An 888,368-nucleotide genomic window follows, 5' to 3' on the forward strand; every position below is an offset into this window, starting at 1 on the left:
CTGTTCCTGCGCCAGAGCCTGTTCGCCGGCAAGCTGCGCGACTGGATCGAGGCCAAGCGGGGCCGCTGGCCGCACCTCGTCACCTCTATCGCCCTGAAGTGGCTGGACGAGGGGCTGCAGGACCGCGGCATCACCCGCGACCTGGAGTGGGGCGTGCCGGTCAACGCCTTCGAATGGGGCCCGAACCCCGACGGCAAGCTGCCCGACGTCGAGGGGCTCGCCGGCAAGGTGTTCTACGTCTGGTTCGACGCGCCCATCGAGTACATCGGCGCCACCTGGGAATGGGCCGAGAGCCGCGCCGTCGAGGCAGGCCGCCCCGGCGCGGACGACATCGAGTGGGAGCGCTGGTGGCGCGGCCCCGAGGCGTCGGACGTGACCTACGTGGAGTTCATGGGCAAGGACAACGTGCCCTTCCACACCGTGGGCTTTCCCTGCACCCTGATCGGCGTGAACGAGCGCCTGGGCGCCGGCGGCGCCTGGCGGGTGGCCGAGGCGCGGCCGTGGAAGCTGGTCGACGACCTCAAGGGCTTCAACTGGCTCGACTACTACGGCGGTAAGTTCTCGACCTCGCAGGGCCGGGGCGTCTTCATGGACCACGCGCTGGAGCTGCTGCCGGCCGACTACTGGCGCTGGTGGATCATGGCCAACGCCCCCGAGACCTCGGACGCCACCTTCGCCTGGGAGCAGTTCCGCGACCAGGTGAACGCCGACCTCGCCGACGTGCTCGGCAACTTCGTCAACCGCATCTGCAAGTTCGCCGAGAGCCGCTTCGAGGGCCAGGTCCCCGAGGGCGGCGAGCCGGGCGAGCTGGAGACCGCGCTGGAAGCCGACGTGCTGATGAAGCTGCGCGAGCTGACCGGCCATCTCGAGGACCGCGAGTTCCGCAAGGCCACCACGGCGCTGCGCCAGCTCTGGGTGCTGGGCAACCAGTACCTGACCGAGGCCGCGCCCTGGACCGCGATCAAGACCGACCGCGACCGCGCCGCGGTGGCGGTGCGCTACGGCCTGAACCTGGCGGCCCTGTTCGCCAAGGTCTCCGAGCCCTTCATCCCGTTCGCCGCCGAGAAGGTGTCGCTGGCGCTGGGCGAGCCGTTCCCGGCGGCCTGGCCGGCGCAGGACGGCGAGGGGCTGCTGACGGCGCTGGAGCCGGGACGCAGGATCGCCGCGCCCGAGGTGCTGTTCCGCAAGATCGAGGAGACCCAGGTCGCCGAATGGCGCGAGCGCTTCGGCGGGCCGGAGGCGGCCGAGACCGCCTGACGGAGCCTAGTGCGCCTCGCCGCCGCCGCCGTTCCTGTGGCGCAGGTGGGTGGCGACCTCCTCGGGCGTGATGTCCATGAAGTCCGGGACCACGGCGTTGTATTCGGCCGTGCGGTTCAGGTCGATCGCGATGGTCCGGTGGCCCTCCCACATCATGTGGAGCGCCACGTAGAGGACGATGACGAGGCCGACGAAGCCGATCCAGCGGTACTTGTGCAGCAGGCGGGCGATGGCGTGGGCGGCGACGCCCATCAGCGCGATCGACAGCACCAGGCCGAACACCAGGATGCCCGGGTGCTCCCGGGCGGCGCCGGCCACCGCCAGCACGTTGTCCAGCGACATCGAGACGTCGGCGATCAGGATCTGGATGAAGGCGTCCTTGAACGACTTCGCGGGCCGGTCGGTGGGCTCGGTGGCCGGGTCGGCGTCGAGGACGGCTTCGGCGTCGGCCTCGTCGTCGACCGCCTGGTTGCGCAGCTCCTTCCACATCTTCCAGCAGACCCAGAGCAGCAGCAGGCCGCCCGCGAAGAGCAGGCCGATGACGCCCAGGAGCTGGGTGGTGATCAGCGCAAAGCCGATGCGGGTGACCACCGCCGCCCCCAGCCCCCACAGGATCGCCTTGCGCCGCTGTTCCGGCGGCAGGCCGCCGGCGGCCAGGCCCACGGCGACGGCGTTGTCGCCGGCCAGGACCAGGTCGATCATCAGGACTTGCAGGAGGGCGGAGAGGGCGCCGGGGCTGAGCAGCTCTTCGAACATCGCGCCTCAATGCTTCAGCGGGCGACTGGCTGCAACTGTTCAGCCTCGCGGACGGCTGGCCTCGTAGAGCGCGATGGCCGCCGCGTTCGAGACGTTGAGGCTCTCGAAGCCGCCGGGCATGGGGATGCGGGCCAGCTCGTCGCAGCGTTCGGCCACCAGCCGGCGAAGGCCCTCGCCCTCCGACCCCAGCACCAGCACGACGGGCGAGCCGTCCAGCACTTCGCCGAGGCTGCGCTCGCCGCCGCCCGCCAGGCCCACCGTGCGCCAGCCGGCGTCGATCAGCTCGTCCAGGGCGCGGGACAGGTTCACCACGTGGGCGACCGGCGTCCGCTCGACGGCGCCCGCGGCGGCCTTGGCCAGGGCGCCGGTCAGCTTGGGCGCGTGGCGGTCCTGCAGGATGAGGCCCGCCGCGCCGAATGCGGCGGCGGAGCGGAGAATCGCCCCGACGTTCTGCGGGTCGGTCACCTGGTCCAGCATCAGCAGCACCGCGCCGGGCCGGGGTTCGAAGTCGGCGAGGTCGGCCTCGGGGAGGGGGGCAGGGCGCAGCGCCACCCCCTGGTGCACCGCCCCCTGCGGCAGGGCCTGGGCGATGGCGTGGTTGTCGGCGGGCTCGAGCGCCTTCAGCCGGCCGAATCGCGCCTCGATCTGCTTCGCCTTCTCTGGCGTGGCGAGCAGCCGCAGCGGGGCGCCGCGGCGGGGATTGGCCAGGGCGGCCTCCACCGCGTGCCAGCCCCAGATCCACTCGTCGGACGGGGCTTCGCGGGGCTTGCGGAAGCCGCTTTGCGGGCGGAATTTTTTCCCACGTCGGGCGTCGTTGCGTTCAGGGATCGAGGCCACTATAAGACGCGCTCCAAATCGGGGACCCCGGACGGGCCGCCGCTTTCTAGGACTGTGCAGACGGCGCTCAATAGGCCCCTCGCATCCCGGAGCGGAAGCATTTTCCGGGGAGCTCGAAGAGGCTCCGAGCGCGCTGGGGGAATGTCCCGAGTGGCAAAGGGGGCGGACTGTAAATCCGCTGGCGTAAGCCTTCGTAGGTTCGAGTCCTACTTCCCCCACCACGCGCCGGCCAACATTAGGAGATGCGGCGACCCCGCAGCGGTTTGGGCGGGTATAGCACAATGGTAGTGCAGCAGCCTTCCAAGCTGAGGATGCGGGTTCGATTCCCGCTACCCGCTCCAGCTCCTTGATTAGACAGTATCAACAAACGCCGGCAGGACCCTGATGGCCAAAGAGAAGTTTGAACGCACGAAGCCGCACTGCAACATCGGCACGATTGGTCACGTTGACCACGGCAAGACGACGCTGACGGCGGCGATCACGATCACGCTGGCGAAGTCTGGTGGTGCGACGGCGAAGAACTACGCCGACATCGACGCGGCGCCGGAAGAGAAGGCGCGCGGGATCACGATCAACACGGCGCACGTGGAATACGAGACGGCGAACCGTCACTACGCGCACGTGGACTGCCCTGGCCACGCCGACTACGTGAAGAACATGATCACGGGCGCGGCGCAGATGGACGGCGCGATCCTGGTGGTGAGCGCTGCGGACGGTCCGATGCCGCAGACCCGCGAGCACATCCTGCTGGCGCGTCAGGTGGGCGTGCCGGCGCTGGTGGTGTTCATGAACAAGGTCGACATGGTCGACGACGCCGAGCTGCTGGACCTGGTGGAGATGGAAGTGCGCGAGCTGCTTTCGTCGTACCAGTTCCCGGGCGACGACATCCCGATCGTGAAGGGCTCGGCCCTGGCGGCGGTCGAGGGCCGTGACCCGCAGATCGGCGAGGAGCGGATCCTGGAGCTGATGGCGGCGGTGGACAGCTACATCCCGCAGCCGGAGCGTCCGATCGACCAGCCGTTCCTGATGCCGGTGGAAGACGTCTTTTCGATCTCGGGCCGCGGCACGGTTGTGACGGGCCGGATCGAGAAGGGCATCGTGAAGGTCGGCGACGAAGTGGAGATCGTCGGCATCCGCGAAGTGCAGAAGACGACCTGCACGGGCGTGGAGATGTTCCGCAAGCTGCTGGACCAGGGCCAGGCGGGCGACAACGTGGGCGTGCTGCTGCGCGGCACGAAGCGCGAGGACGTGGAGCGCGGCCAGGTGCTGTGCAAGCCGGGCTCGATCACCCCGCACACCGAGTTCATGGCCGAGGCCTACATCCTGACGAAGGAAGAGGGCGGCCGTCACACCCCGTTCTTCACGAACTACCGTCCGCAGTTCTACTTCCGGACGACGGACGTGACGGGGATCATCAAGCTGAAGGAAGGCGTGGAGATGATCATGCCCGGCGACAACGCCGAGCTGCTCGTCGAGCTGATCACGCCGATCGCCATGGACCAGGGCCTGCGCTTCGCGATCCGCGAAGGCGGCCGGACCGTCGGCGCCGGCGTCGTGGCCAAGATCATCAAGTAAGGCCGCTAAAGCCCGTCATCCCCGGCCCACGGAGCGGCGAAGCCGCGAAGGCCGAGCCGGGGAGCCAACTCGAAGAGGCCGCCGGGTCACCCCGGCGGCCTTTTCTCATTCTGCGTCGGCGCCGGGCGGCCGGCGGGGCTTCACGCCCTCGGTCTGGTCGGTCTCAGCCTGGTTGGGCGCATGAGCCTCCCCCTGGCTCTCGCCCGAGGCGGGATCGGTGAAGGTCTTGGGCGTGGCGGCCTGGCCTTCCGCGCCCTTCGGCTCGGAGGCGGTGCGTTGCGGGCGGCCGGGCTTCTGCTCGTCGTCGCGGTTCCAGGCGGGGTCATGGGGTTCGGGCATGCCGCTCTAACGGCCGCGGCGGGGGATCGCTCCCGCGCAAGACGCTTGAAAACCCCCGTGGCTTGCGTCATACGCCTGCGTCCTACCCGACATCGTCAGAGTCTGCTTTTCTATCCGCCCGAGCGCGGACGACCGGTGCTCACCGGAAGGCGGATCGGACGGGCCGGGAAGGGTGCTGAAGGAGTGTAGCTCAGCTGGTAGAGCATCGGTCTCCAAAACCGAGGGCCGGGGGTTCGAGTCCCTCCACTCCTGCCACCCTATATGAGTGACGAAACGGGGCCCGGATGGCCTGGCCCCAGATGAGAGTTTGAAGACGCCGCATGGCCAGGAAACCGGGATCAGGCCCGCAAGCGATGAGGAACCGCGCCGCCAAGACGGCCGCGGCCATGTCCTCGCCCGCCGCGGTGTCTCAGGCTCCGAAGAAGAAGGTGAGCCCTGCCCAGTTCGCCCGCGAGGTCCGCGCCGAGGCGCGCAAGATCACCTGGACGAGCCGCAAGGAGACCTGGATCACCTCGGTCATGGTGGCGATCATGGTCCTGCTGGCCGCCGTCTTCTTCTGGGTCGTGGACCTCGGCCTGAGCTTCGGCGTCGGCCAGGTCCTGCGGCTGGCGAACGCCGGGTGATTTGAAGATGTCCGAAGCTGCCGTTTCCCCGCCCAAGGGCAATCCCCGCCACAAGTGGTACATCGTCCACGCCTACTCGAACTTCGAGAAGAAGGTGGCCGAGAGCATCCGCGAACAGGCGCGCACCCAGGGCCTCGAGGAGAACTTCTCCGAGATCCTCGTGCCGACCGAGGACGTGGTGGAGATCCGCCGCGGCCGGAAGGTCAACTCCGAGCGCAAGTTCTTCCCCGGCTACGTGCTGGTGAAGATGGAGATGACCGACGAGGCCTACCACCTCATCAAGAACACCCCGAAGGTCACGGGCTTCCTGGGCTCGGGCTCCAAGCCGATCCCGGTCTCCGAGAAGGAGGTCGAGCGGATCGTCGGGGCGATCGAGGAAGGCGTCGAGCGCCCGAAGCCGACCATCACCTTCGAGATCGGCGAGCAGGTCCGCGTCACGGACGGCCCCTTCGCCAGCTTCAACGGCTCGGTGGAGCAGGTCGACGAGGAGCGCGCCCGCCTGCGGGTCACCGTCTCCATCTTCGGCCGCGCCACCCCGGTCGAGCTCGAATACGGCCAGGTCGAAAAGATCGCGTAAGCTGGAGGCGCGTCACGTGCGACGCGCCGCCGGCTGAGACGATCTTTTGAACCACCAAGACCACCAAGATCACCAAGCGGTCGGCGCGAGCGTCGACCGCGTCGCCAAACAGGTCATCGACGCTGGCCTGAAGGTGCATCGGGCGTTGGGTCCGGGCCTGCTCGAATCCGCCTATGAGCACTGCCTTGCGCATGAGCTTGGACTGCGCGGTCTTCCGGTCCGCAGGCAAGTTCCCATGCCGGTGACCTACGACGGGATGGAGCTCGACGCCGGCTATCGGTTGGACTTGGTCGTCATCAATTTCAATGCCCGGCTTTTCAGGGACGGCGTTCGCCGGTTCGCGCTGTAGCTTGGCGTCCTTGGTGTCTTGGTGGTTTTCTGTCCTCCGGCCCCGGCATTGGTTGTTTCGCGCGCCCTTCGCTGATATGAGCGCGCGCTTCGCGGTTCGTCCGCGATTTCAAATCCGTGGGAGGGGGCGGCTGTCCTAACCCCGCACCACGGCTCAACCCGGCCGGTCTCCGGCCATGAGGAGCAAAGATGGCCAAGAAGATTCTGGGCTACATCAAGCTGCAGGTGCCCGCGGGCGCCGCGACGCCTTCGCCGCCCATCGGGCCGGCGCTGGGTCAGCGCGGCGTCAACATCATGGGCTTCTGCAAGGAGTTCAACGCCCGCACCGAGAAGGAGCAGAAGGGCACGCCCCTGCCGACCGTGATCACGGTCTACCAGGACAAGTCCTTCACCTTCGTCACCAAGACCCCGCCCGCGACCTACTACATCAAGCAGGCCGTCGGCCTTCAGTCGGGCTCGGGCAAGACCGGCCGCGAGACGGTCGGCAAGATCACCCGCGCCCAGCTGCGCGAGATCGCCGAGAAGAAGATGAAGGACCTCAACGCCAACGACGTCGAGGCCGCCGCGCGCATCATCGAGGGCTCCGCCCGCTCGATGGGCCTTCAGATCGTGGAGGCCTGATCCGATGGCTAAGCAACCCAAGCGCATGCAGAAGTGGACCGGCGACGTCGCCGCCACCCACGCCCTCGACGAAGCCGTCAAGCTGGTGAAGGCCAACGCCAACGCCAAGTTCGACGAGACCGTCGAGATCGCCGTGAACCTGGGCGTCGACCCGCGTCACGCCGACCAGCAGGTCCGCGGCGTGGTGGCCCTGCCGTCCGGCACCGGCCGCGACGTCCGCGTCGCCGTCATCGCCAAGGACGCCAAGGCCGAGGAAGCCAAGGCGGCCGGCGCCGAAGTCGTCGGCGCCGAGGACCTGGTGGAGCGCATCCAGGGCGGCTTCATGGACTTCGACCGCGTGATCGCCACGCCGGACATGATGGCCCTGGTGGGCCGCCTGGGTAAGGTGCTGGGCCCGCGCGGCCTGATGCCGAACCCGCGTGTCGGCACCGTCACGCCGAACGTCGGCCAGGCCGTGAAGGACGCCAAGGGCGGCTCGATCGAGTTCCGCGTCGAGAAGGCGGGCATCGTGCACGCCGGCATCGGCAAGGCCTCGTTCACCGAGGAGCAGCTCACCGCCAACGTGAAGGCGATGGTGGACGCCCTCAACAAGGCCAAGCCGTCGGGCGCCAAGGGCACCTACGTGAAGAAGGTCAGCCTGTCGTCGACGATGGGCCCGGGCTTCAAGATCGACGTGGCCTCGCTGGGCGTCTGACGCCCGGTCCATGCCGAAGATCGAGGGCGCAGCGGCGACGCTGCGCCCTTTTTCTTTCCGGCCTTCCTTCGCCGGCGCCCGAGGGAAGGCGAGGCGGGTTGAGTTTCGCGGCCGTCTCGTGTACACGCGCCGCCTCCGTCGATCCCGAAAGGGGGAGGCGAGGAAGGAAGGGCCTTCGGGCGCTTCCGTCCTGTCCGAGAACTGCGCAGACGCCGGGGCCGCTGGCGGACGTAACGCGGGGAAGAGCCCTTCCCCGGTCGCAGGGAGACGGGAAGATGAAGTTTCGCCGGCCGTCCGATCCGGATGGGCGCGAAGCTGCGGCTTCTCTTCCAGGACAGGTGCTTACCCGGCGACCGCAATCGCGCGGCCGTCGAACCTGAGTATGGAGACCGCAATGGACCGCGCTCAAAAGCAGGAAGCCATCGAAGCGCTCAAGGGCGTCTTCGCGGATTCCGGCGCCGTGGTCGTGACCCACTACCTGGGTCTGACCGTTGCGGAAATGACCGATCTGCGGGGCAAGCTGCGTGAGCAGGGCGCCCAGCTGAAGGTGGTGAAGAACACCCTGGCCCAGAAGGCTCTGGACGGTTCCGTCGGCGAAGCGGGCGACGCCCTCTTCAAGGGCCCCGTCGCGATCGCCTTCGCGCCGGACCCCGTCTCCGCCGCCAAGGTCGCGACCCAGTACGCCAAGGACAACGACAAGTTCACCGTCGTTGGCGGCCTGATGGGCCAGCAGGTCCTGGACCAGAAGGGCGTGAGCGCGCTCGCGACCCTGCCGTCGCTGGACCAGCTTCGCGGCAAGATCATCGGCCTCCTCCAGGCGCCCGCGACCAAGGTCGCCGGCGTGCTGCAGGCTCCGGCCGGTCAACTGGCTCGCGTCATGGGCGCCTACGCCGCCAAAGACGCCGCCTAGATCGTCACTTCCCCGACAACCCCCTACGTTTAAGGATCGAACGAAATGGCTAACCTCGAAAAGCTGGTCGAAGACCTGTCCGCCCTGACCGTCCTGGAAGCCGCCGAGCTCTCCAAGATGCTGGAAGAGAAGTGGGGCGTTTCCGCCGCCGCTCCGGTGGCCGTGGCCGCCGCTCCGGCCGCTGGTGGCGGCGAAGCCGCTCCGGCCGGCGAAGAGCAGACCGAATTCACCGTCGTGCTGACCGCCGGCGGCGACAAGAAGATCAACGTCATCAAGGAAGTCCGCGGCGTCCGTCCGGACCTCGGCCTGAAGGAAGCCAAGGACCTCGTCGAAGGCGCTCCGCAGAACGTGAAGGAAAACGTTTCCAAGCAGGAAGCGGAAGAGATCAAGAAGAAGCTGGAAGAAGCCGGCGCCTCCGTCCAGATCAAGTAGTTCGGCGCAAGCCGAACTATCCCGGACGCGCAGCGATCCGGGATCCAGACGAACGTCGAAAGGGCCGGGAGCGATCCCGGCCCTTTTTCTTTGGGTCTCCGGCGGCCGGGAACCCCGCGCGCCGCTCCCCGGTTGGTGGGGTGCGACAAGCGCAGATGACTGGAAGCTAGCACGCCCCGGGATACGCCCGGGCGAACCGGAAAAGGGCGGCGTCGGGGCTCCACCCGGCGCCGCCCGCATTCCGGCCTGCTTTTTTTGGCGGGGAGGGGCTTCCCAAGCGGCTGGAAAGGGCTTATTTCCGCCCGTTCGCGAACAACTCCCGATTCCGGAACCCGCCGACGCGGATTTCTTCGCGCGTGATGTCCCGAGGCATGGTCCGTCGCCCTCCGACCATGCGAAGGGGCGCCCCTGACGAGACAGGGGCATTCCAGCGTCCGGCTCCCGCAAGGGGGCTCGAGGGTGGACGCAGGATGAAAAGCTCGACGGTGGGACTCCGTTCCCAGCCGTCCTCAAGGGATCAAAATGGCGCAGTCCTTCACCGGTAAGAAGCGGATCCGGAAGTCTTTCGGCCGCATCCCTGAAGCCGTGCAGATGCCGAACCTGATCGAGGTTCAGCGCTCGTCCTACGAACAGTTCCTGCAGCGCGAGGTCCGCGCCGGCGAACGTCGCGACGAGGGCATCGAGGCGGTGTTCAAGTCCGTCTTCCCGATCAAGGACTTCAACGAGCGCGCGGTGCTCGAATACGTCTCCTACGAGTTCGAGGAGCCGAAGTACGACGTCGAGGAATGCGTCCAGCGCGACATGACCTACGCCGCGCCGCTGAAGGTCAAGCTGCGCCTGATCGTCTTCGAGACCGACGAGGAGACCGGCGCCCGCTCCGTCAAGGACATCAAGGAGCAGGACGTCTACATGGGCGACATCCCGCTCATGACGGAGAAGGGCACCTTCATCGTCAACGGGACCCAGCGCGTCATCGTCTCGCAGATGCACCGCTCGCCGGGCGTCTTCTTCGACCACGACAAGGGCAAGACCCACGCCTCGGGCAAGCTGCTGTTCGCCGCGCGCGTGATCCCCTACCGCGGCTCGTGGCTCGACTTCGAGTTCGACGCCAAGGACATCGTCTACGTCCGTATCGACCGCCGCCGGAAGCTGCCGGCCACCACCTTCCTGATGGCCCTCGGCATGGACGGGGAGGAGATCCTCTCCACGTTCTACGAGACCGTGCCCTACGAGAAGAAGGGCGACGGCTGGGCCACCCCGTACAAGCCCGAGCGCTGGCGCGGCGTGAAGCCGGAGTTCCCGCTGATCGACGCCGACACCGGCGAGGAGATCGCTCCGGCCGGCCAGAAGATCTCGGCCCGCAACGCCAAGAAGTTCGCCGACAACGGCCTGAAGACGCTGCTGCTGGCGCCCGAGGCGCTGACCGGCCGCTACCTGGCCAAGGACCTGGTCAACTTCGAGACTGGGGAGATCTACGCCGAGGCCGGCGACGAGCTCGACCCGACGCTCCTGGCCGCGCTCGAGGAGCAGGGCTTCACCACCCTCGACGTCCTCGACATCGACGAGGTCACCGTCGGCGCCTACATCCGCAACACCCTGCGGGTGGACAAGAACACCGCGCGCGAGGACGCGCTCTTCGACATCTACCGGGTCATGCGCCCGGGCGAGCCGCCGACGGTCGAGGCCGCCGAGGCGATGTTCAAGAGCCTGTTCTTCGATTCCGAGCGCTACGACCTGTCGTCGGTCGGCCGCGTGAAGATGAACATGCGCCTCGAGCTGGACTGCCCGGACGACGTCCGGGTGATCCGCAAGGAGGACGTGATCGCCGTCCTGCTGACCCTGGTCGGCCTGCGCGACGGCCGCGGCGAGATCGACGACATCGACAACCTCGGCAACCGCCGGGTCCGCTCGGTGGGCGAGCTGCTGGAGAACCAGTACCGCGTCGGTCTGCTGCGCATGGAGCGGGCGATCAAGGAGCGCATGAGCAGCGTCGACATCGACACGGTCATGCCGCACGACCTGATCAACGCCAAGCCGGCGGCGGCGGCGGTGCGGGAGTTCTTCGGCTCCTCGCAGCTGTCGCAGTTCATGGACCAGACGAACCCGCTGTCCGAGATCACCCACAAGCGCCGCCTCTCGGCGCTGGGGCCGGGCGGCCTCACCCGCGAGCGCGCGGGCTTCGAGGTCCGCGACGTGCACCCGACCCACTATGGCCGGATCTGCCCGATCGAGACGCCGGAAGGCCCGAACATCGGCCTGATCAACTCGCTGGCCACCCATGCGGTCGTGAACAAGTACGGCTTCATCGAGAGCCCGTACCGGCGCATCCGTGACGGCAAGACCACCGACGAGGTGGTCTACATGTCGGCCATGGAAGAGGCGAAGCACGTCATCGCCCAGGCCAACATCAAGCTCGAGAACGGCGAGATCGTCGAGGACCTGGTCCCCGGCCGGATCAACGGCGAACCCTCGCTGCTGCCGAAGGCCGACGTCGACCTGATGGACGTCTCGCCGAAGCAGGTCGTCTCGGTCGCCGCCTCGCTGATCCCGTTCCTCGAGAACGACGACGCCAACCGCGCCCTGATGGGCTCGAACATGCAGAAGCAGGCCGTGCCGCTCATCCAGTCGGATGCGCCGCTGGTCGGCACCGGCATGGAGAGCATCGTGGCGGTGGACTCGGGCGCCGTGGTCGTGGCGCGCCGCACCGGCGTGGTCGAGCAGATCGACGGCACCCGCATCGTCGTCCGCGCGACCGAGGAGACCGATCCCTCCAAGCCGGGCGTCGACATCTACCGCCTGCAGAAGTTCCAGCGCTCGAACACCTCGACCTGCATCAACCAGCGTCCGCTGGTGCGGGTGGGCGACAAGATCAACGCCGGCGACGTGATCGCCGACGGCCCCTCGACCGAGCTGGGCGAACTGGCGCTGGGCCGCAACGCCCTCGTCGCGTTCATGCCCTGGAACGGCTACAACTTCGAAGACTCGATCCTGATCTCCGAGCGGATCGTGCGCGATGACGTCTTCACCTCGATCCACATCGAGGAGTTCGAGGTCATGGCCCGCGACACCAAGCTGGGTCCGGAAGAGATCACCCGCGACATCCCGAACGTCGGCGAGGAGGCCCTGCGCAACCTCGACGAGGCGGGCATCGTGGCGATCGGCGCCGAGGTCCAGCCGGGCGACATCCTGGTCGGCAAGGTGACGCCGAAGGGCGAGAGCCCGATGACGCCGGAAGAGAAGCTGCTGCGCGCCATCTTCGGCGAGAAGGCCTCGGACGTGCGCGACACCTCGCTGCGCCTGCCGCCGGGGGTGTCGGGCACCATCGTGGAAGTCCGCGTCTTCAACCGCCACGGCGTCGACAAGGACGAGCGCGCGCTCGCGATCGAACGGGCCGAGATCGACCGCCTGGGCAAGGACCGCGACGACGAGTTCGCGATCCTGAACCGCAACATGCAGGGCCGCCTGCGTCAGCTGCTCGTCGGCAAGACCGCCGTCTCGGGTCCGAAGGGCCTGGGCCGCGGCGAGATCACCGCCGAGAAGCTGGAGGAGATCGCCCCCGGCCTGTGGTGGCAGATCGCCCTCGACGACGAGAAGGCGATGGGCGAGCTCGAAGCGCTGCGCAAGCAGTTCGACGACGCCCGCAAGCGCCTCGACCGCCGCTTCGAGGACAAGGTCGACAAGCTGCAGCGCGGCGACGAGCTGCCGCCCGGCGTGATGAAGATGGTCAAGGTGTTCGTGGCGGTGAAGCGCAAGCTGCAGCCGGGCGACAAGATGGCCGGCCGTCACGGCAACAAGGGGGTCATCTCCAAGATCCTGCCGATCGAGGACATGCCCTACCTGGAGGACGGCACCAGCGTCGACATCGTGCTGAACCCGCTGGGCGTGCCTTCGCGGATGAACGTCGGCCAGATCTTCGAGACCCACCTGGGCTGGGCCGCGGCCGGCCTCGGCAAGCAGGTCCAGCGCCTGCTCGAGGACTGGCAGCACGGCGGGCAGAAGCAGGCGCTCATCGAGCACCTGCGCGACGTCTACGGCCCCGACGAGGAGCTGCCGGACACCGAGGAGGAGCTGGTCGAGCTGGCCCGCAACCTGTCGAAGGGCATCCCCTTCGCCACGCCGGTGTTCGACGGCGCCCACATCGACGACATCGAGAACCTGCTGGAGAAGGCGGGCCTCGACCGGTCGGGCCAGTCGTACCTGTACGACGGCCAGTCGGGCGAGCGGTTCAAGCGTCCGGTCACGGTCGGCTACATCTACATGCTGAAGCTGCACCACCTGGTCGACGACAAGATCCACGCCCGTTCGATCGGCCCGTACTCGCTCGTCACCCAGCAGCCGCTGGGCGGCAAGGCGCAGTTCGGCGGCCAGCGCTTCGGCGAAATGGAGGTGTGGGCCCTGGAGGCCTACGGCGCCGCCTACACCCTGCAGGAGATGCTGACGGTGAAGTCGGACGACGTGGCCGGCCGGACGAAGGTCTACGAGTCCATCGTCCGCGGCGACGACACCTTCGAGGCCGGGATCCCGGAAAGCTTCAACGTGCTGGTCAAGGAGATGCGCTCCCTGGGCCTGAACGTGGAGCTGGAGAACAGCTGACGGGCGCCTACATGCCCTCCTTCGCAGCGATGCGGGGGAGGGCGGCCCCACCCGTCCTGCTTTGAAATTCACGCGGGCTCCGTCCCGCAGAAGGAACCAAGATGAACCAGGAAGTCCTGAACATCTTCAATCCGGTCCAGGCCGCCCCGACCTTCGACCAGATCCGCATCGCGCTCGCCTCGCCGGAAAAGATCCGCTCGTGGTCGTTCGGCGAGATCAAGAAGCCCGAGACCATCAACTACCGCACGTTCAAGCCCGAGCGTGACGGCCTGTTCTGCGCCCGCATCTTTGGCCCGACGAAGGACTACGAGTGCCTTTGCGGCAAGTACAAGCGGATGAAATACAAGGGCATCATCTGCGAGAAGTGCGGCGTCGAGGTCACCCTGGCCCGCGTCCGCCGCGAGCGGATGGGCCACATCGAGCTGGCCAGCCCGGTCGCCCACATCTGGTTCCTGAAGAGCCTGCCGAGCCGCATCGCGCTGATGCTCGACATGGCGCTGAAGGACGTCGAGCGGGTCCTCTACTTCGAGAACTACATCGTCACCGAGCCGGGCCTGACCCCGCTGAAGCTGCACCAGCTGCTGTCGGAAGACGACTACCTGCGCTTCCAGGAGGAGTTCGGCGACGACAGCTTCACCGCCGAGATCGGCGCCGAGGCGGTCCAGGGCCTGCTGCGCGGCATCGACCTCGAGAAGGAGGCCGAGAACCTCCGCGAGGAGCTGAAGACCACCACGTCCGAGATGAAGCTGAAGAAGGCGTCCAAGCGCCTGAAGCTCATCGAGAACTTCATCGAGAGCGGCAACAAGCCCGAGTGGATGGTGCTGACGGTGATCCCCGTGATCCCGCCGGAACTGCGCCCGCTGGTGCCGCTGGACGGCGGCCGCTTCGCGACCTCGGACCTGAACGACCTCTACCGCCGGGTCATCAACCGGAACAACCGCCTGAAGCGCCTCATCGAGCTGCGCGCGCCGGACATCATCATCCGCAACGAGAAGCGGATGCTGCAGGAAGCCGTCGACGCCCTGTTCGACAACGGCCGCCGCGGCCGCGTGATCACGGGCGCCAACAAGCGTCCGCTGAAGTCGCTGGCCGACATGCTGAAGGGCAAGCAGGGCCGGTTCCGCCAGAACCTGCTCGGCAAGCGCGTGGACTACTCGGGCCGTTCGGTCATCGTGGTGGGCCCCGAGCTGAAGCTGCACGAGTGCGGCCTGCCCAAGAAGATGGCGCTCGAGCTGTTCAAGCCGTTCATCTACGCGCGCCTGGACGCCAAGGGCCTGTCGGGCACCGTCAAGCAGTCCAAGCGCATGGTGGAGCGTGAGCAGCCGGCCGTCTGGGACATCCTGGACGAGGTGATCCGCGAGCACCCGGTGCTGCTGAACCGCGCCCCGACCCTGCACCGCCTGGGCATCCAGGCGTTCGAGCCCAAGCTGATCGAAGGCAAGGCGATCCAGCTGCACCCGCTGGTCTGCGCCGCGTTCAACGCCGACTTCGACGGCGACCAGATGGCCGTCCACGTGCCGCTCTCGCTGGAAGCCCAGCTGGAAGCGCGCGTGCTGATGATGAGCACGAACAACATCCTGTCGCCCGCCAACGGCCGGCCGATCATCGTGCCGTCGCAGGACATCGTGCTCGGCCTCTACTACCTGTCGCTGGTGAAGGACGGCGAGCCGGGCGAAGGCAAGGCGTTCGCCAGCCTGGGCGAGATCGAGGCCGCGCTCGACGCCGGCGTCGTCACGCTGCACTCGAAGATCCGCTGCCGCTACACCGAGATGGACGCCGACGGGAACCTGGTGACCAAGGTCATCGAGACCAGCCCCGGCCGGATGAAGATCGCCGCGCTGTTCCCGCAGCACCCGGCGGTCGGCCATCGCCTTCTGGAGAAGAACCTCACCAAGAAGGAAATCGGCAACCTGATCGACACCGTCTACCGGCACTGCGGCCAGAAGGCGACCGTCATCTTCGCCGACCAGATCATGGGCCTGGGCTTCCGCGAGGCGGCCAAGGCGGGCATCTCGTTCGGCAAGGACGACATCGTCATCCCGGCCCGTAAGGCGCCGATCGTCGAGGAGACCCGCAAGCTCGTCGAGGAGTACGAGCAGCAGTACGCCGACGGCCTGATCACCAAGGGCGAGAAGTACAACAAGGTGGTCGACGCCTGGGCCAAGGCGACCGACCGCGTCGCCGACGAGATGATGGCCGAGGTGTCCTCCGCGCCGGTCGACGAGAACGGCCGCCAGGCCGAGATCAACTCGATCTTCATGATGAGCAACTCGGGCGCCCGGGGCTCGCAGGCCCAGATGAAGCAGCTCGGCGGGATGCGCGGCCTGATGGCCAAGCCGTCCGGCGAGATCATCGAGACGCCGATCATCTCGAACTTCAAGGAAGGCCTGACGGTGCAGGAGTACTTCAACTCCACGCACGGCGCCCGTAAGGGCCTGGCCGACACCGCTCTGAAGACCGCCAACTCGGGCTACCTGACCCGCCGCCTCGTCGACGTGGCGCAGGACTGCATCATCACCGAGGAAGACTGCGGCACCACCCGGGGCATCACCCTGCGGGCCGTGGTCGAGGGCGGCGACGTCCTCGTCTCGCTGGGCCAGCGCATCCTGGGCCGCTTCGCGGCCGAGGACGTGAAGGATCCGGGCAGCAACGACGTCATCGTTCCCGCCGACAGCTACCTCGACGAGAACATGATCGAGCTGGTCGAGAGCGCCGGCGTCCAGTCGGTGAAGGTCCGGTCGGTCCTGACCTGCGAGACCAAGACCGGCGTCTGCGGCGCCTGCTACGGCCGCGATCTGGCGCGCGGCACGCCGGTGAACATCGGCGAGGCCGTGGGCGTCATCGCCGCCCAGTCGATCGGCGAGCCGGGCACCCAGCTGACGATGCGGACCTTCCACATCGGCGGCACCGCCCAGGTGGCCGAGCAGTCGTTCTACGAGAGCGCCAACGAGGGCGTCGCCAAGATCTCGGGCGGCAACACCGTGACCGCTCCGGACGGCGCGCTGATCTCGATGAGCCGCAACCTGATGCTGACCGTCCAGGTCGACGGCAAGGACCGGGAATCCTACAAGGTTCCGTACGGCGCCCGCCTGCGGGTGAAGGACGGCGAAGGCGTCAAGCGCGGCCAGCGCCTGGCGGAGTGGGACCCCTACACCACGCCGATCATCACCGAAGTGGGCGGCAAGGTCCGCTTCGAGGACCTGGTCGAGAACGTCTCGTTCCGCGAGGAGGCCGACGAGGCCACCGGCATCTCGAACCGCGTCGTCGTCGACTGGCGCGCGTCGACCAAGGGCTCGGACCTGCGTCCGGCCATGGCGGTGCTGGGCGAGGACGGCTCCTACAAGCGCCTGTCGAACGGCGGCGAGGCCCGCTCCCTGCTGCCCGTGGGCGCCATTCTCTCCGTCGGCGACGGCGACGAGGTGAAGCCCGGCGAGGTGCTGGCCCGTATGCCCACGGAAGGCGCCAAGACGCGCGACATCACCGGCGGTCTGCCGCGGGTGGCCGAGCTGTTCGAGGCGCGTCGTCCGAAGGACTGCGCGGTCATCGCCGAGATGGACGGCCGGGTGGAGTTCGGTCGGGACTACAAGAACAAGCGCCGCATCAAGATCACGCCGGAGGACGGCGGCGAGGCGGTCGAGTTCCTGATCCCGAAGGGCAAGCACATCGCCGTCCACGACGGCGACGTCATCCGCAAGGGCGAGTACCTCATCGACGGCAACCCGGACCCGCACGACATCCTGCGGATCCAGGGCATCGAGGCGCTGGCGGACTTCCTGGTGAACGAGATCCAGGAGGTCTACCGACTGCAGGGCGTGCCGATCAACGACAAGCACATCGAGACGATCGTCCGTCAGATGCTGCAGAAGGTCGAGATCCTCGAGCCGGGCGACACCGGCCTGCTCAAGGGCGACCACCTCGACAAGATCGAGGTGGACGAGGAGAACGCCAAGGCGGAAGCCCGCGGCGGCCGTCCGGCGCTCACCCAGCCGGTGCTGCTCGGCATCACCAAGGCGAGCCTGCAGACCCGCAGCTTCATCTCGGCCGCGTCGTTCCAGGAGACGACCCGCGTCCTCACCGAGGCCTCGGTGCAGGGCAAGATCGACACCCTGGAAGGCCTGAAGGAGAACGTGATCGTGGGCCGCCTCATCCCGGCGGGCACGGGCTCGTACCTGCGCAACCTGCAGCGCATCGCCGCCAAGCGCGACGAGGCGCTCACCCAGAGCCGCGAGGAGGCCATGGAGCCGCTTCCGGCCGAGATCGCCGACGCCGCGGTCGGCGAGCAGGTGGAGTCCTAAGAGCTCTCTCCAGTACCAAGCGTAACGAGTGGCCCGGGAGCGATCCCGGGCCGTTTTCGTGCTCGCGCCCTGAGGTTGCGCTCGTCGCCGGTTCAACTAGCTTGGCCGTGGGCGGTTCAGTCTTCGGGGGAGTTCACATGCGTAGGGTTCTGGCGGCCTCGGCGGCCGCGGTCGTGCTGGCGGCTGCCGGGCAGGGGGCCGCCGCGCCGCCGCCCGCTTCGGCGTTCGGCCGGATACCGGCCGTGGTGCAGGCGGCGATCTCGCCCGACGGCGCGCGGGTCGCCGTCCTCGGCGGGCACAACGACGAGCGGGTGCTTTCCATCGCGACGCTGGACCAGCCGAACCTGCCGCAGCTGCGGCTGGGCGAGGTCGAGGCCGTCGGCGTGCGCTGGGCCGGCGACGACTACGTGCTGGCCCGCCTGGCCTACTGGGAGCAGGTCGGCGCCCGCGTCGCCTACCGTTTCGAGCGGACGGTGGCGGTGACGCCGGAGGGCAAGGCGGTGTCGCGCCTGCTCGACAGCGGCGCGAACAACCTTCTCCTCTCGCAGCCGATCCTCGGCGTGACCACGGAAGGCGGCAAGCCGCGGGTGCTGATGACCGGCCTGATGGAGTCGGGGGGCGCGAGCTCGGGGGCCAACACCCGCCTGGCCCGCAAGGGCGTGGAGAGCGACTTCGTCCTGGCGCTGTGGAGCGTGGATCCGGCCACCGGCCGGGGCTCGATCGTCGAGCGGGGGACCTACGACACCACGTCCTGGGAGGTGGATCCCTCGGGCGCCGCGCGGGTCCGCCTGGACATCGACGAGCTCACCCACGCCTTCTCGATCCGCGGCCGGGCGCAGGGCCGCTCGCAGTACAGCCAGGTCTGGAAGGGCGAGGACTTCGCCAGCCGCCGCGCCTACTACGGCTATTCGGCGCCGGACGACGCCCTGATCATGGCCGAGGGCGGCCGGCTGGTGAAGCGGCGGCTCTCGGACGGAGCGGTCGAGCCGTTCGGCCCCGACGTCCTGCCGAACAATCCCGAGCTGATCTGGGACGAGCACCGCGGGGCTGTGGTGGGCGTCACCGCCGGGGCCGAGAAGCCGGTGGTCGCCTGGACCGATCCCCAGGTCGGCGCCGCGCACGCCACCCTCGCCAAGGTGTTCAAGGACAGGCGCGTGGACCTCAGGAGTTGGTCGAAGGACCGGACGCGGTTCGTCGCCCGGGTCAGCGGCCCCGGCGCGCCGGGCGTGTGGTACCTGTTCGACACCGCGCGCAAGGAGGTTTCGCCGCTCGGCGACGAGTACCCGGAGCTGGCCGGCGCGCAGCTCGGAGCCACCCGCTGGATCACCTACAAGGCCCGCGACGGCCTCGAGATCCCGGCCTACCTGACCCTTCCGCCCGCCGCCGCGACGGCCGGACGCAAGCCGCCGCTGGTGGTGCTGCCGCACGGCGGGCCGCGGGCCCGCGACGAGTACGAGTTCGAATACCTCGTCCAGTTCCTGGCGAGCCGCGGCTATGCGGTCCTGCAGCCGCAGTTCCGCGGCTCGTGGGGCTTCGGCGACGCCTTCGAGGAGGCCGGCGAGGGCGAGTGGGGCGGCAAGATGCAGACCGACCTGCTGGACGGCGTCGCCGCCCTGGCCGCCCAGGGCGAAGTGGACGCGGCCCGCGCCTGCATCGTCGGCGCGTCCTTCGGCGGCTACTCCGCGCTGGCCGGGGCCGCCCTCTATCCGGGCGCCTACCGCTGCGCCGCCTCCATCGCCGGCATCGCCGATCTGGGCCAGCTCCTGCTCGAGCAGGGCCGCGCCTACGGCCGCGCCTCGGCGGGACTGGAGGAGCTGCGGGTCATGATCGGCGCGGCGAGCCCGCAGAAGCTGGCGGACACCTCGCCGGCGCAGCATGCGGCGGCGGTCCAGGCGCCGGTCCTGCTGATCCACGGCGACAAGGACACCGTGGTGGCGCCGGCCCAGTCGCTGCGCATGGCCGAGGCCCTGAAGGCCGCCGGAAAGCCGCACGAGCTGGTGATCCTGGAAGGCGAGAACCACTACCTGACCCGCTCGTCGAACCGCACCCGCACGCTCGAGGCGCTGGAGGCGTTCCTGGCCAGGCATCTGCCGGTGTCGTGAAGGCCGGATCGTGAGGGCGGGGGGTTGGCTTGGCCGCAGGCGTCCCTAGATCAGGAGGCCACACAAGGAGGACGCCTGTGCCGCTGCTGCTTTGCCCCAACGACAATACGTCGATGCAGAACGTGAACCGCGGGGGCGTGGAGATCGACATCTGCCCGACGTGCCGCGGCGTCTGGCTGGATCGCGGAGAGCTGGAGAAGCTGCTCGAAGGCACGCGGCAGGAGCAGACCGCCCAGGCGGAGGACCGCCAGCGGTTCGACCGCGAGGTCTCCGATTTCCACCGTGACCCCGACGAGTGGAAGAAGCGCCACCCCTACGACCGCGAGCACGGCCGCTACCGGTACGACGACAAGTACCACTACAAGAAGAAGAAGCGGTTCGACATCTTCGACATCTTCGACTGACTCCAGCCTGGCCATGGCCATTCCGGGGGCGGGAGCGGGCGCCGTCCGCTCCCGAAGTTGATCTGGATCAAAGATGACGCCGGCGTCATTTTTATAGTCGGCTCCCGATAGGCCCGGCAGAGGCCGCGCCAAGAGGGAGTCGCCCAATGCTGCAGGTTCAAGTCGTCAAGGGTCCGCCGACCGAGGTCCAGTACTTCGACGAGGACGATCTGGCCCACCGCCTCACCGACCACGACGTCGAGGTGATCCGCGAGATCTTCAGGACGCCGCTGACCGGGTCCTACAACTGGGACTACGAGGCCGCGAACGCGCGGATCCGCCGGCTGTACGAGCTGGGCAAGCGCTTCAACTGGAACTCCGAGCTGGACGTCGACTGGGGCCTGCAGATGCCGGCGCCCGAGGGCGCGCCGCCCGAGCCCGAGGGTTTCGCCGACCATCCGAAGTGGAAGGCTCTGAGCCCCGAGCAGAAGGCGGACTTCATGCGCCGCACGACGGCCCAGACGCTGTCGCAGTTCCTGCACGGGGAGCAGGGGGCGCTGATGGTGGCCTCGCAGCTCGTCAGCTGCGCCCCCACCCACGACGCCAAGCTCTACGCCGCCTCCCAGACCTTCGACGAGGCGCGCCACGTGGAGGTGTTCCACCGCTACCTGATGGAGCGGTGCCACATGATCTATCCGATCAACCCGAACCTGAAGTTCCTGCTGGACAAGGTGCTGACCGACGAGCGCTGGGACCTGAAGTTCATCGGGATGCAGATCCTGATCGAGGGCCTGGCTCTGGCCGCCTTCCAGACCATCCACGAGACGACGCCCGATCCGCTGCTGAAGCAGGTCGTCGGCCTCGTGATGCGGGACGAGGGGCGGCACGTGGCCTTCGGCGTGAACTACCTCGAGGACTGGATCCGCGCCCTGCCGCAGGCCGAGATCGAGGAGCGGGCGCAGTTCGCCTACGAGGCCTGCGTGGTGATGAAGAACCGGCTGATCTCGACCAACGTGGCCGAGGAGTTCGGCTTCACCCGCGAGGAGGCCCTGGAGATCAACGCCAAGACCCAGGGCGGACAGGCGTTCCGCAAGTTCCTGTTCGAGCGGATGATCCCGAACCTGAAGCGCGTGGGTCTGCTCACCGAGGCCATCCGGCCGAAGTTCGAGGAGCTGGGCGTGCTCGAGTTCGAGAACCTGCAGCACGACGGCCTGATCGACTGGGCCGTGCTGGAGGCGCCGCTGGAGATGAAGGACCGCGTGGCGGCCTGATCAGTCCCGGGGCGTAGTCAGTTCCTGGACCGGCCCGCGGCGCCGCTGGCGTCGTGGGCCGAGCCGCCCATGCCCTTCATGTGCGAGGCCCCGGCGGGCGGGCTGCGGCGGACGTCCCAGTCGACCTGCGAGCCGGGTTCGCGCGGGCGGGATTCCTCGCTGCGCTTGTAGCGGTAGCCGGCCTCGCGGCGGGCGGCGGCGCGCCCCAGGTCCGAGGCGTCGTCGGCGTCCAGACCCAGGCCCGGGAACTCGGCCTCGCGGGCGCCGCGGGCCAGCTGCTCCTGGCACTTCTCGCGTTCCTCACGGCTGAGCAGGGAGGGGTTCGCGCACCCGATCAGCCCCCGCAGCGTCTGGCGCGCGTTCTGCGCCACCGGATCGACCGTCACGACGCGCGGCGCGCGGCGGTCGCGCTCGGCGTCGGGCTCGGGCTCGGCCTCGGGGGCGACCAGCGGGGCCACCGGGAGACGGTCGAGCGGCACGCGCGGCTGGCGCCGGTGCAGACGGATCGGGCGCGGCGGGCCGCCGGCCTCGGGGGGCGGCGTGCGGGGGGTCAGCAGCACCGGGATGATCGGCTGCGGCGGGCCCGAGCGGACCGGGGGGACGAAGAGCTTGGGCACATGCAGGGCCAGCGCCGCGAGGACCGCGGCGTGCGCGACGACGGAGATCGCCACGATGACTAAGGTTCGGCCCCGTCCAGCCGGCCGCATGGCGCTCCAGGTCGTGCTCAAGCTTCGCCGTAAGGTTAGGGCGTTCGCCGCGGCGAATTCATGGCACGTCCCGCCGGCGGAGTCGCGTTGACGCGAGCCCCTCTTACGACTATGTAGCGCGCTCTTTCGAGGCCGGGAGTCGCTCCCAGTCCGGATGAACCGCTACCGCCGGAACGCTGGCAAGGCGTCCCGGCGAGTTTTTGCGTTCAACGGACAGGCCCCGGATCTATGAACCCAAGGACCCCAACCGAGGCGCCCCGGCCAAACGGCACACGCCTCCCAAGCGAGAATAGATGCCGACAGTCAATCAGCTCATCCGCAAGCCTCGTCAGACGAAGCCCGCGCGGAACAAGGTCCCGGCCCTGAAGGGCTGCCCGCAGCGCCGCGGCGTCTGCACCCGGGTGTACACGACGACCCCGAAGAAGCCGAACTCGGCTCTGCGTAAGGTCGCCAAGGTGCGCCTGACCACCGGCATCGAAGCGGTGTGCTACATCCCCGGCGAAGGCCACAACCTGCAGGAGCACTCGGTGGTCCTGATCCGTGGCGGCCGCGTGAAGGACCTTCCCGGCGTGCGCTACCACATCCTGCGCGGCGTGCTGGACACGCAAGGGGTCAAGGACCGCAAGCAGCGCCGTTCGCTCTACGGCGCCAAGCGTCCGAAGTAAGGATTTAAGAGATGTCCCGTCGCCGTCGCGCAGACAAACGTGAAGTCCTCCCGGATCCGAAGTTCGGGGACCTCGTCGTCACCAAGTTCATGAACTACGTGATGTACGAAGGTAAGAAGGCCGTGGCCGAGAACATCGTCTACGGCGCCTTCGACATCCTGGAGGCCCGCCGCAAGGACATGGGCCCGCTGGAGACCTTCCATGCGGCCCTGGACAACGTGGCCCCGGCCATCGAGGTCCGCTCCCGCCGGGTCGGCGGCGCGACCTACCAGGTGCCGGTCGAAGTCCGTCCCGAGCGCCGTCGCGCCCTGGCCATCCGCTGGCTGGTGAACGCCGCCCGCTCGCGCGGCGAGAACACCATGACCGAGAAGCTGGCCGGCGAGCTGCTGGACGCCTCTTCGAACCGCGGTTCGGCGGTCAAGAAGCGGGAAGACACCCATAAGATGGCCGAAGCCAACCGGGCCTTCTCGCACTACCGCTGGTAAGCGCCCACATAGTGAGCTTCCCGGCGCGGGCGGTTTGAGATAAACCGCCCGCGCCGTTCGTTCAGCCTCCCCGAACAGACCCCTTTTCGCAGAGCATCCGCTATGCCCCGCACGCATAAAATCGAAGACTACCGCAACTTCGGCATCATGGCCCACATCGACGCGGGCAAGACGACGACGACCGAGCGGATCCTCTTCTACACCGGCAAGAGCCACAAGATCGGCGAAGTCCATGACGGCGCGGCCACCATGGACTGGATGGAGCAGGAGCAGGAGCGCGGCATCACGATCACGTCCGCCGCGACGACCGCCTTCTGGAACGGCAAGCGCCTCAACATCATCGACACGCCCGGCCACGTGGACTTCACCATCGAGGTGGAGCGCAGCCTGCGCGTGCTCGACGGCGCCGTGACGGTGCTGGACGGCAACGCCGGCGTCGAGCCGCAGACCGAGACCGTCTGGCGCCAAGCCGACAAGTACAAGGTTCCGCGGATCGTCTTCGTCAACAAGATGGACAAGCTGGGCGCCGACTTCGACAAGTCGGTCGAGAGCATCCGCGACCGCCTGGGCGCCAAGGCCGTGCCGATCCAGCTGCCGATCGGCGCCGAGTCCGCCCTGCGCGGCATCATCGACCTGGTCCGCATGAAGGCGGTGGTGTGGGACACCGACGCCCTGGGCGCCAAGTTCCAGGACGAGGAGATCCCGGCCGACCTGAAGGAAAAGGCCGAGGCCGCCCGCAACTACATGATCGAGAACGCCGTCGAGCTCGACGACGAGGCCATGGAAGCCTACCTCTCGGGCGAAGAGCCCTCGGAAGAGGTGATCAAGAAGTGCATCCGTAAGGCCGTGCTGACGGGCGCCTTCTACCCGATCCTCTGCGGCTCGGCGTTCAAGAACAAGGGCGTGCAGCCGCTGCTGGACGCCGTGGTCGACTACCTGCCCTCGCCGGTGGACATCCCGCCGACCAAGGGCATCGACTTCCGGACCGAAGAGGAAGTCGAGCGGCGGGCCTCCGACGACGAGCCGCTGTCGGTCCTGGCGTTCAAGATCATGGACGACCCCTTCGTGGGCTCGCTGACGTTCTGCCGCATCTACTCGGGCAAGCTCGAGACCGGCATGGGGCTGATGAACTCGACGCGCGACAAGCGCGAGCGGGTCGGCCGCATGCTGCTGATGCACTCGAACAACCGCGAGGACATCAAGGAAGCCTACGCCGGCGACATCGTCGCCCTGGCCGGCCTGAAGGAGACCCGCACGGGCGACACCCTGTGCGATCCGAACAAGTCGCCGGTCATCCTGGAGCGCATGGAGTTCCCCGAGCCGGTGATCGAGATCGCCGTCGAGCCGAAGTCCAAGGCCGACCAGGAGAAGCTGGGCGTCGCCCTGTCGAAGCTGGCCGCCGAGGACCCGTCCTTCACCGTCTCGACCGACCACGAGTCGGGCCAGACGATCCTGAAGGGCATGGGCGAGCTGCACCTCGACATCAAGATCGACATCCTGAAGCGCACCTACAAGGTCGAGGCCAACATCGGCGCGCCGCAGGTGGCCTACCGCGAGAGCATCAGCAAGCGGACCGAGATCGACTACACGCACAAGAAGCAGACCGGCGGCACGGGCCAGTTCGCCCGCGTGAAGCTGGTGTTCGAGCCGGGCGAGCCGGGCTCGGGCTTCGTGTTCGAAAGCGCGATCGTCGGCGGCGCGGTGCCGAAGGAATACGTCCCCGGCGTCCAGAAGGGCCTGGAGTCGGCCAAGGAAAACGGCCTGCTGGCCGGCTTCCCGGTCATCGACTTCAAGGCGACCCTGGTCGACGGCGCGTTCCACGACGTGGACTCCTCGGTCCTGGCCTTCGAAATCGCCAGCCGCGCGGCCTTCAAGGAGCTGCGCGAAAAGGGCGGGCCGAAGCTGCTCGAGCCGATCATGGCCGTCGAGGTCGTGACGCCCGAGGAGTACCTGGGCTCGGTCATCGGCGACCTGAACGGCCGCCGCGGCCAGATCCAGGGCCAGGACATGCGCGGCAACGCGACGGTGATCAACGCCTTCGTGCCGCTGGCGAACATGTTCGGCTACGTGAACAACCTGCGCGGCATGTCGCAGGGCCGCGCGCAGTTCACGATGCTGTTCAGCCACTACGAGACGGTGCCGCAGGTCGTCGCCGAAGAAGTCATCAAGAAGTACGCCTGATTTCCAACCCTAGCTGAGAGGACAAGCCCGGACAGGGCTGGAGCTTGAAATGGCCAAAGAGAAGTTTGAACGCACGAAGCCGCACTGCAACATCGGCACGATTGGTCACGTTGACCACGGCAAGACGACGCTGACGGCGGCGATCACGATCACGCTGGCGAAGTCTGGTGGTGCGACGGCGAAGAACTACGCCGACATCGACGCGGCTCCGGAAGAGAAGGCGCGCGGGATCACGATCAACACGGCGCACGTGGAATACGAGACGGCGAACCGTCACTACGCGCACGTGGACTGCCCTGGCCACGCCGACTACGTGAAGAACATGATCACGGGCGCGGCGCAGATGGACGGCGCGATCCTGGTGGTGAGCGCTGCGGACGGTCCGATGCCGCAGACCCGCGAGCACATCCTGCTGGCGCGTCAGGTGGGCGTGCCGGCGCTGGTGGTGTTCATGAACAAGGTCGACATGGTCGACGACGCCGAGCTGCTGGACCTGGTGGAGATGGAAGTGCGCGAGCTGCTTTCGTCGTACCAGTTCCCGGGCGACGACATCCCGATCGTGAAGGGCTCGGCGCTGGCGGCGGTCGAGGGCCGTGACCCGCAGATCGGCGAGGAGCGGATCCTGGAGCTGATGGCGGCGGTGGACAGCTACATCCCGCAGCCGGAGCGTCCGATCGACCAGCCGTTCCTGATGCCGGTGGAAGACGTCTTTTCGATCTCGGGCCGCGGCACGGTGGTGACGGGCCGGATCGAGAAGGGGATCGTCAAGGTCGGCGACGAAGTGGAGATCGTCGGCATCCGCGAAGTGCAGAAGACGACCTGCACGGGTGTCGAGATGTTCCGCAAGCTGCTGGACCAGGGCCAGGCGGGCGACAACGTGGGCGTGCTGCTGCGCGGCACGAAGCGCGAGGACGTGGAGCGCGGCCAGGTGCTGTGCAAGCCGGGCTCGATCACGCCGCACACCGAGTTCATGGCCGAGGCCTACATCCTGACGAAGGAAGAGGGCGGCCGTCACACCCCGTTCTTCACGAACTACCGTCCGCAGTTCTACTTCCGCACGACGGACGTGACGGGGATCATCAAGCTGAAGGAAGGCGTGGAGATGATCATGCCCGGCGACAACGCCGAGCTGCTCGTCGAGCTGATCACGCCGATCGCCATGGACCAGGGCCTGCGCTTCGCGATCCGCGAAGGCGGCCGGACCGTCGGCGCCGGCGTCGTGGCCAAGATCATCAAGTAAGCCACGCGCTCACAGCGTAACGACTACGGAAAGGCCGCCGGGATGACCCGGCGGCCTTTTCTTTTGCGCCATGACATCGGAGTCATGACCTCGATTTAAGCTGTACGCCCCGCTGCCCGGGACTAGCCTTCCCCCATCAAGGACTGGGGAGAAGGCGATGCGCCTTTCGATGGCTTTTCTGGCGGCCGCGGCCGCCCTCACCGCCGGCGGGGCGGCCCACGCCGCGTCGGTCGAGATCAAGGACGCGGTGGCCCGGGTGACGGTGATCCCGGAGGACCGCAGCGACGTCCGCGTCGAGATCGTCGCGCCGAACGCGCGCCTGCCGCTGGAGGTCCGCACGCTGGGCGACCGGACGATCGTGGACGGCGACCTCGACCGCAAGATCCGCAACTGCCGCGGCTCCGGCGAGACACAGAGCGTCGACGTGCGCGGGGTAGGGGACATCGCCTGGCGCGAAATGCCGCAGGTCGTGGTCCGCACGCCGCGGGACGTGCGCGTTCAGGCGGGCGGGGCGGTGTTCGGCTCGGTCGGCCGCTCGGTCAGCGTGAACCTCTCCAACGCCGGCTGCGGCGACTGGACCGTCGCCAACGTCGAGCGGGAGCTGAAGATCCGCCAGGCGGGCTCGGGCGACACCCGGACCGGCTCCGCGGGCTCGGCCGTGATCCGGGTGGCCGGCTCGGGCGACGTGGCCACGGCGGACATCCGCGGCGGCCTGGACGTGAACATCGCCGGATCGGGCAACGTGGCGGTCCGCTCGATCTCAGGCCCGCTGGAGGTGGCGATCGCCGGCTCGGGCGACGTCACCGTGGCCGCCGGCCGCGCCACGGCCATGACGGTCTCGGTCGCCGGCTCGGGCGATGTGGATTTCCGGGGGCAGGCCGAGAGCGTGAAGGCCAAGATCGCCGGCTCGGGCGACGTGCGCGTCCGCGAGGTGAAGGGCGAGGTCTCCAAGACCATCATGGGCTCGGGCGCGGTCACGGTCGGCTGACCGCCCGTCGCCGCCCGGTGCGACCGTCGATCCGGCCGTCGAATGCGGCGGTCGGAGCCCTCCAGCGCCCTTGACGGGACCGAGTCGGATGGGTATTACCGCGCCTCCTGTTGGACCGGCTGTGTGCTTCGAAGCGATTTGAGGCGCAGACGCGGTTCGCGGAACGACCTGAGAGTGCTTTAATCTAAGCGTTTCGGGAAAAGGCCCTCGCGGGGTTTCGCGTGGGCCTAAGTCGTTTGTGCGGACTTTCGCGTACGGGCCCTCTCGAGGGTTCGGGCTGGTCTTTGAAATGGTCGAGATCACGCGGGCGGGCCGCCGTCTGTAGGGAAATGTAAGAGCGATATGGATCGTCAGAACATCCGCATTCGGCTCAAAGCCTTCGATCACCGCGTGCTGGATCATTCCACCCGCGAGATCGTGAACACCGCCAAGCGGACTGGCGCGACCGTGCGCGGGCCTATCCCGCTGCCGACGCGCATCGAGAAATTCACCGTCAACCGTTCGCCGCACATCGACAAGAAGTCGCGCGAGCAGTTCGAAATCCGCACGCACAAGCGCGTGCTCGACATCGTCGACCCCACCCCGCAGACCGTGGACGCGCTCATGAAGCTCGACCTGTCCGCCGGCGTGGACGTCGAGATCAAGCTCTAAGGGGATCGGTCCGATGCGTACCGGCGTGATCGCCAAGAAGCTGGGCATGGCGCGCTTCTTCGACGAAGCGGGCGTCCATGTGCCCGTGACGGTCCTCAGCCTCGAAGGCTGCCAGGTCGTCGCCCACCGCACCAAGGACAAGGACGGCTACGTGGCCCTCCAGTTGGGTGCGGGCTCCAAGAAGCCGAAGAACACCTCGAAGGGCCTGCGCGGCCACTTCGCCAAAGGCCAGGTCGAGCCCAAGGCCAAGCTCGTCGAGTTCAAGGTCTCGGAAGACAACCTCATCGACGTGGGCGCCGAGCTCACGGCCGACCATTTCGTGCCCGGCCAGAAGGTCGACATCACCGGCACGACGGTGGGTAAGGGCTTCGCCGGCGCCATGAAGCGCTGGAACTTCGGCGGCCTGCGCGCCACCCACGGCGTGTCCGTGTCGCACCGCTCGCACGGTTCGACCGGTCAGCGCCAGGATCCGGGCCGCACGTTCCCGGGCAAGAAGATGGCCGGCCACTACGGCCAGGAAACCGTCACCACCCTCAACCTCACCGTCTGGCGCGTCGACGCCGAGCGCGGCCTCATCCTGGTCAAGGGCGCCGTCCCCGGGACCGAAGGCACGTTCGTGAAGATCCGCGACGCGGTGAAGGCTGCGCTGCCGGCCGATGCGCCGAAGCCTGGCGCGTTCCGCGGCGCCGGCGCCCCGACCCCGGTCGAGGCCGCCGCCGACGAGGCCGCGCCGGCCGAAGAACCCGCCGTGACCGAAGCGCCGGCCGCCGAGGCGACTGAAGCTGGGGATCAAGCCTAATGAAACTCGACGTCATCAAGCTGGACGGCGGGAAGGGCGGCTCGATCGAGCTCCCCGACGACATCTTCGGCATCGAAGAGATCCGCGCCGACATCCTGCAGCGCTGCGTCACCTGGCAGCTCGCCAAGCGCCGCGCCGGCACGCACAAGATCCAGGTCCGCAACGAGGTCTCTCGTACGGGCAAGAAGATGTACAAGCAGAAGGGCACCGGCGGCGCCCGTCACGGCTCGCGCCGTGCGGCCCAGTTCGTCGGCGGCGCCAAGGCCCACGGTCCCGTGGTCCGCAGCCACGCCTTCGACCTGCCCAAGAAGGTCCGCGCGCTCGCCCTGCGGCACGCGCTGTCCTCGAAGGCCAAGGACGGCTCGCTGATCGTGCTCGACTCCGCGACGCTGACGGAGGCCAAGACGGCCGCCCTGCGCGCCAGCTTCGAGAAGATCGGCGTGACCAACGCGCTGGTGATCGCCGGCGCCCAGGTCGACAACAACCTGAAGCTCGCCGCCCGGAACATCCCGAACGTGGACGTGCTGCCGAACGCCGGCCTGAACGTCTACGACGTGCTGCGCCGCCGCACCCTCGTCCTGACCAAGGACGCGGTGGCCGCGATCCAGGCGCGTTTCCAGCCTGAGGAGGCCGCGTGATGGCCGTCGAGCCCACCGTCCGCCACTACGACACGATCCTGTCGCCGATCATCACGGAAAAGGCCACGCTGCTCTCCGAGCAGAACAAGGTCGTCTTCCGTGTCGCCGGCGACGCGACGAAGGACGAGATCGCCGCTGCGGTCGAGGCGCTGTTCAAGGTCAACGTCACGAAGGTCAACACGATCAACGTGAAGGGCAAGACCAAGCGCTTCCGCGGCATCGTCGGGCGCCGTTCCGACGTCAAGAAAGCGATCGTGACCCTGGCCGAAGGCCAGTCGATCGACATCACCACGGGGCTCTGATCCGATGGCTCTGAAGCAGTTCAATCCGACGTCGCCGGGTCGCCGCCAGCTGGTGCTGGTGGACAAGTCCGAGCTCCACAAGGGCCGGCCCGAGAAGTCGCTCGTCGAAGGCCTGACCAAGTCGGGCGGCCGCGGCGGCAACGGCCGCATCTCGGTCCGCTTCCGCGGCGGCGGCGCCAAGCGCCTGTACCGCGTGATCGACTTCAAGCGGCGCAAGTTCGACGTGCCCGCTACGGTCGAGCGCCTGGAGTACGACCCGAACCGTTCGGCCTTCATCGCCCTGGTGAAGTACGAGGACGGCGAGCTGGCCTACATCCTGGCCCCGCAGCGCCTGAAGGTCGGCGACCAGGTGATCGCCGCCGAGAAGGCGGACGTGAAGCCGGGCAACGCCATGCCGCTGCGCGGCATGCCGATCGGCACGATCATCCACAACGTCGAGCTGAAGCCCCTGAAGGGCGGGCAGATCGCCCGTTCGGCCGGGACCTACGCCCAGCTCGTCGGCCGTGACGCCGGCTACGCGCAGATCCGCCTGAACTCGGGCGAGCTGCGCATGGTGCAGGACGGCTGCATGGCCACCGTGGGCGCGGTGTCGAACCCCGACCACATGAACGAGAGCCTCGGCAAGGCCGGCCGCTCGCGTCACAAGGGCCGTCGCCCGCACGTCCGCGGCGTCGCCATGAACCCGATCGACCACCCGCACGGCGGCGGCGAAGGCCGCACCTCGGGCGGCCGTCACCCGGTCACCCCGTGGGGCAAGCCCACGAAGGGCCGCAAGACCCGCAAGAACAAGGCGACGGACAAGTTCATCATCCGCTCGCGCCACGCTCGGAAGGCTCGCTAACCGATGACCCGCTCCGTCTGGAAAGGCCCGTTCGTCGACGGGTACCTGCTCAAGAAGGCCGAGGCCGCGCAGTCCTCGGGCCGGAAGGACGTGATCAAGACCTGGTCGCGCCGCTCGACCATCATGCCCCAGTTCGTGGGCCTGACGTTCGGCGTGCACAACGGCCACAAGCACGTGCCGGTGCTGATCTCGGAAGACATGGTCGGCATGAAGCTGGGCGAGTTCGCCCCCACGCGCTTCTTCCCCGGCCACGCCGCCGACAAGAAGGCCAAGAGGAAGTAAGATGGCCAAGCAAGCGAAAGCCCGGCGGCTCGCCGGGATCGAGGCGATGGCCAAGGTGCGGACCCTCCGCACCAGCCCGCGCAAGCTCAACCTGGTGGCCCAGTCGATCCGCGGCCTCAAGGTTCAGCGCGCCCTCAACGAGCTGGAGTTCAGCCACAAGCGCATCGCCCGCGATGTGCGCAAGGCGCTCTACTCGGCCATCTCGAACGCCGAGAACAACCACAACCTCGACATCGACAACCTGGTCGTGGCCGAGGCCTTCGTCGGCAAGAACCTGATCATGAAGCGCTTCCACGCCCGTGCGCGCGGTCGCGCCTCGCGCATCGAGAAGCCGTTCAGCGAGATCACCATCGTGGTCCGCGAGCAAGGTGAGGCCGCCTAATGGGTCAGAAGATCAATCCCGTCGGGCTGCGTCTCGGCATCAACCGCACCTGGGACAGCCGCTGGTTCGCCGACGGCCCCGAGTACGGCCGCCTGCTGCACGAGGACATCAAGGTCCGCCGGGCGCTGAAGAAGCGCCTGTACCAGGCCGGCGTGTCGCGGATCATCATCGAGCGTCCGCACAAGAAGTGCCGCATCACCATCTATGCCGCGCGCCCCGGCGTGATCATCGGCAAGAAGGGCGCGGACATCGAGAAGCTGCGCAAGGACGTCGCGGCGATGACGGACGGCGAGGTTCACCTGAACATCGTCGAGATCCGCAAGCCCGAGACCGACGCCCAGCTGATCGCCGAGAACATCGCCCAGCAGCTCGAGCGCCGCGTGGCCTTCCGCCGCGCCATGAAGCGTTCGATGCAGTCGGCGATGCGCCTGGGCGCCAAGGGCGTCCGGATCAACGTCTCGGGCCGCCTCGGCGGCGCCGAAATCGCCCGCATGGAGTGGTACCGCGAAGGCCGCGTGCCGCTGCACACCCTGCGCGCCGACGTGGACTACGGCTTCACCGAGGCCAAGACCACCTACGGCGTGATCGGCGTGAAGGTGTGGGTGTTCAAGGGCGAAGTGCTCGAGCACGACCCGATGGCCCTCGACAAGCGCCTGGCCGGCGAGAGCGGCCCGGCCGGCGAAGGCGGCGGCCGTGAGCGCGGCGACCGTCCCGATCGTGGCCCCCGGCGCGAGCGCCGCGGCGAGCCGTCGAACGCCTAAGGATCGCTAAGCCATGCTGTCTCCGAAGAAGACCAAGTACCGCAAGCAGTTCAAGGGCCGCATCCACGGCACGGCCAAGGGCGGGTTCACGCTGAACTTCGGCTCGTACGGCCTGAAGTCCATGGAGCCCGAGCGGATCACTGCGCGGCAGATCGAGGCGGCCCGCCGCGCGATCACCCGCCAGATGAAGCGCCAGGGCCGGGTGTGGATCCGGGTGTTCCCCGACGTGCCGGTGACCGGCAAGCCGGCGGAAGTCCGGATGGGTTCGGGCAAGGGTTCGGTCGAGTACTGGGCCGCCCGCGTCCACCCTGGCCGCATCATGTTCGAAATCGACGGGGTGCCGGATGACGTCGCCCGCGAAGCCCTGCGCCTCGGCGCGGCCAAGCTTCCGGTGAAGACCCGCATCGTCACCCGCATCGACGCCGCCGTGGAGCACGCGTGATGAAGATCGACGAAGTCCGGGGCATGACGCCCGACCAGCTGAACGAGCAGCTCGTGGCCCTCAAGAAGGAGCAGTTCAACCTGCGCTTCCAGAAGGCGACGGGTCAGATCGAGAAGACCCACCGCGTAGACGAGGTGCGCAAGGATATCGCGCGCATCAAGACCGTCCTGCGCGCCAAGCAGGCCCAGGCCTGAGGAGACTGACGCAAATGCCGAAGCGAATCCTCGAGGGCGTCGTCGTCTCCGACAAGGGCGACAAGACGGTTGTGGTGAAGGTCGAGCGGACCTTCCTCCATCCGGTGCTGAAGAAGACCGTCCGCCGGTCGAAGAAGTACCACGCCCACGACGAGGCCAACACGTACAAGGTCGGCGAGGTCGCCCGCATCATCGAATGCGCGCCCAAGTCGAAGCTGAAAACCTGGGAAGTGCTGCCTAAGGGCGGCGCGGCCCAAGCGTAAGGATCCGGATCCATGATCCAGATGCAAACTAACCTGGACGTCGCCGACAACTCCGGCGCCCGCCGGGTCATGTGCATCAAGGTGCTCGGCGGCGCCAAGCGGCGCTACGCCGGCGTCGGCGACAAGATCGTCGTCTCCGTGAAGGAGGCGATCCCGCGCGGCCGCGTGAAGAAGGGCGACGTGCTGCAGGCGATCGTCGTGCGCACCAGCCAGGGCATCAAGCGCAAGGACGGCTCGGTGATCCGCTTCGACAAGAACGCGGCCGTGATCGTCAACAAGCAATCCGAGCCGATCGGCACGCGGATCTTCGGGCCTGTTCCCCGCGAACTGCGCGCCAAGAACCACATGAAGATCATCTCGCTCGCCCCCGAGGTGCTGTAATGGCGTCGAAGATCAAGAAGGGCGACCGCGTGGTCGTCCTCACCGGCAAGGACAAGGGCCGCGAGGGCTCGGTCCTGAAGGTGTTCCCGAAGGAACAGCGCGTGCTGGTGGAGGGCCTGAACATGGTCCAGCGCCACACCCGTCCGTCCCAGCTCGATCCCCAGGGCGGGATCAAGAACAAGGAAGCGCCGCTCCACCTGTCGAACGTGGCCATCGTCGATTCCAAGGGCAAGCCGACCCGCGTCGGCTTCCGCGTGGAAGGCGACAAGAAGGTGCGGTTCGCCAAGACGACCGGCGAGGTGATCAATGGCTGATCAAGCTTACGAACCGCGGCTGAAGACCGAGTACCGCGAGCGCATCCGCAAGTCGCTCAAGGACCGGTTCGGCTACAGCAACGAGATGCAGATCCCGAAGCTGGAGAAGATCGTGATCAACATGGGTGTCGGCGAGGCTGTCGCCGACTCCAAGAAGATCCAGTCCGCGATGGCCGACCTGGCGAAGATCGCCGGCCAGAAGCCCGTGTCGACCAAGGCGCGGACCTCGATCGCCGGCTTCAAGCTGCGCGAAGGCATGACGGTGGGCTGCAAGGTCACCCTGCGCAAGGACCGGATGTACGAGTTCCTTGACCGGCTGATCACCATCGCCCTGCCGCGGGTGAAGGACTTCCGGGGCCTGAAGCCCACGTCGTTCGACGGCCGCGGCAACTACGCCATGGGTCTGAAGGAGCACATCGTGTTCCCGGAGATCAACTACGACCAGATCGACCAGATCTGGGGCATGGACATCATCGTCACCACGACTGCGAAGACCGACGACGAAGCCCGCGAGCTTCTCAAGGAATTCCAGTTCCCGTTCGTTCAGCAATAAGCGGCGGGAAGGAAGAGAACATGGCCAAGAAAAGCGCCGTCAATCGCAACGAACGGGTCAAGAAGCTCGTCAAGCAATACGCCGCCAAGCGCGAGGCGCTGAAGGCGATCGCCAACGACGAGAGCCTGCCCCTCGAGGAGCGCTTCGAAGCGCGCCTGAAGCTGGCCGAGCTGCCGCGCAATTCCGCGGCCGTTCGCATCCGCAACCGCTGTGAGGTGACGGGCCGTCCGCGCGCCTATTACCGCAAGCTGAAGATGAGCCGGGTCTCCCTGCGCGAACTGGGTTCGCACGGGCTGATCCCGGGCCTCGTCAAGTCGAGCTGGTAGGAGGGTCAAGATGGTCAACGACCCGATCGGCGATCTGATCGCCCGCATCAAGAACGCCGCCTCGCGCGGCCGGTCCAAGCTGACGACGCCGGCGTCGAAGATGCGCGCGCGCGTCCTCGACGTGCTGGCCGAGGAAGGCTACATCCGCGGCTACCAGCTGGTGCAGAAGCCCGGCGCGTTCCCGGAATTCGAGATCGAGCTGAAGTACTTCGACGGCCAGCCGGTCATCGTCGAGATCAGCCGCGTCTCCAAGCCCGGCCGCCGCGTCTATTCGTCGATCAAGGACCTGAAGCCCGTGAAGAACGGCCTCGGGATCTCGATCCTCTCGACGCCCAAGGGCGTCATGTCCGACAACGCCGCCCGCGAGGCGAACGTTGGCGGCGAAGTCCTCTGCCGGGTCTACTAAGATGTCTCGTATCGGTAAGAAGGCGGTCGCTGTCCCCAGCGGGGTGACGGTGACCATCGACGGCCAGACGGTGACGGTGAAGGGGCCCAAGGGCCAACTCGCCTGGACGGTCGCCGAAGAGATCGAGGTCCGCCAGGAAGGCGCCGAGATCCTGCTCTCCAAGCGGGACGAGAGCACCCGGGCGCAAGCCATGTGGGGCCTGTCGCGCACCCTGGTGAACAACATGGTCGTGGGCGTCACCCAGGGCTATGAGCAGACCCTCGAGCTCGTGGGCGTCGGCTACCGCGCCGCGATGAAGGGCCAGGCGCTCTCCATGCAGCTCGGCTTCAGCCACGACGTGGACGTCGCGCCCCCGGCCGGCATCACGTTCGCGACGCCGAAGCAGACCGAGATCAAAATCTCGGGCATCGACAAGCAGCTGGTCGGCGAAACCGCCGCCCGGATCCGCCGCCTCCGTCCGCCGGAGCCCTACAAGGGCAAGGGCGTGCGGTATGCCGGCGAGAACGTCCGGCGCAAGGAAGGCAAGAAGAAGTAAGCCATGGCGCTCTCTCCCCGCGACACCACCAAGCGCCGCGCGCAGCGCGTCCGCACCCGCCTCCGCAAGGTGGCGAACGGCCGTCCGCGTCTGTCGGTCTTCCGCTCGGCCAAGAACATCTACGCCCAGGTCATCGACGATGAGCGCGGCGTGACCCTGGCCGCGGCCTCCTCGCTGGAAGGCGAGAAGAAGGACAAGGGCTCGGACAAGGACGCCGCCGCCCGCGTGGGCGCCCTGGTCGCCCAACGGGCGATCGAGAAGGGCGTCAAGGACGTCGTCTTCGACCGTGGCGGCTACCTGTACCATGGCCGGGTGAAGGCCCTGGCCGACGCCGCGCGCGAAGCCGGCCTGAATTTCTAAGGAACGATCGATGGCTCGCAGGAACGAAGAGCGCGGCGACCGTCGCAATCGCGAAGAAGAACGCGACAGCGAAATCGTCGAGAAGCTGGTCCACATCAACCGCGTCGCGGCCACCGTTAAGGGCGGCCGCCGGTTCTCCTTCGCCGCCCTGATGGTGGTCGGCGACCAGAAGGGCCGCGTGGGCTTCGGTCACGGCAAGGCGCGCGAAGTGCCGGAAGCCATCCGCAAGGCGACCGAAGAGGCCAAGAAGTCGATGATCCGCGTGCCGCTCCGCGAGAGCCGCACCCTGCACCACGACGGCGCTGGCCGCTGGGGCGCGGGCAAGGTGATGGTCCGCGCTGCGCCTCCCGGCACCGGCGTCATCGCCGGCGGTCCGATGCGCGCGGTGCTGGAAACCCTGGGCGTCCAGGACGTCGTCGGCAAGTCGGTCGGCTCGTCCAACCCCTACAACATGGTGCGCGCGACCTTCGAGGCGCTGAAGGCCCAGTCTTCGCCCCGCCAGGTCGCCGCCAAGCGCGGCAAGAAGGTCTCCGACGTGATCGGCCGCAGGGCCGACGGCGCTTCGGCGGCCCAGCCGGCCGCGGATGCGGAAGGTTAAGTCACATGGCCAAGATCACCGTTCGCCAGACCGGCAGCCCGATCCGCCGGACCAAGGACCAGCGCGCCACGCTCGTCGGCCTCGGCCTGAACCGCGTGGGCCGGGTCTCCACCCTTGAGGACACGCCCGCGGTCCGCGGGATGGTCGCCAAGGTGGCGCACCTCGTCGAAGTGGTGGAGGGGTAACCTCCACCCGAGGGGCCTTCGGGCCCCTTTTCGGCCTTTCGGGGCCGACCGTTTTCCACAGCCGAGTCGGGGGCTTCCCCCGGCGCCAGATCTCCAAGGAGAGGCCACATGACCAAGCTGAACGAACTCGCTCCGCGCGAAGGCTCCACCAAGAACCGCATGCGCGTCGGCCGCGGCCCGGGCTCGGGCAAGGGCAAGACCGCCGGCCGCGGCGTGAAGGGCCAGAAGGCCCGGACCGGCGTCTCGATCGCCGGCTTCGAAGGCGGCCAGATGCCGCTGCACATGCGGATGCCCAAGCGCGGCTTCAACTCGCGCAATCGGAAGGACTTCGCCGAGGTGAACCTGTGGCGGATCGAGCAGGCGATCGCCGCCGGCAAGCTCGACGCCAAGGCCGCCATCGACGCCGAGGCCCTGCTGAAGGCGGGCGTCATCCGCCGCGCCAAGGACGGTGTGAAGCTGCTGGGCAAGGGCGAGCTGAAGTCGAAGCTCAACCTCACCGTCTACTCGGCGACGGCCTCGGCCCGCGCCGCGGTCGAGAAGGCCGGCGGCAAGCTGACCACGACCAAGCCGGAAGCTGCCCAGGACGCTTCGGCGGAAGCCTGATCCGCATCTGCGACGACGCCGGCCTCGCTATCGGGGCCGGCGCGTCCTATGTGATCCCGGTCACGAGTCAGGGGATTTGCTGAATGGCTTCGGCCGCCGAACAGCTCGCCGCGAACATGAACTTCCAGGCCTTCGCCAAGGCCACGGAGCTTCACAAGCGTATCTGGTTCACCCTCTGGGCGATGATCGTCTACCGGGCGGGCTGCTACATCCCGATCCCCGGCATCGACGCCGCCGCGCTGCAGCAGGCCTTCCAGGGCCAGGCGCAGGGCATCCTCGGCATGTTCAACATGTTCTCGGGCGGCGCCGTCGAGCGGATGGCGCTCTTCGCCCTGAACGTGATGCCGTACATCTCGGCCTCGATCATCGTGCAGCTGCTGGGCACCGTCTATCCGCCGTGGGAGAAGCTGCGGAAGGAAGGCGGCGAGGCCGGCCGCAAGCAGCTCAACCAGTACACCCGCTATCTCACCGTCGTGCTGGCGCTGTTCCAGTCGTTCGGCATCGCCATGGGCCTGTCGCAGAGCCCGGGCCTGGTCGAGAATCCGGGGCTGTTCTTCATCGTCTCGACCGTCGTCACCCTGACCGGCGGCACCATGTTCCTGATGTGGCTGGGCGAGCAGATCACCAGCCGCGGCGTGGGCAACGGCATCAGCCTGATCATCTTCGCCGGCATCGTGGCGGTCCTGCCGCGCTATGTGGCGCAGGCGTTCGAGATGGCCCGCACCGGCGCCATGAGCGGCGGGGCCCTGTTCCTGATCGCCGCCCTGGTGATCGCGGTGACCGTCGCCATCGTCTTCATGGAGCGCTCGCAGCGCCGCCTGCTGGTGCAGTATCCCAAGCGCCAGGTGGGCAACCGCATGTTCGGCGGCGACACCTCGTTCCTGCCGCTGAAGATCAACACCTCGGGCGTGATCCCGCCGATCTTCGCCTCGAGCCTGCTGCTGCTGCCGACGACGGTGATGGGCTTCGCGGCCACCGCGAACCTGCCGGAGTGGCTCCAGTGGCTGCCGGCCGCGACCGGCCAGCTGCAGCACGGCCAGCCGCTGTTCATGCTGCTCTACGGCGGCCTGATCGTCTTCTTCTGCTTCTTCTACACCTCGGTCGTCTTCAGCCCCGAGGACACGGCGGAGAACCTGCGCAAGTACGGCGGCTTCCTGCCCGGCATCCGTCCCGGGAAGCGTACGGCCGAGTACCTGGACTTCGTGCTGACCCGCCTGACGGTGATCGGCGCGGCCTACATCACCATCGTCTGCCTGCTGCCCGAGGCCCTGATCGGCTTCTACAACGTGCAGTTCTACATGGGCGGCACCAGCCTGCTCATCGTGGTGAGCGTTACCATGGACACCGTGGCCCAGATCCAGTCGCACCTGCTGGCGCACCAGTACGAGGGGCTGATCAAGCGGTCCAAGCTGCGCGGCGGGGGCCGCGGGCGCTGATCGGATAGACAGGGAAAGTGACGCCGGCGCCGGCAAGAGCGCCGGCTCGGGGAGGGGTAGTCGATGAACCTGATCCTGTTCGGACCGCCGGCGGCGGGGAAGGGGACCCAGGCCAAGCGCCTGGTCGAGCAGCGCCGGATGGTGCAGCTCTCCACCGGCGACATGCTGCGCGCCGCCATCGCCTCGGGCTCGGAGCTGGGCCAGCGGGTGTCGGGCATCATGGAGCGCGGCGAGCTCGTCTCGGACGCCATCGTCATCGAACTCATCGAACAGCGCCTGCCCGAGGCCGAGGCGGCGGGCGGGGCGATCTTCGACGGCTTCCCGCGGACCCTGGCCCAGGCCGAGGCGCTGGACGCCATGCTGGCCGGCCGCGGCCGGCGGATCGACCTGGTCGTCCGCCTGAAGGTGGACGATGCGGCCCTGATGCAGCGCATCGCCGGGCGCTTCGCCGAATCGGGGCGCGCCGACGACAACCCCGAGAGCTTCAAGGTCCGCCTGGACGCCTATAACCGCCAGACCGCGCCGCTGCTGCCGTACTACGAGGGGCAGGGCAAGCTGGTCGAGGTGGACGGCATGGGCTCGATCGACCAGGTCGCCGCCGCGATCGACGCGGCCCTGACCGGAGCTGCGGCCTGATTCCCGCCGGCCCAGCCCACGCCCTGCGGCGCCAAGGCGCGCCTGTGGCCAAGTTGCGTGGCCGGGCGGCTCATGCTTTCCTTAACCATCCCGAGGCTACCCTCGGGCACGAGTGCGATCCGGCGCGGGAAGGGGAACCCCTTGCGCGCGCAGGAAATCGTTCACAATTGGGCGTTTCCGCCATTGACGGAGGCGCGCCGATCCCTATAACGAAGCGCTTCCGCGAAAGAGCGCGAAGGACGCGCCGGCCTGTGCCTATGGCAGAGAGAGGCCGGGGCGCCGTTCGCGCTTCTCTTGCGTGATCAGGAGATCTTCCCACGTGGCCCGTATCGCTGGCGTCAACATTCCCACCAACAAGCGCGTCGTCATCGCGCTGCAGTACATCCATGGCATCGGCGCGGCGAAGGCCCGCGAGATCGTCAACAAGGTCGGCATCGAGGACGCCCGGCGCGTCAATCAGCTGACCGACCAGGAGGTCCTGCAGATCCGCGAGACCATCGACCGTGACTACATGGTCGAGGGCGACCTGCGCCGCGACACCGCGGTCAACATCAAGCGCCTGATGGACCTGGCCTGCTACCGCGGCCTGCGTCACCGCAAGGGCCTGCCGGTCCGCGGCCAGCGCACGCACACCAACGCCCGGACCCGCAAGGGCCCCGCCAAGCCGATCGCCGGCAAGAAGAAGTAAGAGAGTCTAGCTCCGATGGCCAAGGAACCGGCGCGCGTCAAACGCCGCGAGCGCAAGAACATCACCTCGGGCGTGGCGCACGTGAACGCCTCGTTCAACAACACCATGGTGACCATCACCGACGCCCAGGGGAACACCATCTCCTGGTCGAGCGCTGGGCTCATGGGCTTCAAGGGTTCGCGGAAGTCGACCCCCTACGCCGCCCAGATGGCCGCCGAGGACGCGGGCCGCAAGGCCGCCGAGCACGGCGTCCGCACCCTGGAAGTGAACGTCTCGGGCCCCGGTTCGGGCCGGGAGTCGGCGCTGCGGGCCCTGCAGGCGGTCGGCATGACGATCACCACCATCCGCGACGTGACCCCCATTCCGCATAACGGCTGCCGGCCGCCGAAGCGCCGGCGCGTCTGAGTAAACCAGTACTGCAATTCGAGGCGCCGGACCGCGTTCGCGGCCGGCGATCCTGCGTTCCGAGGGACACCAAGTGATCGAAAGAAACTGGAACGAGCTTATCCGTCCCGAGAAGCCGCAGATCGAGACCGGCGCCGACGCGAGCCGCAAGGCCCGTCTGGTGGCCGAGCCGCTCGAGCGCGGTTTCGGCGTGACGCTGGGCAACAGCCTGCGCCGCGTCCTTCTCTCCTCCCTGCAGGGCGCGGCGGTGACCGCGGTGCAGATCGACGGCGTCGTCCACGAGTTCTCGTCGCTGGAAGGCGTGCGTGAGGACGTCGTCGACATCGTCCTGAACATCAAGCAACTGGCGCTGCGGATGCACGCCGAGGGCCCCAAGCGCATGACCCTGCGCGCCACCGGCCCCGGCGCGGTGACCGCCAGCCAGATCGAAGCGCCTGCGGACATCGAGATCCTCAACGGCGACCACGTGCTCTGCACGCTGGACGACGGCGCCTCGGTGCGCATGGAGTTCACGGTCCAGACCGGCAAGGGCTACGTCCCGGCCGAGATGAACCGTCCCGAGGACGCCCCGATCGGCCTGATCGCCGTCGATTCCCTGTTCTCGCCGGTCAAGCGCGTCGCCTACCGCGTCGAGCCGACCCGCCAGGGCCAGAGCCTCGACTACGACAAGCTGATCATGGAAGTGGAGACCAACGGCGCCGTGTCGCCGGTGGACGCGGTGGCCTACGCCGCCCGCATCCTCCAGGACCAGCTGCAGATCTTCATCACCTTCGAAGAGCCGAAGAAGAAGGTCGAGGGCGAGGCCAAGCCGGAACTGCCGTTCAACCCGGCGCTGCTGAAGAAGGTGGACGAGCTCGAGCTCTCCGTCCGTTCGGCCAACTGCCTGAAGAACGACAACATCGTCTACATCGGCGACCTGATCCAGAAGACGGAAGCCGAGATGCTGCGCACGCCGAACTTCGGCCGGAAGTCTCTGAACGAGATCAAGGAAGTGCTCGCCGGCATGGGCCTCCACCTCGGCATGGACGTGCCGAACTGGCCGCCGGAGAACATCGAAGAGCTGGCGAAGAAGTTCGAAGACCAGATGTAGGACCTACCGCGCCGCTCCGGGCCGCCTTCCGCGGCCTGGGCCCGACGAAGCCGCAACCGCGGCGGAGGGCCCCGGCGCTTCGCGTTGACCCAGGCGGGAGCAAGGCTGGGACTTGGTTAGGCAAGACGCTTCCAGACCATCGGAAGCCTCGGCGGGCCGGAGAGCCCAGGAGATAGAGAAATGCGTCACGGCAAAGCCCACCGCAAACTGGGTCGTACCAGCGCCCACCGCACCGCCATGTTCGCGAACATGTCGGCCAGCCTGATCAAGCACGAGCAGATCGTGACCACCCTGCCGAAGGCGAAGGAGCTGCGGCCCTTCGTCGAGAAGCTGGTGACGCTCGCCAAGCGCGGCGACCTGCACGCCCGCCGCCAGGCGATCAGCCACGTCCGCGACGTGGAGCAGGTCGGCAAGCTCTTCGCCGTGCTCGGCCCGCGCTACAAGGACCGCAACGGCGGCTACATCCGCGTCCTGAAGGCTGGCTACCGCCACGGCGACAACGCCCCGATGGCGGTCATCGAGTTCGTGGACCGCGATCCGGCCGAGAAGGGCAAGGACTCGGGCCCGGTGGCCGAGGCGGCCTTCGCCGAGGCCTGATCGCCCGGCATACCCCATCGACGAGCCCCGGAAGGCGACTTCCGGGGCTTTTCGTTTGCGCAGACGTCATGGCGGGACGCTATGAGGCCGCCATGCGTCTCGTAAGCCTCCTCGCATTCCTGCTGCTCGCCGCCTGCGCCGCCCTGCCTTCGGGGGGATCGCCCGACCGCCTGTCCGCCAGCCCGCCGGAGCGCCCGCCGGTCATCCTGATCTCCATCGACGGTTTCCGGGCCGACTACCTCGACCGCGGCGTGACCCCGACGCTCTCGCTCCTGGCGGCGGATGGGGCGCGGGCGACCATGCGGCCGTCGTTCCCCTCCAAGACCTTCCCCAACCACTACGCCCTCGTCACCGGCCTGCCGCCCGACCGCAACGGCATCGTCGAGAACAACATGCAGGACCCGGCGATCCCGGGCGTGACCTTCAAGATGTCGAACCGGCCGGCCGTGCTGGACCGCCGCTGGTGGGACCAGGCCGAGCCGATCTGGGTGACCGCCGAGCGGGCCGGGGTGCGCAGCGCCACCCTGTTCTGGCCGGGTTCGGAGGCCGACGTCCGCGGCGTGCGCCCGAGCCGGTGGCTGCCCTACGACGAGGCGATGCCGAACGCCGCCCGCATCGCCCGGGTGCTGGCCTGGCTGGACCTGCCGCCGGACGAGCGGCCGGGCCTCGTGACGCTCTACTTCCACCAGGTGGACACCGCCGGCCACGACCACGGGCCGGACTCGCCCGAGGTGAACGCCGCCCTGGGCGATGTGGACGAGGCCCTGGGGGCGCTGGTCGCCGGCCTGGAGGCGAGGGGGCTTGCCGCCAACCTGCTGGTCGTCTCGGACCACGGCATGGCCGCGACCTCGCCCGACCGCCGCATCTTCCTCGAGGACCTGATGCCCCTGGACGCCGGGCGCACGCTGGCCATGGGCGCCCTCATGACCCTCTACCCGCAGCCGGGGCGCGGGGCGGAAGTCGAGCGGGCGCTGCTGAAGCGGCATCCGCACATGGACTGCTGGCGCAAGGGCGAGATCCCGCCCCGGTTCCGGTACGGCGCCAATCCGCGCGTCGCGCCGATCTTCTGCCTGCCGCAGACGGGCTGGAGCATCACCACCCGGGCGTGGGTCGCCAAGGCCAAGCCCGAGCCCGGCGCGCACGGCTACGATCCGGCCCACCCGGACATGGCGGCGATCTTCGTCGCCCACGGCCCCGCCTTCCGGAAGGGCGTGCGGGCGCCCGATTTCGACAACGTGGACGTCTATCCGCTGCTCGCCCGGCTGCTCGGCCTGCGGCCCGCGGCGAACGACGGCGACCTGGACGAGCTCGGGACGGTCTTGACGAGATAATTGCGTTATGCGTGAAATATTGCCGGAAGACGCAAGGAGACGCCCGATGGCCGCCCGCGCAACGCTCACCTCGGCCCTGTGCTACCGCGACCCCAAGGCCGCGCTGAAGTTCCTCGAGGCCGGCTTCGGCTTCGAGCTCGTGATGCTGATCGAGGACGCCGAGGGGAACCTCGCCCACTCCGAGATGCGGCTGGGCGACAGCCTGATCATGGTCGGCAGCGAGTGGACCGACGACCATCGCAGCCCCGCCTCGCTGGGCGGCAAGAACACCCAGACGGTCCATATCCATGTCGAGGACGACATCGACGCCCACTGCGCGCGCGCCAGGGCCGCCGGCTTCGAGATCCTGATGGAGCCCGCCGACCAGTTCTACGGCGACCGCACCTACCGCTGCCGCGACCCGGAAGGCCACTACTGGACTGTCGGCCAGACGGTGAAGGCGGTCAGCCGCGAGGAGGCCGAGGCGGCCAGCGGGCTGAAGATCCAGGGATGGCTCTGAACGCCGCGGCCGAGGTCGACCGCACCCTGGCGGCCCTCGCCGACCCCAACCGGCGCCGGGTGGTCGAGCTGCTGGCCCAGCGTCCCCGGGCGGCTGGCGAGCTGGCGCGCGAGCTCGGCGTCTCGGCGCCGGCGATGAGCCGGCACCTGAAGAGTCTGCGCGCCGGCGGACTGGTGGAGGAATCCCACCCCGAGTTCGACGCGCGCGTGCGCATCTACGCCCTGAGGCCCGAGCCGATGGTCCATCTGCTGCGCTGGCTGGAGGAGAGCGAACGGCTCTGGAGCGAGCAGCTCGCCGCCTTCAAGGCCCACCTCGAGCGCGACGCATGACCTCGAAGGTCTTCGTCGCCCTGCGGGTGCGGGCCAGCCCTGCACGCGCCTTCGCAGCCTTCGTCGGCGAGATCGGCGCGTGGTGGCGGCCCAACACCTTGTTCCAGACGACCCCCCGGCCGCCGGGCCGGCTGTCGTTCGAGCCTCTGGCAGGGGAGCTGGGGGAGGGGGGCCGCCTCGTCGAGACGCTGGCGAACGGCAAGGTGTTCGAGATCGGCCGCATCCTGGCCTGGGAGCCGCCCGAGCGGCTGGTCTTCAGCTGGCGCCAGGCGAGCTTCCCGCCGGACCTGTCCACCGAGGTGGAGGTCCGCTTCGAGGCGGTCGGCGAGGAGACCCGGGTCAGCGTCGAGCACCGCGGCTTCGACCGCGTGCCGGCAGGCAGCGCCGCGCGCCACGGCTTCCCGGACGCCCTCCTGCTGCAACGCCTGGCCGAGTGGTGGCGCGACTTGCTGGAGGGCCTGGCGGCACGGGCTTAGCGACGTTGCGCGCGCCGCCGGTGCGGGCCAACCTTGGGGAGAGGGAGATCGGCATGTCCAACCTGACCACGCCGCCCGGGCCGAAGGCGCGGCGGGCCGGCTTCGGGTTCATCTTCGCGCTGGCGCTGATGAACTCGATCTCGTTCGGGATCATGATCCCGATCCTGCCGAACCTCATCAAGGAGTTCGCCGGCGGCGACACCGCGGCGGCGTCGGAATGGAACCTGCTCTTCGCCAGCGCCTGGGGCCTGATGCAGTTCTTCACCGGCCCGATCCTCGGGCTGATGTCGGACCGCTGGGGCCGCAGGCCGGTGCTGCTGATCTCGCTGTTCGGCTTGGGCGTCGACTTCCTGTTCATGGCCTTGGCGCCGAGTCTCGCCTGGCTGTTCCTGGGGCGCCTTCTGAACGGGGCGACGGCGGCCAGCTTCTCGACCGCCAACGCCTATCTCGCGGACGTCACGGCGCCGCAGGAGCGGGCGCGGCTGTTCGGCCTGCTGGGGGCCTCGTTCAGCGTCGGCTTCATCTTCGGTCCCGCGATCGGCGGCTTCCTGGGCGAGATCAACCTGCGGCTGCCCTTCGTGGCCGCGGCCGGCCTGACCCTGGTGAACTGGCTGTACGGCCTCCTGGTCCTGCCCGAGTCGCTGCCGCCCGAGCGCCGGGCGGCGCGCTTCGACTGGACGCGGGCCAATCCGGTGGGATCGCTGCGGCTGCTGCGGTCCAAGCGCGACCTGCTGGGGCTGGCCGGCATCGGCTTCCTGTTCCAGGTGGCGCACATGGTCTTCCCCACCATCTTCGTCCTCTACGTGGGATACCGGTACGGCTGGACGCCCCAGACCATGGGGCTGATGTTCCTGCTCACCGGGGTGGCGGGGCTGGTCGTGCAGAGTCTGCTGGTGGGGCCGGTCGTGCGGCGGGTGGGCGAGCGCAACGCGGTCCTCCTCGGCGCCGCCGGCGGGGCCCTGGGCCTCGTCTGGTACGGCAGCGCGCCGACCGGAGCCATGGCCGTCGCCGGCATCCCGATCTTCGCGCTGTCGGGCTTCCTCATGCCGGGCGTGCAGGGGCTGATGACCCGCCGCGTCGAGCCCCACCAGCAGGGACAGCTGCAGGGCGCCAACCAGAGCCTCACGGGGGTGGCCGCCATCCTCGGACCGATCGTGTTCGGCGAGACCTTCGCCTGGTCGCTGCGGAACCAGGCCTTCCAGGCGCCGGGCTTGGCCATGTATGTGGCGGGAGCCCTGCTGGCGCTGGCCTTCGTCATCGCCCTCGGCGCGGCGAAGGCGCCCGAGCCCGAGGCGATCGCCGCATGAGCTTCGCCATCTTTGCGCCTGAAACCTCGGCAGATTTCCGCCGTTGATCGGCTTTCCGGAGACCGCATGCGCGCCACCCGCGTCCTGATCCCCGCCTGCGCCCTGATGATGGCCGCGGCCGCCCCCCTCGGCGTCGCGGCGCAGGTCCAGTCCAACCGCGTCCCGCCGACGAGCGCGGTCGCCATGAAGAGCAGCTTCGCCCCCGTGGTGAAGCGGGCGGCGCCGGCCGTGGTCAACATCTCGGCCCGGCGGCTGGTGCGCCAGCAGACCGACCCCTTCTGGCAGCTGTTCGGCCTGGGCGCGCCGCGCGCCCGGATCGCCAATTCGCTGGGCTCGGGCGTCATCGTCCGGCCCGACGGGATCATCGTGACCAACAACCACGTCGTCGAGAACGGCCAGGAGATCACCGTCGCCCTGGCCGACCGGCGCGAGTTCCCCGCCCGCATCCTGCTGGCCGACCCCCGCACCGACCTCGCCGTGCTGAAGATCGACGTGCCGGCCGGCGAGCGCCTGCCGGTGCTGCCCATCGACGATTCGGGGGACACCGAGGTCGGCGACCTGGTCCTGGCCATCGGCGATCCCTTCGGCGTCGGCCAGACGGTCACCAACGGCATTGTCTCGGCGATCAACCGCACGCCCGACGACGACGGCGCCTCGGCCTACATCCAGACCGACGCGGCCATCAATCCGGGCAACTCGGGCGGCGCCCTGGTCGACATGGACGGCGACCTGATCGGCGTGAACAGCTTCATCCTGTCCCGCTCGGGCACCTCTTCGGGCGTCGGCTTCGCCGTGCCGGCGGCCGTGGTGCGCCGGGTGGTAGAGACGGCGGCGGGCGGCGGCCGCGCGGTCGTGCGGCCCTGGCTGGGCGCGCGGACCCAGACGGTCACCGCCGAGATCGCCCGCACGCTCGGCATGGCCCGCCCCCAGGGCGCGCTGGTCGCCGACGTCTGGCCGGGCGGGGCGGCGTTCCGGGCGGGGCTGCGCCAGGGCGACGTCGTCACCGAGGTGGACGGCCGGCCGGTGACCGACGCCGCCAGCCTGAACTACGCCTTCGCGACCCGCCGGCCCGGCGACACGGTCCGGCTCACCGTGCGCCGCGACGCCGGCCGCGAGCAGACGCTGGAGGTGCGGGCCGAGGCGCCGCCCGCCTCGCCGGCGCGCGACGAGCGCACCATCGAGGGCCAGAACCCGCTGAGCGGCGCGACGGTCGTGAACCTGTCCCCCGCCGTCGCCGACGAGCTGGGCCTGGATCCGTTCGCTGGCCGCGGCGTGCTCATCTCGCGCCTGGACCGCGGCTTCGCCGTGGGCGCAGGGTTCCGGCCCGGCGACATCATCCGTGGCGTCAACGGCCGCCGGGTGGAGAGCGTCCGCGAGCTGACGGCGGCGCTGGAGACGCCTTCGCGCGGATGGCAGATCGCCTTCGAGCGAGGCGGCCAGCTGATCACCGCCCGGTTCTGAGACGCCTCGTGGCGCGGGGCGGCTTTGTGCTAAGCCGCAGCTCATGGCCGACCTCTTCGAAGCCGCGGGCCTGACGCCCCAGCAGCCATCGCCGCTGGCCGACCGGCTGCGCCCGCAGCGGCTGGAAGAGGTGGTCGGCCAGGACCACCTCCTGGGGCCCGACGGGCCGATCCGCCGGATGGCCGAGGCCCGGCGGCTGTCGTCGATGATCCTCTGGGGGCCGCCCGGCACCGGCAAGACCACCATCGCCCGCCTGCTGGCTAAGGAGGCCGGCTACGAGTTCCAGCAGCTCTCGGCCGTGTTCTCGGGCGTCGCGGACCTGAAGAAGGCGTTCGAGCAGGCCCGGGCCCGCCGCGCCGCCGGCCAGGCCACCTTGCTCTTCGTGGACGAGATCCACCGCTTCAACCGCGCCCAGCAGGACGGCTTCCTGCCCTTCGTGGAGGAGGGGATCGTCACCCTGGTGGGCGCGACGACGGAGAACCCCTCGTTCGAGCTGAACGGCGCGCTGCTGTCCCGCTGCCAGGTCTATGTGCTGAAGCGCCTGGACGAGGCGGCGCTGGAGGCCCTGCTCGCCAAGGCGGAGGCCCACGAGGGGCGGCCGCTGCCGCTGGAGCCCGACGCGCGAGCCGCCCTGACGGCCCTGGCCGACGGCGACGGGCGATACCTGCTGACCCTGTCCGAGACCCTGTTCAACATCGCCTCGGCGAAGCCGCTGACGACCAAGGAGCTGGGCCAGATCCTGCAGAAGCGCAGCCCGGCCTACGACAAGGACCGGGAGGAGCACTACAACCTCGTCTCGGCCCTGCATAAGTCGATCCGCGGTTCGGACCCCGACGCGGCGCTCTACTGGCTGGCCAGGATGCTGCAGGGCGGGGAGGATCCGCTGTTCATCGCCCGCCGGCTGATCCGCGCCGCCGCCGAGGACATCGGCGAGGCCGACCCGATGAGCCTGGTGCTCGCGAACGCCGCCAAGGACACCTACGACTTCCTGGGCAGCCCGGAGGGCGAGATCGCCCTGGCGCAGCTCGTGGTCCACCTGGCCGCCGCGCCGAAGTCGAACGCCGTCTACAAGGCCTTCGGCGCGGCGATGAAGGCGGCGAAGGAGACGGGCTCGCTCATGCCGCCCAGCCATATCCTGAATGCGCCCACGCGGCTGATGAAGGACCTCGGCTACGGCAGGGGCTACGCCTACGACCACGACACGGCCGAAGGCTTCTCGGGCCAGAACTACTTTCCCGAGGGGATGGAGCGGCGCCAGTTCTACAAGCCCCGCGGCGACGGCAACGAGGCGCGGATCAAGGAGCGGCTTGAACGCTGGGCGGCGCTGCGCCGCGAAAAGGGCGACTGATCAGCGATCATTGTTATCCGGGCGAACCGGGCCTAGGCTCCCCCCATCGTCTCTGGGGAGGGAACGACAATGACCACCACCACTATGGAAACCTCTGCGCGCACGCCCTGGCACCTCTGGGTCGTCGGGATCGTGGCGCTGTTGTGGAACGGCTTCGCCGGCTACGACTACGTGATGACCAACCTGCAGGGCGAGGCGTACATGCGCCAGATGGGGATGACCGAGCCCCAGATCGCGCACTTCAACGCCATGCCCACCTGGATGATGGCCGTGTGGGCCATCGGCGTCTGGGGCGGCGTGCTGGGCGCGTTGCTGCTGCTCCTGCGCCGGAAGTGGGCGCTGCATGCCTTCGTGGCCTCGCTGGCGGCCTTCATCGTCAGCCTCGTCTATACGTACGGCATGACCAACGGCGCCGAGGTCATGGGCCAGACGGTGATGATCATGCAGGGGGTGATCCTGGTCTCCTGCCTGTTCTTCGCCTGGTATGCCTGGCGCGTGACGAAGCAGGGGCTTCTCCGCTAGATGGCGGGGTGAAGCCGCTCAAGCCTATCCACCTCACTTCGGACGAGGTCGCCCTCGTCCGGAGCCTGGTCCTCTACGAAGACGCAGACATCCTGGCGCTGAACAAGCCCGCGGGCCTGTCCAGCCAGGGCGGCCGCGGCCAGGTGAACACCCTCGACGAGCTGCTGTGGGCTTTCGCGAAGCCCGGCAAGGCGCGGCCGCGGCTGATCCACCGGCTGGACCGCGACACGTCCGGGGTGATCCTGACCGCCAAGACCAAGCCCGCCGCAGGTTTTCTCGGCAAGGCGCTGATGAAGCGGGCCTTTTCCAAGACCTACCTGGCGATCGTCACGCCGGGCGCGCCCGTGCCGGCGAAGGGCGTCATCGACCGGCCGCTCCGGCGGGTGGAGGAGGGGCGCGAGGCCTACATGCGGGTCTGCGAGCCCGACCATCCCGACGCCGAAGCCGCCGCCTCCCGCTACCGGACCCTGAAGGAGGGCGAAGGCGCGGCCCTGGTCGAGCTGTCCCCCGAGACCGGTCGGATGCACCAGCTCCGGGTCCATCTGGCCGCCGTCGGCCGCCCGATCGCCGGCGACGCCCGGTACGGCGGCGCCCTGATGGTCGGCGGCCGGCCCGTCCCGCGCCTGATGCTGCACGCCCGGGCGCTCGCCTTCCCCCATCCGGCGGGCGGGACGAAGCGGCTGGAAGCCGAGCCGCCGTCCGACATGGCCGAGCTCATCCAGGCGCTGGGGCTCGGCTGAGCCGGAACGGCGCCGCCCGTTCACCGTTTCGAGCTACAAGCAGCGGAAGCAGAAGGGTTTTCGCTGGAAGGGCCCGACCGATGAAACGCCTGATCGTCCCCGCGCTCCTCGCCATGGCGCTTTCGGCCTGCGCCACGGCGCCGACCGTCTACCAGCCCGCGGCGGGGCCGAGCGCCGTCGGCTATTCGGAATACCGGATCGAACCCGGCCGTTACCGCGTGACCTTCCGCGGCGGGGCCGGGGCCTCGCCCGAGCACGTCACCGACCTGGCCCTGCTGCGCGCGGCCGACCTCGCCCTGGCCGAGGGCTACGACTGGTTCCAGGTCACCGATCGCTTCCTGCAGGGCCAGCCCGACCGCGGCCCGCGGATCGGGCTGGGGGTCGGCGGCGCCGACTTCGGACGCCGCTCCAGCGTGGGCCTGGGGGTCGGCACCAGCTTCAACCTCGGCGGCGGCCCGGCGGTGACGGCGACGCTGGAGGTCCTGATGGGGCGGGGCGAGCGGCCCCGCGGTCTGAACGTCTACGACGCCCGCGGCCTGCGCCAGAGCCTGGGTCCGCGCGTCTAGGCGCTTCCGCCCGGCGGCCGGGCGTCGCATAAGGGCGCCATGCAAGCTCTCCTGCTCGTCGGAGCCGGCGGCGCGGCCGGGGCCGTGGCGCGTTATCTCCTGGGCGTCCAGGCCCTCCGGTGGCTGGGCCCCGGCTGGCCCTACGGCACCTTCGCCGCGAACATCCTTGGCGGGTTCCTGATGGGCCTGCTGGCCGGCGGCCTGGCGCATCGCGGCGGCGCGGGCCAGGAGACCTGGCGCCTGCTGCTGGGCGTGGGCGCCCTCGGCGGCTTCACGACCTTCTCGGCCTATTCGCTGGAGGTGGCGCTGATGATAGAGCGGCGCGCCTACGGCCAGGCCTTCGCCTACAGCCTGGGCTCGGTGGCGCTCGCGGTGGCGGCGCTGTTCGCCGGCCTGCTGCTGGCCCGGCGAGTGTTCGCATGAGGGAAGTCCGCACGCTCTACGTGGACAAGGGCGAGGAGGGCGTCCGCCTGGACCGGTGGTTCAAGCGCCGCTGGCCGCACCTGAACCATATCCAGATCCAGAAGCTGACCCGGTCGGGGCAGATCCGCGTGGACGGGGCCCGCGCCAAGCCCGACACGCGGCTGTCGGCCGGCTCCCAGGTGCGCGTGCCGCCGCTGCCCGATGCTCCGCCGCCGCGCGCCAAGGGCGAGCTCGACCCGCGCGAGGCCGCCTACGCCAGGAGCCTGGTGATCTACGAGGACGAGGACGTGCTGGCCCTGAACAAGCCCTCGGGCCTCGCTGTTCAGGGCGGCACCAAGACCACCCGGCACATCGACGGCCTGCTCTCGGCCTGGGGCGAGGGGCTGGAGCGCCCGCGCCTGGTCCACCGGCTCGACCGCGACACCTCGGGCGTGCTGGTCCTGGGCAAGACGCCCGGGGCGGCCGCCAAGCTGGCCGGCGCCTTCGCCAAGCGGCGGACGCAGAAGATCTATTGGGCGCTGGTCGCCGGCCTTCCCAAGCCCGGCCAGGGGGTGCTAGAGCTGCCGCTCGCCAAGAAGGGCGTCGGCGACCGCGAGATGATGGTCCCGGCCGACCCCAAGGACCCTCGCGCCGAGACCGCCGAGACCGAGTTCGTGACCCTGGCCCGGGCCGCCGACAAGGTCGCCTGGATGGCGCTGTGGCCCCACACCGGCCGCACCCACCAGCTGCGGGCCCACATGCTGGCCATGGGCCACCCGATCCTGGGCGATCCCAAGTACAAGACCGAAGCGTCCGAGGCGCTGTCTGGCGGGCTGAAGCTGCAGCTTCACGCGCGCCGGCTGGTCCTGCCGCACCCTTCGCGCGGGACGCTGATGCTGGAGGCGCCGATCGGCAAGGAGATGAAGGCCGGCTTCGAGCGTTTCGGCTTCGACGAGCACGAGGCCGATCCCGAGCCGTTCAGCCGGCGGCGCTAGAGTTCAGGAGACTGTCGTTGCGCAAGGGCTTCCACGAACCCGCCGAGAAACCCCGGCGGTTCTACAAGGACGTTTCCGTCGGCGAGGATGCGGCGGGCTTCGCCGTGCTGCTCGACGGGCGCGCGCTGCGCACGCCGAAGGGCCAGCCGTTCCGCGCCCCGAGCCGCGAGATCGCCGAGCAGGTGGCCGAGGAGTGGGCCGCCCAGGGCGAGACGCTGGAGCTGGCGACGATGCACGCCACGCGCCTGGCCAACACCGCGCTCGAGAGCATCTCGCAGAACCGGGAGGCCGTGGCCGGACAGGTGGCGCAGTACGCCGCCTCGGACCTCGTCTGCTACTTCGCCGAGGGGCCGGAGGCGCTGGTGAGCCGCCAGGTGGCGGCGTGGGGCCCGGTGCTGGAGCGGGCGCAGGCCGAGGAGGGGCTGAGCTTCGTGCGGGCCGCGGGAATCGTCCACCGGGAGCAGCCGTCGGAGACGCTGGAGAAGGTCCGCGCGCTGGCCCTGGAGCTGGACGACTTCGCGCTGTCGGGCCTGGCCTTCGGCGTGGCGCTGTTCGGCTCGGCGGTGCTGGGCATCGCGGTGCTGCGCGGCTGGCTGGGCGGCGAGGCCGCCTTCGAACTCTCCCGGGTCGACGAGGCGTTCCAGGAAGAGAAGTGGGGTGTTGACGCCGAGGCCGCCGAACGCGCCGACAAGCTCCGGGACGAAGCCCGGATGCTGGAGCGGTGGTTCCGCGGCCTCGACGCCGCCTGAGGGCACGGGGCCGCCCTCAGGACTCCGGTCAGGGGGCGCCGAGGGGGCTCCCTGCGATCCGCGCCCGGGCCTGATCGCGCGCCTGCTCGCGCGCCTGGGCCCGCGCCACGGCGCGTTCCACCTGCTGTTCGGCGTCGCCGCGGGCGCGCGCGGCGCACGCGCGCTGGATCACCGTGTCGTGGGTGAGCAGGCGGCGCGGCACGCCGCACACGTCGGCCACCGCGCGGTCGATGCGCTTGTGCAGCGCCTGGACGTCGTCGGCCTCGCTCAGGTCGAGGTCGGCGTGGGCGACCACGACGGAGGCCTTCAGGGGGCGGGCCTCGGCGGCGCCGCCTGTAGCGAACGGGGCGGCGATCAGGCCGGCGGCGAGCACGACGAGGCTCGCCCGGCCCTTGCGGGTCGGTTGGGTCATGGGATCGTTCCTTGTGGGTTAGGGGTGGGTCGTTCGGTTCAGGCGGCGACGGCGACGCAGGCCCGGCCCAGGGCCGCCACATGGCGGTGGTCGGTCCCGCAGCAGCCGCCGATCACCCGGATCCAGGGGCGGCGGCGCAGGATCTCGGCATGCTCGGCGGCGAGCTCGGCGGGATCGCCGTCGTCCAGGTCGGGCGAGTCGTTCAGCTCCTGGTGGCTGCGCCGCGAGGCGTTGGCGCGCAGGCCCTGGATGCGCTTCGCCCAGGGCGCGTCGGCCGCCAGGGCCTCGGCGAAGTGGCTGGGATGGGCGCAATTGACCATGTAGTAGGCCGGCGCCCCGCCGGTGGCCTCGTCCACCGCCTGGACGGCGCGCCCCAGGGCCTCGCCGGTGGGCAGGCGCCCGTCGGTCTCCACCGTGAACGAGATGGCGACGGGCAGGCCGAACGTCTGGGCGGCGCGGACGACGCCGACGGCTTCCGGCGTGTTGGTCATGGTGATGGCGCAGACCATGTCCGCCCCGGCCTCGGCGAAGGCCGCCACCTGGCCCGCATGGTAGGCCTCGGCGGCCTCGGCGGTCATGGCCTCGCCGGGATCGTAGCCGTCGCCGCGCGGACCCACGCAGCCCGAGACCACGATTGGAGAGACCTGGCCGGCGTAGGCGGTCCTCAGCGCCTCCATCATGGCGATCGCCTGGCGGTTCAGCTCGCCGAGGTCGTCGGCGGAGATTCCCAGCCGCTCGGCCCAGTCGGGGCTCGCCCGCCAGGTGGGGGACTCCAGGACGAAGCCTACCCCCTCGGCCGCGGCGATGTCGAGATAGGTCCGGTAGTAGCGCCTGAGGACATCGCGCCCGGCCGGGTCGCGCAGCAGCGTGAAGGCGGCGAAGTGCGGCAGCTCGAGCCCCTCGTGGAAGATCAGGGTGGTCTCCAGGCCGCCGTCCGTGAGGAACAGGCCGTTCGAGAGCTGGGGCAGGCGGGGACTCATCGCGCGGCCTCCACGGCCCGCTGGGCCTGCATCATCATGGCGATCAGGCCGGCCACCTGCTCGGGGTCCTCCCAGTGGGGGCTGTGGCCGGCGCCCTCGAAGACCACGAGGCGGGAGCCCGGGATGGTCTTCAGCACGTCCTGGTCGCCGCGGCCGACGAAGGCGTCCTGGTCGCCCCAGATGATCAGCGCCGGGACCTGCAGGCGGCGCAGCTCGGCCGAGCAGTCCTCGGCCATCATCCCCTGCAGGATCGCCTTCCAGGCATGGACGGGCAGCTTTTGGGTCTCGTTCGTGACGAGGTCGAGGAAGGCCGGCGGCACCGGCCTCGCCAGGGTGCTTTCCTGGAAGGCGCGGGCGGCCTCGGGGCTCATCGGCGCGGTCATCGGCGCGATCTCGGCCTCGTACCAGGCCTGCACGGCGGCGTTGCCGGACAGGGACGGGAAGGCGCCTTCCAGCACGAGACCCGCGGTCCGCTCGGGATGGCGCATGGCGAAGCGCTGGGCGACGAGGCTGCCCATCGAGTGGCCGTAGACGACGGTCCGGCGCACGCCGAGGGCGTCCAGCGCGGCGGCCGCGTCGGCCACGAAGGCGTCGGTGGCGTAGGGGCCGGCGGGCTTTCCGCTGTCGCCGTGCCCGCGCTGGGTGATGGCGATGGCGCGGACGTGGGGCGGCAGGGCCTCCATGAGCGGCCGCATGGAGGGCGCGGAGTCGCTGAGGCCGTGCAGGAGCAGGATCGGCGGGCCGAGGGGATCGCCGGACTGCAGGACGTCGAGTTCGACGCCGGTGGGCAGCGCCAGGCGCTGGTGGGTGAACTGGGTCATGGCGGCTTTCGATGAACGGATGTGGGCGGGGGTTTCCGGCGGCGGAGCGGCGTCGGCGAGGATCGGGGTCATCGGGCGGCCTCCGCGGTAGGGACGAGGCGGCCCTGGGGCGCGCCGGCCACGTCGCGGCCGATGAGCAGGTCGCCGATGCGGTGCGAGGCGCCGTCGTAGAATCCGGCCTGGCCTTCCCAGGTCTTCGGGTTCCGGTAGGTGCCGAACACCATGTCCCAGATCGGAATGTCGCCGTAGTTGAAGCGGTGGACGCCGCGCTCGTGGTGCAGGGCGTGCATCTCGGGCCGGGCGACGAACCAGCCCAGCCATTTCGGCGTGCGCAGGTTGGCGTGCTGGAACAGCCCGCAGAAGGTGGCCGCGAGGAAGGCGATCAGCACCGCCTCGGGGGCGAAACCGAACACGAACACCAGGGTGAAGCTGCCGACGAAGGCCCAGCCCACCATGTCCAGCGGGTGGAAATAGAGCGCGCCCCAGATGTCCACCCGCTCGGCGCTGTGGTGGGTCTGGTGGAACAGCCGCCACAGCACGTCCGAGCCGTGCATGGTCCGGTGCCAGGCGTAGACGCCGAGCTCATAGGCCAGGAAGGCGAGCGGCGCGGCGGCCCACAGCGGCAGGTCCTTCAGGTCGAACAGGGTGTGCTCGCCCAGGAATCCGTCCCACAGGAAGGGGGCGCGGGTCGAGACGTACCAGTAGAGCACGGCCGCGAGGACGCCCTTCACGCGCCAGCCGCGCACGGCGGGGAACGCGCGGGCGGGCGCCGCGAGGTCGATGGCCGCGAAAGCGGCGAACAGGCCGAACAGCCAGAAATCGTATAGGCCGAACACGAGGGAGGCTCCTTTTCTCGGGCTTTTCCCCATAGGCGTGAGCCTGCGCCTCACATCGTGAGGCGCGCTGTCAGGCGATGCTCCAGCGGACGTTGGTCTCCGGTTCGTAGCTGCAGAAGGCGCCGGTGCGGATCGAGGCCTTGAGGTGCCGGCCGAGCTCGGGGTGGGCCTCGGCGACCTTCTTGATGGCGCTGCGGATGCGCCAGGTGACGGCCGTGCGGGCTTTCTCCACCGGATCCCCCAGCGTGCGGCCGCGGCCGCCCAGGCCGATGGCGGCCGAGAGCTGTTCGATCAGGGCGTCCAACTCGGCGCCGAGCCGTTCGGAGCGGGCGAGGTCCCCGTCGCGCTCGGCGTCGGCCAGCGCCGCCTGCAGGTCGCGGATGCGGGCGTGACAGGACGCCCGGGCGCGGCCGTCCATCAGCGGGCCGGCGTTCCCCTCGGCGACCCGGCCGGCCAGGTCCATGCAGTGGATCCGCTCGCGGGGGCTGGCGAGCAGCAGGGCGATGTCGCGGCAGCCCTTCATGTCGGGCAGGTGGACGCTGCGGCCCTTGTAGTGGGCCTGCCAGACGCCGCCGACGAGGCCGAACCGGCCGGTCTCGGCGCCGTCCTCGTGCCGATAGGCCCTGCCGCTGATCGGGCCGGTCAGCCCGGCCTTGCGCAGGCCCTCGACCAGCCGTTCCCGATCGGCCTCGCGCGAGAACGGATTGACGTGCAGCAGATAGTCCAGCGGCTCGCCCGGGCGCGGCTCGCGGCCGAAGGTGATCTTCTCGCGGAAGGTCTCGAGGAACATGGCGTGCTGGCGGCGCGCCTCGTCCATCCGGCCGAGATGCGCGTAGGTCGCGGCCATGTAGGCGGACTGGTCCACCATCATGTGCGGCGGCGAGGCCTCGGCGAGGGCGATCCCGTCCTCCAGGCGCTGGGCCATGAAGCAGGCCAGGAAGGCGTAGATGTAGTACCAGGGCTCGTGCAGCGGATTGAGCCGGAAGGCCTTCTCCGCCATCGAAAGCGCCCGGTCGTCCTCGCCCAGGTAGCTCCACCAGACGCAGGTCTGCATCAGGGCGTCGGCGTTGTTGGGCGACAGCGCCAGCACCCGCTCCAGGTGCCGGCGGCCCTGGCCCCAGTTGCGACGGTAGATGTGGATCCTGGCGAGGACCGCCTGGACGAGGTGGTCGCTGTCGTCGAGTTCGGCGGCGCGGCAGGCGTAGTCGAAGGCCAGGCGCTCGGCCTCCTCCCAGCAGTTCCAGCTCTGGCAGCTCCAGTCGTTGAAGTGGCTGAGCGACAGGCCGGCGTAGGCGCGGGCGTAGGTGGGATCGAGCTCCAGGGCGCGCTGGAACAGGGCCCGCGCCTCGGCGTCGGCCTCGCTGGTGCCCCTGCGCAGCACTTCGCGTCCGCGCAACCAGAGGTCGTAGGCCTCCAGGCTGCTGGTCGGCCGGTGACGCGCCTCGCTGAGCCGTGCGGTGTCGATCCGCGTGGAGAGCTGGTTGGCCACGGCGGCGGCGACCTCGTTCTCCACGGCGTGGAGGCTGGCCAGCGAGACGTCGTAGTCGCCGCTCCAGGCGAGCCGGCCGGTGGCGGTCTCGATCAGATTGACCTTCACCTTCAGCGCCTGGTTCGGGGTCCCCGCGCGAAGGGATGAATCCAGCAGGTGGGTGACCCCGAAGTCCTCGTGCAGCCGGGCCGGGACGAGCTGCTCCGGCGTGAGCGACAGCGACGTTCGGGCGGCCAGCACCTCGAAGTTCGGGAAGCGCGCGAGCTCGGAGATCACGTCCTCCAGGAAGGCGGACGCGATGCGCGCGGCCTCGGGCTCGGAGGGCGCGGCGGCGAAGGGCGCAACGGCAATGGCGGCGGCCCGGCGATCCCGCGCCGGGCCGACCGCGTCTCGTTTGAAGAACATGGTTCGCTGATACAGCATCGCCGCGCGCGGATAAACCATGACGCGAGCTTTCTGGCGCGGCGCTTGCCTTTTGCCGTCTGCCGGAGCGGCGCCTGTGCCGCTCCGGGACGGAGTCCGGACGTGGTTTCGAGCGTCGCGAGCCTGAAGCATCTCTCCGCCGGCCGGTGGCCGGTCGCTTCCGTGCGCCCGCAGCCGGCCCGGACCGAGTCGACGACGGAAGCGGCGCGGACCGGGAGAGGGGCCCAGGTCCGCGCCCACCACGGCGTGGACCGGCCGGCGTTCGCCGCCGACGCCATGGCCGCGCTGCTGAACGCTCAGGGCGGGGTGGACTGGCGCGAGGTCCGAGACGAGATCAGGGACGACGTCCGCGACGCCGTCGAGGACCTGCTGGAGCGCCTGCGCGAGCGGCATGGCCACGGCCGGCCGCGCGGCCCGAAGCCGCACGATCCGCCGCCGTCGGACCCGCCGCCCTCGACCGAACCGCCGCCGACCGAGCCGCCGCCCGTCGTGGTCCAGCCGGCGCCGGTGGTGGACGATCCCGCGCCGGCCCGCTTCCTCGAGAGCGTGCGCGCGCAGCTGCGCGCCGACGCCGGACCGGCCGCGCCGACCACGCCGTTCTCGCAGCGGAACAAGCCGGCGGCGCCTGCGCCGCGGCCGGCGGGCGGGCCCCTGGCTGCTTTCCACACGCCCGGCGTCTTCACCCAGGCCCAGGCGGGCGCGATGCGCGCCACCGTGCAGGCCCAGGCCGGCGTCGCCCTGCTGCAGGCCGCGCAGATGAGCCTCTACGGCCAGCCGCCGGGCGCCGCGAACCCGTTCCGGATCAGCGCCTTCGCCTGAACCCCGCCCGCGGCTCACCCCGCGTGAGCTTGCGTGGGCGGATGGTCCCGACTACGCCTTCCCCCACTTAGGTGAGGGGTTGTTCGTGAAGCACATCCTGGAAGAGCTCGAGAAGCGCCGCGCCGAAGCCCGGCTGGGCGGGGGCGAGAAGCGGATCGCCGCGCAGCACGCCAAGGGCAAGCTGACCGCGCGCGAGCGGATCGACCTCCTGCTCGACGAGGGCTCGTTCGAGGAGTTCGACATGTTCGTCGAGCACCGCGTCACCGAGTTCGGGATGGAGAAGCAGCGGATCCCCGGCGACGGCGTCGTCACCGGCTGGGGGACCATCAACGGCCGCGTCGTCTACGTCTTCTCCAAGGACTTCACGGTATTCGGCGGCTCGCTGTCGAGCGCCCACGCCGAGAAGATCCTCAAGGTCCAGCGCCAGGCGCTTAAGGTCGGCGCGCCGATCATCGGCCTGTTCGACGCCGGCGGCGCCCGCATCCAGGAGGGCGTGGCGGCCCTGGGCGGCTACGCCGACATCTTCCTCGAGAACACCCTGGCCTCGGGCGTCATCCCGCAGATCAGCGTGATCATGGGCCCCTGCGCCGGCGGCGACGTCTATTCGCCGGCGATCACCGACTTCATCTTCATGGTGAAGGACACCTCGTACATGTACGTGACCGGTCCCGACGTGGTGAAGACGGTCACCCACGAGGAGGTCAGCCACGAGGAGCTGGGCGGCTACCGCGTCCACGCCCTGAAGTCCGGCGTCGCCGACGGCGCGTTCGAGAACGACCTCGAGGCGCTGACCCAGGTGCGCCGCCTGGTGGACTTCCTGCCGCTGTCCAACCGCGAGAAGCCGCCGGTCCGCACGAGCTTCGACGATCCCGAGCGCGAGGAGGCCTCGCTCGACACCCTCGTGCCGGCCAATCCGAACAAGCCCTACGACATGAAGGAGCTGATCCTGAAGGTCGTGGACGAGGCCGACTTCTTCGAGATCAGCCCGGACTTCGCCAAGAACATCGTCGTCGGCTTCGCGCGCATGGACGGCCAGACGGTGGGGATCGTGGCCAACCAGCCCCAGACGCTGGCGGGCGTGCTCGATATCGACGCCAGCCGCAAGGGCGCGCGCTTCGTCCGCTTCTGCGACGCCTTCGAGATCCCGATCGTCACCTTCGTCGACGTGCCGGGCTTCATGCCGGGCACCAAGCAGGAGCAGGGCGGCCTGATCCGTCACGGCGCCAAGCTGCTGTTCGCCTACGCCGAGGCCACGGTGCCGAAGATCACCCTGATCACCCGTAAGGCCTACGGCGGCGCCTACGACGTGATGAGCTCCAAGCACATCCGCGGCGACGTGAACTACGCCTGGCCGACCGCCGAGATCGCGGTCATGGGCTCGAAGGGGGCGGTGGAGATCATCTTCCGCGCCGAGATTGGCGACCCCGACGCCATCGCCGCGCGGGAGGCCGAGTACAAGGCCCGTTTCGCCAATCCGTTCGTCGCCGCCTCGCGGGGCTACATCGACGACGTGATCATGCCCCACGGCACCCGCCGGCGGATCGTGCGGGCGCTCAAGAGCTTGAAGGGCAAGCAGCTCCAGAACCCCTGGAAGAAGCACGACAACATTCCGCTCTGAGACGCGGAACGACCGTCGCCGTCCCTTGTTCTGCCAATGAGGCGGGCGCGCGCCCGCAGGCCCTGCAGAACAGGAGGATTCCCCATGCCCGACCGGTGGATGGACGAGCGCGAACGGCGCTGGCGTGACCGCAGCAACTGGCGCAGCGAGGCCTATGGCCGCGGCGGCGAGGGCGAGCGGCAGACCCGGATCTGGGGCGAGGACCGCACCTGGGGCGGCCCGGCCGACGACGACTACGGCCCGGGGCGCGGCGCCCGCTTCGAAGGCCGCGACCGCGACCGGGTGTTCGGCGAGGAGGATTCCGGCGTCGCCTACAACCGCCCGAACGTGCGTCCCGGCGGAGGCGCGTACGGCGCCGGCGGCGGCTATGGCGGCGGCGAGAGCTACGGGCGCGGCGCGGGCGGCGGCCGCGACTGGCGCGACGAACGTGGCGGCCGCCAGGCCCGCCAGGATCGACCCGCCTGGCAGGACCGCGACTACGGCGGGGTGAGCCCGGCCATGGAGCACGACGAGTACGACGCCGAGCGTGACCGCGAACGCGGCCTGCGCTTCGGGCGGCAGGACTACACGCGCGGCGGCCGCTTCTACGGCGACGACCGCCGCCAGCCGATCTACCGCGAGGAGTGGGGCCAGGGCGCGCCCGAGTACGGCCCGGCTCCGCGCGGCTACGACGCCGGCCGCGAGCGCGGCGGATACGGCTCCGCCTACGGCAACCGCGAGCTCGAGAGCCGCTACGCCCGCGAGATGGGCGGGCGCATGGCTTCGGGGGGCGTCGGCGGCTACGACTTCGAGCGCGGCTACGGCGACGGCGGCCGCGAGCAGGAGCGCGGCGGCTGGGACCGCGACCGCGAGGCCGGGCGGGACCGCTCGGGCGGCGGCTTCTTCCAGAAGGTGACCAGCTGGTTCGGCGACGCCGTCGACGAGGTCCGGCGCGATCTGTCGGGCGAGCGGAGCGGCCAGCGCTACGGCGCCGACTACGGCCGGGAGGCCCGCCGGGAGGCCCCTTGGGAAGATCGCGGCCACCGCGGCCGGGGCCCGAAGGACTACAAGCGCTCGGACGAGCGGATCAGCGACGAGGCCCACGATCGCCTGACCGACGATCCCTGGCTGGACGCCTCGAACATCAACGTCTCGGTGTCGGGCGGAGAGGTGACGCTCTCGGGGACCGTCGAGACGCGCGAGGCCAAGCATCGGGCCGAGCGCCTCGTCGAGGACATCTCCGGCGTCAGCCACGTGCAGAACAACCTGCGCATCGACCAGGGCGGGTTCTTCACCAGCCCCGGCAAGGGCTATGGCGACAGCGTCATGGACGCCCAGATGCGGGACGAGGGCGCGACGGCGGGCGGCAAGTCCGGCGAGGATGCAGCCTCCACCCGCAGCACCACCCGGCGGACCTGAGCCCGCCGGCGGTCAGTAGGCGAACGCCCGGTAGGTTTCGGCCGGCCGGGCGGCCTCGGCCTTGGTCTCGAACACGGGATTGTGCCGCAGCCAGCGGCGCGCCCGCTCGGGAAGGGCGACCAGCACCTCGGCGGGTATGCGGACGTTGACCTCGGGCCGGTGCAGCCACCGGCGCGAGTAGCCGATCACCACCATCGGCCGCGGCGTTCCGGTGCGGTTCGGCGTCCCGCGATGGATGTGCCGCACGTCGCGGACCATCACGTCGCCGCGCGCCATGTAAGCCTTCACCAGCGGGATCTCGCCGCTCTCGACCTTCGCCATGCCTTCGGTCTTGGACAGCATGTGGGTGCCGGGGGCGTACTCCATCGGCCCGTTCTCGTCCGTGACATCCACCAGCGGGAAGTTGACCGCCAGCTGGTAGGGCGGGGTCTCCGCGCCGCTCTCCGGGAACAGCAGTTGAGTGTCGCGGTGCAGCTCCTGGTGCTCGGAACCGGCCAGCGGCGTGTCGCTGGCGAGCTGGCACATCACCCCATCGGCCCCCACCAGCTCCTCCACGACCGCCATGACCGCGTCGTTGTCGATGATCGCCGGATCGGCCCAAAGGTCCTGCAAGGGCAGGGTGACGTAGTAGCGGTGGGCGCCGCGGTTCGGATTGTCCCCCTCGCGGCGGACCGCGGCGGCGAGCAGCGGCCCGAACGCCTCGTTCCAGGCGTCGATGGTCTCGGCGGGGATCAGCCCCTTGAGGACGGTGACGCTGGTTTCGCGTACCTCGTCGGCGTGGGCGCGGGCTTGTTCGGGCGAGAGAGTCATCGGGGGCGTCCGGCTGTGGCGTACGGACGATAGACCCGCGGTCATGGCCACGCTTGGCGGGCGGATCGTCGCAGCCGGCCGCCTATCCACAGGCGCGTGCGGCTCAGGCGCTTTCGAAGTGCGCGTTGTCGCCGCGCCCCAGGGGATCGCGCAGCGGCTGGCCGGTGGGCACGAACTCCAGCGAGACGGAATTGATGCAGTACCGCAGGCGGGTCGGCGGCGGCCCGTCGGGGAAGACGTGGCCCTGGTGGCTGTCGCAGCGGGCGCAGCGCGTCTCGATCCGGACCATGCCGTAGGAGGTGTCGCGCACCCCCTTCACATGCGCCTCGTCGTACGGCGCCCAGAAGGACGGCCAGCCGGTGCCGCTCTCGAACTTGGTCTGATGCCGGAAAAGGGGCAGGGCGCAGAGGCGGCAGCAGTAGACGCCGTCGTCCTTCTGATCGAGCAGGCCGCCGCAGAAGGGCGCCTCGGTGCCGTGGCGCAGCAGCACCTCGGCCTGCTCGCGGGAGAGGCCTGCTTCCAGCCGCTTGCGTTCCTCTGCGTTAGGGGCTGAGAGATCGAATCCGGAGGGGGAGACCGCTGGCGTGCTCATGGACGCCAATCTAAGGTCGCCCCTTCGCGAGCGGAAGACGCGGGAGGCCGATTGCGCCTCCTTTGGCGGCCTGTGGGCTGTAGGGCGTAAGGGACGGAATGTTTTCGAAGATCCTGATTGCGAACCGGGGCGAGATCGCCGTCCGGATCATCAAGACCTGCCGGCGGATGGGGATCGCCACGGTGGTCGTCTACTCCGAGGCCGACGCCGATTCGATGGCGGTGGAGATGGCGGATGAGGCGGTCTTCATCGGCCCGCCCCCGGCGGCCCAGAGCTATCTGCTGCAGGACAAGATCGTGGAGGCGGTGCGCCAGACGGGCGCCGAGGCCGTCCACCCGGGATTCGGCTTCCTGTCCGAGAACGCGTCCTTCGCCCGCCGGCTGGCCGCCGAGAACATCGTCTTCATCGGCCCCAATCCCCAGGCCATCGAGGCCATGGGCGACAAGATCGAGTCCAAGAAGTTCGCCGCCAAGGCCGGCGTCTCGACGGTGCCGGGCCACGTGGGCGAGATCGACGACACGGGCCACGCCATCCGCATCTCCGAGGAGATCGGCTATCCGGTGATGATCAAGGCCTCGGCCGGGGGCGGGGGCAAGGGCATCCGCGTCGCCTGGAGCCGGCAGGACGTGGAGGAAGGATTTCCCGCCGTCCGCGCCGAGGCCAAGGCCAGCTTCGGCGACGACCGCATCTTCATCGAGAAGTTCATCGAGAGCCCGCGCCACGTCGAGATCCAGGTGCTGGGGGACAAGCACGGCAACGTCGTCCACCTGTTCGAGCGCGAGTGCTCGATCCAGCGCCGCAACCAGAAGGTCGTCGAGGAGGCTCCCAGCCCGCTGCTGGACGAGAAGACCCGCAAGGCGATGGGCGACCAGGCCGTCGCCCTGGCCAAGGCCGTAGGCTACGACAGCGCCGGCACCGTCGAGTTCGTGGCGGGCCAGGACCGCAGCTTCTTTTTCCTCGAGATGAACACCCGCCTGCAGGTGGAGCATCCGGTGACCGAGCTGATCACCGGGGTGGACCTGGTCGAGCAGATGATCCGCGTGGCCGCCGGCGAGACGCTGCCCTTCGCCCAGGACGACCTGAAGATCGACGGCTGGGCCATGGAAAGCCGGATTTACGCCGAGGACCCGTACCGCGGCTTCCTGCCCTCGATCGGCCGTCTCGTCCGCTACGACCCGCCGACCGAGGGGCCGGTGAAGGAGGGGATCGTCCGCAACGACGCCGGCGTGCGCGAGGGGGACGAGATCTCGATGTTCTACGATCCGATGATCTCGAAGCTGTCCACTTGGGGGAAGACCCGCGACGCGGCCATCGACGCCATGGGTCGGGCCCTCGAGGACTTCCACATCGAGGGCCTGGGCCACAACATCCCGTTCCTGGCGGCGGTGATGGACCAGGACCGCTTCCGGTCGGGCAAGCTGTCGACGAACTACATCAAGGACGAGTTCCCGGACGGCTTCCACGGACTCGAGCCCACGGAGGCCCAGCGCGACCTCATGGGGGCCGTGGCCGTCGCCATGCACCGCACGCTGGTGGCCCGGCAGGCGCCCGCGCTCGCCCGCGACGAGTGGATCGAGGTGGTCGGACACGAGAAGCGCCCCGTGCGGGTGCGCTCCGAGAGCGAGGCCCTCGTGGTCGAGAGGCCGGGACGCGACACCCGGCTGACAGACATCGACTGGCGGCCGGGCCGACCGCTGTTCCGCGGCAAGGTGGACGGCGAGCCCTTCACCGCGACGGTCAAGCCGGCCGCCGAGGGCTTCGTGATCCGCCACCGCGCCGCCCAGGCCCACGTGCTGGTGCTGACGCCGCGCTCGGCCGAGCTGCACGAGAAGCTGCCGCCGAAGAAGGCGGCCGACACCTCCAAGATGGTGCTCTCGCCGATGCCGGGTCTGGTCGTCTCGATCGACGTGGCGACCGGCCAGGAGGTCAAGACCGGCGAGGTCGTCGCCGTCCTCGAGGCCATGAAGATGCAGAACATCATCCGCGCCGAGCGCGACGGGGTGGTGAAGGCGGTCGGCGCCAAGCCGGGCGACAGCGTCGCGGCCGACGAGGTTCTGGTAGAGTTCGCCTAAGGGAATCGCCAGGCGGGGGCGCCATGAACGGCCAGACGGGCTTCGGGGAGCTTTTCCTCTCGGCGAACGGGCGGGCGTCGCGCCTGCCGTCGACCCTGGCGGCGGCGGCGCTGCTGACGCTGGCGGCGCTCTACGAGGCGGCGGTCGAGGACCCGATCCCCCGCCTGCTGACCGGCGTGGTGGTCTATCCGGTGCTGATCTACTGCGGCGCCTGCGTGCTGTCGAAGCGGCTGCACGACCGCGGCCGGTCGGGCTGGTGGGCGGCGCTGATCCTGGTCTCGATCATCGCCTGCTGGCCGCATCCCATCGGCTTCTTCGACTTCCTGTTCTTCCTGGTGCTGGTCTGGGCCGGCGTCGAGCTGGCCGTCATGCCGGGCGAGCCGGGCGCCAACCGCTACGGGCCCAATCCCCTGCGGCCGCTGGCGCCTGCCTAGAACGGCGCGGCGGCGTCCTCGACCTCGCCGAACACCCGCCGGAAGCTCGCCTTCAGGGCCGCGTCGGCCTCGTCCAACGTCACCGGCAGGCCGAGGTCCACGAGGCTAGTGACCCCGTGCTCGGTCACGCCGCAGGGCACGATGCCGGAGAAATGCGAGAGGTCCGGCTCCACGTTCAGCGCAATCCCGTGGAACGACACCCAGCGGCGCAGCTTCACGCCGATGGCGGCGATCTTGTCCTCGCGCGGGGGGACGCCCGGCGCGCGCCGCTCGACCCAGACGCCTACGCGGCCCTCGCGGATTTCGCCCCGGACGTTGAAGGCGTCGAGCGCGCCGATCACCCAGGCCTCCAGGGCGCCGACGAAGGCGCGCACGTCGCGCCCGCGCTTCGTCAGGTCCAGCATGACGTAGGCCACCCGCTGTCCCGGGCCGTGGTAGGTGAATTGGCCGCCGCGGCCGCTCTCGAAGACGGGGAATCGCCCGGCGTCCAGCAGGTCGGCGGGCTTGGCCGAGACGCCCGCGGTGTAGAGCGGCGGATGCTCAAGCAGCCACACCAGTTCGCCGGCGCTCCCCTCGGCGATGGCCGCGGCGCGGGCCTCCATCGCCGCCACGGCGGCGGGATAGTCCACGAGGCCCGTCGAGACGGCCCAGCCGGCCGGCCGGTCGTCGTCCCGCCCGAACATGGGGGCGGCCGCCGAATTTAACGCGTGGTCAAGCATGTTCCCGCCAATGTGGGCGCTGGGGCCGCTTCGCGCAAAGCCCCTCGTGCCCCTCGCGTGGAGTGATCCGTCGGTGTCCCAGGTCAAGGCTGTCAACGTCGAGATCCAGGTCGTCCTGGGCCGGGCGAGCCTGCCCATGCAGCAGCTGCTGCGGATGGGGCGCGGCGCGGTGATCCCGCTGGACGCCACGGTCAACGAGGAGGTCTGGATCCTCGCCAACAACCACCCCGTGGCCCGGGGCGAGATCCAGATCAGCGACGACAAAATCGCCATCGCCGTCACCCGCGAGGCGAACGTCTACGACTACATGGCCGGCGGCGCCTGAACCCGCCCCGCGCTTATCAACGCGCGGGCCTTCACAAAGCATCCGGCGTTTGCTACCTGCCGCGCCTCACCACGAGCGGTCGTGGCGGAATTGGTAGACGCGCAGCGTTGAGGTCGCTGTGGGGCAACCCGTGGAAGTTCGAGTCTTCTCGACCGCACCATCCTGCTTCGCCCCCTAGGGCTTCGCAGGCGACGTGAGGCGGCGTCGGGGGCAGGGCCCCTCGACCACGCCAGTGAATCAGGCTTTTCAACGAGGCACGAGCCAGTCCGTCCGAACCATAGCCAGGGAGGTCCGCATGAGCCGTGAAACGGACGACCTCGCCGAGCTCAAGGACAGCGCCCTCCTCGACACCGACGAAGACCTGGAAGATCTCGCCCTCGGCGAGGACTATGCCCTCAATCCCGAGTTCGTCTCGGACGTGATCGACGCGCTCGACCGCGGCGACGCCGAGCGCCTGCGCGAGCTGCTCGGCGCGCTGCACCCGGCCGACGTGGCGGACCTGATGGGCTTCCTCTCGGCCGACGCGCGCGAGGAGCTGGTCCCTCACCTCGATCCAGAGACCCTGGCCGAGATCCTGTCCGAGCTGGACACCGAGATCCGCGAGGAGGTGCTTGAGCACGTCCCGTCCGCCACCCTCGCCAAGGCCATCGGCGAGATGGAATCGGACGACGCGGCCGACGTCGTGGACGACCTGGAGGCGGACAAGCGCGCCCAGGTGCTGGCGGCCATGCCCGAGGTGGAGCGCGCCACCATCGAGGCTTCGCTGGCCTACAAGGACGAGACCGCCGGCCGCCTGATGCAGCGCGAGGTGGTGGCCGCGCCCCAGTTCTGGACCGTCGGCCAGGCCATCGACCACTTCCGCCGCGAGGTGGACGACCTGCCCGAGCTGTTCTTCGACATCTATGTCGTGGACCCCAGCTACAAGCCGGTCGGCGCGGTGCCGGTCAGCCAGCTGCTGCGCTCGAAGCGCGACGTGCCCCTGGCCCAGATCATGGAGCAGGTGACGGAAATCCCGGTCGACATGGACCAGGAGGAAGTCGCCTACATCTTCGACAAGTACCACCTGATCTCGGCGCCGGTGGTCGAACCGGGCGGACGGCTCGTGGGCCAGATCACCGTCGACGACATCGTCGGGGTCATCCAGGAGGAGGGCGAGGAGGACATCCTGGCCCTCGCCGGCGTGTCGGACGCCGGCCGGGACGCGGACGTCCTGGGCATGGTCCGCTCGCGCCTGCCGTGGCTGCTGCTCAACACCGTAACCGCCGCGATCGCCGCCAGCGTGATCGGCGCGTTCGAGGGCGAGATCGAGAAACTGGCCATCCTGGCGGCCCTGATGCCCGTGGTGGCCTCGCTCGGCGGCAACGCCGGCACCCAGACGCTGGCGGTGGCGGTCCGCGCCCTGGCGAGCCGCGAGCTCTCGGCGATCAACGCGATCCGCACCGTCAGCCGCGAGATGGTGGTGGGCCTGGCCAACGGCGCGGCTCTGGCGGCTCTCACCGGGGGCGTGATCTACGCGCTGTTCGGCGACCTACGCCTGACGCTGGCGTTCGGCGCGGCGCTGATGATCAACATGTTCGTCGCCGCCCTGGCCGGGGCCGCCATTCCCCTGGCGCTGGACCGCATGGGCCGCGACCCGGCGGTCTCCTCGGTGGTGTTCGTGACGTTCGTAACGGATTTCACAGGCTTCTTCGCCTTCCTGGGACTCGCGGCGCTCATTCTGCTGTAAGTGGTCCCTAAGTTGCGGCGGGGGGCCACAGGCGCCGTCCGCCTGTGCCGTTTTGGGTCAAATTCGGGGCCATGAGTCCGCGTCACCGCGTCTCCCGGAACGCCATCGAGCTGATCAAGCGGTTCGAAGGCTACCGCCGCAAGGCCGCCCAGCTGCCCGACGGGCGCTGGACGATCGGCTACGGCCACACGCTGACCGCGCGGGAAGGGGCCGAGGTCTCGGAAGAGGACGCCGAGGCGCTGCTCATCTACGACCTGATCGCGGTGGCCCACGCCGTGAACGAGCACGCCCTCGTCCCGCTCACCCAGAACCAGTTCGACGCCCTCTGCAGCTTCGCGTTCAACCTCGGGCTCGATGCGTTCCGCACCTCGCAGGTGCTGAAGCGGCTCAACGCCGGCGAGACGGTGCAGGCCGCCTGCGCCATGGAGCTGTGGCGCAAGGCCGAGTTCCAGGGCCAGCGGATCGTGCTGGACGCCCTCGTTCGCCGCCGCTCGGCCGAGAAGGCGCTGTTCCTGACCCCGCCGGGGGACGCCTGGGTCCCGGCGCCGTCGCCGGTGCTGCGCCCGCTGGTGGACCTGGACGTCCGCGAGCTGATCCCGTCCGAGGCGCCGACCGAACTCGTGGCCTCGCTGGAGGGCGATCGGGTCGTCGTCAGCCGCGACGGCGAGCCGCTGGCCGTGCCGCCGCCGATCGAGGACGAGACGCCGGGCGGGGCGGTCCGCGCCGCCGCCGAGGCGGTGACCGCGCGCCTGCAGACCATCTTCCCCGAGAACGAACCGGAACCGGCGCCCGAGCCTCCCGCCGAGCCGGAAGCGGCCGAGCCTCACGAGGTGCGCCCGCAGGCCGATTTCGCGCCGCCGATCACCACCCTGGCCGACGGCGCGGACGAGGCTGAGACGACCGCGCCGCCGACCGTCACGACCTATCCGCAGGAGCCCGCAGCGCCCGAAGCGGCGCCTGAATGGTCCGAGGTCCCGCCCGAGGCCCCGGAGCGCCCCGAGGAGTTCCCCGAGGAGTTCCCCGAGGAGATCCCGGAGGAGATTCCGGAGGGCGCCCTGGAGGCTCCCGCGCCGGCCAACGACGCCAGTCTGGTCCTCGACGCTCCGTTCGAGGGGCGGCGGATCGTGATCGACGACATGGCGGTGCACGAGTTCATCCCCGCCCGTGTCGCCCCGCTGCCGCGCAGGAAGGAGGGCGGCCTGTTCGCCGAGGTCGCCCTGGCGCTGCTGGGTCTGGCCTTCTTTGGGTTCGGCATCTTCTGGGGCCTGAACGCCCGGGCCGGGGCGGTCGCGGCCTTCCCGAATCCGCTGCTGGTCGCCTGGGCGGCGGGGGTCGCCGGCGTGGGCTTCTTCGTGGTCGCCGTCTACCGCCTGCTGGAGCGCCTGGGCCGCCTGACCGAGCGGGACTAGCCGCTCTCGCACCCTTGGGCGACGCATGGTAACGCATCGCCCATGATCCCGAACCACGGACCCACCCTCGAATTCGGCCTCGGCGAGAGCGCGGACATGATCCGCGAGACGACGGCCCGCTTCGCCCAGGATAGGATCGCGCCGCTCGCGGCCGAGATCGACCAGACCAACAGCTTCCCGCGCGAGCTCTGGCCTCAGATGGGCGAGCTCGGCCTGCATGGGATCACCGTCGAGGAGGAATTCGGCGGCCTCGGCCTGGGCTACCTCGAGCACGTGGTGGCGATGGAGGAGGTCTCCCGCGCCTCGGCGTCGATCGGCCTGTCCTACGGCGCGCATTCGAACCTGTGCGTGAACCAGCTGCGCCGCTGGGGCACCGAGGAGCAGAAGCGCCGCTACCTGCCCAAGCTGATCTCGGGCGAGCATGTGGGCGCGCTCGCCATGAGCGAGGCCGGCTCGGGCTCGGACGTGGTCTCGATGCGCCTGCGCGCCGAGAAGAAGGGCGACCGCTACGTCCTGAACGGCACGAAGTTCTGGATCACCAACGCGCCCCACGCCGACACCCTGGTGGTCTACGCCAAGACCGACCCGGACGCCGACAGCCGCGGCATCACCGCCTTCCTGATCGAGAAGGACTTCAAGGGGTTCCGCGTCTCGCAGAAGCTGGACAAGATGGGCATGCGAGGCTCCGACACCGGCGAGCTGGTGTTCGAGGACTGCGAGGTCCCGGAAGAGAACGTCATGGGCCCGCTGAACGGCGGCGTGGGCGTGCTGATGAGCGGCCTCGACTACGAGCGCGCGGTGCTCGCCGCCGGGCCGCTGGGCATTATGCAGGCCTGCATGGACGTGGTCCTGCCGTACGTCCGCGAGCGCAAGCAGTTCGGCAAGCCGATCGGCTCGTTCCAGCTGATGCAGGGCAAGATCGCCGACATGTACGTCGCGCTCAATTCGGCGCGGGCCTACGTCTATGCGGTGGCCAAAGCGTGCGACGCCGGCATGACCACCCGTTTCGACGCCGCGGGCGCGATCCTGATGGCCAGCGAGAACGCGGTGAAGGTGGCCCTGGAGGCCATCCAGGCCCTGGGCGGGGCGGGCTACACTAAGGAGTACCCCGTCGAGCGCATGCTCCGTGACGCCAAGCTGTACGACATCGGCGCCGGCACCAACGAGATCCGCCGGTTCCTGATCGGGCGGGAGCTGCTGGGCGGATGAGGACGGCGGGAGTCCTGTTGGCGCTGGGGCTGGGGCTGGCGGGCTGCGCCACCGCGCCGCCGCCCGCCTGCCCGCCGGGCCAGGAGCACCTGCGCACCGCCCAGCTCTTCCTGGGCGGTGGCCGGCAAGGCCGCGCGCTGTCCCAGGACGAGATGGCGGCCTTCGTCGAGCAGGAGATCACCCCGCGGTTCGCCTCGGGCGTCACCGTGCTGGAGGGCGGGCGCCAGTGGCGGGGCCCCGAGAACCAGCTGATCCGCGAAGCGCAGAAGGTCGTGCTGATCGTCCTGCCGGCGAACGGCGCGCCCAAGCGGCTGGAGGCGGTGCGCGAGGCCTACAAGACCCGCTTCCAGCGCGACAGCGTCGTGGTGGTGACCCAAGCCGCCTGCGTGGCCTCGTAAGGGCTCAGCGCTTCTCGACCACCAGGCTCTGCTGGGCGATCCCGAAATAGCCGTCGGCGTCGGCGAGCCGCGTCATGGCCAGGCCTCCGCCATCCGTCGAGATCCAGCTCTGGGCATTGGACAGGATCCATTCGCCGCGCGGCGGCCGCGCCAGGCTGACGGTCAGGTCGCCGTTGATGTAGGTCCAGTCCTCGAACGGCAGGACCGAGGAGATGCCGTTCGAGAAGTCCGCCACCGCCGCGGCCCGCATGGCCGGCGAGAGGGCGTGGCCCGCGACGGTCGGCCGGTGCTGGCGGAACCAGCAGACGCCGGGCCCGTACTCGCCGAACCCGCCGCGCACCCGCCGCAGCTCGAAGTTGGCCCCGAAGTTGTTCGGCGTGCCGCTGCGCATCGGCAGGTCGGCGCAGGCCTCGGGCCGGGGCTCGTCGAGCGGCGGCAGGAAGTCCCCGTCGGTGGGGATGTCGGCCATGCGGACCTTCAGCGCCATGCCGCGGGTCACCTCGACGCCGCCGGCCGACAGCCGGACCTGCACCAGCTGGATCTTGCGGCCCTGTCGGACGACCTCGGTCTCGATGGCCAGCGCGGCGACGGGCACGGGCCGCAGCAGGTCGATGGTCAGGCGCGCGATCCGCATCGGAGCGGGGGCCTCCACCTGCTCGGCCGCCCAGGCGATCAGCGCCGACGGCGCACCGCCGTGCATCAGGCCCGGATCCCAGGGGCCGGCGGCCCAGGGGGTGGCGCGCGCGGTCGCGTGCGGAGGCGCGCCCTCCACCTCGAACACGGCGTCGGTCATGCGCTGGTCCGGGCGGCGTGGGCCTGGGCCAGCGCCTCGGCGGTGGCGGGATCGGCCGGGAAGAAGGTCTCGAGCGTCAGCTCGGAAAGGGTGATGTCCACGGCCGAGCCGAATACCGTGGTCGTGCTCCAGAAGGAAAGCAGTCTCTCGCCGGCCATGAGCTGGTACGGCGTGGCCACCAGGCCCAGGTCCTCGCCGCGCCGGTCGCTGGCGGGCGCGGGCGGGTAGCCTCGGACCTCCTCGAGCAGCGCGGCGAGCCCGTCGTCGGCGGTGAGGTCGAGCTGGCGGCGCAGGCGCTCGATCAGGTGCGCCCGCCACTCGGCGAGGTTGGCCGTGCGGGAGGCGAGTCCCCTCGGATGCAGGGCGAGGCGCACCACGTTCACCGGCTCGGCCAGCAGCTCGGGCGCGACGCCTTCCAGCAGCGGGGCCACGGCGGCGTTGGCGGCCACCAGGTTCCAGCGCAGGTCGACCGCGAGGGCGGGGTAGGGCTCGTGCCCCTTGAGGATCACCTCGACGGCGCGCCGCGCCTGGGCCAGGCCGGGGTCCGCCAGCGGCCGTTCGGGGAACACGGGGGCGAAGCCGGCGGCGACGAGAATGACGTTCCGCTCGCGCAGCGGGATCTCCAGCTGGTCGGCCAGCCGCAGCACCATCTCGCGGCTGGGCTGGGCCCGGCCGGTCTCCAGGAAGCTCAGGTGACGCGTGGAGATCTCGGCCTCGAGCGCCAGGTCCAGCTGGCTCATTCGCCGCCGCTGGCGCCAGGCGCGGATGTGCTCTCCCACAGGCTTGCCCGTCCCGATCATGGCCCGAGCCTAGCCGCGGGCCGCGCCGTGGGTCCATGACCTGCGAGGTAACGGAGGCGTCGTGGGTCCCGCCCCACATGCGAAGGGCCGCCCCTCGTCGGGGCGGCCCTTCCATAGTCGGTCCGCAGTGCGGGTTCCGAACCTGTTGCCGAAGCAATGACTTAGGCGCGGACCTCAAACGCGGAGGCCCAGGTCACGGTCACCGAACTACGGGTGGAACTATGAGACACTGGATCACCTCCTTTCAGCTGTTGAACAGGACGGGCAGCAATATGGGCGGTGGTTGGTTGCTCGGCAAACGCAGCCGTCAGCGCTATTCCGCCGCAGCCGTCCGCGCCCCGCCGAAGGGCGCCAGGCGCGCGCGCTCGGCCTCCTCCGCCAGCGAGGCGCGGCGGCGCAGCTCGGTCACCGGCCGCGTGAGCTTGGAAAGGGCGTCCCGGGTCGCCTGGTAGCCCGCCTCCACGGCGCGGTCGTAGGCCTTCCAGTCCCGGATCTCGATGCCCGCGACCTCGGGCAGGACGAGCACGTCCGTCGCCTCGCGCGCCGCCGCCAGGTCCCGGCCGGTCGAGACGGTGGCCGTGCGCATCAGCAGCGAGACGATCGGCGGGCCGTTGCGCCACTCGCCGGTGCGGAACCAGCGCCAGACCGAGGCGGGGCGGGCGACGTCGTCGGCGGTGATGCTGCGCGCGGTGGTCACGTCGACGCCGACGATGGGCCCGAGCTGTCCCGCCCGCATGACGTCGGCCGGGAAGTTCTTCATCACCGCCCCGTCCACCAGCACGTCGGCGCCGTCGGTGGCGGGCGGCAGCACGCCAGGCAGGGCGATGCTGGCCCTGAGCGCCTTCCTCAGCAGGCCGCGGCGGTGGAGGTGGTAGGCGCCGGTCGTCAGGTTCGAGGAGACGCAGAAGAACGGCAGCCAGAGGTCGGAGATCTGCACGTCGCCGAAATGCTGGGCCAGCCGCTCGCTGACCTTCAGCCCGTGGGTCATGGCCAGGATCGGGAAGGCGATGTCGTCCAGGGGGCTGGTGTCGACGAAGGCCTCGCGGATGCGCCGGTCCATCTCGGCGTCGTCCCAGCCCATGGCGACGCCGGCGGCGATGATCGCGCCCATGGAGACGCCGCCCACGAAGTCGATCGGCGCCCCGTGCTCGCGCAGCGCCCGGATCGCGCCCACGTGGGCGTAGGCCCGGGCCCCGCCGCCCGACAGCACGAGCCCCACCGACTGGCCGGTGAGCACACGCGCCAGCCGGCGCACGTCCTCGTCCGTGGATCGGCGCAGGTGGAAGAGCCGGGTGGCCCCGATGGCGTCCAGCCAGGCCTCGGAGCCGCGGGGCCGCAGGGTCCCGGCCGGTTGCAGCAGGATGAGGTCCACGAGCTGCTGGGCCTCGAGCGGGGAGGCGACCAGCCCGGCGGGATCCCCGCGCGGCGGGCGCCGGTCGCCCCGGCCCACCCGGAACAGGCGGTCCACCTGGCGCGCCACGACGTGCCGCCAGCCGCCGTCGTCCGCCTCGGCCACGTAGAGCACGAAGTCGTGCGCGCGCTCGACCTCGGAGAACCATTCGGTCGGGGCGCTGGCGGCTTCCACGCCCACGGTCGTCACCGAATAGCCCAGGCGGCCGATCTCGCGCTCCAGGCGCTCGACCGTGGGCCGCAGGGCGCCCGGCTGGCCCACGGGCGTGAACCCGAACACCGACGGCTCGCCCATCGGCCCCCGGCTCGCCGCCTGGCGGGTCCTGAGGATCATCAGCCGGGCGAGTTCGGTCATCACCGAGGCGTCCGCCTGGCAGGCGTCGAGGAAGACGTCGCGCGGCAGGGCGATCACCTCGGAATCGCGCAGGGCCACGACGTCGGCCGAGTGCGGTACGCCCGCCACCAGCGCCATCTCGCCGGCCGGCTCCCCCGGGCGGATCACCCCGAGGAACTGCGGCTCCTGGCCCGCCTCGCGCCGGAAGGCGCCGAGCCGTCCGGCCCTCAGGATGAACAGCTGGTCGGCCGGATCGCCCGCCGCGTAGAGGGTCTGGCCGCCGGGCAGCGAGAACCAGATCGCCGCCTCGCGGGCGCGTTCCTGGCGGAAGAGCCGGGCGAGCGCAGAATCGGCCGGGATTTCAGGCAGCATGGGGGAGCCTAGCGCCGCGGCGCGCCGGGGGCTATCAGCTTGCCGGAAGAGGAGTGAGACCGAATGCCCAATCCCATCGCCGACCCGCTCGTCGAAGGCGTCGACGTCAGCGCCACCTCCGGCCTCGTGCGGCTGGACTCCACGGCCGAGGGCGTGGTGGTCGTCACCCTCAACCGGCCCCAGCGGAAGAACGCCTTCGACGCCGACCTGATCTCGGCGATGGAGGAGGCCTTTTCGACCCTGCACGCGCAGGAGCACGTGCGGGTGGTGTTCGTGCGTGGCGCGGGCGGGATGTTCAGCGCCGGCGCCGACCTGGAGTGGATGCGCGCCGCCGCCGACCGCTCCGAGGCCGACAACCGCGACGACGCCTTCCAGATGGCCAAGATGCTGAAGGCGCTGTGGGACATCCCGGCGCTGACGGTGGCCCTGGTGGAGGGCGGGGCGTTCGGCGGCGGCGCGGGCGTCGCGGCCGCGTGCGACCTGGCGATCGCCACGGCGGACGCGAAGTTCAGCTTCTCCGAGGTCCGGCTGGGCCTGGTGCCGGCCACCATCAGTCCGTACGTCGTCCAGGCGATCGGCCCGCGCGCCGCCCGCGGCCTGTTCGCCACGGCGCGCACCTTCGACGCCGCCTACGCCGAGAAGATCGGCCTCGTCACCGAGGTGGTGGCCGACGCGGCCGAGCTGAACAAGGCCATGGACCGGGTGATCGACCACATCCTCTCGTGCGCGCCGGGCGCCGTGGCCGACTCCAAGCGGCTGGTGCACGACGTCTACGGCCACCGGATCGATCACGGCCTGATGGACATGACCGCCCACCGCATCGCCGCCGCCCGCGTCGGCGAGGAAGGGCAGGAGGGCGTCCGCGCCTTCCTCGAGCGGCGCAAGCCGTCCTGGGCCCAAGGCTGACGGACGCGGCGGCCTGAGGCGGGCCGCCGCACTTTCCAAGGACCGCGCCGGGCCGTAATCCCAGGGCATGGCGCTGCACATGATCAAGCTGGTGGTCGGCTGCGACACCGTCGAGGACCTGCTCGACTGGCGGCGCGCCCACGCCCGCGCGGGCGAGCCCTGGATCCTGCGCACCCGGCAGACGCCCAAGCGCGCCGCCGAGATGCTGGACGGCGGCTCTGTCTACCGGGTCTTCCGCGGGAACATCCTCTGCCGCCAGCGCATCCTCGGCATCGAGACGGTGGGGGAGGGCGTGACCGCCCGCTGCCAGGTGACCCTGGACGAGGCCATCGTGCGGGTGGCGCCGACGCCCCGGCGCGCCTTCCAGGGCTGGCGCTATCTCGATCACAAGGACGCCCCGCCCGATCTCGACGAGGAGGCGTTCGGGGAGATTCCCCCCGAGCTGGCCCGCCAGCTACGCGAGGCCGGCGCCTGGTGATGCGCATGGAAAAGGGCCCCCTCCCGTCGGAGAGGGCCCTTCGCGTCAGGACCGGCCGGCCGGTCCCGCCGCTCAGCGCCGGCCTCCCTCGGACGGGAGGGACGCCGGCGTGATCTCGTCCTAGATGATCCAGTCCGTGGCCTTCACCTCGGCGGCCGAGACCTTCTCCAGCGTGGTCACGAAGGTCCCCCACTGGTCGCCCGCGGCGGCGCCGTCGGTGTCGAAGTAGACCCAGGTGTCGCCCTGGCCGTTGTCGATCAGCTTCACGTAGCCGTCGGCGACGGGGTTCGAGCCTGTGTAGCCGGCCGCGTCGAGCAGGCCGCTCACGTCCAGCTTGTCCACGCCGGCCTCGAAGTCGGTCACCTTGGAGGCGTTCCAGGGCAGGTTGTCGAACACGAAGCGGTCTGCTCCGGCGCCGCCGGTCATGACGTCGGGGCCGTAGCCGGCGTTCAGGGTGTCGGCCCCGTCGCCGCCGGTCAGCTCGGCGCCCCACCGGTCGGAGACCAGCTCCACGCCCGGCGCGGCCGGCGCGGGAGCCTCGGCCGCAGGCGCTTCGCCCGAGCCCAGCAGAGCGTCCGCCGTCAGCCCTTCGGCCGGCACGCCCATGAGGTGCGCGACGTAGAGGGGCCACTCGCCGCCGAAGCCGTCGGGATCGACGCAGACCTTGGTCCCGCCTGCACCGTCGTCGAACAGCCACAGCCGGCCGTCGGCGACGGGATCGGCGCCGCTGTAGCCGTCCATCAGGGCCGACAGGTCCAGCTTGTCCACGCCGACCTGGAAGTCCTGGATCTCGGTCGGCGACCAGGGGAAGGTCTTGAAGACGAAGACGTCGCCGCCCGCACCGCCGGTCATCAGCTCGCCGCCGTTGCCGGCCGTGAGCGTGTCGGCGCCGGCGCCGCCGGTCATCACGTCGCCGAACGCCTGCGAGGTCAGGGTGACCCCGTCGCCGGAGGCGGGCGGGACCGGAATCTCGCCGGTCGGCGGCGTGGACGTCGGAGGCGTGGAAGCCGGCGGCTCGACGGGGGGTTGGCTGCCCGTGCCGTCGCCCAGCGCATAGGCGCGGATGTAGTCGATCTTGAACTCGGCCGGCAGCGCCGCGCCGTCGATGGCCCCGCCCCAGCCGCCGAGGGCCAGGTTGGCGATCATGAACATGGGCTTGTTCATGTCGGCCGGGGTCGCCGAGCGGAACACTTCGACGTTGTCGAGGTACCAGACGATCTCGGTGGGGGTCCACATGGCCCCGTAGGTGTGGAAGCCGTCGGCGGTGTCGGGAACGTACGAGAGCTGGCCGTCGGCGGAGTGGCCGCCCAGGCTCGAGTGCTGGGTCGTCCACAGGCCGTTGGGATCGGACGTCAGGGTCTCCATCACGTCCAGCTCGGGCGGCCAGGAGCCGTCGGCCGGGATCAGCCAGAAGGCCGGCCAGGCGCCCGCCGCGCTGGGGATGTCGGCCCGCATCTCGAAGTAGCCGTAGGTCTGGCTGAAGGTCTCCTTCGTGGTGATCATCCCCGAGGTGTAGCCGTAGCCGAAGATCTCGCCGTTGGTGCTGGGCTTGGCCCAGATCGACAGGGTGCCGTCGGCGTTGTTCACGAACGGGCTCTCGGCGAAATCGCCATCGTGGCCGCGGAAGTACGGCGAGGTGTAGATCTGCTTCTCGTCGTTGCTGATCAGGGTGTACGAGCCCGTGCCCTGTTCCCCCTGGTAGCCGAAGTCCGGCCGCCACAGGCCCGTCGGGTTGCTCTGGGCGTCCCAGAGCGACAGCGGGCCGGAGAACTCGTCGCCGAAGGTCTTGGCGCCGAGGGTGGAGGCGTCCAGCTCGAGCTGGAAGTTGGCGGCGGTGAACTGTCCGACCGTGACGCCCCGGAACACGAGGCCGTCGCCGCCGCCCAGGTCCAGCTTCACGTCCGCGCCGTCCTGGCTCATGCGGGCCTTGACCTGCTCGAAGCTGGAGAGGCCGGCCTTGAGGCGCAGCTTGTCCTCGCCGACGTTGAAGTCCTGGATGACGTCGTTGCCTTCGCCCTTCACCACGACGAAGACGTCGGCGCCGGCGCCGCCGATCAGGATGTCCTGGCCGAAGCCGCCGTAGATCTGCTGCGAGCCGCCCTGGCCCTCGATGATGTTGTCCAGTGCGTTGCCCGCGCCGTAGATGCCGTCGTTGCCGACGGTCAGGTTCTCGATGTGCGGGTGGTCGGCCAGCTTGACGCTCGACCAGGCGACGATCCTGTCCACGCCGCCGCCGGCGGCCTCGACGATCGTCGTGTTATGTCCCTGCAGGTAGTAGGTGTCGTCGCCGGCGCCCCCGGCGCCCTTGTCGCCCTGGCCCAGCCACAGCGAATCCCGGCCAGCCGTGCCGGTGATGGTTTCCGCGGCGTTCGAGCCGAAGAAGTCGGCGGCGGGCGCGAGCGTCTGCGCGGCGGCCGAGCCGTCGTACTTGAAAAGCGACATCAGTAGGTCTTCCCGTCCGAAGTGTTGTGGCGGCCCCGACGCCGCCGTCGTCTGCGAAGCCCGTCCGCGTCGCAGCACCGGGAAAGTGGAAGGGAAGACGGTTTATGTCGTCTTGCGGTTTGTCACAGGTTGACTCGGTTGCAATTCGCGTTTCGCAGCAACCTGCACGCGTAGACTGATAGAGTTGCGGCGTATGAAATGGTCAAGCTTGCTGACTAAGTTGCTATCGACGCGCCACTTTTTCGGAAACAAGCGCTGCCTTATTGCGTCGACGGTTCGAGTAATGGTGAAGCTTGTTCTTGGCCCGGATCGTAGCTCTACTGTGGCGCCTTGCCGCAGTGGCGCTGTGGCCGCCTGCCGCATGCGACCCGTGCGACGCCTGCGGCAGGTGGTCTCGAATCGGCCTCAGGCGGCGAAGATCCAGCCCTCCGGCAGGGCGTAGGCGGACACCCCGACCAGTACGATGGCGTCGCCCGCGCCCAGGGTGACGACGGTGTCGGCGCCCACCTGGCTGACGCTCCAGGGCGTTCCGGCCAGGACCTGCACGCGATCGCCCTCGGCCGCATTGAAGTCGAGGATCCGGTCCAGGCCCGCCCCCTGGAAGCTGTGGAACACGTCGGCCCCGGCGCCGCCCGAGAGCGTGTCATCGCCCCGGTCGCCGGCGATGAAGTCGTCGCCGTCCCCGCCCTGGATCAGGTCGTGACCCTGGCCGCCGCGCACGACGTCATTCCCGGCGCCGCCGTCGAGGGTGTCGTTCCCGAGGTTGCCCAGGACCGCATCGCCCCCGTCCTCGCCGAAGAGGCGGTCGTTCCCCTGGCCGCCCACCACCCAATCGCCGCCGCCGCCGCCGTAGATGGTGTCCTCGCCCCAGTTGCCGTGTGTGTCGTCGAAGCTGTCGCCGCCGTAGATCAGGTCGGCGCCGTCGCCGCCGCGCAGGGTGTCCGATCCCCCGCCGCCCTGCAGGGTGTCGGCCGCCCCGCCGCCCTGCAGGAAGGAGCCCTCGGCCGGGGCGACAAGGTTCAGGCCGCCGTATCCTCCGCCGGACGAGGGCGGGGCGGCCGGCGCATCGCCCAGCGCATAGGCGCGGATGTAGTCGATCCTGAACTCGGCCGGCAGCGCCGCGCCGTCGATGGCCCCGCCCCAGCCGCCGAGGGCCAGGTTGGCGATCATGAACATCGGCTTGTGCATGTCGGCCGGGGTCGCCGAGCGGAACACCTCGACGTTGTCCACGTACCAGACGATTTCGCCCGGCCCCCACAGCGCCCCGTAGGTGTGGAAGCCGTCGGCGGTGTCGGGCGTGTAGTTCAGCTGTCCGCTAGAGGCGTGGCCGCCGATGGAGGAGTGCTGCGTCGTCCAGGTCCCGCGCGGATCGTGGGTGAGCGCCTCCATGACGTCCAGCTCCGGCGGCCAGGAGCCGTCGGCCGGCAGCAGCCAGAAGGCCGGCCAGGCGCCCGCGGCGTCCGGCAGGTCCGCCCGCATCTCGAAGTAGCCGTAGGTCTGGGCGAAGCTGGGCTTGGTCGAGATCAGGCCCGAGGTGTAGCCGTATCCGAAGATCTCCGGGTTCGCGCTCGCCCGGGCGGTGATCGTGAGCACGCCGCCGGCCTGCGAGAAGGGCGTCTCGGCGAAGTCGCCGTTGTGGTCGCGAAAATACGGCGAGGTGTAGATCTGCTTCTCGTCGTTGCTGACGAGGGTGTAGCTGCCGACCCCCTGAGGCCCCTGGTAGCCGTAGTCGGGGCGCCAGACCCCGCCCGGATTGCTCTCCGGATCCCAGAGGGAGAGGGCGCCCGAGAACTCGTCGCCGAAGGTGCGGGCGCCCAGCGCCGCCGGGTCGAGCTCCAGCTGGAAATTGGCCGCGGTCAGCTGGCCCGCGGACAGGTTGCGGAAGATCAGGCCGTCGCCGCCCCCGAGGTCGAGCTTCACGTCCGTCCCCGCCTGGGAGAGCCTGGCCTGGACCTGCGCGAAGCTGGAGAGCCCGGCCTTCAGCCGCACCTTGTCCTCGGCGGCGTTGAAGTCCTGGATGACGTCATTGCCTTCGCCGCGATGGACGATGAAGACGTCGGCGCCGGCGCCGCCGATCAGGACGTCCTGGCCGAAGCCGCCGTAGACCTGCTGGCCGCCCGGGCCGCCCTCGACGATGTTGTCCAGCGCATTGCCGGCCGCGTAGAGCCGGTCCCCGGAAACGGAGAGGTTCTCCACATAGGGATGGTCGGCGAGCGTCACGCTGTGCCAGGCGGTGATCTTGTCCACGCCGCCGGCCGGGCCCTCGACCACACGGTCCAGCCGCGACTTCAGCCAATAGGAATCGTCGCCGGCGCCGCCGCTCATCACGTCGGCGGGACCGCCCCAGAACCCCTCGGCCGCGGACGTCCCGCTCAGGACGTCGGCGCCGGGCGTGCCGTAGAACTGCACCACCGGCGCGGCGGTCTCGACGGCCACCGAGCCGTCGTACTTGAAGAAGGCCATGAACTTCGATCCCGACTCCCGGCGAGCCCTTCGCCGGCGCGCGGGAGCCTAGAGGTGCGGCGGGCCGCAGCCCTCCGGCGCCGATTGTCGTGCGGCGAGGGGCCGCGGGAGGCCTCTAGACGGCCATGTTGTCGATCAGCCGGGTCCGTCCGAGGACGGCGGCCGCCAGGAGGCGGGCGGGACGGTCCACCGGGCCGGGTCCGAGGCGCGAGAGGTCGCCGGCGTCGCGCACCTCCACATAGTCGATCCGCCCGAAGCCGGCCGCCGCGAGCGCCTCGGCCGCGCGCGCCTCGACCGCCGCTACGGCCTCGCCGGCGTTCAGGGCGGCGATCGCCTCGCGCATCACCTGGTTCAGCCGCGCCGCCACCGGCCGCTCCTCGGCGGCGAGGTAGGCGTTGCGCGAGGAGAGGGCGAGGCCGTCGTCGGCCCGCGCGGTCGGGCCGCCCACGATCTCCACGGGCATGTCGAGGTCGCGGACCAGGCGCCGGATCACCTGGAGCTGCTGGTAGTCCTTCTCGCCGAAGACCGCGACGTCGGCCTGGACCTGGTTGAGCAGCTTGGTCACCACGGTGGCGACGCCCGTGAAGTGGCCCGGCCGCGCCTGACCGTCCAGCGGCTCTGAGACGCCGGCCACGGTGACGGTGGTCGCGAAGCCCTCGGGGTACATCTCGGCCAGGGTCGGGGCGAACAGCAGGTCGCAGCCGGCGCTCGCCAGGAGGGCGGCGTCGCGCGCCTCGTCCCGGGGGTAGGCGTCGAAGTCCTCGTTCGGGGCGAACTGGGTCGGATTGACGAATACGCTCGCCACCACCCGCTGCGCCCTGGTCCGGGCCAGGCGCACCAGCGACAGGTGGCCCTCGTGCAGCGCGCCCATGGTGGGGACGAAGCCTACCCGCTCTCCGCCGGCCTTCCAGGCGGCGACCCGGGCGCGGAGCTCGGCGACGGTGCGGACGATCGGCAGCGGCATGGCCGGGCTTATGGCGAGGGGCGGGGCCCAAGTCCATCCACAGCCCGCGATGATCCGCGCGTTGACGGCGCTCGGCGGCGCGGGCTCACGTAGCATAGGTGAGTCGGTTAACGACTCTTGGGCTGTGGGAGCTGAGGGGCATGGGCCAGGCCAGCGTTATCGTGGTCGGCAACGAAAAGGGCGGTGCGGGCAAGTCCACCATCGCCATCCACATCGCGACCGCGCTGCTGCACGGCGGAGCGAAGGTCGCGGTGCTCGACCTGGATCTGCGCCAGCAGACCCTGGGCCGGTTCTTCGCGAACCGTCGCGCCTGGCTGGCGGCGAACGGGGCCGAGGCGCCCATGCCGGTCGAGCACGCCATCAGCTCGGCGGGGGACGCGCTGGCCAAGGCGCCCGACGCCGAGCAGCTCGCGCGCTTCGAGGCCGCCTTCGCCGAGGTGGCGGGGGAGGCTGACTTTGTGCTGATCGACACGCCCGGCAGCGACACGGCGATCAGCCGGGCCGCTCACGGCCTCGCCGACCTCATCGTCACCCCGATGAACGACAGCTTCGTCGACTTCGACATGCTGGGTCAGGTCGACCCGGTGACGCTCGAGCTGAAGCGCCACAGCCTCTATTCCGAGACCGTGTGGAACAGCCGCAAGGAGCGGGCGACCCGCACCGGCAAGCAGATCGACTGGGTGGTGCTGCGCAACCGTCTGGCCCCGACCGAAGCCCGCAACCGCAAGCGCCTGGACGAGCGGGTCACGGCGCTTTCCCGCAAGGTCGGCTTCCGCGTCGGCCCCGGCCTGCGCGACCGGGTGATCTACCGCGAGCTCTTCCCGTTCGGCCTGACGGTGGCAGACCTGTCGCCGGCGATCCGCCCCGTGGCCATGTCGCTGCAGCACGTGGCCGCGCGGCAGGAACTGCGGGCGCTGATGAGCGCGCTCGGCTTCACGGGTCTGGACGAGAGCGAGAGGATGGCGGCGGAATAGCCGGATGCTCGGCTATCTCGCCCTGGGGTTCCTGCTCCTGGGCCTGTTCCTCTTCGCATCGCGCGGCAAGCCCGTCCTGAAGCGCCGCGAGTGGCGGTTCCTGTCGGCCGCGGCGGCGGTGGTCTGCTTCGCCGGCGCCGCCTACGCGGGCGTCCGCGGCGGCTGGGGCCTGGCGATCGTGCTGGTGGTCGTGGGGCTGGGCTTCGCGGTCTCGACGCGCCGCACGGGCGCGGCGCCCGCGCCGTCGGCCCGCATGTCCGCCGCCGAGGCTCGCCGGATCCTGGGGGTGGAGGAGGGCGCTTCTCCGGCCGAGATCCAGGCGGCCTACACCCGGCTGATGCGCCTGGCCCACCCCGACAAGGGCGGCACGGCGGGCCTGGCGGCCCAGCTCAACGTCGCCCGGGACCGGCTGCTGGGCCGCTGACCCCACAGAAAAAGGCCCCGGGCGAGCCTGGGGCCTTTTCCTCTCTCCATTCAGGTCCCGCTCACGCCCTGGGCGGCAGGACCATGCAGGGCTGCTTCTTGGCTTTCAGCGCCCGGCAGGCGTCCTTGGCGGCCTTCTCCGAGAAGCCGGAGAAGCGCGAGCGGTACTTGCCGCCGGACTTCTCGGCGACGCCCTTGGCCTTGCCGAAGTGCTTGCCGAAGCGCTTCTCGACGATGGAGAGCTGCTCCTTGGCGTCGGACCGGCTCGAGAACGACCCGACCTGGACCGTCCACTTGCCCTTCTCGACGATCTCGACCTTCGAGGCGCGGATCGGCGGAGCGGTCGAGGCGAGCACGATCTTCATGCTGTCCTCGTCGCCCTGGGCGGTCTGCGGCTGAACGCGGCCGCCCGTCATCGGGGACTCGAAGAAGCTCTGGGCCACCTGGATGTCCTCGCCGCGAGCGCGGCGGTCCAGGACCTCGAAGCCGGTCAGCAGCAGGCTCTCGGCGTTGTTGTCCCGGGCGCGGCTGGTGGGGCCGCCCAGGACCACCGCGATGAGGCGGCGGCCGTCGCGCACGGCCGACGCGGCCAGGTTGAAGCCCGAGGCGTTGATGAAGCCGGTCTTCAGCCCGTCGACGCCGTCCATCCGGTGCAGCAGGCCATTGTGGTTGCGCATCGTCTGGCCGCGGAAGTTGAAATACTGGAGGCTGAACAGCTTGTAGTACTGCGGGTAGTCCCGCATCACCGCCCGCGACAGGATCGCGATGTCACGCGCCGTCGAGACCTGGCGGCTGTCGGGCAGGCCCGAGGCGTTGGCGAAGTTGGTGTCGGTCATGCCGAGCTCGCGCGCCCGCAGGGTCATCAGCGCAGCGAAGCGCTGCTCGGTGCCCGCCAGCTTCTCGGCGAGGGCGACGGCCGCGTCGTTGGCCGACTTGGTGGCAAGGGCCTTCATGGCCTCGTCCACCGAGATGGAGTCGCCGGCCCGCACGCCCAGCTTCGTCGGCGGCTGGGCCGCCGCGCGCGGCGAGAAGACGACCCGGTCGTCCAGGTCGATCTTGCCCGAGGCCAGCGCCTCGAAGGTCAGGTACAGCGTCATGACCTTGGTGATCGACGCCGGGTACCGGGGGCTGTCGGCCCGGTTCTCGTACAGAACCTCGCCCGTCTTCGCGTCCACGACGATGGCCGCGTACTTCGACGAGGTCTGCGCGAGCATCTGATAGGGGATCTGCGCCTGCGCAGGGGGCGCCATCGCGCCGAACGCCGCGGCGGCGGCAAGACCCAGGGAAAGCACAAGGCGGCGGGCGTGCTGGAACATGCTTCGTCCGTCGAATCAAAGCGTTGGGGCGGCTACGGCGCCGCCGTGAGCTGCCTACCATGACAGCCGTAGCCTTGATGCAGAGTAAACAGATGTTGAAAGGACGAATTGCCGCGCCTGCGCAGGACGTGTGCAGACGGTCATTGTGCGCTGCACAATTTCCTTGACTGCTGCACTGCAACATGGGACAAGAGCCTACGTTTCCGTTGGGGCATTGCGCCTCGCAAGTCCGCTTCCTCCCCATTCGTCAGGAGTTCGCCCCATGGCCGCCGCCGAAGCCGCTAAGACCACCGTCGAACAGTTCACCACCGCCAGCAACGTCGCCTTCAAGGACGGCGTCGAGAAGACCCTGGCCGCGCTGAACGAGATGAACGCCCACTCCAAGCAGAACCTGGAAGCCGTGGTCGCCTCGGTGACCGCCGCCACCAAGGGCGCCGAAGCCCTGGGCGCGCAGGCGATGGCCTTCTCCAAGAGCGCCTTCGACAACCAGGTGAACGCGGCCCGCTCGCTCGCCGGCGCCAAGAGCGTCCAGGAAGTGATGGAGCTGCAGTCCGCCTTCGCCAAGACCGCCCTCGAGACCTACATGGCCGAGATGGGCAAGATGACCGAGACGGTGTCGGCCTCGATGAAGGAATCGATGAAGCCGCTCAACGAGCGGATGACCGCCGCCGTCGAGAAGCTGCAGGCCGTCCGCTAGGACCATCCGCGAGTTCGATCGAGACGAGGGCCGGCCCGCAAGGGACCGGCCCTTTTCTCATGCCCTTTTCTCATGGGCGGGCGGGCGCTAGAGGTTCGGCCATGTCGAACATCGAACAGCGCCTGGCCGAGCTGGGCATCACCCTTCCGCAGCCCACCGCCCCGGTGGCCAACTACGTTCCGTTCGTCCGCGTCGGCGACCTCGTCCATATCTCGGGGCAGGTCTCGGTCGACGCCTCGGGCGGGATCAAGGGCGTCGTCGGCGAGGACGTGGACGCCGAGACCGCCAAGCGCGCCGCGCGGCTGTGCGGGATCAACCTGCTGGCCCAGATGAAGGCGGCCTGCGACGGCGACCTCGGCAGAGTGCGCCGGGTGGTGAAGCTGGGCGGCTTCGTGCAGGCCGGCCCGGACTTCTTCGACATCCCCCAGGTGGTGAACGGGTGCTCGGACCTGATGGTCGAGGTGCTCGGCGATGCTGGCCGGCACGCCCGCTCGGCCGTGGGCGTCTACCGCCTGCCGCTCAACTTCGCCGTCGAGGTCGACGCGGTGGTGCAGCTGTCGTGAGATCGCGCTTCGGCGAGGCCTGGGACCTTCTCTTCCACCCGCCGATCGCGCACCGGGGGCTCTGGAGCCCCGACGGGCCGCCCGAGAACTCGCTCTCTGCGTTCCAGGCGGCCTGCGCCGCCGGCTACGGCATCGAGCTGGACGTCCAGCTCAGCGCCGACGGCGAGGCGGTGGTCTTCCACGACGAGACGCTGGAGCGGATGACCGGCCGGCCCGGCCGGGTCCGGGACCTGTCGGCCGCCGACCTCGCCGACCTGCGCCTGAAGGGCTCGGACGAGAAGATCCCCACGCTGCTCGAGACCCTGGCCATCGTCGGCCACCGCGCCATGGTCCACGTCGAGCTGAAGACCCCGCCGGGCGAGGTGGGCCCGCTGGAGCGGCGGGTGCACGAGGTGATCGCCGACCACAACGGTCCGCTCTGCGTGATCGGCTTCAATCCCTATTCCCACGCCTGGTTCGCCGAGCGCTATCCCGGCGTCCTGCGGGGCCTGGACAGCTATTCCTACAAGGACCGCAAGGAGATGCCGCCCGAGCTGCGGCGGGCCTTCGCCGGGCTGGAACACGTGGCCATCGCCCGGCCGCATTTCCTCGCTCTGGGTCTCGACATGCTGCCCAGCGAGAACGCCGCCCGCCTGCGGGCCGAGGGAATGCCGGTGATCGCCTGGACCGTCCGCGAGCCCGAGCAGTGGGAGGCGGTGAAGGACGGCTGCGACAACCTGATCTTCGAGGGGTTCAGGGCGTGAGCCTGAAGCCGGCGGTGAACGTCTCCCGCCGCATCGCCGACATCGGCCGCGAGGCTTGGGACGCCTGCGCCAGGAACCCCGCGCACCTCGGCAATCCCTTCATCCACTACGACTTCCTGGACGCGCTCGAGGCGGCCGGATGCGCCGTCGAGCGCCAGGGCTGGGGACCGCACCACCTGTCGGTGGAGGACGAGGCGGGGAGGGTGGCGGCGGTCATGCCGCTGTACCTGAAGTCCCACAGCCAGGGAGAGTACGTCTTCGATCACGCCTGGGCCGACGCCTACGAGCGCGCCGGCGGGAGCTACTATCCCAAGCTGCTGTCGGCTGCGCCCTTCACCCCGGCGACGGGGCCGCGGCTGCTGGTCCGCCCCGACGTCCCGGCGGGCGAGGCGAGGGCGCTCCTGCTGGGCGGGGCGCTGACGGTCTGCGAGCGGTACGGCGCCTCGTCGCTGCACGTGAACTTCCCGACCGAGGCGGAGTGGCGCTGGATGGGCGACCAGGGCCTGGGGCTGCGCGAGGGCCAGCAGTACCACTGGCGGAACCGCGGCTACCGCGACTTCGAGGACTTCCTGGGCGCGCTGTCGTCCGGCCGGCGCAAGACGATCCGCCGCGAGCGACGCGAGGCGCAGGCGCCGGTGGAGATCGTCCGCCTCACCGGCGGCGACCTCACGGAAGAGCACTGGGACGCCTTCTTCGGCTTCTACATGGACACCGGCTCGCGCAAGTGGGGCCGGCCGTACCTGACGCGCCCGTTCTTCTCGCTGCTGGGCGAGCGGATGGCCGACCGGGTGCTGCTGGTCATGGCCCGGCGCGAGGGGCGCTGGGTCGCGGGCGCCCTGAACCTGATCGGCGACGACTGCCTCTACGGCCGCCACTGGGGCTGCGTGGAGGAGATCCCCTTCCTGCACTTCGAGCTCTGCTACTACCAGGCCATCGAGTGGGCCATCGCGCAGGGCCTCGAGAGGGTCGAGGCCGGGGCCCAGGGCCAGCACAAGATCGCCCGCGGCTACCTGCCCACGCCGGTCTACTCGGCCCACTACATCGCCGATCCCGCGCTCCGCGGACCCGTCGAGCGCTTCCTCGAGCAGGAGCGGGCGGGCGTGGAGGAGGAGATCGAATGGCTCGCCGAGGAGTTCTCGCCGTTCCGGCAGGGCGGCTGATTTGCTACGAGCGCTGGGTTGATCAGGAGTGACCCATGCTGGACGGCGCCTACGACCCCGACAACATCTTCGCGAAGATCCTGCGCGGCGAGATGGCCTGCGCCCGGGTGTTCGAGGACGAGCACGTCTTCTCGTTCATGGATGTCTTCCCGCAGTCCAGGGGGCACACGCTGGTGATCCCCAAGCACACGACGGCGCGCAATCTGCTGGAGGAGGAGCCCGAACGCCTCTCCCACCTGATCCTGGGCGTCCAGCGGGTGGCCAAGGCGGTGCGGGCCGCGCTGAACCCCGACGGCCTGGTGATCACCCAGTTCAACGGCGCGCCGGCGGGCCAGACGATCTACCACCTGCACGTCCACATCATCCCGCGCTGGGAAGGCGTGCCGGTGGGCCGCCACGCCTCGGGCGGCATGGCCGACATGGATGAGCTGAAGGCGCTGGCCGAGCAGATCTCGGCGAAGATCAGCTGACGCGACAAGGCCCCGGAGATCGCTCTCTGCGATCGCTCTCCGGGGCCCTTCGCTTTTCCTCGTAGACCGCCGCTCAGTCGACCGGCTCGGTCTCCTCGGCGGGCTTCTCGACCACCGGGGCGCCGGGTTCGCGGGTCTGGCCCTCGATCTCGAACGCCAGCTTGCCGTCCTTGAGCACCACCTTGACGTGGCCGCCCTTGGTGAGCCGGCCGAACAGGATCTCGTCGGCCAGGGGCTTCTTGATGTTCTCCTGGATGACCCGGGCCAGCGGCCGGGCGCCGTAGAGCTCGTCGAAGCCGTTCTTGGCCAGCCAGTCGGCGGCCTCGTCGTCCGTCTCGATGGTGACGTGCCGGTCCGCCAGCTGGGCCTCCAGCTGCATGACGAACTTGAGCACCACCTGCCGGATGATCTCGGGCGTCAGCGCGTGGAAGTGCACGATCGCGTCGAGGCGGTTGCGGAACTCGGGCGTGAACTGCCGCTTCAGCGCCTCTTCCACCTCGTCGTCCTGCTTGCCGCGGCCGAAGCCGATGGCGTTGCGCTGGGCGTCGGCGGCGCCGGCGTTGGTGGTCATGATCAGGACCACGTTGCGGAAGTCGATCTTCTTGCCGTTGGAGTCGGTCAGCTGACCGTGGTCCATGACCTGCAGGAGGATGTTGTAGACGTCCGGGTGAGCCTTCTCGATCTCGTCCAGCAGGACCACGGCGTGCGGATGCTGGTCGACCGCGTCGGTCAGCAGACCCCCTTGGTCGAAGCCGACGTAGCCGGGAGGCGCGCCGATCAGGCGGCTGACCGTGTGGCGCTCCATGTACTCCGACATGTCGAACCGCAGCAGCTCGATGCCGAGGGTGCCGGCCAGCTGGCGGGCGGTCTCGGTCTTGCCGGTGCCGGTCGGGCCCGTGAACAGGTAGCAGCCGATCGGCTTGTTCGCGTCGCGCAGGCCGGCCCGGGCCATCTTCATGGCGGCGGACAGCTGCTCGATGGCCTCGTCCTGGCCGTAGACCGCGCGCTTCAGGTCGCCTTCCAGCTGCTTCAGCGCTTCGGTGTCGGACTTCGACACCGACTTGGGCGGGATCCGGGCGATCTTGGCGACGACCGCCTCGACCTCCTTCACGCCCAGGGTCTTCTTCCGCCTGCCCTCGGGGAGCAGCATCTGCGAGGCGCCGGCCTCGTCGATGATGTCGATCGCCTTGTCGGGCAGCTTGCGGTCGGTGATGTACTTCGCCGACAGCTCCACCGCCGCCTTGATGGCGTCGTTCGTGTACCGGAGCTTGTGGAACTCCTCGTAGTAGGACTTCAGCCCCTTCAGGATCTTGATCGTGTCGTCGATCGTCGGCTCGTTCACGTCGATCTTCTGGAAGCGCCGGACGAGGGCCCGGTCCTTCTCGAAGTGCTGGCGGAACTCCTTGTAAGTCGTCGAGCCCATGCAGCGCAGCGTGCCCGAGGCCAGCGCCGGCTTCAGCAGGTTCGAGGCGTCCATGGCCCCGCCCGAGGTGGCGCCGGCGCCGATCACCGTGTGGATCTCGTCGATGAACAGGACCGCGTCGGGGTGGTTCTCCAGCTCCTTGACGACCTGCTTCACGCGTTCCTCGAAGTCGCCGCGGTAGCGCGTGCCGGCCAGCAGCGCGCCCATGTCGAGCGAGAAGATGGTCGCGTTCGCCAGGACCTCGGGGACCTGCTTGTTGACGATCTTGCGCGCCAGCCCCTCGGCGATGGCGGTCTTGCCGACGCCGGGGTCGCCCACCAGCAGCGGGTTGTTCTTGGTGCGCCGGCACAGGATCTGGATGCAGCGCTCGACCTCGGCCATCCGGCCGATCAGCGGGTCGACCTTCCCCTGCTTGGCCTTCTCGTTGAGGTTGATGCAGTAGGCCTCGAGCGCCTCGCCGCCGGTCTTGACCTGGGGCTTCTCGTCGTCCTCGGCGCCCTTCACCGGCTTGGCCTCGGTGGCGCCGGCCTTCTTGGCGATGCCGTGGGCGATGTAGTTCACCGCGTCGTACCGCGTCATGTCCTGCTCCTGCAGGAAGTAGGCGGCGTGGCTCTCGCGCTCGGAGAAGATGGCCACCAGCACGTTGGCGCCGGTCACCTCCTCGCGGCCCGAGGACTGGACGTGGATCACCGCGCGCTGGATCACGCGCTGGAAGCCGGCGGTGGGCTTGGCGTCCTCGCCGTCGTCCACGACCAGCGAGCGGAGCTCGTTGTCGACGTAGTTGGTCAGGGTGGTGCGCAGCGCGCCCAGGTCCACGTCGCAGGCGCGCATGACGCCGGCGGCGTCCTCGTCGTCCACGAGAGAGAGCAGCAGGTGCTCCAGGGTGGCGTATTCATGCTTACGCTGGTTGGCGTAGGCGACCGCGCGGTGCAGGGACTCTTCGAGCTGGCGCGAAAATGAAGGCAAAGGGCCTTAATCCTTTTCCATGGTGCATTGCAGCGGATGTTGGTGCCGCCGCGCCGTATCAACGACCTGGGCCACTTTTGTTTCCGCCACTTCGTATGTGTAGACTCCGCACACACCCACGCCGTGTTGATGGACATGTAGCATTATGCGAGTCGCGTCTTCGCGCGACTTATTGAAGAACTGCTCAAGTACGTACACGACGAATTCCATCGGCGTGTAGTCGTCGTTCAAAAGCAGAACCCGGTACATCGCGGGCTTCTGCGTCTTCGGCTTCGTCTGGGTGATCACCGCTGACCGAACGCCGGCGCCGGAGTCACCTTCCTTGCGTTCGCTCATGCCTTCGATCTCCTGTGGTCGCCGAGGATGCGTCCACTTCGATTAGATATGGAAGATGCGGTCATTTGGAAGGGTCGAATCGTCACGCCGGGGGTGAACGGCCCCAGACCGGAGCGGCTCCGCCACCCGGGGTTGGGGCCTGCGATCACTCTTCGTTGAGCGCCTTGGCCTTGAGCATCCTGCCCGAAGTCACCGCATCCTTGCCGAACCTGGCGCGCAGCACGTCCAGGGTCTTCTCGCCGGCCAGGGCCCGGCGCTCGGCCTCGGCGAAGAAGTCGGCGGTGGCGGTCTCGGCGTCCACCAGGTCGGCGACGCCGATGCCGATCAGCCGCCAGGGCCGCCCCGTCGCTTCCTTGGCCAGCAGCTCCCGGCCGACCGCGAACAGCGTCTTGGCGGTCTGGGTGGCGACGGGCAGGGTCCGCCGGCGGGTGACGATCCGGAAGTCGGTGGTTCGCAGCTTCAGCGTCACCACGCGCCCCGCCACGCCGTCGGCCCGGGCCTTGCGCGCGACCTTGTCGCACAGCGGCGCGAGCTGGTCCTCGAGGTCGGCGAGCCCCGATAGGTCCTCGTTGAAGGTGGTCTCGGCGCTGATCCCCTTGCGCGCCTCGTTCGGATTGACGGTGCGCGCATCCTGGCCGTGGGCCAGCTGCGAAAGGCGCAGGCCATGGGCGCCCCAGCGCTCGGCCAGGGCCTTCGCGTCGGCCCGGGCCAGGTCGCCGACCGTGCGGTAGCCGGCCTTCTCGAGCGAGGCGGCCATGGCGGGGCCCACGCCCGGCAGGATCGAGACCGGCTTCGGCGCGAGGAAGGCCTGCGCCGACTTCCCCCCGATCACCGAGAAGCCGCGGGGCTTGTCGAGGTCGGAGGCGATCTTCGCCAGGAACTTGTTGGGGGCGAGGCCGATCGAGACGGTCAGGCCGGTCTCGGCCTCGATGCGCGCCTGCAGCCTGGCCAGCGTCACGGCCGGCGGGGCGCCGTGCAGGCGCTCGGTGCCGGACAGGTCCATCCACGCCTCGTCCAGCGACAGGTTCTGGATCAGCGGGGTGAGCTCGCCCGCCAGGCCCAGGATGCGCCTGCTCTCGGCCCGGTACTTGGTGAAGTCGGGCTTGATCACCACGGCCTCCGGACAGGCCTTCAGCGCCTTGAACATCGGCATGGCCGAGCGCACGCCCTTGATCCGGGCGATGTAGCAGCAGGTGGTGACGACGCCGCGTTTCCCGCCGCCGACGATGACCGGCACGTCCCGCAGCTCGGGCCGGTCGCGCTTCTCGACGCTGGCGTAGAAGGCGTCGCAGTCCATGTGGGCGATGGACAGCGCGCCCAGCTCCTCGTGGGCCACGATCCGCGGCGAGCCGCAGGCCGGACAGCGGCGCGGCTGGTCCTCCCCCGTCCAGAGGCAATCGCGGCAGAGGGCCTTCATCGCGGCCACAGCCATGCAGCGCCGCGCACGCCCGAGGAGTCCCCGTGCGCGGCCCGGCGCACCGGCGTCGCGAACACGTCCGAGAACACGTGCGGGGCGATGGCGGCCGGCAGCCGGTCGTAAAGCGCCTCCACGTTCGACATGCCGCCGCCCAGGACGATCACGTCCGGGTCCAGCACGTCCACGACGGCCGCGAGCCCGCGCCCCAGCCGGTCGATGTACCGGTCCAGCGGCGGGCCCCCGGCGGCCGCGGCCGCCTCGGCGGGGCGGCCCGCGTCGCGGGCGAAGGCGGGACCGCTGACCCACAGCTCCAGGCATCCGCGGCGGCCGCACCAGCATTCCGGCGCCGGCAGCTCGTCGGGGCGCGGCCAGGGCAGGGGCGTGTGGCCCCACTCGCCGGCCACGGCGTTGCGGCCGGTGCGCGGCCGCCCGCCGATGGCGATCCCGCCGCCGCAGCCGGTTCCCAGGATGACGGCGAACACCAGCTCGGCGCCCGCGCCGGCGCCGTCGGTCGCCTCCGAGAGCGCCAGGCAGTTGGCGTCGTTCTCGTAGCGCACCGGCCGCCCCAGCATCCGTGCCAGGTCGGCCGGGAAGGGGCGGCCGTTGAGCTGGGTGGAGTTGGCGTTGCGCATCAGTCCGCCGGCCGGTGAGGGCGAGCCCGGCCCGCCCACGCCGACGCGTTCGGCCCTGGCCCCGGCCTGCCGCTCGGCCTCGGCCAGGAGTTCGGCCACGGCCTCCAGCCCCTCGTCATAGGCTTTCGGGGTCGGCGCCCGCACCCGCGCGACGAAGCGGCCGTCAGCGTCCAGCGCCGCGGCCTCGATCTTGGTTCCGCCGAAGTCCACGCCGAAGCGGATCATGGCGCCAGGATACCTGATTTGTTCCGGCCGATAACGCGCCTGATGGCGGGGGCGGAAAGAAAGCGCCGCCTTGGCGTTATGGGCGGCGGCGGGAGGCGATGCGTCGGAGAGCCGATGGAATGAGCGTGGGCGGTCTGGTGAAGCAGGGCATCCGCCGGTGGCGCCGGCGGCCGCCGTTCCGGATGCTGGCCGCGGCCTGCGAGGCGTACCTGCAGGCCTGGTACAACGAGGAGTACTTCGACTTCGAGAAGAACGGCGAGGCCTTCGCCCTGGCCCGGTTCGCGGCGTGGGCGGACGGCCGGCCGGTGACGATCTGGGACGTCGGCGGCCACCACGGCGAGTGGTCGCAGGCCGCCCACGAGCGCCTGCCCGCCGCGCACGTCCACAGCTTCGAGATCATTCCGGAGGTGGCCGCCAGGATTCCGCCGACGCCGTGGCGGACGGTGCATGCGCTGGGCCTTTCCGAGGAGGCCGGCGCCGTCGACGTCCACTGGAGCGCGGTGGACGACACCTGCAACAGCATCTCGCCGCGCACCGAGACGCCGTACTTCGCCGCCGCGCCGGCGCAGGTCGTGCGCTGCGCCGTCGCCACGGGCGACGAGATGGCCGGCCGGATCGCCCCGCCCGATCTCCTGAAGATCGACACCGAGGGACATGAGGCCAGCGTCCTTAGCGGATGCCAGGGCCTGCTCGCCTCGGACCGGGCCCCGGCGATGATCCAGTTCGAGTACGGGACGACCTACATCCCCTCGGGATCGACGCTGCGCGAGATCTACCGTCTGCTGCCAGGCTATGAGGTCGGCCGGCTCTATCCCGACCACGTGGCGTTCAAGCCCTACGCCTACGCCGACGATCACTTCCGGCTGGGGAACATGGTGGCGGTGAAGCCGGCCCGGCTGCGGGCGCTGCTGGCCTAGGCGCCGGCCTTGGCGAGGTTGGGCTTGGGGATGGCGAAGGCGAAGGCGCCGTTCCTCGCCCGCTCGCGCGCCTGCTCGGCCCAGGCGGCCGCGAAGGCCAGGGGCGTTCCCGGCTGCGGCGCCTGGCGGACGATCCGGACCCGCCGCTCCCCCAGCGCCGTGGAGAGCTGGGCCCACAGGTCCAGGTCCTCGGCGGGCGGCGTATCGCCGGGATCGGCCAGGGTCGCGGGGATCGCCGCGACGCCGGGATCGGTGGTGACGAGCTCCACTTCGGCGCCTTTCGGCAGGTCCTTCAGCGCGGCCGCCAGGGCGAGGAGAGAAGCCCGGCCGGCGGCGATCCGCCGCTCGCCCGCGGCGATCCCGGCCACCCCGGCGCCGTCCCGGCGGACGAAGGCCCAGCCGCCGACGCGGAAGGGCGCGGCGTAGGAGACGGCCAGCCAGATTCGGGTCGTGTCAGACATGGCGCCCGCCTAGCACGCCTCAGCGCCGGATGGCGGCTTCGATGGCTTCCGCCAGCGCGGCCCAGTCATCGATCCGCGGATGCCGCTCCGACCGCGGCGCGAGCGGGCGCAGGCGCTCGTCGGCCACGTGCTGGAAGGTCGCCGTGGCGGGCGAATGCTCGGCGACCGAATCGAGGTTCGGCAAGAGGTCGTCCACGAACGCCGTCGGGTGCGGCGTCTGGCCGACCAGGCCCGCCGCGATCGGGCCCTTCGGTCCGGTGTTGAGGATCAGGGGATGGGCGAGGCCGTGGCGCTTCAGCCACTGGGCCCGCAGGCGTTCGGCCTGGGCCGGCGCGTTCGATAGGATCAGGATCTCGGCCCGGTCGGCGAGGCGGTTCAGCGCCGGGATCGCCCCCGGCGCCGGCTCGATCTCGTGGCAGTGGGTGCGGAAGAACTCGTCGAACAGCTCGCGACCCGATTCCAGGTCCAGGTGCTCGGCCGCGCCGGGCCGGTAGATGTTCTGGAACAGGGCGAAGCGGTCGATTCGGAACTCCAGGCCGTGGCCGGCCAGGAAGTCTCCGAAACCTTGCATGAAGAGCCCGAGCACCTCGTCCACGTCTACCAGGACGAGGGGGCGATCGATGGAAAGTCCAAGCGATTCAAGGCTCGGAGCGACGGGGGAGGGGGTGTGGCCCAAGGAAGCAGTCCTGAACGCGGATAACGAAGTTTAAGGATATCGGTGGGATCAACGCAGAACAGATGAGGAAGGCCGAGATTCCGCGGCCGGACCTCCAGGAGCGCGTCGGGTCCCGAATGGCCAAGAAGGTCCTCATCGTCGAGGATAACGAGCTGAACATGAAGCTTTTTCATGATCTGCTCGAAGCCCAGGGGTACGAGATCATCGAGACCCGCGAGGGCCTCGCGGCGCTTTCGCTCGCCCGCGAGCACCGCCCCGACCTGATCCTCATGGACATCCAGCTCCCCGAGATCTCCGGCCTCGAGGTCACCAAGTGGCTGAAGGAGGACGACGAACTGGCGAAGATCCCTGTCGTCGCCGTCACGGCCTTCGCCATGAAGGGCGACGAGGAGCGGATCCGCGAGGGCGGCTGCGAGGCCTACATCTCCAAGCCCATCTCCGTCTCGCACTTCCTCGAAACCATCCGCCGCCTCCTGGACTAGCGCCGATGTCGGCCCGCATCCTGGTGGTGGACGACATCGAGGCGAACGTCCGGCTGCTCGAGGCCAAGCTGACGGCCGAGTACTACGAGGTGCTGACCGCCTCCGACGGCCCGACGGCCCTGGCCATGGCCGCGGCCGAACGGCCCGACATAGTGCTGCTGGACGTGATGATGCCCGGCATGGACGGCTTCTCGGTCTGCCGCAGGCTCAAGGACGATCCCGAGACGCGCCACGTGCCGGTGGTGCTGGTCACCGCGCTGGACGGCCGCGCCGACCGCGTGGCGGGCCTCGAGGCGGGCGCCGACGATTTCCTGACCAAGCCCATCGACGACGTCATGCTGCTCGCCCGCGTTCGCAGCCTGACCCGCCTGAAGGCGGTGATCGACGAGCTGCGCGAGCGCGAGGCCTCTGGCCGCCGGATGGGCGTGATCGCCGGCGCGGCCTCGCGCCTGGGCGGCTCGGGCGGGCGGATCCTGATCATCGACGACAACGTCCGCCAGGCGCAGCGGGTCTGCACCGAACTGGCCATAGAGCACCGGCCGGTGATCGAGACCGACTACGACAAGGCCCTGCTCAGCGCCCGGGGCCCCGTGGACCTGGCGATCGTCAATGCGGGCGCGAAGGCCTTCGACGGCCTGCGGTTCTGCGCCCAGCTGCGCTCGGACGAGGCCACGCGCGGCCTGCCGATCCTGGCGGTGGTGGACTTCGACGAGCGCCAGCGGGTCGTGAAGGCGCTGGAGATCGGGGTGAACGACATCCTGGCCCGGCCGATCGATCCGGGCGAGCTCGCCGCCCGCGCCAAGACCCAGATCCGCCGCAAGCGCTACACCGAGTACCTGCGCAACAACCTGGACCATTCGCTGGAGCTGGCGGTCACCGACCAGCTCACAGGCCTGCACAACCGCCGCTACATGCAGGGCCAGCTCGAGGCGCTGATGCGCCGGGCGGCGGCGGGCGGGGATCCCGTGGCCCTGCTGGTCATCGACATCGACCATTTCAAGCGGATCAACGACAGCTTCGGCCACGACGTGGGCGACGAGGTGCTGCGCGAGTTCGCCGTCCGCCTGGCCTCGAACGTGCGGGCGATCGACCTGCCGGTGCGCCACGGCGGCGAGGAATTCGTCGTCGTCATGCCCGACACCAGCCTGGAGGACGCGCGCCGCATCGCCGAGCGCATCCGCCTGCACGTGGCCGGCTCGCCGTTCCGCGTGATGGGCGGCGAGGAGCTGCTGTCGGTGACGATCTCCATCGGCGTGGCGGCGGGCGCGGGCGGGGAGGACAGCTCGCAGGCGCTGCTCAAGCGCGCCGACGAGGCGGTCTACGAGGCCAAGTCCCGCGGCCGCAACCGGGTCATCGCCCGGGCGGCCTGATCTTTCCGCAACGAAAAACGCCCGGCGGTGAGGCCGGGCGTCTTCAACGTAATCAGCGGCTTGGCTGGATTACTTGATCTTGCCTTCCTTGAACTCGACGTGCTTGCGCACGATCGGGTCGTACTTCTTCAGCACCATCTTGTCGGTCTTGGTGCGGGCGTTCTTCTTGGTGACGTAGAAGAAGCCGGTGTCGGCCGTCGAGTTCAGGCGGATCTTGATGGAGGCGGGCTTCGCCATGGTCGGTCCTTAAAACGCGGGGCCAAACGGGATCGCACCGCCGGCGGGTGTTCGAAGAGGCGCGGAAAATACGAATCCGCAGCGGGAAGTCAATGCCGTGCGGCCCCTGGCGGGTGCGCATAGTCGGTGAGCCGCAGGGTGCGGTCCTCGATCCCGCCCACGAGCGGCCCGTGCCGGGCGCCGGTGACCCGCTTGATCTCGGCCCATTCCGGATCGGCCATGAAGCGGGTCCAGGCCGCCTTCATCGTCGCCTCGTCCGGCCATTCCAGCAGGTAGACGAACTCGGTGCGGTCCTCGGCCGTCGTCTCCCACATGGACAGGATGCGGAAGCCGTGCCGGGCCATGATCCGCTGGGCGTGGTCGCGGAAGCGCGCGTGGAAGGCGGCCTTGTTGCCCTCGAAGATCTCGTAGATCCGCAGCTGGTGGATCGGGCGCTCCGCGGCGGCCGCTGCGGAAGCGTGGAGGACGAGGGCGGCGGTCGTGGCGATCGCGGCGAGCAGGCGGGCCATGCGGCGTCTCCTTTCCTGGTCAGCCCTTCATGAAGGCGTCGAAGGCGTCCTTCCAGTCGGGATGCCAGCGCGACAGGGCCGGGCGGTTCTCGGCGATGTCGCCGATCGCCCACTGCATGCGTCGCACGTCGGTGGCGCGGTCCACGTCGTTGTCGGGACACAGGATGTAGAAGTCGCCGCGCGCGAGGCCCTGCAGCATGAACTCCACCACCTGGGCCGCCGTCCAGGCGGCGGGGTGCTTCTCGCCGCGGGAGGTCATGCCGGTGTGCGTGAAGCCGGGGATCAGCAGGTGGGCCGTGATCCGGCAGGCGGGGTCCTGGCGCAGCTCGTGCGCGAGGGCCTCGGTGAACACCTTCACCGCGGCCTTGGAGACGTTGTAGGCGGCGTTGCCCGGCGGGGTGGTGATGCCCTGCTTCGAGCCGGTGTTGATGATGAGCCGCGGCCCGCCCGCCTCGGTCATGGCCGGCAGGAACGCCTGGACGCCGTGGGCGACGCCCCAGAAGTTCACGTCCATCAGCCGCCGCCAGGCCGCCAGGTCCTTCGCCACGCCGCCCGGGTTGAGGCCGACGCCGGCGTTGTTCATCAGGACGGCGGGGACGCCGAACGCCTCCAGCGCGCGGTCGCGCAGGCGCTCCATCTCCTCGAATCGGGCGACGTCGGTGGGCACGGCCAGCACCTCGGCCGAGCCGGCGGCGGCGCGGACGAGGTCGGCGGACTGGTCCAGGGCCTCGCCGCCCAGGTCGGCCATCACCACCTTCAGCCCCCGGCGGGCGAAGGTGGAGGCGGCTTCGAGGCCGATGCCGCTGGCCGCGCCGGTCACGACGGCCGCACCGCCGGGGGCGAGGGCGGGAATTCCTTCGATGGGGCCTTCGGAAGCCATGCGAGCCTCGCGGCTAGAGGTAGGCGGGACGTCCGGCGGACCGGTCCTTGTACCTCAGGAACGGCTTCGGGCGCGACGGGTCCTCCATCCGCGCCTGGGCCTCCTTGATCATCAGTCGGGTGACCGTGGGCAGGGGCAGGTCCATCGCCTCCTCGAACTCGACCCAGGCGATCTCCTCCAGCTCGCCGCAGTCGGGCTGGCGGTCGAGGCTGGCCAGGCGCTCGGCGTCGGCCATCAGGAACCAGGTGTCGAAGCGCTTGCCCACGCTGGGCGGCGTGACCGCCCGGGCGATGACCTCCAGCGCCTCCAGGTCGGGCAGGGCCCCCTGCTCGACGAACGGCCGCCAGGGGCCGGCGGCGGGGCGCAGCGGCGCGCGCCGGGCCAGCAGCAGGCCGGCCTCCTCCCAGGTCTCGCGGATCGCCGCCAGGGCCAGGGCGCGGCCCTTGCCGGGCTTCAAGTAGGCGTCGAACAGGGCGGCGGTGTCGGGCTTCAGGTCGGTGGCGAACGGGGCGCGGTAATCGGCGCGGTCGATCCGCCCGCCCGGGAACACCCAGCGGTCGGGCATGAAGCTATGGCCGCCGTGCCGCCGGCCCATCAGCACCCGCGGCCGGGCCGCGTCGCGCCGGATGATCATCACCGTGGCCGCGCTCTTCGGGCGCACGGCCCGCTGGCCGGGCGTACGGGCCGGACCTTCGGGCTTCAGGGGCAGGAGCGGGGCGTCGGACATCGAACAAATGTATGAGGCCCGGCGCGGGCGCGGAAGGCTGTCGCCGCGTCAACGCCCGCGGCGTGTCGTCCGACCCTTGGCCTTCGGCGCGCGGCCCGCGCCGCCGCCGCGAGGCTTGCCGCCGCCGGGCCGCCGGTCGCCGCGCGCCCGCACGCCCAGCCTGGGCCGCGGCGCCGAGCGGTCGGGCGGGGCCGGTTCGCTCAGCATCTCGAACAGCAGTCCGCCCGTGATGGGCGTGGCCTCGCGCAGGCGCACCTGCACGCTCATGCCCAGCGGCCAGCGCGCGCCGGTCCGCTCCCCCACCAGCGCATGGGCCCGGTCGTCGTGGACGAAGTACTCCCCGCCCAGGCTGGAGACCGGCACGAGGCCGTCGGCGCCGGTCTCGGCCAACCGCACGAACAGGCCGAAGCGGGTGACGCCGGTGATCTTGCCCGCGAACTCCGCGCCGATGCGGTCCGAGAGGAAGGCGGCGATGTAGCGGTCGGTCGCGTCGCGCTCGGCGGCCATCGCCCGGCGTTCGGCGAAGGTGATCTGCTCGGCCGTGCCCTTCATCTGAGCGATGTCGCGCTCGGAAAGGCCGTCCTTGCCGAGACCGAGGGAGGCGATCAGCGCCCGGTGCACGATCAGGTCGGCGTAGCGGCGGATCGGCGAGGTGAAGTGGGCGTACTTGGCCAGGTTCAGGCCGTAATGGCCGATGTTCTCGGTGCTGTAGTGCGCCTGCATCTGGGTGCGCAGGACAACCTCGTTGACGATCTCCGCGTGCGGGGTGTCCCGCGTCTCGTCCAGCAGGCGGTTGAAGCGCTCGGTGCGCGGCGCCTCGCCCTTGGTCCAGGGCAGGCCCAGCGTCGCCAGGAAGTCGACGAGGTTGAAGATCTTCTCCTGGCTGGGCGCATCGTGCACCCGGTAGATCAGCGGCGTCTTCTTCTGCTCCAGGGTCTCGGCGGCGCAGACGTTCGCCTGGATCATGAACTCCTCGATCAGCCGATGCGCCTCGAGCGCCTCGCGCGGCAGGATCGAGGAGACCCGGCCCATCTCGTCGATGTGGATCTTGCGCTCCAGGCTCTCGATGGCCAGCGGCGAGCGGGCGTCGCGGCCCTTTTTCAGGCAGGCGTAGGCCGCCCACAGCGGCCTGATCACCGGCTCCAGCAGCGGCCCGGTCTTGTCGTCGAGCTTGCCGTCGATCGCCGCCTGGGCCTGTTCGTAGGCGAGCTTGGCGGCCGAGCGCATCAGGCCGCGCACGAAGCGGTGCGAGCGCTTGCGGCCGTCGGCGCCGAACACCATCCGCACGGCGAGGCAGGCGCGGTTCTCGCCTTCGCGCAAGGAGCACAGGCCGTTGGACAGCCGCTCGGGCAGCATCGGTTCGACCCGGTCGGGGAAGTAGACGCTATTGCCCTTCTCGCGGGCCTCCTTGTCCAGCGCCGAGCCCGGCCGGACGTAGGCGGCCACGTCGGCGATGGCGACCCAGACCACCCACCCGCCGGGGTTCTTCGGATCGTCGTCCGCATGGGCGTAGACCGCGTCGTCGTGGTCGCGGGCGTCGGCCGGGTCGATGGTGATCAGCGGGACCTCGCGCAGGTCCTCACGGCCCTCCAGCGTCGGCGGCTCGGCGGCCTCGGCCTCGGCTTCGGCGGCCTGGGAGAAGCCGGTCGGGATGCCGTGGGCGTGGATCGCGATCAGCGAGGCGGCGCGCGGCTCGTCCTCGCGCCCCACCACCTCCAGCACCTTGCCGCGCTTGGGGCCGTAGCGGCCGATGGAGCCTTCCACCTGGGCGACGACCAGGTCGCCGTCCCGAAGCTCGCCGGCGTCGGGGAGCACCAGGCTGTCCTTGGAGCGGCGGTCGACCGGCTCGAGCCGCACTTCCCGCCGCACCTTGCGCACGACCCCCAGGATGCGATGCGCGCTCTGGCCCAGGCGCTTGATCAGCCGGGCCTCGAACTCGCCGTTCTCCAGGCGCACGAACCGCACCAGCAGCCGGTCGCCCAGGCCGGGCGCCGGGCCGGCCACGTCGCCGCCGGGCGCCAGCGGCGTGAGCGGGGCGTCCTCGCCCTTGGTCAGCTTGACCAGCAGGTCGCCGTCCGGATCGCGCTCGACCACGTCCACCACGCCGACCTCGGGCAGGGCGCCCGTCTCGGCGAAGCCGCGCCGGCTGCGGCGGGCCAACGTCCCGTCGTCCTGCATATCGTTCAGCATCATCCGCAACGCGCGACGGTCGGCGCCCTTGAGGCCGAAGGCGCGGGCGATGGCGGCCTTGTCGGTCTCGCCGCTCTCGCGGATGAACCTCAGCAGCGTCTCGCGGTCCGGCAGGCCCTGAGGGGCTTTCAGGGCCGCCTTCTGGGGCGTTCGGGCGGATTTCGGCTTGTGCGGTCGGGCCATGGCGCTGCTTAGCACAACGTCGCCGCCCCGACGCGGCTCCCGCGAGCGGTCAGAGGAAGGCGAGCGCCGCCGCCGCCAGGATCCCGGCAGCCATGGCGAGGTTCATCGCCCGCTCGGCGCGGCTCGAGAGCTTCAGGCCGCCCAGGGCCGCTCCGGCCGCGAGCCACGCCAGGTCCACCACGATCATCACGGCCACCAGGATCGCCCACTTGGCCGCGCCGTCGCCCACGCTGCCGCGCGGCAGGATGGCGAAGGAGGCGATCAGCGAGGCGAACGCCAGGTAGGCCTTGGGATTGGCGATCCCCAGCAGGAACCCTTGGCCCAGCGAACTGGCCGTGGAGACCTCGACGCCGCCCAACGGCGCCGATCCGATCTTCCAGGCGAGCCAGACGAGATAGGCCAGGGCGATGAGCATCAGCGCCCGTTCGACGGCCGGGATCGCCGTGAACACCGAGACGAGGCCGGCGGTGCTCAGACCCGCAGCCAGGGCGAGCCCCAGCTGCAGGGCGATGAAGAACGGCAGGCTGGCGCGGAAGCCCTGCGCACGGCCGACGGCGAGGAGCGCGGCGATCGCCGGGCCGGGAGACCCCAGCAGGGCGACAGCCGCCAAGGTGAATGGCAGCGCATCCGACATGCGCTCCCTATAGCTCAGCCATATAAAGACATAAAGATATCTTTATATGAGATGCCGGACGTAGCTCAGAACGGCGACTCGTCGTCGTCGATATCGCCAGCCGGCGTCGCCTTGGCGGGCGTCTTCGCAGCCGCCTTCTTCGCCGGAGCTTTCTTCGCCGGCGCCTTCTTGGCCTTCGGCTCCGCCTTGGCCTTGCGGGCGGGCTTCTTCTTGCCGCCGCCCTTGGCCTCGCGCTCGGCCAGCAGCTTCACCGCCTCGTCCAGGGTCAGCGCCTTGGGATCGGCGCCCTTCGGGATCGTGGCGTTGGTGGAGCCATGCTTCACATACGGGCCGTAGCGGCCGGCCAGCACGCGCACCGGCTGTCCGTCGGCGGGGTGGGCGCCCAGGTCCTTCAGCGCCTCGGCCTCGCCGCCGCGCTTGCCGCCGGCGCGCTTGGTGGCGATCAGGTCGACGGCGCGGTTGAGGCCCACCTCGAACACCTCGTCCACGCTGGGCAGGTTCGCGTAGGTGCCGTTGTGCTGGACGAAGGGGCCGTACCGGCCGATGCCGGCCAGGATCGGCTTGCCGTCCTCCGGGTGCGGGCCGATCTCGCGCGGCAGGCGCAGCAGGCGAAGCGCCTTTTCCAGGTCCATGTCGGCCACGCTCCAGCCCTTAGGCAGGCTGGACCGCTTGGGCTTCTCGCCCTCGCCGAGCTGCACGTAGGGGCCGAAGCGGCCGGCCTTCAGCCAGACGGTCTCGCCCGTCTGGGGATCGGTCCCCAGGTCGCGGTCGCCGCTGGCCTCGGCGCCCTCGGCGTCCGGCGGGCCGAAGGGGCGGGTGAAGCGGCACTCGGGATAGTTCGAGCAGCCGATGAAGGCGCCGGTCCGGCTGGGCTTCAGGCTGAGCCGGCCGCTGCCGCAGCGCGGGCAGACGCGGGGGTCCGAACCGTCGGCCATTGGCGGGAACAGCGTCGAGGCCAGGCTCTCGTCGAGGGCGTCGATGACCTCGCGGGTGCCGATCTGGCCCAACTCGCCGACCTTGGCGTTGAAATCGGCCCAGAAGTTCTTGAGCAGCACCTTCCAGTCGAGGTCGCCGGCCGACACCTGGTCCAGCTGGTCCTCGAGGTCCGCCGTGAAGTCGTACTCGACGTACTTGCCGAAGAACTCCTCGAGGAAGATCGTGACGATCCGGCCCTGGTCCTCGGGCACGAACCGCTGCTTCTCCATCCGCACGTAGGACCGGTCGCGCAGACGCTCCAGGATCGAGGCGTAGGTGGAGGGCCGGCCGATGCCCAGCTCCTCCATCTTCTTCACCAGGCTGGCTTCCGAGTAGCGCGGCGGCGGCTCGGTGAAGTGCTGGTCGGCCTTCGCCTGGCGGACGGTCGCCTGGGCGCCCTCCGCCACCTGCGGCAGGCGCCCGCCTTCTTCATCCTCAGGATCGTCGCGGCCCTCTTCGTAGACGGCGAGGTAGCCGGGGAACGTCACCACCTGGCCGGTGGCGCGCAGGCCGGTGCGGCCGTCGGCGCTCTCCAAGTCGATGGTGGTGCGCTCGATGCGGGCGGACTCCATCTGCGAGGCGATCATCCGCTTCCAGATCAGCTCGTAGAGCCGGCCGAGGTCGCCCTCCAGGCGCAGCTTGCCGGGATTGCGGCCGAGGCTGGTCGGGCGGATCGCCTCGTGGGCCTCCTGCGCGTTCTTGGCCTTGGTGGAGTAGAAGCGCGGCTTCTCGGGGACGTAGTCCTTGCCGTAGAGCCCGCCGATCACGGCGCGCGCCTCGTCCAGCGCCTCGGGCGCGGTCTGCACGCCGTCGGTCCGCATGTAGGTGATGAGGCCGACCGTCTCGCCCCCGATGTCGACGCCTTCGTACAGCTTCTGGGCGGCCTGCATGGTCCGCTGGGCCGAGAAGCCGAGCTTGCGGGCGGCCTCCTGCTGCAGGGTCGAGGTGGTGAACGGGGGCGGGGGCGAGCGCCGGCCGGGCTTGCGCTCGACGGCGGCGACCTTGAACGTCGCGGCCTTGACGGCGTCGCGGGCGGCGAAGGCGCTGGCCTCGTTGCCGAGGTCGAACTTCGAGAGCCGCTTGCCCTCGTGCTTCACCAGCCGGGCGGTGAAGGGATCGCCGCCGGCGGCCACCTCGGCTTCGACGGTCCAGTATTCCTGCGTCCTGAACCGCTCGATCTCGAGCTCGCGGTCGACGATCAGCCGCAGGGCGACCGACTGCACCCGGCCGGCCGACTTGGCGCCCGGCAGCTTGCGCCACAGCACCGGCGAGAGCGTGAAGCCCACCAGGTAGTCGAGGGCGCGGCGGGCCAGGTAGGCCTCCACCAGCTCCATGTCGAGCTCGCGCGGGTTGGCCATGGCCTCGGTGACGGCCGACTTGGTGATGGCGTTGAACACCACGCGCTGGACCTTGGCGTCCTTCAGCGCGCGCTTCTTCTGCAGCACCTCCAGCACGTGCCAGCTGATGGCCTCGCCCTCGCGGTCGGGGTCGGTGGCCAGGATCACGCGGTCGGCGCCCTTGGCGGCCTCGGCGATCTCGGACAGGCGCTTGGCGGCCTTGGCGTCCACGTCCCAGGACATGGCGAAGTCCTCGTCGGGGCGCACCGAACCGTCCTTCGCGGGCAGGTCGCGGACGTGGCCGTAGGAGGCGAGCACCTTGTAGTCCGAGCCCAGGTACTTGTTGATGGTCTTGGCCTTGGCCGGGCTCTCGACGATGACGACGTTCATTTGTTCTGGGTCTGATCCGAAAAGAGCGCGGAAGGTGGGGGTGCCCGCTAGGCGCTGTCAACGGGCGCGAGGCCGCGGCTCCGCCGAGCCCCTTAAGGGGCTCATCCGCTGACCATGCCGCCGGGCAGCAGGTCGGCGCGGCCGGCGAGCGACAGCTCCACCAGGGCGGCGAACACCGCCGGGGCCGGGGCGCCGGTTGCGCGCACGAGTTCGTCGCGGCTGACGGGGGTGGGGGAGAGCAGGGCCGCGACCCGCTCGCGCAGGGCGTCGTCCGGCTCCACCGGCGGGGCGCCGGCGAACCTCGGCCGCTCCGGCTCGCGGAAGCCCGAGAGCCCCTCCAGCGCCCGCAGCACGTCGTCCACGCCCTCGCACAGCCCCGCGCCCTGGCGGATCAGGTCGTTGGTCCCCTTCGCCCGCGGATCCAGGGGCGAGCCGGGCACGGCCAGGACCTCGCGGCCCTGCTCGGCGGCCAGCCGGGCGGTGATCAGCGAGCCCGAGCGCATCTCGGCCTCGACCACCACCACTGCGCGGGAGAGGCCGGCGATGATCCGGTTGCGGCGGGGGAAGTCGCGGGCCACGGCGGTGCGGCCGGGCTCGCTTTCCGAGACCACGCAGCCGGCCTCCACGAGGCGCTCGTACAGCGGCCGGTGCTCGGGCGGATAGACGTCGTCGATCCCGCCGCCGAGGACCGCCACCGTTCCGGTGGGCAGGGCGCCTTCGTGCGCGGCGGCGTCGATGCCGCGCGCCATGCCCGAGACGACCACGTGGCCGGCGCCCCCGAGGTCGGCGGCGAGGCCGCGGGCGAAGCGCTGGCCGGCGGCCGAGGCGACCCGGGCGCCGACGACCGCCACGCACGGCCGGTCCAGCAGCTCGGCCCTGCCGCGCGTCCAGATCAGCGGCGGGGGCGGGTCGAGGGCGGCGAGCGCCTGGGGGAAGTCGGGCTCGCACGACGCGATCAGCCGCGCCTCCAGCGCCGCGCCGGCGGCGAGCTCGTCCTCGGCCTGGGCCTCGGTGGGGATGCGGATGTGGCTGCGTCCGCCCCGGCGGGCGAGGTCGGGCAGGGCGGCCAGCGCCAGGGCCGGCTCGCCGAACCGCTGGATCAGCTGGTCGAAGGTGACCGGCCCCACGTTCTCGGTGCGGGCCAGCCGCAGCCAGTCGCGGCGCTGGGCGTCGGTGAGCTTTAGGATCAAGCGTCCGCCTTCTTGCCGCCGCCGATGCGCGGCTCCTCGCCCTTCAGCAGGCGGCGGATGTTGGGCGCATGGCGGACGTAGATCAGGATGGCCATGAAGAGGGCCATCAGGGCGATGGGTTCGGGCCGTCCGACCAGGAAGACGAAGGCCGGCGCCAGGGCCGCGGCGACCAGCGCCGCCAGCGACGAGATCCGGAACAGGAAGGCGACGACCAGCCAGGTCGCGCCGGCCAGGACGCCCACCGGCCAGGCCGCGGCCAGCAGGGTGCCGAAGAACGTCGCCACGCCCTTGCCGCCCTTGAAGCCCAGCCACACGGGGAACAGGTGGCCGAGGAAGGCCGAGGCGCCGGCCAGCGCGGTGGCGGCCGCCTGCACGTCGGCGGACGCGGCGCGGGTCGCCAGCCAGGCCAGAAGCACCGCCACGGCGCCCTTGCCGCCGTCGCCGAGCAGGGTGATCAGCGCCAGGTCCTTGCGGCCCGTGCGCAGGACATTGGTCGCCCCGATGTTGCCCGAGCCGATGGAGCGGACGTCGCCGGCGCCGCCCAGCTTGGTGGCGATGACCCCGAACGGGATGGATCCCAGCAGGTAGCCGCCGATCACGGCGGCCGCGGCAAGGACAGGATTCATAGACTCGAACATCGGCGCTCCCCCCAGGGCCTCCCAGTGCAGGACGCGAGTCCTAGCGGCCAGGCGCGCGAAGTCTAGAACGGCAAGCGCCGCCATGGAAACAAAAAGAGAACGTGGCCGGACGTGATCTGCGAGAGCCCGGAGATGACGATCAGAGGACCGAGTACACCGTCCGGCCGTCCACCACGGTGCGCAGCACCTTTCCCTGCAGGCGGCGGCCGTCGAAGGGCGAGTTCTTGGATTTCGAGGTCAGCTTGTCGGCGTCGATCACCACGGGGGCGTCGGGATCGACCAGCACGAGGTCGGCCGGGGCGCCCTTGGCGATGCGGCCGCCGGGCAGGCCCAAAAGCTCGGCCGGGGCGCTGGTGACGGTGCGGACCAGGTCGATCAGCGGGATGCGGCCCTCGTGGTGGAAGGCGAGCAGGGCGGGCAGCAGGGTCTCGAGCCCCACCGCGCCGGGGGCGGCCTCGTCGTAGGGCAGGCGCTTGTCCTCGGCGGGCGCCGGGGCGTGGGCCGAGACGATCACCTTGATGAGGCCGGAGGCGACGGCCTCGATCACCGCCTGGCGGTCGTCCTCGCTGCGCAGCGGCGGGTCCAGCTTGCAGAAGGTGCGGTAGTCGCCGATGTCCAGCTCGTTGAAGGACAGATGGTTGATCGAGGTGGTGGCGGTGGCGTTGACGCCGCGCTTCACCGCCCGCTCGAAACTCTCCAGCGCGGCGGCGGTGGTGAGCTGGTCGACGATCAGCTTGGCGCCCGTCACCTCGGCGAGGGCCAGGTCGCGCTCCAGCATGATCTTCTCGGCGATGGCCGGCACGTTCGGCAGGCCCATCCTCGCGGCGAACTCGCCCGAGGTGGCGGCGGCCCCTGCCGACAGCCAGGGGTCGGCCGGGCGGTGGGCCACCGGCGTGTCGAACGCCTTGGCGTAGCTCAGCACCCGCTGAAAGACCTTGGAATTTACGATCGGCCGGTCGGCGTCGGTCACATAGAGGCAGCCGGCCTCGTGCATCAGGCCGATTTCGGCCATCCGCTCGCCCATCGCGCCCTTGGTGGCGGCGCCGGCGGGATAGACGTTGACCAGCTCGATGTCGCGGGCCCGGCGCAGGATGAAGTCCACAACCGAGGGCTCGTCCACCACCGGCGAGGTGTCGGGCTGGACGACAATGGTGGTGACGCCGCCCGCCGCCGCCGCGCGGCCCGCCGACTTCAGGGTCTCCTTGGTCTCGAAGCCCGGCTCGCCGGTCTTCACCCGTATGTCGATCAGGCCCGGGATCAGCAGCTTGCCGCCCCCGTCGATCACCTCGATGTCCTTCGAAAGCGCGCCCAGGTCGCCGCCCGGCACCACGTCGGCGATCACGCCCTCGGTGACGATCACCGCGCCCGGACCGTCGAACCCCGACGCCGGGTCCAGCAGGCGCACGTTGGCGAAGGCGAGGGGGCGGGCGCTCATCGTTCGTTGTCCAGCCGCGCCGCCAGCGAGGTGAGGACCGCCATGCGCGCGGCGACGCCCATCTCGACCTGGTCCTGGATCAGGCTGACCGCCAGGTCGTCGGCGACGTCGGAATCGATCTCCACCCCGCGGTTCATCGGACCCGGGTGCATGACGCGCACGCCCGGCGCGGCGTGGGCCAGCTTCTCGCGGTCGAGGCCGAAGAAGCGGAAATATTCCCGCTGCGACGGCGCCATGACGCCGTCCATGCGCTCGAGCTGCAGGCGCAGCATCATCACGACGTCGCAGCCGGCGATGCCCTTGCGCATGTCGTGGAAGACCTCGACGTTCCAGCGGTCGGCGGCGGCCGGGATCAGGGTCGGCGGCCCGACCAGCCGCACGTGGGCGCCCAGCATCTGCAGCAGGGCGATGTTCGAGCGGGCGACGCGGCTGTGCAGGACGTCGCCGCAGATGGCGACCTTCAGGCCGGCGATGCGGCCGAAAGCGCGGCGCATGGACAGGGCGTCGAGCAGAGCCTGCGTGGGATGCTCGTGCTGGCCGTCGCCGGCGTTGATCACCGAACAGCCGACCTTCTGCGAGAGCAGGGACGCCGCGCCCGAGGACGAATGCCGGATCACCAGCAGGTCCGGCTGCATGGCGTTCAGCGTCACCGCCGTGTCGATCAGGGTCTCGCCCTTGGAGATCGACGACGAGCGCGGGCTCATGTTGACCACGTCGGCGCCGAGCCGCTTGCCGGCCAACTCGAACGAACTCTGGGTGCGGGTCGAGTTCTCGAAGAACAGGTTCATCAGCGTGCGACCCTTGAGCAGGTCGAGCTTCTTCGAGGTCTGGCGGTTCAGGCTGACGAAGCCGTCGGCGAGGTCGAGGAGGTTGGCCACCTCAACCTCGTTGAGGTCTGTCGCGGACAGGAAATGGCGCTTCGGGAAGGAAAAGGTCCGCTGCAGGACCTCGTTCAGACCGGTGGGCGCGCCGCTCATCGAGGGCCGGTCATAGGCCGCGCCGGTCGCCAAGCCAAGGGGCTCTAGAGGTTCCGCAGCCGGTCCAGGGCGCCCTGGAGGATCCAGGCGGCGGCCATCTTGTCCACCACGTCGGCCCGGCGGGCGCGGGTCATGTCGGCCTCGCCGACGAGCATGCGGTTGACCGCCATGGTCGACATCCGCTCGTCCCAGAAGGCGATGGGCAGGTCCTCCCGCAGCCGCAGCAGGTTGCGGGCGAAGGCGCGGTTGGACTGGCAGCGCGTCCCTTCGGTCCCGTCCATGTTCACCGGCAGGCCGATGACGATCCCCGAGGCGCGCCGGCTCTCCATCAGCTTGAAGAGCGCCTTGGCGTCGTCGGTGAACTTGGTCTTGCGGATCAACCCCAGGGGGCTGGCCACCATGCGCGTGGCGTCCGAGACGGCGACGCCGATGGTCTTCTCGCCCAGGTCCAGGCCCACCAGGGGCGTGTTCGGCGGCGCGATTGCGGGCAGATCGATAAGGTCGACGACGGCCATGCCCACCCATAGCTTGCAAAGCGGGGGTCTGCACGGCTAACCCACGCGCCTGAGTTCAAGGAGGGCCCCATGGCCATCGACGCCGCGACCGTGCGCAAGGTCGCGAGGCTGGCGCGGATCGCCGAGCCTGAAGAGAAACTGGAGCCGCTGGCGAAGGAGCTGTCGGGGATCCTCAACTGGATCGAGCAGCTCAACGAGGTGGACACCGACGGCGTGGAGCCGATGACCACGTCGGTGGAGACGACCCTGCCGATGCGGGACGACGTCGTCACCGAGGGCGGCGATCCCGCCAAGGTGCTGGCCAACGCGCCGAAGGCCGCCAAGAACTTCTTCGTCGTGCCGAAGGTGGTCGAGTAATGGCCGAGCTCACCTCCCTGACGCTGAAGGCCGCGCTGGACGGCCTGTCGTCGAAGTCGTTCTCCTCGGTGGAGCTGACCCAGGCCCACCTCGAGGCCGTGGAGGCCGCGCGGGCGCTGAACGCCTATGTGGTCGAAACGCCCGACCGGGCGCTCGAGATGGCCAGGGCCGCCGACGCGCGCCGCGCCCGGGGCGAGGCCGGCCGCCTGGAAGGCGCGCCGCTGGGCATCAAGGACCTGTTCTGCACGGAAGGCGTGGAGTCCACCGCCGCCTCCAAGATCCTGAAGGGCTTCAAGCCGACCTACGAATCCACCGTGACCGCCAACCTCTGGCGCGACGGGGCGGTCATGCTGGGCAAGCTCAACATGGACGAGTTCGCCATGGGCTCGTCCAACGAGACCTCGGCCTGGGGCCCGGTGGTCAACCCGTGGCGGGCCGAGGGCGGCAACGCCCAGCTGACCCCGGGCGGCTCGTCCGGCGGCTCGGCCTCGGCGGTCGCCGCCGAGCTCTGCCTGGGCGCCACGGCCACCGACACCGGCGGCTCGATCCGCCAGCCCGCCGCCTTCACCGGCACGGTGGGCATCAAGCCGACCTACGGCCGCTGCTCGCGCTGGGGCATCGTCGCCTTCGCGTCCTCGCTGGACCAGGCCGGGCCGATGGCGCGCACCGTCGAGGACGCGGCCATCCTGCTGACCTCGATGTCGGGGCACGACCCCAAGGACTCCACCAGCCTGCCCGTCGAGACGCCGGACTTCGCCAGCTTCTGCGGCAAGTCGGTGAAGGGCCTGCGGGTCGGCATCCCGAAGGAATACCGCGTCGACGGCATGCCGCCCGAGATCGAGAAGCTGTGGGAGCAGGGGATCGCCTGGCTGAAGGAGGCCGGCTGCGAAATCGTCGAGGTCAGCCTGCCGCACACCAAGTACGCCCTGCCGGCCTACTACATCATCGCGCCCGCCGAGGCCTCGTCGAACCTCGCCCGCTACGACGGCATGCGCTTCGGCCTGCGCGTCGAGGGCGGCAACCTCACCGAGACGTACGAGAACACCCGCGCCGAGGGCTTCGGGGCCGAGGTGAAGCGGCGGATCCTGATCGGCACCTACGTGCTCTCCGCCGGCTACTACGACGCCTACTACCTCAAGGCCCTGAAGGTCCGCCGGCGCATCGCCGACGACTTCGACCGGGCCTGGGAGAAGGTGGACGCGCTGCTGACGCCGACCGCGCCGTCGGCCGCCTTCGCCCTGGGCGAGAAGTCGGACGATCCGGTGGCCATGTACCTGAACGACATCTTCACGGTGACGGTGAACCTGGCGGGCCTGCCGGGCATGAGCGTTCCGGCCGGCGTCGACGCCAACGGCCTGCCGCTGGGCCTGCAGCTGATCGGCAAGGCGCTGGACGAGGGCACGCTGTTCTCGCTGGGCTCGGCCATCGAGAAGGCGGCGGACTTCAAGGCCAAGCCGAAGAAGTGGTGGTGATCCTTTCCCTCCCTTGAGTGGGGGAGGGTGGAGTCGCGCCCGGCGCGAGCCGGGTGGGGAGGTCATGATCCGGCGCTGCGCCCGATCCCTGGCTGCCCCACCCCGACCGCTTCGCGGTCCGCCCCTCCCCAGGCGGGGAGGGAAGGCGGCCTTACTTGATCTTGTCGAACTCGGACTGGATCTCCTTGAGCTTGGCCTCGTCCAGCGCGCCCTGGCTCATCGGGGCGACCTGGGCGAGCGTCATGCCGGCGATCTGGTCGTAGTAGTTGGCGATCTCGGGCACCGCCTTCTCGAGCGCGGCCTTGGCCTGCTCGTTCTTGATGATGTCGCCGATCGGCGTGGATTCCACCGACAGCGCGCCGGCGGCCGAGGCCGAGGCCTCGTGGTTCGCATGGGCGTGGTTGTGGTCCTGGGCCAGGGCCGGCCCGGCGATCAGGGCCGCGGCGACGGCGGCGAGAGCGATGGTCTTCATGGGTCTTCCTTCCCCCAGGGATGTAATTGACGCCGTAAGGCGGAGCGCAGCTTGAGGCCATTTCATGACCTTTGCGCAAGAGGGCGCGTGAGCGCGCTTCACCTTCCGGCCCGGCGGCGCTAGGGAAGCGGCCATGAGCGAAACTGCGAACGCCAAGCTGATCCAGGGCCGGACGGGCCCGTGGGAAGTGGTCCTGGGCCTCGAGGTCCACGCCCAGGTGGCCTCCAACGCCAAGCTGTTCTCCGGCGCGGCCGTCGGATTCGGCGCGGGCCCCAACGAGCAGGTCAGCCTGGTGGACGCGGCCATGCCCGGCATGCTGCCGGTCATCAACCGCCACTGCGTCGAGCAGGCGGTGCGGACAGGGCTGGGCCTGAAGGCCCAGATCAACCTCAAGAGCCGCTTCGACCGGAAGAACTACTTCTATCCGGACCTGCCGCAGGGCTATCAGATCAGCCAGTACCAGCACCCGATCGTGGGTGAGGGCGAGGTCATCGTCGAACGCGACGACGGCTCCACCTTCACGGTCCGGATCGAGCGGCTGCACCTGGAGCAGGACGCCGGCAAGAGCCTGCACGACCAGGATCCGAACTTCACCTACGTCGACCTGAACCGGGCCGGCACGGCCCTGATGGAGATCGTCTCCCGGCCCGACATGCGCTCGTCCGACGAGGCGGCGGCCTATGTGAAGAAGCTGCGGACCATCCTGATCTACCTCGGCTCCTGCGACGGCGACATGGAGAAGGGCAACCTGCGGGCGGACGTGAACGTCTCGGTCTGCCGCCCCGGCGCCTACGAGAAGTACCGCCAGACCGGCGACTTCAGCCATCTGGGCACGCGCTGCGAGATCAAGAACGTCAACTCGTTCCGCTTCATGCAGCAGGCGATCGAGTACGAGGCCCGCCGCCAGATCGAGATTCTGGAGGACGGCGGTTCCATCGACCAGGAGACCCGCCTGTTCGATCCGAACAAGGGCGAGACGCGGTCCATGCGCTCGAAGGAAGAGGCGCACGACTACCGCTACTTCCCCGACCCCGACCTGCTGCCGCTGGAGCTCGACCCGGCCTGGGTGAAGAAGATCGAGGCGGACCTGCCGGAACTGCCCGACGCCAAGAAGGCGCGCTTCCAGTCGCAGTACGGCCTGTCGGCCTACGACGCCGGCGTGCTGATCGCCGACCAGGCCAAGGCCGACTTCTACGAGGCCGCGGCCAACGGCCGCGACGCCAAGCTCGTGGCCAACTGGGTCACCAACGACCTGGCCGCCAAGCTGTCGGCGGACGGACTGGAGATCGGCGACTCGCCGATCGGCCCGGCGGCGATCGCCGAGCTGGTCCAGCTGATCGAGGACGGGACCATCTCGTCCAAGATCGCCAAGGACGTGTTCGAGCGGATGTGGGCGGGCGAGGGCTCGGCGTCCGAGATCGTCGAGAAGCAGGGCCTGAAGCAGGTTTCCGACACCGGCGCGCTGGAGAAGATCATCGACGACCTCATCGCCGCCAATCCCGGCCAGGCCGCCGCGGTCAAGGAGAAGCCGCAGGCCATCGGCTGGTTCGTGGGCCAGGTGATGAAGGCGACGGGCGGCAAGGCCAACCCCGGCGCCGTCAACCAGCTGCTGAAGGCGAAACTGGGCGTCTAGTCCGGGACGATGTCGAAGACCCGGCCGTTCGGGTCGACCAGCACGAAGCCGTCCCCCATCCGCCGCCAGGCGTAGCCGCGCGGCGGCTGGCGCAGGCGGTATCGCGGGTAGTCGTCCACTGGCGCGCCCCGCTGCTCCGGCGGCAGGTAGCCGCCCGGCCGCACGCGCTGGGGCGGACCGTAGTCCCGCGGCGCGTCGTCGAAACGGCGATAGCCGCGGCCCTCGCCAGGGCCGCCGCGGTCCCAGCGCCGGTCGTCGCCGCGGCGGCCGCGGCCTTCGCCCCGGCCCCCTTCGCGGCCGCGTCCACGCCCGCGGCCGCGATCCTGGGCCTCGGCGGGATCCGCCGACAGGGACGGGCCGGCCAGCAGGACCACGGCCGCGAATGTCAGGAACTGGCGCCGTTTCACGCCGAACGCCTCCAGGCTGCGTCGTTGAGCGTCTACACTGTAATGCGGGTCGTGAACTGCGCCTGAACGTCGCCGTGGGCCCAGCGCTCCGCTGCGCAAATGCACGGCCAGGGCGTACGGTTCAACCGCCGGACGGCAGTCGAGCCGCCGAATTCTGACGACACAACTTGCCATGAAGCCACGACAACAGGCGATTTAACCATGTGTTCAGCTTGAGCTTGGTTTCCTGTGCTTCTTAAGGCCGGTGCAGGCTCCGAAAACCGGATCCGCCGGCCCCGAACAGGGACTCGAAGATCATGCTGGCGAGCATGGAGATGAAGAGCGAAGGCTTGCCGCTCCCGAAGCCGGATGCGTCGGGCGACGAGCTGTTCCGTCTGGGGCTGCTCTATTCGACGGGGCAGGGCGGCGCGCCGCTCGACTACGTCTCGGCCCATATGCTGTTCAACCTGGCCGCCATGCGCGGCTCGGTCGAGGCCAAGATCTACCGCAAGGAGCTGGCCGAGGAGATGGCGTCCGACGAGGTCGCCGAGGCCCAGCGCCAGGCGCGCGAGTGGCTGGCCCAGGGCTGAACCGGGATTGATCTGGGGGCAGGGCCCGGACTGAACGGCCCCGACCTCATTTTGCCCCGCCGGACCGGCTAGGCAGAGCGATCCCTGTCCGCTAATAACCGCCCTCCGCGGGCGTGCGCCGCCCGGCGAGCTGGTGACGTGGCCGAGTGGCTGAAGGCAACGGTTTGCTAAATCGTCATACGTGAAAGCGTATCGAGGGTTCGAATCCCTCCGTCACCGCCATCCTGCTTCGCCCGACGGGTTTGGCAGGACTGACCCCTTCCCACCCATCTACGCCTCGCGGTTTTCGCGCCATTGCGGGACCTTGAGCGGCGGCTGCCAGGGCTCGCGGCGGACGATCCAGCTCTCGTAGTCCGGGGCGAAGAGGCCGGGCTCGTCGAAGCCGCCGACGGACAGTTCGTGCTCGGTCCCGTCGCCGCCGTAGATCCGCGAGCCGCAGGCGGGACAGAACCAGCGCCGGTAGCCCGGCGAGCTCTCCCAGGCGCGGATCTCGCCGGTGATCTCCACCTGCTCGGCGCGGAAGATCACGAACGGGTTGAAGGCCGAGGCGTGGGCCTTGCGGCAGGTCATGCAGTGGCAAAGGCCGACCCGCAGCGGCTCGCCGCGGGCGACGAAGCGGACGGCGCCGCAGGCGCAGCCGCCGGTCCGCTCGATCTGGAGGTCGCTCATGGCCCCTGAACGCGTCAGGCGGCTTCCAGGACCCGGATGATCTCGCTCTCGCGCTCGTTCCACAGGATCGAGACCCGGGCGGCGCGGGCGGCGAGGTCGCCCAGGGCGGCCTTCACCTCGCTCTGGCGCAGGCGCTGGGCCGACAGGCGCAGCAGCGTGCGGCCGGCGCCCTGGTCCTGTTCCTCGTCGTGGAAGCGCAGCACGGCGTCCACCACGGCGGCGGGGAGGGGCTGGGGCGCCAGCGGCTTGCGCGGGGCCGACGGACGGCGGGGGGCGGCCGGGCGGCGACGGGGGGCGAAGCGGGAAGCCATCACTCGAACTCCTGTTGCGGGTTGGCGATGGTTCGGTTCTGATCCCCTGGTGCGACAGAATCGGACGTAAGCGAGATGCGGCACGAAAAGGCCGGCCGGCTGCTGGAGATGGCGCGCCTGCTGGCGAGCACCGCCGAGGGGCTGACGCTGGACGAGATGGCCGAGCGCCTCGGGGTCGGCCGCCGCACGGTAGAGCGCATGCGCGATGCGGTCCGCGAGGTCTTCCCGCAGCTGGAGGAGGTGGATGATCCGCCGACGCGGCGGTTCCGCATCCCTTCGGGGCTCGACGGGCTCTTCCAGGCGCCCACGGCCGAGGAACTGGCGGCGCTGACCGCGGCCGGGGACACCTTCGAGAAGCAGGGCGCCCAGGCCCGCGCCGCGGCGCTGCGCTCGCTCGAGCGCAAGGTGCTGTCGGCCACCCGCGCCGCCGCCCGCCGCAAGCTGGCGCCCGACCTGGAGGCCCTGCTGCAGGCCGAGACCATCGCCGTGACGGCGGGCCCCAGGCCGTTCGAGGACGAGGCGGTCCTACAGGCGGTGCGCGATGCGCTGAAGGCCCTGAGCACCCTGCGCTTCCGCTACGAGGGCGGCTCCAATCCCGGCCGCACGCGCGAGGTGACGCCCTACGGCATCCTCTTCGGGCGCTCGAACTACCTGGTGGCGGCCGAGAGCGCCGAGGTCGGGCCCCGCAACTGGCGCCTGGACCGGATCTTCGACGTCGAGGTCACGGGCCGTCCGGGCGAGCGGCCGGCGGGCTTCTCCCTCCAGGCCTACGCCGACGAGAGCTTCGGCATCTACCAGGACGACACCTATGACGTGGTGCTGAAGATCGCCCCCGAAGGGGCCGAGGACGCGCTGCGCTGGCGCTTCCACGCCAATCAGTCGGTGGAGCAGGCCGCCGACGGCTCGGTGACCGTCCGCTTCCGGGCGAGCGGCATGCGCGAACTCGCCTGGCACCTGTTCACCTGGGGCGACAAGGTCGAGATCGTCGAGCCGGCGGCGCTGAAGGCCATGATGCGCCAGGAGCTGGAGGCGGCGATCCGGGCTCACGTCCGGAACTGACGCAGGCGCTTCCCAAGGTCCTCCCAACGCAAGGGAGACCCGACATGACCGCGACGCTCGACTACGCCCGGATGTTCGAGACCGAGTTCCGCCCCCGCCGGCGGCTGCGGCGCACGCTGGCGCTGGCCGTCCTGGGCGGCCTGTTCCTCGTGCGGCCGAGGCTGGCCCTTTCGATCTGGCGCGAGCGCGGGTGACGCCGGAGCCGGTGACGAGCGGCGTTCGGCGAGAAACGCCTTGAGCTTGGCCGATCCCTCCGAACTATCTGGGGGCGCGTTCAAGTTCGGGGTGTTTCCACATGACGTTGCGCCTGCTGGCCACGCTTTTCGCCGGAGTGTTCCTGATGGGGGCCGCCCCCGATGACGACCCCTACGCCTGGATGGAGGAGATCGAGGGCTCGCGCCCGCTGGAGTGGGCCAGGGCCGAGAACGCCAGTTCGCTGCCCAGGCTGCAGAACGATCCCCGCTACGCCGCCCTCTACGCCGACGCCCTGAAGATCGCGACGGCCAAGGACCGCATCCCCGCCGTGCGCTTCGCCGGCGATGGAAGCCTGCGCGACTTCTGGCAGGACGCCGACCACGTGCGGGGGATCTGGCGCACGACGAGCCTCGACAGCTACCGGTCGGGCAAGCCCCAGTGGCGGACCATCCTCGACCTCGACGCCCTGGCCAAGAGCGAGGGCGCCAACTGGGTCTGGCACGGCGCCGCCTGCCTGGCGCCCGAGGACCGCCTCTGCCTCGTGGAGCTGTCGAACGGCGGCAAGGACGCCGCGGTGGTGCGCGAGTTCGACGCCGTCGCCGGCGCGTTCGTGGAGGGCGGCTTCGTCATCCCCGAGGCCAAGGCCAACTACGCCTGGCTCGATCGCGACACGCTCGTGGTCGCCACCGAGTGGACGGAGGGCGACCTCACCGCCTCGGGCTACCCCTACATCGTCAAGACCCTGAAGCGGGGCCAGCCGCTGGACCAGGCGCAGGAGGTCTTCCGCGGACAGAAAGCCGACGTATCGGTCCAGCCGATGGTGCTGCGTGAGCCCGACGGCCAGGTGGCCGCGGTGATCGCCGGGCGCGGCCTCGACTTCTTCAACAGCGAATATCACCTGCTGACGCCGAACGGCCCGGCCAAGCTCGACCTGCCCACCAAGGCCACGATCCAGGGCTATGTCGCCGGCCGGCTGGTCGTCAGCCTGGAGCAGGACTGGGCCGAGAAGGGCTTCAAGGAAGGCGACCTGATCGACTTCGACCTCGCCGCAGTGAAGGCCGATCCCGCCCGTCTGGCCGGGACCCTCGTGCTGCGGCCGACGCAGAGCCAGGCGATCGAACAGGTGGCGACGACGCGTAACCGGCTGGTCGTCGCGCTCTACGACAACGTGAAGGGCCAGGTGCTGAGTTACGCCCGTCAGGGCGAGGCCTGGACCTCGAGCCGGCTCGACCTGCCCAAGGATTCCAGCATCGGGATCAGTTCCGCGTCCGACCGGGACGACCGGCTGATCCTCAACGTCACCGGCTTCCTGACCCCCTCCAGCCAGTGGCTGGCCGACGCCGCCTCGGGCGCGCCCGAGCGCCTGGCGGTGATGCCCGAGCGTTTCGACGCCTCGGACATGAAGGTCGAGCAGCTCTGGGCGACCTCGAAGGACGGAACCCGGGTCCCGTACTTCGTCGTCTCGAAGAAGGACCTGAAGCTGGACGGCTCGAACCCGACGCTGCTCTACGCCTATGGCGGCTTCCTGGTCAGCCAGACGCCGGCCTACGCCCAGACGGCGGGCAAGCTGTGGCTGGAGAAGGGCGGCGTCTACGTCGTCGCCAACATCCGCGGGGGAGGCGAGTTCGGCCCGCGCTGGCACAACGCGGGCCTCAAGCTGAACCGGATGCGGGTCTACGAGGACTTCTTCGCCGTCTCCGAGGACCTGATCGCCCGCAAGATCACCAGTCCCCGGCGCCTGGGTATCATGGGCGGCTCCAACGGCGGCCTCCTGATGGGCGTGGCGCTGACGAAGCGGCCCGAGCTCTACAACGCCGTGGTCATCCAGGTGCCGCTGTTCGACATGATCGGCTACACCCACATCGGGGCCGGGGCTTCCTGGGTCGGCGAGTACGGCGACCCGGCGATCCCCGCGGAGCGGGCGATGCTGATGAGCTATTCGCCCTACCAGAACCTGAAGCCCGGCCAGAAGTACCCGCGCGTGTTCCTGGAGACCTCCACCAAGGACGACCGGGTGCATCCGGCCCACGCCCGCAAGGCCGCCGCGCGGCTGAAGGAATACGGCTACGACTACCTCTATTACGAGAACATCGACGGCGGGCACGCCGCGGCGGCCAACCTGAACGAGCGGGCCATGCGCCAGGCGCTCGAATACACCTACCTCCACCAGCAGCTGATGGACTGAGGATGGCGCCGGGGCCGGTCAGCGCGGGAGTGCTCGCCTGGCGGGCCCGGCCGGAGGGGCCGCAGTTCCTGCTGGTGCATCCAGGCGGTCCCTACTGGCGAGGCAAGGACGAGGCGGCCTGGTCGATCCCCAAGGGGCTGGTCGAGCCGGACGAGGCCGACTGGGACGCCGCCCGGCGCGAGTTCCTGGAGGAGCTGGGGCAGCCGATCGACGGCGAGCCGGTGGAGCTGCCGCCCTGCCGGCTCCCCAGCGGCAAGATTGTGCGGGCCTGGCTGGTCGAGGCCGACCTCGACGTGACCGGCCTCAAGAGCAACGCGTTCGAGATGGAGTGGCCGCCGAGGTCCGGGCGCTGGGCCGCCTTCCCCGAGGTGGACAAGGCGGCCTGGTTCGCCGCCGGGGAGGCGAGGGCGCGCCTGCACAAGGGCCAGCGGCCGCTGCTGGAGGCGGCGCTGGCGAAGCTCGCCGGCCGCTGACCGGCCGCGCCGGATTTGCCCCGCCTGCGCCGGTTGGGCCATAAGGGGCGCTCCCAAAGACGCCGGAACCGTTCGCCGCGCGCGCCAGGCGCGCCGGTTCTCCCAGGCGCACCCCCCGGCGGCCACTCGGGCCGCGCCGACATGCCGGAGCCATGACCCTCGCAGACCTGACCGCCTTCGCCGCCCCCTATCCCTGGCTGGAGACCCTCTGGGCGCTCGCCCTGCTGGTCGCCGCCGCCGCCGTCGCCAACCTGCTGGTCAAGCCGCTGATCGTGCGGGTGCTGGCCCGGGTCTTCGACGGCCTCTCGCACCGGGTCAGCCACGAGGACGCCCTGCCGGTCGCCCGCCGGCTCGCCAACATCCTGCCGGCGGTGGTGATCGCGCAGGGGATCGTGCTGGTGCCGCACCTGCCGGTCGGCGTGGTCACGGTGACCCGCAATGTCTGCAGCGCCTTCGTCATCCTGATGGTCGTGCTGGCCCTCAGCGCGGCGCTCAACCTGCTGAACGACCTCTACCAGCGGCGGCCGACGGCCATGAGCCGGCCGATCAAGGGCTACCTGCAGGTGGTCAAGATCCTGCTGTTCGCCGCCGCCGCGGTGCTGATGGCGGCGGCGCTGATGGAACGCTCGCCGCTGCTGCTCCTCTCGGGCCTGGGCGCCATGGCCGCGGTGCTGATGCTGGTGTTCAAGGACACCATCCTGTCGCTGGTGGCCTCGGTGCAGATCGCCTCCAACGACATGGTCCGCCTCGGCGACTGGGTGGAGATGCCTCAGCTGAACGCCGACGGGGACGTGATCGACATCGCCCTGCACACGGTGAAGATCCAGAACTGGGACAAGACCATCACCACGATCCCGACGCAGCGGCTGATCACCGACTCGTTCAAGAACTGGCGCGGCATGCAGGAGTCGGGCGGGCGGCGGATCAAGCGCGCCCTGATGCTGGACCAGACGAGCGTCCGCTTCCTCGCCGACGAGGATCGGGAGCGCCTGCGGCGGATGTCGCTGATCGCCGACTACCTCGATCGCAAGCAGGCCGAGCTGGACGCCTGGAACCAGCGGCTGCTGGCGGACGGGCGCGATCCCGTGAACACCCGCCAGCTCACCAACCTCGGCACCTTCCGCGCCTATGTGCAGGCCTACCTCGAAGCCCATCCCACGATCGCCAGGAACATGACCCTGCTGGTCCGGCAGCTTCAGCCGACCCCCGAGGGCCTGCCGATCGAGATCTACTGCTTCACGGCCACGACCGCCTGGGCCGAGTACGAGGGCGTGCAGTCGGACATCTTCGACCACCTCTACGCGGTCCTGCCCGAGTTCGGCCTGCGGGTGTTCCAGGCCCCGACCGGCCTCGACCTCCAGCGGCTGGCGGCCGCCTAGGTCTCGGGCGGCGCCGAGCGCTGCAGCGAGCCGATGTCGAGGATCGGCGAGGCGTCGATGGTGTCGGCGTCCAGCAGCACGGCGACCCGCTCCAGGGCCGCGACTAGGCTCGCCTGCTCCCAGTCGGCGAGCTTCTCGAAGCGCGCGGCGAAGCGGTCCTGCAGGAGGTCCGGCGTTCCGGCCAGCGCCTCGCGGCCCGCCGGCGTCAGCACGACGTCGACCCGACGGCGGTCGGTCTCGCCGCGCCGGCGCATGAGGAGTCCGCGCTGTTCCAGCTTGTCGAGCAGGGCCGTGACGGTGGCCTGGCTCAGCCGGGCGGCTTCGGCGATGCCGCCGGCGCTCAGCACGCCCTGGCGGTCGACCAGCTGCAGCACGAGCAGCTGCGACGGCGTCAGCCCCGACGCGCGCGAGATGTCCCGCGCCGCGAATTCCGCAGCGCGCACGATCCGCCGGATCGCGATGAGGGCGCTGGTGAGGCGGGTGTCCATGGAGGCTCCTGCGACGCGACCGCGGTGTTGTTCCGCAGCTTGGGCGGTGGGGCAAGCATCGCCGCGAGAGGCTCATCAGAAGATTCGATTATCGAAGTAATCAGAACGGGTTCCGTCCGCGAACGCCGGGCGTGATCACAAGTCCGCGAGCCGATTCCAGGGGGTTTTCAGCGGTTATCTGCCCGGAAGGGTTGACATATTTCGTTCGATAAACAAAATAACTGCCATGACAACTGCTTCGCTTCGGCGGGCGGCTGGGGGGCTTGGGGTCCGAGTCGATCCCTCGCCGGGCCGTGTCGAGCTGCGGGCGCCCACTCTGGCGGACGGACCCGATGTCCACGCCCTGATCCGCGCCTGCCCGCCGCTCGACGAGAATTCGGCCTACTGCAATCTCCTCCAGTGCGCCCACTTCGCCGACACCTGCGTGACCGCGGTCGACGGGGAGGGCCTGGCCGGCTGGCTGTCGGCCTATGTCTCGCCGGCCGAGCCTGACACCATCTTCGTCTGGCAGGTGGCCGTGGCCCCCCGCGCCCGCGGAACCGGCCTTGGCGGCCGCATGCTGGCCGAGCTCCTGTCGCGCCCCGCCTGCCGCGGCGTGCGGCGGCTCACAACGACCATCACCGAGGGCAACCAGCCGTCCTGGCGGATGTTCGGCCGGCTGGCCGAGCGCCTGGGCGCGCCGCTCACCCGCGAGCCCTGCTTCCTGGAAGGCGTCCACCTGCCGGCCGGTCATTCGACCGAGCACATGGTCGCCATCGGACCATTCGACCCCGCGGCGACGCGGGCCTGATCCCAACCACAAGGAGACGCCATGTACGACGCCGAAGCCCCGGCGCGCGCTGACACCGCGTTCGCGCCTTTCGACCGCCTGGAGTCCCGGGTTCGTTCCTACTGCCGCAGCTTCCCGGCCGTGTTCGTCCGCGGGTCGGGCGCCTGGCTCTACGACGCAGACGGCAAGGCCTACCTCGACTTCCTCAGCGGCTGCGCCAGCCTCAACTACGGCCACAACCACCCGGCCCTGAAGCAGCGGCTCGTGGAGTACATCGCCGACGACGGCGTGGCTCACAGCCTCGACATGCACAGCCGCGCCAAGGCCGAGTTCCTGGAGGCTTTCGAAGCGGCCATCCTGCGGCCGCGCGGGATGTTCTACCGCGCCCAGTTCACCGGCCCCACGGGCGCCAACGCCGTCGAGGCGGCGCTGAAGCTCGCGCGCAAGATCACCGGCCGGACGAACGTCATCGCCTTCACCAACGGCTTCCACGGCGTGACCCTGGGGGCCCTGGCTGCCACCGGCAGCGGCGGCCACCGCGCGTCCGGCGGACTGCCCGCCCAGGGCGTCAGCCGCGCGGCCTACGACGGTTACTACGGGCCCGACGTCGACACCGCGGCCCAGCTCGACAAGCTGCTGTCGGATCCCTCGGGCGGCATCGATCCGCCGGCCGCGATCCTCGTGGAGACGGTGCAGGGCGAGGGCGGCCTCAACGTCGCCTCGGCCGAGTGGCTGCGCGCCATCGAGGCGATCGCGCGCAAGCACGGGGCGCTGTTCATCATCGACGACATCCAGGCTGGCTGCGGCCGCGCCGGCGGCTTCTTCAGCTTCGAGGACATGGGCGTGACGCCGGACATCGTCACCATGGCGAAGTCGCTCTCGGGGCTGGGCCTGCCGATGGCGCTGACGCTGATCCGTCCCGAGCGGGACGTCTGGCATCCCGGCCAGCACAACGGCACCTTCCGCGGCAACTGCCACGCCTTCGTCACCGCCAAGGCGGCGATTGACACCTTCTGGCGCGACGACGCCTTCGCCGAGCGGACCGCCGCCAAGGGCGAGCGGCTGCGCGCGCGGCTCGAGGAGATCGCCGGCAAGCATCCGGACGTCGTCCGCGGGACCAAGGGCCGCGGCATGATGCGGGGCATCGACGTCGGGTCGGGCGAGGTCTCGGGCCGGATCGTCAAGGCGGCCTTCGAGCGCGGCCTGGTGATCGAGACCAGCGGCCCGCGCGACGAGATCGTGAAGGTCCTGGCGCCCCTCACCATCGCCGACGAGGACCTGGACCGTGGCCTGGACATCCTGTCCGCCGCGATCGCCGACATCCGCGGCCGCGTGCAGCTGAACGCCGCCTGAGCCGCCGAAGACACGAGAGAGAGATACATGATCGTTCGCGACCTGAGCCAAGCCGAGAAGACCGACCGCCGCGTGGTGTCCAAGGGGTGGGAGAGCACGCGCCTCCTGCTGAAGGACGACGCGATGGGCTTCTCGTTCCACATCACGACCATCTACGAGGGCGCCGAGCTGCCCATGCACTACAAGAACCACCTGGAGGCGGTCTACTGCATCTCCGGGGAGGGTTCGATCGAGGACCTCGCCACCGGCCAGGTGCACGAGATCCGGCCGGGCGTGCTCTACGCACTCGACAAGCACGACCGCCACGTCCTGCGCGGCCGCACCCAGATGGTCATGGCCTGCGCCTTCAACCCGCCGGTGACCGGCCGCGAGGTGCACGACGAGACCGGCGCCTATCCCCTCGAAGCGGAGATGGCCTGAGGCCGCAGCGATGACGGAAGATCTCTATCCCTCCCGCGTGGCCTCGAAGCCTGCCTGGCAGCCGCGCATCGACCCGGTGGCCCACAGCCGCTGGACCCCTGAGGCGCCGATCTCGGCCGAACAGCACGTGATGTTCGAGCGCGACGGCTATCTCGTGCTCGAGAACCTGTTCTCGGCCGCCGAGGTGGCCACGCTACAGCGCGAACTGGAGCGGATGCGCAAGATGCCGGCCTCGCTGGAGACCGAGACGCTGATCGCCGAGCCCGGCTCGGGCGCGCTGCGCTCTGTCTTCGCGATCCACGCCCAGAACCGGCTGTTCGGCCGGCTGGCCGCCGACGAGCGGCTGGTGTCGGTCGCTCGCCACCTGCTGGGCGACGAGGTCTACATCCACCAGTCGCGGCTGAACTACAAAAGCGGCTTCGACGGCAGGGAATTCTACTGGCACTCGGATTTCGAGACCTGGCACGTCGAGGACGGGATGCCCCGCATGCGGGCGCTGTCGATGTCGGTCCAGCTCGCCGACAACCACGCCGTCAACGGCCCGCTGATGGTGATGCCGGGCTCGCAGCGGACGTACGTCTCGTGCGTCGGCGAGACGCCCGAGGACCACTACAAGCAGTCGCTGCGCAAGCAGGAGTACGGCGTGCCGGATCGCGACAGCCTGGCCCGCCTGGCCGAGACCTGCGGGATCGTCGCCCCCACCGGGCCGGCCGGCTCGGTCGTCCTGTTCGACTGCAACACCATGCACGGCTCGAACGGCAACATCACCCCGTTCCCGCGGGCCAACGCCTTCATCGTCTACAACTCGGTCTCCAACCGTCTGGTGGAGCCGTTCGGCGGGCGCGCCCCGCGGCCCGAGTTCATCGCCACCCGCGAGGGCTTCGAGCCGCTCACGGCGATGGGCGGCGACCTCGCCGAGGGGAGGGCGGCCTGATGGGCGTGCATACCGTCGAGAAGATCGGCGGCACCTCCATCTCGGACACGCGCGCGGTCCTGGACAACATCCTGATCGGCGCGCGGACGGGGGCCGAGCTGTACAACCGGATCTTCGTGGTCTCGGCCTACGCCGGCGTTACGGACAGGCTGCTCGAGCACAAGAAGACCGGCCGGCCGGGGGTGTACGCCCTGTTCGCCGCCGCGGCGTCGGGCGAGGGCGAGGCCTGGCGCACGGCGATCGACGACCTGCTGACGCACCTGCGGGCGCTGAACGCCGAGCGGTTCACCGACCCGGCGGACCTGGCGGCGGCCGACGCCTTCGTGGAGCAGCGGGTCGAGACCGCGCGCTCGTGCCTGGGCGACCTGCAGCGCCTCTGCGCCCAGGGCCACTTCCGGCTGGACGCCCAGCTCGGGGCCGTGCGCGAGATGCTGGCCTCGATCGGCGAGGCCCAGAGCGCCCACAACCTCACGCTCGAGCTGCGCCGCCGCGGCGTCAACGCCCGGATGGTCGACCTGACCGGCTGGGACGAGCCGGACGCCGTCGAGCTCGACGAGCTCCTGGCGCGCGCCTTCGCCGACGTGGACCTGGCGAGCGAGCTGCCCATCGCCACCGGCTACGCCAAGGCGGGCAAGGGCCTGATGGCCGAATACGGCCGCGGCTACAGCGAGGTGGTGTTCAGCCGCACGGCGGTGGTGACGGGGGCCCGCGAGGCCACGATCCACAAGGAGTTCCACCTCTCGAGCGCCGATCCCAAGCTGGTCGGGCCCGGGGCCGTGCGGAAGGTCGGGCGGACGAACTACGACGTCGCCGACCAACTGGCGAACCTCGGCATGGAGGCGATCCACCCACGGGCGGCGCGCGGCCTGCGCCAGGCCGGCATCCCCCTCTGCGTGCGCAACACCTTCGATCCCGAGGATCGGGGCACGACCATCTGGTCGGACTTCGTCTCGGAGCAGCCGCGGGTGGAGATCATCTGCGGCCTCACGGGCCTGACGGCGCTGGAGCTCTTCGAGCCCGACATGGTGGGGGTGAAGGGCTATGACGCCGGCATCCTGGCGGTGCTCACCCGGCACGCGGCGCGGATCGTCTCGAAGGCGTCGAACGCCAACACGATCAGCCACTACCTCGACGCCACGCCCAAGCAGGTGAAGCGGGTGATCGCCGACCTGGAACGCGAGTTCCCGAACGCCACGGTGACGACTCAGCAGGTCGCGGTGGTGGCGGTGATCGGCAGCGACCTGAACATCCCCGGGCTCACCGCCGCGGCGGCGCAGGCGCTGGCGGACGCCGGAGTCGAGATCCTGGGCATCCAGCAGCTCACCCGCCGGGTGGATCTGCAGTTCGTGGTCCGGGAGCGGGACTACGCCGCGAGCGTCCAGGCCCTGCACGCGCGCCTGGTATGCGGGGGCGGGCGGCTGCGCTCGGCGGCCTGAGGCGTCGACGCCGGATCGAAGTGGGGGCTGACATGACGATGGAACAGGACGGCCGGGGCCCTGCGGCGCCGGCCGAGGCGGCCGCCGTCCGCCGGGCGGTGGCGGCTTCGGCGGTGGGCAACGCCACCGAGTGGTTCGACTACGGGATCTACGCCTACGGGGTGACCTACATCTCGGCGGCGCTGTTTCCGGGGGAGGCCGCGCAGGCGACGCTGTTCGCGTTGGCGACGTTCGCGATCTCGTTCCTGGTGCGGCCGCTGGGGGGCTTCTTCTGGGGCCCGCTGGGCGACCGCCTGGGGCGCAAGAGCGTGCTGGCCTTCACCATCGTGCTGATGGCCGCCGCCACGTTCCTGGTGGGCCTCCTGCCGACCCACGAGGCGGTGGGCTTCTGGGCGCCGCTGATGCTGGTGATCCTGCGGATGGTGCAGGGCTTCTCCACCGGCGGGGAGTACGGCGGTGCCGCGACGTTCATGGCGGAGTACGCGCCCGACGACCGGCGCGGCTTCTTCGGCAGCTTCCTGGAGGTCGGCACCCTGGCGGGCTTCTCGTTCGGGGCCCTGCTGATGCTGGGCTTCTCGCTGCTGCTGGGGAACGAGGCCATGCACGAGTGGGGCTGGCGCCTGCCGTTCCTGGTGGCCGCGCCGCTGGGGCTCGTCGGTCTCTACCTGCGGGCCAAGATCGAGGACACGCCGGTGTTCCGAGAGGCCGAGGCGCTGGAGGCCGAATCCGCCAGCCGCCAGCCCGGCCTGAAGACGCTGTTCACCGGCTACTGGCGCCCGCTGCTGGTGATGAGCGGCCTCGTCATCGCGCTGAACGTCGTGAACTACACCCTGCTCAGCTACATGCCGACCTATCTCGAGCGACGCCTGGGCCTTTCGACCCAGCAGGCGCTGCTGGTCCCGATCATCGGCATGCTGTGCATGATGGCGCTGCTGCCCTTCGCGGGCGCGGCCTCAGACCGGGTGGGGCGCAAGCCGCTGTGGGCGGCCTCGCTGGTCGGGCTCTTCGTCCTGGCGATCCCGCTCTACCACCTGATGGGCGCGGGCCTTTCCGGGGCGATCGTCGGTTTCGCCGTACTGGGGCTGCTCTACGCGCCGCAACTGGCGACGATCTCGGCGACCTTCCCGGCCATGTTCCCGACGCGCGTGCGGTTCGCGGGCTTCGCGGTCGCCTACAACGTGGCCACCTCGCTGTTCGGCGGCACCGCGCCGGCCGCCAATTCCTGGCTGATCGAGCGGACGGGCGACGCCGCCGTCCCCGCCTACTACATGATGGCCGCCTGCGTGGTGGGCCTGATCGCCCTGGCCTTCACGGCCGAGACCGCCGGCCAGTCGATCCGCGGCGACGCGGGCGCGCCTGCATCCTCTCGCCGAGGCGGCGCCGTCCGGGGCGGGCAGGGGACAGTGTCGGGAAACTTGGAGGCCTGACCGGGAATCGAACCCGGGTACGCGGATTTGCAGTCCGCTGCGTCACCACTCCGCCATCAGGCCGTCTCGAAGGCCCTTGGGCTCTCCGGAGGGCGCGAGGGCTACCAGAAGGCACCGGCCGGAGCAATCTCCGTGAGGGCCCGCAATTGCGTTTCGCAGGCTGAGGCCTATAAGCCCCGGTCTCACGCCCACCTTACGCTTCCCGAGGGGATTCGATGGCCGACTTCGCCGCCGCCCGCCTGAACATGGTGGAGAGCCAGGTGCGCACCCAGGACGTGACGGACGTGCGCCTGCACGACGCCATGCGCGACCTGCCGCGCGAGCGCTTCGCGCCCGAGGGCAAGGCCTATCTGGCCTACGCCGACGTCGAGGTGGAGTACGCGCCCGGCCGCTGGCTGCTGAAGCCCCGCGACGTCGCCAAGCTGCTGCAGGAAGTTCGCCCGATGCCCGGCGAGCGCGCCCTCGCCATCGCCGCCCCCTACGCCGCGGCCGTGCTGGAGGCGCTGGACCTGCAGGTCACGCGGCTGGACGAGGACCTCCGGCAGGTCCCGGCCGGCGAGTTCGACGTCATCATCTGCGAGGGCGCCGTCGCCCGCGCCCCCGAGGCCTGGGTGAAGGCCCTGGCCATGGATGGCCGCCTGGCGGTCATCGAGCGGGACGGGCCGGTCGGCCAGGCCTGCCTCTACCTGCGGGCCGAGGACGGAGTCGGCCGCCGTGTCCTGTTCGACGCCACGCCCCCGGTGCTCGCGGGCTTCGAGGCCCGTCACGGTTTCGCCTTCTGACGATGCTCAGAAACACGCCCGAAACCGGGCCGTGAAAAAAGCTTAAGGTGACGCCGCTTGGTCCTGCGGGCACAGGACGCATATAGAACACGACGTCTCTCGCACGATCGGGGATTACGAATGTCGAAGAGTCCGCGCGGCCGCCTCCTGGCCGCGGTCTTCAGCGTGGGGCTCGCCGCCGCCTTCGCGGGCCCGGCCGCCGCCGAGACCCTGGCCGACGCCATCGCGCTGGCCTACGAGACCAACCCCACGCTGCAGGCCCAGAGGGCGACCCAGCGGGCGCTCGACGAGAGCTTCGTCCAGGCCCGCACCGGCTGGCGCCCGACGCTGAACCTCAACGGCTCGGTCCGATACCTCGAGGACCGCTCGCCGCGGGCCATCATCAACCCGGCCCAGCGCACCACCATCGAAGAGGGCAACAGCGCCAGCGTCGGCCTGACCTTCAACCAACCCCTGTGGACCGGCGGCCGGGTCGCCGCGGCCGTGTCCGCGGCCCAGGCCGAGGTGCTGGCCGGCCGCGAGAACCTGCGGCGCATCGAGGCCCAGATCCTGGCCACCGTCATCCAGGCCTACGCCGACGTCCGGCGGGACCAGGAGGCACTGCGCATCCGCCAGGAGAACGTCCGCGTCCTGACCCGCCAGCTGGAGGAGTCCCAGGCCCGCTTCGACGTGGGCGAGGTGACCCGCACCGACGTCGCCCAGTCGGAAGCCCGCCTGGCCCAGGCGCAGGCCCTGTTCAGCGAGTCCGAGGCCCAGCTGGCCATCAGCCGCGCCAACTACGCCCAGGTGGTCGGCCAGAATCCCGGCGAGCTCGCGCCCGAGCCGTCGCTGGCGCACATGCTGCCGACCGATCCCGATCAGGCCTACACGGTGGCCGAGGAGAACAACCCGCAGCTCCGCGCCCAGCAGTTCGCCGAGCAGGCCAGCCGCGCGCGCATCGCCGGCGCCCGCGCCGAGCGGATGCCGAACGTCAGCGCCCAGGCGACCATGGCCTTTGGCGGCCCGGCGCGGCCCCAGCCGCCGAACGATCCGTTCGAGCGCGGCCTCTTCAACCGCGAGAGCACGGCGACGGTGAACGTGACCGTGCCGCTGTTCTCGGGCGGCCTCGTCTCCTCGCGCGTGCGCCAGGCCGTCGAGCGCAACAACTCCGACCGGCTGACCACCGAGGCCGTGCGCCGCAGCGTGCTCCAGAACATCACCTCGTTCTGGAGCCAGCTGATCGCCGCCCGGGCCAACATCGCTTCCAGCGAGCAGCAGGTCCGCGCCGCCACCATCGCCGCCGAAGGCACCCGCCAGGAGCAGCAGGTGGGCCTTCGCACCACCATCGATGTGCTGAACGCCGAGCAGGAGCTGCGCCAGGCGCAGCTGAACCAGGTCTTCGCGCGCCGCGACGAATACGTCTCGGCCGCCGGCGTGCTCTCGACCATGGGCCGGCTCGAGGCCCGCAACCTCGTTCCGACGGCGCCGCAGTACGATCCGGCCAAGAACTTCCGGAAGCTGCGCGTCACCTGGGGCTGGGTGCCGTGGGAGGAGCCGATCGGCATCGTCGACCGCGTCCTGACGCCCTGGCCGGCGCCGACGCCCGACCCGAAGCCGGTCGAGGCGGCGATTCCCCCCGGGCTGACCCCGCCGCCGGCGAACGCGGCGGCGCCCCGCTGACTCTCCGCTGACCCTCCGGTGGTTCCCCCTGGAGGGGAACGGAGGGCGGCTGTGCGTGCGGAAATTGCAGGAACGTCGCCGCGCGCTTAGGCTCGGGCGATAGATTCCCTTTGCGGCGGCAGGAACATGTCCGAACAGACGTCCCAGGAACCGACGATGGAGGAGATCCTCGCCTCCATCCGCCGCATCATCTCCGAGGACGAGGCGCCCGCCGAGGCCAAGCCGGCCGAGCCGGAGGCGGCGGCCGAGGCCGCCCCCGAACCTGCGCCGGAGCCCGAGCCGCCCGCCGCCGAGGCGGCCCCGCCGCCGACCCCCGAGCCGGAACCGGTGCAGGCCGCCGCGCCCGAGCCCGCGGGCCTGGCCGACGACGAGGACGACGAACTGGAGCTGACCCAGAAGGTCGAGACGCTGGGCGACCTCGACGTCCTCGCGCCCGCCGAGAGCGAGCCCGCCGCCGTCCCGCCGCCTCCCGCGCCGACCCCGGCCTCGGCGCTCGTCAGCGAACGCGCCGCCACCGCCGCGGCCTCGGCTTTCGGCCAGCTCTCGGCCGCCATCGCCATGCCGCGCGAAGGCCGCACGCTGGAGGACGTGGTGCGCGAGCTGCTCACCCCGCTGCTGCAGCAGTGGCTGGACGACAACCTGCCGCGCATCGTCCAGGAGGCGGTCGAGGCCGAGGTCGCGCGCATCGCCCGCGGCCGAGTAGGCTGACGCCCCATCCGTCACCGCTCATCCCCGCGTAGGCGGGGACCCCCTGGGCCTCCCACGCGGCGTTAGCGGACGCCCGGGCCGGCCGGGCCTTCCTGAAGCTGGGCGTGGATCCCCGCTTTCGCGGGGGTGAGCGGGTGTGTAAGGACCGCTCCGGACATCGCCATGCTTGAAAAGACCTTCGACCCCAAGACCGCCGAACCGCGCCTCTACGCCGCCTGGGAGGCCTCGGGCGGCTTCGCGCCGACCGACGATCCGGCCGCCGAGCCGTTCAGCATCGTCATCCCGCCGCCGAACGTGACGGGCTCGCTGCACATCGGCCACGCGCTGAACAACACCCTGCAGGACGTGCTGATCCGCTTCGAGCGGATGCGCGGCAAGGCGGCCCTGTGGCTGCCCGGCACCGACCACGCCGGCATCGCCACCCAGATGGTCGTCGAGCGCCAGCTCGCCCAGGAGGGCAACCAGAGCCGGCGCGACATGGGTCGCGAGGCCTTCGTCGAGAAGGTCTGGGAGTGGAAGGCCAAGTCGGGTGGGACCATCGTCAACCAGCTGCGCCGGCTGGGCGCCTCCTGCGACTGGAGCCGCGAGCGCTTCACCCTGGACGAGGGCCTCTCGGCCGCCGTCCGCAAGGTGTTCGTCCAGCTCTACCGGGAGAAGCTCATCTACCGCGACAAGCGGCTGGTGAACTGGGACCCGCACTTCCAGACCGCGATCTCCGACCTGGAGGTCGAGCCGCGCGAGGTTGACGGCCACTACTGGCACTTCGCCTATCCGCTGGAGGAAGGCTCGGGCGAGATCGTCGTCGCCACCACGCGCCCGGAGACCATGCTGGGCGACACCGCCGTGGCGGTGCATCCGAGCGACGAGCGCTACACGCACCTGGTCGGCAAGGCCGTGCGCCTGCCGATCGTGAACCGGCCGATCCCGATCATCGCCGACGAGTACCCGGACCCCGAGAAGGGCTCGGGCGCGGTGAAGATCACGCCTGCGCACGACTTCAACGACTTCGCCGTCGGCAAGCGCCACAACCTGCCGATGATCAACGTCTTCGACGACTTCGCGCGGCTGAACGACAACGTCCCGCCCGAGTACCGGGGCCTGGACCGCTTCGCCGCCCGCAAGAAGGTGGTCGAGGAGTTCGAAGCGCTGGGCCTGCTGCGCGGGATCGAGAAGACCCGCCACGTCGTCCCGCACGGCGACCGCTCGGGCGTCGTGGTCGAGCCCTATCTGACCGACCAGTGGTACGTGAACGCCGAGGTCCTGGCCAAGCCCGCGATCAAGGCCGTGGAGCAGGGCGACACGGTCTTCGTGCCCAAGGCCTGGGAGAAGACCTACTTCGAGTGGATGCGGAACATCCAGCCGTGGTGCATCTCGCGCCAGCTGTGGTGGGGCCACCGTATCCCGGCCTGGTACGGGCCGGACGGCAAGGTGTTCGTCGCCGAGAGCGAGGCCGAGGCCCGCCGCCAGGCCGCCGAGCTCTACGGCCGCGACGTGGACCTGCGCCAGGACGAGGACGTCCTCGACACCTGGTTCTCGTCGGGGCTGTGGCCGTTCTCGACCATGGGCTGGCCCGAGCAGACCGAGGACCTCGCCCGCTTCTATCCGACCCACACCCTGGTGACCGGGTTCGACATCATCTTCTTCTGGGTCGCCCGGATGATGATGCAGGGCCTGCACTTCACGGGGCAGGTCCCGTTCCAGCGGGTGTTCATCAACGCCCTGGTGCGCGACGCGACCGGGGCCAAGATGTCCAAGTCCAAGGGCAACGTCATGGACCCCCTGGAGCTGGTGGACGAGTTCGGGGCCGACGCCCTGCGCTTCACGCTCACCGCCATGTCGGGCCAGGCGCGGGACATCAAGCTCTCGAAGCAGCGCATTGAAGGGTATAGGAATTTCGGTACGAAGCTGTGGAACGCCACGCGCTTCTGCCAGATGAACGGCTGCGCCCGGGCCGAGGGCTTCGACCCGGCGGCCGTGCAGGCGCCGCTGAACCGCTGGATCGTCGGCGAGACGGCCCGGACCGCGCGTGCGGTGACCGACGCCCTGGCCGATTGCGGGTTCGACGAGGCCGCGACGCAGCTCTACCGCTTCATCTGGAACCGGTTCTGCGACTGGTACGTCGAGCTCGCCAAGCCGCTGCTGAACGGCGAGGACGCCGCGGCCAAGGCCGAGACCCAGGCGACCGCCGCCTGGGTGCTGGACGTGATCCTGAAGCTGCTGCACCCGGTCATGCCGTTCATCACCGAGGAGCTGTGGGGCCAGACCGCCGACCTTGGAGCGTCGCGGGAAGATGCCCCGGGCGGGCAGGACGGCTTCCTGATGACCGCCCGCTGGCCCGAACTTTCCGACAGCCTGATCGACCCGGCCGCCGACGCCGAGATCGGCCTGATCATCGAGGCCATCTCCGAGGGCCGCTCGGTCCGCGCCGAGCTGAATGTCCCGCCGTCGGCCCGGCCGCCGCTGCTGGTCGTTGAGACCTCCGCCGAGCAGCGCCGGGTGCTCGAGGCCAGCACGCCGCTGATCGCCCAGCTGCTGCGGGTGGCCGAGGTTCGCTTCGTGGACGCCGCGCCCGAGGGCGCGATCCCCTACGTGGTGGACGGGGCGACGCTGGCCCTGCCGGTGGCCGAGTTCATTGATCTGGCGGCCGAGCGCGCGCGCCTGGCCAAGGAGGTCGCGAGCCTGACGGGGGACATCGAGAAGACCTCGAAGAAGCTCGCCAACCCTGACTTCGTGGCCCGCGCCCCCGAGGAGGTGGTCGAGGAGAACCGCGAGCGGCTCGCCGAGGCCGAGGCGGCCAAGGCCAAGCTCGAGGGCGCGCTCGCCAGGCTGACCGCCGCCGGCTGAAAAAACCAGCGTCGTCGGTTTGCCTCCGGCGCTGGGTTATGGTTGTTCACTTGAGACGACGCGCAGGCGATGACACCTGCGCGCGACCCTTCCGGTTCGGCATGCCCCATGCCGACCGGGACAGGCTCTAGGAGAAACGCCGAATGTCCGAGCCCGCGCTGCCGCCCGGCTGGCCCGCCATGTCCATCGCCCAGGCCCACGCCCTGATGACCCAGCCGGGGACCCCGCTGGAGGTCGAGGAGATCGACATCCGGGGCGTCAAGACCAAGGTCTGGAAGCACCTGCCGCCGTCGCTGCGGGCGGTCGTGGAGGCCTCCCGGGCCCACGGCGAGAAGATCTTCCTGGTCTACGAGGACGAGCGGGTCAGCTTCGAGGCGTTCTACCGGGCGGTCTCGGCCTTCGCGCGCGAACTGCAGGCGCAGGGCGTCGGCAAGGGCGACCGGGTCGCCGTGATCATGCGCAACCTGCCCGAATGGGTGATGGCGTTCTACGCCGCCGCCTCGGTGGGGGCGGTCGTGACGCCGCTGAACGCCTGGTGGACCGGCCCCGAGCTGGAGTACGGCCTGACCGATTCCGGCGCCAAGGTCGCGGTGATGGACGCCGAGCGCTACGAGCGCATGACCGAGCACCTGCACAACTGCCCCGAGCTGAAGCGCGTCTACGTCAGCCGCGAGGTGGACGAGATCGCCCATCCGCACGTGGCCAAGCTGTTCGAGGTCCTGGGCGAGCCGAACGATTGGGCGAAGCTGCCCGACCAGCCGCTGCCGGCCGTCGAGATCGGACCCGAGGACGACGCCACGATCTTCTACACCTCCGGCACCACGGGTAAGCCGAAGGGCGCGCTCGCGACCCAGCGGGCGGTGAACTCCAACATCCTGACCGCGGCGGCCGCCGGCGCGCGCAGCTTCCTGCGGCGGGGCGAGATGCCGCCGGCGCCCGATCCGGAGGCGCCGCAGCGCTCGGCCCTGATCTCGGTGCCGTTCTTCCACGTCACCGGCTGCTTCGCCGTGCTGAACCCCACGCTCTTCTCCGGCGGCAAGCTGGTGATGATGTACAAGTGGGACGTGATCCGCGCCTTCGAGCTGATCGAGCGCGAGAAGATCATGCTGGCCGGGGGCGTGCCGACCATCGCCTGGCAGCTCATCGAGCACCCGGCCCGCGCCAACTACGACCTGTCGTCGCTGGAGAGCGTCTCGTACGGCGGCGCGCCGTCGGCGCCCGAGCTGGTGCGTCGCCTGCGCGAGGCCTTCCCGAAGTCGCAGCCCGGCCAGGGCTGGGGCATGACCGAGACCTGCGCCACCGTCACCTCGAACGGGGCCGAGGACTACGTGAACCGTCCCGACAGCTGCGGCGTCGCCGCCGCCGTCGCCGAGATCCAGATCCGCGACCCGAACGACGGCAAGACCGTGCTGCCGCCGGGCGAGGTTGGCGAGCTGTGGTCGTTCGGGCCGATGAACTGCAAGGGCTACTGGAACAAGCCCGAGGCAACCGCCCAGACCTTCGTCGACGGCTGGGTCCGCACCGGCGACCTCGCCCGCATGGACGAGGAGGGCTTCTGCTTCATCATCGACCGCGCCAAGGACATGCTGATCCGGGGCGGCGAGAACATCTACTGCGTGGAGGTGGAGAACGTCCTCTACGACCATCCGGCGGTGATGGACGCGGCCGTCGTCGGCGTGCCGCACCGGACGCTGGGCGAGGAGCCCGCCGCGGTGGTCACCCTGAAGCCGGGCGCCGAGGCGAGCGAGGACGAGCTCCGGGCCCACGTCGCCGAGCGGCTGGCCGCCTTCAAGGTGCCGGTGGCGGTGAAGTTCTGGCGTGAGACCCTGCCGCGCAACCCGAACGGCAAGATCCTGAAGAACGAGCTGAAGAAGCTCTTCGTGGAAGAGCCCGCCTGAGGAAGCGGGCCGACGTCCTGCTGGTCGAGCGCGGTCTCTTCGAGAGCCGCGCCAAGGCCCGCGCCGCCATCGAGGCGGGCGGGGTGACGGCGGACGGACGCACGGTCGGCAAAGCCTCGGAGATGCTGGACGAGACGGCGGCCATTGCCGCCGCGCCGGCGCATCCCTGGGTGGGCCGCGGCGCGCTCAAGCTGGTCCACGCCCTGGACCTCTGGCCGGTGGCGGTGGCTGGCCGCGTCGTCCTGGATGTGGGCGCCTCCACCGGCGGCTTCACCGAGGTGGCGCTCAGCCGGGGCGCGGCGCGGGTCTATGCGGTGGACGTCGGCCGCGGCCAGCTCCACCCGAGGCTCGCCGCCGATCCCCGGGTGACGAGCCTCGAGGCCACCGACGCCCGCGACCTCACCGCCGCCCTGATCCCGCAGCCGCCGGGCCTGATCGTCACCGACGTCAGCTTCATCGGCCTGGCCAAGGCCCTGCCGGCGGCGCTCGCTCTGGCAGGCGAGGGGGCCGACCTCATCGCCCTGGTGAAGCCGCAGTTCGAGGTCGGCCGCGAGCACGTCGGCAAGGGCGGCATCGTCTCCGACCCCGACGCCCGCGCCCGCGCCCTGGAGGATGTGAAGGGCTTCCTCGCCGGGGCCGGCTGGACGGTGCGCGATGCGGCCGAGAGCCCCATCGCCGGCGGCGACGGCAACCGCGAATTCCTCATCTGGGCGAAGAGATAGGCCGCCAAAAGAAAGGCCGCCTGCCGGGGAGCAGGCGGCCCACGGGTACGCTTGGGGTTACTGAACTAGTCGACGACGGCGTAGCGGCCGGAGGCGTCGCGGCAGACGCGCACGAAGCGGGTCTGGGTGCGGCCGTCGGGCATGTAGATCGGGCTCTCGGCCAGGGTGCAGCCGTCGGCGTCGGCGCCGCGGTCGGCCAGGCGGTAGCGGTCGCCCCGCCGGTCGTAGGCGTAGTCGTCGCGGTCGGCGTAGTCGTCCCGGCTGTAGTAGCGCTCGTCGCTCGGCGGATAGTAGGCCGCGCCGGACGACGGGGGAGGCGGCGGCGGGGGCGGCGGCAGCGAGGTGCAGGCCGCGCTCGAATTGCCGACCCCGGCGCCGATGGCGGCCCCGGCCAGGCCGCCCAGCAGCGAGCCCTCGGTGCGGGCGTTGCGGGCGGCGGCGTTAGAACCGATCACCGCGCCGATGGTCCCGCCCAGCAGGGCGCCCACGGTGCCGCGGTTGGTCTTCTCTCGCTTGCAGGCGTCGTACTGATAGCCGCCGCTGCCCATGCCGTAGTAGCCGTAGGGCTGGGCCTGGGCGGCCGCGCCGGCGCCCAGCGCCACGAGCCCGGCCAGCGCGGCGATGGTGACACGCTTGGACATTGTGATCCCCTCTCTCGAATCTCGCGCGAAGGGCCTCTGGCCCCCGTCACGCCGCAAGCTGCGCTGCGCAAGCTGAACGGATGTTGAGAAACTCGTTCATCTTCGTTCATCTGGGCTTAAGTGCGGCGCCCGTCCAAGGAGCCCCCAAGGGAGACTCATGAGACCGCGTCCGCGCCGCCCCAACCCCAAACCGCCGTCCGGCCCGCCGGTGGAGCTTGCCATCGAGACCATGGGCGGGGAGGGCGACGGCGTGGCCGCCGGGCCTATCTTCGTGCCGTTCACCCTGCCGGGCGAGCGCGTCCGGGTGCAGGGCCGGGGCGACCGCCGGGAACTGCTGGAGGTGCTGGCGGCCAGCCGCGAACGGGTCGAGCCGCCGTGCCCGCACTTCTTCGCCTGCGGCGGCTGCGCGCTGCAGCACTGGGCGCAGGCGCCGTACCTCGCCTGGAAGGCCGACCGGCTGCGCACGACCCTGGCGCGCCAGCACATCGAGACGCAGATCCTGACGCCCTACGCCACGGGACCGGGCACGCGCCGCCGCGTGACCCTGCACGCCCGCCGCGGGAGCCGGGATGCCGCCCGCCTCGGCTACAAGGCGCGCAAGTCCTGGGACCTGGTGGACATCGCCGTCTGCCCGATCTCCGAGCCCGCCATCCAGGCCGCCATTCCGGCGCTGAAGCGGCTCGCCGCGCCCCTGTTCGAGCATCCCAAGTCGGCCCCGTCGCTGCACGTGACGCTCAGCGACACCGGGCTCGACATCGACATCACCGGCGTCGAGGCCAAGAGCGGCGGCCTTTCGGGCGACGCCAGGATGCAGCTCGCCGAGCGGGCCGCCGAGGCCGACTTCGCCCGCGTCACCCTGGCCGGGGAGGTCGCCTACATGGCCCGCAGCCCCCAGGTCCGCCTGGGCCCGGCGGTCGTCAGCCTGCCGCCCGGCGCCTTCCTGCAGGCGACCCGCGACGCCGAGGCGGCCATGGCCGAGTTCGTCGCCGGCGCGGCGGCCGGCGCTTCGCGCATCGCCGACCTCTACTGCGGGGTGGGCACGTTCACCTTCCGCCTGGCCGAGGTCGCCCCGGTCCACGCCGCCGACTTCGCAGCCGAGGCCGTTCAGGCGCTCACGGCGGCCCTGGCCGGCGCGCCGGGGCTGAAGGGCGTGACCGCCGAGGCCCGCGACCTCGTCCGGCGTCCCGTCCTGGCCGAGGAGCTCAAGAAGACCGACGTCGCCGTCTTCGACCCGCCCCGCGCCGGGGCGGCCGAGCAGACCGCCGAGCTCGCCCGCTCGCAGGTGGCGCGGGTGATCGGCGTCTCCTGCAACCCGGCCACCTTCGCCCGCGATGCGCGGACCCTGATCGACGCCGGCTTCAGGCTGGAGCGGGTCCTGCCGGTGGACCAGTTCCTCTGGTCCCCGCACATAGAACTTGTGGGGGTGTTCCAGCGGTGAGCGGGGCCCATATTGGCGGCATGGTTCCCCTTTCCGTCCTCGACCTCTCGCCGATCCTGGAAGGCTCGGACGCCGCCCAGTCGTTCCGCAACAGCCTGGACCTGGCCCGCCACGCCGAGCGCCTGGGCTATCGCCGCTTCTGGCTCGCCGAGCACCACAACATGCCGGGCGTCGCCTCGGCCGCGACCGCGGTGGTCATCGGCCACGTGGCCGCCGGCACCAGCACCATCCGGGTAGGGGCGGGCGGCATCATGCTGCCCAACCATGCGCCGCTGGTGATCGCCGAACAGTTCGGCACCCTGGCCAGCCTGTTCCCCGGCCGCATCGACCTGGGCGTCGGCCGCGCGCCGGGCACCGACCAGATGACCGCCCGGGCCCTGCGGCGCACCCTCGTGGGCGACGTCGACCGCTTCCCGCAGGACGTGGTCGAGCTGATGGCCTACTTCCAGCCGGCCCAGCCGAACCAGGCGGTCCGCGCCGTGCCGGGCGCGGGCCTCGACGTGCCGGTGTGGATGCTGGGGTCCAGCACCTTCGGCGCGGAACTGGCCGCGATCCTGGGGCTGCCCTACGCCTTCGCCTCGCATTTCGCCCCGGCCATGATGGAGCAGGCGATCGCCGTCTACCGGGCGAACTTCCGCCCCTCCGAGCGGCTGGAGAAGCCCTACCTGATGCTCGGCCTGAACGTCGTGGCCGCCGAGACCGACGCCGAGGCGCGGCGGCTGTTCACTTCGCTGCAGCAGGCTTTCCTGAACCTGCGGACGGGGCGGCCCACGCCCCTGCCGCCGCCCGTGGACGACATGGACCAGCGGCTGGCCGCCTCGGGCATCTCGCCGGCAGAGCAGGGCGCGCTCGCCAAGGCCGTGGTCGGCGGGCCCGAGACCGTGCGGAACGGCCTGCGCGACTTCGTGGCCGCCCACCGGCCCGACGAGATCATCGTCACGGCCCAGATCTACGATCACGCCGCCCGCGTCCGCTCGTTCGAGATCGCGGCCGAGGCGGCGAGGGCGCTCGCGACGCAGCCGGCGCTCTAGGCCCGCGCTGTCACCAGCCAGCAGGCGGCCGTGAAGCGGGCCTCTCCATCCTCGATGAAGGGCGCATAGGCCGTCTGCAACGCTTCGACGATCCGCGCACGGTCCGCCTCGGGCAGCTCTCGCATCGCCGCGCCTACCGGGCCCATGCGGGCGACGTAGGTCTTCAGGTCCGCCTCGGCGACCGAGGCGGGCACGTCGATGGGCCGCACCTCCACCCCGGTCCACCCGCTGGCCTCGAGGATGCGCCGGACGCGCTCGCCGTCCGCGAACCCGAACTGGCCCGGCGCGCCCGGCTCGGGCGTCGGCAGGGGCGGCAGGAACGGCGCAGCAGCGCGCATGGCCGTGGTCATGAACGGGTTCTCGGCGGGACTGCGCCAGGCCACGAAGGCGAGCTTGCCGCCGGACCGCACGCCGCGCCGGATGTTGGCGAAGGCGGCCTCCGGGTCCTCGAAGAACATCACCCCGAACCGCGACATCACTGCGTCGAACCCCGCCTCGTCGAAGGCGTAGGTCTGGGCGTCGGCCTGCACGAAGGCGGCGTTCTCCAGGCGCTCGGCCCTCGCGCGTTCGGCTGCGGCGGCGACCAGGGGCCCCGAGATGTCGACGCCCAGCGCCAGGCCGCCCGGACCCAGCCTTCGGGCCATGGCCAGGGTGGTCGCCCCCGCGCCGCAGCCGATGTCGGTGACGCGCCCGCCAGCGCCCGGGAAGGCCTCGTCCACGACGATGCTGGCGAAGGGCGCGAGCATCCGGTCCAGCACGGACTGCAGCTCGACCCACGTGCGGCCGTTGGCCTCGTTCCACAGGACGGCCTGGTCCCGGTTCGGGGCGGCGGTTGCTGACATTGGGAGGCTCCTTCGGCTTGCCCTCGAGGGTTCGTGCGGCGCAGTGTGCAAGTTCAAGCTGACTTGAGGTCAACCCCCATGGCCGAACTGGACATCGCAGAGGTGGCGCGGCGGTCGGGCGTGCCCGCCTCGACCCTGCGGTTCTACGAGGAGAAGGGGCTGATCGCCTCGGTGGGCCGGCGGGGCCTGCGCAGGCTGTTCGAGCCCTCGGTGCTGGAGCGGCTGTCGCTGATCGCCCTCGGCCGGGCGGCGGGGTTCTCGCTGGACGAGATCGTGGAGATGTTCGCGCCGGACGGGAGCCCCCGCATCGACCGCGCGCGCCTGACCGCCAAGGCCGAGGCGCTGGACGACGTCATCCGCCGGCTGACCGCCATGCGTGAGGGCCTGCGCCACGCCGCCGCCTGCCCGGCGCCCAGTCCGATGGAGTGCCCGCACTTCCTGCGGATCGTGCGGATGGCGGGCGAGGGGCGGCTGGGTCCGCCGCCCCGCCGCACCTTCGTGGCCGAGGCGCTCTAGGCGCCGAACAGGTCGATCTGGTCGCCGGCCTTCGGCGGAACCCGGAACCGGAAGACGTCCAGTTCGCCCCAGCGCTGGGTGAGGCCGTAGCGCTTCTGAGCCGCCTTGAAGCGGGCGTTCATCAGCTCGCCGATCGGGCCTTCGCCGCGCATCCGCTTGCCCCACTGGGCGTCGTAGTCCTTGCCCCCGCGCATCTGGCGGACCAGCGACATGACCTTGCGCGCACGGTCGGGATGGTCGGTCTCCAGCCACTCGCGGAACAGGTCCTTGATCTCCAGCGGCAGGCGCAGCGCGACATAGCCGGCCCCGCTGGCTCCCGCCTCGGCGGCGCGCTCCAGCACCGCCTCCATCTCATGGTCGTTCAGCCCCGGAATGCAGGGGGCGAACATCACCGTCACCGGCACGCCCGCGCCGGTCAGCCGGCGGATCGCCTCGATGCGCTTGTCGGGCGCGGCGGCGCGCGGCTCCATCGAGCGTGACAGCCGCCGGTCGAGGCTGGTCACCGAGATCGCCACGCGGGTCAGGTTCCGCGCCGCCATCGAGGCCAGCAGGTCTAGGTCGCGCAGGATCAGCGCCGACTTGGTGATGATCGAGAAGGGATGGTTGAAGCGGTCCAGCACCTCGATCACCTGGCGGGTGATCCGCAGCCGCCGTTCCTGCGGCTGGTAGGGGTCGGTGTTGCCGCCGATGTGGATGAACTCGGGCCGGTAGCGCGGCTTCGACAGCTCGGCCTCGAGCAGGCGCGCCGCCTCGGGCTTGAAGAACAGCTTGGATTCGAAGTCGAGGCCGGGCGAGAGGCCCATGTAGGCGTGCGCCGGCCGGGCGTAGCAGTAGATGCAGCCGTGCTCGCACCCCCGGTAGGGATTGATCGAGGCCGAGAAGCCGACGTCCGGGCTGTCGTTGCGGGTGATGATGACCTTGGCGGTCTCGGCGGTCAGCTCGGTGGCGAGCTGCGCCGGCTCGGCGTCCTCGGCGGTCCAGCCGTCGTCGAACGCCTCGCGGACCTGGCTCTCGTAGCGGCCGGTGGCGTTGGAGCGGGCGCCGCGCCCGCGGATCTGCTGAGTGAAGGTGGTCACCGCCTCCTTCTAGTGTTTCGCGGGGAACAAAACAAGAACCACATTGACGGCGCGGGGTTCCGCGGCGCTTGTCCGGCCATGCTTTCCGTGATCGTCGATGCGCGGCAGGACCCCGACGCCCTGCCGGCCCTGCTGGCCCAGCTCACCCGTGGCGCCGTCGAGGGGCTGGTGCGGGAGGTGTTCATCGTGGCCCCGCACTCCGAGACGATCGTCGCCCTCTGCGAGGACATGGGGGCCGAGGCGGCCGACGGGATCGAGCCGGCGCTCGCCTGGGCGAAGTCCGACCTCGTCCTGGTCCTGCCGGCGGCCCTGCGGCTGCGCGACGGCTGGGTCGAGGCGCTGGGCGCGCACGTCGCGGCGGGCGGGCCGGGGGCGGTGGTCGTGGGACTGGTCCGCGGCGGCCTGTTCAGCTCCGCGCCGTTCGGGGTGCTAGTCGAGCGCGCCCGCGTAGTCAGCCTTCAGGAGCCCGACCTGGATCGTCTTCGCCGTAAGCTCGGGCTGCGGCCCCCGCGCATCGGGTAGGTCGAGCCGCGCGTCGATCGTCCGGGCGCCCGAGGCGAGGGCGTCGAGGGACCGCGCCTCCTCGCCGAACATGCGCTTGTAGGTCCAGTAGGCGGCCAGCACCTTCTCGACGTAGGCGCGGGTTTCCTGGGCCGGCAGCGACTCGATCAGCAGCAGGGGATCGTCGTCGCCCGCGTTGGCGGCGGCCTTCATCACCGCACCCGGCCCGCCGTTATACGCCGCCACCGTCCGCAGCAGGTCGTAGCCGACGCCGCGTTCCATCAGCCAGGTGAGGTAGTCCTGCCCGACCCGCAGGTTGAATGCCGGGTCGAAGAGCGGGCTGGCGTCCTTCTTCAGCTTGTCGTCCCCGGCGGCCCGGGCGGCCGTCTCGGGCATCAGCTGCATCAGGCCGATAGCGCCCGCCGGCGAGACGGCCTGCGGATTGAACCGGCTCTCCTGCCAGACCAGGGCGTAGACCAGGGCCCGGTCGACGGTGAAACCCCATTTCGGCTCCAGCGCCGGCACGGGATAGTCGCTGCCGAGGATCCGATAGCCCGGCGTCGGCTTCTCGGCCGCAGCCCGGCCCAGGCGCAGGTCGGCCGCAAGCCGGTTCCAGGCGCGGCGCTCGTCGGGGGCGGCGGCGGCGAGGCCGGCGCGGATCTCCTGGCGGGCCTCCTCGAACCGGCCGATCTGGACGAGCGCGGCGGCGCGGTGGGCCCGCGGCTGCGAGGCCAGCAGGTGCGCGGGATCGGCCTTCGGCGCCGGCGGCGGCGCGCGATAGCTGGCCAGCACGATCTGGCCGGTCGGCGCCTGCGCCTGGACGAGCTGCACCCGCCGCTCGGCGATCATGCCGTAGAAGGTCTCCGGCGCCTGCGCCGCGAGCCGCAGGAAGGTCTGGGCCGTCACCGCATCGCCCAGGGCCTCCGCCGACCTGGCGGCCCAGAAAGCCGCGGCCGAGCGCAGCCAGGAATCCTCGTCCTCGTCGCGAGCAAGGTCGGCGAAGTGGACCTCGGCCTCGGGAAAGTTCTTCAGCCGATAGGCCGAAAGGCCCGCGATCCAGCGCTCGCCGGCAGCCGCGGCCAGCAGGAAGGCCTTCTGCGGCTCGCCGGAATAGTAGGCCTCGCGCGCCTTGCGGGCCGACTCGGCGTTGGGGTCGGGGCCGACGTCCGGCGCAGGCGGGGCCTCGGCGCCGCTGGGCTTGCGCTTGGCGGCGAGCGAAAAGACGCGGTCGGCCAGCGGCAGGTCCCGGAACTTCGACAGCCAGCCGGACAGCTCCTCGAAGCTGGCCTTGTGCGCGGTCGGGTGCATCAGCTGGCGGAAGGACAGGTAGCCCAGCAGGGAATTGTCCTTGATCCCCGCGGCGGCGATCTGAGCGCCCACGAAGTCGCCCTGGTCGGCGGCGGCGAAGGCGGCGGCGTAGGCCCGCGCGTCGCGGTCCGAGAGCGGCCTCGGCGATTCGGCCGCGGCGGCGCCTGCGGAGGCTGCAAGGATCGAGAGGGCGGCGGCCCCCATGCACAGGCGCTTTATGGGCGTCATGCCAACTCCGCCGCGGGGACGGCCGTCTTCTGCAGCCTGCCCGCGGGACCCTTATCCCGAGACCGAAGCAGCCACGCTAGGCAGGGCGGTCGGGACGATCAAGCCTTTCGGCCAAGGTCAAAAGGTCGCTCCAGGCGCGCTTCTTGGCGCCGGGCTGGCGAAGCAGGAAGGCCGGGTGCAGCGTCGGCATGGCCGGCAGCTCCAGGGCGCCGTCGCTGGATCGCCACTCGAACCAGCGGCCCCGCAGCGAGAGGATGCCCTCGTCCTTCTTCAGCAGGCTCTTGGCCGAGGCCCCGCCCACCAGCAGCAGCATGCGGGGCTGGGTCAGGGCGATCGCCCGCTCGAGGAACGGAGCGCAGATCAACTGTTCGTGGGGCGAGGGGGTCCGGTTGCCCGGCGGCCGCCAGAAGACGGTGTTGGTGATCAGAGCCCGGCCGGTCAGGCCGGCGGCGCCCAGCATCCGGTCGAGCAGCTTCCCGGCGCGTCCGACGAACGGCAGCCCCTGGGAGTCCTCCTCGGCGCCGGGACCCTCGCCGATTACCATCAGCGGCGCCGACGGCTCGCCGCGCCAGCACACCGCCTTGCTGGCGGCGCCCTCGAACCGCAGCGGGCAACCCTCGAACGCCGCGATGGCCGCGGCCAGGGCGTCCATGTCCTGGGCCTGCGCGGCCAGCGCCTGGGCCTGGGCGATCGCCGCCGAGACGTCGGGCTGCGGCGAGGCGACCGGCCCGGGCCGCACGGCCGGCGCGACAAGCGGGGGGGCGGGCTTCGGCGGCAGGATCTTGCCGGCCTCGATGCGGTCGAACGGCTCGTCCAGCAGCATGCCGTCGACGCCCGCCTCGGCCCAGAAGGCGAGCAGGCTTTCGGCGATCAGCGCGTCTGATGGGGCGGCCGGAGGCATCGGTTCCTTTTCACCGGGTCGGAGCCGGTTGTCAGCCCCGGTTGGCGTCGCCGGGCCCTACTTTCCCGCCGTCAGGTCGAACTCCAGCCGGAAATGCCGTCCCGGCCGGTTCAGCTCGTAGGCGAAGGTCCGGCCGGGCTCGATCTCCATCGACCAGACGTTGGCCATCGAGGCTGGTATGCCCTCGCGCTGGAACAGCTCGCGCGAGAAGGCGTCGGCGGGAAAGTCCTGCCGGCGCGCCGTTCCCGCGGCCGTCGTCGTCCCCCCGTACCGGCTGACCGTGTCCTCGGAGCCGTCGGCGTGGCGGTGGTCGTGCTTCAGGGTCAGGCCTTCGGGCGCGCGGGTGACGACCCAGGTGCGGGAGCGGTCCTCGCCCACCTGCACAGGCATGCGGACCGTGTCGGCGGTGCAGTCTCGGACCCGCAGGGTCACCGGCGCGCGGAAGGCCGTATCGGCGGGATCGTCCGAGGCCATGCGGCCGGTATAGCTCTTGCCGCACATGGCCTTCAGGGCCGCGAAGAAGGCGTCGTGGGGCTCGGCGGCGCCGGCGGGAGCGGTCAGGCCGAGCCCGAGGACGGCGGCGGCGAGGGCGTAGCAAACAGGTCTCATGCGGCCAGCTTAGCCGCGCGGGGGCGCAAAACCCTAGCGCTGGAGCGGGCTTGGCGCTTGACCACCCTTGGGTGACATCCCGATAAGACGCCGCGATACAAGGCGGCGGACAGGCGGGCGAGGGGACCCGGCCGCGCCGCGAGGGGATGAGGAGCCAGGCGCCATGAGCGAAGACGTCGAACGCGAGGCCATGGAGTACGACGTCGTCATCGTGGGCGCCGGGCCGTCGGGCCTGGCCGCCGCGATCCGGCTCAAGCAACTCGCCGCCGAGGCGGGGACGGACGTTTCCGTCGCGGTGCTGGAGAAGGGCTCGGAAGTCGGCGCCCACATCCTGTCGGGCGCGGTGATCGACCCCAAGGGGATCTCCGAGCTGCTGCCGAACTGGAAGGAGCTGGGCGCGCCGCTCGAGACTCCGGTGACCAAGGACCAGTTCATCCTGCTGGGGCCGCAGGGCAGCCTGGACCTGCCGATGTGGGCGATGCCGCCCTTCATGAACAACCACGGCAACTACATCGCCAGCCTGGGGAACGTCTGCCGCTGGCTCGCCCAGCAGGCGGAGGGCCTGGGCGTCGAGGTCTACCCCGGCATGGCCGCCTCCGAGCCGGTGTTCGGCCCGAACGGCGAGCTGAGGGGCGTGGTGGCCGGCGTGTTCGGCGTGACCAAGGACGGCCCCGGTCCCGACTACCAGCCCGGCGTCGAGGTGCTGGGCAAGTACGTCTTCATCGGCGAGGGCGTCCGCGGCTCGCTCGCCAAGGTGCTGAAGGCGAAGTACGGCCTCTGCAAGGACGCCGATCCCGAGAAGTACGGCATCGGCATCAAGGAGCTGTGGCAGGTTCCCGACGAGGTGTTCAAGCCGGGCCTGGCGGTCCACACCACGGGCTGGCCGCTCGACAACCGCACCGGCGGCGGCAGCTTCATGTACCACTTCGGGGACAACTACATCGCCCTCGGCTACGTGGTGCACCTCAACTACAAGAACCCCTGGCTCTCGCCCTTCGACGAGTTCCAGCGCTGGAAGCACCATCCGGAAGTGGCCAAGCACCTGGCCGGCGGCAAGCGCATCGCCTATGGCGCGCGCGCCATCAGCGAGGGCGGCCTGCAGTCGATCCCGAAGCTCTACTTCCCGGGCGGCGTGCTGCTGGGCGATTCCGCCGGCTTCGTGAACGTCCCCCGCATCAAGGGCAGCCACAACGCCATGAAGAGCGGGATGATGGCCGCCGAGGCCGCGTTCGCCGCCCTCCAGGCCGGCCGCTCGGGTGACGAGCTCGCCGAGTACAAGCAGGCCTTCGACAGCTCCTGGGTGAAGAAGGAGCTGAACATCGTCCGCAACGCCAAGCCGATGCTGTCGAAGTTCGGCACCGCCATGGGCGGGGCGGTCGGCATGTTCGACATGTGGACCACCCACCTGCTGGGCGGCTTCTCGTTCTTCGGCACCCTGCGCCACGACAAGGGCGATCCGGAGTCCACGGGCCTGGCCAAGGACTACCAGCCGATCGTCTATCCGAAGCCGGACGGCGTCCTGTCGTTCGACAAGCTGTCGTCGGTCTTCCTGTCGAACACCAACCACGACGAGAGCCAGCCGGCGCACCTGAAGCTGCGCGATCCCTCGGTGCCGATCGACGTGAACCTGCCGAAGTTCGGCGAGCCGGCGCGGCTTTACTGCCCGGCGGGGGTCTACGAGGTGCTGTACGACGAGGCGGGCCAGAACCCGAAGTTCCAGATCAACTTCCAGAACTGCGTCCACTGCAAGACCTGCGACATCAAGGATCCGTCGCAGAACATCGACTGGACCACGCCCCAGGGCGGGGACGGGCCGAATTACCCCAACATGTGACGCCGCCGCTCTTGCGGCCCCGGTCGGGAGCCCCCAAGCTCCCGACATGCGTCATCGCCTTCTCGCCTTCGCCGCCCCGCTGGTGCTCCTCGGGGCCTGCGCGACCACGCCGCCTGCCGACGACCTGCCGGGCGTGCCCACCGCGGCGGCCGACACGGCCTACGGCATGTTCCTGGCGGGCAACGCCGCGCTGAACGAGGGGCGCAGCGACGAGGCCGCCCGGTTCCTGGAGATGGCCCGCGCCCGCAGCGGCGACGAAGCCGCGGTGGCCGAGCGGGCGTTCACCGCCGCCCTGCTGGCCGGTGACATCGACAAGGCCGCCGAGCTCGCCCCCGACGGGCCCGCCGCCTCCGAGCCCGCCAGGCGCATGGGCCGGCTGGTGCAGGCCGTCGAGGCCATCGCCGACGGCAAGGGCCGGCTGGCCTACGAACAGCTTTCCGGCGAGGCCATCGGCTTCCCGCACCGCGGCGCGGCGGCGCTGCTGGCGCCCTGGGCCGCCGCCCAGGCGGGCGACGTCGAGGCCTCCCTGGTCCGCCCGCAGGTGCGGGGCGACCTCAGCGTCGACTTCTTCGGCCAGCTCGGCCAGGCCTATCTCTTCGAGCGCGCCCGCCGCTTCGACGAGGCCGAGACCGACTTCAAGGCTGTGACCGCCGGGGAGACGCCGTCCGAGCTGACGGTGCTGGCCTATGGCGGCTTCCTCGAGCGCCGCGGCCGCCGGGCCGAGGCGGTGAAGCTGTACGACGCGGCGCTTCAGCGGACCCCCGGCAGCCTGCAGCTCCAGGCGGCGCGCGAGCGGGCGGCCGCCGGCCGGTCCGCCCCCGCGGCCCCGACGGTGAAGGAAGGCGCGGCTCTCGCGATGCTGGCGCCGGCGGCGACCATGATCGCGGCGCGTCAAGGCCAGATCGGCCTCGCCTACCTGCGGCTGGCGCTGCGCCTCGATCCCGGCCGGAACGACGCCTGGTTGATGGTCGGCGACTTCCTGCAGAGCGGCGGCGACGTCGAGGGCGCCCGCGCCGCCTATGCCCGGCCCAAGCCCGGGTCCCCGGAGTACGGCGCGGCCCAGGCCAAGCTCGCCTGGAGCTATCAGAGCGAGGACCGGACGGAGACGGCGCTGAAACTCGCCCGGGCGGCCGCCGCGACGGGCGATCCCGACGCGCGCCTCACCCTGTCGGACCTCCTGCGGGCCAACGGCGAATACGCCGAATCCGTCCAGTTGCTGGGCGAGCTGATCGCGGAGTCCGCCACGCCGGACTGGCGCCTCTACTACGCCCGCGGCGCGGCCCTGGCGCAGATGGACCGCTGGAAGGACGCCGAGGCCGACCTGCAGGCGGCGCTCAAGCTGCGGCCGGACGAGCCCGAGCTGCTGAACTTCCTGGGTTATTCCTGGATCGATCGCGGCGAGCGGCTCGAGGAGGCCATGGCGATGGTCGAGAAGGCGGTCGCCTCCAACCCGCGCTCGGGGGCGATGATCGACAGCCTGGGGTGGGCCCACTACCGGATGGGCGACTACAAGGCCGCCGTCGAGAAGCTGGAGCAGGCCGTCGAGCTCGAGGCCGGCGATCCCGAGATCAACAACCACCTCGGCGACGCCTACTGGATGGCGGGGCGCAAGGACGAGGCGGTCTTCCAATGGCGGCGCGTCCTGACGCTGAAGCCGGACGCCAAGATCCAGGCCGACGCCGAGGCCAAGCTGGCCTCGGGCCTTGGGCCGCAGGCGCCGAAGCTCGCCGGACAGTAGGGTGCCCGCCGTCTTCGCGCCGGCCAAGGTCAACCTCTTCCTGCACGTGGGCGCGCCGGAGCCCTCGGGCTACCACCCGATCTGCAGCCTGATGACGTTCGCCGACGTGGGCGACCGGGTCAGCGCGGCCGGGGCCGACGCCCTGGATCTCGTGGTGGACGGGCCGTTCGCCCGCGAGCTGGCGGGGGAGGGCGACAACCTCGTCCTGCGCGCCGCTCGCGCGCTGATCGCCGAGGCGCGCCGGCCGGTTCCACCGATCGCGCTGCGCCTGGAGAAGCGCCTGCCGGTGGCCAGCGGCCTGGGCGGCGGCTCCAGCGACGCCGGCGCGGCCTTGCGGCTGATGCGCGAGGCGCTGGCGCTCGACGTTTCCGACGCGCGGCTGGAAGCCGTGGCAGCTAGCCTCGGGGCGGACGGCGCCGCCTGCCTCTGGGGACGTCCCGCACTCGCCCAGGGGCGGGGCGAGCGTCTTTCGCCCGCGCCGGCCATGCCGGTCCTCGACGCGGTGCTGGTCAATCCGGGCGCGCCCGTCTCCACTGCCGACGTCTACCGGCGCTTCGACGCGGCCGGCGCCTTCGGGTCCGTGGAGCCGCCCGCAGCGCCCGAAGCGTTCGAGAGTCCCCAGGAGGTCGCCGCCTGGCTGGCCGGCCAGCGCAACGATCTGGAGGCCCCGGCGCTCGCCGTCGCACCGGCGGTCGGCGCGGCGCTGGAGACCCTGCGCGCCGAGCCCGAGACCCTGCTGGCGCGCGTGTCCGGCTCGGGCGGCACCTGCTTCGCCCTGTGCGCCGGCGACATCGAGGCCGAGAGCCTGGCCGAGCGGCTGCAGGCCCTGGCGCCGGACTGGTGGGTCGTCCGCTGCCGGCTCGGCGGCCCCTCGCCGGACGCGGCCTGACCGCCCAAACGGAAGCGGGGGCCCCGAAGGACCCCCGCGCCACCCCGAAGACGCCGCCGCGAGGCGACGCCTCTCCCCCGGAGCGGATCAGGTCTCGTGCAGTGCTTCGCCGTGCTGCGAGATGTCGAGACCGTCGACCTCCGCCTCCTCGCTGACGCGCAGGCCCAGCGTGAACTTGAGGATCATCAGGATCACGAAGGTGGCCACGGCGCACCAGACGACGGTGCCGATGATGCCGAAGAACTGCGCGCCGAGGCTGGCGTTCGCCGCCGCGTCGCCGCCGATGGCGGCGTCGGCCAGCAGGCCCGTCAGCAGGGCGCCGGCGATGCCCGCGACCCCGTGGACGCCGAAGACATCGAGGCTGTCGTCGTACTTGAGGGCCCGCTTGATCCAGACCGCGCCGGCGTAGGCCGCGGCGCCGCCGACGAGGCCGATGATCAGCGCGCCCTGCGGGTTCACGAAGCCCGCGGCCGGCGTGATGGCCACGAGGCCCGCCACCGCCCCCGAGGCCAGGCCCAGCATGCCGGGCTTCTTACGCTCGACCCACTCGATGATCATCCAGGCCACCGCCGCGGCCGCCGTGGCGACCTGGGTGTTCAGCATGGCCACCGCCGCAAGGCCGTTGGCGGCCACGGCCGAGCCGGCGTTGAAGCCGAACCAGCCGACCCACAGGAGGCTGGCGCCGATCATGGTCAGCACGAGGTTGTGCGGCGCCATGTTGTCGGTCCCGTAGCCCTTGCGCTTGCCGAGGACGAGCGCGCAGACGAGGCCCGCGACGCCGGCGTTGATGTGCACCACCGTGCCGCCGGCGAAGTCGAGGACGCCGTGCTCGGACATGAAGCCGCCGCCCCACACCCAGTGGCAGACCGGCGCGTAGACCACCAGCGACCACAGGATCATGAACAGCAGCATGGCCGAGAACTTCATCCGCTCGGCGAACGCGCCGACGATCAGGGCGGGCGTGATGATCGCGAAGGTCATCTGGAAGACGACGAACAGGTACTGCGGAATGCTGCCCGACACGTCGTCGATGCCGATGCCGTTCAGCATGGCCGCGCCGAACCCGCCGACATAGGCGTTGAGATCCGCCGACGGGTTCTCGGAGAAGGCGAGGGAATAGCCCAGCACCATCCAGACGACGCTGATCACCGCGGTGATCGCGAAGCACTGGGCGACCGTGGCGATCACGTTCTTGCGCCGGACCATGCCGCCGTAGAACAGCGCCAGGCCTGGAACGGTCATGGCCAGCACCAGCGCGGTGGAGGTCAGCAGCCAGGCGGTGTCGCCGCTGTCGGCGGTGGGGGTCTCCTCGGCTGCCGCGGCGGCCTCGGTCGGCTCCGCGGCCGGGGGCGGCGCGGCCGCTTCAGGCGCGGGCGCAGCCGTGGCCGGCGCCTCGGCGGCGGCCGGCGCGGTCTCCTGCGCGAAGGCGGGCGCGGCCAGGGGCGCTCCCGTGATCAGGGCGGCGAGCGCGAGCCCGGCCAGCCTATTGAATCCCAGCAATTTCATGAGTGTCTGTCCCCTTGTCCCCTTAGAGCGCCGCGGCGCCGGTCTCGCCCGTCCGGATGCGCACGGCCTCCGCGACGTCGAGGACGAAGATCTTCCCGTCGCCGATCTTGCCGGTGGCGGCCGCGGCCTTGATGGCCTCGACGGCCTTGCCCGCCGCCGCGTCGTCGACGACGGCCTCGAGCTTCACCTTCGGCAGGAAATTGATCTGGTACTCGGCGCCCCGATAGATCTCGGTCTGCCCCTTCTGACGGCCGTAGCCTTTGACTTCCGAGACCGTCAGCCCCTCCACGCCGGCGGCGACGAGCGCTTCGCGCACGTCGTCCAGCTTGAAGGGTTTGACGATCGCCATGATGAGTTTCATCCGTCGCTCCCGCGTCCGACCCTGAGGGCGGGCCCACCCCTCTCGTTGTTCGAAACCGCCGCTGACTTGACCCATCCCCTGGGCGGCGGTCGGACCGACGCTATGTCGCAGGCGGGGCAGGGCAGGCGGATCGGGGGCCGCGGGGGGCGAAGAAGGCGGAATGCGCCTTCGCCTTGGGCGCCTCGCCCCATCGGCGCCCGATTTCTGTGCAGGAATCGCAGCCGGGTCGCGTCCGCCGCGGCCTTGACACGGCGCCCGTCACGCGGATTTTTCGTCCCGCGCCACGGCGCCCTACAAGAAGCCGTGAGGCGGGGAAACCCGTCACACCCCCGTGCGTAGACTGCGCCGATACGCCCCGGGGCGCCGGTGCGGCGCCGCACGTCCAATGCAAAGACGAGGTTTCTCGATGACGTCCAACAGCCTGCTTTCCGCCGCCGCCGCGCTCGCCCTGGTCACGGGCCTTTCCGCCCCCGCCTTCGCGCAGGACGCCGCGCCGGCCCAGAGCGAGGCCGCCGCCCCCGCCGCTGCGGCTCCGGCGTCGGACGCCGCCGCCGTCCAGGTCACCCCCGCCGGCGACCTGGTCGAGACGCTGAAGGCCTCGGGCAAGTTCACCACCTTCATCCAGGGCCTCGACGCCACGAACCTGACCGGTCTGCTGAAGACCAACAAGAACCTGACCGTCTTCGCGCCCAGCGACGCGGCGTTCGCGACCCTGCCGGCCGCCGAGCTCGAGAAGCTCAAGACCGACAAGACCGCGATGCAGAAGTTCCTGCTGCACCACGTGATCAACGCCCCGGTCGATTCCTCGAAGATCCAGGGCGCGCGGGGCCCGGTGCCGTCGGGCGCCGGCGACCAGATCCTGCTGGACGGCAGCGACGAGGCCGGCGCGCTGAAGGCCGACGGCGCCACGATCGTCCAGGCGGACGTGCGCACCGGCAGCGGCCTGCTGCACGTGGTCGACAAGCCGCTGACCGCCGGGGCCGGCGACGCCCAGGCCCAGGCGCCGGCCCAAGCTCCGGCCCAGACCTCGGGAACCAACTGAGGGCCAATGCGGTAAAGCTCCTGCAACCCACGGGTGGGGCGGCAGACGTCCAACAGGAGCTAGACCCATGACCCTCAAGATTCTCGCCAGCGCCGTCGCGGCCTCGGCTCTCATGGCCGGCGCCGCGATGGCCCAGTCGACGTCGTCGGCGACGCCGGACCAGCACACCACCACCAGCCCGTCGACGCCCACCAGCGACACGACGGCGACCGGTACGACCACTGGTGCGACGGTGGGCTCGACCAGCACGTCGTCCGACACCAGCTCGTGGTCCTCCACGTCCGGGGCCACGACGTCAGCCGGGGCGACGACCTCGGCGGATGCGTCGACCGGCGCGACGGCCACCTCGGCGACCGCCTACGGCCAGGGCGCCAGCGTCACCACGACGATGGTCACCAACGGCCCGGTGCCGGACACCCCCGAGAACCGGGAAAAGTACGGCGAACCCCTCTCGCGGGCCGGCAAGATGACCGCCGCCCGGGGCAACTGACGCCCGGTGGAATAAGCCGCTTCGGCCGGCTTGAAGCGAAGGTCGGCGGGCCCTATGGTCCGCCGACTTTTTTTGCGCCTGCGAACGGCCCCATTTTCGATGTCTGAAGAGCCGCTTACGTTTCAGGGCCTCGTCCTGAAACTGCACGAGTATTGGAGCCGGCAGGGCTGCATGATCCTGCAGCCCTATGACGTGGAAGTGGGGGCGGGCACGCTCTCGCCCATGACGGTGATCCGCACCCTGGGGCCCAAGCCCTGGAAGGTGGCCTACGTCCAGCCGTCCCGGCGGCCGGCCGACGGCCGCTATGGCGAGAACCCGAACCGGCTGCACCAGCACCATCAGTACCAGGTGATCCTGAAGCCGAACCCGCCCAACCTGCAGGAGCTGTACCTCGGGTCGCTGGAAGCGATCGGCATCGACCCGCTGCTGCACGACATCCGCTTCGTCGAGGACGACTGGGAGAACCCCACCGTCGGCGCCTGGGGCCTCGGCTGGGAGGTCTGGTGCGACGGGATGGAGATCACCCAGTACACCTATTTCCAGCAGGTGGGCGGACTGGACGTCTTCCCGGTGGCCGGCGAGCTGACCTACGGCCTCGAGCGCCTGTCCCTGTACCTGCAGAACAAGGACAGCGTGTACGACCTGAAGTTCAACGACGAGTTCAGCTACGGCGACGTCTACCTCGCCAACGAGCAGCAGTTCTCGGCGTTCGAGCAGGAGGTCGCCGATGTCGAAACCTGCAAGCGCCAGTTCGAGGACATGGAGCGCGAGGTCCGGCGGATCGTGGCCTCGAAGGGCCGGCAGGGCCAGGCCCTGGTGCTGCCGGCCTACGACCACGTGCTGAAGGCCAGCCACCTGTTCAACATCATGGACGCCCGCGGCGCCATCGCCGTCGCCGAGCGGCAGAGCTACATCGGCCGCATCCGCGACCTCTGCAAACTGTGCGCCGAGGCCTGGGTCGAGAACGAAGGGGCGAACGCGTAAGGCCATGCCCCAACTCCTGCTCGAACTGCTCTCGGAAGAGATTCCGGCCCGCATGCAGGCGCAGGCCGCGCGCGACCTGGAGCGCCTGGCGCGCGAAAGGCTCGCGGCCGAGGGGCTGCTGCCCGAGGCGCTGAAGACCTTCGCCGGCCCGCGGCGCCTGACGCTGGTGGCCGAGGGGCTGCCGGCCGCCCAGGCCGACCGCCGCGAGGAGCTCAAGGGCCCCAAAGTCGGCGCTCCGGAACAGGCGTTGGAGGGCTTCCTGCGCAAGACCGGGCTGACCCGCGACCAGCTGGTCGAGCGGGACGGCGTGTTCTTCGCGACGATCGAAAAGCCGGGCCGGCCGACGCCGGAGATCGTCGCCGAGATGGTCGAGGCCATCCTGCGGACCTTCCCCTGGCCTAAGTCGATGGTTTCGGGGACCAGCAAGCTGCGCTGGGTGCGCCCGCTGCGGCGCATCCTCTGCGTCTTCGACGGCGAGGTCGTGCCCTTCGAAGTGGACGGGATCGCGAGCGGCGACCTGTCGGAAGGCCACCGCTTCATGAGCGACGGCCAGCCGTTCCTGGTGAAGGATTTCGAGGGCTACGCCGCGGGGCTCTCGCACCGCTCGGTGGTGCTCGACGCCGACGAGCGGAAGGAACGCATCCTCGAGGCGGCCAAGACGCTGTGCTTCGCGCGCAACCTCGAGCTGGTCGAGGACGCCGGCCTGCTGGACGAGGTCGCGGGCCTGGTCGAATGGCCGGTCCCGGTGCTGGGCGACATGGACCCCGCGTTCCTGGACCTGCCGCCCGAGGTGATCCGCACCTCGATGCGGGTGCACCAGCGCTATTTCGCCGTGCGCGACCCGGCCGGCGGCAAGCTCGCGCCGCACTTCCTGACGGTGGCCAACATCGCGGCCCGCGACGGCGGGGCGACCATCGCCAAGGGCAACGCCAAGGTGCTCTCGGCCCGCCTGTCGGACGCGCGGTTCTTCTGGGACGAGGACCGCAAGGTGCGCCTGGAGGACCGGCTGGAGAAGCTGAAGGGCGTCACCTTCCACGCCAAGCTCGGGACCATGTACGAGCGGGTGCAGCGCATCGAGGCTCTGGCCGGCGAGCTGGCCCCGTTCGTGCGCGACGAGCCGGAAACCAGGACCAAGGCCGTGCAGGCCGCGCGGCTGGCCAAGGCCGACCTCGTCTCGGGCGTGGTGGGCGAATTCCCCGAGCTGCAGGGGATCATGGGCGGCTACTACGCCGAGGCCGAGGGGCTGGACCCCGAGGTCGTCGACGCGATCCGCAGCCACTATCGCCCGCAGGGGCCGAACGACGCCGTGCCGGTCAGCTCGGTGGCCGCCACCGTGGCCCTGGCCGACAAGCTGGACACGCTCGTCAGCTTCTTCGGCATCGGCGAGAAGCCGACCGGCTCGCGCGATCCCTTCGCCCTGCGCCGCGCCGCGCTGGGCGTGATCCGCATCGTGCTGGAAACCCGTACCCGCCTGCCGCTGAAGCGGTTCGTCTCGGACGAGGTGCTGGACTTCTTCGCTGACCGCCTGGCCGTCCTGCTGCGCGAGCAGGGCAAGCGGCACGACCTGGTGGCGGCGGTGTTCGCCCTGGGGGACGACGACCTGGTGCGTATCGTGGCCCGGGTCGAGGTCCTCTCGGCCTTCCTGAAGACCGAGGACGGGGCCAACCTGCTGGCCGGCTACAAGCGGGCGGTGAACATCCTGCGGGCCGAGGAGAAGAAGGGCCCGCTGCCCGCCGGCGAGCCCGCGCAGGCGGCCGGGGCGCCGGCGGAGGAAGCTGCGCTGGTGCAGGCCGTGGCCGCCCTGGACGCCCGACTGGGGCCCGCTCTGGAGCGCGAGGACTTCGAAGGCGCCATGACCGAGCTCGCCAAGCTGCGCGGGCCGGTGGACGCGTTCTTCGACAAGGTGCTTGTGAACTCGGACGTTCCGGCGGAACGGGAGAACAGGTTGCGCCTTCTTGCCAAGGTTCGCGACGCCATGGGGCGGGTTGCGGACTTCTCGCAGGTCACAGGTTGATTTCGCCCGCGCTGAGCGGGCCGGGTGGAGGTGAAGAGGCTATGGCCGACACGATGGTGAAGACGCGGTGGGTCTACGCTTTCGGCGGCGGCGGGGCGGACGGCGACGCCTCGATGAAGAACCTGCTGGGCGGCAAGGGGGCGAACCTCGCCGAGATGTCGTCCCTGGGCCTTCCCGTGCCGCCCGGCTTCACCATCACGACCGAGGCGTGCACCTTCTACTACGCCAACGGCAAGAGCTATCCGGCCGAACTGAAGGCGCAGGTCGCCGAGGGGCTGAAGAAGGTCGAGAGCCTGACCGGCAAGACCTTCGGCGACCCGGCCAATCCGCTGCTGGTCTCGGTCCGCTCGGGCGCCCGCGCCTCGATGCCGGGCATGATGGACACGGTGCTGAACCTGGGCCTCAACGACGAGACGGTGGACGGTCTGGCCAAGCTGTCGGGCGACCGCCGCTTCGCCTTCGACAGCTACCGCCGCTTCATCCAGATGTACTCGAACGTGGTCCTGGGCCTCGACCACCACATGTTCGAGGAGATCCTCGACGAGCATAAGGACCGCCTGGACGTGCGGGTGGACACGGCGCTGTCCGCCGAGGACTGGGAGGCGGTCGTCGCCGACTACAAGCGCGCCGTCGAGGGCGAGCGCGGCGAGCCCTTCCCGCAGGATCCCAACGCCCAGCTCTGGGGCGCGATCGGGGCGGTGTTCGCCAGCTGGATGAACGACCGGGCCAAGTTCTACCGCCGCATGCACGACATCCCCGAGAGCTGGGGCACGGCGGTGAACGTCCAGTCGATGGTGTTCGGCAACATGGGCGAGAGCAGCGCCACGGGCGTGGCCTTCACCCGCAATCCGTCCACGGGCGAGAACCGGCTTTACGGCGAGTTCCTGATCAACGCCCAGGGCGAGGACGTGGTGGCCGGCATCCGCACGCCCCAGCCCCTGACCAAGGCCGCCCGCGAGGAGATGGGCGACGTCCAGCCCTCGATGGAAGAGGCGCTGCCCGAGGTCTTCACCCAGTTCAAGGCCGTCGTGGAGAAGCTCGAGAAGCACTACCGCGACATGCAGGACATCGAGTTCACGGTGGAGAAGGGCCGTCTGTACATGCTGCAGACGCGCAACGGGAAGCGGACCGCCAAGGCCGCCCTGAAGATCGCCGTGGACCTGGCCTCCGAGGGACTGATCGGCAAGGAAGAGGCGGTGATGCGGGTCGAGCCGCAGAGCATGGACCAGCTGCTGCATCCGACCATCGACCCGGCGAGCCCGCGCGACGTGATCGCCACGGGCCTGCCGGCCAGCCCCGGCGCGGCGACCGGCAAGGTGGTGTTCACGGCGGAAGAGGCCGAGAAGCTGGGCGGCGCGGGCGAGGCGGTGATCCTCATGCGCGAGGAAACCAGCCCCGAGGACATCCGCGGCATGGACGCCGCGCGCGGCATCGTCACCGCCCGCGGCGGCATGACCAGCCATGCGGCCGTGGTGGCCCGCGGCATGGGCCGCCCGTGCGTCTCGGGCGCCGGCGAGATCCACATCGACATGAAGGCCGGCGAGTTCCGCGCCCGCGGCCGCACCTTCAAGGCCTATGACATCATCACCATCGACGGCTCGACCGGCGAGGTCCTGGCCGGCGCCGTGAAGATGATCGAGCCCGAGCTGTCGGGCGATTTCGCCACCCTGATGGGCTGGGCCGACGCCGTGCGCCGCCTGAAGGTCCGGGCCAACGCCGAGACCGCGCTCGACGCCCAGACCGCCCGCCAGTTCGGCGCCGAGGGCATCGGCCTGTGCCGCACCGAGCACATGTTCTTCGATCCTGCGCGGATCGCCGCCGTGCGCGAGATGATCCTCGCCGACGACGAGGCGGGCCGCCGCGGCGCGCTGGAGAAGATCCTGCCCATGCAGCGGCAGGACTTCGTCGAGCTGTTCAAGATCATGGAGGGCCTGCCGGTCACCATCCGGCTGCTCGACCCGCCGCTGCACGAGTTCCTGCCGCACAGCGAGGAGGACGTGGCCTCGGTCGCCGAGGCGACCGGGCTCGACCCCAAGAAGCTGCTGCGCCGGGCCCAGGAGCTGCACGAGGTGAACCCCATGCTGGGCCACCGCGGCTGCCGCCTGGGGGTGGCCTATCCCGAGATCTACGAGATGCAGGTCCGGGCCATCGTCGAGGCCGCCTGCGAGGTGGTCGCCGAGGGCCGGCCGGCGCCGATTCCCGAGATCATGCACCCGCTGGTCGCCAAGGGCGAGGAGATGAAGTTCCTCCGGGACCTCACCGACCGGACGGCGAAGAAGGTCATCGAGGAAAAGGGCTGCCAGATCGATTACAAGGTCGGCACCATGATCGAGCTGCCGCGGGCGGCCATCCGCGCCGCGGACCTGGCGGAGAACGCCGAGTTCTTCTCGTTCGGCACCAACGACCTGACGCAGACGACCTTCGGCATCAGCCGCGACGATAGCGGCCGGTTCCTCGGCTACTACATCGACAAGGGGATCTTCGAGAAGGACCCCTTCGTCAGCCTGGACACCGAGGGCGTGGGCGACCTGATCCGCATCGCCGCCGAACGCGGCCGCGCGGCTCGTCCCGACGTGAAGCTCGGCATCTGCGGCGAGCACGGGGGCGATCCAGCCTCGATCCAGTTCTGCGAGACCATCGGCCTCGACTACGTGAGCTGCTCGCCGTACCGGGTGCCGATCGCGCGCCTGGCCGCAGCGCAGGCCGCCATCGGCGAGCGCGAGAAAGACCGCTAGCGAACACGCGTCACCGCCGCACCGGAATGGGTAGGGCGCCGCTCGCGAGGGCGCGCGTCCGCCGCTAGATGGCGGCCATGGTTCTTTGGCCCAGCGAGGCGGGCCGCAGCGCGCTGCGCCGGCGTCGGCGCCGCCTCGGCGCCCTCCTCTCGCTCCTGTCCGTCGTCCTGCTCTCGGCGGCGCTGTGGATACTGATTGTGCGCGGACTCATGCGCCTGCTCGGCTGAGCGGAGCGGGTGTCAGAACAGCAGTTGGCGCCCTAGAAGAGAAAGCGTGCCCGCGCTCGCCCCGAAGGCGACCAGGATCAGCAGACCGTCGCGAGCGACGATCCCCAGGCCGAAGGCGGCGATGGCGGTGGCTGGCACGAAGGCCATGAAGGGCAGGAATTCCAGGGGCGGGACGGCGCACGCCACCAGAATGCAGACACCGGCCACGACGCGGTCCGCCAGGCGGCCGGTCAGGAAGGTCAGGCGGGGCCGGACGACACGGTCCACGAACCGGGCGGGCTTGCGGGCGATCTTCACGGTCTTCTCCAGCTTGTCCGCGCCGACCGACAGATCCAGCAGCCGGCGGGGCAGCCACAGCGTCGAGCGGCCGAACAGCAGTTGGCCGGCGATCAGGATGGTGATCAGCGCCAGCACCGTGGGGGCGCCCGGCACGGCCGAGACCGGGGTCATTCCCAGCAGCCCCGCCACGAGCAGTAGCGGCCCGAACGAGCGCTCGCCGACGGCGCAGTAGACCTCGCGCACCGAGACCTTGTCGCCACAGCGCTTCGCGACGCCGCTCAGTTCATCCAGCAGGTCTTCGAGGTCCTGGGGGGTCTCTTCGGCCATGGGGGGTTCAACGCGCGAAGTCCCCTGGCGGTCACCACGTCCAGTCCGACGCCTTGGCGCGGCAGCCGCCGTCGGGCCATCCCGTCCAGCCGCGGCCCCGGACCACGCGGCCGGGGCGGGCCGCCGTGGCCTCGCCGTCGGCGAGGGCGAGTTCGCCGTTGACGACCACGTGGCTGACGCCGGTGGAGAACTGCTGCGGCTTCTCGAAGGTGGCGTGGTCCTGCACCTTGGCGGGGTCGAACACCACCACGTCGGCGTACCAGCCGGGCTCGAGCCGGCCGCGCTCGCGAAGGCCGAGGTTGTGTGCGGGCAGGGCGGAGAGCTTGCGCACCGCCTCGGACAGGCTCAGCCGCTTCTCGTCGCGGACGTACTTGGCCAGCAGCCGCGAGAAGTTGCCGTAGGCGCGCGGGTGGGTGGAGGACAGCAGGAACGGCCCCTCCGGCGCGCGGGCCTCGGCGTCCGAGCCGAAGCTCATCCAGGGCAGGGCGGTCTGGCGGGCGACGTTCTCCTCGCTCATCAGGAAGTAGACGACCTGCACCCGGCTGCCGTCCTCGATGACGAGGTCCATGGCGGCGTCCTGCGGGCTGACCCCGCGGTCCTTGGCGACTTCGGCGAGGGTCTTGCCGGTGAGGTGCTTCAGCTTCGGGTTCTTGAAGCCGACCAGCAGCGTCCCCTCAGGCCCCGCATGGCGCATCAGGTTCTCGAAGCCGCCGTTGTCGGACAGCATCTCGGCTTTCACCCGAGCGCGGGTGGCTGGGTCCTGCAGGCGGCCGATCCACTGCTCGACGCCGCCCGCCTGCACCCAGGTGGGCATGGCCGCGTCCAGGCCGGTGGAGCCGGCGGGATAGGTGTACATGTCGGCGGTGATCCGCAGGCCCGAGGCGCGGGCCGCCTCGATGCGGGCGATCGCCTCGTCCAGCTTGGGCCAGTTGGACCGGCCGCTGGCCTTCAGGTGGTAGATCTCGGCCGGCGCGCCCGAGCGGCGGGAGATCTCGATCAGCTCGTCGACCGCCTCGATCAGCCGGTTTCCCTCGGACCGCATGTGGCTGACGTAGAAGCCGCCGCAGCGGCCCGCTTCGGTGACCAGGGCCACCAGTTCATCCGTCTCGGCGAAGCTGCCGGGGGCGTAGATCAGCGACGAGCCGACGCCCATGGCGCCGTCCTCCATCGCCTCGACCACGATCTTGCGCATGCGGGCGAGCTGCTCGGGCGTGGGGTCGACGTCGCCTTCGCCGAGGACATTCACCCGCACCGTTTCGGCCCCCACGAACGAGGCGACATTCAGCGAGACCCCGCGGCCCTCCAGGTGGCGCAGGTACTCGTCCAGCGTGGTCCAGGTGATGGGATATCTGATGTCGCCCTGCCGCTGCAGCTCGGCGGCCTTCATCTGGGGCGTCCAGGGCCCCATGGACGAGCCTTCGCCCATGACCTGCAGCGTCACGCCCTGCTTCAGCTCGGAGAGGCCGCGGCCGTCCTGGATCAGGCTCTGGGTCGACCAGGACAGCATGTTGATGAAGCCGGGGGCGACGGCCTGGCCGGCGGCGTCGACCGTCTTCCTGGCCGGACCCGAAGGACAGGTCCCGACGCAGACGATGCGGTCGCCCCGGATTCCCACGTCGCCGCGAAGGGGCGCCGAGCCCGAGCCATCGTAGATTTCGCCGCCGCGGATCAGCAGGTCGTAGCCGGTCGGGGCGGCCGCCCCGGTCGTCACGAACGCGAGCGCCAGGGCCGTGGCGGCGAACAGTCTGCGCATGAAGAACTCCCCCGTGACCCGGGAGAGCCTAGCCTCACCGCTTGCGGACGAACACCGTGCCTGCGGAATAGCCGGCGCCGAACGAGCAGATCAGGCCGGTATCGCCCGTCTGGAAGTCGTCGTTGGCCTTGTGGAAGGCGATGATCGAGCCGGCCGACGAGGTGTTGGCGTACTCGTCCAGGATGATTACGTTCTCGCCGGGCGCCGGATCGCGGCCCAGCACCTTGCGGCCGATCATCTCGTTCATGTTGATGTTGGCCTGGTGCAGCCACAGGCGCTTCAGGCCCGTGGGGTCGATGCCCAGATCGGCGGCGTGGTCGACGATCATCTCCGAGACCATCGGCACCACCTCGCGGAAGACCTTGCGGCCCTCCTGGACGAACAGCTTGTCGGGCTTGCCGACGCCCTCCGGGTCGGCCCGGTTCAGGAAGCCGAAGTTGTTGCGGATGTTGTTGGAGAACTGGGTCTTCAGCCGCGTGCCGAGGATGTCCCATCCGTCCGTCGCCTGGTCGGCGCGCTCGACGATCACGGCGGTCGCCACGTCGCCGAAGATGAAGTGGCTGTCCCGGTCGCGGAAGTTGAGGTGGCCCGAGCAGATCTCGGGGTTGACCATCAGCACGGCCTTCGCCCCGCCCGCCACGAAATCGGCCGCCGTCTTGATGCCGAAGGTCGCCGAGGAGCAGGCCACGTTCATGTCGAAGGCGAAGCCGTCGATCCCCAGGGCCTGCTGCACTTCGATGGCCATGGCGGGATAGGCGCGCTGCATGTTCGAGGCGGCGCAGATCACCGCGTCGATCTCGGACACCGGCTTACCCCAGCGGGCGATGGCGTCCTTCGCCGCCTCGACGGCGATCTCGGCCAGGATCGAGAGCTGGTCGTTGGGGCGCTCGGGGATGATCGGGCGCATGATCTCGGGATCGACCAGGCCGGTCTTGTCGACGACGAAGCGCGACTTGATGCCCGAGGCCTTCTCGATGAACTCCACCGAGGACGGCTGCAGCGGCTGAACCTCGCCGCGCGCGATGGCCTCGGCGTTGGCCGCGTTGAAGCGCTCCACGTAGGCGTTGAAGGTTTCCACCAGCTCGGCGTTCGAGAGGCTGAGCGGCGGCGTGTAGAGCCCCGTGGCGGCGATCACGGCGTCGTTCATTTCGGCTGCTCTCCCGGACTCATGGACCGCGTGCTTGTAGCACGCGCGGCACGCCCGTCAGCGGGCATTGTGGCCGCAGGGACACACGTCAGGGGCGAACAAGGCTTCGCCACAGAACCGGCGGTCGGTCGCCGCGTTTGACGCCGATCCCGAACCGGCTCGGGGGAGCTGCTTCAGTGAGTTGGAGTACAAGAACATGAAAGCTCTCTTCGCCGCGGCTTCGGTCGCCGCTCTCGTCTCGATCGCTCCCGCCATGGCCCAGGCCCAGACCACGGGCTCCGGCGTCTACGGCACGCTCGGCTACAGCCAGACGGACGGCTCGGGCGTGGACCTGGGCGCTATCCAGGGCCGTGTCGGCTATCGCGCCAATCCGTGGCTGGGCGTCGAGGCCGAAGGCGCCCTCGGCGTGAAGGACGACGACGTGACCATCGGCGGGACCGACGTCGACGTCGAGATGAAGCACCAGGCCGCGGCCTATGTGGTCGGCTTCGCGCCCGTCGGCGCCAACACCGACCTGATCGCCCGCTTCGGCTACGGCACCACCAAGCTGAAGGGCAAGTACAACGGGATCGAGGTGTCGGACGACGGCGAGTCCTGGAACTACGGCCTGGGCGCCCAGCACCACTTCGACGGCGTGAACGGCGTGCGCGTCGACTGGACCCGCCACGACTTCGACGGCGGCAACGCCGACGTCTGGTCGGTCGGTTACACCCGCAAGTTCTGATCCCGAAGTCATGGGACGACCGAGCCCTCCCCGGCGACGGGGAGGGCTTTGTCTTGACCCGCCGCCCCTGGCCGCCCACGCTCCCGCAAAAGACACAAGGGGAGGTTCGGCCGTTGGGCCAGGCGTTCTTCATTCAGCTTGCGGCCTCGGGCGCCGCGATCACCCTGCTGGTGGCCCTAGCCGCCTGGGCCAAGATCGCGCGGCCGTCCGCACCGCTCGACGACGCGAAGGCCCGGGCGCTGTTCGCCGACGAGTTCCCCGAACGCAGCCTCGAGGCCGTCTGGGTCGCCTCTGACGGGGCGGGAGCCCTGGCGAAGTCGGGCGGCCTTGCGCTCGTGATCTGCCGCCTCGGCGACGGCTACGTGGCGCGCCAGCTTCCCTGGGCCCAGGCGCTGTCCGCCAGCTTCCGGGACGGGCGGCTGTCCGTGGACCTCGCCGACGTGGCCGCCCCGCGGGCGGTCATCGCCCTGCCGGCCTGGCCGCCCAAGGAGCTGGCGGCATGAAGACCTTCGACCCGGTCACGTTGGCCACGCCCTTCTTCATCCTGACCATCATCCTCGAAATCGTCCTGACCCGGTTCGGCAAGCTGCGGGCGAACTACGAGGCGAAGGACACGGCGGTGTCGCTCGGCATGGGCCTGGGCTCGACCGTGGCCGGCGTGCTGTTCGGCGGGATGATCGCGGCCGCGACGCTGTGGGTGCATCAGTTCCGGCTGTTCGACATCCCAATGACGGCCGTGTGGGCCTGGGTGGCGATCTTCCTGCTGGAGGACCTGACCTACTACTGGTTCCACCGCCTGGCGCACGAGCGGCGGTTCTGGTGGGCGAGCCACGTCAACCACCACTCCAGCCAGCACTACAACCTCTCGACGGCGCTGCGGCAGACCTGGACGGGCGGAATCGCCGGCACCTGGCTGCTCTGGCTGCCCCTGTCGTTCCTGGGCTTCCCGCCGGCGATGATCGCCATCCAGAAGGGGATCAGCCTCGTCTACCAGTACTGGATCCACACCGAGGCGATCCGGCGGATGCCGCGCTGGTTCGAGGCGGTCTTCAACACCCCTTCGCACCATCGGGTGCACCATGCCCGCAACCCGCGCTACCTCGACCGTAACTACGCGGGGATCCTGATCATCTGGGACCGCCTCTTCGGCACCTTCCAGCCCGAGCTGGACGAGGAGCCGTGCCGCTACGGGATCGTGAAGAACCTCGGCACCTTCAACATCGTCCGCGTCGCCTTCCACGAGTGGATTGCCATGCTGCAGGACGTGGCCCGCCAGCCGCGGCATGCTCTCGGCTGGTTGTTCGGCCCGCCCGGCTGGAGCCCGGACGGCAGCCGGCAGACCAGCGCGCAGCTGAAGGCCGATTGGCACGCCCGGGCCGCGTCCAGCGAACCGCCCGAGCTGGACCGCGCGGCCTAGTCCCGCAGCAGCGGCAGGCTGAGCCCCGAGACCGGCCGGGCGTCCAGCACCTCTCGGCGGAAGCGGAACAACTCGGCGGGTCGGCCGCCGGTCTCCACGTCGAGGCTGCCGAGGCCCTCGACCAGTCCGGCCCGCTCCAGCGCGCGGCGGAAGTTCTGCTTGTGCAGGGGCACCCCCGCGATCGCCTCGACGGTGCGCTGAAGCGCCGAGAGCGTGAAGGCCGGGGGCATCAGCTCGAAGACGACGGGGCGGTACTTGAGCTTGCCGCGCAGGCGGCTGAGCGCGGTGGCGAGGATGCGCCGGTGGTCCGAGATCATCGGCTCGCCCAGGGCCGCGGCGAGCTCGTCGGGCCGGGCAGGGGCCGTCTCGCCGCGGTCGCGGTCGGCCTCGGGCGCGAGCCCCGCCTCGTAGAGCAACTCGTAGCGTTCGAGCACGCGCTCCTCGTTCCAGGGCGCGCCGTCCAGGGCGAACAGGAGGCGAGCGCGGGCGAGCCGCTGGGGCGCGCCGTCGGCCCAGGCCCGCAGGGCCACCTCCAGCGGCTGCAGCGACGGCGGACGGCCGCCCCGCCAGTCCTCCCAGGGGAAGAAGCGCCCCCAGGGCCGCCACTCGCTGCCCGGGAAGTGGGTGTCCACCGCCGAGGGCGCGAGGGCCAGATAGCCCACCGAGATCACCCGGGCGGGGCCGGCCTGGCCCACGTCGGCGAGGGGCGCGTCGCGGCCCTTGTCGCCGAAGGTGTAGAGCTGCTCGACATAGCCGAGGTTGAACCGCGTCTGCTCGGTCACGAAGGCGCGCAGGGCCAGCTCGAAGGTGCGGTGGCCGTCGGGATCGAAGGGGCCGAAGGGCAGGCCCGACAGCTCGGCGCCCCCGGCCTTGGGGCGGACGGTCAGCACGACGGCCTCGCCGTCGCGGATCGCCACCACCACCGCCGAGAGCCCGATGACGACCATGCTCACTCCGTGACGAAGGCCTGGTCGGCCGAGCGGTATCCCGCGGCCTCGGACAGGACCTCGAAGCGATGGAGATACCGGTCCTGGGCGTCGAAGGGGGCGAGCGGCTCGATCGTCAGGCTGTAGCCCGCCGGCGGCGCGCCGAAGAAGTCCAGCGCCTCGGCGTGGGTGAATCCCGCGAGCTGGGTCGCCTCGAAGAAGGCGCAGGCCCGGTCGGCCTGCTTGATCAGCTTCTTGACCGTCGCCGGGGTCTTCGCTGGCAGGCCGAACCGTACGTGGATGGCGTTCTCCAGCCGCTCCTCGAACAGCTTGTAGTCCATCCCCAGCGCCGCCTTGAACGGCGAGATCATGTCGCCGATCACGTACTCGGACGCGTCGTGCAGCAGGGCCGCGAGACGCCAGCGGGGCTCAACGTCGGGCTGGATGTGGGCGACGATCTCCTCGACGACCACCGAGTGCTGGGCGACCGAGAAGGCGTGCTCGCCCACCGTCTGGCCGTTCCAGCGCGCGACCCGCGCGAGGCCGTGGGCGATGTCCTCGATCTCGATGTCCATGGGGGAGGGGTCGAGCAGGTCCAGCCGGCGGCCGGACAGCATGCGCTGCCAGGCTCTGGGTTCCTTGCCGCGACGCAGCCCTTTCCTCACCGGCGCATTCCCTCCACAGTCGAGGCCGTGAACTGGCCCAGGACCTGAGAAAGATCAATGCAGGGGCAGGTCCCCTGGGTCCAGACGCGGGGCAGATGAAGGATGGACGAATGAGCTGGGCCCGGATCATGGCCCCCCTTTCCGGCGGACAGGGCGATCGCGCGACGATCGCCGCCGCCGTCATGCTGGCCGAGCCCTTCGGGGCCGAGGTGGCGGGAGTCTACACCCCGGCCGACGTGGCCGACGTGATGCCCTGGATGGGCGAAGGTTTCATGGGCGGGGTGCAGACCACCGCGCTGGAGTCGCTGAAGGAGGCCGCCGCCGCCGGCGAAGCCAACGCCCGGGCGGCGCTCGAGACCACGAAATACCCCAAGACCAGCTTCATCGCCCTCCAGACCCCCGTCTGGGCCGGCCTCTCGGCCGAGAGCCGGCTGTCGGACGTCGTCGTGTTCGGGAACGACCCGGCCCGCGGCCGCGGGCCCCTGGCCGAGGCCTTCCAGCAGATGGTCGCCGACGAGCAGCGGCCGGTCGTCGTCGCCCGCACAGGGCTGAGGATCGGCGGCGTGGCGGCGGTCGCCTGGGACGGCGGCAAGGAGGCCTCGCGCGCGGCGCGCCTGGCCCTGCCGCTGCTGGAGAAGGCCGCCAAGGTGGTGATCCTGGCCGCGCCGAAGGCCAGCTCGCGGACCTTCGACCCGGCCAAGCTGCAGGCCTACTACGCCGCCCGCGGCGTGAACGCCGAGCTCAACGTACTGCCGGACAGCGGCGACGCCGCCCCGGCCCTGCTTCACGCGGCCAGCGCCGCCGGCGCCGACATCCTGGTGGCCGGCGCGTTCGGCCATCCCCGGCTGCAGGAGTTCATCTTCGGGGGGACCACCCGGACCCTCTTGAATTCCGACCAGCCGTCCTTGTTCTTATCCCACTAGACCCTCTGGAGGTGACGTCATGTCCTTGTCGCGCATCGTGATGCGGCTTGCCCGCAATCCGGGCACGGAATTCGCCGGAGGTGACGACCACCGCGGCTACTCGCTCACGGCGCCCCTGACGGCCGACGGCCTGCTGGACGAGGCGGCCTACGCCAAGGCTCGCGACGCCTGCACGGTGCGCCGCTTCGCGCCCGACGAGGACCCCGTGGATGGCCGCCTGGCGCGCAAGGGCCAGCGCTGGTTCTTCGACTACGACGAGGGGGATTCGGCCGACGACGAGCCGGTCTACCGCCTGGGCGATCACCGCTTCGCCGTGGGCGAGTACGTGACCATCACCGACGAGGACGGACGGCCCCTGACCTACAAGGTCGTGGAGGTGCAGCCGGCGGCCTGATCGCTTCAGCCTTCGCGCCTCATGCGTTCCTGGCGGGCGATTTCCAGTGGATTGGGTTCGATCACGCCGAACGAGCCGGTCTGCACGGCGCCCGCCGGCTCGTAGACGCTGAGAATCGCCCCCTTAGGCGAGGTGGCGGAGCGGGTCATGGTAAGGGCTGTTGGGGCGGCGCGCTCGCTGAACAGGCGCTTCCCGCGGCCCAGGATGACCGGGTAGGTCATCAGCCGGAGCTCGTCGATCAGCCCCTCGGCCATCAGGGTCTGCAGCAGGTCTCCGCTGCCCTGGGTCAGGAGGGTCGGCCCGTCCGTCTGCTTCAATCGGGCCACGTCGGCCGCCGCGTCGGCGAGCGCGATCGAGTTGGACCAGGTCATGGGGGCGCCTGCGCGCGTGGCGACGAACTTGGTCGCGCGGTTGAAGGACGCCGCGATGGGGTGATCCTGGGGCGCGAAGGGCCAATAGGCGGCGAAGATCTCGTAGGTCTTGCGGCCGAGCAGCAGGTCGAAGGGAGCGGCGAACAGTTCGCCCACCCATCCGCCGCTCACGTCGTCCGAGTGCGGCTGGAGCCAGCCGCCGAAGGAGAAGCCGCCCGTGGGGTCTTCCGTGGGTTGGCCCGGCGACTGGATCACACCATCGAGGCTCACGAAGGCCGCGGCCACCAACTTTCTCATCCTGCTGCTCCAGTCTACGACTGCAGCAAGGACGGTCCGGCGCCGGCCGAGCCGACAGGCGCGCGCGACGACTTCCAGAAAAACGATCAGACCCCGCCGTTCTTCCGCACCAGCTTCTTGATGTCGCGATAGACGTTGTCATCGTCGTCCAGCGCGGATTTCGAGTGGACGATGGCGACGGTCAGCGGCCCCGTCTTGGGGCCGCCCGCTTCATAGCCCACGAAGCGCCGGCCGTCGGCGGCGGACTTGCCGCTGGAGATGAAGGTGGCGCGGACGCCGCGCTTCTCGCGGGCCAGGGCCTCGCCCTTCAGGCGGACCTCCCGGCGAATCTGCACCTTGGCTTCCTCGCCGCTGGCGTCCACGTGCAGCGGCCCGATCCGGATCTGGGCGGAGTCGTTCGCCTCGTCGGCGACGATCTGGATGCCGGGCAGGTCGATGCGGGTGGTCTCGCGGCCGTCCTCGACCACCACCTTGCCCTTCTCGAGCCGGACGTCGACGCCGTCGACGCTTCCCATGCCTTCCTCGGCCGCATCGCCGGCGTCGGCCACCTGGGCGGCGGCGCCGGCGTCCTTCGCGGCCTCGGCGGCGGCGCGTTCGGCCTCTGCGGCGCTCTGCGGCGAGGGGCGGGTGTCCGCCTGCGGCGCGGCGGCTTCGGCCGCTTCCGCCGCCTTCGCCGATTCGGCGAGCAGGGTCTCTTCGAGGCGGTCCAGGGTCGCGAAGGCGGTCCCTGACACCGGGATGAGGCGCAGCGTCACCTCGGCGCCCTCGGCGGAGGCGTAGATGCAGCTCTTGCCGTCCTGGGCCATCGCCGTCCGCGTCAGCTCGCCCTGGGTCGCGGGGCAGTCGAGGGCCACACGCGGCGCCTTGGCCTGCGGCGTGCAGGCGGCGGCCAGCGGGAGAGCCGAGACGGCGGCCAGGAAGAGCAGCGGCTTCATGCGATTAGGGCTCCGGTCCGTTCCCTCAGGAAACTGGCCGGAGCCCCTTCGAAAAGCGAGTGAATTCGCCGTAAGGGGGTCGTTGGCGGCCCCGCTTGGACCTGGCCCTCGGCCGGACGCCCAGGCCGTCCCGATCCGCTCGGGGCGTTCCTCCGGCCCCTCGGCCGGACCGCTGCGCGGTCCCGATCCGCTCGGGGCTATTGCCCGGGCCGCGCGGCGCCCTCGCGGCGGGCGAGGAAGGCCAGCCGCTCGAAGAGGTGGACGTCCTGCTCGTTCTTGAGCAGCGCCCCGTGCAGCGGCGGGATCAGCTTGGTGGGATCCTTCTCGGCCAGGGCGGCGGCGTCGATGTCCTCGACCATCAGCAGCTTAAGCCAGTCCAGCAGCTCGGAGGTGGAGGGCTTCTTCTTCAGGCCCGGCACCTTGCGCATGTCGTAGAAGATGCGCAGCGCCTCGCCGACCAGCTTCTGCTTGATCCCCGGATAGTGGACCTCGACGATCTCCTGCATGGTGTCGGCGTCGGGGAAGCGGATGTAGTGGAAGAAGCAGCGGCGCAGGAACGCGTCGGGCAGCTCCTTCTCGTTGTTCGAGGTGATGATGACGATCGGCCGGACGGCGGCCTTGATGGTCTCGTTCGTCTCGTAGACGTAGAACTCCATCCGATCGAGCTCCTGCAGGAGGTCGTTCGGGAACTCAATGTCGGCCTTGTCGATCTCGTCGATCAGCAGCACCGGGCGGACGGGGCTCTCGAACGCCTCCCAGAGCTTGCCCTTCTTGATGTAGTTCTTGACGTCCTTCACCCGCTCGTCGCCAAGCTGGCTGTCGCGCAGGCGGCTGACCGCGTCGTACTCGTAGAGGCCCTGGATCGCCTTGGTCGTCGACTTGATGTGCCAGGTGATCAGCGGCGCGCCCAGCGCCTCGGCGATCTCGTAGGCCAGGACCGTCTTGCCCGTGCCGGGCTCGCCCTTGATCAGGAGCGGGCGCTCGAGGGCGATGGCGGCGTTCACGGCCACCTTCAGGTCCTCGGTCGCGACGTACTTCTCGGTCCCTTCGAAACGCTGGCTCATTCGGCTCCCCAGGCGGGCGGCGCCCGCATTCGAACAGTTGTTTGTCTGGAGACACCCTAAAGGCCGCGCCGCGACATTCAAGCGAGTTCCCGCACCGCTGCCGCCAGGGAAACCCGGCCGCCAGTCCGGATCCTAGTCCTCGTCGGGCTTGGCGCGGGTCTCGCCGCCACGGTCTTCGGCGTAGCCCATGTTCTTGAGGTCGTCGTCGGACACGTCGCGCGCCGAGAAGTCGGTGAAGTCGTCCTCGCCGCCCTCAGCCTCGTCGGCGTCTCGCACCTCCTCCAGGCCCTCGATCTCGCTTCGCAGGACGCGGTGGTCGTTGAAGCCGTCGTCGGGGCCCAGGCCGTCGAGGTCGTCCTCGTGCTCCTCGGTCGAGGCGTGGTAATCGAGCTCGTTGTCCTCCTCGAAGTCGCCGTCGTCGACGGCGTCCGGATCGAACTCGTCGGCGTCGAGAGCAAGCGCCTCGTCGTCGTCCCGGTCGCCCAGCCGCTGGGTCACGTCCTCGACGTCCGGAAGCTCCTCGAAGGTGCGCATGTCCTCGCCCATCCCCAGCGGGGAATCGCCGGCGAGCGGCGAGTCGCCTTCGCCGCCGACCGTCATGCTCTCGTCGAAGGTCTCGGCCTGATCCTGGGGATCGAAGTCGGCGTCGGACTCGAAGCTTGTTCCGGGCATGGCGGGGCTCCTCGCATTCGGCGCCGGAAGCGGCGCCCATGCGGGGAAAACCCCTCGGAAAACCGAGCGTTCCTCAGCTCGCGCCGAACGCGCCAAGGGCGGCGGCGACCTCGCCCATGACGCCGTCCCAGGCGCCGTAGGCCTCGGGCGCGAACACCCGGGTCTGGGGGTACCAGGGATAGCGGTCGGCGGTGCCCAGCCGCGGCCAGGCGCCCGGCGTGGTGATCAGCCAGGCCGGGACCCCGCAGGCCGCGGCGATGTTGAAGGTGGCGTTCGAGAAGCCCAGCACCAGGTCCATCGCGGCGCTCAGCGCGGCCACGTCGTCCAGGTCCTGCTTCAGGTCGATCCCGGGCGGGCTCCAGATCTCGGCGCCCAGCTCGCTCCTGGCCCAGGCCAGCTCCTCGGCGCAGTCGCCGTACTGCAGGTTGACGAAGGTCACGCCCTTCTGCGCCAGCACCGACGCCCACTGGGCGAAGGGCGAGAAGTGGCGATGCCGCGCGCCCGCCCGGCTGGCGCTCTTCCAGAGCAGGCCGACCCTGGGTCCGGCGAGGCCGGCGGCGTCCAGCACGCCCTTCCAGTGCGCCACCCGTTCGGGATCCGCCGCCAGGTACCCGGTGCGGGGCGTGAAGGCGCCGAGTTCGCGCCGGTGTTCGCGCAGCAGCGAGGCCATCGGCGCCCAGAGGTCCGGCGCGGCGTCGCCGAGCTCGGGCACGGCGCGGACCGTCCGACCCTCGACGTTGTAGGTGGCGTGGGCCAGCACCCGCACGCCGGGCAGGCTGCGGGCGAACAGAGAGACCAGCCGCGGCTCCACCGCCAGGGTCAGCCGCCCGTCGGGGCCGAGACGCTCAAGGAGGTCGGGCAGGATCGTGCCGAAGAGGATCTCGTCGCCAAGGCCCTGTTCGCCCACGACGAGCATGGACTTGCCGGCCACGTCGGCGCCGGGCTCCCAGCGCTCGCCCTTGACGGCGAAGTGCGTCACGTCGGCGAACTGCGGGTGCAGGCGCGCCTCGTACTCGTCCCAGCCCTCGCCGATGCGGCCGAGCGCGATCAGGATCGTCGAGCGCGCCAGGCGCATCATCTGGCGGTCGTCTTCGGGAAGCGGGCCGGCCAGCGCCGCCTCGCAGCATGCCAGCGCTTCCTCCGCGTCGCCCTGCATCAGGCGGGCGTTGCCCAGGTTGTAGCGCGGCCGGGCCTGGTCGCCGTCCAGGCGCAGCGCCTCGCGGAAGAAGACTTCGGAGGTGGGGAAGTCCCCCTGTTCGGCCATCACCGTGCCCATGGTGTTCCACAGCATGGCCACTTCCGGCGACTTGATGATCGCCGGCTTCAGGACCTCGACCGCCTCCTCGTACCGCTCCTGGTCGCGCAGGGCGCAGGCGAGATTGTTGGCGCCCTCGTGGTTCTCGGGATGGCGGGCGAGGAAGTGCCGGAACAGCTTCTCGGCCTGGGTCCGCATGCCCATCCGGTAGGCCAGGCGGCCGAGGTCGTTGGCGATCTCGGCGTGGTCCGGCAGCAGCTTCAGGGCCGACTCGTAGGCGGTGACGGAGGAGGCGAAGTCCCCGGCTCGCTCGCGTGCGATGCCGAGCAGGTACCAGCCGAAGCCGCTGCGTTCGTCCCGTTCCAGGGCCTTGATGGCCCACTCGGCGCCGGTCCGGTGGTCGTTGGCCTTCAGCGCGTCCACGGCCCGTTGCAGCATGGGCTGGATCGCCAGGGCCTTCAGCTCGGACATCGCCGCGGAGAGCTGGTTCAGCGCCTCCTTGGAGCCCGCCTCGCCGATGGTCCCGCCCACGACCCGCGCGGGGGAGGGAGCGGAGCCGGCCTGAAGGGCGATGGCGGATACGGCGCTGGGGGCGGCCTTGGCCGGCATGGGCGAACTCCCGAAGACTGATCGGAAGCTGGCCAGTTATGCTTAATCGCGGCTTAACCCCGGGAGCCGCCCGAACCTTGGCAAGGGGCCGTTAACGGCTGCGGCGTTAGGCCTGTCGTGCGCTCGACGCCGCCGCAGGCGACAATGGGTCGTTCGAATCGCAGGCGGTTCGTGGTGTCGGGGATCAGGGGGCAGGCTTGCCGCTGAAGTTGTCGCTAAGGCCGGGTGAGAGGTTCGTCCTCAACGGAGCCGTCGTCCAGAACGGCGACCGCCGCTCGGTGCTCGTCCTGCAGAACAAGGCTTCGGTCCTTCGCGAGAAGGACATCATGCAGTCCGACGAAGCGAACACGCCGGCCAGGCGGATCTACTTCCCCGTGATGATGATGTACCTCGATGAGGCGAACGCCGACCGCTACTACGACGAGTTCGTGCGGCGGATGGGCGAGTTCATGGGCGTCATCTCCAATCCCGCCGTCCTGGCCGAGTGCGTGAACATCTCCAAGCACTGCATGTCGCGCGAGTACTACAAGGCGCTGATGCTGTGCCGGAGGCTCATCGAGTACGAAGACGAGAGGTTGGGGAATGTCCCTTCAGGCCTATCAGCAGGCGGCGACGCGGGCTGAGAGCCCGCGCGAGATGGAGTATCGCCTGTTCGCGCAGGTGACGCGGGCTCTGATGGAGGCCGCCAAGCTCCCCGCCGACGACCTCAAGGGGCGTATGGACGCCCTGGACTGGAACCGCCGCGTCTGGTCCGTGCTGGGCGCGGACTGCCAGCAGACGGGCAACGGCCTGCCGCGCGAGCTGCGGGCCTCGATCATCTCGCTCAGCATCTGGGTGGGCAAGCACACCAGCCTGGTCATCCGCCAGCAGGAGGAGATCGAGCCCCTGATCGAGATCAACCGCATGATCATGCAGGGGCTGAGCGGAGCCAGCGAGGCCGCCGCGGCCTGACGCGGCGCAGCAGGTCCGAACCCATCAGGCCGCGGCTCGCCCGCGGCCTTTTTCTTGCGCGCCCGGATTGGGTCGGCAGGTCCTGCCGGGCTGCAGGTTTGGCTAACGGCGGCCGCGCGCGCCGACGTCGGGCCGCGAAAAAGCTCCCGTAAAAACAACCGGATGAGGGTGGGGCGGTTTGGTTAAGGCTGGCCCGCGGCTTGCGTCGCGTCCCCCGAGCGAAAAATCGCTCGCCGGCAAAAGCCGGACAATTCCTCCAGAATGGAAGGACCACCACCATGCCGATGAACTCGGTCAACACCAACGTGGGCGCGATGATCGCGCTCCAGAACCTCAACTCGACCAACACGGAGCTCGCCACCACCCAGACCAGGATCAACACCGGCAAGCGCATCTCGTCGGCCAAGGACAACGGCGCCATCTGGGCCATCGCCCAGAACCAGCGTGCGTCGTCCCAGTCGCTGAACGCGGTTCGTGAGTCGCTGCAACGATCGATCTCGACCGTGGACGTGGCCATCTCGGCCGGCGAAACCGTTTCGGACCTGCTCCTTCAGATGAAGGAAAAGGCCCTGGCGGCTTCGGACACCTCGCTCGACAGCAACAGCCTCGCGGCCCTGAACGACGACTTCAAGGCCCTGCGCGACCAGCTGGCGAAGGCGGTGTCGAACGCCGAGTTCAACGGGGTCAACATGGTGTCCGCCTCGGGCGTCACCATCGCCGCCCTGGCGAACTCGAACGGCACGTCGAAGATCACCGTGGCGGCCCAGTCGCTCGCCCTCGGCGGCGGCAACGTCACCGTCGCTGCGACGGCCTCGATCGCCACCCAGTCGACCGCTGCGGCGATGATCTCGACGATCAACACCTCGATCCAGAACGTGTCTTCGGCCCTGTCGAAGCTCGGTACGGGTTCGAAGTCGCTGTCGTCGCACCTGGAGTTCATCAACAAGCTCCAGGACTCGATCGACGCCGGTGTCGGCAACCTGGTCGACGCGGATCTCGCGAAGGAAAGCGCCAAGCTCCAGGCTCTGCAGACCAAGCAGCAGCTGGGCATCCAGGCGCTGTCGATCGCGAACCAGTCCTCGTCGATCCTGCTGGGCCTGTTCCGTTAAGTCGCTACCCCGGGCGGGCCTTCGCGCCCGCCCGGGTGACCTTTCAGACCGACCAGGCCGTTTTTGCCGGCTTGGGGCGGCAATTTCTGCCGCGTGGACGCCTTGTTGGGCAGAATTTGCCGGGCTGAGGCGTGGCTAACAGCCCTTTAACATTGAAAAAACAGTAGCTTACGAGCTCATCAGTCGGCCCGGCAGCTGGCCCGCCGCTTGCTGCTCCGTCCTTCGGGCAAAACGCCTCCGGCAGACAAAATGTCGCCGGTTCCTTGAGAAGAAGGACTGATTTGATGCCGAATAGCGTCAATACCAACGTGGGCGCGATGATCGCGCTCCAGAACCTGAACGCCACCAACAACGAGCTGACGACCACCCAGGCCCGTATCAACACGGGCAAGCGTATCGCATCGGCCAAGGACAACGGCGCCATCTGGGCCATCGCCCAGAACCAGCGTGCGTCGTCCCAGTCGCTGAACGCGGTTCGCGAATCGCTGCAGCGCTCGATCTCGACCGTGGACGTGGCCATCTCGGCCGGTGAGTCCGTTTCGGACCTGCTCCTTCAGATGAAGGAAAAGGCCCTGGCGGCTTCGGACACCTCGCTCGACAGCAACAGCCTCTCGGCCCTGAACGACGACTTCAAGGCCCTGCGCGACCAGCTGGCGAAGGCGGTGTCGAACGCCGAGTTCAACGGGGTCAACATGGTGTCCGCCTCGGGCGTCACCATCGCCGCCCTGGCCAACTCGAACGGCACCTCGAAGATCACCGTGGCGGCCCAGAACCTGGCCCTCGGCGGCGGCAACGTCACCGTCGCGGCCACGGCCTCGATCGCTACGCAGTCCTCGGCTGCGGCGATGATCTCGACGATCAACACCTCGATCCAGAACGTGTCTTCGGCCCTGTCGAAGCTCGGTACGGGTTCGAAGTCGCTGTCGTCGCACCTCGAGTTCGTGAACAAGCTCCAGGACTCGATCGACGCCGGCGTGGGCAACCTCGTCGACGCCGACCTCGCGAAGGAAAGCGCCAGGCTCCAGGCTCTGCAGACCAAGCAGCAGCTGGGCATCCAGGCGCTGTCGATCGCGAACCAGTCTTCGTCGATCCTGCTGGGCCTGTTCCGTTAAGGCCCGTAGGCCGCGGGGCCCTTGCGGCTCCGCGGCCGGCGCGCGGCGGGCAGGGCGACCTGTCCGCCGTTCACGCTCAACACCGGAGCGCTGCCTAACCCACAGCGACAGGAGCAATGCCAAACAAGGTTGCGGCCTTCGCAGCCACGCCCGACCCGACGATGTCCGGCCAGACGCCGCCCGCCGCCGAGCCCCGCAAGGGCCAGAAGGCGACCGCGGCCCCCGCCGTACCGGATCAGGCCGACCTGCGACTGGTCATCGAAGAGGATCAAGCCAGCGGAAGCTACGTCTACAAGACGATCAACCGGCGAACCGGCGAGGTCGTCCTTCAGCTGCCCAGGGATGAAGTCCTGCGCCTGAGGGAAGAGACGGGCTACGCCGCCGGGGCGGTCATCCGCACCAAGGCCTGATCCCAAGCGCTCGCACTGCGAGCCCCATGGTTAACCGCCCCGGACCCTCCGGCGGCGGCGTACGCCGTTTGGCCGTTAACCATCTGCTCACCACGTTTTCCTAGCTTCGAGTCCACGAACGGGCAGCGAGTCGCGCCGTTCGAGTCAGGAGAGAAGCTTATGGCGATCAGCGTCCACACCAATAAGTCGGCCCTTATCGCCCTTCAGAACCTGAACAAGACCAACGACCAGTTGAGCGACGTCCAGAACCGGATCAACACCGGTCTGAAGATCTCCAACGCCAAGGATAACGCGGCCATCTGGGCCATCGCCCAGGGGCAGCGCGCCGACATCGGGGCCCTGGGCGCCGTGCGGATGAGCCTGGAGCGCGCCCACTCGATCGCCGAGGTTTCGATGGCCGCCGGCGAATCGGTGTCGGACCTCATGGTGCAGCTGAAGGAGAAGGTGGTCGCGGCGATGGACACGTCGCTGGACGCCTCCTCGCGCACCGCGCTCGATTCCGACTTCAAGGCGCTGCTGCGGCAGATTTCGCAGGTGGTGCAGAACGCCGAGTTCGACGGCGCCAACCTGCTGGACGGCTCCCTGGGCGCGAGCATCCAGTTCCTGGCCAACGCCGACGCCAACTCCAAGATCACGCTGTCGACCCAGAACCTGTCGCTGGGCGGCAGCATCATCTCGGTGGCCGCCACCGCCTCGATCTCGACGGTGACCCTGGCCACCAACGTGCTGACGCAGCTGAACACCTCGCTCACCCAGGTGAACCAGGCGCTCGGCAACCTGGGCTCCCAGGGCAAGCAGATCGACGCCCACCTGGACTTCGTCTCGAAGCTCACCGACGTGCTCGAGATGGGCGTGGGCAACCTCGTCGACGCCGACCTCGCGAAGGAGAGCGCGAGGCTGCAGGCCCTGCAGGTGCAGCAGCAGCTCGGCGCCCAGGCGCTTTCGATCGCCAATGCGGCGCCGCAGGTGATCCTGCAGCTCTTCCGCGGCGGCTAACCCCTTCCGTTGGGGCGTAGGGAGGGGCCCGGCGGCGCGGGAGCCGGCCGGGCTCTTCTTTCTTGAGGCGGCTTAACGGGCTGGAGACCTTGATCGTCTAAGAAAGCGGAGCAGATCCGCCTCCGCGGGTGAGGGCCGATGGTCATCTCGATCGACACCAGCCTGCTCATGGGGCTCTACCAGTCGCGGCTGGTGGGGACGGGCGCGGCTTTGTCGACCCAGGCCCGGGCCTCGACCAGCTCCAAGTCCGCCCCCACGGCTCCCTGGAGCACAGGGGGGACCGCCCCCGACCCGGCGCAGACCGTCAAGGCGGCGCTGCAGGGGCGCAAGTTCATCGACGAGGGCGGCGCCCAGCTCGACCTGCCCGGCGCCAGCACCGATTACCGCAAGATGTTCGCCCTCTACTCGGGCCTGTCGACCCTGATGGGTTTGGCCGAGCGGATGCAGGGCAAGGGCGTCACCAGCATCGAGAGGTCGCAGATCCAGCGGGCGTTCGCCCGGGGCATGGCCGAGGTCGGCGACTACGTCAGCAAGGCCAAGTTCGAGAACCTGCGCCTCGTCCAGGGCGAGGCCGTCGACCGCGCCAAGACCACCGCTCCGGTCCCGCGCAACAAGACCGAATACATCACCCCGCCGCTCGTCAGCGGGTCCAGCGCCGACGCCGTCCCGGCCTTCTCCGGCGACGTGAAGTTCAACATCAAGATCAAGCGCGGCGGCGTGAACCACGACATCGCCATCGACCTGGCGGGCATGGGCGCCCAGACGCGGTCGCTGGCGAACGTCGTCAACTTCGTGAACGACCAGCTGGCCGCCGCCGGCGTCGACACGCGCTTCGCCACCCACAGGACGCCGGGACAGCCGAAGACGATCGAGTCCGGCGGCAAGACCATCACGCTGAAGACCACAAACCCGGACCAGTGGTCGCTGAAGGTGAAGGTCTCGGTCGGCGAGACCGTGAGCTTCGACGCGCCCGCCACGGCCGGCGCGGCCTACCTCGTGCAGACCGCCGGGGATCCGGATCCCGACGGCAAGATCACCACCAACGACGGGGTGCTGCGCCAGCAGCTGGTGAAGTTCCAGACCGACACCGCCACCGTGCCCGCGCCCGTCCAGCAGGAGGGCGAGCAGTACTGGGTGGACGGCCGCGCCTTCTCCAAGACCTTCGGACCCGAGGTGAAGACGGTTCGCTCGACCCAGGTGGGGCCGGACGGCTCGGTCTACATGCTGGCCGACGTGACCGGGAAGATCGACGGCGAGACGCTGAAGGGAACCCAGGACGTCGCCCTGCTGAAGTTCGATGCGGCCGGCAAGCTCGTCTATTCCCGAACGCTGGGCGCGTCGGAGGAGGCCACGGGCCTCGCCCTGGCGGTGTCGGCCGACGGAAAGGTCGCGATCGCGGGGGCGGTCAAGGGCGGCCTCAACGGCGCGACCGACGGGCCCCTGAACTCAGGGACCACCGGCGTCTACGCCGACCAGTCGGACAGCTTCGTCACCCTCTTCAACGCCGACGGCGAGGAGATCTGGACCGCGCGGCGGGGCGCGCGCAAGCAGGACGAGGCCACCCACGTGGCGTTCGCCGCGGACGGCTCGATCATCGTGGCCGGCCGGGCGCAGTCGACCATGCCGGGCTCGACGGCGGTCGGCGACTGGGACAGCTACATCCAGGCCTTCCAGCCCGAGCTGGAGACAACGCCCGAAGACCGGAAGGGCAAGGTCAAGACGCTCTTCACCGAGACCTTCGGCTCGACGGGCGCCGACCGGCCGGCAGGGATGGTCGTGGACGGGACCTCGGTGGTCACCGCGAGCGTCGAGGAGGGCCGGGCGGTCCTGCGGCGGTTCGACATTTCGGGCGGAACGCCGGTGCTGACCGCCACCCGCGACCTGGGCGATCTGCAGGGCGGGGAGATCGCGGGTCTGGCGCTCGACGGCGGCCAGGTGGTTATCGCCGGCTACACCGCGAACGCGGGCCTGGCCGCCGGGACCGTGACGCGCGCCCACGCCGGTGGGACCGACGCCTTCGCCGCGCGGCTGTCCGCCGACCTGAGCGCAGGCGCGGGCGACCGCATCGCCTTCTACGGGGGCGCGGGCGACGACCGGGCCACGTCGCTGGCGGTCTCGGGCGGCCAGGTGTGGATCGCAGGCGCCGCCGGGACCGACCTGCCGGGCCATCCGGACAAGGTCGGGGACGCCGACGGCTTCCTCACACGGCTGGACGTGGCGACGGGCGCGGTGGACTGGTCGCGGCGCTTCACGGCCAAGGACGGGCACGCCACGCCCACGTCCATCGCCATCGACCCGAACGGCGCCAGCGTCCTCGACCGGATCGGCCTGCCGAAGGGAACGCTGGAGCTGAAGGACTCCCAGACCATCGTCGCCCAGACCGGCATCCGGCCTGGAGAGGAGTTCCGGATCCGGTCGGGGTCCGGGCGCTGGTCGGCGGTGACCATCGACGAGAAGGACACTATCGACACCCTGGCCCAGAAGATCCGCCGCGCGACGGGTTTCCAGGCCAAGGTCAACGTGACCACCAGCAACGGTTTGCGGGTGCTCTCGGTCACGCCCTCGAACGATCGCTCGGTGATCGAGTTCAGCGCCGGCAAGGCCGACAAGGACGCCCTGGCCCAGTTGGGCATCCCCGAGGGCGTGGTGCGCGCCACCGATTTCAGGGACGGCAAGACGGTGGCGGCCGACGGCAAGCCGATGATCTACGGCCTGTCGCTCGACACCGACCTGAACCTCGACAACGCCACCGAGATCAGCCACGCGCTGGCCGACGTCGCCAAGGCGCAGGGCGTGATCCGCCAGATCTATCGGGACCTCGTCCGCGGCGCGACGCCGGAGGATCCCTTGGCCAAGGCGCAGATCACCGGCACGGCGCCCAAGTACCTCACCGACCAGATCGCCAACTACCAGGCCGCTCTGGCGCGATTGGGCGGATAAGGCGCCGCGCGCTTGAAAGCCGAGCCGTCGCGGTCTAGCGAGGCGCCATGGACGAACAGCGTGAGCCGCCCAAGGACCGCCGCAAGGGCCTCGTGATCGCCGGCGCGGCCGTCGCCCTTCTGGCCGGCGTGCTGATCGCCTGGTTGCTGGTCTCGAGCGGGCGAGGGGAGAGGACCCCGCCGCCTCCCGCCTCGCAAGGCGGTCTCGTCATCGAGAGCGGCCCTGACGACGGGCGCATCGACCCCGCCAAGCCGCTCCGCTGCTTCGTGGCCGGTCAGTTCGTCGGCGAGTTCACCCTGACCGAATGCGCGCAGCGCAACGGCGTCGCCACCGGGGCGCTCGACGTGGGGATCGACGAGACCGGCGCGCTCGCCGCCTCGCAGGAGGCGGGCCTGGTGCTCACGCCGCTGCCGCCGCCCGAGGAGGCCGAGGCCGCGCCCAGCGCCGCCGAAGCGGCCCCGCCGCCGGCCACGCCCGCCGGCCCGCTGGCGGCTTGCTGGCGGCACAGCGGCGGCCAATGGCGGCGGCTGCCGTCCGAGATGGGGCTCGACGCGTGCGTGCAGGCGCTGTTCGCCGGCCGCTGCGAGCGTCCCGGTCAGGCGACCTACGGCCGCTGGGGCCAGCAGACCCTTCGCCTCGTCACGGGGCGGGTGGAGATCTCGTCCGACAATCAGAGCTTCCGCACGCTGGTGAACCAGGGCGCGGGCTGCAGCCTCCCGCCCGCCGGGTGACGGCCCGCCCGCCGGCTGGTAGGCTCTTACGCATGTACGCCAAGCCACTCCTCCTGGTCGCCGTCGCCGCCCTGGCCCTTTCGGGCTGCGCCAAGCGCACCAAGCCGCCCGGGGACACCGGCGTCTGCTACCACGTCGTGTTCCAGAAGGACGGGACGCTGAAGTACAACAAGCTCGTGGACGCCCCAAGCCTGGAGGTCTGCGCGGCCAACCTCGAGGCCATGCGGGTGAAGTTCCTGACGCTGGGCGGCTCGCAGCGCGAGCTGGTGGGCGCCTACCAGTCGAACTTCCTCTTCATCGACCCCTACGGCATCCACACCTCGACCTCGCTCGAGGGGCCCCGCTACACCGCGCTGGTGCGGACCGGCGACGGCCGGCTCGCGATCCCGGGCGCCATGCCGCAGCAATAGCTGTGGACAGGTCCTCCTGGACCGGAACAGATGCGGAACATATTGTTTGATGTTCCGTTAACGGCGCGCTAGCTTCGCGCCGGGCAGCAAGCCCGCACCTACGGAAACTCAGGACATCGACATGGCGGGCAGCGTCAACAAGGTCATTCTGGTGGGCAATCTCGGGGCGGATCCCGAGATCCGCAGCCTTAACTCCGGCGACCGGGTCGCCAACCTGCGCATCGCCACGTCCGAGACCTGGCGCGACCGCAGCACCGGCGAACGCAAGGAAAAGACCGAGTGGCACCGGGTGGTGATCTTCAACGAGAACCTCGTGAAGGTGGCCGAGAACTACCTGCGCAAGGGCTCCACGGTCTACATCGAGGGATCGCTGCAGACCCGGAAGTGGACCGACCAGTCGGGCCAGGAGAAGTACTCCACCGAGATCGTGCTGCAGAAGTTCCGCGGCGAGCTCACCATGCTCGGCGGCCGCGGCGAGGGCGGCGGTGCGGCCGACCGTGACGAAGGCGGCTATGGCGGCGGCTTCTCCTCGGGCCCCCGCGCCCAGAGCTCAGGCCCGCGCGAGGACTTCTCGGCCGACCTCGACGACGAGATCCCGTTCTAGGGCGAGAATTCGGATGGCGCGGGGGCGGCGGGCGCCTTCGTGGCGGCGTCCACGGCCGCGGCCCGGGCGATCAGGCGCTGGGCGAGCCATTCCCCGGCGGGCGGCAGCCGACGGCGGCCTGTGCGGAGGCGCACCTTGAGGGGCGGGAACCGGGGAAAGCCCTCCTCGGGCGTGAGTTCGCGCAGGCCCGCCATCCGCGACTCCGGCAGGGGCGCGACCACGGCGCCCGACGCCACCGCGGCCCGGATCACGGTCTCGGCGTTGGAGGTCACGGCGATGCGGTAGGGGCGGGCGACCGCCCGCAGCATCTCCTGCGCGAGGCGCCGGAAGACGCTGCCTTCGAACATGAGCGCGACCGGGAGAGGCGTGAGGGCCAGGGCCGGGCAATCCTCGGCGCAGGCCCACAGGCCCCGCTCGAGGTGCACGAGCTCGCCCCGCTCGTCGCCGCCCAGCTGGTATTCGGTCACCAGCGCCAGATCGAGGGCGGCCTCCTCGAGCCGGCGCATCAGCGCGCCGGAGCCGTCGACCACCACCCGCAGATTGGTGTCGGGAAAGCCGGCGACCAGCTCGTCCAGCACTTCCGTGAGCAGGGTCGCCACGTAGGTGTCGGGCAGGCCCAGGGTCAGGGAGCGGGCGGACCGCTCGTTCATCATGGCGTCGAAGGCGATCTCGTGCGCCCGCAGGATCTCGCGCGCGTGGACGAGCAGCATCTCTCCGTCGCCCGTCAGCCGGACGCCCTGGGCGCCGCGCACCAGCAGGCGGCGGCCCGCCTGCTCCTCCAGCCGCTTGATCTGCATGCTCACGGCCGAGGGCGTGCGACCGACGGCGTCCGCGGCGGCCGCGAAGCTCCCCGCATCGACGATGGTCACGAAGGTGCGCAACAGATCCTGATCGAACATGGTTCAATTCTATTGAACTGCGATTTCAAGTCTATTCGTTCGAAAAACGCCGGTCTCGGAGGCAATGAGGCGGCCCGCGCCAGAGGGCGCGAACCGCTTCGAGCCTGAAGATGAACGAACTGGACCTCCGAAGGGCGGTCGCCGGCGACGGCGACGCGCTCGAAGACCTTCAACGGAATTCAATCACCGGCGTGGCCGCGGCGCATTACAGCCGCGCCCAGGTGGCGGCCTTCCTGCGCTGCACCGCCGGCGCCCTCCGCGCGCACATAGAGCGGGCCAACATCTGGGTGCTGACGGACCGCGGCCTCGTCGTGGCCTGCGCCGGCTGGCATCCCGCCGGGGCGCTGGCCGACCATATCGCAGCGCCGGTCGACCCGCGCGCGGTCGAGGTGCGGTCTGTCTATGTGCGCTCCGGCTGGACCCGCCGCGGGCTGGCTGCGCGCCTGCTGGACCGCGTGGAGGAGGACGCCCGGGCCTTCGGCGCCGACCGGGCGGACCTGCACGCGATGCGCGGCTCGGAGCCCTTCTACGCGGCCCGTGGTTACGCCGCCCTCGGCGACATGAGCTTCAACATGGGCGGCGTGCCGTTCCCCGGCCTCCGGATGACCAAGCCTCTCCGAGCGGCTGAACGCCTCACTCTCTGAAGGTTGACGACAATGACGATCGCAGACTCCGCCGCCTCGGGCGCGCGGACGCAAACCGGTGCGGCCGACGCCGCGCCCGAGTGGTCCTCGCGGGCCGCCTTCATCGCCGCGGCGGTGGGCTCGGCCGTGGGCCTCGGGAACATCTGGAAGTTCCCCTACATGGCCGGGGTCAGCGGCGGCGGGGCCTTCGTGCTGACCTACCTCGGATTCGTGGCCCTCGTCGGCGTCCCGGTGCTGATCGCCGAGCTGCTGCTCGGCCGGCATGGCGGGCCCAGCATCGTGCAGGCCCTCGGTCGGATGGCGGCCGGCGCCCGGGGAGGGCGGCTGTGGAACGGCCTGGGCTGGTTCGTCGCGCTGACGGCCCTGGGCGTCCTCAGCTTCTACAGCGTGGTCGCGGGTTGGGCGCTCGCCTATGCGGCCAAGGCGGCGGTGGGCGGGCTCTCGGCCCTGACGCCCCAGGCCAGCACCCGGACGTTCGACGCCCTGCTCGCCGACCCGGCCCAGATGATCGCCTGGCACACCCTGGTGATGGGCGCCGTCGTCGCCATCGTTGCGCGCGGCGTGAAGGGCGGCATCGAGCGGGCCGTGCGCTGGCTGATGCCGCTCCTGACGGCGCTGCTGGTCGTGCTGGCGGTCTACGCCGGCGGGGTGGGGGATTTCGCCCGCGCCGTGGAGTTCCTGTTCCGGCCCGACGTCTCGGCGCTCACCCCGGAGGTCGCCATGGCGGCGGCGGGGCACGCGTTCTTCACCCTGTCGCTGGGGCTGGGGGCGATGATGGTCTACGGCGCCTATGTACCGAAGTCGGTCTCGATACCCCGGGCGGCGGTCTGGGTGGCGGCGGCCGACACCGTCTGCGCCCTGCTGGCGGGGCTGGCGATCTTCCCGCTGGTGTTCGGCTTCGGCCTCGATCCGGCGGCGGGGCCGGGCCTGATCTTCGTGACCCTGCCGGTGGCGTTCGCGGCCATGCCCGGCGGCGCGGTGGTCGGGGCGCTCTTCTTCCTGCTGATCGTCGTGGCGGCGCTGACGTCAGCGGTGGCGCTGATCGAGCCTCTGGCCGCCGCCCTGGGCGGCGCGGGCGAGCGTCGGCGGGTCTGGACCCTGCGCCTGGCCGCCGGAGCGTGGGCGCTGGGCCTGGCCTCGGTGTTCTCGTTCAACCTGTGGTCGGACGTGCGGCTCTTCGGCCAGACGGTGTTCGACTTCATCGCCCATGTGACCGGCGACCTGGCGTTGCCCCTGGGCGGGCTGGGCTTCGCCGTCTTCGCCGGCTGGGTCGCCGGCCGTTCGCTCACCGCGGCCGACTTCGGCTCGCCGCGCGTGCACGCGGCCTGGCTGCTGCTGGTCCGCTTCGTCGCGCCCACCGTGCTGGCGCTGGTGTTCCTGGACCTGCTGGTCTGAGCCCCTAGTTCGCGTTCGCCTCGGCGATCGCCTCGGGCGTCGGACAGACATCGCCGATCCGGCGGGCCTCGGTGGAGGCCCGTCCGGAGATGTCCAGGCCCAGGAACTCGGTGGCGATGGTGGCCGTCAGGTTGAAGCTGGTGGGGGTGTAGGCGCCATCGCCCTCCACCGCGACCTTTCGGCCCTTCTTGCTGACGCAGGTTCCCTTCAGGCTGATCTTGCCGCCGGCGATCACCTTGTGCGGATAGGTGCACTTGTAGTGGCGGTTCGAGGGGCCAGCCATGAACTTGTCCACCTCGGCCGGGGTGATGCAGCGCTTCTCCACCTTGGTCTGGCGGATCGGCGAGAGCAGCCGGTTGGTGGATTCCCAGTAGCCGGGCTGGATCGGCGGGGCGGCCGACGCCGTGGCGGGGAGGGCGGCCAGGACGAAGGCGGGCAGGACGAGCGCGGCGAGGAGCGGACGTTTCATTCGGATCGAGCTTGCTGTGGCGTTGCGGCCTGAAGGTGGCGGACGGCGGATGAACCCGAGCTTACCGGGCGTCGGGCCGAATGGTTCCGGCCGACATATAGGGCGGGGGGGCTCCAGCCGCGAGCCGCCGCCGTCAGGACGGGGCTTCGGTTCCAGCCGTGCGCGCCTCGTAGGCCGCGCGTACCTCGGCCCCCGCGTCGTCGAACAGGAACGGGACGAAGGCGTAGCGGCGCCCCTCCATCACCGGCAGGGCCTCGTGCATCAGGCCGCAGGCGAAGACGCAGACGCCGCCCACCGGCGGTCGGTAGGTGGCCGGGCCAAACTCCGGGAACCGCAGGTCGCCGCCCTCGAAGCCGTCGTTCAGGTTGATCGAGCAGGCGAACGCACGGTGGGCGGTGCCGAGGGTGGTGTTGTCCCGATGCGGCCGGAAGACGCCGCCGTCGGCCTCGTCGTAGCAGCTGACCAGGTATCGCTCGATGTGCGTGGCCTTGAAGCCGAGCGCACGCTCGATCAGCGGAAACAGCCGCCGCTCCAGCCTGGTCCTGAGCGCTTCCACCAGTCCGGGATCGCGCACGACCACGTCCCGCCGCCGCTTCAGCTCGTCCATGACGTAGACGGTGCGGTCGCCGGCGTCGCGCATCACGCCGGTGAATGCGCCGCCATCGCCCTCGTGCAGTTCGATCAGGGCCCGGCAGAGCTCGGGCTCGAGGATCCTGGGCGCGATCAGCACCGGCGCATGCAGCGGGGCGCCGGCATGGCGCTCCGGCGGGCCGAGCCTGCGCACCAGCTCGAGCACCTGCTGCGTCTCCTCCATGGGCGCGCCCCCCATGGAACGCAGGGTCGGGTCCAGCAGCAGCCAGTGCGGCCGGTCCGCCAGGAAGCGGGCGGCGATCGCCCCGTCGGGGTCCAGCAACCAGCGCAGGCCGCGCATGTCCTTCAGCCCCTGGAGCGCCTCCGGATCGCGCACCACCACGAACGCCGAGGCCTGGCGGTCGTCGAACAGGGCCTGGTGCGCGGCGAGGGCCTTGAGCGCGACGGCGCGGCCCTCAGGCTCGTGCGGTGGAAAGAGCATCAGCACGTAGCGCCCGGCCGAGCTGTCGAAGACGAACTCGGGGCTGGAGGCGGTCGGCGCCGTGAACCACGGCGCAGGATCCCCGACGGCGAGCGGCATGCCTACTCCTTGCGCTGGCCGCCTTCATAGGCGTCCGCGGCGGCGCGGTCACGCTCGCCACGCCTATGGCCGCCCTTATGGGACTCATGCGCGCACGCGCGCGAGGGCGGTGGCGTCCGCGGCTTCAGAATGCTAACAAACCTTCCTACGTAAGCAGTCCGATTCTAACGGCTAATTCCCTCCTTTGACCGACGAAACCCATACCCCACCGGACGACCGGCGCGGGGGCGTCGCCCCTATAGCCATCGAAGACGAGCTGAAGCGCTCCTACCTCGACTACGCGATGAGCGTGATCGTGAGCCGGGCGCTGCCGGACGTTCGCGACGGCCTCAAGCCCGTGCACCGCCGCATCCTGTTCTCGATGAACGAGCAGGGGCACACGCCGGACCGGGGCTATGTGAAGTCCGCCCGCGTGGTCGGCGACGTGATGGGTAAGTACCACCCGCACGGCGACGTCGCGATCTACGACACCATGGTCCGCATGGCGCAGCCGTTCTCGATGAACCTGCTGCTCATCGACGGCCAGGGCAACTTCGGCTCGGTGGACAACGACCCGCCGGCGGCCATGCGCTACACGGAAAGCCGCATGACCCGCGCCGCCATGGCGATCCTGGCGGACCTCGACAAGGACACGGTCGACTTCAAGGACAACTACGACGGCTCCGAGCAGGAGCCGGTGGTCCTGCCCTCGCGCATCCCCAACCTGCTGGTGAACGGCGCCGGCGGCATCGCCGTCGGCATGGCCACCAACATTCCGCCGCACAACCTGGGCGAGGTGGTGGACGCCTGCCTGGCCTACATCGACAATCCCGAGATCGGCCTCGACGAGCTGCTGGACATCGTCCCGGGCCCCGACTTCCCGACGGGGGGCGAGATCATCGGCCGCTCGGGCGCGCGCCAGGCGCTGATGACCGGCCGCGGCTCGGTCATCATGCGCGGCAAGGCGACCATCGAGGAGGTGCGCAAGGAGCGCGAGGCGATCGTCATCACGGCGATCCCCTACCAGGTGAACAAGGCCGCCCTCGTCGAGCGCATCGCCGAGCTGGTCCGCGAGAAGCGGATCGAGGGCGTCGCCGACCTGCGCGACGAATCCGACCGCGACGGCATGCGCGTGGTCGTCGAGATGAAGCGGGACGCCTCGGCCGAGGTGATCCTGAACCAGCTCTACCGCTACACGCCCCTGCAGAGCTCGTTCGGCGTCAACATGCTGGCGCTGAACCGCGGCCGGCCCGAGCAGATGGGCCTGCGCGAGATGGTCACCGCCTTCGTGGATTTCCGCGAAGAGGTGGTCGTCCGGCGGACGAAGTTCGAGCTCTCGAAGGCGCGCGACCGGGGCCACGTGCTGGTCGGTCTCGCCATCGCCGTCGCCAACATCGACGAGTTCATCCACATCATCCGCTCGTCCAAGGACCCGACCGAGGCCCGCGAACGGCTGGTGGCCAAGGACTGGCCGGCCGGCGACATGCTGCCGCTGGTCGAGCTGATCGCCGACCCGCGCACCCTGGTGATCGACGGGAACAAGATCCGGCTGACCGACGAGCAGGCCCGGGCGATCCTGGCGCTGACCCTGTCGCGCCTCACCGGCCTCGGCCGCGACGAGATCTTCGGTGAGGCCCGCGAACTGGCTGGCGTGATCCGCGGTCACCTCGAGATCCTGGCCTCGCGCGAGCGGGTCATGGCCATCGTGCGCGAGGAGCTGGTGCAGGTCCGCGAGCAGTTCGCCGTGCCGCGCCGCACCGAGATCGTCGAAGGCGACGCCGACGTCGAGGACGAGGATCTGATCGCCCGCGAGGAGATGGTGATCACTGTCACCCACGGCGGCTACGTGAAGCGCACGCCGCTCGCCACCTACCGGACCCAGCACCGGGGCGGGAAGGGGCGGTCGGGCATGGCCACCAAGGAAGAGGACGCCGTCACGCGGGTCTTCTCGGCCAACACCCACACGCCGATGCTGTTCTTCTCGAGCGGCGGCAAGGCCTACAAGCTCAAGGTGTGGCGCCTGCCGCTCGGCACGCCCACCTCGCGCGGCAAGGCCTTCGTGAACCTGCTGCCCATCGAGCCCGGCGAGAGCATCACCTCCATCCTGCCGCTGCCCGAGGACGAGGCGACGTGGGATCAGTACGACGTGATGTTCGCCACGCGCTCGGGCAACGTCCGGCGCAACAAGCTCTCGGACTTCGTGGACATCCGCCGCAACGGCAAGATCGCCATGAAGCTGGACGAGGGCGACGCGATCATCGGCGTCGGCGTGTGCAACGCCGGCCAGAACGACGTCCTGCTGACCACCGCGCTCGGCCGCTGCATCCGCTTCGCCACCGAGGAGGTCCGTGTGTTCGCCGGCCGCGACTCCACCGGCGTGCGCGGCATCCGCCTGGCCGAGGGCGACAGCGTCATCTCCATGGCCATCCTGCGCTCGGCGCCGGCGACTCCGGCCGAGCGTGCGGCCTACCTGAAGCACGCCAAGGCGATGCGCATCGCCACCGGCGAGGCCGAGGAGGGCGAGGAGACCGCCGCCCCCGAGGAGGAGGACGAGGCGAACGGCGAGGAGGCTGCGCTCGGCCCCGAGCGCCTGGCCGAGATGGGCGCCGCCGAGGAGATCATCCTGACGGTCTCCACCGAAGGCTACGGCAAGCGCACCTCGGCCTACGAGTTCCGCCGCACCGGCCGCGGCGGCCAGGGCCTGCTCGCCCAGGACCTCACCAAGCGCGGCGGCAAGCTCGCCGGCTCGTTCCCGGTGGACGAGGGCGACGAGATCCTGCTGGTCAGCGACCAGGGCCAGCTCATCCGGATCCCGGTGCGCCAGGTCCGCCTCGCGGGCCGCAACACCCAGGGCGTGATCATCTTCCGCAAGAGCGCGGACGAGCACGTCGTCTCGGTGGAACGCCTGGCCGAGCCGGCGGGCGATGACGAGGTCGAGGACGGCGACATCGGGGGCGAGGACGGGACCGACGCAGGAACCGACAACGGGGGCGACGTGGCGTAAGGCAGCCAACTTTCGCTTGCCAGGCGCCCGGTCGGCGGGCCAAAGGCGAAACCCGTGAGTTGGGGGGACCTGAGCCTTATGACCCGCGTCGGCCTCTATCCGGGCACCTTCGATCCGATCCACAACGGCCACACCGACATCATCGGTCGGGCCGCCAAGCTGGTGGACAAGCTGGTGCTGGGCGTCGCCATCAACGCCGGCAAGGGCCCGCTCTTCTCGCTGGAGGAGCGGGTGGCGATCGTCGAGGAGGCCATTGCGCCGCTGCGCGACCGCGTCGAGATCGTGGTCCAGCCGTTCGAGGGGCTGACCATGCACTTCGCCCGGGAGGTTGGGGCCAGCGTCATCGTCCGCGGTCTGCGGGCCGTCGCCGACTTCGAGTTCGAGTTCCAGATGACGGCCATGAACCAGCAGCTCGACCGGCAGATCGAGACTGTTTTCTTCATGGCCGACCCGCGCCACCAGGCCATCGCCTCCAAGCTGGTCAAGGAGATCGCGATCCTGGGCGGGGAGATCCACAAGTTCGTGAGCCCGGCCGTCGAGGCCCGCCTGCTGGCCAAGGTCGGCCGCGCCTGATCGCTGCTCCTGATCGCGCTCTGGCCCGAGCGGGGCGGCGCCTGTACGAGTGACCCGATGAACCTCAAGACCGTCCTGATCGCCGCGGGTCTCGCGGCGTGCGCTCCTGCCGCCGTGGCCCAGACGGCTTCCCAGACCGCCGCCCAGACCGCGGCCGCCGCACCGTCGGCCGCCGACTGGCGCGTGCCCAATCCCGACGACGTCCTCGTCATCGACACCAACAAGGGCCGCATCATCGCCGAGCTGGTTCCGGAGGTCGCGCCCGAGGCGGCCGGCCGGATCCGGACCCTGGCCAAGCGCGGCTTCTACGACGGCCGGACCTTCTTCCGCGTCATCGAGGGCTTCATGGCCCAGACGGGCGATCCGCAGGACAACGGCACGGGCGCTTCCGAGCTGCCCGACATCCCGGGCGAGTTCGTCTTCCGCCGCGGCGCCGACCTGCCCGTCGTCGTCGCCGACAACCAGCAGGTCGCCGAGGTGGGTTTCGTGAAGTCCCTGCCGGTCACCAGCCAGAGCATGATGCTGGCGCCGCTCACGGCCGACGGGAAGGTCCAGGGGTGGGGTCTGTTCTGCAAGGGCGTGGTGGGCATGGCCCGCGGCCAGGAGCCCGATTCGGCCAACAGCCAGTTCTTCCTGATGCGCGACGACTACCCGCGCCTGGACAAGCGCTACACCGCCTTCGGCCGGGTCCTCTCGGGCCAGGAGGTGGTGAACGCCATAAAGGTGGGCGAGCCCGTGCCCGAGCCTCAGGACCGGATGGAGCGCGTGCGCGTTCTCTCCGACATCCCGCCGGCCGAGCGGCCGCAGATCCGCGTGATCGACCCCGCCGGTCCCTGGTTTAAGGCCGAAGTCGCCCGGGTGAAGGCCCAGGGCGGCCTGTTCAAGGCCTGTGACGTGAACATTCCTGCCGAGGTGAAGTGATGGACGCCGAGAACACCCTGATCATGGAGCTGGAGAGCGGTCCGGTGACCATCAAGCTCCGGCCCGACCTGGCGCCCAAGCACGTGGAGCGCATCAAGGAGCTGGCGCGGGAGGGCTTCTACGACGGCGTGGTCTTCCACCGCGTGATCCCGGGCTTCATGGCCCAGGGCGGCGATCCCACCGGCACCGGTTCGGGCGGCTCCAAGAAGCCGAACCTGCCGGCCGAGTTCAGCCGCGAGCCGCACGTGCGCGGCGTCTGCTCGATGGCGCGCACGCCGAACCCGAACTCGGCCAACAGCCAGTTCTTCATCTGCTTCGACGACGCCACCTTCCTCGACGGCCAATACACCGTGTGGGGCGAGGTCACCGAGGGCATGGAGCACGTCGACGCGCTGCCCAAGGGCGAGCCGCCGCGCGAGCCGGGCAAGATCGTCTCGATGAAGGTCGCCGCGGACGCGTGACGCCGGGCCTCGAGGCCGCCTACGCCGAACCGCACCGGCGCTACCACACGCGCCGGCACATCGAGCATTGCCTGGAGATGCTGGACGCCGTTCCCGACCTCACGGACCGGGAGCGGCGCCTGTTGACCTGGGCGATCTGGTGGCATGACGCCGTCTACGATCCGCGGGCTTCGGACAACGAGGCTCTCAGCGCCGAACTCGCGTGCCGTGAGCTGCCGGCGCTCGGCGCCGCGCCCGACGAGACTGAGGAGGTCGCCCGGCTGATCCGCCTCACGGCCGGGCATTCCGTGGACGCGGGGGACCGACTGGGCGCGATCCTGGTCTCCATCGACCTCGCCGTCCTGGGCGCGGCGCCCGCCGACTACGACGCCTACGCCCGTGCGGTGCGGGAAGAGTACGCGCACCTGCCCGACGCCGCATGGCGCGCGGGCCGCTCCGCGGTGCTGCAACGCTTCCTCGAGGCGCCGGTTATCTATCCCGACCCGCGCATCCGGGCGGCGCGGGAAGCCGCCGCGCGCGCGAACCTGGCCCGGGAGCTCTCGTCGCTGAGGTAGGCATGGCGCCGCGCCTGAAGGTCTTCGTCACGTCGGACGGCCTGACCGACTACGTGGTCGCCACCTCGTCGAAGGTGAAGGCGCTCGCCGCCTGGGGCAGCCACCAGGACCTGTTCAAGACGGGCCTCGCCCACCAGACCGACGATCCCGAGCTCATCGAGGCCGCCGCGGCGCAGCCGGGTGAGGTCCTGCGCCGGCCCGCCGGCACGCGGGGCGAGCTGGCGAAGCTCAAGCCCGCGAAGCCGAAGGCGCAGAAGGGGCCGTCCAAGGCGGCGCTCCGGAAGGTGGCCGACCTGGAGAAGAAACTTGCCGATCAGGTGGCCGCCGACGAGCGGGCTCTGGCGGCGCTGGAGGCCAGGCGCGAGGCCCTGGAGCGGCAGATCCGCGAGCTGCGGGAGAGGCAGGCGAGGGAGGTCGGCCGCCTCGAGGACCGGCTCAGCGCGGCGCGGCGGGCGCTAGAGACATGACCACCGGATAGTGGTCCGAGCCCAGCCGCGGCCCGCGTTCGACGCTCACCGTCGCCCAGTCCGAGCCGGCGTAGACGTGGTCGATGGCGAGGAAGGGAAACCAGCCCAGCCAGCGCAGTCGCTTGTACTGCAGCGCCGGCCAGGTGAGCAGCGCCCGGTCGCGCCGGATCAGGCCGAACTCGGCGTCCCAGCGCCGGCGCGAGAACGACCAGGGCGCTGAGTTGAAGTCTCCCGCCACGATGGTGCGTTCCCGCGGGCCCATGGCGATCACCTCTGCGAGGCCGGCCTCCTGCGCCTGGTGGTCCTCCATGTCGGTGGGCCAGGCGTAGTGGACGCCGATCACCGCATAGCGCCCCCGCCGGTCCCGAAAGACCGCGCGGGTGAGGGGGCCGGGATTGGGGCCGCGCAGGCGCACCGCTTCGCTGCGGATCGGCGGGCGGCGGCTGAGGATCATCACCTCGCAGGTCGCGCACGAGACGTGCCAGCCGGCCAGGCCGCGCACCTTCTCGCGGAGCGGCGGAGACGTTTCCTCCATGACCACGACGTCGGGATCCTGGGCCAGGACCCAGTTCAGGGTATCGTCCAGGCTTCCGTTGCGGGACCAGAGGTTGATCTGGACGACCTTCAGCTGATCCTCGGCGTCCGGCGGCGCCTTCGGGCCGGTGTCGCGCAGGACCTCGGGAGCCATCAGCGCGCCGGCCGCCAGCACGGCCGTTCCGGCCATTCCCAGGATGAGGGCGCGCGCATAGCCGCGGAACAGGAAGGCGGCCAGGAGGGCCGCGAGGCCGCCCGCCAGCCAGAGCGGCGCGAAGTGGGCCAGGATGTCCCAGCGCAGGCTCACCCGCCCGAAATGGGCGGCGACGGCCGCGCCCGCGCAGAGGGCCCCGCCCAGGAACACCGGCGGGGCGAAGAGCACCGTGAAGGCGACTCGCAGGGCGTGCATCGCCTTCGCCTAGCATGGCGCGAGCCTTGACGCGCCTGCGGCCCCGTGGCCTTCACGCGGACCCGCCATGAAACTCGCCGACTTCGACTTCGACCTGCCCGAGGAGGCCATCGCCCTCCGGCCCGCGAACCCGCGCGACGCCGCGCGGCTGCTGCTCGTCGAGCCGGGGCAGGACTTCCGCGACCTCGCGGTGCGCGACCTGCCGGGGCTGCTGCGGGCCGGCGACGTGCTGGTGCTGAACGACACCCGCGTCATCCCGGCCCGCCTGAAGGGCGTCCGCACCCGCGAGGGGAGCCGCGTGGCCGTGGAGGCGACCCTGCACCAGCGCAAGGCGGGCCACGTCTGGACCGCCTTCATGCGCCCCGGCAAACGCCTGGCGCCCGGCGACCGGGTCAGCTTCGGCGAGACCGACGACCGGGCGTGCTTCCTCGGCGCGCTCGACGCCACGGTGAAGGAGAAGGGCGAGGGCGGCGAGGTGACCTTGGCCTTCGACCTTTCGGGCCCGGACCTCGACGCCGCGATCGCCGAGCGCGGGGCCATGCCGCTGCCCCCCTACATCGCCGCCAAGCGGGCCGAGGACGAGCAGGACCGCGCCGACTACCAGACCGTCTACGCCGAGGAGGACGGCTCGGTGGCCGCGCCGACCGCGGGGCTGCACTTCACGCCCGAGCTGCTGGCGAGGCTGGCGCAGGCCGGGGTCACGACCGAGCGGGTCACCCTGCATGTCGGCGCCGGCACCTTTCTGCCGGTCAAGACCGAGGACATCTCCGAGCACCGGATGCACGCCGAGTGGGGGGAGGTGGACGCCGCGACGGCCGATCGCCTGAACGCCGCCCGCGCGGCCGGCGGCCGCATCGTCTGCGTCGGCACCACCTCGCTGCGGCTGCTGGAGTCGGCCGCCGGCGAGGACGGCGTGGTCCGCCCGTTCCGGGACGAAACCGCGATCTTCATCACGCCGGGCTACCGTTTCCGCGCCGCCGACGGGCTGATGACCAACTTCCACCTGCCGAAGTCGACGCTGTTCATGCTGGTCTGCGCCTTCGCGGGGACCGACACCATGCGGGCGGCCTACCGCCACGCCATCGAGACCGGCTACCGCTTCTATTCCTACGGCGACAGCTCGCTGCTCTGGAGAGCCTGATGGCCGCGTTCCCGTTCACCATCGCCGCCACGGACGGCAAGGCGCGCACCGGCGTGCTCTCCACGCCTCGCGGCGATATCCGGACGCCGGCGTTCATGCCGGTGGGCACGGCGGGGACCGTCAAGGCGCTGACGGTGGAGCAGGTGGCCGCGACGGGCGCCGACATCCTGCTGGGCAACACCTATCACCTCATGCTGCGCCCGACGGCCGAGCGGGTCCGCAGGCTGGGCGGCCTGCACAGGTTCATGCGCTGGGAGAAGCCGATCCTGACGGACAGCGGCGGCTTCCAGGTCATGTCGCTGTCGCAGATCTCGAAGGTCACCGAGGACAGCGTCACCTTCCAGAGCCACCTGGACGGCAGCCGGCACGTGCTGACGCCCGAGCGCTCGATCGAGATCCAGGCCGACCTGCTGGGCTCCGACATCGTCATGCAGCTGGACGAGCTGGTCGCCCTGCCGGCCGAGCGCGACCGGGCGGCCGAGGCCATGCGCCGGTCCGCGCGCTGGGGACAGCGGTGCAGGGACGCGTTCGGCGCGCGCGAGGCCCAGGCGCTGTTCGCCATCCAGCAGGGCGGCACGGACGAGGCGCTGCGCGCCGAGTCGGCCGAGCGGCTGCGCGAGATCGGCTTCGACGGCTACGCCATCGGCGGCCTGGCGGTGGGCGAGGGCCACGAGGCCATGTGCGAGGTGCTGGACTATGCGCCCGGCATGCTTCCCGCCGAGCGGCCGCGCTATCTGATGGGCGTCGGCAAGCCGATCGACATCGTCGAGGCGGTCTACCGCGGGGTGGACATGTTCGACTGCGTCCTGCCCACCCGCTCGGGCCGCCACGGCCAGGCGTGGACCTGGGACGGGCCGCTGAACCTGAAGAACGCCCGCTTCGCCGAGGACGAGGAGCCGCTCGACCCCACCATCCCCGTCTCGGCCAGCCGCGACTATTCGAAGGCCTATCTGCACCACCTGGTGAAGGCCGGCGAGATCCTGGGCCAGGTGCTGCTGTCCTGGCACAACGTGGCCTTCTTCCAGGCGCTGATGGGCGAGATGCGCGCGGCCATCGCCGAGAGGCGCATGGAGGCCTTCCGCCGCGACTTCGCCGCCCGCCAGAAGGCGCGCTGAGCCCCGCTAGGGCCGTCCCTGCGGGAGGTCCTCGGGACGCGTCGGATAGCGCGGCTGAAACCGCCGGTCCGGATCGGGCGGCGGCGTGCCGGCCTTCTCGTGGCTGGGCGTCGCGGGCGGGTTGCAGCCCTTGGCCTCGCCCAGCCCCTTCAGATAGGCCCGGCGCACCCCGCCGGCGTAGATCGCGTCCCGAACCAGCCGGTCGTGCCGCTCGGCGCCCGAGAGCTTGCGCACCCAGCCGCGGAAGGGGATGGCGTCCGACGCCAGGTCGGCGGCCGCGCCCAGGGCGGTCTCGCGGCTGCGATCGAAGGGATCCTGGTCCTGCACCGCGATGCGGTCGATATCGGGGCCCAGCGCCTCGTCCAGCGGACGGACGAGGGCGATCAGCTGTTGGCAGCGGTAGCCCTTGGGCGGGCGCTCGTACGGGTCGGCCATGGCCTGCAGCAGCACCGGCGGGATCTTGGTGCGCAGCAGGTTCAGGTCCCGCAGGGGCGCGGTGGCGGCGCCTTCGACGCTCTCGCGCTTGACCTCGTCCGAGGTCTTCACCTGGGCGAAGGCGGCCGACGTTGCGAAGGCGGCGGAAACGGCGATCAGGACGACGGCGCGCATGGGATCAACATACCGCGACTTGCGGCGCAGGTAAGGCGGAGGAGGCCGGGCAGGCGGTGAGGGCTTCGCGGGTGGTAGGCCGGCTGGGATTCGAACCCAGGACCATTCGATTAAAAGTCGAATGCTCTACCACTGAGCTACCGGCCCGCACGCGGGGCCGCGAAGCGGCGCGGACCATAGGCGCCGCACCTTGCCGGCGCAAGCGCCCATGGCCTGGATTCGCCGCGCCCATACACTAGATTCAGAGCCGCTGCGGCGGGCTACGACGGCCGACCGGCGCGCCCATCACGGGCCCCAGCAAGGACGGTGGGTCAAAGCATTCCGCAAGGGCGCTTTCCCGCCGCAGCACCGCCTCCAAGCCTAGCGGATCACCCAGTCGGAGGCCCCCAGGCTCCAGGGGGAGACGCCGGGCAGGTGCAGGAAATAGCTGCCCCAGGGATCGCCCGAGCCCCAGCCGTCTGCGTCGTACAGCACCTTGCTCCCGCCCGCGCCGTCGTCGATCACCCGCAGGCGGCCGTCGGCGACCGGATCCGAGCCCCAGTAGCCGCTCCCCTCGAACAGGCCGCGCAGGTCGAGGACGTCGCCGTCCCGGAAGTCCGTCACCTGGATCGGCGCCCAGGGCAGGTCGGCGAAGGCGAAGCGGTCGGCGCCGTCGCCGCCCGTCAGCACGTCGTGACCGCGGCTGGCGTTCAGGGTGTCCGCGCCGGAACCGCCGGTGAGGCGGTCGCCGGGGAAGCCGGAGGTCAGCACCATGCCCGCGGCCGGTCCGCCGCCGGGCGGCGGGGCGCCGGGGCCTGGCCCTGGACCAGGGCCAGGACCGGGCGGGTGCGCGGTTCCCCCGGTCAGGGTCTCGGGGGTCAGGCCGACGGTGGAGACGCCGCGCAGGTGCGCCACATAGTCGGGCCAGGCGCCGCCCGGTCCGTCCGGGTCCACGCAGACCTTGGTCCCGCCCATGCCGTCGTCCATCAGCACGACGCGCTCGGCGGCCGGTGCGCCGTTCAGAAGGCCGCTCAGGTCCAGCCGGTCGACCCCGACCTGGAAGTCGTGGATCTCGGTCGGCGACCAGGGCGTCCGGTGGAAGGCGAACACGTCGCCGCCGCCGCCGCCGGTCATCTGCTCGCCGCCGTTGCCGGCGGTCAGCGTGTCGGCGCCCGCGCCGCCGGTCATCACGGCCCCGAAGCCGTCGGACGTCAGCGCCATGCCGGCGCCCCCGTTATCGCCCGGCGGCGGCGAAGGAGGCGGCGGCGGAGGCGGCGGCGCCGGGGCGGGCGCCTCGGCTCCCGGCAGCGCCCAGGCCTTCACGTAGTCGACCTTCAGCTCGGCCGGCCAGGGCGTCGTCCCGTCGGGCGAGCCCGGCCAGTTCCCACCGACCGCCAGGTTGACGATCATGTGCATGGGCTTGTCCATGTCGGCCGGAGTGGCCGTCCGCCAGATCTCGGTCCCGTCGACGTAGAAGACGATCTCCTGCGGGCTCCAGAGCGCGCCGTAGGTGTGGAAGCCGTCGCCGGGGGTGTAGTTCTGCAGGCCGGCGGCGGGAACGGCGTTCGAGTGGATCGCCGTGTACGGCACGTTGGTGTCCGACCCCAGGCCCTCGAGGACGTCGATCTCGTTGTTGTTCTCGCCCAGCAGCCAGAACGCCGGCCACAGCCCCTGGCCCTCAGGCAGCTCGGCCCGCATCTCGAAGTAGCCGTAGGTCTGGGTGTAGTGGGAATCCAGCATCCCCGAGGTGTACTCGTAGCCCCACATGTTCTGGGCCTGCCAGCCGGACGGCTGGGCGGTGATGGTCAGCATGCCCCCGCCCACGCTGTAGGGATTGAGCCCGAGCGGCGCGCCCGTCGTGCCCTTGAAGTCCGGCGCGACATAGACCTGCAGCTCGCCGTTGCGGGGCAGGGTGAAGCTGTTCAGCCCGTCGCCGGCGTAGCCGAAATTGGTCTTCCAGACCGAGCCCAGCTGCAGGCTGTCGAACTCGTCCACGAATGTCGGCGCGCCGAGGCGGCCGTAGTCCAACGGAAGCTGGAAGTCGCGGGCGGCGAACTGGCCGATGCTGGCGTTGCGGAAGACGACCTGCGTCCCGCCGTCGTTCAGCACGACGTCCGACCCCTGCTGGCTCATGGCGGCCTTCACCTGGTCGAAGCTGGTGAGGTTCCCGCCGACGAGGCGCACCTTGTCGGACCAGGACTGGAAGTCCTGGATCACCTTGTTCCCCTCGCCCTGCCTGACGATGAAGGTGTCGGCGCCCCCGCCGCCGATCAGCACGTCCTCGCCCCGGCCGCCGTAGATGAACTGATCGCCGTCCAGCCCCTGGACGATGTTCGCCTGGTCGTTGCCGGCCGCGTAGCTGCCGCCGCCGAAGACGACGAGGTTCTCCACGTTGTCCGGCAGGGTGAAGGACGACCAGATCTTCACCGTGTCGACGCCGCCGCCCGCCCATTCGGTGACCACGTCGCGGCTGTCGCGCACCCAGTAGAAGTCGTCTCCGCCGCCGCCGGCCAGGGTGTCGTGGCCGCCGCCGCCCTCGAACTCGTCGGGGCCGTCCGATCCGTAGATCGTCTCGCTCGCCCAGGAGCCTTTGACGTAGCGCACGCCAGCCTGGTTCGTCTCGGGCAGCAGGGCGCCCGAGGAGTTTCGATAGCCCATCGAGGAACTCCGATCGTTTTCAGCAGCTTTTGGATGGGTCAGCCGGCGGCCTGACGACCGCGCGGCGCGTCCCCGCGACAAAATGCGCCTTAGTAGACGCTTCCGGCCGCGGCAATCCGATACTGTTGTGAAGCTTTCAGGTTATTGTCGATAAGTCGACGGGGCTGCGGCGGCCGGTCGCAGCCGTCGAGTAAAGCCACATTTTGGACGTGGATGCATGGGTATAGTGCCGCTACGGCGGCGCTTGTTTACTTTCATCGACCTGTTGCGATGCCGCCGAGCCCCGTCACGATTCGCCTTTGATGGACTCGCTCGCCCTGCACGTGACAGGCGCCGGCCGCGCCGCTACAGGGAAGGGGGGGCTCGCGGGGAATCGAGCTTGGGTCGACTGATCTATGCCGTCGCCGCTGCGGCGGCCCTGTGCGTCCAGGGACTGGGCGCGGAAGCCCGGGCCGAGCCGCGTGCGCGCGTCGAGGGCGAGCTCGGCGACGACCTGCGTGATGCGATCCAGCGCGCGATCGGCGACATCGACGATCCCATCGAGACCCGCTTCGAGGCCCGCCGCCGCGCCCGCGCCGCGGCCGAGGACGCCATCGCCGTTCTGCGGTCCGAAGGCTACTACGCCTATTCCGTCGAACCGGACGTCAGCGAGAGCGATCCGCCGGTCCCGCTGGTCCGCATCCAGCCGGGGCCGCGTTTCACGCTGGGCGAAGCGGCCATCGACTGGCAGGGCGAGGCGCCTGACGAGCCCAGCCAGGCCGCGGCCCGGGACGCCGTTGACCTGGAGCCGGGCGCCCCCGGTCGGGCGGCCGAGGTCGTGGCCGCGGAGGGCCGGATCGTCGCCACCCTCCAGGGCCGCGGCTACGCCGACGCCTCGCCCCGGCCGCGCGAGGTGATCGTCGACCACGCCGACGACAGCCTGACCCCCACCTATCGGATCGCCGCCGGGCGGCTGGTCCGCCTCAACGGGGTCGAGCTGCGCACCGACGGCCGGACCCGGCCCGCCTGGGTGGACGGGCTAGCGCCCTGGACCCCGGGCGAGCGCTACAGCCCGGACAGCGTGGGGGAGCTGGAGCGGCGGCTGCTGGACACCGGCGTCTACGATTCCGTCACCGTCGCGCTGGCGCCGGCCGAGCGGGAGACCGCCGAAGGCCTGCGGCCGGTGGTGGTGAGCCTCGCCGAACGCAAGCGGCGGTCGATCGAGGCGGGGGCGAGCTATTCCACCACGGACGGCGCGGGCGTCGACGTCCGCTGGACCCGCTACAACGTGCTTGGCCGCGCCGACACCCTGGCGGTTCTGGGCCGCCTGTCCGAGCAGGACAGCCGGGTCGGCGTGGACCTGACGCTGCCCCACTGGCGGCGGGCGCAGCAGACGCTGGTGCTGGGCGCGGCCGCCTACGACGTCTCGACCGACGCCTATGACGAGACCGGCTTCGGCGTGCGGACCGACGTCACCCGCAGATACGGCAAGACGTCGTATCTCACCGTCGGCGGGACTCTGGACGCCAGCCGCACCAAGGATCGCCGTCCCGAGGACCTCTCCAGCCTCGGCCGCGACATCGTTACGGCGTCCGTTCTCGGCGAAGTGCTGCTGGACCGCTCGAACGATCCCCTCGATCCGCGCCGCGGCTGGCGGGTGGCCGCCCGGGCCGAGCCCACCGTCCTGCTGGGCGAGGAGAACCTGCCGTACGTGCGCGTGCAGGTGCAGGGAACGGGCTATCTGCCGCTGGACGACCAGGCGCGCACGGTGCTGGCGGGACGGCTGCGGGTCGGGCGGATCCTGAACGGAAGCATCCCCGAGGTGCCGGCCTCCCGCCGCTTCTTCGCCGGCGGCGGCGGCTCGGTGCGCGGCTTCCCCTACCAGGCCGTGGGTCCCAGGCTCGCCGACAACACGCCGAAGGGCGGGCTCTCGCTGTTCGAGGCCTCGGCCGAGGTGCGCCGCGACCTGACCGAGCGTTGGGGCGTGGCGCTATTCGTCGACGCCGGCTCGGTCGGCTCCAGCGGGGCCGTGGACCTGGGCGACCTGGCGGTCGGGGCAGGCTTCGGCGTGCGATACAACCTCGGCTTCGCGCCGATCCGGGTGGACATCGCCACGCCCGTCTCCAACCGGCGGGGCGAGGCGGCCTTCCAGATCTACCTCAGCATTGGGCAGAGCTTTTGAGCGAGCCCGAAGACACCCCGCCGGTCCCGGCCGCGCTGAAGCGCTCGGCGCTTCCGAAGACGATCGTCGCGATCGCCGTCGTCGTGCTGGTCGTGCTGGCGGGCCTGTTCGCGGCGACTCGCTGGGGCGTGCTGACGCCCCAGGCCCGGCTGATGATCGAGGCCCGCACCGACGGACTGAAGCTTGGCCGGTTCGGCGAGCTGACCCTCGAGGGCCTGTCGGGCGACGTATGGCGCGACTTCCGGGTCCGGCGGCTCACCATCCGGGACGAAGAGGGCGTCTGGCTGGAGGCGAGAAACCTTCACATCCAATGGCGTTATCTCGAACTCCTGAGGCGACGTTTCGACGCCGACCTGGTGGAGGCCGAGCAGCTTCGGCTGATCCGCCGCCCCACCCTGGGGCCCAAGGGCAAAGACCGCGGACTGCCCGTCTCGTTCCACATCGACCGCCTTCGCACGCAGGTCGTCCTCGAGCCGGAATTCAGCTTCCGCCGCGGGGTCTACGACCTCGACGGCCGGCTGGCGCTGGAGCGTCGAGGCGGGCGCAGCGGGCGGATCACGGCGCTCAGCCGGCTCCATCCGGGCGACCGCCTGCACGTGGACTTCGCCTTCGGGCCGATGCGGCCGCTGCGGCTGACGGCGGATGCGGTGGAGGCGCAGGGAGGAGCCCTGGCGGGCGCCCTCGGTCTGGCCGCCGACCAGCCGTTCGAGCTGACGGTGCGCGCTTCCGGCCAGGCCTCGGAGGGCCAGTTCCTGGCGCTGGCGCGGTCCGGCGAGCTGGTCCCGTTGCGCGCCCGCGGAGCCTGGAACCCGGCGGGCGGCCAGGCCGGCGGGCGCATCCTGCTCTCGGCCTCGACGCTCACGAGGCCGTACATGGCGCGCCTCGGCCCGGAGGTGCGGTTCGGGATCGCGGGCCGGCAGGCCGAGACGGACCTGCACGCGCTCGCCGCCAGAGTCTATGCCGAGAACCTCGCGCTCAGGCTCGACGGGCGCGGCAACCTGGGCGAGCGGCGTCTTGGACCGCGCGGCGTGGCCGTGGAGGCGCAGGTCCCGTCGCTGAAGCGGCTGGCGGGCGGCCCGCAGGCCGGCGCGGCGCGGGTGTCGGGCCGGCTCACCGGCGCGGGCGCGGAATGGCGCTTCGCCGGGGCGGGTGCGGTCCAGGATCTGCAGCTCGCCGGCTACGGTCTCGCCCGCGTGTCGGGGCCGATCGAGATCGTCCGCACGCGCCGGGAGATCGGCGTGGAGGCGCAGCTTTCGGGAGCCGGCGGCCGCGGGGACGGCTTCCTGGCCGCGGTGCTGGGCGGCGCGCCGAGCGTAGCGCTCGACGGGGCCCGGCTCGCCGATGGTCGCCTCCTGCTGCGCGGGCTGGACGTCGCCGGCCGGGGCCTGGAGGTGGAGGCCAGCGGCGGCCGCAGCCTGCTCGGCGCCCTGACGTTCAAGGGCCGCGCCGAGGTCTCGAACCTCGCCGCCTGGCGTCAGGGCGCGGCCGGCGGAGCGGGCATGACCTGGTCGGCCTCGCAGGCCCGCACCGGCGCGCCCTGCACCTTCACAATCGACGCCCGGGGCCGCCGCCTCGCCACCGGAATGGAGGAGCTGGACCGTCTGCTCGGGGCCCAGCCCAGGCTGCAGGCGCAGGCGAACTGGCAGGCCGGCGCGCTGTCGGTCGCGCGGGCGAGTCTCGACGGCGCCGCGCTCGACGCCCGCGCCGCCGGCGCCATGCGGCGGGACCGCACCCTGGCCTTCAAGGCCGACTGGAACGCCGCCGGCCCCTTCCGCGCCGGACCCGTGGAGATCACCGGCCGGGCGCGCGGCGAGGGAGCGCTGACCGGCACGGTGGGCGAGCCGCGGCTCGACCTGCTGGCCGACATCGAGGCCGTCGACGTGCCGCGCCTACCGCTCAAGGACGCCCGGGTGACGCTCAGCTTCGTGCGCCGGCCGAGCGGCTCCAGCGGCGCCGTGGCCGTGGCCGCCGAGAGCGCCTATGGCCCGGCGCGGGCGCGGTCGGACTTCCGCTTCCCCGAGGGTGGCGTGGATCTCACCGACCTGTCCGTGGACGCCGGCGGCCTGACCGCCTCGGGCTCGCTGTCGCTGCGCCGCCGCAGCCCCTCGGCCGCCGACCTGTCGCTGGACGTCGTGCGCGGCGCCTTCCTGGACGCCGGCCGGGTATCGGGCGCGGTGCGGATCGTGGATGCGGGCGCGCCCCGGGCCACGCTGGACCTGCGTGCCCAGAACGCGCGGCCGGCCGGCTCGGCGCTGACCATCCGCAACGGACGGATCACGGCGGATGGCCCTCTGGAGCGACTGCCGTACACGGCGCTGGTCGAGGGCGCGTCGCGCCGCGGCGCCTGGCGGATCGACGGCCGCGGCGTGCTGGCGGACACGGGGCCTGGCTACACCCTGACTTACCAGGGCGCGGGCCGCCTCGGCCGCCGTGACATCAGCACGGTCGAGCCGGCGGTCTTCCGCTTCGGCGGGGGCGAGCGGGCGGCGCGCCTGCGGCTGGCGGGCTCGGACGGCGGCCGGATCGACGTCGACGCCGTCCTGGGCGAAACGGCGGTGGACGTCGACGCGCGGGTCGCCGGGGTGACCCTCGGCATGTTCGATCCCGACCTCGCCGGACGCATCGACGGCACGCTTACGCTGGCCGGCCGCGGCTCCGAGCTGACGGGCGGGTTCGAGGCCCGGCTGGCTGACGCGCGCGGGCGCGGCGCCCCGGCCGACCAGGGCATGGACGGCGTGGTCCGTGGCCGGCTGGCCGGTGACGCCCTGCGGCTGGAGGCCGAGACCCGCAACGAGCAGGGCCTGCGGGCCGACGCCGATCTGATGCTCCCCGCCGTGGCGACCGCTGCGCCCTTCCGCGTCGCCATCGCGCGCCAGCAGCCGATGCGCGGCCGGTTCTTCGCCGAGGGCGAGGTGCGGCCGCTGTGGGACCTGCTGTTCGGCGGCGAGCGGGCGCTCGCGGGCTACGTCCGCACCGAGGGGACGCTGGGGGGCACGCTGGCCGATCCCAACGCCGTCGGCCGCTTCTCCGTGGAACGCGGCCGTTTCGACGACGGCGGCACGGGCCTGTCGCTGCGCGACGTGACCTTGCAGGCCGATTTCACCCGCAACGCGGTCAACGTCACCCAGGCGAGCGGCGTGGACGGGCAGGGGGGCTCGGTGTCGGGCCAGGGCCGGATCAGCCTGCTGCGCGACGGCGTCTCCAGCTTCCGGCTGGACCTGCGGAGCTTCCAGCTCATCGACAACGAGATCGCCACGGCGGAGGCGAGCGGCCGGGCCACCATCGCCCGCGCCGCTGACGGAAAGGTCCGGCTCTCGGGCGATCTCACGATCGACGAGGCCGAAGTGGCCGCCGACCTGCCGACCCCTTCCGGCGTCGTGGCCATGGACGTGAAGGAGATCAACCGGCCGCCCGAGCTGGACGCGGGCGTTCCGCCGCCCGCGACGCGCGGTTCGGGCTGGCTGCTCGACGTGAACCTGAAGGCGCCTCGACGCGTGTTCCTGCGCGGTCGCGGCCTGGACGTGGAGCTGTCTCTGGACGCGCACGTGGGCGGCACCACGACCCGCCCCGACCTGTCGGGCGTCGCCCGTGTGGTCCGCGGCGACTACGAGTTCGCGGGCAAGCGGTTCGAGTTCGACGACGACAGCGTCGTCTACCTCGCCACCCAGCCGCAGAACATCCGCCTGCAGCTCGACGCCGTCCGGGACGATCCGACCCTGCGGGTGACCGTGCGGATCCGCGGCACGGCGGCCCGGCCGGAAGTCACCCTGGCGTCCTCGCCCAGCCTGCCGAACGACGAGATCCTGTCCCAGGTGCTGTTCGGACGTTCGGCCGCCCAGCTCTCGCCGGTGGAGGCGGCCCAGCTCGCCTCGGCGCTCTCCTCGCTCACCGGCGGCGGGGGCCTGGACGTGATCGGCAACCTTCGGGCCTTCGCCGGCCTCGACCGGCTGGCGTTCGGCGGCGGCGACGAGTACGGCGTCACCGTCTCGGGGGGCAAGTATCTGACCGACGACGTCTATCTGGAGCTCACCGGCGGCGGGCGAGAGGGCGGGGCGGTCCAGGTCGAGTGGCGGGTGCGCCGCAACCTGGCGATCATCTCGCGGGTGACGGGCCTGGGCGAGAACCGCCTCGCGGTCCGCTGGCGCAGGGACTACTAGGCCGCCGTGCGCCCGCCGGCCTTGGCGTAGGCCTGGGTGCCGCGGGTGAAGACCCGATCCGTCGGGAGGACCGCCTCGATCGGCACGTCGCTGGCCGCGGCCAGGCGCGCATAGATGGGGGCGAAGTCCTGCAGCGTGGCGTCCAGCAGGCTCTGCAACGAGGGGATCACGAAATAGACCTGCTGGAAGTCGTCGATCCGGTAGGGCGTGCACATCACGCGCTCCAGATCGAAGCCCAGCCGGTTGGGGGAGGGATCGTCCAGGGCGAAGATCGACTCGGCGCGGCTGGACACGATCCCGGCGCCGTAGATCCGCAGGCCCTGCGGCGTCTCCAGCAGGCCGAACTCCACGGTGTACCAGTAGAGGCGGGCCAGGTTGTGCAGCCGCCCAAGGCCAAGGGCGCGGCGTCCGCCCTCGCCGTAAGCCTGCATGTAGTCGGCGAAGACCGGATCGGTCAGCATCGGCACATGGCCGAACACGTCGTGGAAGATGTCCGGCTCCTGCAGGTAGTCCAGCTCCTCCGGCTTGCGGATGAACTGGCCCGCGGGGAAGCGGCGGTTGGCGAGGTGGTCGAAGAAGACGTCGTCCGGCACCAGACCCGGCACCGCCACGACGGTCCAGCCGGTCAGGCGCCTCAGCTCCTCGTTGATGCGGGCGAAGTCGGGAATCCCGGCGCGGTGCAGGTCCAGCGCCTCCAGCCCCTTCAGGAACGGATCGGCTGCGCGTCCGGGCAGGAGGGCCGCCTGCCGCTCGTAGAGGGTGATCCAGACGTCGTGGTCGGCCCGCGAATAGGCGTCCCAGTTCTGGTCAATGGTCCAGTCGGGCCGCGCGCCGGGGGGCGGGCCCTCGAAATGGCCGTCTCCGCTCATGCTCGGGAGAATGGACCCGTGTTCGCGGAAGTTCCGTTCTGAATGGGCCCGCAATCGGCTAGTTGCAGGTGAAACTTTTCCCGACCGGCGCCGCTGCGAAGAGGTTATTTCTCCGGCGCCCGTCGCCGCTTAGTGGCTGATCCGCGGGCGCAGCTTGTACTGGCCCTCGCCGAAGGATTCGAAGAGCAGCGTGGCCTGCGGATGGCCCACGGGCTGGCCGCTCTCGTCTGGGACCAGGTTCTGCTCCGAGACATAGGCCACGTAGGCGCTGTCGTCGTTCTCGGCCAGCAGGTGGTAGAACGGCTGGTCCTTGTGCGGCCGGATGTGTTCCGGGATCGAGAGCCAGTATTCTTCGGTGTTGTTGAAGGTCGGGTCCACGTCGAAGATCACGCCGCGGAAAGGATAGACGCGGTGGCGGACGACCTGGCCGATCGTGAATTTGGCGAGTCGCGTGCCCATGAACTCGAATCTAGACCCCATCTGCTGACTGGAAGGTGAACGTAGCGCCGTCGCGCGGCCGTTCAAAGGCTGCGCTTCCGACGCCGTCAAGCGCTTGCTACAGTCGCCGCGAAATGAGGCGGCTCCCCTGGGTCGGCCTGCGAAGGACGGAAGCAGTCCATGAATGAGGCGCCGCGCGCGCCGGGCGCCCGCGACGGGCGCGACCGGATGAGGTCTGCCGGTGAGCCGCCCTGCTATGCGGCCCTGGACCTCGGCACCAACAACTGCCGCCTGCTGATCGCCACGCCCTCGCCGACGGGCTTCCGGGTGGTCGAGGCCTATTCGCGGATCGTTCGGCTCGGGGAGGGCCTGACCCAGAGCGGACGACTGTCCGAGGCGGCCATGGAGCGGGCCCTGGCCGCCCTGAAGGTCAGCGCCGAGAAGGTGCGCCGGCGGCGCGTCGTCCGTTTCCGGGCCATCGCCACCCAGGCCTGCCGGATCGCCGAGAACGGTCCCGCCTTCGTCGAGCAGGTGGCGAACGAGACGGGCGTGCGGCTCCAGATCATCCCGCCGCAGGAGGAGGCCCGCCTGTCGGTCACCGGCTGCCTGAACCTGCTGGACCGGGCGATGGAGGCGGCCCTGGTCGTGGACGTGGGCGGCGGCTCCACCGAGCTCTCCTGGGTGGACCTGAAGGAGGCTCCTCCCGAGGGCATGCCGCCGATCCGGGCGTGGCTCTCGGTGCCGATCGGCGTGGTCACGCTGGCCGAGCGCTTCCCCGAGGGCGAGGCGGCCACCGAGGGCTGGTTCCGCGCCATGGTCGAGACGGTGAAGACCGAGATCGCCGCCTTCCGCCGCGCCGATCCGCTGAAGCCGGTGTTCGAGGCCGACCGGGCGCACCTCGTCGGCACTTCGGGGGCCATCACCAGCCTGGCGGGCATGCACCTCGAACTCCCCCGCTACGACCGCAGCCGCGTGGACGGCATCTGGATGAGCCGGGACGAGTGCGACGCGGCCGCCGGACGCCTCCTGGCGCTGAACGCCCGCGAGCGCGCCGACCAGCCGTGCATCGGCCCCGACCGCGCCGACCTGGTGCTGGCCGGCGCCGCGATCCTGCAGGCCGTGCAGGAACTGTGGCCGTGTTCGCGAGTCCGCGTGGCCGACCGCGGCCTGCGGGAAGGCATCCTCCTCTCCCTGATGTCCGAACGCGGGGGCCGCCGCCGCCGCAGGCGCCGCCGCGGCGGCCGGAGCCCGTCATGACCGAACCGCCCCGCAAGCGCATGGTGAAGCCGCCGACCGGCGGGCAGGAGGGCGGCCGCGGCAAGCCCGCGCGCCTGAAGACCGCCAAGCAGCGCACCCCGTCACAGCAGGCCTGGCTCGAGCGCCAGGTGAACGATCCTTTCGCCGCCAAGGCGCGAGCGCTGGGCTACCGCAGCCGGGCGGCCTTCAAGATCAGCGAGATCGACGACCGCTTCCACCTGTTCCGAAAGGGCGTGCGGGTTGTCGACCTGGGTCTCGCCCCCGGCGGCTGGACCCAGGTGGCCATCCAGCGGGGCGTCACCGACATCGTGGGCGTCGACCTGCTGCCGGTCGAGCCCCTGCCGCCGGCGCACATCCTGCAGATGGACTTCACCGACCCGGCCTGCGGTCCCAAGCTGATCGAGCTGCTGGGCGGTCCCCCGGACGTGGTGATATCGGACATGGCGCCCAACACCATCGGCCATCGCGAGACCGACCACCTTCGCATCGTCGGCCTCATCGAGGCGGCGATCGACTTCGCGGTCGAAGTGCTGAAGCCGGGCGGGACGTTCGTGGCCAAGGCCTTCCAGGGCGGCGGCACCGACCAGATCATCGCGGGGCTGAAGACCCGCTTCAAGGACGTCCGCAACATCAAGCCGAAGGCCAGCCGGCAGGACAGCTCCGAGGTCTTCCTGGTCGCGACGGGGTTCAAGGGGCGGGCGGCTCCGGCGTCCTAGCGCCTTCCGCCACCAGCCAGTCGCGGAACTTCGAAAGGGCCCGGCTTTCCGCCCCCGGCGTCGTCAGCATCGCGAAAGCGCTGGCCGAGCGGTGGAAGCCCGCCGGCGCGACGAGCCGACCCCTCCGCACCTCGTCCACGCACAGCGGCCACGACAGCACCGCCGCGCCCAGGCCGGCCAGCGCCGCGTCCATTGCGAAGTGGACGTGGGCGAAGGGCCGCTCGTTGACCAGCGGCAGCTCCAGCCCGGCGAGCTCGGCGAAGATCGGCCACGCCTCGGGGTGGGTGACGGCGGCCAGCCGCGGCGCGGCCAGCACGTCGTTCCCGTGCCGGGCGGCGCACTCCGGCGACATCACCGCGCCCAGGGCGTTGCGGATGAAGGGCGTGCAGTTGGGATCCGAGAGGCGGGCGAGGGGCACGATCCTTACCACGGCGTGGGCGCCGCGCTGGGAGGTGGCGTGCGGCGCCAGCTCCGACAGGTGCAGGCGGATGTCAGGGTGCCGGGCCTGGAAGCCGGCCAGGCGGGGGATCAGCCATTTCACCGACAGGCTGGCGTTGACCGCCACATGCAGGTCCTCCCCGCCCTGACGCGTCCGCCGCACCGCCGCGTCGATCCGGTCGAACGCCTCGGTGAGAGAGGGGGCCAGATCCCGGCCCGCGGGCGTCAGGGCCAGGCGATGCTTCGGCCCCGAGATGAGCCGCACGCCCAGGCTCGCCTCCAGCGCCTTCACCTGGCGGCTGACGGCCGACGGCGTCACGTGCAGTTCCTCGGCCGCCAGCGTCACCTTGCCGGTGCGCGCCACAGCCTCGAAGGCCCGAAGCGCGTTCAGGGATGCCGGCGGGCCGCTTTTGAGTTTTTCGAACATACTGGAGCCAATAAGTCGTTTTTCGACATCAGCCCAGGGCGGCATGAACGCGGGCCATGACGGCTTCGCTTCGATCCGATCCCTCCAAGGCCCTGGTGGTCGCGGGGTTCGGCGTCGGCCAGATCGCCGCCTTCGCCTCGAGCTTCTACCTGATGGGCGTGCTGGGCGATCCGATCGCCCGGGACCTTGCCCTGAGCCCCGGCTTCGTCTTCGCCACGGTTTCGCTGTCCCTCGCGGCGCCCGCCTTCCTCGCGCCGGCCGTCGCCCGCCGGATCGACGCCGAAGGCGGCGCCCGCACGCTGCTGGTCTCGCACCTCGTCTTCGCCCTCGGCCTGGCCCTGCTGGGCTACGCCCGGGACGGGGCCGGCCTGGCGGCGGCCATGCTGGTGATGGGTCTTGGCATGGCCTACGGCCTGTCGCCCACGCCGTTCGCCATCCTGGTCTCGCTTTACGGCCAGGCCGCCCGCCGGCCGATCACGGGCGTCGCGCTGATCGGCGGCCTCGGCTCGACGGTGGGCTGGCCCGTGACCGCCTGGCTCGCGGACGAGTTGGGATGGCGCGGCGCCTGCTTCGCCTGGGCGGTGGTCCATCTGGCGCTGTTCCCGCTGATGGCCGGGATCTGCCCGGACACCCCAGGGCACGCCGTCGGCGACGAGCGCTCGCGGCCGGAGGCGGTCCGCTGGGACCGGCCGATGGTCCAGCTCGCCGTGCTCTTCGCCTGCGCCTGGTTCGTCTCGACCTGCATGAGCGCCCATCTCCCGAGGCTGCTGTCGGGGTTCGGCCTGCCGATGGCGGCCGCCACCGTCGCGGCGGGATGGATGGGACTCGCCGCCGTCTCGGCGCGGTTCCTGGAGTTCACCGTCCTGCGCAGCCTGCCACCGCTCGCCACAGCGCGGGCGGCGACGCTGATGCATCCGGCGGGCGCGGCGGCCCTCGCGGGGCTGGGCGGGCGAGGAGCCGAGGCGATGGCGGTAGCGCAAGGGCTCGGCAACGGCATGCTGACCGTGGCGAAGGGCGTGCTGCCGCTGCACCTGTGGGGCCCCAGGAACTACGCCTACCGCTCGGCCCTGATCGGCCGGCCCGCCATGATCGCCCAGGCGGCGGGGCCCGCCGTCTACGCCCTGCTGCTGGAACGCTCGGCGTGGCTCGCCTTGGCCGTCTCGTCGGGGCTCTGCCTCGTCATGTTCGCCATGACTTTCGGCCTCATCCGCCGTGACCCGGCGCCGCAGGAGACCGTAATCGCATGAAGCAGCTCACCTCGCCCCTTGCCCCGGGGTCGGCCTTACCCCTATACCCGCGCCGCAAAACGGAGAGTCTCATGGAGATTCGCGAAGGGCTCACCTTCGACGATGTTTTGCTCGAACCCGGCGCGTCCGATGTGATGCCCACGCAGGTGGATGTCTCCACCAGGTTCACGCGAGAGATCAATCTGAACATCCCGCTCGTGTCGGCCGCCATGGACACGGTCACCGAAAGCCGGCTGGCGATCGCCATGGCCCAGGCTGGCGGCATCGGGGTGCTTCACCGCAACCTGACGGTCGACGAACAGGCCGACCAGGTCCGCGAGGTGAAGCGCTACGAGAGCGGCATGGTCATCAACCCGCTGACCATCGGCCCCGACACCACCCTGGGCGAGGTCCGCCAGATCAAGGCGCGCAAGCGGATCTCGGGCTTCCCCGTGGTGGACGAGGCCGGCAAGCTCTGCGGCATCTTGACCAACCGGGACATGCGCTTCGAGAGTCGTGACGACATCCCGGCCAAGGCGCTGATGACCCGGGAGAACCTGGTCACCGTCAAGGAGGGCGTCAGCCAGGCCGAGGCGCGAGACTTGCTGCGCCGGCACAAGATCGAGCGCCTGATCGTCGTCGACGACGAGTACCACGCCGTCGGCCTGATCACCGTCAAGGACATGGAGAAGGCTCAGGCCCATCCGTTCGCGGCCAAGGACGCCCAGGGCCGTCTGCTGGTGGCGGCGGCCTCGACGGTCGGCGATGCGGGCTACGAGCGCTCAATGGCCCTCGTGGACGCCGGCGTCGACGTGGTGGTGATCGACACCGCCCACGGCCACAATGCCTCGGTGGCCGACGCCGTCCAGCGGGTGAAGCGCGAGACCAACCGCGTCCAGATCGTCGCCGGCAACGTGGCGACCTACGACGGGGCGCGCGCGCTGATCGACGCCGGCGCCGACGCCGTGAAGGTGGGGATCGGGCCCGGGTCGATCTGCACCACGCGGATCGTGGCGGGCGTAGGCGTGCCGCAGCTGACCGCCATCGCCGATGCGGTGCGCGCGGCGCAGGGCTCGGACGTTCCGGTCGTCGCCGACGGCGGCATCAAGTACTCGGGGGATCTCGCCAAGGCGCTCGCCATGGGCGCCTCGGTGGCGATGATGGGCTCGGTGTTCGCGGGCGTCGACGAGGCGCCGGGCGAGGTGTTCCTGTACCAGGGCCGCTCGTACAAGGCGTACCGCGGCATGGGTTCGCTGGGCGCCATGGGCCAGGGCTCGGCGGACCGCTACTTCCAGAAGGACGTGAAGGACGCGCTGAAGCTGGTGCCTGAAGGCATCGAGGGACAGGTCCCCTACAAGGGCCCGATCGCCCCCATCCTGCACCAGATGATCGGCGGCCTGCGCGCGGCCATGGGTTATGTCGGCGGCGCCGACCTGGCCGAGTTCCGCAAGCGGGCCCGGTTCATCCGCATCACCAACGCCGGCCTTCGCGAGAGCCACGTCCACGACGTGATGATCACCCGCGAGGCGCCGAACTACCCCAGCGCCGTCTAGGCCGCCTCATGCGCGACGGCGGACGGCTGGCGGCGGCCATTGAAGTTCTGACGGAGATCGAGGCTCGCCACCGCCCCGTCCGCCTGGCGCTGAAGGCCTGGGGCGAGGCCGCCCGCTATGCGGGGGCCAAGGACCGCGCCTTCGTCTCGGGCCTGGTGCTGGACGTCCTGCGTCGGCGGCGCTCGCTGGCCTGGCGCATGGGCGAGGAGGGGCCGCGGGCGGCGGCCCTGGGCGCCTTGCGCTTCCTGTGGGACTGGCCCCTGGAGCGGATCGCCGAGGCGGCCGCCGAGGACCCCCATGGTCCGGGCCCGCTGAGCGACGCCGAGCGGGCGGCGCTCGAGACGCCGCGGGACCTGGCGGACGCCCCGCCCGCGGTGCGGGGCGACTATCCGGACTGGCTCGACGCCGGCTTCGCGCGCGCCTTCGGCGAGGCGCGGGCCGAGGAGGGGGCCGCGCTGGCCGAGCGGGCGCCGGTCGACCTGCGGGTCAACACGCTGAAGACCGATCCCGAGCGGGCGCTGAAGGCCCTCGCGTCGGTGGAGGCCAGGCCCACCGGCGTGCTGCCGACCGCGCTGCGCATCGCCGCGCCCGACCCGGCCGCGCGCGGCGGCGCCGTCGAGGCGATCCCGCAGTTCTCCAAGGGTTGGTTCGAGGTGCAGGATCTCGGCTCGCAGATCGCGGCGTCTGCCGCCGGCGAGGTGAAGGGCGCCCAGGTGCTCGACCTCTGCGCCGGCGGCGGCGGCAAGACCCTGGCGCTGGCGGCGGCCATGGGCAACACCGGCCAGATCTACGCCTACGACTCCGACGCCCGGCGCCTGACCGACACCGTCCGCCGAGGCGACCGCGCCGGCGCCCGCAACCTGCAGGTCCGCTCGCCTGTGAACCCCGAGCCCCTGAAGGGTCTGGAGGGGCGGATGGACGTGGTGTTCGTCGACGCCCCCTGCACCGGGACGGGCTCGTGGCGACGCCATCCCGACACCAAGTGGCGCCTGACGCCCGAGGCGCTGGCCCGCCGGCAGGCCGAACAGGACCAGGTGCTGGACGACGCCGCACGCTTCGTGAAGGCCGGCGGCCGGATCGTCTACGTCACCTGCTCGGTGCTGCCGGAGGAGGACGAGGACCGGGTCGAGGCCTTCCTGCAGCGCCATTCCGGGTTCGCCCGCCGGGCGGCCACCGACCAGGCGAACCTGGCTGACTACCTCACGCCTGCCGGCGATCTGCGCCTTTCTCCCCGCACCTCCGGCACCGACGGCTTTTTCGTCGCGGTGCTGGAGAAAGCCCGCTAACGGAGCCCCATGACCGACACCGCCGACCACGAGCACGTCCTGATCGTCGACTTCGGGAGTCAGGTGACCCAGCTCATCGCCCGGCGCCTGCGGGAGAGCGGCGTCTATTGCGAGATCCACCCCTACGACAAGGTGGACGCGGTCCTCGACAGCTTCCGGCCCAAGGCGGTAATCCTCTCGGGCGGGCCGGCCAGCGTGCACGAGGCCGAGAGTCCGGCGGCCTCGAAGCGCCTGTTCGAGCTGGACGTGCCGGTCCTGGGCATCTGTTACGGCGAACAGACGATGTGCGACGTGCTCGGCGGCAAGGTCGAGCCGGGGACTACTCGCGAGTTCGGCCGGGCCGAGATCGAGATCGTGCGCGAAAGCCCGCTGCTGGACGGCCTGGGCGGCGCCGGCCACTTCGAACCGGTATGGATGAGCCACGGCGACAAGGTCACGGCCCTGCCCATGGGTTTCGAGACGGTGGCCGTCTCGGAGGGCAGCCCCTTCGCCGTCATCGCCGACGAAGGCCGACGGTTCTACGGCATCCAGTTCCACCCCGAGGTCGCTCACACCCCGCGCGGGGCGCTGATCCTGCGCAACTTCACCCACAAGATCGCGGGCCTGAAGGGCGACTGGACCATGAAGGCCTTCCGCGAGGAGGCCATCGCCCGCATCCGCGACCAGGTCGGCGACGGCCGGATCATCTGCGGCCTCTCCGGCGGCGTGGACTCGTCCGTGGCCGCCGTGCTGATCCACGAGGCGATCGGCGACCAGCTCACCTGCGTCTTCGTCGATCACGGCCTGCTGCGCCTGAACGAGGCAGAGCAGGTCGTGACCATGTTCCGGGATCACTACAACATCCCGCTGGTCCACGTTGATGCGGCTGAGGAATTCCTCGGCGCGCTGGCGGGCGTCACCGATCCGGAGACCAAGCGCAAGACCATCGGTCGGCTGTTCGTCGAGGTGTTCGACCGCGAGGCGGCGAAGATCGAGGGCGCGGCGTTCCTGGCCCAGGGCACGCTCTATCCGGACGTGATCGAGAGCGTCTCGGCCCGCGGCGGCCCCTCGGCGGTGATCAAGAGCCACCACAACGTCGGCGGGCTGCCGGACTACATGAAGCTCAAGCTGGTCGAGCCCCTGCGCGAGCTGTTCAAGGACGAGGTTCGCGCGCTCGGCGTGGAGCTGGGCCTGCCGCCGCAGTTCGTCGGCCGCCACCCGTTCCCCGGCCCGGGCCTCGCCATCCGCATCCCCGGCGAAGTCACGCCCGAGCGGGTCGCTATCCTGCAGAAAGCCGACGCCATCTACCTGGACGAAATCCGCAAGGCCGGCCTCTACGACTCCATCTGGCAGGCCTTCGCCGTCCTGCTGCCGGTCCGCACCGTCGGCGTGATGGGCGATGCGCGCACCTACGACGAGGTCTGCGCCCTGCGCGCCGTGACCTCGACCGACGGCATGACCGCCGACTTCTTCGAGTTCCCCTGGGAGGTCCTCAGCCGGGCCGCCACGCGGATCATCAACGAGGTGCGCGGCATCAACCGCGTCGTCTACGACGTGACGTCGAAGCCGCCCGGCACCATCGAGTGGGAATGATCCGATAGCCGTCCGAGGCTATCGCAGAAGCCCGGAAAGCACGCGTAAGTCATTGAACAAAAACGTGATTGCCGCCGCCACCTATCGGCATCTATCGGGGAGCAGCGGTTCGTTCTGGCGGTAGCCATGACGGCGCCGCTCCCGCTTGCCTGCCATGTGTCCCAGCGATACCGTCATCTGTAAAGCACCGTGTGACGGTATTTCTGAGGGCGTAAGTCTCGGAAATATTGAGAAAAACCGGTGTCCGGAGTCGCTCAGAAATGGGTGACGGTATTCTCTGGAGCCGCCCGTGCTTACCGACACAGCTCTCAAGAACCTCAAGCCCAGGGAGAAGGCGTACAAGGTCGCTGACCGCGACGGGATGTACGTCCACGTCACGACCTCGGGATCGATCACCTTCCGGTACGACTACCGTCTGAATGGTCGGCGCGAGACGCTGACGATCGGCAAATACGGGCCATCAGGTCTGTCCCTCGCCCGAGCGCGTGAGAAGTGCCTCGACGCCCGTCGAGCGGTGGCCGAGGGGCTTTCGCCTGCTCAGGAGAAGCAACGCGAGAAGCGGCGGGTCCTGGAAGCGAAGAGCTTCGGCGAGTTCGGTGAGCGCTGGTTCAAAGAAGCGCCCATGGCGGACAGCACGAGGGCAATGCGGCGTTCGATCTTCGAACGCGATCTGCTTCCGGCCTTTCGCAATCGCCTCTTGTCGGAGATCACGCCGGACGACCTGCGAGCCCTTTGCGCCAAGATCAAAGGCCGTGGCGCCCCAGCTACCGCGATCCACGTCCGAGACATCCTCAAGCAGATTTACGGCTTCGCGATTCTTCATGGCGAGAAGATCCGAAATCCCGCCGACGAGGTCGGGCCGGCGTCGATCGCGACCTTCGTAGCGAAGGATCGCGCCCTATCGCCAACCGAGATCCGGATCATGCTGAAGCAGCTCGAGCATGTGCCGACGCTGCCGACTATCCGGCTCGGTCTAAAGCTGATCCTGCTCACGATGGTCCGGAAGAGCGAGTTGCAGGACGCTACCTGGGATGAGGTCGACTTTGAGAACGCCGTCTGGTCCATCCCCAAGGAGCGGATGAAGCGCTCGAAGGCCCACAACGTGTACCTGTCGGAGCAATCCCTCGACATCCTGATCGCACTGAAGACGTGCGCCGGCAATTCGCGGTTCCTGCTGCCATCGCGCTACGACGCCGATGCACCCATGTCCCGGGCTACGTTCAACCGCATCACGACGGCTGTTGCGGAACGCGCGAAGAAGGAGGGGCTGCCACTCGAACCCTTCACGGTTCACGACCTGCGGCGGACCGGCTCAACCTTGCTGAACGAGCTCGGCTTCAACCGAGACTGGATCGAGAAGGCTCTGGCCCACGAGGACAGCCGCTCGTCTCGGGGCGTCTACAACAAGGCCGAGTACGAGCCGCAGCGGCGGCACATGCTCCAAGAATGGGCCGACATGGTCGACGCATGGGTTGATGGCCGGAAGCGGGCCCCGACGCTCTATCCGCCCAGCATGGAGCTCGGGCCTCTCGAAGCTACTGTCTGACAGGTCGTGCGCGGCGCTGCCGAACGTCGGGAGATGGCGACCTAGCGATCAGGGACGCGTCTGAGGCCCGACGCCGCTCATCGATCCACGCCTCAACCTCCGCCAGATCCCAGACGACGCACCGCGGCGTCAGGTTGAACCGACGGGGGAATTCGCCGCGTTGCTCCAGTTCGTAGATGGTGGTGTCCGCCAGGGGGACGATGCGCCGAAGTTCTGCGCGTCGGACTGTCCGGCGATAGCGCGGTGGCGAGATGGCTGGTGCAGTGGAGACGTCGGTGGGCATCAGCAATTCTCCTGACCTGAATGCAGAGAATCGCACCGACCAAAGGTGGGGAAGGGGGCGCGTAGCTGCGTAGTAGGATCGGCGCCGTTGGCGCGTGAATTGGCCGAGACCGACTCTTGGCTGACCTCCGCAAGGTCTGCTTCTAAGCACCCCTAAGCTGTTCGAGCGCGGGACGGCTCGCCATACGATTGCGCAGCTGGCAGAGAAGGAGACGCTGGCCGAGTCGAGCCGCGTCAAGCGGCCGGGCGGGGGAACCGATGTTCTTGAACGATCATGAGACGGCGACCGATCTCCTCTACTACGAGGCGATCGCCAAGACCGTCGTCAAGCTGATCCGCCAGACGCCCGACGTGCCGATTACTATCGGCGTGCATGGCGATTGGGGCGCCGGCAAGTCCAGCGTCCTGAAGATGACCGAGAGCGCCTTTGCCGGCGACGACCGCGTCCTCTGCCTCTGGTTCAACGGGTGGACGTTCGAAGGCTTCGAAGACGCCAAGACCATCGTCATCGAGACTATCGTCGATGAACTGCGTCGCGCCCGTCCCAACTCGACGAAGGTCGCCGAAGCGGCGAAGAAGGTCCTGAAGCGGGTCGATTGGCTCAAGATCGCCCGCAAGGCGGGCGGGTTCGCGTTCACCGCAGCGACCGGCATCCCGACCTTCGACCAGATGAAGGACCTCTACGGCCTCGCGACTTCAGTGCTCGCCAAGCCGCAGGACCACATCTCCATCGAAGACCTGAAGGGTTTGGCCGAGAAGGCCGGCGAGTTCGTCAAGGAGGCGCCCGAGGAGAGCGACCACCTGCCCGAGCACATCCACGCCTTCCGCGAGGAGTTCAAGGAGCTGCTCGAAGCCGCCGACATCGAGCAGCTGGTGGTCATCGTCGACGATCTCGACCGTTGTCTGCCCACGACCGCGATCGCCACCCTCGAAGCGATCCGGCTGTTCCTGTTCGTCGAGCGAACCGCCTTCGTCATCGGCGCCGACGAGCTGATGATCGAATATGCGGTGCGGGAACACTTCCCCGACCTGCCGCGCAGCTCCGGTCCGCTGAGCTACGCGCGCAATTATCTCGAGAAGCTGATCCAGGTCCCGTTCCGCATCCCGGCGCTCGGCGTCGCCGAGACGCGGGTCTATGTCACGCTGCTCCTCGCCGAGAATGCCCTGGGCCGGACCGATGGCAGGTTCACGAAGCTTCTCGCCGCCGCGCGGGAGGACATGCGCCGGCCCTGGAAGAGCCGGGGGCTGGACCGAAAGACCCTTGAGGCGGCGATGGGCGGAACGGTGCCGGCCGAGGTCGGCCAGGCCCTCACGCTCGCGGCCCATGTGACCAAGTGATCCTCCCCCGAAAAAGTGGACGGGGTTAAGCCGCTCTGCGCTCGGCCTCGGCTGGACTGATGTAGCCCAGGGCTGAGTGCAGGCGGCGGGGATTGTAGAAGCCCTCGATGTACTGGAACAGGTCTCGTCGGGCCTGGTCGCGGGTGGCGTAGACCCGGTGGTGGACGCGCTCGGTCTTGAGGGTGTGGAAGAAGCTCTCCATCGGGGCGTTGTCCCAACAATCGCCCTTGCGGCTCATTGAAGGCGTGATGCCGGCGCGGGCCAGGGCCGAGCGGTAGGCCTCGGCGGCGTACTGGATACCGCGGTCGGAGTGGTGGATCAGGCCGGGCGCCGGCCGCTGGCGCTCGATGGCCATCTGCAGCGCGTCGAGGGCGATCTCGACGTGCAGCGAAGGCCGCATGCACCAGCCGACGATCTTGCGGGTGAAGAGGTCGAGCACGGTAGCGAGGTACAGCCAGCCCTCGCCGGTGGGGATGTAGGTGAGGTCGGCGAGCCAGACCTGGTTCGGCGCCTGGGTGGTGAAGTTGCGGCCGAGCCGGTTGGGCGCAATCGGATAGCCATGGCGACTGTCGGTCGTCCGCGTGCGCCGCGGCAGAGCCGCCAGGCCCCGGATGCCGGCCCGGCGCATCAGCCGCTCGATGCGGCTGCGCCCGACGCGGCGGCCGTGGCCGCGGAGCACGGCATGCACCCGAGGCGAGCCATAGGTCCCGCTGCTGTCGGCGTGGATCCGGCGGATGTCGTCCAGCAATGCGCGGTTGGCGACCGCGCGCCGGCTCTCTGGCCTGGAGCGCCAGGCGTAGTAACCGCTGGCCGACAGACCCAGGACCGCGCACATCACCCGAACCGGCCAGACGCTGCGATGCTCATCGACGAACCCGAACTTCATCGGGAGGCCGATCCGAAGATGAGCGCGGCTTTTTTTAGGATGTCGCGCTCCATCCGCAGCCGCTCGTTCTCGCGCCGAAGCCGGGCGTTCTCCGAGGCCAGGTCAGACGGCGACGGGGCCGGCGCTTGCGTGGTGGAGCGCCTCGCCGCCCCCGTCGCCTGCGCCCCGAACTGCATCATCCATCGTCGAAGCACCGTCTCGTGCAGACCCAGCTCCCGGGCCACCGCGCCCACCGACAGGCCGCTCACAGCCACCCGGTCGACCGCCTCGCGCTTGAACGTCTCCGGAAACACCCGGCGCGCACCACTCATCTGACACTCCTCTCCAGCTCCTCAGAGCTAGCATGGGTGTCCACCAAACCGGGGGAGGATCAAAGATCCTCAGCGAGGGCACGCGGGGCAACCCGCGGCAGATCAAGAGATTCCTGAACTCCCTGATGCTGCGCCACGCTATCGCGGAGGAACGCGGCTTCGGCGGCGACGTCCAGCGTCCCGTGCTCGCCAAGATCATGCTGGCGGAACGCTTCTACCCGGACTTCTACGAGCAGATCGCCCGGCTGGCGGCCGCCGATCCCGACGGCAAGGTCGAAGCGCTCGGCCGGTTCGAGGAACACGTCCGGGCCCCCGCGCTCCCGGACGATGACGACGAGGATCCGAGGCCGGCCGGGAAAGCGGCGAAGAAGCCCGCGGCCGCCAAACCCCCTGCACTGCCGTCCGAGGCCGAGGAATGGGCTAAGAACGACTGGATCAAGGGATGGGCGGCGATCGACCCCCTCCTGAAGGACGTCGATCTGCGGCCCTATGTGTTCGTCACCCGGGACAAGCGTGGCGCACTCGGCGGACTCGTCGCCGCGAGCCATCTGGAGGGTTTGGTCGAGCGCCTGATGGGACCGCGGATGCTGGCCCGGGGCGCCGCCGCCGAAGTCGCCAAACTGACCGGTCCGGAACCGGAGGAGGTCTTCGACGCGATCCGGAGCCGCATCCTGCAGGAGGACAACTTCACCAAGCTGCCGGACGGCGTCCAAGGTCTGGTGGTCGTGGTCGAAGCTCATCCCGGCCTCCAGAGGCGACTGCTCGAGTTCCTGCGTGAGCTCCCGGTCGCCAAGCTCGGCGCCTGGGCGGTGTCGAGCTGGGGAACCGCCTTCACCGACGCGACCGCCAGGGGCGAATTCGCTCAGATCGCCGCCGGCTGGGCGGAGCAGTCCGAGAACGCCGTCCTCCAGGCCGCATCCAAGGGCGTTGCGAAGCTGAAGAGGACCTGAGGGCATGGGGACGTCGAAGGGCTATGGCGGGGCCGGTTCGGGGCTCGTCCCCTCCTGGGTCGACGACCCGTCTCCCGGCGTCGCGCCCGGACCCGCGCCGACGCCGCCGCCAGGCGGCGGAGCGCCCCAGCCGGGTCCCGGCCAAGCGCCGCCGCCACCGTCTCGGACGCCGCCGCGACCGGACACCTCCGGTGCGGGCTCCTTCCAGGGTGCTCGCGGCGCCTTCTCCCGTTTTGCCAAGACTGGCAGCCGCAGCGCGCTCGGCAGCGCGATGTCGAGCTATGTGCGCAGCGGGACCGGCGGCGCCCGTCGAGCCGCCCGCCGCATGGGGGCATCGCGAGCAGCGGGTGCGCGCCTCCTCGGAGTCGTCCGCGACGTCCAGCGCCTGGGTGCCGCCGAGACGCTGCGGCAGCTCAACCTGCCCGGCCTGGCCGGTCGCCCTGCCGCCGAAGTCTTCCTCGCCATCCTCGAGTTCATCTGCCCGCCGGGCGGCGCCGTGGACGAGGCCATCGCGCGTCAGGCCATGCTCGAGACGATCGGTGATCTGGCCGAGGCCGGCGTCGGCGACTTCGATGCGATGACGCCCGATCAGATGCAGGAGTTCTTCCTCGACTTCGTCGCACGCTCGATCGAAGGCCGCGTCATGGCCGATCTCGGCGCCCGGGGGGTGACGCTGCCGGCGGATGTCGCCACCGTCGAGGCGGCGCAGCAGCAGCTCCACGACTTCGTCACCGGCTGCACCCAGAGCGAACTCTCCGGTCGCCTGGAAGGGGTGGAACGGCTCGGCGACCGCGACGTCGAGCGCGTCGTCAACGAGATCTACGAAGCCGCCTTCGAGCTCGTGGCAGCCGCCGGGGAGGCCGCGCAATGAATCATCACAGCCTCGTCTGCCGGCTCGGCCCGGGCGATACCGCCACCGTCAAACCCTCACGATCCGACAGCAAGCTCACGGAGGTCTCGTTCGTCGATGGCGATCAGCGCCTCGGATACGGCCTCGGCCAGGCGCTCGATCAACTGCGCGAGCTCGGCCTCCGCCCCTCCGAACGCACGATCGATCTCGCTCTCCTCGCCGCGGCCCTGACCGCGGCCGACACCCGGATCTCGCGCTCGACCGAGTCGCAGAACGCCTGGACGCGCGAGATCGACCTCTGCTTGCCCGTTGCGGAGCCGAAGCTGTGGGAGGGCCTGGCGCCCCTGATCGTCACGACGCTCAACTTCCTCACCGGGGATCGCTGGGGCGTGCGGTTCCGCGCGCGGCCCAAGGGGATCGCCGCCCTCGCGCCGGCCCCGACCAAGCTCCGGACCGCGACCGCCGACTCCGTCTGCCTCTTCTCGGGCGGCCTCGACAGCTTCATCGGCGCGATCGACCTGCTCGCGGACGGTAAGGCCCCGATGCTCGTCAGCCATTACTGGGATGGGATCACCAGCACCCACCAGACCTATTGCGCCGACGTCATCGCCAAGCGGTTCCCCAAGCAGCGCTTCCATCACCTGCGCGCCCGCGTCGGCTTCCCGAACGACCTCGTCGACGGATCGGCGGGCGAGAACACCTTGCGGGGTCGCTCGTTCCTGTTCTTCGCGCTCGCTGCCATGGCGGCTGACGCACTCGGCGTGGGACTCATCCACGTCCCGGAGAATGGGTTGATCTCGCTGAACGTCCCCCTCGATCCGACGCGGCTCGGCGCCCTCAGCACCCGCACCACCCACCCCTTCTACATGGCGCGCTTCGACGAGATCCTGGATGGTCTCGGCTTGCCGATCCGGCTTGAGAATCGCTACCGCTTCCAGACGAAGGGCGTGATGGCGAAGAACTGCGCCGACGCGGCGCTGCTCAATAAGGAAGCGCGGCACACGATGTCGTGCTCTTCGCCCGCCAAGGCGCGTTGGGCCAAGGATGAGGACGCCCGCCAGCCCAAACATTGCGGCCACTGTGTGCCCTGCCTGATCCGCCGGGCCGCGATGGTCGAAGGGCTCGGCGCCGACCACACGCCCTACCAGATCCCGGATCTGCGGGCGAAGGTCCTCGACAGCGCCAAGGCCGAGGGCGCCCATGTGCGCGGCTTCCAGATCGCCCTGTCGCGGCTCGCCAAGAAGCCTGCCCGAGCGAAGCTGGACATTCATCGACCCGGCCCCCTGACGGACCACCCGGGCGATCTCGCCGCCTACGAGAAGGTCTATGTCGACGGGCTGCAGGAGGTCGGACGCCTGCTGAAGGGTGTGCGGGCCCGGCCGCGATGACGCTCCCGCAATCGGCGCGCCCGCGCCTGGTCGACTTCCACTGTCATCTCGACCTCTACCCGGACCATGCCGCGCTCATCCGTGAATGTGACCGCGAACGCGTGGCCACGCTCGCGGTGACCACGACGCCGAAGGCGTGGCCGCGGAATCGCGATCTGGCCGAGGCTTCGACCCATGTGCGGGTCGCGCTCGGCCTGCATCCGCAGCTGGTCGCCGAACGCGAGGCCGAGCTGCCGTTGTTCGAACGCTACCTGTCCGAAGCGCGCTATGTCGGCGAGGTCGGGCTCGATGCCGGTCCCCGCTTCTATCGCAGCTTCGAGGCCCAGGAGCGCGTGTTCACGCGCGTGCTCGCCGCCTGCGCCGAACAGGGCAACAAGATCCTGACGCTCCACAGCGTCCGGGCCGTGGGCAAGGTGCTCGGTCATCTCGACCGCGCCCTGCCGCCGGATCGTGGGCGCGTCATCCTCCACTGGTTCACCGGGACCGCGGCAGAGGCCCGCAGAGCCTCCGAGCGCGGCTGCTACTTCTCGATCAACTCGGAGATGCTGCGCTCGCCCAAGCACCGCCAGCTCGTCGCCGGTCTTCCAGCGGATCGGCTGCTCACCGAGACCGATGGTCCCTTCGTCGAGGCCGCCGGACGACCCGTCCGGCCCTCCGCGGTCGCGCAGACCGTCGCCGACCTCGCGACGCTCAGGGGTGAGACCGCCGACGTTATGGCTCAACGAATCGTGGCCAATCTCCGCGCCCTCGTGACGGCCGTGGACTGAGGGAGAGACATCATCGCCGCGATCCGATCCGTCGATCTGAGGTTAGTCGAGGAGCTGGTCGAGTTCGTGCGCGGCCGCGGCTATGTGCTCGACTTCTCCGATCCGGGTTTCAGCGACTTCTTCGCCGCCGAGCTCGACGTCGACATCGACGATCCGATCTACGCCGAGAACGGCGGCTCCAAAGGCAAGCGTCTGCGCTGCTTCCTCCAGAAGGTCGATGGCGCGACCGCCGCGCGAACGCTCCAGGCGTTGTGGGAGCATCGCGCCGAGTTCCTCGCCCGCACCAATCAGCCCGATCCCGTCGTCAACGCCGAGGGTCGCTTCCTCTCCCTCATCGCCCGCCTTATGGACCGGGCCGAAGGTGGTACGGGCGGCCAAGCCCCCGTTCCTGCCACAGACTGGCGGCTCCAGGCCGAGCTGAAGGACGGGCTGATCGCCATCGCTTCGCTTCCGCCCCAGGAACGCGGCTACGAATTCGAGGCCTTCCTGCGGCGGTCTTTCGATGCGGCGGGCCTGGCGGCGCGCGAGCCTTTCCGAAATCTCGGGGAGCAGATCGATGGCAGCTTCCTGCTGGGCCACGAGACCTATCTGCTCGAAGCGAAGTGGACCGCCTCGCCGATCGGCGTCGCCGACCTCCACGGTTTCCACGGCAAGCTGGAGCAGAAGGCGTCCTGGGCGCGCGGCCTCTTCGTGAGCTACAACGGATTCAGCGAACAGAGGCTGGCCGCCTTCGGGCCAGGCAAGCGCCTGATCTGCATGGACGGCCGTGATCTCTTCGACGCGCTCGACCGCTCGATCCCACTCGCCGCGGTGCTCGAACGCAAGGTCCGTCGCGCGGCCGAGACCGGCCGCGCCTTTATCCCCGTAAGCGAGCTGTTCGCGTCAGCCCCGACCAGGGAGCCCCGGTGACCGGCTCCTCGTCGCCGCTCGAATGGCGCGCGATCTTCGTGCTCCCCAACCTCGCGCTCGCTGGTGCGATCGACGGGGAACTGGCGGCGCTCGTCCCGGCCAGCGATGCACGACTGCGCCAGCTGACCCGATACCAGCCGATGCTGCGCAGCTTCCTGTGCCGGTTCAGCGACGCCTTCGGCGAGCGCGTCGCGCCGGCGGTGCTGCTGCTGCGGTCGGACGCGCCCAGCGCCTTCAACGAAATCGGTGCCATCGCGAGCTTCCGAGACGCGATCGCGATCTCGGCGATCAGCGCCGCCCGCACCCAGGAGCTGCTCCACCCGCGCGGTCATCGCATGCTGTTCGGCGACAGCTTCGCCTTCTATCCCTGGATGGTTGACCGTCATGACGAGCACCTGATCGGCAGCACGCCGGCGCTGCTCGGCGTCCACGACGTGTCCGCATTCCATGGCCAGTCTGCCCCCGAGCTGTTCCGCACGCCGCTGGATGCCAGCGACCTCGATGCGACACTGCTCGGCGCCCTGCTGAACCGCTGGCGTCGCCGTCATCTCTCGGCCGATGCCGAGTGGGCGGACATTGCGCTCATGCGCTCGCTCAACATGGCCTACCACGCCTCGCTCCTCCCGGCCGCCAGCGACACCACCTTCTATGATGTCGGCAGGCTGATCTCGCTCTGGGTCAGCGCTTTCGAGATCCTCGTCCACCCGGGCGGGAGCGGCATCGCCAATCGCGACCGCGTGCTCGCGCTCCTCGAGCAGACGCCGTGGCAGCGCACCGCTTCGGCCGACAAAGCGTACGACACCGGCGGCAAGACGAAGGTCCGTCGCACGCTCGCGTCCTGGCTCTACCAGACGCTCAACGACCGCCGGAATGACTTCCTCCACGGCAACCCGATCGAGCGGGACGCGCTCGTGCTGCCCGTCTCGGGTCGCAACCTGTTCGAGTACGCCGCGCCCCTGTACCGGTTGGCGTTGACCGCCTTCCTAGACCTGTCGCCCGATGAACCCCTGCCGGACGCCTCACAGCCGCGGGCGCTCGGCGAGGCGATCGCGCGGCGTATGGCCTTCCTCGATCCCCAAGAAACCGTCGAGGATGCCCTGCTGACGGCCATACGTCCGCCCGCCGAGCCGACGAGACATCGCCGTCGGCGGGTCAGCCGCCCCGCGCCAACAGACTAGGTGCCCAGCGCAGCTCGATTCCCCTGTTAACGGCTGGCCGGCTCGACATTCGTTCGAAATGCTCTCTGCCCATACCTCGACAGGCTCCTGACCGCGTTCCGGCTTGCGTGAATGTCTGCTGCGAAGACGGACGCCGATGTCTCGTCATGGCGCATCTGCGACCTTCAGGTGGTTCGCCCAGTCTTCTGAAAGGTCGCGCTCGGGTAATCGAGGCACTAGAGCGGGCGGAGGCGGACAACTTTCGGGTCGTCGGGCATTGGCCCCGGATCTGAGAAGCTCGCCCCCGTCACAAGCTCCAGCATTGCGGGAGCGAAGCCGACCTGTCTCCCAACCGCCACCGCGCCACCTGGGATCGCGCTTTCTAGGGCGGCGATTGCCGACGGCAGGAGTTCCGGCTGCTCAATCGGTAGAGTCCCGTCGGCGTCGTAGGTCTCGACCTTCGCCTGGCCGGTTTTCACAAGATGGATGTTGGCGGTTCGGTATTGGGCCGGGGACAGCAGTCCAAGGTCGTAGCCGCGCCGCACGATGGCGCGGACTGACATCTTCCAACGTAGCTTGAGCTGGAAGAGCGCACGCCAGTTGATCGTTCGTCCACGCGGAAACTCCCGGAGCACAGCGCCGCGCGGAAAGAGGAAGGCGCTTGCGAATCGATGCGCCTGATCCTCCGTCGCCCGGTCTCCCGTTTGGATGCCGCGATGCATAATCAAGTGCCCGCATTCGTGGGCGAAGTCGAACCGCTGCCGGCAGAGGCTTTCCTTGAGTGAGCTCCGCACGATGACCGGCCGCCGCCGATCCATGGAAAACGCGTCCACACGCTCGGACAGATCGCCGAAATAGGTCACGACGGCGCCAGCGTTTTCCACGACGCGCATCATGCTGGTGATCGGACCTGTTGTGCCCAGTCCCCAATAGCGTCGCGCTTTCTCGGCCGCTTGTTCGATCTCCTCGGCCGAGGATGCCGGCAGGTCAGGAAAGGAGACCTCAGGAAGCTCCAGATGCTCTTCGATCGCTGCCACGAACTTGTCGAGGAGCGTTCCTCGAGCCAGCACTTGGCTCGTGACAGAGGCCGGCCGCGTGATATGCCCCCGAAAGTGGCACTGCTCGGGCCGAACGGTCGAAGGAATCGGCTCGCCCAAGAAAGCGGCCGTGACGCCGAGCTCGTCGGCGAGAGCCGCGATCAGGTCGTCGGAGGCTGATCGCGCGCCCGTCTCAAGTTGATGGATGAACTGACGCGTGGCGCCCACGCGCTCGCCGATCTCTTCAAGGGAGTAGCCACGAGCCAGCCGGGCGAGCCGCAATTGCTCGCCTGCGATCTTCGCTTTTGTTTCCATACTCGGCCGGCCTAAGGGCCGCCTCTTGTCGAAATGCTGACCGACCGAGTTCTCATTCGGTCGTGCCGTCCTTCTTCTTCCTTGCTGCGATTCCGACCGCCGGAGCGGGAAGCTCCACACCTTCGCTGCCTTCAATCCAGAGCGGCGACACCTTTGTGACCGGCTCGTCCAGCGGGACCTGCCACGTCAGCACGGGGGTCTCGCCAGCCAGCACCACAAAGGTGATCGCCGTGAGCGCGCCATCGACGTCAGTTTCGATGGCGAAGCGGTAGGCTGGCTGCGAGGTGAGTTTCACCAGCTCGTCAGCCCCGAACAAGCTCCGCTGCTTCAACTCGGAGAACGACTGCTTCAGAGTTCGGGTCGTGGGATCGTCTGGCTCCCCCCGATAGAAGCGCACGGGCACGCCACCGATGCTGAACACGAACTGCATCGAAGGATCGAGGATTTCGAGCCAGTCCACGTCGAGTGCGGCGGTCTCGATCTCAGACTTCTGGAACGCGAAGGCCTCGCACCCCACGGTCCAGGGCGTGCAACCGATCGCGGGGTCGAAACGATCGAGCGCATTGTTGCGCCCCCGCTCGATTAGCTTGCCGATCGTGATTAGCCGATCGCGGTCGAGCGCAGGGTGGTGTTCCCAAGGGGTCATGATCGCTCCATCTCAGAGCTTGAGTCTTGGGCAAATTTCTAGATTCGTCAACTGATCCCGAAATTGTAAGCTGTGGATGCCTTTGTCAGCGGCCAGCGGGCGCGCCTTGCAGGAGGTGTACTCTCGAGTTCGCTCAGCCCGCGCTGTAGCTGTGGGTGTAGTGGTGATGACCTGCGCCGGCAGGTTCGACGCGTGGACGTGAGAGCAGGTGGTCATGCTTGGACCGGCGCCAACCGCTCCGGCGCGGCGTGCTCCTGGGCGCAAAGGCTGTGGTCGGCGAGCGTCTCGATGACACGGCAATCGCCCGCGAGGCCATGGCAGCCGGCGGCGACCATGCGCTTCAGCTCGGCGCGTAGCGCTTCGAGCTGCGCGATCTTGGTCTCGACGGCCGTGAGCTGCTCCTGGGCCAGGGCATTGGCGTCCTCGCACGTGCGGTCGGGGTTGTCGGCCAGGTCGAGGAGGGTGCGGATCGCTTCGATGGGGAAGCCGAGCTGCCGGGCATGCTTGATGAAGGCGAGGCGGCGGACGGCCTCGTCGCCGTAGACGCGTCGGTCGCTCTCCGTGCGGTCCGGTTCCGGCAGCAGGCCGATCTGCTCATAGAAGCGAATCGTCGGGACCTTCACGTCCGCCGCTTTGGCGAGCTTTCCGATGGTGTGCGCCGGCATTGGGATCTCCGCTGAGATGCTGAAAAATAGGCGCTTGATCCTCTAGCGACTAGAGGATGCAGGCTGTCTTTATGTCCAGCTGCTCCACCTCGTCCGAAGCGCAGCCAGCCACCTCCAGCGGCTGCGGCTGCGGCCATCCCGTGACCTTTGACGGCGCTTCCGCCGGCTACAAGCGGGCGCTTGGCGGCGTGATCGCGATCAATCTGGTTGGATTTGTCGTGGTGGCGATCGGCAGCCTCTGGGCGGGCTCGGCGTCGCTCGCGGCCAACACCCTGGATTTCGCCGCGGACGCCGCGACCTACGGCTTGAGCCTCTGGGCCATCGGCAAGAGCGTGCGGGTCCGCTCCGGCGCGGCCTTGATCAAGAGCGGCAGCCTGGCGGTCATGGCGCTGGCGATCCTCGGCTTCGCGGTGTGGCGCGCCTTGGTCGGCGCGCCGCCCGAAGGTGCGGCCATCTCCGGCCTTGGCTTGTTCGGGGCTGCGGCCAATCTCCTCGCGGCGCTCTTGCTGGTCCGCTACCGGGAAGGCGACGCCAACGTGCGCTCGGTGTGGCTCTGCACCCGCAATGACCTCATCCAGTGCCTGGCGGTCGCCGCCACCGGCGTCGCCGTCATGGTGACCGGCTCCCGTTGGCCGGACCTGATCGTCGGGGTCTTGTTGGCCGCGGTGTTCCTGCGCTCAGCCTGGCAGATCACCGTCCAGGCGCGCCAGGAGCTGAAGGCCGCCGCCGCCAAGCCGGATTTTATAACGCATTCCCGTCCGTCATCGGCCTCGGTATAGGTCCGCGCGATGGCACGAACCTCACCCTGGTGGCGCAAGGTCGGCATGGCGCTCGCCGCGCTGGTGCTGACCGTGCTCACGCTGGGGCCGAGTCTCGATGGCCTTCTCTGCCGCGATGAGGGCGGCCTCAGCGCCGCGGCGGCTGAGATGCCCGTGGCCGATCTGGCCGCCGATCACCCAGATCCGCGCCCCCTCGACGAGGGCCCGGGCCTCTGCGTCCACGGACACTGCCATCACAGCGCGCCCTATGTGCCGGCGACCCCGCCCGCGGGCGAGCTTTCGGCGCCGCTGCTGGCGGTCGCCCATCCGTTCGTGCGGGACCGGGTACCGACCTCCGATCCCAAGTTCGGGCTGATCCGACCTCCCAGAGCCTGACGGTTCGCGCGTTCGCGCGCCCCATCCGTCACGTTCAAGAGGGACACCATGAAACCCCACTTCCGCAGCTCGCCTTTGGCGGGACTGCTCTTGCTGGCCAGCCTCGGCGCAGCCGGCGCCGCCATGGCCGAACCTGCGCCGCCGTTCGCCGCCCTGCTTGCGCAGGCGCAGGCATCCGCCCCCCGGCTCGCCGAAGCGCGCGCCAACATCGCGCGCGCCGAAGGGCTCGCGCGGCAAGCCGGCGTCCTGCCCAATCCGACCCTTGAGTTCGAGGTCGAGAACTTCTCCGGCTCCGGACCCTTCCGCGGAACCAGCCTGTCAGAAACGACGGCGCGGGTCGGCCAGACCTTGGAGCTCGGCGGCAAGCGCTCGGCTCGCGTGGCGGCCGGTCGCGCCGAGATCGACGCCGCGCGGGCCCAGGCCCGGCGTGTCGAAGCGGAGTACGCGTTCGACCTCGCCGCGGCCTATGCGGAAGCCGAGGCTGCGGAACGACGCCTTCAGCTGGCGCGGGAGAGCCTGACCCTCGCGGAGGAGGACGCCCGCATCGCTTCGGCGCTTGTCGACGCCGGGCGCGAAGCTGAGCTTCGCCGCCTCCAGGCGCAGGCGGCTGTCGAGGCAGCTCGGGCGGCTGTTCAGGCAGCCCAAGCGGCGCGCGAGACGGCCTTCGGCGCCCTTACGACGCTGGCCGGCGCGCCAGCTCCTATCACCTCCATCCCGGCGAGCCTGCTGGAGTCCGCCGCCCCGCTCTTTCCGGGGGCGGCACCGGCGGCATCGGCGACCACCTCGTACCTGGCGGCCCAGGCGGAGCGTGAGGCGGCCGCCCGCCGCCTGCGCGTCGAGCGGCGGCGGGCCGTGCCGGACGTGACCGTCTCGATCGGGGTTCGTCGCTTCGAGGCGGACGACGCGGCGGCGCTGGTCGCGGGCGTGTCCGTCCCCTTGCCCTTGTTCGATCAGAACCGCGGCAACATCGCCGCCGCGCGCGCCGAGGCCGCGGCAGCGGAGGCGCGGCTCAACGCGGCGCGCCTGGAAGCCGAGTCGGCGGTGCGCACGAGCGCGGCGCGCAGCGCGGCGGCGGAGAGCCGCCTCAGCGCCGCGCGCCAGGGTGAGAGCACGGCCCATGAAGCCTACCGTCTCGCCCGCATCGGCTACGAAGCCGGTCGCCTGCCGCTGGCCGAACTCGTCGCCGCTCGCCGCGCGCTTGCAGAGGCGCGCGAACAGACCATCGCAGCCGCCGTCGAGCGGATCAGCGCCCAAGCCGCCATCGCGCGGCTGAGCGTCGTCGCCACCCCTGGAGAACAATGATGAAGACCGACGATAAGCGTCTCTACGGCGCCGTCGCGGCGGCCGTCGTGCTGGCCGGTGTCGGCGGCTTCGCGCTGTCCACCGTGATCAACCGCCCTGAAGCCCCCGCCGAAGAAGAGCACGCGGAGGAGGGGGCGCACGCCGAAGGCGAGGGCTCCGAGGTCAAGCTGACCCCGCAGCAGGCGAGCGCCGCCGGGATTGCGGTGGTCACCGTCTCGAGCGGCGGAGCCGGCGACCTGCGCCTCACCGGGCGGGTGGAAGCCTCGCCGAGCGCGCGGGCGGCCGTGGCCGCGCCGGTGTCCGGGTCCGTGGTCCGCGTGCTGGTCGCGCCGGGCGCCAACGTGGGCGCCGGGGCCGGTCTCGCCGTGATCCGGAGCGCCGACGGCGCCGCGGTCCGGGCCGAGTCCGTCGCCGCCGGCGCAGAGGCGGAAGCCGCACGGGCGGCGCTCGCGCGGGAAGAGCGTCTGTTCAGCGCGGGCGTCACCGCGCGCCAGGACTTCGAAGCGGCGCGAGCCGCCGCGGCCCGGGCCAGCGCCGAAGCGGTCGCCGCGAGAGCCAAGCTGGCTGCGGCGGGCGGACCAGGCGCTTCGGGCGAGACCCTCATCCGCAGCCCGATCGCCGGGATCGTCACGGGTTTGCAGGTGGCGCCCGGCGGCTTCGTCAGCCAGGGCGGCGCGGTCGCCGAGGTGGCCAACCCCGCTCAGGTCGAGGTGGTCTTCAACGCCCCGGCGGAGGCCGCCGCCAAGCTACGGGTCGGCGCGCCGCTCAGGGTCATCGGCTCCGACGGGGCGGAGGCCGACGCGGTTATCGTCGGCGTCGCACCTCTGGCGCAGGGCGCCACCGGCGCGGCCGTGGTCCGCGCCAGGCCGAGCGGCGGGCGTTTGACGCCCGGCGCCGCCGTGAGCGCCGCCATCTCCACGGAGACCGGCGGCTATCCGACGGTGCCGTCGGAAGCGGTGCAGACGGTGGAGGGCCGCTCCATTGTGTTCGTGGCCGAGGGTGGCGGTTTCCGGGCGCAGTCCGTGACCCCCGGGCGCTCCGGCGCCGGCTATACCCAGATCATCGCGGGCCTGAAGGGCGGCGAACGGATCGCCGGCCGCGGGGCGTTCGTGCTGAAAGCCGAGCTCGCCAAGGGCGAAGCCGAGCACGGGGACCACTGACCATGCTCGGCAGGCTTGTCGCCTTCTCCGTGCGCCACCGCATCGCGGTCGTGCTCGTCACCCTGCTGGTGGCCGCCTTCGGCGTCTCCCAGCTCTTCCGGCTGCCGATCGATGCGGTGCCGGACATCACCAACAAGCAGGTCCAAGTCACCACCATCGCCCCGGCGCTCTCGCCGGAGGAGATCGAACAGCGGGTGACCTTCCCGGTCGAGACCGCGCTCGGCGGCATCCCAGGCCTGGTGGAGACCCGCTCGATCTCGCGGAACGGCTTCAGCCAGATCACCGCCGTGTTCCGCGAGAGCACCGACATCTACTTCGCCCGTCAGCAGGTGAACGAACGCATCGAGGCCGTGCGGGAGGACCTGCCCGCCGACGCGCGGCCGGAGATGGCGCCAATCACCACCGGCCTGGGCGAGGTCCTCATGTGGACGGTCGAATTCAAGCCGGGCGTGCGGGTGCGTCCCGGCGCGCCGGGACCGCAGCCTGACAGCTCGTACGTCACGCCCGAGGGCGAGCGGCTGGTGACCGAGCGGCAGAAGGCGACCTACCTGCGCACCGTCCAGGACTGGATCGTCACGCCCCAGCTGCGCACCACGCCCGGCGTCGCCGGCATCGACACCATTGGTGGCTACGTGAAGGAGTACGTCGTCTATCCCGACCCGGCGCGGCTCTCGTCCTACGGGGTCGGCCTCAACGAACTGGTGGAGGCGGTGGAGCACGCCAACACCGTGGCCGGCGCCGGCTACGTCTCGCGCGGCGGCGAAGCTTTCGTCGTCCGCGCCGATGCGCGGGTCACCTCGCTGCAGGACCTCGCGTCCGCCCCGGTCACGAACCGCAACGGCCTGGTCGTCCGGGTCTCGGACGTGGCGCAGGTCGAGCTCGGCCAGGCCGTGCGCCTCGGCGCGGCTCAGGAGAACGGCCAGGAGGTCGTCATCGGGACGGCGCTGATGCTGGCGGGCGAGAACAGCCGCACCGTCGCGCATGCCGTCAGCGAGCGGTTGGCGGAAATCGCGCCCTCCCTGCCGCCCGGCGTCGCCGTCAAGACGGTGCTCAACCGAACCGACCTTGTCGACCGCACCATCCGGACGGTTCAGCGCAACCTGGCGGAAGGCGCGCTCCTCGTGATCGCCGTGTTGTTCTTCCTGCTCGGCAACGTGCGGGCCGCGATCATTACGGCGCTTGTCATCCCGCTGTCCTTCCTCATCGGCGTCATCGGGATGAACCGCTTCGGCGTCAGCGGGAATCTCATGAGCCTGGGCGCCCTCGACTTCGGGATCCTCGTCGATGGGGCGGTCGTGGTCGTAGAGAACACGCTCACCCGCATGGGCGTGCGGCGCGAGAGCGTCGGCCGCGACCTGACCTTGGCCGAGCGGCTCGAGGAAGCGGCGGGGGCTGCGCGGCAGATGGTTCGGCCGGCCGCGTTCGGCCAGGCCATCATCCTTCTGGTCTACGCCCCATTGCTCGCCCTCGAAGGTATCGAAGGCAAGATGTTCCAGCCGATGGCCGCCACAGTCATGCTGGCGCTCGCCGGCGCCTTTGTCCTCACCTTCACCTTCGTGCCGGCGATGACGGCCCTGCTCATCAAGCCCTCGGCGAAGCCGCACGAGAGCAAGGTGGAAGCCTTCGCGCGCCGACGGTTCGAGCCGGCGACCCGCTGGGCGGCGGCCCACCCGCGGCCGGTCGCCATCGGCGCCGGGCTGGCCGTCCTGGTCGGCCTGCTCACCTTCGTCTCGCTCGGCCGGGAGTTCATCCCGACGCTCGACGAGAAGGACGTGTTGGTCCAGGCGTTGCGCGTGCCGAGCGCCTCCCTGGAGCAATCCATCGAGATGCAGGCGAGGCTGGAGAAGGCGCTGGTTAAGGTGCCGGAAGTGGCGTTCGTCTTCTCCAAGACGGGCACCGCCGAAGTGTCCACCGATCCCATGCCGCCCAGCATCAGCGACACCTTTGTCGTCTTGAAGGACCAGAAGGACTGGCCGGACCGGGGGCTCTCGAAAGGCGAGGTGGTCGAGAAGATCGAGAAGGCCGCCGCCACCCAAATCGGCAACGCCTACGAGTTCACCCAGCCGATCCAGATGCGGTTCAACGAGCTCATCTCGGGTGTGCGCTCGGACGTCGCCGTCAAGGTTTACGGCGACGACTTCGCCGCCCTGGAGCGCACCGCCAATGAGATCGCCCAGGTGCTGCGCAACACGCGCGGCGCGGCGGATGTGCGCGTCGAGCAGGTCTCCGGCCTGCCGATGATCACCGCCGAGGTGGATCGCGCGGGCGCGGCGCTCTACGGCCTGCACGCCGCCGATGCCGCCGACGCCGTGCAGATCGCGCTGGCGGGCCGTGAAGCTGGCCGGGTGTTCGAAGGCGACCGGCGCTTCGACGTCGTGGTGCGCCTGCCGGACGCCATGCGCAACGATCTCGCCGCCGTGGCTCAGACGCCGCTTGCGGTGAACGAGGGGCAGAGCTTCGTCCCCCTCGGCTCCGTCGTGCGGTTCCGGGAAGGCGAGGGGCCGAACCAGATCAGCCGCGAAAACGGCAAGCGGCGGATCGTCGTGCAGGCGAACGTCCGCGGCCGGGACCTCGGCGGCTTCGTTTCGGAGGCCCAGGCGGCGGTGAGCAGCCGGGTCAAGGTTCCCGCCGGCGCCTGGCTCGACTGGGGCGGCCAGTTCGAAAACCTGCAGCGGGCCGAGGCGCGCCTGGCGCTCGTCGTGCCCGTCGTCTTCGTCCTGATCGCCGTCCTGCTCTACTTCGCACTCGGTTCGGCCTCGCAGGCGGCCCTGGTGTTCGCCTGCGTGCCGCTGGCGCTCGTCGGCGGCGCGCTGGCGCTCCTGGTCAGGGGCATGCCGTTCTCGGTGTCCGCTGCCGTCGGCTTCATCGCCGTCTCCGGCGTCGCCACCCTGAACGGCCTAGTCCTGATGCAGGCCATCCGCGAGCGCGTAGAAACAGGGCTCGATCCCACCGACGCCGCGGTCGAGGGCGCCATGGGGCGGCTGCGCGCGGTGCTCACGACCGCGCTGGTGGCGATCCTCGGCTTCATGCCCATGGCGCTTGCCCACGGGGCCGGCGCGGAGGTCCAGAAGCCGTTGGCGACCGTCGTCATCGGCGGCCTGCTGACCGCGACGGTGCTGACCCTCGTGGTGCTGCCCACGTTCGCCGGCCGGGTGCTGGCGCGCCGCCTCCGGACAGCCGCCGGCGAGGCCTCGCGGCCGGCCGCCCAGCCCTTGTCTTGAGGGTTGGTTCGTGACGAGCGGAGGGATGAGAGCATGAGCGAGGCGAGCGCCGGGCATGAGCCGATCGGTCATGACCATGGGCCGGGCGGCCACGCCCACAGCCACACGGCCAACGCCAACGCCCGGCAGCTGACGCTCGCCCTAGCGCTGACCTCGGCCTTCCTGGTCGCCGAGGTCATCGGGGGGCTGGTGTTCGGCAGCCTCGCCTTGCTGTCCGACGCAGCCCACATGTTCACCGACACGGCCGCGTTGGCGATCGCCCTGGCCGCGATCAAGATCGGGCAGCGAAAGGCCGATGAGCGTCGGACCTTCGGCTACCGTCGCTTCGAGATCCTGGCCGCGGCGTTCAACGCCGTGCTGCTGTTCGGGGTCGCGCTCTACGTCCTGATCGAAGGCGCGAGACGGATTTTCGAGCCGGCACCGGTGCAATCCACCGGCATGCTGATCGTGGCCGGGCTCGGCTTGGCGGTGAACCTCATCTCCATGCGGGTCCTCGCAGGCGGCAAGGACAAGAGCCTCAACGTCAAGGGCGCCTATCTCGAAGTCTGGGCCGACATGGTGGGCTCCGTCGGTGTGATCGCCGGCGCCCTGGTCATCCAGTTCACCGGCTGGAGCTGGGTCGACCCGGTGGTCGCCATCGCAATCGGGCTCTGGGTGCTTCCTCGCACCTGGGTCCTCCTGCGGGACAGCACCAACATCCTGCTTGAAGGCGCCCCTTCCGGAATCGCCCTGGCAGGCATTCGCACGACCATCGCCGAGACGCCGGGTGTCGCCGGGGTGCACGACCTGCATCTTTGGGTCTCCGGCGCCGATCAGCCGAGCTGCACAGCCCACGTCGTCCTGGCCGCTGGCGCCGACGGGGAGTCCGTCCGACGGCATGTCGCCGCGCGGCTCGAGGCGGACTTCGATGTCCACCACGTCACCATCCAAACCGAGACGGCGCCCTGCGACGCGGCGGAGCCCCTTCATCCATGAAGCCCGGTGACCTAATTTGCGAAAGGCGCCTGTTCGGTGCAAGACATCCCGACCCAGCTGCGGAGTTCCTCATGAAGATGATCGTCCAGTCGGCCTTCGCGGCCATTGTTCTCAGCGCCTTTTCGGCCGGCGCGGCGCTCGCGGCCGACGACTGCTGCTGCAAGGACAAGGACGCCAAGATGGCCTGCTGCGACAAGAAGGGCGAGGCCGCTCCGAACGCGCCAACGCCGGCTCCGCAGCACCAGCACTGATCGGGAACGCCGGCGCGCCGATGCTTAGGCTCTCACGCCGGGCGGTTCTCGCGGGCGCGCCGCTTCTTGCGGGCGCGCCCGCGGCCTTCGCCGCTGCGCCCGCGCTCACCGTCTACAAGACGGCCTCCTGCGGCTGCTGCAGGGGGTGGATCACGACGATGACGCGCGCGGGCTACCGGCCGCAGGTGGTGGTCGTCGAAGACGTGACCCCGTTCAACAACCGCTACGGGGTCCCCTTCGAGCTCTCCTCCTGTCACCTGTCGACGATCGGCGGCTACGTCGTGGTGGGGCACACCCCGCCAACCGACGTCGCACGCCTGCTGCGGGAGCGCCCCAAGGCGCTCGGCCTGACCGTACCCGGGATGCCGCTGGGGTCGCCTGGAATGGAGATGCCGGACGGTCGGAGGGAAGCCTACGCCACGCTCCTGCTGCTTCCGGGCGGCAAGACGCGGGTGTTCGCCCAGCACGGCTGACCGTAGCAAGCGCCGGTCAGGCGAGCCGCACGACCTCGCCATCTTCCTTGGTGAAGCTGTCGGGCTTGCGGTCGAGCAAGTCCAGGACGGCTTCCGAAGGCCGGCTGAGTTTGACGCCCTTGGGCGTGACGACGATGGGGCGGTTCACGAGGATCGGGTGCGCCACCATCGCGTCGAGGATGGCGTCGTCGCCGACATGGGGTTCGAGCAGGCCCAGCTCGGCCGCCGGCGTCCCCTTGCCGCGGAGGATGTCGCGCGGCGTGGCGCCCATGGCGGCGAGCAGTTCCTGGAGCTGCGGCTTGGTCCAGCCGGCCTGCAGGTACTCGACGACCTCGGGCTCGTAGCCGGCGGCCCGCACCATGGCGACGGTGTTGCGGGAGGTGCCGCAAGCCGGGTTGTGGAAGATGGTGATCGGGAATTCGGACATGCAGCTCACCTCGTGATCGGCGGGGCGCAGCGCGCCGCCACCCGTTGAACGGCCGCGCCCCGCTCGTACCAGCGCTTGGACCGGTTCACGATGGCGACGATGGTCAGCATCACCGGCACCTCGATCAGCACGCCGACCACGGTCGCGAGCGCCGCACCGGAGCTGAAGCCGAACAGGCTGATGGCGGCGGCGACGGCCAGTTCGAAGAAGTTGCTGGCGCCGATCAGCGCCGACGGGCCCGCGACGCAGTGGGCTTCGCCCGTCGCACGGTTCAGCAGATAGGCGATGGCCGAGTTGGCGTAGACCTGGATCAGGATCGGCACGGCCAGCATGGCGATGATCGCCGGCTGGGTGAGGATCTGCTCGCCCTGGAAGCCGAACAGCAGGACCAGGGTGGCGAGCAGGGCGGTGAGGGAGAGGGGGCCGATGCGCGCCAGGACGCGCTGGAGCTCGGCTTTGCCGCCGCGCTTGAGGAGCGCGCGCCTCAGCAGCTGCGCCAGGACGACGGGCACGATGATGTAGAGCCCGACGGAGAGCAGCAGGGTCTCCCAGGGCACGGTGATGGCGGATAGGCCCAGCAGCAGCCCGACGATGGGCGCGAATGCGACGACCATGATCGCGTCGTTCACCGCCACCTGGCTCAGCGTGAAGTGCGGCTCGCCGCGGGTCAGGTTGCTCCAGACGAACACCATGGCCGTACAGGGCGCCGCAGCCAGCAGGATCAGGCCGGCGATGTAGCTGTTGATCTCGCCGGCGGGCAGGTGAGGGCGGAACAGGTAGCCGATGAAGAAGGCGCCCAGCGCCGCCATCGAGAACGGCTTCACCGCCCAGTTGACGAACAGGGTCACGCCGATGCCGCGCCAGTGCTGGCCGACTTGGCGCATGGCGCCGAAATCGACCTTCATGAGCATCGGGATGATCATCAGCCAGATGAGCACCGCCACCGGCAGGTTGACCTTGGCGACCTCGGCCCCGCCGATCGCCTGGAAGACGCTCGGGAAGAGGTGGCCGAGGCCGATGCCGACCACGATGCAGAGCGCGACCCAGAGGGTCAGGAACCGCTCGAAGCGGGACATGGCCTTGGGCCCTTCGGACGGCGCGGGCGGTTCGATCGTCGTCATTGGGCGGGCTGGGTCTCGTCGGCGGCCTGGCCGATCTCGCGCAGCTTGGCTTGCAGCGACATGCGGTCGATGGAGGCCAGCGGCAGGTTGAGGAAGATGCGGATGCGGTTTCCGAGCATGCGGGCCGTTTCGGTGAAGGCCGCGGCGATCTCGGCCTCGGACCCCTGAACGGCGGCCGGATCGGGCACGCCCCAGTGGGCGGTCATCGGCTGGCCGGGCCAGACGGGGCACACTTCGCCCGCCGCGTTGTCACAGACGGTGATGATGAAATCGAGCGCCGGCGCGCCGGGCGCGGCGAACTCGTCCCAGGACTTGGAGCGGAAGTCACCGTCGTCAAAGCCGAGGGCGCGCGTGATCGTGAGCGCGTGGGGATTGACCCGTCCAGTGGGCATGGAGCCGGCCGAGAAAGCCTTGAAGCGGCCGCGCCCCTCCTTGTTCATCAGGGCTTCGGCGATCACCGATCGCGCCGAGTTTCCGGTGCACAGGAAGAGGATGTTGTAGGTCTTCTCGGTCATTGCAGCGTCCTCAGGCCTGAGCGCCTTCGGCCACGCAGCACTGGCTGGCGATGGCGGCGAGGGGGGCGCAGATCTCGGGCGAGCCGCTGCAGCAGTCTTCCATCAGGAAGGCGAGCAGCTCGCGCATGGCGTCATAGTTGGCGGTGTAGATGATCGAACGGCCGTCTCGGCGGGACGCGATGAGCCCCGCGTGGCTCAGGATGTTGAGGCTGGCCGACAAGGTGTTCGGCAAGACGTCCAGCCGGCGGGCGATCTCGCCCGCGGCGAGCCCCTCAGGCCCCGCCTGGACGAGCAGGCGGAAGGACGCGAGACGGCCTTCGTGGGCCAGGGCGGCGAGACTAGCGACAGCGGGCTTGGTTTCCATATTTCGACGATATAGGAAGTCTGCGGCAGTTTGAAGTCGCTTCCGCCGTCGCTCTCGAGGTTTCCGAATGACCGAGTTTCCCGCCCTGCAGCCGCAGTTCCTCGAGACGCCCAGCCTGGAGCGACTGAATGCGCAACCTGCGGCGACCCACCCGCCGCGGATCCTGCTCCTCTACGGCTCGCTGCGTGAGCGCTCGTACAGCCGGCTGTTGACGGAGGAGGCCGCCCGCATGCTGCAGCGCTTCGGCGCCGAGACGCGCATCTTCGATCCGCGCGACCTGCCGCTGCCCGACTCCGTCCCTCCGGATCACCCGAAGGTGCAGGAGTTGCGGGCGCTGTCGCAGTGGTCTGAGGGCCAGGTTTGGTGCAGCCCGGAGCGGCACGGGGCGATCAGCGGCATCATGAAGGCGCAGATCGACTGGATCCCGCTGGAGATCGGCAGCGTGCGGCCGACCCAGGGGCGCACCTTGGCGGTCATGCAGGTGTCCGGCGGCTCGCAGTCCTTCAACGCCGTGAACACCCTGCGCCTGCTCGGCCGCTGGATGCGGATGATCACCATTCCCAACCAGTCCTCGGTGGCCAAGGCCTACCAGGAGTTCGACGAGGCGGGTCGCATGAAGCCGTCCGCCTACTACGACCGCGTCGTGGACGTGATGGAAGAGCTCTACAAGTTCACCCTCCTGACGCGGGATCGCGCCGATTACCTCGTCGACCGCTACAGTGAGCGGAAGGCCGAGGGGCGCGAGACCGTGGAGCACGCGCTCGCCGCCGCGGCCATGAGCGAGGAGCGTGCCGTCCAGTGACCCCATCCAACCTCCAGGCGAGACCGGCCGAACCGTCCGACGCCCCCGCGATCGCATTGATCTACAATCAAGGCATCGAGGATCGCATCGCCACCTTCGAGACCGAACCCCGCACGCCAGAGCAGGTCGAAGCCTGGTGGGCGCACAATCTGCCGATCGTCGCCGTGACCGATGGGGCGGGCGGCCCGGTCGTAGGTTACGCCGCGGTGTTTCCCTACGCGGACCGCTGCTGCTATCGCGGCATCGGCGAGTTCTCGGTCTATGTGCGCCGGGACTGGCGCGGCCGAGGCGTCGGCCGCGTCGCCATGGAGCAGCTGATCGTCGCGGCGGAGTCCGCGGGCCTCTGGAAGCTGCTTTCCCGCGTCTTCCCTGAGAACCGGGCCAGTCTCAGCCTCATGGCTCGCCTGGGCTTCAAGGAAGTCGGCGTGCATGAGAAGCACGGCAAGCTGGACGGCGTGTGGCGCGATTGCGTCCTCGTCGAAAGGCTCTTGCCGGCCGACCTGTAGCGATTGACTCCTCCATATTTCGAGAATACCAGAAATGTCGATCTAAGGAGGATCAGCCATGCACCGTATGCACCTGCACGTGACCGTTCCCGACCTCGGCGCGTCGATCGTTTTCTATGAGACCCTGTTCGGGGCGGCGCCGGCCGTTGTCAAAGACGACTACGCCAAGTGGATGCTCGACGATCCGCGCGTGAACTTCGCCATCTCCCAGCGGCACGGCAACCTCGGGGTCGATCACATCGGCATCCAGACCGACACGTCCGAGGAGCTGCAGGCGTTGGCCAGCCGTCTGAAAGCGGCGGGCGCGCAGACCTTCGATCAGGAGGCCACCACCTGTTGCTATGCCCGCTCGGACAAGAGCTGGGTGACCGATCCGGCCGGCGTCCGTTGGGAAACCTTCCATACCTTCGGCGAGGCCACGACCTACGGCGAAGACCCCTCCGTCCTGCCAGAGGCCGCCAACCCCGTCGTGGCTTGCTGCGGTTCGGCGTCGGCGCCTGAACCCGCCGCGGCCTGCTGCTAGCCGGGTCGCCCGGGAGCTCGCGGGCCTCTGGTCCCGCGGGGCTCAGCGCCACCTCTGCCGCCCGGCGGCGTTTGGCCTGCATGTGCAACGACTACCGCTACACCCAGTCGCCGGACACGCTTCGGGAAGAGTTCAGCCAGTTGAAGATCCCGCTGCGTTTCGCGGGCGACGCCACACCGAACTACCCGCCCTATGACGACATCCGGCCGAACCAGACGGCGCCGATCATTCGCGGGGGCTCGGAGGGCGTGGAACTCTCCGTCACGCCCTGGGCCTGGAAGTCATCGAGCGGCAAGCCGGTGTTCAACTTCCGCTCCGAGGGCCGCAGCTTCGCCAAGAGCGAACGCTGCCTGATTCCCTCAGACGGCTTCTACGAGTTCACGACGCCGGACGACCCCAACCAGCGGCTGAAGGACAAGCACCTCTTCACCCTGGCGGGCGAGCCCTGGTTCTGGATCGCGGGCCTGGTGAAGGAGGGGGCCTTCGCCATGCTGACCACCTCGCCGGGGCCAGACATTGCGCCCTACCACGATCGGCAGATCGTCGTGCTGGGCCGGCAAGAAGGCTTGGACTGGCTCGACCTGTCGAAGCCCGAGGCGGAGATCCTGCGCCCGCTGCCCGCCGGCAGTCTCACCCATGAACAGGTCCGGTGAAGGCGCGCTTAGCCGGCGACGCGGGAAGGGTGGATTTGCGGGGGCCGTCTGGGCTGCTAGAAGTCGGGGACTCGGGAGTCTGCCGCCTCAGTGTTCAACCGCCGTAAGCCTCGGCTGCGATTGTTCTTCGCCATGTGCTGCCTGGCGTTGATGGCGGTGCTGACTCATCAGGGCGCCGTGGCGAGCGTCGACCGGGTCCAGCATGCCCTGGGCGTCGAGCACGCCCCGAACGCCTTGGCCGGCGCGGTCTCCTTCGACCACGACCATGATCACGACGCCGACCATCATGGCGACCATCACGCCGCGGCGGACGCCGATGACGACCATGGGCGGCCGGACAGCGGCGACCAGGGCCCCGATGACGGGGTCCGCGGTCACCACCACGCCGGGGAAGCCTCCCAATTCGCCGCCCTCGAGGCCGAGCGTCTGCCGGCGCTGATCCTGGCGACCGGCGCCGCCCTGGACCTGCCGCGAGCTGACGGGCCGGAGTCCTGGCCAAGCGCCCGGCTAGAACGACCTCCAAAGCCGCTCTCGATCTGAACGCCTGACCGCGCGAGGCCCCGCCACGCGCGCCGTTTCACCGTGCTTCGAGAGACCTCATGTCCATCTTCCGTCCGAGTTGCGCCCTGGCGCGGCTCCTCGCCGCGCCGCTTCTGGCGGCGCTGGCGCTCGCCTTCGGCGCTGGCGCCGCTCTGGCCCAGGCGCCCGCGCCGTCCCTGACGCTCACCGACGCGGTGACGCGGGCGCTCGCCGCCGATCCGTCCACCGCCGCTGCCGAGGCGCGGGTGGAGGCCGCCCGGGCGGCTGCGCGCCAAGCGGGCCTGCGGCCTAACCCCTCGCTGGGCGTAGAGCTGGAGAACTTCGCAGGCTCGGGCGCCTACTCTGTCTTGGACCGCACCGAAGCCACGGTAAGCTACCAGCAGACGTTCGAGCGCGGCGGCAAGCGCACGGCGCGCACCGCCGTGGCGGCCGCTGAGATCGAGTTGGTCCACCGGCGCCAGGAGGTTCGACGCCTGGACCTCATCAAGGAGGTGCAGGTCGCCTACGCCGAAGCGTTGGCCGCCGAAGCGGATCTGCTGATCGCCGAGGCCCGGCTGATCGCCGCCCATCGCTCCCAGTCCGACATCTCGCGGCGGGTCCGCAGCGCGCGCGACCCGCTGTTCGCCGGCGCCCGCGCCGAGACCCTGACCGCTCAGGCCGAGATCGCCCGCGACCAGGCGCGAGAGACGGCGCGCAATGCGCGAGCGGCGCTCGCCGCGTTCTGGGGCGGCGGCTCCGAGTTCGCGCTCGACCTGGAGACTTTCTTCTTCCGCACCGCGCCCGCTGCGCCGGCGGCGCCCGCGGAGACCGCGGACCTGGCCCTTCTGGCGGCCACCCGTGACGCCGCCCTGGCGCGGGTGGAGCTGGAGCGCGCCCGTCAGGTCGCCGACCCCACCCTGCGGGCGGGCGTCCGCTACTTTGGTCAGGGCTCGGACGTCGCCCTGGTGGTCGGCGGCACGATCCCGCTGCAGCGCTACGACACCAACAAGGCCGGCGTGGAGCGAGCCCTGGCCGAGCGCAACGCGGCCGAGGCCGACATCGCCGCCGCCCGGGTGCTGCAGGCCCGGGAGGTCGCGCGGCTGCGGGCCAAGCTCGCCGCCTCTGCGGCCGAGTCCGAGCGGATTCGCGCCGAGGTGATCCCGTCGGCGATCAAGACCGTCGAGCTGGTGCGGGCGGGCTTCAACCGCGGGGGCTTCCAGTACATCGACGTCACCGAGGCCGAACGCGCCCTGGCCGACGCCCGGGCCCGGCGGGTCGCGGTGCTGCGCCAGCACCACACCGACCAGGCCGCCCTAGACCGGCTCACCGGCCGCTTCGCCCATCTTGCATCCACGCCTTCCGCGGAGCCCCGCTGATGCTGTCCCACTCTTCCTGGCGCGCTGCGCCGCTCGCCCTGGCGCTGCTCGCCGGCCTTCTCACCGCCTGCGGGGAGCGCAAGGCGCCCGAGGCGAAAGCCGGCCACGCGGCCGCCGCCGCCGAGTTCGAGCGCGGTCCCCACCGCGGCCGCATGCTCCGCGACGGCGACTTCGCCATCGAGATGACCATCTTCGAAGACGGCGTCCCGCCGGAGTTCCACGTCTACGCCTATCGCAAGGACAAGCCGCTCGACCCGCGGCAGGTGCAACTCACCGTCGAGCTCACCCGGCTGGGCGGCAAGGTGGACCGCTTCAGCTTTGCGCCCCAGCAGGACTACCTGCGCGGCGCAGGCGTCGTGACCGAACCGCACTCCTTCGACGTGAAGGTGCGCGCGGTCGAGGGCGGGCGGACCCACCAGTGGGCCTACGCCTCCTATGAGGGCCGCACCACCATCAGCGCCGAGGCCGCCCAGGCGGGCGGCGTGAAGACCGAGCGCGCGGGGGGCGCCATCGTCGGCGAGCTGCTCGACCTGTCGGGCCGCGTGGAGGTGACGCCGGAGGGCCAGGGCGAGGTGCGCGCCTGGTATTCCGGGCGGATCATGGCCATGACCGGCAGCCTCGGCCAGCAGGTCCGCCGCGGGCAGCTCCTGGCGCGGGTGGAATCCAGCAACAGCCTGCAGACCTACTCAATCCCCGCGCCGATCAGCGGCGTCATCGTCAAGAAGAACGCCAACGTGGGCGACGTGGCCTACGACCAGCCGCTCTATGTGATCGCCGACCCCACCAAGCTGCACGCCGAGTTCTTCGTCTATCCCCGCGACGCCGAGCGCATCCGCGCCGGCCAGCGGGTGGAGCTTCGCAGCCTCTCGGGCGACGGACGCGCGACGAGCCGCATCGAGACGGTGCTGCCGACCGCCGACCTCGCGAGCCAGACCCTGATCGCCCATGTGGAGATCCCGCCGAGCCTGGCCGGCAGCTTCCGCCCTGGCATGGGCGTGGAAGGCTCGGTGCAGGTCGCCGCCAAGTCCGTGCCGCTGGCGGTCCGCACCAAGGCCCTGCAGCGCTTCCGTGACTTCACTGTGGTCTTCGCCAAGGTCGGGAACACCTACGAAGTGCGGATGCTGGAGCTCGGCGCTCAGACGCCGGAGTGGACCGAGGTGCTGGGCGGGCTGGAGCCCGGGACCGAGTACGTCACCGACGGCGCCTTCCTGATCCGCGCCGACATCGAGAAGTCGGGGGCCAGCCATGACCACTGATCTCGCGGCGAAGCGACCGCCGCTGCTTGAGCGGATCATCGCGCTCGCCATCCGCTACCGCTGGGCGGTGCTCGCGCTGGCGCTGCTGAGCATCGCCATCGGGGTCTGGAGCTTCCAGCGCCTGCCGATCGACGCCACCCCGGACATCACCAACGTCCAGGTGCAGATCAACACCGAGGCGCCCGGCTTCTCGCCCCTGGAGGCCGAGCAGCGGATCACCTTCCCGGTGGAGACCGCCATCGCCGGACTCCCCGGGCTCGAATACACCCGCTCGGTCTCCCGCTACGGCCTGAGCCAGGTGACCGTGGTCTTCAAGGACGGCACGGATATCTACTTCGCCCGCCAGCTGGTGAACGAGCGGCTGCAGGGCGCGCGCAGCCAGCTGCCCCCCGGTCTCACGCCGGAGATGGGGCCCATCGCCACAGGGCTCGGCGAGATCTTCATGTACACGGTCGAGGCCAAGCCGGGCGCTCGCCGAGCTGACGGCCAAGCCTATACGCCCGAGGACCTGCGCACCCTGCAGGACTGGGTGATCCGGCCGCAGCTGCGCAACACGCCCGGTGTCACCGAGGTCAACACCATCGGCGGCTTCGAGCGCCAGTACCACGTCACCCCGTTGCCCGAGCGGCTCTCGGCCTACGGCCTGACCCTGAGCGACGTAGTCTCCGCCCTGGAGCGCAACAACGCCAATGTGGGCGCAGGCTACGTCGAGCGCTTCGGCGAGCAGTACCTGGTGCGCGTCCCGGGGCAGGCCAGCGGCCTTGAGGATCTCGGCGGCGTCATCGTCGCCAACCGCGGCGGGGCGCCGATCCGGGTGGCGGATGTCGCCGACCTCGGGATGGGCGAGGAGCTGCGCACGGGCGCGGCCACCGAGAACGGCCAGGAGGTGGTGCTGGGCACCGTCTTCATGCTGGTGGGCGAGAACAGCCGCACCGTGGCCCGTGCGGCCGCGGAGCGGCTGGAAGAGGCGGCCAAGGCCCTGCCGCCCGGCGTCATCGCCGAGCCGATTTACGACCGCACCGACCTGGTGGAGCGGACCATCCACACGGTGGCGACCAACCTCCTGGAAGGCGCGCTGCTGGTCATCGTGGTGCTCTTCCTGCTGCTCGGGAACATCCGCGCCGCGCTGATCACCGCAGCCATCATCCCGCTCTCCATGCTGCTGACCATCACCGGCATGGTGCAGGGCCGGGTCTCCGGCAACCTGATGAGCCTGGGCGCCCTGGACTTCGGCCTGATCGTCGACGGCGCGGTGATCATCGTGGAGAACTGCCTGCGGCGCTTCGGCGAGGCCCAGCACCGGCTGGGTCGGCTGCTGACCCGTGACGAGCGCTTCGCGCTCACCGCCCAGGCCACCGGCGAGGTTATCCGGCCGTCGCTGTTCGGGGTGCTGATCATCACCCTCGTCTATGTGCCGATCTTCGCCCTCACCGGGGTGGAGGGGAAGATGTTCCACCCCATGGCCATCACGGTCGTCATGGCGCTGACGGCGGCGCTGATCCTGTCGCTGACCTTCGTCCCCGCCGCAGTGGCGCTCTTCGTCACCGGCAAGGTGGAAGAGGGGGACAGCCGCGTCATGCGCGGCGCACGACGGCTCTATGCCCCCGCGCTGGACGCCGCCCTTCGCCTGCGCACCGCTTTCGTGGCCGGTGCGGTCGTGCTGGTGCTGCTGGCCGCTTTCGCCGCCAGCCGCATGGGCTCGGAGTTCGTGCCGAACCTCGACGAGGGCGACATCGCCATGCACGCGCTGCGCATCCCCGGCACCAGCCTCAGCCAGGCCATCCGCATGCAGACGGCGCTGGAGGCTCGTATCAAGAGCCTGCCGGAGGTCGAGCGCGTGGTCGCCAAGATGGGCACCGCCGAGGTCGCCACCGACCCCATGCCGCCGTCGGTGGCCGACACCTTCATCATGCTGAAGGACCGCAAGGACTGGCCTAACCCGCGCAAGCCGCGGGCCCAGTTGCTCGCCGAGCTGCAGGCGGCCGTGGCCCAGATCCCGGGCAACAACTACGAGTTCACCCAGCCGATCCAGATGCGCTTCAACGAACTGCTGTCGGGCGTCCGCGCCGACGTGGCCGTGAAGGTGTTCGGCGACGATCTCGATCAGCTGCTGGAGATCGGCCAGCAGCTGGAGACCGTCGTCAGCGGCGTCGAAGGCGCCCAGGACGTCGGCGTCGAGCAGGTCACCGGCCTGCCGGTGCTGCAGATCACGCCGGATCGGGCCGCGCTCGCCCGCCTGGGCCTCAACGTGCAGGACGTCCAGGAGGTGGTCGCCACCTCGCTCGGCGGCACGGTGGCGGGCCAGGTGTTCGAGGGCGATCGCCGCTTCGACGTGGTGGTCCGCCTGCCCGAAGCCATCCGCACCAACGTCGACGAGATCGGGCGGCTGCGGATTCCCCTGGCCGCGGGCGGGGAGGGGACGCGCGGGTTCGTGCCGCTGGCGCACGTGGCCAAGGTGGCGGTCGAGATCGGGCCCAACCAGATCAGCCGCGAGAACGGCAAGCGCCGGGTGGTGGTCACCGCCAACGTCCGCGGGAGAGACCTCGGCTCCTTCATCACCGAGGTGCAGGAGAACGTCGGCGCCGAGGTGGAGATACCCAGCGGCTATTGGGTGACCTACGGCGGCACCTTCGAGCAGCTCATATCCGCCTCCAAGCGCCTGCAGCTGGTGGTGCCCGTGACCCTCCTGCTGATCTTCGGCCTGCTCTACGCCCTGTTCCGCTCCTTCAAGGACGCCGCCATCGTCTTCTCGGGCGTGCCTCTGGCGCTGACAGGCGGCGTGGCGGCCCTGCTGCTGCGCGGCCTGCCGCTGTCGATCTCGGCGGGCGTCGGCTTCATCGCGCTTTCGGGCGTGGCAGTGCTGAACGGGGTGGTGATGCTGAGCTTCATCCGCAGCCTGCGCGCCGAAGGCGAGGGCCTCGACGAGGCCATCCGCGAGGGCGCGCTCACGCGCCTGCGCCCCGTGTTGATGACGGCCCTGGTCGCGAGCCTCGGCTTCGTGCCCATGGCCTTCAACGTGGGCGCCGGCGCGGAGGTGCAGCGGCCGCTGGCTACCGTGGTGATCGGCGGCATCCTGTCGTCGACCTTGCTGACGCTCCTGGTGCTGCCGGCGCTCTACCGGCTGGTGCACGGTCGTGAGCGAGCAGCCCGGTCAACCGAAGCCTTCCGGCCTCAGGAGCAGACCTGATGATCTACCTCATTGTGAAGGCGCTGCTGTCCGGGCTGATCATCGCCGCGGTCTCGGAAGTCGCTCGGCGCAGCGCCGGCGCGGGAGCTCTCATCGCGTCCCTGCCTCTGGTGTCCATCCTCGGCATGATCTGGCTGTGGCGCGATACTGGTGATCCCGTCCGTCTCGCCGCGCACGCGGAGGCGACGTTCTGGTTCGTGTTGCCGTCCCTGCCGATGTTTCTGGTGGTGCCAGCCCTGATCCGTCGCGGACTCCACTTCTGGCCCGCCCTGGCGATCGGCTGCGCCCTGACGATGGGGCTCTACCTGGCCATGACCATCATCGGTCCCCGGCTCGGACTGAAACTGTGACCAGGCTCGTGGATCTTATGGACGGCGATCTCCAACTCGATCGCCTCGCTGCGTGTCCGACCCTTCCCCCGCAATGTCCACCTTGCAGGAGCCATCCGTGATGTCGCGCCACCGTTTACCCCCTGGCGCGCTGCGCCTGCCCATCGCGGCCCTGATGTTCAGCCTGATCGCCGGCGCCGCCTGGGCGCATGGCGTCGCCGAAGGCGACAAGGGCTACATCCAGGAAAGCTCCGGGGTGCTGTTCGCGCCCTTCGTCTATCTGGGCGCCAAGCACATGGTCACCGGCTACGACCACCTGCTGTTCCTCGCCGGGGTGATCTTCTTCCTCTATCGGCTAAAGGACATCAGCCTCTATGTGACGATGTTCGCGCTGGGCCACTCGGTAACCCTGCTGGCCGGCGTGCTCAGCGGGATCAGCGTCAACGCCTACCTGATCGACGCAATCATCGGCCTGTCGGTCGTCTACAAAGCGCTCGATAACCTCGGCGCCTTCCAGCGCTGGTTCGGCGTACAGCCGAACGCCAAGGCGGCCACCCTCATCTTCGGCCTGTTCCACGGCTTTGGCCTGGCCACCAAGCTGCAGGACTTCGAGCTCGCTCGCGACGGGCTGATCCCGAACCTGCTGGCCTTCAACATCGGCGTCGAGCTCGGCCAGATCCTGGCGTTGAGCCTGATCCTCATCGCCATGGGCTTCTGGCGGCGCACGCAAAGCTTCTGGAAGCACGCCTACGCCGCCAACGTCGCGCTGATGGCGACGGGCTTCGTCCTGACCGGCTACCAGCTGGTCGGCTTCTTCGTCCCCTGACGGGAGATCTTCATGTCCAACAGCCACAAGCCCGATCCCGCCGACCTACCGAGCACCGGGCGAACTGACCGCCGCTTTCGACGGCGCGCACGGCTGGTTCTGGCGCAATCGCGCCGGTAAGCCGGTGACGCTCACCCTGCGCGTCTCCGGCGACTTCGCGCGGCTGAAGCGGGTCGTCTGATGTGAGGTCCGCTCCGCCGGCCTGGTGGAGCTGAGGGTTGAGCTGCTACCGGCTTCAGCGACGAACGAAAGCAACGACCCTTTGGAGACACCGAGGTTGCCGGTCGGAGCTGGTGGGCATAGTCTCCGAACATCGGGCTCTCGGCAGGCGACCAGTTCTCCCAAGACGATCCTTCGTCCAAGCGCTGCCCTGACCTAGGTTCGCCCGGGGCGGGTCTGACGCGCGCGTCGTCCGCGCGGTTGGAATCCCGTTGAGATCAGCGGCCAGTCCTGAATGACGGCAACCGCCGCTTCCGAGGCGGGTAAGGCGAGGGCCGCTGAAAGGTGCGGGGCTCCACCGTGGTCCAAACGATGGCTGGCGGAAGGGGAAGGCCTTCCCCTGCGTCGGAGCCGGGAAGTCGTCTCCGCCGACGCCTTCGGGGCTTGGCCCCCGCAACGCCCCTATGCGGTGAGCAGCCGGCGGGCGGGCGCGTTCCGCCGTGCAGCGCCTGGCGGCGCGCAGGCTCCTTGCAGCCTTCACTCTTCTTGGGGCCGCCTGCGGCGGCCGTGGCTTAGGGCTCCGCCCTCAGCGCGCTTCGGAGCGGCTTCCGCCCAGCTTCGGTCCCCTCGCTCGGGCGGCAAGAGGGCAGGGCCGGCAGGCCCTGCAGCCGGTTCCCCGCGAAGCCGCCCCGACAAGGTTCGGGGCTGACCTCCCGTTGGCCCACCGCAGTCCGCAGCACGCTCTCCCGTCGGCGTGGCGCCCCCGGCTTCCCTGCTGCTGATCCGGAGAAACCCCCTGCCGTCGGGGGGGAGTGGAAAGAAAAATTCAACAGCGTCTGAGGGGACGGCCATCCCACTGCGTAGCTCCAGAAGGGGGCCCATGGCGGCCTGACAAAACATTGCTCTGGAGCAGCAGTCTTGGCCGACATCACTTATCGCAGCCGCATTCTCGGCTCATCCATCCTCGGAGGCGTCGCCTTCCTTTCCGCCACGGCGCTCGCGGTTACGCCCGCCGCGGCGCAAGACGCCACTGCGGCTCTCGCAGCGAACGCGCAGACGGCCGGCGAATTGGACGAAGTCGTCGTCACCGGTTCGCGGATCGCCCGCAAGGACTACCTGGCAAACAGCCCGATCGTAACGGTCACGCAGGACGACGTGCGGGCGACCGGCTCGGCCAATATCGAAACCCTGATCAATGAACTTCCGCAGTTCACGCCGCTGGGCAGCGCGTCTTCGAACAGCCCGAACCTGGCAGGCCAGGCTCAGGTTCAGCTGCGTGGCCTCGGCGCCATCCGAACCCTGGTGCTGCTGAATGGCCGTCGGGTCGTCCCCTCGAGCGCCTCGTCCGTCGTCGACCTGAACCTGCTCCCGACGCCTTTGATCTCGAGCGTCGAGACCATCACCGGCGGCGCCTCGTCGACGTACGGCTCTGACGCCGTGGCCGGCGTGTTGAACTTCCGGCTGAACGAGAACTTCGAAGGCGTCCAGCTCGACGTGCAGTACGGCGTCTCCGATCGCGGGGATGCGGAGAGCGAAGTCTACAGCGTTACGATGGGCGGCGACATCGCCGACGGTCGCGGCAACGCGGTGCTGTCACTGAGCTACTCCGATCGGGACTCGGTCTTGAATGCGGCGCGCGAGTTCTCGCGCATCTCCGGCTTCGCCGGCACCTCGCCTCTCGGCTCCACCGTCTTCGACGCCAACAACCTCCCGTCGGCCGCCGCCGTGAGCGCGGCGGTGCCCGGCGCCGCCCGCGGGAACACCTTCGGCTTCAACAACAACGGCACGCTGTTCGCTTACCAGGGCGCCCGGGACTACATCAGCCCCGGCGGCCTCGACTACGAAGGCTTCCGGATGCCGGGGCCGCTGCAGCAGACCGACTTCACCTATACGACCGGTGATCGGAACTACATGATCATCCCGCAGCAGCGCTACAACATCTACGGCGCGGCGAACTATGAGATCACAGCATTCGCGGAAGCCTACGCCGACTTCCTGTTCTCGCAGTACGAGGCTGGCAACCAGTTGGCCTCCAACCCTGCGACCGGCCCCACCACCGGCTTCCGGATCCCGGGAACCAACCCTTTCATTCCGGCCGAGCTGCGGGCGGTCCTGAACTCCCGTCCCAATCCGAACGGCAGCTTCCGCCTCGACAAGCGCTTCAACGAACTCGGTCCGCGCCGGCAGAACGAGACCTACGACGTCTACCAGATCACCACGGGCCTCCGCGGCCGCCTGCCGGTGCGCGATTGGACCTACGACGCCTACCTCTCCTATGGCCGCGTGGACAACGGGACGACGTACACCGGCTACCTGTCCCGCTCAGCGGTCCAGCGTCTGCTGGACGCCCCCGACGGCGGGGCCTCGATCTGCGCCGGCGGATTCAACCCCTTCGGCGAGAAGCCGCTGAGCGCCGCCTGCATCGACTACGTCAGCCGGGTGCCCAAGAACACCACGACAAACGATCAGCGCGTGGCTGAAATCAACCTGCAAGGCGGGGTCTTCAACCTTCCGGCCGGTGAAGTCCGGGTGGCCCTCGGGGCCACCCACCGCGAGCAGAACTACGACTTCGTCCCCGACGAATTGATGCTGGCGACCTTCACGCTGAACGGAACCACCGGCCCCGAACTCGCCGGCGCCTCCGGTCAGCCGCTTTCGGGATCGGACAAGGTCCGCGAAATCTACGGCGAAGTCCTGATCCCGCTCCTCCGGGACCTGCCCTTCGTGCACAGCCTGGAGACGAACCTCGGCTACCGGCTCTCGAAGTACGACACGATCGGCCGCGTGAGCTCCTACAAGGCGGACCTGAGCTGGGAGATCGTCGAGGGGCTGCGGATCCGCGGCGGCGTGCAACGCGCCGTTCGCGCGCCGTCCATCAACGAGCTGTTCGCCACGCAGAACCTCACCTTCATGAACATCGGCGTGCCGATCTCGTCGGCGGGTGTGCCGCAGTTCTCTGGCGACCCGTGCGACATCCGGGGCGCCTACCGGGCGCCGGGGGCCGCAAACGCCGCTCAGGTGCGCGCCCTGTGCCTCGCGCAGAACGTGCCGGGTCAGGTCATCGACGCCTACACGTTCTCGAACTCGCAGACCCCGGGACTGACAGGCGGCAACCCGCTCCTGGAGGAAGAGACCGCCGACTCGTTCACCGTCGGCGCAACCTGGCAGTCGCCGTTCTCCAATCCGTGGTTCAGTCGCTTGTCCGGTTCGATCGACTACTACGACATCACCATCAAGGACGTGGTTGGCACGCTGGCCACCACGGAACAGCTGCGCCGCTGCTTCAATGAGAACGGCACGTCCAACCCGACCTACGATCCCAGCAACTTCTTCTGTCAGCTGTTCAGCCGCGACCCGAACTCGGGGCAGATCACCAACACCCTCGAGACGAACGCCAACCTGGGCACGCTGAAGACGAGCGGCATCGACTTCCAGATCGATTGGGCCGTAACGCTGGCCGACGTGGGTGGGCCGGAATGGGGCGCCCTGGCGCTCAACGTGATGGGGACCAAGCTGCAGGACTGGAAGCGCCAGGACCTGCCGGGCGGCGCCTTCACCGATCGGAAGGGGACGGTCTCGAACACCTTCGGCCTGACGCTGCCGGAGTGGAAGTTCCTGTCGACCCTGAGCTGGAACTACGAGCCCTTCAGCGTTGGCGTGCGCTGGCGCTACCAGGGCGAGGTCGAGAACTTCAACAACCGCGAGCAGGTCCTGGGCGCGGTCAACTACTTCGACCTGAACACCACGTGGAAAGTGAACAAGACTGTGACGCTCCGCGGCGGGGTGAACAACCTCACGGACAAGCAGCCTCCGGTCTACTCGCCGGCGATCGCGGCGAACACCGACCCCTCCACCTATGACCTGGTCGGCCGCCGCTATTATCTCGGCCTCACCGCCCGCTTCTAAGCTCGAGAAAAGGTTCGAACCGATGAAAAGATCTCTTTTGACCGTCGCGACGGCGCTCGGGCTGCTATTCGCCGGCAGCGCGGCTGCGCACGACTTCTTCCTGGTTCCGGAGGGGTTCGTGGGCGCGGGCGGGCGACCGCTCATCATCCACGCCACGTCCTCCTCCGACTTCCCGGCGCTGAACGTCGGCTCGCCGCGGACGCGCATCGAATCGGCTCGCGCGGTGGTCGGCGGCCAGCCCGCCGCCGTCGAGGTGCAGGCGCAGGCCGCCAAGTCGCTGCCCTTGTCCGTCTCCACCGAGGCGTCCGGTATGGGGGTGGTGACGGTCCAGACCATCTGGGGCGAGTCCAACTGGCGCCCTGACCAGGTGGACATCTACCTCGAGGAGCATCCCTTCAAGGCCGAGGAGGTCGCCGCGGTCCACCGGCTCCTGCCGAAGGGCGCGCCGCTCCAGATCCGCTCCCGCCGTCTGGCCAAGACCCTGGTCTGCGTCCGCGCCTGCACGCCGACGACGTCGGCCCCGGCCGGGCTGGAGGTGGAGTTCGTGCCGGCGTTCGACGCGGGCGGCGCCTCACCGTCGCGGTTCCAGCTCGTGCGGAACGGCCGCCCCCTGGCGGGTTACCCCGTCACGGTGCGGCCGGCCCGCGGGGAGCGGCAGAACGTCCTCACCGATAACGACGGCTGGGTGCGGATGCCCGCCGGCCTGTCCGGGCCGGTGATGCTGGTGGCCGCCACGCTGGATCCCCCGAAGGAGCCTGGGGGACGCTTCGTCACCAACAATGCGTCGGTGACGTTCGAAGCCGGGCAAGGGCACGGCGGCGCCCACTGATCTAGGGCGCCGCCATCCATCCGCGCGGGCCGCTCGGAGACCCCCGCTCCGAGCCCCGCGCGGATGGCATGTTGCGGTGAGCGCAGCCGACGTCGCCGGTCCCGCCGGCCGCGTGGCCGTCCCCCGCCGGGCGCGAGCCCGACCTTTTCCCACGCCGCCGCCGGCGGCATGCGCATCGCGAGGGGGCACAGGATAGTCTCCGGCGTTCCAATCTGCGGCTCACGGCTCGGACCGCGCGCGCGGCATGCGCGGCGGAACTCGCGCGGCGGCGTGCGCGATCGTGGCCGCCACTGCGAGAAGCGCGGCGCCGAGGAGCATCGCGCCAGCGCCACGGTGTGGAACCCCGTTCTGCGAATTCAGGGCATAGGCGGCCCCGAAGAGGAGGGGACCCACCGCGCTCGCCGCTCCCTGGACGGCGACGCTCGCCCCTTGCAGCCGGCCTTGCTGCTCGCGCTCCACCCTGCCGGCCAGAATCGCCATGAGCGCCGGGGCGGCGACCGCGCCGGCGGCGTAGATCGGCAGCGCCAGCCCGAAGACGAGCCCCGTGGGCGCGACCGCAAAGACCACCAGCGCCAGCATCAGGCATAAGAGGCCGAACACCAGTGTGGCCGGCTCGCCGTAGCGCCGGGTCAGGGGGGCCACGGCGACCGCCTGGGCCAAGACGCGCGCAGCGCCCAGGCCCATGAGCGCCAGGCCCGCGGCGCTGGCGCTCCAGCCATACCGCTCGAGCACGTAGAGGACGAAGAATGTGGGCAAGGCCTGGTCGGCCAGGGCGGCGAGCGCCAGCACAAGCCCATGCGTCCTGAGGGCGCGGCGCCGAAGAAGCGCGGTCAGCCCACCGAAGGGGACGGCGCGCCGCCACACGAGGCCCGTGCTGCGCCGCTCTATGGGCAGCGACTCCTTGAGGCGAAAGCGCGCGTAGAGCCAGGCCACGGCGGCGGATGCGCCGCACACCAGGAACGGAAGACGCAGGTGAAGGTCGGCCAAGGCGCCCCCCAGGGCGGGACCCGCAATGAACCCGGCTGACCAGGCCGCGCCCAGCAGGCCGAGCCGGCGGGCCAGTTCGTCGCCTGCGCTCACGTCGATGATGTAGGCGCTGCAGGCGATGATGCTGGCCGCGAGCGCTCCGCTGATCAGGCGTCCGACGAGAAGCCAGCCGAGACTGGGCGCCAGGGCCATGAACAGGGCGTCGCACGCCAGTCCGGCCAGGGCCGCCAGGAGCACTGGGCGGCGTCCGAACCGATCCGCCAAGACGCCCATGATGGGCGCGCTCAGGAACTGCGCGGCGCCCCAGGCGGCGGCGAGGAGGGCGAGCCACACGGCCGGGTCCGCGCCGTCCGAGCCGGCGAGTTGCTCCACCAGATGCGGCAGCGCCGGGACGATGATGCCGACGGACATGGCGTCGAGCGCCGCCACGACGAAGACCGGGTGTGGAAAGCCCGGCCTCCAGGATGCGCCTCGAGCGCCGGTCAGCGGGGGCATCGCCTAGGCGGGACGGAAGCCGCGAAACAGGAGGCATCCGTCGTCGCTCAGGCCATGCTGGCGGGCCGCGTCGAGGATGCGGTCGAGCTCCGAGGCCAGGTCCGGCGGGGACCCGATCTGGGCGAGCCGGTCGCGGGCGTTCGCTTCCAATGGGCCCAGGGGCAGGGCGGTGAGCACGAGTTCGTAGCCGTACCGCGCCTCGAACTCCGCCGCCGCAGCGAGCATCCGCACGAACTCGGAAGCCTCTATGGAGGGGTTGTGCACGAAGCCCAGGCGACGGTCGATCCGCTTCAGCCATTCGTCGTAGGCGCGCGCGACGCGCTGGCAGGGCAGGGCGTCGTCGTACCAGCTGTCGAGCACCAGCACGCCACGGCGCGCGACGCGGGCCGCCTCGCCCAGGGCCCGGCCGAGGCGCTCCACGTGATGCGCCGTATAGTCGAAGACGACCAGATCGAACGATGCGTCGGGGAACGGCAGCGCCTCGGCGCGGGCCGCGTGGACATCGAGACCGCGCGCCCCGGCGAGCTCGCGCGCCGTGGGCTCCGGCTCCACGCCGGCTACCGCCACGCCATGGGCCTGCACGTCCGCCAAGAGCCCGCCCGCGCCGCAGCCGACCTCCAGGAGGGAGGCGGGCGCCAGCTCCAGGATCTCCTCGAGCAGCCGCCGCTTGTAGCGCCTGTGCGGACGCTCGGCGGCGGGTCGCGACATGGGCGGGATCATCAACGGGGGCTGCATGGGGGCTCCTGGTCCTCGGGTCGCCCAGGCTGGGGGACTGCGGCCCTGTCGGATAGGTGCTATTCAGACGAGAAACATTCCAAAGACGACAGGAGCCGGTCGATGCTCATCGCCGAGCGCGCGCGGTTCGAGGCTGGCTTCTCCGGCCACTGGCATGATCATCCGCGGGCGCAGCTGATCTACCCTGAGCAGGGCGTGATGGTGCTGCACACCGGCCAGGGACAGTGGGTGACGCCGCCGCTGCAGGCCTGTTGGCTGCCGCGGGCGAGCCGCACCGGGTGGAGACCTCGCGCGGCTTCGACATGGTGAGCGTCTACTGCGCAGGTGCCTGGCTGCGGCGGCTGCCCAGCCGACCCGGCGTGGTCCCCGTCAGCGCCTTGCTGAAGGCGCTGATCGGCGGGATCCCGGACGCCGGCCCGGCGCGCCGCCGCCGCCTGGCGCTGCTCTTCGCCGACGAGGTCCATCTCGAGCCGGCGCCCGCCCTCTTCATCCCCGAACTCGCGGGGCGGCTCCTGGGCGTCCTGGCGGCGGCTTTGCGGGCGGACCCGGCCGACGAGCGGACGCTCGCGGCCTGGGCGGCCGAGCTTGGGGTCAGCAGCCGCACGCTGGCCCGCGAATTCGAGCGCCGCGCCCAGCTCACCTTCACCGCCTATCGCCGTCAGGTGCGGCTGAGGGCGGCGCTGATCCGAATGGCGGAAGGCCAGTCCATCACCCAGGTCGGTCTGGACCTCGGCTTTGGCAGCGCCAGCAACTTCATCCGGGCTTTCCGCGCCGCCACCGGGGTGACGCCGGCCCGCTACTTCGCCGCGCGCACCGGCTGACCTAGGGCTTCCGGATCGCGGTGATCTCGCCCGCGCCGTTCTCGAGCCTCAGGTCGAAGGCCACCTTGTCGCCGACCTCGACGTCCCGCACGACCGCCGGGGCCGCCTTGAAGCCCATGGTCATCGCCGGCCAACCCGCTTCGGGGATCGGACCGTGGGCGATGGTGATCGTGCCGGCCGCGGGGTCCACGGCGGTCACCGTCCCGGTTCCCTTGGCGGTCTTGCCCGCCTCGGCCGAAGCCATGTTCATTCCCGTCGTGCTGTCGCCGCCGTTCGCGGGCGAGGCCGCCGTCTCCGGGGCCGGGGTCGCCTCGGCCGGGGGCTCGGTCCCCTGACCGCAGGCCGCCAAGCCGAGGGCGGCGCTCAGAACGGCGGCGGTGAGACAAGCGCGCTTCATGGGGATTCTCCTTCCGGGTTTGAAGCAGAGGTTGCTAGGCGGCGGCGCAGCAGGAGGTAGCCTGCGGGCACGACGAGCATCGAAAGCAGGGGCGCGGTGAGCATGCCGCCGACCATGGGGGCGGCAATCCGGCTCATCACCTCCGAACCGGCGCCATGGCCGATCAGGATCGGGAAGAGGCCCGCCAGGATCACCGCCACGGTCATGGCCTTGGGCCGGACCCTGAGCAGGGCGCCCTCGCGCACCGCCGCCTCGACCTGCTCGCGGCTCGGGTCGGGGCCGCGGTCGCGCAGGGCATGCTTGAGGTAGATCAGCATCACGACCCCGAACTCCGCGGAGACGCCGGCCAGGGCGATGAACCCCACCCCCGTCGCCACCGACTGGTGGTAGCCCAGGAGGTACAACGCCCAGATGCCTCCGGTCAGCGCGAACGGCAGGGTGGCCATGATCAGGGCCGCCTCGTCGAAGCGGCCGAAGGTCAGGTAGAGCAGCAGGAAGATGATCGCGAGCGTCGCGGGCACGACGAGCTTCAGCCGCTCGGCGGCCCGCTGCAGGTACTCGAACTGACCGGAGTAGGCGACGCTGACGCCGGGCGACAGCTTTACCTCGCGGGCCACGGCGCGCCGGAGGTCTTCGACCACCGAGGCGAGGTCGCGTCCGCGGACGTCCACATACACCCAGGTGGAGGGGCGGCCGTTCTCCGTCTTCAGCATCGGCGGGCCGTCGGCGATCCCGACCCGGGCCACCGTGCCCAGGGTGATCTGCTGCCCGCGCGGTGTGACGATGGGCAGGGTGCGCAGGCCTTCGAGGCTGTCGCGCAACTCGCGCGGGTAGCGCACGCTGATGGGGTAGCGGGCGAGGCCTTCGACCGTCTCGCCCACCGTCTCGCCGCCGATGGCGCTGGAGACGATCCCCTGCACGTCCGCGATGTTGAGCCCGTACCGCGCGGCTGCATCCCGATCGATGTCGACATCCACATAGCGTCCGCCGGTCAGTCGCTCGGCCAGTGCGGAGTTCACGCCGGGCACGGTCTTGGCGATCGCCTCGATGCGGCCGGCGATGCGGTCCAGCTCGGCGAGATCGGCGCCGGACACCTTCACGCCGATCGGGCTTTTCACCCCTGTCGCCAGCATGTCGATGCGGTTGCGGATCGGCGGAACCCAGACGTTGGCGAGGCCCGGCGCCCTCACGGTCCGGTCGAGCTCGTCGACCAGCTTCTCCGGCGTCATGCCGGGCCGCCATTGGTCGCGCGGCTTGAACTGGATGGTGGTCTCGAACATCTCCAGGGGGGCCGGATCTGTGGCCGACTCCGCCCGGCCCGCCTTGCCGAACACCGTCTTCACCTCCGGCACCGTCAGGATCAGCCGGTCGGTCTGCTGCAGCAGCTCGCCGGCCTTGGCCGCCGAGATGCCCGGCAGGGCGGACGGCATGTAGAGTAGGTCCCCCTCGTCCATGGGCGGCAGGAACTCGCCGCCCAGGCGGCTGAGCGGCCAGGCGGTGGTGGCGAACGCCAGCGCCGCCAGCAGGAGCGTCGTCTTCGGGCGGCGCAGGACCCAGTCCAGCGCGGGCCGGTAGGCCTGCGTCAGCGCCCGGTTCACCGGATTGTCGGCCTCGGCGGGGATCCGCCCGCGGATCAGATAGCCCATCAGGACCGGCGTCAGCGTCACCGAAAGGATCGCGGCGGCCGCCATGGCGTAGGTCTTGGTGAAGGCCAGCGGCGCGAACAGCCGGCCTTCCTGCGCCTGCAGGGTGAACACCGGCACGAATGACAGGGTGATGATGACCAGGCTGAAGAACAGCGCCGGCCCCACCTCGGCCGCGGCGTCCGTCACCACCCTCCAGCGGGCCTCGCCCCGGAGCGTCTCGCCGGGATGGTCGTGCGCCCAGCGCTCCAGGTGCTTGTGGGCGTTCTCGATCATCACGACGGCGGCGTCCACCATCGCGCCGATGGCGATGGCGATGCCCCCCAGGGACATGATGTTGGCGTTCACCCCCTGGCCGCGCATCACCAGGAAGGCGGCGAGCACGCCCAGCGGCAGGGTGAGGATCGCCACCAGCGCCGAGCGCGCGTGCCAGAGGAAGAGCCCGCAGACCAGGGCGACGACGATGAACTCCTCGACCAGCTTCTGCGTCAGGTTGGCGATGGCCCGGTCGATCAGCTGCGAGCGGTCGTAGGTGGTCACCACCTCGACGCCGGGGGGCAGGCTGCGCTTCAGTTCCAGAAGCTTGGCCTTCACCGCCAAGATCGTCGCGCGGGCGTTCTCGCCGGACCGCAGGACCACCACGCCGCCGGCGACCTCGCCCTGGCCGTTCAGCTCGGCGATCCCGCGCCGCATCTCCGGCCCGACCTGCACCGTGGCGACCTCGCCCAGGCGCACCGGGACGCCGCCCGCCGCCGTGCGCAACGGGACGGACCGGAAGTCCTCAAGGCTCGCCAGATAGCCCCCGGCGCGGACCATGTACTCGGCCTCGCCGAGCTCCAGGACCGAGCCCCCCGCCTCCTGGTTGGCGTTGCGCAGCGCCTCCACCACCTCGGCGTGGGCGACGCCATAGGCGGCGAGCTTCGTCGGATCGACCACCACTTGGTACTGGCGCACCATCCCGCCGATGCTGGCGACCTCGGCGACGCCCGGCAGGCTCTTGAGCTCGTAGCGCAGGAACCAGTCCTGCAGGCTGCGGAGCTGGGAGAGGTCGTGCCGGCCGCTGCGGTCGACCAGCGCGTATTCATAGATCCAGCCGACGCCGGTGGCGTCCGGGCCTAGGGCCGGCCGGGCTGCGTCCGGCAGCCGCCCCTGCGCCTGGTTGAGGTACTCGAGGACGCGCGAGCGGGCCCAGTAGAGGTCGGTCCCGTCCTCAAACACCACGTAGACGAAGCTGTCGCCGAAGAAGGAATAGCCCCGGACCGTCTTGGCCCCCGGCACCGACAGCATGGTCGTGGCCAGGGAATAGGTGACCTGGTTCTCGACGATCTGCGGCGCCTGGCCGGGGTAGGTGGTGCGGATCACCACCTGCACGTCGGACAGGTCGGGGAGGGCGTCGACCGCCGTCGTGCGCACGGCCCAGAGCCCCGCGAGGAGCAGGGCGACCGCCGCGATCAGGACCAGCAGCCGCCCCCGGACCGACGCCCGGATGAGCGCGGCGATCAACGGCCCGCCTCCAGCTTGGCGATGCGGCGCACGGTCGCGACGCCGCCGGCCTGGTCGAAGGCGAAGCGCACCGTGTCGTCCTCCTTGAGGCCGGCCGCCAGCCTCGGATCGGCGAGGGTGAAGGTCATGGTCATGGCCGGCCACTGCAGCGCCGGCACAGGCTGGTGGCTCAGGGTGATGGAGCGCCCCTCAAGCCGCTCGATCCGCCCGGTGGTCTCGTAGGCGCCGGGCTGCGCCTGCGCCGGCGCCGTGGGGCCGAGGGGGCGCGCATCCAGTCCGGCGAGGCTGGCTTCGGAGTCCAGCAGGAACTGGCCCGAAGCCACCACCTGCTCGCCGGCCTGAAGCCCCGCCAGGATCTCGGTGCGGTCGCCGGCCTCACGGCCGACCTGCACCTCGGCCGGCCGGAACCGGCCGCCGGGCTGCGCCAGCATGACGAGCGCGCGGCGGCCGGTGCGGATCACCGCCTCGGATGGAACGAGCAGCGCAGGCGAGGCCGCGCCCGCGAACTGCGCCTGCCCGTACATGCCTGGGCGCAGCCGTCCGCCCCGGTTGGGCAGTTCGATGCGGGCGGTCAGGGTCCGGCTTTCCGCGGCGGCCTCCGGAAGGATGGCCGACACCCGCCCGGCGAGCCGCTCGCCCGGGTAGGCCGCCATCGTCACGCCCACCGCCTGGCCCGGCCGCACCTGCCCGGCCACGGCCTCGGGCACGGCGACATTGAACCAGACCGTGGAAAGGCCGCTGATCTCCGCCAGGGTCTGGCCGGCGCTCAGGGTCATGCCGCTCCGCACGCCGAGCGTCCGGATGACGCCGCCGGCCGGGGCGGTGACGCGGAACGTCGTCTGCGGCCGCCCGCTGCGCTCGACCGCGGCGATCAGCCCTGGCGGCATGCCGAGCAGCGCCAGCCGCTGGCGGGCCGCGGCGGTCAGGGCCGCGTCTTTCGTGCGCCGGACGGCCAGGAACTCGGCCTGGGCGCCGCCCCACTCGGGAACCAGGACGTCGGCCAGCGGCGCGCCGGCGCCGACGACGTCGCCGGGCGCGCGGCGGTAGGTCCGCTGCACGAAGCCGCCGGCGCGGGCCTGGACCACCACGAGGTCGCGGCCGTTGAAGTCGACCACGCCGGGCGCCGTGACCTCGCTCGGCAACGGGCCCCGTTCCACGCGGGCGAGCCGCACGCCCAGGCTCTGGATGCGGGCGGGATCGACCGCGACGGTCTCTGCGCCCGCCTCGTCGGCGTATTTCGGGACCAGCTGCATGTCCATGAACGGAGACTTTCCCGGCCGGTCGAACCGCTGGCCGGGGACCATCGGGTCGTACCAGTAGAGCACTTCGCGGCCGGGTTCGGCCGAGGCGCCGGGGCTGTGCTGGACGAGGCGTGAGAGGCCGAAGCCGGCTCCGGCCCCAACGGCCAGGAGGCCGGCGGCGGCGAGGGCGAGGGTCGTGCGGGAAACGCGGGTCGGGGTCATGGGGCCTCGCCGTAGCCGAGGTTGATCTGGACCGCCGCGCGGACGGCGGCGGCTTCCCGCTCAATCACGGTCAGGCGCACCTCCGCGAGCTCGGTGAAGGCCTGCAGCACGTCGGTCAGGCCGGCCCGGCCGGCGGCGTAGCTGGCCGTCTCGAGGTCGGCCTGTTGCTGGGCGGCCGGCTGCACGACGTCGCGGGCGCGCGCCCATTGCGCCTGGCGCATCTCGTGCTCTGCGAGATCGCCCTCGAGTTCGGCGGCGAGCTGGCGACGGGCGGCTTCCCGCCCGACCCCGACGCGCGCCGCCTCGGCGCGCCGTGCGGCGATCAGCGGATCCTGCCGCCGGGTCGGGAAGAGCGGCAGCCGCACGGTCACCGCGGCGGACACCATGTCGCCGAACATTGGATCGCGGCGGCCGTAGCCGACCTCCACCGCCCAGTCCGGCCGCTTGGCCGCCCGGGCGAGTTCGACCTCGGCGCGGGCCTTGGCGCCCGCCGCGCCGAAGACCTGCAGCGCCGGATGGGCGTCCAGCGCGGTCCGCAGGCGGACCGGATCCGGCGCGGCATCAGGCGGCGGGCCGCTGACGACGGGCGCCGGGTCGCCGGTCCAACGGGTCAGTTCGGCGCGGGCGCGGGCCGCGGCCGCCGCCAGCTCGCCGCGCCGATCCTCGAGGCCGGCGCGCAGCCGGACGGGCGTGAGCGCCATGGCCGGCCGGCTCGCGCCGGAGGCCAGCGCCGAAGGCGCCGCGTCCCAGAGCGGCTGCAGCTGCCGCAGCACCTCATCGAGGGCGGCCAGCCGCCGCTCGGCGTAGTGCAGGTCGAGCCACGCGAGGGCGGCGCCCACCCGCACCTCGCGGTCGCTGACGCCGGCCTGGGCCTCGGCCTCGGCCGCGTCGGCCCGGGCCCCGGCGACCTCCGCCCGACGGCGCGCCTGGTTGGGGATCTCCTGCATGAGGCCGATGGTCGCCATCGTCATCTCGTCGGCTCCGAACCGGCCGGCCATCGGCCCGGAGACCGGGTAGTTCTCGACGCCCAGCTTGAGCTGGGGGTCCGGCAGGCGGCCGGCCGCCCCGGCCGCGCTGCGGGCGGCCTCGGTCCGCAGGGTCGCGGAACGGATCGGCGGAGCCGTGCTCCGGGCGCGGGCGAGGGCCTGCTCGAAGGTGAGCGGGCCGGCGTGCGCCGGACCGCCCAGCGCCAGGAGGATGAGGGGCAGGGGAAACAGGCAACGCATGGGATCTCCGGAGCGACTCCGGGACGCGGCGCGCGTCAGTGGGGGAGCGCCGCGCCGCGTCCCGCCTGCCGCAAGACGGCAGGGTCGCCGCTGGCCCTTAGGGCCGCGGCTCGGGGACGGCGGCCCGTGCGGCCGGCGCCATCATCGGGCAATCGGCCGCCGCCGGGCGGGCGGCGACCTGCGCGCGAGGACGAGGGACCGTCACGCGCCGGACGAAGACGTCCTTGCCGTTCGGCGAGCGCTCGGCGCGCACGATCGTCTCCGCGGAGCCGGGCGCGGCGGCCGCCGCGTGGGCGGCCGGCGCGAGGGCGAGGGTCGCCGCAGCGGCCGCGCCCAGGAGCGTTGAAATTTCCATGTCGGTTTCACCTGAAGAGGGGCGTAGCAGATCCGCGCGGGGGCGCGCGGCGCGTCCCGGCGTCCGCAGGTCCGAAGGTCCCTGCGGGCGACGGCGCCCGGCCGCGAAGCGGCCGGCTCAGGCGAAGGGACGAGGGGGGCGTTCGAGCCCGGGCGGCGGGTGGGCCCGGTAGCTCTTTGGCGTGGCGGCTTCCAGCACCATGCGCCCGATGCGGCGCGCCGGCGCCGGCCCGGGTTCGGCGATCGCCGCCGTGGTGACGCACATCTGCGCGCAGGCCTGGGCGCAGGCCTTGCTGTCGTGCTTGACGGGGTTGTCCCCGGCGGGATCGCAGCAGCCGTGGTCTCCGGCCGCCCCTGTGTCGGCCTGCGCCATGGCGGCGCCGGGCATGGCCCCGTCCATCACCATGGCCTGGCCTTCGCCCATGTGGTGGGCGCAGGCCGCGGCCCCCGCCGAGGCGGCGGCGGGCGACAGCAGCAGGCCGACAAGGGCCAGAAGGGCGAGCAGGAGCCGCATTTGCTGGGACGTTACGCCAGACGCCCGCGCCGGGTCACATGAATTCTGCTTCAGGCGAAGCCCCGGGCGCGTCCGCCGCGGCCGGCGTCGCCAGTCCGTCCAGCCGGGCCTGGACCGCCGCGCAGAGGCTCGCCGGATCGCACCCGAGCGCCAGGGCGATGCGGTGGAATTCGAGCAGGTCCACCCGGCGCTGGCCGCGTTCGATCATCGACACGTGCGAGCCGGCCTTGCCGAGAGCCGCGGCGAGGTCGCGCTGCGACAGGCCCGCAGCCCGACGGGCGGCGACAAGCACCTCGCGCACCTGCTGGTACTCGGCGCTGAACACCGGATTGGGCTGGCGGGCGAAGGGCATGGGCGGCGGCAGGTTCAATGCAGGAGCTGGCCGAGGAAAGCCCGGGTGCGTTCGTGCCGAGGGTGCGCGAAGAAGTCGCCGGGCGGGGCGGACTCGACGATCTGGCCCTGGTCCATGAACACCACCCGGTCGGCGACCTGGCGGGCGAAGCCCATCTCGTGGGTGACCGCCAGCATGGTCATGCCTTCGCCGGCCAGTTCGATCATGGTGTCGAGCACCTCCTTGACCATTTCCGGGTCGAGCGCCGAGGTGGGCTCGTCGAACAGCATGATCTTCGGCCGCATGCAGAGCGCCCGGGCGATGGCCACCCGCTGCTGCTGGCCGCCGGACAGCTGCCCCGGCCGCTTGTGCGCCTGGTCGGCGACCCGCACGCGCCCGAGCAGGGCCATCGCATGCGCCTCCGCCTCGGCGCGGGTGGCGACGCCCGTCCGCACGGGCGCAAGCGTGCAGTTTTCGAGCACCGTCAGGTGCGGGAAGAGGTTGAAGCTCTGGAACACCATGCCGGCGGCCCGCCGGATCGCCTCGAGGCGCCGGGGCTCGGCGGTGGCTTCGAGGCCGTCCACGCGCACGACCCCGGCGTGGTGGCGCTCGAGCTGGTTGATGCAGCGGATCAGCGTCGACTTGCCGGAGCCCGACGGGCCGCAGATGACGATGCGCTCGCCCGTCGCGACGGCGAGTTCCACGCCCCGCAGGGCGTGGAACTCGCCATACCACTTGTGGAGGTCGCGGACCTCGACGGCCAGGTCTGCGGCGGGGGAAGGCGTCTCTCGGGTCATGGCGTGGCCTCGGCGCGGCGTTCGAGCGCCCGGGCGAAGCGGCCGAAGCCGAAGCACAGGGCGAAATAGACGGACGCGATGAAGATGTAGGTCTCCATGGCGGGGGAGCTCCACTCCGGGTCGGCCAGGGCCGCCCGGCCGGAGCTGATCAGGTCGAACAGTCCCACCACCAGGACGAGGCTGGTGTTCTTGATCATCACGATGATGGTGTTGGTGAGGCTCGGGATCACGAGGGCCAGGGCCTGCGGCAGCACCACGAAGCGCTGGGTCCGCCAGTAGCCGAGCCCCAGCGCCCGGGCCGCCTCGGCCTGGCCGGGCGGCAAGGCCTGCAGGCCGCCGCGGATCACCTCCGCCAGGTAGGCGGCGGCGAAGAGCAGCAGCGCGATCATCGCCCGGAAGAACTTGTCGGGCAGCAGCGGCTCCGGAAGCAGCAGCGGCAACATGATCGAGGCGATGAACAGCAGGCTCAGCAGCGGCATCGCCCGGGTGACCTCGATGAACAGCACGCATAGCGTACGGATCACCGGCAGGTCGGCGCGGCGGCCGAGGGCCAGCAGGATGGCCAGCGGAAAGGCGCCGCCGATGGCGGTGACGGTGAGGATGAGGGTGACGGGCAGGCCGCCCCACATGGTGGTGGCCACATAGCTCAGGCCGGCGAAGCCGCCGAACATCAGGAGCAGCACGCCGGGCAGGGCCGCGGCCCAGAGCGCGGCCAGGTGCGGCCGCCAGGCGGCCGGCCGCAGCGAATAGGCGAGCAGGCCCAGCAGCACGGCGCACACGAGGGTCGGCCGCCACCGCTCCTCGATGGGATAGATGCCGAACAGGATCTGGCCGCTTTTGGCGACGACGAAGCTCCAGCAGGCCCCCGAGATGTCGCGGCAGGCGGCGGGTTCGGCCGGCAGGACGGCGGCGTCCAGCACCGCCCAACGCACCAGCGGCGCGGCCAGGGACCAGGCCGCCCAGGCCACGGCCAGGGTCAGGACGACGTTGAGCGGCGAGCCGAACAGCCTCGCGGCCAGGACGGCGGGGCCGCGGGCGGCCCGCGGCGGGCCCGGGGTCGCGACGGAGGTCATCTCAGCGGCCCTCCAGCTGGACGCGCCGGTTGTAGAGGTCGAGCAGGGCCGCCAGCGCCAGGTTCAGCGCCAGGTAGACGAGGAGAATGATCAGGGTGCCCTCGATCGGGTGGTTGGTCCGGTTGATGACCGTCCCCATCACGGTCATGAACTCCGAATAGCCGATGGCGATGGCGAGCGTGCTGTTCTTGACCGTGTTGATGTACTGGCTGGTCATCGGCGGGACGATCACCCGCAGCATCTGCGGGAAGGCCACGAGCCGCAGGATCTGCCGCTCCTTGAGCCCGAGCGCGCGGGCGGCCTCCCACTGGCCGCGCGGCACCGACTGGACGCCCGAGCGCACGATCTCGGCGATGAAGGCCGCGGTGTAGACGGTGAGGCCGGCGAACACCGTGGCGAACTCCGGCGTCAGGCGCGCCCCGCCGGCCAGGTCGTCGCCCGTGGCCGCCGGCGTTTCCAGACGCAGCGGCGGGTGAATGGCGAACGCCGCCAGCGCCCCCAGGACGATCACGCCCGCCGCAGCCGCCCGGTGGGGGCGTGGCCGGCCGCGGCGGGCGGCGGCGCGGCCGGCGAGGGCGGCTGCGCCATAGACGGCGGCCCCGGCGGCGAGCGCGCCGGCGAGGCCGAGGAGCGGCCACTCGGCCACGAGGCGGGGGGCGGCCACCCCGCGGATCGAGACCAGCAGGCCGGGCAAGAGTTCCCGGGCCCCGCCGACCGGCATCACCTGCCCCCAGTAGGCGTAGAGGAAGATGAGCAGCAGGACCGGCGGGGTGTTGCGCATCGCCTCGACCCACACCGCCGCCAGCCCGGCGACGAGGGGGTTGGCGCTCAGCCGGGCGACGCCCAGCGCCGTTCCGATGACGGTGGCGGCGACGCAGACCAGGGCGGACAGGAACACGGTGTTGGCGACGGCGACGCCGATCGCCTGCAGGTAGGTGTCTTCCGGGCCGAAGGGCAGCACCGTGTCGGCGATCTTGAAGCCGGCGCGATCCCCCAGGAACTCCAATCCGAGCGGCAGGCCCCGGGCCTGCAGGTTGGCCGCCGTGCTGACCGCCACCAGCAGGAGCGCGGCCGCCACCAGGGCGACCGCGCCGGCCTGCGCCAGGATGGCGGCGGGGGAGGCCGGGACCCGGCGCGGGCGTCGGGGGGCGGAGGAATGCGCCGTCATCGGCTCACACGTCCCAGGGATAGGGGAACAGCAGGCCGCCGTCCTTGTACGGCCGGTTGAGGCGGCGGTCGGCCTTGATGCGGGTGCGGGCGCCGAGGTTGCGCTCCCAGATCTCGCCGTAGTTCCCCACCTGCTTGAGGACCTGGTAGCCCCAGTCCGGCTCCAGGCCGATGGCCCGGCCGAAGGCCGGGTCGGCCCCGAGCACGCGGCGCACATCGGCGGGGCCGCTGCGCCGCAGCTCGTCCACATTGGCCTGGGTCACGCCGTTCTGTTCGGCCCAGATCAACAGATTCACCGTCCAGCGGACGACGTCGAACCAGCGATCGTCGCCGCGGGCGATGGCGACCCCCTGGGGCAGCAGGTGGTCCAGGTAGAGGAGGGCGTGGTCGTCGGGGTCGCGCGCCACCGTCGCCACCTGGCTGGCGCCCAGGAAGCCGTCGGTGACATAGACGTCGCAGCGCGCCGAGAAGTAGGCGTCGCGGGCGGTGATGGTGGAGTCGAAATAGACCCGCTCGAAGCGGATCTTCGCCTCCGCCTCCACCCGGGTGAGCGTGTTGTCGGCGGAGCTGCCGCCGCTCTGCAGGCAGACCGTGCGGCCGTTCAGGTCCGCGGGCGAGGCGGCCCCCAGGCGCTTGCGGAAGATCAGCACGTCGGTGTCGAACTGGGTGACGGTCACGAAGCGCACCGCCATGTCCCGGGTGAAGGTCATGGTGGTCGTGCGCGAGAGCACATCGATCTCGCCGGTCTGCAAGGCGGGCAGCCGCTGCGCGGCGTTGAGCGGGATGAAGCGGATCTTCTGGGCGTCGCCGAGCAGCGCCGCGGCGAAGGCGCGGCAGACGTCGACGTCGAAGCCGCGCCAGACGCCCCGCTCGTCGGGCCGGGAGAGGCCGGTGATCCCCTGGCTGGCCCCGCAGGTGACGTAGTCGCGGCCCTTCATGCGCGGGATCGCGCCGCGCTCCTCCCCGGCTCCGCCGGGGGCGCAGGCGGCGGCCAGAACACCGACCAGTCCGAGCGCGGCCAGCCGCCGTCTCGCCGCCCCGAGCCTGGCAAGGGCGGATGTGCGGGCGGCGGGGCGTGTGTCCGGCGCCGCCTGGACCGAGCTGCCTTGCATGGCCTAGGCCCGTCGCTGGGCGCCGCCGCCCTGGTCAGGGGCGGCGAGGCGGGCGAAGCCACGGGCAAGGTCCTGCAGAAGATCCTCGGGATCCTCCAGTCCGATGCTGAAACGGACTACGGGCCCGGTGTGGGCCGGCGGCGCCACGGTGCGCAGCGGCGGCCGGTCGAGCACCGCCACGAGGCTGCGCGTGCCGCCCCAGCTGGCGCCGATGGCGAACAGCTGCAGCGACTCCACGGCTTCGGCGAGCGCCGGACGGGTCCAATCCTCCAGGAAGACCGAGAACAGACCCGCCCCGCCGGTGAAATCGCGCCGCCACAGGGCGTGGCCGGGGGACGTGGCCAACTGCGGGAAGCGCACCTCGGCGACGCCGGGCTGGGCGACGACCCAGTCCACCAGTCGCCGCGCGGACTGTTCGGCGCGGTCCATGCGGATCGCCAGCGTCTCCAGGCCGCGGAGCACGAGGCTGCTTTCGTCCGCCGAGACCCCCAGCCCGAGGAAGCGGCTGTAGTCCTTGAGCTTGCGGTAGAGCCCGACATCGTTCACCGACACCGAGCCCATCATCACGTCCGAATGCCCCGCCACGTACTTCGACAGGGCGCAGACGGAGAAGTCGACGCCGTGCGCCAGCGCCTTGAACCGCAGCGGCGTCGCCCAGGTGTTGTCGGCCGCCACCATGGCCCCACGGGCGTGGGCCGCGGCGGCGATGGCGGGAACGTCCTGCACCTCCATGGTCATGGAGCCGGGCGACTCCACCCACACCAGGCGGGTCCCCCCGTCGAGCACCTCGGCCAGGCCGGCGCCGATCATCGGATCGTAGTAGCGCGAGCCGATGCCGAGGCCGGCGAGGAACCGTTCGGCGAACGGTCGCACGGTGTCGTATGTTGTGTCGGGGAACAGCACCTCTTCTCCCGGGCGGACCGCCGCGAGGGTCGTCATCGCGATGGCCGCGAAGCCGGAAGGCAGGGCCAGCGTCCGCGCCGCGCCTTCCAGGCGCGCCAGCCGTGTCTCGAGTTCGCGGGACGTGGGCGTGCCGTAGAGGCCATAGGAGAAGCCGTCGTAGATCTCGTCCCGACGGCCCTGGTAGGCGGCCACGGTCGGGAAGACCACGGTGGACGCCCGGTGCACGGGCACCGCAAGGCTCTCGAACGCGCCTCCGAGGCCGTCCCCCGGCGTCAGGCAGAGTGTGGGGTCGCGCATGCTGTACTCCCTTCGGGACCCGGCGTAGCCCGGCCCTGGAACTCGTTCAAATTCATAGTTGCGGCGAATTCATGCGCCGAGGTTATGATGCGGCCATGAACCTGACGCTCATCGAGGCCTTCAGCGCGGTGATGAAGACCGGCTCCACGACCGCCGCCGCCGAGCTGCTGCGCGTGTCGCAGCCTGCCATCAGCCGCTCGCTGAAGCGGCTCGAGGACACCACCAAGCTGAAGCTGTTCGAGCGAAGCGGTCCTCGGCTGACGCCGACGCCGGAAGCGCACCTGCTCTACCAGGAGGTCCTCGACACCTTCGTCGGCCTTGACCGACTGCGGCAGTCGGTGGCGCGGATCCGTGCGGTGGGCACCGGATCGGTGCGGATCGCCAGCTCCGCGGCGCTGGGCCTCTCCTTCGTGCCCAAGGCGCTCAAGCGGTTCACGGACCGTCGCCCCGACGTCTCGATCCGCTTCGAGATCGGCAACTCGGTGACGGTCCGCAACCTGGTGGCCAGCGGCTCCTATGACATCGGCCTGTGCGCCGAGGAGATCGACCGCTCGAACCTGGTGGTGAAGCCGTTCATCGAGACCCGCGGCATTTGCGTCATGCCGCCGGGCCACCGGCTGATCGGCGAGCCGGTCATCCGCCCCGGGATGCTGGACGGCGAGCGGGTGATCTCCCTGGCGCCGGACGACACCGCCCGCATCCAGTTCAACGCCGCGCTGGCGTCGGCCGCCGCGACGCCGAAGTTCGTGGTGGAGACGCAATTCGCCGCCACCGTTTGCCAGCTGGCGATGGAGGGTGTGGGCGTCGGCTTGACCAACTCGCTCACCTACGTGTCCGACCGTTTCGAGCCGCTCGGACTGGCGGCGCGGCCGTTCGAGCCGGCGATCGCCTTCCGCTCTCTGATGATCCTGCCGCCGCATCGGGCCCGCTCGCGATTGGTGGACGAACTGGTGGGGTTTCTGGAGGCCGATCGCGACGCCCTCGCCCAGGCGTGCGAGAGCCGCTTCGGTCGGTTCTCGCCGCCCTAGGGCCGGATGGCGAAGACCGCCGCCACTTCCACCGCCGCCCCGAGGGGCAGGCTGCCGGCTCCGACGGCGGCGCGGGCATGCCGGCCCGCCTCCCCGAACACCTCGACCATCAGGTCCGAGGCGCCGTTGACCACCTGCGGATGGTCGGTGAACGCCGGGCCGGCGTTCACGAACCCGGTCAGCTGGACGCAGCGCACGACCCGGTCGAGGCGACCGCCGAGGGCCCCCCGCAGCTGCGCGATCACCGCAAGCCCGCACAGCCGCGCCGCCGCCTGCGCCGCCTCGGGGGTGAGGCCCTCGCCGACCTTGCCCGTGACGAGCCCTCCGGCGTCGCGCGGCAGCTGCCCGGACACCGTGGCGAGCCCGTCGTGCAGCACCACGGGGACATAGTTGGCGACAGGCGCCCCGGCCGGCGGCAGCTCGATGGCGAGGTCTTTCAAGCGGTCGTCGAAGGAAGCGGTGGTCATGCGGGGCCTTCGGGCCGCGCCGGGCGGCCCTCTCTCGTGGGAAGGAAGCGGAGGCGGGCGGCGGTCAGAACTTGCCGGTCAGGCGCACGTACCAGAAGCCGCCGTTGAATCCGAAGGGCGAGAACTGCGGATAGACGATGCCGTTGTTGATCTGCGCCTGGCGCCGGTCCTTGTCGGGGTAGGCGTCGAGCAGGTTGTCCGCGCCCACGGCGATGGAGATGTTCTCGGTCGCCTGGTAGCTGACCTCGGCGTCGACGAGCCATTCCGCGCCGAAACCCTGATCGAAGGACAGCGCTGTCGGCGTGGCGTTGGGCACCGCATCGACCCACGCGCCGTAGTAGTTCGCCCGCAGCAGCACGTTCCAGCGGCCACTCTCCCAGGTGCCCGTGACATTGCCCCGCCAGCGGGGATTGAACCGGCCGATTTCGATCCGCCGCTCACGATCCACCGCGCGGGCGTCGCGAAGGTTGGTCACCTTGCTGCGGGTGTAGTTGGCCGCCGCCGTGAGGCCGACCCTTCCGATGTCCAACGGCCAGGACCTGGACAGCACCACATCCAGACCCTCGGTCTCGGTGTCGAAGAAGTTGCCGAAGAAGCGGACGCTCTGCAGGTCCCCGGCCGGCGTGCCGCGGGCGGCGAGGGCGGCGCGGTCGGCCGCGGTGATCGGAATGCGCGAGGTGAGGGCGATGCGGTCCTTCACCTCGATGTTGAAATAGTCCGCCGTCAGCACCCAGCCGGCCACGTCGAGCACGGCGCCGAAGGCGAAGTTCTTCGACTCCTCCTCCTTGAGCGGCTTCGCGCCGTAGTACTGGGCGATCGGGTCGGTGGGCGGCCGCGTGGCGATCAGCAGCAGCCCGCCGGTGAGCGGGTCGATGTTGGTGGCAACGTCGGAGATGTTGGACTGTCCGGGCGTCGGCGCGCGGAAGCCGGTGTTGACCGAGCCGCGCAGGGCCAGGCCGTCGAAGAGCTCGTAGCGGGCGGTCAGCTTCCAGTTGAAGGTGGAGCCGAAGTCGGAGAAGTCCTCGTAGCGGGCCGCCGCACCGACGGTCAGCCGCTCGACGACCTCGGTCTCCAGGTCGACGTAGGCCGCCCAGTTGCTGCGCGAGAAGGCGCCTGCGGAAGCCGGCGTGTAGCCCGGGAAGCCGCTGGAGCCCACCGCCAGCCCGATGATCCGGCCGGTGTCGGGATCGGTGAGGCTGGCGAACCGCCCGGCCTGGTAGGACGCGGGCTCGCCCGCCTTGATCTCGAAGGTCTCGCGCCGGTACTCCGCCCCGAACGCCACGTTCAGCGGCTCGGCGAACATTCCCGTCTCGACAGGGTAGACGAAGTCGGCGTTGAGCCGGGCCTCGCGCTGCTGCAGCTCGCCGGCGCGGAAGGAGGCGGGCGAGTCCGGCCCGAGGGACGGGTTGACCGTGTTGTCGAGCTTGAATTCGATCTCGTTCTGCGCGAGCCCGGCGCTGAGGTCGTAGCGCAGTCCCCCGAAGGCCTCCCCCTTGACGCCGCCCGTCAGGCTCATGTCGAGCATGTTGCTGCGGAAGACCGGCGCGAAGCCGCCCGGGAACCGGCTTGTGAAGCTGAAGCGGGGCCCGCCCGGCTGGTTCGTCAATGGCACGCTGGCGAAGACATCGGCGCGGTTCAGCGGACGGTAGAAGAAGTCTGACTCGGCCGAGGCCTGGCCGAAGTTTCCGAAGGCGTAGGCCGTGGCCGTCCCGCTTGTGGGGAGTTCAGCGTTGAAGAACAGGCGCGCGGCGTCGACGCTGGGCGCGCCCCAGCGCTGGGCCGGGTCGGGCACCGCCGTGTTGCCGGCGTCGATCAGGGCCTGAGCGTCGGGCCGCTGGCGCCCGCGGGACGTCTTGGCGGAGCTGGAGAGCTCGCCGCTGACGTTGAAGAAGCCCTCTTCGCCCAGCGGCAGTCCGACGTTGAGCTGCAGGTTGTAGTCCTCGCCGTCGCCCTCGTAGAACTGGCCGTAGCGGGCGATGGCGGTGACCCCCTCGCGGGCCCGCTTCAGCTGGAAGTTGATCACCCCGGCGATGGCGTCGGACCCATATTGGGCCGCCGCGCCGTCGCGGAGCACCTCGATGCGGTCGACGGCGATGGCCGGGATCGCCGAAAGGTCCGGCCCCTGGGCGCCGGCGGCGAGCGGCTGGTTGGTGATCTGCACCACGGCCGAGCGATGCCGCCGCTTGCCGTTCACCAGCACGAGCGTCTGGTCCGGCGGCAGGCCCCGGAGGCTGAAGGGACGGACGAAGGCCGAGGCGTCCTGCGCCACGAACTTCTGGACGTTCAGGGAGACAACGGTGGTCTTCAGGGCGTCATTGAGGTCCGAGGCGCCCTGCCGCTGCAGCGTTTCGCCCGACACCACGTCCACGGGCGTCGAGGACTCCGTCAGGGTCACGCCGGCGCGCCGGGTGCCGGTGACGACCACCTCGTCCACCTGCCCGGCCGCAGCGTCCTGCGCGGATGCGGCCGCCGGCAGGCCGAGGATGAGACCGCTCCCGAGAGCGGAAACAGAAGCCAGAAGCGCCGCGCGAGCGGCCGAGCGCCGGTATCCCATGCCTTCCCCCATCGTTGTCTTCGTGCCGCTGCTGCGGTCGCGGCCGCGGAAACCCGCGAGCCTTGGCCAGAGCCGAACATGCACGGGGAAGGACTTCAAATGCGCAATCGATCGTCATTATGCGGCGCGGTTATGCAGATGATGAGCCAAGCGCGACGGGCGGATAGGAAGGCGGCCTTGCCGCTTCCCCTGCTCAGAAGTTCAGATGGTCGAGCCCCCGCACCAGGGCGCCGCCGATGAACCCGTTGATCCCGATTGCGGCGATCGTTGCGGCGAGCAGGACGGCGTAGACGACGCCCGCGCCACGCTGTCGGGCGCCGAGCCATCGCTCGTGCGCCCACCAGACCCCCAACGCCAGCAGCGCGATGGAGGTGCCCAGCGTCTGGTGGGCGGTGTGCAGGCGGTCGTAGCGACCGTAAGTCCAACCCATCGCCATCCAGCCGAGGACGGTGGCCGCCAGGGCCGAGAGCGCACCCAGGGCGACCATGAGCCGGGTGGCCTCCTCGACCCGTTCGCGGCGAAGCAGCAGGGCGCGCGCCTCGATCACGGCGACGACAATAAACAGGGCGATCGGGAAATGGACGACGCTCGGGTGCCACCGGCCGAGCCAGTTCACCAGCCGGCCGCCGAAGGTCTTTGGCGCGGCGTCGGCGGCGGCCCGCCGGCCGTCGGCCGACATCTGCCCCTCCGGCGTCGCCATTTCCATGCCACCGTGCGGGCCGACCGCCGCCGCCGCCGGCGACGGGCCAGGCTTCGGAGCGTGGCCTTCGTGGGCCCCGCTGGGCGCGGCCCAGATCAAAGCGGCGCCCAACAGGCCGGCGCCCAGGGCCCGCAACGACGAGCGCGTGGTCATTCAGCCTCCTTCGCTGCACCCGCATGCGCGGCGCCCGCCGACCCCTCCTCCTCGGGCGTGCAGCCTCAGCCCGGCCTCAGCCCGGGAAGATCCAGTCCGACCCTGCGTCGCTGATCCCCGGGACGAAGCCGGGCTCCTCCACGAACATGAAGTCGCTCTGCCGCAGGTCCGCCTTGAACACCCCCTGCAGCAGGACCCCGCCCTCGGGATCGGCGTCGCGGTCGGTGTTCCAGGAGACGAAGGCCCCCTCCGCCCGGTCGACGACGGTGACCTGGTCGGGACGGATGTCGCGCAGCGCCAGGTGGTCGAACGCGCCCTGCGCCTCGCCACGCACCTCCATGTCGAGGATCACGTCGAAGCCGCTGTGCGGATCGACGATGAAGGCGTCGGCGCCCGGGCCGCCGGCGATCGTGTCATTCCCCATCCCGCCTTCGACCATGTCGTGGCCGGCGCCGGCGCCGATCGAGTCCGCCCCGTCCATGCCCATGATGTCGTCGACCATGGCGCCGCCCGTGAGCGTGTCAGCGCCCATCCCGCCGTCCAGCCGGTCCATCCCGTCGCCGCCGTCGAGCCGGTCGTCGCCGGCGTCGCCTTGCAGGACATCGTCGCCGCCCGCTCCGTCGAGGCTGTCGTCGCCATCCCGCCCGAAGATGTTGTCGGCGCCCGCGGCTCCGGTCAGTTCGTCGCCGTCACGATCGCCGACGATCACCTGGTAGGGCTCGTCGCCGGCGAAGGCGAGGGTCAGGTGGCCGTCCCGCAGGGTCGCGTCCGCCGCCTGGTCGAAGCGCTCGCCGGGGAGGTCGCCGCGCCGGAGGGCCGGGCCCTCGACGCTGGGCGTCGCCCGCTCGGCGGTGGGCCCGCTCGCCTCCCGCGACGCCGGCGGCAGATCGGGCTCCTCGGCGAACATGAAATCGTCCTGCGCGAGGTCGGCCTGACGCACGCCCTCCAGCAGCACCGAGCCGCCGTTCCAGCTGACCCGCACGCCGGCGGCGGTGTCCACGAAGCTGAGGTCCTCCCAGCGCAGGTCCCGCAAGGCCAGGTGGTCGAACATGCCGGGCCCGGCGGTGAAGTCGCGGATCACGTCGTTCCCGCTCGTCGGATCGACGGCGAAGGCGTCGGGCCCCGCGCCGCCGACCAGGGTATCGTCGCCCATGCCGCCCTGGAGGTCGCCGTGCCCAGCCCCTTCGTCGAGGTGGTCGTCGCCCATGCCGCCCATCAGGGCGTCCGCGTCCGCGCCGCCGTAGAGCCGGTCGCCGTCCAGGCCGCCCGTGAGGCGGTCGGCGCCGTCACCGCCGCTCAGCGTGTCGGCCCCGGCGTCGCCGTACAGCACGTCGTTCTCGCGTGAGCCCGACAACTGGTCGTCCCCGCCGAGGCCCCAGAAGTGGTCGCGGTCGCCGCGCCCGGCCAAGGCGTCGCGTCCATTGTCGCCGACGGACACCTGGTAGTTGTAGCGCGCCCGACCGGCGTCGAAGTCAAAGGTGAATCCGCCTTCGGACAGATATCTATTTGCCAGTTCCTGGATGGGGGTATCCCTCCAGTCATGGGAAAGCTTGTGCGACATGGTGAACCTCGGCGCGCATTGCAGTGGTGGGAAGGTTTTGCTGCCGCGTCATCTCAACGACATCGCGGCGACTCCCCAACTGGTCTTGGCCCGCCGAGTTCCGGCCCGGATCAGAAGAGTCCGGTCCTCGCCCTCAATTGTTTCATCGCCCGAAGCGGCGCCGTTTCGGGCGTACCGGCCCCGGCTCCTTTCCGCCGGTGAGGTCGGCGAGGATCGGGCAGTCCGGCCGGTCGTCGCCGGCGCAGCAGTGGGACAGGTGGCGCAGCGTGTCGGCCATCGCCTGCATTTCGGCGATGCGCGCCTCCAGGTCGCCCAGGTGGCGGTCGGCGATCGCCTTCACGTCGCGGCTCGGCCGCTCGCGGTCGCGCCACAGCGAGAGCAACTGGGTGATCTCGACCATGGAGAAGCCGAGGCTGCGCGCCCGTTTGATGAACCGGAGTTCGTTGATCTCCCGCTCGCCGTACTCGCGGTAGTTGGAGTCGGTGCGGCTGGCCGGCTGCACCAACCCGATCTCGTCGTAGTAGCGGATCATCTTGGCGGTGACGCCCGACGCCTTGGAGGCTTGGCCGATGTTCATGCGGGGGCTCCTTCGGAGCTGAGGCGTGGGGCTGACCCTGAGCGGGCTGCGGGCCGGAAGCGCCGCAGGCGCAGGGCGTTGGCGAGCACGCTGACGCTGGAGAGCGCCATCGCCCCGGCGGCGATCATGGGGGAGAGGAGGAGCCCGAACAGCGGATAAAGCAGGCCGGCGGCCACCGGGATCAGCACCACGTTGTAGCCGAAGGCCCAGGCGAGGTTCTGGCGGATGTTCGCCAGGACCGCCCGGCTCAGGGCGACCGCCGTCGCCACCGCCCGCAGGTCGCTGCGCATCAGCACCACGTCGGCGCTTTCGATGGCGATATCCGTTCCAGCGCCCATGGCCACGCCGACGTCGGCCGTCGCCAGCGCCGGCGCATCGTTGACGCCATCGCCCACGAACGCCACCCGCCCGTAGCGATCCTGCAACGCCTTCACGGCCGCGACCTTGCCGTCCGGCAGGACTTCGGCCACCACGTCGTCGAGGCCGAGGGTGCGGGCGACGGCCTCGGCGGCGCGCCGGTTGTCCCCGGTGATCATCACCAGCTTGACGCCGGAGGCTCGCAGCGCATCCAGCGCCTCGGGGGTCGTCGGCTTGACCGGGTCGGCGACGGCGAGGACCGCCGCCAGCGCGCCGTCGACGGCGACGTACAGCGGCGACTTGCCCTCGTCGGCGAGCCGGCCCGCGGCGTCGCCGAAGACGGCGACGTCGAGGCCGATCCGGGCCATCAGGCGGTCGGCGCCGACCTGCACGCGGCAGCCGTCGACGCGCGCCTCCGCCCCGAACCCGGGGAGGGCGGAGAAGGCCTCGGCCCGCGCCGCGTGCAGTCCGCGCTCGCGCGCCGCCTCCACGATGGCGGCGGCGATCGGATGCTCCGACTGCGCCTCGACGGCGGCCACAAGCCGCAGCACCTCGTCCCCGTTGAAGTCGCCGGCGACCTCGAGATCGGTCAGGGTCGGGCGGCCCAGGGTCAGCGTGCCGGTCTTGTCGAAGGCGATCGCCCGGACATCCCGCAGGCTCTGCAGCGCCTCGCCGCGGCGGAACAGGACGCCGAGCTCGGCGGCCTTGCCGGTGCCGACCATGATGGAGGTCGGGGTGGCTAGGCCCATGGCGCAGGGGCAGGCGATGATCAGCACCGCCACGGCATTGACCAGGGCGAAGCTGAGCGCCGGGTTCGGCCCGAACCCCAGCCAGGTCGCGAAGGTGAGCGCGGCGACGCCGATCACCACCGGCACGAACCAGCCGGTCACCCGATCGACCAGGGCCTGGATCGGCAGCTTGGCGCCTTGCGCGGACTCCACCATCCGGACGATCTGGGCGAGCAGCGTGGCGCCGCCCACCGCCGTGGCCCGGAAGCGGAATGCGCCCGTCTTGTTGACCGTGCCGCCGACCACCACGGCGCCTGGGCCCTTCTCGACCGGCACCGGCTCGCCGCTGATCATCGACTCATCGACGAACGAGGCCCCGTCCAGCACCTCGCCGTCGACGGGGATCCGCTCGCCGGGCCTGACCAGCACGAGGTCTCCGACGGCGACCTCCGCGATGGGCACCTCGACCTCCGCCCCGGCCCGCTGCACGCGGGCCGTCTTGGCCTGGAGCGTCATCAGCCGCTTGATGGCCTCGCTCGTGCGACCCTTGGCCTGCGCTTCGAACAGGCGTCCGACCAGGATGAGCGTGACGATGACCGCCGCGGCCTCGAAGTAGACGTGGTTCGCGCCCGCCGGCAGGAGCCCCGGGGCGAAGGTGGCGACCGCCGAATAGGCGAACGCCGCCGACGCGCCCAGCACCACGAGGGAGTTCATGTCGGGGGCCCGGCGCAGCAGGTTTGGAACGCCCTTGCGGTAGAAGCGAAGCCCGGGGCCGAAGAGCACGAAAGCGGCAAGCGCCAGGCTCACGACCCGCCACGCTTGCTCGCCGATCCGCTCCGCCAGGAGATGGTGCGCCCCCGGCACGAAGTGGCGCGCCATCTCGATCAGGAAGAGCGGCGCGGTCGCCGCCGCCGCCAGCGCCACGGACCGGCCAAGGCCCTCAATCTCGCGCTTCCGCGCCGCCGCCTCGCGGTCTGTCGCGTCCGACCCCTCGGCGACCGTCGACGCCCGGTAACCTGCGCGCACGACCGCGGCTGTCAGGGCGGACAGATCGATCCCGTCCAGGACGCGCACCACGGCGCGCTCAGTGGCGAGGTTGACGCTGGCGTGCAGCACCCCGGGTGTTGCGCCGAGGGCCCGCTCCACCCGGCCGACGCAGCTGGCGCACGTCATGCCCTCGATCTTCAGCTCGACGGTGCGTTCCAGCGGCGTATAGCCCGCCTTCCGGATCGCCGAAACGACGTCGGCCGTCCGCCCATCGGAGGTGAGTTGCACATGTGCGCGCTCGGCGGCGAGGTTCACCGCCGCGCTGGCCACCCCCGGAGCCGCCCGGATGGCCTTCTCCACCCGCCCGACGCAACTGGCGCAGGTCATGCCAAGGACGGGGATGTCGATCGGCGTAAGCGTTGTCTGCGTCATCTGCGGGGCTCCTGAGCGTCGATGCGCACAGCAGATGGAGTTTCCCACCATGGGAGGGTCAAGCCCCGCGCGCGGGCGCGAATCCGACAGCAGCCCTCCCGGGACCAGAAGCTTTCCCGGGTCGATGTAAGCCGCGTCTCAGGCACGCCCAGTCCCGGCTGCAGCAGGCCGCGAGCACCGGCCCATCCAATACTGATACGGCCCGAGATCCCCGATCCCTCAGCATCTGACCGCAGGGGCCGGTTTATTTTCGAAGGACGGCGGCGGCTGGAACCGGCGAAGGCGGGGCGGGTTGAGCGCTCATCCCCGAAACGGAGAGCGGCCATGCACGCCCATGAAATGATCAGCACGCACCCTCACGTCCGCGGACAGACGAACGACAGCCTGATCCGTTGCATCGAGGAGTGCTTCGATTGCGCCCAGATCTGCACCTCCTGCGCCGACGCCTGCCTGGGCGAGGAGATGGTCCAGCAGCTGACGCAGTGCATCCGGCTCAACCTCGATTGCGCCGACGTCTGCTCGGCCGCCGGCCACGTCGCATCGCGTCGCACCGGCTCCAACGAGCCGATCATCCAGAGCGTCCTGCGCGCCTGCGAAGACGCCTGCCGGCTCTGCGCGGAGGAGTGCGAGCGGCATGCCGGGATGCATGAGCACTGCCGCATCTGCGCCGAGTCCTGCCGCCGCTGCGAACAGGCCTGCCAGGCCGCCCTCCAGACGTTCCACTGAGCCAGATCAGACCCCAGCAGAAGGACTTCCGATGAAGACGATCCCCCTCCTGGCCGCCGGCGCGGCCCTTGTCGCCTTCCCGGCGCTCGCGCAGCATTCCGGGCACGCCGGCATGAAGCATGGGAACATGAGCCAGCACGGCCAGATGGCCATGCAGGAAGACATGCAGACCATGCAGAAGATGCAGCAGGCGATGATGCAGAAGCAGGACGCCGACCCGGACCGCGCCTTCGCCCTGAAGATGATCGAGCACCATCGCGCCGGCATCGCCATGGCCCAGACCGTGCAGAAGCATGGCGACAACGCCGAGGCGAAGCGCATGGCCCAGAAGATGGCGGACGAGCAGCGCCGGGACATCGCCGAGCTGGAGCGCTGGCTCGACAAGAACGGCGGGCGTACGCCGAGAAAGTAGCGGCCGCGCGGCGGTCTTCGCCGGAATCGCAAGGACGGAGGCCGCAGCGCGATCGGTCGGCGGAGGCGGGCGAGGCAAGTCGGATCAAATGGTCTGCGCCTGACCTGCCCGCGCCGCCGGCAAGTCAGGCGCAGCGGGCGGCGCCGTCGTGCAGCGCCCTGTGGCTGACGCCAGGCCCAACGCCGAACCTTGACGCTGATCAAGACGGCGGCGCCATCATGCTGGGAGGACGCCGGCCGCATCGCGCCTGTGGCGGTCTACGCGGCGCGAGGAGAGCCAGATGAATGGGGCCAATGACAGCGTTTCGAAGGGCCAAAGCCATCATCACGGCGCCGACCACGCCCGGCCAGGCGACGGCCCAACCGCCGAGGTGCGCGATCCCGTCTGCGGGATGACCGTCGACCCGGAGACGACCTCCCACACCGCCACCTTCGAAGGGCGTCAGTATTTCTTCTGTTCCGAAGGGTGCAGGTCGAAGTTCGAGCAGGCGCCATCGCGTTACACGGCCAGCGCCCCCGATCCCAAGCCCTCCTCGCCCGTCGGCGCGATCTACACCTGCCCGATGCATCCCCAAATCCGCCAGGTCGGGCCCGGCGCCTGCCCGATCTGCGGCATGGCCCTGGAGCCGGAGGTGGCGAGCGCCGAGGAGGGGCCCAGCCACGAGCTGAAGGACATGAGCCGGCGGTTCTGGATCGGCCTTGTCCTGACCCTGCCTGTCTTCGCCCTGGAAATGGGCGGACACGTCACCGGGCTGATGATGCGTGTGCCCGGCCAGACGTCGGCGTGGATCCAGCTCACGCTGGCCTCGCCCGTCGTCCTCTGGTCAGGCTGGCCCTTCTTCGCGCGCGGCGCGCGCTCGCTCGTCACCCGCAGCCTCAACATGTTCACCCTGATCGCGATGGGCATCGGCGTGGCGTGGCTCTACAGCGTCGTGGCGACGGTGGCGCCGCAGATCTTCCCCCCGGCGTTCCGCCGCGCGGATGGGTCCGTGCCGGTCTATTTCGAGGCGGCGGCGGTGATCACCGTGCTTGTCCTGCTCGGCCAGGTGCTGGAGCTTCGCGCCCGCGAACGCACGTCCGGGGCGATCAAGGCCCTTCTCGACCTCGCGCCCAAGACGGCTCGCCGCCTGCGCGGCGACGGCCGCGACGAGGAGGTCACCCTCGACCAGATCGCCGTCGGCGACCGGCTGCGGGTGCGGCCGGGCGAAAAGGTGCCCGTCGACGGCGAGGTCCTCGACGGCCGGGTGTCGATCGACGAGTCCATGGTCACCGGCGAGTCCATGCCGGTCACCAAGGAGGTAGGCGCGAAGGTCGTCGGCGGCTCGATCAACAAGACCGGCTCGTTCGTGATGCGCGCCGAGAAGATCGGCGCCGACACGCTGCTCTCGCAGATCGTGCAGATGGTGGCGCAGGCGCAGCGCAGCCGGGCCCCGATCCAGCGCATGGCCGATCAGGTGTCGGGATGGTTCGTGCCGAGCGTCATCGGGGTCGCGGCCGTCGCCTTCGCCGTTTGGGCCATGGTCGGGCCGGAGCCACGCTTCGCCTTCGGCCTGCTTGCGGCCGTGTCGGTGCTGATCATCGCCTGTCCCTGCGCCCTGGGGCTCGCGACGCCCATCTCGATCATGGTGGGCGTGGGGCGGGGCGCCCAGGCCGGCGTGCTGATCAAGAACGCCGAGGCGCTGGAGCGATTCGAGAAGATCGACACCCTGGTCGTCGACAAGACCGGGACCCTGACCGAAGGCCGGCCCGCGGTCACGGCCGTGCGGCCGGCTCCCGGCTTCAACGAAGCGGACCTGCTGCGCCTGGCTGCGAGCCTCGAGCGGGCCAGCGAACACCCGCTTGCGGACGCCATCGTCCGCGCCGCGGCCGAGCGCGCCCTGCCGCTGTCGCAGCCGGCCGAGTTCGACTCGCCGGTCGGAAAGGGGGTCGTGGGCGTCGTCGATGGCCATCGTCTGGCGCTGGGATCGGGCAAGTTCCTCGAGGAGGTCGGGGTCGACACGTCAGGTCTTCGATCGGAGGCCGAGGCGCTGCGGGCTGACGGGGCCACCGCGATCTTCATGGCCGTGGACGGTCGGCCAGCCGGGATCTTCGCCATCGCCGATCCCATCAAGGCGACGACGCCCGAGGCGGTGCGCGCGCTGAAGGCCGATGGCGTCCGGCTGGTGATGATGACGGGCGACAACCGCACCACGGCCTTGGCGGTGGCCCGCCGGCTGGGGATCGACGAAGTCGAGGCGGAGGTGCTGCCGCAGGACAAGGCGGCGGTGGTCGAGAAGCTGCGCCAGGAGGGGCGTCAGGCGGCCATGGCCGGCGACGGCGTCAACGATGCGCCCGCCCTGGCCGCCGCCGAGGTGGGCATCGCCATGGGCGCCGGCGCGGACGTCGCCATCGAGAGCGCGGGCGTCACCCTGCTGAAAGGAGACCTGCAGGGCATCGTCAAGGCGCGCCGTCTTTCGCGCGCCGTGATGCGCAACATCCGCCAGAACCTGTTCTTCGCCTTCGCCTACAACGTGGCCGGCATCCCGATCGCAGCGGGCGTGCTGTACCCGATCTTCGGCTGGCTGCTGTCGCCGGCCATCGCCGCCGCCGCCATGGCCCTGTCCAGCGTCAGCGTGGTGGGCAATGCGCTGCGCCTGCGCGGGGTCAAGCTCTAGCGGCTCGCCCGCGGCGGCGGCCCGGCCTCAGCCGTGCCTGGCGAAGACCCGGGTCCGGCCCCTCGCGTCGAGCAGGAGCAGGGTCGCGTAGGGCTCGGTCGTTCCCTTGGGCGACTCCATTCCAGGCGAGCCGATGGGCATGCCGGGCACAGTGAGGCCGATGGCCTTGGGCTTCTCCTTCAGCAGCCGGACGACGTCGGCGGGCGGCACATGGCCCTCGACCACATAACCGCCGATCAGGGCCGTGTGGCAGGAGGACAGTTCGAAGGGCACGCCGTGCTGGCTGCGGATCGGGTTGAGGTCTTCGACTTCCCGGACGTCGGTCTTGAAGCCCGCCCGGGTCATGTGGGTGATCCACCCTTTGCAGCACCCGCAGTACGGCGTCTTGTATACCGTCAGCGCCTGCGGCGCCGCCTCGGCGCACCCGGCGACGGCGGCGAGCAGGAGGGGGGCGGTCAACAGAAATCGGCGGCGGTTCATCGGGGGCATCTCGGGCGTTGAGGGAGCGTCTGTAGCGGCAGGGGAACGCGCCGACCGGGCCTAAGTCGTCCCGCCTGTGCGGCGCAAGGTCGAAAGGATATACGCAAGCCGCGGGCTGGGCCCTCATTTGAGGGATCGCGGGCCGCAGTGCGTAGACCAGGCAGGGACGCGAAATTGGAGACGAACGAATGAGCCGCCGGCTCGAAGACGAACTGATCCAGTTGGGCGCCGAGCCCCCGCCCGCCGGACTCGACGAGCTGGAATCTCGCGTCTGGCGGCGGATCGCCGAGGTGCGGGCGGCCCGCGCCGCCGCGCCCGTGACGAATAGCGTGCGGGTGGCGGCGGTGATCGCCGCCCTCGGCCTCGGCGCCGCCAGCGGGAGCCTCACCGCCGCCGCGGCCGCCGTCGAGCCGTCGGAGATCTCCGCCTTTTCGCTGCGTGCGGACCTCGCCCCCTCCACCCTGCTCGACGGCCCCGGATGATCCTGTTCAACCGCGGCCTGCTGCTGACCATCCTGCTGGCCGTGCTGGCGGGCGCTGCGGGCGCCTGGCTCGCGGGCCGCCACGTCGTCCAACGGCACCAGCAGCCCTCCCTGCACGCCTTCGTGCACGAGGAGCTGGCGCTCTCTTCCGAACAGGAGCGCCGGCTGGAGGTGTTGGAACAGGACTTCGCGGTGCGTCGACACGCCCGCGAGGCCGAACTGCGCGCCGCGAACGCGGAGCTCGCGGCGGCGATTCAGGCGCGCCACGAGTATTCGCCGGAGGTGCAGGCGGCCGTGGAGCATTTCCACCACGCCATGGGGGAGCTGCAGAAGGAGACCATCCTTCATGTCCTCGCCATGCGGACCGTGCTGACGCCCGAGCAGGCCGTGAAGTTCGATCGCCGCATCAGCGAGGCGCTGACCGACCAGGCCCTGTGAGCGCCGCCGCAGACGAGAGCGACGCGGCGCTCGCGACCCGTGCGGCCGGTGGCGACGACCAGGCCTATGCCGCCCTGATGCGGCGCCACAAGGCCAGCCTCTACAGCTTCGTCCGTCGCTACATCGGCGATCCGGAGGCGGCCCTCGACGTCCTCCAGGAGACCTTCGTGGCGGCGTGGCAGGCGATCCGCCGCTACGACGGCGGGCGGCCGTTCGCGACCTGGCTGCGCGCCATCGCCCTCAACAAGTGCCGCGATCGCGGCCGGCGCCTGGCGGTCCGTCGGCTGGTGTTCGGAGCGACGGACCTGGACTCCGCGGAGGCGCGGCGCCAGGCCGATCCGCAGGGCGACGCCGAGGGCGAACTCCAGTCCGCCCAACGCTTCGCCGCCCTGGACCGCGCCATCGCCCGGCTTCCCGACAAGCTCAAGGTTCCGCTCATCCTGACCCAGCTGGAGGGGTTCAGCCAGCAGGCCGCGGCCGAGCAGCTCGGGGTCAGCGTCAAGACCATCGAGACCAGGATCTATCGCGCCCGGCGCCGACTTGCCGGCGAACTCGGCGATCTGGAAATTTGAGCGATCGCGAGGGATAGACGCCTGCGCTGCGTATACGTCATCGCAGGCCCTCCCTTGACCCTCCCTACGTGGGAAGCGCTATCCCTCCGCCAATGAGGACAGGACAACTTCGTATGCGACGCCGCCGCGACATCGACCTGGATCGCCGCAAGGTCCTGAAGGGGACCGCCGTCCTTGGGGGCGGCGCCGCGCTGAGCGCGCTGCTGCCGGCATGGGCGTGGAGCGCGAGCCCTGGCGTCGCTTCGACCTTGCCGACGCTTTCGGGCGAGGAGATCAAGCTCACGATCGGCCACACGCCCATCTCCATCGACGGCAAGCGCAGCCACGCCGTGACCATCAACGGCACGGTGCCGGGCCCGCTGATCCGTCTGAAGGAGGGCCAGAACGTCCGCATCGCGGTCACCAACACGTTGGACGAAGACACCTCGATCCACTGGCACGGCCTGCTCGTGCCCTTCCAGATGGACGGCGTGCCGGGGGTCAGCTTCCCGGGCATCAAGCCGGGCGAGACCTTCGTCTACGAGTTCCCGGTCATCCAGTCGGGCACCTACTGGTACCACAGCCACTCCAGCCTGCAGGAGGCGGAGGGGCACTACGCGCCGATCGTCATCGAGCCGGCCAAGCCCGATCCGGTCGCCTACGATCGGGAGCATGTCATCGTGCTCTCCGACCACAGCGAGATGCACCCGCACCTGATCTTCAAGCGCCTGAAGCAGATGGGCGGCGTTTTCAATTACCAGCGTCAGACCTTGGCGGGCCTTCTCGCGGGCAAGGACCAGACCCTTCAGGAGCGGATCGAGTGGGCCAAGATGCTCATGGATCCCACCGACATCTCCGACGTCACGGGCGCCGTGATGACCTTCCTCGTGAACGGCCACGGCCCGAAGGACAACTGGACGGCGCTGTTCACGCCCGGCGAGCGCGTGCGCCTGCGCTTCGTCAACGCTGCGGCCCAGATGATCTTCAACGTCCGCATCCCCGGCCTGAAGCTCACGGTGGTCGCCGCCGACGGCCAAAACGTACGCCCCGTCGAGGTGGACGAGTTCCAGATCGGCAACGCCGAGACCTACGACATCATCGTCCAGCCCACAGAGGACCGGGCCTACACGCTCGTCTCTGAAGCTATCGACCGCTCCGGCATGGGCCGCGCGACGCTCGCCCCGCGGCCGGGCATGAGCGCCCCCGTGCCCCCACTGCGGGAGCGGCCGATCCTGACCATGAAGGACATGGGCATGGACATGTCGGCGCACGGGGGACACGGCGCCATGGCCGGCATGGACCACGCCAACATGCCGGGAATGACGCCGGCGCCCGCCGCGGCCGACCACGCCAACATGCCGGGAATGACGCCGGCGCCCGCCGCGGCCGACCACGCCAACATGCCCGGGATGGATCACGCCGCCATGACGGCGATGTCCACTTCGCCCCCGCCTGGGATGGCGCCGCCGCGGGCGAGGGGCTCGGACGTCATGGGCGACATGGCGGGCATGGACATGAACATGCTGGACTGGTCGAAGGCACCCCAGATCAAGAAGGGGCCGGGCGTGCAGATGATCTCGCCCATGCCGATGGATCGCACCGGCGAGGCTGGCCTGGGCCTCGAAAGCGTGGGGCACCGGGTCTTGGTCTACAAGGACCTGGTGGCCCTGGAGCCGAACCCAGACCCGCGGGCGCCGGAGCGGGCGGTGGAAATCCGCCTGACCGGCAACATGGAGCGCTTCATGTGGGGCTTCGACGGCTGGAAGTTCAGCGAAGGGCCGCCGCCCTATTCGTTCCGGACAGGCGAGCGCGTGCGCATCACCCTGGTGAACGACTCGATGATGACCCACCCGATCCACCTGCACGGGCACTTCTTCGAACTCGTGCATGGGCCTGTCGGTCATCTGCCCCGCAAGCACACGGTCAATGTGGCGCCCGGCGGGAAGGTGAGCTTCGACATCACGGCGGAGGCCGGCGACTGGGCCTTCCACTGCCACATGCTCTACCACATGCACGCGGGCATGTTCCAAGTGTTCAAGGTGCGCCCGATGCAAGGAGCGGCGGCATGATGCGCCCGGCCCTAATCGCCCTGCTTCCCGCCGCCATCGCGGCGCCCGCGCTGGCGCAGGACCCCCACGCGGGCCACCAGATGCCGGCCGCCCCTGCGTCCTCGGCATCCCGCGCCGGGACCGCGGACCCCCACGCCGGTCACCAGATGCCCGTCGCCGCGCCGCAGCCGGCGACCAACGCCCCTGCCGATCCGCACGCAGGCCATCAGGCGCCGCCGGCGCCGGCCGCCGTCGACCCTCACGCGGGGCACGCGGCGCCGCCGGACCCCGCGGATCCTCATGCGGGGCACACGAGCGCGCCCCCAACGGGCGCCGCGGCCGATCCTCACGCGGGACACGCCATGCCCGCGCCCGCGGACCCACACGCGGGGCACGCAACGGGCGCCTCCGGGGGCGCTCAGACCGGCGCCGATCTGCCGGTGGGCGCCGCCGCCGCCCCCGCTGTGATCCGCGACAACCTGGCCGACGCGGTCTTCGGCGCGGCGCCAATGCAGCGCGCCCGCTCGATCCTCGCCGAGGAACACGGCGGCGGACGCGCCTCGAAGCTGCAGGCCGACCTTCTCGAGTGGTCGCCGAAGGGCGACGGCTACAGCTGGGAAGTCGAGGGGTGGGTCGGCGGCGACATCAACCGCTTCGCCTTCAAGACCGAAGGCGAGGGGGCCTCCGGCAAGGGCGTCGAGGCCGCCGAAGTGCAGCTTCTCTATTCCCGCGCCGTCGCCCGCTACACCGACGTTCAGGTGGGCCTGCGCTACGATTTCGAGCCCCGCTCCCGCGCCTACCTGACCGTCGGCGCCGACGCCATGTTCCCCTACTGGTTCGAGGCGGAGGCGGCCCTGTTCCTGTCCGACAAGGGCGACCTCTTCGCCCGGGTGGAGGGAAGCTACGACTGGCGGCTCACGCAGCGACTGATCCTGCAGCCGCGCGCCGAGCTGGAATTCGCCGCCCAGGACACCCCGGAGGCGGAGACGGGCTCAGGCCTCTCCACCGCCGAGCTCGGACTGCGGCTCCGGTACGAGATCCGCCGCGAGTTCGCCCCCTACGTCGGAGTGGCCTACGAGCGGTCCTTCGGGGACACCGCCGATTTCGTCCGGGCCCACGGAGAGAAGGCGGAGTCGACGCGATTCGTGGTCGGGCTGAGGGCTTGGTTCTAAGGGTGCGTTCGCGTCCCGAGGTGAGCGCGCAAGCCAGAAGGAGGCGGGAAACGATGGATGAGTCTCACGGTCATGTCGCGGCCATGAGCGAGAAGACCATGAAACATCACTATGTGATGCTCGCGGTGAACCTCGGCTTGAGCTTGCTGGTCATGTACTTGGCCATGTTCGCGATGATCTTCTCCTGGGGGGAGTTCATCCAGAACATCAACTTCCTCTACATGGCGCTGGTCATGTGGGCGCCCATGGCGGTCATCATGTTGCTGACCATGCGGTCGATGTACATGAACCGGAAGCTGAACGTGGTCCTGCACGTCGCCTTCGTGGCGATCTTCGTCCTCGCGCTGATCGGCATCCGGGCGCAGGGTTTGGTCGGGGATCGGCAGTTCGTGCAATCCATGATCCCGCACCATTCCGGCGCGCTCTTGATGTGCAAGGAAGCCGCCTTGAAGGACGCGGAGCTTCGCGAGCTCTGCTACGGCGCGAATGGGATCATGGAATCCCAAAAGCGGGAGATTGCGCAGATGAAGGCGATCCTGAAGCGGCTGTAGGACCAGGCGCCCTTGACCCTCCCACTGTGGGAAGCTCCATCTAGCGTGGCGAGGCGATCAAGAAGGAGATTCCGATGCTTCGCTATCACGTCAGCGACATGAGCTGCGGCCACTGCGTCCAGGCGATCACCGAGGCCGTAAAAGGCGTCGATCCCTCGGCGGAGGTCACCGTGGACCTTGCCGCCAAACGGGTGGATGTGAGCGGAGCCCTTTCGGGCGAAGCCGCAGCCGCGGCCATTCGTGACGCAGGCTACACGCCCCTTGCCGCCGGCGCCGGGGCTGGTCCCGCGAAGGCGGGTTGCTGCGGCAGCTGCTAACGGCGCGCGCCGGGACGGACGACCGTCCGTCCCGGCTCGGCTCCGGCTCAGAGCGCCGCCGGCGGCGGCAGCGTGCCGAACCAGGCCACCAGGGCGAGGACCGCTAGCCCGAAGGCCGTTTCGACCACCAGGCTCCGGCGCAGGGCGGCCACGGCGACGTCGAGCCCCTCCGGCGCGCCGAGCGCCGCCCTCAGGGCTGGCGTGAGCCGATAGCGGTTGGCGGCCGCCAAGCCGAGCATGCCGAGGAACAGCAGGATCTTGAGGCTGAGAAGCCGGCCGTAGGGGGTGGTCCATAGGCCTTCGATGCGGTCGAGGCCCACAAGGATGGCTCCGTTCACCGCGCCGGTCATCACCAGGACGGCCACCACCAGCGAGCCGACGCCGGAGAACCCATGGAGCGCGCGGTGGAGGGCGGTCGCTTCTTCAGAGCTTCGCCGGCGCGCAAGCAGCAGGAACAGGAACGCGGCCAGTGCGCCGATCCAGACGGCGGCCGCCCAGCTGTGCAACACGTCCGAGATCAGGTGGATGCGCCCCATCGCGCCTTCGGTGGCGGCCCCGTGACCCATCCAGGCGAGGCTCGCCACGGCGACGGCGCCCAACGCCGCGACGGCGCTCCAACTGCCGCGTGACGGCCTGAGGGCCAGCACCAGGACGCACGCCGCGACCGCGGCGCAGGCGCGCACGACGGCCGCCTTGCCGAGCCCCATGGCGGTGACCAGGGCGGCGAGGGTTTCCGGGTTGAAGGCCTCCGACGCCGAGCCCGCCAACAGGCTCGCGTGGACTGGCAGCGACAGCAGGGCGGCCGCGGCCAGCAGCGCGGCGGCGGCAGCGATGAGGCCGCGGGCCCAAGGCGCCTCGCCTGCGGAGCCCGCGCCGCGTCGGGGGAGGGCGTGGATGAAGAAGAGCGATGATCCCAGGAGGATCATCGCTCCGCCATACTGCAGCAGCCTTAGGGCGACGACCGCAGAGTCCAGCACGTCAGCCGACCTTGAAGGCGACTTCGCCGCTCATCTTGTGCCCGTCGCCCGTCGCGGCGGACCAGATGATCTTGTAAGCGCCCTTGGTCAGCGCGGCTTGCGGCGCGCCGGTGATGCTCTTGCCGTCCTTGGAGACAGCCGTCTTGACGGCGACCTTCATGCCCCCGTGCTCGGGCATGGTCAGTTCGAACTTCGAAAAGGCCGGGATCAGCTTCTCATTGAAGGTAAGCGTGATCGCCTTCGGCGGCGCCGAGAGGGTCGCGTTGGCGGCGGGGTCCGAACTCACCAGGCGGGCGTGGGCCCAGGCCGGGCTGGTCGCGGCCAAAGCGACGGTCCCGGCCAGGGCGGCGATGGTTTGGAACTTGAACGTCATGAGGCAGTCCTCTTCTTCTCGACACCAGGAAATACGCACCCAACGGCGCGAACCCTCAGATCGGCGACGGAGCCGTTCGTTGCGGCGCCGGGCGAAGTCGAACCCTTCACCTTCCAATAGTGGGAAGGTCAAGTTGGTTTCCGATCAAGGTCTGGCTGTGCAACCTGGCGGAGAGTGGAGCATTCGCCGCACCAGCTTCGCGCGATCCGGTGTTCTGCCTTGCCCTTCGAACTTGCTGATTTCGGAGGCACGCGGCAGCGCGTTCGCAACGAAATTAGCGAGCGGTTAAGAAAGCGAGGCTCTGCTCAATATTCGCCGGCATGCGGGCATGTTCTTCTCTCCAGCCTGGCCGAACCGCGTTTCGCGGCCCGTCCCCCGACGCGGACGCGCAATTCTTCTCTGCGGCGCGGCAGCTCTTATGTATATACATGACTTGACAGTCCCCGACCGCCGACCGGACAAATTCGCCGTCGACGGAAGATCGCGACCTGAGCGCGGCCCGCGGCGCGGGAACAAGGGGGTAGTCATGAACCGGATTTCGAAAGGGTTGCTGTTCGCGAGCGCCTGCGCCTCGCTCGGCCTGGTTGGGACCGCAGCCGCGGCGCAACAGACCGGGGGCGCTGCTGTGGACGAGGTGGTCGTCACGGGGAGCCGCATCAAGCGGGCCGATATCACCGGCGTCGGCCCGGCGACCGTCGTCACCGAGGAGGCGATCGCCCGGACCGGCGTAATGAATGTCGAGACGCTGCTTCAGCGTCTGCCGGCGTCGGCCGGCAACGCCGGCAACCAGACCAACGCCTACTGGACGGGCAACGGCTGGGGCACCGCCCAGGTGAACCTGCGCGGGCTCGGCATCAACCGGACGCTGGTCCTGCTGAACGGTCGGCGGGTGGTGTACGGCGGCACCGGCGCCAACAGCGCCGTCGACCTCAACACCATCCCCACCGGCATGATCGCGCGCATGGACGTCCTGAAGGACGGCGCCTCGGCGATCTACGGCGCGGACGCGGTCGCGGGTGTGGTCAACATCATCACCCGCACGGACTTCGAAGGCGTGCAGGTCACCGGCAAGTACGGGGTCACCGACGAGGGCGACGGCAACGAGTATGCCGTCGATGTCTTGTGGGGCCTCCGCGGCGACCGTGGCGGCTTCACCGCCGGCGTCAGCTACCAGAAGATGGATCCGGTCAACATGGCCGACCGCGAGCCCTGCGGTCTCGGCGAGGTGGGCGGCCAACTCGTGTGCGTCGGCAGCGCCGCGACGATCGGCGGCCGTGCGGTCCTGCCCAACGGCCAGCAGATCAACTTCAACCAGACGCCCGGGGGCAACGGCAACTTCTTCGAGCCGTACAGCGCGGCGAAGCACAACTTCAACTCCAACCCGTTCCTTAACGCGGTGAGCGCGCTGGAGCGGGTTAGCGTCGGCGTGTTCGGCGACTACGACCTGACCGACAATATCGAGCTCTTCGGGGAGTTCCTGTTCACGCACCGCGAGACGGGGCAGATCGCCACGCCCGGCTCGCTCCGGAACCTGACCATCACCGCCAACAACTCGACGAACCCCACCGGCCAGGAGCTCCTGCTCATCCAGCGGCGGCTGGCGGAGCCCGGCCCGCGCGAGTTCTTCCAGGAGACCGACACCTGGCGCGGCGTGGCCGGCCTGCGCGGCGACCTCGGCGAGAAGTGGTCCTGGGAAGTGGCCGGCAACTTCGGCCGCACGACGGGTATCGATGGCTCCACCAACATCGCCAACCTGGAGCGGGTGCGGAACACCATCGCCGCCTGCGTGCCGGGATACACCGGCACTGCCCCCTGCGCAGACTATCTCGGCTACGGCGACCTGACCCCGCAGGTGCTGGACTACATCCTGTTCACGATGCGCGACACGGGCGGCAACGAGCAGGCCAGCGTCACCGCCGACATCACCGGGACGCTCTTCGATCTGCCGGCCGGCCCGCTGGGCGTGGCCGCGGGCGTTGTCTACCGGGAGGAAAAGGGCTGGCGCGACCCGGACGCCCTGACCGTCCTCGGCGTCGCCAACACCAATCAGCAGGACCCGATCTCGGGTTCGGTGAACACCAAGGAGGCTTATGTCGAGCTTTCCGCCCCGCTCATCGCCGACATGCCCTTCGCCGAGCGCATCGAGCTGAACGGCGCCGTCCGCTACTCGGACTACAACCTGTTCGGCGACAACATCACCTACAAGCTCGGCCTCGACTGGACGGTGATGGAAGGCCTGCGCCTGCGAGCCACCTACGGCACCGGCTTCCGCATCCCGAGCGTCCCTGAACTGTTCGGCGGGGTGGCTGAGGGCAACCTGACCACGACGGACCCCTGCAGCCGTTACTCCACGAGCGGGAACGCCACCCTGATCGCCAACTGCCAAGCCTCGGGCGTGCCGGCCGGCTACGTCCAGCTCGGCAACACGGTGCTGACCACGGTCGGCGGCAATCAGAACCTGCAACCCGAAGAGTCCGAGAACCTCACCCTCGGCGCAGTCTTCCAACCGGAATTCGTGCCCGGTCTGTCGGTCACCGTCGACTACTTCGACATCCAGATCAAAGACGCCATCCGCAACATCCCGGGCTCCACCAAGCTCGCGGTCTGCTACGCCAGCCCGAACCTCTCGCACCCGTTCTGCGGTCCGGAGCACTTCACGCGCAGTACGCGCACCGGCGAAGTGAATTTCCTCTCTTCGCAGCCGACCAACGCCGGCAAGGAGACCATGAAGGGTGTGGACTTCGGCGTCCGCTACGCCTTCGACGTGGCGCACCTGCGGGCCGACCTCGACTGGAACACCACGTACCTGGCGAAGTACGAGGTGATCCCGTTCCAGGGCGCCGACCCGATCATCTTCGACGGCTACATCGGCGGCGGCAACGGCGGCTATCCGCACTGGCGCTCGAACGCCAGCCTGACGGTCTCCGACGTCAACTGGAACGCCACCTGGTCGGTGCAGTGGATCGGCAAGGCGAAGGACTTCAACGCCTCGCCCGGCGACATCGGCGACGAGACGCCGAACGTCTTCTACCACAACGTCCAGTTCGCCTACCGGCTGAGCGAAAAGGCCAATGTTGCGGTGGGCGTCGACAACGTGTTCGACCGGGACGCCCCGTTCATCCAGAGCTGGACCGACGCCAACACCGACACCATGACCTACGACCTGTTGGGTCGTAAGGGCTACGTCCGCCTGCAGTACACGTTCTAGCGGACGTAGATCGGGACGCCGGGGAGGGGCCCCACCTCCCCGGCGTCCGTCTTTCCAGTCGAGAGTCACCATGCGGCTGCCCGCCCTCGCCCGAACGACACACAAGTGGTTCGCCCTGATCCTGGCGATCCAGGCGGTGTTCTGGACGCTCAGCGGCGTCTACATGACCGCCGTCCACATCGACATCATCCATGGCGACCGGCTGGTCCGAGCGCAGGCGCCGCAGCCGATCACGCTCGCTGGGCTCATGGAGCCGGCGCACCTCGCGCCGGGCCTGAGGAGCGCGCGCCTGGAGAGCCAGCTGGGCCAGCCTGTCTATGTCGTCGAAGCCGAAGGCGGGAAGGCCCTGTACGACGCGAGGACCGGGCAAAAGCTCTCGCCGCTGAACGAGGCGGCGGCGCGCGCCCGGGCCAAGGCCCTGTTCGCTGAGGACGGGGATGTCGTCAGCGCCGAGTTGCTCACCAAGGCGCCTCTGGAGATTCAGACCCGTCCGGTGCCCATCTGGCGCGTGGAGTTCGAGGGCGCCTGGCGCCCGACCTTCTACATCTCACCGTACACGGGTGAGTTGGTGTCGCGGCGGCACGATCTGTGGCGCACCTTCGACTTCGTCTGGATGTTCCACATCATGGACTACGACGACCGTCAGGACGTGAACAACATCCTGATCCGCATCTTCACCTGGATGGGCGTCGCCACCGCCGCGACCGGCGGGTGGCTGCTCCTCTACAGCTTCCGCCGCAAGCGGCGGGTCCGAAAGGCCGCGGCATGACCTGGTCGCCGATGTACCTGATCCGCTGGCTGCACAAGTGGTTCGGCCTGGTCCTGGGCTTGCAGTTCCTGCTGTGGGCGCTCAGCGGCGCCGTGATGGCCCTGCTCGACCACCACAAGGTCTCCGGCGAGCACGCGTTGGCCCCGCCGGCCGAAATCCCCGCAGCCGCATCGCTGCTGCCGCTGGCGCGGGTGACCGACGCCGCAGGTCAGCCGATCACCAAGCTGAGGCTGAAACCGCTCTACGACAGCTGGGTCTATGAAGTGACGACGCCCGGCGGGGTCAAGATCCTCAACGCCTCCACAGGCGAGCCGATCGCGATCGACGCCGGCAAGGCGCGCGAGCTCGCCGTCGCCGGCTTCACCGGCTACGAGCCGCCGAAGTCCGTCACCTACGTGGCCAAGCCCACGCTGGAGACCCGGGACCTTTCCTTGCCGGTATGGCGTGTGGAGTTCGCGGACAAGGAGCGCCATGCCCTGCTGGTGTCCGCGACGACGGGTGAGGTCCTTGCGGCCAAGAACGATACATGGCGGCTGTGGGACATCGCCTGGATGCTGCACATCATGGATTATGACGACCGGCAGAGCTTCAACCATCCGCTGATCGTCACCCTGGGGACCGGCGCTGCCTGGCTCGCGCTCAGCGGCCTGATCCTCCTCTTCCGCAGTTTTCGCCGTTCGGACGTGGCCTGGATCCTGGACCCGCTGGAGCGGATCGCCGAGCGTCGACGCGCCAAACGAACCGCTTCGCTTCCGGCCGCAGCCAAGGACAGCCGGCCGCAAGCTTGATGCGGGCGGCCGCAGGCGTAAGGCTGCGCTCTGCCGGCGCAATCGGGAGCGAGTCCATGAATTCGGTGGCCGACCTCACGCTCCACAAGCGGATCCGGTCGGATATCTCCGAGCGGATTCTCTCCGGGGCTTGGCCCCCGGGTCACCGCATTCCGTACGAACATGAGCTGATGGCGGAATACGGTTGCTCCCGCATGACCGTGAACAAGGCGCTTGCGCCCCTCGCCGAGGCCGGGCTGATCGAGCGACGGCGCAAGTTTGGAACCTTCGTGGCCCGACCCAAGATCCACTCGGCTGTCCTCGACATCCCCGATATCCCGACCGAAGTGACGGGGCGCGGCGAGGTCTACGACTACGAGCTGCTGTTTCAGCGGGTCCGAACAGCGACCCTACGGGAGATGGAGGAGCTTGGCCTTGATCGCTCGGCACAGGTCCTCGTCCTGCGCAGCCTGCACCGCGCCGCGGGCCGGCCCTTCGCCCTCGAAGAGCGACTGATCAACCTGGAGACCGTTCCGGAGGCGGCCGACGTGGATTTCGGCGCCACCGCGCCCGGCAGCTGGCTGCTCAGCCATGTCCCATGGACGGAGGCTGAGCACCGGATCAGCGCCGCGAACGTGCCAAGGGCTGTCGCGACGGCGCTCGGCATCGAACTGATGGCGGCCTGCCTGGTCCTTGAGCGGCGCACGTGGCGAAGCGCTGACCGGATCACCCACGTCCGTCTGACGTTCCCGGGCGAAGCCTATGACCTCGTGGCCCGCTTCGCACCGCAGGGCGGACTATCTGCCAGCTGACGCCTAGCGGTCAGCGGTAGAGGCGTCAGAAGACCTGACGTAGCCTTGAGCGTGTGGCCGAGTTCCTGGCGCGGCAGGACCAGATAGGGTCAAGGTGGTTAGCGCTGAAGGCCGAGGGCCTGGATAGGCGGAACCTGGCGCGGCCTGAGGTGGAAATCCTGCGCCCGTTGCCGGAGGGCAGCCTAACGCACGAACAGGTCCGCTAACGTCGAGGAGGGGAACGGCTTCCCCTGCGTCGGAGCCGAAGCCGTCTCCGCCGACCCCTTCGAGCGGGGGCTGCGCCCCCGCAACGCCCCCTAAAGGTGAGCGGCCGGCGGGCGTGCGCGGTCCCGCCGCTTGACCAGCGGCTCCTACGGGCCCGCCCCTTCGGGCGCGCGTTGCGCGCCGGCGGCCGCTCGACGGCGCGTCCCGCCGTGCAGCGCCTGGTGGCGCGCAGGCTCCTTGCAGCCTTCATTCGTCTTGGGCCGCCTGCGGCGGCCGTGGCTTAGGGCTCCGCCCTCGGCGCGCTTCGGAGCGGCTTCCGCCCAGCTTCGGTCCCTCGCTCGGGCGGCAGGAGGGCAGGGCCGTCAGGCCCTGCAGCCGGTTCCCCGCGAAGCCGCCCCTCCGCTTGCACACCCGGTCTCGCCGACGGGCAAGGCCGCAGGCGCGGCGTGCGCCTGCAACCTGCCCCAAGGAGCAAACCCATGAACGCCCAGGCTGTGATCGAGTCCGGTTCGGTGCTCGACATCCCTCTCAACAAGCTCAAGAAGTCGTCCAAGAACGCCCGGAAGACCCCGCATGGCGAGGCGGCCATCGAAGCGCTGGCGGCCTCCATCGCCGCCAAGGGCCTCCTGCAGGCCCCAGTGGTGGAGCCGGAAACGGGCGAGGACGGGGAGCCCACCGGCTTCTATCTGGTGACCATCGGCGAAGGGCGGCGGCTGGCGCTGCTCTTACGCGCCAAGCGCAAGGAAATCCGCAAGACCGAGCCGGTGCGCTGCGTGGTGGACACCGCCAACGACCCGCACGAGATCAGTCTCGACGAGAACGTCACCCGCACCGACATGCACCCGGCCGACCAGTTCGAGGCCTTCAGGCGGCTGAGCGACGAGCGCGGCTTGAGCGCCGAGGACATCGGCGCCCGGTTCGGGGTGTCGGCCCATGTGGTGCGCCAGCGCCTGCGGCTGGGGGCCGTCTCGCCCAAGCTGATGGCGATCTACCGCGAGGACGGCCTGACCCTGGACCAACTGATGGCCTTCGCCGTCAGCGAGGACCATGAGCGCCAGGAGCAGGTCTACGACCAGCTGTCGTGGAACCGCTCGGCGGCGCTGATCCGCCGCGCCATGACCGAGGCCAAGGTTCCGGCGACCGACCGCCGCGCGGTGTTCGTGGGCATGGATGCGTATGCGGCGGCGGGCGGCCAGACCCTGCGTGACCTTTTCACCGAGGACGGCGGCGGTTGGCTGGAAGACGCCGCCCTGCTGGATCGACTGGCGAGCGAGAAGCTGGAGGCGATCGCGGCCGAGGTGCGCGAGCGGGAAGGCTGGAAGTGGGCCACGGCCTGCCTGGACTACCCGCACGGCCATGGCTGGCGGCGGGTGTATCCGAGGCCGGTGGAGCGGGCCGCGGACGAGGCGGCGCAGATCGCGGCGCTCTCGGAGGAATACGACGCTCTGGTCAGCCAGTGGGACGCGGTGGAGGACCTGCCGCCCGAGGTGGAGGCGCGATTCAAGGAGATCGATGCGGCGCTGGACGTCTTCGGCGACGGCACGGCCTACGATCCCGACGAGGTCGCGCGCGGCGGGGTGTTCGTGGTTCTCGGCCACGACGGTCAGGCACGTATCGAGCGGGGCCTGATCCGGCCCGAGGACGAGGCGCCGGAGCCGAGCGCCGAAACGGAGGCGGACGGGGAGGGAGGCATCGCCGAACCGGGACACGACATCGGGACCGTGGACGACGAGCCCGAGTACGAGGGTGTGGCGCCGCTCTCCGAGCGACTGGTTCTGGACCTCACGGCCCACAAGACCATGGGGCTGCGCGATGCGCTTGCCGCTAACCCGACCCTGGCGCTCACGGCGCTCGTGCACGCCCTGGCGCTCAAGACCTTCTACCCGCCTTACGACCAGTCCTCCTGCGTGGAGGTGAAGCTGGTGTCGGCCTATCTGGACGGCCACGCCCCCGGCGTCAGCGAGAGCCCGGCAGGGCGGCGGATCGCGGAGCGGCATGAGGGCTGGGCGCAGCGCTTGCCGCGCGAGAGCGGCGACGCCTGGGGCTTCGTGGCAGGCCTGGACGGGGGCGAGCTTCTCGACCTGCTGGCGCACTGCGTCAGCCTGGGGGTCAACGCGGTGCGCAACCCCATGGACCGCAAGCCGGGGGCTTGGGCGCACGCCGAGGTGCTGGCGCAGGCGGCGGGCCTGGATATGACCCGCACCTGGGCGCCCACGGTGGCGAGCTATCTCGGCCGGGTCACCAAGCCGCGCATCCTCGAAGCGGTGCGGGAGGCGGCCGGCGACGACGCCGCCGAGCGGATCGCCGGGCTCAAGAAAAGCGAGATGGCGGACGCCGCAGAGCCCCTGATCGCCGGAACCGGCTGGGTGCCGCCGCTGCTGCGGACGGCGCAGGTCGAGGCCGCGCCCGAGGCTGTGCCCATGGCTGCGGAATAGTCAGCGTTCCGACCTTTGAAGCCCACGCGGGTTGGCCCGCGTGGGCTTTGTCTTTGTCCGCTCAGGCGTTGTCGGTGTCGCGCCCGTCCGGCTCCTTGGCGACGCCCTTGAACGGGGTTCCGTCGTCCTTCACCGACATCAGCTGCCCGGTGCGCTCGTCGCGCTTCTGCCAATTGCCGTCGGGGCGCTGAAACTGCGTCCGTCCCGTCACGGCCCCCCGCCGATACCCGTCACCTGTGTTCTTCGCCATGCTGGCCTCCGTCAGAACCCAAGGTGAACGTCGGGGCGGCCAAGCTCACGTTCAATACAGCCAAGCTAGCCAAGTTGTCGCAGGTCAGGACCGCCTCAAGGCCAAGGCGGAAGCGAGGTCCTGGTCGAGGCCATCACCCCCGTCCTGGAGGAAGGCGACTTCGGCCCTCGGTTGCCAGGTCACCGTTTCCAGGTCGGCCGGCGCCCCGGCGGGAATCTCCGCAGGCTTTCCGAACAGGTGCACCAGCAGGCTGTCCATGCCCGCGCGCATAGCCCACTCCCAGCGGGGATGGCCCGCATCAGCCTCGCGGTTGATCGCCGCCGACAGGCCGAGGTGCAGCACCTCATAGGCGCCGCTGGGGGGGCGCCGGGCGAAGGCGAAGAGGCCCGCGGTCCGCATGAACCGGCCATCGTGGTGGCCGAGCGCCAGGAACGGCGCGCGCCGATGAAGATGTCGCCCATCACTGTCCTCCGCGGAAAGAACATAAGCGGAACTAACATTTGGTGGCGAGTCTCCTTTGTGAAGGTCGCGGGTCCGCCGGGTAGGGGAGGTCCCGAGGTGCAGCCGACCAGCTCCCGACCTCAAGCCGCCGCCCACGCGGCCTCCGATGTCTTGATCACGGCCGAGGGGGAGGGGCTTCGCCCCCGGACCGGCCGGCAACGCCGGCGCGCGACTTCTTTCCCCTGCCGGCTTCGCCGTCATTCCTCGCGACACAAACAAGTCGCGCGCCGCCGTCCTGCGCTGCGCTTCGGGCGTGCCGCTGCCGGCCGGTCCGCCCCTCGGCTCCGGATCGCCATCGAGGCCGCGATGGGCGCGGCCCGGAGGACGACAGGAGACTTCCCATGGCCACCATCGGCACCTTCCATAAGCAGGCGGACGGCAGCTACGCCGGCGCCATCAAGACCCTCAGCCTCAACGTCAAGGCCGCCCAGTTCCGGGCTTCGGAAACGGACAACGAGAAGGGCCCCGACTTCCGCATCTTCGCCGGCCAGACCGAGTTCGGCGCGGCCTGGAAGAAGACCTCCCGCGAGAACCGGGACTACCTCTCCGTCAAGCTCGACGACCCCAGCTTCCCGGCCCCGATCTACGCCTCTCTGGTCGACGCCGAGGATGGCTACGCCCTGATCTGGTCGCGCAGCCGCGCCGCCGACTGAGCTCCCGCGCCGCCGCCGCCCCGGACCGCCGGGGCGGCGCCCCTTCCCGAACAATCCAAATCCAAAGGAGCCCGCCATGTCGCGCGCGCCCGAACACACTCGCCCAGACCTCTACAGCCGCGTCACCGCCCAAATCATCGAAGACCTGCAGCGGGGCGTCCGCCCCTGGACCAAGCCTTGGTCCGCCGAACACCTGGCCGGACGCATCACCCGGCCGCTCCGACACTGCGGCCAGCCGTACAGCGGCATCAACGTCGTGCTGCTCTGGGCCGACGCGGTCGCCAAGGGCTTCTCGGCGCCCATCTGGATGACCTTCCGCCAGGCCTTGGAGCTCGGCGCCCACGTCCGCAAGGGCGAGCGCGGCTCCACCGTCGTCTACGCTAACCGGCTGAGGCGCACAGAGATCGGCGACGACGGCCGCGACGTGGAGCGCGAGATCCCGTTCCTGAAGGCCTACACCGTCTTCAACGGTGCGCCGTAACGGCGGAAGTATTGGGAGTGTCACGATGAGTGAATGAGCTTGCTGGTTATGGCTCATGCCCGCCGAACTAACCTCGGTCAGCAATGACTGAAACTCCGAAAGGAGCGGGGGAAAGTAGCATGTTCGGAAAAGGCCCGAATCGCCAAAGTCGTTTGCGGCGCGGAGGGTCAGGGCAAGACGTGCATGGCGAAAGCTAGACTGCCTGAACCCTAGTTTGCAGCGGCTAACGACCGGAGCGGTGTCGCAGGACGACTGACGCGGCATCTCGGATGGAATGAGGACAGGGCGTTGAGGTCCTCCAAATCCCGGCTCGCCGGGAGAACCAGCCTATCCGACGCATCCTTCATCGAAGGGGCAAGTGAACGAACGGGGCGCCTAAACACGTCGTATCTCCCGCTTCCGTAATTACGGGATGCCCTGCAGCTGGCGTCGCCTCGGCGGCGGCCTGTATGGGCACGGAGCCGCCATATTAGCCAAACGCCCGGCGTAACGGCCGGGACAGCCGGTGCGAAAGCGCCGGATGGTCGCCGACATAAGTGCGGGGCGACCCGCGCGAAACTCCCAGCGATCAGGTGAAGGGCGGCAGCGACTGCGATCCAACGACTTCAGAGGAGGCGTGCTAATGCTGCCGAATACCATCGAAAAGGCCGTTGGATCACTCCCGACCGTTGTCAGGTCGGGTCGGCGGGTCAATGGACTCTTCCGCCTAATGAAGGCCCCGCTCCTCTGGGAGATGGCCTATCAGAAGATCGCCCCGAACAAGGGGGCGATGACGCCGGGCGTCGATGGCGAAACCTTTGACGGCTTCTCGCCGGAAAAGGTGCGCGCGATCATCGACCGGCTGGCGGACGGGACCTATCGACCCTCACCGGTGCGTCGGGTTTACATCCCGAAAGCCAACGGCAAGAAACGGCCGCTTGGCGTACCGACCACGGAGGACCGTCTGGTCCAGGAAGTGGTCAGGACCCTTCTGGAGCAGATCTATGAGCCGCTGTTCTCGCAGCGCTCTCATGGGTTCAGGCCAGGGCGATCCTGCCACACCGCCTTGGAGCATATCCGGGCGGTCTGGACTGGGGTGAAGTGGCTGGTCGATGTCGATGTGGTCGGGTTTTTCGACAACATCGATCATGACGTTCTCATGGGTCTGCTGGAAAAGCGGATCACGGACCGGCGCTTCATCGCGCTGGTGCGTGGGATGCTCAAGTCGGGCTACGTCGAGAACTGGGTCTTCCACAAGACCTACAGCGGCACGCCTCAGGGTGGTGTCGTCTCCCCGATCCTGGCGAACATCTACCTCCACGAACTCGACGAGTTCATGGAGGCGAAGGTCGCCAGCTTCACCCGGGGAGGCAAACGTGCGCCGTCGGTGGAAGGCCGGCGGATCATGAACCGCCTCACGCGCCTCCGTAAACAGGTGGATCAGCTTCGCGCCGACAGGGGCGAAGATGACCCGCAGATCACGTCCATGTTGGACGAGATCGGTCAGTTGAAGGCGGAACGCATGACCGTTCCGGCCACCGACGCGTTCGATCCGAATTACCGGCGGCTCCGCTACTGCCGCTACGCCGATGACTTCCTCATAGGCGTGGTCGGCAGCAAGGAAGAGGCCCGTCAGTTGATGGCCGAGGTCAGGTGACCTGCCCCCCGCCGGTCCCTCGATCATTATGAGAGCCCAGGGGGTTGGTAGCTGATCTCCAGCGCCGGCGGTAGCGGCCGGGCGGTGGAGCTGATCAAGTTGCGCAGCCGGCCGGCCGCGGGGTTCAGACGCACGGCTTCCGGGGTCAGTCCGCCGTGCGCCGAGTGCGGCCTGACGTGGTTGTAGTCGAGCCGCCAGCGCTCGATGACAGCCCGGGCCTCGGCGAGGTTGGCGAAGACCTCCTCGTTCAGGCACTCGTCGCGCAGCTTGCCGTTGAAGCTCTCGACGAAGCCGTTCTGCTGCGGCTTGCCGGGCGCGATGTAATGCCAGTCGACGCCGGTGCGGTTGGTCCATTCCAGCATGGCCCGGCTGGTCATCTCGGTCCCGTTGTCGCTAACGATGGTCGCCGGCCGGCCGCGCCGGGCGATCAGGGCGTCCAGCTCGCGGGCCATGCGATGGCCGCCGATCGAGGTGTCGACCACCAGCGCCAGCGCCTCGCGGGTGAAGTCGTCGACGATGCACAGGATCCGGAAGCGCCGGCCCCAGCTCAGCGTGTCGGCCACGAAGTCCAGGCTCCAGCGCTGGTTCGGCCCGTCCGGCAGCGCCATGGGCGCCCGCGTGCCGGTGGCGCGCTTGCGGCCGCGCCGCCTTCGCACCGCCAAGCCCTCCTCGCGGTACAGCCGGAAGAGCTTCTTCTTGTTCATGCTGACGCCTTCACGCTCGAGCAGGATGCCGAGCCGCCGGTAGCCGAAGCGGCGTCGCTCCGCCGCCAGGCCCCGCAGCCGGGCGCGTACCTCCGCATCGCCTGGCTGGGCCACGCGGCGCACTGTCTTCGGATCGACCTGGACCAGCCCGCAGGCGCGCCTCTGCGAGAAGCCGCGCTCCGCCATCAGGCGAAGCACGGCCTCCCGGCGCGCTGCAGGCCCGATCAGTTTTTTCCCAGCAGGTCCTTCAGCGCCGACACGTCGAGCATGGACTCCGCCAAGAGCTTCTTCAGTCGCCGATTCTCGTCCTCCAGCGTCTTCAGCTTCTGGGCATCCGACACGTTCATGCCGCTGTACTTCGCCTTCCACCGGTAGAAGGTCTGCTCGCTGATCCCATGCCGCCGGCAAACCTCCGCCGTCGGGCTCCCGGCCTCCTGCTCCCGCAGCACGCCGATGATCTGCGCCTCGTTGAACCTGCTCTTCTTCACGTCCGTCTCCTCAGGGTGACGGACTCTCACTCAAACCGAGGGATCAGGAAGGGGGCAGGTCACAGGACATTCCTGGCCGAGCACCTGAAGCTGACGGTCTCCGACGAAAAGAGCGGCATCCACAAGGCTTCGGACGGCGCACGCTTCCTCGGCTACGAGGTCTGCACCTCCACCAATCACAACCCGCATAGGGCGATATTCAAGGATCGCCCCACATTGCGGCGCGGCTTGGCGGATCGGCTGAAGCTTCGTGTGCCCAGGGACCGGGTGGTCGGCTTCGTGAACGGTAGGGGGTGGGGCGATTACGACGCCTTCCGCCCTCGCCAGCGTGCCGCCCTCACCTTGACCAGCGATGTGGAGATCGTCCTCGCGTTCAATGCGGAATGGAGGGGCTTCGCGAACTACTATGCGCTCGCCGATGATGTGAAACGGAAGCTCAACAAGGCCGGTTACATGGCCCTGATGAGCTGCCTGAAGACCATCGCAGCGAAACATAGGTCATCGGTTCCGAAGGTCGCCGCCCGTATGCGTGTCGGGACGGACTTCTACGTCCGGTTCAAAGTCGGTGATGAAGCCCGAGCGATCAAACTCTGGCAGTTGAAAGACCTCCGACGCGATGTGCGGACCTGGGGCGGCCTCGATATGTCGCCTTCACCGCAGTTCGTGTTCAGCAGGACCGAGATGGTCGAACGCCTTAATGCTCGCCAGTGCGAGCGTTGCGGCGGCACCGATCAGCCCTGCGAGGTCCATCACGTCAGACGGATCGCTGAGATGGAATACGCCGGGCTGCCCCGCTACATGCGGGCGGCGCGCCAGCGAAAGCGGGTAGTGCTGTGCAAGCCCTGCCACAGCGCCGTCCACGCCCATGAGCCGACCGACAAGCAGCGCATGGTAGCACGCAGTCGTGGAGAGCCGGATGCGCTGAAAGGTGCACGTCCGGTTCGGAGGGGGGCTGAGCCGCGTCCTCACTGAGGCGTCGCCAGCCTACCCTACTCGAGCAGATCGAGGGTCTGCCCGGTCACTTCCATGCGCTCGCCGAACCACAGCTGCAGCCGCAGCAGCGGATCGCCCACGCCGAGGCCTTCTTCCAGGCCCTGGGCGCCGACATCCGCCACGGCGGGAACAGCGCCTACTACGCCGTGGGCCCCGACTACGTGCAGTGCCCGCCCTTCGAGTCCTTCGTCGACCCGGAGAGCTACTACGCCACCCTGGCGCACGAGTGCACCCACTGGACGCGCCATCCGAGCCGCCTCGACCGCGACTTCGGCCGCAAGCGCTGGGGCGATCCGGGCTATGCACGGGAAGAGCTGGTCGCCTTATCTGGACAGTCTGCGCCGACTCACACGCTGCATTGAGAGGCGGATGCAGGGCGCGGCGCAGGCGGGCTCCAGGCCGGCCGCAGCGCTCCCAAGAAGCTGGCGGCGGCCGGCCTGGAGAGCGCCGTGACCAGGCCGCGCCGGCGCCGATGCAGGCTCCCTGAGGGGGTCCGGGGGAGTTTCGCCTGTGGACGAGCTTGCCGCGTCTTCGACGATCACGGTGCAGGAGCGGCGACCGGTGGAAGGTCTCGACACGCACGTGCCGATGATCCTGCGTGACGGCGCGCTCTACGATCCCGATCTCGACCGCTTCTTCCTCGATCTGCCGCTGAGCGGGGTGCCCTCGCGCCATTCGCTGCGCGCCTATGCCTACGACGTGGCGGTATGGGTCCGCTTCCTCGCCGCTGCCTGCGGCAAGCACGTCTGGGCGGCCGGCCGCGAGGACGTCGCCGGGTTCCACCGCGCGCGACGGCGCGAGGACGCCGGCACCCGGATCTCAGCGGCCTCCTGGAACCGCGCCGTGGCCGCCCTGGAGAAGCTCTACCGCTGGGGCGAGGCCGAGGGCCTTGTCGCCCAGACGCCGTTCACCCATCGCGCCATCTGGCGTCGCGGACACGCCGGCGGCCGCGGCCGGATGACCGGCCGCAACGACGCCTATGAGCGGGCGGCGAAGCGCGCCGACGTCCGCTTCGCCACGCTCGAGGACTATCGCCTGTTCCGCGACGTGGGTCTGCGCGGCCTTACGCTGGACGGGGGTGAGCGGCCGGGCGCGCGCGACCGCAACGGCGCGCGCAACGCGCTCTTCGCCGAGCTGCTGGTCACGACCGGGCTGCGGCTCGAGGAGGCGTCCTCGCTGTTCGCTGCCGAGCTTGCCGGCCTGGCTCCCGCTGCGGCGGCCGATCGGCAGGTCTGGCTGGAGCTGCCGCAGGGCCTCACCAAGGGCGAGCGCGGCCGGCGCGTTCTCATACCCCGCCGGTTTGTGCAGCAGCTGCTGCCCTATTTGGCGGTCGAGCGCGCCAGCGCCGTCACTAAGTTCCAGGCGCGATCCGGCTGGCGCGCCATCGAGCGGCCGATCTTCGCCCGCGCGATCGATCCGGGATCCCGCGTGCGGCTGCGCGACGGCGGATCGGTCTCGATGGACGCGCTGACGCCGGATGAGCGAGGTCGCCTCGTGCTCTGCGCCGAGGACGGCGCGCCGGCCGAGCCGGCGGCGCTGTGGCTGACCGAGGTCGGCCAGCCGGTGCGGCCTAACTCCTGGGAGGCCGTCTTCGCCCGCGCCTCGCGGCGCTGCGCCGAGGCCGGCAGGCCCATCCGGATCAGCCCACACCAGCTGCGCCACACCTTCGCGGTCCACATGCTCGCCATGCTGATCCAGCACCGGCTCGCCGAGGCTTCGCCTTCGGCCGGCCCGATGGCCGGCTACCGCGAGCTGCTCGGCGATCCGCTGCAGCAGGTTCAGCGCCTGCTCGGCCACGCCAGCCTCGCCACCACCTACATCTATCTCGACCACATCGCCTCGCGCGCCGACACGGTCGACGCCGCCGTCGAGGAGCTGCTGGCGCTCCTGCCCGCACGGCCGAGGGCGTGAGCGGCAGACCACGCAGGGGGCGCCGCGTCGGCTTCACCGCGGCCGACGGCGCCCGATCCGACGAGCCTGGCGATCAGGTCGCCGGCCTGCGGTTCACCATCATCGCCCAGGATGGCGGCGCGGTCCTAGTGGACTACACCGCCTTTCGACCACGACGCCTGGCGCTCGCCTTCGCGCGGGCGCTGCGCCGTCTCGCGGGTTCGGGCGGCCCGCTCGGAGTCCGCACGACGGTCAAGGCCTACGCGGTCACGCTCCCGCGCTTCTTCCAGTATCTGGCCGCGACAGACGAGCCGGTCGCCGGTCCGGAGGAGCTGCGCGGCCGCCACGTCGACGCCTTCGAGGCGTGGCTGGCGGCGCAGGGGCTCTCGCGCGTCCACCTGTTCACCGTCCTGGTGAAGGTGGTCTGCGCCTTGCGGCAGATCGCCGCCGACGCGCCGCAGGCCGTCGCGCCGGACCTGCGCGAGCGGCTGCGCTACATCAGCGCCCAGCCGTACGAGCGGCCCCAGCCGCGCGATACGCTGAGCCCGTTCGTGGCGCACCAGCTCCGCGACGCCGCCCGCGCGGACATCGTGAGCCTCGTGAGGCGGGTGCTCGCCGGGCCGCCGGCCGAGGCTGACCCGGGCCTGGGCAAGGTGCTCGCCGCGGCGCACGCCGTGATCGCCGCGCGCGGCGTGCTCACCCAGGAGGATCCGGAGTGGATGCGGCTCTACGGCGCGCGCTGGCGGCGCGGGTTGCAGAGCCCGCAGCTGAGCCACGACCTGCACGCCGCCCACCATCTCACCGCCGCGGACGTGGCGCCGTGCCTGGTGCTGCTGTCGCTGGAGACGGGCCTGGAGATCGAGTGCTGCAAGGGGCTCGTCGTCGATTGCCTGCGCAACGCGTCCGGCGGCACGGTAGAGATCGCCTATGTGAAGCGCCGCGCCCGCGGCGCCGAGCACAAGACCATCCGCGTGCGCGACGGCGGCTCCACCACGCCCGGCGGGCTCATCCGCCGCCTCGTCGAGCTCACCGCCGCGGCGCGGCGGCGCCATCCCAGCGACAGCCTCTGGGTCTACTACCGGTCCGGCGCGCTCACCGCCGGCGTCCGGCACCCCCGCGAGACGATCGACGCCTGGACCGCCCGCCACGGTATCGTCGACGACCAGGGCCGGCCGCTTCGGCTCGTCCTGTCCTCGCTGCGCAAGACCCACAAGGCGCTCTGGTACCTGAAGACCGAGGGCCGGATGGCTCGCTTCGCCGTCGGCCACACCGCCGAGGTGGCGGCACGGCACTACGCCGATATTCCCGCCCTGCGGCCGCTGCACGAGGCCACGGTGGCCGACGCCCTGGAGGAGGCGCTGGCGGGTCCGCGGCTGGTCGCGTTGGACGCGGCGGCGCTCGACGCCACCAGCGGCGCGCCTGATCCTTCGCCGCCCCCACATGATGCTGGCCCGTCGGCGCAGGACCTCTGGCTGGCGAGCTGCAACGGCTTCTACGCCAGCCCGTTCGGCGAGGCGGGGTCGCCATGCCCGACACCGTTCTGGGGCTGCCTCAAGTGCCGCAACGCAGTGATCACCGCGCGCAAGCTGCCGGCGATCCTGGGCTTCCTCGCCTTCGTGGAGGCCGAGCGGGCGGGGCTGGCCGTCGGCGACTGGGCCGCCAAGTTCGGCGAGGTTCACGCCCGGATCACCCGCCACATCCTGCCGGCGTTCTCCGACGCCGTCGTGGAGCAGGCCCGCGCGGCGCTCACCGACCGACCACCTGTGGCCTACCTGCCGCCGGAAGCCCGCGGGTGACCGCGCGCCCATCCCTCCAGCCGGCCGAGGAGTTCGACACCCGGCCGGTCCTGATGACGGCGCCGCTCCGGGCGGGTTTCCAGCGCGCCGATCTCTCCCGTTACGGCGACTCCGTCTGGGACCTCTCGCCCGCGGTGTTCCGCGAGAACGCCCGGCGCTGCCACGTGACGGTCCGCTTCGATGGCGTCGGCGATCCGGCTACGGCCGCCGCGCTTCGCGAGTACCTCCACACCCGGCTCAACGTCGCGCGGCCTGGCGGCCGCCCGGTGCTGCCGCCGGCCAGCGCGCGCGGCGCCTTCAACCGCTGCCGCCGGTTCTTGGCGTTCGTCACCGCCGAGCTCGGGTGTTGCGATCCCGGCCGGGCCGACCAGGCGCTGGCGGACCGCTACGCCAAGGTTCTCCGGGACGCAGGGCTCAGGCCTACCGCCATCTCGCACCTGCTGGAGGTCGTGTTCGATCTCTTCGCCCTGCGCGATCGGCTGCCGACCGCGCGGCTCGCCTTCGAGCCCTGGCCCGGCCGCTCCCCTGCGCTGGTCGCCGGCGTCAGGGGCGGCCCCGCCGAGAACCGCACGCCGCGCATTCCCGAGCCGGTCATGGCGCCGCTGCTCGCCTGGTCGCTGCGCTACATCGACCTGTTCGCCGCCGACATCTTCGCCGCCCGGGCCGAGCTGACCGGGCTCGAGCGTCGGCGCGACGCGCTCCTGCGCCAGGATGCGCCCCTGGCCGGGCTGGAGCGACGCCGGCGCCGGCGCGAGCGCCTGGCGGCCTTTTTCGACCAGCGGCGCGCGGAGGGCCGCGGCGTGCCGATCTGGACGAGCGCCCACAACGGCATCTGGCGGCGCGATCCTGCGACGGGAGAGGTCACCCCGCCCATCAACGCCCACCTCCTGCACCTCCACGTCGGGATCGACGCGCAGGACCAGCCCGGCGACCACCTGCAGCTCGACGGCGGCGCGCCCGACCTGATCGCCGCCGCCGTCGCCGAGCTCGGGGTGGAGGTAGGCGGCCTGGATGCCGCCATCGCCGAGCTTCCCGGCGCGGGTCATCCATGGCGACCGCGCTTCGACGCCAAGACGCTGGCGCGGGAGGAGCGGATGCTGCAGGCCGCCTGCTACGTCGTCTGCGCCTATCTCACCGGCATGCGCGATTGCGAGGTCCAGGCCATGCGCTCGGGTTGCCTCTCGCTCACGCGCAGCGAGGACGGCGTGATCCTTCGCCATCGCCTGCGCTCCACCGCTTACAAGGGCAAGCGGGCGATCGGCGAGCCCGCCGAGTGGGTCACCATCGCCCCGGTGGCCCGCGCCGTGGAGGTGCTGGCCCAGCTTTCCGCCGCCCCGGCGGCCGCCCGCGGCGTCGATACTCTGTGGCCGGTGCTGTCGCTGAAGACCGGGACCAAGGCCCACGTCTCGGCCGAGATCGTGCGCCAGCTCAACGCCTTCCGCGATCACCTCGACGGCCTGTTCGGCAGCCCCGGTGAGCCGGTCATCCCGCGCGATCCGGACGGCGCGCCCTGGCGCTTCACCACGCGGCAGTTCCGCCGCACCATCGCCTGGCACATCGCCAACCGCCCGTTCGGGACCGTGGCCGGCATGATCCAGTACAAGCACGCCTCGGTCGCCGCCTTCGAGGGCTACGCCGGGTCCAGCCGCTCGGGGTTCCGCGCCGAGGTCGAGGCCCAGCGCCGCCTTGGCCAGCTCGACGACATCCTGGATTATTTCGATCGGCGCCAGGGCGGCGCAACGCTTTCCGGCCCCGCCGCCGGCAAGGTCGCCCGCACGCTCGACGCCGCGGCCGAGGCGCTGGGGCCGTCGCCGGTGATACTCGCCGACCGCGGACGGCTCCGGGCCCTGCTGGCGAGCCCGGCGCGCAGCCTGCATCCCGGCGTCCTCGCCGACTGCTTCTTCGACCCGGCGACGGCGCTCTGCCTCATCGGCCGCTCCGGCGAGGCCTCCGGGCCGGCCATTCCGCTCTGCCAGCCGACCCGCTGTCCTAACGCCTGCATCACGGCGCGCCACCGGCCGGCATGGTCGCGGGCCGCCGACGACGCGCGCGGTCTCCTGCGCGAGAAGCGCCTGTCGCCGGCGCAGCGCACCGTCCTGGCCGGCGAGCTGGCGCGGTTCACGGCCGTTCTGGACGGCATCGACGGCGCGCCTGGACCTAACCAGGCTTCGCCGGGGCCTCCGCGTAGAGCGCCAGGATGAGCGGACAGCCGGGGTCCAGCCCCGCGTCGCAGGCTCGGACGGAGTCGGCGAGCACCCGTTCCATCCGCCTGAGGTCGGCGATCCGCGCCCGCACGTCCTTCAGGTGCGACCCGGCGAGCTCACGCACCTCGGCGCAGGCGGACTGCCCGCCGGCGGCGAGCCCCAGGAGGGCGCGCACCTCGTCCAGCGTGAAGCCCAGCTCGCGGGCCCGGCGCACGAAGCCCAGCCGGCCCACGTCTTCTGCCCCATAGCTGCGGTAGCGGCCGCGTCGCGGCGGGGCGGGCAAGAGGCCGATCCGCTCGTAGTAGCGGATCGTCTCGATGTTGCAGCCGGTGCGGCGCGAGAGCTCGCCGATGGGTATCGCGGTGTCCGCCATGCAAAGCCTTCCGATTAGGGCTTGAGTCTGTAGTCGCTACAGATGGCATCGTGGGCGGCATGGCGCCAGGAGACGACGGCATGACGGCGAGCAGCGGGCCCCAGGTCCGACGAGAGGGACAGGGCGGCAAGCCCATCGAGGCCGGCCTGAGCTGGGCCGCCGTCACCGCCGCGGCGGGCGCGGTCTTCGCCTGGGCCGCGTGCTGCGTGCTGCCGATGTCGCTGGCGCTGGCCGGCCTTGGCCTCGGCGGCCTGAGCTGGTTCGCCGAGCAGCGCACCTGGATCACGCTCGCGGCGCTGGGCGCGACCGGCGCGGGCTGGCTCCTGGCCTGGCGCCGCGCCCGGATGTGCCGGACGGACGGCGCCTGCGCCCCGCCGTCGCGGCTCGGGACCGGGCTGCTGGCCGCGGCCACGCTGCTTGCGCTGCTCGCGCTCGTCTGGCAGCCGCTCGTCGAGCCCTGGGCCCTGGCCCTGATCCGGAGCGCCCGCGGATGAGTGACGTGCAGATCGAGCTTCGCTCCACGCTCACCTGCCCGCACTGCGGCCAGCGGACGACGGAGACCATGCCGACCGACGCCTGCCAGTATTTCTACGACTGCCGGGGCTGCGGCGTGGTGCTCAAGCCCAAGCCGGGAGACTGCTGCGTCTACTGCTCCTATGGCGACGTGCCCTGTCCGCCGATCCAGGAGGGCGGCAGCGAGGCGTGCTGCGCGTGACGATGGCCCTGTTGACTCTGTAGCCGCTACAGACGCTACGCCAGGATTGGAGGTAGTCGATCATGGCCTCGCATGACCAAGCCGCACCAAGGTCGCGGGACTTCCTGGCCCGGCCGTTGAGCGCGATCCTCTGGTGGGGGCTGCCGCTCGCGGCGGGCTGGTCGGCGGACTTCCTGCCGATCACCCAGACGGCCACGACGCTCGTCTGGACCGCCGCGCTCGCCTGGATGGGCGCGGGCTGCACCCTCAACGCCCGCCGCTGCCATCGGCTGCACTGCTACGTCTCGGCTCCGGTGCTGTTCCTGGGCGCGATCGGCACGCTGGCGGCCGCCCTGGGGTTCGCGCCGTTCGGCCCGCATACCGCCAGCTACGTGATCCACACGACCTTGGTGCTCGCACTCTCCACGTTCCTGGTCGAGCCGGTCTGGGGCAAGTACCGGTCCCGCTGATCGTTCGTCGGCGTGACCGTCGCAGGAGGACGCCATGGCCGGCTACGACCTGATCGTCATCGGCAGCGGCACCGCCGCCCAGGTTGCGGTCGGCCGTGTCCGCGCGGCCGGCTGGTCCGTCGCGGTGATCGACCATCGCCCGTTCGGCGGGACCTGCGCGCTGCGCGGCTGCGATCCGAAGAAGATGCTGGTCAGCGGCGAGGAGGCCCTCGACGCCGCCGCGCGCATGGCCGGACACGGCGTCGAGGGCGCCCTGGCGATCGACTGGCCGGGCCTGATGGCGTTCAAGCGGACGTTCACCGATCCGATCCCGGCCAAGCAGGAGGCCCGCTACGCCGCGCTGGGCGTCGACGCTTTCCATGGGACCGCCCGCTTCGTGGGTCCCGATAGGGTCGCGGTTGACGGCCACACCCTGCAGGCCCGCCACATCCTGATCGCCAGCGGCGCGCGCCCGGTCCCGCTCGGCATCCCGGGCGAGGACCTGGTCGTCACGAGCGACGCGTTCATGGAGATCGAGGCCCTCCCGCGCCGCATCGTGCTGATCGGCGGCGGCTACGTCGCCGCGGAGTTCTCGCACCTGGTCGCGCGCGCCGGCGCCGAGGTCACCATCCTGCAACGGGCTGCGCGGCTCTTGCCGCACTTCGATCCCGACGCAGTGGGCTGGCTCATGCCGCGGTTCCGGGAGCTCCGCATCGCCGTCGAGACCGGCGCGACGGTCACCCGCGTCGAGCAGTCGCACGACGGCTTGCGCGTCCACGCCTCCCGGCGTGACGGGCCGCACCTCAGCGTCGCAGCCGACCTGGTGGTCCACGCGGCTGGGCGCGGTCCCGACCTCGACGCCCTGGACCTGGCGGCCGGCGACGTCGCCGCGCGGGACGGCCGTCTGCAGCTGAACGACCACCTGCAGAGCGTCTCCAACCCACGGGTCTATGCCGCCGGCGACGCGGCCGGCGTGGGGCCGCCGCTGACGCCGGTCTCCAGCCACGACGCCAAGGTGGTCGCCGCCAACCTGCTCGACGGCCCCTCGCACCGGCCCGACTATCGCGGCGTCCCGAGCGTCGCCTTCACCGTGCCGGCCATCGCCGCCGTCGGGCTGTCGGAGGACGAGGCGCATCGCCAGGGGCTCAGGTTCCGGGTCAACGCCGCTTCCACGCCGGACTGGTTCACCGCGCGGCGCCTGGCCGAGCGGGTCTACGGCCACAAGGTGCTCATCGAGGAGGCCACCGACCGGATCCTCGGCGCGCACCTGGTGGGGCCGCACGCCGAGGAGGTGATCAACCTCTTCGGCCTCGCCATCCGCCACGGGCTCACCGCGGCCGACCTGCGATCCACCATGTTCGCCTATCCGACCGGCGCATCGGACGTGAGCTCCATGCTCTGAGACGAAGGTTCGGCGGCAGGCCCGGCAGCGCCGGGCCACCCCGGCGATCGGCGGAGCAGGCGCTGGCCGCGCCCGGCCTGCAACGGCGCGCTTCCGCGCCGTCCTCCGCTCCGCTGCGGCCTTCGGTGCAGGCCGGTCCCGCCCATCGCTGAAGGCGCTCCGCCGCCGGGGATGGGCCTCGGCGGGACCCGGAGTTCCGATCATGCCTTCTCATCGCGCAGACATCTACGCTCGCATCACCGGCGAGATCGTCGCCGCCATCGAAGCCGGCGCCGGCGAGTTCAGGATGCCGTGGCATCACGACGGCGCCGCGACCAGCCGACCCGTCAACGTCGCCTCGTCCCGGCCGTACCGGGGCGTGAACATCCTGGCCTTATGGATCGCCGCGCGCGAGGCCGGCTATCCGTCCGGCCTCTGGGGCACCTACCGCCAGTGGCTGGCGCTGGGCGCGCAGGTTCGCAAGGGCGAGCACGCCACCTCGATCGTGCTCTGGAAGACCCTGCGCCCCGCAGGCGGCGACGAAGGCGACGAGCCCGAGGCGCCAGGCGGCCGCACGCGGATGTTCGCCCGCGGCTACGCGGTGTTCAACCTGGCCCAGGTCGACGGCTATGCGCCCGCGGCGTCGCCGCAGCTTCCTGAGTCCGAGCGCCTGGCCCACGCGGAAGCGTTCTGGTCCCGCCTCGGCATCGTCACCGTCTACGGCGGCTCGGAGGCCTACTACCTGCCGTCGAAGGACACGGTGTTCATGCCGCCGTTCTCGGCCTTCCACGACGCCGGCGCGCATTACAGCACCCTCTATCACGAGGGGGTTCACGCGACGGCTGCACGCCATCGCTGCAACCGTGATCTCTCCGGCCGCTTCGGCTCCGAGGCTTACGCCATGGAGGAGGTGGTCGCGGACCTGGGTTCGGCGCTGATCCTGGCCGACCTCGGCATCGCGGTCCACCCGCGGCCGGACCACGCCGCCTACATCGCCTCCTGGCTGAAGGTGCTGAAGAACGACACCTCGGCGATCTTCACGGCCGCCTCCAAGGCCCAGGCCGCCGCCGACTGGATGCACGCCCAGCAGCCTGCGGCGCAGGCGGACGTCGCCGCATGACAGGTCGTCTCGCGGCGGGCGCGTCCCCGTGTCCGCCGCCCCGTGTTGATGGAGTGTTGATGGCCCAGCGTGTTGACTGTCAGGATAAGTCGCCGAACTGGGCGCAGCCTTCCTCTGCGCCGACTTGGGCCTGGAGTTGCAGCCCCGGGAGGACCACGCCGCCTATATCGACAGCTGGCTGAGCGTGCTGCAGGGCGACAAGCGGTTCATCTTCACGGCCGCCGCCTACGCCCAGCGCGCCGCCGACTTCCTGCACGGTCGTCAGCCGGCGAGCCTCGCCGCTTGAGACGCCACGCCCCGCGCCTGACCGGCGCGGGGCGCTCGCGCGCGTGCAAGCCGTTCGGCGCCGAAGCGTGACGGGGCGCCACGTTTCCGCCGCCGACTCGCACGACGATTCCCCAGTATACTGGGTGGCTGAAGTGCGGCCGGCGCCGCCGTCTCCTCCTCATGCGGTTGAGGGGAGTCGTAGCGAGGAATCTGCGCCGTCTGCGCCAGGCCAAGGGTCTATCGCAGGAGGAACTCGCCGACCGTGCCGACATCAATCGCAACTACGTCGGCTTGCTCGAACGCGAGGAGCACGCCGCGACCATCGACATGCTGGAGAAGCTGTCGGAGGTTCTGGAGGTCGAGCCGGCGGCATTTTTCGCCCGCGACTGACGCTTCAACTCTTAGGATGTGTCGGCCCCGCAGCGCGACGCGTAGGGTCAACCCATGACCCAGGCGGAGCTCCGCGAGCGGGCGCCCGAAGGCGTGCCGCTGACCGAATACGATCGCGAGATCGCGCCGATCTATCTGCGCCTGCTGGACGCCGACGCGGCCGGCGCCGACTGGCGCGAGGTCTCGAGGATCGTGCTGGGGGTCGACGCCGCGACCGAACCCAGGCGCGCGGAGGTCATGCATGCCAGCCACCTGGCCCGTGCGCGGTGGCTGCGCGATGGCGGCTACCGCGAGTTTCTCGGGTCAACCTCAAGCTGAACTCACGTTGAGCAACAACTCCGCTTTACGTCCAACCTCTGCGTGTGGATAACTAGTGCGGCTGTGGGGGCGCTTCCTCTGTATCGGGAGAGCGCCTTGAGTGACGAGGACTGGCGTTCAGAAGAACGCTACGCCGGATTGCGCGAGCTTTCCGCGCCGGCCCTCGCCTGGGAGTTCTTGCGTCGTAACGACGACTACCAGGCCGACTTCGAACATATCAAAGCCGAGGTGGCCTCCGGGGGGACAGGGCGCGCCGGCGACGCGCGCCTGGCCTTCTGGGGGCTGAGCTTTCGCTGCGGATCCGGCGCTCGCGGCGCCAGCACAGCCAGTGTTCTGGCGGCCTGACGCCTATCCCCGCACGGTCGTCCTGGCGCCGGCGCCGGCGGTCGAAGGCGGTCACCGTAGCATCCGTTTCGAGCCGGAAAGTTGGCCTGGACGGTTCGTCGCGCGCGCCGGTCCCGACGGCGTACATGCGATCCTGAAAACGCGGGACGATGAGCACCGGCTTTGGATGCCAGCCGCCCTGGCGCCCGGCCAGCCAGTCGCCTGCGTCGTCCCGTTCGGTGCCAATGCGGCCTGCGGAACGGCGGCGGCGTTGCACCTCTGGCGCCATCTCACCGGCCGGTCTGCGCCCGCCGCACGGCCGGACCGCAAGCTCCAGCGCTTCCAGCAAAGCCTGCGGGCGCACGATGGACATCTGGCCGGCGGCAGCTATCGGGAGATCGCCGAGCAGATCTTCGGCGCCTCCAGGGTGGCGGGTGAGAACTGGCGAACCTCGCCGCTGCGTGACGCCGTCATCCGCCTGGTGCGCTCCGGGGCCGCCCTGGTCCGGGGTGATTACAAGCGGCTTCTGCGTAGCAAACACGACGACTAGGGATGGCGGAATCGCCCTCCGCAAGTTCACCATCCCCCCGCGCGCCCGCACTCCGACAAGGTGTCCAGGTCCTCGCTGCGCTCCGCCGCAGCATCCAGGAGAACCCTTGGAGTGTCCGATGATGGCCGAAGCCACCGCCGCCCTGCCGCCCCGCCTGCTGCGCACCCCGGAAGCCGCCCGTTTCCTCGGCCTGTCCGGCCGAACGCTTGAAAAGCACCGCACCTACGGCACCGGGCCGACCTACATGAAGATTGGCGGGCGGGTCGTCTATTCGGTCGGCGACCTGCAGACCTGGGCCGCCCGCGGGGTCAAATCCTCGACCGCCGACCCGGGCGTGGATGTCGTCCACCCGGCCCGCCGAGTCACCGAAGACCGTAGCTTCGCCGAGCGCTGAGGTCGTTCGCCATGCTCACTGCGCTGACCCCCGCCAGCGCGCCGCCCGCGCTGGATCGCGCCCTGACCTGGGTGGAGCTGGTCTGGTACGAGAAGCGGATCGAGCGCTGGATTCGGTTCGGCCAGGTGCGCGAGGAGCGCCTCCTCGACCGCCGCCGGCGCCTCGTCGGCTTCGCGCCCGGCGACGTCTTCGCCTTCGTCCGCTGGCAGGCCAACGACCGCGGCACGGTCGGCTCGAGGCTCGACATCGTGCAAGCCGTCGCCCCTGGCGGGCGCTGCTCGACGGTTGCTGGCGTGACGCCGGGCGGCGAGCTGCTGCTGCGCCTGTCCGGCTGGCCGACGGTGCAAAAGGCGCTCGCCGCCATCGACGCCGTCGAACTGGTGGGTGTCGAACCGACGGCCGCTGCGCCGGACTACTGGCGGCAGGTGCACAACCGGCTGAAGGCGCGCGCGTCGCCTGAGCCCTACACGCTCGTGCGGCACCGGGCCTGGCGTCTCCGCAGCGCGGTGGGCGCCTGATGGACCGCCGCTCCACCCTCGCGTGGGCGCTGCTCGGGGCGCTCGCCCTTGGCGTCCCCGTGGCGGCCTCGCTCCCGTCGCAGCTGGTTTGGAACGCCACGGCCAGCGCGCCGGAAGGGCTCTATCGCCTGCACGCCGATCGTCCGCCCGCGGTTGGCGACTGGGCGGCCGTCCGGGCGCCTCAACCGCTCGCCGGATGGCTCGAGCGCCGCGGCTACCTTCCGGACGGCGTGCTGCTGATCAAGAAGGTCGCGGCGCGCGCACCGAGCCGGGTTTGCCGCCAGGAGGGCGCGATCACGGTGGACGGACGGCTCGTGGCCCGCGCCGAGCCCCGCGACCGGGCAGGGCGGCCGCTGCCGGTCTGGCGCGGCTGCTTCGTCCTCGCCGAGCACGACCTCTTCGTCCTCAACCCCGCCGCCGGTTCGCTTGACAGCCGCTACTTCGGCGCCCTGTCGGACGCCGCCGTGGTCGGTCGGGCCGAGCCTCTTTGGCTGATCCAGGATCCCCGACATGGGCGATGAACGCCAAGAAAGCCCTGCTCCTTTGTTCGATCGAACAAACGACGGCCGCTCCTTCGTCCCGACCAGGTTCCGCAGAGCCGCCGCGCGGAGCGGCGGTCCAGGGCGGCCGTCAGGCCGGCGCGCGAGCGCCTTGCCCTGGACGGCCGGGAGCACGGTGGCACGCTGGCGGCTGATAGGGACGAGCGTGCTTTGGCTCGCGGTGCTGCCGTCGGCGGAGGCCGCCGCCCAGGCGGCCCCGCCCCACAACGAGGTTGGCGGCGCGATCGCGGAGGCGGCGCGGCGCTTTGGCCTCCCGGAAGCATGGATCCGGGCGGTGATGCGCGTGGAGAGCGCCTTCCAGCCGCGCGCCGTGAGCCATGCCGGCGCCATGGGGCTGATGCAGGTGATGCCGCAAACCTATGCGGAATTGCGCGGCCGCTACGGCCTGGGCGCCGATCCCTTCCACCCCCGCGACAACATCCTGGCCGGGGCGGCCTACCTGCGGGAGATGTACGACCGCTTCGGCGCCCGCGGCTTCCTGGCCGCCTACAATGCGGGCCCAGCGCGCTACCAGCAGCACCTGATCGAGGGGCGGCCGCTCCCGTTGGAGACGCGGGCCTACGTCGCCAAGCTCACGCCGGCCGTCGGGGCGGCAGGCGTTTCGCCTGCGCCAGCCGCGGTCGTCGCGCCCCCTGCTGAGGCGCGTTCCACGCTCTTTGTTGTCCTCGGTGGAGGCCAGGGAAAAGAGGCCGGGGCGTCTCCAGATGAGGCGCGCGCGGTTCTTGTGCCGGCGCGATCCCCGCTCTTCGCCGCGCTGACGCCGCGGGTCGAGGCACGCTGATGGTGGCCCACCTGCGTCGTACGGTCTCGCAGGTTGTCGCAGGTTCGGCGGCGGGCCACCGATTGATGGATCGATGGCAGGATAAAAGCCGCGAGGTGCGGGCGACGTCGGAGGGGGCAAAGCACAGGAGAATCAATAGCCGCGCGCGAGGTGCGCATGTTGTCGCCAGCCTGCGATTTCTGCCAAGTGGCTGCTTGGGCTCAGGAAATCGCACCTCGCGCGGCGGGGCGCGTCCATGATCGAGGACGACTTTCATCTCCGCGTGGGGCGCATCCGCTCGCGGTTGTCCGGCGGGCCCCGGACCTTCGTCGGCCAGGCGCTGGCGGCGGCCGAACGGGCTGGCGGTCTGGTGCGCCGCGCCACGGCGCGGAACGGCGCCTTCGGGCGCGGCCGGGCGGCCAGCCTGGCCGCGCACCGACCGGGGGCGCGGAGCCGCGGCGCTGTCGTGAAGGCGCGGGTGGTGCGGCAGGGCGGCGGTCGGGCGCCACTGGCCACCCACCTCAACTACCTGCAGCGGGAGGGGGTCACCCAGGACGGCGCCCGCGGGCGGCTGTTCGACGCCGACACCGACGCGGCCGACGCGCGCGGCTTTGCCGAGCGCTGCGAGGGCGACCGCCACCACTTCCGCTTCATCGTCTCGCCCGACGACGCCGAGCAGCTGTCGGACCTGAAGGCCTTCACCCGCGACCTGATGGAGCAGGCGCAGGCCGATCTCGGAACCCGCCTCGACTGGGTGGCGGTGGACCACTGGAACACCGGGCACCCCCATCTGCACGTGATCGTCCGCGGCCGCACCGACCAGGGCGCGGACCTGGTGATCTCTCCCGACTACATCCGCGAGGGGCTGCGGGCCCGCGCCGGTCATCTGGTCAACTTGGAGCTTGGGCCGCGCACCGACGCCGAGCTGCAACGGCGGATGAACCTTCAGATCGGCGCGGACCGCTGGACGAGCCTGGACCGCGGCTTCGCCCGCCTGGCGGACGAGCAGGGCGTGGTGGACCTGCGCCGGGGCGGGGGCGCGGGTCCGGCCGACCTGCACCAGGCGCGCGTCGCGCGGATGCGCAAGCTCAAGGGCCTCGGTCTCGCCGATGAACTTTCGCCGGGCCGCTGGCGCCTGGGGCCGGACGCCGAAGCGGCCCTGCGCCAATTGGGGCAGCGGCAGGATGTGATCGCCCGCATGCACCGGGCGCTCGCCGACCAGGGCGTGGAGCGGGATCCGGCGCGGTTCGAGGTGGACGGCGGACCCCCGGAGGGCTTGCTCGGGCGGCTTGCCGGGCGCGGCTTGGACGATGAGCTGCGCGGCAGCGGCTACGCGATCCTGGATGGTCTCGACGGCCGCACCCACCACGTCCGGCTGGCGGACCTGGACGACGCCAGCGACGCACCCCTGGGCAGCCTTGTCGAACTCCGCCGCCGCGAGTGGCAAGGCCGGCGCAGCCGGCTGGTCCTGCAGGTCCGCTCCGACCTGGGCTTGGCCGACCAGATCCGCGCGGAGGGCGCCACCTGGCTCGACCGCCAGCTGGTTGGGCGCAACCCCGCCGGGCTGGGGGAGGGTGGCTTCCCAGACGAGGTGCGGGCGGCTCTCGATGCCCGTACTGACCACCTGGCCCGGGAGGGGCTGGCCCAGCGGAGCGGGCGACGGGTGGTGTTCGCCCGCGATCTCATCGAGACGCTGCGTCAGCGGGAGCTCGCGACCGCATCGCGCCGGCTCTCTGGCCAGACCGGCCTGGAAGCGCAGCCGATCGGCGCCGACGGCGTGGTGGCCGGGACCTACCGGCAGCGGGTCACCCTGGCCTCCGGGCGCTTTGCGATGATCGACAATGGCCTGGGCTTCACCCTCGTGCCTTGGCGGCCCGATCTCGAACGGCATCTGGGCGGCCACGTGCAGGGCGTGCTCACCCCAGGCGCCGGCGTCGCCTGGTCCTTCAGCCCCAAGCGCGGGCTCGGCCGATGAGGAGGACACGGCCATGAACGGCACGAAGGTGATGTGGGGGCAGCTGGCGGCGGTGTTCGCCATCGCCTTGGCCGGCGTCTGGGCGGCGACGCAATGGACGGCCTGGCGCCTGGCGTTTCAGCCGGAGCTCGGACGCCCCTGGTTCGAGCTTGTGGGCTGGCCGGTCTATCCGCCGCCGGCCTTCTTCTGGTGGTGGTTCGCCTTCGACGCCTATGCCCCGAAGGTCTTCCTCGAAGGTGCGATGATCGCGGTGACCGGTGGCGGCGTCGCTATCGTCGTGGCCATGGCCCTGTCCATCTGGCGGGCGCGGGAGTCCCGCTCGGTGACGACCTACGGCTCCGCCCGCTGGGCCAAGCCTCGGGAGGTGGCGGCCGCGGGCTTGCTCGGCGAGGACGGCGTGGTCCTGGGCCAGCTCGACGGCGCTTACCTGCGCCACGACGGTCCCGAGCACGTGCTCTGCTTTGCGCCGACCCGCAGCGGCAAGGGCGTGGGCCTGGTCGTGCCCTCGCTGCTCACCTGGCCAGGGTCAGTGATCGTCCACGACATCAAGGGCGAGAACTGGCAGCTGACCTCGGCCTGCCGCGCCCGCGTCGGGCGGGTGCTGCTGTTCGACCCCACCAACCCAGAAAGCGCCGCCTACAATCCGCTCTTGGAGGTGCGGCGCGGCGACGCCGAGGTCCGCGACGTCCAGAACGTCGCCGATATCCTGGTGGACCCGGAGGGGGCGCTGGAGCGGCGCTCGCACTGGGAGAAGACCAGCCACAGCCTGCTGGTCGGAGCGATCCTGCACGTGCTCTACGCCGGCCCTGACAAGACCCTGGCCGGCGTCGCCGAATTCCTGTCGGACCCCCGCCGGCCGATCGAGGCGACGCTGCGGGCGATGATGGCGACCCCGCACCTCGGCGATCGGCCACATCCGGTGGTCGCGTCGGCCGCCCGGGAGCTGCTGAACAAGAGCGAGAACGAGCGCTCCGGCGTGCTCTCCACCGCCATGTCGTTCCTCGGCCTCTACCGCGATCCCGTGGTGGCCAAGGTGACCAGCCGCTGCGATTGGCGCATCGCTGACTTAGTCGACGGCGCACGGCCCGCCAGCCTCTACCTCGTCGTGCCGCCGTCCGACATCAGCCGAACCAAGCCCTTGGTGCGCCTGATCCTCAACCAGATCGGCCGACGTCTGACAGAGGAGCTGAGCGCGAAGTCGTCGCGGCACCGCGTGCTGCTGATGCTCGACGAGTTCCCGGCGCTTGGACGGCTGGACTTCTTCGAGAGCGCGCTCGCGTTCATGGCCGGCTACGGCCTCAAGGCCTTCCTGATCGCCCAGTCCCTGAACCAGATCGAGAAGGCCTACGGACCAAACAACGCCATCCTCGACAACTGCCACGTCCGCGTCTGCTTCGCGACCAACGACGAGCGGACCGCTAAGCGGGTGTCGGATGCGCTGGGCACCGCCACCGAGCTGCGGGCGATGAAGAACTACGCCGGCCATCGTCTCTCGCCCTGGCTGGGTCACCTGATGGTCTCGCGCCAGGAGACCGCCCGGCCGCTGCTCACCCCCGGCGAGGTCATGCAGCTGCCGCCGGACGACGAGCTGGTCCTGGTCTCGGGATCGCCGCCGGTCCGAGCCAAGAAGGTTCGCTACTTCGAGGACGCGCGCTTGCGACGGCGGGTTGGCCAGGCCGCAACGTCCAGCCCGGCGGCATCGCCGCCGGACGACTGGTCGTCTCTCAAGCCGATCGCGGCGCCTGCCGCGCCGGTCCGGTCCCCGCCCGCCCTAAGCGAGGGGGATGCGGAGGAGGGCGGTCTCCGCCGCGAGCCCGAGCCGATGTTCGAGGATGCCGCCGAGCCGCCGCCGCCCGTGCGCGAGTTCGGCTTCTTCGAAGACGAGCCGGACGATGACGGCGAGGGCGCTGAGCAGGCGGCCTTGCAGACCCGCTTTCGCCGGGTCGCGCGCCAGGCCGCCCTCGATCCGGACGATGGACTGGAGCTGTGACGATGCAGAAGGCGAGACTGTCGGTCTATCTGGAGCCTGACACCTTGAAGGCCTTGGAAGCGCTCGCCGACCGACGAGGCAAGTCCAAGTCGCTGGTGGCGGAGGCCGCCATCGCTTCCTTCGTCTCTTCGGATGCGTCAGAGCGCCAGGAAGCTGCGATCACGCGGCGGCTCGACCAGCAGAACCGGGCCACGGAGCGGCTCGAACGCAATCTCGGCATCTCAATCGAGATGATGGCGCTGTTCGTGCGCTTCTGGCTCACCACGACGCCCGCCGTACCGGAGGCGGCGCAAGCGGCCGCTCAAGCGAAGGGCAAGGAGCGGTACGAGGGGTTCGTTGAGGCGCTGGGTCGGCGGCTGGCGCGAGGCGTCAGCTTCACGCGAGAGGTGAGCGAGGATTTGGCCGGATCGCCGCTGGGCGAAGGTGAATCGACGAGAAATCGCTAATGCGACGACTTGGCCTCACCCCTGGCCCGATTGATCGCTTAGCGCCTCTGAACCCCAATCTGCGTTGTCGTTGGTGCGACCATCTCTATGAGAGTGGGCGTCTACGGCCAGATTGTGCCAGCGCATCGCCTCGTCGATAAGCCGGCCCCGTTCCTTCATGTTCGTGGCTTCGCTCGCCTCTTTGAGCAGAGCTTCAGCCTTCCGGCGATAATTTTCGGACATGCGCGGTTTGTGATGGAGGAAGGGCGAACTTAGACCTGGGCGCAACGATCGTTCAAGGTCGCGGTTGCTCCAGCGCCCGCGTTACCCGGGCCAAGATGCGTTCGGGCTAGTCGGGCGTCCCAGCGTCTACTGCCGAGTCGGCATCACTCTCCCACATCGGTGAAGTCTGGGCAGCGTTGATCAAGCCAGCCACCGCTGTGATCAGTTGAGCGGCCGCGAAGGGCTTCTGAATGATCTGGCTGTTCGGCACACCATGCGACGCCCACTCGTGGCCGCTGTCGCCGCTAACGTAGATCACTGGCAAACCCGGGTTTAGCTCACGCGCCCTTTTGGCCACATCCCAACCTGAGATCCGTCCCATATTGACGTCGGTGACGAGGGCGATGATGTCCCTGCAGCGGTTCGACTCCACAAGCGCGATGGCATCCGCGGCCGCGGTCGCCGTCAAGACCTCGAAACCGCCCTCCACGAGCGCAGTCTCGATGAGGTCGAGGACAAGGACCTCGTCGTCTACGGCGAGCACGACGCGTGATTGAGGATGATCGGAAATAGCGCACCTCGTCATGGCGGGAGCGCAAGTGCTCTCAGGCGGCCTCTGCCAAGCGTGAAGGCGACTGCAACGGCTTGTACGCGATCCAAGCGGCGGCGACCAATCACTTCCTCGAAGCGAACGCTTTCGCTCACGGCGGAGGAGTGACACCGCCGCTCCGCAAGTCATCGCACGCCAGAGCACTACTACGACCGAGGCGCTGTTGATCGGTCGTCGTTTGGGCGCTCATTAGTGACCCCGTTTTCTGCGGCCGACCGGCCGAGAACGGGAGCGTCCGGTGTCGATCACCCCGATCCGCAACGAGGTCTTCGTGCGCAGCGCCAGGATGCTGCGCACAGCGCTCGGCCCGCGCATCGCGGGCTGGCTCGATGACGCCGAAGTCGTCGAAGTCATGCTCAATCCGGACGGCCAGCTTTGGCTGGACCGGCTGGGCGCCGGGCTCCAGCGCACCGGTTGCGAGCTGACCCCGGAAGACGGCGAGCGGATCGTGCGCCTAGTGGCCCATCACGTGGGCGCCGAAGTTCATGCGGGCGCGCCGCGAATTTCCGCCGAGCTGCCGGAGAGTGGCGAGCGGTTCGAGGGACTGCTCCCGCCGGTTGTGACTGCTCCCACGTTCGCGATCCGCAAGCCGGCCGTCGCGGTGTTCACGCTGCAGGACTACGTCGACGCCGGCGTCATGGGCGCGGCTGCGGCGGATGTCCTCCGCCGCGCCGTCGCCGAGCGGCAGAACATCCTGGTCGCCGGCGGGACCTCCACGGGCAAGACCACGCTGGCCAACGCCCTGCTGGCCGAGGTCGCCAAGACCGGCGACCGCGTGGTGCTCATCGAAGACACCCGCGAGCTTCAGTGCGCCGCGCCGAACCTGGTGGCGCTTCGGACCAAGGACGGCGTGGCCTCGCTGGCGGATCTGGTCCGGTCGTCGCTGCGGCTGCGGCCCGACCGCATCCCAATCGGAGAGGTGCGTGGAGCGGAAGCGCTCGACCTGCTCAAGGCCTGGGGGACTGGCCATCCGGGCGGCATCGGCACCATCCACGCCGGCACGGCGCAGGGCGCGCTGCGTCGGCTCGAGCAGCTGATCCAGGAGGCAGTGCCGGTCGTGCCTCGCGCCCTGATCGCTGAAACCATCGACCTGATCGCCGTCCTGAACGGCCGAGGTGCGGATCGCCGCCTCACCGAACTCTGCGCCGTGGCGGACCTCGCCGCCGACGGCGAGTACCGCATCGCCGACATGAGCGCGGCTTCCCAAGGAGAGCTTCCATGATCCGCCGCATTCGCGGGCGGCTCGCGAGCGCGAGCGCCGTCGCAACCGTCTGGCTGCTCGCCGGGCCGGCCTACGCCGCCGGCTCATCCATGCCCTGGGAAGCCCCGCTGCAGAAAATCCTGCAGTCGATCGAGGGCCCCGTGGCCAAGATCATCGCGGTGATCATCATCATCACCACAGGCCTGACCCTGGCCTTTGGCGACACCTCGGGTGGCTTTCGACGGCTGATCCAGATCGTCTTCGGCCTCTCGATCGCCTTCGCCGCCTCCAGCTTCTTCCTGTCCTTCTTCTCGTTCGGCGGCGGGGCGCTGGTCTGATGCAGCAGACACCCACGCCTCCTGGCTTTGAAGCCCCGGTTCACCGCGCCCTCACCGAGCCGGTGTTGCTGGCCGGCGCGCCGCGCGCCTTCGCCATCGTCAACGGCACCTTGGCGGCCGCCATCGGGCTTGGCCTACGCCTGTGGATCGCCGGCTTGGCGCTTTGGCTGATCGGCCACGCCTTCGCCGTCTGGGCCGCCAAGCGCGACCCCCACTTCGTCGAGGTGGTGCGGCGGCACGTCCGCATCCCGCCCTATCTGGGAATCTGACGCGATGTTCGATCTTCGCGAGTACCGCCGGCGTGCGGCCCAGCTTCCCGACTTTCTGCCGTGGGCGGCGCTCGTCGAGCCGGGCGTGGTGCTCAATAAGGACGGGGGGTTTCAGCGCACAGCGCGCTTCCGCGGGCCCGACCTGGACTCGGCGACCGCGTCCGAGCTCGTCTCGGCCGCGGGGCGGCTGAACAATGCGCTGCGACGCCTCGGGTCCGGCTGGGCCGTGTTCGTCGAAGCCCAGCGCAATGCGGCCGACGTGTATCCGCTTAGCGACTTCCCCGACCCGGTGTCGGCGCTGGTGGACGAGGAGCGCCGGGCTCAGTTCGAGGAACATGGAGCGCATTTCGACAGCGCCTACTTCCTGACCTTCGTCTTCCTGCCGCCCGCCGAGAACACCGCCCGGGCTGAGTCCTGGCTGTACGAGGGGCGAGAGCGCCGCGGCGTCGACTGGCGCGAGGCGCTGGCCGGCTTCGTCGACCGGACGGATCGTGTGCTGGCGCTGCTCGAAGGCTTTGTGCCCGAAGCGGAGTGGCTCACCGACGCCGAGACCCTGACCTACCTGCATTCGACGGTGTCGACCCACCGCCACCGCGTCGGCGTGCCGGACACGCCCATGCATCTGGATGTGCTGCTGGCCGACCAGCCGCTCACCGGCGGCCTCGAGCCGCGGCTGGGAACGGCGCACCTGCGGGTGCTGACCATCAGCGGCTTCCCGGCCGCCACCTGGCCCGGGCTGCTCGACGACCTCAATCGCCTGGCGTTTCCCTACCGCTGGTCCACGCGCGCGATCTGCCTGGACAAGGTCGACGCGGCCAAGCTGCTGGGCCGGATCCGCCGCCAATGGTTCGCCAAGCGCAAGTCGATCATGGCGATACTGAAAGAGGTGCTGACCAACGAAGCCGCGGCGCTGGTCGACACCGACGCTCAGAACAAGGCGCTCGATGCCGACGAGGCCCTACAGGACCTGGGCGCCGACGTGGTCGGGCATGCCTTCGTGACCGCCACGGTGTGCGTCTGGGACGAGGACGCGGGCCGCGCCGACGCGAAGCTGCGGCTGGTCGAGAAGGCAATCCAGGCCCGCGACTTCACCTGTATGGTTGAGAGCATCAACGCGGTGGAAGCCTGGCTCGGCAGCCTTCCGGGCCACGCCTACGCCAATGTGCGCCAGCCGCCGATCTCCACCCTGAACCTGGCCCACATGATCCCGCTTTCGGCGGTGTGGGCTGGGCCGCAGCGGAACGCGCACCTGAACGGGCCGCCGCTGTTCTTCGCCCAGACGGAAGGCTCGACACCCTTCAGGTTCTCGACCCACGTCGGGGACGTCGGCCACAGCATGGTGGTGGGGCCGACCGGGGCAGGGAAGAGCGTGCTGTTGGCGCTGATGGCCCTGCAGTTCCGCCGCTACCCCGCCGGCCAGGTCTTCGCCTTCGACTTCGGCGGCTCGATCCGAGCCGCGGCGCTGGCGATGGGCGGCGACTTCCACGATCTCGGCGGAGCGCTCGCGGACGATGAGACTCCGCCGGTCGCCCTGCAGCCGCTGGGCCGCATCCAAGATCTGGCTGAACGCGCGTGGGCTTCGGAGTGGCTGGCCGGCGTGCTGGCCCGAGAAGGTGTCGCGGTTACGCCTGAGGTGAAGGAGCATCTCTGGACCGCGCTCGGATCGCTGGCCTCGGCCCCCGAGGCCGAGCGGACCCTCACCGGCCTGTCGGTCCTGCTGCAGTCCAACGCGCTCAAGCGCGCCCTTCAGCCCTACACCGTCGCGGGTCCGTGGGGTCGGCTCCTCGACGCAGAGAGCGAGCGCCTGGGTTCGGCCTCCGTGCAGGCGTTCGAGACCGAGGGGCTCGTGGGCTCGGCGGCGGCGCCGGCCGTGCTCAGCTACCTGTTCCATCGAATCCAGTCGCGGCTCGATGGGCGCCCGACCCTGGTGGTGGTCGACGAAGGCTGGCTCGCCCTCGACGACGCCACCTTCGGAGCCCAGCTGCGGGAATGGCTGAAGACGCTGCGCAAGAAGAACGCCTCCGTGGTGTTCGCCACCCAGTCCCTGGCCGACATTGAGACGAGCGCGATCGCAGCCTCGATCATCGAAAGCTGCCCCACCCGCATCTTCCTGCCGAACGACCGCGCGCAGGAGCCGCAGATCGCAGCGGCCTACGCGAGGTTCGGTCTCAACGAGCGGCAGGTGGAGATCCTGGGTCGGGCGATCCCGAAGCGCGACTACTACTGCCAGTCCCGTCGCGGGAACCGGCTCTTCGAGCTCGGGCTAGGGCCGGTGGCGCTCGCCTTCTGCGCCGCTTCCGCCAAGGCGGACCAGCTGGTGATCGCCGAGCTTCTTGAACACCACGGCCCGGGTGGGTTCGCGGCCGCTTGGCTCGAACACCGGGGGCTTCCGTGGGCGGCGGACCTGATCCGCTTGCAGGCCAAAGCGCCACCTCAATTGGAGACCGCTCGATGAAGACCCGCACCCCTTGGCTGGCGGCGCTCGTGTGCTCGACCAGCCTCGTTCTGGCCTTGCCCACCCCAGCCGGGGCGCAGCTCACCGTCTATGACCCAACGAACTACGCCTCGAACGTCATGCAGGCGGCGCGGGCCTTGGAGCAGATCAACAATCAGGTCCGTGGCCTTCAAAACCAGGCCCTGAGCCTGACGAACCAGGCCCGCAACCTGGCCCAGCTGCCGTACTCCTCGCTCCAGACCGTGCAGGGGAATCTTGGCCGGATCAGCGGGCTGATGCAGCAGGCGCAGCGGGTCGCCTATGACGTCCAGGCGATTCAGCGGGAATTCGGGAAGAACTACACGGTGAGCGCCGGAAGCCGCGACGCAGACCTGGTCGCGTCGGCGAACGCCCGCTGGCTGAACTCAGCGGCGGCCTTCCAGCACTCCCTTCAGGTGCAGGCCGGTGTGGTGGCCGGACTGCCCGGCGCGCGCACCGAACTCTCCAACCTCGTCGGCGCCAGCCAGGGCGCAGCCGGCATCCTCCAGGCGACCCAGGCGGGAAACCAGCTGCTGGCCCTGCAAAGCCAGCAGCTGACGGACCTCACCGCGATGATGGCGGCGCAGGGCCGCGCGGCGGCGCTTGAGCAGGCCGAGCGCGCCGCGAGCCGGGCTCAGGCGCAAGAGCAGTTTCGCCGGTTCGTGGATCGGCGCCAGGGTTATCAGGCCCCTCCCGTGGAGATGTACCGATGACCCGCCTGATCCTGTCCGCTGCTTCGACCATCGCCGTCCTGCTCGCCGCCGGCTGCGACCGGACTCCGCCAGCGCCCGAGACCAAGAGCATGTCCGGAACTCAGCTATCGGCCGAAACGCAACGATGCGCCCGCGGCGGAGCGCAGGCGGCGAACGACCCCACCTGCCGGGCTGTGCGGGACGAAAACTTCGACAGGTTCCTAGGAGAGGACGGCAAGAGATGAACCCCGGCGTCGCTGATCGCTTCCTGGACGTCTTCTCGCGCTACATCGACTCGGGCTTTGGCCTGCTCGGCGGAGAAGTTGCCTTCCTGGCAAGCACCCTGGTGGTGATCGACGTCACCCTGGCGGCGCTGTTCTGGTCCTGGTCGGCCGGCGACGACGTGATCGCCCGGCTCATCAAGAAGACGCTGTACGTCGGCTTCTTCGCCTTCCTACTGTCGAACTTCAACGGACTGGCGAAGATCGTCTTCCAGTCCTTCTCGGGTCTGGGCCTCAAAGCCGCGGGCAGCGGCATGTCCGCCGCCGACTTCCTGCGTCCGGGCAAGCTGGCGCAATCAGGCATCGACGCAGGAAGGCCTCTCCTGCAAGCGGCGCACGAGATGTCCGGCTTCCCCGGCTTCTTCGACAACTTCGCTCAGATCATCGTCATCATGGTGGCCTGGCTCATCGTCCTCATCGCCTTCTTCGTGCTCGCGGTGCAGCTCTTCGTCACCCTGATCGAGTTCAAGCTGACGACGCTGGCCGGCTTCATTCTCGTGCCCTTCGGCCTCTTCGGGCGGACGGCTTTTCTGGCCGAGCGTGTGCTCGGAAATGTCGTCGCCTCCGGCGTGAAGGTGCTGGTCCTGGCGGTGATCGTTGGGATTGGCTCCACCTTGTTCGGCGAGTTCATCCAGGACTTCGGCGGGCAGCAACCCTCGCTGGAGGAGGTGCTCTCCCTGGCGCTGGCGTCGCTCTGCCTCCTTGGTCTCGGCATCTTCGGGCCCGCCGTCGCCAATGGCCTGGTGTCGGGGGCGCCGCAGCTCGGGGCAGGGGCCGCCGTCGGGACTGGCCTCGCCGCCGGCGGCCTCGCGGCTGCTGGCGCAATGGGCACGCGCGCCGCGATCGGCGCCGGCGTCGGGGGCGCGCGAGGCGCCATCGCTGCCGCGCGTGGCTTCCGCTCCGGTCCCTCGGGCTCCGGTGACAGCGGCTTACGGCCCAATCCGCCCTCCGGACCCGGCGGACATGCGGGTGGTGGGCCTGGAGGCGGCGGCGCGCCGGCGTGGGCACGCCAATACCAGCGCCGTCAGGAAGCGGCCCACGGCGCCGCGACCGCCGCCCACGCCCTTCGTTCCGGCGACCATCCCGGCGGCGGAACCTCCGTCTCGCTCGCAGAGGATCGGTCATGAACGTCTTCACTCGACCCGGGGTGCGCTATGGCGCGACCCCCGCCCTCGACACACCTTACCAGCGCGCGGCGCAGGCCTGGGACGACCGGATCGGCTCTGCCCGGGTGCAGGCCCGGAACTGGCGGCTGATGGCCTTTGGCAGCCTGCTGCTGTCCGCGGGACTTTCAGGCGCCCTCGTCTGGCAGGGCGCCCGGGGCTCGGTGACCCCCTGGGTGGTGGAGGTCGATCGGCTCGGGCAGACCCAAGCGGTCGCGCCCGCGGTGGCTGGGTACAAGCCCACCGACCCGCAGATCGCCTGGCACTTGGCGCGCTTTATCGAGGAGGTTCGTTCGATCCCGTCGGATCCCGTCGTCGTCCGGCAGAACTGGCTTCGGGCGTATGACTACGCCACCGACCGTGGGGCCCTAGCCCTGAACGAATACGCCCGCGCCAACGACCCCTTCAGCAAGGTGGGCCACACCCAGGTCGCCGTCGACGTCTCCAGCGTGATCCGCGCCTCGCCCGACAGTTTCCGCGTGGCCTGGGTCGAGCGCCGCTACGTGGACGGCGCGCTGGCCTCCACGGAGCGCTGGACCGCCATCCTCACCGTGGTCCTGCAACCGCCCCGCACGACCGAGCAGCTTCGCAAGAACCCCTTGGGGGTCTTCGTCCATGCTCTGAATTGGTCTCGGGAGCTCGGCTGATGCGAGCCCCGACGCTAATCCTGATGTTGGCCGGGACGACCCTCAGCGGCTGCGCGGCGATGCAGGCCGAGCAATCCAAGCCCGCTTCTACGGTCCCCGCCACCGCGCCTGCGCTCGCGCCAGCGCCCGTCCCACGCGGCCCGATTGTCGTGGCTTCGACGCCGGTTCCGAACCCGCCTGAGCGGGCCGCACGAAAGCCTGCCGCGGGTCCTGTCCGGCCTGCGCCCGAGACCGGCGATCCCGCGGCACGGGTGGCCAGGGCCAATGCCGCCGCCAGGGTGCAGCCGACCGGATCGGCCTATGCCAACGCCGCGCAGATCTACCCCTACGCCGAGGGCGCTCTGTTCCAGGTCTACACCGCGCCTGGCCGCATCACTGACATCACCCTGGAAGAGGGAGAGACCCTCTCCGGAACCGGTCCGGTGGCTGCAGGCGACACCGCGCGCTGGATCATCGGCGACACGGAGAGCGGCTCGGGCGCAAGCCGGCGGGTGCACATCCTGGTCAAGCCCACCCGAGCTGATCTGCAGACCAACCTGGTGATCAACACCAATCGCAGGACCTATCACCTGGAGCTGCGCGCGACTCCCGCGACCTACATGGCGTCGGTCGCTTGGCGCTATCCCGCCGATGAGGCCTTGGCCGCGGCCGAGAGCGTCGAGCGCTACGCCGCGCCCACGGTCGCGATCGAGCAGCTCAACTTCAACTACAGGATTTCGGGCGACCGCCCGTCCTGGCGTCCGGTGCGCGTGTTCGATGATGGCCGGCAGACCTTCATCGAGTTCGCCCCTTCGGTGACGCAAGGCGAGCTGCCGCCGCTGTTCGTCGGTGGCGCCGACGGAAAGGCGGCCGACCTCGTGAACTACCGTGTGAGCGGCCAGCGGATGGTGGTGGATCGCCTATTCACTCGGGCCGAGCTGCGGCTCGGCGATCGTCGCGGCCAGAAGCGGGTGCGCATCGAACGCGGTGCGGGAGGATGACCATGTCCACAACCTCTCAACTTCCAGGCCACGAGGGCGCCGAAGCGCTTCGGTTGCGCTCCGCCCGGCCTCGCGTGGCCCGCCTGTCGCGCAAGGTTCTGATCGCCTTGACGGCGACGTCGTCGGTCGCTGTCGTGGGCGCTGTCGCCTACGCCATGACGACCCGCGCTGGCGGCTCCGCGCCCGCCGAGGTCTACAACGTCGGAGGTCAGCCCCCCGAGCGACTCAATGCGCTGCCGCGCGATTACGGCGCCGCCCCGAGGCTCGGACCGCCACTGCCCGGAGATCTCGGACGCCCGATCCTGGAGGCCGACGTCGCGCCGCCGCCGATGGCGCCGGTCGGGCAAGCCGATGCGGCCCAGCAGGAGGTGCAAGCGCAGCGGCAGCGGCTGCTGCAAGAGCGCGATGCGGCGCGGACCAGCCGCCTCTTCTCCACCGAGGCGCAAGGCCATGCTGGCTCGCTGGCCGAAGGCGCCACGACGCTTATCGAAGCCGCCGCGTCTGCTCCGGCGGGACGGCGCACGATCCTCGATGGGCCGGTTGATCGACGGACGACGAGCCCAGACCGGCTCAGGTCGCCCCCGTCGCCCTTCGTGCTGCAGGCCGGCGCGACCATCCCGGCCGCGCTTCTCACCGGAGTGCGGTCGGACCTGCCAGGACAGATCGTCGGCCAGGTGACGGAGAACGTCTACGACAGCGTGAGCGGCCGCTTCCTGTTGATCCCGCAGGGGTCGAAGCTCATCGGCGCCTATGACACTCAGGTCGCCTTCGGGCAGAGCCGCGTCCTGCTGGCGTGGACTCGGCTGATCCTCCCGAACGGCCGCTCGCTCGTCTTGGAGAAGCTGCCGGCGGGTGACGCCCAAGGCTACGCGGGCCTGCAGGATCGCGTTGACCGCCATTGGGGCGCGCTGTTCGGCGCCGCCGCGCTTTCGACGATCCTCGGCATAGGCGCGGAGCTCGGGGAAGGTGACGACGAGAACGACATCCTTCGCGCGCTCCGCCATGGGGCGGCCGGCTCCTTCAACCAAGTTGGACAGCAGGCGGTCGGGCGCAGCCTGAACATTCCGCCGACGCTGACGATCCGACCGGGCGCCCCGGTGCGGGTGATGGTCACCCGCGATCTCATTCTTGAACCCTACAGAGGCTGAGAGGTGTGCAAATGGCCAAGCTGAAACTCGCCGAGCTGCAGGACGACACGCCTGTGAAGCTCACGGTCGAACTGCCTGGAGCCGTGCACCGCGACCTCGTCGCCTACGGCGAAGCGCTGGCAGCTCAAGGCGGTCGAGCGCTCGAACCCGCCAAGCTGATCGTGCCGATGCTCTCCAGGTTCATGAACACCGATCGCGCCTTCACGCGCTCGAAGCGCTCGGGCGACAGCACGAGCCGCTGAGAGGACCGACGAGAGCGGAGGTGACGGCGAGGCAGTCACTGAACCTCAGCGCAATCGGAAAAGCACGTTCAGTTTCTGGCCTCTAGCAAGACATTCTCACAAATCAGACCAGCGCCACTTCAAGGTCGTTGAGAACCCGAGCCAGCCCTGGCGCCATGCGAAGAGATCCGGATGTGGCGACCGTGAGCTTGGGCACGGCTCGGCCATAGATTGCGAGGTTCACTTCGCCGTTGAGGCGGGACGGATAGTAGATCCCGTCAACCCGCGCCGGGTGGTCATGGAAGGCGACGGACCAGCGGCGCGCGAGCGCTTGGCGCGAGGATCGCAGGACGTCGCTGGGCACGCCCATTCGGATAGGTCCGTCGCCGGTCAGGTCAAGCAGGGCGAGTTCGGCGTTGGTGACCACCTGTGCGTACCGCCGCGAGTCGAGCTCGGCCTCATCCATGGGGAAGTCGCCCACGAGGCCGTCCCGGTCGTCGCGAAGGACCGCCTCGAGGAAGCAGACCTTCAGTGACGAGCCCAGGTAGAGCACTCCGAAGCGGTTCGCCTCGATCCGGCGTCGTGGGTCGCTAAACCGGCTGCGGCTCTTCCCGAAGCCGAGGGGGTCCGGGAAGCGCTGGTGGTAGATGCGGCCAAAGGTGCGGCCAGCTGGGATGCGGACCAGGTCGAGCCCAGCCGTCGCGAATGCGGCAGTCGGCTCGCGGGACGGCACCTAGCCAAGCGCTCCGGCGGCAAGGCTCTCAGCAGCTTCGAGCACCTCGCCTGTCCGGCCCTGGCGCAACGCATCCACGCCAGTCGCACCTTCCAACTCCGGATGGCGCTGAATGAGGAAGCGGTACACAGTCCAGGGGCTGTCGCCGAGCTTTTCGAAAAGCTGCGGGATAGCGGCGAAGGGCTTGCCGTTCTCGTCAACCTGCCAGGCAGGGAAGCGGAATCCCCGGCGGGCGCCGTCCACCGCCAGCACCTCATGCCTCTGCCGCTTCGCGTTCACGGTCACGCGGCTGACGCCGAGCAACTCCGCGAAAGCATCCGCGCTGAGCATCTCGTCGCCGGCCAGGATCTCCGCCACCCGAAGCTGGCCGCGCTCGCGGGCCGCAGCCAGGGCTACATCCAGATCATCTGGATCTTCGGCGCGGTCGCTTCCCGCTGGCCTGGCATCGTCTGCGATGGTGGCCTTGGCGTGGACGCGCGGCTGGCCTTTGGGATCGACTTCGACCCAGAAGCCGGTGCGCCGACCGCTCTCGCGGCTCTCCGTTATGCGCTCACTCAGCACTTCCATCACGGCGCGGACGCCCGACTTGCGAGGATTGAGGGCCTGGACGGATTTGGACGGCAGGGCGACCGTGAATTCGCCCTTGCTGTCGCGCACCGTAGTGCGCGGTTGGCGGGCCGCGTCGGCTTTGGTCACATAGCGGCCGGTGCTGCGGCCGGCTGACGATGCCTTCTCTGCCATGGGGTTGGTCCTTTCCCCGACAATCTGGGCTTCCGCGTTAGCTTCGTCAATTCCGTTAAGTTCGTAAAGTTCCGGTGAGCAGATCACGGGCGCCGGCCACCTGGCCTGCGCAGCGCGAATTGGCCGCGTCAGTGCAAAACGGAGTTGGGCGGCGGGCCAAGCCGTTCATGCAGCTCAGTGCGCAGGGCATCAATGTCCGCCTCCAGCTGCTGCAACTCCCGTTGGTCTGCGGTCTGCGCCCGGGCCAAAAGCGCGAGGCAGCGGTCCACCAACGCGATGGCTTCGGGGTTGCCGCGACAGCGCAGCCGGAGTTCGAGGAGATAGGCGAGGGCTTCCTCCAAGGCGCGCTCCGTGGCGGCGGCCGATCTGGCCATTCGCGCATCAATGGTGAGGTTCAACCGCCTCGATCAGCGTGAGAATGTCCTGTCGAGATCCGCTGATCAGGGCGTGAGCTTCAGGATGGTCGGCAGCCCAGACTAGGCGCTCCGCTACCTCCAGCTTGGCTGCGATCACTTCCAGAGCGGCGGAGCCTTGAGTCGGCAGCGCCTCCAGCAACTCGTCCCGCTTTTCCAACAGGAGGTCCAGGCAGCCATCAATGTCGCGCAGTTCCTGGGCCCATGGCAGGGCCTGCTGTTCTGCCGGGCTCAGCTGGAACCAGGAATGCTCCCGAGCCAGCCAACTTTCCAGCCGGGCCCATCGCGTCTGTAGCCGTTCGATCTTGGCGTTGAGGTAGAGCCAGCGCTTGAAGGGCGCGGCGGCGTTGCTCTGCGTGGAGGCGACCGGAATTGGTGTGGACTGGGCGAACGCAGCCGGCGCAGCCAAGAGCGAGGCGGGGGATCCCACAACGACCGCTCGTCGGGAGAGTTCAGGCAGACGCACGCCCTCACTCTCCGTCTTTCGACGTGAGCCCATGACCGATGCCTACTAATCACCTATGATCAGATTATAATCACGCAGTGGGCGCTGGGGTGTCAAACAGAAAATGATCGTACTCGATCATAAAATTATCACGCGATGCTGACCGCAGCCCAGATCCGTGCGGCCCGCGCACTACTTGGCTGGAGCCAGCCAGCCTTGGCCGCTGCGGCAAAGCTATCGTTGCCGACCATCGTAAGGATGGAAAGCCAACAGGGGCCCGGCCGCAGCGCAGCCGCCAACGTCGAGGCGGTCCAGCGCGCCCTGGAAGACGCCGGCGTCTGCTTCATCGCTCCTGAAGGTTCCGGCGGTGGCGGCCCCGGCGTACGCCTAAAACATGGCTGACCACTCACGTTCTGACCACGGCGTGCTCCGGGGAGGGGACTCTGCTATCCTGGCGCTACTGGAGCATTTCCTGCCGTCGCCGGTTGGTGATGTGACTTCGCATCATCAATCCGCTAGCCAAAGATTCTGACGGTATCTCAGACGGTATTCAAATCCGCGTGAGCTAAAATGCTTCGGGAATTCCGCCGCTTAGGGCGTCCAGAAATAATCGAGTGGGAATGATCGCGACCTAGGACGGCCGGCGCGCGCGGCGACGCCGCGCGAGGGCCGCGGCCGCGACCGAGCCCACGATGACGACGGAGCCGGCTCCGAAGACTGCCAGGATGCAGGGCGCGTCGGAGAGCACGAGAGTGTCCAGGCCGACCTTGCCGGTCTGCCAGAACGTCCATTCGCCGCCGATCTCGCGCGCCAGGGTGCTGCTGCCGGTCGCGAGCACGACGATCCCGTCGCCTGTGGCCGGATCGATCCGGGCCGTCGTATTGATCGCGGGGTGGTTCTGGCCGTCGTGGCCGACCACGAAGCCGCCGCTCGCGGTCGGCGCGTAGAGACTCTCGCCGAGACCCCAGACAGGCAGGCCGAAGAGTTTCGCCTGGGGCGTCGCCATCTCCCGCAACGTTTCCGGCGCGAGGACGCCGCGACCAGCGGGCGCGCCGCCCGGCCCCGGGGACTGCGCCTGCAGGAAGGCGGTGAGGTCCGCCGCCGAGGTGTAGAGCGAGGCGGCCCCCGTCGCGGCGAACCGGTAGTGCGTGGCGGGGGAGCCGTCGGCGGCGAAGACGTCGGCGAACCTCGCCGGGTCGGGGTTCTCGAAGGTGCTCTCGTCCATGCCGAGGGGTTCGAACACCGTGCGCCGCATGTAGGCGTCGAAGGCCTCGCCCGTCACGTCCTCGATCATCAGCTGCAGGATGAGGTAGCCGCCGCCCGAGTAGCGCCATCCGGATCCCGGCTTCGCGCCTACCCGCACGACGCCGTCGGCGGACGGCATGGCGTCGGTGACATGCGTCAGTTCCTGTTCGAGCGAGGGAACGGCCTCTCCCGGCGCGAAGCCCTGGAAGCCCAGCCCGTCGGTCAGGCCTGACGTGTGTGCCAGCAGCCGGCGGACCGTCACGCCGCTGTTGTCGTAGCGGCCGGGCGGCAGGCTCCAGCGGGTGAGATAGCGCGACACGGGCGCGTCCAGCTCGATCCGCCCGTCTTCCACGAGGGCCATGACGCCCCAGGCCGTGAGCCAGTTGCTCAGCGAGGCGACCTGGAACTGCGTACGCTCGTCCACCGGCCGGCCGTTGGAGGCGAAGAAGCTCTGCGCGGGCCGACCGTCCTCGAGCAGTACGATGGCGATATTGCCTTTGGAGTCCCGCGCGTACTGCGACGACGCCCAGCGCAGGAAGGCCGCGGCGTCGCCCGCGGGGGCGGGCTCCGGGCGCAGCCACCCGTTGCGGGCCCCCAGCCCCACCAGGGCCGTCCACAGGGCGAGCAGGACCACACCGGTCAGAATTGGGCGTCGCACGTGTCGCTCCCGCAGTTGGCGGCGACAGGATGCTCCGAGTCAGCCTCTGTCAGAAGCGCACCGGCTTTTCGAGCTGGGCGATGGCCTCGACGAAGTCGTCCGCCTTCTTCCGCACCAGCGCCTGGGCGTCGGTCAGCCCCTGGTTGTAGAGGTGGGGGCCCATGGTCTCGATGATCCAGTCCAGTAGGAAGACCGCGTCGAATCCCTTCACTTCCAGCTCCAGCTCGTCCTTCAGGTAGCCGGAAAGCGCATCGGCCAACGTATCGCGGACGGGCTTGGGCAGTTCGATCTTGGCCATTCGACAACCTGGGAGCCGCACTTGACCGCCAACCTCTACGGCATCCGCAACTGCGATACGATGAAGAAGGCCTGGACCTGGCTGGATCAGCACGGTGTTCCTTACACGTTCCACGACTACAAGAAGGAGGGCGTCGACCGCGCCGCGCTGGAGGGCTGGGTGCGGCAGGTCGGGTGGGAGACGCTGCTCAACCGGGCCGGCACGACGTTCAGGAAGCTGCCCGAGGCCGACCGGCAGGGGATCGACGAGGCCAAGGCGATCTCACTGATGCTGGCCCAACCCTCGATGATCAAGCGGCCGGTGCTGGCGGCGAAGGGCCGCCTGCTCGTGGGCTTCAAGCCGGCGGAGTACGAGGCGCTGTTCGGCTGACGTCTGTCTGAGAAGCTCTGCATCCGAACGCCGCGCCGGCGGCGACTAGGGGACAGGGCAGGCCACGGAGACGGCTTCGGGGCCTGCGGCTGGAGCTTCGACGATGGAAGACCTGTTCCGCAGCTACTGGTGGCTGCTGTTCCCGATCGCGTTCTTCGTGTTCGGAGCCTGGGACCGATGGCTCGCCTACAAGCGCGCCCAGGCGCACCTGGATCTGCTGCGCACCTACGCCACACAGGGGAAGGAGCCGCCCGTCGAGCTTCTGAAGGTCGTCCGGGCCGACGCCCTCGACGACGCCGAGGAGGATTTCGGGTTCGACGACGGACGACGCGGCCGCCGCCGGCGGCGGGGGGCCTACTGGGCCCTGCGGACCGCCTTGATCACCGGCGCGGTGGCCGCGGGCTTCTGGCTGGCCTCGGAGTTCGCCGCGCCGGTCACCGACTACTGGCCCTTCCGGCTGGTCGCGATCATCCTGACCTGCGTGGCTGCGGGCTATGCGGTCGTGGGGCTGATCTTCATGACGAAGCACCGTCGATGACGCCGGAGGGGGCGGACGCGATGCTGGTCGCGGCCGTCCAGCGCGGCTCGACCGAGGCGTTCGCACGCCTGGTGCAGCGCCACCAGCAGGCCGTGCGGGCCTTCCTGCGCCGGGCCTGCGGCGACTGGGCCCTGGCGGACGACCTGGCGCAGGAGACCTTCCTGGCCGCCTGGGGGCGGATCGGCCAGCTGCGGGCCGGGGCCAGCGTGCGGGCATGGCTGTGCGGCATCGGCTATCGCAAGCATCTGTCGGTGCTGCGCTCCGGCTCGCGGCGCAGGGCCCGGGACGCGCGTTACGAGCGGGAACGGCCGCCCGCGGCGGCGGCGATGACCGACGAGCGGCTGGCCCTGGAGGCCGCGATGGCGGAGCTGCCGGCCGACCAGCGGGCGTGCGTCGCCCTCTGCCTGGCGGCCGATTTCAGCCACGCGGAGGCTGCCGCGGCGCTGGCGCTGCCGCTGGGCACGGTGAAGAGTCATGTGGCGCGGGGCCGTGCGCGGCTCCTGCAGGTGCTTGGAGATGGCGATGCGTGAAGCTGACGAGCGGCTGAAGGCCCTGTTCGCGGCGGATGAGCCGCCGGCCACCGATCCCGCGTTTTCGGCCGCGGTCATGGAGGCGGTCCTGCGCCGGGAGTTCGTGGCGGAGCTGGCGCTGCTCGCCGGCGCGGCGGCGGTCGGCGCGCTGACACTTTGGGCGGTCTGGCCGGCGCTGGCGCCCGCAGTGGAGGCCGTGTCCGAAGCGGTGGCTCCGCTGGCGGCCACGCTGGCGTTGGCGATCGGGACGATCTTCCTGCTCCGCGGACCGAGGCGTGCGCCGGCTCCAGCGGAATCATGAGCAACATTTCATGCTTAGGATTGCATCTGGGCGGCGCAGGCCAAGTCTCTAACAGTCAGAGACGGGCGCCTTCGCCCGGCTGAACTGGAGAGGATAGACGTCCATGGAGATCCTGGTTCCGATCTCACTGTTTGCGATGATCGCCGCACTGGTGATCGTCCCCCGCTATTTCCGCAGCCTCGAGCGCCAGAAGATGGCCGACACCCTGCGCGTGGCCATCGAGAAGGGGCAGCCGATCCCGGGCGAAATCGTCGAGGCCATGTCCAGCAACGTGCGTTCGCCGGCCATGCCGCCGTCGCCGCAGCGGGACCTGCGCACCGGCATCATCTGGCTGGGCGTCGCCCTGGGCCTCGTCGCCCTGGGCCTGATCGTCGGCTTCGAGGAGCCCGACGCCAGCTACTGGTTCATCGGCATCGCCTCGTTCCCGGGCTTCATCGGCCTGGCCTTCATCGTCCTCGGCCTGATCAACAAGCCGAAGTCCTAGAACCCTCCTAAAGGGGCATAGCCGCCCATGCCGGGCACGAAACCATCGAGCTTCGCCAGCCTGCACGACGTCGAGCTCTGCTCGCACGCCGCGGCCGGCGAGGGGCGCGCCTTCGGGGAGCTTGCGCGCCGCCACGGCTCGGCCGTCCGCTACCTGCTGCGCCGGATGGGCGCCCAGGCGGCTGAGGCCGACGACGTGGCCCAGGACGCCTTCCTCACCGCCTTCCAGCGGATCACCGAGTTCCGCGGCGAGGGGACCTTCGCCGCCTGGGTGAAGCGGATCGCCGCGCGCCATTATCTGCGCCGGCTCCAGCGCGACCGGCGGCTGAGCGAGCTGGCGGCGGAGGGGGGCGAAGAGGAGATCGAGATCGCGGCGGGCGACGCAGACCACCGGATCGACCTGGACGAGGCCCTGAAGGCGCTCTCCAAGGCCGAGCGGCTGTGCGTGTCGCTGTGCTTCGGCGCGGGCCTTTCCCACGGCGAGGCGGCCGAGGCCTTGAACCTGCCGCTTGGAACGGTCAAATCCCATGTCAAACGTGGTCTGGATAAGCTCAGAGCGCGACTGGCGCCGACCGAGGGCGCCGTCCTGGAAGGGAGGCGGGGCAATGGCTGACGATTTCGAACGCCGCCTCGAGCGCCTGTTCTCCGAAGCGCCGGAGCTGCCGGATTGCGCGGCCTTCGCGCAGGGCGTCGAGCGTAAGCTGAACCGCGGCTGGCAGACCCGGCGCTGGCTGATCGGCTGCGCCGGCGTGACCGGCGGGGTCGTGGGCGCGAGCCAGCTCGTCTATTCCAACCTGTACCAGCGCATCGAGACGGCCGAGGATTCCGCCCGGGCGCTGTCGGCGGGCCTGTCGCAGGTCGCCCCCAGCGCCGAGATGGTCTCGGCCCTGTCGGGCGGCTTCGGCGTCTGGGTCGCGGTCGGCCTGGCCGTGCTGCTGCTGGGCTTCGCCCTGTCGCGCGTCATCGAGGAGATCTGAGGCTTGTCCAGCCACCGGGAAGAGAAGGTCCGGCGCATCGCCGCCCCGGACATCGCTGCGCGCAAGGGCGGCACGCCGATCGTGTGCCTCACTGCCTACACCGCGCCGGTGGCCGAGCTCCTGGACGAGCACTGCGACCTGCTGCTGGTGGGCGACAGCGTGGGCATGGTGGTCCACGGGCTTCCGAACACCGTCGGCGTGACGCTCGACATGATGATCCTGCACGGCCAGGCGGTGATGCGCGGCTCGCGCCGCGCCATGGTCGTCGTGGACATGCCGTTCGGCTCGTACGAGGGCGCCCCCGAGACCGCCTACGACAACGCCGCCCGCCTCATGAAGGAGACGGGCGCGCAGGCCGTGAAGGTCGAGTCCGGTCCGACCGTCATCGACACCATCCAGTACCTGGTGAAGCGCGGCATCCCGGTCATGGGGCACGTCGGCCTGCGGCCCCAGGCGGTTCTGGTGGACGGCGGCTTCAAGGCCAAGGGCAAGGCGGGCGAGGAGCGCCGCCGCATCCTGGAGGAGGCGAGGGCGACCGCCGACGCCGGCGCGTTCGCGGTGGTGGTCGAGGGCGTGGCCGAGGGCCTGGCCCGGGAGATCACCGAGGCCATCGAGGTTCCGACCATCGGCATCGGCGCGTCCGCGGGCTGCGACGGGCAGATCCTGGTCACGGACGACATGCTGGGCCTCTTCGACTGGACCCCGAAGTTCGTGCGCCGTTACGGCGACCTGCGGGGCGAGATCGGCAAGGCCGTGGCGGCCTACGCAGAGGATGTCCGGGCCCGTCGCTTCCCGGGACCAGCCGAGATCTACTTCGCCAAGGCGGGGTAGCGTTGCGGCTGAGGGCGGCGCGCTATAGGTTCCCGGCCTCTGCCCCAAGGGCCAGCTAAAGAGTCCGGAGTCCCCTTCACGTGACGGATCTGTTCGAAGAGGTCGAGGAGCAGCTTCGCTCCGACCGCTACCGGTCGCTCGCGCGCCGGACTCTCCCCTGGATCCTGGCCGCCGTCGCGCTCGTCCTGGTGGCCGTCCTCGCCTACTGGGGCTGGGACACTTGGCGCAGCCGTGAGGTCGCCAAGGCCTCGGAGCAGTATCAGGCCGCGGGCGAGGCCCTGGCGGCCGGGGACCGCGCCAAGGCCCAACAGCTGTGGACCGAGGTCTCCCAGTCCTCCGCCGGCGGGTACAAGTCGCTGGCCCTGATGCAGCTGGGCGCCCTGAACCTCGACGAGAACAAGACGGACGAGGCCGTGAAGCTGTTCGACCAGGCGGCGAGCGCCGCGCCGGACGAGCTGATCGGCGACGCCGCCCGCCTCAAATCCGCCTTCGCCGTGCTCGACACGGCTCCCTACAAGGACGTGGAGGCGCGCTTGACGCCGCTGATCAAGGACGGCCGCCCCTACCGGGTGCAGGCGCGCGAGGCGCTCGCCTTCGCCAAGCTGATGGCCGGAGACACTGCCGGCGCCCGCGGGGACTTCGTCGTGCTGCAGCAGATGCTGGACGCCTCGGACGGGGTCCGCGCCCGCGCCCAGGCCGCGATCAGCCTGATCGATTCCGGCTCGGCCAAGGCCCTGCCGGGCGTCGTCAAGCAGGCCGCCGCCATGCCGCCCCCCATGATGGTGCAGCCCGGCGCCGTGCTCGGCGCTGACGGCGCTGCGCCGCAACCGCAAGCCAACGGACCGCAATGACGTCGCGCCGCAACACTCTCCTGGCCGTCTGCCTCATCGCCGCGCTGGGCGCGAGCGGCTGCTCGACGCTGGGACGCCTGAACCCGTTCGACCGCGGCGACGAGGGCCCGCAGGAGACCGCCGGCGAGGGCCAGCGCATCTCCATCGTTCCGGCCGACCAGCGGCTGGAGCCCGCCGCCGCGCTGCAGGGCGTGGAGTTCTCGCTGCCGACGCCTTCGACGATCGCGGCCTGGCCGCTGCCGGGCGGCACGCCCGAGCAGTCGGTGGACCATGTGGACGCCGCGCCGAACCTGCAGATCGCCTGGCGACGCGGCTTCGGCGAGGGCTCCCAGCGGGGCCGCTACATCATTGCTCCGCCGGTGGCGGCCGACGGCAAGGTGTTCGTCATGGACGCCGAGGGCCGCGTCTCGGCGCACGACGCCCGCAGCGGCGGCCAGCTCTGGCGCACCGCCACCAACCCCGGCGACAACAAGCGCGACAAGCTCGGCTTCGGCGGCGGCATCGCCTACGCCGACGGCAAGCTTTACGTCACCTCCGGCTTCCGGCAGGTGATGCAGATCGACGCCAACACCGGCGCCGTCGGCTGGCGGGCCAAGACCAGCGAGCCGGTGCACGGCGCGCCGACCGTCGCCGCGGGCCGCGTGATGGCCGTGGCGCTGGACAATTCGCTGCTCACCTTCGAGACGGCGACCGGCACGCCGAGCTGGACCTACCAGGCGCTCGCCGAATCCGCCCGCATCCTGCGCGCCTCCAGCCCGGCGGTGTCGGGCGACACCGTGGTGGCGGCCTTCGGGTCGGGCGAGCTCGTGGCCCTCAGGGCCGCCAACGGCAACGACCTGTGGAACGAGGCCCTGTCGCGGGCGAGCCGCACCAGCGCGCTGTCCGAGATCCGCGACATTCCCGGCCGCCCGGTCATCTACCAGGGCGACGTCTTTGCGGTGAGCCACTCGGGCGTCTTCGCGGCCATCGACCTTCGCACGGGCCAAGCCCGCTGGAGCCTGCCGGTCGCGGGCGTCACCTCGCCGCTTCCGGCCGGCGACGTCGTCTACGTGGTCTCCAAGGCCGGCGAGGTGATCTGCGCCTCGCGCGAGACGGGCCAGATCTACTGGATCCGCGACCTCAACGAGGGCTTCAAGGGCAAGAAGAAGGGCGGCTTCCTCGGCATCGGCGGCCAGCGCATGGGCCGGCCGATCTGGTCGGGCCCGATGCTGACCAACAACAAGCTGATCCTCGCGGGCCAGACGGGCGACCTCGCCGTGCTGAACGCCAAGACGGGCGAGGTCGAGCGGCGCATCGACCTGGGCGGTCCGGCCATGCTCTCGCCCATCGCCATGGGCGACACCATCTACGTGGTCACCGACGAAGCCACGCTGATCGCACTTCGTTGACCGGACGTATAGGCTGACGGCATGCCGCTGAAGCTCGCGATCGTCGGCCGCCCGAATGTGGGCAAGTCCACGCTGTTCAACCGGCTGGCGGGCCGCAAGCTCGCCATAGTCGACGACCGGCCGGGGGTCACCCGCGACCGCCGGTTCGGCACGGGCCGCCTGGGCGACCTGGATCTCGAGCTGATCGACACCGCCGGGTTCGAGGACGTCACCGACGAGAGCCTCGAGGCCCGCATGCGCGCCCAGACCGAGCGGGCGGTGGACGAATGCGACGTGGCGCTCTTCGTCATCGACTCCCGCGAGGGCGTCACGCCGGCGGACAGGATCTTCGCCGAAATCCTGCGCAAGCGGGACAAGCCTGTCATCCTCGCCGCCAACAAGGCCGAGGGCAGGCAGGGCGAGGCCGGCATCCTCGACGCCTGGGGCCTGGGCCTGGGCGAGCCGGTCCCGATCTCGGCCGAACACGGCGAGGGCATGGCCGACCTCTATGCGGCGCTGGCCGCCGTCTGGGCCGAGGACGAGGACGAGGAGGAGGCCGAGGACGAGAGCGACAAGCCGGTCCGCATCGCCATCGTCGGCCGCCCGAACGCGGGCAAGTCCACCCTGGTCAACCGGCTCATCGGCGAGGACCGCCTGCTGACCGGCCCGGAGGCGGGGATCACGCGCGACGCCATTCCCGTCGACTGGGAGTGGGAGGGACGGCCGATCCGCCTGGTCGATACGGCGGGCCTGCGGCGCAAGGCCAAGGTGCAGGAGAAGCTGGAGAAGCTTTCCACCCAGGACACCATCCGGGCCATCACGTTCGCCGAGGTGGTGCTGCTGGTGATGGACGCCACCCATCCGTTCGAGATCCAGGACCTGCAGATCGCCGACCTCTGCGAGCGCGAGGGGCGGGGGCTGGTGTTCGTGCTGACCAAGTGGGACCTGGTGGAGGAGCCGCAGGCGGTCCTCGCCGAGATCACCGAGGAGGCCTACCGCCTCCTGCCGCAGGTGAAGGGATCGCCCATCGTGGCGCTTTCGGCCGAGACCGGCCGGGGCATGGACCGGCTGATGCCGGCCGTCCTGAAGGTCCATGGCGACTGGTCGACGAAGGTGAAGACCCGCGACCTCAACGACTGGCTGCGCATGGCCGTCGAGCGGCACCCGCCGCCGGCGGTGAACGGCCGGCGGGTGAAGCCGAAGTACATGGCCCAGACCAAGGCCAGGCCGCCGACGTTCGTGATGTTCGCCTCCCGCGCCGACCAGCTGCCGGACCACTACCGGCGCTATCTGGTCAATTCGCTGCGCGAGAGCTTCGACCTGCCGGGGGTGCCGATCCGGCTCAGCGTGCGGTCGAACAAGAACCCCTTCGCCGAGGGGCAGGAGGGGGGCGCCGAACGCGCGCCCGCGCCGCGCTCCAAGCCGAAGGGGGAGGGCGGTCCGCCGAAGCCGAAAGGCCCGGCCAAGGCCAAGCGCACGCCGACCCGGGGACGGGCGGCCAAGCTGGCCCGGCCCGGCGTCAAGCCGAAGCGAGCTTCCCGGCCCTCTTCCAGTCGGCGAACACCACGTTAGACGTGGGCAGGCCCAGGTCGGCCTGGGCGAGCTCCACCACCAGCGGCCCGATCTCGGAGGGGTCGGGCAGGCTCATCGGATCCTCGCCCGGCATGGCCTCGGCGCGCATCTTCGTGCGCATCGCGCCGGGCTCGAGCAGGACGGCCCGGATCTTGGTCTGCTCCAGCTCGTCGGCCCAGGTGCGGACCAAGTTCTCCAGCGCGGCCTTGGAGGCTCCGTAGGGGCCCCAGAAAGCCTTCGGATTGTGCGCGCGGCTGGTGGTCAGGAAGATCGCCCGGGGGCGCTCGGAGGCGCGCAGGAGGGGTTCTGCGCTGCGGATCAGGCGATACGAGGCGGTGAGGTTCACGTCCATCACGCGCGCCCAGTGCTTGGGCTCGATGTGCGACACCGGCGTGATGGGCCCCAGGATCGCGGCGGCGTGGACGAGGATGTCCAGGCGGCCGAACCGCTGGTGGACGGCCAGGCCGAGCTGGTCCAGCGCGCCTTCCTCGGCGATGTCCATCGGCACGAGGGTGGCGGACTTGCCAGTGGCGGCGCGGATCTCGTCGTCCAGCTCCTCGAGACCGCCCTGGGTGCGGGCGACGGCGACCACGTGGGCGCCGGCCTTGGCCAGGGCGAGGGCGGCGGCGCGGCCGATGCCGCGGCTGGCGCCGGTGACGAGGGCGATACGGTCGGTAAGGGGCAGGTCGGGCATGGGCGGCTCTCTAGCCGCTTACGGCCTCGATGTCAGGCCGCCGCGCGTAGCGCTGGGCCATGGCGGCGCAGGCCATCAGCTGCATCTGGTGGAAGATCAGGAGCGGGATCATGGCGACCCCCGCCGCTGCCGCGGGGAACAGGGCGGCGGCCATGGGCGCCCCGCTGGCCAGCGACTTCTTCGAGCCGCAGAAGACGATGGCGATCTCGTCGGGCTTGTCGAAGCCAAGGACCCGCGCCGCCACTGCGGTGAGCGCCAGGACGGCCCCCAGGAGGGCCGCGCACAGGGCGAACACCCGCGCGAGGTCGAGGCCGCTCAGGACGTCCCAGACCCCCTCGACCACCGCGCCCGAGAAGGCCGTGTAGACCACCAGCAGGATGGCCCCGCGGTCGATCAGGCCGACGACGCGGGCGTTCCGGGAGATCCGCTCGCCGATCCAGCCGCGCAGGGCCTGCCCGGCGACGAAGGGGACGAGCAGCTGCAGGACGATGGCCTGCACCGAGCGGGCGTCCACGCCGCCCTGAGCCTGCAGCAGGAGCCCGACCAGAAGCGGCGTGACGGCGATCCCCAGGAGGTTCGAGGCGGAGGCCGCGGCCACCGCCGCCGCCACGTTGCCGCGGGCGATGGCCGTGAAGGCGATGGAGGACTGGATGGTCGAGGGCAGGCAGCCCAGGAACACGAGGCCGGCGGCCAGTTCGGGCGGCGTGATCCAGGCGGGCAGGGCGGCCAGGCCCAGCGTCAGCAGCGGGAACAGGGCGAAAGTGGAGGCCAAGACCACCAGGTGCAGGCGCCAGTGCGTCAGGCCGCGGATCACGGCCTCGCGCGAGAGCCGCGCGCCGTGGAGGAAGAACACCAGGGCGATGGCGGCCCGGGTCACCCAGTCCAGGCTGAGCGCCGCCTGCCCCTGCGCAGGCGCGATCGTCGCGGCCGCGCCCATCAGCACGATCAGGATCAGGTACCAGTCGGGCTTGATCTTGATCCGGGAGAGCAGGCCCGCCCGGGGCGCGCTCACGCGTCGACCAGGAACGAGAGCTGGCGCTCCACGGCCTGGTTGCGGCCCTCGGCGATCTCACGGTCCAGCAGGCGCGTGGGGTAGTCGCCGGTGAAATAGTGGTCGGTGAACTGGGGATTGGCCGGATCGCGCGCGGCTTCCATCGCCCAGTAGAGCCCGTCCACCGAGAGGTAGCCCATGGAGTCCACGTTCAGGATCTTGGCGATCTCTTCGACCGAGTGGTTGGCCGCCAGCAGCTTCTCGCGGTCGGGCATGTCGATGCCGTAGTAGTCGGGCCACTGGATCGGCGGCGAGGCCGAGCGCAGATGCACCTCCTTGGCGCCCGCCTCGCGGACCATGCGCACCACGCGCACCGAATTGGTGCCGCGCACGATGGAATCGTCCACCAGCAGCACGCGCTTGCCCGCCAGGACCGAGCGGTTGGGCGACAGCTTCATCCGCACGCCCAGCTCGCGCTGGCCCTGGGTCGGCTCGATGAAGGTCCGGCCCACATAGTGATTCCGGATGATCCCCATCTCGAAGGGAAGGCCCGCCTCCTGGGCGAAGCCCAGGGCGGCGGGGACGCCGGAGTCCGGCACCGGCACCACGACGTCGACGTCGGCGGGGGTCTCCTGCGCCAGGCGCCGGCCCATCCGCTTGCGGACCTCGTAGACCGAGCGGCCGTTCACGACCGAGTCCGGGCGGGCGAAGTAGACGTATTCGAAGATGCAGGGGCGCGCCTGCATGGCCGGGAAGGGCCGAAGGCTCTGCACCCCGTCCTGGTCGATGACCACCATTTCGCCGTGCTCGACGTCGCGCACGAAGCGGGCGCCGACCATGTCCAGGGCGCAGGTCTCGGAGGCGAGCACCGCCTTGCCGTCGAGATCGCCGAGGACGAGCGGCCGGATGCCGAGCGGGTCGCGCACGCCGATCAGCTTCTTGTTGGTCAGCGCCACCAGGGCGTAGCCGCCCTCGATCTGCTGCAGGGCGTCGATGAACCGCTCGACGAACTTGGCCTTACGCGACCGGGCGATCAGGTGGAGGATGACCTCGGAGTCCGAGGTGGACTGGAAGATGGCGCCCTGGGCGACCAGCTGCTCGCGCAGCGTCAGGAAATTGGTGAGGTTGCCGTTGTGGGCGAGGGCGATCCCGCCCGCCTCGAGGTCGGCGAACATCGGCTGGACGTTGCGGATGAAGCTGCCGCCGGCGGTCGAATAGCGAGTGTGCCCGATCGCGGACTGGCCCGGCAGGCGCTCGTTGAGGTCGCCGCCGCCGAAGGCGTCGCCCACGTGCCCCATGTGGCGCTCGGTGTGGAAGCGTTGGCCGTCGAAGCAGGCGATGCCGCAGGCTTCCTGGCCACGGTGCTGCAGGGCGTGCAGGCCCAGCGCCGTGAGCCCCGAGGCCGCTTCGACGTCGAAGACGCCGAACACGCCGCATTCCAGACGCGGCGTATCGTCATCCGGGTCCCGCGGCGGCGGGGACCATCGATCGTACGCCATGGCCTTGGCCGACAGGGTCATCGAGACCTCTCCAGATCCGTCTCGCCGTTTCGCGGCGCGTCGTAGCCGTCCGTCACGCGTCTGTCACCTGACCCGTTTCGCACCGCCCGGTCGAAAGCGGGGCGGAGCCGCTCGGCGATGTCCAGGCCCTGGGGGGCCATGGCCTCCAGCAGCCGGCCCATGTTGCTCGCGAGCGGCCAGGTGGTCGCGCCGGTGATCCAGCGCGGACGCAGGTCCTGGGGCGTGGCGGCGTTGAACATCAGGAAGAGCGCTCCGAGGACGAGAAGCCCCCGAGCCAGGCCGATGGCCAGGCCGACGGACCGGTCGAGGGCGCCCAGCACGTCGGTGCGCTGCACCTTCCGCGCAAGGGCTGCGCCGATCAGACGCAGGACGACATAAGCGGTCCCGAACACCAGGATCAGGGCGGCGGCCGTTCCCAGCCAGTCGGGGCGGACGACCTCCCGCACCACCGGCGCGGACAGCGGCAGTCCGAAGATCGCCAGCAGGGCCGCGCCGATCAGCGCCACGAGGGCCGCGATCTCGCGCACCGCGCCCCTGGCGAAGCCGACCGCCGCCGAAATCAGCAGCAGCGCCAGGACGATGAAATCGAACTGCGTCATTCCTAGTCCCATGCGCCGTCGCCGATCCGGCGAACGGCGTCCGCGAGGCGGCTCACCCCGGTGAATGTCATGCCGCCCGCGGCTTCGACGTCGGCGGGACCGAGCCCGCGACGGAAGCCGAGCTTTGCGGCCTCCTTCAGGCGGGCGTCCATCCGGCTGACCGAGCGCACCTCGCCCGACAGGCTGATCTCGCCGAAGACCACGCAGTCCTGCGGCAGGGCCTGGTCGAAGGCGGAAGAGGCGAGCGCCGCGGCGGCGGCGAGGTCTGCGGCGGGCTCGGTGATCCGAAGGCCCCCCGCCACGTTCAGATAGACGTCCCGGTCCCCGAAACCAAGGCCGCACCGGGCCTCCAGGACCGCCAGCACCATCGCCAGCCGCCCGGAATCCCAGCCGACCACCGCCCTTCGGGGCGTGCCGTAGGCCGAGGGGGCGACGAGCGCCTGGATCTCCACCAGGACGGGGCGCGAGCCCTCGATGCCCGCGAACACCGCCGCGCCGGCCGCCCGCTCGCCCGAGGTGTTGAGGAACAGCGCCGAGGGGTTCTTCACCTCGGAGAGGCCCGCGTCGTTCATCTCGAACACGCCGATCTCGTCGGTGGCGCCGAAGCGGTTCTTGGCGCCGCGCAGGATGCGGAAGGGATAGCCGCGCTCGCCCTCGAAGGCGAAGACGGCGTCCACCATGTGCTCCACGACCCGGGGACCGGCGATCGTGCCTTCCTTGGTCACGTGGCCGACGAGGATCACCGCCAGCCCCCGCTTCTTCGCCAGACGCACCAGCTCGCCTGCGGCGGCGCGCACCTGGGTGACGGAGCCCGGCCCTGCCTCGTGGGCGTCGCTCCACAGGGTCTGGATGGAATCGATCACCACCAGGTCGAAGTCCTCGGCCTTCAGCCCGTCGGTGATGGCCCGCAGGCTGGTCTCGGCGGCGAGCTTCACCGGCGCGTCGGCCAGGCCCATGCGCTGGGCACGGCCGCGAACCTGCTCCACGGCCTCTTCGCCAGAGATGTAGGCGCAGCGGGCGCCCCGGCGGGCGGCGCTGGCGGCCACCTGCAGCAGGAGCGTGGACTTGCCCACGCCGGGATCGCCGCCCAGCAGGATGGCCGAGCCCGGCACGACCCCGCCGCCGCACACGCGGTCGAACTCCTCCACGCCCGTGGCGATGCGCGGAGGGGCAGGGGTGGCGTCCTCCAGGCCCTGGAAGGCCAGGCCCCGGGCGCGGGTCGCCTTGGACGGCTTCAGGGCGCCCGGCGGGCGGCTGGTCAGCTCCTCGACCAGCGAGTTCCAGGCCCCGCAGGCGGGACACTGCCCGGACCAGCGGGTCTGCACGGCGCCGCAGGACTGGCAGGCATAGACGGCGCCGTCGCGGGCCACGGGATGCTCCTGATTCGAGGGATCCCAAGTCTAGCCGACCGCAGCGCCGGGGTCTGTGCGGCCACGCGGCGCGTGCTAGTCAGATGCCGGGAGCTGTTCGGAGGGCTGGATGAGTCTGGCGTGGCTGGCCCGGCGGGCCGGCGCGATGATCCTGCGGCCGGCGCGAACCTGGGAGACCGTCGCACCGGAACCGGGCGGCGAGCGCCAGGTGCTGGGCCGCTTCGTGGCGCCGCTGGCCGCCATACCGGCCGTGTGCGGAGCGCTCGGGACCTATCTGTTCGGGATCAGCTTCGCGGACGTGGGCGTCCGCCCCAGCCTCGTCTCGATCCTGTCGGAGGCGGTGGTCGGCTATGTGCTGACGCTGGTCGGGGTCTGGGGGCTCGCCTGGCTGGTCGCCGCCATGGGGCCCCTATTCGGCGGGCTGCGGGAGCGGGACCAGGCGCTCAAGCTGGTCGGCTATTCGGGCGCGGCCGCCTGGGTGGCGGGGGCGGCCCATCTCTACCCGAACCTCGCGCTCCCGGTGGGGCTGCTCGCGGCGCTCTGGTGCGCCTGGACGCTCTACCTGGGCCTGCCGCGGCTGATGCGGCCCGATCCGGAGAGGGCCCTGACCTACTTCGCCAGCATCCTGCTGGCCGCGCTCGCGGTGGGCGCGCTCAGGGCCCTGGCGATCGCCCGGGCGGCCGAGCTGGGCGGGCCGCTGCAGTTCTCGTAGGGGCGCGGCCGCCGCCCTAGTGGGGCTCGTAGCGGCTCGAGTCGCGGGCCAGGTTGCCGAACTTGGTCGTGTCGGAGTTGAACGACAGCTTCACCGTGCCGATGGGGCCGTGACGCTGCTTGCCGATAATGAGCTCGGCCAGCCCCTGCACCTGGTCCATCTGCTCCTGCCACTTGAAGTGCTCCTCGGTGCCTTCGCGGGGCTCCAGGCGGCTGAGGTAGTACTCCTCGCGGTACACGAACATCACCATGTCGGCGTCCTGTTCGATCGAGCCGGATTCGCGCAGGTCCGAGAGCTGGGGCTTCTTGTCCTCGCGGTTCTCGACCTGGCGGCTGAGCTGGCTGAGCGCCAGCACCGGCACGTTCAGCTCCTTGGCCAGCGCCTTCATGCCCTGGGTGATCATCGAGACCTCCTGCACCCGGTTGTCGGGGCCGCCGGAGCCGGTCGTGACCAGCTGGAGGTAGTCCACGATAATCAGGTCGAGGCCGACCATCCGCTTCAGCCGGCGGGCGCGGGCCACCAGCTTGGCCAGGGTGATGCCGCCGGTGGCGTCGATGTAGAGCGGCGCCTCCTGGATCTCCATGGCCGCATCGCGGATGCGGCCGAACTCCATGGCGTCGATCTCGCCCTTGCGCAGCCGGTCGCCCGAGACGCCCGAGGCCTCGGCGAGCAGGCGCAGGGCGAGCTGCTCGGCGCTCATTTCCAGCGAGAAGAAGGCCACCACGCCGCCGCGGACCGTCTTGCGGGAGCCGTCGGGCTGGGGCTCCCAGGCGTAGTTGCGGGCGACGTCGAAGGCGATGTTGCAGGCGAGCGAGGTCTTCCCCATCGACGGGCGGGCGGCCAGGATCATCAGGTCGGACGGGTGCATGCCGCCGATCTTCTGGTCGAGGTCGATCAGGCCGGTGGAGAGGCCGGCGAGCCCGCCGTCGCGGCTGTGCGCCTCGGCCGCCATGGCCAGCGCGCCCTGCAGGGCGTCGGAGAACGGCACGAAGCCCTGGGAGACGCCGCCGGTCTCGGCCAGCTGGTAGAGCTGCTGTTCGGCCTGTTCGATCTGTTCGCGGGCGTCGAGCTCGGCGTCGCCCGCCTGGGCCTGGGCGGCGATGTCGCCGCCGATCCGGATCAGGTCACGCCGCAGGGCGAGGTCGTAGATCGCCCGTGCATAGTCCGGGGCGTTGGCCGCGGGCGGGGCGCGCTCCACGAGATCGGCCAGGTAGCGGACGCCGCCCAGCTCCTCGAATGCTGGGTCGCGGGCGAACTGCTCGGCGAGCAGGATCGGCTCCGCGAGCTGGCCCTTGCGGATGTGGGTCTCGATGGCCGCGTAGAGCCGCTGGTGGAAGGGCTCGAAGAAGTGGCGCGCCTGCAAGTTGTCGCCGAGGCGCTCGAAGGCCGCGTTGTCGTAGAGCAGGGCGCCCAGCAGCGCCTGCTCGGCCTCGATGTTGGCTGGAGCGTGGGGGATCGCCGCGTCGTTCGAGACGGGGCGCAGATCAAGAGCCGGAACGATCGCCATGCCTCAATCGATAGCGGTCCAGGGCCGTCCGATCACGGGCGCCACATGTCGCTGCGACCAATTCTCCCCAGAACTTTTCTGAACCTGTGGATGAAGCTTGGCTGCACGAAAAACGGCGCGGGAGGAAGCCCCCCGCGCCGTCTCGCAACCTATCGAAGCGGGCCTTAGGCCTGGGCTTCGGTGTACTCGCTGGCCTGCTGGCCGGCGCCGCCTTCCAGCAGGTCGGCCGCGGCCTGTTCGGCCGCCATGCGCTCGTCCTCGAACTGCGAGGCGATCACGTTCTCGCCGCGGGCCTGACGGTCGGCTTCGTCCTGGCTGCGGGCGATGTTCAGGGTGACGGTGACCGCCACTTCCGAATGCAGCCGGATCTTCACCTCGTGCATGCCGAGCGTCTTGATCGGCTTGTCCAGCACGACCATCGAGCGCTCGACCTTGCCGCCTTCGGCGTTGACCGCGTCGGCCACGTCGCGGCCCGACACCGAGCCGTAGAGCTGGCCGGACTCGCCCGCCTGACGGATCAGGACGTACTGCGTGCCGTCGAGCTTCTCACCGGCCTTGCCGGCGGCTTCCTTGGCCTTGGCGTTGCGGGCTTCGATCTCGGCGCGCTGCGCCTCGAAGACCTTGAGGTTCGCGCCGTTGGCGCGGAGCGCCTTCTGGCGGGGGAGGAGGAAGTTGCGGGCGTAGCCGTCCTTGACGTCGACGACGTCGCCGAGGCCGCCCCAGCCTTCCAGCCGTTCGAGCAGAATGACTTTCATCGGACCTTCCCCCTTACTTCACGACGTAGGGGAGCAGCGCCAGGAAACGGGCGCGCTTGATGGCCTTGGCCAGCTCGCGCTGCTTCTTGGCGGACACCGCGGTGATGCGCGACGGCACGATCTTGCCGCGCTCGGACACGTAGCGCTGCAGGAGCTTGACGTCCTTGTAGTCGATCTTCGGGGCGTTGGCGCCGGAGAACGGGCACACCTTGCGGCGGCGGAAGAACGGACGGCGCGGAGCGCCGCCGGCGGGAGCGCCGACGGTCGCAGACCCGGTGGCGGCCGTGGAGGTTTCTTCGGACATGCGAGAGCCTCCCTTTCCTAGAATTGCGGAGAGTCGTCGCGGCGTTCGCGTTCGCGATCGCGGCGGGCGAGGATCGGGGAGAGCTCGAGGTCGAGTTCGTCCACGCGGACGGTCATGTAGCGCAGGACGTCTTCGTTGATCGACAGCTGGCGCTCCATCTCCTTGACCGCGTCCGCCGGAGCGTCGATCGCGAGCAGGGAGTAGTGACCCTTGCGGTTCTTCTTGATCCGGTAGGTCAGGTTGCGCAGACCCCAGTACTCGATCTTGGCGACGGAGCCGCCGCCTTGTTCGATGAGGGCTTTCAGCTGGTCGTTCAGGGCTTCGGCCTGCTGCGGCGAGATATCCTGCCGCGAAATGACCACGTGTTCGTAGAGGGCCATCAGTTCCTTCTTCCGGTTGGGAGGGCGGCGCGTCCGGCGGCGGAAGGTCCGCCGGAAACGATGGCTCTCAGCGCGGCGACCGGGGGGTTCCCGGCCCTTTCGCGTTCCGCATGAGACCGCCTTCCGTGAAGACGCGGGCCAATAGGGGAAAACCCCTGGAAGGGCAAGGAAATTCGGGGTTGCGCTGCAGCTCTGCCTTGCGGAACCTGCCCCATCAATCCGGAGTCGCCCATGTTCCGCAGGCTTGCCGCCGCCGCCCTCGTCGTCGCGCTTGGGGCCTCTGCGCCTGCGGCGGCCTGGTCCCAGGGTGCATCCCCGCCGGCAAGACCGCAGGCGGCGTCGCCGTCCCCCAAGGCGCTCGAGCTCGTCCAGCGGCTGTTGAAGGCGACGGGGGCCGAGAACCAGGCGGACCTCCTCACCCAGGCCATCATCACCCAGATGGCCGCCTCGTCGAACCTGAACCTCAGCGACGAGGAGCGGGTCGCCGTCGCCCATATCGTCCGTGACGTCATGCGCGAGGAGGTGACGCCGAAGCTCATGGCGCGGATGACGCCGGTCTACGCCAGGACGTTCACCGAGGCGGAGCTCGAGGCGATGGTCGTCTTCTACGAGAGCCCGGTGGGCCAGGCCGCCATCACGCGGATTCCGCAGCTGATGCAGGAATCCATCGCGATCACGGAGGAGCTGATGCCGCCGGCGCAGGGCGAGATCCTGCGCCGGCTCTGCGACAGGTTCGGCTGCGACGCCGACTCCCGGCCCACCCCTTCCTGAGCGGCTACTTCTTCGCCGCCTTCCAGCCTTTGACGGCGCTGAGGGTCTGGGAGACGTGCTCGGACGGGTCCAGCTTGGAATAGGTGTGGATCACCTGGCCGCCGGGCGCGATCACATAGGACGTCCGGTCGGACCAGTCGGGCTTCATCGCCAGCACGGCGTCGTACTGCTTGGCGATCTTGGCCCCCGGATCGGCGGCCACCGGGAACTTGCCCGAGCACTTGTCGGTGTCGGACGAGATCTGCTGCAGCTTGTCGAGGTTGCCGGCGGTCACGCCGATCACGGTCGCCCCCGCCGCCTGGAACTGCGGGATGGCGTCGGCGAACATCTTCGCCTCGATGTTGCAGCCTTTCGTGTCGGCCGCCGGGAAGAAGTAGAGCACCACCGGCCCCTTCTTCCGCGCCTCGGCGAGCGAGAAGGTGAGGGGCTTGCCCGCCTGGTAGCCCTGGGCCGTGAAGTCCGGCGCCTTGTCCCCGGGCTTGAGGGCGGCTGCGGCGGGGGTGGCGATCACCGCGCAGAGCGCGGCGGCGGCGACGAGGCGGTGCATGTGGATCTCCCGGTTTGGCTCCTGCCGTAGGGATACGGCGGAGCCTTCGGTCCGGATGCTAGATCGCCGCTATGCGAAGAGGAAGTCGTCCACGTTCAGCGACCACAGGCTCACGCCCATCAGCGTCAGGGACGAGCCGTCGCCGAAGTCGAACTCGACGCCGTACCACTTCTGCTCGGCGTGCTGCATCAGCTCGTCGAAGCTGCCGACGGTCGCCGGCGAGATCTGGATCAGGTCGCCCGGCTCCCAACGCTTGCCTGAGCCGCCCCAGCCCCAGCCGTGCTTGTGGTGCTCCCAGTGACCCGACTGGAAGTCGAAGATCACGTCGCGACCCGAGCCCTGGTCGAAGATGAAGTGATCCTCGCCCAGGCCGCCGAACAGCTTGTCGTCGCCGGCGCCGCCCACGAGGGTGTCCTTGCCGTTGCCGCCCCACAGGGTGTCGGCGCCGGCCCCGCCCGAGAGGTTGTCCTTGCCGTTGTCGCCGTCCAGCCAGTCGTCGCCGCGGTCGCCGGCGATGGTGTCCTCGCCGTTCCAGCCCCAGATCGTGTCGGGACCGGAATCGCCGGTCAGGGTATTGGACTTGTTGTCGCCCCAGATGACCTTGCCCGGCGCGGTCACCCCCTGGATCTCGAAGGTGACGGTCTGGGGCTCGGAGGCCGCCTCGCCGTCGCTCACCGCGTACTGGAAGGTGACGACCCGGCTCTGGCCGGCCGGCAGGTCCAGGTCGCTCTCCAGCGGCTCGACGTAGAACCGCCCGTCGGGATCGAGGGTGACGCCTTGGGGGAGGTCGCCCACCGGCTGGAAGACCAGCGCCTGCCCGTCGGGGTCCGAGGCGGCCAGCTGGCCGATGAACGTCTCGCCCGCGCGGCCCTCGCCGGAGTAGTCCTCCGCCACCGGGGGACGGTTCTGCTGGAGGGTCAGGTTGTCGAACAGCGTCAGGCCCGAGCCGCCCTCGGCGTACCACTGGAACGCCAGCAGCCCGCCCTGGAAGTCGGCCGGCAGCACCGCCGTCTGGAAGCCGGAACTCGCGTCGGTGCTGAACGACCAGCTGACCGTCGTCCCGTCGCTCTTGTAGCCGATGAAGTTGATCTGGACCGCGGACGAGCCGGGGATGGGCTCCCCGGCCGGCGTGAAGCCGGTCCAGCGGAAGCCGTCGAGATCGACCGAACTCACGCCGAACGCGCCGCCGTCCAGCTTCTCGACCGTGGCGGTGTCGGCCGTGTTGCGCACGAAGATGTATTCGCCCGTGCCGAGGTCGGCGATGCTCAGGCCGCCCTCGAAGGCGTCGGGGGCGTTGGTGGCCGTCGTGAACCGGAAGCCCGCTTCCTCGTAGAGGTTGAACGCGCCGTCGGGGACGCCCCCGAAGCTGATGATGATCGACATGTCAGAGCGGTCCCCTAGCCCCAAATTGGTACAGTCCGGCCCTCAACGGCCGCTGCGCCGCCGCGGCGACGCCGATTTCGGAGGACGGGTCAGCAAGAAGCCTGCCGTCCTCAGTTGTACGCCACCGATACGTTGAAGACGCCGCTGTAGGCGCCCGACGCCGTCGTGCTGTCCAGCGGGAACGAGCCGCCGACCGAGAAGGTGTAGGTTCCCGCCATGCCCAGGATCGAGCTCAGCTTGGGGGTCGAGGCGGTGTTCGTCGTGGTCACCGTAAGCGTCTCGGTCCCGCCCTCGCGGGTCATGACGATCGAGGAGGGGATGGTGACCGACAAGGTTCGCCCGCCTTCGCCAGAGACGGTGTAGTTGGCCCGCGAGGGAGAGGGGGTCGGCAGTCCCACCGCCGCGCCGCCCAGGCTGCGCAGGCCGGTGATGGCGTTGATCGTGACCGTGCCATTGCCGCTGCCGGGGCGCACGATCCGGCCGAAGGACAGGTCGCTGTTCTTGGCGATGCCGAGCGACCGATAGACCGTCGCCAGGCCCGTCCCGGTCTTCGAGACGGTGTTCCCTGAGCCGTTGGGCGTCAGGGTGATCGTGAAGGACGACTGGGCCGCGTTCGTTCCGCCGCCGGCGTTGTCGCCCTTGATGGGGAAGTCCATGCCGACGGTGAAGGTCTTCGACGAGTTCTTTCCGATGGCGCCGACCCTGAACGTCCGCGGGTTCGAGCCGCTCTCGTTGGAGATGACCGATCCCGCCAGGTCGAAGTTGGTCATCGGGCCGGCGCGCCCGGTCGGCGTGCCGACGGCCGAGATCGTCCCGTTCAGGGTCCGCGAGTTGCAGGCGTTCTGGTTCCCGCAGGTGACGGTGACGGTCACCACCGACGTGCCCGTGCCCAGACGGGCGCCGCCGCCGCTGACCTTGCTGATGGCGCCGGTGGCGGCGTCCACCCGGAAGACGGTGTCGCCGACGTCGGCCGAGGTCACGCTGCCGAGGTCCGGGCGGGACGCGGTGATCCCCAGCCCGAACGTCTGGGCCTGGGCCGCGCCGGCCTGCCCAAGCAATGCAATCAGCATCACCTGAATTGCAAGTCTCAGTTGCATGAACTTCCTGCGGCCGGGGAGGGTATTACGCTGAACGGACAAGTTGGGAGGCCTCTATACTAAGCTGCCGCATCTTCCAACGTGCTTGACGTCTGCTCGACGTCCTCAGGGCGCGGCTCGAAGAGGACTTCACCCTGCACGTCGGTTCCGAAGCCGCCGTCGTTCTTGACGACGGCGGTCAGCGGCGCAGCCAGCCGCATCCGCAGCCGCCGCGCCTGCTCGGGCTCGAGCTCCACCCGATAGCGCCCCACGGGAACGCCCGAGAAGATCGCCGTGCCGTCGAACTCGGTGCCGGCCTCGTACGTGCGCCCCTTCTCGCCGATGAGGACCAGGCGGGCGGCCGCCAGGCCTACGGGATCGCCGTCGGGGCGGCGCAGGATCAGCCGGACCATCACGTCGCCGGTTGGCTGCATCGGATAGGCGATCTCCATCGTCGACCCGGGCCGGGGGCGAAGGTCGAGGGTGGTGGGGGGCGTCGAGACGGAAGGGTTCTCCAACTGGTCCAGGCCGACCAGGAGGCGCGCCGTGGGGCCAGCGCCGATGCCGGACACGAAGGCGCGGCCGTCCGGGCCCGTCTTCACGCGCGTCAGCCCGCCCTCGAGGGTCACGTCCTTCACCGGCTCCTCGCCCGGATCGAAGACGCCGTTCGCGTTCTCGTCCAGGAAGGCGTGGAAGAGGACGCTGCCGCCCGATCCGGGGCCCGGACGCGTCATCTGATAGCCGCCCGCCGCCGGGTTGTAGTTCAGGCCGAAGCTCAGCTGCGCGCCGAGGCTCCAGGAGTTGTCGCGGTTGTTGTAGTCGCCGCTCAGCGCCAGGTCGCCCATCCGCAGGCGGTGGATGCTGGAGACCGTGAAGTTCGTGCCCTCCAGGTCGTCGAGCGGCTGGCCGACCCCCAGCCGCACGGCCCAGGTGTCGGTGATGTCGCGGTCGGCGGTGATCGCCAGGGACCGCGCCGTGAGCTCGGGCAGGATGTCGTAGTCGAGAGCGGCGCGCAGCTGCCAGGCGTAGTCGCGGAAGGTGGAGGCGGCGACGTAGCCGGTGAGGCGCTCGTACGTGCTGGCCCGGCCGTCGGTCCGCTCGTATTCGAAGCCCGACGAGACCAGCACGTTGGCCACCGAGGTGGAGGCGCGGAGCGAGCCCAGGTAGTTGAGGGTCCCGTCGGCGTAGGCGTAGCGGGCGGCCCGGGCCGAGATCGGGATGATCCGGCCCGTCAGCTCGACGCTCGCATCCACCGAGAGCTCTGTCCGCTGGCGGGTCGGGCGGGAGCGGTCGAAGCCGGGGCCGTTCTCGTCCAGGAACCCGCGACGGAACTCGGCGTGGCGCAGGACGATCGAGGCGCCGCTGACCTGGCCGGCCAGACCGATGAAGGCGCCTGTCCGGCCTCGGTCGTCCGCGGCTAGGTCGACCTGGGTGGAGAAGCCCAGCAGCGAGGTGCGCAGGCCCACATTGTAGGCCGCGCGGTACTTCTCCTCGTCGATCGGAACGAGCGCCGCGCCGCCGGAGAGCGTGAGGAACGAGGTCAGGCCGTAGTTCACCGCCGCCACGGCACGGAAGCCGCCGGCGCGCTCCAGCGTGCTCGGCGCCGAGCCGAGGCCGTCGAACGTGAAGACCTCCCGGTCCTGTTCGACCGCGCCCAGTTCGAAGGTCGCCCGACCGCGCGGCAGCAGGCCGCCGCCGACGTTGATGATCCGGGTCTGCTCGCTGCGTTCGCCCCGCGGCCCGTAGGTGACGATGCGGATCACGTTCACCCCGGGGGCGAGCGGCACGTTCAGGAACTCGTAGCGGCCTTTCGCGGGGGTGTTCTGGCCGCTCCGCAGGACGTCGTTGATGTAGAGTTCGACGTCGTAGCCGATGGGCAGCTCGCCCCGCAGGTCGATGCGGTTGAAGATGTTGGTCTCGTCCAGCGGGACCGTTGAAAGGCTGAAGCCCCGGCCCCCGACCGCCCGCGGCCCGAGCGACAGGGCGGGGGTGTAGACATCGCCGATGCTGACCACACGGGCCTTGAGCGGCCCAAGCAGCCCGCCCTGGAGCGAGCGCCGCTCGAACAGGACCCGGGCCGAGGAGGGGCGCCCGGTCTCGTCCGAGCCGAGGTAGCCCTGGAAGTTGCCGTAGGCGAGATCGGCCGCCGCCCGCACGTCGTAGCGGAAGGGCGTCTGGGGATCCTCGGTCTGGACTCCGGTGGCGAGCTGGACGTCGAAGGCCGGGAGGCTTGCGGCGCGGTACGGCGGATCGACCACGAGACTCTCGGCGGCGCCGGCCTGCGGGTCCGTTCCGAGGTTGCGCAGCCGGGCCATGCGCTCGCGCCGCGACTGGATGGGCAGCGGCTCCTGGGCGATGATCTTGATCGAGAGCGCCTCGACGCTGATCTCGAACTTCATCGGAAGCAGGCGCGTGGCGGCCGAGGCGCGCAGGTAGACCTCGGTCGGTGTGACCGCGATGTCGTCGGTGGACAGCGCCTCGGCGCGGGCGCCCTCGCGCGCGGTGCCGGTCTTCAGGTCGATGATCAGGGAGCGGCGGGCCTCGCCGACCCGGCCGATGACCCGCCCCTCGGCCGGCAGGACGTCGACGTCCATCTCGAGGAGCCGGGTGAGCTCGCCGACGGGCAGGTAGGGGTCTGTGGGATCGCCGTAGGCCGCAAGGCCGTCGGTCAGGGTGAGCTGGTCCAGTTCTACGGAAAAGAGAACCAGGTTCCCGGGATCGATGACGTCAGCCCGCGGCTGGATCGCCGATCCAGCCGGGGCCGTCGTTGCAGCGCCGTCAGCCGCCTGGCCAGGGGCGGCGGCTAGGAGGACAAGGGCTGCAGGAACGGAGCACGTAATCCATCTAGGGCGCTTGAACGGTCGCAAGAAGCTTGCCCGGAGACGTGTCGTCGTCGGTGAAGGTGACTTCCAGCTTCTCACCGGCGGCAGGCGCACGCGTCAGGGGAACGCGCATGGAGCGGCGGTCGATCTCGGTATAGACGCCCACCCCTCGCGCGACGCCGATCGGGTCGCCTCGCTTGCCGGCGGCCCGCACCTCGACGTTCCCGAAGAGGGAATTCGCACCGACGCGGACCAGGTCGAAAGCCATGACGGGCGTACGTTTAGGGTCGCTGCGGCCGTCCGACGAGAGGTCCACGTACTCAATATGGGCGTCCTCGATCGCCGCCCGCACGTCGGGCTCGCTCACCCGGACGATGGCCGGGATGCTGAGGCCGAACACCGAGGTGATCTGGAAGCGCAGCTCGTTGCCGGCGCCGCCCGCCACGTCCTCGGCGGTCGTGCCGACGCTCGGCGGCGGGATGGTGGTGACGGTCAGGTGCGTGCGGTACTCGCCCTTGGCGTCCTGCGGCACGGAGGCGACCCGCAGGCGGATCGTCTGTCCCTGACCGGGCGCCAGCGTCGCGCGGCGAGGCGAGACCAGAAGCATGTCCTTGGCCGAGGCGACCTTGTCCGCCACGGCCTTCGCCTCGGGGCGCTCGGCGGTGTCGGCGACGGCGACGATCTGGCCGTCGGGCAGCATCGCGCGGTCGACCATGGCGATGTCGAAGGTCGCCGCGGCCGTGCCCTGGTTGAAGATGTAGACGCTAGCGGTGCGGCGTTGCGGATCGAACGTCACCCGCTTGGGCGTGATGTTGAGGTTCGCGCCGACGGTCGTGACCGACACCGGCGGAGGGGCGGACGGCTGCTGTCCCCAGGCGTCGGCGGCGCCAACGAAGGTGAGGAGGGCGAGCGCCGTGAAAAGGGCCGGGCGGCTCAATTGTATTGCACCACGACGACGAGGACGCCCTCGTAGGGACCCGGCACCAGGTTCTGGGCTGAAGCCAGGTTCAGCGATCCCCCGATGTCCACGCTCATCGTGTTGCCGTTGAGTATGGCGCCGCCCAGCACGACGTCGCCGCTGCCGATCTGGTACTCGGCGCTCGTGTTCGTCTTCACGGTCAATGATTCCTCGCCCCCGCTTCGGACGACCGTAAAGCTCTCGGGAACGGTCGTCGAGACTACGTCCCCAGGTTGACCCCTAATGGTTAATTGCGCGTTGCCCGGGCTGCGCACCGAGGTCGAGGCGCGGGCGCCGAGCGCGCCGGTGCGGATGACGGGGGCCACCGAGACGCTGGGCAGCGTCATGGTGTTGCCGATGTTGATGCCGACGGGCCGCACGAAGCTGATGCGCACGGGCGAGCTGGCGGTCGCGCTGACCGCGGCCTGGACGCCGCAGGCCGCCGAGGCGAGCGCGGCGACGCCGAGGATGAGAGCCCGTCGCATGGGAAAGCCTTGCCTGACGGTGGGGCGGAGCCGGGCGCACCCGGCTCCGCAAGACGCGTTTTACTGGTAGGCGAGGGTGGCGACGACCGTGCCCACGGTCACTTCGCCGGCCGTGGCGGTGGCAGGCAGCCCGAGGGTGCCGCCCACGGCGATCGTGCAGCTGGCGCCCGTGAACTGGAAGCTGCCCGAGGTCGTCACCGACGAGCAGCCGGTGTCGCCGGCCACCTGGAAGGAGCCCAGGGTGTAGCCGGAGGCGACGCTCGTGGCCGCGACGGTGAGGGTCACGTCGGTGCCGATGGCGGCGCCGAGGTCGAAGGTGGCCGCCTGGGGAGCGCTGGTGCTCACTTCGAACACGCCGCCGCCCGAGGCGGTGACCGCGCCGTCGGTGCCGAGGACGATCGAGCCGCCGGCGGTGGTCGGGATCGTGAAGCTGCCGAAGCGCATCTCCTCGCCCTGGGTCACGGCGACGGGCGCCACGAAGGTGATCTTCGCGGGCACGTTGGCGCTGGTGGAGGATTGCGCCTGAGCGGCGCCGGCGAGAGCGGAGAACGCCGCCGCAGCGACGATGAGGTTACGAATCTGCATTCTGTCAGCCCCTGGGAGGAACGGAGGGTTTGTTTCGAAACGGTACGCTTGCACTCGTCTCGTCGACGACTAGCAATCCGCGCGCCTGCCAGCTTGGCGGGAGGCGCTATTCTTAAGTAAACGCGCGGTTGTGGAGGTCATGTTTAACAGGCGATTAGGCAAGGCGGCGCTCTAGAACCGTGTTCCGGCACTGTCAAGCTGCGGCCCCCGAATTCTGGACGCGTCATATCGAGGATCAGCTGATATTCGCCCATTTTGAGTAACGGAAGCTCTCGGTTCTAAGGAAGTGCAGGTATAAGTCGCTTTGAAGTTGAGCGTGGCTACCGTTTCGGGTGTGGTGGATTCGAGAGCACTCAGGTCTTCGAGGCTGATACACGTCATGCGAGAGCCGTATCAGCCGAGGGATGAGCGGGGCTTCTTTCTTCTCACCGGGGCGAGAACCGCGTTTTCCGAGTTCAGCGCCGTTGGGCGGCGCCGCACGACTGAGGCGCAGTAAGTGTAGCGCAGCGCCAGAGCCGTCGCGCGGCCGGATCCGAGTTAGTAAATGATAAGACGCAATGGGAAAAATGTAGCGCCCACAGGGGGCGCGAAAGGATAAGGGAAGCATCTGGAGCCCGCCTTGACCCGCGGAAACGTGAGCCCCGCAGATGAGGCCGCCATCGAACCGGCGGAAGACGGCCGACAGGCGTTGCACGACCTGTTCGATCGGCTGCGCGCGCATGTCCGCCGGACCGGGGCCGACGCCATCCCGCAAGGTCCTGAAGAGCGGCGGCGGGCCGCCCGCGATCTGCGATCGCTCTCGGCGGAGCTGAAAGGGTGGGAGCGGGCGCTGGAGACTCGGCTCGATCGCGCCGACGATGGCTGGTCCCTGGCGCTGGCGTCCCTCCAGCGGGATGTCGCGGCCGGAGTGCGGCGGCTGGAAAGCGAGATCGCGCAGTCCGAGGCCCAACTCGACGCTGTGCTCGCCGGGTTCCAGGGGCGTGTCGGGCGCTGGGAGGCTGCGTCCGCCGACGGGGAGCGCCGGTTCGCGGAGACGGCGGCTCGGGACCTGGAACGCGCGGAAGGGCGGCGGGCGCGGCAATTCGCAGAGTTCGTCCGGGCCGTGGACCAGACCCCCGTCGTGGACCTTGGAGAACGCCCGCGCAGCGTTCCGGAGGGCGAGGCGGCCCGCGGCCCGCGGCGGCGCTCCCGGTCGGCGGCGCTGCTGCTGTCGGCCGGAGTGGCGTGTGTCGGCCTCTCCACGCTCGCGATCGTCCTGGAACCCCCGATGTCCCTCCCTGTGGAGGCGCTGCGCGGCGCCGATGTACTGGGCGATCTGGTGCTGCGAGGACCGATCCTGATCGCCCCGCCCATCGAAGTTGCAGAGGCCGCTCTCCCGGCTCCGCCCCGCTCGGCGGAGCCGTCGGCCGAGGCGCCGGCGGGTCTGGCGGGCGCGATCGCCGACGTAGAGGCGGGGCGCCGCGGCGGGCTTGAGCAGGTTCGCCGCCTGGCCGAGGCGGGCCAGCCTCGCGCCCAGATGTACTTGGCCAAGCTGTACGAGACAGGGCGCGGGGGCCTGGAGGCCAACTCGGCCGAGGCCCGCCGCTGGACCGCGCGAGCGGCCGAGCGGGGCGACCCGATCGCCCAGCACAACTTGGCGCTCTATCTCCTCGAGGGGCGCGGCGGTCCCCGGGACGAGGCCATGGCCGCCAGACTGTTCCGTCGCGCGGCGGTGGCCGGCGTGGGGGATTCCCAAGTCAACCTCGGCCTGCTCTACGAGACCGGAGCCGGCGTCGATCGGAACCTCGTCGAGGCCTATAAGTGGTTTCAGATCGCCGCCCAGAACGGCGACCTTAGAGCCCGAGCCCGCGCCGTCGCCCTGGAGGAGCGGCTCTCCCGGCGCGAACTCGCCGCGGCCGACCGGGTGGTGGGCCGCTTCGCCGCCGGTGGGGAGCCGCCGCGGGAGACCGTTCTGGTTCCGGGCGCGGCGACCGTGGCCGAGTCCCAGCAGAAGCTCGCGCGCCTGGGATTCTATATCGGCCCGACGGATGGTCGGGAGACCGAGTCCTATCGCGAGGCCGTGGAGGCCTACCGGCGCAGCCAGGCCCCGGAGATCGCCAGGGTTTCGGTTGCGGGTCCCTAGGGCTCGACCAGAATCTTCACGTGGGCCTCGGGATCGCCGAGCGCCTCGAACGCGCCGGCGACGCCGTCCAGCCCCACCTTGCCGGTGACCAGGTGCGAGACGTCGATGACCCCCTCGGCAAGGTTCCGCAGGGTGTCGGCGAACTCCTGCGGCGTGTAGCCCAGCACGAACGTCAGCTCGATCTCCTTGGTGACCGCGATCGAGGGCTCGATGCGGTCGGTCTCCATGCAGACGCCGGCGACGACGATCTGCGCGCCGGCCGGTGCGGCCTCGATGAGCGCCTGCAGGACGCCGGGCGCGCCGACGCACTCGAAGACCACCGGCCGGGCGAAGCTGCCGCCCATCATCTGGACCATGCTCTGCGCCGCCCGCGACGTGGGAACGCCCAGGGCCTCCCAGCGGGCGTGCGGAGATTCCACGGCCGGATCGACCACGATGTCCGCGCCCAGCCGCTCGGCGGCGGCGCGGCGCCGGGGCGAGTAGTCGGCGGCGATCACCGGGCCGTGGCCGGCGGCCTTCAGCGCGCCGATGACCGCCAGTCCCACCGGGCCGCAGCCTACGACCAGCGAGGCCGAGCCGGGCTCCAGGCGCGCCTTGGCCACGGCGTGGGCTCCGACGGCGAACGGCTCGGTCATCGCGGCCTGGTCGGTGGGCAGGCCGTTGGGCACTTCCAGCAGCATCGCCTCGGTGAGCACCATGCGCTCGGCGAAGCCGCCGGGCAGGCGGTTGGAGAAGCCCAGCAGCTCGACGCCGCTGGGCGTCATGACGGCCGGCATGCTGACGACCCGAGCGCCGGCCTTGAGGGTCTTCGCCGCCCCCGGCCCGTGATCGAGGATCTCGGCGCAGAACTCGTGGCCGAAGACGGTGTCCGCGCGCGGATCGAAGCCGTTGTCCGGCGAACCTGCCCGCCGCGACAGGTCGATCATGTGCTCCATGTGGTGCAGGGCGTGCAGGTCCGAGCCGCAGATCCCGCAGGCGAGCGTCCTCACGAGCACCTGCCCCTCTGCGGGCGTCAGGTCCTCGATCTCGTCGCAGACGAGTTGCCTGTTGCGCCGGATGACGGCCCTCATGCGTTCCCCTCCAAAGGCGGCTCTTGGCGGCCGCGACGTCCTCTGCTTGTCCAGCCTAGCCTAATCCCCTAACCCTCGCGCCTCGGAATCAAGCAATCAGCGGAGCCCCCGCATGAGCCTCGCCTTCATCTTCCCCGGCCAGGGCAGCCAGGCCGTCGGCATGGGCGCCGACCTCGCCGACGCCTTCGGCGCCGCCCGCGAGGTCTTCCAGGAGGTGGACGAGGCCCTGGGCCAGAAGCTCTTCGCCTTGATGCGAGAGGGCCCCGAGGACCAGCTCACCCTGACCGAGAACGCCCAGCCGGCGCTGATGGCCGTCAGCGTGGCGGTGATGCGGGTGCTGGAGCGGGAGTTCGGCGTCGGCGTCGAGAGGGCCGCCTTCGTCGCCGGCCACAGCCTGGGCGAATACTCCGCCCTGGCCGCCGCGGGCGCGATCAGCCTGTCCGACACCGCCCGGCTGCTGAAGCTGCGCGGCCAGGCGATGCAGCGCGCGGTCCCCGTGGGACAGGGCGCCATGGCCTCCCTCATCGGGCCCAAGACGGATCTGGCGCTCGCCGAGGAAGCCGCCAAGGCCGGTTCCGAAGCCGGCGTTTGCGTGGTCGCCAACGACAACAACCAGGGCAATGTCGTGATCTCCGGCGCCAAGGCCGCGGTCGACCGGGCGATCGAGAAGGCCAAGGAACTGGGCGCGCGGGCGATCCCGCTGAACGTCTCGGCGCCCTTCCATTGCCCCCTGATGCAGCCGGCCGCCGACGAGATGGCGCAGGCGCTCACCGCCGCGACGATCGTCACGCCCAAGGCGCCCGTCGTGGCCAACGTCACCGCGCGGCCCACCAACGACCCCGAGGCCATCCGCCGCCTGCTCGTGGAACAGGTGACCGGTCGCGTGCGCTGGCGCGAGAGCGTCCAGTGGATGGCTGGCGAGGGCGGCGTGACCCGCTTCGCCGAGGCCGGGGCGGGGAAGGTGCTCTCCGGCATGGTCAAGCGGATCGCGCCCGACGCCGAGGCCGTTCCCCTGAACGCCCCCGCCGACCTCGAAGCCTTCGCCAAAACCTTCTAGGAAGCCACCAGATGTTCGACCTCACCGGCAAGACCGCCCTCGTCACCGGCGCCACGGGCGGCATCGGCGCAGAGATCGCCAGGGCCTTCCACGCCCAGGGCGCGCATGTCGTGCTCTCCGGCACCCGCGAGTCCGTCCTGCAGGACCTTGCCTCCCAGCTCGGCGAGCGGACCAGCGCCGTCGCCGCCAACCTCTCCGACGCAGCCGCCGTGGACGGCCTGATCGAGGCCGCCGAGGCCGCCGCGGGCGCGCCGATCGACATCCTGGTGGCCAACGCGGGGATCACCCGCGACGGCCTGCTCCTGCGGATGAAGGACGAGGACTGGGAGGCGGTCCTGAAGGTCAACCTCGATAGCTACTTCCGGCTCAGCCGCGCCGCGGTGAAGGGCATGATGCGCCGCCGCTCGGGCCGCATCATCGGCATCACCTCGGTCGTGGGCGTGACCGGCAATCCCGGCCAGGCGAACTATGCGGCCTCGAAGGCCGGCATGATCGGCTTCTCCAAGGCGCTGGCGCAGGAAGTGGCCACCCGGGGAATCACCGTGAACTGCGTTGCGCCGGGCTTCATCGAGAGTCCCATGACCGACGCCCTGACCGAGGCGCAGAAGGCGCAGATCCTGTCGACCATCCCCGCCGGCCGGCTGGGCGGCGGCGGCGACATCGGCGCCGCCTGCGTCTATCTCGCCAGCGACGAGGCCGGATACGTCACCGGCCAGACCCTGCACGTGAACGGCGGGATGGCGATGATCTGAGGCTCGCCAAGGTCCGGAGGAACATGCTACGGGCCGGCCCGAACCACATCACCAAAGCGGCGGTTGACTTCCCGTTCGCCGTCGCCGATGCAAGCACCTGACTAAGCCCTGAGGGACCTACCTAATGTCCGACGTCCTTGAACGCGTCCGTAAGATCGTCATCGAACACCTCGACGCCGATCCCGAGAAGGTCACCGAGAAGGCCAGCTTCATCGACGACCTGGGCGCCGACAGCCTCGACAACGTCGAGCTGGTGATGGCCTTCGAAGAAGAGTTCGACATCGAAATCCCGGACGACGCGGCGGAGCACATCCAGACCGTCGGCGACGCCGTCAAGTTCATCCAGGAGCGGCTCGGCGCCTAAGGCGTTCGAATCGCTAGAGAATTCGACCGCCGCGGCTTCCCTTAGACCGGAGACCGCGGCGGTTTTCGTTTGAGGATCGCCCATGCGTCGAGTCGTCGTCACCGGCATCGGCCTCCTGACCCCCCTGGGCCAGGGCACCGAGCACACCTGGAAGCGCATCCTGGCCGGCGAATCCGGCGCGGCCCGGATCACGGCCTTCGACCCCGCCGACTACGCCTGCCAGGTCGCCTGCGAGGTGCCGAGGGTCGACGGACGGGGCGGCGGCGGGCCCGACGTGCCCGGCAGCTTCGACCCCGACGCCACCATGTCGGCCAAGGACCGGCGGCGGGTGGACGACTTCATCCTCTACGCCGTCGCCGCCGCCGACGAGGCGGTGAAGGACGCCGGCTGGACGCCCGAGGACGAGGAGAGCCGCGAGCGCACCGGGGTGATGATCGGCTCGGGCATCGGGGGCCTTGGCACCATCGCCGAGACCGCCATCGAGCTGCACGAGAAGGGCCCGCGCCGGGTCAGCCCCTTCTTCATCCCCTCGGCCCTGATCAACCTGGCCAGCGGCCAGGTCTCGATCAAGTACGGCTTCAAGGGCCCGAACCACGCCGTCGTCACCGCCTGCGCCACCGGCGCCCACGCGATCGGCGACGCGGCCCGGCTGATCAAGTACGGTGACGCCGACGTGATGGTCTGCGGCGGGGCCGAGGCCAGCGTGGTGCCGGTGGGCATCGCCGGCTTCATCGCCTGCCGCGCCATGGCGACGGCGTTCAACGACACGCCCGAGAAGGCCAGCCGTCCCTACGACAAGGACCGCGACGGCTTCGTCATGGGCGAGGGCGCGGCCGTCCTGGTGCTGGAGGAGCTGGAGCACGCCAAGGCGCGCGGGGCCAAGATCTACGCCGAGGTCGCCGGCTACGGCCTCTCGGGCGACGCCTACCACATCACCGCCCCGGTCGAGGACGGCGACGGCGGCTTCCGGGCCATGAAGGCGGCCCTGAAGGACGCAGGGATGCAGCCGGCCGACGTGGACTACGTCAACGCCCACGGCACCTCGACCATGGCCGACGGCATCGAGCTGGGCGCCGTCGAGCGCCTGCTGGGCAATTCGGCCCCGGGCAAGGCGATGAGCTCGACCAAGTCGATGACCGGCCACCTGCTGGGCGCCGCCGGCGCCCTGGAGGCCGCGTTCTCGATCCTGGCCATCCGCGACCAGATCGCCCCGCCGACCATCAACCTCGACAACCCCGACGTCGAGACCAAGCTGGACCTCGTGCCGCACAAGGCCAAGCCGATGAAGATCGACGTGGCCATGTCGAACAGCTTCGGCTTCGGCGGCACGAACGCCTGCGTGATCTTCAAGAAGCCCGCGTGAGCCGCAAGGCCCGCCCCCGCAGCGCGCGCAAGGGAGGCCTCGTCCTCCTGGCCCTGGGCGCGCTCGCGGCCCTGATCGCCGTCGCGGCCGTCTGGAGCTACGCCGGCCCCGGCCCGGCGGCGAAGTCGGGCGAGACGACGGTCGTCGTCCTGGAGCGCGGCTCGGGCCTGACCCGCATCGCGGGCGCCCTGGAGGACGCGGGCGCCATCGGCTCGGCGGGCCTGTTCGTCCTGGCCGCCCGCCTGACCGGCGCGGCGGGCGAGCTGAAGGCCGGCGAGTACGAGTTCCCCTCCCGCGCGCCGATGGCCCGGGTGCTGGCCGACATCCGCGCCGGCAAGGTGGTGCGCCACTTCATCACCATCCCCGAGGGCTGGACCAGCGAGATGGCCGCCGAGGCGGTGAACCGCCAGCCGGTGCTGACCGGGACCGCGCCCGTGGCCCCCGAGGGCGCGCTGCTGCCCGACACCTATCAGGTGCAGCGGGGCGACGACCGGGCCGAGGTGATCGCCCGCATGCGCAAGGCGCACGACGACCTGATGGCCGAGCTGTGGCCCAAGCGCCAGCCGGGCCTGCCGTTCGACACGCCCGAGGAGGCGGTCGTCCTGGCCTCCATCGTCGAGAAGGAGACCGGGATCGCGTCCGAGCGGCCGCGGGTGGCGGCGGTGTTCGTCAACCGCCTGCGCCAGGGGATGCGGCTGGAGAGCGACCCCACCATCATCTACGGCGTCAGCAAGGGCCGGGCCCTGGGGCGGGGGATCCGCGCCTCGGAACTGGCGGCCCAGACGCCCTGGAACACCTACCGGATCGACGGCCTGCCGCCGACGCCGATCGCCAACCCGGGCCGGGCCTCGCTGGAGGCGGTGCTGAACCCGCCCAGGACCGACGAGCTGTTCTTCGTCGCCGACGGGACGGGCGGCCACGTGTTCGCGACGACCTACGCCGACCACCAGCGCAACGTCGCCCGCTGGCGCCAGGTGGAGCGCGAGCGCGCGGCGGCCGCGGCGGCGCCGTAGAGAGAGCGCTGAAGGCAATGAACGGGGCCGATGGGAGACGCCGCGGGAGCGGCGGATCAGCCCTTTGACACGAAGACCACCAAGGACACGAAGGTCACGAAGGGGCCGAGCCTCGCTTTGTGATCTTCGTGGTCTTCGTGCTCATTGTGCTGGAAGACGGCTTCGCCGTGGGGGACGAGCCCGGGGGTGACGGTCGAAGGCCGAGCTTGTAGGGCCGGGCGCGGCGATGATGGGTCCGGGTCTTCGCCTGCGGCGAAACCGGGATGACGATCTGAGGAGTTCTTATGGCCATCAGCGGGATGACGGGGTTCGGGCGGGCCGAGGGGGCGCTGGGGGCGTGGTCCTGGGCGGCCGAGGCGCGCAGCGTGAACGGCCGGAACCTGGAGGTGCGGTTCCGCGGGCCGCCGGGGTTCGAGGGCCTGGAGCGGGCCGCCCGCGAGGGCGCGCAGGGCCGCTTCCAGCGCGGCCAGGTGACGGTGGGGCTGCAGGCGAGGCGCGCCGAGGGCGCCGGCTCGGCCCGCATCAACCTGGAGCAGCTCGAGCGCTACCTGGCGGCCGTGGAGCCCTATGTGGAGGACGGCCGCGCGAAGAAGCCGCGGATCGACGGCCTGCTCGCCCTGCGCGGGGTGGTGGAGGCCGAGGACGCGGCGCTGGACCCCGAGGCGCTGGCCGAGCTGGAGGCCGCCATGGCCGCCTCGATCGCCGCCGCCCTCGACGGCCTGCTGGCGGCGCGGCGCGAGGAGGGCGGGGCCCTGCTGGGCCTGCTGACCGGCTTCCTCGAGCGCATCGCGGCGCTGACCGCCCAGGCGCGGGAGACCGCCGCCGGCCAGCCGGCCGCCATCAAGGAGCGGTTCGAGGCGCGGCTGAAGGAGCTGGCGGGCGCGGCGGCCACCGAGGAGCGGATCGTCCAGGAGGCCGCCGCCATGGCGGTGAAGGCCGACGTGCGCGAGGAGCTGGACCGGCTGTCCGGCCACGTCGACGCCGCCCGCGCGCTGCTGGCCGCCGACGGCGGCGTGGGCCGGCGGCTGGACTTCCTGACCCAGGAGTTCATGCGCGAGGCCAACACCCTGTGCTCGAAGTCGGCGCTCTCGGCCCTGACCGCGGTGGGCCTGGAGCTGAAGGCGACCATCGAGCAGTTCCGCGAGCAGGTGCAGAACGTGGAGTAGGGGGCGGGCGCCCTGCCGCTTCGAGAGAGGTCCACGAACCACACGAACCACACGAACGGCCAGGCTCGGCCCTTCCTCCCGATTGTCATCCCGGAAGGCGCGGAGCGCCTGTCCGGGACCCATGCCGGACGTAGCGAGGTCGGGGGAAGGCCGGGGGGAGGCCGGGGGGAGGCGGGGGGCGGTCGGGCTGACCGCCGGCGCGGCGACGATGGGTCCCGGTCTTCGCCTGACAGCGAAACCGGGATGACGAGCGGGGGGGCGTCTTTCCATCGGGGCGCGGGGTGTGCCAGAGAGGCGCGCGTTCGTGTGGTTCGTGTGGTGCGTGGACGACGTCCGCGCCGCGCGTGCGATTGGAGGATGGACCACTGGTGAGCCCGCATGACGAACACGCCCGGCCCTGGGAGACCGTCCGCCGCGGCCTGCTGCTGCTGATCTCGAGCCCCGCGGGGGCGGGCAAGACCTCGCTGTCGCGCCGGCTCGTGGCGGACCACTCGGACCTGACGCTGTCGATCTCGGCGACCACCCGCGATCCGCGGCCGGGCGAGGAGGAAGGGCGGGAGTACTTCTTCAAGACCCGCGCCGAGTTCGAGGCGATGATCGAGGCGGGCGAGTTCCTGGAGTGGGCGACCGTCAACGGCAACTACTACGGCACCCCGAAAACGCCCGTGATCGAGGCGCTGGAAGGCGGCCACGACGTGCTGTTCGACATCGACTGGCAGGGCGCGCGGCAGATCGCCGAGAAGCAGCCCGACGACAGCGTGCGGGTGTTCATCCTGCCGCCGGTGTGGAGCGACCTGGAGCGGCGCCTGCGGGCCCGGGCCCAGGACAGCGAGGAGATCATCGACGCCCGGCTGCGGCTGGGGCGCGAGGAGATCGCCCACTGGACCGAGTACGACTACGTCATCGTCAACAAGAACTTCGACCGCGCCTACGCCGACCTCGGCCACATCTACCGCGCCGAACGGATGAAGCCCGGCCGCAACCCGTGGCTGCCCGAGTTCGTCGACGGGCTGCTGGAGGACGCGGCGGGGTAGGGGGGGCTTCGACAGCTCACATCGCGACAAACAAGGGCTGTGCCCCCAGGCGCTCTCGGATGTTAATGCGCCCCGCGCCGCGAAGGCGGCCGATGCCGCGATGGAGTTCATCGGCGCCCCTCGAACAATGCGTTCGGCCGCTATCCGAGAGGAGCGGTTCGCGCGGCTGGGCGAGCCGCACATCAGGCCTTTGGTCGACTATGTGGCCCAGCTGCGGACATCGTCCGGCGCTGAGGTTCCGATGTTCGATCCCTCGGACGGCGGCGTCAACGCCCGCCTCCTGTTCCTGATGGAGAAGCCGGGGCCGATGACGTCCGCAGGGGGCCGAGGTCGAGCAGGTTCGGGTTTCATCAGCCGTGACAACGACGATCCGACCGCCGAAAGCACCTTCAAGTTCATGGTGGAGGCGGCAATTCCCCGCCAAGAGACCGTCCTATGGAACGTCATTCCCGGATGGAACGGGACGCGGCGCGTAACGGCTGAGGAACTGGGATGCGGAATCCGCGCGATCAACAGCCTCCTCACCCTCCTCCCGAAGGTCGGCGTGATTGTACTGGTCGGGCGCAAGGCTCAGCGGGCCGAGCCACTCTTGCGGGGTGCGGGTCTGCAGGTGTTCCGGTCGAGCCATCCCTCACCCATTGTTCGCGCATCCCGCCGCGCTGAGTGGGACGCGATCCCGAGGCAATGGGCGAACGCATACGCTGCGTCGCTTTGAAGGCCGGAGTCCAAGTTCGTCATGGCCCGCCTTGTGCGGGCCACCCATCCTGATGTCGTTCCGCAGTTGCGGTGGAGAGGCGTTGGGCTGGGTCGCCCGCATGAAGCGGGCGATGACGACTGGGGGAGAGGGGGAGCGGGGCGCGTGGATTTCCAAGTTCGTCATGGCCCGACTTGTTCGGGCCACCCAGCCTGGTGTCGTTCCGCCGTTGATGCGTAGAGGCGTTGGGCTGGGTCGCCCGGACGAGCCGGGCGATGACGAGGGGGGAAGGGGGGCGTAGGGTTCGCCGGCCGAGCGAGGGCGAGGGGGAGAGGGCGCGTGGGGATCGTCGCCGTCTACATCATGGCGAGCCGGCGGAACGGAACGCTCTACACCGGGGTGACGAGCGATCTGGCGCGGCGGGCCTATGAGCACCGGGAGGCGCTGACCCCCGGCTTCACCAGCCGCTACGGGGTGAAGACGCTGGTCTGGTACGAGCCGTTCGAGGACATCGGCCTGGCGATCCGGCGGGAGAAGCGGATCAAGAAGTATCCGCGCCAGTGGAAGATCAACCTGATCGAGGCGCGCAATCCGCACTGGGTGGATCTGTACAACCTGCTGAACCGGTAACCCCTGTTCGTCATGGCCCGCCTTGTGCGGGCCACCCATCCTGATGTCGTTCCGCAGTTGCGGTGGAGAGGCGTTGGGCTGGGTCGCCCGCATGAAGCGGGCGATGACGAGGGGGGGAGGCAGCACGAAGCGGCGCCGGCGCCCGGCGGGGGCTAGCTGGCGGGGTCGTACATGAATTCGCGCAGTTCCTGGGGGCAGCGGCAGGCGAGGGCGATCCTGCGCGCCCAGTCGACGGCGGTCTCGCGGGTGGGCAGCTCCAGGACGGTGAACCCGCCGTCGAGCCGGCTATCCGGGTAGATCTGCGCCGAGACCGATCCGTCGGCCGAGACCAGCACGGGCGCGACCCCCTCGTGGATCCCGCCGCCGAAGACGTAGACGCCGGCGGCCTTGGCCTCTTCGATCACCGCGTGGGCCGCGTCGGCGACGGCCGGGAGCTCGTCGGCGCTCACCGCCATGGCCTTGCTGGGGAAGGAGATCAGATACTTGGTCATGGGCGGATGATGCCTGAAGCCTGAGGGCGATGGCCAGGGCGGCTCGATCGCGCTGTTTGCAACGGGACCCGCGGCCGCTAGTTGTGAGGCGCATGGGCGAGCGGGACGACTTCTATCGGGCCAAGGCCGAGGAATGCGAGGCGCGGGCCCGCGAGACGCCCGATCCGCGCCAGCGCGACCAGTGGCTGAAGATGGCGGCGGACTGGCGCTCGATGGTCCTCGGGCCCCCTCCGCCCCCTGCGAACGACGACTAGACGCGGCTCAGATTGGCCAACGGCGCCGCGGGCGTGTAGGATGCCGGGCATCGCCGGTTGAAGGTCCTGGGCGCCGGCGGCTGAGAGACAGCGAACAATTCAGCGCTCCCGCCTGTTTTCCGCCGGAGCGCTTCCCGTGTCCAAATCCCATGCCGAACTCCTGCGCGCGCAGGTCGACGACTTCCTGCGCGCGGCGCTGAGCGAGCGCGACGACGCCCGGCGCGCCAAGCTGCTGGCGAAGGCGGTCCACTGGCACGAGGCCGTCGAAGAGGCGGCGCGGGCGGAGACGGCCCCGGCGGGGGCGCGGCGGGGAAACGGCGCCGATGCGCCGGAGGCCTGAAGCCTCAAGCCCGTCACGGCCAGGGGTGTCGGGGGGCGTCCTGAGGTCGGTTCGCCGTTGAGGCGGAGAGGCTTCGGGCTGGGTCGCCCGGACGCGCCGGGCGATGACGAGGGGAGAGTGTTCGTGGTTTGTTCTTGACGGGTCCGCGCGTTTTCGCTAGGATTTCGGCAGGGTCAGGTGGTGCGTCTGGGCGGACGCCCCCCGTCAGCGTTTCTGGCCCTTCGCATTTCCGGACAATCGAAAATCGGGGGCGTTCCATGGGCGGACGCAGGCGGACGGCGGCGTCGAAGGATGCGCGCGGGCGGCAGTTCGCGCGCCGGCTTGCGGCGGTGCAGCAGGTGTGCGAGCGGCTCGAGGCGGGCGAGAGCCTGTGCGGCGTCTGCCGCGACCCGCTGCTGCCGCAGCGCTACCAGCTGGACCGGTGGCGGGCGGCCGAGCCGCTGTTCGATGAGATGGTGCGCGAGGCGCGGCGGCGCGCGCAGGACGCCGGGACCTGGCGGCGGCGCGCCAACCATCCGTGGTCGCGCGTGCTGGAAGACGAGATCCTGAGGCGGATCGCGGCCGGCCGCAGCCTGGTGGAGGTGTGCGAGGCGCCCGAGATGCCGCACCACACCAGCGTGACCCGCTGGCTGGACGAGAAGCCGGGCTTCCGCGACCGCTACCTCGACGCGCGGCTGGCGCAGGCCGACGGGCTGTTCGACCTGGCCTGGCGGATCGCCCGGGAGGCCGACGAGGACGAGGTGCGCACGGCGCGGCTGAAGGTGGACGTGATCAAGTGGCGGATCGGGCGGCTGTCGCCCAAGCGCTACGGGCCCGCCTATCTGATGCGGATGATCGAGCGGGCCGAGGCGGCCGCGGCGGCGCAGGCGGAAGCCGAGGCCGAGGCCGAGGCGGAGGACGCCCGCGAGCTGTGGATCAAGCGCTTCGAGCGGGGGTCGGACGGGCAGGTGCGGGTGGCCTACATGTTCCGGGCGCGGCCGCGGCGCGAGCCGGGCGAGCCGCTGCTGCTGATCTATCCCGACGGCGACGGGCCCGAGCCGCCGCGCGACCCCTCGCACGGGATCCCCGGGGCCTTCCGGGCCGACTGGGAGGGCGGGAACGACTGGCAGGGCCGCGCCGCGCCCTGAGGGCGCCGCCTCAGCGCACGGCCTCGCGGATCTCGGCCTGGCGGCCCGGGGGGATGGCGGCGGGGACCGCCGGGAGCGGGCGCTCGCCGCGGGCGCCGTTGCGCTCGATGTCGGCGATCAGCAGCTTCATCTCGGCGATCTCGACCATCTGGCTCTCGATGATCCGGTCGGCGAGGGCGCGCACCCGCGGGTCGCTGAGGTCGGCCTTGCGGGCGTTGTTCACGGCGATGGAGTGGTGCGGGATCATCGCCCGCATGAAGGTCGTGTCCTGCACGAGGGCCTGGCTGCGGTTGACGTAGAGCAGGAGCCCGCCGAGGACGACCGCGCCGGCGACCAGGGCGATCTTCAGGACCCGGCCCTCGTACATCGACCACATGAAGCCCAGCATCACCACGGTCATCACGCAGGCCATGACCAGCGAGGCGATAAGCCGGTTGAGGCTGAACAGCGCGTGCTCGGGGCTGTAGACGAGCTGGTACATCAGGACGAACATCAGGGCGGCGGAGACGGCGATCATCGCCGCGAACCGTCCCCAGCCCATCTTCCCCATCCGGCCGTGGTCTTCCATCGCCGTTCCTCCGTCGGAGCCTGAACCCCACGGGAACGCGGGCGGAGCCGTGTTCGTTCGGCGCCGCCCTAGATGTCGAGGTCGGCGGCGGCGAACTCAGCGTTTTCCTGGATGAAGCGGAAGCGCAGCTCGGGCTTGCGGCCCATCAGCGCCTCGACCAGGTCCTCCACCGTCTCCTCGGCCCGGGGCAGGGTGACGCGGGCCAGGGTCCGCGTCTTCGGGTCCATGGTGGTTTCCTTGAGCTGGTTCGGCATCATCTCGCCGAGGCCCTTGAAGCGGCTGATCTCGGGCTTCTTGCCCTTGAACTCGGTGGCCAGCAGCTCGTCGCGGTGCGCGTCGTCGCGGGCGTAGACCGCCTTGCCGCCGTGGCTGATCCGGTAGAGCGGCGGCAGGGCCAGGTACAGGCGCCCGGCGCGGATCATGTCGGGCATGGTGCGGAAGAAGAAGGTGATCAGCAGGCTGGCGATGTGGGCGCCGTCGACGTCGGCGTCCGTCATGATGATGATGCGCTCGTAGCGCAGGTCGTCTTCCTTGAACTTCGAACCGGGCTGGACGCCGAGGGCCAGCAGCAGGTCGGACAGCTCCTTGTTGCCGCCGAACTTGTCGGTGGAGGCCGAGGCGACGTTCAGGATCTTGCCGCGCAGGGGCAGGATCGCCTGGTTCTTGCGGTCGCGGGCCTGCTTGGCCGAGCCGCCGGCGGAATCGCCCTCGACCAGGAACAGCTCGGCGCCGTCGATGGCGTTGCCGGCGCAGTCGGCGAGCTTGCCCGGCAGGCGCAGCTTGCGGGTGGCCGAGGCGCGGGCGACCTCCTTGTCGCGGCGGCGCTTCAGGCGCTCCTCGGCGCGCTCGACCACGAACTGCAGGAGGGCGCCCGCGGCCTTGGGCTGGGCGGTCAGCCAGTGGTCGAACGGGTCGGCCAGGGCCTTCTCGACCAGGCGCTGGGCCTCGGTGGAGGAGAGCTTCTCCTTGGTCTGGCCCTGGAACTCGGGGTCGCGGATGAAGACGCTGACGAGGGCGCCGGCCTGGGCGACCACGTCGTCGGCGGTGATCAGGCCGCCGCGCTTCTCGCCGACCAGCTCGGCGTACTGCTTCAGGCCCTTGGTCAGCGCCGCGCGCAGGCCGGACTCGTGCGTGCCGCCCTCGGGGGTCGGCACGGTGTTGCAGTAGGACTGCATGAAGCTGTCGGCCTCGCCGAAGCCGGCGGGGGTCCAGGCGATGGCCCACTCGACCTTGCCGGCCTCGCCTGGACGCTCGTAGCGGCCGGTGAAGGGCTCGGGGGTGACGGTCTCCAGGCCCTTGATCCGCTCGGCCAGGAAGTCGGCCAGGCCGTTGGGGAAGCGGAACACCGCCTCGGCCGGGGTCTGGTCGTGGATGCGGGCCGGGTCGCACTTCCAGCGGATCTCGACCCCGCCGAACAGGTAGGCCTTGGAGCGGGCCATCCGGTAGAGGCGGGCGGGCTTGAACGCCGCGCCGTCGCCGAAGATCACCGGGTCGGGCAGGAAGCTGATGGCCGTGCCCTTCTTGCGGGTGGGGCCGATCTTCTCGATGCCGCCCAGCGGCTTGCCGCGGGTGAAGGCCTGGCGCCACTCGAAGCCGTCCTTGAAGACGGTGACCTCGACGCGCTCGGACAGGGCGTTGACCACCGAGACGCCGACGCCGTGCAGGCCGCCCGAGGTCTCGTAGGCCTTGCCCGAGAACTTCCCGCCCGAGTGCAGGACGGTCATGATCACTTCCAGGGCCGACTTGCCTGGGTGCTTGGGGTGCGGATCGACCGGGATGCCGCGGCCGTCGTCGCGGACGGTCAGGGCGCCGTCGGCGTCGAGGCTGACCTCGATGACCTTGGCGTGGCCGGCGACGGCCTCGTCCATGGCGTTGTCGAGGACTTCGGCGAACAGGTGGTGCAGCGCCCGCTCGTCGGTGCCGCCGATGTACATGCCGGGCCGCTTGCGCACCGGCTCCAGCCCTTCGAGGACCTCGATGTCGGCCGCCGAGTAGCCGCTGGTCTTCACGCCGACGACGGCGGGATCGGGGCGCGGCTCGTGGCTCTCGGCCAGCGGCGCGGCCGGCGCGGGATTCAGCGCTTCGTCGAACAGGGAGGCCTGGGCGGTGGACTTGGGAGACATGGGCCCGAGTTTGCGGCGATTCTGGAGCGACCCCGTATGGCCCCCCGGGACCGGCGGATCAATGCCGGCCGGTCCCGGGGCCCTGCGACCTATTTCCGGGGCGCGTAGATGGCCGAGAGGCGGTCGGGGGTTCCGGCGATCCGCTCCAGGCGCGGGTAGCGCAGGCCGCCGCGGTGGTCGATCGCCACGGTGCGGAAGTGGTCGCCGTCCCTGACGATCAGGGCGATCGGCGCGCCGGCCTTGGCGGCGGTGATGGCCTCCTTGAAGCGCTCGGCGTCGTAGGCGATGCCGTTCACGGCCAGGATCTGGTCGCCCACGGTCAGGCCGGCCTTGAAGGCGGGGCCGTCCCACAGGACGCCGATGATCCGGCCCTCGCGGTTCAGCGTCAGGCCGACGGAATAGGTGAGGTCCACCATCTTGCGGCGGGCCTCGGTGTCGCGCCAGTAGTCGGTGGGCGTCTCGGCGTAGACGAGCCGGTAGCCGCCGCGCTCCAGGCCGCCCAGGGGATAGTCGGGCGAGACCTGCCGCAGGCGCGAGTCCAGGAAGCCGGCCCAGTCGTGCGGCTGGACCTTGTTCAGGGTCTCGACGACCTCCTCGAAGGTGTAGGTGAGCGGCTGCTTCCACTCGCCGTCGTTCACGCCGAAGAACGCGCGGGCGAAGTCGTCGAGCGAGCGCTTCCCGCCGGACTTCTCGCGGATCAGGGTGTCGGCCTCGAGCCAGACCAGCTGGCCCTCGGAATAGTAGTCCTCGCTGCGCTGCCAGCTGGTCCAGGGGATCGGGCGGCGGCCGGCGATGATCGGATCGTTGGTGGTGTCCTCGACCGAGCGCCACTTGCGGCCGGGACGGCCCTCGGCGTAGGCGGCGGCGGTCATCGCCAGGGCGTCCAGCGTCTGCTGCTTGGTGACCAGGCCCGAGCGGGCGCCGAGCACGAAGCCCCAGTACTGGTCCTGGCCCTCGTAGACCCACAGCAGGCTGTCGCGCATGGGGACGTTGAGGTTCGGCGTCCACAGGTCGGCCGGCCGGCGGTACTTGCCGTCCCACGAGTGGGCGTATTCGTGCGGCAGGAGGTTGCGGGCGGGGGCGTTCTTCGCCCACTCGGTGAAGTACTCGGGGACGGTGCCGTTCTCGCTGGAGCGCTGGTGCTCCAGGCCGATGCCGCCCATCCGCTCGGTCAGGGCCAGCAGGAACTCGTAGCGGTCGAAGTGGCGCGCGCCGAACAGCTTGTCGGCCTGGCGGACCAGTTCGCGGTGCTTCTCGATCTGCTCGTCGGTGGCGGCCAGCAACTCGGGCCGGTCGGCGACGATGTTGAGGCGCACGGGCGACTTGCCGCTGGTGTCGAGGTCGTAGCGCTTGAAGTGCCGCCCGGCGAACAGCGGGGAGTCGACGAAGGTGTCGAAGTCGGTCCGCTCGAAGCGGACGAGGCCGTCCTGCTCGGACGCCGCCTTCAGCGCCGTGCCGTAGCCCCAGCCGGCGGGCAGGCGGATCGAGGCGTCCACCGGGATGCGGCGCATGTAGTAGCCGGCCGGGTACATGGCGAGCGAGACGAACTGGGCGTTCAGCATCTCGGGCGTGATGAGGACCCGGCCCTGGTCGCCGGCGGTGGGCGAGACATGCTGGAACTCGACCTCGATCGCGGTCGCGCCCGCGGGCGGCGTGACGTGGAAGGCGAACACCTGCACCGGATCGCGCTTCCAGGGCAGCACCTGGCCGCCGGCGCGGAAGGTGACCCCGGCGATGTTGTAGATCGGATTGCGCGGAGAGTGGCCGCCGGGGACCCACTGGGGGAACAGGACGGTCATCGGCCCGGCCTCGGTCACCGGGATCGTCTGGCGCACGCGGAAGATGCGGCGCTCCAGGTCGGTGGCGTCGATGTCGACGGTGAGCACGCCCGGATAGGGCGCGTCCCGCGGGCCCGCGATCTCGGGCGGCATCGGCAGGGGCTGGGGACCGGGAGACGGCTGGGCCGCGACGGGGAGGGCCGCGCAGGCGAGGAGCGCGGCGGCGAGGGCGAGGGAGCTTGGACGCATCGCTCCTTGTAGTGCGGCTTGCCGCAGGCCCGCAAACCCGTCCGGAGATAACGCGTTCGACGAACGCAGCTACCCAAGCGCCGCCGTGGGCGGTAAGAAGGACAACTTCAACGCGATCCTAGGGGCTGTTCCATGATGAAGCGACTTGCACTGGGCCTGATGGCGGCCGGCGCGCTTGCGCTCGCCGCCTGCCAGCAGAACGAGGCCAAGACGGACCAGGCGGCGGAAGCGCCCGCCGCGGCCGCGCCAGCGGCGGCCCCCGCGGCTGCTCCCGCTGCCGGGGCGGCGACGGGCGGGACGTGCGGGACCATCGCCGGGATCACCTGCGCCTCGGCCGACGATTTCTGCAAGACCGAGACGGGCCAATGCGGGGTGCAGGACGCCGCGGGCGTCTGCACCAAGAAGCCGGAGATCTGCACGAAAGAGTACATGCCGGTCTGCGGCTGCGACGGCCAGACCTACGGCAACGCCTGCGAGGCCGACCGCGCGGGGGTGAACATCGCCTCGACCGGCGCCTGCAAGCCGGCCTGACGCGGAGCCGACAAGAAAAGGGCCGCGGATCGCTCCGCGGCCCTTGCCTGTTCGGTCAGGAAATCCCGACTAGCACTTGAAGTACATGTCGAATTCCACCGGGTGCGGATGGAGCTGGAGGCGCATGACCTCCTCCATCTTCAGCTCGATGTAGGCGTCGATGAAGTCGTCGTCCATGACGCCGCCCTTCTTGAGGAAGGCGCGGTCCTTGTCGAGGTTCTCGAGGGCCTCGCGCAGGCTGCCGCAGACCTCGGGGACCTTCTTCTGCTCGCGCGGGGGCAGGTCGTAGAGGTTCTTGTCCATGGCCGGGCCGGGATCGATCTTGTTCTCGATGCCGTCGAGGCCGGCCATCAGCAGCGCCACGAACGTGAGGTAGGGGTTGCCCATCGGGTCCGGGAAGCGGGCCTCGATGCGCTTGGCCTTCGGCGAGTCCACGTGCGGGATGCGGATCGAGGCCGAGCGGTTGCGGGCCGAGTAGGCCAGCTTCACCGGCGCCTCGTAGCCGGGCACCAGGCGCTTGTACGAGTTCGTGGTCGAGTTCGAGAAGGCGTTGATCGCCTTGGCGTGCTTGATGATGCCGCCGATGTACCAGAGGCACATCTCGGACAGGCCGGCGTACTTGTCGCCCGCGAACATGGGCTTGCCGTCCTTCCAGATCGACTGGTGGACGTGCATGCCCGAGCCGTTGTCGCCGAACATCGGCTTGGCCATGAAGGTGGCGGTCTTGCCGTAGGCGTGGGCCACGTTGTGGATCACGTACTTATAGAGCTGCATCCGGTCGGCCATGGTGATGAGCTCGGCGAACTTCAGGCCGAGCTCGTGCTGGGCCGGCGCCACCTCGTGGTGGTGCTTCTCGGGCTTCATGCCGAGCTCGCCCATGACCGCCAGCATCTCGCCGCGCAGGTCCTGGCCGCTGTCCACCGGATTGACGGGGAAGTACCCGCCCTTGGGGCCCGGGCGGTGGCCCATGTTGCCCTCGGGATAGGACTTGCCCGAATTCACCGGCAGCTCGGTGGAGTCGTAGGAGTAGCGCGTGTCGTGCGCGGCGGTGTTCCACTGGACGTCGTCGAAGACGAAGAATTCGGCCTCGGGACCGAAGAACACGGTGTCGCCCACGCCGGCGGCCTTGACGTAGGACAGCGCCGCCTTGGCGATCGAGCGGGGATCGCGGTTGTAGGGCGTGTTGGTGTCGGGGTTCACGATGTCGCAGAACAGGGCGAGCGTGGTCTGCTGGTAGAACGGGTCGATGATCGCCGAGTCCAGGTCCGGCCGCAGCTTCATGTCGGACTCGTTGATGGCCTTCCAGCCGGCGATGGACGAGCCGTCGAACATCGTGCCGTCGGTGAGGAAGTCCTCGTCGACGAGGTCGATGTCGAAGGTGACGTGCTGCATCTTCCCGCGGATGTCGGTGAAGCGGACGTCGACGTATTTGACGTCCTTTTCCTTGATCAGGTTCAGGATGTCCTGGGCGGAAGCCATGTTGTTATCCCCTTGGCTTGGTCTCGATCGGTTGCTTTTGGCGGGTGTCGTTGAGGTCAGATGGCGACGGGTCCGGTCTCGCCGGTCCGGATCCGCATGACGTCCAGGACCTCGGAGACGAAGATCTTGCCGTCGCCGATGCGCCCGGTGCGGGCGGCGGCGGAGATCGCTTCCAGGGCTCGGGACAGCTGGTCGTCGGCGACCACCACCTCGATCTTGATCTTCGGCAGGAAGTCCACGACGTACTCGGCCCCGCGGTACAGTTCGGTCTGCCCCTTCTGCCGGCCGTAGCCCTTGGCCTCGATCACCGTCATGCCCTGGACGCCCAGCTCCTGCAGGGCCTCCTTCACCTCGTCGAGTTTGAACGGCTTGATGATGGCTTCGATCTTTTTCATTGGCTCGGCTCGTCAGGCGGGCGGCGCCGCCCCGCGGTCGCCGCGGACGGAGCACGCGCCGCGCGCCGACCACAAGCCGGCATCGGTTGCTTGCCGCCACGGCTACCTGGGAAAATAGGCAGGCGCCTAAGGAATGGGCGCCATTGGATCAAAAAACGATCAGGCCGGAAATCGCCTTGTGCGGGCGCCTTCCGGCCCCAGGATCGCGGGCAATTCGCAGTGGAGGCGGGCCAAGCATGGGTGATCGCACCCCGGTTCTCATCGGAGCGGGCCAATTCACGTACAGGGGCGATCCGGCGACGTCGCCGTCGCCCACGGCGCTGCTGAAGATTGCGGCGGAACGGGCGGCGCTCGACGCCGGACTCGGCGCGGCGGGCCTTTCGGCCATCGACGCCCTGGCCGTGGTGGGCTTCACCATCGACGCCCCGGGCTCGAAGCGGGGGATGATCCCGCATTCGAACAACCCGCCCGCGAACCTGGCCGGGAAGATCGGCGCGGCGCCCCGCTGGAGCGTCTATTCCGAGATGGGCGGCAACACGCCCCAGTACCTGATCAACACCCTGGCCGAGCGGATCGCGCGCGGCGAGACGGACCTGGCGCTGGCGGTGGGCTGCGAGTTCCTGGGCTCGGCCATGAAGCGGGCCACGCGGGGCCTGTCCTTCGACGACTGGAAGGCCGACGAGCCCGAGGACCTGCCGCCGCCCCAGCGCATCGGCGACCCCCGGCCGGGCAACACCGCCTACGAGGCGCGGCACGGCATCGACCGGCCGATCAACATCTATCCGCTGTTCGAGAACGCCCTGCGGGCGCGGGACGGACGCTCGATCCCCGACCACCAGCGGCGGATGGGCAAGCTGTTCGCCGGATTCAGCAAGGTGGCGGCCGGCAATCCCGAGGCCTGGTTCCCGATCGAGCGCAGCGCCGAGGAGCTGGTCACGGTCACCGAGAAGAACCGGATGATCGGCTTCCCGTACCCCAAGCTGCTGAACGCGATCATGGAGGTGGACCAGTCGGCGGCGGTGCTGATCGCCAGCGAGGCCAAGGCCCGCGAGCTGGGCGTGCCGGAATCCAACTTCGTCTACCTGCACGGCTGCGCCGACGCGGCCGACCTGTGGCATCCCCTGGACCGGCAGGACTTCCACTCGAGCCCGGCCATGCGGCGGACGGGCCAGAAGGCGTTCGAGATGGCCGGCATCGGCCTGTCCGACATCGACCTGATCGACCTCTATTCCTGCTTCCCGGTGGCGGTGGAGATCGGCGCCGAGGAGCTGGGCCTGTCGCTGGACGACCCGCGCGGCCTGACCGTCACCGGCGGGCTGCCCTACGCCGGCGGGCCGGGGAACAACTACGTCATGCACTCGGTGGCGGCGATGCTGGGCAAGCTGCGCGAGCGGCCGGGCGCCTATGGCCTTATCACCGGCAACGGCTGGTACCTGACCAAGCAGTCCACGGGCATCTATTCCACCAAGCGGCCGGAGGCGCCGTTCGAGCGCGAGGACCCGGCGATCCTGCAGCGGGAGATCGACGCCCTGCCGCACCCGGAGATCGTCGAGCGGCCCAGCGGGCGGGGGACGATCGAGACCTACACCGTCGTCCACAGGCGGGAGGGGCCGTTCACGGCCATCGTGGTGGGCCGCGACGAGGCGGGGCGCCGCTTCGCCGCTAACACGCCGCAGGACCCGCAGCTGCTGGCCGCCATGGAGGTCTCGGAGCAGGTGGGCCGGAGCGGGACCGTGGGCCCCGCGCCGGACGGCCAGACCAACCTGTTCACACCGGACTAGCCGCATGGCCCGCCTCTACCTGATCCGACACGGCCGGCCGGCCTCCACCTGGGGCGGCCACGACGACGACCCGGGCCTGGACCCGCAGGGGCTGGCCCAGGCCGAGGCCGCCCGGGACTGGCTGCTGGGCCTGCCCGGCGACGAGCGGCCGGTGCGGGTGGCGAGCTCGCCCCTGCGCCGCTGCCGCGAGACGGCCCAGCCGACGGCGGCGGCGCTGGGCGTGGAGCTGCTGGTGGACCCGGTGGTGGGCGAGATCCCGACGCCGAAGGACCTGGCGCCCGAGCAGCGGCCCGACTGGCTGCGCCGGGCCTTCGCCGGGACCTGGGGCGAGATCGAGGGCGACCTGGACTACCGCGCCTGGCGAGAGGCGATCGTCGAGCGGCTGACGGGCCTGGGCGGCGTGGCGGTGTTCTCGCACTATGTGGCGATCAACGCGGCGGTCTCGCGCCTGACCGGCGTGGAGCAGGTGCTGGCCTTCCTCCCCGACCACGCCTCGATCACCGTGCTGGAGACGGATGGCGCGGCGCTGCGCCTGGTGCGCAAGGGCGCCGAGGCCCAGACGAGCGTGCTCTAGGGGCAGGGGGCTTGCACGCGGGGGCGTGGCGGGGGATGACCGGCCGCAGGGAGCCTGGGAGCCGAGTTTGCCCGCACGTCCGATCCTGACGGTCGCCGAGATCACCGAGGCCGACCGCGCCGCCATCGCCGCCGGCACGCCCGGAAGCGTGCTGATGGAGCGCGCGGGGACGGCGGTGGCCGACGCCGTCTGCGCCCGCTTCCGCCCGCAGCCGACGGTGGTGCTGTGCGGCCCCGGCAACAACGGCGGCGACGGCTATGTGGTCGCGCGCGTGCTGAAGGCCCGCGGCTGGCCGGTGGAGGTGAGGGCGCTCGCCGAACCGGCCACCGAGGACGCCCGGGACGCCGCCGCGCAGTGGGACGGCCCGATGGCGCCGCTGGCGGGAACGCTGGAGCCGGCGCTGTTCGTCGATGCGCTGTTCGGCGCGGGCCTGACGCGCCCGCTGGACGGGGTCGCCGCGGCGGCCGTCCAGCGGCTCGCCGAGCGGCCCGAGAAGGTGGTGGCGGTGGACATCCCCTCGGGGTTGCCGGGCGACACCGGCCGGCCCGTGGGCCCGGCGGCCTGCGCGCGCCTGACCGTCACCTTCCACGCCCGCAAGCCCGCCCACGTGCTGGAGCCCGGCAAGGGCCTGTGCGGCGAGGTGGTGGTGGCCGACATCGGCCTGGGAGAGATGGGCGGGGGAGAGCCCGGCGGGGGAGGGACGACCTCGCGGCTGGTGGAGAACGGGCCCGAGCTGTGGCTGGACCGCTTCCCCTGGCCGACGGCGGCCTCGCACAAGCACGACCGGGGCCGGATGATCGTGGTGAGCGGCGAGGCGTGGAGCACCGGCGCGGCGCGCCTGGCCGCCCGCGCGGGCCTGCGGATCGGCGCCGGCCTCGTCACCGTCCATTCGCCGCCCGACGCCCTGGCCCCGAACGTCGCCCACCTGGAGGCGGTGATGCTGCGGCCCTTCGAGACCGACCAGGAGCTGGAGCAGGCCGCGGCGCAGGTGGACGCGGCGGTGATCGGCCCGGCCGCGGGGGTGAGCGAGAACACCCTGCTGAACGTGCTGGCCCTGGCCCGAACGGGGGCGGCGCTGGTGCTGGACGCCGACGCCATCACCGTCTTCCGCGACGATCCCGAGGAGCTGTTCTCGGTGCTGGACCGGGACGACGTGCTGACGCCGCATCCCGGCGAGTTCGAGCGGCTGTTCCCGGGGCTGCTGTCGGGCGCGCCCGAGCGCATCTCGGCGGCCCGGCGGGCGGCCGAGAAGGCGGGGGCGGTCGTGCTGCTGAAAGGCGCGGACACGGTCGTCGCCGCGCCGGACGGCCGGGCGGCGGTGAACGTGAACGGCTCGCCCTGGCTGGCCACGGCCGGTTCGGGCGACGTGCTGGCGGGCTTCATCGGCGGGCTGGTGGCCCAGGGCATGGAGAGCTTCGAGGCGGCCTGCGCGGCGGCCTGGATCCACGCCGAGGCGGCCGAGCTGCATGGGCCCGGCCTGATTTCCGAGGACCTGCCCGGCCTCGCGCCGGCCGTCCTGCGGCGCCTCTACGAGGACCGCTGAACGCCCGGTGAGGCGGAGGAGGCCGGAGCCTCCTCCGCGGCCCGTCAGCTGAGGACGATGATCTCCACGCGCCGGTTCTGGGCCCGGCCCTCGGCGGTGTCGTTTGAGGCCACGGGAGCCTCCTCGCCGTACGAGATCGTGCCCATCCGGTTGAGGGCGACGCCCGCCTTGGCCAGATGCTTGCGCACGGCCTCGGCCCGGGCTTCGCCGAGCTGGTCGTTGTAGGCCTCGGGGCCGGTGGAGTCGGTGTGACCCTGGATCTCGAGGTAGACGTTGCGGTTCTCGCTCTTCAGCCGCTCGGCCAGCTCGTTGAGGCGGGCCTCGGCCTCGGGCGAGAGGGCGTGGCGGTCGACCGGGAACTTCACCGAATCGTCCGACAGCACGACCTGGTAGAGGAACTTGCCCTCCGCCAGCTTGTGGGCCGCGTTGGCGCGCGCGAGCGCTTCCCCGGCGGTGCCCTCCACTCCGGTCACCCGGGTGTCCACCACGGCGACCTGATCGCGGACGAAGCGGTGGCTGGCGCAGCCGCTGACGGCGACGCCGGCCAGCAGCAGGACGCCGGTCACCGTGGCCGCCCTAAACTTCCCATTGTTCAATTCGAGGTTCCTTCTAGCCATAGAACCCCACCCCCAAGGCGTGAGCCAATGCTTAGGTTCCCGGCCCTGGTGGCTTCGGCATGACGCGACCGTGGCCGGAACAGGGCAGCTTGGCCTTAAATCGGGCCACGATCCTGCCCGAGGCGCATGCTCAGCCTTGCGCATGAGCGGGCGGACCGAGGCGGGGCGGCGTCGAAGGCGGCGGATCTGGGCGACGGCCCTGAGCCTGGCCGCGCACCTGGCGATTCCACTGGCCATCGTGGTCGGCGCCCGGGACGAGGCCCCGCGGATCGAGCCCGAGCCGATCGTGGTCAGTCTGGTGCGCCCGCCGCCGCCGCCTCCGCCGCCGCCGCCGCCGAAGCCCCCGGAAACGCCGAAACCCGGCGGCTCGCCCGCGGCGGCCCCGGCCAAGGCCGCCGAGGCGCCGCCGCGCCGGCCGGTGCGCCGGGCGGTCCGGCCGCCGCCGCCCGACGTGGAGCCGCTGCTGGCGCCCGAGGCCCCGCCGGTCCCGGTGGAGACCCTGGCGACGGTGGGCGAGGCCGCGCTCGTCGGGGCGAGGACGGCGGGATCGGGGCGCGGCTCGGGGACCGGGACCGGCTCTGGCGTGGGCGACGGCGGGGAGCCCTGCGACATGGTCCGGCGGCTGCAGGCGGCGCTGCGGCGGGACCCGGAGGTGCGCGCCGCGGTGGCGCAGGCGCATCGCACCGGGGCCGGCGGGCGGGCCATCCTGGTCTGGGACGGGGACTGGATCCGCAGCCCGGGCGAGGCGGGCAAGGGCCTGGCCGGCGTGCGCCAGGCGATCGTCATGGAGGTGGCGTTCGCGCCCGAGGCCTGCCGACAGGAGGCGATGGCCGGCCTCGTCCTGCTGTCGATGAGCGATTCGGCGGGCGCGCCGCGGCTGGTGCTGGGCCGGGGCGCCTGGCGCTGGACCGACCTGCTGGGCGGACGGGCGCGGCGCTAGCTACTTGCGCTCGACCGGCACCATCTGGGCGGTGAACAGGTCGCAGGCCTCGGGGTAGCCCTGCACGAGGCGGCGGGCGATCAGGCCCTGGCCCGTGGGGCCCTGGGGCGTGATCTCGAGGCGCAGCTCGCAGTAGCGGGGTCCGTCGGCGGTGTCGGCCCGGCGCCGCCAGATGTGATAGCGCTTGCCCGCCAAGGTGACCGCCTCGTCCCAGGGGCCGTACAGCGCGACCGCGGCGTCCGCGGACTGGCCGTAGAGGGCCGAGGGCCGATCACCCTCGATGGCGGTGGCGCAGGCGGCGAGGGCGGCGAGCGGCAGGAGCGCGGGCGCGAAGCGGAGCATCGGCTCCCGACTAGCCTAGTTGTAGGCCACCGTCGCGGTGAAGGCGCCGGAGTAGGCGCCGCTGGCGGTGCCGTCGCTGATCGGAATCTGCCCGCCGACGCCGAAGCTGGCCGTGCCGGCCGAGCCCAGGGCGTTGCTGAGCGTGCCGGTGGTGGCCGTGGGGGTCAGCAGGACGGTGATGGTCTCGGAGCCGCCCGAGCGGGTCATGTTGAAGTTGGCCGGGACCGAGATCGAGAACGTCTGGCCGCCTTCGCCGCCCACCGTGTAGGTCGCCCGGCCGGCGGGGGCGTTGGGGCCGGTGGAGAGCAGGGCGCCGCTGCCCGAGAGCGAGCGGCTGCCGTCGACCTCGGAGATCGTCACCGTGCCCGAGCCCGCCATCGGCCGCACGATGGTGCCGAACGACAGGTCCGAGTTCTTCGTCAGGGTGATCGGCCGGAAGATGGTGACGGTGGAGGTCGTCGACTGGCTGGCCGAGGCCTGGGCGTGCGCCAGCGAGGCCGCGCCGGTCATCGCGGCGGCTGCAACCATGCCGATCAAGAACCTGCAACCGTACGTCACTGAAGAACCTCTAGTAAAACGGGCCCCGCGGCGGCGGCGACCGGAGCCGAAACTTATCAAAAGTTGTCGTTCGCTGATCTGTGCCGATGTCTTACAGGCGAGCGGCCTGATACAGCTCGGCCATGGCGGCTGCAACACGCGGGCCAACTCATTTTGGGGCCTTCCGAGGGGCCGGATTGCGGCGGCGGGGCCCGCCGGCGTACGATGGCGGCCATGACGGGGGTGCGGACGATCGTTCTGGGACTGGCGGCGGCCATGACGGCCATGACGGCCGGGACGGCGCTTGCTCAGAGTTCGGCCCAGAGTTCGGCCCAGGTCGAGGTCCGCAGTTCGGTGACCATCGTCGATCCGCCGGCGCTGGGGAAGGAGACCGAGCTCAGCGTCGCCCCGGTGGCCCGCGGCGGCGCGCCGGGCGCCGTGACGGGCGCGGTGACGGCCACGGCGGTCGGCGGCCGCTATGCGGTCAGCGGCGTGGCCGGGGACACCTTCAACATCGCCATGCCCGCCTCGCTGCGGCTCGTGCGCGGCGACGGGGCCGGCGAGGTGGTGCTGAGGCTCTCGCCCTCGGGCGCCATGACGACCCTGCCGGGGGCCTACGGCGCGCGCAGCGTGGGGTCGGTGGACATCCAGGGCGCGGTGGGCGTGCCGCGCGAGGCGGCGGCGGGCGTGTACCGGGGTGCGTTCCCCGTGATCCTCTCGCTCCAGTAGCATCTCCCACAACCATCCCCAGGGAACGGCCGCGCCGTCCACAGGCGCGTCGGCGCGCGCCTTTACCATGACGGCCGAACGGCGCTTCCCTTCGGGCCGCATCGTCCCGAAGAAGAGGAGGCCGGCCGTGAACGTCGAGGACCTCTCGCCGCCGAACCGCGCGCTGCTGAGCGAAGCCATGCCCGCCGGGGAGGTCGTCAACGTGCTCTATCGCGACGGAGAACGGCTGGACGCGGGGTTCCAGCGCGAGCGCCGCTGTTTCGCGCTGGGCGAGCGCGGCTGGCTGGCGTTCGTGGGCTGGGACGGCCGGCTGGCGGGCGAGGCCCACTGCCGCTCGCGGTGGGCGCTGACCGAACAGGCCCAGGCGCTGCTGGAGCCGCGAGGCTAGGGCCCGTCGCCCGCCGTCAGGGCCAGGAGGGCGAACGAGGCCAGCCAGTGCTCGCCCATGTAGTCGCCGGCGACGTGCGGCAGGCTGGCGGCCAGATGGTCGCGGGCGGCGTCCTCGGCGGCGCGCCGGGCCTCGCCCTCCAGCGTGAGGGCCAGCTCGCGCCAGCACCAGGCGCGGGACAGGTTCAGGCCGTCGAGGTGGACGATCTTGCCGTCGGTGCGGTCGGTGACGACGGCGGGCGTGAAGAGGCTGGCCGGGCGACGCTGATCCAGGCGCGGCAGGTAGGCGGCGAACCAGGCGCGGAAATCGCCGGGCGGCAGCAGCCGGCGCAGGCACTCGGCGGTCACCAGGGTGGCCGACAGGAACTCGTCCAGCGACGGCTCCCAGGCCTGGGCGTCGCGGTCGCCCGCGTGCCAGGCGAGGACCTTGTCGCGGAAGAGGTCCAGGAGGCCGGGGTCGGCGGCGCGGGCGTAGTCGCTGGCCAGCGCCAGGGCGAAGCTGGTGGAGGAGTGGACCCCGGTGCGGATCGGATAGGCGGCGATCGGCAGGAAGTCGCGGAACCGCTGGGCGAAGGCGTCGGCGAGCGGCTGGTGGACGGCGGCCCAGGGCGCGTCGTGGGCCAGGAGCTCGCCCTGCAGCTTCAGGAGCCAGCCCCAGCCGTAGGGCCGCTCGAAGCCCCGGGCGGAGGGACGGGCGAGGTAGGCGACCTCGGCCGCCACGTTGGCGGGCGTGAAGGCCTCGTCGAAGCGGGCGCGGATCGCCGGCGCCTCGGGGATGTCCGGGTGGAGGCGCAGCACGGTCGCCAGGGTCCAGTAGCCGTGGACGCAGGAGTGCCAGTCGAAGCTGCCGTAGTAGATCGGGTGCAGGGCCCGGGGCCCGAGGGCGTCCTGCGGCCCGTCCAGCACGTGGTCGAGCTTGTTCGGGTACTCGCGGGCGACGTGGCCGAGGGCGATGCGGGCGAAGGCCGAGGCGAGTTGCGGCGTCAGCCGGTCAGAAGGCGAAGACATACATGAGGCCGATGTTGACGAGGAGCAGCGGCAGGGCCGTGGGGATCTGCGCCTTGATGACCGAGTAGCGGTCGGGGAGCTCGAGCAGGGCCGGGGGCACCAGATTGAAGTTGGCGGCCAGCGGGGTCATCAGCGTGCCGCAGAAGCCCGACAGCATGCCGATGGAGCAGACCACCGCAGGGTTTCCGCCGAAGCCGTTGATAAGGATCGGCAAAGCGATTCCGGCGGTCATCACCGGGAAGGCCGCGAAGGCGTTGCCCATGATGATGGTGAAGCCGGCCATGCCGAGGCAGTAGGCGGCGACGGCGGCGAGGCGGGTGTCGAGCGGCACCCAGTCCGTGACGAGCTGGCCGATCAGCTCGCCCACGCCGGCCAGGGCGAAGACGGCGCCCAGGGCGGCCAGCATCTGCGGCAGCAGGGCGGCCCAGCCGACGGTGTCCATCAGCCGGCGGCCCTCCTGCAGCGGACTGAGCGGGGGCTGGCGCAGGAGGACGAGGGCCACCGCCACGGCGGCCACCGCGGCGATGGCGAGGGAGACGAGGGTGGCCTGTTTCGGATCCAGCAGCGGCTGGCCGCCGAACTGCAGCGGCTTGAGCACCAGGACGCCGAAGATGACGACCACGGGCAGGGTCAGGGCCGGGATGAACAGCCTGTCGCCGAACCGCTCGGCCAGGGCGCGCCGTTCGTCGGGCGAGGTGGTGGCGGGCTGGCCGCGGCCGAGGAGGCCGAAGCCGGCGATCAGCGCCAGGCCCAGGACCAGCACGCCGTTGCCGAGGTCCCCCAGCCGGTCGCCGGCCAGGAAGCTGAGGGCGACGAGTCCCCAGAAGACGGCGTTGCCCAGCCGCTTGCGGTTGGCGCGGTCAGTGGCGCTGAACACCGCGAAGGCGGCGAACACCAGCCCCGCCAGGACGTAGACGAGCGAGAGCTTGATCACGCCGCGCGCCTCCGCAGAGCGCGGTCGAACAGGATCAGGCGCGCGCCGTGGATGACGAAGGCGGCGATGGCGGTCGGAATGGCCCACAGCGACAGGTGGATCGGGTCCATGACGATGCCGCTGGCGGCCAGGAAGCCGACCATCAGCAGGATCGAGCCGATGGCGATGAAGATGTCCTCGCCGAAGAAGAGGCCGATGTTGTCGGTGGCGGCGGCCTGGGCGCGGACGGCCTGACGGGTGTCGGGGTCGAGCTCGCCGTGGCGCGCCTCGACGGCGCCCTCGGCCATCGGCGCGACCATCGGGCGGATGCTCTGCGCCTGACCGGCGATGGAGGTGAGGCCCATGGCCGAGGTGATCTGGCGGAAGGCGAGGTAGCCGACCAGGAACGGGCCGACCGAGACGTTCCGGAACCGGGCGATCAGCGCCCGCGCCCGCTCCTGCAGGCCGGCGCGTTCGAGCACCCCCACCATCGGCAGGACCAGGTAGGCGATGGTCACGTAGCGGTTCTCGTTGAACGCCTTGCCGAAGGCGGCGAGCACCTCGAGGGGCGAGAGCCCGGCGAAGATGCCCGTGGTGAAGGCGGCCAGCACCACGACCAGCAGCGGATTGAGGCGCACGGCGAAGCCGACGACGACCACGACGACGCCCAGGAGGGTCAGCATGCCGGCTCCGTATCCGCGAGTCTTGGCCCTGATTCTGACCATTGGAGCGGGTGGAGGCGCCCGGCGCAACGGCGTAGAGTCCGGGGGCGTTGGAGGCCTGTGATGAGCGAACCGCACGAGCGCGACGACGAACCGCGCGATCCGGTGGAGGAGGCCGGCGAGGAGTCCTTCCCGGCCAGCGATCCGCCCGCCTGGACGCCGCCGGGAGGCGCGGAGCCGAACGGGGAGTAGGGGGCGAGCGGCGCCCGCCCGCCGGTCAGTGCCCGACGAGCGCCGGCAGGCCCTGCCAGAGGATGGCGATGGTCGCGAAGGCGCCGCCGAAGGCCGTGACGGACCAGGACAGGCGGTCGAGGCTGTCGCCGCCGGCCCGCAGGCGCCGCAGCCCGGCCAGGCCGAAGAGGGCGGCGGCGGCCGCGCAGGCGAGGGTGAAGGCGCCGATCGTCCAGCGGGAGGCGGGGACGGCGGCGTCGGCCGCCACGTCGGCGACGCTGGCGATCCCGTAGACGCCCATGAAGTGCGCCGCCCAGACGCTCATACCGCCCAGCATGAGGATCCAGCGTCCCACGGTCAGGCTCCGGGGAACAGGCGCACGAGCAGGGCGGCGATGGCCCCCTGGGCGGCGGCGTTGGCGATGAACAGGGCGACGAGGTCGACGGTGGAGGTGCGGTCCGGCGCCACCAGCCCGCGCACCGTGCGCGCCGCCAGATAGCCGGCCATCAGGACGACGACCGACAGCAGCACGCCCTGGAAGGCGAGCAGGGCGAAGACCGTGGCCCCCTGGCCGCTGGCGGCCGGGTCGAGGCCGGCCATCCGCCAGCTGCCCAGGTCGGCCGCCCAGGCGGCGAGGCAGAGGATCGTGGCGAGGCCGGCGAGCAGCGCCGCGACGCCGGCGCCGCGGCCCGCGGTGCGGGCGGACCTGGCGGCGAGCCAGGCCAGGCCCCCGGCGGCGGCGTAGGCGAGGACGATGCCGGCGAGCCAGACGAGATCGGGGGGCGGAAGCCAGAGATCCGGACGCCGGCTCCACAGGAAGACGTAGCTGAAGCACGCCATCAGGAAGATCATGCCGGCCACCACCAGCAGGATGACCATGGCCCACCAGCCGTGGCTGGCTGGGCCCGTGACATAGGTGGGCACGCGCACGCCCGCGCCGATGTCGACGCTGGCCGGGCCCATCGGCCAGTCCGTCTCCCACAGCCAGCGCAGCACGCAGGCGACCGCCAGGACGCCGCTGACGACGCCCGGCCAGTAGGCCTGGACCGTGAGCAGCATGAAGAAGCCCGCGGTGAAGACGGCGGCGAGCAGGGGCCAGACCGACGGGCCCGGCATGCGCTGAAGGTACTGCGGCTCGGCCCGGATGGGGCTGGTGACGAGGGTCTCGCGCAGGCCCGTGGCGCTGCCGGGCAGGAAGTAGCGGCCGGCCTCGACGTCGCGCGGCAGGTCCGGGTCGTCCCACAGCGGATAGGCGCTGCGCACCACGGGGATCGAGCGGGTGGAGTAGAGCCCCGTGGGCAGCCACTCGAGCGTCCCGCCGCCGTAGACGTTGCCGGCGTTGTCCTCGACCGCCACCCGGAAATTGCGCGCGAGGTCCAGGATGAAGAGCAGCACGCCCGCGCCGATCATGAAGGCGCCGACGGTGGAGATGAGGTTGGTGAGCTCCCAGTCCCGGCCGGGCAGGTAGGTGTAGACCCGGCGGGGCATGCCCATCAGGCCGGTCAGGTGCATGGGCAGGAAGCTGACGTGCGTGCCGAGGAAGATGAGGGCGAAGACCCACCGGCCCCACCGCTCGGACAGCGGCCGCCGGCTCATCATCGGGGTCCAGTAGTAGAAGGCGGCGAACAGCGGGAAGACCATCCCGCCGATCAGCACGTAGTGCAGGTGGGCGACGATGAAGTAGGTGTCGTGGACCTGCCAGTCGAACGGCACCATGCCGACCATGACGCCGGTCAGGCCGCCCATGGTGAAGGTGACGATCGAGCCCACGGCGAACAGGGCCGGCGTGCTCCAGCGGATCTTTCCCGAGGCGAGGGTCGCGATCCAGGCGAAGACCTGCACCCCGGCCGGCACGCTGACCGCCATGCTGGCCGCCGAGAAGAAGCTGACCGAGATGGTCGGCATGCCGGTGGCGAACATGTGGTGGGCCCAGACGCCGAAGCTGATGAAGCCGGTGGCCAGCAGGGCCAGCACCACGAGCCGGTAGCCGATGAGCCGCGCCTGGACGACGGCGGGAACGATCATCGACATCATCCCCGCGGCGGGCAGGAAGATGATGTAGACCTCGGGGTGGCCGAAGAACCAGAACAGGTGCTGCCACAGCATCGGGTCGCCCCCGCGCGTGGGGTCGAAGAAGGGCCAGTTCAGCGCCCGCTCCAGCTCGAGCAGCAGGGTGCCCAGGATCACCGCCGGGAAGCCGATGATGATCATCGCCGCGAACACCAGCATGGCCCAGGCGAAGATCGGCAGCTTGTCGAGGGTCATGCCCGGGGCGCGGGTCTTGAGCACGCCGACGATGATCTCGATGGCCCCGGCGATGGCGCTGATCTCGATGAAGCCGATGCCGAGGAGCCAGAAGTCGGCGTTGATCCCGGGCGAGTAGGTCTTGCTGGTCAGCGGCGGGTACATGAACCAGCCGCCGTCGGGGGCGAGGCCGAAGAAGATCGAGGCGAAGAAGCACAGTCCGCCCACCAGATAGGCCCAGAACGCGTAGGCCGAGAGCCGCGGGAACGGCAGGTCGCGCGCCGACAGCATCTGGGGCAGCAGCAGCACGCCGGCCGCCTCCACCGCCGGGACGGCGAAGAGGAACATCATCACCGTGCCGTGCATGGTGAAGACCTGGTTGTAGGTCTCCTGCGGCAGGATCCCGTTCAGCGGCAGGGCCAGCTGGACGCGCATGATCAGCGCCAACACCCCGGCCAGGCAGAAGAACAGGAAGGCGGCGCCGACGTAGTAGAGGCCGATGTAGTTGTTGTTGACGACGGTCAGACGCGCCCAGCCCGTGGGCGCGCGCCAGACGTGCTTCAGGGTCTCGAACTCGCCTTCGGGGCGCGGCTCGCGGGTGGGGAAGCGCTCGAAGAGCTTCGGGTCGAAGCCCGTCTCGGAGCTCATCGGCGGCTTTCCAGGTAGGCGGCCAGCGCGCGCAGGTCGCCGCCGGACAGCATCCGGTAGGCGGGCATGCGGTTGCCCGGCTTGATCGCCTGGCTGTCGGCGACCCAGCCGGCGAGCGTGCCCTGGTTGTTGGCGAGGATGCCCGCGCCCAGCGAGCGGCGGGCGCCGACGAAGGTGAGGTCGGGCCCGGCGAGGCCGCCGGCCTCGGTCCCGGCGACGCGGTGGCAGGCGCCGCAGCCGCTGTCGCGGAAGACCTGGGCGCCGCGGGCGGCGAGCCCGTCTGCGGGGGCGGCGGGAGGCGGCGCGAGGCGCGCGGCGCGCCAGCGTTGGAAGTCCTCGGGCGCGTGGGCGACGACGACGAAGCCCATCAGGGCGTGCGGGCCGCCGCAGTACTCGGCGCACTGGCCGCCGTAGACGCCCGGCCGGTCGGCCTGGATGCGCAGGATGTTGCGCCGGCCGGGGATCATGTCGAGCTTGCCGGCCAGGCGCGGCACCCAGAAGCTGTGGATCACGTCGGCGGCCTCGAGCTCGAGGGTGACGGGGACGCCGGCGGGGATGTGCAGCTCGTTGGCGTCGTGGATCGCGGGACGGCCCTCGGCGTCGAGGTAGGCCACGCGCCACCACCACATCTCGCCCGTCACGCGCACCCGCATCTCGCCCGGCTGCGGGGCCTGGGACAGCGCCTGGGTGGCGGTCAGGCCGTAGATGAGGACGCCGGTGAGCACGACGATCGGCAGGGCCAGCCCCGCGGACCAGATGAGCCACTCGCGGCCGAGCCTGTCCCGCCATTCGGACTTGCCGGCCAGCGCCACCACGAGGGCGACGGAGACCATCAGCAGCACGGCCAGCGCCATGCCGAACAGCACCCAGCTCAGGGTCGCCACCAACCCCGCGTGCGGACCGGCCGGGTCCAGCGGCGGCGGCGGCCAGCCGCGCAGCGCCTCAGCGAGCGTCGAGCGTATAGAGGTAGGCGGCGACATCGCGGGCCTCCTGCTCGGTGAGGGGAATGGCGGGCATGCCGGTCCCGGGGGAGAGCGCGGGGGCGTCGCGCACCCACAGCGCCAGGGTGTCGGCGGTGTTGGGGAAGCGGCCGGCGATCAGCGCGCGGCGGCCGAAGCCCTCGAGCGAGGGGCCGACGCGGCTCTGCGGCCAGCGGACGCCGGGGATCACGTGGCAGGCGCCGCAGCCGACGCGCTCGATCACCCGCCGCCCCTGGCCGGGGTCGGCGCCGGCGATGGCCGTAGGCCCGCCGCCCGTCTTTCCGCATCCGCCCACCAGCAGCGCGGCGCAGGCGCCGACCGCGGCGGCGCCCCGCATTGGCATCCGACCGTCCCCGTGAAGCTTGAGGATGCAACCCTTCGCGACGGCCGCGGTTCCTTCGGATGCGTCGTTTCACAGGTGGTTTCAGAGGGAGCGCCCGCCATCGCCAGCCTGTCCGGCCTCGTGTTCCGCGCCCTCGGCCTGCCGGTCATGCTCCTGGCCGCAGGCTGCGCCGCCGAGCGGCCGACGGATCCGTTCACGGCGACGGGCGAGCTCGTCGCGTTGAGCGGCGGCGACGCCGGGCCGGGGCGGGCCTGCATCGCCTGCCACGGCCTGCAGGGACAGGGCGACGGGGAGCTCGCGCCGCGCCTGGCGGGTCTGCCGTTCGGCTACCTGCTGAAGCAGATGGAGGACTACGCCGACGGCCGGCGGGCGCACCCGCAGATGAGCGAGATCGCGAAGGCGCTAGACGCCAGGTCCCGGCGCGAGGTGGCGGCCTACTACGCGTCGCTTCCGGTCCGCGCCGCGCCGGTCCCGCCCGCCGCCGCGGCGCCGCGGATCGTGGCGCTGTACCACCGGGGCGATCCCGGACGGGGCCTGCAGGCCTGTGCGAGCTGCCATGGTCCGGCGGGCGAGGGCGTGGGGCCGGCGAACCCGCCGCTCAGCGGACAGCCGCCGGGCTACCTGGCCGCCCAGTTCGACCGCTGGCGGTCCAGCGAGCGGCGCAACGATCCGCAGAACCTCATGCTGGAGATCGCCCGTCGCCTGAGTCCGGAGGAGACCACCGCTCTTTCCGCCTATGCCGCGGCTCTATCCCCAGCCAGCGGTGCAGCGTCGGCAGGCCCGGCAGCATCCCCGTGAGCACGTCGTCGGTGTTGACCAGCTCGTGCTTGAGCGTCGCGCCGACGTGGAGGGGAATGAGGACCAGGAGGCCCACGATCGTCCAGCCGTGGACCCATTCGGCCCAGGTCTCGATCGTCCAGCGCTGCTCGGGCGAGAGGCCGGCGAAGGGCAGCTGCGGCCAGGGGACGGCGCCGGCGAGCGCCAGCTCCTGATAGGGCGCGGTGGCCGACAGCATCGCCCAGCCGCTGATCGGCAGCAGCATGAGGGCGATGTAGAAGGCGTAGTGGGTGGCGTGCGCGGCGGTGCTCTGCCAGCCGGGCTTGTCGGCGTCGTTGACGGGCCCCGGGATCATCAGCCGCCAGACCATCCGCAGCAGGGTGACGACGAAGATCAGCAGGCCGACGTCGGCGTGGATCTCGTAGGCGTCGAGCTTCTCGGGTCCCACCGGCAGGCGGCCGGTGCGCCAGCCCCACCAGAGCTGGAAGAGGATCAGCGCCGCCACCGTCCAGTGGAAGGCCATGCCGACGGGCGAGTAGCGCCGCCGGCGCGTGTGGCCGCGGGCCCAGCGGCGCAGGCGGGCGACGATCATGCGGGCGCGACCCGGACCGGGGAGAGGCTGCGCCCCACGAGCGCGAGGGCGGCGAGCAGGTACGCGCCGGCCATGGGGGCCCACATGATCAGGCCCGCCAGCTGCTGGTCGGCGAGGGGCGAGAGGCCGAAGGCCCAGGTGCTCGCCAGGTGCGGCGCGTAGAGCGGCTCGGCGGCGAAGGTGAGGAGCGCGCCCAGCAGGCCGGTCTGCATCATGGTGACGAAGAGGCCCGCCGCGCCGGCCAGCACGCCGGCCCGGCGCACCGCGCTCCAGAAGGCGAGGGCCGTGCCCAGCAGGCCGGCCTGCATCAGCCAGTAGGCGAGATCGCTGGACAGCGCCCAGGCGTAGAGGCCCGGGGCGTGCCACAGCCACAGGGCGGCGGCGTGCAGGGCGACGGCCGGCGCGAGGGGCAGGGCGGGGATCGCGCGGCGGGGCAGGCCGAACGCCAGCAGGGGCGCGGCGGCGGCGACCAGCAGGGCGTGGTGCGTCGCCCGGGCCGAGAACAGGGCCGAGCTCGCGGCGCACAGCGGCGAGACGAAGCTGACGACCAGCAGCAGCCCGGCGAGCGCCACGAGGCCGTCTCGGCCGGCCCCGCCCCGGCGGCGGTGGAGGACGTAGCCGGCCGCGAGGAGGGCGAGGGCGGCGAGCAGCCAGGGATCCAGGTTCCAGCGCTGGACGAGCTCTCCAGGCGCGGGCGCGACGCCGCAGTAGGGCGACCAGGTCGCGATCTGTTGAACGGGCATGAGCGCGCGATCCTCCCCGGCGCGCCCCCCGGACGCTGAAGGGCGCGCCGGGGGAACCGCCCGCCGCGGTGGAGGTTCCCGGAACCTTAGCCGGTGAGGCCGGTTTCCGAAGGCAAGCCTACAACCAGGAGGAGGGACGCGGATGGCGCTGGAGCGCGCGCACGGCCGACGCGGGGCCGGAACCTGGATCGCCATGGCGTTCGGCGTCCTGCTGGGCCTGATCGGCGTGGTGCTGGCGATCGGCGGCGCCTGGCTGGTCGTGATCGGCGGCTCTCCCTACTACCTGCTCGCGGGCCTGGGCCTGCTGGCGTCGGGCTGGTTCCTCTTCCAGGGCCGGGTGCTCGGCGCGTGGATCTATGCGGCGGTGTTCGTCGCGACCCTGGTCTGGGCGGTCTGGGAGGTGGGGCTCGCGGGCTGGCCGCTGATCCCCCGGGTGTTCGGACCGGCGATCCTGTTCCTGCTGGCGATGGCCGTGGTTCCGGCGCTGACTCCGCAGCGGACGCCGCGCCGCATCGCCCTGGCCGGCGCGGTCGGCCTCGTGGCCGTCGTCGTGGTCGGCGGGATCGCCATCGCGGTCGCGAACCGGCCGGACGCGCCGCGGCCGCTGCCCGCCGCCGCGATGGCCATGACCGACCCCTCGCCGATGACCGTGGGCGCGGACTGGCCGGCCTACGGCGGGACCTACGCCGCCCACCGTTACTCGCCCCTGGCCCAGATCACGCCGGACAACGTCGGCCGGCTGGAGCGCGCCTGGGTGGCCCACACGCGCGACCTGCCCAGCGAGCGGGCGAAGAAGAAATACGGGGCCGAAACGACGCCGCTGAAGGTCGGCGATACGCTCTACCTCTGCTCGGCCAAGAACATCCTGATCGCGCTGGATCCCGCGACCGGCCGCGAACGCTGGCGTTACGACCCGAAGGTCTCGGACGACTGGATTCCCTACACCGCCGCCTGCCGGGGCGTGGTCTACCACCAGACCCCCGGCGCGGACCCCGGCCAGGCCTGCGCGGCCCGGATCATCGAGGGCACGCTGGACGGGCGGCTGATCGCGGTGGACTCGCGCACCGGCCGGCCCTGCGCCGACTTCGGCCGCGGCGGCCAGGTGGATATTAAGCAGGGCATGGGCCCGGTGCATCCGGGCATGGTCTCGATCACCTCGCCGCCGGTGATCGTGCGCGGGGTGGTCGTCACCGGCCACCAGGTGCTGGACGGCCAGGAGAACTCGGCGCCCTCGGGCGTGATCCAGGGCTTCGACGCCGTCACGGGCGAGCAGCGCTGGGCCTGGGACCTCGGCCGGCCGGGCGTGACGACGCCGGCCGCCCCGGACGAGACCTACACCCGCGGCACGCCCAACATGTGGACCATCGCCAGCGGCGACGAGGCCCTGGGGCACGTCTATCTGCCGATGGGCAATTCGGCCGTGGACTACTGGAGCAGCGACCGCTCGCCCCAGGAGAACTTCTACGCCACCTCGCTGGTGGCGCTGGACGTGACCACGGGCGCGCCGGCCTGGCGCTTCCAGACGGTGCACATGGACGTCTGGGACTACGACCTCGGCGGGCAGGGCACGCTGGTGGACTTCCCCACCGCGGCGGGGACGGTCCCGGCGATCGTGCTGCCGAGCAAGCAGGGCGACATCTATGTCCTGGACCGGCGCACCGGGCGGCCCATCACGCCGGTGGAGGAGCGGCCGGTCCCGCAGGGCGGCGTCGAGCCGCAGATGCGCACGGCGACCCAGCCGTTCTCGCGCTACCACACCCTGGCCAAGCCCGACCTGACCGAGCGGGACATGTGGGGCATGTCGCCGATCGACCAGATGATCTGCCGCATCCAGTTCCGGCGGGCGTCCTACAAGGGCATCTACACGCCGCCGACCGCGGACCGGCGCTGGATCCAGTATCCGGGCTACAACGGCGGCTCGGACTGGGGCGGGATCGCCGTCGACCCGCGCCGCGGCGTGATCGTCGCCAACTACAACGACATGCCGAACTACAACCGTCTCGTCCCGCGCTCGGAGGTTGAGCGGAAGGGCTGGAGCCCGCGCAGCCAGGCGCGCGGCGGCGACCTCGGCGGGCCGGAAGGGGCGGGCGACCCGCAGGCCGGCACGCCCTACGGCGTGCAGGTGAACGCCGGCTGGCGGATGCCCTTCACCAACCTGCTGTGCAAGGAGCCCCCGTACGGCGGGATCCGGGCCATCGACCTGCGCACCGGCCGCACGCTGTGGGACCGGCCGTTCGGGACGGCGCGACGCAACGGGCCGTTCGGCATCCCCTCGATGCTGCCGCTGGAGATCGGCACGCCGAACAACGGCGGCGCCGTGGTCACCGCCGGCGGGGTGGTGTTCATCGCCGCGGCCACCGACAACCTGGTCCGCGCCATCGACCTTCGGACCGGCGAGACGCTGTGGAGCGACGTCCTGCCGGCCGGCGGCCAGGCCACCCCGATGACCTACGAGGCGAACGGGCGGCAGTACGTCGTGATCATGGCCGGCGGCCACCACTTCATGGAGACCCCGGTCGGCGACGAGGTGATCGCCTACGCCCTGCCGCAGCGCTGAGGCCCGGTCAGGCGAGCGTGCGGGAGGCGGCCGGCAGCGGGTCCAGCTCGGCGTTCAGCGGCGGGCCGATCCGCAGTTCGGCGCGCAGACCGTCGGGGGCGAAGTCGATACGCATGGAGCCGCGCAGGTCTCCGGCGCTGAGCTTCTCCATCAGCCGGGCGCCGAACCCCTGGCGCGTGGGGGAAACGACGGGCGGCCCGTCGTGCTCGCGCCACCGCAGGCGCGCCCCGCCGTCGGGCTCGAGGGCCCAGGTCACCTCGAGGACTCCGCCGTCCGCGCTCAGCGCGCCGTACTTGGCCGCGTTGGTCGCCAGTTCGTGGACAATCATGCCGAGCGCCAGCGCCCGGGTCGCGTCGAGGTGGATGACGGGCCCGTCCAGAGAGACCCGCTCGGCGTAGGGCTCGAGCTCGCCGCGCACCACGGCGCGCAGGTCGGCGCTGCTCCAGGCGCGGGCGGTGAGCACGTCGTGGGTGCGGGCGAGGGCCACCAGCCGCCCCTCGAAATCGCGGATGAAGGTCGCCATGTCGGGCGCGTTGCGGGCCGTCTGCGTCGCCATGGACTGCACGGTGGCCAGGTTGTTCTTCACCCGGTGATTGAGTTCGTTGAGCAGGAGCTGCTGCTTCTCGGTGAAGACGGTGCGCTCGGTCACGTCGCTGCCCTGGGTGATGATGCCGGTGACGCGGCCCTCCTCGTCCCGGATGGGCTGGTAGATGAAGTCCACGTAGCGCATCTGGACCTCCCCGCCGGGCGCGTGCTGCAGCGGCACGGCCAGCGCGCTGCCGGCGAACGGCTCGCCGGTGGAGAAGACCCGGTCGAGGACCTCGAACAGCCCGGTTGGGGCGACCTCGGGCAGGGCCTCGCGAGCCGGCACTCCGATCACGTCGCGGTGCCCGATGAGTTGGCGGTAGGCGGCGTTGGCCAGGCTGAAGACGTGGTCCGGCCCATCCAGCACGGCCACGAAGCCCGGCGCCTTCTCGAACAGCGCAAACAGCCGCTCGCCCTGTTCGCGGTAGCGCTGCTCGCTCGCGGCGAGCGCTTCCACCGCCTCGCGCAGGCGGTTCTCGGCCAGCACCCGGCCGGTGGTCTCGATGCAGGTGCAGAACATGCCCCTCACCGCGCCGGTCTCGTCGGGCAGGGGACTGTAGGTGAAGGTGAAGAAGGTCGGCTCGGGATAGCCGTGGCGCTGCATCAGGAGGGGCAGGTCCTCCTGCCAGACGCCCTGGCCGTCGAGCGCCGAGCGGACCAGGGGCTCCAGGTCGGGCCAGATCTCGGCCCAGATCTCCTGGAACCGCAGGCCGAGGGCGGCGGGGTGCCGGGCGCCCAGGATCGGCGCGTAGGCGTCGTTGTAGATGAAGGCGAGCTCGGGGCCCCAGGCGATGAACATCGGCTGCTGGGTGTTCAGCATCATCGCCGTGGCGGTCCGCAGGGCCTGGGGCCAGGCGGCGGGGTCGCCGAGCGGCGAGCGCGACCAGTCGTGGGCGCGCATGAGCGCGCCCATCGCCCCGCCGCCCTGGAGGAAGCTCGGAACCGTCACCGGACGCCGCGCGCTATCGCGCGCGCCGGAGCCCCAAGCGGCGCCTTGCGCCACGAGCCTGCCGGCCATCTCCGCGTCATGCTGGTCCCCCGCACCGTCGGCGTCCGGAGGAGAACGCACAACCCCGCCCAATGGTTTAGCCGCGGCGGCGTGCAGCATTGCCGTGGCGTGTTTCGGACCTTACAGCCCAAGGCCGTTCATCCGTTTCCGGCGTCCCAATGTCCAGCGTAACGGCCCGCGAGTTCGCGCCGGCCCCCTCCATGTCCGAGTACATCCAGGGGCTGCTGGAGGAGACGCCGGAGGTCCGGGATTCCGAACGGCAGCGCCTGCTGACCGACCGACTCCTCACTCCCGTCCTGCCGTCCCTTGAGGCGCTGTTCCGCGAGCTGCGGGCGGCGGCTGACGCCAGGCTTCGTCCGCTCCACCCCGCGCCGGGCGCCAAGCCCTGGCCCATCGGCGAGTGCCTGCAGATCAGCGAGACGGTCCGCCGGCGCCTGGACGGTCCGGAGCCCGCCGCCCTCTCGCCCGCCGCGGCCGAGGGATGGGCGGCCGTGCGCGCCTTCCGGGCGGCCGGCGGGACCGTTCGCCGCGCGTGGGGCGACCTTCGGGGACGCTATTTCCAGAACGCGCTCATCGTCGGGGCGCTGTACGTGGACGTCTCGAACGACACGGTGGACCCGGCCAAGCCGCCCGTGGAGATCCTGCCGTTCGACGCGGCCGGCTTCCGGCCCATCGCCGGCTTCGGCCACTACGCGCGGATCGCGGCGAGCTACTGGGGCCAGCGCGTGCTGCCGAACCACATCCTTCCCGACCTCGCGCCGTACCTGCCGCTGATCCACATCAGCCCCGCGGGCCGGCTGAGCCTTGGGCCGCTCACCCGCTACATGCTGGGGCTGACCCTGTCGCAGGGGTTCGGACCCAGCGAGCGGGCGCTGGCCTCGCCGGCGCTGTCGGCGACGACTTTCGCCAGCTTCGCCCCCCTGTTGCCCGGCGCGGCGGCCAGCGCCGAGGCGGGCCGCGCGGACGCCCTGGCGCGCTGCCGGACCTACCGGGCCGAGGGGCGCAGCCTCTGCGCCGAGAGCTACAACCGGGCGCTCGCCGCCGGGCGAGAGGCCAATCGGCGGCTGGAGCGGGTGCTGGCCCTGCCGCAGGCCTCCTGAGGCGGTCCAGCGGCGCGGCGAGCGGTTCAGTTACTGGCGTTGGCGGGCGGCGCGCGCCGGCTAGGATCGCGGCCATCTTCTACCGCCTGGACCCGCCGTGACCCTGCGCGCCATCATCCGGATCCCCACGTCGCCGGCGCGCGGCGCGCGCCTGCCGCGCCGCGCGGTGCTGTGCGGCCTCGCCACGGCGAGCGCGAGGCCGTCGGGCGCCAGCGCCAGCCCCGGGCCCAGCCAGGAAAGGACCCCGCCCATGCCGCGCTTCGTCGAGATCAGCCATGTGATCGAGGAGGGCATGACCACCTATCCGGGCCTGCCGACGCCGAAGATCGAGGTGCTGGTGGATCACGAGGGCTCGCGCGAACGCTACCAGGGCCAGTCCGAGTTCCTGATCGCCTCGCTGCACCTGTGCGGCAACACCGGGACCTATGTGGACGCGCCGATCCACCGGCATCGGCACGGCGCCGACCTGGCGGACCTGCCGCTGGAGCGGGTCGCCGACCTGCCGGTGCGGGTGTTCGACGCCCGCGCCGAAGGGCGGGCGATCGGCCCCGAGCTGTTCCGCGGCCAGGACCTCGACGGCGCCGCCGTGCTGGTGCGCACCGACTTCAGCCGCCACTGGCGGACCGAGCGCTACGGGCGGGACAACCCGTTCCTGACCGCCCAGGCCTGCCTGCGGCTGGTGGAGGCCGGCGCGGCCTTCGTCGGCATCGACTCGGTGAACATCGACGACCTCGCCGACCTGGCCCGGCCCGCGCACACGATCCTGCTGGGCGCGGGGATCCCGATCTGCGAGCACCTGACGAACCTCGAGGCGTTACAGCCCGAGGGCGGGCGGCTGCACGCCGCGCCCATCGCGTGGCGGGGCGGGGCGACGTTCCCGGTGCGCGCCTACGTCCGGTACTAGGCGCCCGCTACCGGCGCGCCGGGCCCAGGCGCATGAGGCCGAGGTCCACCGCCTCGGTGAGGGCCTCGCCCAGCGTGGCGCCGCCGAGCGCCGAGGGGGTGACGCGGGCCGCCATCGGCCCGGGATCGGGCAGGCGGCGACGGGGGGCGCTCCAGGGCTGGAACCACAGCGCCGGCCGGGGCCGGGCCGACGTATCGAGGATGAAGACTCCGTCGTCGGAAGCAGCCCAGGACTCGTAGGGCCAGACCTCGGCCGCCGGCCGCCAGGCGCCGCCGTCGAGGCGTCCGATCGTTTCGGCGCCCTGGCGCTGGCCGTAGAGCGCGCCCGACGGGGCGGCCTGGACCGAGCGCCAGCCCTGGCCGCCGGGGACCGGCGCCGGCGCGGCGCCGGGCGCTGCGGGATCCACCGTCATCAGCCGCCAGGCCTGACCCCGCCGCTCGACGTAGTAGACCCGGCCGCGGGGGCCGAACACCGGACTGCGCTTGTCGCGGCCGTCGTCCGTCAGCCGCAGGAGCCGCGAGCCGTCGCGGCCCACGGTGAAGATGTCGGCCTGGCGTCCGATCACGGCGATGAAGGCGAGCGAGCGGCCGTCGCCCGACCAGGCGGGGCTGCTCACATAGCTGCCGAGCCCTTCGGTGAGGCGGGTCGCGCCGCCGCCGGGCGCCGAGATCCACAGGTCGGGCGCGCCGGCCCGGTCCGAGATGTGGGCGACGGCGCCGTCCGGCCCCGTGACCGGGTCCCAGTCGTTGGAGGCGGTGACGATCCGCGCCTCGGGGGCGCCTGACGGGCCGAGGCGGACGAGGCCCGAGCGGGGGCGGGCGATCTCGACCACCGCCTGGCCGGTGCGGTCGGCCGACATGTGCAGGAAGCTGACGACCCCCAGGCCCAGGCTGACCTGCTCGGGCTCGGCCGGCCGGCGCGCGTCCAGGCGCCAGAGGCCGAGGCCGCCGCCGCGGTTGGAGGCGAAGAGGAGATTCCGTCCGTCGGGCGACCAGACGTAGCCGGCCGCCTTCCAGCCGTCGCGGGTGAGGGTGCGCTCCCGCCCCGTGCGGACGTCGAGCACCACGATCTCGTCGGCGCCGAAGCGCAGGGTGCGGCGGAAGGCGACCTGCCGCCCGTCGGGCGAGGCCTGGGGCTCGTTGTCGCCCAGCGTGTCCGGCGGCGGGGCGGTCAGGGCGCGGACCTCGCCGGTCGTGGCGTCGATGGCGGAGAGGCGCGGCAGGCCGCCGCCGGCCGGCGTGTCGGCGACCACCAGCGTGCGCGCGTCCAGCCAGGTCGGATGGGCGCCGGCCTCGCGGCAGGGGGCCAGCCGCCGCTCTCCGCCGCGGGGCACGATGGCGACCATCACCGCACAGCCGCCGTCCGGGCTGCGGCGCAGGAAGGCGATCCGGTCGCCGTCCGGCGCCCAGGCCGGGGCGAAGTCGTCGTCCGGCCCCGAGGTGACCGCCGCCGCCTCGCCGCCGGCGACCGCGCGCAGGTGGATGTCGCGCGGGGCGAAGGGCAGGGCGGCGTGGGCGTAGGCCACCTGCCGCCCGTCCGGCGACAGGGCCGGGAAGGTCTTGAAGCCCGGCTCGGAGGTCAGGGGGCGGAAGTCGCTGGCGGCCCACGCCTGCGGCCGCTGGCTCCACAGCCAGGCGCCGCCCAGCGCGGCCATGACGGCGAGCGCGGCGACGGCGGCGGCGATGAGGGCGGCGCGCCGGGGCGGCCGCACGGCGCGGGTGGGAGCCCCGCCGTCGGCCTGGAGCCGGTAGCCGACGGTGGGGATGGTCTCGACCACGATGGCGGGGTCGGCCGCCAGGGCCTTGCGGAGCTGGACCACGCAGCGGGTCAGGGCGTCCTCCGAGACGATCCGCCCGCCCCAGCACTGCTGGCCCAGGGCCTCGCGGCTGACCGCCGCGCCGAGACTGCGGTGGAGCGCGACGAGAACCTTCATCACCCGCGGCTCCAGCGGGCGGACGCCGGCCGGGCCCTCGACCTCCAGTTCGGCCGGGCGCACCTCGGTGGCCGCCAGCCGGAAGGCCGGCTCGTAGGCCAGCACGATCTCGCGGGGCGGCCGGATGCTGGTGTGCTCGTTCATCGGCAAATCATCGGCAAACGATCGGGTCCGGACCCAGGCGCGTCGGCCGCCAAGTCTCCGACAAAACAGCGTTCCCGACAAATGCGGCCTCGGGACCCATGGGGCTCTCCTGGGCGCAGGCGTCGGGCGGACGAAAACCCGGAGGACGACATGCAAGCTCGGATGACGACGGCGATCTGCGCCCTGGCTGCGGCGATGGCCGCGACGATGGCTGGGTCTCCCGCCGCGACCGCCGCGGAGGTGAGGGTGGGGACCGAGAAGGTGGGCGCGGTCGCGGTGAGCTACGACCCGGCGGCGCTGGCCGGCGAGGCCGGCGCGCGGGACCTGCTGACGCGGCTGGAGGCGGCGGCCCGGACGGCCTGCGGCGGCGATCCGCGCAACCACTCGGCCTGGCGCACGACGCCGGACCTCGTGCGCGAGGCGTTCAGGGCGTGCCGTCGGGACGCCGTGGCCCGGGCGGTGGCGGAGGTGGGCTCGAGCCGGCTCGCGGTGCTGCACGCCGGCGGGCGCGACGGGCGGGCGCGGTGAGGCGGAGGTGGGGCGGGGGCCGCCTCAGGTCCCCGCCTCACGTCCCGGCTCAGGCCGCCCTTCAGGCCCTCTCGGCGGCCTTCGCCTCGTCCCAGAGGGCGTCCATCTCGGCCAGGTCGGACTGGTCGGGGGTCTTTCCCCGCTCTTCAAGACGCTGCTCTATGTATCTGAAACGCCGGGTGAACTTGGCGTTGGTGTAGCGCAGGGCGTCCTCGGGATCGACGTCGAGCGTGCGGGCGAGGTTGGCGACGACGAACAGCACGTCGCCCATCTCCTGGCGGGCCTTCTCGAGGTCGCCGGCCTCGACCTCCTGCGCCAGCTCGGCGACCTCCTCGTGCAGCTTGGCCATGACGTCCTGCACGGTCGGCCAGACGAAGCCGACGCCCGCGGCGCGCTTCGAGAGCTTCACGGCGCGCGTTAGGGCGGGCAGACCCACGGGCACGTCATCCAGCAGGCTCTCCTGGCGACCCTTCCGTTCGCGCTCGGCCGCCTTCAGCGCCTCCCAGCCCTGCTTCTGCTCGGCCAGCGAGCCGTAGCTCTCGTCGCCGAAGACGTGCGGGTGGCGGCGGACCATCTTCTCCGAGATGGCGCGGGCGACGTCCTCGAAGGCGAAGGCGCCCTGCTCCTCGGCCATGCGGGCGTGGAAGACCACCTGCAGCAGCAGGTCGCCCAGCTCCTCCTTGAGGTCCGCCAGGTCGCCGCGTTCGATGGCGTCGGCCACCTCGTAGGCCTCCTCGACCGTGTAGGGGGCGATGGTGGCGAAGGTCTGCTCCTGGTCCCAGGGGCAGCCGTCCTCCCGGTCGCGCAGCCTGGCCATGATGGCGAGCAGGCGGTCGATGGGCCGAAGGTCGGCCGGCGGGGCAGGTCGGGTCATGGGGCTCGTGGGGCTTCCGGGAACAGCAGAACGGCGCGCGGCGATCAGACCGCGCGCCGTCCCCGGAGGCAAGCTCGGGCGGGCGACCTGGGCGGGCGTCAGCGCTTGTTGGGCGCCTCGCCGCGGGCCAGGCGGCCAGCCAGGCGGTTGAAGGTCCAGGTGGCGTCCGACCAGATCCAGTCGCCGTAGGCCTGGCGGATGTCGGTCTCGTACCAGCTGTAGGCGAGCGGCGTGACCGTCCCGTCGGCCGCGACGATGCGGCCCTCGACGGCCGCGCCGCCGACGCCGAAGCTCTGCATGGACAGGCCCGGCGTGTCCTGCATCTGCTTGAAGGTCGGCCGGTTCGGCTTGGCGTCGGTCAGCACCAGCTCGATGCGGGCGTCCTCGTAGCGGCCCGAGCGGGCGAGGGCGGTCTGGACTTCCTGCTGCAGGTCCTCGGTGAGGACGCGGCCCTCGCGGACCCCGTAGTCCTTCTCGAGCTTCTTCTGGAAGTCCGGCCCGATGCTGACCGAGACGGTCGGCGGGGCGGCGAGGGCGGCCGTGGCGCTCGCCAGGAGCGCGGCGGCCGCGAGCGCGAGTGTGCGCATGGCTGGGTCTCCGATCATATACAGTAATTACTTAACATGTGGGGCGCCGGCGGTCACGCCGCAAGCGGGCGGAGCGTGTTTTCCATGGTGGAACAGCATCTTACTTCAGCCGGTAGGTGATGGTGGTGACCACGCGGACCTTCTTGAACACCTGGGAGGAGGGGTCGTAGCCGACGTCGTCGCGGCCCAGGATCTCGAACGAGCCCTGGGTCGCCTGGCGGATGCCGCCGAGCTTCGAGCCGGAGTCTCGGGCGAACTGCTGGGCGCCCGAGCGGGCGCTGGCGGTGGCCTCGGCGATCATCGCGGGCCGCACGTCGTTGAGTTTGGTGAAGAGGTAGGAGGGGCCGTTGTAGTCCTGCAGCACCACGCCCTGGCGGATCAACTGGTCGAGCTGGCGGGTCGTGGCCTGGACGCGGTCGACGTTGGTGGTGCGCACGATCACCGTCTGGGCCACGCGGTAGCGCGCGGCGACGTTCTGCTGCTGGTACTCGCGGGCGTACTGGTCGGTGACCTCGAGCCGGCCGAGGTCCACTTCGGAGCCCTGGTAGCCCTGGGCGGCCAGGAAGCGGCGCACCGCGGCGGTGTCGGCGTCGACGTCCGCCTGCACCGCCTGCAGGTCGTCGCCGGCCGAGGCGAACTTCAGCGGCAGGACGGCGAGGTCGGCCTTGACGATCCGCTCGGACAGGCCCCGGACGGTCACCGCGCGGTCGCCGACCCGGGCGTTCTCCACCCCCTTGCCGACGAAGGCGCCGCCGGCGGCCACGCCGACCGCCAGGACCGCGGCGCCGACGAGCGCGGGGGCGATGAGGTTGTCGGCCATGGGAGTCCTCCGAACGTCGGCCGATCGTAGTCCAGCTTAGCTGACGGGCGGATGAACGGCCGGCGTCACGGCCCAGGCGTCAGGGGACAGGCGGGGCGGCGACCGCGCGCGTCTCGCCGCTGAGCGTGTTGACCACCTGGCTCGCGCCGGGGGCGGCGGAGTCGCCGATCTTCCAGTCCGCCGGGCAGGCGCCCAGGCGGCGGTAGCGGCGGACCTGCTCGAACATCGGCCCGTCCCGGTCCTGGCGGGTGACCGCCATCTCGACCGTGAAGTCCTGCGCCAGGTCGCCCTGGGTGGTCGAGCCGACCCGGTAGAGCTGGTCGTCGACGCGGCAGCGGACGGAGTAGGTCTCGGCGGTCTCCACCGGATCGGCGACCCGCACGCACGGCTTGCCGTCGACCTCGGGGGCCGGGCGCGTGAAGGACGAGCGCACCGCGCGGTCGGCGCAGATGTCGAGCTGGCTGGCCACCGCGCCGTCCTGCAGCACCTCGATGCGCCAGAGGGCGGTCTCCTCGCCCGGCGCGGCGGCGGGCGCGGCGGCGGGGGCGGGCGCGGCGGCCTCGCGGCGGTCGCAGGCGGAAAGGCCGGCGGCGGTCAGCCCGGCCAGCAGGAGGAGAGGAATCTTGCGCACGGTCGGCCTCCAGAGTGCTCGCAGGACCCGCAGCCTCCGCCCCGGATCGGCGGTCGGCATTGAGCGGGATCAAGCGGTCGTGACCGCGGCCGCCGCCGAGTCGGGCTATGCAGCGCCCATGACCAAGCCTGCCGCGGCCGCGGGGGGAGGGCGCCGGACCGCGATCCGCCTCGGCGTCTTCCTGATCGGGGCCCTGACCGCCGCAGCCGTCGGGATCGCCGTCGGCCACGACCTGAAGCCGGAAGCCCTGGAGATCGTCGGGACGCGCGCGCCCCAGATCATGATCGCCGGATAGGATCCGTAGTTGCAGATGAGGGGGACGGCGCCCACGCGGGCGGGTTAGCCTTCGGTCGTGCCGCCCAGGTCCTCCGCGCCCGCCGACGCCCCTGACCCCGCCCTGGAGATCGCCAGGGGGCGCACCATCGCCCGGCGCGGCCTGCTCGCGTCCGCCGCCGCGGCCGCTGCGGCGCCGGCGACGTTCGCCTGCGGCCAGACGCGGCGGGCGGGCCGGCCGCTGCACGAGCTGGCCAGCGCCTCGGGCCGCTTCTACGGCGCGGCGGCCCTCCTGCGGGAGGTGCGGCCGGACTCGCCCGTGCGGGCCCTGCTGCAGCGGGACTGCGGACTGCTGGTCCCGGAGGTCGAGCTGAACTGGGACCACCTGGCCCAGCCCGCCGACCACCTGCGCATGGAGGAGTACGCCGCCCACGCCCGCGACATGGGCAAGCCGCTGCACGGCCACACCCTGCTGTGGCACCGCAGCGTGCCCGCCTGGGCGCAGGAGCTGCTGCGGACGGCGCCCGACTGGGGGATCGTCGCCGCGCACATCCGCTCGACGATCCGGCGCTACGGGCAGGGGATCGCCTACTGGGAGGTGGTCAACGAGCCGATCGACACCGGCTATCGCCCCGACGGCCTGCGCGGGAGCCTGTTCCTGGAGGCGTTCGGGCCCGACTACATCCGCCGGGCGCTGGAGGAGGCGGCCGCCGCGGCTCCGGCGGCGAAGCTGCTGATCAACGAGTTCAGCCTGGACTACGACATTCCGGTCGAGCGCGAGCGGCGGCGTCACCTGCTGCGCCTGCTGGAGCGGCTGCTGAAGGCCGGCGTGCCGCTGCACGGCCTGGGGGTCCAAGGCCACCTCGACCTGCAGAAGCGGCCGTTCTCGGCGCGGGTGTTCGAAGCGTTCCTGGCCGAGGTCGCCGGGATGGGGCTGGACATCGTCATCACCGAGCTCGACGTGCGCGAGGCCGACCTGATCCAGCCGCCGCAGGTGCGCGACCGCCTCGTGGCCGAGCACGCCAAGGCCTACCTGGACGTCGCCCTCGATCAGCCGGCGACGAAGGGCGTCATCACCTGGGGGATCACCGATCGGCATTCCTGGCTGGAGCTGGGCGAGGCGGACCTGGCCCGCTTCCCGGGCGCCTGGCAGGACGGCACCAGCCCGGGGCTGAACCGCGGCCTGCCGTTCGATTCCGACCTGCGGGCCAAGCCGATGTACTACGCCCTCGCCGCGGCGTTCCAGGGCAGGGCGCTGGCGGGCGGCTAGGAAGCCGGCTTGCCGAACAGGGCCACCCGTACGCCGTCGGTCGTGAGGCTCCAGCCGAAGCGGGCCGCAATCCAGCCCAGCGTCCGGGGGCGGTAGAAGGCCACGTGGGTGGGGTCGCGCACGTAGTACCAGGTCGTGAAATCGACGTCCTCGCGCAGCAGCAGGGTCATCACGCCCAGCCAGCCGCCGGGGCGCAGCAGGCCGTCCAGCTGCATGAACGCCTGCAGCGGATGGTGGAAGTGCTCGACCACCTCGGTCGCGGTGACGAAGTCGTAGCGCCGCGACAGGGCGGCTTCGTCGGGCGCGAAGCGGGGATCGTAGTCGGCGACCCGGAACCCGGCCTCGGCCAGCATCGGCCGGATCGCGGGGCCGGGTCCGCAGCCGATGTCGAGGCCCTGGGCGCCGGGCGCGAGCCTGGCCAGCAGCGGATCGGTCAGCTGGCGCAGGAAGGCGCGGTATCTGGGATCGGCCGGGTCGTTCTCGTGCAGGGCGTACTGCTCGGCCTCGACCTGCGGCGTCGGCAGGCTCTCCGGCGCGGCGAAGACGAGGCCGCAGCCGGCGCAGTCGAAAAACCGCCGAGGCCCGTTGGCGCGCTCAGAGCCGCCAGGCTCGCCGCACAGCGGACAGGGCGGCTGAGGGGCGGTCGGCGCGGCGCACATGTTTATCGCCTAAGCAAGATTATCGGAAATATCAGGCGGGGCCCTTCACGAGGCCATGGCCGCCCACCGGCTCGGTCTCGAAGCGTTCGCCGAAGCCGGCGATCAGCGGACGGGCCTCGGCGATGGCCGCCTGCACGCTGGGCAGCTTCAGCGAGGCCCTGTGGCTCTCGGCGCTGTCCCAGGCCTCGGTGATCCAGATGGAGTCCGGATCGGCCGGATCCTTCGCCACGATGTAGCTGAGGCAGCCCGGCATGGCCGCCGCGTCCCGGGTCAGGATCGCGATCACCGCGTCCCGGCGGCCCGGCTGGACCCGCATGCGTCCGATCAGTCCGTACATCGGCCTTGCGCCTCCCGCCGCGCTTCCCAATGGACCGTCCAGGCCGGCTGCGGCCGCGCCCGCCAGGAACTCGCGCCGCTCAAGCGGCATCGGGCAGCTCCAGCGCGCCCGAAGCGATCTGCTGCAGCGTTTCGACGAAGAACGCCGGCTCCATGGCCTTCACCCGCGCCTCCAGCGTCTCGGGCGTGTCGCCGGGCTGGATCGGCACGCGGCGGCGCGCGAGCTCGGGCCCGTGGTCGTATTCCTCGTCCACCAGGTGGATGACGATGCTGCTCTCGGCGAGCCCGGCGGCCAGCACCGCCTCGTGGACCCGGCGGCCGTACATCCCCTGGCCGCCGAAGTCCGGCAGCGGCCCCGGATGGATGTTGAGGATGCGCCCGCCGTAGCGGCCCAGCACCGCCGGCCCCAGCCGGCGCAGGTAGCCGGACATGACGATCAGCTCGACGCCGCGGGCGGCCATCTCGTCGGCCAGGCGGCGATCGGCGGCCTCGGGATCGGCGGCGGTGGGCACGCACAGCGCCGGCACGCCCCGGTCCTGCGCCCACGCCAGCGCCGCCGCGCTCCTGTTGTTGCTGACCATCAGGCAGGCCTCGGCGTTCAGCCGGCCGCCCTCGATGGCGTCCATCACCGCCTGGGCGCTGGAGCCGTTAGCGGAGGCGAGGAAACCCAGCTTAAGCGGCCGTGTTCTCACGCGTTTTCGCCTCTCAGCTCATGTTGGATCGTCAGCCCGTCGTAGGCCGGCTCGACCCCCTCGGGAAGCTCGCGCCGGAGGGTCTCGAAGTCCATGTCGATGTGCATGTTGGTGAGGATCGCCCGGCGCGGCCTGACCCGGTCGATCCACTCCAGGGCCCGGTCCAGGTGGGCGTGGGTCGGGTGCGGGCGCCGGCGCAGGGCGTCGACGATCCAGACGTCCAGGTCCGCCAGGGCCTCGAAGGCGGCCTCGTCCAGGCCGACGACGTCGCTGGAATAGGCCACCCCGCCGAAGCGGTAGCCCACCGAGCGGACGCCGCCGTGGTCCTGGTCGAAGGTGCGCACCGGGATCGGGCCGGACGGCCCCTCCACCGCCCAAGGGGTCCCGTGCGGCGGCAGGGCCTCGCGCTCGCAGATCGCGGGATAGCCCCCCTCCCCCTCGAAGATGTAGCCGAACCGCCGCATCATGGTGCGCGTCGTGGCCGGGTCCATCCAGCAGGGGATCCGCGCCTGCTGGCGCAGGTAGAACGCGCGCACGTCGTCGAGGCCGTGGACCTGGTCGGCGTGGTCGTGGGTCAGCAGCACGGCGTCCAGGCGCTTCACGCCCGCGCGGGCGGTCTGCTGGCGCAGCTCGGGCGAGGCGTCTACCAGCACGCTGGTCTCGGAGAGCGGATCGGCGGCCTTGCGGCGCACGAAGATCGAGCAACGGGTGCGCAGGTTCTTCGGATTGGCCGGGTCGCAGTCGCCCCATTCGCCGTCGGCCCGCGGCACCCCGCCCGACGAGCCGCAGCCCAGGATCACGACCTCGAGCGTCGCGCTCATGGCCGGGGAATCCGGTCGAACAGGGCGAAGAAGGCGTCCTCGGTGCGCTGCTCGGCCTCGTCCAGGCCCCAGCCGCGGATCTCGGCCAGTCTGGCCAGAACGTGCGGCAGGAAGGCCGGCTCGTTGCGCCGCCCGCGGTAGGGCACGGGCGCGAGGTAGGGGCAGTCGGTCTCGACGATGATGCGGTCGGCCGGCATGTCGCGGATCACCGCGCGCACGTCGTCGGCGGTCTTGAACGTGGCGATGCCGGCCACAGAGAACCAGGCGCCCAGCTCGGCCGCCTGGCGGGCCAGTTCGGCGCCCGAGGTGTAGCAGTGCATCAGGATGCGGAACGGCCCGCGGGCGTGCTCCTCGGCCAGGATCCGGCCCATCACCTCGTCGGCCTCGCGGGTGTGGACCACGAGCGGGAGGCCCGTCTCGCGCGCCGCCTCGCAGTGGACGCGGAAGACCTTCGCCTGGATGTCCCGCGGGCTGAGGTCGTAGTGGAAGTCGAGGCCGCATTCGCCGATGCCGACGACGCGCGGGTCCTGGGCCAGCTCGACCAGGGTGCGGGCCGCCAGGTCGGGGTTCTCCTTGGCCTCGTGCGGATGGGTTCCGACGGTGCACCAGATGTCCGGGTGCATGGCCACGGCGCGGACCGCATCGAAGTTCGAGACCCGGTCGCAGATGTTGACCATCAGCCGCACGCCGGCGGCCAGGGCCCGGCTGATGACCGCCTCGCGGTCGTCGTCGAATTGCGGCGCGTGCAGGTTGACGTGGCTGTCGATCAGCATGGGTCTTTAGGCCTGGGCGGCCTGGCGAAGTTCCGAAAGCGCGGCGAACAGCGCGTCGGTGCGATCGAGGTTCAGGGCCTCGACCTCGCGCGGCAGGCGCTGCAGCGTCTCCCACGCCTGGGCCCAGCGATCAAGCGGGCCGACCCCCTGGGCCGCACGGTCCGTGGCCATGGCGTGCACCCGGTCGGCCAGCCGGTCGAACAGCAGGGCGAAGGCCTGGGGCCCCTCCCCGCCGCGGAACTTCTCGGCCAGCGACAGCGCCCGGGTCTCGTCCACGCGGGGCAGGTCGGCGATCAGGTCGCGCACGGCGTCGTCCACCGCGAGCGCGCCCGCGGCGGCGAGCGCCAGCGCCCGGCCCGGCGCGCCGCCGGCCATGCGCGAAAGACGCAGGGACTCCTCGACGTTCACGTCGGCGTGGGCGCGCACGAAGGCGGCCGCCTCCTCCAGCTCCAGAGGATGGAAGGTCAGGCGGCGGCAGCGCGAGCGGATGGTCGCCAGCAGCCGTCCCGGCGAGTGCGAGACCATGAACAGCACGCCGCGCGGCGGCGGCTCCTCCAGGGTCTTCAGGATGGCGTTGGCGGCGTTGACGTTGAGGTCGTCGGCGGCGTCGATGATCGCCACCCGGTGCGGCGCGCTGGCCGGCGACTTGGAGAAGAACTCGCCGAGGCGCCGGGCGTCCTCGACGGGGATCACCTTGCGCGGCTTGCCGTCGGGCCCCTCGCGCTCGAGCACCAGCAGGTCGGGATGGCTGCGGGCCGCCACCTGACGGCTGACGGGATGGTTCGGATCCGAGCCCAGCTCGCCGTAGGCCGGCGCCGGCGGCGCGCCCAGCAGGCGCCGCGCCGCGCGGTAGGCGAAGGTGGCCTTGCCGACGCCTTCGGGGCCGGTCAGCAGCCAGGCGTGGTGCAGGCGCGAGCGGGCGCGGGCCTCCTCGAAGGCGGCCTCGGCGCCCCCCTGCCCGCGCAGCTCGTAGACGTCGCGGGGATGCGGGACGGCGGCCTCAGCCATGGACGGCGAGCCGCTCGGACACGGCCGTCCAGACGGCGCCCTCCACCGCATCCATCGGCGCCGTGGCGTCGATGACGGCGCAGCGCTGCGGCTCGGCGGCGGCGATGGCCCGGAAGCCCTCGCGCAGGCGCTGGTGGAAGGCCATGCCCTTGGATTCGAAGCGCATCTCGGCGCCGGCGCGGGCGTGGGCGCGCTCCAGCCCCACCTCGGGCGGCAGGTCGAAGACGAGCGTCAGATCGGGCCGGACGTCCTCCAGGATATGGGCCTCGAGGGCCGCGATGAGCGCCGGGTCCGTGCCCCCGGCGGCGCCCTGGTAGGCGCGGGTCGAGTCGGCGAAGCGGTCGCAGATCACCCAGGCGCCGCGGGCGAGCGCCGGCCGGATCACCCGCTCGATGTGGTCGCGGCGGGCGGCGTACATCAGCAGGGTCTCGGTGACCGGGCTCCAGCGGTCGGCCTCGCCGTTCAGCACCAGGGCGCGGATGCTCTCGGCGCCGGCGGAGCCGCCCGGTTCGCGGGTGGTGACGACCTCCAGCCCCTGGGCCTCCAGGCGCGCGGCCAGACGCTTCACCTGGGTGGACTTGCCGGCCCCCTCGCCGCCCTCGAATGTGATGAACCGCCCGCGCGCCACGGGGCCAAAATGCCCCGTTCGGCCCAGAAGTCTAGAAGGCCTGAACGACGCGGGCGTCGGCGAAGCCGAACGCGGCCACCTGGTCGCGCAGGGCGTAGGCCCCCGCCTCGTCGGCCGGCGCGGGCAAGGTGACGCGGTAGAGGGTCGTCCCGCCGCGCTCGATCGGCTGGACCCTGGCGGTCCCGGCGGCCGCGACCTGGGCCGCGGCCCGCTGGGCGTTGGCCTCGCTGGAGAAGGCGCCGATCTGGACGTGCAGGCCCGCCGGCAGGACGGCGGGGGGCGGCGCGGACGCCAGAGGGGGAGCCGGCGCCGCGGCGATCGGACTCGCCTGCACCGGGGGCGGCGCGGCCGCGGGCAGCGGCTGGGACTCCACCTCCGTCGGGGGCGGCGTGGGGGTTTGAGCGGCAGCCGCCGGTCCTCCGGCCGAGATCTCCATCAGCTCGTCCCAGCGGGTCTCCACCACCCGGGGCGGCGGGTCGGCCGGCCTGGCCGAGGCGTAGCGCACGCCAGCCTCGCGGCCGAGCAGCGGCGCCGGCCCGACGTAGCGGACCCGCACCCTGGCGATCCCCTGGCGCTCGAAGCCAAGCTCGCGGGCCGCCTCGCGGGACAGGTCGATGATGCGGTTGCCGACGAACGGGCCGCGGTCGTTCACCCGCACCTGCAGCCGGCGGCCGTTCTCGAGGTTGGTGACCTCGACGATCGAGGGCAGCGGCAGGGTCGTGTGGGCGGCCGAGAGCAGGTTCATGTCGAACCGCTCGCCGTTGGCCGTGGACTTGAGATGGAAGGCCTCGCCGTACCAGGAGGCGATCCCGGTCTTGTCGTAGTCGGGCTGCTCGCGCGGCACGTACCAGATCCCGCCGACCTGATAGGGCTTGCCGACCTTGTAGGTCCCGCCGGCGCCCGAGGGCGCCTTCGCGGCGGAGCCCTTCCCGCCTGGGGCCTTGCCTCCGGGGCCGGCCGCGTAGCGGGGCGTGGCGCAGGCGGCGAGCGAGACGCCCGCCAGGAGCACGGCGGCCAGGTGGAACGCGCGGGTCGCCGGCATGTCTCCCCCTTCGGAACGGCTTGCCGGCAGCTTGCCGCCGAACGCTTGCGGCACGGTTAACGGAGGGTTGCTGTGGAGCGCCCAGCCCCGCCCTGCTATAGGCGGCGCCCCGGATGGGTGGCCGAGTGGTTTAAGGCAGCGGTCTTGAAAACCGCCGTAGGTGCAAGCCTACCGTGGGTTCGAATCCCACCCCATCCGCCACGATCCCCCTCGTTGTCGCACCAAGGCCCTCCGTCAGCGGGCGCTTACGCCGGCCCAAATAAGCGCCGGCCCGATGGCGCCCGCGAGCCTCCCGGCGCCCTCCTTCGCCTGGTCCTGCGAGGGAGAAAGCGATGCAGTCCAGTTCCGAAATCCATGTCGACGCCCCTGCGGCGCGACCGGCCCGCGGCGCGCGGAGCGGCGGCCGGTTCGTGCGGTGGGATCCGCTCGTGCGGCTCACCCACTGGCTGATCGCCGCGGCGATCCTCGTCAACGCGCTGCTCTCGGAGGAAGGATCGTCGCTGCACGTGTGGGTCGGCTACGCGGCCGGCGCCCTCCTGGCGCTGCGGCTGGTGTGGGGCCTCGTCGGGCCGCGCCCGGCGCGCTTCAGCGCCTTTCCCCCGAGCCTCGCCCGGGCCTGGCGGCACGTCGGTGAGATCGTCCGCGGCGGGCGCTCGGACCACGTCTCGCACAATCCCCTGGGCGCGCTGATGGTCTATGCGCTCTGGGCCACGCTCGCCGTCGTCGTCGGCAGCGGGCTTGCCATGGATCAAGGACGCGGCTTCGCGGAGGGTCCAGCATTCGGCGCGAACGTGGCCGAGGCGCCCCGGCACGAGGCCGAGGATGAGGCCGAAGGCCACGGTGGCGGCGAAGAGGCCGGGGAAGAAGAGGTCTGGGAAGAGGTGCACGAAGCGGCGGCCAACATCCTGTTCGTGCTCGCGGCGCTGCACGTCGTGGGCGTCGCCTTCGAGACGCGCCGGCGCGGCCCGGGCCTGGTGCGAGCCATGATCACGGGCGGCGGGGCGAGGCGGCGTGACTGACGGGCGCCGAGCCAGGGCCATCGCCGCCATCGTCTGCCTGCAGGCGGTGGCGGCGGCCTTCTTCGCGATCGACGCCTACAGCGACCTGCAGGCGCAGGAGCTGGGGGCGCACATCGTGATCGAGGGGGTGGTGGCCGCGGCCCTGCTGCTGGGCGTGACGCTGAACGCCCTCGAGCTGCGCGACCTGCTCCAGCGCCAGCGGCGGGCCGACCGGGTGATGGTGGTGGCGTCCGGGGCGCTGGCCGAACTCATCCAACTCCGCTTTCAGGACTGGCGGCTCACCCCTGCCGAGGCGGACGTGGCGCTGTTCGCCCTGAAAGGCCTGCCCATCGAGGACATCGCCCGGCTCCGCGAGGCGGCGACCGGCACGGTCCGGGCGCAGCTCGCGCGTGTCTATGCGAAGGCGGGCGTACGCAACCGCTACGCGCTGCTCAGCCTGTTCATGGACGATCTCCTGGGTCAGGCGCTGGTCCAGGTCGACAGGAAGCCCCCCGCCCCGGCCTCGGCCCCGCCGCCAGGGAGCGCAGATGCTTCGCTTCCGGGAGGGCCCTCGCGAACATGCTCGGGGGCGCCTATCTGAACGCGGCTTTCGACGGCCGTTCATTTGCCGTACGGGCGAAATATATTAGCCAGGATGCAAATGAAGCTCTTCCGACCCCTCCTTGCGCTGACGGTCCTCGCCGCGGCGATCGCCGGCCCGGCCGCGGCGCAGACCGCCGACCAGGCGATCTTCGGCGTCTGGCGCAACCCGAAGAACAGCGTGCACGTGGACGTGCGCCCCTGCGCCGCGGGCGCCTGCGGCGTCGTGGTGTGGGCCAACGCCGACGCCCAGGCCGACGCCCGCAAGGGCGGGACCGAAAACCTCATCGGCCTGCAGCTGTTCCGCAACTTCAACCAGCAGGCCAACGGCCGCTGGCGGGGCAAGGTCTTCGTGCCCGACCTGAACGCCACGTTCAGCGGCTCGGCCGAGCTGATCGACCGCGACCACCTGCGGGCCCGCGGCTGCCTGTTCGCCAACGTGCTCTGCAAGGCCCAGGTCTGGGTGCGGGTCGCCCCGCCGCTCGGCTAGGCCGCGCGCCGATCCGCTCAGCGCTTGTCCACCTTGGCCGAGACGCGCGGGCGGATGTAGGCCGTGTGCCGCAGCCGGAAGCTGTCGGCCAGGAACAGGTTGAAGGCCGGCTCGTACTCGTAGATCGCGTCAGCCACGATGATGCTCTCGTGCGGGGCGAGGTAGCCCGACGGCACCGAGGGCGCGGGCGAGGCCGGGAAGTTGCGGCTGACGCTCCAGTCCACGGCCACCGCGCCCTGGGCGTCGGCCACGAGGCTGGTGATCCGCTCGCCCAGGGGCTCGACGGGATAGGGCCGCATCATCGCATCGCCCGCCTGCATGATGTCGGCGAGCTCGCCGTCGGTGAGGCCGCGGGCCTGGGAGGTGACGTCGGCGATGGCCGAGGCGACGTGGAACACCCGCGTGCGCACCTGCCAGGCCTGGACGATCTCGCCCACCGTGATGTGCATGACGAACAGGAACGGCAGGATCAGGCCGAACTCCACGGCCGCGCCGCCGCGCGCGCAGGCCCGCCAGCGGGTCAGGAAGCGCCTCATTCGTAGGGCTCGTTCTTGAACACCGTGCGGGCGTCGAGCATCACCTCGCCCGGCCGCGGCGCGCCGCCCGAGAGGGTGAAGTTCGGCACGATCATCGGCCAGCGGTAGGTGGCGCGCACGAGGATGATGTCGCCCGCGACGCCCTTGTTGAACGCCCCGTCCGGCGGCGCGTCGGCGCTGGCGGCCGCCTCGGCGAAGCGGCTGAAACGCTGGACGCTCACCTGCAGCTTGTCGCGGCAGCCGGCGTTGTCCGAGACGAGGTTGCGGCAGATCAGGGCCTCGAAGTCGGCCGCGCTGGCCGGGCCGTCGTCCTGGCCCGTGCGGATCATGCGCGCCGTCGTGGCCACGGCGTTGTCGAGGCCGGCCGACATCATCGCCATCACCGCCATCTCGATGGTGGCGAAGATCAGGAAGATGAGCAGAGGCGAGATCAGCGCGAACTCGATCGCGGCTCCGCCCCGGACATCGTCGATGAAGCGGCGCACGGCCACGGGTCGCCTCCTCCTTGAAGCAGACCCGCAGGATGCGCGCGCAGGGCAAAAGCCGGGTTAAGTCCCAGGCGCCTATGGTGTCTCGATTTTTACCACGCCCGATCATCGGAAGTTAGCCGTCCCCGGGCAGGCTCGCGCGTCGAGCTCGACCTTCGACGGTGAGGACCATGCGCAGCCCCGGGACGTCCTGGCTTCGCCGCGCGCTCCGGCGCCTGGCGGACGACGGCGGCAACGTCGCCATCACGGTGGCGTTCGCCATGGTGCCCCTCGCGATCGGCACCCTTGGGGCGATCGACCTGGCCCGCGGGGCGAGCGCCAAGGTGCAGCTGCAGGACGCCCTGGACGCGGCGGCCCTGGGCGCGGCCCGCTCGAGCGCCAACTCGCCCGACACGCTGCAGGCCGCCGGCGAGCGGCTGCTGCGCCAGAACCTGGCGCTGGGCGGCGACTTCGAGCTGGTGTCGTCCTCGTTCACCTTCGGCCCGGACAACAAGGTGCTGGCGCGCGCCCAGGTGCGGGTGGAGCCCTATGTCGCGGGCCTGGCCGGGGTGAACAACATGGACATCGCCGCCGCCACCGAGGTGGTGCGCGCCGGCATGCAGCTGGAGATCGCCCTGGTGCTCGACAACACCGGGTCGATGAACCAGAACAACAAGCTCTACCACTTGAAGACGGCGGCCAAGGCGTTCGTCACCGCCATGGAGACGGCGGCCGAGGGCAACACCGTCCCCAATTCCATCAAGATCTCGCTGGTGCCGTTCTCGCACACGGTGCGGGTGGATTCGGACGCCTACCGGAACGCGGCCTGGATCGACCAGAACGGCTCTTCGCCGATCAACAACGAGATCTTCCCGACGGCGACCGGCACGCAGTGGGCCAACCGCTTCACCCTGTTCAGCCAATTGGGCACGAGCTGGCGCGGCTGCGTCGAGAGCCGCCAGGCGCCCTACGACATCCAGGACACCCCGCCGACCACGGGGGCGACCCTGTTCACCCCCTACTTCGCCCCGGACGAGCCGGACTATCCGGCCGAATGGTACGGGACCAAGTTCGCCAACAGTTACGTGGACGACCGGACCAGCAGCACCAACTGGCGCGTGCGGCAGGGCAACCTGACCAAGTACGTCAACACCAAGGGCCTGGGCACGAGCAAGGGACCGAACGCCGGCTGCGGCCTGCGCCCGATCATCCGCCTGACGACCGATTTCGACGGCCTGCGCGACGCCGTCGACGACCTGGTGGCCGACGGCAGCACCAACATCCCGATGGGCCTCGTCTGGGGCTGGCACACCCTCGCCCCGATGGCGCCCTTCCCGGACGGCGTCCCGTACCTGACCGAGAAGCACAAGAAGATCGTCGTGCTGATGACCGACGGCGAGAACACCATCCTCTACAAGGATACCCCGAACGGCTCGGACTACTCGGGCGTCGGCCATGCCCGGCAGGGCCGCGTGCTCGACCCCGCGGGGCGGCCGATCACCGAATCCTCGAGCCAGCGCGAGCGGACCGCGGCCCTGGACGACCGCCTCCTGAAGCTGTGCGCCAACATGAAGGCGCCCGCCAAGGACATCGAGATCTACGCCATCCGCGTGGAGGTCTCGTCGGGGTCGAGCAGCGTGCTGCAGACCTGCGCCAGCTCGGCGGACCACTACTACGACGTCCAGAACGCCGCGGACATGACCATGGCCTTCCAGAGCATCGCCGGGCAGATCGCGGCGCTGCACCTCTCGCGCTAGGGCGCGCGGGCCACACATGCGCGTGCGCCTGCGCAACGGGCGCGCGGTCTCGGCGTTGAGCCTGCATGAGCCCGAGCCACCTCACCGCGGAAGAACGACAGCTGCTCCTGGACGCCCTGAACGGCCCGCTCACGACCCGTGAGCCGGAGGCCGCGAGCCTTTGCATGAAGCTGTGCGCCCTGAAGCTCCTGCAGCGCGCGGGCGGGATCGCCGCGGCCAACGGCTGGCGGGGCTCGCCGAACGCCTACTTCCTGACCCGCGACGGCTGGGCGATGGTGAAGTCCGAGCGGCGCGCCGGGCCCGTGCGGCGGGCGGTCTGAGCGCCCAGCCCCGCCCCAGGTCCTAGGGGACGTCCCGGGGAACGTCCTCGGGGGCGAGCGAGAGCGGCGGGGCGATCTCCTCCAGGCCCTTGCGCTCGGCGCGCACGCCCAGGGCCAGGGCGACGACCGAGGCCAGCAGCATCAGCCCCCCGCCCAAGAGGTAGCCGATGAGGATCTGGCCGCGCTCGCCCGTGTCGATCAGCGCGCCGAACAGCGCAGGCCCGGCGGCGCCGCCCAGCAGGGTGCCCACCGCGTAGAAGATCGCGATGGTGATGGCCCGGGTCTCCAGCGGGAACAGCTCGCCGACGGTCAGGTAGGCCGCGCTGGCCCCCGCCGAGGCGAAGAAGAAGATCACCATCCAGGCCGCCGTCTGCGCCTCGGCCGTCAGCATCCCCTCGGCGAATCCCCAGCCGGTGAGGCACAGCAGCGCGCCGGCCAGGGCGTAGGTGGCCGAGATCATGGTCCGCCGGCCGATGGTGTCGAACAGGCGGCCCAGCAGCAGCGGCCCCAGGAAATTGCCGAGGGCGAACGGCAGCATGAACCAGCCCACGGCCTGCGGCTGGACGCCGTAGAAGCGGGTCAGGATCAGGGCGTAGGTGAAGAAGATCGCGTTGTAGCAGAAGGCCTGGGTGGCCATCAGCACGAAGCCCAGCACGGTGCGCCGCGGGTGGTGGCGGACCAGCGTGAGCCAGATCTCGCGCCAGTCGGTGCGGGTGCGCCGCACGAAGCGCAGCCGGGGCAGCGGACGGATCATCGGCGGCAGGGCCGTGCGCCGCTCCACCCGCGCCTCGATCTCGCGCACGATCGCCTCGGCCTCCTCGGGCCGGCCGTGGGTGAGGAGCCAGCGGGGGCTCTCGGGGATGTAGCGGCGGACGAAGACGACGATCAGGGCCAGCAGGCCGCCGATGATGAACGCCAGACGCCAGCCCCAGGCGGGATCGACCACCTCGGGATCCAGCACCACGAGCGAGCCGACGGCGCCCAGGGCCGCGCCCACCCAGAAGCTGCCGTTGATGGCCAGGGCCGTCTGGCCGCGCCGGCGGGCGGGAATCAGCTCGTCGATGGCCGAGTTGATGGCGCCGTACTCCCCGCCGATCCCGGCCCCGGTCAGGAACCGGAAGAACATGAACGACCAGAAGTCCCAGGCGAAGCCGCTGGCGATGGTGGCCAGCATGTAGACCACGACGGTGATGGTGAAGAGCCGCCGCCGGCCGAAGGCGTCGGTGAGCCGTCCGAAGACCAGCGCCCCCAGCACAGCGCCGACGATGTAGGCGCTGGCGGTCCAGCCGATCTGCTGGGCGGTCAGCCCCAGGCCGTCAGGGCCGGCGATGGCGGGGGCCAGCGCCCCCACGAGGGTGACCTCCAGCCCGTCGAGGATCCAGGTGATCCCCAGGGCGAACACCACCAGCCAGTGGAAACGGCTGAACGGCAGGCGGTCGAGCCTGGCCGGAATGTCCGTGGTGAAGACGTCGCCCCTCGCTTGCATCCCCGACCTGCCTGGCTCCCGTGGTCACGCAAACTGCGAAGGCCGAGCTTGGGTTCCTCACCTCCGCTGGTGTAAGGCCCGCCGATGGCTTCCGACGAGATCCTGGTCGATGCGCGCGGTCACCGCTGCCCGGTGCCGACGCTGAGGCTGCGGCGGGCCCTGGAGGGGGCGCCGCCCGGCGGCCGCGTGCGGCTGCTGGCCGACGATCCGCTGGCCCGCATCGACGTTCCGCACTTCGCCGCCCAGGCTGGCGCGCAGGTGCTGGAGCAGTCCGAGGCGGACGGCGGCTTCAGCTTCCTGGTGGCGAAGGCCTGACCGGCCCGCGCCGCGTGTGCAGCGCCAGCTCCACCTCGGTGGCGAGCGCGCCGCCGAAGAACACCGCGTTCACGTTCCAGGACAGCCAGATCAGGAAGATCACCACCGTGGCGACCGAGCCGTAGGTCGCGCCGAGCTGGGCGATCTGCTCGACGTAGAAGCCCAGCGCCCAGGACGCGAAGATGCACAGGCCCGCGGCCGCCGCCCCGCCCAAAGTCGAGGCGCGCCAGTCCACCGGATCGCTCGACATCGCCCAGCGGTAGATGAAGGTCATGCCGGCGGTCATGCCGGCGCTGGCCCAGGTCCACTCGCTGTAGAGCCAGAGCGCCCCGCGCAGGGGCCGCAGGTCGAAGGTCTCGCCCAGAATCCGAAAGACGAAGAACACCGCCGACAGCGCGCCGAGCCCGGCGAACACCGCGATCAGCACCCACAGGGCCAGTAGGTTGAAGCCCACGAAGCCGCGCGGCTTGTCCTCGTCGTGGATGAAGGACAGGCCGGCCAGAAGGGCCTTGAAGCCCCTGTGCGCCGCGTAGCCGCCGATGACGAGGGCGACGCCGCTCTGCAGAGAGATCGCCTCGTGCGAGACCTGGCTCAGGCGCAGCATCTCCTTCTGGAAGATCAGCCGGGCGGCGTCGGGCATGATCCGCGCCACGTGCTCGGCCTGCCGCGCCGCCTGGGCGGGATCGAAGAAGAGGCTGTACGCGCCCATCAGGATCGCCAGCGCCGGGAAGATGGCGAGCATGACGAAGAAGCTGACGCCGCCCGTGTAGAGCATCACGTCGCGGCCCCACAGCCGGGTCAGCGCGCGGCCCGTGATCGTGAGCGCGGTGCGGGCCCAGTGGGCGGGATCCCAGTCGATGGATTGCAGGCGTCGGGCCAGGCCGTTCATCGGGCGCAGGGTGGTCAAGGCGTCCCTGACTCGCAAGGCGCCCCCTCAAAACACCTCGGCCTAAAGCCATAACGGCGCGCCGCTCTTGCGAGCAGCGCGCCGCCGATGGGCGTGTCGTTCCATCCGGATCGTCCGCCGCTTCGAGGGACGGGAGAGCGCGGCGACCGACCGATGCGCAAGATGGCTCCGGGCGGCTGAACCCAGCCTGAACGCGGCCTTCAGCTTCCCAGCGCCTCGATCTCGGCGTCGGTGAAGCCCCACTCGGAGAGCGCCTCCCGGGTGTGCGCGCCCACCTGCGGCGGCGGGCTCTGGATCGCGCCGGGCGTGGCCGAGAAGCGGGGCGCGGGCGCCGGCTGGGTGACGCCGGCGACCTCGACGAAGGTCTGGCGGGCGGCGTTGTGGGCGTGCTTCGGCGCCTCGTCCAGGTCGAGGACCGGGGCGAAGCAGACGTCGGTGGCCTCCATCAGGGCGCACCATTCGTCGCGGGTCCTGGTGGCGATCACGGCGGCCAGCTTCTCGCGTAGCATCGGCCAGGCGGCCTTGTCCATCTGGCGCTGGAAGTCGGGGTCGGTGATGCCGGTCTTCTCGAGCAGCAGGGCGTAGAACTGCGGCTCGATCGAGCCGATCGACACCCACTTGCCGTCCGAGCACTGGTAGGTGTCGTAGAAGTGCGCGCCGCCGTCGAGCAGGTTGGCGCGCCGCTCCTCGGTCCACATGCCCGAGGCCTTGAAGCCGTAGAACATGGCCATCAGCGAGGCGGCCCCGTCGCTCATGGCGCAGTCGACGACCTGGCCCTTGCCGGTCTCGCGGGCCTGGATGACCCCGGCCAGCAGGCCGAAGGCCAGGTACAGGGCCCCGCCCCCGAAGTCGCCGACCAGGTTCAGCGGCGGGACGGGCTTGTCCTTCGTGCCGATGGCGTGCAGCGCGCCGGTGATGGCGATGTAGTTCATGTCGTGGCCGGCGGCGTGGGCGTAGGGGCCGGTCTGGCCCCAGCCGGTCATGCGGCCGTAGACCAGCTTCGGATTGCGCTTCAGCGCCACGTCGGGGCCGAGGCCCAGGCGCTCCATGACCCCGGGACGGAAGCCCTCGAACACCGCGTCGGCCGTCTCCATGAGCTTCAGGCAGGCCTCGACGGCGGCGGGCGACTTCAGGTCCAGCGCCACCGATCGGCGGCCGCGGGCGGTGATGTCCGACGGCGCGCCCCCTCGCCCGCCCTTGCGGTCGATGCGGATGACGTCGGCGCCCAGGTCCGACAGCAGCATGCCGCAGAAGGGGCCCGGCCCGATGCCGGCGAACTCGACGATCTTCAGGCCGGTGAGCGGTCCCTGACGCATGCGCTTCCTCCTCGTTCTCGGCGATGGTCTTACGAATCCTGACGCGCCGTCAGCCAAGCGCCTCAGCCGCCGCCGGGCAGCGACTGTCCGTCGTCGACGGTGATGAGGCTGCCAGTGATCGCCCCCGCGGCCGGGCCGGCCAGCATCAGGAAGGCGGCGTCGAGGTCCGACGCCTGCATCAGGCGGCGGCGCGGGAAGCCCCGCAGCTGCTTCTGGCCGCCCTCGGTCGGCCACCAGGCGGCGTTGATGTCGGTCTCGATATAGCCGGGGCACAGGGCGTTGACGGCGACGCCGCGCCGCGCCCATTCCCGGGCCAGGCTCTTGGTCAGCATGCCGACGGCGGCCTTGGAGGCGCAGTAGGCGGACAGCCCCGGCAGGACCGTGTGGCTGGCGATCGAGGCGATGTTGACGATCCGGCCTTCGGCGCCGCGGGCGATCATCCGCCGCGCGGCCTCGACCGCGGCGAAGTACGTCCCGCGCACGTTCACGGCGAAGGTGTTGTCGAAGGCCTCCACCGACAGCTCCAGGGCCAGCCCCTCGCCGCCGACGCCGGCGTTGTTCACAAGCACGTCGATGGGGCCGAGCTCGCGTTCGATGCGCTCAAAGGCGGGGCCGATGGCGTCGGCGTCGGCGACGTCCAGCGGCAGGGCCAGCGCGCGGGCGCCGCCGGAGGACAGCTCGGCGGCCAGGGCCTCGATCTTCTCGATGCGGCGCGCGGTGACCGCCACCGCCGCGCCCTCGCGGGCCAGCAGGCGGGCGAAATGCTCCCCCAGGCCCCCGCTCGCCCCCGTGATCACCGCGACCTTGCCGGCCAGCTGTGCGCCCATGCGTCGCCCCTCTCCCGTTTCAGCTTTTCCGCAACCTTTGCGCGCGCCTAGTCGGTCCCGCTTTGGGCGCGCCCGATTCCGTGCTTAGGACAACGGCGGGCGTATTGGGATGGGGAAATGGCGGCAGGCGTACAGGCCCGGGTGTTGATCGCAGCCCGCGACGATTCCGTGGCCGGACCCCTGGCCGAGGGACTGGACCGCCTGGGCTGGCGGACCGTGACCGCGCGCCGGGCGGCGAGCGCCGAGGCGGCCCTCTCGGACCTGCAGATCGAGGCCGCCATCGTGGACCTGCAGAGCTTCGGCGACGAGGCGCCCGAGCTGGCCGCGCGGCTTAAGGCCGCCTGCGCGCCGCGGCGGATGCCGGTGGTGGCGATCGGGACTCCCGACCCGTTCCTGAAGGACCGCGGCTTCGACCTGACCATGGCCGCCCCGCTGCACCCGGCTCAGGCCGCCATGCGGCTGGAAACCCTTGTCCGTACAGCGGTTTCCGAGGAAGAGTTCGAGTTGCGGCTGGCGACCTTCGCCGAGCGCGGCCACGCGCTGGACATGCCGGCCGAGGACCTCACCCCGTACCGCGTGCTGGCCATCGGGGAGCCCGCGCCGCAGTTCCTGGCCCTGTCCAACGCCCTGGCCCGCAACGGCGCCGAGGTGGTGGGCGCGTTCACCGCCTTCACCGCCTTCGACTACCTGCACGAGCGGCCGTTCGACGCGGTCGTTCTGTGGGCCGGGGACAACCCGCAGGAGGCGATGTCGATCGCCGGCGGGATGCGGCGCAACACCCGCCTCTACCACACGCCCGCCCTGCTCTACCTGCGCGCCGACGCCTCGGTGACGACGTCGGAGGCCTATCACCGCGGAATCTCGGACGTGGCCTCGCCCGAGACGCCCGAGAGCGAGACGGCGCGCCGGGTCGTGGAGCTGGCGCGGACCTACCGCCGGCAGAAGTCGGTGCGCGAGGCGCTTGAGCAGGCCCGCCACTCGGGCCTGATGGACGCCGCCACCGGCCTCTTCACCCGGGACCTGTTCGCCGCCCACCTCGGCCGGCTGGCCCGCGCCGCCCAGGCGCGCAACCGGCCGCTGAGCGTGTGCGTCCTGAAGGTGGCCGAGAAGCCCGAGCTGCGCGCCCCGCGCGCCGGCGGCTGGGTGGCCCGGGCCGTGCCGCAGATCGGCTCGATGATCGGCCGCCTCGTGCGGGTGGAGGACACCGCCGCGCGCCTGGGTCCGGAGGTCTTCGCCCTCGCCCTCCCCGCCACGCCGCTGCACGCGGCGCGGGCCACCGGCGAGCGGATCGCCGCGGTGATCGGCTGCACGGCGTTCGACGCCGGCGACGGCGCCCAGCCGTTCGTGGTCGACTTCGACATGGGCGCGGCGGAAGTCCCCTCGCCCGAGGCCGTGGGTCGCGCGCTCGAGGAGGCCGCCGCCGCGGCGGCCGGCCGCAAGGCGAGCTAGGCCGCCAGCTTCGCCAGCTCGGCCAGGACCTTCTCGGCCGCGTTGAGGCGCTGGACCGGCGTCTCCCACTCGCCCTTGACCACCACCTTGTGGTCGGGACGGACCTTCCAGGCGACCTGGTTCTTGGCCACGAACTGGACGAGGCCCATCGGGTTCGGGAAGTCGTCGTTGCGGAAGGTGACGACGGCGCCCTTGGGGCCCACGTCGATCTTCGCCACGTTCGCCTGGCGGCAGAGGCCCTTGATGGCCACCACCTTCAGCAGCTGGTCGGCCTCGGGCGGCAGCGGCCCGAAGCGGTCGATCAGCTCGGCGGCCAGGGCCTCGCGGTCGTCCACCCGCTCGGCGTCCGAGATGCGCCGGTAGATGGCGAGGCGCACGTTCAGGTCGGGGATGTAGTCCTCGGGCAGCAGCACGGCCGCGCCAGTGTTGATCTGCGGCGACCAGCCCCGGTCAGGGACGCCCTCGGCGCCGGCCCGCTCCTTCAGCTCGTTGACGGCGTCCTCGAGCATCTGCTGGTAGAGCTCGACCCCGATCTCGCGGATGTGGCCGGACTGCTCCTCGCCCAGCAGGTTGCCGCCGCCGCGGATGTCGAGGTCGTGGCTGGCGAGCTGGAAGCCGGCGCCCAGGTTGTCCAGCGACTGCAGCACCTTCAGGCGCTTCTCGGCCGACAGGGTGATCTGCTTCTCGGCCGGGGTGGTCAGATAGGCGTAGGCGCGGCTCTTGGAGCGGCCGACCCGGCCCCGCAGCTGGTAGAGCTGAGCCAGGCCGAACATGTCGGCCCGGTGGATGATGAGGGTGTTGGCGGTCGGGATGTCGAGGCCGCTCTCCACGATCGTGGTCGACAGCAGCACGTCGTACTGGCCGTCGTAGAAGGCGCTCATCACCTCCTCGAGCTGGGTCGGAGCCATCTGGCCGTGGCCGACCACGAACTTCACCTCGGGGACCTGCTCGCGCAGGAAACGCTCCAGCTCGGGCAGGTCGTTGATCCGCGGGGCGACGAAATAGGCCTGGCCGCCGCGGTACTTCTCGCGCAGCAGCGCCTCGCGGATGACCACCGGATCCCAGGGCGTGATGTAGGTCCGCACCGCCAGCCGGTCGACCGGCGGGGTGGCGATGATCGACATCTCGCGGATGCCCGACAGCGACATCTGCAGGGTGCGCGGGATGGGCGTCGCCGTCAGGGTCAGCAGGTGCACGTCGGCGCGGAGCTCCTTGAGCTTCTCCTTGTGCTTGACCCCGAAGTGCTGCTCCTCGTCGACGATGACGAGGCCCAGGTTCTTGAACGAGACCTGCTTCGACAGGATGGCGTGGGTGCCGACGACGATCTCGACCTCGCCCTTGGCCAGGCCCTCGCGGGTCTCGGCAGCCTCCTTGGCCGTCACCAGCCGTGAGAGGCGGCGCACCTTCACCGGCCAGCCCTCGAACCGCTCGGTGAAGGTCTTGTAGTGCTGGCGCGCCAGGAGGGTCGTCGGCGCGACCACGGCCACCTGCTGGCCGCTCATGGCGACCACGAAGGCGGCGCGCAGCGCGACCTCGGTCTTGCCGAAGCCGACGTCGCCGCAGACCAGCCGGTCCATCGGCTTGCCGCCCGCCAGGTCTTCCAGCACGTCGCCGATGGCCATGAGCTGGTCCTCGGTCTCCTCGTAGGGGAACCGGGCGCAGAACTCGTCGAACACGCCCTGCGGCGGCTCGACGGCGTCGGTGGCCTTGGTGGCGCGCTCGGCGGCGATGCGGATGAGGCCGTCGGCCATCTCGCGCAGCCGCTCCTTGGCGCGGGCCTTGCGGGCCTGCCAGGCGGCGCCGCCGAGGCGGTCCAGCTGCACGTTCTCGGCGTCGGCGCCGTAGCGGGTCAGAAGGTCGATGTTCTCGACGGGCAGGTAGAGCTTCGCCTCGCCGCCGTACTGCAGCTCGAGCGTGTCGTGCGGCGCGCCCTGGACGTCCAGGGTTTTCAGCCCGTCGTAGCGGCCGATGCCGTGGTCGATGTGGACCACGAGGTCGCCCGGCGTCAGGGCCGAGGCTTCGGCCAGGAAGTTGGCCGCGCGGCGGCGCTTGCGCGGCCGGGCCAGGCGATCGCCCAGGATGTCGGTCTCGGAGATGACCGCCAGGCTGTCGGTCTCGAAGCCGTGGTCGAGGGGCAGGACGACCCGCTGCGGGGTCTTCGGATCGGCCGCCTTGGCCGCGTCCCAGTACGGGGCGAACGGCAGGGTCTTGAGCCCGTGGTCGGCCAGCATGTGGCCGAGGCGGTCGGAGGAGCCCTCGGACCACGAGGCGAACAGCACCCGCTTGCCGTCCGACGACAACTTCTTGGCGTGGTCGGCGGTGGCCTCGAAGAGGTTGACGCTGTCCAGCTTGCGCTCGGGACCGAAGTCGCGGCCCTGGCGCGCGCCCATGTCGAGCACCGCCTCGCCCTCGGCCTCCTGGAAGGCGGAGAACCGGCGGGTGGCCCGCTTCGCCAGCCGCTCGGACCACTCGTCCTTGTCGAGGTAGAGGCGCTCGGGCTCCAGCGGGTGGTACTGGACCTTGCGCTCGGTCGCCGCCCGGCTCTCGTAGGCGTCGGCGATCATCTCCAGCCGCTCGTCGCGGGCGTCGCGCGAGAGATGGTCGAGGCCGACCAGCGCGTCCTTCGGCAGGTAGTCGAACAGGGTCGCCATCTCGCCGTAGAACAGCGGCAGGTAGTGCTCCATGCCGGCCCGCCGGCCGCCCTCGGAGATGGCGGCGTAGAGCGGATCGTCGCCGGGCGCCCCGAAGGCCTCCAGATAGCCGGTGCGGAACCGGCTGATGGCGTCGGCGTCCAGCAGGGCCTCGCTGACCGGCAGGAGGGAGACCTCCTTGAGCTGCTTCGTCGAGCGCTGGGTCTCGGGATCGAAGGCGCGGATGCTCTCGAGGGTGTCGCCGAACAGGTCGAGGCGCACCGGCTCCTCGGCCGTGGGCGGGAAGACGTCGATCACCCCGCCGCGGATGGCGAACTCGCCGCGGTCCGAGACGGTGGAGGCCCGGGCGTAGCCATTCACCGCGAAGTAGCGCTCGAGGTCGGCGATCTCGACCGAGTTGCCGACCTTCGCCGAATAGCTGGCCCGCTTCACCGCCTTCACCGGCGGCACGCGCTGGAGCAGCGAGGGGACCGAGGTGACCAGCAGCGCCGGCTTCTTCTCGTCCAGGCCCTCGGCCAGGCGCGACAGCGTGGCCATCCGCTGGGCCGCGACGCCCGGCGACGGGCCGATCCGGTCGTACGGCAGGCAGTCCCAGGCGGGGAGCGTCAGGACCTCGACGTTCTGGGCGAAGAAGCGGAAGGCGTCGGCGAAGGCCGAAAGCCTCGCCCCGTCGCGGGCGACGAACACCGACAGGCCTTTGCGCGCCTTGACCACGTCGGCCATGACGAGGGCGTCGAAGCCCTCGGGCGCGCCCACCAGGTCCAGCCGGCCGGGATCGTCGGCGACGCGCCGCAGCTGGGCCGCGCTTACGGGTCGGGAGCCGTCAGCCGCCACCGGTCATGCCTTTCGCGTAAACCTCGTCGCGGAACGTCTTGAGACGCCTCATCAGCTCGCCGTCGAAAGCGGCCGGGACGGGCTCGCGGTCGACGATCCAGGCGTAGAGGTCCTGGTCGGGCTGCTCCAGCAGCCGTTCGAACCAGTCCAGCTCCTCGGGGGAGAACGTGGAGACGTGTTTGTCCGCGAACGGCCCCAGAATGAGGTCCGCTTCCCGGAAACCGCGGCGCCAGGCGCGCAGCTTCAGCTTCTTCTGCCGTGGATCATCTTCGGTCATCAGGAGGTCGCGGATATAGAGCCCCCCTCGCTCCGGCGCCAGTCAGGTATGTTGCAATCATGCGGCCGGAGATTCTGTTCCCGCTGTTTGCGCCGATAACCTCCTTGAAGGGGGTGGGCCCGCGCGTGGCCCCGCTGCTGGAGAAGGTGGCGGGCCCGATCGTGCGCGACGTGTTGTGGCTGAAGCCGCACTCGCTGATCCGCCGCACGCCCGCGGTGCTGTCGGCCGCCCGCGACGGCGAGACCATGACCTTCGAGGTGGCGATCCACGGCTATCAGGCGCCGCGGACCAAGGCCCAGCCGTGGCGGGTGCAGGTGACCGACCCCACCGGCTTCATGACCCTGGTGTTCTTCGGCCGCTACGGCGACCAGCTCGCCCAGCGCCATCCGGTGGGCGCGAGAAGGATCGTCTCGGGCAAGGTCGAGGAGAGCAGCTTCGGCCGGCAGATGGTCCATCCCGACTACATCCTGCCGCCCGAGAAGGCCGGCGAGATTCCCGAGCTCGAGGCGGTATATCCGGCGACCGAAGGCCTGCCCGCGCGCCGGGTGCGCGGCTTCGTGCTCGAGGCGCTGGAGCGCGCGCCCGAGCTGCCGGAATGGCAGGACCCGGCGTTCCTGCGCCAGGAGCAGTTCCCCGCCTGGCGCGCGGCGATGGAGCGCCTGCACAATCCGCAGAGCGAGGCCGACCTGTCGCTGCTGAGCCCGCACCGGCGACGGCTGGCCTTCGACGAGCTGCTGGCGCACCAGCTGGCCATGGCGCAGCGCAAGGCGGCGCGCCGGCGCGAGCCCGCCGCCAGGGTCGCCGCGAGCGAGACGGCCGAGAAGATCCGCGCGGACCTGCCCTTTCGGTTCACCGGAGCCCAGGAGCGCGCCCTGGCCGAGATCCGCGCCGATCTTTCCGCCGGCGAGCGGATGAGCCGGCTGGTCCAGGGGGACGTCGGCTCGGGCAAGACGGTGGTGGCGATGTGCGCCATGGCGGACGTGGCGGCCAGCGGCGGCCAGTCGGCCCTGATGGCCCCGACCGAAATCCTGGCCCGGCAGCACTACGAGACCATCTCGGGGCCCCTGGCCGCGCATGGCGTGGGAACCGTCCTGCTGACCGGCCGCGACAAGGGGGCGGCGCGCCGGGAGAAGCTGGCGGCCCTGGCCTCGGGCGAGGCCAGGGTGGCGGTGGGCACCCACGCGCTCTTTCAGGACGAGGTGGCGTTCCAGAAGCTGCAGCTGGTGGTCATCGACGAGCAGCACCGGTTCGGCGTCGCCGAGCGCCAGCGGCTGCAGGCCAAGGGCGAGGCCACCCACCTGATCGCCATGTCGGCCACGCCGATCCCGCGCACGCTGGAGCTGACCGTCTACGGCGACCTCGACGTCAGCCGGATCGACGAAAAGCCCCCTGGCCGCACGCCGGTGGCCACCCGCGCCGCGCCGATGACCCGGGCGCACGAGGTGGAGGCCCGCCTGCGCGAGGCGGTGCAGGGCGGCGCCCAGGCGTTCTGGATCTGCCCGCTGGTCTCGGAGTCGGAGGCCACCGACCTGGCCGCCGCCGAGCGCCGGGCCGCCGAGCTGACCGAGCGCATCGGCCCCAGCGTGGGCCTGGTCCACGGCCGCCTGCCGCCCGCCGCCAAGGACGCGGTGATGGCGGAGTTCGCCGAGGGGCGGCTCTCCGTCCTCGTCGCCACCACGGTGGTCGAGGTGGGCGTCAACGTGCCCAACGCCACCATCATGGTCATCGAGCAGGCCGAGCGCTTCGGCCTGGCCCAGCTCCACCAGCTCCGGGGCCGGGTCGGGCGCGGACGGCGCGAGAGCGCCTGCGTGCTGCTGTACGACCCGCCGCTGTCGGAGACCGCGCAGCAGCGGCTGGACATCCTGCGTCGCACCGACGACGGCTTCGTCATCGCCGAGAAGGACCTGGAGCTGCGCGGCGGCGGCGACGCCCTGGGCCTGCGCCAGTCCGGCTTCCCGGACTACGCCTTCGCCGACCCCATCGCCCACCGCGACCTGATCGCCGCCGCCGGCGACGACGCGCGGCTCATCGTGATGCGCGACCCCGAGCTCGCCGGCGAGCGCGGCAAGGCCCTGCAGGTGCTGCAGGAGCTGTTCGACTGGAAGGCGAACCTCGGGCTGAGGGACGCCGGCTAGACCCGCACCATCCGCTTGCCGCGGTTCTCGCCGTGGAGCAGGCCGACGAGCGCCTGGGGCAGGTTCTCGAAGCCGTCGATGACGTCCTCCTGCACCTTGAGCTTTCCGGCGCCGACCCAGGCCTGCAGGTCGGCGAGCGCCGCCTCGCGCCGGTCGTCGAAGTCCGAGACGATGAAGCCGCGCAGGGTCAGGCGCTTGGTGACGATCAGCCCCGGCACGCCGCGGGGGCCGTGGCGCGGCGCCTCGCCGTCGTACTGCGAGACGGCGCCGCAGCAGGCGATCCGGCCGAAGGTCTTCATGCCGAACAGGCAGGCCTCGAAGACCTCGCCGCCGACGTTGTCGAAGTAGACGTCGATCCCCTCGCCCACGGCCTCGCGGAGCTGGCGCTTGAAGTCGGCGGCCTTGTAGTCGACGGCGGCGTCGAACCCGAGCTCGTCGGTCAGCCAGCGGCCCTTCTCGGCCCCCCCGGCGATCCCGATCACCCGGCAGCCCTGGATCCGGGCGATCTGGCCGACGATCGAGCCCACCGAGCCCGCGGCGGCGGACACCACGACCGTCTCGCCCGCCTGGGGGCGGCCGCATTCCAGCAGGCCGAAGTAGGCGGTCAGGCCCGCGACGCCGTAGACGCTGAGCAGGTGGGTCATCGGCTCCAGTTTCGGCAGCTTCGACAGGCGCCGGGCCGGGAGGGCGGCGTAGTCCTGCCAGCCGGTGTCGGCGAACACGAGGTCGCCCGGCGCCAGCTCGGGGGCGTTGGACTCCACCACCTCGGCCAGGGCGCCGCCGGCCATGACGTCGCCCGCGGCCAGGGCCGAGCGGTAGGTCGCGCCCTGCATCCAGGCCCGGTTCGCCGCATCCAGCGAGACGTAGCGCGTGCGGACGACGACCTCTCCCGGCCCGGCCGTCGGGCGTTCGCCCTCCACCAGCCGGAAATGGGCGGGGGTCAGGTGGCCCTGGGGCAGCTCGGCGAGGACGAACTGGCGGTTGGTCTCGGACATGGCGGCGTCTCCTGTGTCGGGGGCTAGCGCGCCTGGAAGGCGGCGAGCCGGGCCTGGGCGTCGGCTTCGAGGTCGGCGTAGAAGAGGTTGAAGCCGGGGGCCTTGCGCCGGTCGGCCCACGAGCCGGTCTTGCGCAGGGCCGAGGATTTCGGCCGGCTCACGTGCAGCACGCCCTGCCGGCATTGCGCGGCCACCTGGCGCGCCAGGAAGGCCGGCCGGGCGCCCCACTCCAGGCCGGTGGCGTTGGCCGCTCCAAGGTGCAGCCGCGCCGGGGCCGGCGCGTCCGTGGTCGACCCCAGCACCGGGTTGAAGCAGAGCGCCGGCCGCGGCGTCAGGTTCTCGAGCTCCCCGCGGCCGTTCCAGACGAGCGCCCGGTCGAGCTTGCGCTTGGCGGCGTCGAACTCGCCCTCGTCCACCCTGGCCCAGGCGGCGAGGCAGCCGGCCTGGCGCCGCTCGGTGCAGGGCGGCAGCGGCGGGCTGTCGGCGGGGACCACGGTGTCCACCAGATAGGCGGCGACCAGCCTGGCGCGCAGCGCGGGATCGCGGGCCACCTCCTGCTCCAGCAGGCGAAGCCCCAGCGTGCCGCCCTGCTCCACCCCGACGACGAGGAACGGCCGGCCCCGGTTGTCGCGCTGGAGGTAGGTGCGGAACGCCTCCTGCACGTCGGCGTAGGCGAAGCGGCGCGCCTCACGGGCGTCCTCGCGCAGCGTCAGCAGGGAGTAGAGGCTGGCCTGGCGGTACTTCGGCGCAAAGATCCGGCCCACCCCGACGAAGGGCCCGACATAGTTCGGCGCCATGGTCTCGCGGAACTCCTCGAGCGCCTCGGGATCGTCGATCGGCGCGTTCCAGTGGCGCCCGCCCTCGTAGGTCGTCGGAGCGATGAAGAAGACGTCCGCCGGGCGATCGGTCTCGTCGCGGGGCAGCAGGGCCCAGGCCGCGGGCGCGGCGTAGTCGGGCGCCGGCGGCGGCTCGTAGGTCTGGAACGGCACCTTGGGGTCGAGCGTGGTCCGCACCAGGTCGCCCCAGTAGAAGCCCACCGCCGCGCCCACCAGCAGGATCAGGCCCAGGAGGGCCGCGGTCAGCCAGCGGCGCGAGCGCGGACCTGCGGACATCGCCTAGCGGTAGGGATCGGGCTGGCTGAGGTAATTGCCGACATAGTCGCCGATCCCCTCCTCCAGCGGCGTCATGGCGGCCGGGTAGCCGGCCTCGAACAGCCGGTCCATCTGCGCCTGGGTGAAGTACTGGTACTTGTCGCGGATGGCGGGCGGCATGGGCGTGTATTCGATCTGGGCGTTCTTGCCCGCCGCCTCGAAGACGTTGCGCGCCATCTCCTCGAAGGTCCGCGCCTGGCCCGAGCCCAGGTTGAAGACCCCGCTCACCTGCGGGCTGTCCAGCAGCCAGCGGGTCACGTCGGCGGCGTCGCGGACGTAGACGAAGTCGCGCTTCTGGCCCCCGTCCGGCACGTCGGGCCGGTAGCTCTTGAAGAGCTGCACCGCGTGGCCCTCGCGCACCTGCGGCCAGATCTGCGCCGCCACGGACTTCATCGAGTGCTTGTGCTCCTCGTTGGGCCCGTAGACGTTGAAGAACTTCAGCCCCACCCACTGCGGCGGGGCGTAGTCGCGGCCCGCCTGGCGCACGGCGAAGAGGTCGAACAGCGCCTTCGACCAGCCGTAGGTGTTGAGCGGTCGCAGCCGGGCCAGCGCCTCGTAGTCGTTGTCGTCCGAGAAGCCGTGCTCGCCCGCCCCGTAGGTGGCCGCCGACGAGGCGTAGACGAACCGGCGCTGCCGGTCGGCGCACCAGCGGAACAGGTCGCGGCTGAGGGTGAAGTTCGAGTGGACGATCTTGTCCGCGTCGGGCTCGGTCGTGGAGGAGACCGCGGCCATGTGGACGACCATCTCCACGTCGCGCCAGCGCTTCTCCAGCCAGTCGAACATGTCCTCGGGCGCGACGAAGTCGCCGATCGGGTGCTTGGCGATGTTGCGCCACTTGCCGAGCTCGGCCTCACGCAGCCGGTCGCAGACGACGACGTCCAGGCTGCGGTCCTCGGCCAGCTTGGCGGCGATGTTCGAGCCGATGAAGCCCGCGCCGCCGGTCACGAAGACGATCTTGCGGGTCATGCCTTCTCTTTCTTCATCCGGGCGATGGCCGCGGTGGTGGAATAGCCGTCCACCAAGCTGGCGAGCTTCACCTCGCCGCCCCAGGACCGGACCTGCTCGGCGCCCACCACCTGGTCCTCGGAATAGTCGGCGCCCTTGACCAGCACGTCGGGCCGGGCGGCCTCGATCAGCTTCAGCGGCGTCAGCTCCTCGAACGGCGCGACGAGATCCACGCTCTGCAGCCCGGCCAGCACCAGGGCGCGGCTCTCCAGGTCGTTCACCGGCCGCCCCTCGCCCTTCAGGGCGCGGACGGACTCGTCGGAATTCAGGCCCACGATCAGCCGGTCGCACCAGGCCTTGGCCTGGGAAAGGTAGGCCACGTGGCCGCGGTGCAGGATGTCGAAGCAGCCGTTGGTGAAGCCCACCCGCAGGCCCTGGGCGCGCCAGCGGGCAACCTCCTCGACCATGCGCTGCGGCGTGGCGACCTTGGCCTCGGCCGGCGCCATGTGGGCGGTCAGGACGGCCTCCACCAGCTCCTCGGGCGAGACCGTCGCGGTGCCCGCCTTGCCCACCGCGACGCCGGAGGCGAGCTGGGCGAAGGCGATGGCGTCCTCCAGCCCCGCGCCGCCGGCCAGGGCCAAGCCGAGGGCCGCCAGGGCCGTGTCCCCCGCCCCCGAGGCGTCGAACACCTCGCGCGCCACGGTCGGGAAGTGGCGCACCGGCCAGCCGCGCAGGCCGAGGGAGGCGCCCTTGCCCGAGCGGGTGACCAGAACGCCCCGCGCCGACCACAGCTCGAGCGCGCGGGCGAGCGCGGCCTCCACCTCGGCGTCGGTGTCGGTCGGCATGTCGGTGGCGTAGGCCAGCTCGGAGGCGTTCGGTTTGACGAGGTCGATCTCGCCGTAGCGGGCGAACGAGCGGGCCTTGGAGTCCACCACCACCTTGGCGCCGGTCTCGGCGGCGGCCTCGCGGCAGGCGGCGATGACGGCGTCGGTCACCACGCCCTTGCCGTAGTCGGACAGCAGGATCACGCCGGCGCCCCGGGCGGCGTCTCGGATGGTGCGCACGAGCCGCTGCTCGCACTCGCCCTCGACCGGCCGGCTCTCCTCGAGGTCCACGCGCAGGAGCTGCTGGCCGCCCGAGACAAAGCGGGTCTTCAGGGTGGTCGGCCGGGAGGGATCGGTGACGAGATAGCCCTCGATGGCCGGCTCCTCGCCGACCAGGCGGGAGGCTTCATGGCCCTCGGCGTCGCCGCCGACGAGCCCCACCAGGGCGACCGAGCCGCCCAGGGCGGCGACGTTGCGCGCCACGTTGCCGGCGGCGCCCAGCATCATGATCTCGCGGCTGCGGGCGAGCACCGGGATGGGCGCCTCGGGCGAGACGCGGCTGACCGAGCCGTAGACGAAACGGTCCACCATCAGGTCGCCCACGCAGGCGACGCGCTTGCCCGGGACCTCGCTGAGGAGGTGCTGGAGTGCGGCCAGATCCATGGGGCTCAGGGTGTGCGGCGCGTTGGCGGGCCGGTCAAGCCGCGCGGGCGACCTCGTGCAGCGCCTTGAGCTGGCGCAGCAGCGGCTCGGCGCCGTCCAGCGGCAGGCAGCTTGGCCCGTCGCAGAGCGCCTTGTCGGGGTCGGGATGGAACTCCAGGAACACCCCGTCGGCCCCGGAGACGACGGCGGCCCTGGCGATCACCGCCACGCCCTCGCGCCGTCCGCCCGTCGAGGCGCCGCCGGTGCGCGGGTCGGCGCCGGGGAGTTGGACCGCGTGGGTGGCGTCGATGGTCACGGGGCAGCCCAGCTTCTTCATCTCGCCGATGCCGAGCATGTCGACGACCAGGTTGTTGTAGCCGAAGGACGAGCCGCGCTCGCAAAGGACGGTGATTTCGGCGCCGCCCGTGGCCTCCTTCACCTTGGAGACGATGTTCTTGGCGTCCCAGGGCGCCAGGAACTGGCCCTTCTTGACGTGCAGCAGGCCGCCGGCGGCGTGGATGGCCCGCGCGGAGGCGACGACGAGGTCCGTCTGACGGCACAGGAAGGCGGGGATCTGCAGCAGGTCCACCACCTCGGCCAGTGGGCCGGCCTGGCCGGGCTCGTGGATGTCGGTGGCGATCGGCACGCCCACCTGGTCCTTCACCGCCTTCAGCATCGCGAGCCCCGCCTCCAGGCCAGGGCCGCGGTAGCTGCTGATCGACGAGCGGTTCGCCTTGTCGAAGCTGGCCTTGAACACGAACGGCAGCTGGAGCCGCTCGCACGCCGCCTTCAGGTGGCGGGCCGTGGCCAGGGCCAGCGCCTCGTCCTCCAGCACGTTGAGCCCGGCGATCACCACCAGCGGCTGGCCGTCGCCGATGGCGAGGTTCCAGCGATCGAGCTTCAGGACGGCCATGGGGCTCCTCTCGTCTGCGGCGGCCTAAGTGCGGCGCCGCGCCCCCGATCTCAAGTCCCGGATCGCGCTCCCGCGGCATCCGCCGGCCAGCCGCGGCCGTAGTTGAGCTCGCCGGCGATTCGCACGCCGGCGAAGATCGGTGTTATCGTTGTCTGGCTTAGGGGGAAGCGAGCATGGGCCTGGATCACAAGATCGCGGAGCTCGCCGGCGCGCCAGCGGCCTTCAGAGCCGCCGCCAGGATCATCGCGCGCAACTGGCAGGCGGGCGTCCTCACCTTCGTGCTGCCGGACGGGCGCGAGTTCCGGCTGCAGGGCGATGCGCCCGGCCGCGACGGCCGCCTGGTGGTCCGCGACTATCGCTTCATGAAACGGGTGCTGGCCTCGGGCGACATCGGCTTCGCCGAAGGCTACATGGCCGGCGAGTGGGACACGCCCGACCTTTCGGCGCTGCTGGAGGTCCTGGCGCTGAACTTCAACAACATCGACCAAGTGGCCACGGGCAATCCGGTGATGTCCTTCGTCCACTTCGTCGGCCACCTGCTGCGCGGCAACACGCGAGCGGGCTCGCGGCGGAACATCCACGCCCACTACGACCTCGGGAACGCCTTCTATTCGCGCTGGCTGGACCCCACCATGACCTACTCGTCGGCTCGCTTCGAGAAGCCCGGCGAGCCGCTGTCCGAGGCCCAGCGGCGCAAGTACCGCACCCTCGCCGAGAGCATGGGGCTGAAGCCCGACCACCACGTGCTGGAGATCGGCTGCGGCTGGGGCGGCTTCGCCGAGTACGCCGCCCGCGAGGTGGGCGCGAAGGTCACCGGCATCACCATTTCCGAGGAGCAGTACAGGTTCGCGAGTCGGCGGATGTTCGAGCAGGGGCTGAACGAGCGGGCCGAGATCCGGCTGGTGGACTACCGCGACGTCGAGGGCCGGTTCGACCGGGTCGCCTCCATCGAGATGTTCGAGGCGGTGGGCGAGCGCTACTGGCCCACCTACTTCGGGAAGATCCGCGAGAGCCTCGCCCCCGGCGGCCGGGCCGGCCTGCAGATCATCACCATCCGGGACGAACTGTTCGACCACTACCGGCGGCGGGCCGACTTCATCCAGAAGTACATCTTCCCGGGCGGCATGCTGCCTTCGGAGGCGCGGCTGAAGGCCGAGACCGAGAAGGCGGGGCTCTCCTGGGCCGGCGTCTCGCGCTTCGGCCAGAACTACGCCGACACCCTGGCCGAGTGGGCCCGGCGCTTCGAGGGGGCCTGGGACGACATCCGCCGGCTGGGCTTCGACGAGCGGTTCCGCAAGCTCTGGCGCTTCTATCTCAGCTACTGCGAGGCCGGCTTCCGCACCGCGCGGACCGACGTCGTTCAGCTCAGCTTGGCGCGGACTTAGAAATCCGCCCCTGTCGCAACCGGCCCGGCTTGCCTAATTAGCGACCATGCAAGTCGCCCAAAGCGTCCTCGACCTGATCGGGAACACGCCCCTCCTCCGCCTTCGCCGCGCCAGCGAGCTGACCGGCTGCGAAATCCTGGCCAAGGCCGAGTTCATGAACCCCGGCCAGTCCGTGAAGGATCGGGCCGCGCTCCACATCATCCGCGACGCCGAGCGTAAAGGCCTGTTGCGGCCCGGCGGGCGCATCGTGGAGGGCACCGCCGGCAACACCGGCATCGGCCTGGCGATGGTCGGCAAGGCGCTGGGCTACAAGTGCACCATCGTCATCCCGCGCACCCAGAGCCAGGAGAAGAAGGACGCCATCCGGCTCTACGGCGCCGAGCTGGTGGAGGTGGACGCGGTCCCCTACTCCAACGAGAACAACTATGTGAAGTATTCCGGGCGCTTGGCGGCGGAGCTTAACGAGAAGGAGCCCGCCGGCGCGGTCTGGGCCAACCAGTTCGACAACGTCGCGAACCGCGAGGCGCACGTGCATGGCACCGGCCCCGAGATCTGGCGCCAGACCGACGGCAAGGTCGACGGCTTCATCTGCGCCGTGGGATCGGGCGGCACCCTGGCCGGGGTCGCCCAGGCGCTGCGGGAGAAGAAGCCGGACGTGACGATCGGCCTCGCCGATCCCCACGGTGCAGCGCTCTACAAATATTACACGGACGGCGAACTGGCCGCCGAGGGGACCTCGATCAGCGAAGGCATCGGCCAGGGGCGGATCACCGCCAATCTCGAAGGGCTCAAGGTGGACCGCGCCTATCGCATCTCGGACGAGGAGATGCTGCTGGCGATCTACGACCTCATGGAGTTCGAGGGCCTGGTGATGGGCGGCTCGACGGGGATCAACGTGGCGGGCGCGATCCGCCTGGCCAGGGACCTGGGGCCGGGCCACACCGTCGTGACGGTGCTGTGCGACCACGGCCAGCGCTATCAGTCCAAGATCTTCAACCCCGCGTTCCTGCGCGAGAAGGGCCTGCCCTGCCCGCCCTGGATGGAGTAGCCGCCATGGATCCTCTGGTTTCCACCGACTGGCTCGACGAACGCCTGCACGACCCGGCGGTCCAGGTGGCGGACGCGACCTGGTACATGCCCGGCGAGGGCCGAACGGGCCGCCAGTCGTTCGAGGAGGCGCACATCCCGGGCGCCGTCTTCTTCGACATCGACGAGGTGGCGGACAAGGACACCGACCTGCCGCACATGCTTCCGTCGGCCGAGGCGTTCGCTCAGGCGGTCGGGGCGCTGGGCCTGCGGCGGGACGCCGTGGTGGTGGTCTACGACGCCCAGGGCCTGTTCTCGGCCCCGCGCGTGTGGTGGTCGCTGCGGACCATGGGCTTTCCGGACGTGCGGGTCCTGGACGGCGGCCTCAAGAAGTGGCGGGCCGAGGGCCGCGTCGTCACCGACGAGCCGGGCGCGCCGCCGCCGCAGGCGCTCGATGCGGCCTTCCGTCCGGACCTGATCCGCGATCTCGAGGCCGTGCGCGGCCACCTGGCGGCCGGCGATGCGCAGGTGCTGGACGCGCGCGCCGCCGCCCGCTTCCGCGGCGAGGCGCCCGAGCCGCGGCCGGGGCTGCGATCCGGCGCGATGCCGGGCGCCCTGAACCTGCCGTGGCAGGGGCTGGTGAATTCCGACGGCACGCTGAAATCGGCGGCGGAGCTGCGCGAGGCGTTCACGGCGGCCGGCGTGGACCTGGGCCGGCCCGTGGTGACCACCTGCGGCTCGGGCGTCAGCGCCGCCCTCCTGGCCTTCGCGCTCGCCCGGCTGGGCCGCGAGGACGTGGCGGTCTACGACGGCTCGTGGACGGAATGGGGCGGGCGGGCCGACTGCGAGGTCGTCGTCGCCCGCTAGCGGACCGGCGGGGCGTACATCAGCCCCGGCTTCGGGGCGGTCCAGAGGGCGTTGAGGCCCCGCTCCAGCTTCAAGGCCGAGTCGGCGCCAAGGTCGCGGCGGAAGATCTCGTGGTAGGCGCCCACCTGGCGGATCACCTGATAGGCCCAGTCGCGCCGCACGCCGAGGAGCTCGCCGAGGTTTCCTTCCACCCCCAGCAGCCGGCGGGTCTCGGGATCGGTCGCCGTCTCGCGCGCCTGCTCGACTGTGCGCGAGGACAGGCCCAGCTCCTCGGCCAGGACGATCGCGTGCACCGTCCAGGCGACGATGTCGGCCCAGGCGGGGTCGTCCTGGCGCACCACGGGGCCCAGCGGCTCCTTGGAGATCACGTTCGGCAGGATGACGTGGCCGTTCGGGTTGGAGAGCAGCGAGCGCGAGGCCGCCAGGCCCGAGATGTCGGCGCTGAACACGTCGCAGCCGTCGCTCTCGTAGAGGCGCCGGGCGTCCTCCTCGGACTTGGCGAGCACCGGCTGGTAGTCCAGCCCGCGGGCGCGGAAGAAGTCGGCGAGGTTCGTCTCGCTGGCGGTGCCGGCCTGGACGCAGACCCGCGCCCCGCCCAGTTCCTCGGCGCTGGCGACGCCCAGCGCGCGGGCCACCAGGAACCCCTGGCCGTCGTAATAGGTGGTCGCCGGGAAGGTCAGGCCCAGCCCCGCGTCGCGCGACAAGGTCAGCGAGGTGTTGCGCGAGAGGATGTCGATCCGCTCGGCCCTGAGCTCGCGGAAACGGTCCGAGCCGTCGATGGGCACGAAGCGCACGCGCTCGGCGTCGCCGAACACGGCGGCGGCCACGGCCCGGCAGACGTCGACGTCGAAGCCGCGCCAGATCCCGCGCGCGTCGCGCATCGCGAAGCCGGGAAGGCCGGGATGGACGCCGCAGGTCACCCGCCCGCGCCGGCGGACCGCCTCCAGCGTCGGGCTGGGCGTCGCCTCGTAGGCGGCCGTTTGGGCCGGGGTCTTGGGCGGCGGGGCCACGGACGCGGGCGCGGGCGGCGGCTTGGCCTCGCAGGCTGCGAGCAGAAGGCCCATGGCCGCCATCGCCGTGAGGCGTCCGATCATCCCAGCTCCTTGAAACGGAGAAACCCGGAGGTCTAAGTGCGAAGCTCTTAAGTGCGAGGGGCACTTTCGCCAGCGTCGCCCGGAGCCGCAAGCCCGCATGTCCGACGAGACCCGCCTGATCCACGCCGGCGCCCAATCCGGGCCCATCTGCCGAACGGTCGGCCCGCCGATCCAGAAGGGCTCCACGGTGCTGCTGCCCAACGCGGCGGCGCTCTACGACGACGACCATTGCACCACCTACGGCCGCAGCGGCCTGGCGGCCCAGGCGACGCTGCGCGAGGCCCTGGCGGTCATGGAGGGGGCGGTGGGCGTCTCCCTCTACCCCTCGGGCCTGGCGGCCATCTCGGGCGCGCTGCTGGCGGTGCTCAAGGCCGGCGACGAGATCCTGGTGGTCGACAACGTCTACAAGCCGGTCCGGCGGTTCTGCGACCGGGTGCTTGGGGGCTTCGGCGTCGGGGTCAGCTACTTCGACCCGCGCACCGCGCCGGAGGCGCTCGTCGGCGAGGCTTCGGACAAGACGCGGCTGATCCTGCTGGAGAGCCCGGGCTCGCTGACCCTCGAGATGCAGGACGTGCCGGCCATCGCGCGCCTCGCCCGCGAGCGCGGGATCCTGACGGCGATCGACAACACCTGGGGCGCGGGCTTTCTGTTCCGCCCGCTGGAGCACGGGGTCGACCTGTCGCTGCAGGCCCTGACCAAGTACGTCGGCGGCCATTCCGACGTGTTCATGGGCTCGGCGGCCGCGCGCGACCCGGCGCTGGTGCGGGCGCTGAACGACGGCGTCGACGACCTCGGCTGGGCGGTCTCGGGCGAGGACGCCTACCAGGTGCTCCGCGGCGTCCGCACCCTGCCGCTGCGCCTCGCGGCCCAGGGCGAGGCGGGCCTGAGGGTCGCCGAGTGGCTGAAGACCCAGCCGGAGGTGGCCGCCGTCCACCACCCCGCCCTGCCCGGCGATCCGGACCATGCGCTCTGGGCCCGGGACTACCGGGGCGCCTGCGGCCTGTTCACCGTCGCGCTGAAGCCCGCGCCGCGGGCGGCGGTGGACGCCTTCCTCGACGCCCTGCAGGTGTTCGGCCTGGGTTTCTCGTGGGGCGGGTTCGAGAGCCTGGCGATCTGGTGCGACCCGCAGCTGAAGGCCCGCCGGTTCAGGCGCGACTACGCCGGACCCTTGATCCGCCTGCACATCGGCCTGGAGGCCGTGGACGACCTGATCGCCGACCTGCGGCGGGGGTTGGACGCCTACGCGAAAACGGCGGCCTGAGCCGGAACCTCGCGCCCTCCCCGGGATTGCACCGCGCAAGCACCCCGAAGGAGACGGCGATGACCAGCCAGGGACCCGGCGGCGAGTTCCGCCAGGAGGCCGAGCGCACGGCCGAGCACGAACGCGACATCCAGGACCGCATCGAGGCGCAGGAGGAACGCTCGTTTCAGTCCAAGGGCGACGGCGAGGACAGCGCGCCCCAGACAGGCGCCAGGGACTACCCCGTCCCGCCCCTGCCCAAGCAGGCGCTGGAGAAGCCGGGCCTCGAGGCGGACCTCGAACTGAAGCCCATGTGGGACGCCCCCTACTACAAGGGCTCGGGCAAGCTGGAGGGCATGGCGGCCCTGATCACCGGCGCCGACTCCGGGATCGGCCGGGCCGTGGCCGTGCTGTTCGCCCGGGAAGGCGCGGACGTGGCCATCGCCTACCTCGAGGAGGACGAGGACGCGCAGGTGACGAAGGCGGCGGTCGAGAAGGAAGGCCGGCGCGCCATCCTGCTGCCGGGCGACGTGGCCAACCCGGCCTATGCCGACGAGGCGGTGCGCAAGACCATCGAGGCGTTCGGCAAGATCGACATTCTGGTCAACAACGCCGCGTTCCAGGAGCACGCCAAGGACATCACCGACATCGCCTTCGACCACTTCGACCGGACGCTGAAGACCAACCTCTACGGCTATTTCAACATGGCCAAGGCGGCGGCCCCGCACATCAAGGCGGGCGGCTCGATCGTCAACTGCGGCTCGGTCACCGGCCTGCACGGCTCGAAGGAGCTGCTGGACTATTCGATGACCAAGGGCGGCATCCACGCCTTCACCCGCTCGCTGGCCGGCAGCCTGATCAAGCGGGGAATCCGGGTGAACTGCGTCGCGCCTGGCCCCGTGTGGACGCCGCTCAACCCGGCCGACAAGCCCGACAAGATCCCGGAGTTCGGGGCCCAGACCCCCATGGGCCGGCCGGCGCAGCCCGAGGAGCTGGCCCCCGCCTTCGTTTTCCTCGCCTCGCCCCAGACGGCCAGCTACATCACCGGCGAGATCCTGCCGGTCATCGGCGGCTACTGAGGGACGGAAGCGATCGAGGCCTGGCTCGGCGAGTTCCTGGAGGCGGAGCGGCTGCCGCCCGCCTTCGCCGGGACGGTGGAGACCGTCTGCCGGCCGCTCGCCGCGCGGGCCGCGGCCCTGGCGCCGACGCACGGGACGGCGATCGTGGGGCTGTGCGGCGCGCAGGGCTCGGGCAAGTCCACCATCGCGGCGGCCACGGTGCGACTGCTGCAGGACCAGGGCCTTTCGGCGCTTTCCCTCTCGCTGGACGACTTTTACCTCGGCCGCGAGGCGCGAGGCTGGCTGGCCAAGCGGGTCCATCCGCTGCTGGCGGTGCGCGGTCCGCCCGGGACCCACGATGTGGCCCTCGCCTGCGGGGTGCTGGACGCCCTGGCCGAACCCGGCCGCACGCCCCTGCCCGCCTTCGACAAGGCCTCGGACGAGCGCCGCCCGAAGGCCGACTGGCGCGAGGCCGAGGGACCGGTGCAGGCGATGATCTTCGAGGGCTGGTGCGTCGGCGCGCGGGCGCAGCCCGAGGGCGACCTCGCCGCGCCGGTCAACGCGTTGGAGGCCGAGGCGGACCCGGACGGCGCCTGGCGCGGCTTCGTCAACGCCCAGCTTGCAGGTCCCTACCAGGCCCTGTTCGGGCGGCTGCACATGCTGGCCATGCTCCGGGCGCCGGGTTTCGAGGTGGTGCGGGCCTGGCGGACCGAACAGGAGCGCAAGCTGCGCGAGCGCAAGGGGGGCGGCCTGGGGCGCGGCATGTCGGACGACGAGGTCGGCCGCTTCGTCGCCCATTACGAACGCCTGACCCGCTGGATGCTGGCCGAGATGCCGGCGCGGGCCGATATGGTCGTGGACCTGGACGCCGGGCGCCGGCCGCTCGCCGTCCGTTGAGCAGGGAGCCTCCCCGATGAGCGAACGCCCCACCTTCCAGGCCGTGGATCCCGCCACGGACGCGCCCGGCCGCCGATACGAGGGCCACACGGCCGAGGAGGCGCTGGAGATGGCCCGCGCCGCGCGCCGCGCGTTCGAGGACTGGCGCCGGACGTCCTTCGCCGACCGGGCCGGGCTGATGCGCGCCGCCGCCGTCGTCCTGCGCCACCGCCAGGACGAGTTCGCCGAGCTGATGTGCGCCGAGATGGGCAAGCTGCTGGCCGACGGCCGCGCCGAGGTGGAGAAGTGCGCCGTCGGCTGCGAGTTCTACGCCGACCATGCCGAAGCCTTCCTGAAGGACGAGCCGGTCGATTTCGGCGGCCCGAAGGCCAAGGTGGTCTACCGGCCGCTGGGGACCGTCCTGGCCGTCATGCCCTGGAACTTCCCCTTCTGGCAGGTCTTCCGCTTCGCCGCCCCGACCCTGATGGCGGGAAACACCGCGGTCCTGAAGCACGCCAGCAACGTCCCCGGCTGCGCGCTGGCGATCGAGGAGGTGTTCCGCGAGGCCGGTTTCCCGCAGGACGTCTTCCGCACCGCCCTGATCCCCTCGGGGGCCGTGAAGGCCCTCATCGAGGACGACGCCATCGCCGCCGTCAGCCTGACCGGCAGCGTCGAGGCGGGGCGCAAGGTGGCCGCTCAGGCCGGCGCGGTGTTGAAGAAGTGCGTCCTGGAGCTCGGCGGCAGCGACGCCTACCTCGTGCTGGACGACGCCGACATCGAGGTCGCCGCGAAGACGGCCGCGGCGGCGCGGATGGTCAACGCCGGCCAGAGCTGCATCGCCGGCAAGCGGTTCGTGGTGCTGGCGTCGGTGCGCGAGGCGTTCGAGGCGGCGCTGGCGCGCGAGATGGAGGCCTACGCCATGGGCGACCCCCGCGCGGAAGGGACGAAGCTCGGCCCCCTGGTCCGCACCGCCGACCGGGACGGCGTCCACGCTCAGGTCCGCCGCAGCGTCGAGGCCGGCGCGCGCCTGCTGACGGGCGGGCAGATCCCGGACCGGCCGGGCGCCTGGTATCCGCCCACGGTGCTGGCCGGCGTGAGGCCCGGCATGGCCGCCTATGACGAGGAGGTCTTCGGTCCGGTGGCGGCGGTGATCGAGGCGGCGGACGAGGCCGAGGCAGTCCGGATCGCCAACGACAGCGCCTTCGGCCTGGGCTCGGGCGTGCTGACCGGGGACCTGGCCCGCGGCGAGCGTCTGGCGACCGATGCCCTGGAGGCGGGCATGAGCTTCGTGAACCAGAACGTCCGCTCCGACCCCCGCCTGCCCTTCGGCGGGGTGAAGCATTCCGGCTTCGGGCGCGAGCTCGCGGCGTTCGGCCTCCGCGAGTTCGTCAACATCAAGAGCGTGGTCGTGGCGGCCGAGCCGGGGGCGTCACGGACGGAGTAGAGGCGCGGATCATCGCCTCGCGCTCCTGTGGCGTGAGAACTCGCCAGCGCCCCTCGGGCAGGTCTCCCAGCTTCAGGGGGCCGATGCGTACGCGCAGCAGGTCGACGACGCGCAGGCCCACGAGGTCGCACATGCGGCGGATCTGGCGCTTGCGGCCCTCCTTCAGCACGAAGCGCAGGGTGTTTCCCTGGATCACCGACACCGTCGCCGGCTTCAGCTTGCGGCCGTCCAGTTCGAGGCCGTGGCGCAGGCGGGCCAGCTTGCGCTCGTCGACCTGGCCCGCGACGCGGACGACGTACTCCTTGTCGAGGTCGGACTGCGGCCCGATCACCGCCTTGGCCAGCACCCCGTCGTCCGAGAGGATCAGCAGGCCCCGGCTGTCCTCGTCCAGGCGGCCGAGGGGCGGCAGGCTGGCCCTGGCGTCGGGCGCCGCCCCCTCCCCCGAGAGATTGGCCGCGGTCAGCAGCCGCACGGCCGGGACGTGCCCCGGCTCGGGCTGGCCCGAGACGTAGCCCACCGGCTTGTTGAGCACCGCCGTGAAGCCGCCCAGGCTGGCGGCCGCGCGGTCGGCCAGGGTCAGCGTCTGGCCCGGCAGGATCTTGCGGCCGGCGTCGGCGATCGTCTCGCCGTCGATGCTGACGAGGCCGTCGGCGATCAGCGCCTCGGCCTCGCGGCGCGAGCAGACCCCGCTCTGCGCCAGCCATTTGTTGACGCGCTGCGGCTCGGCCTCGTCGTAGCGGCGGGTCCAGGCCACCGTCAGTCCGCGCAGGCTTCGAGCATGGCGTGCATGTGGCCCTCGCCCGAGCGCTCGCGGGCCGCCAGGTCTGGCGGCGCGGTCAGGACGGTGATGATCTCGGACCGGCCCTCCAGCGTGCGGTGGACCGGGCACTTCTCGGCGATCTCGACGAGCCGGCGGCGCTGGTCGTCGTCGAGCGGGCCCTCGACGGTCAGCTCGCGGGCGAAGCGGTCGCGGCCCTTGGGCGTGCGGGTGTGCAGCACCCGGACGGTGGCGCGCGTCAGGGGCCAGCCCTTGCGTTCGGCGTAGAGGCGCAGCGTCATGGCCGTGCAGGCGCCCAGCGCCGAGGCCAGCAGGTCGTAGGGCGTGGGCCCTGAACCCAGGCCGCCGGCCTCCACGGGCTCGTCCGCCAGGAAGGCGGAGCCCGCCGCCAGCACCTCCACCTGGAACCGGCCGACCCCCGTCTCGGCGACCGTGACGCTGTCGGTGTCCGGGGCGATGGCTGGGCGCGTCATGGCGGCGTCCTCTCAGGCGTAGGAGGTGGCGCGCCCGGCAGGATTCGAACCTGCGACCACATGCTTAGAAGGCACGTGCTCTATCCAGCTGAGCTACGGGCGCCCGGGGCGGAACCCCCTAGTGGGTCCAGGGGATTCTGCGCCCGAAGGCGAAATTGTCGGCGTAGGCCTTGATGATCCGCTTGGCGGGCTTGGGGTCCACCAGCTGGAAGGCGATGCCGTGCTGCTCGGCGTAGCGCACGGCGTCCTCCTTCGTCTCGAAGTGCAGCCGGACCTGGCTCGACTCGGTGTCCGTGGTCTGGGTCCAGCCCATCAGCGGATCGGGGCGGCGCGCGGCCTTCGGCTCGAATTCGAGCACCCATTCGTTGGTCTTGGCGCGCCCGGACTGCATGGCGGTCTTGGACGGGCGGAAGATGCGCGCGAGCATGCTCTCTAAAAACCCTTCATCGTTCGGCCCCAACGCTGGTCGGGGCGGCAGGATTTGAACCTGCGACCCTCTGCTCCCAAAGCAGATGCGCTACCAGGCTGCGCTACGCCCCGGATGCGTCGGAGGCCCTGCAATATGGGCGTTTCGGGATTTCCGCAAACCTGAACGCGCGGTTCAGCCGTGGCGGGACATCAGCTTGAAGATGCCCGAGGCGCGGACCACGTCCACCCCGCGCGAGCGGGCGACCCCCTCGGCGAACGCCACGTCCTTGGCCGCCCGGGTCATCCTGGCCTCGCCGACCACCCACTCGCCCTGCCGGGCCATGTGCAGGAAGTCGATCGACAGGTGGATGGTGACGCCCACCGCCTTGGTCTTGCGGCCCACGGCCTGGGCCAGCAGGCCGTCCATGAAGGCCGAGAGCATCCCCCCGTGGACCAGGCCGATGCCGTTCGCGTGCCGCGGCAGGGCGTAGAACGCCTGGCCGACGGTCTCGGGATCGCCGCCCACGCGGTGGAAGTACGGGCCGTTGTGGGTCGAGAACGGGCCGCGGAGCTCGGAGCGGACGAAGCCCTCGGGCGGGGCCGGGATCTCCTCGCTCACTTGAAGGCCCGGTGCACGACCTTGTCGCCGGGCAGCAGGCCCAGCTGCGCCGCGCGGCCTCCGGCCAGCTCCAGGACGGCGATCGCCGGCCCGCCCGAAGGCAGCGGCGTCTCGTCCAGCGGCCGGGCGTTGCGGGCGATGGAGACCACCTTCCCGTCGGTCCCGATGTAGATGATGTCGAGCGGGATCAGGGTGTTGCGCATCCAGAAGGCCTGGGGCGCCGACTTCGGGAAGATGAAGAGCATGCCGCGGTCGGCCGCCAGGCTCTTGCGGCACATCAGGCCGTACTCGCGCTCGATGACGCTGTCGGCGATCTCGACCCGGAAGCTGTGGGTCCCGCGCTGGGTGACCAGCTTGAGCGGCTCCAGCGGCGTCAGCTCGGGCTGTCCCTGGCAGGCGGCCGGGTCCATCCGCGGGATCGCGGCCGCCGGGCCCGCGAGGACGAGGCCAGCAAGGAGTGGGACGGCCCCCAGCGCGACGAGGCCGCGTCGGCCGATGGATGCGAAACTCACAGACAGGCTCCGAAGCGTGGCGTTCAGGCCAGACTAGACGCTTCGATCTCGGCCACAACAAGCCCCTTGGGCCCCTCGGCGAACCGCACCATCACGTTCTCGCCCGGCTGGAGGTCCTCCATGCCCGAGCGGCGCAGCGTCTCGATGTGGACGAAGATGTCGCCCGGCTGGCTGTCGCGGATGACGAAGCCGTAGCCTTTGGCGCGGTTGAACCACTTCACCTTGGCCTGCTCCAGCGGCCCCGTGGCCTCCAGCGGGCGCCGGGGCGGCCGGATCGCCGACAGCCCCAGGCCTTCGCGACGGGCGCCGAGCGCGCGTTCGGGCGGCGCGGCGGTGCTCTCGTCCAGATCCACCACCTCGGCCACCTGCCAGCCCTTGGGCCGGCGGACGACGTCGCAGGTGATGAGCGAGCCCTCCAGGCAATGTTCGCGGCCGGAGCTCCTGAGGCTGGTGACGTGCAGCAGCACGTCCTTCAGATCCGTCTGAGCCGGATCGTCGGGCACGATGAAGCCATAGCCCTTGCCCGCGTCGAACCACTTCACGCGGCCGGTGATGCGCACCGGCGCCGGCGCATCCACCTGCTCGAATTCGAAACCAGCCATCCGCCCCTCGGCCCCTAACCCCCGAAACATTCGGCTTGGGCCAACTATAACACTGTTCTCGTAACGGCGATGGCGTCAATGGAGAATCGCCGCGTCACGCGGGGCGCGCGGGATGGATCGAGGGATTCCGGAAGAGGTCGCGTGGCAGGCCCTAGGGGAATCGAACCCCTCTTTTCAGGTTGAAAACCTGACGTCCTAACCGATAGACGAAGGGCCCGCGGGACGCGAGGCGGGCTCTATATCCGCCCTCCCCAACCCTTGCAAGGCCCACCGGACGAATTTCTCCGGAGCGGCGTTCGGCGAAGGCGCAGGCGGCTTTTCCAGGGCCGGAGAGGCCCCGCGGACGCCTCAGTCGAGGACCGCCCGGGGGTCGGCGACGTCCTCGATCTCGAGCTCCACGCCCTCGCGGCCCTGCCAGTCGTCGGGCTTCAGGCGGCCGGCCACGTGGACCGCCCCGCCTTCCTGCAGCAGCCGTCGGCCGGCCTCGGTGTCGGCCATGCGCCAGGCCACCGCCTTGAGCTTCCCGCCCGACGAATCGGTGAGCGTGCAACGGACATGGCCGCCCTTCAGCGCCATCGGCCGTTCGATCCGCATGTCGGCGGCCGCGAAGGTCGGCTCGGGGTTGCCGGGGCCGAACGGCGCCAGCCGCTGGAAGTCGCGCCAGAGCGCCCGGTCGCAGCCGCGGGCGGTCACCAGGGCGTCGATCTCCAGGCCGTCCTCGGCGGCGGCCTGGGCCTGCTCGTCGGCCAGGCGGGCGTTGAGGAAGTCCCGCAGCTCGGGGATCGCATCGGGCCGCACGGACAGCCCCGCGGCCATGGCGTGGCCTCCGCCGGCCAGCAGCAGGCCTTCCTCGAACGCCGCCTGCACCGCGCGGCCGAGGTTCACCCCCGGCTGCGAGCGGCCCGAGCCCTTGCCGACGTTGGCGGCCCGGTCGATCCCAACGACGATGCACGGCTTGCGGTAGCGTTCGCGCAGGCGCCCGGCGACGATGCCGATCACCCCCGGATGCCAGTCGTCCTGCGCCACCAGCAGGCACGGCGCGTCGGCGGCGTTGCTCTCCTGCTCGATGTGGCGGATGGCGGCCTCCATCACCTGGGCCTCCACCTCCTTGCGCGAGGCGTTCAGGCCGTCCAGCTCGGCGGCCAGGGCCGCGGCCTCGTCAGGATCGTCGGTGGAGAGCAGGCGCGCGCCCAGGTCCGAGCGCCCGATGCGCCCGCCGGCGTTGATCCGCGGGCCCAGCAGGAAGCCCACGTGGAAGGTCGAGGCCGCCCCCTGCCCTTTGGCCACCTGCATCAGGGCGGCCAGGCCCGGGTTCTTCCAGCCGGACATCACCTTCAGCCCCTGGGCCGCCAGGGCGCGGTTGAACCCCGTCAGGCGGGTGACGTCGCAGATGGCGCCCATGGCGGCGAGGTCGAGCCAGGCGCGGAGGTCGGGCTCGGGCGCGAGGCCGCGGCGGCGCGCCTCGCGGTTCAGAGCCGCGAGCAGGACGAAGGTGACGCCCGCGGCGGCCAGGTGGCCCTGGCCCGAGACGCAGTCCGGGCGGTTCGGGTTGACCAGCGCGGCGATGGGCGGGATCTCGCCCGGCCGCATCAGGTGGTGGTCGATCACCACCACGGGCAGGCCGATCTCGCCCGCACAGGCCAGGGCGTCGTGCGCGGCTGCGCCGCAGTCCACGGTGACCACCAGCTCGGCGCCCTCGTCCTTCAGGCGGCGGAAGGCGGCTGGCGACGGGCCGTAGCCCTCGGTCAGCCGGTCGGGGACGTAGATGGCGATCTCCAGGCCCATGGCCCGGAACCAGCGCACGAGCAGCGCCGCCGAGGAGGCGCCGTCCACGTCGTAGTCGGCGAAGACCACGATCCGGCGCCTGTTCTCCAGGGCGTCCACCAGGATCTCGGCCGCCCGATCCATGTCGGAGAAGCAGGACGGGTCGGGGAACAGCGCCTTCAGCGTCGGATTGAGGAAGGTTTCCCCTTCCCCCTCCCCCACGCCGCGGGACGCCAAGGCGCGGGCCAGGGGCTCGGACAATCCCAGCGAGAGCTGGTGGCGCCGGGTCAGGTCCGGGCACGCGGCGCGCTCGCGCCACCGCCGGCCCGAGAGCGAGCGGGTGACGCCGAGATATCCGGGGTGGCTGGAGCCGTCCGCCAAGTTCGAGAGCCCTCCGAAGGCGCACTATCGGGCGGCCGGCCGTGAGTCGCCAGCCGCCTGACCGTCGCAGCTACATCGGGCCTGCGTCCAAAGCAGATGGGGTGGATGGCTCCCGCTCACGGCATCTGAGTGCCAGACTTGTGGAAGTTGTCGAACAACCACGAGCGAAGGGAGCCACCCAGATGGAGATTACAACGATCGGCCTGGATCTCGCCAAGAGCGTTTTTCAGGTTCACGCGGTTGACGCCGAGGGGAAGGTCATCGTCCGCAAAGCTCTTCGACGAGCCCAGGTTCTGCCGTTCTTCAAGACCGCGCCGCCCTGCCTGGTGGGGATCGAGGCCTGCGGCACGTCGCACCATTGGGCGCGCGAGCTGAGGCGGCTCGGCCACGAGGTGCGGCTGATGCCGCCGGCTTACGTGAAACCCTACGTGAAGCGCGGCAAGACCGACGCCAACGACGCCGAGGCGATCTGCGAGGCGGTGACGCGGCCGACGATGCGGTTCGTGGCGATCAAGTCCGAGCAGCAGCAGGCGGCCCTGGCGCTGCACCGGACCCGAGATCTGCTGGTCAAGCAGCGCACCCAGCTGGTCAACATGATCCGCGGCCTCCTGGCTGAGTTTGGGATCGAGATGGCGCGCGGCCTGCATCATGCCCTCGACCTAGCCGCACGGGTTGCTCAAGGCGCTGCGCCGGACGTGCCCGAGCTGGCGGCGCGAGTCATCACCGGCCTGGCGGGCCAGATCGGCGATCTGCAGGTCCGTCTCACGGCGCTGGAGAAGGAGCTGCTGACCTGGCATCGGACAAACGAGCTGTCTCAGCGCCTCAGCACCATCCCTGGCGTCGGCCTGATCTCGGCCACGGCGCTTGCCGCCTCAGTCACCGACGCCAGCCGCTTCCGCTCCGGGCGGCAGTTTGCGGCCTCGCTTGGCCTAACACCGCTGCAGAACTCCAGCGGCGGCAAGGAGCGGATGGGGAGGATCTCACGGATGGGCGATCGATATCTGAGACGCCTGCTGGTCGTCGGCATGACCTCGCTCGTGCGCCGTGCACGAACAAGACCGGACTCGGTCGACCCGCGCATCGCTGCGATGCTGGCGCGCAAACCCGCTCGCGTGGTGACGGTGGCCGCGGCCAATCGCACCGCCCGTGTCGCCTGGTCGATCATGGCCCGCGGCGGCGTCTACCGCGCGCCTCAGGGCGTGACCGCCTGACAGATTAGCTGATCGTCGACGACCAGCTTCCGGAGGTTGCGAGCGCGATGTGAAGTGATGGCGAACCGGTCAGACCGGGAGCTGGGACACCCCGCGTAGTGTCCAAGGCGTCGAAGCCTGCAAAGCAGAGTGGGACCCAGCTTGCGGACACCATCAGGGCCAGCAGTCCTTGAAACGACTGCATCAACAGGCCGGACACAAGACTGCACCCGACCCAGCCGCCAAAACATCAAATCGAGCCTTGCAACGCGGGAGCCATCCACACAGGACGCAAGGACCCTCAGGTCGGACGCTTCATCCGCAGTTCGCGCACCGTCTGGCTCGCCGAGTCCATGACGATGGTGTGGGTGTGGACGAAGCCGCCCTGGAAGCGCACGCCGTCCAGCAGGGCGCCCTTGGTCACGCCGGTCGCGGCGAAGATCGCATCGGCGCGGACCATCTCGTGCAGGTCGTACTTCTTGTCGAGGTCGGTGATCCCCACCCGCGCGGCGCGGGCGCGCTCGTCGGCGTTGCGGAACACGAGCCGGCCCTGGAACTGGCCGCCGACGCACTTCAGGGCCGCGCAGGCCAGCACGCCTTCGGGCGCCCCGCCCTGGCCCAGGTAGAGGTCGACGCCGGTCTCGGGATCGGCGGTGTTCATCACGCCGGCCACGTCGCCGTCGGTGATGAGATGGATGCGCGCGCCCACCGAACGGACCGAGGCGATGATCTCGGCGTGGCGGGGACGGTCGAGGACGCAGACCGTGATCTCCTCGGCGCCGACGCCCTTGGCCTTGGCCAGCGCCTGGACGTTGTCGGCGGGCGAGGCGTCCAGGTCGATGATCCCGGCGGGGTAGCCCGGACCGCAGGCGATCTTGTCCATGTAGGTGTCGGGGGCGTTCAGCAGCGTGCCCTTGGGCGCCCAGGCCATCACGGCCAGCGCGTTGGCCATCGCCTTGGCCGTCAGGGTGGTGCCTTCCAGCGGATCGAGGGCGATGTCGATCTTCGCGCCCTTCCCGCGGCCCACCTTCTCGCCGATGTAGAGCATCGGCGCCTCGTCGCGCTCGCCCTCGCCGATGACGATCTCGCCCTCGATGTCGAGGTCGTTCAGCGCCGTGCGCATGGCGTCGACGGCGGCCTGGTCGGCGGCCTTCTCGTCCCCGCGGCCGGCCAGCTTCCAGGCGGCGATGGCGGCGATCTCGGTCACCCGGGCCGCGTCCAGCACCAGACCGCGGTCAAGACCTTGCGAACTCATTCCTATGCGTCTCCAGCCCCGCGCCCTCGGCGCGTCAGTCTCAATGTCAGATGCGCGCGATGCGCAACATCCTGGGTTTGTCCAGCACGGCGGAAAGCCCTGCGATGCGCTCGATCGCGGCGGCGAGCACCGATTCCGCTACAGCGTGGGTTGTCAGAACGATCGGAACCCCGTCCGCGTTCTCCACCGGCTTCTGCAGGAAGCTCTCGATCGACACGCCCGCCTCGGCCAGGGTCTCGGACACGGCGGCGATCACCCCCGGCTCGTCCTTCACCAGGAAGCGGACATAGGCGCGGCTGAGGCTGCGCGAGGGGTCCACCGGCTCGAACGGGCGCAGCGTGCCGGCCGGCGCCTGGAACACGGGGCGCACGGCCCCCGCCATGACGTCGGCGATGTCGGCGGCGACGGCCGCCGCGGTCGGGCCCGCGCCGGCGCCCGGGCCCTGGACGAAGATCCGCCCGACCCGCGCGCCCTCGATGAACAGCGCGTTCAGCGCCCCGCCCGCCTGGGCCAGCGGATGGTTCAGCGGCGCGAGCGAGGGATGCACCCGCACCAGCACGCCCTCCTCGGAACGGTCGGCCGAGGCGACCAGCTTGATCCGGTAGCCGAGGTCCTTGGCCATGCGGATGTCGAGCAGCTCGACCTGCGCGATGCCCTCCACCTCGGCGGCGGCGTAGTTCGGCGCGCAGCCGAACGCCAGGGCGGCCAGGATGCTGATCTTGTGGGCGGCGTCGAAGCCGCCGATGTCCATGGTGGGGTCGGCCTCGGCGTAGCCCAGCCGCTGGGCCTCGGCCAGCACCTCGGCGAACGAGCGGCCCGAGGCCTCCATCTCGGTCAGGATGTAGTTGCAGGTGCCGTTGAGGATGCCGGCCACCGACTTGATGTCGTCGCCGACCAGGGCCTCGCGGACCATCTTCACCGCCGGCGTGCCGCCCATGACGGCGGCCTCGAACAGCAGCGGCGCGCCCTTGGATTCGGCCAGGGCGGCGAGTTCTGCGCCATGCTCGGCGACCAGGGCCTTGTTGGCCGTGACCACCGGCTTGCCGGCGGCGAGCGCCGCCTCGACCGCGGCCTTGGCGGGCCCGTCCGAGCCGCCGATCAGCTCGACGAAGATGTCGGTCTCGGGCGACTGGGCCAGGGCGACGGGGTCGTCGAACCACGGCAGGTTCGAGATGTCGAACGGCCGCGGGCGCGAGCGCGAGCGGGCCGAGACGCCGCTGACCACCGCCCGGCCGCCCGCGGGGGCGAAGCCGGGATGCTCGGCCAGGAACGTCAGCAGCCCCGCGCCTACGGTGCCCAGGCCCGCGACTCCGATGCGCCAGGTCCTGTCCGTCATTGCGCCGCCATGGTGTTGTGGGCCCGCCCGAGGATCTCGTCCGCGTTGGCCAGGAACTTCTTCACGTTGCGGGCCGCCTGGCGGATCCGCTGCTCGTTCTCCACGAGGCCGATGCGCACATAGCCCTCGCCGTACTCGCCGAAGGCGATGCCCGGGGCGACGGCGACGCCGGCTTCCTCGACCAGGAGCTTGGAGAACAGCATGGAGCCGGCTTCCTTATATTGCTCCGGCAGCGGCGCCCAGGCGAACATCGAGGCCGGCGGCGCGGGGATGTCCCAGCCGGCGCGGCGCATGGACTCCACCAGGCAGTCCCGGCGGCCCTTGTAGATCTGGCGGATCTCCTCGACGCAGTCCTGCGGCCCGTTCAGCGCCGCGGCGGCGGCCACCTGGATGGGCGTGTAGGCGCCGTAGTCGAGGTACGACTTCACCCGCGCGAGCGCCGCGCACATCCGCTCGTTGCCCACCACCATGCCCACACGCCAGCCGGCCATGGCGTAGGTCTTGGACAGCGAGTTGACCTCGACGGCGATGTCCTTCGCGCCCTCGACCTGCAGGATCGACGGCGGCGGGTTGTTCTCGAAGTAGATCTCGGAATAGGCGATGTCCGACAGTACGAGCATGTCGTGCTTCTTCGCCAGCGAGATGACCTCGCGGTAGAAGTCGAGGTCCACCCACTGGGCGGTCGGGTTCGACGGGTAGCTGACGATCAGCACGCTCGGCGGCGGGGCCGAGTGCTTCACCGCCCGGCTGATGCCCGACAGGTATTCCTCGGGGCTGCCGGCCGGCACGTGGCGGATCACCCCGCCGGCCATGATGAAGCCGTAGGCGTGGATCGGATAGGCCGGGTTCGGGCAGACGATCACGTCGCCGGGGGCGGTCAGCGCCTGGGCGAGGTTGGCGAAGCCCTCCTTCGAGCCCAGGGTGGCGATCACCTCGGTGTCGGGGTTCAGCTTCACGCCGAAGCGGCGGCCGTAATAGCCGGCCATGGCCTTGCGCAGGCCGGGAATGCCCTTCGAGGCCGAATAGCGGCCGGCCTTGGGGTGCCGGGCCGTCTCGATCAGCTTCTCGACGATGTGCTTGGGGGTCGGCATGTCGGGATTGCCCATGCCGAAATCGATGATGTCGACGCCCTGGCCGCGCAGGCGGGCCTTGATGCGGTTGACCTCCTCGAAGACGTAGGGAGGGAGGCGTCGGATCCGGTGGAACTCGGGGGTCATGTTCAGGGAGCTCTCGCCGCGCTTGCCCGGCGCGGCCTCAAGGTGAGCTGAGGGTCAGGCATCGATAGACTCCGGGCCGGAGTCCGCCAAGCCGGGTTTCTGTGATTTTGCGCCTCCGACCGCGCCTCAGCGGGGCGGAGGCGGGGTAGCTCGCTCCCGGAGCTCGCGGGCGAAGGCGTCCGAATCCCGGTCGGTCGCCGGCTCCAGCTCGGGGCCCGCGTCGCGCCGGGCGCGGTCGGCGAAGGCCTGGGTGTCGCCGAGCGTCCAGGTTTCGGGCGCCGTCTCGGCGATCAGCCGCGCGCCGGCCGCCTTCACGGCCTCGGCCTCGCGACCGTAGAGCCCCACGGGACGCAGGTCGGTGGGCGGGGCCGGGATCTCGGAGAACCTGGGATAGTCCCGGTTCGTGCGGGTCAGGCGCGCCACGTCGGCCGCCACCGGCGAGGCCGGATCGACCTTGGCGTCCACCAGGGGATTGCCGATGCAGCCGGTCAGCACGAGGCCGGCCGCGCCGACCGCCAGGAGCTTGGCGGCGTTACGGGCGTTCCGAAAAGGCGGGCGCGGCGCATTCATCTCTGTCACGCTCTTATGCGATGATCGCCAAAGGCGGAAGAGCGTGCGATCTCTTTCGGCGACGAGGAAACGCGGATGAGCGAACAGACCCTTCCGAAGGGCGCCAAGGGCAAGACAGCCAAGCCGGCCCAGAAGCCGCCGCTCCCCGAGGAGCCCCTCGCCGCCATCGACCCCTCGCCCGCCTCCGCCGGACCCGCCGCGCCGGCCTTCGACGCCGCCCAGGGCGCCATCGCCGAGATGGCGCTGCGCCAGGCCGACCGCCCGTCCGGCCTCTCCCCCGACCCGTTCCACGTGGCCCCCGCCCTGACCGAGGTGATGGGCCGCCTGGCCGCCCAGCCCGACCGGCTGATGCGCGCCCAGGCCGACCTCTTCGCGCGCTATCTCGAGCTCTGGCAGTCGGCCGCCCGGCGGATGGCCGGCGAGACCGTCGAGCCGGTGGCCCAGCCCGCCAAGGGCGACAAGCGCTTCGCCGACCCCGACTGGACCGAGAATCCGGTCTTCGACATCATCAAGCAGTCGTACCTGCTCACCTCGGGCTGGCTGAACGGCCTCGTCGCCGACGTGGAAGGCGTCGACCCGATGGAGAAGCGCCGGGTCGAGTTCTTCATGAAGATGCTCACCGACGCCTTCTCGCCGTCGAACTTCCTGGCCTCCAACCCGGCGGCGCTGAAGGAGGTGATGGCCACCCACGGCGAGAGTCTGGTGCGGGGGATGGAGAATTTCGCCGCCGACTTGCAGCGCGGCGGCGGCCAGCTCTCGATCGCCCAGACCGACTACGACCGGTTCCGGATCGGAGAGAACGTGGCGACGGCGCCTGGAAAGGTCGTCTTCCGCAACGATATCATCGAGTTGATCCAGTATTCTCCCGCGACGGAGCAGGTCTTCGAGATCCCGCTGGTGATCTTCCCGCCCTGGATCAACAAGTTCTACATCCTCGACCTGCGGCCGGAGAACTCGATGATCCGCTGGCTGGTCGGCCAGGGGATCACGGTCTTCGTCGCCTCCTGGGTCAATCCCACGCCCGAGCTCTCCACGCGCACCTTCGAGGACTACATGCGCGAGGGGATCTACGCCGGCGCCGCCGCGGCCATGGAGCAGTGCGGCACGCCGCACGTGAACGCGGTCGGCTACTGCATCGGCGGCACCCTGCTCTCGGCCGCCCTCGCCCACATGGCCGCCAAGGGCGTACAGCCGGTCGCCTCGGCCACCTTCTTCGCGGCCCAGCAGGATTTCTCCGAGGCCGGCGACCTCCTGCTGTTCACCAACGAGAACTGGCTGAAGACGCTCGAGCAGAAGATGGACGAGGGCGGCGGCGTGCTCTCGGGCCAGGCCATGGCCGACACCTTCAACGCCCTGCGCGCCAACGACCTGATCTGGTCGTTCTTCGTGAACAACTACCTGCTTGGCAAGGAGCCCAAGCCGTTCGACCTGCTGTTCTGGAACTCGGACCAGACACGCATGCCGAAGACCCTGCACCTCTTCTACCTGCGCAAGTTCTACGGCGAGAACGCGCTGGCGAAGGGCGAGCTCGTGCTGGACGGGGTCAAGCTGAACCTCGGCGACGTGAAGGTCCCGGTCTATGTCCAGTCCTCGAGGGAGGACCACATCGCCCCGGCCCGCTCGGTGTTCAAGGGCGCCCGGCTGTTCGGCGGCCCGGTGACCTTCACCCTGGCCGGCTCGGGCCACATCGCCGGGGTCATCAACGCTCCGGCGGCCAACAAGTACCAGCACTGGACGTGCGACCGCCTGCCCGGGACTCTCGAGGAATGGCAGGCCGAGGCCAAGGAGGCGCCCGGCTCGTGGTGGCCGCACTGGGCCGAGTGGCTGAAGGCCCGCTCAGGCAAGATGGTCCCGGCCCGCGATCCGGCGAACGGCAAGCTCAAGCCGATCTGCGACGCCCCCGGGGAGTACGTGAAGGTCCGCAGCTAGGCGCTCCGACGCCCTTCCCGGCGGCGCCGTAACGTACGTTACTAACGTTTAATGCACGCTACCTTGCGTCGCACGCTACCTGTCGGTACACCAGAGCTCGGAAGGAGCTCCGTCGTGCCGGAAGCCATCGAAATCCAGCTGAAGAAGGGGGCGCTCGAACTCTGCGTTCTGGCCCTGCTGCATCAGCACGACAGCTACGCCTACGAGATCGCCAGCCGCCTGTCCGACACCATCGGCATGGGCGAAGGCACCATCTATCCGCTGATGCGGCGGCTGCAGTCGGACGGGCTCGTCGAGACCTACCTCATCGAGAGCTCGTCGGGACCGCCGCGCAAGTACTACCGGCTGACCGAGGCCGGGAAGCGCAGCTTCGCTTCGCAGCAGGCGGCCTGGAAGTCGTTCTCCGGGGCCGTCGACGACATCCTTGGAGGGGCGCAATGACACGCCAGGCTTTCATCGCCCGGCTGCGGGAGGGCCTGCGCGGCCTGCCCCCGCAGGCGGTGGCCGATATCGTCGCCGACTACGAGACCCACTTCACCGAGGGCGAGGCCGCCGGCCGCACCGAGGCCGAGGTGGCCGCGGCCCTGGGCGACCCTGACCGGCTGGCCCGGGAACTGCGGGCCGAGGCCACCCTCGCCCGCTGGCGCGAGGAGCGCAGCCCCTCGTCGGCCGCGGCGGCGATCTTCGCCGTGCTGGGCCTGGGCGCGATCGACATCCTCATCCTGCTGCCGATCCTCATGGGGATCGGCGGGGCGCTGTTCGGTCTCTACATCGCCGCCATCGCGGGCTTCTTCGCCGGCGGGGTGGTGTTCGCCGCCGCGCCGTTCGTCGATCCGCCCGGCGGACCGGTGGCCGGCGTCCTGGCCGGCATCGGCATCATGGCCGGATCGGCCTCGGTCGGCGCGGTGCTGACCCTGGTCACGATCGGCCTCATCAACGCGCTCGTCTGGTACGGCCGGCTCCACTACCGCCTGCTGAAGCCGGCGCTCGAGCCCCAGGCCTAAGGAGGAAGGTCCATGATCCGCGTCCTCATCCTGATCGCCGTGTCGGGCTTCGTGCTCGCCCTGGTCACCCTCTCCGCCGCCGTCGCCATCGGCGGGCCGGACGCCATCGCCCGTGGCGGCTGGTACTTCGGCTCCCGCGACTGGGGCTCGCACCATCGCTTCGACTGGGATCCCGAGTTCGACCTCGAGGACGGCCCCGCCCCCGGCCCGCAGGCCACCCGCACCCTGGCCTGGACCGGCGAGCGGACCCTGCGCGTCCGGGTGCCCGCGGAGGTCCGCTACGTCCAGGGCGAAGGCCCCGGCACGGTCACCATCACCGGCCCCTCGCGGACCGTGGAGCGGGTCGTGATCGAGGACGGCGCCATCCGGCTGAACCGCCAGCACTGGATCAACCGGCGCCTGACGATCGTGGTCACCGCCCCCGGCGTCCAGCGCTTCGACCTGGCCGGCGCGACCCGGCTGATCCTCGACGACTACCGCCAGGACGAGCTGACCCTGAACCTATCCGGCGCCTCGGACGTGCGCGCCACGGGCGAGACGGGCGAACTCGACGTCGACATCTCCGGCGCGGGCAACGCCGACCTCGGCCAGCTGAAGACCCGGGACGCGCGGGTCGAGATCTCGGGCGCAGGCCACGCGCGGATCGCGCCCACCGGCCGGGCCGACCTCGAGATCTCCGGCATGGGCAACATCACCCTCGTCACCGAGCCGGCCGAGATCGAGACCGACATCTCGGGCGCCGGGACGATCCAGCGGGCGAAGCCGCAGGTCGAGCCCGCCCAGCCCAAGACCAGGACCTGAGCCTTTCCCCGCAGACTGATCCCCAAGCCAGTTTGCGCTTCCTCGGGCCCGCGCTCCCCCGCGGGCCCGCTTCTTTTGCGCCGCGTCAGGCCGGGACGAACCTCAGCGCCAGGCCGTTGTTGCAGTAGCGCAGCCCCGTCGGCCTGGGCCCGTCGTCGAAGACGTGGCCCTGGTGGCCCAGGCAGCGGGCGCAGTGATACTCGGTGCGGGGAATGCCGATCCGGTAGTCGGTCTTGGTGGCCACCGCGCCCGGCATGGCGCGGTAGAAGCTGGGCCAGCCGGTGCCGCTCTCGAACTTCCAGTCCGACTTGAACAGCGGCAGGCCGCAGCCGGCGCACTGGTACGCGCCCTTGCGCTTCTCACGGTTCAGGGGGCTGGAGCCCGGGCGCTCGGTGTCCTCGTGGCGGAGCACGCGGTAGGCCGGGCCCGGAAGCCTGCGCTTCCACTCGGCGTCGGTGAGCCTGCGGAACGGCGAGTCGGCCCAGGCGTCGGCCGCCCCGGCCGAGCCCGGCGTCACGCCGATGGCGACGAGGGAGGCCCCCAGCAGGAAGCCGCGGCGATCGACATTCGCGCTCATGCCCCGATTACGTGGCCCAGGCGCGTCCGGATGCAAGCGCTACAGGCCCGCGCCTTCGTCGAGGCCCAGCATCAGATTGAGGTTCTGCACCGCCGCTCCCGAGGCGCCCTTCCCCAGGTTGTCGAGGATGGCGACCAGCCGGGCCTGCCCGCGCACCGCCTGGCCGAACACGAACAGGCGCATCCGGTTCGTGCCGTTCAGCGCTTCGGGGTCCAGCGCACGGACATAGCCCGCCGCGCCGGCGCGTTCCTTCTGCAGGGCCAGGCACTCGTCCCAGTCGGCCACCTCGACGAAGGCTTCGCCGGCGTAGGCCCTGACGAGCGCATCGTGCAGGTCGCGCGGCGTGGGCTTGCCGGCGACGGCCCAGAGCTGCAGCGGAACCTCCACCAGCATCCCCTGGGCGTAGCGGCCCACCGAGGGGGCGAACAGCGGGGCGTGGTAGAGGCCGGCGTAGGCCTGCATCTCGGGCAGGTGCTTGTGCGCCAGGGGAAGGCCGTAGGCGCGGAAGGCGTCGTTGGTCCCCTCGGGCGGCGCCTGGCCCTCGAACTCCTCGATCAGCCCCTTGCCGCCTCCGGAGTAGCCGGAGATGGCGTTGACGGTGAACGGGAAGTCGTGCGGCACGAGGCGCGCCTCGACCAGGGGCCGGACGAGGCCGATGAAGCCGGTCGGATAGCAGCCCGGATTGGCCACGCGCTTCGAGGCGCGGATGGCCTCGCGATGGCCGGGCGCCAGCTCGGGGAAGCCGTAGGTCCAGCCCGGCGCCACGCGGTGCGCGGTCGAGGCGTCCACCACGCGGACCTTGTCCGAGGTGATCATCGCCACGGCTTCCTTCGCCGCATCGTCCGGCAGGCACAGCACGACGGCGTCGGCGGCGTTCAGCAGCTCGGCCCGGGCGGCCGGGTCCTTGCGGCGCGCCGGGTCGATCGAGAGCAGCGTAAGGTCGCGGCGGCCTTCCAGCCGCTGGCGGATCTGCAGGCCGGTCGTGCCGGCCTCGCCGTCGATGAACACTGTGTGGGCCATGTGCGGCTCCGGATAAGAGAAGGGGCGCTCCGGTCTCCCGAAGCGCCCCGTCCGTAAACGCGAACTTGCTCGCGCGCGGTTAGCGCTTCGAGAACTGGAAGCTGCGGCGGGCCTTGGCCTTGCCGTACTTCTTCCGCTCGACGACGCGCGGGTCGCGGGTCAGGAAGCCGTGCGGCTTCAGGACGGCGCGCAGGCCCGGCTCGTAGTAGGTCAGCGCCTTGGCGATGCCGTGGCGCACGGCGCCGGCCTGACCGGACAGGCCCGAGCCTTCCACGGTCACGTCGACGTCGAACTGGCCGAGGCGGTCGGCGACCTGCAGCGGCTGGGCGATCATCATCCGCAGCACCGGGCGGGCGAAGTAGACCTCCTGGTCGCGGCCGTTGATGGTGACCTTGCCCTTGCCGGGCTTGATCCACACGCGGGCGACGGCGTTCTTCCGCTTGCCGGTGGCGTAGGCGCGGCCCTGAGCGTCGATCTTGGGTTCGCGGACGACGGCTTCTTCCTGGGTGCCGAGGCCCTTCAGGGCGTCGAAGCCGGTGGCTTCGGTCGTGGTGGCTTCGCTCATTACGCGCTCCGCACGTTCTTGGCGTTCAGCTCGGCGAACGCGATGGTCTCGGGGTTCTGGGCCGCATGCGGATGCTCCTCGCCCGTGTAGATGCGCAGGTGCGTCATCTGCTTGCGGGCCAGCGGGCTTTCCTTGGGCAGCATGCGCTCGACGGCCTTCTCCAGGACCCGCTCGGGGTACTTGCCCTCGAGGATCTGGCCGGCGGTGCGCTGCTTCACGCCGCCCGGATGGCCGGTGTGCCAGTAGAAGATCTTGTCCGACAGCTTCTTGCCGGTGAACTTCACCTTGTCGGCGTTCACGACGACGACGAAGTCGCCGCAGTCGACGTGCGGGGTGTAGTCGGGCCGATGCTTGCCGCGAAGACGCATGGCGATGAACGACGCGAGACGGCCGACGACGGCGTCCTTGGCGTCGATCACGATCCACTTCTTCTCGACCTCGGCGGGCTTCAGCGAAGCCGTCGTAGCCTTCAACATGGTGCGATCCGTATGAACTTGGGCAGGAGCGCGAACGTGCGCTCCCGACGTGAGGCGCGGCATATGCCGGGGGAAACGCCGGCTGTCAACACTCCCGGTTTGCGAGTGCGCGGAAGAAAAGCCGTTAATTCAATAACTTAACGTATGCGGTAGCGAGATACCGCGATTTTCTGCGCCTCAGACCCGCCGCACGCGCCAGGCGAACGCCGTCGCGAGCGCCAGGACCACCGCCGCGGCGACCTGGTGGGCGATGCCGAGCGCCAGCGGGACCTGGGCCATCAGGGTCGCCACCCCCAGGCAGGCCTGCAGGACCACGGCGGCGGCGACGCCGACCGCCAGCAGCTTGGAATCCCGCGCCAGATAGTTCGAGCGCCAGGCCGACCAGCCGACGGCGATCGCCACCCCGGTCAGCAGGTAGGCGGCGAGACGGTGATGCAGCTGCACCGCCCCCTGGCTATGGGCCAGCGTCCCCCACAGGGTGGTGGCGGCGTAGTCCTCGGGCACGAGCCGCCCGTTCATCAGCGGAAAGTCGTTGTAGACGAGCCCCGCGTGGTTGCCCGCGACCAGGGCGCCCAGCAGGATCTGGACGTAGATCAGCGCCATCAGCCAGGCGGCGCGCCGGCCCCAGGGGCTGGGCAGCGTCTGCCGCGCCCCGCCCGACCAGGCGTCCAGCGCCGTCCAGACCAGGGCGGCCAGCAGGGCGAAGGCGAGTCCCAGGTGGACCATCAGCCGCTCGGGCGCGACATAGACCCGCTCCGACAGGCCGCTCGCCACCATCCACCAGCCGACCACTCCCTGCAGCGCCCCCAGCAGGAAGATGCCGGCGAGCCGCAGGAACAGCCGCTTCGGGATCTCGCGACGGATCGCGAACCAGACGAAGGGGACGAAGAAGACGAGGCCGGTCAGCCGCCCCAGGAACCGGTGTCCCCATTCCCACCAGTAGATCTCCTGGAACTGCGGAAGGCTCATGCCCCGGTTGATCTGCTGGTACTGCGGGATCGCCTGGTAGCGGGCGAACTCGGCCTGCCAGGCCGCATCGCTCAGCGGCGGGATGACCCCCGTCACCGGCTTCCATTCGGTGATCGACAGGCCCGAGCCCGTCAGCCGGGTCGCCCCGCCCACCACCACCATGGCGAGGACCAGGAAGGCCACCCCCCACAGCCAGACGGCGACGGACTTGGAACGGTCGGAACGCAGGAATGAAGTCATGGGCACGCGGTGGCGCAGCTTGGGGGCCGAACTTGGGCGCCGTGTTTATCGGTCTTACGCGACGAGCGCGACCCCGCTATCACCGGCCTCATGTCCGCGCGCGTCCGCAAACTCATCGGCCTCTTCGCCATCCTGGGGTTCCTGGCGCTCTATGTCGTGGCCGCCGTGTTCGTCGGCGAGCGCATTCCCGAGCGCTGGTGGGCCCAGCTGCCCTACTACGCCGTCGTCGGCTTCTGCTGGTGGCTGCCGCTCGCGCCCTTGTTTCGCTGGATGAGCCGCGGGCGGTGATTTCGGGATTGCCGCGCGAGCGCGAGCCCGCCTATAAGGCCCGCCTCGCCGACCGGCCGGCGGAGCGTAGCGCAGCCTGGTAGCGCACTTGACTGGGGGTCAAGGGGTCGTGGGTTCGAATCCCGCCGCTCCGACCATCGGCCGGCGGCGAGCAATCTCCCGCAGATGAGATGAAGACGACGGCGGCCCCGTCAGGCCGCCGCCGGGCTCAGTGGACGCCGATGCGTCCCAGGGCCTTGAGGTGCCGCTCGACCATCGGCAGGCCGCCCAGGGCCACGGAACGGAGCTGCGGATTGTCGCCGTGCTCGGCGTAGCCCTTGTGCAGCGCCACGGTCTCCTGGTGGGCCATCCGCTGCTGGTCGAGGTACATCTTGTCGAAGTCGTCGTCGGGCGCGTCCTGCAGGTGCTTCAGCATCCCGGCGCGGCGGTCGTCGAGCTCCATCGTCGGGGCGGCGCCCGGCAGGGCGTCGGTCACCTCGCGGCTGCGCAGGGCCGAACGCATCTGGTGCATGGCCGTGGTGTGGTGCTCGACCATCATCTCGCCGAACATCCGCACGTCGTCCGAGCGCGCCCGCTGCATGGCCAGGCGTCCGGCCTCGACTTCGTAGAGGTCGCCCATGCAGGCGTTGGCGATGAAGGCCTCGGTGTTGTGCGAGCCGGCGGTGGAGGCCGAGGCCATGCCGACCATCCCGCCCACCATGTCCTGGGCCTTGTCGGCGAGCCCCTTCAGGCCGCCGCGTTCCTTGTCGTCGGACATCCTCGCCTCCTTCACGCGATCCGGGCCACGCCGTCGCCGGCGCCGGCCCGCCAGTAGCCGAGCTCGGCGTGCGGTCCCTCGGTGCGGAGCGGCGCCACGGGATGCTCGCCCTCGGGCTCGAAACGGTATTCGCCGCCGAACTCCTCGCGGTGGCGCTCGATGACCTGCTCGCTCGGCGCGCCGCCGGCGTTCACCTGGGCCTGGTAGGCGAAGTAGCGGTGCCCCTCGGGCAGCTCCTCGACCGGAAGGAATTCGGAGTCCCAGGCGGTCAGGTCGACCTGCCGCGAGACGACTTCGCGCAGATAGGCCTTGTTCTCCTCGAAAGTCATGGGCGCCTCGTAGCCGGCCCCGATCAGCTCGGCGGCGTCCTTGCCCTCGACCTCCTCCAGCGCCCGGGCGGCGATCCGCAGGTGCTCGATCTCCATGGACAGGTGCAGCTCCCACAGCGCCTTGATGCGCGGGTCGACCTCGGTCTCGAAGCAGGACCAGTAGAGCCAGCACTCGTGGTTCTCGTGCAGCACCCAGTTGGTCAGCCAGCTCACCGTGGGGTCGAGGCAGGACTCGTAGTGGCTGACGTGCTGCTCCTCGATCTGGGCGATCTCCAGGTAGAGCGCGCGGGCCAGGGGGTCGGTGGGCCGGTTCCCGACGGTCATGTAGTAGTTCATCGTCTGCTGCTCGGCAGAGACCAGCGTCATGGCGTTCAGGATCGACTGCCGGTGGGCCGCCTGGACCGTCATCGGCCGGCGGATGTCGTCGCGCGGGTCGCGGTGCTCGAAGATGGTCGGGCGGCCGGGCGTGATCTCGGTGTAGTCGCCGGTGATCTCCTCGGCCCGGCGGCCGTTGCCCATCAGGTCCATGAGGTTGGCGTAGCGGTAGAGGTGGTCGAAGTCCTCCAGCAGGCCGAACTCGTAGACCTGCTTCAGGTAGGGGTCGGGCTCATGGCGGGCGAGCCAGGCGGTCAGGTCCACCGCCACCTGCTCATAGCCGATGGTCACCTCGATGGCGTTCTCCTGCTTCTCGCCGGGGATCAGCCAGTTCACCGCCTTCTGCTGCTGCTGCTCGACGCGGCGCACGCGCTGCAGCCGCTGCTTCATCTCCACGTCGGCGAGGTTGCGGTTGAAGTTGTGCGAGAACATCGCCGCCTCGACCTCGACGCCGTTCATCAGGATGACCCGGCAGCGGGTGTAGGGGTGGACGTCGCGGGTGTCGTAGGGCTGGACGTTCAGCTCGGACCAGTTGCGAAGCTGACGTTCGAGCGGAATGCCGCGCTCGTTGAGCGGGTTGAATGCCATGGCGATCTCCCTGGGATGACCCCAAGGCAAACCGGCCGGGCGGCTTCACGGTTGCGTTCCGCGCGATGACTTAAAGTTGCAGAGCTTAGCCTTTGAGCAGGTCGTCCAGGCGACGCTTGGCGGCCTCGAGATCGCGCAGGGCGGTCAACAGGGCGTCGGTGTCGCCGCGGGCCGCGGGTGACCCGGCCGACGGCGCGGGCGGCGCGGCGGCGGACATACCCTCCCCCGCCGCGACGAGGCGCTTCAGCCCCTGCTCGCGGTGCAGCTTCTGGACGCCCTTGATGGTGTAGCCTTCGTCGTGCAGCAGGCGGCGCACCCCGCGCAGCACGGCGATGTCGGCGGGTCGGTAGAACCGCCGCCCGCCCGCCCGTTTCATGGGCCGGATGAAGGCGAACTTGGTCTCCCAGAACCGCAGGACATGCTGCGGCACGTTCAGCTCTTCGGCCGCTTCCGAGATGGTGCGGAAGGCGTCCGGGCCCTTGGCCACGGCCTAAGGCGCCCTCACCGCGACAGCGCCTGGTCGACCCGCGCCTTCATCACCTGCGAGGCGCGGAAGCCGATCACGCGGCGCGGTTCGATGGCGGCGGGCTCGCCGGTCTTGGGATTGCGGCCCATGCGGGCGCGCTTGGAGCGGACCTGGAAGACGCCGAAGCCCGAGAGCTTCACCTGCTCGCCCCGCTCGAGGGCCTGGCACATCAGTTCGAGGACCCGTTCGACGAGTTCCGCGCAGTCCTGGCGGGTGAGGCCCACCTGCTCGTGGACCGCCTCGCAGAGGTCGGCCCGGGTGACCGTCGCCCCCTTCATCCTTGCGCTGACCCCCGACGAGACATCGTTCATGGACCTTGATTGTCCTATCGGCTCAAAGACTTCAAGTCACGCTTTGCGGGCGGTGGTTAAGCGCTAGAGGCGCAGGACGCACGCCCCCCAGGTCAGGCCGCCGCCCATCGCCTCCAGAAGCAGCAGCTGCCCCGGCTTGATTCGCCCGTCCTGCACGCCTTGGTCGAGCGCCAGCGGGATCGAGGCCGCCGAGGTGTTGGCGTGCTCGGCCACGGTCGAGATGACCTTGGTCTCGTCGATGCCCAGGCGCCTGGCGACGCCCTCCAGGATGCGCTGGTTGGCCTGGTGCGGGATGAACCAGTCCACGGCCGAGACCTCGACGCCGGCGTCGGCGGCCGCGGCGACCACCGCCTCGGAGATGTTCACCACCGCGTGGCGGAAGACCTGGTTGCCCTGCATCCGCAGGTAGCCCGTCGTGCGGGTCGTGGAGACGCCGCCGTCCACGTAGAGCAGGTCCTGCTTGGTCCCGTCGGCGCGCAGGGCGAAGCCCAGGAGTCCGCGGTCGGCGACCGCCCCCTCGCCCTCGCCCGGCTCCAGCACGACCGCCCCGGCGCCGTCGCCGAACAGCACGCAGGTGCCCCGGTCGGTCCAGTCCATCAGGCGGGTCATGCACTCGGCGCCGATGACCAGTGCGCACTTGGCCCGGCGGCGGGCCACGAAGCCGTCGGCCACGGAGAGCGCGTAGACGAAGCCCGAGCAGACCGCCTGCACGTCAAAGGCGATGCCGACAGGCGCGCCCAGCTTGCGCTGGACGATGGCGGCGGTGGCCGGGAAGGTCAGGTCGGGCGTGGTGGTGGCCACCACAATGAGGTCGACGTCGTCGGGCGATCGGCCCGCGGCGGCCAGGGCGCGCCGGGCGGCCTCGACGGCCAGGTCGGAGACCGGCTGGTCGTCCTCGGCCTGGCGGCGCTGGCGGATGCCGGTCCGCTCGCGGATCCACTCGTCGGAGGTCTCGACGATCTTGGCCAGGTCGTCGTTCGTGACGATCCGTTCCGGCAGATAGCCGCCGACGCCGGTGACGACGCTACGCAGGACCTTGGGCACTCAGGCGGCTCCATCGGCAGGCGAAGGCGCCGCAGGGGAAAGCGCGGCGGGAAGCCGCCTCATATTCCGTTCGATCTCCGAGGCAAACCCGCTTTGCGCCACATCGGCGGCCGCGCGGATGGCCTTGGCGAACTCGCGGTCGCCTGCGCCGCCGTGGCACTTGAGCACCAAGCCGTTCAGGCCCAGCAGGGGCGCGGCCGGCGGCGGGCTCATCCGCTCGCGGAAGCGCAGCAACGAGGGTCGGGCCAGCAGCGCGCCGAGGCTGGAGAACGGACCGGCGGTCAGGGCCGCGCGCAGCTCGCCGTACATGAACCGGGCGGCGCCCTCCATGGCCTTCAGCGCCACGTTGCCGGTGAAGCCGTCGGTGACGACCACGTCCACCGAGCCCTTGGTCAGGTCGTCGCCCTCGACGAAGCCGCGGTACTCCAGGTCGAAGCCGCCTTCGCGCAGGATGCGGTTGGCCTCGCGGACCTCCTCGTGGCCCTTCATCTCCTCCGACCCGACGTTCAGCAGGCCGACGGTGGGCTTGGCGACGCCGTGGGCGGCGCGGTGATAGGCCTCGCCCATGATGGCGAACTCGACCAGGCGCTCGGCGTCGCAGTCGACGTTGGCGCCGACGTCCAGGAAGGTGGTCACCCCCTTGGCGTGGGGGATCGAGGCCACGAGGGCCGGCCGGTCCAGGTCGGCGCTCATGCGCAGGATCAGCTTGGAGATCGCCATCAGGGCGCCGGTGTTGCCGGCCGAGACCGCGACGTGCGCGTCACCCTCGCGGATGGCCTCCACGGCGCCCCACATCGAGGTGCCCTTGCCGCGGCGCAGCGCCTGGGCGGGCTTCTCGTCCATGCCGATGACGCGGTCGGCGTGGCGCACCTCGGTCCGCTCGGCGAGCCCGGCGCAGCGCGCGACCTCGGCGCGCACCGCGGCCTCGTCCCCGTGCAGCAGGAAGCGGACGTGCGGCAGGTCGCGCGCGGCGCGCGCGGCGGCCGGAACCACGACGGACGGTCCGTGATCTCCGCCCATGGCGTCGATCGAAATCACCAGAGATTGGGTCAAGCGGCGCTTTGTCCCTCGGCGGCCTAAGCCGGAATCAACGGGACCATACGCGGCGGCCCCGCATCTGCAAACCTCGCCACCCGGCTAGGAGCCGGGGTCCTTGAGCTTCTTCAGGACCGCGAACGGGGACTCCTCGACGTCCGCCGGCCGGTAGTCGAACTCGGCGCCCGGCTTGCGGGGGAACGGGTCCAGCTCCAGCGACAGGTGCTCGACGACATAGCCGGCCAGATCGATCGAGTCGCCGTCCAGCACGTCGGGCGGATCGTCGGCCTCGAGGTCGAGCTCCATCGCGCCGCTGTCGGCGTCCGGCGCGTTCGGGCTGCCCGCAGGCACGACCCGGGCCAGAATCTCGCCCGACACCGGCTGCTCGAAGGGCTCCAGCGTCACGCCACAGACCTGCTCGACCACGGCGTCGAAGCGTCCGGTGATCTCGGCGCCGTCCAGCCACGGCTTCACGGTCAGCTCGGCGGCGAGCGACGGCAGGCTCCGGAGGCCCAGGCGCCGGGCGATCTCCGTCCGCGCCTCCGCGTCGGGGCCGAGCTCGAGCCGGACGGGCCCGCGCGCCAGCTCATGCAGCTTCAGCGGCTTGCTCCAGTCGCGGTTCACGCCGTCCTCCAGTCCACATGGCCCTCGATGAGCCGCTCCAGCGGATTGGCGGCCAGGGCCTCGCGCTGGGCCAGGACATAGTCGGCGAGTTCGGCCGAGCGATCGGACGCGTCGGCGTAGACGGTGCGGCGCAGGATCGCCTCCAGCGGGCCGCGGTCGGGCAGCGCGTCCAGCGCCGCCTGGTAGTTTTTGCCCCGGCCGTAGAAGGCCTCGCCCAGCTTGCGCATCTTCTTGCCGACGGACAGGTCGCCCACCCCCATCTCGCGCAGGGCGTCGTCGAGGGCCTTCACATAGGCGTCGAACAGGGCCTGGGAGACCTCGGCCGCGCCCTCGCCGTGGCCGCGCAGGCGCTCCAGCAGGAGAACGACGTGCAGGCTGTAGATCTCGAACCGGCCCTCCACCGTGTCCGGCGCGCCGAGGTCGGCGTAGAGCGCCGGCGTGCGCGACTGCTCCACGACCCGCGCGTAGAGCGCGCGGCCGGCGAGCCGGGCGGGCCGGGGCTTGAACAGGCTTCGGAGCATGGACGGCCTCGATTTCGCCCCGGAGGGCGGCTAAAGGGCGGCATTGAACTAAGGGGCCGCCGACGATAGGTCAAAGCCTCTTGCCTTGCAGGTGATTGGAAACCTTCGAATGCTCCGCAGAGCCGCTCCCGCCGCCCTCGCCGTCGGCCTGATCGCCGGGATGGGGCTTTCCGCCTGCGCCCCGATCACGACCTACTCGGGCTTCCAGGCGATCGACGCCAATCCCAAGGACGTCCAGGTCGGGACGGACACCAAGTCGACCGTCCGCGCCAAGCTGGGCTCGCCCTCGGCCACCTCGACGTTCGACCCGAACGTCTGGTTCTACGTCAACCAGGTGAAGCAGCGGGTCGCCTTCCGCAAGCCGCAGGTCACCGCCCGGAACGTGACGGCCATCGTGTTCGACAAGGAGTCCGAGGCCGTCGCCGAGGTGAACAACTACACGCTGAAGGACGGCAAGGTGGTGGCGTTCAACGGGCGCGAGACCCCGACCCGCGGCCGCGAGATGACCATCCTCGAGCAGCTGCTCGGCAGCGTCGGCCGCGCCGGCATGCTGCCGAACGACGACGAGGGCGTGCCCGGCAGCCGCCCCGGCGACCGCCGCTAGGCGGGGCGCGTCCCTTTCGGGCGACCGCCGCCAGGCGCGTCGCCCTCTCCGCTCCCGCGGAGGCGCACAACGAAGAACGCCCCGGAGATCGCTCTCCGGGGCGTCGTCGTTTCGGCTGTCTGCGCCGGTCAGCCCGCGTGGGCCAGGACCGCCAGCAGCAGCAGGGCCACGATGTTCGTGATCTTGATCATCGGGTTCACGGCGGGGCCGGCGGTGTCCTTGTAGGGATCGCCGACGGTGTCGCCCGTGACGGCGGCCTTGTGGGCGTCGGAGCCCTTGCCGCCGTAGTGGCCTTCCTCGATCAGCTTCTTGGCGTTGTCCCAGGCGCCGCCGCCGCTGGTCATCGAGATGGCGACGAAGAGGCCCGTGACGATCACGCCCATCAGCATGGCCCCGAGCGAGGCGAAGGCGTTGGTGTTGCCGGCGATCGCGCGGATCACGAAGAACAGCAGCACCGGCGTGACGACCGGCAGCAGGCTCGGGACGATCATCTCGCGGATGGCCGCCTTGGTCAGGATGTCCACGGCGCGGCCGTACTCGGGCTTCACCTCCCCGGTCATGATCCCGGGGTTCTCCTTGAACTGGCGCCGGACCTCGGCGACGACGGCCTCGGCCGCGCGGCCGACGGCGGTCATCGAGAGGCCGCCGAACAGGAACGGCAGCAGGCCGCCGAACAGCAGGCCGACGACCACGTAGGGGTTCGACAGGTCGAACGCCACGGCGCCCAGGCCCTCGAAGAACGAGCCCGGCGCGGCGTTGGCCGAGAAGAACTTCAGGTCCTCGGTGTAGGCGGCGAAGAGCACCAGGGCGCCCAGGCCGGCCGAGCCGATGGCGTAGCCCTTGGTCACGGCCTTGGTCGTATTGCCCACCGCGTCGAGGGCGTCGGTCGAGACGCGGACCTCCTTGGGAAGCCCGGCCATCTCGGCGATGCCGCCGGCGTTGTCGGTCACCGGGCCGAAGGCGTCGAGGGCGACGATCATGCCGGCCAGCGACAGCATGGCCGTCGTGGCGATGGCGATGCCGAACAGGCCCGCGAGGCTGTAGGTCACCAGGATGCCGATGATGATCGTCAGCGCCGGCAGCGCCGTCGATTCCAGCGACATCGCCAGGCCCTGGATGACGTTCGTGCCGTGGCCCGAGACCGAGGCCTTGGCCACCGACTTCACCGGCCGGAAGCCCGTGCCGGTGTAGTATTCGGTGATCACCACGATGGCGGCGGTCACGAGCAGGCCGACGACGCCGCACCAGAACAGCTCGGTCGCGCCGAAGGTGAAGGCGCCGGCGGTCACGTCGCCGTGCACCAGGTTCTGGGTGACGAACCAGAGGGCCACGATCGAGGTCAGGCCCGTGACGATGAGGCCCTGGTAGAGGGCGCCCATGATGTTCTGCTTCTTGCCGAGACGGACGAAGAAGGTGCCGAGGATCGAGGTGACGATGCAGACGCCGCAGATGGCCAGCGGCAGCAGCATCATGTCGAGCTCGACGCCCGAGCCGCGGAAGAAGATGGCGGCGAGCACCATGGTGGCCACGGTGGTCACGGCGTACGTCTCGAACAGGTCAGCGGCCATGCCGGCGCAGTCGCCGACGTTGTCGCCCACGTTGTCGGCGATGGTCGCGGCGTTGCGCGGGTCATCCTCGGGGATGCCGGCCTCCACCTTGCCCACCATGTCGCCGCCGACGTCGGCGCCCTTGGTGAAGATCCCGCCGCCGAGACGGGCGAAGATCGAGATCAGCGAGGCGCCGAAGCCGAGGGCCACCAGGCTGTCGATCACCACCCGGTCGGTGACGCCGTAGCCCAGCACGTTGGTCAGGACCGCGAAATAGACCGACACGCCCAGCAGGGCGAAGCCGGCCACCAGCATGCCGGTGATCGCGCCCGAGCGGAACGCGAGCGACAGGCCCTTGGCCAGGCTCTCGGAGGCGGCCTGCGCCGTGCGCACGTTGGCGCGAACCGAGATCAGCATGCCGGCGAAGCCCGCCAGGCCCGAGAGCACGGCGCCGATGGCGAAGCCGAGGGCGGCTTCCCAGCCCAGCAGGAAGAAGGCGGCGATCAGGATCACCACGCCGACGATCGCGATGGTGGTGTATTGCCGGTTGAGGTACGCCTGCGCGCCCTCCTGGATGGCGGCGGCGATTTCCTGCATTCGCGCGTTGCCGGGCGAGGCCCGGAGCAGCGCGCTGGACTGGACGATGCCGTATAGCACCGCCAGCAAGCCGGCTGCGATCACCAGCGTAAGCGTTAGACTCATGTCGTGCGCACCCCTTTGCGATTGCGCGGAGGGGCGCCGATCCGGCCGGAAGGGCCCGTCGGCGGCAGCCCACCCCCTGTACGTTTCCCCAAGTGCGCCGGCGCCTCTGACGGGCCCGGCGGAAGCGGGAGCCTAGCCGGGTTTTGGAGAGGCGCGCAACATGCCGCACCGGCGCCCGACGAACGCGGGAATCCGGAGGAGGACTGCGGGTCAGGCCCGGGGGGTCGCCACCCGGCGCCGGGGCTGCTGGGAGGTGACGGCCACCGACCTGACCTGCCCCCGCCCGAGGATGGTCGCGGCGTCGCGCATCAGCGCGGCCGCCAGCTTGGCCGTGTCGATCTTGTTGTGGTCGGTGGCGACCGTGAACGGGGTGCGATGCGCGGCGCGGACCAGGGCGTCGCGCAGGTGCGGCTCCTTGGCCCTCGCCCGCAGCGGATCGGCCGAGGCCGCGAGATTGATGCGCACGTGGACGAACACGTAGTTCACCAGCCGCCCGTTCACCACGATCGGCAGGCCGAGCGGCAGGAGGTCGACGTACTGGCCGCCTTCGGCCGCGGCCTTGTCGTCGGCGGCCACGGCGGCCTGGGCCAGCAGCATCAGCGGGGCGGCGATCAGGACGCGGCGGAGCATGCCGCGAGGGTGCGGCCGATTCGTTGAATCATCCTTTCAGGCTCCACCGCTCATGGGCGCCTTCGGTGAACGGTGGTATGATTTTCAACAAGAAGATGTTGGGAGGAGGTCCGGAGCCATGTCTCCGACCAGACGCCAGGCCGCCATCGGTCTCCTGACCGCCGCCGCGGCGCCCGGGCTCGCCCGCGCTCAGGAGCCGCCGCCGCCGGAGATCCCGGACGTCGACGAGGAGCCCACCAAGCTCGACACCGTCGCGGGGCGCGACACCCACATGATGGCGCCGGTGATCGTCAACGGCCGCGGGCCCTACCAATTCCTGCTCGACACGGGCGCCAACGTCAGCTGCGTCTCGCACCATCTGGTCGAAGAACTGGCGCTGACCCCTGGCCCGCCCGCCCGGGTCCACACCATTGTCGGCGTGCGCGAGCGCCCCAGCTTCTTCATCGACGACCTGCAGGTCGGCAAGCGCAACCGCAAGCGCGTCCAGGCCCCTGCCCTGCCCTTCAAGGACCCGGCGGTGCACGGCGTCCTGGGGATCGACTGGCTGAAGGGCCAGCGCCTGGTGCTCGACTTCAAGAAGAACGCCATCGAGATCACCAAGTCGAAGTCCGACCACGCCCACCCGGGGCGGGTCGTGGTGGTCCCGGCCCGGCGGCGGCTGGGCCAGCTGACCATCGTCGACGCCGACCTGAACGGCACGCCGATCAGCGCGATGATCGACTCCGGCGCCGAGGGCACGCTCTGCAACGGCCCGCTGCGGGACCTCATCCGCGCGTCCGAGCGGCGCCGCGGCAAGGTGGACCCGCCGCAGATCGTCCGGATGGAGACCCTGGCCGGCGAGGTGTTCCGCGGCGAAGGCGTCTTCCTGCCGTTCCTGCGCCTGGGCGGCCTGCACCTGGGCAACGTGCCGGTGACCTACGCGGACATGCACGTCTTCAAGATCTGGGGCCTTGAGGACAAGCCGGCGCTGGTGCTCGGCATGGACCTCCTGATGCAGTTCGAGCAGGTGGCGTTGGACTTCGGCCGGTCCACCGTGCGCTTCGAGTACATCTAGCCCCGCGCGGCCTCAGCCGTGCCGCCAGCCCCCGGCTCCGGCCTCCAGTGTGCGGCCCAGCGCGCGGACCTCCACGCCCGCCCCCTCCGAAACCCTGCCCACGACGGTGAAGCCGGCCGGCTTGCGAACCCCCGACGGAACGGTGCAGACGATCTCGTAGTCGTCCCCGCCCGAGGCGAGGCGCAGCAGGGCGGCGGTGGTGTCGGGCTGCCCCTCCAGCCAGGTGGCCGCCGCGCGGGAGAGCGGCATCTGCTCGAGGTCGAGGGTGATCGCCACCTCGCTGGCCTCGGCGATGTGGCGGGCGTCGGCGATCAACCCGTCCGAGATGTCGGCCGTGGCGGTGGCGGTGCGGCGCAGCGCCGCCCGCACGTCCAGCCGCGGTTCGGGCAGCCGGTAGCGATAGGTCAGCGAGCCGTCGGGATCCTCGATCTCGCCCTGGACCGCGGCCAGGCCCAGGGTCGCGTCCCCGATCGCTCCGCTGACCAGGACGAGGTCCCCCGGGCGGGCGCCGCCGCGGCGCAGCATCCGCCCCTCCGGGACCCAGCCGAAGGCGGTCAGGCTGGCGGTGAGCGGACCGTCCGGCATGGCCACGGTGTCCCCGCCCAGCAGCGGCAAGGCGTAGGTCTCGAGATCGGCGGCCAGGCCCAGGACGAACCGTTCCCGGTCCTTCAGGCGATAGGCGCGCGGCCAGGCGACGGCCAGCAGGCACCCCGCCGGCTCGGCGCCCTTGGCGGCCAGGTCCGACAGGTTCACCCGCACCAGCTTGCGCGCGATCAGGTCGGGCGCCTCGCCCTTCGGCACGTGGACGCCCTCGACCACGGCGTCCTTGGTGACCACCAGGTCGAACCCCGGCCGGGAGGGAATGACGGCGGCGTCGTCCTTGAGCTCGAACGCGCCGGGAGCCCCGCGGGTCAGCGGGCGGAAGAGCCTTGCGATCTCGCCGAACTCATCCAGGCCGGACATCCCGCGCCACGCCGTCCAGGGCCCCGTTCACGAAGCCCGGTTCGGGTCCCTCGAAGAAGCTCTTCGTCAGCTCGACGTACTCGTCGATCGCCACCTCGGTGGGCACGTCGGAGCGGTGCATCAGTTCGAACGCCCCGGCGCGCAGGATCGCCCGCACGGTGGCGTCCAGCCGCTCCAGTCGCCAGCCCTGGGCCAGGCGCTTCACGATGGCCGCGTCGATCGGCTTCTGCTCGCGCACCACGCCGCGCACCAGGTCGGCGAAGAACGCCTCGTCGGCCGAGGCCAGGGTCTCGCCCTCGACGTCGCGGTCGAAGCGATGATCCGAGAACTCGCGGATGACCGCCTCCACGCCGGTGGAGGAGACCTCCATCTGGTACAGCGCCTGGACGGCCGCCAGGCGCGCGACCGATCGGGATGCCCGGGCCGCGCTCATCGCCCGCCCGCCGTCAGCTGCTGCTTCAGCGCCACCATCGCCAGGGCCGCGCGGGCCGCGCCGCCGCCCTTGTCGCCTTCGCTGATCCGGGCCCGCGCCCAGGCCTGCTCGTCGTCCTCGGTCGTCAGGATCCCGTTGCCGATGCACAGGCGCTTGTGGACCGTCAGGTCCATGATCCCCCGCGCGCTCTCGTTGGAGACGATCTCGAAGTGGTAGGTCTCGCCGCGGATGACGCAGCCGAGGGCCACGTAGCCGTCGTAGCGGACGCCGCTCGGGCCGTGCCCGGCCTCCTCGGCCAGGGCGATCGCGCCGGGGATCTCCAGCGCGCCCGGCACGGTCACCACGTCGTACTCCGCGCCATAGGCCTTCAGCGCGTCGACGGCGCCTTCCAGCAGGGCGTCGGCCAGGTCGTCGTAGAAGCGCGCTTCCACGATCAGGATGCGAAGGGGTTGGTCGCTCATTCCCGCCCCTTTAGGCGGTTTCGCGCCAGCGGGCGAGATACCTCGCGAGCATGTCGATCTCGAGATTGACCCGGCCGCCCGGCGCGAGCTCGCCCAGGGTGGTCACCTCCCAGGTGTGCGGGATCAGGTTCACGCCGAAGACGTCGTCCTCGACCTCGTTCACCGTCAGCGACACGCCTTCGACGGCGATGGAGCCCTTCTCGGCGATGTAGCGGTGCAACGGCCGGGGCGCGCGGATCCGCACGCGGTGCGAGCCGCCCTCGCTCTCGACGCTCACCACCTCGCCGACGCCGTCCACATGGCCAGAGACGATGTGGCCTCCCAGCTCGTCGCCGACCCGGGCGGCGCGCTCCAGGTTCACCCGGCGGCCCACGGCCCACTGATCGAGAGTGGTGCGCGACAGCGTCTCGCCCGACACCTCGACGGCGAACCAGCCCGGACCCTTCTCCACGATCGTCAGGCAGCAGCCCGCGTGGCTGACCGAGGCGCCGATGTCGAGGGTGGAGGTGTCGAACGCGGTCTCGATCTCGAACCTGCGGTCGCGATTGGTCTCCCGCACAGACCGCACGCGGCCCACGTCGGTGACGATGCCGGTGAACATCTAGATCCTTTCGTAGCGTTCCCAGAGGTCGTCGCCCAGTTCGCGGACCTCGACGCGCCGGAAATGGGGCGCATCCACAAGCGCTGCAACGGCCAGGGCGCCGACGCCCGGCCGCCCTTCCCCGCCGATCACGATGGGCGCGCGGAACCACTCCAGGGCGTCCACGAGGCCGCAGCGCAGGAAGCTCGCCGCCACCTGGCCGCCGCCCTCGACGAAGATCCGCGACAGGCCTTCGGCGGCCAGGGCTGCCACGACCGTCTTCAGCTCGGGCCGGTCTTCGCCCACGGCGCGAACCTGGACCACCCGCACGCTGGCCGCAGTCAGCGCCGGATCCGGCGCGCTCGTGGCCACCACATAGGTCGGGATGTCGCGCGCGGTCGTCACCAGCCGGCAGCCGGGCGTCAGCCGCTGGCGGCTGTCCAGCACCACGCGCGCCGGCTGGCGGCCGTTCCAGCCGGGCAGCCGCACGGTCAGCTCGGGATCGTCGGCCAGGGCCGTCTCGATGCCGATCAGCACGGCCTCGTGCTCGGCGCGGAGCTGGTGGACGGCCCGGCGCGCGGGCTCGCCGGTGATCCAGCGGCTCTCGCCGGACGCCGTGGCGATCCGCCCGTCGAGGGACGTGGCGAGCTTGAGGGTGACGCTCATTCGGGTGCGTTCATGGCCGGAAAGCCGCTGCGCGACAAGGCGGGGCCGAACAGCCGCTAGTCGGGCGCCTCGCCCACCGCGCCCGCCAGCCAGCCGCGCGTGGCGCGGGCCTCGCCCAGGAGCCATTCGCGGAACCGCTGCACCGGCCGGCGGCCGTCGACATCGGCGCGGAAGCGGGCGTGGAAGCCGTGGGCGCTCCAGCGACCGGTGGATATCGGATACGGCAGCCCGATCTCGCCGGCGTCCAGCCGGTCGCCGATCAGGGCCATGCCGCACAGCGTGACGCCGGCGTCGGCGCGGACCGCGTCCAGCGCCGCCGTGATCCGCCGAAAGCGCATGCCGCGCTCGGGCGCGCTGCGCTGGACGGCGTTGGCCGCCACCCAATCCGGCCAGGAAAGCCCGGCGGGGTCGTCCTTGTAGAAGTCGAGGTGGACGAGCGGAAAGCCTTCCAGCCGGATCTCGCGCGCGATAGCGGCGGTGCGCTCGACATTCTCGGGCGAGGTGACCGGCAGCACATAGTCGCGGAACAGCAGGTCGGAGTTGGGGGCGTCGCGCGGCGGACCGTAGCTGATCTCGCAGTCGACGCGGCCGATGCGGTGGGGCGCCTCGCCCTCGCCGTTGATGTTGAAGAGGATGTTCGGGTGCGCCGCCCGGAACCGCTCCAGCCTGGGGGCCAGCCAGAGGTCGACGAAGTCGGAGGCCGCCGCCAGGTGCAGCTCATGGCCCCGCTGCAGCTCAAGCTCCCGCGCCGCCGCCGCCAGTTCCTCGAACCCGCGGTTCAGATGCGCCAGCGCCGGGACGAGGCCAGGGGCCGGCCGCAGGCCCGAGCGCCCGCGGGTCAACAGTTCGACGCCCAGGTAGTCCTCCAGCGCCTTCACTCGCTGGCCGACCGCGGCGGGCGTGATCCCCAGCGCCTCTGCGGCGGCGATGAAAGAGCCCTTCCGGACCGCCAGCTCCAGCGCCTGGAGCGATCTGAGGTACGTCGGCGCCACCATGGAGTCTTACTAAGCAAAACCTTTAGTGATGGCCAGATTGTTTAGATTGCAGCGTTCTGCGAGCGACGCGACACTGAGGTCATCGAGGGAAGTGCACGAGGCGGCGCCATGGGCCAACTCAGACGTTTCCTGGTCGAGCGCGACGTCTCCGGCATAGGCGGCATGTCCATTGTCGAACTGTGCGGCGTGGCCCGCGCCTCGAACCAGGCGATCGAAAAGATCGGCGGAAACATCCAGTGGCAGCACAGCTACGTCGCTGGGGACCGCACGTACTGCATCTACCTCGCGGACGGCGAGGACACGATCCGTGCCCACGCCGAACTCAGCGGCTTCCCGGTGACCCGGATCACCGAGGTGCCGCAGATCATCGACCCGACAACCGCCAACAACTGACGGCGGCTGCTCCACCCGCCGCGGCTGCGCCCTCGGAGGGCGCGGCGCCGCGCGAGGAGAAACGACTATGATCCAAGGCCACAGCTACGAGCGCCTGCTCGAGATCTCGAAGCGCGTGAACTGGCGCGTCGAGGACATCATCGGCCCCGACAAGCCGATGGACTTCAGCAAGCCCTTCCTGCCCGAGACCTTCGCCCGCACCGGCGAACTGGACTTCCTGAGCCCGGCCGAGCGGCTGAAGCTCAACCAGATCCGCGGCTTCGGCTACCTGGCCATGTTCGAGCTGGTCGAGCGCTGCATCCTGCCGGCGATCGAGGAGCACGTGCCTTCCCGGCCCGGCCAGGACCCCCATCGCACGGCGGCCCTGCAGAACTTCGCCCACGAGGAAGCCAAGCACATCGAGCTCTTCGTCCGGTTCCGGAAGGCGTTCACCGACGGCTTCGACGTGGCCTGCGGCGTCATCGGCCCGGCCGAGGACATCGGCGCCGCGATCCGCGGCCACGGCAAGCTGGGCGTCGCGCTCTTCGTCCTCGCCATCGAATGGGCGACCCAGCAGCACTGGCTGGAGAGCGTGCAGGACGACGAGGGGCTCGATCCGCAGATCAAGAGCCTCCTTCGGCACCACTGGATGGAGGAATCCCAGCACGCGAAGCTCGACGCCCTGGTCTTCTACGAACTCGCCGAGAAGGCCGGTCCTGACGGTGTCATGCAGGCGGTGGAGGAGTTCCTGCGGATCGGCGCCTTCATCGACGGCGGCCTGGCCCAGCAGGCCGAGCTCGACCTCGACGCCTTCGAGCGCGCCACGGGCCGGCGGCTCACCGGCGGCCAGCGCGCGCAGTTCATCGCCAGCCAGCACCAGGCCCAGCGCTGGACCTTCCTGGGCTCGGCGCTCGTCAACCAGGGCTTCCTGAAGGCGCTGGGGGAGATCAGCCCCGCGGGCCGGGCCAGGCTGGAAGAGGTTGCGCCGGCCTTCTGTTAGGCCCGCGACGACGGGAGCGCCGGCAGGAATACCCGAGCCGGCCGGCGCTCTTCGTCAGGACTCTTCCGTCAGGATTCGGCGGCCTCGCTCAGGCCTTCCTCGCCCAGGAACCGGGCGAAGTCCTGGGTCTCGCGGAAGTCGCGGTACACCGAGGCGTAGCGGACATAGGCCACGTCATCGAGCTGCTTGAGCTGCTTCATCACCAGCTCGCCGATGGTCGAGGACGGCAGCTCGGTTTCGCCCATGCTCTCGAGCTGGCGGACGATGGTCGAGATCATCCGCTCGATCCGCTCGGGCTCCACCGGCCGCTTGCGCAGGGCGATGGAGATGGACCGGGCCAGCTTGTCCCGGTCGAAGGGCGTGCGCCGGCCCGACCGCTTCAGGATGGTGATCTCGCGCAGCTGCACGCGCTCGAAGGTCGTGAAGCGGCCTTCGCACTGCGGGCACAGCCGCCTGCGCCGGATGGCCGCGCCGTCTTCCGACGGGCGGCTGTCCTTCACCTGGGTCTCGTCGTGGCCGCAGAACGGGCAGCGCATATCTAGCCCCCTTCCCGACCACTTAACGCTATTAGCTGTAGATGGGGAAGCGCTTCGTCAGCGCCAGCACCTCGCCGCGCACCTTCTGTTCGACCGGCGTCGGATCCTCGCCCGACGCCACCGCATCCAGCACCTCGCCGATCCACTTGCCGACCTGCCGGAACTCGCCCGGGCCGAAGCCGCGGGTGGTGCCGGCCGGCGTGCCGACGCGCAGGCCGGAGGTCTGCATCGGCGGCAGGGGATCGCCCGGGATCGAGTTCTTGTTGGTGGTGATCCCGGCCCGCTCCAGCGCGATCTCGGCGTCGGCGCCCGAGACGCCCTTGGGCGTCAGGTCCACCAGCATCAGGTGGCTGTCGGTGCCGTTGGAGACGATCTTGAAGCCGACGCTCTGCAGGCTCTCGGCCAGCGCGCGGGCGTTCTCGATCACCTGGCGGGCGTACTGCTTGAACTCGGGCTTCAGCGCCTCGCCGAAGGCCACGGCCTTGGCGGCGATGACGTGCATGAGCGGGCCGCCCTGCAGGCCCGGGAAGACGGCGCTGTCGATCTTCTTGGCCAGCTTCTTGTCGTTGGTCAGGATCATGCCGCCGCGCGGACCCCGAAGGGTCTTGTGCGTCGTCGTCGTGACGATGTGGGCGTGCGGGAACGGGTTCGGGTACTCGCCCGCCACGATCAGGCCGGCATAGTGGGCCACGTCGCACATCAGGATCGCGCCCACTTCGTCGGCGATCTCGCGGAATTTCTTGAAGTCGATGTGGCGCGAATAGGCCGAGCCGCCGGCGATGATCACCTTCGGGTTGTTCGCCTTGGCGACCTCGTAGGCCTCGTCGTAGTCGATCAGGTGGTCCTGGGCGCGCACGCCGTAGGCCACGGGGCTGAACCACTTGCCCGACTGGTTGACGCTCTTGCCGTGCGTCAGGTGGCCGCCGTGGTCCAGGTTCATGCCCATGAAGGTGTCGCCCGGCGTCATGGTGACCATGAACACCGCCTGGTTGGCCTGGCTGCCCGAGTGGGGCTGGACGTTGGCGTGTTCGCAGCCGAACAGCTGCTTGGCCCGCTCGATGGCCAGGCGCTCGACCTCGTCCACGACTTCGCAGCCGCCGTAGTAGCGCTTGCCGGGATAGCCCTCGGCGTACTTGTTCGTCAGCACGCTGCCCTGGGCGTCCAGCACCGCCTTCGAGACGATGTTCTCCGAGGCGATCAGCTCGATCTGGTCCTGCTGCCGCTTCAACTCGCCCGCCAGGATCTCGGCCACGGCCGGGTCGGCCGACCCCACGCCCTGAAGGAAGAAATCGTCCGACGACGCTTGCGATTGCACGTGCACGTTCAAGGGCGGGCCTTTCTGGGCTGGCGATGAGTCTTCCGGCGGAGGGCGTTCTTTACTCCTTCGCCGCGCCGGTTCCAACCGCGCACGGGCGCGCGGGAACCAACCTCGGCGCCCGGCGTTGAGCGGCTTGGGCCGAGGTGCAGCCGTAGAGCGCGCCGGCTCATCTGTGCAGCGTGGAAAAAGGGGGTTTCATGAGCGTTGGACCCGACTCCGGGGCTCCGTCGGGAGAGGACATCCTGCGCCTCGGCGCAGGCATCGTCGCCGCCTATGTCAGCCGCAACGCGGTCTCGGCCGAACAGGTCCCGGACATCATCCGAACCGTCCACCAGACGCTCGAGCAACTCACCCGCGGCCCGTCCGCGCCCACGCCCGAGGAACGCCCCAAGCCGGCGGTCCCCATCGGCCGGTCCGTCCAGCACGACTACATCGTCTGCCTCGAGGACGGGAAGAAGCTGAAGATGCTGAAGCGGTACCTGCGGTCCCGCTACAACATGAGCCCCGACGAATACCGCCGTCGCTGGGGCCTGCCGCCCGACTATCCCATGGTCGCCCCGGCCTACGCCGCCCGCCGCTCGGACTTCGCCAAGAAGATCGGGCTGGGCCGCGGGGTCCGACGGAGGAAGTAATGCCCCAGCTGAAGACCGACCCCGCCCTGCGCCCGTTCAGCGAGAGCGGCTACGAGATCCTGGACGAGGAGCTCGACACCCGCCGCGAGGTGGCGATCTGGTCGGTCGACCCCCTGGCGCCCCGGCTGGGCGACCTGTTCACGGTCGAAAGCCGCGGGGTGGTGCACGAGGTGGCGGTCGTCCAGCTCGCCACGTTCAAGGGCGGCTGGAGCGCCGTCTGCCGGGTGACCGACGTCTTCTGATCCGGTGCGGCCGCTAGGCCGCGACGCCGCCCACGCGCTTGACGTTGCAGCGGACCCACAGCGTTTCGAGGGCGGCGACGAGGGCGTCCATCATGGCGTCGGTATGGGCGGGGCTGGGCGTGAAGCGCAGCCGCTCGGTTCCGCGCGGCACGGTGGGGTAATTGATCGGCTGGACGTAGATCCCGTGGTCTTCCAGCAGGATGTCGCTGATCATCTTGCAGTGGACGGGATCGCCCACCAGCACCGGCACGATGTGGGAGACGCTGTCCATCACCGGCAGGCCGGCGGCGCGCATCTTGGCCTTCAGGGTCGCGGCGCGCTCCTGGTGGGCGGTTCGGACCTCGTCGTGTTCCTTCAGCCAGCGGATCGAGGCGGCGGCGCCTGCGGCCAGCGCGGGCGGCAGCGAGGTCGTGAAGATGAAGCCGTCGGCGTAGCTGCGGATGGCGTCGACGATCACCGCGTCGGCGGCGATGTAGCCGCCCATCACCCCGAAGGCCTTGCCCAGGGTGCCCTCGACGATGTCGATCTGGTCCATCACCCCGTCACGCTCGGCCACGCCCGCGCCGCGGGGGCCGTACATGCCCACCGCATGGACCTCGTCCAGGTAGGTCATGGCGCCGTACTTCCGGGCCAGGGCCACCATGGCCGGCAGGTCGGCGATGTCGCCGTCCATGGAATAGACGCTCTCGAAGGCGATCAGCTTGGGCGCGGCCGGATCGGCGGCGGCCAGCAGCTCCTCCAGGTGCGCCAGGTCGTTGTGGCGGAAGACGTGCCGCTGCTCGCGCTTGCCCGCCCGGATGCCCGAGATCATCGAGTTGTGGTTCAGGGCGTCGGAGAAGACCACCAGGCCCGGCAGGATCTTGTAGAGCGTCGACAGCGTCGCCTCGTTGGAGACGTAGCCCGAGGTGAACAGCAGCGCCGCCTCCTTGCCGTGCAGGTCGGCGAGCTCGCGCTCCAGCTCCACGTGATAGTGCGTCGTGCCCGAGATGTTGCGGGTGCCGCCCGAGCCGGCCCCGGCCGCCTCGATCGCCCGGTGCATGGCGTCCAGCACCACCGGGTTCTGGCCCTGGCCCAGGTAGTCGTTCGAGCACCAGACCACGACGTCCGATTCGGAGCCGTCGGCCCGCGTCCAGGTCGCCCGCGGGAACGCCCCGCGATGCCGCTTCAGGTCCGCGAACACCCGGTAACGGCCCTCGGAACGGATGTTCTCCAAGGCGGTGCGGAAGGCGACCCTGTAATCCATGGACTTCAATCCCGGCCCGCCGCGTTCGACGATCTCGCGCTGAGGACCGGCCCCTGAAATATGCCCGCCTTTTGGCGCCGCGATTTCACATTGTCCATAAAATCGGGTCGCGGGTCGTCCGAGGCTTCGTGGACGGACCCTGAGAATTCGTGAACGGCGATCAGGAGCCGGGGAGCGTCCTCAGGTCCCCTGCGGCGCATTGCCCCGCAGCAGCTCGAGGATGGCCGAGAAGTCCTTGCCGCCCCCGCCGAGGCGGTCGAACAGCGCATAGAGGCCTTCCGCCGCCGCCCCCAGCGGCGCCGCCGCGCCGGCCCTGGCCGCCGCCTCCTGCGCCAGCTTGAGGTCCTTCAGCATCATGGCCGTGGCGAAGCCGCCCTCGTAGCCGCGGTTGGACGGCGCGGCCGGCACCGGCCCCGGCCAGGGGCAGTAGCTCGTCAGGCTCCAGCACTGGCCGGAGGACTGGGAGCTGATCTCGTAGAACTTCACCGGGTCCAGCCCGAGCTTCTCGGCCAGCGCCAGGGCCTCGCACACCCCTATCATCGAGATGCCGAGCACCATGTTGTTGCAGATCTTGGCCGCCTGCCCCGCCCCGTGGTCGCCGGCGCGGATCGTGGCGCGGCTCATCGGCGCGATGATTCGCTCCACCTCGGCGAAGTCGGCCTCGTCGCAGCCGACCATGAAAGCCAGCGTCCCAGCCTCGGCCGCCGCCGTCCCGCCGGAGACCGGCGCATCGGCGAAACGGAAGCCCTGGGCCTTGGCCTGCCCGGCCACCGCGCGCGCGCTTTCCACGTCGATGGTGGAGCAGTCGATCAGCAGGGCCGACTTGGGCGCGTGCGGGAGCACCTGCTCGGCGTAGACGGAACGGACATGCGGCCCGGCCGGCAGCATGGTGATGACCGCCTCGGCGTCCTTCACGGCCTCGGCCACCGAGCCGGCGGGCGTGCAGCCGGCGCCGGCCGCCTTCTCCAGCGCCGCGGCCGAGAGGTCGAACGCGGCGACCGTGCGGCCGGCCTTCGCCTGGTTCGCCGCCATGCCCCCGCCCATGTTGCCCAGGCCGATGAATGCGATACGGGTCATGGCTTCCTCATGAATTTCAGTCTGTTGGCGGCCGAATCCTCAGGGCAGCGGCGACCATTCCTGGTCGGCCGGCAGCGGCGCGAAGATCTCGTCCAGCATGGCCTCGGTGACGCCCTCGAGGCTGGCGGGGTTCCACCTGGGGGCGTTGTCCTTTTCGACGATCACCGCCCGCACGCCCTCGATGAAGTCGTGCTTCTGAACGACGCGGGCGCCGATCCGGTACTCCATGGCCATGTTCTCGGCGAAGGTCGCGCAGCGCGCGCCGAGCCGCAGCTGGCGGAAGGCGACCTTCATCGTCTGTGGCGACTTGGTTCGCAGGATCTTCAGCTGCTCGGCGGCCCATTCGGTCCCGGCGCCCTCCAGGGCGGCCACGATCGCCTCGACGCTGTCGCCGGAGAAGAGCCTGGCTATCTCGTCCTGGTGGGCGGCGATCGGCGGGCGGCCCGCATCGCCCTCCAGCTCGGTCAGCAGGGTCTCGGCGCCGGACGGATCGGCGAGGATCCCCGCCTTCAGCTCGGCGACCTTGGCGCTCTCGACATAGTCGGTGGCGACGCCGATCAGCTCGCAGTCGGCCGCCTTGATCCGCGCGCCGGTCAGCGCCAGCCACAGGCCGATGTGGTCGGGCATCCGGGAAAGGTACCAGCCGCCGCCGACGTCAGGGAACAGGCCGATGCCGGTCTCGGGCATGGCGAAGGTGGTGCGCTCGGTCGCCACCCGGAAGCGGCAGGGCCGCGACAGGCCCACGCCGCCGCCCATGGTGACGCCGTCCATGATCGCCACCGTGGTCTTCGGATAGCGGAACAGCAGCTCGTTCAGCCGGTATTCGGTGAAGAAGAACTCGCGGGCCGCCGAGCCGTCGCCCTGGCCGCTTTCGGCCAGCATGCGGATGTCGCCGCCCGCGCAGAAGCCGCGCTCGCCGGAGTGGTCGAGGAGCACCAGCTCGACCGCCGGATCGTCCTTCCAGCCCAGCAGGGCGTCGGTGATGTCCCGGCACATCCGCGTCGTCAGCGCGTGCAGCGCCTGCGGCCGGTTCAGGGTGATGCGCCCGACGCGGCCTTCGATGCGGCAGAGGACTTCAGGCTCGCTCATGGACGGAACAGCTCCCGGGCGGTGATCACGCGCATGACCTCGTTGGCGCCTTCGAGGATCTGGTGGACGCGCAGGTCGCGGACGATCCGCTCCAGCGGATAGTCGCGCAGGTAGCCATAGCCGCCGTGCAGCTGCAGCGCCTGGTTCGCTACCTCGAAGCCGGCGTCGGTCGCGAAGCGCTTGGCCATGGCGCAGTACTGGGTGGCCTTCGGATCCTTGTTGTCGAGGGCGTGGGCGGCGCGGCGGACCATCAGGCGCGCCGCCTCCAGCTCGGTCGCCATGTCGGCGAGGCGCCACTGCAGACCCTGGAACTCGCGCAGCGCCCGGCCGAACTGCCTGCGGGTCTCGAGGTGCGCCTTGGCCGTGTCGAAGGCCAGCGCCGCCCCGCCCAGCGAGCACGAGGCGATGTTGATCCGCCCGCCGTCGAGTCCGGCCATGGCGATCTTGAACCCCTGGCCCTCGTCGCCGACCCGGTTCGCCTCGGGCACGCGGCAGTTGTCGAAGTGGACCAGGGCGGTCGGCTGGGCGTTCCAGCCCATCTTCCGCTCCTGGGCGCCGAAGGAGAGACCGGGCGTATCCTTCTCGACGACGAAGGTGGAGACGCCGCCGGCGCCCTCCCCGCCCGTCCGGGCCATCACGACGTAGACGTCGGAAGTCCCGGCGCCCGAGATGAAGGCCTTGGAGCCGTTCAGGACGTATTCGCCGCCATCGCTGCGCGCGCTGGTCTGCAGCGAGGCCGCGTCCGAGCCGGCGCCCGGCTCGGTCAGGCAGTACGAGGCGATGAGCTCCATCGTCGTCAGCCTGGGCAGGAACCGCCGGCGCAGCTCCTCCGAGCCGAACCGGTCGATCATCCACGAAGCCATGTTGTGGATCGAGATGAAGGCCGCCACCGCGACGTCGCCGTAGGAGAGCTGCTCGAAGACGATGGAGGCGTCGAGCCGGGAGAGCGCCGAGCCGCCCACGTCGTCGCGCACGTAGAGGCCGGCGAAGCCCAGCTCGGCCGCCTTGCGCATGACGTCGACGGGTAAGTGCTTCTCCTCGTCCCAGCGCGCCGAATGGGGCGCGAGCTCAGCGGCGGCGAAGGCGCGCGCCGCGTCCTCGATCGCCCGCTGATCTTCCGTCAGGTTGAAGTCCATGGGCGGGGAGTTCGCCCGCCCATGACGTGGTGTCAATCTGCCGTTGGGGGAGCGGCCCGGGGCCGAAGGCCCTGCTGGCGCATCCGCCAGACCATCTGGTCGAACCGGTCCTGGCCGAAGAACGGCTCGCCGCCGAAGACCATCATCGGCACGCCCCAGTGGCCGGCCTCGCGCTGGTCCGTCTGGTTCGTATCCACGATCTGCCGGAAGCGGTCGGGATCGGCGTCCACCGCGGCGGACATCTCGGCCCAGTCGAGGCCAGCCCGTTCGGCGGCGCGGGCGAGGTGATCCCCCTCGTGCCAGCCCTCCACCTCGCCGCTCCAGATCACGTGGGAGGCCTCGGCCAGAAACGGCAGGCCCCGCCCCCGCTCGGCCGCCGCGACGCCCAAGTGCGTCAGGCGATGGATGTAGGGCTGGGGGATGCGATAGCCGTGCGCCTCGTTGCGCTGCACCGGGTCGGGCCGGGGCCAGCGGAACGGCAGGCCGCGGAACGCCGCCTCGCGGAACACGTCGACCATGAAGTAGCGCAGCCAGAGCGGGTCCTGCTGTTCGAAGAACTCGGGCGTGCGCACCGCCAGCGGATAGACCGGCCGGACATTGCAGCGGACGTCGTGCGTGGTCTCGAGCTCCAGCAGCCGCGGCGTCACCATGTACGAGTACGGCGACCGGAACGACCAGTAGAGGTCGTAGCTCAGGGTCATGTTCTTGCCTCCCCTTTTGAGCGTCGCCTTAGCACGGCGGGAGGGTCTTGCCTTCCGGGGCCTTCAGGGTCCAAAGCCCGGCCATGACCCGCGCTCCCCTCGCCGCCTACCCCGCGCTCCGCCTGCGCCGCCTGCGCCAGGCCGACTGGATCCGCCGCCTCGTCCGCGAGACCGTGCTCACGCCGGCCGACCTGATCTGGTCGATGGTCGTCCACGAGGGCGAGGGCGAGATCCGCGTGGCCTCCATGCCGGGCGTGACCCGCCTGTCGGTGAAGGACGCCGCCCAGGCCGCGAAGGAAGCCAAGGCCCTCGGCATCCCGGCCATCGCCGTCTTCCCGCACATCGACGGCGCCAAGAAGGACGCCCGCGGCAGCCGGGCGGCCGATCCCAACGGCCTCGTCTGCAACGCCGTCAAGGCGATGAAGGACGCCGCCCCCGAAGTGGGGATCATGTGCGACGTGGCGCTCGACCCCTTCACCGACCACGGCCACGACGGCCTGATCGAGGGCGGCCGCATCCTCAACGACGCGACCATCGAGGCCCTGGTCGCCCAGGCGCTGGTGCAGGCGAAGGCCGGCTGCGACATCCTCGCCCCGTCCGACATGATGGACGGCCGCGTCGGGGCGCTGCGTAGCGCGCTGGAGGCCGAGGGGCTGCAGGACGTGATGATCATGTCCTACGCCGCCAAGTACGCCTCGGCGTTCTACGGCCCCTACCGGGACGCCATCGGCTCCGGAAAGCTGGGGACCGGCTCGGTGGACAACCCCGGCGACAAGAAGACCTACCAGATGGACCCCGCCAACACGGACGAGGCCCTGCGCGAGGTGGCCCTCGACATCGCCGAGGGCGCCGACATGGTGATGGTGAAGCCCGGCCTGCCCTACCTCGACATCGTCCGCCGGGTGGTCGACGAGTTCGCCCTGCCGACCTTCGCGTTCCAGGTCTCGGGCGAGTACGCCATGCTGATGGCGGCGGCCCAGAACGGGTGGCTGGACGAGGAACGCGCCATCCTGGAGAGCCTCGGCGCCTTCAAGCGGGCCGGCGCCGCCGGGGTCATCACCTACTTCGCGCCCCGGGCGGCGCGCCTCCTGGGCGCGTGATCGTCGAGGTCGTCGGCGCGGTCGTCCGCGACGGCGCCGGCCGTCTGCTCGTGGTCCGCAAGCGCGGGACGCAGCGCTTCATGCTGCCGGGCGGCAAGCCCGAGCCGGGCGAGGACGACCTGGCGGCTCTCGCCCGAGAGCTGGCGGAGGAACTGGGCGTAAGCCTGCTCTCGGCCCGCCCGCTCGGCGTCTTCGAGGCGCCCGCGGCCAACGAGCCCGGCCGCACCGTACGCTCCCGCCCCTATGCGGCGGAGATCGAAGGCGAGCCCGCGTGCGCGGCCGAGATCGAGGACCTCCGCTGGATCGACCCGCAGGCGCCGGACGTCCTGCTCGCGCCGGTGCTGGAGCGCGAGATCCTGCCCGCGATCAGGCCGTTCCGCTGAGCCACTCCCGCAGGATGGCGTTCACCTGTTCGGGCGCTTCCTGCTGGACCCAGTGGGAGACGCCCGGGAGGCGCCGGATCGTGAGGTTTTCGACGTAAGTATCGGTTCCGTCGAGTGTTTCCAGGCCGAGAGCCGCATCCGCCTCGCCCCAGACGACCAGGGTCGGCGTCTCGATCTTCGGCCAGGGGCCGGCCATCAGGCCCGGGTGGCGCATGACCGCGCGGTACCAGTTGACCATCCCCGTCATCGCACCGGGACGCCGGGCGTCGTGGGCGTAGCGGTCCAGCACCTCGTCGGGGAAGCGGGTCTTGTCCACGGCCATCCCGCGGAAGGCCCGCCGGATCGCGCGGGCGTCGCCCGCGGTGTTCAGCCATTCGGGCAGGCCGGGAATCTGGAACAGGAACATGTACCAGGACCGCAGCAACTGGCGCGGCGAGCGGCGGATCACCTTCGCGAACACCGCTGGGTGCGGCACGTTCATGATCACCAGCCGCTCCAGCGGCCGCACGCGGTTGGCGGCGAAGGCCCAGGCCAGGCCCGCCCCCCAGTCGTGGCCGATCAGGGTGACCCGGCGCGCGCCGCTGGCGTCGATCAGGGCGGCCACGTCCACCAGCAGCCGCTCGATCCGGTAGCTGGCGACGTCCTGCGGCCTGGGCTCCGTCTCGCCGTAGCCACGCAGGTCCGGCGCCCAGGCGCGGTAGCCCAGCTCCGCCAGCAGCGGCAGCTGGAAGCGCCAGGAAAAGCGGCTCTCGGGAAAGCCGTGCAGGCACAGGGCCAGGTGGTCGCCCTGCCCCGCCTCGTCCACGGCGAAGCGGAAGCCGTTCGCCTCGATCGTCCGTGTCGCGGCCCCCATCGCGTTGCCCCTTACGTCGTGAAATAGGCGCTCTGCTCCGGGACCCCCGGAAGCTGGATGACCTCGACGAAGCGCAGGCCGATCTTCTCCAGCACCCGCTGCGAAGCCGTGTTGTCCACCGAAGTGATCGCCGCGACCTTCGCCAGCCCCATCGCCTCGCGGGCGTGGGCGAGGACAACGCGCGCCGCCTCCGTGGCGTAGCCCTGGCCGGCGTGCCGCTCGAGGAAAGCGTAGCCGATGTCGGGGGAATCCAGCCCCTCCCGGCCCACGACGATTCCGCACATACCCATGGCCTCGCCGGCGGCATTGCGCACCACGAACCAAGGGCTCTTCGAGAACCGCTCGGCGATGTAGGTGCGGGCCTCGTCCTCGGTGCGCACGCCGCGGTCGCCGATGTTGGCGATCCAGCCCGGATCGTTCAGCAGCTCCAGGACGAAGGCCGCGTCGGCCTCGGTCGGGGGCGTCAGCGTCAGACGCTCGGTCCTGAGGATCATTCCGGCTTCTCCAGCCGCGCGACGAGGCTCGAGGTGTCCCAACGGGCGCCCCCCAGGGCCTGCACCTCGGCGTAGAACCGGTCGACCATGGCGGTCATCTCCAGCGTCGCGCCGTTGCGGGTCGCCTCGTCGAGCAGGAGCCCGAGGTCCTTGCGCATCCAGTCCACCGCAAAGCCGAAGTCGAACCTGCCCTCGCTCATGGTCTTCCAGCGGTTGTCCATCTGCCAGGACTGGGCCGCGCCCTTCGAGATCGCCTCGTAGACCGCCTGCGGGTCGAGCCCGGCGCGCCTTGCGAAGTGCAGCCCCTCGGCGAGGCCCTGGACCACGCCGGCGATGCAGATCTGGTTGACCATCTTGGTCAGCTGGCCCGCGCCCGGCCCGCCCATCCGGCGGATGGCCTTGGCGTAGGCGGCGATCACCGGCTCGACCTTGGCGAAGGCGGCTTCGTCCCCGCCGCACATGATGGTCAGCTGGCCGGCCTCGGCGCCCGCCTGGCCGCCGGAAACCGGCGCGTCGACGAACGCCCGACCGCTCTGCGCCGCCAGCGCCGCCATCTCGCGCGCCACCACGGCCGAAGTGGTGGTGTGGTCGACGATCACCGCGCCGTCGGCCAGGGCGGGCAGCGCCTGCGCCACCACCTGGCGCACGTCGTCGTCGTTGCCGACGCAGAGGGCCAGCACCTGGGCCCCCGCCGCGGCCTCGGCGGCGGTCTCGCCCATCCGGCCGCCATGGGCCTCGACCCAGCGGCGCGCCTTATCCGGACTGCGGTTGTAGACGCTCACCTCGTGACCGGCCCTGGCCAGGTGCCCCGCCATCGGGAAGCCCATGACGCCCAGGCCCGCGAACGCGACCTTCATCCCCTCGAACTCCGTAAGCTTAGCTGCATCTTAACGAGCAGCGACGACCCTGGCCCCCTGTAACAGGCCAACCTGGGGTGAGCCATGTCGGTGGGCGACCAGCCGATCGTCATCAAGAAGGTGAAGAAGGGCGGCGGCCACGGTCACCACGGCGGCGCGTGGAAGGTCGCCTACGCCGACTTCGTCACCGCCATGATGGCCTTCTTCCTGCTGATGTGGCTGATCAACACCACCAGCCCCGAGCAGAAGCAGGGCATCGCCGACTACTTCGCCCCGGCCAGCGTCTCCCAGACCAGCTCGGGCGCGGGCGGCATCCTGGGCGGCACCGCCCTGGGGACCGACGGCTCCAAGAGCGCGGGCGCCAGCCCGATCATCGAGGAACTGGCTCCCGACAGCCGCAACCCCAACGACGGCAAGAACCGCGACGCTTCGAAGTCCGACTCCCTGGAAGCCGCCTCGACCCAGGCGCTGCGCGACGCGCTCCAGAAGCGCGAGGAGGCCGCGTTCGCCTCGGCCGCCCAGTCGCTGCGCCAGTCGCTGCAGGACATGCCCGAGCTGGCCGAGCTGTCGAAGAACATCATCATCGACCAGACGCCCGAGGGCCTGCGCATCCAGCTCGTGGACCAGGAGGGGCGGTCGATGTTCAACGCCGGCTCGTCCCAGCCCAACGACAGGGCCAAGCTGCTGCTGCGTGCGGTGTCGAAGGTGATCAACCAGCTGCCCAACCGGGTCAGCATCTACGGCCACACCAGCGCCAATGCGAACGGCTCGCGGGCCGAGAGCGACTGGCCGCTGTCGGCGGCCCGGGCCGACGCCTCGCGGCGCATCCTGCAGGGCTCGGGGGTCGATCCGGACCGCGTCTACCAGGTCTCGGGCAAGGCGGCGTCCGAGCCGCTCTATCCCGATGATCCGACCCTGGCCGGCAACCGTCGCATTGCGATCGTGTTGTTGCGGGAGGCGCCGGTTCTTCCGCCGGACCCGGGGTTGTAGCGAAGCGCCTTGCGCAACGGCCCCGCATGACGCCTAATCCATTGAGGCGCTTTGGTTTAGGGGCGGTCGCACTGTCGTGACGCAGCATTTTCCGACCCGACAGCTCAGGTTCTTCCTGACCGCGCCGTCGCCGTGCCCGTACCTGCCCGAGCGGTACGAGCGGAAGGTCTTCGCCCACCTGCCCCTCTCGGACGGGGCCACCGTGAACGACAGCCTGACCCAGGTGGGCTTCCGCCGGTCGCAGAACATCGCCTACCGCCCCGCCTGCGAGGCCTGCTCGGCGTGCGTCTCGGCGCGGCTGCCGGTGACCGACTACGCCTTCTCCCGCTCCGAGCGGAAGGTGCTGGCCCGCAACGAGGATCTCGAACGGCATCTCGTCGAGGCCGAGGCCACGATGGAGCAGTTCGACCTGCTCCGCCGCTATCTCCTGGCCCGCCACGCCGACGGCGGCATGGCCGAGATGACCTGGCCCGACTACGTGGCGATGGTCGAGGACACCGCCGTCCGCACCCACATCATCGAGTACCGCACGCGGCCGTCGGACGGCGGACCGGGCGAACTCGTGGCCTGCGCGCTGGTCGACCTGATGAGCGACGGCCTGTCGCTGGTCTACAGCTTCTACGACCCGACGCTGGGGCGGCGCAGCCTGGGCTCGTTCGTGATCCTCGACCACGTGGTCCAGGCCGGGCTCGCCGGCCTGCCCTACGTCTATCTCGGCTACTGGGTCCGGGGCTCGGAGAAGATGGACTACAAGGTCCGCTTCTCGCCCATCGAGCTGCTCAAGGCCGAGGGCTGGACGCTGATGTCCTCGCGCGACCTGCGGCCCAAGGACGAACTTCCGGGGCTGTGAATGGCGGGGATCGCCGCCCCGCGGCGGTGGCGCGGGGCCCTGCGGTCTTGCTAGATGGCGCTCGTGGTCACCTTCCCCTTCGGACACGGCGCATGGCGCGACAGCTTCGGCTGAGGCTCGGACGGCCGGCCGCCTATTCCCGTGACGAATTCGCCGTGGGCCCCTCGAACGCCCAGGCGGTGGCGCTGCTGGACGCCTGGCCGGCGTGGCACGGCCGGGCGCTTGCGCTGGTGGGCCCCGAGGGCTCGGGCAAGACGCACCTGGCGCGCGCCTGGGCGCAGGCCGCCGGCGCCGTCGTGCTCGACCGCGAGGACCCGGACCTGCGCCAGGCCGACGGCCGCCCGGCGCTGCTGGAGGACGTCGACCAGGGCGTTCCCGGCGAGGCGCTGTTCCACCTGATCAATCTGGCGGCGCGCGAGGGCGGCGGGCTGCTGCTCACCGCGCGCACCCGGCCGGCGGCCTGGCCCGCGGCCCTGCCCGACCTGCGCTCGCGGTTGAACGCCCTGGCGGTCGCCGAGATCGAGCCCCCCGACGACGCGGTGCTGGAAGGCGTGCTGCGCAAATTCTTCCGTGACCGGAATATTCGCCCGCCCGAGGAGGTCTATCCGTACCTGCTGCGGCGCATGGGCCGGTCGATTCCGGACGCGCGGGAGATCGTCCGCAAGCTGGACGAGGCCGGCGATGGTGAGCTGAAGCCGGTCACGCGCGTGCTTGCCCGGCAGATTCTTGAGGGCGATAGTCAAAATCTTGATCTTTTCGAGTGAAGACTGGCCACCCACATGAGGCTGGCCAACAACCTCGGAGTCCCGGAGCGGTCCTGATGACCTATGTCGCGCCCCTCGCCTCGCAGTCCGCGAACGACGGCGCACGGGCCGAACATGCATGGGACGCCGAGCTGGCGAAGTCCCCCGGCCGCTTCTTCAACCGCGAGCTCTCCTGGCTGGCGTTCAACCGCCGGGTCCTGGCCGAGAGCACGAACCCCCGCCACCCGCTGCTGGAACGGCTGCGCTTCCTGGCGATCAGCGCGAACAACCTCGACGAGTTCTACATGGTCCGCGTCGCGGGCCTGAAGGCGCAGGTCCGCGAGCGGGTCCGGGTGGTCAGCCAGGACGGCCTCACTCCCTCGGAGCAGCTCGCCCGCCTGAACGCCGAGGCGGCCGACCTGATGGCCGACCAGCAGACCCGCTGGCGCGAACTGACCGGCGACCTCGCGCAGGAAGGCCTGCGGGTCGTCGGCATGGGCGAGATCACGCCCGCCGAGAAGGCGGCGCTGGAGGAGCGCTTCCTCGCTGAGCTGTTCCCGGTGCTGACGCCGCTCGCGATCGACCCGGCGCACCCCTTCCCGTTCATCCCGAACCTGGCGTTCTCGCTGGTCCTGAACCTGCGACGCCTGTCCGACGGCCGGCGGCTGCACGCCCTGGTGCCGATCCCGGCCCAGGTCGCCCGATTCTGGGAGCTGACCGGCGCGGCCAAGGGCGGGCGCCGGCGCGAGCGCCGCTACCTTTCTCTGGAGGCGGTCGTCGGCCTGTTCCTCGACCACCTGTTTCCCGGCTGCGAGGTTGAGGGCCAGGGCGTCTTCCGCCTGATCCGCGACTCCGATGTCGAGATCGAGGAAGAGGCCGAGGACCTGGTCCGGGAGTACGAGGCCCTGCTGAAGCAGCGGCGCATGGGCTCGGTCGTCCGCGTCGAGATCGAGGCCGCCATGCCCGAGGAGCTGCGCGGCTTCATCTGCGAAAATCTGGACGCCAACCCCCAGGACGTCATCCTGATCGACGGCCTGCTGGGCCTGGACGAGCTGTCGCAGCTCATCCCGCCCGACCGGCCCGACCTGAAGTTCAAGCCCTTCGAGCCGCGCTTCCCCGAGCGGATCCGCGACCACGGCGGCGACTGCTTCGCGGCCATCCGCGAGAAGGACATCCTGGTCCACCATCCGTTCGAGAGCTTCGACGTGGTGGTCCAGTTCCTGCGCCAGGCGGCGCGCGATCCGAACGTGCTGGCCATCAAGCAGACGCTCTACCGCACCTCCAAGGACAGCCCGATCGTCGCCGCCCTCATCGAGGCGGCCGACAACGGCAAGAACGTCACGGCCGTCGTGGAGATCAAGGCGCGGTTCGACGAGGAGGCCAACCTGAAGTGGGCGCGGGACCTGGAGCGCGCCGGCGTCCACGTCGTCTTCGGCTTCATCGAGTACAAGACCCACGCCAAGCTCTCGACCGTGGTCCGGCGCGAGGGCGACGGGTTGCGCACCTACTGCCACTTCGGGACCGGCAACTACCACCCGATCACGGCGCGCATCTACACGGACCTGTCCCTGTTCACGACCGATCCGGCCCTGGGCCGCGACTCCGCGCGGCTGTTCAACTTCGTGACCGGCTACGCCCAGCCCGAGAGCCTGGAGAAGCTGTCGTTCTCGCCGATCACCATGAAGCGGGACCTGCTGCAGCTGATCGGCCAGGAGGCCGAGAACGCCCGCGCCGGCCTGCCCGCGGGCATCTGGGCCAAGCTCAATGCGCTCGTCGACGTCGAGGTGATCGACGCCCTCTACGCCGCCAGCCAGGCGGGGGTTTCCATCGACCTCGTGGTGCGCGGGATCTGCTGCCTGCGCCCGGGCGTGCCGGGCCTGTCCGAGAACATCCGGGTCAAGTCGATCGTCGGCCGCTTCCTCGAGCACGCCCGGATCGTGGCGTTCGCCAACGGCCACGCCATGCCCTCGGCCCAGTCGCGGGTGTTCATTTCGTCCGCCGACTGGATGCCGCGCAACCTCGACCGCCGGGTCGAGTGCCTGACCCCCATCGAGAACCCCACGGTCCACCAGCAGGTGCTGCAGCAGATCATGCTCGCCAACCTCAAGGACGAGGCGCAGAGCTGGACGCTGGATACGGACGGCCGCTATAGGCGGGATCCGTCCTGGGACCACCCGAACGCGTTTTCCGCGCACGAGTATTTCATGACCAATCCGAGCCTCTCGGGCCGAGGGCAGCGAGTGAAGGACATGCCGCGCGCGATCGATCATGTGGCCCCGCGCGGATAACCACCCCGACTCCCGGCTGGCCGCCGTCATCGACGTCGGCTCGAATTCGGTCCGCCTGGTGATCTACCGGGTGGACGGCCGCGCGCTCTGGACCGTCTACAACGAGAAGGTGGTCGCGGGCCTGGGCAAGGACCTGCCCGTCACCGGGCGCCTGTCCGCGGAGGGAGTCGAGGCCGCGGTCGCGGCGCTGCGCCGTTTCCGCGCCGTGCTGGAAGGCTGGCGCGCCGACCAGGTGCTGACCGCCGCCACCGCCGCTGTCCGAGAAGCCGCAGACGGCCGGGCGTTCCTGCAGCGGGTGAAGGACGAGGCGGGCCTCGACGTACGCATCCTCTCGGGCGACGAGGAGGCCCACTACGCCGCCCTCGGCGTCACCGCCGGCGATCCGCTGGCGAAGGGCGTCGTGGGCGACCTCGGCGGCTCCAGCCTCGAGCTGATCCGCCTGAACGGCAAGGCCTCGGTGGAGGGAGTCACCCTGCCGCTCGGCCCCTTCGCGCTGGGCGCGCCCAAGCCGCTGGACGTCGAGCGCATCCGCCGGGCCGTGGACGAGCACCTGGCGCCGCTCGCCGGCCGGTTCCGGTCGCCGGAGTTCCATGCGGTCGGCGGCGCCTGGCGCAACCTCGCCCTGCTGCACATGCAGCTCGCGGACTATCCGCTTCACGTCGCCCATCAGTACGAGATGAGCCGCGCCGACGCGATCGACGTCAGCCGCTTCGTCGAGCGCCAGTCGCGCACCTCGCTGGAGAAGATCCAGGGCCTCTCCAAGAAGCGCTTCGACACCCTGCCCTACTCGGCCCTGGTGCTGGACCGCCTGATCGAGCGCCTGGGGATCGAGCGGATCGTGATCTCGGCCTATGGGGTCCGCGAGGGGATGCTGCTGGAGGCCATGCCGCCGAAGGTGCGCGAGCGCGACCCGCTGATCGCCGGCTGCGAGGCGCTGACGTCCCAGCGCGGCGTCGGCCCCGACCTCGGGCCGGCCATCGAGGCCTGGATCACCCCGCTGTTCGAGGGGCTGCCGCCGGTGTTCGGCGAGCGCGAGCCGCTGCTGATCGCCGCCGCCTGCCGCCTGGCCGACCTCGGCGCCCGGCTGCACCCCGACCATCGGGACGCCCTCGTCTTCGAGCAGGTGCTGCGCGCGCCGATCGCCGGCATGAGCCATCCCGAGCGCGCGTTCCTGGCGTGCGTCGCCTTCTCCCGCCATTCCTCGGCCGCGGCCCCGCCGGACATGTCCGCCGTGAGCCGGCTGTTGACCCCGGACCGGCGCCAGCGGGCGCGGGCGCTCGGCTCGGCGATCCGCCTGGCCGCCGACCTGTCGGGCCGCAATCCGGTCCTGCTGGAGAAGTCGAGCCTGCGCCTCAACGCCGGGCGGCTGCACCTTTCGACCCTGGCGGGCTGGGAGGACATGCTGCTGGGGGAACAGACGGCCAAGCGGGCCCAGACCCTGGCCCAGGCGCTGAAGCTCAAGCTCGAGATGGGCCGCGCCGCATAGCAAGAGGGCGGCGCCCCGGTTTCCCGGAACACCGCCCTCTGAACCAGATCCGTTGGGGGATCTGAGCCTTCGAGGTCGGAAGGCATCTCCGCTCCGCCGGTCGCCCGGCTCGGCCTCGATGTTCTCCCGGAGCCCCTTCAGTCCGTCGAGGTGCAGCTCGTCCCGAAGGGGTCGCCTTGCCTTCCCGTCCCGGAGGAGCCGTCTGCCCGCCTGGCTTCCCGGTCGCCCGGTCCGCCGCGCCGCAGTCCCTCTCGGCAAGGTCACGATCCACCCGATACCGCCGTTCGGCAAGCATACGTCGGGCCGCGCCTGTGCATGGCGCTGGGACCGCCCGGTGGAACGGCTGTGGAGAACGCGCCGCGGCGGTGGAATCCGCCCGCGCGTTCAAAGCCTTGAGGTTATCCTCAGGATTGCGGTCAGCCCGCCGAGGCGGCCTTCGGCGCGCGGCGAACTTCCACCACGCGCACCCGCGCGCCGTCCAGCACCAGGGCCAGCTCGCCGCGCTTCAGCTTCAGGGCGTCCTCGCCGAAGGCCTCGCGCCGCCAACCCTTGAGGGCCGCGGTGTCGGCGTTGTCGTTGTTGGCGATCTGCTCCAGGTCGGCGACGGTGGCGATCAGCTTCGAGGCCACGCCCGCCTCCTCGGCCCGCGCCTTCAGCAGCACCTTCAGGAGCTCGACGACCGCGCCGGCGGCCGGCGAGGCCGGCTGGCGGGTCTTCTCGATCACGGGGGCGTAGCCTTCCGGGTCCTTCAGCGCCTCGCGGACGGCGGCCAGGAGGTCGGGCCCGAACCGCGACCCCGAGAACCCCTTGGGCACCGAGCGCAGCCGGTCCAGCGCGTCGGCGTCGGTCGGAGTCTGCGTGGCGATCTCGTCGATCGCGTCGTCCTTCAGGATCCGGCCGCGCGGCTGGTCGCGCAGCTGGGCGGTCCGCTCGCGCCAGGCGGCGACGGCACGGTAGACCGCCAGGTACTTGGCCGTGTGCCGGCGCGGGCGCAGCCGCTTCCAGGCGTTCTCGGGCTCGACGTCGTAGTTCGCCGGGTCCGTGAGGTCGTTCATCTCGTCGGTGACCCAGGCCAGCCGCCCCTCCCGCTCCAGCCGCTGGCGCAGCAGGGGGTAGAGCTTGGCCAGGTGCGTCACGTCGGCCAGGGCGTAGGTCAGCTGGCTGTCCGAGAGCGGCCGGCGCGCCCAGTCGGTGAACCGGCTGGACTTGTCGATCTCGATCTTCAGCATCTGCCGCACGAGGGCGTCGTAGGCGATCTGTTCACCGAAGCCCGCCGCCATGCCCGCCACCTGGGTGTCGAACAGCGGCTTCGGCATGGCGCCGAGGTTGTTGAAGATTTCCACGTCCTGCCGGGCGGCGTGGAACACCTTCTGGATGCTCTCGTCGCGCAGGATGTCGAGGAAGCACGAGAGGTCGATGTCGTCGGCCAGGGGGTCGATGACGGCTTCCGCGGAGGGGGCTGCGGCCTGGATCAGGCAAAGCTTGGGCCAGTAGGTCGTCTCGCGCATGAACTCGGTGTCCACGGCGACGAAAGGCTGACCCTTGAGCTTGGCGCAGAACGCTTCAAGTTCCGCGGTGGTTGTGATGGGCGTCATCGATTAGCTATAGCCCCGCGCGCGACCGAGTCTGCAAGTGCGCGATGCACGCGGCTCCAATTCCTTTATAGGCTTCCTGAATGTCCGAGCGTCCGAACGGTCTCACCTACGCCCAGGCGGGCGTCGACATAGACGCCGGAAACGCGCTCGTCGAGCGTATCAAGCCGCTGGCGAAGTCCACGCGCCGCTCGGGGGCCGAACCTTCGCTGGGCGGATTCGGCGCGCTCTTCGACCTGAAGGCGGCCGGCTACGACGATCCGCTGCTGGTCACGACGACCGACGGGGTGGGCACCAAGCTGAAGGTCGCCATCGAGACCGGCATCCACGACACGGTCGGCGTCGACCTCGTCGGCATGTGCGTCAACGACCTGCTGGCCCAGGGCGCCGAGCCGCTGATGTTCCTGGACTACTACGCCACCGGGAAGCTCGACGTGGAGGCCGCCGCCGCCGTGGTGGCCGGCATCGCCGAAGGCTGTCGCCAGGCCGGCTGCGCCCTCGTCGGCGGCGAGACGGCCGAGATGCCGGGCATGTACGCCGAGGGCGACTACGACATGGCCGGCTTCTGCGTCGGCGCCGTCGACCGCGACAAGGTGCTGCCGCGCCTGGGCGACCAGAAGCCCGGGGACATCCTGATCGGCCTCGCCTCGTCGGGCCCGCACTCGAACGGCTATTCGCTGATCCGGCGCATCGTCGAGCGCTCGGGCCTGGCCTGGAACTCGCCGGCGCCGTTCGCCGAGGGCAAGACCCTGGCCGCCGCCCTGCTCGAGCCGACGCGCATCTACATCAAGACGGTGCTGCCGCACCTGAAGGCGGGCCGCGTGAAGGGCCTGGCCCACATCACCGGCGGCGGGTTGATCGAGAACCCGCCCCGGGCCATCGCCGAGGGGCTGGAGGCGAAGTTCGACTGGAGCGCCTGGACCCTTCCCCCGGTTTTCGAATGGCTGCAGGCGGCCGGCGGCGTCGCCGAGCAGGAGATGCGCCGCACCTTCAACTGCGGCGTGGGCTTGGTGCTGATCGTCGGTCCCGAGGACCTGCCAGACGTGCTGGAAGGGCTGGTCCGCGACGGCGAGGACGCCTTCGTCGTGGGCGAACTCGCCAAGGCTTGACCTGACGAAAGGCGGATTTGCGCGTTCACTCAGCCTGCATCCCTCCGGCAAAGGCTGACGTACCGCGCATATGAGGATCCTTCTCGCCGCCCCCGCGCTGCTGGCGCTCGCCGCCTGCGCGACTCCGCTCAAGCCTTCGGGCTTCCTGTCCAGCTACGAGGGGCTCACCCCGCACGAGGACGCCGTCCGCGCGAAGATCGCTGTGCGCAAGGACGAGGCCGGCCTCGCCCAGGTGCGCAAGGTGCGGATCGCGCCCACCGTCCTGCACCCGGTCGCCGACGCCGAATGGATGAACGACAATGAGCGCCAGGCGCTCGCCCGCGAGGTCGACGCCCAGCTCTGCTTCGAGCTGACCGAGCGCTACGACCTGGCCAAGGCAGGCGATCCGCCCGACGCCGAGGTGCGGGCCGCCATCACCCGGGTGGACGCCACCGGCCGCGTCGGCTCGGCGGTCTCGGCGGCCGCGGGCGTCTTCATCCCCGGCCCGATCGGCCTGCGCGTTCCCGGCGGCCTCGGCGGGCTGGGGGCCGAGGCCGAGATGCTGGACCCCAAGGGCCGCCAGCTCGCGGCGATCACCTGGAACCGCAGCGCCACCGCGGTCGGCACCGACAACCCCTCGCTCAGCCGCATCGGCGACGCCCTGCAGTTCGCCGAACAATTCGCCGACGAGGCCGCCAAGGCGATGACCGCCGAGGAGACCAAGTCGCGGGACATCCCCGACCCCGATCCCTGCGCCGAGTACGGACCGCGCTTCCGGCCCGAGGGCTGGCTCGCCAAGTTCGCCACCGGGCTCTATGTGCCGCAGGCCGCCGCCGCCAAACCCGAGGAGCCGGCCCAGGAGACCGAGAAGTGAAGGACGCGCCCCGCAAGCTCGCCGTCATCGCCGCCACGGCGTTCGCCATCGCCGCGCCCGTCCTGCAGGACCAGCTCGACATCGGCCTGTCCGCCTCGCAGTTCGCCGACCAGGGGAACAGCACCCTGCGCGCCGCCGGCTACGCGTTCTCGATCTGGGGCCTGATCTACCTGGGCCTGACCGCCTTCGCCCTCTGGCAGGTCCTGCCCCGCAACACGAACAACCCCGCGATCAAGGCGCTCGCCTGGCCCGCGGTGCTCGCCATCACGGCGACAGGCGTCTGGATCTTCGCCTCGGCCCTCAACGAGCGCTGGCTGACGGTCGGCGTCATCGTGTTCGCCGCGGCGTCCATGATCTATGGCCTGAAGCGCGCCAGCCGGGGGCAGAGCACCTTCCTCGACTGGCTGCTCGTCTGGTGGCCCCTGGGCCTGCTCGGCGGATGGCTGACGATCGCCTCGGCGGTGAACATCCTCACCGTGATGACCGCCGAGGGGATGATCCCACGCGACAGCGTGCTGCTGGCCGGCGCGGCGGGCATTCTGGCGACCACGGCGGTGGCGCTCTGGGTGCTCCGCAGCACCGCCGTGCTGCCTTACGGGGCGGCGGTGGCCTGGGGCCTCGTGGCCGTCTGGGTCGCCGAGCGGGGCGGAAACCCCGCCGCAGGCTGGCTGGCGCTGGCGTGCGCGGTCGTGGTGGGCCTTGCCGCCGCCTGGTGGGGCCGGCCTACCTCAGGGAAGCGTTGATCGCCTCCAGCGCGGCCTGGCCGGGCACCAGCTCGGCCTCGGAAAGCTGGTTCAGCGGCGTGTCCACGGTGCCGAGCGCCTCGTGCAGGTCTCCGGCCGAGGGATCGACGTAGAGCAGGCCGGTGACGATCTGCCCCCTCGCCTGCCGCGCCTGGAGATAGCCCAGGGCCTGGGCGCGGTTGTTGGGATTGTAGAGCTCGGCCAGCTTGTGCAGCGACAGGATCGAGCCGTCGTGCTGCTGCACCCGCACCGTCTCGCCGGGGGCGTAGTCCACGTGGATCGGGTCGCGCGGGGTGATCACGTCCAGCCGGTTCACCGCCTCGTTGTGCTCGCGCACGTAGTCGAAGCTCTTGGTCGAGCCCGGATGGTTGTTGAACTGCACGCACGGGCTGATGCAGTCGATGAACGCCGCCCCCCTGTGCGCCAGGCCGGCCTTGATGAGCGGCACGAGCTGGGCCTTGTCGCCCGAGAAGCTGCGGGCCACGAAGGTCGCGCCCATCTGCAGGGCGAGGCTCACCATGTCGATGCCGGCGTCGTGGTTGACCACCCCGCGCTTGGACTTCGAGCCCTTGTCCGAGGTGGCCGAGAACTGGCCCTTGGTCAGGCCGTACACGCCGTTGTTCTCGACGATGTAGAGCATGTTGACGCCGCGCCGGATGGCGTGGGCGAACTGCCCCAGGCCGATGGAGGCGCTGTCCCCATCGCCCGAGACGCCCAGGTAGATCAGCTCGCGGTTGGCGAGGTTCGCGCCCGTCAGCACCGACGGCATGCGCCCGTGCACGGTGTTGAAGCCGTGCGAGTTGCCGAGGAAGTAGTCCGGCGTCTTGGACGAACAGCCGATTCCCGACAGCTTCGCCACGCGGTGCGGCGGCAGCTCCAGCTCGAAGCAGGCCTGGATGATCGCCGCCGAGATGGAATCGTGGCCGCAGCCGGCGCACAGAGTCGAGACCGAGCCCTCGTAGTCTCGCCGGGTGTAGCCCAGGCCGTTCGTCGGCAGCTTCGGATGGTGCAGCCTGGGCTTGGCGATGTAGGTCATTCCGCCGCCTCGATCTGGCCCAGGCTCATCAGCTGGGCGATCTCGCCCGAGATGAACCGGGCGGTGATGGGAGCGCCCTCGTAGTGGAGGACGGGGACGAGCTTGGCCGGATCGATCCCGAGCTCGGTCATCAGCATGGTCCTGAGCTGGGCGTCGCGGTTCTGCTCGACGACGAAGACCCGCTCGTGGGCGGCGATGAAGTCCTCGACCTGCGCCGGGAACGGGAAGGCCCGCAGGCGCATGGCGTCCAGCTTGCGTCCCTGGGCCTCCAGCATCTCCAGCGCCTCGTGCATCGCCGGGGTGGTGGAGCCGAAGTAGATCACCGCGTCCTTCGTCTTGCCCTTGGCCGGCCGCACGACCGGCTGGGGGACGAGGCTCTTGGCGGTCTCGAACTTGCGCAGCAGCCGCTGCATGTTGTCGACGTAGACCGCGCCCTCCTCCGAATAGCGCGCATAGGGGTTCCGCGAGGTGCCGCGGGTGAAGTAGCCGCCCTTGGTGGGATGGGTTCCCGGATAGGTGCGGAATGGGATCCCGTCGCCGTCCACGTCCTTGTAGCGGCCGAAGTCGGCGCCGGCCTCCAGCATCTCGGCGGTCATGACCTTGCCGCGGTCGAGCCGGCGCGAGTCGTCCCACCTGAAGGGCTCGGTCAGCCACTCGTTCATGCCGATGTCGAGGTCCAGCATGACGAAGACGGTCGTCTGCAGCCGGTCGGCGAGGTCGAAGGCCTGGGCGCCCATCTCGAAACACTCGCCCGGGTCGGCGGGCAGCAGCAGCGGATGCTTGGTGTCGCCGTGGCCGGCGTAGGCGCAGGCCAGCAGGTCGGCCTGCTGGGTCCGCGTCGGCATGCCGGTGGACGGCCCGCCCCGCTGGACGTCGAAGATCACCGCGGGGATCTCGGCGAAGTAGGACAGACCGATGAACTCGGTCATCAGCGAGACGCCGGGGCCGGAGGTGGCGGTGAACGCGCGGCAGCCGTTCCAGCCGGCGCCGACCACCATGCCTATGGAAGCGATCTCGTCCTCGGCCTGGATGATGGCGTAGCGCGCCTTGCCGGTCTCGGGCTCGGTGCGCAGGTCCTGGCAATAGGCGGTGAAGGCCTCGGCCAGCGAGGTCGAGGGGGTGATCGGATACCAGGCGCAGACCGAGGCGCCGCCGTAGATCGCGCCCAGCGCGGCGGCCTGATTGCCCTCGACATAGATCCGGTCGCCCACCTCGTCCGCGCGGCGCACCTGCAGCGACAGCGGCTCCAGATGCTGGCGCACGTGCTCGACGCCCATGTGCAGGGCCTCGACGTTGGCGGCGATCAGCTTGTCACGGCCCGCGAAGTCCTCCGCCAGCAGCGCCTCGATCACGGCGGGATCGATCCCCAGCAGCGCGGCCAGGGCGCCGACATAGACGATGTTCTTGAACAGCTGGCGCTCGCGCGGCAGCTCGTAGCGCGCGTTGCACATGGCGGTCAGCGGCACGCCGATGACCGTGATGTCCTCGCGGAACTTCGACGCCGGGATCGCCCGCGTGGAGTCGTAGAACAAGAACCCGCCGGCCTCGAGCTCGGCCACGTCCTTGTCCCAGGTCTGCGGGTTCATCGCGACCATCAGGTCTACGCCGCCCCGACGGCCGAGGCGCCCGGCCTCGGTCACCCGCACCTCGTACCAGGTGGGCAGGCCCTGGATGTTCGAGGGGAAGATGTTGCGCGCCGCCACGGGCACGCCCATCCGCAGGATGGAGCGCGCGAACAGCCCGTTGGCGCTGGCCGATCCCGACCCGTTCACGTTGGCGAACTTGACGACGAAGTCGTTCACGCGGGGCCTGATTGGCGGCTGGGCGGCCTGGCTCGTCACCGGCTCCGGCATGCGCCCTCCGCCTGGGTGGTCTCGAGATAGAACTTCTGCATGTCCCAGGCGCCGGTCGGGCACCGCTCGGCGCACAGGCCGCAGTGCAGGCAGACGTCCTCGTCCTTGACCATGATCCGCCCGGTGCCCAGCCGGCCCGAGGCGTAGAGGTCCTGCTCGGGGTTCAGCGCGGGCGCCTTGAGCCGGCCGCGCAGCTCATCCTCCTCCCCGTCCTCGGTGAAGGTGATGCAGTCCATCGGACAGATGTCGACGCAGGCGTCGCACTCGATGCACAGCTTGTCGGCGAACACCGTCTGCACGTCGCAGTTCAGGCACCGCTCGGCCTCGCGCAGGGCCAGGTCGCGGTCGAAGCCCAGCTCGACCTCCAGCCGCACGTTCGTCAGCGCCTCGGCCTTCTCGCGCATCGGCACGCGGTAGCGGCGGTCGTTGGAGACGTCGTTGTCGTAGCTCCACTCGTGGATGCCCATCTTCTGGCTGACCAGGCTGGCGTGCGGCGGCGGCCGCTCGGCCACGTCCTGCCCCTCGCACAGCCGGTGGATCGAGACCGCCGCCTCGTGGCCGTGCGCCACGGCCCAGATGATGTTCTTCGGCCCGAAGGCCGCATCGCCGCCGAAGAAGACGTTGGGGATGGTCGAGCGCATGGTCGCGGGGTCCACCTTCGGCAGGCCCCACTCGTCGAACTCCAGGCCGATGTCGCGCTCGATCCAGGGGAAGGCGTTCTCCTGGCCCACGGCGATCAGCACGTCGTCGCATTCGTGGTGCTCGTCCGGCGCGCCCGAGGGAACCAGCTTGCGCCGGCCCATGTCGTCGTATCGGGCCTCGACGACCTCGAAGACGACGCCGGTCAGGCGGCCGTTCTCGTGGGTGAATTCCTTCGGGACGCGATAGTTGAGGATCGGGATGTCCTCGTGGATCGCGTCCTCCTTCTCCCAGGGCGAGGCCTTCATCTCGTCGAAGCCGGAGCGGACGATCACCTTCACGTCCTGGCCGCCCAGGCGCCGGGAGGTGCGGCAGCAGTCCATGGCCGTGTTGCCGCCGCCCAGCACGATGACCCGCCGGCCGATCTTCTCGATGTGGCCGAACGAGACCGAGCTCAGCCAGTCGATGCCGATGTGGATGTTGGCCGCGGCCTCCTGCCGGCCCGGAAGGTCCAGGTCCCGGCCGCGCGGCGCGCCCGAGCCGACGAACACCGCGTCGTATCCCTCGCCCAGCAGGGCCTTCAGGCTGTCCACCGGCTGGCCCAGCCGCAGCTCCACGCCGCCCAGACGGGTGACGTAGCCCACCTCCTCGTCGATCACCTCCTCCGGCAGGCGGAAACGGGGAATCTGGCTGCGGATGAAGCCGCCCGGCCGGGCCTCGGCGTCGTAGAGCACCAGCTCGTAGCCCAGGGTCGCGAGGTCCCTGGCCACCGTCAGGGAGGCGGGGCCGGCCCCCACCAGGGCCACCCGCCGGCCGTTGCGGGCCAGCGCCGGCTCGGGCATCCGCGCCAGCACGTCGCCCTTGTTGTCGGCCGCCACGCGCTTGAGCCGGCAGATCGCCACCGGCTCCTCCTCGACCCGGCCGCGACGGCAGGCGGGCTCGCAGGGCCGGTCGCAGGTCCGCCCCAGCACGCCGGGAAAGACGTTGGACCGCCAGTTGATCATGTAGGCGTCGGCGTACCGCCCCTCGGCGATCAGCCGGATGTACTCGGGCACCGGCGTGTGCGCCGGACAGGCCCACTGGCAGTCGACCACCTTGTGGAAGTACTCGGGCCCCTCGGTACGCGTGCGCTGCAAGACTTCGCTTCCTTCCCGGGACGCTCTACTCCCGAGGCGGCGAAGTCCCCTGCCCGGCAGGGCGCCTCCGCGGCCACGGCGCGGCGTTGATCGCGGAAGGCTACGCCCGCAATCCCAGGAACGCCAAGGGATTCCTGATCGTCGTTCCCTGACGTCAGGTCGGCGAACCGCGGCCTTGGCGCGCGCTGGAGGTAAATGATAGCTTAATGGTTGGGAGCGTCCCGCGAACGACGGGGCCAGGGAGGAAGCCGATGCACGCGCAACCGGACCGCGTCCACGAACCTGCGTCGCCCGCCTACGAACCGCCGCCGCCGGCCATCCTGGCGCTCGGCGAGCAGGACGCCCTCGACCTGCACCGCGAAATAAACGTCCGCCGGGCCCAGCTCGAGAACCCCGAGCTGCTGCGGCGCCTGCGCTCGCTCTAGCCGGGCCGGAACCCTCTCCCGCCTGCGGCCTTCCTCTGCTGAAGAGCAGAGGAGAGCCCATGAGCCAGGACAACACCTACGGCGTCAGCGAGATCGTGGGTTCGTCCCAGAACTCGATCGAGGACGCCATCCGCAGCGCCATCGCCAAGGCCACGCAGGACCGCCGTCACATCCGCTGGTTCGAGGTGATCGAGACCCGCGGCCACGTCGAGGACGGTCAGGTCGCCCATTTCCAGGTGGCGCTGAAGCTGGGCTACACCCTGGAAGACTGATCCCAGATAAGGAAAACGGCGCCGCCCCTTCCGGTGCGGCGCCGCCTGCAATCTCTCTTCGGTCGAGGGGCTTAGCCCTCGTAGCCGGCCGGCAGGTCGTCCTCCTTGAGGAGCTCGTCCTTGTCGACCTTCTTGTCCTCCACCTTGGCCTTCTCGACGATCAGGTCGACGACCTTGTCCTCGAAGATCGGGGCGCGCAGCTGCGCCTGGGCGTTGGGATTCTGGCGCAGCAGTTCGAACACCTGCTGGGCCTGCGGGCCGTACTTGATCGCCTCGCGGCGGATCGCCTCGCCCAGTTCCTGATCGGTGACCTGGACGTTGTTGGCCCGGCCGATCTCGGCCAGCACCAGGCCCAGGCGCACGCGGCGCTCGGCGATCTTGCGGTACTCGGACTCGAGCTGCTCGTCGGACTTCTTGGCGTCGTCCTCAGGCAGGTTGCCGGCTTCCTTGTCCTGCTGGACCTGGCTCCAGATCGAGGCGAACTCGGCCTCGACCATCTTGGGCGGCAGCGGGAAGTCGTGCTTCGAATCCAGCTCGTCCAGCAGGGCGCGCTTCAGCTTGAAGCGGCTGGCGCCGGCGTACTGCTGCTCGAGGTTGGTCTTCAGCAGCTCCTTGAGCTTCTCGAGGTTCTCGACGCCGAGACGCTCGGCGAAGGCGTCGTCGGCCTTGCTCTCGGCCGGCGCCTTCACTTCCTTCACCTTGGTCTCGAAGACCGCTTCCTTGCCGGCCAGGTTGGCCGCCTGGTAGTCGGCCGGGAAGGTCACCTTCACCTCGACGTCGCTGTCGGGCTTGGCGCCCACCAGCTGGTCCTCGAAGCCGGGGATGAACTGACCCGAGCCCAGCACCAGCTCGACGTCGGTGGCCGAGCCGCCCTCGAAGGCCTCGCCGTCGATCCGGCCGACGAAGTCGATGACGACCATGTCGCCGTCCTTGGCCTTCACGGTCTTGCCGGTCTTGGTCTCGTAGGTGCGGTTCTGCTTGGCCAGTTCCTCGACCGCCTCGTCCACCTCGGCGTCGGTGGGCTCGTAGACCGGCCGGGTCAGCGACAGGGTGGCGGGGTCCACCGGCTCGAACTCGGGCATCAGGTCGACCGAGATCTCGTAGGCCAGGTCCGCCTTGCCGTCGATCACGCCCTGCAGGTCGCCTTCCGGCTTCAGCTCGGGCTCGCCCGCGGGACGCAGCTTGTTGTCTTCCAGCACCTTCTGGGTGGTCTCGGACAGGGTCGCCTCGAGGACTTCGCTCATCAGCTGCTTGCCGTACAGGCGCTTCACGTGCGCCGGCGGCACCTTGCCGGGGCGGAAGCCCTTGATGTTGAGCGTCGGCGTGATCTCGGCGATCCGCGCTTCCAGTCGATCGTTCAGGTCCTTCACGGGGACCGTGACGCCGTAGACTCGGCTCAGACCTTCGCCAGACTTCTCAACGACTTGCATCGACATTCTTCAACTTCCGGACGACGCGCCAGGCGCGCGCTGAGGGTCCGCCTTCAGGTGGAATAGGGAGCGCCGCCGAAATCGCCCGGCGGCGCGGCGCGCCCTTATGTCATGGCCCGCGTGCGGCTCCAAGAGCCTTGACGCGGAGCCCCGCGCCCGCGATGGCAGCCCCGTCACGCGGATGTGGCGGAATTGGTAGACGCACTGGATTTAGGTTCCAGCGCCGCAAGGCGTGGAGGTTCGACTCCTCTCATCCGCACCAGCGCCCCCGCCGCCTGCGGCCACCGGGCGTGACAGCCCCGCTTCGCCCCGGCAAAAGGCGGCCATGCCCGAAGGCGTCCTGTTCGTTCACAACAACTTCCCGGCCCAGTTCCGGGACCTCGTCGAGACGTTGCTGGCGCGCGGCGTCCGCTGCTGGGCCATCGGCCAGGCGCACGCCCCGGGCCAGACGGGCGTGCGAATCGCCCGCTACCAGCTGCCCCGCAGCTCCACGCCGGGCATCCTGCCCGAGGCCACCCGGCCGGAGGCCGACCTGATCCGGGCGCTGGGCGCGCTCGAGGCCGCCCAGGTCCTCCGCGCCGAGGGCTGCGATCCGGCGGTCATCGTCGCCCACCCCGGCTGGGGCGAGGCGCTGCACCTGCACCAGGTCTTCCCTGAGGCGAGACGGGTGCTGTTCGCCGAATTCTTCTACCGCGCCAGCGGTCTGGACGTCGGGTTCGATCCCGAAATGGGCGCCGCCTCTCCTGAGCTCGTCCGCACGGTGAACGCGAAGGGGATGGCGATGTCCCTGGCCTTCGCCTGGGCGGACGCCATCGTCAGCCCCACGCGGTTCCAGGCCTCGACGCTGCCGCCCGCGTTCCGCGACCGCGCCCGGATCATCCACGAGGGCGTCGACGTGGATGTCATCCGGCCCGCCCCCGCCGAGCCGTTCGAGCTGCCCGACGGCCGCGTCCTGCAGCCCGGGACGCCCGTGATCACCTACGTGAACCAGAAGCTGGAGCCGATGCGGGGCGTGCACATCTTCGCCCGCGCCCTGCCCCGCCTCATGGCCGAGGTCCCGAACGCCCACGTGCTGGTGATCGGCGAGGCGGCGAAGCGGGGCTACGGCGCGGCCGCCCCCGACGGCATGACCTGGAAGGAGTGGGCGTTCCGCGACCTGGCCCTCGATCCCGCTCGACTGCACTTCCTGGGACGGCTTCCGCACGCGCGGATGCACGCGGCCATGAGGCTTGGGACGGCCCACGTCTACTACAGCTACCCGTTCGTGCTCTCGTGGTCGCTGGCCGAGGCGATGGCGCTCGGCTGCTACGTCGTCGGCTCCGACACCCCGCCGCTGCACGACGCGATCGAGGACGGCGTGAACGGCCGGCTCCTGCCCTTCTTCGACCATGACGCGCTGGCCGGGGCGCTGATCGAGGCGTGCCGCAATCCCGAGGCTTCCGCGCCGCTGCGGGCGGCCGCGCGCGAGACGGCGGTCGAGCGGTTCAGCCGCACGAAGGGCCGCGCCGGCTGGCTCGCCCTGCTGCAGGAGCTGGGCCTGGAGATCCCGACCTAGCCGCAGCGCACCTCGCGCACGATCCCCGTCTCGGCGTCGAAGAAGAAGTTCAGCCGGTCGGGCCTGTAGTCCTGGGTCACCGGGCAGGTGGTGCAGGCCACGCGCTGCTGCTCGGGGCGCAGCGGCACCGGGATCTCGCTTCTGTGCCGGCCCACGTAGCGCTGGGCCTCGGCCGCGCCGCAGGTGTCGGGCGGGGGGGCCGGCATGGCCGGCGGCGGGGCGCTCGCCGGGGGCGGAGGCGGCGCCGTCGGCTCGCTTGCGCATCCCGCCAGGACCAGACCCGCGGCCCCGGCCGCGATCCACGCCATCCGCCTCATGCCTGTTTCTCCCATCCGCGCGCCTGCTGCTTCCAGTACGAAACGGAGAACCCCTTGGCCTTCACCTGGCTCCATTGGCTGCGCGCCAGGCTCAGTTGCGCCGGGTCGGCCCCATCGAACAGGACGACGCACCGCTGGTAGCCAGCAAGGTCGCCCGGCTCGGCCCCGTCCACCAGGAACAGGGCGTCGGCCCCGTTGGGGTTCTCGAAGTCCATGGTCAGCAGGATCGGCTGGCGGGCGGCTCCGGGCTCGCCCGCCGGCGCATGCGGCAGGAAGCTGTCGTCCCGGTAGCTCCACAGCCAGCCGTCCAGGTGCTCCACCCGTTCAGGGACGGGCGTGCGCACGATCGCCTTCCAGCCGCGCTGCAGGGTCTTCTCAAGCAGCTCGGGAAGGGCCTGGTCCAGGCCGGTCCTCTCCAGGTGGTAGAACCAGACCTCGGTCACGCCTCAGCCCTCGTACTTCTCCTGGACCATGCGGTTCAGCAGCCGCACGCCGAAGCCGGTGGCGCCTTCCGGGATGGTCGGCACGGTCGAGGGCTTCTTCCAGGCGGTGGACGCGATGTCGAGGTGCGCCCAGGGGACGTTGTTGACGAACTTCTGGATGAACAGGGCCGCGGTGATCGAGCCGGCCGGACGGCCGCCGATGTTCTTCATGTCGGCGATCGGGGATTCCAGCTGCTTGTTGTAGGCCTCGGGCAGCGGCAGCCGCCACAGGGGCTCGCCCTCCTTGCCCGACGCATCCAGCAGGTTCCCGGCCAGCTCGTCGTTGTTGGAGAACAGGCCGGCGTAGTCGTTGCCCAGGCTGATGATGATCGCGCCGGTCAGGGTGGCCAGGTCGACGATGAACTTCGGCTTGAAGCGGTCCTGGCAGTACCAGATGGCGTCGGCCAGCACGAGGCGGCCCTCGGCGTCGGTGTTGATCACCTCGACCGTCTGCCCCGACATGGAGGTCACCACGTCGCCCGGACGCTGGGCGTTGCCGTCAGGCATGTTCTCGACGAGGCCGAGGATCCCGACGGCGTTGACCTTGGCCTTGCGGCCGGCCAGCGCGTACATCAGGCCCGCGACGGCGCCGGCGCCGCCCATGTCCCACTTCATGTCCTCCATGCCCTCGGCGGGCTTGATGGAGATGCCGCCGGTGTCGAAGCAGACGCCCTTGCCGACGAAGGCGACGGGCTGGGCGTTCGGATCCTGCGCGCCGTTCCAGCGGATCACCACCAGCTGGCTCTCGCGCACGCTGCCCTGCCCCACCCCGAGCAGGCTGCCCATGCCGAGGGCCTTCATGGCGTCCTCGCCCAGGATCTCGACCTCGAGGCCGAGGCGCTCCAGCTCCTTCACCCGCCGCGCGAACTCGGCCGGATAGAGGACGTTGGCGGGTTCGGAGACCAGGTCGCGGCTGAAGCTCACCGCATCGGCCAGGGCGGCCAGCGGCGGGAAGGCCGCCAGGGCGCCGTCGGGGTCGGCGGTCGCCACCTGGGTCTTGACGATCGAAGGCTTCTTCTCGGCCGGCTCCTTGGTCCGGTACTTGTCGAAGCGGTAGCAGGCCAGCCGCACCCCCAGGGCCACGCGGGCGGCGAGTTCGGCGTCGCCGTTGGGCGTCTCGACCCGCAGGACCTCCAGACCCGAGGTCTTCACCGCGTTGTAGGCGGTCGCCGCGGCGTGCTCGGCCGCAAGGGCGTCGAAGGCCTCCCGCTTGCCGGCGCCCACGAGCACCAGCCGGGCGGCGTCCACGCTGGCCGGCGCGAGGATGTCGAGGGTCTGGCCCTTGGCGCCGGTGAAGCGGCTCGCCTGGGTGAGCGTCGTATCCTGCGCCTCCCCCTCGAACACGATCCGGGCCAGGGCGGTCTTCGCGGGCGTCGCGGCCGAGGCGGCGACGAACTCGATCTCCATGAAACTCTCTCGTCAGCTTAAGTGGACGTCTGTGCGGTGCGGTTGTGCGTCGCGGCGACGCATGATTTAGAACACCTCCGCGGCCGGGGCAGGCCCTAATCTGCGGGCACGCTCTTTTTCGCAAGCCGATGCGCCTGATCGACCGATATCTCCTGCGTCAGCTGCTGGGCCCGGTGATCCTCGCCACCCTGGCGCTGACCGGCGTGGCGCTGCTCAGCCAGACGCTCTCGGGCCTGGACCTGATCGTCAACCAGCGCCAGAGCGCCCTCGTGTTCCTGAAGGTGACGCTGCTGGCCATGCCGCAGCTCATCAACATGGTGCTGCCGATCGCCGTGTTCGTGGCCGCGCTCGTGGCGCTGAACCGGCTGCACACCGAACAGGAGATCGTCGTGTGCTTCGCCGGCGGCATGAGCCGCTGGCGGGTGATCTCCCCGGCGATCCGCCTCGCCTGCACCGTGGCGTTCCTGGCGCTGCTGATGAACCTGTGGGTCCAGCCGGCGGCCTACCGCGAGATGCGCCGCGAGCTGTTCCAGGTCCGCACCGACCTGGCCTCCACCCTCGTGCGCGAGGGCGAGTTCACCGAGCCGGCCCCGGGCCTGACGGTCTACGCCCAGGGCGTGGACGGCGCCGGCAACCTGGAGAACCTGTTCATCCACCAGATGCGGGACGACGGCTCGGCCACCACCTACACCGCCGAACAGGGCCGGGTCGGCCGCAGCCAGGGCCGCCCCGTGCTGGTGATGCGCAACGGCTCGAACCAGGAGTTCTCGTCCACGGGCGTGCTGAACTACCTGACCTTCGACGAGTACATCTTCGACCTGTCGGCCCTGACCAGCTCGGACGAGCTCGTCCACTACAAGCCGTCCGACCGCTACCCGCACGAGCTGTTCTTCCCCGACCTGCAGCAGGACTGGGAGCGCCGGAACCGCCTCGACCTGCTGGCCGAGGGCCACGCCCGCATCTCCAGCCCGCTCTACAACATCGCCTTCATGGCCATGGCGCTGTCGGCGATCATCGGGGGCGGCTTCTCGCGCCTGGGCTACGGCCGGCGGATCGCGGCCATGGGCGCGGCGGCGGCGATCGTGCGCATCCTCGGCTTCCAGGTGCAGGCGGCCAGCGAGGATGCGGCCTGGCTCAACGTCTTCCAGTACCTGATCCCGCTGGCCGCGACCGCCCTCGCCTTCCGCAGCATCTTCCGTCAGCGCGTGAACCGCTTCATCGACGTGACCAAACGGCCCGCGCGCATCGCCGGGGTGCGGACGTGACCGGGCTCGGCCGCCTCGAACGCTATGTGATGGGCCGGATGCTGGCCGGCGTGGGCGCGGCGCTGGCGGTGATCTCGGCCGTCATCCTGCTGATCCAGTTCGTGGAGCTGTCCAGCCAGGTGGGCACCCGGGCGGACGTGGGCGCCTCGGGCATCTTCGCCCTGACCCTGCTGCGCGCGCCCTCGCTGATCCAGATCCTGCTGCCCTTCTGCTTCCTGTTCGGCGGGATCGGCGCCTTCGTCGGCCTGAACCGCAAGAGCGAGCTGGTGGCCATGCGGGCGGCCGGCGTCTCGGCCTGGCGCTTCATCCTGCCGTCGGCCGCCCTCGCCGCGATCCTCGGCGTGCTGGCGGTGGCGGTGCTCAACCCGTTCGCCGCGGCGCTCAACGCCCGCTTCGAGGCCGAGCGCGCCCGGCTGATGGAGAACTACCTGGGCGATCGGCCGCAGGACGTGTGGATCCGCCAGGGCGACGAGCGCACCCAGATCGTGATCCACGCCAAGGACCGCGAGACCGTGGCGGGCGCCGTGGTCCTCAAGGGCGTCTCGGTGTTCATCTACGAGAAGACCCCGCGCGGGGCGCCGGAATTCCGCCGCCGGCTCGAGGCCGCCGAGGCGCGCCTGATGCCCGGCTTCTGGCGGCTGCGCGACGTGCGCGAGGCCGGCGTCGGCGAAAGCTCGATCCGCTCCGAGAGCCTGTCCATCCGCTCGACCCTCGACGCCGAGGCTGCGATGGAGCGTTTCGCCTCGCCCGAGGCGATCGCCTTCTGGCGGCTGCCGGCCGCCATCCGGCTGACCGAACAGGCGGGCTTCTCGGCGGCGGGGTACCGGCTGCGGTTCCAGCAGCTCCTGGCCACCCCGGTGCTGTTCGCGGCGATGACCGTGCTGGCGGCGGCCTTCTCGCTGCGCCTGGTCCGGCTGGGGGGCCTCGCAGGCCTGGCGGGGGCCGGCGTCGCCCTCGGCTTCGTGATGTTCTTCTTCAACCAGTTCGCCGGCGCGCTGGCCAAGGCCGACATCCTGCCGCTCTTCGCGGCGGCCTGGGCGCCCACGCTGGTCGCGCTGCTCGCAGGCGTGACCCTGCTTTGCTACACCGAAGACGGTTGAATCGTTGGCGCGCCGGGATATGCATCGCCGCTGGAGCCAGCTTGAGCGCGCGTCGACGCGAGAGGGGATCGGAAGCTTGATGAGTCCGCGTCGGCGTACGCCCCGACACGCAGGCAAGCGCGCCCTAATGGCCGGCGCTGCGCTCGCGCTCCTGTGGTCCGCCGCGGCCCACGCCCAGGCGCCCGAGTCCGCCGCCCCGGCCCAGGCCCAGCCGGGTCCTGACGGCCTGCTGCCCGACGAGATGTACATCGAGGCGGACGAGGTCATCCGGGAGGACGAGACGGGCCGCACCACCGCCCAGGGCAACCTCGAGATCCGCTACAACGACCGCACCCTGCGCGCCGACCGCCTCGTCTACGAAGAGGACACGGGCGTCATCCGCGCGTTCGGCAACATCGTCATCGTCAACGCCGACGGCTCGACCGAATACGCTGACGAGGCCGTGCTGGACGACGACATGCGCGCGGGCGTCGTCCTGGGCTTCGCGGCCCGCCTGTCCGAGAACGTCAAGATCGCCGCCGCCAGCGCCGCGCGGCGCAACGACAACATCCAGGAGCTGAACCGGGCCATCTACACGCCGTGCGAGATCTGCGCGGCGGACGGCACGCCCAAGAAGCCCACCTGGTCGATCGCCGCCGACAAGGTGGTCCAGGACAAGAAGCGGCGGATCGTCTACTACCGCCACGCTCGCTTCCGCCTGTTCGGCGCCTCGGTGCTCTACCTGCCGCTGTTCTGGCACGCCGACCCGCAGGCCGGCCGCTCGTCGGGGTTCCTGACCCCCAAGGCCTCGTTCTCGGACCGTCGCGGCTTCTCGTACGAGCAGCCCTATTACCAGGTGATCTCGCCCTCGGCGGACATGATCATCAGTCCGCAGATCAACACCAAGATCGCGCCGTTCCTGAACGGCCAGGTGCGCAAGCGCTTCTACTCGGGCGATGTCGACGTGCGGTTCGGCTACACCCACGCCCGCGACTTCGACGGCCAAGGCAACGAGATCGTCGGCACCCGCACCGACCGCAGCTACATCCTCGGCCGCGGCAGCTTCGAGATCGATGAGAAGTGGCGGTGGGGCTTCACGGCCGAACGGACCTCGGACGACCTGATCTTCGACAAGTACGAGGTGGGCCGGGTCTACGTCAGCCGCGGCCCCTACGTCGCCGACGACCGGCGGCTGATCAGCCAGGTCTACGCCATCCGCCAGGACGAACGATCGTACTTCTCGGCGGCGGCCATGACGATCCAGGGGCTGCGCCCAGAGTTCGCCCCGGGCGACCAGGTGGCCCGGGGCGAGAACGACAGGGTGTTCCCGGTCATCGGACCGCTGGTGGAGGGGCACTATGAGCTGCCCGGCATGGTCGCCGGCGGGCGCCTGCGGGTGCACACCAGCGCCGTCGTGCTCAGCCGCGAGCAGTCCCAGTTCTTCCCCGAGCAGCGCCTGCCCGGGATCGACAGCGCCCGCCTGACCGGCGAGGTGGACTGGCGGCGCACCTTCACCTCGGCGGCCGGCGTGCGCCTCTCGCCGTTCGTGAACCTGCGCGCCGACGCCTACCGCATCCAGGACATCCTGACCGGCGTCGGCTCGGCCACCCGCAAGGACGAGCTCGGCCGGGGCCTGGCCACCGTCGGCCTCGACCTGACCTATCCTTTCTTCAAGCGCTCGGGCGACGCCACCATCGTCGTGGAGCCTGTGGTGCAGCTGGCCGCCTCTCCGGACGCCAAGCAGGTGGTGATCGGCGAGGATCCGGTCACGGGCGAGCCGATCTACCTGAACGAGGACAGCGTCGCCTTCGAGTTCGACGAGACGACCCTCTTCCGGCCCAACAAGTTCCCCGGCTACGACCTCTACGAGGACGGGGTCCGCCTGAACGTCGCCGGCCGCGCCTCGGTGCTCTGGGACGATGGGCGGCGGGCCAACCTGCTGGTCGGCCGGGCCTTCCGCACGGAGGAGAACCGGGTGTTCTCCGAGCGCTCGGGCCTGCGCAGCGAGTCCTCGGACTGGATCGTGGCCGCCGACGCCCAGCCGGTCCGCGGGCTGTCGATGTTCGCCCGCGCCCGCCTCGACAGCGACGACTTCGACATCCACCGCCTGGAGGCCGGCGCCAACGTCTACAACCGCTACGGCAACGGCTTCGTCCGCTACCTCACCGACGACTTCGACATCACCGGCCGCAAGCGCGAGAACCTGGACCTCGGCGGCGAGGTCTACGTCGGCAAGAACTGGGGCGTCAGCTTCTACGGCAACCGCGACCTCAACGAGGACGCATGGGTGATCCGGGACCTGGGCGTCTTCTACCGGGACGACTGCATCCGGGTGGATGTGGTCTATCGCCGCGAAGACACGATCATCGGCCGTCTGCTACCCAGTGAGTCCGTCTCGGTGCGCCTAACGCTCGCCACATTGGGCGGAACATCTGATGGCAGGTAGAATGCCAGGCGGACTGCGCCCTACGAAGGAAACGATCTCGTCCATGAAGTCTCTTGTCACGGGCCCTGCGGCGCGGAGCGCGGCGATCGCCTGCGCCCTGCTCGCGGCAGGCTCGCCGCTGCCCGTCCTCGCCCAGGCGCCGACCCAGAGCCAGCCCGCCCCCGCGGCGCCGGCCCAGCCTGAGCCCGAGGCGGCGGCCCAACCGGCCGGCATCTCGGAATCGGTCGCCGCCGTCGTCAACGACGAGATCATCTCGACCTATGACCTCGCCCAGCGGATGCGGCTGCTGATCGCCACCTCCGGCGTCCAGCCCACCGAACAGACCCTGCCCCAGTTCCAGCGCGAGGCCCTGGTCTCGCTGGTCGACGAGCGCCTGCAGTTCCAGGAGCTCCGCCGCGTCGAGCGCGAGCAGAAGATCGACATCGTCGCCACCGACGAGGAGGTGGACGAGGAGATCGCCGACATGGCGCGGCAGAACAACATGACGCGGGAGCAGTTCCTGAGCTTCCTCGGCGCGCGGGGCATCGGGGTCGACACCCTGCGCCAGCAGATCCGCGCGCAGGTCAGCTGGGCCCGCTGGATCCGCGGCCGCTACGGCTCGCGCCTGCGCATCGGCGACGACCAGATCGCGGCCACCCAGGCGCGGCTCGAGGCGGCCGCCGCCAAGCCGCAGTACCAGATCTCTGAAGTGCTGATCGACGCCAGCCGCGTCGGCGGCATGCAGCAGGCCATGCAGGGCGCCCAGCAGCTCGTGGCCCAGATGCAGCAGGGCGCGCCCTTCCCGGCCGTCGCCCGCCAGTTCTCGGCCCTGCCCACCGCCGCCGCGGGCGGCGACGCGGGCTGGATCAGCCAGGGCGAGATGCCGACCGAGGTCGAGCAGGTGCTGGAGCAGATGCGCCCCGGCCAGCTCTCCCAGCCCATCCCGGTCCGGGACGGCGTCTACATCGTCTATCTGCGCGACAAGCGCGCGGGCGGCGGGGCGACCCTCGTCAACCTCAAGCAGGCGGCCGTGCCGCTCGCCCAGGGCGCCGACGAGGCCGAGGCCCGCGCCAAGCTCGAGGCCCTGCGGCCGAAGATCACCAGCTGCGAGACCCTGGAACAGGCCGCCGCGGGCGTCGAAGGCGTCGTGGCCGGCGACCTTGGCGAGGCCGAGGTCGCCGATCTCGCGCCCGCCTTCCGCCAGGCCGCCGAGACCCTCCAGATCGGCCAGGTGTCGGAGCCCATCCGGACCAACGCCGGGCTGCATCTCGTGGCCGTCTGCGGCCGCCGCGCCGCCGGCGAGGCGCAGGTGGACCGCGAGCAGATCGAAAACCGCCTCTACGGCCAGCAGCTCTCGATGATCGCCCGGCGGTACATGCGCGACCTGCGCAACTCGGCCACCATCGAGACGCGGTGAGGCCGGCACCGCTCGCCCTCACCCTCGGGGATCCCGCGGGCATCGGCCCCGAGATCGTCGTCAAGGCGTGGCGGGCGTTGCGGGCCGAGGGGCAGGCTTTCGTCGTCGTCGGCGACGCCCAGGCGCTCGCCTCGGCGCCCGCCGGGGGCGCAGGCCTCGTTCGGACGATCCAGTCGCCAGACGAGGCCGCACGCGTCTTCCCCGAGGCGCTGCCGGTGCTGGACCTGCCGCTGAAGGCGCCCGTGGTCGCCGGACAGGCCTCGCCCGCCGCCGCGCCGGCCGTCATCCGCTGGATCGAGACCGCCGTCGGGCTCGCGCTCTCGAAGACCGTTTCGGGCGTGGTCACCGCGCCGATCGCCAAGGCCCCGCTCTATGAGGCCGGCTTCCGCTTCCCCGGCCACACCGAGTTCCTCGGTGAGCTCACCGCCTCCGCGCCGCTCGACGGCGCCCGCGGCCCGGTGATGATGCTGACCGCCGCCGACCTGCGCGTCGCTCTCGTCACGGTCCACGAGCCGCTGGCCAGGGTCCCGGCCTCGCTTTCGGTGGAGAGGATCGTCCATACCGGCCTCGTCACCGCCCAGTCGCTGGCGCGCGACTTCGGGATCGCCGCCCCCCGCCTGGCCGTCGCCGGCCTCAATCCGCACGCCGGGGAAGACGGCGGCATCGGCCGCGAGGAGATCGAGATCATCGGTCCGGCCGTCCGGGCCCTCCACGACGCCGGCGTCGACGTCCGCGGACCCTACCCCTCAGACAGCCTGTTCCCCGCCGAGATGCGCCAGCGGTACGACGCGGCGCTCTGCATGTACCACGACCAGGCCCTGATCCCGGTGAAGATGCTCGACTTCTGGGGCGGGGTGAACGTCACGCTCGGCCTGCCGATCGTTCGCACCTCGCCCGACCACGGCACGGCGTTCGACATCGCCGGCCGGGGGATCGCGCGGCCGGACAGCCTGATCGCCGCGGTCCGGCTCGCCGCCGACATCGCTCGTCGCCGCCCGGCATGAGCCTGGAGACCCTGCCCACCCTGCGCGAGGCGCTGGAGGCGCACGGCCTGTGGGCCAAGAAGGCGTTCGGCCAGCACTTCCTCCTCGATCTCAACATCACCCGCAAGATCGCGCGCCTGGCGCAGGTGGGCGACGGCGACGTGGTGATCGAGGTGGGCCCGGGCCCCGGCGGCCTGACCCGCGCTCTGCTGGAGACCGGCGCCCGGGTCATCGCCGTCGAGAAGGACGAACGCTTCCGGCCGCTGCTGCAGGAGGTGGCCGACGCCGCCCCGCATCTCACCCTGGTCTTCGGGGATGCGTTGACGGCCGACGAGGCGGCGCTGTCGGCCGGCCGGCCCGCGCACCTCGTCTCGAACCTGCCCTACAACGTCGGCACGCCGCTGCTCATCAAGTGGCTGACCGGCCCCTGGACGCCGGCGTCGCTGACCCTGATGTTCCAGAAGGAGGTCGCCGACCGGATCACGGCGGCGCCGGGCGAAGACGCCTACGGCCGGCTGGCGGTGATCGCCCAGGCCACCGCGGACGCCCGGCCGGTGATGGACGTCCCGGCCCGCGCCTTCACCCCGCCGCCGAAGGTGGAATCGGCCGTGGTCCGCCTCGAGCCGCGGGCCGCCCGCCCCTCGCCCGAGCGCCTGGACGCCCTGCAGAAGGTCACCGCCGCCGCCTTCGGTCAGCGCCGCAAGATGCTCCGCTCCAGCCTCAAGGCCCTGGGGGGCGAGCCGCTCATCACGGCCGCGGGCCTGGACCCGGCCGCCCGCGCCGAGGTCGTGCCGGTGGCGGGTTTCCTGGCGCTCGCCGACGCCTGGCTGGCGCGGCGCGAAGCCCCGGCGACGGCCGCTCCTCGTGGACGCTGAAGCCTGTTCGATGAACCACTGTGACGGTCCGCGCGTTGACTTGCAGCCGTCGCACCGTATGTTCCGCGCGCGCGGCGATGTCCGCCTGCGCCGCAGCGTTGCGCCTGGCTGCTTCCTCGGCCGGCGCCGCACCACCGGTAACTGATGACCGAATTTTCCGATCTTGGGCTATCGCCCGCGACCCTGAAGGCCGTCGCCGAGACGGGCTACACCACCGCTACGCCGATCCAAGCCGAAGCCATTCCCATGGCGCTGCAGGGCCGCGACGTCCTGGGCATCGCCCAGACCGGCACCGGCAAGACGGCGGCTTTCACCCTGCCGATGATCGACCGGCTGGCCGCCGGCCGCGCCAAGGCGCGCATGCCGCGGGCCCTCGTCATCGCCCCCACCCGCGAGCTCGCGGACCAGGTCTCGGCCTCGTTCGAGAAGTACGCCATGGGTCAGAAGCTGACCTGGGCGCTGCTGATCGGCGGCGTCTCGTTCAAGGACCAGGAACAGAAGCTGGACCGCGGCGTCGACGTGCTGATCGCCACGCCCGGCCGCCTCCTCGACCACTTCGAGCGGGGCAAGCTGCTGATGACCGGCGTGCAGATCATGGTGGTCGACGAAGCCGACCGCATGCTCGACATGGGCTTCATCCCGGACCTCGAGCGCATCTTCAAGCTGACCCCCGCCAAGAAGCAGACGCTGTTCTTCTCGGCCACCATGCCGCCCGAGATCACGCGCCTCACCAAGCAGTTCCTGAACGATCCGGTGCGGATCGAGGCCTCGCGCCCGGCCACCACGGCCGAGACCATCACCCAGTACCTCGTCCGCATCCCCAGCGCCGATCCGAAGGCCAAGCGGACCGCGCTGCGCGAGCTGATCGGTCGCGCCGAGATCAACAACGGCATCGTCTTCTGCAACCGCAAGACGGAAGTCGACATCGTCGCCAAGTCGCTGAAGAAGCACGGCTTCGACGCCGCGGCGATCCACGGCGACCTCGACCAGGCCACCCGCATGCGGACGCTTGAGAGCTTCCGCAACGGCGAGCTGAAGCTGCTCTGCGCCTCGGACGTGGCCGCCCGGGGGCTCGACATTCCCGCCGTCAGCCACGTCTTCAACTTCGACGTGCCGCACCACGCCGACGACTACGTCCACCGGATCGGCCGCACCGGCCGCGCGGGCCGGACGGGCGAGGCGTTCATGATCGTCACGCCGGCCGACTCCAAGAACCTGGACAAGGTCCTGAAGCTGATCGGCAAGACTCCCGAAGAGGTCAGCCTCGACCTCGACTGGGCGAACATCAAGGACGAGCCCCGCCCTGGGCGGGGACGCGAACGCGGCGGCCGCGAGCGCAAGCGCAAGCCGCGCGAGGCCCGCGAACCGCGGCCGAGGCGCGAGAAGGCCGAGGCGGCGCCCGCGCCGGCTGCAGAGCCGGCGGCCCAGCCCCAGCCCGCACCCCGGCCCGCACGCGAGCGCCCCGCCGAGGAGTCCCGCCCCGCCCGGGCCGAACGTCCCGCGCGCGAACGGCCTGAACGTGAACGGTCGGAACGTGAACGGCCCCAACGCGAGCGCCCCGAGCGCGAGCGTGCGGAGGCCCAGGACCGCCGCCGCGGCCGCGACGACGGCGACCGGGTCGTGGGCTTCGGCTCCGACGTGCCGGCGTTCCTGCAGCGTCCGCCGCCGCGCTCGACCAAGGATTGAGATCTTCCGATCCGGCCGCGCCCGTCTTAACCGGGCGTTTGCCCGTCCTGGCCTAGGCTTCCCGCCGGCCGATGATGCGTCTCCAGGCTCATCGGCGGGGAACTGAAGGCGGACCATGTCTTCCGACGTCGAAACATCGCTCCGGGGCCCGAAGGCCTACGCGCTGGCCCGCAAGGCGATCGAGGCCATGGAAGCGCACCAGGTCTGGCCGACCGCGCTCAACTTCGAGCTCTGGGTGCACTACGTCGCGGCCAAGGATTCCGCCCTGGCCACCGAGATCGACCATCTGATCGAGGCCGGCGAACCGTTCACCGATGCGGTGGGCGAGCAGCTGGCCGCCCAGTTCCTGCCCAAGGCCAAGCTGAACGGCGAGATCCTCGAGGCGGGTCAGACCCTGTCGAAGGAACTGGACAGCGTCTCGCGCGCCATCGAATCCGCCCGCGAGACCTCCGAGGCCTACGGCCAGCAGCTGGCCAGCGCCAGCGAGTCGCTCGACGGCGAGGACGCCCAGGCGATCAAGTCGATGGTCGAGACCCTGACTGTCGCCACGCGCAAGGTGCGGGAGGAGAACCATGCGCTGGAAAGCCAGCTGCAGGACACGACCGCCGAACTCGGCCGCCTGCGCGAGCACCTGGAGCAGGTGCGCCGCGACGCGATGACCGACGCCCTTTCGGGGCTGGCCAACCGCAAGGCCTTCGACGAGGCGCTGGAGCGGGCCTGCGACCAGGGCGAACAGGGCGGCCCGGTGACCCTGGCGGTCATCGACATCGACCATTTCAAGAGCTTCAACGACACCTGGGGCCACCAGACGGGCGACCAGGTGATCCGCTACGTAGCCAGCGTGATCCAGCGCTGCAGCCCCGCCCCGCGGGTTTCGGCGCGCTACGGCGGCGAGGAGTTCGCCATCATCTTCCCCGGCGAGAGCGCCCGGGACTCGCTGGCGGTCCTGGAGGCTGTGCGCGAGGAGGTCTCGTCCCGCATCCTCAAGCGCCGCTCGACCAACGAGGACCTCGGGGCGATCACGATCTCGGCCGGCATCGCCGAGCGCAAGCCGGGGGAAAGCCCCGCCAGCCTCGTCGAGCGCGCCGACAGCGCCCTCTACGCCTCCAAGCGCGGCGGCCGCAACCGCACCTCCTGCGCCGATCCGATCGCCGCGGCGGCCTGACGCCGCGCGTTTTCCCTTGGCTGACGCCGGGGTATCCTCCGTTCAATCGGCCCGAACGCGAGGGAGGAAGCGATGGACGGCGCTCAAGCGGCCAGCAAGGTGAAGACCGAGGTCCAGGACGGCGTGGGGGTGATCACCCTCTCCGACCCTTCGACGCTGAACGCCGCCGGCATGGAGCTGATGGGCGACCTGGTCGGCGCCTTCCAGGCGATGGTCGACGACGACGCCGTCCGCGCCATCGTGATCACGGGCGAAGGCCGCGGCTTCTGCTCGGGTGCGAACCTGTCGGGCGGCCCAAACCGCGTGTCGGATTCCGGCAAGGGCCCGAACCAGGCGCTGCTGAAAGTCTACAATCCCTTCGTCACCCAGCTCCGCCGGTCGCCCAAGCCGGTCGTGGCGGCGGTGAACGGCGTGGCCGCCGGCGTCGGCGTCTCTCTGGCGCTGGCCTGCGATCTCGCGGTGGCGGGAGAGAGCGCCTACTTCCTGCTGGCGTTCCGGCGGATCGGCCTGGTTCCCGACGGCGGCGCCACCTGGCTGCTGCCGCGCCTCGTGGGCAAGGCCCGCGCCATGGAGCTGATGCTGCTGGGCGAGAAGCTGCCGGCCAAGACCGCCGCCGAATGGGGCCTGATCAACAAGTGCGTTCCGGACGCCGAGGTGATGGCGGCGGCGATGGAGTACGCCAAGGCGCTGGCGACCGGGCCGGCCTCGCTGGGCATGACCCGCAACCTCGTCTGGGATGCGCTGGACGCCCCCTGGCACCTGCAGCTCGAGGCCGAGGCCTATGCGCAGGGCGACGCCGGCCGCACCGAGGACGCGCGCGAGGGCGTCATGGCGTTCATCCAGAAGCGGCCCACGGCGTTCAAGGGGCGCTGAGCTAGCGCTTCTGGCGCAGCTTCTCCAGCTCGGCCTCGATCATCCGGTCGCGCACGCCCTCGCCGTCGAAATAGACGACGGCCCCGTGCGCGACGAGGCCCAGGCCCCAGCCGAACATCGGCCACTGGACCCACCAGTCGCCGGGCGATGTGAGGATGTTGATGAGCGCCAGGCCCGCGTTGACGATGGCGTAGGCCATCAGGTGCGTGCGGAAGCCCAGCTTCATGTCCGCCCGGCGCACGGCCAGGCGGCGGAGTTCGGCGTCGTCGGTCATGATCGCTTCCCCGTCGTCGTGACGGGAGCATAACGCCGATACGGAACGCTAATCCAGCTTGGCCGGCTGGATGGTCACGCTCTCGCCGCAGCCGCAGGCGTCGGTCTCGTTGGGATTGTGGAACACGAACTTGGCCGAGAGCTTGCTGACTTCGTAGTCGATCTCGGAACCGATCAGGAACAGGACGGCCTTGGGCTCGACCAGGATGGTCACGCCCTTGTCCTCGACCACCTCGTCCATCGGATCGGCTGTCTCTGCGTATTCGAGGACGTATTCCTGGCCGGCGCAGCCGCCGTTCTTCACGCCCACGCGCAGGCCGGCGTAGGGCTTATCCGCCTTACCCATGATTTCGCGCACGCGCTCGGCCGCCCGCTCGGTGAGCGTGACCACCTTGGGACGCGGACGCCGCTGGCGCGGCTGGGGGGTGACTTCGAGGTTCGCCATCAGAACATGTTCAGCTGCAGCTTGGCCTCGTCCGACATGCGCGAGGGGTCCCACGGCGGATCGAACACCAGCTCGACCTTGCACGACTTGATGTCGTCGATCTCCATGACCGCGTCCTCGACCCACCCCGGCATCTCGCCCGCCACGGGGCAGCCCGGCGCCGTCAGGGTCATGTCGATGGCCACGTCCTTGTCGTCCGAGACGTCGACCTTGTAGATGAGCCCCAGCTCGTAGATGTCGACCGGGATCTCAGGGTCATAGACCGTCTTCAGCTTCTCGATCAGCTGGTCCGTCAGCCGGTCGAGCTCCGCCTGGGAGAGCGGCGTCGTGGCCGTGGTTTCGATGGAAGCGCCGTCATCCATGTCCGTACTCTAGGCGAAGAAGGCTTGCGTCTTGGTGAGGGCGTCGACGAACGCGTCCGCCTCGGCCTCGGTGTTATATAGGGCGAAGGAGGCCCGGGCGCTCGACGTCACCCCGAAACGCCGCATGAGCGGCTCGGCGCAGTGGGTCCCGGCCCGCACCGCCACCCCGTAGCGATCGAGGATCTGGGCCACGTCGTGGGCGTGCGCGCCCTCCATGGTGAACGAGAGGACGGCGCCCTTCCCCGGCGCCTCGCCGATCACCTTCAGCCAGTTGGCGCCGGCCAGGCGTTCGCGGACCCGCTGGTACAGGCGGTGCTCGTGCTCGGCGATGGCGATCCGGTCCTGGGCCGAGAGCCAGTCGATCGCCGCGCCCAGGCCGATGGCCTCCAGGATCGGCGGCGTGCCGGCTTCGAAGCGGTGCGGCGGGTCGGCGTAGGTGATCTCGTCCAGCGTGACCGTGCCGATCATCTCGCCGCCGCCCTGGTAGGGCGGAAGCTGCGCCAGGAGCTCGGCCTTGCCGTAGAGGACGCCGATGCCCGTGGGGCCGTACAGCTTGTGGCCCGAGAAGACGTAGAAGTCGGCGTCGATGTCCTTCACGTCCACCGGCTTGTGGACGATGGCCTGGCAGCCGTCGAACAGCACCAGGGCGCCGGCCTCGTGCGCCATGCGCGCCAGGTCCTTGGCCGGGTTGATGGTCCCCAGCACATTGGACATGTGGGAGAGCGCAACCACCCGGGTCCGGGGGCCCAGCAGGCCCTGGTAGGCCGCGAGGTCGAGCGAGCCGTCGTCCAGCACCGGGACCCACTTCAGCACCGCGCCGCAGCGGTCGCGCAGGAAGTGCCAGGGGACGATGTTGGCGTGGTGCTCCATCTCGGAGAGCACGATCTCGTCGCCCGGCTGCAGCCGCGCGGCCAGGCCCGAGGCCACCAGGTTCACCGCCTCGGTGCCGCCCTTGGTGAAGACGATCTCGCCCTCGGCGGCGCCGATGAACGCGGCCGCCTTGCGCCGGGCGGCCTCATAGGCGTCGGTCGTCTCGTTGGCCAGGGTGTGCAGGCCGCGGTGGACGTTGGCGTAGGAGTGCTCCATCGCCCGCGTCATGGCCTCGATCACCGCCCGAGGCTTCTGGGCCGAGGCGGCGCTATCGAGATAGACCAGCGGCTTGCCATGCACCTGCCGCTGCAGGATCGGGAACTCGGCGCGGACCTGTTCGGCGTCGAAGGCCATCAGGCGCCCCTCAGACGCGCGGCGACCCACGCGGCGGCGACATCGCGGGCGGGCGCAAACGCCACCCGGTCGACCACCTCGCCCACAAAGGCCTCCGTCAGCATGGCCCGGGCCTCCGCCTCGGGGATGCCCCGCTGGCGGGCGTAGAACAGCGCGTCCTCGTCCAGGGCCCCTACCGTATTGCCGTGGGCGCAGGAGACGTCGTCGGCGTAGATCTCGAGCTCGGGCTTGGCGTCCACCTCGGCCCGGTCCGAGACGATGAGCGCGTGGTGGCCCATGCGCGCGTCGGTGCCGTCGGCGCCCTCGGCGACCACGATGCGGCCCTGGAAGACGCCGCGCGCCTGGTCGCGCACGACGCCCTTGGTCAGCTGCTCGGTGCGGCCGTCGCGGCCGGCATGGGTGACGATCGTCGTCAGGTCGGCGTGCGCCTTGCCCTCCAGAAGGTAGACGCCGTCGAGGCGGACGATCGCTTTCTGCCCTGGGTGATGCACGCCGGTCTCCAGGCGCTGGCGGCGGGCGCCGGTCGTGAAGACGTTCTGGGCGAACTGTCCGCCGGACGTGATCCGCACCTCGGCCTGGGTCACGTTGACCGCCTCGGGGTGGTCGTCCGCGACGACGATCCGCTCGACCGAGGCTCCGGCGGCGAGGTGGAAGTCGAACGCGGTGTGGGCCAGCGAGGCGTCGTCGCTGTCGTGGCTCTCCAGCAGGCGCAGGGTCGCGCCCTCGCCCACCCGCACCTCCACCTGGGAGGCGTGGGCGCCGGCGCCCTGGGCGGCGATCCGCAGCCGCACGGTCCGGAGCTGGCCGGCCGGCACGTCGATCTCGGCCCGGCCGCCGTTGGCCAGGATGTGGACCGCATCCGCCTCGATCGCGTCGAACGGGCCCGGAGGCGGCTCCCCGGCGTAGGGTGCCGACGGATCGGGCACCTGGCGGATCAGGCCGCGCAGGTCGGTCCAGCGCCAGTCCTCGTCGCGCTTCCCGGGAAGCGCCGAGGCGTCGCGGGCGCGTATGGCGAGGGCGACGCTCAAGCGGCCCTCGCGTACTTGTCGTAGCCCTCGCGCTCCAGCTCCAGCGCCAGCTCAGGGCCGCCCGAGGCGACGATCCGGCCGGCCGAGAGCACGTGCACGCGGTCGGGTTTGATGTAGTCCAGGAGGCGCTGGTAGTGGGTGATCACCAGCATCGCACGGTCCGGGCCGCGCATCGCGTTCACCCCGTCGGCGACGATGCGCAGTGCGTCGATGTCGAGGCCGGAGTCGGTCTCGTCCAGGATGAGGAAACGCGGCGAAAGCATCGCCATTTGAAGGATTTCCATCCGCTTCTTCTCACCACCGGAGAAGCCGACGTTGAGCGCTCGCTTCATCATGTCGAAGTCGATCTTCAGCTCGGCGGCCTTGGTCCTGGCCAGCTTCAGGAACTCGGGCGCGCTGATCTCGTCCTCGCCGCGGGCCTTGCGCTGGGCGTTCAGCGCCGTGCGGATGAAGGTCAGCGCCGGCACGCCGGGGATCTCCAGCGGGTACTGGAACGACAGGAACACGCCCTTGGCGGCGCGCTCGTTGGGCTCCAGCGCCAGCAGGTCCTCGCCGTCCAGCGTCGCCGACCCGGCGGTGACCTCGTAGCCCTCGCGGCCCGTCAGCACGTAGGACAGCGTCGACTTGCCGGCCCCGTTCGGCCCCATGATGGCGTGCACCTCGCCGGCGGGCACCTCGAGCGAGAGGCCCTTGAGGATCTCCTTGTCCTCGACCGCGGCGTGCAGGTTCTTCACGGACAACATCAGCCGACACTTCCTTCCAGCGAAATGGCCACCAGCTTCTGGGCCTCGACGGCGAACTCCATCGGGAGCTCCTGCAGCACGTCCCTGACGAAGCCGTTCACGAGCAGCTGCACCGCCTCCTCCTGGGAAAGGCCGCGCTGCATGGCGTAGAAGAGCTGGTCCTCGGAGAGGCGCGTGGTGGTCGCCTCGTGCTCGAACACCGCCTGGCCGTTGCGCGCCTCGATGTAGGGCACCGTGTGGGCCGCGCAGCGCTTGCCGATGAGCAGGCTGTCGCACTGGGTGAAGTTGCGCGCGCCCTTGGCCTTCGGGTGCGCCGAGACGAGCCCGCGGTAGGTGTTGCTGCTCTTCCCGGCGCTGATGCCCTTCGAGATGATCCGCGAGCGCGTGTTCGCGCCCAGGTGGATCATCTTGGTGCCGGTGTCGGCCTGTTGGCGGCCGTTGGTGATGGCGATCGAGTAGAACTCGCCGACGCTCCCGTTCCCGCGCAGCACGCAGGAGGGGTACTTCCAGGTGATGGACGAGCCGGTCTCGACCTGGGTCCACGACACCTTCGAGCGGTCGCCGCGGCAGTCGGCCCGCTTGGTCACGAAGTTGTAGATGCCGCCCTTCCCGGTCTCGGGATCGCCCGGATACCAGTTCTGGACGGTGGAGTACTTGATCTCGGCGTCGTCCATGGCGACCAGCTCGACCACGGCGGCGTGCAGCTGGTTCTCGTCGCGCATGGGGGCCGTGCAGCCCTCCAGGTACGAGACGTAGGATCCGGCGTCGGCGATGATCAGCGTCCGCTCGAACTGGCCCGAGTTCTCGGCGTTGATCCGGAAATAGGTGGACAGCTCCATCGGGCAGCGCACGCCCGGCGGCACGTAGACGAAGCTGCCGTCCGAGAAGACCGCCGAGTTCAGGCAGGCGAAGTAGTTGTCGCTGACCGGCACCACGGAGCCCAGGTAGCGGCGCACCAGGTCGCCATGGTCGCGGATCGCCTCGCTCATCGAGCAGAAGATGACGCCCGCGGCGGCCAGCTCCTTCTTGAACGTGGTCACGACCGAGACGCTGTCGAACACCGCGTCCACAGCGTAGCGCGGCGCGCCCTCGACCCCCGCCAGGACCTCCTGCTCCCTCAGCGGGATGCCCAGCTTCTTGTAGGTCTCGAGCAGCTCGGGATCGACCTCGTCGAGGCTCTTCGGCCCGGCCTTCTGCTTCGGCGCGGCGTAGTAGTGGGCGTCCTGGTAGTCGATACGCGGGAAGCTGACCTTCGCCCACGCCGGCTCCTCCAGCGCCTGCCAGCGGCGGAAGGCCTCCAGCCGCCATTCCAGCATCCACTCCGGCTCGTCCTTCTTGGCCGAGATGAAGCGGACGATGTCTTCGTTCAGGCCCTTGGGCGCGAACTCCTGGTCGATCTCGGTGATGAAGCCGTGCTTGTACTTCTCGAGACTCTGGACCTGCTCGACGGTCTGCTTGACGGCGGCCATCAGGCGACCTCCTTCCGGCGCGCGGCGAACCGCTGATAGGCCTCGAACCACACGTCGGCGAACCTGTTCCAGTCGGCCTCCGTGGTGTTCCAGCCGCCGCTGACGCGAATGGCGCAGGACGCGAGGTCGCCCTGGTCCATGGCGACGAGCACATGGCTCGCCTTCACCTTGCCCGACGAGCAGGCCGAGCCTGCGCTCACCATCACCCCGGCCAGATCGAGGGCGATCAGCTGCAAGTCCGACGTCCAGCCGGGCGTGGCCACGCACAGGGTGTTGGGCGTGCGCGGAGCGCCCTCGCCCATGACCACGGCCCCGACCGACTTCAGCCGCTCGGCGGCGGCGTCGCGCCAGGCGGCGTGACGCGACCAGTCGGCGTTGGCGGTCAGGATCGCCTCGGCGGCGGCGCCCAGGCCCGCGATCCCCGGCACGTTCTCGGTCCCGGCCCGCCGACCCCGTTCGTGCCCGCCGCCGTGCTGGCGACGGACCAGGGTCGCCCCGGCTCCGTAGGCCAGGCCGCCCACGCCCTGCGGCGCGCCCAGCTTGTGGCCCGAGAAGGTCAGGGTGTCGGCCCCCAGCGCCTGGAAATCTACTGGGATCTTGCCGATCGCCTGGATGGCGTCGACGTGCAGCCAGCCCCCGGCGGCGTGGACGATCTCGGCCGCCTCGGCGATGGGCTGGATCACTCCGGTCTCGTTGTTGGCCAGCATCAGCGCCACGAACGGCCGCCCGTCGGCAGCGTCCCAGCCCGCCAGCCGCTCGCGCAGCCAGCCGAGGTCGGCGACGCCGTCCCGGCCCACCGGCAGGTATTCCACCTCGGCCGGCGAGGCCTTGGCCGTCTCGGTGACGGTGGCGTGCTCGATGGCCGAGACGATGAGGCGCCGCGAGCCCGCGGCCACGGCGCTGTCGAGGCACAGGTTGTTGGCTTCGGCGCCGCCGCTGGTGAAGACCACGTCGGGCGCTGGCGCGCCGATCAGCCTGGCGATGCTCTCGCGGGCCGATTCCATGATGGCGCGCGCCGCCCGGCCGGCGGCGTGGACCGACGACGGATTGCCTCCGACCTCCAGGGCGCGGGCCACAGCGGCCGCCGCCTGCGGGCGCACCGGGGCGGTGGCGTTGTAGTCGAGGTAGATGGACGAACTCATGCGGCGGCGCGGGCTCCGAGGCGACCGCCGATCACGTCGGCGAGGGTGACCGAGGCCAGGTAATGCTCGATCTGCTGGCCGAGATCGGCCCAGAGGTCGTGGGTGAGGCAGCGCTCGCCGCGGGTCATGCAGCCCTTGCCGGCGTTGGCGCAGCGGGTGGCGCGCAGCGGCTCGTCCACCGCATGGACGATCTCGGCGATGCTGGTCTGCTCGGCGGTGCGGGCCAGGCGATAGCCGCCGCCGGGGCCGCGGGCGCTCTTCACCAAGCCCTTGCGGCGCAGCCGCGCGAAGAGCTGTTCGAGGTAAGAGAGGGAAATCTCCTGCCGCGCGGCGATGTCAGCGAGCGCCACGGCGCGGGCGGCCTCGCCCTCGCGCCGCGCGAGGTCTGCCATGGCCATCACGGCGTAGCGGCCTTTGGTGGAGAGTCGCATGGCTCCTTCGCCCGATGCAGTTTTCCCGCGCATCCGAAGCGGCCTGTGCTACAAGCCGGCGCCTCGCGCAGGGCTCTTGGGGAACCGGCCGCATCGGATGGCCCGGACTTAGGAAGACCTAGCGCAGCAGTCAAGTATTCCAGGCCGATAAGAGGGGTCTAGATGCCAGAGGTGGTTCTGACCGGCGCAGCCGGGCGGATCGAAGGCCGTTACACGCAAGGCAAGAGCGAGAGCGCGCCTGTCGCCCTCATCCTGCACCCCCACCCGAAGGCGGGCGGCCAGATGAACAACCCCGTGGCGGTGCAGCTCTTCCACATCTTCATGAAGCGCGGCTTCTCGGTGCTGCGGTTCAACTTCCGGGGAGTGGGGCGCAGCCAGGGCGAGTTCGACGGCGGCATCGGCGAGCTGGCTGACGCGGCGACCGCGCTCGACTGGCTGCAGGCGACCAATCCGGCCGCGTCCCAGTGCTGGGTGGCGGGCTATTCCTTCGGCGCCTGGATCGGCATGCAGCTCCTGATGCGCCGGCCCGAGACCGACGGCTTCATCTCGGTCTCGCCGCCGACCAACGCCTACGATTTCTCGTTCCTGGCCCCCTGCCCCGCCTCGGGCTTGATCCTGCATGGCGGCGCAGACAGCGTGGTGCCGCCGGTCGAGGTCGAGCGCGTGGTCTCCAAGCTCCGGACCCAGAAGGGCATCGTGATCGACTACGAGGTGGTCGAGGGCGCCAGCCACTTCTGGATGGAGAACCTGCCCGACGTCGAGCAGCGCGTGGGCGCCTATCTCGACAAGCGCCTGGCGGCCCAGCCCGCCTGATGACGGCGCCGGAGGACGCGATCCGCGCCCGGCGGCGGCTGACCAACAAGCTGATCGCCGCCCACGAGGCGGCGCGGCTTCGTCCGTTCTTCGCGCCCGACGTGAAGCTGATCGTCGGCGACGGCGGGCTGATCGTGGGCGCCGACGCGGTCGTGGACGCCTTCTCCGGCCAGTTCGCCGATCCCGCCTTCGTCACCTATGTGCGCGAGACGGCGTCCGTGGAGCTGGACGCCGCGGGACAGCGCGCCGCCGAACAGGGCCGCTGGCGCGCCGACTGGAAGGGCCAGCCCGAGATGTCCGGGACCTATCTGGCCGTCTGGCGCAAGGTCACCGGCCAATGGGTGATCGAGAGCGAACTCTACGTCACCCTGACCTAGAAGCGCCGGCGGCGCGTCCGCTCCAGCGCGGCCACCGCATAGGCGGCGAAGGCGGCTGACCGCCGGGCGGTCTTGGGGTCGGGGGCGAGTCCGCCCAGGCTGTCGCCATCCGGCGTGGTCAGCCGCCAGGACCAAGCCTCGCCGGCGGCGCTGAGGGAGAAACGGCATCCGCCGGGCGCGGGGGAGAAGAGCTCGTCCATGGCCCGCAGCTTTGAGCGGCGCCGGTGCAGGCCGACCGGCGCGGACTGTGGAGATTCGGTGCAGGCGGGCGTCAGCCCGCCCCGCGCACCTCGGCGTGCGGGAACAGCTGTTCGAACTGGCCCAGCGCCTGGGGCGAGAGGCTGACCGCCAGGCGCACGCTGCCGTCCTTGCCCTCCACCCGTTCGACCACCCGGCCGTGCCGGTAGAGCCAGGCGATCGCCGCGCCCTCCCCGGCCGGCGCATAGACGTCCACCGGCGGCGCTTCGTCCACCAGCGCGCCGACGGCCCTCAGGAGGTCGTCGCAGCCCTCGCCCGTGACCGCCGAGACCAGGATGGCCGGCGGATGGGCCCGGCGGGCGTCGCCGGCCGCGTCCTGGCGTTCGTCGGCCGGCAGCAGGTCGACCTTGTTCCAGACCTCCAGGATGCGCCGCTCGTCCATGTCGACGCCCAGGCGCTGGAGCACCGTCCGCACGTCCTGCGCCTGCGCCTCGGTCTCCTCGCTGGCGATGTCGCGCACGTGCAGCACGACGTCGGCCTCGCGCACCTCCTCCAGCGTGGCGCGGAACGCCTCGACCAGCTCGTGCGGCAGGTCCGAGATGAAGCCCACGGTATCCGACAGGATCGCCGGGCGCCCGTCGGGCAGCTTCAGCATCCGCAGCGTCGGATCGAGGGTGGCGAACAGCATGTCCTGCGCCAGCACCTCGGCCTGGGTCAGGCGGTTGAACAGCGTGGACTTGCCGGCGTTGGTGTAGCCCACCAGCGCCACCGTCGGGTACGGCACGCGACGGCGGGCCGAGCGCTGCAGGGTTCGGGTGCGGCGCACCTCCACCAGCTCGCGCTTCAGCTTGCCGATCTTCTCGGCCAGGAGCCGCCGGTCGGTCTCGATCTGGGTTTCGCCCGGGCCGCCCATGACGCCGAAGCCGCCGCGCTGGCGCTCCAGGTGGGTCCAGGTGCGGACGAGGCGCGAACGCTCATAGGTCAGACGGGCCAGCTCGACCTGCAGGCGGCCCTCCCGCGTGCGGGCGCGGCGGGCGAAGATCTCCAGGATCAGCCCCGTGCGGTCGATGACCTTGGCCTTCCAGGCCTTCTCGAGGTTGCGCTGCTGGACCGGCGTGAGCGCGTCGTCGACGACCACCACGTCGGCCTCGACGGAGTCCACGACCGCCGCAACCTCCTCCACCTTGCCCTTGCCGAACAGGGTGGCGGGCGTCAGCCGCCGCAGGGGCGCGACCAGGGTCTCGCGGACTTCCAGGTCGAGCGCCTGCGCAAGGCCGACCGCCTCTTCGAGGCGGGCCTGCGGGTCCCGTACGGCGCTCGTCCGGCCCTCGCGGTCCGGGTGGATCACCACGGCGCCCTGGACGGGCGCCTCACGGTCAACGGATTTCGAAGAACTCAATCGGCCTCGTCGTCAGACGGCTCATAGAGCTGCACGGGCTGAGCCGGCATGATGGTGGAGATGGCGTGCTTGTAGACGAGCTGGGATTGCCCGTCCCTGCGGAGCAGAACGCAGAAGTTGTCGAACCAGCTCACCACGCCCTGCAGCTTGACCCCGTTCACCAGGAAGATCGTCAGCGGCGTCTTGGACTTGCGCACGCTGTTCAGGAAGGTGTCCTGCAGGTTCTGTTTCTTGTCGCTCATGGCTTTTCGCCTTTTGGTTATGACGGGCGGCCAGGTCCGCCCACACACAAGGGTCACGCTAAACAGGCTTTGGCGACGGGCGCAATCGCGGGCGGACGATCAGACGGACCGCGCCTTCGCCCGCTCGATATAGAGACGCCGCAGCCGGCTCGCCACCGGGCCGGGCGACCCGTCGCCCACGGGCTTGCCGTCCACGCTGACGACCGGCAGCACGATCGTGCCCGCGCCGGTGATGAAGGCCTCCCGCGCGCTTCGCGCCTCCTCGGGCGTGAACGGGCGCTCCTCGACCTTCAGGCCGGCTTCGCGGATCACCTCCATGAGGCTGAGGCGGGTCACCCCGCGCAGGATGTTGGCGTTGGTGTCGCGGGTCCGCAGCACGCCGTCTCCGTCCACGATCCAGGCGTTGGAGGACGCGCCCTCGGTGACGAGGCCCAGCTCGTCGACGAACCAGGCCTCCACGGCCCCGGCCTCGCGCGCCTTCTGCTTGGCCAGCACGTTCGGCAGCAGGCCGACCGTCTTGATGTCGCAGCGGCCCCAGCGGTTCTCGGGGGTGGTGACGACGCCCACGCCCCGGGCCGCCCGGGCCTCGGCCGCGGCGCGGTCGACGCGGCTGGCCGTGACGATCACAGCCGGCCGGACGCCCTCGGCGGGGAAGGCGTGGTCCCGGGGCGCGACGCCGCGGCTGACCTGCAGGTAGAGCAGCCCCTCGCGGATGCGGTTGCGCCGCAGGGTTTCCTTCAGGACCAGCGTCAGGGCCGCGCGGCTCATGGGCATGACGATGCCGAGTTCGGCCAGGCTGCGCTCCAGGCGCGCGAAGTGCCCCTCGGCGTCGGCCAGCCGGCCGTCGAACACCGCCCAGACCTCGTAGACCGCGTCGGCGAACTGATAGCCGCGGTCCTCGATGTGGACGAACGCCTCCCCGTGGGGAACGAAGCGGCCGTTGACGTAGGCGATGCGGCCCAAGCTCAGGCCTCCTCGGTCTCGAGGGGGCGGGCACCGGAGAGCCCCAGCGACTTCAGCTTCCGGTGCAGGGCCGAACGCTCCATGCCGATGAAGGCGGCGGTGCGGCTGATGTTGCCCGAGAAGCGGAGCATCTGGGCGTTCAGGTACTCGCGCTCGAACACCTCGCGGGCCTCGCGCAGCGGCAGGGCGATGATCCGCTCGGCGCCGAACGAGCCGGCCTGGTCGCTGACGGAAGCCTCGGGCGGCAGCATCTCGGCGGTGATCGGCTCGGACGGCGCGCCCGACGCCAGGATCAGCATCCGCTCCACGTTGTTGCGCAGCTGGCGCAGGTTGCCGGGCCAGGCGCGCACCTGGAGCATGGCGAGCGCGTCGTCGGACAGCCGCCGCCGCGGCAGGCCGGTGGCGTCGCAGATGCGGGTGATGAAGTCGTCGATCAGCTCGGGGATGTCCTCGCGCCGCTCGGCCAGGCCCGGCACGTTCACCGGCACCACGTTCAGGCGGTGGAACAGGTCCTCGCGGAAGCGGCCGGCGGCGATCTCCTCGCGCAGGTCCTTGGAAGTGGACGAGATCACCCGCACGTCCACCTGGACGTCCGAGTCGCCGTCCACGCGCCGGAACCGCTGCTCCACCAGCACCCGCAGGATGCGGCCCTGGGTCTCCCGCGGCATGTCGGCGACCTCGTCGAGGTAGAGCGTGCCCGCGTGGGCCCGTTCGAACACCCCGATCTTGGCCGGACGTCCGCCCTCGCCCTCCTGGCCGAACAGCTCGATGTCCATGCGCTCGGGCGTCATGCCGGCGGCGCTGATCGGCACGAACTCGTTGCGGGCCCGATGGCTGGCGTCATGGATCAGGCGCGCGACCGTCTCCTTGCCCGCGCCCGGCGGGCCCGAGATCAGGACGCGGCTGTTGGCGCCCGCGAGCTTGGCGATCATCTGGCGGAGCTGCTGGGCGGCGACCGACTTGCCGAGCAGTCCCTCAGGCGTGATGGCCTGGGCGCGCAGCCGGCGGTTCTCGCGCCGCAGGTTGGCCGCCTCCAGCGCCCGTTCCACGACCAGCAGCAGCCGGTCGGACTTGAACGGCTTCTCCAGGAACTCGTAGGCGCCGCGCTTGATGGCGCTGACCGCCGTCTCGATGTTGCCGTGGCCCGAGATCATGATCACCGGAAGGTCGGGATCGAGCTCCTTGACGAGATCGAGCAGCTCCAGGCCGTCCATCCCGCCGCCCGACATCCAGATGTCGAGGATCAGGAGCGCGGGCTTGCGCGCGCGGACCGCGGCCAGCGCCGATTCGGAGTCGTTCGCCGTCCGGACCGCATAACCCTCGTCCGAGAGGATCCCCGCGACCAGCTCGCGGATGTCCACCTCGTCGTCGACCACCAGAACGTCTGCAGCCATGCCTTCCGCCTTCTCACGTCGTCGCGGCGACGGCCGTAGCCTCGACGCGCGCGGCGCTCGCCGCCGGCAGGCGAAGGGTGGCCAGGGCCCCCTGCCCGCTCCGCGCGTCGGCGAGCTCCAGCTCGCCGCCGTGGTCTTCCAGGATTCGCTTCACGATCGCGAGGCCAAGGCCCGTGCCCTTCTCCCGCGTCGTCACATAGGGTTCGGTCAGGCGGTCGCGGTCCTTGGCCGGCAGGCCGACGCCGTTGTCCTCGACCTCGAACGCCACCTGCCCGTCGTCGGCCGCCAGGCGCGCGACGATCCGGCCCTTGAGCTTCGGCGTCCGGGCCCGCCGGGCCTCCACCGCCTCGGCCGCGTTCTTGAGTACGTTGGTCAGCGCCTGGGCGATCATGCGGCTGTCCGCCAGGAGCATGGCGTCCGGCGCCGGCTCCTCCAGCTCGACCGAGATGTCGGGGCTCGCCACCCGCTGGGCGAACACGGCGGCCCGCAGCAGCTCGCTGGCGTCGGCCTTGGCGAACTTCGGCGCCGGCATCCGGGCGAAGGCCGAGAACTCGTCCACCATGCGGCCGATGTCGCCCACCTGCCGCACGATGGTGTCGGTGCAGCGGTCGAAGGTCTCGAGCTCGGCGTCGGCGATGTCCTTGCGGTACTTCTTCCGCAGGCGTTCGGCCGAGAGCTGGATCGGGGTCAGCGGGTTCTTGATCTCGTGGGCGATGCGCCGCGCCACGTCGCGCCAGGCGGCGTTGCGCTGGGCGGCGACCAGGCGGGTGATGTCGTCGAAAGTCAGCACGAGCCCGCCCTCGCTCTGGCTGGCGCGCACGCGCAGCCGGCGGTTCTCGCGCCCGCGGACGACGTCGATCTCCTCCTCGGCCTCGCCGCCCCGGCCCGCCCCGGCGGCGAGCTCGGCGAACTCGGGCGCCACGTCGGCGAGGCGGCGGCCCCGGCCGTGGTCGCCCGGCAGGTCGAGCAGCAGCGCCGCCTGGCGGTTGGCCACCGAGATGCGGCCCTTGCGGTCCAGGCCGATCACCCCGGCGCTCACCTCCGCCAGCACGGTCTCGATGAACTGGCGCCGGCTCTCGGCCTCGTCGCCGGCGCGCTTCAGCGCCTCCTGCTGGGCCTGAAGATCATGCGTCATGCTGTTGAAAGCGCGGGACAACACCGCGATCTCGTCCGGGTCGGACTCGGCGTCCACCCGGGCGCTGAGGTCGCCGCCGGCCACCCGTCCCGCGGCCTGCACCAGCCGGGCGATGGGCGCTGACAGCGCGTTGGCGGCGCCCAGCCCCAGCCACACCGCCCCAACCAGCACCAGCAGCGCCGTCTCGGCGTAGCTCAGGACGAAGATCGCCTGGATGCGCTCGCGGTTCTGGGCCACGTCGCGGTACGAGACGAGCGAGCCCTCGGCGTTGCGGAGGTTGACGACGATCCCCTCCCGCAGCGGCCGGGCGATGTAGAGGTAGAGGTCCTCGTAGGCGTTCAGGCGGTAGACCGCCCGCATGACGTCGCCGCCGGTGAAGTCGGGAATGTAGATCTCGCCGGTGTCGGCGGCTTCGAAGCTGGCGGCCGAGGGCGGCGTGAAGGGCGGCGCCTCGTCGCTTTCGGCCCTGGCCAGCACCCGGCCGCGGCCGTCCACCAGATAGGCCGCCGAGAACGCGTGATACGACGCCAGCGCGCCCAGGTAGCTGCTGACCTGCCCGGGGTTCTCCTGCAGGGCGTCGGCCTCGCGGTTGAGGTCGGCGGCCATCGGCGTGACGTGGTCGCGGATGTACTGGATCTGCTCGTCCACATAGGTCCGAAGCACGGTGGCCGAGGTCTCGACGACCGTCTGGACCCGCGCGCTGAACCAGTTCTCGACGCCCCGGCTGACCAGCACGCCGTAGAAGATGAACACCACGGCCGCCGGCACGACCGCCGCCAGGGCGAACAGGCGGACGAAGCGGACGTGCAGGCGCGCCCCGGCGTCCTCGGCGCGGGCCCGGACCAGCTCCATGATCCTCAGGCCCACCGCCGCGATCAGCAGCAGGATGAGGATCAGGTTCAGGCCCAGCAGGGTCAAGATCAGCCGGCTGGCGGGCCCCAGCGGCCCCGTCTGCGGCGGCGAGGCGGCCAGGATGATGGCCAGCACCGTCAGGCCGACGGCCACCCCGTAGCCGACGCCGAGCACCACCTTGGACTGCAGCGTGCGGCGCATCCAGGCCAGCGCCTGGGGCGCGAACGCGGGGTTGATAGGCAACGCCATTGCGTCGGGAGCCTAAGGGACTGTGCTCCGAACTCAACAGCTATGTTGCGCCGATGCTTCACACAGCCGTCAGCGACGGCCGCGGCTCATCTCCACGCCCAGGTCCTGGATCTTCTTGCGCAGGGTGTTGCGGTTGAGGCCCAGGATCTCCGCCGCCCGGACCTGGTTGCCCCGCGTGGCGGCGAGCGTGAGCTGGATCAGCGGCCGCTCCACCTCCTCCAGCACGCGATCGTAGAGGCCCGGCGGGGGAATGCCGTCCGGCTGGTCGGCGAAATAGGTCGAGAGCTTCTGCTCGACGAGCTGGGCCAGGGTGGCCGGCCCCTCCTGCCCCTGGACGACCGGCTGCTGGTCGGCCAGCTCGCGCTCGATGATCCGCGCCGAGATCAGGTCCTCGCCGTAAAGGGCGCAGATCCGGCGCACCAGGTTCTCGAGCTCGCGCACGTTCCCCGGCCAGGGATGGCGCTTGAGGCGCTCCAGGGCGCCCGAATCGATGGTCTTGGCGGGCAGGCCCTCGCGGTTGGCGCGCAGCAGGAAGGCCCGCGCCAGGTCCGGGATGTCCTCGACCCGGTCGCGAAGGGGCGGCAGGCGCAGCGGGGCGACGTTCAGGCGGAAGAACAGGTCCTCGCGGAACAGACCCTGCTGGATCAGCGCCCGCAGGTCGCGGTTGGTGGCGGCGATGATCCGCATGTTCGGCCGGCGGCCGGTCTTGGGATTCACCGTCGGCTCCGAGCCGTCGATCACCCGCAGGAGGCGGGTCTGGGCGTCGAGCGGCATGTCGCCGATCTCGTCCAGGAACAGCGTCCCGCCGTCGGCCTCGACCAGCTTGCCGTGGTCGCCGTCCTCCTTGCCGAACAGCTCGGCCTCGACGCGCTCGCGGGGCGTGGCGGCCAGGTTGATGACCACGAACTTGCCGTCGCGGCGGCGGCCCATGTCGTGCAGGGCGCGGGCGACCAGTTCCTTGCCGGTGCCGCTCTCGCCGGTGATCAGCACCGTCAGATCCGCGCCGACGAGCCGGGCGATGGTCCGGTAGACCTCCTGCATCGGCGCCGAGCGGCCGATCAGCGGCAGGCGGTCGTCGCGCACGGCCCGCGCCTGGGCCTTGGAGGCCTCGGAATCGGCCGGGCGCGACAGGGCCCGGCGGGCGGCCGAGGTCATGTCGTCGAGATCGAAGGGCTTGGGCACATATTCGAAGGCGCCGACCTCGGCTGCGTTCACGGCAGTGATCAGGTTGTTCTGGGCGCTCATCACGATCACGGGCAGCTTCGGCCGCTGCTTGCGGATGCGCGGCAGGACATCGAAGACGTTCTCGTCAGGCATCACGACGTCGGTGACGACGAGGTCGCCCTCCCCGTCGGAAACCCACTTCAGGAGCGTGGTGGCGTTGCCGGTGGCCCGGACCTGGTAGCCCAGCCGCGTGAACGCCTGGCTGAGCACGAGCCGGATCGAGGAATCGTCGTCGGCGATCAGGATCTTCTTCGACGCGGCGTTCATGCGGGCAGGTCCTCGGGCGCGGCGATGGGGAGCAGCACCCGGAAGACGGTGCGGCCCGGCTCGGATTCGAAATCGATCAGGCCGCCGTGGCCGGCGACCAGCTTGGCGACCAGAGCGAGGCCCAGCCCGGCCCCGTTCGCCTTGGAGCTGACGAAGGGCTGGAACAGGCTCTCGCGGATGTGCTCGGGCACGCCGGGGCCGTTGTCCTGGATGCGGACCTCGAGCGGCGCCCCTCGCAGGGACTGGCCGCTCGCCGAGCGCACCCGCACGCCATGGCGGTAGGCGGTGTGGATCGAGATCTCGCCGCGGCCGTCGCCGCGGGCGTGGGCCGCCTCGGCGGCGTTCTTCACGAGGTTCAGGAAGACCTGGATCAGCTGGTCCTCGTCGCCGAGCACCGGCGGCAGCGAGGGGTCGTACTTCTCCTTCAGCGTCAGGCCGTCGGCCACGCCGTTGGCGGCCAGCGCCCGCACCCGGTCGAGGATCTGGTGGATGTTGAGCGGGCTCAGCGACGGCAGCGCGTCGTCCGAGAACGCCTCCATGCGGTCCACGAGCCGCCGGACGCGGTCGGTCTCGTCGACGATCAATTGAGCCAGGGGCGCGTCCTCGGCCTTGGCGCCGGCCTTCAGCAGCTGGGCCGCGCCGCGGATGCCCGCCAACGGGTTCTTGATCTCGTGCGCCAGCATGCGGCCGAGGCCCACCAGCGAGCGCAGCCCCGCCGCCTCCTGCGGGCCGCGCTCGACGCCCAGGCCCGTCTTGACGGTCAGGGTCAGCAGGACCGAGCCGTCGCCGAGCGGGGCCGCCGCGCCGTCGGCCTCGAACGCCGGCAGGCCGAACAGGCTGATATGCACGCCGCGCTCCCGAACCCGGGCGCCCTCGTCGATGGCCCGGTTCAGCAGCGAGACCAGCGCCGAGCCCGGCGGCAGGGCGGCGCGGAAGCGCCCTCGGGCCAGCAGACCCAGGCCCTGGCCGAACAGCGCCTCGGCCGCCTCGTTGACCGCCACCAGCGCGCCGTCGGCGCTGACCACCAGCGAAGGGTCGGGACTGAGGTCGAACGCCGCCGCCTTCAGGGCGTCGGGATCTATCCCCTTGGGGTGCGTCCTCGTGTTTCCGTTCATGCCGCCAATCTCTCCGAAGCGCCCCACAGGGCCTTCAGGCCCCGCTCCACTTCAGAGGCGTCCTCCAGGCGGCACAGGGCCGCGCGCGCTTCTCGCCTGGCCTGCGGATCGGCGGGCCAGGGGGCGTTTTCGATGTAGCTCGCCAGATGCTTGCGGAAGATCCGCAGGCCCAGGCGGTCGCCGTAGAACTTCAGGCTCTCGCGGAAGTGGCTGAGGGCGATCTCCAGCCGCGCCGGAGCATCCGGCTCCTCGAAGCGGCGCCCCGCCAGCTCGGCCTCGATCTGCGCCGCGACCCAAGGCTTGCCGTAGACTCCGCGGCCGACCATCACGGCGTCCGCGCCCGAGGCCGCCAGGGCCGCCTTGGCCGTGGTCCCATCCACGATGTCGCCGTTGACGATCACCGGGATGGACACCGCCGCCTTCACCGCCCGGACGGCGCTCCAGTCGGCGGCGCCCTTGTAGAACTGGCAGCGCGTGCGGCCGTGGACCGTCACCGCCTGGACGCCGATCGCCTCGGCGGCCGCGGCGATCTCGGGGGCGTTCCGCGAGGCGTCGTCCCAGCCCAGGCGCATCTTGACGGTCACCGGCACGTCCACCGCCTCGACCGCGGCGGCCATCAGGCGGGCGGCCAGCTCGGGCTCCCGCATCAGGGCCGAGCCCGAGAGGACGCCGGTGACCTCCTTGGCCGGACAGCCGAAGTTGAGGTCGACGATCTGCGCGCCGGCCTGGGCGGCGAGGCGCGCGCCTTGCCGGATGTGTTCGGGATCGCGGCCGACGAGCTGGACGACCATCAAAGGCAGGCCCTCGCCCACCGCCGCGCGTCGGACCACGTCGGGCCGGCCCTTCGAGAACTCGGCGCACGCGACCATCTCGGTCGCCACATAGGCCGCGCCCTGGGCGCTGGCGGCCTTTCGGAACGGCAGGTCGGACACGCCGGTCATGGGCGCGATCCACGCCCGCCCGCCGACCTCGACTCCGCCGATCTTGAGCATGGTGCTCATTTTCTAATCATCCCCGACGCTGTGTTTTTAGGCAATTTGTGCGGCGCCGTAAAGCTGGAAGAAAGCGCCGCAGTCCCTTAGACCGACGCCATGAGTTTCTCGGCTGTTGTCGTGGCGGCGGGGGCCGGTCTGAGGGCCGGTCCGGGCGAACCCAAGGCCTGGCGCACCCTGGGCGGACGGGCGCTCGTGCGCTGGTCGGTGGAGGGCCTGCTGTCGGCCGGCGCGCGCGAGGTCGTGGTCGTGGTCGCCCACGATCGCCTGACGCAGGTGGACGAGGCCCTGGCGGGGCTGGTCGGCTGGCGCGCCGTCACCGGCGGCAAGACCCGGGCCGAGTCGGTGCAGGCCGGGTTGGCGGCGATCACCGCCGGCCGGACCCAACCGGTGCTGATCCACGACGCCGCGCGACCCTTCGTGACGAAGGAGCATGTCGACCGCCTGCTGAAGGCGCTGGAGGTCTCCGACGGCGCGATCCCCGCCCTGCCCGTCCCCGACACGCTGAAGCGCGGCGACGGTCTGGTGGACGAGACGGTCTCCCGCGACGGGCTCTGGCGTGCCCAGACGCCCCAGGCGTTCCGGACCGGCAAGCTGAAGGCGGCCTACCGCCTCTGGCCCACGGGCGAAGAGCCGACCGACGACGCCTCGGTCATGGAGCGGGCCGGCGGCTCGGTGGCCATGGTCCCCGGCGATCCGCTGCTGATGAAGCTGACCTATCCGCAGGACTTCCTGATGGCCGAACAACTGGCCGGCGGCCGCCGCATCGTCCGCATGGGCCAAGGGATCGACGCCCACCGCTTCGGCCCCGGCGAAGTCGTCTGGCTGTGCGGCGTCCGCATCCAGCACGACCTGGGGCTCGTGGGCCATTCCGACGCGGATTGCGGCCTCCACGCGCTCACCGATGCGGTGCTGGGCGCGATCGCCCAGGGGGACATCGGCGAGCACTTCCCGCCCTCGGACCCGCGGTGGAAGGGCGCCTCCTCCGACCGGTTCCTGAAGCATGCGGTGGACCTGGTGGGCGCGGCCGGCGGGCGGATCCTCAACGCCGACGTGACGCTCGTCTGCGAACGCCCGAAGATCCGGCCGCACCGCGACGCCATGCGGGCCCGGATCGCCGAACTGCTGGGCCTGCCGGTCGAGCGGGTCAGCGTGAAGGCCACCACGACCGAGGGCATGGGCTTCACCGGCCGCGAGGAAGGCCTGATGGCCCAGGCCGTCGTCGCGGTCGAATGCCCGCCCTGACGGCTACGGCAGCCAGGTCCAGCGGGTCTTGAGGTTGGCGTAGAGCGCCCCGGCCAGGTTCGTGTAGTCGTCGCGCCAGGGCCGGGCCAGGAACGGATTGGCGCGGGTCCAGCGCGGATCGGCCTCGAACGCGGCGAGCGCCGCGCGGTTCTTCGCCACGATCACCACGTCCTCGGCCGACTCCCAGCTGCCCTGCGGGTCCTCGTCGGGGCGGTAGTTCTGCGCCAGGGCGTAGCCGCCCGCGGCCCTGGCCACGGCCTGGGCCGGTCCCATCAGGTCGAGGTTGCGGTTCGACAGGTGCAGGATCAGCACCCCGTCGGGCGTCAGCCGCTCGAGGTAGGTCTGCACCGCCTCGACGGTCAGCAGGTGGGCCGGCACGGCGTCGGACGAGAAGGCGTCGATCAGCAGCAGGTCGAAGGTCGCCGGCGGCTGCCGGGACAGGGTGAGCCGGGCGTCGCCGATGACATAGTCCACCCGCCCCTTCGCGCACTCGGTCGTGTAGCTGAAGTGCGCCGGATCGCTCGAGACCCGCACCACCAGCGGATCGATCTCGAAGAACGTCAGGTGGTCGCCCGCGCGCGCATAGGCTGCGACCGAGCCGGTGCCGAGGCCCACGGCGCCGATGCGCATCGCCGCACGCGCGCCCTGCAGGCCCGTGAAGACCTGACCGATCGGCGTGCGCGGCGTGTAGTAGACGAGCGGGTTGCAGCGGTACGCCGGATTCAGCGCCTGGGCGCCGTGCAGCGTGGTCCCGTGCGCCAGCATCTTCACCTCCCCGCCCAGCGAGGAGACGTAGGTCTGGGACTGGCGCATCACGCCGAAGAAGCTGCGCCAGCTCTGGCGCACGTCGGTGCGGTCGGCGGCGGCCTCGGCGGCGAACGACAGCACGCCGATCACCAGGAAGAAGAACAGGGCCCGGCGCCGCACGAGGAAGGCGCAGATCACCGCCAGGATCAGCAGGGTCTTCATGCCCAGGTCGAACAGTTCGGACTGGTCGAACGCCCCCACCACGCTGGCGGTGGAGAGGTTGCCCTGGGCGAAGGTGACGGCCACCGGCGTGGCGGCCGCCGCCAGCACGCCCACCACCAGCAGCACCCATTGGCCCGGCGGGACCTTGTCGAGCCGTCCCCAGGGGCGCGCCAGGCACGAGAGCGCCAGCACCAGCGGGTACTCCCAGACGTTGGTGAAGACGACCGGCGCCACGAAGGCGTTGAACGCGCCGCCGACGACCCCGCCGATCGAGAGGCACAGGTAGAATTCGGTCAGGTGCGCCGGGTCGGGCCGGCGCGCCACCAGCCGCTGGTGGCACATCAGCGCGGTCAGGAAGAACGCGATCAGGTGCACCCCGAACTGCAGCGCGAAGAACGTCGAGCGGAACGGCAGCAGGGCCGCGCAGGCCGCCACCGCCGCCGCCTGCAGCACCAGCGTGAGCGCGGGCGAGATGGCGGGCCTGGCCTGGAAGGCGATGATGAAGGTGAGCAGGTAGAGCGCCAGGGGCAGCACCCACAGGAACGGCGCCGAGGCCACGTCCGTGGTGATGTGGGTGGTCACCCCCAGCATCAGGCTGGCCGGGATGGCGGCCAGGCCGATCCACGCCAGCCGGTCGCTCCAGCTCGCGGGGGCGACAGCTCGGGGCGGCGCCGCGGGCGCGGCGGCGCGGACCCGCGTCACCAGCAGCCCGAGGGTCGCCATCAGCAGCAGGAAGCCCAGGTAGCCGGCGCTCCAGCCGTAGCGCTGGCCCCACAGCGAGAAGGCGGGTTCCACGACCAGCGGATAGGCCAGCAGCGCCAGCAGGCTGCCCAGGTTGCTGGCGGCGTAGAGGACATAGGGCTCCTTGCCCTCGGCCTGGCCCACCGTGCGGGCGTACCAGGCCTGGACCAGCGGGGCGGTGGCCGAGAGGATGGCGAAGGGGGCGCCGATGGACAGCGCCAGCACCGCCAGCAGCCACAGGTTCGGGTGCTCCGACGAGGGCGCGCCGACCCATTCGTTCACCCGCAGCGGCAGGGCCGCGGCGGCGACCAGCAGGGCGGCGCAGTGCACGACCACCTGCCGGCCGACCGAGGCTATCCTCTGCAGGGCGTGGGCGTAGAAGTAGCCGACCAGCAGGGCCAGCTGGAAGAACGCCATGCTGGTGTTCCACACCGAGGGGCTCCCGCCCAGCAGCGGCAGGACCAGCTTGGCCACCATCGGCTGGACCAGGAAGACCAGCGCGGCGCTGGAAAAGGTCGTCACGGCGAACAGGGCCGGCGGCGCATAGGCCCGGCGGGTCCCGGCGGCGAGCGTGGTCATGTCGTCGTTAGGCCTTGATCGAAGCGGGGCTGGAATGCTTGTGGTCGAGCATTAGCGGTTAAGGGGACGTGCGCCGATGTTTTCCTTGGAGATCGTCACCCTCGCCCGGCTCCTGATCGACGAGGCGCGGCAACGATCCCTGAGAATCGTCACGGCGGAAAGCTGCACCGGCGGCCTGGTCGCCGGGGCGATCTGCTCGATCGCCGGGGCCTCCGACGTCTTCGAGCGCGGGTTCGTCACCTACTCCAACCGGGCCAAGCAGGAGTTGCTGGGCGTGCCGGGCGACCTGATCGCCGACCTGGGCGCGGTGTCCGAGCCGGTGGCGCGGATGATGGCGGAAGGCGCGCTCGAGGCCTCCAACGCCCACCTCGCCGTGGCGATCACCGGCGTGGCGGGTCCCGGCGGCGGCACGCCGATGAAGCCGGTCGGAACGGTCCACATCGCCACCGCGCGCTCCAACGAGCGGATCATGCACCGCCAGGAGCTGTTCGCGTTCGAGACCCGCGAGGAGATCCAGCTGGCCGCGGTGCAGGCGGCGCTTCAGGCGCTGAGGGACCGGCTGGCCTAGGGGCTCGCCACGGTAGCCAGCGGTTCAGCCGGGCGAAATCTCGGGCTGCGCCTTGCCATAGAGGGCCTCCGCGCGGGCCTCGAAGCAGCCCATCAGCCGCTCGACCGCATGGTGGAAGTTCGCCCGCAGCAGGCCCTCCAGCAGGCGAGACTTGAACTGGAACTCGATGTCGAACTCCACGCGCGTGCAGCCGTGGCCCGCATCGATGAAGCGCCAGCGGTTCACCAGCTTCCGGAACGGGCCCGACAGCAGGCTGACGTCGATCTGCCGGTTCAGCGTGTCGCGGCGGACGCGGGTGGCGAAACGCTCCTTCAGGAACGAGAAACCGACGGCGGCCTCGGCGTCGAGGCTGTCCACGCCTTCGCTGAGCGTGCGGGCGTTCCAGGTCCGCAGGGCCGTGACCCAGGGTACAAACTCCGGGTAGCGATCGACGTCCCCCACCAGCTGGAAGAGCTGGTCGGGCGTATAGGGCAGCGCCTTGGAGACGTGGTGCCGCAAGCCCTAGGCCGCCGATTCCTTGGCGAGGCGCGCGGCCTGCAGGCGGGCGAAGTCCTCGCCGGCGTGATGCGACGAGCGGGTGAGCGGGCTGGCCGAAACCATCAGGAAGCCTTTCGCGCGGGCGATCTCCTCCAACGCGCGGAACTCGTCCGGGTGCACGAACCGGTCGATCGGGGCGTGCTTGCGGGTCGGCTGCAGGTACTGGCCGATGGTGATGAAGTCGACGCCGGCCGAGCGCATGTCGTCCATCACCTGCATGACCTCCTCCTTGCTCTCGCCGAGGCCGACCATGATGCCGGACTTGGTGAACTGGGTAGGGTCGCGCTCCTTCACCCGCTCCAGCAGGCGCAGCGAGTGGTAGTAGCGGGCGCCGGGGCGGATCGACAGGTAGAGCCGCGGCACGGTCTCGAGGTTGTGGTTGAAGACGTCGGGCCGGGCGTCGATCACCGACTCAAGGGCGGCGACCGGCTTGCGGGCGAAGTCCGGCGTCAGGATCTCGATGGTGGTCGCCGGCGACGCGGCGCGGATCGCCCGGATCGTCTCGACGAAGTGCCAGGCGCCCCCGTCGGCCAGGTCGTCGCGGTCGACCGAGGTGACCACGACGTGCTTGAGCCCCATCTTGGCCGTGGCCTCGCCCACGCGCGCCGGCTCGTCCGGGTCGAGCGCCAGAGGCTTGCCCGTCGCCACGTTGCAGAAGGCGCAGGCCCGCGTGCAGACCTCGCCCATGATCATGAAGGTGGCGTGGCTCTTGTCCCAGCACTCGCCGATGTTGGGGCAGCCGGCCTCCTCGCACACCGTGACCAGGCGGTTGGACTTCACCACCTCGCGCGTGGCCATGTAGTTCGCCGAGCCCGGCGCCCTCACCCGCAGCCATTCCGGCTTTCGGAGGACCGGCGTGTCGGGGTTCGCCTGCTTCTCGGGGTGGCGCGGACGCGCGCCTACGGTGTCGATGACCACGGCCATGGCCCCTAGATCGTCCGTCAGAGCGCCGGGATCAAGCGGAGGATGGCCGCAGGCTGCGGCGTTCACGCTCTGTAACCGATCTTTTCATTTTAAAGTCCGACCGATAGGTTCCCGAGCCAACGAGAACAGTCCGGGAGCGTACGCCCTTGCGTTCGTTCGACAGCGCCCAGGCGCAGTCTTCCGTCTTCGACGCCCTCATCGACGCGGCGAAGACCCACGGGGCCAAGAAGCCGATCCTGGAGGACCAGGAGCGCAACCCCCTCACCTACACCGACCTGATCCGGGCCTCCTTCGCCCTCGGGCGCAAGCTGTCGGGCCTGACGAGAAAGGGCGAGCGCGTGGGCGTGATGCTGCCGTCCAGCGCGGGCGGCGTTGTCACGTTCTTCGCCCTGCACGCCTTCGGGCGCGTCCCCACCATGCTGAACTTCACGGCCGGGATCCGGAACCTGAAGGCGGCCTGCGATCTGGCCGGCGTGAAGCGGGTGCTGACCTCCCACCGCTTCGTCGAGCAGGGCAAGCTGCACGACCTGATCGACGCGCTCGAGGACCGGGCGCAGATCACCTACCTGGAGGACGTCCGCGCCACCATCGGCCTGCCCGACAAGCTGTATGCGGCGGCCGCCGGCGCCCTGCCGAAGCAGTTCCGGGCCTCCGTGGCGCCGTCGGACCCCGGCGTGATCCTCTTCACCTCGGGCAGCTTCGGCGCGCCGCGCGGGGTGGTCCTGACCCATGCGAACCTCGTGGCCAACTGCCGGCAGATCGCGACGCACATCGCGCTCGATCCGAACTGGGTGTTCTTCAACCCGCTGCCGATCTTCCACGTCTTCGGCCTGACCGGCGGGGTCCTGCTGCCGATCCTGACGGGCATGAAGGCGTTCCAGTACCCCTCGCCCCTGCACACCAAGCAGATCCCGCCGCTGATCAAGGACTCCAAGGCGGCGGTGCTGCTGGCCACCGACACCTTCGTGAACCAGTACGCCCGCGCCGCCGACTCCGACGAGCTGGCGGGCCTGAACTTCGTCGTCTGCGGGGCCGAGAAGGTGCGCGACGAGACCCACAACCTGATCGCCGAGAAGTTCGGGCCGATCCCGTTGCTGGAGGGCTACGGGGCCACCGAGGCCTCGCCGGTGATCGCGGTGAACAAGCCCACCGACAACCGCCGCGGCACCGTGGGCGGCCTCCTGCCCGGCATGGAGACGAAGCTGGAGCCGGTGGAGGGCATCCCCGGCGGCGGCAAGCTGCTGGTGCGCGGGCCCAACGTCATGGCCGGCTACCTGCGGCCCGACGGCGGCATCGACCCGCCCGCGGGCGGCTGGCACGACACCGGCGACGTGGTCTCCATCACCGACGACGGCTGGGTGAAGATCCTCGGCCGGGTGAAGCGCTTCGCCAAGGTCGGCGGCGAGATGGTCTCGCTGACCGCCGCCGAGGACCTAGCCGCGGCCGTGTGGCCTGACTGCCGCCACGCCGTGGTGGCCGTGCCCGACGCCAAGAAGGGCGAACGCCTGATCCTGGTCACCGACCGGCGGGACGCCGAGGCGGCGCCCCTGCTGGCCCACGCCCAGAAGGCAGGCGCGCCCGAACTGGCCGTGCCGCGTCGGATCATCAAGGTCCCGGAGATCCCCGTCCTCGGGACCGGCAAGACCGACTACGTGGCGCTCCAGAGGATCGTGGAAGCCGAGCTGCGGCGGGCGGCGTAAGTCCTCCCTCCCGTTCAAGGGAGGGAAGCAGCGTCAGATGTGCAGAACCCGCCCGTAGGCGTCGAGCGCGGCCTCGTGCATGGCCTCGCTCATGGTCGGGTGCGGGAAGACCGTCGCCTGGATCTCGGCCTCGGTGGCCTCCAGCGTCATCGCCATGGCGAAGCCCTGGATCATCTCGGTGACCTCATGGCCGACCATGTGGGCGCCGATCAGCGCGCCGGTCTTGCCGTCGAAGATGGTCTTCACCAGGCCGTCAGGCTCGCCGGCCGCCACCGCCTTGCCGTTCACCCGGAACGGGAAGCGGCCGACCTTGGGCTCCAGCCCCTGTTCCTTCGCCTGGGCCTCGGTCAGGCCCACCGAGGCGATCTGCGGCGTGGTGTAGGTGCAGCCCGGAATCGGCGCGGTCAGGTTCGTGGGCTTCAGGCCGGCGATGTGCTCGATGCAGTGGACGCCCTCGTGGCTCGCCTTGTGGGCCAGCCAAGGCGGGCCGGCCACGTCGCCGATGGCGTAGAGGCCGGGCACGCCGGTGGCCCCGTGCTTGTCGGTGACCACGTGGGTCTTCTCGATCTTCACACCGAGGGCCTCAAGGCCGAGGTCCTCGACGTTGCCGACGATCCCGATGGCCACGATGCAGACGTCGGCCTGCAGGGTCTCGGCCTTGCCGTCGGCCTCGATCTCCAGGCTGACGCCGCCCTTGCCCTTGGTCAGCTTCTTCACGTTGGCCGGCACGCGGAACCTGATGCCCCGCTTCTCGAAGGCCTTGCGGGCGGTCTTGGAGATCTCCTCGTCCTCCACCGGGAGGATGCGCGGCATCATCTCGATCACCGTAACTTCCGAGCCCAAGGCCCTGTAGAAGCTGGCGAACTCCATGCCGATGGCGCCGGAGCCGACGACCACCAGCGACTTGGGGGCAGCCTTGGGGACCAGGGCCTCGCGGTAGGTCCAGACCCGCTCGCCGTCCGGCTCCAGGCCGACGGCGGGGACGGTGCGCGCCCGCGCGCCGGTGGCCAGGATCACATGCTTGGCGGTCAGCTTGCGCTGGCCGACCACGACCGTCGGCGCAGGCGAGCCCTTCTCCAGCCGCGCCGTCCCCTGCACCACCTCGATCTTGTGCTTCTTCATCAGGAAGGTGACGCCCGAATTCATCTGGGCGGCGACCTTGCGGGACCGCTGGACCACGGCCTCGAAATCGAAGCCGCGCTTCTCCACCGACAGGCCGTAGTCCTTCAGGTGGTCGAGCTGTTCGTAGACCTCGCCGGACTTCAGCAGCGCCTTGGTGGGGATGCAGCCCCAGTTCAGGCAGATGCCGCCCAGCTCGGCCCGCTCCACGATGGCGGTCTTGAAGCCCAGCTGCGAGGCGCGGATGGCGGTGACGTAGCCGCCGGGGCCAGAGCCGATCACAACGACGTCGAACGCATCAGCCATCAGAGCAAAGCCTCGATCGCGCCTTCCAGCGCCTTGGGTTCAACGGTGGGGGCGAAGCGGTCCACGACCTTCCCCGACCGGTCCACGAGGAACTTGGTGAAGTTCCACTTGATGGCCTCGGTGCCCAGCACGCCCTTCTTCTCCTTCTTGAGGAAGGCGTAGAGGGGATGGGCCGTCGGGCCGTTCACATCGATCTTCCGCATCAGCGGGAAGTCGACCTCGTAGGTGAGCGAGCAGAAGGACCTGATCTCCTCAGCATCGCCCGGCTCCTGCGCGCCGAACTGGTTGCAGGGGAAGCCGAGGATCACCAGGCCGCGGTCGCGATAGCGGCGGTAGAGCGCCTCCAGCCCCTCGTACTGGCGCGTGAAGCCGCACTTGCTGGCGGTGTTCACGATCAGCAGCACCTTGCCGCGGTGGTCCGCGAGCGGCGCCGGCGCGCCGTCGATGGTCTCGGCGGTGAAGTCGTAGATGGAAGCCATCCCGGACCCTCCCGCCTAGACGATCATCGTCAGCGGCTCTTCGATCAGCGCCTTGAACGCCTGCAGCCAGCGCGCGCCGGTCGCCCCGTCCACGACCCGGTGGTCGCAGGTCAGGGTCACGGACATCAGCGTGGCGATCTCCAGCTTGTCGCCGCGCACCACGGGCCGCTTCTCGCCCGCGCCGACCGACAGGATGCAGCCCTGCGGCTCGTTGAGGATCGAGGAGAACGTCTTGATGCCGAACATCCCGAGATTGGAGACGCTGAAGGTGCCGCCTTGGAATTCCTCGGGCTTCAGCTTCTTGTTCCGCGCCCGCTCGGCCAGGTCCTTGGCCTCGGTGGCGATCTGCGCCAGGCCCTTGGTCTCGGCCTTGCGGATGATCGGCGTGATCAGGCCCCCCGGGACCGCCACGGCCATGGCGATGTCGGCGTGGTGGTGCATGGCGATGCCCTCGGGCGTGTAGGAGGCGTTCGCCTCGGGCACGCGCTTCAGGGCCACGGCCGCGGCCTTCATCACCATGTCGTTGACGCTGACTTTCACGCCTTCCTTCTCGAGCAAAGCGTTGATCCGGGCGCGGGCGGCCAGCAGGCCGTCGATCTCGAGGTCGATGGTCAGCGGGAAGTGCGGCACGTCCCGGAAGCTGTCGGTCATCCGCCGGGCGACGGTCTTGCGCATGCCGTCCAGCGGGATGAGGTCGTAGCTGCCGGGCGCGATACCCATCTGCTCCAGGCTCGCCGCCGGGCGCGGTTCGGCGCGCGCCGCCGAGGGCGCAGCGGTCGGCTGGGCCGCCGGCGCCTTCGCTTCACCGGGCTTGGTCTCGCCAGGCCGGGCTTGCTCGATGTCGGCCTTGACGATCCGGCCGTGCGGCCCGGTGCCCTTCACCGCCGAGAGGTCGACGCCCTTCTGCTCGGCCAGCCGGCGGGCAAGAGGCGAGGCGAAGATCCGCGAGCCGTCCTGCGCCCTGGCCGGCGAGGGGGCCGGCGCGGGAGCCTGGGCCGGAGTTTTGGCCGCGGCCTCGGTCTTCTCCTCGCGGGCGGCGCGGGCGCCGTCGCTCTCGGGGGTCGGCGCGGGCTTCGGCGCCTCGGCCTTCGGCTGCGGCGCCGGAGCGGCCGCCTCGCCTTCGCCGCCCAGGCGGGCGATGGGCGTGTTCACCTTCACGCCCTCGGTTCCTTCCGGCACCAGGATCTCGGAGACGACGCCTTCGTCGACCGCCTCGACCTCCATGGTGGCCTTGTCGGTCTCGATCTCGGCGATGACGTCGCCCGAGCGGACGGCGTCGCCCTGCTTCACGTGCCATTTGGCGAGGGTGCCCTCCTCCATGGTCGGAGACAGGGCGGGCATGAGGATGTCCGTCATGCGGGTTCCTTGGACAGATGGGCCAGGCCGGCGGCGTTCGCCTCCCAGTTCTGGCCGTCGAAGGCTTCGATCGCGATCTCCAGTCCCTCGACCGTATCGAGGCACCGGGCGTTGACGCTCCAGCCGTCGGGGTTGGACCTGGGGCGGTAGAAGCTCTTCACGCCGCATTCGGCGCAGAAGAGGTGCTTCGCCACCCGGCTGTTGAAGGTGTATTCGGCCAGCCTATCGGCGCCCTTGACGATGCGGAAGCGGCTCTCGGGCACGATGATGTGCACGAAGCCGGTCTTGGCGCAGATCGAGCAGTTGCAGGCCTGGGCCTCGACCCGGTCCGGCAGGGCGACCTCGAAGCGGACGCCGCCGCAGTGGCATCCGCCGGCGCGCCACTCGAAGGGCGAGCCGCTCATCGGTACGAGACCGCCTTGGCGGCCTTCACGATCCGCTCGACGGACGGCAGCGACAGGGCCTCGAGGTTCGCCGCGTAGGGCAGCGGCACGTCCTCCTGGCACACCCGCGCAGGCGGGGCGTCCAGCCAGTCGAAGGCGTGCTCCACCACGCGGGCCGCCACCTCGGCGCCGACGCCCATCGGGCCCCAGCCTTCCTCGACGGTGACCAGGCGGTTGGTCTTCTTCACGCTCTCGACGACCGTCTCGTGGTCCAGCGGGCGCAGGGTGCGCAGGTCGATGACCTCGGCCTCGATGCCCTCGGCGGCGAGCTCCTCGGCGGCCTTGAGGGCCAGGCCGACCATGCGCGAGTAGCCGACGATCGTCACGTCCTTGCCCGGCCGGCGGACCTTGGCCTTGCCGATCGGCACGACCCAGTCGATCCCCTCGGGCACGTCGAACTCCTGGCCGTAGAGCATCTCGTGCTCGAGGAAGACCACGGGGTTCGGATCCCGGATCGCGGCCTTGAGGAGGCCCTTGGCGTCGGCGGCGTCGTAGGGCGCGATCACCTTCAGGCCCGGCACGTGGGCGTACCAGGCCGCGTAGTCCTGGCTGTGCTGCGCCGCCACCCGGGCGGCCGCGCCGTTGGGCCCGCGGAAGACGACCGAGGTCTTCAGCTGGCCGCCCGACATGTAAAGGGTCTTCGCGGCGGAATTGATAATCTGATCAATCGCCTGCATCGCGAAGTTGAAGGTCATGAACTCGACGATCGGCTTCAGCCCGGCCATGCCGGCGCCGACGCCCAGGCCGGCGAAGCCGTGCTCGGTGATCGGCGTGTCGATCACCCGGCGATCGCCGAACTCGTCCAGCAGCCCGCGGCTGACCTTGTAGGCGCCCTGGTACTGGGCGACTTCCTCGCCCATCAGGAAGACGTCGGGATCGCGGCGCATCTCCTCGGCCATGGCGTCGCGCAGGGCGTCGCGGACCGTCTGCTTCACGAGCTGGACGCCCTCGGGGATCTCGGGATCGGCCAGCGGCCGGTCGGGCGTCACCGCCGCGGGGCCCTCGCCCTCGGGGCGCTCGCCCTTGGCCTCGGAGGGGCCCTTCTTCTCCTCGTCGCCCGAGGGCTCCTTCCGGAACGGCTTTTCCGCGATGGTGTCGGTCTGGACGGCTTCGGTCTGCGCCGCCTCGGTCTTGGAGGGGGCCTTGGAGGGCTGCGCGGTTCCGTCCTCGCCCTGCAGGCGGGCGATCGGAGTGTTGACCTTCACCTCCTGCGAGCCTTCCGGCACCAGGATCTCGGCCACGACGCCGTCGTCCACGGCCTCGACCTCCATGGTCGCCTTGTCGGTTTCGATCTCGGCGATCACGTCGCCGGAGCGCACCTTGTCGCCCGGCTTCACGTGCCACTTGGCGAGGGTGCCCTCCTCCATGGTGGGCGACAGGGCCGGCATCAGGATGTCGGTCATTGGGCCGCCCCCTGGGAAGCGTCGGTGTAGACGTCGGTGTAGAGTTCGGACGGGTCGGGTTCGGGGCTGGTGCGGGCGAACTCCGCCGCGTCGGCGACGATCTTCTTCACCTCGGCGTCGATCGCCTTCAGCGACGCCTCGTCGGCCCAGCCGTGCTTCTCCAGCAGCTCCTCGACGTGGTCGATCGGATCGCGGGTCTTGCGGACCTCGTCCACCTCCTCGCGGGTCCGGTACTTGGCCGGGTCGCTCATGGAGTGGCCGCGGTAGCGGTAGGTCTTCATCTCGAGGATGTAGGGGCCGTTCCCCGAGCGGGCGTGCTCGGCCGCCTTGGCCGCGGCGGCCTTCACCGCCAGCACGTCCATGCCGTCGACCTGCTCGCCAGGGATCTTGAACGACGCGCCGCGCCGGAACAGCTCGGTCTCGGACGACGACCGCTCCACCGCCGTGCCCATGGCGTACTGGTTGTTCTCGATCACGTAGACGACCGGCAGGCTCCAGAGCTCGGCCATGTTGAAGCTCTCGTAGACCTGCCCCTGGTTGGCCGCGCCGTCCCCGAAGTAGGTGAAGCTGACCTTGCCGTTGTCGCGGTACTTGTTGGCCAGCGCCAGGCCGGTGCCGAGGCTGACCTGCGCCCCCACGATGCCATGGCCGCCGTAGAAGTCGGCCTCGGTCGAGAACATGTGCATCGAGCCGCCCTTGCCCTTGGACGAGCCGCCGGCCCGGCCGGTCAGCTCGGCCATGACCTCGCGCGGGTCCATGCCGCAGGCCAGCATGTGGCCGTGGTCGCGGTAGCCGGTGATCACCTGGTCGCCCGGCTGCTTGATCGCCTGGACGCCGACCGCGATCGCCTCCTGGCCGATGTAGAGGTGGCAGAAGCCGCCGATCAGGCCCATGCCGTAAAGCTGGCCTGCACGCTCCTCGAAGCGGCGGATCAGCAGCATGTCCCTGTAGAACTTGAGAAGCTCGTCCTTGTCGGCGGCCGATCGCCCGTCCGCCCCATTGGCTTTTCGCCGACCGGCCTCACCGGTCTGCCCGCGCGCCATGCGTCTCTCCGTGATCCTTTGCAGGTAGCCGATAGAACCCGCGACGGGGTGCTAGGGCTTCATGCGGATCACATAGTCCCTTGGGTCAGCAAAGCCTAGCAGAGAGCGCGCCCTTTCCTCCAACAGGTCGGCCGAAAGGCTCTGGTCGCGCAGAAGCTGGGCGCGGGCCTCCAGGTCCTCCCGCTTGGCGCGCACCTGCGAGAGCTCGCGCTGCTTCGCCAGCAGCGTCTCCCCGCGCTGGTTCGAGCGCAGCAGACCGCCCTCGCCCGTGAAGGCATGGAACGCGAAATAGAAGATCAGCAGGGCGAGGGCCGCGGTCGACAGGTACGGGCGGAGGCGGGCGAGCACAGGACGCGATTCCCTCGGAGGAACCGGCTCTTCTCGCCCATCTTGCTTAATGGGCGGCTAACCACGCGGGACTGGTACCGGTCCCAATCCGATTGACCGCACGGCGAAGCTGCGGAACGCTCGCCGGGAAGTGGGGAGGCCATCATGCTCAGGACCCTGATCGCGCTGCTCGGCGCGGCGCTGATGCTGCTGCCTGGATCCTTCGTCGCGGCCGAGCCGGTCCGCCTCGACACCGCCCGCATCGACGAGGCTCTGGCGCAGATGGTGGCGAGCGGCCGGGCCGCGGGCGTGTCGGCCCTCGTCTGGCAGGACGGCGCCGAGCGTTACTTCGGCGCCGCCGGATTCGCCGACCGCGAGGCGGACCGGTCGATGGCGCGCGACACGCTCGTGCAGATCTACTCCATGACCAAGCCGGTGACCGGCGTCGCCCTGATGCAGCTCTGGGAACAGGGCCGCTTCGGCCTCGACGATCCGCTGGCGCAGCACCTGCCCGAGTTCGCCGCGCTGCAGGTGCTGCAGCCTAACGGGTCGCTCACCCCTCCCGCCAGACCGGTCCTTGTGCGGGACATCCTGCGCCACACCGCCGGCTTCGGCTACGGCGACGACCCGCGGTTCCGGACCGCCGACCCGCTGAATCTGCAGAACGACCTGGCGGAGGCCGGCCGCCGCATCGCGGGCCTGCCGCTCCTGTTCGAACCGGGGGCGGAGTGGCGCTACAGCGCCGCCGTCGACGTCCAGGCGCTGCTGGTCGAACGGCTGTCGGGCGTGCCGTTCGAAACCTACGTGCGCACCCATGTGCTGGACCCGCTGGGCATGCGCGAGACCGCCTGGACCCACCCGCCCGAACGCCTCGGCCGGCTCGCCGCCACCTACGTCCGCCGGAACGAGACCCTCGAGCGGCAGGACGACGCGCGGACGCGCGCGCTCAACTTCGCGCCCAAGCGGCTGACCATGGGCGGCGCCGGCCTCGCCGGGCCCATCGACGACTACATGCGCTTCGCCCGCATGCTGCTGAATGACGGTGAGCTGGAGGGGGTGCGAATCCTGCGGTCCTCGACGGTCCGGCTGATGGCGACCGATCACCTCGACCCGCGCATCGCCCGCCGCCACTTCCTGCCCAGCAAGGGCCAGGTGGGCTTCGGCTTCGATTTCGCCGTCCGCACCGCGCGGCCGAAAAGTCCGCAGGAGAATCGCGGCGCGGTGGGGGAGTTCTTCTGGGACGGCGCGCAGTCGACGCTGTTCTGGGTCGATCCCGCCAACCGCCTGGCGGCGGTGTTCTTCGTCCAGACGGCCCCGTTCGACGGGACCCTGCACCGAGACATCCGGGCCGCGGTCTACGGCCCGGACTATCAGGGTCCGCCCGGCGACGAGCGCCGCTAGAGCGCCCGCAGCGCCCGGCGGCCGGCGTAGATCGCCTGGTCGCCCAGCTCCTCCTCGATGCGGAGCAGCTGGTTGTACTTGGCCGTACGGTCCGAGCGGGCCAGCGATCCGGTCTTGATCTGACCGCAGTTGGTGGCGACTGAGAGGTCCGCGATCGTGGAATCCTCGGTCTCGCCCGAGCGGTGGCTCATCACCGCCGTGTAGCTGTTGCGGTGGGCCATATCGACGGCGTCCAGGGTCTCGGACAGCGTGCCGATCTGGTTGACCTTCACGAGGATCGAGTTGGCCAGACCCTTCTCGATTCCCACGGCCAGGCGCTCCGGGTTGGTGACGAACAGGTCGTCGCCCACGAGCTGGACCTTGCCGCCCAGGCGCTCGGTCAGGATCTTCCAGCCGTCGAAGTCGTCCTCGGCACAGCCGTCCTCGATGGTGACGATCGGGAACTTGGAGACGAGGCCCGCCAGGTACTCGACCATGCCGGCGGGATCGACCGTCTTGCCCTCGCCCTCCATCACGTACTTGCCGTTCTTGAAGAACTCGGTGGAGGCCACGTCGAGGCCCAGGTGGAAGTCCTCGCCGCAGCGGTAGCCCGCGCCCTCGCCCGCCTTGACGATGAAGGCCAGCGCCTCCTCGGCCGAGCCGATGTTGGGAGCGAAGCCGCCCTCGTCCCCGACGTTGGTGTTGTGGCCCGCGTCCTTCAGCTGCTTCTTCAGCGCGTGGAAGATCTCGGCGCCCATGCGCAGGGCTTCCGAGAAGGTCTCGGCGCCGGTCGGCAGGATCATGAACTCCTGGATGTCGATCGGATTGTCGGCGTGGGCGCCGCCGTTGATGATGTTCATCATCGGCACCGGCAGGATGCGGGCCGAGACGCCGCCCACGTACTTGTAGAGCGGCAGGGCCGAACTGCTGGCCGCCGCCTTGGCCGTGGCCAGGCTGACGCCCAGGATGGCGTTGGCGCCCAGGCGGCTCTTGTTCGGCGTGCCGTCCAGCTCGATCAGCATCCGGTCGATGCGGCGCTGGTCCTCGGCGTCCGAGCCTGACAGCGCGTCATAGATCTCGCCGTTCACCGCATCGACGGCCTGCCGCACGCCCTTGCCGAGGTAGCGGGCCTTGTCGCCGTCGCGCTTCTCCACGGCCTCGTGGGCCCCGGTCGAGGCGCCCGAGGGCACCGCCGCACGGCCCATGGCGCCGTCCTCGAGGATCACGTCGACCTCGACGGTCGGGTTGCCCCGGCTGTCCAGGATCTCACGGGCGGTGATGTCGACGATCTCGGTCATGGAGCTCCCTCGGGTGTTGCGGCGCGCGAGCCTTAGCCACCTTCCGCGACAGGGGCAACTTGACTTCCCCGGTTGACTTGCCGCGGCGTCGGCCGGTCATGCCGGGACGCCAAGGGAGGAAGATCATGCTGCTGGTGGAAAAGCCGTTCGACGGGGTCGCCGTCGTCACCCTCAACCGGCCCGAGGCGATGAACGCCCTGTCGAAGGCCCTGCGCCAGGCGCTGCGGCAGGCCATGGTCGAGCTGGACGCCGACCCCGAGGTGAAGGTGATCGTCCTGACCGGCGCGGGCGAGCGGGCGTTCACGGCCGGGCTCGACCTGAAGGAGCTGTCGTCCGATCCGTTGGGCATGGGCGCGGCCAACACGACGGACCCGGCCGAGAACCCCGCCCGCGCGCTGCTGGCCACCCGCAAGCCGATCATCGGCGCGATCAACGGCGTGGCGATCACCGGCGGCTTCGAGGTGGCGCTGGCCTGTGACGTGCTGATCTGCTCGACCAACGCCCGTTTCGCCGACACCCACGCGCGGGTCGGGATCACCCCCGGCTGGGGGCTGTCGCAGAAGCTGTCGCGCGTGATCGGCCCCTATCGGGCCAAGGAACTGTCGCTGACCGGCAACTTCCTCGACGCCAGAACCGCCTACGAATGGGGCCTTGCGAACCGCGTCGTCGAACCCGGCGAGCTGATGGAGGCCGCGCTGACCCTGGCCCGGCAGATGGCCGACATCGAGGCCGACATGCTGGTCGGATACAAGGCGATGATCGACGACGGCTACGAGACGACCCTGGCCGAGGGGCTCAAGCTGGAGCACGAGCGCTCGCTCGCGCACAACGTCGAGGTCACGCCCGAGATGGTCGCCGCCCGCCGCGAGAAGGTGCAGGCCCGCGGGCGGAGCCAGTAGCGCGCATGCGAACGGCCCCGCCTGTCGCCAGACGGGGCCGCGCGGAATCGCTGCCTCGGATGAGGCTTAGTCTTCCTTCGGCGTCAGGACCTGGCGGCCTTTGTACATGCCGGTCTTCAGGTCGACGTGGTGCGGGCGCTTCAGCTCGCCCGTTTCCTTGTCTTCGTGATAGGCGTTCGGGCCCAGCGCGTGGTGCGAGCGACGCATGTTCCGCCGCGAGGGCGAGGTTTTTCTCTTGGGAACGGCCATCGGAAATCTCGAAATGACTGCGGCGGCCGAGTGAGGCCGCCGACGTGAGCGGCGGTGTATGCATGAAACGCCGCTTCGGATCAAGCGCCCGCCTCGGGTTCCTCCCAATGCAGCCCCTGCCGGCCCACGCTCGTTGGAGTGAAACCATGGAAGCCGAGATCCACGCCCTCTTCCGCCGCCACGAGGACAACTTCAACCGCGGCCTGCACGGCGAGGCGGCGCCCGAGGACGCGGGCGCCCTCTTCACGCCCGAGTTCATCGCCGCCGGGCCCCAAGGGGTCGCGACGGGGCGGAACGACGCCTCGCTCGTCGAGGCGATGAGGGCCGGCTACGATCACTACCGGGCCACAGGCGCCCAGGCCATGACGCTCCGCGACGTCGCGGTCACGCCTATCGACGACCGGCACGCGACAGCCAAGGTCAGCTGGCGCGCCCGCTACCGCCGCAAGGACGGCTCGCAGACCGATATCGACTTCGAGGTGACCTACTTCGTACGCTTGACCGACGAGGGACCCAGGATCTTCGGCTGGGTGTCGGGCGACGAGGAGGCCCTGCTGCGCGAAAGGGGCCTGGCCTAGACCAGCCGGCTCCGCTCCTTGGCCGCGCCGATGAAGCTGGCGAACAGCGGGTGCGGGTCGAACGGCCGGCTCTTCAGCTCCGGGTGGTACTGCACGCCGACGAACCAGGGATGGTCCGCCCGCTCGCAGATCTCGGGCAGCTGGCCGTCGGGCGACAGGCCGGTGAACTTCAGGCCCGTGGCCTCGATCCGCTCGCGGTAGCCGATGTTCACCTCGTAGCGGTGGCGATGGCGCTCCTGGATGGCGGTCGAGCCGTAGATCTCGGCCACCCGCGATCCGGGGGCCAGCACGGCGTCATAGGCGCCGCAGCGCATGGTGCCGCCCAGCTCGCCCCCCTCGGCGCGGACCTGCTTCTCGTTCCCCCGGGTCCACTCGGTCATCAGGCCGACGATGGGCTCGGAGGTCGGGCCGAACTCGGTGGACGAAGCTTGCCGGATGCCGGCCAGGTTCCGGGCCGCCTCGATCATCGCCATCTGCATGCCGAAGCAGATGCCGAAGTACGGGATCTGGTGCTCGCGGGCGAACTGGACGGCCCGGATCATCCCCTCCGAGCCGCGCTCGCCGAAGGCCCCCGGGACCAGCACGCCGTGGACGTTGGCCAGACGCACGGCGATCAGGTCCTCGTCCTTCTCGAAGGCCTCGCCCTCGATCCAGTCGAACTTGACCCGGACGTTGTTGGCCACGCCGCCGTGGACCAGCGCCTCGACCAGCGATTTGTAGGCGTCGGTCAGGCCCGTATACTTGCCGACGATGGCGATGTTCACCTCGCCGTCGGGGTGGCTCAGGCGGTGGGAGATCTCTTCCCAGCGGGTCAGGTCAGGCTTCGGCGCCTGGTCCAGCAGGCCGAAGACGTCGAGCACCTCGGTGTCGAGTCCCTCGTGGTGATAGTCCAACGGCACGGCGTAGATGTTGGCGCTGTCCATCGCCTGGATGACGGCGCTGGGGCGCACGTTGCAGAACTGGGCGATCTTGCGCCGCTCGCCCTCGGGGATCGGGAACTCGGTCCGGCACAGCAGGATGTCGGGCTGGATGCCGATCGAGCGCAGCTCCTTCACCGAGTGCTGGGTCGGCTTGGTCTTCATCTCGCCGGCCGTCTTGATGAACGGCAGCAGCGTCAGGTGGATGTAGCAGGCGTGCCCGCGGGGCAGCTCCTGGCCCAGCTGGCGGATCGCCTCGAAGAACGGCAGGCCCTCGATGTCGCCCACCGTGCCGCCGACCTCGATCAGCACGAAGTCCACATCCGGGCCGGGATCGGAGAGGACGAAGTCCTTGATCTCGCCGGTGACGTGCGGAATGACCTGGACCGTCGCGCCGAGGTAGTCGCCGCGGCGCTCCTTCTCGATGATCGTCTTGTAGATCTGGCCCGTCGTGATGTTGTCGGCGCGGGTGGCCGAGACGCCCGTGAAGCGCTCGTAGTGGCCGAGGTCGAGGTCGGTCTCGGCCCCGTCGTCGGTCACGAAGACCTCGCCGTGCTGGTAGGGGCTCATCGTCCCCGGATCGACGTTGAGATAGGGGTCGAGTTTCCTCAGACGGACCTTGTAGCCGCGCGCCTGCAACAGGGCGCCAAGCGCGGCGGACGCGAGACCTTTACCAAGAGAGGAGACCACGCCGCCGGTGATGAAGATGTACCGGGCCATGGGCGCTCAGAGTAGCCGTGATTCGCCGGGGCGGCCCGCCCCGTGGTGCAAACTATCCACGGATTACTGCGGCGCGGCGGGCGCGGGGGCCGTTTGGGGAGCCGGTTGCGGAGCGGTCGGGGCCGGCTGGGCGCCGAACGGATTGCCGACCACGGGCGCGGGGGCCTGGAGCGGCGCGGGGCCACCCTGCGCCGGCGCGGCCGGGGTCGGCTGGGGCGCCGACTGGTTCAGGCTGTTCGGATCGATGGCGTCCACCTTCAGGCGGTCGACCACGGACGAGGAGCCCCCTTCCCGGCCGGCCATGATCGTCAGCAGCAGGCCCAGCACGAAGAACACCGACCCCAGGATCCAGGTGATCCGGGTCATCAGGTCGCCGGCCCCGCGCGCGGTCATGAAGCCCGAAGGCCCGCCGCCCATGCCCAGCGCCCCGCCTTCGGACCGCTGCAGCAGGACCACGACGATCAGGAAGAACGCGACGATGACCTCGATCACGAGGAGCAGCGTGAGCAGCATGGACAGTCTTTCCAGTGCGCGGCGGACACACCCCGCCGAAATGAAGCGCGCGCTCTACCACCGAGGCGGGCCCAAGGCCATAGGTAGCGGGTCGCTTCCGTCGGACAAGTGATGATTCTCGACCTGCAGCGCCTGCCGATCCTCGAAACCGAACGGCTCCGGCTCAATCCCCTGACCCTCGAGGACGCCGAGGCGATCTTCCCCCTCCTCGCAGACCCGGAGGTGCTCGCCTATTGGGAGGCGCCCGAGCCCAACGACCCCGACGTCGTCGCCGGCGTGGTCCGCAACCACGTCGAGGACATGGCGGCCGGGCGCGCCATGCGCTGGGCCATGCGCCGGCTCTCGGACGGGGCGTTCGTCGGCTGCTTCGACATTACCGAGATCGACCGGCGCCATCGCAGGGCCCAGGTGGGCCTGATGTTGGGCCGGCAGACCTCGGGCGAGGACTATGGCCTGGAGGCGATGCGAGCGGTGATCGCCTTCGCCGCGGCGAACGGGCTGCGGAAGCTGACCGCCCGCACGCACCTGGGCGCCCGGCGCTCGGAGAGCGTGCTCGAGAAGCTCGGCTTCGAGGAGGAGGGCCTGCTGCGCGGCCACATCCTGGAGGACGGCGAGCGGCGGGACGTGCGGCTGTTCGGCCTTCTGCTCTAGGCTGGGCGGCCCTATCTCCACGGCAGGGAGACCCGCCATGACCCAGCCCATCGTCGTCGCCGGCTTCGACCACATCGTGCTGCGCGTCCGCGACAAGGAGCGGATGCTCGCCTTCTACTGCGGCGTGCTGGGGCTCTCGGTGGACCGCGACCGTCCGGAGATCGGACTCACCCACATCCGCTGCGGGCCGCAGATGATCGACCTCGTCACGCTCGACGGCCCGCTGGGGCGGATGGGCGGCGCCGGGCCCGGCGCCGAGGGCCGCAACCTCGACCATTTCGCCCTGCAGGTGCGTCCCTACGACGCCCAGGCGATCAAGGATCACCTGGCCGCTCACGGAGTCGCCGTGACGGACGAAGGCCCCCGCTACGGGGCCGACGGCGACGGCTGGTCGATCTACCTGCAGGACCCCGAGGGCAACACGGTCGAGCTGAAGGGCCCCGGAGCCTGAGGGGGCCCTAGAGGGCGTTCACGATCCCGAGGAAGTCCTGCGCCTTCAGGGACGCGCCGCCCACCAGCGCGCCGCCCACCTCGTCGGCGTGCAGGATCTCGGCCGCGTTCGACGGCTTCACCGAGCCGCCGTACAGGATGGGGACCGCCCTGCCCGCCTCGCCGAACATCTCGACCAGGGTGGCCCGGATCGCGCGGTGCATTTCCTCGATCTCGGGCGTGGTGGGCGTCAGGCCGGTGCCGATCGCCCACACGGGCTCATAGGCCACCGCGAAGGCCTTGCCCGCCAGCTCGGTCGGCAGCGAGCCGCGGACCTGGCGCGTGACGATCGCCAGCGCCTGGCCGGCCTTACGCTCCTCCAGCGTCTCGCCGACGCAGACGATCGGCTCCAGCCCCGCGCGCAGCGCCGCCTTGACCTTGCCCGCCACCAGGGCGTCGGTCTCGCGGTAGCCCGACCGCCGCTCGGAGTGGCCGAGGATCACCAGCTTCGCGCCGGCGTCGGCCAGCATCTCGGCCGAGACGTCGCCGGTGAAGGCGCCCGATTCGTCCGTGTGGCAGTCCTGACCGCCGACCAGCACCGGCGTCCCCGCCAGCGCCTCGCTCATCCGGTGGACCAGCAGACTGGGCGGACAGATCGCCACGCGCGCGGCGCTCGCGGCCGCCCCGGCGGCCACGGCCTTGGCCTCGGACAGCGCGGCGGCCAGCCCGTTCATCTTCCAGTTTCCGGCGATCAGCGGCTTGGGAGCGGTCATCTTGCCTCACATACGTCGCAATGGCCGGCGCGGTTAAGGCAAGCTGGGCGGCCTGTCACCTCCTTGCCGTACGGAAGCGGCCTCCACTATACCGGCCCGCACGCCTGCGCCCCGGAAAGGGTTATTCCTGATGCTCGCCGCCATCCGCCAGTTCGCGAAGTCCTGGGTCGCCGCCGTCCTGATCGGCCTGCTGATCGTCAGCTTCGCGGTCTTCGGCATCAACGACGTATTCAGCGGCGCCACCGGCGACCAGGTCATCAAGGCCGGCTCGCGGGTGGTCACCTCGGCCGAATTCCGGCGCGAGTACGAGGATTACCGCAAGCGGCTGGAACAGCAGGCCGGCCAGCCCATCACGCCCGAGATGGCCGAGGCCAACGGCATCGACCGCCAGGTGCTGAACGGCCTGGCCACCCGCGAGGCCTTCGCCGAGATGCTGCACAAGATCGGCATCCGCCCGTCGGACAAGCTGCTGGTGGCCGAGATCTCGAAGATCCCGGCCTTCTTCGATCCGATCAGCGGCCGCTTCGACCGCAACACTTTCCAGCAACGCCTGGCCGAGAACGACATGACCCCGGAGGGCTTCGACCGCGCCCTGCGGGACCAGATGGCCGCCCAGCACTGGGGCGCGGGCGTGGGCGAAGGCCTGCGCGCGCCGCGGGCCTACGGCGCGCTCGGCGCCATCTTCGGCCTGGAGAGCCGGGACGTGGCCTGGTTCAACGTGACCGCCGCGAACGTTCCGGCCGTGGCGGCGCCGACCGACGAGCAGCTGACGGCCTTCATGAAGGAGAACGCCGAGCAGCTCACCCGTCCCGAGATGCGCGTGCTGACGGTGGTGCGCTTCACCCCGCAGGCCGTTCCCCAGAACACGCCCGTCGACGAGGCCGAGCTGAAGAAGCTCTACGAGTTCCGCAAGGACACCTTCTCGCGCCCGGAGACCCGCACGCTGGTGCAGATTCCCGCCAAGGACGCCGCGGCGGCCCAGCAGATCCAGGCCGGCCTGGCGCGGGGCGACGATCCGGCCGCGGTCGCCAAGGCCGCCGGCGTGGACGTCATCACCTACGAGGACAAGCCGAAGACCGCCCTCGCCGACCGTCGCGTGGCCGACGTCGCCTTCGGCCTGCAGCCCGGCCAGGTCGCCCGCGCCCAGGGCGAACTGGGCCTGGCGGTCGTGAAGGTGATCTCCGTGACCCCCGGCCAGACGGTCACCCTCGAGGAGGCCCGGCCGGTGCTGGAGGCCGAGCTGCGCAAGAACGCCGCCGCCCAGAAGGTCTACGAGCAGGCCGAAGCCTACGACGAGGCGCACCGGGGCGGGGCCGACCTGGCCGCCGCGGCCCAGCAGGTCGGCGTACCGGCGATGACGGTGGGTCCGGTGACCCGCCAGGGCGTGGACGAACAGGGCCGGCCCGTCCCCGGCCTCACGCCGGCGATCCTCGAACAGGCGTTCTCGCTGCCTGCGGGCGGCGAAGGCGACCTGACAGACGCCGGCGAGGGCGAATCCTTCGCCGTGAAGGTCGAGCGCGTGGTTCCGCCCGCCATGCCGCCGCTCGCCGAGGTGCGCACCGAGCTCGCCCGCGTCTGGTCGGCGCGGGAGACCGCCCGCCGCATGGAGGCCCGGGCGAACGAGCTCGCCGAACGCGTGCGCAAGGGCGAGAGCCTGGAGGCGGTCGCCGCGTCCGCCAGCCTGAAGGTCTCGCGCGCCGAGGGCCTGTCGCGGCAGACCGCGGGCCAGGACCCGGCGCTGTCGGGCGAGCTGCTGAACCGCGCTTTCGGCGCTCGCCCCGACGACGTGATCGTCGGCCGGGCCCGGGAGTTCGCCTTCTCGGTGGCCAAGGTCAGCAACATCCGCATGCAGCCCGGCCCCACCGCCGCCATGCTGACCGAGCAGCAGCGCGGCGAGATGACGAACACCCTCTTCCGCGAGATCGCCGACGCGGCCCAGCGCGCGGCGCGCGACAAGCTGAAGGTGCGCGTGGATGTGAACCGCGCCCGCGCCGCGGTCGGCTTCGAGCCCCTCGACGCCAAGGCCCCGGCGGAGAAGAAGAAGTGACGCCGGAGCCGTCGTTCGAGGCGTTCCGGTCGACCTACGACGGCGGCGCTCCGCAGGTCGTCTGGACGCGGCTGGTCGACGACCTGGAGACCCCCGTCTCCGCGTTCCTGAAGATCGGTCACGGCCGGCCGTACGCCTTCCTGTTCGAATCGGTGGAAGGCGGCGCCTGGCGCGGCCGCTATTCGATCATCACCCTGGCGCCCGACCTCGTCTGGCGCTGTCGCGGCGACGTGGCCGAGGCGGCCGAGGGCGAAGACATCGCCGCCGGCCGGTTCACCACCCAGCCCGGCGGGGCGCTGGATTCGCTGCGCGACCTGCTGGCCGCCTCGCGCATCGAGCTGCCCCCGGGCCTGCCGCCCATGGCCGCGGGCGTCTTCGGGGCGATCGGCTACGACATGATCCGGCTGGTCGAGCGCCTGCCGAACGTGAATCCCGACCCGTTGGGCCTGCCCGACTCGGTGCTGGCGCGTCCCTCGATCGTGGCGATCTTCGACGCCATCGCCCAGGAGATCATCCTGGTGACGCCGGTCCGTCCGGGCATGGCGTCGGCCGAACAGGCCTATGAGGCCGCCCGCGCGCGGCTGCAGGCGGTCGTCGACGACCTGCGAAGGCCCGCGCCGCCGCTCACCGGGACGGCCACGCCCGAGCCCGACAGCTTCACGACCCCGGTCAGCCGCGAGGCGTACCGCGAGATCGTCGAAAAGGCGAAGGGCTACATCCGCGCCGGCGACATCTTTCAGGTCGTCCCCAGCCACCGCTTCCGCGCGCCGTTCACCCGCGATCCATTCGCGCTCTACCGCTCGCTGCGCCGGACCAACCCGTCGCCGTTCCTGTTCTTCCTGGACTTCGGCGGTTTCCAGCTCGCCGGCTCGAGCCCCGAGATCCTGGTGCGCCTGCGCGACGGCAAGATCACCATCCGGCCGATCGCGGGCACCCGCCCCCGCGGCGCGACGCCCGAGGAGGACCTGCGGCTCGAACAGGAGCTCGTGAACGATCCCAAGGAACGCGCCGAACACCTGATGCTGCTGGACCTCGGCCGCAACGACGTCGGCCGGGTGGCGATGCTGAAGGAACAGGGCGCCAACCAGCCGGCGCCCGCGTCGCGCCAGCCGCGCGTGCGGGTCACGAACAGCTTCTTCGTCGAGCGCTACAGCCACGTCATGCACCTCGTCTCAAACGTCGAGGGGGATGCGCCCGATGGCCTCGATCCGGTGGACGTGGTGATGGCCGCCCTGCCGGCCGGCACGCTCTCCGGCGCGCCGAAGGTGCGGGCGATGGAGATCATCGACGAGTTGGAGATCGAGAAGCGCGGCATCGGCTACGCAGGCGGCGTCGGCTACTTCGGCTGCGACGGATCGGTGGACACCTGCATCGTCCTGCGCACCGCGCTGTTCAAGGACGAGGTGATGTACGTGCAGGCCGGCGGCGGCGTCGTGGCCGACAGCGATCCCGACGCCGAGTACGATGAAACCCTCCACAAGGCCCGCGCATTGCGGCGGGCGGCCGAGGAGAGCTGGCGCTTCGTCTGAGCCGCGTTAACTGCGATCGCTCAATGCGGGTAGGCCCGCGCTTGCATAACTTCGTCGGCTCGCGAACGTGATCGTGCGTTCGCCGACCGGCGCACGCCGGGATTCGATCGGGGATCGGACGAGTGACGGCGGGGATCACCACAGACGAGACGCGGGACGAGATCACGGCGCGTGAGCGCGCGCTGGGGCGCCTCTCGTTCGCCTTCATGCTCGACCAGGCGGCTCTGGGGGTCGGCGAGCTATCGACGATCGACTCGATCCTGGTGATGGCGATCAACCAGGCCAACATCCAGCCGCTCACGCGCGAGCCGCTGGCCCGCATCCGCCATGGCCGGATGGAGACCCCCGCGCCCGACGCCCGGCGCCGCCCCGTCAGCGTCAACGCCGTCGCGGCCTCGCTGCGCCTGCCGTTCGAGACCGTCCGCCGCCGCGTGCGCCGGCTGGAGGCCCTGGGCGCGTGCGTGTCCGCCGACGGGGGGATCATCGTGCCCGAGACCTTCCTCGTCTCGCCCGGCTACGTCCAGGGCGTGGCCGAAAGCCACCGGCTGCTCCGGGCGTTCTACTATGACGCCAGCGCCCAGGGGCTGGTCGAGCCCCTCCCCCGCTCCGCCTATCCCCCGGAGCCGGCGATCCCCGTCCGCGCCGCGGCGCGCCTGCTCTCGGACTATGTGCTGCGCACGACGGACGAGTTGCTGGTGCGCGTCGAGGATCTTGTCTCGGCCGTGGTCCTCCTGGCGATCCTGGGCGGCGAGACGCGCACCACCAACGTGGCCCGGATCGCCAAGCGTCTGCGGATGCCGATGGAGACCGCCCGCCGGCACGTGCTCGAGCTGACCGAAAAGGACTGCTGCGTCCGGTCGGCTAAGGGCGTGTCCGTACCTCCCGAGATGCTGGAGCGGCCCGAGTGGCGGGGCTTTCTCAGGGACAACGCCGCCAACGTCCAGCGGCTGTTCGCGGGGCTATCCGAGCGGGGCGTGATCGAGGCGTGGAGTCGGCTCGCGCCGCCGCTGCCGGCCGACGACGCTAAGGGGCTTCGGGCTTCTCCAGCGGGTGCGTGACGAGCGGCGGGGCCAGCACCATCGCCGTCGCGAACGCCAGGGTCGACACCGCCAGGAGCGCGGCGGCCGTCAACGCCGGCCAGATCCGCTCACGCCGCACCGGCGCAGCCAGCAGCGCCCGCGCCCGCGCGATCGCCGCCGCATCGAGAGTCGAATCGTCAGCCGACATGGACCGAGCATCCCGCTTGGCGGACGGCTCCGCAAAGCCTAGATGGGACGCATGATCCTGGTGATCGATAACTACGACAGCTTCACCTACAACCTGGTTCACTATCTGAACGAACTGGGGGCGGAGACGCATGTCGTGCGCAACGACGCGATCACCGCCGAACAGGCGCTGGCGCTGAAGCCGGAAGCGATCCTGCTGTCGCCCGGCCCCTGCACGCCCAACGAGGCGGGCGTCTGCCTGTCGCTGCTGGCCAGCGCGCCGGCCGACCTGCCGATCTTCGGCGTCTGCCTCGGCCACCAGTCGATCGGCCAGGCGTTCGGCGGCGAGGTGGTCCGCGCCAAGGCGCTGATGCACGGCAAGACCAGCCTGATCCATCACAACGGCAAGGGCGTGTTCGCCGGCCTGAAGAACCCCTTCACCGCCACGCGCTATCACAGCCTCTCGGTCGAGAAGGCCGCCCTGCCGCCGGACCTCGAGGTCACGGCCTGGACCGACGACGGCGAGATCATGGGCGTGCAGCACAAGACCCGGCCGATCTTCGGCGTGCAGTTCCACCCCGAGTCCATCGCCACCGAGTGCGGCCACGAGCTGCTGTCCAACTTCCTCGACATCGCCGGCGTGAAGCGGCTCGCCGACGCCTGAGCCGCCGATGTCCGACGCCTTCAAGCCGCTCCTCTCGCGCCTGGCCGACGGCGCGACCCTGTCGGACGACGACGCCGACGCGTTCTTCTCGGCCTGCCTCCGGGGTGAGCCGACGCCGGCCCAGGTCGGCGCCGCCCTGACGGCCATGCGGATGCGCGGGGAGACGCTCGGCGAGATCGCCGCCTGCGCCCGCGCCATGCGGCGAGCGGCGATCCACCTCGAGCCGCCGTTCCCCACCATCGACGTCTGCGGCACCGGCGGCGACGGGCTGCACACGCTGAACATCTCCACCGCCGTGGGCTTCGTCGCCGCAGGCGGCGGGCTGAAGGTGGCCAAGCACGGCAACCGGGCGATGTCGTCCAAGTCGGGCACGGCCGACGTCCTCGGCGAACTGGGCGTCAACATCGCCGCCCCGCCCGAGAAGCAGCTCCAGGCGCTGGACGAGGCCGGCATCTGCTTCCTGTTTGCGCCGGCGCACCACAGCGCCATGCGTCACGTCTCGCCGATCCGGGCCGAGCTGGGCTTCCGGACGATCTTCAACCTGCTGGGGCCGCTGACCAATCCGGCCGGCGCGCAGCGGCAGGTGGTGGGCGTCTTCGCCGAGCGCTGGGTCAAGCCGCTGGCGCAGGCGCTCGGCATGCTGGGGTCCGAGAAGGCCTGGGTCGTCCACGGGGCCGGGCTCGACGAGCTGACCACCACGGGCGAGACCTCGGTCGCCGAGTTCTCGGACGGCAAGGTCCGGCTGTTCACGATCACCCCGGAGGCGGTGGGCCTACGCCGCGCGGCCCTGGCCGACATCACCGGCGGCAGCCCGGCCGAGAACGCGCAGGCGCTGCGCCGCCTGCTCGCCGGGGAGACCGGCGCCTACCGCGACATCGTCGCCCTGAACGCCGCCGCGGCCTTCCTGGTCGCCGACAAGGTCGAGACGCTGCGCGAGGGGGTCGAGCTGGCCGGCCGTGTCCTGGACGAAGGGCGCGCCCAGGCCGCCCTGGAGCGACTCGTGGAGATCACCGCCCCATGAGCGACATCCTCGAGAAGATCGCCGCCTACAAGCGCGACGAGGTCGCCGTCCGCAAGGCCGCGCAGCCGACGATCGCGCCGCCGGCCGAGGCCCCGCGCGGCTTCCGCGCCGCGCTGACGCGGGCGCACGCCCCCGGCCGCCTGGCCCTGATCGCCGAGATCAAGAAGGCCTCCCCCTCCAAGGGGCTGATCCGGGAGGACTTCGATCCGCCCGCCCTCGCCCGCGCCTACGAGGCCGGCGGCGCGGCCTGCCTGTCGGTACTGACGGACGGGCCCAGCTTCCAGGGCGACGACAGCTACCTCGCCGCGGCCCGGAGCGCGGTGCGCCTGCCGTGCCTGCGCAAGGAGTTCCTGGTCGATCCCTGGCAGGTGGCCGAGAGCCGGTCGCTCGGGGCCGACGCCATCCTGGTGATCCTCGCCATGGTCGACGACGTCCTCGCCGCCGAGCTGATGGCCGAGGCCCAGCGGCTGGGCATGGATGCCCTGGTCGAGGTGCACGACGAGGCCGAGATGGCGCGCGCCGGCGCGCTCGGCGCCGACCTGATAGGCGTGAACAACCGCAACCTGCGGACCTTCGAGGTCGACCTGTCCACGACCGAGCGGCTGGCCACGATGGCCCCGGCCGGCGCCCTGCTGGTCACCGAGAGCGGCATCTTCACCCCCGCCGACGTCGCTCGCCTGGAACGCTGCGGGGCACAGGCCATGCTGGTGGGCGAGAGCCTGATGCGGCAGGCCGACGTGACCGCCGCAACCCGCGCCCTCCTCGGCTGAGTCGCCCGTTCCGCCGTCCGGCGCCGGGCCAGTTCTCCTGATTTTTCAGGGAGAACGGTGGTAACTTGACATTAACTAGGAACACCTAGAGAATATCGATAACGTTTGCGCTTTGTTCCAGAGGTCGCCTGCAGATGCTCACCCGCAAGCAGCATGAACTGCTCATGTTCATCCATGAGCGGATCAAGGAAACCGGCGTCTCGCCGTCCTTCGACGAGATGAAGGAAGCGCTGGACCTGGCGTCCAAGTCCGGGATTCACCGGCTGATCACCGCCCTGGAGGAACGCGGCTTCCTGCGCCGCCTGCCCCACCGGGCCCGCGCGCTGGAGGTGGTCCGCCTGCCGCAGCAGGCCACGGCCGCCGCTCCGCCCAAGGGTCGCGCCCCCTTCAAGCCGCAGCTGGTCGAGGCCGGCCAGGCCATGCCGGTCGCGGCCAACGACACTCGCGAACTGCCGATCCTCGGCAAGATCGCCGCCGGGACCCCCATCGAGGCCATCCAGCAGGAGCGCGACCGGCTGCCGGTCCCCGAGGCGATGCTTGGCGCGGGCGAGCACTTCGTCCTCGAGATCCAGGGCGACTCGATGATCAACGCCGGCATCCTCGACGGCGACTTCGTGGTGATCCGCCGGACCGACAGCGCCAACTCCGGCGACATCGTCGTGGCCCTGGTGGACGGCGAGGAAGCGACCTTGAAGCGCCTGCGCAAGAAGGGCGCCTCGATCGCGCTCGAGGCGGCCAACCCCGCCTACGAGACCCGCATCTTCGGCCCCGACCGCGTGGCGGTGCAGGGCCGCCTCGTCGGCCTCATCCGCCGTTACCACTAGGCCCTAGCGCCCCCTGGGGTCGAAGCCCCAGGTCCAGGGCCTGCGTCCGCGCAGGTCCTGGCTCCAGGCGATGCGCCAGCTTCCGTCGCTCCGCCGCCAGAGTTCGGCCGAGCCGCCGGCGCGGAAGTCGGCGCCGGTCAGCACCAGCGGCGCCCCGCAGCTCTCCGGGCGGAAGTCGTTCCTCAGGATCACCACCTCTGCCGAGCCGCAGAGGGCGTCAAGGCGGCCCGGCTTCAGCGGCCGGCGCAGGTTCCAGGCGGCGGAGACCCGCATCGGCGCCCCCGCCCCCGGCGCACAGCTCCAGCGGTCGCAGTCGAATCGTTCGTCCCGCTCGGCCTCCGAGGTCAGCGGCGTCAGGCCCCGGCGGCGGGCCCACAGCTCGGCCCCGAACAGCTTCACGTCCGGACGCAGCAGCACCGCCTCGCGCCCCTCGCGGACCGCCACGGCGGCGCCGTCGGCGCTGATCCACAGGTCCGGCGTCGCCGGTCGCGGCGCCCAGAGCACCGACAGGGCCAGCGGCAGGCCCGCCCAGCGCAGCCGTCCTCGCCACAGGCAGACGAAGAGCAGGCCCACGAACGAAGCCGCCAGCGTCCAGGCCGGCGCGCTGGGAACCAGCGTCTGGGCCATGGGGGCCGAGGCCGCCGCTGCGGCGATGCGGTTCATCAGCTCGATCGCAAGCCCCGCCGCCTCCAGCGGAATGCGCCCGAGGCCGAAGGGGGCCAGCGCCGCGCCGAGGGCCAAGGCCGGCATCAGAAGGAAGGTGGAGATCGGCGCCACGGCCAGGTTCGCCAGCAGGCCCCAGGTGGAGACGCGGTTGAAGTGCTGGATGGCGAACGGCCCCGTGGCCAGGCCCGCGACGAAGCTGACGGCCAGGCTGGCGGCGGTCCAGGTCACGACCGCCTGCGGCAGGCGGATCCACCAGGGCGCCTCGATCTCGCGGATCGGCCGGGGCCAGCCCTCGGCCAGCGCCACCAGAGCGGCGGTGGCGGCGAACGACATCTGGAACCCGGGCTCGGTCACCGCTTCCGGCTGGAGGAGGAGCACCCCCATGGCGGCCAGGGCCAGGGCGTGCAGGCTAATCGCCTGCCGGTCGGCCAGGACGGCGGCGAAGGCCACCGCCGCGGTGATCGCCGCCCGCTCGGCCGGCGGCGGCGCGCCCGACAGCACAAGATAGCCGCCGACCGCGGCCAGACCGACCAGCGCCGCCACCTTCTTGCCCGACACCCGCAGCGCCAGCCACGGCCAAGCGGCCACCGCCAGGCGGGCGGCGGCGAAGGTGAAGCCGCCCACGATCGCCATGTGCAGGCCGCTGATCGAGATGATGTGCGCCAGGCCCGAGACGCGCAGGTTCTCCACCTGCTCGGGCGGAATGAACGCCTCGTGGCCCGTGGTCATCGCCGCCGCCAGCCCGCCGCTCTCCGGGCCGAGGGTCTCGACGATCCGCCGGGTCAGCGCCCAGCGGACAGCGTTCACCCGCATCGTCAGCCGCAGCCGCCAGGGCGCCACTGTATCGGGCGTCCACCACTCGGGCGGCCGCAGCGCCAGACCGACCCCGCCGACGCTCTCGAAGAAGGCGTCGCGCGCGAAGTCGTAGGCCCCGGGGCTGGCCGGAGGCGGCGGGGGATTGAGGATGGCCAGAACCCGCACGCCCTCGCCTGGCGCCGGCACAGGCGTTCCGGGGCGGAGCGTCACGCGCACCCGGATGGGCGTGGTCTCGGGCGCCCACGAGCCGATCCGGACGGGCGCGATCAGCAGGCGCTGGCCGCCCTGGCCCGGCGCGGCCACGTCCACCACCCAGCCTTCGACCGGCTGCGGCCTCGCGCCCGCGACGGCGACCGGCGCCTTGACGCTCTCGGTGCGCAGCTTGGCCACGGCGAAGCCGCCGAGGCCGAACGCCGTCAGCGCGAGGGCCACCACCACGGGGCGCGGGCCCGCCCAACGCCCCGCGGCCAGGAGCAGCGCTGCGGCCGCCCCGAGCAGCAGCCAGGCGACCCAGGCCTGCGGCTCCCGCATCAGCGCGAAGTAGGCGCCGCATCCGGCGCCGAAGGCCACGGGCGTCCACAGGGTCCAGCGGTCGGCCTGCGCCTCGACCTGGTCGCGGAGCCAGGCCGCGTGGGCGCGGAGGCTGGAAGCACGCCGAATCCGCATGCTAAGAGGCGCCCCCAAGTGTTCAGCTCCGGCGTTATCCGCCAGGGCCGCCCCAACCCCTCCGAGATCGATGCCTGACCGTCCCGTCCGCACCCGGATCGCCCCCTCGCCTACCGGCATGATGCACATTGGCACGGCGAGGACCGCCCTGTTCAACTGGCTTTATGCCCGCCACACGGGCGGCAAGTTCCTGCTGCGCATCGAGGACACCGACCGGGAGCGTTCGACCGACGAGGCGGTGAAGGTGATCTTCGACGGCCTGAAATGGCTGGGCCTGGACGCCGACGAGCCGCCGGTGTTCCAGTTCGCCCGGGCCGACCGGCACCGCGAGGCCGCCGAGACGCTGCTGGCGCGCGGCGGCGCCTATCGTGATTACATGACGCCCGAGGAGCTGGAGGCGGAGCGTGAGGTGGCGCGCGCCGAGGGCCGGGTCGTCCGCTCGCCCTGGCGCGACGCCTCGCCCAACGACGCCCCCGACCGCCCGTTCGTGGTGCGGCTGAAGGCGCCGCAGGAGGGCGAGACTGTCATCCAGGACGCGGTGAAGGGCGAGGTCCGGTTCCAGAACAAGCAGCTGGACGACCTGATCCTGCTGCGCACCGACGGCACCCCCACCTACAACCTCGCCGTGGTCGTGGACGACCACGACATGGGCGTGACGCACGTGATCCGCGGCGACGACCACCTGAACAACGCCGCCCGCCAGACGCTGATCTATCAAGGCCTCGGCTGGGAGGTCCCGGTGTGGGCGCACCTGCCGCTGATCCACGGCCCCGACGGAGCGAAGCTGTCGAAGCGCCACGGCGCCCAGGCGGTCAGCGAGTTCGACTCCATGGGCTACCTGCCCGAGACCATGCGCAACTACCTGGCCAAGCTGGGCTGGGGCCACGGGGACGACGAGATCTTTTCGGATGAGCAGGCGATCGCCTGGTTCGACATCAATGACGTGGTCAGCGCGCCGGCCCGCCTCGACTGGGCCAAGCTGAACCACCTGAACAACCACTACATCCGCCAGGCCGAACCCGCGCGCCTCGCCGAGCTGGTCAAGACGGTGCTGGCGAGCCGCGACTGGCCCCTCGAGGCCGGGGACATGGCGGTGATCGAGCGCACGATCCCCTTCGTCCGCGACGGCGCCAAGACGACGCTGGAGCTGGCCGACAACGTCGTCTTCGCGCTCAAGCGCCGGCCGCTCGAGCTGCCCGAGAAGACCCGGACGCAGATGACCGAGGAGCTGCGCGGGCGCCTTTCGCGCCTGCGGGAGGCGCTGGCCGCTGTCGAATACTGGGACGTGCCGTCGCTCGAGGCGGCGCTGCGGGCGTTCGCGGAAGCCGAAGGCGTGGGCCTGGGCAAGTTCGGACCGCAGCTGCGCGCCGTGCTTTCCGGCGGCGCGCCGGCCCCCGATCTCGCAGGCGCGATGGTCGCGCTGACCCGCGACGAAAGTCTAGGACGGCTCGACGATGCGCTTTCACCGTCCGCGTAAACCGCTATAAGGCCGCTCGAACGAGCGTTTCATCTCGCACCCGCGAAAGGAGTCCGCATGGGCGACACGGCGAAGATCGGCATCGGCGGCAAGGACGTTGAGCTCCCGGTCCTGAAGGGGACGGTTGGCCCCGACGTGGTCGACATCCGCAAGCTGTACGCGGAGACCGACACCTTCACCTACGATCCGGGCTTCACGTCGACCGCCTCTTGCGAGAGCAAGATCACCTTCATCGACGGCGACAAGGGCGTGCTGCTGCACCGCGGCTACCCGATCGACCAGCTGGCGGAGAAGTCGAGCTTCCTCGAGGTCTGCTACCTGCTGCTGCACGGCGAGCTGCCCACGGCGGCCGAGTTCACGACGTTCGAGCACAACATCACCTATCACACGATGGTGCACGAGCAGTTCGACCGCTTCTTCCAGGGCTTCCGCCGGGACGCGCACCCGATGGCGATCATGGTCGGCGCGGTCGGGGCCCTCTCGGCCTTCTACCACGACAGCACCAACATCGACGATCCCGAGCAGCGGATCATCTCGGCTCATCGCATGATCGCCAAGATGCCGACGATCGCGGCGCGGGCGTTCAAGTACTCGAAGGGCCAGCCCTTCATCTATCCGCGCAACGAGCTCTCGTACGCCGAGAACTTCCTGCGCATGTGCTTCTCGGTCCCGGCCGAGGACTGGAAGCCGAACCCGGTCCTGACCCGGGCGATGGATCGCATCTTCATCCTGCACGCCGACCACGAGCAGAACGCGTCGACCTCGACCGTCCGCCTCGCCGGCTCGTCGGGCGCCAATCCGTTCGCGTGCATCGCCGCCGGCATCGCCTGCCTCTGGGGCCCCAGCCACGGCGGGGCGAACGAAGAGGCGCTGAACATGCTGGCCGAGATCGGCTCGGTGGACCGCATCCCCGAGTACGTCCAGGGCGTGAAGGACCGCCGCTACCGGCTGATGGGCTTCGGCCACCGGGTCTACAAGAACTACGACCCGCGGGCGAAGGTCATGCAGACCACCTGCCACGAGGTCCTGGCCGAGGTCGGTCACTCGGACGACCCGCTGCTGAAGGTGGCGATAGAGCTCGAGAAGATCGCGCTCAACGATCCCTACTTCATCGAGCGCAAGCTCTACCCGAACGTCGACTTCTACTCGGGCATCACCCTGCGCGCCCTGGGCTTCCCGCCGGACATGTTCACGGTGCTGTTCGCCCTGGCCCGCACCGTGGGCTGGATCGCGCAGTGGAAGGAAATGATCGAGGATCCGTCCCAGAAGATCGGCCGCCCGCGCCAGCTCTACACGGGCGCCGCCCAGCGCGACTACGTGCCGGTGGAGAAGCGGGGCTAAGCAGCCCCCTTCCCTTCCAGGACTTTCAGGACTGCAGACGCGGCGGCCTCGTTCGGATCGGGGCCGCCGCGTCCCATTTTGTCGAGGGCCGCGTACTGCCGCTCGACCTGCCGGCGGCGCAGATCCGCATCGTCCAGGCGCAAGGCCGCCTCGCGCGCCAGGGCCGGGCCGTTGCAGTCGTCCTGCAGCAGCTCCGGCGCCACCGCCTCGCCGGCGGCGATATTGAACAGCGTCACATACCTCGTGGTGATCAGCCGCTTCAGGATCGCATAGGTCAGCGGCGCGAGCCTGTAGCCGACCACCATCGGACAGCCCGCCAGCGCCAGTTCGGTCGTCACCGTGCCCGAGCAGGCCAGGGCCACCGTCGCGGCCTTCATGGCGTCGAGCTTGCCGGCTTCCCCCTCCACGACGTGCGCGCGGTTCGGCCAGCCGGCGACCCGGGCCCGGACCATGTCGGCCACCGTCGGCGCGGCGGGGATCACGACGTGGAGCTCGGGCCGCTCGGCCTTCAGCCGCAGGACCGCATCCTCGAACGCCGGCAGGACGCGCTGGATCTCGCCCGGGCGGCTGCCGGGCAGCACCAGGAGGATGGGATCGTCAGGCCCTGCGCCGATGCTCCGGCGCAGGCGGGCCGGATCGGCCCCGCCGAAGTCGATCGCCAGGGCCGAGTTGCCGACGAAGGTGGTCGGCAGGCCCTCGGCCTCGAAGTACGGCGCGTCGAAGGCGTGGATCGACAGCAGGTGGTCGTAGGTCGCCGCCGTGGTCTTCCCCCGGCCCGGCCGCGAGGCCCAGACCTGCGGGCCGACGTACTTCACGAGCGGCATGCCCGGACGGGCCCGGCGCAGTCGCTGGGCTACGCGAAGGGTGAAGCCCCAGGAGTCGATCAGCACGGCGACGTCGGGCTTTTCGCGCGCGGCGATGGCGGCGGCTTCGCGGGCGCGGCGGATCACCTTCGGATAGGCGGCGAGCCCCTCGAGCAGGCCCAGCACCGACAGCTCGGCGATGTCGAACGGGCTGTCCAGCCCCTCGGCCCGCATCCGCTCGCCCCCGACGCCGACGAACCGGACTCCCTCGCCCAGCCGCCGCCGGAGCGCCCGCATCAGGCCCGCTCCCCGGTCGTCGCCGGAGGCCTCGGCGGCCACCAGCATGACGGTGAGCGGCCGGCCCGCGGTCATCGGCCTTCTGGCTCCACGCCGAAGATGAACACGCCGAGCTCGTCGGCCAGCGAGATCACCGCCTCGCGGTCCAGCACGATGACCCGCCCCGCCTCGCCCACGATGCCGGCCAGACCAGCCCGCGCCACGCCCTGGACGGTCGCCAGGCCGATGGTTGGCAGGTCCACCCGGGTCTCCTGGATCGGCTTGGGCGCCTTGGCCAGCACGCCGCGGCCCGCCCCCGGCCGGCCGCGCAGGTGCGCCGGCAGATCGGCCACGCGGGCCAGCATGGCGTCGGTGCCCTCCTGCGCCTCCACGGCCAGGACGAGGCCCTGGGTCACCACGGCGGCCTGGCCGATGTCGAGCCGGCCCACGGCGCGAGCCACCTCCAGCGCGCGGTCGGCGTCGCGCAGGTCGTCGTCCGAGCCCCGCGCCCGGCCAAGGAAGCCGGACGGCAGGGTGAGGTCGTCCATCACCTCGTGCGCGCCCTCGACCGCGAAGCCCTCGGCCTCGAACTCCTCGACCAGCAGGCGCAGCAGGGCGTCGTCGCCCTTGCGGGCCGCGGCGACGGCCCGGGGCAGCAGCTTGAGCCCCCGGAGGTCGGGCATCAGGCTGGTGAAGTCCGGCCGCGCCACGATGCCGGCCAGGCAGACCGCCTCGCACCCGGCGCGCTTCAGCGCCTTGATGCACTTGCCCACCTCGGCGATGCCGACCTCGGCGCCGGCGTAGGGCGCGAGCTGGGCGCCCGCGAAGCCTTTCAGCCGGATGACGAAGAGCGGCCGGCCCGAGCGTTCGCAATGCTCGGCGATCTCGACGGGAAGGCCCCCGCCGCCGGCGATCAGCCCCAGCTTCTTCATCAGACTTCGCGTTCGGGCAGGCAGAGGGGCCGGCTGGCGTCGGCGCGGATGAAGTCGATGATCTCCATCACCTGCGGGCTGTCGGCGTAGGTCTGGGCGGTGTCCTCCAGGCGCTCCTGGAAGGTGCCCTCGTCGGCGAACAGCAGCCGGTAGGCGGCGCGCAGGGTGTTGATCGTCTCGCGGTCGAACCCGCGCCGCTTCAGGCCCACGAGGTTCAGCCCCTCGAGATGGGCGTGGTTGCCCCACACCGAGCCGTAGGGGATCACGTCCTTCACCACGGCCGCCAGGCCGCCGATCATGGCGTGGCGGCCGACGCGGGTGAACTGGTGGACCGCTGCGAGGCCGCCCACGATCACATAGTCGCCGATCTGGCAGTGGCCCCCGAGGGTGGCCTGCTTCGTCAGGATGACGTTGTCGCCCACGATGCAGTCGTGCCCGACATGGCTCTCGATCATGTAGAGGCCGTTCGAGCCCACGCGCGTCACGCCCCCGCCGTGCGGCGTGCCGATGTTCATCGTGGCGTGTTCGCGGATCAGGTTGTTGTCGCCGATGACGAGCTCGGTGTCCTCGCCCTTGTAGGCGGTGTGCTGCGGCGGCCCGCCGAGGACGGCGAACGGATGGACGTGGTTGTTCGCGCCCAGGGTCGTGCGCCCCTCGACCACGACATGGGCGTGCAGGCGCGTGCCGGGGCCGATCCTCACCGCCTCGCCGACGATGCAGAAGGGGCCGATGCTGACGCCGTCCGCCAGCTCGGCGCTGTCGGCGACGATGGCGGTGGGGTGGATCTCGACGGCCAAGCGCTCAGGTCTCCACGACCATGGCGGCGAACTCGGCCTCGGCGGCCACCTTGTCGCCCACCAGGGCCTGACCCGCGAACTTGAAGACGTCGCCGCGGTGACGGACCACGCGCACCGGCATCCGCACCACGTCGCCTGGCCGCACCGGCGAGCGGAAGCGGCAGTTGTCGGCCGACATGAAGAAGATCGCCTTGCCGGCGGTGTCCACCTCGAGCGATTTCGACATCAGGACCGCGCCGGTCTGGGCCATGGCCTCGATGAGCAGCACGCCCGGCATCACCGGATAGTCCGGGAAATGCCCCTGGAAGAAGGGCTCGTTCACCGTCACGCACTTGATGCCGACGATCGACTCCGAGGGCTTGTACTCCTCGCAACGGTCCACCAGCAGGAACGGATAGCGGTGCGGGATCCGCTCCAGCACCTCGGTGATGTCGATCTGCGTCGGGTCCTGCCCCGCCGGCGCCTTACGCGTCATTCCCAGCCCCTTTACCGTCCGGCCCCCTGCGGTTCGCCATCCGGGCGAGCCACGCCGTTTCCTTCAGCCAGTGCCGGATCGGACGGGCGGGCATGCCCCCCCATGTCTCTCCGGCCGGGATGTCCTTCATCACGCCGGCCGCCGCGCCCACCCGGGCGCCGGCGCCGATGGTCACATGGTCGGCCACGCCGGCGCGGCCGCCGAACTGGGCGCCCTCGCCGATCTCCACGCTGCCCGAGATGCCGGTGTGGGCGGCCATGACGCAGTTTCGTCCCACGCGGACGTTGTGGGCGATCTGCACGAGGTTGTCGATCTTGGTGTTCTCGCCGATCACGGTGTCGTCGAAGGCGCCGCGGTCGATGGTGGTGTTCGCCCCGATGGTCACCCCGTCCTGGATGATCACCCGGCCGAGCTGCGGGATGTCGATCAGGCCCTGCGCCCCGGCCGTCGCGCCGAAGCCCGGCTCGCCGATGACCGCGCCGGCCAGGATCCGCACCCGGTCGCCGAGCAGGGCGAAGCCGAGGGTGACGTTCGCCCCGATGTCGCACTCGCGGCCGATCGCGACGCCGGCGCCGACCACGGCGTTTGGGCCGATCCGGGTCCCGCGTCCCACCTTGACCCCCGGCCCCAGCACGACCCCCGCGCCCAGCTCGACGCCCGGCTCCAGCACCACGTCGGGCGCAATGGCGTCCGATCCGACCGCACGGGGCCGGTGCAGCGTCTGCGCCGCCAGCGCATAGGCGCCGTGCGGGTTGCGGGTGACGAGCGGGATGCAGCCATCGGGCAAGACGCTTGCGTCCCTGGCCTGGACGAAGCAGGCGCCTTCCAGGCGAGCGAGGCCCGGCAGGTGCTTGCGGTCGGTCAGGAAGGTGACGGTGTCGGGCCCCGCGTGGGCCAGCACCGCCGCGGCGCGGATCAGGCGGGCGCCGTCGGCGCCTGCGGGCAGGTCCGCCCCGCCGAGCTTGGCCAGCTCGGCGAGGGGAACCGGTCCCAGGTCTTCGTAGAAGCGCGGATCGGGCATGGTGCGCCTTGGCGGGCTCGCTCCGCGCTCCGTCGGCCGACTAGCGGCGCGGCTGTTGCGTCTGGGCGGCCGGAGCGGGCTGGGCCGCCGGCTGGTCCAGGCGCTCGCGGTCGAAGGCGAACTGGGTGATCTTGGCGTTCAGCGCCGTGACCACGCCCTGGGTGATGTCCATCGCCGGGTTGCCGATGATCACCGAGTCCCGGTTCAGCAGCACCGAGCACTGGCGCTGCTGGTAGACCTGACGGATCAGGGGCTCCATCTCCTGGCCCACGCGGCCGATCGCCTTCTGCTCGGTGGCGGCGACTTCGCGCTCGCGCAGCTGCGCCTTGCGCTGCAGGGCGTTCGCACGGACCTGCAGGGCCGAGGCGCGCTGCTCGAGGGTGGTGCGGTCCAGCGTCGCGCGCTGGCCTTCGAGCTGCTTGCTCTCGTTCTCGATCCCGGTGCGCTCGCCGTTCAGCTCGGCGTTCGTCTGCTGGATGATCTGCTCCATCCGGGTGTTGACGTACTTGCCGACCGCCGAGCCCGCGATGGCGCCCTGGACGCTCATGATGCAGATGCCGGGCAGCGCGGGGCCGTGGGTCACCGGCGGCGGGGCGTTGGTCTGGGCGACGGCCTGGGCGTTGGCCGCGCCGGCCAGCGCCAGAGCGGCGGTCGCGGCGCATCCGGCCGCGGTGAAGGTCTTGAAGTTCATATGTTTCCTAGAACCTGGTTGAGGTGGAGAACCGGAAGGTCTCGGTCTTGTCGTAGTCCTCTTTGGCCAAAACACGGCTGAAGTCGAACCTGATCGGACCCATGGGCGAACGCCAGAAGATGCTGAGGCCCGCCGACGCCCGCAGGGACAGGTCGTCCTGGACGTTGGGGTCCCGCGCGCCCAGCGGGCACTCGGCGGTGCCCGGCGGCGGGCACTGCTTGTCCTCCTTGTCGAGGAGACCCAGGGTGCCGAAGTCCGAGAACAGCGCGGCCTTGATGCCGTACTGCTCGGGCAGGAAGGTCGGCACCGTCAGCTCGACCGTGCCGATGGCGTAGGCCTTGCCGCCCAGCGAGTCGGCGCGGGTGAACGAGAGGTCGCGCGGGCCGATGCCAGCGGTCTCGAAGCCACGGAAGGTGTTGCCGCCCTTGTAGAAGCGATCGTTGATCCGGACGTTGTCGCCGCCCCAGCCCTCGACGTAGCCGGCCGAGCCGGTGAGGCTCAGGATGAAGTCGCGGGTGAAGCCGTGGTACCAGCCGCCCTCGGCCTCGGTGCGGACGTAGTTCACGTCACCCGCCAGGCCGGCGAAGTCCTGCACGAAGTCCACGTAATAGCCGCGGGTCGGGTTCAGGTAGTCGTTCCGCCGGTCGAACCGGATGCCGTAGCCCACCAGCGAGGTGATGAACGAGCCCCGCTGACCGCAGATCGCCAGCGCCAGCAGCGGCTGGCTCGGATCGCAGTAGAAGTCGTCGATCTTGATCTCGTCCTGGCGCAGCGAATAGCGCAGCGACCCGCGGGCGTTCAGGCTGAGCGGGAAGTTGGCCCGCAGCGTCGTTCCGACCGTGGCCGTCTCGTACGAGGTGTAGTCCGACAGGTCGTAGCGGTAGCCGTAGAGGTCGATGCCGGCCGCCACGTCCCGGCCCAGGAACCGCGGCTCGGTGAAGGAGAAGTCCAGCTGCTGGCGCAGCGAGCCCACCGAGACGCGCGCACGCACGTCCTGGCCGCGGCCGCGGAAGTTGCGCTGGGTGACGCCGAGGTCGAGCACGAGCTGGTCCACCGACGAATAGCCGGCGCTGAACGACAGCTCGCCCGTGGGCTGCTCCTCAACCCGCACCTGCAGCGCGGTGCGGTCCGGCGCCGAACCCGGGGTCTCGGTGATCTCGACGTCCTTGAAGAAGCCCAGGCCGCGGACCTGCCGGCGGGAGCGGTCGACGAGCGCCCGGTTGTAGGCGTCGCCCTCCACCACGCTCATCTCGCGACGGATCACGTAGTCCAGCGTCTGGGTGTTGCCGACGATGTCGATGCGGTCGACGTACACGCGCGGTCCCTCGCGGACCTGGAACGTCACGTCCACTTTCCGGGTCTCGCGGTTGGCCTGGTAGTTCGGGCGCACGTCCACGAACGCGAAGCCGGCGGCGCCCGCCGCGAAGGTCAGCGCGTCGGTGGCCTGCTCGATGACCTCGTCCTGGTAGGTCTCGCCCGAGCGGATCGGCAGCAGCGAGGCCAGCACCGCCTGGTCGAGCTTCTGCAGCTCGGTCTCGACCTTGATCTCGCCGAACTCGTACTGCGGACCTTCGTCCAGGGTGTAGGTGACGACGAAGCCGTTCTTGTCCGGAGCCAGCTCGGCCACGGCCGAGGAGACGCGGAAGTCGTAGTAGCCGCGATTGCGGTAGTGCTTGCGCAGCTGCTCCTTGTCGTACTCGAGCCGGTCCGGATCGTAGTTCGCGTTGTTCGAGAAGAACTTGTACCAGCGGCTCTCCTCGGTCACGACCACGTCGCGCAGGTCGTTGTCCGAGAAGGCCCGGTTGCCGAGGAAGTTGACCGACAGGATGCCGCTCTTGGGGCCCTCGTCGATCTTGAAGATCAGGTCCACCCGCTTCTGCGGCAGCTCGATGATCTGCGGCTCGACCTGGGCCGAGATCCGCCCCGAGCGGCGGTAGAGCTCGACGATCCGCTGGACGTCGCTCTGCACCTTGGCGCGGGTGAAGATGCCGCGCGGACGGATCGACACCTCGTCGCGCAGCTTGTCCTCCTTCAGACCCGAGTTCCCCTCGAAGATCACCCGGTTGATGATCGGGTTCTCCTCCACGGTGATGATCAGGTCGCCGTTCTGGAAGTCGATCTTCACGTCGGCGAAGAGGTCGGTGCGGAACAGCGCCTTCAGCGCCAGGTCGATGCGCTCGGGATCGACCTGATCCCCGACCTGGATCGGCAGGTACGAGACGACGGTCGCCTGCTCGATCCGTTCGTTGCCCTGCACCAGGATCCGCTGGATCACCCCGCCCTGTTCCTGCTGGGCGAAGGCTAGCGTCGGCGCGACGAGGGCGGTCGAGCCCAGAAGCAGGGCAAGGCCGGAGGCGAGCGCGGCGCTGCGGGCGCGGGTCTTGAGCATCGAATCAGCCGTTTTGTGAGACCGAGGGCCTAGGAGAATAGGCCGCCGAACAGATTGAACACACGCAGGCGCTGCAAATCGTTCCAAGTCGCGAACAACATCAAACCGAGGACGAGCGCAAGGCCCACCCGGTACCCTGCAGCTTGAACCTTGGCGGCAAGAGGGCGCCTTGCGACCGCTTCGTAGGCGTAGAACAGCAGGTGGCCGCCGTCGAGCACCGGCACCGGCAGCAGGTTCATGAAGCCGATGCTGACCGAGATCAGCGCCGCGAGCTGCACGAGGTTGAGGCCCACGCCCATCAGCATGTGGCCGAGCGAGGGGGCGTTCTCGGCGCCGAGCTGGGCGACGTTCTTGGTGACGCTGGCGATTCCCAGCGGGCCGCGCAGCTGGTCGGTCCCCACCTGGCCGGTCACCATGCGCCCCAGGTAGTAGACGCTGGTCTCCAGGACGTTCCAGGTGCGCTGCACGCCCCCGGCCAGGGCCTTGATCGGGTCGTACCGGACGCGGACGAAGTCCTCGGGCCGCTGAGCCGGAACGAGGCCCAGCACGCCGACGCGCTGCTCACCGGCCACGGCGTCGGTCTGGGTCTCCCAGCGCGGCGTCGCCGTCAGGGCCACCCGCTCGCCGCCGCGCTCGACCACGAAGCGGGTCGGCACCTCGGCCCGGACGCGGACGAGCTGCTGCACCTCGTCGAAGCGGCGCACGGGCCGGCCGTTGGCCTCGACGATCAGGTCGCCGGGCCGGAAGCCGGCCGCGGCGGCGGCGCTGTCGGGGTTCACCTGGGCCACCCGGAACGGCAGCACCATCTCGCCGAACGACATCAGCAGGGCCGCGAAGATCACGATCGCCAGGGCGAAGTTCGCGAACGGGCCCGCCGCGACGATGATCGCCCGCTCCCACAGCGGCTTGAAGTGGAAGTATTGGGTGAGCGCGCCCTCCCCTTCCCGCTTCACCAGGTCCTTGCGCATCGCGGCCAGGTCGTCGGCGTCGGGGATGGAGGCCATGTTCTCGTCGCCGGCGAAGCGGACGTAGCCGCCGAGCGGCAGCCAGGCGACGCGCCACTCCACGCCCTGCCGGTCCCGCCAGCTGGCCAGCGCCTTGCCGAACCCGATGGAGAAGCGGTCGATCTTGGTGCCCAGCCACTTGGCGGCCAGGAAGTGGCCCAGCTCGTGAACCGTGACCACCACGCCCAGCACCAGCAGGAACGGGATCACGTAGAGCAAGACGGTCTGCAGGAACTGCATCAGGCGATCTACTCCATCAGGCCCGGGCCAGGCCGCTCACGACGTCGTCCGCCACGCGACGCGCCTGCGCGTCGGTCGTCCTGGCGCTTTCGACAGCGTCGCCGTTGTCCGCTGCGAAATCCATGCCGTCCAGCCGCTCGAGCGTCTCGGAGACGACCGCACTGATGTCGAGGAAGCCGATCCGGCGGTCAAGGAACGCCGAGACCGCGCGCTCGTTGGCCGCATTCATCGCCGCGGGCGCATAGCCGCCGGCGCCCAGCGCCTCCTTGGCGATCCGCAGCGCCGGGAACCGGTCGAGGTCCGGGTGCTGGAACGTCAGCGGGCCGGCCGTGACGAGGTCCAGCTTGGGCGCGGGCCAGGGCAGCCGGTCGGGCCAGGCGAACGCGCAGGCGATCGGCGGGCGCATGTCGGGCGGGCCGAGCTGGGCCAGCGTCGATCCGTCGGCGTACTCGACCAGGCTGTGAATGATCTGCTGGGGATGAACCAGGACTTCGATCCGCTCGGGCGGCATTGAGAAAAGGTAGGCGGCCTCGATGACCTCCAGGCCCTTGTTCATCATCGTCGCGGAATCGATCGAAATCTTGGCGCCCATCGAGAAGTTCGGATGGTTGAGCGCCCGCTCGGGCGTCGCGGCGGCCATCTCGTCCCGGCTCGCATTGCGGAACGGGCCGCCCGAGGACGTCAGGATCAGGCGCGAGACCTGTTCGGCGACGGCCGGGTCCAGCACCTGGAAGATCGCCGAATGCTCGGAATCGACCGGCACCACGGCGCCGCCGGCGAGCTTGGCCGTGCGCAGCAGGGAGGGGCCCGCGCAGACTAGGCTCTCCTTGTTGGCCAGCGCGATCACCGCCCCGGCCTTCGCCGCCGCCAGGGTCGGGGCCAGCCCCGCAAACCCCACGATGGCCGACATCACCCACTGGGCGTCGGCCGCCGCCACATCGGTCACCGCCGTCTCGCCGGCGGCGGCCTCGATCCCCGAGCCCTGCAGCCGCTCTCGAAGCCTCGGCAACGCGCTTTCATCTTGAATGACAGCGACTTGCGGCCGCCACTTCAGAGCCTGGTCGGCCAGCCGTTCGACGTTTCGCCCGGCGGTCAGGGCGACGACGTCGACCTCGACGCCGGCCTGTTGGAACAGGTCGAGGGTCGAAACCCCCACCGAGCCCGTGGATCCCAGGACGCTGACCTTACGCGGCAGATTCAATGCCATCCCCAGATGTTGGCGAGACGCACCACAGCCATCACGACCACGGCGAACATGAGGCCGTCCACGCGGTCGAGCAGGCCCCCGTGACCCGGAATGAGGTCGCCCGAATCCTTCACCCCGAACCGGCGCTTGAGCGCCGATTCCCACAGGTCGCCGGCCATGGTGGCCAGGCCCACCGACAGGCCGACCAGGGCCGCCGCGGCGAGGTTGAGGTCGAAGGCGCGAAGCGAGGCCATCGCGAGACCCGCCAGCGACGAGGCGGCGAGCCCGCCGACGAATCCCGACCAGGTCTTGTTGGGCGAGAACCTCGGCCAGAGCTTGGGCCCCTTCAGCAGGCTGCCGACGGCGAAGGCGCCGATGTCGGCGGCCCAGGTGGCCGCGAACAGGGTCATCATCCACCAGTGGCCCTGGTCGGTGGAGCGCAGCCAGACGAGGCAGATGGCGGCGGGGGCGATGTAGATCACGCCGAAAGCGGCGTCCGCCGGCCGCTCGGCGACGCCCCGAGCCACCAGGGCGGCGGCGGCGGCGCCGACCGCCACCGCCGTCCAGGCCAGCAGGTCCTGGTCCTGATAGGCGAGGAAGACGGCGGCGAGGACGGCCACGGTCACGGCGGCCGAAACGCGGGTCGGGGCGACCGGCGCGCTCATGCCGCCCCACTCGAGGGCCAGCAGCGCCACACCGATGGCGATGAGGACGAGATAGGGCCAGCCGCCGATCCAGGCCGCGCCGACCGCGGCCGGCCCGATCACGACGGCCGAGGCGATCCGCAGGCCGAGGTTGGACCAGTCGAAGCGCTTAGCCGGCGGCGAGGACGTCATCGGCCACGATCGCGCCATAGCGTCGGTCCCGGGCGGCGAAGGCGGCGAGCGCCGCCTTCAGGTGTTCGGCCCCGTAGTCCGGCCAGAGCACGTCCTGGAAGACGAGCTCCGCGTAGGCCGCCTCCCATAGGAGGAAGTTCGACAGGCGCTGCTCGCCCGACGGGCGGATGATCACGTCCGGCGGCGGGGACCCGGCGGTCGCCAGGAAGCTTGCGAACACCCGCTCGTCCAGGTCGGACGGCCGGGCGCGGCCGGCGGCCACCTCCTCGGCGAAGCGCCGGGCGGCGTCGGCGATGTCGGCCTGACCGCCGTAGTTGAAGGCGATGTTCAGGAAGAACCGGTCGTTCCGCGCCGTGCGCGTCTCGGCGTCCTCGATGATCCGCACGAGTTCGGGCGAGAGGCCGGCTCGGCGGCCGATCACGCGCACGCGCACCCCTTCCCGCTCGAGCCGGCCGATGTCGCTCTCGAAGTAGCGCTTCGGCAGGGCCATCAGCTCGGCCACCTCGGCGGCCGGCCGGCTCCAGTTCTCGGTGGAGAAACCGAAGACGGTCAGCCAGCGGATGTCCTGCTCGGCCGCGGCCGAGACGGTGCGCTTCAGCGCCTCGACGCCCTCGCGATGCCCGAGGGTGCGCGGCAGGCCGCGGCGTTTGGCCCAGCGGCCGTTGCCGTCCATGACGATGGCCACGTGCAGGGGCCGCTCCGCCGCGCCCGGCTGGGGCGTGGACGCAGGCGGCGTCTTGTCTTGTGCGGCCATGCTGTGGGGGATCCTACGAGGCGGCTGACGCGCGCGTCAGACCTGCATGATCTCTTGTTCCTTGGTTTTCAAGGCTTCGTCGATGCGCTTGATGGCCTCGTCGGTCATCTTCTGGACCTCGGTCTCCATCCGCTTCTCTTCGTCCTGGCTGATGACGTTGTCCTTCTGGGCCTTGCGCAGGTCCTCGTTGGCGTCGCGGCGGATGTTGCGCACGGCCACGCGCTGCTGCTCGGCGTAGCGGCCGGCGATCTTGGCGAGGTCCTTGCGGCGCTCTTCGGTCAGCGGCGGGATCGGGATCCGCAGGGTCTGGCCGTCGACGACCGGGTTCAGGCCCAGGTCCGACTGGCGGATCGCCTTCTCCACCGAGACCACCATGCCGCGGTCCCAGACGTTGACTGTGATCATCCTCGGTTCGGGCACGGACACCGCCGCCACCTGGGTCAGCGGCATGGACGAGCCGTAGGCGTCCACGTGGATCTGGTCGAGCAGGCTGGCCGAGGCCCGGCCCGTGCGCAGCGAGCCGAACTCCTCCTTCAACGCCGCAACGGCCTTGTCCATGCGGTCCCTGTACTTGGAAAGCACCGGCTTCTCGGTCGTGGCCATGCGGATCTCTCCCGTGCGAAGTCTGTTCGGATCGAAACTAAGCCGTCAGGCGATCGTCGTGTAGACGCCCTCGCCCTTCAGCACCTTGAGGAAATTGCCCCGCTCGCGGATCGAGAAGACCACGATGGGAATCTGGTTGTCGCGCATCAGGCTCACGGCCGAGGCGTCCATGACGCGCAGGTCCTTGGCGAGCACGTCGGTGTAGCTCAGCGTGTCGTAGCGCTGCGCGTCGGGATCCTTCTTGGGGTCGGCGGTGTAGACGCCGTCCACGCTGGTGCCCTTGAACAGCGCCTCGCAGCCCATTTCGGCCGCGCGCAGGGCCGCGCCGGAGTCCGTCGTGAAGAACGGCGCGCCCACGCCGGCGGCGAAGATCACCACCCGGCCCTTCTCGAGATGGCGGATGGCGCGACGGCGGATGTAGGGCTCGCACACCGCTTCCATCGGAATGGCCGACTGCACGCGGGTGTAGACGCCGATCTTCTCCAGCGCCGCCTGCAGCGCCAGGGCATTCATGACCGTCGCCAGCATGCCCATGTAGTCGGCGCTGGCCCGTTCCATGCCGCGCCCCGCCAGGGACACGCCGCGGAAGATGTTGCCGCCGCCGATCACGAGGCAGAGCTGGACGCCCGTGCGGACCACCTCGGCGATGTCCTCGGCCGTGCGCTCGAGGGTCCCCGTGTCGATTCCGAACGGCTGGTCGCCCATCAGGACTTCGCCCGACACCTTCAGGAGCACTCGGTTGTAGCGCGGTTTGGCGTCGGTCATGGCGGGTCCGGGATTCTGGTACGCGGAAGGTAGATACATCAAGGGCGCGGCGCGCGTCGAACGCGCCGCGCCCCTGAAGGCTCTTTCAGGCGAACGCCTAGGAGGCGCTGGTCATCGAGGCCACTTCGGCCGCGAAGTCGTCCTGCTTCTTCTCGACGCCTTCGCCCAGGGCGAAGCGGACGAAGCCCTTCACCGACACCGGGCCGCCCGCCTGCTTGGCGGTCTCGGCGATCAGCTCCTCGATCGTCTGGTCCGGATTCATGACGAAGGGCTGCTTCAGGAGCACGACCTCTTCCTGCCACTTGCGGATCCGGCCCTCGACCATCTTCTCGGCGATCTCGCGGGGCTTGCCCGACTCCATCGCCGTCTGGGTCTGGATCTCGCGCTCCTTGGCCACGGCCTCGGGGTCGAGATCGCTGGAGTTGAGCGCCAGCGGCGGGGTCGGGGTGCCGGCCACGTGCATGGCGATCTTGCGACCCACGTCCTTCAGCACCGCCTGGTCGCCGGCGCCTTCCAGCGCGACGAGCACGCCGAGGCGGGCCACGCCTTCGCCCTGCACGTTGTGCAGGTAGAGGGCGACGGCGCCGTTCTCGACCCTCAGGCGCTCGCTGCGGCGCAGGCGCATGTTCTCGCCGATCGTGGCGATCAGGCCGGTGACCAGGTCGTTGACCACCTCGCCCTCGGCCGTCTTGGCCTCGTGCAGGGTCTCCAGCGCCTCGTGCACCAGGGCCGTCGCGGCGATGCGGCGAGCGGCGTCCTGGAACTTCTCGTTCTTGGCGACGAAGTCGGTCTCGGCGTTCAGCTCGATCAGCACGCCGGACTTGCCGTCGGCGCTCACGAGGCCCGCGACGAGGCCTTCAGCCGCGGCGCGATCGGACTTCTTGGCCGCCTTGGAGAGGCCCTTGGTGCGCAGCCAGTCGGCCGCAGCTTCCAGGTCGCCGTTGTTCTCCTGCAGGGCCTTCTTGCAGTCCATCATGCCCGCGTCGGTTTTTTCGCGCAGTTCCTTGACCAGCGCAGCGGTGATCTCCGCCATGGTGGGCTCCTTTGGTCTGAATCGGAACGAGCCCCCTCATGAGGGCTCGCCGTGAGAGTTTCGTGTCGGCAGGCCCCGAGGGGCTTAGCCGGCTTGTTCTTCGCTCGACGCTTCGGCCGGAGCGGCCTCGGCGGCCGGAGCAGCTTCAGCAGCCGGCGCGGCTTCAGCGGCCGGGGCCTCCTCGGCGGGAGCTTCCGGGGCCGGGGCTTCCGGCGCCAGCTCGCGGGCCAGCGTGGGCTCCACCGGAGCTTCCGAGGCGCCGAGGTCCACGCCCGAGGCCGCCTGGCCGGCGGCGAGGCCGTCGAGGATCGCGTCGGCCATCAGGTCGCAGTAGAGCTGGATGGCGCGGGCCGCGTCGTCGTTGCCCGGGATCGGATAGGTGATGCCGTCCGGATTGCAGTTCGTGTCCAGGATGGCGATCACCGGAATGTTCAGCTTCCGGGCTTCCTGGATGGCGATCGCTTCCTTGTTGGTGTCGATCACGAACATCAGGTCGGGAATGCCGCCCATGTCCTTGATGCCGCCCAGGCTCAGCTCGAGCTTGTCGCGCTCGCGGGTGAGCTGCAGCAGTTCCTTCTTCGAACGGCCCTGGCCCTCGCCGCCGAGAACCGATTCCAGCTCGCGCAGGCGGGCGATCGAGTTCGAGACGGTGCGCCAGTTGGTGAGCGTGCCGCCCAGCCAGCGGTGGTTCACGTAGTACTGGGCGCAGCGCTTGGCCGCCGTGGCGATCGGCTCCGAGGCCTGCCGCTTGGTGCCCACGAACAGGATGCGGCCGCCGCCGGCGGCGACTTCGCGGACCTTCACCAGCGCCTGGTGCAGCAGCGGGATCGACTGCGACAGGTCGATGATGTGGATGTTGGAGCGGGCGCCGAAGATGTACTTGTCCATCTTCGGGTTCCAGCGGTGCGTCTGGTGGCCGAAGTGGGCGCCGGCTTCCAGCAGCTGGCGCATGGAGAATTCAGGCAGAGCCATCGTCTGTATCGTCTCTTTCTTCCGGTTGAACCGCCGCAGGCAACCCTCCGAAGAGGACCGGAACGGACAAGGACGGGATGTCTCCCCGGCCAGGCCGCACGCCCGCGTGTGGAATGAGGCGCGGATGTAGGGGCTGCGCGCCGGAAATGCAAGCTTTCGCCGCCCGCCGGCCGGTCAGGCCGGGTCCAGGAAGACCACCTCCACCGCCCGCCGACGTCGCCAGCCCAGCCGTTCGTAGAGCGCGATCGCCGTGACGTTGTGGTCGTAGACGTGCAGGAAGGCTTTCTCGCCCCGGGCGACGATGGCCCGGGTGACCAGCCCCATCAGGCCGGCCGCATAGCCGCGCCCCCGGAAGTCGGGGTGGGTGCATACCGCGCTGACCTCGGTGTAGCCCGGCAGCCGCAGGCGCTCGCCCGCCATGGCCGCCAGCCGCCCCCCCTCCCGCACGCCGATGAAGTCGCCCAGGCGGTGCGTGCGGCTGAAGAACGGTCCGGGCCGGGTCAGCGTCGCCAGCTCCAGCATCTCGTCCGCGTCCTCGTCGCCCAGGCGGACGACCTCGAAGCCGACGGTCGGGAACGCCGGATTCTCGGCCACCATCTGGCTGATCGGATCGCCCGGCGTGATGCGGACCCCCTCCAGGGCCCGGGGCGGGTCGGCCTCGAACAGCGCGGCCGGCCCGGTTTCGCGGACGAGAGCCGCCAGCCGTGCGAGGCTCTCCTCCGAACGGTCGGCCGCCGCGGCGAACAGGCCGTACTCGGGCGCGAGCCGGCGCGCGCGATCGTCGCCCAGCGCGAGGCCGGCTTGGCGTGTGGACAGCGCGGCCCATGCGGCCCGGTCCAGCGGATGCTGAGAAGGGTCAGTCATCGGCGGACAATGCCGTCGCGGCCCCGGTCGGTCTGGCGGTTTCCGGACGCATCGCGGGCGCCTAGAGATCCTCGATGAACACCACGCCGGGGGCGGTCTTGAGCGCGCCGCGCACGGCCCCGTCCAGGGTGAAGCGGCCGGGCAGCTTCAGCTCCACCTCGCGCCCGCCGTCCAGCCCCGCCACCAGGATGACCTCGCCGCCCCGGGTGTTGGTCACCCCCTCCAGGCGGCGTTTCAGCGCTTCGATCTCGGCGCTGCGCGGGGCCACGTGGACGCGCAGGCCGGCGACCACGTTCTCGATGGCCTTCTCCACCGGCTCCACGTCGTCCCCGAAGAAGCGCACCTCGCCCTCGCTGGCCTTCGCCCTCACCTTCAGGACCACGGCCCTGCCGGGCTCCAGCAGGTCGCGGCACTTGCGCAGCGACTCGGGCGGGAACAGCACCTCGTACTCGCCGGTCGGATCCGAGAACGTCACGAAGGCGAACTTCTCGCCGGTGCGCGACGGGCGCTCCTGCTTGCGCCGGATGACCCCGGCCATCCGCAGGGCCTCGGCGCCGGCCACCGCCCGGGCGATCGCGTCGGTCAGCAGGTCCGTGCGCTTGCGGCGCAGCGCCTCGACCATGTCGTCCAGCGGGTGGCCCGACAGGTAGAAGCCCACCGCCGCCAGCTCCTCGTCCAGCCGCTCGGTCGGGGTCCAGGGCTCGGCCCGCGTCAGCCGCGGCCGGTGGCCGCCCGACAGGTCGTCGCCGAACAAGCTGACCTTGCCCTCGGCACGGTCCGCGGCCAGCGCCTGGCCGTGGCCCACCAGGGTGTCCGCCGACGCGAGCAGCTCGGCCCGGTTCGGATGGATGGCGTCGAAGGCCCCGGCCCGCGCCAGGGTCTCGAAGGTGCGCTTGTTGACCTGCTTGGGGTCGATGCGCTCGACGAAGTCGAAGATGTCGCGGAACGGCCCGCCCTCGCGGCGCACCTGAACCACATGCTCCATGGCCTGCAGGCCGACGTTGCGGATGGCGCCGAGGGCGTAGAGCACCTCGCCGTTCTCCACCTCGAAGTCAGCGCCGGAGCGGTTCACGCACGGCGGACGGATCTTCACGCCGAAGCGCTTGGCGTCCTGGTAGAACACCGAGAGCTTGTCCGTGTTGGCGATGTCGAGGCTCATCGAGGCGGCGAAGAACTCGACCGGCGCGTTCGCCTTCAGCCAGGCGGTCTGGTAGCTGACCACGGCGTAGGCCGCGGCGTGGGACTTGTTGAAGCCGTAACCGGCGAACTTGTCGACGAGGTCGAAGATGGCGCCCGACTGGGCCGCAGGCACGCCCTTGGCCTCGGCCCCGGAGACGAACCGCGCGCGCTGCGCCTCCATCTCCTCCTTCTTCTTCTTGCCCATGGCGCGCCGCAGCAGGTCGGCTTCGCCCAGGCTGTAGCCCGCCAGGATCTGGGCGATCTGCATCACCTGCTCCTGGTAGACGATGATGCCGTAGGTCTCCTTCAGCACCCCTTCCAGCAGGGGGTGAAGGGTGTCGATCGGCTTGCGGCCGAACTTGCAGTCCACGAACGCCGGGATGTTGTCCATCGGGCCCGGCCGGTACAGCGAGACGATGGCGGTCACGTCCTCAATGCTGGACGGCCGCAGCTGGCGCAGGGTGTCGCGCATCCCCTGCCCTTCGAGCTGGAAGACCCCGATGGTCTGGGCGTTGCTCATCAGCTCGTAGGTGGGCCCGTCGTCGAGCGGCAGGGCGTTCATGTCGACCGCCGCGCCGCGCTTCTCCAGGTGCTTCACCGCCCGGTCGATGACGGTCAGCGTCTTCAGGCCAAGGAAGTCGAACTTCACCAGGCCCGCGCTCTCGACCCACTTCATGTTGAACTGGGTGGCCGGCAGCTCCGAGCGGGGATCGCGGTACAGCGGCGTCAGCTGGGTCAGCGGCCGGTCGCCGATCACCACGCCGGCGGCGTGGGTCGAGGCGTTGCGGTAGAGGCCCTCCAGCTGCAGGGCGACGTCGAGCAGGCGCGCCACCGCCTCGTCGCGGGCGGCCTCCTCCTTCAGCCGCGGCTCGATGTCCAGGGCCTGGGCCAGGGTCACCGGATTGGCCGGGTTGGCCGGCACCATCTTGGCCAGGCGGTCCACCTGGCCCAGCGGCAGCTGCATCACCCGGCCGACATCGCGCAGCACGGCCCGCGCCTGCAGCGTGCCGAAGGTGATGATCTGGGCGACCTTGTCCCGGCCGTAGCGCTGCTGGACGTAGTTGATCACCTCCTCCCGCCGCTCCTGGCAGAAGTCGATGTCGAAGTCGGGCATCGAGACCCGCTCGGGATTCAGGAAGCGCTCGAACAGCAGGCCGTAGCGCAGCGGGTCGAGGTTGGTGATGGTCAGAGCGTAGGCGACCAGCGAGCCCGCGCCCGACCCCCGCCCCGGCCCCACCGGGATGCCGCGCGCCTTCGCCCACTTGATGAAGTCCGAGACGATCAGGAAGTAGCCCGGGAATCCCATCTGGGTGATGACCTGGATCTCGCGCTCCAGGCGGGCCTCGTACTCCTCGGCCGGGAAAGCGTTCGCCTGGCCCGCGGCCATGCGGGCCCTCAGCCCCTCGCGCGCCTGGTGCGCCAGCTCCTCGGCCTCGGATCGGCCCTCGTCGGTGAAGCTCGGCAGCAGCGGATCGCGCTTGTGCACCATGAAGGCGCACCGCCGCGCGATGTCGAGGGTGTTGTCGCAGGCCTCGGGCAGGTCGGCGAACAGCGCGCGCATGTCGGCCGGCGACTTGAACCAGTGCTCGGCGGTCACCCGCCGGCGCTCGTCCTGGCCCACGAAGCTGCCGTCGGCGATGCACAGCAGCGCGTCGTGCGCCTGGTGCATCTGCGGGTTCTTGAAATAGACGTCGTTGGTGGCGACGAGCGGAACGTCCTCGTCGTAAGCGAAGGCCACCAGTTCGCCCTCGGCGGCGGCTTCGGCGGGCAGGCCGTGGCGCTGCAGCTCGACGTAGAAGCGACTGCCGAACGCCCGCTTCATCTCGGCCAGGGCCGCCCGGCCCTCCTTGACCTTCCCGGCGGCGAACAGGTGGTCCACGGGGCCGTCGGGGCCGCCCGACAGCAGGATCAGGCCCTCGGACCGCTCGACCACCTTGGTCCAGGGAACGTGCGGCTCTTCCGAGGCGTCCACGTCCAGATAGGCCGCCGAGGACAGTTCGCAGAGGTTGAGATAGCCCTGCTCGCTCTGCGCCAGCAGCATGATCGTCGGCGTCTTGGCCCAGCGTTCGGGCGGGCGGTCGCCGATGCCGCTGACCGGCAGGGCGCAGCCGATGATCGGCTGGACGCCGGATCCCTTGGTGGCGACCGAGAACTCCAGCGCGCCGAACAGATTGGCCCGGTCGGCGAGCGCGACGGCGGGCATGCCCCACGCCTTGGCCAGGTCGCCGATCTTGTCGGCCTTGATCGCGCCTTCCAGCAACGAGTAGGCGGAGCGGACGCGGAGGTGGACGAAGCCTGCGTCAGCCGTGGCCGGGCCCTCTCCGCTCAAGCTCGCCGCCTCCCCCATCCGCATGGCGTCAGCCCATCTGGGACGCCACGACGCACACCATCCAGACAAAGCTGGCCACCGACATAAACGCCAGCGATTCCCGGGCGAGACGAACCATCTGCGGCATCCTTCCTGTGGGCGTCCCTGTGGAAAAGCCGAGGGACAACCGTTGCGTTCCTTGTTCGTTCTTATTCGCCTTTTGTTCTCGTCGTCAAGCCTGCTATAGCTGGGCCGTGGACAATGGGGATGTGCGGACCATGAGGACATTTGCAGCGGCCATCGCCCTGGCCTTCTCCTGCAGCGCCGCGACGGCGGCGACCGAAGCCGACGTGCGGCTGTTCCAGCTCGAGGCCACGGCCCCGGCGGATTGCGCCGCGCCCGCCGCCGGGCAGGGACAGCCGATCGAAGTCCCGGACACCCTCGACCCCGACGCCCAAGCCGCCCTCGCCGCCGGGGTCTTCCTCGCGCTGCACGACCCCTCCGGCGCCGGAACGTGGCCGATGGCGGACATCGGCGCGGCGGGTCCGTGCCGGCTCGCCCGCTTCGAAGCCGACGGCGTCGTCTGGACGATCTCGGGCGCTGACGGGCGAGCGCCACCGAGATGGATGCAGGCTCCGGGGCGCGAAGGCGTGTTCTACGTCGCCCGCGGCCCGGCCCTTCCGGACGCCCTCGCCTGGAGCCGGACCCGTCAAGGGCTGCCGCCGAGTACGCAGCCGCCCGCCTACTACCTGGCCGGGACCACGGCCGGCGAGCACTACGTCTTCCGGATCTACGATTCCTTGCCCGACACCCGCCGGCTCGCCGACGACCTTTCGGCCCTCCTCGAGACCCAGGCGCCGCCGCTGGCGGTGCTGGCCGCCGGCGACGCCGTGACCCTGTTCCGGGAAACGACCTCCGGCGTTTACGCGGAGATCTTCCGCCCCGGCGCGATCACGCCGGACCGGCCGGCCAAGCTCTACGGCGCCGACGGGCGGTTCTTCTCCGGCGGCTTCGGCGAGGACTGGCGCCTACGGGGTTCCGGTTTCGTCTGTCCCGCCGCGTTCGGGGCGTTCGAGCGGGCCTACGGGGCGATCCTCAATCCGTCCGAAGAGGCGATGGACGTGAGCTGCGGCTACGCGACGGAGGAGAGCTTCATCACCATCTTCGTCTCGCGCGCGCCCGACGTCCGCGGCGACAAGGCCTACTTCGCCAGCGTGATCTCCGACGCAGAGGGGGCGCTGGAACAGCCACGGAAGCTGAAGGACCCGCCCACCGGCCGGAAGTGGCCGATCCAGGCCGGCCGCGCGTGGGTCGACAAGGCCGGCCTGATGCAGGAGGTGATGCTGATGCGGCGTGGCGAGCACATCGTCGAGTTGCGGGGAACCTACATCCTCGACGACGTGCAGGCCGCGGGCGAGACGCTGATCAAGCTGATCGAGCTGCTGCCGCCTCCGAGCTGAGCGCGCCTAAGGCTTGGTCCACGGCTCCAGGTGGCCGTCCTTGAGCGTCAGCACCCGGTCCATGTGGCCGGCGAGCTCGAGGTTGTGAGTGGCGACCAAGGCGGCGACGCCCTGGCTGCGGGCAAGCCCGTAGAGGTTCTCGAACACCCCTTCGGAGGTCTTGGGGTCGAGGTTGCCGGTGGGCTCGTCGGCCAGCAGGATGCGCGGGGCGTTGGCCAGCGCCCGGGCCACGGCCACCCGCTGCTGCTCGCCGCCTGAGAGCTGGGCCGGCTGGTGGTGGACCCGGTCGGTCAGGCCCAACTCCCCCAGCAGCACCGCCGCCCGCGCCTGGGCGGCCTTGCGGCTCTTGCCGGCGATCATCTGCGGCAGGGCCACGTTGTCCAGCGCCGAGAACTCGGGCAGCAGGTGGTGGAACTGATAGACGAACCCGATGGTCGCCAGGCGCACGCGCGTGCGCTCGGCCTCGGCCAGGTTCGAGCAGTCGCGGCCAAGGACGGTGATCCGCCCCGCGTCCGGATGCTCCAGCAGGCCCGCTGCGTGCAGCAGCGACGACTTGCCCGAGCCCGACGGTCCGATCAGCCCGACGATCTCGCCGGGCCGCAGGTCGAGGTCCACGCCGCGCAGCACCGTCAGCGGCCCCGCCGCCGTGCGGTAGGTGCGCTCCAGCCCGCGTATCGAAAGGACGGGCTCACTCATAGCGGAGCGCCTCCACCGGATCGATCCGCGAGGCTCGCCAGGCCGGCGCGAGGGTCGCCACGAAGCTCATGCCCAGCGCCCAGGCGGTGATGATCAGCACCTCGCGCCAGTCCACCTTCGCCGGGATGTGGGAGAGGAAATAGACGTCCGACGAGAACACGGTCGCGCCCGTGACCATCTCCACGAAGCCCTGGATGGGGCCGATGTAGATGCAGAACAGGACGCCCAGCAGCAGGCCCGCCGCCGTGCCCAGCACGCCGACCGCGGCGCCCGACATGAAGAAGATGCGCATGATCGCGCCCTGCCCGGCCCCCATGGTGCGCAGGATGGCGATGTCGCGGCCCTTGTTCTTCACCAGCATGACGAGGCCCGAGATGATGTTCATGGCGGCGATGGCCACCAGCAGCATCAGGATCAGCCGCATGACGTTGCGCTCGATCTTCAGCGCGCCCCAGAACGAGCTGTCGCGCTGGGTCCAGTCGGTGACGATGGCGGCCGGTCCGGCCGCCTGAGCGATCGCCGCCTTCATCCGCGCGGCCTGGTCGGGATCGTCCACCCGCACCTCGATGGCGTCGGCCGTACCCTCGCGCCCGAAGAAGAGCTGCGCCTGCTCGAAGGGCATGAAGACATAGGCCTGGTCGTACTGGCTCATCCCCACGCTGAAGGTGGCGCCGACCACATAGTCCTTCTGCATCGGCGTGCCGCCGAAGGCGGTGGCCCCGCCGGAGGGCGAGATCAGAGTGAGGACGTCGCCAGGGGCGACTCCCAGCGACTGCGCCAGGCGCTCGCCGATGACGATGGTCTCGCCCCCATACTCGCCCACCCCGAACTCCTCGAGCGAGCCCTGGGTGACGTTGGCCGAGACGAGCCGCGTCGCCTTCAGGTCGGCCGGGCTGATCCCGCGCACGATGGCGCCGGTGATCTGGGTGGGGCCGAGCGCGATGGCCTGGGCCTCGACGATGGACGCGGCCTGGGTGACGCGGGGGACCTGCCTTAGCCGCTGCACCGCCGCCTCGCGGTCGGGACCGTCCAGCACCCCGCCGGTGACGTAGAGATGGCCCTGGAAGCCCAGGATGCGGGTCAGCATCTCGGACCGGAAGCCGTTCATCACGCTCATCACGATGATGAGCACCGCCACCGCGAGCAGGATGCCGATGAACGAGATGACCGAGATCAGCGCCACGCCGCCCTGGCTGCGCTTGGCCCGCAGGTAGCGGCCTGCGAGCATCCGCTCCCAGTAGCCGAACGGCGGGGCGCTGGCCCCCATGACGGCGGCGGCGTCGCTCAAGCGGTGATCGCCTTCAGGGCCGCATCCAGCGGCAGGGTCTGGCGCTCGCCGGTGGCCCGGCGCTTGATCTCGACCACGCCCTCGGCGACGCCCTTGGGGCCGACGATGAGCTGCCAGGGCACGCCCACCAGGTCGAGCGAGGCGAACTTCGCGCCCGGGCGCTCGTCACGGTCGTCCAGAAGCGGCTCCTTGCCCGCGGCCTGCAGCGCGCCGTAGGCCTGCTCGGCCACCGCGTCCACCGCCGCCTCGCCGGGCCGCAGGTTGACGACCGCCGCGCCGAACGGCGCCACGCTGTCCGGCCAGACGATGCCCGCCTCGTCGTGGCTGGCCTCGATGATCGCGCCCACCAGGCGCGAGACGCCGACGCCGTACGAGCCCATGTGCACGAACCGCTCGGCCCCGTCGGGCCCGGCGACCTTGGCGTTCATCGGCCGCGAGTACTTCTCGCCGAAGTAGAAGATGTGGCCGACTTCGATGCCGCGGGCGGTCATCCGCTTGTCCTCGGGCGCCTCGGTCTCGAAACGGGCCTGATCGTGCATCTCGTCGCTGGCGGCGTAGAGACGCGTGCGCTGCTGGACCAGCGGCTCAAGATCGCCGTCCCAGTCGATGTCCGGGCCCGGCGCGCCCATCTCGACGAGATCGCGGTGGGCGAAGACCTGGCTCTCGCCCGTGTCGGCCAGGATGATGAACTCGTGGCTAAGGTCGCCGCCGATCGGGCCGGTGTCGGCCCGCACCGGGATCGCCTTCAGCCCCAGCCGCGCATAGACGTTCAGGTAGGCGCAGAACATCCGGTTGTAGGCCCGGCGTGCGGCGGCCTCGTCGATGTCGAAGGAATAGGCGTCCTTCATCAGGAACTCGCGGCCGCGCATGACCCCGAACCGGGGCCGGCGCTCGTCGCGGAACTTCCACTGGATGTTGTAAAGATTCTTCGGCAAGTCCTTGTAGGACTTGATGTAGGCCCGGAAGATGTCGGTGATGACCTCCTCCGCCGTGGGGCCGTACAGCAGGTCCCGCTCGTGGCGGTCCTTGATGCGCAGCATCTCCTCGCCGTAGTCGTCGTAGCGGCCGCTCTCGCGCCACAGGTCGGCGAGCTGGAGCGTCGGCATCAGCACCTCGATGGCGCCGGCCCGGTCCATCTCCTCGCGGACGACCTGCTCGATCTTCTTCAGCACCTTCAGGCCCAGCGGCAGCCAGGCGTAGATGCCGGCCGCCTCCTGCCGGATCATGCCGGCGCGGAGCATCAGCTGGTGCGAGACGATCTGGGCGTCCGAGGGCGCCTCGCGCAACGTCGGCATGAAGTAACGCGAAAGGCGCATCGTGGTCGGTGTCCTAAGGATTCACGGCGGGAAAGAGGCGCTCTGATAGCCCCGCCCCCGCGAGCTTGGCAACGCAGCTGAGCCGTTTCGGCTCCCTAGTAGCCCGACGGCAGCGGCGGCAGCTTCACGACCTCGAAGCGGATGATCAGCCAGATGACCGCGAACACGACCGCCGAGATCCAGGTGGTCGTGAGGAACTTCTGCTTCAGCTTAGGATCAACCGGCGCCGCGGGATCGCCCCCGTCGCCCTTGTCGACGCCGGCCTCGTAGTGGCTCTGCACGCCCCACGGCAGCACGGCGAACAGCACGACCCACCAGATCGTCAGGTAGATCGCGATGGCGGTGATCGGACCCATCAGTGGGCTCCCTTCGGGGTCTCCATCAGTTCCACCAGCACCCCGCCCATGTTCTTCGGATGGACGAAGATCACCGGCGTGCCGTGGGCTCCGATGCGCGGCTGGCCGTTGTTCAGCACGGTCGCGCCCTTGGCGGCCATGTCGTCGCGCGCGGCGATGATGTCGTCCACCTCGAAGCAGACGTGGTGCTGCCCGCCCGCCGGGTTCTTTTCAAGGAAGCCCTTCAGCGGCGAGTTGTCGCCATGGGGCTCGATCAGCTCGATCTGGCTGTTCGGCAGGTCCACGAAACAGACCCACACGCCCTGCTCGGGCATGGCGAACTTCTCGCCGATCTTCGTGGCGCCCAGCACGTCGCGATACAGCGCGACCGACTGCTCGATGGAGGGCGTGGCGACGCCCACGTGGTTCAGCTTCCCGATCTTCATGCGGGCGGTATACGCCGGTTGCGGAACGGGCGCGAGATCACGCAGCGGAACGTCAGATCCTCAGCACCGTCGTCTCGACCACGGGCCGGCGGCCCCAGATGCGCTGGCTGGCCTTCTTCACCGCGCGGGACATGGCGGTCTCGATCTCGTCGTCCAGCTCGCGCTGCTCGCCCTTCAGCCGGCCAAGGGCCTCCTTGGCCTCGTCGGCCAGGTCTTCCAGCACCTCGTCGAGCGGATAGTCCTCGTCGGTGGGCAACCCCAGCGCCCTCACCTGCGGACCCGAGGCGATGCGGCCGCGCCCGTCCAGCACGACTGAGACCGCGACGACGCCATTGTACGAGGCGTGCCGCCGCTCGCGCAGCGACGGGCCGTTCTCGGGCGTCAGCACGCCGGCGTCCACATAGATGCGGCCCGACGGCACCTCGTCGACGATCTCGGCCCGGCCGGGCGCGAGGCGGACCATGTCGCCGTTCCGAGGGGTGACCTGCTGGGGCACCTGCAGGTCGCGGGCGAAGGCGGCGTGCTCGAGCAGGTGGCGGCGCTCGCCGTGGGTCGGCACGGCGACCTGCGGCCGCGCCCAGCGGTACATCTCGGCCAGCTCGTCCCGGCACGGGTGGCCCGAGACGTGGATGCCCGGGTGGTCGCGCTCGGTGTAGAGGCGCACGCCGCGGTCGGCGAGGTTGTTCTGCAGGTTGCGGATCGGGATCTCGTTCCCAGGGATCACCCGCGAGGAGAAGATGCAGTGGTCGCCTTCCCCGAGGCTCACGTGCGGATGCGTCCCGTCGGCGATGCGGGCCAGGGCCGCGCGCGGCTCGCCCTGGCTGCCGGTGCAGAGATAGAGGATCTCGTTCGCCGGATGGTGGTTGGCCTCGGCCTCGGTGACGAACGGCGGCAGGTCCTGCATCAGCCCGACCGACTTGGCCGCGGAGGCCATGCGGATCATCGAGCGACCGACAAGACAGACCCGCCGGCCGGCCGCCTGCGCCGCGCGCGCGACGCTGTCCATCCGCGCCACGTTGGAGGCGAAGCAGGCGACCGCCACCTTGCCTTTCAGCCCGCCGATCAGCGGGATCAGCGCGGCCCGCACCTCGGCCTCGGAGCCGGCGTGGCCGTCGACGAAGACGTTGGTCGAATCGCAGACCATGGCCAGCACGCCCTCGTCGCCCAGCCGGCGGATGGCGTCCTCGTCGGTCGGCCCGCCCAGCAGCGGGTCGGGGTCGATCTTCCAGTCCCCGGTGTGCAGGATGGTGCCCAGCGGCGTGCGGATCGCCAGGCCGTTCGGCTCCGGGATCGAGTGGGTGAGCGTGATGAGCTCCAGCTTGAAGGGGCCGAGCTCGATCGTCCCGCCCAGCGGAACCTCGGTGATCTGCGCCGCCTCCAGCAGGTCGGCCTCGCGCAGCTTCTCGCGCAGGACGAAGGCGGTGAACGGCGTGGCGTAGATCGGCGCCTTCAGGCGCGGCCACAGCCAGGCGACCGCCCCGATGTGGTCCTCGTGGGCGTGGGTCAGCACGATCCCCAGGATGCGGTCGGCGTATTCCTCGATGAACTCGGGGTCGGGCAGGATCACCTCGACGCCCGGCGTGGTCTGGTCGCCGAAGGTCACGCCCAGGTCCACCACGATCCACTTGCGGTCGTGCGCCGGGCCGAAGCCGTAGAGGTTGAAGTTCATGCCGATCTCGTTCGACCCGCCCAGCGGCAGGAAGACGAGTTCGTCGGTGTCCTTGTTACGCGCCATCACGCCTTCGCCTGGTTGCGGCGCCAGATCTCCAGCATGCCGCGGATGGTGAGGTCGGGGTCGAACTTGTCGATGGCCGCGGTCGCGCCGTGGAAGAGCGAGGCGACGCCGCCCGTCGCCACCACGGTCAGCGGCTCGTCCCGCTCGGCCTTGATGCGGGCGATCAGGCCCTCGATCAGGGCGATGTAGCCCCAGAACACGCCGGCCTGCATCGCGCCCACCGTATCCGTCCCCACGACTTTCTGCGGCTTCTGGATCGCGACCCTGGGAAGTTTCGCCGCCGCCGTGTGCAACGCCTCCATGGACAGGTTGATCCCCGGCGCGATCACCCCGCCCTCGAACCCGCCGTCGGCGGCGATCACGTCGAAGGTGGTGGCGGTGCCCGAGTCGATCACGATCAGCGGCCCCGGATAGGCGATATGGGCCCCGATGGCGTTCACCAGGCGGTCGGCTCCCGCCTCCGAGGGCTTGTCGATGCGGATGGGGATGCCGAGTTCGGCGTTCTCGCCGATCACCAGCGGCTCGACGTGCAGGTAGCGGCGGGACAGGTTGCGCAGGTTGAAGATCGACTGCGGCACGACGCTCGAGATGATGCAGCCGTCGAAGGCGCCCAGCGCCAGGCCGGCCATCGACAGCAGTTGCGACAGCCAGACCGCGTACTCGTCGGCGGTGCGGGTGGAATCGGTCGCCGCGCGCCACTGGGCGATCCAGCGTTCGCCGTCATGCACCGCGAAGAGGGTGTTGGTGTTCCCCTGTTCGATCGCCAGCAACATTCGTCTCACACGCCCCCGAAGAACACGTCGCCCGCCGTTATGCGCTCCAGGCTCCCGTCGTCCAGCCTGAGCCGCAGCGCGCCGTCGGAATCCAGCGCCTCGGCCACGCCCGCGAGCGTCCGGCCCGGCAGCCGCGCCTCGCAGCGCTCGCCCAGACCCATGGCCCGCGCCGTCCACGCCTGCGCGATGGGCGCGAAGCCGCCCGCCGCCCAGGTCCGCCGCCAGCGTTCGAACGCGGCGGCCAGGACCTCCAGCGCGGCCCGCGGCTCGGGCGGCGGGCCGGCCATGTACTCGGCGAAGGCGGCGGCGGGACGCTCCACGTCCTGCGGCGCATGGGCGAGGTTCACTCCGATCCCCACCGCGAGCCACAGCCGCCCGTCCGGCCGAGCGCCGGACTCGACCAAGATTCCGACCGCCTTGCGGCCGTGGATCAGCACGTCGTTGGGCCATTTCAGCCGCGCGGTCCCCTCACCGAGGCAGGCGTCGGCCAGGTCGCAGGCGGCGAGCGCCGCCACGAACGAGAGCTGGGCGGCCTCGGCGGCCGGGACGTCCGTGACGGTCAGCAGGGTCGCGGCGAGGTTCCCCTTGCGGGTGGACCAGGCCCGCCCGCGGCGGCCGCGGCCGGCGGTCTGGACCGCCGCGGTGATCCAGACGGGCCCCGCCTCGCCCGCCTCGGCCCGGCGGCGGGCCTCGGCGTTGGTGGAGTCGAGCGCCTCGTAGGCCTCGATCGGCGGGTGCTCGGCCAAGCCCTTAGGACAGGCCGAAGGCGCGCGCGGCCTGGCCGGCGGCCGGGTAGATCCAGACCAGGGCCACGAGCACCACGGGGAAGGAGAAGAGGCCCAGCGCGATCGCCGTTCCCCGCGCCTCGAACGCCGGCTTGTCGGTCGTCCCCGCGCTCGCGTCGAACCACATCACCTTCAGGAGGCGCAGGTAGTAGAACGCGGCCACGACCGAGCCCACCAGGCCCGCCACGGCGGGGCCCCAGAGGCCGGCGTCCAGCGCAGCCTGGAACACGAAGACCTTGGCCCAGAAGCCCGAGAACGGCGGCAGGCCGAGGGCCGAGAGGGCGAAGGCGGTCATGGCGAGCGCCAGGCCCGGCTGTTCCTTGATGAGGCCCGCCATGTCGTCGATCGTCTCCATCGGCCGGCCCTGGCGCGACAGCGCCGCGAGGCAGGCGAAGAAGCCCGTCACGTCGATCATGTAGAGGACCATGAAGATCAGCATGGCCTGGATGCCCGCCTCGGTGCCGGCCGACAGGCCCAGCAGCGCGTAGCCGATGTTGGCGATCGAGGAATAGGCCCACAGGCGCTTGAGGTTCTTCTGGACCAGGCCCGCGAAGGCGCCCACGGCGATCGAGATCAGCGCGATGGCGACCAGCACCTGCTGCCACTGGTCCGTGGCGCCCGGGAAGGCCTCGGCCAGGGCGCGGGCGAACAGCACCATGGCGGCGAGCTTCGGCGCGGCGGCGAAGAACGCCACGACCGGGGTCGGCGCGCCCTCATAGACGTCGGGCGTCCACATGTGGAACGGCGCCGCCGACACCTTGAAGGCCAGGCCGCAGATCACGAACACCAGGCCGAACAGCGCCCCGACGCCCGCCCCGCCCTGCACGGCGACCGCGATCTCGGAATAGAGGGTCGAGCCGGCGAAGCCGTAGACCAGGCTCGCGCCGTACAGCAGCAGGCCCGAAGAGAGCGACCCGAGGACGAAGTACTTCAGGCCCGCCTCGGACGCCTTGGCGTTGTCCCGGTGCATGGCGGCCATGACGTAGAGCGCCAGCGAGTGCAGCTCGACGCCGACGTACAGCGAGATCAGGTCGCCCGACGAGGCCATCATGCCCATGCCGAGGGCGGCCAGCAGGATCAGGACCGGGAACTCGAACGTGCGAATGCCGCGGCGCTCGAACCAGGGCTGGGCCAGCGGGATGGCGACGGCCGAGGCGACGTAGATCGCCACCTTCGAGAAGGTCGCGGCGGCGTCCGAGATCAGCCCGCCGCCGAAGGCCACGCCGAACGGCTGGGTCGCCGCGGCCACGGCCGCGCCCAGGAGCGCCACGACGGCGGCCGCGGAGACGGCCGCGGTGGCGCGCGGCGCGAAGGCGCCGATCACCAGCAGGATCAGGGCGCCGCCGGCGAGGATCAGCTCGGGAAAGGCGAGCGAGAGGTCAGAGGCGAAGTTCATCCAGGATCCCTCACCCGCCGACGGCCGCCTGGTAGGCAGCGACGAGCTGGTCCACCGAGGCCGCGGTCAGGTCGAAGACGACGTTGGGCTGGACGCCCAGGTACAGCGTGGAGACGATCAGCGGGGCGAAGATGGCCACTTCCCGCCAGTCGAGGTCGGTGATGGCGGCGAGCTTCGGATTGGTCAGCTCGCCGAAGATCACCCGGCGATAGAGGGTCAGCGCGTACATGGCCGACAGGATCACGCCGGTGGCCGCGACCAGGGCCGTCCAGGTCGAGGCCTGGTAGACGCCCGTCATGGTCAGGATCTCGCCGACGAAGCCCGAGGTGCCCGGCAGGCCGACGTTGCCCATGGTGAACAGCATGAACACCGCCGCGTACCACGGCATGCGGTTCACGAGGCCGCCGTAGAAGGCGATCTCGCGGGTGTGCATCCGGTCGTAGACGACGCCGACGCAGAGGAAGAGCGCGCCCGAGATCACCCCGTGGCTGATCATCTGGAACAGCGCGCCCTGCTCGCCCTGGGCGTTGCCCGAGAAGATGCCCATGGTCACGAAGCCCATGTGCGCCACGGAGGAATAGGCGATCAGCTTCTTGATGTCGGTCTGCCGGAAGGCGACCAGCGAGGTGTAGACGATCGCGATCACCGACAGCGCGAACACCAGCGGGGCGAACAGGTCCGAGGCGTTCGGGAACATCGGCAGGCTAAAGCGCATGAAGCCGTAGCCGCCCATCTTCAGCAGGATGCCCGCCAGGATGACCGAGCCGGCCGTCGGCGCCTCGACGTGGGCGTCGGGCAGCCAGGTGTGCACCGGCCACATCGGCATCTTCACCGCGAACGAGGCGAAGAAGGCCAGCCACAGCCAGGTCTGCACGCCCGGCGCGAAGTCGTAGGCCATCAGCTCGGGGATCGAGCTGGTGCCGGTGCTGGCGATCATGAACAGGATCGCCGCCAGCATGAGGACCGAGCCCAGCAGCGTGTAGAGGAAGAACTTGAACGCCGCGTAGACGCGCCGGGCCCCGCCCCAGATGCCGATGATCAGGAACATCGGCACCAGGCCGAACTCGAAGAAGATGTAGAACAGCACGAGGTCCAGCGCGCAGAACACGCCGATCACCAGGGTCTCGAGAACCAGGAAGGCGATCATGTATTCCGGCACCCGCTTCTCGATCGACCGCCACGAGGCGGCGATGCAGAGCGGCATCAGGAACGCGGTCAGCAGCACGAACAGGACCGAGATCCCGTCCACGCCCATCCGGTAGGACAGGCTCGCGAACCACGGGACCTCTTCCACGAACTGGAAGCCCGGGTTGGCGGGGTCGAACTGGACGACCAGCAGCACCGAGAGCGCGAAGGTCGCCAGGGTGGTGACGAACGCGATCCACTTGGAGGCCTCAACGGCCTTGGCGTCGTCGGGCCGGCCGAACAGGCGCAGCGCCAGGATCCCGGCGACGCCGACCAGCGGGGCGTAGGTGATGAGGGAGAGAAGCGGCATCGGTCGTTATCCCCCTCAGGCGTTCCAGGCCCACAGGGCGTAGGTCAGAAGGCCCGCGACGCCCAGCAGCATGACGAAGGCGTAGTGGTAGACGTAGCCGGTCTGCAGCCGGCCGGCGCCCTTGCCGACCTGGACCGACAGCGCCGAGACGCCGTCCGGACCCAGGCCGTCGATGATCTTCTGGTCCCCGCCCTTCCAGAACAGGTCGCCCAGGAACTTCGCGCCGCGGACGAAGACCGCGTCGTAGAGCTCGTCGAAGAACCACTTGTTGTAGAAGAAGGTGTAGAGCGGCCCGCCGCGGGCGGCGAGGCGCGCGCCGAGGCCCTCCTTCAGCAGGTACATGTAGGCGGCCACCAGCAGGCCCAGGACCGAGGCCACCAGCGGGGCCCAGATCACCCAGGTCGGCGCGTGGTGCGCCTCGGCGGTGTCGTGGTCCTCGCCCGGCATCGGACCGGCGGCGGTCGAGGCGACCTCGCTGGCCGCCGCGTGATCGGCCGCGGCCTCGGCGTGCGCCGCCGGCGCGGCCGCATGGGCCTCGACCGGAGCGTTGTAGATCGCGCCCTTCCAGAACTCGGCCTTGTGGTCGCCGATGAACTGGTGGTGGAAGGCGATGCCAGCGAAGACCGCGCCGATGGCCAGCAGGATCAGCGGCAGGCGCATGCTCCAGGGGCTCTCGTGCGGCAGGTGCGGCCCGTGGCCGTGGCCATGTCCGTGCCCATGACCGGCATCGTCGGCCAGCGGCTCGTCGTGGGTCTCGATCTGGGCCGCGGTCGCGTGGTCGTCGTGGCCGTCATGCGCGTGGTCGCGGTTGTGCCAGTGGTGCTCGAGGTCCTCGCTGGTCCAGCGGGCGCTGCCGTTGAACGTGAAGAACGCCAGGCGCCAGGAGTAGAAGGCGGTCAGGCCGGCCACGAAGATGCCGATCACGAAGGCGAAGTAGCCCATCGGGTGTCCCGCCCCGCCCGCCTCGTAGGCGGCGTGGATGATCGCGTCCTTCGAATAGAAGCCGGCGAAGCCCAGCTCCACGCCCGGGATGCCCAGGCCGGTGATGGCGATCGTGCCGATGGTCATCACCGCGTAGGTGACGGGCAGGTACTTCACCAGGCCGCCGTAGCGGCGCATGTCCTGCTCGTGCGCCATGCCGTGGATCACCGAACCGGCGCCCAGGAACAGCAGGGCCTTGAAGAAGGCGTGCGTGAACAGGTGGAACATGGCCGCCTGGTAGGCGCCCACGCCCGCGGCGAAGAACATGTAGCCCAGCTGCGAGCAGGTCGAATAGGCGATCACCCGCTTGATGTCGTTCTGGGTCAGGCCGACGGTCGCGGCGAACAGGGCCGTCACCGCGCCGATCACCGTGACGATGTTCTTGGCCACCGGGGCGTACTCGAACATCGGCGACAGCAGGCAGACCATGTAGACGCCGGCGGTCACCATGGTGGCCGCGTGGATCAGGGCCGACACGGGCGTCGGGCCCTCCATCGCGTCGGGCAGCCAGGTGTGCAGGAAGAACTGCGCCGACTTGCCCATGGCGCCGACGAACAGCAGCGCGCAGGCCAGGTCCACGAGGTTCCAGTCGTAGCCGATGAAGCTCCACGCGCGGCCGGCGGCGGCCTGCATCTGCGGGAAGATCTCGGCGAACTGGATGCTGCCGAAGGCCCAGAACACGGTCATGATGCCGAGCGCAAAGCCGAAGTCGCCGACCCGGTTGACCACGAACGCCTTGATCGAGGCGGCGTTGGCCGTGGGCTTCTTGAACCAGAAGCCGATCAGCAGGTAGCTGGCCAGGCCCACGCCTTCCCAGCCGAAGAACAGCTGCATGAAGTCGGCGGCGCTGATCAGCGCCAGCATGGCGAAGGTGAACAGCGACAGATAGGCGAAGAACCGCGGCTTGTGCGGATCCTCGGCCATGTAGCCCCACGAATAGAGGTGCACGAGCGAGGAGACGCTGGTGACCACCACCAGCATCACCGCAGACAGGCCGTCCAGGCGGAACGACCAGTTCGAGACGAAGTCGCCGACGTGGATGAACGGGGCGTAGGTCAGCGTGAAGGGCTCGAGGCCGCCCCACGTCCACTGGCCGAACACCACCCACGACAGGGCGGCCGAGAGGAACAGCAGGCCCGTGGTGACGGCCTGCGAGACCTTGCTCGGGATCGCGCGGCCGAACAGCCCGGCGACGATCGCGCCGACGAGCGGCCCGAACAGGATGATCGAGACGAGGACTTTCGGATCCATGAGGCGCGCCTAGCCCTTCATCATCGAGGCGTCGTCGACGGAGATGTCGCCGCGGTTGCGGAAGAAGGTGACGAGGATCGCCAGGCCCACGGCGGCCTCGGCGGCCGCGACGGTGAGCACGAACATCGCGAAGATCTGCCCCACCACGTCGCCCAGGTAGACCGAGAAGGCCACGAGGTTGATGTTCACGGCGAGCAGGATCAGCTCGATCGACATCAGGATGACGATGATGTTCTTCCGGTTCACGAAGATCCCGAAGACCCCGATCGTGAACAGGATGGCGGCGACCGCCAGGTAGTGCGCGAGGCCGATGGTCATTCCCCCACCCCTTCACCCGGCTTGAGCGAGACGACGCGCATGCCCGTCTTGGGCGAGCGCAGGACCTGGTCGGCGACGAGCTGGCGCTTCACGCCCGGCTTGTGGCGCAGGGTGAGCACGATCGCGCCGATCATCGCCACCAGCAGCACCAGGCCCGCCGCCTGGAAGAAGTAGACGTAGTCCGTGTAGAGCACCCGGCCGATCGCCTCGGCGTTGGTGACGTCGGCCCCCTGCCCCGCCGCCATCGGCGTCTCGTTGGCCCGGGCCGCGCCGCGGGTGGCCACGGTGGTGGAGACCACGATCATCTCCACCGCCAGCACCGCCGCGATGAGCAGGCCCACCGGCATGTACCGGGCGAAGCCCTGCCGCAGGGCGGTGAAGTCCACGTCGAGCATCATCACGACGAACAGGAACAGCACCGCGACCGCGCCCACGTAGACGACGACCAGCAGCATCGCGAGGAACTCGGCGCCCATCAGGACGAAGAGGCCCGCGGCCGAGAAGAAGGCCAGGATCAGCCACAGTACGGAGTGGACCGGGTTGCGCGCCGATACGACGCCGAACCCGGCTGAGACGGTCACCGCCGCCATCAGGTAGAATGCGATCGCCTGCAGGGCCATCGGGCTCTCTTTTCGTCCCTCAAATCACGCGTCGAACGGGCGGCGGAATCGCGCCGCGGGGTTTAGCGGTACGGCGCGTCCAGTTCCAGATTCTTCGCGATCTCCCGCTCCCAGCGGTCGCCGTTATCCAGCAGGCGCTCCTTGTCGTAGTAGAGCTCCTCGCGGGTCTCGACGGCGAACTCCAGGTTCGGGCCCTCCACGATGGCGTCCACCGGGCAGGCCTCCTGGCACAGGCCGCAGTAGATGCACTTGACCATGTCGATGTCGTAGCGGGTCGTCCGACGGCTGCCGTCGGCGCGCGGCTCGGCCTCGATGGTGATGGCCTGGGCCGGGCACACGGCCTCGCACAGCTTGCAGGCGATGCAGCGCTCTTCCCCGTTGGGATAGCGGCGCAGGGCGTGCTCGCCGCGGAAGCGCGGGCTCTGCGGATTGCGCTCGTGCGGGTACTGCACGGTCTTCTTGGGCCGCGCCATGTGCTTCATGGCCAGGCCGAAGGCGCCCGCGAAGTCGAGCAGCGCCGCGCCCTTCACCGCCTGGCCGATCCGGTTCAGCATCTTTGGCTCTCAGTCCTTCTGACAGGACCAGTGGTCCAGCCGCCTGGCGTTCCCCTGGTCCCGAAGCTTCAAGGTCAGACCCTTCGCGGCGCACGCCTGCTGCGCGTCGCGAAGAGCGTCGTAGGTGGCCAGGCCGCCCTCGCGCTGGGCGGGCGCGGTCGCGCACGCCGCCAGGGCGAGGGTCAGGAGCATGGCCGGAACGGTCCTCATGCCGCCGCCGCGGGTCCGAACACCCGCCAGGCCGCGATCAGCGCGACGCAGACGAGCGAGAACGGCAGGAACACCTTCCACCCCAGCCGCATCAGCTGGTCGTACCGGTAGCGGGGCACGATCGCCTTGGCCATGGAGACCAGGAAGAAGAAGAAGATGACCTTCAGGAAGAACCACATGAAGTAGTAGAAGCTGGCCGCCGTGGGCGCCCAGGAGTCCGTGAAGTCGCTGGGGAACGGCGCCGACCATCCGCCGAAGAACAGGATGGTGGTCATCGCGCAGATCAGCACGATGTTGGCGTATTCGCCGATCATGAACAGCAGGTACGGGGTCGAGGAGTACTCGACCTGATAGCCGGCGACGAGCTCGGACTCGGCCTCGGGCAGGTCGAACGGCGGGCGGTTCGTCTCGGCCAGGCCCGAGATGAAGAAGATCACCGCCATCGGGACCATCACCAGCAGCAGCGGCAGCTTGGCGAGGCCGCCCGGGCCGCCGAAGACGTACCAGTTCCAGAAGCCCCCGGTCTGGCTGGCCACGATCTGCTGCAGGTTCATCGAGCCCGCCAGCAGGATCACCGTGATGATGATGAAGCCGATGGAGACCTCGTAGGACACCATCTGCGCGGCCGAACGGAGCGAGCCCAGGAACGGGTACTTCGAGTTCGAGGCCCAGCCGCCCATGATGATGCCGTAGACGCCGAGCGAGCTGATCGCGAACAGGTAGAGGATGCCGACGTTGATGTCGGAAACCACCCAGCCGGGCGCCAGCGGGATCACCGCCCAGGCGGCGAACGCCAGGGTGAAGCTGATCAGCGGGGCCAGCAGGAAGACCGTCTTGTCAGCGCCCGACGGGATGACGATCTCCTTCAGCACGAACTTCAGGAAGTCGGCGAAGGACTGCAGCAGGCCGAACGGACCCACCACGTTGGGCCCTTTGCGCATCTGCACGCCCGCCCAGATCTTGCGGTCGGCCAGCAGCAGGAAGGCCAGCGACAGCAGGATCCAGATCATCACGGCCAGGATCTGGCCGGCGGTGACCAGGGTCCAGCCGACGGGGGTGGCCCAGAAGGAGGTGGCAGCCGGGTCCATCAACTACTCCGCCGCGATCTTCGTGGCGCCGGCCGCGAGCGCGGCGCATTCGGCCATCGTCACGCTGGCGCGGGCGATGGGGTTGGTCAGGTAGAAGTTCTTCACGCCGCTCCAGAACGGGTCGTCCGAGACCTCGCCCTTCGCGCCCAGCGCGCCGAAGTCCAGCGCCGCCGGCGCCTCGGGCACGTAGTCGATGCGGCCGAAGGTCGGATGGTCGGCGAACAGCTTGGCGCGCAGCTGGTCGAGGGTGTCGTACGGCAGCGTGGCGCCCAGCCGCTCGGACAGCGCCCGCAGGATCGCCCAGTCCTCGCGCGCCTCGCCCTTCGGGAACACCGAGCGCAGGCCGAGCTGCACGCGGCCCTCGGTGTTCACGTAGACGCCGTTCTTCTCGGTGTAGGCGGCGCCCGGCAGGATCACGTCGGCGCGGTGCGCGCCGGCGTCGCCGTGAGTCCCCAGATAGACGACGAAGGCGTCGGACTTCGACAGGTCGAGCTCATCCGCGCCCAGCAGGAAGAGGACGTCCGCCGCGCCCTTCTGGGCCAGCTCGCGCGCCGGCTTGCCGCCCGCCTTGGGCGTGAAGCCCAGGTCCAGGCCGCCCACCCGCGAGGCAGCGGTGTGCAGCACGTTCCAGGTCATGCCGAACGTCTTGGCGACGCCGGCGGCGGCCTGCAGCACCGCGGCGCTGTCGGCGCGGCCCAGGGCCCCTGTCCCGACGATGATCGCCGGCGCCTTGGCCTCCTTGAGCGCCTTTACGAAGTCGCTCTTCGACTTCGACAGGCCGGTCAGCGAAGCCGGGCCCGCGCCCAGGAACTCGTAGTCGTAGGTCAGGTCGGCGGCTTCGCCGATCACGCCCACCCGCAGCGCGCCGGCCAGCCAGCGCTTGCGCAGGCGCGCGTTCAGCACCGGGGCCTCGATCCGCGGATTGGCGCCCACGATCAGCACCACGTCGGCGTTCTCGATGCCGGCGATGGTCGAGTTGAACAGCCAGCTCTCGCGCGGCCCCTCGCCCAGCACCATGCCGTCCTGGCGGCAGTCCAGGCTGGTCACGCCCATGCCGCCGAACAGGTCGAGCGCGGCCTTCATCGACTCGGCGTCCTGCAGGTCGCCGGCGATCACGCCGACGCGCTCGGGGGCGGCCGCCTTCAGCTTCGCGGCGACCGTGTCCAGGGCCTCGCCCCAGCTCGCGGCGCGCAGCTTGCCGTTCTCGCGGATGTAGGGCCGGTCGAGACGCTGGCGGGCCAAGCCGTCGATGGCGTAGCGGGTCTTGTCCGAGATCCACTCCTCGTTGATCTCGTCGTTGGTGCGCGGCAGCACGCGCAGCACGGCCGGACCGCGGCTGTCGACCCGGATCGCCGAGCCCAGCGCGTCCATGACGTCGACGGTCTCGGTCTTCTTCAGTTCCCACGGGCGGTAGTTGAACGCCCACGGCTTGTGGGTCAGCGCGCCGACCGGGCACAGGTCGATGACGTTGGCGGACAGCTCAGAGCCCACCGCCTTGTCGAGATATGTCGTGATTTCAACGTCTTCGCCGCGGGAGATGAGACCGATGTCGGGAACGCCGGCGACTTCCGTGATAAAGCGCACGCAGCGGGTGCACTGGATGCAGCGGGTCATCACCGTCTTGATGAGCGGACCCATGTACTTCTCTTCGACGGCCCGCTTGTTCTCCTGGTAGCGGGAATCGTCGCGGCCATAGCCCATGGCCTGGTCCTGCAGGTCGCACTCGCCGCCCTGGTCACAGATCGGGCAGTCCAGCGGGTGGTTGATGAGCAGGAACTCCATCACCCCGTGGCGGGCCTTCTTCACCATCGGCGTGTCAGTGAAGATCTCCTGGCCTTCCGCGGCGGGCAGCGCGCACGACGCCTGCGGCTTCGGCGGACCGGGCTTCACCTCGACGAGGCACATGCGGCAGTTGCCGGCGATCGACAGCCGCTCGTGGTAGCAGAAGCGCGGGATCTCCTTGCCGGCGAGCTCGCAGACCTGGAGGACGTTCATCCCCGGCTCGAACTCGACCTCGACCCCGTCGACCTTGGCGATAGGCATTCTCGCTTACTCCGCCGCGATGGAAGCGCCGGCGTACGAGCCCTTGCGCGCGCGGTAACTGGTGATCCGCTCCTCCACCTCGTGGCGGAAGTGGCGGAAGAGGCCCTGGATCGGCCAGGCGGCCGCATCGCCCAGGCCGCAGATCGTGTGGCCTTCGACCTGGCTGGCGACGTCGAGCAGCAGGTCGATTTCGGACATCTCGGCCTCGCCGGTGACCATCCGCTCCATGACCCGCCACATCCAGCCGGTGCCCTCACGGCACGGCGTGCACTGGCCGCAGCTCTCGTGCTTGTAGAAGTAGCTGGCCCGGGCGATCGCCTTCACCAGGTCGGCGTCCTTGTCGAACACGATCATGGTGCCGGTGCCGAGGCCGGAGCCGCGGGCCTGCAGGTCCTCGTAGGTCATCACGGCTTCCTCGGCCTCGTGGGCCGGGATCATGCGCACCGAGATGCCGCCCGGGATGACCGCCTTCAGGTTGCCCCAGCCGCCGCGCACGCCGCCGAAGTGCTCCTCGATCAGCTGCCGCACCGGAATGCCGACCGCGTCCTCGACCACGCAGGGCTTGTTCACGTGGCCCGAGGCCGCGAACAGCTTGGTCCCGGTGGACTTCTCGGTGCCGAAGCCGGCGAACCAGTCGGCCCCGCGGCGCAGGATGGTGCCGACGACCGAGATGGACTCGACGTTGTTGATGGTGGTGGGCGCGCCCCAGATGCCGGCGCCGGCCGGGAACGGCGGCTTCAGCCGCGGCTGGCCCTTCTTGCCTTCCAGGCTTTCCATCAGGGCGGTCTCGTCGCCGCAGATGTAGGCCCCGCCCCCGTGCTGGATGCGGACGTCGCAGTCCCAGCCGTGGATGTTGCCCGGGCCGATCAGCTTGGCGTCGTAGGCCTGCTGGATCGCCGCCGTCAGGCGCTCGCGCTCGTGCACGTATTCGCCGCGGATGTAGATGTAGGCCGTGTGCGCCCGGATCGCCCGGCAGGCGATCAGGCAGCCCTCGATCAGCAGGTGCGGATCGTTGCGCAGGATCTCACGGTCCTTGCACGCGCCGGGCTCGGACTCGTCGGCGTTGACCACGAGGTAGTGCGGCCGCTCGCTCTCCTGCTTGGGCATGAAGGTCCACTTCAGCCCGGTGGGGAAGCCCGCCCCGCCCCGGCCGCGCAGGCCGGACGCCTTGATCTGGTCGCAGATCCACTCAGGGCTCTGGGCGACGATGTCCTTCGTCCCGTTCCACGCCCCGCGCGCCTTCGCGCCCTCCAGGCCCCAGTCGTGCAGGCCGTAGAGGTTGAGGAAGATGCGGTCCTTGTCGGCCAGGATGCCCGGCATCACACAGGCTCCTTCGAGGGCAGGTTCGGGATCTTGATCTTCTTGGCGAGCGAGCCGTCGTAGAGCTTCGGATCGGTCAGCGTCATGGGCCCGCCCTCGGGGGCGGAGCACTGGCGGCCGATGGCCGAGCCCGGCGGCGGGGTCTTGCCGGCGGCGAAGTCGTCCAGCAGCTTCTCGAAGCTCTCGGGCGTCAGATCCTCGTAGTAGTAGTCGTTGATGGCGGCCATCGGCGCGTTGGCGCAGGCGCCCAGGCACTCGACTTCCTGCCAGTAGAACTTGCCGTCGGCCGAGCGGTGGCTCTGCGGCCCGATGCGGCGCTTGCAGACCTCCATCAGCGCTTCGGCGCCGCGGCTCTGGCACGGGGTGGTGCCGCAGACCTGCACCAGCGCATGGGTGCCCACCGGCTCCAGCATGAACATGGTGTAGAAGGTCGCCACCTCCAGCACCCGGATCACCGGCATGCCGAGCAGCTCGGCCACCGCGCGGATGGCCGGCTCGGAGACCCAGCCTTCCTGCTTCTGGACCAGCCACAGGACCGGCACCACGGCCGACTGCTGCTTGCCGGGCGGGAAGTTGGCCATCCAGGCCTGCGCCTTCTTCAGCGTCTCCGGGCTGAAGGCGAAGCTCTCGGGCTGGACGGGGGAAAGCCTGCGGACGCTCACGGTCTCGGCCTCACTTCACGAAATCGACGCGGGCGATCTTGCCGCCGGCGAGGGTGTAGATGGCGGCGACGTGGAAGGTCTCGCCGCCGGGCGATCGGGTGACGAACTCGTGGTCGATCACGGTCTGGCCGACCACGATGCGATGCTGGACCTCGGCCCGGTTCTGCGGATGCTCGGCGAACAGCCCGGTGTGGCGCTCGCGGATGGCGGCCAGCCCCTGCGTCTGCACCGCCCCGCCGTACGAGGCCAGCACGGCGTCGTCCGCGTAGAAGGCGCAGAAGGCGTCCAGGTCCTGGGCGTTGTAGGCGTCGAGCTGGCCCTGGACCAGGTCGGCCGGCGAAAGGGTCGCGGGCGCCGTCACCGGTCGATTTCCCCGAACACGATGTCCAGCGAGCCCAGGATGGCAGAGACGTCCGCCAGCATGTGGCCGCGGTTCATCCAGTCCATCGCCTGCAGGTGCGGATAGCCCGGCGCGCGGATCTTGCAGCGGTACGGCTTGTTGGTGCCGTTGCTGACCAGATAGACGCCGAACTCGCCCTTCGGCGCCTCGACGCAGGCGTAGACGTCGCCCGGCGGGGTCCGGTAGCCCTCGGTGTAGAGCTTGAAGTGGTGGATGAGCGCCTCCATCGAGCGCTTCATCTCGCCGCGCCTGGGCGGCGAGACCTTGTGGTCGTCCACCAGCACGGGGCCCGACGTCTTCAGCAGGCGCTCGCAGCACTGCTTCATGATCTTGGTGGACTCCCGCATCTCCTGCATCCGGCAGAGGTAGCGGTCGTAGCAGTCGCCGTTCACGCCCAGCGGGATGTCGAACTCCATCTCGGAGTAGAGCGCGTAGGGCTGGCTGCGGCGCAGGTCCCAGGGGATGCCCGAGCCGCGCACCATGACGCCCGAGAAGCCCCAGGCGATGGCCTCTTCCTTGGTCACCACGCCGATGTCGACGTTGCGCTGCTTGAAGATGCGGTTGTCGGTGATCAGGCCCTCAATGTCGTCGAGGATCTTCGGGAAGGCGTCGCACCAGTCCGAGATGTCCTGCACGAGCTCGGGGGGCAGGTCCTGCCGCACGCCGCCGACGCGGTAGTAGTTCGCGTGCAGGCGGGCGCCCGAGGCGCGCTCGTAGAAGATCATCAGCTTCTCGCGCTCCTCGAAGCCCCACAGCGGGGGCGTGAGCGCGCCGACGTCCATGGCCTGCGTCGTGACGTTCAGCAGGTGATTCAGGATGCGGCCGATCTCGTCATAGAGCGTGCGGATCAGCAGGCCCCGGACCGGGACCTCGACGCCGAGCAGCTTCTCGATGGCCAGGCAGTAGGCGTGCTCCTGGTTCATCGGGGCCACGTAGTCCAGGCGATCGAAGTACGGGATCGTCTGGGCGTACGGCCGGGCCTCCATCAGCTTCTCGGTGCCGCGGTGCAGCAGGCCGATGTGCGGGTCCACCCGCTCGACCACCTCGCCGTCCAGCTCGAGCACCAGGCGCAGCACGCCGTGCGCCGCCGGGTGCTGCGGGCCGAAGTTGATGTTGAACTTGCGGACCTTGGTCTCGGGCAGGCCCAGGACGTTCGCGTCCTCGGGCGCCGCAGGCGCGGTCTGGCCGGTCAAGACTTGGCCTCCTCACCCTTCTCGTCGCCGGGCAGGATCGGCGCGAAGCCGCGCTCCACCCCTTCCCACGGCGAGAGGAAGTCCCAGTTGCGCCACTCCACCGACTTCACCGGCTCGTAGACGACCCGCTTCAGCTCGTCGTCGTAGCGGACCTCGACATAGCCGGTCATCGGGAAGTCCTTCCGCAGCGGATGGCCGTGGAAGCCGTAGTCGGTGAGGATCCGCCGCAGGTCGGGGTGGCCGTCGAAGAAGACGCCGTACATGTCGAACGCCTCGCGCTCGTACCAGTCGGCGTTGGGATAGACGCCCGTCACCGACGGGACGGCGGTGTCCTCGTCGGCCTGCACCTTCACGCGGATGCGCCGGTTCTTCGTGAACGACAGCAGGTGGTAGACCACGTCGAAGCGCCGCTCGCGCTCGGGATAGTCCACGCCGCAGATGTCCACGAGCTGCTGGAACCCGTGATCGTCGCGCAGCAGGGTCAGGCCTTCGACGATGCGGTGGGCCGGGCCGGTGAGCGACAGCTCGCCGAACGCCACCTCGTAGCCGCCGAACGGGCCGAGGCCGCCGGCCACCAGCTCACGCCCCAGGGCCTCGAGCTCGTCATGGGTCGCGGGCCAGCTCATCGGACGATCGTCCCGGTGCGGCGGATCTTCTTCTGAAGCTGCAGCACGCCGTAGACCAGGGCCTCGGCGGTCGGCGGGCAGCCCGGGACGTAGACGTCCACCGGCACCACCCGGTCGCAGCCGCGGACCGTGGAGTAGCTGAAGTAGTAGTAGCCGCCGCCGTTGGCGCAGCTGCCCATCGAGATCACGTAGCGCGGCTCGGGCATCTGGTCGTAGACCTTGCGCAGGGCCGGAGCCATCTTGTTCACCAGCGTGCCGGCGACGATCATCACGTCCGACTGGCGCGGGCTCGCGCGCGGGGCGAAGCCGTACCGCTCGAGGTCGTAGCGCGGCATGGACGCCTGCATCATCTCGACCGCGCAGCAGGCGAGACCGAAGGTCATCCACATCAGGGAGCCCGTGCGGGCCCAGGTGATCAGGTCGTCGGCCGCGGCGGTGACGAACCCCTTGTCGGCCAGCCGCTGGGAGACGCCGTCGAAATACGGGTCATGGAGCTTGGGGTCGTAGCCTTCGACCGTGGTCCGGCCGGCCTCGCCCGCGGGAACGATCACTCCCATTCCAGGGCGCCTTTCTTCCATTCGTAGATGAAGCCCACCGTGAGCACGCCCAGGAAGGTCATCATCGACCAGAAGGCGAACTGGCTGGCCTCGGGCGGCAGCTTCATCAGCGTCACGGCCCAGGGGAACAGGAAGGCCACTTCCAGGTCGAAGATGATGAACAGGATCGAGACCAGGTAGAACCGGATGTCGAACTTCATCCGCGCGTCGTCGAAGGCGTTGAAGCCGCACTCGTAGGAGGACAGCTTCTCCGGATCCGGCGCCTTGGGCGCGAAGATGGCCGCAGCCAGGATGAAGGCGATGCCCAGCGCCGCCGCGATCCCCAGGAAGATCACGATGGGCAGGTACTCGAGAAGGAACGCGTTCATGGAGTCCTCGGGAGGAGTCGGGCGCCCTTCTAGACCACCCGTCCCGGGGTTTCAAACGGGCCTTCGAACTTGCGAGCCGCTCGCAACATGGGGGCGCCAGGCGGATCAAATTCGCACGGCCGACACTCTCCCGTTGACACGATTCCGGCGCCCCCCTATGAGGGCCGCCTTCGCACGGCCCACGGGCTTTGCGCGGGTGTAGCTCAGTTGGTTAGAGCGCCGGCCTGTCACGCCGGAGGTCGCGGGTTCGAGCCCCGTCACTCGCGCCACTTCCCCCTTTCGAGACGCGGGGAAGCCGGCGACGAACCCCCTTAAAACCTAGTCCAGCTCGATCCGCTCGATGCGCCACCGCCGCTGGGCGGCCGTCGAGCCGGGAACGTCGTTCGCGCGGCGCAGGACCGCCCTGCCCGACTCATGGACTTCCTGGCCGGTCCTGAGTCGGCCGTAGATCACCACCGGCACCTCCACGAACAGCGATCCGGCGGCGCCCTCGATCCGGCCCGGCGCGCCGACCTGGGCGTGGTACTCGGAATAGCGGGAGACGTCGGGTGGCGCGACGTCGCGCATCAGCCTGGCCGCCTCCTCGGTCCGCCCGCTCTCCAGATAGGCGTAGAAGGTCTGCACTACGTTCGCCGCGCCCTGGGCGCTCTCCGGCGTGAACGGCGCTTCGGAGATCGGCGTGCGGTCGTCGGGAAGGCCGCCGGGCGTCCCCGGGGCTGGCGGCTCGACCGGCGGGGGCTCGCCCGACCAGCACTGCACGCCGGGATCGCTTGCGACATCTTCGCCCTCCTTCAACCGGGAGAGCCGGGCGTCATCGCCCTTCGTCCACCACTGCAGCCCGTAGCCCACGTAGCGGACCCCGCTCGCGGCCACCGCCGCCTTCAGCGGATAGGGCCGCCCGTCCACCTTGACCATCGCGGTGTCGCGGTCGGGATAGCCGGCCTCGATCCGCCGGCCGTCCTCGCAGGTGTAGATCGTGACCTTCGGGTCGGGGTTGACCGCCGCCCCCGCCTCCACGGGCGGCGCCGCGTCCGTCCGCTGGCATCCCCAGGCCCCGATCAGCAACGGCGCGAGGGCGAGGGTCAGGACGGCTGCGCGCATGCGGGCCTCTCTTTCGGTTCAGGTCAGGCGACGGCCTCCGGGGCCTTCTCCAGAACGTAGTCGTCCGGATTCGGCGCCAGCGTGGCGCGCCAGTAGTCGATCAGGCCGAACGGCCAGTTCTGGCTGACGCGGCCGAACGCGTTCTTGTACCAGCTCGACACGTGCGGCGAGCCCCAGGCCCAGCCCTTGTTCGCCTCGTCCACCCGCGCGTTGAACGCATCGTGCACCTCGCGCTTCGGCTCCAGGGCTCGCGCGCCGGTCTCGGCCAGAAGCTTCAGGCAGCCGACGATGTAGCGGACGGCGCACTCCGAGAAGAACACGATCGAGCCGTTGACCACGATGTTGGTGTTGGGTCCGTAGATCATGAACAGGTTCGGGAAGCCCGGGTTGGTGATCCCCAGGTAGGCGCGCGCATCGCCGCCCCAGCTCTCGTGCAGGTCGCGCCCGCCCCGGCCCTTCACCTTCAGGAACGACAGGAAGTTCGAGGCCTGGAAGCCGGTGCCGTAGATGATGACGTCCACCTCGTGCTCGGCCCCGTCGGCGGTGACCACGCCCTTGGGCGTGATCCTCACGATCCTGTCGGTGATGAGGTCCACGTTCGGCCGCTTGAGCGCCGCCAGCCAGACGCCGTTGTCCAGCACCGCCCGCTTGCCGCCGATCGGGTAGTCGGGGACCACCTTGGGCAGCAGGTCCGGCCGGTCGGCGACCTGGGCCATGATCGACTGCACGCACATCTCGCGCAGCATGGCGTTCTCGGGACCCACGGCCGCGGGGCCGCCGTTCCAGGTCGGGTCGGCCTTGACCATCGGCAGGAAGCCGTCGGTGACCATCCAGAACAGCCAGAAGCGGTACCACTTGTCGTAGTAGGGCACGTGCTCCAGCAGCCACTTCATGCCCTCGGGCACGTTCTCGTGGTAGTGCGGCGCAGGCAGGCCCCAGGGCGGGGTCCGCTGGAACACCTTCAGGCTCGCCACCTCGGGCGCGATCTCGGGCACGAACTGATAGGCCGAGGCGCCGGTGCCGATCACCGCCACGCGTTTGCCCTTCAGATCGACGTCGTGCCGCCACTCCGCAGAGTGGAAGGCCGGCCCCTCGAAGCTGCCCATGCCCTCGATGTCGGGGAACCGCGGCCGGTTCAGCTGGCCCACCGCGGTGACGACGGCGTTGGCCTCGACGACCTCGCGCTGACCGTCCTTGCCGCGCATCTCGACCCGCCAGACGGCCTTGGCCTCGTCCCAGGTCAGTTGCTCGACGAACGTCTCGAAGCGGATGTGCTGGCGCAGGCCGTACTTCTCGGCGATCCCGCGGAAATAGCTGAGCAGGACCGGCTGGGTCGAGAAGTGCTGCGGCCAGAAATGGTTCGGCTCGAACGAGTAGCTGTACATGTGGTTCGAGTTGTCGACGCGGCAGCCGGGATAGGTGTTCTCGAACCAGGTCCCCCCCACGTCGGGGTTCTTGTCGACGATCTCGAAGGGCACCCCGGCCTGCGACAGCCGGATGCCGGTCAGGATCCCCGACATGCCCGCGCCGATCACCAGCACCTTCAGCTTGCGGGCCGCCTCCTTCAGGCGCGGCTGCTCGAACTGGGGGTCCTTGGTGGACTTGCCGGCCAGGGCCAGCTCGTCCGTCAGGAAATCGGCGTAGCCTTCGGGGATCGGAGCGCCGGCCACGAAGTCGATCATCCGGCGCAGGGTCGCCCCGTCGGGCTCGCGAAGCTGCAGCGGGCGGCCGTCGAGGAACGCCTGGATCGCCGCCTTCGCCTCGCTCCGCATCTCGGCCTGGGTCTCGGACGACAGGCCGATGTCCTCGCGCTCCATCGGATTGTAGGTCGGCGCCCACTCGGGTCGGATGAAGCCCGGATCGCCGGTCATGTGGACCAGCGCCGCCATCAGCGACGGAAGGTGCGCGTCCTTCAGGATCTCGTCGAGATCGGCCCGTTGCTCGGCCATGTTCCTACCCAGCTTATCGTTGTTCTTGAGCCGAGCATGACTCCCCCGATCCGGGAGCGGAAGGCCTCACGCCACGTCAGGACGTGAGGTCAGGTCAGGCGCGCCTGGGCCGCACGGATCTGGGCCATCAGGGGCTGCGGCAGCGTCAGGCCGGAGGCGGCGGCGTTCTCCTCGAGGTGGGCCAGGCGCGTCGCCCCGAAGACGGCGCACGAGACGTCCGGGTTGGCCAGCACATAGGCCAGGGCCGCCTGCGAACCGCTGATCCCCGGCTGCCTGTGGAGGAAGCCGAAGCCGCGTCCGCGGGCGAGTTCGCCGCGATGGCGGGCCAGCGCCCGGGCGGCGTACCAAAGGTCCTGCGGCCCCTTCAGGCGGGAGAGCAGCGGCCTCGTGTGGCCCATGGCCAGGGCCATGCCGGCCAGCACCCCCTTCCCCGCCGCCGCCGCGCGGGCGATGAGCGGCTCGCGCTCGGGCCGCAGCACGTTGTAGTCCACCATCACCACGTCGAATTCCGGCAGGGCGACGACCCGCTCGATCAGCGCCGGATCGAAGCTGTTCACGCCGAGGGCGCGCACCAGGCCGCGGGCCTTCAGGTCCTCCAGGGCGCGGAGCAGTTCGTCGGTCAGCTCGGCCGCCGCCGGACCGTGGAGCTGCAGCAGGCCCAGGGCGTCGAGGCCGAGGTTCTTCAGGCTCCGCTCGGCGCTGGCCACGACCGCCGCGGGCGAGACGTCCCGGGCGATGCGGCCGCCGCCGGCATGGTAGGTGCCGGCCTTGGTCGCGATGACGAGGCGGGAGGCGTCCCGCCCCTTCAGCGCTCGTCCCAGGCGCGGCTCGGCCTCGCCGGCCGAATAGCTGGCGCCGGTGTCGAAGAATGTGACGCCCAGGTCGATCGCGCGGTGGACGAGGCCCAGCGCCTGCCGCTCCTCAAATGCGGGCTTGCCCCACCAGCTGGCGCAGCCGAAGCCCAGCTCCGAGACGGTCAGGCCGGTGCGGCCCAGCGGGCGGTGGCGCACGTCGGCACCTTTCCTCGCGGTTCAGAATTGGTGGGCGGCGAGGGATTCGAACCCCCGACCCTCTCGGTGTAAACGAGATGCTCTAACCAGCTGAGCTAGCCGCCCTCCCCGCCGCTTCTAGTGCGCCGTCCGCCCGGCTCCAACCGCCTCGTGGCTGAGCAGGCGGGCGAAGAACCGGCCGACCACCAGGAACACCACGGCCGCGCCGGCCGCGATGCCGGCGTGCATCAGCCAGAAGTTCGCGGCGGGCATCTTCTCCAGGAAGGTGCCGAGCACGCCCACGGTCTGGTTCCCGATCACGAGGTGCAGGTAGTAGACGCCGATCATGGTGCCGACGACCGCCGGGGGCGAGGCCCGGGCGTAGAGCGCCAGCGAGACCGGCAGCATGTTGGCGAAGGCCGCGCTGTTGAACACCTCGAAGGCGATCAGCCACCACAGGCTCACCTGCGTCCCGCTGGCCGCCGCGACGGCCGCGCCCGCCGCCAGGGACAGCGCCCCCAGCACCGAGATGAACGCGCCGATGGTCAGCTTGCCCATCTCGTCCGGCTCGCGGAACCGCTTCGCCCAGAGCCGCCAGAAGACGACCATGCCCGCCAGGAACGAGACCGAGACGATGCTGTCGAGAGTGATCAGCCAGGTGGTGGGCAGGCGCTGGCCGAACAGGGTCATGTCGACGCTGCGGTCGGCCCAGACGAGGTAGGCGTTGAAGATCTGCTGGTTCACCAGCACCGAGGACGCGAGCACCGGGATCAGCAGCACGAGGACCGCGATGGTGCGCCAGTCATGGGCGCTGAGCTTCGGGCGGTCCGCCTTGGCGGCGCGGCGGAGCGGCGGGTCCGGCGGCAGGTGGCGCCGGCCGGCCAGGTAGATCACCAGGGCGATCAGCATGCCGACGCCGGCCGCGCCGAAGCCGTAGTGCCAGCCGACCCCCTCGCCCAGGGTGCCGGCGATCAACGGAGCGGCGATCACCCCGGCGTTGATGCCGAGATAGAAGATCTGGAACGCGTCGGCCCGGCGCAGGTCGCCCTCGGCGTAGAGGCCGCCCACCTGCCCGGCGATGTTGCCCTTGAAGCAGCCGGTGCCGAGGACGAGGCACAGCAGCGCCAGCAGGAACGAGGCGTCGAAGGCCATCAGGAAGTGGCCCGCCGACATCAGCAGCGCGCCGACGATGATCGTGCGCGTGCGCCCCAGCAAACGGTCGGCGATGAAGCCGCCGGCGATCGGCGTCAGGTACACCAGGCTGGTGTAGAGGCCGAAGATCGTGGAGGCGACCTGCTGGGTCGAGGCGTCGCCCGGCAGGCCGTAGATGGCGCCGATGATCGCCCGGAAGGTCTCAAAGCCGGCGATCGCCTCGACATGCGGCGTCAGCAGCAGCTGCTTGACCATGTAGAGGACCAGCAGCGACTGCATCCCGTAGTACGAGAAGCGCTCCCAGGCTTCGGAGAAGGCCAGGTAGCCCAGCGCCTTCGGGTGGCCCAGGAAGGCCTTGTCGCCGTCGCGGGCGACGCTCGTCGCGGTCATGGAATCTACTCCCCTTGGGGCAAGGCCTAGCGCGTTCCGAACAGCGCCGCCAGCAGCACCCAGACCCCGATCAGCCCGAACAGCACGGCCGCCCCGACCCGCACGTATTTCAGCGGGACCACCCGCGTCGCAGCCTCGCCCAGGAACACCGCCGGGACGTTGGCCAGCATCATGCCCAGCGTGGTGCCGGCGGTGACCAGGACGACCTCCTGGAAGCGGGCCGCCAGCAGGGTCGTGGCGATCTGGGTCTTGTCGCCGATCTCGACGAGGAAGAAGGCCACGAGGGTCGTCAGGAACACGCCCCCGTGGGTCGCGGCCGCGGCGTCCTCGTCTTCCTTGTCCGGGATCAGCGCCCAGAGCGCCATGGCGACGAAGCCCGCCCCCACCAGGATCTGGAAGAGCGGCCCGCTCAGGAACCGGGCGACGGCGAAGCCCAGGGTCGCGGCGGCGGCGTGGTTCAGCAGCGTGGCGGCCAGTATGCCCAGCACGATCGGCCAGGGCCGGCGGAACTTGGCCGCGAGCACGATGGCCAGGAGCTGGGTCTTGTCGCCGATCTCGGCGACCGCCACCACGCCGGTGGAGATCAGGAACTGTTCCAATCGGATTCCCCCGGGGCGCGGCGTTCGACACGACGATGCGCTGGCCCCGCCGCGCCCCGCGTCGGTGCCGCATCGCCGGTCTCGCCAATCCGGACCCCTGAAGGTCCGCCGCCTGCGCCATGGCCGGATCGGCCAAGTCTGTTGACGCGGGCTCCGCTGTCGCGCGGACGGCTACTCCCCGTAGAAGGCCCGCCTCGTAGCGCAATTGCGCGCCGCTCGACAAACGAAAAGGCCGTCCAAACGAAAAAGGCGGCCGCGACAGGCGGCCGCCCCTTCAGCCCTGTCGGGCGGCTAGCTGTTGAGGGTGCTCTTCAGCGCCTCGCCGACGCGGAACCGGCAGGTTTGCGACGCCGGACGCCGGACCTTCTCCCCCGTGCGTGGATTGCGGGCCATGCCGGCCGCGCGCTTCACCGGCACGAAGCTGCCGAACCCGACGAGGCGCACTTCGCGCCCAGCCTTCAGCGACGTCGAGACCGAGGCGATGAAGGCGTCCAGCGCCTCCTTGGCCTGCGCCTTGTTCAAGCCCGCCTTGTCGGCGATCGCCGAGACGAGTTCGGCCTTCGTCATGTGCGTAGTCTCCCAAGCCTTATTGTTATGTCGGACGTCGGCTGGCGTATCGGAGCGCGCCCCCCGCGCCTCGGCCGCAATTAAGGCCCGTTGAGGCTTGGCCGTCAAACGAGAGCGGCGCGGGAATCCTCCCGCGCCGCCCCGCTGTCACAAGTTTTGATCAGCCGCCTGGGATCAGTGCGTGATCACCATGGGCTCGACGTCCGCGTCCGGCTCCTCCGCGGCGACCTCCACCGGGGTGGCGTCGTCCCACTCGATCGGCTCGGGCTGGCGGACGAGCGCCTTGGCCAGCACCTGGTCCATGGTCGAGACCGGGATGATCTCCAGCACCGACTTCACGTTGTCCGGGATGTCGGCCAGATCCTTCTCGTTCTCTTCCGGGATCAGCACCGTCTTGACGCCCGAGCGGAGCGCCGCGAGCAGCTTCTCCTTCAGGCCGCCGATGGCGGTCACCCGGCCGCGCAGCGTGACCTCGCCGGTCATGGCGATGTCCGCCTTGATCGGGATGCCGGTCAGCACCGAGACGATGGCGGTGGCCATCGCCGCGCCCGCCGACGGTCCGTCCTTGGGCGTGGCGCCGTCCGGCACGTGGATGTGCACGTCGGTACGCTCGAAGATCGGCGGCTCGATCCCGAACTTCGTCGCCCGGCTGCGGACATACGAGTTCGCCGCCGAGATGGACTCCTTCATCACGTCCTTCAGGTTGCCGGTGACCGTCATGCGGCCCTTGCCCGGCATCTTGACCGCCTCGATGGTGAGGATGTCGCCGCCGAACTCGGTGTAGGCCAGGCCCGTGATGATGCCGACCTGGTCTTCCTTGTCGGTCTCGCCGTAGCGGTACTTCTTGACGCCGGCGTACTTCTCGAGCCGCTCGGCGTCGACCGTGATCGACAGGAGCTTCTCCCGCGCCAGGTCCCGAACCGTCTTGCGCGCCAGGTTGCCCAGTTCGCGCTCGAGGCTGCGGACCCCCGCTTCCCGCGTGTAGTAGCGGATCAGGTCGCGGATCGTCTCTTCCGGCACCACGAACTCCTCGGGCTTCAGCCCGTGGTCCTTGGTCAGCTTCGGCAGGATGTGCCGCTTGGCGATCTCGACCTTTTCGTCCTCGGTGTAGCCGGGGATGCGGATGATCTCCATGCGGTCCAGCAGGGGCTGGGGCATGTTGAGCGAGTTCGCCGTGGTGACGAACATCACCGGCGACAGGTCGTAGTCCACCTCCAGGTAGTGGTCGGCGAAGGTGGAGTTCTGCGCCGGGTCCAGCACCTCGAGCAGCGCCGACGAGGGGTCGCCCCGCCAGTCCGCGCCCATCTTGTCGATCTCGTCCAGCAGGAAGAACGCGTTGGTGGTCTTCGCCTTCTTCATCGACTGGATGATCTTGCCGGGCATCGAGCCGATGTAGGTCCGGCGGTGACCGCGAATCTCGGCCTCGTCACGCACGCCGCCCAGCGACACGCGCACGAACTCGCGGCTGGTGGCCTTGGCGATGGACTTGCCCAGCGAGGTCTTGCCGACGCCGGGCGGGCCGACGAGGCACAGGATCGGGCCCTTCAGGGTGCCCACGCGGCTCTGCACCGCCAGGTACTCCAGGATCCGCTCCTTGACCTTCTCCAGGCCGTAGTGGTCCTCGTTGAGGATGTCCTCGGCCTTCTGCAGGTCGATGGGCTTCTGCTTGGCCTTGCCCCACGGGATCGACAGCACCCAGTCGAGGTAGTTGCGGACGACGGTGCTCTCGGCCGACATCGGGCTCATGTTGCGCAGCTTCTTCAGCTCCGCTTCGGCCTTCTGCCGGGCCTCCTTCGACAGCTTGGTCTTCTTGATCCGCTTCTCGAGCTCGAGCAGCTCGTCGCGGTGGTCGTCCTGCTCGCCCAGCTCGCGCTGGATCGCCTTCATCTGCTCGTTCAGGTAGTACTCGCGCTGCGTCTTCTCCATCTGACGCTTCACGCGATTGCGGATCTTCTTCTCGGTCTGCATGACCGAGATCTCGCCCTCCATCAGGGCGTAGACCTTCTCCAGCCGCTTCACGACGTTGAAGATCTCGAGCAGCTGCTGCTTCTCGGCGATCTTGACCGACAGGTGGCCGGCGATGCGGTCCGCCAGCTCGGACGGGTTGTCGATCTGCGGGATGGCCGCCAGGGCCTCCGGCGGGACCTTCTTGTTGAGTTTGACGTAGTTCTCGAACTGCTCGATCACCGCGCGCGACAGCGCCTCGGCCTCGGGCGAGCCCGCGCCGTCTTCCTGCACATAGGCGATCTCCGCCTCGTAGTAGTCGGCCTGGTCGGTGAACCGGGTGACCCCCGCCCGCGCCTTGCCTTCCACCAGCACCTTCACCGTGCCGTCGGGCAGCTTCAGCAGCTGCAGGATGGTGGCCACGACGCCGACGTCATAGATCGCCTCGGGAGACGGATCGTCGTCGTCCTTGTCCTTCTGGGTCGCCAGCAGGATCTGCTTGCCCTCGGCGCGCATCGCTTCCTCGAGCGCGCGCACGGACTTCTCGCGGCCGACGAACAGCGGGACCGGCTGGTGCGGGAAGACCACGATGTCCCGCAGCGGCAGGATGGGGAGGATCTTAATCTCGGACATGATGCTTCAACTCCTGGCCGGCCCGTTTGGATCGGACCTGGCCTGCCGGATCGCGGTCACTTCAGACGATGCGCCTGAGTCGGACGACCCGTCCGCCGGGCTTCGGCGGCTGTTCGACGTTTTATGTGGACGGTTTCGCGGGTTGTTCAAGCGCCGCAACAACCGTGCGCGACGTTCGGCCTCATCGCGATCCACAAGCCAGCTTCACCGGTGGAAAACAAGGGCCGACGCAAGGTTGTGCCTCGCGCAGGAGCCGGAGATGGGAACCGGAGGTCCCTTCCGCAACCCTTCGGCGCTCGAGCGAGGCCCTCAGGCCACGATCCAGCCGTCGCCAAGCGAGGCCAAGGTGACGTTCTGGAGCGTGAAGGCCCCGCCCTCGCCCGAGAGCTGGACGACCACGTCGGCGCCCTGTTGGCTGGCGCTGTAGGTCGCCCCGGCCGCCAGCACGATCCGATCACCCAGGGCGGCGTCGAAGTCGGCGACCACGTCGCGCCCCATGCCCGGGAAGCCGTAGAACACGTCGGCCCCCGGCCCGCCTGACAGGGTGTCGTTCCCCCGGTCGCCCGACAGCCAGTCCTCGCCGTCGCCGCCCCGCAGCAGGTCGTTCCCCTGCCCGCCGGCCAGCGCGTCCGAACCCTCGCCGCCCTCGATGACGTCCTCGCCGCGCCCCCCATGGACGATGTCGTCGCCCTTGTCGCCGAACAGCAGATCCGCGCCGTCGTCGCCGTGGATCGCGTCCGAGCCCTGGCCGCCGCGCACCCAGTCTTTCCCGGCGCCACCGTACAGTGTATCGGCGCCGGCGTTGCCGTGCAGGGTGTCGCGTCCCCCCCCTCGCCCCAGACGAAGTCGTCGCCCGTACCGGCAGCGTAGGGGTCGTCGCCATGGCTCAGCAAGACCAGGTCGTCCCCGGCCGAACCGACCGTCGGCGGCGGCTGGGATGCGGGGAAGCCGTGGATGGTGAGCGTCACGTCGTTGCCGTCGCCGCCCGCATAGCTGATCGCGAAGTCGTAGGCCCCGATGGTCCCGGTGGCGCCTTCGGCCAGACCCGCGAAGGTTCCGCTGACGGCCTCGGCGCCGTCGTTGTCGATCAGGGTGAAGGTCAGGGTCGAGGTCGGCGTGAAGCCGCCGTACAGCGACAGGTCGAGGGTGGCGCCACCCAGGGTGACGGTCCCGGTGACGTTGACCCGGTCGTACTGGCCTGCACCCGTTCCCCCGATCTCGGTTGCGAAGGTCGCGCCGCCGACCAGGGACAGCGCGCCGGTGCTCAGGGTCCCCGGGCTTGCACCCGGCGCCAGCGTGCCGCCGCTCTGCACCGTCACCGCGCCGACCGTACCGGTCCCCTGGAGCGTGGCGCCGCTCTGTACGGTGGCCGAGGCGCCGGTGAGGTTCGCGTTCACCCGCAGCACGCCGGCCGAAGCGGTCAGGCTGGTGAAGTCCCCGGTCGCGCCGATCACCAGGATCCCGGCGCCGGTCTTGGTCAGCTGCAGCGACGCATTGCCCTCGAAACCGCTGCCGATGGTGGCCGTCCGGCCGGAGGTCACGCTGTAGCTGAGCGCCCCGCCGCCCATCACGAAGAGGCCGCCGCCCTCCGCCGAGCCGCTGTTGCCGCCCGATCCGCCGGTGACGGAGTTGCTGGAGGCGAAGGTCACGTCGGTCAGGGTCAGGCCGCCGCCCTGGCGCACGAACACCGCCCCGCCCAGGCCCGCACCCCCGCCGCCCAGCCCGCCGGCCGAAGTGTTCGCCGAGCCCGCGCCGCCGCCGTAGCCACCCGCGCCGCCGAGATCGGTCCCAAGGGAACCGCCTCCCCCCCCGCCGCCACCGCCGCCGCCGAAGCCCCCGTCGCCGCCCGTGCCGCCGGGGACGCCGAAGCCCGCGCCGCCGCCCCCGCCGCCGAAGCCGCCGTCGCCGCCGTCGCCGGCCAGGCCGGAGCCGAAGGCCCCCCCGCCGCCGCCGCCGCCGAAGTCGCCGCCGTCGCCGCCGGGGAAGGTGCCGCCGGCCGTACCGCCCGCGCCGCCGTTGGCGCCGCCGCCGGATCCGCCGCCGCTGCCGCTCCAGTCCTGGCCGTCGGCGTCCATGCCGCCGCCGCCCGCGCCCTGCGCCTGACCGGTCGACGTGGTCCCGCCCGCGCCGCCGCCGGCCGAGTTGTCCGAGAACGTGACCCGGGTCAGGGTCAGGTCGGCGGTGTCGTTCACGAACACCCCGCCGCCGAGACCCGCGCCGCCGCCACCCTTGCCGCCGCCCGCCGCGATCCCTCCCGCGCCGCCCTGGGCCCGGCCGTGGGCGATGGTCAGGTCCTGGATCGCGATGGTCCCGCTGTCGGCCCAGAAGATGCGGTAGAGGTCGGCGCCATGCACCGTCAGCCCGGAAGATCCGGACCCGTCGAGGGTCAACGACTGAGTGATCTGGGGGAGGTCGCTGGCGAGCGTGATCGTCGAATTGGCTGGGAGGCCGAAGACGATGGTGTCCGCCCCGCCGGCCGCGTTCGCGTCGAGGATCGCCTGGCGTAGCGAACCCACCCCCGAGTCGCTCGTGTTCGTGACCGTGAAGGTCGCCATGCCCCTCCCCCTTGGATTACCGCGTCACTCGCCCAGGTTTCCCTTGCTCCGGATACCGCTGTTCTATCAAGCCTGCATTGCCCGCCGAAAGTCAAAAGGCCCCGCAGTCGCCTGCGGGGCCTCGCTATTCCTTCGGTGGCGGAGGGCTTACGCCGCGCCGCCCTTGTCGCGGCGCTCGGCGTAGATGATCAGCGGCTGGGCCCGGCCTTCGATGACCTCGGCGTTGACCACCACTTCCTCGACGCCGTCGTAGGTCGGCAGCTCGTACATGGTGTCGAGCAGGACGCCTTCCAGGATCGAGCGCAGGCCGCGCGCGCCGGTCTTGCGCTGGATCGCCTTGCGGGCGACGGCCATCAGGGCGTCCTCGGTGAAGGTCAGGCCGACGTTCTCCATCTCGAAGAGGCGGACGTACTGCTTCACGAAGGCGTTCTTCGGCTCGGTGAGGATCTTCACCAGGGCCTTCTCGTCCAGGTCGTCCAGGGTCGCGATGACCGGCAGGCGGCCGATGAACTCGGGGATCAGGCCGAAGCGCAGCAGGTCGTCCGGCTCCACCTGGCGGAAGATCTCGCCCGTGCGGCGCTCGTCCGGATCGGCCACCTTGGCGCCGAAGCCGATCGAGGTGCCCTGGCCGCGCGCCGAGATGATCTTCTCGAGCCCGGCGAAGGCGCCGCCGCAGATGAACAGGATGTTGGTCGTGTCGACCTGCAGGAACTCCTGCTGCGGATGCTTGCGGCCGCCCTGCGGGGGCACCGAGGCCACGGTGCCTTCCATGATCTTCAGCAGCGCCTGCTGGACGCCCTCGCCCGACACGTCGCGGGTGATCGAGGGGTTGTCCGACTTGCGGCTGATCTTGTCGACCTCGTCGATGTAGACGATGCCGCGCTGCGCGCGTTCGACGTTGTAGTCGGCCGCCTGCAGCAGCTTCAGGATGATGTTCTCGACGTCCTCGCCGACGTAGCCCGCCTCGGTCAGGGTCGTGGCGTCGGCCACGGTGAACGGCACGTCGATGATTCGGGCCAGCGTCTGGGCCAGCAGTGTCTTGCCGGTGCCGGTGGGACCGATCAGCAGGATGTTGGCCTTGCCCAGCTCGACGTCGTTGTTCTTCGTCGCGTGGTTCAGGCGCTTGTAGTGGTTGTGGACGGCGACCGAGAGGACCTTCTTGGCGTGGTCCTGGCCGATCACGTAGTCGTCGAGGACCTCGCGGATCTCCTTGGGGGTCGGCACCCCGTCCTTCGACTTGACGAAGGAGATCTTGTGCTCTTCGCGGATGATGTCCATGCACAGTTCGACGCATTCATCGCAGATGAACACTGTCGGGCCCGCGATCAGCTTGCGGACTTCGTGCTGGCTCTTGCCGCAGAAAGAGCAATACAGCGTGCTCTTCGAATCTCCGCTGGCGGCCTTCGTCATGGTCTTGTCTCACTCTCTCGACGACGCTGGCCGATCGCCTGGCCTGCCTCGCACCCCTTGACGCTGGCGGGGGGCGTGTCCGCCCTATCAATGCAGAATACGCGCCACGGGTTGTCCAAGTCTTGACATTCCCCGATCCCGCCGAGGATCACAAGCCTTCGCTGGCCGTAGCGACAAATCGCGGCGCGACGCCCTGTGGATGGGCGCCTGGACCTAAATGGGAAACGGCCCGGAATGGCACAAGTGGACGAGCCTGCGGCCGACGCGCCCGTCGTCGCGTTCGACTTCGACGGCACACTGACGATCAAGGACAGCTTCACAGCCTTCCTGAAGTGGCGGGCGGGCCCGTTGCGCTGGTGGCTGGGCTGCCTCCGGCTCGCGCCCGCGGCCCTCGCCTACCTGTTCCACCGCGACCGTGGCCGGATCAAGGCGGCGGCGGTGCGGGTGTTCCTTCGGGGCGTACCGCATGACCGGCTGGAGTCGGACGCCCGCCGCTTCGCCGCCGATCACGCCCGCCGGCTTCTGCGGCCCGACGCGGTGGCCACGTGGAAGCGGTGGCGCGAGCGGGGTGCGCGGATCGTCATCGTCACCGCATCGCCCGACATCGTGGTGGCGCCCTTCGGACGCGGATTGGGGGCCCACCTGATCCTCGGCACCCAGCTCTCGTTCGACGCGCAGAACCGGGTCCTCGGGGCGTTCTCCGGCCCCAACTGCAGAGGCGCCGAGAAGGTCGTGCGCCTGCACGAGGTGTTCGGCCCTGACCTGCGGCTCGCGGCGGCCTACGGCGACACCTCGGGCGACACCGAGATGCTCGCGATCGCCGACGAGGCGGGCTTCCGGGTGTTCAAGGGCCGACCCTAGGCGGCCGGCGGCAGCTCGCGCTGCGGGACCGCCCGCAAGGCCGAGACGAAGGCGTCGCGCCAGGCGTCGACGTCGTCCCGCCGCACGCCGGCCATCAGCGCCTCCCAACGGCGGACGCGTTCCTTCAGGGGCATGGCCAGCCCCTCCCGGATCGCGTCTGAGACCTCTTCCCGGCTGAAGGGATTGACGATCAGCGCCTCGCCCATCTGCTCGGCGGCGCCGGCGAACCGCGAGAGGATCAGCACGCCCGGATCCTCGGGCGGCTGGGCCGCCACATACTCCTTGGCCACCAGGTTCATCCCGTCGCGCAGCGGGGTGACGAGGCCGATCGCCGCGACGCCGTAGATGCCGGCCAGCTCGTCTCGGCGGTAGCTGCGGTTCACGTAGCGGATCGGCACCCAGTCGGGCGTTGCGAAGGCGCCATTGATGCGGCCGGTGACCGCGTCCAGGCGCGCGCGGATCTCCTGATAGGCGGCCACCTCGTCACGGCTCGGCGTGGCGATCTGCAGCAGGAACACCTGCTCCAGCGCCTCGGGCGCGTGGGAGAGATACTCCTCGTAGGCGAGGAAGCGCTCCTCCAGCCCCTTGGAGTAGTCCAGCCGGTCGACGCCGATGATCATGCGCCGCCCGGCGAGGCTGACCCGCATCCGGTCCCGCCAGGCCGAGGCCGCCTCGGTCGCCGCTCCCTCGAGGAACGCCTTGGTGTCGAGACCGATCGGAAACACGCCGGCCTGGAGGCTTCGGCCGAAGGCCTCGAAGCGTCCGTTCGGCCCGACGGTCCCGCCGGCTTCCCTCTCGACATAGTCCTCGAAGGCGCTGAGGGAATCCTCGCTCTGGAAGCCCACGAGGTCGTAGTCGAAAACCGCCTCCACCAGCTCGCGATGGAACGGCAGGGTCGCGAACAGCCGGCGCGCCGGCCAGGGGATGTGCAGGAAGAAGCCGATCCGGTTCTTCACCCCGCGTCGGCGGAGTTCCCGCCCAAGCGGGATCAGGTGGTAGTCGTGGACCCAGATGAAGTCGTCCGGCTTCAGCAGCGGCAGCAGGGTCTGGGCGAAGCGGGCGTTCACCCGCGCATAGCCTTCGTTGAACGAGCGCTCGTAGGCGGACAGGTCGATCCGGTAGTGGAACAGCGGCCACAGCGTACGGTTTGCGTAGCCGTTGTAGTATTCCTGCCGGTCCTGCTCCTCGAGATCCACCGTCGCGACGGTAGCGCCCTGCCCGCGCTGGACAGACAGGCCGCCGGTGAACGTCTCGACGGTCCGGCCGCTCCAGCCGAACCAGACGCCGTTGTATTCGCGAAGGGCGGCGCCGAGCGCCATCGCCAGGCCGCCGACGGACGGGCCTCCGCTCTGGTCCGGCTGACCCACCCGGTTGGAGACGACGATCAGGCGTCCCATGCCACTCCCCTTGGGCGTCGCCTTCGGGTCAGGCCGCGGGCGCCACCACCACGGAAGGCACGCCCCAGGTGTCCTCGAGCCGGCGGGCCAGCTCAGCGCCGTTGCGCTTGCCGGCGAGCTCGGGGGTCACCACGGCGAAGTCGGCGGGGGTCTGCGCCACGATCGCAAGGGCGCGCGCCGCCGTATCCACAGGTCCAAGAACATTGACGCCGGCATCGACCAGTAACTGGACAAGGCTGTCCGTCGACTCAGGCGACTTCCTAGCGATCAGCACGGTCGAGAATTGATCGCACTGCTCGAGCAGTTCATTCAGGTCCCTCATGGCCTCGGGGATAATTCACGCCGTGGCCATGGGAAACACCTTGGCCGCTAAACTTAATGTGAGCGGGGCCACCAGGCTTCTCCGGAACGAAGAGGGCCCGGGCGTCGCCGCCCGGGCCCTCGTGCGCGTGCCGGATCGGCGCGTCAGCTTTCGTTGTCGCGCTTTTCCCAGACGTGGTCCACGAGGCCCCAGTCCTTGGCCTCCTGGGCGGTCATGAAGAAGTCGCGGTCGAGGGTTTCTTCGACCGCCTCGATCGGCTGGCCGGTGTGCTTGGCGTAGATCTCGTTCAGCCGCCGCTTGGTCTTGATGATGTCCTCGGCGTGGCGCTGGATGTCGGTCGCCTTGCCCGAGTACCCGCCCGACGGCTGGTGGACCATGATCCGCGAGTTCGGCAGGGCGATCCGCTGGCCCTTCTCGCCGGCCATCAGCAGGAACGAGCCCATCGAGGCGGCCATGCCGAGGCACAGCGTGATCACCGGGCTCTTGATGTACTGCATGGTGTCGTAGATCGCGAGGCCCGACGTCACCACTCCCCCCGGGGAGTTGATGTACATCTGGATCTCCTTCTTCGGGTTCTCGGCCTCGAGATGGAGAAGCTGGGCGCAGATCAGGCTGGCCATCCCGTCCTCGACCGGACCCGCCAGGAACACGATCCGGTCCTTCAGCAGGCGGGAGAAGATGTCATAGGCGCGCTCGCCCCGGCTCGTCTGCTCGACGACCATCGGCACGAGGCCCAGGGCGGTGGTGACGGGATCACGCATGGAGAGGAGGCTTCCTTCAGAGTCGATGGGCGCGGGCGGCCCGCGCCGTCCCTTCGATATCGCCCGCCCCTATCCCGCGCGCAAGGCCGGGGTCAGGCGGCGATGCTCGAAATCCAGTCCCGCAGCGTCGCGACGACCGGCTCGGAGGGCGCATAGCCGCGGGTGACAACGCCGAAGGCGCCTTCGGCGTTCGGGCCGGCCACGAGGGTCGGGAACCCGGTGACGCCCGCCCGCTGCGAGATGGCGTAGTCGCGCCAGGTCTCCATCTTGGCGTCCTCGGCGTCCCACTGCGCCAGGAAGCGCTCGCGGTCCACGCCCAGCTCGGCGGCCAGATCGGCCAGGGTCTCGGCGGACGTGACGTCCCGGTTCTCGGCGTAGAAGGCCCGTTGCAGGCGGCCGAGATAGCCCGCGGCCAGCTCTTCGCCCTCGCGCCGGACGACCACCACGGCCCGGGCCGCCGGGTCCGTGTCGTAGAGGAAGCCCTCGCGGTCCAGAACCGCCTCGTCGAACGGCAGGCCGGTGGCCTCGTGGACGTGGCGCCAATGGCCGGTCACCTGGGCCTTCGCCTCGTCGGTCATCGGCGTGTCCGTGCCGGGCCGCAGCCCGCCCATCACCACCCGGATCGGCAAGGCGCGGCCGAAGGCGCGGTGGATGTCCTCGATGACGGGCGAGAAGCCGTAGCACCAGGAGCACATTGGATCGGCGAAGTAGATGAGGTGCGGCGCGTTCATGGCGACCTCCCGTTCGCAAGTCTTGCAGCGAACGGCGGCCAGGTCACGCGAGTTTCATCGCCGGCCCCAAGGGCCGGGAATTGTCGAACCATGCCTGCGGGAACCTCCGGCGCGGTTCGTACGCTGAAGGTTCACCACAGGGACGGAGTACATGGTGCAATACGCGGTGACGCTAAAGGACGGAGACTGGACCGTCTTCGGCGAAGGAGAGCCCCTCGCGCGGGGGCTCACGCGGTCGGCCGCGATCCAGATGGCCAAGGACCTGGCCTTCGAGGCCGAGGAGCGCGGCGAGACCGTCGAGCTCCTGATCCAGGGCTATTACGGCGAGATGTCCCGCAAGGTGACCGGCGTCGCCGACGACTAGCGGCGGCCCTGGGCCTTCATTTCGCGCTTAGCGCGCGCCTCGGCCTTGGCAGCGGCCTTGCGAGCCTTCCGCTCGTCGCGCTTCAGCTGGAGCTGGAACTCCTCGTCGTTCTCGCGAGCGAGACGGGCCTCTTCCTCGGCCTTCTCCTTGGCGAGACGGGCGGCTTCCTTCTCGGCCGCGCGCTTGGCGCGCACCTCGGCCAGTTCCCGCGCCTTGCGCTGCTCGCGGGTCTCGAACACCTCGCCCTCGGCCCGGACGGTGGGCTTGGGCTTGAACTTTTCCAGAAGGGCCTTCCGGGCCTCGGCCTGCGCGGCCAAGCGCTCGGAGAAGTCCGGAAGCTTGGACTCTCTCATGCTACCTTGAATCTAGGAATGGGCTGTGCCGGGGGTAACCCCCCGGCGGCGAAGTCGTTGCGGCTCAGCCGACGATTTCGTCCTCGGTGAAGAACTGCGCGATCTCGATCTTCGCGTTCTCCAGGCTGTCCGAGCCGTGCACCGAATTCTCGCCGACGCTCTCGGCGTACAGCTTGCGGATCGTGCCGTCGGCGGCCTGGGCCGGGTTCGTCGCGCCCATGACTTCGCGGTAGCGGGCCACGGCGTTCTCGCCCTCCAGCACCTGCACCACGACGGGGGCCGAGGTCATGAACTCCACCAGCTCGCCGAAGAACGGGCGCTCCTTGTGGACCTCGTAGAACTTCTCGGCCTGGGCGCGGCTCATGCGGATGCGTTTCTGGGCGACGATGCGCAGGCCGGCGTCCTCGATCACCGCGTTGACCTTGCCGGTCAGGTTCCGCCGCGTGGCGTCCGGCTTGATGATCGAGAAGGTGCGTTCGGTCATGGGTCTTCTTGTTCTTGTGCGTCAGGGAGGGATCGCGGTCGGCCCGCGAGGTGGCGCGCTCTATAGCGGCAAGGCCCCGCCTCGCCAAGGGCGCTGCGATGCAACAATCGCTGACGAAGCCGCCGCGGTCTGCTATGGGCGGCCCCGGTCAGGCGGCGGCGCGGCGAATTTCATCCTGACCTTCCCTTCATTCGCGAGACCGGCGACGCGCGGGTCCGCGTCCGCTCGCCCATTTCCGTTCCGTTCCCGTTTCCGCTGATGCTGCAGATCAACGACCTCGTCTTCGACGCCTGGGGCCGCCGGTTCTTCGACCAGGCCTCGGTCACCTTGCCCAAGGACGCCAAGGTGGGCCTCGTCGGCCGCAACGGCGTCGGCAAGTCCACCCTGTTCCGCCTGATCCTCGGGGAGTTCACGCCCGGGTCCGGCGAGATCGGCCTGCCGCGGGCGGCGCGGATCGGCTCGGTCGACCAGGAGCACCCCGCCACGCCGGTCCCCCTGCTGGAGACGGTGCTCGCGGCAGACGTCGAGCGCGCCAGCCTGCTGGAGCGGCTGGAGACGGCCACGCCCGAGGAGATGGGCGAGATCTACAACCGCCTGATCGCCATCGACGCCGACCGGGCGCCGTCGCGCGCCGCCGAGATCCTGTCGGGCCTGGGGTTTTCGGAGCCCGATCTGGCGCGCCCCATGGCCGAGTTCTCGGGCGGTTGGCGGATGCGCGTGGCCCTCGCCGCGGCCCTGTTCGCCCAGCCCGACCTGCTGCTGCTGGACGAACCGACCAACTACCTCGACCTGGAGGGCGCCCTCTGGCTCGAGGCGCGGCTCAAGAAGTATCCCCATACCGCCATCGTGATCAGCCACGACCGCGAGCTGCTGAACAACTCGGTGGACCACATCCTCCACCTGAAGGACGGCAAGCTCGAGCTCTACGCCGGCGGCTACGACAGCTTCGAGCGCCAACTGACCGAGAAGCTGCGCCTGCAGGAGGCTGCGCGCGTCAAGATCGAGGCCAAGCGCGCGCACATGCAGTCCTTCGTGGACCGCTTCCGCGCCAAGGCCTCGAAGGCCCGCCAGGCCCAGTCGCGCCTGAAGGCCATCGCCAAGCTGCCGCCGGTTTCGGCCGTGGTCGAGGAGCACGTCGCCCCGTTCCTGCTGCCGTCCCCGGAACGTCCCCTGCCCCCGCCGCTGCTGCGGCTGGAGGAGGCCGCGGTCGGCTACGGCGGCCCGCCGATCCTGAAGAAGCTCGACCTGCGGCTCGACCTCGACGACCGCATCGGCCTCCTGGGGGTCAACGGCGCGGGCAAGTCCACCTTCGCCAAGCTGGTGGCGGGCGCCCTTCAGCCCGAGGCGGGCCGGCTGCTGCGCTCCCAGCGGCTCAAGGTCGGCTGGTTCCACCAGCACCAGATCGAGGCCATGGATGCGGACGACACCCCGCTGGAGATCATCCGCCGGGCCATGCCGGACGCCACCGAGGCGAAGCGCCGCTCGGTGATCGCCCAGTTCGGCTTCAGCCACGAGAAGGTCGAGACCAAGGTCGGCAGCCTGTCCGGCGGCGAGCGCGCGCGCCTGCTGCTGAACCTGGTGGCCATGGAAGCGCCGCACCTGCTGATCCTGGACGAGCCCACCAACCACCTCGACATCGACAGCCGCCGCGCGCTGCTGGAGGCGCTGAACGACTACGAGGGCGCGGTCATCCTGATCACCCACGACCGCTCACTCATGGAGCTGGTCGCCGACAGGCTGTGGCTCGCCGCCGACGGCACGATCCAGCCCTTCGACGGCGACATGGAGGACTACGCCCGCTTCGTGCTGGACCGGGCCCGGATCGCCGCCCGCGCTCCGACCCAGGTGAAGGCCGAGGCGCCGCCGCCTCCCCCGCCGCCGCCGGCCGCGAAGTCCAAGGTTCCCACGGGCCCTGCCCGCCGCCGCGCCGAGGCCGCAGAGGCCGCCCTGGGCAAGGCCACCGAGGCGCTCGCCGCCATCGACGCGGCCCTCACCGACCCGCAGGTGTTCGTGAAGGATCCCGCCAAGGCCGCCGACCTTGGCCGGAAGCGGGAGGCCGCCCAGGCCGCCGTAGAGGCCGCCGAGCTGGAATGGCTGGAGGCGCAGGAGGCGTACGAGGCTCTCCGCGGCTAGCGCCGGAACCGACCGTCCGGCCCGGCTGTTGCAGCCGCGCTGTTCCGGGAGGTCCCATGCCCCACGCGCTTCGAAAGGCGGCCCCGTTCCTTGTGCTGGCGGGGATCGCGCTGATGCCGCGCGAGCGTCCGGCGGCCCGGCCGGACCCGGGCGGCGGGCGGGACCGCCGTCTGAGCGAGTCGGCGCCCGATCGCCACACCACCGACCCGGCGGAGATCCACGCGCCGGGCCGCGGCCGGCATGCGGACGCGCCCGAGGAGATTCCGGCGCGCGGCTGGAAGGACATCCTGATCCGCGCCGTCAAGGAGTTCGCCGACGACCAGGCCCCGCTCGTGGCGGCGGGGGTGACCTTCTACACCCTGCTCGCGCTGTTCCCCGCGCTCGGCGCGCTCGTGGCCCTGTACGGCCTATTCGCCGACGTGGCCCAGGCGCGGGAGCACCTGGCCGCCCTGTCCGCCGTCCTGCCGGCCGACGCGGTCCGCTTCCTGGGGGAGCAGATGGTGCGCATCTCGGCCTCCAACGAGGGCGGCCTGTCGCTGGCCTTCGCCGGCGGCCTGCTGCTGTCGATCTGGAGCGCCAACGGGGCGACCAAGGCGATGATCACCGCCATGAACATCGCCTACGACGAAGATGAGAAGCGAAGTTTCGTCGCCAAGACGCTGACATCTCTCGCTTTTACGCTTGGGTTCCTGATGTTCGGGTTGGCCGCGCTCGCGGTCATCGCGGCCCCGGCCGCGGTCGAGCCGTTCGCGGGGCCGGCCGCGGCGGCCATGATGCGGTGGATCACCTGGCCGATCCTCGTGGCGGCCCTGGGACTAGGCCTCGCCCTCCTCTACCGGTTCGGCCCGAGCCGCGACCGCGTGCGCTGGCGGTGGATCAGCTGGGGCAGCGCGGCGGCCCTGATCCTCTGGCTGGCCGTTTCCGCCGCGTTCTCGATCTACGTCGCCAACTTCGCGGACTACGAGAAGACCTACGGCTCGTTGGGGGCGGTGATCGGCTTCCTGATGTGGCTCTACCTGTCGGCCCAGGTCGTCCTGCTGGGCGCCGAGCTGAACTCGGAGATCGAGCACCAGACTGTGAAGGACACGACGATCGGCCCCCCGCAGCCGCTGGGCACGCGGGGGGCCGTGATGGCCGACACGGTGGGCGAGCCGCAGTAGCGGCCCGCCGGTCGCGTCCGATCCTCAGGTGATGTGCTTGGGGCTGATCGGGTCCGAGCCCGGGAAGGTCTCCTCGATCGCCTCGTCGAGCAGGGCCTCCTGTCGGTCCTCGGCCTTGCGCTGGGCGATCTGGTCGGGCTTCTCACCCTCGCGCAGGGTTTCGTCGGCGCGGCGCGCGTGCGGCTCGTCCGAACACCCCTGCTCCCGGGCCGAGCCCGAGCGGTCGGTGGCCATGTCGGCCGTGGCGCCGCTGGAGCCGTGGGTGAAGGCGCGCTTGGCTTCTTCTTCGGTCTGCTTGTGCGGCATGTCTGTCTCCTGAAAATGGCTCAGCTGATAAACCCGCTGGCCCGCGCCGGGGTTGCCTCGCGCCTCAGCGTCGCTTGTCCTCGAGCAGGACCTGCCCCTCTCGCTGGATCTGGCCCTTCACCTTGTTCGCGAGCATGGCGAGGAAGCCGGGCAGCATCACGTTCAGGGTCACGTCCTGGTCGGCGATCGCAATGGTGCCGGTGACCTCCTGGCCCATGGCTGCGACCGCGAACCGCATGACGTCGCCGTCCCAGGCGTGCTCGGTCCGGCCCATCGCGGCGAACTGGCCGGTGAGCCGGCCGAGACCTTCCTCGATGCGCCGGCGGGCCTCGGCGCGGCCGAGCTGGTGGGGAATGGTGACGACGACGGGCTTGCTCATGCCCTCTCAACGGCCGAGGCGCGCATGGGGGTTCCGGAGACCCTCGGCCCGCCTTAGGGTCCCGCCCGATGAGCTACGACCGAACCCTCCTCGGCGACGGCCGCTATCCCGACACCGGCCCCCTCGCCGTCCTGGCGCGGCTGGCCTTCCTGGGCGCCGTCGTCGCAATCGTGGTGGCGGTGTTCCTCCCCCCGTGGATGGTGCCGGACTTCGTGAAGTCCACCTACCTGCAGCACTTCGCGGCGTTCTATTGCGCCGCCCTGGCGGGACTGGCCGCGATGCCGCGCCGGCGCCTGCGCAGCATCGCCGTCGGCTTCTTCGTGTTCGCCACGGTGCTGGAAGCCTCGCACCTGCTGTCGGGCGCAAGGTTTGCGGCGCTGGTGGACAACTGGGTGGCCGACCTCGGCGGCCTCGCGGCCGCCTTCGCGCCGATCATCGTCGAGCGGTTCCGCCGGCGCTTCGCGCGCGTGGACCGCTAGACGCGGAGCGCTAGAGGAACGTCCACCCGCGGTCCCGCTCGCGGACCCGCAGGTTGTTCTGCACGTTGCGGACGCCCTCGATGTCGGCGACGTCCTCGATCCGGCGCTTGTCCTCCTTGCGACGCACCGTGCCGTTCAGGACCACCTCGCCGTCCTCGACCGAGACGTCGACGTCGCGCAGGTCGAGGCGGCGCTCGTCCTCCAGGCGCTCCATGATCACCGCCCACAGCACCCGGTCCGACGGACCCCGCCGACGCCGGGCGCGCCGGTCGTCCTCGTAGCGGTGGTCCTCGTAGCGGTGGTCCTCGTAGCGGTCGTCCTGGTAGCGCTCGTCCGCGTAGCGGTCCTCGTCGCGCCGACCGCCGAAGAAGTCACCGGCCCGGTCCATCCACGAACGGTGCTCGCGCCGGTGGTGGTCGGCGTCGTCCCAGCGGCGGTCGCCGTCCGCGAACCGCCGATCGGATCTTTCCCGGCCCTCGTAACGCCAGTCGCGGTCATCGTCCGCCCGCGCGTAGCCCCTGCGACGGCGCAGATCCTCCTCGGCGCGATAGCCGGACCGCGTGCGCGGGTCGTAGACATAGTCGCGCGAGTAGTCCGCCTGGCCGAAGTCCTCGAGATCGCGCGGTTCGCGCCAGCGGCGGTCGCGGTCTCCGGCGGGCCAGTCTTCGTGGGCCATGGTCGCCTCCGTCAACGTTTGTCCGAAGTCACGGCAAGAACCTTCGCCCTAGTGTTCGGTTCCGCCCGTGAGTGACCGTGGGGGCCGACTCAAGGGACATGTGATCGCCGTGCAGAGCCATGACCCCACCGAGCTCCCCCTTCACGGCCCGGAGGACGTGGAAGAGGAGCTGGCCGCCGTCCTGCCCGAGACGCAGGGGAACCGCTTCTTTCCCCTCATCCGGCGATGGGCGCTGCACGTCGTCCCGTTCCTGCTCCTGGCCGCCGCCGTCTTCGTCCTTTGGCGCGAGTTCCACGAGGTCCGGCCCGCCGACATCGCCGCCTCGATGCGGGCGTGGGGCTATGGCGACACGCTGGCGGCGCTGGGCCTTTCGGCCGCCAGCTTCACCCTCATGGGCCTCGTGGAGTGGCTGGGCCTGCGCTGGGCCGGCGCGCGGCTGCCGATCCCTCCGGCCCTGGCCGGCTCGTTCCTCGCCAACGCCATCGGCCACACCCTGGGCGCCAACCTGATCGTCTCGGGCGCCATCCGGGCCAGGTTCTACAGCCGCTACGGCGTCAATCTCAGGCAGGTGGCGGCGACCACCGTCTTCCACGGCGCCTCCTTCGCCGTCGGCCTCTCGGCCCTGGCCGGGGCGAGCCTGCTGATCGGCGGCGGCAGCCCCTCGGTCCGCATCGCCGGGCCGGTGGCCAGCGGCATGGGCGTCCTGCTGCTCGGCGGAGTGGCCTTCTACGTCGCGCTCTGCGGAACCCTGAAGCAGCCGCTGCGGGGCTTCGGCCACAGCCTGAAGCTGCCCTCCTGGCGGGTCGCCCTGGCGCAGATCGGGCTGGGCGCCTGCGACAACGCGGTGGCGGCGGGGATCATCTGGAGCCTGCTGCCCGAGGGCTCGGTCGAGTACTTCACCTTCGTGGGCGCCTACGCCCCCTCGGTGGTCGTGGGCCTGATCTCCCACGTCCCGGGCGGCGTGGGGGTGTTCGAGGGATCGCTGTCGACGCTGCTCGCGGGCGTGCCCGCCGCGCCCCTGGCGGCGGCGTTCCTCGGCTATCGCCTAGCCTTCTTCCTCATACCGCTGCTCATCGCCGGGCTGGCGCTGATGGCCGACGCCATGCGCCAGCGGGGCCACAGCTAGCGGCGGGCGGTCTTGCGGCGGGGCGGGCGTCCGCGGTTGAGTTCGACACCGATCACCGCCTTGCGCAGCGCCTCGAACAGGTCCGCCAGGGAATCCTTCGTCTGCATCCCGCTCAAACGCAGGACGACGTTCGGCGATCCGCAGGCCCACGATCGCGCGTTCCCTCGGACGCCGCCCGCCGCTACCTAGAGCCGATGACCGACCGCCCCCTGATCGTCTTCGCCTACGATTTCGACGGCACCCTCGCGCCCGGCCACATGCAGAACCACGCCTTCATTCCCGACGAGCTGGGGATGGACCGCGCGCACTTCTGGGCCGAGGTGAACCAGCTCGCCCGCGCCCAGCGGGGTGACGAGATCCTGGCCTACATGCACCTGATGCTGGCCAAGGCGCGCGAGCGCGGCCTGGAGCTCAGCCTGGAGAGCTGGCGCGGCCGCGGCGCCTCGCTGAAGCTGTTCCCGGGGGTCGAGGACTGGTTCGCTCGCCAGAACGCCCGCGCCGAAGCCGCCGGCCTGGACCTGCGCCACTTCATCATCTCGTCCGGCAACCGCGAACTGATCGAGGGCTCGCCTATCGCCTCGGCCTTCGAGCGGATCTACGCCTCGGCCTTCATGTTCGACGCGGAGGACGACGCCATCGGCATCGCCCTGGCCGTCAACTACACCTCCAAGACCCAGTACCTGTTCCGCATCAACAAGTGGACGCTGGACGAGTGGGACGGGATCACCATCAACCGCGCCCAGCCAAGGGACGAACGCCCGGTCCCGTTCGACCGCATCGTCTATTTCGGCGACGGCTTCACGGACATTCCGGTGATGCGGGTGGTGACGGACCAGGGCGGCCACGCGGTCTCGGTCTGGGACCCGGACGATCCGCTCAGCCAGACGGCCGCCCTCAGCCTGCGGCAGGACGGGCGGGCGCACCTCGGCGGCCCCGGCGACTATCGCGAGGGCTCCCCGCTCGATCAGCTGGCCGACGCCCTGATCGCCCGCGCCGCGGCCGACTGCCGAGCCAGGGCCGCGGCGCGCTGGCCGAGGCCCTAGCCCCGTCCCGCGCGCGGCAGGATCACCCGGAACGCCGCGCCCGCCGGGGTGTCGGCGAGCGCAATGGTCCCGTGGCTGGCCGCCAGCAGCGAGCGGGCGATGGGCAGGCCCAGCCCCGTCCCGCCCGCCGCCCGGCGGCCGGTGAAGAACGGCTCGAAAAGCCGCTCGCGGTCGGCCGGCGGCACGCCCGGGCCGTCGTCCTCCACCGTCAGGACCACCACCTCAGGTTCGGGCCGCGCCCGGATCACGGTTTCGGACGCGCCGGCTTGGCGGGCGTTCTGCAGCAGGACGGCCAGCACCTTCTCGACCGTGGCGGCGGGGACGGCGACCGGCGGCAGGCCGGAGGCCAGGTCCACCTCCACGCGGAACCCGTTTGCGCCCTCCTCCTCCGCCGCGCGCATGACGGGCCCGGCGAGATCGACGGCGGCGCCCGTCTCCGGCGCGGCCATGTCGGCGCGGGCGAGGTCCAGCAGGCGGGTGACCAGCTGCGATAGGCGGCCGGCGTCCGCGGCGATGTTGTCCAGGAACCGGCGCCGCTCCGCCGGCGACATGGTCTCGAAATGGTCCTGCAACAGCTCGACGGCGCCGCCGATCCCCGCGAGCGGGGTCTTGAACTCGTGGCTGACCGCCGCGGCGAAGTCGCGGAGATAGCCGCTGCGCCGGTCGATCCGCTCGGCCATGGCGCGGAAGTCCTCGTACAGCGCCTGGATCTCGACGGCGGCGGTGGGCGGGGTTTCCGGGATCGCGCCGCCGCCGGCCGCCACCTCGCGCGAGGCGGCGCTCAGCCGTTCGATCGGCCGGGTCACGCCGCGCGAGACGACCCCCGCCAGCAGCACCAGGATCCCGAAGATCACGCCGGCGGCGATCAGCAGCTTGCCGCGATCCTCGTAGAGGCCGCGGAACAGCGCCCGCGGCGAGCGCGAGAGCAGCAGCACGCCCGCGACCCGCTCGCCCACCATCACCGGCCGCGCATGGTGCAGCCGCAGCGCCGAGGCCCGGCTCAGCCACTCGAAGCGGTAGCTGGGCCGGTAGTCCCCGTTGCGCCGGAAGACCGTGCGCGGCGCGCCGGACAGCGCCGCGCGGACCTCCGGCAGCTCCGACAGGTCCCCGCCCCGGTCCACGCCCATGGCCACCCGTCCGCGGGCGTCCAGCAGGACAACGGAGGCCAGGGTCGTGCGCGTGGTCCGCTCCACGACGGGCCGAAGGGCGGCCGCCACGGCCAGGGCGTCCGGATCCACCGGACCGGCCGCGACGCGGGGGGCCGGTCGTTCCGGCAGCACCGGCGAGCGGGACAGGTCGATGGTCGTGGGTTCGGGGTGGAAATAGCCGGGCGGGGGCTCGGCCGGCCGCGGCGGCGTCTCGGGCGCGCCCGGCCAGGCCTGGGCCGCCACGGCCGCGAGCGCCGCCCCCTGGGCCACCAGTTCGGCCTCGGTCTGCCGCACCAGAGTGTTCTCGTACACCCGCAGCGAGATGGCGCCGATGGCGGGCATGGCCGCCGCGAACAGCAGCACGGCGAGCAGGATGTCGCCCAGCCGCAGCGCCGGCCAGTGGCGCTTCAGGAACGCCTTGGTCCGCCCGATCACCCGCCGCCGCCCTGGCACGGGCCGAGCCGGTAGCCCACCCCGGCGCGGGTCTCGACGACGTCGTGGCCCCCGGCCCTGGCGAACTTGGCGCGCAGGTTGCGGATGTGGCTGTCGATGGTGCGGTCCGTGATGGCGAAGCCCGGGCCGTGCAGGCGGTCGATGATCGCGTCGCGGCTGAACACCCGCGCCGGCGCGCCCATCAGCACCCGCAGGATCTGGAACTCGGTGACGGTCAGCGGCGCCTCGACCTCGTCCCAGCGGGCGGTCCAGGCCTCGGGGTCGAGGCTCAGCCGGCCGTGGCGCAGGACGCCCGGCCCACGGGGCTCGGCGCGCCCCCGAACCCGGCGCAGGATGGCCTGCACGCGCGCCGTCACCTCGCGCGGGCTGAACGGCTTGACCACGTAATCGTCGCCGCCCAGCTCAATGCCGAGGACACGGTCGATCTCGTCGTCGCGCGACGACAGGAACAGGATCGGCAGGTCCCCCTGGGCCCGGAGCCGGCGGCACACCTCCAGACCGTCCAGCCGGGGCATGTTGATGTCGAGGATGACGAGGTCGGGCGCCTGCTCGGCCACCGCCGCCAGCGCAGCCTCGCCGTCCTCGGCGACGCGGGCCGACAATCTCGCCTTCTCGAGGGCGAAGACCAGGAGCTCGCGGATGTGGGGGTCGTCGTCGACGACGAGCACCTGGGGCATGGCGCTCATGTTCCGGGCTTCGCCGGAGGCGTCAACGGCCGAGGTCGTCCGTCGCAGCCCCGCTCGCCCGGCAGCGGAGGCGGCAAGGCGCCGGGAAGGCCGGCGTCGCGCGCGAGCCGCCGGGCATCGCGCCAGCGCCAGCTGCGCCAGTCGGCCTGCCGGCGCAGCATGCCGGCGCGAACCTCCTGCCGTTTCCAGCGGACGCGGTCGGCCAGATCGGGAGGCAGCGGACGCTGTTCCAGCTCGGCCAGCGAGACCAGCGCGGCGCCCTCCAGCCGTCCCAGGTAGCAGAGGTCCAGAGCCACGCCGCGGCCGCCGACCTCCCGGGCGTGGCGCACGTTCCACGCCGCCGCCACGGCGCCGAGATCCACGAGGCTGCACAGGACGAGCACGGCCCCGGCGCAGGCGGCATTGGCGTTGACCAGCCAGCGGCCGCTCCTGCCGGCCAGCAGCCGCCAGGCGATCAGGGCGAGGCCCGCCGCCACCAGCCCCATCCACAGGAGCGCGGCGATCCGCGTGCGGGTGAGCGCGTAGGCGTCGACGTACTCAAGGGTTCGCAGGGCGGTGGAGGCGAGCAGGAACAGGTTCTGCGCGATCCAGGCGGCCAGCAGGGCGCGGACCGGCCGCGACGCCGACGTCGCGGACCCCGGCCGCAGGAAGACCAGCACGAACGCGCCGGCGAGCAGAGCCGTCGCCACCAGCGGATAGGCGCCGCGGTGGGCGTATTCCGCATGGCTCATGTCCGAGGGCAGCCGCGCCCCGCTCCACAGGAAGGCGGCGTCGAGACCGTTCTGCAGGGCGAAGACCAGGTTGAACACCACCAGGGAGGCGGCGACCGAGGCTGTGGAGGCGACCGGACGGGCGCCATCGCGGATTCGCCTGGGCCGGGACGCCAGGCGGGGCTTCAGCCCTCTCGGCCGCAGGGCCGTCCAGGCGACGGCGCCGGCGAGACCCCAGAACACCAGCCGCGCGGGCTCGATGGCCGGCAGCCGCAGCCGCGCGAACGCCTCGGCGATCAGGGGATTGGCGGCGGCGAACAGCCCCAGGAACACCGCGCCGCCCGCCACCGGCAGCGCCGCGGCCGCCAGCCTTGCGGGCGCCCGGGGACCTGGGCGGCGTCCGGCCGCCTGGCGCAGCGGCCGCAGGTCGAGGATCGGCCCGAAGAGGCCCTTCACGCCCGCCACGGCCAACCGGCGGGTCCAGCGGAGCGCGTCCTCGCCCTCCCCCGCCCGCGGCGCGAGCGCCGCGACGCCAAGGGCGAGCGCGAACAGCAGCCCGCCCAGGAGGGTCGCCCGTTCGACCTGAAGAAGCGCGAACCAGGCGGCCGCCACGAGGGCGAAAATGCCGAGCCGGCGGTGCAGGATGGCCGGATTGGTCGCCACAACCGCCGCCAGCAGCGCCAGGCTCAGGACGCCGACGCCGGCGCCCGGGTAGCGGTCGAACAGCAGAACGTCGGCGCCCGCGACGAGCAGCAGGCTCGCCGCGAGCTTGAGCCGGAAAGTCGGAAGTCGGATCGGCACGCAAGTCCCCCTGGAAGCCTCGCTCCAGGGGGTAACCGAGCGCTGTCAGTCCCTGCGGGAGGCGCCGTGCAGCGCCCGCGGTCCTGCCTTGCAGAAACCGTGCAGGCCTAGGCGCCGGCCGCCTTCAGCGCCTGGTCCAGGTCGGCCAGGATGTCGTCGATATGCTCGATGCCGATCGACAGGCGCACATAGCCGGGCGAGACCCCCGCGGCCGCCTGCTCCTCGGCGGTGAGCTGGGAGTGGGTGGTCGAAGCCGGGTGGATCGCCAGGCTGCGCGCGTCGCCGATGTTGGCCACGTGGTAGAAGAGCTGCAGCGCGTCGATGAACTTCCGCCCCGCCTCGACGCCGCCTTCCAGCTCGAAACCCAGCAGGCCGCCGTAGCCGCCCTTCAGGTACCGGTCGGCCCTGGCCCGCGCCTCTCCGGACTGCTGCGAGGGATGGATGACGCGGGTCACGCCCTTGCGGCCGGCCAGGTAGTCGGCCACCCGCTGGGTGTTGGCGCAGTGGCGCTCCATGCGTAGCGCCACGGTCTCGACGCCCTGGATCAGCTGGAAGGCGTTGAACGGCGAGAGGGCCGCGCCGAGGTCGCGCAGCAGGATGACCCGCGCCCGCAGGATATAGGCGATCGGCCCCAGCGGCTTGACCGCCTCGGTCCACACCGCGCCGTGGTAGGACGGGTCGGGCGTGTTCAGCAGCGGCTGGCGCTCGGGCCTGGACTCCCAGTCGAAGTTTCCGCCGTCGACGATCAGCCCGCCGATCGAGGTGCCGTGGCCGCCCAGGTACTTGGTGGCCGAGTAGACGACGATCGCCGCGCCGTGCTCCAGCGGACGGCACAGCAGCGGCGCGGCCGTGTTGTCCATGATCAGCGGCACGCCGAATTCGCGGCCGATGGCGGCCACCTCGGCGATCGGGAAGACCTCCAGCTTCGGGTTCGGCAGGGTCTCGCCATAGTAGGCGCGGGTCCGCTCGTCGGTGGCCCGGCGGAAGTTCTCGGGGTCGGCGGGATCGACGAACCGCACCTCGATCCCCTGGTCCTTCAGGGTGTTGGCGAACAGGTTCCAGGTGCCGCCGTAGAGCGAGGTCGAGCTGACCACGTTGTCGCCCGCGCGCGCCAGGTTCTGCAGCGCGAACGCCGAGGCGGCCTGGCCCGAGGCGACCGCGAGGGCCCCCACCCCGCCCTCGAGGGCGGCGACGCGCTGCTCCAGCACGTCGGTCGTGGGGTTCATGATCCGCGTGTAGATGTTGCCCATCTCCTGGAGGGCGAACAGGGACGCGGCGTGTTCGGCGCTCTGGAACTGGTAGGAGGTGGTCTGGTGGATCGGCACGGCCACCGAGCCTGTGGTCGGGTCCGCCCGCCAGCCGGCGTGGACGGCCAGGGTCTCGGGCCGAAGGGTCTTGTCGGACATCGTCACTCCTACTCGTCTCGCTGGGCCCTCAGGCCGTCAGCTCCAGGCCCTTCAGCTCGCCTTCGTCGCGCCAGGCTTCGAGGACCTTGGTGAAGGCCACGGGTCCGGCCCCGTACGAGCTGTTCTTCTTGTTCATCAGCTCGACCTTGCCCTCGTTGTTGTAATAGCCCGGCGTGCACTCCTTCAGGAACTGCTCGCGCATCACCGACAGCTTCACGATGGTGTCGACCCAGGCGTCCTCAGCCTCCCGGCTGGGCTCGACGATGCGCGCCTGCCGACCGGCCGCGTTCCGCACGATATAGGCGATGTGTTTCACCTGCTCGTTGATCATGTGCGGGAAATTGGCGCTGAAGCCCGACTGCACGTTCGAGACGATGAAGCAGTTGGGGAAGCCCCGGCTCAGGATCCCGTGCAGGGTGGAGGCGCCGTCCTTCCACTTCTCGGTCAGGCTGATCCCGCCCCGGCCGTGGATCTCGTAGCCGGCCCGCCGGGCGTACGAGGTGCCGACCTCGAAGCCGGTGGCGTAGACGAGGCAGTCGATCTCGTACTCGCGGCCGTTCGCCACCACGCCGCTCTCGGTGATCCGCTCCACGCCGCGGCCCTGGGTGTCCACCAGGGTGACGTTCGGCCGGTTGAAGGTCGCCAGGTACTCGTCGTGGAAGCACGGCCGCTTGCAGAACTGGTTGTACCAGGGCTTCAGCGCCTCGGCCGTGGCCTTGTCCCTGACCACCTGGTCCACCCGCGAGCGGACCTGCTCCATCTTCTTGAAGTCGGCCAGTTGCATGAGCGCGGCCGGATTCTCGACCGCCTCGCCGGCCTCGGCCTTGCGGCGGGCCAGCAGCAGGATGTTGCCGATGATGTCGGTCCAGCCGTCGTTCACCAGGTCCTCGTCGGCAAAGCCGCCGGAGACCAGGGTGTTGAAGTTGTCCATCCGCGCCTGCTGCCAGCCGGGCGGCAGGCTCTTCGCCCAGTCGGGGTCGGTGGGGCGGTTGTTGCGCACGTCGATCGACGAGGGCGTCCGCTGGAAGACGTAGAGCTCCTTGGCCCATTCGCCGAGATGCGGGACGCACTGGACCGCCGTCGCCCCCGTGCCGATCACGCCGACCCGTTTGTCCTTCAGGCCGGTGAGGCCGCCCGCGGAGTCGCCGCCGGTGTAGTCGTAGTCCCAGCGGCTGGTGTGGAAGGAGTGGCCCTTGAAGGTCTCGATGCCCGGGATGCCCGGCAGCTTGGGCCGATGCAGCGGGCCGTTCGCCATGACGACGAAGCGGGCCTTCATGGCGTCGCCGCGGTTCGTGCGCACGATCCAGCGGGCGGCGTCCTCGTCCCAGGACAGGTCGGTGACCTCGGTCTGGAAGCAGGCGTTGTCGTAGAGGCCAAACTTGCGGCCGATCGCCCGCGAGTGCTCCAGGATCTCGGGCGCCCGGGAGTACTTCTCCACGGGCATGTAGCCCACCTCCTCCAGCAGCGGCAGGTAGATGTAGCTCTCGATGTCGCAGGCCGCGCCGGGATAGCGGTTCCAGTACCAGGTGCCGCCGAAGTCGCCGCCCTTCTCGATGATGCGGATGTCGTCGACGCCCGCTTCGCGCAGCCGGGCGCCCGCCAGCAGCCCGCCGAAGCCGCCGCCGATCACCACCACCTCGACCTCGTCGGTCAGCGGCGCGCGGGAGAAGCCCGGCTGGACGTAGGGGTCGTCGAGGTAGTGGGCGAACCGGCCGGCGATCTCGACGTACTGCTCGTTCGCGTCGCCCCGCAGGCGCCGGTCGCGCTCCTCGCGGTACTTGCGGGCGAGCGCGTCCGGATCGAAGCCCAGGTCGTCGACCTTCCCGATGTCGTCCGCCATGGCCGTGCCTCCCGCTTGTCGTGGTGGCGGCCAGCGTGCCGAACGATCGTTTGAACGGCAAGGGTGACGTGGCGGCGCCGGGCCGCCACGCCGCCGCGACTACTTCGCCGTAGTCGCCAGGAAGTCGAGGGCGGTCAGCGCCTGGGCGCGGACGCCGACCTCCATCGCGCCCTCGTCCATCACGTTGAACATCGGCGAGTGGTTCACGCCCGGCGGGAAGCCGATGCCGAGGTCGTAGAACAGGCCTGGGACCTTCTGCTGGTAGTACGAGAAGTCCTCGGCCCCGGTGATGTAGTCGATGTCGTCCTTGACGTTCCCCTTGGCCGCCCGGGCCAGGGTGGGCTTCATCCGGGCGGTGAGCGCCGGGTCGTTGGTGGTCACCGGGTTCGGCGTGCCCCATTCGATCTGGCCCTTGCCGCCGTAGCGCCCGGCGATGCTCTCCACGGCCTTCTCCGCCCGCTGCATCACGTCCTTGCGAAGCTCGGGATCGAAGGTCCGGAGCGTGCCGGCCAGGGTGAAGTCGTCCGGGATGATGTTGTAGCGGACGCCGCCGTGGACCGTGGCGACGGTGAGGATGGTGGGCGTGCGGGTGACGTTGATCTGGCGCGCGGCGATCTGGTTGAAGGCCAGGACGACCTCGGCCTGCATCGAGGCGATGTCGATGCCCGACCACGGGTTCGCGCCGTGGGTCTGCTTGCCCTTCAGCTTGATCTCGTAGCGATCGGACGCGGCCATCATCGGGCCCGGCCGCCACAGCAGCTTGCCGGGCTCGCCGGGCACGACGTGCAGGCCGAAGACGGCGTCGACCTTGGGGTTCTCCAGGACCCCTTCCTTGACCATCAGCGGCGCGCCGCCCTCCTCGCCGACCGGCGGGCCCTCTTCGGCGGGCTGGAACAGGAAGACGACCGTGCCCGGGATCTGGTCGCGCATGCCCGCCAGCACCTCGGCCGCGCCCATGAGGATCGCCACATGGGCGTCGTGGCCGCAGGCGTGCATCACGCCGGTGGTCTGGCCGTTGTAGGTGGTGGTGACCTTCGAAGCGAACGGCAGGCCCGTCTGCTCGGCCACGGGAAGGGCGTCCATGTCGGCCCGCAGCGCGACCACGCCGCCCGGCTTGCCGCCCTTCAGCACGCCGACGACCCCGGTCTTGGCGACGCCGGTGCGGACTTCGATCCCCAGCTTGCGCAGGTGGTCGGCGACCAGCTTGGCGGTGCGGACCTCATTGTTGCCGAGCTCGGGATGCTGGTGGATGTCGCGCCGCCAGGTGACGACCTTCGGCTGGACCTTGGCCGCAGCGGAGAACACCGCCTGATCGAACGGCCCGGCCTCGGCCGACTGCGCCGCCGCCGGCGCGGCCGCGCCCAGCACCAGCGCCAGGGCGGCGCCCGCGATCCAATGCCCCTTCATCCCCTGAACTCCCCTACTCCGGTTGAACGATTCGCCCGCCGGTCATGGGCCTGGCCACGCCGGTGGTCTTCGGAAACGAGATCGGCTGTCCGCGCGCGCAGCGGGCGGCCAGATAGGCGAAGGCCTCGGCCTCGATGGAATCGCCGCGCCAGCCATGGTCCTCGGCGGTCTTCACCGGCGCCGGCAGGCGGGCGGCGAGCGCCTTCATGATCTCGGGATTGTGCCGGCCGCCGCCGGTGACCACCACCTCGCGCGGGACCTCGCCCATGAGCTCGAAGCCCCGGCCCACGGCCTCGGCGGTGAAGGCCACCAGGGTGGCGCACGCATCCTCGAGCTGCAGCGGCTCCAGCGGCTCGAGCGAGAAGTCGTAGCGGTCCAGCGACTTGGGGGCCGGCGCCTCGAAGTACGGGTGGGCCAGCAGCGCCCGGACGACCGCCTCGTCCACCCGGCCGACGCTGGCGTAGCGCCCGCCGGCGTCGTAGCGGCCGGCCTTCCGGGCCTGGACCAGCAGGTCGATCATGCCGTTGCCGGGCCCGGTGTCGAAGGCCGCGAAATCGCCCGGCCCCGACCAGAAGGTGACGTTCGCCACCCCGCCCACGTTGAGCACCGCCAGCGGCGGCTCGAGGCCCGAGGCTCGCGCCCGGGCCAAGTGGTAGATCGGCGCCAGGGGCGCGCCCTCCCCGCCGGCCGCGACGTCCGCCGAGCGGAAATCGTGGGCCACCGGCCGGCCGGTCAGGCTGGCGAGCAGCCCCGCATCGCCCAGCTGCACCGTGCGGCCCGGGACGCCGTCCTGCGGCCGCTCGTGCAGGACGGTCTGGCCGTGCATGCCGAGCAGGTCGAACTCGCTCCAGACCAGCCCATGCTCGGCCAGGAAGGCTTCGGCCGCGGCGAAATGCTCCTCGGCGACCGTCACGGCGGCCTTGGCGAAGATCTGCGGCTCGGGCTCGCCGCGCTCCCACTTCAGCGCCGCCTCGGTTGCTTCCAGCAGGATCTCGCGCGTGGCGTCGGTCAGCTTGCGCTCGCCGGCCGGGCCGAACGCCGAGATCCCCTCGCCGTCCGTCTCCAGCACCGCCATGTCGACGGCGTCGAGGGAGGTCCCGGTCATGAATCCCAGCACGCGCATGCGGCTTGACTGCCACGTCCGGGGATCGCTAGCTAGCCGCCATGATCGGACCCGCCGCCCTGACCGGCCGCTATTACCGCCTGCCCTAGACGCAGGCGGCCGATCCCACGCGCCTGCCCCCACCGGCCGGCGCCCTTCCTGATCAGATCCCCTGGACGCCGGCCTCCCTGAGCCCCAAGGAGCCGCCATGTCCCTCGAAATCAGCGCCGCGCCCGTGCTAGAGCCCGGCCGTCCCGAACCTGAGATTCCCGCGATGTCCGACCCCGCCTTCAAGTCCGAGTTCCTGAAGACGCTGCAGGCGCGCGGCTACATCCATCAGATCAGCCACCCGCAGGAACTGGACGAGGCGACCGCCGGCGGCGTGATCGCCGCCTACATCGGCTTCGACGCGACGGCGACTTCGCTGCACGTCGGCAGCCTGATCCAGATCATGATGCTGCGGCGGCTGCAGCAGGCGGGGCACAAGCCCGTCGTGCTGATGGGCGGCGGGACCACCAAGGTCGGCGATCCCAGCGGCCGCGACGAGAGCCGCAAGATGCTCACCGACGCCGATATCGAGCGGAACATCGCCGGCATCCGGACCGTGTTCGAGAAGTTCCTGACCTTCGGGAACGGGCCCACCGACGCGGTGATGGTCAACAACGACGCGTGGCTCTCGAAGCTCGGCTACCTGGAGTTCCTGCGGGAGTACGGTCCGCACTTCACCGTCAACCGCATGCTGACCTTCGATTCGGTGCGCCTGCGGCTCGAGCGCGAACAGCCGCTCACCTTCCTCGAGTTCAACTACATGCTGATGCAGGCCGTGGACTTCCGGCACCTCAACCGGACCATGGGCGTGCAGCTACAGATGGGCGGCTCGGACCAGTGGGGGAACATCATCAACGGCGTGGAGCTGGTCCGGCGGATGGACCAGAAGGCCGCCTTCGCACTGACGACGCCGCTGCTGACCACCTCCTCGGGCGCCAAGATGGGCAAGACCGCTCAGGGCGCCGTGTGGCTGAACGCCGACCTGCTCAGCCCCTACGACTACTGGCAGTTCTGGCGGAACACCGAGGACGCGGACGTGGGCCGCTTCCTGCGCCTGTTCACCGACCTGCCGCTGGACGAGATCGCGCGGCTGGAGGCGCTGGAGGGCGCGCAGATCAACGACGCCAAGAAGGTGCTGGCGAACGAGGCCACGCGGATGCTGCACGGCGAGGAGGCCGCGCGGGCCGCCGAGGCCGCCGCCCGGGCCGCGTTCGAGGAGGGCCGCCTGTCCGGCGACCTGCCGACGCACGAGGTCGCCCGGGCCGACCTTGCCGCGGGGATCGCCCTCGCTGCGCTCGCGGCCGACGCGGGGCTCGCTTCCTCGCGGGGCGAGGCCCGGCGCCTGGCGCAGGGCGGCGGGCTGCGGGTGAACGACGCCCAGGAGACCGACGGCGCGCGCCTCGTCAGCGAGGCCGACCTCGTGGACGGCGTCGTGAAGCTCGCCGCGGGCAAGAAGAAGATCGTCCTGGTGAAGCCGGTCTGAGGGAGAGACGAGATGTCGGACGTGATCGAGGGCGCGCCGGCGCCCGACTTCGAGCTGGAGACCGCCGACGGCCCCGTCCGCCTGTCGGACTTCGCTGGCAAGACCCTGGTGCTCTACTTCTATCCGAAGGACGACACGAGCGGCTGCACGCGCGAGGCGCAGGACTTCACGGCGCTCGCGCCCGAGTTCGCCAAGGCGGGCGCGACGGTGGTCGGCGTCTCGAAGGACAGCGTGAAGTCGCACGAGAAGTTCGCCGCCAAGCACGGCCTGGCCGTGACGCTGGGGTCCGACCCTGAGGGCGCGGTGATCGAACGCTACGGCTCGTGGGTGGAGAAGAGCCTCTATGGCCGCAAGTACATGGGGATCGACCGGTCCACCTTCCTGATCCGCGACGGCCGGATCGTCCGCATCTGGCGCAAGGTGAAGGTTCCCAACCACGCGCAGCAGGTGCTGGAGGCGGTCAGGGCGCGGTAAGCGGCGCTGTGGCGGCGGCGCCGCAGTCCGCAGGTTTGTGCGCCGGCGGATGGACGAAGGCGCAAACCGCATTCATCCTGCGGCTACGCGCCGCTTTTGCCTGTTTTTTGGCCTAAGCGTCTTGCCTGCCCCGAAAAAGTCATCGCATATCAAGCCGTCGCTTGGGGCGGGGGCTTAGCGGAACGCATGACACGCTTGGCGCGGCTTCGTGGTTCGCTGGAAGAGCTGTTTCCGGAACGTCATCTCTATGTCCGCTCCGGCGGGGCCATGAAGGCCTTCGTCCTGACCACCTCCAAGCAGATGGCGATCGCCGGGGTCGTCGCCGGCGGCGCGCTCTGGATGGGCGTCTGCACCGCCGCCATGCTGGTCAACCTGCTGTCCGCCTCGGCGACCGACCGAGAGATCGCGCAGCTCAAGGCGCAGTCCGAGCGCTACGTAGCCGACCGCCAGGCCCGGCTCGACAGCGCGCTGGCCCGGCTCAACGCCGCCTCGGGCTCGAACGAGGACCTCGCCACCACCATCGAGAAGCGCCATGCGGCCCTGGCCCTGCTGCTCACGGACCTGAAGGGCGCGCCCGGCGCGGCCGAGAACCTGACGCCGGCCATCAACCGCGCCCTGGCCGCCGAGAGCCGCAATCCGGCGCAGCGGGTGGAGATGGTCCGGATCGGCCAGGAGCAGTTGCTGGACGCCGCCGACAGCTACGCCAAGAGCCGCGCCGAGCGCCTGCGGCTGGCGTTCCGCATGGCCGGCCTCACCCCCTCCGCCTTCGTTCCCAAGAGTGGCTCGCTGGGCGGCCCGCTGATCGATTCCAAGGACCCCCGCGCCCTCGCCGCCGTGCTGGACGTCGACGAGGAGTTCGCCCTGCGCATCCAGCGCGCGGCGAAGGACCTGTCGGAGGCGCGCGCGCTCACCGACGCGGCGGGAGATCTTCCGTTCGGGCGACCGACCGCCTCCGCGCCTCAGACCAGCGGCTACGGTGTCCGGTTCGATCCGTTCACGCGGCGACCCGCCTTCCACTCGGGCCTGGACTTCGCCGGCGGCCACGCCACGCCGATCCACGCGGCCGGACCCGGCGTCGTGGCGTTCACCGGCGTCCGGTCCGGCTACGGCAACACCATCGAGATCGACCACGGGCGGGGCCTGAAGACCCGCTACGCCCACCTGTCGGCCATCGCGGTGCGGCCGGGTCAGCGCATTGCGATCGGGCAGCGGATCGGCGCCATGGGCTCGACCGGCCGTTCGACTGGGACGCACCTGCACTATGAGGTATGGGTGAACGGACGCGCCCAGAACCCGGGCCGCTTCCTCAAGGCCGGCCAGTATGTTCAGCAAGGCGACTAAGCGTACCGAACCTGCAGCCCCTGCCCCGCCCCCGCGCAAGGCCGCCGTGGCGTCCCTGCTGGCCGAGGGCATGACCATCCGCGGCGACATCGTCACCGAAGGCGACGTGCACCTCGACGGCGCGGTCGACGGCGACGTGTCGGTCGGCCGGCTTATCCTGGGCGAGACCGGCGCGGTGACCGGCGTGGTCACGGCCGAGAGCGTGGAGATCCGCGGCCGCGTCACCGGCACGATCAGCGCCCGCCAGGTCCGACTGTGCGCGAGCGCCCGCGTCGACGGCGACATCCGCCACACCGAACTGGCCATCGAGGCCGGCGCCCATTTCGAGGGCCGCAGCCTGGTGTTTCCCGAGGCCGCGGACGAGGCGCAGATGCGCCTCGACATCGCCGCGGAATAGCCTAGGCCGCCGCGTCCCGCGTCGCGCCGACCCGCTGGGCCAGCGCCGCCCCCATGAACGCGTCGAGGTCGCCGTCCAGGACGCCCTGGGTGTCGGAGGTCTCCACCTCGGTCCGCAGGTCCTTCACCATCTGGTACGGCTGCAGCACGTAGCTGCGGATCTGGTGGCCCCAACCGATGTCGGTCTTCTGGTCCTCCAGCGCCTGCTGGGCGGCCTCGCGCTTCTCGAGCTCCAGCTCATAGAGCCGGGCGCGCAGCATCTTCCACGCCTGGTCCCGGTTCTGGTGCTGCGAGCGCTGGGTCTGGCAGGCCACGGCGATGCCTGTCGGGATGTGCGTCAGGCGCACCGCCGAGTCGGTCTTGTTCACGTGCTGGCCGCCGGCGCCCGAGGCCCGGTAGGTGTCGGTCCGCACGTCGGCCGGGTTGATCTCGATCTCGATGTTGTCGTCGATGACCGGATAGACCCACACCGAGGCGAAGGAGGTGTGGCGCCGGGCGCTGGAATCATACGGGCTGATGCGCACGAGGCGGTGAACCCCGGCCTCGGTCTTCAGCCAGCCGTAGGCGTTGGTCCCCTTCACCTGCAGGGTGACGGACTTGATCCCCGCCTGCTCCCCGGCCGTCTCCTCGATCACGTCGACGCTCATCCCGTGGGCCTGGGCCCAGCGGGTGTACATGCGCAGCAGCATGCCGGCCCAGTCGTTGGACTCGGTGCCGCCGGCGCCGGAGTTGATCTCGACATAGGCGTCGTTGCCGTCTGCCTCGCCCGACAGCAGGGCTTCCAGCTCGGCGCGGGCGGCGCGCTCCTTGATCTCGCGTAGCTGGGCGCGGGCCTCGTCCAGCGAAGCCTCGTCGCCCTCCTCGTCCGCCAGCTCGGCGTAGCCGAGGGCGTCGGCCAGGTCCCGCTCGAGGCCATGGACCGCTTCGACCTGGGCCGACAGGCGCGAACGCTCGCGCGAGACCGCCTGGGCCTCGTCAGGATCGTTCCAAAGGGTCGGGTCCTCGACCCGGGCGTTCAGCTCGTCGAGCTTCCGGAGCGCTGGCTCCCAGTCAAAGACGCCTCCTGAGCAGTTCGATCGACTGCTCGATGTCGGCCTTGGCGGCCTCGACATCCACTCTCATGGGGAACTCCGGACTTCAGGCGGCCGGACATAGTCTGCGTCCCGCGTCAGAACAAGTCCGACAGCTCGTCCTGCTTCTTCGGCGGCGGAGGCGGCGCCACGGCCGCCCCGGCGTTCGGGGCGCCCGTGATGCCGTTCTGCCAGACCTGGCTGTAGGGCTGCGGCCCGCCCGGCACGGCGCTCGCCGGCGCCTGGGCGACCTGCGGCTCGGTTCCGGGCCGGAAGGCCTCGCGGATTCCCCGCACCATGGCGAACTTGGCGTTGGCGGGCGCCTTGAACGGCTGGGCCGGCCGGTCCTTAAGCGCCTCGCCCATGAACTCGGTGAAGATCGGCACGGCCGCGACGCTGCCCGTCTCGCCCTCGCCCAGGCTGCGGTTGTCGTCGAAGCCGATGTAAACGCCCACGACGATGTCCGGCGAGAAGCCCATGAACCAGGCCGAGCGGTAGTCGTTGGTCGTGCCGGTCTTGCCGCCCAGCGGCTTGCCGACGGACGAGGCCTGGGTCGCCGTGCCCCGCAGGACCACGCCTTCCAGCATGGAGGTGATCTGGTAGGCGGTGATCGGATCCATCACCTGGGCGCCGGTGCGCGCGATGCGCGGGCTTTCGGCGCCCGAGAAACCGGCGCCGCAGCGCGGGCATTCCCGGCGGTCGGCCTTCCAGATGACCTTGCCGTTGCGGTCCTGGACCAGCTCGATCAGGTGCGGCTCGACCTTGCGGCCGCCGTTCAGGAACGAGGAGTAGGCCGCCGACATCCGGTAGACGGTCGTCTCGCCCGAGCCGAGGGCCATGGCGAGCACCTTGTCCATCTTCTCGGTCACGCCCATGCGGATCGCCAGGTCGCTGATCCGGGTCATGCCGACGTTCTGGGCCAGGCGCACCGTCATGGTGTTGCGCGACAGCTCCAACCCCCGGCGCAGCGTCAGCGCGCCATAGTACTTGCGATTGTAGTTCTCGGGCGACCAGGCCTGGCCGCCGGCCCCGCGCAGGGTGATCGGCGCGTCCATGACAGTGCTGGCGGGCGTGTAGCCGCTCTCAAGGGCCGCGGCGTAGACGATCGGCTTGAAGGCCGAGCCGGGCTGCCGGTAGGCCTGAGTGGCCCGGTTGAAACTGGACAGCGAGAACGAATAGCCGCCGACCATCGCCAGCACCCGGCCCGAATTGGGCTCCATGGCAACGAGGGCGCCGTTCACCGCCGGGATCTGCTTCAGGCGGAAGCCCGCGCCCTTGTCATTCGGCGCCACGAAGACCAGGTCGCCGGTGCCGATCCCCTTCCCGCGCCGGGCCCAGGCCACGTCCTCGCCGGCCAGGGCGCCGCGGTCGCCGTCGACGGTCAGCACCTCGACGTTGCCGCCAGCGACGCTGGTCACGACGGCCTGGCGCCAGCTGCGCCGCTCGGACGGGAGGGCCTTCTTCTTGGCCTCCTTCTCCCAGTCGGCCAGGGTCGTGACGTTGCCCCAGGCGCCGCGCCAGCCGTGGCGGCGGTCGTAGGCCTCCAGTCCGTTCATCAGCGCCAGCCGCGCGGCGCTCTGCAGGCGCGGGTCCAGCGTCGTGCGGATGTAGTAGCCGCCGGCGTTCAGGCGCTCGTCGCCCAGCTCGTCCATGTTGAGGCCCAGGCGGCGGACCTCTTCCACGAAGTAGTCGGCGTCGCGGTACTGCGCCCGGGTCGGCGCGGGCTGGACCTTCAGGTCCTCGGCCATGGCGGCGCGCGCCTCTTCCCGGCTGATCATCCCGAGGTCGGCCATCTGGTCGATCACCCAGTTGCGGCGGGCGATGGCCTGACGCTTGCGGCGCATCGGGTGGTAGTTGTCGGGCCCCTTCGGCAGGGCGGCCAGATAGGCGCTCTCGGCCAGGGTCAGCTCGCTCACCGACTTGCCGAAGTAGTTGTAGGCCGCGGCGCCCACCCCGTACGATCGGTAGCCCAGCCAGATCTCGTTCAGATAGAGCTCGAGGATCCGCTCCTTGGTCAGCGTCTGCTCGAGCTGGCCGGCGAGGATCGCCTCCTTCAGCTTGCGCCCGATGGTGGCGTCGCTCGTCAGCAGGATGTTCTTGGCCACCTGCTGGGTGATGGTCGAGCCGCCTTCGAGGCGCCGGCCCTGGACGAGGTTGAGGACGTTCTTGGCCATGGCGCGGCCCAGGCCGCTTACGTCCACGCCCGCATGCCGGAAGAAGCTGTGGTCTTCGGCGGCGAGGAACGCCTGCGCCGTCTGGGCGGGGATGGCGTCGTAGGGCACGAAGATGCGCCGCTCGCGCGAGAACTCGCCGATCAGGGTGCCGTCCCAGGCGTAGGCGCGCGTGGCCGTGGGCGGGTGGTAGTCCACCAATTCCCCGGCGTCCGGCATGTCATGGAACAGCCAGGCCGCGTAGATCGCGGCGGAGAAGGCGGCCAGAGCGACGAGGCTCAGCACCACAACGCCGGCCATCGCGACCCACCGTTCGGGTCCTGCGGGGGAGTTCAACTTAGACGAGCCTCCGGGGGCGCCGCGTCCACCTTATGAGGCGTCGTCTACCCTGTGTCGGGCCGGGCGCCAACGCCGCCGCGTCAGCGCGCCGCAACCTTCATGTCGTGGCCGAAGTGGTCGTCGATGGCGTCGGCGACCGAGTCCATGAGGCGGGCGCGGGATCGGGGATCGCGCAGGCGGGCCTCGTCCTCGGGATTGTTGACGAACCCCATCTCCAGAAGCACCGCCGGGACGTCCGGAGCCAGCAGCACCACGAGACCGGCGTCCCGGTGGCTGCGGCGCAGCAGCGGGGCCTCGTCCTCGATATGGGACAGGAGGGTCTGGGCGAAGACGGCCGAGCGGTTGCGCGTCGCCCGTTGGGTGAGGTCGAAGAGGATGTCGCGCACCCCCTGATCGCCGGTCAGGCTGGCCTTCATGAACCAGTCGTCCTTGCTGACGAACTTGGTCGAGCGGCGCGAGGCCTTGTCCGACAGCGTGTAGACGCTGGCGCCCTTCAGGCTGGTGTCGGGTCCGGAATCGGAGTGCAGCGAGATGAACAGGTCGGCGTTGGCCCGCTGGGCGATCCGCACCCGCGTTTCAAGCGGAATGTAGACGTCCGAGTTGCGGGTCATGACCACCTTGTAGCGGCCGGTCTTTTCCAGCTTGTCCTTCAGCGCCTGGGCAGCGGCGAGGTTGATGTCCTTCTCGTAGCCCTTGGAGCCGACCGCGCCGACGTCCTTGCCGCCGTGGCCGGCGTCGACGACGACCACCTTCTTCAGCGGGAGGGCCGACTTGCGGGCGGGCAGGAACTTGGTCCGCAGGGCGCCGTCGACGGGGCCGGCCTGCGAGGCCTTTGTCAGGCTCGCCCCCGGCGCCGCGGCCACGTCCACGACATAGCGGTAGTGTTCGACGCCGTCGGCGGGCGGCAGCAGGAAGCGGCGCTTCACCTTGGCGTCGGCGGCGAGGTCCATCTGCAGGCGCGCCCCGCCCTGCACCTCGTCGACCATCCAGGCCTTGACGAGGCCCCGGCCCGGGCCCTGCAGCTCCTCGGCGGCCTGCACCCCCGGCATATGGATGACGATCCGGCGATCGGCGGCGCCGTCCGAGACGATCTTCACATTGGCCGACTTGGCGAGGTCGAGGACGATCCGGGTCTCGGCGCTGTCGCCGCCCAGGCGGACCTTCAGCAGCCCGACGGGGTCGGGCGCGGCGTGCGACGCGGCCACGGCGAGGCCCAGGCCGGCGGCCATCGCCGCGAGCGCCAAGCGCCCCCGAGTCCCGGCCAGAAGCCCCCTCACTCGCCCAAACATACGCCCAGCCTCGCTCCGCAACGCGGAGTCGCAACATGCGACCACACCAGCCATATACGCCCAGCGGCCGTAGACAATCGGTTAACGACAGCTTTACCGCCGCAGGATGACGCAGCGCCGCTTTCCTTTTCGGGTGCGGTGATGCAAAGTCCGGCCGCGCGACGACGGTGCGCCCGTTCCGGGCCCGTTGGCGCGCGCCACGCAAACCTGCGTCGGGTCCGCCCGAGATCCTCGGCGACGACGCACCCTCCGATACGCGCCCACGGCGCGCCTAGGAACACACCCGATGGGCTGCGCAGCTCAAGCCAATCCCGGTCTTCCGGCCCCCCGCGACGCCGTTCCCGGCGCCCCGCGGGCCGGCGCGCGCGCCCGTCCCATGCACCGGCAGCGCCCGGGCCTTCGGGCCCCCGCCGCGCGCCGCGGAGACTTACTGAATGTCCAAGACCATGTTGATCGACGCAGCCCACGCGGAAGAGACGCGCGTGGTGGTCGTCGACGGGAACCGCGTTGAAGAGTTCGATTTCGAAAGCCAGAACCGGAAGCAGCTTCGAGGCAACATCTATCTCGCCAAGGTGACGCGCGTTGAGCCGTCGCTGCAGGCGGCCTTCGTCGAATACGGCGGCAACCGCCACGGCTTCCTGGCCTTCAACGAAATCCACCCCGACTACTACCAGATCCCGGTCGCCGACCGCGAAGCGCTGCTCCGCGAGGAGGCCGAGGAGGACGACGACGACCGTCACGAGCCCCGCGCCCGGGCGCCCGAGGACGAGGACGAGGTCGACCTGTCCGGCTCCGCTGACGACGAGGACGACGTCGTCGAGGAAGAGCTGGCGCGCCGCCGCCGCCGGCTGATGCGCCGCTACAAGATCCAGGAAGTGATCCGCCGCCGGCAGATCATGCTGGTCCAGGTCGTCAAGGAAGAGCGCGGCAACAAGGGCGCGGCGCTGACCACCTACCTGTCGCTGGCCGGCCGCTATGGCGTACTGATGCCGAACACCGCCCGCGGCGGCGGCATCAGCCGCAAGATCACCACGGCGACCGACCGCAAGCGCCTGAAGAGCATCGTCCAGAGCCTGGACGTGCCCGCCGGCATGGGCCTCATCGTCCGCACGGCGGGCGCCAAGCGCACCAAGGCCGAGATCAAGCGCGACTACGACTACCTGCTGCGCCTGTGGGAGAACATCCGCGAGACGACGCTGCACTCGATCGCGCCCGCCCTCATCTACGAGGAAGAGGACCTCGTGAAGCGGGCGATCCGCGACCTCTACGACAAGGACGTGGACAACGTCTGGGTCGAGGGCGAGGCCGGCTTCAAGGAAGCCCGCGACTTCATGCGCATGCTGATGCCGTCGCAGGCCAAGAAGGTGCAGCTCTACCGCGAGCCGACGCCGCTCTACGTCAAGCACAAGGTCGAGGACCACCTCAGCCAGATCTATTCGCCCGTCGTGCCGCTGCGCTCCGGCGGCTACCTGGTGATCAACCAGACCGAAGCGCTGGTCGCCATCGACGTGAACTCCGGCCGCGCGACGCGCGAACGGAACATCGAGGCCACCGCGCTCAAGACCAACATGGAGGCGGCCGAAGAAGCCGCCCGGCAGCTGCGCCTGCGCGACCTGGCCGGCCTGATCGTCATCGACTTCATCGACATGGATGAGGCGAAGAACAACCGGGCCGTCGAGAAGAAGCTGAAGGACTGCCTGAAGGACGACCGCGCGCGGGTCCAGATGGGCAAGATCAGCCCCTTCGGCCTGATGGAGATCTCCCGCCAGCGCCGCCGCACCGGCGTGCTGGAGGGCACCACCCACGTGTGCGAACACTGCGGCGGCACCGGCCGGGTCCGCTCGGTGGAATCCAGCGCGCTGGCCGCGCTGCGAGCCCTGGAGATCGAGGCGCTGAAGGGCGGCGGCGAAGCCACCCTGACCGTGCCGCGCGCCGTGGGCCTCTACATCCTGAACGAGAAGCGCGGTCATCTCGCCCGCCTGCACCACGCGTTCGGCCTGTTCGTCACCGTCCTGATCGACGACGACATGGCGCACGCCGAGCACGGCATCGAGCGAACCGCCAGCGAGACCCGCGCCGAGCACGCCGCGGCGCTCGCGCCGACGGCCGCCGGCGCCGTCCCCCCGGCCGAGGAGGCCTACCTCGAGGAGGTCTTCGAGGACGAGGACGAGGCCGAGGAGGAAGAGGAGTCCTTCGAGGAGGACGAGGATGAAGGCGGCGCCGAAGCCGAGGCTCCCCGCAGCCGCGAGGCCCGGGGCGATCGGGAAGACGGCGAAGGCCGCCGCGGGCGTCGCCGCCGTCGCCGCGGCCGCCGGGGCGACGAGCCCGCGGGCGAGCGGCCCGAGGGCGCACGTTCGGAGGGCGGCCGTCCCGAGGGCGGGCGACGCGAGGAGGTCCAGGCCGAGGACGAGGACGGCGCCCACGGCCGTCGCCGTCGCCGCGGCCGCCGCGGCGGTCGGCGCATGCGCGACGACTTCCGCCCGCACGAGCCCTTCTCCTGGGTGCGCCCCTGGGTGCCTTACGGCGAAGATCCCTTCGTCTGGTACGATCCGGCCGAGGACCTGAAGCCGGTCGCCGCGCCGCCGGCTGCGGCCAACGATGCTGCGGCCGAGCCGCAGCCCGCGGCCGCCGAGGCCGCCGCGCCCGCGCCGGCCGTCCGGGCCCCGCAGCCCGAGGGCGACATGGAGGTCTGGGTCGAGCTCCCCGCCGAGGAGGAGAAGCCCAAGCGCGCCCGCCGCTCGCGCAGCCGCGGCCGCGGCAAGGCCGAGGCGCAAGCCGAGGAGGCCGTGGCCGCTGAGGTCGCCGCCCCCGAGGCCGTCGTCGCGCCGGAACCGGAGGCTCCCGCCGAGCCGGAGCCCGCTGCGGCGGAGCCGGAAGCGGCCGAGCCTGAGAAGCCCGCGCCCAAGCGCCGGACGCGCAGCCGCAAGGCCGCCGCGCCCGTCGAAGCCGAGGCGACGGCCGCCGAACCCGCAGCGGAGCCGGCCCGGCCTGAACCGGCGCCCGCGGCTCCGGCCGAGCCCGTGGCGGCTTCGGTTCCCGAGCCCGAGGCGCCGCAAGCGCCCGACCCGGCCGAGATCTCCGGGCCGCCGCCGGCGCCGCGCAAAGGCTGGTGGCGCCGCGGCTGAGGCATTACATTCCGGTCGGGCTTCGAGGGCGGTCTGGAGAAGAGTTGAGCATGGTCTCCCCTGCCCGATCGGTTTCCCGCCTCGCGATGAGCTTCGTCCTGGCGGCCACCGTGGCCTTCGGGGCGAAGCCCGCCGCGGCGCAGGAGAGCCTTTCGCTCATCCGGGACACCGAGATCGAGGAGATCCTCGCCAAGGACTCCGAACCGATCCTGCGCGCCGCGGGCATCGACCCCCGGAATGTCGAGATCATCATCGTGGGGTCGAAGGAGCTCAACGCCTTCGCCGCCCCGCGGGTGATGGGCTTCAACACCGGGCTCATCCTGGAGGCCGACACGCCCAACGAACTGCAGGGCGTGATCGCGCACGAGGTCAGCCACCTCGCCGCCGGCCACAGCGCGCGGCGCGACGAGATGAACCGGGCCGGCATGCGGCCCTTCCTGCTGACCATGGGGCTGGGCGTGCTGGCCGCGCTCGCCGGTTCGCCCGAGGCGGGCGCCGGCCTCGTGGGCAGCGCCGGTTATTTCGGCACCTTGGGCGCCCTGGGCTACAGCCGCGAGCAGGAGAGCCGCGCCGACCAGGCCGGCGCCACCCTCCTCGACAAGGCCGGCCTGTCGGGCAAGGGCCTGGCCGACTTCTTCGACAACTTCCGCTATCAGGAGGTCTTCGACGAGGCCCGGCGCTTCGCCTACTTCCGCAGCCACCCGATCTCTTCGGACCGGATCGAGGCCCTGCGCCGCCGGGTCGAGTCCCAGCCCAACTACGACAAGCCCGACACCCCTGAGTCGCTGGCCGCGCACGCGATCATGAAGGCCAAGCTGGACGGCTTTCTGAACCCGCAGGTGGCGATCACAAAGTACAGCGAGACCGACGCCTCGTATCCGGCCCGCTACGCCCGTGCGATCGCCTACTACCAGCTTCGGGAGCCCGATCGGGCGATCCGGCTGATCGACGCCATGCTGCAGGAGCAGCCCGACAATCCCTACCTCTGGGAGCTGAAGGGCCAGATCCTGTTCGAGTTCGCCCGCACCGAGGAGGCCGAGGAGCCCCAGCGGCGCTCGGTGGCGCTGAAGCCCGACGCGCCGCTGCTGCGGGTCAACCTGGGCCAGACCCTCATCGCCCTTCCCGACAAGGCCAAGGTCGAGGAAGGGGTCGCCGAGCTGCGCAAGGCCCTCACCCAGGAAGAGGACAACGCCGTCGCCTGGCGCCTGCTGGCCGAGGCCTACGACAAGCTGGGGCAGGACGGCATGGCTCGCCTCGCCACCGCCGAGTTCAACTTCTGGGTCGGCGACCAGCGCCAGGCCCGGGTGTTCGCCATGCGGGCGCGCGAGAAGCTGGAGCGAGGCACCCCCGAATGGCGTCGCGCCACGGACATCGTGCTCGTTTCCGAACCCTCCCGCGACGAACTGCGGGAACTGGCCCGCGAGGGCTCCACCACGCGCCGCTCGCGTTGAGCCGCCGCCGAAAGCCCTCTATCTCCACGCCCATGACCCTGACCGCCCTCAAGTCCGCGGCCGTGCTCGCCGCCGCCCTGTCCCTCGCCGGCTGCCAGCAGCAGAGCGACGAAGCCTTCGGCCAGCGCGTGCGCGCCTACCTGCTGGAGCACCCGGAAGTCCTGCAGGAGGTCTCGGTCGCCCTGCAGCAGAAGCAGCAGGCCGAGCTGGCCAAGGCCTCTTCGGACGCCATCGAGAAGCACCGCGCCCAGCTCGAGCGCGACCCGCGCGACTTCGTGGCCAATCCCGACGGCAAGATCACGGTGGTCGAGTTCTTCGACTACAACTGCGCCTACTGCAAGATCGCCGCCCCGGAGGTCGTGAAGCTGATCCAGGAGAACCCGGACGTCCGGTTCGTCTTCAAGGAATTCGCCTTCCAGACTCCCGATTCCATCGAGGCGGCGCACATCGCCCTGACGCCGCAGGCCAAGGCCAAGGGGCTCGAGCTGCACCGCCTGCTGATGGCTCAGAAGCCGCTCAACCAGGCCGCCATCGACCGGTCCCTGCGCGAGGCCGGCGTCGATCCCGCCGCGGCGCGGGCGGCGGCCAAGGACCCCGCGATCGAGCGCCAGCTGCTGGACGTGCGCGCCCTCGCCCAGGCGCTGCACATCGACGGCACGCCGGCCTTCGTGGTCGGCGACAAGGTCATCCCCGGCGCCGATATCGAGGCTCTGAGGGCGGCCATCGCCGCCGCCAAGGCCACGGACCTCAAGCGTCCGTCTGGAAATCCCTCCTAGCCCCTCCCCTTACGTCCCGGCGCCCGCGTAGGATCGTCGTTCTCTGGGGAGGGGACGATGGCGGAACGGGTCGTCGTGATCGGCGCCGGCATGGCCGGCCTTTGGACCGCGCTGGCGCTCGCGCCCACCGGCCGCGAGGTGATCCTGCTCGAGCGGGACCCGCCGCCGCCGGACGACGATCCGGACGTGGCCTTCGAGACCTGGGCCCGTCGCGGGGTCGGCCAGCTCCGCCACAGCCACGCCTTCCTCGCCCGCCTACGGCTGCTCATCCGGGACCGTCATCCCGAGCTGCTGGCCGATCTCCACGCCGCCGGCTGCCGCGACCTGGGCCTCGACGGCTCGCTCACCGCCAGGCATCGCGAGCGCTACGTACCGAAGCCCGTGGACGAGGATCTCGTCATCCTGACCAGCCGGCGCACGACCCTGGAGCTGGTCATGCGGCGCTACGTGGCGCGCCTGCCAGGGGTCACGATCCGGTCCGGCGCCTTCGTGCGCGAACTCGTCATCGAGCCCGGCCCGGTCCCGCGCGTGACGGGCGTTCGCCTCGACGACAGCGTGCTTTCCGCCGACGTGGTCGTGGACGCCGCCGGCCGCACCTCGCCGGCGACCGAGCAGCTCGTCGCCGCAGGCGCGCCGGTCCGCGAGAATTCCGAAGGCGCCGGGGTCATCTACTTCACCCGCTTCTACCGGCTGCGGCCGGGCGCCGAGGAGCCGCCCCGGGGTCAGGCCCCGTCCAACGGCGACCTCGGCTACCTGAAGTTCGGGGTCTTTCCCGGGGACAGCGGCTGGTTCTCGATCACCCTGTGCACGCCCGAGATCGAGGAGGAGCTGCGCAAGGCGATCGTGGATCCCGCGGTGTTCGACGCCGTGTGCCGCGCCCTGCCCGGCCCTGCCCGCTGGATCGAGCCCGAGCGGGCCGAGGGCGCGAGCCGCGTGTTCGGCATGGGTCAGCTGGAGAGCCGCTGGCGGGACTTCGCGCCGGGCGGGCGCGCGGGCGTGCACGGCTTCTTCGCGCTGGGCGACAGCCTGGTGCGCAGCAATCCTCTCTACGGCCGCGGCTGCTCCTTCGCCGCGGTCTCGGCCGAACTGCTGCGGGAGGCCCTCGATGCGGGCTCCGACCCCGAGGCCCGGCTGGTCCGCTATGTCGCGGGCGTCGAGCGCGAGCTTCGCCCCTACTACGAGGTCATGCGCGACGCCGACCGCACCGCCTTGCGCCGGGCCCGCCAAGCCCTGCTGGGAGCCCGGCCCAGCCTCCGCGGCCGGATGGTGAAGAGCTTCCTGGACGACGGCGTGGCGATCGCCCTGCGGGAGGACGTCGACCTACTGCGCGCGTTCCTGCGGGGCTTCCACATGCTGGAGCATCCCCAGGCGTGGCTGAAGCGGCCGGCCAATCTCGCGAAGGTCCTGGCGACCTGGGCCCGGCCGCGCCGGACCAAGGCCTATCCGCCCAAGCTGGGACCCGATCGGCGCGAGATGCTCTCGGCCCTGGGCCTGCCGGCCGAGGCCGACGCGGCGCGGCTGCTCGGCGCCTGAGCCGCCCTCAGTCCGGCTTGGGCTCGGCCGGGCCGGCGAACAGGCCGCCCTGCGCCATCTGCTCGCGGACCGCCTCGGGATCGAGGGCGCTGGCCTTGTCCAGCTCGGCGATCTCCTCGGGAACGAACCAGTGCAGCCGCTCGGAGTGGTAGGCTTCCCACACCACCTTCGCGACCTCGGACGGGTGCATCGCCCGGAACATCCCGTCCTTTGGCGCGGCCTCGGCGACGCCCGGCGGCAGGATCGGCGTGTCGATCACGCCCGGAAGGACGTCGGCGACGCGGATGCCCAGGGCCCGGAATTCCACCGAGAGGGCTTCGGTCAGCCCCTTCACCGCGTGCTTGGTCGCCGAATAGACCGCGATCCCCGGCATGCCGAAGGTCGCCGACGAGGACGACGTGGTGAAGCAGAGGGAGTTGGGCGTCGCCTTCAGCAGCGGCACGGCCTCGTAGATGCCGTTCAGCACGCCGATCAGGTTCACCTGCACCACGGCCAGGATGTCCTCGAAGGGCTGCTGGTGGAACGGCCCGCCCCGGCCGATCCCGGCGTTGTTGTAGAGGATGTCCAGCCGCCCGCCCGCGGCGGGAGCGAAGTCGTCCAGCGCCGCCCGGAAATCCATCCGGTCGGTGACGTCGAGCCGGCGGGTCAGGCAGTTCTCGGCCCCGAGCTCGGCCTGCAGGTCCTTCAGCCCCTCGGTGTTGATGTCGTAGGCGCCGACGAACCAGCCCTTCTCGGCGAACAGCAGCGCCGTCTCGCGGCCCATGCCCGAGGCCGCGCCGGTGATGAAGATCGACTTGCGGCTCATCAGATCAGGCCCGACAGCGGCGAGGACGGCTCGGCGTACATCCGCTTGGGCATGCGGCCGGCCAGATAGGCCTCGCGACCGGCGATCACGGCGTGGCGCATGGCGCGGGCCATGCGGATCGGATCCTTGGCCTCGGCGATGGCGGTGTTCATCAGCACCGCGTCGCAGCCCAGCTCCATGGCGATCGTGGCGTCCGAGGCCGTGCCGACGCCCGCGTCGACCAGCACCGGCACCTTGGCCTGCTCGATGATGAGCGCGAGGTTCAGGGCGTTCTGGATGCCCCGCCCCGAGCCGATCGGCGCGGCGGCCGGCATGATGGCGGCGGCCCCCGCCTCCTCCAGCTTCTTGGCGTAGACCGGATCGTCCGAGCAGTAGACCATCACCTGGAAGCCGTCCGCGATCAGCAGCTTCAGCGCCCGCAGCGTCTCCTCCATGTCGGGCAGGAGATGCTTGGTGTTGGACAGGACCTCCAACTTCACCAGGTCCCAGCCCCCCGCCTCGCGCGCCAGGCGCAGGGTGCGGATGGCGTCCTCGCCGGTGAAGCAGCCCGCGGTGTTGGGCAGGAAGGTGAAGCGGTCGGGCTTCACATGGTCCACCAGCATCGGCTGGCTGGGATCGGAAAGGTTCACCCGCCGCACCGCCACGGTGACGATCTCGGCCCCGGCGGCCTCGGCCGCGGCGGCGTTCTGGGCGTAGTCCTTGTACTTGCCGGTGCCGACGATCAGGCGCGAACGGAACGTGCGGCCGGCGACCGTCCAAGTGTCCTCGCTCCGGACAGACCCATCCATGTCAGCCGCCTCCGATGAAATGCACGATCTCGATCCGGTCGCCCTCGGCGAGCGCCGTGGCCGAATAGGCCGACCTCGGCACGATCTCCAGGTTCCGCTCCACGGCCACCTTCCGCGGGTCCAGGCCCAGCGCGTTCACCAGCGCCGCCACGTCGGCGACGTCGTGAAACGTGCGGGTCTCTCCGTTGACGGTCAGGTTCATTGCGGCGGTCGCTCCGGTCGGCTTGCTTGTGGCCTCCGCCGCCTCCCGTTACAAGACGCCGGAATCGACGGCGGAGCCGAATGTCGAAACCGATCTATGTGCTGAGCGGTCCCAATCTCAACCTCCTGGGAACCCGCGAGCCCGAGATTTACGGACATCAGACCCTGGACGACGTCCGCCGCCTCTGCGAGGCGCGTGCGAAGTCCCTGGGGCGCGAGATCGTGTTCCGTCAGTCCAACCACGAGGGCGAACTGATCGACTGGATCCAGGAAGCCCGCGAGAAGGCGTGCGCCCTGGTGATCAATCCCGCCGGCTACGGCCACACCTCGGTGGCCATTCTCGATGCGCTGAAGGCCGTGGGCCTGCCGGTGGTGGAATGCCACCTGTCGAACCCCGCCGCGCGCGAGACGTTCCGCCGCAAGACGTATGTTTCCCTCGCCGCCACCGGGGTCGTCTCCGGTTTCGGCGCGGCGAGCTATGAACTGGCCGTCGAGGCCGCCGCGGGCCTGGCCCGCTAATCCAAGCCTACAAGGAAAAGGGTCGTTCCATGGCTAGCAGTCCGAAGGCGCCCGCCGATCCGATCGACGCGCGCCTGGTGCGCAAACTGGCCGACATCCTCACCGAGACGGGCCTCTCCGAGATCGAGGTCGAGGTCGAGAACGCCGGGCTCAAGATCCGCGTCGCCAAGACGCTGACCGCCGCCGTGCAGGTGGCCGCTCCGGCGCCCGTGGCGCACGCCGCGCCCGTCCATGCCGCCGCGCCGGCCGCGCCCGCGGAGGCCGCCGCCCCGGCCGCCCCCGCCCGGGCGAAGGGCGACGAGGTGAAGTCGCCGATGGTGGGCACCGTCTACCTGCAGCCCCAGCCGGGCGCCGATCCCTTCGTCAAGGTGGGCGACACCGTCCAGGCCGGGCAGACCCTGTTCATCGTCGAGGCGATGAAGACCATGAACCCGATCCCCGCCCCGAAGTCGGGCAAGATCGTCGAGATCCTGGTCGAGGACGCCCAGCCGGTGGAGTTCGGCGAGCCGCTCGCCATCATCGAGTAGGCCGATGTTCGACAAGATCCTGATCGCCAACCGCGGCGAGATCGCACTCCGCGTCCATCGCGCCTGCAAGGAGATGGGCATCGCGACCGTCGCGGTGCACTCCGAGGCCGATTCCGGCGCCATGTGGGTGCGGCTGGCGGACGAAAGCGTCTGCATCGGCCCGCCGCCGGCCGCCAAGAGCTACCTCAACATCCCGGCGATCATCGCCGCGGCCGAGATCACCGGCGCTCAGGCGATCCATCCCGGCTACGGCTTCCTCTCCGAGAACGCCCGCTTCGCCGAGATCGTGAACGCCCACGGCTTCACCTTCATCGGACCCAAGCCCGAGCACATCAAGCTGATGGGCGACAAGATCACCGCCAAGCAGGCAGTGAAGGACGCCGGCATCCCGGTCGTGCCCGGCTCCGACGGGGCGGTGACGACCGAGGAAGAGGCCTTCGCCGCGGCCAAGGCCATCGGCTTCCCGGTCCTCATCAAGGCCGCCGCGGGCGGCGGCGGGCGCGGCATGAAGGTGGCCCGCAACGAGGAGGAGCTGGTCGAGGCGGTCCAGACCGCCCGGTCCGAGGCCAAGGCCGCCTTCGGCGACGACGCCATCTACATGGAGCGCTATCTCCAGACCCCGCGGCACATCGAGCTGCAGGTGGTCGCCGACAGCCACGGCAACGTGGTGCACCTGGGCGAGCGCGACTGCTCGCTGCAGCGCCGTCACCAGAAGGTGCTGGAGGAGGCCCCCTCCCCGGTCATCGACGCCGCGGCCCGCGAGAAGATCGGCAAGGTCGTGGTCGATGCGGTGCGCGCCATCGGCTACCTCGGCGTCGGCACCATCGAGTTCCTGTACGAGGACGGCGAGTTCTTCTTCATCGAGATGAATACCCGCCTGCAGGTGGAGCATCCGGTCACCGAGGCCATCACCGGCATCGACCTGGTGCGCGAGCAGATCCGCATCGCCGCCGGCGAGCCGCTGTCGTTCCGCCAGGAGGACGTGGTGTTCGAAGGCCACGCCATCGAGTGCCGGATCAACGCCGAAAACCCGAAGACCTTCACGCCCTCGCCCGGCCTGGTGACCGATTACCACGCCCCGGGGGGCCTGGGCGTGCGCATGGATAGCGCGCTCTACGCCGGCTATTCGATCCCGCCCTACTACGACAGCCTGGTGGGCAAGCTGATCGTCCATGGCCGCGACCGGGAAGAGTGCATCGCCCGCCTCTGCCGCTGCCTCGGCGAGGTGGTGGTCGGCGGCATCGACACCAACATCCCGCTGTTCCAGGAGCTGCTGGTCAATCCGGAGATCGTCCGCGGCGACTACAACATCCATTGGCTGGAGCGCTGGATGAAGGCCCAGGCGGAGTCCGCCTAGGCCTCGCGCCGCCCCGCCCGCTGCGCTAGGCGTATCGCATGGCGGAGTTCGACGCCCGCGACCTCCTGGACTGCTACGCCCGCGGGGTGTTCCCCATGGCCGACGCGCGGGAGGACGCCCGGGTCTTCCTGATCGATCCCGAGCGGCGCGGCGTGATCCCGCTCGAGGCCTTCCACGTCCCCCGGCGACTGGCGCGGACGGTGCGGGGCGATCCCTTCGAGATCCGCATCGATGCGGCCTTCCACGACGTCGTGCTGGCTTGCGCCGCATCGGGGCCCGGCCGGACCGAGACCTGGATCAACCGGCCTATCGAGCAGCTGTACCTTGAGCTCCACGAACTCGGCTTCGCCCACAGCGTCGAATGCTGGCAGGGAGAGCGGCTGGTCGGCGGCCTCTACGGCGTGTCGCTGCAGGGGGCGTTCTTCGGCGAGAGCATGTTCTCCCGCGTGCGCGACGCCTCGAAGGTCGCGCTCGTGCACCTCGTCGCGCGGCTGATCGCGGGCGGCTTCACGCTGCTGGACGCCCAGTTCATGACCGAGCACCTGGCGCAGTTCGGCGCCCGGGAGATTCCCCGCCGGGAGTACCATCGGCGGCTGGACCGGGCCCTCGCCGCCCCGGCGGACTTCTACGCCTTGGGCGCGGCCGCCCCTTCAGCCGACGGCGCGGGGCGGTTGGCCCTGCAGCTGATCACCCAGGCGTCGTAGGTGGCGTGCTCCATCGGGTTCAGACCCGGGGACGATGCGTACATCCACCCCCTGAACGCCTGCCGCGGCGGCGGCGTGGGCCGGCCCGGCTGCGGCCGGGGTTGGGAATCGATGGTCACGTAGGCGATCGCATCCTCGACCGGCTCGTCGGGCGCCGAGCGCTCGCAGGCCCGCACGGTGAAGATCAGGCCTTTCCAGCGGACCGGCCGACCCACCGGCGCTTCGAACTTCAGGGTCTCGGCGCTGACCTTGTCCAGCGCCTGCAGGACCGCGGTGTCGTACCGGGCCCGGCGAATCGGCGCCTCCACGGGCTTCTCGGCCACCTGCTCCGTCGGCGGGGCCGCGGGCTCGACCTCTTCCTGCTTCACCGGCGGCACCTCGATGGGCGCCGGCGGCGGAATGTCGATCGGGGGGGCTTCCTCGGCCGGGATGCTGGCCGGCCCGGGCGGCGCTTCCGCCGGGGTCGGCTGGACCGCCGGCGGCTGCGCCGGCTGGGCCGCGACGACGGTCGAGATGAGGCCGCCCGCCAGCGCCGCGGCGGAAGCGACGCGCTTCAGGTGCTGCGAAGCGGGCAAGCGCGGCTTCACGGCTATTCCGGGGTCCACGCCTCGTAGTCGCCGGTGGCGCGCTGGCGCTCGCCGCCGCGGGCGAGGGAGCCCTTCGGTCGGTAGGCGTAGATGGTCCCCGACAGGTTCGGCCGGTGCTCCTTCTCCCAGCGCTTGCGCGGCAGGGGCGCCGTCGTCGGCGGCTCTTCGAAGGTGTGATGCAGCCAGCCGTGCCAGTCCGGCGGAACCTTGGACGCCTCGGCGTAGCCGTTGAACACCACCCAGCGCCGCTTGCGCTTGGGATCGTAGCTGTCCCGCGTGTCCTTGGCCTCGTAGTAGCGGTTGCCGAAATCGTCCTGCCCGACGAAGACGCCGCGCTTGGCGATCGTGAACCGGACGCCGGCGGTGGCGCCGTTCCACCAGGTGAAGATGGTCTTGAGGACGGACACTAAGACGCTCTTTGGGCTTGCGAATGCGCGCGGACTATAGGGGCGCCTCCCGGGGGCGTCCAGCACCCGACGCCGGCATCTTCCGAGTCGATATGTTGGGGATGACTGCCCTCTCGACCCCAACATCTATTGCCGTTGGCCGCTGGGCGGCCCTACCCTGCCCGCAGGGGAGTCGATGATGGGCGATCAAGCCTCGCGCGTGGGAATCGAAGGCCGCCTGCTCGAGCGGCCCCAAGGCGTCGTCGAGGTCGAGGCGCCGGCGCACTGGAGCAGCGCCCGGGTCGAGGCCTGGCTGGACTGGGCAGGCGGGCGTCCCGACCTGCCGGCGGCCATCGTCGATCAAGCGGCCGCCCTCACCGCCAATGCGCAGGCCGCGGGCCTGCTGAAGGATCTGCGCGCCCGCACCCATTTCCGCGAGGCGCTCACCGAGGCGATGCTGCTGGGCGCCGTCGCCCTGGCCCCCGCCCCCTCCGTCGCCCCTCTCGCGACCGCCGACGCCGGCGCTCCGGACTTCCTCCGCAGCGTGCAGGCGTTCGAGAGCCGGTTCCGCGCCGATCAGGCCGCGGAGGCCGCCGCCCGGCTGCTGGCGGCCCGGCTCCAGGCGGTGATGGACTCGATCCTGCGCTGCGAAGGCGACGCCGAGGCCTGCGCGGATCCGGCCCGGAACAGCAGCCTGGCCCGCGCCGCCGAGGCCGCCCGCGCGGCCGGCGCCGCGGACGCGATGATCCTGGAGGCCATCGCTCTCGCGGGCGCCGGCGAGAGCGCGTGGCCCGCCCCGCCCGAGGCCGAGCCGCCGACCGCCAAGGGGCTCGTCGTCCGCCTCGACGCCTTCGACGGACCCGCTGGGGCGGCGACGGCGCGAGCCGCCTGGACCACGGGTCACGTCCTGGTCGCCCGGACGCCCGCCGACACCGAGGCCCTGATGGCGCTCGCCGCAGCGCCGCGGGGGGGCGTCGACCTCATGGCGTTCTTCGGCGAGACCGGCTTCGACTGGGACGTCTTCGAGGGCGCGGTGCAGCTCGCCGCCACTGCGCTCGCCGCGAACGGCGGGTCCGGCCTCCTCGCGCTGGCGAACCTGGGGGACTGGCTGGCGGCGCAGGGATACGCCTACGACAGCGACGGGGGAAGGACCGCCGCCCGCCAGCTCTACGAACGGGCTCGCGCCGCGCTCGACGAGACCGGGCTCGGCGAGACCGGGCCGGCGTGCCGGCTGGCGGCGCTGAGCGATCCGGAGCTCGCGCTGCGACTGGGCGGCCCGCTCGACGCCGGGCCGTGGCTGGGGCCGATCACCGCGGCCGAGACGGCCGACGGCGAAGTCTTGCGGGTCCTCTCGGATGCGGCGCTGCGCGCGCTTGCGGCCACGAACGCGGACCGGGACGCGGTGGAGGCGGCCTGCCTGGGCCGCCGCAGCCTGACCGACGCGCCGGGCGTGAACCTCCAGTCCCTCGCCGCCTGCGGCTTCTCGGACCTTGAGATCGGCGCCGCCATCGCCGAGCTGCCCTTCGTGGGCCGGCTCGCCGAAGCGTTCGCGCCCGCCGTGCTCGGCGAAGGCTTCCTGCGGGACGTGCTCGGCGCGAGCCCCGAGCAGCTCGCCGACCCCGGCTTGGACGTGCTCGCCCTGGCCGGGTTCTCGTCCGAGGATGTCGCCGCCGCCGAGCGCCACGTCCTCGGGGGCGACGGCCTCGAGGGCGCGCCGGGCCTGACCGAGGCCCAGCAGGCGGTCTTCCGATCCCGCGACGAGACCGGTCCGGCGGCCGTCGCGGCCATGATGCAGGCCTTGCGCCCCGCCCTGGGCGTTCCGCCGGTGCTGGAGGTGGTCCTGCCGTGGCGGGCCACGCCGGGGGACGTGCTGGCGGCGATGGAGGCTGCGGAGGCGCCGGTGCGCGTGCGACGGGAGCCTGCGCCTGCGGACGCCGTGCTCGACCTGCCCGCCTTCGCCGACCTGCCCGATCGCCGCGGACCCGCGTCCGAGCCCGAGGAACGCATCGTCGAGCGTATCGTCGAGCGCGACCGGACTCGCCGCAAGCTGCCCGACCGCCGCAAGGGCTACATCCAGAAAGCCTCGGTCGGCGGCCACAAGGTCTACATCCACACCGGCGAGTATGACGACGGCGAGCTCGGCGAGATCTTCATCGACATGCACAAGGAAGGCGCGGCCTTCCGCTCGCTGATGAACAACTTCGCGATCGCGATCTCCATCGGCCTGCAGTACGGCGTGCCGCTGGACGAGTTCGTGGACGCCTTCGTCTTCACGCGCTTCGAGCCCGCCGGACCGGTTACGGGCAACGACTCGGTGAAGTCGGCCACGTCCATCCTCGACTACATCTTCCGTGAGCTCGGGATCAGCTACCTGGGCCGCGCGGACCTCGCCAGCGCCGACCCTGGCGAGCTGAACGCCGACGGACTGGGACGGGGCAAGGCCGACGACGACGGCGACCCGGGCCTGGGCCCCGAGGTCCCGCAGCCGGCGTCGCGCTTCATCTCGCGCGGATTCTCCCGCGGCTCGACCCCCGACAACCTCGTCTTCCTGCCCACCGCCAACCGGAACGCCGGCCCGGCGGCTCTGGAGGCGGCCGAAGTCTGCGCGGCCTGCGGCGACATCGCGGTCGTGCGCAAGGGCCAGGCGATGATCTGCGAGACCTGCGGCTCGCGGGCGGGCCGCGCCGAGGATCAGGCGCGCTAAGTCCCTCTAAGTTACCGCGATTTAAGTGGTGTTCGGCGTCCCGCCAGCGCAGAGGTGACGCCGGACTCCTGAGAGGATCGCCCCTGTGACGACGCGTTCCGCCCGCCTGCTCCTCGCCAGCGCCGCCTTCGCGGCCGCCGCCGCCGTGGCCGGCCAGGCCGCTGCGTTCGGCGACAAGGAGATCGCCCGCCAGACCTCGTTCGGCGGCTCGTGCGTGAAGTGCGAGCTGTCGGGCCGCAATCTGGCCGGCGCGCGGATCGTCGGGGCCAACTTCTCGGGCGCGGCGCTGGTGGGGGCCAACCTGCGGGAGGCCAAGTTCCAGGCCTCCAGCTTCGCGGGGGCCGACCTGTCGCGGGCCGACCTGAGCGACGCCGGAATGAGCGGCGCCAACTTCTCCGGCGCCAATCTCTCCAGCGCCCGGCTGCGGTCGACCGAAGCCCGCGGCGTGCACTTCGGCTCGGCGAACCTGACCCGCGCCGATCTCTCTGACGTGGAAGCCACGGGCGCCAACTTCAGCCGGGCCGTCATGACCAATGCGGTGCTGCGCGCCGCCGAGATCCGCGGCGGCCACTTCGGCTCGGCGAACCTCACCAACGCCATCCTGAACGACGTCGAGGCGGCGGGCGCGAACTTCAGCCGCGCCGTGCTGCGCGGCGCGAGCTTTCGCGCCGCCTCCCTCAAGGCGACCCACCTGAGCAAGGTTGACGCCACCGGCGCGAACTTCCAGGACGCCGACCTCGTCGCCGCCGATCTTTCAGGCGGCCGGTTCGACCGGGCGTCCTTCCGGGCGGCCGAGCTGAAGACCGCGAACCTCTCGGGGGCCACCTTCGACGGAGCGGACTTCCGCGACGCCGGCCTGCGGCGGACGGTGATTGCGGGGGCCGACCTGTCGCGCGCGCGAGGCCTGACCCAGGATCAGCTCGACGACGCCTGCGGCGATGCCCGCACCAAGCTTCCGCGCGGACTGGTCGCGAAGACCTGCCACGGGGTGCGCGTGATCGTCAGGCCGCGCACGCCGCCGCCGCCCGATCCGCCGGAGCCCCCGGCGCCGCCGGAGGCGCCCCGCTACTTCGTGGCGATCGGCGAGTAGCCGTAAGGCCCCCTAGCCTCAGGCCTTGATCGGCGGGGCCAGCCGGATGTGCAGCTCCTTGAGCTGCTTCTCGGAGACCTCGGACGGCGCGTTCATCAGCAGGTCCTGGCCCTGCTGGTTCAGCGGGAACGCGATGACCTCGCGGATGGCCGTCTCGCCGGCCAGCAGCATGACGATCCGGTCGATGCCGGGCGCCAGGCCGCCGTGCGGCGGCGCGCCGTGCCGGAACGCGTTCAGCATGCCGCCGAACTGCTCCTCGACCACCTCGGGGCCGTAGCCCGCGATCTCGAAGGCCTTGAGCATCACGTCCGGCCGATGGTTCCGGATCGCGCCCGAGCACAGCTCGTGGCCGTTGCAGACGATGTCGTACTGGTAGGCGACGATCTCGCCCGGCTCCTTGTTCAGGAGCGCGTCCAGCTCGCCCTGCGGCATCGAGAAGGGGTTGTGCGAGAAGTCGTACTTCTTCTCTTCGTCGCTCCACTCGAACATCGGGAAGTCGACGATCCAGCAGAACTCGAAGCGGCCTTCGTCGATCAGCTTCAGGTCCGTCCCGACCTTGGTCCGGGCCGCGCCGGCGAACTTGTAGAAGACCTTGGGGTCGCCCGCGACGAAGAACGCCGCATCGCCCTGCCCCAGGCCCAGCGCCTTCATCAGGCCGTCGGTCTTCTCGGGACCGAGGTTCTTGGCGATCGGCCCGCCCCAGCCGCCCTGGTCGTCGGACCAGAAGATGTAGCCGAGACCCGGCTGGCCCTCGCCCTGCGCCCAGCTGTTCATGCGGTCGCAGAAGGCGCGGCTGCCGCCCTTCGGGCCGGGGATCGCCCAGACGGCGTTCTTGGCGTCCTCGAGGATCCGCGCGAACAGGCCGAAGCCGCCGCCGCGGAAGTGCTCGGAGACGTCCTGCATCTCGATCGGGTTGCGCAGGTCGGGCTTGTCCGAGCCGTACTTGGCGATCGCCTCGCGATAGGGGATGCGCGGGAACGGGTACGGGGTGACCGGCTTGCCCTCGCCGAACTCGGTGAAGACGCCGTGCATCACCGGCTCGATGGCCGCGAAGACGTCGTCCTGGGTGACGAAGCTCATCTCCACGTCGAGCTGATAGAACTCGAGGCTGCGGTCGGCCCGCAGGTCCTCGTCGCGGAAGCAGGGCGCGATCTGGAAGTAGCGGTCGAAGCCCGAGACCATCAGCAGCTGCTTGAACTGCTGGGGCGCCTGGGGCAGCGCGTAGAACTTGGTCGGGTGCAGGCGCGAGGGCACGAGGAAGTCGCGCGCGCCCTCGGGCGAGCTCGCCGTCAGGATCGGCGTCTGGAACTCCAGGAAGCCCTGGTCGATCATCCGGCGGCGGATCGACTGGATCACCTGGCTGCGCAGCACGATGTTCCGGTGCAGCGTCTCGCGGCGCAGGTCGAGGTAGCGGTACTTCAGCCGGATGTCCTCGGGGTACTCCGGCTCGCCGAAGACCGGCAGCGGCAGCTCGGCGGCTTCCGACAGCACCTCAACCTGACGGACCACGACCTCGATCTCGCCGGTCGGCAGGTTGGGGTTCACCGTTTCGGCCGAGCGGGCCACCACCTCGCCGTCCACGCGGATCACGCTCTCGGCGCGGACGTGCTCGACGAGGTCGAATCCCGGCGTCGATGGGCTCACCACGAGCTGGGTCAGCCCGTAGTGGTCGCGCAGGTCGATGAAGATCAGGCCGCCGTGGTCGCGCTTGCGGTGGACCCAGCCCGAGAGGCGGACCTTCGAGCCCGTGTCGGAAGCGCGGAGTTGGCCGCAGGTGTGGGTGCGGTAGAGGTGCATGAAAAGCTGCGGAAATCGGCTGTTTTGCGAGGCGCGGAAGGGCGCATGCGCATCCCGGCTTGTCAAGCACGGCTGAGGTCCCGGGGGCGCTTGACTACCCCGGCCGAGCGCCCTCAACTCGCGCCGCAAAGTTCGGGGGAGCCTGAGTGCCACACATCCTCAAGGCCGCGGTCGCGGCCAGCCTGGCGGCGAGCCTCGCCGCCTGCGCCACCACGCCCGACGAGGGCGCCAAGCCCGCGCCGGCCGCCAAGTCGGCGCTGCCGAAGGGCCTGGAGGCCCGCGGCGACGTCTTCGCCAGCACCTACCAGCCCCTGCCCGGCCGCCCGACGGCCATCGTGGGCGGGACGGTCCTCACGGCCACCGGCCAGCGGATCGAGAACGGCATGGTGCTGATCCGCGACGGCCGCATCGAGCGTGTCGGCCCGGCCGCCGAGCCGCCGGCCGGCTACGAGGTGGTCGACGCCCGCGGCCGCTGGGTGACGCCCGGCGTGATCGACGCCCACTCGCACATGGGCGTCTACCCTTCTCCCGGCGTGCAGGCGCACTCGGACGGCAACGAGATCACCGACCCCAACACCGCCCAGGTGTGGGCCGAGCACTCGGTCTGGCCGCAGGACCCCAACTTCAACCTGGCGCGCGCCGGCGGCGTGACGACGGTCCACATCCTGCCCGGCTCGGCGAACCTTTTCGGCGGGCGCGGCGTCACCCTGCGCAACGTGCCGGCCCGCACGACCCAGGCGATGAAGTTCCCCGGGGCGCCCTACACGCTGAAGATGGCGTGCGGCGAGAACCCCAAGCGTGTCTATGGCGGCCGCAACCGCTCGCCCTCCACGCGGATGGGCAACGTCGCCGGCTACCGCGCCGCCTGGATCAACGCCGCCGACTACGGCCGCAAGTGGGACGCCTACCGCCGCAAGAGCGAGGACGGCGAGAAGGCCGATCCGCCGAAGCGCGACCTGCAGCTCGACACCCTGCTGGGCGTGTTGAAGGGCGACATCCTCGTCCAGAACCACTGCTATCGGGCCGACGAGATGGCCCAGATGATCGATGTGGCCGACGAGTTCGGCTACCGCATCACCTCGTTCCACCACACCACCGAGGGCTACAAGATCGCCGACGTGCTGGCCAAGCGCGACATCTGCGCCGCCACCTGGGCGAACTGGTGGGGCGGCAAGCTGGAGCAGTTCGACGGCATCGAGGCCAACGCCGCGCTCGTCCACGCCGCCGGCGGCTGCGCGATCATCCATTCGGACGATCCCGACCTCATCCAGCGACTGAACCAGGAGGCCGCCGAGGCCCTGGCCGCCGGCCGCGACGCCGGCCTGCAGATCAGCGAGGCCGAGGCCATCGGCTGGATCACCGCCAACCCCGCCAAGGCGCTGGGCGTCCTGAAGGAGACCGGCACCCTGGAGCCCGGCAAGCGGGCCGACGTGGTCCTCTGGGACAAGAACCCCTTCTCGGTCTACGCCCGCGCCGAGCGCGTGTGGATCGACGGCGGCGTCGCCTACGACCGCCACGACCCGGCCTTCCAGGCCAAGTCGGACTTCGAGATCGGCCTGGGAGGCCTGCGATGAGACGCCCGCTCGCCGCGCTCGCGGCCCTCTGCTCGCTCGCGGTCGCGGGGACCGCCGCGGCCGCCACCATCGCCGTCACCAATGCCCGGGTGCTGACCGCAGGCCCGGCCGGCGAGATCGCCAGCGGCACGGTCCTCGTCCGCGACGGCAAGATCGTCGCCGTCGGCCCATCGGTCGCCGTGCCCGCCGGCGCCCAGGTCGTCGACGCCAAGGGCGGCGTCGTCACCCCCGGCTTCGTGGCCGCCAACAGCATCCTGGGCGCCGTCGAGATCGGCATGCTCGGCACCGACGCCGCCGTCGACAACCCCGAACTGTCGGCCGCCTTCGACATCTCGTACGCCCTGAACCCCGACTCGTTCGTGATCCCGGTCGCCCGGCTGGGCGGGATCACCAGCGCGATCGTCACGCCCCGGCCGGGCCGCGGCGGTGGCGGCGACGACGGCCACAGCCACGACGGGGCCGAGGACCTGACCGCCGGCGGCGGCGCCTCGGAGCACACCCACGGCCTGTTCTCGGGCCAGGCGGCGGTGATCCAGCTGGCGCAGGGCCAGGACCCGCTGGTCAAGGCCAAGGTCGCCATGGTCGCCCCCTTCGGCGCCCGCGGCGCGGCGCTGTCGGGCGGGGCCCGCGGCGCCCAGATCGTCCTTCTCAAGACCGTGCTGCAGGATGTCCGCGCCTACGCCCGCAACAAGGCCGCCTACGAGCGCGCCGGCTACCGCGACCTGGCGCTCAGCCGGGCCGACCTGGAGGCGCTGATCCCGGTGGTCGAGGGCCGCCTGCCGCTGCTGGCCGTGGCCAACCGCGCCTCCGACATCCGCGCCGTCCTGCGCCTGGCCCGCGAGGAGAACCTGAAGGTCATCCTCTCGGGGGCGACCGAGGGCTGGCGCGTGGCCGACGAGATCGCCGCGGCCGGCGTTCCCGTCATCCTCAACCCGATCCAGAACCGGCCCGCCAGCTTCGAGAGCCTGGGCGCCAGCCTGGAGAACGCCGCCCGCCTTCACGCGGCGGGCGTGACCGTCGTCCTGGAGGGCCAGGGCGGCGCCCACCGGGCCCACGAGACCCGCTACAACGCCGGCAACGCGGTGGCCCATGGCCTGCCGTTCGACGCCGCCCTCAAGGCCGTCACGATCAACCCGGCCCGCGTCTTCGGCGTGGCGAACCGGGTCGGCTCGCTGGAGCCCGGCAAGGACGCCGACCTCGTGCTGTGGTCGGGCGACCCCTTCGAGCCCCTGTCGCGGCCCCAGCTGATCCTGGTCCGCGGCCAGGCCCAGCCCCTGACCTCGCGCCAGTTCGAGCTGCGCGACCGGTACAAGGACCTCGCCCGGCCCTACCCTCCGGGCTACGCGAAGTAGGCCGCTTCCCTCCCCCTCGTGGGGAGGGAAGTCTATCTCTCCGGGTTCACGAGCGCCTGGTAGGTGAGCGTGCGGGCCATGGCGCCGAGATCGTCGCCGCCCGAGCCGCCGAAGCGCTGGATCATGCCCACGAACACCACGTCGTTGGTCGGATCGACCCAGAACCAGGTGCCGGCCGCGCCGCCCCAGCTCATCGAGCCCTTGCCCTCCAGCGTGCCGGCCGCGCGCGGCTCGTTCACCACCATGAAGTCCAGGCCGAAGCCCACCGCCTCGTTGAAGCGCGCGCCGGTCGTGCCGTTGGACGAGACCAGCACCTCCTTCGGGATCATGTTGGTGCCCATCATCTCGACCGAGGCCGGCGAGAGGATGCGCACGCCGTCCAGCTCGCCCTTGTTCGCGATCATCTGGGCGAAGCGGGCGTAGTCCATGGTGGTGGAGACGAGGCCGCCGCCGCCCGAATCCCACGGGGGCGGCTCGAGGTAGGTGGGCAGGTCGCCGCCGAACAGCGCCTTGGCCTCCTCGATCCTGCCGGTCTCCTTGTTCCCCACGTAGACGGCGGCCAGGCGGCCCGCCTTCTCGGCCGGAACGTGGAAGGCCGTGTCGGGCATCCGCAGCGGGCGGAAGATCCGCTCGGCCATGAAGTCGCCCAGCCGCTGGCCGGTCAGCTTCTCGACGATGTAGCCCTGGATGTCGACCGAGCTGGAGTAGCGCCACTGGGTCCCCGGCTGGAAGGCCAGCGGGATCTGGGCGGTGCGCTGGATCATCTCGTGCGTCGAGGACGCCGAGAGCACCTGCTTCTCGCGGTAGAGCTTGTCCACCGGATGCTCTTCGGCCAGGCCGTACCCGAAGCCGGCGGTATGGGCCATCACCTCGCGCATGGTGGGCGGGCGGCCTAGGTCCTCCAGGATCGGCTGGCCGTTCCCGTCCACGCCCTTCAGCACCTTCAGGTCCTTGAACTCGGGGACGTAGCGGGTGACCGGGTCGTCCAGGCGCCAGCGGCCCTCCTCGAACAGGATCATCATCGCCACGCCCGTGACCGGCTTGGTCATGGAGTAGATGCGGAAGATGGTGTCGGGGGTCATCGGCTCGCCCGTGGCGAGGCTCTTCTTCCCGTAGGTCTTGAACGAGACCACCTTGCCGTGGCGGGCGAGGAAGGTGGTCATGCCGGCCACCCGGCCGCTCTCCACGACCTTCGCCATGTAGGCGTCGAGCCGGGCCAGCCGGGCGGAATCGAAGCCGACGGCCTCGGGCGCGACGGCCTGGGACAGCTCCAGGGCGGCCGGCGCCTTCTTCGGCGCGGCCCAGGTCCCATGGGCGGGCGCCAGGACCAGGGCCACCGCGGTCATCGCCCCCACCATTCTGGCCGCCGCAGAGTTTCGGTTCACGTGCATCGGATCTTTCCCCCCATACTCATCGTTCGAGCGGCACCTTAGGCGCGGGGGGCCCGCCGGCAAAGCGCGGGGGCGTTTCAGGAGCGCAACGCGGCGGGCTAACCTCGCGCCCATGAAGCGACTCCTGATCGTCTGGCACTCGCGCACGGGGACGGCGCAGGCCATGGCCGCCGCCGCCGAGGAGGCCGCCCGGGCCGAGGCGGGCGTCGATGTGCGCCGGCTGCGGGCGGCGGAGGCTGAGGCGGCGCACCTGCTGGACGCCGACGGCTATCTCTTCGCCGCGCCCGAGAACCTCGCGGCCCTGTCGGGCGAGATGAAGGAATTTCTCGACCGGACCTACTATCCCTGCCTCGAGCGGCTGAACGGGCGGCCCTACGCGGCCCTGATCGCCGCCGGCAGCGACGGCGACGGCGCCGCGCGGCAGCTCGCCCGCATCTGCACCGGCTGGCGGCTGAAGGCCGTGGCCGAGCCCTACATCCTCAACATGCGCGCCCAGACCCCCGAGGCGATCCTGGCGCAGAAACACCCGACCGAAGCCGACCTCGCCCCCGCGCGCGAGCGCGGCGCGGGCCTGGCGGCGGGGCTGGCGATGGGGGTGTTCTAGGGGGGTCTCCCTGCCCCACGACCGCACCCTCCTCCCCCGTCGGGGGAGGAGGACCATGCGCAGCATGGTGGTGGGGGCCTGCCGGAAGCTCGGCGGATGGGGCCGGCCCCCTCCACCGCTTCGCGTCCCCCTCCCCCGCTTTCGCGGGGGAGGTTCGCGCGCGGCTCGGCTAGCCGAACAGGAAGTCGCCCTGGGCGAGGCCGCGGGTGCTGCCGACCAGGATGATGAGGTCGGCGTCGCCGTCGAGGTCGACGGTGATGGCGGTGGCGGTCCAGCTGACGTCGGCGAAGGTGACGTCCTCCAGGCCCGAGAGGTCGATCAGCTCGCCCTTCTGGTAGTCGGCGATGGTCTCGGTCCCGGCCTCGGTGAAGACGAAGACGTCCTTGCCCGTGCCGCCGATCAGGACGTCGTCGCCCTCGCCGCCGTGCAGGGTGTCGGTCCCGGTGCCGCCCTCGAGGGTGTCGGCGCCCTCGCCGCCCCGCAGGTCGTCCTGGCCCGTCTCGCCCATCAGCCGGTCGTCGCCGGCGCGGCCGATGAGGGTGTCGTCGCCGGTCCCGCCCTTGAGCAGGTTGCCGACGGCGTTGCCCATCAGGGCGTCGTCGCCCTGGCCGCCGGTGGCGTTCTCGATCACCACGCCGCCGGCGATGGTGAAACCGCCGAACACGCCGTTCACGAACGAGACGACCCCGCCGCCGGTGGGCGTGTAGTCGAGCGTGGCGGCCAGGAGGTCGATGTGGGCGTCGCGGCCGCCGCTGTAGGCGATCGTGTCGGTCCCGCCGGTGTCCCAGATGGTCTGGTAGTACGACCAGCGCTGCAGGGACTCGATCTGGTAGACGTCGTCGCCCGCGTTGTGGGCGTGGACGCCGTAGCGGGCCTGCAGGACGGCGATGTCGAAGGCGCCCAGGGTGCCCGACCAGCCCGAGCCCCAGGTCTTGGACGAGAACTCCAGCGTGCCGTCCGGGTGGGTCTGCCAGCCGTCGTTGTAGGACATGACGGTGTAGACGCCCTGGTTCAGGTCGTAGATGCCGAGCGAGCTGGAGTCGGAGACGCCCAGCATGATCTCGGAGCCGCCGCCGTTGTCGTGCGGGTGGGCGACGCCGTGGGCGTGACCGAACTCGTGCAGGACGACGCCGAACGAGAAGCCGCCGGGCTGGAGGCTGGCCGGGGCGGTGAAGCCGCCGCTGATCAGGTTGAAGATGCCGAGGCCCTGCAGGTCGCCCAGGCCCGGATCCTGCGGATAGAACTTGGCCCCGAAGTCCTGGTTGACGGTGGTCACCAGGCGGAAGGTCGCCTGCTCGATGTCGTCGGTGCGGACGTAGTTTATGCCGGTGATGGGGGTGTATTCCTGCAGGGCGCGCATGACGCCCTCGATCTGGAAGTCCTCCCAGCCGTAGGTGGTGATCGGGGTGACCCCGTCTGACTCCACCTCGCCGAAGCCGCCCTCCTCGGCCGCCGCGAAGTAGACGTAGGCGGTGGGCACGCCGTCGACCATGACGGTAGGGATGTTGTTCGCCGAGTCCCAGTTGAGGGATTCCAGCGGGTCGTAGTCGGTGGGGTCGGCGGCGGCGATGTCGAGGGTGTAGCCGCCGGTCATGGCCGCCTCGTAGCCCTCGACGCGCAGGTAGTAGGTCCCGTCCTCCTCGGGCATGAAGCCGAGGCCGGTCTCGTAGTTGACCGCCGCGCCGATCTGCACGCCGTCGGCGTCGTAGAGGCGCAGGATGCCGATGTTCTCGCCGGGCAGATAGGCAGGGTACTCGCCCGAACCGGCGATGCCGCCGGCGTAGGTGAAGGTGTAGAACTGCCCGCCGGTCAGCTCGACGCGGTACATGTCGCGGTCTCCGGGGGCGTCGAGGTGGCCGTAGGTGGTCCCGACCGTCGCCTCGAAGGCGCCGCCCAGGGTGGCGGGGGCGTCGGTGGCCGGGTTCGAGACCCAGACGTCCAGGGTGTAGCCGCCGGCGTCGCGGTAGTCCGGGTAGCCGGGGGCGCCGGGATCGAGGTGGTACCAGGAACTGGGCGCGACCAGGTACGTGCCGGTCGCCGTCGGCGTGAAGGTGATCATGGACGAGCGGCCGAAGCCGCCGTCGTCGTCGGCCGCGATGACATTGCCGCCGGAGTCGGCCAGCAGCAGGTACGGGTCCTCCATGCCGCCGGCCGCGGCGGGGCGCTGGGCGAAGGTGTAGGTCACCCCCGCCTGCAGGGTGAAGCCGTAGACGTCGAGCACCTCGGTCGAGAAGGAGTCGAGGAAGCGGATCGGCGGCTGGCCGTCGGCGGCCGGCAGGGCCGCGCCGATCGGGGTGAAGCCGCTCAGGCTGGGATGCAGGGGGGAAGACGTGTCAGGGCTGCCGCCGGACGGACGGAAGTCTTCCATCGTTGCTGGGCGCATGTGATTTCCCTATGAACAGGTTTCTTATCGGCCAAGATTTGCCTTGATTGCATAGGCATCATGGTTTCAGCGGTCCAGCAACAGGATTCGCAAAGACGCACCAAGTACATCTTTTGACATTTACTTAGGAGATGGGTGTGAGACGTACGCCACGGACTGCAGCGTTCATACTGCCCGTCGCGGTGCTGACGATGGCCTGGACGACCCCGCCCGGAACGGCCCAGCATGCAACCATAGATAGTCCTCCGCCAAGGGCGCACGCCGATGACAAAGTCGTGAGCGACGTAGCGAAAGGTCCGGCCGCGAGGTTCCCCACCCTCGACGCCTACCTCGCCTGGCTGGAGCAGCGAGCGAAGCTGGGCGGGTCGTGGTACCGCGAGGTCCGGCCGGGACTCTTCGAGCTGCAGGACGGCCATTTCCGGCCCGAGGGGGGCGATACCCGCCCGGACAAATCCAGGCGCACCTTCACCCGCCGGGAGCTGGCCGAGCGGTTCGGCTTCAAGGAGTAGCGGCGGCCTCAGTCGACGCCGTCGTCGCCCGGATCGGGGTCGCGGTCGCAGGCCGGCGGAGGATGCGGCCGGTCGGGCGGCTCGGCGGCGCCCGCCTCGGGGTCCGGAGGCCGGTCCTGCCCCCCGCGCCGCCTGACCCACGCCGAATAGGCGCCCCGCCTGCGGTTGCCGCTCGCCATCGTCCCCCCGCGCCGCGACTCTGCCTCGAGGATTGGGCGGCCCGGCCGCGCCGTCTGTCAGGTTCCCGACAGAGACCCGGCGCCCCGCCGGCGCCTGAAAAGCGCCCGACTCTCAAGGCCCGGTTGAGTCCGCAGGAAGAGGGTCCGCCGATGCCGAACGTCGTCTTCATCAGCCCCAAGGGCGGCGCCGGGAAGACCACCGCGGCGGTGGCGCTGGCGTTGGGGCTCGTCGAGCGCGGCCAGCGGGTGGCGATGATCGACGCCGACCCCAACAAGCCGCTGGTGCGCTGGGCCGAGCTGCCGAACCGCTGCGAGGGGATCAGCGTGCACCCGGCGCCGACCGTGCCCGACATCCGCGACGCCGCCCGCGAGGCCCAGCGGCGCGCGCCAGACTGGATCCTCCTGGACACCGAGGGGACCGAGCGCGGGGCGGTGGTGCTGGCGGCGCTGCGGCCCGACCTGGTGCTGACCCCGCTGGCCGGCTCGCAGCTGGACCTGGCCGAGGCGATCAAGGCGGCCGAGATGGTGCGCGCGTTCGGCCGGCGCGGCGGGCGCGAGGTCCCCCACCGGGCGCTGCTGACGCGCGTGCCGGCGGCGATCAAGCCGAAGATGCTGAGGAGCGTGGTCGAGCAGCTGCGCGCCGCGGGCGTGAAGATCCTGCCGACGCCGCTGCTGGAGAAGGAGGCGTTCCGGGCGCTGTTCCACATCGGCGCCGGGTTCGAGGCGCTGGAGATGAACGGCGTGTTCGGCGCGGCGGCGGCGCGGCAGAACACCGCGGCCTATGTGGCGGACGTGACGGCGCTGGTCGGCCCGGCCGAGCCCGGAGCGCGCGCGCCGGCCGCCGAGGCCCGGGCGTTCTAGGAGGGCGCCCTAGGCTGGCGCCCTAGACTCCGGGCTCCCGCCGGGCGCCCGGCAGGGGCCGCAGGCGGATCTTGTCGATGCGGCGGGCGTCCATCTGCAGCACCTCGGCCTCGAAGCGGCCGATGCGCACGACCTCGCCCGGCTCGGGCAGGCGCTCGAGCCGGTCCAGCACCAGGCCCGCGACGGTGTGGTACGAGCCGGCCTCGAAGTCGGTCTCCAGCGCCTCGTTGAGCTCGACGATGTCGACCCGGCCGTCCACCAGGAACGAGCCGTCCGGCAGGGCGGCGATGGCCGCGGCGGGACTGTCGTGCTCCTCGGGCAGGTCGCCGGCGATCATCTCCAGGAGGTCGGTGGGGGTGAGGATGCCCTCCAGCCCGCCGAACTCGTCGACCACGAAGGCCATGTGGTTCTTGGACGCCTTGAACTGCTCCAGCGCCCGCAGCATCGAGGTGGTCTCGGGGATGTAGAGCGGCTCCTGGGCCAGGGCCGACAGGTCGAGCGGCCCGCCGGCCAGCAGGGCGTCGGCCACGTCGCGCTTGTGCACCACGCCCAGCGGGCTGTCGAAGTCCTGGCCCTTGACCAGCACGAACCGCGAATAGGGGCAGGCCCGCACCTCCTCGCGCAGGGCCGCCGCGTCGGCTTCGGCCGAGACCCAGTAGACGTCCATCCGCGGCGTCATGGCCACCCGCACCGGCCGGTCCCCCAGGCGCATGACCTCGTGCATCATGGCCTCCTCCTGGGGCTCGATGACGCCGGCGCCCGTGCCCTCGGCGAGGACCGACTCCACCTCCTCCTGGGTCACGGCGGTGCCGTCGCGGTCGCGCACGCGCAGCAGGCCCAGCACCGTGGCGGTGGAGAAGGTCAGCAGGGTCACGAACGGCCCCATCGCCTTGGCCATCACCGCCAGCGGGCGCGCCACGATGGCGGCGATGGCCTCGGGATGGATCAGCGCCAGGCGCTTGGGCACCAGCTCGCCCAGGATCAGCGAGAAGTAGGTCAGCAGCACGACGACCACGCCGGTGGCGATCTGCTCGGACCAGGGGGCCAGCCAGGCGATCGTCTCCAGCCGCGTGTCCAGCTCGCCGGCGATGGTGGCCTGGCCGAAGGCGCCGGCCAGGATGCCGATCAGGGTGATGCCGACCTGCACGGCCGACAGGAAGCGCGTGGGCTCCTCGGCGAGCCGCAGGGCGGCCCGCGCCCCGCGGTCGCCGCGCTCGGCTCGGCCCTGCAGGCGCGCGCGTCGGGAGGAGACGACGGCCAGCTCGGACATGGCGAACAGGCCGTTGAGGAGGATCAGCAGGAAGACGACGGTGGTCGCAAGGAGCAGCATGGTCCGGACAGGATGGCGAGGCGAAAGCGCCCCGCCACAAGCCTAGCGCCCCCCGCGCCCGGACGCGACGCCGTTCGTCGCGCCTACGCCTTCGGCCGAAAGCGCTTGGTGGCGGGGAAGCCCTTGGGCGCGAGCTTGCCGGCGCCGGCCCGGCGGCCGGCCCATTCCTGCCAGCCGTCCCAGGCGCGGGTGCGGCCGGCGGCGTCGATCCAGGCGGCGCCCTCGGCGGCGTTGAACACCAGGGCGTCGCGCAGGCCGCCCTCGCGGTAGCTCTGCAGCTTCACGCCCTTGCCGCGCGGCATCTCGGGCAGCTCGGCGAGCGGGAAGACGAGGATCTTGCCGTTGTCGCCGACGACGGCGATCTGGTCGCCCGTGACCGGCAGGCAGACGGCGGCCCCCTCGCCCTTCTTCGCCGGATCGCCGGCGTTCAGCACCTGCTTGCCCGCGCGGCGGAAGGCGATGGCCTCCTCCTCGGGCAGGATGAAGCCGTAGCCCTGCTTGCTGGCCAGCAGCCGCTTGGCCCCCGGCTTGTGCGGGAAGACGTCGACGATGCCGACCTTGTCGTCGAGGTCGATCATCAGGCGCAGCGGCTCGCCGTGGCCGCGGGCGCCCGGCAGCTTGTCGCAGCCGAGGGTGAAGAAGCGGCCGTCCGAGGCGAAGATCAGCAGCTTGTCGGTGGTCTCGGCCGGGACCAGGAACTGCAGCTTGTCGCCCTCCTTGAACTTCAGCTCGGAGGGGTCCTCGATGCGGCCCTTGGCGGCGCGGATCCAGCCGCGCTCGGAGAGGATGATGGTGATCGGCTCGCGCACGATCATCGCCTCGATGGCGGCCTCGGCGTCAACCTGCGGGGCCTCGCCGAACGTCGAGCGGCGGTCGTTGAGCTTGCCCAGCTCGGCCTTCACGTGCCGCAGCCCCTCGCCCACCAGCTTCCACTGGGCCGCGTCGGAGGCCAGCATCTTCAGGATCCCGTCGCGCTCCTCGGCGAGCTCGGCGTGCTCGCGGCGGATCTCCATCTCCTCCAGCTTGGCGAGCTGGCGCAGGCGGGTGTTGAGGATGGCGTCGGCCTGGATCTCGCTGAGCGAGAAGGTCTCGATCAGCTTCTCCTTCGGCTTGTCCTCGTAGCGGACGATGCGGATCACCTCGTCGAGGTTGAGGTAGGCGATCATCAGGCCGTCGAGGATGTGGAGCCGGGCCTCGATCTTCTCCAGCCGGTGGCGGGCCCGGCGGACGAGCACCTCGCGGCGGTGGTCGAGGAACGCCTTCAGCGCCTGGCGCAGGTTCATCACGCCCGGCGTGCCGCGCGCGTCCAGGACGTTGAGGTTCACCGAGAACCGGGTCTCGAGGTCGGAGAGCTTGAACAGGCTCTCCATCAGCACCTCGGCCTCGACGTTGCGGCTCTTGGGCTCGAGGACGAGGCGCACGTCCTCGGCGGACTCGTCGCGCACGTCGCCCAGCAGCGGGGCCTTCTTGGCCTCGATCAGCTCGGCCAGCTTCTCGACCAGGTCGGCCTTCTTCACCTGGTAGGGGATCTCGGTGACGACGATCTGGTAGGTCCCCTTGCCGAGGTCCTCCTTCGTCCAGCGAGCCCGGACCCGCACGCCGCCGCGGCCGGTGGCGTAGGTTTCGGCCAGCGATTGCCGCGGCTCGACGATGACGCCGCCGGTCGGGAAGTCGGGGCCCTGGACGTGGGTCATCAGGGCCTCGGTGGAGGCCTCGGGATTCTCCAGCAGGAGCAGGCAGGCGTCGATCAGCTCGCCGGCGTTGTGCGGCGGGATTGAGGTGGCCATGCCGACGGCGATGCCGGTCGAGCCGTTCGCCAGGAGGTTCGGGAAGCCGGCCGGCAGGACCACCGGCTCGTCGTCGGAGCCGTCGTAGGTGGGCTTGAAGTCGACCGCGTCCTCTTCGATGCCGTCCAGCAGCAGGGTCGCGGCCGCCGTGAGCTTGGCCTCGGTGTAGCGCATGGCCGCGGCGTTATCGCCGTCGATGTTGCCGAAGTTGCCCTGGCCGTCGACCAGCGGATAGCGCTGGGCGAACGACTGGGCCATGCGCACGAGGGTGTCGTAGATCGCCTGGTCGCCGTGCGGGTGGTAGCCGCCCATCACCTCGCCGACCACCTTGGCGCACTTGCGCGCGGCGTTCTCGGGGTTCAGCCGCATCTCGCGCATGGCGTAGAGCACGCGGCGCTGCACGGGCTTGAGGCCGTCGCGCACGTCGGGCAGCGCCCGGTCGGTGATGACGGACAGGGCGTAGGCGAGGTAGCGGCGCGACAGGGCCTCGGACAGCGGCTCGTCGATGATCCGGTCGGGCTCGGCCCCGCCGGGCGGTGCGGTGTGGACGGTCATGGGCGTCTCTTAGCAAGGCGCGGGATTCGGGGCGACGTCGCAGCGCGCCGCAGGCGCGGGTTCGTGGACCGCCTAGAACGGCAGCGGGGCGAGGTCGGGGTCGGCCCAGGCGCGGCGGGCCTCGGGGCTGAACAGGCGCTCGCGGGACCAGTGCGCCAGCGGCCAGTCCGAGCGGCCGAGGGGGCCCGCCAGCAGCTCGGCCAGGATCGCCGAGAGGCTGGCGTGCGGCCGGGCCGCCAGGTGCGCCTGGGCGGCGCGAAGGGAGGCCAGGGTTATGGTCTCGTGGTAGCCGGCGGTGTCGGTGTTCTCGCCCCCGGTGGCCTCGTTGTAGGCGCGGATCAGGCCCGGCATCTCGGCGAAGGCGTCGCGCCCCGGGCGGGTGAGCAGCCACAGCGCCGCCGCCCAGTGGGCGGCGTGGGTCCATTCGGCCTTCGGCAGGGCCCGGGCGGCCATGCCCTCGCCGATGCGGGCGATGTCGTCGTCGGTGTAGGTCGTCGTCATGTCGAGCGTCCTGAAGGCTCGGCGAAGGCCATGAAAAAACCCCGCCGGAGCGGGGTTTGCGGGGTCGGTTCGTGAAGCCGGAAGCGTCAGGGACAGACAGGCGCAAACACCGCCGCGGGGCGGAGCTGTTGCTGCTGGATCCGGTTGAGCTTCGTCGTCACGGCCGCGCAGATAACGGCGTTCTCGACTGGAGGCAAGCCCCTGCGGTCAGCGCATATGGGTCCCGGTCTTCGCCTCCGGCGAAACCGGGATGACAAGTCGAGGGAAACTACAGCCGTCCCGCTTCGGAGAGGCGGTCGAGGAGCCAGAGGCGCGCGGGCGGCAGGGGCCGGTTCAAGGGGCCGAAGATGAAGGCCTCCAGGAAGTGGCCGGTGAGCGCCAGGCCGGCGGCGACGTCGCCGGCGCGCAGGCCGCCCTGGGCCGAGAGCAGGAATGGCGGCAGCGCCAGCAGGCGGTCCTTGTAGGGCTCGCCCGCCTGGCGGCTGACGGCGCGGCCGGTGCGCGGGCTGACCCAGACGAGATCGTCGGTGATCCCGGTGGCGGCGCACTTTGAGAGGTCGAGGCCGAAGCCCAGGTCCTGCAGCAGCCCCGCCTCGAAGCGGACGAAGACCGCGGGCCAGACGTCCGGATGGGTCAGCGCGCCGGTCAGCGCCTCGAAGGCTAGGAAGGCGCCCGGATGCGGCTCGCGCTCGGGCAGCGCGCCCGCGGCGACCGCGGCGGCGGCCGAAAGGCCCGACAGCGCCAGGGGATCGTCGAACAGGGCCGCCGGCCCCTCCCCAACCGGCTCGATGGCGGCCGAACCGAGCTGGTCCGAGACCCGCGCGCGGTAGCGGGCGATCACCCGCGCGCCCGGCTGCAGGAAGGGCCGCACCTTGCGCGAGGCGCCGCCGGCCACGTGGGCGGCGTACCTGCCGTGGGCCGAGGTGAGCAGCTCGACGATGGCGCCCGTCTCGCCGTGGGCGCGGGCGGCCAGCACGAAGGCGTCGTCCTCGAATTCCATCAGCGGGCCGCGGCCGCTTCGATGAGCGGCCGCCACGACGGTTCGACCGGCAGGCCGAACACCTCGCGCAGGACCCGTTCGATCCCGCCGGCGTCCAGGATCTCGTGGGCCGTCTCGCCCCCGCGCGGCCGGACGGTGAAGCGGTTGAACAGCAGCCCGTAACGCGCCTCGGGCGTCGTGCGGGCGGCCAGGAGGTTGTGGCGGAAATGGCTGGTCGGATGGGTGGAGGTGAACCAGTTGGCCATCTCGTAGTCGCGCGGGACGCAGGGGCTGGGCCCGATGTCGTAGGCCGGGACCCAGCCGGCCTCTCGCAGCACCTCCAGACGCAGGTCCTCGACCACCGGCGCCAGGCGGTAGCGGTCGTGGTCGGTCGCCTGTTCGACGCCGGCCTCGTAGCGGAGCGGCGCCGTCAGCACGCAGCCGCCGAAGCCCACGTCCACCAGCCAGGGCTCGCCCTCGGCCAGCACCTTCAGGACCATGTGGGTGCGCGGCTGGTCCGGCGCGCCCGGCGGCATGTTCCAGCGGACGCGGGCCGCGAGGCCCTCCACCTCGTAGCCGAGGGCCGCCAGGACCCGCCGGAAGAGGCCGTTGTGCTCGAAGCAGTAGCCGCCCCGGCGGGCGTGGATCAGCTTGGCGTCCACGGCCTGGGGCGAGATGTCGATCCCGCGGTCCAGCAGGCAGTCGACAGCCTCGAACGGGATAGCCGCGGGATGCAGGGCGTGCAGCTCGCGCAGGGTCTGAAGCGTCGGCTCGCGAGAGCCGGCGTAGCCGATGCGGGCGAAGTAGGCGTCGAGGTCGACCATCTGGTGAGAGCTAGGCTCTCACACGTCGTAGTCCAGGCCCAGCGGGCCGTAGAACTCGCGCTTGTCGGCCCAGCGCTCGTCCACGGCCACGTGCAGGAAGAGGTGCACGGGGCGGTCGAGAATGGCGGTCAGCTCCTCGCGGGCCTTCTGGCCGATCCACTTCAGGGTCTGGCCGCCCTTGCCCAGGACGATGGGCCGCTGGCCCTCGCGCTCGACGAAGATGGTCTGCTCGATGCGCACGCCGCCGTCGCCGTCGGGGGGCGCGGGCCTCTCCTCGAACTTCGTCGTCTCGACGGTGGCCGAATAGGGCAGCTCCTCGTGCAGGCGCAGGTAGAGCTTCTCGCGGGTGATCTCGGCCGCCAGCAGGCGGGCCGGCAGGTCGGCGGTCTGGTCCTCGGGGTAGAACCAGGGGTTGTCGGGCATCAGGGCCGCGAGCCTGGCCTTCAGGTCCTCCACGCCCGAGCCGGAGGTCGCCGAGACCATGAAGACCTCGTCGTAAACGCCCGTATCGAAGAGGGTTTTGGAGATATCGAGCAGCGCCTCGCGCTTGACCGCGTCGATCTTGTTCAGCGCCAGGATCACCTTACGGCCGGATTTCTTCAGGCCCTCGACGATGGAGTCCACGTCGGCCTGGGCCTTGCGGTCGGCGGGCTTGTCGCCGAGTTGGGCGGCGGCGTCGACCAGGTGGACGACGGCGTCGGCGTCCTCGGCCCCGCCCCAGGCGGCGCGGACCATGGCCCGGTCCAGCCGGCGGCGCGGCTGGAAGATCCCGGGGGTGTCGACCAGCACGATCTGGGCGTCGCCCGCGATGGCCACGCCGCGCACGGGAAAGCGCGTCGTCTGCACCTTCTGGGTGACGATCGAGACCTTGGCCCCGACCAGTCGGTTGGTCAGGGTGGACTTGCCCGCATTGGGCGCGCCGATGATGGCGCAGAAACCGGCGCGGCTCATTCTCCGACCTTTCCGGGCTCGGGCCCTTCGCGCTTCAGCAGCATGCACTGGGCCGCGGCCTTCTCGGCGGCCTGGCGCGAGCGGCCCTCGCCGCGCTCGGCGCCGAAGCCCGCCACCTGCACCTCGACCGTGAAGGACGGGGCGTGCGGCGGCCCTTCCTGGGAGACGATCTCGTAGGTCGGCAACGGCAGGCCCATGCCCTGCACCCACTCCTGGAGCTGGGTCTTGGGATCCTTGGCCCGCGGCTCGTCGAGCCTGGCGAACTCCTCGTCCCAGAACTTGAGGAAGAACGCGCGGGCGGTCTCGAGGCCCCCGTCGATGTAGAGCGCCGCGATCAGCGCCTCGCAGGCGTCGCCGAGGACCGCGTCGGACTTGCGCGCGCCGACCTTGGTGGCCGAGGCCGACAGGCGCAGCGCCTCCTGCAGGCCGGCCCGCTTCGCCGCCCGGGCGCAGGCATGGTAGTTCACGAGGCTGGCCAGCAGCCGGCTCATCTCGCCCTCGCGGGCGTCGGGATCGAGGGCCATCAGCCGCTCGGCGGCGCACAGGTTCAGCACCCGGTCCCCGAGGAACTCCAGGCGCTCGTTGTGACGCACGGCGCGGGCGCCGTCGCCGACGCTGGCGTGGGTCAGCGCCCGTTCCAGCAGGTCGCGGTCGGTGAAGACGTAGCCGATGCGCCGCTCGAGTTCGGCGACGGCGGCCGCACGGGCGTTCATGGACTAGTGCAGGACCTTGAAGAAGCGGCTGGGCCGGGCGTCGAGCACCCAGGTCCAGGGCTTGAAGACCGAGGCCTCGGGCTCCCAGGACAGGAGGACGATCTGGGCCTTGCCGACCAGGTTCTCGGCCGGGACGAAGCCGACGCCGCCGGCGCCGGGCGGAACGCGGCTGTCCATCGAGTTGTCGCGGTTGTCGCCCAGCATGAAGTAGTGGCCCTCGGGGACCACGAACTGCTCGGTGTCGTCGAGGTCGCCGTCGGTCCCGAAGTCCTGGGTGGCGAAAGAGGCGCCGTTCACGGTCTCGCGGTACTGGGCCACCTCGCGGACGAAGCCGCCCATGTCGGTGCGGGCCGGCGGCAGCGGCTGGCGCTCGACCAGGGCGCCGTTCACGTAGAGCAGGCCGTCCTTCATCTGGACGCGGTCGCCCGGCAGGCCGATCACCCGCTTGACGTAGTCGGTGCGGTTGTCGCTGGGCAGTTTGAAGACCACCACGTCGCCGCGCTCGGGCGAGCCGCCGAAGATACGCCCCTCGAACAGCGGCGGGCTGAAGGGGATGGAGTGCTTCGAGTAGCCGTAGGACCACTTGGAGACGATGATGTAGTCGCCCTCGTACAGGTTCGGCTCCATCGAGGCCGAGGGGATGGTGAAGGGCTGGAAGAACACCACGCGCAGAACGAGCGCGATCAGCAGCGCGTAGACCACCGTCTTGACGATCTCGACGAACTCGTTCGCCGCGCCGGATTTTTCGGGGCTGTGCGCGCTCTGCACGTTCTCGCTCATGAAACGTCCCTGGTGGGCCCCGGCGGGCCGGAGCGAAGCGTTGGGTAGACGCTGGATAGCCCACGGGCAAGCGCCGCGCCCGTGAACTCTGCTTCACGCAAGCGGGCCGGATCGTCGCAACTGGCCCTGTGAGCCCGCCCGCCGACGCCTAACTTAGCGCCATGAGTCGCCCCGCGCTGCCGCCGCTGCACGCCCTGCTGGCCCTGTCGGTCGTCGCCGTCTGGGGGACCAACTTCGTCGTCATCCGCTGGGCGCTGGACGACCTGCCGCCGCTGACCTTCGCGGCGCTGCGCTTCACCTTCGCCCTGCTGCCGGCGGTGTTCTTCCTGAAGAAGCCGGACGTGCCCTGGCGCAACCTGGCGGCCTACGGCGTGCTGATCGGGGTCGGCCAGTTCGGCCTGCTCTACATCGCCATGACGCAGTGGATCTCGCCGGGGCTGGCCTCGCTGGTGGTGCAGGTGCAGGCGTTCTTCACGGTCGGGTTCGCCATGATGCTGGCCGGCGAGAAGATCCGCCGGTTCCAGGTGGCGGCCCTGGGGCTGGCGGCCGCCGGCCTCGCCTGGCTGATGGCCCACACCAGCGCCGACGCCACGCCGCTCGGCCTGGCGCTGGTGGTCGGCGCGGCCCTGGGCTGGGCGGGCGGCAACACGGTGGCCCGGGCGGCCGGCCCGGTGAACATGCTGAGCTACGTGGTCTGGTCGAGCCTGTTCGCCGCCCCGCCCCTCTTCGGCCTGGCCCTGGCGTTCGAGGGCTGGCCCGCGGTGCGCGAGGGGATCGTGCAGGCCGACCTCGGAACCTGGGCCTGCGTGCTGTGGCAGTCGGTGGGCAACACGATCTTCGGCTATGCGAGCTGGGCCTGGCTGCTGGCCCGGCACCCGGCGGCGACCATCGCCCCCCTGTCGCTGCTGGTGCCGGTGTTCGGCATGGGCGCCTCGGCCGCGCTGCTGGGCGAGCCGCTGGCCGCCTGGAAGCTGACGGCGGCGGTGCTGGTGCTGGGCGGGCTGGCGCTCAACACCCTCTATCCGGCCTGGGAGCGCCGGCGGACGGCGACGCGCGGAGCCTGACCGACGGGCGCCTGACCGAAGGGGCGCCTGACCGAAGGGGCGCCTGACCTAAGGTCGGCCTTGCCACGACTCCCAAGTTTGGCGAACTGACACGCAGTTGCAGTTCGCGTGAGTTCGCATGCCCAAGATTTTGTACGCCCTGGCTTCCGCGGGCGGGTTCACCGGCGGCCAGAAGATGGTCGTGCGGCACGTCGAGACCCTGCGGGACCTGGGCTTCGAGGCACGCCTGTACGTGACGAACGCCCTGCCCGCCGGGCTGTCCCACCAGGCGCCGATGATCCGGGGCGGCTTCCACAACGACGACATCCTGGTCGTCCCGGACGACGACGTGGACATCCTCCGCCAGTGCGAGGCGGCCCGCTGGCGCTCGGTGGTCTTCGTGCAGAATCCCTACGCCCTCGCGGCCGCGGGCGCCGGCGAGGTGATGCGCCGGATGGCCGATCAGGGCCGTCTGACCCTCCTCTCGGTCGCGCCGCGGCAGACGGCGACGCTGCGGCGGCTCTTCCCAAAGGCGGCGATCCACGACATCCGCGCCTTCGCGGACGAACGGCTGTTCCGCCCGGCGCCGGCCAAGCAGCGCTGCATCGTCTCCACGCCGAAGAAGCGGCCGCAGGAGCGCCAGGCGATCGAGGCCTTCCTGCGCCTCATGCATCCCGCCTGGGACTGGCCCTGGCGCGACCTGCAGGGCGCGAGCGAGATCGAGACGGCCGAGAGCCTGGCGCAGAGCGAGGTGTTCCTCAGCCTGAACCGCCTGGAATCGGTGGGGCTGGCGCCGCTCGAGGCCATGGCCGCGGGGTGCGTGGTGGCGGGCTTCACCGGGATCGGCGGGCTCTCCTACGCCACGCCGGACAACGGCTTCTGGGTCCCGGACGAGGACTGCGAGGCGGCCGCCGACGCCCTGGCCGAGGCCTGCGCCCTCGTGAAGGAAGGCGGGCCGGCCCTCAAGCGCCGCCGGGAAGCCGGATTCGAGACGGCCCGGGCCTGGTCGCAGGCCGCCTGCAAGGTCGAGCTGGAGGCCGCCTGGACGCAGATCGCGCCCGAGACGCGCGTCTCGGAGGGGTCGCTGGACTAGCCGCCGTCCTCCTCGGCGAGCGCGGCGCTCTCCAGCCCGGAGAGGATCTGCAGCAGCATCAGGGCGCCCTCCACCGACAGCGCCTCGGGACGGAACCCTCCGGCCGGGACCGGCGCCTCGCCGGGCGCCGCGGAGCGGGCGCACATCAGCCAGCCGGCGAAGAGCCGCGCCTCGACCGGACCGCTCTCGACGACGTGCAGGTCGCGGTGGCGCGGATCGACGGCGATGGCCCCGTAGACCTGACGCACCGCCTCGCGTCCGCCTTCCAGCGCCTGAAGGTAGCGCCCGTCCGAGGCCAGCAGCGCGCCGGTGATCCCGAGCGCGGCGTTGCTGGGCAGCGACTGGCTGAGGATCTCGTCAAGGTCGCGGGCGAGTTCGGTCGTCTCGGCGGTGCTGTAGTAGACCAGCCGGTACAGGGGAGACGGCTCGGCGGGAGGGCGGGCGTCCCGCCGCTCGCCGCCCTGCGGATGACGCAGCCAGACGCCGACGGACCCGTCCGTCCGGGTCTCGAACGTCACCCCGTGGCGGGCCAGCGCATCCAGCAGCGCCGACAAGGTGCGGCTCTGGGCGTTGACCTCGCCGCGCACCCGCTCCAGCCGCTTGATGGTCTCGAGGCTGAGCCCGGACTCGAGCGCCAGTTCCTCCTGCTCCAGGCGGGCCATGGCCCGGGCCGCCCGCAACAGCTCTCCCGTCAACACCCGCAGGCTCCTTCCGCGACGCCGGCGGCGGAAAGCCGGCCGAAAGCGGCGGGCTAGGCGACGGCGGGCGCCCGCGCCTTGATATCCGTCATTCGGCGGCGGACGGGGCGGCGGGCAGCGCCTCGATGATCACGAAGGCCTGGGCGTAGGGATGGTCGTCGGTCAGCGACAGGTGGATATGCGCCGTCATCCCGGGCGGGGTGATCTCCTCCAGCCGCCTCAGCGCCCCGCCGGTGAGCGCCATGGTCGGCTGCCCCGAGCGCATGTTGACCACGCCCATGTCGCGCCAGAAGACGCCGCGGCGCATGCCGGTGCCCAGGGCCTTGGCGCAGGCCTCCTTGGCGGCGAAGCGCTTGGCGTAGGAGGCGGCGGCGTCGGCCTTGCGGTCGGAACGCGTGCGCTCGATTTCGGTGAACACCCGATGCCGGAAGCGGTCGCCGAAGCGGTCGAGGCTGGCCTGGATGCGGCGGATGTCGGACAGGTCCGAGCCGATGCCGATGATCACGCGGCCACCTGGCGCCTGGCCTCGTCCATCAGCGCGCGCATGCGCTGGATCGCCGGGCCGAGGCCGATGAAGATCGCCTCGCCGATCAGGAAATGGCCGATGTTCAGCTCCATAACCTGCGGGATGGCGGCGACGGGGCCGACCGTCTCGTAGTCGATGCCGTGGCCGGCGTGGACCTCCAGCCCCAGACGGACGGCCTCGGCGGCGGCGGCCTTGAGGCCGTCGAGCAGTCGGGCGGCCTCGTCGCGACGGCCGGCGCGGACCGCCTCGCAGTAGGCGCCGGTGTGCAGTTCGACCACCTGCGCGCCCACGGATTTCGCGGCGGCCACCTGGGCTGGATCGGCGTCGATGAAGCAGGAGACGCGGATCCCGGCCTCCACGAGCCGCTGCACGACCGGGGCGATGACGTTGTGGCCGCGGGCGACGTCGAGGCCGCCCTCGGTGGTCACCTCCTCGCGCCGCTCGGGCACCAGGCAGGCGGCGTGCGGCCGGTGGGCGAGCGCGATGGCCTCCATCTCGGGGGTCACGGCGCATTCGAAGTTCAGCGGCCGGCCCCGCCGGCGGCAGGTGGCGGCCAGGGCGTCGATGTCGGCGTCGGAGATGTGCCGGCGGTCCTCGCGCAGGTGGGCGGTGATCCCGTCGGCGCCGGCGGCCAGCGCCAGCTCTGCGGCGCGCACGGGATCGGGGTAGCTCTCGCCGCGGGCGTTCCGGACGGTCGCCACGTGGTCGATGTTCACGCCCAGCCTGAGCTTGCTCATCCCTTCAGTCTCCGGCTGCCGGGGTCCTCGATGGGGATGGCGGCGAGCTCGGGCGGGAGCTGGTCGGCGGGATAGGCGGGCACGTCCAGCCGCGCCAGGGCCACCAGCGGCGCGCCGGGGTCGGCCCGGCCGCCCGAGCGGTCGACGATGCAGGCGGCGACGACGACGTTGCCGCCGGCCTTGCGGATCGCCTCCACGCATTCGCGGGACGAGAGGCCCGTGGTGACGATGTCCTCGACCATGGCGATGCGGGCGCCCTCGGGGATGGAGAAGGCTCGGCGCAGCTTGAACTCGCCCCCTTCGCGCTCGACGTAGACCGACGGGCAGCCCAGGTGCCGGGCCGTCTCGTAGCCCGGAATGATGCCGCCCACCGCCGGGGAGACGCAGAGGTCCACCGGCCCCACGGCCTCGGTGATCTTCGCCGCCAGCGCCTTGCACAGGCGCTCGGTGCGGTCGGGATACTGGAAGACCAGGTTCTTCTGCAGGAAGACCGGCGAGTGCAGCCCCGACGACAGGACGAAGTGGCCTTCGCGCAGGGCGCCGGCGCCGCGGAACTCGTTGAGGACGTCTTCGGTGTTCATGGACCCGGGAGATAGTCGCGTTTCGCCAGAGGCGGAAGATGCCAGCCGTTGCAGGCTGGCCCCTGCCCCCGCTACGACGGACGGATGGTGAAGGTGCTGATCGGCCTGGCGGTGGTGCTGGGCGCATGGCTCGCGGCAGGGTTCGCGATCGTGGCGGCGGCGGGGGACGTGACGCCCCACGGCCGGTTCGTGGAGATCGCGGAGGGCCGCAAGCTACGGCTGGTCTGCGAAGGGCCGGCTGAATCCGCCCCCGCGATCTGGATGGAGCACGGCGCCTTCGGCAGCGCGACGGACTGGGCGGCGATCCAGCAGAAGCTGACGGCCAGGGGCCTGCGCTCGTGCGCCTACGACCGGGCGGGCCTCGGCTTCTCGGACCCCGGCCCGCGGCCGCGCGACGGGGACGCGGCCCTGGCCGACCTTGAGGCTCTGATGGCGGCCGAGGGCGTCACGGGACCGGTCGTCCTGGCGGGACATTCCATGGCCGGCCTGCACCTGCGCCGGTTCGCGGCCGAGCATCCGGACCGGGTCGCCGGCCTCGTGCTGGTCGACGCCACGACGCCCGAGAGCATCGACGATCCCCGCGTGCGGCGGTTCGTGGGGGTGTTCAAGGCGGTGGCGCGCCTGGGCGCGTTCGCCGGCACGACGGGACTGATCAAGCCCTTCTACTACCTGGGCGAACGGATCGGCCTTCCGGAGGCGCGGGTGGCCGAGAAGCGGCGGATCTTCGTCTCGGGCCGCCACATGCGCGAGGCCGCCGCCGAGGGGCTGCAGTGGGAGCGCGCCGCCCGGCAGGCGATCGCCGCCGGCCCGCTGCCGCCCGGCCTGCCGGTCGCGGTCGTGGTCGCGGGGGATCGCCGGCAGGACAGTCCCCGCGCCGCCCCGGCCAGCCAGTCGCGGCACGGCTACTTCGAGGCGGTCCCCGAGGCCACCCACACCAGCATCCTGGGCCTGACCCACGGCGAGGCCGTAGTGCGGGGGATCGAGCACGTCCTGGCGGCCAGCGGCCGATGAAGCCGGGCGCCGACCCGTCCGCCCAGGATCCGTCCGCCAAGGGCGGCTTGCACGCCCTGCGCGGGGAATGGGCCAAGGCCGAGCCCCACCTGCGGCTGGCCGCCGCCCTGAAACCCGGCGACCCGGCCCGGCGGCACGCCCTGGCGCTGGCGCTGATGGCCCAGGGCAAGCTGCGCGAGGGCCTGCCGCTCTACGCCCACCGCTGGAGCGTGCCCGGGCTCGGGATCTCGCGGCCGCGCTTCGACTGCCCCGAGTGGCGCGGCGAGGATCCGGCCGGCCGCCATATCGTGATCTTCCCCGAACAGGGCCTGGGCGACCAGATCATGTTCGCCCGCTACGCCCCCGCGCTGGCCGCGCGCGGCGCGGAGGTGACGCTGATATGCCTGCCGCCGCTGGCCCGCCTGTTCGAGGCGCTGGGCGTGCGCGTGGTCGCCGCACAGGGCAGGATGGAGTTCCCCGACCCCGACTGTTGGGTGCTGCTGGGCGACCTGCCGCTGCGGCTCGGCGCCTTCGAGATCCCCGGCGCCCCCTATCTGCGGGGCAAGGCGCAAGGCGCCGCCAGGGCGGCCGGCGGCGTCGGCCTGGTGCGGCGCGGCAACCCGGCGCACCCGAACGACGCCAACCGCTCGCTGCCCGACGGCCTGACGGTCCCCTTCCCGACCGTCAGCCTGGATCCGGCGCACACCGGCGCGCGCGACATGCAGGACACCGCAAACATCGTCGCGGGCCTGGACGCGGTGGTGACGGTGGACACCTCGGTGGCCCACCTGGCGGGGGCGATGGGCAAGCCGGTCCACATCCTGCTGCCCGCAGCCGGCGTAGACTGGCGTTGGGGCGAGGCGGCGCGGACGCCCTGGTATCCCACCGCCAGGCTGCATCGGCAGACGCAGCCCGGCGACTGGGGGCCGGTGCTGGCCGGCGTGGCGCGGGCGTTGGAGGCCGGCGGAGCCTAGAGACCCTGGTCCCTAGCCCTTCATCCGCTCGACGGTCTCGACGCTGGGATTGGCGCGCAGGGCGGCGGCGATGTGGGTCAGGTGCTTGGCGTCCTGCACGTCCACGTCGATATCCACCTCGAAGAAGTCCTGCTGCCGGTGGTGCATGCGCAGGTTCATGATGTTGCCGCCGGCCTCGCCGATGATGCTGCACACCTGGCCCAGGACCCCGGGGGCGTTGCGGATGGTGGCGGTGACGCGGGCCCGGGCCACGGCGTTGCGCTCGGCCTCGGGCGTCCACTGCAGGTCGCGCCAGAGCTCCTCGCGCTCCTCGAACTCCGCCAGCCGCTCGCAGTCAATGGTGTGGACGGTGAGGCCCCGGCCGTCGCTCTCCAGGATGCCGACGATCCGGTCGCCGGGGACGGGCGAGCAGCACTCGCCGAAATGGATCGAGACGCCGGGGGTGAGCCCCCCGCCGCGGACGTAGAGCCGCGCGCCGGCCCCGTCCTGGATGTGGCGCCGGGCGGCGGCGGCCTCGCGCTCGGCCGCCTTCAGGCCCGGGAAGACCGCCTCCAGCACCTGGGCCGGCGGGGCGCGGCCGCGGCCGATGGCCTCGAACAGGTCCTCCTCGCTGGCCACGGCGAAGCGGTCGAGGGCGGGACGCAGCGAGACGTCCTTGCGGCTCTTGCCGGCCGACTCGAAGGCCTGGTCGATCGTGGCCCGGCCCAGGCGCACGAACTCCTCGCGCTCGGTCTGGCGGATGTGGCGGCGGATGGCCGAGCGGGCCCGGCCGGTGACCGTCAGCGAGCGCCAGTCCGGCGGCACCACGGGCTTGCCGCCGCGGATCACCTCGACCACGTCCCCGTTCTGAAGAGTCGTGCGCAAGGGCTTGAGTTCGCCGTTGATTTTGACGCCGATGGTGGTGTCGCCGATGTCGGTGTGGACGGCGTAGGCGAAGTCCAGCGGCATCGCGCCCCGGGGCAGGCTGACCAGCCGGCCCTTGGGGGTGAAGACGAACACCTGGTCGAGGTACATTTCGAGCTTGGCGTGCTCGACCAGCTCCTCGGCGTCGCCGCCGTGCTCGAGCACCTGGACGAGGTGGCGCAGGTTGACCAGCGGGTCGCGGCCGCCGGCGGCGGCCTGGTGCTCGGCGTCGAAGCCGTAGCTCTCGTTCTTGTAGCGCCAGTGGGCGGCCACGCCCTCCTCGGCGACCTGGTCCATGGACTCGGTGCGGATCTGCATCTCGATCCGCATCCCCTTGGGGCCGACCACGGTGGTGTGCAGCGAGCGGTAGTTGTTCCGCTTGGGCGTGGAGATGAAGTCCTTGAAGCGCTCGGGCACGCTGGGCCAGGCGCGGTGGATGACGCCGAGCGCGCGGTAGCAGTCGTCCTCGGTGTCCACGATCACCCGGAAGGCGTAGATGTCGGAGAGCTGGGAGAAGCCGATCGACTTGCGCTGCAGCTTCCGCCAGATCGAGAAGGGATGCTTCTCGCGGCCGAACACCCGGCTGGGCACGCCGGCCTCCTGGAGACGGGTGGTGATCTCCTGGCTGACCAGGGCGACCGCCCCGCCCTGCTGCTGGCGCAGCACCTCGAGCCGGCGGATGATCGCATCGCGCGCCACCGGATTGAGGTGGGCGAAGGCCAGCTCCTCCAGCTCGGCGCAGATCCGGTGCACGCCGATGGAGCGGGCCAGCGGGGCGTAGATGTCGAGCGTCTCGCGCGCGATCCGCTCGCGCTTGGCGGGCGTCTTGATGAAGTGCAGCGTGCGCATGTTGTGAAGCCGGTCGGCCAGCTTCACGAGCAGGACGCGCACGTCCTTGGAGATCGCCAGGATGAACTTGCGCAGGTTCTCGGCCTGCCGCAGGTGCTCGGACGAGAGCTCGAGCTTGGAGAGCTTGGTGACCCCCTCGACCAGCTCGGCGATCTCGGCGCCGAACAGCTCCTCCACCTTCTCGCGGGTGGCGTCAGTGTCCTCGATGACGTCGTGCAGCAGGGCCGTGACGATGGTCTCGGTGTCCAGCCGGTAGTCGGTGAGGATGCCCGCCACCTCGATCGGGTGGGCGAAATAGGGGTCGCCCGAGGCCCGCTTCTGCGAGCCGTGCTGGCGCATGGCGTAGACGTAGGCGCGGTTCAGCAGCGCCTCGTCGGCCGTGGGGTCGTAGGAGCGGACCTTCTCGATCAGCTCGAACTGGCGCAGCATCTTCGGCCGCCGGGCAACGGCGGCCGACAGCTGGGCGGGAGAGTCCTTGGGCTCGGCCGGGCGAGCTTCCGGGAGGGCGGCGGGTTCGATCGCCGCCTCGTGAGTGAGTGGTTCTGCGCCTTCGGGGCTCAGTACCGCTCCTCCTGACCGCCGTCGCGGTCGCTCTGCAGGGCGCGAACCAGCTCGAGCTCGCTCATCTGCATGTGGGTGGGATCGGCCAGCAGGGCGAGGGTCTCGGCCTCTTCCTCGGCCTCGGAGCGCTCGTCGACGCGCTGCAGCGTGCCGATGAGGGTTTCCTTCAGCTCTTCGGCGTCGACCACGTCCTCGGCGATCTCGCGCAGGGCCACGACCGGGTTCTTGTCGTTGTCGCGATCGACCATGATCTGCGAACCGGCCGAGATCGCGCGGGCGCGATGCGCCGACAGCAGAACCAGCGAGAAGCGGTTCGGGACCTTTTCGATGCAGTCTTCGACGGTGACGCGGGCCATGGAGTCCTCAAGTCGGGGATAGAACCGGCGAAAATAGAGCCTCGGGGCCCATTGTGCAACGCCGCATCGGCGAAAAGCCCTTATTCCGCCGGGCCTTTGCGCCGCACGACCCGCCGCAGCAGGAGCCCTCCGAGCGCGGCCATGAGCAGCAGCGGCAGGACCGCGACCGCCAGCCGGACCGCCCCCTCGCCCGCCCCGCGGACGATGTCGGGCCACAGCGGCGCGCCGCCGCCCTCGAGCCGGCTGACCAGAAACGAGGCGGCAAGGCCGAACAGGAGCCAGGACGCCACGGCGGCCGCGACGCCCCAGCCGATCCCGCGCCCGCCGAACCGCCAGGCGAGCCAGGCCAGCGCCAGCGCCTCGGCGGCGAGGACGGCCTGCAGCCAGGCGGGAGCGGCGAGCAGCGGGACCAGCGGTCAGCTCCGGGTCTGGCCGAGGGCGCGGTCGTAGGCCTCCTTCACCTCGCCGGTGAAGACGTCGCCGAAGTCCTCCAGCTCGTAGACCTGGCGGATCTCCAGGGTGACCTCGGCCTCCTCGAGGATGCACGGCCACTTCTTGGCCCACTCCAGCACCTGATCCCAGCTGTCGGCCTCGACCAGGGTGTAGCCGGCGACCAGCTCCTTGGTCTCGGCGAAGGGGCCGTCGACGACGAGAGGCTTGCCGTCCCTGAAGCTGACCCGCTTGCCGCGCGCGCTGGGGTGGAGGCCGTCGCCGCCGAGGATCTTCAGGTGGCGGCCCATCTCCTCGTGGTAGTCCATCATCGCCTTGGCGAGCTCCCGGCTCGGCATGACGCCGGCCTCGGTGGCCGCGTCGGCCTTGCGGATCAGCATGAAGCGCATTGTCGAACTCCTGGATACGGGCGGCCCGATGCGCGCCCTTCGGCGGGACGACGAACGGGGCGCGGAAGGGCCGACATTTTCGTCAGACGGACTAGTTTATCAGACAGGCCTGGCGTCCAGCCCCACGGTGGCGGCGCGGGCCAGCTCGGCGGCGGTGCGGCCCAGCACCGGATGACGCCACTCCGGGGCGATCTCGGCCAGCGGGCCCATGACGAACAGCCGCTCGTGCGCTCGCGGGTGGGGCAGGACAAGGCCGGGCGCGTCCCGCACCTCGCGCCCGTAGGCGATCAGGTCGAGATCCACCGTCCGCGCCGCATTCCTGAGCGATCTCGTGCGTCCGAACGCCGCTTCGAGGGACAGAAGCCTCTCCAGCACCTCTTTCGGGGGCGCCGTCGCCTCGACAAGCGCGACGCCGTTGCGGTACTCAGGCGCCATTGGGTCGGGCCAGGCGGCCGAGCGCCACCAGGACGACCGAACGAGGATTTTCAGCCCCGCGTCGGGGAAGCGCGCCAGAACCGCCTCCAGCAGCGCCTCGGACGAGCCGAAGCCGTCCGGCAGGTTGCCGCCCAGGGCGACGACGACCGCCCGATCGCTATCCAGGACCCCTGCCAAGATGACCTTCTACCCCACGGACCGGCTGGCGCTGTTCATCGACGGGGCCAACCTCTACTCGGCGGCCAAGAACCTCGGCTTCGACATCGACTACCGCAAGCTGCTGGAGGAATTCCGCAAGCGGAGCGTGCTGGTGCGGGCCTACTACTACACGGCCCTGGTGGAGAACGAGGAGTATTCGCCGATCCGGCCGCTGGTCGACTGGCTGGACTACAACGGCTACCGGCTCGTGACGAAGTCGGCGCGGGAATACACCGACAGCCAGGGCCGCAAGCGCTGGCGCGGCGACATGGACGTGGAGATCGCCGTCGACATGCTGGAGATGGCGGCCCACGCCGACCACCTGGTCCTGTTCTCGGGCGACGGCGACTTCCGGGCGCTGGTCGAGGCTGTGCAGCGCAAGGGCAGCCGGGTGACCGTGGTCTCGACCCTGAAATCGCAGCCGCCGATGGTCTCGGACGAGCTGCGCCGGCAGGCGGACAGCTTCGTGGACCTGGCGGACCTGGCCGACATCATCGGGCGGCCCAGCCGCCTGCCCCGCTTCATCCAGGAAAGCCAGCGCGACGCCCAGGCCGATGCGGATGCGTGAGGCCGAGGCCGCGCTCCGCGGGCCCGAACCACCGCGCGACTGTCCGATCTGCCCCCGGCTGGTGGCCTACCGCGAGGCGAACCGCGCGGCCCATCCGGACTGGTTCAACGGCCCGGCGCCCTCGTTCGGCGACCCTGACGCGCGCCTGCTGGTGGTGGGCCTGGCGCCCGGCCGCACGGGGGCGAACCGCACGGGCCGCCCCTTCACGGGCGATTTCGCCGGCTGGCTGCTCTACGAGACCCTGCTGAAGACCGGCTTCGCGCGCGGGACCTACGAGGCGCGTCCCGACGACGGCCTGACCCTGACCGACTGCATGATCACCAACGCGGTGCGCTGCGCCCCGCCCGGCAACAAGCCCGAGACCTCGGAGGAGGCCAACTGCCGGCCGTTCCTGACCGCGCGGCTGGCCAGCCTGCCGCGGCTGAGGGTGATCGTGACGCTGGGCGACGTCTCGCGCCGCAACGTGCTGCGGGCGCTGGGGCTGAAGGCCTCGGCCGGGATCCCCGGCCACGGCTCGGAGTTCCAGGCCGGCCCCTACACGGTGCTCAACAGCTACCACTGCTCGCGCCTCAACACGAACACCGGGCGCCTCACGCCGGACATGTTCGAGGCTGTCTTCCAGCGCGCCCGGGCGCTGATCGGCCCGGCGGATTGACGCGGGCCCGGGGGGCTCTAGCGTCGCACGGCCACGCTTCCACGGAGTCGCCCTTGCCCGCCTTCCGGACCTTCGCCGCCGCCGCGGCGCTTTCCGCCGCCCTCGTATCTTCCTTGGGCGCGCCGGCGCTCGCCGCGCCCAAGGCGGACCCCGCCCTGCACGCCCGGGCGCTGGAGATCCTGACCACCGGCATCGGCTACCGGACGGTGGCGGGCGGCGACCAGGTCGTCCCCTACGCCGAGTACCTGAAAGGCGTGCTCGTGGCCGGCGGCTTCAAGCCGGAGGAGATCACGATCGAGCCCATGAAGGGCACGGCGTACCTGCTCGCCCGCTATCCCGGTCAGGACCCGAAGAAGAAGCCGATCGTCATCTCGGGCCATATGGACGTGGTCGAGGCCAAGGCGCAGGACTGGACCCGCGATCCGTTCAAGCCGGTGGTGGAGAACGGCTGGATCTATGGCCGCGGCGCCGTGGACAACAAGTTCGACGTCTCGATGGTGGTGGCGACCCTGGCCAACCTGCGCCGGCAGGGCTGGCGGCCCGGCCGCGACGTGATCCTGGCGCTCTCGGGCGACGAGGAGACCACCATGGCCACCACGGCCGCCCTCGCCGAGCGGCTGAAGCACGCCGAGATGGTGCTGAACTCGGACGGCGGCGGCGGCAGCCTGAAGGACGGCAAGCCCCTGCCCTACGCCCTGCAGGGCGCCGAGAAGACCTACGCCGACTTCAAGGCGACCTTCACCGACCCCGGCGGCCACTCCAGCCGGCCGACGCCGACCAACCCGATCTACCGGCTGACCAAGGCCCTGGACCGGCTGGCGGCCTACCGCTTCCCGACCATGAGCAACGAAATCACCCGCGCGGCGCTGGCCGCCGAGGGCGCGGCGACGCCGGGCCCGATCGGCGAGGCGCTGAAGGCGTTCGCGAAGAACCCCGAGGACGCCGCGGCGATCGCCACGCTGTCGGCGACGCCCGACTACAATCCCGTCCTGCGGACCACCTGCGTGGCGACCATGGTCGAGGCCGGCCATGCGCCCAACGCCCTGCCCCAGAAGGCCGAGGCGACGGTGAACTGCCGGATCTTCCCCGGGACCTCGTCCGAGAGCGTGCGCCAGACGCTGATCGAGGTGATGGCCGAGCCGACGATGACCATCACCCGGGTGGACGACGGCTCCATCGACAGCCCGGCCTCGCCGCTGCGCCCCGACGTGGTGGCGGCGGTGACGAAGGCGGTGCATGCCCGCTACCCCGGCCTGGCCATCACGCCGTGGCAGGAATCCGGGGCCTCGGACTCCATGCACTTCCGCGCCCAGGGCGTGCCGAGCTACGGCGTCTCGGGCCTGTTCATGGAGCAGGGCCAGGCCTTCGCCCACGGGCTGAACGAGAAGGCCCCGGTGGCCGCCATCGACGGCTCGCTGGCGCACTGGGACTCGCTGCTGCGCGACCTGGCGAAGTAGCCGCCGGGCCGCGCCGGGCGGGCGCCTACTTCGCCCCGGCGATGTAGGCGTCGACGCGCTGCTCCAGGACGTCGAGCGGGATGGCGCCCGCCGCCAGCACCACCTCGTGGAAGGCGCGGACGTCGAACTTGTCGCCCAGCGCCGTCTCGGCCTTGCGGCGCAGCTCGGAGATGCGCAGCTGGCCCAGCTTGTAGCTGGTCGCCTGGCCGGGGTTGGTGAAGTAGCGGTCGATCTCGCTCTGGATGTCGCGCTCGGAGTTCAGGGTGTTGTCGCGCATGTACTGCACGGCCTGGTCGCGCGACCACTTCTTGGCGTGGACGCCGGTGTCCAGCACGAGGCGGGCGGCGCGCCAGATCTCGAGCGAGAGGCGGCCGAAGTCGGCGTAGGGGTCCTGGTAGAAGCCCGCCTCCTTGCCCAGCTTCTCGGCGTAGAGCCCCCAGCCCTCCTGGTAGGCGCCCTGGTAGGCGTAGCGGCGGAACATCGGCAGGTCCGTCTGCTCCAGGGAGCGGGCGATCTGGAAGTGATGGCCCGGCGCGCCCTCGTGGTAGGCGATCGCCTCCAGCTGCGGCTTCAGCACCTGGGTCATGTCGGACAGGTTCACGTAGAAGATGCCCGGGCGCGAGCCGTCGGGGGTGCCGGTGTTGTAGAAGGCCACCGAGGCGGTCTTCTCGCGGAACGGCTCGACCGCGCGGACCTCGAGGGCGCCCTTCGGCAGCACCGAGAACTGCTTGTCCGCCGCGGTCGCCATGTAGTCGGCGATGATCTTCTTGGCGTCGGCGAGATACTGCTGCTTGCCGGCGTCGGTGTTGGGGTAGCGGAACTTCGCGTCCGTCTTCACGTGGGCGAAGAAGTCGTTCAGCGAGCCCTTGAAGCCGACCTGGCGCTGGATGGCCTCCATCTCGCCGCGAATCCGAGCGACCTCCGAGAGCCCGATCTGGTGGATCTGGTCGGGGGTCAGGTCGGTGGTCGTGAAGAAGCGCACCATGTCGGCGTAGAAGGCCTCGCCGTCCGGCAGCGCCCAGACGCCGTTCACGGCGTCGGCCTTGGCCTTCATCCGCTCCAGCGCCGCGACATAGCGGGCGTAGCCGCTGCGCCACTCGCCCTTCAGCGCGGCCTCGCCATCCTTCAGCAGGCGGGCCTTGGTCGCCTCGTCGGCCTTGAGCGCGGCGACCTTCTTCTTGAAGTCGGCCCAGACGGCGTGGTCGGGGCCGGCGTCGAACGGGGCGCCCTTCGTCTGGTTCTGGGCGTCGGGGATCACCCGGCCGAAGACGAAGGCGGGCGGCAGGAAGCCCTTGGCGGTGCGCGCGTCGATGTCGGCGGCGACCTCGCGGGCCACGCGGTCCATGGCCTTCAGGCGCGAGACGTAGGCCTCGGCGTCGGCCACGGTGTCCACCCGGTGGACGTTGATCAGCATCACGGGCACGCCGTCGAGGGCGCTCCCCGTCGAGCTGACGGCGTAGTTCTGCCAGTACCACCTGTCGAACATGCGCTGGTTGGCGACCGACTTCTCGAAGAGGTCGTAGGAGACCTGCGAGGCCGGGCTGAGCTTGGCGCGGTCGAACTCGCGCTTCATGCGCGCGAGCTGGGCCTCGGACACCGCCAGGGCCTTGTCCTGCCCGGCCTTGGTGTAGTCGCCGAGCTCGCCGTAGCGCTCCTTCAGGCCCAGCTGGCTGAGCGTCTCGGGGCTGAGCCGGGCGCTCTCCATCCAGGCGTCCTGGAAGAAGGCGGCGAGCCGCGCGTCCTCGGACTGGTTGGCGGCGGCGGCCGGCGCGGCGGCCGGCTGCTGGGCGTAGGCCGGCGCAGCGGCGAGGACGGCGGCGAGCGCCAGGGCGGAACAGGCGGTGCGGAACATGGAGAACCCCCAAGGTTTGACCGAGGGATAGGGGGCGCCCCTGCCCGGCCCAAATGAAATCTTGGAAAGGCGCTATTCCCAGTAGCGGTAGCGCCAGACCGGCTCGAACCCGGCTCTGCGGTAGAGGCCCCGGGCGGGATTGGCCTCCTCCACCTGCAGGAACATGCGGCGGACCCCGCGGCCGAGCGCCGCCGCGGCGAAGGCGGCCAGGATCGCGCCGGCGTACCCGCGGCGCCGGCAGGCGGGGAGCGTACGCATGCCGTGCACGCCGGCCCATCCCCGGCCGAAACTGACCGCCCCCACCGCCACGGCGCGGGCGTCCTCCCGCACCGCGCCATAGAGGGCGTCGGGCGAGCGGGACAGCACCGCCACCCTGTGGACGCCGTCGGCGGGATCGAAGCCTTCGCCCAGGAACACCGCGCCCCAGGGCTCGTCGGGCCGGCTCAGCAACTCGGCGCACGGCGCCGCGTGGCCGGCCACGGTCGCCGCATCGGCGCGCTCCACCCAGGTCGGCTTGCCGCCGACGAACCCGCGGGCCTCAAGGGCGGCCCGGACGGGGGCCAGGCCCTCCTCGTCGGCGATGCGGAAGGCGGGCGGCAGACCGCGCGCCTCGTAGGCGGCGACGATGGCGTCCAGGGCGGCGGGCGTCGCGTCGTGGCTCAGGGGAACGGCCGATCTGGCGCGGCCCACGGTCCCGGCGTCCAGGGGGACCAGCCAGCCGTCGACCTCCAGCACCTGCGGCGGGGCGACGGCCTCGACCGTGGCCCGCTCGATGGAGGCGACATCGGCCGGGTCGATCACCCCTTGTCCCGCAGCAGCCGGGCCTTGTCGCGCTGCCAGTCCCGCTCGGCGGCGGTCTCGCGTTTGTCGTGGGTCTTCTTGCCCTTGGCGAGGGAGATCTCGAGCTTCGCCAGCCCCTTGTCGCTCCAGTAGAGCCTGGTGGGCACGATGGTGCGCCCTTCCCGCTGAACGGCGCCGATCAGCCGGTCGATCTCCTTGCGCTTCAGCAGCAGCTTCCGCGGGCGGCGGGGCTCGTGGTTGAAGAACGGACCGGCCTGGGCGTAGGGCGGGATGTCGGCGTTGATCAGCACGATCTCGTCGCCCTCCACCGCCGCATAGCTCTCGGCGATGTTGGCGCGGCCGTTGCGCAGGCTCTTCACCTCCGAGCCGGTCAGCGCGATGCCGGCCTCGAACGTCTGCTCGAGGAAGTAGTCGAACCGCGCCCGACGGTTCTCGGCGATGGTCTTGCCGGCCATCTCAGATCAGGCCCGCGTCCCGCATGGCGGCCAGGACCTCGGCGCGGGCGGCCTCGGAGGCCGGGGTGATCGGCAGGCGGGTCTCCTCCGAGCACAGGCCCAGATGCGAGAGCGCGAACTTGGTCGGCGCGGGCGAGGCGTCGGCGAACAGCGCCTTGTGCAGGCGCACCAGGCGGTCCTGCCATTGGAGGGCGGTCGCCCAGTCGCCGGAAAGGGCGGCGTTGTAGAAGTCGGCGCACTGCTCAGGGGCGACGTTGGCGGTGACCGAGATGCAGCCGTGGCCGCCGTGGGCCATGTAGCCGAGCGCCACCGGGTCGTCGCCCGACAGCATCACCCACTCCTCGCCGCAGTGCAGGCGCTGGAAGCTGGCGCGGACCAGGTCCGAGGTGGCGTCCTTGATCCCCACGACGTTCGGCAGCTTCGAGAGCCGGACGAGGACGTCGTTGGAGATGTCCACGCTGGTGCGGGTGGGCACGTTGTAGACCAGGATCGGCAGCTGCACCGCGTCGTTGATCGCCCTGTAGTGGGCGTAGAGCCCCTCCTGGCTGGGGCGGTTGTAGTAGGGCGTGACCACCAGGGCCGCGTCGGCGCCGACGGTCTTGGCGTGGCGCACCAGCTCGATCGCCTCGGCGGTGGAGTTGGAGCCGGCGCCGGCGACGACCGGCACCCGGCCGCGGGCCGTCTTCACGCACAGCTCGACGACCCGGCGGTGCTCCTCGTGGGTCAGCGTGGCGGACTCGCCGGTGGTGCCGACGGGCACCAGGCCGTGGACGCCGCCCGCGATCTGCCGCTCCACCAGGGCGACGAAGGCGTCCTCGTCCACCTGGCCGTTACGGTACGGCGTGACGAGGGCCGGGAGCACGCCCCGGAACATGGGATCGATCATGATGCGCAAAATGCCGTGAAGATGCCGCTTGTTGGGGCGACGTTCAGATTTGGGCGGACAATATGTTGGCGTGGGCCAAGCCCGCAATGTTGATTCCGTGTCGTTCCAGAGCCGGGGGAGAGGTTGGACTCCAAGACCCGCAAAGCGTTCCTCGCCGTGAGCCTCGTCGCGCTCGCGGCCGCCGTGGCCCGGGCCCAGCCCGCGGACCCCATCGGCGACCTGATCGCCCGCAAGGCCGAGCCTGCGTCCGCGAGAGGACCGGCGAACGCGCCTGCGAACGTTGATGTGGTGCGCCGCACGGTGGCGGGGCCCGTCTCCGCGCAGGACCAGTCGAACCTCGGGGCCGCCCTGAACGCCGCCAAGCGCGGCGACATCGCCGGCGGCCGCGCCGCCGTCGCCGCCATCTCGCATCCGGTCGCCCGCCGGGCCGCCACCTGGGCGTTCGTGGACGCCAACGCCGAATCGCTGAGCTTCGCCGAGGTCGACGCCGCCCGCCGCGACCTCGTGGGCTGGCCCCGCGCCGGCCGCCGCCAGGCCGCCGCCGAGAAGCTGCTGGCCACGTCCGGCAAGTCGCCCCGGGAGGTCGTCGCCTGGTTCGAAGGGCGCGAGCCCACCACGGCTCACGGCGCCCTGGCCCTCGCCCAGGCGCAGGAGATGCTGGGCCAGAGGCAGGCCGCCGCCGAGCTGATCCGCCGCTGGTGGCGGGACAAGAGCTTCGAGGCCGACGTCCAGCAGGCGATCCTGACCCGCTTCGCCGGCGTGCTGACGCCCGAGGACCATGTCCGCCGCGCCGACATCCTGCTGTACGGACCGCAGGGCCCGGCGGCGCGGGCGATGGTCACCCTGCTGCCCGCCGACCAGCAGGGCCCGGCCCTGGCGCGCATCGCCCTGCGCTCGGACGCGGCCAACGCCAACGAGCTCTACGCCGCGCTCCTGCCCGAGCAGCAGGTGCAGCCCGGCGTCGCCTTCGAGCGCGCCGGCTACCTGCGGCGCAAGGGCCTGGACCAGGCGGCGCTGGCGCTGACCGGTTATTTCCCGCGCACCCTCGTCACGAGCGAGCAGGCCGACCGGATCTGGTATGAGCGCCACCGGCTGACGCTCGCGGGGATCAAGGCGGGCGACTGGCGCGCCGCCTACCAGGCCGCGGCCAACTCCGGCCTGACCGAAGGCTCGGACGCCGCCGACGCCGAGTTCTACGCGGGCTGGATCGCGCTCTCGAAGCTGAACGATCCCGCCGCCGCCGCCCGGCACTTCGCCAACCTCGAGAAGATCGGCTCCTCGCCCATAACCGTGGGCCGAGCCTTCTACTGGCAGGGCCGCGCCGCCGAGGCGCGCCGCGACGCCCGCGCCGCCGAGGACTTCTACGCCCAGGGCGCGCGGCACCAGACGACCTTCTACGGCCAGCTGGCCGCCGAGAAGCTGGGCCTGCCGCTCACCCTGCCCTCGGACCCGACGCTGACCGACGCCGACCGCGCGCGGTTCGAGGGCCGCGACGTCGTGCAGGCCGCGCGCCTCTTCGCCGACACCGGCCAGAAGGACCTGTTCCGGGTGTTCGCCCTGCACCTGGACGACGTGGTCCCCACGACCCAGGAAGCGGCGCTGCTCGTGGACATGATCCGCGGCTACGGCGAGCAGGACACCTCGATGCGGGCGGTGCGGGCGGCGGCCCAGCGCGGCCTGATCCTGGCCGACCGCGGCTATCCCTACCGCAGCCCGCCGCAGGTGGCCGGCGGCCCCGAACCGGCGCTGGTGCTGGGCATCACCCGCCAGGAGAGCGGCTTCGACCCGCGGGTGCGCTCGCACGCCGACGCGCGCGGGATGATGCAGCTCCTTCCGGCCACGGCCGCCAGCGTGGCCCGGCGGATTGGGGTGAAGCACTCGACCGAGATGCTCTGGGATCCCGAGCACAACATGCAGCTGGGCTCGGCCTTCCTGGGCCAGCTCGTGGACCGGTTCTCGGGCTCGTACCTGATGGCCGCGGCGGGCTACAACGCCGGCCCCGGCCGGCCGCCCCAGTGGGCCGCCATGTGCGGCGACCCGCGCGCCGGCAGCGTCGATCCCGTGGACTTCATCGAGTGCATCCCGTTCTCCGAGACGCGGAACTATGTGATGCGGGTGCTGGAGAACATGCAGGTCTACCGGGCCAAGCTGAACGGCGGCCAGGCGCCGATCACCCTGTCGGGCGACCTGAAGCGCGGCGGCTACGGCTATCCCGCCATGGGGCCGGTGCAGACGGCGAGTCCGTAGGACCTAGGCGGCGGGCTTCGTCCGCAGCCAGGCGATCGCGAAGAGCACGGCCAGCAGCAGGTCCACCGTGGCGAAGGCCGCCACGGCGCCCGGCGTGCGCCCCTGCATGTAGAGCGGCCAGACCGCGGCGGGGAAGCTGACCTTCTCGATGACTGCCGCGATCATCGCCGGCCGCAGGCGCGCGGGGTCGCGGCCGATGATCAGGAACAGGACCTGGAAGGCGAGCGTCACGCCCGCGAAGCCGTACAGCAGCTCGGGATGGCTGACGGGCCGGCCGGCCTCGCCCATCGCCGCTTCCGCGAAATACATCGGCGCGACCACGACCAGGCCGTAGATCCCAGCCAGGGTGAACACCCAGCGTGCGAACCTCATCGAGGGGCCCCTTCCCGCCTGACCGCCAGCATGGCGCCGTCGGGGGCCAGCTCCAACCGGCCCACCAGGCCGAAGGCGCGGGCCAGCACTTCGGGCGTCAGGGCCTGTCCGGCCGGACCCTCGGCGACGACGCGCCCGGCGGCGAGGACCACGAGGCGGTCGCAGGCGCGGGCCGCCAGCGCCAGGTCGTGCAGGGTGAGGACCACGGCGGCCCCCCGCCCCGCCTCCTCACGGAACAGGTCGAGCGCCAGGAGCTGGGCGTCGGGATCGAGGCCGGCGGCCGGCTCGTCGGCCACCAGCAGGGGCGCCTCGGTCGCCAGCAGCCGCGCCAGCAGCACCCGGGCCCGCTCGCCGCCGGACATCTGCAGCACGCCGCGGTCGGCGAGCCCGCCCAGCCCGACACGCGCCAGGGCCGCCTCGGCCCGGTGGCGGGCCTGCGCGGGCGGGGCCAGCGCTGCGCCGAGGCTGGCCACCCGCCAGGCGCTCATGTTCCAGCCGATGTGCCGGTCCTGCGGCAGGTAGCCGGCCAGGCGCGCACGCTCGGCCTCGGATAGGCGGGCGACCTCGCGGCCGCAGAGGCTGGCGCGGCCGCGCTCCAGCCGCACTAGGCCCAGGGCCGCGCGCAGCAGCGTGGTCTTGCCCGAGCCGTTGGCGCCGACCACCCCCACCACCTCGCCGGCGCGCGCCTCGAGGCCCGCCCCGTCGAGGACGAGGCGGCGGCCGCGGCGGACCGCGGCGTCGTGGAGGGCCAGCGGGAGGTTCATCCGCGCCAGCTCCTGGCCGCGCGCCAGGCGATCAGGGCGAACAGCGGCGCGCCGAACAGGGCCGTGACGACGCCCAGCTTCAGCTCGATGTCGGTGGGAATCAGGCGGGCGGCGAGATCGGCGGCGGCCAGCAGCACCGCCCCCGCCAGCGCCGAGGGCAGCAGCATCCGGCCCGGATCGCCGCCCGCCCCGGCCCGGACGAGGTGCGGCGCGGCCAGGCCCACGAAGCCGACGATGCCGGCCATGGCCACCGAGGCGCCGGTCAGCAGCGAGGCGCCGGCCACCGCGGCGGCGCGCAGGCGGGTCATGGGCAGGCCCGAGAGCGCCGCCGCCTCCTCGCCCAGGGTCAGCATGACGAGGCCGCGGGCGGCGTAGAGGCTCAAGGCCCCGCCCACCGCCAGGGCCGGGATCTGGCGGGCGATGTCTACCCAGTCGCGATTGGCCACCGAGCCCAGCAGCCAGCCGAACACCTCGGCGAGGGTCACCGGCGAGGGCGAGAAGTTGAACACCAGCGAGGTCAGCGCGCCGAGGAAGGCCGAGAGCGCGACGCCGAACAGGATCAGGGTCTCGGGTTCGCGGAAGCGGGCGGCCAGGCCCGTCAGCAGGAGGCCGGTCGCGAGGGCCGCGGCCAGCGCGGCGGCTTCGATGGCGCCCGGGATCGCCGACAGGCCCAGCGAGATGGCGAGCGCCGCCCCGAGCCCCGCCCCGCCCGAGACCCCGAGCACGCCGGGATCGGCCAGGGGATTGCGCAGGAGGCCCTGCATCACCGCGCCCGCCAGCCCCAGGGCCGCCCCAACCACCAGGGCCGCGACGGTCCGCGGCAGGCGGATCTCGAACAGCACCACGTGGGGGCCCGAGGCCGGGTCGCGGAACGCCTGGGCGTACTGGGCGCCGCTGAGCGCCGTCTCGCCCAGCAGCAGGCCGGCGGCGGCGAAGGCAAGGACGCCGGCCGCCAGCGCGAGGTTGAGGACGAGCGGCCTCACCGGGGCGCCTCGGCCGCCAGCAGCGCCACGGCCTCGCCCGCGCCCCAGTCGGGACAGCCAAGGAGGGCGCCGGGCAGGCGGGCGACGGCGCGCTCGCGCGCCACCGTCTGGAGCACCCGATGCCGGCCGATTCCCCAGCTGTCGCCCGAGAGCTGGAACGTGTCGAAAAATCCCAGCACGACGGTCTGGGGCGGCGACAGCGCCAGGCCCTCGAGCGAGATCGTCTGGAAGCCGGGACGGGTCTCGGCGTTGGTCAGCCCCGCCGCCCGCAGGATGGCGTCGACGAGGGTGCCCGGCCCGGCGGTGACGCCGCCCGGCGTCATGTAGAGGACCCGCGCCCCGCCCCAGGCGCCGGCGGCGCGGGCGAGCTGGGCGTTCATGCGGGCGATGGCGGCCTCGCCGGCGGCGTGCCGATCGAGGGCGGCGGCCACGGTGCGCACCGTGCGGCGGATGTCGTCGAAGCCCGTCGCGTCGGGAATCGTGACCACCTGCACGCCGCGCCGCTCCAGCGCCGCGATCAGCCGGGGCTCGCCGCCCCAATAGCGGACCACCACGTCGGGCCGGGCGGCCAGGACGCTCTCCAGGTCGATGCGGCGCCTGGGCAGGCCGGGCGCAAGGGCGCGAAGCCGGGAATCGGCGTCGTCGGCCCGGGTCGAGACGCCGACGATGGCGGCGCGCGGGGCCAGACCCATGACGTACTGGTCGGCGCAGGAATCCAGCGACATCACCCGCGGCGCGGCTTGCCCCTCACCGGGCGACGCCACGGCCAGGGCGAGCGCCGCGCCGGCGGCGGCGAGGCTCAGTCGATGACGAGGCCGTGCAGCAGGCCTTCCAGCGAGACCTGCATCAGCTCCTCGCGCGGGGCCCAGCCGAAGCCCGGGCGGGCGGTCATTAGGGCCACCAGGCCATGGCAGGCCGTCCAGAGCGCCTGGGCCGCCGAATCGGCGCCGCCGGTGCGCAAGCGCCCGCTGGCGGCGATCTCGCGCACCACGCCGGAGAAGATCTCGTAGCATTGTCGGCTCAGGTCCGCCGTCCCTTCCGGCCACGGCTGGGCCGATACCGGACGGGGCGTGCTGTAGACAAGCTGATAGGCGTTGGGATGCTCGAAGCCCCAGCGCATGTAGGCGTCCAGCATCATCCGCACGCGGACCACCGGATCCAGCGGCTTGGCGGCGATGTCCCGGTTGTTCTGCAGCAGCTCGCGAAGGGTGCGCTCGCAGATCTCGAGCAGGATCGCGCCCTTGTCCGGGAAGTGCATGTAGAGGGCGGTGGAGGAAACCCCCACCTCGTCGGCGATCTTGCGGATCGTCGCGCCCTCGTAGCCCTCGGCCACGAAGATGCGTTCGGCGGCCTCCAGGATCTCGGCCCGGCGAAGGTGCCCGTCCCCCTTGGCCTTGCGCGCCGATCGGCGCGTGGTGGTCCCCACAGCAGTCACGGTTACTCTAGTTCCCCAAGCTCCCCTTGGAGAACACCGGACCCCAAATCGACACCGGTGGCAAGCCTACGTTGCGGCAGGCGCCCCGCAACTCGCCAGACGGGCGCCCGGCTGACGGTGGGCCGGCCGGTGGGCTGGACGCGCGCGGCGGCTTGCGCTTCAAGGCGGGCCATGAGCCGCCCGACTGTCGCCGACGCGCCCGGCGTGATGCGCACCGAAGGCTGGGCGGACTACGCCCTGCTGGACTCCGGCGGCGGCCGCAAGCTGGAGCGCTACGGCCCCTACACCGTCGTGCGGCCCGAGCCGCAGTGCCTGTGGACGCCCCGCAAGCCCGAGCTGTGGGACCAGGCCGACGCGGTCTTCGATCCCACCGACGAGGAGGACGCCGGCCGCTGGCGGTTCAGCGGGCAGCCGAAAGAGGCCTGGCCGCTGGCCTGGCGCGAGGTGAGGTTCCTGGGCCGGTTCACCGCCTTCCGGCACCTGGCCTTCTTTCCCGAGCAGGCGGCGAACTGGGCGTTCCTGGACGAGCGGGTGCGCGCCCACGCCGGATCGGCCGGATCGGACGGACCGCCGAGGGTCCTGAACCTGTTCGGCTACACCGGCGTCGCCAGCCTGGTGATGGCCGCCGCGGGCGCGGCGGTGACCCACGTGGACGCCTCCAAGAAGGCGGTCGCCTGGGCGCGCGAGAACGCCGAGGCCTCCAAGCTGTCGGACCGGCCGATCCGCTGGATCGTCGAGGACGCCCGCCGCTACGTGCAGCGCGAGGTGCGGCGCGGTTCGAAGTACGACGGCATCATCCTGGACCCGCCCAAGTACGGCCGCGGACCCGACGGCCAGGTGTGGCGGCTGTTCGAGGACCTGCCTGAACTTGCCGGGCTATGCGCTGAACTTCTTTCGGAAAACGCCTCGTTCCTGATCCTCAACGCCTATGCCGAGCGGATCTCGGGCGCGGCGCTGTCGGGCCTGCTGGCTGAGAAGCTCGCGGGCCGCGGCGGGCGGATCGACTGGGGCGAGCTGGCGCTGGTGGAGGACGGCGGGGATCGGCAGGTCGGCATGAGCTTCTACGGGCGCTGGTCGCGATGAGGGCCGTCACCTCGCTGACCAACCCCACGGTCAAGGCGGTCCGCGCTCTTCACCTGCGCAAGGACCGCGACGAGACCGGCCTGTTCCTGGCCGAGGGCCTGAAGCACGTCACCGAGGGCGTCGAGCTGGGCCACGCGCCGCGCATCCTGATGTACGGCCCGGAGGCGGCCAGCCATCCGCTGCTGCGCAAGGCGGCGGACGCGACGCGGCGGGCCGGCGGCGAGGTCATCGAGGTGACCCAGGAGATCCTGGCCAAGGTGTCCCGGCGCGACAATCCGCAAGCGGTGGTCGGCGTGTTCCCGCAGGTCTACCGGCCGCTGTCCGAGATCGACCCGAAGGCCGCCGACTGCTGGGTGGCGCTGCACCGAGTGCGCGATCCGGGCAACCTGGGGACCATCGTGCGCACCGCGGACGCGGCGGGCTGCGGCGGGGTGATCCTGGTGGGCGAGTGCTGCGATCCCTATTCGGTCGAGGCGGTGCGCGCGACGATGGGCTCGGTGTTCGCCGTGCCGCTCAGCCGCTGCGGCGAGGCCGAGTTCGCGGCCTGGCGGAAGGGCTGGCCGGGCTCGGTGGTGGGCACCCTGCTGAGCGCCACGCACAGCCACGCGAGCGCCGACTACCGCAAGCCCGCCCTGATCTTGATGGGCAACGAGCAGCAGGGGCTGACGCCGGAGATGGCCGCCCTGCCCGACCTGAACGTGAAGATTCCCATGCGCGGCCGGGCCGACAGCCTGAACCTGTCGGTGGCGACGGGGATCATGATCTACGCTGCGACCAGCTGAGGCGTGTCACAAGGGCGGGGGACCGCACGTCCTTGCGACGTATCGAGAGAAGGACCCCTCCCCCATGACCACCCGCCTGAACTATGTCGCCGTCGCCCCGACGGCCCTGGACGCCATGATGGGCCTGGAGACCGCCGTCCGCGAGAGCGGCCTCGAACATTCCCTGGGCGAGCTGGTGAAGACCCGCGCGTCGCAGATGAACGGCTGCGCCTTCTGCCTGCACATGCACACCCAGGACGCCCGCAAGGCCGGCGAGAGCGAGGCGAGGCTCCACCTGCTGGCCGCCTGGCGCGAGAGCAGCCTCTACACGCCGCGCGAGCGGGCGGCGCTGGCCTGGACCGAGGCCCTGACCCGGGTCGGCGACACCGGCGCCCCCGACGCCGACTACGAGGCCCTGGAGCCGCACTTCAGCGAGACCGAGATCGTCTGGCTGACGATGCTGATCGTGACGATCAACGGCTGGAACCGGCTGGCGGTGGGCTTCCGCAGCCAGCACCCGCGCGCCTGGAAGGCGGCCGCCTAGGTCCCCCGCGGCTTCGCCCGAGCGGTCGGCGCGGCCTGCGCCGGGTCCTCGGGCCACGCGTGCTTGGGATAGCGGCCGCGCATGTCGGCCCGCACGTCCCTCCACGAGCCCTTCCAGAAGCCGGGCAGGTCCTGGGTGGTCTGGATCGGCCGGTGGGCGGGCGAGAGCAGGCTGAGGGTCAGCGGGACGCCGCCCACCGCCGGGTGCTCCGACAGCCCGAAGACCTCCTGCACCCGCACGTCCACCCGGGGGCCGGCCTCGGCGGCGTAGTCGATGGAAAAGCTGTTGCCGGTGGGGGCGGTCCAGCGGGCGGGCGCCTCGGCGTCGAGCCGGCGCTGCAGCTCCCAGGGGACCAGCGTGCGCAGCGCCCCGTCCAGCACGTCCGGCTTCAGCGCCGCGAGCGAGCGCAGGCCGTGCAGCAGCGGCGCCAGCCAATCGTCCAGCCGCTGGGCCAGGGCCGCATCGGACAGGTCCGGCCAGGCAGGATCGCGGGCGCGCAGGAAGGCGATCCGCTCGCGCAGGCTCTCGGCCGCCGGGCCCCACGGCAGGATGCGCACGCCCTCGCGCCGAACCCGGTCGGCCAGGGCGCGGGCGACGAGCGCCGGGTCGGGATTGTCGTCGATCTCCTCGCGCACCGTCAGGCGGCCGAGGCGGGTGAGCCGCTTGGCCCGCAGGCGCCCGCCGGCGCTCTCCTCCAGGCGCGCTTCGACCTCGAACTGACCGGTGAACGCGGCGAGGTCGGCCTCGTCCAGCGGCGCGGCGAGCAGGATGCGGTCGCGCCGGTCGCCGCCGCCCAGCTCCCCGACGGCCAGCCACCTCTCCCGCGCCAGCGCGTCGGTGGGCTCGACGAAGGCGCCGCGGCCGGTGACGAGCTGGAACTCGCCCTGCCCGCCCCGCGCCTTGGCGATCCGCTCGGGATAGGCGAAGGCCAGCAGCAGGCCGTCGGGCAGCGGCTCGCCCGAACGGCCCTTCGGCGCCAGCGCGGCCCAGCGGTCGGCGAGCGCGCGGGCGTCGCGGGCCCGGGGGCTGCGGTCGCGCTCCAGCTGCTCCAGCCGGTGGCGCAGGTCGGCGTCGCGGCCGCCGAGGCCCCGCTCGGTGAGGAGAGCGGCGATGCGGGCGGCGCGGGCCGCCTGTCCGGTTTCGCCGGCCTTGAGGACCATGTGCGCCAGCCGCGGCGCCAGGGGGACGTCGGCCAGGGCCCGGCCGTGGGGCGTCAGCACCCCGGCCTCGTCCAGCGCCTCCAGCCGGCGCAGCAGCGCGCGGGCCTCGGCGAAGGCCGCGGCGGGCGGCGGGTCGAGGAAGGCCAAGTCCGCCGGGTCCTTCGCGCCCCAGCGGGCGAGGTCCAGCGCCAGGCCGGAGAGGTCGGCGTCGAGGATCTCCGGGTCGCCGTAGGCCGGCAGCGCCCGGGTCTCGGCCTCGTCCCACAGGCGGTAGCAGACGCCCGGCTCGGTCCGGCCGGCGCGGCCCCGCCGCTGGTCGGCCGCGGCGCGGGAGACGCGCACGGTGGCCAGGCGGGTCAGGCCGCTGGCCGGATCGTAGCGCGGCACGCGGGCCAGGCCGCAGTCGATCACCACGCGCACGCCCTGGATGGTCAGGCTGGTCTCGGCGATGGAGGTGGCGAGCACGACCTTGCGGCGGCCGGCGGGCGCCGGCTCGATGGCGCGGTCCTGGTCCTTGGGATCCAGGGCGCCGTAGAGGGGCGCCACGTCCACGTCGGCGCGCCGGACGCGCTCGGCCAGGCGCTCGGCGGTGCGCAGGATCTCGCCCTGGCCCGGCAGAAAGACCAGGAGGCTGCCGGTCTCCTCCGCCAGGGCGCGCTCGACGGCGCGGACGACTCGGTCCTCCAGCCGCTGGGTCTCGTCGCGGCCGAGGTAGCGGGTGTCCACCGGGAACATGCGGCCCTGGCTCTCGACCACCGGCGCCTCGTCCAGCAGCCGCGCGACGGCCGCGCCGTCGAGGGTGGCGGACATGACGAGGATGCGCAGATCCTCGCGCAGCAGCTTCTGGGCGTCGCGGGCGAGCGCCAGACCGAGGTCGGCGTCGAGGCTGCGCTCGTGGAACTCGTCGAAGATCACGCAGACCACCCCGGCGAGCTCGGGGTCCGAGAGAATCATCCGCGTGAAGACGCCTTCGGTGACCACCTCGATGCGGGTGCGGGCCGAGACCTTCGACTGCATCCGCACCCGGAAGCCGACCGTCCCGCCGACGGGCTCGCCCAGGGTCTGGGCCATCCGGTGCGCGGCGGCTCGGGCGGCGAGCCGGCGGGGCTCGAGCATCACGATCCGGCCCTCGCCGACCCACGCCTCCCCGAGGAGCTCCAGGGGCACGACCGTGGTCTTGCCCGCCCCCGGCGGGGCGACCAGCACGGCGGCGTTGCGCGCGGCGAGCTGCGCCTTCAACGCAGGCAGGGCGTCGTGGACGGGAAGCATCGGCGCGGCTCTAGCGAATGCCTCGCCCGACCGCCAGCGTTGCCGCTTGACCCGGGGGCGCCAAGCACGCAACGGTCCGCCAAACTTTTTCAACGGCGGCCGGGGGGCCGCTGCTCGGAGGGAATATGTGGCGTGTTAAGCCGCTCGACGCGATCCTGGCGACCGCGGAAAAGAAGTCACTGCAAAGGTCGCTCGGCGCATTCCAGCTCACCATGCTGGGCATCGGCGCCGTCATCGGCACCGGCATCTTCGTCCTGACCGCCGAAGCCGCCCAGAAGGCGGGCCCCGGCATGATGCTGTCGTTCGTCATCGCCGGCGTGGTCTGCGCGGTGGCTGCGCTCTGCTACGCCGAAATGGCCTCGATGGTGCCGGTCTCCGGCTCGGCCTACACCTACAGCTACGCCGTGATGGGCGAACTGGTCGCGTGGATGGTCGGCTGGGCGCTGATCCTGGAGTACGCCGTGGCGGCGGGCGCGGTTTCGGTGGGCTGGTCCGGCTATGTGGTCGGACTGATCGAGGCGAGCTTCGGCCTCGAGATCCCCGACGCCCTGACGCTCGGGCCGTTCGACGGCGGGATGATCAACCTGCCGGCGATGGCCATCGCCGGCCTGGTCACCTGGCTGCTGGTGATCGGCACGCGCGAGAGCGCCACGGTCAACGCGATCCTGGTGGCCATCAAGGTGGCGGCCCTGACGCTGTTCATCGTCCTGGCGGTGCCGGTGATGAACATGGAGCAGTTCACTCCGTTCGCGCCCCTGGGCTTCGGCGGCATCGCGGCGGCGGCGGCGTCGATCTTCTTCGCCTACGTCGGGTTCGACGCCGTCTCGACGGCGGCCGAGGAAACCAAGAACCCGCAGCGGAACATGCCCATCGGCCTGATCGGCTCGCTGGCGATCTGCACCATCTTCTACCTGCTGGTGGCCGCCGGGGTGATCGGCACCGTCGGCGCCCAGCCGGTGTTCAGCCCGACCGGCGAAGCCCTCCACCCGGGTAGCCGCGAGCTCGCCGCGGCCTGCTCGGCCATCGGCGACGGGGCCGTGGTCTGCTCGAAGGAAGCCCTGGCCTGGACCCTGCGCCAGGTGGGTTGGCCGCAGATCGGCAACCTGATCGGGCTGGCGGCGGGCCTCGCCCTGCCGTCGGTCATCCTGATGATGATGTTCGGCCAGACCCGCATCTTCTTCGTGATGAGCCGCGACGGCCTGCTGCCCGCCGCGTTCTCGAAGATCCACCCGAAGTACAACACGCCCTACGTGATCACGGTCCTGACCGGCATCGCGGTGGCGCTGTTCGCGGCGTTCTTCCCGGTGGGCCAGCTGGCCAACATCTCGAACTCGGGCACGCTGTTCGCCTTCGCCGCGGTCTCCATCGCGGTCATGGTGATCCGCAAGACCGACCCGACTCGCCACCGGCCGTTCCGCACGCCGCTCGTCTTCCTCACCGCTCCGATCGCGGTGGCGGGCTGCCTGTTCCTGTTCGTCAGCCTGGACACGAAGAGCATCGTCCTCTTCTGCATCTGGGCGACGGTGGGCCTGGCGGTCTACTTCGGCTACAGCCGCTCCCGCAGCCACGTGGGCCGGGGCCTCGTCGAGACGCACGAGCTCGACACCGACGCCCCGCCCGGAGCCGTGCCGCCCATGCCGGGCGCGCCGGTCCCCGGCCAGCCCGACCGCTAGGCGGCCAAGGAAGGCCCGGGGTTCGCCCCGGGCCTTTTCTTTAGGGGCGCGAGCCCCGATCATAGGAGCGACATGAACGCTCCGCAGCCGACCCTTCCGATCCGCGCCGTCATCGCGCCGGTCACCCCGCTCCAGCAGAACTGCACCATCGTCTGGTGCGTGAAGACGATGAAGGCCGCCGTCATCGATCCCGGCGGCGAGGTCCCGCGCCTGCTGCAGGCGCTGAAGGACCAGGGCCTGACGCTGGAGAAGATCTGGATCACCCACGGCCACCTGGACCACGCCGGCGGCACGGCGGCCCTGAAGGAGGCCACCGGCGCGCCCATCGAAGGCCCCCACCCCGACGACGCCTTCTGGATCGAGGACATCGAGAGCTCGGGCGCCCGCTGGGGCATGCCCGACGCGCGCAGCTTCATCCCGGACCGCTGGCTGCAGGACGGCGATGTCGTCACCCTGGGCGAGACCGAGTTCGAGGTGATCCACTGCCCCGGCCACACGCCCGGCCACGTGGTCTTCTTCCACCGCCAGGCGCGGTTCGCGCAGGTGGGCGACGTGCTGTTCCAGGGCTCGATCGGCCGCACCGACTTCCCGCGCGGGAACCACGCCGACCTGATCGCCTCGATCACGAAGAAGCTGTGGCCGCTGGGCGAGGACGTGCGCTTCGTGCCCGGCCACGGGCCGATGTCGACCTTCGGCCAGGAGCGCCGCAGCAACCCCTTCGTCGCGGACGCGGTCCTGGCCGACGAGTAAGCGGCGTGACACGCGCGTTTCATCCGAGACATTCGAGCGTTACGGCGCCCGCCCATGCTGGGCGCCATGGAGCTTGCAGCTGACATGGCCGGCGCCGGGGCCCGCATCCTGATGGTCGACGACGACCCCGGCATCCGGGACGTGGTCTCCGACTTCCTGGGCCGCCACGGCTACAAGGTGGAGACCGCCGCCGACGCGCCCGAGATGGAGCGCGTGCTGGAGCGCGGCCCGGTGGACCTGATCGTCCTCGACGTGATGCTGCCCGGCGAGGACGGCCTGGCGATCTGCCGCCGGCTGACCACGGCCGACAACGCCCCGCCGATCATCATGCTGTCGGCCATGGGCGAGGACACCGACCGTATCGTCGGCCTGGAGCTGGGCGCCGACGACTACCTGGCCAAGCCGTGCAACCCGCGCGAGCTGCTGGCGCGCGTCCGGGCCGTGCTGCGCCGGGCCGAGCAGCGGACGAACGGCGGCGCGCTGGGCGCCGGCTGCGAGTTCGCCGGCTGGCGGCTGGACCTCGTGCGGCGCGAGCTGCGCTCGCCGCAGGGCGTGGTGGTGAACCTGTCCTCGGGCGAGTTCAGCCTGCTGCGCGCCTTCGTCGAGCGGCCGCAGCGCGTGCTGACCCGCGACCAGCTGCTGGAGTTCGCCCGCGGCCCCGACAGCGACGCATTCGACCGGGCCATCGACGTCCAGATCAGCCGGCTGCGGCGCAAGCTGGACGACGGCGGCGGGGGCCACGACCTGATCCGCACCATCCGCAACGAAGGCTACATGTTCACCGCCAAGGTGAAGCGGACATGAGTCCGGCGGGCCGGCCGACGGCCTCGTTCTTCGTCCAGCTCCTGACCCTGACCGGCCTGACGCTGGTGGCCGCCTGGGCGATCAGCATCCTGCTGCTGTTCAGCCTGCCGCCGCCGATCCCGGACTTCTACCGCCTGAGCGAGATCCAGCGGACCTTCGCGGGCTCTCCGCCGACCTTCACCGAGCGTCGCCCGCTGGTGCTGCGCCAGGCCTCCCGGCCTCCGGGGCCCGAGCTGGAGGGCCGCACCATGCCGGTCATCCGCGGCAAGCTAGCCGAGGAGCTCGGGGTGGCGCCCGAGGCCATCGTCATCGCCGGCGAACGGGGCCCCCTCTCCGACCGCCGGATCGGCCGCGTCCTGCGCGACCGCGCCGCGCGCGAGGGCATCCGGGAGGAACACTTCCTGATCGCCCCGTTCCAGGTCGGCGTGCGGCAGGCGGACGGGAGCTGGAAGGTCGTGCAGACCCAGAACCGGCTGGGCCTGTCGGACTGGCAGCAGCGCCTCGTCCTGTGGTTCGTGCTTTCGGCCCTGGCCATGGCGCCGGTGGCCTGGATCTTCGCGCGCCGCCTCTCGGCGCCGATCAAGCTGTTCGCCAGCGCCGCCGAGCGGCTCGGCCGGGATCCGAAGGCCGCGCCGCTGACCCTGAAGGGCCCCACCGAGATCGAGGTGGCCGCCCGCGCCTTCAACGAGATGCAGCAGCGCCTGCGCCGCTACGTCGAGGATCGCACGGCCATGGTGGCGGCCATCGCCCACGACCTGCGCACGCCCCTCACCCGCCTGCGGTTCCGCATCGAGGCCCTGCCCGAGGAGCAGCGGGCCAAGTTCTCCTCCGACCTCGACCAGATGGAGGAGATGATCACCGCCACGCTGGCCTTCGTGCGCGACACCAGCCGCACCGGCGAGCGCACGCCCCTGGAGCTGTCGTCCCTGCTGGAGAGCCTCTGCGACGAGATGGCGGAAACCGGCGCCCGGACCGAGGCCGAGCGGGGCGAGAAGGTGGTGCTGGAGGGCGATCCCATGGCGCTGCGCCGCCTGTTCGCCAACCTGCTGGAGAACGCAGTGAAGTTCGGCGGCGGCGCCCGCGCGCGGGTGTTCCGCGAGGAGAGCCATGCGGTCGTCGAGATCGACGACGAGGGCCCCGGCATCCCGCCGTCTGAGGCCGAGCGGGTGTTCGAGCCCTTCTACCGCCGCGAGCCGTCCCGTAGCCGCCAGACGGGGGGTATCGGCCTGGGCCTGGCCGTGGTGCGCTCGATCGCCCGCAGCCACGGCGGCGACGTCACGCTCGCCAACCGCAGCGGGGGCGGCCTGCGGGCCAGGGTGCTGCTGCCGCTCTGAACCGCATTTGCGGCGGGCGGATCGGACGGCCGGCCCCGCCCCTGAACGCCATCTGGGCCCTCAGGCGCGATTAAGCGTCGCACCACGCAACCTCTGCCGGTCCTCGTTGGTTAGCCAGACCGCTAACCCTGCGAGGCGCCGATGTCCGAGCCGGACCCCAGACCAGAACAAGATCCCCCGGAGACCGGGCCCGCGGACGATCCGCGCCCCGATCATCCCGAACGGCCGTCCCGCGGCGAGCGGCCGGTCGGAGGCGCCTCGCTCGACCTCCCCCTCTCATCGCCCGATTAGGAGAGTTGCCCAAGATGCCAAGCGTTGACTCAGGCAAGCCGCGCGCCCGGCGCGGGTTCGCCGCCATGAACCCCGAACGTCGTCGCGAAATCGCCCGCAAGGGCGGGGCCAGCGTGCCCGGCGAAAAGCGCAGCTTCGCGAAGGACCGCGACCTGGCCGCCTCGGCCGGGCGCAAGGGCGGCGAGGCCTCCCGCGGCGGCGGCCGCTCCCGGGGCCGCGAGAGCTAGGCTCTCAACAGCACCATGGCGAAGGCGGGGTGGGCGGACGCCCACCACCGCTCGAGCCTCCAGCCAGCCGCCGCGGCGAGTTCGCCGAACCCCTCCACGGTGAACTTGTAGGAGTTCTCGGTGTGCAGGGTCTCCCCGGCCGCGAAGCGGAACGTCCGGCCGGCCACGCCGACCGCCTGGTCCTTCAGGCTCATCAGGTGCATCTCGATGCGGCTCTCCGCATCGTTCCAGACCGCGCGGTGCGCGAAGGCGTCAAGGTCGAAGTCGCCGCCCAGTTCGCGGTTGATCCGCGCCAGCAGGTTCTTGTTGAACGCCGCCGTGACGCCGAGCGCGTCGTCATAGGCCGCCACCAGCGTGGCGGCGTCCTTTTTCAGGTCGATCCCCACCAGGAACGCCGCGCCGTCGCCCAGCAGGCGGCGGGCGCCGGCCAGGAACGCCTGGGCCTCCTGCGGCGTGAAGTTGCCAATGGTCGAGCCGGGGAAGAAGCCCACCACCGGCCGGCCCGCGGCGGCCACCGGCAGCTCCAGGGCGCGGGTGAAGTCCTCGCACAGCGGGGCGACGGCCAGCTTCGGATAGTCGGCCCGGATCGCCTTGGCCGCCCCCTCGAGCGCAGAGGCGCTGATGTCGATGGGCGCATAGACGGCCACCTGCGGCGCGGCGTCGAGGACGATGCGGGTCTTCAGGCTGGCGCCGCTGCCGAACTCCACCAGCGCCGCGCCGTCGGGGATCTCGGCGGCGATCTCGCCGGCCGCGCTGCGCAGCAGGGCAAGCTCGGTGCGGGTCGGATAGTACTCGGCGAGCGCGGTGATCGCCTCGAACAGGCGCGAGCCCTCGGCGTCGTAGAAGTATTTGGGCGGGATCGTCTTGCGCGGGCGGGAGAGGCCCGCGACCACATCCGCCTCGAAGCTGTCGTCTTCCGCGACGTCGCGCACGCCGTCGCGCGCCAGGCGCACGCCCGAGAACATCCACCGCTGATGCGGATAGAAGAAGTTGCGGTAGCTGGCCCGGACATGGCCGCCCGGCGTGACGCAGGCGCCGCCGCGCAGGACGAACTGGCCGGCCATGAACTTGCCGTTGTACTCGCCGACAGCGCCCTTGGCCGGCTTGAAGCCCGGATAGGGCGCATAGGCGCTGCGGGTCCATTCCCAGAGGTCGCCGTACATCTGGCGCAGGCCCTCGCCAGCCGGCGCGGGCTGGGCGGTCAGGCGGCCCGATGTCAGGAACTCGCCGTCGTGCCAGGCGTGGGCGGCGGCGTGCTCCCACTCGGCCTCGGTCGGCAGGCGCGCCCCCGCCCAGGCCGCGTAGGCGTCGGCCTCGAAGTAGCTCACGTGGCTGACCGGGGCCGCGGGGTTCACCGGACGCGGGCCCCTGAGGGTCATCTCGGTCCAGCCGTCCTCGCCCTCGCGCCAGTAGAGCGGCGCGCGCCAGCCCTCGGCCTGGACGCGGGCCCAGCCGTCAGAGAGCCAGAACTCGGGCCGGCCGTAGCCGCCGTCGGCCATGAAGGCCAGCCACTCGCCGTTGGTCACCAGCCGGTCGGCGAGGCGGAAGGGCTCGAGCCAGACCTTGTGGCGCGGCGTCTCGTTGTCGAAGGCGAAGCCCGGTCCCGCATGGCCGATCTCGACCAGCCCGCCCTCGAAACCGATCCAGGCCGCAGGCGCGGGCTCCGTCTGCGGGACGCCCTTGGGCGGTGCATAGGCCGGCTGCAGCGGCGAGCCGGCGAACAGGTGCAGGATGTCCATCAGGATCAGCTCCTGATGCTGCTGCTCGTGGGCGAGGCCGAGGTCGAGGAGGTCGGCGTGCGGTCCCGCCCCGCCGGCCAGCAGCCGCGCCATGCCGGCGTCGACGTGGGCGCGGTAGGCCATGACGTCGTCGAACGAGGGCCGGGTCATCAGCCCGCGTTCGGGCCGCGGCTGCCGGGCGCCGACCGCCTCGTAGTAGGAGTTGAACAGATAGCCGAAGCGCGGATCGAACACCCGGTAGCCCGTCAGGTGCGGCGTCAGCAGGAAGGTCTCGAAGAACCAGCTGACGTGCGCCAGGTGCCACTTGGTCGGGCTGGCGTCCGGCATCGACTGGACCTGCATGTCCTCGGGCGTCAGCGAGCGGATCAGCGCCTCGGTCGCCCGGCGGACGGCGCGGTATCTGGCCAGGGCCTCGGAGTCGTCCGCCCGCGGGACGGCCTCGGTGGTCCGGTGGATGTCGCCCATGAAGCTCTCCTCGCCGTCAGGCGGCTGATGTGGGCGCACGGTTGCGCCGCCACAACCGATCCTTGCCGTCATTTGTGAAGCTTCGGGCCCAGCGTCGGCAACGTGACTCAGCCGGCCGAGTTCCAGGATTCTGGCGATTTTCAGGCGCTTAGGTTCCCGGAACGGTTGCCAGGGGGGCGCGTTGAACGGGCCAACCGAGAGCTAGCGCAGCCGGCCCACCGCTCCCCCGGGCCCAAGAGGACAGCATGAGTTCGACGTCCAGTTGGCGGGACGAGGTGGTGGGCATGATCCCGGCGCTGCGGGCGTTCGCCTGGTCCCTCAGCCACAACGGCTCGGACGCCGACGACCTCGTCCAGGACACGCTGATCAAGGCCTGGACCAACCGGGACAAGTTCGAGCCCGGCACCAACCTGCGCGCCTGGCTTTTCACCATCCTGCGGAACACCTACTACACGAGCGTCCTGCGCCGCCGCCGCGAGGTGCGCGACGAGACCGGCGAGTACGCCGGCGGGCTGAGGTCGCCGCCGACCCAGGACTGGAGCGTGGCCATGCGCTCGCTGCAGGCGGCCCTGCAGCAGCTGCCGGCCGAGCACCGCGAGGCGCTGATCCTGGTCGGCGCGGCGGGCCTGTCCTACGAGGAGGCGGCCGAGATCTGCGGCTGCGCGCTCGGCACCATCAAGAGCCGGGTGAACCGCGCACGCGCCCGCCTGCTGAAGATCATGGACGCCGAGGACGCGACCGACGTGATGGCGCTGGAGTCCGCCACCGCCATGGGCACCGCCTAGGCGGACTTCCTGGCCGGCGCCGCGGAGGGCGCTGCGGGCGAGCCCTCGTCCAGCTGTTCGACCACCGAGCGGAGCCGGTCCGGCAGCGGGCGGGCCTGCAGCGCCCGGAACATGCCCTTCAGGCTCGCATCGAGGGCGGCGGCCTTCTCGCGCTTGCGCGTCATCGATCCCACTCCCAGCCGGCCGCATCGCACCGCGGAGCCGCGGCGCGCAAGTGCCCCCCGGCGGCGGCGGGCGCAACCCCGGTGCGACAATGCGGAACAGCCCGGACCCGCCGCCGTTGACCCTGCGAGACCGTATCCGGAGGAGGACCAGACATGGCGGACCGCAACGACTATCGCGGATCGTGGAGCGGCGGCGGCGACGACCGCTGGCGGCGCGGCGACGAGCATCGCCAGGAGCATCGCCGGCGCGAACGCTGGGGCGGGCGCGAGGAGCGCTCGTTCCGGGGCGGCCACGGCGAGGAGGAGCGCGAGCCCTGGCGGCGCGACCGCTACGGCTCCCTGTACGACCAGGACCGGACGAACTACGGCTCGGGCTGGGACCGCGACCGCGGAGACTACGGCCGCGGGCAGGACGACGACCGTCGCCCCCGCGAGGACTACCGGCAGACCTGGCGGCCCGGCGGCGGCGCCCCGTACGGCGACATGGAGCTGAACACCCGCAGCCCCGGCTACGAACAGTTCGGCGCGCCGCACGACTACGCCTACCACCCGCATTCGGAGTTCGATCCCGACTACCTGCACTGGCGGGACGAACAGCTGCGCCTGCACGACCGCGACTACCAGGAATGGCGCCGGCAGCAGCACCAGCAGTACGACGACGAGTACCGCCGCTTCCGCTCCGAACGGCGCGAGGGCTTCGGCCGCTCGTTCCAGGAATGGCGCTCGCAGCGGAACATGACCGGCGGCATGGCCCAGCAGCACATCACGCCCGAGACCCACGACTACGCCCGCCGGACCGCGGCCGGCTTCGGCCACGGCCAGGACCGGCCCTCGGGCAGCCTCGAGCCGCCGGGCGCGCTGACCGGGCGCGCCGGCGCCGGCGGCTCCTCGGCAGGCGGCCCAGCATCCGGCGGCGGCGCTCTTGCGTCGGGGGACACGGAGTTCGGCAAGACCCCGCCCCAGGTGCAGGCCGCCACCGACGGCGACCGGCGCACCGACGAGAAGGACAAGAAGGACGACGAGCGGCGGTCGTAGGCCTTCCTCGCACTGCCCCACCCTGCCCTGCCCGCGCGCCCCCGCCGGCGCGCGGGCTTCCGCCCCGTCAACCAAGGCGGCGGCCCCGATTGGCGGCCAAGATCCGATCCGCTAGCAATTTGTATCGAGCGGGCGGCCACAAGCCCGCCGGGAGACGGAACGCAGCAGGGCATGAGCGAAGACCCCATCAAGCTCCTGACCGACATCCCGTCGGTCCACGCCGCCGCGCGCGGCGACCACGTCGCGGTCGAGTTCGAGGGCCGCCGCCTGACCTACGCCGAGCTCGACCGCCGGTCGGACCAGGTCGCGGGCTTCCTGCAGCAGGCGGGCGTAAGGCCCGGCGACCGCGTCGCCTGGCTCGGGCGCGCCTCGGAGGCCTGGTACGAAGTCTTCTTCGGGACCGCGAAGGCGCGCGCCTGCTTCGCGCCGATCAACTCGCGCCTCGCCCCGCCCGAGATCGCCTTCATCCTGGGCGACTCCGGCGCGGATCTGTTCTTCGTGAGCCCGGAGTTCTTCGCGTGCGCCGAGGCGGTGGTCGCCCAGGTGGACCGGCCGATCCGGCTGATCGGCGTCGGCGGCGAGCGCGACGGCTTCGAGCCCTACGCCGCCCTGCGCGAGGCCGCCCCCGCGCCCGAGCTGACCCGGCCCTCGCCAAGCGACGACGTCCTTCAGCTCTACACCTCCGGCACCACCGGCCTGCCCAAGGGCGTGCGGCTGACGCACGGGGCCTATGCGGCGTTCCTGGAACTACGCCACCAGGTGCCCGGCTTCGCCTACGCGGCCGAGGACACGGTGCTGATCCTGATGCCCCTGTTCCACGTGGCGGGGACGAACATCAGCTTCTCGGGCCTGGCGGCCGGGGCGCGGCTGGTGCTGATGGCCGAGTTCGATCCCGCGGCGGTCCTGCGCGTGATCGCGGCCGAAGGCGTGAACCACGCGTTCATGGCGCCGGTGATGATCAACGTCCTCCTGCAGACGCCGCAGATCGCCGACACCGACTTCTCCAGCATGAAGACCGTCTGCTACGGGGCCTCGCCGATCTCGGAGGCGGTGCTGAAGGCGGCGACCGAGCGGTTCGGCTGCGGCTTCATCCAGTTCTACGGGATGACCGAGACCTGCGGCGCGGGGACCACCCTGGCCCCGGAAGAGCACCGCGGCGAGCTGTTCCGCTCTTGCGGACGGGCCTGGCCGACGCTGGAGGTGCGGGTGGCGGACGAGGCGGGGAACGCCCTTCCCGCCGGCCAGATCGGCGAGATCGAGATTCGCGGGCCGATCCTCATGGCCGGCTACTGGAACCGCCCGGAGGCGACGGCCGAGACCATCCGGCCCGACGGCTGGCTGCGCACCGGCGACGCCGGCTACATGGACGAGGGGGGCTTCTTCTTCGTCCACGACCGGGTGAAGGACATGATCGTCACCGGCGGCGAGAACGTCTATCCGGCCGAGGTGGAGAACGCGATCCTCGGCTGCCCCGGCGTCGCCGACGCGGCGGTGATCGGCGTGCCCGACGAGCGCTGGGGCGAGGCGGTGAAGGCCGTCGTCGTCCCCTCGCCCGGCCAGGAGCCGGACCCGGCGGCGATCATCGCCTGGGTCCGCCAGCGGATCGCGGGGTTCAAGGCCCCGAAGTCGGTGGACTTCATCGAGGCCCTGCCCCGCAACCCGTCCGGCAAGGTGCTGCGCCGCGAGCTGCGCAAGCCCTACTGGGAGGGCCGCGACCGCAACGTCGGCTGAGCCGCCCGCTACGCCGCCGTGCTGGGGCGTTCCTTCACGCGGGCGAACCAGTCGGTCAGCCTGGCGAAAGCCGGATCCAGGGGCTGGCCCACCATGGCGCCGAAGTCGAGGAAGCTGAACAGCAGCACGTCGGCCAGGGTGAAGCGCTCGCCGACGATCCAGGGTCCCTGGAACTGGCCCTCCAGCCACTCGAGCCCGTCGCGGGCGATCGCCTTCAGGCCCGCCGAGGCCTCGGGCAGGCAGCGCATGCGGGCCTCGAACATCGGCAGGCCCTCGCCGAAGCGGAAGCCGTTGGCCATCGGCTCGCAGATCTTCAGGTCGATCCGGCGCGTCCACATGCGGACGATCGCCCGTTCCTGCGGCGTGCGGCCGATCAGCGGCGGCTCGGGCTGCACTTCCTCGAGATACTCGCAGATGGCGGTGATCTCGGTGAGGCAGGTCCCGTCGTCCAGTTCCAAGGCCGGGGTCTGGCCGGCCGGATTGACCTGGAGATAAGGCGCGCGCCGGTTCTCGCCGCCGCGCAGGTCGACCTCCACCGTCTCGAGCTTCAGACCCTTCTCGGCCAGGAACATGCGCACCATGCGCGGGTTGGGTCCGACGGACGTGTAGAGCTTCACCTTATCCCCCCTTTTCACAGCCCCTGCGGCGAGGGGGCTGGTTGACTTAACGAAAAATTAGGCACAGCCGCGTACTAGAATTTCCGATTCGAGCGGCGTATAACGCCGCTATGCACGAGCGCAGTTTCAGACCCGATCTGACGGGCTCGGACGAGAGCCTGGACGATCTCCTCACCCGCCTCAAGGCTCAACTCAGCCGCCCCAAGGCCCCCGGCCGGGACCTGCCGCCCGACGAGGACCATTTCGTCACCTCCCGGTGGCCGCGCGGCGGCGCCGGCGGCGCGGAAGCGCCGCTGCCCAAGCCTGAACGTCCGCCAGCGGACTGCTTCGCCTACTGACGCCGGTTCAGCCGCGCCATCGTGAAGTCGGCCGCCAGGACGCAGCGCACCTGCCCGCGCGGCGCGGCGATGGTCGCCGGCTGGCCGGGGGGGATGTCGAAGTACCAGCCGCCCCTGGCCGTAGTGACCTTCAGCGCCCTGGGCGTGGTGAACTGACAGACCGGATAGGTCGCCGGCGCCCAGCCCGCTCCGTAGCGCAGCGGGCTGCAGCTGACGTGGCCGAACTGCCGGTAGAAGGTCACCCCGTCGTAAACCGTCCCCTTGCGGACCTTCAGCCCCCGCGCCTCGAACTCGGCCTTCGTCAGGGCCGCACAGGGCGGGCCGTCGATGGTCCATTCCCGCTGCAGCGCGAGCGCCGCGTCCCGGCGCTTGAGGTAGGAGCCGGTGTAGACCCACGCCGGAAAGCCCACCGCAGCGACCAGCGCCAGACCGATCACCAGCCTCTGCCCGAGACCGCGCCGCGGCGGACTGCGAACCCCCAGGTCCCTGGTCATGGGCGCCCTCCCGGATTTATAGACTACATGTGTAATCCAAAACCCGGGCGGACGGCAAGGCTCAGGCGGCGAGCTTCGGGCGCTCCTTGGCCTGGCCGGCCGGGTTGGTGAACCGCAGCACGCCGTCGTCGAGCTTGGCGTAGCGCAGGCTCATCAGGTCGAGGGCGTAGTTCTGATAGAGCTTCCACGGCGGCTTGTTCCCCTGCTTGGGGAACCTGGCCATCGCCCGCTGGACGTAGCCCGACGAGAAGTCCAGCCACGGCTCGTGCGTCACGGTGGGATCGTCGTTCACCGGCGTCGCCTGGCGCAGGCCGGTCTTCTTCATGTGGTTCAGGACCCGGCTGACGTACTCGCACGTCAGGTCGCACTTCAGGGTCCAGGAGGCGTTGGTGTAGCCGAAGGCCGAGGCCAGGTTCGGCACGCCCTCGTACATCATGCCCTTGTAGGACAGCGTCTGGGACGCATCGACCTTGCGGCCGTCGACGGTGAGCTCGACGCCGTTCCAGACCTCGAGGACGAGGCCGGTCGCCGAGACGACGACGTCGGCCTCCAGCTCCTGCCCGGACTTCAGGCGGATCCCCGTCTCGGTGAACGTCTCGATATGGTCGGTGACCACCGAGGCGCGGCCCGACTTGATCATCTTGAACATGTCGGAGTCCGGCACCAGGCAGAGGCGCTGGTCCCAGGGATTGTAGCTGGGGGTGAAGTGGGTCTCGATGTCGTAGTCCGGGCCCAGCTCCTGGCGGACCATCTTCAGGATGCGCGCCTTGACCGCCTCGGGCTTCTCGCGGGCCATCTTGAAGAAGTACATGCCAAACAGGACGTTGCGCCAACGGACGATGTCATAGGCGAGCTTGCCCGGCAGCACCTTGCGCAGCCAGTTGGCGAACCGGTCCTCGGCGGGCCGCGAGACCACGTAGGTCGGCGAGCGCTGCAGCATGACGACGTGGGCGGCGTCCTTGGCCATCTCGGGCACCAGGGTGACCGCCGTCGCCCCCGAGCCGATCACCACGACCTTCTTGCCCGTGTAGTCGAGGCCCTCGGGCCACTGCTGGGGATGGACGAAGGCGCCCTTGAAGCGCTCGCGGCCCGGGTATTCGGGCGTGTAGCCGCCCTCGTAGGAATAGTAGCCGCCGCACAGGAACAGGAAGCTGCAGGTGAAGCGGACAGTCTTGCCGGAGTGCTCGGCCTCGACGGTCCAGAGCGCGTCCTCGGTGGACCAGGAGGCCCGCTTGACGAGGTGGCGGAACCGGATGTGACGGTCGATGCCGTGCTCGGCGGCCGTCTCGCGCACGTACCGCAGGATCGAGGGGCCGTCGGCGATCGCCTTGGCCTCGCGCCACGGCTTGAAGGCGTAGCCCAGGGTGTACATGTCGCTGTCCGAGCGGATGCCGGGATAGCGGAACAGGTCCCAGGTCCCGCCCGAGGCGTCGCGGCCCTCGAGGATGACGTAGCTGCGGTCGGGCGCCTCGGTCTGCAGGTGGTAGCCGGCGCCCACGCCGGACAGGCCCGCGCCCACGATCACCACGTCGAAGTGTTCGACAGCCATCTGGATTCCCACCCTTTGAGATTTGCGGCGGAAGATATCTGAACGCCGATCACTTTCCAGCCGAAAAGGGCGCGCCCTCGCTCAGCGCCACGAGGTAGTCCACCAGCGGCTCGGTCCCGGAGGCCCGGATCAGGCCCGAGCGGTAGAGCGCGACCGCGCCGTGCAGCAGGGACCAGATCGCGATGACGCGGTCGCGTCCCTCGGCCCCGCGCGCGCCGCCGGCCAGGGCCTGCAGGCTGAGGGCGATCACCCGGTCGGACGCGGCCTTGAGCGCGGGCGTGGCGGCGATCTGCTTGCGGTCCCGGTCCATCACGAGACCGTAGAGGCCGGGCTCCTCCAGGGCGAAGCGCGCGTAGGCGGCGACGAAGCCCCGCCGGACCTCGCCCCCCTCCCCGATCGCCGCCTCCAGCCGGTCGGCCAGGATCTCGTAGCCGCGCGCCGCCACGGCGTTCAGCAGGCCTTCGCGGCCGCCGAAGGGGCGGTAGAGCGCGCGGTGCGCCACCCCGACCTTCGCCGCGACCTCGCGCATCGACACCGCCTCGGCGCCGCCGGCGCGGACCAGCTCGAAGGCGGCGTCGAGGGCCGCCCGCGCGAGGTCTCCGTGATGGTAGGACGTCTTGGCCGGCACCCGCCCGGCTTAGGTGCGCCGCACGTGCCAGGCAACCGTCATGCCGGCGACGGACTGGCCCTCGGCGTCCTGGATGTCGACGGCGACGTCGAAGGCCACCTTGCCGTCGGCGTCCAGCCGCGCGCGCAGCGCCTCGGCCGGCTCGGCGCAGCGGGCCGTGGCGGTGAGCGCGCCCCGCGCCAGGCGGGAATACTGGATCGAGGCGCCCGAGGCGACGGGCCGGATCTGGCCCAGGCGGTCGGCGAAGGTCCCCACCATGGCCCCGCCCGAGGCGGTCTCGCCCAGGGTGAACAGCGCGCCGGCGTGCATGGTGCCGATGTGGTTGGACACCTCCTCGCGCTGGTCGAGCCGCGCGCGCCTCGCCGGGCTTCACCTCCACCAGTTCGACGCCGGTGTGGGCCGCATAGGGCACGGTGCTCATGGCCATGGGCCTGCCTCCTAAATGTATCCGATGGATACATGGCGGCCACGACAGCGGAGCGCAAGGCCAAGCTCAGAAGTTATCGTTGATCAGTTACCCTTGATCTGGATCAATTGGGGGAACGGCCCGCCGCCCGATGCTGCGGCCGAAGCAGAGCCGCGCCGTCCGAGCGCCGCCGGGACAGGGAACGGGACAGGGAAGACGCCATGAACGATGCCGCCATGCCGAAGGGGCCCGCGACCGCCCTCGAACACTTCGACGTCCTGATCGTGGGCGCCGGGATCTCCGGGATCGGCGGCGCCTACCACCTGAAGCAGCAGTGCCCCGGCAAGAGCTTCGTGGTGCTGGAGACGCTGGAGAGCTTCGGCGGCACCTGGCTGACCCACACGTACCCGGGCATCCGCTCGGACAGCGACCTCTACACCTTCGGCTACCGCTTCAAGCCCTGGGTCGGCCCGCCCATCGCCACGGCGGACGAGATCCTGAAGTACATGGGCGAGGTGATCGAGGAGAACGACCTCTCCCCGCACATCCGCTACCGCCACCGGATCACCAACGCGACCTGGTCCAGCCGCGACAACCTCTGGACCGTCGAGGCCGAGCGCCTCGACACGGGTCAGGCCGTGGCGTTCACCTGCAACTTCCTGTGGATGTGCCAGGGCTACTACCGTCACTCCGAGGGCTACACCCCCGAGTGGCCGGGCATGGCCGACTTCAAGGGCCGCATCGTCCATCCGCAGACCTGGCCGGACGACCTGGACCTTAAGGACAAGAAGGTGGTGGTGATCGGCTCGGGGGCCACGGCGGCGACGCTGGTGCCGGCCATCGCCGACGACTGCGGCCACGTCACCCTGCTGCAGCGCTCGCCGACCTACTTCATCCCCGGCCGCAACGCCAACGAGCTGGCCGACATCCTGCGCGAGCTGAAGATCGACGAGGCCTGGATCCACGAGATCGTCCGCCGCAAGATCCTGCACGACCAGGACCTGTTCACCCGCCGCTCGTTCGAGGAGCCCGAGGCGGTGAAGCAGGAGCTGCTGGCTGGCGTCAGCGCCTTCGTCGGACCCGAGATCACCGAGAAGCACTTCACGCCCTCGTACCGGCCGTGGCGGCAGCGGATCGCGTTCGTGCCGGACGGCGACATCTTCCAGTGCGTGAACCGCGGCAAGGCCTCGGTGGTCACCGACGAGATCGAGCGCTTCACCGAGCAGGGCATCCTGCTGAAGTCCGGCCAGGAGCTGGAGGCGGACATCGTCATCACCGCCACGGGCTTCAACCTGAACGTCCTGGGCGACATCAGCTTCGCGGTCGACGGCAAGCCGCTGAACTTCGCCGACACGGTGACCTATCGGGGGATGATGTTCACGGGCGTGCCGAACCTCGTCTGGGTGTTCGGCTACTTCCGGGCCAGCTGGACGCTGCGGGCGGACCTCGTCGCCGACTTCGTCTGCCGCCTTCTGACCCACATGGACGAGAAGGGCGCGCGGAAGGTCACGGTCGAGCTGAGGCCCGAGGACAAGGACATGCCGCTCTCCGCCTGGATCGACCCGGAGAACTTCAATCCCGGCTACCTGATGCGCGGCATGCACCTCCTGCCCAAGCGCGGCGACAAGCCGGAGTGGCAGCACAGCCAGGACTACTGGCGCGAGAAGGAGGAGCTGCCGCTGATCGACCTGGACGACAGCGCGTTCGTCTACGCGGGGACCAAGGCACGGACGCCCGAGCCGGTCGGCTGAGGCGCTCGCCTCAACCGAACAGGAAGTCCGAGGCGCCGAGGCTGGCGCCCGGCACGCCGAGGAGCGTGATCACCTCGCCCGTCGGCAGCAGGATGGTGGCGCCCGCCGCGCTGGAGCCGATGGTCAGGGCGGCGAAGTCCTCGACCCCGCGCAGCTCGATCCGATCGCCGTCGGCGGCGGAGAAGTCGGCGATGACGTCGTTCCCGGCGTAGCCCGCGACGAAGGCGAAGCGGTCGGCGCCAGCTCCGCCCGACAGCCTGTCGTCGCCGAGATCGCCCCAGATCCAGTCGTCGCCGGCCCCGCCGCTGACGGTGTCGGCGTCCTTGCCGCCGTAGAGCAGGTCCGCGCCCTGCCCGCCCTCGACGACGTCGTCGCCCGGGCCGCCGTGGGCGACGTCGTCGCCGGTCCCCCCGTCGAGGCGATCGGATCCCATGTCGCCGTAGATGGCGTCGTCGCCCTCGTCGCCGAACACGCGGTCGTCGCCCTGGCCGCCGTAGACGGTGTCGGCCGCGCCGTAGCCGTGCAGATAGTCGTCGCCCTGGTTGCCGTGGACCCAGTCCCCCTCGATGGAGCCCAGGACCCAGTCCGCGCCCGCCCCCGCGAAGGTCGTCCCCTCCTGCGACAGCACGACGAAGTCCGAGCCCTCGCCCGGCTGGTCGGTGTGCGTCGGTCCGGGCGGCGGCGGCTCGGGCGGCGGCGGCAGCGCCTTCCAGACGAGGCCCCCGTCCGCTTCGGCGACCAGCTCGTAGCCGGACAGGAGGCCGCCGGTCACGGTGACGGTGAACGAGGCCGCCGCGCCCGCGCCGTCGGGGTCGATGGTGAGGATCTCGCCGGTCAGATCGAAGGTCAGATCGCCGGCCACGGCGCCCTGCGCCACGATCCGGTCGCCCGCCAGGAAGTCGGCGATGACGTCGCCGCCGCCGCCCAGGGTGAAGCGGTCGCTCCCCGCCCCTCCGGACAGGGTGTCGTTCCCGGACCCGCCGACCAGGGTGTCGGCCCCGTCGCCGCCGACGAGGGAATCGTCGCCCGCCCCGCCGGTCAGGGTATTGGCGGCCTGGTTGCCGGTCAGGGTGTCGTCGCCCGACCCGCCGACCGCGTTCTCGATCAGCGAGCGGAGATCGCCCTGGTAGAGGTGAGGATTGGCGACGTTCCCCGAGGGCCGGATGCTCGCATCGCCCGTGTCGAGCACCGCGTACTGGCCGCCAAGGTCGCTCCACTCGCCGGCGCGAAGATCGATGTGAAGATCGGCCGCGTAGCTGGCGAAGTTGTAGGTGTCGGTCCCGCCGCCGTCCCAGACCGCCTGGAAGATCACCGAGGCGCTCGGGTCGAAGGTGTAGGTGGTGTCGCCGGCGTTGGTGGCCCAGTTGGGGCCGTAGAGATGCTGGATCGCGGCGATGTCGCTCGGCATCGGCCCGACGGGATAGCTCCCCGCCTGGAGCGAATAGCCGCCCATCGGGCCGCCGACGTAGCTCCGGTAGCTCATGATCGTCTCGGCCACGGCGTCCACCGCCGAGTCCGCGGCCGGGAAGCCGTTCGGCGTATCGTGCGGGTGCTTCAGCCCGAGCGCGTGGCCGATCTCATGGACGACCGTGAAGTAGTGGTAATTGCCGGGGCTCCAGTCGGGGCCCACGAACATCGAGCCGAACTGCAGGTCGCCGGCCTCGGGCGTCGCGTCGGGGAAGGCGACCACCCGGGCGGTGAACAGCGTGCCGTCGTCGTAGTGGTAGATCCGCAGATCGGCGGCGGCCGACGGCGCGACCTCGGTGAAGGTGACGGCCGCGACCGCCGCCCAGCGGGCCAGCGCCGCCCGCACCGCGGTTTGGCCGGCGGCCTCGAGCACGCCGAAGTAGGTCGGGTCGAGCGGGGTGGCGTAGTCCGCAAGGTCGGCGACGCTCGCCGGAAAGCTGAAGGTAAGGCTGGTCCCGGACCACTTGGAACCGAACAGGAGCCCATCGACGATCGGATCGCCGCTTTGGGGCACGGATACGCCAACGCTCACGAACGCCACTCCAACGCTTACCGGTCACCTGGGGCGCGGAACATGGTCCGCGCCGCCGCCGCGGGTCAACGGCCTAGCTGGCCTCCGGGACGCCGGATCAGGCCGCGCGCAGCCAATCGCGGCCGGCGTGGCCGAAGTCGAAGAGACCCGGATGCAGGATCTCAGCCAGGATTTCGGCGGATTCCACCAGCCGCGGGCCGGGCCGGTTGAAGAAGTGCTGGCCGTCGACGACATAGACCTCGCCGCGCCGAACGGCCGAGAGACGTCGCCACTCCGGACGGACCCGCAGCAGCGCCAGGTCCTTCAGGCCCTGGGGCAGGTGGAAGCCGCAGGGCAGGATGACGATCACCTCGGGGTCGGCGCCGACCAGCGTCTCCCAGGCCAGCCAGGGCGAGTGCACGCCCGGCTGCGCGAACAGGCTCTCGCCGCCTGCGATCCCGACCAGTTCGGGCATCCAGTTGCCACCCGCCATCAGCGGCTCGATCCATTCGATGGCGGCCACCCGGGGCCGGCGGCCCGCCGTGGCGGCCCGGGCCCGGATGGCCTCCAGCCGGGCCTGAAGATCCTCGACCGCGGCCCGGGCGCGGTCCGAAGCGCCCACCGCTTCACCGACCCGCAGCATGTCCCCCCAGACCTCGGACAGGTCGTCCGGCTCCAGTGAGACCAGCGCCGGGCGCGCGCCGGTCCAGTCACGGAGGGCGTCCTCCAAGTCGGCGGGCGTCACGGCGCAGATCGCGCACTGGGTCTGGGTGAGGATGACGTCTGGCCGCAGCGCCCGCAGCCGCGCGGCGTCCACGTCGTACACGGAGACGGCGCGGGTCAGGATCTCCTCCACGCTCAGGTGGATGTCGCGGGAATCGCCATCCAGCCGGACCTTGGTGGAGCTGAGCGCCGGCAAGGCCGCCACCTCGGGCGGGTAGTCGCACTGGTGGGAGCGCCCCACCAGACGGCCGGCCAGGCCCAGCGTCGCCACGATCTCGGTGGCGCTGGGCAGCAGTGAGACGATCCGCTGTGCGCTCACGCGGGCCTCGGGGCGCCGAAGCCGGTCCCGCTCCCGAGGAACCGCCGGGCCAGGGCGTCCGCCGCGAGCAGCACGGCCAGCCAGGCGGCGTTGAGGAGGCCGATCCGGCTGATGACCCCCGGGACGATCTCGCAAGCGCCCTCGACCACCTGCTGCACGCCGAGCACGACCAGCTGGTTGGCCACGAAGGCGGCGACGAAGGCCAGGCCTGCGCGGAACCAGGAGGGACGGCCCGGCAGGCGGACCAGCGTCGCGGCCGCGGCGAGCGTGGAGGCCGCCGCGGCGAGGCCGAGGCCGATCCCCCAGCCGATCGTCGTGCGGTCCACCGGGAAATCGTGCAGGCCGAAGCCGACCGCCTGACCGACCAGCCACACCGCGAGGGTGAGCCCGACGGCGCGCGCCGGCGGCAGCGCGCCCGCCGCCAGCACCGCCACCGCGACGAGCGGCTCCAGGCAGGAGAGCGCGAGACTCCCGACGATCACCGCGCCGAGGAGGCCCGCGGACCACGCGGCCTCCCGCAGCGGGAGAGACTCGGCCCTCATTGGCCCCTCCCCCACTGCACCCGGACGCCGGCGAAGGCGCCGCGCCCCGGCTGCTGGAAGCCCACGGGATTCTCGAACCGCTCGTCGAACAGGTTCTCGACGCGGCCGAACAGAACGACGGCCTCGCTCAGCCGGTACTCGCCGGCCAGGTTCGCGACCGTGTAGCCGTCGGCCTTCAGGCGCGGGACGGTGAAGCTGCGGTCGCCGTCGACCCAGCCGCCCACGTGGACGACCGAGCCCGAGAGCGCGACGCGCTCGGCGGGGGTCCAGGCGGCGCTGAGCGTGGCCCGGTGCTTCGGCCGGCGCAGGAGCGCGAGCCCCGTCGCCCGGTCCTCGGCGTCGACATAGGTGTAGTCGGCCCGGGCGGTCACAGCGGCGGAGAGCCGGAGGGCCGCATAGGCCTCCACGCCCTCGGCGCGGGCCCGGCCGACGTTCTCGTAGGAGGTGAAGGCCGCGTTGGACTGGATCAGGTTGCGGATGGTCTGGCGGAAGTAGGTCGCGCCGACCTCCACCCGACCGCCGAGGGGCTGCTCGAAGCCGACGTCGAAGCCGCGGCTCGTCTCGGGGTCGAGGTCCGGATTGGCGAAGAAGCCGAAGTCCGGGAAGCTGACGAAGAGCTGGGTCAGGCTGGGCGCCTTGAAGCCCGTCCCGTAGCTGGCCTTCAGCCGGGCGCCCGTGGCCGCCAGCTCGTAGACGCCCGCCAGCCGCCAGGTGGCCTCGCCGCCGAACCGGTCGTTGTCGTCGTAGCGGACGCTGGCCGTGAGGTTGAGGTCCCCGGCCGGCTCGAGGTGCAGCTCGGCGAAGGCCGCGCGATTGTCGTTCCGGTAGCGGACGGGCTGGTCCTTCAGCCGCTCGCGTTCGGCCTCGATCCCGGCCACCAGGGCGGCGCCCCGCGGCAGGACCAGGTCGAAGCGCAGGTCGGCCTCGGTGCGATCACCCCTGTTGTAGGTCGGAGCCGCCCCGCCGGGGCCCTGCAGGCGGGTGCGGTAGTCGGCCCGCCCCACGCCGGCGCGGACCTCCAGCCGATCCGGGACGGCGTCGATGCGCGCCTCGCCGCGGGTGACCAGGCTGCGCGCGTCCTGGCGGGACGGCTCGGCGGCCGGGGCGCTGGGGAAGCCCTCATCGCCGGTGAAGCGCAGGTCGCCGTCCGACCATCGGACGGTCCCGTCCAGCTCCAGGCGCGCGGAGGGACGGGCGTTCAGCCGGCCCGACAGCGTCAGGTTCTCGTAGGAATCGGCGTGGCGCGCGCGGCCGGCGGGCAGCAGGGCCAGGGGCGTGGTGTCCGACGCGCCCGTGCGGGCGTGGGCCAGGTCGAAGGCGAAGCCGACCACCCCGGCCTGTCCGGAGACGCCCGCCCCCTGGTCGAAGGTCTCGTGCGCGCCGCCCTCAAGCCGGGCCCGCAGGCGCAGGGGCCCGCCGGGCGGGCGGGTGACGATGTTGACCACCCCGCCGATGGCGTCCGAGCCGTAGAGGCCGCTCTGGGGACCCCGCAGGACTTCGATCCGCTCGATGTCGGAGGTGAGGATCGCGCCGAAGTCGAAGACCCCGCCCTGGCTCGGATCGTTGGCGTCGACGCCGTCGATCAGCACCTTGGTGTGGTTGGCGTTGGCGCCGCGGATGAACACCGACGCGCGGCCGCCGGTCCCGCCGGTCTGGACGACGTTGAGGCCGGGCGAGAGCTGCAGCGCCTCGGGCAGGCTGCGCCACTGGAAGCGCTCGATGTCGTCGCGGCGGATGACGGTGACCGAGCTGCCGACGGCGTCGGCGGGGGTCGGGCGGCGATTGGCGGTCACCACCACGTCGTCGACGGTGGCGGCGTCGGCCCAGGCCGGGCCGGAGATGAGCAGGGTCCCCGCGGCGACGGCGGGGGAAAGAATACGGGAGTTCATGCGCGAACCTCGCGGGACGTGACACGTCACCGCGAATGGAGACCGCCCGGCCGGAGGCGCGGGAGCGCCCTACGGCCGGTCAATCCACATCGGCGCACCCCGTCCGACGCGTTCGCGCGTGACCACGGCTCGTGGCAGGTCTCCTGGCTCGCGGGTCAGGGCCCTCGACCGGCCTTCCCAGGACCTTGCGGTCCCAGTGGCTTTGGGTGGTCGAAGGCTCGCCGCTTACAGTTGCGGGGGCAGCCGCGGCCTTGTGCGCAAGCGCACGCACCGCATTCCCTATTCAGCCCTTTCGGGCGCCACGCCCGGTAAGTGCGCCGCGTCGCGCGGCCGGTCAAGCTGCCGCAGAGGGAGCCGCGGCCGGGCTAGACCTCGTGCCGGTAGCTGGGCTGGTCGATGGCGAGCTGCTCCATCGTGTTCGCCCGCAGCGCCTCCAGGAGGCCCGGCGTGGCGACGTCGAACTCGCCCGACCGGATGCGTTCGCACAGCTCGGCGTTCAGCTCTTCGAAGGGGCCGCCGTGGCCGAGCAGCCCGGCCATGCGCTTCTGGGCGGCGGTCTCGGCATGGGGTCCCTGCTTCAGCTCGCGGGTGACGGCGGCCAGGGCGTTGGCGGCGACGCGGGCGAGGAAGGCGTTGCGCGGATCGAGACCCGGACGGATCTGCTCGATCCAGGCGGCGACGGCCTCGGTCAGCTCCTCGGCTTTCGGATGGGTGATCACAGGCCCTGCTCCAGGAGGACGACGAGGTCGGCTTCGGTTTCGGACACGCGCCGGCCGATCATCGGCCGCTCGACCGACGTCTCGGCCCCGCTGGCCCAGCTCATGTACATCAGCAGGCACATGACGCCCCAGCGGAGCGACCCCAGCATCTGCCAGTAGCGGACCCGCTCCAGCGGCACGGGCCGGCCGCCCGCGGCCTCGTAGCCCGCCAGCAGGTCGGCGTAGTCGCCGAACCCGCCCACCGGGCGGTCGGGTCGGCCGAAGCGCCAGGAGTTGGTGCAGATCCAGCCCATGTCCTCGGCCGGGTCGCCGACGTGGGACAGCTCCCAGTCCAGGACGGCGGCGACGCCCCTCTCGGGGTCGAACATGATGTTGCCGTTCCGGAAGTCGCCGTGCAGCAGCACCGGCTCCACCGGCTCCGGCAGGCGGCGGCGCAGGTACTGGAACGCCAGCTCCAGCACCGGGCGCCTGGCCCCGCTGTCGCGGTAGAGCTGCTCGTAGCGGTCGAGCTCGTCGGCGGCGTTCGAGACGCGCAGGCCGACGTCCGGGACCGGCGTGGCGTGGATGCGGGCCAGCACCTCGCCGCACTGGCGGGCGAGCTTGCCGCGGACCGCATCGAAGCGCGGATCGGAGACGATCTTGCGGCCCAGGGTCTCGCCCGGCACGGCCCCCATGACGTAGGCCTCGCCCAGGCCGTCGGCCACGTCGCACACATGCGCCACCGGCGGGACCAGCGCCCCGCTCGCGCCTGCGGCGCGGATCAGCGCGGCCTCGGCGGCGAGCGGCACCGAGCGGGCGTTCTCGGGGTCGAACGGAACGGTGCGCCGGCGCAGGATCAGGTCCCGGCGGCCGTCCGGCCCCTCCAGGCTGAACGCCCAGGTTTCCATGCTGGCCCCGCCCGACAGGCGGCCGGCCTGGACCACCTTCGTCCCCGCCCCGCCCAGGCGGGCGGCGAGGCTGTCGAGGCGCTCGCGAACGTCCAATTCCATGACCCGACGGAACCTTCCGATTGGTCTAGTCTGCCCCCGATCTGGCGGGGCCGCGGCCGGCTTGTAAATGCCTCCGCAGCGTCAACCCCGCCCAAGAAAGGCGTGAGGAAACGGCCATGGACTTCGACCTGCCCCAGGATCTCGTCGACTACCTCGCCGAGCTGGACGACTTCATCGAACGCGAGATCAGGCCGCTCGAGCAGCAGGACGACAACATCCGCTTCTTCGACCACCGGCGCGAGTACGCCCGCACCGACTGGGAGAACCAGGGCCTGCCGCGCAAGGAGTGGGAGGAGCTGCTGGCCGAGGCGCGGCGCCGCGCCGACGCGGCCGGCCACTTCCGCTACGCCTGGCCCGTCGAGATGGGCGGCAAGGGCGGCAGCCAGCTGGCCATGGCGGTGATCCGCGAGCACCTGGCGGCCAAGGGCCTGGGCCTGCACAACGACCTGCAGAACGAGCACTCGATCGTCGGCAACAACCCGTTCGTGCTGATGTTCAAGAGCTTCGCCACGAACGAACAATACGAGCGCTACGCCGACGCCCTGCTGTCGGGGAAGATGCGCACCGCCTTCGGCCTCACCGAACCCAACCACGGCTCGGACGCCACATTCATGGAGACCCGCGCGGTCCGCGAGCCCCGCGACGGCAAGCCCGGCTGGCGCATCGACGGCGCGAAGATGTGGACGACCGGCATGCACGTGGCGACCCACTGCATGGTCTTCGCGCGCACCTCGGGCAAGGACGGCGACGCGACCGGCATCACCTGCTTCATCGTCCCGACCGACAATCCCGGGATCAACGTCGAGGAGTACCTCTGGACCTTCAACATGCCGACCGACCACCCGCGGGTGTCGATCAGCGACTGCTGGGTGCCGGAGGATTCCTACTGGGGCGAGATCGACCGGGGCCTGGGCCTGGGCCAGAGCTTCGTGCACCAGAACCGGATCCGGCAGGCCGCCTCCTCGCTCGGCGCGGCGGTGTTCTGCATCGAGGAGAGCGTGAAGTACGCGCGCAGCCGCAAGCCGTTCGGCAAGGCGCTGGCCGAGAACCAGGCGATCCAGTGGCCGCTGGTCGAGCTGTCCACCCAGTGCGAGATGCTGCGCCTGCTGATCCGCAAGACCGCCTGGCAGATGGACCGCATGGATCACAAGCAGATCGAGAAGGAGATCTCGGACAAGGTCTCGATGTGCAACTACTGGGCGAACCGGCTGGTCTGCGAGGCGGCCGACCGGGCCATGCAGGTGCATGGCGGCATCGGCTATTCGCGCCACAAGCCCTTCGAGCACATCTACCGCCACCACCGGCGCTACCGGATCACCGAGGGCTCGGAGGAGATCCAGATGCGCAAGGTCGCCGCCTACCTGTTCGGCTACCTCGGCCCCCGGCGGCAGATGTTCAAGGAGATCGAGGCGGGCACGGACTACGTCCAGCCCATCCCCGCCCGGCACGGCTAGCGGTCAGGCCGCGGCGGGCTCGGCATAGAGCTGGTCGAAGACCGGCGGCAGGCTGTCGGGCAGGCCCAGGAGCGGGCCCGAGGAGAGCAGCAGCACGACCTCGTCGCCGGCGAGCCCGCCGAGGGCGGCGGTGGCCTCCTCGGCCGTGCGCACGCCGGCCGCCGGCACGCCGGCCCGCTCGATCCGCGCGAGGATCTCCTCGAAGCTGGACTGCTGGTGGCTGGCCGCCCCGTGGCTGGGCGGCGGGACGACCAGCACCCTGGCCGCCCCCTCGAACACCGTGTCGTACCAGGGCAGCGCCTCGCGGTTGCGCCACGAGAAGGTGTGCGGCTCGAACACCACCGTCAGGGGCCGCGCGGGATAGTGCAGCCGCATCGCCTCGATGGCCGAGCGGGCCTTCTCGTAGGACGAGCCGAAGCCCTCCACGAGCGGGATGCGCGAGGCCGCGGTCAGGCGGTCGAGCCGGCGGCGGATGCCCTGGAAGCTCTCGACGGCGCGGGCGAGCTGGGCCTCGGTCGCTAGGCCGCGCTCCAGCACATAGGCCGCCACGCCGACGATGTTCTCGATGTTGTGCGCGCCCAGCAGGGTCGTGGCGAGCTTCAGCCGGCCGCCGCCCGGGGATCGCAGCGTGAAGCGCGTGACGTCGCCGAACGCCACGTCCTCGGCGCACCAGCCCTCGCAGGGGCCGACGTCGTACCAGACGATGCGGCAGGCGGCCTCGCCCGCGACGGCGCGGATCGCCGGATGGTCGCGCGCCACGAGGAGCCCGTCGGCCGGCAGCAGCCGCAGCAGCTCGCGGAACGGCGCCTCGTAGTCGGCGAACGTCGGGAAGACGTTGACGTGGTCGTGGACCAGCGAGGTCAGCAGCACGTCGCGCGGGTGGTAGAGCACGAACTTCGAGCGGTGGTCGGACGGCCCGACGATGTACTCGTCGCCCTCCAGCACGACCTGTGGAGCGGCGCCCCAGTGGCCGGTGTCCGGAAGCGAGGGCGAGATCGCCCCGATCATCCAGCCGGCGTCGCAGCCCGCCTCGCGCAGCACGTGGGCCAGGAGCGCCGTGCAGGTGGACTTGCCGAACGAGCCGGCGACGACGGTGTTCAGCTTGCCGGCGGTCGCCTCCCCCACCAGCTCGGGGAAGGTGGTCACGCGCACGCCGCGCCGCCGCGCCTCGGCGACCTCGGGATTGTCGTCGCCGCCCAGCTTGGCCGAGGCGCCCAGCACCAGCACGTCCAAATCCCGCGGCAGGTTGGCCGGATCGAAGGCGCGGAAGAAGGGAAAGCCCAGCCCCTCCACGTAGGTGGACATGGGCGGGAAGACGTCCTGGTCCGAGCCCGAGACCTGGTGGCCGGCCTCGCGCATCATCAGGGCCGCGGCGCTCATGCCGGCGCCGGCGATGCCGGTGAAATGGATGCGCATGCGCCCTTCCCTGACGAGACGTCCCAGGACCGCTGGTTAGCCGATCCATCGGCGCCGTCCAGCCCGGCGCGACAATCGGGCGCCCCTCGCGCCTTTTGATGTTTCGCGGCGCCCGCCGACGGCTCGAGCGTTGAGCCTGTCGGACCGCCGCGAGTCGCGCGGCCGTCCGAGGAGAGTAGCACCCATGAGCAGCGCCTTCGTGCGCGAGCTGGACGAACTGCCGCCGGAGAGCCCTCCGGAGCGGGTCGTCAGCCAGCACCCCAACTATGTCACCTCCCGCGGGCTGAAGCTGATCGAGCGCGCCCTCGCCGACCTGGACCAGCGAATCGCCGGCTGCGAGGACGAGGCGCAGATGGCCTGGCTGCGCCGCGACCAGCGCTACTGGGCGGCGCGTCGGGCCAACGCCCAGGTGGTCGAATCGCCCGCCGATCCCGACGAGGTCGCGTTCGGCACGCGGGTGACCTTCCGCAAGGACGGCGGCGCGCCCGAGACCGTCGAACTGGTCGGCGAGGATGAGGCCGAGCCCGCGCAGGGCCGGCTGAGCTGGGTCGCGCCCCTGGCCCGCGCCATGATCGGCGCCATGCCGGGCGAGACGGTGGAGCTGGAGACCCGGACCCCGGCGATTCGGCTCGAGATCCTGGCGGTGGAACCGATCCGCCTGCTCAACTGAGGCGGGCGAAGGCGTTTACCCCCGCTTAACCAAAGCACCGGACCTTGCCCTCGTCTTCCTTGAAGACACCCCACCATCACCGACTAATTCCTGCCCGGCGTCCGCGCCGGGCTTTTTTTCGTCCGCAGGCCTTCCGAGCGACCTGCTGGAGAGAGGCGACGCCGTGTCGCGCGGGGCGAGCGGACAAGTCGCCAAAAGATGCGGTGGAGGCGCTTGCACACCCCGGCGGGCCCGCGTATATGCCCGGCCCTCGACGGCCCTGATCCTCGGTAGCTCAGTTGGTAGAGCAGGCGGCTGTTAACCGCCGGGTCGCAGGTTCGAGTCCTGCCCGGGGAGCCATCGAGACCCTTCCGAAAGCCCGCCCTTCCCTACCCGCCGCCGGAACAGGCGGCGCGCGCGACCGTTCGGCCTGAAGCTCCCGCTTCGCTCCGGAGGCCGCATGAAGGCGCTCGTGCTCAACTGCACCCTGAAACCCTCGCCCAAGACCTCCAACACCGAGGCCCTGGCCCGGGTGGTGATGGCCGAATGGGCCAGGGACGGCGTCGAGAGCGAGATCGTCCGGCTGGTCGACCTCGACATCCGGCCCGGCGTCGAGAGCGATATGGGCGACGGCGACGAATGGCCGAAGGTGCGGGAGAAGATCGCGGCCTGCGACATCCTCCTGATGGCGACGCCCACCTGGATGGGCCAGATGTCCAGCGTCTGCCAGCGGGCGCTGGAGCGGATGGACGCGTTCTTCAGCGAGACCGACGAGGCCGGCCGCTCGATCGCCATGGGCAAGGTCGCGGGCGTGGTGGTCACCGGCAACGAGGACGGCGCCCACCACATCGTGGCCACCGTCTGCCAGCCGCTGATCGACCTGGGCTTCACGATCCCCGGCCAGTCGTGGACCTACTGGCACCTGGGGCCGGGGCCCGGCCCCGACTACACCGACACGGACGAGGCGCACGCCTACTCGGACCGCCTCGCCCGCAACGCCGCCCGCAACCTGGCGTTCGCCGCCCGCGCCCTGGAGGGCCTGCGCTTCCCGCCCCAGGAGACCGGCTGACGGGCCGCTACCAGGTCCCCACGTTCGGCATCGAGGCCCAGGGCTCCGCCGGCGGCAGGGGATCGCCCTTCTGCAGCAGTTCGATCGAGATGTTGTCGGGCGAGCGGACGAAGGCCATCCGGCCGTCGCGCGGCGGCCGGTTGATCACCACCCCGCCGTCCTTCAGCCGCTGACAGGCGGCGTAGATGTCGTCCACCTGATAGGCCAGGTGGCCGAAGTTGCGGCCGCCCTCGTAGTTCTCGGGATCCCAGTTGTAGGTCAGCTCGACCAGCGGCGCCTTGCGCTCGGCGGCCGCCGCCTCGTCGCCCGGCGCGCAGAGGAACACCAGGGTGAAACGGCCGGCCTCGTGCTCGCTGCGGTACAGCTCCTTCAAGCCCAGCTTGCCGACGTAGAAGGCCAGCGACTCGTCGAGGTCCGTCACCCGGACCATGGTGTGGAGGTAGCGCACGGAGGCTCTTTCCTATACTGCGTAAAACATCGGCCGCGGGACCCGTTGCGCGCGAATCCTGCGCGGGCGCAATCCAGGCTCGCGGCTGCGGCGGATTGTTCTACGCTGCGTGCGTGACGGCAAATTCATTTGCCCTCGCATAACGCGGGCATCACAAGCGCAGTTCGGAGGACGTCCGCGAACGAGCATCGGCTCGCGCGGACGACGGGGCACGAGGAAACGAAGTTGCGACGTCTCAAGCCGCAGTACGTCTTCATCCTGGTGGTGATCGGGCTGTTCACCCTCTACTTCGTCGCGGGCGCGCTGTTCCGCGGCGGCGGCGAGGACCGCAACGCCGCCCAGGCCAAGGCCGTGGCCGACGCCGAAGCTCCGCCCAGCGTTCAGGTGCGCGTGACGCCCGAGACCGTCCGTCAGGTGGACGTGGTCCTGCGCGGCCGGACCGAGGCCGCGCGCGCCGTCGTGGTGCGGTCCGAGACGGCCGGGGTCGTCGCCGAGACGCCGGCGCGCGAAGGAAGCTTCGTGCGCAAGGGTCAGGTGCTGTGCCGCCTGGCCGTCGACGCCCGCCAGGCGACGCTGGATCAGGCCAGGGCCAACCTCCGCTCGCGCCAGCTCCAGCTCCAGGCCGCCCGGCAGCTCGCCGAGAAGGGCTACCGCTCGCAGACCCAGGTGCTGGAGACCCAGGCGGCGCTCGACGCGGCCCAGGCGCAGGTGCGCCAGACCGAGATCGCGCTGTCGCAGGTGAACATCCGCGCTCCGTTCGCCGGCGTCTTCGACCGCCGCGACGCCGAGATCGGGACCTACCTCGCTCCCGGCCAGCCGTGCGGGACCATGATCGAACTGAACCCGCTGCTGGTGGTGGGCCACGTGCCCGAGACGGACGCCACCCGGCTGCGCGTCGGCGCGCCGGCGACCGCCCGGCTGGTGGACGGGCGCGCCCTGAGCGGCCGGGTGCGCTACGTCGGCCAGGACGCCGATCCCCAGACCCGCACCTACCCGCTGGAAGTCGCCGTGCAGAACCCCGCCATGGACGTCCGCTCGGGCCTGTCGGCCGAGCTCCGGATAGGCGCGGGCTCCGGCGCGGCCCACCTCGTGCCCGTCTCGGCCCTGGTGCTCGACGCCGACGGCCGCCAGGGCGTGCGCTACGTCCTGGCCGACAATCGCGTGGCCTTCGCCCCGGTGCGGGTCCTCGAGCAGACCGCCGAGGGCATGTGGGTGCAGGGCCTGTCCGGAAACGTCCGGGTGATCACCGTGGGTCAGTCGTTCGTGGCCGACGGCCAGAAGGTTCGTGTCGCCCAGGCGCGCTAGCGCCCGGTCGGCCCTGGAGAGGCGAGCATGATCGGCCCCCTGATCGACGGAGCCATCAAGCGACGGAAGGTCGTGCTGGGCGTGACGCTCATCGCGGCGCTGTTCGGGTTCTTCGTATACCTGAACATGCCCCGGGAGTCGGAGCCGGACATCGACCTGCCCTACATCTCGGTGGTGGTGCCCTACCCGGGCGTCTCGCCCGAGGACGCCGAGCGGCTGCTGGTGAAGCCCCTGGAACTGGAGCTGCAGACCATCCAGGGCATCGAGTCGATGAACGCGGTGGCGCGCGAGAACCTGGCGATCGTCACCCTCGAGTTCGAGGCCAAGTTCGACAAGGACAAGGCGCTGGAGGACGTCCGCGCCAAGGTCGACCTGGCGCGCGGCAAGTTCCCGCCCGACGCCGAGGAGCCGATCATCCAGGAGGCGAACTTCTCGGGCGAGCCGGTGATCGGGATCGTCATCTCCGGCGCGGCGCCCGAGCGCGAGCTGCACCGGGTGACCCGCGCGCTGAAGGAGCGCCTGGAGGCCACTCCGGGCGTCCTGGAAGTCTACATGAGCGGGGCCCGCGAGGAGGTCCTCGAGGTCACCATCGATCCCGTTCGGATGGAGGCCTACAACGTCACCACCGCCGAACTCGCCCAAGTGATCGGGCGCAACAACCAGCTGGTGCCGGCGGGCAGCCTGCGCTCGGGCGCCGGCCAGTTCGCCGTGAAGGTGCCGGGCGTGGTCGAGGAGCCGGCCGACATCCTGACCCTCCCGATCAAGCGCAACGGCGACCGGCTGGTGACGGTGGGCGACATCGGCGACGTGCGGCGCACGTTCAAGGAGGCCGCCTCGATCAGCCGCTACAACGGCCATCCCGCCTTCATCCTCGAGGTCTCCAAGCGCGGCGGCGCCAACATCCTCGAGACCGTGGAGGTGGTGAAGGAAGTCGCCGTCGAGGAGTCCGAGCGGTGGCCGCCGACGATCGGCATCGACTACATCTACGACGAGAGCGAGTTCATCGGCCGCACGCTGGTGGTGCTCGAATCCGGCCTGATCATCGCGATCATCCTCGTGATGCTGATCATCGTGGCCAGCCTGGGGATCCGCCAGGGGCTGATGGTCGGCGCCTCGATCCCCGTCTGCTTCATGCTGGCGTTCCTGATGATCAACGGCATGGGCGTGACCTTGAACATGATGGTCATGTTCGGCCTGGTGCTGGCCGTGGGCATCCTGGTCGACGGCGGCATCGTGGTGGTGGAGTACGCCGACCGGAAGATGGCCGAGGGCCTGCCGAAGGAGGCCGCCTTCGCCGCCGCCGGCAAGCGGATGTTCTGGCCGGTGGTGAACGGCACCCTGACCACGCTCTGCGCCTTCGTGCCGTTCATGTTCTGGAACTCGATCGCCGGGAAGTTCATGAGCTTCCTGCCGCTGACGCTGTTCTTCGTGCTTGGCGCCTCGATCTTCGTGGCCCTGGTGTTCACCCCGGCGCTGGGCTCGATCTTCGGCCGCAAGGCCGCGGTGGACGAGGAGACCCTGGCCGAGATCGTCAAGTCCGAGCACGGCGACCCGCGCGAAATGCGGGGCTTCATGGGCTGGTACGCCCGGACCCTCACCTATCTCGGCGCCCACCCGACCCGGACCATGTTCGCCGGCGTCGTGATCGTCGTGGCCATCGCCGTCTGGTTCGGCGGGACCAAGCACCGGACCGAGTTCTTCTTCGAAGAGGACCCCGAGTTCGTGCAGGTGTTCGTCAAGGCGCGCGGCAACCTCTCGCCCGAGGCCCAGAACGAACTGGTCGGCCAGGTCGAGCAGCGCCTGGTCGGCCTGAAGGGGGTGGAGTCCTTCTACACCCGCGCCGGCGGCTTCAGCGCCAACGGCGGCCCGGGCTCGCCGCCCAACGACACCGTCGGCCGCATCCGGGTCGACTTCCTGGACTTCGAGGACCGGCGCCAGCTCGGCCTGCGCGGGCGCGACATCGAGGCCGAGATCCGCAAGCGGGTCGCCGACCTCCCCGGCCTGCAGATCGAGGTGCGGGGACCGCAGAACGGCCCGCCCATCGGCAAGGACATCCAGGTCCAGCTGCAGAGCCACGATCCGGCCGCCCTGAACGCCGCGGCCAACCTCGTGAAGGCCAAGCTCGCCGCCGATCCGCAGCTCATGGAGCTGGAGGACAACCGCACCTCGCCCGGCATCGAGTGGAACCTCACCGTCGACCGCGAGGCCGCCGGCCGCTACGGCGTGGACGTCCTGTCGGTCGGCCAGACGATCCAGTTCCTGACCGGCGGCGTCCTGATGGGGCGCTTCCGTCCCGACGACGCCGAGGACGAGCTGGACATCCGCGTCCGCTTCCCCGCCGACGCGCGCAACGTGGCCGCCTTCAACGAGCTGAAGATCACCACCCCGCAGGGTCCGGTGCCCGCCAGCTACTTCATCAAGCGCGTGCCCGCCCAGCAGGTGACCCAGATCCAGCGGCGCGACGGCCAGCGGATCGTCATCGTCCAGGCCAACGCCGTCGAGGGCGTCGCCGCCAACCAGAAGATCACCGAGCTGCGCCCCTGGCTGGACAAAGCCCCGATCGACTCCTCGGTGCGCTGGAAGTTCATCGGCGCCGACGAGGAGGGCCAGGAGGCGGCGCAGTTCTTCATGGCCGCCATGGCCGCCACCCTGTTCATGATGTTCGTGATCCTGCTGTGGCAGTTCAACAGCTTCTACGGCGTGCTGGTGACGCTCTCGGCGGTAATCCTGTCCACGGTCGGGGTGCTGCTGGGGGTGCAGGTGAACCTGCTGGGCACCTTCGACTACATATCGATCATCATGACGGGCACGGGCGTGGTCGCCCTGTTCGGCGTCGTCGTGGGCCACAACATCGTGCTGGTGGACACCTTCTACCACCTGCGCCACGAGGGCCACTCGCCCGACGAGGCGGCGGTGCGCGCCGCGGCCCAGCGCTTCCGGCCCGTGCTCCTGACCACCACCGTGACCGTCGTCGGCCTGCTGCCGCTGATGTTCCAGATCCACCCGAACTTCCGCACCGGCCACATCGAGCACCAGGCGCCAGGGTCGGAATGGTGGGTGCAGCTCTCGGCCTCGGTGGTCTGGGGCCTGTCGTTCGCCACCCTGCTGACGCTGGTGCTGACCCCGGTGATGCTCGCCGCGCCGAAGGTCTACGCCGACCGCATCGGACGGTTCGGCCGCTGGGTCGGCCGGCGTCGGGGCCGCGGCGGGCCGCCCGCAGGACGGCTGGCCCCCACCGACTTCGGGGACGACGTGCCCCGCGCCGCCGAGTAGCGCAGAGCCGGGTTTAGGCCTGCCGGGTCTGACGCCGCCAGAGGGCGGCGTATTCCCCGCCCTTCGCGAGCAGGGCCTCGTGCGCCCCCCGCTCGACGATCCGCCCGCGGCGCAGCACCAGGATCTGGTCGGCGTCGGCGATGGTGGAGAGCCGGTGGGCTACCACCAGCGTCGTGCGCCCTGCCCTAACCTTGCGCAGCGTCTCCTGGATCGCCGCCTCGGTGGGTCCGTCGAGGGCGCTGGTGGCCTCGTCCAGGATCAAGAGGCGCGGGTCTGCCAGGAGGGCGCGGGCGATCCCCACACGCTGGCGCTCCCCGCCCGAGAGCTTCAGGCCGCGCTCGCCCACCCGCGTCTGCATGCCGTCGGGCAGGCCGTCGATGAACGCCCCGAGCTCGGCGGCGTCGGCCGCGGCGCGGACCTCGGCGGGGCTCGCGTCCGGGCGCGGGAAGGCGATGTTGGCGTAGAGCGTGTCGTTGAACAGGGCCACGTCCTGCGGCACCAGGGCCACGGCGCGGCGGATGGCGGCGAGCTTCACCTGTCGCATGTCCTGGCCGTCGATCAGCACCCGCCCCTCCTGGGGATCGATCAGGCGCATGGCGAGGCGGATGGCCGTCGTCTTGCCGGCGCCCGAGGGTCCGACCAGGGCGACGGTCTGGCCGGGCTGCGCCTCGAAGCTGACGTCGATCAGGCCGACCGAGCGGGCGTCGTGCCGGAAGCTCACCCGGTCGAAGGCGATGGCCGCCCCGCGCCCGGTGGCGGGCGGCAGGTCGCGGGCGTCCGGCGCGTCGGTGATCTCGGGGCGGATGTCGCGCAGGGCGACCATCTGCTCCATGTCGATCAGGCCCTGGCGGATCTCGCGGTACTGGAAGCCCAGCATGCCCAGCGGGGCGTAGAGGCCGGACAGCAGGAAGATGGCCATGGTGACGTCGCCGATCTGCAGCGTTCCGCCCGAGACCTGCATCCCGGCCATCACCGTCATGGCGGCGAGGCCGACGTTGAGGATCAGCGCCTGGGCCGCGTTCAGCAGGTTGAGCGAGCCGTTGGCGCGGGCGCTGGCGTCGACGTAGGTCGCCATGGCGCCGGCGTAGGTCTCCACCAGCCGGGGTTCGGCCCCGAAGGCCTTCAGCGTCTCGTAGTTCATCAGCGCGTCCGACGAGAGGCCGGCCGCGCGGGTCTCGGCGTCGTTCAGCTCGCGCCGGTGGTCCAGGCGCCAGTCGGTGATCTTGAAGGTGATGACGGCGTAGAGGACGAGGGTGACGAGGGCGGTGAGCGCGAAGCTCCAGTCCAGCCGCACCACCATCACCGCCATGGCCAGCACGAGCTCGACGGCCGTGGGGCCGAGGCTGAAGACCAGGCTGCGGATCAGGAAATCGGTCGCCCGCGCGCCGCGGTCGATGACCCGCGACAGGGCCCCGGTCTGCTTGGTCTGGTGGAAGTCGAGCGAGAGCGACAGCGCATGGCCGAAGCTCTCGACCGCCGCCCGCGCCATGGTGGACTGCGAGACCCGGGTGAAGATCGCATCGCGAGCGTAGGGGGCGCAGGCCGCCAGCAGCCGCAGGAACGCAAAGCCCAGCGCCAGGCCGATGAAGCCCGCGCCGACCATCACCACCCCCTGCCCGACCGGCGTCAAGGTGTTGATCGCCTCGCCCAGCAGGACGGGCGCGAGCACGCCGGCGAGCTTGCCCAGGAACACCAGGACCAGGGCGGCGCCGATCCGCAGGCGAAGCTGCGGCGCGCCCGAGCGCATGACCAGCCGGCCGAGGTCGGCCATCGAGCCCCAGAAGTCGAACCTGGCGCCCGGCGGGGCGATGGCGCCCGGGCCGCGGAAACGGCTCTGGGCCGTATGCACATGGACCAAGGCGTCAGCCCCGGTCCTGGGGATCGAACGGGCGGCTCGGGAACACGGTCTGCTTGAAACTCCTTAACCCTGGCCATAGCTACTTGGGCCTTCGACGCGCGCAGGCAAGCGCGCCGTGCGTGTTCGAGACCCTTTCCTGGAGCGTACCAACGATGAGCGCCCCCGAGCGCCTGCATTCCGTCTGCGTCTTCTGCGGCTCGTCCGACGCCGCCGATCCCGCCTACCTCGCGGCCGCCGCCGACCTCGGCCGGGCCCTGGCCGCCGCGAAGATCCGGCTGGTGTACGGCGGCGGCGGCGTGGGCCTGATGGGCGCGACGGCGCGGGCGGCGCACGACGCCGGCGGCGCGGTCCTGGGCGTCATCCCCGAGTTCCTGGTCGGCGCCGAGCGGGCGCTGGAGACCGTCGAGCACCTCGTGGTGCGCTCGATGCACGAGCGCAAGTCGATCATGTTCGAGCAGTCCGACGGTTTCGTCGTCCTGCCCGGCGGCATCGGCACCCTGGAGGAGATCGTCGAGCTGCTCTCATGGCGGCGGCTGCACCTGCACGAGAAGCCGGTGGTCTTCTACAATCCGGGCGGCTTCTGGCGGCCCCTGTTCGACCTGTTCCAGCACACGGTGGACGCGAAGCTGACGCCGGCCTCGTTCATGGACGCGTGGATCTCGGTCGAGCGGGTCGAGGACATCGTGCCGGCGCTGCTGGGCGTCGCGCCCGAGCCGATGCCGCCGTCCGAAGAGGCGGCGGTCCTGAAGATCAGCTAGCGGCGGCCACGAGGTCGAGCCGCGCCAGGACCCTCTGGGCGTGGGGATCGGCCGCCACTTCCTGGAACAGCCAGTCGCGGAAGGCGGCGATCTTGCCCGCCCGCCGGCGGTCGCGCGGATAGACCAGCCAGTAGCTGCTGTCGCCGAAGTAGACGTCGAACGGCTGAACCAGCCGCCCCTCCGCCAGGTCGCGGCCGAACATGACGGGAGAGCCCATGGCCGCGCCGTCGTCGGCGATGGCGGCGGCCACCTCCAGGGTCTGGGTGTCGCCCATCAGGCGCGGCGCCGCAGGGCCCGTCTCGCCCTCGGGCATGACGCCCGCGGCGGCGAACCACTGGCGCCACTCGGCGTCGGAGCCGATCCGGTGCACGTCGAACAGCGCCTCGGGCCGCGGCGGATCGCCCAGCCGGGCGGCGGCGGCCGGGGTGCAGAGCACCGTCTGCACCGCCGGGAACAGCAGCAGGGACTCCATCCCCGGCCAGTCCCCGCGCCCGCCGCGAATGGCGACGTCGAAATCCTCGCGCATCAGGTCGACCACGCGGTTCTCGGTGTCGAGCCGCACCGCGATCTTCGGATGGGCGAGCTGGAAACGCCCGAGGCGTCCGGCGAGCCACTGGGTGGCGAAAGTCTGCAGGGTGGTGATGCCGAGCATCCCCTCCCCCGTCTCCGAGATGTCGGACAGGGCCGAGCGCAGCGCCGCCATCGCGTCGGACGCGGCGCGGGCCAGCCGCTCCCCGGCGGGCGTCAGGCCGACCTCGCGCGGGCGGCGCACGAACAGCCGCTGGCCGAGGCGCTGCTCCAGCGCCTTCACCTGCCAGCTTACCGCCGCCTGGGTCATGCCGAGCTCGGACGCCGCGCGCGTGAAGCTGCCCAGGCGGGCGGCGGCCTCGAACACGCGGATGGCGCTGAGCGGAATGCTGGCGAGCGGGTCTTGCATAAGGTCTGCTTATCGATAGAGCAGGAGAACCCGTTTGTCGATCGGCGTTCCCGCAACCATTCTGCACTCCATCAGCAAGTCGAACCGATGGAGCGGGTCATGGAAGAGCTGCACAAGATCCACAAGGACGTTCCTTATGGCTACTGGGTGTTCTGGATCGAGCCGTTGATCCGGCGCATGGCCGCCCGCCGGCGCCCGGCCGCCTCCTCCTGCTGCCCCGCGGGCGCCCAGGCGCGCTAGGGTGCGCTAGGGCACGTTGGCCTCGAGCTCCTCGAGCCAGACCCTCGCCACGCCGTCGGACGGCGCGCGCCAGTCGCCGCGCGGACTGAGATTGCCGCCCGAGATCACCTTCGGCCCGTTGGGCATGGCCGAGCGCTTGAACTGGCTGATCTCGAAGAACCGGAACAGGAACAGCGACAGCCACTTTTTGATCGTGGCCAGGTCGTAGGCGTTGCGGGCCTCGGCCGGGAAGTGCGGCGGCCAGCTGCCCTCCGCCACGTCGCGCCAGGCGTGCCAGGCCAGGAAGGCCACTTTCGACGGCCGAAGCCCGTAGCGGGTGATCCAGTAGACGTTGAAGTCCTGCAGCTCGTACGGGCCGATCTTGGCCTGGGTGCTCTGGATCGCGCCGCTGGCGTCGGCGGGCACCAGCTCGGGAGAGATCTCGGTGTCCAGCACCGACAGCAGGGTCTCGGACGCGGCCGTGTCGAACTGGCCGGTCTTGGCCACCCAGCGGATCAGGTGCTGGATCAGCGTCTTCGCCACCGAGCCGTTGACGTTGTAGTGGCTCATCTGGTCGCCGACGCCGTAGGTGCACCACCCCAGCGCCAGTTCGGACAGGTCGCCCGTGCCCAGGACGAACCCGTGGCGCTGGTTGGCCAGGCGGAACAGGTAGTCGGTGCGAAGGCCCGCCTGCACGTTCTCGAACGTCACGTCATAGACCGGCTCGCCCGCGGCGAACGGATGGCCCATGTCCTTCAGGAGCTGGGTCGCCGCCGGCCGGATGTCGATCTCCTCGGCGGTGACGCCCAGCGCCCGCATCAGCTTCCAGGCGTTGGACTTCGTCCCCTCGCTGGTGGCGAACCCCGGCATGGTGAAGCCCAGGATGTCGGACCGCGGCTTGCCCAGCCGGTCGAAGGCCTTGGCCGCCACGATCAGGGCGTGGGTGGAATCCAGGCCGCCTGACACGCCTATGACGATGTGCTGCGACTTCGTGGATTCCAGCCGCTTTACAAGGCCTTGCACCTGGATGTTGAAGGCCTCGTAGCAGTCCTTGTCGAGCCGGGCGGGGTCGTCCGGCACGAAGGGGAATCGGTCGACCGGCCGCAGCAGGCCGACATCCTTGCCGTGCGGGCGGTGCTCAAAGCGCACCCGCCGGAAGCGGCGCTCGGGATGCCCGCGGGCGATCGCCGCGTCGTTGAACGTGGGCGAGCGCATCCGCTCCAGCCGCAGCTTCTCGACGTCGATGTCGGCCACCGCCATCTGGGCCTCGGTCGGGAAGCGGTCGGTGCAGGCCAGCTCGCGGCCGAGCTCGTGGATCGAGGCCTGGCCGTCCCAGGCCAGGTCGGTCGTGCTCTCCCCCGGCCCCGCGGCCGAATAGAGGTAGGCGGCCGAACAGCGGGCCGACTGCGACGCGCAGAGCAGCGCCCGCTCGTCCGCCTTGCCCACCACGATGTTCGAGGCCGACAGATTACAGAGGATAAGCGCGCCGGCGAGCGCGCCTTCCGTTGAGGGCGGCGCCGGGGCCCAGAAGTCCTCGCAGATCTCGGCGTGGAAGACGAAGTCCTTCAGGTCCGACGCCTCGAACAGCAGGTCGGTCCCGAAGGGCGCCGCCTGGCCGGCCAGTTCGACCTCCAGTCCCTCGACCCCGTGGCCCGGCGCGAACCAGCGCTTCTCGTAGTACTCGCGGTAGTTGGGCAGATAGCTCTTGGGCACGACGCCCAGGATACGCCCGCGGGCGATCGCCACGGCGCAGTTGTAGAGCCGGCCGTTGCGGGCCACGGGCGCGCCCACCACCAGCACGGGCGAGAGCTTGGCGCTGGCGGCGGCGAGGGCCGCGATTTCGTCCTCCACCCGCTTCAGCAGGGCGTCCTGCAGCAGCAGGTCGTCGATGGCGTAGGCGCTGATCCCCAGCTCCGGGAACAGCATCAGGTCGCAGCCGCGGGCGTCGCCCTCGTGCGCCATGCGGAGCGTCTCGGCGGCGTTGAACCCGGGATCGCCTACCGCGACGCGCGGCGTGCAGGCCGCGACGCGGACGAAGCCGTGGCTGTGGATGGCGTAGAACGACTTCGTCACGACGGCTCCGTCTCCGGTCCGAGAGAAATGCTCACTTTGAGCATATATAGCGTGGGCGATCGGCCTGGGAAACCTAGACCTTGCCGTACTTCATCCCTTCCAGCTTGAGGCCGTCGGGGTCCAGGAAGAACACGGCGTAGTAGTCGGGATAGTACTCGCCGGCGGGATCGACGATGGTCGCCCCTTCCCGCTCCAGGAAGGCCTGCAAGTCGTCGACGTCGGCCCGGCTGCGCAGCTCGAAGGCGTAGTGGTGGAAGCCGACATCTCCAATGCGATGCCTGCGCCCGCGCCCCTCGGCGTCGGCCTGGCCGATCCAGTAGCGGGTCTTGCCGTTGGTCCAGCCGATCTGGTCGCCGTAGTCCTCCAGCACCTCGAACCCGAGGAACTCGAAGAGGCGCCCATAGAACGCCCGCGAGCGTTCGATGTCGCTGACCCGCACCGACAGATGGTCGATCCCGACGACCCGCGACATGCACTGTCCTCCGCTCCACGGCCGACAGCAAAACGGCCCCGAGGCGGGGCCGTTCAATCAGTCGTCGCGGTGGACCCGCTCGCGCCGCTCGTGGCGCTCCTGGGCCTCGAGGCTGAGGGTGGCGATGGGCCTGGCCTCCAGCCGGGCGATGCCGATCGGCTCGCCGGTCTCCTCGCAGAAGCCGTAGGAGCCGTCCTCGATCCGCCGCAACGCCTCGTCGATCTTGGAGATCAGCTTGCGCTGACGGTCCCGCGTACGAAGCTCGAGAGCCCGGTCAGTCTCGGACGACGCGCGGTCGGCCAGATCCGGATGGTTCTCGGTTTCGCTTTGCAGGTGGGACAGCGTCTCGCGAGATTCGCGGAGGATGTCCTCTTTCCACTTCAGGAGCTTCTGCTTGAAGTACTCAAGCTGGCGCTCGTTCATGAATTCCTCGTCCTCGGAAGGACGGTATTCAGGACTCTCAGCCAGAACTGCGGCTGTCTTCATGAAACCCTCACGCCCCCTGGACGCCCTGAGACACGCGGGGGCTGTATAGCAAATCGAACCGCGGTTTCAACGCCGGTGGTTTTCCAAGTGCGATTACGCCGCACGCCCGGCCATCTCGAGCTTGGCAAGCTCAACCATGGCGCGAGACTCGATCTCATCGAGCAGCCCCTCCAATCGGGGGTCCTCGGTGGCCGCGCGCTCCTCGCGCACCGCACGGCGCAGGCGGTCCAGATCGCCGGGCCCGAGGTCGCCGCCCAGCAGCGCCACCTTCAGCCCTTCCAGCACGTCCAGGATGCGGCCGGCCCGCGCCACCGACCGCCGCCGCCGCTCGAGGGGCGAGCCGACCTCCTGCAGGGCGATCAGCGCCTCGACGCCCATCACGGGCCCCGCGCCGGCGACCGACGAGACCTGGCTGGGCCCCGAGGCGCCCTGCGGCGCCGCGACCCGGAAACCCTCGCCGCCGCCCCCGCGCGCGGGACGGGCGCCCGACGCCTGGGAAACGCCGCCTGTGCCGGTGACCTTCATGGCTCGACGCAACCCCCTCAAACTCTACGGTGAAGATCGCGGGCCAAACTTGCAGCATGGTTAACAGGCGGCAAATTCTGCCGGGACGAAGGCGCCGCGTTAACCACGTCTCGCTTTGATTTCATTGCGCTTTCATGGCGGTTGCCGACTGGCACGCTCCTCGCAGGGACGCGAGCGAAGCAGCTTCCGTGAGTTCCATGCGCCGGTTCCGAGCTTTTACAGCCCTCCTCCTCGCCGCCCCGCTGGCCCTCGGCGCCCTCGCCGGGCCGGCGAGCGCCAAGTCCCGCATCAAGGACATCGTCGAGTTCGAGGGCGTGCGCGAGAACATGCTGGTCGGCTATGGCATCGTGGTCGGCCTGAACGGCACGGGCGACGCCCTGCGCAACGCCCCTTTCACCAAGCAGAGCCTGGAGGCGATGCTGGAACGCCTGGGGGTCAACACCCGCGACGCCCAGCTCAACACCAAGAACGTCGCCGCGGTGATGGTCACGGCCAAGCTGCCGCCCTTCGCCGCCCCCGGCTCGCAGATCGACGTCAGCGTCTCGGCGCTGGGCGACGCCAAGAGCCTGCAAGGCGGCTCGCTGCTGGTGACCCCGCTGCTGGGCGCCGACGGCCGCGCCTATGCGGTGGCCCAGGGGACCGTGCAGACGGGCGCCATCAGCGCCTCGGGCGCCTCGGGCTCGTCGATCTCCAAGGGCGTGCCGACCGCCGGCCGCATCGCCGGCGGGGCGAGCGTCGAGCTGGAGACGGGCTTCCAGCTCGCCAACATGGGCCAGATGCGCCTGACCCTGCGCAATCCCGACTTCACGACCGCTCGCCGCATCGCCGACGCCGTGAACGCGCGCTTCCCCGGCTCGGCCGTGGCCGAGAACCCGACCATCGTCTCGCTGCGCCCCGCCAGCGGCGACCTGATCAGCTTCATGGCCCAGGTCGAGAACCTGGCCGTGGAGCCCGACGCGCCGGCCAAGGTGGTGATCGACGAGGTGGCCGGGGTGATCGTCATGGGCGAGGCGGTCCGCGTCTCCACCGTCGCGATCCAGCAGGGCAACCTGACGATCACGGTGCGCGAGCAGCCGGGCGTCAGCCAGCCCGCCCCCTTCGCCCGCACGGGCGAGACGGCGGTGGTGCCGCAGACCGACATCGAGGTGGACGAGGAGCGCGGCCGCCAGTTCCTGACCGTGGGTTCGGGAGCCTCGCTGGCGACCCTGGTCTCGGGCCTGAACGCCCTGGGCGTCACGCCGCGGGACATGATCTCCATCCTGCAGACCATCCGCGCCGCCGGCGCCCTGCAGGCCGAAATCGAGGTGATGTGATGGACCTGGTCGCCACGCCCGTCTCCACGCCCCAGACGCCGATCGCCGGCAGGACCGAGGACCTCGCGAAACGCGCCCGCATCCGCGACGCGGCCGAGAAGTTCGAGGCGCAGTTCCTGGCGATCATGCTGCAGCCGATGTTCGAGGGAACCCAGGTCGAGGCGCCCTTCGGCGGCGGCCCGGGCGAGGACATGTTCCGCTCGCTGATGACCGAGGCCATGGGCAAGCAGATGGCCAGCGCCGGCGGCATCGGCCTGGCCGACACCGTCCAACGCGAAATGCTCAAGATGCAGGGGCTCGACTGATGGCCATCGCCGCGAAGAACCCGGAAGACCGCGTCGAGCAGCTGATCCTGCTGACCGAGCGCCTGACCGAACTGGTGGCCGAGCAGGCGCAGGCCTTCGAGCAGCGCCGGCCGCAGGACGCCGCGGCCAAGCTGGAGGAGACCAGCCGCCTGGCCAACCTCTACCGCCACGAATCGACCCGCGTGCGGGCCGAGCCCGGCCTGGTCGGCGGCGCCCCGCTCGCGCTGCGCACGCGCCTGGTTAGGGCCACCGAGGCCTTCGACGCCGTGCTCGCCCGCCAGGGCCGCGCCATCGAGGCGGCCCGGACGGTGACGGAGGGCCTCGTCAAGGCGATCGCCGACGAGGTGGCGTCCCAACGCTCGCGCGGCGTCTCTTACGGCCCGACGGCGAAGGCCTCGACCGACGGCACGGCGACCGCCATCACCCTCAACCAGCGCGCCTAGCCGCCCTCGAACGCTTGTTTGCCGCAAGGTAACGGGGGTATCGTCCCTGCGCCGTCGGAGAGTCCGGCGGCCTGCGTTCTCAGGGCGGGGTGAAACTCCCCACCGGCGGTAATGCCCTCCAGACCTTGGCGTAGCCTCGGCGACGGAGGGACGAGCCCGCGGGCGCCTGGGCCTTCGTCATAGGAAGGTCCCAGGGACGAGCAGACCCGGTGCGATCCCGGGGCCGACGGTCATAGTCCGGTTATGAGAACGGCCGCATGTCGCAGGCGGATTCCGCCCTGCGTGCGCGCGGCCTCTCCCTGAGTCGTGGTCCCTTCGAACCCGGTCAGGGAGAAGACCATGACCCACACTGCTGTCGAAGTCCCCCACGAGTACCCCACCGCCAACGGCGCCTTCCGCGCCGCGCGGATCGCCTTCGTCCATTCGCTCTGGCACGAGGACATCGTCCGCCAGGCCCTCGCCGGCTTCATGGAGGAGATGGCCCGCCTGGGCTTCCCCGAGAGCGCCGTCGAGGTGTTCGAGACGCCTGGCGCCTTCGAGATCCCGCTGCACGCCCAGACCCTGGCCCGCACCGGCCGCTATGCGGGCATCGTGGCGGCGGGATTCGTCGTGGACGGCGGCATCTATCGACACGAGTTCGTCGCCGAGACGGTGATCCGGGCCCTGATGCAGGTGCAGCTGGCCACCGAGACCCCGGTGTTCTCGGTCGTGCTGACGCCGCACCACTTCCACGAGCACGACGTCCACCAGGGCTTCTTCCACGGCCATTTCCGGGTGAAGGGCGCCGAGGCGGCCCGGGCCTGCCACGGCACGCTGGAGAGCCTGGCGCGCATCGCGAGGGCGGCGTGATGACGACGCTGGAGCTTCCGGCGGGCTTTAGCCCGCACTTCCGCAAGAGCCCCCTCACCGACCCGTGGGAGCCGCTCTACAGCCGGGTGACGGACGACACGGTGATACTCGCCCTGCGCGCGGGCGCGGCCCACACCAACAGCCGCGGCTTCGTGCACGGCGGGCTGATCTCGGCCCTCGCCGACAACGCCATGGGCCTGTCCTGCGCCCGACGGCTGGGAGACCTGGCCAGCCTCGTCACGGTGAACCTCAACGTGGACTACCTGGGCTCGGCGCTGACCGGCCAATGGCTGGAGTTCGACACCGTCTTCGTGCGGCCTGGCTCCACCCTGTGCTTCGCCCAGGCGTTCGTCACCGCCGACGGCCGGCCCTGCGCGCGGGCCAACGCGGTGTTCCGCGTCGTGCGGAGGACGCCGGCATGACCTGCTACCTCGTGGGCCGCATCGCCATCCACGACCGCGAGCGGTACGGCCGCTACGCGGCGGCCTTCATGCCGGTGCTGAAGCAGTACGGCGGCCGGCTCCTCGTGTCCGAGGAGACCCCCGAGCCGCTCGAAGGCGAGTGGGACGGCCGCAAGCTGGTCCTGCTGGCCTTCGAAAGCCGGGACGCGGCGCTCGCGTGGGCGGACTCGCCCGAGTACCGGACGATCGCGCAGGACCGCATCGCCGGCTCTGACGCCATCGTCGTGCTGGCGGAGGGCTTCGGCTAGAGCCGAATCTCGCGCCCGACGCCGACGGCCGCCAGGAAGTCGGCGTCGTGGCTCGTCACCAGCAGGGCGCCGTCGTAGCTGCGCAAGGCGGCCTCGACGGCGCCCAGGCTGTCGAGATCCAGGTGGTTGGTCGGCTCGTCCAGGATCAGCAGGCCGGGCGGCGCATCGCCCATCAGGACGCAGGCCAGCGCCGCCCGCAGGCGCTCGCCGCCGCTGAGCGCAGCCACCGGCCGGTCGGCGGCCAGGTTGCGGAACAGGAACCGCGCCAGAGCGGCCCGCGCCGCGTTCTCGCCCGCCCGGGGGTTCAGCCGGCGGAAGGCCTCCACGAGCGTCCCCGCGTCTCCCATGAGCGCCGTGTGCTGGTCCAGGAACGCCACCGGGACGCTGCGCACCACCGCGCCCCGGGTCGGCGCGAGCTCGCCGGCCGCCAGCCGGAGCAGGGTCGTCTTTCCCGCGCCGTTCGGCCCGACGACGGCGATCCGCTCGGGCCCCGAGACGCGGAACGAGACGTCCGTCAGAACCGGCCGCCCGCCGGGCCAGGCGAAGCCGACCGCCTCGAACGCCAGGACGGGCTTGCCGGCGGGCAGCCCCGACGGCGGCAGCTCGAAGGCCAGGCGGCGCACCCGCTCCACCTTCGCCTCGGCCTCGGCGAGGTCGCGGGCGGCGTCCGCCTTCAGGCGCTCGGCCAGGCGCCGCTCGCGCCCGCCGCTCGCCTCGGCCCGCTCTGCCCGGAAGTCGAGCAGGATCTTCGGATCGCTGGAGCCGACCCGCGAGCGGCGGCCGGCGGCGTCGCGGCGGGCCTTCCGTTCGGCCGCGGCCTGGGCCTCGCGCGCGATCCGGGCGGCGGCCCTCTCCGCATCGGCCAGGGCGCGGGCCGCCGCGGCCTCGGCCTCGGCCTTGCGCTCAGCGTAGAGGTCGTAGCCGCCGCCATAGATCTGGACGCCGAGGCCGGTCAGCTCGACGATGCGGTCCATCCGGCGCAGGAGCACGCGGTCGTGGCTGACGACGATGGCCCCGCCCTTCCAGCGGCCGAGCACGTCCGCGACCAGTTCGCGGGCCTCGGCGTCGAGGTTGTTGGTGGGCTCGTCCAGCACCAGCATGTCGGGCCGGGCGGCGAGCAGGCCCGCCAGCCGCGCGCGGGTCGCCTGGCCGCCGCTGAGCGAGGCGGCGGGGCGATCCAGGTCGAGCCCCGCAAGGCCCACCTCTGTCAGAGCCGCGTCCAGCCGGGCCTCCAGCGTCCAGTCGGCCCGGTCGAAGTCGTCCACGCTCCCGGCGCCCGCCTCGATGCGCCGCAGCCGGGCCAGGGCCACCGAGACGCCCAGGAGGTCCGCGGCGGTTTCGCCGGGCGCGGGGCCCACCGCCTGGCGCAGCACGCCCAGCCGTCCCTGCACGCCGACCGCGCCGGCGGCGGGCGCGAGCTCGCCCAGGATCAGCCGGACCAGCGTCGTCTTGCCCGCGCCGTTGCGTCCGACAAGGCCGGCCCGCTCGGGCCCGAAGACCAGGGTCAGGTTGTCGAAGAGGGTCCGCCCGTCAGGCGTGGCGGCGGAGAGGCTGTCGAGGGTGACGAGGGCAGGCATGGGCGACCGGGTGCGCGTGGAGATGGCGGGCGGAGCGGGTGTCCGTCGTCAGGCGCATGGTCGATATCCTCCCGGCTGGAGGTCCCTATCTAGGTCCAGGCCCGGCGCCGCGCCAGTCGGCGAGTTGCTCGAGCACGTCGTTGACGAGCTGGCGGCGGCTCAGACCCGTCACGTCCCGGCGCAACCCTCGCGGCTCCACACGGGCGATCAGACGCCATTCCCGGGTACGGCGTCCGTCCGGCGCCTCCAGATGCGAGTAGGCCGGCAGCGGCCGCGCCTCGGGCGTGAGGCGGTACACGAAGCGGCCCGCCGCCTCGCCGCCCGTCGGGCCCACGTCGAGCCGCGCCTCGTCCTCGGCGAAGGCGACGTGAAGGCCGGGCAGCCCTTCGGCCTCGAGGGCGGCGCCCACGTCGCGCAGCGCGGGCGCCCCCTCCTCCGCGATCTGCCGCTCGATTTCGGCCTTCCGCGGCGGCGAGAGGATCTGGGCGAGCCGCACCCGCAGCGCCGGCGCCTCGCGTCCGACCGCCACGCCCTTCACGTCGGCGTTCATCTGGCGCACCAGCCCCACGCAGAGCACGATCATGATCAGGGCGAAGGGCAAGGCGGCGACAAGGGTCGCGGCCTGCAGCGCGCCGAGGCCGCCCGCCAGCAGCAGCAGCGCCGCCGCCCCGCCCTCGAGGGAGCACCAGTAGACCCGCTGCCAACGAGGGGTCTCCTCGGCGCCGCCCGAGGCGATGGTGTCGATGACGAGCGAGCCGGAATCGGCCGAGGTGACGAAGAATACGGCCACCAGCAGCACGGCGAGCGTCGAGGTGATCGCCGCGCCCGGCAGGAACTCGAAGAAGCGGAAGAGCGCCGTCGACAGGTCCGACGTCACCGCCTGCGAGATGGCGCCGGCCGCCCCGCCCATGTCGAGGCTGATGGCGGTGTTCCCGAAGACGGTCATCCAGAGGAAGGTGAAGCCGGTCGGGACGAGCAGCACGCCCACGACGAACTCGCGGACGGTGCGGCCCCGGGAGATGCGGGCGATGAACATCCCCACGAACGGCGACCAGGCGATCCACCAGGCCCAGTAGAACAGCGTCCAGTTCGCCATCCAGCCGCGCGGCTCGTAGGCGTAGAGGTTGAACGTGCGCACGAAGAAGTGGTCGAGGTAGAGACCGAAGTTCTGGACCAGCGCCTTGAGCAGGAAGCCGGTCGGCCCCACGGCGAGGACGAAGGCCATCAGGCAGACGGCGAGCGCCAGGTTCAGCTCCGAGAGGCGGCGCACGCCGCGATCGAGCCCGGTCAGCACCGAGACCATCGCGGCGCCCATGACGACGACGATCAAGCCGACCTGCACGGCGGGGTTGGACGGAAGCCCGACGAGGTAGGCGAGACCGCTGTTGATCTGGGCGACGCCCAGGCCGAGCGAGGTAGCGATCCCGAACAGCGTCCCCCAGATGGCGAAGATGTCGACCGCATCGCCGATCGGCCCGTGGATCCGCCGCCCGAGCAGCGGATAGAGGCCCGAGCGCAGGGTCAGCGGCAGGCCCTTGCGGTGCGCGAAGAACGCCAGGCTGAGGCCCACCACCGCGTAGACGGCCCAGGCGTGGACGCCCCAGTGGACGAAGGTGATCACCATCGCCTCGCGCGCGGCGGCGAACGTGCCGGGCGCGGCCTCCGGCGGGGCGGCGTAGTGCTGCACGGGCTCGGCGACGGCGAAGTACATCAGGCCGATGCCCATGCCGGCGGCGAACAGCATCGCCAGCCACGAGGCGTAGGGGAAGTCTGGCTCCGAATCGTCAGGGCCGAGCTTCAGGCGGCCCGTCGAGCTGAACGCCAGCCCCAGGACAACGAACAGGAAGCCCGCGACGGCCGCCACGTAGAACCAGCCGAACGCCCCGATGACCCAGCCCTGGGCGGCCTGGAAGACCCGGTCCGACGCGCCGGGCGCGGCCACGGCGACCGCCAGCAGCAGCCCTACGATCAGGCTCGCGCCCCAGAAGACCCGCGGATTCATCACCGACTTGACCATTCGCGGAAAGCGCCGGGCCGCCGCGGGCGTTCCCGCGCAAATCGGACCTCGCGTTCCCTCGGGCCTTGAGCGGCCGACGCCGCGGAGGGATGGAGGCGGCATGGACGCCCTCGACACCCTCGACTGGCCGGCGATCGAGGCCGGCCTGGACGCGCACGGATGCGCCCTCCTCCCGCGGCTGCTGGACTCCGCCACCTGCGCCGAGATCGCCGGCTGGTACGACCGGCCCGAGCTGTTCCGCAGCACGGTCGTCATGGCCCGCCACGGCTTCGGGCGGGGCGAGTACCGCTACTTCCGCTACGACCTGCCGCCCGCCGTGGCGGAGCTGCGCACGCGGCTCTATCCGCCGCTCGTCGCCATCGCGAACCGCTGGAACGGGGCCATGGGCCTGCCGGCCCGCTATCCGGAGGATCACGCCGCCTTCCTCGCCCGCTGCCACGGGGCCGGCCAGACGCGGCCGACGCCGCTGCTGCTGCGCTATGGGCCCGGCGACTACAACTGCCTGCACCAGGACCTCTACGGCGAGCACGTCTTCCCGCTGCAGGTCGCCGTGCTGCTGTCCGAGCCGGGCCGCGACTTCGAGGGCGGCGAGTTCGTCCTGACCGAGCAGCGCCCGCGGATGCAGTCGCGGGTGGAGGTCACGCCGCTGCGCCAGGGCGACGCCGTCGTCTTCCCGGTGCGCGAGCGGCCGGTCCGGGGCGTGCGCGGCGTCTATCGCGTGAACCTGCGCCATGGCGTCAGCCGCCTGCGCGCGGGCCGGCGCCACACCCTGGGGATCATCTTCCACGACGCGGCCTGATCGCGGCTTTCGGACATGTGTTGAAGAAGCTGCATTGGCCCGGGCGGGAGCGGCGCCGATGTTCCGGGCGAGCAAAGGAGACCTTCCCATGTCCTTCGTCGTCACCGGCCTGCCCGCCCAGGACTTCCAGCCCCTCTTCGGCCTTCCGGACGAGGCCCTCGCCGCCCGCGGCGTCCAGCGCATGAGCGTGACAGCGCCGCTGGGCTTCCCGTGCCGCATCAGCCTCGAGGACCGCCCGGTCGGCGACACGGTCCTGCTCATGAACTTCGAGCACCAGCCGGCGGACACGCCGTTCCGCTCGCGCCACGCGATCTTCGTCGGAGAACAGGCGAACAAGGCCGCCAGGTATGTGGACGAACTGCCGCCCGTGCTCGCCGCACGCCCCTTCACCTCGCTGCGGGCGTTCGACGCGGCCGGCATGATGACGGACGGCGCGCTCGTCGCGGTCGGCGACCTGCCCGACGAGATCCGCCGGATGCTGGACGCGCCGGGAACGGCCTACCTCCACGCCCATTATCCCGGCCGCGGCTGCTTCGCCGCCCGGATCGCAAGGGCGTGAGGATCGCAACCATCTTTCGCGAAGCGGGTTTCCCCCTCCGAATTAACGGAGGAGAATTAAGCACTTGCCCGTTTCGCCAAAGGTCTTGGGGGCTCTCGTCATCCTGGCCGCGCCCGCGCCGGCGCTGGCCCAAACCGCCCTCGCGGCCGTCGGCAGCGGCATGAGCGGGCAGGTCGCCGCGGCGCCGGCCGCCGACTCGCCGCGCGTCACCCTCGCCGCCCGCAAGGCGGCGATGGAAGAACGGCGGACGACGCCGGCCCCCCGCGCGCTCGACCTGACCGTCCGCGGCGACGACCGCCTGAGCGGCGACGTCGAGCTGCGCGAGAAGGACGCCTGGACCGACGACGAGGGCTTCCAGGTCAAGCCGACGAAGGTCGCCTACGTCCGCAGGTTCTGATCGCCCGCGCGGGCGGCGATGACCTGGCTGTCGCGTCCGTAGAGGTCGGGGTGGCGAAGCACCTCGCCACCCTCGCCCCGCTCGGCGGTCAGATAGAGGATGTAGACCGGCACGCCCCGAGGCAGGTCGACCCGCTGGTTGAGGCCCTCCGGAGGCCGCTCCCCCTCTTCCCACTCCAGCAGCCGGCGCGTCAGCCGATCGGCGTCGGCGAGGCGAATGCAGCCGGCGCTCAGTGTCCGCCGCGAGCGCCGGAACGACGCCTTGTCGGGGGTGTCGTGCAGGTAGATCCCCAAATGGTTCGGCAGCATCAGCTTGACGTTCCCCAGGATGTTGCCCGGCCCCGGCGACTGCCGCAGGCGAAGGGACCGTTCGCCTCGGGCGACCGCGCGCCAGTCGATCTCGGCCGGGTCGAGCACCCGGGCCTGCGGCGACCAGTCCGAGAGCGCCTCGAAGCCCGCAGCGGCCAGAAACCCCGGCCCTTCCCGGAGGACCCGCGGCGCGAACTCCTCGCGCACCATGCCTTCCGGCAGGTTCCAGTAGGGGCGGAAGCGAGCGTAACGGATCACGCCGGCCATAGGGGGCGTGGCCGCGCTCGGACGGCCGACGATCACCGGCATCCGGTCCACCTCCTCGCCGTCCTCGTAGACGCGCAGCTCCGCGCTTGCGGCGTTCACGAGGATGAAGCGCGGCCCGAGGGCGCGCGGCAGGCCGCGGGCGCGGTCCATGTTGGCCAGGATCAGCCGCTCGGTCGCCACCCCGCCTGAGCGGGCCCGGTGCTCGGCCAGGGCGGCCCGGAGCTCCTCGTACACTGGATTCATGCGCGCGGCGGCGCGGACGTGGGCCGCCAGCGACGGGGCGCGGGCGGCCGCGTCGAGAACCGCCAGCGCCCCGACCGCCGGCGGCGTCAGCTCCGAGTCCATGAACGCCAGGCGCGCCGGCTCGGGCGGGGTGCGCAGGTCGACGACATAGGCGGCGAAGGCTTCGGACACCGCCACCTCGGCCCGCGCCAGCTCGGCCGGCGCGCCGCCGCGCGCCGCCTGCAGCCGCACAGTCAGGGCCTCGGGCCGGTAGCGGCCCGGGTCGAGGCCGTCTCGGGCGGCCGCGCGCACCAGGGCCAGCACCTCGTAGGCTTCCGGCCTGGGGCCGCCCTCCGCCCCGCCGGTCACCCAGAGCGGCCGATGGTCCCGCGCCGCGTAGAAGGCGCGCAGAGGGTCATCCGCCGGCCGCCGCTCCAGGAGGTTCTGAAGCGCGCCCAGCGACCGGGCCTCGCCCGGCCGCGTCGCCGCCTGGGTGCCGTGGAAGGCGCCGCTGGGAATCCAGGGCGCGGCGACGACCGCCGCCAGGACCAGGCCCTTGGCGGCTTCGCCGAGCCGCAACCGGCGGATCAGCCCCGGCGGCGCCTTGCTCGCAGGATCAGCCGCGCTCGCCCGCACGGTCCATCGCCGTGCCGGCCGCGTCGTCGCCGAACTCGCCGGCGTTGGTCGCGCCGCTCTGCGCCGCGGTGTCGGCGCCGTAGGCGTCGGCCCCGGCGGCCCGATCGGTGGACATGGCGCCGGTCGCGGCGGATCCGGTCTGGCCCTGCATGCTGGGGTCGGCGGCCCCGCTGCTGGTCGTCTGAGCGATGGCCACCGCGCCGAACATGAGCGCGCTGGCCGCGCCCGCCACAAGGATGGTCTTGTTCATGGATCGAACTCCCTCAGTCCCTGAGCTGGGACCCCCAACGAACCGGCGGGGAATGACGGCTGTTCCCGCAGCGTGCGAAAAGAACGGCGGGCCGCGCCGCCCGACGTACGACTCTGCTGCCAGCGTTGTGTCAGCAGAGCTGCGGCGGTCCGACGCGGGACCCCTTTGTTCGCCTTGCGTTCCCGTGTTATCGCTGACTCGCGTTTCCTACATTCAGCGGTCTCGCCGACAGGGCCTCTGAACCAGGACCTCCACGGCGCAATGCGTGTTTCCGGGACAAGATGGCCGACCATCAGAACTTCATCCGCGTGCGGGGCGCGCGCGAGCACAACCTCAAGGACGTCAGCGTCGACATCCCGCGCGGCGAGCTGGTCGTCCTGACCGGCCTGTCGGGCTCGGGCAAGAGCTCGCTCGCCTTCGACACCATCTACGCCGAGGGCCAGCGCCGCTATGTCGAAAGCCTGTCGGCCTATGCGCGCCAGTTCCTGGAGCTGATGAGCAAGCCGGACGTGGACCTCATCGAGGGCCTCTCGCCGGCCATCTCCATCGAGCAGAAGACCACCAGCCGCAATCCGCGCTCCACCGTCGGCACGGTGACCGAGATCCACGACTACATGCGCCTGCTGTGGGCGCGGGTCGGGGTTCCCTACTCGCCGGCCACCGGCCTGCCGATCGAGAGCCAGACCGTCAGCCAGATGGTCGACAAGCTCGCCGCCATCGAGGAGGGCGCGCGGCTCTACCTGCTGGCGCCCGTGGTGCGCGGCCGCAAGGGCGAGTACCGCAAGGAGATCGCCGAGTGGCAGAAGGCGGGCTTCCAGCGCCTGAAGATCGACGGCGAGTTCTACCCGATCGAGGACGCCCCGGCGCTCGACAAGAAGTTCAAGCACGACATCGACGTCGTCGTGGACCGGCTCGTCGCCAAGCCCGGCCTGGAGAGCCGCTACGCCGACAGCCTGGAGACGGCGCTGCGCCTGGCCGACGGGATCGCGGTCGCCGAATGGGCCGACGTGGCGCCCGGCGAGACCGAGCCCCGCCGGCTGATCTTCTCGGAGAAGTTCGCCTGCCCCGTCTCGGGCTTCACCATCAGCGAGATCGAGCCGCGGCTGTTCTCGTTCAACAACCCCTACGGCGCCTGCCCGGTGTGCGACGGCCTGGGCGCGAAGCTCGCCTTCGACGCCGACATGGTGGTGCCGGACAAGGACAAGAGCCTCCACAAGGGCGCCATCGCCCCCTGGGCCAAGGGCCCCTCGCCGCTCTACACCCAGACCCTGCAGGCGCTCTCGCGCCACTACGGCTTCTCGATGGACGAGCCGTTCTGGAAGCTGCCCGAGGCCGCCCGCAAGGTGATCCTGTTCGGCTCGGGCGACGAGAAGATCCGCTTCATCTACGACGACAACGCCCGCAAGTACGAGGTCAACAAGACCTTCGAGGGCGTGCTGCCGAACCTCGAGCGCCGCTGGCGCGAGACGGATTCCTCCTGGGTGCGCGAGGAACTGGGCCGCTACCAGTCCGAGACGCCGTGCGAGGCCTGCACCGGCTACCGCCTGAAGCCCGAGGCGCTGGCGGTGAAGATCGCCGGCAAGCACATCGGCGAGGTCTCGACGCTCTCGATCCGCCACGCCGGCGAGTGGTTCCAGGCGCTGGACGGCCAGCTCACCGAAAAGCAGATGGAGATCGCCCGGCGGATCCTGAAGGAGATCAACGACCGCTTGCGGTTCCTGGTGAACGTCGGCCTCGACTACCTGAACCTGTCGCGCGGCTCGGGCACCCTGTCGGGCGGCGAGAGCCAGCGCATCCGCCTGGCCAGCCAGATCGGCTCGGGCCTGACCGGCGTGCTCTACGTGCTGGACGAGCCGTCCATCGGCCTGCACCAGCGCGACAACACCCGCCTGCTCACCTCGCTGAAAGGCCTGCGCGACCTCGGCAATTCGGTGCTGGTGGTCGAGCACGACGAGGAGGCGATCCTGACCGCCGACCACGTCATCGACATGGGGCCGGCCGCGGGCGTCCACGGCGGCGAGATCATCGCCCAGGGCAAGCCCGACGACATCATGGCCAACCCCAGGAGCGTCACCGGCCAGTACCTGTCGGGCGCGCGCGAGATCTCGGTGCCGGACCAGCGGCGGCCGTTCTCAAAGAAGAAGATGCTTCGGGTGATCGGCGCCAGCGGCAACAACCTAAAGGCCATCACCGGCGAGATCCCGATCGGGACCTTCACCTGCATCACCGGGGTCTCGGGCGGCGGCAAGTCCACCTTCACCATCGAGACGCTCTACAAGGCCGCCGCCCGCCGGCTGCACAACGCCTCGGACGCCCCCGCGCCCCACGAGCGGATCGAGGGCCTGGAGCACTTCGACAAGGTCATCGACATCGACCAGTCGCCGATTGGGCGCACGCCCCGCTCGAACCCCGCGACCTACACCGGGGCGTTCCAGCCGATCCGGGACTGGTTCGCCGGGCTGCCCGAGGCCAAGGCGCGCGGCTACGGTCCGGGCCGCTTCTCGTTCAACGTGAAGGGCGGGCGCTGCGAAGCCTGCCAGGGCGACGGCCTGATCAAGATCGAGATGCACTTCCTGCCGGACGTCTACGTCACCTGCGACGTCTGCCACGGCCGCCGGTACAACCGCGAAACGCTGGAGGTGATGTTCAAGGGCAAGAACATCGCCGACGTCCTCGACATGACCGTCGAGGAGGCCGCCGACTTCTTCAAGGCCGTGCCGCCGATCCGCGAGAAGATGGAGACGCTGAAGCGCGTCGGCCTGGGCTATGTGAAGGTCGGCCAGCAGGCGACCACCCTGTCCGGCGGCGAGGCGCAGCGCGTGAAGCTGTCGAAGGAGCTGTCGCGCCGGGCGACCGGCAAGACGCTCTACATCCTCGACGAGCCGACCACCGGCCTGCACTTCGAGGACGTGAAGAAGCTGCTGGAGGTGCTCCATGAGCTGGCCGACCAGGGCAACACGGTGGTCGTCATCGAGCACAACCTCGACGTGGTGAAGACCGCCGACTGGATCGTGGACTTCGGCCCCGAAGGCGGCGACGGCGGCGGCGAGATCGTCGCGGCCGGCAGCCCCGAGGACGTGGCCGCCAACCCGCGCAGCTGGACGGGCCGCTACCTGGCCGAACTGCTGGAACGGCACCGCGAACGCTCGGGCGCCCGCAAGAAGGCGCTGGTCGGCGCGTAGACTCCCGCTACGCTCCCGCGACCAATCAGGAGGGAACGCCTTGAAGCTCTATGGCGCGCCGACGCCGGCACCGAACCCCAGGCGGGTGCGGATCTTCCTCGCCGAGAAGGGCGTCGAGCTGCCGGAGACTCCGGTCAGCCTGCTGAAGGGCGAGCACAAGTCGCCCGAGCACCGGTCGCGCAACAGCCTGGGCCAGGTCCCGACCCTGGAGCTGGACGACGGGACCTGCATCTCGGAAACGGTCGCCATCTGCCGCTACTTCGAGGAGGTGCGGCCCGAGCCGCCGCTGTTCGGGCGCACGCCGGTCGAGAAGGCGCTGGTCGAGATGTGGGTGCGCCGCGTGGAGTTCACGGTGATGGCGCCGGTCGGCGCGTTCTGGCGGCACGCCCATCCCCTGACGGCCCAGCTGCTCACCCAGTTCAAGGAGTTCGGCGAGTCGAACCGCGACAGCTATGCCGCCGCGCAGCGGTGGCTGGACCGCGAGCTGGCGGACCGGGCCCACCTGGCGGGCGACGACTTCACCGTCGCCGACATCTGCCTGCTGACGACGGTGGATTTCGCGGACTGGATCGGGCTGCCCGTCCTGGACGAGGTCCCCAACCTGCGAGCCTGGCGCGAGCGGGTCGCGGCCCGCCCCAGCGCCGCCGCCTAGGACGCCGCGGGAGCGGGGGCGCCCGCGGTGAGAGCCCGGTAGGCGTAGGCGCCCGGCGCGGCGATCACCGCGTACCAGAGGGCGTTGAACAGGCTGGACAGCACCATGTACGCCACTCGCAGCGGGTGGAAGTAGGCCGACAGCGTCGGCTCGGTCGGCTGCACGATCTCGGCGACCTCGGCGAGACTGCCGCCCGAGGCGACCACGACGATGCCGGCCACCGGCAGGAAGACCATCAGCGCCAGCAAGGCCACCACCACGATGCACGACAGCGCCAGGATGTAGGCGCCGGTCAGGCGCCAGAACTGGCCGCGGGTGATCGGCCAGGAGTCGAGGATGGCGAGCTTGCGCCGCTCGAAGGTGATCACCGGGGCCAGCGACATGCGCACGCCGACCCAGACGATCACGCCAAGGGCGAAGACCCAGGCGATGGTGCCGGTGAACACCATGGCCCCCTGCCCGAGCGGCGAGGACAGCGTGGCCGCGAGGACCGCGAAGAGCACCGCGGCGGCCATCAGGAAGATGAACAGCACCACGTAGATCAGCGCGAGCGCCATCAGGCGGATCTCGTCGCCGCCGATGCGGAACAGGCGGATCGAGCCCGTCTCGCCCCGCAGCAGGACCCGGTAGATGGCCGCCGCCATCATGCACTGCACGAGCAGGCCGAACAGCAGCAGCGGCGAGAGGATGGTCAGCGCCTCGAAGAGCGGGCCGGACTCCAGCGTCTCCTGACCGGACAACGCCGCGAGGGCCGCGTGGGCCTCGGGCGGCATGTTCACCTCGATGAACACGCCCAGCACGCTGACCAGGAAGACGAACACGCTGGCCGCCAGCAGCTTGCGCGGCCGCTCCTTGGTGATGCGGAATCCTTCCAACGCGGCGTCGGTCGCCGAAAACCCAGCCATCTACATCCCTTGGCCCGACTGCTTGAGCGCGCGATTCGGGCCGCCCCTTCAGCCGCCCACGTTGCCGCGCCGAGGATCAAGCGCGCAAGGCCCCGCTCGCGATCCCGGCCGTTCGTTGCTAGTGAACCGGCCATGTCGATGAACCCTATCCATGTCGTGGGCGGCGGCCTGGCCGGCTCGGAAGCCGCCTGGCAGATCGCCGAGGCCGGCGTGCCGGTCGTGCTGCACGAGATGCGCCCGGTGCGCCGCACCGACGCGCACCACACCGACCGCCTCGCCGAGCTGGTCTGCTCGAACTCGTTCCGGGCCGACGACTGGACCGGCAACGCGGTCGGCCTGCTGCACGCCGAGATGCGCCGGCTGGGCTCGATCATCATGTCGGCGGGGGACGCCCACCAGGTGCCGGCCGGCGGCGCGCTGGCCGTGGACCGCGAGGGCTTCTCCCAGGCCGTGACCGAGCGGCTGGAGGCCCATCCGCTGGTGACCATCGCCCGCGAGGAGATCGCCGGCCTGCCGCCGCAGGACTGGGACAGCGTGATCCTGGCCACCGGCCCCCTCACCTCGCCCGCCCTGGCCGACGCGGTGCTGAAGCTGACCGGCGAGGACCAGCTGTCGTTCTTCGACGCCATCGCCCCGATCGTGCACTTCGAGTCCATCGACATGGACGTCGCCTGGCGCCAGTCGCGCTACGACAAGGCCGGGCCCGGCGGCGATGCGGCGGCCTACATCAACTGCCCGATGACCGAGGCGCAGTACGAGGCGTTCATCGACGCCCTGCTGGCCGCCCCGAAGGCCGAGTTCAAGGAGTGGGAGCACGTGCCCTACTTCGACGGCTGCCTGCCGATCGAGGTGATGGCCGAGCGCGGGCGCGAGACCCTGCGCCACGGGCCGATGAAGCCGGTCGGCCTGACCAACGCCCACAGGCCCGACGAGAAGCCCCACGCCGTCGTCCAGCTGCGCCAGGACAACGCCCTGGGGACCCTGTGGAACATGGTGGGCTTCCAGACCAAGCTGAAGCACGGCGCCCAGACCGAGGTGTTCCGGATGATCCCGGGCCTCGAAAAGGCGGTGTTCGCCAGGCTCGGCGGCCTGCACCGCAACACCTTCATCAACAGCCCCCGGCTGCTGGACGGCGTCCTGCGCCTGAAGGCCCAGCCGCGCCTGCGCTTCGCGGGCCAGGTGACGGGCGTGGAGGGCTATGTGGAGAGCGCCGCGGTAGGCCTGCTGGCCGGGCGCTTCGCCGCCGCCGAACGCCTGGGCCGCCCCGCCGTCGCACCGCCGCCGACCACGGCCCTGGGCGGACTGATCGGGCACATCACCGGCGGGCATCTGGAGGGCGGGAGCGGTTCGTTCCAGCCGATGAACATCAACTACGGCCTGATCCCGCCCATCGCTCCGCCCAAGCGCGACGCGGAGGGCCGGCGCCTGGGTGCCAAGGAGAAGACCCGAATCAAGAAGCGGCTGGTGGGCGAGCGGGCCCTGGCCGACCTCGAGGCCTGGCTGAGCGGGGCGCAGGCGGTCGCGGCCGAGTAGCGCCCGCTCCCGATCCGGGGGAAGTCAGATCCGGCCGCGGGCGACCGCCAGGATCAGGCGCAGCCGGTCCCCGACCGGCGAGCGGCGGCGGCCGATCAGGGCGGCGTGAGCGGCGGCCGCGAAGGCCTGGGCGTCCAGCCCGCGCACCGCCTGACGGGCGCCTTCCAGCGTCTTCGCCGCAAGGCCGGCGAACACCGGCGCGGCCGCGGCCCGGCGGGACATGGCCCAGGCGGTCCCCGCCGCGCGGGCGGGTCCGGCGTCGCTCCCGGGCGCCAGGATCATCGCCGCGAGCTCGGCGGCCCGTCCGGCGGTGTCCCGGGCCCAGGCCAGGGCTTCAGGCGGGTCCATCGGCGAGGCGTCCAGCTCGCGGTAGCGGGCGTCGATCATCGCCTCCAGCAGGTCCCGCGGCAGGCCGCGCCGGCGCACGGCGACGGCCAGCGCCTGGGCCGTCGGATGGCGGCGGACGGGACGGCCCTCGAACACCTCGTCCAGCACCTCGCGCCACCAGGTGAGGCGCATCTCGCCCAGCAGCGCGTTGGAGGCCACCTTGGGCGCGCGGGCCAGCTCGTGGTCGAAGGCGTAGATCGCGACCACGTCCGCCCGCCGCTCGCGCTCGCCGATGAAGCGGCTGGAAAGCCAGCGGTCCGGGTCGTTGCGCCGGATCAGCGCGTCGAGGTCTTCGAGGTCGTCGCTCATCGCCAACAAAAAAAGGCCCGCCGGTTGGCGGGCCTTCTCGCAGAGATCGCCTCCGGCGTCAGCCGAAGATCGTCTGGTTCATGGTCATGGTCACCAGCATCGGCACCGACAGCAGGGTGTTGATGCGGGAGAACAGCATGGCCTTGCGGCCCGCCGCGGCCTTGGCGTCGGCGTCGCCGTCCACGATGCCCAGCGCGATCTTCTGGGCCGGCCAGATGAACGCCCAGACGTTGATGAACATGATCGTGGCCAGCCACATCCCCAGGCCGATGAACGTGTGCTGCGGGACCTGGAAGCCGTCCATGGCGCCCAGGGTGAACGCCTCGATCAGGAAGCCGCGGTTCCAGGCGAGCAGCACGCCCATCACCCAGGTGGCGAGCGCGGCCCAGCGGAACCAGAACAGCGCCTCGGGCGCGATGTACTTCGAGACGCCCGGCTTAAGCTCGGCCGGGATCTCGGGCATTTTCCGGATCTGGACGAAGTTGAAGTAGTAGAGCAGCCCGATCCACAGGATGCCGGCCAGGGTGTGCAGCCAGCGGAACACGCCCTGCCAGAAGATCTGGTCCCAGGCTGCATTGTGCATGCCGTATCCGGCCACAATGATCAGCGCCAGAATGAAGCTGACGATCAGCGTGTTCCGAAGATTGGCGAGTAGTCCAGCCATGTTGCCCTCTCAGTTCCTTCCCCTGGACTGAGTCGTATAGGGCGTTTCGCCGCAGCCTGAAAGGCGACGCTTCGAGCCGCTCAGACGGCGATCAGGGCCGCGGCGAGGCGCCGGCCCTCGGCGGTGAGGACGTTGTAGAGCCGGGCCGCGGCCGGCGTGTCCATGAACTCCAGGCCGATGCCGGCCTTCTGCAGCGCCTCGCGGACCGCCCGCGGCGGCTGGGCGTTGCGCACCCCGACGCCGAGCAGCACGAATTCCACCTCGGCGCGGCCGGCCTCGAACACCGGCGCGAGCGATTCGACGGTGAGGTCCGCGAGGCCGGCCACGGGCCAGCTGCGCGCCTCGTCGCCCACGATCAGCAGCGAGCCGTCCCGCCGCTCGCCGCCGACGCGGAAGCCGCCGTCGCCGTAGGCGTCCAGCGTGGGGGCGTTGCGGGCCACCGGCCGGCCCCTAGGGACGCACGCCGGCAGGCTTCAGCGGCTCGGCCTCTTCCTCGCCGCGCTTGACGCCCCACAGCAGGATCACCGGGGCGGCGACATAGACCGACGAGTAGGTGCCGATGATGATGCCGAAGATCAGCACGATCGACATGTCGAACAGGGTCGGTCCGCCGAAGAGCGCCAGACCCGTCAGCGCCATGATCGCGGTCACGCCGGTGATGATGGTCCGCGACAGGGTCTCGTTGATCGACAGGTCGATGACCTCGCGCAGAGGCATGCGCTTGTACTTGCGCAGGTTCTCCCGGAGGCGGTCGAACACCACCACGGTGTCGTTCATCGAGTAGCCGATGACCGTCAGGATCGCCGCCACCGTGTTCAGGCTGAACTCGAGCTGGAAGAAGGCGATCAGGCCGAACGTCAGGATGACGTCGTGGAACAGGCCCACGACGGCGCCGATGCCGAACTGCAGCTCGAACCTGAACCAGATGTAGATCAGCATCAGCAGGATCGCGAGGCCGAGCGCGGTCAGGCCGCTCTGGAAGAGCTCGCCCGAGACCTTGGCGCCCACCACGTCCGGCGCGTCGAAGGTCACCTGGCCCAGCGCCTGGGTCAGGGCGCCGCGGACCTGCTCGGCCACCTGGTCGGCGCTCGCGCCGGCCGGGGGCTGGTAGCGGACCATGGCGGCGGTGCCGTCGCCGAAGCCCTGCACCTGGGGGTCGCCCAGTTCGAGGCGGTTGATCGCCGCGCGGGCCGCAGCGAGGTCGACCTGCTGGGGCGCGGTCGACAGCTCGATGACCGTGCCGCCGGTGAAGTCGATGCCGCAGTTCAGGCCGCCGCAGGGCGGCTCGAACGGCATCAGGGCGCGCGCCAGCGAGGCGATCACCGCGAGGGCCGAGAGAATCCCGGCGATCTTGGCGAACCGGACGAACCGGAAGTTCGTCTTGATCGGGATGATCTTGATCAGGGGCCACATGGGTCAGGCCCTCCTTACGCGATCGGCAGGGTCTTGGGCCGCGTGGTGCGATACCACAAGGCCAGCAGAACCTGGGTGATGAGGACGGCGGTGAACACCGAGGTGACCACGCCGATGGACAGCGTCCAGGCGAAGCCCTTCACCGGGCCGGCGCCGAACTGGAACATCAGCAGCGCCGCCAGCAGCGTCGTCAGGTTGGCGTCGACGATGGTGGTCATGGCCCGGGAGAAGCCGGCGTCCATGGCCGCGATGGCGGTGCGCCCGGCGCGGACCTCGTCGCGCATGCGCTCGTAGATCAGCACGTTGGCGTCCACGGCCATGGCGAGCGTCAGGATCAGGCCGGCGATGCCCGGCAGGGTCAGCGTCGCCTGGGTCAGGCTCATGGCGGCGATGATCAGCAGGCCGTTGACCAGCAGGGCGATGATCGAGATGCCGCCGAACAGGAAGCCGTAGGCCAGCAGCATGAAGCCGACGACCGAGACGAACGCGACGACGGTGGAGATCTGGCCCGCCTTGATGGCGTCGGCGCCGAGTTCGGCGCTGACCGTGCGCTGCTCCTCGACGTTCAGCGGCGCCGGCAGGGCGCCGGCGCGCAGCAGGACGGCCAGGTCGTTGGCCGATTCGGTCGTGAAGTTGCCCTCGATGTAGCCCGAGCCGCCGGTGATGGCCGAGTTGATCCGCGGCGCCGAGATCACCTTCTTGTCGAGGACGATCGCGAAGCGCTTGCCGATGTTCTGGGTGGTGGCGTCGCCGAAGCGGCGCGCGCCCTGCCCGTCGAAGCGGAACTCGACGATCGGCTGTCCGGTCTGGGGGTGGAAAGCGGCGCTGGCCGAGGTCAGCATCTCGCCCGTCACCACCGCGCGGCGCTTGACGACATAGAACGGCACGGCGCCGTCGTCGCTGGGCAGGACCTCGGAGCCGGGCGGCACGCGGCCGGCCGCGGCCTCGTTCAGGTCGGCGGCCTCGTCGACCATCTGGAAGGTCAGCTTGGCGGTCTGGCCGATGACGTTCTTCAGCCGCTCGGGATCGCTCTCGCCGGGCGCCTGCACGACGATCCGGTTGGTCCCCTGGCGGACGATGGTCGGCTCGCGCGTGCCGAGCTCGTCCACCCGGCGGCGGATGATCTCGATCGACTGCTCGACGGCGCGCGCGGATTCGGCCTGCATCGCCTCGGGCACGAAGGTCACGCGGATGCGCTGGTCGGCCTCGGTCGAGACGGTCAGGTCCCGGCCGCCGACAGTCCCGGCGAGCGGCGCGCCGAGCGTGTTGCGCAGGAGCGTCTGGGCCTCGCGCACCTGGGCCGGGTCGGTGATGCGCACCGCCACCGCGCCGTTGACCACCCCAAGGCCGGTGAAGGGAATCTGCGCCTCTCGCAGCTGGGTTCGGACGTCCTCGACCGTGTTGGTCAGGCGCTCGGCGCGGAGCGCCTCGGTGTCGACCTCGAGCAGGAGGTACGAGCCCCCCTGGAGGTCGAGGCCGAGGTTCAGGGTCTGCTTCGGAACGAAGCCCGGCAGGCTCGCCCGCGTCTCGGGCGGCACGACGTTGGGAAACGCGAGCAGCGCCCCCAGCACGACCGACAGGACGACGAGGAGAACCTTCCAGCGCGAGAGGGTCAGCATCGGAAGGGGGCTTTTCGCTTAGGCCTTGGCGTCGTTGGCGGCGGCCGGTTCGCCCTTGGCGCGGACGTCGGCGACCATGGACTTGACCACCTTCACGGTGACGCCGGTGGCGATCTCGACGCCGACTTCCTTGTCCTCGACGCGGACCACCTTGCCGATCATGCCCGAGGACAGGACGACGGTGTCGCCGCGCTTCAGAGCGCCCAGCATCTGCTGGTGCAGCTTCATCCGCTTCTGCTGCGGCCGGATCATCAGGAAGTAGAACAGGACGACCAGCGCGATCAGCGGCAGGAACTGGATCAGCATGGCCTCGGGGCCTCCAGCGGCGGCGCCGCCGGCGGCTTGGGCATAGGCAGGGGTGGCGAACATGGCCTCTCCGGATTGCGGGCGGGGCCGCTTCCTGCGGCCCCGTTCGAAAGTCGGCGGAAGCTATGCGCAGCGCCCCGCTTTTGCAATGGAACCTGGGGGCGGCTAAGCCTCGCGGCGATGGACCCCGAGCTGAAACCCGTTCTCGAGCGCATCGCCGACGCCCTCGAACGCCTCGCCCCGCCGCCGCGCACGCCGGCCGCCTTCGACGGCGCGCGGCTGTTCCGCCACGACCCGGAGACGGGCGCCTTCCACCCTGCGCCGGACTATCCCCTCGCCCTCGACAGCCTCGTCGGGATCGACCGCCAGAAAGGCCGCGTGGTCGAGAACCTGCGGCGCTTCGCCCAGGGCCTGCCGTTCAACCACGTCCTGCTCTGGGGCGTGCGGGGCACAGGTAAGAGCTCCATCGCCAAGGCGGCGTTCATGGCCGTGGCGACCCAGACGCCGGACCTGAAGCTGGTGGAGGTGGACCGCGACCAGGTCACCGCCCTGCCCGCGCTGTTCGACGACCTGCGGGTCCGGCCCGAGCGCTTCGTCGTACTGTGCGACGACCTGTCGTTCGAGGAGGGCGCGGCCGCCGCCAAGGCGCTGAAGTCCGCCCTGGAAGGCGGGGTGTCCGGCCCGCCGGCCAATGTGCTGTTCACCGCCACCTCGAACCGCCGTCACCTGATGCCGCGCGGACACCAGGAGGATCGCGGCCTCGTCGCCGCCCACGAGGACGCCGAGGAGGAGGTCAGCGTCTCGGACCGCTTCGGCCTGTGGATCGGCTTCCCGCCGATGGACCAGGCGACCTATCTCGCCGCCGTGAGCGGTTACGCCGAGCGCTACGGCCTGCGGACGGACGACCTCGAGCGCCGGGCCCTGCAGTGGGCCCAGGCCCGCGGCGGCCGCTCGGGCCGGGTCGCCTGGCAGTTCATCCGCGACCGCGCCGGCGAGCTGGGCAAGCCCCTGCCGCTGTAGACGCCCCTAGCGCGGCAGGACGAGGGCCGGATCGATCGGCCGCGCGCGTTCCTCGGGGGTGGGCGCGTAGCGGACCTCGAAATGCAGCTGCGGCTCGGAGACGCCGCCGGTCTGGCCGACCTGGCCGATCTGCTGCCCCTGGGTGACCTTCTGCTGCATCTTCACGTCGACCCGCGCGAGGTGGCCGTAGGCGGTCACCCAGCCGTCGGCGTGCTTGATCAGCACCAGGTTGCCGAAGCCGGGAACCTGGTCGCCGGCGTAGACCACGTCGCCGGCCGCGGCCGCACGTACGGGCTCGCCGGCCTTGGCCTGGATGTTCACCCCGTCGTTGCGCTGGCTGGGGCCCTTGGGGCCGAAGCCCGACAGGATGTCGCCGCGAACGGGCCAGAGGAAGCGGCCGCGGCCGAGTTGCGAAATCTCGCTGTCGCTGGGCTGGGCCGAGGCGACGGGGGCCCCGACGATGCGCGGCGTCGAGGCGGGCGGCGGAGCCGGCCGGGCCGGCGCGGTCTGCGCGGGCGCCGGCGTCGGGGCGGGCGTCGTCGCGCGCGGCGGCTGGGCCGGCGTGGGCTGGGCCCGGCCGGTGTAGGGCTGCGGGCGGCTCGGCAGGCGCGCCGGCGGCTCCTCGCGCGGCGGCGGAGGCGGCGGCGGCGGGGTCGCCTGAGCGGTCTGCACCGGAGCCGGCGCGGGCCGCTGCGGCGGCGGCGGAGGCGGATCGACGCGCACCCGCTGGGTCGAGGTGATCGGGCCGCGGTCCCGGAACCCGGACGGCAGGCGCAGGTGCTGGCCCGGCCGCAGGGTGGCCTCGATGGCCATGTCGTTCTCTCCGGCGATCGCGCCGGCCGAGACGCCGAACCGGCGGGCGATGGCGTAGAGCGTGTCGCCCGACTCCACCGTGTAGGCCTTCGCCTCGCTGCGCGGCCCCTTCAGCTCCTGGCCCGGACGGATCACGTCGGACTTGAGCTTGTTGTCCTTCTTGAGCTGCTCGACCGTGGTGTCGAGCTTGCGGGCGATCTTCTCGAGGTTGTCGCCGGACTTGACCTCGTAGACCGTCGGCGGGCCGTCCACATCGACCACCCGGCCCGTGACGCTGCGGGTCGTGACGGTGCGGTAGGTCGGCTCTGCCGGCGGGGTCGCGGCAGGGGCGGACGGACGCGACTCCGCCCGCGACTCGGCCCGGGGCGCGGCCGGCGGCATGTCCAGCGGACGCGACTCCACCCGCTCGGTCGGGCGCGGCGCTTCCGGCGCCGGCTCCTGCGTCCGCGCCATGGGCGGCTCGGCCGGCGCGCGCGCGGCCGAGGGCGGCGGCGGCGTCTGAATGACCGGCGGCTCGATCGGAAAGTTCGGGCTGGCGCACGCGGTCAGAGCGCTGGCGGCCAGCAGGCTCAGGATCGGGCGCGTAGGAAGGTGCGTCATCGCCGCTCCGGGTGTGGAGGTCCAAGAGAATCAACGGGGCGTGGGCGGGAATGATGGCGGCGGGCCGGCGCCCCCGCCAACCCGCAAACCGCCGCAGCCTGTGGACGGCCGTCAGAGTTCCTTGGCCACGCCTTCGAGCAGGGGCACGAAGCGGACGTCGATGAGGTCCTCGACCTCGAACCCGCCCTTCCCGTCGCCGGTGTAGCGGCGAAGGGTCTGCACCGGCCCCTTGCCGATGGGCGCGACCAGGATCCCGCTCGGCTTGAGCTGCGACAGCAACGCCTTGGGCTCTCCCGGCGCCGCCGCCGTGACCATAATGCGGTCGAAAGGCGCCTGTTCGGGCCACCCCTCCCCGCCGTCGCCGAACCGGGTGATGATGTTGGTGAGGCCCAGCGCCTTGAAGCGCGCCTCGGCCTCGCGCATCAGCGTGCGGTAGCGCTCGACCGTGTAGACCAGCCGCGCCAGCTTCGAGAGGATCGCCGTCTGGTAGCCGCTGCCGGTGCCGATCTCGAGCACGCGGTCGCGCTTGTCGACCTTCAGCGCCTGGGACATCAGGCCGACGATGAACGGTTGGCTGATGGTCTGGCCGCAGGCGATCGGCAGGGCCGAATCCTCGAACGCACGCTCCTTGAACAGCTCGGGCGTGAACAGCTCGCGCGGGGTCTTCTCGATGGCGTTCAGCACCTTGGCGTCGCTGACGCCCTGGGACCGCAACGCCAGGATCAGCCGGGCCATCCGGGTTTCGGGCGTGTCGCCGTCGGCGGGGATCGGGGGCTCGGACATCCTCAGACCTTCGGAGGCGCGCCGCCCAGCTTGCCTTTCAGGTCGAAAACGGCCGGCTGGTGGGTCAGGTCGATGTGCAGCGGGGTCACCGAGATCTTGCCCTCGTAGAGCGCGCGCAGGTCGGTGCCGTCGGGCGGGCTGGACCGTTCCTGCCGGAACCCGATCCAGTAGTACTCCTTGCCCCGCAGGTCGGTCCGGCGTTCGGCGTGGCGCACGTGGACGTCCCGGAAGCCCTGGCGGGTGACCTCCACCTCGGTGATCTCCTCGACGGGCCGATTGGGGAAGTTGACGTTCAGCACCACGTCGGCGGGCCAGCCCAGCTCGACCAGGCGCTTGATGATGCCCGGCGCGAAGGCCTCGGCCGGCTCGAAGCTCTCGCCCGGCTCGTAGAAGCCCATCTGCGACAGGGCGATCGAGGGTACGCCCAGGGCCATGCCCTCGATGGCGCCGGCGACCGTGCCGGACATGCTGACGTCCTCGGCGAGGTTCGCCCCGCGATTGACGCCCGAGAGCAGCAGGTCGGGCCGCCTGCCCTTCACCAGCTCGTGGACGGCCAGCATCACGCAGTCGGTGGGCGTGCCGGTGGTGGAGAACTTGCGATCGTCCAGCCGGCGCACGCGGATCGGCTCGGCCAGGGTCAGGGCGCGGCTCGCGCCCGACTGCTCGTACTCGGGCGCGCAGACCCAGACGTCGTCCGACAGCTGGGCGGCGATGCGCTCCAGCGCCGCGAGGCCGTCGGCGTTGATCCCGTCGTCGTTGGTGATGAGAATCCTCAAGCCGCGCCCCCGATGTGGGTCATCCCCGGCATGTACGGGCGCAGGGCCTCGGGGATGGCGATCCGGCCGCCCTCGTCCTGGTAGTTCTCCAGCACGGCCACCAGCGTGCGGCCGACGGCCAAGCCCGAGCCGTTGAGCGTGTGGACGTAGCGCGTGCCCTTCTCGCCGGCCTTCTTGGCGCGGGCGTCCATGCGGCGGGCCTGGAAGTCGCCGGTGTTCGAGCAGGAGCTGATCTCGCGGTACTTCTCCTGGGACGGCAGCCAGACCTCGAGGTCGTAGGTCTTGCGGGCCCCGAAGCCCATGTCGCCGCGGCACAGCAGCATGGTGCGGAACGGCAGCTCGAGCCGCTTCAGCACGGCCTCGGCGCAGCCCACCATCCGCTCGTGCTCGTCCGCCGACTGCTCGGGCGTGGTGATGGAGACGAGCTCGACCTTGTTGAACTGGTGCTGGCGGATCATGCCGCGGGTGTCGCGTCCCGAGGCCCCGGCCTCGGAGCGGAAGCACGGCGTCAGGGCCGTGTAGCGGAGCGGCAGCTCCTCCTCGGCGACGATCTGGCCCATGACCAGGCTGGTCAGCGGCACCTCGGCCGTGGGGATCAGCCAGCGGCCGTCCGTCGTCTGGAACAGGTCCTCGGCGAACTTCGGCAGCTTGTCGGTGCCGTAGGCAGCCGCGTCGTTGACCAGCAGCGGCGGGTTCACCTCGGTGTAGCCGTGCTCCTGGGTCTGCAGGTCCAGCATGAACTGGCCGAGCGCGCGCTCCAGACGGGCGAGCTGGCCCTTCAGCACCACGAAGCGGGCGCCGCTCATGCGGGCCGCGGCCTCGAAGTCCATCAGGCCCATCGCCTCGCCGAGGGTCGCGTGGTCCTTGGGCGCGGCGATCGCGCGCGGCTCGCCCCAGCGGCGGACCTCGACGTTGTCGTGCTCGTCGGCGCCGTCCGGCACCTCGGCGGCGGGGATGTTCGGCAGGCCGGCCAGGAGGGCGCGCAGCGCCTCGCCGGCCGAGCGCTCGACCTCGCCCTGCTCCTCCAGCGCCTTCTTCAGGGTCTCGACGTGGGCCATCAGCCGCGTGGCCTCGGCCTCGTCCTTCTGCGCCTTGGCCTGGCCGATCTTCTTGGAGGCCTCGTTGCGCTCGGCCTGGGCCGCCTGCAGGGCGGTCTGGGCGGCGCGCAGGGCCTCGTCCAGCTTCAGGATCTCGGCGACCTTGCCGGGCGAGCCCTTCGCGGCCCAGGCTTTCTCGTAAAGCTCGGGGGTTTCGCGGATGGCTCGGATGTCGTGCATGGGGCCCGCTTGTCGGTTGAGCGGACCTCTCTAGAGCGCGTCGGAACAGGCGCCAAGAAGGGCCGGCCAAGAAGCCGCGTCAGGTCGGCACGACGTCCTTGCCCGCGGCCTCCTCCTCGCGCCGGCGGCGGCGCTCGATCAGCGCCACGCACCAGATCGAGACCTCGTAGAGCAGCACGATCGGCAGGGCGAGCATGGTCTGGCTGATCGGATCGGGCGGAGTGACGATCGCGGCCACGACGAACACCGCCACGATGGCGTAGCGGCGGCCGGCCCGCAGCATCTTCGAGCCCACCAGCCCGGCCATGCCGAGCAGGGTCAGCACGACCGGCAGCTGGAAGCACAGGCCGAAGGCCAGCAGCAGGGTCGTGACGAGGCTGAGATAGTCCGAGACCTTGGGCAGGAGCTGCACCGAGATCGCCCCCGCTCCCACAATCTGCTGCGAGAGCGAGAACCACAGCACGAACGGCAGGATGACGAAGTAGACGAGCGCGGCCCCCAGCAGGAACAGCGCCGGCGCGGCCAGCAGGAACGGCAGGAAGGCCTTGCGCTCGCGCTTGTAGAGGCCCGGCGCGACGAAGGCGTAGACCTGCCAGGCCAGCACCGGGAACGAGAGCACGATGGCCCCGAACCCGGCGAGCTTGAGCTTGGTGAAGAAGAACTCCAGCGGCGCCGTGAACACGAGCTGCAGGTTCTCGCCCCCCAGCTGCGGCAGCGACTTCACGCCCATGACCACGAACAGCAGGTCGAACGGACCCGAGGTGTGGCCGGCCCGCTGGGCCGCGAAGAGGCGCGCGGCCATCTCGAACGGGTGCAGCAGGAACTGGTAGATCGGCGTGGCGAAGCCGAAGCAGACCACGAAGCCCACGAACACCGCCGCGACGCAGATGATCAGCCGCTTGCGCAGTTCGATCAGGTGGTCGAGCAGCGGCGCGCGCGAGGCCTCGATCTCGGATTCCTCGTCCTGCCAGGCGCTCATTCCGCGCTCCCGGCGGTCTTGCGGGCCTTGAGGCCTGGGGTCTTGGGCTTGGGCTTGGGCTTGGCGGCAGCCTTCGGTTTGGCCGCGGCTTTCGGCGCCGCCGCCGCCTTCGGCTTGGCGGCGCGCGGTTTGCGGGCGGGCTTCGGCGCAGGCTCGGCGGCCGGCTGCGGTTCCGGCTCGGGGGGCGGCGGCTCGACCGTGTTCTCGTAGCCCGTGGGGGAATGAAGCTGGACGCCTACGCCGGCGAGGCTCTTCTCGATGTCGCCGGCCGCCTCGGTCATGGCGCCGTCGGCGATGGACATGTCGGCGAACTGGCCCCGGCGCATCGCCTCGACCTCCTTGCGCAGGTCGTCCAGCTCGGACTGGCGGGCCATGTCGTCGAAGCTGGCGCGGAACTCGGAGGCCATGGAACGGACCTTGGCCATGAACTGGCCGATCCGCCGCATCAGCAGCGGAAGGTCCTTGGGGCCCACCACGATCAGCGCCACCGCGGCGATGATCAGGAGCTCAGCGGCGCCGATCTCGGGAAGCATTGCAGGTGGCCTAAACGCAAGCGCCGGCCGCGATCAAGCGGGCCGGCGCGCCGGTGATGTCGAATCCGCGCGGTCAGCCGCGGGCGCTGTCCTTGTCGCGCTCCTTGGGGAGCGGCTTGGCCGTCTCGTCCTCGGCCTGCTCGCTCTCGCCCTTCAGGCCGTCGCGGAAGGCGCGGATGCCCTTGGCGGCGTCGCCCATGATGCCCGACAGCCGGCCGCGGCCGCCGAACAGAAGCGCCACCACGACCAGCACGATGAGCCAGTGCCAGATCGAAAAAGAGCCCATGAGGCCTAACTCCTTGTGCGTCCCCCCTTTGGAACGTCACGGCCTATATAGTCCGACCGCGCCGCGCGCGCCACGGCGACGAAGCGCCCTATTTCCCCGGCTCGTCCTCGCCCAGGAAGTCCACGTGGAACTCGGGGGCTTCGGCGAGGTCCAGCGGATCCTCGTCCGGCGCGGGGTCGGCCGGATTGGGAACGGCGAAGTCGGCCGGGATGTCCAGCGACAGCAGGCCCGCCGCACGCATCTCGGCCACGCCCGGCAGGTCGGCGAGGCTGGCCAGGCCGTAGTGCTCGAGGAAGGCGTCGGTGGTGCCGTAGGTGACCGGCCGGCCCGGGGTGCGGCGGCGCCCGCGCATCCGCACGAGGCCGAGCTCCAGCAGCACGTCGAGGGTGCCCTTGCTGGCCTGCACGCCGCGGACCGCCTCGATCTCGGCCCGGGTCACCGGCTGGTGATAGGCGATGATGGCGAGAGTCTCCTGAGCCGCCTTCGACAGCCGGCGCGGCTCGTCCCGCTCCTCGGTCATCAGCCAGGCGAGGTCCTCGGCCGTCTGGAAGCGCCAGCCGCCGGCCACATGGGCCAGCACAACCCCGCGCCCCGCATACAGCCGCTGGAGCTCCTCCAGCGCACCGGCGACGTCGGCGCCCTCGGGCAGCCGGCCCTGCAGGTCCTGCTCGGTCAGCGGCCCGGCGGCGGCGAACAGCAGCGCCTCAACCTCGCGGGCGGTCTCCAGCCGGTCGGTCACGCCGCCGCCCTCCCCCGCGCGCGCAGGTAGATGTCGGCGAAGGCCTCGAGCTGGCGGGCCTCCAGCGCGCCTTCCTTCACCAGCTCCAGGCTGGCCGAGAGGGTCGAGGCCACATAGGACGCCCGCGAGGGCATGTTCTCGGCGGCCGGGCCGAACGGGGCGACGCCGGTGAGCGGCGTCCAGCGGTCGAGGTCGGGCAGCAGCCGGCGCAGGCGCTCGCGCGCATCCTCCAGCGGATAGGCCTTGGGCGCGGCCGGCGTGTAGTGGCGGGCGGTCTCCTTGCGGCGCTGCTCGATGTAGGCGCTCATCAGGGCGTAGAGGTCGCCCTCGATCCGTCCCGACGGCACGACCTTGATGGCCTCGGGATCGCCGCGGACGAACACTTCCTGTCCGAGCTGCGGGCGGGCCTTCAGCGCCTCGGCGGCGTTGCGCATGGCCTCCAGCTTGGCGAGGCGGAAGGCCAGCCGGGCGGCCATCTCCTCGGCCGGCGGCTCCTCCGCCTTGGGCCGCTCGGGCCTGGGCAGCAGCAGCCGCGACTTCAGATAGGCGAGCCAAGCGGCCATCACGAGGTAGTCGGCGGCCAGGCTGAAGCGCCGGCGGCGGGCCTCCTGGACGAACGCCAGGTACTGCTCGGCGAGCTTGGTCACCGACAGCTTCAGGAGGTCGACCTTCTGGCTGCGCGCCAGGGCCAGCAGCACGTGCAGCGGACCCTCGTAACCCTCCACGTCGACGATCAGGGCCTCGCCGTCCTCGGCCGCGGTCGCGGCGGCGGCGAAATCGAGGCTGGGCTGGAAGCTCTTGCTCACCGGAAGGCCTCGTCGAAACGGGCCACCGCCTCCGCATGGTCCAGCGGCTCGGGCGCGCCGGGGATGCGCGAGAGCGCCGCCCTCGCCCGCTCGGCCGCCCGGCCCGAAAGCTCGCCTGTCCCGTCGATCACCGCCCGCATCTCGGCCATGTCACCGTTGCAGTGGAGAACCACGTCGCAGCCGGCAGCAAGCGATTCCGCCGCCCGCTCGGCCATGCCGCCGCTCAGCGCCTGCATCGACAGGTCGTCGCTCATCACGAGGCCGTCGTAGCCGATGACCCCGCGGATCACGCGCTCGAACACCCGCTCCGAGGTGGTGGCCGACCGCACGGGGTCGACGGCGGCGTAGATGACGTGGGCGGTCATCGCCATCGGCATGTCCGAGAGCGCGCGGAACGGGGCGAAGTCGCGGGCGTCCAGCGCCTCGAACGGCGCGTCCACCACCGGCAGCTCCAGGTGGCTGTCGGCCTTGGCCCGGCCGTGGCCGGGGATGTGCTTGACCACCGGCAGGACGCAGCCGGCCATCAGGCCCTCGCAGGCGGCGCGGCCCAGCAGGGCGACGTCCTCGACCGTCTCGCCGTAGGCCCGGTCGCCGATGATCTCGTGCCCCTCGGGGTCGGGCACGTCCAGCACCGGCACGCAGTCCACGTTGATCCCGAGTTCGGCGAGGTCGTGGGCGATCAGCCGCGCGCCCAGGCGGGTGACCTCCCGGCGCCGGTCGGGCGGCAGGGCGCCGTAGGCCCGTCCCGGCGGATAGGCCCGCCACTGCGGCGGCCCCAGCCGCTGGATGCGCCCGCCCTCCTGGTCGATCAGGATCGGCGCATCGGCCCGTCCCACCGTCTCGCGGAGCGCGGCGGTGAGGCGGCGGATCTGGTCCGGCGTCTCGAGGTTGCGCGCGAACAGGATGAAGCCCCAGGGCCGCACGTCCCGGAAGAAGGCGGCCTCCTCCGCGGTCAGCGCGGGGCCCGAGCAGCCCAGGATCGCGGCCGAGACGCTCACCGGACGAAGCAGGCCTTCCCCGCGGCCTTCAGGCGGCCGCAGAACGCCTGGGCGTCCTCGCGGCTGGCGAAGCCGGTGACCAGGGTCCGGTAGAGCGTCGCGCCGTTGCGCTCGACCTTCTCGACGGCCTTGCCCTTGCCGGCGGCGAGCCCGGGCGCGGCGGCGACCGCCTCGTTCCAGGTCTTGTCGGCCAGCGCCGGCGAGGAGACGGCGCCCACCTGCACGGCGGCGGCGCCGGAAGCGGCCTTCGGCGCGGGGGCCGGGGCCGCCTTGGCTTCAGGCGCCTTGGGTTCCGGGGCCTTGGCCGCGGCGGGCGGCGGCGCGGCCTGGGCCGGCGCCTGGGCCGGAGCCTGGGCAGGCAGCGCGGGCCGCAGGGCGGGTTGCGGCGCACGCTGGGCCGGCGCCTGGGCCACCACAACGGGCGTGGTCGGCGCAGGGCGCGGCTGCGGCTCCTCGGGCCCCGGGGTGAAGGTCGGCACGGCCTCGGGCGCGGCGCCCGCCTCGGAGCGGTAGATCTGCAGGCCCGCGGCGGGGTCCTGCGGCTGGGCCTCTGGGGGCGCCGCGGTCTTCATGCCCTCGACCGGCACGCCGACGGCCTGGGGCGCATCCCCCGCCTGCCGGACGCCCGAGCGGTAAAAGACAAAGATCGCCGCCACCAGGCCCGCCAGGACCAGGACGCTGATGATCAGGGTGATCGGCACGGGCCGCGCGCCCCGCACCGGCTGGCGGGCGTCGAACGAGAGGGGCGCGTCGGTCGGGGGCGTGTAGGCGCCGCGCTCGTGGTCGGACATGCGTAGGCTCCGAGACGTCGTCTGGCGCGCGCCCGCGTCGGGACGCGAATCGCGCGCGTGTGGGGGCAGTCTAGCGGAGCATGGGCCCCGCCAGCGCCTGGGGGAGCCGTTTTCTGTGGGCGATCTCGGGCGGGAATGGGGCGGGCCGCCCTACCCCCAGATCTCCAGGTGGAAGAGCTTGCGGTGCTCCTCGATCGCGAAGCGGTCCGTCATGCCGGCGATGTAGTCGCAGACCACCCGCGCGCGACCGGCCTCGTCGCGGCCCTGGATCTTGGCCTGCCACTCGGTGGGAAGGACGTCCGGCTCGGACATGAAGAGCTGGAACATCTCGGCCAGGATCCGCCGCGCCTGGCTGCGCGTGCGGTTCACCCGCCAGTGGCGGTACATGCGCTCCATCAGGAAGGCGCGCAGGGCGGCGAGGTCCTCGGCCATGTCGCGCGAGAAGGCGACGACCGCGTGGCCCAGGTTGCGCACGTCCTCGGGCCCGTCGACCATGCCCTCGGCCACCCGGCGGCGGGTCTCGGCCATGACGTCGTCGACCATGGCCCCGATCATCCGGCGCACGGCCTCGAGGCGGATGATCTGCTGGTCGCAGTCGGGATAGTCGGCCAGGGCGGAGTGCACGTGCGGCCCGATCAGCGGAACGTCGAGCAGCTCCTTCAGGTGGAACAGGCCCGCGGCGACGCCGTCGTCCACGTCGTGGTTGTTGTAGGCGATGTCGTCGGCCAGGGCGGCCACCTGCGCCTCCGCCGAGGCCCAGCCCGACAGGCGCAGGTCGTACTCGGCGTCGAACTCGGCGATGGCGCTCCACGAGGGCTTGGCCAGCTTATCGGTGACCGGTCCGTTGTGCTTGATGACCCCTTCCAGCGTCTCCCAGGTCAGGTTCAGGCCGTCGAACCGCGGATAGCGGCGCTCCAGCTTGGTGACGACCCGGAACGTCTGGACGTTGTGGTCGAAGCCGCCGAAGCCGCGCATCTGGATCTGCAGCTCGTCCTCGCCGGCGTGGCCGAACGGCGGGTGTCCGAGGTCGTGGGCCAGCGCGATGGTCTCGGCCAGGTCGGCGTCGAGGCCGAGGGCGGTCGCCACCGAGCGGGCGATCTGGGCCACCTCCAGCGAGTGGGTCAGGCGGGTGCGGAAGTGGTCGCCCTCGTGCGCCACGAAGACCTGGGTCTTCTCCTTCAGGCGGCGGAAGGCGGTGGAGTGGATGATCCGGTCGCGGTCGCGGGCGAACGGCGTGCGCGTGCGGCTCTCGGGCTCGGCGACCTTGCGGCCGCGCGAGCGGGTCGGATCTTCGGCGAAGGGAGCCCTGGCGGGGTTGGTCCGGGGGGGATTGGTCGCGGCCATCAAACCATTCTAATTCGTGGCCTCTTGGTCGAAGCCGCCCAGGCCCTCATATAGTCCAGGCCATCATTTCGTTTAACAGCCGATGACCACGACCGAAGACGTCACCCTTTCTCCCGCCGCCGCCGAACGCATCCGCGCCCTGGGCGAGGCCGAAGGCCGGCCGGTGATGCTGCGCGTGGCCGTGGAAGGCGGCGGCTGCTCGGGCTTCCAGTACCAGTTCGACCTGGTCGACCAGCCGCAGGCCGACGACCTGAAGGTCGAGCGCGACGGCGCCGCGGCCCTGGTGGACGTGGTCTCCCTCGCCCTGCTGAAGGGCTCGGAGATCGACTTCGTGGACGAGCTGGCCGGCGCCGAGTTCCGCATCCGCAACCCCAACGCCCGCTCCAGCTGCGGCTGCGGCGTCAGCTTCTCGATCTAGTCCAGCGAGGCCGCGAGCTTCTCCAGCAGCCAGCGGGTCCCCTCCTCGCGGCTGCCGGCGTCGTCGTAGCCGTCGAGGAATGCGCCCTGCTCGGTCATCACGAGGCGGGTCCCGGCGCCGTCGGGCCTGAACTCGATGGTGGCGAGGGAGACCGAGATTTTCACCCCGTCCACGTGCATGTCGTAGCCGTAGATGATCCGGGCGTCCGGGATCACTTCGAAGTAGCGGGCCTGGAAGTCCGAGACCTTGCCGCCGGGGTGCTTGCCCCACAGCCGCTCGGACCCGCCCGAGCGGAAGTCCATCGAGCGCTCATAGCATTCGAAGCCCTCCGGGCCGTCGAACCACCGCGCCTTGGCCTCAGGGCTCGCCCAGGCGGCGAAGACCCGCGCCGGCGCGGCCGGATAGGCGCGCTCGATGCAGAAGGTGGCGTGGACGACGTTGCGGTCTGTCATGAGGGCTCCTCGGGGTTGGCGGCCAAGTAGTCGCCCAGGCGGTCGAGGCGTTGCTCCCAGGCCGTCCGGCGGGCGTGGATCCATTGTTCGGCGCGGCTGAGCGCGGCGGGCTCGATGCGGCAGGTGCGGACCCGGCCGACCTTCTCGGAAGCCACGACGCCGGCGGCCTCCAGCACCGCCAGGTGCTGCACCACCGCTGGCAGGCTCATGTCGAAGGGCCGCGCCAGGTCGCTCACCGAGGCGGGGCCGCGGCTCAGGCGCTCCACGATCGCACGCCGGGTGGGATCGGCGAGCGCCTGGAACAGGCCGTCGAGGCGGCCGGTCGCCAGGGGGCTCACGCCGCCTTCCGGCCGGGGAACATGTGCATGACCGGCTGCGCCTCCTGCAGCGTCCGGGCGAAGGACGGCCGCGCCTCGAGCCGGTCGAGATAGGCGCCGAGGGTGGGATGGCTGTCGCGGAACGGCGCCACCTTGTCGGCGTAGAACAGCGCCGGCGCGGCGGCGCAGTCGGCCAGGGTGAACGCCTCGCCCGCCGCCCAGGTCCGGCCGGCCAGCTCGCGCTCGAGCCAGCCATAGCTCCTGGCCAGGGTCGCGTCGGCCTGGGCCACGCCCACCGGATCGTCCCCGCCGCGGAAATTCTCGGCGACGATGCGCGAGGTCGGGTCCATCACGTAGCTGTCGAACACCCGGTCGAGCAGCCGGACGCGGAGCGCCGCCTCGGCGTCCGCCGGGATCAGGCCGGCCGAGGGCGCATGGTGCGCCTGGAGGTACTCGATGATGACGGTGGTCTCGGGGACCAGGCGGCCGCGGTCCGTATCCTCCAGCAGCGGCATCTTGCCCATCGGCGACAGCGCCTGGAAGGCCGCCCGCCCCTCAGCGTCGCCGAAGTCGACGAGGCGCGCCTCGAACGGCAGCCCCGCCTCGTAGAGGGCGATCTTGGCCTTCCAGCAGTAGGAGGACAGCGGGTGCTGGTGAAGGATCAGGGGCATGGCGGCGCCTTTCACTTAAGTATTTCCTTAAGTATCAGCCGATGGCGCAACGCGCAAGCCATTGAGCCCGGCCGCGCGCCCCACTAGCTTCCGCTCCACCTGAGCCGGAGCCTTCGATGCGCATCGCCACCTGGAACGTGAACTCGATCAACGCGCGCCTGGAGACCGTCGTGCGCTGGTTCGAGGCGGCGCAGCCGGACGTGGCGTGCCTGCAGGAGATCAAGTGCGTCGACGAGAAGTTCCCGGCCGAACCCTTTGAACGGCTTGGCTATAATCTCGCGATCCACGGCCAGAAGACCTACAACGGCGTGGCTCTCCTCTCGAAGCGGCCGCTGGAGGACGTGACCCGCGGCCTGCCGGAGGGCGACGGCGACGAGCACGCCCGCTACATCGAGGCGGTGGTCTCGGGACCCCAGCCCGTTCGGGTGGCGTCGATCTACCTTCCGAACGGCAATCCGGTGGGGACCGAGAAGTTCGCCTACAAGCTGGCCTGGATGGGCCGGCTGCACCGCCATGCCCAGAACCTGCTCAAGCTCGAGGAGCCGCTCGTCCTGGCCGGCGACTACAACGTCATCCCCGAGCCGCGCGACGCCGAGTTCCCCAAGAACTGGGAGGACGACGCCCTCTTCCAGCCGCAGAGCCGGGCTGCCTTCCGGGCGCTGAAGAACCTCGGCCTCACCGAGGCCTACCTGCAGGCCGACGGCGCGCCCGGCGCCTACACGTTCTGGGACTACCAGGCCGGGGCCTGGCAGCGGAACAACGGCATCCGCATCGACCACGCCCTGCTCTCGCCCCAGGCCGCCGACCTGCTGCGCGGCGTGACCATCCACCGCGACGTGCGCGGCTGGGAGAAGCCCTCGGACCACGTCCCGCTGGTGGTCGAACTGGACGCCTGAGCTGCGCCGTAGCCCGACTCGCCGAAACGGGCGTAGGCTGAGCGAATGGACGAGGTCGGGCGACTGATCGTGCTGATGGCGATCGCCGGCGGCGCCTTCACGGCGCTGGGGGCCGCCTTCGTCTGGTTCCTCGAGGAATCCCGCCGCATCCGTCGCAGCCTGAAGAAGGTGCTGGGGGCCGAGCCGCACGCCCTGCTGATCGCGCGCGGCCGCGGCAAGGGCATAGGCTTCGACTTCGCCGCGGGCGCCGTGGCCGTGAGCTGGGACGCCGGCGGCTGGTGCCTGCTGTACCGCGTCGACGAGCTGATGGGGGCCGAGCTGGTGGTCGACGGCCAGGTCGGGGCCCGCACCCACCGCGGCGAGCAGCGCCGCGCGCTCGACCAGCATGGCGGCGCCCAGGATCACGTGCGCCTGCGCTTCGTCTTCGACGACCCGACCTATCCCGACTTCACGCTTGAGCTGTGGTCCAGCGGCGACGAGGGCAAGCGCAAGGCGGCCACGGCGTCCGAGGCCCTGCAGGAGGGCAACCGCTGGATCGCGCGCATGGAATCGCTGCTGCGCCGGCCCGTCCCGAAGCGCGCCGCGCCCGTTCCGGTCGCGCCGTCGGCCGCCGAGCGGACCCCTCCGCAGGACGACGAGCCGGAGGACGAGTCGGCCGACGCGGCATGACTTGACGCTGTAAATTTATAAGGCCACGGTCCCGCGCCAGGAGGGCCCCATGACCAATCTCATCGCCGCCGCCGCATTCTTCGTGCTGATCCATCTGCTGATCTCGGGGACCCGGGTCCGCGACGCCCTGACCGGCAGGATCGGAGACGGCCCCTACATGGGCCTGTTCTCCCTGACCTCGGCGGCGGGCCTCGTCTGGCTGGGCTTCGCCTTCGCCGCCGCCCGCAGCGCCCCTGACAACGACGTGCTGTGGGGAGTCTCCACCGGGACCCGCCACCTGCAGCTCCTCATCCAGCTCGTGGCGGTGACGTTCATCGTCGTGGGCCTGACCACCCCCAACCCCACCAGCGTCCGCCAGGAGGGCGCGCTGGACCGGCCGGGCTTGGTGCGCGGCATGCTCCGGGTCACCCGCCACCCCTTCCTGTGGGGCGTCGCGATCTGGGCCCTGGGGCACCTGCTGGTGAACGGCGACGCCGCCAGCCTGATCCTGTTCGGCTCGATGCTGGCCCTCGGCCTGTTCGGCACCGCGAGCATCGACGCCAAGCGTCGGCGCAAGCTGGGGACCAAGTGGGACGCCTTCGCGGCCCAGACCTCGAACGTGCCCTTCCTGGCCATCGCCCAGGGCCGCCAGCGCCTGAGCTTGGGAGAGATCGGCTGGTGGCGGTTCGCCGTCGCGATCCTGGTTTGGGCCGCGCTGGCCTTCGGCCACCCCTGGCTGTTCGGCGTCCCCGCCCTCCCCTGACGGCCTTGAAGTGGCCGACGGGCGGGAGTGGAATGGGTCCATGCCCGTCTTCGCCCCCACGACCCAGCTCGCCACCCACGAGGTCCTGAACCAGCCGCCCGAGTTCGCGGGCCGGAACCTCTACGAGATCGACGTCGCCTTCCGCGAGGCCGCGCGGCGCGAGGCCGGCGAGTGGCTGGACGCGCCGCTTTCGGCCCTGGGCGCGGCGGTGGGTTCGGAACAGGTGCTGGACTGGGGCGAACAGGCCAACCGCTTCCCGCCCGAACTGGTGACGTTCGACCGCTACGGCCGGCGGGTGGACGAGGCCCGGTTCCACCCCGCCTACCACCAGCTCATGGCCCTCGCCATGGAGCACCGGATCCACGACATCGCCTGGACTGCGGAACGGCCGGGCGGCCACGTCGGCCACCTGGCGACCCTGGCCCTGTTCACCCAGGCCGAGGCCGGGGTCATGTGCCCGATCAACATGACCTACGCCGCCGTTCCGGCCCTGCGCACCCAGCCCGACGTGACCGGGCCGTGGCTCGATAAGCTGCTGGGCGGCCGCTACGACGCCCCGCTGAGGCCCATCGGGCAGAAGGCGGGGATCACCGTCGGCATGGCCATGACCGAGAAGCAGGGCGGCAGCGACGTGCGGGCCAACACCACCCGCGCCTACCGGCTGGAAACCGGCGATCCGCGCGCCTATCGCCTCGTCGGCCACAAGTGGTTCTGCTCGGCGCCGATGAGCGACGGCTTCCTGACGCTGGCCTACGCCGAGCGCGGCCTGTCGTGCTTCCTCGTCCCGCGCATCACGCCCGACGGGGAACGCAACGGCATCCGGGTGATGCGGCTGAAGGACAAGCTGGGCAACAAGTCCAACGCCTCCAGCGAGATCGAGTACCACGACGCCTACGCCCAGCTCCTCGGCGACGAGGGCGAAGGGGTGAAGGTGATCATCGACATGGTCCACCACACGCGGCTCGGCACCATGGGCGGCACCCTGGGGATCATGCGCATGGCCCTGGCCCAGGCGGTGAACCAGGTGAGCGGGCGCCGGGCGTTCCAGAAGACCCTGATCGACCAGCCGGCGATGACCTCGGTGATCGCCGACCTGGCGGTCGAGTACGAGGCGGCGGCGGCGCTCTCGATGCGCGTGGCCCGCGCCTTCGACGCCGAGGATCCGGCCGGCCGCGCCTTCGCCCGCCTCTCGGTGGCGGTCGGCAAGTACTGGCTGACCAAGCGCAACCCGAACTTCGTCTACGAGTGCATGGAGTGCCACGGGGGCGTCGGCTACGTGGAGGAGACCCCCATGCCGCGCCTGTTCCGGGAGAGCCCGCTGAACGCGATCTGGGAGGGCTCGGGCAACGTCATCGCCCTCGACATCCTGCGCACCCTGGGGCGCGAGCCCCTGGCGCTGGAGGCCTACGCCGCCGAGGTCGCCGAGGCCCGGGGCGCGGACCGGCGGCTGGACGCTGCGGCCGAGGGGTTGCTGGACGGCCTGGCGCGCCATCGCCCCGGAGAGGCCGACGCGCGCCGGACCGCCGAGCGGATGGCGCTGGTGCTGCAGGGCGCGCTGCTGGTCCGCCACGCGCCGGCCGCCGTCGCCGACGCCTTCTGCGCCACCCGGCTGGGGGACGAGGGCGGCCGCTCGTTCGGGATCCTGCCCGGCGGCGCGGACGTGGCGGCCATCGTGGACCGCCAGCGGTTCGACTAAGCCTCGGCTAGGCCCCTAGCGCGAACTCCACCGCCGCCTCGCAGTGGGCCACGGCGCTGTCGACCGTGGGCAGCGCCATGTCGGCCGGATCGAGCAGGAGGCCGATCTCGGTGCAGCCGAAGATCACCCCGTCGGCGCCCGCCGCGCGGCCGCGCTCGATGATCCCCAGCACCTCGCGCCGCGACTCCTCGCGGATCACGCCCTGGCAGAGCTCGTCGTAGATGATCGCGTGCAGCCGCTCGCGGTCGGCCGCCTCGGGCGCGAAGCCGTCCAGCCCCTGCCCCCTCAGCCGATCGAGGTAGAACGGCTTCTCCATCGTGAATCGCGTGGCCAGCAGCAGCGGCCGGGCGACGCCCCTCGCCTTCAGCGCCTGCGCGGTCGCATCGGCGATGTGGATCAGCGGCACGCCGCCGGCCTCGGCCACCTGCGGCGCGTTCAGGTGCATGGTGTTGGCGCAGATCATCAGGCCTTCCGCGCCCGCCGCCACCAGCCGGCGCGCGGCCTCGGCGAACTGGCGGCCGGTCTCGTCCCAGTCGCCCTTGGCCTGCAGCTCGGCCACGGGGGCGAAGTCCACCGACCACAGGATCAGCTTGGCCGAATGCAGGCCGCCCAGCCGCTCGCGGACCAGGCGGTTGAGCAGCTGGTAGTAGACGACCGTGCTCTCGGCGCTGATCCCGCCGATGAGGCCGAGGGTCCGCACCTCAGATGTCCGCGTAGACGTGCGTCTCGCCAGCGTGGCCCGGATGGGTCACGGCGCCGAGGTGCGCGGGGCCCACGAGCTGGACGTACTTCCAGATCGCGCCCGAGCCGTAGTTCGTCCGGCGGGGCTCCTCCTGGGCCAGCAGGTGGGCGCGGTGCTCCAGCTCGATCGGATCGACCTCCAGCTCGATCGTGCCGGCCTCGGCGTCGATGGAGATGATGTCGCCGTCCTTCACCAGCGCGATGGGGCCGCCGTCCGCGGCTTCCGGACCGATGTGGCCGACGCAGAGGCCGCGCGTGGCGCCCGAGAACCGGCCGTCGGTGATGAGCGCGATGTTCTCCACGCCCTGGCCCTTGATGGCCGCCGTGGTGGCCAGCATCTCGCGCATGCCGGGGCCGCCCTTGGGCCCCTCGTACCGGATGACCAGCACGTCGCCTTCCTTGTAGTCGCGCGCCTCGACGGCGGCGAAGCAGGCCTCCTCGCCGTCGAACACCCGGGCCGGGCCGCGGTGCTTGGTGTGGCTGAGGCCGGCCACCTTCACGATCGCGCCGTCGGGGGCCAGCGAGCCCCACAGGCCGACGACGCCGCCCGTGGGCGACAGCGGATTGGAGACCGGGCGGATGACGTCCTGCTCGTCGTTCCAGACGACGCCTTCCAGGTTCTCGCGGATCGTCTTGCCGGTGACCGTCATGCAGTCGCCGTGGATCAGGCCGGCGTCCAGCAGGGTGCGCAGCAGCATCGGCACGCCGCCCGCCTCGCCCATCTTCTTGGCCGGATAGCGCCCGCCCGGCATCAGGTCGGCCAGGTACGGCGTCCGCTTCATGATCTCGCACACGTCGCGCAGGGTGAACTCGATGCCGCACTCGTGGGCCATGGCCGGCAGGTGCAGGCCGCCGTTGGTCGACCCCCCGGTCGCGGCCACCACCACGGCGGCGTTTTCGAACGCCTCGCGGGTGCAGATATCGCGCGGACGCAGGTTGCGCTCCAGCAGGGCCATCACCGCCTCGCCGGTGGCGCGGGCGTATTCGTCGCGGTCGAGATAGGCCGCCGGCAGCGCCGAGGACAGCGGCAGGGCCAGGCCGATCGCCTCGGACACGCAGGCCATGGTGTTGGCCGTGTACTGGCCGCCGCAGGCCCCGTCGCCCGGACAGGCGTGCTGCTCGAGGTCGCACAGATCCTCGAGGCTCATCTGGCCGGCGGAGTGCTTGCCGACGCCCTCGAAAACGTCCTGCACGGTCACTTCTCGCCCGTGCCAGGTCCCGGGCAGGATGGAGCCGCCGTAGATGAAGGCCGAGGGCACGTTCAGGCGCAGCATGGCCATCATCATGCCCGGCAGGCTCTTGTCGCAGCCGGCGACGCCGATCAGGGCGTCGTAGGCGTGGCCGCGCATGGTCAGCTCGACGGAGTCGGCGATCAGGTCCCGGCTGACCAGGGACGAGCGCATGCCCTCGTGGCCCATGGCGATCCCGTCGGTGACGGTGATGGTGCAGAACTCGCGCGGGGTGCCGCCGGCGCGCTTCACGCCCTCGGACGCGGCGTGCGCCTGGCGCATCAGGGCGGTGTTGCACGGCGCGGCCTCGTTCCAGCACGAGGCTACGCCCACGAACGGCTGGGCGATCTCGCGGCTGCCCAGGCCCATCGCATAGAAGTACGACCGGTGCGGCGCCCGCGAGGGCCCCTCGGTCACGTGGCGGCTGGGGAGCTTCGACTTGTCCCAGGATCCGTCCGGTTTGCGATGCATGTTCAGGCGCTCCCGACTAAGGCCGGCCCTCTGTAAGGGCCGCTCGCCGCCGGTGGAAGTCCCCCGCGGCGCGCGCGTGGCCACTCTACTCTAACTGGCGCCCTGCACCCGGCGGCGCGACGGCGGCGCGGGACGCGCTGAGCCGGCGCGATTCCTTGCCGCGTAAGGCGTTGAGCCTACCGAACACTGTCGACTCGACACTCGCCACAGCAGTCGACGGCGCGCACAAAGAAAGAAGGCGCGCCTCAGGCGCGCCCCTAGGTTGTCTATTGGGAAGAACAAGATCCGAAACCGGCGAACCGCGGCCGATTTCTGACGCCCCCATACTGTGCCGCAGATCATTCCAGCGACAAGAAGCAACCGCAAGGTGATTCTTATTCAGTTATCCCCGTTTCAAACACGTATTCGCATTGACGGCGCTCCGCGGCTGCTTCAGCTTCACCGTCAAGCGCAGGCAATAGCGCTCAAAGGCTGCGGGGAGGCAGTTCACATGAAATTCAAGCACGGCTTGATGGCGACCAGTGCTGCGCTGGCCGCCGCCCTTGGCGCACCTGCGTACGCGCAGGGCAGTCCAAACGTCATCGAGGAGCTGGTGGTCACCGCCGAGCGGCGGGAGCAGAGCCTGCAGGACGTGCCGGTGGCCATCTCGGCCTTCACGTCCGAGAACCGGGACCTGATCGGCATCACCACCGTCCAGGACATGACCAACTTCACCCCGGGGCTGCAGTATTCCAGCCAGCTCGACCGGGTGAGCCTGCGCGGCGTGGGCCGGACGACCAACGTGCACGCCGCCGACCCGTCCGTGTCGGTCTATTCGGACGGCATCTACACCACCTCGACCGTCGAGGCGGGCAAGACGCCCCTGTTCCTGGACCGGACCGAGGTCCTGCGCGGGCCGCAGGCCACGCTGTACGGGCGCAACGCCATCGCCGGGGCGATCAACCTGATCTCGAGGCGGCCGACCGAAGAATGGTACGCCGAGGCGCGGGCCACCTACGCGAACTACAACCGCCACCTGGTCGAGGGGGCCGTCTCAGGCCCGACGATGATCCCGGGCGTGCTGTTCCGCCTGGTGGCCAACTGGGAGAAGCAGACCGACGGCTGGTACGACAACATCGTCCCCGGCATGCCCGACGAGGGCAACGTCATCGACACGAACATCGTCGAGGGCCAGCTGAAGTTCAATTTCAACGAGAACTTCGAGGGCTGGGCCAAGCTGACGACCATCGTCTGGCGCAACGGCGGCGGGGGCCCCGGCTCGCGCGGGACGTGGACGCCGGCGCCCTACGCCACGTTCCAGGTGGCCAATGCGGCGACGACCAACGATCCGGGCTACGGCTGCAGCGGCCGGACCACCAACGTCGTCAACCGCTCGCCGCTGGGCTGCACCAATCCGCAGCTCGACGATCCGCGCAAGATCGCCTCGGCGGTGCCGTTCCAGGTGAAGCTGGACGACACCCTGATCTTCGCCAGCGAATGGACCTGGCACGCCTCGAATTTCGACATCAAGTACACGACCGGCGGGGCGCGCTATCACTACAACCTGAACCGGCCGCCGAACGACAACGTGGCGCCGGTCGAGCGCTTCACCCTGCCCGGCGGGCTGACGATCTTCCCGCAGCAGCTCTACAACTACCAGGAGCGCGAGGAGTGGTGGAGCCACGAGCTCACCCTGAGCTCCACCCATGACGGGCCGCTGCAGTGGCTGGCCGGCGTCTATTACTGGAACGAGCACTACGAGCAGCCGACCTCGACCTACCTGTTCGACCAGACCCAGATCGCCCAGCCGGTCGGCGCGAGCTGCCCCCGCTTCGGCAATGTCTGCCCCCCGAACACGCTGCTCCAGCGCACGCACGACGAGCCGCGGTTCCACATCCAGTCCAAGGCGGTCTACGGCCAGATCGACTACAGCTTCACCGACACGCTGAAGTTCACGGCCGGCCTCCGCTACTCGGAGGACACCAAGACCGGCTCGGAAGAGGCGCGGGTCATCTGCTTCGCGTTCTTCGCCTGCACCCCGGGGCTCTATCCCGAGCAGCTGGGCCCGTTCACGCCGGCGGTGGACCTGACCCAGACCCTGTTCGTCCCCCGGCCGACCCCGCCGAAGGGCATCTCGCAGGATTTCACCTTCGACCCCGCCACGGGCCGCGCCCGGCGCGAGTACGACGGCAAGTGGGACCAGGTGACCGGCAACGTCGGCTTCCAGTGGGAGCCCGACGCCGACACCAACGCCTATCTCCGCTACTCGAAGGGCTACAAGCCCGGCGGCTTCCGGATCGGCGTGGACACGGCGCTGACCGCCAATCCCTACACCGAGAAGGAGACGCTGGACGACGTCGAGTTCGGCGTGAAGAAGTCGTTCGGGAATTTCCAGGCCAACGTCGCGTTCTTCCACTACTGGTACAAGAACGCCCAGATCCCGCTGACCATCGTCGACACCGCGGGCGGCATCGTGCAGGCCAATTCGGTCTTCTACAACGTGCCCAAGGCGATCTCTAAGGGCGTGGAGGTGGAGACCATCTGGCAGCCGGTCGACGGCCTGCAGATCCTCGCCAACTACTCCTACCTGGACTCGCACATCACCCGCGCCCGGGGCCCGGTCGACCCGGCAGATCCGGCGGCGCTCGATCCCGACGCCAACCCGATCGGCTCGCTCGCCGACTGCGCGGCGCGGCAGGCGAACGCGGACACCACCGACAACTGCGCGGCCGACCTGTTCTCGCTGCTCCAGGGCGGCGGTTTCCAGCTCGGCCAGGACCTGAAGGGCCAGAAGCTGCCCCACGCGCCCAAGCACAAGGTCGCGGTGAACGTGAACTACACCTGGCAGCTGCCGACGGCCTCGCTGACCGGCTCGGTGAGCTACACCTGGCGCGCGGCCCAGTACGGCAGCATCTTCAACCGCTCGTACACGCGCTCGCCATCCTGGGATCAGGTGGACGCGCGGCTGACCTACAAGCCCGAGAACGACAAGTACACGGTGATCCTGTTCGTCCGGAACCTGTTCGACGACGTCGGCTACGAGGGCGGCGCCGGCGCCTCCCGGCGCGAGGGCTACATCGGACCGGCCACCGCCTCGGCGCCCGGCACGCCGGTGACGGTGATCCCCGTCTCGCAGGGGATCTCGACCACCTATCCGATCACGCCGCCCCGGACCTACGGGATCGAGCTGCAGTACCGCTTCTTCTAGGGTGACCGGAGGGGCGCTCCGCCACGCGGCGGGGCGCCCTTTCGCCCTCAGGCGGCCCGGACCAGCCCTTCCAGCCGCGCCAGCAACGCGCGCCATCCGGCCTCCATCTCGGCCGTCCAGTCCTCGCCCACCACGGCGCGGGTCGTCTCCATCACGATCGGGAAGAAGCTGGCGAACGCCTCGGGCGGCACGCCGAAGCCCTCGTGGTTGACCCGTTCCGAGCGGATCAGGTTGGCCGCATAGCCGCCGTCGAGATCGAGCACGCACTGGAACGCGACGGCCAGCATCTCGCCACGCACCGCGCCCGTGGTGTCGCGCACGAACTGCGCCTCCATCTCGGGGAACGCCTCGAACAGCCGCCGGTAGACCAGCGGGGCCGGATCGCCCGCCCGTTCGGCGAGCAGATCCAGCGAACGGGCGACGGCCTCGCTCAGAGCGCCCTCTCGATCGCGTCGGTGATGTCGGAATCCAGCGGATCGGTGCGCGGCCCGAACGCCTGCAGCGCCTCGCCCGACTTGCCGATCAGGATCTTGTGGAAATTCCACACCGGCACGGCCGGCTCGCCGAGCTGCTCCTGGGCCCAGCGGTAGAAGGGATGGGCCCCCTCGCCTTTCACCTCGACCTTGGCCGTCAGGGGGAAGTCGACGCCGAACCGGGTCTCGCAGAAGTCTTTGATCTCGGCCTCGGCCCCGGGCTCCTGGCCGGCGAACTGGTTGCAGGGCACGCCCAGCACCACGAAGCCGCGGCCGCGGTACTCGGCGTACAGCTTCTCCAGCCCGTCGTACTGCGGCGTCAGCCCGCACTGCGAGGCGGTGTTGACCACCAGCACCACCTTGTCGCGGAAGGTGGTGAGCGGCAGCGGCTCGCCGTCGATGGTGGTGAAGGAAAACTCGTGGGCGCTGGCGGTCATGGCGACCTCCCTGGAGGACCTGGGACGCAAGGCTAGCGCCGTTACGCAGCGTCCTCCAACGCCTGTTCGACGGCGATGGCCAGGTCGAGGGCGCGGATCGCCTCCTCGGCGGTCACGAAGGGCCGCGGGGCCTCGCCGCGCACGGCCTGGAGGAAAGCCTCGACGCTGGCGCCCAGCGGGTCGGCCGCCGCCGGCGTGTCGGCGAAGTCCGGATTGAGCGCGAACGGCGTGGTGTTGCGGAACGTGCGGGCCACGAAGTCGATCTCGACCTCGCCCGAGGGATACACCACCCGCATCGTGCGCCGCCGCCCCTCGGCCATGCGCGAGACGTCGAACAGGGCGGTGAAGCCGGACTCGAAGCTGACCTCGGCGCGGGCCACGTCCCAGGCGCCGCTGGCGCCGAGCCGCCCCTCGCCTTCCGCCGTCACCGGCTCGGCCGTGGTGATGGCGAGCGCCAGGTCGATGTCGTGGATCATCAGGTCCAGCACCGCCGAGACGTCCTGGCTGCGCTCGGACGGCGGGCCGTGGCGCAGCGCCTCCAGCAGCACCGGCTGCTCGGGCACGTCCAGCAGGCCCATGGCGCGGAACACCACCCGCTCCTGGTGGCCGCAGGCGACGACCAGCCCCTTGGCGGCGGCGGTGGAGCGGATCTTTTCGGCCTCGGCCACCGAGACGGCGATCGGCTTCTCCACATAGACCGGCTTGCCGGCGGCCAGGGCGGCCAGGGCGTGCTCGGCGTGGCAGGTCGCGGGCGAGGCGATGGTCACCACGTCCACGGCCTCGAGGAAGGCGTCCAGCTCGTGGAAGGCCCGTCCCCCCAGCGGCACGGCGACCTGGGCCGCGCGTTCGGGATGGCGATCGAACACCGCCGAGAGCACAGCGCCCGGCAGGCGCGCGTACTGGCGGGCGTGGTAACCGCCGAACACGCCGGCGCCGATGACGCCGCCTCTCAGGACCTCGGCCATGGACTCACTCGGGGATTGGGACGCGGGCGGGGCCTAGCACGCCGGGCGCCCTCGACGCCACCCGAGGGGCCGGTTAAACAACTGTTTGAGGCAATGAGAACCGGGAGAACGTCCATGACCGCCGCGCGCGAGATCCGCCTGAAGAGCCGCCCCTCGGGCGTGCCGACCCACGACAACTTCGAGCTGGCGACCGTCGAGCTGCCCGATCCCGGCCCGGGCGAAGTCCAGGTCAAGAACCTCTGGATGACGGTCGATCCTTACATGCGCGGGCGCATGAACGACGTGAAGAGCTACGTCCCGCCGTTCCAGCTGGGCGAGGCGCTGCAGGGCGGCGCGATCGGCGAGGTCGCCGTCTCGAACGACCCGTCCCTGAAGCCGGGCGACCTCGTGCTGTCGATGCTCGGCTGGCGCGAACGGTTCAACGCCCCGGCTGGCGCGCTGCAGAAGATCGACCCGCAGGGCCTGCCACCCCAGGCGTTCCTGGGCGTGGCCGGCATGCCGGGCCTGACCGCCTACGCCGGGCTTCTGCGCGTGGCCGGTCTGAAGGACGGCGACGTGGTGTTCGTCTCGGGCGCGGCGGGCGCCGTCGGCTCGCTGGTCTGCCAGATCGCCAAGGCCAAGGGCCACACCGTGATCGGCTCGGCGGGGGGACCTGAGAAGGTCGCCTTCCTGAAGGAGATCGGGGTCGACCACGCCATCGACTACAAGGCCGAGAAGGACCTCACGGCCGCCCTGGCCCGGGCCGCCCCGAACGGCATCGACGTCTATTTCGACAACGTCGGCGGCGACCACCTCGAGGCGGCCCTCAACGCCGCCCGCCCCTTCGCCCGCTTCGCCGAGTGCGGGATGATCTCGATGTACAACTCGACCGAGCCGCCGGCCGGGCCGCGGAACATCATCCAGGTCGTCGGCAAGCAGATCCGCATCCAGGGCTTCATCGTCTCCAGCCACGCCGACATGCAGGCCGACTTCCAGCGGGACCTGGCCGGCTGGGTGCGCGAGGGCAAGGTGAAGTGGAAGGAGACTGTGTTCGAAGGCATCGAGCGCGCGCCCGACGCCTTCCTCGGCCTCTTCAAGGGCGAGAACCTCGGCAAGATGCTGGTCAAGCTCGCTTAAGCCGGACGGACGGCGTAGAACGGCGGCTCCACCCCATCCCTGGAGTCCGCCGTGCCGCGCCTGTTCAGCGCCTATGTGATCGTCGACTGGAGCGCCGCCGCCAAGCCCACCACCGGCGCGGACTCCATCTGGATCGGCGTGCTGAAGCGCGACGTGCGGTTCCGGCTCGCGTTCGAGAGCTACAACCCCTCGACGCGGGCCGAGGCCGAGACGCGGCTGAACGCCGTCCTCGACGACCTGAAGAAGCGCAACGAGCGGGCGCTGCTCGGCTTCGACTTCCCGCTGGGCTTCCCGCGCGGCTTCGCAGAGGCGCTGAAGCTGCCGGGCGATGCGCCGTGGCGCGCGACCTGGGACCAGCTTGACCGGATGGTCAAGGACAAGTCCGACAACACCAACAACCGCTTCGGCGTGGGCTCGGAGATCAACCGGCGGATGACCGGCGGCCCCTTCCCGTTCTGGGGCTGCCCGCCGAAGGACGCCCTGACCACCCTGCAGCCCAAGCGCACCCGCGCCCATGGGCCGGACGACCTGCCCGAGTTCCGCCACGCGGACCTGGCCGCCAAGGGCGCCGCCTCGATCTGGAAGCTCTATTACAACGGCTCGGTGGGCGGTCAGGCGATCCTGGGCATCCCGTTCGTGCGCCGGCTGAAGCTGGCGCGCGGCGAGGCGATGAGGGTCTGGCCGTTCGAGACGGGGTTCAAGGCGCTCACCGAGGCCGACCTGGCGGGCGTCGACGTCGTGGCGGCCGAAGTCTATCCCTCGATGTTGAAGGCTCAGAGCGGGCCGGGCGAGGTGAAGGACCTGACCCAGGTCCGGACGACCGCCGAGCATTTCGCGCGGCTGGACGAGGCCAGCAAGCTGGGCGCGCTGTTCGCTCCGCCGAAGGACGCCGCCGCCGACGTGGTGCTGGACGCCGAGCGCGAGGAAGGCTGGATCCTGGGCGCCGGGGCCTAGAGGGTCCGGCGGCTCAACAGCCAGAACCGGCCCAGCAGCAGGGCGCAGGAAACCAGGCTCGCCACGATCACGGCCCAGACGATGCCGTCGATGCCGAGCTTCATGGGGATCGCCAGCCACCAGGCGAGCGGCATCATGACTGCGATGTAGCTGGCCAGGTGGGTGTAGGTCGGCAGCCAGACGTCGCCGCGCGCCCGCAGCGCCTGGGCCGCCACGACCTGCAGGGCGTCGGGCAGGAAGAACAGGCACGACAGGGCCAGGGCCGGCGCGGCCAGGGCGATGGTCGCCGCATCCCGCGTGTAGCCGGCCGAGATGAGCCCCGCGGCGGGCCAGACGGCCAGCGAGACGATCACCCCGAACACCGCCGTCACCGCGAACGAGATCGCCCCGGCCCTATGGACGCCGGCCGGATCGCGCGCGCCGTAGGCCCGGCCCACCAGCACCGCCGCCCCGGTCGCCAGGCCCAGCGGGACCATGAAGACGATCGCCGCGAGGTTCAGCACGATCGCCCAGGCGGCGACCGCCAGGCCGCCGATCCAGCCGGCGATGACGTTCATGCTGGCGAAGGCCGAGACCTCCAGGAAGTTGGAAATCCCTGCGCCGTAGCCGATCCGTCGCTGCTCGGCCTCGGCGGCGCGGTCACGGGCGGGCTTGCGGAAGACGCCCAGCGCTCGCGCCTCTGGCATCAGGGCGATGTAGGCCAGCAGCGCCAGGGCGAGGAACGTCCGCGCCCCGAAGGTGCCCCAGGCCGCGCCCACGGCCCCCATGGCGGGCAGGCCGAAGGTCCCCGGCACGAACAGCAGGACGAGGCCGAGGTTCACGACATTCGCCGCCCACATGGCCCAGGCCGCCGGGCCCGGCCTGGCCAGCCCTTCGAGCCAGAAGCTGGCGGCGACGCTGACGCCGTAGCTGGTGAGCGAGAGGGAGAAGACGAGCAGCGCGCGCGTGGCCCCGTCGGCCAGGTCCGGCTCCAGCCCGATCACGTGCAGGAACGGCGGCCCCGCCAGCGCCAGCAGGACCGTGGAGGCGAGGCTGACCCAGAACGCGTAGACGAGCCCGCGCCGCAGCACCGCGCCGGTCTCGTGCCGCCGCCCCTCGCCGATCGCCCGGGCGGTCATCACCTGGATGCCGGTGAGCAGGCCCACGACCGCCGTCAGCATCACGCTGGTGGGGGCCCAGCCCAGGGCGTGGTAGCCGAGCTGCTGGGCCGAGTAGCGGCCGACGACGACCGCGTCCGTCAGCCCCATGGTCATGATCCCCAGGCGCGCGAGGACCACCGGCCCCGACAGCTTCAGGAGCTGGGCCAGATCGGCGCGGACGAGACTGGAGCGTTCCCCGGCCAGCGAGGACGCCTGGGCCGCCGGGCGGTCCATGACACGCAACCTTGGTTGTCAAAGAAGCCGCGGACAGTCGCGCGGCCGGACCGCGCCCGCAAGCCGGGTCCGCCGCCCGCCGGAGCTTCCTACGTCGGAGTGGCCCGGCGGCCACGGCTCAGATGTTGACGGCGACCCGCCTGGAGAGGTCGACCCGGTCTTCCTTCAGCTTCTCGGCCACCAGGAACGCCAGCTCCAGCGCCTGCTCGCCGTTCAGCCGCGGATCGCAGTGCGTGTGGTAGCGGTCGGCCAGGTCGCCCTCGGCCAGCGCCCGGGCGCCGCCCAGGCACTCGGTGACGTTCTGGCCGGTCATCTCCAGGTGCACGCCGCCCGGGTGCACGCCCTCGCCCTTGCAGGTGTCCACGAAGGACTTCACCTCGGAGAGGATGCGGTCGAACGGCCGGGTCTTGTAGCCCGAGGCCGCCGTCAGGGTGTTGCCGTGCATCGGATCGATGGCCCAGACCACGTTGCGGCCGCCGGCCTTGGTGGCCCGCAGCAGGCGCGGCAGGCGGTCCTCGATCTTGTCGTAGCCGAAGCGGCCGTAGAGCGTCAGGCGGCCGCCCTCGTTCTTCGGGTTCAGCACGTCGATCAGGCGCAGCAGCTCGTCCGGCTCCATGGTCGGGCCGACCTTCACGCCGATGGGGTTCTTGATGCCCCGGAAGTACTCCACGTGGGCGCCGTCGAGCTGGCGGGTGCGCTCCCCGATCCACAGCAGGTGGGCCGAGGTGTCGTACCACTCGCCCGAGGTGCTATCGACGCGGGTCATCGCCTCCTCGAAGCCCAGCAGCAGGCCTTCGTGGCTGGTGAAGAACTCGACCCGGTGCATCTCGGGATGGCTCTCGGGCGTGACCCCGATGGCGGCCATGAAGGTCAGCGCCTCCGAGATCTTCTCGGACAGCTCGCGGTAGCGCGCGCCCTGCGGGCTGTCGTTGACGAAGCCCAGGGTCCAGCGGTGGATGTTGTAGAGGTCGGCGTAGCCGCCGCCCGCGAAGGCGCGCAGCAGGTTCAGCGTCGCCGACGACTGGCCGTAGGCCTGGATCAGCCGCTGCGGGTCCGGCGTGCGGGCCTGCGGCGTGAACTCCATGCCGTTGATGTTGTCGCCGCGGTACGACGGCAGCTCGACGCCGTCGATCGTCTCGATCGGCGAGGAGCGCGGCTTGCCGAACTGGCCGGCCATGCGGCCCACCTTCACCACCGGCTTGCCGCCCGCGAAGGTCAGCACCACCGCCATCTGCAGGATCAGGCGGAACAGGTCGCGGATATTGTCGGCGTGGAATTCCTTGAAGCTCTCGGCGCAGTCGCCGCCCTGCAGCAGGAAGGCGCGGCCCTCGGCCACGTCGCCCAGCAGGCTCTTCAGCCGGCGCGCCTCGCCCGCAAACACCAGCGGCGGCATCTTGCGAAGGGTCTGTTCCACGCGCGCGAGCTCGGCCGGATCCGGATAGTCGGTCGGCAGGTGCTTGGCGGGCTTCGATCTCCAGGATGCAGGCGTCCAGTGCTCGGTCATTCTTCCAACTCCACGCCTGCCAAACATGGGCGTGCGCCCCCGGCGGCGGAAGCGGGCTTCTACCCCGAGAAGGCCGCTGTGGTCGATGATTTTGCTGCGGTGCGGCGATCCGGACGCACTCTGGGGGCAGGAACGACCCCGTCCATCATGCCGACGACGACGCAGGCCAACGCGCCCAGGGCCAGCCACCACTCCTGCCAAAGCCCGAAGTTGACCGCGGCGAACAGCAGGTAGGCGACGGCCGCGGCGCAACCCGCCGCGGCGGCGAGATCGGGCCCCTCGCGGCTGAGGCGGCGCAGGAGGAAGGCCCAGACCAGCGCCGCCCCGACGGCTCCCACGGCGCCCAGCTCCAGCCAGGCTTGCAGCGCGCCGTTGTGCGGGTGAAGGACGATGTTCGGGCTGAACGCGCGGCTGGCGTCCAGGCCCCAGCCGCGGAACGGATGATGGGCGATGGCGTCCACCGCATGGCTCCAGTAGCCGAGCCGCTGGGCCCAGGACTCCGGCGCGGCGACCTCGATGCCCATGCCGCGGCCGAGGCTGCGCAGCCCCAGCATGACGGCCGGCGTCAGCAGGAAGAACCCCGCCGCCGCCACGGCGAGGGCCCGCGGCGCCGAGCGCGGGAAGCTCCAGGCCAGGACGCCGACCAGCAGGCTGAGCCCGACGGCGATCACAGGCGCGTCCGAGTGGAAGAGGAAGGCCATCAGCCAGGCGCCGAGCGCCATCGGCAGGCCGAGCCACCACGGCCAGCCGGCCCGGATCCCGCCGGCCGCCGCCAGCGGCCACAGCAGCGCGACGGCGAAGGAGCCCTGGGCCAGGTTCTTGCGCGCGAGGTCCGGGCGCGTGGGATCGCCGATGGCCGCCCGCAGCGCCTGGTAGACGGCCCCGCCCGTCGCCGCCTCGACCAGGTAGATCACCCCGAGCAGCGCAAGGCCCCAGGCCAGGACCGTGAGCGCCAGCCGCCGCAGCGCCGGATCGGCCCGGCGCGCAGCGCACCAGGCGGCCCAGTAGAGCGGAAGCTGCAGGGCGAGCTTGAGCGCGACGCTCTCCTCGACGGCGTCCGGCTTCCAGACGCTCCAGGCCGAGGCCATGCCGGCCCAGACCAGGCCCGCCAGCAGGACGACCGCCACGGGCCGGTCCTCGTCGGTGATCCGCAGCGCCGGCAGGCAGAGCAGGCCCACGAGCCCCATCAGCGGCGCGAAACCGAGCGGCCCCAGCCAGGCCAGCAGCGGGACCAGCGCCGCGGCGCCCACCAGCACCCAGCCGCACCAGACCGCCAGCCGGTCGGACGCCGCGGCGGCCGCAGGCATCAGGCCACCTGACCCAGGGCGGGCGGCGCCTGCTTCTCACGCAGGGTGACCAGCTCCTCGGCCAGGGTCGGGTGGACGGCGCAGGTGGAATCCCACTGCGGCTTGGTCACCCCCATCTTCATGGCGATGGCGGCCATCTGGATGATCTCGGGCGCATCGGGCGCGACGACGTGGCAGCCGAGGATCTTCTCGGTCCCCTGCTCCACCACCAGCTTCACCAGGCACCGCTCGTCGCCGCCCGTGAAGGCGTACTTCATCGGCCTGAAGCGTGCGAGGTAGATGTCCACCTTGCCGCCGTGGCTGTGCCGGGCCTCGGCCTCGGAGAGGCCCACCGAGCCGATCGGCGGCTGCGAGAAGACCGCCGAGGCCACCATCTCGTGGTCGAAGGTCGTGGGCCGGTCGTTGAACACGGTGTCGGCGAAGGCGTGGCCCTCCCGGATCGCCACCGGCGTCAGGTTGATCCGGTCGGTGACGTCGCCCACGGCCCAGATGTTGTCGACGCTGGTGCGGGAGTACTCGTCCACCTTCACCGCGCCGCGCGCGTCCAGCTCGACGCCGGCCGCCTCGAGGCCGAGGCCTTCGACATAGGGCTCGCGGCCAAGGGCGAAGAGCACCAGGTCGCTCTCGCACGGCGACATGCCGTTGGTGAGCCGGCTCACGAGACCCGTCGCGGTCTGCTCGATGGCGGAATGCTGCGTGCCGAGCAGGACCTTGATCCCGCGCTTCTCCATCTCCTCGGCCACGTGGGCGCGCACGTCGTCGTCGAAGCCGCGCAGGATGTTGGGGCCGCGATGGACCAGGGTCGTATCGACGCCCAGGCCGTTGAAGATGCCGGCGAACTCGACGGCGATGTAGCCGCCGCCGGCGATGATGATCCGCTTCGGCAGCTCGGCGATATGGAACGCCTCGTTGGAGGTGATGGCGTGCTCGATCCCGGGCAGGTCCTTCGGCATCCAGGGCCGGCCGCCGGTGGCGATCAGGATCTTGTCGGCCGTGACCTGGCCGCGCCCCTCGACCTCGACCGTGTGGCGGTCCACGAGGCGAGCCTTGCCGTGCACCAGCTCGGCGCCGGCGTTCTGCAGGTTACGGACATAGATGCCGGAAAGCCGGGCGATCTCCTTGTCCTTTTCGGCCAGGAAGGCGGGCCAGTCGAACCGCGCGCCCTCGACCGTCCAGCCGTAGCCTTCGGCGGTCTTGAAGTGGTGCGCGAACTCCGAGGCGTAGACCATGAACTTCTTGGGCACGCAGCCGCGGATCACGCAGGTGCCGCCGACGCGGTGCTCCTCGGCGACGGCCACGCGGGCGCCCGACAGCGCCGCCACCCGGGCCGCGCGCACGCCGCCCGAACCGGCGCCGATGACGAAGAGGTCGTAGTCGTATCCGGCCAACGCGGACTCCTTGGGGTCTAGGGCTCCAGCGTCGTGACGCCGCCGGGGCCGCCGATCAAAGCCCGGTCGGCGAGGTCGAGGAAGAGGCCGTGGTCCACCACGCCGGTGACGCTCTTCAGCGCCGCGGCCAGCGCCGCCGGCTCCTCGATCCGCCCGCAGGCTGCGTCATAGATGAGGTTTCCCTCGTCGGTTCGCACCGGCTGGCCGTCCCTGACGCGCAGGCGCGGCGCGACGCCGACGTCGCATTCGGCCAGGGCGTCGCAGATCCGCAGGGCCGTCGTCTGGTGGCCGAAGGTCACCACCTCGATCGGCAGGGGGTACTTGCCAAGGGTCGGGACCTGCTTGGCGGCGTCGGCGATGACGACGCAGCGCTTTGACGCCTCCCACACCAGCTTCTCGCGCAGCAGGGCCGCCCCGCCGCCCTTGATGAGCGACAGCCCGGGGCCGATCTCGTCGGCGCCGTCCACGGTCAGGTCGATCTGCGAGGTCTCGCCGAGCTCGGCGATGCGGATGCCGAGGCTGGCCGCCAGCTCGCCGGTGGCCTGCGAGGTCGGGACCCCGACGATGTCCAGCTTGCGGGCGGCCAGCGCCCTGACGAACCAGGCGGCGGTGGAACCGGTGCCCAGGCCCACCACCATGCCGCTCTCGACCAGCGCCGCGGCGGCTTCGCCCGCGGCCTTCTTCTGCGCCTCGGCGTCGCTCATTTCTTCCCCCTCGCCGCCTTCTCGGCCGACTTCTTCTCACGGAACGCCCGCGCCCATCCGGCCTTGTCGGCCTGGGGGCTGCGCTCGAGCGCCAGGGCGTGGTCCGGCACGTCCCTGGTGATCACCGAGCCGGAGCCGGTCATGGCCCCCGCGCCGATCGTGACCGGCGCGACGAGGGCCGTGTTCGAGCCGATGAAGGCGCCCTCGCCCACCACCGTCCGGTATTTGAAGAAGCCGTCGTAGTTGCAGAAGATCGTGCCGGCGCCGATGTTCGCGCCCGCGCCGACCTCGCCGTCCCCCAGGTAGGACAGGTGGTTGGCCTTGGCGCCCTTGCCCACCGCGACGTTCTTCACCTCGACGAAGTTGCCTATGTGGGCGTCCGGCCCGATCTCGGCCCCGGGCCGCAGGCGGGCGTAGGGGCCGACGAGGGCGCCCTCCCGGACCACCGCGCCTTCCAGATGGCTGAACGCCCGGATCACGGCGCCGGTCTCGACCTTCACGCCGGGCGCGAAGACCACGAACTGTTCGACCACGGCGCCCGGCGCGATCTCGGTGTCCCAGGCGAAGTGCACGGTCTCGGGCGCCGGCATCCCCACGCCCTCGGCCAGGAAGTGGGCCCGCCGGCGCTGCTGGAAGACCGCCTCGGCCTGGGAGAGCTGCATCTGGGTGTCGGCGCCCATCACCGCGGTTTCGGAGGCGATGTGCGCCCGCACCGTCAGCTCCTCGGCGTTCGCCTCGGCGACGATCCCGGTGAGGAAATACTCGCCCTTCGGATTGTCGTTGGTCAGCCGCGACAGCCACCGGAACAGGTCGGCGCGGTCGGCCACGTACATGCCGGCGTTGCAGAGGCGGACCGCCCGCTCCTGCTCGCTGCACTGGCTGGGCTCGACGATGCGCAGGACGTGGCCGTCCGCCCCGCGGATCAGCCGGCCGTAGAGCAGCTGGTCCTGCGGCTCGAAGCCCATGATCGCCAGCGCCGCGCCGCCCGCGCGCAGCTCGAACAGCGGCTCCAGGTCCGACGCCTGCAGCAGCGGGCAGTCGCCGTTCACCACCAGCACGTCGCCGTCGTAGTCGGCCAGGGTGTCGGCGGCGCAGAGTACGGCGTGGCCGGTGCCGAGCGGCGGGTCCTGCAGCACGGCGGCGCCCTCGCCTAGGCGCCGGGCGACCAGCGCCCGCACCTCGGGACTGTGGTTCCCGACGATGACGTGGATGCGCTCGCAGCCGGCCGCCTGGACCGTGTCGATGATCCGGTCCAGCAGCGTGCGTCCGCCCACCTTGTGCAGCACCTTGGGGACCGGAGACTTCATCCGCGTGCCTTGGCCGGCGGCCATGATTACGGCGGCTCTCGCGGTCATGCGGCTGGGCTCCCGGGCGGCGACGAGTCAACGATGCCGAACGCCTTAGCAAGCCTTGTGGCGCCGCGCGACAAGAGGCTAGCTTTCGGCACGTTTCCGGAACCCGAGCGCAGCAGCACCCCCGCCCATGGCAGACAGCATCCTCGAAGGCGCCGTCGTCGCCTTCGATCTCGACGGCACCCTCGTCGACACCGCGCCCGACCTGATCGGGACGCTGAACGTGCTGCTGGCCGAGGAAGGCGTGCGGCCCTTCCCGCTGGAGCAGGCGCGGCCGTTCATCGGCAAGGGGGCCCGCTGGCTGATCGAGCGCGGCTTCGCCGAGGCGGGCGCTCCGCTGGAGGCCGAGCGGGTCCCGGCGCTGTTCGACCGGTTCATCGCCCACTACCTGGAGCACATCGCCGACGAGAGCCGCCCCTTCCCCGGCTGCGTGGAGGCGCTGGACGTGCTGCGCGGTGCTGGGGCGCGGCTCGCGGTGTGCACCAACAAGCTGACCGGGCTTTCGGCCTCGCTCCTGGACGCCCTGGGCCTGGCCGACCGGTTCGAGGTCATCGTCGGGGCTGACGCCGCCCCGGCGATCAAGCCCGATCCGCGGCATCTCGCCGCCGCGGTCGAGGCCGTGGGCGGGCAGATGGGCCGCACCATCATGGTGGGCGACGCCGCCACCGACGCCGGGGCGGCGCGCGCCGCAGGGGCGGGCCTGATCCTCGTCAGCTTCGGCTACACCGAGACGCCCGTGGCCGAGCTCGATCCAGACGTCCTGATCCACCATTTCGACGAACTGCCGGGCGCCTGCGAAAGGCTCCTGGGCGCTTGCGGCGCGTAAGCCTTCCGGCTATACGCCCCCTCCTCCCGCGCGCCCAACCGAAGGGCGCGCTCCGGCGGATGCGTAGCTCAGCGGGAGAGCACCTCGTTCACACCGAGGGGGTCACAGGTTCAATCCCTGTCGCATCCACCATTCTTCCCCCAGACTACAGACGCCGATCACCCCACCCGCGGTCCGCCACGGGCTCGACGAGCATGGGGCGTCGGCGGGCGTCTCAGGGGCTAGGGCGCTGTCGCCCGGACCTGTTCAGATGCACCGCGACCGATCGGCGACTCCGCCCAACTCGACTTGCGCCCCTCATGCGTCCGGTCCGCCCTCGACGGCGGTTCCCGGCTGATCGCGGCGCACCCAGGTCGCAGCGCCGGCCGACGCGATGGCGACGCATCCCACCGCCAGCCATTGGGTGACGCTCAGCGTCTCGCGAAGGACCAGGAATCCGGCGACGGCGGCGACCGCAGGGGCGCTGCTCACCAGAAGGCCGAACACCCGCGAGGGGAGGCGCCGCAACGCGAACATCTCGAGCAGGTAGGGCAAGGCGCTCGACAGCACCGCAACCGCGACGCCGAGCGCCAGGGTCGCAGGGAGAAACATGGCCGCGTCGACGCGCGGAACCGCCAGCGGGGCGGTGAGCATCGTCGCCACGATCATGCCGATCGCAACGGCCCTCCCCCCGGAGAGGCGGCCCGAGACCCGTTTGCCGAAGACGATGTAGAGCGCCCAGCATCCCGCCGCCGCCAGGGCGAAGGCCACCCCCCGCGGGTCCAGCGCCGCGCCCGACCAGGCGTCACGGAGCAGAAGGTAGAGCCCGGCGGCGGCCAGGAGCGTCCAGACGTGGTCCGCCAAGCGTCGCGTCGCGGCCAGGACCACCGCCAGCGGCCCCAGGACCTCGATCGCGACCGCGACGCCGATGGGGATCAGCTTGAAGGCCTGGTAGATGCAGAGGTTCATCACGCCAAGGGCCGCCCCGTACAGCAGGAGGTCGGGCCAGACGTCACGGATCGAAAGTCCGCGCCAGGGGCGCAACAGCACGCCGAGCAGGATCGCGGAGAACGCGATCCGCATCGCCACCGCGCCTTCCACGCCCACGATCGGGAACAGGTTCTTGGCGAGGGCCGCGCCCAGGTTCTGCGAGATCAGCCCCACGGCCACCGCGGCGGCCGGCAGGGCGCTGGCCCCGCCGCTCACCGGGCGCTCTCCGACGGGACGTCGCGCGCTGCGGAAGATTGCGGACGGCCATCCAAACGCCTGATCCCCCCGTTCGACGCGGACATGCCACGCGCCGGCCGGCGCGGTCCAGCGCGGCGGGGCCCGTCCTACTGCGAGCCGAGGCGCCGCGCGAGGGACGCGTCGAGCGGCATCGGCCGGCCGCCGTCCCGCGCCTCGTCCATGCGCCGGAAGGCGTCCTGGACGTAGCGGACCCCCATCCAGCGGAACGGCTCCGGCTCCCAGCGACGCGAGCGGCGCGAGGCGATCGGCAAGGTCCGCAGGTCGCTGTCCCGCCCCAGCAGGATGTCCGAGAGGAGCCGGGCGCTGAGGTTCGTGGTCGAGACCCCACGCCCCGTGTAGCCGTAGAGGCAGGCGATCCGCTGCTCCGGGTCGAAATCGACCGAGGGCGTCCAGTCGCGTGTGACGCCGAGGTGACCGCCCCAGGCGTGGGAGAACGAGTCCTCGTCGAGCACCGGGAAGAACCCGCGCAGCTCGTGGCGCATCTTCTCCTCGGTCCGCCGCAGCTGGGCCTCGCCGCCCTCCGTGGCCGACCCGTAGACGTAGGGCGCGCCCCGGCTGCCGTAGAGGATCCGGCCGTCCGGCGTCTTGGTGAAGTAGTTCACCGTGAAGGCCTGCGAGCCGATGCCCTCGCCCCCTTGCCAGCCGATCGCGTCCCACTGTGCGGCGGACAGGGGCTTGGTCATGACGATCGTCGACGACATCGGCAGGACCGCCCGCTCCCAGCCGGGAAGCTTCGGCAGGTAGGCCTCGGCGGCGAGCACCACCGCGCGCCGCGCCGTGACCACGCCCCCCTCCGTGACCGCCCTCGGCGTCTGGCCGGGTTCGACGCGCCGGACCCGCGTCCGTTCGAAGATCACGCCGCCGCGGCGCTCGACCGCGCGGGCCAGCCCGCGGGCCAGCTTGGCGGGGTGGACGGCGCCGCTGAACGGCGTGAACAGGCCGCCCGCCATTCCCGGGACGCTCACCCGGGCGCGGGCCGCCTGGCCGTCGAGCAGGCGATGCTTCTCTCCGAGGCCCAGGCGCTCATAGGCGGCATGGGTCGCGCGCACGCTGGCCATCTGGGCCTCGCCCTGGGCGAAGCTGAGAATCCCGTTGATGCGGAAGTCGGCGTCGATGCCCTCGGCCTCGCAGACGCGGCCCACCTCGGCGACCGCCCCCACGCTCGCCTCGATCGTGGCGCGGGCGACCTCGGCTCCGTAGCGGCGCTCAAGGACGCCGGGATCCACGGGGAAGCGGGACGAGCACCAGCCGCCGTTGCGGCCGGAGGCGCCGTATCCGGCGATCTCCGCCTCGAGGACGGCGACGCTGAGGCCCGGCTCCTTGGACAGGAGATAGTAGGCGGTCCACAGGCCCGAATAGCCGGCCCCGACGATGGCGACGTCGACCGTCAGGTCCTCGGTCAGCGCCGGGCGGGGAGTCAGCGGTTCGCCAACGGTCTCCAGCCAGTAGCTCAGGCCCTCATAGGTCACGAGTCAGGCCTTCTCGTCGAAGATGATGTAGATCTTCCGCAGCGTTTCCTCGACGCGCCACACGCCGCCGGTATTGGCCGGGAAATAGACGCTCTGACCCGCCTCGATCCGCACGGGATCGCCCGCATCCGGCTCGAACACCGCCTTGCCGGCGAGGAACGTGCAGAACTCGGCCTGGAGGACCTGGCGGCGCCACACTCCAGGCGAGCATTCCCAGACGCCCGTACGGGCGCCGGACTGCGCCGTGAAGCTGCGCACGCTGACGCCGGAGACGGGCTCGCCGAGCGGGACGGGCACGGGGGTCGGAGGCGGCAGCTCGGTCAGCAACTGGTCGGAACGGAACGAGATGATGGACATGCGTCGGCTCACTTCATGGTCGGGATGACGAAGCTCTGATCGAGCACGGGGCCCGCGCTCGGCCAGCGCTGGGTCACGGTCTTGGTGCGGGTGTAGAAGCGGACCCCGTCCATCCCGTACTGGTTGAGGTCGCCGAACCCGGAGCGCTTCCACCCGCCGAAGGAGTGGTAGGCCACCGGCACCGGGATCGGCACGTTGATCCCGACCATCCCCACCTCGACCCTGCTGGCGAAAGCCCGCGCCGCCTGGCCGTTCCGCGTGAAGATCGCCACGCCGTTGCCGTAGGGATGCCGCGAGGCCAGCCCGATCGCCTCTTCCAGGCTTTCGGCCCGCACCATCTGCAGCACCGGGCCGAAGATCTCGTCCTGGTAGGTCCGCATTTCGGGACGCACGCGATCGAACAGCGTCGGTCCCACGAAATAGCCCTGCTCGTAGCCCTGCAGGCTGAAGCCGCGGCCGTCCACGACCAGCTCGGCGCCTTCCTCGGCGCCCAGGCCGATGTACTGCTCGATGCGCGCCTTGTGCTGGGCGCTGACCACCGGGCCGTAGTGGGCGTCGGGGTCGGTGGAGACGCCGATCTTCAGGCCGGCGACGGCGTCGACCAGGCGCTCGCGCAGGGCGTCCGCCGTCTTCTCGCCGACCGGAACGACCACCGGAAGGGCCATGCAGCGCTCTCCCGCCGAGCCGTAGGCCGCGCCTATGATGTCCGCCGTGGCCTGGTCGAGATCGGCGTCGGGCAGCACGATCCCGTGGTTCTTGGCGCCGCCCATCGCCTGGACCCGCTTTCCGGCGGCCGCGGCGCGCGCGTAGACAGCCTGGGCGATGTCGGACGAGCCCACGAAGCTGACAGCCTTGATGTCGGGGTGATCAAGGATGGCGTCGACCGCCGCCTTGTCGCCGTGGACCACGTTCAGCACGCCCGCGGGAGCCCCCGCCTCCATCATCAGCTCGGCCAGCCGCACCGGGACCGACGGGTCCTTCTCGGACGGCTTGAGGATGAACGCGTTGCCCGTCGCGATCGCCGGGCCGAACATCCACATCGGGATCATGGCCGGGAAGTTGAACGGGGTGATGCCGGCGACCACCCCCAGGGGCTGGCGCATCGAGTAGACGTCGATCCCCGGTCCCGCGCCTTCGGTGTGCTCGCCCTTGAGCAGGTGCGGGATGCCACAGGCGAACTCGATCACCTCCAGCCCCCGCTGGATGTCGCCCTTGGCGTCCGCCACCACCTTGCCGTGCTCGGAGGCGAGCAGCTCGGCGAGCGCCTGCATGTCGCGCTCAAGCAGGCGCTTGAACTCGAACATGACGCGGGCGCGGCGCTGCGGATTGACCGCCGCCCATGCCGCCTGGGCGCGCACGGCGTCCGCGACCGCCAGGTCCACGACCGTGGAGTCGGCGAGGCCCACCCGGGCCTGCACCTGCCCGGCGTTGGGGTCGAACACGTCGCCGTACCGGGCCGGTTCGCCGGCGTACGGCCGGCCGCCGATGAAATGCGGAATGCTGCGCAAGGCGATACTCCAGATGTCAGGTCAGATCGGGCGCAGGACGCGCTCGAGGAACTCGCGGGTCCGGGGATGCTGCGGATCGGTGAGGAGCTGTCGCGCCGGCCCCGCCTCGACGATCCGCCCCCCGTCCATGAACAGGACCCGGTCGGCCACCTCGCGCGCGAAGTCCATCTCGTGGGTGACGATCACCATCGTCATCCCCTCGGCCGCGAGATCGCGCATGATGCGCAGGACCTCGCCGACCCGCTCGGGGTCCAGCGCCGACGTCGGCTCGTCGAAGAGGATGGCGTCCGGCTTCATGGCGAGCGCCCGGGCGATCCCGACGCGCTGCTGCTGGCCGCCGGAGAGCTTCGCCGGATAGGCGTCGGCCTTGTCGCCCAGCCCCACCCGCTCCAGCAGCGCCTGCGCCTCGCGCCTCGCCTCGGCCGGATCCCGCTTCTGGGCGTGGATCGGCCCCTCCGTCACGTTCTCGATCACGGTGCGGTGGGGAAAGAGGTTGAAGCGCTGGAACACCATCGCCAGCCGCGCCCGGATCGCCGGCAGCGTGGCCGCGGAGACCTTCACCCCCTCCACTTCGATCTCGCCGGCGTCGTGCGTCTCGAGGCCGTTGATGCACCGCAGGACCGTCGACTTCCCCGAGCCGGAGGGCCCGATGAGGCAGACCACCTCGCCCTGCGCGACTTCGAAGCTGACGTCCCGGAGGACGTGATTGGCGCCGAAGGCCTTGCTCAGGCCGCTCACCCGGATCATCGCCGCGCCATCCGCTTTTCGAGCCGGTGGACCAGGAAGGTCAGCGGCAGGCTCATGGCCAGGTAGAGGAGCGCGATCAGCGTGTAGACGGTCATGTTCTGGAAGGTGGAGATGGCCAGCAGCTGGCCGGCGCGGGTCAGTTCGGCCACCGTGATCGTCGAGGCGATCGAGGAGTCCTTTAGGAGCATGATCGAGGTGTTGCCGAACGGCGGCAGGGCGGTGCGGATCGCCAGCGGCAGGATCACCCGCCGCATGATCATCCCCTCGCTCATGCCCAGCGACCGCGCGGCCTCCACCAGGGCCGGGTCCACGGACTGGATGCCCGCGCGGAAGTTCTCCGCCTGATAGACCGAGTAGGCGACGCCCAGGCCGATGATCCCGGCCCACATCGCATCGAGCGAGAGGCCGAACTCGGGCAGCACGAAGTAGACGTAGAACAGCTGCACGATGATCGGGATGCCGCGGAGCACCACGACGGACGTGCGGCTGATCCCCCGCAGCGCCGCAAACCTGGACTGGCCGAGCAGCGCCCAGCCGAGGCCAAGGAGGAGGCTGAGCGCCAGGGCGCCCAGGCTGATCAGGACGGTGACGCCCATCCCCCGCCCGAGGATGGGCAGGAAGCTGATGGCCTGGCTCAGGAAGTCTCCCATCAGAGTCCCCACTTGGCGAGGATGGGCGGGAGGGTCGAGCCGCGGATCGCCGCGATCGCCGTGTTGATCCGGTCGAGCAGCGCGCGATCGTCCTTCCGCAGGATCAGGCACACATCCTCGAGCGCCGTCGGCCGGTAGCTCTCGACGAGGCGCAGGGCCTTGCTGCGCGTGACCCGCAGGTAATACCGCAGGATCGGCTCGTCGCCGTAGGCGGCGTCCAGCCGCTTCAGCCGGACGTCTCGCAGGATGTCGCTCAGGTTGTCGTAGGTCTTCACCCCGGACACGCCCGCGGCCTTGAGCTGATCGACGAAGCGCGAGCCGACCTGGGCGCCCACCCGCAGCCCGCGAAGGTCCTCCAGGCGGCCATAGTCCCGCGGGTTCCCGGCGGCGACCACCAGCCCCCCGCCGTAGGCGTAGACCGGGTCGGAGAACGCCACGATCCGCTCGCGCTCGGGCGTGCGGAGCATCGCCGCCGCGATCACGTCGATCTTGCGCGCCGTCAGCGACGGGATGAGGGCGGAGAACGGCACGACCTGAAGGGCGACCGGCGCGCCGGCCTCGGCGGCCGTGGCCTCGACGATGTCGATCATCGCCCCCGTCAAGGCGTTGGTCTCCACGTCCAGGAAGCTGAACGGAACGCCTGTGGCCGAAGAGCCGACGATGAAGCCGCCGGCGGCGCGCACGTCGGTCCGCTCGGCGCAGCCGCCCGTGACGAGCAGGCCGGCCCCAAGGCCGGCGAGCGCGCTCCGCCGCGACCAGCCGCCGCCCGGATCATGCCGCATCGACATGGAAGCAGAGCGACTTCGTCTCGATGTAGTCGCGGACGCCATATAGCGAGCCTTCCCGGCCGAGACCGGACTCCTTCACGCCGCCGAAGGGCGCGACCTCCGTCGAGATGAGGCCGGTGTTCACCCCCACCATCCCGTATTGCAGCGCCTCGCCGATCCGCCAAGCGCGCGCGGAGTCGCGGGTGAAGAGATAGGCCGCAAGGCCGGCCGCCGTGTCGTTGGCCAGGCGCACGACCTCGGCCTCGTCCTCGAAGCGGACCAGGCCGGCGACGGGACCGAAGGTCTCCTCCCGGCAGAGCAGGGCGTCGGGGGGCACGTCGCAGAGCACCGTCGGTGCGAAGAACGCCCCCGCGCCGTCCAGTCGCGCGCCGCCGATGCGCGCCACAGCGCCTCGCGCCAGCGCATCGGCCACGTGGGCTTCGACCTTCTCGAGCGCGCGCGCATCGATCAGCGGCCCCTGCTGGGTTTCCCCCGCCAGGCCGTCTCCCGCGACCAGGGCGGCGGCTGCGGCCGTCAGCCGGTCGGCGAAGGCGTCGTACACGCCGGCCTGGACGTAGATGCGGTTGGCGCAGACGCAGGTCTGTCCGGTGTTGCGGAACTTCGAGGCCATCGCCCCGGCGACCGCCGCGTCCAGGTCGGCGTCGTCGAAGACGATCAGCGGCGCATTGCCGCCCAGCTCTAGGGAGACGCGCTTCACCGTCCCGGCGCAGCGCGCCGCCAGCATCTTCCCGACCGCGGTCGAGCCGGTGAAGGTGAACTTGCGGACCCGCGGATCGGTCGTCAGAACCGCGCCGATCTCGGGCGCATCGCCGGTCAGGATATTGAGCACGCCCGGCGGCACGCCCGCCTCCTGCGCCAGCACGCCCAGGGCGAAGGCAGAGAACGGGGTCAGCTCAGAGGGCTTCAGCACCACGGTGCAGCCGACCGCCAGCGCCGGGCCCACCTTCCGCGTGATCATGGCGGCCGGGAAGTTCCAGGGCGTGATCGCGCCGACGACCCCCACCGGCTCGTGGGTGACCACCAGCCGCTTGTCGGGCAGGTGGCCCGGGATGGTGACGCCGTAGACCCGTCGGGCTTCCTCGGCGAACCATTCGATGAAGGACGCGGCGTAGGCCACCTCCCCGCGCGCCTCGGCCAGCGGCTTGCCTTGCTCGGCGGTCATCAGCCGCGCGAGGTCCTCGGCGTGGAGCAGGATCAGGCCGTGCCAGCGCTTGAGGATCTCGGCGCGGGCCTTCGCGCCGAGCGCGCGCCACGCCGGGAAGGCGGACGCTGCGGCGGCGACCGCCGCCTCGGCCTCGGCGCGACCCAGCCGCGGCGCGTGCGCCAGCACCCTCCCGGTCGCGGGATTGAGCACATCCAGCTGCGAGGCGCCGGAGACCCAGCGCCCATCGATCAACGCGGCTTCGCGCAGCAGGTCCGGCCTGCGGAGCGACAGCCGGGCCGCCTCGTCGGTCCGGGGAGCGGCGGCGGTCACGGCGCCACGTCCCGGAGAGCGCCTTCCAGGATGTCCATCCCCTCGGCCAGCACCTCGTCCGAGACCGTCAGCGGCACGAGCAGCCGGATGGTCTCGCCGTAGCGGCCGCAGGACAGCAGCACCAGCCCCGCGTCCAGCGCGCGGGAGACGACGGCCTTCGCCGCCGCGCCGTCGGGCTCGTCGCCGCCACGGCTCTTGAGCATGTCGAACGCGACCATCGCGCCCGGGCCGCGCGGCTCCGAGATGGGCGCGACGTCGTTGCGGGCGGCGATGGCCGACAAGCGTCGGCGCATGGCCGAGCCGATCGCGCCGGCGCGCTCGAGCAGCCCCTCCTCGGCGATCACGTCGAGCACGGCGAGCGCCGCCGCGCAGGCCACCGGCGAGCCTCCGTAGGTGCCGCCCAGTCCGCCCGGGTCCACCACGTCCATCAGGTCGGCGCGGCCGATGACCCCCGACAGCGGGAAGCCGCCGGCCAGCGACTTGGCGACCGGCACGAGATCCGGCTCCACCGGATAGTGCTCGATGCCGAACATCTTGCCGGTGCGGGCGAAGCCGGTCTGGACCTCGTCGGCGATGAGCAGGATTCCGTGCTCGTCGCAGACGCGGCGCAGCGCCGTCATCAGCTCGACCGGCGCGGGGTTGAAGCCGCCCTCCCCCTGCACCGGCTCGATGATGATCGCGGCCACGCGGTCAGGGGCCACGTCGGCGGCGAACAGCAGATCCAGCGCCCGCAGGGTGTCGTCGACGCTGACGCCGGCGCGGCTGCCCGGGAACGGCAGATGGTAGAGCTCGGCCGGCGACGGGCCGAAGTTCTTCTTGTAGGGCGCGACCTTGCCGGTCAGGCCCATGGTGAGCATGGTCCGGCCGTGGAACGCGCCGGTGAAGGCGATCACGGCCGTGCGGCCGGTGGCGACCCGGGCGATCTTGACGGCGTTCTCCACCGCTTCGGCGCCGGTGGTGAAGAACAGCGTCTTGGCCGGTCCCTTGAACGGCGCCAGCGCGTTCAGGCGCTCGGCCAGTTCGATGTAGGGCTCGTAGGCCATGACCTGGAAGGCGGTGTGGGTATAGGCGTCCAGCTGGGCCCGGACGGCCTCGATCACCTTCGGATGCCGGTGGCCGACGTTGAGCACCGCGATGCCGCCTGCGAAGTCCACATAGCGCCGGCCGTCGGCGTCCCAGATTTCCGCGTTCTCGGCCCGCGCGGCGAACACGGGTGTGGCGGTGCTGACGCCGCGCGAGACGGCGGCGGTGCGGCGGCTGAGAAGTTCGGCGTTCCGGGACACGGGGAGACTCTCGAAGGTACAGGTTCCGACCCGCAGCCTCGCCAAATCCCCGGCCGGCCAACAGGCGACAACGCCGCCGAAAACGGTGACTTCCAGTCACCACATCGCTGCGATAGGCGCCCAAACGAAATCGCCCTCCGCACGAGCATGCGGAGGGCGATGCGGGGCCTTCAGCCCGACAGGGGGAGGTCTGTCAGGGCTTCTGGTACGCCACCTTGCCGTCGATGATCGTCATCGCCGCCTCGATGCCGGGGAGCTGGTCGGGCGTCGCCGTCAGCGGATCCTGCGACAGCACGACCATGTCGGCGAGCTTGCCGACCTCGAGGCTGCCGCGGTCCTTCTCCATGAAGTTGGCCTCGGCGCCCCAGATGGTGAACATGCGTATGGCGTCCATCACCGAGATCGCCTCTTCGGGCTGGACGACCGTGCCGTACTTGGTGTCGCGGCGGATCGCCCGGCTGATCGAGAACATCGGCGCCGTCGCGAAGTTCTGGGTGCCGATGGTGTCGACCCCCCCGGCCGGGTGCATGCCCTTGTCGATCATGGTCTTGAGGGCGAAGAACTTCACGTCCGGCTCGCGCACGTTGACGTCGGTCAGGCGCCACAGGAAGGCGACCTGCGGCGACGGGATCACCCCGCCCTTCACCATCCGGTCCAGGCGCGCCTCGGTCCGCTCGGGGTCCTGGGTCAGGAAGTGGCCGAAGTGCTCGATCCGGTGCCGCGCGTCCGGCCTCGGCGCCGCGGCCTGCGCGGCCTCGAAGGCGTTGAGGGCCATGTCCTGCGCACGGTCGCCGTTGGCGTGCACGTGGATCTGCCAGCCCGCCTTGTGCCCCTGCAGGATCTGATCGCTGAGCTCTTCCTGCGTGAAATTGGTGCCGCCGTAGTTGTCCGGCATCCAGGTCGTGCCCGAGCCGTTCCAGTGCGGCCGGTAGGTGTAGGCGGTCGTGCCCCACACCCCGTCGGCGGCGAACTTCAGGGCGCCGAGCTGGAGCCACTCGTCGCCGAGGCCCGTGCGCGCGCCGCTCTCGAGCAGCCCCGGCAGGCGGTTGCCGACCAGGCGCTTGTAGTCGCGGACGAAGAAGTTGAGGCTCACCCGCACCGGCAGGCGGCCCTCGTCTTTCAGCTCCTGATAGGCCCTCACCGTCAGCGGCGCGGCGTAGTCCGAAACCGTGGTGACCCCCTTCTTCAGATAGAAGTCGGTCATGATGGTGCGCACGCCCTCCTTCAGCTCCTCGGGCGTGAGGGTGCGCAGCTTGGGCCAGGGCGCGGGGGCGTCCCGGATGATCATCACCTCGCCCGTCTTGGTGCGCTCGTAGCGGCCCATCCCGTCCTTGGGATCGGGATAGTCCTTGGTGAGCCCCATCGCGACGGCCGCGGCATGGTTGATCATGGAGTCGTGGGCGCTCCAGATCAGCCGCACCGGGTTGTCCGGGAAGGCCTTATCCAGCGCCTCGCGGGTGGGCATGATCTGGTTGTAGGTGCCCTGCCCGATGATCCACGCACCCTTGGGAAGCCCCTTCGTCTTCTCCTTGAGGGTCGCGATGATCTCCTTCCCGCTCTTCAAGGGCGGGGCATGCACGTTGATGTGCAGCGCCTCGACCTCCGCCATGCCCGCCATGTGGGAGTGGGAGTCGATGAAGCCCGGCAGGACCGTCTTGCCGCCCACGTCGACGACCTTCGTCTCCGGCCCCCGCCACGCGGCCAGGCCGGCCGCGTCGCCGATCGCCGCGATCCGGCCGTCGCGCACGGCGACGGCCTCGGCGATCGTGCCCTTCCCGTCCACCGTCACGACCTTCCCGTTGACCAGCAGCAGGTCGGCGTAGGCGGTAGGCGCCGCCAGCGCCGGCGTAGCGCCGATGGCGCAGACGCTGGCGAGGCCGGTGACGAGCAGACGCAGGCGGGCGTTCATCGTAGCTCTCCTCGAACGGGTCGCGACTAGTAGCGGGCGGTCGCCTGGATGCCGATGACCCTCGGCTTGGCGGCGGTCGCCAGCCACAGCGGTCCGCGGATGTAGGTCGGCGCGTTGCTGAGGTAGGACACCTCGTTCAGCGCGTTCTCCACATAGGCCTCCACGGTCACCAGCGGCGTCACGTCGACGCCGACCCGCAGGTCGAGCTGGCTCGTGCCATAGCCGCCGCCCCGCGTCGGGTCGTACAGCGAACTCATCGGGTTCTGGTAGGGGTACGGACCGTCCTCCGCCGACTTCGACGTGTACTGCGCCCGGGCGAAGGCGTCCCGGCCGAAGGCCATGAAGCTGTAATCGGCGGCCAGGTTCACGGTCCAGGGCGTGGCGCCCAGCGACTGGCCCTCGAACACCAGCGGCGAGGTGCCGACGATGATCGTCTTCTCGTACTCGGCGTCGGTGTAGCCCACGGCCGCTGTGAGCGTGAGGTTGTCGGTCGCCCGGAAGCTGACGCTCAGGTCGCCGCCCTGGCTGACCGCGCTGGCGGTGTTGGCCACGAGGCTGAAGGCGCAGGGCAGGCGGATCTGCTGCTGAATGTCCTTCCACTTGGTCCGGAACACACTGGCCTGGAACGTGACGCGGCGCTCGAACAGGGCGCTCTTCACGCCGAGTTCGTAGGTGTCGGTCTTGTCGGAGTCGTAGGTGTTGCCGCCGTCGATCCCCAGGGTCGCCAGATCGGCCTCGCAGATGTCCGGCACCGCCTTGTTCACGCCGCCCGCACGGTAGCCGCGAGCGTAGGAGCCGTAGACGAGGGTGTCCTCGGACTGCTGCCAAGACAGCGCCACGCGCGGGGTGAACGGCTTCTCCTTGAGCGTGCCGGCCGCCGTGGAGATGCCGCCCGCGTAGGAGACGCCCCGCTCGACGATGTCGAAGTCGATGGTGTCACGCGAGTAGCGCGCGCCGACGCTGAGCGTCAGCCCCTCCAGGAGGGTGACGTCCACGTTGCCGAAGGCGGCCAGCGTCTTCTCGATCGTGTTCTCGTTGCCGTAGTAGCGGTGGATCCCGTCGACCATGAACGGCGTGGCGGCGAGCGGCCGGCCGAAGCGGATGGCGTACGCATCCGGATAGTGCGCCGACGTGATCGGAAGGTCCGACTTCAGCGAGCTGCGCGAGTAGTAGACGCCCGCGGTCCACCGCACCCGGGCCGACGGGTCGGCGCTGGCGAGGCGGAGCTCCTGGGTGAACAGGCGCTGTTCGGTGTCGGGGTTCTGGTAGGTCTGCAGTTCGCGGCCCGGGATGACCGGGAAGAGCCAGTTGTTGCCCAGGGACACGCGGTCGTTGTTGTAGGTCGCGTCGTTCAGCTGGATCACGTGGCGGTAGAGGTACGAAGTGACCGAGGTGAAGGTCACCGGTCCCTTGTCTGCCACCATCTTCAGCGACGGGAGGTAGAACTTGTCGCTGCCCGGCTGGGCGATCGTCGAGTAGCTGAGGAACTTGCCGTCGTCCGGGTCCGCCACGCCGCGCGGGCACGGATCGAAGCCGGGCGCCAGGGGCAGGCTGTCGGGGCAGGCCGAGTAGAGCGGCGAGCGGTCGTTCTGCTTGACGTTCTGGTAGAACAGGCTCGGCTGGATCGACATCCAGTCGACCGGCTTGAAGTTCAGGGCCGCCCGGAAGACCGTGGACTCGGTCGAGTTCACGTTGCTGTGCCGCTCGGTCGGATCCTGCCAGTCCTGGCGATCGATCCACCCGCCCTCGTCGCGGTAGAGGAAGCTGGCGCGGAAGCCCAGGCGGTCCTCGACGATCGGGCCGCCGGCGGCCACGCCCAGCTCGTAGCTGGCGTCGCCGTCCTCGACGACGCTGGCGCGGGCCCGCGCCATGGCGGTGTAGCGGGTGACGCTCGGCGTCGGGGTGATGAAGCGGATCGCGCCGCCCTGCGAGCTGGCGCCGAACAGGGTTCCCTGCGGGCCGCGCAGCACCTCGATCCGCTCAAGATCGAAGATGTAGGGAATGGTCGAGCCGGAATAGTTGATCGAGGCGTTGCGAGCCTGGATCGGAGTGTCGTCGATGTAGACCGCGGCTGTCGCGGCGCCGGCGGTGGACTCGATGCCCCGGATCGACACGCGCTGGACGCTGCGCCCGCCGCCGTCGTTCGGGATGTCCACCCCCGGCGTCTGGAGCGCCACGTCCCGGATGTCGCGGATGCCGCGCTTCTCGATCGCCTCGGGCGTGTAGGCGCTGACCGACAGCGGCACCTTGTCGAGACGGACGGCCTGCTTGGTGGCGGTCACGACCACCTCCGACACGTCGATGGAGCCCCCTTCCGCCTGGGCCGCGGCGGCGGTTCCGGCGAATCCGCCGAGCAGCGCAGCGGCGGCGCCGCTCAGCAACCGAACACGTCGTGAATTCGTCATCGTCATCTGTCAGACCCCTTTGGCGACGTCGGACCTCGCACGGCCGCGGCCGTTGGATCCTGTTATGGCGAAGACCCCCCGCAGGGCCTCATGGGGAGTTTCCGCGTTTGGCGGCCCCGGGGGAGGTGTCATCGGAAGCGCATTTGGTGACTCCAAGTCACCAACGACGGCTCCGACCGGAGGTCAACCTCTTGTTCCGTCTGGAAAACACCGACGATCGCAATCCAGGGTTGGGACGGCGCCGGAGGGCGACGCCTTGTCCGCCCGGTCCGTGAGCGGCAATGAAGACGGATGTCCGCTCCCACACGCGCGAAAGCGCTCGCCGGCCTGTGCGCCGGCCTGGTCCTGATCCTCTCCGCCGGCGCGGCCTCGTGCGCGCCGGCCGGCGGCTTCGGCCTGCTGCGAGAGCTGGCGCGGCGCCCGTTCGTGACGCTCGACGCGAAAGGCGCGCCGGTCCCCTTGGCGTTCACCCCGGTGGGAGACGACCGCATCGAGATCTGGATCGCCGGCCAGCTCGCCGAGATCTACAGCCTGGAGGACCAGGGGGCCGGCCGACGGCTCAATCCCGCCGCGCCCGACCTTGGCGATCCCGCGACCTACGACGAGGCCGGTTGGACGGTCGCCTCCCCGGGCGGCGTGGTTCGGTTCGAGCTGGCGCCCGACGGCGCCGTGATCGGTCGGCGTGGCGACGATGCAGAGCCGGCGCTGCGCAAGCGGTTCCATCTCGCATTTCCGCCGACCGCCCCGGACCTGACGGACCGGCTACGGCAGGAGCGCCTGGAGATCATTGATGAGGCCATGCGCGTCGACGGTCATCACGCCCATCCACACCACTGACGCTCAATAGCCGAGCGCCCGGTCCACGAGGCCGATCGGGACCTCGCCCGCCTGCAACCGACGGACGTTCTCGGCCACGACCTCCGCGGCGGTCTCGGGATAGGTGAAGGCGGCCGCGTGCGGGACGACGGTGATGTCCGCCCGGCTCCAGAAAGGATGGCCCTGCGGCAGCGGCTCCTGCCGGAAGACGTCGAGCGTGGCCGCGGCGATGCGGCCGGCGTCGAGCGCCGCCAGCAGGTCGGCCTCGACCAGTTGCAACCCCCGGCCGACCTGGATCAGGCACGCCCCCTGCGGTAGCGCCGCAAACAGCTTGGCATCCAGAATGTCCCGGGTCTCGGCCGTGAGCGGCAGGAGGCAGACGAGAATCTCACACCCTTCCAGGAACCGCGGGAGCTCATCGCGCCCGGCGAAGGTCGCCACGCCCTCGACGGCCTTGGCGCTCCGGCTCCAGCCCCGGGTCCTGAATCCCACCTCCGCTAGGGTGCGGGCGCAATGCGCGCCGAGTTCCCCCAGGCCCATCACTCCTACGGTCCGCCCGTTCGGCCGGGGCGGCCGGATCGGCGTCCAGACCTGCGCCTCCTGCTGGCGCAGGTAGAGGTGCATGCCCCGGTGGTAGTGGAGCACGCGCATCAGCACGAAGTCGCTCATGTCCCGAGCCAGGCCGGGGTCGGTCATTCGCACGAGCGGAACGTGCGCCGGCGCCCCGGACGCCAGCAGATGCTCGACGCCGGCGCCCAGCGAAAAGATCGCCCGCAGGCGGGGGAACCGGTTCCAGAAGCCAGGCGGGGTCGCCCAGGCCAGGCCGAAGTCGACGGTCTCGGGCGGGCCCTCGGGCGAGAGGCGGACCTCCAGCTCCGGCGCGGCGCGCTGGAGGGCCACGAGCCAGGGCTCCGCCGGAACATCGTGGCAGGCGAACAGCAGCACGGGATTGGGCAAACGAGCGCTCCGTCTGGGGTGGGCGGCACGCTTCCCGCGATTCGTAAGGAGCGGCGACCGTCAGGCCGGGGTCTTCGCGGCTTCTCGTTCGAGCCAGCGGCGGAACGCGATCACCGCCGGCGTCCGCCAGCGGTCGCGTCGGGTGCGGAAGACGTAGGCGCCCAGCCGGACGTCAGCGGCGCCCTCGACCAGCGGCACGATGCGGAGATTGCCCGCCGCCAGGTCCTCCCCGGCGAGGAACGGGTTCGTCAGGGCGATCCCCTGCCCTCGGCGCGCCGCATCGATCGTCAGGTGCGCGTGCCAAAGGCGAGGGCCGGGAAGGCGGTCGGGAACCTCCACCCCGTTGCCCGCGAGCCAGGCCCGCCACTCGCCGTCTCCCTCCTCGTGGAGCAACGGCCCGTCCAGGAACCGCTGCGGCGACACCGGCGGGCCGAGGCTGGCGACCAGGTCGGGGCTGCCCACGGGGATCACCGGGGGCCTTGCGATCTCCATCGTCTCGACATCGGCCGGCTGCGGCGGATCGTAGTCGTGCACGTACCGGATGTCGGCGTCGGCCTCATGCCGTGCGAGGTCCGGCGCGTGGTCGGTGGGTCGGATTTCGAGGTCGAAGTCCGGGTGCGAGGCGGAGAAGTCCGCTAGCCGAGCGTTCAGCCAGCGGTACGCGAAGCCGGGGACGCACCAGACGAGGAGCCGGCGCTCGTGGCCGCGCCGGGTCAGTTCGGCGCTCGCGCTGACGATCTCCTCCAGAGCCGCGGCGATGCGCTGATGGAAGCGCTGCCCCTCGGGGGTGAGCCGCCCGCCCTGCGGCCGGTCGATAAGCGGGACGCCGGCCCAGTCCTCCAGGAAGCGGATGTGGCGGCTGACCGCTGCGTGGTCGACGCCGAGTTCCTGCGCCGCCCGGCGGATCCCGCCCAGCGCGCCCACGGCTTCAAACGCCCGCAGCGCAGCGAACGGCGGCATGGCCCGCGCGCCCAGGGTGCGCAGGCTCGAGGTCCCAGCTCTCTGCTTCTCGCGCGGCATGCCGGCTCTGTCCTACGCGGCGGCCCCGTCGGCCCCTCTGCCAGAGGCACATTCGCGTGCGGGCCGTCAAGGCGCGGCGGCCGCCCGGCCTGAGCCTAGTGGATCCCACTTCGCCCTACCGGGCGGCGGACGTCGCATTCTCCAGGGCCAGGCGCAGGCGTGCGACCGCGGCCGGGACGTCGGTGAGCTTGTCCAGACCGAACAGGCCCAGGCGGAACGTGCGGAAATCAGGCCCCTCGCCGACCATCAGCGGCACCCCCGCAGCCACCTGCACGCCTTCCGCGGCGAAGCGCCGGCCGGTCTGGATCTCGGGATCGTCCGTGTAGGCCACGACGACGCCGGGGGCGCCGAACCCCTCGGCGGCGACCGATGCGATCTGCCGTTCCGCCAGCAACGCCCGGACCTGCCGACCCAGCTCCCACTGGGCGGCGCGCAGCGGCTCGAAGCCGATGGCCTTGGCCTCCAGCATCGCGTCGCGCAGCGTCCGCAGCGCGTCGGTCGGCATGGTGGCGTGATAGGCGTGGCCGCCGTTCAGATAGGCCTCGGTGATCGTCAGCCACTTGCCGAGATCGATGGCGAAGCTGGTGGACTTCGCGGCCCGGCAGGCCTCCAGCGCCGCCGCGCGCATCATCACCAGCCCGGCCGACGGCGGCGCCGACCAGCCCTTCTGCGGCGCCGACACCAGGACGTCGACGCCCAGGGCCGCCATGTCGACCCAGACGCAGCCCGAGGCGACGCCATCCAGCACGAAGAGACCGCCGACCGCATGGGTCGCCTCGGCGACCGCCTTCACGTAGTCGTCGGGCAGGATGATCCCCGACGCGGTCTCCACGTGCGGCGCGAACACCACCTGCGGCTTCTGCTGGCGGATGGTCGCGGTCACCTCGTCGATGGGCGGCGGCGCGTAGGACGCGGTCGCGCCCTCCCCCTGGCGGCGCGCTTTGAGGACGATTTCCTCAGCGGGAATCGCGCCGGCCTCGAAAATCTGGCTCCAGCGATAGGAAAAGAGGCCGTTGCGCACCACGAGCACCTTGCGGCCGATCGCGAACTGTCGCGCCACGGCTTCCATGGCGTAGGTGCCGCCGCCGGGGACGATCACGGCGCGGTCGGCCTTGTGGACCTCACAAAGGATAGCGTGGATGTCGCGCATCACCCCCTGGAACGCCGCGCTCATGTGGTTGAGCGAGCGGTCGGTGAACACGACCGAGAATTCCAGCAGCCCCTCGGGGTCGATGTCGCGGCGCAGGCCAGGCATGGGGCATCTCCGAAACTGAAATCCGGTCGCGCTCCGGACGGGGCCCGGCTGAGCAGGAAAGCGCCCGCCCTGCAAGCTCCCGCGGCGGCTCGGCGGGCCGAGCGCCCCCTCTCCCGACAGCGCCCGACGCCCACGAGCCGTGGCTCGCGCAGGAGGAGCAGCCGTCGGCCGGAGCAGGGTCGCCGCCGCGCCCCGGGGCTCAGGTCGGGCCCCTAGCGCGGGGCCATGCGGATCGCCCCGTCCAAGCGCACCGTCTCGCCGTTCAGGTAGCCGTTGCGGATCATGGTCAGCGCCAGGTCCGCGTATTCCTCGGCCGTGCCCAGGCGGCGGGGGAACGGCACCGACCGGGCAAGGCCCTCGTAGACCTGGGGCGCGCGGGTCTTCAGGCCGCCCAGCAGCGGCGTGTCCATGATCCCCGGCAGGATGGTGTTCACCCGGATCCCCTCCGAGGACAGGTCGCGGGCCAGGACGATGGTCATGCCCTTGATGGCCGCCTTCGCGGCGGCGTAGGCGACCTGGCCGATCTGGCCCTCCTCGGCGGCCACCGAGCCCGTGTTGACGATCGCGCCCCGCTCGCCCTCGGGGGTGGGCTCGAGGGCGGCCATGCCGGCGGCGCTCTTCACGGTGCAGCGGAAGGTGCCGACCGTGTTCAGCCCCAGCACCCATTGGAAGTCGTCGGTCTTGTAGGGGACGATCTCGCCCGTCTGCTTGTCCCGGGCGATGGTCTTGCCGCCCCGGCCGCCGCCGGCGCAGTTGACCAGGACGCGCTCCTGGCCGTGGGCCGCCCGCGCCTTGGCGAAGCCGGCGTCCACCGAGGCCTCGTCCATGACGTCCACCTCGCAGAACAGCGCGCCGAGCTCGGCCGCCGTCTGCTCGCCGAGCTCCTTGTTCTTGTCGAACAGGGCGACCCTGGCCCCGAGGTCACGCAGGGCCGCGGCGGTCGCCCGCCCCAGGCCCGACGCCCCGCCCGTCACGACGGCCGCAACGCTGGAATCGATCTTCATCCCATATGCCTCCCGATAGGATTTTCAGCCCGCATAGCAGCGGAAGCGCCTGACGTTGGGCGAGGCTCGTCTGTGAACGCCTTGCCGCGGTTCCCTCGCCCGTCAGGATCGCGCGTCACGCCCGCTCGAAGACGGCCGCGATTCCCTGGCCGCCGCCGATGCACATGGTCTCCAGGCCGTAACGGCCGTCGCGGCGCTTCAGCTCGCGCAGCAGGTTGGCCAGGATGCGGCCGCCAGTGGCGCCGATGGGGTGGCCCAGCGAGATGCCCGAGCCGTTGACGTTCAGCCGGTCGCGCCAGTCCCCATTTTCTGGCCAGCCCCAGCCCTTCAGCACCGCCAGGACCTGCGGCGCGAAGGCCTCGTTCAGCTCCACGAGGTCGATGTCGTCCCAGGACAGCCCGGTGCGGGCGAACAGCCGCTCCACCGCCGGCACCGGGCCGATGCCCATGCGCGCCGGGTCGCAGCCGGCGGCCGCCCAGCCGGTGAACCAGCCCATCGGCTCCAGCCCCAGCTCGGCCAGCTTGTCCTCGGCCACCACTAGGCAGGCGGCGCCGGCGTCGTTCTGCTGGCTGGCGTTGCCGGCCGTGACCACCCCGCCCTTCTCGATGGCCGGCAGCTTCGACAGGCTCTCCATGGTCACGTCGCCGCGCACGCCCTCGTCGCGATCGAACAGGATCGGATCGCCCTTGCGCTGGGGCACCGAGACCGGCACCAGCTCGTCGTCGAACTTTCCGGCGGCCCAGGCCTCGGCCGCCCGGGTGTGGCTCATCAGGGCGTACTCGTCGCAGGCCTCGCGGCTGATGCCGTAGTCCTTGGCCAGGTTCTCGGCGGTTTCGATCATCCCGGTGATCACCCCGAAGCGGGAGATCGGCTGCGACATCACCCGGCCGCGGGCCAGGCGGTCGTGCATGGTCGTCGACCCCGCGCGCGCGCCCTTGCGCATGTCGAGGGTGTAGTACTCGGCGTTGCTCATGCTCTCGCAGCCGCCGGCGATGACCACGTCGGCCGCGCCCGTCTGGATCATCATGGCGGCGTCCACCACCGCCTGGAGGCCCGAGCCGCAGCGGCGGTCGAGCTGGTAGCCCGGCACCTTGATCGGCAGGTCGGCGGCCAGGGCCGACCAACGGGCGATGCAGGGCGCCTCGCCGTTGGCGTAGCCCTGGGCGAAGATCACGTCGTCGATCCGCTCCGGATCCACCCCGGTGCGGTCCACGAGGGCTCGGATCACCACCGCCCCGAGGTCGCCGGCGGTCACGCCCGACAGGGCGCCGAGATACTTGCCCACGGCGGTGCGGATCGGGCTGACGATGGCGGCGCGGCGGAGGCTCTGGGCCATGGGGGTGGTCTCCTGCTGAGGCGTGGATGGTCCGGCGCGGCGCTCAGGGCGCGCGCCGGCGAAGGGATGTCGGGGTGTTCCTGCAGCGCAGGGGCGCCCGGGCGCAAGCCCCACAGGGGCTCGCCCGGCGGGAGGTCGCGCTTTCCGGGGTTTCCAGCATCGCGGGCGATCCTATTGGGTGGCCGCTGCGTCAACCAACTATAGCTTGGCGATCGATCGGGGCCGCGAGCTGTGGCCGATGGCAGTAGGGAGAAGACGGACGTGGGCGTTCTGAACGGGAAGGTGGTGCTGGTCACGGGCGCCGCGGGCGGCATCGGCAAGGAGTGCGCGCTGCTGGCGGCCAGGGAAGGCGCCAAGGTGGTGGTGAACGACCTGGGCGGCGGCGTCTCGGGCGGCGACCTGGGCGATGCGGGGCCCGCAGAGACGACGGCCCAGGAGATCCGCGCCGCCGGCGGCGAGGCGGTCGCCAATTCCGACAGCGTGGCCGACATGGCCGGCGCCCGGCGCATGTTCGAGCAGGCGATGGATGCATTCGGCGGCCTGCACGCCGTGGTGAACCCCGCCGGCATCCTGCGCGACAAGATGTTCCACAAGATGGACGAGGCCGACTGGGACGCGGTGATCCAGGTGCACCTGCGCGGCGCCTTCAACGTCACCCGCGCCACCGTCGAGCACTTCCGCGACCAGCAGGACGGCTCCTACGTCCACTTCACCTCGACCTCGGGCCTGATCGGCAACATCGGCCAGGCCAACTACGCCGCGGCCAAGCTGGGGGTCATGGGCCTCTCGCGCATCGTGGCCATGGAGGGCGCCGCCAAGAACGTCCGTTCCAACATCATCGCGCCCTTCGCCTGGACGCGGATGATCGCCACCATCCCGGTGAAGGACGAGGCCTCGGCCCAGCGCGTCGAGCGGATGAAGAACTTCATGCGCGCCGACCAGGTGGCCCAGCTCGCGGTCGCCCTCGCCGGGTCCGACGTCAACGGCCAGATCTTCGCTGCCCGCGGCAACGAGGTCGTGCTGTTCAACCAGCCGCGCCCGGTGAAGTCGGTGACCAGGATCGAGGGCTGGACGCCCGAGGCGCTGATCGCCCAGGGCTTCCCGGCCATGTCGGCCAGCTTCACGGACCTCGGCGCCAGCGCCTCGGTCTTCCCCTACGACCCGGTCTGACCCGGGCGGCTCGGTCCCGGCTGATTCGCCGGGACCGGCCGGAAGTCGAGGTCGTGGAAGTCGTAGCTGAAGTCGGCCACCGGCGAGACGGCCTTCATGGCGATCCGCGCCGGCTTGCCGTCGGCGTCCAGGCTGAAGGTCACGAAGGCGGGCTCGGTGACCCCGTCGCTCCAGCGGGCGACGAAGGTGTCGTAGGCCCAGTGCTCCAGCGGCGCCGTCATCCCGGGCGTCTGCAGGAAATCGATGGAGAGCGCGCCGTCCTGCGCCTTCACGGCGATGGGGCCATACCAGGGATCGGCGTAGGTCCCGGCGTAGCCCTCCGCCGGGAGGAACGGCTTCGAGGCGGCCGGGCGCGCCTGGCGGGCGGCGCGGGCGGCCTTCAGGCCCTCGGCCATCCGCCGGTCCAGGAATTCGGTATAGGCGGCGACCCAGTCGCGCCTCGGCAGCCCCAGGTAGTGGTCGAGGAGCTCGTTGGTGAGGGCGGGGATCATGGCGTTCTCCTCGGAGTTCACCATCATCGCAAAGCCGACGTTCTTCTCGGGGATCAGCACCGCCACGGCGCGGAAGCCCAGCGTGCCGCCGCCGTGGCTGATGACCTTGTGGCCGCGGTAGTCCTTCACGTTCCAACCCAGCGCATAGGTGCTGAACTGCGGGCTGGCCTCGGCCAGGGCGCCTGGGAACGGCGGGGCGTTGATCAGCACCACCGGCTTCCACATCTCCCGCGCCGCGGCGGCCGAGAACACCTGGGCGCCCGAGGCCGCCTTCCCCTCGCCGAGCTGGACCTGCAGCCAGCGGCCCATGTCGTTGGCGCTGGAGGAGACGGCGCCGGCCGGGCCGACGTTCTGGCCCAGCGCCACGCCCTTCTCGTCGAGGGGCTCCTGGGGGCCGAGGCCCCGGATTTCCCCCAGCCTGCCGTGCGGCAGCGCCCGGTTGGCCACGGTCCAGCGGTCGGGATCGTTGGTGACCGAGTCGGCCATGCCCGCCGGCTTCAGCAGCCGGTCGCGGACGTAGGCCTCCCAGGTGCGGCCGGTCTTGGCCTCCACCAGCTGCCCCGCCACGGCGTAGAGGATGTTGTCGTAGGCGTATCCCGACCGGAAGCTCGTCGCCGGCTTCAGGTGGCGGATCCGGCGGACCACCTCGGCGCGGCTGATGGTGCTGGCCGGGACGAACATCAGGTCCCCCTGCCCCAGGCCCAGGCCGCTGCGGTGGGTGAGCAGGTCGCGGACGGTCATCTCCCGCGTGACCCACGGGTCGTACATCCGGAAGTCCGGCAGGTGGTCGATGACCGGATCGTCCCACTTCAGCTTCCCCTCGTCGACGAGAGTGGCGAGCGCGGCGGCCGTGAAGTGCTTCGTCACCGAGCCGATCTGGAACAGGGTGTCGGCGTCCACCGGATCGGGGCGCTGCATGTGCTTGCGCCCGTACCCGTTCGACAGCGTGACCTTGCCGTCCTCGACGATCACCGCGGCGAAGCCGACGGCGTCCAGCTTGCGTCGCACCTCCTCCACGCGCCGGTCGAAGCCGGGCGGCGGGGCCGCGCACGCCAAAGTCGGCGCGAAGAGGACCAGGGCGGCGATCAGGCGGCGCATCGGGGGACCTTTCCCATCAGGCGGCGACGGCGCGCCCGGTCCGGCCGGTGGCGAGGCGCCAGACGCCCCAGGTCATCAGCGGCAGGACGTAGACGGCCAGGAACATCCAGGCGAGCAGGCGGTAGCCCTTGGCGATCAGGGCCACGAGGCCAAAGCGGTCGGCGATGAAGATGGACCCCACCAGCAGCGCGGCGGCGAGCGCCAGCCGCGCAGCGTGCGGGAACGCCGCGCCGGCGCGGGCGCGGCTCCAGACGTGGGCGATCCGCTCGTTGACGGCGTGGACGGCCCCGACGCCCGTCTCCAGCAGGGCGATGAAGATCATGCCCTGGAACACCAGGTGGAAGACCGGAAGCTCCATCCGCCGAAGCAGGAAATCCGACGGCAGGGCCTCGCCGGCGATCTGCGGGTGGTAGGCGGCCATGCAGACGAAGAACAGGGCGGCCGGCAGCATGGCCAGCGGCCCGGCCAGCAGGCCCGCCGCCACCGCGTCGCGCCGGCTGGTCAGGTGGCGCAGCACCGGCAGGATCATCACCGCGGCCACCATGTTGTAGCTGGCGTAGGTGACGCCGCCGGCGATCCATCCGTCCACGGGCGTGGGTCGGGCGAAGGCCTCGGCGATGCGGTCGCCGAACGCGCCCAGGGCCAGCAGCATGAAAAGCCCGTAGACGCCGTAGAGGAACATCGAGGCGTACTTGAACAGCCGCTCGACGGCCGAGGTCCCGAAGGTGACGACGCCGGCGATCGCGCCGGTGAGCGCCAGCGCCCCGACGATGGCCGGCCAGCCGAACACCGCCTCGCCGATGGCGCCGGCGGCGGCGCCGATGACCGCCAGGATGAGGACGGCGAAGAAGACGTAGGCCGCCTCGAAGGCCGGCCAGAACGGACCCAGCAGGTTGCGGAAGAAGGTCCGGTAGTCCTCGCTGCCGGTCGCCTGGGCGAACAGGAAGGTCGCCGCGCAGACCACGCTCCAGATCGCCGTGGCCAGGGTGATAGCCATCAGGCCGCCCTGGGGCCCGCTGGGCAGGAAGAACTCGGCGAGCTCGCGGCCCGTCGCATACCCGCCGCCGATCACCACCGCCTTGAAGGCGAGGCCAGGCAGCAGGAAGCGCTGGAACCAGGAGGGCCGACCGGTCACGCCAGACAGGCCTCCACCAGCCGCTCGAACGCCGGCCCGCCGCGCATCGGGTCCGCGACCGGCAGGCCCAGGGCGCGGGAGGCCCGCGCCATCACCTCGTCGGCCTCGGCCCCGCTCATGGCGGCGGTGTTGAAGCTGACGCCGGCGCAGCGGATCTCCGGATTCGTCATGCGCCCGAGCGAGAGGTTCAGCTCGATCGCTTCCGACAGTCCGGGCGTCGGGAAGTCCGGATAGCCCAGCAGGCGTTCACGCCCCGGCTCGTGGCACAGCACGATCACGTCGGGCTGGCTGCCGTGCAGCAGGCCCAGCGACACCGCCGCGTACGCAGGATGGAACAGCGAGCCCTGGCCCTCGATCACATCCCAGTGGCCGGGCGCGGCGTCTGGGCTGAGCAGTTCGGCGGCGCCGGCCTCGAAGTCCGAGACCACCGCGTCCATGGGGATGCCGCCGCCGGCGATCATGATCCCCGTCTGGCCGGTGGCGCGGAAGTCCGCGTCGAGTCCCCGCTCCCGGAAGGCGCGGGCGATGGCCAGGGCGGTGTACTTCTTGCCCAGGGCGCAGTCGGTGCCGACGGTCAGGAGACGCTTGCCGCTCCGCCGGCGGCCGGTGGCGATGGGGATGCCCGGCGGCGGCCGGCGCACGTCGATCAGGCGCCGGCCCAGCCGGTCGGCGACCGCCTTGATCTCGCGAACGTCCTCGAGCCGGCCGTGCATGCCGGCGATAAGGTCGAGGCCCGCCTCCAGGGCGGCCACCAGGCTCGGGATCCAGCCCGGCTTGATCACCCCGCCGGGGTTGGCGACGCCGATAACCATGGCCCGGGCGCCGCGGGCCTGGGCCTCGCTGGGGGACATCCGCGGCAGGCCGGTGGTGACCGCGTCGTCCGAGCAGGCGAGTTCGCCCACGCAGCGGTCGGCCGCCCAGTCCCGCAGGCCGAAGGCGGTCTTGGCGTAGCCGGGTTCGGTCACGTCCCCCACGAACAGGAGGTACGGCTGCGGGAGGCGGATCTCGGGACGCTCCAGGCGCGCGGCGGCGAGGCTCATGCGGGAACTCGCGCGACGGGGAGGATGGGCGAACGCATACGCTTTCCTTGTACACGGGGTCCCGCGCGCCGCCTTGCGGGCCGCGGCGCGCGGGCGGGGCCGCCAACGCGACTAGAACTCGGCGGTCACCGCTACCCCGATCGACCGCGGACGGATCACGCCCGCGGCGATGGCGCCGTTGGGATAGATGTCGAAGCCGTTGGCCGTCACCGCACTGGTCGACACCACTCCGTAGGAGTCGCCCAGGTTCTTGGCGTAGGCCTCGATGACGAAGCGCCCCAGGTCCACGCCGGCCCGAAGGTCGACCACCTGGTAGTCCTCGGCCTCGCGCTGGCGTCCATTGGCGGCCCGGAAGTCGGCGTCGAAAGCCGCCGACTGCGAGGAGACGTGCCGCACCGAGCCGCCGACGAAGGCTTCCATGGTGTCGCTCACCTGCCAGCGGTAGTCGGCGTTGAAGCTGAGCGTGAGCTTGGGGCTGAACGGCAGGCGGTCGCCGGCCATCCCGCCGACCAGCGGGCCGGCGTCGTCCTTGAGCTTGGCGTTGGTGTAGGCGCCGTTCAGCGACAGGAAGAGGCCGTCCTTCGGCTGGTAGGCGGCGTTGAACTCCACCCCCTCGCTCTTGGCCTTTCCGCCATTGATGTTGACCCCGAAGCCGTTCACCGCCGCCAGCAGCTGGATGTCCTTCCAGTCGATGTGGAACAGGGCCACGTCGATGCTGCCCCGCCGGTCGGCGGTCTCGGCCTTGAAGCCGACCTCGTAGCTGAGGGCGGAGTCGGAGTCGTAGGACCTCGGCACCTCGGGCGGCGCGCTGGGCGGGACGACGTTGGGGCCGCCGGGCCGGAAGCCCTTGGCCACGCGGGCGTAGACCGAGGCGGTTTCGGTCAGCTCGAACCGCGGGGCGATGGAATAGGTGAACACCTCCTCCGAGGAGTCCTGCGAGAAGCTCTGCGGCCCGCCCGCCAGGGCCCCGTCCGAGGTCTGCTCGGCGCTCTGCTCGTTGCGGCTGTAGCGGCCGCCGAGATCGAGGTGGAAGCGGTCGGTCAGGTGGAGCGTCGCGTTGGCGAAGCCGGCGATCTCCTCGTACTTCGACGGCAGCAGGGTCGTGCCCAGCACCGGCAGACCGCCGATCTCGGTGAGGGTCCCGGGCTGCACCGCGACGAGGCGCTGGCGGATCAGCCCGTCCTCGTTGTTGTAGTAGAGGCCCGCCAGCCACTCGAGCCGTCCGCCCTCCTTCGAGGACAGCCGCACCTCCTGGGTGAACTTCTCGTTGTTGGTGTTCTGGTTCAGCAGGAATTCGTTCGGCACGCCGAACACCGCCTCGATCAGGCCGCTCAGGTTGAACGTGTAGTCGTCGCGCAGCTTCTGCTTCTGGGTGCTGTAGCTGGTCGAGCTGGTGAGGGTGGCGAAGCCCAGGTCCGCCTCGCCGGTGGCGTTGTAGACCCGATAGCGCAGGTCCGAGAACGTGGGCACGAACTGCGAAAGCGACAGCCGGCCGTAGAGCGGCTCCAGGGTGGTCGGATCGGCCTCCACCGTGCTTGCCGAATCGGCCTCGATGTTCTGCGCGAGCGCGGTCAGCCGCAGGGAAAGCCGGTCGCTCGGACGGAACAGCAGCGAGGCCCGGCCGCCGTAGCTGCGGGAATCGTCGATGTCCTTGGCGATGTCGGAACCGCCCGTGCCGATGGAGTCGATGAAGCCTGCGCTCTCGCGGTACGTGCCGGTGGCGCGGAACGCCAGGGTTTCGCCCAGCGGGATGTTCACGACGCCGGCCGCGCCGTAGGACTCGCCGCCGCCCTTTACCGTCTCCAGGTTGGCCCGCGCCCGGACCACATGGCGGTCGAACTCCGGCTCGTTGGTGACGAACTTCAGGACCCCGCCCAGGGAGCTCGCGCCGTAGAAGGTGCCCTGCGGGCCGCGCAGCACCTCGACGCGGGCGACGTCGAAGGTGTCGAAGTCGCCGGCCAGGACCGCGCCGTTGACCAGGCCGCTGCTCGAGCCGAAGGGCGTCTCGTCCATGTAGACGCCGACCGTGGACGCGATGCCGCCGGTGTTGATCCCGCGGATGATCAGGCGGGCGTTGCCGGGGGTGCTCTGGACCACCTGCAGACCCGGCACGAGCTTTACGTAGTCCGAGAACGTGACGGCCTGCTGGCGCTCGAGCGTCGAGCCCGACACGACCGAGATGGACTGCGGCACCTCAACGAGGGCCTGCTCGCGCTTCTGCGCCGTGACCACGACGGCCTCGACGTCGGTGGGCGCCTCGTCGGCCCGCGCCGCCTCGACGCTCGCCAGGGCCGCGATCGCGGCCGACGCGGCCAGGGCCGCGCGCCGCCCGTAGATTCCCCAAGTCATCTTCACCCCTCTTGTGTCTTTGGTCCGCCCCCGGAAAAATGATCCTTGTTCGGCGAGGATGGTCCTGATTAGAGAATTGTCAACCAGACGAAAGCCTGATGAGGCTGAATCGGCCCGTCAGCGACGGAACGTGCGCTCCAGTCCAGACTTGAGATCCTCGTCCGCGGGCGGCGCACCGGCGTCCTCCGCGCCCCGGGCCCAGGGGGCCAGCGCCAGCAGCACCGCGGCGGCGATCGCAGCCACGCCGCCCATGCCGGCGAAGAAGACCGCCGGATCCAGCCGGCTCCAGAACGCGCCGAGGGCGCCCGCCAGCAGGTTCCCGGCGAAGGCGGCGAGGAACCAGCCCGCCACCGCCGTCGCCGCCATCCCCGCCGGCGCCAGGCGGGCGAAGAGGCCGAGGCCGACCGGCAGGATGTAGAGCTCGCCCGCGGTGAGGACGACGAAGAAGGCCGCGAGCCACAGCCAGCTCGCGCTCGGCCCCGAGGTCCCCGCCACGACGGCCAGCATCAGGAACGCCGCCGCCACGCCCCCCGAGCCGATGGACATCTTCACCAGCGGCGACGGCTCGCGGCCCCAGCGCTCCAGCCTGGCCCAGTGCGCGAGGAACAGCGGCGTGAGGACGAACACCAGCAGCGGGTTCAGCGACTGGAACCAGGTCATGGGGATGACGAAGCCCTCCCCCACCCCGCGGTCGACGCCCTGGTCGGCCCAGAGCGCCAGGGTGTTGCCGGTCTGCTCGTAGGCGCCGCGGAAGACCACGACCGCCAGCCCAACGCCGAGCAGCAGCAGGAACAGCCGCAGGTCGCCGCGCCGCCGCGGACCATCGCCCCTGCACGCGGGTCGCGGCTCCTCGGCAGGCAGGTGGCGTCCGCCGAGGATGTAGATCGTCAGCCCCGCGACCATGCCGATCCCGGCCGCGGCGAAGCCGTAGTGCCAGCCGTAGAGCTCGCCCAGCGTGCCGCAGACCAGCGGGGCCAGGAACCCGCCCAGGTTCACGCCCACGTAGTAGACATTGTAGGCCCGCACCCGCCGCGGATCGTCGGGCGCGTAGAGCCCGCCGATCTGGCTGGGCAGGCTGGGCAGGAAGAAGCCGTTGCCGAGGGCGATGCAGGCGAGCGCCGGATAGAACGCCGGTTCGAAGGCCATCAGGAAGTGGCCGAGCGCCATGATCGAGCCGCCGAGGATCACGGCCTTGCGCCGGCCGAGCCACCGGTCGGCGATCACCCCGCCCAGGATGGGCGTGAAGTAGACGAACGCCGTGTAGAGCCCGTAGACCATCGAGGCCTGGGCCTGGGGCATCAGCAGCTGCTTGGTCATGTAGTAGACCAGCAGCGCCCGCATTCCGTAGAACGAGAACTTCTCCCACATCTCGGTGAGGAAGAGGATCGTCAGGCCCGGCGGCTGGCCGAACCACGCCCTGGCCGGCGGCGCGCCCGAACTCGTCACGGAGCGCTCCCCCACCCGTGCTCCGGATAGGCGATCAGGCCGTCCGCGTAGCTGACCGACGGCAGGCGGTCGCGGGTGATGAAGATCGGCCCGTCGAGGTCCACCACCTCGCAGAGCTGGCCGAGCAGGTAGGCCGGGCCCATGGCCAGGCTGGTGCCCACCATGTTGCCGACCATCACCCCGAGGCCGAGACGCCTGGCCTGCCGCGCCATGGCCAGCCCCTCGGTGAGCCCGCCGCATTTGTCGAGCTTGATGTTCACGACGTCGAAGCGGCCGACCATCTCCTCGAGGTCGGCGAAGCTCAGCACGCTTTCGTCGGCCGCCACGGGGATGGGGCTGCCCAGCCCCTCCATGTCGCTCTCACGGCCCCGGGCGAACGGCTGCTCCAGGAGCTGGACGCGGGTGTCGACCAGCGCCGGCATCAGCCGCTCCAGCGTGTCGGGGACGAAGCCCTGGTTGGCGTCCACGGCCAGCCAGACGTCGGGCCGGGCGGCGCGCACCGCCCGCACCCGCTCGGCGTCGAGCTCGGCCTCGCCGGTGAGTTTCAGCTTCAGCGCCCGGGCCTGGGCGTAGGCGACGGCCTTGCGCGCCATGACATCCGGGTCAGCGGCGCCAACGGTGAAGGTGGTGACCAGGGGCTTCGGCGGATCCAGGCCCGCGAGCGCCCAGGCGGGGCGGCCGGTGAGCTTGGCCTCGAGGTCCCAGAGGGCGGCGTCCACCGCATTGCGTCCGCCGCCCGGCGGCATCGCCCGGCGCAGCGCCTCGCGGTCGATCCCGGCCTCGATCCGCGGCCGCGCCGCCTCGATGGCGGCGAGCATCGCGGGCACGTCGTCCCCCAGGTAGTAGACGCCGGAGGCCTCCCCCTGCCCTTCCGCCGCGCCCTGCCGCAGGCGCACGACGACGACCGGCATCTCGGTGAAGACGTAGCCGGTGATCCTGAACGGCTCGGCGAGGGCGACGGGCTCCTCGGCCACGCTGAGGGCAAGGCGCTGGCGCAGGGCGGTCATGCGACCTCCGGGAATGGCGCGAAAAGGAAGGAGGCGCCCGGCCGGGGCCGGACGCCTCGCATCGGTGGATCAGTAGTTCACGCCCAGGCCCACGAGGTGGAAGGCGATCGCCAGCCACGCGAGGACCACGGTCGAGACGAGGAGCACCGCGCTCCACAACTTGGCGAACCAGCTCCGCTGGCCGCGCCAGACGACCCAGAGGTTCCAGGCCGCGACGAGCACCGCGCCCAGCACCAGGATCGAGCCCAGGATGTGCAGGCCCCAGAGCAAGGGATCGAGGGCGCCGTTCAGCAGGGCGAGGTCGCCGAACATGGCCACCACGGTCCCGCCCCAGGCGATGATCGTCGCCGCCGAGGCCGCGGCCGCGATCCGCACGAAGCGGTAGGCGCGCGCCGCCTGTCCCTGCAGCGGGAAGGCCGCGCCCATGCGCCAGCGGACGATCGCGGCCACGGGCCAGAGGACCACGGTCAGCAGCAGGGCCGCGAGGCTGGCGGCCACGGCGGGCACGAGCCAGGTCGAGGCCTTCAGCGGCGGCTCGGGCATGAAGACCATGAAGGGCGAGTAGTCGTCGACGGACCAGCGGACGACCTTGCCGTCCTCGACCAGCGCGGCCAGCCGGCTCTCGCCGCCCACCTCGACCCAGACGAAGGGCTGAATCTCGCGCCACTTCTTCGGCGCCCCGCTCGCGTCGCGGATCAGCGAGACCGAGATGGTGCCGTCCTTGTTCGGGATGATCTTCACCACGCCCATCAGGTTCGACAGGCTGATCAGGCTGGTCTCGACCCGGCGGGAGTTGATGTACGAGCCGGCGATCATCCGGGCGTGCTCGGCGGCGGTGCTCGCATCGACCTGCCCGTCGTGGCCGGGGCCCGGCAGGTAGCGGTTGCTGAACTCGCGGAAGAGCGCCGAGCGGATGGGGCCGGCGGCGCCGTCCTTGCCCAGGCTGTTCACCGAGACGTAGAGGCCCACCCCGTCGTCCGGGAACAGGTGCAGCTCGGTGTGGAACCACTGGGTGTCGCCGCCGTGCGAGATCACCCGCCGGCCGTTGATGTTCTGTTCGTAGAAGCCCAGGGCCATCCGGTTCAGCGGCAGCTTCATGTCGCGGGTGGTGCTGTGCATCGTCCGCGCCGTCTCGGGGGCGAGGATGCGCACGTCGCCGTAGGCGCCCTCCTGCAGGTGGGCGATCATGAACGCGGCCATGGCCTCGCCCGAGGCCGACATGGCGCCCGCCGGCGCGGCCGGGATCAGCTCGAACGGTTTGGCCTCGCCGCTGGAGGCGCGCTCGTAGCCCTTGGCCATGTAGGGCGTAAGCGCGGCCGGCAGAGGCTGGCGGAAGGTGGCGTAGGTCATGCCGAGCGGGCCGAACAGGTTGCGCTCAACGTAGGTGTCGAAGTCCAGGCCCGAGACGCGCTGGACGACGTAGCCGGCGAGCGCCGTGGCGTAGTTCGAGTAGGCCTGCGTCGAGCCGGCCGGATAGATGCGGGTCGGCGTCCAGGCCTTCACCGTCTGTTCGAGTGTCTGGAGCTTGGCGGGGTCATCGCCGATCAGGCCCTTCACCGCCTCCTCGAAGCCGGCGGTGTGGGTCATCACGTCCCGCATGGTGATCGGCCTGCCGGCGGGGCCCGGCGGCATCTTGAAGTCGAGGTAGGTGTTGATGTCGGCGTCGAGGTCGATCTTGCCGCGCTCCACCTGCTGCATCACCGCGGTCCAGGTGAAGAGCTTGGAGGTCGAGCCGGGGCGGAACAGCGTGCGGGCCGGATCGACCGGCGTCCGCTTCTCGACGTCGGCGTAGCCGTAGCCCTTCTGCAGCAGGATCTGGCCGTCCTTGACGACGACCACCACCGCGCCGGCCACGTCGCCGCTCTCCAGGGCGTAGGGCATGAAGCCGTCGAGCCAGGCCTCGAGGTCCGCGGCGACGAGCGGCCGGGCCTGCTCGGGCCCGGGCAGCGGCGGGGATGCGGCGGCGGCGGGGGTCGGCGCCCGCTTGACCGGCGGCACGATGGTCGGGCTGGCGCCGGCGAAGGCGACCGCGGCGGAGCACATCCAGATCGCGGCGGCGGCCGCGGCTTTGGCGAGAAGGCGCATCAGGGACCCCCTGGACCATCCGGCTCATCCCGAATTGATCCCGATACGGCGATCTTGATCCTGATTAGAGAATTGTCAACACGACCACGGCGCGTCGTCCTTGCGGCGGCCGTCCCAGCGAATATGTTACGTGGCCGCCTGGACCTTCGCAGAATCGGAAAATCCGTGCGCGAGGGAGACGGTCCTGATCAGGATGGCGTCACGCCTTTACGCCCATGCGAGGATCCCGAGCTTGAAGCCGCGCCAACAAACCCTGGGGAGCCTGCTGCGCGGGCTGCGGTCGCGCAACGGCTGGACCCTGAAGGAGATGAGCGAACGGACGGGCATCCCGCTCTCGACGCTCTCGAAGGTCGAGCACGACCGGCTGACGCTGACCTACGACAAGCTGCTGCAGCTGTCGCAGCGGCTGAACCTGCGGATGAGCGAGCTGTTCAGCGAGCCCGAGGCCGCGCCCGAGGCGCCGATCACCGCCCGCCGCTCGATCGGCCGGCTGGACGGGGCGATCCGGGTCAACACGCCCAACTACGACTACTACTACATGTGCCCGGACCTGCGCCGGAAGCGGATGGTCCCCACCGTCACCCGCATCCGCGCCAAGAGCGTCGAGGAGTTCGGCGAGCTCGTACGCCACCCGGGCGAGGAGTACATCTACGTGCTGCAGGGCCCGGTGGAGATCCACACCGAGTTCTACGAGCCGGTGCTGCTGCAGACCGGCGAGTCCATCTACATCGACAGCACCATGGGCCACGCCTACATCGCCCCCGAGGGCACCGACGAGGCGGTCGTGCTGGGCGTGTGCTCCAGCGCCGACGAGGACCTGATGGAATCGCTGATGACCCTGCACGGGGACGAGGCCCCGGCTCCCGCAAAGGCCGCCGCCCGCTGAGGGGCGGCGGGGGCTGCTCAGGCTTCCCTCAGGCTTCCATGTCGATCTTGTGCACCCAGCCGTGCGGGTCGGGCGCCGTGCAGCGCTGGATGCCGGTGAGCTGGTCGCGCAGCCGCGTCGTCACCGGGCCCTCCTGGCCGCCGCCGATCTTGAAGGCGCCGCCCACGTGGCGGATCTCGCCGATGGCCGCCAGCACCGCGGCGGTGCCGCAGGCGAAGGCCTCCTTCAGCCGCCCGCTGGCCGCGTCGGCCTGCCACTCGTCGAACGAGTAGAGCCGCTCCTGGACGTTCAGGCCCTCGTCGCGGGCCAGGGTCAGGATCGCGTCGCGGGTGATGCCGGGCAGGATGGTGCCGCCCAGCGGCGGGGTGACCATGGTCCCGTCGTCGAAGACGAAGAAGACGTTCATGCCGCCCAGCTCCTCGACGTAGCGGTGCTCGGCCGCGTCGAGGAAGACGACCTGGTCGCAGCCGTTGCGGATGGCCTCGGCCTGGGCCACCAGGCTGGCGGCGTAGTTGCCGCCGCACTTGGCCGCCCCGGTGCCGCCGGGCGCGGCGCGGGTGTAGGCGTCGGACACCCAGACGGTGACCGGCTTGGCCCCGCCCTTGAAGTAGGCGCCCACCGGACAGGCGATGACGCAGAAGGTGTATTCGGCCGCCGGCCGGACGCCGAGGAAGGCCTCGGTGGCGATCATGAAGGGCCGCAGATAGAGGCTGCCCTCCCCCGTGGGGATCCAGTCGGCGTCGACGCGGACCAGCGCCTCGATGGCGCCGACGAACAGGTCCTCGGGCAGCTTCGGCATGGCCATGCGGTCGGCCGAGGCGACGAAGCGGCGGGCGTTCTCGCGCGGGCGGAAGAGCACCACGTCGTTGCCGCGGGTGCGGTAGGCCTTCAGGCCCTCGAAGATCTCCTGGGCGTAGTGCAGCACCGCCGCGGCGGGATCGAGCTGGAACGGCTCGCGGGCGCGCACCTGGGCGTCATGCCAGCCTTTCCCCTCTACCCAGCGCACCGTCACCATGTGGTCCGTGAAGATCTTGCCGAAGCCGGGATCTTCCAGGAGGGCCGCCCGCGCGTGCGGCGGGGTCGGCGAGGCATGGGGGCGACGGGTGATGAGAAGCGAGTCTTCCATGACGGCGATTTTCTAATTGGAAAACGCTCGGGAGCACAATGCTCAAGCGCCTGCAGGGGATACGATCCTTGGCAGGCGCGTGTTCCGCCAGGGCCAGACAGCGGAAACTGGACCCCCTAGCAGGGGCCCTCAGGAGGACGTCAGGCGGCGGCGCGGCCGACCCGCTGGTGAGCGTCGCGGACGATGGGATTGGGGGCGAGCGCCGCGGCGGCGGCCATCGCCCGCAGGACGGGCCCGGCGGCGGCGAGCTGCAGCGGCCGGACGGGCAACTGGAGACGGGCCCGCAGATCGGGCGGCACGAGGTCGATGGCCGCCTGCACAACCAGCGGCTGGAGCGCGCGGCCAGCCAGGCCCAGCGGCGAGGTCGTCGCGACGATGTCCAGGAACTCGCCGACGATCGGGTGCGGGACGAGCTTGGGCCGCATGCGGTCGAACCAGGCCTCCACCTCGGCCACGGAGCCCGGCGGCTCGGGCGCGCCGAACGCCCGGCCCAGGCGCCCGCCCTCGGCGTAGTAGCGGTCCTGGTCGGCGAGGCTCATGCGCGGCTCGACGTAGCGGCGGTAGGCGTTCAGGAAGCCCCAGCCGGCGGTCAGGTGGACCCAGGTCATCAGCTCGGGCTCGAGGGCGACATAGGCCTGGCCCTCGGGGGTGACGCCCCCCACCCGCTCGTGCATGCGGGTCACCATCGCCACACGCGCCTCGGCCGCGCGCGTGGGGCCGTAGGTGGTGATCATGGTGGCCTCGCCGGTCCGCTGCATGCGGGCCAGCGGATCGGTGCGGAAGGTCGAGTGCTCCCAGACCCCGGTGCGCACGCGCGGCTCGGCGAGCTCCAGGATGACCGCGGCCACGCCGCCCACCGCCAGGGCGACGGGATTGGCGTGGACCTTCCAGGCCATGGAGTCCGGGCCGAAGAAGCCCGGATCGCCGGCCGGCTCGCGGTAGTTCACGCGGCCGGCGGGCAAGGCGCGCGCCTGGAGGCGCCCGGCGGCCGCGGCGAGGCTCAAGCGGGCAGGCTCCCTTCGGGGAAGTACCTGGTCTCGAGCCGGACCGAGGCCTGCTTCAGGGCCTCGATGGCCTCGTCCACGGCCTCGCGCTGGGCCAGCAGCTCGTCGATGCGCTTCTGGAAGACACGGATGGCGTGGGCGTTCTGGGCGGTCTCGCCGCCCTCCTCGTAGAGGTCGAGGATGTCGCGGATCTCGGCCACCGACAGGCCGACCCGGCGGCCGCGCATGATGAGCGCGAGGCGGGCGCGGTCCTTGTAGGAATAGACCCGCTGCATCTCGCGGCGGGCGGGGAACAGCAGGCCCTGTTCCTCGTAGAACCGCAGCGCCCGGGGCGTGGCCCCGAACTCGTGGCACAGCTGGGTGATGGAATAGGTCCGGTAAGGCGGCCGGCGCAGGTTGAGCGACATCGCATTTCCTCCCTTCAAAGCCCGAGCACGAGCCGGGCGATGATGTCTCTTTGGATCTCGTTGGAGCCGCCGTAGATCGAGGCGGCCCGGTTGTTCAGGTACCTGGCCATTGCGGTCAGACTGTGTTCCGGCCCGATCGCCGGGGCGTTCGAGCCCGGCTCGCGGGCGTGCGGCTGGAAGACGGCGGCGTAGGCGCCGGCCGCGTCCACGGCCAGCTCGTCGATCCGCTGCATCGTCTCGGCGCCCTGCGTCTTGAGCATGGACGAGGCCGGCCCGGGATTTCGCCCCCCGGCCAGGGCCGAGAGCACGATCAGCTCGCTCATCTCGACGGCCTGGACGGCGATCTCGCGCTCGGCCAGGCGGCGGCGGAAATGCGGGTCGGCCGCCAGCTCGCCGGCCATGCCGCGCACCCGCTCGAGGGCGACCTTCAGGCCCGGCGCCGAGCCCCCGCCCCGCTCGAACTCCAGCAGGTACTTGGCCACCGTCCAGCCCTGGTTCTCCTCGCCGAGCCGGCCCGACTTGGGCACGCGGACCTCGTCGAAGAACACCTGGTTGACCTCGTGCTCGCCGGCCAGGGTGATGATCGGGTCGACCTTGAGGCCCGGCGTGGCCATGTCGAGCAGCAGGAAGGTGATGCCCTGCTGCGGCTTGCCCTCGCTGCTGGTGCGCACGAGGCAGAACATGCGGTTGGCGTGGTGGGCGTGGGTCGTCCAGATCTTCGACCCGCTCAGAACGTAATGATCCCCGTCGCTTACGGCGCGAAGCTGCAGCGAGGCGAGATCCGAGCCCGAGCCCGGCTCGGAATAGCCCTGGCACCAGTAGTCCTCGCCCGAGAGGATCCGCGGGAGGTAGTGCGCCTTCTGCTCGGGCGTGCCGTAGCGCATGATGCAGGGGCCCACCATGCGAAGGCCCATGGGCGCGAGGCTGGGGGCGCTGGCCGCCGCGCACTCGGCGGCGAAGATGTGCCGCTGCATCTCGGTCCAGCCGGGACCGCCGTATTCCTCCGGCCAGCTGGGGGCGACCCAGCCGCGCGCGTGCAGGATCTTCTGCCAGGCGAGCGAGTGGCGCGGCTCGACGAACACGCTCGTCTGCCGCGCCCCCGCCTCGCGAAGCTCGGGCGTGAGCTCCGCGGCGAGAAAGGCCCGGACCTCGTCTCGGAAGGCGAGATCCTCCGGGGTGAGGTCCAGGTCCATCGGCTTAGTTGAACTTCACCCGCAGCGTCGCCCCGACGGTCCGCGGCGAACCGAGGAAGGCGGCGAAGGTGCCCGACTGCAGCGGCTGGTCGACCACCACCTGGTAGTAGTTCACGTCGGTCAGGTTCTGGGCCCAGGCCTCCAGCATCCAGCGTTCGTCCTCGGGGCCGATGCCGATACGGCCGTTCCAGATGGTCATCGGCCGCTGGCGCTTCAGCGGGTCGAGGTTCGAGCCGGTGTTGTAGGACGAGGTGTAGCGGCCCGAGAGGCTGGCCCGCAGCTTGAAGTCCTGGCCGAGCGGCTTCTCGTAGGCCGCCGACCACGAGGCCGACCACAGCGGGGCGTAGGACACCCGCGAGGTCGGCAGGCGCGGCCCGATCCCCGGGCCCGGGACGAAGTCGCCGAACTGGGTCACCGCGTAGGTGACGCCGCCGGTCAGCGTCAGCCCCTCGAACGGCGTGCGGTAGACGAGGTCGAGGTCGACGCCCTTGGAGGTCACCTTCGGCACCGAGGCGACCACGAAGCTGATGCCGGTGTAGGTGTTGAGCTGGAAGTGCTTGAACGTCTGGTCGAAGGCCGCCGCGTTGAGCATCAGGCTGTTGCCGGCCAGGTTGCTCTTGAAGCCCGCCTCGTAGCTCTCGACCGTCTCGGCCGGGAAGCTGGTGTCGGTGTTGATCTGGCCCGGCGCGAAGCGGGCGCGGTCCAGGTTGAAGCCGCCGCTCTTGTGGCTGCTGGCGTACGAGACGTAGGTCATCAGCTCGGGGCTGAGCCGGTAGCTGACCTTCACCGTGCCGCCGAGGCGGTCCTCGGTGCGCTTCTGGCGGGTGTCGACGTTGTTGAACGCCGGATCGCCCGTGGGCGCGCAGATGGCGGCGCGGGCGGCCGCCGGGATCGGCCGGGCGATAGCCGCGGCGCAGGCGTTCCCCGGCGCGGTGTTACGGTACTGCGAGAAGACCTTCTTGGTGTCGTCGGTGTAGCGCAGGCCGAACGTCACCTCGAGCGCGTCGGTGACGTGCCAGGTGTTGTTGGTGAAGATCGCCCAGCCGGTGTTGCTGTGGTCGTAGGTGTCGTACGAGCCCTGGCCCGGGATGAAGTTCGTGCCGAACGGCAGGCCCGTCAGGGACGAGACCGCGGTCGGGCTGGCGCCGCCCGACAGCAGCAGGCCGAAGTAGGTCTCGTAGTCGAGGCCGAAGGCGGTGAAGGCGCTCGAGTCGAGCTGCTCGTCCGAGTAGTAGCCGCCGATCATCCAGTCGAGCGGCCCGGACCGGCCGGCGACCCGCAGTTCCTGGGAGAAGGTCTCGAACTTGGAGAACGTGCGCCCGTCGTCGGGCCGGTACCAGATGTCGGCCGACGAGAAGTCGATGTCGTTGGCCTGGAAGTTCTCCCAGTCGCGCCAGGCGGTGATCGAGGTGACCGTGACCTCGTCCGACATGTCCCAGTCGATCTGCAGCGAGACGCCCATGTCCTCGATGTCCTGATTGGACTCGCGGTTGGCGTAGGCGATCCGCCGGAAGGGATCGGCCGGGCGCATCAGGCCCTCGTCGGTCGCCAGCGCATCGACGATCGGCGCGGTCGGCCCCGGGACCGTGATGGTGTTCAGGCAGCAGTGCTCCTCGCGCTTGGTGTAGTCGGCGAGGAAGCGCAGCGAGAGCGCGTCGGTGGGCAGCCACAGGAGCTGGCCGCGGACGGTCGAGACGTCCTGGTCGTCGTTGTCCTTCTGGGTCGAGGGCCCCTCGCCGTTGCGCACGTCGTAGAAACCGTCGCGGACCCGGCGGGCGGCGAAGATGCGGCCGGCCAGGGTGTCGGTGATCGGGCCGGTGACCGAGGCCGAGGCCGCCAGGTGGTCGTAGTTGCCGGCGACGAATTCGGCGTCGGCGCCAAAATCGAACTCGGGAGCCTTGGTGATGACGTTGATGACGCCGGCCGAGGTGTTCTTGCCGAACACGGTGCCCTGCGGCCCCTTCAGCACCTCGATGCGCTCAAGCTCGCCCAGGTCGCCGAACGCGACGCCGGAGCGGGCGCGGTAGACGCCGTCGATCACGGTGCCGACCGAGGATTCCAGGCCGGGGTTGTCGCCGATGGTGCCGACGCCGCGGATGCGGATGGAGGTCTGGGCGCCGCCCGTAGACGAGGTGACGGACAGGCCGGGCGTCAGGACCTGCAGGTCCTTCACGTCGCGGACGCCCGCGTCCTGCAGCTGCTGGCCGGACACCACGTTGACCACGATCGGCACGTCCTGGAGGTTCTGCTCCCGCTTCTGCGCCGTGACGATGATGGCTTCGACGGTGGCGCCGCCGGTTTCCTGCGCCAGGGCCGGCCCGGCGCACGCAAGCGCCGCGATGACGGCGGTCGACGCCGCCCACTTCAGTTCGGTCATTATCCCTCCCGCGCCGCTCTTCAGGCGGCTAGTTTCGGCCCGGCTGGAGCCGGGTCCGTCGACGGAGCTTGCGGAGGGCGGCGCGAGCGAACAAGCTATCGAAAGTGATAGGGTCAGGGCTCGCCCCCATGTTCGCCCCCACGGGCTCCTCCGTCCGGCTTGAAGAAGCGGCCGCCCTCGCGCGCGAGGTGGCCGCGCTGGGCGCCCGGATCGGCCTGCCCTATGTGGCCGCCACCGACGACATCGGCAGCCCCCGCCCCATGCGCGGCCCCGACGGACGGCCGCTCGCCGAGACCGCCTTCCGCTGGCTGGATCCCGACCTGCGCTACTGGGAGGACCGCGGGTTCGCCCTGCGGGCGGCGTTCATCCGCGCCTCGCGGGTGTGCGCCGAGCCCTTCTACTTCCAGGGCGGCCGGCTGCGGTCGTGGCGCACCAACCCCGCCCTGGACGCCATCGCCGCCGAGGGCATCGAGACCTTCGGCGTCGGCGCGGCGATCGTCGCGCCCGCCTACCTGCCCGGCGGGTCGATCGGGGCGGTCACCTGGGCCTCGCCGGACGCGGACGTGGACACAGGCTCGGTGTTCGCCGCCCGCGCGGCCGAGCTGCACGCCCTGGCCCTGCGGTTCGTGGCCACCTACGCCGAGGCGACCGGGGCGCTCGTGGGCACGTCCCCGGCGCACCTGACGCGGCGCGAGATCCAGGTGCTGAAATGGGCCGCGGCGGGCAAGACCGACGCCGAGATCGGCCGCATCGTCTCGATCTCCACCCCGACGGTGCGCTTCCACATCACCAACGCCTCGCGCAAGCTGGGCGTCGCCGGGCGGGCGCAGGCGGTGCACCGCGCCGCCACGCTCGGCTACCTCGGCGCCGGGGACCCGCCGCAAGGACGCGCCTGACTCGCACGCCGCGACGGCCTTTTGACAGACCTGCGTTTTGCCATCCGTGGCCGGATTAAGGCGGCGGCGGGCGGAACCGCGTCGTTCGCGTGGCGGCGGGGCCACACCCCGTCCCTACCCTCGGTTTTTGACGCCGGCGCCGTTGCCGCTCCGAGCGGGCGGCCTCTACCCCAGGACCCGAGCGTGCGCCCGCGACTCCCCCCGCGGGGCATGGCTCGGGGAGACCAAGACCAAATGCGTACAAAACACCTGCTCCGCAGCTCGGCCCTCGTCGGCGTGATGGCTGCGGCCTTCGCCACGAGCGTCCAGGCGCAAGAAGAAACCGGCGGCCGCGAGATCGAGGAGATCGTCGTCACCGCCCAGAAGCGCGAACAGAGCCTGCAGGACGTGCCGATCGTCGTGACCTCGGTCAGCGGCGAGCTGCTGCGCGACGCCGGCGTCCGCGACATCCGCGAACTGACCGTGCTGACGCCGGGCCTGACCGTCACCTCCACCTCGAACGAGACCATCGTGACCGCCCGCGTCCGCGGCGTCGGCACCGTGGGCGACAACCCGGGCCTGGAGAGCTCGGTCGGCGTGGTGATCGACGGCGTCTACCGCCCCCGCAACGGCGTCTCGTTCGGCGACCTGGGCGAAGTCACCCGCATCGAGGTGCTGAAGGGCCCGCAGGGCACCCTGTTCGGCAAGAACACCTCGGCCGGCGTCATCAACATCATCACCGCCGGTCCCACCGAGGACGTGCAGGCGCAGTCTGAAGTCACCGTCGGCGACTACGAGCAATTCGGCTTCAGCGGCTCGCTGAGCGGCCCGATCACCGAAGGCGTCACCGGCCGGATCTTCGCCGCCGCCCGCCAGCGCAACGGCTACCAGGACATCATCACCGGTCCCGGTCCGCGCGGCCAGCACGACGACAACAACCAGAACTTCTACACCGTCCGCGGCCAGCTCCAGTTCGAGCCGACCGACGACATCACCTTCCGCCTGATCGGCGACTACACCAAGCGGAACGAGGACTGCTGCGTCGGCACCCAGCTGTTCGTCGGCCAGGGCCTGGCGGGCCAGCCCGGCCGCGGCCAGATGATCGACGCGGTGCGCCCCGGCTCGCTGGACCTGACCAGCACGCCGTTCGACCGCCTGGGCTACGCCAACCGCCCGACCGACCAGCGCGTCGAGGACCGCGGCGTCTCCGGCGAGCTGACCTGGCGCCTGGCGCCCGGCATGAGCCTGACGTCGATCACCGCCTGGCGGAAGTGGAACGCCGAGACCGGCCAGGACAGCGACTTCACCGCCGCCGACCTCGTCTACCGGCCGAACGACGGCTCGAACAACGTCCAGTTCAAGCAGTTCTCGCAGGAGCTCCGCCTGGCGGGCGATGCGATGGACGGGCGCCTGAACTGGCTCGTCGGCGGCTTCTACGCCGAGGAGGACCTCGATACCCGCTCGGTGCTGAGCTACGGCACGGACTACTACGCCTACTACGCCGGCCGCGTGCTCGGCGGCGCCCCGGCCCTCATCGGCCTGGTCCCCGGCACGGTGTTCCAGCCGGGCGCGGGGTCTGACGACCGCTACGCCCAGGACGGCAAGAGCTGGGCGCTGTTCACCAACAACTCGTTCGCCATCACCGATGCGCTCGAGCTGACCGTGGGCCTGCGCTACACTAAGGACAAGAAGACCCTGGTGACCGACTACTCCACGACGGGCTCGTCGTGCGACCAGGGCGAAGCCGCCTTCCCGATCCTCGTCGGGGCGGTGGGCGCGGCGACCGCCACGCGGATCGCCGGCGGCCTGTGCCTGAACTCGCAGAACAACGACTTCGACGAGCTGGGCCTGCTGACCCAGAAGCGCACGGAAGAGGAAGTCACCGGCACGGCCAAGCTGGCCTACCGCTGGAACGACGACATCATGACGTATGCGTCGTACTCGCGCGGCTACAAGGCGGGCGGCTTCAACCTCGACCGCGAGCAGCTGATCACGCTGACGCCGGCCGGCACGCCGAACTTCACGGCCGACCCCGACACGAGCTTCGGCGGCGAGTTCGTCGACAGCTACGAGCTGGGCGCCAAGACGTCCTGGCTCGACAACTCGCTGCTGCTGAACGCGGCGGTGTTCTACCAGAAGTTCGAGGACTTCCAGCTGAACACCTTCGTGGGCACGGCCTTCGTCGTCGAGACGCTGCCGAAGGTGACCTCGCGCGGCGTGGACGTGGACTTCATCTACCTGCCGCCGATCGACGGCCTGACCTTCCAGGGCGGCGTGACCTACGCGGAGACCGAGATCGGCGACTTCACCGCCGCCGACCTGATCAACCCGACCCGGTTCACCAGCCTGCGCCGCCTGCCCGGCGCGCAGCTGTCGTTCGCCCCGCGCTGGTCGGCCTCGCTGGCCGGCTCGTACGAGCGTGACGTGTTCTCGGGCCTGAAGCTCCGCGCGAACCTGTCGGGCAAGTTCACGTCCCGGTACAACACCGGCTCGGACCTGCACCCGGTGAAGGAGCAGGACTCGATGGTGCTGGTGAACGGCCGCATCGGCATCGGCGCCCAGGACGAGAGCTGGACCGTCGAGCTGTGGGCCAACAACCTGTTCGACAAGGAGTACGTGCAGGTCGGCTTCAACGGCCCGTACCAGGTGGACGAGGCGGTGGACGCGATCAGCGTCTACGACGCCTTCCTCGGCGCCCCGCGCACCGTGGGCGCGACGCTCCGCTTCCGGTACTAGGAAAGAGGACGGCCTGCCCCGGCAGGTCGGGCGGCCCGGAGCGATCCGGGCCGCCTTTCTTTTTGGGCTCTAGGCGAGGCGCTCGGCGTGCCAGGCCAGGTGGTCGGCCATGAACGTCGAGACGAACCAGTAGCTGTGGTCGTAGCCGGGCTGCAGGCGCAGGGTCAGCGGCACGCCGGCGGCCTCGCAGGCCTGGGCCAGCAGGTGCGGCTTGAGCTGGTCTTCAAGGAAGGTGTCGGCCTCGCCCTGGTCGACCAGCAGCTCGGGCAGGCGCGCGCCGTCCTCCAGGAGGGCGGTGGCGTCGTAGCGGCACCAGGCGCTGCGGTCCTCGCCGAGGTAGCCCGAGAGCGCCTTCTCGCCCCAGGGGCAGCGCATCGGCGAGGCGATCGGCGCGAAGGCCGAGACGCTTTTCCAGCGGCCAGGATTCTTCAGCGCCAGGGTCAGGGCGCCGTGGCCGCCCATGGAGTGGCCGGTGATCCCCTGGCGGGCCATGTCCACGGGGAACTCGGCGGCGACCAGCCCGGGCAGCTCGGAGACGATGTAGCTCTCCATCCGGAAATTGGCCGCCCAGGGCTCCCGGGTCGCATCGACGTAGAAGCCGGCGCCCTGGCCGAAGTCGTAGGCCGGGTCGTCGGGGACCCCCTCGCCGCGCGGGGAGGTGTCGGGAGCCACCAGGATCAGGCCCAGCTCGGCGCAGGCGCGCTGGAACTGGCCCTTCTCGGTGACATTGGCGTGGGTGCAGGTCAGGCCCGACAGGTACCAGACCACCGGCCGGGGTCCCCGCTCGGCCTGCGGCGGGACGAAGACGCTGAAGGTCATCGGCGTGCCGGTCTCGCGGCTGTCGTGCCGGTAGACGCCCTGGACGCCGCCGAAGCTTCGGGCGGTGGAGACGACCTCAAGCGCCATCAGTAGACGATCACGCTGCGGATGCTCTCGCCGCGGTGCATGAGGTCGAAGGCCTCGTTGATCCGCTCCAGCGGCAGCTTGTGGGTGATCATGGGGTCGATCTCGATCTTCCCCTCCATGTACCAGTCGACGATCTTCGGCGTGTCGGTGCGGCCGCGCGCGCCGCCGAAGGCGGTGCCCTTCCAGACCCGGCCGGTGACCAGCTGGAACGGGCGGGTGGCGATCTCGCGGCCGGCCTCGGCGACGCCGATGATGATGCTCTCGCCCCAGCCGCGGTGACAGGCCTCGAGCGCCTGGCGCATGACGTCGGTGTTGCCGGTGGCGTCGAAGGTGTAGTCGGCCCCGCCGCCGGTCAGCTCGACGAGATGGGCCACGAGGTCGCCCTGCACGTTCTTCGGATTGACGAAGTGGGTCATGCCGAAGCGGCGGCCCCATTCCTCGCGGGCGGGATTGATGTCGACGCCGACGATCATGCCCGCGCCCACCAGCTTCAGGCCCTGGATGACGTTCAGGCCGATGCCGCCCAGGCCGAAGACGATGCAGTTGGCGCCCGGCTCCACATGGGCGGTGTTGACCACCGCCCCGACGCCCGTGGTCACGCCGCAGCCGACGTAGCAGGCGGTCTCGAACGGCGCGTCCTTGCGGATCTTCGCCACCGCGATCTCGGGCAGCACCGTGTAGTTCGAGAACGTCGAGCAGCCCATGTAGTGATGGATCGTCTGGCCCTTGTACGAGAACCGGCTGGTCCCGTCGGGCATCAGGCCCCGCCCTTGCGTGCCCCGGATGGCGGTGCACAGGTTGGTCTTGCGCGAGAGGCAGCTTTTGCACTGCCGGCATTCGGGCGTGTAGAGCGGGATCACGTGGTCGCCCGGCGCGACCGAGGTCACCCCCGGCCCGACCTCGACCACCACGCCCGCGCCCTCGTGGCCCAGGATCGAGGGGAAGATCCCCTCGGAATCGAGGCCGTCCAGCGTGTAGGCGTCGGTGTGGCAGACGCCCGTCGCCTTGATCTCCACCAGCACCTCGCCGGCGCGGGGGCCCTCGAGGTCGAGCTCCACGATCTCCAGCGGCTTCTTCGCCTCGAACGCAACGGCGGCGCGAGTCTTCATGGGGCCTCTCCGAACCTTAAGGGGATGGGCCTTCTAACCCCGCCGGGCCGGCCAAGCCTAGTAGGGCGAGCGCGTGACCACCGGCGCGTTCGGATCGGGCGGCGGCGGCGGGGTGAAGGCCGGCTGGACCGGGGCCGCGACGGCGGGCGGCGCGGGCTCGGCGGCCGCGGGCGGCAGCTGCAGCACCGGCGGGGCGACGTCGATCGCCGGGGGGTCGGTCGCCGGTGGCTCGGGGGCCGGGGCAGGACTGGGCCGGGTCGCGGCGGCCCGCGCGGGCGCACGGCGCGCCGGCGCGGCGGCCGCCTGGACGACCGGCGCCGGCGCGGGAGCCTGGACGTCGGGCGTCCGAGCGTCGGCCGCAGGGAGCTCCGACTCGCTGAGGCGAGCCGACGCCGCGGCGGCGGGCGGCGGCGCAGTGGCGGCGACCGGCGCGGGCGACGGGTCGCGGGTGAGGACGCCGACGAGGCCCGCGACGGCGGCGACGCCCACCGCGCCGGCGGCGGCGAGCGGCAGCCACGGCACCTTGCTCTTGCTCCGCGCCGGTCGGCGCAGCGGGGCGGCGAAGGCGATCTCGGGCTCGGGCTCGGCGGCGGCCGGCGCGGCGGCCTGCGGCGGCGGTTCGGGCGCCTTGGCCTGGACCGTCGGCGGCGGTTCGGGCGCCCTGGTCTGGACCGTCGGCGGCGGTTCGGGCGCCCTGGTCTGGACCGGCGCGGGCCGCTGGACGGCGGGCTGGGGCGCGGGCGCGGGCCGCGTCACGGCCGGGCGGACGGGCGCACCGCCGCCGGTCAGGATGGAGCCCGGCTGCGGGGCGGGCGCCACGGGCCGGGTGAACACCGGCGTGATCGACTGAGGCCGCGCCTCGGGAGGCGGCTCGGGAGCGGACCGCGGCGGCGGCGGCGCCTGCGGGGCGGCCTTGGGCAGCGGGCCCACGCGGAACGGCGCCTGGGGCATCTTCGGCCAGGCGCTGTTGCGGGCGAAGGGATTGGCGTCGTCCGGATCGGGCATCGGGGTCTCAGGCTTCGGCGGCTCTCGGGGCGACCATCGGATCGACCATCACATCGACCATCGGGGGAAGTTGGGACAGCACTATGACGCCGTCGGGGCCAGGCCCGCCAGCCGCCGCCGCTGGGCGATCGCCAGGGCGAGGTCGTAGGGAATGGCGAGCCCCTCGCGCAGGCTCATGCGCGTCCAGTGCGCCAGGCCCGCCCCGCCCCGGCCGGGAAGGCGCGGCCCCGCGACGCTGGGCGTTCCGAGCGCGCCCAGCAGCAGGCGGATGCGCGGGACGTGGTAGGCGTCGCTGCAGACCACGACGTCGGCGGCGCCCAGCCGCCGGCGCCAGCGCGCCACGGCGCCGGCGCTCTGCAGGGTGTCGAGGCTCTCTTCGTCGAGGATCAGCCGCTCGGCGGCCAGGCCCAGCGCCGCCAGCCGCTCGGCCATGACCGAGGCCTCGGACGGGCCGTGCCGCCCTACCCCGCCCGAGCAGAGCACCTGGGCCCCCGGATGCGCCTGGGCCGCCTGCCAGCCGTAGCCGATCCGGCGCAGCAGCGACGGCGACGGGCCGTGCGGCAGGACCGCGGCGCCGAAGATCGCGATGAGCGGAGACGGGCTCATGGACGGAGGATGGCCACGCCGGCGGTCCGGCGCCAGGGGATGCCGATCAAGGGTCTGCGGATCGGGGGCCTACTGGTTCAGCGGCGGGTGGTACTGCTCGATCAGGTCCTCGCGCTCGGCCTCGCGAACCGCGCGGGTGACGTTCAGGCGGGTCAGGACCTTGGCGTTCTTGTACTGCTCGCGAGCCTTCTCGAGGTCGCTCCGCCAGGTCTGGCTGGCCAGGTTGTCGGTTTCGCCGGCGTAGACGATGTGCGGACCCTCGGGGGTCACTTCAGCGATCACATAGTTGGCGCCCGCCGGGGGCAGGAACCGCTCCTCCTCGATCGAGGTGTAGCGGTAAACGGCGCCGGATTTCCCGGCGAGTTCGATCTGGCGGGTCAAACCTAACTCTCCACTTCGCGCAGCCCGAGTCGCAGTCCGCTGCAGGACCTGCCCTGCTCTCCCGTCCGAATGGGACCAAATGTAGGCCCAGCTTGGCCTTAGACGCGGCGGACCGGCCGCTGGCGTGCGGGAACAGCCTTCGCCATATGGACGTTCGCGCTTGCACCGTCTCTGCTAGGGTGCCCGGCTTTCGAGGAGATAAGACTCGGGTTGCGCGGTCGCCGCCTTCCGCCCGCCTGAGGAACCGCCCGCATGGAGAGACCCGCCGAGTTCACCCTGCAGCCCGCGACGGATCGTCCGACCGTGGCCCTCACCGGCGACTGGACGGCCCGCGCGCTGGGCGGCGCAGGGACGGCGCTGGCCGAGGCGCTGGACGGCCTGACCAACATCGCCATCGACCTGAGCGGGGTGCGCCGGCTGGACACCGCCGGCGCCTATGCGGTGGTGCGCGCCGCCGGGCCGGCGTTCGACGCGTCGAAGGTCGAGGCCCGCCCCGAGGTCCGCCGCCTGCTGGAGGTGGTGGACGAGGCCGCGCGCATCCAGCCGGCGGTGCGCCAGGAGCCGAAGGGCTTCCACGACCTGACGATCCGCGTCGGCAAGGGCGTGGTGGGCTTCGGCCACGACTTCATCGACACCATGGGCTTCCTCGGCCACCTGCTGGTGGTCCTGGCCCGCAGCCTCGTCCTGCTGTTCGTGAATCCGCGGAAGATCCGCTGGCCGGCGCTGGTCTCGATCATGGAGCGAGCCGGCCTGGACGCCATCCCGGTGGTGGCCGTGGCGACGTTCTTCATCGGCGCGGTGGTCGCCTTCATCGGCGCCGACATGCTCCAGCAGTTCGGGGCCGAGGTGTTCGCCGTGGAGCTGATCGGCATCTCGATGATGCGCGAGTTCAACATCGTCATCACCGCCGTGCTGCTGGCGGGCCGGTCCGCCTCGAGCTTCGCCGCCGAGATCGGCTCGATGAAGATGAGCCAGGAGATCGACGCCATGAAGGTGATGGGCATCGATCCGTTCGAGGCCCTCGTCTTCCCGCGCTTCGCCGCCCTGCTGATCACCATCCCGCTGCTGACCTTCGTGGCCACCCTGGCCGGCCTGCTGGGCGGCATCGTGGTGACCTGGTCGGTGCTGGGCCTGGGCCCCGCGTTCTTCCTGCAGCGGATCGTCGACAACGTCGGCGTGGACCACTTCTGGATCGCGCTGTCGAAGGCCCCGGTGATGGCCGGGGTGATCGCCGGCATCGGCTGTCGCCAGGGGTTGGAGACGGGCGGCGACGTGGAGTCCCTGGGCCGGCGGGTGACGGCGGCCGTGGTGCACGCCATCTTCGCGATCATCGTCATCGATGCGATCTTCGCCATGATCTACATGGAGCTCGGCCTGTGAGCGCGACCGACGCGGCCGCGCCCGACGAAGCCGTTCTGGGCGAGGACGAGCTGCTGGAGGGCGACGGCCCGGCCATCGAGGTGCGCGGCCTGCGCTCGCAGTTCGGCGACCACGTCGTCCACAAGGACCTGGACCTCACCGTCCGCCGGGGCGAGATCATGGGCGTCGTCGGCGGCTCGGGCTCGGGCAAGTCGGTGCTGCTGAACACCATCATCGGGCTGAAGGCGCCCGAGGACGGCCAGGTGAAGGTGCTGGGCGCCGACATCTCCACGGCCTCGCGCCGCAAGTGGTCGGCGCTGGAGCGCAGCTGGGGCGTCCTGTTCCAGGCGGGCGCCCTGTTCTCGAACCTGACGGTGAAGGAGAACGTGGCCGCGCCGATGCAGGAGCACACGAACCTCTCCCGTAAGGAGATCGACGAGCTCGCCACGCTGAAGATCGCCCTCGTGGGCCTGCGCCCCGACGCCGGGGCCCTGAAGCCGTCGGAGCTGTCGGGCGGCATGCGCAAGCGCGTCGGCCTGGCGCGCGCCCTGGCCCTGGATCCCGAGCTGCTGTTCCTCGACGAGCCCACCGCGGGCCTCGACCCGATCGGGGCGGCCGCGTTCGACGCCCTGATCCTGGACCTGTCGCGGAGCCTGGACCTGACGGTGTTCATGATCACCCACGACCTCGACACGCTGTATGAGATCACCGACCGGGTGGCCGTGATCGCCGACAAGACGGTGGTCGCGACCGCGCCGGTGAAGGAATTGGAGAAGGCGGACCATCCCTGGATCCGCGAGTATTTCCTCGGTCCCCGCGGCCGGGCCGCCAAGGCGGCCAAGGCGGGCGACAAGGGATGAGAGAGGCCTGATGGAGAAGAACGCCAACTACGCGCTCGTGGGCCTGTCCACCCTGATCCTGGTGGCGGCCCTGGCCATCTTCATCGTCTGGCTGGCGCGGTTCCAGTTCGCCCAGGCGAACGACACCTACGACATCCTCTTCCAGGGCCCGGTGCGCGGCCTCTCCGAGGGCGGCGAGGTGCAGTTCAACGGCATCAAGGTCGGCGAGGTCACCAAGATCGCCCTCGACCGCACCAACCCCAGCCGGGTGATCGCCCGGGTGCAGGTGACCTCGGACGTGCCGATCCGGGTGGATTCCTACGCCACCCTCGAGCCGCAGGGGATCACCGGGGTGAACTACATCCAGATCACCGCCGGCACGCCGTCCAGGCCGCTGCTGAAGGACGAGGCCCAGAAGCGCTGCGAGCGCGAGGGGATCGGCATCGGCCGAGAGTGCATCCCCGTGCTGCGCAGCCAGCGCAGCACCCTGTCGGACCTGCTGGAGGGCGGCGGCACCGTGCTGACGCGCACCATCGAGGCCCTGGACCGGGTGAACCGGGTCCTGTCCGACGAGAACATCAAGACGTTCTCGGCCGCGCTGTCCGACACCCAGGCGGTCACCGCCGAGCTGCGCGAGCGCAAGGCGATCATCGCCGACGCCCAGCAGGCGCTGCAGCGGGTCGAGGAGGCCACCGCCGAGATCACCCTGCTGACCCGCTCCACGCGCGACCTGATCGAGACCGACGGGCGGCGCACGACCCGCAACCTGGCCGACGCCGCCGAGGAGGCCCGAGCCGCCGCCGCCGACGTGCGGACCATGGTCGGCCGCCTGCAGGGGCCGACGACGGACTTCGCCACCAACGGCCTGCCGCAGATCACCGCCTCGGTGAGCCAGCTGCAGGAGACGGCCGAGTCGCTGGAGCGTCTGCTCAACGAGCTGCAGTCGCGCGGCATCGCCGGGTCGGTGTCCAAGAGGTCCGAGGAAGTGAAGGTGCCCCAATGACGACGATCCGCCTGGGCGCGCTGGCCGCCCTCGCCCTCTCCCTCTCGCTCTCCCTCGGGGGCTGCGCTCTCCTGGGCGGGGGCGAGAAGGCCACGCTGTACCGCTTCGGCCAGCCGGCGCTGGGCGGGAGCGAGCCGGCCGCCGCCGCGCCGGCCGCGGCGGAGGTCCCGGTGTTCCGGGTCAACGGCGCCTTCCAGCGGGAGGCCGCGGGCGACCGCATCCTGACCGTCACGGGCGGCAAGGTGGCCTACATCGCCGAGACCCGCTGGGTGGCGCCCGCCTCCACCCTGTTCAACCAGGCGGTGACGGCGGCGTTCGACGCCTCGCCCGGACCCGTGCGGCTGATCCCGCGCGGCGAGCCGGCGCCGGCGCAGTACGTCCTGCGCCTCGACGTGCGCAACTTCGAGACCCACTACGACCGCGGCGGCAAGGCCGCGCCCATGGTGCTGGTGCGGGTGCGGGCGGCCCTGGCGCGCGGCGGGGAAGGCTCGACGGACCGCCTGTTCGAGGCCCAGGTCCGCGCGAGCGGCAACCGCGTCTCGTCGATCGTCGAGGCCTACGACGAGGCCGTCGCCGAGGTGCTGGGCGAGATCACGGCCTGGACCAACGGGCAGGTCTCGCCGGCCGCCTGACGCCCGGACCCGCCGATGCCGCTTTCCCCCGACGCCCCCCGCAGGCCGCTTCGGCCCCGCCGCCGCGCCCCGCCCCCGCCGCCGGGGGCCGCCGCCGATCCCGCCGGCTTCCCGGGCGTGCGGCTGTCGCTGGTGGACGACCTGGAGGCCGCGGCCCGCTTCTTCCAGCTCTCGCGCAACGGCGCCGGCCATGCCGCGGACGCGCCGATCCAGGTGCTGGCGCTCTCGGGCGGCGGCGCGGGCGGGGCGTTCGGCGCCGGAGCGCTGGTGGGCCTGACCCGCTCGGGCGAGCGGCCGACCTTCGACCTCGTGACGGGGGTCAGCACCGGGGCACTGATCGCGCCCTTCGCCTTCCTCGGCCCCGACTGGGACGCGCGGCTGGCGGACGCCTACACCGGCGGATACGCGGCCGAGATGCTGGGGCTGGCCGCCGTCCGGCCCGGCCCCAGCCTCTATCCGGCCGAGCGGCTGGCGGGCCTGGTCGCCCGCTACGTGGACGAGGCGCTGCTGGCGGCGGTGGCCGAGGCCCACCGCGGCGGCCGGCGGCTGCTGGCGGCCACGGCGAACCTGGACGCCCAGACGACCTGCATCTGGGACCTGGGCGCCATCGCCGCCCGCGGCGGGCCCGAGGCGCTGGCCCTGTTCGCCGATGTGCTGGTGGCCTCGGCCAGCGTGCCCGGCGTCTTCCCGCCCAAGCTGATCCGGGTGGAGAGCGGCGGCGAGACCTATGAGGAGATGCACGTCGACGGCGGGGCGATCAGCCCCCTCTTCGTGGTCCCCGAGCCGCTGATCCTGAGGAAGGCGCAGAACCGTCCCCTGGCCCGGGCCGAGGTCTATGTGCTGATCAACACCGCCCTGGATCCCTCCCCCCGGCCCACGCCGCTGGGGGTGGTGCCGGTGCTGGTGCGCAGCTTCGAGCTGATGCTGCGCTCGACCTATCGCGGGGCGCTGCGCTCGGTGGCCGCGTTCTGCGAGCTGAACGGCTTTCTCCTGCACAGCGCCTGGATCCCGGCCGACTGGGACGGGGCCAACATGCTGCGCTTCGACCGCGAGGCGATGTCGCGGATGTTCGCCCACGGCGCGGAGATGGCGCAGCAGGGCCGCCTCTGGCGGGAGGACTAGGGCGGGCTAGCCCTCGATGCCGGCCAGGCGCTTGGCGGCCGTGACGGTGTTCTGCAGCAGGCAGGCGACGGTCATCAGGCCGACGCCGCCGGGGACGGGGGTCACCGCGCCGGCGACCTGCAGCGCCTCCTTGTAGTGGACGTCGCCGACCAGCTTGGTCTTGCCCTGGGCGGCCTTCTCGGGATCGTCGAACGGCACGCGATTGATGCCCACGTCGATCACCGTCGCCCCCGGCTTGATCCAGTCGCCGCGGATCATCCGCGGACGGCCCACGGCGGCCACCAGGATGTCGGCCTCGCGGCAGACGGCGGGCAGGTCGACGGTGCGGGAGTGGGCGATGGTGACGGTGCAGTCGGCCTGCAGCAGGAGCTGGGCCACCGGCTTGCCCACCAGCAGCGAGCGGCCGACGACGACGGCGCGCTTGCCCGTCAGGTCGCCGAGGGTCTCGCGCAGCATGATGAGGCAGCCCAGCGGGGTGCAGGGCACCAGCGCCGGCAGGCCGCTGGCCAGGCGCCCGGCGTTGACCACATGCAGGCCGTCGACGTCCTTGTCGGGGCTGATGGCGGCGATCACCGCCTTCTCGTCCAGGTGCTTCGGCAGCGGAAGCTGGACCAGGATGCCGTGGATCAGCGGGTCGGCGTTGAGCTCGGCGACCAGGCGCAGCAGCTCGTCCTGCCGGGTGTCGGCCGGCAGCCGGTGGGTGACCGAGTGCATGCCCACGGCCAGGGAGTGCTCGCCCTTGGACCGCACATAGACCTGGGAGGCGGGATCCTCGCCCACCAGCACCACCGCCAGGCCCGGCTGGAGCCTGTAGTCGGCGCGCAGCCGCGCCACCTCGTCCGCCACCTGGCCGCGCAGGCGCTCGGCCAGGACCTTGCCGTCGATGATCTTCGCCGTCATGGCGCGCTGCTAGCGGTTCAGGCGCGCGCGCGCAATCTCAGCCATGCGGCGACGGCCCAGGCGTGGGCCTCGTGGCGCAGGGCGGTGAGCGCCTCCTGCGGGTCCAGCCACGCCAGCGCATGGTCGTCCTCAATCTTCAGGGCCGGGTCCTCGCCCTGCAGCGACAGCCGGAAGAACGTGGCGCGGTTGTTGAACGCCTCGCCGTCGGTGTTGACGAACATCTGGTCGGCGCGGGCGTAGGCCTCGCCGGCCGCGACCTTCAGCCCGGTCTCCTCGCCGTACTCGCGCACCACGGCCTGCTCGGCGCTCTCGCCGGGATCGAGGGCGCCGCCGGGCAGGTCGATCCAGGCCGGATGGCCGGGCTTCGCGACGCGCACCACGGCGATCCGGCCGTCGCGCTCGACGATCCCGAAGGCGGCGGGACGGTCCCTGTAGCTGCGGCCGGGCTCGGGGCGGCCGAACTGCGGGGCCGGCATCAGTCGATCCCGTAGAGGGCGGGCCAGGGATCGACCTTGCCCGCCAGCACGTCCTGCACGGCCACGGGGCGCCAGCCGACCTTGTGGCGGGCGCTGGCGTCCCAGGCCTCGACCACGAGATCGCGCAGCTCCGAGGCGCCGACGGCGAGGCGCTCGGTGGCGAAGGCCGCGCCGCGCGGGTCGCCGGGCGTCAGGCCCCCCGCCTTCTCCAGCTCGTAGAGCGGCACGGTCCAGCGGTTGCTGGCCAGCAGGTAGTCCGCCACCCGCTGCTCGATGGGACAGGCGCAGGACCGGAAGGGGGCGACCCTGGCCTCGACGGCGGCCGGCCGGACGCCGGCCTTCACCACATCGCCCTCGAAGGGGCCGTGGATGCGGGCGGTGGTGAACCCCTGCGGGTTCGGATAGTCGCCCCAGCCGTTGTAGTGGATCGAGGTGTGCAGCGGCTGGCCGCCGTCGGCGACGAAGTGCGACAGCTCGCCGAGGGTGCGCAGGATCAGACCCTCGCGGCGCTTGCGGTCGGCCTTGAACCAGGCGCGGTTCTTCTTCCAGGCGGGATTGGCTTCGGCCGCCTTCAGCACGCGCCAGTAGGCGAAGTCGGTGGTCAGCTGCTGGTAGCGGTCGACGATGGCGAACTGCAGGTAGCCGGCCTTGGGCGTGTCGAGCTGGTGGGCCCGCAGCGCGGTCTCGTAGTCGTTGCGGGTGGCCTGCAGGGGGGCGAACGGCGGGCCGCCCAGCACCCTGCCCGCCTCGTCGATGTCCACGAAGTGGGCCGCGTCGCGGTCGTGGTCGTGGATCTTCCCCGAGCCCTTGGAGCGGTCGGGCTCGCGCGACAGCTCGCCGATCTCGCGCACGCCGTCCCGGCTGCGCAGGAAGGCCGGGAGCTGC

887 protein-coding genes, 17 tRNA genes, 2 pseudogenes and 3 riboswitches (2 of these 909 cut by a window edge) are annotated in these 888,368 nt (G+C 70.8%); of the genes and pseudogenes, 438 read left to right on the forward strand and 468 right to left on the reverse strand.

What is annotated here, in order from left to right:
- Positions 1-1,257 carry the 3' portion of a methionine--tRNA ligase gene (gene metG, locus PHZ_RS06675; protein ID WP_012521766.1) on the forward strand. Its footprint begins 564 nt before the window's first position, so the window shows 1,257 of its 1,821 coding nt (coding positions 565-1,821); the start codon falls outside the window, past its left edge; the stop codon is at positions 1,255-1,257.
- 6 nt (positions 1,258-1,263) lie between these two features.
- Here the strand turns inward: metG and PHZ_RS06680 are convergent, their stop codons facing one another.
- Both PHZ_RS06680 and rlmB read right to left on the reverse strand, forming a co-directional pair.
- On the reverse strand, positions 1,264-2,013 hold the full coding sequence (locus PHZ_RS06680) for a TerC family protein (protein ID WP_012521767.1): 750 nt from the start codon (positions 2,011-2,013) through the stop codon (positions 1,264-1,266).
- 39 nt (positions 2,014-2,052) lie between these two features.
- On the reverse strand, positions 2,053-2,850 hold the full coding sequence (gene rlmB / locus PHZ_RS06685) for a 23S rRNA (guanosine(2251)-2'-O)-methyltransferase RlmB (protein WP_012521768.1): 798 nt from the start codon (positions 2,848-2,850) through the stop codon (positions 2,053-2,055).
- A gap of 135 nt (positions 2,851-2,985) precedes the next feature.
- Here rlmB and PHZ_RS06690 point away from each other — a divergent pair.
- The 3 genes from PHZ_RS06690 to tuf (PHZ_RS06700) all read left to right on the forward strand — a co-directional run bounded on the left by PHZ_RS06690 (position 2,986) and on the right by tuf (PHZ_RS06700) (position 4,425).
- Positions 2,986-3,071: transfer RNA gene (locus PHZ_RS06690), tRNA-Tyr, on the forward strand.
- Between the two features lie 46 nt (positions 3,072-3,117).
- Positions 3,118-3,191, forward strand: a tRNA-Gly gene (locus PHZ_RS06695).
- A gap of 43 nt (positions 3,192-3,234) precedes the next feature.
- Positions 3,235-4,425 (forward strand): elongation factor Tu, encoded by a 1,191-nt coding sequence (gene tuf / locus PHZ_RS06700; RefSeq protein WP_012521769.1) that lies wholly within the window; start codon positions 3,235-3,237, stop codon positions 4,423-4,425.
- 105 nt (positions 4,426-4,530) lie between these two features.
- On the opposite strand, the gene PHZ_RS06705 is transcribed toward tuf (PHZ_RS06700), so the two are convergent.
- Positions 4,531-4,764 (reverse strand): hypothetical protein, encoded by a 234-nt coding sequence (locus PHZ_RS06705; protein ID WP_041373299.1) that lies wholly within the window; start codon positions 4,762-4,764, stop codon positions 4,531-4,533.
- A 179-nt stretch (positions 4,765-4,943) separates the two neighbouring features.
- On the opposite strand from PHZ_RS06705, the gene PHZ_RS06710 reads away from it, so the two are divergent.
- The 13 genes from PHZ_RS06710 to PHZ_RS06770 all read left to right on the forward strand — a co-directional run bounded on the left by PHZ_RS06710 (position 4,944) and on the right by PHZ_RS06770 (position 21,613).
- Positions 4,944-5,019, forward strand: a tRNA-Trp gene (locus tag PHZ_RS06710).
- 65 nt (positions 5,020-5,084) lie between these two features.
- Positions 5,085-5,387 (forward strand): preprotein translocase subunit SecE, encoded by a 303-nt coding sequence (gene secE, locus PHZ_RS06715; protein WP_041373300.1) that lies wholly within the window; start codon positions 5,085-5,087, stop codon positions 5,385-5,387.
- Between the two features lie 7 nt (positions 5,388-5,394).
- Positions 5,395-5,964 (forward strand): transcription termination/antitermination protein NusG, encoded by a 570-nt coding sequence (nusG, locus tag PHZ_RS06720; protein ID WP_012521771.1) that lies wholly within the window; start codon positions 5,395-5,397, stop codon positions 5,962-5,964.
- Between the two features lie 46 nt (positions 5,965-6,010).
- On the forward strand, positions 6,011-6,313 hold the full coding sequence (locus PHZ_RS06725; RefSeq protein WP_012521772.1) for a GxxExxY protein: 303 nt from the start codon (positions 6,011-6,013) through the stop codon (positions 6,311-6,313).
- A gap of 188 nt (positions 6,314-6,501) precedes the next feature.
- A complete protein-coding gene (rplK, locus tag PHZ_RS06730) occupies positions 6,502-6,933 on the forward strand; it encodes a 50S ribosomal protein L11 (RefSeq protein WP_012521773.1) in 432 nt (143 codons plus the stop codon).
- Positions 6,934-6,937: 4 nt separating this feature from the next.
- Positions 6,938-7,627, forward strand: a complete 690-nt coding sequence (rplA, locus tag PHZ_RS06735; protein WP_012521774.1) for a 50S ribosomal protein L1 — start codon at positions 6,938-6,940, stop codon at positions 7,625-7,627.
- Positions 7,628-8,021: 394 nt separating this feature from the next.
- The gene (gene rplJ / locus PHZ_RS06740; RefSeq protein WP_012521775.1) at positions 8,022-8,537 is read left to right on the forward strand and encodes a 50S ribosomal protein L10; all 516 of its coding nucleotides are present in this window, start codon (positions 8,022-8,024) and stop codon (positions 8,535-8,537) included.
- A gap of 45 nt (positions 8,538-8,582) precedes the next feature.
- Positions 8,583-8,969 (forward strand): 50S ribosomal protein L7/L12, encoded by a 387-nt coding sequence (rplL, locus tag PHZ_RS06745; protein WP_012521776.1) that lies wholly within the window; start codon positions 8,583-8,585, stop codon positions 8,967-8,969.
- Positions 8,970-9,491: 522 nt separating this feature from the next.
- The gene (gene rpoB / locus PHZ_RS06750; protein WP_012521777.1) at positions 9,492-13,562 is read left to right on the forward strand and encodes a DNA-directed RNA polymerase subunit beta; all 4,071 of its coding nucleotides are present in this window, start codon (positions 9,492-9,494) and stop codon (positions 13,560-13,562) included.
- 101 nt (positions 13,563-13,663) lie between these two features.
- Positions 13,664-17,857, forward strand: coding sequence for a DNA-directed RNA polymerase subunit beta' (gene rpoC / locus PHZ_RS06755; RefSeq protein ID WP_012521778.1), 4,194 nt, complete (start codon positions 13,664-13,666; stop codon positions 17,855-17,857).
- A gap of 137 nt (positions 17,858-17,994) precedes the next feature.
- On the forward strand, positions 17,995-19,959 hold the full coding sequence (locus tag PHZ_RS21560) for a S9 family peptidase (protein ID WP_012521779.1): 1,965 nt from the start codon (positions 17,995-17,997) through the stop codon (positions 19,957-19,959).
- A gap of 77 nt (positions 19,960-20,036) precedes the next feature.
- Positions 20,037-20,363 (forward strand): TFIIB-type zinc ribbon-containing protein, encoded by a 327-nt coding sequence (locus PHZ_RS06765; protein WP_012521780.1) that lies wholly within the window; start codon positions 20,037-20,039, stop codon positions 20,361-20,363.
- Between the two features lie 146 nt (positions 20,364-20,509).
- Complete coding sequence (locus PHZ_RS06770) at positions 20,510-21,613, forward strand: ferritin-like domain-containing protein (RefSeq protein ID WP_012521781.1); 1,104 nt, start codon at positions 20,510-20,512, stop codon at positions 21,611-21,613.
- 17 nt (positions 21,614-21,630) lie between these two features.
- Here PHZ_RS06770 and PHZ_RS06775 read toward each other — a convergent pair whose 3' ends face one another.
- Positions 21,631-22,284, reverse strand: coding sequence for a hypothetical protein (locus tag PHZ_RS06775; protein ID WP_041373301.1), 654 nt, complete (start codon positions 22,282-22,284; stop codon positions 21,631-21,633).
- 329 nt (positions 22,285-22,613) lie between these two features.
- Here PHZ_RS06775 and rpsL point away from each other — a divergent pair, with 329 nt between their 5' ends.
- The 45 genes from rpsL (at position 22,614) to PHZ_RS07000 (ending at position 53,272) form a co-directional block, all read left to right on the forward strand.
- Positions 22,614-22,985, forward strand: coding sequence for a 30S ribosomal protein S12 (gene rpsL, locus PHZ_RS06780; RefSeq protein WP_012521783.1), 372 nt, complete (start codon positions 22,614-22,616; stop codon positions 22,983-22,985).
- 11 nt (positions 22,986-22,996) lie between these two features.
- Positions 22,997-23,470 (forward strand): 30S ribosomal protein S7, encoded by a 474-nt coding sequence (rpsG, locus tag PHZ_RS06785; RefSeq protein ID WP_012521784.1) that lies wholly within the window; start codon positions 22,997-22,999, stop codon positions 23,468-23,470.
- Between the two features lie 102 nt (positions 23,471-23,572).
- On the forward strand, positions 23,573-25,651 hold the full coding sequence (gene fusA, locus PHZ_RS06790; RefSeq protein ID WP_012521785.1) for an elongation factor G: 2,079 nt from the start codon (positions 23,573-23,575) through the stop codon (positions 25,649-25,651).
- Between the two features lie 49 nt (positions 25,652-25,700).
- Positions 25,701-26,891, forward strand: coding sequence for an elongation factor Tu (gene tuf / locus PHZ_RS06795; protein ID WP_012521769.1), 1,191 nt, complete (start codon positions 25,701-25,703; stop codon positions 26,889-26,891).
- A gap of 157 nt (positions 26,892-27,048) precedes the next feature.
- Positions 27,049-27,879: a GIN domain-containing protein gene (locus PHZ_RS06800; protein ID WP_012521786.1), complete on the forward strand. Its 831-nt coding sequence runs from the start codon at positions 27,049-27,051 to the stop codon at positions 27,877-27,879.
- Between the two features lie 342 nt (positions 27,880-28,221).
- On the forward strand, positions 28,222-28,530 hold the full coding sequence (gene rpsJ, locus PHZ_RS06805; protein ID WP_012521787.1) for a 30S ribosomal protein S10: 309 nt from the start codon (positions 28,222-28,224) through the stop codon (positions 28,528-28,530).
- Between the two features lie 13 nt (positions 28,531-28,543).
- The gene (gene rplC, locus PHZ_RS06810; RefSeq protein ID WP_012521788.1) at positions 28,544-29,329 is read left to right on the forward strand and encodes a 50S ribosomal protein L3; all 786 of its coding nucleotides are present in this window, start codon (positions 28,544-28,546) and stop codon (positions 29,327-29,329) included.
- A complete protein-coding gene (rplD, locus tag PHZ_RS06815; RefSeq protein WP_012521789.1) occupies positions 29,329-29,967 on the forward strand; it encodes a 50S ribosomal protein L4 in 639 nt (212 codons plus the stop codon). The genes rplC and rplD overlap by 1 nt, the downstream gene beginning before the upstream one ends.
- The gene (locus tag PHZ_RS06820) at positions 29,967-30,269 is read left to right on the forward strand and encodes a 50S ribosomal protein L23 (RefSeq protein ID WP_012521790.1); all 303 of its coding nucleotides are present in this window, start codon (positions 29,967-29,969) and stop codon (positions 30,267-30,269) included. Before rplD ends, PHZ_RS06820 begins: the two co-directional genes overlap by 1 nt.
- Positions 30,270-30,273: 4 nt before the next feature.
- Positions 30,274-31,110 (forward strand): 50S ribosomal protein L2, encoded by an 837-nt coding sequence (gene rplB, locus PHZ_RS06825; RefSeq protein WP_012521791.1) that lies wholly within the window; start codon positions 30,274-30,276, stop codon positions 31,108-31,110.
- A gap of 3 nt (positions 31,111-31,113) precedes the next feature.
- Positions 31,114-31,392, forward strand: coding sequence for a 30S ribosomal protein S19 (rpsS, locus tag PHZ_RS06830; protein WP_012521792.1), 279 nt, complete (start codon positions 31,114-31,116; stop codon positions 31,390-31,392).
- 1 nt (position 31,393) lies between these two features.
- Positions 31,394-31,774, forward strand: a complete 381-nt coding sequence (rplV, locus tag PHZ_RS06835; RefSeq protein ID WP_012521793.1) for a 50S ribosomal protein L22 — start codon at positions 31,394-31,396, stop codon at positions 31,772-31,774.
- Positions 31,774-32,535 carry a 30S ribosomal protein S3 gene (gene rpsC, locus PHZ_RS06840; protein ID WP_012521794.1) on the forward strand — a complete coding sequence of 254 codons (762 nt, stop codon included), beginning with the start codon at positions 31,774-31,776 and terminating at the stop codon, positions 32,533-32,535. The genes rplV and rpsC overlap by 1 nt, the downstream gene beginning before the upstream one ends.
- 13 nt (positions 32,536-32,548) lie before the next feature.
- Positions 32,549-32,977, forward strand: a complete 429-nt coding sequence (gene rplP / locus PHZ_RS06845; RefSeq protein WP_012521795.1) for a 50S ribosomal protein L16 — start codon at positions 32,549-32,551, stop codon at positions 32,975-32,977.
- Positions 32,977-33,171, forward strand: coding sequence for a 50S ribosomal protein L29 (gene rpmC / locus PHZ_RS06850; protein ID WP_012521796.1), 195 nt, complete (start codon positions 32,977-32,979; stop codon positions 33,169-33,171). Before rplP ends, rpmC begins: the two co-directional genes overlap by 1 nt.
- 14 nt (positions 33,172-33,185) lie before the next feature.
- A complete protein-coding gene (gene rpsQ / locus PHZ_RS06855) occupies positions 33,186-33,434 on the forward strand; it encodes a 30S ribosomal protein S17 (protein ID WP_012521797.1) in 249 nt (82 codons plus the stop codon).
- 12 nt (positions 33,435-33,446) lie between these two features.
- On the forward strand, positions 33,447-33,815 hold the full coding sequence (rplN, locus tag PHZ_RS06860; RefSeq protein WP_012521798.1) for a 50S ribosomal protein L14: 369 nt from the start codon (positions 33,447-33,449) through the stop codon (positions 33,813-33,815).
- Positions 33,815-34,129 (forward strand): 50S ribosomal protein L24, encoded by a 315-nt coding sequence (gene rplX, locus PHZ_RS06865; RefSeq protein WP_041373302.1) that lies wholly within the window; start codon positions 33,815-33,817, stop codon positions 34,127-34,129. Before rplN ends, rplX begins: the two co-directional genes overlap by 1 nt.
- Complete coding sequence (gene rplE, locus PHZ_RS06870; protein ID WP_012521800.1) at positions 34,122-34,682, forward strand: 50S ribosomal protein L5; 561 nt, start codon at positions 34,122-34,124, stop codon at positions 34,680-34,682. Before rplX ends, rplE begins: the two co-directional genes overlap by 8 nt.
- A gap of 20 nt (positions 34,683-34,702) precedes the next feature.
- Positions 34,703-35,008 carry a 30S ribosomal protein S14 gene (gene rpsN / locus PHZ_RS06875; RefSeq protein WP_012521801.1) on the forward strand — a complete coding sequence of 102 codons (306 nt, stop codon included), beginning with the start codon at positions 34,703-34,705 and terminating at the stop codon, positions 35,006-35,008.
- 10 nt (positions 35,009-35,018) lie between these two features.
- On the forward strand, positions 35,019-35,414 hold the full coding sequence (gene rpsH, locus PHZ_RS06880) for a 30S ribosomal protein S8 (RefSeq protein WP_012521802.1): 396 nt from the start codon (positions 35,019-35,021) through the stop codon (positions 35,412-35,414).
- A 1-nt stretch (position 35,415) separates the two neighbouring features.
- Positions 35,416-35,949, forward strand: coding sequence for a 50S ribosomal protein L6 (gene rplF, locus PHZ_RS06885; protein ID WP_012521803.1), 534 nt, complete (start codon positions 35,416-35,418; stop codon positions 35,947-35,949).
- A 3-nt stretch (positions 35,950-35,952) separates the two neighbouring features.
- The gene (gene rplR, locus PHZ_RS06890; RefSeq protein WP_012521804.1) at positions 35,953-36,309 is read left to right on the forward strand and encodes a 50S ribosomal protein L18; all 357 of its coding nucleotides are present in this window, start codon (positions 35,953-35,955) and stop codon (positions 36,307-36,309) included.
- A gap of 10 nt (positions 36,310-36,319) precedes the next feature.
- On the forward strand, positions 36,320-36,907 hold the full coding sequence (gene rpsE / locus PHZ_RS06895) for a 30S ribosomal protein S5 (RefSeq protein ID WP_012521805.1): 588 nt from the start codon (positions 36,320-36,322) through the stop codon (positions 36,905-36,907).
- 5 nt (positions 36,908-36,912) lie between these two features.
- Positions 36,913-37,092 carry a 50S ribosomal protein L30 gene (gene rpmD, locus PHZ_RS06900; RefSeq protein ID WP_012521806.1) on the forward strand — a complete coding sequence of 60 codons (180 nt, stop codon included), beginning with the start codon at positions 36,913-36,915 and terminating at the stop codon, positions 37,090-37,092.
- A 108-nt stretch (positions 37,093-37,200) separates the two neighbouring features.
- A complete protein-coding gene (rplO, locus tag PHZ_RS06905; protein ID WP_012521807.1) occupies positions 37,201-37,695 on the forward strand; it encodes a 50S ribosomal protein L15 in 495 nt (164 codons plus the stop codon).
- Between the two features lie 83 nt (positions 37,696-37,778).
- Entirely contained in the window at positions 37,779-39,131 is a 1,353-nt protein-coding gene (gene secY, locus PHZ_RS06910) for a preprotein translocase subunit SecY (protein ID WP_012521808.1), read from the forward strand.
- A gap of 63 nt (positions 39,132-39,194) precedes the next feature.
- Entirely contained in the window at positions 39,195-39,767 is a 573-nt protein-coding gene (locus PHZ_RS06915) for an adenylate kinase (RefSeq protein WP_012521809.1), read from the forward strand.
- 319 nt (positions 39,768-40,086) lie between these two features.
- Positions 40,087-40,455 carry a 30S ribosomal protein S13 gene (rpsM, locus tag PHZ_RS06920; RefSeq protein WP_041373303.1) on the forward strand — a complete coding sequence of 123 codons (369 nt, stop codon included), beginning with the start codon at positions 40,087-40,089 and terminating at the stop codon, positions 40,453-40,455.
- 15 nt (positions 40,456-40,470) lie between these two features.
- On the forward strand, positions 40,471-40,860 hold the full coding sequence (gene rpsK, locus PHZ_RS06925; protein WP_012521811.1) for a 30S ribosomal protein S11: 390 nt from the start codon (positions 40,471-40,473) through the stop codon (positions 40,858-40,860).
- Between the two features lie 73 nt (positions 40,861-40,933).
- A complete protein-coding gene (locus PHZ_RS06930; RefSeq protein WP_012521812.1) occupies positions 40,934-41,950 on the forward strand; it encodes a DNA-directed RNA polymerase subunit alpha in 1,017 nt (338 codons plus the stop codon).
- A 180-nt stretch (positions 41,951-42,130) separates the two neighbouring features.
- A complete protein-coding gene (rplQ, locus tag PHZ_RS06935) occupies positions 42,131-42,547 on the forward strand; it encodes a 50S ribosomal protein L17 (protein WP_012521813.1) in 417 nt (138 codons plus the stop codon).
- 92 nt (positions 42,548-42,639) lie between these two features.
- A complete protein-coding gene (locus PHZ_RS06940; RefSeq protein WP_201765272.1) occupies positions 42,640-43,878 on the forward strand; it encodes an alkaline phosphatase family protein in 1,239 nt (412 codons plus the stop codon).
- 46 nt (positions 43,879-43,924) lie between these two features.
- Positions 43,925-44,377 carry a VOC family protein gene (locus PHZ_RS06945; RefSeq protein ID WP_012521815.1) on the forward strand — a complete coding sequence of 151 codons (453 nt, stop codon included), beginning with the start codon at positions 43,925-43,927 and terminating at the stop codon, positions 44,375-44,377.
- Positions 44,368-44,706: an ArsR/SmtB family transcription factor gene (locus PHZ_RS06950; RefSeq protein WP_041373304.1), complete on the forward strand. Its 339-nt coding sequence runs from the start codon at positions 44,368-44,370 to the stop codon at positions 44,704-44,706. Before PHZ_RS06945 ends, PHZ_RS06950 begins: the two co-directional genes overlap by 10 nt.
- Positions 44,703-45,182 carry an SRPBCC family protein gene (locus PHZ_RS06955; RefSeq protein WP_012521817.1) on the forward strand — a complete coding sequence of 160 codons (480 nt, stop codon included), beginning with the start codon at positions 44,703-44,705 and terminating at the stop codon, positions 45,180-45,182. Before PHZ_RS06950 ends, PHZ_RS06955 begins: the two co-directional genes overlap by 4 nt.
- Before the next feature lie 53 nt (positions 45,183-45,235).
- Positions 45,236-46,489 (forward strand): TCR/Tet family MFS transporter, encoded by a 1,254-nt coding sequence (locus PHZ_RS06960; protein ID WP_012521818.1) that lies wholly within the window; start codon positions 45,236-45,238, stop codon positions 46,487-46,489.
- 66 nt (positions 46,490-46,555) lie between these two features.
- On the forward strand, positions 46,556-47,950 hold the full coding sequence (locus tag PHZ_RS06965) for a Do family serine endopeptidase (RefSeq protein WP_012521819.1): 1,395 nt from the start codon (positions 46,556-46,558) through the stop codon (positions 47,948-47,950).
- A 43-nt stretch (positions 47,951-47,993) separates the two neighbouring features.
- Positions 47,994-49,298 (forward strand): replication-associated recombination protein A, encoded by a 1,305-nt coding sequence (locus PHZ_RS06970; RefSeq protein WP_012521820.1) that lies wholly within the window; start codon positions 47,994-47,996, stop codon positions 49,296-49,298.
- A gap of 69 nt (positions 49,299-49,367) precedes the next feature.
- Positions 49,368-49,820: a hypothetical protein gene (locus tag PHZ_RS06975; protein ID WP_012521821.1), complete on the forward strand. Its 453-nt coding sequence runs from the start codon at positions 49,368-49,370 to the stop codon at positions 49,818-49,820.
- An 8-nt stretch (positions 49,821-49,828) separates the two neighbouring features.
- Positions 49,829-50,560: an RluA family pseudouridine synthase gene (locus PHZ_RS06980; protein ID WP_012521822.1), complete on the forward strand. Its 732-nt coding sequence runs from the start codon at positions 49,829-49,831 to the stop codon at positions 50,558-50,560.
- 80 nt (positions 50,561-50,640) lie between these two features.
- Entirely contained in the window at positions 50,641-51,126 is a 486-nt protein-coding gene (locus PHZ_RS06985; RefSeq protein ID WP_041373305.1) for a CC0125/CC1285 family lipoprotein, read from the forward strand.
- Between the two features lie 39 nt (positions 51,127-51,165).
- Entirely contained in the window at positions 51,166-51,549 is a 384-nt protein-coding gene (gene crcB / locus PHZ_RS06990; protein ID WP_012521824.1) for a fluoride efflux transporter CrcB, read from the forward strand.
- A complete protein-coding gene (locus PHZ_RS06995) occupies positions 51,546-52,523 on the forward strand; it encodes an RluA family pseudouridine synthase (protein ID WP_012521825.1) in 978 nt (325 codons plus the stop codon). The genes crcB and PHZ_RS06995 overlap by 4 nt, the downstream gene beginning before the upstream one ends.
- A 17-nt stretch (positions 52,524-52,540) precedes the next feature.
- A complete protein-coding gene (locus tag PHZ_RS07000; protein WP_012521826.1) occupies positions 52,541-53,272 on the forward strand; it encodes an ATP12 family chaperone protein in 732 nt (243 codons plus the stop codon).
- A gap of 28 nt (positions 53,273-53,300) precedes the next feature.
- Here PHZ_RS07000 and PHZ_RS07005 read toward each other — a convergent pair whose 3' ends face one another.
- The 5 genes from PHZ_RS07005 to PHZ_RS07025 form a co-directional block, all read right to left on the reverse strand.
- Positions 53,301-53,684, reverse strand: coding sequence for a UrcA family protein (locus PHZ_RS07005; RefSeq protein WP_041373306.1), 384 nt, complete (start codon positions 53,682-53,684; stop codon positions 53,301-53,303).
- A gap of 38 nt (positions 53,685-53,722) precedes the next feature.
- Positions 53,723-54,664, reverse strand: coding sequence for a homocysteine S-methyltransferase family protein (locus PHZ_RS07010; RefSeq protein ID WP_012521828.1), 942 nt, complete (start codon positions 54,662-54,664; stop codon positions 53,723-53,725).
- Positions 54,661-55,557, reverse strand: coding sequence for an alpha/beta fold hydrolase (locus tag PHZ_RS07015; protein ID WP_012521829.1), 897 nt, complete (start codon positions 55,555-55,557; stop codon positions 54,661-54,663). Before PHZ_RS07015 ends, PHZ_RS07010 begins: the two co-directional genes overlap by 4 nt.
- Positions 55,554-56,321, reverse strand: coding sequence for a sterol desaturase family protein (locus PHZ_RS07020; protein WP_148216812.1), 768 nt, complete (start codon positions 56,319-56,321; stop codon positions 55,554-55,556). The genes PHZ_RS07015 and PHZ_RS07020 overlap by 4 nt, the downstream gene beginning before the upstream one ends.
- 70 nt (positions 56,322-56,391) lie before the next feature.
- Entirely contained in the window at positions 56,392-58,215 is a 1,824-nt protein-coding gene (locus PHZ_RS07025) for a hypothetical protein (protein ID WP_148216813.1), read from the reverse strand.
- 120 nt (positions 58,216-58,335) lie between these two features.
- Here PHZ_RS07025 and PHZ_RS21565 point away from each other — a divergent pair, with 120 nt between their 5' ends.
- From PHZ_RS21565 to PHZ_RS21570, 3 genes are all read left to right on the forward strand, one after another.
- Positions 58,336-59,052: a hypothetical protein gene (locus tag PHZ_RS21565; protein ID WP_049758167.1), complete on the forward strand. Its 717-nt coding sequence runs from the start codon at positions 58,336-58,338 to the stop codon at positions 59,050-59,052.
- A gap of 85 nt (positions 59,053-59,137) precedes the next feature.
- Positions 59,138-60,670 carry an acyl-CoA carboxylase subunit beta gene (locus tag PHZ_RS07035; RefSeq protein WP_041373983.1) on the forward strand — a complete coding sequence of 511 codons (1,533 nt, stop codon included), beginning with the start codon at positions 59,138-59,140 and terminating at the stop codon, positions 60,668-60,670.
- An 84-nt stretch (positions 60,671-60,754) separates the two neighbouring features.
- Positions 60,755-62,068: a BON domain-containing protein gene (locus PHZ_RS21570; RefSeq protein ID WP_012521833.1), complete on the forward strand. Its 1,314-nt coding sequence runs from the start codon at positions 60,755-60,757 to the stop codon at positions 62,066-62,068.
- Positions 62,069-62,080: 12 nt separating this feature from the next.
- Here PHZ_RS21570 and PHZ_RS07045 read toward each other — a convergent pair whose 3' ends face one another.
- Together PHZ_RS07045 and msrB (PHZ_RS07050) are read right to left on the reverse strand one after the other, a co-directional pair.
- Positions 62,081-62,878 (reverse strand): phytanoyl-CoA dioxygenase family protein, encoded by a 798-nt coding sequence (locus PHZ_RS07045; protein WP_148216814.1) that lies wholly within the window; start codon positions 62,876-62,878, stop codon positions 62,081-62,083.
- 103 nt (positions 62,879-62,981) lie between these two features.
- A complete protein-coding gene (msrB, locus tag PHZ_RS07050; RefSeq protein ID WP_012521835.1) occupies positions 62,982-63,470 on the reverse strand; it encodes a peptide-methionine (R)-S-oxide reductase MsrB in 489 nt (162 codons plus the stop codon).
- 98 nt (positions 63,471-63,568) lie between these two features.
- Here msrB (PHZ_RS07050) and PHZ_RS07055 point away from each other — a divergent pair, with 98 nt between their 5' ends.
- Together PHZ_RS07055 and PHZ_RS07060 are read left to right on the forward strand one after the other, a co-directional pair.
- Entirely contained in the window at positions 63,569-65,542 is a 1,974-nt protein-coding gene (locus PHZ_RS07055; RefSeq protein WP_012521836.1) for an acetyl-CoA carboxylase biotin carboxylase subunit, read from the forward strand.
- A 23-nt stretch (positions 65,543-65,565) separates the two neighbouring features.
- Complete coding sequence (locus PHZ_RS07060; RefSeq protein WP_012521837.1) at positions 65,566-65,976, forward strand: DUF805 domain-containing protein; 411 nt, start codon at positions 65,566-65,568, stop codon at positions 65,974-65,976.
- On the opposite strand, the gene lipB is transcribed toward PHZ_RS07060, so the two are convergent.
- Positions 65,973-66,695: a lipoyl(octanoyl) transferase LipB gene (lipB, locus tag PHZ_RS07065; protein WP_041373308.1), complete on the reverse strand. Its 723-nt coding sequence runs from the start codon at positions 66,693-66,695 to the stop codon at positions 65,973-65,975. The two genes, PHZ_RS07060 and lipB, sit on opposite strands and share 4 nt — an antisense overlap.
- A gap of 19 nt (positions 66,696-66,714) precedes the next feature.
- Here lipB and PHZ_RS07070 point away from each other — a divergent pair, with 19 nt between their 5' ends.
- From PHZ_RS07070 to PHZ_RS07095, 6 genes are all read left to right on the forward strand, one after another.
- Entirely contained in the window at positions 66,715-67,020 is a 306-nt protein-coding gene (locus tag PHZ_RS07070; RefSeq protein ID WP_221188165.1) for a FliM/FliN family flagellar motor switch protein, read from the forward strand.
- A 75-nt stretch (positions 67,021-67,095) separates the two neighbouring features.
- Positions 67,096-67,180, forward strand: a tRNA-Leu gene (locus tag PHZ_RS07075).
- A gap of 135 nt (positions 67,181-67,315) precedes the next feature.
- Entirely contained in the window at positions 67,316-68,746 is a 1,431-nt protein-coding gene (gene mgtE, locus PHZ_RS07080) for a magnesium transporter (protein ID WP_012521840.1), read from the forward strand.
- A 71-nt stretch (positions 68,747-68,817) separates the two neighbouring features.
- The gene (locus PHZ_RS07085) at positions 68,818-70,155 is read left to right on the forward strand and encodes a lysozyme (RefSeq protein ID WP_012521841.1); all 1,338 of its coding nucleotides are present in this window, start codon (positions 68,818-68,820) and stop codon (positions 70,153-70,155) included.
- A 42-nt stretch (positions 70,156-70,197) separates the two neighbouring features.
- Entirely contained in the window at positions 70,198-71,364 is a 1,167-nt protein-coding gene (locus PHZ_RS07090; RefSeq protein WP_012521842.1) for an isovaleryl-CoA dehydrogenase, read from the forward strand.
- The gene (locus PHZ_RS07095) at positions 71,361-71,762 is read left to right on the forward strand and encodes a DUF3574 domain-containing protein (protein ID WP_012521843.1); all 402 of its coding nucleotides are present in this window, start codon (positions 71,361-71,363) and stop codon (positions 71,760-71,762) included. The genes PHZ_RS07090 and PHZ_RS07095 overlap by 4 nt, the downstream gene beginning before the upstream one ends.
- A gap of 4 nt (positions 71,763-71,766) precedes the next feature.
- Here PHZ_RS07095 and PHZ_RS07100 read toward each other — a convergent pair whose 3' ends face one another.
- The 3 genes from PHZ_RS07100 to PHZ_RS07110 form a co-directional block, all read right to left on the reverse strand.
- The gene (locus PHZ_RS07100) at positions 71,767-72,555 is read right to left on the reverse strand and encodes a thioesterase family protein (RefSeq protein WP_012521844.1); all 789 of its coding nucleotides are present in this window, start codon (positions 72,553-72,555) and stop codon (positions 71,767-71,769) included.
- On the reverse strand, positions 72,552-73,355 hold the full coding sequence (locus PHZ_RS07105) for a helix-turn-helix domain-containing protein (RefSeq protein WP_012521845.1): 804 nt from the start codon (positions 73,353-73,355) through the stop codon (positions 72,552-72,554). The genes PHZ_RS07100 and PHZ_RS07105 overlap by 4 nt, the downstream gene beginning before the upstream one ends.
- A gap of 313 nt (positions 73,356-73,668) precedes the next feature.
- Positions 73,669-75,471 (reverse strand): patatin-like phospholipase family protein, encoded by a 1,803-nt coding sequence (locus PHZ_RS07110; RefSeq protein WP_012521846.1) that lies wholly within the window; start codon positions 75,469-75,471, stop codon positions 73,669-73,671.
- 63 nt (positions 75,472-75,534) lie between these two features.
- On the opposite strand from PHZ_RS07110, the gene PHZ_RS07115 reads away from it, so the two are divergent.
- Together PHZ_RS07115 and PHZ_RS07120 are read left to right on the forward strand one after the other, a co-directional pair.
- Positions 75,535-76,377, forward strand: coding sequence for an enoyl-CoA hydratase-related protein (locus tag PHZ_RS07115; protein ID WP_041373310.1), 843 nt, complete (start codon positions 75,535-75,537; stop codon positions 76,375-76,377).
- Between the two features lie 67 nt (positions 76,378-76,444).
- On the forward strand, positions 76,445-76,855 hold the full coding sequence (locus PHZ_RS07120; RefSeq protein ID WP_041373311.1) for a DUF1489 domain-containing protein: 411 nt from the start codon (positions 76,445-76,447) through the stop codon (positions 76,853-76,855).
- Between the two features lie 120 nt (positions 76,856-76,975).
- On the opposite strand, the gene PHZ_RS21575 is transcribed toward PHZ_RS07120, so the two are convergent.
- The 3 genes from PHZ_RS21575 to panC form a co-directional block, all read right to left on the reverse strand.
- A complete protein-coding gene (locus tag PHZ_RS21575) occupies positions 76,976-79,297 on the reverse strand; it encodes a family 16 glycosylhydrolase (protein ID WP_012521849.1) in 2,322 nt (773 codons plus the stop codon).
- A 405-nt stretch (positions 79,298-79,702) separates the two neighbouring features.
- Positions 79,703-81,760: a family 16 glycosylhydrolase gene (locus tag PHZ_RS07130; protein WP_012521850.1), complete on the reverse strand. Its 2,058-nt coding sequence runs from the start codon at positions 81,758-81,760 to the stop codon at positions 79,703-79,705.
- A gap of 115 nt (positions 81,761-81,875) precedes the next feature.
- On the reverse strand, positions 81,876-82,724 hold the full coding sequence (gene panC / locus PHZ_RS07135; RefSeq protein ID WP_012521851.1) for a pantoate--beta-alanine ligase: 849 nt from the start codon (positions 82,722-82,724) through the stop codon (positions 81,876-81,878).
- A 140-nt stretch (positions 82,725-82,864) separates the two neighbouring features.
- On the opposite strand from panC, the gene PHZ_RS07140 reads away from it, so the two are divergent.
- On the forward strand, positions 82,865-83,698 hold the full coding sequence (locus PHZ_RS07140; protein ID WP_012521852.1) for a division plane positioning ATPase MipZ: 834 nt from the start codon (positions 82,865-82,867) through the stop codon (positions 83,696-83,698).
- A 4-nt stretch (positions 83,699-83,702) separates the two neighbouring features.
- The gene (locus PHZ_RS07145; protein ID WP_012521853.1) at positions 83,703-84,122 is read left to right on the forward strand and encodes a J domain-containing protein; all 420 of its coding nucleotides are present in this window, start codon (positions 83,703-83,705) and stop codon (positions 84,120-84,122) included.
- 61 nt (positions 84,123-84,183) lie between these two features.
- On the opposite strand, the gene PHZ_RS07150 is transcribed toward PHZ_RS07145, so the two are convergent.
- On the reverse strand, positions 84,184-85,437 hold the full coding sequence (locus PHZ_RS07150; protein WP_012521854.1) for a D-alanyl-D-alanine carboxypeptidase: 1,254 nt from the start codon (positions 85,435-85,437) through the stop codon (positions 84,184-84,186).
- A gap of 262 nt (positions 85,438-85,699) precedes the next feature.
- Between PHZ_RS07150 and PHZ_RS07155 the strand changes: the two genes are divergently transcribed.
- From PHZ_RS07155 to PHZ_RS07175, 5 genes are all read left to right on the forward strand, one after another.
- On the forward strand, positions 85,700-86,134 hold the full coding sequence (locus PHZ_RS07155) for a phasin family protein (RefSeq protein WP_041373312.1): 435 nt from the start codon (positions 85,700-85,702) through the stop codon (positions 86,132-86,134).
- Between the two features lie 101 nt (positions 86,135-86,235).
- Positions 86,236-86,697 (forward strand): RidA family protein, encoded by a 462-nt coding sequence (locus PHZ_RS07160; RefSeq protein WP_012521856.1) that lies wholly within the window; start codon positions 86,236-86,238, stop codon positions 86,695-86,697.
- Positions 86,694-87,440: a glycerophosphodiester phosphodiesterase gene (locus tag PHZ_RS23545; protein WP_012521857.1), complete on the forward strand. Its 747-nt coding sequence runs from the start codon at positions 86,694-86,696 to the stop codon at positions 87,438-87,440. The genes PHZ_RS07160 and PHZ_RS23545 overlap by 4 nt, the downstream gene beginning before the upstream one ends.
- Positions 87,437-88,600: a GNAT family N-acetyltransferase gene (locus PHZ_RS23550; RefSeq protein ID WP_012521858.1), complete on the forward strand. Its 1,164-nt coding sequence runs from the start codon at positions 87,437-87,439 to the stop codon at positions 88,598-88,600. Before PHZ_RS23545 ends, PHZ_RS23550 begins: the two co-directional genes overlap by 4 nt.
- A gap of 35 nt (positions 88,601-88,635) precedes the next feature.
- Entirely contained in the window at positions 88,636-89,070 is a 435-nt protein-coding gene (locus PHZ_RS07175) for an HIT family protein (RefSeq protein WP_012521859.1), read from the forward strand.
- A gap of 73 nt (positions 89,071-89,143) precedes the next feature.
- On the opposite strand, the gene clpA is transcribed toward PHZ_RS07175, so the two are convergent.
- The 4 genes from clpA to PHZ_RS07195 all read right to left on the reverse strand — a co-directional run bounded on the left by clpA (position 89,144) and on the right by PHZ_RS07195 (position 94,069).
- The gene (clpA, locus tag PHZ_RS07180; protein WP_012521860.1) at positions 89,144-91,459 is read right to left on the reverse strand and encodes an ATP-dependent Clp protease ATP-binding subunit ClpA; all 2,316 of its coding nucleotides are present in this window, start codon (positions 91,457-91,459) and stop codon (positions 89,144-89,146) included.
- A 6-nt stretch (positions 91,460-91,465) separates the two neighbouring features.
- Positions 91,466-91,795 (reverse strand): ATP-dependent Clp protease adapter ClpS, encoded by a 330-nt coding sequence (clpS, locus tag PHZ_RS07185; protein ID WP_012521861.1) that lies wholly within the window; start codon positions 91,793-91,795, stop codon positions 91,466-91,468.
- 145 nt (positions 91,796-91,940) lie between these two features.
- The gene (locus tag PHZ_RS07190; RefSeq protein ID WP_041373989.1) at positions 91,941-93,212 is read right to left on the reverse strand and encodes a DNA polymerase IV; all 1,272 of its coding nucleotides are present in this window, start codon (positions 93,210-93,212) and stop codon (positions 91,941-91,943) included.
- Positions 93,209-94,069 carry an ROK family protein gene (locus tag PHZ_RS07195; protein ID WP_012521863.1) on the reverse strand — a complete coding sequence of 287 codons (861 nt, stop codon included), beginning with the start codon at positions 94,067-94,069 and terminating at the stop codon, positions 93,209-93,211. Before PHZ_RS07195 ends, PHZ_RS07190 begins: the two co-directional genes overlap by 4 nt.
- 119 nt (positions 94,070-94,188) lie before the next feature.
- On the opposite strand from PHZ_RS07195, the gene PHZ_RS07200 reads away from it, so the two are divergent.
- Positions 94,189-94,986: an FkbM family methyltransferase gene (locus tag PHZ_RS07200; RefSeq protein ID WP_041373313.1), complete on the forward strand. Its 798-nt coding sequence runs from the start codon at positions 94,189-94,191 to the stop codon at positions 94,984-94,986.
- Here PHZ_RS07200 and PHZ_RS07205 read toward each other — a convergent pair.
- Together PHZ_RS07205 and PHZ_RS07210 are read right to left on the reverse strand one after the other, a co-directional pair.
- Positions 94,983-95,447 (reverse strand): hypothetical protein, encoded by a 465-nt coding sequence (locus PHZ_RS07205; protein WP_012521865.1) that lies wholly within the window; start codon positions 95,445-95,447, stop codon positions 94,983-94,985. The genes PHZ_RS07200 and PHZ_RS07205 overlap by 4 nt on opposite strands.
- A 19-nt stretch (positions 95,448-95,466) precedes the next feature.
- Positions 95,467-96,042, reverse strand: coding sequence for an HAD family hydrolase (locus PHZ_RS07210; RefSeq protein ID WP_236611878.1), 576 nt, complete (start codon positions 96,040-96,042; stop codon positions 95,467-95,469).
- Between the two features lie 197 nt (positions 96,043-96,239).
- On the opposite strand from PHZ_RS07210, the gene PHZ_RS07215 reads away from it, so the two are divergent.
- Both PHZ_RS07215 and PHZ_RS07220 read left to right on the forward strand, forming a co-directional pair.
- On the forward strand, positions 96,240-96,605 hold the full coding sequence (locus PHZ_RS07215) for a response regulator (RefSeq protein WP_012521867.1): 366 nt from the start codon (positions 96,240-96,242) through the stop codon (positions 96,603-96,605).
- 5 nt (positions 96,606-96,610) lie between these two features.
- Complete coding sequence (locus tag PHZ_RS07220) at positions 96,611-97,975, forward strand: PleD family two-component system response regulator (protein WP_012521868.1); 1,365 nt, start codon at positions 96,611-96,613, stop codon at positions 97,973-97,975.
- Between the two features lie 69 nt (positions 97,976-98,044).
- Here PHZ_RS07220 and rpmG read toward each other — a convergent pair whose 3' ends face one another.
- The 12 genes from rpmG to ruvX all read right to left on the reverse strand — a co-directional run bounded on the left by rpmG (position 98,045) and on the right by ruvX (position 110,792).
- A complete protein-coding gene (gene rpmG, locus PHZ_RS07225; RefSeq protein WP_012521869.1) occupies positions 98,045-98,212 on the reverse strand; it encodes a 50S ribosomal protein L33 in 168 nt (55 codons plus the stop codon).
- Between the two features lie 89 nt (positions 98,213-98,301).
- Complete coding sequence (locus PHZ_RS07230) at positions 98,302-98,721, reverse strand: NIPSNAP family protein (protein ID WP_012521870.1); 420 nt, start codon at positions 98,719-98,721, stop codon at positions 98,302-98,304.
- A gap of 19 nt (positions 98,722-98,740) precedes the next feature.
- Complete coding sequence (locus PHZ_RS07235; protein ID WP_012521871.1) at positions 98,741-99,601, reverse strand: SDR family NAD(P)-dependent oxidoreductase; 861 nt, start codon at positions 99,599-99,601, stop codon at positions 98,741-98,743.
- 13 nt (positions 99,602-99,614) lie between these two features.
- Positions 99,615-100,328: an NUDIX hydrolase gene (locus PHZ_RS07240; RefSeq protein WP_012521872.1), complete on the reverse strand. Its 714-nt coding sequence runs from the start codon at positions 100,326-100,328 to the stop codon at positions 99,615-99,617.
- A gap of 48 nt (positions 100,329-100,376) precedes the next feature.
- Complete coding sequence (rnr, locus tag PHZ_RS07245; RefSeq protein ID WP_012521873.1) at positions 100,377-102,701, reverse strand: ribonuclease R; 2,325 nt, start codon at positions 102,699-102,701, stop codon at positions 100,377-100,379.
- A 49-nt stretch (positions 102,702-102,750) separates the two neighbouring features.
- Positions 102,751-103,335, reverse strand: a complete 585-nt coding sequence (locus PHZ_RS07250; protein WP_012521874.1) for a LysE family translocator — start codon at positions 103,333-103,335, stop codon at positions 102,751-102,753.
- A 65-nt stretch (positions 103,336-103,400) separates the two neighbouring features.
- Entirely contained in the window at positions 103,401-106,037 is a 2,637-nt protein-coding gene (gene topA / locus PHZ_RS07255; RefSeq protein ID WP_012521875.1) for a type I DNA topoisomerase, read from the reverse strand.
- 101 nt (positions 106,038-106,138) lie between these two features.
- Positions 106,139-107,227 carry a DNA-processing protein DprA gene (dprA, locus tag PHZ_RS07260; RefSeq protein WP_012521876.1) on the reverse strand — a complete coding sequence of 363 codons (1,089 nt, stop codon included), beginning with the start codon at positions 107,225-107,227 and terminating at the stop codon, positions 106,139-106,141.
- Positions 107,224-107,865, reverse strand: a complete 642-nt coding sequence (gene plsY, locus PHZ_RS07265) for a glycerol-3-phosphate 1-O-acyltransferase PlsY (protein WP_012521877.1) — start codon at positions 107,863-107,865, stop codon at positions 107,224-107,226. Before plsY ends, dprA begins: the two co-directional genes overlap by 4 nt.
- A gap of 139 nt (positions 107,866-108,004) precedes the next feature.
- A complete protein-coding gene (gene pyrC, locus PHZ_RS07270) occupies positions 108,005-109,300 on the reverse strand; it encodes a dihydroorotase (protein WP_012521878.1) in 1,296 nt (431 codons plus the stop codon).
- On the reverse strand, positions 109,297-110,277 hold the full coding sequence (locus PHZ_RS07275) for an aspartate carbamoyltransferase catalytic subunit (protein WP_012521879.1): 981 nt from the start codon (positions 110,275-110,277) through the stop codon (positions 109,297-109,299). The genes pyrC and PHZ_RS07275 overlap by 4 nt, the downstream gene beginning before the upstream one ends.
- Before the next feature lie 44 nt (positions 110,278-110,321).
- Complete coding sequence (gene ruvX / locus PHZ_RS07280) at positions 110,322-110,792, reverse strand: Holliday junction resolvase RuvX (RefSeq protein WP_012521880.1); 471 nt, start codon at positions 110,790-110,792, stop codon at positions 110,322-110,324.
- A gap of 69 nt (positions 110,793-110,861) precedes the next feature.
- Here ruvX and gatC point away from each other — a divergent pair, with 69 nt between their 5' ends.
- Entirely contained in the window at positions 110,862-111,149 is a 288-nt protein-coding gene (gene gatC, locus PHZ_RS07285; RefSeq protein WP_012521881.1) for an Asp-tRNA(Asn)/Glu-tRNA(Gln) amidotransferase subunit GatC, read from the forward strand.
- Complete coding sequence (gene gatA / locus PHZ_RS07290) at positions 111,149-112,621, forward strand: Asp-tRNA(Asn)/Glu-tRNA(Gln) amidotransferase subunit GatA (protein WP_012521882.1); 1,473 nt, start codon at positions 111,149-111,151, stop codon at positions 112,619-112,621. Before gatC ends, gatA begins: the two co-directional genes overlap by 1 nt.
- A gap of 151 nt (positions 112,622-112,772) precedes the next feature.
- Here the strand turns inward: gatA and PHZ_RS07295 are convergent, their stop codons facing one another.
- Positions 112,773-113,093: a hypothetical protein gene (locus PHZ_RS07295; protein WP_041373314.1), complete on the reverse strand. Its 321-nt coding sequence runs from the start codon at positions 113,091-113,093 to the stop codon at positions 112,773-112,775.
- 133 nt (positions 113,094-113,226) lie between these two features.
- On the opposite strand from PHZ_RS07295, the gene gatB reads away from it, so the two are divergent.
- Positions 113,227-114,726, forward strand: coding sequence for an Asp-tRNA(Asn)/Glu-tRNA(Gln) amidotransferase subunit GatB (gatB, locus tag PHZ_RS07300; RefSeq protein ID WP_012521884.1), 1,500 nt, complete (start codon positions 113,227-113,229; stop codon positions 114,724-114,726).
- Here gatB and PHZ_RS07305 read toward each other — a convergent pair.
- Positions 114,723-115,133, reverse strand: coding sequence for an RcnB family protein (locus PHZ_RS07305; RefSeq protein ID WP_049758169.1), 411 nt, complete (start codon positions 115,131-115,133; stop codon positions 114,723-114,725). The two genes, gatB and PHZ_RS07305, sit on opposite strands and share 4 nt — an antisense overlap.
- Positions 115,134-115,429: 296 nt before the next feature.
- On the opposite strand from PHZ_RS07305, the gene PHZ_RS07310 reads away from it, so the two are divergent.
- Together PHZ_RS07310 and PHZ_RS07315 are read left to right on the forward strand one after the other, a co-directional pair.
- The gene (locus PHZ_RS07310) at positions 115,430-115,702 is read left to right on the forward strand and encodes a hypothetical protein (RefSeq protein WP_012521886.1); all 273 of its coding nucleotides are present in this window, start codon (positions 115,430-115,432) and stop codon (positions 115,700-115,702) included.
- Positions 115,703-115,834: 132 nt separating this feature from the next.
- A tRNA-Ser gene (locus tag PHZ_RS07315) sits at positions 115,835-115,924 on the forward strand.
- A 48-nt stretch (positions 115,925-115,972) separates the two neighbouring features.
- Here the strand turns inward: PHZ_RS07315 and PHZ_RS07320 are convergent.
- A complete protein-coding gene (locus tag PHZ_RS07320; RefSeq protein WP_012521887.1) occupies positions 115,973-116,371 on the reverse strand; it encodes a GFA family protein in 399 nt (132 codons plus the stop codon).
- 14 nt (positions 116,372-116,385) lie between these two features.
- Positions 116,386-116,682 (reverse strand): hypothetical protein, encoded by a 297-nt coding sequence (locus tag PHZ_RS07325; protein WP_049758170.1) that lies wholly within the window; start codon positions 116,680-116,682, stop codon positions 116,386-116,388.
- 75 nt (positions 116,683-116,757) lie between these two features.
- On the opposite strand from PHZ_RS07325, the gene PHZ_RS07330 reads away from it, so the two are divergent.
- From PHZ_RS07330 to PHZ_RS07345, 5 genes are all read left to right on the forward strand, one after another.
- Positions 116,758-117,741: a helix-turn-helix transcriptional regulator gene (locus PHZ_RS07330; protein WP_012521888.1), complete on the forward strand. Its 984-nt coding sequence runs from the start codon at positions 116,758-116,760 to the stop codon at positions 117,739-117,741.
- Positions 117,742-117,785: 44 nt separating this feature from the next.
- Positions 117,786-117,935, forward strand: a complete 150-nt coding sequence (locus tag PHZ_RS23035; protein WP_187149104.1) for a hypothetical protein — start codon at positions 117,786-117,788, stop codon at positions 117,933-117,935.
- A 101-nt stretch (positions 117,936-118,036) separates the two neighbouring features.
- Positions 118,037-120,121 (forward strand): prolyl oligopeptidase family serine peptidase, encoded by a 2,085-nt coding sequence (locus PHZ_RS07335; protein WP_012521889.1) that lies wholly within the window; start codon positions 118,037-118,039, stop codon positions 120,119-120,121.
- 2 nt (positions 120,122-120,123) lie between these two features.
- Entirely contained in the window at positions 120,124-120,594 is a 471-nt protein-coding gene (locus PHZ_RS07340; RefSeq protein ID WP_012521890.1) for an NUDIX hydrolase, read from the forward strand.
- Positions 120,595-120,746: 152 nt separating this feature from the next.
- On the forward strand, positions 120,747-121,973 hold the full coding sequence (locus PHZ_RS07345; protein WP_012521891.1) for a mechanosensitive ion channel family protein: 1,227 nt from the start codon (positions 120,747-120,749) through the stop codon (positions 121,971-121,973).
- Here the strand turns inward: PHZ_RS07345 and PHZ_RS07350 are convergent.
- Entirely contained in the window at positions 121,970-122,461 is a 492-nt protein-coding gene (locus tag PHZ_RS07350) for a MarR family winged helix-turn-helix transcriptional regulator (RefSeq protein ID WP_012521892.1), read from the reverse strand. The genes PHZ_RS07345 and PHZ_RS07350 overlap by 4 nt on opposite strands.
- A gap of 226 nt (positions 122,462-122,687) precedes the next feature.
- Between PHZ_RS07350 and ectA the strand changes: the two genes are divergently transcribed.
- From ectA to PHZ_RS21580, 6 genes are read left to right on the forward strand one after another with little or no spacing between them, the layout of a single operon-like run.
- On the forward strand, positions 122,688-123,251 hold the full coding sequence (gene ectA, locus PHZ_RS07355) for a diaminobutyrate acetyltransferase (RefSeq protein ID WP_012521893.1): 564 nt from the start codon (positions 122,688-122,690) through the stop codon (positions 123,249-123,251).
- A 21-nt stretch (positions 123,252-123,272) separates the two neighbouring features.
- Positions 123,273-124,583, forward strand: coding sequence for a diaminobutyrate--2-oxoglutarate transaminase (ectB, locus tag PHZ_RS07360; protein WP_012521894.1), 1,311 nt, complete (start codon positions 123,273-123,275; stop codon positions 124,581-124,583).
- A 27-nt stretch (positions 124,584-124,610) separates the two neighbouring features.
- Complete coding sequence (locus PHZ_RS07365; RefSeq protein WP_012521895.1) at positions 124,611-125,003, forward strand: ectoine synthase; 393 nt, start codon at positions 124,611-124,613, stop codon at positions 125,001-125,003.
- Between the two features lie 37 nt (positions 125,004-125,040).
- Complete coding sequence (thpD, locus tag PHZ_RS07370; RefSeq protein ID WP_236611879.1) at positions 125,041-125,937, forward strand: ectoine hydroxylase; 897 nt, start codon at positions 125,041-125,043, stop codon at positions 125,935-125,937.
- Positions 125,937-127,373 (forward strand): aspartate kinase, encoded by a 1,437-nt coding sequence (locus tag PHZ_RS07375; protein WP_012521897.1) that lies wholly within the window; start codon positions 125,937-125,939, stop codon positions 127,371-127,373. Before thpD ends, PHZ_RS07375 begins: the two co-directional genes overlap by 1 nt.
- Positions 127,374-127,405: 32 nt before the next feature.
- On the forward strand, positions 127,406-128,800 hold the full coding sequence (locus PHZ_RS21580) for an MFS transporter (protein ID WP_187149105.1): 1,395 nt from the start codon (positions 127,406-127,408) through the stop codon (positions 128,798-128,800).
- On the opposite strand, the gene PHZ_RS07385 is transcribed toward PHZ_RS21580, so the two are convergent.
- Positions 128,790-128,863, reverse strand: a tRNA-Cys gene (locus tag PHZ_RS07385). The two genes, PHZ_RS21580 and PHZ_RS07385, sit on opposite strands and share 11 nt — an antisense overlap.
- 152 nt (positions 128,864-129,015) lie before the next feature.
- On the opposite strand from PHZ_RS07385, the gene PHZ_RS07390 reads away from it, so the two are divergent.
- The 6 genes from PHZ_RS07390 to PHZ_RS07415 all read left to right on the forward strand — a co-directional run bounded on the left by PHZ_RS07390 (position 129,016) and on the right by PHZ_RS07415 (position 137,413).
- Positions 129,016-129,582 carry a protein-L-isoaspartate O-methyltransferase family protein gene (locus PHZ_RS07390; RefSeq protein ID WP_012521899.1) on the forward strand — a complete coding sequence of 189 codons (567 nt, stop codon included), beginning with the start codon at positions 129,016-129,018 and terminating at the stop codon, positions 129,580-129,582.
- 120 nt (positions 129,583-129,702) lie between these two features.
- The gene (locus PHZ_RS07395; protein ID WP_012521900.1) at positions 129,703-131,241 is read left to right on the forward strand and encodes a TolC family outer membrane protein; all 1,539 of its coding nucleotides are present in this window, start codon (positions 129,703-129,705) and stop codon (positions 131,239-131,241) included.
- A 126-nt stretch (positions 131,242-131,367) separates the two neighbouring features.
- Complete coding sequence (locus tag PHZ_RS07400) at positions 131,368-131,949, forward strand: DUF2497 domain-containing protein (RefSeq protein ID WP_012521901.1); 582 nt, start codon at positions 131,368-131,370, stop codon at positions 131,947-131,949.
- A gap of 162 nt (positions 131,950-132,111) precedes the next feature.
- Positions 132,112-134,793 carry a valine--tRNA ligase gene (locus PHZ_RS07405; protein WP_012521902.1) on the forward strand — a complete coding sequence of 894 codons (2,682 nt, stop codon included), beginning with the start codon at positions 132,112-132,114 and terminating at the stop codon, positions 134,791-134,793.
- Positions 134,794-134,936: 143 nt separating this feature from the next.
- A complete protein-coding gene (locus PHZ_RS07410) occupies positions 134,937-136,691 on the forward strand; it encodes a class I adenylate-forming enzyme family protein (protein ID WP_012521903.1) in 1,755 nt (584 codons plus the stop codon).
- Positions 136,688-137,413: a TlyA family RNA methyltransferase gene (locus PHZ_RS07415; RefSeq protein WP_041373316.1), complete on the forward strand. Its 726-nt coding sequence runs from the start codon at positions 136,688-136,690 to the stop codon at positions 137,411-137,413. Before PHZ_RS07410 ends, PHZ_RS07415 begins: the two co-directional genes overlap by 4 nt.
- A 65-nt stretch (positions 137,414-137,478) precedes the next feature.
- On the opposite strand, the gene PHZ_RS07420 is transcribed toward PHZ_RS07415, so the two are convergent.
- Complete coding sequence (locus PHZ_RS07420) at positions 137,479-138,054, reverse strand: glycine zipper 2TM domain-containing protein (protein ID WP_041373317.1); 576 nt, start codon at positions 138,052-138,054, stop codon at positions 137,479-137,481.
- A gap of 157 nt (positions 138,055-138,211) precedes the next feature.
- Between PHZ_RS07420 and PHZ_RS07425 the strand changes: the two genes are divergently transcribed.
- Entirely contained in the window at positions 138,212-139,492 is a 1,281-nt protein-coding gene (locus PHZ_RS07425) for a class I SAM-dependent RNA methyltransferase (protein ID WP_083770852.1), read from the forward strand.
- Positions 139,493-139,512: 20 nt separating this feature from the next.
- Positions 139,513-140,523 carry an LLM class flavin-dependent oxidoreductase gene (locus tag PHZ_RS07430; RefSeq protein WP_041373318.1) on the forward strand — a complete coding sequence of 337 codons (1,011 nt, stop codon included), beginning with the start codon at positions 139,513-139,515 and terminating at the stop codon, positions 140,521-140,523.
- Here PHZ_RS07430 and PHZ_RS07435 read toward each other — a convergent pair.
- A complete protein-coding gene (locus PHZ_RS07435; protein ID WP_012521908.1) occupies positions 140,520-141,365 on the reverse strand; it encodes a class I SAM-dependent methyltransferase in 846 nt (281 codons plus the stop codon). The two genes, PHZ_RS07430 and PHZ_RS07435, sit on opposite strands and share 4 nt — an antisense overlap.
- A 78-nt stretch (positions 141,366-141,443) precedes the next feature.
- Here PHZ_RS07435 and PHZ_RS07440 point away from each other — a divergent pair, with 78 nt between their 5' ends.
- Positions 141,444-141,881, forward strand: a complete 438-nt coding sequence (locus PHZ_RS07440; RefSeq protein ID WP_012521909.1) for a helix-turn-helix domain-containing protein — start codon at positions 141,444-141,446, stop codon at positions 141,879-141,881.
- Here PHZ_RS07440 and PHZ_RS07445 read toward each other — a convergent pair.
- The gene (locus PHZ_RS07445; RefSeq protein WP_012521910.1) at positions 141,878-142,957 is read right to left on the reverse strand and encodes a PA0069 family radical SAM protein; all 1,080 of its coding nucleotides are present in this window, start codon (positions 142,955-142,957) and stop codon (positions 141,878-141,880) included. The genes PHZ_RS07440 and PHZ_RS07445 overlap by 4 nt on opposite strands.
- 78 nt (positions 142,958-143,035) lie before the next feature.
- On the opposite strand from PHZ_RS07445, the gene PHZ_RS07450 reads away from it, so the two are divergent.
- Positions 143,036-143,479, forward strand: coding sequence for a hypothetical protein (locus PHZ_RS07450; protein WP_041373319.1), 444 nt, complete (start codon positions 143,036-143,038; stop codon positions 143,477-143,479).
- On the opposite strand, the gene PHZ_RS07455 is transcribed toward PHZ_RS07450, so the two are convergent.
- The 3 genes from PHZ_RS07455 to PHZ_RS07465 form a co-directional block, all read right to left on the reverse strand.
- Complete coding sequence (locus PHZ_RS07455) at positions 143,387-144,994, reverse strand: lytic transglycosylase domain-containing protein (RefSeq protein WP_012521912.1); 1,608 nt, start codon at positions 144,992-144,994, stop codon at positions 143,387-143,389. The two genes, PHZ_RS07450 and PHZ_RS07455, sit on opposite strands and share 93 nt — an antisense overlap.
- Before the next feature lie 76 nt (positions 144,995-145,070).
- Positions 145,071-145,895, reverse strand: coding sequence for a uracil-DNA glycosylase (locus PHZ_RS07460; RefSeq protein ID WP_012521913.1), 825 nt, complete (start codon positions 145,893-145,895; stop codon positions 145,071-145,073).
- A 57-nt stretch (positions 145,896-145,952) separates the two neighbouring features.
- Complete coding sequence (locus tag PHZ_RS07465) at positions 145,953-146,504, reverse strand: hypothetical protein (RefSeq protein ID WP_012521914.1); 552 nt, start codon at positions 146,502-146,504, stop codon at positions 145,953-145,955.
- 163 nt (positions 146,505-146,667) lie between these two features.
- Here PHZ_RS07465 and PHZ_RS07470 point away from each other — a divergent pair, with 163 nt between their 5' ends.
- The 3 genes from PHZ_RS07470 to PHZ_RS07480 are packed head-to-tail and all read left to right on the forward strand — an operon-like array spanning position 146,668 to position 150,965.
- Complete coding sequence (locus tag PHZ_RS07470) at positions 146,668-148,338, forward strand: electron transfer flavoprotein-ubiquinone oxidoreductase (RefSeq protein WP_012521915.1); 1,671 nt, start codon at positions 146,668-146,670, stop codon at positions 148,336-148,338.
- Between the two features lie 46 nt (positions 148,339-148,384).
- Positions 148,385-150,076, forward strand: coding sequence for a tetratricopeptide repeat protein (locus PHZ_RS07475; protein WP_012521916.1), 1,692 nt, complete (start codon positions 148,385-148,387; stop codon positions 150,074-150,076).
- A gap of 1 nt (position 150,077) precedes the next feature.
- Complete coding sequence (locus PHZ_RS07480) at positions 150,078-150,965, forward strand: 4-(cytidine 5'-diphospho)-2-C-methyl-D-erythritol kinase (RefSeq protein WP_041373320.1); 888 nt, start codon at positions 150,078-150,080, stop codon at positions 150,963-150,965.
- A gap of 87 nt (positions 150,966-151,052) precedes the next feature.
- Here the strand turns inward: PHZ_RS07480 and PHZ_RS07485 are convergent, their stop codons facing one another.
- Both PHZ_RS07485 and PHZ_RS07490 read right to left on the reverse strand, forming a co-directional pair.
- Positions 151,053-152,471, reverse strand: a complete 1,419-nt coding sequence (locus tag PHZ_RS07485) for an ammonium transporter (RefSeq protein WP_041373321.1) — start codon at positions 152,469-152,471, stop codon at positions 151,053-151,055.
- A 22-nt stretch (positions 152,472-152,493) separates the two neighbouring features.
- Positions 152,494-152,832: a P-II family nitrogen regulator gene (locus PHZ_RS07490; RefSeq protein ID WP_012521919.1), complete on the reverse strand. Its 339-nt coding sequence runs from the start codon at positions 152,830-152,832 to the stop codon at positions 152,494-152,496.
- Between the two features lie 406 nt (positions 152,833-153,238).
- On the opposite strand from PHZ_RS07490, the gene PHZ_RS07495 reads away from it, so the two are divergent.
- The 6 genes from PHZ_RS07495 (at position 153,239) to PHZ_RS23040 (ending at position 160,324) form a co-directional block, all read left to right on the forward strand.
- The gene (locus PHZ_RS07495; RefSeq protein WP_012521920.1) at positions 153,239-153,874 is read left to right on the forward strand and encodes a fasciclin domain-containing protein; all 636 of its coding nucleotides are present in this window, start codon (positions 153,239-153,241) and stop codon (positions 153,872-153,874) included.
- 67 nt (positions 153,875-153,941) lie between these two features.
- On the forward strand, positions 153,942-154,364 hold the full coding sequence (locus PHZ_RS22630; RefSeq protein WP_012521921.1) for a hypothetical protein: 423 nt from the start codon (positions 153,942-153,944) through the stop codon (positions 154,362-154,364).
- A 99-nt stretch (positions 154,365-154,463) separates the two neighbouring features.
- Complete coding sequence (locus tag PHZ_RS07505) at positions 154,464-155,348, forward strand: glycine--tRNA ligase subunit alpha (RefSeq protein ID WP_012521922.1); 885 nt, start codon at positions 154,464-154,466, stop codon at positions 155,346-155,348.
- Between the two features lie 4 nt (positions 155,349-155,352).
- Positions 155,353-157,362 (forward strand): glycine--tRNA ligase subunit beta, encoded by a 2,010-nt coding sequence (glyS, locus tag PHZ_RS07510; protein ID WP_012521923.1) that lies wholly within the window; start codon positions 155,353-155,355, stop codon positions 157,360-157,362.
- Between the two features lie 41 nt (positions 157,363-157,403).
- The gene (ppdK, locus tag PHZ_RS07515) at positions 157,404-160,097 is read left to right on the forward strand and encodes a pyruvate, phosphate dikinase (RefSeq protein WP_041373322.1); all 2,694 of its coding nucleotides are present in this window, start codon (positions 157,404-157,406) and stop codon (positions 160,095-160,097) included.
- Between the two features lie 77 nt (positions 160,098-160,174).
- The gene (locus PHZ_RS23040) at positions 160,175-160,324 is read left to right on the forward strand and encodes a hypothetical protein (protein WP_187149106.1); all 150 of its coding nucleotides are present in this window, start codon (positions 160,175-160,177) and stop codon (positions 160,322-160,324) included.
- A gap of 12 nt (positions 160,325-160,336) precedes the next feature.
- On the opposite strand, the gene PHZ_RS07520 is transcribed toward PHZ_RS23040, so the two are convergent.
- From PHZ_RS07520 to PHZ_RS07530, 3 genes are read right to left on the reverse strand one after another with little or no spacing between them, the layout of a single operon-like run.
- Positions 160,337-160,930, reverse strand: coding sequence for an exopolysaccharide biosynthesis protein (locus PHZ_RS07520; RefSeq protein ID WP_012521925.1), 594 nt, complete (start codon positions 160,928-160,930; stop codon positions 160,337-160,339).
- A 31-nt stretch (positions 160,931-160,961) separates the two neighbouring features.
- A complete protein-coding gene (locus tag PHZ_RS07525) occupies positions 160,962-162,683 on the reverse strand; it encodes an N-acyl-D-amino-acid deacylase family protein (protein WP_012521926.1) in 1,722 nt (573 codons plus the stop codon).
- A gap of 34 nt (positions 162,684-162,717) precedes the next feature.
- Positions 162,718-163,830, reverse strand: a complete 1,113-nt coding sequence (locus PHZ_RS07530; protein ID WP_012521927.1) for a beta-ketoacyl-ACP synthase III — start codon at positions 163,828-163,830, stop codon at positions 162,718-162,720.
- 196 nt (positions 163,831-164,026) lie between these two features.
- Between PHZ_RS07530 and PHZ_RS07535 the strand changes: the two genes are divergently transcribed.
- The 3 genes from PHZ_RS07535 to PHZ_RS07545 all read left to right on the forward strand — a co-directional run bounded on the left by PHZ_RS07535 (position 164,027) and on the right by PHZ_RS07545 (position 165,971).
- Positions 164,027-164,554: a porin family protein gene (locus PHZ_RS07535; RefSeq protein ID WP_012521928.1), complete on the forward strand. Its 528-nt coding sequence runs from the start codon at positions 164,027-164,029 to the stop codon at positions 164,552-164,554.
- 113 nt (positions 164,555-164,667) lie between these two features.
- Positions 164,668-165,057 carry a hypothetical protein gene (locus PHZ_RS07540; protein WP_041373323.1) on the forward strand — a complete coding sequence of 130 codons (390 nt, stop codon included), beginning with the start codon at positions 164,668-164,670 and terminating at the stop codon, positions 165,055-165,057.
- Positions 165,054-165,971, forward strand: a complete 918-nt coding sequence (locus tag PHZ_RS07545) for a sterol desaturase family protein (protein ID WP_012521930.1) — start codon at positions 165,054-165,056, stop codon at positions 165,969-165,971. Before PHZ_RS07540 ends, PHZ_RS07545 begins: the two co-directional genes overlap by 4 nt.
- On the opposite strand, the gene PHZ_RS07550 is transcribed toward PHZ_RS07545, so the two are convergent.
- Both PHZ_RS07550 and PHZ_RS07555 read right to left on the reverse strand, forming a co-directional pair.
- Positions 165,968-166,918 (reverse strand): NUDIX hydrolase, encoded by a 951-nt coding sequence (locus tag PHZ_RS07550; protein ID WP_012521931.1) that lies wholly within the window; start codon positions 166,916-166,918, stop codon positions 165,968-165,970. The two genes, PHZ_RS07545 and PHZ_RS07550, sit on opposite strands and share 4 nt — an antisense overlap.
- A 2-nt stretch (positions 166,919-166,920) precedes the next feature.
- Entirely contained in the window at positions 166,921-167,562 is a 642-nt protein-coding gene (locus PHZ_RS07555; RefSeq protein WP_012521932.1) for a YfbR-like 5'-deoxynucleotidase, read from the reverse strand.
- 110 nt (positions 167,563-167,672) lie between these two features.
- On the opposite strand from PHZ_RS07555, the gene PHZ_RS07560 reads away from it, so the two are divergent.
- Positions 167,673-168,485, forward strand: a complete 813-nt coding sequence (locus PHZ_RS07560) for a universal stress protein (protein ID WP_041373326.1) — start codon at positions 167,673-167,675, stop codon at positions 168,483-168,485.
- A gap of 19 nt (positions 168,486-168,504) precedes the next feature.
- Positions 168,505-168,879 carry a hypothetical protein gene (locus PHZ_RS07565; RefSeq protein WP_012521934.1) on the forward strand — a complete coding sequence of 125 codons (375 nt, stop codon included), beginning with the start codon at positions 168,505-168,507 and terminating at the stop codon, positions 168,877-168,879.
- 5 nt (positions 168,880-168,884) lie between these two features.
- Here PHZ_RS07565 and PHZ_RS07570 read toward each other — a convergent pair whose 3' ends face one another.
- The 5 genes from PHZ_RS07570 to PHZ_RS07595 form a co-directional block, all read right to left on the reverse strand.
- Positions 168,885-169,547, reverse strand: a complete 663-nt coding sequence (locus tag PHZ_RS07570) for a dihydrofolate reductase family protein (protein WP_012521935.1) — start codon at positions 169,545-169,547, stop codon at positions 168,885-168,887.
- An 86-nt stretch (positions 169,548-169,633) separates the two neighbouring features.
- On the reverse strand, positions 169,634-170,482 hold the full coding sequence (locus PHZ_RS21585) for a hypothetical protein (protein WP_012521936.1): 849 nt from the start codon (positions 170,480-170,482) through the stop codon (positions 169,634-169,636).
- A gap of 197 nt (positions 170,483-170,679) precedes the next feature.
- Positions 170,680-171,546, reverse strand: a complete 867-nt coding sequence (locus tag PHZ_RS07585; RefSeq protein ID WP_012521937.1) for an AAA family ATPase — start codon at positions 171,544-171,546, stop codon at positions 170,680-170,682.
- Between the two features lie 132 nt (positions 171,547-171,678).
- Positions 171,679-172,218 (reverse strand): hypothetical protein, encoded by a 540-nt coding sequence (locus PHZ_RS23045; protein ID WP_012521938.1) that lies wholly within the window; start codon positions 172,216-172,218, stop codon positions 171,679-171,681.
- A 73-nt stretch (positions 172,219-172,291) separates the two neighbouring features.
- Positions 172,292-174,082 carry a tetratricopeptide repeat protein gene (locus PHZ_RS07595; protein ID WP_012521939.1) on the reverse strand — a complete coding sequence of 597 codons (1,791 nt, stop codon included), beginning with the start codon at positions 174,080-174,082 and terminating at the stop codon, positions 172,292-172,294.
- 197 nt (positions 174,083-174,279) lie between these two features.
- On the opposite strand from PHZ_RS07595, the gene flbT reads away from it, so the two are divergent.
- The 10 genes from flbT to ssb all read left to right on the forward strand — a co-directional run bounded on the left by flbT (position 174,280) and on the right by ssb (position 183,345).
- Positions 174,280-174,705, forward strand: a complete 426-nt coding sequence (gene flbT / locus PHZ_RS07600; protein ID WP_012521940.1) for a flagellar biosynthesis repressor FlbT — start codon at positions 174,280-174,282, stop codon at positions 174,703-174,705.
- Positions 174,665-175,033 (forward strand): flagellar biosynthesis regulator FlaF, encoded by a 369-nt coding sequence (flaF, locus tag PHZ_RS07605; RefSeq protein ID WP_041373329.1) that lies wholly within the window; start codon positions 174,665-174,667, stop codon positions 175,031-175,033. The genes flbT and flaF overlap by 41 nt, the downstream gene beginning before the upstream one ends.
- A 278-nt stretch (positions 175,034-175,311) precedes the next feature.
- Positions 175,312-176,142: a flagellin gene (locus tag PHZ_RS07610; protein ID WP_012521942.1), complete on the forward strand. Its 831-nt coding sequence runs from the start codon at positions 175,312-175,314 to the stop codon at positions 176,140-176,142.
- Between the two features lie 284 nt (positions 176,143-176,426).
- Complete coding sequence (locus tag PHZ_RS07615) at positions 176,427-177,254, forward strand: flagellin (RefSeq protein ID WP_041374002.1); 828 nt, start codon at positions 176,427-176,429, stop codon at positions 177,252-177,254.
- A gap of 116 nt (positions 177,255-177,370) precedes the next feature.
- Positions 177,371-177,664: a flagellin FlaG gene (locus tag PHZ_RS23050; protein WP_012521944.1), complete on the forward strand. Its 294-nt coding sequence runs from the start codon at positions 177,371-177,373 to the stop codon at positions 177,662-177,664.
- Positions 177,665-177,823: 159 nt separating this feature from the next.
- Positions 177,824-178,660: a flagellin gene (locus tag PHZ_RS07625; RefSeq protein WP_012521945.1), complete on the forward strand. Its 837-nt coding sequence runs from the start codon at positions 177,824-177,826 to the stop codon at positions 178,658-178,660.
- Positions 178,661-178,798: 138 nt separating this feature from the next.
- Positions 178,799-181,600 carry an NHL repeat-containing protein gene (locus PHZ_RS07630; RefSeq protein ID WP_012521946.1) on the forward strand — a complete coding sequence of 934 codons (2,802 nt, stop codon included), beginning with the start codon at positions 178,799-178,801 and terminating at the stop codon, positions 181,598-181,600.
- A 47-nt stretch (positions 181,601-181,647) separates the two neighbouring features.
- Positions 181,648-182,331 carry a hypothetical protein gene (locus PHZ_RS07635; RefSeq protein ID WP_012521947.1) on the forward strand — a complete coding sequence of 228 codons (684 nt, stop codon included), beginning with the start codon at positions 181,648-181,650 and terminating at the stop codon, positions 182,329-182,331.
- Positions 182,332-182,363: 32 nt separating this feature from the next.
- Entirely contained in the window at positions 182,364-182,741 is a 378-nt protein-coding gene (locus tag PHZ_RS07640; protein ID WP_041373330.1) for a hypothetical protein, read from the forward strand.
- 121 nt (positions 182,742-182,862) lie between these two features.
- The gene (ssb, locus tag PHZ_RS07645; protein ID WP_012521949.1) at positions 182,863-183,345 is read left to right on the forward strand and encodes a single-stranded DNA-binding protein; all 483 of its coding nucleotides are present in this window, start codon (positions 182,863-182,865) and stop codon (positions 183,343-183,345) included.
- Here ssb and PHZ_RS07650 read toward each other — a convergent pair.
- Positions 183,342-184,244 carry a LysR family transcriptional regulator gene (locus tag PHZ_RS07650; protein WP_012521950.1) on the reverse strand — a complete coding sequence of 301 codons (903 nt, stop codon included), beginning with the start codon at positions 184,242-184,244 and terminating at the stop codon, positions 183,342-183,344. The two genes, ssb and PHZ_RS07650, sit on opposite strands and share 4 nt — an antisense overlap.
- Before the next feature lie 110 nt (positions 184,245-184,354).
- Here PHZ_RS07650 and PHZ_RS21595 point away from each other — a divergent pair, with 110 nt between their 5' ends.
- Positions 184,355-184,888: a GNAT family N-acetyltransferase gene (locus PHZ_RS21595; RefSeq protein WP_012521951.1), complete on the forward strand. Its 534-nt coding sequence runs from the start codon at positions 184,355-184,357 to the stop codon at positions 184,886-184,888.
- Positions 184,889-184,900: 12 nt separating this feature from the next.
- Positions 184,901-186,283, forward strand: coding sequence for a sodium-dependent transporter (locus tag PHZ_RS07660; RefSeq protein WP_012521952.1), 1,383 nt, complete (start codon positions 184,901-184,903; stop codon positions 186,281-186,283).
- 4 nt (positions 186,284-186,287) lie between these two features.
- On the opposite strand, the gene PHZ_RS07665 is transcribed toward PHZ_RS07660, so the two are convergent.
- On the reverse strand, positions 186,288-186,752 hold the full coding sequence (locus tag PHZ_RS07665; protein WP_049758171.1) for a DUF3617 domain-containing protein: 465 nt from the start codon (positions 186,750-186,752) through the stop codon (positions 186,288-186,290).
- A 133-nt stretch (positions 186,753-186,885) separates the two neighbouring features.
- Complete coding sequence (locus tag PHZ_RS07670) at positions 186,886-187,923, reverse strand: peroxiredoxin (RefSeq protein WP_012521953.1); 1,038 nt, start codon at positions 187,921-187,923, stop codon at positions 186,886-186,888.
- A gap of 184 nt (positions 187,924-188,107) precedes the next feature.
- Here PHZ_RS07670 and gyrA point away from each other — a divergent pair, with 184 nt between their 5' ends.
- From gyrA to PHZ_RS07700, 6 genes are all read left to right on the forward strand, one after another.
- On the forward strand, positions 188,108-190,906 hold the full coding sequence (gene gyrA / locus PHZ_RS07675; RefSeq protein WP_012521954.1) for a DNA gyrase subunit A: 2,799 nt from the start codon (positions 188,108-188,110) through the stop codon (positions 190,904-190,906).
- A gap of 78 nt (positions 190,907-190,984) precedes the next feature.
- A complete protein-coding gene (gene coaD, locus PHZ_RS07680; RefSeq protein ID WP_012521955.1) occupies positions 190,985-191,479 on the forward strand; it encodes a pantetheine-phosphate adenylyltransferase in 495 nt (164 codons plus the stop codon).
- A gap of 57 nt (positions 191,480-191,536) precedes the next feature.
- Positions 191,537-192,400, forward strand: a complete 864-nt coding sequence (locus PHZ_RS07685) for a peptidylprolyl isomerase (RefSeq protein ID WP_012521956.1) — start codon at positions 191,537-191,539, stop codon at positions 192,398-192,400.
- Complete coding sequence (locus PHZ_RS07690; protein WP_012521957.1) at positions 192,400-192,861, forward strand: peptidylprolyl isomerase; 462 nt, start codon at positions 192,400-192,402, stop codon at positions 192,859-192,861. The genes PHZ_RS07685 and PHZ_RS07690 overlap by 1 nt, the downstream gene beginning before the upstream one ends.
- Positions 192,858-193,415 carry an HD domain-containing protein gene (locus tag PHZ_RS07695; protein WP_012521958.1) on the forward strand — a complete coding sequence of 186 codons (558 nt, stop codon included), beginning with the start codon at positions 192,858-192,860 and terminating at the stop codon, positions 193,413-193,415. Before PHZ_RS07690 ends, PHZ_RS07695 begins: the two co-directional genes overlap by 4 nt.
- A gap of 2 nt (positions 193,416-193,417) precedes the next feature.
- Positions 193,418-193,882 carry a hypothetical protein gene (locus tag PHZ_RS07700; protein WP_012521959.1) on the forward strand — a complete coding sequence of 155 codons (465 nt, stop codon included), beginning with the start codon at positions 193,418-193,420 and terminating at the stop codon, positions 193,880-193,882.
- Here the strand turns inward: PHZ_RS07700 and PHZ_RS07705 are convergent.
- On the reverse strand, positions 193,851-194,825 hold the full coding sequence (locus PHZ_RS07705; RefSeq protein WP_012521960.1) for an endonuclease/exonuclease/phosphatase family protein: 975 nt from the start codon (positions 194,823-194,825) through the stop codon (positions 193,851-193,853). The genes PHZ_RS07700 and PHZ_RS07705 overlap by 32 nt on opposite strands.
- Before the next feature lie 67 nt (positions 194,826-194,892).
- Between PHZ_RS07705 and queA the strand changes: the two genes are divergently transcribed.
- Together queA and tgt are read left to right on the forward strand one after the other, a co-directional pair.
- Positions 194,893-195,966: a tRNA preQ1(34) S-adenosylmethionine ribosyltransferase-isomerase QueA gene (gene queA / locus PHZ_RS07710; RefSeq protein WP_012521961.1), complete on the forward strand. Its 1,074-nt coding sequence runs from the start codon at positions 194,893-194,895 to the stop codon at positions 195,964-195,966.
- Entirely contained in the window at positions 195,966-197,081 is a 1,116-nt protein-coding gene (gene tgt, locus PHZ_RS07715; protein WP_012521962.1) for a tRNA guanosine(34) transglycosylase Tgt, read from the forward strand. Before queA ends, tgt begins: the two co-directional genes overlap by 1 nt.
- A gap of 6 nt (positions 197,082-197,087) precedes the next feature.
- Here the strand turns inward: tgt and PHZ_RS07720 are convergent, their stop codons facing one another.
- From PHZ_RS07720 to PHZ_RS21600, 3 genes are all read right to left on the reverse strand, one after another.
- Positions 197,088-197,690, reverse strand: a complete 603-nt coding sequence (locus PHZ_RS07720) for a hypothetical protein (protein WP_012521963.1) — start codon at positions 197,688-197,690, stop codon at positions 197,088-197,090.
- A 72-nt stretch (positions 197,691-197,762) separates the two neighbouring features.
- Positions 197,763-197,837 (reverse strand) — tRNA-Lys (locus PHZ_RS07725).
- A gap of 213 nt (positions 197,838-198,050) precedes the next feature.
- The gene (locus PHZ_RS21600) at positions 198,051-200,327 is read right to left on the reverse strand and encodes a family 16 glycosylhydrolase (protein WP_012521964.1); all 2,277 of its coding nucleotides are present in this window, start codon (positions 200,325-200,327) and stop codon (positions 198,051-198,053) included.
- Positions 200,328-200,706: 379 nt separating this feature from the next.
- On the opposite strand from PHZ_RS21600, the gene PHZ_RS07735 reads away from it, so the two are divergent.
- The gene (locus PHZ_RS07735) at positions 200,707-202,488 is read left to right on the forward strand and encodes an autotransporter assembly complex protein TamA (RefSeq protein ID WP_041373331.1); all 1,782 of its coding nucleotides are present in this window, start codon (positions 200,707-200,709) and stop codon (positions 202,486-202,488) included.
- Complete coding sequence (locus PHZ_RS07740; RefSeq protein WP_012521966.1) at positions 202,485-206,645, forward strand: translocation/assembly module TamB domain-containing protein; 4,161 nt, start codon at positions 202,485-202,487, stop codon at positions 206,643-206,645. Before PHZ_RS07735 ends, PHZ_RS07740 begins: the two co-directional genes overlap by 4 nt.
- Here the strand turns inward: PHZ_RS07740 and phhA are convergent.
- On the reverse strand, positions 206,642-207,514 hold the full coding sequence (phhA, locus tag PHZ_RS07745; protein ID WP_041373332.1) for a phenylalanine 4-monooxygenase: 873 nt from the start codon (positions 207,512-207,514) through the stop codon (positions 206,642-206,644). The two genes, PHZ_RS07740 and phhA, sit on opposite strands and share 4 nt — an antisense overlap.
- Before the next feature lie 129 nt (positions 207,515-207,643).
- Positions 207,644-207,973 (reverse strand): heat shock protein HspQ, encoded by a 330-nt coding sequence (gene hspQ, locus PHZ_RS07750; protein ID WP_041373333.1) that lies wholly within the window; start codon positions 207,971-207,973, stop codon positions 207,644-207,646.
- A 159-nt stretch (positions 207,974-208,132) separates the two neighbouring features.
- Between hspQ and PHZ_RS07755 the strand changes: the two genes are divergently transcribed.
- Together PHZ_RS07755 and PHZ_RS07760 are read left to right on the forward strand one after the other, a co-directional pair.
- Complete coding sequence (locus PHZ_RS07755; protein ID WP_012521969.1) at positions 208,133-209,209, forward strand: Ppx/GppA phosphatase family protein; 1,077 nt, start codon at positions 208,133-208,135, stop codon at positions 209,207-209,209.
- The gene (locus PHZ_RS07760) at positions 209,206-209,925 is read left to right on the forward strand and encodes an RlmE family RNA methyltransferase (RefSeq protein WP_012521970.1); all 720 of its coding nucleotides are present in this window, start codon (positions 209,206-209,208) and stop codon (positions 209,923-209,925) included. Before PHZ_RS07755 ends, PHZ_RS07760 begins: the two co-directional genes overlap by 4 nt.
- On the opposite strand, the gene PHZ_RS07765 is transcribed toward PHZ_RS07760, so the two are convergent.
- A complete protein-coding gene (locus tag PHZ_RS07765; RefSeq protein WP_012521971.1) occupies positions 209,897-210,790 on the reverse strand; it encodes a LysR family transcriptional regulator in 894 nt (297 codons plus the stop codon). The two genes, PHZ_RS07760 and PHZ_RS07765, sit on opposite strands and share 29 nt — an antisense overlap.
- A 56-nt stretch (positions 210,791-210,846) precedes the next feature.
- Between PHZ_RS07765 and PHZ_RS07770 the strand changes: the two genes are divergently transcribed.
- From PHZ_RS07770 to PHZ_RS07790, 5 genes are all read left to right on the forward strand, one after another.
- Positions 210,847-212,037 (forward strand): MFS transporter, encoded by a 1,191-nt coding sequence (locus tag PHZ_RS07770; RefSeq protein WP_012521972.1) that lies wholly within the window; start codon positions 210,847-210,849, stop codon positions 212,035-212,037.
- A 71-nt stretch (positions 212,038-212,108) separates the two neighbouring features.
- Positions 212,109-213,569, forward strand: coding sequence for an IMP dehydrogenase (gene guaB, locus PHZ_RS07775; RefSeq protein WP_012521973.1), 1,461 nt, complete (start codon positions 212,109-212,111; stop codon positions 213,567-213,569).
- An 8-nt stretch (positions 213,570-213,577) separates the two neighbouring features.
- Positions 213,578-214,855, forward strand: a complete 1,278-nt coding sequence (locus PHZ_RS07780; RefSeq protein WP_012521974.1) for an RsmB/NOP family class I SAM-dependent RNA methyltransferase — start codon at positions 213,578-213,580, stop codon at positions 214,853-214,855.
- 9 nt (positions 214,856-214,864) lie between these two features.
- Positions 214,865-216,427, forward strand: coding sequence for a glutamine-hydrolyzing GMP synthase (gene guaA, locus PHZ_RS07785; RefSeq protein WP_012521975.1), 1,563 nt, complete (start codon positions 214,865-214,867; stop codon positions 216,425-216,427).
- 289 nt (positions 216,428-216,716) lie between these two features.
- A complete protein-coding gene (locus PHZ_RS07790; RefSeq protein WP_041373334.1) occupies positions 216,717-217,973 on the forward strand; it encodes a tyrosine-type recombinase/integrase in 1,257 nt (418 codons plus the stop codon).
- Here PHZ_RS07790 and PHZ_RS22095 read toward each other — a convergent pair.
- Positions 217,963-218,256, reverse strand: coding sequence for a helix-turn-helix transcriptional regulator (locus PHZ_RS22095; RefSeq protein ID WP_083770855.1), 294 nt, complete (start codon positions 218,254-218,256; stop codon positions 217,963-217,965). The two genes, PHZ_RS07790 and PHZ_RS22095, sit on opposite strands and share 11 nt — an antisense overlap.
- Positions 218,257-218,519: 263 nt before the next feature.
- On the opposite strand from PHZ_RS22095, the gene PHZ_RS07795 reads away from it, so the two are divergent.
- A complete protein-coding gene (locus PHZ_RS07795; protein WP_201765273.1) occupies positions 218,520-219,593 on the forward strand; it encodes a KAP family P-loop NTPase fold protein in 1,074 nt (357 codons plus the stop codon).
- 25 nt (positions 219,594-219,618) lie between these two features.
- On the opposite strand, the gene PHZ_RS07800 is transcribed toward PHZ_RS07795, so the two are convergent.
- Positions 219,619-220,790 (reverse strand): IS3 family transposase gene (locus tag PHZ_RS07800; protein WP_086004007.1). Its coding sequence is split into 2 segments (ribosomal slippage): positions 219,619-220,517 and positions 220,517-220,790, totalling 1,173 coding nucleotides; the frame shifts between segments, so codons are not numbered across the junction.
- A gap of 125 nt (positions 220,791-220,915) precedes the next feature.
- Between PHZ_RS07800 and PHZ_RS07810 the strand changes: the two genes are divergently transcribed.
- From PHZ_RS07810 to PHZ_RS07835, 6 genes are all read left to right on the forward strand, one after another.
- Positions 220,916-221,740 carry a hypothetical protein gene (locus tag PHZ_RS07810; RefSeq protein ID WP_012521978.1) on the forward strand — a complete coding sequence of 275 codons (825 nt, stop codon included), beginning with the start codon at positions 220,916-220,918 and terminating at the stop codon, positions 221,738-221,740.
- A 4-nt stretch (positions 221,741-221,744) separates the two neighbouring features.
- Positions 221,745-222,611, forward strand: coding sequence for a Qat anti-phage system associated protein QatB (gene qatB, locus PHZ_RS07815; RefSeq protein ID WP_012521979.1), 867 nt, complete (start codon positions 221,745-221,747; stop codon positions 222,609-222,611).
- Positions 222,608-223,978, forward strand: a complete 1,371-nt coding sequence (gene qatC, locus PHZ_RS07820) for a Qat anti-phage system QueC-like protein QatC (RefSeq protein WP_012521980.1) — start codon at positions 222,608-222,610, stop codon at positions 223,976-223,978. The genes qatB and qatC overlap by 4 nt, the downstream gene beginning before the upstream one ends.
- On the forward strand, positions 223,975-224,745 hold the full coding sequence (gene qatD, locus PHZ_RS07825) for a Qat anti-phage system TatD family nuclease QatD (protein WP_012521981.1): 771 nt from the start codon (positions 223,975-223,977) through the stop codon (positions 224,743-224,745). The genes qatC and qatD overlap by 4 nt, the downstream gene beginning before the upstream one ends.
- Positions 224,746-224,811: 66 nt before the next feature.
- Complete coding sequence (locus PHZ_RS07830) at positions 224,812-225,654, forward strand: restriction endonuclease (RefSeq protein WP_012521982.1); 843 nt, start codon at positions 224,812-224,814, stop codon at positions 225,652-225,654.
- Positions 225,651-226,832: a hypothetical protein gene (locus PHZ_RS07835; protein ID WP_012521983.1), complete on the forward strand. Its 1,182-nt coding sequence runs from the start codon at positions 225,651-225,653 to the stop codon at positions 226,830-226,832. Before PHZ_RS07830 ends, PHZ_RS07835 begins: the two co-directional genes overlap by 4 nt.
- A gap of 215 nt (positions 226,833-227,047) precedes the next feature.
- On the opposite strand, the gene PHZ_RS07840 is transcribed toward PHZ_RS07835, so the two are convergent.
- The 3 genes from PHZ_RS07840 to PHZ_RS07850 form a co-directional block, all read right to left on the reverse strand.
- Positions 227,048-228,163, reverse strand: a complete 1,116-nt coding sequence (locus PHZ_RS07840) for a helix-turn-helix domain-containing protein (protein ID WP_041373338.1) — start codon at positions 228,161-228,163, stop codon at positions 227,048-227,050.
- 52 nt (positions 228,164-228,215) lie between these two features.
- A complete protein-coding gene (locus tag PHZ_RS21605; RefSeq protein WP_049758172.1) occupies positions 228,216-228,809 on the reverse strand; it encodes a hypothetical protein in 594 nt (197 codons plus the stop codon).
- 212 nt (positions 228,810-229,021) lie between these two features.
- Positions 229,022-229,474: a MerR family transcriptional regulator gene (locus PHZ_RS07850; protein WP_012521985.1), complete on the reverse strand. Its 453-nt coding sequence runs from the start codon at positions 229,472-229,474 to the stop codon at positions 229,022-229,024.
- 56 nt (positions 229,475-229,530) lie between these two features.
- Between PHZ_RS07850 and PHZ_RS07855 the strand changes: the two genes are divergently transcribed.
- From PHZ_RS07855 to PHZ_RS07890, 8 genes are all read left to right on the forward strand, one after another.
- Positions 229,531-230,253, forward strand: coding sequence for a cation transporter (locus PHZ_RS07855; protein ID WP_041373339.1), 723 nt, complete (start codon positions 229,531-229,533; stop codon positions 230,251-230,253).
- 9 nt (positions 230,254-230,262) lie between these two features.
- The gene (locus PHZ_RS07860) at positions 230,263-230,628 is read left to right on the forward strand and encodes a hypothetical protein (protein WP_012521987.1); all 366 of its coding nucleotides are present in this window, start codon (positions 230,263-230,265) and stop codon (positions 230,626-230,628) included.
- A gap of 48 nt (positions 230,629-230,676) precedes the next feature.
- The gene (locus PHZ_RS07865; protein ID WP_012521988.1) at positions 230,677-231,930 is read left to right on the forward strand and encodes a TolC family protein; all 1,254 of its coding nucleotides are present in this window, start codon (positions 230,677-230,679) and stop codon (positions 231,928-231,930) included.
- Entirely contained in the window at positions 231,930-233,090 is a 1,161-nt protein-coding gene (locus tag PHZ_RS07870) for an efflux RND transporter periplasmic adaptor subunit (RefSeq protein WP_012521989.1), read from the forward strand. The genes PHZ_RS07865 and PHZ_RS07870 overlap by 1 nt, the downstream gene beginning before the upstream one ends.
- A gap of 2 nt (positions 233,091-233,092) precedes the next feature.
- On the forward strand, positions 233,093-236,311 hold the full coding sequence (locus tag PHZ_RS07875) for an efflux RND transporter permease subunit (protein ID WP_012521990.1): 3,219 nt from the start codon (positions 233,093-233,095) through the stop codon (positions 236,309-236,311).
- 33 nt (positions 236,312-236,344) lie between these two features.
- Positions 236,345-237,286 carry a cation diffusion facilitator family transporter gene (locus PHZ_RS07880; RefSeq protein WP_012521991.1) on the forward strand — a complete coding sequence of 314 codons (942 nt, stop codon included), beginning with the start codon at positions 236,345-236,347 and terminating at the stop codon, positions 237,284-237,286.
- A gap of 71 nt (positions 237,287-237,357) precedes the next feature.
- Complete coding sequence (locus PHZ_RS07885; protein WP_041373341.1) at positions 237,358-237,537, forward strand: hypothetical protein; 180 nt, start codon at positions 237,358-237,360, stop codon at positions 237,535-237,537.
- A 20-nt stretch (positions 237,538-237,557) separates the two neighbouring features.
- On the forward strand, positions 237,558-238,010 hold the full coding sequence (locus PHZ_RS07890) for a DUF411 domain-containing protein (protein WP_012521992.1): 453 nt from the start codon (positions 237,558-237,560) through the stop codon (positions 238,008-238,010).
- Positions 238,011-238,026: 16 nt separating this feature from the next.
- Here PHZ_RS07890 and arsC read toward each other — a convergent pair whose 3' ends face one another.
- The 4 genes from arsC to PHZ_RS07910 are packed head-to-tail and all read right to left on the reverse strand — an operon-like array spanning position 238,027 to position 240,437.
- Positions 238,027-238,437, reverse strand: a complete 411-nt coding sequence (gene arsC / locus PHZ_RS07895; protein ID WP_012521993.1) for an arsenate reductase (glutaredoxin) — start codon at positions 238,435-238,437, stop codon at positions 238,027-238,029.
- 5 nt (positions 238,438-238,442) lie between these two features.
- Positions 238,443-239,513 carry an ACR3 family arsenite efflux transporter gene (gene arsB, locus PHZ_RS07900; protein WP_012521994.1) on the reverse strand — a complete coding sequence of 357 codons (1,071 nt, stop codon included), beginning with the start codon at positions 239,511-239,513 and terminating at the stop codon, positions 238,443-238,445.
- Between the two features lie 41 nt (positions 239,514-239,554).
- Complete coding sequence (locus PHZ_RS07905) at positions 239,555-240,073, reverse strand: arsenate reductase ArsC (RefSeq protein WP_012521995.1); 519 nt, start codon at positions 240,071-240,073, stop codon at positions 239,555-239,557.
- A 10-nt stretch (positions 240,074-240,083) separates the two neighbouring features.
- Positions 240,084-240,437 (reverse strand): ArsR/SmtB family transcription factor, encoded by a 354-nt coding sequence (locus PHZ_RS07910; protein WP_012521996.1) that lies wholly within the window; start codon positions 240,435-240,437, stop codon positions 240,084-240,086.
- 67 nt (positions 240,438-240,504) lie between these two features.
- Between PHZ_RS07910 and arsH the strand changes: the two genes are divergently transcribed.
- The 12 genes from arsH (at position 240,505) to PHZ_RS07970 (ending at position 255,308) form a co-directional block, all read left to right on the forward strand.
- The gene (gene arsH, locus PHZ_RS07915) at positions 240,505-241,239 is read left to right on the forward strand and encodes an arsenical resistance protein ArsH (protein ID WP_012521997.1); all 735 of its coding nucleotides are present in this window, start codon (positions 240,505-240,507) and stop codon (positions 241,237-241,239) included.
- The gene (locus PHZ_RS07920; RefSeq protein WP_012521998.1) at positions 241,236-241,745 is read left to right on the forward strand and encodes an arsinothricin resistance N-acetyltransferase ArsN1 family A; all 510 of its coding nucleotides are present in this window, start codon (positions 241,236-241,238) and stop codon (positions 241,743-241,745) included. Before arsH ends, PHZ_RS07920 begins: the two co-directional genes overlap by 4 nt.
- Positions 241,746-241,803: 58 nt before the next feature.
- The gene (locus tag PHZ_RS07925) at positions 241,804-242,268 is read left to right on the forward strand and encodes an ArsI/CadI family heavy metal resistance metalloenzyme (RefSeq protein WP_012521999.1); all 465 of its coding nucleotides are present in this window, start codon (positions 241,804-241,806) and stop codon (positions 242,266-242,268) included.
- An 80-nt stretch (positions 242,269-242,348) separates the two neighbouring features.
- The gene (locus PHZ_RS07930; RefSeq protein WP_012522000.1) at positions 242,349-242,921 is read left to right on the forward strand and encodes an SOS response-associated peptidase; all 573 of its coding nucleotides are present in this window, start codon (positions 242,349-242,351) and stop codon (positions 242,919-242,921) included.
- A gap of 150 nt (positions 242,922-243,071) precedes the next feature.
- Positions 243,072-243,461: a hypothetical protein gene (locus PHZ_RS07935; protein WP_148216816.1), complete on the forward strand. Its 390-nt coding sequence runs from the start codon at positions 243,072-243,074 to the stop codon at positions 243,459-243,461.
- A gap of 59 nt (positions 243,462-243,520) precedes the next feature.
- Positions 243,521-244,816 carry a TolC family protein gene (locus tag PHZ_RS07940; protein WP_012522001.1) on the forward strand — a complete coding sequence of 432 codons (1,296 nt, stop codon included), beginning with the start codon at positions 243,521-243,523 and terminating at the stop codon, positions 244,814-244,816.
- Positions 244,816-246,072 carry an efflux RND transporter periplasmic adaptor subunit gene (locus tag PHZ_RS07945; protein ID WP_012522002.1) on the forward strand — a complete coding sequence of 419 codons (1,257 nt, stop codon included), beginning with the start codon at positions 244,816-244,818 and terminating at the stop codon, positions 246,070-246,072. Before PHZ_RS07940 ends, PHZ_RS07945 begins: the two co-directional genes overlap by 1 nt.
- Before the next feature lie 22 nt (positions 246,073-246,094).
- Entirely contained in the window at positions 246,095-249,259 is a 3,165-nt protein-coding gene (locus PHZ_RS07950; RefSeq protein WP_148216956.1) for an efflux RND transporter permease subunit, read from the forward strand.
- Positions 249,259-249,609 (forward strand): DUF3147 family protein, encoded by a 351-nt coding sequence (locus PHZ_RS07955; RefSeq protein ID WP_012522004.1) that lies wholly within the window; start codon positions 249,259-249,261, stop codon positions 249,607-249,609. Before PHZ_RS07950 ends, PHZ_RS07955 begins: the two co-directional genes overlap by 1 nt.
- A 100-nt stretch (positions 249,610-249,709) precedes the next feature.
- Positions 249,710-250,414 carry a HupE/UreJ family protein gene (locus PHZ_RS07960; protein ID WP_049758173.1) on the forward strand — a complete coding sequence of 235 codons (705 nt, stop codon included), beginning with the start codon at positions 249,710-249,712 and terminating at the stop codon, positions 250,412-250,414.
- A 1,077-nt stretch (positions 250,415-251,491) separates the two neighbouring features.
- The gene (locus tag PHZ_RS07965; RefSeq protein WP_012522006.1) at positions 251,492-254,479 is read left to right on the forward strand and encodes a TonB-dependent receptor domain-containing protein; all 2,988 of its coding nucleotides are present in this window, start codon (positions 251,492-251,494) and stop codon (positions 254,477-254,479) included.
- 37 nt (positions 254,480-254,516) lie between these two features.
- The gene (locus PHZ_RS07970) at positions 254,517-255,308 is read left to right on the forward strand and encodes a DUF4198 domain-containing protein (RefSeq protein ID WP_236611880.1); all 792 of its coding nucleotides are present in this window, start codon (positions 254,517-254,519) and stop codon (positions 255,306-255,308) included.
- A gap of 219 nt (positions 255,309-255,527) precedes the next feature.
- Here the strand turns inward: PHZ_RS07970 and PHZ_RS07975 are convergent, their stop codons facing one another.
- Entirely contained in the window at positions 255,528-256,724 is a 1,197-nt protein-coding gene (locus PHZ_RS07975) for an MFS transporter (protein WP_187149107.1), read from the reverse strand.
- 69 nt (positions 256,725-256,793) lie between these two features.
- Positions 256,794-257,498 (reverse strand): class I SAM-dependent methyltransferase, encoded by a 705-nt coding sequence (locus tag PHZ_RS21610; protein WP_187149108.1) that lies wholly within the window; start codon positions 257,496-257,498, stop codon positions 256,794-256,796.
- A gap of 129 nt (positions 257,499-257,627) precedes the next feature.
- Between PHZ_RS21610 and PHZ_RS07985 the strand changes: the two genes are divergently transcribed.
- On the forward strand, positions 257,628-257,834 hold the full coding sequence (locus tag PHZ_RS07985; RefSeq protein WP_041373345.1) for an AraC family ligand binding domain-containing protein: 207 nt from the start codon (positions 257,628-257,630) through the stop codon (positions 257,832-257,834).
- Positions 257,804-258,346: a helix-turn-helix domain-containing protein gene (locus PHZ_RS07990; protein ID WP_049758175.1), complete on the forward strand. Its 543-nt coding sequence runs from the start codon at positions 257,804-257,806 to the stop codon at positions 258,344-258,346. The genes PHZ_RS07985 and PHZ_RS07990 overlap by 31 nt, the downstream gene beginning before the upstream one ends.
- 1 nt (position 258,347) lies before the next feature.
- Here the strand turns inward: PHZ_RS07990 and PHZ_RS07995 are convergent, their stop codons facing one another.
- The 12 genes from PHZ_RS07995 to metC (PHZ_RS08050) all read right to left on the reverse strand — a co-directional run bounded on the left by PHZ_RS07995 (position 258,348) and on the right by metC (PHZ_RS08050) (position 271,126).
- Entirely contained in the window at positions 258,348-258,743 is a 396-nt protein-coding gene (locus PHZ_RS07995; RefSeq protein ID WP_012522010.1) for a copper-binding protein, read from the reverse strand.
- Positions 258,740-261,889, reverse strand: a complete 3,150-nt coding sequence (locus PHZ_RS08000; RefSeq protein WP_012522011.1) for an efflux RND transporter permease subunit — start codon at positions 261,887-261,889, stop codon at positions 258,740-258,742. The genes PHZ_RS07995 and PHZ_RS08000 overlap by 4 nt, the downstream gene beginning before the upstream one ends.
- Positions 261,886-263,352, reverse strand: a complete 1,467-nt coding sequence (locus PHZ_RS08005) for an efflux RND transporter periplasmic adaptor subunit (RefSeq protein WP_012522012.1) — start codon at positions 263,350-263,352, stop codon at positions 261,886-261,888. The genes PHZ_RS08000 and PHZ_RS08005 overlap by 4 nt, the downstream gene beginning before the upstream one ends.
- A complete protein-coding gene (locus PHZ_RS08010) occupies positions 263,349-264,578 on the reverse strand; it encodes a TolC family protein (protein WP_012522013.1) in 1,230 nt (409 codons plus the stop codon). Before PHZ_RS08010 ends, PHZ_RS08005 begins: the two co-directional genes overlap by 4 nt.
- Positions 264,579-264,675: 97 nt before the next feature.
- A complete protein-coding gene (locus PHZ_RS08015) occupies positions 264,676-264,933 on the reverse strand; it encodes a hypothetical protein (protein WP_041373346.1) in 258 nt (85 codons plus the stop codon).
- Positions 264,934-265,050: 117 nt separating this feature from the next.
- Positions 265,051-265,446 (reverse strand): hypothetical protein, encoded by a 396-nt coding sequence (locus tag PHZ_RS08020; RefSeq protein WP_041373347.1) that lies wholly within the window; start codon positions 265,444-265,446, stop codon positions 265,051-265,053.
- Positions 265,447-265,480: 34 nt separating this feature from the next.
- A complete protein-coding gene (locus PHZ_RS08025; protein WP_236611881.1) occupies positions 265,481-265,798 on the reverse strand; it encodes a helix-turn-helix domain-containing protein in 318 nt (105 codons plus the stop codon).
- A 14-nt stretch (positions 265,799-265,812) separates the two neighbouring features.
- Positions 265,813-266,574 carry an amino acid ABC transporter ATP-binding protein gene (locus PHZ_RS08030; protein WP_041373348.1) on the reverse strand — a complete coding sequence of 254 codons (762 nt, stop codon included), beginning with the start codon at positions 266,572-266,574 and terminating at the stop codon, positions 265,813-265,815.
- Positions 266,571-267,647 carry an amino acid ABC transporter permease gene (locus tag PHZ_RS08035; RefSeq protein ID WP_012522016.1) on the reverse strand — a complete coding sequence of 359 codons (1,077 nt, stop codon included), beginning with the start codon at positions 267,645-267,647 and terminating at the stop codon, positions 266,571-266,573. The genes PHZ_RS08030 and PHZ_RS08035 overlap by 4 nt, the downstream gene beginning before the upstream one ends.
- A gap of 1 nt (position 267,648) precedes the next feature.
- The gene (locus PHZ_RS08040) at positions 267,649-268,815 is read right to left on the reverse strand and encodes an ABC transporter permease subunit (protein ID WP_012522017.1); all 1,167 of its coding nucleotides are present in this window, start codon (positions 268,813-268,815) and stop codon (positions 267,649-267,651) included.
- A 4-nt stretch (positions 268,816-268,819) separates the two neighbouring features.
- On the reverse strand, positions 268,820-269,926 hold the full coding sequence (locus PHZ_RS08045; RefSeq protein WP_148216818.1) for a transporter substrate-binding domain-containing protein: 1,107 nt from the start codon (positions 269,924-269,926) through the stop codon (positions 268,820-268,822).
- A 3-nt stretch (positions 269,927-269,929) separates the two neighbouring features.
- A complete protein-coding gene (metC, locus tag PHZ_RS08050; RefSeq protein ID WP_012522019.1) occupies positions 269,930-271,126 on the reverse strand; it encodes a cystathionine beta-lyase in 1,197 nt (398 codons plus the stop codon).
- Between the two features lie 95 nt (positions 271,127-271,221).
- Here metC (PHZ_RS08050) and PHZ_RS08055 point away from each other — a divergent pair, with 95 nt between their 5' ends.
- The gene (locus PHZ_RS08055; RefSeq protein WP_041373349.1) at positions 271,222-272,154 is read left to right on the forward strand and encodes a LysR substrate-binding domain-containing protein; all 933 of its coding nucleotides are present in this window, start codon (positions 271,222-271,224) and stop codon (positions 272,152-272,154) included.
- On the opposite strand, the gene PHZ_RS08060 is transcribed toward PHZ_RS08055, so the two are convergent.
- From PHZ_RS08060 to PHZ_RS08085, 6 genes are all read right to left on the reverse strand, one after another.
- Positions 272,151-272,621: a RidA family protein gene (locus tag PHZ_RS08060; protein ID WP_012522021.1), complete on the reverse strand. Its 471-nt coding sequence runs from the start codon at positions 272,619-272,621 to the stop codon at positions 272,151-272,153. The genes PHZ_RS08055 and PHZ_RS08060 overlap by 4 nt on opposite strands.
- Before the next feature lie 64 nt (positions 272,622-272,685).
- Positions 272,686-275,175 carry a TonB-dependent receptor plug domain-containing protein gene (locus PHZ_RS08065; protein WP_012522022.1) on the reverse strand — a complete coding sequence of 830 codons (2,490 nt, stop codon included), beginning with the start codon at positions 275,173-275,175 and terminating at the stop codon, positions 272,686-272,688.
- Positions 275,176-275,368: 193 nt separating this feature from the next.
- Positions 275,369-276,028: a DUF2231 domain-containing protein gene (locus PHZ_RS08070; RefSeq protein WP_012522023.1), complete on the reverse strand. Its 660-nt coding sequence runs from the start codon at positions 276,026-276,028 to the stop codon at positions 275,369-275,371.
- Between the two features lie 76 nt (positions 276,029-276,104).
- Entirely contained in the window at positions 276,105-277,589 is a 1,485-nt protein-coding gene (locus PHZ_RS08075) for a calcium-binding protein (RefSeq protein WP_012522024.1), read from the reverse strand.
- A 142-nt stretch (positions 277,590-277,731) separates the two neighbouring features.
- Positions 277,732-278,166, reverse strand: a complete 435-nt coding sequence (gene cueR, locus PHZ_RS08080; protein WP_012522025.1) for a Cu(I)-responsive transcriptional regulator — start codon at positions 278,164-278,166, stop codon at positions 277,732-277,734.
- Positions 278,163-280,670 (reverse strand): heavy metal translocating P-type ATPase, encoded by a 2,508-nt coding sequence (locus PHZ_RS08085; protein ID WP_012522026.1) that lies wholly within the window; start codon positions 280,668-280,670, stop codon positions 278,163-278,165. Before PHZ_RS08085 ends, cueR begins: the two co-directional genes overlap by 4 nt.
- A gap of 324 nt (positions 280,671-280,994) precedes the next feature.
- Here PHZ_RS08085 and PHZ_RS08090 point away from each other — a divergent pair, with 324 nt between their 5' ends.
- From PHZ_RS08090 to PHZ_RS08100, 3 genes are all read left to right on the forward strand, one after another.
- Positions 280,995-281,396 carry a four-helix bundle copper-binding protein gene (locus PHZ_RS08090; protein WP_041373350.1) on the forward strand — a complete coding sequence of 134 codons (402 nt, stop codon included), beginning with the start codon at positions 280,995-280,997 and terminating at the stop codon, positions 281,394-281,396.
- 31 nt (positions 281,397-281,427) lie between these two features.
- Positions 281,428-281,808, forward strand: coding sequence for a DUF305 domain-containing protein (locus PHZ_RS08095; RefSeq protein ID WP_049758176.1), 381 nt, complete (start codon positions 281,428-281,430; stop codon positions 281,806-281,808).
- A 280-nt stretch (positions 281,809-282,088) separates the two neighbouring features.
- On the forward strand, positions 282,089-284,461 hold the full coding sequence (locus PHZ_RS08100) for a heavy metal translocating P-type ATPase (RefSeq protein ID WP_012522029.1): 2,373 nt from the start codon (positions 282,089-282,091) through the stop codon (positions 284,459-284,461).
- A 27-nt stretch (positions 284,462-284,488) separates the two neighbouring features.
- Here the strand turns inward: PHZ_RS08100 and PHZ_RS08105 are convergent, their stop codons facing one another.
- Positions 284,489-284,950, reverse strand: a complete 462-nt coding sequence (locus PHZ_RS08105) for a DUF411 domain-containing protein (RefSeq protein ID WP_012522030.1) — start codon at positions 284,948-284,950, stop codon at positions 284,489-284,491.
- Between the two features lie 179 nt (positions 284,951-285,129).
- Here PHZ_RS08105 and PHZ_RS08110 point away from each other — a divergent pair, with 179 nt between their 5' ends.
- The 7 genes from PHZ_RS08110 (at position 285,130) to PHZ_RS08140 (ending at position 290,499) form a co-directional block, all read left to right on the forward strand.
- Positions 285,130-285,423: a hypothetical protein gene (locus tag PHZ_RS08110; RefSeq protein ID WP_041373351.1), complete on the forward strand. Its 294-nt coding sequence runs from the start codon at positions 285,130-285,132 to the stop codon at positions 285,421-285,423.
- The gene (locus tag PHZ_RS08115) at positions 285,420-285,860 is read left to right on the forward strand and encodes a periplasmic heavy metal sensor (protein ID WP_012522031.1); all 441 of its coding nucleotides are present in this window, start codon (positions 285,420-285,422) and stop codon (positions 285,858-285,860) included. Before PHZ_RS08110 ends, PHZ_RS08115 begins: the two co-directional genes overlap by 4 nt.
- On the forward strand, positions 285,857-286,432 hold the full coding sequence (locus tag PHZ_RS08120; protein WP_012522032.1) for an RNA polymerase sigma factor: 576 nt from the start codon (positions 285,857-285,859) through the stop codon (positions 286,430-286,432). Before PHZ_RS08115 ends, PHZ_RS08120 begins: the two co-directional genes overlap by 4 nt.
- 113 nt (positions 286,433-286,545) lie before the next feature.
- The gene (locus PHZ_RS08125; RefSeq protein WP_012522033.1) at positions 286,546-288,480 is read left to right on the forward strand and encodes a copper resistance system multicopper oxidase; all 1,935 of its coding nucleotides are present in this window, start codon (positions 286,546-286,548) and stop codon (positions 288,478-288,480) included.
- Between the two features lie 341 nt (positions 288,481-288,821).
- Entirely contained in the window at positions 288,822-289,631 is an 810-nt protein-coding gene (locus tag PHZ_RS08130) for a copper resistance protein B (RefSeq protein WP_236611883.1), read from the forward strand.
- A gap of 83 nt (positions 289,632-289,714) precedes the next feature.
- Complete coding sequence (locus PHZ_RS08135; RefSeq protein ID WP_236611884.1) at positions 289,715-290,182, forward strand: DUF305 domain-containing protein; 468 nt, start codon at positions 289,715-289,717, stop codon at positions 290,180-290,182.
- Positions 290,183-290,256: 74 nt separating this feature from the next.
- Positions 290,257-290,499 (forward strand): heavy-metal-associated domain-containing protein, encoded by a 243-nt coding sequence (locus PHZ_RS08140; RefSeq protein ID WP_041373352.1) that lies wholly within the window; start codon positions 290,257-290,259, stop codon positions 290,497-290,499.
- Between the two features lie 47 nt (positions 290,500-290,546).
- Here the strand turns inward: PHZ_RS08140 and copD are convergent, their stop codons facing one another.
- Together copD and copC are read right to left on the reverse strand one after the other, a co-directional pair.
- Entirely contained in the window at positions 290,547-291,476 is a 930-nt protein-coding gene (copD, locus tag PHZ_RS08145; RefSeq protein WP_012522037.1) for a copper homeostasis membrane protein CopD, read from the reverse strand.
- A gap of 1 nt (position 291,477) precedes the next feature.
- Complete coding sequence (gene copC / locus PHZ_RS08150; protein ID WP_012522038.1) at positions 291,478-291,849, reverse strand: copper homeostasis periplasmic binding protein CopC; 372 nt, start codon at positions 291,847-291,849, stop codon at positions 291,478-291,480.
- A 526-nt stretch (positions 291,850-292,375) separates the two neighbouring features.
- On the opposite strand from copC, the gene PHZ_RS08155 reads away from it, so the two are divergent.
- The 5 genes from PHZ_RS08155 (at position 292,376) to PHZ_RS08175 (ending at position 300,044) form a co-directional block, all read left to right on the forward strand.
- Complete coding sequence (locus PHZ_RS08155; RefSeq protein ID WP_012522039.1) at positions 292,376-295,057, forward strand: TonB-dependent receptor; 2,682 nt, start codon at positions 292,376-292,378, stop codon at positions 295,055-295,057.
- 70 nt (positions 295,058-295,127) lie between these two features.
- Positions 295,128-295,826, forward strand: a complete 699-nt coding sequence (locus PHZ_RS08160) for a PepSY domain-containing protein (RefSeq protein ID WP_012522040.1) — start codon at positions 295,128-295,130, stop codon at positions 295,824-295,826.
- Complete coding sequence (locus PHZ_RS08165; protein ID WP_012522041.1) at positions 295,823-296,614, forward strand: PepSY domain-containing protein; 792 nt, start codon at positions 295,823-295,825, stop codon at positions 296,612-296,614. The genes PHZ_RS08160 and PHZ_RS08165 overlap by 4 nt, the downstream gene beginning before the upstream one ends.
- Before the next feature lie 56 nt (positions 296,615-296,670).
- Positions 296,671-297,405, forward strand: a complete 735-nt coding sequence (gene hutC, locus PHZ_RS08170; RefSeq protein WP_012522042.1) for a histidine utilization repressor — start codon at positions 296,671-296,673, stop codon at positions 297,403-297,405.
- A 683-nt stretch (positions 297,406-298,088) separates the two neighbouring features.
- Positions 298,089-300,044 (forward strand): ParB/RepB/Spo0J family partition protein, encoded by a 1,956-nt coding sequence (locus PHZ_RS08175; RefSeq protein ID WP_041373353.1) that lies wholly within the window; start codon positions 298,089-298,091, stop codon positions 300,042-300,044.
- A gap of 61 nt (positions 300,045-300,105) precedes the next feature.
- On the opposite strand, the gene PHZ_RS08180 is transcribed toward PHZ_RS08175, so the two are convergent.
- Both PHZ_RS08180 and PHZ_RS21615 read right to left on the reverse strand, forming a co-directional pair.
- Positions 300,106-300,294: a hypothetical protein gene (locus PHZ_RS08180; protein WP_012522044.1), complete on the reverse strand. Its 189-nt coding sequence runs from the start codon at positions 300,292-300,294 to the stop codon at positions 300,106-300,108.
- A gap of 84 nt (positions 300,295-300,378) precedes the next feature.
- On the reverse strand, positions 300,379-300,693 hold the full coding sequence (locus PHZ_RS21615; RefSeq protein ID WP_049758177.1) for a hypothetical protein: 315 nt from the start codon (positions 300,691-300,693) through the stop codon (positions 300,379-300,381).
- Between the two features lie 443 nt (positions 300,694-301,136).
- On the opposite strand from PHZ_RS21615, the gene PHZ_RS08190 reads away from it, so the two are divergent.
- The 3 genes from PHZ_RS08190 (at position 301,137) to PHZ_RS08200 (ending at position 303,565) form a co-directional block, all read left to right on the forward strand.
- Entirely contained in the window at positions 301,137-301,448 is a 312-nt protein-coding gene (locus PHZ_RS08190) for a DUF736 domain-containing protein (RefSeq protein WP_012522045.1), read from the forward strand.
- Between the two features lie 76 nt (positions 301,449-301,524).
- Positions 301,525-301,929 carry an ArdC-like ssDNA-binding domain-containing protein gene (locus tag PHZ_RS08195; protein ID WP_049758178.1) on the forward strand — a complete coding sequence of 135 codons (405 nt, stop codon included), beginning with the start codon at positions 301,525-301,527 and terminating at the stop codon, positions 301,927-301,929.
- 733 nt (positions 301,930-302,662) lie between these two features.
- Positions 302,663-303,565: a reverse transcriptase domain-containing protein gene (locus PHZ_RS08200; protein WP_236611886.1), complete on the forward strand. Its 903-nt coding sequence runs from the start codon at positions 302,663-302,665 to the stop codon at positions 303,563-303,565.
- A 26-nt stretch (positions 303,566-303,591) separates the two neighbouring features.
- Here PHZ_RS08200 and PHZ_RS08205 read toward each other — a convergent pair.
- A protein-coding gene (locus PHZ_RS08205) for an IS3 family transposase (protein ID WP_407946656.1) occupies positions 303,592-304,757 on the reverse strand; the annotation gives its coding sequence in 2 pieces (ribosomal slippage) (positions 303,592-304,499 and positions 304,499-304,757; 1,167 coding nt in all).
- Positions 304,758-304,772: 15 nt separating this feature from the next.
- On the opposite strand from PHZ_RS08205, the gene PHZ_RS08215 reads away from it, so the two are divergent.
- Complete coding sequence (locus PHZ_RS08215) at positions 304,773-305,729, forward strand: group II intron reverse transcriptase/maturase (RefSeq protein ID WP_201765275.1); 957 nt, start codon at positions 304,773-304,775, stop codon at positions 305,727-305,729.
- Positions 305,730-305,746: 17 nt separating this feature from the next.
- Here PHZ_RS08215 and PHZ_RS23745 read toward each other — a convergent pair whose 3' ends face one another.
- Positions 305,747-305,872: a hypothetical protein gene (locus tag PHZ_RS23745; protein ID WP_269079167.1), complete on the reverse strand. Its 126-nt coding sequence runs from the start codon at positions 305,870-305,872 to the stop codon at positions 305,747-305,749.
- On the opposite strand from PHZ_RS23745, the gene PHZ_RS23560 reads away from it, so the two are divergent.
- The 4 genes from PHZ_RS23560 to PHZ_RS08235 all read left to right on the forward strand — a co-directional run bounded on the left by PHZ_RS23560 (position 305,864) and on the right by PHZ_RS08235 (position 311,637).
- Positions 305,864-306,112 (forward strand): zincin-like metallopeptidase domain-containing protein, encoded by a 249-nt coding sequence (locus tag PHZ_RS23560; RefSeq protein WP_236611903.1) that lies wholly within the window; start codon positions 305,864-305,866, stop codon positions 306,110-306,112. The genes PHZ_RS23745 and PHZ_RS23560 overlap by 9 nt on opposite strands.
- 148 nt (positions 306,113-306,260) lie before the next feature.
- On the forward strand, positions 306,261-307,661 hold the full coding sequence (locus PHZ_RS08225) for a tyrosine-type recombinase/integrase (protein WP_041373354.1): 1,401 nt from the start codon (positions 306,261-306,263) through the stop codon (positions 307,659-307,661).
- Complete coding sequence (locus PHZ_RS08230; protein WP_012522047.1) at positions 307,658-309,436, forward strand: hypothetical protein; 1,779 nt, start codon at positions 307,658-307,660, stop codon at positions 309,434-309,436. The genes PHZ_RS08225 and PHZ_RS08230 overlap by 4 nt, the downstream gene beginning before the upstream one ends.
- Entirely contained in the window at positions 309,433-311,637 is a 2,205-nt protein-coding gene (locus PHZ_RS08235) for a site-specific integrase (protein ID WP_012522048.1), read from the forward strand. The genes PHZ_RS08230 and PHZ_RS08235 overlap by 4 nt, the downstream gene beginning before the upstream one ends.
- Here PHZ_RS08235 and PHZ_RS08240 read toward each other — a convergent pair.
- Positions 311,594-312,013 (reverse strand): MerR family transcriptional regulator, encoded by a 420-nt coding sequence (locus PHZ_RS08240; protein ID WP_012522049.1) that lies wholly within the window; start codon positions 312,011-312,013, stop codon positions 311,594-311,596. The genes PHZ_RS08235 and PHZ_RS08240 overlap by 44 nt on opposite strands.
- An 80-nt stretch (positions 312,014-312,093) precedes the next feature.
- Between PHZ_RS08240 and PHZ_RS08245 the strand changes: the two genes are divergently transcribed.
- From PHZ_RS08245 to PHZ_RS08325, 17 genes are all read left to right on the forward strand, one after another.
- Entirely contained in the window at positions 312,094-312,507 is a 414-nt protein-coding gene (locus PHZ_RS08245) for a hypothetical protein (protein WP_012522050.1), read from the forward strand.
- Positions 312,504-312,728, forward strand: coding sequence for a GDCCVxC domain-containing (seleno)protein (locus tag PHZ_RS08250; protein ID WP_041373355.1), 225 nt, complete (start codon positions 312,504-312,506; stop codon positions 312,726-312,728). The genes PHZ_RS08245 and PHZ_RS08250 overlap by 4 nt, the downstream gene beginning before the upstream one ends.
- A 62-nt stretch (positions 312,729-312,790) precedes the next feature.
- On the forward strand, positions 312,791-313,177 hold the full coding sequence (locus PHZ_RS08260; RefSeq protein WP_012522051.1) for a hypothetical protein: 387 nt from the start codon (positions 312,791-312,793) through the stop codon (positions 313,175-313,177).
- 34 nt (positions 313,178-313,211) lie between these two features.
- On the forward strand, positions 313,212-314,558 hold the full coding sequence (locus tag PHZ_RS08265; protein WP_012522052.1) for a dihydrolipoyl dehydrogenase family protein: 1,347 nt from the start codon (positions 313,212-313,214) through the stop codon (positions 314,556-314,558).
- A gap of 202 nt (positions 314,559-314,760) precedes the next feature.
- On the forward strand, positions 314,761-315,657 hold the full coding sequence (locus tag PHZ_RS08270; protein ID WP_012522053.1) for an ArdC family protein: 897 nt from the start codon (positions 314,761-314,763) through the stop codon (positions 315,655-315,657).
- Positions 315,658-315,754: 97 nt separating this feature from the next.
- A complete protein-coding gene (locus PHZ_RS22660) occupies positions 315,755-315,943 on the forward strand; it encodes a zincin-like metallopeptidase domain-containing protein (RefSeq protein WP_201765298.1) in 189 nt (62 codons plus the stop codon).
- A 161-nt stretch (positions 315,944-316,104) separates the two neighbouring features.
- Positions 316,105-316,314, forward strand: coding sequence for a helix-turn-helix domain-containing protein (locus PHZ_RS08275; protein ID WP_012522055.1), 210 nt, complete (start codon positions 316,105-316,107; stop codon positions 316,312-316,314).
- Positions 316,315-316,368: 54 nt separating this feature from the next.
- Positions 316,369-316,632, forward strand: coding sequence for a DNA -binding domain-containing protein (locus PHZ_RS08280; protein ID WP_012522056.1), 264 nt, complete (start codon positions 316,369-316,371; stop codon positions 316,630-316,632).
- A gap of 96 nt (positions 316,633-316,728) precedes the next feature.
- On the forward strand, positions 316,729-316,977 hold the full coding sequence (locus PHZ_RS08285) for a transcriptional regulator domain-containing protein (protein WP_049758181.1): 249 nt from the start codon (positions 316,729-316,731) through the stop codon (positions 316,975-316,977).
- The gene (locus PHZ_RS08290) at positions 316,961-317,506 is read left to right on the forward strand and encodes a DUF2285 domain-containing protein (RefSeq protein WP_012522057.1); all 546 of its coding nucleotides are present in this window, start codon (positions 316,961-316,963) and stop codon (positions 317,504-317,506) included. Before PHZ_RS08285 ends, PHZ_RS08290 begins: the two co-directional genes overlap by 17 nt.
- Before the next feature lie 121 nt (positions 317,507-317,627).
- Positions 317,628-317,900 (forward strand): helix-turn-helix transcriptional regulator, encoded by a 273-nt coding sequence (locus PHZ_RS08295; protein ID WP_012522058.1) that lies wholly within the window; start codon positions 317,628-317,630, stop codon positions 317,898-317,900.
- Between the two features lie 11 nt (positions 317,901-317,911).
- Positions 317,912-318,418 carry a DUF2840 domain-containing protein gene (locus tag PHZ_RS08300; protein WP_012522059.1) on the forward strand — a complete coding sequence of 169 codons (507 nt, stop codon included), beginning with the start codon at positions 317,912-317,914 and terminating at the stop codon, positions 318,416-318,418.
- Entirely contained in the window at positions 318,418-318,939 is a 522-nt protein-coding gene (locus PHZ_RS08305; protein WP_012522060.1) for a S26 family signal peptidase, read from the forward strand. The genes PHZ_RS08300 and PHZ_RS08305 overlap by 1 nt, the downstream gene beginning before the upstream one ends.
- A 154-nt stretch (positions 318,940-319,093) precedes the next feature.
- Positions 319,094-319,759 (forward strand): lytic transglycosylase domain-containing protein, encoded by a 666-nt coding sequence (locus tag PHZ_RS08310; protein ID WP_236611887.1) that lies wholly within the window; start codon positions 319,094-319,096, stop codon positions 319,757-319,759.
- A 235-nt stretch (positions 319,760-319,994) separates the two neighbouring features.
- Entirely contained in the window at positions 319,995-321,713 is a 1,719-nt protein-coding gene (locus PHZ_RS08315; protein ID WP_012522062.1) for a relaxase/mobilization nuclease domain-containing protein, read from the forward strand.
- 13 nt (positions 321,714-321,726) lie between these two features.
- A complete protein-coding gene (locus PHZ_RS08320; RefSeq protein WP_012522063.1) occupies positions 321,727-323,703 on the forward strand; it encodes a conjugal transfer protein TraG in 1,977 nt (658 codons plus the stop codon).
- Positions 323,704-323,705: 2 nt separating this feature from the next.
- Entirely contained in the window at positions 323,706-324,149 is a 444-nt protein-coding gene (locus tag PHZ_RS08325; protein ID WP_012522064.1) for a ribbon-helix-helix domain-containing protein, read from the forward strand.
- 15 nt (positions 324,150-324,164) lie between these two features.
- On the opposite strand, the gene PHZ_RS22665 is transcribed toward PHZ_RS08325, so the two are convergent.
- The gene (locus tag PHZ_RS22665) at positions 324,165-324,371 is read right to left on the reverse strand and encodes a hypothetical protein (protein ID WP_148216819.1); all 207 of its coding nucleotides are present in this window, start codon (positions 324,369-324,371) and stop codon (positions 324,165-324,167) included.
- A 106-nt stretch (positions 324,372-324,477) separates the two neighbouring features.
- Positions 324,478-324,894, reverse strand: coding sequence for a response regulator (locus tag PHZ_RS08330; RefSeq protein WP_236611888.1), 417 nt, complete (start codon positions 324,892-324,894; stop codon positions 324,478-324,480).
- Positions 324,895-325,246: 352 nt separating this feature from the next.
- On the opposite strand from PHZ_RS08330, the gene trbB reads away from it, so the two are divergent.
- The 11 genes from trbB to PHZ_RS08380 are packed head-to-tail and all read left to right on the forward strand — an operon-like array spanning position 325,247 to position 334,394.
- A complete protein-coding gene (gene trbB / locus PHZ_RS08335) occupies positions 325,247-326,182 on the forward strand; it encodes a P-type conjugative transfer ATPase TrbB (RefSeq protein WP_201765304.1) in 936 nt (311 codons plus the stop codon).
- Positions 326,179-326,499 (forward strand): TrbC/VirB2 family protein, encoded by a 321-nt coding sequence (locus PHZ_RS08340; RefSeq protein WP_012522067.1) that lies wholly within the window; start codon positions 326,179-326,181, stop codon positions 326,497-326,499. The genes trbB and PHZ_RS08340 overlap by 4 nt, the downstream gene beginning before the upstream one ends.
- Positions 326,499-326,768 carry a VirB3 family type IV secretion system protein gene (locus tag PHZ_RS08345; RefSeq protein ID WP_012522068.1) on the forward strand — a complete coding sequence of 90 codons (270 nt, stop codon included), beginning with the start codon at positions 326,499-326,501 and terminating at the stop codon, positions 326,766-326,768. The genes PHZ_RS08340 and PHZ_RS08345 overlap by 1 nt, the downstream gene beginning before the upstream one ends.
- A 4-nt stretch (positions 326,769-326,772) precedes the next feature.
- Positions 326,773-329,223 (forward strand): conjugal transfer protein TrbE, encoded by a 2,451-nt coding sequence (gene trbE / locus PHZ_RS08350; RefSeq protein WP_012522069.1) that lies wholly within the window; start codon positions 326,773-326,775, stop codon positions 329,221-329,223.
- Entirely contained in the window at positions 329,220-329,954 is a 735-nt protein-coding gene (trbJ, locus tag PHZ_RS08355; protein ID WP_012522070.1) for a P-type conjugative transfer protein TrbJ, read from the forward strand. Before trbE ends, trbJ begins: the two co-directional genes overlap by 4 nt.
- A complete protein-coding gene (gene trbK-alt / locus PHZ_RS22670; protein ID WP_148216820.1) occupies positions 329,951-330,178 on the forward strand; it encodes a putative entry exclusion protein TrbK-alt in 228 nt (75 codons plus the stop codon). Before trbJ ends, trbK-alt begins: the two co-directional genes overlap by 4 nt.
- Positions 330,175-331,341 carry a P-type conjugative transfer protein TrbL gene (gene trbL, locus PHZ_RS08360; RefSeq protein WP_012522071.1) on the forward strand — a complete coding sequence of 389 codons (1,167 nt, stop codon included), beginning with the start codon at positions 330,175-330,177 and terminating at the stop codon, positions 331,339-331,341. Before trbK-alt ends, trbL begins: the two co-directional genes overlap by 4 nt.
- Positions 331,338-332,024, forward strand: coding sequence for a conjugal transfer protein TrbF (trbF, locus tag PHZ_RS08365; protein WP_012522072.1), 687 nt, complete (start codon positions 331,338-331,340; stop codon positions 332,022-332,024). Before trbL ends, trbF begins: the two co-directional genes overlap by 4 nt.
- Positions 332,024-333,004, forward strand: coding sequence for a P-type conjugative transfer protein TrbG (trbG, locus tag PHZ_RS08370; protein ID WP_012522073.1), 981 nt, complete (start codon positions 332,024-332,026; stop codon positions 333,002-333,004). Before trbF ends, trbG begins: the two co-directional genes overlap by 1 nt.
- A gap of 2 nt (positions 333,005-333,006) precedes the next feature.
- Positions 333,007-334,152 (forward strand): TrbI/VirB10 family protein, encoded by a 1,146-nt coding sequence (locus tag PHZ_RS08375; protein WP_012522074.1) that lies wholly within the window; start codon positions 333,007-333,009, stop codon positions 334,150-334,152.
- An 11-nt stretch (positions 334,153-334,163) separates the two neighbouring features.
- Positions 334,164-334,394 (forward strand): DUF2274 domain-containing protein, encoded by a 231-nt coding sequence (locus tag PHZ_RS08380; RefSeq protein ID WP_012522075.1) that lies wholly within the window; start codon positions 334,164-334,166, stop codon positions 334,392-334,394.
- Positions 334,395-334,497: 103 nt separating this feature from the next.
- Here the strand turns inward: PHZ_RS08380 and PHZ_RS08385 are convergent, their stop codons facing one another.
- From PHZ_RS08385 to PHZ_RS08400, 4 genes are all read right to left on the reverse strand, one after another.
- Positions 334,498-335,106: an RES family NAD+ phosphorylase gene (locus PHZ_RS08385; protein WP_012522076.1), complete on the reverse strand. Its 609-nt coding sequence runs from the start codon at positions 335,104-335,106 to the stop codon at positions 334,498-334,500.
- Entirely contained in the window at positions 335,107-335,847 is a 741-nt protein-coding gene (locus tag PHZ_RS08390) for a hypothetical protein (RefSeq protein ID WP_049758185.1), read from the reverse strand.
- A gap of 128 nt (positions 335,848-335,975) precedes the next feature.
- A complete protein-coding gene (locus PHZ_RS08395) occupies positions 335,976-336,245 on the reverse strand; it encodes a hypothetical protein (protein WP_148216821.1) in 270 nt (89 codons plus the stop codon).
- A complete protein-coding gene (locus tag PHZ_RS08400) occupies positions 336,229-336,726 on the reverse strand; it encodes a helicase (protein WP_148216822.1) in 498 nt (165 codons plus the stop codon). Before PHZ_RS08400 ends, PHZ_RS08395 begins: the two co-directional genes overlap by 17 nt.
- A 135-nt stretch (positions 336,727-336,861) precedes the next feature.
- Between PHZ_RS08400 and PHZ_RS22110 the strand changes: the two genes are divergently transcribed.
- Positions 336,862-337,107: a hypothetical protein gene (locus tag PHZ_RS22110; RefSeq protein ID WP_012522078.1), complete on the forward strand. Its 246-nt coding sequence runs from the start codon at positions 336,862-336,864 to the stop codon at positions 337,105-337,107.
- A 229-nt stretch (positions 337,108-337,336) separates the two neighbouring features.
- Here the strand turns inward: PHZ_RS22110 and PHZ_RS08410 are convergent, their stop codons facing one another.
- Together PHZ_RS08410 and PHZ_RS08415 are read right to left on the reverse strand one after the other, a co-directional pair.
- A complete protein-coding gene (locus PHZ_RS08410; RefSeq protein ID WP_012522079.1) occupies positions 337,337-338,608 on the reverse strand; it encodes a serine hydrolase domain-containing protein in 1,272 nt (423 codons plus the stop codon).
- A 49-nt stretch (positions 338,609-338,657) separates the two neighbouring features.
- Positions 338,658-338,906 carry a DUF2164 domain-containing protein gene (locus PHZ_RS08415; protein ID WP_041373358.1) on the reverse strand — a complete coding sequence of 83 codons (249 nt, stop codon included), beginning with the start codon at positions 338,904-338,906 and terminating at the stop codon, positions 338,658-338,660.
- A 21-nt stretch (positions 338,907-338,927) separates the two neighbouring features.
- Between PHZ_RS08415 and PHZ_RS08420 the strand changes: the two genes are divergently transcribed.
- The 11 genes and pseudogenes from PHZ_RS08420 to der form a co-directional block, all read left to right on the forward strand.
- Entirely contained in the window at positions 338,928-339,275 is a 348-nt protein-coding gene (locus PHZ_RS08420; RefSeq protein WP_012522081.1) for an ArsC family reductase, read from the forward strand.
- A gap of 103 nt (positions 339,276-339,378) precedes the next feature.
- Positions 339,379-339,813, forward strand: coding sequence for a hypothetical protein (locus PHZ_RS22675; protein WP_012522082.1), 435 nt, complete (start codon positions 339,379-339,381; stop codon positions 339,811-339,813).
- 20 nt (positions 339,814-339,833) lie between these two features.
- On the forward strand, positions 339,834-340,343 hold the full coding sequence (locus tag PHZ_RS08430) for an RNA polymerase sigma factor (RefSeq protein ID WP_236611889.1): 510 nt from the start codon (positions 339,834-339,836) through the stop codon (positions 340,341-340,343).
- On the forward strand, positions 340,336-340,644 hold the full coding sequence (locus tag PHZ_RS08435) for a hypothetical protein (protein WP_041373360.1): 309 nt from the start codon (positions 340,336-340,338) through the stop codon (positions 340,642-340,644). The genes PHZ_RS08430 and PHZ_RS08435 overlap by 8 nt, the downstream gene beginning before the upstream one ends.
- A 103-nt stretch (positions 340,645-340,747) precedes the next feature.
- The gene (locus tag PHZ_RS08440) at positions 340,748-341,128 is read left to right on the forward strand and encodes a DUF6249 domain-containing protein (protein ID WP_012522084.1); all 381 of its coding nucleotides are present in this window, start codon (positions 340,748-340,750) and stop codon (positions 341,126-341,128) included.
- A gap of 27 nt (positions 341,129-341,155) precedes the next feature.
- Positions 341,156-341,740 carry an RNA polymerase sigma factor gene (locus PHZ_RS08445; protein ID WP_012522085.1) on the forward strand — a complete coding sequence of 195 codons (585 nt, stop codon included), beginning with the start codon at positions 341,156-341,158 and terminating at the stop codon, positions 341,738-341,740.
- On the forward strand, positions 341,733-342,104 hold the full coding sequence (locus tag PHZ_RS08450) for a hypothetical protein (RefSeq protein WP_041373361.1): 372 nt from the start codon (positions 341,733-341,735) through the stop codon (positions 342,102-342,104). Before PHZ_RS08445 ends, PHZ_RS08450 begins: the two co-directional genes overlap by 8 nt.
- A 3-nt stretch (positions 342,105-342,107) precedes the next feature.
- Complete coding sequence (gene panB / locus PHZ_RS08455; protein ID WP_012522087.1) at positions 342,108-342,935, forward strand: 3-methyl-2-oxobutanoate hydroxymethyltransferase; 828 nt, start codon at positions 342,108-342,110, stop codon at positions 342,933-342,935.
- A gap of 80 nt (positions 342,936-343,015) precedes the next feature.
- Positions 343,016-343,786 carry a tetratricopeptide repeat protein gene (locus PHZ_RS08460; RefSeq protein ID WP_012522088.1) on the forward strand — a complete coding sequence of 257 codons (771 nt, stop codon included), beginning with the start codon at positions 343,016-343,018 and terminating at the stop codon, positions 343,784-343,786.
- Complete coding sequence (locus tag PHZ_RS08465; protein ID WP_012522089.1) at positions 343,783-345,174, forward strand: PQQ-like beta-propeller repeat protein; 1,392 nt, start codon at positions 343,783-343,785, stop codon at positions 345,172-345,174. The genes PHZ_RS08460 and PHZ_RS08465 overlap by 4 nt, the downstream gene beginning before the upstream one ends.
- A 21-nt stretch (positions 345,175-345,195) precedes the next feature.
- Positions 345,196-346,615, forward strand: a pseudogene (gene der, locus PHZ_RS08470) (ribosome biogenesis GTPase Der); the annotation flags it as partial.
- A gap of 57 nt (positions 346,616-346,672) precedes the next feature.
- On the opposite strand, the gene PHZ_RS23055 reads toward der, so the two are convergent.
- The 5 genes from PHZ_RS23055 to radA are packed head-to-tail and all read right to left on the reverse strand — an operon-like array spanning position 346,673 to position 351,899.
- Positions 346,673-347,419: an SDR family NAD(P)-dependent oxidoreductase gene (locus PHZ_RS23055; protein ID WP_012522091.1), complete on the reverse strand. Its 747-nt coding sequence runs from the start codon at positions 347,417-347,419 to the stop codon at positions 346,673-346,675.
- 10 nt (positions 347,420-347,429) lie between these two features.
- Positions 347,430-348,431: a bile acid:sodium symporter family protein gene (locus PHZ_RS08480; protein WP_012522092.1), complete on the reverse strand. Its 1,002-nt coding sequence runs from the start codon at positions 348,429-348,431 to the stop codon at positions 347,430-347,432.
- Positions 348,428-349,909 (reverse strand): amidophosphoribosyltransferase, encoded by a 1,482-nt coding sequence (gene purF / locus PHZ_RS08485; RefSeq protein ID WP_041374038.1) that lies wholly within the window; start codon positions 349,907-349,909, stop codon positions 348,428-348,430. The genes PHZ_RS08480 and purF overlap by 4 nt, the downstream gene beginning before the upstream one ends.
- A gap of 17 nt (positions 349,910-349,926) precedes the next feature.
- A complete protein-coding gene (locus tag PHZ_RS08490; protein ID WP_041373362.1) occupies positions 349,927-350,529 on the reverse strand; it encodes a CvpA family protein in 603 nt (200 codons plus the stop codon).
- A 2-nt stretch (positions 350,530-350,531) separates the two neighbouring features.
- Positions 350,532-351,899: a DNA repair protein RadA gene (gene radA / locus PHZ_RS08495; protein ID WP_012522095.1), complete on the reverse strand. Its 1,368-nt coding sequence runs from the start codon at positions 351,897-351,899 to the stop codon at positions 350,532-350,534.
- 109 nt (positions 351,900-352,008) lie between these two features.
- Between radA and PHZ_RS08500 the strand changes: the two genes are divergently transcribed.
- Complete coding sequence (locus tag PHZ_RS08500; RefSeq protein ID WP_012522096.1) at positions 352,009-352,611, forward strand: Yip1 family protein; 603 nt, start codon at positions 352,009-352,011, stop codon at positions 352,609-352,611.
- Between the two features lie 16 nt (positions 352,612-352,627).
- On the opposite strand, the gene PHZ_RS08505 is transcribed toward PHZ_RS08500, so the two are convergent.
- From PHZ_RS08505 to rpsF, 4 genes are all read right to left on the reverse strand, one after another.
- Positions 352,628-354,118, reverse strand: coding sequence for a replicative DNA helicase (locus PHZ_RS08505; RefSeq protein WP_012522097.1), 1,491 nt, complete (start codon positions 354,116-354,118; stop codon positions 352,628-352,630).
- Between the two features lie 164 nt (positions 354,119-354,282).
- Positions 354,283-354,873, reverse strand: a complete 591-nt coding sequence (gene rplI, locus PHZ_RS08510) for a 50S ribosomal protein L9 (protein WP_012522098.1) — start codon at positions 354,871-354,873, stop codon at positions 354,283-354,285.
- Between the two features lie 13 nt (positions 354,874-354,886).
- Positions 354,887-355,177 carry a 30S ribosomal protein S18 gene (gene rpsR / locus PHZ_RS08515; protein ID WP_012522099.1) on the reverse strand — a complete coding sequence of 97 codons (291 nt, stop codon included), beginning with the start codon at positions 355,175-355,177 and terminating at the stop codon, positions 354,887-354,889.
- A 17-nt stretch (positions 355,178-355,194) separates the two neighbouring features.
- Positions 355,195-355,557, reverse strand: coding sequence for a 30S ribosomal protein S6 (gene rpsF / locus PHZ_RS08520; protein WP_041373363.1), 363 nt, complete (start codon positions 355,555-355,557; stop codon positions 355,195-355,197).
- A gap of 231 nt (positions 355,558-355,788) precedes the next feature.
- Between rpsF and PHZ_RS08525 the strand changes: the two genes are divergently transcribed.
- Positions 355,789-356,328 (forward strand): DUF2059 domain-containing protein, encoded by a 540-nt coding sequence (locus tag PHZ_RS08525; protein ID WP_012522101.1) that lies wholly within the window; start codon positions 355,789-355,791, stop codon positions 356,326-356,328.
- A 4-nt stretch (positions 356,329-356,332) separates the two neighbouring features.
- On the opposite strand, the gene PHZ_RS08530 is transcribed toward PHZ_RS08525, so the two are convergent.
- The 7 genes from PHZ_RS08530 to PHZ_RS08565 form a co-directional block, all read right to left on the reverse strand.
- On the reverse strand, positions 356,333-356,875 hold the full coding sequence (locus tag PHZ_RS08530) for a peroxiredoxin (RefSeq protein ID WP_012522102.1): 543 nt from the start codon (positions 356,873-356,875) through the stop codon (positions 356,333-356,335).
- 69 nt (positions 356,876-356,944) lie between these two features.
- Entirely contained in the window at positions 356,945-358,258 is a 1,314-nt protein-coding gene (locus tag PHZ_RS21630) for a calcium-binding protein (RefSeq protein WP_012522103.1), read from the reverse strand.
- 110 nt (positions 358,259-358,368) lie between these two features.
- Positions 358,369-359,355 (reverse strand): DUF4402 domain-containing protein, encoded by a 987-nt coding sequence (locus tag PHZ_RS21635; protein WP_083770861.1) that lies wholly within the window; start codon positions 359,353-359,355, stop codon positions 358,369-358,371.
- A 59-nt stretch (positions 359,356-359,414) separates the two neighbouring features.
- Complete coding sequence (locus PHZ_RS08545) at positions 359,415-362,201, reverse strand: hypothetical protein (RefSeq protein ID WP_148216824.1); 2,787 nt, start codon at positions 362,199-362,201, stop codon at positions 359,415-359,417.
- Positions 362,179-363,093, reverse strand: a complete 915-nt coding sequence (locus PHZ_RS08550; RefSeq protein WP_012522106.1) for a fimbrial biogenesis chaperone — start codon at positions 363,091-363,093, stop codon at positions 362,179-362,181. Before PHZ_RS08550 ends, PHZ_RS08545 begins: the two co-directional genes overlap by 23 nt.
- Complete coding sequence (locus PHZ_RS22115) at positions 363,090-363,599, reverse strand: DUF4402 domain-containing protein (RefSeq protein WP_012522107.1); 510 nt, start codon at positions 363,597-363,599, stop codon at positions 363,090-363,092. The genes PHZ_RS08550 and PHZ_RS22115 overlap by 4 nt, the downstream gene beginning before the upstream one ends.
- 60 nt (positions 363,600-363,659) lie before the next feature.
- On the reverse strand, positions 363,660-364,184 hold the full coding sequence (locus PHZ_RS08565; RefSeq protein WP_012522108.1) for a DUF4402 domain-containing protein: 525 nt from the start codon (positions 364,182-364,184) through the stop codon (positions 363,660-363,662).
- Between the two features lie 619 nt (positions 364,185-364,803).
- Here PHZ_RS08565 and PHZ_RS08570 point away from each other — a divergent pair.
- A complete protein-coding gene (locus tag PHZ_RS08570) occupies positions 364,804-366,306 on the forward strand; it encodes a tetratricopeptide repeat protein (RefSeq protein WP_012522109.1) in 1,503 nt (500 codons plus the stop codon).
- Here PHZ_RS08570 and PHZ_RS08575 read toward each other — a convergent pair.
- Positions 366,303-367,376: a zinc-binding dehydrogenase gene (locus PHZ_RS08575; protein WP_012522110.1), complete on the reverse strand. Its 1,074-nt coding sequence runs from the start codon at positions 367,374-367,376 to the stop codon at positions 366,303-366,305. The genes PHZ_RS08570 and PHZ_RS08575 overlap by 4 nt on opposite strands.
- 112 nt (positions 367,377-367,488) lie before the next feature.
- On the opposite strand from PHZ_RS08575, the gene fabD reads away from it, so the two are divergent.
- From fabD to PHZ_RS08620, 9 genes are all read left to right on the forward strand, one after another.
- Complete coding sequence (gene fabD, locus PHZ_RS08580; protein WP_012522111.1) at positions 367,489-368,433, forward strand: ACP S-malonyltransferase; 945 nt, start codon at positions 367,489-367,491, stop codon at positions 368,431-368,433.
- Positions 368,434-368,444: 11 nt separating this feature from the next.
- Positions 368,445-369,185 (forward strand): 3-oxoacyl-[acyl-carrier-protein] reductase, encoded by a 741-nt coding sequence (gene fabG, locus PHZ_RS08585; protein WP_012522112.1) that lies wholly within the window; start codon positions 368,445-368,447, stop codon positions 369,183-369,185.
- 124 nt (positions 369,186-369,309) lie between these two features.
- Positions 369,310-369,549 (forward strand): acyl carrier protein, encoded by a 240-nt coding sequence (locus PHZ_RS08590; RefSeq protein ID WP_012522113.1) that lies wholly within the window; start codon positions 369,310-369,312, stop codon positions 369,547-369,549.
- Between the two features lie 82 nt (positions 369,550-369,631).
- Positions 369,632-370,912, forward strand: a complete 1,281-nt coding sequence (gene fabF / locus PHZ_RS08595) for a beta-ketoacyl-ACP synthase II (RefSeq protein ID WP_012522114.1) — start codon at positions 369,632-369,634, stop codon at positions 370,910-370,912.
- On the forward strand, positions 370,909-371,925 hold the full coding sequence (gene mltG / locus PHZ_RS08600; RefSeq protein ID WP_012522115.1) for an endolytic transglycosylase MltG: 1,017 nt from the start codon (positions 370,909-370,911) through the stop codon (positions 371,923-371,925). Before fabF ends, mltG begins: the two co-directional genes overlap by 4 nt.
- 284 nt (positions 371,926-372,209) lie before the next feature.
- Entirely contained in the window at positions 372,210-373,091 is an 882-nt protein-coding gene (locus PHZ_RS08605) for a YicC/YloC family endoribonuclease (RefSeq protein WP_012522116.1), read from the forward strand.
- 368 nt (positions 373,092-373,459) lie between these two features.
- Positions 373,460-374,125: a guanylate kinase gene (gene gmk / locus PHZ_RS08610; RefSeq protein ID WP_012522117.1), complete on the forward strand. Its 666-nt coding sequence runs from the start codon at positions 373,460-373,462 to the stop codon at positions 374,123-374,125.
- A gap of 100 nt (positions 374,126-374,225) precedes the next feature.
- The gene (locus tag PHZ_RS08615; RefSeq protein WP_083770863.1) at positions 374,226-374,840 is read left to right on the forward strand and encodes a uracil-DNA glycosylase; all 615 of its coding nucleotides are present in this window, start codon (positions 374,226-374,228) and stop codon (positions 374,838-374,840) included.
- 318 nt (positions 374,841-375,158) lie between these two features.
- A complete protein-coding gene (locus tag PHZ_RS08620; RefSeq protein WP_012522119.1) occupies positions 375,159-375,449 on the forward strand; it encodes a GIY-YIG nuclease family protein in 291 nt (96 codons plus the stop codon).
- Between the two features lie 152 nt (positions 375,450-375,601).
- Here the strand turns inward: PHZ_RS08620 and PHZ_RS08625 are convergent, their stop codons facing one another.
- Positions 375,602-375,940: a YciI family protein gene (locus PHZ_RS08625; protein ID WP_012522120.1), complete on the reverse strand. Its 339-nt coding sequence runs from the start codon at positions 375,938-375,940 to the stop codon at positions 375,602-375,604.
- Between the two features lie 92 nt (positions 375,941-376,032).
- On the opposite strand from PHZ_RS08625, the gene PHZ_RS23060 reads away from it, so the two are divergent.
- The 3 genes from PHZ_RS23060 to PHZ_RS21640 all read left to right on the forward strand — a co-directional run bounded on the left by PHZ_RS23060 (position 376,033) and on the right by PHZ_RS21640 (position 377,661).
- Positions 376,033-376,194 carry a hypothetical protein gene (locus PHZ_RS23060; protein WP_183282068.1) on the forward strand — a complete coding sequence of 54 codons (162 nt, stop codon included), beginning with the start codon at positions 376,033-376,035 and terminating at the stop codon, positions 376,192-376,194.
- A gap of 136 nt (positions 376,195-376,330) precedes the next feature.
- Positions 376,331-376,534: a hypothetical protein gene (locus tag PHZ_RS08630; RefSeq protein ID WP_041373367.1), complete on the forward strand. Its 204-nt coding sequence runs from the start codon at positions 376,331-376,333 to the stop codon at positions 376,532-376,534.
- Positions 376,535-376,791: 257 nt separating this feature from the next.
- Positions 376,792-377,661, forward strand: coding sequence for a terminase small subunit-like protein (locus PHZ_RS21640; protein WP_012522121.1), 870 nt, complete (start codon positions 376,792-376,794; stop codon positions 377,659-377,661).
- Positions 377,662-377,671: 10 nt separating this feature from the next.
- Here the strand turns inward: PHZ_RS21640 and PHZ_RS08640 are convergent, their stop codons facing one another.
- The 3 genes from PHZ_RS08640 to PHZ_RS08650 all read right to left on the reverse strand — a co-directional run bounded on the left by PHZ_RS08640 (position 377,672) and on the right by PHZ_RS08650 (position 382,379).
- Positions 377,672-378,229 (reverse strand): DUF305 domain-containing protein, encoded by a 558-nt coding sequence (locus PHZ_RS08640; RefSeq protein WP_012522122.1) that lies wholly within the window; start codon positions 378,227-378,229, stop codon positions 377,672-377,674.
- Between the two features lie 68 nt (positions 378,230-378,297).
- Positions 378,298-380,352, reverse strand: a complete 2,055-nt coding sequence (gene parE / locus PHZ_RS08645; protein ID WP_012522123.1) for a DNA topoisomerase IV subunit B — start codon at positions 380,350-380,352, stop codon at positions 378,298-378,300.
- Between the two features lie 89 nt (positions 380,353-380,441).
- Positions 380,442-382,379 (reverse strand): M61 family metallopeptidase, encoded by a 1,938-nt coding sequence (locus tag PHZ_RS08650; RefSeq protein ID WP_012522124.1) that lies wholly within the window; start codon positions 382,377-382,379, stop codon positions 380,442-380,444.
- Between the two features lie 132 nt (positions 382,380-382,511).
- Between PHZ_RS08650 and PHZ_RS23065 the strand changes: the two genes are divergently transcribed.
- Positions 382,512-382,910, forward strand: a complete 399-nt coding sequence (locus tag PHZ_RS23065) for a Kazal-type serine protease inhibitor family protein (RefSeq protein ID WP_012522125.1) — start codon at positions 382,512-382,514, stop codon at positions 382,908-382,910.
- A gap of 69 nt (positions 382,911-382,979) precedes the next feature.
- Here PHZ_RS23065 and glnA read toward each other — a convergent pair whose 3' ends face one another.
- Positions 382,980-384,389 carry a type I glutamate--ammonia ligase gene (gene glnA / locus PHZ_RS08660; RefSeq protein WP_012522126.1) on the reverse strand — a complete coding sequence of 470 codons (1,410 nt, stop codon included), beginning with the start codon at positions 384,387-384,389 and terminating at the stop codon, positions 382,980-382,982.
- A 56-nt stretch (positions 384,390-384,445) separates the two neighbouring features.
- Positions 384,446-384,784, reverse strand: coding sequence for a P-II family nitrogen regulator (locus tag PHZ_RS08665; RefSeq protein ID WP_012522127.1), 339 nt, complete (start codon positions 384,782-384,784; stop codon positions 384,446-384,448).
- Positions 384,785-385,020: 236 nt separating this feature from the next.
- On the opposite strand from PHZ_RS08665, the gene PHZ_RS08670 reads away from it, so the two are divergent.
- The 3 genes from PHZ_RS08670 (at position 385,021) to PHZ_RS08680 (ending at position 388,682) form a co-directional block, all read left to right on the forward strand.
- Positions 385,021-386,565 (forward strand): acetyl-CoA acetyltransferase, encoded by a 1,545-nt coding sequence (locus PHZ_RS08670; RefSeq protein ID WP_012522128.1) that lies wholly within the window; start codon positions 385,021-385,023, stop codon positions 386,563-386,565.
- A gap of 4 nt (positions 386,566-386,569) precedes the next feature.
- Positions 386,570-387,139 (forward strand): histidine phosphatase family protein, encoded by a 570-nt coding sequence (locus tag PHZ_RS08675; RefSeq protein WP_012522129.1) that lies wholly within the window; start codon positions 386,570-386,572, stop codon positions 387,137-387,139.
- Between the two features lie 67 nt (positions 387,140-387,206).
- Positions 387,207-388,682: a bifunctional ADP-dependent NAD(P)H-hydrate dehydratase/NAD(P)H-hydrate epimerase gene (locus PHZ_RS08680; protein ID WP_012522130.1), complete on the forward strand. Its 1,476-nt coding sequence runs from the start codon at positions 387,207-387,209 to the stop codon at positions 388,680-388,682.
- A 44-nt stretch (positions 388,683-388,726) separates the two neighbouring features.
- On the opposite strand, the gene PHZ_RS08685 is transcribed toward PHZ_RS08680, so the two are convergent.
- Positions 388,727-389,299: an OmpA family protein gene (locus PHZ_RS08685; RefSeq protein WP_012522131.1), complete on the reverse strand. Its 573-nt coding sequence runs from the start codon at positions 389,297-389,299 to the stop codon at positions 388,727-388,729.
- Between the two features lie 142 nt (positions 389,300-389,441).
- Here PHZ_RS08685 and PHZ_RS08690 point away from each other — a divergent pair, with 142 nt between their 5' ends.
- Positions 389,442-390,239 carry a hypothetical protein gene (locus PHZ_RS08690; protein ID WP_148216825.1) on the forward strand — a complete coding sequence of 266 codons (798 nt, stop codon included), beginning with the start codon at positions 389,442-389,444 and terminating at the stop codon, positions 390,237-390,239.
- Here PHZ_RS08690 and PHZ_RS08695 read toward each other — a convergent pair whose 3' ends face one another.
- Positions 390,240-390,581 carry a hypothetical protein gene (locus PHZ_RS08695; protein WP_041373369.1) on the reverse strand — a complete coding sequence of 114 codons (342 nt, stop codon included), beginning with the start codon at positions 390,579-390,581 and terminating at the stop codon, positions 390,240-390,242. It lies immediately after the preceding gene.
- Between the two features lie 15 nt (positions 390,582-390,596).
- Positions 390,597-391,109, reverse strand: coding sequence for a DUF4402 domain-containing protein (locus tag PHZ_RS23070; protein WP_041374049.1), 513 nt, complete (start codon positions 391,107-391,109; stop codon positions 390,597-390,599).
- A gap of 234 nt (positions 391,110-391,343) precedes the next feature.
- On the opposite strand from PHZ_RS23070, the gene PHZ_RS23075 reads away from it, so the two are divergent.
- Together PHZ_RS23075 and PHZ_RS08710 are read left to right on the forward strand one after the other, a co-directional pair.
- The gene (locus PHZ_RS23075; protein WP_041373370.1) at positions 391,344-391,847 is read left to right on the forward strand and encodes a hypothetical protein; all 504 of its coding nucleotides are present in this window, start codon (positions 391,344-391,346) and stop codon (positions 391,845-391,847) included.
- A 127-nt stretch (positions 391,848-391,974) separates the two neighbouring features.
- On the forward strand, positions 391,975-392,235 hold the full coding sequence (locus tag PHZ_RS08710; RefSeq protein ID WP_083770869.1) for a hypothetical protein: 261 nt from the start codon (positions 391,975-391,977) through the stop codon (positions 392,233-392,235).
- Here the strand turns inward: PHZ_RS08710 and PHZ_RS08715 are convergent.
- Genes PHZ_RS08715 through PHZ_RS08725 form a run of 3 tightly spaced genes read right to left on the reverse strand, consistent with a single transcriptional unit; the run spans position 392,232 to position 394,838 of the window.
- Positions 392,232-393,242: a DUF2891 domain-containing protein gene (locus PHZ_RS08715; RefSeq protein WP_012522135.1), complete on the reverse strand. Its 1,011-nt coding sequence runs from the start codon at positions 393,240-393,242 to the stop codon at positions 392,232-392,234. The two genes, PHZ_RS08710 and PHZ_RS08715, sit on opposite strands and share 4 nt — an antisense overlap.
- On the reverse strand, positions 393,226-394,176 hold the full coding sequence (locus tag PHZ_RS08720; RefSeq protein ID WP_012522136.1) for a DUF979 domain-containing protein: 951 nt from the start codon (positions 394,174-394,176) through the stop codon (positions 393,226-393,228). Before PHZ_RS08720 ends, PHZ_RS08715 begins: the two co-directional genes overlap by 17 nt.
- The gene (locus PHZ_RS08725; protein ID WP_012522137.1) at positions 394,173-394,838 is read right to left on the reverse strand and encodes a DUF969 domain-containing protein; all 666 of its coding nucleotides are present in this window, start codon (positions 394,836-394,838) and stop codon (positions 394,173-394,175) included. The genes PHZ_RS08720 and PHZ_RS08725 overlap by 4 nt, the downstream gene beginning before the upstream one ends.
- A 102-nt stretch (positions 394,839-394,940) precedes the next feature.
- On the opposite strand from PHZ_RS08725, the gene PHZ_RS23750 reads away from it, so the two are divergent.
- Positions 394,941-395,069 (forward strand): hypothetical protein, encoded by a 129-nt coding sequence (locus PHZ_RS23750; protein WP_269079168.1) that lies wholly within the window; start codon positions 394,941-394,943, stop codon positions 395,067-395,069.
- Between the two features lie 25 nt (positions 395,070-395,094).
- Here the strand turns inward: PHZ_RS23750 and PHZ_RS08730 are convergent, their stop codons facing one another.
- Genes PHZ_RS08730 through PHZ_RS08745 form a run of 4 tightly spaced genes read right to left on the reverse strand, consistent with a single transcriptional unit; the run spans position 395,095 to position 399,263 of the window.
- Entirely contained in the window at positions 395,095-395,403 is a 309-nt protein-coding gene (locus PHZ_RS08730) for a hypothetical protein (protein ID WP_041373372.1), read from the reverse strand.
- A gap of 2 nt (positions 395,404-395,405) precedes the next feature.
- Entirely contained in the window at positions 395,406-397,940 is a 2,535-nt protein-coding gene (locus tag PHZ_RS08735; protein WP_012522139.1) for a cbb3-type cytochrome c oxidase subunit I, read from the reverse strand.
- Positions 397,937-398,920 (reverse strand): cytochrome c oxidase subunit II, encoded by a 984-nt coding sequence (gene coxB / locus PHZ_RS08740; protein ID WP_012522140.1) that lies wholly within the window; start codon positions 398,918-398,920, stop codon positions 397,937-397,939. Before coxB ends, PHZ_RS08735 begins: the two co-directional genes overlap by 4 nt.
- Positions 398,883-399,263 carry a c-type cytochrome gene (locus tag PHZ_RS08745; RefSeq protein WP_012522141.1) on the reverse strand — a complete coding sequence of 127 codons (381 nt, stop codon included), beginning with the start codon at positions 399,261-399,263 and terminating at the stop codon, positions 398,883-398,885. Before PHZ_RS08745 ends, coxB begins: the two co-directional genes overlap by 38 nt.
- Positions 399,264-399,338: 75 nt before the next feature.
- On the opposite strand from PHZ_RS08745, the gene PHZ_RS22125 reads away from it, so the two are divergent.
- Complete coding sequence (locus PHZ_RS22125; RefSeq protein WP_148216827.1) at positions 399,339-400,061, forward strand: c-type cytochrome; 723 nt, start codon at positions 399,339-399,341, stop codon at positions 400,059-400,061.
- Here PHZ_RS22125 and PHZ_RS08755 read toward each other — a convergent pair.
- Complete coding sequence (locus PHZ_RS08755) at positions 399,943-400,632, reverse strand: cytochrome b (RefSeq protein WP_012522143.1); 690 nt, start codon at positions 400,630-400,632, stop codon at positions 399,943-399,945. The genes PHZ_RS22125 and PHZ_RS08755 overlap by 119 nt on opposite strands.
- Positions 400,629-401,375 (reverse strand): cytochrome c oxidase assembly protein, encoded by a 747-nt coding sequence (locus PHZ_RS08760; RefSeq protein WP_012522144.1) that lies wholly within the window; start codon positions 401,373-401,375, stop codon positions 400,629-400,631. Before PHZ_RS08760 ends, PHZ_RS08755 begins: the two co-directional genes overlap by 4 nt.
- 142 nt (positions 401,376-401,517) lie before the next feature.
- Here PHZ_RS08760 and PHZ_RS08765 point away from each other — a divergent pair, with 142 nt between their 5' ends.
- Entirely contained in the window at positions 401,518-403,932 is a 2,415-nt protein-coding gene (locus PHZ_RS08765; protein WP_012522145.1) for a membrane-bound PQQ-dependent dehydrogenase, glucose/quinate/shikimate family, read from the forward strand.
- A 7-nt stretch (positions 403,933-403,939) separates the two neighbouring features.
- Here the strand turns inward: PHZ_RS08765 and PHZ_RS08770 are convergent, their stop codons facing one another.
- The gene (locus PHZ_RS08770) at positions 403,940-405,466 is read right to left on the reverse strand and encodes a PAS domain-containing sensor histidine kinase (protein ID WP_183282049.1); all 1,527 of its coding nucleotides are present in this window, start codon (positions 405,464-405,466) and stop codon (positions 403,940-403,942) included.
- A gap of 218 nt (positions 405,467-405,684) precedes the next feature.
- Here PHZ_RS08770 and PHZ_RS08775 point away from each other — a divergent pair, with 218 nt between their 5' ends.
- Positions 405,685-406,626: a hypothetical protein gene (locus PHZ_RS08775; protein WP_012522147.1), complete on the forward strand. Its 942-nt coding sequence runs from the start codon at positions 405,685-405,687 to the stop codon at positions 406,624-406,626.
- A 97-nt stretch (positions 406,627-406,723) separates the two neighbouring features.
- A complete protein-coding gene (locus PHZ_RS08780; protein WP_201765276.1) occupies positions 406,724-407,530 on the forward strand; it encodes a cyclase family protein in 807 nt (268 codons plus the stop codon).
- Positions 407,531-407,537: 7 nt separating this feature from the next.
- Here PHZ_RS08780 and PHZ_RS08785 read toward each other — a convergent pair whose 3' ends face one another.
- Positions 407,538-409,607, reverse strand: coding sequence for a winged helix-turn-helix domain-containing protein (locus tag PHZ_RS08785; protein WP_041373374.1), 2,070 nt, complete (start codon positions 409,605-409,607; stop codon positions 407,538-407,540).
- Positions 409,608-409,757: 150 nt separating this feature from the next.
- Here PHZ_RS08785 and PHZ_RS08790 point away from each other — a divergent pair, with 150 nt between their 5' ends.
- Positions 409,758-410,135, forward strand: a complete 378-nt coding sequence (locus PHZ_RS08790) for a UrcA family protein (RefSeq protein WP_187149109.1) — start codon at positions 409,758-409,760, stop codon at positions 410,133-410,135.
- A 61-nt stretch (positions 410,136-410,196) separates the two neighbouring features.
- On the opposite strand, the gene mazG is transcribed toward PHZ_RS08790, so the two are convergent.
- The 4 genes from mazG to PHZ_RS08810 form a co-directional block, all read right to left on the reverse strand.
- Positions 410,197-411,009, reverse strand: coding sequence for a nucleoside triphosphate pyrophosphohydrolase (mazG, locus tag PHZ_RS08795; RefSeq protein WP_012522150.1), 813 nt, complete (start codon positions 411,007-411,009; stop codon positions 410,197-410,199).
- A 98-nt stretch (positions 411,010-411,107) separates the two neighbouring features.
- Entirely contained in the window at positions 411,108-411,596 is a 489-nt protein-coding gene (locus tag PHZ_RS08800; RefSeq protein ID WP_041373376.1) for a hypothetical protein, read from the reverse strand.
- Positions 411,597-411,696: 100 nt separating this feature from the next.
- Entirely contained in the window at positions 411,697-412,416 is a 720-nt protein-coding gene (locus PHZ_RS08805) for an SIMPL domain-containing protein (protein WP_012522151.1), read from the reverse strand.
- Positions 412,417-412,495: 79 nt separating this feature from the next.
- Positions 412,496-413,047, reverse strand: a complete 552-nt coding sequence (locus PHZ_RS08810) for a hypothetical protein (RefSeq protein WP_041373377.1) — start codon at positions 413,045-413,047, stop codon at positions 412,496-412,498.
- A gap of 118 nt (positions 413,048-413,165) precedes the next feature.
- Here PHZ_RS08810 and PHZ_RS08815 point away from each other — a divergent pair, with 118 nt between their 5' ends.
- Both PHZ_RS08815 and PHZ_RS08820 read left to right on the forward strand, forming a co-directional pair.
- Positions 413,166-413,342, forward strand: a complete 177-nt coding sequence (locus tag PHZ_RS08815) for a hypothetical protein (RefSeq protein WP_183282042.1) — start codon at positions 413,166-413,168, stop codon at positions 413,340-413,342.
- A 57-nt stretch (positions 413,343-413,399) separates the two neighbouring features.
- A complete protein-coding gene (locus PHZ_RS08820) occupies positions 413,400-414,590 on the forward strand; it encodes an endo-1,4-beta-xylanase (protein WP_012522152.1) in 1,191 nt (396 codons plus the stop codon).
- Here PHZ_RS08820 and PHZ_RS08825 read toward each other — a convergent pair.
- The 8 genes from PHZ_RS08825 to PHZ_RS23755 all read right to left on the reverse strand — a co-directional run bounded on the left by PHZ_RS08825 (position 414,587) and on the right by PHZ_RS23755 (position 420,549).
- Positions 414,587-415,249, reverse strand: coding sequence for a methyltransferase domain-containing protein (locus tag PHZ_RS08825; protein WP_012522153.1), 663 nt, complete (start codon positions 415,247-415,249; stop codon positions 414,587-414,589). The two genes, PHZ_RS08820 and PHZ_RS08825, sit on opposite strands and share 4 nt — an antisense overlap.
- Before the next feature lie 31 nt (positions 415,250-415,280).
- Entirely contained in the window at positions 415,281-415,586 is a 306-nt protein-coding gene (locus tag PHZ_RS08830; RefSeq protein ID WP_012522154.1) for a putative quinol monooxygenase, read from the reverse strand.
- A 79-nt stretch (positions 415,587-415,665) separates the two neighbouring features.
- Complete coding sequence (purN, locus tag PHZ_RS08835; RefSeq protein WP_012522155.1) at positions 415,666-416,277, reverse strand: phosphoribosylglycinamide formyltransferase; 612 nt, start codon at positions 416,275-416,277, stop codon at positions 415,666-415,668.
- Positions 416,274-417,098, reverse strand: coding sequence for an MBL fold metallo-hydrolase (locus PHZ_RS08840; protein WP_041373379.1), 825 nt, complete (start codon positions 417,096-417,098; stop codon positions 416,274-416,276). Before PHZ_RS08840 ends, purN begins: the two co-directional genes overlap by 4 nt.
- Entirely contained in the window at positions 417,095-417,871 is a 777-nt protein-coding gene (locus tag PHZ_RS08845) for a TatD family hydrolase (RefSeq protein WP_012522157.1), read from the reverse strand. The genes PHZ_RS08840 and PHZ_RS08845 overlap by 4 nt, the downstream gene beginning before the upstream one ends.
- Positions 417,872-417,877: 6 nt before the next feature.
- Entirely contained in the window at positions 417,878-418,879 is a 1,002-nt protein-coding gene (locus tag PHZ_RS08850; RefSeq protein WP_012522158.1) for a DNA polymerase III subunit delta', read from the reverse strand.
- Positions 418,872-419,507 carry a dTMP kinase gene (tmk, locus tag PHZ_RS08855; protein ID WP_012522159.1) on the reverse strand — a complete coding sequence of 212 codons (636 nt, stop codon included), beginning with the start codon at positions 419,505-419,507 and terminating at the stop codon, positions 418,872-418,874. Before tmk ends, PHZ_RS08850 begins: the two co-directional genes overlap by 8 nt.
- Before the next feature lie 31 nt (positions 419,508-419,538).
- Positions 419,539-420,549 carry a septal ring lytic transglycosylase RlpA family protein gene (locus tag PHZ_RS23755; protein WP_041373380.1) on the reverse strand — a complete coding sequence of 337 codons (1,011 nt, stop codon included), beginning with the start codon at positions 420,547-420,549 and terminating at the stop codon, positions 419,539-419,541.
- 111 nt (positions 420,550-420,660) lie between these two features.
- On the opposite strand from PHZ_RS23755, the gene PHZ_RS08865 reads away from it, so the two are divergent.
- From PHZ_RS08865 to PHZ_RS08880, 4 genes are all read left to right on the forward strand, one after another.
- Positions 420,661-420,750: transfer RNA gene (locus PHZ_RS08865), tRNA-Ser, on the forward strand.
- Between the two features lie 131 nt (positions 420,751-420,881).
- A complete protein-coding gene (locus PHZ_RS08870; RefSeq protein WP_012522161.1) occupies positions 420,882-421,568 on the forward strand; it encodes a cytochrome b/b6 domain-containing protein in 687 nt (228 codons plus the stop codon).
- Positions 421,561-422,148 carry a helix-turn-helix transcriptional regulator gene (locus PHZ_RS08875; RefSeq protein WP_012522162.1) on the forward strand — a complete coding sequence of 196 codons (588 nt, stop codon included), beginning with the start codon at positions 421,561-421,563 and terminating at the stop codon, positions 422,146-422,148. Before PHZ_RS08870 ends, PHZ_RS08875 begins: the two co-directional genes overlap by 8 nt.
- 54 nt (positions 422,149-422,202) lie before the next feature.
- Positions 422,203-422,637 carry a DUF2147 domain-containing protein gene (locus tag PHZ_RS08880; protein WP_330218143.1) on the forward strand — a complete coding sequence of 145 codons (435 nt, stop codon included), beginning with the start codon at positions 422,203-422,205 and terminating at the stop codon, positions 422,635-422,637.
- Between the two features lie 17 nt (positions 422,638-422,654).
- On the opposite strand, the gene PHZ_RS08885 is transcribed toward PHZ_RS08880, so the two are convergent.
- Positions 422,655-423,173: a TadE/TadG family type IV pilus assembly protein gene (locus PHZ_RS08885; protein ID WP_012522164.1), complete on the reverse strand. Its 519-nt coding sequence runs from the start codon at positions 423,171-423,173 to the stop codon at positions 422,655-422,657.
- Positions 423,170-423,664: a TadE/TadG family type IV pilus assembly protein gene (locus PHZ_RS08890; protein WP_012522165.1), complete on the reverse strand. Its 495-nt coding sequence runs from the start codon at positions 423,662-423,664 to the stop codon at positions 423,170-423,172. Before PHZ_RS08890 ends, PHZ_RS08885 begins: the two co-directional genes overlap by 4 nt.
- A 167-nt stretch (positions 423,665-423,831) precedes the next feature.
- Here PHZ_RS08890 and PHZ_RS08895 point away from each other — a divergent pair, with 167 nt between their 5' ends.
- Positions 423,832-425,397: a vWA domain-containing protein gene (locus PHZ_RS08895; protein WP_012522166.1), complete on the forward strand. Its 1,566-nt coding sequence runs from the start codon at positions 423,832-423,834 to the stop codon at positions 425,395-425,397.
- A 65-nt stretch (positions 425,398-425,462) separates the two neighbouring features.
- Entirely contained in the window at positions 425,463-425,717 is a 255-nt protein-coding gene (locus PHZ_RS08900) for a hypothetical protein (RefSeq protein ID WP_041373382.1), read from the forward strand.
- A gap of 22 nt (positions 425,718-425,739) precedes the next feature.
- Here the strand turns inward: PHZ_RS08900 and PHZ_RS08905 are convergent, their stop codons facing one another.
- On the reverse strand, positions 425,740-427,203 hold the full coding sequence (locus tag PHZ_RS08905) for an MFS transporter (protein WP_012522167.1): 1,464 nt from the start codon (positions 427,201-427,203) through the stop codon (positions 425,740-425,742).
- An 84-nt stretch (positions 427,204-427,287) separates the two neighbouring features.
- On the opposite strand from PHZ_RS08905, the gene PHZ_RS08910 reads away from it, so the two are divergent.
- Positions 427,288-427,518, forward strand: a complete 231-nt coding sequence (locus PHZ_RS08910) for a sulfurtransferase TusA family protein (protein ID WP_012522168.1) — start codon at positions 427,288-427,290, stop codon at positions 427,516-427,518.
- Here PHZ_RS08910 and PHZ_RS08915 read toward each other — a convergent pair.
- The 3 genes from PHZ_RS08915 to PHZ_RS08925 form a co-directional block, all read right to left on the reverse strand.
- Entirely contained in the window at positions 427,493-428,425 is a 933-nt protein-coding gene (locus PHZ_RS08915; protein WP_236611890.1) for a YihY/virulence factor BrkB family protein, read from the reverse strand. The two genes, PHZ_RS08910 and PHZ_RS08915, sit on opposite strands and share 26 nt — an antisense overlap.
- 200 nt (positions 428,426-428,625) lie before the next feature.
- Entirely contained in the window at positions 428,626-429,741 is a 1,116-nt protein-coding gene (locus tag PHZ_RS08920; RefSeq protein WP_012522170.1) for a CaiB/BaiF CoA transferase family protein, read from the reverse strand.
- 62 nt (positions 429,742-429,803) lie between these two features.
- Entirely contained in the window at positions 429,804-430,568 is a 765-nt protein-coding gene (locus PHZ_RS08925) for an SDR family NAD(P)-dependent oxidoreductase (protein ID WP_012522171.1), read from the reverse strand.
- 117 nt (positions 430,569-430,685) lie between these two features.
- On the opposite strand from PHZ_RS08925, the gene PHZ_RS08930 reads away from it, so the two are divergent.
- A complete protein-coding gene (locus PHZ_RS08930; RefSeq protein WP_012522172.1) occupies positions 430,686-432,017 on the forward strand; it encodes a diguanylate cyclase domain-containing protein in 1,332 nt (443 codons plus the stop codon).
- On the opposite strand, the gene mfd is transcribed toward PHZ_RS08930, so the two are convergent.
- Together mfd and PHZ_RS08940 are read right to left on the reverse strand one after the other, a co-directional pair.
- Positions 432,014-435,463, reverse strand: a complete 3,450-nt coding sequence (gene mfd, locus PHZ_RS08935) for a transcription-repair coupling factor (RefSeq protein WP_041374058.1) — start codon at positions 435,461-435,463, stop codon at positions 432,014-432,016. The two genes, PHZ_RS08930 and mfd, sit on opposite strands and share 4 nt — an antisense overlap.
- Positions 435,464-435,491: 28 nt before the next feature.
- Entirely contained in the window at positions 435,492-435,779 is a 288-nt protein-coding gene (locus PHZ_RS08940) for an FAD assembly factor SdhE (RefSeq protein WP_012522174.1), read from the reverse strand.
- Positions 435,780-435,838: 59 nt separating this feature from the next.
- On the opposite strand from PHZ_RS08940, the gene recG reads away from it, so the two are divergent.
- Entirely contained in the window at positions 435,839-437,914 is a 2,076-nt protein-coding gene (gene recG, locus PHZ_RS08945; RefSeq protein ID WP_012522175.1) for an ATP-dependent DNA helicase RecG, read from the forward strand.
- On the opposite strand, the gene PHZ_RS08950 is transcribed toward recG, so the two are convergent.
- From PHZ_RS08950 to kdsA, 5 genes are read right to left on the reverse strand one after another with little or no spacing between them, the layout of a single operon-like run.
- Positions 437,911-438,909: an NADP-dependent oxidoreductase gene (locus PHZ_RS08950; RefSeq protein WP_012522176.1), complete on the reverse strand. Its 999-nt coding sequence runs from the start codon at positions 438,907-438,909 to the stop codon at positions 437,911-437,913. The two genes, recG and PHZ_RS08950, sit on opposite strands and share 4 nt — an antisense overlap.
- Before the next feature lie 23 nt (positions 438,910-438,932).
- Positions 438,933-440,021, reverse strand: coding sequence for a DUF3089 domain-containing protein (locus PHZ_RS08955; protein WP_012522177.1), 1,089 nt, complete (start codon positions 440,019-440,021; stop codon positions 438,933-438,935).
- A 3-nt stretch (positions 440,022-440,024) separates the two neighbouring features.
- Complete coding sequence (rfaD, locus tag PHZ_RS08960) at positions 440,025-441,026, reverse strand: ADP-glyceromanno-heptose 6-epimerase (protein ID WP_012522178.1); 1,002 nt, start codon at positions 441,024-441,026, stop codon at positions 440,025-440,027.
- Positions 441,023-442,492 carry a D-glycero-beta-D-manno-heptose 1-phosphate adenylyltransferase gene (gene rfaE2 / locus PHZ_RS08965; protein WP_012522179.1) on the reverse strand — a complete coding sequence of 490 codons (1,470 nt, stop codon included), beginning with the start codon at positions 442,490-442,492 and terminating at the stop codon, positions 441,023-441,025. The genes rfaD and rfaE2 overlap by 4 nt, the downstream gene beginning before the upstream one ends.
- A 34-nt stretch (positions 442,493-442,526) precedes the next feature.
- Positions 442,527-443,384: a 3-deoxy-8-phosphooctulonate synthase gene (kdsA, locus tag PHZ_RS08970; protein WP_012522180.1), complete on the reverse strand. Its 858-nt coding sequence runs from the start codon at positions 443,382-443,384 to the stop codon at positions 442,527-442,529.
- Between the two features lie 173 nt (positions 443,385-443,557).
- Between kdsA and PHZ_RS08975 the strand changes: the two genes are divergently transcribed.
- From PHZ_RS08975 to sseA, 3 genes are read left to right on the forward strand one after another with little or no spacing between them, the layout of a single operon-like run.
- Entirely contained in the window at positions 443,558-444,769 is a 1,212-nt protein-coding gene (locus PHZ_RS08975) for an SAM-dependent methyltransferase (RefSeq protein ID WP_012522181.1), read from the forward strand.
- A gap of 46 nt (positions 444,770-444,815) precedes the next feature.
- Positions 444,816-445,817, forward strand: coding sequence for a cysteine synthase A (locus PHZ_RS08980; protein WP_012522182.1), 1,002 nt, complete (start codon positions 444,816-444,818; stop codon positions 445,815-445,817).
- Between the two features lie 5 nt (positions 445,818-445,822).
- On the forward strand, positions 445,823-446,662 hold the full coding sequence (gene sseA, locus PHZ_RS08985; protein WP_012522183.1) for a 3-mercaptopyruvate sulfurtransferase: 840 nt from the start codon (positions 445,823-445,825) through the stop codon (positions 446,660-446,662).
- Here the strand turns inward: sseA and PHZ_RS08990 are convergent.
- Positions 446,659-447,756, reverse strand: coding sequence for an amino acid ABC transporter substrate-binding protein (locus PHZ_RS08990; RefSeq protein ID WP_201765277.1), 1,098 nt, complete (start codon positions 447,754-447,756; stop codon positions 446,659-446,661). The genes sseA and PHZ_RS08990 overlap by 4 nt on opposite strands.
- A gap of 97 nt (positions 447,757-447,853) precedes the next feature.
- Between PHZ_RS08990 and metC (PHZ_RS08995) the strand changes: the two genes are divergently transcribed.
- From metC (PHZ_RS08995) to PHZ_RS09010, 4 genes are all read left to right on the forward strand, one after another.
- The gene (gene metC / locus PHZ_RS08995; protein ID WP_012522185.1) at positions 447,854-449,017 is read left to right on the forward strand and encodes a cystathionine beta-lyase; all 1,164 of its coding nucleotides are present in this window, start codon (positions 447,854-447,856) and stop codon (positions 449,015-449,017) included.
- A 59-nt stretch (positions 449,018-449,076) separates the two neighbouring features.
- Positions 449,077-450,075: an SDR family oxidoreductase gene (locus PHZ_RS09000; RefSeq protein ID WP_041373383.1), complete on the forward strand. Its 999-nt coding sequence runs from the start codon at positions 449,077-449,079 to the stop codon at positions 450,073-450,075.
- Positions 450,076-450,150: 75 nt separating this feature from the next.
- The gene (locus PHZ_RS09005) at positions 450,151-450,951 is read left to right on the forward strand and encodes a kinase (RefSeq protein WP_012522187.1); all 801 of its coding nucleotides are present in this window, start codon (positions 450,151-450,153) and stop codon (positions 450,949-450,951) included.
- Positions 450,952-450,967: 16 nt separating this feature from the next.
- Complete coding sequence (locus PHZ_RS09010; RefSeq protein WP_012522188.1) at positions 450,968-452,374, forward strand: NAD-dependent succinate-semialdehyde dehydrogenase; 1,407 nt, start codon at positions 450,968-450,970, stop codon at positions 452,372-452,374.
- Here the strand turns inward: PHZ_RS09010 and PHZ_RS09015 are convergent.
- The 10 genes from PHZ_RS09015 to recJ all read right to left on the reverse strand — a co-directional run bounded on the left by PHZ_RS09015 (position 452,325) and on the right by recJ (position 457,911).
- Positions 452,325-453,128 (reverse strand): pseudouridine synthase, encoded by an 804-nt coding sequence (locus PHZ_RS09015; RefSeq protein ID WP_041373385.1) that lies wholly within the window; start codon positions 453,126-453,128, stop codon positions 452,325-452,327. The genes PHZ_RS09010 and PHZ_RS09015 overlap by 50 nt on opposite strands.
- A gap of 2 nt (positions 453,129-453,130) precedes the next feature.
- Positions 453,131-453,625: an OsmC family protein gene (locus tag PHZ_RS09020; protein WP_012522190.1), complete on the reverse strand. Its 495-nt coding sequence runs from the start codon at positions 453,623-453,625 to the stop codon at positions 453,131-453,133.
- Between the two features lie 26 nt (positions 453,626-453,651).
- A tRNA-Arg gene (locus PHZ_RS09025) sits at positions 453,652-453,728 on the reverse strand.
- A 15-nt stretch (positions 453,729-453,743) separates the two neighbouring features.
- The gene (locus PHZ_RS09030) at positions 453,744-454,052 is read right to left on the reverse strand and encodes an ETC complex I subunit (RefSeq protein ID WP_012522191.1); all 309 of its coding nucleotides are present in this window, start codon (positions 454,050-454,052) and stop codon (positions 453,744-453,746) included.
- Between the two features lie 36 nt (positions 454,053-454,088).
- Positions 454,089-454,165 (reverse strand) — tRNA-Pro (locus PHZ_RS09035).
- A gap of 61 nt (positions 454,166-454,226) precedes the next feature.
- The gene (locus PHZ_RS09040) at positions 454,227-454,652 is read right to left on the reverse strand and encodes a PaaI family thioesterase (RefSeq protein ID WP_041373386.1); all 426 of its coding nucleotides are present in this window, start codon (positions 454,650-454,652) and stop codon (positions 454,227-454,229) included.
- Positions 454,649-455,164 (reverse strand): DUF192 domain-containing protein, encoded by a 516-nt coding sequence (locus PHZ_RS09045; RefSeq protein WP_012522192.1) that lies wholly within the window; start codon positions 455,162-455,164, stop codon positions 454,649-454,651. The genes PHZ_RS09040 and PHZ_RS09045 overlap by 4 nt, the downstream gene beginning before the upstream one ends.
- 23 nt (positions 455,165-455,187) lie before the next feature.
- Positions 455,188-455,766 carry a cold-shock protein gene (locus PHZ_RS09050; protein ID WP_041373387.1) on the reverse strand — a complete coding sequence of 193 codons (579 nt, stop codon included), beginning with the start codon at positions 455,764-455,766 and terminating at the stop codon, positions 455,188-455,190.
- 142 nt (positions 455,767-455,908) lie between these two features.
- Positions 455,909-455,983 (reverse strand) — tRNA-Glu (locus PHZ_RS09055).
- 131 nt (positions 455,984-456,114) lie between these two features.
- Positions 456,115-457,911, reverse strand: a complete 1,797-nt coding sequence (gene recJ / locus PHZ_RS09060) for a single-stranded-DNA-specific exonuclease RecJ (RefSeq protein WP_012522194.1) — start codon at positions 457,909-457,911, stop codon at positions 456,115-456,117.
- A gap of 182 nt (positions 457,912-458,093) precedes the next feature.
- Here recJ and PHZ_RS09065 point away from each other — a divergent pair, with 182 nt between their 5' ends.
- The gene (locus PHZ_RS09065) at positions 458,094-459,122 is read left to right on the forward strand and encodes an IS110 family RNA-guided transposase (protein ID WP_012520421.1); all 1,029 of its coding nucleotides are present in this window, start codon (positions 458,094-458,096) and stop codon (positions 459,120-459,122) included.
- 280 nt (positions 459,123-459,402) lie between these two features.
- On the opposite strand, the gene glpX is transcribed toward PHZ_RS09065, so the two are convergent.
- From glpX to PHZ_RS09085, 4 genes are all read right to left on the reverse strand, one after another.
- Positions 459,403-460,356: a class II fructose-bisphosphatase gene (glpX, locus tag PHZ_RS09070; protein WP_012522195.1), complete on the reverse strand. Its 954-nt coding sequence runs from the start codon at positions 460,354-460,356 to the stop codon at positions 459,403-459,405.
- Positions 460,357-460,402: 46 nt separating this feature from the next.
- The gene (locus tag PHZ_RS09075; RefSeq protein ID WP_012522196.1) at positions 460,403-461,692 is read right to left on the reverse strand and encodes a homoserine dehydrogenase; all 1,290 of its coding nucleotides are present in this window, start codon (positions 461,690-461,692) and stop codon (positions 460,403-460,405) included.
- Entirely contained in the window at positions 461,689-462,909 is a 1,221-nt protein-coding gene (locus PHZ_RS09080) for an LL-diaminopimelate aminotransferase (RefSeq protein WP_012522197.1), read from the reverse strand. The genes PHZ_RS09075 and PHZ_RS09080 overlap by 4 nt, the downstream gene beginning before the upstream one ends.
- A gap of 126 nt (positions 462,910-463,035) precedes the next feature.
- Positions 463,036-463,488 carry a hypothetical protein gene (locus PHZ_RS09085; RefSeq protein WP_012522198.1) on the reverse strand — a complete coding sequence of 151 codons (453 nt, stop codon included), beginning with the start codon at positions 463,486-463,488 and terminating at the stop codon, positions 463,036-463,038.
- Positions 463,489-463,554: 66 nt separating this feature from the next.
- On the opposite strand from PHZ_RS09085, the gene phaC reads away from it, so the two are divergent.
- From phaC to PHZ_RS09105, 4 genes are all read left to right on the forward strand, one after another.
- Positions 463,555-465,408 carry a class I poly(R)-hydroxyalkanoic acid synthase gene (gene phaC, locus PHZ_RS09090; RefSeq protein ID WP_012522199.1) on the forward strand — a complete coding sequence of 618 codons (1,854 nt, stop codon included), beginning with the start codon at positions 463,555-463,557 and terminating at the stop codon, positions 465,406-465,408.
- Positions 465,409-465,522: 114 nt separating this feature from the next.
- Positions 465,523-465,849, forward strand: a complete 327-nt coding sequence (locus PHZ_RS09095; RefSeq protein ID WP_012522200.1) for a PadR family transcriptional regulator — start codon at positions 465,523-465,525, stop codon at positions 465,847-465,849.
- A complete protein-coding gene (locus PHZ_RS09100) occupies positions 465,846-466,412 on the forward strand; it encodes a DUF1700 domain-containing protein (RefSeq protein ID WP_012522201.1) in 567 nt (188 codons plus the stop codon). Before PHZ_RS09095 ends, PHZ_RS09100 begins: the two co-directional genes overlap by 4 nt.
- A gap of 12 nt (positions 466,413-466,424) precedes the next feature.
- A complete protein-coding gene (locus PHZ_RS09105) occupies positions 466,425-467,213 on the forward strand; it encodes a GIN domain-containing protein (RefSeq protein WP_012522202.1) in 789 nt (262 codons plus the stop codon).
- An 85-nt stretch (positions 467,214-467,298) separates the two neighbouring features.
- On the opposite strand, the gene msrB (PHZ_RS09110) is transcribed toward PHZ_RS09105, so the two are convergent.
- From msrB (PHZ_RS09110) to PHZ_RS09130, 5 genes are all read right to left on the reverse strand, one after another.
- Entirely contained in the window at positions 467,299-467,790 is a 492-nt protein-coding gene (gene msrB / locus PHZ_RS09110) for a peptide-methionine (R)-S-oxide reductase MsrB (protein ID WP_012522203.1), read from the reverse strand.
- Between the two features lie 39 nt (positions 467,791-467,829).
- On the reverse strand, positions 467,830-468,810 hold the full coding sequence (gene argC, locus PHZ_RS09115; RefSeq protein ID WP_012522204.1) for an N-acetyl-gamma-glutamyl-phosphate reductase: 981 nt from the start codon (positions 468,808-468,810) through the stop codon (positions 467,830-467,832).
- Between the two features lie 79 nt (positions 468,811-468,889).
- Positions 468,890-469,375: a 30S ribosomal protein S9 gene (gene rpsI / locus PHZ_RS09120; RefSeq protein WP_012522205.1), complete on the reverse strand. Its 486-nt coding sequence runs from the start codon at positions 469,373-469,375 to the stop codon at positions 468,890-468,892.
- Positions 469,375-469,848 carry a 50S ribosomal protein L13 gene (gene rplM / locus PHZ_RS09125; RefSeq protein WP_083771018.1) on the reverse strand — a complete coding sequence of 158 codons (474 nt, stop codon included), beginning with the start codon at positions 469,846-469,848 and terminating at the stop codon, positions 469,375-469,377. The genes rpsI and rplM overlap by 1 nt, the downstream gene beginning before the upstream one ends.
- Positions 469,849-470,028: 180 nt before the next feature.
- A complete protein-coding gene (locus PHZ_RS09130; protein WP_041373388.1) occupies positions 470,029-471,060 on the reverse strand; it encodes a COX15/CtaA family protein in 1,032 nt (343 codons plus the stop codon).
- Between the two features lie 90 nt (positions 471,061-471,150).
- Between PHZ_RS09130 and PHZ_RS09135 the strand changes: the two genes are divergently transcribed.
- Entirely contained in the window at positions 471,151-471,348 is a 198-nt protein-coding gene (locus tag PHZ_RS09135) for a DUF2842 domain-containing protein (protein ID WP_012522208.1), read from the forward strand.
- Between the two features lie 60 nt (positions 471,349-471,408).
- Positions 471,409-471,485: transfer RNA gene (locus PHZ_RS09140), tRNA-Pro, on the forward strand.
- Positions 471,486-471,556: 71 nt separating this feature from the next.
- Here PHZ_RS09140 and PHZ_RS09145 read toward each other — a convergent pair.
- The 8 genes from PHZ_RS09145 to PHZ_RS09180 all read right to left on the reverse strand — a co-directional run bounded on the left by PHZ_RS09145 (position 471,557) and on the right by PHZ_RS09180 (position 477,458).
- Positions 471,557-472,105: a DUF4142 domain-containing protein gene (locus PHZ_RS09145; RefSeq protein ID WP_049758190.1), complete on the reverse strand. Its 549-nt coding sequence runs from the start codon at positions 472,103-472,105 to the stop codon at positions 471,557-471,559.
- Positions 472,106-472,116: 11 nt separating this feature from the next.
- Complete coding sequence (locus tag PHZ_RS09150) at positions 472,117-473,397, reverse strand: hypothetical protein (RefSeq protein WP_012522209.1); 1,281 nt, start codon at positions 473,395-473,397, stop codon at positions 472,117-472,119.
- 85 nt (positions 473,398-473,482) lie between these two features.
- Positions 473,483-473,884, reverse strand: coding sequence for a MerR family transcriptional regulator (locus tag PHZ_RS09155; RefSeq protein ID WP_012522210.1), 402 nt, complete (start codon positions 473,882-473,884; stop codon positions 473,483-473,485).
- 14 nt (positions 473,885-473,898) lie between these two features.
- Positions 473,899-474,201 carry an integration host factor subunit alpha gene (locus PHZ_RS09160; protein WP_012522211.1) on the reverse strand — a complete coding sequence of 101 codons (303 nt, stop codon included), beginning with the start codon at positions 474,199-474,201 and terminating at the stop codon, positions 473,899-473,901.
- A 96-nt stretch (positions 474,202-474,297) separates the two neighbouring features.
- Positions 474,298-475,278 carry a beta-ketoacyl-ACP synthase III gene (locus PHZ_RS09165; protein WP_012522212.1) on the reverse strand — a complete coding sequence of 327 codons (981 nt, stop codon included), beginning with the start codon at positions 475,276-475,278 and terminating at the stop codon, positions 474,298-474,300.
- A complete protein-coding gene (gene plsX / locus PHZ_RS09170; protein WP_012522213.1) occupies positions 475,279-476,331 on the reverse strand; it encodes a phosphate acyltransferase PlsX in 1,053 nt (350 codons plus the stop codon).
- A gap of 84 nt (positions 476,332-476,415) precedes the next feature.
- On the reverse strand, positions 476,416-476,937 hold the full coding sequence (locus PHZ_RS09175) for a YceD family protein (RefSeq protein WP_012522214.1): 522 nt from the start codon (positions 476,935-476,937) through the stop codon (positions 476,416-476,418).
- On the reverse strand, positions 476,934-477,458 hold the full coding sequence (locus PHZ_RS09180) for a ubiquinol-cytochrome C chaperone family protein (protein ID WP_012522215.1): 525 nt from the start codon (positions 477,456-477,458) through the stop codon (positions 476,934-476,936). Before PHZ_RS09180 ends, PHZ_RS09175 begins: the two co-directional genes overlap by 4 nt.
- Positions 477,459-477,567: 109 nt before the next feature.
- On the opposite strand from PHZ_RS09180, the gene PHZ_RS09185 reads away from it, so the two are divergent.
- Positions 477,568-478,062, forward strand: a complete 495-nt coding sequence (locus PHZ_RS09185) for an outer membrane protein assembly factor BamE (protein WP_041373389.1) — start codon at positions 477,568-477,570, stop codon at positions 478,060-478,062.
- 128 nt (positions 478,063-478,190) lie between these two features.
- On the opposite strand, the gene PHZ_RS09190 is transcribed toward PHZ_RS09185, so the two are convergent.
- Positions 478,191-480,311 (reverse strand): sodium-translocating pyrophosphatase, encoded by a 2,121-nt coding sequence (locus tag PHZ_RS09190; RefSeq protein ID WP_012522217.1) that lies wholly within the window; start codon positions 480,309-480,311, stop codon positions 478,191-478,193.
- A gap of 210 nt (positions 480,312-480,521) precedes the next feature.
- The gene (locus tag PHZ_RS09195) at positions 480,522-480,941 is read right to left on the reverse strand and encodes a hypothetical protein (RefSeq protein ID WP_012522218.1); all 420 of its coding nucleotides are present in this window, start codon (positions 480,939-480,941) and stop codon (positions 480,522-480,524) included.
- 118 nt (positions 480,942-481,059) lie between these two features.
- Between PHZ_RS09195 and PHZ_RS09200 the strand changes: the two genes are divergently transcribed.
- Positions 481,060-481,995, forward strand: a complete 936-nt coding sequence (locus PHZ_RS09200; RefSeq protein WP_012522219.1) for a retroviral-like aspartic protease family protein — start codon at positions 481,060-481,062, stop codon at positions 481,993-481,995.
- Positions 481,996-482,007: 12 nt separating this feature from the next.
- Here PHZ_RS09200 and thiL read toward each other — a convergent pair whose 3' ends face one another.
- The 6 genes from thiL to PHZ_RS09230 are packed head-to-tail and all read right to left on the reverse strand — an operon-like array spanning position 482,008 to position 486,093.
- Positions 482,008-482,958, reverse strand: coding sequence for a thiamine-phosphate kinase (gene thiL, locus PHZ_RS09205; protein ID WP_012522220.1), 951 nt, complete (start codon positions 482,956-482,958; stop codon positions 482,008-482,010).
- Entirely contained in the window at positions 482,942-483,391 is a 450-nt protein-coding gene (gene nusB / locus PHZ_RS09210; protein ID WP_012522221.1) for a transcription antitermination factor NusB, read from the reverse strand. The genes thiL and nusB overlap by 17 nt, the downstream gene beginning before the upstream one ends.
- Positions 483,388-483,852 carry a 6,7-dimethyl-8-ribityllumazine synthase gene (locus PHZ_RS09215; RefSeq protein ID WP_012522222.1) on the reverse strand — a complete coding sequence of 155 codons (465 nt, stop codon included), beginning with the start codon at positions 483,850-483,852 and terminating at the stop codon, positions 483,388-483,390. The genes nusB and PHZ_RS09215 overlap by 4 nt, the downstream gene beginning before the upstream one ends.
- A 10-nt stretch (positions 483,853-483,862) precedes the next feature.
- On the reverse strand, positions 483,863-484,453 hold the full coding sequence (locus tag PHZ_RS09220; protein WP_012522223.1) for a riboflavin synthase: 591 nt from the start codon (positions 484,451-484,453) through the stop codon (positions 483,863-483,865).
- Positions 484,454-485,098, reverse strand: a complete 645-nt coding sequence (locus PHZ_RS09225; RefSeq protein WP_041373390.1) for a RibD family protein — start codon at positions 485,096-485,098, stop codon at positions 484,454-484,456.
- 56 nt (positions 485,099-485,154) lie between these two features.
- Complete coding sequence (locus tag PHZ_RS09230) at positions 485,155-486,093, reverse strand: LysR substrate-binding domain-containing protein (RefSeq protein WP_012522224.1); 939 nt, start codon at positions 486,091-486,093, stop codon at positions 485,155-485,157.
- Between the two features lie 108 nt (positions 486,094-486,201).
- Between PHZ_RS09230 and PHZ_RS09235 the strand changes: the two genes are divergently transcribed.
- Both PHZ_RS09235 and PHZ_RS09240 read left to right on the forward strand, forming a co-directional pair.
- A complete protein-coding gene (locus PHZ_RS09235) occupies positions 486,202-486,486 on the forward strand; it encodes a DUF4242 domain-containing protein (protein WP_012522225.1) in 285 nt (94 codons plus the stop codon).
- 67 nt (positions 486,487-486,553) lie between these two features.
- The gene (locus tag PHZ_RS09240; protein ID WP_012522226.1) at positions 486,554-487,465 is read left to right on the forward strand and encodes a diiron oxygenase; all 912 of its coding nucleotides are present in this window, start codon (positions 486,554-486,556) and stop codon (positions 487,463-487,465) included.
- A 68-nt stretch (positions 487,466-487,533) separates the two neighbouring features.
- On the opposite strand, the gene nrdR is transcribed toward PHZ_RS09240, so the two are convergent.
- Positions 487,534-488,001, reverse strand: a complete 468-nt coding sequence (nrdR, locus tag PHZ_RS09245) for a transcriptional regulator NrdR (protein WP_012522227.1) — start codon at positions 487,999-488,001, stop codon at positions 487,534-487,536.
- A 31-nt stretch (positions 488,002-488,032) separates the two neighbouring features.
- Positions 488,033-489,322: a serine hydroxymethyltransferase gene (gene glyA, locus PHZ_RS09250; RefSeq protein WP_012522228.1), complete on the reverse strand. Its 1,290-nt coding sequence runs from the start codon at positions 489,320-489,322 to the stop codon at positions 488,033-488,035.
- Positions 489,323-489,516: 194 nt separating this feature from the next.
- Between glyA and PHZ_RS09255 the strand changes: the two genes are divergently transcribed.
- A complete protein-coding gene (locus tag PHZ_RS09255) occupies positions 489,517-489,951 on the forward strand; it encodes a MucR family transcriptional regulator (RefSeq protein WP_041373391.1) in 435 nt (144 codons plus the stop codon).
- Positions 489,951-490,193: a hypothetical protein gene (locus PHZ_RS09260; RefSeq protein WP_041373392.1), complete on the forward strand. Its 243-nt coding sequence runs from the start codon at positions 489,951-489,953 to the stop codon at positions 490,191-490,193. The genes PHZ_RS09255 and PHZ_RS09260 overlap by 1 nt, the downstream gene beginning before the upstream one ends.
- A gap of 13 nt (positions 490,194-490,206) precedes the next feature.
- On the opposite strand, the gene hemA is transcribed toward PHZ_RS09260, so the two are convergent.
- The 5 genes from hemA to PHZ_RS09285 form a co-directional block, all read right to left on the reverse strand.
- Positions 490,207-491,436, reverse strand: coding sequence for a 5-aminolevulinate synthase (hemA, locus tag PHZ_RS09265; protein ID WP_012522230.1), 1,230 nt, complete (start codon positions 491,434-491,436; stop codon positions 490,207-490,209).
- Positions 491,437-491,616: 180 nt separating this feature from the next.
- Entirely contained in the window at positions 491,617-492,528 is a 912-nt protein-coding gene (mmsB, locus tag PHZ_RS09270) for a 3-hydroxyisobutyrate dehydrogenase (RefSeq protein WP_269079169.1), read from the reverse strand.
- A gap of 24 nt (positions 492,529-492,552) precedes the next feature.
- Complete coding sequence (locus PHZ_RS09275) at positions 492,553-493,602, reverse strand: enoyl-CoA hydratase/isomerase family protein (RefSeq protein ID WP_012522232.1); 1,050 nt, start codon at positions 493,600-493,602, stop codon at positions 492,553-492,555.
- Positions 493,599-494,738 carry an isobutyryl-CoA dehydrogenase gene (locus tag PHZ_RS09280; protein ID WP_012522233.1) on the reverse strand — a complete coding sequence of 380 codons (1,140 nt, stop codon included), beginning with the start codon at positions 494,736-494,738 and terminating at the stop codon, positions 493,599-493,601. The genes PHZ_RS09275 and PHZ_RS09280 overlap by 4 nt, the downstream gene beginning before the upstream one ends.
- A gap of 32 nt (positions 494,739-494,770) precedes the next feature.
- Positions 494,771-495,439, reverse strand: coding sequence for a 2-hydroxychromene-2-carboxylate isomerase (locus PHZ_RS09285; RefSeq protein ID WP_012522234.1), 669 nt, complete (start codon positions 495,437-495,439; stop codon positions 494,771-494,773).
- Between the two features lie 83 nt (positions 495,440-495,522).
- On the opposite strand from PHZ_RS09285, the gene hemB reads away from it, so the two are divergent.
- Both hemB and PHZ_RS09295 read left to right on the forward strand, forming a co-directional pair.
- A complete protein-coding gene (gene hemB / locus PHZ_RS09290) occupies positions 495,523-496,539 on the forward strand; it encodes a porphobilinogen synthase (RefSeq protein WP_012522235.1) in 1,017 nt (338 codons plus the stop codon).
- The gene (locus tag PHZ_RS09295; RefSeq protein ID WP_012522236.1) at positions 496,536-496,922 is read left to right on the forward strand and encodes an NUDIX hydrolase; all 387 of its coding nucleotides are present in this window, start codon (positions 496,536-496,538) and stop codon (positions 496,920-496,922) included. Before hemB ends, PHZ_RS09295 begins: the two co-directional genes overlap by 4 nt.
- Here the strand turns inward: PHZ_RS09295 and PHZ_RS09300 are convergent.
- Genes PHZ_RS09300 through PHZ_RS09310 form a run of 3 tightly spaced genes read right to left on the reverse strand, consistent with a single transcriptional unit; the run spans position 496,906 to position 499,126 of the window.
- A complete protein-coding gene (locus PHZ_RS09300; protein ID WP_012522237.1) occupies positions 496,906-497,775 on the reverse strand; it encodes an alpha/beta fold hydrolase in 870 nt (289 codons plus the stop codon). The genes PHZ_RS09295 and PHZ_RS09300 overlap by 17 nt on opposite strands.
- An 11-nt stretch (positions 497,776-497,786) precedes the next feature.
- Positions 497,787-498,269, reverse strand: a complete 483-nt coding sequence (locus PHZ_RS09305) for a GNAT family N-acetyltransferase (RefSeq protein ID WP_012522238.1) — start codon at positions 498,267-498,269, stop codon at positions 497,787-497,789.
- Positions 498,266-499,126, reverse strand: coding sequence for an NAD(P)-dependent oxidoreductase (locus PHZ_RS09310; protein WP_012522239.1), 861 nt, complete (start codon positions 499,124-499,126; stop codon positions 498,266-498,268). Before PHZ_RS09310 ends, PHZ_RS09305 begins: the two co-directional genes overlap by 4 nt.
- An 84-nt stretch (positions 499,127-499,210) precedes the next feature.
- Here PHZ_RS09310 and PHZ_RS09315 point away from each other — a divergent pair, with 84 nt between their 5' ends.
- The 5 genes from PHZ_RS09315 to PHZ_RS09335 all read left to right on the forward strand — a co-directional run bounded on the left by PHZ_RS09315 (position 499,211) and on the right by PHZ_RS09335 (position 505,483).
- Positions 499,211-500,116 carry a flagellar motor protein MotB gene (locus tag PHZ_RS09315; protein WP_012522240.1) on the forward strand — a complete coding sequence of 302 codons (906 nt, stop codon included), beginning with the start codon at positions 499,211-499,213 and terminating at the stop codon, positions 500,114-500,116.
- A 76-nt stretch (positions 500,117-500,192) separates the two neighbouring features.
- Positions 500,193-500,966, forward strand: a complete 774-nt coding sequence (locus tag PHZ_RS09320; RefSeq protein WP_012522241.1) for an arginyltransferase — start codon at positions 500,193-500,195, stop codon at positions 500,964-500,966.
- Between the two features lie 92 nt (positions 500,967-501,058).
- Positions 501,059-501,730 carry a P-loop NTPase family protein gene (locus PHZ_RS09325; RefSeq protein WP_041373393.1) on the forward strand — a complete coding sequence of 224 codons (672 nt, stop codon included), beginning with the start codon at positions 501,059-501,061 and terminating at the stop codon, positions 501,728-501,730.
- A gap of 56 nt (positions 501,731-501,786) precedes the next feature.
- Positions 501,787-503,997, forward strand: coding sequence for an RNA degradosome polyphosphate kinase (locus PHZ_RS09330; protein WP_041373394.1), 2,211 nt, complete (start codon positions 501,787-501,789; stop codon positions 503,995-503,997).
- Complete coding sequence (locus PHZ_RS09335) at positions 503,978-505,483, forward strand: Ppx/GppA phosphatase family protein (RefSeq protein ID WP_012522244.1); 1,506 nt, start codon at positions 503,978-503,980, stop codon at positions 505,481-505,483. Before PHZ_RS09330 ends, PHZ_RS09335 begins: the two co-directional genes overlap by 20 nt.
- A gap of 416 nt (positions 505,484-505,899) precedes the next feature.
- On the opposite strand, the gene rnd is transcribed toward PHZ_RS09335, so the two are convergent.
- Complete coding sequence (gene rnd / locus PHZ_RS09340; protein WP_012522245.1) at positions 505,900-507,078, reverse strand: ribonuclease D; 1,179 nt, start codon at positions 507,076-507,078, stop codon at positions 505,900-505,902.
- 80 nt (positions 507,079-507,158) lie between these two features.
- Here rnd and purM point away from each other — a divergent pair, with 80 nt between their 5' ends.
- The 3 genes from purM to PHZ_RS09355 all read left to right on the forward strand — a co-directional run bounded on the left by purM (position 507,159) and on the right by PHZ_RS09355 (position 509,780).
- On the forward strand, positions 507,159-508,184 hold the full coding sequence (gene purM / locus PHZ_RS09345; protein ID WP_012522246.1) for a phosphoribosylformylglycinamidine cyclo-ligase: 1,026 nt from the start codon (positions 507,159-507,161) through the stop codon (positions 508,182-508,184).
- Between the two features lie 70 nt (positions 508,185-508,254).
- Positions 508,255-509,037 (forward strand): DUF3313 domain-containing protein, encoded by a 783-nt coding sequence (locus PHZ_RS09350; protein ID WP_012522247.1) that lies wholly within the window; start codon positions 508,255-508,257, stop codon positions 509,035-509,037.
- Positions 509,034-509,780 carry a hypothetical protein gene (locus tag PHZ_RS09355; protein WP_012522248.1) on the forward strand — a complete coding sequence of 249 codons (747 nt, stop codon included), beginning with the start codon at positions 509,034-509,036 and terminating at the stop codon, positions 509,778-509,780. The genes PHZ_RS09350 and PHZ_RS09355 overlap by 4 nt, the downstream gene beginning before the upstream one ends.
- Here PHZ_RS09355 and PHZ_RS09360 read toward each other — a convergent pair.
- The 3 genes from PHZ_RS09360 to PHZ_RS09370 are packed head-to-tail and all read right to left on the reverse strand — an operon-like array spanning position 509,761 to position 514,444.
- Positions 509,761-510,816, reverse strand: a complete 1,056-nt coding sequence (locus PHZ_RS09360; RefSeq protein WP_012522249.1) for a 2-oxoacid:ferredoxin oxidoreductase subunit beta — start codon at positions 510,814-510,816, stop codon at positions 509,761-509,763. The two genes, PHZ_RS09355 and PHZ_RS09360, sit on opposite strands and share 20 nt — an antisense overlap.
- Positions 510,813-512,618, reverse strand: a complete 1,806-nt coding sequence (locus PHZ_RS09365) for a 2-oxoacid:acceptor oxidoreductase subunit alpha (protein ID WP_201765279.1) — start codon at positions 512,616-512,618, stop codon at positions 510,813-510,815. The genes PHZ_RS09360 and PHZ_RS09365 overlap by 4 nt, the downstream gene beginning before the upstream one ends.
- A 35-nt stretch (positions 512,619-512,653) precedes the next feature.
- Entirely contained in the window at positions 512,654-514,444 is a 1,791-nt protein-coding gene (locus PHZ_RS09370) for an FAD-dependent oxidoreductase (RefSeq protein WP_012522251.1), read from the reverse strand.
- 251 nt (positions 514,445-514,695) lie between these two features.
- Here PHZ_RS09370 and PHZ_RS23455 point away from each other — a divergent pair, with 251 nt between their 5' ends.
- Together PHZ_RS23455 and PHZ_RS09375 are read left to right on the forward strand one after the other, a co-directional pair.
- Positions 514,696-514,869: a hypothetical protein gene (locus PHZ_RS23455; protein ID WP_201765280.1), complete on the forward strand. Its 174-nt coding sequence runs from the start codon at positions 514,696-514,698 to the stop codon at positions 514,867-514,869.
- A gap of 59 nt (positions 514,870-514,928) precedes the next feature.
- Entirely contained in the window at positions 514,929-515,141 is a 213-nt protein-coding gene (locus PHZ_RS09375) for a dodecin (protein ID WP_012522252.1), read from the forward strand.
- Positions 515,142-515,212: 71 nt separating this feature from the next.
- Here the strand turns inward: PHZ_RS09375 and tig are convergent, their stop codons facing one another.
- Complete coding sequence (gene tig, locus PHZ_RS09380; protein ID WP_148216828.1) at positions 515,213-516,571, reverse strand: trigger factor; 1,359 nt, start codon at positions 516,569-516,571, stop codon at positions 515,213-515,215.
- 177 nt (positions 516,572-516,748) lie between these two features.
- Here tig and PHZ_RS09385 point away from each other — a divergent pair.
- Together PHZ_RS09385 and PHZ_RS09390 are read left to right on the forward strand one after the other, a co-directional pair.
- Positions 516,749-516,833 (forward strand) — tRNA-Leu (locus tag PHZ_RS09385).
- 63 nt (positions 516,834-516,896) lie between these two features.
- A complete protein-coding gene (locus tag PHZ_RS09390) occupies positions 516,897-518,126 on the forward strand; it encodes a glycosyltransferase (RefSeq protein ID WP_012522254.1) in 1,230 nt (409 codons plus the stop codon).
- On the opposite strand, the gene PHZ_RS09395 is transcribed toward PHZ_RS09390, so the two are convergent.
- The 3 genes from PHZ_RS09395 to PHZ_RS09405 are packed head-to-tail and all read right to left on the reverse strand — an operon-like array spanning position 518,123 to position 520,332.
- Positions 518,123-518,443, reverse strand: coding sequence for a peptidase inhibitor (locus PHZ_RS09395; RefSeq protein ID WP_041373395.1), 321 nt, complete (start codon positions 518,441-518,443; stop codon positions 518,123-518,125). The two genes, PHZ_RS09390 and PHZ_RS09395, sit on opposite strands and share 4 nt — an antisense overlap.
- Entirely contained in the window at positions 518,440-518,886 is a 447-nt protein-coding gene (locus tag PHZ_RS09400) for a DNA polymerase III subunit chi (protein ID WP_012522256.1), read from the reverse strand. Before PHZ_RS09400 ends, PHZ_RS09395 begins: the two co-directional genes overlap by 4 nt.
- A gap of 3 nt (positions 518,887-518,889) precedes the next feature.
- On the reverse strand, positions 518,890-520,332 hold the full coding sequence (locus tag PHZ_RS09405; RefSeq protein ID WP_012522257.1) for a leucyl aminopeptidase: 1,443 nt from the start codon (positions 520,330-520,332) through the stop codon (positions 518,890-518,892).
- 128 nt (positions 520,333-520,460) lie between these two features.
- Here PHZ_RS09405 and lptF point away from each other — a divergent pair, with 128 nt between their 5' ends.
- The 9 genes from lptF to PHZ_RS09450 all read left to right on the forward strand — a co-directional run bounded on the left by lptF (position 520,461) and on the right by PHZ_RS09450 (position 532,100).
- Positions 520,461-521,597: an LPS export ABC transporter permease LptF gene (gene lptF, locus PHZ_RS09410; protein WP_012522258.1), complete on the forward strand. Its 1,137-nt coding sequence runs from the start codon at positions 520,461-520,463 to the stop codon at positions 521,595-521,597.
- Positions 521,594-522,697: an LPS export ABC transporter permease LptG gene (gene lptG, locus PHZ_RS09415; protein WP_012522259.1), complete on the forward strand. Its 1,104-nt coding sequence runs from the start codon at positions 521,594-521,596 to the stop codon at positions 522,695-522,697. Before lptF ends, lptG begins: the two co-directional genes overlap by 4 nt.
- Positions 522,698-522,824: 127 nt before the next feature.
- Positions 522,825-525,122 carry an LPS-assembly protein LptD gene (locus PHZ_RS09420; RefSeq protein WP_049758192.1) on the forward strand — a complete coding sequence of 766 codons (2,298 nt, stop codon included), beginning with the start codon at positions 522,825-522,827 and terminating at the stop codon, positions 525,120-525,122.
- A 43-nt stretch (positions 525,123-525,165) separates the two neighbouring features.
- Entirely contained in the window at positions 525,166-526,518 is a 1,353-nt protein-coding gene (locus PHZ_RS09425; protein WP_148216829.1) for a peptidylprolyl isomerase, read from the forward strand.
- Complete coding sequence (gene pdxA, locus PHZ_RS09430) at positions 526,515-527,522, forward strand: 4-hydroxythreonine-4-phosphate dehydrogenase PdxA (protein ID WP_012522262.1); 1,008 nt, start codon at positions 526,515-526,517, stop codon at positions 527,520-527,522. Before PHZ_RS09425 ends, pdxA begins: the two co-directional genes overlap by 4 nt.
- On the forward strand, positions 527,519-528,376 hold the full coding sequence (gene rsmA / locus PHZ_RS09435; protein ID WP_012522263.1) for a 16S rRNA (adenine(1518)-N(6)/adenine(1519)-N(6))-dimethyltransferase RsmA: 858 nt from the start codon (positions 527,519-527,521) through the stop codon (positions 528,374-528,376). Before pdxA ends, rsmA begins: the two co-directional genes overlap by 4 nt.
- Positions 528,377-528,520: 144 nt before the next feature.
- Positions 528,521-530,062: a DEAD/DEAH box helicase gene (locus PHZ_RS09440; RefSeq protein ID WP_012522264.1), complete on the forward strand. Its 1,542-nt coding sequence runs from the start codon at positions 528,521-528,523 to the stop codon at positions 530,060-530,062.
- 115 nt (positions 530,063-530,177) lie between these two features.
- Positions 530,178-531,227 carry a GGDEF domain-containing protein gene (locus PHZ_RS09445; protein WP_012522265.1) on the forward strand — a complete coding sequence of 350 codons (1,050 nt, stop codon included), beginning with the start codon at positions 530,178-530,180 and terminating at the stop codon, positions 531,225-531,227.
- A 72-nt stretch (positions 531,228-531,299) separates the two neighbouring features.
- Positions 531,300-532,100 (forward strand): enoyl-CoA hydratase/isomerase, encoded by an 801-nt coding sequence (locus PHZ_RS09450; protein ID WP_012522266.1) that lies wholly within the window; start codon positions 531,300-531,302, stop codon positions 532,098-532,100.
- Position 532,101: 1 nt separating this feature from the next.
- Here PHZ_RS09450 and PHZ_RS09455 read toward each other — a convergent pair whose 3' ends face one another.
- From PHZ_RS09455 to PHZ_RS09495, 9 genes are read right to left on the reverse strand one after another with little or no spacing between them, the layout of a single operon-like run.
- Positions 532,102-532,374 carry a 2TM domain-containing protein gene (locus PHZ_RS09455; RefSeq protein ID WP_012522267.1) on the reverse strand — a complete coding sequence of 91 codons (273 nt, stop codon included), beginning with the start codon at positions 532,372-532,374 and terminating at the stop codon, positions 532,102-532,104.
- Positions 532,375-532,422: 48 nt separating this feature from the next.
- Positions 532,423-532,818: a HesB/IscA family protein gene (locus PHZ_RS09460; protein WP_012522268.1), complete on the reverse strand. Its 396-nt coding sequence runs from the start codon at positions 532,816-532,818 to the stop codon at positions 532,423-532,425.
- The gene (locus tag PHZ_RS09465; RefSeq protein WP_012522269.1) at positions 532,818-533,180 is read right to left on the reverse strand and encodes an SUF system Fe-S cluster assembly protein; all 363 of its coding nucleotides are present in this window, start codon (positions 533,178-533,180) and stop codon (positions 532,818-532,820) included. The genes PHZ_RS09460 and PHZ_RS09465 overlap by 1 nt, the downstream gene beginning before the upstream one ends.
- A 9-nt stretch (positions 533,181-533,189) precedes the next feature.
- Positions 533,190-534,404: a cysteine desulfurase gene (locus PHZ_RS09470; protein WP_012522270.1), complete on the reverse strand. Its 1,215-nt coding sequence runs from the start codon at positions 534,402-534,404 to the stop codon at positions 533,190-533,192.
- Positions 534,404-535,432, reverse strand: coding sequence for a Fe-S cluster assembly protein SufD (sufD, locus tag PHZ_RS09475; protein ID WP_012522271.1), 1,029 nt, complete (start codon positions 535,430-535,432; stop codon positions 534,404-534,406). Before sufD ends, PHZ_RS09470 begins: the two co-directional genes overlap by 1 nt.
- A complete protein-coding gene (sufC, locus tag PHZ_RS09480) occupies positions 535,429-536,175 on the reverse strand; it encodes a Fe-S cluster assembly ATPase SufC (protein WP_012522272.1) in 747 nt (248 codons plus the stop codon). Before sufC ends, sufD begins: the two co-directional genes overlap by 4 nt.
- Positions 536,175-537,644, reverse strand: a complete 1,470-nt coding sequence (gene sufB / locus PHZ_RS09485) for a Fe-S cluster assembly protein SufB (RefSeq protein ID WP_012522273.1) — start codon at positions 537,642-537,644, stop codon at positions 536,175-536,177. The genes sufC and sufB overlap by 1 nt, the downstream gene beginning before the upstream one ends.
- Entirely contained in the window at positions 537,644-538,786 is a 1,143-nt protein-coding gene (locus PHZ_RS09490) for a cysteine desulfurase family protein (protein WP_012522274.1), read from the reverse strand. The genes sufB and PHZ_RS09490 overlap by 1 nt, the downstream gene beginning before the upstream one ends.
- Complete coding sequence (locus PHZ_RS09495) at positions 538,783-539,217, reverse strand: Rrf2 family transcriptional regulator (RefSeq protein WP_012522275.1); 435 nt, start codon at positions 539,215-539,217, stop codon at positions 538,783-538,785. Before PHZ_RS09495 ends, PHZ_RS09490 begins: the two co-directional genes overlap by 4 nt.
- A 162-nt stretch (positions 539,218-539,379) precedes the next feature.
- Between PHZ_RS09495 and PHZ_RS09500 the strand changes: the two genes are divergently transcribed.
- Together PHZ_RS09500 and PHZ_RS09505 are read left to right on the forward strand one after the other, a co-directional pair.
- On the forward strand, positions 539,380-540,030 hold the full coding sequence (locus tag PHZ_RS09500; protein ID WP_012522276.1) for an alpha/beta hydrolase: 651 nt from the start codon (positions 539,380-539,382) through the stop codon (positions 540,028-540,030).
- Positions 540,030-540,407 (forward strand): YybH family protein, encoded by a 378-nt coding sequence (locus PHZ_RS09505; RefSeq protein WP_041373397.1) that lies wholly within the window; start codon positions 540,030-540,032, stop codon positions 540,405-540,407. Before PHZ_RS09500 ends, PHZ_RS09505 begins: the two co-directional genes overlap by 1 nt.
- Here PHZ_RS09505 and PHZ_RS09510 read toward each other — a convergent pair.
- The 9 genes from PHZ_RS09510 to dusB form a co-directional block, all read right to left on the reverse strand.
- The gene (locus tag PHZ_RS09510; protein ID WP_041373398.1) at positions 540,404-540,607 is read right to left on the reverse strand and encodes a hypothetical protein; all 204 of its coding nucleotides are present in this window, start codon (positions 540,605-540,607) and stop codon (positions 540,404-540,406) included. The genes PHZ_RS09505 and PHZ_RS09510 overlap by 4 nt on opposite strands.
- Positions 540,608-540,678: 71 nt before the next feature.
- Positions 540,679-541,953, reverse strand: a complete 1,275-nt coding sequence (hflX, locus tag PHZ_RS09515; protein ID WP_012522278.1) for a GTPase HflX — start codon at positions 541,951-541,953, stop codon at positions 540,679-540,681.
- A gap of 47 nt (positions 541,954-542,000) precedes the next feature.
- On the reverse strand, positions 542,001-542,246 hold the full coding sequence (hfq, locus tag PHZ_RS09520; RefSeq protein WP_012522279.1) for an RNA chaperone Hfq: 246 nt from the start codon (positions 542,244-542,246) through the stop codon (positions 542,001-542,003).
- A 99-nt stretch (positions 542,247-542,345) separates the two neighbouring features.
- Entirely contained in the window at positions 542,346-543,209 is an 864-nt protein-coding gene (locus PHZ_RS09525; protein ID WP_012522280.1) for a D-amino-acid transaminase, read from the reverse strand.
- A gap of 2 nt (positions 543,210-543,211) precedes the next feature.
- Positions 543,212-544,603 carry a nitrogen assimilation response regulator NtrX gene (gene ntrX, locus PHZ_RS09530; RefSeq protein ID WP_012522281.1) on the reverse strand — a complete coding sequence of 464 codons (1,392 nt, stop codon included), beginning with the start codon at positions 544,601-544,603 and terminating at the stop codon, positions 543,212-543,214.
- Positions 544,604-544,616: 13 nt separating this feature from the next.
- Positions 544,617-546,839, reverse strand: coding sequence for a sensor histidine kinase NtrY-like (locus PHZ_RS09535; protein WP_049758193.1), 2,223 nt, complete (start codon positions 546,837-546,839; stop codon positions 544,617-544,619).
- A gap of 69 nt (positions 546,840-546,908) precedes the next feature.
- On the reverse strand, positions 546,909-548,330 hold the full coding sequence (ntrC, locus tag PHZ_RS09540; protein ID WP_012522283.1) for a nitrogen regulation protein NR(I): 1,422 nt from the start codon (positions 548,328-548,330) through the stop codon (positions 546,909-546,911).
- Positions 548,327-549,445 carry a two-component system sensor histidine kinase NtrB gene (locus tag PHZ_RS09545; protein ID WP_012522284.1) on the reverse strand — a complete coding sequence of 373 codons (1,119 nt, stop codon included), beginning with the start codon at positions 549,443-549,445 and terminating at the stop codon, positions 548,327-548,329. Before PHZ_RS09545 ends, ntrC begins: the two co-directional genes overlap by 4 nt.
- Positions 549,442-550,446 carry a tRNA dihydrouridine synthase DusB gene (dusB, locus tag PHZ_RS09550; RefSeq protein WP_012522285.1) on the reverse strand — a complete coding sequence of 335 codons (1,005 nt, stop codon included), beginning with the start codon at positions 550,444-550,446 and terminating at the stop codon, positions 549,442-549,444. Before dusB ends, PHZ_RS09545 begins: the two co-directional genes overlap by 4 nt.
- A 90-nt stretch (positions 550,447-550,536) precedes the next feature.
- Between dusB and PHZ_RS09555 the strand changes: the two genes are divergently transcribed.
- Positions 550,537-551,682 carry a bifunctional 2-C-methyl-D-erythritol 4-phosphate cytidylyltransferase/2-C-methyl-D-erythritol 2,4-cyclodiphosphate synthase gene (locus PHZ_RS09555; protein ID WP_012522286.1) on the forward strand — a complete coding sequence of 382 codons (1,146 nt, stop codon included), beginning with the start codon at positions 550,537-550,539 and terminating at the stop codon, positions 551,680-551,682.
- A gap of 3 nt (positions 551,683-551,685) precedes the next feature.
- Here the strand turns inward: PHZ_RS09555 and PHZ_RS09560 are convergent, their stop codons facing one another.
- On the reverse strand, positions 551,686-553,971 hold the full coding sequence (locus PHZ_RS09560) for a spermidine synthase (RefSeq protein ID WP_012522287.1): 2,286 nt from the start codon (positions 553,969-553,971) through the stop codon (positions 551,686-551,688).
- Positions 553,972-554,047: 76 nt separating this feature from the next.
- Between PHZ_RS09560 and PHZ_RS09565 the strand changes: the two genes are divergently transcribed.
- The gene (locus tag PHZ_RS09565) at positions 554,048-554,539 is read left to right on the forward strand and encodes a CinA family protein (RefSeq protein ID WP_012522288.1); all 492 of its coding nucleotides are present in this window, start codon (positions 554,048-554,050) and stop codon (positions 554,537-554,539) included.
- A gap of 24 nt (positions 554,540-554,563) precedes the next feature.
- On the opposite strand, the gene PHZ_RS09570 is transcribed toward PHZ_RS09565, so the two are convergent.
- Both PHZ_RS09570 and lipA read right to left on the reverse strand, forming a co-directional pair.
- Positions 554,564-555,037 (reverse strand): type II toxin-antitoxin system RatA family toxin, encoded by a 474-nt coding sequence (locus PHZ_RS09570; RefSeq protein ID WP_012522289.1) that lies wholly within the window; start codon positions 555,035-555,037, stop codon positions 554,564-554,566.
- Between the two features lie 3 nt (positions 555,038-555,040).
- Entirely contained in the window at positions 555,041-556,000 is a 960-nt protein-coding gene (gene lipA, locus PHZ_RS09575) for a lipoyl synthase (RefSeq protein ID WP_012522290.1), read from the reverse strand.
- Between the two features lie 146 nt (positions 556,001-556,146).
- On the opposite strand from lipA, the gene PHZ_RS09580 reads away from it, so the two are divergent.
- Positions 556,147-557,700 (forward strand): AMP-binding protein, encoded by a 1,554-nt coding sequence (locus PHZ_RS09580; protein WP_012522291.1) that lies wholly within the window; start codon positions 556,147-556,149, stop codon positions 557,698-557,700.
- A gap of 33 nt (positions 557,701-557,733) precedes the next feature.
- Here the strand turns inward: PHZ_RS09580 and lpdA are convergent, their stop codons facing one another.
- Genes lpdA through PHZ_RS09615 form a run of 7 tightly spaced genes read right to left on the reverse strand, consistent with a single transcriptional unit; the run spans position 557,734 to position 564,197 of the window.
- Positions 557,734-559,125, reverse strand: coding sequence for a dihydrolipoyl dehydrogenase (gene lpdA / locus PHZ_RS09585; protein WP_012522292.1), 1,392 nt, complete (start codon positions 559,123-559,125; stop codon positions 557,734-557,736).
- A complete protein-coding gene (locus tag PHZ_RS09590) occupies positions 559,125-559,604 on the reverse strand; it encodes a glutathione peroxidase (RefSeq protein WP_012522293.1) in 480 nt (159 codons plus the stop codon). Before PHZ_RS09590 ends, lpdA begins: the two co-directional genes overlap by 1 nt.
- Before the next feature lie 15 nt (positions 559,605-559,619).
- Positions 559,620-560,960: a pyruvate dehydrogenase complex dihydrolipoamide acetyltransferase gene (locus tag PHZ_RS09595; protein WP_012522294.1), complete on the reverse strand. Its 1,341-nt coding sequence runs from the start codon at positions 560,958-560,960 to the stop codon at positions 559,620-559,622.
- Complete coding sequence (locus tag PHZ_RS09600; RefSeq protein ID WP_012522295.1) at positions 560,957-561,364, reverse strand: GFA family protein; 408 nt, start codon at positions 561,362-561,364, stop codon at positions 560,957-560,959. The genes PHZ_RS09595 and PHZ_RS09600 overlap by 4 nt, the downstream gene beginning before the upstream one ends.
- A complete protein-coding gene (locus PHZ_RS09605; RefSeq protein WP_012522296.1) occupies positions 561,361-562,806 on the reverse strand; it encodes a pyruvate dehydrogenase complex E1 component subunit beta in 1,446 nt (481 codons plus the stop codon). Before PHZ_RS09605 ends, PHZ_RS09600 begins: the two co-directional genes overlap by 4 nt.
- Complete coding sequence (pdhA, locus tag PHZ_RS09610) at positions 562,803-563,849, reverse strand: pyruvate dehydrogenase (acetyl-transferring) E1 component subunit alpha (protein WP_012522297.1); 1,047 nt, start codon at positions 563,847-563,849, stop codon at positions 562,803-562,805. The genes PHZ_RS09605 and pdhA overlap by 4 nt, the downstream gene beginning before the upstream one ends.
- 51 nt (positions 563,850-563,900) lie before the next feature.
- Positions 563,901-564,197, reverse strand: coding sequence for an FtsB family cell division protein (locus PHZ_RS09615; RefSeq protein WP_012522298.1), 297 nt, complete (start codon positions 564,195-564,197; stop codon positions 563,901-563,903).
- 144 nt (positions 564,198-564,341) lie between these two features.
- Here PHZ_RS09615 and PHZ_RS09620 point away from each other — a divergent pair, with 144 nt between their 5' ends.
- The gene (locus PHZ_RS09620) at positions 564,342-565,577 is read left to right on the forward strand and encodes a serine hydrolase domain-containing protein (RefSeq protein ID WP_012522299.1); all 1,236 of its coding nucleotides are present in this window, start codon (positions 564,342-564,344) and stop codon (positions 565,575-565,577) included.
- Here PHZ_RS09620 and eno read toward each other — a convergent pair.
- Positions 565,574-566,854, reverse strand: coding sequence for a phosphopyruvate hydratase (gene eno, locus PHZ_RS09625; protein WP_012522300.1), 1,281 nt, complete (start codon positions 566,852-566,854; stop codon positions 565,574-565,576). The genes PHZ_RS09620 and eno overlap by 4 nt on opposite strands.
- Before the next feature lie 125 nt (positions 566,855-566,979).
- On the opposite strand from eno, the gene PHZ_RS09630 reads away from it, so the two are divergent.
- Positions 566,980-567,753, forward strand: coding sequence for an enoyl-CoA hydratase (locus tag PHZ_RS09630; protein ID WP_012522301.1), 774 nt, complete (start codon positions 566,980-566,982; stop codon positions 567,751-567,753).
- A gap of 66 nt (positions 567,754-567,819) precedes the next feature.
- On the opposite strand, the gene rpmF is transcribed toward PHZ_RS09630, so the two are convergent.
- The gene (gene rpmF / locus PHZ_RS09635) at positions 567,820-568,002 is read right to left on the reverse strand and encodes a 50S ribosomal protein L32 (RefSeq protein ID WP_041373400.1); all 183 of its coding nucleotides are present in this window, start codon (positions 568,000-568,002) and stop codon (positions 567,820-567,822) included.
- A gap of 146 nt (positions 568,003-568,148) precedes the next feature.
- Here rpmF and PHZ_RS09640 point away from each other — a divergent pair, with 146 nt between their 5' ends.
- Entirely contained in the window at positions 568,149-568,580 is a 432-nt protein-coding gene (locus PHZ_RS09640; protein WP_012522303.1) for a DUF4440 domain-containing protein, read from the forward strand.
- Here the strand turns inward: PHZ_RS09640 and PHZ_RS09645 are convergent.
- Positions 568,577-570,217, reverse strand: a complete 1,641-nt coding sequence (locus PHZ_RS09645; protein ID WP_012522304.1) for a CTP synthase — start codon at positions 570,215-570,217, stop codon at positions 568,577-568,579. The genes PHZ_RS09640 and PHZ_RS09645 overlap by 4 nt on opposite strands.
- 63 nt (positions 570,218-570,280) lie before the next feature.
- Positions 570,281-570,730, reverse strand: coding sequence for a preprotein translocase subunit SecG (gene secG, locus PHZ_RS09650; protein WP_012522305.1), 450 nt, complete (start codon positions 570,728-570,730; stop codon positions 570,281-570,283).
- Positions 570,731-570,841: 111 nt separating this feature from the next.
- Here secG and PHZ_RS09655 point away from each other — a divergent pair, with 111 nt between their 5' ends.
- Positions 570,842-571,381: a GNAT family N-acetyltransferase gene (locus PHZ_RS09655; RefSeq protein WP_012522306.1), complete on the forward strand. Its 540-nt coding sequence runs from the start codon at positions 570,842-570,844 to the stop codon at positions 571,379-571,381.
- A gap of 37 nt (positions 571,382-571,418) precedes the next feature.
- Positions 571,419-571,832, forward strand: a complete 414-nt coding sequence (locus PHZ_RS09660) for a VOC family protein (RefSeq protein ID WP_012522307.1) — start codon at positions 571,419-571,421, stop codon at positions 571,830-571,832.
- A gap of 7 nt (positions 571,833-571,839) precedes the next feature.
- On the opposite strand, the gene tpiA is transcribed toward PHZ_RS09660, so the two are convergent.
- The gene (tpiA, locus tag PHZ_RS09665; RefSeq protein WP_012522308.1) at positions 571,840-572,583 is read right to left on the reverse strand and encodes a triose-phosphate isomerase; all 744 of its coding nucleotides are present in this window, start codon (positions 572,581-572,583) and stop codon (positions 571,840-571,842) included.
- Positions 572,584-572,713: 130 nt separating this feature from the next.
- Here tpiA and PHZ_RS09670 point away from each other — a divergent pair, with 130 nt between their 5' ends.
- The 3 genes from PHZ_RS09670 to PHZ_RS21645 all read left to right on the forward strand — a co-directional run bounded on the left by PHZ_RS09670 (position 572,714) and on the right by PHZ_RS21645 (position 577,217).
- Complete coding sequence (locus PHZ_RS09670) at positions 572,714-574,630, forward strand: peptidylprolyl isomerase (RefSeq protein ID WP_012522309.1); 1,917 nt, start codon at positions 572,714-572,716, stop codon at positions 574,628-574,630.
- A complete protein-coding gene (gene trpE, locus PHZ_RS09675; protein ID WP_012522310.1) occupies positions 574,627-576,159 on the forward strand; it encodes an anthranilate synthase component I in 1,533 nt (510 codons plus the stop codon). Before PHZ_RS09670 ends, trpE begins: the two co-directional genes overlap by 4 nt.
- A 122-nt stretch (positions 576,160-576,281) precedes the next feature.
- Positions 576,282-577,217: a hypothetical protein gene (locus PHZ_RS21645; RefSeq protein ID WP_012522311.1), complete on the forward strand. Its 936-nt coding sequence runs from the start codon at positions 576,282-576,284 to the stop codon at positions 577,215-577,217.
- Here the strand turns inward: PHZ_RS21645 and PHZ_RS09685 are convergent.
- A complete protein-coding gene (locus PHZ_RS09685) occupies positions 577,183-577,386 on the reverse strand; it encodes a hypothetical protein (protein ID WP_041373401.1) in 204 nt (67 codons plus the stop codon). The two genes, PHZ_RS21645 and PHZ_RS09685, sit on opposite strands and share 35 nt — an antisense overlap.
- 51 nt (positions 577,387-577,437) lie before the next feature.
- On the opposite strand from PHZ_RS09685, the gene PHZ_RS09690 reads away from it, so the two are divergent.
- The 4 genes from PHZ_RS09690 (at position 577,438) to lexA (ending at position 580,643) form a co-directional block, all read left to right on the forward strand.
- Positions 577,438-578,028, forward strand: coding sequence for an anthranilate synthase component II (locus PHZ_RS09690; protein WP_012522312.1), 591 nt, complete (start codon positions 577,438-577,440; stop codon positions 578,026-578,028).
- Between the two features lie 7 nt (positions 578,029-578,035).
- Positions 578,036-579,049: an anthranilate phosphoribosyltransferase gene (gene trpD / locus PHZ_RS09695; protein WP_012522313.1), complete on the forward strand. Its 1,014-nt coding sequence runs from the start codon at positions 578,036-578,038 to the stop codon at positions 579,047-579,049.
- A complete protein-coding gene (trpC, locus tag PHZ_RS09700; protein WP_012522314.1) occupies positions 579,046-579,819 on the forward strand; it encodes an indole-3-glycerol phosphate synthase TrpC in 774 nt (257 codons plus the stop codon). The genes trpD and trpC overlap by 4 nt, the downstream gene beginning before the upstream one ends.
- Positions 579,820-579,953: 134 nt before the next feature.
- Positions 579,954-580,643 (forward strand): transcriptional repressor LexA, encoded by a 690-nt coding sequence (gene lexA / locus PHZ_RS09705; protein WP_012522315.1) that lies wholly within the window; start codon positions 579,954-579,956, stop codon positions 580,641-580,643.
- Positions 580,644-580,646: 3 nt separating this feature from the next.
- On the opposite strand, the gene PHZ_RS09710 is transcribed toward lexA, so the two are convergent.
- Positions 580,647-582,791, reverse strand: a complete 2,145-nt coding sequence (locus tag PHZ_RS09710) for a ComEC/Rec2 family competence protein (RefSeq protein WP_012522316.1) — start codon at positions 582,789-582,791, stop codon at positions 580,647-580,649.
- Positions 582,792-582,861: 70 nt separating this feature from the next.
- Between PHZ_RS09710 and gltX the strand changes: the two genes are divergently transcribed.
- Together gltX and gltA are read left to right on the forward strand one after the other, a co-directional pair.
- Positions 582,862-584,268, forward strand: a complete 1,407-nt coding sequence (gene gltX, locus PHZ_RS09715) for a glutamate--tRNA ligase (protein ID WP_012522317.1) — start codon at positions 582,862-582,864, stop codon at positions 584,266-584,268.
- Between the two features lie 57 nt (positions 584,269-584,325).
- Complete coding sequence (gltA, locus tag PHZ_RS09720) at positions 584,326-585,609, forward strand: citrate synthase (protein ID WP_012522318.1); 1,284 nt, start codon at positions 584,326-584,328, stop codon at positions 585,607-585,609.
- Here the strand turns inward: gltA and lpxB are convergent.
- The 18 genes from lpxB to sidA all read right to left on the reverse strand — a co-directional run bounded on the left by lpxB (position 585,606) and on the right by sidA (position 604,885).
- Positions 585,606-586,784, reverse strand: a complete 1,179-nt coding sequence (lpxB, locus tag PHZ_RS09725) for a lipid-A-disaccharide synthase (protein ID WP_012522319.1) — start codon at positions 586,782-586,784, stop codon at positions 585,606-585,608. The two genes, gltA and lpxB, sit on opposite strands and share 4 nt — an antisense overlap.
- Entirely contained in the window at positions 586,781-587,620 is an 840-nt protein-coding gene (gene lpxI, locus PHZ_RS09730; RefSeq protein WP_012522320.1) for a UDP-2,3-diacylglucosamine diphosphatase, read from the reverse strand. Before lpxI ends, lpxB begins: the two co-directional genes overlap by 4 nt.
- Positions 587,620-588,417 (reverse strand): acyl-ACP--UDP-N-acetylglucosamine O-acyltransferase, encoded by a 798-nt coding sequence (gene lpxA / locus PHZ_RS09735; RefSeq protein WP_012522321.1) that lies wholly within the window; start codon positions 588,415-588,417, stop codon positions 587,620-587,622. Before lpxA ends, lpxI begins: the two co-directional genes overlap by 1 nt.
- Positions 588,418-588,421: 4 nt before the next feature.
- Positions 588,422-588,892: a 3-hydroxyacyl-ACP dehydratase FabZ gene (gene fabZ / locus PHZ_RS09740; protein ID WP_012522322.1), complete on the reverse strand. Its 471-nt coding sequence runs from the start codon at positions 588,890-588,892 to the stop codon at positions 588,422-588,424.
- Positions 588,882-589,913, reverse strand: coding sequence for a UDP-3-O-(3-hydroxymyristoyl)glucosamine N-acyltransferase (gene lpxD, locus PHZ_RS09745; protein ID WP_012522323.1), 1,032 nt, complete (start codon positions 589,911-589,913; stop codon positions 588,882-588,884). Before lpxD ends, fabZ begins: the two co-directional genes overlap by 11 nt.
- Positions 589,914-589,953: 40 nt before the next feature.
- Complete coding sequence (locus tag PHZ_RS09750; RefSeq protein WP_012522324.1) at positions 589,954-590,604, reverse strand: OmpH family outer membrane protein; 651 nt, start codon at positions 590,602-590,604, stop codon at positions 589,954-589,956.
- Positions 590,605-590,611: 7 nt separating this feature from the next.
- Positions 590,612-592,993: an outer membrane protein assembly factor BamA gene (bamA, locus tag PHZ_RS09755; protein ID WP_012522325.1), complete on the reverse strand. Its 2,382-nt coding sequence runs from the start codon at positions 592,991-592,993 to the stop codon at positions 590,612-590,614.
- A 29-nt stretch (positions 592,994-593,022) separates the two neighbouring features.
- Complete coding sequence (gene rseP / locus PHZ_RS09760) at positions 593,023-594,237, reverse strand: RIP metalloprotease RseP (RefSeq protein WP_012522326.1); 1,215 nt, start codon at positions 594,235-594,237, stop codon at positions 593,023-593,025.
- A gap of 16 nt (positions 594,238-594,253) precedes the next feature.
- Positions 594,254-595,444 carry a 1-deoxy-D-xylulose-5-phosphate reductoisomerase gene (gene dxr, locus PHZ_RS09765; protein WP_012522327.1) on the reverse strand — a complete coding sequence of 397 codons (1,191 nt, stop codon included), beginning with the start codon at positions 595,442-595,444 and terminating at the stop codon, positions 594,254-594,256.
- Complete coding sequence (locus PHZ_RS09770; protein ID WP_012522328.1) at positions 595,435-596,259, reverse strand: phosphatidate cytidylyltransferase; 825 nt, start codon at positions 596,257-596,259, stop codon at positions 595,435-595,437. Before PHZ_RS09770 ends, dxr begins: the two co-directional genes overlap by 10 nt.
- Positions 596,237-597,025 (reverse strand): polyprenyl diphosphate synthase, encoded by a 789-nt coding sequence (gene uppS / locus PHZ_RS09775; protein WP_407946763.1) that lies wholly within the window; start codon positions 597,023-597,025, stop codon positions 596,237-596,239. The genes PHZ_RS09770 and uppS overlap by 23 nt, the downstream gene beginning before the upstream one ends.
- A gap of 24 nt (positions 597,026-597,049) precedes the next feature.
- Positions 597,050-597,616 (reverse strand): ribosome recycling factor, encoded by a 567-nt coding sequence (frr, locus tag PHZ_RS09780; RefSeq protein WP_012522330.1) that lies wholly within the window; start codon positions 597,614-597,616, stop codon positions 597,050-597,052.
- 45 nt (positions 597,617-597,661) lie between these two features.
- Positions 597,662-598,381 carry a UMP kinase gene (pyrH, locus tag PHZ_RS09785; RefSeq protein ID WP_012522331.1) on the reverse strand — a complete coding sequence of 240 codons (720 nt, stop codon included), beginning with the start codon at positions 598,379-598,381 and terminating at the stop codon, positions 597,662-597,664.
- 97 nt (positions 598,382-598,478) lie between these two features.
- Positions 598,479-599,414: a translation elongation factor Ts gene (gene tsf / locus PHZ_RS09790; protein WP_012522332.1), complete on the reverse strand. Its 936-nt coding sequence runs from the start codon at positions 599,412-599,414 to the stop codon at positions 598,479-598,481.
- 84 nt (positions 599,415-599,498) lie between these two features.
- Positions 599,499-600,386 (reverse strand): 30S ribosomal protein S2, encoded by an 888-nt coding sequence (rpsB, locus tag PHZ_RS09795; RefSeq protein ID WP_012522333.1) that lies wholly within the window; start codon positions 600,384-600,386, stop codon positions 599,499-599,501.
- A gap of 174 nt (positions 600,387-600,560) precedes the next feature.
- Positions 600,561-601,250: a GNAT family N-acetyltransferase gene (locus PHZ_RS09800; RefSeq protein WP_012522334.1), complete on the reverse strand. Its 690-nt coding sequence runs from the start codon at positions 601,248-601,250 to the stop codon at positions 600,561-600,563.
- Positions 601,251-601,311: 61 nt separating this feature from the next.
- Positions 601,312-604,758, reverse strand: coding sequence for a DNA polymerase III subunit alpha (dnaE, locus tag PHZ_RS09805; RefSeq protein ID WP_012522335.1), 3,447 nt, complete (start codon positions 604,756-604,758; stop codon positions 601,312-601,314).
- Positions 604,759-604,786: 28 nt separating this feature from the next.
- Complete coding sequence (gene sidA / locus PHZ_RS23760) at positions 604,787-604,885, reverse strand: cell division inhibitor SidA (RefSeq protein ID WP_041373403.1); 99 nt, start codon at positions 604,883-604,885, stop codon at positions 604,787-604,789.
- 130 nt (positions 604,886-605,015) lie between these two features.
- Here sidA and PHZ_RS09815 point away from each other — a divergent pair, with 130 nt between their 5' ends.
- Positions 605,016-606,197 carry a hypothetical protein gene (locus tag PHZ_RS09815; RefSeq protein ID WP_041373404.1) on the forward strand — a complete coding sequence of 394 codons (1,182 nt, stop codon included), beginning with the start codon at positions 605,016-605,018 and terminating at the stop codon, positions 606,195-606,197.
- Between the two features lie 6 nt (positions 606,198-606,203).
- Here PHZ_RS09815 and PHZ_RS09820 read toward each other — a convergent pair whose 3' ends face one another.
- From PHZ_RS09820 to PHZ_RS09935, 24 genes are all read right to left on the reverse strand, one after another.
- Positions 606,204-606,893, reverse strand: coding sequence for an ABC transporter ATP-binding protein (locus tag PHZ_RS09820; protein ID WP_012522336.1), 690 nt, complete (start codon positions 606,891-606,893; stop codon positions 606,204-606,206).
- Positions 606,886-608,160 carry a lipoprotein-releasing ABC transporter permease subunit gene (locus tag PHZ_RS09825; protein ID WP_041374071.1) on the reverse strand — a complete coding sequence of 425 codons (1,275 nt, stop codon included), beginning with the start codon at positions 608,158-608,160 and terminating at the stop codon, positions 606,886-606,888. The genes PHZ_RS09820 and PHZ_RS09825 overlap by 8 nt, the downstream gene beginning before the upstream one ends.
- A 17-nt stretch (positions 608,161-608,177) precedes the next feature.
- Positions 608,178-609,497 (reverse strand): proline--tRNA ligase, encoded by a 1,320-nt coding sequence (proS, locus tag PHZ_RS09830; protein ID WP_012522338.1) that lies wholly within the window; start codon positions 609,495-609,497, stop codon positions 608,178-608,180.
- A gap of 95 nt (positions 609,498-609,592) precedes the next feature.
- Complete coding sequence (locus tag PHZ_RS09835; RefSeq protein ID WP_012522339.1) at positions 609,593-609,853, reverse strand: DUF1467 family protein; 261 nt, start codon at positions 609,851-609,853, stop codon at positions 609,593-609,595.
- Positions 609,853-610,278 carry a methylmalonyl-CoA epimerase gene (mce, locus tag PHZ_RS09840; RefSeq protein ID WP_012522340.1) on the reverse strand — a complete coding sequence of 142 codons (426 nt, stop codon included), beginning with the start codon at positions 610,276-610,278 and terminating at the stop codon, positions 609,853-609,855. The genes PHZ_RS09835 and mce overlap by 1 nt, the downstream gene beginning before the upstream one ends.
- Before the next feature lie 52 nt (positions 610,279-610,330).
- Positions 610,331-612,013 (reverse strand): ribonuclease J, encoded by a 1,683-nt coding sequence (locus PHZ_RS09845; RefSeq protein WP_012522341.1) that lies wholly within the window; start codon positions 612,011-612,013, stop codon positions 610,331-610,333.
- Entirely contained in the window at positions 612,013-612,786 is a 774-nt protein-coding gene (locus PHZ_RS09850) for a type III pantothenate kinase (protein WP_012522342.1), read from the reverse strand. The genes PHZ_RS09845 and PHZ_RS09850 overlap by 1 nt, the downstream gene beginning before the upstream one ends.
- Before the next feature lie 5 nt (positions 612,787-612,791).
- Positions 612,792-613,532 carry a biotin--[acetyl-CoA-carboxylase] ligase gene (locus PHZ_RS09855; RefSeq protein ID WP_012522343.1) on the reverse strand — a complete coding sequence of 247 codons (741 nt, stop codon included), beginning with the start codon at positions 613,530-613,532 and terminating at the stop codon, positions 612,792-612,794.
- A gap of 4 nt (positions 613,533-613,536) precedes the next feature.
- On the reverse strand, positions 613,537-614,967 hold the full coding sequence (gene nuoN, locus PHZ_RS09860) for an NADH-quinone oxidoreductase subunit NuoN (RefSeq protein WP_012522344.1): 1,431 nt from the start codon (positions 614,965-614,967) through the stop codon (positions 613,537-613,539).
- A gap of 10 nt (positions 614,968-614,977) precedes the next feature.
- The gene (locus tag PHZ_RS09865) at positions 614,978-616,462 is read right to left on the reverse strand and encodes an NADH-quinone oxidoreductase subunit M (RefSeq protein ID WP_012522345.1); all 1,485 of its coding nucleotides are present in this window, start codon (positions 616,460-616,462) and stop codon (positions 614,978-614,980) included.
- Positions 616,463-616,477: 15 nt separating this feature from the next.
- Positions 616,478-618,694: an NADH-quinone oxidoreductase subunit L gene (gene nuoL / locus PHZ_RS09870; RefSeq protein ID WP_012522346.1), complete on the reverse strand. Its 2,217-nt coding sequence runs from the start codon at positions 618,692-618,694 to the stop codon at positions 616,478-616,480.
- A 9-nt stretch (positions 618,695-618,703) separates the two neighbouring features.
- The gene (gene nuoK, locus PHZ_RS09875) at positions 618,704-619,012 is read right to left on the reverse strand and encodes an NADH-quinone oxidoreductase subunit NuoK (RefSeq protein ID WP_012522347.1); all 309 of its coding nucleotides are present in this window, start codon (positions 619,010-619,012) and stop codon (positions 618,704-618,706) included.
- Positions 619,009-619,632 (reverse strand): NADH-quinone oxidoreductase subunit J, encoded by a 624-nt coding sequence (locus PHZ_RS09880; protein WP_012522348.1) that lies wholly within the window; start codon positions 619,630-619,632, stop codon positions 619,009-619,011. Before PHZ_RS09880 ends, nuoK begins: the two co-directional genes overlap by 4 nt.
- Positions 619,633-619,694: 62 nt before the next feature.
- Positions 619,695-620,186, reverse strand: a complete 492-nt coding sequence (gene nuoI / locus PHZ_RS09885; protein ID WP_012522349.1) for an NADH-quinone oxidoreductase subunit NuoI — start codon at positions 620,184-620,186, stop codon at positions 619,695-619,697.
- 9 nt (positions 620,187-620,195) lie between these two features.
- On the reverse strand, positions 620,196-620,378 hold the full coding sequence (locus PHZ_RS09890) for a hypothetical protein (protein ID WP_148216832.1): 183 nt from the start codon (positions 620,376-620,378) through the stop codon (positions 620,196-620,198).
- A 14-nt stretch (positions 620,379-620,392) separates the two neighbouring features.
- A complete protein-coding gene (gene nuoH, locus PHZ_RS09895; protein WP_041373406.1) occupies positions 620,393-621,484 on the reverse strand; it encodes an NADH-quinone oxidoreductase subunit NuoH in 1,092 nt (363 codons plus the stop codon).
- Between the two features lie 3 nt (positions 621,485-621,487).
- Entirely contained in the window at positions 621,488-623,527 is a 2,040-nt protein-coding gene (gene nuoG / locus PHZ_RS09900; RefSeq protein ID WP_012522351.1) for an NADH-quinone oxidoreductase subunit NuoG, read from the reverse strand.
- Between the two features lie 6 nt (positions 623,528-623,533).
- A complete protein-coding gene (gene nuoF / locus PHZ_RS09905) occupies positions 623,534-624,847 on the reverse strand; it encodes an NADH-quinone oxidoreductase subunit NuoF (RefSeq protein WP_012522352.1) in 1,314 nt (437 codons plus the stop codon).
- Positions 624,847-625,509: an NADH-quinone oxidoreductase subunit NuoE gene (gene nuoE, locus PHZ_RS09910; RefSeq protein WP_012522353.1), complete on the reverse strand. Its 663-nt coding sequence runs from the start codon at positions 625,507-625,509 to the stop codon at positions 624,847-624,849. The genes nuoF and nuoE overlap by 1 nt, the downstream gene beginning before the upstream one ends.
- A 10-nt stretch (positions 625,510-625,519) precedes the next feature.
- Positions 625,520-625,870 carry a nuclear transport factor 2 family protein gene (locus tag PHZ_RS09915; protein WP_049758195.1) on the reverse strand — a complete coding sequence of 117 codons (351 nt, stop codon included), beginning with the start codon at positions 625,868-625,870 and terminating at the stop codon, positions 625,520-625,522.
- Positions 625,867-627,102, reverse strand: a complete 1,236-nt coding sequence (locus tag PHZ_RS09920) for an NADH-quinone oxidoreductase subunit D (RefSeq protein WP_012522355.1) — start codon at positions 627,100-627,102, stop codon at positions 625,867-625,869. Before PHZ_RS09920 ends, PHZ_RS09915 begins: the two co-directional genes overlap by 4 nt.
- A complete protein-coding gene (locus PHZ_RS09925; RefSeq protein ID WP_012522356.1) occupies positions 627,099-627,728 on the reverse strand; it encodes an NADH-quinone oxidoreductase subunit C in 630 nt (209 codons plus the stop codon). Before PHZ_RS09925 ends, PHZ_RS09920 begins: the two co-directional genes overlap by 4 nt.
- Positions 627,725-628,306, reverse strand: coding sequence for a NuoB/complex I 20 kDa subunit family protein (locus tag PHZ_RS09930; protein WP_012522357.1), 582 nt, complete (start codon positions 628,304-628,306; stop codon positions 627,725-627,727). The genes PHZ_RS09925 and PHZ_RS09930 overlap by 4 nt, the downstream gene beginning before the upstream one ends.
- Positions 628,276-628,653, reverse strand: a complete 378-nt coding sequence (locus PHZ_RS09935; RefSeq protein WP_012522358.1) for an NADH-quinone oxidoreductase subunit A — start codon at positions 628,651-628,653, stop codon at positions 628,276-628,278. Before PHZ_RS09935 ends, PHZ_RS09930 begins: the two co-directional genes overlap by 31 nt.
- Positions 628,654-628,845: 192 nt before the next feature.
- Between PHZ_RS09935 and PHZ_RS09940 the strand changes: the two genes are divergently transcribed.
- Positions 628,846-628,922, forward strand: a tRNA-Asp gene (locus PHZ_RS09940).
- 49 nt (positions 628,923-628,971) lie between these two features.
- Here PHZ_RS09940 and PHZ_RS21650 read toward each other — a convergent pair.
- The 10 genes from PHZ_RS21650 to clpX form a co-directional block, all read right to left on the reverse strand.
- Positions 628,972-629,754, reverse strand: a complete 783-nt coding sequence (locus PHZ_RS21650) for an MliC family protein (RefSeq protein ID WP_012522359.1) — start codon at positions 629,752-629,754, stop codon at positions 628,972-628,974.
- Between the two features lie 23 nt (positions 629,755-629,777).
- Positions 629,778-631,703, reverse strand: coding sequence for a flavin-containing monooxygenase (locus PHZ_RS09950; protein ID WP_012522360.1), 1,926 nt, complete (start codon positions 631,701-631,703; stop codon positions 629,778-629,780).
- An 89-nt stretch (positions 631,704-631,792) separates the two neighbouring features.
- A complete protein-coding gene (locus PHZ_RS09955; protein ID WP_012522361.1) occupies positions 631,793-632,713 on the reverse strand; it encodes an aldo/keto reductase in 921 nt (306 codons plus the stop codon).
- Positions 632,714-632,741: 28 nt separating this feature from the next.
- Positions 632,742-632,818 (reverse strand) — tRNA-Val (locus PHZ_RS09960).
- 12 nt (positions 632,819-632,830) lie between these two features.
- The gene (locus PHZ_RS09965; protein WP_012522362.1) at positions 632,831-634,234 is read right to left on the reverse strand and encodes a peptide MFS transporter; all 1,404 of its coding nucleotides are present in this window, start codon (positions 634,232-634,234) and stop codon (positions 632,831-632,833) included.
- Between the two features lie 26 nt (positions 634,235-634,260).
- Positions 634,261-634,833 (reverse strand): TMEM165/GDT1 family protein, encoded by a 573-nt coding sequence (locus PHZ_RS09970; RefSeq protein WP_012522363.1) that lies wholly within the window; start codon positions 634,831-634,833, stop codon positions 634,261-634,263.
- A gap of 86 nt (positions 634,834-634,919) precedes the next feature.
- Positions 634,920-635,018, reverse strand: a riboswitch (yybP-ykoY riboswitch).
- 106 nt (positions 635,019-635,124) lie between these two features.
- Complete coding sequence (locus PHZ_RS09975) at positions 635,125-635,508, reverse strand: HU family DNA-binding protein (RefSeq protein WP_269079156.1); 384 nt, start codon at positions 635,506-635,508, stop codon at positions 635,125-635,127.
- Positions 635,509-635,574: 66 nt separating this feature from the next.
- On the reverse strand, positions 635,575-637,977 hold the full coding sequence (gene lon / locus PHZ_RS09980; protein WP_012522365.1) for an endopeptidase La: 2,403 nt from the start codon (positions 637,975-637,977) through the stop codon (positions 635,575-635,577).
- Positions 637,978-638,286: 309 nt separating this feature from the next.
- Entirely contained in the window at positions 638,287-640,347 is a 2,061-nt protein-coding gene (locus PHZ_RS23765) for a calcium-binding protein (RefSeq protein ID WP_407946764.1), read from the reverse strand.
- Positions 640,348-640,679: 332 nt separating this feature from the next.
- Positions 640,680-641,942 (reverse strand): ATP-dependent Clp protease ATP-binding subunit ClpX, encoded by a 1,263-nt coding sequence (gene clpX, locus PHZ_RS09995; protein WP_012522367.1) that lies wholly within the window; start codon positions 641,940-641,942, stop codon positions 640,680-640,682.
- Positions 641,943-642,176: 234 nt separating this feature from the next.
- Between clpX and PHZ_RS10000 the strand changes: the two genes are divergently transcribed.
- Positions 642,177-642,803: an HAD-IB family hydrolase gene (locus PHZ_RS10000; protein WP_012522368.1), complete on the forward strand. Its 627-nt coding sequence runs from the start codon at positions 642,177-642,179 to the stop codon at positions 642,801-642,803.
- On the opposite strand, the gene PHZ_RS10005 is transcribed toward PHZ_RS10000, so the two are convergent.
- The 4 genes from PHZ_RS10005 to PHZ_RS10020 all read right to left on the reverse strand — a co-directional run bounded on the left by PHZ_RS10005 (position 642,800) and on the right by PHZ_RS10020 (position 646,014).
- The gene (locus PHZ_RS10005) at positions 642,800-644,200 is read right to left on the reverse strand and encodes an alpha,alpha-trehalose-phosphate synthase (UDP-forming) (protein ID WP_012522369.1); all 1,401 of its coding nucleotides are present in this window, start codon (positions 644,198-644,200) and stop codon (positions 642,800-642,802) included. The two genes, PHZ_RS10000 and PHZ_RS10005, sit on opposite strands and share 4 nt — an antisense overlap.
- 28 nt (positions 644,201-644,228) lie before the next feature.
- Complete coding sequence (locus tag PHZ_RS10010) at positions 644,229-644,522, reverse strand: hypothetical protein (RefSeq protein ID WP_041373408.1); 294 nt, start codon at positions 644,520-644,522, stop codon at positions 644,229-644,231.
- Between the two features lie 143 nt (positions 644,523-644,665).
- Complete coding sequence (locus PHZ_RS10015) at positions 644,666-645,283, reverse strand: ATP-dependent Clp protease proteolytic subunit (RefSeq protein WP_012522370.1); 618 nt, start codon at positions 645,281-645,283, stop codon at positions 644,666-644,668.
- A gap of 92 nt (positions 645,284-645,375) precedes the next feature.
- On the reverse strand, positions 645,376-646,014 hold the full coding sequence (locus PHZ_RS10020) for a DsbA family protein (RefSeq protein WP_012522371.1): 639 nt from the start codon (positions 646,012-646,014) through the stop codon (positions 645,376-645,378).
- Positions 646,015-646,165: 151 nt separating this feature from the next.
- On the opposite strand from PHZ_RS10020, the gene PHZ_RS10025 reads away from it, so the two are divergent.
- Positions 646,166-646,378: a DUF2188 domain-containing protein gene (locus PHZ_RS10025; RefSeq protein ID WP_041373409.1), complete on the forward strand. Its 213-nt coding sequence runs from the start codon at positions 646,166-646,168 to the stop codon at positions 646,376-646,378.
- Here PHZ_RS10025 and PHZ_RS10030 read toward each other — a convergent pair.
- Positions 646,375-646,731 carry a DUF6481 family protein gene (locus tag PHZ_RS10030; protein ID WP_012522372.1) on the reverse strand — a complete coding sequence of 119 codons (357 nt, stop codon included), beginning with the start codon at positions 646,729-646,731 and terminating at the stop codon, positions 646,375-646,377. The two genes, PHZ_RS10025 and PHZ_RS10030, sit on opposite strands and share 4 nt — an antisense overlap.
- Before the next feature lie 64 nt (positions 646,732-646,795).
- Entirely contained in the window at positions 646,796-647,215 is a 420-nt protein-coding gene (gene ndk / locus PHZ_RS10035) for a nucleoside-diphosphate kinase (RefSeq protein ID WP_012522373.1), read from the reverse strand.
- A 258-nt stretch (positions 647,216-647,473) separates the two neighbouring features.
- On the opposite strand from ndk, the gene PHZ_RS10040 reads away from it, so the two are divergent.
- Both PHZ_RS10040 and PHZ_RS10045 read left to right on the forward strand, forming a co-directional pair.
- Positions 647,474-649,348, forward strand: coding sequence for an ABC-F family ATP-binding cassette domain-containing protein (locus tag PHZ_RS10040; RefSeq protein ID WP_012522374.1), 1,875 nt, complete (start codon positions 647,474-647,476; stop codon positions 649,346-649,348).
- A gap of 56 nt (positions 649,349-649,404) precedes the next feature.
- Complete coding sequence (locus PHZ_RS10045; RefSeq protein ID WP_012522375.1) at positions 649,405-650,508, forward strand: YihY/virulence factor BrkB family protein; 1,104 nt, start codon at positions 649,405-649,407, stop codon at positions 650,506-650,508.
- A 24-nt stretch (positions 650,509-650,532) separates the two neighbouring features.
- Here the strand turns inward: PHZ_RS10045 and PHZ_RS10050 are convergent, their stop codons facing one another.
- Both PHZ_RS10050 and PHZ_RS10055 read right to left on the reverse strand, forming a co-directional pair.
- Entirely contained in the window at positions 650,533-650,814 is a 282-nt protein-coding gene (locus tag PHZ_RS10050; protein ID WP_086004011.1) for a hypothetical protein, read from the reverse strand.
- Positions 650,815-650,878: 64 nt separating this feature from the next.
- Positions 650,879-651,193, reverse strand: coding sequence for a polyhydroxyalkanoic acid system family protein (locus tag PHZ_RS10055; RefSeq protein WP_012522376.1), 315 nt, complete (start codon positions 651,191-651,193; stop codon positions 650,879-650,881).
- A 68-nt stretch (positions 651,194-651,261) separates the two neighbouring features.
- Here PHZ_RS10055 and PHZ_RS10060 point away from each other — a divergent pair, with 68 nt between their 5' ends.
- Complete coding sequence (locus tag PHZ_RS10060; RefSeq protein ID WP_012522377.1) at positions 651,262-651,672, forward strand: hypothetical protein; 411 nt, start codon at positions 651,262-651,264, stop codon at positions 651,670-651,672.
- Positions 651,673-651,682: 10 nt separating this feature from the next.
- Here the strand turns inward: PHZ_RS10060 and PHZ_RS10065 are convergent, their stop codons facing one another.
- A complete protein-coding gene (locus PHZ_RS10065; RefSeq protein ID WP_049758198.1) occupies positions 651,683-652,348 on the reverse strand; it encodes a BON domain-containing protein in 666 nt (221 codons plus the stop codon).
- Positions 652,349-652,457: 109 nt separating this feature from the next.
- Between PHZ_RS10065 and PHZ_RS10070 the strand changes: the two genes are divergently transcribed.
- Both PHZ_RS10070 and PHZ_RS10075 read left to right on the forward strand, forming a co-directional pair.
- The gene (locus tag PHZ_RS10070) at positions 652,458-653,474 is read left to right on the forward strand and encodes a lysylphosphatidylglycerol synthase domain-containing protein (protein WP_187149065.1); all 1,017 of its coding nucleotides are present in this window, start codon (positions 652,458-652,460) and stop codon (positions 653,472-653,474) included.
- A 194-nt stretch (positions 653,475-653,668) separates the two neighbouring features.
- Positions 653,669-654,517: an HAD family hydrolase gene (locus PHZ_RS10075; protein ID WP_012522380.1), complete on the forward strand. Its 849-nt coding sequence runs from the start codon at positions 653,669-653,671 to the stop codon at positions 654,515-654,517.
- Here PHZ_RS10075 and PHZ_RS10080 read toward each other — a convergent pair.
- The 7 genes from PHZ_RS10080 to PHZ_RS10110 all read right to left on the reverse strand — a co-directional run bounded on the left by PHZ_RS10080 (position 654,514) and on the right by PHZ_RS10110 (position 664,091).
- Positions 654,514-656,100: a sensor histidine kinase gene (locus PHZ_RS10080; RefSeq protein ID WP_041373411.1), complete on the reverse strand. Its 1,587-nt coding sequence runs from the start codon at positions 656,098-656,100 to the stop codon at positions 654,514-654,516. The two genes, PHZ_RS10075 and PHZ_RS10080, sit on opposite strands and share 4 nt — an antisense overlap.
- Positions 656,097-656,804, reverse strand: coding sequence for a response regulator transcription factor (locus PHZ_RS10085; protein WP_049758199.1), 708 nt, complete (start codon positions 656,802-656,804; stop codon positions 656,097-656,099). Before PHZ_RS10085 ends, PHZ_RS10080 begins: the two co-directional genes overlap by 4 nt.
- On the reverse strand, positions 656,801-658,315 hold the full coding sequence (locus tag PHZ_RS10090) for a DUF4153 domain-containing protein (protein WP_012522383.1): 1,515 nt from the start codon (positions 658,313-658,315) through the stop codon (positions 656,801-656,803). The genes PHZ_RS10085 and PHZ_RS10090 overlap by 4 nt, the downstream gene beginning before the upstream one ends.
- Before the next feature lie 107 nt (positions 658,316-658,422).
- Entirely contained in the window at positions 658,423-659,721 is a 1,299-nt protein-coding gene (locus tag PHZ_RS10095; protein ID WP_012522384.1) for an O-acetylhomoserine aminocarboxypropyltransferase/cysteine synthase family protein, read from the reverse strand.
- Positions 659,722-659,749: 28 nt separating this feature from the next.
- Complete coding sequence (locus tag PHZ_RS10100; protein ID WP_012522385.1) at positions 659,750-661,561, reverse strand: flavin-containing monooxygenase; 1,812 nt, start codon at positions 661,559-661,561, stop codon at positions 659,750-659,752.
- A gap of 99 nt (positions 661,562-661,660) precedes the next feature.
- Positions 661,661-662,968, reverse strand: coding sequence for an amidohydrolase (locus PHZ_RS10105; RefSeq protein WP_041373412.1), 1,308 nt, complete (start codon positions 662,966-662,968; stop codon positions 661,661-661,663).
- Positions 662,969-662,981: 13 nt separating this feature from the next.
- Positions 662,982-664,091 (reverse strand): anhydro-N-acetylmuramic acid kinase, encoded by a 1,110-nt coding sequence (locus tag PHZ_RS10110; protein ID WP_012522387.1) that lies wholly within the window; start codon positions 664,089-664,091, stop codon positions 662,982-662,984.
- 253 nt (positions 664,092-664,344) lie between these two features.
- Here PHZ_RS10110 and tyrS point away from each other — a divergent pair, with 253 nt between their 5' ends.
- The 4 genes from tyrS (at position 664,345) to PHZ_RS10130 (ending at position 667,813) form a co-directional block, all read left to right on the forward strand.
- The gene (gene tyrS / locus PHZ_RS10115) at positions 664,345-665,601 is read left to right on the forward strand and encodes a tyrosine--tRNA ligase (protein WP_012522388.1); all 1,257 of its coding nucleotides are present in this window, start codon (positions 664,345-664,347) and stop codon (positions 665,599-665,601) included.
- Between the two features lie 12 nt (positions 665,602-665,613).
- Positions 665,614-666,075: a peroxiredoxin gene (locus PHZ_RS10120; protein WP_012522389.1), complete on the forward strand. Its 462-nt coding sequence runs from the start codon at positions 665,614-665,616 to the stop codon at positions 666,073-666,075.
- A 186-nt stretch (positions 666,076-666,261) separates the two neighbouring features.
- Positions 666,262-667,416, forward strand: coding sequence for a M23 family metallopeptidase (locus PHZ_RS10125; protein ID WP_012522390.1), 1,155 nt, complete (start codon positions 666,262-666,264; stop codon positions 667,414-667,416).
- A 46-nt stretch (positions 667,417-667,462) separates the two neighbouring features.
- A complete protein-coding gene (locus tag PHZ_RS10130; protein WP_049758200.1) occupies positions 667,463-667,813 on the forward strand; it encodes a bactofilin family protein in 351 nt (116 codons plus the stop codon).
- A gap of 1 nt (position 667,814) precedes the next feature.
- On the opposite strand, the gene prfB is transcribed toward PHZ_RS10130, so the two are convergent.
- From prfB to PHZ_RS10145, 3 genes are all read right to left on the reverse strand, one after another.
- Positions 667,815-668,934 (reverse strand): peptide chain release factor 2 gene (gene prfB / locus PHZ_RS10135; protein WP_148216834.1). Its coding sequence is split into 2 segments (ribosomal slippage): positions 667,815-668,864 and positions 668,866-668,934, totalling 1,119 coding nucleotides; the frame shifts between segments, so codons are not numbered across the junction.
- Between the two features lie 46 nt (positions 668,935-668,980).
- Positions 668,981-671,353: a penicillin-binding protein 1A gene (locus PHZ_RS10140; RefSeq protein WP_012522393.1), complete on the reverse strand. Its 2,373-nt coding sequence runs from the start codon at positions 671,351-671,353 to the stop codon at positions 668,981-668,983.
- Between the two features lie 119 nt (positions 671,354-671,472).
- Positions 671,473-672,636, reverse strand: a complete 1,164-nt coding sequence (locus PHZ_RS10145) for an N-acetylmuramoyl-L-alanine amidase family protein (protein ID WP_236611817.1) — start codon at positions 672,634-672,636, stop codon at positions 671,473-671,475.
- 479 nt (positions 672,637-673,115) lie between these two features.
- On the opposite strand from PHZ_RS10145, the gene PHZ_RS10150 reads away from it, so the two are divergent.
- From PHZ_RS10150 to PHZ_RS10165, 4 genes are all read left to right on the forward strand, one after another.
- Positions 673,116-675,806 (forward strand): Rne/Rng family ribonuclease, encoded by a 2,691-nt coding sequence (locus PHZ_RS10150; RefSeq protein WP_012522395.1) that lies wholly within the window; start codon positions 673,116-673,118, stop codon positions 675,804-675,806.
- 86 nt (positions 675,807-675,892) lie between these two features.
- Positions 675,893-677,257, forward strand: a complete 1,365-nt coding sequence (locus tag PHZ_RS10155; protein ID WP_236611818.1) for a M48 family metalloprotease — start codon at positions 675,893-675,895, stop codon at positions 677,255-677,257.
- Between the two features lie 32 nt (positions 677,258-677,289).
- Positions 677,290-678,033 (forward strand): DsbA family protein, encoded by a 744-nt coding sequence (locus PHZ_RS10160; protein ID WP_012522397.1) that lies wholly within the window; start codon positions 677,290-677,292, stop codon positions 678,031-678,033.
- A 57-nt stretch (positions 678,034-678,090) separates the two neighbouring features.
- A complete protein-coding gene (locus PHZ_RS10165; RefSeq protein WP_012522398.1) occupies positions 678,091-679,566 on the forward strand; it encodes an FAD-dependent oxidoreductase in 1,476 nt (491 codons plus the stop codon).
- A 7-nt stretch (positions 679,567-679,573) separates the two neighbouring features.
- Here the strand turns inward: PHZ_RS10165 and PHZ_RS10170 are convergent, their stop codons facing one another.
- The 3 genes from PHZ_RS10170 to thiS are packed head-to-tail and all read right to left on the reverse strand — an operon-like array spanning position 679,574 to position 681,361.
- Positions 679,574-680,371 carry an SDR family oxidoreductase gene (locus PHZ_RS10170; protein WP_012522399.1) on the reverse strand — a complete coding sequence of 266 codons (798 nt, stop codon included), beginning with the start codon at positions 680,369-680,371 and terminating at the stop codon, positions 679,574-679,576.
- Positions 680,371-681,159, reverse strand: a complete 789-nt coding sequence (locus PHZ_RS10175; RefSeq protein WP_012522400.1) for a thiazole synthase — start codon at positions 681,157-681,159, stop codon at positions 680,371-680,373. The genes PHZ_RS10170 and PHZ_RS10175 overlap by 1 nt, the downstream gene beginning before the upstream one ends.
- A 1-nt stretch (position 681,160) precedes the next feature.
- Positions 681,161-681,361: a sulfur carrier protein ThiS gene (gene thiS / locus PHZ_RS10180; protein ID WP_012522401.1), complete on the reverse strand. Its 201-nt coding sequence runs from the start codon at positions 681,359-681,361 to the stop codon at positions 681,161-681,163.
- Positions 681,362-681,441: 80 nt separating this feature from the next.
- Between thiS and aroQ the strand changes: the two genes are divergently transcribed.
- Genes aroQ through aat form a run of 4 tightly spaced genes read left to right on the forward strand, consistent with a single transcriptional unit; the run spans position 681,442 to position 684,467 of the window.
- Positions 681,442-681,879: a type II 3-dehydroquinate dehydratase gene (aroQ, locus tag PHZ_RS10185; RefSeq protein WP_012522402.1), complete on the forward strand. Its 438-nt coding sequence runs from the start codon at positions 681,442-681,444 to the stop codon at positions 681,877-681,879.
- Between the two features lie 29 nt (positions 681,880-681,908).
- On the forward strand, positions 681,909-682,406 hold the full coding sequence (accB, locus tag PHZ_RS10190; RefSeq protein ID WP_012522403.1) for an acetyl-CoA carboxylase biotin carboxyl carrier protein: 498 nt from the start codon (positions 681,909-681,911) through the stop codon (positions 682,404-682,406).
- Positions 682,407-682,410: 4 nt separating this feature from the next.
- Entirely contained in the window at positions 682,411-683,763 is a 1,353-nt protein-coding gene (gene accC / locus PHZ_RS10195) for an acetyl-CoA carboxylase biotin carboxylase subunit (RefSeq protein WP_012522404.1), read from the forward strand.
- 38 nt (positions 683,764-683,801) lie between these two features.
- Entirely contained in the window at positions 683,802-684,467 is a 666-nt protein-coding gene (gene aat / locus PHZ_RS10200) for a leucyl/phenylalanyl-tRNA--protein transferase (RefSeq protein ID WP_012522405.1), read from the forward strand.
- On the opposite strand, the gene PHZ_RS10205 is transcribed toward aat, so the two are convergent.
- Positions 684,389-685,042, reverse strand: coding sequence for a DUF2155 domain-containing protein (locus tag PHZ_RS10205; RefSeq protein WP_041374085.1), 654 nt, complete (start codon positions 685,040-685,042; stop codon positions 684,389-684,391). The two genes, aat and PHZ_RS10205, sit on opposite strands and share 79 nt — an antisense overlap.
- Positions 685,043-685,056: 14 nt before the next feature.
- Positions 685,057-685,461, reverse strand: coding sequence for an NADH:ubiquinone oxidoreductase subunit NDUFA12 (locus tag PHZ_RS10210; protein ID WP_012522407.1), 405 nt, complete (start codon positions 685,459-685,461; stop codon positions 685,057-685,059).
- 178 nt (positions 685,462-685,639) lie between these two features.
- Between PHZ_RS10210 and PHZ_RS10215 the strand changes: the two genes are divergently transcribed.
- Both PHZ_RS10215 and PHZ_RS10220 read left to right on the forward strand, forming a co-directional pair.
- Positions 685,640-688,144, forward strand: a complete 2,505-nt coding sequence (locus tag PHZ_RS10215) for a TSCPD domain-containing protein (protein ID WP_012522408.1) — start codon at positions 685,640-685,642, stop codon at positions 688,142-688,144.
- Between the two features lie 85 nt (positions 688,145-688,229).
- On the forward strand, positions 688,230-689,234 hold the full coding sequence (locus PHZ_RS10220; RefSeq protein ID WP_012522409.1) for a pentapeptide repeat-containing protein: 1,005 nt from the start codon (positions 688,230-688,232) through the stop codon (positions 689,232-689,234).
- An 18-nt stretch (positions 689,235-689,252) separates the two neighbouring features.
- Here PHZ_RS10220 and aspS read toward each other — a convergent pair whose 3' ends face one another.
- Complete coding sequence (gene aspS, locus PHZ_RS10225) at positions 689,253-691,031, reverse strand: aspartate--tRNA ligase (protein WP_012522410.1); 1,779 nt, start codon at positions 691,029-691,031, stop codon at positions 689,253-689,255.
- A gap of 146 nt (positions 691,032-691,177) precedes the next feature.
- Between aspS and PHZ_RS10230 the strand changes: the two genes are divergently transcribed.
- Positions 691,178-692,605: an amidohydrolase gene (locus PHZ_RS10230; protein ID WP_407946647.1), complete on the forward strand. Its 1,428-nt coding sequence runs from the start codon at positions 691,178-691,180 to the stop codon at positions 692,603-692,605.
- Positions 692,602-693,957: an amidohydrolase family protein gene (locus PHZ_RS10235; protein ID WP_012522412.1), complete on the forward strand. Its 1,356-nt coding sequence runs from the start codon at positions 692,602-692,604 to the stop codon at positions 693,955-693,957. The genes PHZ_RS10230 and PHZ_RS10235 overlap by 4 nt, the downstream gene beginning before the upstream one ends.
- A 32-nt stretch (positions 693,958-693,989) precedes the next feature.
- On the opposite strand, the gene PHZ_RS10240 is transcribed toward PHZ_RS10235, so the two are convergent.
- Positions 693,990-695,303, reverse strand: coding sequence for a serine hydrolase domain-containing protein (locus PHZ_RS10240; RefSeq protein WP_187149067.1), 1,314 nt, complete (start codon positions 695,301-695,303; stop codon positions 693,990-693,992).
- A gap of 157 nt (positions 695,304-695,460) precedes the next feature.
- Here PHZ_RS10240 and PHZ_RS10245 point away from each other — a divergent pair, with 157 nt between their 5' ends.
- Positions 695,461-695,952 carry a flavodoxin family protein gene (locus PHZ_RS10245; protein WP_012522414.1) on the forward strand — a complete coding sequence of 164 codons (492 nt, stop codon included), beginning with the start codon at positions 695,461-695,463 and terminating at the stop codon, positions 695,950-695,952.
- Positions 695,953-696,121: 169 nt separating this feature from the next.
- On the opposite strand, the gene PHZ_RS21660 is transcribed toward PHZ_RS10245, so the two are convergent.
- Positions 696,122-698,335 (reverse strand): M10 family metallopeptidase C-terminal domain-containing protein, encoded by a 2,214-nt coding sequence (locus tag PHZ_RS21660; protein ID WP_012522415.1) that lies wholly within the window; start codon positions 698,333-698,335, stop codon positions 696,122-696,124.
- Positions 698,336-698,610: 275 nt separating this feature from the next.
- Here PHZ_RS21660 and PHZ_RS10255 point away from each other — a divergent pair, with 275 nt between their 5' ends.
- On the forward strand, positions 698,611-698,844 hold the full coding sequence (locus tag PHZ_RS10255; protein WP_041373415.1) for a hypothetical protein: 234 nt from the start codon (positions 698,611-698,613) through the stop codon (positions 698,842-698,844).
- An 8-nt stretch (positions 698,845-698,852) separates the two neighbouring features.
- Here PHZ_RS10255 and PHZ_RS23085 read toward each other — a convergent pair whose 3' ends face one another.
- Positions 698,853-699,023, reverse strand: a complete 171-nt coding sequence (locus PHZ_RS23085; RefSeq protein ID WP_187149068.1) for a hypothetical protein — start codon at positions 699,021-699,023, stop codon at positions 698,853-698,855.
- Positions 699,024-699,173: 150 nt separating this feature from the next.
- Between PHZ_RS23085 and PHZ_RS10260 the strand changes: the two genes are divergently transcribed.
- Positions 699,174-699,884: a ParA family protein gene (locus PHZ_RS10260; protein WP_012522416.1), complete on the forward strand. Its 711-nt coding sequence runs from the start codon at positions 699,174-699,176 to the stop codon at positions 699,882-699,884.
- Positions 699,885-699,906: 22 nt separating this feature from the next.
- Here PHZ_RS10260 and PHZ_RS10265 read toward each other — a convergent pair whose 3' ends face one another.
- From PHZ_RS10265 to lepB, 8 genes are all read right to left on the reverse strand, one after another.
- Entirely contained in the window at positions 699,907-701,214 is a 1,308-nt protein-coding gene (locus PHZ_RS10265; protein ID WP_012522417.1) for a hemolysin family protein, read from the reverse strand.
- Positions 701,215-701,297: 83 nt separating this feature from the next.
- Positions 701,298-703,556, reverse strand: coding sequence for a DNA topoisomerase IV subunit A (gene parC, locus PHZ_RS10270; RefSeq protein ID WP_012522418.1), 2,259 nt, complete (start codon positions 703,554-703,556; stop codon positions 701,298-701,300).
- 72 nt (positions 703,557-703,628) lie between these two features.
- Positions 703,629-704,057: a hypothetical protein gene (locus tag PHZ_RS10275; RefSeq protein WP_012522419.1), complete on the reverse strand. Its 429-nt coding sequence runs from the start codon at positions 704,055-704,057 to the stop codon at positions 703,629-703,631.
- A gap of 268 nt (positions 704,058-704,325) precedes the next feature.
- Entirely contained in the window at positions 704,326-705,057 is a 732-nt protein-coding gene (gene recO / locus PHZ_RS10280) for a DNA repair protein RecO (protein ID WP_012522420.1), read from the reverse strand.
- Positions 705,057-705,860: an arylamine N-acetyltransferase family protein gene (locus PHZ_RS10285; protein ID WP_012522421.1), complete on the reverse strand. Its 804-nt coding sequence runs from the start codon at positions 705,858-705,860 to the stop codon at positions 705,057-705,059. The genes recO and PHZ_RS10285 overlap by 1 nt, the downstream gene beginning before the upstream one ends.
- Positions 705,861-705,878: 18 nt before the next feature.
- Positions 705,879-706,811 (reverse strand): GTPase Era, encoded by a 933-nt coding sequence (era, locus tag PHZ_RS10290; RefSeq protein WP_041373416.1) that lies wholly within the window; start codon positions 706,809-706,811, stop codon positions 705,879-705,881.
- Positions 706,808-707,524 carry a ribonuclease III gene (rnc, locus tag PHZ_RS10295; protein ID WP_012522423.1) on the reverse strand — a complete coding sequence of 239 codons (717 nt, stop codon included), beginning with the start codon at positions 707,522-707,524 and terminating at the stop codon, positions 706,808-706,810. The genes era and rnc overlap by 4 nt, the downstream gene beginning before the upstream one ends.
- 3 nt (positions 707,525-707,527) lie before the next feature.
- Positions 707,528-708,304, reverse strand: coding sequence for a signal peptidase I (gene lepB, locus PHZ_RS10300; protein ID WP_012522424.1), 777 nt, complete (start codon positions 708,302-708,304; stop codon positions 707,528-707,530).
- 161 nt (positions 708,305-708,465) lie between these two features.
- Here lepB and PHZ_RS10305 point away from each other — a divergent pair, with 161 nt between their 5' ends.
- A complete protein-coding gene (locus PHZ_RS10305; protein WP_012522425.1) occupies positions 708,466-709,368 on the forward strand; it encodes an EamA family transporter in 903 nt (300 codons plus the stop codon).
- A 118-nt stretch (positions 709,369-709,486) separates the two neighbouring features.
- A complete protein-coding gene (locus PHZ_RS10310) occupies positions 709,487-710,440 on the forward strand; it encodes a glycosyltransferase (protein ID WP_041373417.1) in 954 nt (317 codons plus the stop codon).
- Here the strand turns inward: PHZ_RS10310 and PHZ_RS21665 are convergent.
- The 4 genes from PHZ_RS21665 to pyrE form a co-directional block, all read right to left on the reverse strand.
- Positions 710,437-711,138 carry a BLUF domain-containing protein gene (locus PHZ_RS21665; protein ID WP_148216837.1) on the reverse strand — a complete coding sequence of 234 codons (702 nt, stop codon included), beginning with the start codon at positions 711,136-711,138 and terminating at the stop codon, positions 710,437-710,439. The genes PHZ_RS10310 and PHZ_RS21665 overlap by 4 nt on opposite strands.
- Positions 711,139-711,226: 88 nt before the next feature.
- Positions 711,227-711,643, reverse strand: coding sequence for a holo-ACP synthase (acpS, locus tag PHZ_RS10320; protein ID WP_012522428.1), 417 nt, complete (start codon positions 711,641-711,643; stop codon positions 711,227-711,229).
- On the reverse strand, positions 711,640-712,401 hold the full coding sequence (locus tag PHZ_RS10325; RefSeq protein ID WP_012522429.1) for a pyridoxine 5'-phosphate synthase: 762 nt from the start codon (positions 712,399-712,401) through the stop codon (positions 711,640-711,642). The genes acpS and PHZ_RS10325 overlap by 4 nt, the downstream gene beginning before the upstream one ends.
- Positions 712,398-712,982, reverse strand: a complete 585-nt coding sequence (pyrE, locus tag PHZ_RS10330) for an orotate phosphoribosyltransferase (protein ID WP_012522430.1) — start codon at positions 712,980-712,982, stop codon at positions 712,398-712,400. The genes PHZ_RS10325 and pyrE overlap by 4 nt, the downstream gene beginning before the upstream one ends.
- A 48-nt stretch (positions 712,983-713,030) precedes the next feature.
- On the opposite strand from pyrE, the gene PHZ_RS10335 reads away from it, so the two are divergent.
- Positions 713,031-713,993 (forward strand): alpha/beta hydrolase, encoded by a 963-nt coding sequence (locus PHZ_RS10335; protein WP_012522431.1) that lies wholly within the window; start codon positions 713,031-713,033, stop codon positions 713,991-713,993.
- Positions 713,990-714,946 carry a glycosyltransferase family protein gene (locus tag PHZ_RS10340; protein ID WP_012522432.1) on the forward strand — a complete coding sequence of 319 codons (957 nt, stop codon included), beginning with the start codon at positions 713,990-713,992 and terminating at the stop codon, positions 714,944-714,946. The genes PHZ_RS10335 and PHZ_RS10340 overlap by 4 nt, the downstream gene beginning before the upstream one ends.
- A 12-nt stretch (positions 714,947-714,958) precedes the next feature.
- On the opposite strand, the gene PHZ_RS10345 is transcribed toward PHZ_RS10340, so the two are convergent.
- The 5 genes from PHZ_RS10345 to folK all read right to left on the reverse strand — a co-directional run bounded on the left by PHZ_RS10345 (position 714,959) and on the right by folK (position 719,066).
- Positions 714,959-717,127 carry a RelA/SpoT family protein gene (locus tag PHZ_RS10345; protein ID WP_012522433.1) on the reverse strand — a complete coding sequence of 723 codons (2,169 nt, stop codon included), beginning with the start codon at positions 717,125-717,127 and terminating at the stop codon, positions 714,959-714,961.
- A 128-nt stretch (positions 717,128-717,255) separates the two neighbouring features.
- Positions 717,256-717,615 (reverse strand): DNA-directed RNA polymerase subunit omega, encoded by a 360-nt coding sequence (gene rpoZ / locus PHZ_RS10350; RefSeq protein ID WP_041373420.1) that lies wholly within the window; start codon positions 717,613-717,615, stop codon positions 717,256-717,258.
- 80 nt (positions 717,616-717,695) lie between these two features.
- Positions 717,696-717,905, reverse strand: a complete 210-nt coding sequence (locus tag PHZ_RS10355) for a hypothetical protein (RefSeq protein WP_041373421.1) — start codon at positions 717,903-717,905, stop codon at positions 717,696-717,698.
- 126 nt (positions 717,906-718,031) lie between these two features.
- Entirely contained in the window at positions 718,032-718,454 is a 423-nt protein-coding gene (locus tag PHZ_RS10360; RefSeq protein WP_012522435.1) for a YciI family protein, read from the reverse strand.
- 99 nt (positions 718,455-718,553) lie between these two features.
- A complete protein-coding gene (folK, locus tag PHZ_RS10365; protein ID WP_012522436.1) occupies positions 718,554-719,066 on the reverse strand; it encodes a 2-amino-4-hydroxy-6-hydroxymethyldihydropteridine diphosphokinase in 513 nt (170 codons plus the stop codon).
- A 1-nt stretch (position 719,067) separates the two neighbouring features.
- Here folK and PHZ_RS10370 point away from each other — a divergent pair, with 1 nt between their 5' ends.
- From PHZ_RS10370 to PHZ_RS10380, 3 genes are read left to right on the forward strand one after another with little or no spacing between them, the layout of a single operon-like run.
- Positions 719,068-719,655: a LabA-like NYN domain-containing protein gene (locus PHZ_RS10370; RefSeq protein WP_012522437.1), complete on the forward strand. Its 588-nt coding sequence runs from the start codon at positions 719,068-719,070 to the stop codon at positions 719,653-719,655.
- Positions 719,642-720,310: a uracil-DNA glycosylase gene (locus tag PHZ_RS10375; protein WP_086004013.1), complete on the forward strand. Its 669-nt coding sequence runs from the start codon at positions 719,642-719,644 to the stop codon at positions 720,308-720,310. Before PHZ_RS10370 ends, PHZ_RS10375 begins: the two co-directional genes overlap by 14 nt.
- A gap of 53 nt (positions 720,311-720,363) precedes the next feature.
- Positions 720,364-721,767, forward strand: a complete 1,404-nt coding sequence (locus tag PHZ_RS10380; protein ID WP_012522439.1) for a M20/M25/M40 family metallo-hydrolase — start codon at positions 720,364-720,366, stop codon at positions 721,765-721,767.
- A 25-nt stretch (positions 721,768-721,792) separates the two neighbouring features.
- Here the strand turns inward: PHZ_RS10380 and PHZ_RS10385 are convergent, their stop codons facing one another.
- The 4 genes from PHZ_RS10385 to dapA form a co-directional block, all read right to left on the reverse strand.
- The gene (locus PHZ_RS10385) at positions 721,793-723,619 is read right to left on the reverse strand and encodes a DUF885 domain-containing protein (RefSeq protein ID WP_012522440.1); all 1,827 of its coding nucleotides are present in this window, start codon (positions 723,617-723,619) and stop codon (positions 721,793-721,795) included.
- Positions 723,620-723,691: 72 nt separating this feature from the next.
- Positions 723,692-724,420 (reverse strand): GNAT family N-acetyltransferase, encoded by a 729-nt coding sequence (locus PHZ_RS10390; RefSeq protein WP_012522441.1) that lies wholly within the window; start codon positions 724,418-724,420, stop codon positions 723,692-723,694.
- Positions 724,417-724,875, reverse strand: a complete 459-nt coding sequence (smpB, locus tag PHZ_RS10395) for an SsrA-binding protein SmpB (RefSeq protein ID WP_012522442.1) — start codon at positions 724,873-724,875, stop codon at positions 724,417-724,419. Before smpB ends, PHZ_RS10390 begins: the two co-directional genes overlap by 4 nt.
- Position 724,876: 1 nt before the next feature.
- Positions 724,877-725,761: a 4-hydroxy-tetrahydrodipicolinate synthase gene (gene dapA, locus PHZ_RS10400; protein WP_012522443.1), complete on the reverse strand. Its 885-nt coding sequence runs from the start codon at positions 725,759-725,761 to the stop codon at positions 724,877-724,879.
- Positions 725,762-725,917: 156 nt separating this feature from the next.
- Between dapA and PHZ_RS10405 the strand changes: the two genes are divergently transcribed.
- Positions 725,918-728,008, forward strand: coding sequence for a lytic transglycosylase domain-containing protein (locus tag PHZ_RS10405; protein ID WP_148216838.1), 2,091 nt, complete (start codon positions 725,918-725,920; stop codon positions 728,006-728,008).
- Positions 728,009-728,011: 3 nt separating this feature from the next.
- Here PHZ_RS10405 and PHZ_RS10410 read toward each other — a convergent pair whose 3' ends face one another.
- Genes PHZ_RS10410 through PHZ_RS10430 form a run of 5 tightly spaced genes read right to left on the reverse strand, consistent with a single transcriptional unit; the run spans position 728,012 to position 731,562 of the window.
- Positions 728,012-728,380, reverse strand: coding sequence for a hypothetical protein (locus PHZ_RS10410; protein WP_012522445.1), 369 nt, complete (start codon positions 728,378-728,380; stop codon positions 728,012-728,014).
- Positions 728,377-729,144, reverse strand: a complete 768-nt coding sequence (locus PHZ_RS10415; protein WP_012522446.1) for an ABC transporter ATP-binding protein — start codon at positions 729,142-729,144, stop codon at positions 728,377-728,379. Before PHZ_RS10415 ends, PHZ_RS10410 begins: the two co-directional genes overlap by 4 nt.
- Positions 729,141-730,127 carry a FecCD family ABC transporter permease gene (locus PHZ_RS10420; RefSeq protein ID WP_012522447.1) on the reverse strand — a complete coding sequence of 329 codons (987 nt, stop codon included), beginning with the start codon at positions 730,125-730,127 and terminating at the stop codon, positions 729,141-729,143. The genes PHZ_RS10415 and PHZ_RS10420 overlap by 4 nt, the downstream gene beginning before the upstream one ends.
- Positions 730,124-730,891 (reverse strand): ABC transporter substrate-binding protein, encoded by a 768-nt coding sequence (locus tag PHZ_RS10425; protein ID WP_012522448.1) that lies wholly within the window; start codon positions 730,889-730,891, stop codon positions 730,124-730,126. The genes PHZ_RS10420 and PHZ_RS10425 overlap by 4 nt, the downstream gene beginning before the upstream one ends.
- 35 nt (positions 730,892-730,926) lie before the next feature.
- The gene (locus PHZ_RS10430; RefSeq protein ID WP_041373422.1) at positions 730,927-731,562 is read right to left on the reverse strand and encodes a TetR/AcrR family transcriptional regulator; all 636 of its coding nucleotides are present in this window, start codon (positions 731,560-731,562) and stop codon (positions 730,927-730,929) included.
- Between the two features lie 171 nt (positions 731,563-731,733).
- Here PHZ_RS10430 and PHZ_RS10435 point away from each other — a divergent pair, with 171 nt between their 5' ends.
- From PHZ_RS10435 to PHZ_RS10445, 3 genes are all read left to right on the forward strand, one after another.
- Positions 731,734-732,645, forward strand: a complete 912-nt coding sequence (locus PHZ_RS10435; protein WP_041373423.1) for an RsmD family RNA methyltransferase — start codon at positions 731,734-731,736, stop codon at positions 732,643-732,645.
- A complete protein-coding gene (locus PHZ_RS10440; protein WP_012522451.1) occupies positions 732,642-733,427 on the forward strand; it encodes a TrmH family RNA methyltransferase in 786 nt (261 codons plus the stop codon). The genes PHZ_RS10435 and PHZ_RS10440 overlap by 4 nt, the downstream gene beginning before the upstream one ends.
- A gap of 64 nt (positions 733,428-733,491) precedes the next feature.
- Positions 733,492-733,950: a carboxymuconolactone decarboxylase family protein gene (locus PHZ_RS10445; protein WP_012522452.1), complete on the forward strand. Its 459-nt coding sequence runs from the start codon at positions 733,492-733,494 to the stop codon at positions 733,948-733,950.
- Here PHZ_RS10445 and hrpB read toward each other — a convergent pair.
- Positions 733,947-736,379: an ATP-dependent helicase HrpB gene (hrpB, locus tag PHZ_RS10450; RefSeq protein WP_012522453.1), complete on the reverse strand. Its 2,433-nt coding sequence runs from the start codon at positions 736,377-736,379 to the stop codon at positions 733,947-733,949. The two genes, PHZ_RS10445 and hrpB, sit on opposite strands and share 4 nt — an antisense overlap.
- 125 nt (positions 736,380-736,504) lie before the next feature.
- Here hrpB and PHZ_RS10455 point away from each other — a divergent pair, with 125 nt between their 5' ends.
- The 5 genes from PHZ_RS10455 to PHZ_RS10475 all read left to right on the forward strand — a co-directional run bounded on the left by PHZ_RS10455 (position 736,505) and on the right by PHZ_RS10475 (position 741,458).
- Entirely contained in the window at positions 736,505-738,052 is a 1,548-nt protein-coding gene (locus PHZ_RS10455; protein ID WP_012522454.1) for an amino acid permease, read from the forward strand.
- 72 nt (positions 738,053-738,124) lie between these two features.
- Positions 738,125-738,802: an MBL fold metallo-hydrolase gene (locus PHZ_RS10460; RefSeq protein ID WP_012522455.1), complete on the forward strand. Its 678-nt coding sequence runs from the start codon at positions 738,125-738,127 to the stop codon at positions 738,800-738,802.
- Between the two features lie 54 nt (positions 738,803-738,856).
- On the forward strand, positions 738,857-739,606 hold the full coding sequence (locus PHZ_RS10465) for a response regulator (RefSeq protein WP_012522456.1): 750 nt from the start codon (positions 738,857-738,859) through the stop codon (positions 739,604-739,606).
- Positions 739,603-740,940, forward strand: a complete 1,338-nt coding sequence (locus PHZ_RS10470) for an ATP-binding protein (RefSeq protein ID WP_012522457.1) — start codon at positions 739,603-739,605, stop codon at positions 740,938-740,940. The genes PHZ_RS10465 and PHZ_RS10470 overlap by 4 nt, the downstream gene beginning before the upstream one ends.
- A 305-nt stretch (positions 740,941-741,245) precedes the next feature.
- Positions 741,246-741,458: a con-10 family general stress protein gene (locus tag PHZ_RS10475; protein WP_012522458.1), complete on the forward strand. Its 213-nt coding sequence runs from the start codon at positions 741,246-741,248 to the stop codon at positions 741,456-741,458.
- On the opposite strand, the gene egtB is transcribed toward PHZ_RS10475, so the two are convergent.
- Positions 741,455-743,662, reverse strand: coding sequence for an ergothioneine biosynthesis protein EgtB (gene egtB, locus PHZ_RS10480; protein ID WP_012522459.1), 2,208 nt, complete (start codon positions 743,660-743,662; stop codon positions 741,455-741,457). The two genes, PHZ_RS10475 and egtB, sit on opposite strands and share 4 nt — an antisense overlap.
- 245 nt (positions 743,663-743,907) lie before the next feature.
- Between egtB and PHZ_RS10485 the strand changes: the two genes are divergently transcribed.
- A complete protein-coding gene (locus tag PHZ_RS10485) occupies positions 743,908-744,447 on the forward strand; it encodes a sigma-70 family RNA polymerase sigma factor (RefSeq protein WP_012522460.1) in 540 nt (179 codons plus the stop codon).
- Here the strand turns inward: PHZ_RS10485 and PHZ_RS23090 are convergent.
- Positions 744,444-744,611 carry a hypothetical protein gene (locus tag PHZ_RS23090; RefSeq protein ID WP_183281444.1) on the reverse strand — a complete coding sequence of 56 codons (168 nt, stop codon included), beginning with the start codon at positions 744,609-744,611 and terminating at the stop codon, positions 744,444-744,446. The two genes, PHZ_RS10485 and PHZ_RS23090, sit on opposite strands and share 4 nt — an antisense overlap.
- Positions 744,612-744,764: 153 nt before the next feature.
- On the opposite strand from PHZ_RS23090, the gene PHZ_RS10490 reads away from it, so the two are divergent.
- Positions 744,765-745,646: a hypothetical protein gene (locus tag PHZ_RS10490; protein WP_012522461.1), complete on the forward strand. Its 882-nt coding sequence runs from the start codon at positions 744,765-744,767 to the stop codon at positions 745,644-745,646.
- A gap of 171 nt (positions 745,647-745,817) precedes the next feature.
- Complete coding sequence (locus tag PHZ_RS10495) at positions 745,818-747,377, forward strand: long-chain-fatty-acid--CoA ligase (RefSeq protein WP_012522462.1); 1,560 nt, start codon at positions 745,818-745,820, stop codon at positions 747,375-747,377.
- Positions 747,378-747,385: 8 nt separating this feature from the next.
- Here the strand turns inward: PHZ_RS10495 and PHZ_RS10500 are convergent, their stop codons facing one another.
- Positions 747,386-747,994, reverse strand: a complete 609-nt coding sequence (locus PHZ_RS10500; protein ID WP_041373425.1) for a glutathione S-transferase family protein — start codon at positions 747,992-747,994, stop codon at positions 747,386-747,388.
- A 110-nt stretch (positions 747,995-748,104) separates the two neighbouring features.
- Between PHZ_RS10500 and PHZ_RS10505 the strand changes: the two genes are divergently transcribed.
- Complete coding sequence (locus PHZ_RS10505; RefSeq protein WP_041373426.1) at positions 748,105-748,332, forward strand: hypothetical protein; 228 nt, start codon at positions 748,105-748,107, stop codon at positions 748,330-748,332.
- Here the strand turns inward: PHZ_RS10505 and PHZ_RS21670 are convergent.
- The 4 genes and pseudogenes from PHZ_RS21670 to PHZ_RS10525 form a co-directional block, all read right to left on the reverse strand.
- Positions 748,326-748,826: a hypothetical protein gene (locus PHZ_RS21670; RefSeq protein WP_049758206.1), complete on the reverse strand. Its 501-nt coding sequence runs from the start codon at positions 748,824-748,826 to the stop codon at positions 748,326-748,328. The genes PHZ_RS10505 and PHZ_RS21670 overlap by 7 nt on opposite strands.
- A gap of 61 nt (positions 748,827-748,887) precedes the next feature.
- On the reverse strand, positions 748,888-750,375 hold the full coding sequence (locus PHZ_RS10515; protein ID WP_041373427.1) for a flavin-containing monooxygenase: 1,488 nt from the start codon (positions 750,373-750,375) through the stop codon (positions 748,888-748,890).
- Positions 750,376-750,424: 49 nt separating this feature from the next.
- On the reverse strand, positions 750,425-751,003 hold the full coding sequence (locus PHZ_RS21675; RefSeq protein ID WP_012522465.1) for a TetR/AcrR family transcriptional regulator: 579 nt from the start codon (positions 751,001-751,003) through the stop codon (positions 750,425-750,427).
- 9 nt (positions 751,004-751,012) lie between these two features.
- Positions 751,013-751,348 (reverse strand): annotated as a pseudogene (locus tag PHZ_RS10525) (DUF4442 domain-containing protein); the annotation flags it as partial.
- 282 nt (positions 751,349-751,630) lie between these two features.
- Here PHZ_RS10525 and PHZ_RS10530 point away from each other — a divergent pair.
- On the forward strand, positions 751,631-753,160 hold the full coding sequence (locus PHZ_RS10530) for a flavin-containing monooxygenase (RefSeq protein WP_012522467.1): 1,530 nt from the start codon (positions 751,631-751,633) through the stop codon (positions 753,158-753,160).
- A 10-nt stretch (positions 753,161-753,170) separates the two neighbouring features.
- Here the strand turns inward: PHZ_RS10530 and PHZ_RS10535 are convergent, their stop codons facing one another.
- The 6 genes from PHZ_RS10535 to PHZ_RS10560 form a co-directional block, all read right to left on the reverse strand.
- The gene (locus tag PHZ_RS10535; RefSeq protein ID WP_012522468.1) at positions 753,171-755,159 is read right to left on the reverse strand and encodes a M10 family metallopeptidase; all 1,989 of its coding nucleotides are present in this window, start codon (positions 755,157-755,159) and stop codon (positions 753,171-753,173) included.
- 97 nt (positions 755,160-755,256) lie between these two features.
- On the reverse strand, positions 755,257-756,180 hold the full coding sequence (locus tag PHZ_RS10540; RefSeq protein WP_041373429.1) for a cobalamin-binding protein: 924 nt from the start codon (positions 756,178-756,180) through the stop codon (positions 755,257-755,259).
- The gene (locus PHZ_RS21680; protein WP_049758207.1) at positions 756,177-756,722 is read right to left on the reverse strand and encodes a hypothetical protein; all 546 of its coding nucleotides are present in this window, start codon (positions 756,720-756,722) and stop codon (positions 756,177-756,179) included. Before PHZ_RS21680 ends, PHZ_RS10540 begins: the two co-directional genes overlap by 4 nt.
- A complete protein-coding gene (locus PHZ_RS10550; protein WP_041373430.1) occupies positions 756,719-758,611 on the reverse strand; it encodes a TonB-dependent receptor plug domain-containing protein in 1,893 nt (630 codons plus the stop codon). The genes PHZ_RS21680 and PHZ_RS10550 overlap by 4 nt, the downstream gene beginning before the upstream one ends.
- Before the next feature lie 116 nt (positions 758,612-758,727).
- A riboswitch (cobalamin riboswitch) is annotated at positions 758,728-758,930 on the reverse strand.
- Between the two features lie 46 nt (positions 758,931-758,976).
- Entirely contained in the window at positions 758,977-759,330 is a 354-nt protein-coding gene (locus PHZ_RS10555; protein ID WP_041373431.1) for a DUF6285 domain-containing protein, read from the reverse strand.
- Positions 759,327-760,319 carry a phosphotransferase family protein gene (locus tag PHZ_RS10560; protein ID WP_012522473.1) on the reverse strand — a complete coding sequence of 331 codons (993 nt, stop codon included), beginning with the start codon at positions 760,317-760,319 and terminating at the stop codon, positions 759,327-759,329. Before PHZ_RS10560 ends, PHZ_RS10555 begins: the two co-directional genes overlap by 4 nt.
- 116 nt (positions 760,320-760,435) lie before the next feature.
- Here PHZ_RS10560 and PHZ_RS10565 point away from each other — a divergent pair, with 116 nt between their 5' ends.
- Positions 760,436-761,773, forward strand: coding sequence for an acyl-CoA dehydrogenase family protein (locus PHZ_RS10565; RefSeq protein WP_012522474.1), 1,338 nt, complete (start codon positions 760,436-760,438; stop codon positions 761,771-761,773).
- Positions 761,774-761,776: 3 nt separating this feature from the next.
- On the opposite strand, the gene PHZ_RS10570 is transcribed toward PHZ_RS10565, so the two are convergent.
- Positions 761,777-763,189: a Mur ligase domain-containing protein gene (locus PHZ_RS10570; protein ID WP_012522475.1), complete on the reverse strand. Its 1,413-nt coding sequence runs from the start codon at positions 763,187-763,189 to the stop codon at positions 761,777-761,779.
- 184 nt (positions 763,190-763,373) lie between these two features.
- Here PHZ_RS10570 and PHZ_RS10575 point away from each other — a divergent pair, with 184 nt between their 5' ends.
- The 3 genes from PHZ_RS10575 to PHZ_RS10585 all read left to right on the forward strand — a co-directional run bounded on the left by PHZ_RS10575 (position 763,374) and on the right by PHZ_RS10585 (position 764,907).
- Complete coding sequence (locus PHZ_RS10575; protein WP_012522476.1) at positions 763,374-763,859, forward strand: GreA/GreB family elongation factor; 486 nt, start codon at positions 763,374-763,376, stop codon at positions 763,857-763,859.
- 263 nt (positions 763,860-764,122) lie between these two features.
- Positions 764,123-764,198: transfer RNA gene (locus PHZ_RS10580), tRNA-Asn, on the forward strand.
- Positions 764,199-764,298: 100 nt separating this feature from the next.
- Positions 764,299-764,907 (forward strand): flavodoxin family protein, encoded by a 609-nt coding sequence (locus tag PHZ_RS10585; protein WP_041373432.1) that lies wholly within the window; start codon positions 764,299-764,301, stop codon positions 764,905-764,907.
- Between the two features lie 7 nt (positions 764,908-764,914).
- On the opposite strand, the gene PHZ_RS10590 is transcribed toward PHZ_RS10585, so the two are convergent.
- Positions 764,915-765,355, reverse strand: a complete 441-nt coding sequence (locus PHZ_RS10590) for a VOC family protein (protein ID WP_012522478.1) — start codon at positions 765,353-765,355, stop codon at positions 764,915-764,917.
- Between the two features lie 225 nt (positions 765,356-765,580).
- On the opposite strand from PHZ_RS10590, the gene PHZ_RS10595 reads away from it, so the two are divergent.
- Together PHZ_RS10595 and PHZ_RS10600 are read left to right on the forward strand one after the other, a co-directional pair.
- A complete protein-coding gene (locus PHZ_RS10595; RefSeq protein WP_012522479.1) occupies positions 765,581-766,660 on the forward strand; it encodes an efflux RND transporter periplasmic adaptor subunit in 1,080 nt (359 codons plus the stop codon).
- Positions 766,661-766,687: 27 nt separating this feature from the next.
- The gene (locus PHZ_RS10600) at positions 766,688-769,933 is read left to right on the forward strand and encodes an efflux RND transporter permease subunit (protein ID WP_012522480.1); all 3,246 of its coding nucleotides are present in this window, start codon (positions 766,688-766,690) and stop codon (positions 769,931-769,933) included.
- A gap of 13 nt (positions 769,934-769,946) precedes the next feature.
- On the opposite strand, the gene PHZ_RS10605 is transcribed toward PHZ_RS10600, so the two are convergent.
- Positions 769,947-771,704, reverse strand: a complete 1,758-nt coding sequence (locus PHZ_RS10605) for an ABCB family ABC transporter ATP-binding protein/permease (RefSeq protein WP_083771020.1) — start codon at positions 771,702-771,704, stop codon at positions 769,947-769,949.
- 239 nt (positions 771,705-771,943) lie between these two features.
- Between PHZ_RS10605 and PHZ_RS10610 the strand changes: the two genes are divergently transcribed.
- The gene (locus PHZ_RS10610; protein WP_041373433.1) at positions 771,944-772,549 is read left to right on the forward strand and encodes an LOG family protein; all 606 of its coding nucleotides are present in this window, start codon (positions 771,944-771,946) and stop codon (positions 772,547-772,549) included.
- Here the strand turns inward: PHZ_RS10610 and PHZ_RS10615 are convergent.
- Complete coding sequence (locus PHZ_RS10615) at positions 772,542-773,486, reverse strand: LysR substrate-binding domain-containing protein (protein ID WP_012522483.1); 945 nt, start codon at positions 773,484-773,486, stop codon at positions 772,542-772,544. The two genes, PHZ_RS10610 and PHZ_RS10615, sit on opposite strands and share 8 nt — an antisense overlap.
- A 99-nt stretch (positions 773,487-773,585) precedes the next feature.
- Here PHZ_RS10615 and PHZ_RS23095 point away from each other — a divergent pair, with 99 nt between their 5' ends.
- Complete coding sequence (locus PHZ_RS23095) at positions 773,586-773,726, forward strand: hypothetical protein (protein ID WP_183281465.1); 141 nt, start codon at positions 773,586-773,588, stop codon at positions 773,724-773,726.
- A 6-nt stretch (positions 773,727-773,732) separates the two neighbouring features.
- On the opposite strand, the gene PHZ_RS10620 is transcribed toward PHZ_RS23095, so the two are convergent.
- From PHZ_RS10620 to fliX, 4 genes are all read right to left on the reverse strand, one after another.
- The gene (locus PHZ_RS10620) at positions 773,733-775,778 is read right to left on the reverse strand and encodes an NAD(+) synthase (protein ID WP_012522484.1); all 2,046 of its coding nucleotides are present in this window, start codon (positions 775,776-775,778) and stop codon (positions 773,733-773,735) included.
- Between the two features lie 73 nt (positions 775,779-775,851).
- Entirely contained in the window at positions 775,852-776,250 is a 399-nt protein-coding gene (locus PHZ_RS10625; RefSeq protein ID WP_012522485.1) for a VOC family protein, read from the reverse strand.
- Between the two features lie 57 nt (positions 776,251-776,307).
- On the reverse strand, positions 776,308-776,736 hold the full coding sequence (dksA, locus tag PHZ_RS10630) for an RNA polymerase-binding protein DksA (protein ID WP_012522486.1): 429 nt from the start codon (positions 776,734-776,736) through the stop codon (positions 776,308-776,310).
- 93 nt (positions 776,737-776,829) lie between these two features.
- Entirely contained in the window at positions 776,830-777,261 is a 432-nt protein-coding gene (gene fliX / locus PHZ_RS10635; protein ID WP_012522487.1) for a flagellar assembly regulator FliX, read from the reverse strand.
- Between the two features lie 197 nt (positions 777,262-777,458).
- On the opposite strand from fliX, the gene PHZ_RS10640 reads away from it, so the two are divergent.
- The 6 genes from PHZ_RS10640 to PHZ_RS10665 all read left to right on the forward strand — a co-directional run bounded on the left by PHZ_RS10640 (position 777,459) and on the right by PHZ_RS10665 (position 780,880).
- Entirely contained in the window at positions 777,459-778,574 is a 1,116-nt protein-coding gene (locus PHZ_RS10640) for a flagellar basal body P-ring protein FlgI (protein ID WP_012522488.1), read from the forward strand.
- Positions 778,574-778,879 carry a rod-binding protein gene (locus PHZ_RS10645; protein ID WP_041373434.1) on the forward strand — a complete coding sequence of 102 codons (306 nt, stop codon included), beginning with the start codon at positions 778,574-778,576 and terminating at the stop codon, positions 778,877-778,879. Before PHZ_RS10640 ends, PHZ_RS10645 begins: the two co-directional genes overlap by 1 nt.
- Positions 778,879-779,322, forward strand: coding sequence for a hypothetical protein (locus PHZ_RS10650; protein ID WP_012522490.1), 444 nt, complete (start codon positions 778,879-778,881; stop codon positions 779,320-779,322). Before PHZ_RS10645 ends, PHZ_RS10650 begins: the two co-directional genes overlap by 1 nt.
- 71 nt (positions 779,323-779,393) lie before the next feature.
- Positions 779,394-779,577, forward strand: a riboswitch (FMN riboswitch).
- Positions 779,578-779,661: 84 nt separating this feature from the next.
- Positions 779,662-780,171 carry a 6,7-dimethyl-8-ribityllumazine synthase gene (locus tag PHZ_RS10655; RefSeq protein ID WP_012522491.1) on the forward strand — a complete coding sequence of 170 codons (510 nt, stop codon included), beginning with the start codon at positions 779,662-779,664 and terminating at the stop codon, positions 780,169-780,171.
- Positions 780,171-780,593, forward strand: coding sequence for a PaaI family thioesterase (locus PHZ_RS10660; RefSeq protein ID WP_012522492.1), 423 nt, complete (start codon positions 780,171-780,173; stop codon positions 780,591-780,593). The genes PHZ_RS10655 and PHZ_RS10660 overlap by 1 nt, the downstream gene beginning before the upstream one ends.
- Complete coding sequence (locus tag PHZ_RS10665; protein ID WP_012522493.1) at positions 780,590-780,880, forward strand: DUF1330 domain-containing protein; 291 nt, start codon at positions 780,590-780,592, stop codon at positions 780,878-780,880. The genes PHZ_RS10660 and PHZ_RS10665 overlap by 4 nt, the downstream gene beginning before the upstream one ends.
- Here the strand turns inward: PHZ_RS10665 and PHZ_RS10670 are convergent.
- A complete protein-coding gene (locus PHZ_RS10670; protein ID WP_012522494.1) occupies positions 780,877-782,457 on the reverse strand; it encodes an ABC-F family ATP-binding cassette domain-containing protein in 1,581 nt (526 codons plus the stop codon). The genes PHZ_RS10665 and PHZ_RS10670 overlap by 4 nt on opposite strands.
- A gap of 85 nt (positions 782,458-782,542) precedes the next feature.
- Positions 782,543-784,474, reverse strand: coding sequence for a BCCT family transporter (locus tag PHZ_RS10675; RefSeq protein ID WP_012522495.1), 1,932 nt, complete (start codon positions 784,472-784,474; stop codon positions 782,543-782,545).
- A gap of 100 nt (positions 784,475-784,574) precedes the next feature.
- On the opposite strand from PHZ_RS10675, the gene PHZ_RS10680 reads away from it, so the two are divergent.
- The 3 genes from PHZ_RS10680 (at position 784,575) to PHZ_RS10690 (ending at position 786,229) form a co-directional block, all read left to right on the forward strand.
- Positions 784,575-785,273 (forward strand): 2OG-Fe(II) oxygenase, encoded by a 699-nt coding sequence (locus PHZ_RS10680; RefSeq protein ID WP_012522496.1) that lies wholly within the window; start codon positions 784,575-784,577, stop codon positions 785,271-785,273.
- 88 nt (positions 785,274-785,361) lie between these two features.
- On the forward strand, positions 785,362-785,832 hold the full coding sequence (locus tag PHZ_RS10685) for a DUF1203 domain-containing protein (RefSeq protein WP_012522497.1): 471 nt from the start codon (positions 785,362-785,364) through the stop codon (positions 785,830-785,832).
- A 64-nt stretch (positions 785,833-785,896) separates the two neighbouring features.
- Positions 785,897-786,229, forward strand: a complete 333-nt coding sequence (locus PHZ_RS10690) for a hypothetical protein (RefSeq protein WP_148216840.1) — start codon at positions 785,897-785,899, stop codon at positions 786,227-786,229.
- Here the strand turns inward: PHZ_RS10690 and PHZ_RS10695 are convergent.
- Positions 786,211-787,605 (reverse strand): L,D-transpeptidase scaffold domain-containing protein, encoded by a 1,395-nt coding sequence (locus PHZ_RS10695; protein WP_148216841.1) that lies wholly within the window; start codon positions 787,603-787,605, stop codon positions 786,211-786,213. The genes PHZ_RS10690 and PHZ_RS10695 overlap by 19 nt on opposite strands.
- Positions 787,606-787,642: 37 nt before the next feature.
- Positions 787,643-787,912: a hypothetical protein gene (locus PHZ_RS10700; protein ID WP_041373436.1), complete on the reverse strand. Its 270-nt coding sequence runs from the start codon at positions 787,910-787,912 to the stop codon at positions 787,643-787,645.
- Between the two features lie 281 nt (positions 787,913-788,193).
- On the opposite strand from PHZ_RS10700, the gene uvrA reads away from it, so the two are divergent.
- Both uvrA and PHZ_RS10710 read left to right on the forward strand, forming a co-directional pair.
- Complete coding sequence (gene uvrA, locus PHZ_RS10705; protein ID WP_012522499.1) at positions 788,194-791,094, forward strand: excinuclease ABC subunit UvrA; 2,901 nt, start codon at positions 788,194-788,196, stop codon at positions 791,092-791,094.
- 40 nt (positions 791,095-791,134) lie between these two features.
- A complete protein-coding gene (locus PHZ_RS10710) occupies positions 791,135-791,746 on the forward strand; it encodes a glutathione S-transferase family protein (RefSeq protein ID WP_012522500.1) in 612 nt (203 codons plus the stop codon).
- Here PHZ_RS10710 and PHZ_RS10715 read toward each other — a convergent pair.
- The gene (locus PHZ_RS10715; RefSeq protein ID WP_012522501.1) at positions 791,743-792,651 is read right to left on the reverse strand and encodes a hypothetical protein; all 909 of its coding nucleotides are present in this window, start codon (positions 792,649-792,651) and stop codon (positions 791,743-791,745) included. The genes PHZ_RS10710 and PHZ_RS10715 overlap by 4 nt on opposite strands.
- 132 nt (positions 792,652-792,783) lie before the next feature.
- Here PHZ_RS10715 and trmFO point away from each other — a divergent pair, with 132 nt between their 5' ends.
- Positions 792,784-794,184 carry a methylenetetrahydrofolate--tRNA-(uracil(54)-C(5))-methyltransferase (FADH(2)-oxidizing) TrmFO gene (trmFO, locus tag PHZ_RS10720; protein ID WP_012522502.1) on the forward strand — a complete coding sequence of 467 codons (1,401 nt, stop codon included), beginning with the start codon at positions 792,784-792,786 and terminating at the stop codon, positions 794,182-794,184.
- Positions 794,185-794,208: 24 nt separating this feature from the next.
- On the opposite strand, the gene PHZ_RS10725 is transcribed toward trmFO, so the two are convergent.
- From PHZ_RS10725 to yajC, 6 genes are all read right to left on the reverse strand, one after another.
- A complete protein-coding gene (locus PHZ_RS10725) occupies positions 794,209-794,880 on the reverse strand; it encodes a squalene/phytoene synthase family protein (RefSeq protein ID WP_012522503.1) in 672 nt (223 codons plus the stop codon).
- Positions 794,881-794,938: 58 nt separating this feature from the next.
- Complete coding sequence (locus tag PHZ_RS10730) at positions 794,939-795,544, reverse strand: urate hydroxylase PuuD (RefSeq protein ID WP_012522504.1); 606 nt, start codon at positions 795,542-795,544, stop codon at positions 794,939-794,941.
- An 80-nt stretch (positions 795,545-795,624) separates the two neighbouring features.
- Positions 795,625-795,984 carry an Mth938-like domain-containing protein gene (locus PHZ_RS10735; protein WP_012522505.1) on the reverse strand — a complete coding sequence of 120 codons (360 nt, stop codon included), beginning with the start codon at positions 795,982-795,984 and terminating at the stop codon, positions 795,625-795,627.
- Positions 795,985-795,994: 10 nt separating this feature from the next.
- Positions 795,995-796,957 (reverse strand): protein translocase subunit SecF, encoded by a 963-nt coding sequence (gene secF / locus PHZ_RS10740; RefSeq protein WP_012522506.1) that lies wholly within the window; start codon positions 796,955-796,957, stop codon positions 795,995-795,997.
- Positions 796,958-796,971: 14 nt separating this feature from the next.
- Positions 796,972-798,576 (reverse strand): protein translocase subunit SecD, encoded by a 1,605-nt coding sequence (gene secD, locus PHZ_RS10745; RefSeq protein WP_012522507.1) that lies wholly within the window; start codon positions 798,574-798,576, stop codon positions 796,972-796,974.
- Positions 798,577-798,594: 18 nt separating this feature from the next.
- The gene (gene yajC, locus PHZ_RS10750; protein WP_041374107.1) at positions 798,595-798,882 is read right to left on the reverse strand and encodes a preprotein translocase subunit YajC; all 288 of its coding nucleotides are present in this window, start codon (positions 798,880-798,882) and stop codon (positions 798,595-798,597) included.
- Positions 798,883-799,062: 180 nt separating this feature from the next.
- Between yajC and PHZ_RS10755 the strand changes: the two genes are divergently transcribed.
- Positions 799,063-799,902: an ATP-binding protein gene (locus PHZ_RS10755; protein ID WP_012522509.1), complete on the forward strand. Its 840-nt coding sequence runs from the start codon at positions 799,063-799,065 to the stop codon at positions 799,900-799,902.
- A gap of 6 nt (positions 799,903-799,908) precedes the next feature.
- Here the strand turns inward: PHZ_RS10755 and PHZ_RS23100 are convergent, their stop codons facing one another.
- The 12 genes from PHZ_RS23100 to PHZ_RS10815 all read right to left on the reverse strand — a co-directional run bounded on the left by PHZ_RS23100 (position 799,909) and on the right by PHZ_RS10815 (position 810,627).
- A complete protein-coding gene (locus PHZ_RS23100; RefSeq protein WP_012522510.1) occupies positions 799,909-801,315 on the reverse strand; it encodes a M23 family metallopeptidase in 1,407 nt (468 codons plus the stop codon).
- Positions 801,316-801,426: 111 nt separating this feature from the next.
- On the reverse strand, positions 801,427-802,098 hold the full coding sequence (locus PHZ_RS10765; RefSeq protein ID WP_012522511.1) for a protein-L-isoaspartate(D-aspartate) O-methyltransferase: 672 nt from the start codon (positions 802,096-802,098) through the stop codon (positions 801,427-801,429).
- A gap of 2 nt (positions 802,099-802,100) precedes the next feature.
- Entirely contained in the window at positions 802,101-802,874 is a 774-nt protein-coding gene (gene surE / locus PHZ_RS10770) for a 5'/3'-nucleotidase SurE (protein WP_012522512.1), read from the reverse strand.
- The gene (gene serS, locus PHZ_RS10775; RefSeq protein ID WP_012522513.1) at positions 802,871-804,151 is read right to left on the reverse strand and encodes a serine--tRNA ligase; all 1,281 of its coding nucleotides are present in this window, start codon (positions 804,149-804,151) and stop codon (positions 802,871-802,873) included. Before serS ends, surE begins: the two co-directional genes overlap by 4 nt.
- A gap of 79 nt (positions 804,152-804,230) precedes the next feature.
- Positions 804,231-805,130, reverse strand: coding sequence for a twin-arginine translocase subunit TatC (gene tatC, locus PHZ_RS10780; RefSeq protein ID WP_012522514.1), 900 nt, complete (start codon positions 805,128-805,130; stop codon positions 804,231-804,233).
- Positions 805,127-805,663, reverse strand: a complete 537-nt coding sequence (gene tatB, locus PHZ_RS10785) for a Sec-independent protein translocase protein TatB (RefSeq protein WP_012522515.1) — start codon at positions 805,661-805,663, stop codon at positions 805,127-805,129. Before tatB ends, tatC begins: the two co-directional genes overlap by 4 nt.
- 73 nt (positions 805,664-805,736) lie before the next feature.
- Positions 805,737-805,949, reverse strand: coding sequence for a twin-arginine translocase TatA/TatE family subunit (locus PHZ_RS10790; RefSeq protein ID WP_012522516.1), 213 nt, complete (start codon positions 805,947-805,949; stop codon positions 805,737-805,739).
- 88 nt (positions 805,950-806,037) lie between these two features.
- A complete protein-coding gene (gene scpB / locus PHZ_RS10795; protein WP_012522517.1) occupies positions 806,038-806,688 on the reverse strand; it encodes an SMC-Scp complex subunit ScpB in 651 nt (216 codons plus the stop codon).
- Positions 806,685-807,494, reverse strand: coding sequence for a segregation and condensation protein A (locus tag PHZ_RS10800; protein WP_012522518.1), 810 nt, complete (start codon positions 807,492-807,494; stop codon positions 806,685-806,687). Before PHZ_RS10800 ends, scpB begins: the two co-directional genes overlap by 4 nt.
- On the reverse strand, positions 807,491-808,492 hold the full coding sequence (gene nagZ, locus PHZ_RS10805; protein ID WP_012522519.1) for a beta-N-acetylhexosaminidase: 1,002 nt from the start codon (positions 808,490-808,492) through the stop codon (positions 807,491-807,493). Before nagZ ends, PHZ_RS10800 begins: the two co-directional genes overlap by 4 nt.
- On the reverse strand, positions 808,489-809,283 hold the full coding sequence (ftsN, locus tag PHZ_RS10810; protein ID WP_012522520.1) for a cell division protein FtsN: 795 nt from the start codon (positions 809,281-809,283) through the stop codon (positions 808,489-808,491). Before ftsN ends, nagZ begins: the two co-directional genes overlap by 4 nt.
- A 150-nt stretch (positions 809,284-809,433) precedes the next feature.
- Entirely contained in the window at positions 809,434-810,627 is a 1,194-nt protein-coding gene (locus tag PHZ_RS10815) for a deoxyguanosinetriphosphate triphosphohydrolase (RefSeq protein WP_012522521.1), read from the reverse strand.
- Positions 810,628-810,709: 82 nt separating this feature from the next.
- On the opposite strand from PHZ_RS10815, the gene erpA reads away from it, so the two are divergent.
- Positions 810,710-811,045 carry an iron-sulfur cluster insertion protein ErpA gene (gene erpA / locus PHZ_RS10820; protein ID WP_012522522.1) on the forward strand — a complete coding sequence of 112 codons (336 nt, stop codon included), beginning with the start codon at positions 810,710-810,712 and terminating at the stop codon, positions 811,043-811,045.
- Here erpA and PHZ_RS10825 read toward each other — a convergent pair.
- The 3 genes from PHZ_RS10825 to PHZ_RS10835 are packed head-to-tail and all read right to left on the reverse strand — an operon-like array spanning position 811,042 to position 812,485.
- Positions 811,042-811,497: an SRPBCC family protein gene (locus PHZ_RS10825; RefSeq protein ID WP_012522523.1), complete on the reverse strand. Its 456-nt coding sequence runs from the start codon at positions 811,495-811,497 to the stop codon at positions 811,042-811,044. The genes erpA and PHZ_RS10825 overlap by 4 nt on opposite strands.
- The gene (locus PHZ_RS10830; protein WP_012522524.1) at positions 811,494-811,835 is read right to left on the reverse strand and encodes an ArsR/SmtB family transcription factor; all 342 of its coding nucleotides are present in this window, start codon (positions 811,833-811,835) and stop codon (positions 811,494-811,496) included. The genes PHZ_RS10825 and PHZ_RS10830 overlap by 4 nt, the downstream gene beginning before the upstream one ends.
- Entirely contained in the window at positions 811,832-812,485 is a 654-nt protein-coding gene (locus PHZ_RS10835) for a glutathione S-transferase family protein (RefSeq protein ID WP_012522525.1), read from the reverse strand. Before PHZ_RS10835 ends, PHZ_RS10830 begins: the two co-directional genes overlap by 4 nt.
- A 116-nt stretch (positions 812,486-812,601) precedes the next feature.
- Here PHZ_RS10835 and xth point away from each other — a divergent pair, with 116 nt between their 5' ends.
- Genes xth through PHZ_RS10855 form a run of 4 tightly spaced genes read left to right on the forward strand, consistent with a single transcriptional unit; the run spans position 812,602 to position 816,488 of the window.
- A complete protein-coding gene (gene xth / locus PHZ_RS10840) occupies positions 812,602-813,381 on the forward strand; it encodes an exodeoxyribonuclease III (protein ID WP_012522526.1) in 780 nt (259 codons plus the stop codon).
- Between the two features lie 45 nt (positions 813,382-813,426).
- Positions 813,427-814,050: a hypothetical protein gene (locus tag PHZ_RS10845; protein WP_049758208.1), complete on the forward strand. Its 624-nt coding sequence runs from the start codon at positions 813,427-813,429 to the stop codon at positions 814,048-814,050.
- A gap of 49 nt (positions 814,051-814,099) precedes the next feature.
- Entirely contained in the window at positions 814,100-814,792 is a 693-nt protein-coding gene (locus tag PHZ_RS10850; RefSeq protein WP_012522528.1) for an NnrU family protein, read from the forward strand.
- Between the two features lie 40 nt (positions 814,793-814,832).
- Entirely contained in the window at positions 814,833-816,488 is a 1,656-nt protein-coding gene (locus PHZ_RS10855; protein WP_012522529.1) for an acyl-CoA dehydrogenase family protein, read from the forward strand.
- Positions 816,489-816,495: 7 nt separating this feature from the next.
- Here the strand turns inward: PHZ_RS10855 and PHZ_RS10860 are convergent, their stop codons facing one another.
- Positions 816,496-817,188, reverse strand: coding sequence for an aspartate/glutamate racemase family protein (locus tag PHZ_RS10860; protein WP_012522530.1), 693 nt, complete (start codon positions 817,186-817,188; stop codon positions 816,496-816,498).
- A gap of 1 nt (position 817,189) precedes the next feature.
- A complete protein-coding gene (ilvD, locus tag PHZ_RS10865; protein WP_012522531.1) occupies positions 817,190-818,929 on the reverse strand; it encodes a dihydroxy-acid dehydratase in 1,740 nt (579 codons plus the stop codon).
- Between the two features lie 511 nt (positions 818,930-819,440).
- Here ilvD and PHZ_RS10870 point away from each other — a divergent pair.
- Positions 819,441-822,116 (forward strand): TonB-dependent receptor, encoded by a 2,676-nt coding sequence (locus PHZ_RS10870; protein WP_183281496.1) that lies wholly within the window; start codon positions 819,441-819,443, stop codon positions 822,114-822,116.
- A gap of 47 nt (positions 822,117-822,163) precedes the next feature.
- On the opposite strand, the gene PHZ_RS10875 is transcribed toward PHZ_RS10870, so the two are convergent.
- From PHZ_RS10875 to PHZ_RS10885, 3 genes are all read right to left on the reverse strand, one after another.
- Entirely contained in the window at positions 822,164-822,451 is a 288-nt protein-coding gene (locus PHZ_RS10875) for a globin (protein WP_201765236.1), read from the reverse strand.
- Positions 822,452-822,546: 95 nt separating this feature from the next.
- Positions 822,547-823,026: a glutathione peroxidase gene (locus PHZ_RS10880; RefSeq protein ID WP_012522534.1), complete on the reverse strand. Its 480-nt coding sequence runs from the start codon at positions 823,024-823,026 to the stop codon at positions 822,547-822,549.
- Between the two features lie 41 nt (positions 823,027-823,067).
- The gene (locus tag PHZ_RS10885) at positions 823,068-823,991 is read right to left on the reverse strand and encodes a Gfo/Idh/MocA family protein (RefSeq protein ID WP_012522535.1); all 924 of its coding nucleotides are present in this window, start codon (positions 823,989-823,991) and stop codon (positions 823,068-823,070) included.
- Positions 823,992-824,105: 114 nt separating this feature from the next.
- Here PHZ_RS10885 and PHZ_RS10890 point away from each other — a divergent pair, with 114 nt between their 5' ends.
- Together PHZ_RS10890 and PHZ_RS10895 are read left to right on the forward strand one after the other, a co-directional pair.
- Positions 824,106-825,107 (forward strand): NADP-dependent oxidoreductase, encoded by a 1,002-nt coding sequence (locus PHZ_RS10890; RefSeq protein ID WP_012522536.1) that lies wholly within the window; start codon positions 824,106-824,108, stop codon positions 825,105-825,107.
- A 51-nt stretch (positions 825,108-825,158) separates the two neighbouring features.
- Complete coding sequence (locus PHZ_RS10895) at positions 825,159-826,061, forward strand: hypothetical protein (protein WP_012522537.1); 903 nt, start codon at positions 825,159-825,161, stop codon at positions 826,059-826,061.
- Here PHZ_RS10895 and PHZ_RS10900 read toward each other — a convergent pair.
- The 6 genes from PHZ_RS10900 to glmU form a co-directional block, all read right to left on the reverse strand.
- Positions 826,058-827,434 carry an MATE family efflux transporter gene (locus PHZ_RS10900; protein WP_041373438.1) on the reverse strand — a complete coding sequence of 459 codons (1,377 nt, stop codon included), beginning with the start codon at positions 827,432-827,434 and terminating at the stop codon, positions 826,058-826,060. The two genes, PHZ_RS10895 and PHZ_RS10900, sit on opposite strands and share 4 nt — an antisense overlap.
- 118 nt (positions 827,435-827,552) lie before the next feature.
- Complete coding sequence (locus tag PHZ_RS10905; RefSeq protein WP_012522539.1) at positions 827,553-828,938, reverse strand: class II 3-deoxy-7-phosphoheptulonate synthase; 1,386 nt, start codon at positions 828,936-828,938, stop codon at positions 827,553-827,555.
- A gap of 59 nt (positions 828,939-828,997) precedes the next feature.
- A complete protein-coding gene (locus PHZ_RS10910) occupies positions 828,998-830,245 on the reverse strand; it encodes an O-antigen ligase family protein (protein ID WP_012522540.1) in 1,248 nt (415 codons plus the stop codon).
- A complete protein-coding gene (gor, locus tag PHZ_RS10915; protein ID WP_012522541.1) occupies positions 830,245-831,633 on the reverse strand; it encodes a glutathione-disulfide reductase in 1,389 nt (462 codons plus the stop codon). Before gor ends, PHZ_RS10910 begins: the two co-directional genes overlap by 1 nt.
- 17 nt (positions 831,634-831,650) lie before the next feature.
- Complete coding sequence (gene rpiA / locus PHZ_RS10920; RefSeq protein WP_012522542.1) at positions 831,651-832,337, reverse strand: ribose-5-phosphate isomerase RpiA; 687 nt, start codon at positions 832,335-832,337, stop codon at positions 831,651-831,653.
- Positions 832,334-833,692 (reverse strand): bifunctional UDP-N-acetylglucosamine diphosphorylase/glucosamine-1-phosphate N-acetyltransferase GlmU, encoded by a 1,359-nt coding sequence (gene glmU, locus PHZ_RS10925; protein ID WP_012522543.1) that lies wholly within the window; start codon positions 833,690-833,692, stop codon positions 832,334-832,336. The genes rpiA and glmU overlap by 4 nt, the downstream gene beginning before the upstream one ends.
- Before the next feature lie 127 nt (positions 833,693-833,819).
- Between glmU and gph the strand changes: the two genes are divergently transcribed.
- A complete protein-coding gene (gph, locus tag PHZ_RS10930) occupies positions 833,820-834,515 on the forward strand; it encodes a phosphoglycolate phosphatase (protein ID WP_012522544.1) in 696 nt (231 codons plus the stop codon).
- Positions 834,516-834,572: 57 nt separating this feature from the next.
- Positions 834,573-834,647, forward strand: a tRNA-Val gene (locus tag PHZ_RS10935).
- Between the two features lie 165 nt (positions 834,648-834,812).
- Here the strand turns inward: PHZ_RS10935 and PHZ_RS10940 are convergent.
- The 11 genes from PHZ_RS10940 to PHZ_RS10990 all read right to left on the reverse strand — a co-directional run bounded on the left by PHZ_RS10940 (position 834,813) and on the right by PHZ_RS10990 (position 848,338).
- Complete coding sequence (locus PHZ_RS10940) at positions 834,813-835,700, reverse strand: EamA family transporter (RefSeq protein WP_012522545.1); 888 nt, start codon at positions 835,698-835,700, stop codon at positions 834,813-834,815.
- Between the two features lie 128 nt (positions 835,701-835,828).
- On the reverse strand, positions 835,829-837,211 hold the full coding sequence (locus tag PHZ_RS10945) for an NAD(P)/FAD-dependent oxidoreductase (RefSeq protein WP_012522546.1): 1,383 nt from the start codon (positions 837,209-837,211) through the stop codon (positions 835,829-835,831).
- 3 nt (positions 837,212-837,214) lie between these two features.
- Positions 837,215-837,568: a cupin domain-containing protein gene (locus PHZ_RS10950; protein WP_012522547.1), complete on the reverse strand. Its 354-nt coding sequence runs from the start codon at positions 837,566-837,568 to the stop codon at positions 837,215-837,217.
- Between the two features lie 8 nt (positions 837,569-837,576).
- Positions 837,577-839,076, reverse strand: a complete 1,500-nt coding sequence (locus tag PHZ_RS10955; protein ID WP_012522548.1) for a CoA-acylating methylmalonate-semialdehyde dehydrogenase — start codon at positions 839,074-839,076, stop codon at positions 837,577-837,579.
- A 21-nt stretch (positions 839,077-839,097) separates the two neighbouring features.
- Positions 839,098-839,823 carry an amino acid ABC transporter ATP-binding protein gene (locus tag PHZ_RS10960; RefSeq protein WP_012522549.1) on the reverse strand — a complete coding sequence of 242 codons (726 nt, stop codon included), beginning with the start codon at positions 839,821-839,823 and terminating at the stop codon, positions 839,098-839,100.
- A complete protein-coding gene (locus PHZ_RS10965; RefSeq protein WP_012522550.1) occupies positions 839,820-840,473 on the reverse strand; it encodes an amino acid ABC transporter permease in 654 nt (217 codons plus the stop codon). The genes PHZ_RS10960 and PHZ_RS10965 overlap by 4 nt, the downstream gene beginning before the upstream one ends.
- Entirely contained in the window at positions 840,473-841,261 is a 789-nt protein-coding gene (locus PHZ_RS10970; protein WP_187149069.1) for a substrate-binding periplasmic protein, read from the reverse strand. The genes PHZ_RS10965 and PHZ_RS10970 overlap by 1 nt, the downstream gene beginning before the upstream one ends.
- Positions 841,245-842,735, reverse strand: a complete 1,491-nt coding sequence (locus PHZ_RS10975; RefSeq protein WP_012522552.1) for an NAD-dependent succinate-semialdehyde dehydrogenase — start codon at positions 842,733-842,735, stop codon at positions 841,245-841,247. The genes PHZ_RS10970 and PHZ_RS10975 overlap by 17 nt, the downstream gene beginning before the upstream one ends.
- On the reverse strand, positions 842,732-844,018 hold the full coding sequence (gabT, locus tag PHZ_RS10980; RefSeq protein ID WP_012522553.1) for a 4-aminobutyrate--2-oxoglutarate transaminase: 1,287 nt from the start codon (positions 844,016-844,018) through the stop codon (positions 842,732-842,734). Before gabT ends, PHZ_RS10975 begins: the two co-directional genes overlap by 4 nt.
- Positions 844,019-844,211: 193 nt before the next feature.
- A complete protein-coding gene (locus PHZ_RS10985; RefSeq protein ID WP_041373439.1) occupies positions 844,212-845,927 on the reverse strand; it encodes an amidohydrolase in 1,716 nt (571 codons plus the stop codon).
- A 26-nt stretch (positions 845,928-845,953) separates the two neighbouring features.
- Complete coding sequence (locus tag PHZ_RS10990; protein WP_012522555.1) at positions 845,954-848,338, reverse strand: TonB-dependent receptor; 2,385 nt, start codon at positions 848,336-848,338, stop codon at positions 845,954-845,956.
- Positions 848,339-848,623: 285 nt separating this feature from the next.
- Between PHZ_RS10990 and PHZ_RS10995 the strand changes: the two genes are divergently transcribed.
- Positions 848,624-849,169, forward strand: a complete 546-nt coding sequence (locus PHZ_RS10995; protein WP_041373440.1) for a hypothetical protein — start codon at positions 848,624-848,626, stop codon at positions 849,167-849,169.
- 3 nt (positions 849,170-849,172) lie between these two features.
- Here the strand turns inward: PHZ_RS10995 and PHZ_RS11000 are convergent, their stop codons facing one another.
- The 5 genes from PHZ_RS11000 to PHZ_RS11020 all read right to left on the reverse strand — a co-directional run bounded on the left by PHZ_RS11000 (position 849,173) and on the right by PHZ_RS11020 (position 854,720).
- Positions 849,173-850,105 carry a 2-hydroxyacid dehydrogenase gene (locus PHZ_RS11000; protein WP_012522556.1) on the reverse strand — a complete coding sequence of 311 codons (933 nt, stop codon included), beginning with the start codon at positions 850,103-850,105 and terminating at the stop codon, positions 849,173-849,175.
- A gap of 60 nt (positions 850,106-850,165) precedes the next feature.
- Positions 850,166-851,125 carry a LysR substrate-binding domain-containing protein gene (locus tag PHZ_RS11005; RefSeq protein WP_083770892.1) on the reverse strand — a complete coding sequence of 320 codons (960 nt, stop codon included), beginning with the start codon at positions 851,123-851,125 and terminating at the stop codon, positions 850,166-850,168.
- A 115-nt stretch (positions 851,126-851,240) separates the two neighbouring features.
- Positions 851,241-852,380, reverse strand: coding sequence for an aminotransferase class V-fold PLP-dependent enzyme (locus PHZ_RS11010; protein WP_012522558.1), 1,140 nt, complete (start codon positions 852,378-852,380; stop codon positions 851,241-851,243).
- A 212-nt stretch (positions 852,381-852,592) separates the two neighbouring features.
- Positions 852,593-853,384, reverse strand: a complete 792-nt coding sequence (locus PHZ_RS11015) for an SDR family NAD(P)-dependent oxidoreductase (RefSeq protein ID WP_012522559.1) — start codon at positions 853,382-853,384, stop codon at positions 852,593-852,595.
- A 115-nt stretch (positions 853,385-853,499) separates the two neighbouring features.
- Positions 853,500-854,720 carry an acetyl-CoA C-acetyltransferase gene (locus tag PHZ_RS11020; RefSeq protein ID WP_012522560.1) on the reverse strand — a complete coding sequence of 407 codons (1,221 nt, stop codon included), beginning with the start codon at positions 854,718-854,720 and terminating at the stop codon, positions 853,500-853,502.
- Between the two features lie 261 nt (positions 854,721-854,981).
- Between PHZ_RS11020 and PHZ_RS11025 the strand changes: the two genes are divergently transcribed.
- Complete coding sequence (locus tag PHZ_RS11025) at positions 854,982-855,890, forward strand: SDR family NAD(P)-dependent oxidoreductase (RefSeq protein ID WP_012522561.1); 909 nt, start codon at positions 854,982-854,984, stop codon at positions 855,888-855,890.
- Here PHZ_RS11025 and PHZ_RS11030 read toward each other — a convergent pair.
- The 7 genes from PHZ_RS11030 to PHZ_RS11060 form a co-directional block, all read right to left on the reverse strand.
- Positions 855,875-857,479 (reverse strand): serine hydrolase, encoded by a 1,605-nt coding sequence (locus PHZ_RS11030; protein ID WP_012522562.1) that lies wholly within the window; start codon positions 857,477-857,479, stop codon positions 855,875-855,877. The genes PHZ_RS11025 and PHZ_RS11030 overlap by 16 nt on opposite strands.
- 16 nt (positions 857,480-857,495) lie before the next feature.
- On the reverse strand, positions 857,496-858,614 hold the full coding sequence (locus PHZ_RS11035) for a YkvI family membrane protein (RefSeq protein ID WP_012522563.1): 1,119 nt from the start codon (positions 858,612-858,614) through the stop codon (positions 857,496-857,498).
- A complete protein-coding gene (locus PHZ_RS11040) occupies positions 858,611-859,654 on the reverse strand; it encodes a DUF1611 domain-containing protein (RefSeq protein WP_012522564.1) in 1,044 nt (347 codons plus the stop codon). Before PHZ_RS11040 ends, PHZ_RS11035 begins: the two co-directional genes overlap by 4 nt.
- A gap of 111 nt (positions 859,655-859,765) precedes the next feature.
- On the reverse strand, positions 859,766-862,003 hold the full coding sequence (locus tag PHZ_RS11045; protein ID WP_012522565.1) for a TonB-dependent receptor: 2,238 nt from the start codon (positions 862,001-862,003) through the stop codon (positions 859,766-859,768).
- 117 nt (positions 862,004-862,120) lie between these two features.
- Entirely contained in the window at positions 862,121-863,449 is a 1,329-nt protein-coding gene (locus PHZ_RS11050) for a peptide MFS transporter (protein ID WP_049758411.1), read from the reverse strand.
- Positions 863,446-864,456: a dipeptide epimerase gene (locus tag PHZ_RS11055; protein WP_012522567.1), complete on the reverse strand. Its 1,011-nt coding sequence runs from the start codon at positions 864,454-864,456 to the stop codon at positions 863,446-863,448. The genes PHZ_RS11050 and PHZ_RS11055 overlap by 4 nt, the downstream gene beginning before the upstream one ends.
- Before the next feature lie 69 nt (positions 864,457-864,525).
- Complete coding sequence (locus PHZ_RS11060) at positions 864,526-866,541, reverse strand: serine hydrolase domain-containing protein (protein WP_012522568.1); 2,016 nt, start codon at positions 866,539-866,541, stop codon at positions 864,526-864,528.
- Between the two features lie 232 nt (positions 866,542-866,773).
- On the opposite strand from PHZ_RS11060, the gene PHZ_RS11065 reads away from it, so the two are divergent.
- Positions 866,774-867,427 carry a helix-turn-helix domain-containing protein gene (locus PHZ_RS11065; RefSeq protein WP_012522569.1) on the forward strand — a complete coding sequence of 218 codons (654 nt, stop codon included), beginning with the start codon at positions 866,774-866,776 and terminating at the stop codon, positions 867,425-867,427.
- A 28-nt stretch (positions 867,428-867,455) separates the two neighbouring features.
- Here the strand turns inward: PHZ_RS11065 and PHZ_RS11070 are convergent, their stop codons facing one another.
- From PHZ_RS11070 to PHZ_RS11090, 5 genes are all read right to left on the reverse strand, one after another.
- Positions 867,456-868,553: a branched-chain amino acid aminotransferase gene (locus tag PHZ_RS11070; RefSeq protein ID WP_012522570.1), complete on the reverse strand. Its 1,098-nt coding sequence runs from the start codon at positions 868,551-868,553 to the stop codon at positions 867,456-867,458.
- A 140-nt stretch (positions 868,554-868,693) separates the two neighbouring features.
- A complete protein-coding gene (locus PHZ_RS11075; RefSeq protein WP_201765237.1) occupies positions 868,694-869,557 on the reverse strand; it encodes an oxygenase MpaB family protein in 864 nt (287 codons plus the stop codon).
- A complete protein-coding gene (locus tag PHZ_RS11080) occupies positions 869,554-869,964 on the reverse strand; it encodes a MerR family transcriptional regulator (protein WP_012522572.1) in 411 nt (136 codons plus the stop codon). The genes PHZ_RS11075 and PHZ_RS11080 overlap by 4 nt, the downstream gene beginning before the upstream one ends.
- Before the next feature lie 14 nt (positions 869,965-869,978).
- Positions 869,979-871,157 (reverse strand): acyl-CoA dehydrogenase family protein, encoded by a 1,179-nt coding sequence (locus PHZ_RS11085; RefSeq protein WP_012522573.1) that lies wholly within the window; start codon positions 871,155-871,157, stop codon positions 869,979-869,981.
- Between the two features lie 4 nt (positions 871,158-871,161).
- A complete protein-coding gene (locus PHZ_RS11090; RefSeq protein ID WP_012522574.1) occupies positions 871,162-873,534 on the reverse strand; it encodes a TonB-dependent receptor in 2,373 nt (790 codons plus the stop codon).
- Positions 873,535-873,662: 128 nt separating this feature from the next.
- Here PHZ_RS11090 and PHZ_RS23770 point away from each other — a divergent pair, with 128 nt between their 5' ends.
- Positions 873,663-874,430: a helix-turn-helix transcriptional regulator gene (locus tag PHZ_RS23770; RefSeq protein WP_012522575.1), complete on the forward strand. Its 768-nt coding sequence runs from the start codon at positions 873,663-873,665 to the stop codon at positions 874,428-874,430.
- Positions 874,431-874,664: 234 nt separating this feature from the next.
- Positions 874,665-877,145, forward strand: a complete 2,481-nt coding sequence (locus PHZ_RS11100; RefSeq protein WP_012522576.1) for a TonB-dependent receptor — start codon at positions 874,665-874,667, stop codon at positions 877,143-877,145.
- A gap of 69 nt (positions 877,146-877,214) precedes the next feature.
- Here PHZ_RS11100 and fghA read toward each other — a convergent pair whose 3' ends face one another.
- From fghA to PHZ_RS11125, 5 genes are all read right to left on the reverse strand, one after another.
- Positions 877,215-878,051, reverse strand: a complete 837-nt coding sequence (gene fghA, locus PHZ_RS11105; protein ID WP_012522577.1) for an S-formylglutathione hydrolase — start codon at positions 878,049-878,051, stop codon at positions 877,215-877,217.
- Positions 878,051-879,160 carry an S-(hydroxymethyl)glutathione dehydrogenase/class III alcohol dehydrogenase gene (locus tag PHZ_RS11110; protein WP_012522578.1) on the reverse strand — a complete coding sequence of 370 codons (1,110 nt, stop codon included), beginning with the start codon at positions 879,158-879,160 and terminating at the stop codon, positions 878,051-878,053. The genes fghA and PHZ_RS11110 overlap by 1 nt, the downstream gene beginning before the upstream one ends.
- 57 nt (positions 879,161-879,217) lie before the next feature.
- Complete coding sequence (locus PHZ_RS23105; protein ID WP_012522579.1) at positions 879,218-880,165, reverse strand: hypothetical protein; 948 nt, start codon at positions 880,163-880,165, stop codon at positions 879,218-879,220.
- 81 nt (positions 880,166-880,246) lie between these two features.
- Positions 880,247-880,771 (reverse strand): YdcF family protein, encoded by a 525-nt coding sequence (locus PHZ_RS21685; RefSeq protein ID WP_049758212.1) that lies wholly within the window; start codon positions 880,769-880,771, stop codon positions 880,247-880,249.
- Between the two features lie 69 nt (positions 880,772-880,840).
- Positions 880,841-881,152, reverse strand: coding sequence for a hypothetical protein (locus tag PHZ_RS11125; RefSeq protein ID WP_041373441.1), 312 nt, complete (start codon positions 881,150-881,152; stop codon positions 880,841-880,843).
- Positions 881,153-881,404: 252 nt separating this feature from the next.
- Between PHZ_RS11125 and PHZ_RS11130 the strand changes: the two genes are divergently transcribed.
- From PHZ_RS11130 to PHZ_RS11150, 5 genes are read left to right on the forward strand one after another with little or no spacing between them, the layout of a single operon-like run.
- Positions 881,405-882,532, forward strand: coding sequence for an ABC transporter permease (locus PHZ_RS11130; protein WP_012522581.1), 1,128 nt, complete (start codon positions 881,405-881,407; stop codon positions 882,530-882,532).
- A gap of 35 nt (positions 882,533-882,567) precedes the next feature.
- Positions 882,568-883,371, forward strand: coding sequence for an ABC transporter ATP-binding protein (locus tag PHZ_RS11135; protein WP_049758412.1), 804 nt, complete (start codon positions 882,568-882,570; stop codon positions 883,369-883,371).
- Positions 883,372-883,381: 10 nt separating this feature from the next.
- Complete coding sequence (locus PHZ_RS11140; RefSeq protein ID WP_012522583.1) at positions 883,382-884,353, forward strand: MlaD family protein; 972 nt, start codon at positions 883,382-883,384, stop codon at positions 884,351-884,353.
- Entirely contained in the window at positions 884,350-884,985 is a 636-nt protein-coding gene (locus PHZ_RS11145; RefSeq protein WP_012522584.1) for an ABC-type transport auxiliary lipoprotein family protein, read from the forward strand. The genes PHZ_RS11140 and PHZ_RS11145 overlap by 4 nt, the downstream gene beginning before the upstream one ends.
- 15 nt (positions 884,986-885,000) lie before the next feature.
- Positions 885,001-886,107, forward strand: coding sequence for a patatin-like phospholipase family protein (locus tag PHZ_RS11150; protein WP_012522585.1), 1,107 nt, complete (start codon positions 885,001-885,003; stop codon positions 886,105-886,107).
- A 6-nt stretch (positions 886,108-886,113) separates the two neighbouring features.
- Here the strand turns inward: PHZ_RS11150 and folD are convergent, their stop codons facing one another.
- The 3 genes in view from folD to PHZ_RS11165 are tightly spaced (at most 17 nt apart) and all read right to left on the reverse strand, a layout consistent with a single transcriptional unit that may run on beyond the window.
- Positions 886,114-887,007, reverse strand: coding sequence for a bifunctional methylenetetrahydrofolate dehydrogenase/methenyltetrahydrofolate cyclohydrolase FolD (gene folD / locus PHZ_RS11155; RefSeq protein ID WP_012522586.1), 894 nt, complete (start codon positions 887,005-887,007; stop codon positions 886,114-886,116).
- A 17-nt stretch (positions 887,008-887,024) separates the two neighbouring features.
- On the reverse strand, positions 887,025-887,483 hold the full coding sequence (locus tag PHZ_RS11160) for an NUDIX domain-containing protein (RefSeq protein WP_012522587.1): 459 nt from the start codon (positions 887,481-887,483) through the stop codon (positions 887,025-887,027).
- Positions 887,483-888,368 carry the 3' portion of a phospholipase C/P1 nuclease family protein gene (locus tag PHZ_RS11165; protein WP_012522588.1) on the reverse strand. 134 nt of this gene lie beyond the right edge of the window, so 886 of the gene's 1,020 nt are visible here — the last part of the coding sequence; the start codon falls outside the window, past its right edge — the gene reads right to left on this strand; it ends in the stop codon at positions 887,483-887,485. The genes PHZ_RS11160 and PHZ_RS11165 overlap by 1 nt, the downstream gene beginning before the upstream one ends.

It is taken from the genome of Phenylobacterium zucineum HLK1 (genome assembly GCF_000017265.1).
GTDB classification, from domain to species: domain Bacteria; phylum Pseudomonadota; class Alphaproteobacteria; order Caulobacterales; family Caulobacteraceae; genus Phenylobacterium; species Phenylobacterium zucineum.

Bases quoted from the DNA above. Each gene is read 5' to 3' on its own strand.
- PHZ_RS06680 (WP_012521767.1), bottom strand. From the start codon at position 2,013: ATGTTCGAAGAGCTGCTCAGCCCCGGCGCCCTCTCCGCCCTCCTGCAA.
- tuf (WP_012521769.1), top strand. From the start codon at position 3,235: ATGGCCAAAGAGAAGTTTGAACGCACGAAGCCGCACTGCAACATCGGC.
- PHZ_RS06705 (WP_041373299.1), bottom strand. From the start codon at position 4,764: ATGCCCGAACCCCATGACCCCGCCTGGAACCGCGACGACGAGCAGAAG.
- secE (WP_041373300.1), top strand. From the start codon at position 5,085: ATGGCCAGGAAACCGGGATCAGGCCCGCAAGCGATGAGGAACCGCGCC.
- nusG (WP_012521771.1), top strand. From the start codon at position 5,395: ATGTCCGAAGCTGCCGTTTCCCCGCCCAAGGGCAATCCCCGCCACAAG.
- rplK (WP_012521773.1), top strand. From the start codon at position 6,502: ATGGCCAAGAAGATTCTGGGCTACATCAAGCTGCAGGTGCCCGCGGGC.
- rplA (WP_012521774.1), top strand. From the start codon at position 6,938: ATGGCTAAGCAACCCAAGCGCATGCAGAAGTGGACCGGCGACGTCGCC.
- rplJ (WP_012521775.1), top strand. From the start codon at position 8,022: ATGGACCGCGCTCAAAAGCAGGAAGCCATCGAAGCGCTCAAGGGCGTC.
- rplL (WP_012521776.1), top strand. From the start codon at position 8,583: ATGGCTAACCTCGAAAAGCTGGTCGAAGACCTGTCCGCCCTGACCGTC.
- rpoB (WP_012521777.1), top strand. From the start codon at position 9,492: ATGGCGCAGTCCTTCACCGGTAAGAAGCGGATCCGGAAGTCTTTCGGC.
- rpoC (WP_012521778.1), top strand. From the start codon at position 13,664: ATGAACCAGGAAGTCCTGAACATCTTCAATCCGGTCCAGGCCGCCCCG.
- PHZ_RS21560 (WP_012521779.1), top strand. From the start codon at position 17,995: ATGCGTAGGGTTCTGGCGGCCTCGGCGGCCGCGGTCGTGCTGGCGGCT.
- PHZ_RS06770 (WP_012521781.1), top strand. From the start codon at position 20,510: ATGCTGCAGGTTCAAGTCGTCAAGGGTCCGCCGACCGAGGTCCAGTAC.
- rpsL (WP_012521783.1), top strand. From the start codon at position 22,614: ATGCCGACAGTCAATCAGCTCATCCGCAAGCCTCGTCAGACGAAGCCC.
- rpsG (WP_012521784.1), top strand. From the start codon at position 22,997: ATGTCCCGTCGCCGTCGCGCAGACAAACGTGAAGTCCTCCCGGATCCG.
- fusA (WP_012521785.1), top strand. From the start codon at position 23,573: ATGCCCCGCACGCATAAAATCGAAGACTACCGCAACTTCGGCATCATG.
- tuf (WP_012521769.1), top strand. From the start codon at position 25,701: ATGGCCAAAGAGAAGTTTGAACGCACGAAGCCGCACTGCAACATCGGC.
- PHZ_RS06800 (WP_012521786.1), top strand. From the start codon at position 27,049: ATGCGCCTTTCGATGGCTTTTCTGGCGGCCGCGGCCGCCCTCACCGCC.
- rpsJ (WP_012521787.1), top strand. From the start codon at position 28,222: ATGGATCGTCAGAACATCCGCATTCGGCTCAAAGCCTTCGATCACCGC.
- rplC (WP_012521788.1), top strand. From the start codon at position 28,544: ATGCGTACCGGCGTGATCGCCAAGAAGCTGGGCATGGCGCGCTTCTTC.
- rplD (WP_012521789.1), top strand. From the start codon at position 29,329: ATGAAACTCGACGTCATCAAGCTGGACGGCGGGAAGGGCGGCTCGATC.
- PHZ_RS06820 (WP_012521790.1), top strand. From the start codon at position 29,967: ATGGCCGTCGAGCCCACCGTCCGCCACTACGACACGATCCTGTCGCCG.
- rplB (WP_012521791.1), top strand. From the start codon at position 30,274: ATGGCTCTGAAGCAGTTCAATCCGACGTCGCCGGGTCGCCGCCAGCTG.
- rpsS (WP_012521792.1), top strand. From the start codon at position 31,114: ATGACCCGCTCCGTCTGGAAAGGCCCGTTCGTCGACGGGTACCTGCTC.
- rplV (WP_012521793.1), top strand. From the start codon at position 31,394: ATGGCCAAGCAAGCGAAAGCCCGGCGGCTCGCCGGGATCGAGGCGATG.
- rpsC (WP_012521794.1), top strand. From the start codon at position 31,774: ATGGGTCAGAAGATCAATCCCGTCGGGCTGCGTCTCGGCATCAACCGC.
- rplP (WP_012521795.1), top strand. From the start codon at position 32,549: ATGCTGTCTCCGAAGAAGACCAAGTACCGCAAGCAGTTCAAGGGCCGC.
- rpmC (WP_012521796.1), top strand. From the start codon at position 32,977: ATGAAGATCGACGAAGTCCGGGGCATGACGCCCGACCAGCTGAACGAG.
- rpsQ (WP_012521797.1), top strand. From the start codon at position 33,186: ATGCCGAAGCGAATCCTCGAGGGCGTCGTCGTCTCCGACAAGGGCGAC.
- rplN (WP_012521798.1), top strand. From the start codon at position 33,447: ATGATCCAGATGCAAACTAACCTGGACGTCGCCGACAACTCCGGCGCC.
- rplX (WP_041373302.1), top strand. From the start codon at position 33,815: ATGGCGTCGAAGATCAAGAAGGGCGACCGCGTGGTCGTCCTCACCGGC.
- rplE (WP_012521800.1), top strand. From the start codon at position 34,122: ATGGCTGATCAAGCTTACGAACCGCGGCTGAAGACCGAGTACCGCGAG.
- rpsN (WP_012521801.1), top strand. From the start codon at position 34,703: ATGGCCAAGAAAAGCGCCGTCAATCGCAACGAACGGGTCAAGAAGCTC.
- rpsH (WP_012521802.1), top strand. From the start codon at position 35,019: ATGGTCAACGACCCGATCGGCGATCTGATCGCCCGCATCAAGAACGCC.
- rplF (WP_012521803.1), top strand. From the start codon at position 35,416: ATGTCTCGTATCGGTAAGAAGGCGGTCGCTGTCCCCAGCGGGGTGACG.
- rplR (WP_012521804.1), top strand. From the start codon at position 35,953: ATGGCGCTCTCTCCCCGCGACACCACCAAGCGCCGCGCGCAGCGCGTC.
- rpsE (WP_012521805.1), top strand. From the start codon at position 36,320: ATGGCTCGCAGGAACGAAGAGCGCGGCGACCGTCGCAATCGCGAAGAA.
- rpmD (WP_012521806.1), top strand. From the start codon at position 36,913: ATGGCCAAGATCACCGTTCGCCAGACCGGCAGCCCGATCCGCCGGACC.
- rplO (WP_012521807.1), top strand. From the start codon at position 37,201: ATGACCAAGCTGAACGAACTCGCTCCGCGCGAAGGCTCCACCAAGAAC.
- secY (WP_012521808.1), top strand. From the start codon at position 37,779: ATGGCTTCGGCCGCCGAACAGCTCGCCGCGAACATGAACTTCCAGGCC.
- PHZ_RS06915 (WP_012521809.1), top strand. From the start codon at position 39,195: ATGAACCTGATCCTGTTCGGACCGCCGGCGGCGGGGAAGGGGACCCAG.
- rpsK (WP_012521811.1), top strand. From the start codon at position 40,471: ATGGCCAAGGAACCGGCGCGCGTCAAACGCCGCGAGCGCAAGAACATC.
- rplQ (WP_012521813.1), top strand. From the start codon at position 42,131: ATGCGTCACGGCAAAGCCCACCGCAAACTGGGTCGTACCAGCGCCCAC.
- PHZ_RS06940 (WP_201765272.1), top strand. From the start codon at position 42,640: ATGCGTCTCGTAAGCCTCCTCGCATTCCTGCTGCTCGCCGCCTGCGCC.
- PHZ_RS06945 (WP_012521815.1), top strand. From the start codon at position 43,925: ATGGCCGCCCGCGCAACGCTCACCTCGGCCCTGTGCTACCGCGACCCC.
- PHZ_RS06950 (WP_041373304.1), top strand. From the start codon at position 44,368: ATGGCTCTGAACGCCGCGGCCGAGGTCGACCGCACCCTGGCGGCCCTC.
- PHZ_RS06955 (WP_012521817.1), top strand. From the start codon at position 44,703: ATGACCTCGAAGGTCTTCGTCGCCCTGCGGGTGCGGGCCAGCCCTGCA.
- PHZ_RS06960 (WP_012521818.1), top strand. From the start codon at position 45,236: ATGTCCAACCTGACCACGCCGCCCGGGCCGAAGGCGCGGCGGGCCGGC.
- PHZ_RS06965 (WP_012521819.1), top strand. From the start codon at position 46,556: ATGCGCGCCACCCGCGTCCTGATCCCCGCCTGCGCCCTGATGATGGCC.
- PHZ_RS06970 (WP_012521820.1), top strand. From the start codon at position 47,994: ATGGCCGACCTCTTCGAAGCCGCGGGCCTGACGCCCCAGCAGCCATCG.
- PHZ_RS06975 (WP_012521821.1), top strand. From the start codon at position 49,368: ATGACCACCACCACTATGGAAACCTCTGCGCGCACGCCCTGGCACCTC.
- PHZ_RS06985 (WP_041373305.1), top strand. From the start codon at position 50,641: ATGAAACGCCTGATCGTCCCCGCGCTCCTCGCCATGGCGCTTTCGGCC.
- crcB (WP_012521824.1), top strand. From the start codon at position 51,166: ATGCAAGCTCTCCTGCTCGTCGGAGCCGGCGGCGCGGCCGGGGCCGTG.
- PHZ_RS06995 (WP_012521825.1), top strand. From the start codon at position 51,546: ATGAGGGAAGTCCGCACGCTCTACGTGGACAAGGGCGAGGAGGGCGTC.
- PHZ_RS07005 (WP_041373306.1), bottom strand. From the start codon at position 53,684: ATGACCCAACCGACCCGCAAGGGCCGGGCGAGCCTCGTCGTGCTCGCC.
- PHZ_RS07010 (WP_012521828.1), bottom strand. From the start codon at position 54,664: ATGAGTCCCCGCCTGCCCCAGCTCTCGAACGGCCTGTTCCTCACGGAC.
- PHZ_RS07015 (WP_012521829.1), bottom strand. From the start codon at position 55,557: ATGACCCCGATCCTCGCCGACGCCGCTCCGCCGCCGGAAACCCCCGCC.
- PHZ_RS07025 (WP_148216813.1), bottom strand. From the start codon at position 58,215: ATGTTCTTCAAACGAGACGCGGTCGGCCCGGCGCGGGATCGCCGGGCC.
- PHZ_RS21570 (WP_012521833.1), top strand. From the start codon at position 60,755: ATGCCCGACCGGTGGATGGACGAGCGCGAACGGCGCTGGCGTGACCGC.
- PHZ_RS07045 (WP_148216814.1), bottom strand. From the start codon at position 62,878: ATGACTCTCTCGCCCGAACAAGCCCGCGCCCACGCCGACGAGGTACGC.
- msrB (WP_012521835.1), bottom strand. From the start codon at position 63,470: ATGAGCACGCCAGCGGTCTCCCCCTCCGGATTCGATCTCTCAGCCCCT.
- PHZ_RS07055 (WP_012521836.1), top strand. From the start codon at position 63,569: ATGTTTTCGAAGATCCTGATTGCGAACCGGGGCGAGATCGCCGTCCGG.
- PHZ_RS07060 (WP_012521837.1), top strand. From the start codon at position 65,566: ATGAACGGCCAGACGGGCTTCGGGGAGCTTTTCCTCTCGGCGAACGGG.
- lipB (WP_041373308.1), bottom strand. From the start codon at position 66,695: ATGCTTGACCACGCGTTAAATTCGGCGGCCGCCCCCATGTTCGGGCGG.
- mgtE (WP_012521840.1), top strand. From the start codon at position 67,316: ATGAGCCGTGAAACGGACGACCTCGCCGAGCTCAAGGACAGCGCCCTC.
- PHZ_RS07085 (WP_012521841.1), top strand. From the start codon at position 68,818: ATGAGTCCGCGTCACCGCGTCTCCCGGAACGCCATCGAGCTGATCAAG.
- PHZ_RS07090 (WP_012521842.1), top strand. From the start codon at position 70,198: ATGATCCCGAACCACGGACCCACCCTCGAATTCGGCCTCGGCGAGAGC.
- PHZ_RS07095 (WP_012521843.1), top strand. From the start codon at position 71,361: ATGAGGACGGCGGGAGTCCTGTTGGCGCTGGGGCTGGGGCTGGCGGGC.
- PHZ_RS07100 (WP_012521844.1), bottom strand. From the start codon at position 72,555: ATGACCGACGCCGTGTTCGAGGTGGAGGGCGCGCCTCCGCACGCGACC.
- PHZ_RS07105 (WP_012521845.1), bottom strand. From the start codon at position 73,355: ATGATCGGGACGGGCAAGCCTGTGGGAGAGCACATCCGCGCCTGGCGC.
- PHZ_RS07110 (WP_012521846.1), bottom strand. From the start codon at position 75,471: ATGCTGCCTGAAATCCCGGCCGATTCTGCGCTCGCCCGGCTCTTCCGC.
- PHZ_RS07115 (WP_041373310.1), top strand. From the start codon at position 75,535: ATGCCCAATCCCATCGCCGACCCGCTCGTCGAAGGCGTCGACGTCAGC.
- PHZ_RS07120 (WP_041373311.1), top strand. From the start codon at position 76,445: ATGGCGCTGCACATGATCAAGCTGGTGGTCGGCTGCGACACCGTCGAG.
- PHZ_RS21575 (WP_012521849.1), bottom strand. From the start codon at position 79,297: ATGTCGCTTTTCAAGTACGACGGCTCGGCCGCCGCGCAGACGCTCGCG.
- PHZ_RS07130 (WP_012521850.1), bottom strand. From the start codon at position 81,760: ATGGCCTTCTTCAAGTACGACGGCTCGGTGGCCGTCGAGACCGCCGCG.
- panC (WP_012521851.1), bottom strand. From the start codon at position 82,724: ATGCCGCTGCCGATCGTCCGCACCGTCGCCGAGCTCCGCGCCCGGGTC.
- PHZ_RS07140 (WP_012521852.1), top strand. From the start codon at position 82,865: ATGGGCCAGGCCAGCGTTATCGTGGTCGGCAACGAAAAGGGCGGTGCG.
- PHZ_RS07145 (WP_012521853.1), top strand. From the start codon at position 83,703: ATGCTCGGCTATCTCGCCCTGGGGTTCCTGCTCCTGGGCCTGTTCCTC.
- PHZ_RS07150 (WP_012521854.1), bottom strand. From the start codon at position 85,437: ATGTTCCAGCACGCCCGCCGCCTTGTGCTTTCCCTGGGTCTTGCCGCC.
- PHZ_RS07155 (WP_041373312.1), top strand. From the start codon at position 85,700: ATGGCCGCCGCCGAAGCCGCTAAGACCACCGTCGAACAGTTCACCACC.
- PHZ_RS07160 (WP_012521856.1), top strand. From the start codon at position 86,236: ATGTCGAACATCGAACAGCGCCTGGCCGAGCTGGGCATCACCCTTCCG.
- PHZ_RS07175 (WP_012521859.1), top strand. From the start codon at position 88,636: ATGCTGGACGGCGCCTACGACCCCGACAACATCTTCGCGAAGATCCTG.
- clpS (WP_012521861.1), bottom strand. From the start codon at position 91,795: ATGAGCGAACGCAAGGAAGGTGACTCCGGCGCCGGCGTTCGGTCAGCG.
- PHZ_RS07190 (WP_041373989.1), bottom strand. From the start codon at position 93,212: ATGAAGGCCCTCTGCCGCGATTGCCTCTGGACGGGGGAGGACCAGCCG.
- PHZ_RS07195 (WP_012521863.1), bottom strand. From the start codon at position 94,069: ATGATCCGCTTCGGCGTGGACTTCGGCGGAACCAAGATCGAGGCCGCG.
- PHZ_RS07200 (WP_041373313.1), top strand. From the start codon at position 94,189: ATGAGCGTGGGCGGTCTGGTGAAGCAGGGCATCCGCCGGTGGCGCCGG.
- PHZ_RS07205 (WP_012521865.1), bottom strand. From the start codon at position 95,447: ATGTCTGACACGACCCGAATCTGGCTGGCCGTCTCCTACGCCGCGCCC.
- PHZ_RS07215 (WP_012521867.1), top strand. From the start codon at position 96,240: ATGGCCAAGAAGGTCCTCATCGTCGAGGATAACGAGCTGAACATGAAG.
- PHZ_RS07220 (WP_012521868.1), top strand. From the start codon at position 96,611: ATGTCGGCCCGCATCCTGGTGGTGGACGACATCGAGGCGAACGTCCGG.
- rpmG (WP_012521869.1), bottom strand. From the start codon at position 98,212: ATGGCGAAGCCCGCCTCCATCAAGATCCGCCTGAACTCGACGGCCGAC.
- PHZ_RS07230 (WP_012521870.1), bottom strand. From the start codon at position 98,721: ATGGCCCGCCTGCTCGCCGCGATCGCCACGACCGCCGCCCTCGTCCTC.
- PHZ_RS07235 (WP_012521871.1), bottom strand. From the start codon at position 99,601: ATGGCTTCCGAAGGCCCCATCGAAGGAATTCCCGCCCTCGCCCCCGGC.
- PHZ_RS07240 (WP_012521872.1), bottom strand. From the start codon at position 100,328: ATGTCCGACGCCCCGCTCCTGCCCCTGAAGCCCGAAGGTCCGGCCCGT.
- rnr (WP_012521873.1), bottom strand. From the start codon at position 102,701: ATGGCCCGACCGCACAAGCCGAAATCCGCCCGAACGCCCCAGAAGGCG.
- PHZ_RS07250 (WP_012521874.1), bottom strand. From the start codon at position 103,335: ATGTCGGATGCGCTGCCATTCACCTTGGCGGCTGTCGCCCTGCTGGGG.
- topA (WP_012521875.1), bottom strand. From the start codon at position 106,037: ATGAACGTCGTCATCGTCGAGAGCCCGGCCAAGGCCAAGACCATCAAC.
- plsY (WP_012521877.1), bottom strand. From the start codon at position 107,865: ATGTTCGAGTCTATGAATCCTGTCCTTGCCGCGGCCGCCGTGATCGGC.
- pyrC (WP_012521878.1), bottom strand. From the start codon at position 109,300: ATGAGCGCCCGCCCCCTCGCCTTCGCCAACGTGCGCCTGCTGGACCCG.
- PHZ_RS07275 (WP_012521879.1), bottom strand. From the start codon at position 110,277: ATGAGCGGCGCGCCCACCGGTCTGAACGAGGTCCTGCAGCGGACCTTT.
- ruvX (WP_012521880.1), bottom strand. From the start codon at position 110,792: ATGGCCGTCGTCGACCTTATCGATCTGCCCGCAATCGCGCCGCCGAAC.
- gatC (WP_012521881.1), top strand. From the start codon at position 110,862: ATGGCCATCGACGCCGCGACCGTGCGCAAGGTCGCGAGGCTGGCGCGG.
- gatA (WP_012521882.1), top strand. From the start codon at position 111,149: ATGGCCGAGCTCACCTCCCTGACGCTGAAGGCCGCGCTGGACGGCCTG.
- PHZ_RS07295 (WP_041373314.1), bottom strand. From the start codon at position 113,093: ATGAAGACCATCGCTCTCGCCGCCGTCGCCGCGGCCCTGATCGCCGGG.
- gatB (WP_012521884.1), top strand. From the start codon at position 113,227: ATGAGCGAAACTGCGAACGCCAAGCTGATCCAGGGCCGGACGGGCCCG.
- PHZ_RS07310 (WP_012521886.1), top strand. From the start codon at position 115,430: ATGCTGGCGAGCATGGAGATGAAGAGCGAAGGCTTGCCGCTCCCGAAG.
- PHZ_RS07320 (WP_012521887.1), bottom strand. From the start codon at position 116,371: ATGAGCGACCTCCAGATCGAGCGGACCGGCGGCTGCGCCTGCGGCGCC.
- PHZ_RS07325 (WP_049758170.1), bottom strand. From the start codon at position 116,682: ATGGCTTCCCGCTTCGCCCCCCGTCGCCGCCCGGCCGCCCCCCGCCGT.
- PHZ_RS07330 (WP_012521888.1), top strand. From the start codon at position 116,758: ATGCGGCACGAAAAGGCCGGCCGGCTGCTGGAGATGGCGCGCCTGCTG.
- PHZ_RS23035 (WP_187149104.1), top strand. From the start codon at position 117,786: ATGACCGCGACGCTCGACTACGCCCGGATGTTCGAGACCGAGTTCCGC.
- PHZ_RS07335 (WP_012521889.1), top strand. From the start codon at position 118,037: ATGACGTTGCGCCTGCTGGCCACGCTTTTCGCCGGAGTGTTCCTGATG.
- PHZ_RS07340 (WP_012521890.1), top strand. From the start codon at position 120,124: ATGGCGCCGGGGCCGGTCAGCGCGGGAGTGCTCGCCTGGCGGGCCCGG.
- PHZ_RS07345 (WP_012521891.1), top strand. From the start codon at position 120,747: ATGACCCTCGCAGACCTGACCGCCTTCGCCGCCCCCTATCCCTGGCTG.
- PHZ_RS07350 (WP_012521892.1), bottom strand. From the start codon at position 122,461: ATGGACACCCGCCTCACCAGCGCCCTCATCGCGATCCGGCGGATCGTG.
- ectA (WP_012521893.1), top strand. From the start codon at position 122,688: ATGACAACTGCTTCGCTTCGGCGGGCGGCTGGGGGGCTTGGGGTCCGA.
- ectB (WP_012521894.1), top strand. From the start codon at position 123,273: ATGTACGACGCCGAAGCCCCGGCGCGCGCTGACACCGCGTTCGCGCCT.
- PHZ_RS07365 (WP_012521895.1), top strand. From the start codon at position 124,611: ATGATCGTTCGCGACCTGAGCCAAGCCGAGAAGACCGACCGCCGCGTG.
- PHZ_RS07375 (WP_012521897.1), top strand. From the start codon at position 125,937: ATGGGCGTGCATACCGTCGAGAAGATCGGCGGCACCTCCATCTCGGAC.
- PHZ_RS21580 (WP_187149105.1), top strand. From the start codon at position 127,406: ATGACGATGGAACAGGACGGCCGGGGCCCTGCGGCGCCGGCCGAGGCG.
- PHZ_RS07390 (WP_012521899.1), top strand. From the start codon at position 129,016: ATGGCCGACTTCGCCGCCGCCCGCCTGAACATGGTGGAGAGCCAGGTG.
- PHZ_RS07395 (WP_012521900.1), top strand. From the start codon at position 129,703: ATGTCGAAGAGTCCGCGCGGCCGCCTCCTGGCCGCGGTCTTCAGCGTG.
- PHZ_RS07400 (WP_012521901.1), top strand. From the start codon at position 131,368: ATGTCCGAACAGACGTCCCAGGAACCGACGATGGAGGAGATCCTCGCC.
- PHZ_RS07405 (WP_012521902.1), top strand. From the start codon at position 132,112: ATGCTTGAAAAGACCTTCGACCCCAAGACCGCCGAACCGCGCCTCTAC.
- PHZ_RS07410 (WP_012521903.1), top strand. From the start codon at position 134,937: ATGTCCGAGCCCGCGCTGCCGCCCGGCTGGCCCGCCATGTCCATCGCC.
- PHZ_RS07420 (WP_041373317.1), bottom strand. From the start codon at position 138,054: ATGTCCAAGCGTGTCACCATCGCCGCGCTGGCCGGGCTCGTGGCGCTG.
- PHZ_RS07425 (WP_083770852.1), top strand. From the start codon at position 138,212: ATGAGACCGCGTCCGCGCCGCCCCAACCCCAAACCGCCGTCCGGCCCG.
- PHZ_RS07430 (WP_041373318.1), top strand. From the start codon at position 139,513: ATGGTTCCCCTTTCCGTCCTCGACCTCTCGCCGATCCTGGAAGGCTCG.
- PHZ_RS07435 (WP_012521908.1), bottom strand. From the start codon at position 141,365: ATGTCAGCAACCGCCGCCCCGAACCGGGACCAGGCCGTCCTGTGGAAC.
- PHZ_RS07440 (WP_012521909.1), top strand. From the start codon at position 141,444: ATGGCCGAACTGGACATCGCAGAGGTGGCGCGGCGGTCGGGCGTGCCC.
- PHZ_RS07450 (WP_041373319.1), top strand. From the start codon at position 143,036: ATGCTTTCCGTGATCGTCGATGCGCGGCAGGACCCCGACGCCCTGCCG.
- PHZ_RS07455 (WP_012521912.1), bottom strand. From the start codon at position 144,994: ATGACGCCCATAAAGCGCCTGTGCATGGGGGCCGCCGCCCTCTCGATC.
- PHZ_RS07460 (WP_012521913.1), bottom strand. From the start codon at position 145,895: ATGCCTCCGGCCGCCCCATCAGACGCGCTGATCGCCGAAAGCCTGCTC.
- PHZ_RS07465 (WP_012521914.1), bottom strand. From the start codon at position 146,504: ATGAGACCTGTTTGCTACGCCCTCGCCGCCGCCGTCCTCGGGCTCGGC.
- PHZ_RS07470 (WP_012521915.1), top strand. From the start codon at position 146,668: ATGAGCGAAGACGTCGAACGCGAGGCCATGGAGTACGACGTCGTCATC.
- PHZ_RS07475 (WP_012521916.1), top strand. From the start codon at position 148,385: ATGCGTCATCGCCTTCTCGCCTTCGCCGCCCCGCTGGTGCTCCTCGGG.
- PHZ_RS07485 (WP_041373321.1), bottom strand. From the start codon at position 152,471: ATGAAATTGCTGGGATTCAATAGGCTGGCCGGGCTCGCGCTCGCCGCC.
- PHZ_RS07490 (WP_012521919.1), bottom strand. From the start codon at position 152,832: ATGAAACTCATCATGGCGATCGTCAAACCCTTCAAGCTGGACGACGTG.
- PHZ_RS07495 (WP_012521920.1), top strand. From the start codon at position 153,239: ATGACGTCCAACAGCCTGCTTTCCGCCGCCGCCGCGCTCGCCCTGGTC.
- PHZ_RS22630 (WP_012521921.1), top strand. From the start codon at position 153,942: ATGACCCTCAAGATTCTCGCCAGCGCCGTCGCGGCCTCGGCTCTCATG.
- PHZ_RS07505 (WP_012521922.1), top strand. From the start codon at position 154,464: ATGTCTGAAGAGCCGCTTACGTTTCAGGGCCTCGTCCTGAAACTGCAC.
- glyS (WP_012521923.1), top strand. From the start codon at position 155,353: ATGCCCCAACTCCTGCTCGAACTGCTCTCGGAAGAGATTCCGGCCCGC.
- ppdK (WP_041373322.1), top strand. From the start codon at position 157,404: ATGGCCGACACGATGGTGAAGACGCGGTGGGTCTACGCTTTCGGCGGC.
- PHZ_RS23040 (WP_187149106.1), top strand. From the start codon at position 160,175: ATGGTTCTTTGGCCCAGCGAGGCGGGCCGCAGCGCGCTGCGCCGGCGT.
- PHZ_RS07520 (WP_012521925.1), bottom strand. From the start codon at position 160,930: ATGGCCGAAGAGACCCCCCAGGACCTCGAAGACCTGCTGGATGAACTG.
- PHZ_RS07525 (WP_012521926.1), bottom strand. From the start codon at position 162,683: ATGCGCAGACTGTTCGCCGCCACGGCCCTGGCGCTCGCGTTCGTGACG.
- PHZ_RS07530 (WP_012521927.1), bottom strand. From the start codon at position 163,830: ATGAACGACGCCGTGATCGCCGCCACGGGGCTCTACACGCCGCCGCTC.
- PHZ_RS07535 (WP_012521928.1), top strand. From the start codon at position 164,027: ATGAAAGCTCTCTTCGCCGCGGCTTCGGTCGCCGCTCTCGTCTCGATC.
- PHZ_RS07545 (WP_012521930.1), top strand. From the start codon at position 165,054: ATGAAGACCTTCGACCCGGTCACGTTGGCCACGCCCTTCTTCATCCTG.
- PHZ_RS07550 (WP_012521931.1), bottom strand. From the start codon at position 166,918: ATGGTCGTCATCGGGCTCTCGGCGGTGGTGGTGGCGATCCGCGACGGC.
- PHZ_RS07560 (WP_041373326.1), top strand. From the start codon at position 167,673: ATGAGCTGGGCCCGGATCATGGCCCCCCTTTCCGGCGGACAGGGCGAT.
- PHZ_RS07565 (WP_012521934.1), top strand. From the start codon at position 168,505: ATGTCCTTGTCGCGCATCGTGATGCGGCTTGCCCGCAATCCGGGCACG.
- PHZ_RS07570 (WP_012521935.1), bottom strand. From the start codon at position 169,547: ATGAGAAAGTTGGTGGCCGCGGCCTTCGTGAGCCTCGATGGTGTGATC.
- PHZ_RS21585 (WP_012521936.1), bottom strand. From the start codon at position 170,482: ATGAAGCCGCTGCTCTTCCTGGCCGCCGTCTCGGCTCTCCCGCTGGCC.
- PHZ_RS07585 (WP_012521937.1), bottom strand. From the start codon at position 171,546: ATGAGCCAGCGTTTCGAAGGGACCGAGAAGTACGTCGCGACCGAGGAC.
- PHZ_RS23045 (WP_012521938.1), bottom strand. From the start codon at position 172,218: ATGCCCGGAACAAGCTTCGAGTCCGACGCCGACTTCGATCCCCAGGAT.
- PHZ_RS07595 (WP_012521939.1), bottom strand. From the start codon at position 174,082: ATGCCGGCCAAGGCCGCCCCCAGCGCCGTATCCGCCATCGCCCTTCAG.
- flaF (WP_041373329.1), top strand. From the start codon at position 174,665: ATGTCCCTTCAGGCCTATCAGCAGGCGGCGACGCGGGCTGAGAGCCCG.
- PHZ_RS07610 (WP_012521942.1), top strand. From the start codon at position 175,312: ATGCCGATGAACTCGGTCAACACCAACGTGGGCGCGATGATCGCGCTC.
- PHZ_RS07615 (WP_041374002.1), top strand. From the start codon at position 176,427: ATGCCGAATAGCGTCAATACCAACGTGGGCGCGATGATCGCGCTCCAG.
- PHZ_RS23050 (WP_012521944.1), top strand. From the start codon at position 177,371: ATGCCAAACAAGGTTGCGGCCTTCGCAGCCACGCCCGACCCGACGATG.
- PHZ_RS07625 (WP_012521945.1), top strand. From the start codon at position 177,824: ATGGCGATCAGCGTCCACACCAATAAGTCGGCCCTTATCGCCCTTCAG.
- PHZ_RS07630 (WP_012521946.1), top strand. From the start codon at position 178,799: ATGGTCATCTCGATCGACACCAGCCTGCTCATGGGGCTCTACCAGTCG.
- PHZ_RS07635 (WP_012521947.1), top strand. From the start codon at position 181,648: ATGGACGAACAGCGTGAGCCGCCCAAGGACCGCCGCAAGGGCCTCGTG.
- PHZ_RS07640 (WP_041373330.1), top strand. From the start codon at position 182,364: ATGTACGCCAAGCCACTCCTCCTGGTCGCCGTCGCCGCCCTGGCCCTT.
- ssb (WP_012521949.1), top strand. From the start codon at position 182,863: ATGGCGGGCAGCGTCAACAAGGTCATTCTGGTGGGCAATCTCGGGGCG.
- PHZ_RS07650 (WP_012521950.1), bottom strand. From the start codon at position 184,244: ATGTTCGATCAGGATCTGTTGCGCACCTTCGTGACCATCGTCGATGCG.
- PHZ_RS21595 (WP_012521951.1), top strand. From the start codon at position 184,355: ATGAACGAACTGGACCTCCGAAGGGCGGTCGCCGGCGACGGCGACGCG.
- PHZ_RS07660 (WP_012521952.1), top strand. From the start codon at position 184,901: ATGACGATCGCAGACTCCGCCGCCTCGGGCGCGCGGACGCAAACCGGT.
- PHZ_RS07665 (WP_049758171.1), bottom strand. From the start codon at position 186,752: ATGAAACGTCCGCTCCTCGCCGCGCTCGTCCTGCCCGCCTTCGTCCTG.
- PHZ_RS07670 (WP_012521953.1), bottom strand. From the start codon at position 187,923: ATGCCGCTCGCCGTCGGGGATCCTGCGCCGTGGTTCACGGCGCCGACC.
- coaD (WP_012521955.1), top strand. From the start codon at position 190,985: ATGACCCGCGTCGGCCTCTATCCGGGCACCTTCGATCCGATCCACAAC.
- PHZ_RS07685 (WP_012521956.1), top strand. From the start codon at position 191,537: ATGAACCTCAAGACCGTCCTGATCGCCGCGGGTCTCGCGGCGTGCGCT.
- PHZ_RS07690 (WP_012521957.1), top strand. From the start codon at position 192,400: ATGGACGCCGAGAACACCCTGATCATGGAGCTGGAGAGCGGTCCGGTG.
- PHZ_RS07700 (WP_012521959.1), top strand. From the start codon at position 193,418: ATGGCGCCGCGCCTGAAGGTCTTCGTCACGTCGGACGGCCTGACCGAC.
- PHZ_RS07705 (WP_012521960.1), bottom strand. From the start codon at position 194,825: ATGCACGCCCTGCGAGTCGCCTTCACGGTGCTCTTCGCCCCGCCGGTG.
- queA (WP_012521961.1), top strand. From the start codon at position 194,893: ATGAAACTCGCCGACTTCGACTTCGACCTGCCCGAGGAGGCCATCGCC.
- tgt (WP_012521962.1), top strand. From the start codon at position 195,966: ATGGCCGCGTTCCCGTTCACCATCGCCGCCACGGACGGCAAGGCGCGC.
- PHZ_RS07720 (WP_012521963.1), bottom strand. From the start codon at position 197,690: ATGCGCGCCGTCGTCCTGATCGCCGTTTCCGCCGCCTTCGCAACGTCG.
- PHZ_RS21600 (WP_012521964.1), bottom strand. From the start codon at position 200,327: ATGGGCTATCGAAACTCCTCGGGCGCCCTGCTGCCCGAGACGAACCAG.
- phhA (WP_041373332.1), bottom strand. From the start codon at position 207,514: ATGAGCGGAGACGGCCATTTCGAGGGCCCGCCCCCCGGCGCGCGGCCC.
- hspQ (WP_041373333.1), bottom strand. From the start codon at position 207,973: ATGGGCACGCGACTCGCCAAATTCACGATCGGCCAGGTCGTCCGCCAC.
- PHZ_RS07755 (WP_012521969.1), top strand. From the start codon at position 208,133: ATGAATGAGGCGCCGCGCGCGCCGGGCGCCCGCGACGGGCGCGACCGG.
- PHZ_RS07760 (WP_012521970.1), top strand. From the start codon at position 209,206: ATGACCGAACCGCCCCGCAAGCGCATGGTGAAGCCGCCGACCGGCGGG.
- PHZ_RS07765 (WP_012521971.1), bottom strand. From the start codon at position 210,790: ATGTTCGAAAAACTCAAAAGCGGCCCGCCGGCATCCCTGAACGCGCTT.
- PHZ_RS07770 (WP_012521972.1), top strand. From the start codon at position 210,847: ATGACGGCTTCGCTTCGATCCGATCCCTCCAAGGCCCTGGTGGTCGCG.
- guaB (WP_012521973.1), top strand. From the start codon at position 212,109: ATGGAGATTCGCGAAGGGCTCACCTTCGACGATGTTTTGCTCGAACCC.
- PHZ_RS07780 (WP_012521974.1), top strand. From the start codon at position 213,578: ATGCGCGACGGCGGACGGCTGGCGGCGGCCATTGAAGTTCTGACGGAG.
- guaA (WP_012521975.1), top strand. From the start codon at position 214,865: ATGACCGACACCGCCGACCACGAGCACGTCCTGATCGTCGACTTCGGG.
- PHZ_RS22095 (WP_083770855.1), bottom strand. From the start codon at position 218,256: ATGCCCACCGACGTCTCCACTGCACCAGCCATCTCGCCACCGCGCTAT.
- PHZ_RS07810 (WP_012521978.1), top strand. From the start codon at position 220,916: ATGCTGCGCCACGCTATCGCGGAGGAACGCGGCTTCGGCGGCGACGTC.
- qatB (WP_012521979.1), top strand. From the start codon at position 221,745: ATGGGGACGTCGAAGGGCTATGGCGGGGCCGGTTCGGGGCTCGTCCCC.
- qatC (WP_012521980.1), top strand. From the start codon at position 222,608: ATGAATCATCACAGCCTCGTCTGCCGGCTCGGCCCGGGCGATACCGCC.
- qatD (WP_012521981.1), top strand. From the start codon at position 223,975: ATGACGCTCCCGCAATCGGCGCGCCCGCGCCTGGTCGACTTCCACTGT.
- PHZ_RS07840 (WP_041373338.1), bottom strand. From the start codon at position 228,163: ATGGAAACAAAAGCGAAGATCGCAGGCGAGCAATTGCGGCTCGCCCGG.
- PHZ_RS21605 (WP_049758172.1), bottom strand. From the start codon at position 228,809: ATGACCCCTTGGGAACACCACCCTGCGCTCGACCGCGATCGGCTAATC.
- PHZ_RS07850 (WP_012521985.1), bottom strand. From the start codon at position 229,474: ATGCCGGCGCACACCATCGGAAAGCTCGCCAAAGCGGCGGACGTGAAG.
- PHZ_RS07855 (WP_041373339.1), top strand. From the start codon at position 229,531: ATGCAGGCTGTCTTTATGTCCAGCTGCTCCACCTCGTCCGAAGCGCAG.
- PHZ_RS07860 (WP_012521987.1), top strand. From the start codon at position 230,263: ATGGCACGAACCTCACCCTGGTGGCGCAAGGTCGGCATGGCGCTCGCC.
- PHZ_RS07865 (WP_012521988.1), top strand. From the start codon at position 230,677: ATGAAACCCCACTTCCGCAGCTCGCCTTTGGCGGGACTGCTCTTGCTG.
- PHZ_RS07870 (WP_012521989.1), top strand. From the start codon at position 231,930: ATGAAGACCGACGATAAGCGTCTCTACGGCGCCGTCGCGGCGGCCGTC.
- PHZ_RS07875 (WP_012521990.1), top strand. From the start codon at position 233,093: ATGCTCGGCAGGCTTGTCGCCTTCTCCGTGCGCCACCGCATCGCGGTC.
- PHZ_RS07880 (WP_012521991.1), top strand. From the start codon at position 236,345: ATGAGCGAGGCGAGCGCCGGGCATGAGCCGATCGGTCATGACCATGGG.
- PHZ_RS07885 (WP_041373341.1), top strand. From the start codon at position 237,358: ATGAAGATGATCGTCCAGTCGGCCTTCGCGGCCATTGTTCTCAGCGCC.
- PHZ_RS07890 (WP_012521992.1), top strand. From the start codon at position 237,558: ATGCTTAGGCTCTCACGCCGGGCGGTTCTCGCGGGCGCGCCGCTTCTT.
- arsC (WP_012521993.1), bottom strand. From the start codon at position 238,437: ATGTCCGAATTCCCGATCACCATCTTCCACAACCCGGCTTGCGGCACC.
- arsB (WP_012521994.1), bottom strand. From the start codon at position 239,513: ATGTCCCGCTTCGAGCGGTTCCTGACCCTCTGGGTCGCGCTCTGCATC.
- PHZ_RS07905 (WP_012521995.1), bottom strand. From the start codon at position 240,073: ATGACCGAGAAGACCTACAACATCCTCTTCCTGTGCACCGGAAACTCG.
- PHZ_RS07910 (WP_012521996.1), bottom strand. From the start codon at position 240,437: ATGGAAACCAAGCCCGCTGTCGCTAGTCTCGCCGCCCTGGCCCACGAA.
- arsH (WP_012521997.1), top strand. From the start codon at position 240,505: ATGACCGAGTTTCCCGCCCTGCAGCCGCAGTTCCTCGAGACGCCCAGC.
- PHZ_RS07925 (WP_012521999.1), top strand. From the start codon at position 241,804: ATGCACCGTATGCACCTGCACGTGACCGTTCCCGACCTCGGCGCGTCG.
- PHZ_RS07930 (WP_012522000.1), top strand. From the start codon at position 242,349: ATGTGCAACGACTACCGCTACACCCAGTCGCCGGACACGCTTCGGGAA.
- PHZ_RS07935 (WP_148216816.1), top strand. From the start codon at position 243,072: ATGGCGGTGCTGACTCATCAGGGCGCCGTGGCGAGCGTCGACCGGGTC.
- PHZ_RS07940 (WP_012522001.1), top strand. From the start codon at position 243,521: ATGTCCATCTTCCGTCCGAGTTGCGCCCTGGCGCGGCTCCTCGCCGCG.
- PHZ_RS07945 (WP_012522002.1), top strand. From the start codon at position 244,816: ATGCTGTCCCACTCTTCCTGGCGCGCTGCGCCGCTCGCCCTGGCGCTG.
- PHZ_RS07955 (WP_012522004.1), top strand. From the start codon at position 249,259: ATGATCTACCTCATTGTGAAGGCGCTGCTGTCCGGGCTGATCATCGCC.
- PHZ_RS07960 (WP_049758173.1), top strand. From the start codon at position 249,710: ATGTCGCGCCACCGTTTACCCCCTGGCGCGCTGCGCCTGCCCATCGCG.
- PHZ_RS21610 (WP_187149108.1), bottom strand. From the start codon at position 257,498: ATGTCGCGACCCGCCGCCGAGCGTCCGCACAGGCGCTACAAGCGGCGG.
- PHZ_RS07985 (WP_041373345.1), top strand. From the start codon at position 257,628: ATGCTCATCGCCGAGCGCGCGCGGTTCGAGGCTGGCTTCTCCGGCCAC.
- PHZ_RS07995 (WP_012522010.1), bottom strand. From the start codon at position 258,743: ATGAAGCGCGCTTGTCTCACCGCCGCCGTTCTGAGCGCCGCCCTCGGC.
- PHZ_RS08005 (WP_012522012.1), bottom strand. From the start codon at position 263,352: ATGACCCCGACCCGCGTTTCCCGCACGACCCTCGCCCTCGCCGCCGCC.
- PHZ_RS08010 (WP_012522013.1), bottom strand. From the start codon at position 264,578: ATGCGTTGCCTGTTTCCCCTGCCCCTCATCCTCCTGGCGCTGGGCGGT.
- PHZ_RS08015 (WP_041373346.1), bottom strand. From the start codon at position 264,933: ATGGAAATTTCAACGCTCCTGGGCGCGGCCGCTGCGGCGACCCTCGCC.
- PHZ_RS08020 (WP_041373347.1), bottom strand. From the start codon at position 265,446: ATGCGGCTCCTGCTCGCCCTTCTGGCCCTTGTCGGCCTGCTGCTGTCG.
- PHZ_RS08025 (WP_236611881.1), bottom strand. From the start codon at position 265,798: ATGCCCTTCGCCCGCCAGCCCAATCCGGTGTTCAGCGCCGAGTACCAG.
- PHZ_RS08030 (WP_041373348.1), bottom strand. From the start codon at position 266,574: ATGACCCGAGAGACGCCTTCCCCCGCCGCAGACCTGGCCGTCGAGGTC.
- PHZ_RS08035 (WP_012522016.1), bottom strand. From the start codon at position 267,647: ATGACCTCCGTCGCGACCCCGGGCCCGCCGCGGGCCGCCCGCGGCCCC.
- PHZ_RS08040 (WP_012522017.1), bottom strand. From the start codon at position 268,815: ATGACGGCGCATTCCTCCGCCCCCCGACGCCCGCGCCGGGTCCCGGCC.
- PHZ_RS08045 (WP_148216818.1), bottom strand. From the start codon at position 269,926: ATGCAAGGCAGCTCGGTCCAGGCGGCGCCGGACACACGCCCCGCCGCC.
- metC (WP_012522019.1), bottom strand. From the start codon at position 271,126: ATGCGCGACCCCACACTCTGCCTGACGCCGGGGGACGGCCTCGGAGGC.
- PHZ_RS08055 (WP_041373349.1), top strand. From the start codon at position 271,222: ATGAACCTGACGCTCATCGAGGCCTTCAGCGCGGTGATGAAGACCGGC.
- PHZ_RS08060 (WP_012522021.1), bottom strand. From the start codon at position 272,621: ATGACCACCGCTTCCTTCGACGACCGCTTGAAAGACCTCGCCATCGAG.
- PHZ_RS08065 (WP_012522022.1), bottom strand. From the start codon at position 275,175: ATGGGATACCGGCGCTCGGCCGCTCGCGCGGCGCTTCTGGCTTCTGTT.
- PHZ_RS08070 (WP_012522023.1), bottom strand. From the start codon at position 276,028: ATGACCACGCGCTCGTCGTTGCGGGCCCTGGGCGCCGGCCTGTTGGGC.
- PHZ_RS08075 (WP_012522024.1), bottom strand. From the start codon at position 277,589: ATGTCGCACAAGCTTTCCCATGACTGGAGGGATACCCCCATCCAGGAA.
- cueR (WP_012522025.1), bottom strand. From the start codon at position 278,166: ATGAACATCGGCCAAGCCTCCAAGGCGTCGGGCGTCACCGCCAAGATG.
- PHZ_RS08085 (WP_012522026.1), bottom strand. From the start codon at position 280,670: ATGACGCAGACAACGCTTACGCCGATCGACATCCCCGTCCTTGGCATG.
- PHZ_RS08090 (WP_041373350.1), top strand. From the start codon at position 280,995: ATGCACGCCCATGAAATGATCAGCACGCACCCTCACGTCCGCGGACAG.
- PHZ_RS08095 (WP_049758176.1), top strand. From the start codon at position 281,428: ATGAAGACGATCCCCCTCCTGGCCGCCGGCGCGGCCCTTGTCGCCTTC.
- PHZ_RS08100 (WP_012522029.1), top strand. From the start codon at position 282,089: ATGAATGGGGCCAATGACAGCGTTTCGAAGGGCCAAAGCCATCATCAC.
- PHZ_RS08105 (WP_012522030.1), bottom strand. From the start codon at position 284,950: ATGCCCCCGATGAACCGCCGCCGATTTCTGTTGACCGCCCCCCTCCTG.
- PHZ_RS08110 (WP_041373351.1), top strand. From the start codon at position 285,130: ATGAGCCGCCGGCTCGAAGACGAACTGATCCAGTTGGGCGCCGAGCCC.
- PHZ_RS08115 (WP_012522031.1), top strand. From the start codon at position 285,420: ATGATCCTGTTCAACCGCGGCCTGCTGCTGACCATCCTGCTGGCCGTG.
- PHZ_RS08125 (WP_012522033.1), top strand. From the start codon at position 286,546: ATGCGACGCCGCCGCGACATCGACCTGGATCGCCGCAAGGTCCTGAAG.
- PHZ_RS08130 (WP_236611883.1), top strand. From the start codon at position 288,822: ATGCCCGCGCCCGCGGACCCACACGCGGGGCACGCAACGGGCGCCTCC.
- PHZ_RS08135 (WP_236611884.1), top strand. From the start codon at position 289,715: ATGAGCGAGAAGACCATGAAACATCACTATGTGATGCTCGCGGTGAAC.
- PHZ_RS08140 (WP_041373352.1), top strand. From the start codon at position 290,257: ATGCTTCGCTATCACGTCAGCGACATGAGCTGCGGCCACTGCGTCCAG.
- copC (WP_012522038.1), bottom strand. From the start codon at position 291,849: ATGACGTTCAAGTTCCAAACCATCGCCGCCCTGGCCGGGACCGTCGCT.
- PHZ_RS08155 (WP_012522039.1), top strand. From the start codon at position 292,376: ATGAACCGGATTTCGAAAGGGTTGCTGTTCGCGAGCGCCTGCGCCTCG.
- PHZ_RS08160 (WP_012522040.1), top strand. From the start codon at position 295,128: ATGCGGCTGCCCGCCCTCGCCCGAACGACACACAAGTGGTTCGCCCTG.
- PHZ_RS08165 (WP_012522041.1), top strand. From the start codon at position 295,823: ATGACCTGGTCGCCGATGTACCTGATCCGCTGGCTGCACAAGTGGTTC.
- hutC (WP_012522042.1), top strand. From the start codon at position 296,671: ATGAATTCGGTGGCCGACCTCACGCTCCACAAGCGGATCCGGTCGGAT.
- PHZ_RS08175 (WP_041373353.1), top strand. From the start codon at position 298,089: ATGAACGCCCAGGCTGTGATCGAGTCCGGTTCGGTGCTCGACATCCCT.
- PHZ_RS08180 (WP_012522044.1), bottom strand. From the start codon at position 300,294: ATGGCGAAGAACACAGGTGACGGGTATCGGCGGGGGGCCGTGACGGGA.
- PHZ_RS21615 (WP_049758177.1), bottom strand. From the start codon at position 300,693: ATGCGGACCGCGGGCCTCTTCGCCTTCGCCCGGCGCCCCCCCAGCGGC.
- PHZ_RS08190 (WP_012522045.1), top strand. From the start codon at position 301,137: ATGGCCACCATCGGCACCTTCCATAAGCAGGCGGACGGCAGCTACGCC.
- PHZ_RS08195 (WP_049758178.1), top strand. From the start codon at position 301,525: ATGTCGCGCGCGCCCGAACACACTCGCCCAGACCTCTACAGCCGCGTC.
- PHZ_RS08200 (WP_236611886.1), top strand. From the start codon at position 302,663: ATGGCCTATCAGAAGATCGCCCCGAACAAGGGGGCGATGACGCCGGGC.
- PHZ_RS08240 (WP_012522049.1), bottom strand. From the start codon at position 312,013: ATGGCGGACACCGCGATACCCATCGGCGAGCTCTCGCGCCGCACCGGC.
- PHZ_RS08245 (WP_012522050.1), top strand. From the start codon at position 312,094: ATGACGGCGAGCAGCGGGCCCCAGGTCCGACGAGAGGGACAGGGCGGC.
- PHZ_RS08250 (WP_041373355.1), top strand. From the start codon at position 312,504: ATGAGTGACGTGCAGATCGAGCTTCGCTCCACGCTCACCTGCCCGCAC.
- PHZ_RS08260 (WP_012522051.1), top strand. From the start codon at position 312,791: ATGGCCTCGCATGACCAAGCCGCACCAAGGTCGCGGGACTTCCTGGCC.
- PHZ_RS08265 (WP_012522052.1), top strand. From the start codon at position 313,212: ATGGCCGGCTACGACCTGATCGTCATCGGCAGCGGCACCGCCGCCCAG.
- PHZ_RS08270 (WP_012522053.1), top strand. From the start codon at position 314,761: ATGCCTTCTCATCGCGCAGACATCTACGCTCGCATCACCGGCGAGATC.
- PHZ_RS08275 (WP_012522055.1), top strand. From the start codon at position 316,105: ATGCGGTTGAGGGGAGTCGTAGCGAGGAATCTGCGCCGTCTGCGCCAG.
- PHZ_RS08280 (WP_012522056.1), top strand. From the start codon at position 316,369: ATGACCCAGGCGGAGCTCCGCGAGCGGGCGCCCGAAGGCGTGCCGCTG.
- PHZ_RS08295 (WP_012522058.1), top strand. From the start codon at position 317,628: ATGGCCGAAGCCACCGCCGCCCTGCCGCCCCGCCTGCTGCGCACCCCG.
- PHZ_RS08300 (WP_012522059.1), top strand. From the start codon at position 317,912: ATGCTCACTGCGCTGACCCCCGCCAGCGCGCCGCCCGCGCTGGATCGC.
- PHZ_RS08305 (WP_012522060.1), top strand. From the start codon at position 318,418: ATGGACCGCCGCTCCACCCTCGCGTGGGCGCTGCTCGGGGCGCTCGCC.
- PHZ_RS08315 (WP_012522062.1), top strand. From the start codon at position 319,995: ATGATCGAGGACGACTTTCATCTCCGCGTGGGGCGCATCCGCTCGCGG.
- PHZ_RS08320 (WP_012522063.1), top strand. From the start codon at position 321,727: ATGAACGGCACGAAGGTGATGTGGGGGCAGCTGGCGGCGGTGTTCGCC.
- PHZ_RS08325 (WP_012522064.1), top strand. From the start codon at position 323,706: ATGCAGAAGGCGAGACTGTCGGTCTATCTGGAGCCTGACACCTTGAAG.
- PHZ_RS22665 (WP_148216819.1), bottom strand. From the start codon at position 324,371: ATGTCCGAAAATTATCGCCGGAAGGCTGAAGCTCTGCTCAAAGAGGCG.
- trbB (WP_201765304.1), top strand. From the start codon at position 325,247: ATGCTGCGCACAGCGCTCGGCCCGCGCATCGCGGGCTGGCTCGATGAC.
- PHZ_RS08340 (WP_012522067.1), top strand. From the start codon at position 326,179: ATGATCCGCCGCATTCGCGGGCGGCTCGCGAGCGCGAGCGCCGTCGCA.
- PHZ_RS08345 (WP_012522068.1), top strand. From the start codon at position 326,499: ATGCAGCAGACACCCACGCCTCCTGGCTTTGAAGCCCCGGTTCACCGC.
- trbE (WP_012522069.1), top strand. From the start codon at position 326,773: ATGTTCGATCTTCGCGAGTACCGCCGGCGTGCGGCCCAGCTTCCCGAC.
- trbJ (WP_012522070.1), top strand. From the start codon at position 329,220: ATGAAGACCCGCACCCCTTGGCTGGCGGCGCTCGTGTGCTCGACCAGC.
- trbK-alt (WP_148216820.1), top strand. From the start codon at position 329,951: ATGACCCGCCTGATCCTGTCCGCTGCTTCGACCATCGCCGTCCTGCTC.
- trbL (WP_012522071.1), top strand. From the start codon at position 330,175: ATGAACCCCGGCGTCGCTGATCGCTTCCTGGACGTCTTCTCGCGCTAC.
- trbF (WP_012522072.1), top strand. From the start codon at position 331,338: ATGAACGTCTTCACTCGACCCGGGGTGCGCTATGGCGCGACCCCCGCC.
- trbG (WP_012522073.1), top strand. From the start codon at position 332,024: ATGCGAGCCCCGACGCTAATCCTGATGTTGGCCGGGACGACCCTCAGC.
- PHZ_RS08375 (WP_012522074.1), top strand. From the start codon at position 333,007: ATGTCCACAACCTCTCAACTTCCAGGCCACGAGGGCGCCGAAGCGCTT.
- PHZ_RS08380 (WP_012522075.1), top strand. From the start codon at position 334,164: ATGGCCAAGCTGAAACTCGCCGAGCTGCAGGACGACACGCCTGTGAAG.
- PHZ_RS08390 (WP_049758185.1), bottom strand. From the start codon at position 335,847: ATGGCAGAGAAGGCATCGTCAGCCGGCCGCAGCACCGGCCGCTATGTG.
- PHZ_RS22110 (WP_012522078.1), top strand. From the start codon at position 336,862: ATGCTGACCGCAGCCCAGATCCGTGCGGCCCGCGCACTACTTGGCTGG.
- PHZ_RS08415 (WP_041373358.1), bottom strand. From the start codon at position 338,906: ATGGCCAAGATCGAACTGCCCAAGCCCGTCCGCGATACGTTGGCCGAT.
- PHZ_RS22675 (WP_012522082.1), top strand. From the start codon at position 339,379: ATGGAAGACCTGTTCCGCAGCTACTGGTGGCTGCTGTTCCCGATCGCG.
- PHZ_RS08430 (WP_236611889.1), top strand. From the start codon at position 339,834: ATGCTGGTCGCGGCCGTCCAGCGCGGCTCGACCGAGGCGTTCGCACGC.
- PHZ_RS08435 (WP_041373360.1), top strand. From the start codon at position 340,336: ATGCGTGAAGCTGACGAGCGGCTGAAGGCCCTGTTCGCGGCGGATGAG.
- PHZ_RS08440 (WP_012522084.1), top strand. From the start codon at position 340,748: ATGGAGATCCTGGTTCCGATCTCACTGTTTGCGATGATCGCCGCACTG.
- PHZ_RS08445 (WP_012522085.1), top strand. From the start codon at position 341,156: ATGCCGGGCACGAAACCATCGAGCTTCGCCAGCCTGCACGACGTCGAG.
- PHZ_RS08450 (WP_041373361.1), top strand. From the start codon at position 341,733: ATGGCTGACGATTTCGAACGCCGCCTCGAGCGCCTGTTCTCCGAAGCG.
- PHZ_RS08465 (WP_012522089.1), top strand. From the start codon at position 343,783: ATGACGTCGCGCCGCAACACTCTCCTGGCCGTCTGCCTCATCGCCGCG.
- PHZ_RS23055 (WP_012522091.1), bottom strand. From the start codon at position 347,419: ATGCCCGACCTGCCCCTTACCGACCGTATCGCCCTCGTCACCGGCGCC.
- purF (WP_041374038.1), bottom strand. From the start codon at position 349,909: ATGGCGTACGATCGATGGTCCCCGCCGCCGCGGGACCCGGATGACGAT.
- PHZ_RS08490 (WP_041373362.1), bottom strand. From the start codon at position 350,529: ATGACGCAGTTCGATTTCATCGTCCTGGCGCTGCTGCTGATTTCGGCG.
- PHZ_RS08500 (WP_012522096.1), top strand. From the start codon at position 352,009: ATGAGTCTGGCGTGGCTGGCCCGGCGGGCCGGCGCGATGATCCTGCGG.
- PHZ_RS08505 (WP_012522097.1), bottom strand. From the start codon at position 354,118: ATGGCGATCGTTCCGGCTCTTGATCTGCGCCCCGTCTCGAACGACGCG.
- rplI (WP_012522098.1), bottom strand. From the start codon at position 354,873: ATGAAAGTCATTCTGCTCGAACGGCTGGAAGGCTGGGGCGGCCTCGGC.
- rpsR (WP_012522099.1), bottom strand. From the start codon at position 355,177: ATGTCCGAAGAAACCTCCACGGCCGCCACCGGGTCTGCGACCGTCGGC.
- rpsF (WP_041373363.1), bottom strand. From the start codon at position 355,557: ATGGCCCTCTACGAACACGTGGTCATTTCGCGGCAGGATATCTCGCCG.
- PHZ_RS08525 (WP_012522101.1), top strand. From the start codon at position 355,789: ATGTTCCGCAGGCTTGCCGCCGCCGCCCTCGTCGTCGCGCTTGGGGCC.
- PHZ_RS08530 (WP_012522102.1), bottom strand. From the start codon at position 356,875: ATGCACCGCCTCGTCGCCGCCGCCGCGCTCTGCGCGGTGATCGCCACC.
- PHZ_RS21630 (WP_012522103.1), bottom strand. From the start codon at position 358,258: ATGTCGATCATCATCAGCTTCGGGGGCGTCCCCGACGGCGCGTTCAAC.
- PHZ_RS21635 (WP_083770861.1), bottom strand. From the start codon at position 359,355: ATGCAACTGAGACTTGCAATTCAGGTGATGCTGATTGCATTGCTTGGG.
- PHZ_RS22115 (WP_012522107.1), bottom strand. From the start codon at position 363,599: ATGCGACGGGCTCTCATCCTCGGCGTCGCCGCGCTCGCCTCGGCGGCC.
- PHZ_RS08565 (WP_012522108.1), bottom strand. From the start codon at position 364,184: ATGCAGATTCGTAACCTCATCGTCGCTGCGGCGGCGTTCTCCGCTCTC.
- PHZ_RS08575 (WP_012522110.1), bottom strand. From the start codon at position 367,376: ATGAGGGCCGTCATCCGGCGCAACAGGCAACTCGTCTGCGACGAGATC.
- fabD (WP_012522111.1), top strand. From the start codon at position 367,489: ATGAGCCTCGCCTTCATCTTCCCCGGCCAGGGCAGCCAGGCCGTCGGC.
- fabG (WP_012522112.1), top strand. From the start codon at position 368,445: ATGTTCGACCTCACCGGCAAGACCGCCCTCGTCACCGGCGCCACGGGC.
- PHZ_RS08590 (WP_012522113.1), top strand. From the start codon at position 369,310: ATGTCCGACGTCCTTGAACGCGTCCGTAAGATCGTCATCGAACACCTC.
- fabF (WP_012522114.1), top strand. From the start codon at position 369,632: ATGCGTCGAGTCGTCGTCACCGGCATCGGCCTCCTGACCCCCCTGGGC.
- PHZ_RS08605 (WP_012522116.1), top strand. From the start codon at position 372,210: ATGGCCATCAGCGGGATGACGGGGTTCGGGCGGGCCGAGGGGGCGCTG.
- PHZ_RS08615 (WP_083770863.1), top strand. From the start codon at position 374,226: ATGGAGTTCATCGGCGCCCCTCGAACAATGCGTTCGGCCGCTATCCGA.
- PHZ_RS08625 (WP_012522120.1), bottom strand. From the start codon at position 375,940: ATGACCAAGTATCTGATCTCCTTCCCCAGCAAGGCCATGGCGGTGAGC.
- PHZ_RS23060 (WP_183282068.1), top strand. From the start codon at position 376,033: ATGGGCGAGCGGGACGACTTCTATCGGGCCAAGGCCGAGGAATGCGAG.
- PHZ_RS21640 (WP_012522121.1), top strand. From the start codon at position 376,792: ATGGGCGGACGCAGGCGGACGGCGGCGTCGAAGGATGCGCGCGGGCGG.
- PHZ_RS08640 (WP_012522122.1), bottom strand. From the start codon at position 378,229: ATGGAAGACCACGGCCGGATGGGGAAGATGGGCTGGGGACGGTTCGCG.
- parE (WP_012522123.1), bottom strand. From the start codon at position 380,352: ATGTCTCCCAAGTCCACCGCCCAGGCCTCCCTGTTCGACGAAGCGCTG.
- PHZ_RS08650 (WP_012522124.1), bottom strand. From the start codon at position 382,379: ATGCGTCCAAGCTCCCTCGCCCTCGCCGCCGCGCTCCTCGCCTGCGCG.
- PHZ_RS23065 (WP_012522125.1), top strand. From the start codon at position 382,512: ATGATGAAGCGACTTGCACTGGGCCTGATGGCGGCCGGCGCGCTTGCG.
- glnA (WP_012522126.1), bottom strand. From the start codon at position 384,389: ATGGCTTCCGCCCAGGACATCCTGAACCTGATCAAGGAAAAGGACGTC.
- PHZ_RS08665 (WP_012522127.1), bottom strand. From the start codon at position 384,784: ATGAAAAAGATCGAAGCCATCATCAAGCCGTTCAAACTCGACGAGGTG.
- PHZ_RS08670 (WP_012522128.1), top strand. From the start codon at position 385,021: ATGGGTGATCGCACCCCGGTTCTCATCGGAGCGGGCCAATTCACGTAC.
- PHZ_RS08675 (WP_012522129.1), top strand. From the start codon at position 386,570: ATGGCCCGCCTCTACCTGATCCGACACGGCCGGCCGGCCTCCACCTGG.
- PHZ_RS08685 (WP_012522131.1), bottom strand. From the start codon at position 389,299: ATGGCTAGAAGGAACCTCGAATTGAACAATGGGAAGTTTAGGGCGGCC.
- PHZ_RS08690 (WP_148216825.1), top strand. From the start codon at position 389,442: ATGAGCGGGCGGACCGAGGCGGGGCGGCGTCGAAGGCGGCGGATCTGG.
- PHZ_RS08695 (WP_041373369.1), bottom strand. From the start codon at position 390,581: ATGCTCCGCTTCGCGCCCGCGCTCCTGCCGCTCGCCGCCCTCGCCGCC.
- PHZ_RS23070 (WP_041374049.1), bottom strand. From the start codon at position 391,109: ATGGTTGCAGCCGCCGCGATGACCGGCGCGGCCTCGCTGGCGCACGCC.
- PHZ_RS23075 (WP_041373370.1), top strand. From the start codon at position 391,344: ATGGCGGCCATGACGGGGGTGCGGACGATCGTTCTGGGACTGGCGGCG.
- PHZ_RS08715 (WP_012522135.1), bottom strand. From the start codon at position 393,242: ATGTCTTCGCCTTCTGACCGGCTGACGCCGCAACTCGCCTCGGCCTTC.
- PHZ_RS08725 (WP_012522137.1), bottom strand. From the start codon at position 394,838: ATGCTGACCCTCCTGGGCGTCGTCGTGGTCGTCGTCGGCTTCGCCGTG.
- PHZ_RS23750 (WP_269079168.1), top strand. From the start codon at position 394,941: ATGAGCGAACCGCACGAGCGCGACGACGAACCGCGCGATCCGGTGGAG.
- PHZ_RS08735 (WP_012522139.1), bottom strand. From the start codon at position 397,940: ATGAGCTCCGAGACGGGCTTCGACCCGAAGCTCTTCGAGCGCTTCCCC.
- coxB (WP_012522140.1), bottom strand. From the start codon at position 398,920: ATGTCGCCGCCTACCTCTATACGCTCGACGCTCGCTGAGGCGCTGCGC.
- PHZ_RS08745 (WP_012522141.1), bottom strand. From the start codon at position 399,263: ATGCCAATGCGGGGCGCCGCCGCGGTCGGCGCCTGCGCCGCGCTGCTG.
- PHZ_RS08755 (WP_012522143.1), bottom strand. From the start codon at position 400,632: ATGATCGTCGCCCGCCTGCGCCGCTGGGCCCGCGGCCACACGCGCCGG.
- PHZ_RS08760 (WP_012522144.1), bottom strand. From the start codon at position 401,375: ATGCCCGTTCAACAGATCGCGACCTGGTCGCCCTACTGCGGCGTCGCG.
- PHZ_RS08765 (WP_012522145.1), top strand. From the start codon at position 401,518: ATGGCGCTGGAGCGCGCGCACGGCCGACGCGGGGCCGGAACCTGGATC.
- PHZ_RS08775 (WP_012522147.1), top strand. From the start codon at position 405,685: ATGTCCAGCGTAACGGCCCGCGAGTTCGCGCCGGCCCCCTCCATGTCC.
- PHZ_RS08785 (WP_041373374.1), bottom strand. From the start codon at position 409,607: ATGAACGAGCACACCAGCATCCGGCCGCCCCGCGAGATCGTGCTGGCC.
- PHZ_RS08790 (WP_187149109.1), top strand. From the start codon at position 409,758: ATGCAAGCTCGGATGACGACGGCGATCTGCGCCCTGGCTGCGGCGATG.
- mazG (WP_012522150.1), bottom strand. From the start codon at position 411,009: ATGACCCGACCTGCCCCGCCGGCCGACCTTCGGCCCATCGACCGCCTG.
- PHZ_RS08800 (WP_041373376.1), bottom strand. From the start codon at position 411,596: ATGCGCACACTCGCGCTCGCGGCCGCCGCGCTCCTGGCGAGCGCCACG.
- PHZ_RS08805 (WP_012522151.1), bottom strand. From the start codon at position 412,416: ATGGCCGACAACCTCATCGCCCCCGCGCTCGTCGGCGCCGCGGTCCTG.
- PHZ_RS08815 (WP_183282042.1), top strand. From the start codon at position 413,166: ATGACCAAGCCTGCCGCGGCCGCGGGGGGAGGGCGCCGGACCGCGATC.
- PHZ_RS08825 (WP_012522153.1), bottom strand. From the start codon at position 415,249: ATGTGCGCCGCGCCGACCGCCCCTCAGCCGCCCTGTCCGCTGTGCGGC.
- PHZ_RS08830 (WP_012522154.1), bottom strand. From the start codon at position 415,586: ATGTACGGACTGATCGGACGCATGCGGGTCCAGCCGGGCCGCCGGGAC.
- PHZ_RS08840 (WP_041373379.1), bottom strand. From the start codon at position 417,098: ATGAGCGCGACGCTCGAGGTCGTGATCCTGGGCTGCGGCTCGTCGGGC.
- PHZ_RS08845 (WP_012522157.1), bottom strand. From the start codon at position 417,871: ATGCTGATCGACAGCCACGTCAACCTGCACGCGCCGCAATTCGACGAC.
- PHZ_RS08850 (WP_012522158.1), bottom strand. From the start codon at position 418,879: ATGGCTGAGGCCGCCGTCCCGCATCCCCGCGACGTCTACGAGCTGCGC.
- PHZ_RS23755 (WP_041373380.1), bottom strand. From the start codon at position 420,549: ATGCCGGCGACCCGCGCGTTCCACCTGGCCGCCGTGCTCCTGGCGGGC.
- PHZ_RS08870 (WP_012522161.1), top strand. From the start codon at position 420,882: ATGCAGTCCAGTTCCGAAATCCATGTCGACGCCCCTGCGGCGCGACCG.
- PHZ_RS08880 (WP_330218143.1), top strand. From the start codon at position 422,203: ATGCAAATGAAGCTCTTCCGACCCCTCCTTGCGCTGACGGTCCTCGCC.
- PHZ_RS08885 (WP_012522164.1), bottom strand. From the start codon at position 423,173: ATGAGGCGCTTCCTGACCCGCTGGCGGGCCTGCGCGCGCGGCGGCGCG.
- PHZ_RS08895 (WP_012522166.1), top strand. From the start codon at position 423,832: ATGCGCAGCCCCGGGACGTCCTGGCTTCGCCGCGCGCTCCGGCGCCTG.
- PHZ_RS08900 (WP_041373382.1), top strand. From the start codon at position 425,463: ATGAGCCCGAGCCACCTCACCGCGGAAGAACGACAGCTGCTCCTGGAC.
- PHZ_RS08905 (WP_012522167.1), bottom strand. From the start codon at position 427,203: ATGCAAGCGAGGGGCGACGTCTTCACCACGGACATTCCGGCCAGGCTC.
- PHZ_RS08910 (WP_012522168.1), top strand. From the start codon at position 427,288: ATGGCTTCCGACGAGATCCTGGTCGATGCGCGCGGTCACCGCTGCCCG.
- PHZ_RS08920 (WP_012522170.1), bottom strand. From the start codon at position 429,741: ATGCGTCAGGGACCGCTCACCGGCCTGAAGATCGTCGAGTTCGCCGGC.
- PHZ_RS08925 (WP_012522171.1), bottom strand. From the start codon at position 430,568: ATGGGCGCACAGCTGGCCGGCAAGGTCGCGGTGATCACGGGGGCGAGC.
- PHZ_RS08930 (WP_012522172.1), top strand. From the start codon at position 430,686: ATGGCGGCAGGCGTACAGGCCCGGGTGTTGATCGCAGCCCGCGACGAT.
- PHZ_RS08940 (WP_012522174.1), bottom strand. From the start codon at position 435,779: ATGACCGAAGATGATCCACGGCAGAAGAAGCTGAAGCTGCGCGCCTGG.
- recG (WP_012522175.1), top strand. From the start codon at position 435,839: ATGCGGCCGGAGATTCTGTTCCCGCTGTTTGCGCCGATAACCTCCTTG.
- PHZ_RS08950 (WP_012522176.1), bottom strand. From the start codon at position 438,909: ATGTCCGAGACCAACCGCCAGTTCGTCCTCGCCGAGCTGCCCCAGGGC.
- PHZ_RS08955 (WP_012522177.1), bottom strand. From the start codon at position 440,021: ATGTCCGCAGGTCCGCGCTCGCGCCGCTGGCTGACCGCGGCCCTCCTG.
- rfaD (WP_012522178.1), bottom strand. From the start codon at position 441,026: ATGACCCGCAAGATCGTCTTCGTGACCGGCGGCGCGGGCTTCATCGGC.
- rfaE2 (WP_012522179.1), bottom strand. From the start codon at position 442,492: ATGGATCTGGCCGCACTCCAGCACCTCCTCAGCGAGGTCCCGGGCAAG.
- kdsA (WP_012522180.1), bottom strand. From the start codon at position 443,384: ATGGCCGTCCTGAAGCTCGATCGCTGGAACCTCGCCATCGGCGACGGC.
- PHZ_RS08975 (WP_012522181.1), top strand. From the start codon at position 443,558: ATGGGCCTGGATCACAAGATCGCGGAGCTCGCCGGCGCGCCAGCGGCC.
- PHZ_RS08980 (WP_012522182.1), top strand. From the start codon at position 444,816: ATGCAAGTCGCCCAAAGCGTCCTCGACCTGATCGGGAACACGCCCCTC.
- sseA (WP_012522183.1), top strand. From the start codon at position 445,823: ATGGATCCTCTGGTTTCCACCGACTGGCTCGACGAACGCCTGCACGAC.
- PHZ_RS08990 (WP_201765277.1), bottom strand. From the start codon at position 447,756: ATGATCGGACGCCTCACGGCGATGGCGGCCATGGGCCTTCTGCTCGCA.
- metC (WP_012522185.1), top strand. From the start codon at position 447,854: ATGTCCGACGAGACCCGCCTGATCCACGCCGGCGCCCAATCCGGGCCC.
- PHZ_RS09000 (WP_041373383.1), top strand. From the start codon at position 449,077: ATGACCAGCCAGGGACCCGGCGGCGAGTTCCGCCAGGAGGCCGAGCGC.
- PHZ_RS09010 (WP_012522188.1), top strand. From the start codon at position 450,968: ATGAGCGAACGCCCCACCTTCCAGGCCGTGGATCCCGCCACGGACGCG.
- PHZ_RS09020 (WP_012522190.1), bottom strand. From the start codon at position 453,625: ATGACGCGCCCAGCCATCGCCCCGGACACCGACAGCGTCACGGTCGCC.
- PHZ_RS09030 (WP_012522191.1), bottom strand. From the start codon at position 454,052: ATGCTCGCGCGCATCTTCCGCCCGTCCAAGACCGCCATGCAGTCCGGG.
- PHZ_RS09050 (WP_041373387.1), bottom strand. From the start codon at position 455,766: ATGGCTGGTTTCGAATTCGAGCAGGTGGATGCGCCGGCGCCGGTGCGC.
- PHZ_RS09065 (WP_012520421.1), top strand. From the start codon at position 458,094: ATGGAGATTACAACGATCGGCCTGGATCTCGCCAAGAGCGTTTTTCAG.
- glpX (WP_012522195.1), bottom strand. From the start codon at position 460,356: ATGAGTTCGCAAGGTCTTGACCGCGGTCTGGTGCTGGACGCGGCCCGG.
- PHZ_RS09075 (WP_012522196.1), bottom strand. From the start codon at position 461,692: ATGACGGACAGGACCTGGCGCATCGGAGTCGCGGGCCTGGGCACCGTA.
- PHZ_RS09080 (WP_012522197.1), bottom strand. From the start codon at position 462,909: ATGACCCCCGAGTTCCACCGGATCCGACGCCTCCCTCCCTACGTCTTC.
- phaC (WP_012522199.1), top strand. From the start codon at position 463,555: ATGAGCGAACAGACCCTTCCGAAGGGCGCCAAGGGCAAGACAGCCAAG.
- PHZ_RS09100 (WP_012522201.1), top strand. From the start codon at position 465,846: ATGACACGCCAGGCTTTCATCGCCCGGCTGCGGGAGGGCCTGCGCGGC.
- PHZ_RS09105 (WP_012522202.1), top strand. From the start codon at position 466,425: ATGATCCGCGTCCTCATCCTGATCGCCGTGTCGGGCTTCGTGCTCGCC.
- msrB (WP_012522203.1), bottom strand. From the start codon at position 467,790: ATGAGCGCGAATGTCGATCGCCGCGGCTTCCTGCTGGGGGCCTCCCTC.
- argC (WP_012522204.1), bottom strand. From the start codon at position 468,810: ATGGCCCACACAGTGTTCATCGACGGCGAGGCCGGCACGACCGGCCTG.
- rpsI (WP_012522205.1), bottom strand. From the start codon at position 469,375: ATGAGCGAAGCCACCACGACCGAAGCCACCGGCTTCGACGCCCTGAAG.
- PHZ_RS09130 (WP_041373388.1), bottom strand. From the start codon at position 471,060: ATGACTTCATTCCTGCGTTCCGACCGTTCCAAGTCCGTCGCCGTCTGG.
- PHZ_RS09135 (WP_012522208.1), top strand. From the start codon at position 471,151: ATGTCCGCGCGCGTCCGCAAACTCATCGGCCTCTTCGCCATCCTGGGG.
- PHZ_RS09145 (WP_049758190.1), bottom strand. From the start codon at position 472,105: ATGTCCGACGACAAGGAACGCGGCGGCCTGAAGGGGCTCGCCGACAAG.
- PHZ_RS09150 (WP_012522209.1), bottom strand. From the start codon at position 473,397: ATGGCATTCAACCCGCTCAACGAGCGCGGCATTCCGCTCGAACGTCAG.
- PHZ_RS09160 (WP_012522211.1), bottom strand. From the start codon at position 474,201: ATGAAGGGGGCGACGGTCACCCGGGCCGACCTCTGCGAGGCGGTCCAC.
- PHZ_RS09180 (WP_012522215.1), bottom strand. From the start codon at position 477,458: ATGCTCCGAAGCCTGTTCAAGCCCCGGCCCGCCCGGCTCGCCGGCCGC.
- PHZ_RS09185 (WP_041373389.1), top strand. From the start codon at position 477,568: ATGCTCCGCAGAGCCGCTCCCGCCGCCCTCGCCGTCGGCCTGATCGCC.
- PHZ_RS09190 (WP_012522217.1), bottom strand. From the start codon at position 480,311: ATGAGTCTAACGCTTACGCTGGTGATCGCAGCCGGCTTGCTGGCGGTG.
- PHZ_RS09195 (WP_012522218.1), bottom strand. From the start codon at position 480,941: ATGCTCCGCCGCGTCCTGATCGCCGCCCCGCTGATGCTGCTGGCCCAG.
- PHZ_RS09200 (WP_012522219.1), top strand. From the start codon at position 481,060: ATGTCTCCGACCAGACGCCAGGCCGCCATCGGTCTCCTGACCGCCGCC.
- thiL (WP_012522220.1), bottom strand. From the start codon at position 482,958: ATGTCCGGCCTGGATGAGTTCGGCGAGATCGCAAGGCTCTTCCGCCCG.
- nusB (WP_012522221.1), bottom strand. From the start codon at position 483,391: ATGAGCGCGGCCCGGGCATCCCGATCGGTCGCGCGCCTGGCGGCCGTC.
- PHZ_RS09215 (WP_012522222.1), bottom strand. From the start codon at position 483,852: ATGAGCGACCAACCCCTTCGCATCCTGATCGTGGAAGCGCGCTTCTAC.
- PHZ_RS09220 (WP_012522223.1), bottom strand. From the start codon at position 484,453: ATGTTCACCGGCATCGTCACCGACGTGGGCCGCGTGCGGTCTGTGCGG.
- PHZ_RS09225 (WP_041373390.1), bottom strand. From the start codon at position 485,098: ATGAGCGTCACCCTCAAGCTCGCCACGTCCCTCGACGGGCGGATCGCC.
- PHZ_RS09230 (WP_012522224.1), bottom strand. From the start codon at position 486,093: ATGGTGGCGCCGACGTACCTCAGATCGCTCCAGGCGCTGGAGCTGGCG.
- PHZ_RS09235 (WP_012522225.1), top strand. From the start codon at position 486,202: ATGGGCCAACTCAGACGTTTCCTGGTCGAGCGCGACGTCTCCGGCATA.
- PHZ_RS09240 (WP_012522226.1), top strand. From the start codon at position 486,554: ATGATCCAAGGCCACAGCTACGAGCGCCTGCTCGAGATCTCGAAGCGC.
- nrdR (WP_012522227.1), bottom strand. From the start codon at position 488,001: ATGCGCTGCCCGTTCTGCGGCCACGACGAGACCCAGGTGAAGGACAGC.
- PHZ_RS09255 (WP_041373391.1), top strand. From the start codon at position 489,517: ATGAGCGTTGGACCCGACTCCGGGGCTCCGTCGGGAGAGGACATCCTG.
- PHZ_RS09260 (WP_041373392.1), top strand. From the start codon at position 489,951: ATGCCCCAGCTGAAGACCGACCCCGCCCTGCGCCCGTTCAGCGAGAGC.
- hemA (WP_012522230.1), bottom strand. From the start codon at position 491,436: ATGGATTACAGGGTCGCCTTCCGCACCGCCTTGGAGAACATCCGTTCC.
- PHZ_RS09275 (WP_012522232.1), bottom strand. From the start codon at position 493,602: ATGAGCGAGCCTGAAGTCCTCTGCCGCATCGAAGGCCGCGTCGGGCGC.
- PHZ_RS09280 (WP_012522233.1), bottom strand. From the start codon at position 494,738: ATGGACTTCAACCTGACGGAAGATCAGCGGGCGATCGAGGACGCGGCG.
- PHZ_RS09285 (WP_012522234.1), bottom strand. From the start codon at position 495,439: ATGACCCTGAGCTACGACCTCTACTGGTCGTTCCGGTCGCCGTACTCG.
- hemB (WP_012522235.1), top strand. From the start codon at position 495,523: ATGACCCGCGCTCCCCTCGCCGCCTACCCCGCGCTCCGCCTGCGCCGC.
- PHZ_RS09300 (WP_012522237.1), bottom strand. From the start codon at position 497,775: ATGGGGGCCGCGACACGGACGATCGAGGCGAACGGCTTCCGCTTCGCC.
- PHZ_RS09305 (WP_012522238.1), bottom strand. From the start codon at position 498,269: ATGATCCTCAGGACCGAGCGTCTGACGCTGACGCCCCCGACCGAGGCC.
- PHZ_RS09310 (WP_012522239.1), bottom strand. From the start codon at position 499,126: ATGAAGGTCGCGTTCGCGGGCCTGGGCGTCATGGGCTTCCCGATGGCG.
- PHZ_RS09315 (WP_012522240.1), top strand. From the start codon at position 499,211: ATGTCGGTGGGCGACCAGCCGATCGTCATCAAGAAGGTGAAGAAGGGC.
- PHZ_RS09325 (WP_041373393.1), top strand. From the start codon at position 501,059: ATGGCGCGACAGCTTCGGCTGAGGCTCGGACGGCCGGCCGCCTATTCC.
- PHZ_RS09330 (WP_041373394.1), top strand. From the start codon at position 501,787: ATGACCTATGTCGCGCCCCTCGCCTCGCAGTCCGCGAACGACGGCGCA.
- PHZ_RS09335 (WP_012522244.1), top strand. From the start codon at position 503,978: ATGTGGCCCCGCGCGGATAACCACCCCGACTCCCGGCTGGCCGCCGTC.
- rnd (WP_012522245.1), bottom strand. From the start codon at position 507,078: ATGACGCCCATCACAACCACCGCGGAACTTGAAGCGTTCTGCGCCAAG.
- purM (WP_012522246.1), top strand. From the start codon at position 507,159: ATGTCCGAGCGTCCGAACGGTCTCACCTACGCCCAGGCGGGCGTCGAC.
- PHZ_RS09350 (WP_012522247.1), top strand. From the start codon at position 508,255: ATGAGGATCCTTCTCGCCGCCCCCGCGCTGCTGGCGCTCGCCGCCTGC.
- PHZ_RS09360 (WP_012522249.1), bottom strand. From the start codon at position 510,816: ATGACCTACATCGCCAAGCCCAGGCTGCACCATCCGAAGCTGCCGACG.
- PHZ_RS23455 (WP_201765280.1), top strand. From the start codon at position 514,696: ATGCACGCGCAACCGGACCGCGTCCACGAACCTGCGTCGCCCGCCTAC.
- PHZ_RS09375 (WP_012522252.1), top strand. From the start codon at position 514,929: ATGAGCCAGGACAACACCTACGGCGTCAGCGAGATCGTGGGTTCGTCC.
- tig (WP_148216828.1), bottom strand. From the start codon at position 516,571: ATGCAAGTCGTTGAGAAGTCTGGCGAAGGTCTGAGCCGAGTCTACGGC.
- PHZ_RS09390 (WP_012522254.1), top strand. From the start codon at position 516,897: ATGCCCGAAGGCGTCCTGTTCGTTCACAACAACTTCCCGGCCCAGTTC.
- PHZ_RS09395 (WP_041373395.1), bottom strand. From the start codon at position 518,443: ATGAGGCGGATGGCGTGGATCGCGGCCGGGGCCGCGGGTCTGGTCCTG.
- PHZ_RS09405 (WP_012522257.1), bottom strand. From the start codon at position 520,332: ATGGAGATCGAGTTCGTCGCCGCCTCGGCCGCGACGCCCGCGAAGACC.
- lptF (WP_012522258.1), top strand. From the start codon at position 520,461: ATGCGCCTGATCGACCGATATCTCCTGCGTCAGCTGCTGGGCCCGGTG.
- PHZ_RS09420 (WP_049758192.1), top strand. From the start codon at position 522,825: ATGGCCGGCGCTGCGCTCGCGCTCCTGTGGTCCGCCGCGGCCCACGCC.
- PHZ_RS09425 (WP_148216829.1), top strand. From the start codon at position 525,166: ATGAAGTCTCTTGTCACGGGCCCTGCGGCGCGGAGCGCGGCGATCGCC.
- rsmA (WP_012522263.1), top strand. From the start codon at position 527,519: ATGAGCCTGGAGACCCTGCCCACCCTGCGCGAGGCGCTGGAGGCGCAC.
- PHZ_RS09440 (WP_012522264.1), top strand. From the start codon at position 528,521: ATGACCGAATTTTCCGATCTTGGGCTATCGCCCGCGACCCTGAAGGCC.
- PHZ_RS09445 (WP_012522265.1), top strand. From the start codon at position 530,178: ATGTCTTCCGACGTCGAAACATCGCTCCGGGGCCCGAAGGCCTACGCG.
- PHZ_RS09450 (WP_012522266.1), top strand. From the start codon at position 531,300: ATGGACGGCGCTCAAGCGGCCAGCAAGGTGAAGACCGAGGTCCAGGAC.
- PHZ_RS09455 (WP_012522267.1), bottom strand. From the start codon at position 532,374: ATGACCGACGACGCCGAACTCCGCCGCCTGGCCGTGCGCCGGGCGGAC.
- PHZ_RS09460 (WP_012522268.1), bottom strand. From the start codon at position 532,818: ATGGCGAACCTCGAAGTCACCCCCCAGCCGCGCCAGCGGCGTCCGCGT.
- PHZ_RS09465 (WP_012522269.1), bottom strand. From the start codon at position 533,180: ATGGATGACGGCGCTTCCATCGAAACCACGGCCACGACGCCGCTCTCC.
- PHZ_RS09470 (WP_012522270.1), bottom strand. From the start codon at position 534,404: ATGGCCTTCGACGCCGAACAGGTCCGCGCCGAGTTCCCGATCCTGCAG.
- sufC (WP_012522272.1), bottom strand. From the start codon at position 536,175: ATGTTGTCCGTGAAGAACCTGCACGCCGCGGTCGAGGACAAGGAGATC.
- sufB (WP_012522273.1), bottom strand. From the start codon at position 537,644: ATGGCCGCCGTCAAGCAGACCGTCGAGCAGGTCCAGAGTCTCGAGAAG.
- PHZ_RS09490 (WP_012522274.1), bottom strand. From the start codon at position 538,786: ATGAGTTCGTCCATCTACCTCGACTACAACGCCACCGCCCCGGTGCGC.
- PHZ_RS09495 (WP_012522275.1), bottom strand. From the start codon at position 539,217: ATGCGACTCTCCACCAAAGGCCGCTACGCCGTGATGGCCATGGCAGAC.
- PHZ_RS09500 (WP_012522276.1), top strand. From the start codon at position 539,380: ATGCCAGAGGTGGTTCTGACCGGCGCAGCCGGGCGGATCGAAGGCCGT.
- PHZ_RS09505 (WP_041373397.1), top strand. From the start codon at position 540,030: ATGACGGCGCCGGAGGACGCGATCCGCGCCCGGCGGCGGCTGACCAAC.
- PHZ_RS09510 (WP_041373398.1), bottom strand. From the start codon at position 540,607: ATGGACGAGCTCTTCTCCCCCGCGCCCGGCGGATGCCGTTTCTCCCTC.
- hfq (WP_012522279.1), bottom strand. From the start codon at position 542,246: ATGAGCGACAAGAAACAGAACCTGCAGGACACCTTCCTGAACAGCGTG.
- ntrX (WP_012522281.1), bottom strand. From the start codon at position 544,603: ATGGCTGCAGACGTTCTGGTGGTCGACGACGAGGTGGACATCCGCGAG.
- PHZ_RS09535 (WP_049758193.1), bottom strand. From the start codon at position 546,839: ATGGCGTTGCCTATCAACCCCGCGTTCGCGCCCCAGGCGCTGGCCTGG.
- ntrC (WP_012522283.1), bottom strand. From the start codon at position 548,330: ATGAACGCCGCGTCGAAGAAGATCCTGATCGCCGACGACGATTCCTCG.
- PHZ_RS09545 (WP_012522284.1), bottom strand. From the start codon at position 549,445: ATGAACGGAAACACGAGGACGCACCCCAAGGGGATAGATCCCGACGCC.
- dusB (WP_012522285.1), bottom strand. From the start codon at position 550,446: ATGAGCACCATGCTCAAGATCGGCGGAGTCGAGGTCGGCGGGCGGGCG.
- PHZ_RS09555 (WP_012522286.1), top strand. From the start codon at position 550,537: ATGAGTTTCTCGGCTGTTGTCGTGGCGGCGGGGGCCGGTCTGAGGGCC.
- PHZ_RS09560 (WP_012522287.1), bottom strand. From the start codon at position 553,971: ATGACCACGCTCGCCGCCGGGACCCGCCGGGCCTATGCGCCGCCGGCC.
- PHZ_RS09565 (WP_012522288.1), top strand. From the start codon at position 554,048: ATGTTTTCCTTGGAGATCGTCACCCTCGCCCGGCTCCTGATCGACGAG.
- lipA (WP_012522290.1), bottom strand. From the start codon at position 556,000: ATGGCCGTGGTCATCGACACCGTAGGCGCGCGTCCGCGCCACCCCGAG.
- lpdA (WP_012522292.1), bottom strand. From the start codon at position 559,125: ATGGCTGATGCGTTCGACGTCGTTGTGATCGGCTCTGGCCCCGGCGGC.
- PHZ_RS09590 (WP_012522293.1), bottom strand. From the start codon at position 559,604: ATGGCTTCCATCTACGACTTCACCGCCGAGACCATCGACGGCGCGCCG.
- PHZ_RS09595 (WP_012522294.1), bottom strand. From the start codon at position 560,960: ATGACGGACATCCTCATGCCCGCCCTGTCTCCGACCATGGAGGAGGGC.
- PHZ_RS09600 (WP_012522295.1), bottom strand. From the start codon at position 561,364: ATGAGCGGCTCGCCCTTCGAGTGGCGCGCCGGCGGATGCCACTGCGGC.
- PHZ_RS09605 (WP_012522296.1), bottom strand. From the start codon at position 562,806: ATGACCGACATCCTGATGCCGGCCCTGTCGCCCACCATGGAGGAGGGC.
- pdhA (WP_012522297.1), bottom strand. From the start codon at position 563,849: ATGGCGCGCGGGCAGACCGGTGAGGCCGGTCGGCGAAAAGCCAATGGG.
- PHZ_RS09620 (WP_012522299.1), top strand. From the start codon at position 564,342: ATGCTCAGGACCCTGATCGCGCTGCTCGGCGCGGCGCTGATGCTGCTG.
- eno (WP_012522300.1), bottom strand. From the start codon at position 566,854: ATGACCGAGATCGTCGACATCACCGCCCGTGAGATCCTGGACAGCCGG.
- PHZ_RS09630 (WP_012522301.1), top strand. From the start codon at position 566,980: ATGCTGCTGGTGGAAAAGCCGTTCGACGGGGTCGCCGTCGTCACCCTC.
- rpmF (WP_041373400.1), bottom strand. From the start codon at position 568,002: ATGGCCGTTCCCAAGAGAAAAACCTCGCCCTCGCGGCGGAACATGCGT.
- PHZ_RS09640 (WP_012522303.1), top strand. From the start codon at position 568,149: ATGGAAGCCGAGATCCACGCCCTCTTCCGCCGCCACGAGGACAACTTC.
- PHZ_RS09645 (WP_012522304.1), bottom strand. From the start codon at position 570,217: ATGGCCCGGTACATCTTCATCACCGGCGGCGTGGTCTCCTCTCTTGGT.
- secG (WP_012522305.1), bottom strand. From the start codon at position 570,730: ATGCTGCTCACGCTGCTCCTCGTGATCGAGGTCATCGTCGCGTTCTTC.
- PHZ_RS09655 (WP_012522306.1), top strand. From the start codon at position 570,842: ATGATTCTCGACCTGCAGCGCCTGCCGATCCTCGAAACCGAACGGCTC.
- PHZ_RS09660 (WP_012522307.1), top strand. From the start codon at position 571,419: ATGACCCAGCCCATCGTCGTCGCCGGCTTCGACCACATCGTGCTGCGC.
- tpiA (WP_012522308.1), bottom strand. From the start codon at position 572,583: ATGACCGCTCCCAAGCCGCTGATCGCCGGAAACTGGAAGATGAACGGG.
- PHZ_RS09670 (WP_012522309.1), top strand. From the start codon at position 572,714: ATGCTCGCCGCCATCCGCCAGTTCGCGAAGTCCTGGGTCGCCGCCGTC.
- PHZ_RS09685 (WP_041373401.1), bottom strand. From the start codon at position 577,386: ATGTCGGCTGACGATTCGACTCTCGATGCGGCGGCGATCGCGCGGGCG.
- PHZ_RS09690 (WP_012522312.1), top strand. From the start codon at position 577,438: ATGATCCTGGTGATCGATAACTACGACAGCTTCACCTACAACCTGGTT.
- trpD (WP_012522313.1), top strand. From the start codon at position 578,036: ATGTCCGACGCCTTCAAGCCGCTCCTCTCGCGCCTGGCCGACGGCGCG.
- trpC (WP_012522314.1), top strand. From the start codon at position 579,046: ATGAGCGACATCCTCGAGAAGATCGCCGCCTACAAGCGCGACGAGGTC.
- lexA (WP_012522315.1), top strand. From the start codon at position 579,954: ATGCTCACCCGCAAGCAGCATGAACTGCTCATGTTCATCCATGAGCGG.
- PHZ_RS09710 (WP_012522316.1), bottom strand. From the start codon at position 582,791: ATGCGGATTCGGCGTGCTTCCAGCCTCCGCGCCCACGCGGCCTGGCTC.
- gltX (WP_012522317.1), top strand. From the start codon at position 582,862: ATGCCTGACCGTCCCGTCCGCACCCGGATCGCCCCCTCGCCTACCGGC.
- gltA (WP_012522318.1), top strand. From the start codon at position 584,326: ATGGGCGACACGGCGAAGATCGGCATCGGCGGCAAGGACGTTGAGCTC.
- lpxB (WP_012522319.1), bottom strand. From the start codon at position 586,784: ATGACCGCGGGCCGGCCGCTCACCGTCATGCTGGTGGCCGCCGAGGCC.
- lpxI (WP_012522320.1), bottom strand. From the start codon at position 587,620: ATGAAGAAGCTGGGGCTGATCGCCGGCGGCGGGGGCCTTCCCGTCGAG.
- fabZ (WP_012522322.1), bottom strand. From the start codon at position 588,892: ATGACGCGTAAGGCGCCGGCGGGGCAGGACCCGACGCAGATCGACATC.
- lpxD (WP_012522323.1), bottom strand. From the start codon at position 589,913: ATGCCCGATCCGCGCTTCTACGAAGACCTGGGACCGGTTCCCCTCGCC.
- PHZ_RS09750 (WP_012522324.1), bottom strand. From the start codon at position 590,604: ATGAACTTCAAGACCTTCACCGCGGCCGGATGCGCCGCGACCGCCGCT.
- bamA (WP_012522325.1), bottom strand. From the start codon at position 592,993: ATGCTCAAGACCCGCGCCCGCAGCGCCGCGCTCGCCTCCGGCCTTGCC.
- rseP (WP_012522326.1), bottom strand. From the start codon at position 594,237: ATGCAGTTCCTGCAGACCGTCTTGCTCTACGTGATCCCGTTCCTGCTG.
- dxr (WP_012522327.1), bottom strand. From the start codon at position 595,444: ATGGCATTGAATCTGCCGCGTAAGGTCAGCGTCCTGGGATCCACGGGC.
- PHZ_RS09770 (WP_012522328.1), bottom strand. From the start codon at position 596,259: ATGACGTCCTCGCCGCCGGCTAAGCGCTTCGACTGGTCCAACCTCGGC.
- frr (WP_012522330.1), bottom strand. From the start codon at position 597,616: ATGGCCACGACCGAGAAGCCGGTGCTTTCCAAGTACAGGGACCGCATG.
- pyrH (WP_012522331.1), bottom strand. From the start codon at position 598,381: ATGACCGACGCCAAACCGCGCTACAACCGAGTGCTCCTGAAGGTGTCG.
- tsf (WP_012522332.1), bottom strand. From the start codon at position 599,414: ATGGCGGAGATCACCGCTGCGCTGGTCAAGGAACTGCGCGAAAAAACC.
- rpsB (WP_012522333.1), bottom strand. From the start codon at position 600,386: ATGGCTCTGCCTGAATTCTCCATGCGCCAGCTGCTGGAAGCCGGCGCC.
- PHZ_RS09800 (WP_012522334.1), bottom strand. From the start codon at position 601,250: ATGACTGACCCTTCTCAGCATCCGCTGGACCGGGCCGCATGGGCCGCG.
- sidA (WP_041373403.1), bottom strand. From the start codon at position 604,885: ATGCCGCAGATGGTTCGTCTCGCCCGGGAATCGCTGGCGTTTATGTCG.
- PHZ_RS09815 (WP_041373404.1), top strand. From the start codon at position 605,016: ATGAGGACATTTGCAGCGGCCATCGCCCTGGCCTTCTCCTGCAGCGCC.
- PHZ_RS09820 (WP_012522336.1), bottom strand. From the start codon at position 606,893: ATGAGTGAGCCCGTCCTTTCGATACGCGGGCTGGAGCGCACCTACCGC.
- PHZ_RS09825 (WP_041374071.1), bottom strand. From the start codon at position 608,160: ATGGGGGCCAGCGCCCCGCCGTTCGGCTACTGGGAGCGGATGCTCGCA.
- proS (WP_012522338.1), bottom strand. From the start codon at position 609,497: ATGCGCCTTTCGCGTTACTTCATGCCGACGTTGCGCGAGGCGCCCTCG.
- PHZ_RS09835 (WP_012522339.1), bottom strand. From the start codon at position 609,853: ATGGGTCCGATCACCGCCATCGCGATCTACCTGACGATCTGGTGGGTC.
- mce (WP_012522340.1), bottom strand. From the start codon at position 610,278: ATGAAGATCGGGAAGCTGAACCACGTGGGCGTCGCCACGCCCTCCATC.
- PHZ_RS09845 (WP_012522341.1), bottom strand. From the start codon at position 612,013: ATGGCGCGTAACAAGGACACCGACGAACTCGTCTTCCTGCCGCTGGGC.
- PHZ_RS09850 (WP_012522342.1), bottom strand. From the start codon at position 612,786: ATGTTGCTGGCGATCGAACAGGGGAACACCAACACCCTCTTCGCGGTG.
- nuoN (WP_012522344.1), bottom strand. From the start codon at position 614,967: ATGAACTTCGCCTCTGACCTCTCGCTCGCCTTTCCCGAGCTGATCCTC.
- PHZ_RS09865 (WP_012522345.1), bottom strand. From the start codon at position 616,462: ATGCCGCTTCTCTCCCTCATCACCTACGCCCCGCTGGTCGGCGTCGCC.
- nuoL (WP_012522346.1), bottom strand. From the start codon at position 618,694: ATGGATCCGAAAGTCCTCGTCTCGATCATCCTGTTCGGGCCGCTCGTC.
- nuoK (WP_012522347.1), bottom strand. From the start codon at position 619,012: ATGACCATCGGCCTCGCGCACTACCTGGCGGTCGCCGCCATCCTGTTC.
- PHZ_RS09880 (WP_012522348.1), bottom strand. From the start codon at position 619,632: ATGGCCCTGCAGGCGATCGCATTCTACCTGATGGCGGCGGTGACCGTC.
- nuoI (WP_012522349.1), bottom strand. From the start codon at position 620,186: ATGCTGAACCGGATCGGCCAGGCGGTGAAGGGCGCGGCGCTGCTCGAC.
- PHZ_RS09890 (WP_148216832.1), bottom strand. From the start codon at position 620,378: ATGCTCCTGACCCTCGCCCTGGCGGCGTGCGCGACCGCGCCCGCCCAG.
- nuoH (WP_041373406.1), bottom strand. From the start codon at position 621,484: ATGGACCCGGCTGCCACCTCCTTCTGGGCCACCCCCGTCGGCTGGACC.
- nuoG (WP_012522351.1), bottom strand. From the start codon at position 623,527: ATGCCTATCGCCAAGGTCGACGGGGTCGAGGTCGAGTTCGAGCCGGGG.
- nuoF (WP_012522352.1), bottom strand. From the start codon at position 624,847: ATGCCGGGCATCCTGGCCGACAAGGACCGCATCTTCCTCAACCTCTAC.
- PHZ_RS09925 (WP_012522356.1), bottom strand. From the start codon at position 627,728: ATGAGCTGGCCCGCGACCCATGACGAGCTCGAGGCCCTGGGGCGTGAG.
- PHZ_RS09930 (WP_012522357.1), bottom strand. From the start codon at position 628,306: ATGGAAGAAAGGCGCCCTGGAATGGGAGTGATCGTTCCCGCGGGCGAG.
- PHZ_RS09935 (WP_012522358.1), bottom strand. From the start codon at position 628,653: ATGAACGCGTTCCTTCTCGAGTACCTGCCCATCGTGATCTTCCTGGGG.
- PHZ_RS21650 (WP_012522359.1), bottom strand. From the start codon at position 629,754: ATGCGCGCAGCCGTCCTGACCCTCGCCCTCGCGCCGTTGCTGATCGGG.
- PHZ_RS09950 (WP_012522360.1), bottom strand. From the start codon at position 631,703: ATGGCCGAGCAACGGGCCGATCTCGACGAGATCCTGAAGGACGCGCAC.
- PHZ_RS09965 (WP_012522362.1), bottom strand. From the start codon at position 634,234: ATGACCGCGACGAGCGTCGCCCGCGACGGCGACAAGGCCTTCCTGGGC.
- lon (WP_012522365.1), bottom strand. From the start codon at position 637,977: ATGTCCGAGATTAAGATCCTCCCCATCCTGCCGCTGCGGGACATCGTG.
- clpX (WP_012522367.1), bottom strand. From the start codon at position 641,942: ATGACGAAGGCCGCCAGCGGAGATTCGAAGAGCACGCTGTATTGCTCT.
- PHZ_RS10000 (WP_012522368.1), top strand. From the start codon at position 642,177: ATGGCACAAGTGGACGAGCCTGCGGCCGACGCGCCCGTCGTCGCGTTC.
- PHZ_RS10005 (WP_012522369.1), bottom strand. From the start codon at position 644,200: ATGGGACGCCTGATCGTCGTCTCCAACCGGGTGGGTCAGCCGGACCAG.
- PHZ_RS10010 (WP_041373408.1), bottom strand. From the start codon at position 644,522: ATGAGGGACCTGAATGAACTGCTCGAGCAGTGCGATCAATTCTCGACC.
- PHZ_RS10015 (WP_012522370.1), bottom strand. From the start codon at position 645,283: ATGCGTGATCCCGTCACCACCGCCCTGGGCCTCGTGCCGATGGTCGTC.
- PHZ_RS10020 (WP_012522371.1), bottom strand. From the start codon at position 646,014: ATGAACGCGCCGCACCTCATCTACTTCGCCGATCCAATGTGCTCCTGG.
- PHZ_RS10025 (WP_041373409.1), top strand. From the start codon at position 646,166: ATGGTGCAATACGCGGTGACGCTAAAGGACGGAGACTGGACCGTCTTC.
- PHZ_RS10030 (WP_012522372.1), bottom strand. From the start codon at position 646,731: ATGAGAGAGTCCAAGCTTCCGGACTTCTCCGAGCGCTTGGCCGCGCAG.
- ndk (WP_012522373.1), bottom strand. From the start codon at position 647,215: ATGACCGAACGCACCTTCTCGATCATCAAGCCGGACGCCACGCGGCGG.
- PHZ_RS10040 (WP_012522374.1), top strand. From the start codon at position 647,474: ATGCTGCAGATCAACGACCTCGTCTTCGACGCCTGGGGCCGCCGGTTC.
- PHZ_RS10045 (WP_012522375.1), top strand. From the start codon at position 649,405: ATGCCCCACGCGCTTCGAAAGGCGGCCCCGTTCCTTGTGCTGGCGGGG.
- PHZ_RS10050 (WP_086004011.1), bottom strand. From the start codon at position 650,814: ATGCCGCACAAGCAGACCGAAGAAGAAGCCAAGCGCGCCTTCACCCAC.
- PHZ_RS10055 (WP_012522376.1), bottom strand. From the start codon at position 651,193: ATGAGCAAGCCCGTCGTCGTCACCATTCCCCACCAGCTCGGCCGCGCC.
- PHZ_RS10060 (WP_012522377.1), top strand. From the start codon at position 651,262: ATGAGCTACGACCGAACCCTCCTCGGCGACGGCCGCTATCCCGACACC.
- PHZ_RS10065 (WP_049758198.1), bottom strand. From the start codon at position 652,348: ATGGCCCACGAAGACTGGCCCGCCGGAGACCGCGACCGCCGCTGGCGC.
- PHZ_RS10075 (WP_012522380.1), top strand. From the start codon at position 653,669: ATGACCGACCGCCCCCTGATCGTCTTCGCCTACGATTTCGACGGCACC.
- PHZ_RS10085 (WP_049758199.1), bottom strand. From the start codon at position 656,804: ATGAGCGCCATGCCCCAGGTGCTCGTCGTCGACGACGACCCCCACATC.
- PHZ_RS10095 (WP_012522384.1), bottom strand. From the start codon at position 659,721: ATGTCCGACAAGACCCTTCGGCCCGAGACCCTGGCCGTCCACGCCGGC.
- PHZ_RS10100 (WP_012522385.1), bottom strand. From the start codon at position 661,561: ATGGCGGACGACATCGGGAAGGTCGACGACCTGGGCTTCGATCCGGAC.
- PHZ_RS10105 (WP_041373412.1), bottom strand. From the start codon at position 662,968: ATGAAGGGGCATTGGATCGCGGGCGCCGCCCTGGCGCTGGTGCTGGGC.
- PHZ_RS10110 (WP_012522387.1), bottom strand. From the start codon at position 664,091: ATGCGCGTGCTGGGATTCATGACCGGGACCTCCCTCGACGCCGTCGAC.
- tyrS (WP_012522388.1), top strand. From the start codon at position 664,345: ATGTCCGACCCCGCCTTCAAGTCCGAGTTCCTGAAGACGCTGCAGGCG.
- PHZ_RS10120 (WP_012522389.1), top strand. From the start codon at position 665,614: ATGTCGGACGTGATCGAGGGCGCGCCGGCGCCCGACTTCGAGCTGGAG.
- PHZ_RS10125 (WP_012522390.1), top strand. From the start codon at position 666,262: ATGACACGCTTGGCGCGGCTTCGTGGTTCGCTGGAAGAGCTGTTTCCG.
- PHZ_RS10140 (WP_012522393.1), bottom strand. From the start codon at position 671,353: ATGGCCGGCGTTGTGGTGCTGAGCCTCGTCGCTCTGGCCGCCTTCTCC.
- PHZ_RS10150 (WP_012522395.1), top strand. From the start codon at position 673,116: ATGTCCAAGACCATGTTGATCGACGCAGCCCACGCGGAAGAGACGCGC.
- PHZ_RS10155 (WP_236611818.1), top strand. From the start codon at position 675,893: ATGAGCTTCGTCCTGGCGGCCACCGTGGCCTTCGGGGCGAAGCCCGCC.
- PHZ_RS10160 (WP_012522397.1), top strand. From the start codon at position 677,290: ATGACCCTGACCGCCCTCAAGTCCGCGGCCGTGCTCGCCGCCGCCCTG.
- PHZ_RS10165 (WP_012522398.1), top strand. From the start codon at position 678,091: ATGGCGGAACGGGTCGTCGTGATCGGCGCCGGCATGGCCGGCCTTTGG.
- PHZ_RS10170 (WP_012522399.1), bottom strand. From the start codon at position 680,371: ATGAGCCGCAAGTCGATCTTCATCACCGGCGCGGCCTCGGGCATGGGC.
- PHZ_RS10175 (WP_012522400.1), bottom strand. From the start codon at position 681,159: ATGGATGGGTCTGTCCGGAGCGAGGACACTTGGACGGTCGCCGGCCGC.
- thiS (WP_012522401.1), bottom strand. From the start codon at position 681,361: ATGAACCTGACCGTCAACGGAGAGACCCGCACGTTTCACGACGTCGCC.
- aroQ (WP_012522402.1), top strand. From the start codon at position 681,442: ATGTCGAAACCGATCTATGTGCTGAGCGGTCCCAATCTCAACCTCCTG.
- accB (WP_012522403.1), top strand. From the start codon at position 681,909: ATGGCTAGCAGTCCGAAGGCGCCCGCCGATCCGATCGACGCGCGCCTG.
- accC (WP_012522404.1), top strand. From the start codon at position 682,411: ATGTTCGACAAGATCCTGATCGCCAACCGCGGCGAGATCGCACTCCGC.
- aat (WP_012522405.1), top strand. From the start codon at position 683,802: ATGGCGGAGTTCGACGCCCGCGACCTCCTGGACTGCTACGCCCGCGGG.
- PHZ_RS10215 (WP_012522408.1), top strand. From the start codon at position 685,640: ATGGGCGATCAAGCCTCGCGCGTGGGAATCGAAGGCCGCCTGCTCGAG.
- aspS (WP_012522410.1), bottom strand. From the start codon at position 691,031: ATGCACCTCTACCGCACCCACACCTGCGGCCAACTCCGCGCTTCCGAC.
- PHZ_RS10235 (WP_012522412.1), top strand. From the start codon at position 692,602: ATGAGACGCCCGCTCGCCGCGCTCGCGGCCCTCTGCTCGCTCGCGGTC.
- PHZ_RS10240 (WP_187149067.1), bottom strand. From the start codon at position 695,303: ATGACCGCGGTGGCCCTGGTCCTGGCGCCCGCCCATGGGACCTGGGCC.
- PHZ_RS10245 (WP_012522414.1), top strand. From the start codon at position 695,461: ATGAAGCGACTCCTGATCGTCTGGCACTCGCGCACGGGGACGGCGCAG.
- PHZ_RS21660 (WP_012522415.1), bottom strand. From the start codon at position 698,335: ATGCGCCCAGCAACGATGGAAGACTTCCGTCCGTCCGGCGGCAGCCCT.
- PHZ_RS23085 (WP_187149068.1), bottom strand. From the start codon at position 699,023: ATGGCGAGCGGCAACCGCAGGCGGGGCGCCTATTCGGCGTGGGTCAGG.
- PHZ_RS10260 (WP_012522416.1), top strand. From the start codon at position 699,174: ATGCCGAACGTCGTCTTCATCAGCCCCAAGGGCGGCGCCGGGAAGACC.
- PHZ_RS10265 (WP_012522417.1), bottom strand. From the start codon at position 701,214: ATGCTGCTCCTTGCGACCACCGTCGTCTTCCTGCTGATCCTCCTCAAC.
- parC (WP_012522418.1), bottom strand. From the start codon at position 703,556: ATGACCGTCCACACCGCACCGCCCGGCGGGGCCGAGCCCGACCGGATC.
- PHZ_RS10275 (WP_012522419.1), bottom strand. From the start codon at position 704,057: ATGACGACGACCTACACCGACGACGACATCGCCCGCATCGGCGAGGGC.
- recO (WP_012522420.1), bottom strand. From the start codon at position 705,057: ATGGAATTCGAGGACGACGCCTTCGTGCTGGCCGCCCGCGCCCACGGC.
- PHZ_RS10285 (WP_012522421.1), bottom strand. From the start codon at position 705,860: ATGGTCGACCTCGACGCCTACTTCGCCCGCATCGGCTACGCCGGCTCT.
- era (WP_041373416.1), bottom strand. From the start codon at position 706,811: ATGAGCCGCGCCGGTTTCTGCGCCATCATCGGCGCGCCCAATGCGGGC.
- rnc (WP_012522423.1), bottom strand. From the start codon at position 707,524: ATGAACGCCCGTGCGGCCGCCGTCGCCGAACTCGAGCGGCGCATCGGC.
- lepB (WP_012522424.1), bottom strand. From the start codon at position 708,304: ATGAGCGAGAACGTGCAGAGCGCGCACAGCCCCGAAAAATCCGGCGCG.
- PHZ_RS10305 (WP_012522425.1), top strand. From the start codon at position 708,466: ATGAGTCGCCCCGCGCTGCCGCCGCTGCACGCCCTGCTGGCCCTGTCG.
- PHZ_RS10310 (WP_041373417.1), top strand. From the start codon at position 709,487: ATGCCCAAGATTTTGTACGCCCTGGCTTCCGCGGGCGGGTTCACCGGC.
- PHZ_RS10325 (WP_012522429.1), bottom strand. From the start codon at position 712,401: ATGAGCAAGCTCAGGCTGGGCGTGAACATCGACCACGTGGCGACCGTC.
- pyrE (WP_012522430.1), bottom strand. From the start codon at position 712,982: ATGAACACCGAAGACGTCCTCAACGAGTTCCGCGGCGCCGGCGCCCTG.
- PHZ_RS10340 (WP_012522432.1), top strand. From the start codon at position 713,990: ATGAAGCCGGGCGCCGACCCGTCCGCCCAGGATCCGTCCGCCAAGGGC.
- PHZ_RS10345 (WP_012522433.1), bottom strand. From the start codon at position 717,127: ATGCTGCGCCAGTTCGAGCTGATCGAGAAGGTCCGCTCCTACGACCCC.
- rpoZ (WP_041373420.1), bottom strand. From the start codon at position 717,615: ATGGCCCGCGTCACCGTCGAAGACTGCATCGAAAAGGTCCCGAACCGC.
- PHZ_RS10360 (WP_012522435.1), bottom strand. From the start codon at position 718,454: ATGCGCTTCATGCTGATCCGCAAGGCCGACGCGGCCACCGAGGCCGGC.
- PHZ_RS10370 (WP_012522437.1), top strand. From the start codon at position 719,068: ATGACCTTCTACCCCACGGACCGGCTGGCGCTGTTCATCGACGGGGCC.
- PHZ_RS10375 (WP_086004013.1), top strand. From the start codon at position 719,642: ATGCGGATGCGTGAGGCCGAGGCCGCGCTCCGCGGGCCCGAACCACCG.
- PHZ_RS10385 (WP_012522440.1), bottom strand. From the start codon at position 723,619: ATGTTCCGCACCGCCTGTTCCGCCCTGGCGCTCGCCGCCGTCCTCGCC.
- smpB (WP_012522442.1), bottom strand. From the start codon at position 724,875: ATGGCCGGCAAGACCATCGCCGAGAACCGTCGGGCGCGGTTCGACTAC.
- dapA (WP_012522443.1), bottom strand. From the start codon at position 725,761: ATGATCGATCCCATGTTCCGGGGCGTGCTCCCGGCCCTCGTCACGCCG.
- PHZ_RS10410 (WP_012522445.1), bottom strand. From the start codon at position 728,380: ATGAGGTTCGCACGCTGGGTGTTCACCCTGGCTGGGATCTACGGCCTG.
- PHZ_RS10415 (WP_012522446.1), bottom strand. From the start codon at position 729,144: ATGAACCTCCCGCTGGCCCTCCACGACGCCGCGGTCCGCCGCGGCCGC.
- PHZ_RS10435 (WP_041373423.1), top strand. From the start codon at position 731,734: ATGAGCCGCCCGACTGTCGCCGACGCGCCCGGCGTGATGCGCACCGAA.
- PHZ_RS10440 (WP_012522451.1), top strand. From the start codon at position 732,642: ATGAGGGCCGTCACCTCGCTGACCAACCCCACGGTCAAGGCGGTCCGC.
- PHZ_RS10445 (WP_012522452.1), top strand. From the start codon at position 733,492: ATGACCACCCGCCTGAACTATGTCGCCGTCGCCCCGACGGCCCTGGAC.
- hrpB (WP_012522453.1), bottom strand. From the start codon at position 736,379: ATGCTTCCCGTCCACGACGCCCTGCCTGCGTTGAAGGCGCAGCTCGCC.
- PHZ_RS10455 (WP_012522454.1), top strand. From the start codon at position 736,505: ATGTGGCGTGTTAAGCCGCTCGACGCGATCCTGGCGACCGCGGAAAAG.
- PHZ_RS10460 (WP_012522455.1), top strand. From the start codon at position 738,125: ATGAACGCTCCGCAGCCGACCCTTCCGATCCGCGCCGTCATCGCGCCG.
- PHZ_RS10465 (WP_012522456.1), top strand. From the start codon at position 738,857: ATGCTGGGCGCCATGGAGCTTGCAGCTGACATGGCCGGCGCCGGGGCC.
- PHZ_RS10470 (WP_012522457.1), top strand. From the start codon at position 739,603: ATGAGTCCGGCGGGCCGGCCGACGGCCTCGTTCTTCGTCCAGCTCCTG.
- PHZ_RS10475 (WP_012522458.1), top strand. From the start codon at position 741,246: ATGCCAAGCGTTGACTCAGGCAAGCCGCGCGCCCGGCGCGGGTTCGCC.
- egtB (WP_012522459.1), bottom strand. From the start codon at position 743,662: ATGGGCGACATCCACCGGACCACCGAGGCCGTCCCGCGGGCGGACGAC.
- PHZ_RS10485 (WP_012522460.1), top strand. From the start codon at position 743,908: ATGAGTTCGACGTCCAGTTGGCGGGACGAGGTGGTGGGCATGATCCCG.
- PHZ_RS23090 (WP_183281444.1), bottom strand. From the start codon at position 744,611: ATGACGCGCAAGCGCGAGAAGGCCGCCGCCCTCGATGCGAGCCTGAAG.
- PHZ_RS10490 (WP_012522461.1), top strand. From the start codon at position 744,765: ATGGCGGACCGCAACGACTATCGCGGATCGTGGAGCGGCGGCGGCGAC.
- PHZ_RS10495 (WP_012522462.1), top strand. From the start codon at position 745,818: ATGAGCGAAGACCCCATCAAGCTCCTGACCGACATCCCGTCGGTCCAC.
- PHZ_RS10505 (WP_041373426.1), top strand. From the start codon at position 748,105: ATGCACGAGCGCAGTTTCAGACCCGATCTGACGGGCTCGGACGAGAGC.
- PHZ_RS21670 (WP_049758206.1), bottom strand. From the start codon at position 748,826: ATGACCAGGGACCTGGGGGTTCGCAGTCCGCCGCGGCGCGGTCTCGGG.
- PHZ_RS10515 (WP_041373427.1), bottom strand. From the start codon at position 750,375: ATGGCTGTCGAACACTTCGACGTGGTGATCGTGGGCGCGGGCCTGTCC.
- PHZ_RS10530 (WP_012522467.1), top strand. From the start codon at position 751,631: ATGAACGATGCCGCCATGCCGAAGGGGCCCGCGACCGCCCTCGAACAC.
- PHZ_RS21680 (WP_049758207.1), bottom strand. From the start codon at position 756,722: ATGAGGGCCGAGTCTCTCCCGCTGCGGGAGGCCGCGTGGTCCGCGGGC.
- PHZ_RS10550 (WP_041373430.1), bottom strand. From the start codon at position 758,611: ATGAACTCCCGTATTCTTTCCCCCGCCGTCGCCGCGGGGACCCTGCTC.
- PHZ_RS10560 (WP_012522473.1), bottom strand. From the start codon at position 760,319: ATGGAATTGGACGTTCGCGAGCGCCTCGACAGCCTCGCCGCCCGCCTG.
- PHZ_RS10565 (WP_012522474.1), top strand. From the start codon at position 760,436: ATGGACTTCGACCTGCCCCAGGATCTCGTCGACTACCTCGCCGAGCTG.
- PHZ_RS10570 (WP_012522475.1), bottom strand. From the start codon at position 763,189: ATGCGCATCCATTTCACCGGCATCGCCGGCGCCGGCATGAGCGCCGCG.
- PHZ_RS10575 (WP_012522476.1), top strand. From the start codon at position 763,374: ATGAGCAGCGCCTTCGTGCGCGAGCTGGACGAACTGCCGCCGGAGAGC.
- PHZ_RS10585 (WP_041373432.1), top strand. From the start codon at position 764,299: ATGAAGGCGCTCGTGCTCAACTGCACCCTGAAACCCTCGCCCAAGACC.
- PHZ_RS10600 (WP_012522480.1), top strand. From the start codon at position 766,688: ATGATCGGCCCCCTGATCGACGGAGCCATCAAGCGACGGAAGGTCGTG.
- PHZ_RS10605 (WP_083771020.1), bottom strand. From the start codon at position 771,704: ATGGCCGACCTCGGCCGGCTGGTCATGCGCTCGGGCGCGCCGCAGCTT.
- PHZ_RS10610 (WP_041373433.1), top strand. From the start codon at position 771,944: ATGAGCGCCCCCGAGCGCCTGCATTCCGTCTGCGTCTTCTGCGGCTCG.
- PHZ_RS10615 (WP_012522483.1), bottom strand. From the start codon at position 773,486: ATGCAAGACCCGCTCGCCAGCATTCCGCTCAGCGCCATCCGCGTGTTC.
- PHZ_RS23095 (WP_183281465.1), top strand. From the start codon at position 773,586: ATGGAAGAGCTGCACAAGATCCACAAGGACGTTCCTTATGGCTACTGG.
- PHZ_RS10625 (WP_012522485.1), bottom strand. From the start codon at position 776,250: ATGTCGCGGGTCGTCGGGATCGACCATCTGTCGGTGCGGGTCAGCGAC.
- dksA (WP_012522486.1), bottom strand. From the start codon at position 776,736: ATGAAGACAGCCGCAGTTCTGGCTGAGAGTCCTGAATACCGTCCTTCC.
- fliX (WP_012522487.1), bottom strand. From the start codon at position 777,261: ATGAAGGTCACCGGCACAGGCGGCGTTTCCCAGGCGTCGGGCGCCCGT.
- PHZ_RS10640 (WP_012522488.1), top strand. From the start codon at position 777,459: ATGCGCCGGTTCCGAGCTTTTACAGCCCTCCTCCTCGCCGCCCCGCTG.
- PHZ_RS10645 (WP_041373434.1), top strand. From the start codon at position 778,574: ATGGACCTGGTCGCCACGCCCGTCTCCACGCCCCAGACGCCGATCGCC.
- PHZ_RS10650 (WP_012522490.1), top strand. From the start codon at position 778,879: ATGGCCATCGCCGCGAAGAACCCGGAAGACCGCGTCGAGCAGCTGATC.
- PHZ_RS10655 (WP_012522491.1), top strand. From the start codon at position 779,662: ATGACCCACACTGCTGTCGAAGTCCCCCACGAGTACCCCACCGCCAAC.
- PHZ_RS10660 (WP_012522492.1), top strand. From the start codon at position 780,171: ATGACGACGCTGGAGCTTCCGGCGGGCTTTAGCCCGCACTTCCGCAAG.
- PHZ_RS10665 (WP_012522493.1), top strand. From the start codon at position 780,590: ATGACCTGCTACCTCGTGGGCCGCATCGCCATCCACGACCGCGAGCGG.
- PHZ_RS10670 (WP_012522494.1), bottom strand. From the start codon at position 782,457: ATGCCTGCCCTCGTCACCCTCGACAGCCTCTCCGCCGCCACGCCTGAC.
- PHZ_RS10675 (WP_012522495.1), bottom strand. From the start codon at position 784,474: ATGGTCAAGTCGGTGATGAATCCGCGGGTCTTCTGGGGCGCGAGCCTG.
- PHZ_RS10680 (WP_012522496.1), top strand. From the start codon at position 784,575: ATGGACGCCCTCGACACCCTCGACTGGCCGGCGATCGAGGCCGGCCTG.
- PHZ_RS10685 (WP_012522497.1), top strand. From the start codon at position 785,362: ATGTCCTTCGTCGTCACCGGCCTGCCCGCCCAGGACTTCCAGCCCCTC.
- PHZ_RS10700 (WP_041373436.1), bottom strand. From the start codon at position 787,912: ATGAACAAGACCATCCTTGTGGCGGGCGCGGCCAGCGCGCTCATGTTC.
- uvrA (WP_012522499.1), top strand. From the start codon at position 788,194: ATGGCCGACCATCAGAACTTCATCCGCGTGCGGGGCGCGCGCGAGCAC.
- PHZ_RS10715 (WP_012522501.1), bottom strand. From the start codon at position 792,651: ATGGCTGGGTTTTCGGCGACCGACGCCGCGTTGGAAGGATTCCGCATC.
- trmFO (WP_012522502.1), top strand. From the start codon at position 792,784: ATGTCGATGAACCCTATCCATGTCGTGGGCGGCGGCCTGGCCGGCTCG.
- PHZ_RS10725 (WP_012522503.1), bottom strand. From the start codon at position 794,880: ATGAGCGACGACCTCGAAGACCTCGACGCGCTGATCCGGCGCAACGAC.
- PHZ_RS10730 (WP_012522504.1), bottom strand. From the start codon at position 795,544: ATGGCTGGACTACTCGCCAATCTTCGGAACACGCTGATCGTCAGCTTC.
- secF (WP_012522506.1), bottom strand. From the start codon at position 796,957: ATGTGGCCCCTGATCAAGATCATCCCGATCAAGACGAACTTCCGGTTC.
- secD (WP_012522507.1), bottom strand. From the start codon at position 798,576: ATGCTGACCCTCTCGCGCTGGAAGGTTCTCCTCGTCGTCCTGTCGGTC.
- yajC (WP_041374107.1), bottom strand. From the start codon at position 798,882: ATGCTGATCCAGTTCCTGCCGCTGATCGCGCTGGTCGTCCTGTTCTAC.
- PHZ_RS10755 (WP_012522509.1), top strand. From the start codon at position 799,063: ATGGACCCCGAGCTGAAACCCGTTCTCGAGCGCATCGCCGACGCCCTC.
- PHZ_RS23100 (WP_012522510.1), bottom strand. From the start codon at position 801,315: ATGACGCACCTTCCTACGCGCCCGATCCTGAGCCTGCTGGCCGCCAGC.
- PHZ_RS10765 (WP_012522511.1), bottom strand. From the start codon at position 802,098: ATGTCCGAGCCCCCGATCCCCGCCGACGGCGACACGCCCGAAACCCGG.
- serS (WP_012522513.1), bottom strand. From the start codon at position 804,151: ATGCACGACATCCGAGCCATCCGCGAAACCCCCGAGCTTTACGAGAAA.
- tatC (WP_012522514.1), bottom strand. From the start codon at position 805,130: ATGAGCGCCTGGCAGGACGAGGAATCCGAGATCGAGGCCTCGCGCGCG.
- tatB (WP_012522515.1), bottom strand. From the start codon at position 805,663: ATGCTTCCCGAGATCGGCGCCGCTGAGCTCCTGATCATCGCCGCGGTG.
- PHZ_RS10790 (WP_012522516.1), bottom strand. From the start codon at position 805,949: ATGGGCTCTTTTTCGATCTGGCACTGGCTCATCGTGCTGGTCGTGGTG.
- ftsN (WP_012522520.1), bottom strand. From the start codon at position 809,283: ATGTCCGACCACGAGCGCGGCGCCTACACGCCCCCGACCGACGCGCCC.
- PHZ_RS10815 (WP_012522521.1), bottom strand. From the start codon at position 810,627: ATGGCCGCGACCAATCCCCCCCGGACCAACCCCGCCAGGGCTCCCTTC.
- erpA (WP_012522522.1), top strand. From the start codon at position 810,710: ATGACCACGACCGAAGACGTCACCCTTTCTCCCGCCGCCGCCGAACGC.
- PHZ_RS10825 (WP_012522523.1), bottom strand. From the start codon at position 811,497: ATGACAGACCGCAACGTCGTCCACGCCACCTTCTGCATCGAGCGCGCC.
- PHZ_RS10835 (WP_012522525.1), bottom strand. From the start codon at position 812,485: ATGCCCCTGATCCTTCACCAGCACCCGCTGTCCTCCTACTGCTGGAAG.
- xth (WP_012522526.1), top strand. From the start codon at position 812,602: ATGCGCATCGCCACCTGGAACGTGAACTCGATCAACGCGCGCCTGGAG.
- PHZ_RS10845 (WP_049758208.1), top strand. From the start codon at position 813,427: ATGGACGAGGTCGGGCGACTGATCGTGCTGATGGCGATCGCCGGCGGC.
- PHZ_RS10850 (WP_012522528.1), top strand. From the start codon at position 814,100: ATGACCAATCTCATCGCCGCCGCCGCATTCTTCGTGCTGATCCATCTG.
- PHZ_RS10855 (WP_012522529.1), top strand. From the start codon at position 814,833: ATGCCCGTCTTCGCCCCCACGACCCAGCTCGCCACCCACGAGGTCCTG.
- ilvD (WP_012522531.1), bottom strand. From the start codon at position 818,929: ATGCATCGCAAACCGGACGGATCCTGGGACAAGTCGAAGCTCCCCAGC.
- PHZ_RS10870 (WP_183281496.1), top strand. From the start codon at position 819,441: ATGGCGACCAGTGCTGCGCTGGCCGCCGCCCTTGGCGCACCTGCGTAC.
- PHZ_RS10875 (WP_201765236.1), bottom strand. From the start codon at position 822,451: ATGGAGGCGCAGTTCGTGCGCGACACCACGGGCGCGGTGCGTGGCGAG.
- PHZ_RS10880 (WP_012522534.1), bottom strand. From the start codon at position 823,026: ATGACCGCCAGCGCCCACGAGTTTTCCTTCACCACCATCGACGGCGAG.
- PHZ_RS10885 (WP_012522535.1), bottom strand. From the start codon at position 823,991: ATGGCCGAGGTCCTGAGAGGCGGCGTCATCGGCGCCGGCGTGTTCGGC.
- PHZ_RS10890 (WP_012522536.1), top strand. From the start codon at position 824,106: ATGACCGCCGCGCGCGAGATCCGCCTGAAGAGCCGCCCCTCGGGCGTG.
- PHZ_RS10900 (WP_041373438.1), bottom strand. From the start codon at position 827,434: ATGGACCGCCCGGCGGCCCAGGCGTCCTCGCTGGCCGGGGAACGCTCC.
- PHZ_RS10905 (WP_012522539.1), bottom strand. From the start codon at position 828,938: ATGACCGAGCACTGGACGCCTGCATCCTGGAGATCGAAGCCCGCCAAG.
- PHZ_RS10910 (WP_012522540.1), bottom strand. From the start codon at position 830,245: ATGCCTGCGGCCGCCGCGGCGTCCGACCGGCTGGCGGTCTGGTGCGGC.
- rpiA (WP_012522542.1), bottom strand. From the start codon at position 832,337: ATGAGCGACGCCGAGGCGCAGAAGAAGGCCGCGGGCGAAGCCGCCGCG.
- glmU (WP_012522543.1), bottom strand. From the start codon at position 833,692: ATGACCGCGAGAGCCGCCGTAATCATGGCCGCCGGCCAAGGCACGCGG.
- gph (WP_012522544.1), top strand. From the start codon at position 833,820: ATGGCAGACAGCATCCTCGAAGGCGCCGTCGTCGCCTTCGATCTCGAC.
- PHZ_RS10950 (WP_012522547.1), bottom strand. From the start codon at position 837,568: ATGTCCATCATCTCGTTCCGTTCCGACCAGTTGCTGACCGAGCTGCCG.
- PHZ_RS10960 (WP_012522549.1), bottom strand. From the start codon at position 839,823: ATGATCCGGGTGAGCGGCCTGAGCAAGGCCTTCGGCGCCAATCACGTC.
- PHZ_RS10965 (WP_012522550.1), bottom strand. From the start codon at position 840,473: ATGGGAGACTTCCTGAGCCAGGCCATCAGCTTCCTGCCCATCCTCGGG.
- PHZ_RS10970 (WP_187149069.1), bottom strand. From the start codon at position 841,261: ATGTCGATGCGGCATGATCCGGGCGGCGGCTGGTCGCGGCGGAGCGCG.
- PHZ_RS10985 (WP_041373439.1), bottom strand. From the start codon at position 845,927: ATGAACGCCCGCCTGCGTCTGCTCGTCACCGGCCTCGCCAGCGTCTGC.
- PHZ_RS10990 (WP_012522555.1), bottom strand. From the start codon at position 848,338: ATGACGATGACGAATTCACGACGTGTTCGGTTGCTGAGCGGCGCCGCC.
- PHZ_RS10995 (WP_041373440.1), top strand. From the start codon at position 848,624: ATGTCCGCTCCCACACGCGCGAAAGCGCTCGCCGGCCTGTGCGCCGGC.
- PHZ_RS11005 (WP_083770892.1), bottom strand. From the start codon at position 851,125: ATGCCGCGCGAGAAGCAGAGAGCTGGGACCTCGAGCCTGCGCACCCTG.
- PHZ_RS11010 (WP_012522558.1), bottom strand. From the start codon at position 852,380: ATGCCTGGCCTGCGCCGCGACATCGACCCCGAGGGGCTGCTGGAATTC.
- PHZ_RS11015 (WP_012522559.1), bottom strand. From the start codon at position 853,384: ATGAAGATCGATTCCAGCGTTGCGGCCGTCGTGACGGGCGGGGCGTCG.
- PHZ_RS11020 (WP_012522560.1), bottom strand. From the start codon at position 854,720: ATGGCCCAGAGCCTCCGCCGCGCCGCCATCGTCAGCCCGATCCGCACC.
- PHZ_RS11030 (WP_012522562.1), bottom strand. From the start codon at position 857,479: ATGCGCCGCCTGATCGCCGCCCTGGTCCTCTTCGCGCCGACTTTGGCG.
- PHZ_RS11040 (WP_012522564.1), bottom strand. From the start codon at position 859,654: ATGAGCCTCGCCGCCGCGCGCCTGGAGCGTCCCGAGATCCGCCTCCCG.
- PHZ_RS11045 (WP_012522565.1), bottom strand. From the start codon at position 862,003: ATGACTTGGGGAATCTACGGGCGGCGCGCGGCCCTGGCCGCGTCGGCC.
- PHZ_RS11055 (WP_012522567.1), bottom strand. From the start codon at position 864,456: ATGACCGCCCTGCGCCAGCGCCTTGCCCTCAGCGTGGCCGAGGAGCCC.
- PHZ_RS11060 (WP_012522568.1), bottom strand. From the start codon at position 866,541: ATGCGCCTTCTCGCCAAAGCCGCGGCCGCCGCCGCGATCTGGATGTGC.
- PHZ_RS11070 (WP_012522570.1), bottom strand. From the start codon at position 868,553: ATGGAAGACTCGCTTCTCATCACCCGTCGCCCCCATGCCTCGCCGACC.
- PHZ_RS11080 (WP_012522572.1), bottom strand. From the start codon at position 869,964: ATGTCGCTCAACCTGCGCCGGCCGCCTTACCGGACCTATTCCATCACC.
- PHZ_RS11085 (WP_012522573.1), bottom strand. From the start codon at position 871,157: ATGGACCTGGACCTCACCCCGGAGGATCTCGCCTTCCGAGACGAGGTC.
- PHZ_RS11090 (WP_012522574.1), bottom strand. From the start codon at position 873,534: ATGACCGAACTGAAGTGGGCGGCGTCGACCGCCGTCATCGCGGCGCTT.
- PHZ_RS23770 (WP_012522575.1), top strand. From the start codon at position 873,663: ATGTTCGCCCCCACGGGCTCCTCCGTCCGGCTTGAAGAAGCGGCCGCC.
- PHZ_RS11100 (WP_012522576.1), top strand. From the start codon at position 874,665: ATGCGTACAAAACACCTGCTCCGCAGCTCGGCCCTCGTCGGCGTGATG.
- fghA (WP_012522577.1), bottom strand. From the start codon at position 878,051: ATGGCGCTTGAGGTCGTCTCCACCGCCCGAAGCTTCGGCGGCGTCCAG.
- PHZ_RS11110 (WP_012522578.1), bottom strand. From the start codon at position 879,160: ATGAAGACTCGCGCCGCCGTTGCGTTCGAGGCGAAGAAGCCGCTGGAG.
- PHZ_RS23105 (WP_012522579.1), bottom strand. From the start codon at position 880,165: ATGCCCGATCCGGACGACGCCAATCCCTTCGCCCGCAACAGCGCCTGG.
- PHZ_RS21685 (WP_049758212.1), bottom strand. From the start codon at position 880,771: ATGAGCCCGTCTCCGCTCATCGCGATCTTCGGCGCCGCGGTCCTGCCG.
- PHZ_RS11130 (WP_012522581.1), top strand. From the start codon at position 881,405: ATGGAGAGACCCGCCGAGTTCACCCTGCAGCCCGCGACGGATCGTCCG.
- PHZ_RS11140 (WP_012522583.1), top strand. From the start codon at position 883,382: ATGGAGAAGAACGCCAACTACGCGCTCGTGGGCCTGTCCACCCTGATC.
- PHZ_RS11145 (WP_012522584.1), top strand. From the start codon at position 884,350: ATGACGACGATCCGCCTGGGCGCGCTGGCCGCCCTCGCCCTCTCCCTC.
- PHZ_RS11150 (WP_012522585.1), top strand. From the start codon at position 885,001: ATGCCGCTTTCCCCCGACGCCCCCCGCAGGCCGCTTCGGCCCCGCCGC.
- folD (WP_012522586.1), bottom strand. From the start codon at position 887,007: ATGACGGCGAAGATCATCGACGGCAAGGTCCTGGCCGAGCGCCTGCGC.
- PHZ_RS11160 (WP_012522587.1), bottom strand. From the start codon at position 887,483: ATGCCGGCCCCGCAGTTCGGCCGCCCCGAGCCCGGCCGCAGCTACAGG.